The 901123-nt window shown below is 41.3% G+C and carries 946 protein-coding genes, 23 tRNA genes, 1 rRNA gene, 3 other RNA genes, 12 pseudogenes, 8 riboswitches and 11 other annotated features; of the genes and pseudogenes, 207 read left to right on the forward strand and 778 right to left on the reverse strand.

The window, feature by feature from the left end; translation table 11 throughout:
* A partial coding sequence (locus ACN6NB_RS09175) for a beta strand repeat-containing protein (RefSeq protein WP_474253327.1) occupies positions 1-2097 on the forward strand: 2097 nt, incomplete at its 5' end.
* A 20-nt stretch (positions 2098-2117) separates the two neighbouring features.
* Here the strand turns inward: ACN6NB_RS09175 and ACN6NB_RS09180 are convergent.
* The 7 genes from ACN6NB_RS09180 to gltB form a co-directional block, all read right to left on the reverse strand.
* Complete coding sequence (locus tag ACN6NB_RS09180; protein WP_039179171.1) at positions 2118-2678, reverse strand: CatB-related O-acetyltransferase; 561 nt, start codon at positions 2676-2678, stop codon at positions 2118-2120.
* 64 nt (positions 2679-2742) lie between these two features.
* Positions 2743-4110, reverse strand: a complete 1368-nt coding sequence (locus ACN6NB_RS09185) for an MATE family efflux transporter (protein WP_064497449.1) — start codon at positions 4108-4110, stop codon at positions 2743-2745.
* A 25-nt stretch (positions 4111-4135) separates the two neighbouring features.
* The gene (dacB, locus tag ACN6NB_RS09190; RefSeq protein WP_144491457.1) at positions 4136-5620 is read right to left on the reverse strand and encodes a D-alanyl-D-alanine carboxypeptidase/D-alanyl-D-alanine endopeptidase; all 1485 of its coding nucleotides are present in this window, start codon (positions 5618-5620) and stop codon (positions 4136-4138) included.
* Between the two features lie 126 nt (positions 5621-5746).
* Positions 5747-6721, reverse strand: a complete 975-nt coding sequence (locus ACN6NB_RS09195; protein WP_144491456.1) for a pectinesterase family protein — start codon at positions 6719-6721, stop codon at positions 5747-5749.
* A gap of 88 nt (positions 6722-6809) precedes the next feature.
* Positions 6810-7511, reverse strand: coding sequence for a DUF421 domain-containing protein (locus ACN6NB_RS09200; protein WP_039179181.1), 702 nt, complete (start codon positions 7509-7511; stop codon positions 6810-6812).
* 176 nt (positions 7512-7687) lie between these two features.
* Positions 7688-9172: a glutamate synthase small subunit gene (gene gltD, locus ACN6NB_RS09205; protein ID WP_039179183.1), complete on the reverse strand. Its 1485-nt coding sequence runs from the start codon at positions 9170-9172 to the stop codon at positions 7688-7690.
* 16 nt (positions 9173-9188) lie between these two features.
* Positions 9189-13760, reverse strand: a complete 4572-nt coding sequence (gene gltB, locus ACN6NB_RS09210; RefSeq protein ID WP_474253328.1) for a glutamate synthase large subunit — start codon at positions 13758-13760, stop codon at positions 9189-9191.
* 152 nt (positions 13761-13912) lie between these two features.
* Between gltB and gltC the strand changes: the two genes are divergently transcribed.
* From gltC to ACN6NB_RS09225, 3 genes are all read left to right on the forward strand, one after another.
* Positions 13913-14815 (forward strand): glutamate biosynthesis transcriptional regulator GltC, encoded by a 903-nt coding sequence (gltC, locus tag ACN6NB_RS09215; RefSeq protein ID WP_034280677.1) that lies wholly within the window; start codon positions 13913-13915, stop codon positions 14813-14815.
* Between the two features lie 94 nt (positions 14816-14909).
* Positions 14910-16646 carry an ABC transporter ATP-binding protein gene (locus ACN6NB_RS09220; RefSeq protein WP_064497454.1) on the forward strand — a complete coding sequence of 579 codons (1737 nt, stop codon included), beginning with the start codon at positions 14910-14912 and terminating at the stop codon, positions 16644-16646.
* Entirely contained in the window at positions 16639-18468 is a 1830-nt protein-coding gene (locus tag ACN6NB_RS09225) for an ABC transporter ATP-binding protein (protein WP_064497455.1), read from the forward strand. Before ACN6NB_RS09220 ends, ACN6NB_RS09225 begins: the two co-directional genes overlap by 8 nt.
* A 48-nt stretch (positions 18469-18516) precedes the next feature.
* On the opposite strand, the gene ACN6NB_RS09230 is transcribed toward ACN6NB_RS09225, so the two are convergent.
* On the reverse strand, positions 18517-19344 hold the full coding sequence (locus ACN6NB_RS09230; protein WP_064497456.1) for a MerR family transcriptional regulator: 828 nt from the start codon (positions 19342-19344) through the stop codon (positions 18517-18519).
* Positions 19345-19431: 87 nt separating this feature from the next.
* Between ACN6NB_RS09230 and ACN6NB_RS09235 the strand changes: the two genes are divergently transcribed.
* Complete coding sequence (locus tag ACN6NB_RS09235) at positions 19432-20001, forward strand: GNAT family N-acetyltransferase (protein WP_059375492.1); 570 nt, start codon at positions 19432-19434, stop codon at positions 19999-20001.
* 70 nt (positions 20002-20071) lie between these two features.
* On the opposite strand, the gene ACN6NB_RS09240 is transcribed toward ACN6NB_RS09235, so the two are convergent.
* The 3 genes from ACN6NB_RS09240 to proC (ACN6NB_RS09250) are packed head-to-tail and all read right to left on the reverse strand — an operon-like array spanning position 20072 to position 23302.
* A complete protein-coding gene (locus ACN6NB_RS09240) occupies positions 20072-21340 on the reverse strand; it encodes a glutamate-5-semialdehyde dehydrogenase (RefSeq protein WP_039179202.1) in 1269 nt (422 codons plus the stop codon).
* Between the two features lie 18 nt (positions 21341-21358).
* Positions 21359-22477, reverse strand: coding sequence for a glutamate 5-kinase (gene proB, locus ACN6NB_RS09245; RefSeq protein WP_144491454.1), 1119 nt, complete (start codon positions 22475-22477; stop codon positions 21359-21361).
* A 27-nt stretch (positions 22478-22504) separates the two neighbouring features.
* Positions 22505-23302, reverse strand: coding sequence for a pyrroline-5-carboxylate reductase (proC, locus tag ACN6NB_RS09250; protein WP_039179207.1), 798 nt, complete (start codon positions 23300-23302; stop codon positions 22505-22507).
* 470 nt (positions 23303-23772) lie between these two features.
* Between proC (ACN6NB_RS09250) and ACN6NB_RS09255 the strand changes: the two genes are divergently transcribed.
* Both ACN6NB_RS09255 and ACN6NB_RS09260 read left to right on the forward strand, forming a co-directional pair.
* Positions 23773-24969, forward strand: a complete 1197-nt coding sequence (locus ACN6NB_RS09255; protein ID WP_144491453.1) for a cytochrome P450 — start codon at positions 23773-23775, stop codon at positions 24967-24969.
* Between the two features lie 131 nt (positions 24970-25100).
* The gene (locus ACN6NB_RS09260) at positions 25101-27143 is read left to right on the forward strand and encodes a molybdopterin oxidoreductase family protein (RefSeq protein WP_144491452.1); all 2043 of its coding nucleotides are present in this window, start codon (positions 25101-25103) and stop codon (positions 27141-27143) included.
* Positions 27144-27188: 45 nt separating this feature from the next.
* Here ACN6NB_RS09260 and ACN6NB_RS09265 read toward each other — a convergent pair whose 3' ends face one another.
* The 3 genes from ACN6NB_RS09265 to xylA form a co-directional block, all read right to left on the reverse strand.
* Positions 27189-27875 (reverse strand): glycoside hydrolase family 11 protein, encoded by a 687-nt coding sequence (locus ACN6NB_RS09265; protein ID WP_025093139.1) that lies wholly within the window; start codon positions 27873-27875, stop codon positions 27189-27191.
* Positions 27876-27962: 87 nt separating this feature from the next.
* Positions 27963-29462, reverse strand: coding sequence for a xylulokinase (xylB, locus tag ACN6NB_RS09270; protein ID WP_474253329.1), 1500 nt, complete (start codon positions 29460-29462; stop codon positions 27963-27965).
* Between the two features lie 35 nt (positions 29463-29497).
* Entirely contained in the window at positions 29498-30835 is a 1338-nt protein-coding gene (gene xylA / locus ACN6NB_RS09275; protein ID WP_058837903.1) for a xylose isomerase, read from the reverse strand.
* Positions 30836-31045: 210 nt separating this feature from the next.
* Here xylA and xylR point away from each other — a divergent pair, with 210 nt between their 5' ends.
* Positions 31046-32206, forward strand: a complete 1161-nt coding sequence (gene xylR / locus ACN6NB_RS09280) for a transcriptional repressor XylR (protein WP_341040579.1) — start codon at positions 31046-31048, stop codon at positions 32204-32206.
* A gap of 47 nt (positions 32207-32253) precedes the next feature.
* Here xylR and ACN6NB_RS09285 read toward each other — a convergent pair whose 3' ends face one another.
* From ACN6NB_RS09285 to csaA, 3 genes are all read right to left on the reverse strand, one after another.
* Complete coding sequence (locus tag ACN6NB_RS09285) at positions 32254-33861, reverse strand: glycoside hydrolase family 43 protein (RefSeq protein WP_327841749.1); 1608 nt, start codon at positions 33859-33861, stop codon at positions 32254-32256.
* Positions 33862-33885: 24 nt separating this feature from the next.
* Positions 33886-35277: an MFS transporter gene (locus ACN6NB_RS09290; RefSeq protein WP_058837906.1), complete on the reverse strand. Its 1392-nt coding sequence runs from the start codon at positions 35275-35277 to the stop codon at positions 33886-33888.
* A 513-nt stretch (positions 35278-35790) separates the two neighbouring features.
* Positions 35791-36123: a chaperone CsaA gene (csaA, locus tag ACN6NB_RS09295; RefSeq protein ID WP_039179228.1), complete on the reverse strand. Its 333-nt coding sequence runs from the start codon at positions 36121-36123 to the stop codon at positions 35791-35793.
* Positions 36124-36368: 245 nt separating this feature from the next.
* Here csaA and ACN6NB_RS09300 point away from each other — a divergent pair, with 245 nt between their 5' ends.
* Positions 36369-36848 (forward strand): hypothetical protein, encoded by a 480-nt coding sequence (locus ACN6NB_RS09300; protein WP_039179231.1) that lies wholly within the window; start codon positions 36369-36371, stop codon positions 36846-36848.
* Here the strand turns inward: ACN6NB_RS09300 and ACN6NB_RS09305 are convergent.
* The 7 genes from ACN6NB_RS09305 to ACN6NB_RS09335 form a co-directional block, all read right to left on the reverse strand.
* Positions 36845-38473 carry a YndJ family protein gene (locus ACN6NB_RS09305; RefSeq protein ID WP_228280261.1) on the reverse strand — a complete coding sequence of 543 codons (1629 nt, stop codon included), beginning with the start codon at positions 38471-38473 and terminating at the stop codon, positions 36845-36847. The genes ACN6NB_RS09300 and ACN6NB_RS09305 overlap by 4 nt on opposite strands.
* On the reverse strand, positions 38463-39071 hold the full coding sequence (locus tag ACN6NB_RS09310) for a DUF4166 domain-containing protein (RefSeq protein WP_039179234.1): 609 nt from the start codon (positions 39069-39071) through the stop codon (positions 38463-38465). The genes ACN6NB_RS09305 and ACN6NB_RS09310 overlap by 11 nt, the downstream gene beginning before the upstream one ends.
* Entirely contained in the window at positions 39034-39915 is an 882-nt protein-coding gene (locus ACN6NB_RS09315) for a membrane protein (RefSeq protein ID WP_039179237.1), read from the reverse strand. Before ACN6NB_RS09315 ends, ACN6NB_RS09310 begins: the two co-directional genes overlap by 38 nt.
* A gap of 135 nt (positions 39916-40050) precedes the next feature.
* A complete protein-coding gene (locus ACN6NB_RS09320; RefSeq protein WP_058837910.1) occupies positions 40051-40623 on the reverse strand; it encodes a TetR/AcrR family transcriptional regulator in 573 nt (190 codons plus the stop codon).
* A 3-nt stretch (positions 40624-40626) separates the two neighbouring features.
* A complete protein-coding gene (locus ACN6NB_RS09325) occupies positions 40627-41346 on the reverse strand; it encodes an MBL fold metallo-hydrolase (RefSeq protein ID WP_474253330.1) in 720 nt (239 codons plus the stop codon).
* A gap of 36 nt (positions 41347-41382) precedes the next feature.
* A complete protein-coding gene (locus ACN6NB_RS09330; RefSeq protein ID WP_039179246.1) occupies positions 41383-41856 on the reverse strand; it encodes a GyrI-like domain-containing protein in 474 nt (157 codons plus the stop codon).
* Positions 41857-41910: 54 nt separating this feature from the next.
* On the reverse strand, positions 41911-42843 hold the full coding sequence (locus ACN6NB_RS09335) for a helix-turn-helix transcriptional regulator (RefSeq protein ID WP_151284353.1): 933 nt from the start codon (positions 42841-42843) through the stop codon (positions 41911-41913).
* Between the two features lie 118 nt (positions 42844-42961).
* Here ACN6NB_RS09335 and ACN6NB_RS09340 point away from each other — a divergent pair, with 118 nt between their 5' ends.
* Positions 42962-43486, forward strand: coding sequence for a CcdC protein domain-containing protein (locus ACN6NB_RS09340; RefSeq protein WP_126681691.1), 525 nt, complete (start codon positions 42962-42964; stop codon positions 43484-43486).
* A 31-nt stretch (positions 43487-43517) separates the two neighbouring features.
* Here the strand turns inward: ACN6NB_RS09340 and czrA are convergent, their stop codons facing one another.
* Positions 43518-43847, reverse strand: coding sequence for a Zn(II)-responsive metalloregulatory transcriptional repressor CzrA (czrA, locus tag ACN6NB_RS09345; protein ID WP_024422670.1), 330 nt, complete (start codon positions 43845-43847; stop codon positions 43518-43520).
* 186 nt (positions 43848-44033) lie between these two features.
* On the opposite strand from czrA, the gene ACN6NB_RS09350 reads away from it, so the two are divergent.
* Together ACN6NB_RS09350 and ACN6NB_RS09355 are read left to right on the forward strand one after the other, a co-directional pair.
* Positions 44034-45359, forward strand: coding sequence for an APC family permease (locus ACN6NB_RS09350; protein WP_039179257.1), 1326 nt, complete (start codon positions 44034-44036; stop codon positions 45357-45359).
* 97 nt (positions 45360-45456) lie between these two features.
* Positions 45457-46119, forward strand: a complete 663-nt coding sequence (locus ACN6NB_RS09355; RefSeq protein ID WP_144490246.1) for a lysozyme family protein — start codon at positions 45457-45459, stop codon at positions 46117-46119.
* Between the two features lie 233 nt (positions 46120-46352).
* Here the strand turns inward: ACN6NB_RS09355 and prpB are convergent, their stop codons facing one another.
* The 4 genes from prpB to ACN6NB_RS09375 form a co-directional block, all read right to left on the reverse strand.
* Complete coding sequence (prpB, locus tag ACN6NB_RS09360; RefSeq protein WP_099663407.1) at positions 46353-47270, reverse strand: methylisocitrate lyase; 918 nt, start codon at positions 47268-47270, stop codon at positions 46353-46355.
* Between the two features lie 12 nt (positions 47271-47282).
* Positions 47283-48719, reverse strand: a complete 1437-nt coding sequence (locus ACN6NB_RS09365; RefSeq protein ID WP_144490247.1) for a bifunctional 2-methylcitrate dehydratase/aconitate hydratase — start codon at positions 48717-48719, stop codon at positions 47283-47285.
* Positions 48720-48721: 2 nt separating this feature from the next.
* Positions 48722-49864 carry a citrate synthase gene (gene mmgD, locus ACN6NB_RS09370; RefSeq protein ID WP_047203849.1) on the reverse strand — a complete coding sequence of 381 codons (1143 nt, stop codon included), beginning with the start codon at positions 49862-49864 and terminating at the stop codon, positions 48722-48724.
* Between the two features lie 168 nt (positions 49865-50032).
* Entirely contained in the window at positions 50033-50572 is a 540-nt protein-coding gene (locus tag ACN6NB_RS09375; RefSeq protein ID WP_024422676.1) for a DUF420 domain-containing protein, read from the reverse strand.
* 198 nt (positions 50573-50770) lie between these two features.
* On the opposite strand from ACN6NB_RS09375, the gene ACN6NB_RS09380 reads away from it, so the two are divergent.
* Positions 50771-51283 carry a GNAT family protein gene (locus tag ACN6NB_RS09380; protein WP_039183160.1) on the forward strand — a complete coding sequence of 171 codons (513 nt, stop codon included), beginning with the start codon at positions 50771-50773 and terminating at the stop codon, positions 51281-51283.
* A gap of 153 nt (positions 51284-51436) precedes the next feature.
* Here the strand turns inward: ACN6NB_RS09380 and ACN6NB_RS09385 are convergent, their stop codons facing one another.
* From ACN6NB_RS09385 to ACN6NB_RS09420, 8 genes are all read right to left on the reverse strand, one after another.
* A complete protein-coding gene (locus ACN6NB_RS09385; protein WP_039179273.1) occupies positions 51437-52228 on the reverse strand; it encodes a LysM peptidoglycan-binding and 3D domain-containing protein in 792 nt (263 codons plus the stop codon).
* A 234-nt stretch (positions 52229-52462) separates the two neighbouring features.
* Entirely contained in the window at positions 52463-54265 is a 1803-nt protein-coding gene (gene recQ / locus ACN6NB_RS09390; RefSeq protein ID WP_039179275.1) for a DNA helicase RecQ, read from the reverse strand.
* A gap of 133 nt (positions 54266-54398) precedes the next feature.
* Positions 54399-54583, reverse strand: a non-coding RNA gene (ssrS, locus tag ACN6NB_RS09395) — 6S RNA.
* A 132-nt stretch (positions 54584-54715) separates the two neighbouring features.
* Positions 54716-55216, reverse strand: a complete 501-nt coding sequence (locus ACN6NB_RS09400) for a TraR/DksA family transcriptional regulator (RefSeq protein ID WP_126681689.1) — start codon at positions 55214-55216, stop codon at positions 54716-54718.
* 91 nt (positions 55217-55307) lie between these two features.
* On the reverse strand, positions 55308-55955 hold the full coding sequence (locus ACN6NB_RS09405; protein ID WP_144490250.1) for an SDR family oxidoreductase: 648 nt from the start codon (positions 55953-55955) through the stop codon (positions 55308-55310).
* A gap of 175 nt (positions 55956-56130) precedes the next feature.
* A complete protein-coding gene (locus ACN6NB_RS09410; protein ID WP_024422682.1) occupies positions 56131-56469 on the reverse strand; it encodes a PH domain-containing protein in 339 nt (112 codons plus the stop codon).
* Positions 56470-56748: 279 nt separating this feature from the next.
* Positions 56749-56886: a YozQ family protein gene (locus tag ACN6NB_RS09415; protein WP_080967843.1), complete on the reverse strand. Its 138-nt coding sequence runs from the start codon at positions 56884-56886 to the stop codon at positions 56749-56751.
* A gap of 49 nt (positions 56887-56935) precedes the next feature.
* On the reverse strand, positions 56936-57148 hold the full coding sequence (locus ACN6NB_RS09420) for a DUF6501 family protein (protein ID WP_024422683.1): 213 nt from the start codon (positions 57146-57148) through the stop codon (positions 56936-56938).
* A 212-nt stretch (positions 57149-57360) separates the two neighbouring features.
* Here ACN6NB_RS09420 and ACN6NB_RS09425 point away from each other — a divergent pair, with 212 nt between their 5' ends.
* From ACN6NB_RS09425 to ACN6NB_RS09440, 4 genes are all read left to right on the forward strand, one after another.
* Positions 57361-58845 (forward strand): aldehyde dehydrogenase family protein, encoded by a 1485-nt coding sequence (locus tag ACN6NB_RS09425; protein ID WP_039179283.1) that lies wholly within the window; start codon positions 57361-57363, stop codon positions 58843-58845.
* A 300-nt stretch (positions 58846-59145) separates the two neighbouring features.
* Positions 59146-61020: a terpene cyclase/mutase family protein gene (locus ACN6NB_RS09430; protein WP_474253331.1), complete on the forward strand. Its 1875-nt coding sequence runs from the start codon at positions 59146-59148 to the stop codon at positions 61018-61020.
* Positions 61013-61834 (forward strand): superoxide dismutase, encoded by an 822-nt coding sequence (locus ACN6NB_RS09435; RefSeq protein ID WP_058838920.1) that lies wholly within the window; start codon positions 61013-61015, stop codon positions 61832-61834. Before ACN6NB_RS09430 ends, ACN6NB_RS09435 begins: the two co-directional genes overlap by 8 nt.
* 149 nt (positions 61835-61983) lie before the next feature.
* Positions 61984-62934 (forward strand): bile acid:sodium symporter family protein, encoded by a 951-nt coding sequence (locus ACN6NB_RS09440; protein ID WP_039179291.1) that lies wholly within the window; start codon positions 61984-61986, stop codon positions 62932-62934.
* A 34-nt stretch (positions 62935-62968) separates the two neighbouring features.
* Here the strand turns inward: ACN6NB_RS09440 and odhB are convergent, their stop codons facing one another.
* The 7 genes from odhB to cdaS form a co-directional block, all read right to left on the reverse strand.
* The gene (gene odhB, locus ACN6NB_RS09445; RefSeq protein ID WP_039179294.1) at positions 62969-64225 is read right to left on the reverse strand and encodes a 2-oxoglutarate dehydrogenase complex dihydrolipoyllysine-residue succinyltransferase; all 1257 of its coding nucleotides are present in this window, start codon (positions 64223-64225) and stop codon (positions 62969-62971) included.
* A 14-nt stretch (positions 64226-64239) separates the two neighbouring features.
* Positions 64240-67074 (reverse strand): 2-oxoglutarate dehydrogenase E1 component, encoded by a 2835-nt coding sequence (gene sucA, locus ACN6NB_RS09450; RefSeq protein WP_039179296.1) that lies wholly within the window; start codon positions 67072-67074, stop codon positions 64240-64242.
* A 224-nt stretch (positions 67075-67298) separates the two neighbouring features.
* Positions 67299-69215: a vWA domain-containing protein gene (locus tag ACN6NB_RS09455; RefSeq protein WP_059375531.1), complete on the reverse strand. Its 1917-nt coding sequence runs from the start codon at positions 69213-69215 to the stop codon at positions 67299-67301.
* An 11-nt stretch (positions 69216-69226) separates the two neighbouring features.
* Positions 69227-70105 (reverse strand): ATP-binding protein, encoded by an 879-nt coding sequence (locus ACN6NB_RS09460; protein ID WP_024422689.1) that lies wholly within the window; start codon positions 70103-70105, stop codon positions 69227-69229.
* Between the two features lie 89 nt (positions 70106-70194).
* Complete coding sequence (locus tag ACN6NB_RS09465) at positions 70195-70773, reverse strand: superoxide dismutase family protein (RefSeq protein ID WP_106025060.1); 579 nt, start codon at positions 70771-70773, stop codon at positions 70195-70197.
* Positions 70774-70851: 78 nt separating this feature from the next.
* Positions 70852-72177 (reverse strand): C40 family peptidase, encoded by a 1326-nt coding sequence (locus tag ACN6NB_RS09470; RefSeq protein ID WP_142394572.1) that lies wholly within the window; start codon positions 72175-72177, stop codon positions 70852-70854.
* A 404-nt stretch (positions 72178-72581) separates the two neighbouring features.
* The gene (gene cdaS / locus ACN6NB_RS09475) at positions 72582-73208 is read right to left on the reverse strand and encodes a sporulation-specific diadenylate cyclase CdaS (RefSeq protein WP_039179307.1); all 627 of its coding nucleotides are present in this window, start codon (positions 73206-73208) and stop codon (positions 72582-72584) included.
* Between the two features lie 82 nt (positions 73209-73290).
* Here cdaS and ACN6NB_RS09480 point away from each other — a divergent pair, with 82 nt between their 5' ends.
* Together ACN6NB_RS09480 and ACN6NB_RS09485 are read left to right on the forward strand one after the other, a co-directional pair.
* On the forward strand, positions 73291-73416 hold the full coding sequence (locus tag ACN6NB_RS09480) for a hypothetical protein (protein WP_008359993.1): 126 nt from the start codon (positions 73291-73293) through the stop codon (positions 73414-73416).
* 59 nt (positions 73417-73475) lie between these two features.
* The gene (locus ACN6NB_RS09485) at positions 73476-74837 is read left to right on the forward strand and encodes an MATE family efflux transporter (protein ID WP_064497477.1); all 1362 of its coding nucleotides are present in this window, start codon (positions 73476-73478) and stop codon (positions 74835-74837) included.
* Between the two features lie 41 nt (positions 74838-74878).
* On the opposite strand, the gene bshB2 is transcribed toward ACN6NB_RS09485, so the two are convergent.
* From bshB2 to rarD, 4 genes are all read right to left on the reverse strand, one after another.
* Entirely contained in the window at positions 74879-75544 is a 666-nt protein-coding gene (bshB2, locus tag ACN6NB_RS09490; protein ID WP_039179311.1) for a bacillithiol biosynthesis deacetylase BshB2, read from the reverse strand.
* A gap of 18 nt (positions 75545-75562) precedes the next feature.
* Positions 75563-75913, reverse strand: coding sequence for a YojF family protein (locus ACN6NB_RS09495; RefSeq protein WP_008359999.1), 351 nt, complete (start codon positions 75911-75913; stop codon positions 75563-75565).
* Positions 75910-76191 carry a hypothetical protein gene (locus ACN6NB_RS09500; protein WP_024428326.1) on the reverse strand — a complete coding sequence of 94 codons (282 nt, stop codon included), beginning with the start codon at positions 76189-76191 and terminating at the stop codon, positions 75910-75912. The genes ACN6NB_RS09495 and ACN6NB_RS09500 overlap by 4 nt, the downstream gene beginning before the upstream one ends.
* Positions 76192-76269: 78 nt before the next feature.
* Entirely contained in the window at positions 76270-77181 is a 912-nt protein-coding gene (gene rarD, locus ACN6NB_RS09505; protein WP_474253332.1) for an EamA family transporter RarD, read from the reverse strand.
* An 86-nt stretch (positions 77182-77267) separates the two neighbouring features.
* Here rarD and ACN6NB_RS09510 point away from each other — a divergent pair, with 86 nt between their 5' ends.
* Entirely contained in the window at positions 77268-77741 is a 474-nt protein-coding gene (locus ACN6NB_RS09510; protein ID WP_106025055.1) for an Hsp20/alpha crystallin family protein, read from the forward strand.
* Positions 77742-77781: 40 nt separating this feature from the next.
* Here ACN6NB_RS09510 and ACN6NB_RS09515 read toward each other — a convergent pair whose 3' ends face one another.
* Together ACN6NB_RS09515 and yodB are read right to left on the reverse strand one after the other, a co-directional pair.
* A complete protein-coding gene (locus ACN6NB_RS09515; protein WP_024422697.1) occupies positions 77782-78000 on the reverse strand; it encodes a hypothetical protein in 219 nt (72 codons plus the stop codon).
* A gap of 75 nt (positions 78001-78075) precedes the next feature.
* Entirely contained in the window at positions 78076-78408 is a 333-nt protein-coding gene (yodB, locus tag ACN6NB_RS09520) for a transcriptional regulator YodB (protein ID WP_041085725.1), read from the reverse strand.
* A gap of 138 nt (positions 78409-78546) precedes the next feature.
* On the opposite strand from yodB, the gene ACN6NB_RS09525 reads away from it, so the two are divergent.
* From ACN6NB_RS09525 to ACN6NB_RS09535, 3 genes are all read left to right on the forward strand, one after another.
* Positions 78547-79164, forward strand: a complete 618-nt coding sequence (locus tag ACN6NB_RS09525; protein WP_058838910.1) for a nitroreductase family protein — start codon at positions 78547-78549, stop codon at positions 79162-79164.
* Between the two features lie 237 nt (positions 79165-79401).
* Positions 79402-79605 (forward strand): DUF3311 domain-containing protein, encoded by a 204-nt coding sequence (locus tag ACN6NB_RS09530; RefSeq protein WP_024422700.1) that lies wholly within the window; start codon positions 79402-79404, stop codon positions 79603-79605.
* Positions 79605-81092: a sodium:solute symporter family protein gene (locus tag ACN6NB_RS09535; protein WP_039179321.1), complete on the forward strand. Its 1488-nt coding sequence runs from the start codon at positions 79605-79607 to the stop codon at positions 81090-81092. The genes ACN6NB_RS09530 and ACN6NB_RS09535 overlap by 1 nt, the downstream gene beginning before the upstream one ends.
* Positions 81093-81187: 95 nt before the next feature.
* Here the strand turns inward: ACN6NB_RS09535 and ACN6NB_RS09540 are convergent, their stop codons facing one another.
* Both ACN6NB_RS09540 and ACN6NB_RS09545 read right to left on the reverse strand, forming a co-directional pair.
* Positions 81188-82102: a class I SAM-dependent methyltransferase gene (locus tag ACN6NB_RS09540; RefSeq protein WP_474253333.1), complete on the reverse strand. Its 915-nt coding sequence runs from the start codon at positions 82100-82102 to the stop codon at positions 81188-81190.
* A 356-nt stretch (positions 82103-82458) separates the two neighbouring features.
* Complete coding sequence (locus ACN6NB_RS09545; RefSeq protein WP_039179325.1) at positions 82459-83844, reverse strand: S41 family peptidase; 1386 nt, start codon at positions 83842-83844, stop codon at positions 82459-82461.
* Between the two features lie 150 nt (positions 83845-83994).
* Here ACN6NB_RS09545 and ACN6NB_RS09550 point away from each other — a divergent pair, with 150 nt between their 5' ends.
* Together ACN6NB_RS09550 and ACN6NB_RS09555 are read left to right on the forward strand one after the other, a co-directional pair.
* A complete protein-coding gene (locus tag ACN6NB_RS09550; RefSeq protein ID WP_039179329.1) occupies positions 83995-84693 on the forward strand; it encodes a class I SAM-dependent methyltransferase in 699 nt (232 codons plus the stop codon).
* Positions 84694-84785: 92 nt separating this feature from the next.
* Positions 84786-85037: a hypothetical protein gene (locus ACN6NB_RS09555; protein ID WP_024422704.1), complete on the forward strand. Its 252-nt coding sequence runs from the start codon at positions 84786-84788 to the stop codon at positions 85035-85037.
* Positions 85038-85087: 50 nt separating this feature from the next.
* On the opposite strand, the gene ACN6NB_RS09560 is transcribed toward ACN6NB_RS09555, so the two are convergent.
* The 5 genes from ACN6NB_RS09560 to ACN6NB_RS09580 all read right to left on the reverse strand — a co-directional run bounded on the left by ACN6NB_RS09560 (position 85088) and on the right by ACN6NB_RS09580 (position 87996).
* The gene (locus ACN6NB_RS09560) at positions 85088-85918 is read right to left on the reverse strand and encodes a M15 family metallopeptidase (RefSeq protein ID WP_039179330.1); all 831 of its coding nucleotides are present in this window, start codon (positions 85916-85918) and stop codon (positions 85088-85090) included.
* Positions 85919-85986: 68 nt separating this feature from the next.
* Positions 85987-86682: a purine-nucleoside phosphorylase gene (deoD, locus tag ACN6NB_RS09565; protein ID WP_012010274.1), complete on the reverse strand. Its 696-nt coding sequence runs from the start codon at positions 86680-86682 to the stop codon at positions 85987-85989.
* Positions 86683-86794: 112 nt separating this feature from the next.
* Complete coding sequence (locus ACN6NB_RS09570; protein WP_039179333.1) at positions 86795-87112, reverse strand: hypothetical protein; 318 nt, start codon at positions 87110-87112, stop codon at positions 86795-86797.
* A gap of 54 nt (positions 87113-87166) precedes the next feature.
* On the reverse strand, positions 87167-87775 hold the full coding sequence (locus tag ACN6NB_RS09575) for a phosphatase PAP2 family protein (protein ID WP_039179335.1): 609 nt from the start codon (positions 87773-87775) through the stop codon (positions 87167-87169).
* A 50-nt stretch (positions 87776-87825) separates the two neighbouring features.
* The gene (locus ACN6NB_RS09580; protein WP_064497481.1) at positions 87826-87996 is read right to left on the reverse strand and encodes a YozD family protein; all 171 of its coding nucleotides are present in this window, start codon (positions 87994-87996) and stop codon (positions 87826-87828) included.
* Between the two features lie 119 nt (positions 87997-88115).
* Between ACN6NB_RS09580 and ACN6NB_RS09585 the strand changes: the two genes are divergently transcribed.
* Complete coding sequence (locus ACN6NB_RS09585) at positions 88116-88250, forward strand: hypothetical protein (protein ID WP_255290989.1); 135 nt, start codon at positions 88116-88118, stop codon at positions 88248-88250.
* Here ACN6NB_RS09585 and ACN6NB_RS09590 read toward each other — a convergent pair.
* The 8 genes from ACN6NB_RS09590 to cgeC all read right to left on the reverse strand — a co-directional run bounded on the left by ACN6NB_RS09590 (position 88247) and on the right by cgeC (position 94333).
* A complete protein-coding gene (locus ACN6NB_RS09590) occupies positions 88247-88927 on the reverse strand; it encodes a hypothetical protein (protein ID WP_039179337.1) in 681 nt (226 codons plus the stop codon). The two genes, ACN6NB_RS09585 and ACN6NB_RS09590, sit on opposite strands and share 4 nt — an antisense overlap.
* 144 nt (positions 88928-89071) lie before the next feature.
* Complete coding sequence (locus ACN6NB_RS09595; RefSeq protein WP_024422709.1) at positions 89072-89296, reverse strand: YozE family protein; 225 nt, start codon at positions 89294-89296, stop codon at positions 89072-89074.
* A gap of 79 nt (positions 89297-89375) precedes the next feature.
* Entirely contained in the window at positions 89376-89657 is a 282-nt protein-coding gene (locus tag ACN6NB_RS09600; RefSeq protein WP_012010281.1) for a YokU family protein, read from the reverse strand.
* Between the two features lie 2 nt (positions 89658-89659).
* The gene (gene kamA / locus ACN6NB_RS09605; RefSeq protein WP_151284360.1) at positions 89660-91060 is read right to left on the reverse strand and encodes a lysine 2,3-aminomutase; all 1401 of its coding nucleotides are present in this window, start codon (positions 91058-91060) and stop codon (positions 89660-89662) included.
* Positions 91061-91177: 117 nt separating this feature from the next.
* Positions 91178-92554 carry a sigma-54 interaction domain-containing protein gene (locus ACN6NB_RS09610; protein WP_064497482.1) on the reverse strand — a complete coding sequence of 459 codons (1377 nt, stop codon included), beginning with the start codon at positions 92552-92554 and terminating at the stop codon, positions 91178-91180.
* Positions 92515-92694, reverse strand: coding sequence for a hypothetical protein (locus tag ACN6NB_RS09615; RefSeq protein ID WP_039179346.1), 180 nt, complete (start codon positions 92692-92694; stop codon positions 92515-92517). Before ACN6NB_RS09615 ends, ACN6NB_RS09610 begins: the two co-directional genes overlap by 40 nt.
* Positions 92695-92699: 5 nt before the next feature.
* Entirely contained in the window at positions 92700-93995 is a 1296-nt protein-coding gene (locus ACN6NB_RS09620; RefSeq protein ID WP_151284361.1) for a glycosyltransferase family 2 protein, read from the reverse strand.
* A gap of 17 nt (positions 93996-94012) precedes the next feature.
* Positions 94013-94333, reverse strand: a complete 321-nt coding sequence (gene cgeC, locus ACN6NB_RS09625; RefSeq protein ID WP_041085753.1) for a spore maturation protein CgeC — start codon at positions 94331-94333, stop codon at positions 94013-94015.
* A gap of 207 nt (positions 94334-94540) precedes the next feature.
* On the opposite strand from cgeC, the gene ACN6NB_RS09630 reads away from it, so the two are divergent.
* Positions 94541-94942, forward strand: a complete 402-nt coding sequence (locus ACN6NB_RS09630) for a hypothetical protein (RefSeq protein WP_039179354.1) — start codon at positions 94541-94543, stop codon at positions 94940-94942.
* Between the two features lie 15 nt (positions 94943-94957).
* Positions 94958-95920 carry a CgeB family protein gene (locus ACN6NB_RS09635; protein WP_058838904.1) on the forward strand — a complete coding sequence of 321 codons (963 nt, stop codon included), beginning with the start codon at positions 94958-94960 and terminating at the stop codon, positions 95918-95920.
* A gap of 29 nt (positions 95921-95949) precedes the next feature.
* Here ACN6NB_RS09635 and ACN6NB_RS09640 read toward each other — a convergent pair whose 3' ends face one another.
* On the reverse strand, positions 95950-96672 hold the full coding sequence (locus ACN6NB_RS09640; RefSeq protein WP_474253334.1) for an acylneuraminate cytidylyltransferase family protein: 723 nt from the start codon (positions 96670-96672) through the stop codon (positions 95950-95952).
* A 251-nt stretch (positions 96673-96923) separates the two neighbouring features.
* Between ACN6NB_RS09640 and ACN6NB_RS09645 the strand changes: the two genes are divergently transcribed.
* A complete protein-coding gene (locus tag ACN6NB_RS09645) occupies positions 96924-97952 on the forward strand; it encodes an SDR family NAD(P)-dependent oxidoreductase (RefSeq protein ID WP_144464554.1) in 1029 nt (342 codons plus the stop codon).
* Positions 97953-98003: 51 nt separating this feature from the next.
* On the opposite strand, the gene msrB is transcribed toward ACN6NB_RS09645, so the two are convergent.
* Positions 98004-98435 carry a peptide-methionine (R)-S-oxide reductase MsrB gene (msrB, locus tag ACN6NB_RS09650; protein ID WP_024422719.1) on the reverse strand — a complete coding sequence of 144 codons (432 nt, stop codon included), beginning with the start codon at positions 98433-98435 and terminating at the stop codon, positions 98004-98006.
* Positions 98435-98968: a peptide-methionine (S)-S-oxide reductase MsrA gene (gene msrA, locus ACN6NB_RS09655; RefSeq protein WP_024422720.1), complete on the reverse strand. Its 534-nt coding sequence runs from the start codon at positions 98966-98968 to the stop codon at positions 98435-98437. The genes msrB and msrA overlap by 1 nt, the downstream gene beginning before the upstream one ends.
* Before the next feature lie 138 nt (positions 98969-99106).
* Between msrA and ACN6NB_RS09660 the strand changes: the two genes are divergently transcribed.
* The 3 genes from ACN6NB_RS09660 to ACN6NB_RS09670 all read left to right on the forward strand — a co-directional run bounded on the left by ACN6NB_RS09660 (position 99107) and on the right by ACN6NB_RS09670 (position 100638).
* Complete coding sequence (locus ACN6NB_RS09660) at positions 99107-99538, forward strand: MarR family transcriptional regulator (protein ID WP_007500780.1); 432 nt, start codon at positions 99107-99109, stop codon at positions 99536-99538.
* Between the two features lie 54 nt (positions 99539-99592).
* Entirely contained in the window at positions 99593-99853 is a 261-nt protein-coding gene (locus tag ACN6NB_RS09665; protein ID WP_024422721.1) for a hypothetical protein, read from the forward strand.
* 119 nt (positions 99854-99972) lie between these two features.
* Positions 99973-100638, forward strand: a complete 666-nt coding sequence (locus ACN6NB_RS09670; protein WP_474253335.1) for a DUF4397 domain-containing protein — start codon at positions 99973-99975, stop codon at positions 100636-100638.
* 30 nt (positions 100639-100668) lie between these two features.
* Here the strand turns inward: ACN6NB_RS09670 and ypmT are convergent, their stop codons facing one another.
* The 7 genes from ypmT to ilvA all read right to left on the reverse strand — a co-directional run bounded on the left by ypmT (position 100669) and on the right by ilvA (position 105499).
* Positions 100669-100866 carry a protein YpmT gene (gene ypmT, locus ACN6NB_RS09675; RefSeq protein WP_064497491.1) on the reverse strand — a complete coding sequence of 66 codons (198 nt, stop codon included), beginning with the start codon at positions 100864-100866 and terminating at the stop codon, positions 100669-100671.
* A 24-nt stretch (positions 100867-100890) separates the two neighbouring features.
* Positions 100891-101457 carry a YpmS family protein gene (locus tag ACN6NB_RS09680; protein ID WP_064497492.1) on the reverse strand — a complete coding sequence of 189 codons (567 nt, stop codon included), beginning with the start codon at positions 101455-101457 and terminating at the stop codon, positions 100891-100893.
* Positions 101458-101467: 10 nt separating this feature from the next.
* A complete protein-coding gene (locus ACN6NB_RS09685) occupies positions 101468-102229 on the reverse strand; it encodes an SGNH/GDSL hydrolase family protein (RefSeq protein ID WP_058838922.1) in 762 nt (253 codons plus the stop codon).
* Between the two features lie 75 nt (positions 102230-102304).
* Complete coding sequence (locus tag ACN6NB_RS09690; protein WP_435890851.1) at positions 102305-102889, reverse strand: SCO family protein; 585 nt, start codon at positions 102887-102889, stop codon at positions 102305-102307.
* 23 nt (positions 102890-102912) lie between these two features.
* The gene (locus ACN6NB_RS09695) at positions 102913-103755 is read right to left on the reverse strand and encodes a DegV family protein (RefSeq protein WP_024428148.1); all 843 of its coding nucleotides are present in this window, start codon (positions 103753-103755) and stop codon (positions 102913-102915) included.
* A gap of 187 nt (positions 103756-103942) precedes the next feature.
* Entirely contained in the window at positions 103943-104194 is a 252-nt protein-coding gene (locus ACN6NB_RS09700) for a YpmP family protein (RefSeq protein WP_024422728.1), read from the reverse strand.
* A gap of 36 nt (positions 104195-104230) precedes the next feature.
* The gene (gene ilvA / locus ACN6NB_RS09705) at positions 104231-105499 is read right to left on the reverse strand and encodes a threonine ammonia-lyase IlvA (protein WP_366203803.1); all 1269 of its coding nucleotides are present in this window, start codon (positions 105497-105499) and stop codon (positions 104231-104233) included.
* Positions 105500-105680: 181 nt separating this feature from the next.
* On the opposite strand from ilvA, the gene ACN6NB_RS09710 reads away from it, so the two are divergent.
* Both ACN6NB_RS09710 and trhA read left to right on the forward strand, forming a co-directional pair.
* A complete protein-coding gene (locus tag ACN6NB_RS09710) occupies positions 105681-106649 on the forward strand; it encodes a sigma 54-interacting transcriptional regulator (RefSeq protein ID WP_039179371.1) in 969 nt (322 codons plus the stop codon).
* A 14-nt stretch (positions 106650-106663) separates the two neighbouring features.
* Positions 106664-107302, forward strand: a complete 639-nt coding sequence (gene trhA, locus ACN6NB_RS09715; protein ID WP_024428144.1) for a PAQR family membrane homeostasis protein TrhA — start codon at positions 106664-106666, stop codon at positions 107300-107302.
* A gap of 36 nt (positions 107303-107338) precedes the next feature.
* On the opposite strand, the gene ACN6NB_RS09720 is transcribed toward trhA, so the two are convergent.
* The 12 genes from ACN6NB_RS09720 to ACN6NB_RS09775 all read right to left on the reverse strand — a co-directional run bounded on the left by ACN6NB_RS09720 (position 107339) and on the right by ACN6NB_RS09775 (position 118196).
* On the reverse strand, positions 107339-107962 hold the full coding sequence (locus tag ACN6NB_RS09720) for a lysophospholipid acyltransferase family protein (protein ID WP_059377780.1): 624 nt from the start codon (positions 107960-107962) through the stop codon (positions 107339-107341).
* A 19-nt stretch (positions 107963-107981) separates the two neighbouring features.
* Positions 107982-108467 (reverse strand): type 3 dihydrofolate reductase, encoded by a 486-nt coding sequence (folA, locus tag ACN6NB_RS09725; protein ID WP_059377778.1) that lies wholly within the window; start codon positions 108465-108467, stop codon positions 107982-107984.
* On the reverse strand, positions 108464-109258 hold the full coding sequence (locus ACN6NB_RS09730; RefSeq protein WP_041085780.1) for a thymidylate synthase: 795 nt from the start codon (positions 109256-109258) through the stop codon (positions 108464-108466). Before ACN6NB_RS09730 ends, folA begins: the two co-directional genes overlap by 4 nt.
* A 103-nt stretch (positions 109259-109361) precedes the next feature.
* A complete protein-coding gene (locus ACN6NB_RS09735; RefSeq protein ID WP_047203262.1) occupies positions 109362-109889 on the reverse strand; it encodes a phosphatidylglycerophosphatase A family protein in 528 nt (175 codons plus the stop codon).
* Between the two features lie 18 nt (positions 109890-109907).
* Positions 109908-110525: a YpjP family protein gene (locus tag ACN6NB_RS09740; protein WP_059377775.1), complete on the reverse strand. Its 618-nt coding sequence runs from the start codon at positions 110523-110525 to the stop codon at positions 109908-109910.
* Between the two features lie 284 nt (positions 110526-110809).
* Positions 110810-111598, reverse strand: a complete 789-nt coding sequence (locus ACN6NB_RS09745; protein WP_144490262.1) for a class I SAM-dependent methyltransferase — start codon at positions 111596-111598, stop codon at positions 110810-110812.
* A 66-nt stretch (positions 111599-111664) separates the two neighbouring features.
* Positions 111665-112099, reverse strand: coding sequence for a BrxA/BrxB family bacilliredoxin (locus ACN6NB_RS09750; protein ID WP_039179382.1), 435 nt, complete (start codon positions 112097-112099; stop codon positions 111665-111667).
* Between the two features lie 81 nt (positions 112100-112180).
* Positions 112181-113857: a dihydroxy-acid dehydratase gene (ilvD, locus tag ACN6NB_RS09755; RefSeq protein WP_024422739.1), complete on the reverse strand. Its 1677-nt coding sequence runs from the start codon at positions 113855-113857 to the stop codon at positions 112181-112183.
* A gap of 307 nt (positions 113858-114164) precedes the next feature.
* Positions 114165-115301 (reverse strand): conserved virulence factor C family protein, encoded by a 1137-nt coding sequence (locus tag ACN6NB_RS09760; RefSeq protein ID WP_095408826.1) that lies wholly within the window; start codon positions 115299-115301, stop codon positions 114165-114167.
* A gap of 30 nt (positions 115302-115331) precedes the next feature.
* Positions 115332-115955: an HD domain-containing protein gene (locus tag ACN6NB_RS09765; protein WP_144491442.1), complete on the reverse strand. Its 624-nt coding sequence runs from the start codon at positions 115953-115955 to the stop codon at positions 115332-115334.
* A gap of 1 nt (position 115956) precedes the next feature.
* The gene (locus ACN6NB_RS09770; RefSeq protein ID WP_041085791.1) at positions 115957-116439 is read right to left on the reverse strand and encodes a glutathione peroxidase; all 483 of its coding nucleotides are present in this window, start codon (positions 116437-116439) and stop codon (positions 115957-115959) included.
* Between the two features lie 74 nt (positions 116440-116513).
* A complete protein-coding gene (locus tag ACN6NB_RS09775) occupies positions 116514-118196 on the reverse strand; it encodes a formate--tetrahydrofolate ligase (RefSeq protein ID WP_126681669.1) in 1683 nt (560 codons plus the stop codon).
* A gap of 139 nt (positions 118197-118335) precedes the next feature.
* On the opposite strand from ACN6NB_RS09775, the gene metA reads away from it, so the two are divergent.
* Positions 118336-119244 carry a homoserine O-acetyltransferase MetA gene (gene metA / locus ACN6NB_RS09780; protein ID WP_039179396.1) on the forward strand — a complete coding sequence of 303 codons (909 nt, stop codon included), beginning with the start codon at positions 118336-118338 and terminating at the stop codon, positions 119242-119244.
* Positions 119245-119471: 227 nt separating this feature from the next.
* A complete protein-coding gene (locus ACN6NB_RS09785) occupies positions 119472-120623 on the forward strand; it encodes a diglucosyl diacylglycerol synthase (RefSeq protein WP_024422744.1) in 1152 nt (383 codons plus the stop codon).
* Between the two features lie 33 nt (positions 120624-120656).
* Here ACN6NB_RS09785 and ACN6NB_RS09790 read toward each other — a convergent pair whose 3' ends face one another.
* The gene (locus ACN6NB_RS09790; protein WP_144464542.1) at positions 120657-121358 is read right to left on the reverse strand and encodes an AIM24 family protein; all 702 of its coding nucleotides are present in this window, start codon (positions 121356-121358) and stop codon (positions 120657-120659) included.
* A gap of 263 nt (positions 121359-121621) precedes the next feature.
* On the opposite strand from ACN6NB_RS09790, the gene cspD reads away from it, so the two are divergent.
* A complete protein-coding gene (gene cspD, locus ACN6NB_RS09795) occupies positions 121622-121822 on the forward strand; it encodes a cold-shock protein CspD (protein WP_024422747.1) in 201 nt (66 codons plus the stop codon).
* A 51-nt stretch (positions 121823-121873) separates the two neighbouring features.
* Here cspD and ACN6NB_RS09800 read toward each other — a convergent pair whose 3' ends face one another.
* The 3 genes from ACN6NB_RS09800 to ACN6NB_RS09810 form a co-directional block, all read right to left on the reverse strand.
* Positions 121874-122056: a hypothetical protein gene (locus tag ACN6NB_RS09800; RefSeq protein ID WP_039179402.1), complete on the reverse strand. Its 183-nt coding sequence runs from the start codon at positions 122054-122056 to the stop codon at positions 121874-121876.
* Positions 122057-122225: 169 nt separating this feature from the next.
* Complete coding sequence (locus ACN6NB_RS09805) at positions 122226-122408, reverse strand: zinc-finger domain-containing protein (RefSeq protein WP_024422748.1); 183 nt, start codon at positions 122406-122408, stop codon at positions 122226-122228.
* Position 122409: 1 nt separating this feature from the next.
* On the reverse strand, positions 122410-123081 hold the full coding sequence (locus ACN6NB_RS09810; protein WP_126681667.1) for a ribonuclease H family protein: 672 nt from the start codon (positions 123079-123081) through the stop codon (positions 122410-122412).
* A 94-nt stretch (positions 123082-123175) separates the two neighbouring features.
* On the opposite strand from ACN6NB_RS09810, the gene ACN6NB_RS09815 reads away from it, so the two are divergent.
* The 3 genes from ACN6NB_RS09815 to ACN6NB_RS09825 are packed head-to-tail and all read left to right on the forward strand — an operon-like array spanning position 123176 to position 124430.
* Positions 123176-123865: a queuosine precursor transporter gene (locus ACN6NB_RS09815; protein ID WP_041085802.1), complete on the forward strand. Its 690-nt coding sequence runs from the start codon at positions 123176-123178 to the stop codon at positions 123863-123865.
* Between the two features lies 1 nt (position 123866).
* Positions 123867-124262 carry a reverse transcriptase-like protein gene (locus ACN6NB_RS09820; protein WP_039179411.1) on the forward strand — a complete coding sequence of 132 codons (396 nt, stop codon included), beginning with the start codon at positions 123867-123869 and terminating at the stop codon, positions 124260-124262.
* A gap of 42 nt (positions 124263-124304) precedes the next feature.
* The gene (locus ACN6NB_RS09825) at positions 124305-124430 is read left to right on the forward strand and encodes a small, acid-soluble spore protein L (protein ID WP_474253336.1); all 126 of its coding nucleotides are present in this window, start codon (positions 124305-124307) and stop codon (positions 124428-124430) included.
* Positions 124431-124633: 203 nt separating this feature from the next.
* On the opposite strand, the gene ACN6NB_RS09830 is transcribed toward ACN6NB_RS09825, so the two are convergent.
* The 7 genes and pseudogenes from ACN6NB_RS09830 to ACN6NB_RS09860 form a co-directional block, all read right to left on the reverse strand.
* On the reverse strand, positions 124634-125521 hold the full coding sequence (locus ACN6NB_RS09830) for a 5'-3' exonuclease (RefSeq protein ID WP_058837920.1): 888 nt from the start codon (positions 125519-125521) through the stop codon (positions 124634-124636).
* Positions 125522-125798: 277 nt separating this feature from the next.
* Positions 125799-126062, reverse strand: a complete 264-nt coding sequence (locus tag ACN6NB_RS09835; RefSeq protein WP_039179417.1) for a YpbS family protein — start codon at positions 126060-126062, stop codon at positions 125799-125801.
* Positions 126063-126103: 41 nt separating this feature from the next.
* Complete coding sequence (gene dynA / locus ACN6NB_RS09840) at positions 126104-129700, reverse strand: dynamin GTPase (protein ID WP_474253337.1); 3597 nt, start codon at positions 129698-129700, stop codon at positions 126104-126106.
* Between the two features lie 133 nt (positions 129701-129833).
* Positions 129834-129941, reverse strand: a complete 108-nt coding sequence (fbpC, locus tag ACN6NB_RS09845; RefSeq protein ID WP_306299200.1) for a Fur-regulated basic protein FbpC — start codon at positions 129939-129941, stop codon at positions 129834-129836.
* A gap of 64 nt (positions 129942-130005) precedes the next feature.
* A complete protein-coding gene (locus ACN6NB_RS09850) occupies positions 130006-130515 on the reverse strand; it encodes an isoprenylcysteine carboxyl methyltransferase family protein (protein WP_034623498.1) in 510 nt (169 codons plus the stop codon).
* Complete coding sequence (locus ACN6NB_RS09855) at positions 130512-131612, reverse strand: type III polyketide synthase (protein ID WP_474253338.1); 1101 nt, start codon at positions 131610-131612, stop codon at positions 130512-130514. Before ACN6NB_RS09855 ends, ACN6NB_RS09850 begins: the two co-directional genes overlap by 4 nt.
* 299 nt (positions 131613-131911) lie before the next feature.
* Positions 131912-132243: pseudogene (locus ACN6NB_RS09860) on the reverse strand (transposase); the annotation flags it as partial.
* Between the two features lie 424 nt (positions 132244-132667).
* On the opposite strand from ACN6NB_RS09860, the gene ACN6NB_RS09865 reads away from it, so the two are divergent.
* Positions 132668-133516: a polysaccharide deacetylase family protein gene (locus tag ACN6NB_RS09865; protein ID WP_144491439.1), complete on the forward strand. Its 849-nt coding sequence runs from the start codon at positions 132668-132670 to the stop codon at positions 133514-133516.
* Positions 133517-133695: 179 nt separating this feature from the next.
* Here ACN6NB_RS09865 and pbuX read toward each other — a convergent pair whose 3' ends face one another.
* The 12 genes from pbuX to ACN6NB_RS09925 all read right to left on the reverse strand — a co-directional run bounded on the left by pbuX (position 133696) and on the right by ACN6NB_RS09925 (position 146651).
* On the reverse strand, positions 133696-135015 hold the full coding sequence (pbuX, locus tag ACN6NB_RS09870) for a xanthine permease PbuX (RefSeq protein WP_144491438.1): 1320 nt from the start codon (positions 135013-135015) through the stop codon (positions 133696-133698).
* A complete protein-coding gene (gene xpt / locus ACN6NB_RS09875; RefSeq protein ID WP_024422759.1) occupies positions 135012-135596 on the reverse strand; it encodes a xanthine phosphoribosyltransferase in 585 nt (194 codons plus the stop codon). The genes pbuX and xpt overlap by 4 nt, the downstream gene beginning before the upstream one ends.
* Positions 135597-135713: 117 nt before the next feature.
* Positions 135714-135813: riboswitch (purine riboswitch) on the reverse strand.
* Between the two features lie 136 nt (positions 135814-135949).
* On the reverse strand, positions 135950-137455 hold the full coding sequence (locus ACN6NB_RS09880; protein ID WP_041085822.1) for a carboxypeptidase M32: 1506 nt from the start codon (positions 137453-137455) through the stop codon (positions 135950-135952).
* A gap of 123 nt (positions 137456-137578) precedes the next feature.
* Complete coding sequence (locus ACN6NB_RS09885) at positions 137579-139516, reverse strand: ATP-dependent DNA helicase (RefSeq protein WP_059377749.1); 1938 nt, start codon at positions 139514-139516, stop codon at positions 137579-137581.
* Positions 139517-139591: 75 nt separating this feature from the next.
* A complete protein-coding gene (locus tag ACN6NB_RS09890) occupies positions 139592-139789 on the reverse strand; it encodes a hypothetical protein (RefSeq protein ID WP_024422762.1) in 198 nt (65 codons plus the stop codon).
* A 105-nt stretch (positions 139790-139894) separates the two neighbouring features.
* Positions 139895-141049, reverse strand: a complete 1155-nt coding sequence (locus ACN6NB_RS09895; RefSeq protein ID WP_144491436.1) for a THUMP domain-containing class I SAM-dependent RNA methyltransferase — start codon at positions 141047-141049, stop codon at positions 139895-139897.
* Positions 141050-141157: 108 nt separating this feature from the next.
* Positions 141158-141544, reverse strand: an RNA gene (gene rnpB / locus ACN6NB_RS09900) — RNase P RNA component class B.
* A gap of 60 nt (positions 141545-141604) precedes the next feature.
* On the reverse strand, positions 141605-141910 hold the full coding sequence (gene gpsB / locus ACN6NB_RS09905) for a cell division regulator GpsB (RefSeq protein WP_012010336.1): 306 nt from the start codon (positions 141908-141910) through the stop codon (positions 141605-141607).
* A 75-nt stretch (positions 141911-141985) separates the two neighbouring features.
* Positions 141986-142528 (reverse strand): SLOG family protein, encoded by a 543-nt coding sequence (locus ACN6NB_RS09910; protein ID WP_029706022.1) that lies wholly within the window; start codon positions 142526-142528, stop codon positions 141986-141988.
* A 48-nt stretch (positions 142529-142576) separates the two neighbouring features.
* Positions 142577-142816, reverse strand: coding sequence for a CotD family spore coat protein (locus tag ACN6NB_RS09915; protein WP_073206049.1), 240 nt, complete (start codon positions 142814-142816; stop codon positions 142577-142579).
* Between the two features lie 316 nt (positions 142817-143132).
* The gene (locus ACN6NB_RS09920; RefSeq protein WP_474253339.1) at positions 143133-144380 is read right to left on the reverse strand and encodes a ribonuclease H-like domain-containing protein; all 1248 of its coding nucleotides are present in this window, start codon (positions 144378-144380) and stop codon (positions 143133-143135) included.
* A 24-nt stretch (positions 144381-144404) separates the two neighbouring features.
* Positions 144405-146651, reverse strand: a complete 2247-nt coding sequence (locus ACN6NB_RS09925) for a DEAD/DEAH box helicase (RefSeq protein WP_039179453.1) — start codon at positions 146649-146651, stop codon at positions 144405-144407.
* 160 nt (positions 146652-146811) lie between these two features.
* Here ACN6NB_RS09925 and ACN6NB_RS09930 point away from each other — a divergent pair, with 160 nt between their 5' ends.
* Positions 146812-147930, forward strand: coding sequence for an NADH-dependent flavin oxidoreductase (locus ACN6NB_RS09930; RefSeq protein WP_224928710.1), 1119 nt, complete (start codon positions 146812-146814; stop codon positions 147928-147930).
* Between the two features lie 53 nt (positions 147931-147983).
* Here ACN6NB_RS09930 and ACN6NB_RS09935 read toward each other — a convergent pair whose 3' ends face one another.
* Positions 147984-148490: a PTS sugar transporter subunit IIA gene (locus ACN6NB_RS09935; RefSeq protein ID WP_039183169.1), complete on the reverse strand. Its 507-nt coding sequence runs from the start codon at positions 148488-148490 to the stop codon at positions 147984-147986.
* A gap of 169 nt (positions 148491-148659) precedes the next feature.
* Here ACN6NB_RS09935 and ACN6NB_RS09940 point away from each other — a divergent pair, with 169 nt between their 5' ends.
* The gene (locus tag ACN6NB_RS09940) at positions 148660-149079 is read left to right on the forward strand and encodes an Hsp20/alpha crystallin family protein (protein ID WP_474253340.1); all 420 of its coding nucleotides are present in this window, start codon (positions 148660-148662) and stop codon (positions 149077-149079) included.
* 20 nt (positions 149080-149099) lie between these two features.
* Here the strand turns inward: ACN6NB_RS09940 and ACN6NB_RS09945 are convergent, their stop codons facing one another.
* The 3 genes from ACN6NB_RS09945 to ACN6NB_RS09955 form a co-directional block, all read right to left on the reverse strand.
* Entirely contained in the window at positions 149100-149552 is a 453-nt protein-coding gene (locus ACN6NB_RS09945) for a YppG family protein (protein ID WP_039179462.1), read from the reverse strand.
* Positions 149553-149660: 108 nt separating this feature from the next.
* Positions 149661-150041 carry a YppE family protein gene (locus ACN6NB_RS09950; RefSeq protein WP_235354764.1) on the reverse strand — a complete coding sequence of 127 codons (381 nt, stop codon included), beginning with the start codon at positions 150039-150041 and terminating at the stop codon, positions 149661-149663.
* Between the two features lie 49 nt (positions 150042-150090).
* Complete coding sequence (locus ACN6NB_RS09955; protein ID WP_224928722.1) at positions 150091-150324, reverse strand: DUF5446 family protein; 234 nt, start codon at positions 150322-150324, stop codon at positions 150091-150093.
* Positions 150325-150521: 197 nt separating this feature from the next.
* On the opposite strand from ACN6NB_RS09955, the gene sspM reads away from it, so the two are divergent.
* Positions 150522-150626, forward strand: coding sequence for an acid-soluble spore protein SspM (sspM, locus tag ACN6NB_RS09960; protein ID WP_039179471.1), 105 nt, complete (start codon positions 150522-150524; stop codon positions 150624-150626).
* A gap of 24 nt (positions 150627-150650) precedes the next feature.
* Here the strand turns inward: sspM and ACN6NB_RS09965 are convergent, their stop codons facing one another.
* Positions 150651-151607, reverse strand: a complete 957-nt coding sequence (locus ACN6NB_RS09965) for a DUF2515 domain-containing protein (RefSeq protein ID WP_039179474.1) — start codon at positions 151605-151607, stop codon at positions 150651-150653.
* Positions 151608-151653: 46 nt separating this feature from the next.
* Here ACN6NB_RS09965 and recU point away from each other — a divergent pair, with 46 nt between their 5' ends.
* Positions 151654-152289 carry a Holliday junction resolvase RecU gene (recU, locus tag ACN6NB_RS09970; protein WP_058837936.1) on the forward strand — a complete coding sequence of 212 codons (636 nt, stop codon included), beginning with the start codon at positions 151654-151656 and terminating at the stop codon, positions 152287-152289.
* Positions 152290-152308: 19 nt separating this feature from the next.
* Positions 152309-155023 carry a PBP1A family penicillin-binding protein gene (locus ACN6NB_RS09975; protein ID WP_144490267.1) on the forward strand — a complete coding sequence of 905 codons (2715 nt, stop codon included), beginning with the start codon at positions 152309-152311 and terminating at the stop codon, positions 155021-155023.
* A 36-nt stretch (positions 155024-155059) separates the two neighbouring features.
* Here the strand turns inward: ACN6NB_RS09975 and ACN6NB_RS09980 are convergent, their stop codons facing one another.
* From ACN6NB_RS09980 to ACN6NB_RS10060, 17 genes are all read right to left on the reverse strand, one after another.
* Positions 155060-155569, reverse strand: a complete 510-nt coding sequence (locus ACN6NB_RS09980; RefSeq protein ID WP_064497516.1) for a YpoC family protein — start codon at positions 155567-155569, stop codon at positions 155060-155062.
* Positions 155566-156228, reverse strand: coding sequence for an endonuclease III (gene nth, locus ACN6NB_RS09985; RefSeq protein ID WP_024422776.1), 663 nt, complete (start codon positions 156226-156228; stop codon positions 155566-155568). Before nth ends, ACN6NB_RS09980 begins: the two co-directional genes overlap by 4 nt.
* A gap of 17 nt (positions 156229-156245) precedes the next feature.
* Positions 156246-156950, reverse strand: coding sequence for a DnaD domain-containing protein (locus ACN6NB_RS09990; RefSeq protein ID WP_064497517.1), 705 nt, complete (start codon positions 156948-156950; stop codon positions 156246-156248).
* 99 nt (positions 156951-157049) lie between these two features.
* Complete coding sequence (asnS, locus tag ACN6NB_RS09995) at positions 157050-158342, reverse strand: asparagine--tRNA ligase (RefSeq protein WP_126681651.1); 1293 nt, start codon at positions 158340-158342, stop codon at positions 157050-157052.
* Between the two features lie 115 nt (positions 158343-158457).
* Positions 158458-158943, reverse strand: a complete 486-nt coding sequence (gene tseB / locus ACN6NB_RS10000; RefSeq protein ID WP_039179489.1) for a cell wall elongation/penicillin-binding protein regulator TseB — start codon at positions 158941-158943, stop codon at positions 158458-158460.
* 12 nt (positions 158944-158955) lie between these two features.
* The gene (locus ACN6NB_RS10005; protein WP_064497519.1) at positions 158956-159126 is read right to left on the reverse strand and encodes a YpmA family protein; all 171 of its coding nucleotides are present in this window, start codon (positions 159124-159126) and stop codon (positions 158956-158958) included.
* 132 nt (positions 159127-159258) lie between these two features.
* Complete coding sequence (gene dinG, locus ACN6NB_RS10010) at positions 159259-162051, reverse strand: ATP-dependent DNA helicase DinG (RefSeq protein ID WP_064497520.1); 2793 nt, start codon at positions 162049-162051, stop codon at positions 159259-159261.
* A gap of 114 nt (positions 162052-162165) precedes the next feature.
* Positions 162166-162549 carry an aspartate 1-decarboxylase gene (panD, locus tag ACN6NB_RS10015; protein WP_024422780.1) on the reverse strand — a complete coding sequence of 128 codons (384 nt, stop codon included), beginning with the start codon at positions 162547-162549 and terminating at the stop codon, positions 162166-162168.
* Positions 162542-163408, reverse strand: coding sequence for a pantoate--beta-alanine ligase (gene panC / locus ACN6NB_RS10020; protein WP_064497521.1), 867 nt, complete (start codon positions 163406-163408; stop codon positions 162542-162544). The genes panD and panC overlap by 8 nt, the downstream gene beginning before the upstream one ends.
* A complete protein-coding gene (gene panB / locus ACN6NB_RS10025) occupies positions 163405-164244 on the reverse strand; it encodes a 3-methyl-2-oxobutanoate hydroxymethyltransferase (RefSeq protein ID WP_024422781.1) in 840 nt (279 codons plus the stop codon). Before panB ends, panC begins: the two co-directional genes overlap by 4 nt.
* 197 nt (positions 164245-164441) lie before the next feature.
* Positions 164442-165425, reverse strand: a complete 984-nt coding sequence (locus ACN6NB_RS10030; RefSeq protein WP_474253341.1) for a biotin--[acetyl-CoA-carboxylase] ligase — start codon at positions 165423-165425, stop codon at positions 164442-164444.
* Positions 165398-166600 carry a CCA tRNA nucleotidyltransferase gene (locus ACN6NB_RS10035; protein ID WP_106025041.1) on the reverse strand — a complete coding sequence of 401 codons (1203 nt, stop codon included), beginning with the start codon at positions 166598-166600 and terminating at the stop codon, positions 165398-165400. The genes ACN6NB_RS10030 and ACN6NB_RS10035 overlap by 28 nt, the downstream gene beginning before the upstream one ends.
* Positions 166593-167738 (reverse strand): N-acetyl-alpha-D-glucosaminyl L-malate synthase BshA, encoded by a 1146-nt coding sequence (gene bshA / locus ACN6NB_RS10040; protein WP_039179506.1) that lies wholly within the window; start codon positions 167736-167738, stop codon positions 166593-166595. Before bshA ends, ACN6NB_RS10035 begins: the two co-directional genes overlap by 8 nt.
* Positions 167739-167740: 2 nt before the next feature.
* Entirely contained in the window at positions 167741-168445 is a 705-nt protein-coding gene (gene bshB1, locus ACN6NB_RS10045; protein ID WP_064497524.1) for a bacillithiol biosynthesis deacetylase BshB1, read from the reverse strand.
* Positions 168432-168851 (reverse strand): methylglyoxal synthase, encoded by a 420-nt coding sequence (mgsA, locus tag ACN6NB_RS10050; protein WP_034280445.1) that lies wholly within the window; start codon positions 168849-168851, stop codon positions 168432-168434. The genes bshB1 and mgsA overlap by 14 nt, the downstream gene beginning before the upstream one ends.
* Before the next feature lie 17 nt (positions 168852-168868).
* Positions 168869-169672, reverse strand: coding sequence for a 4-hydroxy-tetrahydrodipicolinate reductase (dapB, locus tag ACN6NB_RS10055; RefSeq protein ID WP_039179514.1), 804 nt, complete (start codon positions 169670-169672; stop codon positions 168869-168871).
* A gap of 5 nt (positions 169673-169677) precedes the next feature.
* The gene (locus tag ACN6NB_RS10060; protein ID WP_024422788.1) at positions 169678-170013 is read right to left on the reverse strand and encodes a nucleotide pyrophosphohydrolase; all 336 of its coding nucleotides are present in this window, start codon (positions 170011-170013) and stop codon (positions 169678-169680) included.
* Positions 170014-170150: 137 nt separating this feature from the next.
* Between ACN6NB_RS10060 and ACN6NB_RS10065 the strand changes: the two genes are divergently transcribed.
* Positions 170151-171023, forward strand: a complete 873-nt coding sequence (locus ACN6NB_RS10065; protein WP_024422789.1) for a YitT family protein — start codon at positions 170151-170153, stop codon at positions 171021-171023.
* A gap of 30 nt (positions 171024-171053) precedes the next feature.
* Here ACN6NB_RS10065 and ypjB read toward each other — a convergent pair whose 3' ends face one another.
* The 36 genes from ypjB to ACN6NB_RS10245 all read right to left on the reverse strand — a co-directional run bounded on the left by ypjB (position 171054) and on the right by ACN6NB_RS10245 (position 202795).
* Positions 171054-171857: a sporulation protein YpjB gene (ypjB, locus tag ACN6NB_RS10070; protein ID WP_034280441.1), complete on the reverse strand. Its 804-nt coding sequence runs from the start codon at positions 171855-171857 to the stop codon at positions 171054-171056.
* Between the two features lie 65 nt (positions 171858-171922).
* Positions 171923-172516, reverse strand: a complete 594-nt coding sequence (gene lhaT, locus ACN6NB_RS10075; protein WP_474253342.1) for a lipoprotein heptaprenylglyceryl N-acetyltransferase LhaT — start codon at positions 172514-172516, stop codon at positions 171923-171925.
* A 100-nt stretch (positions 172517-172616) separates the two neighbouring features.
* Positions 172617-173384, reverse strand: coding sequence for a menaquinol-cytochrome c reductase cytochrome b/c subunit (locus ACN6NB_RS10080; protein WP_039179522.1), 768 nt, complete (start codon positions 173382-173384; stop codon positions 172617-172619).
* Positions 173385-173425: 41 nt separating this feature from the next.
* Positions 173426-174100 (reverse strand): menaquinol-cytochrome c reductase cytochrome b subunit, encoded by a 675-nt coding sequence (gene qcrB / locus ACN6NB_RS10085; RefSeq protein ID WP_003215804.1) that lies wholly within the window; start codon positions 174098-174100, stop codon positions 173426-173428.
* Positions 174101-174102: 2 nt separating this feature from the next.
* On the reverse strand, positions 174103-174609 hold the full coding sequence (locus ACN6NB_RS10090) for a ubiquinol-cytochrome c reductase iron-sulfur subunit (RefSeq protein WP_007500911.1): 507 nt from the start codon (positions 174607-174609) through the stop codon (positions 174103-174105).
* Between the two features lie 144 nt (positions 174610-174753).
* Positions 174754-175200 (reverse strand): YpiF family protein, encoded by a 447-nt coding sequence (locus ACN6NB_RS10095; RefSeq protein ID WP_144494365.1) that lies wholly within the window; start codon positions 175198-175200, stop codon positions 174754-174756.
* Between the two features lie 61 nt (positions 175201-175261).
* A complete protein-coding gene (locus ACN6NB_RS10100) occupies positions 175262-175801 on the reverse strand; it encodes a ReoY family proteolytic degradation factor (RefSeq protein ID WP_008344562.1) in 540 nt (179 codons plus the stop codon).
* Positions 175802-175876: 75 nt separating this feature from the next.
* Positions 175877-177148, reverse strand: a complete 1272-nt coding sequence (locus ACN6NB_RS10105; RefSeq protein WP_039179527.1) for a tetratricopeptide repeat protein — start codon at positions 177146-177148, stop codon at positions 175877-175879.
* 280 nt (positions 177149-177428) lie between these two features.
* On the reverse strand, positions 177429-178715 hold the full coding sequence (gene aroA, locus ACN6NB_RS10110) for a 3-phosphoshikimate 1-carboxyvinyltransferase (protein ID WP_251180423.1): 1287 nt from the start codon (positions 178713-178715) through the stop codon (positions 177429-177431).
* A 10-nt stretch (positions 178716-178725) separates the two neighbouring features.
* On the reverse strand, positions 178726-179841 hold the full coding sequence (locus ACN6NB_RS10115; RefSeq protein WP_144490274.1) for a prephenate dehydrogenase: 1116 nt from the start codon (positions 179839-179841) through the stop codon (positions 178726-178728).
* Between the two features lie 115 nt (positions 179842-179956).
* Positions 179957-181054, reverse strand: a complete 1098-nt coding sequence (hisC, locus tag ACN6NB_RS10120; RefSeq protein WP_474253343.1) for a histidinol-phosphate transaminase — start codon at positions 181052-181054, stop codon at positions 179957-179959.
* Between the two features lie 11 nt (positions 181055-181065).
* Positions 181066-181869, reverse strand: coding sequence for a tryptophan synthase subunit alpha (gene trpA, locus ACN6NB_RS10125; protein ID WP_047203219.1), 804 nt, complete (start codon positions 181867-181869; stop codon positions 181066-181068).
* The gene (gene trpB / locus ACN6NB_RS10130; protein WP_041085889.1) at positions 181862-183064 is read right to left on the reverse strand and encodes a tryptophan synthase subunit beta; all 1203 of its coding nucleotides are present in this window, start codon (positions 183062-183064) and stop codon (positions 181862-181864) included. Before trpB ends, trpA begins: the two co-directional genes overlap by 8 nt.
* The gene (locus ACN6NB_RS10135) at positions 183045-183713 is read right to left on the reverse strand and encodes a phosphoribosylanthranilate isomerase (RefSeq protein ID WP_474253344.1); all 669 of its coding nucleotides are present in this window, start codon (positions 183711-183713) and stop codon (positions 183045-183047) included. The genes trpB and ACN6NB_RS10135 overlap by 20 nt, the downstream gene beginning before the upstream one ends.
* Complete coding sequence (gene trpC, locus ACN6NB_RS10140; RefSeq protein WP_474253345.1) at positions 183710-184462, reverse strand: indole-3-glycerol phosphate synthase TrpC; 753 nt, start codon at positions 184460-184462, stop codon at positions 183710-183712. Before trpC ends, ACN6NB_RS10135 begins: the two co-directional genes overlap by 4 nt.
* Positions 184455-185477, reverse strand: coding sequence for an anthranilate phosphoribosyltransferase (gene trpD / locus ACN6NB_RS10145; RefSeq protein ID WP_474253346.1), 1023 nt, complete (start codon positions 185475-185477; stop codon positions 184455-184457). Before trpD ends, trpC begins: the two co-directional genes overlap by 8 nt.
* The gene (gene trpE / locus ACN6NB_RS10150; protein WP_064497534.1) at positions 185449-186996 is read right to left on the reverse strand and encodes an anthranilate synthase component I; all 1548 of its coding nucleotides are present in this window, start codon (positions 186994-186996) and stop codon (positions 185449-185451) included. The genes trpD and trpE overlap by 29 nt, the downstream gene beginning before the upstream one ends.
* A 231-nt stretch (positions 186997-187227) precedes the next feature.
* Positions 187228-187611 (reverse strand): chorismate mutase, encoded by a 384-nt coding sequence (gene aroH, locus ACN6NB_RS10155; RefSeq protein WP_024422804.1) that lies wholly within the window; start codon positions 187609-187611, stop codon positions 187228-187230.
* The gene (gene aroB / locus ACN6NB_RS10160) at positions 187608-188699 is read right to left on the reverse strand and encodes a 3-dehydroquinate synthase (protein ID WP_126681640.1); all 1092 of its coding nucleotides are present in this window, start codon (positions 188697-188699) and stop codon (positions 187608-187610) included. The genes aroH and aroB overlap by 4 nt, the downstream gene beginning before the upstream one ends.
* Positions 188699-189871 carry a chorismate synthase gene (aroC, locus tag ACN6NB_RS10165; RefSeq protein WP_024422806.1) on the reverse strand — a complete coding sequence of 391 codons (1173 nt, stop codon included), beginning with the start codon at positions 189869-189871 and terminating at the stop codon, positions 188699-188701. Before aroC ends, aroB begins: the two co-directional genes overlap by 1 nt.
* 74 nt (positions 189872-189945) lie before the next feature.
* Positions 189946-190725, reverse strand: coding sequence for a CheR family methyltransferase (locus ACN6NB_RS10170; protein ID WP_039179563.1), 780 nt, complete (start codon positions 190723-190725; stop codon positions 189946-189948).
* 145 nt (positions 190726-190870) lie between these two features.
* Positions 190871-191317 (reverse strand): nucleoside-diphosphate kinase, encoded by a 447-nt coding sequence (gene ndk, locus ACN6NB_RS10175; protein ID WP_024422808.1) that lies wholly within the window; start codon positions 191315-191317, stop codon positions 190871-190873.
* A 129-nt stretch (positions 191318-191446) separates the two neighbouring features.
* Positions 191447-192409, reverse strand: a complete 963-nt coding sequence (gene hepT / locus ACN6NB_RS10180; RefSeq protein WP_041085904.1) for a heptaprenyl diphosphate synthase component II — start codon at positions 192407-192409, stop codon at positions 191447-191449.
* Positions 192410-192433: 24 nt separating this feature from the next.
* A complete protein-coding gene (locus tag ACN6NB_RS10185) occupies positions 192434-193138 on the reverse strand; it encodes a demethylmenaquinone methyltransferase (RefSeq protein WP_024422810.1) in 705 nt (234 codons plus the stop codon).
* Positions 193139-193141: 3 nt separating this feature from the next.
* Positions 193142-193909 carry a heptaprenyl diphosphate synthase component 1 gene (locus tag ACN6NB_RS10190; protein WP_041085908.1) on the reverse strand — a complete coding sequence of 256 codons (768 nt, stop codon included), beginning with the start codon at positions 193907-193909 and terminating at the stop codon, positions 193142-193144.
* 115 nt (positions 193910-194024) lie between these two features.
* Complete coding sequence (gene mtrB, locus ACN6NB_RS10195; protein WP_008344541.1) at positions 194025-194255, reverse strand: trp RNA-binding attenuation protein MtrB; 231 nt, start codon at positions 194253-194255, stop codon at positions 194025-194027.
* Between the two features lie 24 nt (positions 194256-194279).
* Positions 194280-194849: a GTP cyclohydrolase I FolE gene (gene folE, locus ACN6NB_RS10200; RefSeq protein ID WP_003215789.1), complete on the reverse strand. Its 570-nt coding sequence runs from the start codon at positions 194847-194849 to the stop codon at positions 194280-194282.
* A gap of 190 nt (positions 194850-195039) precedes the next feature.
* Positions 195040-195318 carry a non-specific DNA-binding protein Hbs gene (gene hbs, locus ACN6NB_RS10205; RefSeq protein WP_003215863.1) on the reverse strand — a complete coding sequence of 93 codons (279 nt, stop codon included), beginning with the start codon at positions 195316-195318 and terminating at the stop codon, positions 195040-195042.
* A 374-nt stretch (positions 195319-195692) separates the two neighbouring features.
* A complete protein-coding gene (spoIVA, locus tag ACN6NB_RS10210) occupies positions 195693-197171 on the reverse strand; it encodes a stage IV sporulation protein A (protein ID WP_008344534.1) in 1479 nt (492 codons plus the stop codon).
* A 204-nt stretch (positions 197172-197375) separates the two neighbouring features.
* Positions 197376-198101 (reverse strand): hypothetical protein, encoded by a 726-nt coding sequence (locus ACN6NB_RS10215; protein ID WP_059376268.1) that lies wholly within the window; start codon positions 198099-198101, stop codon positions 197376-197378.
* Between the two features lie 17 nt (positions 198102-198118).
* Positions 198119-198322 (reverse strand): DUF2768 domain-containing protein, encoded by a 204-nt coding sequence (locus tag ACN6NB_RS10220; RefSeq protein ID WP_034280421.1) that lies wholly within the window; start codon positions 198320-198322, stop codon positions 198119-198121.
* A gap of 266 nt (positions 198323-198588) precedes the next feature.
* Positions 198589-199626 carry an NAD(P)H-dependent glycerol-3-phosphate dehydrogenase gene (locus ACN6NB_RS10225; RefSeq protein WP_474253347.1) on the reverse strand — a complete coding sequence of 346 codons (1038 nt, stop codon included), beginning with the start codon at positions 199624-199626 and terminating at the stop codon, positions 198589-198591.
* Between the two features lie 14 nt (positions 199627-199640).
* Positions 199641-200951, reverse strand: coding sequence for a ribosome biogenesis GTPase Der (gene der / locus ACN6NB_RS10230; RefSeq protein ID WP_041085918.1), 1311 nt, complete (start codon positions 200949-200951; stop codon positions 199641-199643).
* A gap of 159 nt (positions 200952-201110) precedes the next feature.
* Complete coding sequence (locus ACN6NB_RS10235) at positions 201111-201305, reverse strand: capping complex subunit for YIEGIA (RefSeq protein WP_008344527.1); 195 nt, start codon at positions 201303-201305, stop codon at positions 201111-201113.
* Positions 201306-201311: 6 nt separating this feature from the next.
* The gene (locus ACN6NB_RS10240) at positions 201312-202196 is read right to left on the reverse strand and encodes a YIEGIA family protein (RefSeq protein ID WP_039179575.1); all 885 of its coding nucleotides are present in this window, start codon (positions 202194-202196) and stop codon (positions 201312-201314) included.
* Positions 202193-202795, reverse strand: coding sequence for a YphA family membrane protein (locus tag ACN6NB_RS10245; protein ID WP_421727355.1), 603 nt, complete (start codon positions 202793-202795; stop codon positions 202193-202195). Before ACN6NB_RS10245 ends, ACN6NB_RS10240 begins: the two co-directional genes overlap by 4 nt.
* A 119-nt stretch (positions 202796-202914) precedes the next feature.
* Here ACN6NB_RS10245 and ACN6NB_RS10250 point away from each other — a divergent pair, with 119 nt between their 5' ends.
* Positions 202915-203046, forward strand: coding sequence for a YpzI family protein (locus ACN6NB_RS10250; protein WP_064497540.1), 132 nt, complete (start codon positions 202915-202917; stop codon positions 203044-203046).
* Between the two features lie 16 nt (positions 203047-203062).
* Here ACN6NB_RS10250 and fni read toward each other — a convergent pair whose 3' ends face one another.
* From fni to ACN6NB_RS10335, 17 genes are all read right to left on the reverse strand, one after another.
* A complete protein-coding gene (gene fni, locus ACN6NB_RS10255) occupies positions 203063-204118 on the reverse strand; it encodes a type 2 isopentenyl-diphosphate Delta-isomerase (RefSeq protein ID WP_058837962.1) in 1056 nt (351 codons plus the stop codon).
* A gap of 14 nt (positions 204119-204132) precedes the next feature.
* Complete coding sequence (gene rpsA / locus ACN6NB_RS10260) at positions 204133-205284, reverse strand: 30S ribosomal protein S1 (protein WP_041085926.1); 1152 nt, start codon at positions 205282-205284, stop codon at positions 204133-204135.
* A gap of 223 nt (positions 205285-205507) precedes the next feature.
* Positions 205508-206185: a (d)CMP kinase gene (gene cmk, locus ACN6NB_RS10265; RefSeq protein WP_144490284.1), complete on the reverse strand. Its 678-nt coding sequence runs from the start codon at positions 206183-206185 to the stop codon at positions 205508-205510.
* A 71-nt stretch (positions 206186-206256) separates the two neighbouring features.
* Positions 206257-206439 (reverse strand): YpfB family protein, encoded by a 183-nt coding sequence (locus ACN6NB_RS10270; protein ID WP_099663365.1) that lies wholly within the window; start codon positions 206437-206439, stop codon positions 206257-206259.
* 63 nt (positions 206440-206502) lie between these two features.
* A complete protein-coding gene (locus ACN6NB_RS10275) occupies positions 206503-207150 on the reverse strand; it encodes a flagellar brake protein (RefSeq protein WP_058837963.1) in 648 nt (215 codons plus the stop codon).
* Between the two features lie 102 nt (positions 207151-207252).
* Positions 207253-208602 (reverse strand): germination protein YpeB, encoded by a 1350-nt coding sequence (gene ypeB, locus ACN6NB_RS10280; RefSeq protein WP_474253348.1) that lies wholly within the window; start codon positions 208600-208602, stop codon positions 207253-207255.
* Between the two features lie 16 nt (positions 208603-208618).
* Positions 208619-209527, reverse strand: a complete 909-nt coding sequence (sleB, locus tag ACN6NB_RS10285) for a spore cortex-lytic enzyme (RefSeq protein WP_058837965.1) — start codon at positions 209525-209527, stop codon at positions 208619-208621.
* Between the two features lie 134 nt (positions 209528-209661).
* On the reverse strand, positions 209662-210318 hold the full coding sequence (prsW, locus tag ACN6NB_RS10290; protein WP_024422824.1) for a glutamic-type intramembrane protease PrsW: 657 nt from the start codon (positions 210316-210318) through the stop codon (positions 209662-209664).
* A gap of 156 nt (positions 210319-210474) precedes the next feature.
* Entirely contained in the window at positions 210475-211446 is a 972-nt protein-coding gene (locus ACN6NB_RS10295) for a YpdA family putative bacillithiol disulfide reductase (RefSeq protein WP_039179598.1), read from the reverse strand.
* A 124-nt stretch (positions 211447-211570) separates the two neighbouring features.
* Positions 211571-212845, reverse strand: coding sequence for a Glu/Leu/Phe/Val family dehydrogenase (locus tag ACN6NB_RS10300; RefSeq protein WP_007500982.1), 1275 nt, complete (start codon positions 212843-212845; stop codon positions 211571-211573).
* A 196-nt stretch (positions 212846-213041) separates the two neighbouring features.
* Positions 213042-213620 (reverse strand): genetic competence negative regulator, encoded by a 579-nt coding sequence (locus ACN6NB_RS10305; protein WP_024428080.1) that lies wholly within the window; start codon positions 213618-213620, stop codon positions 213042-213044.
* A gap of 165 nt (positions 213621-213785) precedes the next feature.
* Positions 213786-214574, reverse strand: coding sequence for a metallophosphoesterase (locus ACN6NB_RS10310; protein WP_474253349.1), 789 nt, complete (start codon positions 214572-214574; stop codon positions 213786-213788).
* Between the two features lie 87 nt (positions 214575-214661).
* Positions 214662-215117, reverse strand: a complete 456-nt coding sequence (locus ACN6NB_RS10315) for a DUF2663 family protein (protein WP_025093048.1) — start codon at positions 215115-215117, stop codon at positions 214662-214664.
* Between the two features lie 64 nt (positions 215118-215181).
* Positions 215182-215970, reverse strand: coding sequence for a LysM peptidoglycan-binding domain-containing protein (locus ACN6NB_RS10320; RefSeq protein ID WP_144490286.1), 789 nt, complete (start codon positions 215968-215970; stop codon positions 215182-215184).
* A complete protein-coding gene (locus ACN6NB_RS10325) occupies positions 215915-216556 on the reverse strand; it encodes a CPBP family intramembrane glutamic endopeptidase (RefSeq protein ID WP_041109653.1) in 642 nt (213 codons plus the stop codon). Before ACN6NB_RS10325 ends, ACN6NB_RS10320 begins: the two co-directional genes overlap by 56 nt.
* A complete protein-coding gene (locus ACN6NB_RS10330; RefSeq protein WP_474253350.1) occupies positions 216553-218061 on the reverse strand; it encodes a RecQ family ATP-dependent DNA helicase in 1509 nt (502 codons plus the stop codon). Before ACN6NB_RS10330 ends, ACN6NB_RS10325 begins: the two co-directional genes overlap by 4 nt.
* A complete protein-coding gene (locus ACN6NB_RS10335) occupies positions 218054-219106 on the reverse strand; it encodes a YpbB family protein (protein ID WP_126681636.1) in 1053 nt (350 codons plus the stop codon). The genes ACN6NB_RS10330 and ACN6NB_RS10335 overlap by 8 nt, the downstream gene beginning before the upstream one ends.
* A 267-nt stretch (positions 219107-219373) precedes the next feature.
* Between ACN6NB_RS10335 and ACN6NB_RS10340 the strand changes: the two genes are divergently transcribed.
* The gene (locus ACN6NB_RS10340; RefSeq protein WP_003215700.1) at positions 219374-219622 is read left to right on the forward strand and encodes a ferredoxin; all 249 of its coding nucleotides are present in this window, start codon (positions 219374-219376) and stop codon (positions 219620-219622) included.
* A gap of 34 nt (positions 219623-219656) precedes the next feature.
* Here the strand turns inward: ACN6NB_RS10340 and ACN6NB_RS10345 are convergent, their stop codons facing one another.
* Positions 219657-220238 (reverse strand): ECF transporter S component, encoded by a 582-nt coding sequence (locus tag ACN6NB_RS10345; RefSeq protein WP_081258390.1) that lies wholly within the window; start codon positions 220236-220238, stop codon positions 219657-219659.
* Positions 220239-220382: 144 nt separating this feature from the next.
* Positions 220383-220513, reverse strand: a riboswitch (FMN riboswitch).
* 287 nt (positions 220514-220800) lie between these two features.
* On the opposite strand from ACN6NB_RS10345, the gene serA reads away from it, so the two are divergent.
* Complete coding sequence (gene serA / locus ACN6NB_RS10350) at positions 220801-222375, forward strand: phosphoglycerate dehydrogenase (protein ID WP_024422834.1); 1575 nt, start codon at positions 220801-220803, stop codon at positions 222373-222375.
* A gap of 34 nt (positions 222376-222409) precedes the next feature.
* Here serA and ACN6NB_RS10355 read toward each other — a convergent pair whose 3' ends face one another.
* The 15 genes from ACN6NB_RS10355 to ACN6NB_RS10425 all read right to left on the reverse strand — a co-directional run bounded on the left by ACN6NB_RS10355 (position 222410) and on the right by ACN6NB_RS10425 (position 236230).
* Complete coding sequence (locus ACN6NB_RS10355; protein WP_058837970.1) at positions 222410-223057, reverse strand: M23 family metallopeptidase; 648 nt, start codon at positions 223055-223057, stop codon at positions 222410-222412.
* A 104-nt stretch (positions 223058-223161) separates the two neighbouring features.
* Positions 223162-224271, reverse strand: a complete 1110-nt coding sequence (locus ACN6NB_RS10360; RefSeq protein ID WP_039179610.1) for a hypothetical protein — start codon at positions 224269-224271, stop codon at positions 223162-223164.
* The gene (sigX, locus tag ACN6NB_RS10365; protein WP_039179611.1) at positions 224183-224791 is read right to left on the reverse strand and encodes an RNA polymerase sigma factor SigX; all 609 of its coding nucleotides are present in this window, start codon (positions 224789-224791) and stop codon (positions 224183-224185) included. The genes ACN6NB_RS10360 and sigX overlap by 89 nt, the downstream gene beginning before the upstream one ends.
* Before the next feature lie 202 nt (positions 224792-224993).
* On the reverse strand, positions 224994-226775 hold the full coding sequence (locus ACN6NB_RS10370; RefSeq protein WP_058837972.1) for an ATP-binding protein: 1782 nt from the start codon (positions 226773-226775) through the stop codon (positions 224994-224996).
* Positions 226772-227494 (reverse strand): response regulator transcription factor, encoded by a 723-nt coding sequence (locus ACN6NB_RS10375; RefSeq protein WP_003215596.1) that lies wholly within the window; start codon positions 227492-227494, stop codon positions 226772-226774. The genes ACN6NB_RS10370 and ACN6NB_RS10375 overlap by 4 nt, the downstream gene beginning before the upstream one ends.
* An 86-nt stretch (positions 227495-227580) precedes the next feature.
* Positions 227581-228759: a c-type cytochrome biogenesis protein CcsB gene (ccsB, locus tag ACN6NB_RS10380; protein ID WP_474253351.1), complete on the reverse strand. Its 1179-nt coding sequence runs from the start codon at positions 228757-228759 to the stop codon at positions 227581-227583.
* Complete coding sequence (gene resB / locus ACN6NB_RS10385) at positions 228743-230422, reverse strand: cytochrome c biogenesis protein ResB (protein ID WP_126681635.1); 1680 nt, start codon at positions 230420-230422, stop codon at positions 228743-228745. The genes ccsB and resB overlap by 17 nt, the downstream gene beginning before the upstream one ends.
* Before the next feature lies 1 nt (position 230423).
* Positions 230424-230954 carry a thiol-disulfide oxidoreductase ResA gene (resA, locus tag ACN6NB_RS10390; protein ID WP_047204114.1) on the reverse strand — a complete coding sequence of 177 codons (531 nt, stop codon included), beginning with the start codon at positions 230952-230954 and terminating at the stop codon, positions 230424-230426.
* Between the two features lie 90 nt (positions 230955-231044).
* The gene (rluB, locus tag ACN6NB_RS10395) at positions 231045-231779 is read right to left on the reverse strand and encodes a 23S rRNA pseudouridine(2605) synthase RluB (protein WP_024422842.1); all 735 of its coding nucleotides are present in this window, start codon (positions 231777-231779) and stop codon (positions 231045-231047) included.
* A 135-nt stretch (positions 231780-231914) separates the two neighbouring features.
* Positions 231915-232451: a spore maturation protein gene (locus ACN6NB_RS10400; RefSeq protein ID WP_024422843.1), complete on the reverse strand. Its 537-nt coding sequence runs from the start codon at positions 232449-232451 to the stop codon at positions 231915-231917.
* A gap of 4 nt (positions 232452-232455) precedes the next feature.
* Positions 232456-233043 (reverse strand): nucleoside recognition domain-containing protein, encoded by a 588-nt coding sequence (locus tag ACN6NB_RS10405; RefSeq protein WP_024422844.1) that lies wholly within the window; start codon positions 233041-233043, stop codon positions 232456-232458.
* Entirely contained in the window at positions 233031-234182 is a 1152-nt protein-coding gene (locus ACN6NB_RS10410) for a D-alanyl-D-alanine carboxypeptidase family protein (protein ID WP_126681633.1), read from the reverse strand. The genes ACN6NB_RS10405 and ACN6NB_RS10410 overlap by 13 nt, the downstream gene beginning before the upstream one ends.
* Before the next feature lie 113 nt (positions 234183-234295).
* Entirely contained in the window at positions 234296-234775 is a 480-nt protein-coding gene (locus ACN6NB_RS10415) for a YpuI family protein (RefSeq protein WP_039179631.1), read from the reverse strand.
* 113 nt (positions 234776-234888) lie between these two features.
* Positions 234889-235482 (reverse strand): SMC-Scp complex subunit ScpB, encoded by a 594-nt coding sequence (gene scpB, locus ACN6NB_RS10420; protein WP_024422847.1) that lies wholly within the window; start codon positions 235480-235482, stop codon positions 234889-234891.
* Entirely contained in the window at positions 235472-236230 is a 759-nt protein-coding gene (locus ACN6NB_RS10425) for a segregation/condensation protein A (protein WP_024422848.1), read from the reverse strand. Before ACN6NB_RS10425 ends, scpB begins: the two co-directional genes overlap by 11 nt.
* 209 nt (positions 236231-236439) lie before the next feature.
* On the opposite strand from ACN6NB_RS10425, the gene ACN6NB_RS10430 reads away from it, so the two are divergent.
* Together ACN6NB_RS10430 and ACN6NB_RS10435 are read left to right on the forward strand one after the other, a co-directional pair.
* The gene (locus ACN6NB_RS10430; protein WP_012010430.1) at positions 236440-236532 is read left to right on the forward strand and encodes a YjcZ family sporulation protein; all 93 of its coding nucleotides are present in this window, start codon (positions 236440-236442) and stop codon (positions 236530-236532) included.
* 90 nt (positions 236533-236622) lie between these two features.
* On the forward strand, positions 236623-237147 hold the full coding sequence (locus ACN6NB_RS10435; RefSeq protein ID WP_058837976.1) for a DUF309 domain-containing protein: 525 nt from the start codon (positions 236623-236625) through the stop codon (positions 237145-237147).
* Between the two features lie 24 nt (positions 237148-237171).
* On the opposite strand, the gene ACN6NB_RS10440 is transcribed toward ACN6NB_RS10435, so the two are convergent.
* The 7 genes and pseudogenes from ACN6NB_RS10440 to ACN6NB_RS10470 form a co-directional block, all read right to left on the reverse strand.
* Positions 237172-237525, reverse strand: a complete 354-nt coding sequence (locus ACN6NB_RS10440; RefSeq protein WP_039179637.1) for a GNAT family N-acetyltransferase — start codon at positions 237523-237525, stop codon at positions 237172-237174.
* A 113-nt stretch (positions 237526-237638) separates the two neighbouring features.
* On the reverse strand, positions 237639-238103 hold the full coding sequence (ribH, locus tag ACN6NB_RS10445; protein WP_029706184.1) for a 6,7-dimethyl-8-ribityllumazine synthase: 465 nt from the start codon (positions 238101-238103) through the stop codon (positions 237639-237641).
* A gap of 47 nt (positions 238104-238150) precedes the next feature.
* A pseudogene (gene ribB, locus ACN6NB_RS10450) lies at positions 238151-238756 on the reverse strand (3,4-dihydroxy-2-butanone-4-phosphate synthase); the annotation flags it as partial.
* An 11-nt stretch (positions 238757-238767) separates the two neighbouring features.
* A complete protein-coding gene (gene ribE / locus ACN6NB_RS10455; protein WP_039179642.1) occupies positions 238768-239418 on the reverse strand; it encodes a riboflavin synthase in 651 nt (216 codons plus the stop codon).
* 252 nt (positions 239419-239670) lie between these two features.
* Positions 239671-239812: riboswitch (FMN riboswitch) on the reverse strand.
* Between the two features lie 106 nt (positions 239813-239918).
* Entirely contained in the window at positions 239919-240263 is a 345-nt protein-coding gene (locus tag ACN6NB_RS10460) for a hypothetical protein (protein WP_474253352.1), read from the reverse strand.
* Between the two features lie 230 nt (positions 240264-240493).
* On the reverse strand, positions 240494-240730 hold the full coding sequence (locus tag ACN6NB_RS10465) for a DUF2164 domain-containing protein (protein WP_039179646.1): 237 nt from the start codon (positions 240728-240730) through the stop codon (positions 240494-240496).
* A gap of 193 nt (positions 240731-240923) precedes the next feature.
* A complete protein-coding gene (locus ACN6NB_RS10470) occupies positions 240924-241505 on the reverse strand; it encodes a TetR/AcrR family transcriptional regulator (protein WP_058837978.1) in 582 nt (193 codons plus the stop codon).
* A 267-nt stretch (positions 241506-241772) separates the two neighbouring features.
* On the opposite strand from ACN6NB_RS10470, the gene ACN6NB_RS10475 reads away from it, so the two are divergent.
* Entirely contained in the window at positions 241773-242972 is a 1200-nt protein-coding gene (locus ACN6NB_RS10475; RefSeq protein ID WP_059377128.1) for an MFS transporter, read from the forward strand.
* A 30-nt stretch (positions 242973-243002) separates the two neighbouring features.
* On the opposite strand, the gene ACN6NB_RS10480 is transcribed toward ACN6NB_RS10475, so the two are convergent.
* A complete protein-coding gene (locus ACN6NB_RS10480; protein ID WP_008359679.1) occupies positions 243003-243440 on the reverse strand; it encodes a peptidylprolyl isomerase in 438 nt (145 codons plus the stop codon).
* A 321-nt stretch (positions 243441-243761) separates the two neighbouring features.
* Here ACN6NB_RS10480 and ACN6NB_RS10485 point away from each other — a divergent pair, with 321 nt between their 5' ends.
* Entirely contained in the window at positions 243762-244646 is an 885-nt protein-coding gene (locus ACN6NB_RS10485; protein ID WP_024422856.1) for a DUF1002 domain-containing protein, read from the forward strand.
* A 38-nt stretch (positions 244647-244684) separates the two neighbouring features.
* Here ACN6NB_RS10485 and lysA read toward each other — a convergent pair whose 3' ends face one another.
* The 23 genes from lysA to ACN6NB_RS10600 all read right to left on the reverse strand — a co-directional run bounded on the left by lysA (position 244685) and on the right by ACN6NB_RS10600 (position 262841).
* Positions 244685-246010: a diaminopimelate decarboxylase gene (gene lysA / locus ACN6NB_RS10490; protein ID WP_366204873.1), complete on the reverse strand. Its 1326-nt coding sequence runs from the start codon at positions 246008-246010 to the stop codon at positions 244685-244687.
* 115 nt (positions 246011-246125) lie between these two features.
* Complete coding sequence (locus ACN6NB_RS10495; RefSeq protein ID WP_047204120.1) at positions 246126-247598, reverse strand: spore germination protein; 1473 nt, start codon at positions 247596-247598, stop codon at positions 246126-246128.
* Positions 247552-248160, reverse strand: coding sequence for a stage V sporulation protein SpoVABEA (spoVAEA, locus tag ACN6NB_RS10500; protein ID WP_047204121.1), 609 nt, complete (start codon positions 248158-248160; stop codon positions 247552-247554). The genes ACN6NB_RS10495 and spoVAEA overlap by 47 nt, the downstream gene beginning before the upstream one ends.
* 6 nt (positions 248161-248166) lie before the next feature.
* Complete coding sequence (spoVAE, locus tag ACN6NB_RS10505) at positions 248167-248517, reverse strand: stage V sporulation protein AE (protein ID WP_007501045.1); 351 nt, start codon at positions 248515-248517, stop codon at positions 248167-248169.
* A complete protein-coding gene (gene spoVAD / locus ACN6NB_RS10510; protein ID WP_474253353.1) occupies positions 248517-249533 on the reverse strand; it encodes a stage V sporulation protein AD in 1017 nt (338 codons plus the stop codon). The genes spoVAE and spoVAD overlap by 1 nt, the downstream gene beginning before the upstream one ends.
* A gap of 12 nt (positions 249534-249545) precedes the next feature.
* On the reverse strand, positions 249546-249998 hold the full coding sequence (spoVAC, locus tag ACN6NB_RS10515; protein ID WP_058837983.1) for a stage V sporulation protein AC: 453 nt from the start codon (positions 249996-249998) through the stop codon (positions 249546-249548).
* 20 nt (positions 249999-250018) lie between these two features.
* Positions 250019-250435 (reverse strand): stage V sporulation protein AB, encoded by a 417-nt coding sequence (locus ACN6NB_RS10520; protein WP_039179670.1) that lies wholly within the window; start codon positions 250433-250435, stop codon positions 250019-250021.
* Positions 250425-251045 carry a stage V sporulation protein AA gene (locus ACN6NB_RS10525; RefSeq protein ID WP_059377134.1) on the reverse strand — a complete coding sequence of 207 codons (621 nt, stop codon included), beginning with the start codon at positions 251043-251045 and terminating at the stop codon, positions 250425-250427. The genes ACN6NB_RS10520 and ACN6NB_RS10525 overlap by 11 nt, the downstream gene beginning before the upstream one ends.
* A 114-nt stretch (positions 251046-251159) precedes the next feature.
* Positions 251160-251927, reverse strand: a complete 768-nt coding sequence (gene sigF / locus ACN6NB_RS10530; RefSeq protein WP_024422864.1) for an RNA polymerase sporulation sigma factor SigF — start codon at positions 251925-251927, stop codon at positions 251160-251162.
* 13 nt (positions 251928-251940) lie between these two features.
* The gene (gene spoIIAB, locus ACN6NB_RS10535) at positions 251941-252381 is read right to left on the reverse strand and encodes an anti-sigma F factor (protein WP_024422865.1); all 441 of its coding nucleotides are present in this window, start codon (positions 252379-252381) and stop codon (positions 251941-251943) included.
* Positions 252378-252731, reverse strand: a complete 354-nt coding sequence (gene spoIIAA, locus ACN6NB_RS10540; protein ID WP_024422866.1) for an anti-sigma F factor antagonist — start codon at positions 252729-252731, stop codon at positions 252378-252380. Before spoIIAA ends, spoIIAB begins: the two co-directional genes overlap by 4 nt.
* Positions 252732-252892: 161 nt before the next feature.
* Positions 252893-254047 carry a D-alanyl-D-alanine carboxypeptidase family protein gene (locus tag ACN6NB_RS10545; RefSeq protein WP_369880173.1) on the reverse strand — a complete coding sequence of 385 codons (1155 nt, stop codon included), beginning with the start codon at positions 254045-254047 and terminating at the stop codon, positions 252893-252895.
* 159 nt (positions 254048-254206) lie between these two features.
* Complete coding sequence (locus ACN6NB_RS10550) at positions 254207-255019, reverse strand: purine-nucleoside phosphorylase (RefSeq protein WP_047204125.1); 813 nt, start codon at positions 255017-255019, stop codon at positions 254207-254209.
* Positions 255020-255030: 11 nt separating this feature from the next.
* Positions 255031-256215 carry a phosphopentomutase gene (gene deoB / locus ACN6NB_RS10555; RefSeq protein ID WP_064497560.1) on the reverse strand — a complete coding sequence of 395 codons (1185 nt, stop codon included), beginning with the start codon at positions 256213-256215 and terminating at the stop codon, positions 255031-255033.
* Positions 256216-256368: 153 nt separating this feature from the next.
* A complete protein-coding gene (xerD, locus tag ACN6NB_RS10560) occupies positions 256369-257259 on the reverse strand; it encodes a site-specific tyrosine recombinase XerD (protein WP_039179686.1) in 891 nt (296 codons plus the stop codon).
* A gap of 6 nt (positions 257260-257265) precedes the next feature.
* A complete protein-coding gene (locus ACN6NB_RS10565) occupies positions 257266-257493 on the reverse strand; it encodes a YqzK family protein (RefSeq protein ID WP_024428058.1) in 228 nt (75 codons plus the stop codon).
* A 117-nt stretch (positions 257494-257610) separates the two neighbouring features.
* Positions 257611-258063 (reverse strand): ferric iron uptake transcriptional regulator, encoded by a 453-nt coding sequence (gene fur, locus ACN6NB_RS10570; RefSeq protein ID WP_003215577.1) that lies wholly within the window; start codon positions 258061-258063, stop codon positions 257611-257613.
* A 110-nt stretch (positions 258064-258173) separates the two neighbouring features.
* Positions 258174-258818: a stage II sporulation protein M gene (spoIIM, locus tag ACN6NB_RS10575; protein WP_474253354.1), complete on the reverse strand. Its 645-nt coding sequence runs from the start codon at positions 258816-258818 to the stop codon at positions 258174-258176.
* A 116-nt stretch (positions 258819-258934) separates the two neighbouring features.
* A complete protein-coding gene (locus ACN6NB_RS10580; protein WP_151284398.1) occupies positions 258935-260065 on the reverse strand; it encodes a S8 family peptidase in 1131 nt (376 codons plus the stop codon).
* 111 nt (positions 260066-260176) lie between these two features.
* Complete coding sequence (locus ACN6NB_RS10585; protein WP_039179694.1) at positions 260177-260398, reverse strand: hypothetical protein; 222 nt, start codon at positions 260396-260398, stop codon at positions 260177-260179.
* Positions 260399-260666: 268 nt separating this feature from the next.
* Positions 260667-261119, reverse strand: a complete 453-nt coding sequence (locus tag ACN6NB_RS10590) for a GNAT family N-acetyltransferase (protein WP_474253355.1) — start codon at positions 261117-261119, stop codon at positions 260667-260669.
* On the reverse strand, positions 261106-262287 hold the full coding sequence (locus tag ACN6NB_RS10595; protein WP_047202232.1) for a TIGR00375 family protein: 1182 nt from the start codon (positions 262285-262287) through the stop codon (positions 261106-261108). The genes ACN6NB_RS10590 and ACN6NB_RS10595 overlap by 14 nt, the downstream gene beginning before the upstream one ends.
* Positions 262284-262841, reverse strand: coding sequence for an NUDIX hydrolase (locus ACN6NB_RS10600; RefSeq protein ID WP_034622377.1), 558 nt, complete (start codon positions 262839-262841; stop codon positions 262284-262286). Before ACN6NB_RS10600 ends, ACN6NB_RS10595 begins: the two co-directional genes overlap by 4 nt.
* 168 nt (positions 262842-263009) lie before the next feature.
* Here ACN6NB_RS10600 and ACN6NB_RS10605 point away from each other — a divergent pair, with 168 nt between their 5' ends.
* Positions 263010-263930 (forward strand): aldo/keto reductase, encoded by a 921-nt coding sequence (locus ACN6NB_RS10605; RefSeq protein ID WP_039183182.1) that lies wholly within the window; start codon positions 263010-263012, stop codon positions 263928-263930.
* Positions 263931-264042: 112 nt separating this feature from the next.
* Here ACN6NB_RS10605 and ACN6NB_RS10610 read toward each other — a convergent pair whose 3' ends face one another.
* Both ACN6NB_RS10610 and ACN6NB_RS10615 read right to left on the reverse strand, forming a co-directional pair.
* A complete protein-coding gene (locus ACN6NB_RS10610; RefSeq protein WP_247544537.1) occupies positions 264043-264447 on the reverse strand; it encodes an antimicrobial peptide LCI in 405 nt (134 codons plus the stop codon).
* Positions 264448-264620: 173 nt separating this feature from the next.
* Positions 264621-264845, reverse strand: coding sequence for a YqkE family protein (locus tag ACN6NB_RS10615; RefSeq protein ID WP_047202235.1), 225 nt, complete (start codon positions 264843-264845; stop codon positions 264621-264623).
* Between the two features lie 123 nt (positions 264846-264968).
* Between ACN6NB_RS10615 and ACN6NB_RS10620 the strand changes: the two genes are divergently transcribed.
* The gene (locus tag ACN6NB_RS10620) at positions 264969-265895 is read left to right on the forward strand and encodes an alpha/beta hydrolase (protein ID WP_126681629.1); all 927 of its coding nucleotides are present in this window, start codon (positions 264969-264971) and stop codon (positions 265893-265895) included.
* A 26-nt stretch (positions 265896-265921) separates the two neighbouring features.
* On the opposite strand, the gene ACN6NB_RS10625 is transcribed toward ACN6NB_RS10620, so the two are convergent.
* From ACN6NB_RS10625 to ACN6NB_RS10645, 5 genes are all read right to left on the reverse strand, one after another.
* On the reverse strand, positions 265922-267184 hold the full coding sequence (locus tag ACN6NB_RS10625; protein ID WP_024428051.1) for a response regulator aspartate phosphatase: 1263 nt from the start codon (positions 267182-267184) through the stop codon (positions 265922-265924).
* A 301-nt stretch (positions 267185-267485) separates the two neighbouring features.
* The gene (locus ACN6NB_RS10630; protein WP_024422884.1) at positions 267486-267725 is read right to left on the reverse strand and encodes a YqkC family protein; all 240 of its coding nucleotides are present in this window, start codon (positions 267723-267725) and stop codon (positions 267486-267488) included.
* A 12-nt stretch (positions 267726-267737) separates the two neighbouring features.
* Positions 267738-268064, reverse strand: a complete 327-nt coding sequence (locus ACN6NB_RS10635) for an iron-sulfur cluster biosynthesis family protein (protein WP_039179713.1) — start codon at positions 268062-268064, stop codon at positions 267738-267740.
* A 79-nt stretch (positions 268065-268143) separates the two neighbouring features.
* Complete coding sequence (locus ACN6NB_RS10640; RefSeq protein ID WP_126681628.1) at positions 268144-269118, reverse strand: GNAT family N-acetyltransferase; 975 nt, start codon at positions 269116-269118, stop codon at positions 268144-268146.
* Complete coding sequence (locus ACN6NB_RS10645) at positions 269115-269594, reverse strand: GNAT family N-acetyltransferase (protein ID WP_024428048.1); 480 nt, start codon at positions 269592-269594, stop codon at positions 269115-269117. The genes ACN6NB_RS10640 and ACN6NB_RS10645 overlap by 4 nt, the downstream gene beginning before the upstream one ends.
* A gap of 272 nt (positions 269595-269866) precedes the next feature.
* Here ACN6NB_RS10645 and ACN6NB_RS10650 point away from each other — a divergent pair, with 272 nt between their 5' ends.
* The 4 genes from ACN6NB_RS10650 to ACN6NB_RS10665 all read left to right on the forward strand — a co-directional run bounded on the left by ACN6NB_RS10650 (position 269867) and on the right by ACN6NB_RS10665 (position 273491).
* Positions 269867-270316, forward strand: coding sequence for a YfmQ family protein (locus tag ACN6NB_RS10650; RefSeq protein ID WP_024422888.1), 450 nt, complete (start codon positions 269867-269869; stop codon positions 270314-270316).
* A 152-nt stretch (positions 270317-270468) separates the two neighbouring features.
* Entirely contained in the window at positions 270469-271701 is a 1233-nt protein-coding gene (locus ACN6NB_RS10655; RefSeq protein ID WP_039179722.1) for a DNA polymerase IV, read from the forward strand.
* Between the two features lie 15 nt (positions 271702-271716).
* Entirely contained in the window at positions 271717-272061 is a 345-nt protein-coding gene (locus ACN6NB_RS10660; RefSeq protein WP_099663352.1) for a YolD-like family protein, read from the forward strand.
* Positions 272062-272255: 194 nt separating this feature from the next.
* Positions 272256-273491, forward strand: a complete 1236-nt coding sequence (locus ACN6NB_RS10665; RefSeq protein WP_126681627.1) for an MDR family MFS transporter — start codon at positions 272256-272258, stop codon at positions 273489-273491.
* Positions 273492-273525: 34 nt separating this feature from the next.
* Here the strand turns inward: ACN6NB_RS10665 and coaA are convergent, their stop codons facing one another.
* Positions 273526-274485, reverse strand: a complete 960-nt coding sequence (gene coaA / locus ACN6NB_RS10670; protein ID WP_039179731.1) for a type I pantothenate kinase — start codon at positions 274483-274485, stop codon at positions 273526-273528.
* A 188-nt stretch (positions 274486-274673) separates the two neighbouring features.
* On the opposite strand from coaA, the gene ACN6NB_RS10675 reads away from it, so the two are divergent.
* Positions 274674-276002 (forward strand): CoA-disulfide reductase, encoded by a 1329-nt coding sequence (locus ACN6NB_RS10675; protein WP_144490295.1) that lies wholly within the window; start codon positions 274674-274676, stop codon positions 276000-276002.
* A gap of 61 nt (positions 276003-276063) precedes the next feature.
* Here the strand turns inward: ACN6NB_RS10675 and ACN6NB_RS10680 are convergent, their stop codons facing one another.
* Positions 276064-276840 carry an SDR family NAD(P)-dependent oxidoreductase gene (locus ACN6NB_RS10680; protein WP_144491434.1) on the reverse strand — a complete coding sequence of 259 codons (777 nt, stop codon included), beginning with the start codon at positions 276838-276840 and terminating at the stop codon, positions 276064-276066.
* 12 nt (positions 276841-276852) lie between these two features.
* A complete protein-coding gene (locus ACN6NB_RS10685) occupies positions 276853-277803 on the reverse strand; it encodes an MBL fold metallo-hydrolase (RefSeq protein ID WP_126681625.1) in 951 nt (316 codons plus the stop codon).
* Between the two features lie 167 nt (positions 277804-277970).
* Positions 277971-278182: a binding site (T-box leader), on the forward strand.
* Between the two features lie 41 nt (positions 278183-278223).
* Between ACN6NB_RS10685 and proC (ACN6NB_RS10690) the strand changes: the two genes are divergently transcribed.
* A complete protein-coding gene (gene proC / locus ACN6NB_RS10690) occupies positions 278224-279051 on the forward strand; it encodes a pyrroline-5-carboxylate reductase (RefSeq protein WP_039179742.1) in 828 nt (275 codons plus the stop codon).
* Between the two features lie 49 nt (positions 279052-279100).
* Here the strand turns inward: proC (ACN6NB_RS10690) and ACN6NB_RS10695 are convergent, their stop codons facing one another.
* The 5 genes from ACN6NB_RS10695 to ACN6NB_RS10715 form a co-directional block, all read right to left on the reverse strand.
* Positions 279101-279244 carry a hypothetical protein gene (locus tag ACN6NB_RS10695; RefSeq protein ID WP_185847114.1) on the reverse strand — a complete coding sequence of 48 codons (144 nt, stop codon included), beginning with the start codon at positions 279242-279244 and terminating at the stop codon, positions 279101-279103.
* A 13-nt stretch (positions 279245-279257) separates the two neighbouring features.
* Complete coding sequence (locus tag ACN6NB_RS10700) at positions 279258-279746, reverse strand: DinB family protein (RefSeq protein WP_126681624.1); 489 nt, start codon at positions 279744-279746, stop codon at positions 279258-279260.
* A gap of 19 nt (positions 279747-279765) precedes the next feature.
* Entirely contained in the window at positions 279766-281022 is a 1257-nt protein-coding gene (locus tag ACN6NB_RS10705; RefSeq protein WP_126681623.1) for an MFS transporter, read from the reverse strand.
* Positions 281022-282281, reverse strand: coding sequence for a coproporphyrinogen-III oxidase family protein (locus ACN6NB_RS10710; protein ID WP_247544534.1), 1260 nt, complete (start codon positions 282279-282281; stop codon positions 281022-281024). Before ACN6NB_RS10710 ends, ACN6NB_RS10705 begins: the two co-directional genes overlap by 1 nt.
* 457 nt (positions 282282-282738) lie before the next feature.
* Complete coding sequence (locus tag ACN6NB_RS10715) at positions 282739-284352, reverse strand: M20/M25/M40 family metallo-hydrolase (RefSeq protein ID WP_144491433.1); 1614 nt, start codon at positions 284350-284352, stop codon at positions 282739-282741.
* A 140-nt stretch (positions 284353-284492) separates the two neighbouring features.
* On the opposite strand from ACN6NB_RS10715, the gene namA reads away from it, so the two are divergent.
* Together namA and ACN6NB_RS10725 are read left to right on the forward strand one after the other, a co-directional pair.
* Positions 284493-285509: an NADPH dehydrogenase NamA gene (namA, locus tag ACN6NB_RS10720; RefSeq protein ID WP_144491432.1), complete on the forward strand. Its 1017-nt coding sequence runs from the start codon at positions 284493-284495 to the stop codon at positions 285507-285509.
* 120 nt (positions 285510-285629) lie between these two features.
* Positions 285630-286394 carry an alpha/beta fold hydrolase gene (locus tag ACN6NB_RS10725; protein ID WP_024422899.1) on the forward strand — a complete coding sequence of 255 codons (765 nt, stop codon included), beginning with the start codon at positions 285630-285632 and terminating at the stop codon, positions 286392-286394.
* 46 nt (positions 286395-286440) lie between these two features.
* On the opposite strand, the gene ACN6NB_RS10730 is transcribed toward ACN6NB_RS10725, so the two are convergent.
* Positions 286441-287748 (reverse strand): aspartate aminotransferase type Ic, encoded by a 1308-nt coding sequence (locus ACN6NB_RS10730; RefSeq protein WP_039179751.1) that lies wholly within the window; start codon positions 287746-287748, stop codon positions 286441-286443.
* A 139-nt stretch (positions 287749-287887) separates the two neighbouring features.
* Complete coding sequence (rnz, locus tag ACN6NB_RS10735; RefSeq protein WP_144516055.1) at positions 287888-288817, reverse strand: ribonuclease Z; 930 nt, start codon at positions 288815-288817, stop codon at positions 287888-287890.
* Positions 288818-289038: 221 nt separating this feature from the next.
* Between rnz and zwf the strand changes: the two genes are divergently transcribed.
* Positions 289039-290514, forward strand: a complete 1476-nt coding sequence (gene zwf, locus ACN6NB_RS10740; protein WP_144516057.1) for a glucose-6-phosphate dehydrogenase — start codon at positions 289039-289041, stop codon at positions 290512-290514.
* Between the two features lie 47 nt (positions 290515-290561).
* Here zwf and ACN6NB_RS10745 read toward each other — a convergent pair whose 3' ends face one another.
* The 10 genes from ACN6NB_RS10745 to ACN6NB_RS10790 form a co-directional block, all read right to left on the reverse strand.
* Positions 290562-291284, reverse strand: a complete 723-nt coding sequence (locus ACN6NB_RS10745; RefSeq protein ID WP_024428032.1) for a GntR family transcriptional regulator — start codon at positions 291282-291284, stop codon at positions 290562-290564.
* Between the two features lie 190 nt (positions 291285-291474).
* The gene (locus tag ACN6NB_RS10750) at positions 291475-292881 is read right to left on the reverse strand and encodes a glycoside hydrolase family 1 protein (protein WP_039179761.1); all 1407 of its coding nucleotides are present in this window, start codon (positions 292879-292881) and stop codon (positions 291475-291477) included.
* On the reverse strand, positions 292865-294211 hold the full coding sequence (gene celB, locus ACN6NB_RS10755; RefSeq protein ID WP_039179764.1) for a PTS cellobiose transporter subunit IIC: 1347 nt from the start codon (positions 294209-294211) through the stop codon (positions 292865-292867). The genes ACN6NB_RS10750 and celB overlap by 17 nt, the downstream gene beginning before the upstream one ends.
* Before the next feature lie 25 nt (positions 294212-294236).
* Positions 294237-294569, reverse strand: a complete 333-nt coding sequence (locus tag ACN6NB_RS10760; RefSeq protein ID WP_039179767.1) for a PTS sugar transporter subunit IIA — start codon at positions 294567-294569, stop codon at positions 294237-294239.
* A gap of 3 nt (positions 294570-294572) precedes the next feature.
* Positions 294573-294884 carry a PTS sugar transporter subunit IIB gene (locus ACN6NB_RS10765; RefSeq protein WP_144490299.1) on the reverse strand — a complete coding sequence of 104 codons (312 nt, stop codon included), beginning with the start codon at positions 294882-294884 and terminating at the stop codon, positions 294573-294575.
* 136 nt (positions 294885-295020) lie between these two features.
* Positions 295021-295806, reverse strand: coding sequence for a glucose 1-dehydrogenase (locus ACN6NB_RS10770; protein WP_107163388.1), 786 nt, complete (start codon positions 295804-295806; stop codon positions 295021-295023).
* 12 nt (positions 295807-295818) lie between these two features.
* Positions 295819-296667, reverse strand: a complete 849-nt coding sequence (locus ACN6NB_RS10775) for a GRP family sugar transporter (protein WP_059374856.1) — start codon at positions 296665-296667, stop codon at positions 295819-295821.
* A 114-nt stretch (positions 296668-296781) separates the two neighbouring features.
* Entirely contained in the window at positions 296782-298191 is a 1410-nt protein-coding gene (gndA, locus tag ACN6NB_RS10780) for an NADP-dependent phosphogluconate dehydrogenase (protein WP_474253356.1), read from the reverse strand.
* 98 nt (positions 298192-298289) lie between these two features.
* Positions 298290-299534 carry a DNA polymerase IV gene (locus ACN6NB_RS10785; protein WP_039179779.1) on the reverse strand — a complete coding sequence of 415 codons (1245 nt, stop codon included), beginning with the start codon at positions 299532-299534 and terminating at the stop codon, positions 298290-298292.
* Positions 299535-299648: 114 nt separating this feature from the next.
* Positions 299649-300641 (reverse strand): carbon-nitrogen hydrolase family protein, encoded by a 993-nt coding sequence (locus tag ACN6NB_RS10790; RefSeq protein WP_474253357.1) that lies wholly within the window; start codon positions 300639-300641, stop codon positions 299649-299651.
* 180 nt (positions 300642-300821) lie between these two features.
* Between ACN6NB_RS10790 and ACN6NB_RS10795 the strand changes: the two genes are divergently transcribed.
* Both ACN6NB_RS10795 and ACN6NB_RS10800 read left to right on the forward strand, forming a co-directional pair.
* Positions 300822-301103, forward strand: coding sequence for a hypothetical protein (locus ACN6NB_RS10795; protein ID WP_058838009.1), 282 nt, complete (start codon positions 300822-300824; stop codon positions 301101-301103).
* Positions 301104-301131: 28 nt separating this feature from the next.
* On the forward strand, positions 301132-301950 hold the full coding sequence (locus tag ACN6NB_RS10800) for a membrane protein insertase YidC (RefSeq protein ID WP_052773100.1): 819 nt from the start codon (positions 301132-301134) through the stop codon (positions 301948-301950).
* A 36-nt stretch (positions 301951-301986) separates the two neighbouring features.
* Here the strand turns inward: ACN6NB_RS10800 and ACN6NB_RS10805 are convergent, their stop codons facing one another.
* From ACN6NB_RS10805 to mce, 4 genes are read right to left on the reverse strand one after another with little or no spacing between them, the layout of a single operon-like run.
* Positions 301987-302451, reverse strand: coding sequence for a chemotaxis protein CheW (locus tag ACN6NB_RS10805; protein ID WP_039179788.1), 465 nt, complete (start codon positions 302449-302451; stop codon positions 301987-301989).
* A 14-nt stretch (positions 302452-302465) separates the two neighbouring features.
* Positions 302466-303587 carry a M20/M25/M40 family metallo-hydrolase gene (locus ACN6NB_RS10810; RefSeq protein ID WP_058838011.1) on the reverse strand — a complete coding sequence of 374 codons (1122 nt, stop codon included), beginning with the start codon at positions 303585-303587 and terminating at the stop codon, positions 302466-302468.
* A 16-nt stretch (positions 303588-303603) separates the two neighbouring features.
* Positions 303604-305067 carry an acyl-CoA carboxylase subunit beta gene (locus tag ACN6NB_RS10815; protein WP_144494403.1) on the reverse strand — a complete coding sequence of 488 codons (1464 nt, stop codon included), beginning with the start codon at positions 305065-305067 and terminating at the stop codon, positions 303604-303606.
* Positions 305060-305482 (reverse strand): methylmalonyl-CoA epimerase, encoded by a 423-nt coding sequence (mce, locus tag ACN6NB_RS10820; RefSeq protein ID WP_144494405.1) that lies wholly within the window; start codon positions 305480-305482, stop codon positions 305060-305062. Before mce ends, ACN6NB_RS10815 begins: the two co-directional genes overlap by 8 nt.
* Positions 305483-305583: 101 nt before the next feature.
* On the opposite strand from mce, the gene prli42 reads away from it, so the two are divergent.
* Positions 305584-305676 (forward strand): stressosome-associated protein Prli42, encoded by a 93-nt coding sequence (gene prli42 / locus ACN6NB_RS10825; RefSeq protein WP_149126490.1) that lies wholly within the window; start codon positions 305584-305586, stop codon positions 305674-305676.
* Between the two features lie 38 nt (positions 305677-305714).
* On the opposite strand, the gene ACN6NB_RS10830 is transcribed toward prli42, so the two are convergent.
* The 6 genes from ACN6NB_RS10830 to ACN6NB_RS10855 form a co-directional block, all read right to left on the reverse strand.
* Positions 305715-306224, reverse strand: a complete 510-nt coding sequence (locus ACN6NB_RS10830) for a L,D-transpeptidase (protein WP_041106809.1) — start codon at positions 306222-306224, stop codon at positions 305715-305717.
* Positions 306225-306276: 52 nt separating this feature from the next.
* Positions 306277-307230 carry an aromatic acid exporter family protein gene (locus ACN6NB_RS10835; RefSeq protein WP_024422917.1) on the reverse strand — a complete coding sequence of 318 codons (954 nt, stop codon included), beginning with the start codon at positions 307228-307230 and terminating at the stop codon, positions 306277-306279.
* Positions 307231-307350: 120 nt separating this feature from the next.
* Entirely contained in the window at positions 307351-308073 is a 723-nt protein-coding gene (locus tag ACN6NB_RS10840) for an amino acid ABC transporter ATP-binding protein (protein WP_144491427.1), read from the reverse strand.
* Positions 308066-308722, reverse strand: a complete 657-nt coding sequence (locus tag ACN6NB_RS10845; protein WP_039179807.1) for an amino acid ABC transporter permease — start codon at positions 308720-308722, stop codon at positions 308066-308068. The genes ACN6NB_RS10840 and ACN6NB_RS10845 overlap by 8 nt, the downstream gene beginning before the upstream one ends.
* Before the next feature lie 114 nt (positions 308723-308836).
* Positions 308837-309601 carry a transporter substrate-binding domain-containing protein gene (locus ACN6NB_RS10850; protein WP_024422920.1) on the reverse strand — a complete coding sequence of 255 codons (765 nt, stop codon included), beginning with the start codon at positions 309599-309601 and terminating at the stop codon, positions 308837-308839.
* A 195-nt stretch (positions 309602-309796) separates the two neighbouring features.
* A complete protein-coding gene (locus tag ACN6NB_RS10855) occupies positions 309797-310234 on the reverse strand; it encodes a BrxA/BrxB family bacilliredoxin (RefSeq protein WP_024428021.1) in 438 nt (145 codons plus the stop codon).
* Positions 310235-310403: 169 nt separating this feature from the next.
* Between ACN6NB_RS10855 and ACN6NB_RS10860 the strand changes: the two genes are divergently transcribed.
* A complete protein-coding gene (locus tag ACN6NB_RS10860) occupies positions 310404-311297 on the forward strand; it encodes a YegS/Rv2252/BmrU family lipid kinase (protein WP_058838015.1) in 894 nt (297 codons plus the stop codon).
* Positions 311298-311310: 13 nt separating this feature from the next.
* On the opposite strand, the gene ACN6NB_RS10865 is transcribed toward ACN6NB_RS10860, so the two are convergent.
* The 9 genes from ACN6NB_RS10865 to ACN6NB_RS10905 form a co-directional block, all read right to left on the reverse strand.
* On the reverse strand, positions 311311-311604 hold the full coding sequence (locus ACN6NB_RS10865) for a YesK family protein (RefSeq protein WP_039179818.1): 294 nt from the start codon (positions 311602-311604) through the stop codon (positions 311311-311313).
* Positions 311605-311670: 66 nt separating this feature from the next.
* Positions 311671-312924, reverse strand: coding sequence for a dihydrolipoamide acetyltransferase family protein (locus tag ACN6NB_RS10870; RefSeq protein ID WP_144491426.1), 1254 nt, complete (start codon positions 312922-312924; stop codon positions 311671-311673).
* A 19-nt stretch (positions 312925-312943) separates the two neighbouring features.
* The gene (locus ACN6NB_RS10875) at positions 312944-313927 is read right to left on the reverse strand and encodes an alpha-ketoacid dehydrogenase subunit beta (RefSeq protein ID WP_024422925.1); all 984 of its coding nucleotides are present in this window, start codon (positions 313925-313927) and stop codon (positions 312944-312946) included.
* 12 nt (positions 313928-313939) lie between these two features.
* A complete protein-coding gene (locus ACN6NB_RS10880) occupies positions 313940-314932 on the reverse strand; it encodes a thiamine pyrophosphate-dependent dehydrogenase E1 component subunit alpha (RefSeq protein ID WP_039179824.1) in 993 nt (330 codons plus the stop codon).
* Positions 314933-314949: 17 nt separating this feature from the next.
* Positions 314950-316374 carry a dihydrolipoyl dehydrogenase gene (gene lpdA, locus ACN6NB_RS10885; RefSeq protein WP_144491425.1) on the reverse strand — a complete coding sequence of 475 codons (1425 nt, stop codon included), beginning with the start codon at positions 316372-316374 and terminating at the stop codon, positions 314950-314952.
* A complete protein-coding gene (buk, locus tag ACN6NB_RS10890) occupies positions 316364-317485 on the reverse strand; it encodes a butyrate kinase (protein WP_395941848.1) in 1122 nt (373 codons plus the stop codon). The genes lpdA and buk overlap by 11 nt, the downstream gene beginning before the upstream one ends.
* A gap of 33 nt (positions 317486-317518) precedes the next feature.
* Positions 317519-318613, reverse strand: a complete 1095-nt coding sequence (gene bcd / locus ACN6NB_RS10895) for a branched-chain amino acid dehydrogenase (RefSeq protein ID WP_003215658.1) — start codon at positions 318611-318613, stop codon at positions 317519-317521.
* Between the two features lie 26 nt (positions 318614-318639).
* The gene (yqiS, locus tag ACN6NB_RS10900) at positions 318640-319533 is read right to left on the reverse strand and encodes a phosphate butyryltransferase (protein WP_039179832.1); all 894 of its coding nucleotides are present in this window, start codon (positions 319531-319533) and stop codon (positions 318640-318642) included.
* Between the two features lie 123 nt (positions 319534-319656).
* Positions 319657-321729 carry a sigma-54 interaction domain-containing protein gene (locus ACN6NB_RS10905; RefSeq protein ID WP_047202268.1) on the reverse strand — a complete coding sequence of 691 codons (2073 nt, stop codon included), beginning with the start codon at positions 321727-321729 and terminating at the stop codon, positions 319657-319659.
* Positions 321730-321878: 149 nt separating this feature from the next.
* On the opposite strand from ACN6NB_RS10905, the gene ACN6NB_RS10910 reads away from it, so the two are divergent.
* Positions 321879-322115 (forward strand): DUF2627 domain-containing protein, encoded by a 237-nt coding sequence (locus tag ACN6NB_RS10910; RefSeq protein WP_039179838.1) that lies wholly within the window; start codon positions 321879-321881, stop codon positions 322113-322115.
* A gap of 33 nt (positions 322116-322148) precedes the next feature.
* Here ACN6NB_RS10910 and ACN6NB_RS10915 read toward each other — a convergent pair whose 3' ends face one another.
* The 30 genes from ACN6NB_RS10915 to ACN6NB_RS11060 all read right to left on the reverse strand — a co-directional run bounded on the left by ACN6NB_RS10915 (position 322149) and on the right by ACN6NB_RS11060 (position 347842).
* On the reverse strand, positions 322149-322886 hold the full coding sequence (locus tag ACN6NB_RS10915; RefSeq protein ID WP_474253358.1) for a glycerophosphodiester phosphodiesterase: 738 nt from the start codon (positions 322884-322886) through the stop codon (positions 322149-322151).
* Between the two features lie 228 nt (positions 322887-323114).
* Positions 323115-324215 carry a Rap family tetratricopeptide repeat protein gene (locus tag ACN6NB_RS10920; RefSeq protein ID WP_048239244.1) on the reverse strand — a complete coding sequence of 367 codons (1101 nt, stop codon included), beginning with the start codon at positions 324213-324215 and terminating at the stop codon, positions 323115-323117.
* Positions 324216-324274: 59 nt separating this feature from the next.
* Complete coding sequence (locus tag ACN6NB_RS10925; RefSeq protein WP_474253359.1) at positions 324275-324400, reverse strand: hypothetical protein; 126 nt, start codon at positions 324398-324400, stop codon at positions 324275-324277.
* 271 nt (positions 324401-324671) lie between these two features.
* Positions 324672-325475 (reverse strand): sporulation transcription factor Spo0A, encoded by an 804-nt coding sequence (gene spo0A / locus ACN6NB_RS10930; RefSeq protein ID WP_024422935.1) that lies wholly within the window; start codon positions 325473-325475, stop codon positions 324672-324674.
* A gap of 285 nt (positions 325476-325760) precedes the next feature.
* On the reverse strand, positions 325761-327038 hold the full coding sequence (gene spoIVB, locus ACN6NB_RS10935; protein WP_144491422.1) for a SpoIVB peptidase: 1278 nt from the start codon (positions 327036-327038) through the stop codon (positions 325761-325763).
* Positions 327039-327237: 199 nt separating this feature from the next.
* Positions 327238-328971 (reverse strand): DNA repair protein RecN, encoded by a 1734-nt coding sequence (gene recN / locus ACN6NB_RS10940; protein WP_126681610.1) that lies wholly within the window; start codon positions 328969-328971, stop codon positions 327238-327240.
* Between the two features lie 33 nt (positions 328972-329004).
* A complete protein-coding gene (ahrC, locus tag ACN6NB_RS10945; RefSeq protein ID WP_024422938.1) occupies positions 329005-329454 on the reverse strand; it encodes a transcriptional regulator AhrC/ArgR in 450 nt (149 codons plus the stop codon).
* 368 nt (positions 329455-329822) lie between these two features.
* Positions 329823-330677: a TlyA family RNA methyltransferase gene (locus ACN6NB_RS10950; RefSeq protein WP_126681609.1), complete on the reverse strand. Its 855-nt coding sequence runs from the start codon at positions 330675-330677 to the stop codon at positions 329823-329825.
* Positions 330674-332575, reverse strand: coding sequence for a 1-deoxy-D-xylulose-5-phosphate synthase (gene dxs, locus ACN6NB_RS10955; protein WP_144491421.1), 1902 nt, complete (start codon positions 332573-332575; stop codon positions 330674-330676). Before dxs ends, ACN6NB_RS10950 begins: the two co-directional genes overlap by 4 nt.
* Before the next feature lie 150 nt (positions 332576-332725).
* A complete protein-coding gene (locus ACN6NB_RS10960) occupies positions 332726-333622 on the reverse strand; it encodes a polyprenyl synthetase family protein (RefSeq protein ID WP_249116555.1) in 897 nt (298 codons plus the stop codon).
* On the reverse strand, positions 333606-333866 hold the full coding sequence (locus ACN6NB_RS10965) for an exodeoxyribonuclease VII small subunit (protein ID WP_003215880.1): 261 nt from the start codon (positions 333864-333866) through the stop codon (positions 333606-333608). Before ACN6NB_RS10965 ends, ACN6NB_RS10960 begins: the two co-directional genes overlap by 17 nt.
* Positions 333863-335209, reverse strand: a complete 1347-nt coding sequence (gene xseA, locus ACN6NB_RS10970; protein ID WP_126681606.1) for an exodeoxyribonuclease VII large subunit — start codon at positions 335207-335209, stop codon at positions 333863-333865. Before xseA ends, ACN6NB_RS10965 begins: the two co-directional genes overlap by 4 nt.
* A 70-nt stretch (positions 335210-335279) precedes the next feature.
* Positions 335280-336131 (reverse strand): bifunctional methylenetetrahydrofolate dehydrogenase/methenyltetrahydrofolate cyclohydrolase FolD, encoded by an 852-nt coding sequence (gene folD, locus ACN6NB_RS10975; RefSeq protein WP_039179869.1) that lies wholly within the window; start codon positions 336129-336131, stop codon positions 335280-335282.
* Positions 336132-336142: 11 nt separating this feature from the next.
* Positions 336143-336538: a transcription antitermination factor NusB gene (gene nusB / locus ACN6NB_RS10980; protein ID WP_012010530.1), complete on the reverse strand. Its 396-nt coding sequence runs from the start codon at positions 336536-336538 to the stop codon at positions 336143-336145.
* Between the two features lie 210 nt (positions 336539-336748).
* Positions 336749-337156 carry an Asp23/Gls24 family envelope stress response protein gene (locus ACN6NB_RS10985; protein ID WP_034280262.1) on the reverse strand — a complete coding sequence of 136 codons (408 nt, stop codon included), beginning with the start codon at positions 337154-337156 and terminating at the stop codon, positions 336749-336751.
* A 25-nt stretch (positions 337157-337181) separates the two neighbouring features.
* The gene (gene accC / locus ACN6NB_RS10990) at positions 337182-338531 is read right to left on the reverse strand and encodes an acetyl-CoA carboxylase biotin carboxylase subunit (protein ID WP_039179872.1); all 1350 of its coding nucleotides are present in this window, start codon (positions 338529-338531) and stop codon (positions 337182-337184) included.
* 11 nt (positions 338532-338542) lie between these two features.
* Positions 338543-339025, reverse strand: coding sequence for an acetyl-CoA carboxylase biotin carboxyl carrier protein (gene accB / locus ACN6NB_RS10995; protein ID WP_039179875.1), 483 nt, complete (start codon positions 339023-339025; stop codon positions 338543-338545).
* A 195-nt stretch (positions 339026-339220) separates the two neighbouring features.
* The gene (locus tag ACN6NB_RS11000) at positions 339221-339853 is read right to left on the reverse strand and encodes a SpoIIIAH-like family protein (protein ID WP_185847121.1); all 633 of its coding nucleotides are present in this window, start codon (positions 339851-339853) and stop codon (positions 339221-339223) included.
* Positions 339853-340524, reverse strand: a complete 672-nt coding sequence (spoIIIAG, locus tag ACN6NB_RS11005; RefSeq protein ID WP_039179881.1) for a stage III sporulation protein AG — start codon at positions 340522-340524, stop codon at positions 339853-339855. The genes ACN6NB_RS11000 and spoIIIAG overlap by 1 nt, the downstream gene beginning before the upstream one ends.
* Positions 340517-341149 carry a stage III sporulation protein AF gene (spoIIIAF, locus tag ACN6NB_RS11010; protein ID WP_144491420.1) on the reverse strand — a complete coding sequence of 211 codons (633 nt, stop codon included), beginning with the start codon at positions 341147-341149 and terminating at the stop codon, positions 340517-340519. Before spoIIIAF ends, spoIIIAG begins: the two co-directional genes overlap by 8 nt.
* Before the next feature lie 14 nt (positions 341150-341163).
* Complete coding sequence (spoIIIAE, locus tag ACN6NB_RS11015) at positions 341164-342357, reverse strand: stage III sporulation protein AE (protein ID WP_041086145.1); 1194 nt, start codon at positions 342355-342357, stop codon at positions 341164-341166.
* 19 nt (positions 342358-342376) lie between these two features.
* The gene (gene spoIIIAD / locus ACN6NB_RS11020; protein WP_087978339.1) at positions 342377-342790 is read right to left on the reverse strand and encodes a stage III sporulation protein AD; all 414 of its coding nucleotides are present in this window, start codon (positions 342788-342790) and stop codon (positions 342377-342379) included.
* Entirely contained in the window at positions 342787-342993 is a 207-nt protein-coding gene (gene spoIIIAC, locus ACN6NB_RS11025; protein WP_003153142.1) for a stage III sporulation protein AC, read from the reverse strand. Before spoIIIAC ends, spoIIIAD begins: the two co-directional genes overlap by 4 nt.
* A 19-nt stretch (positions 342994-343012) precedes the next feature.
* Complete coding sequence (gene spoIIIAB / locus ACN6NB_RS11030; protein WP_144491419.1) at positions 343013-343528, reverse strand: stage III sporulation protein SpoIIIAB; 516 nt, start codon at positions 343526-343528, stop codon at positions 343013-343015.
* Positions 343522-344445, reverse strand: coding sequence for a stage III sporulation protein AA (gene spoIIIAA / locus ACN6NB_RS11035; protein ID WP_144491418.1), 924 nt, complete (start codon positions 344443-344445; stop codon positions 343522-343524). The genes spoIIIAB and spoIIIAA overlap by 7 nt, the downstream gene beginning before the upstream one ends.
* 66 nt (positions 344446-344511) lie before the next feature.
* Positions 344512-344793: a YqhV family protein gene (locus ACN6NB_RS11040; protein ID WP_039179893.1), complete on the reverse strand. Its 282-nt coding sequence runs from the start codon at positions 344791-344793 to the stop codon at positions 344512-344514.
* A gap of 328 nt (positions 344794-345121) precedes the next feature.
* Positions 345122-345679 carry an elongation factor P gene (gene efp, locus ACN6NB_RS11045; protein WP_024422954.1) on the reverse strand — a complete coding sequence of 186 codons (558 nt, stop codon included), beginning with the start codon at positions 345677-345679 and terminating at the stop codon, positions 345122-345124.
* A gap of 25 nt (positions 345680-345704) precedes the next feature.
* Complete coding sequence (locus tag ACN6NB_RS11050) at positions 345705-346766, reverse strand: M24 family metallopeptidase (RefSeq protein ID WP_039179897.1); 1062 nt, start codon at positions 346764-346766, stop codon at positions 345705-345707.
* Positions 346763-347206, reverse strand: a complete 444-nt coding sequence (gene aroQ / locus ACN6NB_RS11055; protein WP_034280247.1) for a type II 3-dehydroquinate dehydratase — start codon at positions 347204-347206, stop codon at positions 346763-346765. Before aroQ ends, ACN6NB_RS11050 begins: the two co-directional genes overlap by 4 nt.
* Positions 347207-347314: 108 nt before the next feature.
* The gene (locus ACN6NB_RS11060) at positions 347315-347842 is read right to left on the reverse strand and encodes a YqhR family membrane protein (RefSeq protein WP_039179901.1); all 528 of its coding nucleotides are present in this window, start codon (positions 347840-347842) and stop codon (positions 347315-347317) included.
* A gap of 223 nt (positions 347843-348065) precedes the next feature.
* Here ACN6NB_RS11060 and ACN6NB_RS11065 point away from each other — a divergent pair, with 223 nt between their 5' ends.
* Together ACN6NB_RS11065 and ACN6NB_RS11070 are read left to right on the forward strand one after the other, a co-directional pair.
* Positions 348066-349022, forward strand: a complete 957-nt coding sequence (locus tag ACN6NB_RS11065; RefSeq protein WP_039179902.1) for a DUF1385 domain-containing protein — start codon at positions 348066-348068, stop codon at positions 349020-349022.
* Positions 349023-349060: 38 nt separating this feature from the next.
* On the forward strand, positions 349061-349456 hold the full coding sequence (locus tag ACN6NB_RS11070) for an SA1362 family protein (protein ID WP_039179905.1): 396 nt from the start codon (positions 349061-349063) through the stop codon (positions 349454-349456).
* Here the strand turns inward: ACN6NB_RS11070 and ACN6NB_RS11075 are convergent.
* The 3 genes from ACN6NB_RS11075 to ACN6NB_RS11085 form a co-directional block, all read right to left on the reverse strand.
* On the reverse strand, positions 349453-350328 hold the full coding sequence (locus ACN6NB_RS11075; RefSeq protein ID WP_047202281.1) for a patatin-like phospholipase family protein: 876 nt from the start codon (positions 350326-350328) through the stop codon (positions 349453-349455). The two genes, ACN6NB_RS11070 and ACN6NB_RS11075, sit on opposite strands and share 4 nt — an antisense overlap.
* A 104-nt stretch (positions 350329-350432) precedes the next feature.
* The gene (mntR, locus tag ACN6NB_RS11080) at positions 350433-350867 is read right to left on the reverse strand and encodes a transcriptional regulator MntR (RefSeq protein WP_003215946.1); all 435 of its coding nucleotides are present in this window, start codon (positions 350865-350867) and stop codon (positions 350433-350435) included.
* 85 nt (positions 350868-350952) lie between these two features.
* Entirely contained in the window at positions 350953-351789 is an 837-nt protein-coding gene (locus tag ACN6NB_RS11085) for a lipoate--protein ligase family protein (protein ID WP_039179911.1), read from the reverse strand.
* A 219-nt stretch (positions 351790-352008) separates the two neighbouring features.
* Here ACN6NB_RS11085 and ACN6NB_RS11090 point away from each other — a divergent pair, with 219 nt between their 5' ends.
* Positions 352009-352389, forward strand: a complete 381-nt coding sequence (locus tag ACN6NB_RS11090; protein WP_039183198.1) for a rhodanese-like domain-containing protein — start codon at positions 352009-352011, stop codon at positions 352387-352389.
* Positions 352390-352433: 44 nt separating this feature from the next.
* Here the strand turns inward: ACN6NB_RS11090 and gcvPB are convergent, their stop codons facing one another.
* The 3 genes from gcvPB to gcvT are packed head-to-tail and all read right to left on the reverse strand — an operon-like array spanning position 352434 to position 356347.
* Complete coding sequence (gcvPB, locus tag ACN6NB_RS11095) at positions 352434-353894, reverse strand: aminomethyl-transferring glycine dehydrogenase subunit GcvPB (protein WP_366203855.1); 1461 nt, start codon at positions 353892-353894, stop codon at positions 352434-352436.
* The gene (gcvPA, locus tag ACN6NB_RS11100) at positions 353887-355233 is read right to left on the reverse strand and encodes an aminomethyl-transferring glycine dehydrogenase subunit GcvPA (RefSeq protein WP_041086157.1); all 1347 of its coding nucleotides are present in this window, start codon (positions 355231-355233) and stop codon (positions 353887-353889) included. The genes gcvPB and gcvPA overlap by 8 nt, the downstream gene beginning before the upstream one ends.
* Before the next feature lie 16 nt (positions 355234-355249).
* Positions 355250-356347, reverse strand: a complete 1098-nt coding sequence (gcvT, locus tag ACN6NB_RS11105) for a glycine cleavage system aminomethyltransferase GcvT (RefSeq protein WP_039179920.1) — start codon at positions 356345-356347, stop codon at positions 355250-355252.
* Positions 356348-356446: 99 nt separating this feature from the next.
* Positions 356447-356540, reverse strand: a riboswitch (glycine riboswitch).
* A gap of 3 nt (positions 356541-356543) precedes the next feature.
* A riboswitch (glycine riboswitch) is annotated at positions 356544-356650 on the reverse strand.
* 248 nt (positions 356651-356898) lie between these two features.
* Between gcvT and ACN6NB_RS11110 the strand changes: the two genes are divergently transcribed.
* From ACN6NB_RS11110 to sinR, 4 genes are all read left to right on the forward strand, one after another.
* The gene (locus tag ACN6NB_RS11110; RefSeq protein WP_126681602.1) at positions 356899-358569 is read left to right on the forward strand and encodes a DEAD/DEAH box helicase; all 1671 of its coding nucleotides are present in this window, start codon (positions 356899-356901) and stop codon (positions 358567-358569) included.
* Between the two features lie 14 nt (positions 358570-358583).
* Positions 358584-359381, forward strand: coding sequence for a YqhG family protein (locus tag ACN6NB_RS11115; protein ID WP_039179926.1), 798 nt, complete (start codon positions 358584-358586; stop codon positions 359379-359381).
* A 182-nt stretch (positions 359382-359563) separates the two neighbouring features.
* On the forward strand, positions 359564-359728 hold the full coding sequence (locus ACN6NB_RS11120) for an anti-repressor SinI family protein (RefSeq protein WP_073206269.1): 165 nt from the start codon (positions 359564-359566) through the stop codon (positions 359726-359728).
* Positions 359729-359761: 33 nt separating this feature from the next.
* Complete coding sequence (gene sinR / locus ACN6NB_RS11125; protein ID WP_024422969.1) at positions 359762-360097, forward strand: transcriptional regulator SinR; 336 nt, start codon at positions 359762-359764, stop codon at positions 360095-360097.
* A 67-nt stretch (positions 360098-360164) separates the two neighbouring features.
* Here the strand turns inward: sinR and tasA are convergent, their stop codons facing one another.
* Genes tasA through tapA form a run of 3 tightly spaced genes read right to left on the reverse strand, consistent with a single transcriptional unit; the run spans position 360165 to position 362175 of the window.
* Positions 360165-360965: a biofilm matrix protein TasA gene (tasA, locus tag ACN6NB_RS11130; RefSeq protein WP_039179929.1), complete on the reverse strand. Its 801-nt coding sequence runs from the start codon at positions 360963-360965 to the stop codon at positions 360165-360167.
* Between the two features lie 57 nt (positions 360966-361022).
* Positions 361023-361595 carry a signal peptidase I SipW gene (sipW, locus tag ACN6NB_RS11135; protein ID WP_474253360.1) on the reverse strand — a complete coding sequence of 191 codons (573 nt, stop codon included), beginning with the start codon at positions 361593-361595 and terminating at the stop codon, positions 361023-361025.
* A 52-nt stretch (positions 361596-361647) separates the two neighbouring features.
* The gene (gene tapA / locus ACN6NB_RS11140) at positions 361648-362175 is read right to left on the reverse strand and encodes an amyloid fiber anchoring/assembly protein TapA (protein ID WP_144491415.1); all 528 of its coding nucleotides are present in this window, start codon (positions 362173-362175) and stop codon (positions 361648-361650) included.
* Positions 362176-362474: 299 nt separating this feature from the next.
* On the opposite strand from tapA, the gene ACN6NB_RS11145 reads away from it, so the two are divergent.
* Entirely contained in the window at positions 362475-362753 is a 279-nt protein-coding gene (locus ACN6NB_RS11145) for a DUF3889 domain-containing protein (protein WP_052773101.1), read from the forward strand.
* A 33-nt stretch (positions 362754-362786) separates the two neighbouring features.
* On the opposite strand, the gene ACN6NB_RS11150 is transcribed toward ACN6NB_RS11145, so the two are convergent.
* The 9 genes from ACN6NB_RS11150 to ACN6NB_RS11190 form a co-directional block, all read right to left on the reverse strand.
* Entirely contained in the window at positions 362787-362981 is a 195-nt protein-coding gene (locus tag ACN6NB_RS11150) for a YqzE family protein (RefSeq protein WP_024718846.1), read from the reverse strand.
* Positions 362982-363040: 59 nt separating this feature from the next.
* Positions 363041-363424, reverse strand: a complete 384-nt coding sequence (locus ACN6NB_RS11155; protein WP_064497595.1) for a competence type IV pilus minor pilin ComGG — start codon at positions 363422-363424, stop codon at positions 363041-363043.
* On the reverse strand, positions 363421-363951 hold the full coding sequence (comGF, locus tag ACN6NB_RS11160) for a competence type IV pilus minor pilin ComGF (RefSeq protein WP_260982271.1): 531 nt from the start codon (positions 363949-363951) through the stop codon (positions 363421-363423). The genes ACN6NB_RS11155 and comGF overlap by 4 nt, the downstream gene beginning before the upstream one ends.
* Entirely contained in the window at positions 363860-364177 is a 318-nt protein-coding gene (comGE, locus tag ACN6NB_RS11165; protein ID WP_144491413.1) for a competence type IV pilus minor pilin ComGE, read from the reverse strand. The genes comGF and comGE overlap by 92 nt, the downstream gene beginning before the upstream one ends.
* On the reverse strand, positions 364161-364607 hold the full coding sequence (comGD, locus tag ACN6NB_RS11170; protein ID WP_144491412.1) for a competence type IV pilus minor pilin ComGD: 447 nt from the start codon (positions 364605-364607) through the stop codon (positions 364161-364163). Before comGD ends, comGE begins: the two co-directional genes overlap by 17 nt.
* Positions 364600-364893 carry a competence type IV pilus major pilin ComGC gene (comGC, locus tag ACN6NB_RS11175; RefSeq protein WP_024422977.1) on the reverse strand — a complete coding sequence of 98 codons (294 nt, stop codon included), beginning with the start codon at positions 364891-364893 and terminating at the stop codon, positions 364600-364602. Before comGC ends, comGD begins: the two co-directional genes overlap by 8 nt.
* 16 nt (positions 364894-364909) lie before the next feature.
* Positions 364910-365950 carry a competence type IV pilus assembly protein ComGB gene (gene comGB / locus ACN6NB_RS11180; RefSeq protein WP_039179950.1) on the reverse strand — a complete coding sequence of 347 codons (1041 nt, stop codon included), beginning with the start codon at positions 365948-365950 and terminating at the stop codon, positions 364910-364912.
* Positions 365931-367001 (reverse strand): competence type IV pilus ATPase ComGA, encoded by a 1071-nt coding sequence (gene comGA / locus ACN6NB_RS11185; protein WP_474253361.1) that lies wholly within the window; start codon positions 366999-367001, stop codon positions 365931-365933. Before comGA ends, comGB begins: the two co-directional genes overlap by 20 nt.
* A gap of 177 nt (positions 367002-367178) precedes the next feature.
* Positions 367179-368054, reverse strand: coding sequence for an STAS domain-containing protein (locus tag ACN6NB_RS11190; protein WP_047202296.1), 876 nt, complete (start codon positions 368052-368054; stop codon positions 367179-367181).
* 98 nt (positions 368055-368152) lie between these two features.
* On the opposite strand from ACN6NB_RS11190, the gene ACN6NB_RS11195 reads away from it, so the two are divergent.
* Positions 368153-368223: transfer RNA gene (locus tag ACN6NB_RS11195), tRNA-Gln, on the forward strand.
* 55 nt (positions 368224-368278) lie between these two features.
* On the opposite strand, the gene ACN6NB_RS11200 is transcribed toward ACN6NB_RS11195, so the two are convergent.
* A complete protein-coding gene (locus tag ACN6NB_RS11200; RefSeq protein WP_007501232.1) occupies positions 368279-368659 on the reverse strand; it encodes a Spx/MgsR family RNA polymerase-binding regulatory protein in 381 nt (126 codons plus the stop codon).
* Between the two features lie 214 nt (positions 368660-368873).
* On the opposite strand from ACN6NB_RS11200, the gene ACN6NB_RS11205 reads away from it, so the two are divergent.
* Positions 368874-369116: a DUF2626 domain-containing protein gene (locus tag ACN6NB_RS11205; protein ID WP_003217440.1), complete on the forward strand. Its 243-nt coding sequence runs from the start codon at positions 368874-368876 to the stop codon at positions 369114-369116.
* A gap of 47 nt (positions 369117-369163) precedes the next feature.
* Here ACN6NB_RS11205 and ACN6NB_RS11210 read toward each other — a convergent pair whose 3' ends face one another.
* On the reverse strand, positions 369164-369802 hold the full coding sequence (locus tag ACN6NB_RS11210) for an MBL fold metallo-hydrolase (RefSeq protein WP_039179959.1): 639 nt from the start codon (positions 369800-369802) through the stop codon (positions 369164-369166).
* A 157-nt stretch (positions 369803-369959) separates the two neighbouring features.
* Here ACN6NB_RS11210 and ACN6NB_RS11215 point away from each other — a divergent pair, with 157 nt between their 5' ends.
* A complete protein-coding gene (locus tag ACN6NB_RS11215; RefSeq protein ID WP_474253362.1) occupies positions 369960-370133 on the forward strand; it encodes a DUF2759 domain-containing protein in 174 nt (57 codons plus the stop codon).
* A 187-nt stretch (positions 370134-370320) separates the two neighbouring features.
* On the opposite strand, the gene ACN6NB_RS11220 is transcribed toward ACN6NB_RS11215, so the two are convergent.
* The 11 genes from ACN6NB_RS11220 to rpmG all read right to left on the reverse strand — a co-directional run bounded on the left by ACN6NB_RS11220 (position 370321) and on the right by rpmG (position 379938).
* Entirely contained in the window at positions 370321-370635 is a 315-nt protein-coding gene (locus ACN6NB_RS11220; protein WP_034319597.1) for an MTH1187 family thiamine-binding protein, read from the reverse strand.
* 76 nt (positions 370636-370711) lie between these two features.
* On the reverse strand, positions 370712-371965 hold the full coding sequence (locus tag ACN6NB_RS11225) for an MFS transporter (protein WP_047202298.1): 1254 nt from the start codon (positions 371963-371965) through the stop codon (positions 370712-370714).
* A 155-nt stretch (positions 371966-372120) separates the two neighbouring features.
* Positions 372121-373242, reverse strand: coding sequence for a M14 family metallopeptidase (locus ACN6NB_RS11230; RefSeq protein ID WP_474253363.1), 1122 nt, complete (start codon positions 373240-373242; stop codon positions 372121-372123).
* Between the two features lie 86 nt (positions 373243-373328).
* Entirely contained in the window at positions 373329-375248 is a 1920-nt protein-coding gene (locus ACN6NB_RS11235; protein ID WP_039179972.1) for an LTA synthase family protein, read from the reverse strand.
* A 213-nt stretch (positions 375249-375461) separates the two neighbouring features.
* A complete protein-coding gene (locus ACN6NB_RS11240; RefSeq protein WP_144491410.1) occupies positions 375462-376415 on the reverse strand; it encodes an ROK family glucokinase in 954 nt (317 codons plus the stop codon).
* Positions 376416-376428: 13 nt separating this feature from the next.
* A complete protein-coding gene (locus ACN6NB_RS11245; protein ID WP_047202300.1) occupies positions 376429-376632 on the reverse strand; it encodes a YqgQ family protein in 204 nt (67 codons plus the stop codon).
* Between the two features lie 70 nt (positions 376633-376702).
* Entirely contained in the window at positions 376703-378241 is a 1539-nt protein-coding gene (locus ACN6NB_RS11250) for a rhomboid family protein (protein ID WP_107163356.1), read from the reverse strand.
* 86 nt (positions 378242-378327) lie between these two features.
* On the reverse strand, positions 378328-378501 hold the full coding sequence (locus tag ACN6NB_RS11255; RefSeq protein ID WP_162473402.1) for a hypothetical protein: 174 nt from the start codon (positions 378499-378501) through the stop codon (positions 378328-378330).
* 85 nt (positions 378502-378586) lie between these two features.
* Positions 378587-379048, reverse strand: coding sequence for a hypothetical protein (locus ACN6NB_RS11260; RefSeq protein WP_126681590.1), 462 nt, complete (start codon positions 379046-379048; stop codon positions 378587-378589).
* A gap of 131 nt (positions 379049-379179) precedes the next feature.
* Complete coding sequence (locus ACN6NB_RS11265) at positions 379180-379740, reverse strand: 5-formyltetrahydrofolate cyclo-ligase (RefSeq protein ID WP_126681589.1); 561 nt, start codon at positions 379738-379740, stop codon at positions 379180-379182.
* A 48-nt stretch (positions 379741-379788) separates the two neighbouring features.
* Positions 379789-379938 (reverse strand): 50S ribosomal protein L33, encoded by a 150-nt coding sequence (gene rpmG, locus ACN6NB_RS11270; RefSeq protein WP_008360061.1) that lies wholly within the window; start codon positions 379936-379938, stop codon positions 379789-379791.
* A gap of 413 nt (positions 379939-380351) precedes the next feature.
* Here rpmG and ACN6NB_RS11275 point away from each other — a divergent pair, with 413 nt between their 5' ends.
* Both ACN6NB_RS11275 and ACN6NB_RS11280 read left to right on the forward strand, forming a co-directional pair.
* A complete protein-coding gene (locus tag ACN6NB_RS11275; protein ID WP_024422989.1) occupies positions 380352-380699 on the forward strand; it encodes a hypothetical protein in 348 nt (115 codons plus the stop codon).
* The gene (locus tag ACN6NB_RS11280; RefSeq protein ID WP_064497607.1) at positions 380696-381196 is read left to right on the forward strand and encodes an endolytic transglycosylase MltG; all 501 of its coding nucleotides are present in this window, start codon (positions 380696-380698) and stop codon (positions 381194-381196) included. The genes ACN6NB_RS11275 and ACN6NB_RS11280 overlap by 4 nt, the downstream gene beginning before the upstream one ends.
* A gap of 41 nt (positions 381197-381237) precedes the next feature.
* Here the strand turns inward: ACN6NB_RS11280 and pstB (ACN6NB_RS11285) are convergent, their stop codons facing one another.
* From pstB (ACN6NB_RS11285) to ACN6NB_RS11325, 9 genes are all read right to left on the reverse strand, one after another.
* Positions 381238-382020 carry a phosphate ABC transporter ATP-binding protein PstB gene (gene pstB / locus ACN6NB_RS11285; protein WP_039179987.1) on the reverse strand — a complete coding sequence of 261 codons (783 nt, stop codon included), beginning with the start codon at positions 382018-382020 and terminating at the stop codon, positions 381238-381240.
* A gap of 15 nt (positions 382021-382035) precedes the next feature.
* Entirely contained in the window at positions 382036-382848 is an 813-nt protein-coding gene (gene pstB, locus ACN6NB_RS11290) for a phosphate ABC transporter ATP-binding protein PstB (protein WP_034280171.1), read from the reverse strand.
* 23 nt (positions 382849-382871) lie between these two features.
* Complete coding sequence (gene pstA, locus ACN6NB_RS11295) at positions 382872-383756, reverse strand: phosphate ABC transporter permease PstA (protein WP_025092964.1); 885 nt, start codon at positions 383754-383756, stop codon at positions 382872-382874.
* A complete protein-coding gene (gene pstC, locus ACN6NB_RS11300; protein ID WP_047202305.1) occupies positions 383756-384682 on the reverse strand; it encodes a phosphate ABC transporter permease subunit PstC in 927 nt (308 codons plus the stop codon). The genes pstA and pstC overlap by 1 nt, the downstream gene beginning before the upstream one ends.
* 79 nt (positions 384683-384761) lie before the next feature.
* On the reverse strand, positions 384762-385679 hold the full coding sequence (locus tag ACN6NB_RS11305; protein WP_047202306.1) for a phosphate ABC transporter substrate-binding protein: 918 nt from the start codon (positions 385677-385679) through the stop codon (positions 384762-384764).
* Positions 385680-385893: 214 nt separating this feature from the next.
* Entirely contained in the window at positions 385894-388029 is a 2136-nt protein-coding gene (locus ACN6NB_RS11310) for a peptidoglycan D,D-transpeptidase FtsI family protein (RefSeq protein WP_039183202.1), read from the reverse strand.
* Between the two features lie 122 nt (positions 388030-388151).
* Positions 388152-389438, reverse strand: coding sequence for an MFS transporter (locus ACN6NB_RS11315; RefSeq protein ID WP_039179998.1), 1287 nt, complete (start codon positions 389436-389438; stop codon positions 388152-388154).
* 121 nt (positions 389439-389559) lie between these two features.
* Positions 389560-390168 carry a superoxide dismutase SodA gene (sodA, locus tag ACN6NB_RS11320; RefSeq protein WP_007501264.1) on the reverse strand — a complete coding sequence of 203 codons (609 nt, stop codon included), beginning with the start codon at positions 390166-390168 and terminating at the stop codon, positions 389560-389562.
* Positions 390169-390350: 182 nt separating this feature from the next.
* The gene (locus ACN6NB_RS11325) at positions 390351-390836 is read right to left on the reverse strand and encodes a DUF456 domain-containing protein (RefSeq protein WP_039180001.1); all 486 of its coding nucleotides are present in this window, start codon (positions 390834-390836) and stop codon (positions 390351-390353) included.
* 144 nt (positions 390837-390980) lie between these two features.
* On the opposite strand from ACN6NB_RS11325, the gene ACN6NB_RS11330 reads away from it, so the two are divergent.
* Positions 390981-391739, forward strand: a complete 759-nt coding sequence (locus tag ACN6NB_RS11330) for a DUF1189 domain-containing protein (protein WP_144491409.1) — start codon at positions 390981-390983, stop codon at positions 391737-391739.
* A 74-nt stretch (positions 391740-391813) separates the two neighbouring features.
* Here ACN6NB_RS11330 and ACN6NB_RS11335 read toward each other — a convergent pair whose 3' ends face one another.
* Positions 391814-392359: a GNAT family N-acetyltransferase gene (locus ACN6NB_RS11335; protein WP_144491408.1), complete on the reverse strand. Its 546-nt coding sequence runs from the start codon at positions 392357-392359 to the stop codon at positions 391814-391816.
* A gap of 198 nt (positions 392360-392557) precedes the next feature.
* Here ACN6NB_RS11335 and ACN6NB_RS11340 point away from each other — a divergent pair, with 198 nt between their 5' ends.
* Positions 392558-392860 carry a hypothetical protein gene (locus ACN6NB_RS11340; RefSeq protein WP_039180007.1) on the forward strand — a complete coding sequence of 101 codons (303 nt, stop codon included), beginning with the start codon at positions 392558-392560 and terminating at the stop codon, positions 392858-392860.
* Between the two features lie 105 nt (positions 392861-392965).
* Positions 392966-394081, forward strand: a complete 1116-nt coding sequence (gene ispG / locus ACN6NB_RS11345; RefSeq protein ID WP_024423001.1) for a flavodoxin-dependent (E)-4-hydroxy-3-methylbut-2-enyl-diphosphate synthase — start codon at positions 392966-392968, stop codon at positions 394079-394081.
* Positions 394082-394124: 43 nt separating this feature from the next.
* Here the strand turns inward: ispG and ACN6NB_RS11350 are convergent, their stop codons facing one another.
* Entirely contained in the window at positions 394125-394487 is a 363-nt protein-coding gene (locus ACN6NB_RS11350) for a cell division protein CrgA (RefSeq protein ID WP_144491407.1), read from the reverse strand.
* 139 nt (positions 394488-394626) lie between these two features.
* Here ACN6NB_RS11350 and ACN6NB_RS11355 point away from each other — a divergent pair, with 139 nt between their 5' ends.
* Positions 394627-395205, forward strand: a complete 579-nt coding sequence (locus ACN6NB_RS11355; protein WP_144491406.1) for a 5' nucleotidase, NT5C type — start codon at positions 394627-394629, stop codon at positions 395203-395205.
* Between the two features lie 19 nt (positions 395206-395224).
* On the opposite strand, the gene ACN6NB_RS11360 is transcribed toward ACN6NB_RS11355, so the two are convergent.
* The 5 genes from ACN6NB_RS11360 to ACN6NB_RS11380 all read right to left on the reverse strand — a co-directional run bounded on the left by ACN6NB_RS11360 (position 395225) and on the right by ACN6NB_RS11380 (position 399338).
* Complete coding sequence (locus ACN6NB_RS11360) at positions 395225-396142, reverse strand: ROK family protein (RefSeq protein ID WP_144491405.1); 918 nt, start codon at positions 396140-396142, stop codon at positions 395225-395227.
* Between the two features lie 136 nt (positions 396143-396278).
* Complete coding sequence (gene zur, locus ACN6NB_RS11365) at positions 396279-396707, reverse strand: zinc uptake transcriptional repressor Zur (RefSeq protein ID WP_003217433.1); 429 nt, start codon at positions 396705-396707, stop codon at positions 396279-396281.
* A complete protein-coding gene (locus tag ACN6NB_RS11370) occupies positions 396685-397545 on the reverse strand; it encodes a metal ABC transporter permease (protein ID WP_024423005.1) in 861 nt (286 codons plus the stop codon). Before ACN6NB_RS11370 ends, zur begins: the two co-directional genes overlap by 23 nt.
* Positions 397545-398321: a metal ABC transporter ATP-binding protein gene (locus ACN6NB_RS11375; RefSeq protein ID WP_144491404.1), complete on the reverse strand. Its 777-nt coding sequence runs from the start codon at positions 398319-398321 to the stop codon at positions 397545-397547. The genes ACN6NB_RS11370 and ACN6NB_RS11375 overlap by 1 nt, the downstream gene beginning before the upstream one ends.
* Positions 398322-398456: 135 nt before the next feature.
* Positions 398457-399338, reverse strand: a complete 882-nt coding sequence (locus ACN6NB_RS11380) for a YitT family protein (protein ID WP_047202313.1) — start codon at positions 399336-399338, stop codon at positions 398457-398459.
* 140 nt (positions 399339-399478) lie between these two features.
* On the opposite strand from ACN6NB_RS11380, the gene ACN6NB_RS11385 reads away from it, so the two are divergent.
* On the forward strand, positions 399479-399733 hold the full coding sequence (locus tag ACN6NB_RS11385; RefSeq protein WP_024423008.1) for a DUF2624 domain-containing protein: 255 nt from the start codon (positions 399479-399481) through the stop codon (positions 399731-399733).
* 48 nt (positions 399734-399781) lie between these two features.
* Here the strand turns inward: ACN6NB_RS11385 and ACN6NB_RS11390 are convergent, their stop codons facing one another.
* Positions 399782-400675 carry a deoxyribonuclease IV gene (locus ACN6NB_RS11390; protein WP_047202314.1) on the reverse strand — a complete coding sequence of 298 codons (894 nt, stop codon included), beginning with the start codon at positions 400673-400675 and terminating at the stop codon, positions 399782-399784.
* A gap of 9 nt (positions 400676-400684) precedes the next feature.
* Entirely contained in the window at positions 400685-402004 is a 1320-nt protein-coding gene (locus tag ACN6NB_RS11395) for a DEAD/DEAH box helicase (protein WP_024423009.1), read from the reverse strand.
* Positions 402005-402159: 155 nt separating this feature from the next.
* On the opposite strand from ACN6NB_RS11395, the gene vrrA reads away from it, so the two are divergent.
* The gene (vrrA, locus tag ACN6NB_RS11400; protein WP_144491403.1) at positions 402160-402864 is read left to right on the forward strand and encodes a VrrA/YqfQ family protein; all 705 of its coding nucleotides are present in this window, start codon (positions 402160-402162) and stop codon (positions 402862-402864) included.
* 157 nt (positions 402865-403021) lie between these two features.
* A complete protein-coding gene (locus ACN6NB_RS11405; RefSeq protein ID WP_024423011.1) occupies positions 403022-403966 on the forward strand; it encodes a 4-hydroxy-3-methylbut-2-enyl diphosphate reductase in 945 nt (314 codons plus the stop codon).
* A gap of 37 nt (positions 403967-404003) precedes the next feature.
* Here the strand turns inward: ACN6NB_RS11405 and ACN6NB_RS11410 are convergent, their stop codons facing one another.
* The 26 genes from ACN6NB_RS11410 to rpsU all read right to left on the reverse strand — a co-directional run bounded on the left by ACN6NB_RS11410 (position 404004) and on the right by rpsU (position 428479).
* Positions 404004-405125 (reverse strand): Nif3-like dinuclear metal center hexameric protein, encoded by a 1122-nt coding sequence (locus ACN6NB_RS11410; RefSeq protein ID WP_099663449.1) that lies wholly within the window; start codon positions 405123-405125, stop codon positions 404004-404006.
* On the reverse strand, positions 405118-405834 hold the full coding sequence (locus ACN6NB_RS11415; protein ID WP_039180027.1) for a tRNA (adenine(22)-N(1))-methyltransferase: 717 nt from the start codon (positions 405832-405834) through the stop codon (positions 405118-405120). The genes ACN6NB_RS11410 and ACN6NB_RS11415 overlap by 8 nt, the downstream gene beginning before the upstream one ends.
* A gap of 120 nt (positions 405835-405954) precedes the next feature.
* The gene (cccA, locus tag ACN6NB_RS11420; RefSeq protein WP_059374613.1) at positions 405955-406314 is read right to left on the reverse strand and encodes a cytochrome c550; all 360 of its coding nucleotides are present in this window, start codon (positions 406312-406314) and stop codon (positions 405955-405957) included.
* 301 nt (positions 406315-406615) lie between these two features.
* On the reverse strand, positions 406616-407737 hold the full coding sequence (gene rpoD, locus ACN6NB_RS11425; RefSeq protein ID WP_008342392.1) for an RNA polymerase sigma factor RpoD: 1122 nt from the start codon (positions 407735-407737) through the stop codon (positions 406616-406618).
* A 205-nt stretch (positions 407738-407942) separates the two neighbouring features.
* Positions 407943-409772 carry a DNA primase gene (gene dnaG, locus ACN6NB_RS11430; RefSeq protein ID WP_144516073.1) on the reverse strand — a complete coding sequence of 610 codons (1830 nt, stop codon included), beginning with the start codon at positions 409770-409772 and terminating at the stop codon, positions 407943-407945.
* 33 nt (positions 409773-409805) lie between these two features.
* A complete protein-coding gene (locus tag ACN6NB_RS11435; RefSeq protein WP_024423016.1) occupies positions 409806-410306 on the reverse strand; it encodes a YaiI/YqxD family protein in 501 nt (166 codons plus the stop codon).
* A 261-nt stretch (positions 410307-410567) separates the two neighbouring features.
* Entirely contained in the window at positions 410568-411389 is an 822-nt protein-coding gene (locus ACN6NB_RS11440; protein WP_008342399.1) for a pyruvate, water dikinase regulatory protein, read from the reverse strand.
* Between the two features lie 25 nt (positions 411390-411414).
* Positions 411415-412053 (reverse strand): transcriptional regulator CcpN, encoded by a 639-nt coding sequence (gene ccpN / locus ACN6NB_RS11445; RefSeq protein ID WP_039180035.1) that lies wholly within the window; start codon positions 412051-412053, stop codon positions 411415-411417.
* 167 nt (positions 412054-412220) lie between these two features.
* A complete protein-coding gene (gene glyS / locus ACN6NB_RS11450) occupies positions 412221-414266 on the reverse strand; it encodes a glycine--tRNA ligase subunit beta (protein ID WP_126681579.1) in 2046 nt (681 codons plus the stop codon).
* Entirely contained in the window at positions 414259-415146 is an 888-nt protein-coding gene (gene glyQ / locus ACN6NB_RS11455; protein ID WP_012010611.1) for a glycine--tRNA ligase subunit alpha, read from the reverse strand. The genes glyS and glyQ overlap by 8 nt, the downstream gene beginning before the upstream one ends.
* Before the next feature lie 112 nt (positions 415147-415258).
* Positions 415259-415436 (reverse strand) — a binding site (T-box leader).
* 39 nt (positions 415437-415475) lie between these two features.
* A complete protein-coding gene (gene recO / locus ACN6NB_RS11460; RefSeq protein WP_144516075.1) occupies positions 415476-416246 on the reverse strand; it encodes a DNA repair protein RecO in 771 nt (256 codons plus the stop codon).
* A 35-nt stretch (positions 416247-416281) separates the two neighbouring features.
* Positions 416282-416425, reverse strand: coding sequence for a YqzL family protein (locus tag ACN6NB_RS11465; RefSeq protein WP_003217288.1), 144 nt, complete (start codon positions 416423-416425; stop codon positions 416282-416284).
* Positions 416426-416573: 148 nt separating this feature from the next.
* Entirely contained in the window at positions 416574-417479 is a 906-nt protein-coding gene (gene era / locus ACN6NB_RS11470) for a GTPase Era (RefSeq protein ID WP_126681578.1), read from the reverse strand.
* Positions 417472-417870, reverse strand: a complete 399-nt coding sequence (locus tag ACN6NB_RS11475; protein ID WP_008356263.1) for a cytidine deaminase — start codon at positions 417868-417870, stop codon at positions 417472-417474. The genes era and ACN6NB_RS11475 overlap by 8 nt, the downstream gene beginning before the upstream one ends.
* Before the next feature lie 113 nt (positions 417871-417983).
* On the reverse strand, positions 417984-418370 hold the full coding sequence (locus ACN6NB_RS11480) for a diacylglycerol kinase family protein (protein WP_024423020.1): 387 nt from the start codon (positions 418368-418370) through the stop codon (positions 417984-417986).
* Positions 418348-418827 carry an rRNA maturation RNase YbeY gene (gene ybeY / locus ACN6NB_RS11485; protein WP_024423021.1) on the reverse strand — a complete coding sequence of 160 codons (480 nt, stop codon included), beginning with the start codon at positions 418825-418827 and terminating at the stop codon, positions 418348-418350. The genes ACN6NB_RS11480 and ybeY overlap by 23 nt, the downstream gene beginning before the upstream one ends.
* The gene (locus tag ACN6NB_RS11490; RefSeq protein WP_376765038.1) at positions 418828-420939 is read right to left on the reverse strand and encodes an HD family phosphohydrolase; all 2112 of its coding nucleotides are present in this window, start codon (positions 420937-420939) and stop codon (positions 418828-418830) included.
* Positions 420940-421053: 114 nt separating this feature from the next.
* Positions 421054-422013 (reverse strand): PhoH family protein, encoded by a 960-nt coding sequence (locus ACN6NB_RS11495; RefSeq protein WP_099663454.1) that lies wholly within the window; start codon positions 422011-422013, stop codon positions 421054-421056.
* Positions 422014-422016: 3 nt separating this feature from the next.
* A complete protein-coding gene (yqfD, locus tag ACN6NB_RS11500; RefSeq protein ID WP_047202324.1) occupies positions 422017-423207 on the reverse strand; it encodes a sporulation protein YqfD in 1191 nt (396 codons plus the stop codon).
* 18 nt (positions 423208-423225) lie between these two features.
* Positions 423226-423507, reverse strand: coding sequence for a sporulation protein YqfC (yqfC, locus tag ACN6NB_RS11505; protein WP_012010618.1), 282 nt, complete (start codon positions 423505-423507; stop codon positions 423226-423228).
* Between the two features lie 234 nt (positions 423508-423741).
* A complete protein-coding gene (locus tag ACN6NB_RS11510; protein WP_144491400.1) occupies positions 423742-424791 on the reverse strand; it encodes an RES family NAD+ phosphorylase in 1050 nt (349 codons plus the stop codon).
* 58 nt (positions 424792-424849) lie between these two features.
* On the reverse strand, positions 424850-425335 hold the full coding sequence (locus ACN6NB_RS11515) for a hypothetical protein (RefSeq protein WP_144491399.1): 486 nt from the start codon (positions 425333-425335) through the stop codon (positions 424850-424852).
* Positions 425336-425366: 31 nt separating this feature from the next.
* Complete coding sequence (gene floA / locus ACN6NB_RS11520) at positions 425367-426359, reverse strand: flotillin-like protein FloA (RefSeq protein WP_024423026.1); 993 nt, start codon at positions 426357-426359, stop codon at positions 425367-425369.
* Between the two features lie 27 nt (positions 426360-426386).
* Complete coding sequence (locus ACN6NB_RS11525; protein WP_144491398.1) at positions 426387-427700, reverse strand: NfeD family protein; 1314 nt, start codon at positions 427698-427700, stop codon at positions 426387-426389.
* A gap of 141 nt (positions 427701-427841) precedes the next feature.
* A complete protein-coding gene (locus ACN6NB_RS11530; RefSeq protein WP_041086254.1) occupies positions 427842-428291 on the reverse strand; it encodes a GatB/YqeY domain-containing protein in 450 nt (149 codons plus the stop codon).
* Positions 428292-428305: 14 nt separating this feature from the next.
* Positions 428306-428479 (reverse strand): 30S ribosomal protein S21, encoded by a 174-nt coding sequence (rpsU, locus tag ACN6NB_RS11535; RefSeq protein ID WP_003152957.1) that lies wholly within the window; start codon positions 428477-428479, stop codon positions 428306-428308.
* Between the two features lie 182 nt (positions 428480-428661).
* Between rpsU and ACN6NB_RS11540 the strand changes: the two genes are divergently transcribed.
* Positions 428662-429591: a Na/Pi symporter gene (locus tag ACN6NB_RS11540; RefSeq protein ID WP_144491397.1), complete on the forward strand. Its 930-nt coding sequence runs from the start codon at positions 428662-428664 to the stop codon at positions 429589-429591.
* 41 nt (positions 429592-429632) lie between these two features.
* On the opposite strand, the gene mtaB is transcribed toward ACN6NB_RS11540, so the two are convergent.
* From mtaB to gpr, 12 genes are all read right to left on the reverse strand, one after another.
* A complete protein-coding gene (gene mtaB / locus ACN6NB_RS11545; RefSeq protein ID WP_474253395.1) occupies positions 429633-430991 on the reverse strand; it encodes a tRNA (N(6)-L-threonylcarbamoyladenosine(37)-C(2))-methylthiotransferase MtaB in 1359 nt (452 codons plus the stop codon).
* Positions 430991-431761 (reverse strand): 16S rRNA (uracil(1498)-N(3))-methyltransferase, encoded by a 771-nt coding sequence (locus ACN6NB_RS11550; protein WP_024427953.1) that lies wholly within the window; start codon positions 431759-431761, stop codon positions 430991-430993. The genes mtaB and ACN6NB_RS11550 overlap by 1 nt, the downstream gene beginning before the upstream one ends.
* Before the next feature lie 23 nt (positions 431762-431784).
* Positions 431785-432720, reverse strand: a complete 936-nt coding sequence (gene prmA / locus ACN6NB_RS11555; RefSeq protein WP_024423032.1) for a 50S ribosomal protein L11 methyltransferase — start codon at positions 432718-432720, stop codon at positions 431785-431787.
* Positions 432721-432742: 22 nt separating this feature from the next.
* Complete coding sequence (gene dnaJ / locus ACN6NB_RS11560) at positions 432743-433876, reverse strand: molecular chaperone DnaJ (protein ID WP_024427952.1); 1134 nt, start codon at positions 433874-433876, stop codon at positions 432743-432745.
* Positions 433877-434041: 165 nt separating this feature from the next.
* Positions 434042-435880 (reverse strand): molecular chaperone DnaK, encoded by a 1839-nt coding sequence (gene dnaK / locus ACN6NB_RS11565; protein ID WP_048238923.1) that lies wholly within the window; start codon positions 435878-435880, stop codon positions 434042-434044.
* A 24-nt stretch (positions 435881-435904) separates the two neighbouring features.
* Complete coding sequence (grpE, locus tag ACN6NB_RS11570; protein WP_144491396.1) at positions 435905-436462, reverse strand: nucleotide exchange factor GrpE; 558 nt, start codon at positions 436460-436462, stop codon at positions 435905-435907.
* 63 nt (positions 436463-436525) lie between these two features.
* A complete protein-coding gene (gene hrcA / locus ACN6NB_RS11575; protein WP_003217350.1) occupies positions 436526-437557 on the reverse strand; it encodes a heat-inducible transcriptional repressor HrcA in 1032 nt (343 codons plus the stop codon).
* 81 nt (positions 437558-437638) lie between these two features.
* Positions 437639-438778: a radical SAM family heme chaperone HemW gene (gene hemW / locus ACN6NB_RS11580; protein WP_059374594.1), complete on the reverse strand. Its 1140-nt coding sequence runs from the start codon at positions 438776-438778 to the stop codon at positions 437639-437641.
* Between the two features lie 114 nt (positions 438779-438892).
* Entirely contained in the window at positions 438893-440731 is a 1839-nt protein-coding gene (lepA, locus tag ACN6NB_RS11585) for a translation elongation factor 4 (protein ID WP_024423038.1), read from the reverse strand.
* 141 nt (positions 440732-440872) lie between these two features.
* Positions 440873-441205: a YqxA family protein gene (locus tag ACN6NB_RS11590; protein ID WP_058839057.1), complete on the reverse strand. Its 333-nt coding sequence runs from the start codon at positions 441203-441205 to the stop codon at positions 440873-440875.
* Positions 441206-441218: 13 nt separating this feature from the next.
* A complete protein-coding gene (locus ACN6NB_RS11595) occupies positions 441219-442427 on the reverse strand; it encodes a stage II sporulation protein P (protein WP_058839056.1) in 1209 nt (402 codons plus the stop codon).
* 66 nt (positions 442428-442493) lie between these two features.
* On the reverse strand, positions 442494-443609 hold the full coding sequence (gene gpr, locus ACN6NB_RS11600) for a GPR endopeptidase (RefSeq protein WP_047201920.1): 1116 nt from the start codon (positions 443607-443609) through the stop codon (positions 442494-442496).
* 198 nt (positions 443610-443807) lie between these two features.
* Between gpr and rpsT the strand changes: the two genes are divergently transcribed.
* Positions 443808-444074: a 30S ribosomal protein S20 gene (gene rpsT / locus ACN6NB_RS11605; RefSeq protein WP_024423042.1), complete on the forward strand. Its 267-nt coding sequence runs from the start codon at positions 443808-443810 to the stop codon at positions 444072-444074.
* Positions 444075-444207: 133 nt separating this feature from the next.
* Here the strand turns inward: rpsT and holA are convergent, their stop codons facing one another.
* Entirely contained in the window at positions 444208-445227 is a 1020-nt protein-coding gene (holA, locus tag ACN6NB_RS11610) for a DNA polymerase III subunit delta (protein WP_047201921.1), read from the reverse strand.
* 237 nt (positions 445228-445464) lie between these two features.
* Here holA and ACN6NB_RS11615 point away from each other — a divergent pair, with 237 nt between their 5' ends.
* Positions 445465-445599, forward strand: coding sequence for a YqzM family protein (locus tag ACN6NB_RS11615; protein ID WP_012010638.1), 135 nt, complete (start codon positions 445465-445467; stop codon positions 445597-445599).
* Positions 445600-445638: 39 nt separating this feature from the next.
* On the opposite strand, the gene ACN6NB_RS11620 is transcribed toward ACN6NB_RS11615, so the two are convergent.
* From ACN6NB_RS11620 to ACN6NB_RS11630, 3 genes are all read right to left on the reverse strand, one after another.
* Positions 445639-447966 carry a DNA internalization-related competence protein ComEC/Rec2 gene (locus ACN6NB_RS11620; RefSeq protein ID WP_144491463.1) on the reverse strand — a complete coding sequence of 776 codons (2328 nt, stop codon included), beginning with the start codon at positions 447964-447966 and terminating at the stop codon, positions 445639-445641.
* Positions 447959-448528 carry a ComE operon protein 2 gene (locus ACN6NB_RS11625; protein WP_058839053.1) on the reverse strand — a complete coding sequence of 190 codons (570 nt, stop codon included), beginning with the start codon at positions 448526-448528 and terminating at the stop codon, positions 447959-447961. The genes ACN6NB_RS11620 and ACN6NB_RS11625 overlap by 8 nt, the downstream gene beginning before the upstream one ends.
* A gap of 65 nt (positions 448529-448593) precedes the next feature.
* On the reverse strand, positions 448594-449223 hold the full coding sequence (locus ACN6NB_RS11630) for a helix-hairpin-helix domain-containing protein (protein ID WP_144491395.1): 630 nt from the start codon (positions 449221-449223) through the stop codon (positions 448594-448596).
* A gap of 90 nt (positions 449224-449313) precedes the next feature.
* Between ACN6NB_RS11630 and comER the strand changes: the two genes are divergently transcribed.
* On the forward strand, positions 449314-450162 hold the full coding sequence (gene comER / locus ACN6NB_RS11635; protein ID WP_144491394.1) for a late competence protein ComER: 849 nt from the start codon (positions 449314-449316) through the stop codon (positions 450160-450162).
* A 48-nt stretch (positions 450163-450210) separates the two neighbouring features.
* Here comER and ACN6NB_RS11640 read toward each other — a convergent pair whose 3' ends face one another.
* From ACN6NB_RS11640 to ACN6NB_RS11675, 8 genes are read right to left on the reverse strand one after another with little or no spacing between them, the layout of a single operon-like run.
* Complete coding sequence (locus ACN6NB_RS11640; protein WP_144491393.1) at positions 450211-450954, reverse strand: class I SAM-dependent DNA methyltransferase; 744 nt, start codon at positions 450952-450954, stop codon at positions 450211-450213.
* Complete coding sequence (gene rsfS, locus ACN6NB_RS11645) at positions 450951-451307, reverse strand: ribosome silencing factor (protein ID WP_003217467.1); 357 nt, start codon at positions 451305-451307, stop codon at positions 450951-450953. Before rsfS ends, ACN6NB_RS11640 begins: the two co-directional genes overlap by 4 nt.
* Before the next feature lie 13 nt (positions 451308-451320).
* Positions 451321-451884 carry a bis(5'-nucleosyl)-tetraphosphatase (symmetrical) YqeK gene (gene yqeK, locus ACN6NB_RS11650; protein WP_048238932.1) on the reverse strand — a complete coding sequence of 188 codons (564 nt, stop codon included), beginning with the start codon at positions 451882-451884 and terminating at the stop codon, positions 451321-451323.
* Positions 451874-452443 carry a nicotinate-nucleotide adenylyltransferase gene (locus ACN6NB_RS11655; RefSeq protein ID WP_144491392.1) on the reverse strand — a complete coding sequence of 190 codons (570 nt, stop codon included), beginning with the start codon at positions 452441-452443 and terminating at the stop codon, positions 451874-451876. Before ACN6NB_RS11655 ends, yqeK begins: the two co-directional genes overlap by 11 nt.
* Positions 452444-452456: 13 nt before the next feature.
* A complete protein-coding gene (yhbY, locus tag ACN6NB_RS11660; RefSeq protein ID WP_008342507.1) occupies positions 452457-452747 on the reverse strand; it encodes a ribosome assembly RNA-binding protein YhbY in 291 nt (96 codons plus the stop codon).
* Positions 452741-453583: a shikimate dehydrogenase gene (aroE, locus tag ACN6NB_RS11665; protein WP_039180084.1), complete on the reverse strand. Its 843-nt coding sequence runs from the start codon at positions 453581-453583 to the stop codon at positions 452741-452743. Before aroE ends, yhbY begins: the two co-directional genes overlap by 7 nt.
* Before the next feature lie 22 nt (positions 453584-453605).
* Positions 453606-454706 carry a ribosome biogenesis GTPase YqeH gene (yqeH, locus tag ACN6NB_RS11670; RefSeq protein WP_144491391.1) on the reverse strand — a complete coding sequence of 367 codons (1101 nt, stop codon included), beginning with the start codon at positions 454704-454706 and terminating at the stop codon, positions 453606-453608.
* Positions 454707-454708: 2 nt separating this feature from the next.
* Positions 454709-455230: a YqeG family HAD IIIA-type phosphatase gene (locus ACN6NB_RS11675; RefSeq protein ID WP_008356191.1), complete on the reverse strand. Its 522-nt coding sequence runs from the start codon at positions 455228-455230 to the stop codon at positions 454709-454711.
* 361 nt (positions 455231-455591) lie between these two features.
* Here ACN6NB_RS11675 and ACN6NB_RS11680 point away from each other — a divergent pair, with 361 nt between their 5' ends.
* Positions 455592-455732, forward strand: coding sequence for a sporulation histidine kinase inhibitor Sda (locus ACN6NB_RS11680; protein ID WP_003217327.1), 141 nt, complete (start codon positions 455592-455594; stop codon positions 455730-455732).
* A 135-nt stretch (positions 455733-455867) separates the two neighbouring features.
* Here ACN6NB_RS11680 and ACN6NB_RS11685 read toward each other — a convergent pair whose 3' ends face one another.
* The 4 genes from ACN6NB_RS11685 to ACN6NB_RS11700 form a co-directional block, all read right to left on the reverse strand.
* On the reverse strand, positions 455868-456017 hold the full coding sequence (locus tag ACN6NB_RS11685) for a hypothetical protein (RefSeq protein WP_162842499.1): 150 nt from the start codon (positions 456015-456017) through the stop codon (positions 455868-455870).
* A gap of 78 nt (positions 456018-456095) precedes the next feature.
* On the reverse strand, positions 456096-456824 hold the full coding sequence (locus ACN6NB_RS11690) for an SGNH/GDSL hydrolase family protein (RefSeq protein ID WP_247544510.1): 729 nt from the start codon (positions 456822-456824) through the stop codon (positions 456096-456098).
* A gap of 84 nt (positions 456825-456908) precedes the next feature.
* The gene (locus ACN6NB_RS11695; RefSeq protein ID WP_047201930.1) at positions 456909-457649 is read right to left on the reverse strand and encodes a polysaccharide deacetylase family protein; all 741 of its coding nucleotides are present in this window, start codon (positions 457647-457649) and stop codon (positions 456909-456911) included.
* Between the two features lie 171 nt (positions 457650-457820).
* On the reverse strand, positions 457821-458942 hold the full coding sequence (locus ACN6NB_RS11700) for a response regulator aspartate phosphatase (protein ID WP_041086294.1): 1122 nt from the start codon (positions 458940-458942) through the stop codon (positions 457821-457823).
* 221 nt (positions 458943-459163) lie between these two features.
* On the opposite strand from ACN6NB_RS11700, the gene ACN6NB_RS11705 reads away from it, so the two are divergent.
* A complete protein-coding gene (locus ACN6NB_RS11705; protein WP_144516079.1) occupies positions 459164-459631 on the forward strand; it encodes a sigma-70 family RNA polymerase sigma factor in 468 nt (155 codons plus the stop codon).
* Here the strand turns inward: ACN6NB_RS11705 and spoIVCA are convergent.
* Both spoIVCA and ACN6NB_RS11715 read right to left on the reverse strand, forming a co-directional pair.
* Complete coding sequence (spoIVCA, locus tag ACN6NB_RS11710; protein WP_260982275.1) at positions 459539-460999, reverse strand: site-specific DNA recombinase SpoIVCA; 1461 nt, start codon at positions 460997-460999, stop codon at positions 459539-459541. The two genes, ACN6NB_RS11705 and spoIVCA, sit on opposite strands and share 93 nt — an antisense overlap.
* Positions 460957-461135, reverse strand: a pseudogene (locus ACN6NB_RS11715) (hypothetical protein). Before ACN6NB_RS11715 ends, spoIVCA begins: the two are co-directional and overlap by 43 nt.
* A 146-nt stretch (positions 461136-461281) precedes the next feature.
* On the opposite strand from ACN6NB_RS11715, the gene ACN6NB_RS11720 reads away from it, so the two are divergent.
* The 7 genes and pseudogenes from ACN6NB_RS11720 to ACN6NB_RS11750 all read left to right on the forward strand — a co-directional run.
* Positions 461282-462892: a S8 family serine peptidase gene (locus ACN6NB_RS11720; RefSeq protein ID WP_474253364.1), complete on the forward strand. Its 1611-nt coding sequence runs from the start codon at positions 461282-461284 to the stop codon at positions 462890-462892.
* A gap of 3 nt (positions 462893-462895) precedes the next feature.
* Positions 462896-463345, forward strand: a complete 450-nt coding sequence (locus tag ACN6NB_RS11725) for a hypothetical protein (protein ID WP_474253365.1) — start codon at positions 462896-462898, stop codon at positions 463343-463345.
* 22 nt (positions 463346-463367) lie between these two features.
* Positions 463368-464327, forward strand: a complete 960-nt coding sequence (locus tag ACN6NB_RS11730) for a S8 family peptidase (RefSeq protein WP_144516085.1) — start codon at positions 463368-463370, stop codon at positions 464325-464327.
* A gap of 210 nt (positions 464328-464537) precedes the next feature.
* Positions 464538-464927 (forward strand): annotated as a pseudogene (locus ACN6NB_RS11735) (suppressor of fused domain protein); the annotation flags it as partial.
* A gap of 440 nt (positions 464928-465367) precedes the next feature.
* Complete coding sequence (locus ACN6NB_RS11740) at positions 465368-465508, forward strand: Imm50 family immunity protein (RefSeq protein ID WP_411801668.1); 141 nt, start codon at positions 465368-465370, stop codon at positions 465506-465508.
* Positions 465509-465681: 173 nt separating this feature from the next.
* On the forward strand, positions 465682-468420 hold the full coding sequence (locus tag ACN6NB_RS11745) for an endonuclease (RefSeq protein ID WP_186321637.1): 2739 nt from the start codon (positions 465682-465684) through the stop codon (positions 468418-468420).
* Between the two features lie 140 nt (positions 468421-468560).
* Positions 468561-468839, forward strand: a pseudogene (locus ACN6NB_RS11750) (IS3 family transposase); the annotation flags it as partial.
* Between the two features lie 126 nt (positions 468840-468965).
* Here ACN6NB_RS11750 and ACN6NB_RS11755 read toward each other — a convergent pair.
* The 5 genes and pseudogenes from ACN6NB_RS11755 to ACN6NB_RS11775 all read right to left on the reverse strand — a co-directional run bounded on the left by ACN6NB_RS11755 (position 468966) and on the right by ACN6NB_RS11775 (position 471752).
* Positions 468966-469151 carry a zinc metalloprotease gene (locus tag ACN6NB_RS11755; RefSeq protein ID WP_144516089.1) on the reverse strand — a complete coding sequence of 62 codons (186 nt, stop codon included), beginning with the start codon at positions 469149-469151 and terminating at the stop codon, positions 468966-468968.
* 17 nt (positions 469152-469168) lie between these two features.
* Positions 469169-469298 (reverse strand): annotated as a pseudogene (locus tag ACN6NB_RS11760) (phage terminase small subunit); the annotation flags it as partial.
* Between the two features lie 69 nt (positions 469299-469367).
* Positions 469368-470510, reverse strand: a complete 1143-nt coding sequence (locus ACN6NB_RS11765; protein ID WP_144516091.1) for an SEC-C domain-containing protein — start codon at positions 470508-470510, stop codon at positions 469368-469370.
* A gap of 56 nt (positions 470511-470566) precedes the next feature.
* Entirely contained in the window at positions 470567-471097 is a 531-nt protein-coding gene (locus tag ACN6NB_RS11770; RefSeq protein WP_144516093.1) for a hypothetical protein, read from the reverse strand.
* 358 nt (positions 471098-471455) lie between these two features.
* Positions 471456-471752, reverse strand: coding sequence for a hypothetical protein (locus tag ACN6NB_RS11775; RefSeq protein ID WP_144516095.1), 297 nt, complete (start codon positions 471750-471752; stop codon positions 471456-471458).
* 196 nt (positions 471753-471948) lie between these two features.
* Here ACN6NB_RS11775 and ACN6NB_RS11780 point away from each other — a divergent pair.
* From ACN6NB_RS11780 to ACN6NB_RS11790, 3 genes and pseudogenes are all read left to right on the forward strand, one after another.
* Positions 471949-472447 (forward strand): annotated as a pseudogene (locus ACN6NB_RS11780) (ImmA/IrrE family metallo-endopeptidase); the annotation flags it as partial.
* 8 nt (positions 472448-472455) lie between these two features.
* Positions 472456-472848 (forward strand): annotated as a pseudogene (locus ACN6NB_RS11785) (sigma-70 family RNA polymerase sigma factor); the annotation flags it as partial.
* Positions 472849-473434: 586 nt separating this feature from the next.
* Entirely contained in the window at positions 473435-473917 is a 483-nt protein-coding gene (locus tag ACN6NB_RS11790) for a DinB family protein (protein ID WP_144516097.1), read from the forward strand.
* Positions 473918-473939: 22 nt separating this feature from the next.
* Here the strand turns inward: ACN6NB_RS11790 and ACN6NB_RS11795 are convergent, their stop codons facing one another.
* From ACN6NB_RS11795 to ACN6NB_RS11825, 7 genes are all read right to left on the reverse strand, one after another.
* Entirely contained in the window at positions 473940-474236 is a 297-nt protein-coding gene (locus ACN6NB_RS11795; RefSeq protein ID WP_260982274.1) for a DUF3986 family protein, read from the reverse strand.
* A gap of 9 nt (positions 474237-474245) precedes the next feature.
* On the reverse strand, positions 474246-474662 hold the full coding sequence (locus tag ACN6NB_RS11800; RefSeq protein WP_144516099.1) for a hypothetical protein: 417 nt from the start codon (positions 474660-474662) through the stop codon (positions 474246-474248).
* Between the two features lie 35 nt (positions 474663-474697).
* Positions 474698-475123, reverse strand: a complete 426-nt coding sequence (locus ACN6NB_RS11805; RefSeq protein WP_144516101.1) for an NUDIX hydrolase — start codon at positions 475121-475123, stop codon at positions 474698-474700.
* A gap of 281 nt (positions 475124-475404) precedes the next feature.
* Positions 475405-475596 carry a hypothetical protein gene (locus tag ACN6NB_RS11810; protein WP_107163334.1) on the reverse strand — a complete coding sequence of 64 codons (192 nt, stop codon included), beginning with the start codon at positions 475594-475596 and terminating at the stop codon, positions 475405-475407.
* Positions 475597-475705: 109 nt separating this feature from the next.
* Positions 475706-477109 carry a polysaccharide deacetylase family protein gene (locus ACN6NB_RS11815; RefSeq protein WP_144516103.1) on the reverse strand — a complete coding sequence of 468 codons (1404 nt, stop codon included), beginning with the start codon at positions 477107-477109 and terminating at the stop codon, positions 475706-475708.
* A 158-nt stretch (positions 477110-477267) separates the two neighbouring features.
* The gene (locus ACN6NB_RS11820) at positions 477268-477822 is read right to left on the reverse strand and encodes a hypothetical protein (RefSeq protein WP_064497633.1); all 555 of its coding nucleotides are present in this window, start codon (positions 477820-477822) and stop codon (positions 477268-477270) included.
* Positions 477823-477838: 16 nt separating this feature from the next.
* A complete protein-coding gene (locus ACN6NB_RS11825) occupies positions 477839-478405 on the reverse strand; it encodes a GNAT family N-acetyltransferase (RefSeq protein ID WP_260980321.1) in 567 nt (188 codons plus the stop codon).
* 231 nt (positions 478406-478636) lie between these two features.
* Here ACN6NB_RS11825 and ACN6NB_RS11830 point away from each other — a divergent pair, with 231 nt between their 5' ends.
* The 5 genes from ACN6NB_RS11830 (at position 478637) to ACN6NB_RS11850 (ending at position 482532) form a co-directional block, all read left to right on the forward strand.
* A complete protein-coding gene (locus tag ACN6NB_RS11830) occupies positions 478637-478963 on the forward strand; it encodes an uberolysin/carnocyclin family circular bacteriocin (RefSeq protein ID WP_024423066.1) in 327 nt (108 codons plus the stop codon).
* Positions 478964-479896: 933 nt separating this feature from the next.
* Positions 479897-480802 carry a hypothetical protein gene (locus ACN6NB_RS11835; protein WP_231746910.1) on the forward strand — a complete coding sequence of 302 codons (906 nt, stop codon included), beginning with the start codon at positions 479897-479899 and terminating at the stop codon, positions 480800-480802.
* On the forward strand, positions 480765-481304 hold the full coding sequence (locus ACN6NB_RS11840) for a stage II sporulation protein M (RefSeq protein ID WP_231746909.1): 540 nt from the start codon (positions 480765-480767) through the stop codon (positions 481302-481304). The genes ACN6NB_RS11835 and ACN6NB_RS11840 overlap by 38 nt, the downstream gene beginning before the upstream one ends.
* Before the next feature lie 21 nt (positions 481305-481325).
* On the forward strand, positions 481326-481871 hold the full coding sequence (locus ACN6NB_RS11845; protein WP_034280043.1) for a hypothetical protein: 546 nt from the start codon (positions 481326-481328) through the stop codon (positions 481869-481871).
* Entirely contained in the window at positions 481864-482532 is a 669-nt protein-coding gene (locus ACN6NB_RS11850; RefSeq protein ID WP_058839037.1) for an ATP-binding cassette domain-containing protein, read from the forward strand. Before ACN6NB_RS11845 ends, ACN6NB_RS11850 begins: the two co-directional genes overlap by 8 nt.
* A gap of 37 nt (positions 482533-482569) precedes the next feature.
* Here ACN6NB_RS11850 and ACN6NB_RS11855 read toward each other — a convergent pair whose 3' ends face one another.
* Positions 482570-482848, reverse strand: coding sequence for a spore coat protein (locus ACN6NB_RS11855; RefSeq protein ID WP_039180101.1), 279 nt, complete (start codon positions 482846-482848; stop codon positions 482570-482572).
* Between the two features lie 250 nt (positions 482849-483098).
* Between ACN6NB_RS11855 and ACN6NB_RS11860 the strand changes: the two genes are divergently transcribed.
* A complete protein-coding gene (locus tag ACN6NB_RS11860) occupies positions 483099-483311 on the forward strand; it encodes a hypothetical protein (RefSeq protein ID WP_064497634.1) in 213 nt (70 codons plus the stop codon).
* A gap of 41 nt (positions 483312-483352) precedes the next feature.
* On the opposite strand, the gene ACN6NB_RS11865 is transcribed toward ACN6NB_RS11860, so the two are convergent.
* From ACN6NB_RS11865 to ACN6NB_RS11880, 4 genes are all read right to left on the reverse strand, one after another.
* Positions 483353-484693 (reverse strand): sugar porter family MFS transporter, encoded by a 1341-nt coding sequence (locus ACN6NB_RS11865; RefSeq protein WP_034280034.1) that lies wholly within the window; start codon positions 484691-484693, stop codon positions 483353-483355.
* Between the two features lie 84 nt (positions 484694-484777).
* Positions 484778-486199, reverse strand: a complete 1422-nt coding sequence (araA, locus tag ACN6NB_RS11870) for an L-arabinose isomerase (protein WP_151284441.1) — start codon at positions 486197-486199, stop codon at positions 484778-484780.
* 17 nt (positions 486200-486216) lie between these two features.
* Positions 486217-486921: an L-ribulose-5-phosphate 4-epimerase gene (locus tag ACN6NB_RS11875; RefSeq protein ID WP_039180113.1), complete on the reverse strand. Its 705-nt coding sequence runs from the start codon at positions 486919-486921 to the stop codon at positions 486217-486219.
* Positions 486915-488540, reverse strand: coding sequence for a xylulokinase (locus tag ACN6NB_RS11880; protein ID WP_144491382.1), 1626 nt, complete (start codon positions 488538-488540; stop codon positions 486915-486917). The genes ACN6NB_RS11875 and ACN6NB_RS11880 overlap by 7 nt, the downstream gene beginning before the upstream one ends.
* A 272-nt stretch (positions 488541-488812) precedes the next feature.
* Between ACN6NB_RS11880 and ACN6NB_RS11885 the strand changes: the two genes are divergently transcribed.
* On the forward strand, positions 488813-489901 hold the full coding sequence (locus ACN6NB_RS11885; RefSeq protein ID WP_474253366.1) for a substrate-binding domain-containing protein: 1089 nt from the start codon (positions 488813-488815) through the stop codon (positions 489899-489901).
* 149 nt (positions 489902-490050) lie between these two features.
* On the opposite strand, the gene ACN6NB_RS11890 is transcribed toward ACN6NB_RS11885, so the two are convergent.
* The 24 genes and pseudogenes from ACN6NB_RS11890 to ACN6NB_RS12005 form a co-directional block, all read right to left on the reverse strand.
* Entirely contained in the window at positions 490051-490776 is a 726-nt protein-coding gene (locus ACN6NB_RS11890; protein WP_099663472.1) for a DsbA family oxidoreductase, read from the reverse strand.
* 139 nt (positions 490777-490915) lie between these two features.
* Positions 490916-491473, reverse strand: a complete 558-nt coding sequence (gene hxlB / locus ACN6NB_RS11895) for a 6-phospho-3-hexuloisomerase (RefSeq protein ID WP_058839029.1) — start codon at positions 491471-491473, stop codon at positions 490916-490918.
* Complete coding sequence (gene hxlA / locus ACN6NB_RS11900) at positions 491470-492102, reverse strand: 3-hexulose-6-phosphate synthase (RefSeq protein WP_039180128.1); 633 nt, start codon at positions 492100-492102, stop codon at positions 491470-491472. Before hxlA ends, hxlB begins: the two co-directional genes overlap by 4 nt.
* Before the next feature lie 239 nt (positions 492103-492341).
* Positions 492342-492698 (reverse strand): transcriptional activator HxlR, encoded by a 357-nt coding sequence (hxlR, locus tag ACN6NB_RS11905; protein ID WP_012010675.1) that lies wholly within the window; start codon positions 492696-492698, stop codon positions 492342-492344.
* A 75-nt stretch (positions 492699-492773) separates the two neighbouring features.
* The gene (locus tag ACN6NB_RS11910; protein WP_126681552.1) at positions 492774-493643 is read right to left on the reverse strand and encodes an alpha/beta hydrolase; all 870 of its coding nucleotides are present in this window, start codon (positions 493641-493643) and stop codon (positions 492774-492776) included.
* A 451-nt stretch (positions 493644-494094) separates the two neighbouring features.
* Positions 494095-494574, reverse strand: a complete 480-nt coding sequence (locus ACN6NB_RS11915) for a hypothetical protein (RefSeq protein ID WP_126681551.1) — start codon at positions 494572-494574, stop codon at positions 494095-494097.
* A gap of 15 nt (positions 494575-494589) precedes the next feature.
* A complete protein-coding gene (locus ACN6NB_RS11920; RefSeq protein ID WP_376765037.1) occupies positions 494590-501438 on the reverse strand; it encodes a DNRLRE domain-containing protein in 6849 nt (2282 codons plus the stop codon).
* A gap of 334 nt (positions 501439-501772) precedes the next feature.
* Positions 501773-502090: pseudogene (locus tag ACN6NB_RS11925) on the reverse strand (penicillin-binding transpeptidase domain-containing protein); the annotation flags it as partial.
* Positions 502081-502263: a hypothetical protein gene (locus tag ACN6NB_RS11930; RefSeq protein ID WP_039180154.1), complete on the reverse strand. Its 183-nt coding sequence runs from the start codon at positions 502261-502263 to the stop codon at positions 502081-502083. The pseudogene ACN6NB_RS11925 and the gene ACN6NB_RS11930, both read right to left, overlap by 10 nt.
* A gap of 18 nt (positions 502264-502281) precedes the next feature.
* The gene (locus tag ACN6NB_RS11935; RefSeq protein WP_039180157.1) at positions 502282-502629 is read right to left on the reverse strand and encodes a YxiJ family protein; all 348 of its coding nucleotides are present in this window, start codon (positions 502627-502629) and stop codon (positions 502282-502284) included.
* A gap of 57 nt (positions 502630-502686) precedes the next feature.
* Positions 502687-503085 carry a YxiG family protein gene (locus ACN6NB_RS11940; RefSeq protein ID WP_039180160.1) on the reverse strand — a complete coding sequence of 133 codons (399 nt, stop codon included), beginning with the start codon at positions 503083-503085 and terminating at the stop codon, positions 502687-502689.
* Positions 503086-503132: 47 nt separating this feature from the next.
* On the reverse strand, positions 503133-503609 hold the full coding sequence (locus tag ACN6NB_RS11945; RefSeq protein WP_039180163.1) for a hypothetical protein: 477 nt from the start codon (positions 503607-503609) through the stop codon (positions 503133-503135).
* A 39-nt stretch (positions 503610-503648) separates the two neighbouring features.
* A complete protein-coding gene (locus ACN6NB_RS11950; RefSeq protein ID WP_039180166.1) occupies positions 503649-504332 on the reverse strand; it encodes a DUF7003 family protein in 684 nt (227 codons plus the stop codon).
* 23 nt (positions 504333-504355) lie between these two features.
* A complete protein-coding gene (locus tag ACN6NB_RS11955) occupies positions 504356-504964 on the reverse strand; it encodes a hypothetical protein (protein WP_039180169.1) in 609 nt (202 codons plus the stop codon).
* Positions 504965-505020: 56 nt separating this feature from the next.
* The gene (locus tag ACN6NB_RS11960) at positions 505021-505650 is read right to left on the reverse strand and encodes a hypothetical protein (protein WP_039180171.1); all 630 of its coding nucleotides are present in this window, start codon (positions 505648-505650) and stop codon (positions 505021-505023) included.
* A gap of 24 nt (positions 505651-505674) precedes the next feature.
* Positions 505675-506058 carry a DUF2750 domain-containing protein gene (locus ACN6NB_RS11965; RefSeq protein ID WP_084096414.1) on the reverse strand — a complete coding sequence of 128 codons (384 nt, stop codon included), beginning with the start codon at positions 506056-506058 and terminating at the stop codon, positions 505675-505677.
* A 49-nt stretch (positions 506059-506107) separates the two neighbouring features.
* A complete protein-coding gene (locus tag ACN6NB_RS11970; RefSeq protein WP_039180174.1) occupies positions 506108-506788 on the reverse strand; it encodes a hypothetical protein in 681 nt (226 codons plus the stop codon).
* A 66-nt stretch (positions 506789-506854) separates the two neighbouring features.
* The gene (locus tag ACN6NB_RS11975; protein WP_039180177.1) at positions 506855-507097 is read right to left on the reverse strand and encodes a hypothetical protein; all 243 of its coding nucleotides are present in this window, start codon (positions 507095-507097) and stop codon (positions 506855-506857) included.
* Between the two features lie 55 nt (positions 507098-507152).
* A complete protein-coding gene (locus ACN6NB_RS11980) occupies positions 507153-507911 on the reverse strand; it encodes a hypothetical protein (RefSeq protein WP_039180180.1) in 759 nt (252 codons plus the stop codon).
* Positions 507912-507977: 66 nt separating this feature from the next.
* Positions 507978-508634, reverse strand: a complete 657-nt coding sequence (locus ACN6NB_RS11985; protein ID WP_039180183.1) for a hypothetical protein — start codon at positions 508632-508634, stop codon at positions 507978-507980.
* A gap of 156 nt (positions 508635-508790) precedes the next feature.
* Positions 508791-509249 (reverse strand): hypothetical protein, encoded by a 459-nt coding sequence (locus ACN6NB_RS11990; protein WP_039180184.1) that lies wholly within the window; start codon positions 509247-509249, stop codon positions 508791-508793.
* An 84-nt stretch (positions 509250-509333) separates the two neighbouring features.
* On the reverse strand, positions 509334-510182 hold the full coding sequence (locus ACN6NB_RS11995) for a hypothetical protein (protein ID WP_039180187.1): 849 nt from the start codon (positions 510180-510182) through the stop codon (positions 509334-509336).
* Positions 510183-510378: 196 nt separating this feature from the next.
* Entirely contained in the window at positions 510379-510747 is a 369-nt protein-coding gene (locus ACN6NB_RS12000; RefSeq protein WP_039180189.1) for a hypothetical protein, read from the reverse strand.
* A 718-nt stretch (positions 510748-511465) separates the two neighbouring features.
* Positions 511466-512068, reverse strand: a complete 603-nt coding sequence (locus tag ACN6NB_RS12005; protein WP_039180192.1) for a TetR/AcrR family transcriptional regulator — start codon at positions 512066-512068, stop codon at positions 511466-511468.
* 129 nt (positions 512069-512197) lie between these two features.
* On the opposite strand from ACN6NB_RS12005, the gene cyoE reads away from it, so the two are divergent.
* A complete protein-coding gene (cyoE, locus tag ACN6NB_RS12010) occupies positions 512198-513103 on the forward strand; it encodes a heme o synthase (RefSeq protein WP_126681550.1) in 906 nt (301 codons plus the stop codon).
* A gap of 42 nt (positions 513104-513145) precedes the next feature.
* On the opposite strand, the gene blaBPU is transcribed toward cyoE, so the two are convergent.
* A complete protein-coding gene (gene blaBPU, locus ACN6NB_RS12015) occupies positions 513146-513934 on the reverse strand; it encodes a BPU family class D beta-lactamase (RefSeq protein ID WP_474253367.1) in 789 nt (262 codons plus the stop codon).
* Between the two features lie 125 nt (positions 513935-514059).
* Positions 514060-515223: an acyl-CoA dehydrogenase family protein gene (locus tag ACN6NB_RS12020; RefSeq protein WP_048238960.1), complete on the reverse strand. Its 1164-nt coding sequence runs from the start codon at positions 515221-515223 to the stop codon at positions 514060-514062.
* A 144-nt stretch (positions 515224-515367) separates the two neighbouring features.
* On the opposite strand from ACN6NB_RS12020, the gene ACN6NB_RS12025 reads away from it, so the two are divergent.
* From ACN6NB_RS12025 to ACN6NB_RS12040, 4 genes are read left to right on the forward strand one after another with little or no spacing between them, the layout of a single operon-like run.
* Entirely contained in the window at positions 515368-516132 is a 765-nt protein-coding gene (locus ACN6NB_RS12025) for an amino acid ABC transporter ATP-binding protein (protein WP_059374701.1), read from the forward strand.
* Positions 516129-516989, forward strand: coding sequence for an amino acid ABC transporter substrate-binding protein (locus tag ACN6NB_RS12030; protein ID WP_144491376.1), 861 nt, complete (start codon positions 516129-516131; stop codon positions 516987-516989). The genes ACN6NB_RS12025 and ACN6NB_RS12030 overlap by 4 nt, the downstream gene beginning before the upstream one ends.
* The gene (locus ACN6NB_RS12035; RefSeq protein WP_039180205.1) at positions 516986-517684 is read left to right on the forward strand and encodes an amino acid ABC transporter permease; all 699 of its coding nucleotides are present in this window, start codon (positions 516986-516988) and stop codon (positions 517682-517684) included. Before ACN6NB_RS12030 ends, ACN6NB_RS12035 begins: the two co-directional genes overlap by 4 nt.
* A gap of 13 nt (positions 517685-517697) precedes the next feature.
* Positions 517698-518411, forward strand: coding sequence for an amino acid ABC transporter permease (locus tag ACN6NB_RS12040; protein WP_126681548.1), 714 nt, complete (start codon positions 517698-517700; stop codon positions 518409-518411).
* 35 nt (positions 518412-518446) lie between these two features.
* Here the strand turns inward: ACN6NB_RS12040 and ACN6NB_RS12045 are convergent, their stop codons facing one another.
* The 7 genes from ACN6NB_RS12045 to ACN6NB_RS12075 all read right to left on the reverse strand — a co-directional run bounded on the left by ACN6NB_RS12045 (position 518447) and on the right by ACN6NB_RS12075 (position 525992).
* Positions 518447-519277: a manganese catalase gene (locus ACN6NB_RS12045; protein ID WP_126681547.1), complete on the reverse strand. Its 831-nt coding sequence runs from the start codon at positions 519275-519277 to the stop codon at positions 518447-518449.
* Positions 519278-519403: 126 nt separating this feature from the next.
* Positions 519404-520444, reverse strand: a complete 1041-nt coding sequence (locus ACN6NB_RS12050) for a 2,3-butanediol dehydrogenase (RefSeq protein WP_017358082.1) — start codon at positions 520442-520444, stop codon at positions 519404-519406.
* 70 nt (positions 520445-520514) lie between these two features.
* Complete coding sequence (locus ACN6NB_RS12055; protein WP_144491375.1) at positions 520515-521735, reverse strand: MFS transporter; 1221 nt, start codon at positions 521733-521735, stop codon at positions 520515-520517.
* 372 nt (positions 521736-522107) lie between these two features.
* On the reverse strand, positions 522108-522857 hold the full coding sequence (locus ACN6NB_RS12060) for an SDR family NAD(P)-dependent oxidoreductase (RefSeq protein ID WP_144491461.1): 750 nt from the start codon (positions 522855-522857) through the stop codon (positions 522108-522110).
* Positions 522858-522901: 44 nt separating this feature from the next.
* The gene (locus ACN6NB_RS12065) at positions 522902-523675 is read right to left on the reverse strand and encodes a class I SAM-dependent methyltransferase (RefSeq protein ID WP_106025823.1); all 774 of its coding nucleotides are present in this window, start codon (positions 523673-523675) and stop codon (positions 522902-522904) included.
* Between the two features lie 86 nt (positions 523676-523761).
* Positions 523762-524976 carry a formaldehyde dehydrogenase, glutathione-independent gene (fdhA, locus tag ACN6NB_RS12070; RefSeq protein ID WP_024423097.1) on the reverse strand — a complete coding sequence of 405 codons (1215 nt, stop codon included), beginning with the start codon at positions 524974-524976 and terminating at the stop codon, positions 523762-523764.
* 413 nt (positions 524977-525389) lie between these two features.
* Positions 525390-525992: a class I SAM-dependent methyltransferase gene (locus ACN6NB_RS12075; RefSeq protein ID WP_059374696.1), complete on the reverse strand. Its 603-nt coding sequence runs from the start codon at positions 525990-525992 to the stop codon at positions 525390-525392.
* 267 nt (positions 525993-526259) lie between these two features.
* Between ACN6NB_RS12075 and ACN6NB_RS12080 the strand changes: the two genes are divergently transcribed.
* Complete coding sequence (locus ACN6NB_RS12080; protein WP_008342643.1) at positions 526260-526385, forward strand: YjcZ family sporulation protein; 126 nt, start codon at positions 526260-526262, stop codon at positions 526383-526385.
* A 43-nt stretch (positions 526386-526428) separates the two neighbouring features.
* Here ACN6NB_RS12080 and ACN6NB_RS12085 read toward each other — a convergent pair whose 3' ends face one another.
* The 7 genes from ACN6NB_RS12085 to ACN6NB_RS12115 all read right to left on the reverse strand — a co-directional run bounded on the left by ACN6NB_RS12085 (position 526429) and on the right by ACN6NB_RS12115 (position 531111).
* Positions 526429-526590, reverse strand: a complete 162-nt coding sequence (locus ACN6NB_RS12085; protein WP_155267112.1) for a hypothetical protein — start codon at positions 526588-526590, stop codon at positions 526429-526431.
* A gap of 160 nt (positions 526591-526750) precedes the next feature.
* Positions 526751-526885 (reverse strand): YrzI family small protein, encoded by a 135-nt coding sequence (locus tag ACN6NB_RS12090; RefSeq protein ID WP_064497892.1) that lies wholly within the window; start codon positions 526883-526885, stop codon positions 526751-526753.
* 450 nt (positions 526886-527335) lie between these two features.
* Complete coding sequence (locus ACN6NB_RS12095) at positions 527336-527566, reverse strand: YrhC family protein (protein WP_144491374.1); 231 nt, start codon at positions 527564-527566, stop codon at positions 527336-527338.
* 72 nt (positions 527567-527638) lie between these two features.
* The gene (locus tag ACN6NB_RS12100) at positions 527639-528787 is read right to left on the reverse strand and encodes a bifunctional cystathionine gamma-lyase/homocysteine desulfhydrase (RefSeq protein WP_039180222.1); all 1149 of its coding nucleotides are present in this window, start codon (positions 528785-528787) and stop codon (positions 527639-527641) included.
* Position 528788: 1 nt separating this feature from the next.
* Positions 528789-529712 (reverse strand): PLP-dependent cysteine synthase family protein, encoded by a 924-nt coding sequence (locus ACN6NB_RS12105; RefSeq protein ID WP_144490360.1) that lies wholly within the window; start codon positions 529710-529712, stop codon positions 528789-528791.
* 46 nt (positions 529713-529758) lie between these two features.
* Positions 529759-530454, reverse strand: a complete 696-nt coding sequence (mtnN, locus tag ACN6NB_RS12110) for a 5'-methylthioadenosine/S-adenosylhomocysteine nucleosidase (RefSeq protein WP_024423101.1) — start codon at positions 530452-530454, stop codon at positions 529759-529761.
* A gap of 15 nt (positions 530455-530469) precedes the next feature.
* Positions 530470-531111, reverse strand: coding sequence for a class I SAM-dependent DNA methyltransferase (locus tag ACN6NB_RS12115; RefSeq protein ID WP_059374690.1), 642 nt, complete (start codon positions 531109-531111; stop codon positions 530470-530472).
* 186 nt (positions 531112-531297) lie between these two features.
* Between ACN6NB_RS12115 and ACN6NB_RS12120 the strand changes: the two genes are divergently transcribed.
* Complete coding sequence (locus ACN6NB_RS12120) at positions 531298-531501, forward strand: YrzA family protein (RefSeq protein WP_024423103.1); 204 nt, start codon at positions 531298-531300, stop codon at positions 531499-531501.
* A gap of 39 nt (positions 531502-531540) precedes the next feature.
* Here the strand turns inward: ACN6NB_RS12120 and ACN6NB_RS12125 are convergent, their stop codons facing one another.
* From ACN6NB_RS12125 to greA, 3 genes are all read right to left on the reverse strand, one after another.
* Positions 531541-532206: a YrrS family protein gene (locus tag ACN6NB_RS12125; RefSeq protein WP_099663481.1), complete on the reverse strand. Its 666-nt coding sequence runs from the start codon at positions 532204-532206 to the stop codon at positions 531541-531543.
* A gap of 67 nt (positions 532207-532273) precedes the next feature.
* Positions 532274-534016 carry a peptidoglycan D,D-transpeptidase FtsI family protein gene (locus ACN6NB_RS12130; protein WP_144491373.1) on the reverse strand — a complete coding sequence of 581 codons (1743 nt, stop codon included), beginning with the start codon at positions 534014-534016 and terminating at the stop codon, positions 532274-532276.
* 50 nt (positions 534017-534066) lie between these two features.
* Positions 534067-534540, reverse strand: a complete 474-nt coding sequence (greA, locus tag ACN6NB_RS12135; RefSeq protein ID WP_047202506.1) for a transcription elongation factor GreA — start codon at positions 534538-534540, stop codon at positions 534067-534069.
* Between the two features lie 624 nt (positions 534541-535164).
* Here greA and ACN6NB_RS12140 point away from each other — a divergent pair.
* Complete coding sequence (locus ACN6NB_RS12140) at positions 535165-535512, forward strand: Ig-like domain-containing protein (protein WP_059374687.1); 348 nt, start codon at positions 535165-535167, stop codon at positions 535510-535512.
* 52 nt (positions 535513-535564) lie between these two features.
* Here the strand turns inward: ACN6NB_RS12140 and udk are convergent, their stop codons facing one another.
* The 13 genes and pseudogenes from udk to ACN6NB_RS12205 all read right to left on the reverse strand — a co-directional run bounded on the left by udk (position 535565) and on the right by ACN6NB_RS12205 (position 548818).
* Complete coding sequence (udk, locus tag ACN6NB_RS12145; RefSeq protein ID WP_024423106.1) at positions 535565-536197, reverse strand: uridine kinase; 633 nt, start codon at positions 536195-536197, stop codon at positions 535565-535567.
* 7 nt (positions 536198-536204) lie between these two features.
* On the reverse strand, positions 536205-537473 hold the full coding sequence (locus tag ACN6NB_RS12150; RefSeq protein ID WP_024423107.1) for a peptidase U32 family protein: 1269 nt from the start codon (positions 537471-537473) through the stop codon (positions 536205-536207).
* Positions 537474-537493: 20 nt separating this feature from the next.
* Positions 537494-538423: a peptidase U32 family protein gene (locus tag ACN6NB_RS12155; protein ID WP_039180246.1), complete on the reverse strand. Its 930-nt coding sequence runs from the start codon at positions 538421-538423 to the stop codon at positions 537494-537496.
* A complete protein-coding gene (locus tag ACN6NB_RS12160; protein WP_039180249.1) occupies positions 538420-539085 on the reverse strand; it encodes an O-methyltransferase in 666 nt (221 codons plus the stop codon). Before ACN6NB_RS12160 ends, ACN6NB_RS12155 begins: the two co-directional genes overlap by 4 nt.
* Before the next feature lie 211 nt (positions 539086-539296).
* Positions 539297-540379: an endolytic transglycosylase MltG gene (gene mltG, locus ACN6NB_RS12165; RefSeq protein WP_366203888.1), complete on the reverse strand. Its 1083-nt coding sequence runs from the start codon at positions 540377-540379 to the stop codon at positions 539297-539299.
* 73 nt (positions 540380-540452) lie between these two features.
* Positions 540453-541541, reverse strand: coding sequence for an acetyl-CoA C-acyltransferase (locus ACN6NB_RS12170; protein ID WP_247544495.1), 1089 nt, complete (start codon positions 541539-541541; stop codon positions 540453-540455).
* A pseudogene (locus tag ACN6NB_RS12175) lies at positions 541529-542955 on the reverse strand (acyl-CoA synthetase). The gene ACN6NB_RS12170 and the pseudogene ACN6NB_RS12175 overlap by 13 nt, the downstream one beginning before the upstream one ends.
* A 35-nt stretch (positions 542956-542990) precedes the next feature.
* Positions 542991-543557 carry a biotin transporter BioY gene (locus tag ACN6NB_RS12180; RefSeq protein WP_106025814.1) on the reverse strand — a complete coding sequence of 189 codons (567 nt, stop codon included), beginning with the start codon at positions 543555-543557 and terminating at the stop codon, positions 542991-542993.
* Positions 543558-543711: 154 nt separating this feature from the next.
* Positions 543712-543993, reverse strand: coding sequence for a DUF1292 domain-containing protein (locus ACN6NB_RS12185; RefSeq protein WP_024423112.1), 282 nt, complete (start codon positions 543991-543993; stop codon positions 543712-543714).
* Positions 543994-544008: 15 nt separating this feature from the next.
* Positions 544009-544425, reverse strand: a complete 417-nt coding sequence (gene ruvX / locus ACN6NB_RS12190; protein ID WP_034279935.1) for a Holliday junction resolvase RuvX — start codon at positions 544423-544425, stop codon at positions 544009-544011.
* A gap of 3 nt (positions 544426-544428) precedes the next feature.
* Positions 544429-544695: an IreB family regulatory phosphoprotein gene (locus tag ACN6NB_RS12195; protein ID WP_008358522.1), complete on the reverse strand. Its 267-nt coding sequence runs from the start codon at positions 544693-544695 to the stop codon at positions 544429-544431.
* An 89-nt stretch (positions 544696-544784) separates the two neighbouring features.
* Positions 544785-547421 (reverse strand): alanine--tRNA ligase, encoded by a 2637-nt coding sequence (alaS, locus tag ACN6NB_RS12200; RefSeq protein ID WP_059374675.1) that lies wholly within the window; start codon positions 547419-547421, stop codon positions 544785-544787.
* A gap of 80 nt (positions 547422-547501) precedes the next feature.
* Positions 547502-547709 (reverse strand) — a binding site (T-box leader).
* A 44-nt stretch (positions 547710-547753) separates the two neighbouring features.
* Positions 547754-548818 (reverse strand): AI-2E family transporter, encoded by a 1065-nt coding sequence (locus tag ACN6NB_RS12205; protein WP_058839007.1) that lies wholly within the window; start codon positions 548816-548818, stop codon positions 547754-547756.
* A gap of 230 nt (positions 548819-549048) precedes the next feature.
* On the opposite strand from ACN6NB_RS12205, the gene ACN6NB_RS12210 reads away from it, so the two are divergent.
* The 4 genes from ACN6NB_RS12210 to ACN6NB_RS12225 all read left to right on the forward strand — a co-directional run bounded on the left by ACN6NB_RS12210 (position 549049) and on the right by ACN6NB_RS12225 (position 551997).
* Positions 549049-549777 (forward strand): amino acid ABC transporter ATP-binding protein, encoded by a 729-nt coding sequence (locus ACN6NB_RS12210; RefSeq protein ID WP_024423116.1) that lies wholly within the window; start codon positions 549049-549051, stop codon positions 549775-549777.
* Between the two features lie 13 nt (positions 549778-549790).
* The gene (locus tag ACN6NB_RS12215; RefSeq protein ID WP_058839006.1) at positions 549791-550600 is read left to right on the forward strand and encodes a transporter substrate-binding domain-containing protein; all 810 of its coding nucleotides are present in this window, start codon (positions 549791-549793) and stop codon (positions 550598-550600) included.
* A 77-nt stretch (positions 550601-550677) separates the two neighbouring features.
* Positions 550678-551331 (forward strand): amino acid ABC transporter permease, encoded by a 654-nt coding sequence (locus ACN6NB_RS12220; protein ID WP_341084120.1) that lies wholly within the window; start codon positions 550678-550680, stop codon positions 551329-551331.
* 15 nt (positions 551332-551346) lie between these two features.
* A complete protein-coding gene (locus tag ACN6NB_RS12225) occupies positions 551347-551997 on the forward strand; it encodes an amino acid ABC transporter permease (protein ID WP_024427867.1) in 651 nt (216 codons plus the stop codon).
* 84 nt (positions 551998-552081) lie between these two features.
* On the opposite strand, the gene ACN6NB_RS12230 is transcribed toward ACN6NB_RS12225, so the two are convergent.
* The 8 genes from ACN6NB_RS12230 to cymR all read right to left on the reverse strand — a co-directional run bounded on the left by ACN6NB_RS12230 (position 552082) and on the right by cymR (position 559138).
* Positions 552082-552213 (reverse strand): YrzQ family protein, encoded by a 132-nt coding sequence (locus ACN6NB_RS12230; protein WP_064497881.1) that lies wholly within the window; start codon positions 552211-552213, stop codon positions 552082-552084.
* Between the two features lie 20 nt (positions 552214-552233).
* Positions 552234-552425, reverse strand: coding sequence for a hypothetical protein (locus tag ACN6NB_RS12235; protein ID WP_003216308.1), 192 nt, complete (start codon positions 552423-552425; stop codon positions 552234-552236).
* Between the two features lie 13 nt (positions 552426-552438).
* The gene (locus tag ACN6NB_RS12240) at positions 552439-552957 is read right to left on the reverse strand and encodes a PRC-barrel domain-containing protein (protein ID WP_052196552.1); all 519 of its coding nucleotides are present in this window, start codon (positions 552955-552957) and stop codon (positions 552439-552441) included.
* 269 nt (positions 552958-553226) lie between these two features.
* Positions 553227-555611, reverse strand: a complete 2385-nt coding sequence (gene recD2, locus ACN6NB_RS12245) for an SF1B family DNA helicase RecD2 (protein ID WP_024423121.1) — start codon at positions 555609-555611, stop codon at positions 553227-553229.
* A 19-nt stretch (positions 555612-555630) separates the two neighbouring features.
* Positions 555631-556284, reverse strand: a complete 654-nt coding sequence (locus ACN6NB_RS12250) for a tetratricopeptide repeat protein (protein ID WP_126681535.1) — start codon at positions 556282-556284, stop codon at positions 555631-555633.
* A 60-nt stretch (positions 556285-556344) separates the two neighbouring features.
* Positions 556345-557463 carry a tRNA 2-thiouridine(34) synthase MnmA gene (mnmA, locus tag ACN6NB_RS12255; RefSeq protein ID WP_039180282.1) on the reverse strand — a complete coding sequence of 373 codons (1119 nt, stop codon included), beginning with the start codon at positions 557461-557463 and terminating at the stop codon, positions 556345-556347.
* Positions 557464-557557: 94 nt separating this feature from the next.
* Positions 557558-558700: a cysteine desulfurase family protein gene (locus tag ACN6NB_RS12260; RefSeq protein ID WP_126681534.1), complete on the reverse strand. Its 1143-nt coding sequence runs from the start codon at positions 558698-558700 to the stop codon at positions 557558-557560.
* 18 nt (positions 558701-558718) lie between these two features.
* Entirely contained in the window at positions 558719-559138 is a 420-nt protein-coding gene (gene cymR / locus ACN6NB_RS12265) for a cysteine metabolism transcriptional regulator CymR (protein ID WP_024423125.1), read from the reverse strand.
* A gap of 208 nt (positions 559139-559346) precedes the next feature.
* On the opposite strand from cymR, the gene ACN6NB_RS12270 reads away from it, so the two are divergent.
* A complete protein-coding gene (locus ACN6NB_RS12270; RefSeq protein WP_474253368.1) occupies positions 559347-560612 on the forward strand; it encodes a replication-associated recombination protein A in 1266 nt (421 codons plus the stop codon).
* A gap of 33 nt (positions 560613-560645) precedes the next feature.
* Here ACN6NB_RS12270 and ACN6NB_RS12275 read toward each other — a convergent pair whose 3' ends face one another.
* The 5 genes from ACN6NB_RS12275 to ACN6NB_RS12295 all read right to left on the reverse strand — a co-directional run bounded on the left by ACN6NB_RS12275 (position 560646) and on the right by ACN6NB_RS12295 (position 565373).
* Positions 560646-561410: a tRNA threonylcarbamoyladenosine dehydratase gene (locus ACN6NB_RS12275; RefSeq protein WP_039180291.1), complete on the reverse strand. Its 765-nt coding sequence runs from the start codon at positions 561408-561410 to the stop codon at positions 560646-560648.
* A gap of 92 nt (positions 561411-561502) precedes the next feature.
* Positions 561503-561683: non-coding RNA, 6S RNA (ssrS, locus tag ACN6NB_RS12280), on the reverse strand.
* Between the two features lie 77 nt (positions 561684-561760).
* The gene (gene aspS / locus ACN6NB_RS12285) at positions 561761-563539 is read right to left on the reverse strand and encodes an aspartate--tRNA ligase (RefSeq protein WP_099663571.1); all 1779 of its coding nucleotides are present in this window, start codon (positions 563537-563539) and stop codon (positions 561761-561763) included.
* An 18-nt stretch (positions 563540-563557) separates the two neighbouring features.
* Positions 563558-564832: a histidine--tRNA ligase gene (hisS, locus tag ACN6NB_RS12290; protein ID WP_024423129.1), complete on the reverse strand. Its 1275-nt coding sequence runs from the start codon at positions 564830-564832 to the stop codon at positions 563558-563560.
* Positions 564833-564905: 73 nt separating this feature from the next.
* Positions 564906-565144, reverse strand: a binding site (T-box leader).
* Positions 565145-565202: 58 nt separating this feature from the next.
* Positions 565203-565373 (reverse strand): YrzK family protein, encoded by a 171-nt coding sequence (locus ACN6NB_RS12295; RefSeq protein WP_003216250.1) that lies wholly within the window; start codon positions 565371-565373, stop codon positions 565203-565205.
* 161 nt (positions 565374-565534) lie between these two features.
* Here ACN6NB_RS12295 and ACN6NB_RS12300 point away from each other — a divergent pair, with 161 nt between their 5' ends.
* Positions 565535-567091 (forward strand): SH3 domain-containing protein, encoded by a 1557-nt coding sequence (locus ACN6NB_RS12300; protein ID WP_371412187.1) that lies wholly within the window; start codon positions 565535-565537, stop codon positions 567089-567091.
* A 98-nt stretch (positions 567092-567189) separates the two neighbouring features.
* Here ACN6NB_RS12300 and dtd read toward each other — a convergent pair whose 3' ends face one another.
* From dtd to ACN6NB_RS12340, 8 genes are all read right to left on the reverse strand, one after another.
* Complete coding sequence (gene dtd / locus ACN6NB_RS12305) at positions 567190-567633, reverse strand: D-aminoacyl-tRNA deacylase (RefSeq protein ID WP_039180301.1); 444 nt, start codon at positions 567631-567633, stop codon at positions 567190-567192.
* 18 nt (positions 567634-567651) lie between these two features.
* Positions 567652-569862, reverse strand: coding sequence for a RelA/SpoT family protein (locus tag ACN6NB_RS12310; RefSeq protein ID WP_024427858.1), 2211 nt, complete (start codon positions 569860-569862; stop codon positions 567652-567654).
* A gap of 142 nt (positions 569863-570004) precedes the next feature.
* On the reverse strand, positions 570005-570517 hold the full coding sequence (locus ACN6NB_RS12315; RefSeq protein WP_024423133.1) for an adenine phosphoribosyltransferase: 513 nt from the start codon (positions 570515-570517) through the stop codon (positions 570005-570007).
* A gap of 23 nt (positions 570518-570540) precedes the next feature.
* Positions 570541-572865, reverse strand: coding sequence for a single-stranded-DNA-specific exonuclease RecJ (recJ, locus tag ACN6NB_RS12320; protein ID WP_144490372.1), 2325 nt, complete (start codon positions 572863-572865; stop codon positions 570541-570543).
* An 81-nt stretch (positions 572866-572946) separates the two neighbouring features.
* Entirely contained in the window at positions 572947-573297 is a 351-nt protein-coding gene (locus tag ACN6NB_RS12325) for a LapA family protein (RefSeq protein WP_039180309.1), read from the reverse strand.
* Between the two features lie 101 nt (positions 573298-573398).
* A complete protein-coding gene (locus ACN6NB_RS12330) occupies positions 573399-573887 on the reverse strand; it encodes a cation:proton antiporter regulatory subunit (RefSeq protein ID WP_058838998.1) in 489 nt (162 codons plus the stop codon).
* Between the two features lie 161 nt (positions 573888-574048).
* Positions 574049-576277, reverse strand: a complete 2229-nt coding sequence (secDF, locus tag ACN6NB_RS12335; protein WP_039180313.1) for a protein translocase subunit SecDF — start codon at positions 576275-576277, stop codon at positions 574049-574051.
* Between the two features lie 41 nt (positions 576278-576318).
* On the reverse strand, positions 576319-576615 hold the full coding sequence (locus ACN6NB_RS12340) for a post-transcriptional regulator (RefSeq protein WP_003216788.1): 297 nt from the start codon (positions 576613-576615) through the stop codon (positions 576319-576321).
* Positions 576616-576731: 116 nt separating this feature from the next.
* On the opposite strand from ACN6NB_RS12340, the gene spoVB reads away from it, so the two are divergent.
* Positions 576732-578282, forward strand: a complete 1551-nt coding sequence (spoVB, locus tag ACN6NB_RS12345) for a stage V sporulation protein B (protein ID WP_047203350.1) — start codon at positions 576732-576734, stop codon at positions 578280-578282.
* Position 578283: 1 nt separating this feature from the next.
* Here spoVB and ACN6NB_RS12350 read toward each other — a convergent pair whose 3' ends face one another.
* On the reverse strand, positions 578284-578946 hold the full coding sequence (locus ACN6NB_RS12350) for a DUF421 domain-containing protein (RefSeq protein ID WP_039180318.1): 663 nt from the start codon (positions 578944-578946) through the stop codon (positions 578284-578286).
* A 151-nt stretch (positions 578947-579097) separates the two neighbouring features.
* Between ACN6NB_RS12350 and ACN6NB_RS12355 the strand changes: the two genes are divergently transcribed.
* Positions 579098-579475, forward strand: a complete 378-nt coding sequence (locus ACN6NB_RS12355) for a TIGR04086 family membrane protein (protein ID WP_047203349.1) — start codon at positions 579098-579100, stop codon at positions 579473-579475.
* Between the two features lie 49 nt (positions 579476-579524).
* Here ACN6NB_RS12355 and yajC read toward each other — a convergent pair whose 3' ends face one another.
* The 7 genes from yajC to ACN6NB_RS12390 all read right to left on the reverse strand — a co-directional run bounded on the left by yajC (position 579525) and on the right by ACN6NB_RS12390 (position 584542).
* Complete coding sequence (gene yajC / locus ACN6NB_RS12360; protein WP_008360993.1) at positions 579525-579791, reverse strand: preprotein translocase subunit YajC; 267 nt, start codon at positions 579789-579791, stop codon at positions 579525-579527.
* Positions 579792-579838: 47 nt separating this feature from the next.
* Positions 579839-580984, reverse strand: a complete 1146-nt coding sequence (gene tgt / locus ACN6NB_RS12365) for a tRNA guanosine(34) transglycosylase Tgt (protein ID WP_034321314.1) — start codon at positions 580982-580984, stop codon at positions 579839-579841.
* A gap of 31 nt (positions 580985-581015) precedes the next feature.
* Entirely contained in the window at positions 581016-582044 is a 1029-nt protein-coding gene (gene queA, locus ACN6NB_RS12370) for a tRNA preQ1(34) S-adenosylmethionine ribosyltransferase-isomerase QueA (protein WP_064497874.1), read from the reverse strand.
* 34 nt (positions 582045-582078) lie between these two features.
* On the reverse strand, positions 582079-582279 hold the full coding sequence (locus ACN6NB_RS12375) for a DUF2905 domain-containing protein (RefSeq protein WP_012010741.1): 201 nt from the start codon (positions 582277-582279) through the stop codon (positions 582079-582081).
* On the reverse strand, positions 582272-583276 hold the full coding sequence (gene ruvB / locus ACN6NB_RS12380) for a Holliday junction branch migration DNA helicase RuvB (RefSeq protein WP_024423143.1): 1005 nt from the start codon (positions 583274-583276) through the stop codon (positions 582272-582274). The genes ACN6NB_RS12375 and ruvB overlap by 8 nt, the downstream gene beginning before the upstream one ends.
* A gap of 11 nt (positions 583277-583287) precedes the next feature.
* Positions 583288-583893, reverse strand: a complete 606-nt coding sequence (gene ruvA, locus ACN6NB_RS12385; protein ID WP_024423144.1) for a Holliday junction branch migration protein RuvA — start codon at positions 583891-583893, stop codon at positions 583288-583290.
* A gap of 148 nt (positions 583894-584041) precedes the next feature.
* Entirely contained in the window at positions 584042-584542 is a 501-nt protein-coding gene (locus ACN6NB_RS12390) for an intercompartmental signaling factor BofC (protein ID WP_200885531.1), read from the reverse strand.
* Positions 584543-584780: 238 nt separating this feature from the next.
* On the opposite strand from ACN6NB_RS12390, the gene ACN6NB_RS12395 reads away from it, so the two are divergent.
* A complete protein-coding gene (locus tag ACN6NB_RS12395) occupies positions 584781-585425 on the forward strand; it encodes a serine/threonine protein kinase (RefSeq protein ID WP_039180336.1) in 645 nt (214 codons plus the stop codon).
* 33 nt (positions 585426-585458) lie between these two features.
* Here the strand turns inward: ACN6NB_RS12395 and ACN6NB_RS12400 are convergent, their stop codons facing one another.
* Positions 585459-585641 (reverse strand): hypothetical protein, encoded by a 183-nt coding sequence (locus ACN6NB_RS12400; protein ID WP_008342761.1) that lies wholly within the window; start codon positions 585639-585641, stop codon positions 585459-585461.
* A 191-nt stretch (positions 585642-585832) separates the two neighbouring features.
* Here ACN6NB_RS12400 and ACN6NB_RS12405 point away from each other — a divergent pair, with 191 nt between their 5' ends.
* Positions 585833-585979 carry a hypothetical protein gene (locus tag ACN6NB_RS12405; protein ID WP_167364625.1) on the forward strand — a complete coding sequence of 49 codons (147 nt, stop codon included), beginning with the start codon at positions 585833-585835 and terminating at the stop codon, positions 585977-585979.
* A 35-nt stretch (positions 585980-586014) separates the two neighbouring features.
* On the opposite strand, the gene thiC is transcribed toward ACN6NB_RS12405, so the two are convergent.
* On the reverse strand, positions 586015-587775 hold the full coding sequence (thiC, locus tag ACN6NB_RS12410) for a phosphomethylpyrimidine synthase ThiC (protein WP_099663493.1): 1761 nt from the start codon (positions 587773-587775) through the stop codon (positions 586015-586017).
* Positions 587776-587901: 126 nt separating this feature from the next.
* A riboswitch (TPP riboswitch) is annotated at positions 587902-588010 on the reverse strand.
* 235 nt (positions 588011-588245) lie between these two features.
* Here thiC and ACN6NB_RS12415 point away from each other — a divergent pair.
* The gene (locus tag ACN6NB_RS12415) at positions 588246-588878 is read left to right on the forward strand and encodes a LysE family transporter (protein WP_073979793.1); all 633 of its coding nucleotides are present in this window, start codon (positions 588246-588248) and stop codon (positions 588876-588878) included.
* Between the two features lie 45 nt (positions 588879-588923).
* On the opposite strand, the gene ACN6NB_RS12420 is transcribed toward ACN6NB_RS12415, so the two are convergent.
* From ACN6NB_RS12420 to nadB, 5 genes are all read right to left on the reverse strand, one after another.
* Positions 588924-589541, reverse strand: coding sequence for a YhcN/YlaJ family sporulation lipoprotein (locus ACN6NB_RS12420; protein ID WP_059375683.1), 618 nt, complete (start codon positions 589539-589541; stop codon positions 588924-588926).
* A gap of 334 nt (positions 589542-589875) precedes the next feature.
* The gene (safA, locus tag ACN6NB_RS12425; RefSeq protein ID WP_474253369.1) at positions 589876-591105 is read right to left on the reverse strand and encodes a SafA/ExsA family spore coat assembly protein; all 1230 of its coding nucleotides are present in this window, start codon (positions 591103-591105) and stop codon (positions 589876-589878) included.
* A 131-nt stretch (positions 591106-591236) separates the two neighbouring features.
* A complete protein-coding gene (nadA, locus tag ACN6NB_RS12430) occupies positions 591237-592346 on the reverse strand; it encodes a quinolinate synthase NadA (RefSeq protein ID WP_474253370.1) in 1110 nt (369 codons plus the stop codon).
* The gene (gene nadC / locus ACN6NB_RS12435) at positions 592333-593196 is read right to left on the reverse strand and encodes a carboxylating nicotinate-nucleotide diphosphorylase (protein ID WP_474253371.1); all 864 of its coding nucleotides are present in this window, start codon (positions 593194-593196) and stop codon (positions 592333-592335) included. Before nadC ends, nadA begins: the two co-directional genes overlap by 14 nt.
* Positions 593178-594752 carry an L-aspartate oxidase gene (nadB, locus tag ACN6NB_RS12440; RefSeq protein ID WP_474253372.1) on the reverse strand — a complete coding sequence of 525 codons (1575 nt, stop codon included), beginning with the start codon at positions 594750-594752 and terminating at the stop codon, positions 593178-593180. The genes nadC and nadB overlap by 19 nt, the downstream gene beginning before the upstream one ends.
* A gap of 94 nt (positions 594753-594846) precedes the next feature.
* Between nadB and ACN6NB_RS12445 the strand changes: the two genes are divergently transcribed.
* The gene (locus ACN6NB_RS12445; RefSeq protein WP_186315108.1) at positions 594847-595989 is read left to right on the forward strand and encodes an IscS subfamily cysteine desulfurase; all 1143 of its coding nucleotides are present in this window, start codon (positions 594847-594849) and stop codon (positions 595987-595989) included.
* Between the two features lie 3 nt (positions 595990-595992).
* Positions 595993-596535 carry a transcription repressor NadR gene (locus tag ACN6NB_RS12450; protein WP_041086449.1) on the forward strand — a complete coding sequence of 181 codons (543 nt, stop codon included), beginning with the start codon at positions 595993-595995 and terminating at the stop codon, positions 596533-596535.
* Between the two features lie 24 nt (positions 596536-596559).
* Here the strand turns inward: ACN6NB_RS12450 and pheA are convergent, their stop codons facing one another.
* The 20 genes from pheA to ACN6NB_RS12550 all read right to left on the reverse strand — a co-directional run bounded on the left by pheA (position 596560) and on the right by ACN6NB_RS12550 (position 614686).
* Entirely contained in the window at positions 596560-597438 is an 879-nt protein-coding gene (pheA, locus tag ACN6NB_RS12455) for a prephenate dehydratase (RefSeq protein WP_024423155.1), read from the reverse strand.
* Positions 597439-597456: 18 nt separating this feature from the next.
* Positions 597457-597900, reverse strand: coding sequence for an ACT domain-containing protein (locus ACN6NB_RS12460; RefSeq protein ID WP_251219680.1), 444 nt, complete (start codon positions 597898-597900; stop codon positions 597457-597459).
* A 55-nt stretch (positions 597901-597955) separates the two neighbouring features.
* Positions 597956-599242 (reverse strand): GTPase ObgE, encoded by a 1287-nt coding sequence (obgE, locus tag ACN6NB_RS12465; protein ID WP_039180364.1) that lies wholly within the window; start codon positions 599240-599242, stop codon positions 597956-597958.
* 21 nt (positions 599243-599263) lie between these two features.
* A complete protein-coding gene (locus ACN6NB_RS12470; RefSeq protein ID WP_024423157.1) occupies positions 599264-599857 on the reverse strand; it encodes a sporulation initiation phosphotransferase B in 594 nt (197 codons plus the stop codon).
* Positions 599858-600113: 256 nt separating this feature from the next.
* Positions 600114-600398, reverse strand: a complete 285-nt coding sequence (rpmA, locus tag ACN6NB_RS12475; RefSeq protein ID WP_003216586.1) for a 50S ribosomal protein L27 — start codon at positions 600396-600398, stop codon at positions 600114-600116.
* Positions 600399-600410: 12 nt separating this feature from the next.
* Positions 600411-600749: a ribosomal-processing cysteine protease Prp gene (locus ACN6NB_RS12480; RefSeq protein ID WP_099663499.1), complete on the reverse strand. Its 339-nt coding sequence runs from the start codon at positions 600747-600749 to the stop codon at positions 600411-600413.
* A 14-nt stretch (positions 600750-600763) separates the two neighbouring features.
* Positions 600764-601072: a 50S ribosomal protein L21 gene (gene rplU / locus ACN6NB_RS12485; protein ID WP_003216781.1), complete on the reverse strand. Its 309-nt coding sequence runs from the start codon at positions 601070-601072 to the stop codon at positions 600764-600766.
* Positions 601073-601084: 12 nt separating this feature from the next.
* Positions 601085-601157: a sequence feature (ribosomal protein L21 leader region), on the reverse strand.
* A 66-nt stretch (positions 601158-601223) separates the two neighbouring features.
* Positions 601224-602093, reverse strand: coding sequence for a M50 family metallopeptidase (locus ACN6NB_RS12490; protein ID WP_047203338.1), 870 nt, complete (start codon positions 602091-602093; stop codon positions 601224-601226).
* The gene (locus ACN6NB_RS12495; protein WP_041086457.1) at positions 602086-602877 is read right to left on the reverse strand and encodes a M23 family metallopeptidase; all 792 of its coding nucleotides are present in this window, start codon (positions 602875-602877) and stop codon (positions 602086-602088) included. The genes ACN6NB_RS12490 and ACN6NB_RS12495 overlap by 8 nt, the downstream gene beginning before the upstream one ends.
* A 180-nt stretch (positions 602878-603057) precedes the next feature.
* Positions 603058-603861: a septum site-determining protein MinD gene (gene minD, locus ACN6NB_RS12500; protein ID WP_017358134.1), complete on the reverse strand. Its 804-nt coding sequence runs from the start codon at positions 603859-603861 to the stop codon at positions 603058-603060.
* A 2-nt stretch (positions 603862-603863) separates the two neighbouring features.
* A complete protein-coding gene (minC, locus tag ACN6NB_RS12505) occupies positions 603864-604547 on the reverse strand; it encodes a septum site-determining protein MinC (protein WP_039180377.1) in 684 nt (227 codons plus the stop codon).
* A 54-nt stretch (positions 604548-604601) separates the two neighbouring features.
* Positions 604602-605120, reverse strand: coding sequence for a rod shape-determining protein MreD (gene mreD, locus ACN6NB_RS12510; RefSeq protein ID WP_039180381.1), 519 nt, complete (start codon positions 605118-605120; stop codon positions 604602-604604).
* On the reverse strand, positions 605117-606016 hold the full coding sequence (gene mreC / locus ACN6NB_RS12515; protein WP_039180383.1) for a rod shape-determining protein MreC: 900 nt from the start codon (positions 606014-606016) through the stop codon (positions 605117-605119). The genes mreD and mreC overlap by 4 nt, the downstream gene beginning before the upstream one ends.
* A gap of 27 nt (positions 606017-606043) precedes the next feature.
* Positions 606044-607063, reverse strand: a complete 1020-nt coding sequence (locus ACN6NB_RS12520) for a rod shape-determining protein (RefSeq protein WP_007501538.1) — start codon at positions 607061-607063, stop codon at positions 606044-606046.
* 89 nt (positions 607064-607152) lie between these two features.
* The gene (gene radC, locus ACN6NB_RS12525; protein WP_029706175.1) at positions 607153-607827 is read right to left on the reverse strand and encodes a RadC family protein; all 675 of its coding nucleotides are present in this window, start codon (positions 607825-607827) and stop codon (positions 607153-607155) included.
* A gap of 47 nt (positions 607828-607874) precedes the next feature.
* A complete protein-coding gene (locus tag ACN6NB_RS12530) occupies positions 607875-608444 on the reverse strand; it encodes a Maf family protein (protein ID WP_039180386.1) in 570 nt (189 codons plus the stop codon).
* Positions 608445-608621: 177 nt separating this feature from the next.
* Positions 608622-609638 carry an SPOR domain-containing protein gene (locus ACN6NB_RS12535; protein WP_144490378.1) on the reverse strand — a complete coding sequence of 339 codons (1017 nt, stop codon included), beginning with the start codon at positions 609636-609638 and terminating at the stop codon, positions 608622-608624.
* Between the two features lie 156 nt (positions 609639-609794).
* Positions 609795-610526: a prepilin peptidase gene (locus ACN6NB_RS12540; protein ID WP_144491362.1), complete on the reverse strand. Its 732-nt coding sequence runs from the start codon at positions 610524-610526 to the stop codon at positions 609795-609797.
* A 147-nt stretch (positions 610527-610673) separates the two neighbouring features.
* On the reverse strand, positions 610674-611978 hold the full coding sequence (locus ACN6NB_RS12545) for a bifunctional folylpolyglutamate synthase/dihydrofolate synthase (protein WP_474253373.1): 1305 nt from the start codon (positions 611976-611978) through the stop codon (positions 610674-610676).
* 65 nt (positions 611979-612043) lie between these two features.
* Positions 612044-614686, reverse strand: a complete 2643-nt coding sequence (locus tag ACN6NB_RS12550) for a valine--tRNA ligase (protein ID WP_041086475.1) — start codon at positions 614684-614686, stop codon at positions 612044-612046.
* A gap of 59 nt (positions 614687-614745) precedes the next feature.
* Positions 614746-614975, reverse strand: a binding site (T-box leader).
* 168 nt (positions 614976-615143) lie between these two features.
* Here ACN6NB_RS12550 and ACN6NB_RS12555 point away from each other — a divergent pair.
* A complete protein-coding gene (locus tag ACN6NB_RS12555; RefSeq protein ID WP_003216497.1) occupies positions 615144-615332 on the forward strand; it encodes a hypothetical protein in 189 nt (62 codons plus the stop codon).
* A 51-nt stretch (positions 615333-615383) separates the two neighbouring features.
* On the opposite strand, the gene ysxE is transcribed toward ACN6NB_RS12555, so the two are convergent.
* The 8 genes from ysxE to hemA form a co-directional block, all read right to left on the reverse strand.
* Entirely contained in the window at positions 615384-616415 is a 1032-nt protein-coding gene (ysxE, locus tag ACN6NB_RS12560) for a spore coat protein YsxE (protein WP_144491360.1), read from the reverse strand.
* Positions 616416-616452: 37 nt separating this feature from the next.
* The gene (locus ACN6NB_RS12565; RefSeq protein WP_474253374.1) at positions 616453-617757 is read right to left on the reverse strand and encodes a LysM peptidoglycan-binding domain-containing protein; all 1305 of its coding nucleotides are present in this window, start codon (positions 617755-617757) and stop codon (positions 616453-616455) included.
* A 332-nt stretch (positions 617758-618089) separates the two neighbouring features.
* Positions 618090-619382, reverse strand: a complete 1293-nt coding sequence (hemL, locus tag ACN6NB_RS12570; protein ID WP_039180405.1) for a glutamate-1-semialdehyde 2,1-aminomutase — start codon at positions 619380-619382, stop codon at positions 618090-618092.
* A gap of 27 nt (positions 619383-619409) precedes the next feature.
* The gene (hemB, locus tag ACN6NB_RS12575) at positions 619410-620378 is read right to left on the reverse strand and encodes a porphobilinogen synthase (protein WP_029706177.1); all 969 of its coding nucleotides are present in this window, start codon (positions 620376-620378) and stop codon (positions 619410-619412) included.
* Positions 620378-621169, reverse strand: a complete 792-nt coding sequence (locus ACN6NB_RS12580; RefSeq protein WP_144491358.1) for a uroporphyrinogen-III synthase — start codon at positions 621167-621169, stop codon at positions 620378-620380. The genes hemB and ACN6NB_RS12580 overlap by 1 nt, the downstream gene beginning before the upstream one ends.
* The gene (hemC, locus tag ACN6NB_RS12585; RefSeq protein WP_144491357.1) at positions 621166-622098 is read right to left on the reverse strand and encodes a hydroxymethylbilane synthase; all 933 of its coding nucleotides are present in this window, start codon (positions 622096-622098) and stop codon (positions 621166-621168) included. Before hemC ends, ACN6NB_RS12580 begins: the two co-directional genes overlap by 4 nt.
* Before the next feature lie 37 nt (positions 622099-622135).
* Positions 622136-622966 (reverse strand): cytochrome c biogenesis protein, encoded by an 831-nt coding sequence (locus tag ACN6NB_RS12590; RefSeq protein ID WP_039180413.1) that lies wholly within the window; start codon positions 622964-622966, stop codon positions 622136-622138.
* 7 nt (positions 622967-622973) lie between these two features.
* Positions 622974-624341, reverse strand: a complete 1368-nt coding sequence (gene hemA, locus ACN6NB_RS12595) for a glutamyl-tRNA reductase (RefSeq protein WP_474253396.1) — start codon at positions 624339-624341, stop codon at positions 622974-622976.
* A gap of 242 nt (positions 624342-624583) precedes the next feature.
* Between hemA and ACN6NB_RS12600 the strand changes: the two genes are divergently transcribed.
* Positions 624584-625069 (forward strand): hypothetical protein, encoded by a 486-nt coding sequence (locus ACN6NB_RS12600; protein WP_034279808.1) that lies wholly within the window; start codon positions 624584-624586, stop codon positions 625067-625069.
* A 208-nt stretch (positions 625070-625277) separates the two neighbouring features.
* Here the strand turns inward: ACN6NB_RS12600 and yihA are convergent, their stop codons facing one another.
* The 14 genes from yihA to ilvE all read right to left on the reverse strand — a co-directional run bounded on the left by yihA (position 625278) and on the right by ilvE (position 643624).
* The gene (yihA, locus tag ACN6NB_RS12605) at positions 625278-625865 is read right to left on the reverse strand and encodes a ribosome biogenesis GTP-binding protein YihA/YsxC (RefSeq protein WP_056768031.1); all 588 of its coding nucleotides are present in this window, start codon (positions 625863-625865) and stop codon (positions 625278-625280) included.
* Entirely contained in the window at positions 625862-628186 is a 2325-nt protein-coding gene (gene lon / locus ACN6NB_RS12610; protein ID WP_039180421.1) for an endopeptidase La, read from the reverse strand. The genes yihA and lon overlap by 4 nt, the downstream gene beginning before the upstream one ends.
* Before the next feature lie 171 nt (positions 628187-628357).
* Positions 628358-630019, reverse strand: a complete 1662-nt coding sequence (gene lonB / locus ACN6NB_RS12615) for an ATP-dependent protease LonB (protein WP_041086484.1) — start codon at positions 630017-630019, stop codon at positions 628358-628360.
* Positions 630020-630155: 136 nt separating this feature from the next.
* Positions 630156-631421: an ATP-dependent protease ATP-binding subunit ClpX gene (gene clpX, locus ACN6NB_RS12620; RefSeq protein WP_024423180.1), complete on the reverse strand. Its 1266-nt coding sequence runs from the start codon at positions 631419-631421 to the stop codon at positions 630156-630158.
* A gap of 251 nt (positions 631422-631672) precedes the next feature.
* Positions 631673-632947, reverse strand: coding sequence for a trigger factor (gene tig / locus ACN6NB_RS12625; protein WP_144491356.1), 1275 nt, complete (start codon positions 632945-632947; stop codon positions 631673-631675).
* A 240-nt stretch (positions 632948-633187) separates the two neighbouring features.
* A complete protein-coding gene (ddcA, locus tag ACN6NB_RS12630; RefSeq protein ID WP_047202463.1) occupies positions 633188-634195 on the reverse strand; it encodes a DNA damage checkpoint antagonist DdcA in 1008 nt (335 codons plus the stop codon).
* 125 nt (positions 634196-634320) lie between these two features.
* Positions 634321-634920 (reverse strand): 3-isopropylmalate dehydratase small subunit, encoded by a 600-nt coding sequence (leuD, locus tag ACN6NB_RS12635; protein ID WP_047202464.1) that lies wholly within the window; start codon positions 634918-634920, stop codon positions 634321-634323.
* 13 nt (positions 634921-634933) lie between these two features.
* Positions 634934-636349, reverse strand: a complete 1416-nt coding sequence (leuC, locus tag ACN6NB_RS12640) for a 3-isopropylmalate dehydratase large subunit (protein WP_039180431.1) — start codon at positions 636347-636349, stop codon at positions 634934-634936.
* Between the two features lie 40 nt (positions 636350-636389).
* The gene (gene leuB, locus ACN6NB_RS12645) at positions 636390-637487 is read right to left on the reverse strand and encodes a 3-isopropylmalate dehydrogenase (RefSeq protein WP_064497856.1); all 1098 of its coding nucleotides are present in this window, start codon (positions 637485-637487) and stop codon (positions 636390-636392) included.
* A gap of 18 nt (positions 637488-637505) precedes the next feature.
* Positions 637506-639059 carry a 2-isopropylmalate synthase gene (locus ACN6NB_RS12650; RefSeq protein WP_039180437.1) on the reverse strand — a complete coding sequence of 518 codons (1554 nt, stop codon included), beginning with the start codon at positions 639057-639059 and terminating at the stop codon, positions 637506-637508.
* A complete protein-coding gene (gene ilvC / locus ACN6NB_RS12655; protein WP_024423187.1) occupies positions 639046-640074 on the reverse strand; it encodes a ketol-acid reductoisomerase in 1029 nt (342 codons plus the stop codon). The genes ACN6NB_RS12650 and ilvC overlap by 14 nt, the downstream gene beginning before the upstream one ends.
* A gap of 18 nt (positions 640075-640092) precedes the next feature.
* Positions 640093-640611: an acetolactate synthase small subunit gene (gene ilvN / locus ACN6NB_RS12660; RefSeq protein WP_007501584.1), complete on the reverse strand. Its 519-nt coding sequence runs from the start codon at positions 640609-640611 to the stop codon at positions 640093-640095.
* Entirely contained in the window at positions 640608-642332 is a 1725-nt protein-coding gene (ilvB, locus tag ACN6NB_RS12665) for an acetolactate synthase large subunit (protein ID WP_025092480.1), read from the reverse strand. The genes ilvN and ilvB overlap by 4 nt, the downstream gene beginning before the upstream one ends.
* 122 nt (positions 642333-642454) lie before the next feature.
* Positions 642455-642701, reverse strand: a binding site (T-box leader).
* Positions 642702-642709: 8 nt separating this feature from the next.
* Positions 642710-643624: a branched-chain-amino-acid transaminase gene (ilvE, locus tag ACN6NB_RS12670; protein WP_039180440.1), complete on the reverse strand. Its 915-nt coding sequence runs from the start codon at positions 643622-643624 to the stop codon at positions 642710-642712.
* A gap of 433 nt (positions 643625-644057) precedes the next feature.
* Here ilvE and ACN6NB_RS12675 point away from each other — a divergent pair, with 433 nt between their 5' ends.
* Positions 644058-645101 (forward strand): lactonase family protein, encoded by a 1044-nt coding sequence (locus ACN6NB_RS12675; RefSeq protein WP_474253375.1) that lies wholly within the window; start codon positions 644058-644060, stop codon positions 645099-645101.
* A gap of 33 nt (positions 645102-645134) precedes the next feature.
* Here ACN6NB_RS12675 and ACN6NB_RS12680 read toward each other — a convergent pair whose 3' ends face one another.
* The 20 genes and pseudogenes from ACN6NB_RS12680 to ACN6NB_RS12775 form a co-directional block, all read right to left on the reverse strand.
* Positions 645135-645554 (reverse strand): YkvA family protein, encoded by a 420-nt coding sequence (locus ACN6NB_RS12680; RefSeq protein WP_039180444.1) that lies wholly within the window; start codon positions 645552-645554, stop codon positions 645135-645137.
* A 95-nt stretch (positions 645555-645649) separates the two neighbouring features.
* Complete coding sequence (gene dltD / locus ACN6NB_RS12685; RefSeq protein ID WP_039180447.1) at positions 645650-646816, reverse strand: D-alanyl-lipoteichoic acid biosynthesis protein DltD; 1167 nt, start codon at positions 646814-646816, stop codon at positions 645650-645652.
* Positions 646816-647052 carry a D-alanine--poly(phosphoribitol) ligase subunit 2 gene (gene dltC, locus ACN6NB_RS12690; protein WP_024423191.1) on the reverse strand — a complete coding sequence of 79 codons (237 nt, stop codon included), beginning with the start codon at positions 647050-647052 and terminating at the stop codon, positions 646816-646818. Before dltC ends, dltD begins: the two co-directional genes overlap by 1 nt.
* Before the next feature lie 21 nt (positions 647053-647073).
* Positions 647074-648258: a D-alanyl-lipoteichoic acid biosynthesis protein DltB gene (gene dltB / locus ACN6NB_RS12695; protein WP_107163277.1), complete on the reverse strand. Its 1185-nt coding sequence runs from the start codon at positions 648256-648258 to the stop codon at positions 647074-647076.
* Complete coding sequence (gene dltA, locus ACN6NB_RS12700) at positions 648255-649760, reverse strand: D-alanine--poly(phosphoribitol) ligase subunit DltA (protein ID WP_144491354.1); 1506 nt, start codon at positions 649758-649760, stop codon at positions 648255-648257. The genes dltB and dltA overlap by 4 nt, the downstream gene beginning before the upstream one ends.
* A 14-nt stretch (positions 649761-649774) precedes the next feature.
* A complete protein-coding gene (locus ACN6NB_RS12705; RefSeq protein WP_024427820.1) occupies positions 649775-649924 on the reverse strand; it encodes a teichoic acid D-Ala incorporation-associated protein DltX in 150 nt (49 codons plus the stop codon).
* A gap of 252 nt (positions 649925-650176) precedes the next feature.
* Positions 650177-651481, reverse strand: coding sequence for a Kelch repeat-containing protein (locus ACN6NB_RS12710; RefSeq protein WP_144491353.1), 1305 nt, complete (start codon positions 651479-651481; stop codon positions 650177-650179).
* A 248-nt stretch (positions 651482-651729) separates the two neighbouring features.
* Complete coding sequence (locus ACN6NB_RS12715; protein WP_186319795.1) at positions 651730-652482, reverse strand: DUF4241 domain-containing protein; 753 nt, start codon at positions 652480-652482, stop codon at positions 651730-651732.
* Between the two features lie 36 nt (positions 652483-652518).
* Entirely contained in the window at positions 652519-652920 is a 402-nt protein-coding gene (locus tag ACN6NB_RS12720) for a DUF1878 family protein (protein WP_144491351.1), read from the reverse strand.
* Between the two features lie 19 nt (positions 652921-652939).
* Positions 652940-653401 (reverse strand): hypothetical protein, encoded by a 462-nt coding sequence (locus ACN6NB_RS12725; RefSeq protein WP_144491350.1) that lies wholly within the window; start codon positions 653399-653401, stop codon positions 652940-652942.
* A 433-nt stretch (positions 653402-653834) separates the two neighbouring features.
* Positions 653835-654140 (reverse strand): HNH endonuclease, encoded by a 306-nt coding sequence (locus tag ACN6NB_RS12730; protein ID WP_144491349.1) that lies wholly within the window; start codon positions 654138-654140, stop codon positions 653835-653837.
* A 107-nt stretch (positions 654141-654247) separates the two neighbouring features.
* A complete protein-coding gene (locus ACN6NB_RS12735; protein ID WP_144491348.1) occupies positions 654248-654607 on the reverse strand; it encodes a hypothetical protein in 360 nt (119 codons plus the stop codon).
* A 317-nt stretch (positions 654608-654924) separates the two neighbouring features.
* On the reverse strand, positions 654925-655335 hold the full coding sequence (locus ACN6NB_RS12740) for a hypothetical protein (RefSeq protein WP_144491347.1): 411 nt from the start codon (positions 655333-655335) through the stop codon (positions 654925-654927).
* Between the two features lie 32 nt (positions 655336-655367).
* Positions 655368-656219 (reverse strand): hypothetical protein, encoded by an 852-nt coding sequence (locus ACN6NB_RS12745; RefSeq protein WP_144491346.1) that lies wholly within the window; start codon positions 656217-656219, stop codon positions 655368-655370.
* 258 nt (positions 656220-656477) lie between these two features.
* Positions 656478-657401: a PIN-like domain-containing protein gene (locus ACN6NB_RS12750; protein ID WP_144491345.1), complete on the reverse strand. Its 924-nt coding sequence runs from the start codon at positions 657399-657401 to the stop codon at positions 656478-656480.
* Between the two features lie 22 nt (positions 657402-657423).
* Positions 657424-657633, reverse strand: coding sequence for a PIN-like domain-containing protein (locus tag ACN6NB_RS12755; protein WP_144491344.1), 210 nt, complete (start codon positions 657631-657633; stop codon positions 657424-657426).
* A gap of 76 nt (positions 657634-657709) precedes the next feature.
* A complete protein-coding gene (locus ACN6NB_RS12760; RefSeq protein WP_144491343.1) occupies positions 657710-658252 on the reverse strand; it encodes a site-specific integrase in 543 nt (180 codons plus the stop codon).
* Positions 658249-658356 (reverse strand): annotated as a pseudogene (locus tag ACN6NB_RS12765) (ArpU family phage packaging/lysis transcriptional regulator); the annotation flags it as partial. The pseudogene ACN6NB_RS12765 and the gene ACN6NB_RS12760, both read right to left, overlap by 4 nt.
* Before the next feature lie 213 nt (positions 658357-658569).
* Positions 658570-659298 (reverse strand): hypothetical protein, encoded by a 729-nt coding sequence (locus ACN6NB_RS12770; protein WP_144491342.1) that lies wholly within the window; start codon positions 659296-659298, stop codon positions 658570-658572.
* Positions 659299-660235: 937 nt separating this feature from the next.
* The gene (locus tag ACN6NB_RS12775) at positions 660236-660781 is read right to left on the reverse strand and encodes a hypothetical protein (protein WP_144491341.1); all 546 of its coding nucleotides are present in this window, start codon (positions 660779-660781) and stop codon (positions 660236-660238) included.
* Positions 660782-660995: 214 nt separating this feature from the next.
* Between ACN6NB_RS12775 and ACN6NB_RS12780 the strand changes: the two genes are divergently transcribed.
* From ACN6NB_RS12780 to ACN6NB_RS12790, 3 genes are read left to right on the forward strand one after another with little or no spacing between them, the layout of a single operon-like run.
* Positions 660996-661976, forward strand: coding sequence for an SDR family oxidoreductase (locus tag ACN6NB_RS12780; RefSeq protein WP_058838314.1), 981 nt, complete (start codon positions 660996-660998; stop codon positions 661974-661976).
* Positions 661977-661994: 18 nt separating this feature from the next.
* A complete protein-coding gene (locus ACN6NB_RS12785) occupies positions 661995-662159 on the forward strand; it encodes a hypothetical protein (RefSeq protein ID WP_186315111.1) in 165 nt (54 codons plus the stop codon).
* 40 nt (positions 662160-662199) lie between these two features.
* Positions 662200-662427, forward strand: coding sequence for a hypothetical protein (locus ACN6NB_RS12790; protein WP_144491340.1), 228 nt, complete (start codon positions 662200-662202; stop codon positions 662425-662427).
* Positions 662428-662429: 2 nt separating this feature from the next.
* On the opposite strand, the gene ACN6NB_RS12795 is transcribed toward ACN6NB_RS12790, so the two are convergent.
* The 10 genes from ACN6NB_RS12795 to ACN6NB_RS12840 all read right to left on the reverse strand — a co-directional run bounded on the left by ACN6NB_RS12795 (position 662430) and on the right by ACN6NB_RS12840 (position 669995).
* A tRNA-Arg gene (locus tag ACN6NB_RS12795) sits at positions 662430-662503 on the reverse strand.
* 120 nt (positions 662504-662623) lie between these two features.
* Entirely contained in the window at positions 662624-663148 is a 525-nt protein-coding gene (locus ACN6NB_RS12800; RefSeq protein ID WP_144491339.1) for a YfcE family phosphodiesterase, read from the reverse strand.
* A gap of 14 nt (positions 663149-663162) precedes the next feature.
* Positions 663163-663765, reverse strand: a complete 603-nt coding sequence (locus tag ACN6NB_RS12805) for an XTP/dITP diphosphatase (protein WP_186319793.1) — start codon at positions 663763-663765, stop codon at positions 663163-663165.
* Positions 663766-663775: 10 nt separating this feature from the next.
* Positions 663776-664504: a ribonuclease PH gene (rph, locus tag ACN6NB_RS12810; RefSeq protein WP_024427165.1), complete on the reverse strand. Its 729-nt coding sequence runs from the start codon at positions 664502-664504 to the stop codon at positions 663776-663778.
* 151 nt (positions 664505-664655) lie between these two features.
* Positions 664656-665717 carry a GerMN domain-containing protein gene (locus tag ACN6NB_RS12815; RefSeq protein WP_144491337.1) on the reverse strand — a complete coding sequence of 354 codons (1062 nt, stop codon included), beginning with the start codon at positions 665715-665717 and terminating at the stop codon, positions 664656-664658.
* Positions 665718-665817: 100 nt separating this feature from the next.
* Positions 665818-666636 carry a glutamate racemase gene (gene racE / locus ACN6NB_RS12820; protein WP_144491336.1) on the reverse strand — a complete coding sequence of 273 codons (819 nt, stop codon included), beginning with the start codon at positions 666634-666636 and terminating at the stop codon, positions 665818-665820.
* Positions 666637-666643: 7 nt separating this feature from the next.
* Positions 666644-667084 (reverse strand): MarR family winged helix-turn-helix transcriptional regulator, encoded by a 441-nt coding sequence (locus ACN6NB_RS12825; RefSeq protein WP_024423206.1) that lies wholly within the window; start codon positions 667082-667084, stop codon positions 666644-666646.
* Between the two features lie 149 nt (positions 667085-667233).
* Positions 667234-667458, reverse strand: coding sequence for a spore germination transcription factor GerE (gerE, locus tag ACN6NB_RS12830; protein ID WP_003184172.1), 225 nt, complete (start codon positions 667456-667458; stop codon positions 667234-667236).
* Between the two features lie 206 nt (positions 667459-667664).
* Positions 667665-668981 carry a CitMHS family transporter gene (locus ACN6NB_RS12835; protein ID WP_047202680.1) on the reverse strand — a complete coding sequence of 439 codons (1317 nt, stop codon included), beginning with the start codon at positions 668979-668981 and terminating at the stop codon, positions 667665-667667.
* Positions 668982-669134: 153 nt separating this feature from the next.
* Positions 669135-669995 carry a LysR family transcriptional regulator gene (locus ACN6NB_RS12840; protein ID WP_024423208.1) on the reverse strand — a complete coding sequence of 287 codons (861 nt, stop codon included), beginning with the start codon at positions 669993-669995 and terminating at the stop codon, positions 669135-669137.
* Positions 669996-670131: 136 nt separating this feature from the next.
* Here ACN6NB_RS12840 and ACN6NB_RS12845 point away from each other — a divergent pair, with 136 nt between their 5' ends.
* Entirely contained in the window at positions 670132-671262 is a 1131-nt protein-coding gene (locus ACN6NB_RS12845; RefSeq protein WP_039180474.1) for a 2-methylaconitate cis-trans isomerase PrpF family protein, read from the forward strand.
* Between the two features lie 27 nt (positions 671263-671289).
* Here ACN6NB_RS12845 and ACN6NB_RS12850 read toward each other — a convergent pair whose 3' ends face one another.
* From ACN6NB_RS12850 to ACN6NB_RS12870, 5 genes are all read right to left on the reverse strand, one after another.
* A complete protein-coding gene (locus ACN6NB_RS12850; RefSeq protein WP_039180477.1) occupies positions 671290-672009 on the reverse strand; it encodes a biotin--[acetyl-CoA-carboxylase] ligase in 720 nt (239 codons plus the stop codon).
* A 78-nt stretch (positions 672010-672087) separates the two neighbouring features.
* Positions 672088-672549, reverse strand: a complete 462-nt coding sequence (locus ACN6NB_RS12855) for an acyl-CoA thioesterase (protein ID WP_039180479.1) — start codon at positions 672547-672549, stop codon at positions 672088-672090.
* 121 nt (positions 672550-672670) lie between these two features.
* The gene (gene sdhB / locus ACN6NB_RS12860) at positions 672671-673435 is read right to left on the reverse strand and encodes a succinate dehydrogenase iron-sulfur subunit (RefSeq protein WP_034279749.1); all 765 of its coding nucleotides are present in this window, start codon (positions 673433-673435) and stop codon (positions 672671-672673) included.
* A gap of 1 nt (position 673436) precedes the next feature.
* Positions 673437-675197: a succinate dehydrogenase flavoprotein subunit gene (gene sdhA, locus ACN6NB_RS12865; RefSeq protein WP_039180483.1), complete on the reverse strand. Its 1761-nt coding sequence runs from the start codon at positions 675195-675197 to the stop codon at positions 673437-673439.
* Positions 675198-675234: 37 nt separating this feature from the next.
* Positions 675235-675843, reverse strand: a complete 609-nt coding sequence (locus tag ACN6NB_RS12870) for a succinate dehydrogenase cytochrome b558 subunit (RefSeq protein WP_073978761.1) — start codon at positions 675841-675843, stop codon at positions 675235-675237.
* A gap of 283 nt (positions 675844-676126) precedes the next feature.
* Here ACN6NB_RS12870 and ACN6NB_RS12875 point away from each other — a divergent pair, with 283 nt between their 5' ends.
* Positions 676127-676570, forward strand: coding sequence for a YslB family protein (locus tag ACN6NB_RS12875; RefSeq protein ID WP_024423214.1), 444 nt, complete (start codon positions 676127-676129; stop codon positions 676568-676570).
* A gap of 155 nt (positions 676571-676725) precedes the next feature.
* Here the strand turns inward: ACN6NB_RS12875 and ACN6NB_RS12880 are convergent, their stop codons facing one another.
* From ACN6NB_RS12880 to zapA, 15 genes are all read right to left on the reverse strand, one after another.
* Entirely contained in the window at positions 676726-677961 is a 1236-nt protein-coding gene (locus tag ACN6NB_RS12880; protein ID WP_390274771.1) for an aspartate kinase, read from the reverse strand.
* 133 nt (positions 677962-678094) lie between these two features.
* Positions 678095-678272, reverse strand: a riboswitch (Lysine riboswitch).
* Between the two features lie 61 nt (positions 678273-678333).
* Positions 678334-680106 carry an excinuclease ABC subunit UvrC gene (uvrC, locus tag ACN6NB_RS12885; protein WP_474253376.1) on the reverse strand — a complete coding sequence of 591 codons (1773 nt, stop codon included), beginning with the start codon at positions 680104-680106 and terminating at the stop codon, positions 678334-678336.
* 139 nt (positions 680107-680245) lie between these two features.
* Positions 680246-680560 (reverse strand): thioredoxin, encoded by a 315-nt coding sequence (gene trxA / locus ACN6NB_RS12890; RefSeq protein ID WP_007501629.1) that lies wholly within the window; start codon positions 680558-680560, stop codon positions 680246-680248.
* Positions 680561-680806: 246 nt separating this feature from the next.
* A complete protein-coding gene (locus ACN6NB_RS12895) occupies positions 680807-682285 on the reverse strand; it encodes an alpha-N-arabinofuranosidase (RefSeq protein ID WP_268464408.1) in 1479 nt (492 codons plus the stop codon).
* A gap of 75 nt (positions 682286-682360) precedes the next feature.
* Positions 682361-683338, reverse strand: a complete 978-nt coding sequence (locus tag ACN6NB_RS12900; RefSeq protein WP_474253377.1) for an electron transfer flavoprotein subunit alpha/FixB family protein — start codon at positions 683336-683338, stop codon at positions 682361-682363.
* Positions 683339-683381: 43 nt separating this feature from the next.
* Entirely contained in the window at positions 683382-684155 is a 774-nt protein-coding gene (locus tag ACN6NB_RS12905) for an electron transfer flavoprotein subunit beta/FixA family protein (protein ID WP_064497843.1), read from the reverse strand.
* A gap of 31 nt (positions 684156-684186) precedes the next feature.
* Positions 684187-684966: an enoyl-CoA hydratase gene (locus ACN6NB_RS12910; RefSeq protein WP_024423220.1), complete on the reverse strand. Its 780-nt coding sequence runs from the start codon at positions 684964-684966 to the stop codon at positions 684187-684189.
* A 26-nt stretch (positions 684967-684992) separates the two neighbouring features.
* Entirely contained in the window at positions 684993-685577 is a 585-nt protein-coding gene (locus ACN6NB_RS12915) for a TetR/AcrR family transcriptional regulator (protein WP_039180499.1), read from the reverse strand.
* 168 nt (positions 685578-685745) lie between these two features.
* Positions 685746-687461, reverse strand: a complete 1716-nt coding sequence (locus tag ACN6NB_RS12920) for an AMP-binding protein (RefSeq protein WP_327842240.1) — start codon at positions 687459-687461, stop codon at positions 685746-685748.
* Positions 687462-687560: 99 nt separating this feature from the next.
* Positions 687561-688016, reverse strand: a complete 456-nt coding sequence (locus tag ACN6NB_RS12925; protein WP_144490390.1) for an Imm63 family immunity protein — start codon at positions 688014-688016, stop codon at positions 687561-687563.
* 160 nt (positions 688017-688176) lie between these two features.
* Positions 688177-688581, reverse strand: coding sequence for a DUF350 domain-containing protein (locus tag ACN6NB_RS12930; protein WP_008345990.1), 405 nt, complete (start codon positions 688579-688581; stop codon positions 688177-688179).
* 14 nt (positions 688582-688595) lie between these two features.
* Positions 688596-690953, reverse strand: a complete 2358-nt coding sequence (locus ACN6NB_RS12935) for an endonuclease MutS2 (protein ID WP_144491460.1) — start codon at positions 690951-690953, stop codon at positions 688596-688598.
* A gap of 21 nt (positions 690954-690974) precedes the next feature.
* Complete coding sequence (gene polX / locus ACN6NB_RS12940) at positions 690975-692687, reverse strand: DNA polymerase/3'-5' exonuclease PolX (protein ID WP_474253378.1); 1713 nt, start codon at positions 692685-692687, stop codon at positions 690975-690977.
* Positions 692688-692801: 114 nt separating this feature from the next.
* Positions 692802-693335 carry a CvpA family protein gene (locus tag ACN6NB_RS12945; RefSeq protein WP_024423226.1) on the reverse strand — a complete coding sequence of 178 codons (534 nt, stop codon included), beginning with the start codon at positions 693333-693335 and terminating at the stop codon, positions 692802-692804.
* 7 nt (positions 693336-693342) lie between these two features.
* Positions 693343-693600 carry a cell division protein ZapA gene (gene zapA, locus ACN6NB_RS12950; RefSeq protein WP_012010831.1) on the reverse strand — a complete coding sequence of 86 codons (258 nt, stop codon included), beginning with the start codon at positions 693598-693600 and terminating at the stop codon, positions 693343-693345.
* Positions 693601-693734: 134 nt separating this feature from the next.
* Here zapA and rnhC point away from each other — a divergent pair, with 134 nt between their 5' ends.
* Positions 693735-694658 carry a ribonuclease HIII gene (gene rnhC / locus ACN6NB_RS12955; protein ID WP_041115042.1) on the forward strand — a complete coding sequence of 308 codons (924 nt, stop codon included), beginning with the start codon at positions 693735-693737 and terminating at the stop codon, positions 694656-694658.
* A 37-nt stretch (positions 694659-694695) separates the two neighbouring features.
* Here the strand turns inward: rnhC and pheT are convergent, their stop codons facing one another.
* The 3 genes from pheT to ACN6NB_RS12970 all read right to left on the reverse strand — a co-directional run bounded on the left by pheT (position 694696) and on the right by ACN6NB_RS12970 (position 699285).
* On the reverse strand, positions 694696-697110 hold the full coding sequence (gene pheT, locus ACN6NB_RS12960) for a phenylalanine--tRNA ligase subunit beta (protein ID WP_474253379.1): 2415 nt from the start codon (positions 697108-697110) through the stop codon (positions 694696-694698).
* Between the two features lie 15 nt (positions 697111-697125).
* A complete protein-coding gene (gene pheS / locus ACN6NB_RS12965) occupies positions 697126-698160 on the reverse strand; it encodes a phenylalanine--tRNA ligase subunit alpha (RefSeq protein ID WP_047202641.1) in 1035 nt (344 codons plus the stop codon).
* Between the two features lie 381 nt (positions 698161-698541).
* Positions 698542-699285 carry a TrmH family RNA methyltransferase gene (locus ACN6NB_RS12970; RefSeq protein WP_126681491.1) on the reverse strand — a complete coding sequence of 248 codons (744 nt, stop codon included), beginning with the start codon at positions 699283-699285 and terminating at the stop codon, positions 698542-698544.
* 113 nt (positions 699286-699398) lie between these two features.
* Here ACN6NB_RS12970 and sspI point away from each other — a divergent pair, with 113 nt between their 5' ends.
* Positions 699399-699620, forward strand: a complete 222-nt coding sequence (gene sspI / locus ACN6NB_RS12975; RefSeq protein WP_024425725.1) for a small acid-soluble spore protein SspI — start codon at positions 699399-699401, stop codon at positions 699618-699620.
* 42 nt (positions 699621-699662) lie between these two features.
* Here the strand turns inward: sspI and cstA are convergent, their stop codons facing one another.
* Together cstA and ACN6NB_RS12985 are read right to left on the reverse strand one after the other, a co-directional pair.
* Entirely contained in the window at positions 699663-701459 is a 1797-nt protein-coding gene (cstA, locus tag ACN6NB_RS12980; RefSeq protein WP_039180524.1) for a carbon starvation protein CstA, read from the reverse strand.
* A gap of 346 nt (positions 701460-701805) precedes the next feature.
* Complete coding sequence (locus tag ACN6NB_RS12985; RefSeq protein WP_064497840.1) at positions 701806-702894, reverse strand: M42 family metallopeptidase; 1089 nt, start codon at positions 702892-702894, stop codon at positions 701806-701808.
* 179 nt (positions 702895-703073) lie between these two features.
* Between ACN6NB_RS12985 and ACN6NB_RS12990 the strand changes: the two genes are divergently transcribed.
* Positions 703074-703478, forward strand: a complete 405-nt coding sequence (locus tag ACN6NB_RS12990; protein WP_024426127.1) for a hypothetical protein — start codon at positions 703074-703076, stop codon at positions 703476-703478.
* Positions 703479-703495: 17 nt separating this feature from the next.
* Here ACN6NB_RS12990 and ACN6NB_RS12995 read toward each other — a convergent pair whose 3' ends face one another.
* The 8 genes from ACN6NB_RS12995 to ACN6NB_RS13030 all read right to left on the reverse strand — a co-directional run bounded on the left by ACN6NB_RS12995 (position 703496) and on the right by ACN6NB_RS13030 (position 709071).
* On the reverse strand, positions 703496-703762 hold the full coding sequence (locus ACN6NB_RS12995) for a DUF1294 domain-containing protein (RefSeq protein ID WP_039180532.1): 267 nt from the start codon (positions 703760-703762) through the stop codon (positions 703496-703498).
* Between the two features lie 63 nt (positions 703763-703825).
* Positions 703826-704185 (reverse strand): 50S ribosomal protein L20, encoded by a 360-nt coding sequence (rplT, locus tag ACN6NB_RS13000; RefSeq protein WP_007501659.1) that lies wholly within the window; start codon positions 704183-704185, stop codon positions 703826-703828.
* 31 nt (positions 704186-704216) lie between these two features.
* On the reverse strand, positions 704217-704417 hold the full coding sequence (rpmI, locus tag ACN6NB_RS13005) for a 50S ribosomal protein L35 (protein WP_003216324.1): 201 nt from the start codon (positions 704415-704417) through the stop codon (positions 704217-704219).
* Between the two features lie 24 nt (positions 704418-704441).
* Positions 704442-704957 (reverse strand): translation initiation factor IF-3, encoded by a 516-nt coding sequence (gene infC, locus ACN6NB_RS13010; RefSeq protein WP_024425720.1) that lies wholly within the window; start codon positions 704955-704957, stop codon positions 704442-704444.
* A gap of 71 nt (positions 704958-705028) precedes the next feature.
* Positions 705029-705160 (reverse strand) — a sequence feature (ribosomal protein L20 leader region).
* A 128-nt stretch (positions 705161-705288) separates the two neighbouring features.
* Positions 705289-705984, reverse strand: a complete 696-nt coding sequence (gene lrgB, locus ACN6NB_RS13015) for an antiholin-like protein LrgB (RefSeq protein WP_024425719.1) — start codon at positions 705982-705984, stop codon at positions 705289-705291.
* A 14-nt stretch (positions 705985-705998) separates the two neighbouring features.
* Complete coding sequence (gene lrgA, locus ACN6NB_RS13020; RefSeq protein ID WP_024425718.1) at positions 705999-706442, reverse strand: antiholin-like murein hydrolase modulator LrgA; 444 nt, start codon at positions 706440-706442, stop codon at positions 705999-706001.
* 137 nt (positions 706443-706579) lie between these two features.
* On the reverse strand, positions 706580-707317 hold the full coding sequence (locus tag ACN6NB_RS13025) for a LytR/AlgR family response regulator transcription factor (protein ID WP_039180535.1): 738 nt from the start codon (positions 707315-707317) through the stop codon (positions 706580-706582).
* The gene (locus ACN6NB_RS13030; RefSeq protein ID WP_064497837.1) at positions 707314-709071 is read right to left on the reverse strand and encodes a sensor histidine kinase; all 1758 of its coding nucleotides are present in this window, start codon (positions 709069-709071) and stop codon (positions 707314-707316) included. The genes ACN6NB_RS13025 and ACN6NB_RS13030 overlap by 4 nt, the downstream gene beginning before the upstream one ends.
* A 176-nt stretch (positions 709072-709247) precedes the next feature.
* Between ACN6NB_RS13030 and ACN6NB_RS13035 the strand changes: the two genes are divergently transcribed.
* Positions 709248-710027 carry an HAD family hydrolase gene (locus ACN6NB_RS13035; protein WP_039180540.1) on the forward strand — a complete coding sequence of 260 codons (780 nt, stop codon included), beginning with the start codon at positions 709248-709250 and terminating at the stop codon, positions 710025-710027.
* 52 nt (positions 710028-710079) lie between these two features.
* On the opposite strand, the gene ACN6NB_RS13040 is transcribed toward ACN6NB_RS13035, so the two are convergent.
* The 20 genes from ACN6NB_RS13040 to ACN6NB_RS13135 all read right to left on the reverse strand — a co-directional run bounded on the left by ACN6NB_RS13040 (position 710080) and on the right by ACN6NB_RS13135 (position 732539).
* Complete coding sequence (locus ACN6NB_RS13040; protein WP_039180543.1) at positions 710080-711000, reverse strand: methyl-accepting chemotaxis protein; 921 nt, start codon at positions 710998-711000, stop codon at positions 710080-710082.
* A 158-nt stretch (positions 711001-711158) separates the two neighbouring features.
* Positions 711159-713099: a threonine--tRNA ligase gene (gene thrS / locus ACN6NB_RS13045; RefSeq protein ID WP_024425713.1), complete on the reverse strand. Its 1941-nt coding sequence runs from the start codon at positions 713097-713099 to the stop codon at positions 711159-711161.
* A 44-nt stretch (positions 713100-713143) separates the two neighbouring features.
* Positions 713144-713390, reverse strand: a binding site (T-box leader).
* Between the two features lie 43 nt (positions 713391-713433).
* Positions 713434-714303, reverse strand: a complete 870-nt coding sequence (gene ytxC / locus ACN6NB_RS13050; RefSeq protein ID WP_039180544.1) for a putative sporulation protein YtxC — start codon at positions 714301-714303, stop codon at positions 713434-713436.
* Between the two features lie 60 nt (positions 714304-714363).
* On the reverse strand, positions 714364-715002 hold the full coding sequence (locus ACN6NB_RS13055) for a TVP38/TMEM64 family protein (protein ID WP_039183253.1): 639 nt from the start codon (positions 715000-715002) through the stop codon (positions 714364-714366).
* A 33-nt stretch (positions 715003-715035) separates the two neighbouring features.
* Positions 715036-715965 (reverse strand): primosomal protein DnaI, encoded by a 930-nt coding sequence (dnaI, locus tag ACN6NB_RS13060; RefSeq protein ID WP_024425710.1) that lies wholly within the window; start codon positions 715963-715965, stop codon positions 715036-715038.
* A 16-nt stretch (positions 715966-715981) separates the two neighbouring features.
* A complete protein-coding gene (gene dnaB / locus ACN6NB_RS13065) occupies positions 715982-717406 on the reverse strand; it encodes a replicative helicase loading/DNA remodeling protein DnaB (protein WP_058838328.1) in 1425 nt (474 codons plus the stop codon).
* 101 nt (positions 717407-717507) lie between these two features.
* Positions 717508-717966, reverse strand: a complete 459-nt coding sequence (nrdR, locus tag ACN6NB_RS13070) for a transcriptional regulator NrdR (protein WP_003216720.1) — start codon at positions 717964-717966, stop codon at positions 717508-717510.
* 4 nt (positions 717967-717970) lie between these two features.
* Complete coding sequence (locus tag ACN6NB_RS13075; protein ID WP_047202651.1) at positions 717971-718357, reverse strand: hypothetical protein; 387 nt, start codon at positions 718355-718357, stop codon at positions 717971-717973.
* A 184-nt stretch (positions 718358-718541) separates the two neighbouring features.
* A complete protein-coding gene (speD, locus tag ACN6NB_RS13080; RefSeq protein WP_003216492.1) occupies positions 718542-718922 on the reverse strand; it encodes an adenosylmethionine decarboxylase in 381 nt (126 codons plus the stop codon).
* 235 nt (positions 718923-719157) lie between these two features.
* Positions 719158-720180, reverse strand: coding sequence for a glyceraldehyde-3-phosphate dehydrogenase (locus ACN6NB_RS13085; protein ID WP_144464206.1), 1023 nt, complete (start codon positions 720178-720180; stop codon positions 719158-719160).
* A 172-nt stretch (positions 720181-720352) separates the two neighbouring features.
* Positions 720353-720958 (reverse strand): dephospho-CoA kinase, encoded by a 606-nt coding sequence (gene coaE, locus ACN6NB_RS13090; protein WP_047202652.1) that lies wholly within the window; start codon positions 720956-720958, stop codon positions 720353-720355.
* A gap of 13 nt (positions 720959-720971) precedes the next feature.
* Entirely contained in the window at positions 720972-721604 is a 633-nt protein-coding gene (ytaF, locus tag ACN6NB_RS13095) for a sporulation membrane protein YtaF (protein WP_034279660.1), read from the reverse strand.
* 174 nt (positions 721605-721778) lie between these two features.
* Positions 721779-722612, reverse strand: a complete 834-nt coding sequence (gene mutM, locus ACN6NB_RS13100; RefSeq protein ID WP_024426140.1) for a DNA-formamidopyrimidine glycosylase — start codon at positions 722610-722612, stop codon at positions 721779-721781.
* A gap of 26 nt (positions 722613-722638) precedes the next feature.
* Positions 722639-725278 (reverse strand): DNA polymerase I, encoded by a 2640-nt coding sequence (gene polA, locus ACN6NB_RS13105; protein ID WP_041086577.1) that lies wholly within the window; start codon positions 725276-725278, stop codon positions 722639-722641.
* Between the two features lie 255 nt (positions 725279-725533).
* On the reverse strand, positions 725534-727276 hold the full coding sequence (gene pnpS, locus ACN6NB_RS13110) for a two-component system histidine kinase PnpS (protein WP_039180556.1): 1743 nt from the start codon (positions 727274-727276) through the stop codon (positions 725534-725536).
* Positions 727269-727997, reverse strand: a complete 729-nt coding sequence (locus ACN6NB_RS13115; RefSeq protein ID WP_039180559.1) for a response regulator transcription factor — start codon at positions 727995-727997, stop codon at positions 727269-727271. Before ACN6NB_RS13115 ends, pnpS begins: the two co-directional genes overlap by 8 nt.
* Positions 727998-728181: 184 nt before the next feature.
* On the reverse strand, positions 728182-729120 hold the full coding sequence (gene mdh / locus ACN6NB_RS13120; protein ID WP_008356047.1) for a malate dehydrogenase: 939 nt from the start codon (positions 729118-729120) through the stop codon (positions 728182-728184).
* 34 nt (positions 729121-729154) lie between these two features.
* Entirely contained in the window at positions 729155-730426 is a 1272-nt protein-coding gene (icd, locus tag ACN6NB_RS13125; RefSeq protein WP_024424789.1) for an NADP-dependent isocitrate dehydrogenase, read from the reverse strand.
* A gap of 153 nt (positions 730427-730579) precedes the next feature.
* Positions 730580-731698 carry a citrate synthase gene (citZ, locus tag ACN6NB_RS13130; RefSeq protein WP_024424790.1) on the reverse strand — a complete coding sequence of 373 codons (1119 nt, stop codon included), beginning with the start codon at positions 731696-731698 and terminating at the stop codon, positions 730580-730582.
* 376 nt (positions 731699-732074) lie between these two features.
* Positions 732075-732539, reverse strand: a complete 465-nt coding sequence (locus ACN6NB_RS13135) for a DUF441 domain-containing protein (RefSeq protein WP_007501699.1) — start codon at positions 732537-732539, stop codon at positions 732075-732077.
* 100 nt (positions 732540-732639) lie between these two features.
* Here ACN6NB_RS13135 and ytvI point away from each other — a divergent pair, with 100 nt between their 5' ends.
* Positions 732640-733758 carry a sporulation integral membrane protein YtvI gene (gene ytvI / locus ACN6NB_RS13140; protein WP_144491326.1) on the forward strand — a complete coding sequence of 373 codons (1119 nt, stop codon included), beginning with the start codon at positions 732640-732642 and terminating at the stop codon, positions 733756-733758.
* A gap of 24 nt (positions 733759-733782) precedes the next feature.
* Here the strand turns inward: ytvI and ACN6NB_RS13145 are convergent, their stop codons facing one another.
* The 7 genes from ACN6NB_RS13145 to dnaE form a co-directional block, all read right to left on the reverse strand.
* Positions 733783-734172: an FxsA family protein gene (locus ACN6NB_RS13145; protein ID WP_039180564.1), complete on the reverse strand. Its 390-nt coding sequence runs from the start codon at positions 734170-734172 to the stop codon at positions 733783-733785.
* Between the two features lie 99 nt (positions 734173-734271).
* Positions 734272-736032, reverse strand: coding sequence for a pyruvate kinase (pyk, locus tag ACN6NB_RS13150; protein WP_039180567.1), 1761 nt, complete (start codon positions 736030-736032; stop codon positions 734272-734274).
* A gap of 27 nt (positions 736033-736059) precedes the next feature.
* Complete coding sequence (gene pfkA / locus ACN6NB_RS13155; RefSeq protein ID WP_024424794.1) at positions 736060-737019, reverse strand: 6-phosphofructokinase; 960 nt, start codon at positions 737017-737019, stop codon at positions 736060-736062.
* Between the two features lie 342 nt (positions 737020-737361).
* Positions 737362-738339: an acetyl-CoA carboxylase carboxyl transferase subunit alpha gene (gene accA, locus ACN6NB_RS13160; protein ID WP_039180569.1), complete on the reverse strand. Its 978-nt coding sequence runs from the start codon at positions 738337-738339 to the stop codon at positions 737362-737364.
* On the reverse strand, positions 738324-739199 hold the full coding sequence (gene accD, locus ACN6NB_RS13165; protein WP_034279640.1) for an acetyl-CoA carboxylase, carboxyltransferase subunit beta: 876 nt from the start codon (positions 739197-739199) through the stop codon (positions 738324-738326). Before accD ends, accA begins: the two co-directional genes overlap by 16 nt.
* A gap of 304 nt (positions 739200-739503) precedes the next feature.
* Positions 739504-740736 (reverse strand): NADP-dependent malic enzyme, encoded by a 1233-nt coding sequence (ystJ, locus tag ACN6NB_RS13170; protein ID WP_025092260.1) that lies wholly within the window; start codon positions 740734-740736, stop codon positions 739504-739506.
* 141 nt (positions 740737-740877) lie between these two features.
* Positions 740878-744213, reverse strand: a complete 3336-nt coding sequence (dnaE, locus tag ACN6NB_RS13175; protein ID WP_474253380.1) for a DNA polymerase III subunit alpha — start codon at positions 744211-744213, stop codon at positions 740878-740880.
* Positions 744214-744350: 137 nt separating this feature from the next.
* Here dnaE and ytrH point away from each other — a divergent pair, with 137 nt between their 5' ends.
* The 3 genes from ytrH to ACN6NB_RS13190 all read left to right on the forward strand — a co-directional run bounded on the left by ytrH (position 744351) and on the right by ACN6NB_RS13190 (position 745486).
* Positions 744351-744692, forward strand: a complete 342-nt coding sequence (ytrH, locus tag ACN6NB_RS13180; RefSeq protein WP_024424798.1) for a sporulation membrane protein YtrH — start codon at positions 744351-744353, stop codon at positions 744690-744692.
* Positions 744689-745192 carry a sporulation membrane protein YtrI gene (gene ytrI, locus ACN6NB_RS13185; protein WP_003216226.1) on the forward strand — a complete coding sequence of 168 codons (504 nt, stop codon included), beginning with the start codon at positions 744689-744691 and terminating at the stop codon, positions 745190-745192. Before ytrH ends, ytrI begins: the two co-directional genes overlap by 4 nt.
* Positions 745193-745300: 108 nt before the next feature.
* Positions 745301-745486, forward strand: coding sequence for a YtzJ family protein (locus ACN6NB_RS13190; RefSeq protein ID WP_003216400.1), 186 nt, complete (start codon positions 745301-745303; stop codon positions 745484-745486).
* A gap of 51 nt (positions 745487-745537) precedes the next feature.
* On the opposite strand, the gene ACN6NB_RS13195 is transcribed toward ACN6NB_RS13190, so the two are convergent.
* The gene (locus ACN6NB_RS13195; protein WP_024424800.1) at positions 745538-746479 is read right to left on the reverse strand and encodes a DHH family phosphoesterase; all 942 of its coding nucleotides are present in this window, start codon (positions 746477-746479) and stop codon (positions 745538-745540) included.
* 147 nt (positions 746480-746626) lie between these two features.
* Here ACN6NB_RS13195 and ACN6NB_RS13200 point away from each other — a divergent pair, with 147 nt between their 5' ends.
* Entirely contained in the window at positions 746627-746929 is a 303-nt protein-coding gene (locus tag ACN6NB_RS13200; protein WP_003216665.1) for a YtpI family protein, read from the forward strand.
* Positions 746930-746966: 37 nt separating this feature from the next.
* Here ACN6NB_RS13200 and ACN6NB_RS13205 read toward each other — a convergent pair whose 3' ends face one another.
* From ACN6NB_RS13205 to sppA, 14 genes are all read right to left on the reverse strand, one after another.
* Positions 746967-748289 carry a CBS domain-containing protein gene (locus ACN6NB_RS13205; protein WP_039180580.1) on the reverse strand — a complete coding sequence of 441 codons (1323 nt, stop codon included), beginning with the start codon at positions 748287-748289 and terminating at the stop codon, positions 746967-746969.
* A gap of 147 nt (positions 748290-748436) precedes the next feature.
* On the reverse strand, positions 748437-749120 hold the full coding sequence (locus ACN6NB_RS13210; RefSeq protein ID WP_039180583.1) for a metal-dependent hydrolase: 684 nt from the start codon (positions 749118-749120) through the stop codon (positions 748437-748439).
* A gap of 65 nt (positions 749121-749185) precedes the next feature.
* A complete protein-coding gene (locus ACN6NB_RS13215; RefSeq protein WP_039180586.1) occupies positions 749186-749941 on the reverse strand; it encodes an SDR family oxidoreductase in 756 nt (251 codons plus the stop codon).
* 99 nt (positions 749942-750040) lie between these two features.
* A complete protein-coding gene (locus tag ACN6NB_RS13220; protein WP_247544431.1) occupies positions 750041-750943 on the reverse strand; it encodes an aminoglycoside phosphotransferase family protein in 903 nt (300 codons plus the stop codon).
* A 121-nt stretch (positions 750944-751064) separates the two neighbouring features.
* Positions 751065-752438 (reverse strand): argininosuccinate lyase, encoded by a 1374-nt coding sequence (gene argH, locus ACN6NB_RS13225; RefSeq protein WP_058838285.1) that lies wholly within the window; start codon positions 752436-752438, stop codon positions 751065-751067.
* The gene (locus tag ACN6NB_RS13230) at positions 752435-753646 is read right to left on the reverse strand and encodes an argininosuccinate synthase (RefSeq protein ID WP_024424806.1); all 1212 of its coding nucleotides are present in this window, start codon (positions 753644-753646) and stop codon (positions 752435-752437) included. The genes argH and ACN6NB_RS13230 overlap by 4 nt, the downstream gene beginning before the upstream one ends.
* Positions 753647-753819: 173 nt before the next feature.
* The gene (locus tag ACN6NB_RS13235) at positions 753820-754335 is read right to left on the reverse strand and encodes a MogA/MoaB family molybdenum cofactor biosynthesis protein (protein WP_144494582.1); all 516 of its coding nucleotides are present in this window, start codon (positions 754333-754335) and stop codon (positions 753820-753822) included.
* Positions 754336-754438: 103 nt separating this feature from the next.
* Complete coding sequence (locus tag ACN6NB_RS13240; RefSeq protein WP_039180594.1) at positions 754439-755623, reverse strand: acetate kinase; 1185 nt, start codon at positions 755621-755623, stop codon at positions 754439-754441.
* Between the two features lie 412 nt (positions 755624-756035).
* Entirely contained in the window at positions 756036-757010 is a 975-nt protein-coding gene (locus ACN6NB_RS13245) for a class I SAM-dependent methyltransferase (protein WP_212043803.1), read from the reverse strand.
* A gap of 88 nt (positions 757011-757098) precedes the next feature.
* Entirely contained in the window at positions 757099-757599 is a 501-nt protein-coding gene (gene tpx, locus ACN6NB_RS13250; RefSeq protein WP_024424810.1) for a thiol peroxidase, read from the reverse strand.
* 112 nt (positions 757600-757711) lie between these two features.
* Complete coding sequence (gene ytfJ, locus ACN6NB_RS13255) at positions 757712-758164, reverse strand: GerW family sporulation protein (protein ID WP_024424811.1); 453 nt, start codon at positions 758162-758164, stop codon at positions 757712-757714.
* A gap of 14 nt (positions 758165-758178) precedes the next feature.
* Positions 758179-758886, reverse strand: a complete 708-nt coding sequence (locus ACN6NB_RS13260; RefSeq protein ID WP_039180600.1) for a DUF2953 domain-containing protein — start codon at positions 758884-758886, stop codon at positions 758179-758181.
* A gap of 99 nt (positions 758887-758985) precedes the next feature.
* Positions 758986-759510 carry an RDD family protein gene (locus ACN6NB_RS13265; RefSeq protein ID WP_041086612.1) on the reverse strand — a complete coding sequence of 175 codons (525 nt, stop codon included), beginning with the start codon at positions 759508-759510 and terminating at the stop codon, positions 758986-758988.
* 14 nt (positions 759511-759524) lie between these two features.
* Positions 759525-760526, reverse strand: coding sequence for a signal peptide peptidase SppA (gene sppA / locus ACN6NB_RS13270; RefSeq protein WP_059374781.1), 1002 nt, complete (start codon positions 760524-760526; stop codon positions 759525-759527).
* Between the two features lie 445 nt (positions 760527-760971).
* On the opposite strand from sppA, the gene ACN6NB_RS13275 reads away from it, so the two are divergent.
* From ACN6NB_RS13275 to ACN6NB_RS13310, 8 genes are all read left to right on the forward strand, one after another.
* A complete protein-coding gene (locus ACN6NB_RS13275; RefSeq protein WP_024424814.1) occupies positions 760972-761775 on the forward strand; it encodes an NAD kinase in 804 nt (267 codons plus the stop codon).
* A 118-nt stretch (positions 761776-761893) separates the two neighbouring features.
* Positions 761894-763336 carry a DEAD/DEAH box helicase gene (locus ACN6NB_RS13280; RefSeq protein ID WP_151284583.1) on the forward strand — a complete coding sequence of 481 codons (1443 nt, stop codon included), beginning with the start codon at positions 761894-761896 and terminating at the stop codon, positions 763334-763336.
* A 189-nt stretch (positions 763337-763525) separates the two neighbouring features.
* A complete protein-coding gene (gene desA / locus ACN6NB_RS13285) occupies positions 763526-764581 on the forward strand; it encodes a Delta(5) desaturase DesA (protein ID WP_144491321.1) in 1056 nt (351 codons plus the stop codon).
* 110 nt (positions 764582-764691) lie between these two features.
* A complete protein-coding gene (locus ACN6NB_RS13290; RefSeq protein WP_039183258.1) occupies positions 764692-765828 on the forward strand; it encodes a sensor histidine kinase in 1137 nt (378 codons plus the stop codon).
* Positions 765825-766424 carry a response regulator transcription factor gene (locus tag ACN6NB_RS13295; protein WP_039180611.1) on the forward strand — a complete coding sequence of 200 codons (600 nt, stop codon included), beginning with the start codon at positions 765825-765827 and terminating at the stop codon, positions 766422-766424. The genes ACN6NB_RS13290 and ACN6NB_RS13295 overlap by 4 nt, the downstream gene beginning before the upstream one ends.
* Positions 766425-766624: 200 nt before the next feature.
* Entirely contained in the window at positions 766625-767545 is a 921-nt protein-coding gene (locus ACN6NB_RS13300) for an iron-hydroxamate ABC transporter substrate-binding protein (protein ID WP_039180614.1), read from the forward strand.
* A gap of 109 nt (positions 767546-767654) precedes the next feature.
* Positions 767655-768344: a response regulator transcription factor gene (locus tag ACN6NB_RS13305; protein WP_047203767.1), complete on the forward strand. Its 690-nt coding sequence runs from the start codon at positions 767655-767657 to the stop codon at positions 768342-768344.
* Positions 768344-769348, forward strand: a complete 1005-nt coding sequence (locus ACN6NB_RS13310; protein ID WP_474253381.1) for a sensor histidine kinase — start codon at positions 768344-768346, stop codon at positions 769346-769348. Before ACN6NB_RS13305 ends, ACN6NB_RS13310 begins: the two co-directional genes overlap by 1 nt.
* Positions 769349-769409: 61 nt before the next feature.
* On the opposite strand, the gene ACN6NB_RS13315 is transcribed toward ACN6NB_RS13310, so the two are convergent.
* Both ACN6NB_RS13315 and ACN6NB_RS13320 read right to left on the reverse strand, forming a co-directional pair.
* On the reverse strand, positions 769410-770663 hold the full coding sequence (locus tag ACN6NB_RS13315; RefSeq protein ID WP_474253382.1) for an FtsW/RodA/SpoVE family cell cycle protein: 1254 nt from the start codon (positions 770661-770663) through the stop codon (positions 769410-769412).
* Positions 770654-770998 carry a PadR family transcriptional regulator gene (locus tag ACN6NB_RS13320; RefSeq protein ID WP_474253383.1) on the reverse strand — a complete coding sequence of 115 codons (345 nt, stop codon included), beginning with the start codon at positions 770996-770998 and terminating at the stop codon, positions 770654-770656. Before ACN6NB_RS13320 ends, ACN6NB_RS13315 begins: the two co-directional genes overlap by 10 nt.
* Before the next feature lie 327 nt (positions 770999-771325).
* Here ACN6NB_RS13320 and ACN6NB_RS13325 point away from each other — a divergent pair, with 327 nt between their 5' ends.
* Both ACN6NB_RS13325 and ACN6NB_RS13330 read left to right on the forward strand, forming a co-directional pair.
* On the forward strand, positions 771326-772087 hold the full coding sequence (locus ACN6NB_RS13325) for an ABC transporter ATP-binding protein (protein ID WP_024426158.1): 762 nt from the start codon (positions 771326-771328) through the stop codon (positions 772085-772087).
* On the forward strand, positions 772077-774014 hold the full coding sequence (locus ACN6NB_RS13330; protein ID WP_064497823.1) for an ABC transporter permease: 1938 nt from the start codon (positions 772077-772079) through the stop codon (positions 774012-774014). Before ACN6NB_RS13325 ends, ACN6NB_RS13330 begins: the two co-directional genes overlap by 11 nt.
* A gap of 38 nt (positions 774015-774052) precedes the next feature.
* On the opposite strand, the gene ACN6NB_RS13335 is transcribed toward ACN6NB_RS13330, so the two are convergent.
* Together ACN6NB_RS13335 and ACN6NB_RS13340 are read right to left on the reverse strand one after the other, a co-directional pair.
* On the reverse strand, positions 774053-775405 hold the full coding sequence (locus ACN6NB_RS13335) for an amidohydrolase family protein (protein ID WP_059374790.1): 1353 nt from the start codon (positions 775403-775405) through the stop codon (positions 774053-774055).
* 103 nt (positions 775406-775508) lie between these two features.
* Positions 775509-776096 (reverse strand): NAD(P)H-dependent oxidoreductase, encoded by a 588-nt coding sequence (locus ACN6NB_RS13340; RefSeq protein WP_058838272.1) that lies wholly within the window; start codon positions 776094-776096, stop codon positions 775509-775511.
* 116 nt (positions 776097-776212) lie between these two features.
* Here ACN6NB_RS13340 and ACN6NB_RS13345 point away from each other — a divergent pair, with 116 nt between their 5' ends.
* Positions 776213-776644 (forward strand): MarR family winged helix-turn-helix transcriptional regulator, encoded by a 432-nt coding sequence (locus ACN6NB_RS13345; RefSeq protein ID WP_059374791.1) that lies wholly within the window; start codon positions 776213-776215, stop codon positions 776642-776644.
* A 52-nt stretch (positions 776645-776696) separates the two neighbouring features.
* Here ACN6NB_RS13345 and ACN6NB_RS13350 read toward each other — a convergent pair whose 3' ends face one another.
* From ACN6NB_RS13350 to ACN6NB_RS13380, 7 genes are all read right to left on the reverse strand, one after another.
* On the reverse strand, positions 776697-776873 hold the full coding sequence (locus ACN6NB_RS13350; RefSeq protein ID WP_180272423.1) for a hypothetical protein: 177 nt from the start codon (positions 776871-776873) through the stop codon (positions 776697-776699).
* A gap of 17 nt (positions 776874-776890) precedes the next feature.
* A complete protein-coding gene (locus tag ACN6NB_RS13355; RefSeq protein WP_474253384.1) occupies positions 776891-777643 on the reverse strand; it encodes a hypothetical protein in 753 nt (250 codons plus the stop codon).
* A 254-nt stretch (positions 777644-777897) separates the two neighbouring features.
* On the reverse strand, positions 777898-778512 hold the full coding sequence (locus tag ACN6NB_RS13360; protein WP_474253385.1) for a LysE/ArgO family amino acid transporter: 615 nt from the start codon (positions 778510-778512) through the stop codon (positions 777898-777900).
* Between the two features lie 132 nt (positions 778513-778644).
* Entirely contained in the window at positions 778645-780225 is a 1581-nt protein-coding gene (gene mbcS, locus ACN6NB_RS13365) for an acyl-CoA synthetase MbcS (RefSeq protein ID WP_059374794.1), read from the reverse strand.
* A 226-nt stretch (positions 780226-780451) separates the two neighbouring features.
* Positions 780452-780664, reverse strand: coding sequence for an alpha/beta-type small acid-soluble spore protein (locus ACN6NB_RS13370; RefSeq protein WP_024424829.1), 213 nt, complete (start codon positions 780662-780664; stop codon positions 780452-780454).
* Positions 780665-780753: 89 nt separating this feature from the next.
* Positions 780754-781959: a tRNA uracil 4-sulfurtransferase ThiI gene (gene thiI, locus ACN6NB_RS13375; RefSeq protein WP_039180639.1), complete on the reverse strand. Its 1206-nt coding sequence runs from the start codon at positions 781957-781959 to the stop codon at positions 780754-780756.
* Positions 781960-781963: 4 nt separating this feature from the next.
* On the reverse strand, positions 781964-783106 hold the full coding sequence (locus ACN6NB_RS13380; RefSeq protein WP_039180642.1) for a cysteine desulfurase family protein: 1143 nt from the start codon (positions 783104-783106) through the stop codon (positions 781964-781966).
* Between the two features lie 186 nt (positions 783107-783292).
* Between ACN6NB_RS13380 and brnQ (ACN6NB_RS13385) the strand changes: the two genes are divergently transcribed.
* Positions 783293-784633 (forward strand): branched-chain amino acid transport system II carrier protein, encoded by a 1341-nt coding sequence (brnQ, locus tag ACN6NB_RS13385; RefSeq protein ID WP_268464423.1) that lies wholly within the window; start codon positions 783293-783295, stop codon positions 784631-784633.
* A gap of 215 nt (positions 784634-784848) precedes the next feature.
* Positions 784849-786192, forward strand: a complete 1344-nt coding sequence (gene brnQ, locus ACN6NB_RS13390) for a branched-chain amino acid transport system II carrier protein (protein WP_126681472.1) — start codon at positions 784849-784851, stop codon at positions 786190-786192.
* A gap of 41 nt (positions 786193-786233) precedes the next feature.
* Here brnQ (ACN6NB_RS13390) and ezrA read toward each other — a convergent pair whose 3' ends face one another.
* Positions 786234-787937, reverse strand: coding sequence for a septation ring formation regulator EzrA (gene ezrA / locus ACN6NB_RS13395; protein ID WP_474253386.1), 1704 nt, complete (start codon positions 787935-787937; stop codon positions 786234-786236).
* A 339-nt stretch (positions 787938-788276) separates the two neighbouring features.
* On the opposite strand from ezrA, the gene hisJ reads away from it, so the two are divergent.
* A complete protein-coding gene (gene hisJ / locus ACN6NB_RS13400; RefSeq protein WP_041086648.1) occupies positions 788277-789092 on the forward strand; it encodes a histidinol-phosphatase HisJ in 816 nt (271 codons plus the stop codon).
* Here hisJ and refZ read toward each other — a convergent pair.
* Positions 789062-789727: a forespore capture DNA-binding protein RefZ gene (gene refZ, locus ACN6NB_RS13405; RefSeq protein ID WP_064497818.1), complete on the reverse strand. Its 666-nt coding sequence runs from the start codon at positions 789725-789727 to the stop codon at positions 789062-789064. The genes hisJ and refZ overlap by 31 nt on opposite strands.
* Positions 789728-789853: 126 nt before the next feature.
* Between refZ and ACN6NB_RS13410 the strand changes: the two genes are divergently transcribed.
* The 3 genes from ACN6NB_RS13410 to ACN6NB_RS13420 all read left to right on the forward strand — a co-directional run bounded on the left by ACN6NB_RS13410 (position 789854) and on the right by ACN6NB_RS13420 (position 792089).
* Entirely contained in the window at positions 789854-790351 is a 498-nt protein-coding gene (locus ACN6NB_RS13410) for a GAF domain-containing protein (RefSeq protein ID WP_064497817.1), read from the forward strand.
* Between the two features lie 300 nt (positions 790352-790651).
* Positions 790652-791254: a 30S ribosomal protein S4 gene (rpsD, locus tag ACN6NB_RS13415; RefSeq protein ID WP_039180654.1), complete on the forward strand. Its 603-nt coding sequence runs from the start codon at positions 790652-790654 to the stop codon at positions 791252-791254.
* Positions 791255-791534: 280 nt separating this feature from the next.
* The gene (locus ACN6NB_RS13420) at positions 791535-792089 is read left to right on the forward strand and encodes a hypothetical protein (protein WP_474253387.1); all 555 of its coding nucleotides are present in this window, start codon (positions 791535-791537) and stop codon (positions 792087-792089) included.
* A gap of 44 nt (positions 792090-792133) precedes the next feature.
* Here ACN6NB_RS13420 and ACN6NB_RS13425 read toward each other — a convergent pair whose 3' ends face one another.
* Together ACN6NB_RS13425 and ACN6NB_RS13430 are read right to left on the reverse strand one after the other, a co-directional pair.
* Entirely contained in the window at positions 792134-792700 is a 567-nt protein-coding gene (locus tag ACN6NB_RS13425) for a cysteine hydrolase family protein (protein WP_474253388.1), read from the reverse strand.
* A 203-nt stretch (positions 792701-792903) separates the two neighbouring features.
* The gene (locus ACN6NB_RS13430; protein ID WP_369880183.1) at positions 792904-793482 is read right to left on the reverse strand and encodes an esterase/lipase family protein; all 579 of its coding nucleotides are present in this window, start codon (positions 793480-793482) and stop codon (positions 792904-792906) included.
* A 270-nt stretch (positions 793483-793752) separates the two neighbouring features.
* Between ACN6NB_RS13430 and ACN6NB_RS13435 the strand changes: the two genes are divergently transcribed.
* Positions 793753-794109 (forward strand): antibiotic biosynthesis monooxygenase family protein, encoded by a 357-nt coding sequence (locus ACN6NB_RS13435; RefSeq protein WP_144491314.1) that lies wholly within the window; start codon positions 793753-793755, stop codon positions 794107-794109.
* Positions 794110-794195: 86 nt separating this feature from the next.
* Here ACN6NB_RS13435 and tyrS read toward each other — a convergent pair whose 3' ends face one another.
* Both tyrS and acsA read right to left on the reverse strand, forming a co-directional pair.
* Positions 794196-795464 (reverse strand): tyrosine--tRNA ligase, encoded by a 1269-nt coding sequence (tyrS, locus tag ACN6NB_RS13440; RefSeq protein WP_039180668.1) that lies wholly within the window; start codon positions 795462-795464, stop codon positions 794196-794198.
* Positions 795465-795516: 52 nt separating this feature from the next.
* Positions 795517-795748, reverse strand: a binding site (T-box leader).
* A 58-nt stretch (positions 795749-795806) separates the two neighbouring features.
* On the reverse strand, positions 795807-797531 hold the full coding sequence (acsA, locus tag ACN6NB_RS13445) for an acetate--CoA ligase (RefSeq protein WP_126681467.1): 1725 nt from the start codon (positions 797529-797531) through the stop codon (positions 795807-795809).
* A gap of 155 nt (positions 797532-797686) precedes the next feature.
* Here acsA and ACN6NB_RS13450 point away from each other — a divergent pair, with 155 nt between their 5' ends.
* The 3 genes from ACN6NB_RS13450 to ACN6NB_RS13460 are packed head-to-tail and all read left to right on the forward strand — an operon-like array spanning position 797687 to position 800157.
* Entirely contained in the window at positions 797687-798319 is a 633-nt protein-coding gene (locus tag ACN6NB_RS13450; protein ID WP_106025779.1) for a GNAT family N-acetyltransferase, read from the forward strand.
* Positions 798320-798358: 39 nt separating this feature from the next.
* Positions 798359-799000 carry a CBS and ACT domain-containing protein gene (locus tag ACN6NB_RS13455; RefSeq protein ID WP_024424849.1) on the forward strand — a complete coding sequence of 214 codons (642 nt, stop codon included), beginning with the start codon at positions 798359-798361 and terminating at the stop codon, positions 798998-799000.
* Positions 798997-800157, forward strand: coding sequence for an acetoin utilization protein AcuC (locus ACN6NB_RS13460; RefSeq protein WP_144516126.1), 1161 nt, complete (start codon positions 798997-798999; stop codon positions 800155-800157). The genes ACN6NB_RS13455 and ACN6NB_RS13460 overlap by 4 nt, the downstream gene beginning before the upstream one ends.
* 44 nt (positions 800158-800201) lie before the next feature.
* Here ACN6NB_RS13460 and ccpA read toward each other — a convergent pair whose 3' ends face one another.
* From ccpA to ACN6NB_RS13515, 11 genes are all read right to left on the reverse strand, one after another.
* On the reverse strand, positions 800202-801203 hold the full coding sequence (ccpA, locus tag ACN6NB_RS13465; protein ID WP_212048636.1) for a catabolite control protein A: 1002 nt from the start codon (positions 801201-801203) through the stop codon (positions 800202-800204).
* A gap of 451 nt (positions 801204-801654) precedes the next feature.
* Positions 801655-802731, reverse strand: coding sequence for a bifunctional 3-deoxy-7-phosphoheptulonate synthase/chorismate mutase (locus ACN6NB_RS13470; RefSeq protein WP_034279528.1), 1077 nt, complete (start codon positions 802729-802731; stop codon positions 801655-801657).
* A gap of 222 nt (positions 802732-802953) precedes the next feature.
* Entirely contained in the window at positions 802954-803277 is a 324-nt protein-coding gene (gene ytxJ / locus ACN6NB_RS13475) for a bacillithiol system redox-active protein YtxJ (RefSeq protein ID WP_039180682.1), read from the reverse strand.
* A gap of 33 nt (positions 803278-803310) precedes the next feature.
* Complete coding sequence (locus tag ACN6NB_RS13480) at positions 803311-803781, reverse strand: YtxH domain-containing protein (protein ID WP_039180684.1); 471 nt, start codon at positions 803779-803781, stop codon at positions 803311-803313.
* A 26-nt stretch (positions 803782-803807) separates the two neighbouring features.
* A complete protein-coding gene (locus ACN6NB_RS13485) occupies positions 803808-804227 on the reverse strand; it encodes a DUF948 domain-containing protein (RefSeq protein ID WP_024424855.1) in 420 nt (139 codons plus the stop codon).
* 222 nt (positions 804228-804449) lie between these two features.
* Positions 804450-805748: a UDP-N-acetylmuramate--L-alanine ligase gene (gene murC, locus ACN6NB_RS13490; RefSeq protein WP_039180691.1), complete on the reverse strand. Its 1299-nt coding sequence runs from the start codon at positions 805746-805748 to the stop codon at positions 804450-804452.
* Between the two features lie 302 nt (positions 805749-806050).
* Positions 806051-808783: a DNA translocase FtsK gene (locus ACN6NB_RS13495; protein WP_281733695.1), complete on the reverse strand. Its 2733-nt coding sequence runs from the start codon at positions 808781-808783 to the stop codon at positions 806051-806053.
* A gap of 196 nt (positions 808784-808979) precedes the next feature.
* Complete coding sequence (gene ytpR, locus ACN6NB_RS13500; protein WP_024424858.1) at positions 808980-809585, reverse strand: YtpR family tRNA-binding protein; 606 nt, start codon at positions 809583-809585, stop codon at positions 808980-808982.
* 16 nt (positions 809586-809601) lie between these two features.
* Positions 809602-810414 carry a DUF1444 domain-containing protein gene (locus tag ACN6NB_RS13505; protein ID WP_064497808.1) on the reverse strand — a complete coding sequence of 271 codons (813 nt, stop codon included), beginning with the start codon at positions 810412-810414 and terminating at the stop codon, positions 809602-809604.
* Between the two features lie 20 nt (positions 810415-810434).
* The gene (locus ACN6NB_RS13510; protein ID WP_024424860.1) at positions 810435-810755 is read right to left on the reverse strand and encodes a thioredoxin family protein; all 321 of its coding nucleotides are present in this window, start codon (positions 810753-810755) and stop codon (positions 810435-810437) included.
* Positions 810742-811770 (reverse strand): PTS sugar transporter subunit IIC, encoded by a 1029-nt coding sequence (locus ACN6NB_RS13515; protein ID WP_058838261.1) that lies wholly within the window; start codon positions 811768-811770, stop codon positions 810742-810744. The genes ACN6NB_RS13510 and ACN6NB_RS13515 overlap by 14 nt, the downstream gene beginning before the upstream one ends.
* 200 nt (positions 811771-811970) lie before the next feature.
* Between ACN6NB_RS13515 and ACN6NB_RS13520 the strand changes: the two genes are divergently transcribed.
* The gene (locus ACN6NB_RS13520; protein WP_024426182.1) at positions 811971-812417 is read left to right on the forward strand and encodes a YtoQ family protein; all 447 of its coding nucleotides are present in this window, start codon (positions 811971-811973) and stop codon (positions 812415-812417) included.
* A 249-nt stretch (positions 812418-812666) separates the two neighbouring features.
* Here ACN6NB_RS13520 and ACN6NB_RS13525 read toward each other — a convergent pair whose 3' ends face one another.
* The gene (locus tag ACN6NB_RS13525; protein WP_059375155.1) at positions 812667-813740 is read right to left on the reverse strand and encodes a M42 family metallopeptidase; all 1074 of its coding nucleotides are present in this window, start codon (positions 813738-813740) and stop codon (positions 812667-812669) included.
* A 199-nt stretch (positions 813741-813939) separates the two neighbouring features.
* Here ACN6NB_RS13525 and ACN6NB_RS13530 point away from each other — a divergent pair, with 199 nt between their 5' ends.
* Complete coding sequence (locus tag ACN6NB_RS13530; RefSeq protein ID WP_099663541.1) at positions 813940-814254, forward strand: PepSY domain-containing protein; 315 nt, start codon at positions 813940-813942, stop codon at positions 814252-814254.
* 41 nt (positions 814255-814295) lie between these two features.
* Here the strand turns inward: ACN6NB_RS13530 and ACN6NB_RS13535 are convergent, their stop codons facing one another.
* The 3 genes from ACN6NB_RS13535 to trmB all read right to left on the reverse strand — a co-directional run bounded on the left by ACN6NB_RS13535 (position 814296) and on the right by trmB (position 817673).
* On the reverse strand, positions 814296-815993 hold the full coding sequence (locus ACN6NB_RS13535) for an NAD-dependent malic enzyme (RefSeq protein ID WP_474253389.1): 1698 nt from the start codon (positions 815991-815993) through the stop codon (positions 814296-814298).
* Between the two features lie 74 nt (positions 815994-816067).
* Entirely contained in the window at positions 816068-816916 is an 849-nt protein-coding gene (locus ACN6NB_RS13540; protein ID WP_058838257.1) for a YtnP family quorum-quenching lactonase, read from the reverse strand.
* A 115-nt stretch (positions 816917-817031) separates the two neighbouring features.
* Positions 817032-817673, reverse strand: a complete 642-nt coding sequence (gene trmB / locus ACN6NB_RS13545) for a tRNA (guanosine(46)-N7)-methyltransferase TrmB (protein WP_039180713.1) — start codon at positions 817671-817673, stop codon at positions 817032-817034.
* A 188-nt stretch (positions 817674-817861) separates the two neighbouring features.
* Between trmB and ACN6NB_RS13550 the strand changes: the two genes are divergently transcribed.
* Positions 817862-818137 carry a YtzH-like family protein gene (locus ACN6NB_RS13550; protein ID WP_025092409.1) on the forward strand — a complete coding sequence of 92 codons (276 nt, stop codon included), beginning with the start codon at positions 817862-817864 and terminating at the stop codon, positions 818135-818137.
* Here ACN6NB_RS13550 and ACN6NB_RS13555 read toward each other — a convergent pair.
* The 4 genes from ACN6NB_RS13555 to thpR form a co-directional block, all read right to left on the reverse strand.
* Positions 818134-818934 (reverse strand): phosphotransferase family protein, encoded by an 801-nt coding sequence (locus tag ACN6NB_RS13555; protein WP_039183266.1) that lies wholly within the window; start codon positions 818932-818934, stop codon positions 818134-818136. The genes ACN6NB_RS13550 and ACN6NB_RS13555 overlap by 4 nt on opposite strands.
* 285 nt (positions 818935-819219) lie before the next feature.
* Positions 819220-820149, reverse strand: coding sequence for a YegS/Rv2252/BmrU family lipid kinase (locus tag ACN6NB_RS13560; protein ID WP_059375148.1), 930 nt, complete (start codon positions 820147-820149; stop codon positions 819220-819222).
* 48 nt (positions 820150-820197) lie between these two features.
* Complete coding sequence (locus ACN6NB_RS13565; RefSeq protein ID WP_144516136.1) at positions 820198-821133, reverse strand: hypothetical protein; 936 nt, start codon at positions 821131-821133, stop codon at positions 820198-820200.
* A 25-nt stretch (positions 821134-821158) separates the two neighbouring features.
* Positions 821159-821710, reverse strand: a complete 552-nt coding sequence (gene thpR / locus ACN6NB_RS13570; RefSeq protein ID WP_058838254.1) for an RNA 2',3'-cyclic phosphodiesterase — start codon at positions 821708-821710, stop codon at positions 821159-821161.
* A gap of 94 nt (positions 821711-821804) precedes the next feature.
* Here thpR and cysK point away from each other — a divergent pair, with 94 nt between their 5' ends.
* Positions 821805-822734: a cysteine synthase A gene (gene cysK / locus ACN6NB_RS13575; protein WP_144516138.1), complete on the forward strand. Its 930-nt coding sequence runs from the start codon at positions 821805-821807 to the stop codon at positions 822732-822734.
* Positions 822735-822790: 56 nt separating this feature from the next.
* On the opposite strand, the gene ACN6NB_RS13580 is transcribed toward cysK, so the two are convergent.
* Both ACN6NB_RS13580 and pepV read right to left on the reverse strand, forming a co-directional pair.
* Positions 822791-823408 carry a Type 1 glutamine amidotransferase-like domain-containing protein gene (locus ACN6NB_RS13580; RefSeq protein WP_144516140.1) on the reverse strand — a complete coding sequence of 206 codons (618 nt, stop codon included), beginning with the start codon at positions 823406-823408 and terminating at the stop codon, positions 822791-822793.
* A 29-nt stretch (positions 823409-823437) separates the two neighbouring features.
* Complete coding sequence (gene pepV / locus ACN6NB_RS13585) at positions 823438-824838, reverse strand: dipeptidase PepV (RefSeq protein ID WP_144516142.1); 1401 nt, start codon at positions 824836-824838, stop codon at positions 823438-823440.
* 95 nt (positions 824839-824933) lie between these two features.
* Between pepV and ACN6NB_RS13590 the strand changes: the two genes are divergently transcribed.
* Complete coding sequence (locus ACN6NB_RS13590) at positions 824934-826232, forward strand: NCS2 family permease (RefSeq protein WP_039180738.1); 1299 nt, start codon at positions 824934-824936, stop codon at positions 826230-826232.
* A gap of 373 nt (positions 826233-826605) precedes the next feature.
* On the forward strand, positions 826606-826827 hold the full coding sequence (locus tag ACN6NB_RS13595) for a DeoR family transcriptional regulator (protein ID WP_008356419.1): 222 nt from the start codon (positions 826606-826608) through the stop codon (positions 826825-826827).
* A gap of 69 nt (positions 826828-826896) precedes the next feature.
* Here the strand turns inward: ACN6NB_RS13595 and ACN6NB_RS13600 are convergent, their stop codons facing one another.
* Entirely contained in the window at positions 826897-827613 is a 717-nt protein-coding gene (locus ACN6NB_RS13600; RefSeq protein WP_047203498.1) for a pseudouridine synthase, read from the reverse strand.
* Positions 827614-827629: 16 nt separating this feature from the next.
* Positions 827630-829252: a putative polysaccharide biosynthesis protein gene (locus ACN6NB_RS13605; protein WP_047203499.1), complete on the reverse strand. Its 1623-nt coding sequence runs from the start codon at positions 829250-829252 to the stop codon at positions 827630-827632.
* Positions 829253-829427: 175 nt separating this feature from the next.
* On the opposite strand from ACN6NB_RS13605, the gene ACN6NB_RS13610 reads away from it, so the two are divergent.
* From ACN6NB_RS13610 to ACN6NB_RS13625, 4 genes are all read left to right on the forward strand, one after another.
* The gene (locus tag ACN6NB_RS13610) at positions 829428-830699 is read left to right on the forward strand and encodes a BaiN/RdsA family NAD(P)/FAD-dependent oxidoreductase (protein ID WP_058838208.1); all 1272 of its coding nucleotides are present in this window, start codon (positions 829428-829430) and stop codon (positions 830697-830699) included.
* Positions 830696-830893: a hypothetical protein gene (locus ACN6NB_RS13615; RefSeq protein ID WP_099663549.1), complete on the forward strand. Its 198-nt coding sequence runs from the start codon at positions 830696-830698 to the stop codon at positions 830891-830893. Before ACN6NB_RS13610 ends, ACN6NB_RS13615 begins: the two co-directional genes overlap by 4 nt.
* A 140-nt stretch (positions 830894-831033) precedes the next feature.
* On the forward strand, positions 831034-832566 hold the full coding sequence (gene opuD, locus ACN6NB_RS13620) for a glycine betaine transporter OpuD (RefSeq protein ID WP_126681454.1): 1533 nt from the start codon (positions 831034-831036) through the stop codon (positions 832564-832566).
* A gap of 130 nt (positions 832567-832696) precedes the next feature.
* Positions 832697-833221 (forward strand): CbrC family protein, encoded by a 525-nt coding sequence (locus ACN6NB_RS13625; protein ID WP_126681453.1) that lies wholly within the window; start codon positions 832697-832699, stop codon positions 833219-833221.
* A gap of 44 nt (positions 833222-833265) precedes the next feature.
* Here the strand turns inward: ACN6NB_RS13625 and ACN6NB_RS13630 are convergent, their stop codons facing one another.
* From ACN6NB_RS13630 to ACN6NB_RS13660, 7 genes are all read right to left on the reverse strand, one after another.
* The gene (locus ACN6NB_RS13630; RefSeq protein WP_024424881.1) at positions 833266-833448 is read right to left on the reverse strand and encodes a sporulation protein Cse60; all 183 of its coding nucleotides are present in this window, start codon (positions 833446-833448) and stop codon (positions 833266-833268) included.
* Between the two features lie 100 nt (positions 833449-833548).
* Positions 833549-833860 carry a rhodanese-like domain-containing protein gene (locus tag ACN6NB_RS13635; RefSeq protein ID WP_024424882.1) on the reverse strand — a complete coding sequence of 104 codons (312 nt, stop codon included), beginning with the start codon at positions 833858-833860 and terminating at the stop codon, positions 833549-833551.
* Positions 833861-833914: 54 nt separating this feature from the next.
* On the reverse strand, positions 833915-834598 hold the full coding sequence (locus ACN6NB_RS13640; RefSeq protein ID WP_064497800.1) for a YesL family protein: 684 nt from the start codon (positions 834596-834598) through the stop codon (positions 833915-833917).
* A 24-nt stretch (positions 834599-834622) separates the two neighbouring features.
* A complete protein-coding gene (locus ACN6NB_RS13645; protein WP_039180762.1) occupies positions 834623-835912 on the reverse strand; it encodes a Gfo/Idh/MocA family protein in 1290 nt (429 codons plus the stop codon).
* A gap of 17 nt (positions 835913-835929) precedes the next feature.
* Complete coding sequence (locus ACN6NB_RS13650; protein ID WP_126681451.1) at positions 835930-836454, reverse strand: lipoprotein YteS; 525 nt, start codon at positions 836452-836454, stop codon at positions 835930-835932.
* On the reverse strand, positions 836451-837563 hold the full coding sequence (locus ACN6NB_RS13655; protein WP_144516144.1) for a glycoside hydrolase family 88/105 protein: 1113 nt from the start codon (positions 837561-837563) through the stop codon (positions 836451-836453). Before ACN6NB_RS13655 ends, ACN6NB_RS13650 begins: the two co-directional genes overlap by 4 nt.
* A gap of 18 nt (positions 837564-837581) precedes the next feature.
* Positions 837582-838547, reverse strand: coding sequence for an ABC transporter permease (locus ACN6NB_RS13660; RefSeq protein WP_047203508.1), 966 nt, complete (start codon positions 838545-838547; stop codon positions 837582-837584).
* 231 nt (positions 838548-838778) lie between these two features.
* Here ACN6NB_RS13660 and ACN6NB_RS13665 point away from each other — a divergent pair, with 231 nt between their 5' ends.
* Positions 838779-841079, forward strand: a complete 2301-nt coding sequence (locus ACN6NB_RS13665) for a helix-turn-helix domain-containing protein (protein WP_106025775.1) — start codon at positions 838779-838781, stop codon at positions 841077-841079.
* A 38-nt stretch (positions 841080-841117) separates the two neighbouring features.
* On the opposite strand, the gene ACN6NB_RS13670 is transcribed toward ACN6NB_RS13665, so the two are convergent.
* A complete protein-coding gene (locus ACN6NB_RS13670; RefSeq protein WP_034322520.1) occupies positions 841118-841489 on the reverse strand; it encodes a winged helix-turn-helix transcriptional regulator in 372 nt (123 codons plus the stop codon).
* A 155-nt stretch (positions 841490-841644) separates the two neighbouring features.
* Between ACN6NB_RS13670 and ACN6NB_RS13675 the strand changes: the two genes are divergently transcribed.
* Positions 841645-842832: an MFS transporter gene (locus ACN6NB_RS13675; protein ID WP_039180778.1), complete on the forward strand. Its 1188-nt coding sequence runs from the start codon at positions 841645-841647 to the stop codon at positions 842830-842832.
* A 10-nt stretch (positions 842833-842842) separates the two neighbouring features.
* Positions 842843-843685, forward strand: coding sequence for an aldo/keto reductase (locus tag ACN6NB_RS13680; RefSeq protein WP_180272432.1), 843 nt, complete (start codon positions 842843-842845; stop codon positions 843683-843685).
* A 45-nt stretch (positions 843686-843730) separates the two neighbouring features.
* On the opposite strand, the gene ACN6NB_RS13685 is transcribed toward ACN6NB_RS13680, so the two are convergent.
* From ACN6NB_RS13685 to ACN6NB_RS13710, 6 genes are all read right to left on the reverse strand, one after another.
* Entirely contained in the window at positions 843731-845230 is a 1500-nt protein-coding gene (locus tag ACN6NB_RS13685) for an extracellular solute-binding protein (RefSeq protein ID WP_039180784.1), read from the reverse strand.
* A gap of 25 nt (positions 845231-845255) precedes the next feature.
* Positions 845256-846116 carry a carbohydrate ABC transporter permease gene (locus tag ACN6NB_RS13690; protein WP_106025828.1) on the reverse strand — a complete coding sequence of 287 codons (861 nt, stop codon included), beginning with the start codon at positions 846114-846116 and terminating at the stop codon, positions 845256-845258.
* Positions 846117-846335: 219 nt separating this feature from the next.
* The gene (locus ACN6NB_RS13695) at positions 846336-847088 is read right to left on the reverse strand and encodes an NAD-dependent epimerase/dehydratase family protein (protein ID WP_059375128.1); all 753 of its coding nucleotides are present in this window, start codon (positions 847086-847088) and stop codon (positions 846336-846338) included.
* A 47-nt stretch (positions 847089-847135) separates the two neighbouring features.
* Entirely contained in the window at positions 847136-848038 is a 903-nt protein-coding gene (locus ACN6NB_RS13700) for a dienelactone hydrolase family protein (RefSeq protein ID WP_106025774.1), read from the reverse strand.
* A gap of 131 nt (positions 848039-848169) precedes the next feature.
* Positions 848170-850584 carry a leucine--tRNA ligase gene (gene leuS / locus ACN6NB_RS13705; protein ID WP_039180797.1) on the reverse strand — a complete coding sequence of 805 codons (2415 nt, stop codon included), beginning with the start codon at positions 850582-850584 and terminating at the stop codon, positions 848170-848172.
* A gap of 97 nt (positions 850585-850681) precedes the next feature.
* Positions 850682-850903, reverse strand: a binding site (T-box leader).
* Between the two features lie 103 nt (positions 850904-851006).
* Positions 851007-851336, reverse strand: coding sequence for a DUF4257 domain-containing protein (locus tag ACN6NB_RS13710; RefSeq protein WP_228280384.1), 330 nt, complete (start codon positions 851334-851336; stop codon positions 851007-851009).
* Between the two features lie 422 nt (positions 851337-851758).
* On the opposite strand from ACN6NB_RS13710, the gene ytvA reads away from it, so the two are divergent.
* A complete protein-coding gene (gene ytvA, locus ACN6NB_RS13715) occupies positions 851759-852562 on the forward strand; it encodes a YtvA family blue-light photoreceptor (RefSeq protein ID WP_151284038.1) in 804 nt (267 codons plus the stop codon).
* Between the two features lie 86 nt (positions 852563-852648).
* The gene (locus ACN6NB_RS13720; protein WP_474253390.1) at positions 852649-853347 is read left to right on the forward strand and encodes a sunset domain-containing protein; all 699 of its coding nucleotides are present in this window, start codon (positions 852649-852651) and stop codon (positions 853345-853347) included.
* 65 nt (positions 853348-853412) lie between these two features.
* Here ACN6NB_RS13720 and ACN6NB_RS13725 read toward each other — a convergent pair whose 3' ends face one another.
* The 6 genes from ACN6NB_RS13725 to ACN6NB_RS13750 are packed head-to-tail and all read right to left on the reverse strand — an operon-like array spanning position 853413 to position 857873.
* Positions 853413-854723 (reverse strand): ABC transporter permease, encoded by a 1311-nt coding sequence (locus tag ACN6NB_RS13725; RefSeq protein WP_039180812.1) that lies wholly within the window; start codon positions 854721-854723, stop codon positions 853413-853415.
* On the reverse strand, positions 854713-855411 hold the full coding sequence (locus ACN6NB_RS13730; RefSeq protein ID WP_039180816.1) for an ABC transporter ATP-binding protein: 699 nt from the start codon (positions 855409-855411) through the stop codon (positions 854713-854715). The genes ACN6NB_RS13725 and ACN6NB_RS13730 overlap by 11 nt, the downstream gene beginning before the upstream one ends.
* A 21-nt stretch (positions 855412-855432) precedes the next feature.
* On the reverse strand, positions 855433-856419 hold the full coding sequence (locus tag ACN6NB_RS13735) for an ABC-2 transporter permease (protein WP_474253391.1): 987 nt from the start codon (positions 856417-856419) through the stop codon (positions 855433-855435).
* A complete protein-coding gene (locus ACN6NB_RS13740) occupies positions 856413-857291 on the reverse strand; it encodes an ATP-binding cassette domain-containing protein (protein WP_039180822.1) in 879 nt (292 codons plus the stop codon). The genes ACN6NB_RS13735 and ACN6NB_RS13740 overlap by 7 nt, the downstream gene beginning before the upstream one ends.
* Positions 857284-857676 carry a GntR family transcriptional regulator gene (locus ACN6NB_RS13745; RefSeq protein ID WP_019743690.1) on the reverse strand — a complete coding sequence of 131 codons (393 nt, stop codon included), beginning with the start codon at positions 857674-857676 and terminating at the stop codon, positions 857284-857286. Before ACN6NB_RS13745 ends, ACN6NB_RS13740 begins: the two co-directional genes overlap by 8 nt.
* 17 nt (positions 857677-857693) lie before the next feature.
* Entirely contained in the window at positions 857694-857873 is a 180-nt protein-coding gene (locus tag ACN6NB_RS13750) for a hypothetical protein (RefSeq protein ID WP_039180825.1), read from the reverse strand.
* A gap of 193 nt (positions 857874-858066) precedes the next feature.
* Here ACN6NB_RS13750 and ACN6NB_RS13755 point away from each other — a divergent pair.
* Positions 858067-858920 (forward strand): annotated as a pseudogene (locus ACN6NB_RS13755) (IS1595 family transposase).
* Here ACN6NB_RS13755 and ACN6NB_RS13760 read toward each other — a convergent pair.
* A complete protein-coding gene (locus tag ACN6NB_RS13760) occupies positions 858917-859249 on the reverse strand; it encodes a hypothetical protein (RefSeq protein ID WP_039183270.1) in 333 nt (110 codons plus the stop codon). The pseudogene ACN6NB_RS13755 and the gene ACN6NB_RS13760 sit on opposite strands and share 4 nt — an antisense overlap.
* A 152-nt stretch (positions 859250-859401) precedes the next feature.
* Positions 859402-859677, reverse strand: a complete 276-nt coding sequence (locus tag ACN6NB_RS13765; protein WP_039180834.1) for a YtzC family protein — start codon at positions 859675-859677, stop codon at positions 859402-859404.
* 152 nt (positions 859678-859829) lie between these two features.
* Here ACN6NB_RS13765 and mnmL point away from each other — a divergent pair, with 152 nt between their 5' ends.
* Together mnmL and mnmM are read left to right on the forward strand one after the other, a co-directional pair.
* Positions 859830-860795 carry a tRNA modification radical SAM protein MnmL/YtqA gene (gene mnmL / locus ACN6NB_RS13770; RefSeq protein WP_017358356.1) on the forward strand — a complete coding sequence of 322 codons (966 nt, stop codon included), beginning with the start codon at positions 859830-859832 and terminating at the stop codon, positions 860793-860795.
* Positions 860792-861364 (forward strand): tRNA 5-(aminomethyl)-2-thiouridylate-methyltransferase MnmM, encoded by a 573-nt coding sequence (gene mnmM / locus ACN6NB_RS13775; protein ID WP_144516150.1) that lies wholly within the window; start codon positions 860792-860794, stop codon positions 861362-861364. Before mnmL ends, mnmM begins: the two co-directional genes overlap by 4 nt.
* A gap of 118 nt (positions 861365-861482) precedes the next feature.
* On the opposite strand, the gene ACN6NB_RS13780 is transcribed toward mnmM, so the two are convergent.
* Both ACN6NB_RS13780 and ACN6NB_RS13785 read right to left on the reverse strand, forming a co-directional pair.
* Positions 861483-862562 carry a tetraprenyl-beta-curcumene synthase family protein gene (locus ACN6NB_RS13780; RefSeq protein ID WP_058838193.1) on the reverse strand — a complete coding sequence of 360 codons (1080 nt, stop codon included), beginning with the start codon at positions 862560-862562 and terminating at the stop codon, positions 861483-861485.
* A 30-nt stretch (positions 862563-862592) separates the two neighbouring features.
* A complete protein-coding gene (locus ACN6NB_RS13785; protein WP_058838192.1) occupies positions 862593-863372 on the reverse strand; it encodes an alpha/beta hydrolase in 780 nt (259 codons plus the stop codon).
* Positions 863373-863417: 45 nt separating this feature from the next.
* Between ACN6NB_RS13785 and ACN6NB_RS13790 the strand changes: the two genes are divergently transcribed.
* Complete coding sequence (locus ACN6NB_RS13790) at positions 863418-863933, forward strand: gamma carbonic anhydrase (RefSeq protein WP_047203523.1); 516 nt, start codon at positions 863418-863420, stop codon at positions 863931-863933.
* 142 nt (positions 863934-864075) lie between these two features.
* Here ACN6NB_RS13790 and asnB read toward each other — a convergent pair whose 3' ends face one another.
* The gene (gene asnB, locus ACN6NB_RS13795) at positions 864076-865974 is read right to left on the reverse strand and encodes an asparagine synthase (glutamine-hydrolyzing) (RefSeq protein ID WP_024426217.1); all 1899 of its coding nucleotides are present in this window, start codon (positions 865972-865974) and stop codon (positions 864076-864078) included.
* Between the two features lie 148 nt (positions 865975-866122).
* A complete protein-coding gene (gene metK, locus ACN6NB_RS13800; RefSeq protein WP_039180847.1) occupies positions 866123-867325 on the reverse strand; it encodes a methionine adenosyltransferase in 1203 nt (400 codons plus the stop codon).
* Between the two features lie 195 nt (positions 867326-867520).
* Positions 867521-867655: riboswitch (SAM riboswitch) on the reverse strand.
* Positions 867656-867881: 226 nt separating this feature from the next.
* On the opposite strand from metK, the gene pckA reads away from it, so the two are divergent.
* Positions 867882-869468 carry a phosphoenolpyruvate carboxykinase (ATP) gene (gene pckA, locus ACN6NB_RS13805; RefSeq protein WP_039180849.1) on the forward strand — a complete coding sequence of 529 codons (1587 nt, stop codon included), beginning with the start codon at positions 867882-867884 and terminating at the stop codon, positions 869466-869468.
* A gap of 42 nt (positions 869469-869510) precedes the next feature.
* On the opposite strand, the gene ACN6NB_RS13810 is transcribed toward pckA, so the two are convergent.
* From ACN6NB_RS13810 to ACN6NB_RS13835, 6 genes are read right to left on the reverse strand one after another with little or no spacing between them, the layout of a single operon-like run.
* On the reverse strand, positions 869511-869753 hold the full coding sequence (locus tag ACN6NB_RS13810; protein ID WP_025092385.1) for a DUF2584 domain-containing protein: 243 nt from the start codon (positions 869751-869753) through the stop codon (positions 869511-869513).
* A 39-nt stretch (positions 869754-869792) separates the two neighbouring features.
* Complete coding sequence (locus ACN6NB_RS13815; RefSeq protein ID WP_144516152.1) at positions 869793-870587, reverse strand: alpha/beta hydrolase family protein; 795 nt, start codon at positions 870585-870587, stop codon at positions 869793-869795.
* A 26-nt stretch (positions 870588-870613) separates the two neighbouring features.
* A complete protein-coding gene (locus ACN6NB_RS13820; RefSeq protein ID WP_151284032.1) occupies positions 870614-872095 on the reverse strand; it encodes a phytoene desaturase family protein in 1482 nt (493 codons plus the stop codon).
* Positions 872092-873219 (reverse strand): glycosyltransferase family 2 protein, encoded by a 1128-nt coding sequence (locus tag ACN6NB_RS13825; RefSeq protein WP_474253392.1) that lies wholly within the window; start codon positions 873217-873219, stop codon positions 872092-872094. The genes ACN6NB_RS13820 and ACN6NB_RS13825 overlap by 4 nt, the downstream gene beginning before the upstream one ends.
* Positions 873204-873950 carry a lysophospholipid acyltransferase family protein gene (locus tag ACN6NB_RS13830; protein WP_474253393.1) on the reverse strand — a complete coding sequence of 249 codons (747 nt, stop codon included), beginning with the start codon at positions 873948-873950 and terminating at the stop codon, positions 873204-873206. The genes ACN6NB_RS13825 and ACN6NB_RS13830 overlap by 16 nt, the downstream gene beginning before the upstream one ends.
* Positions 873919-874647 (reverse strand): carotenoid biosynthesis protein, encoded by a 729-nt coding sequence (locus tag ACN6NB_RS13835; RefSeq protein WP_059375231.1) that lies wholly within the window; start codon positions 874645-874647, stop codon positions 873919-873921. The genes ACN6NB_RS13830 and ACN6NB_RS13835 overlap by 32 nt, the downstream gene beginning before the upstream one ends.
* A gap of 174 nt (positions 874648-874821) precedes the next feature.
* On the opposite strand from ACN6NB_RS13835, the gene ACN6NB_RS13840 reads away from it, so the two are divergent.
* From ACN6NB_RS13840 to ACN6NB_RS13850, 3 genes are read left to right on the forward strand one after another with little or no spacing between them, the layout of a single operon-like run.
* The gene (locus ACN6NB_RS13840; protein ID WP_474253394.1) at positions 874822-875823 is read left to right on the forward strand and encodes an ABC transporter substrate-binding protein; all 1002 of its coding nucleotides are present in this window, start codon (positions 874822-874824) and stop codon (positions 875821-875823) included.
* Between the two features lie 15 nt (positions 875824-875838).
* A complete protein-coding gene (locus tag ACN6NB_RS13845; RefSeq protein ID WP_039180871.1) occupies positions 875839-876609 on the forward strand; it encodes an ABC transporter ATP-binding protein in 771 nt (256 codons plus the stop codon).
* A gap of 34 nt (positions 876610-876643) precedes the next feature.
* On the forward strand, positions 876644-877390 hold the full coding sequence (locus ACN6NB_RS13850; RefSeq protein WP_369810477.1) for an ABC transporter permease: 747 nt from the start codon (positions 876644-876646) through the stop codon (positions 877388-877390).
* A 32-nt stretch (positions 877391-877422) separates the two neighbouring features.
* Here the strand turns inward: ACN6NB_RS13850 and ytkD are convergent, their stop codons facing one another.
* Positions 877423-877899, reverse strand: coding sequence for an RNA deprotection pyrophosphohydrolase (gene ytkD, locus ACN6NB_RS13855; RefSeq protein WP_039180876.1), 477 nt, complete (start codon positions 877897-877899; stop codon positions 877423-877425).
* A 248-nt stretch (positions 877900-878147) separates the two neighbouring features.
* On the opposite strand from ytkD, the gene ACN6NB_RS13860 reads away from it, so the two are divergent.
* Positions 878148-878759 (forward strand): TerD family protein, encoded by a 612-nt coding sequence (locus ACN6NB_RS13860; protein ID WP_058838183.1) that lies wholly within the window; start codon positions 878148-878150, stop codon positions 878757-878759.
* A 22-nt stretch (positions 878760-878781) separates the two neighbouring features.
* Positions 878782-879567: an AIM24 family protein gene (locus ACN6NB_RS13865; protein WP_039180879.1), complete on the forward strand. Its 786-nt coding sequence runs from the start codon at positions 878782-878784 to the stop codon at positions 879565-879567.
* A gap of 28 nt (positions 879568-879595) precedes the next feature.
* Here ACN6NB_RS13865 and ACN6NB_RS13870 read toward each other — a convergent pair whose 3' ends face one another.
* From ACN6NB_RS13870 to ACN6NB_RS13885, 4 genes are all read right to left on the reverse strand, one after another.
* Positions 879596-879904 (reverse strand): hypothetical protein, encoded by a 309-nt coding sequence (locus ACN6NB_RS13870; RefSeq protein ID WP_024425787.1) that lies wholly within the window; start codon positions 879902-879904, stop codon positions 879596-879598.
* Between the two features lie 43 nt (positions 879905-879947).
* Complete coding sequence (locus tag ACN6NB_RS13875; protein ID WP_144491307.1) at positions 879948-880352, reverse strand: phage holin family protein; 405 nt, start codon at positions 880350-880352, stop codon at positions 879948-879950.
* 155 nt (positions 880353-880507) lie between these two features.
* Positions 880508-880699, reverse strand: a complete 192-nt coding sequence (locus ACN6NB_RS13880) for a hypothetical protein (RefSeq protein ID WP_024424925.1) — start codon at positions 880697-880699, stop codon at positions 880508-880510.
* A 127-nt stretch (positions 880700-880826) separates the two neighbouring features.
* Positions 880827-881264, reverse strand: coding sequence for a Dps family protein (locus ACN6NB_RS13885; RefSeq protein ID WP_039180885.1), 438 nt, complete (start codon positions 881262-881264; stop codon positions 880827-880829).
* 131 nt (positions 881265-881395) lie between these two features.
* Here ACN6NB_RS13885 and ytzI point away from each other — a divergent pair, with 131 nt between their 5' ends.
* On the forward strand, positions 881396-881542 hold the full coding sequence (gene ytzI, locus ACN6NB_RS13890; protein ID WP_059375225.1) for a YtzI protein: 147 nt from the start codon (positions 881396-881398) through the stop codon (positions 881540-881542).
* Between the two features lie 8 nt (positions 881543-881550).
* On the opposite strand, the gene ACN6NB_RS13895 is transcribed toward ytzI, so the two are convergent.
* Together ACN6NB_RS13895 and ACN6NB_RS13900 are read right to left on the reverse strand one after the other, a co-directional pair.
* Positions 881551-881988, reverse strand: coding sequence for a FixH family protein (locus ACN6NB_RS13895; RefSeq protein ID WP_059375222.1), 438 nt, complete (start codon positions 881986-881988; stop codon positions 881551-881553).
* Between the two features lie 113 nt (positions 881989-882101).
* Positions 882102-882575: an S-ribosylhomocysteine lyase gene (locus ACN6NB_RS13900; protein ID WP_144491306.1), complete on the reverse strand. Its 474-nt coding sequence runs from the start codon at positions 882573-882575 to the stop codon at positions 882102-882104.
* A 126-nt stretch (positions 882576-882701) separates the two neighbouring features.
* On the opposite strand from ACN6NB_RS13900, the gene yidD reads away from it, so the two are divergent.
* Positions 882702-882926 carry a membrane protein insertion efficiency factor YidD gene (gene yidD / locus ACN6NB_RS13905; RefSeq protein WP_041107381.1) on the forward strand — a complete coding sequence of 75 codons (225 nt, stop codon included), beginning with the start codon at positions 882702-882704 and terminating at the stop codon, positions 882924-882926.
* 1 nt (position 882927) lies between these two features.
* Here yidD and ACN6NB_RS13910 read toward each other — a convergent pair whose 3' ends face one another.
* Positions 882928-883494, reverse strand: coding sequence for a beta-class carbonic anhydrase (locus ACN6NB_RS13910; protein ID WP_064497904.1), 567 nt, complete (start codon positions 883492-883494; stop codon positions 882928-882930).
* Between the two features lie 214 nt (positions 883495-883708).
* Between ACN6NB_RS13910 and ACN6NB_RS13915 the strand changes: the two genes are divergently transcribed.
* On the forward strand, positions 883709-884692 hold the full coding sequence (locus ACN6NB_RS13915; RefSeq protein WP_144490435.1) for a metal ABC transporter solute-binding protein, Zn/Mn family: 984 nt from the start codon (positions 883709-883711) through the stop codon (positions 884690-884692).
* 79 nt (positions 884693-884771) lie between these two features.
* Here ACN6NB_RS13915 and ACN6NB_RS13920 read toward each other — a convergent pair whose 3' ends face one another.
* Entirely contained in the window at positions 884772-885014 is a 243-nt protein-coding gene (locus tag ACN6NB_RS13920; RefSeq protein WP_041086807.1) for a type B 50S ribosomal protein L31, read from the reverse strand.
* Between the two features lie 176 nt (positions 885015-885190).
* Here ACN6NB_RS13920 and ACN6NB_RS13925 point away from each other — a divergent pair, with 176 nt between their 5' ends.
* From ACN6NB_RS13925 to ACN6NB_RS13940, 4 genes are all read left to right on the forward strand, one after another.
* Entirely contained in the window at positions 885191-886522 is a 1332-nt protein-coding gene (locus ACN6NB_RS13925) for a cytochrome ubiquinol oxidase subunit I (protein ID WP_073978701.1), read from the forward strand.
* A gap of 22 nt (positions 886523-886544) precedes the next feature.
* A complete protein-coding gene (locus ACN6NB_RS13930) occupies positions 886545-887591 on the forward strand; it encodes a cytochrome d ubiquinol oxidase subunit II (protein WP_169510868.1) in 1047 nt (348 codons plus the stop codon).
* Between the two features lie 68 nt (positions 887592-887659).
* The gene (locus tag ACN6NB_RS13935; RefSeq protein ID WP_008342921.1) at positions 887660-887818 is read left to right on the forward strand and encodes a DUF1540 domain-containing protein; all 159 of its coding nucleotides are present in this window, start codon (positions 887660-887662) and stop codon (positions 887816-887818) included.
* 25 nt (positions 887819-887843) lie between these two features.
* The gene (locus ACN6NB_RS13940; RefSeq protein WP_041086813.1) at positions 887844-888035 is read left to right on the forward strand and encodes a hypothetical protein; all 192 of its coding nucleotides are present in this window, start codon (positions 887844-887846) and stop codon (positions 888033-888035) included.
* A 105-nt stretch (positions 888036-888140) separates the two neighbouring features.
* On the opposite strand, the gene menC is transcribed toward ACN6NB_RS13940, so the two are convergent.
* The 6 genes from menC to ACN6NB_RS13970 all read right to left on the reverse strand — a co-directional run bounded on the left by menC (position 888141) and on the right by ACN6NB_RS13970 (position 895584).
* On the reverse strand, positions 888141-889265 hold the full coding sequence (gene menC, locus ACN6NB_RS13945) for an o-succinylbenzoate synthase (protein WP_144491305.1): 1125 nt from the start codon (positions 889263-889265) through the stop codon (positions 888141-888143).
* Complete coding sequence (locus ACN6NB_RS13950) at positions 889252-890712, reverse strand: o-succinylbenzoate--CoA ligase (RefSeq protein ID WP_144491304.1); 1461 nt, start codon at positions 890710-890712, stop codon at positions 889252-889254. The genes menC and ACN6NB_RS13950 overlap by 14 nt, the downstream gene beginning before the upstream one ends.
* Before the next feature lie 73 nt (positions 890713-890785).
* Positions 890786-891604: a 1,4-dihydroxy-2-naphthoyl-CoA synthase gene (gene menB / locus ACN6NB_RS13955; protein WP_039180914.1), complete on the reverse strand. Its 819-nt coding sequence runs from the start codon at positions 891602-891604 to the stop codon at positions 890786-890788.
* A 14-nt stretch (positions 891605-891618) separates the two neighbouring features.
* Entirely contained in the window at positions 891619-892446 is an 828-nt protein-coding gene (menH, locus tag ACN6NB_RS13960) for a 2-succinyl-6-hydroxy-2,4-cyclohexadiene-1-carboxylate synthase (RefSeq protein ID WP_126681434.1), read from the reverse strand.
* Positions 892428-894173, reverse strand: a complete 1746-nt coding sequence (gene menD / locus ACN6NB_RS13965; RefSeq protein ID WP_144491303.1) for a 2-succinyl-5-enolpyruvyl-6-hydroxy-3-cyclohexene-1-carboxylic-acid synthase — start codon at positions 894171-894173, stop codon at positions 892428-892430. The genes menH and menD overlap by 19 nt, the downstream gene beginning before the upstream one ends.
* The gene (locus ACN6NB_RS13970) at positions 894166-895584 is read right to left on the reverse strand and encodes an isochorismate synthase (protein ID WP_059375200.1); all 1419 of its coding nucleotides are present in this window, start codon (positions 895582-895584) and stop codon (positions 894166-894168) included. The genes menD and ACN6NB_RS13970 overlap by 8 nt, the downstream gene beginning before the upstream one ends.
* A gap of 378 nt (positions 895585-895962) precedes the next feature.
* On the opposite strand from ACN6NB_RS13970, the gene ACN6NB_RS13975 reads away from it, so the two are divergent.
* From ACN6NB_RS13975 to ACN6NB_RS13985, 3 genes are all read left to right on the forward strand, one after another.
* Positions 895963-896901 (forward strand): 1,4-dihydroxy-2-naphthoate polyprenyltransferase, encoded by a 939-nt coding sequence (locus ACN6NB_RS13975; RefSeq protein ID WP_144491458.1) that lies wholly within the window; start codon positions 895963-895965, stop codon positions 896899-896901.
* A 117-nt stretch (positions 896902-897018) separates the two neighbouring features.
* Entirely contained in the window at positions 897019-897753 is a 735-nt protein-coding gene (locus tag ACN6NB_RS13980) for a TraR/DksA C4-type zinc finger protein (RefSeq protein ID WP_058838175.1), read from the forward strand.
* 86 nt (positions 897754-897839) lie between these two features.
* Complete coding sequence (locus ACN6NB_RS13985) at positions 897840-898316, forward strand: TspO/MBR family protein (protein WP_024424942.1); 477 nt, start codon at positions 897840-897842, stop codon at positions 898314-898316.
* Between the two features lie 77 nt (positions 898317-898393).
* Here the strand turns inward: ACN6NB_RS13985 and ACN6NB_RS13990 are convergent.
* The 22 genes from ACN6NB_RS13990 to rrf form a co-directional block, all read right to left on the reverse strand.
* A tRNA-Glu gene (locus tag ACN6NB_RS13990) sits at positions 898394-898465 on the reverse strand.
* Between the two features lie 7 nt (positions 898466-898472).
* A tRNA-Ser gene (locus ACN6NB_RS13995) sits at positions 898473-898563 on the reverse strand.
* Between the two features lie 3 nt (positions 898564-898566).
* Positions 898567-898641, reverse strand: a tRNA-Asn gene (locus tag ACN6NB_RS14000).
* Positions 898642-898647: 6 nt separating this feature from the next.
* Positions 898648-898724: transfer RNA gene (locus tag ACN6NB_RS14005), tRNA-Ile, on the reverse strand.
* 17 nt (positions 898725-898741) lie between these two features.
* Positions 898742-898815 (reverse strand) — tRNA-Gly (locus tag ACN6NB_RS14010).
* A gap of 11 nt (positions 898816-898826) precedes the next feature.
* Positions 898827-898902: transfer RNA gene (locus ACN6NB_RS14015), tRNA-His, on the reverse strand.
* Between the two features lie 25 nt (positions 898903-898927).
* Positions 898928-899000, reverse strand: a tRNA-Phe gene (locus ACN6NB_RS14020).
* 18 nt (positions 899001-899018) lie between these two features.
* Positions 899019-899095 (reverse strand) — tRNA-Asp (locus ACN6NB_RS14025).
* A 4-nt stretch (positions 899096-899099) separates the two neighbouring features.
* A tRNA-Met gene (locus tag ACN6NB_RS14030) sits at positions 899100-899176 on the reverse strand.
* A 23-nt stretch (positions 899177-899199) separates the two neighbouring features.
* Positions 899200-899292: transfer RNA gene (locus ACN6NB_RS14035), tRNA-Ser, on the reverse strand.
* Between the two features lie 7 nt (positions 899293-899299).
* Positions 899300-899376: transfer RNA gene (locus ACN6NB_RS14040), tRNA-Ile, on the reverse strand.
* Between the two features lie 4 nt (positions 899377-899380).
* Positions 899381-899454 (reverse strand) — tRNA-Met (locus ACN6NB_RS14045).
* A gap of 25 nt (positions 899455-899479) precedes the next feature.
* Positions 899480-899552, reverse strand: a tRNA-Ala gene (locus ACN6NB_RS14050).
* Positions 899553-899560: 8 nt separating this feature from the next.
* Positions 899561-899637: transfer RNA gene (locus tag ACN6NB_RS14055), tRNA-Pro, on the reverse strand.
* Positions 899638-899644: 7 nt separating this feature from the next.
* Positions 899645-899721 (reverse strand) — tRNA-Arg (locus ACN6NB_RS14060).
* Positions 899722-899731: 10 nt separating this feature from the next.
* Positions 899732-899817: transfer RNA gene (locus ACN6NB_RS14065), tRNA-Leu, on the reverse strand.
* Between the two features lie 12 nt (positions 899818-899829).
* Positions 899830-899901 (reverse strand) — tRNA-Gly (locus tag ACN6NB_RS14070).
* 30 nt (positions 899902-899931) lie between these two features.
* A tRNA-Leu gene (locus ACN6NB_RS14075) sits at positions 899932-900014 on the reverse strand.
* 8 nt (positions 900015-900022) lie between these two features.
* Positions 900023-900098, reverse strand: a tRNA-Lys gene (locus ACN6NB_RS14080).
* A 37-nt stretch (positions 900099-900135) separates the two neighbouring features.
* Positions 900136-900211: transfer RNA gene (locus ACN6NB_RS14085), tRNA-Thr, on the reverse strand.
* Positions 900212-900244: 33 nt separating this feature from the next.
* Positions 900245-900320: transfer RNA gene (locus ACN6NB_RS14090), tRNA-Val, on the reverse strand.
* A gap of 548 nt (positions 900321-900868) precedes the next feature.
* Positions 900869-900984 (reverse strand): 5S ribosomal RNA (rrf, locus tag ACN6NB_RS14095).
* Between the last annotated feature and the right edge of the window lie 139 nt (positions 900985-901123).

A 901123-nucleotide genomic window follows, 5' to 3' on the forward strand; every position in this document is an offset into this window, starting at 1 on the left:
GCTACGGGTAGCACTGGAGATACCGGACCTACCGGTGCGACGGGTAGCACTGGAGCTACCGGACCTACTGGTGCAACGGGTAGCACTGGAGATACTGGTCCTACCGGTGCCACTGGTATTACCGGAGATACTGGTCCTACCGGTGCCACTGGTATTACTGGAGCTACCGGACCTACCGGCGCTACGGGCATCACCGGAGCTACTGGTCCTACTGGCGTAACGGGTAGCACTGGAGATACTGGTTCTACTGGCGCTACGGGCAGCACTGGAGCTACCGGACCTACTGGTGCAACGGGTATTACCGGAGCCACTGGACCTACCGGCGCAACAGGTATTACTGGACCAACGGGTCCTACTGGCGTAACGGGTAGCACTGGAGCTACTGGTTCTACCGGGGCTACTGGTATCACTGGACCAACGGGTCCTACCGGAGTTACTGGGCCTACTGGCGCCACGGGCAGCACTGGAGATACGGGTCCTACCGGTGCCACTGGTATTACTGGAGCTACCGGTTCTACTGGCGCTACGGGCAGCACTGGAGCTACTGGTTCTACCGGGGCTACAGGTAGCACTGGATCAACTGGTCCTACTGGTGCCACAGGTTCTACTGGATCAACCGGTCCTACTGGCGCTACGGGTAGCACTGGAGATACCGGACCTACCGGTGCGACGGGTAGCACTGGAGCTACCGGACCTACTGGTGCAACGGGTAGCACTGGAGATACTGGTCCTACCGGTGCCACTGGTATTACCGGAGCTACTGGTCCTACCGGTGCCACTGGTATTACTGGAGCTACCGGACCTACCGGCGCTACGGGCATCACCGGAGCTACTGGTCCTACTGGTGCCACCGGGGCTACTGGATCAACCGGTCCTACTGGCGCTACGGGCATCACTGGAGATACTGGTCCTACTGGCGCTACGGGCAGCACTGGAGCTACCGGACCTACTGGTGCAACGGGTATTACCGGAGCCACTGGTCCTACCGGCGCAACAGGTATTACTGGACCAACGGGTCCTACTGGCGTAACGGGTAGCACTGGAGATACTGGTTCTACTGGCGCTACGGGCAGCACTGGAGCTACTGGTTCTACCGGGGCAACGGGCATCACCGGAGCTACTGGTCCTACCGGTGCCACAGGTTCTACTGGATCAACCGGTCCTACTGGCGCTACGGGCATCACTGGAGATACTGGTCCTACTGGTGCCACCGGGGCTACTGGATCAACCGGTCCTACTGGCGCTACGGGCATCACTGGAGATACTGGCCCTACCGGTGCCACCGGGGCTACTGGATCAACCGGAGCTACTGGCGCTACGGGTGTCACTGGAGATACGGGTCCTACCGGTGCCACTGGTATTACTGGAGCTACCGGTTCTACTGGCGCTACGGGCAGCACTGGAGATACTGGTTCTACCGGGGCTACAGGTAGCACTGGAGCTACTGGTCCTACTGGTGCCACAGGTTCTACTGGATCAACCGGTCCTACTGGCGTAACGGGTAGCACTGGAGCTACTGGTCCTACCGGGGCTACAGGTAGCACTGGAGATACTGGTCCTACCGGGGCTACAGGTAGCACTGGAGATACGGGTCCTACTGGTGCCACAGGTTCTACTGGATCAACCGGTCCTACTGGCGTGACAGGTGTTACTGGTGTCACTGGGGCAACTGGAACAGGTGGTTTTACAGATACTGCACTTTATGCTGCTAATAGTTCTGGACCTACCATTGTTACTGTAGCCGGTGGAACGAATATTCCTCTGCCAAACTTTCAAAACATCACTGGTTTTACGGCAAACGGCACAAGTACTGTTTTTACCGTTCTGCAAACTGGTAAATATTATATTACGTATCAAGTCAACACCACTACAGCTCTTTTGATTAGTACACGTTTGCTTTTAAATGGAGCAACTACTATTTCTGGTTCTGTTCAATCACCTGTTATCTCAACTTCATTTATCAACAACACTGTTATTGTTAATTTAACAGCTGGAAGCACCATTTCACTGCAGTTTTTTGGGGCAGTTGTCACAGCTATTTTAGTTGGCGGGGGCGGTGCTGCAGGAGCAGCCTTGACCATTATACGGCTAAGCTAAACGAAAAAAGAAAGGCTTTTTCAGCCTTTCTTTTTTATGTCTTCTATTACATTTATACACTGTTCAATATCATCAGATTGCAAAAGGTGAAAAACAGATTGGATGATTGAAAACTCTAAATTCCACCATTCTAATAACTGCAGTTTTTCGATTATTTCGGATGAAAATCGATATTTCATGAGCTGCTGGGGATTTCCTGCGGCTATTGCATATGGAGGCACATCTTTTGTGATCACACTATTTGCTCCTATCACAGCCCCGTTGCCTATACATACTCCGGACATAATCGTCGCACCATATCCAATCCATACGTCATGTCCAATATGAACATCCCCCTTCGATTTTGGGTGTCCTTTAATATGTGCAGCTTCTTTGAAAATTTGATTAAACGGATACGTTGTGACCCAATCTGTACGGTGTTCCCCGCCTAGAAAAATTTTCACTTCGTTTGCGATGGAACAAAACTTCCCAATATGTAATGTCGTTCCTTCCCCCCATGTCAGCACTTGGAAATCTGGTCCGGCATAAGAAAAGTCACCGATATTGTACGAGCTTAGTTCACTTCTTTGATTCAAAAACATAGAAGATCCGGCCTCCTTAAAAGTGATAGATCTTCGTATGTATATGCTACTTTACGCCTTCACATTATGATTGAACAAGCGCTACAATTTGTTTTTTCTTCCATACGAGCTGATAGTAGCTGTATTGGAGGAGTAAGTTCACAAAGAACGCAGCAGGGTAGCCAATCCATATTCCCTTAATGCCGAGGGATGTATAATGTGATAGCACATAGGCGACTGGTACTTCTACAAGCCAAATGGAACAAATACTAAAGATCGTCGGCCAAAGAACTGTCCCGCTTGCTCTCATTGTGGCTGCAACAATTTGGGCCGTTCCAAAAATGAGATAGCTCCATAGTGTAATGACAACCAAACTATAAGCAATGTCTATCGTCTTAGGATCTGTTAAAAAGATAGATAAAATCTGCGGTGCAAAAATATAAACGAAAATAATGATACATCCGCCTATGGCGAAGTTAAGTCCTAACCCAATTTTAATGACATCTTTCAGTCGATTCATATTCCCTGCACCAATGAATTGTGCTGCAAAGATTGAGACCGCAATGCCAAGACTCACTGCCGGCATCTGCACATAACTCACGACTTGATTGACAACACCATAGGCAGCTGTCGCCTGTGATCCATAATCGTTGACGAAAGAAATAACGGCAATTTCTGATAAAGAAATAAGGATCATATTAATGCTTGATGGGATACTGAGCTTTAATAACGTTTTTAATAGATCCCCTTTCATCAATAAATGCTTTCTCACCGATGCATCAATACGAAGCGGATGCTTTGTCTTATATAAGTAGATATGTAGAATGATAAACGTCACAATTGTTGAAATCACTGAAGCATACGCAGCGCCATATAAGCCGAACGCCGGCAGTCCCAGCCAGCCAAATAATAAAATGGGCAGCATCAGAATATTCGTTGCCGTACTAATCATTAAGAAATAAAAAGGTGTTTTCGAATCCCCTGTTCCCCGCAAGAATGTTGTATAAACAAAATAAAGAAATAAGATCGGCATTGAGATGAATAAAATTCTGGCGTAAGCCGCACTTTTCTCCACGATATTAGCAGGTGTTCCCATGAGGTTTAAGATGTCTGTTGCGAAAAAACCTCCAATGATCGCTAAAGAGACGCCGATCAAAAAAGTGAATGAAAGCGTTGTGCCAATGATTTCTTTTAATTTCTGTTCATTTTTTGCTCCATACGCCTGTCCAATAAGGATCGAGCTTCCCGATCCAATTCCAATGGAAAAAGAAACGAGCAAAAAGAAAAGCGGAAAGAATGCAGAAATGGCAGCTACTGCATCCTCTCCAATCCATCTTCCGACAAGAACAATGGACACTAACTGTCCGATCGATTGCAAAATATTGCTTAGCAAAAGCGGGATGAGAAAAATGGACATGGTTTTTACTAAAGATTGATTGTTATCTAACGTCATGATGGTTCTCCTTCTCTCTCTAAATCTAAAGGTTCTCAGCTAATATGCTGACAATACGGTCTTCTATCTCTTTCCCTTTTTCGTCATCAACAAGGTGATTTAACAAGATGGAAAAAGCGAGCGTTTTTCCGCCCTGCGTGTCAATATATCCAGAAAGTGTGCTGACCGTTGTTAACGACCCTGTTTTTGCACGTACTTTTTCTAGCGTAACTGGTTCTTTCAATCTGTTCCTTAACGTGCCCCCCACCATTCGTTCACTCGCCCCTGCTAAAGGGAGCGCATGTTCATAGGTTTTAAACCATTTTTCCTTTTGAATGTTTGTCAAAAATAAAGTGAACTGGTTAGCAGAGACAAGGTTAATAGGTGATATCCCCGAGCCGTCACGCAAAACTGCAAGCGAAGGATCGATGCCAAACGCAGGAAGCCGTTCATTCATGACGTCCAGCCCAGCTTCAAAGCTCCCTTTGTTCTTCACTTTTTTGCCTAGTTCCTTTAGCAAAATTTCTGCATGTGTATTGTTGCTTAATTTCATCATAGGAACGAGCAGCTCTGATAATGGCATCGATGTATGGGAGGCGATTTTTTTGGCTTTTTTAGGAACTTGTTTTGCTTTCAGTGGTCCTTTTACTTGAATGCCTTCCGCCTTTAACGCTCGTTTCAATAAGTCTAAAGCATAGGCGGCCGGATCCCATAAAGCTACCCATTGTTTAGATGAGCTTGCTTTAACCGGAATGGTCCCAGTCAACGTAATCTTGTTGGTTCCGTGAGAGCGCTTAAAAGAGATTTTCTTTTTTCCGCCTTCTGGAACTGTTTTCACTTGATTGATGACTTGAGCGACATCCGTCTTCGGGATCATCTCATACTCGGCTTTCTGTCCTGCTTTTTTTCCTGGTTTTACTTCGAGAATCACGGTCCCTGCATCATAATCTTGATTCGGTGAAGCCGTGAGAGCAGAAATTTGTGCCCCGTAATATTGATCCTCATCACTCCAAGGCAGATCAATGGAGTATCTCGTGTCATCAAACCAAGTGTCATCTGCTGCAAGCTGTCCGCGAATGCTATGTATTCCGGCCTTTTTGACTTTTTTGGCAAGTGCTGCAAAATCCTTCTCTAATAAAGTCGGATCGCCGGTGCCGCGAAGATAAAGGCTGCCATGTAACGTTTTCTTTTGAATGGAACCATCCATCCAGATGTCTGTAGGGAATGTGTGTGTTTCTCCAAGTATATCAAGTGCGATGGCTGATGTGAGCAGTTTCATATTAGAAGCAGGAGTAAGACGAATATCGGCTTGATGTTCATAAAGAAGAGAGTTGTCAGAAGTATCGCGGACGCTGATGCCAGAGATCGCGCCCTCTAAATCAGGTGCTGTTCGTATGAGTTCGTCTAAAGCGGTCATCCAAGCCAGTGAATCATCACGAGCTGTGAGCTGTTCATCTTTCGCTGAAAAAGGAAGAAATAAAATCGACAGGATACATATTTGTAAAAACATGAGCTGTGAAAAACGCTTCACGTAATCCCTCCTTATTGTAGCCGCCAAATTTAGAAGAATATGTTCATTATACACAAAAGAACGTTTGTTCTCAAAGGTTTTTTAAACAGAAAAGTCAGCTTTCTTTGACGAAAACTGACAAGCCCTTTACCTCTTTTCTGGATTCCAACCATCGGCTCCTCCAAGAACTGCTTGAACCGTGATCTGACTTGCTTCGTTATTGGTTAAAATAGTTGACCATTTTACGCGGTTTGCTGGACTGCTCCCTGCTCCTGTCGATCCAAATTCTTTATACCTGGCCGTTCTTTCGTTGTCACGGTTATCCCAGTTATGCCATCCCTCTGCTTTTATATGGTCATCCATTTTTGTATGGAGGAATGTCACAGCCGAAAAAGGTCTCCACGGACGTCCTAAATAAACCGATTGCGCAACTGCCGTTCCCTTTTTCAACGTAGAATCTATGAATACGTAGCCGTACCTTTGTGCTTCTGTTGTGGATGCTGCAGTAATATACCCATTTCCAAGGCTTTTTATTTCAGCTCTTTTAAACACAGCCGTGGCTGATCCAAAAATAAAATCGACCGTGCCCTCGATATAGCAGTTTTCATAATATTGCCGCCCTGTGCCTGTTGCATAAAGTGTATCTTGATAGCCTAACACACGTATTTGTTTGAACACAGCGCGGTCTCCAGACACATACAGCGCCACCGCCTGACCAGCATGTCTGCCAGCTGTATTTTGGAAGGTAATATTTTCTGCATAAAAATCGTTTGCACGAATCATTGTGCTTGAGCTATTGGTTGTACTCCCAGTGCTTGCATTTGTGTCATCATACGTAAGGATCGTCTTGTGCTGATCTTCTCCGACAAAAGATACGTGTGGTTTATTTTGCGGAAGCAAAATTTTTTCTCTATATACGCCATTTTTAATATAGATCGTTGCCCGCTGTTGATTGTTTGCTGGAATAGCATCAATGGCAGACTGAACGGTGCGGTATGCCCCGCTTCCCTTTTGATCAACGACAAGGACGCGGTTATGCCCTGCTTCTGCTGCTTGAAGTGAAACTGGGTCATAAAGAAATAGAGACAAGACCATGATAATCCATACGTTTCTATATTTCATCACATATCTCCTCCTCATTTTGTGAACGTTTTCATCAAACATTCTTTTTGATCCTATTCCATACACGCGCAAAAAAACACCCACGTTTTTATGTTGTGGATGTTTTTTTAGATTTTTCATATTGCATTGCATAAATTCCTTCATTTTCAATCCATTCACAAAAGAGAACGTCTCGATAAGAGGAAATATGCTGCTTTTTTAATTGATCACTCAGCCAGGATTCATCAAAGCCAGCTTCTTGTAAATCATCTTTTAAAATTTCGCCGTCAATAATAAACGTTCTAGGCAATTTGACTTCTTTTCCCTTCACGTTCACATCTTCTGCTGTGGCTGGTGCGTATTTCATTTTTGGAAGAACACTGACAGATCCGTCAGTTTCCAGTATGGCATATTCAATTTCATTCAGGGCAAAATGGCCTTTTGCGCGAACCAGTGTCTGCAGCTGATTGATATCAAGCATATTCCTCTTCAACCGGTTGTAGTGAATTTTCCCCTTATCAATCACAAGCGTAGGTCTTCCTTCTAAAAACGCACGAATGGACTTAAAGCGCTGTGAAAGCCATTCAACTGTATAAATGAGAACGCCCCATACCGCAACAGCAAATAAAATGTGCTGAATCTTGACTTCTGGGTCAAAAATGGCGTTTCCGACCATTTCGCCTAAAATAAGTGCAGAAATGAAATCAAACGGTGTGATTTGTGCAAATTGTGTTTTTCCTAATAATTTTGTAATTAAAAATAAAGCAAAAAATCCAATGAAGAGTTCAGTCAAAATATTAACGAACGGCACAAAAGTTCCTTCCTTTCTTACTGCATTTATAACAGCATATACATGAAAGGAAGGATCTAAACGTGTTCGTCATTTCCATCAATGCATCATTCTTCATCTCTATCTCCAATACATAAAAAGCCATGACCACACTTCGGTCATGGCTTTTCTTTATATTGTAACACCCTTTGTTTGACCTATTTTGGCAGAACCGAACTCCCCATTAAATAACGGTCTACCTCGTGCGCCACTTGTCTGCCTTCATTAATTGCCCAGACAATCAAGCTTTGCCCGCGTCTTGCATCTCCCGCTGCAAATACGCCTTCTACATTTGTTGTATATTCCCCATACTTTGCGTCAATGCGATTGTTTTTGCTGTCCACGCCAAAGTGTTTCACAAGCGGCTGTTCAGTTCCCTCAAAACCAATTGCAATAAAGACGAGCTGAGCAGGCCATACCTTCTCTGTCCCTGGAATCTCATGAAATTCAAACTTCCCTTGTTCGTTTTTCACCTTTTCCATTTGAATGGTATGAAGCTCTTTTAATTTCCCATTTTTATCTGCCACAATTTTTGTGGTTTGAATTGAATATTGACGCGGATCTTCTCCGAATTTTGCTTGTGCTTCTTCATAAGCATAATCCAGTGAGAAGACATAAGGCTGTTCTGGCCACATGTTATCCCCTACACGTGTATCTGGAAGCTTTGGATGCTTCCCGAATTGAACAACACTTTTTGCTTTTTGGCGAAGTGCAGTTGCGACGCAGTCAGCGCCTGTATCTCCTCCGCCAATCACAATCACGTCTTTTCCTTTTGCATCAATGAAGTTTTTGTCTTTGAATCCTGAATCAAGCATGCTTTTCGTTGCGAGTGTTAAATAATCCATTGCAAGGTGAATCCCTTTTGCTTCCCTGCCTTCAATTAACAGGTCACGCTGCTTTTGTGCACCTGTACAAAGGATAACCGCATCAAACTGCTCTTTCAGTTCGTCGGCAGTGATATCCACGCCGATTTCTGTGTTTGTCACAAAGTCAATGCCTTCTTGTCTTAGCAGTTTAACTCTGCGCTCAACGACTTCTTTGTCGAGCTTCATATTTGGAATCCCGTAAGTCAGCAGTCCGCCAAGGCGGTCAGAACGCTCGAACACTGTAACAGCGTGTCCTGCTTGGTTTAATTGATCAGCACTTGCAAGTCCTGCTGGTCCTGAGCCGACAATGGCAATTTTCTTCCCTGTACGGCTTGAAGGGATTCTTGGCGTGATCCATCCATTTTCAAAACCTTTATCAATGATCGTGCGTTCGATATTTTTAATCGAAACAGCTGGATCATTAATAGCGACTGTACATGAACCTTCACAAGGCGCAGGACATACTCTCCCAGTAAACTCAGGGAAATTATTTGTTTTTTGCAGTCTTTCGAGCGCTTCTTTCCATCTTCCGCGATAGACCAGGTCATTCCACTCTGGAATTAAATTGTAGATCGGGCAGCCAGACACGCCGCCCCTGATCTCCATACCAATTTGACAAAACGGTGTTCCGCAATCCATACATCTAGCGCCCTGTTTCTTCAATACGTCATCTGTATAAGGAGCTGAATATTCTTTCCAGTCATTTTGACGAGTGAGAGGGTCACGTTCATTTGGCTTTTCTCTTTTATATTCCATAAAACCTGTTGCTTTGCCCATTGTCCTCTCCCCTTTCTTAATGAGCGAGGGCTGCTTTTTGCCCGTTTGCCGTTTCTTGATTTTTCGGTTTTGTATTTGCTTCAAAGGCAAACATCACCGCTTCTTCATGACTGAGGCCCGCTTGTTTTTGTTCTTCAATGCTTTGAAGCATCATTTTGTAATTTCTCGGAATGACTTTGATAAATTGATCCTTTTCTTGCTCCCAGTTTTCAAGAAGTGCTGCTGCTTTTGAGCTGTTTGTATAATCAAGGTGTTCCTTGATCATTTGCTTCACTTCTTGTTCTTCTTCATGATCTGTGAGCTTTTCAAACATGATCATTTCCATGTTGCACATTCTTTTGAACTGTTTGGCATCCGATGTATGGATGTAAGCCACACCACCAGACATACCTGCACCAAAGTTTTTCCCAACGTCTCCTAAAATGACGACACGTCCGCCAGTCATGTATTCACAGCCGTGATCTCCGATTCCTTCAACAACCACATGTACACCTGAATTACGAACAGCAAATCGTTCACCAGCACGTCCGTTAATATAAGCTTTTCCGCTAGTTGCACCGTAAAATGCGACGTTTCCTACAATGACGTTTTCATGTCCATTTTGTACAAAATGATCAGACGTTTTAACAGCAATTTTGCCTCCTGAGAGTCCTTTGCCGATATAGTCATTTGAATCACCTGTTAAATAGAGAGACATACCCTTTGGCACAAATGCGCCAAAGCTTTGTCCAGCTGAACCAGTGAATCTTAGTGTGATCGTATCCTCTGGCAAGCCCTCTTCCCCGTAGCGCTTAGACACTTCACTGCCAGTGATGGTTCCGGCCACACGGTTGATATTGCGAATGTTCAATGATAGATCAACTGGTGTTTGATGATTCAGCGCTTCTTGTACATAAGGAAGGATTTCATTCATATCCAGCGATTCATCAATTTTATGATTTTGCGGTGTTCTGAATGTCCGCGCTCCTTCTGGCTGATAAAGCAGTGTTTCAAGGTTTAGCTGCCCTGCTTTCCAGTGAGCTTTTGCTCGTTCACTGACCGCTAAGACGTCCGTGCGACCAATTAATTCATCCATTGATGTAAAGCCTAGTTCAGCTAAGATTTCTCTTACTTCCTCTGCAATAAACATCATGAAATTCACAATGTGATCAGGGTTACCCATGAATTTTTTGCGAAGCTCTGGATTTTGTGTGGCAACACCGACCGGGCAAGTATCTAAATGACATGCTCTCATCATTACGCAGCCCAGCACGACAAGTGGAGCTGTCGCAAAGCCATACTCTTCTGCTCCTAAAATCGCAGCCATGACAACGTCGCGGCCAGTCATTAACTTTCCGTCCGTTTCAAGAACAACTCTCTCGCGAAGACCGTTTAGCACAAGGGTTTGATGCGCCTCTGCCAATCCAAGCTCCCAAGGAAGTCCTGTGTGTTTAATACTCGTTTTCGGTGAAGCTCCTGTACCGCCGTCATAGCCGCTAATGACAATGACGTCTGCAGTTCCTTTTGCTACACCTGCTGCGATTGTGCCAACGCCTGCTTTAGATACAAGCTTGACACTGATGCGTGCATCACGGTTTGCGTTTTTCAAATCATGAATCAGCTGTGCCAAATCCTCGATTGAATAAATATCATGATGCGGCGGTGGTGAAATTAATCCGACACCTGGCGTAGAACCACGTACATCGGCCACCCAAGGATACACTTTATTTCCTGGAAGCTGTCCGCCTTCTCCCGGCTTTGCCCCTTGCGCCATTTTAATTTGCAATTCATCTGCATTGACTAAGTAATGACTTTTCACACCAAATCGGCCAGAAGCGATTTGTTTAATGGCGCTTCTGCGGTCATCACCGTGTTCATCTACTGTAAAGCGGGCAGGATCTTCTCCGCCTTCTCCGCTGTTACTTTTACCGCCAATTCGGTTCATCGCAATTGCAAGTGCCTCATGCGCTTCTTTACTTAAAGATCCAAATGACATAGCACCTGTCTTAAAGCGGCGCACGATGGATTCAGCAGATTCAACCTCTTCCAGACGAACCGGCTTTTGTTTTGGCTGAAATGCAAACAAATTTCTGAGGAAGCCGATTCTTTCTTCATCCGCTGCCTTTGTATATTGTTTAAATAGGTCATAATCTTCATTTCGGCATGCCCACTGGAGCGTATGGATCGTTTTTGGATTAAATGCATGGTGCTCTCCATTTTTTCTCCACTGGAATTCACTGCCTGATTCAAGTGTCTGGTCAGTTGCTGCTTGGTACCCTGCTTCATGACGAAGTTTTGCCTCATGAGCAATGGTGTCAAGATCAATCCCGCCAAGCTGAGAAGCTGTTCCTGTGAAATACTCTTGAATGACGTCTTCACTAATCCCGACTGCTTCAAAGATTTGCGCGCCTCTATAGCTTTGCACAGTGGAAATCCCCACTTTGGACATGACTTTGACGACACCTTCTGTCACGCTTTTACCAAACTTTGTAACAGCTTCATCAAAGCTGATCGAAATCGCTTCGTCTGCAATCAGCTGTTTGTACGTTTCATAGACAAGGTAAGGATGGATCGCATCTGCCCCATAGCCAATCAGTGCGGCAAAATGATGAACCTCTCTCACCTCTCCAGATTCAACGATCAGACTGACCTTTGTCCGCAGACCTTGACGCACAAGGTGCTGATGAAGTGCACTTAGCGCAAGAATTGGTGGAATCGGTACTTTTTGTTCTGTCATTTCACGATCTGAAAGGATTAATAAAGAGACACCTTCTCTAATCGCTTTTTCCGCCTCTTCAAACATCGCATCCAGTCCGCGCTTTAAATCATCGGTGAAAAGTGTATGAATTGTTTTGCTTTTAAAGGCATTATGAACAATCGTTTTCAAGCCGTTAAATTGGCCGCTCGTTAAGACCGGAGTATAAAGTTTAATTCTTCGGCATGAATATTCATTCGGATGTAAAATATCGCCTTCGGCACCTAACCAAGTCATGGTTGATGTCACCAGCTGCTCACGAATGGCATCAATCGGCGGGTTCGTGACTTGTGCGAACAACTGCTTAAAATAAGAAAACAGAGACTGCGCACGATCTGATAACACAGCAAGCGGTGTGTCACTTCCCATTGAACCAATTGGGTCCTTGCCTTCCTCTAGTAAAGGAATTAAATACTTTTGAATGTCTTCGTACGTATAATGGAACGCACGCTGACGCGTCAATAAATCATCCATTATACTAGAATTTTCTGAATTTTCTTCCGAGCGATTGACGTGGACCATTTCTTCATCGAGCCATTTTTGATAAGGAAGTTCATTTGCAATGGTCGATTTCACTTCTTCGTCAGAAATAATTCTTCCTTCTTCTAAATCAATGAGCAGCATTTTGCCAGGCTCAAGACGATCTTTATACTTCACATCTTCTTCATTTGTGTCAATCACGCCGACCTCAGAAGAGAAAATGATATGATCATCATTCGTGACATAGTATCTAGCCGGTCTTAATCCGTTTCGGTCTAAGATGGCCCCGATTTGTTTACCGTCCGTAAAGGAAATCGCTGTTGGTCCATCCCATGGCTCTATGAGAGAACTATGGTATTCATAAAATGCCCGTTTCTCTTTCGACATGTGCGTGTTTTCCGTCCAAGGCTCAGGAATCAGCATCATTGCTGTATGAGCAGGTGTACGGCCTGCAAGCACAAAGAATTCAAAGGCATTGTCTAAAATGGATGAATCACTTCCGTCTGCATTCAGCACTGGCAAAATCTTGTCTAAATCGTCTCCGAAGGCTTCAGATACGAATTGTTGTTCTCTTGCTCTCATCCAATTGATGTTTCCTCTTAATGTGTTGATTTCTCCGTTGTGTATTAAGTAACGGTTTGGATGGGCTCTTTCCCATGTAGGAAATGTATTTGTACTAAATCTTGAATGAACAAGTGAAAATGCAGAAACAAATGTTTCATCCTGTAGATCAAGATAAAAAGCATCGACTTGATCTGATGTTAAAAGCCCCTTATATACGATGGTTTGACTCGACAGGCTGACAAAGTAAAATTGTTTTTCCTCTTTTGTTCCCCAGTTCTCAGCCTGTTTACGGATGACATATAATTTTCTTTCAAATGACAAACGATCTGTGATGTTGTCGTTTGCTCCGATAAAGACCTGCCTCACAACCGGACAGCTCTTCGCTGCGACAGTACCAATTTTCCCGGCATCGACAGGAACCGTTCTCCAGCCAATTAATGTTTGGCCTTCCTGTTTAATGAACCCGTTGATTTTCTGTTCGATGGCTTGACGCGTTTTTTCGTCATCATCTTTTGAAAAGAAGACCATTCCTACCCCGTAACGGCCCTTTTCTGGAAGTGCAAATTCTTTGCAGTTCTTTCTAAAGAAAGCGTCTGGCAGCTGTACCATTAAACCGGCACCATCACCTGTATACGGATCACTGCCTTGCCCGCCGCGGTGATCAAGCTGGCACAGCATTTGTAATCCCTTTTTGACGATGCTATGTGTCGCCTCCCCTTTTAAATGGGCGTACAGTCCGATTCCACATGCATCATGTTCAAATTCAGGACGGTAGAGACCTTGTGGTTGTGGTAGTTGATTATAAGTCATCGTTTCTCTCCCCCGTTTAAAAGATCCGTTTTTCACAGTAATAAAATCTCACAAACTCTGTAACTTATTTTAAGTTTTCAAATTAATATAAACAATATATAATTTAGATCAAAACAATCTCTTTTTGAGATAGATGGGTGTGAAGTGCAAAAATGGAGCTTCGTCAGTTACGTTATTTTGTAGAAGTCGCAGACCGTGAACACGTGTCAGAAGCGGCTGAAAACTTACATGTTGCCCAATCTGCCATCAGCCGGCAGATTGCGAATTTAGAAGAAGAACTTGGAGTGGCCTTATTCGAACGAGAAGGACGAAATATCAAATTAACGAAGATCGGCAGACAATTTTTAGATCATGTCAGAACTGCACTCAAAGCCATTGATTACGCAAAAGAGCAAATTGACGAATACTTAGATCCGCACAAAGGGACGGTGAATATTGGCTTTCCTACAAGTCTAGCAAGCCAAGTGCTCCCTTCTGTCATCTCCGCTTTTAAGCAGGAATATCCAGAGGTCGATTTTTTACTTCGTCAAGGATCCTATAAGTTTCTCATTGAAGCTGTTAAAAATCGTGATATCGATCTCGCCTTTTTAGGACCTGTACCGACAAACGATTCTCAAATAGAAGGAAATATTTTGTTTTCTGAAAGCATTTATGCCCTTTTACCGGTTAGCCACCCCTTTAGCGGACAAAGGAGCATTCATTTAAGTGATTTAAGAAAGGATCATTTCGTGTTATTTCCTGAAGGGTATGTGCTGAGACAAATTGCGGTTGATGCTTGCAAGCAGGCAGGCTATGAGCCTACCATTTCATCTGAAGGAGAAGATTTGGATGCCATTAAAGGCCTCGTATCGGCAGGTATGGGCGTTACCTTATTACCCGAAAGTGCCTTTTATGAAACAACACCGCGATTTACAGTGAAAATTCCGATCGATTTTCCTCAAGTGAGAAGAACGGTTGGCATTATTGCATCTAAAACGCGAGAAATGTCTCCTTCTGCCCATGATTTTTATGTGTTTGTGAAGGATTTCTTTTCTAAAATTGAACAATATAAATAATTCACTAAAACAAGACATTTCATTTGTAGAAATAATCCCTCTTTGTATATGATGGGTTACAGAACAAAAGACTATATGGAAGAAAGGTATTTGTATGAAATCAATTTTATCGTTTTTAAAGCCGTATCGGCTGTCCGTTGTGTCCATTGTCATTCTCACCTTTTTAAGCAGTATGCTCCAGCTGTATTTACCGACGTTAACAGCAGATATCGTTGATGTCGGAATCGTCCAGGGAGATATTGCTTACATATGGAAGGTTGGCGGCTGGATGGTGGCTTGTTCTTTACTCGCTATTTTGCTCACCATTTGGAAGTCTTACTTGTCATCAAAGACAGCACTTGGCTTCGGCCGTGATATGAGAAGACAGTTGTTTGTGCATGTCGAACAATTTTCATTAGAAGAATTTCAAAAGATCGGCACGTCTTCCTTTATTACAAGATCAACAAATGATGTGAAACAAGTCCAAGATGTGACGATCATGATTTTACAAATGATGACGCGGGCCCCGCTTATGCTTGTGGGCGGAATCATTTTGGCTGTTTCCAGGGATGCTGTCCTGTCTCTTATCTTTTTAGCAGCCCTCCCCCTTCTTGGCGGATTTATTTATTTGGTGTCAAGAAAAGCCATTCCGCTATTTGGCCAGCTTCAGAAAAAAACAGACCGGCTGAATTTAATTATGCGAGAATCTCTTTCAGGCATCCGCGTCATTCGTGCATTTAACCGTGTGGATGATGAAAAGGAGCGATTCCAAGAAGCTAACACGTCCTATAAGGATACTGGCCTTAGAGTCAACCGATTAATGGCTTACTTGTTTCCATTTATGCTGATCATCATGAACTTCACGAATATCGGTATTGTCTGGCTCGGGGCAAACCGAATTGATGCCGGAGAAATGGAAGTTGGGAATCTCATTGCCTTCATTCAATATGCGATGATGATTTTAATGGCACTGATTATGCTGTCGATGAGCTTTATTATGGTCCCAAGAGCACAAGCATCAGCTAAACGTATGAATGAAGTGTTAAACATGGAACCAAAGATTAAAGACAAAGAAGTGTCTATGACTGAGCTTCACAAGCCCGCCCACTCCATTCGCTTTGAGGATGTGTCATTTTATTACTCAAATGCAGAGAAACCGGCTGTTCAAAACATCACGTTTGAAGCCAAAACTGGTGAAACAACAGCCATTATCGGAAGTACGGGTTCTGGAAAAACAACGCTGCTCCAGCTGATGACGCGCTTTTATGAAGTGACAGAAGGCCGGATTACACTAGATGATGTAGATATTAGAGAGCTGCCACAGGAGAAACTGAGAAACCAGATGGGCTATGTCTCTCAAAAAGCTGTTTTATTCAGCGGAACCATTGCCGACAATGTGCGTTTCGGCAAGCAGGATGCAAGTGACGAAGACGTTTGGCAGGCGCTGCGAACTGCGCAGGCCGAGGAATTTGTTTTGCAAAAAGATGGCGGAATTGATGCAGAAATTGATCAGGGTGGTTCAAATCTATCGGGCGGCCAAAAGCAGCGGCTTTCCATTGCAAGGGCGCTAGTGCGAAAACCATCATTCTATTTGTTTGACGATAGCTTTTCAGCACTTGATTACAAAACAGATGCAAAGCTGCGGGCATCATTAGAAGCAGAAAAAGCACATGCAGCCCTCATCATTGTCGCTCAACGAATCAGTACAGTGAAGCATAGTGATAAAATCATTGTACTTGATGAAGGGAAAATCGCAGGTATCGGAACACACGAACAATTAATAAAGGATAATCTTGTGTACCAAGAAATTGTCGCATCACAGGAAGGTCAGGAGGTGAGCGAGGATGAGTAAGAAAATGTCTTCCGGCATGGGCCATAAAGGCGCCCACCCTAAAGGGCCAGCCGCAAAACCGAAGGAATTTAAGAAAACACTGCTTCGGTTGACAAGCTATTTAAAACCAAGAAAATTTCAGCTGATCATCGTCTTTATTGCAGCAATTGGTTCAACTGTCTTTAATGTCATTAGTCCAAAGCTGCTTGGGGATGCCACCTCTTCCCTATTTGACAGCTTTACGAATGGAACAGCTGTTCAATTTGATGTCATTTCACGAATACTTTTGCTGCTTGTCGTCCTGTACGTCGTTGCTTCTCTCTTTTCATTCGTTCAGCAATATGTCATGGCCGGTGTCTCTCAACAGACCATTGCTGAATTACGCCAGGAAGCAAATGACAAGCTCACACGTCTCCCCCTTCGTTATTTTGATAAAACAACCCACGGGGACACACTAAGCCGTGTGATGAATGATATCGATAATATTAATACATCGCTTCAGCAGGCGCTCACCCAAGTGATTACATCTGTTATTACAGTCATTGGAATTGTCGTGATGATGCTCTTCATCAGTCCGCTGCTTACGCTGCTTGTTTGTTTGACGCTGCCACTCAGCCTGTTTGCGATTCGCGGCATTACGTCATTTTCACAAAAGCATTTTAAAGCGCAGCAAAAAGAGCTTGGGACGATCAATGGACATATTAATGAGATGTTCACAGGTCATCAGACAGTTCGTGCGTATGGCTACGAAAAGAAAGCGATCGATACGTTTGATCAATTAAACGAAAAGCTATATGAATCCTCAAGGAAAGCGCAGTTCATTTCTGGTTTAATGATGCCAATGATGACCTTTATCGGGAACCTTGGCTATGTGGCAGTCAGTGTAGCCGGCGGGATTCTTGTCATTAACGGGAATATTCGTGTCGGGGATGTGCAAGCGTTTATCCAATACACACAGCAAATGTCTCAGCCGCTTGTGCAAGCATCAAGCGTCGCAAACTTAGTTCAATCAGCGATCGCTTCTGCTGAAAGGGTCTTTGAAATCCTTGATGAGGAAGAAGAAAGTACCGAAGAAGATGCGGCAATTGATCTTGCATCACTCTCAGGTGCTGTGAGCTTTGAACAAGTTCAATTCGGATATGAAAAAGATCATCCGATTATTAAAGATTTGAATTTAGATGTGCAAGAAGGACAGACTGTTGCCATTGTCGGACCAACGGGCGCAGGAAAAACAACCATCATCAATCTTTTAATGCGTTTTTACGAATTAGATCAAGGCTCCATACGTATTGGCGGTGTCAAAACAACTGATCTCAGCCGTCAGCAAGTACGAGAATTATTTGCGATGGTTCTTCAGGATACGTGGCTCTTTGAAGGAACGATTTACGACAACATTGCCTATGGCAGACAGGACGTTTCCAAAGAGGATGTCATCAAAGCCGCCAAACATGCCTATGCGGATGATTTCATCCGTACACTTCCAGATGGATATGACACACTCTTAACAGAAGATGCCGGCAACCTGTCACAAGGTCAGCGCCAGCTGCTAACCATCGCCCGTGCTATTTTATCTGATCCAAAGATCTTGATATTAGATGAAGCAACAAGCAGTGTGGATACACGGACAGAGATGCATATTCAAAAAGCAATGAATGAATTGATGAAAGGCAGAACGAGCTTCGTGATTGCACACAGACTTTCAACGATCAAGGATGCAGACCTCATTTTAGTCATGAAGGATGGAAGCATCATTGAAAAAGGATCGCACAGCGAACTTTTAAAACAAAAAGGCTTCTATGCAGATTTATATATGAGTCAATTTGCCGAAAATCAAGTTGGTTAACATCAAAAAGAGGGTAAACACGCATGTCACATGCTGTCTACCCTCTTTTCAATTGTTATCTGCTCGCTTCTTCACTTTTACACTGAGCTTCGTTATATACTCTGCTTCATCTTTAGACATGAGCGAATGAAGTAAATACTCCTCAAATACATCTCCATCCAGCAACATGCCCTCTTTCTCGATTTCATCTAATAAATGCGAATAAGCAGACTCAATCTCATCATATGTTCCTTGATCATATATCACCGCATAGATCCCGCCAGTTTTTTTCACTGCCCCCGGTCCATCCATTCGGCAGAACAGCTGATCTGACTGATGATAGCGGCGCTTACGAAACTGTTCCTTTTTTAAGACAGAACCATTTGCCGCAGCCCCTTTTATGCCAACTTCCTTTAAAAATTCCCCTACAATACGTGATATTTCTTCTACAGGTGTATTTAAGTCGATCGGGTTTGAAGCACTTAGTATGACTGGTTCTTCTGGCAGCTCTTGAAACAGGACCTCCCCTATTTTCACAGTTGATAATTCATGTGTCGTCTCGATCACCCGCATAAGAAAAGCTTGGATATCTTGCAGTTTTTCAATCTCTTGTTTGACCTTTTCTACTTGGTCGGCCGCCAGGCTTTGCAGTCTCTCGCGAGAAGGTTCTGTGAAATATTGTTTTAACTCTTTGATCGGAAATTGAACAGCCCGCAAGGATTGAATCGCAATAAAATGGTCAAATTGCTCAAGTGTATAGTAACGGTAGCCATTTTCATGAACACCAGCCGGCTTAAATAAATCGATTTTATCATAATACAGAAGCGTATCCTTTTTTACATCAAATAGCTTGGCAAACTCTCCAGTGAAAAATGTTTTTTGCACATCATTGATCATGATGAAGGCTCCTTTCTTGACTATGGAGTTACTCCATCCTTTATCATAACATGCAGAAACACCATTACGCAGGGAAAGGATAAGAAAATGAACAAAATAACTCAACATGAAGTGACATTAGCACATGCAAATAAAGAAGATTTCCCTTCTATGAAAAAAGAGCTTCAGAAAGCTTTTACAGCTGGCGTGATCGATGCATTCGGCGATGCGCAGGATGGACCGATTCCACCAGATGAAGTGATTGATGAATCTTTTCATTCGAATGAACACATTGTTTATCATATTATGCTAAATGGTGAAAAGGCAGGCGGCGTTGTCATCAAAATCAACCAAGAGACACATCACAACTCGGTTGATTTGCTATACATCTCCTCATCCTCTCACGGCCGGGGCATTGGTCAGGCAGCATGGAAAGCCATCGAGGCGCAATATCCAGAAACAATTGTATGGGAGGTTGTGACCCCATATTTTGAAAAACGCAACATTCATTTCTATGTCAACAAGTGCGGCTTTCAAATTGTTGAATTTTATCACTTACACCATCCAGACCCAAACGCACCTCGTGAAGCAGATCAGGGCAATGGCCCTTTAGCACCTGAGGAATTTGAATTTTTTAAATTTGAAAAGGTGATGAAGAAAAACGGTTCAAACGGATGATAACGAGCATTTCTTTAAGATAAAGTTAAAAACACTACCTCATAAAAAGGTAGTGTTTCTTGAATCTTCTCTATCTTCTAATCTGACCGTCGCCACATAGAAGCAGCTTAGTTGTCGTGAGTGCAGGAAGTCCCATTGGCCCTCTTGCGTGGAGTTTTTGAGTAGAAATGCCGATTTCAGCTCCATAGCCAAGTGCGCCGCCGTCTGTAAAGCGAGTCGATGCGTTATGATAAACAGCCGCCGCATCGACTTCGTTTAGAAACGTGAGTGCATGTTTTTCATCTTCTGTCACGATGGCTTCTGAATGCTTTGTGCCGTACTGATCGATATGGCTGATCGCTTCCTCGATTGAATCGACTACCTTTACCGCAAGATCAAGACTTAAATACTCATCTGTCCAATCTACTTCCCCAGCAGGAACCGCATGTGAAAAGTAAGACTCTGCTGCCTGATCTCCATGTACAGTGACACGGTGCTCCTGCAAAGCTTCATTTAATGAGACTGCATTTTCTTTCAGCCAATCGCGATGAATAATCAGCGTCTCAAGTGCATTACATACAGCCGGACGATTCGTTTTCGCATTGATCACAATCTCAATGGCTTTTTTCACATTCGCGGTTTGATCAATAAAGACATGACAGTTTCCTGTCCCTGTTTCAAGCACTGGAATAGTGGATTCCTCCACCACTGTTTTGATTAAGGAAGCTCCGCCTCGCGGAATTAACACATCGATCCATTCTTTAAGTTGAAACATCGCCTGAACCGATGAACGGTCTGTTTGTTCAATCAATTGCACCGCATCACGAGGAATTGTTGTTTGATCCAATGCTTCATGAATCACACTGACAATGGCTTTGTTGGAAGAAATAGCGGAGGAACCGCCTTTTAAAATCACTGAGTTGCCTGCCTTTAAGGCAAGGCCTGCTGCATCGACAGTGACGTTCGGTCTCGCTTCATAGATCATCCCGATCACGCCGAGCGGTACTCTTCGGCTTTTCACATGTAAGCCGTTATCAAGAGTCCATTCATCCAATATTTCTCCAACAGGATCTGTTAATCTCGTCACGAGCCGCAAACTTTCAGCAAACTCATGAATTCTTTCTTCATTTAACATTAACCGATCTAAAAGTGCCTCTGAGAAGCCCTTTTCTTTCCCAGCATTTAAATCTTTTTGATTCTCCTGTAAAATGAAGCGGCTTTTTTGCTCTAACGCTTCTGCCATTTTAAGCAGTGCGTCATTCTTTTCCTCTGTCTGAAGTAAACTTAGTTTTTTTGAAACGTGCTTTGCTTTTTTCGCTTTTTCTTTGACCGATGTGACAACTTCAGCTGTCAGTGTCATGGAATTCCTCCCTTTTGGTTAACAAACTGGAATCGATAAATCTAAATGACAAACAAATGCTTCAAGATCGACGACATGAACGATTTCATCTTGTAACAAGTCACTCTTACGTGCGAGTTCATCTGACGCATAATTCACAATACCAAGCCCTATTTCTCTTTCATCTTGATCTAAAATACGGACGACATCGCCTTTTTTAAATGAACCTTTCACACTGACAATCCCATCAGAATCAAGACTTCCCTCTCGGTGCATGAGAAATTCCTGTGTTTTCTCTTGAACCACGATCTCACCTTTTGGTCCAGAATGAAAGGCAATCCACTGCTTCTTATAGTTCAGCGGCGCTACATTTTCGTCAGCGGTAAAATAAGTGCCGTCCTCTGTCCCATTGATCGCATTGTCTAAAATGTGGGGCGTATCTGCTTTTCCTAAAAAGCCATTGATACCTGCGGCCATTGATATTTTAAAAGCATCGAGCTTTGATTTCATTCCGCCTGTACCTACGCTGCTGCCTGCGTCTCCAGCAGCTGCTTCGATGTCTTCTGTAATGTCAGTGACTTCAAGAATTCTCTTCGCATTTGGATTTGTATGAGGATTATCTTCATACAAGCCATCAATATCAGATAAAATGGCAAGGAAATCCGCATCAATTAAGCCAGCTACTTTTGCAGACAATGTATCGTTGTCTCCAAACTTCAACCGATTGATTGTCACTGTATCATTTTCGTTAATAATTGGGATGATGCCTCGATCTAATAACACATTCATTGTGTTGCGCACATTTTGATAGCGCGTTTCATCAGAAAAATCACTTCTTGTGATTAAGAGCTGTGAGGCAATATAGCCGTGTGATAAAAATAAAGTAGAATATGATTCCATTAAAAGCCCTTGCCCAATTGAGGCAGATGCCTGCTTTTCCGGCAGTGTTTTCGGTCTATCGATAAATCCTAGTTTTCGGTAACCAGCTGCAACCGCACCAGATGAAACCAAAATGACTTCGTGTCCCTCATCTTTCAGTTTCACAATTTGATTGACGAGGTTTTCTAGTTTTTTCAAACTAATCTCACCTTGAAAGCTAGTAAGAGAGCTGCTTCCGATTTTCACAACAATTCGTTTTCTCTCTTTATTTGCGTACACCTTATCACTCCTGCATCTGAATTCTATTTATATAGATACTTTTTGTTTTTGCTGATTGCTTATCTCTTTTGATCGATTGGCAGCATGTTTAACGGCCTGCTTGATCGCTTCTCCTCCGCCAAAATCATCTAATGCATTCAGTCCAGCAGCAGTTGTTCCATTTGGTGACGTAATTTTCTCTCTTAGGACTGAAGGATTTTCCTCTGTTTCTTGGAGCATTTTTGCCGCACCGAGGAGTGTCTGCGCGCCAATTTGGCGAGACAATTCCTTTGATAAACCTGCCTCTTCTCCTGCTTCTTCGATTCTTTCCATTAAGAAATAAAAGTAGGCGGGCCCGCTTCCAGCAATTCCAGTAAAGATATCCATTTGCTCTTCCTGAATGGTATAGACTTCGCCCATTTCAGATAAAAGAGCCTGGCTTATGCTCATATGATCGTTTTTCACGTAACGTCCAGCCGATAAAGCAGTCGCTGATGCCCCGATCGTACTTGAGGTATTTGGCATGACCCTTATAACAGGCTGGCCTTCGTGCAGCATGTCTTCAATATACGATAGCTTAACACCTGCAAGGACAGACATGATAAGCTGATGTGGCTGAATACGAGATTTTAATGATTCCAGTGCTGCTTCAGCATCCTTTGGTTTCATGGCCAGGATCAACATATCCATTTCTTCAAAAGGAAATGAATCCATTGCGGCTGTTTGAATTCCGTATTGTTTCGTTAGTTCATTCAATCGATGTTGATTTTGTCTGTTTGTTGCGTAGATTTGGCCTAGCGGCATCTGTCCTGATCGCACAATCCCTGCAATCATTCCTTCCGCCATAGAACCTGCTCCAATGAAAGCAACTTTCTTTTGATCAATGATATTGATCCTCTCCCTTGTTCGCTTTTTGTTCGCGTTTTTCGCACGTTAGTAATCGTAACATGATGAGAAATCGTGTCAAGAAAGAGCCAGCGCTTTTCAAAAGTCCCGAATGCCTGGCGGACAGCTTGCTGTAAGTATGTTAGCCGTGTTTTTCAAATTCAGCGATTTAGATCAAAAGAACTATGATCATTTGAATCATAGGACCCTTTCGTTCGACTGAATTCCCCATTTTATTTTTGGTTTCGGTGACTTCAATTCTATTTTTTAGAAAGCGCTCTCATTTTAATCACTTTCTATTTTCCTATTTGGTGAATGTGCTTGAATCTTTCGATTAGACTATTGACATATTTTAGAAAACATGTCCGTTGAAATGATATTTTACTGGTGATACCGTGAAAGAGAAATCATGTGAAAAAGGAGCGTTCATAATGAAAGTGAAAGAAAACTATATCAATGTGATTCCAATGAAAGAAATCCGTTCTACCGATGACCTTCTTTTCCCATTCCCTATTTACAATGAGCTGCGTGCAGAAAGTGATATTAGATATGATGAGACAAGAAAGTGCTGGGATCTCTTTCGATATGCGGATATCCAGTCTGTTCTAAAGCAGCCTAAAGTGTTCTCTTCACAGCGAGGAAGAAGCACGTCTAAAACAAGTATTTTAACGATGGATCCTCCAAAACATACAAAGATGAGAGCGCTCGTGAATAAAGCATTCACCCCAAAAGCGATCAAGCAATTAGAAGATAAGATCAAAGACCTGACACATGATTTATTAAATCAAGTCAAGGATCAACGTACGTTTGATATCGTGCAAGATTTAGCAGCTCCCCTGCCGGTGATGATCATCGCTGAGCTTCTCGGTGCAGAGGTGCAGGACAGAGAGCTGATTAAAAAACATTCTGATGCCCTTGTGGCAGGTGCTAAGGATGAATCAAAAGAAGCCATTCAGGCTGTTGTAGATATGCAAAAACGCGCTGAAGAGGAGCTTTCCGTTTATTTTGCTCATTTGATCAAAAAACGAAAAGAAACGCCTGCGGGTGACTTGATCTCGCTTCTCATTCAAGCAGAAATCGATGGAGAGCGTTTAACGGAGAATGAACTGCTTGGCTTTTGTATTCTATTACTCGTTGCAGGCAATGAGACAACGACCAATCTAATCACAAATGCCGTACGACTGCTGACAGAGCAGCCGCATATCGCTGAATCCGTTCGACAGGACCCCTCTCTTATTCCTCCATTGACTGAGGAAACGTTGCGGTATTATCCGCCTGTTCAAGCCATTGGCCGAATCGCCGCAGAGGATGTTGAAATTGCTGGCGCACGCATTGAAAAGGGAGACTACCTCATCAGCTGGGTTGCTTCAGCAAATCGGGATGAACAGAAGTTTGAAGATCCAGATACGTTCCGGCTTGATCGGAAATCAAATCCGCATATGAGCTTTGGGTTTGGCATTCATTTCTGTCTCGGTGCACCGCTTGCCCGGCTTGAAAGCAACATTGCGCTTGATGTTTTACTCCATACGTTTCAAGACATCACCTGCGCTGCAGATCAGCTAAAACCTATTCAAAGCACGTTTGTTTTTGGGGTAAAAGAATTTCCTGTACAAGTCACCCGTTTTTAAAAGTCCCTTTTTCAGGGGCTTTTTTTCATTTTCTACAATTCATCATCTCTTTCTTACCTTCCACCTCCGAACATGCTAAAATAAAGTCCATACAAAGCGATAACGGAATGCAGAAAGGAAGCCGAAAACTCATGACCGATTATACAGCGATGAAAGACGGAATATTCAAATCAGTTTGTTCGTTAGATTGCCCGGATCAGTGCGGTCTTTTAATACATAAAGAAAATGGAAAGATCGTGAAAGTGCAGGGGGATCCGGATCACCCTGTCACACAAGGAAACATATGCAACAAAGTGCGTAATGTCACAGCCCGTTTATACGATGAAAAAAGACTGACCACTCCTTTAAAACGTGTTGGTAAAAAAGGCGAAGCACAGTTTGCACCGATTACGTGGGAAGAAGCCATTGAAACCATTCGTCAAAAATGGACAAAGCTGATCGAAGAAAAAGGGTCAGAAAACATTTTGCCTTACAGCTTCTATGGGAACATGGGCAATCTCAACGCAGAAGGAATGGACCGCCGCTTTTTTTATCGTCTTGGTTCAAGTCAGTTAGACCGGACGATCTGTCAGTCAGCGGGAACGACTGGCTATAAATATACAATGGGTTCAAGCATTGGGACAGATCCTGAAGACACCATTCATACGAAACTATTTATCTTTTGGGGCATCAATGCCGTATCGACCAATATGCACCAAATCACCTTGGCACAAAAAGCGCGAAAGCAAGGAGCTAAGGTTGTTGTGATTGATGTTCACAAGAACCAAACCGGCCGGATGGCAGATTGGTTCATTCCGCTTCGACCTGGTACTGACAGTGCACTTGCCCTTGGCATCATGCATGTCCTTTTTAAAGAGGAACGTACAGATGAAGCCTTTTTAGAGACCTACACGGTCGGTCATAAAGAGCTGCGCGAGCATGTGAAGCAGTATGATCCAGACACAATTGAGCGAATCACGGGTGTCCCTAAGGATGACATCATGACACTAGCTAGAATGTACGCTGAGACATCACCATCTCTCATTCGCATTGGGAATGGTTTGCAGCACCATGATAATGGCGGGATGAGTATTAGAACCATTTCCTGCCTCCCTGCCCTGACTGGTCAATGGCTGCACAAGGGCGGCGGCGCGATGAAATCAAACTCTTCTTTTCTTAGCTATAATGAAACAGCTCTTCAGCGGCCGGATTTATTAAAAGAACGCACACCTAGATCATTTAATATGAACCAGCTGGGAAGTGTGCTGACAAGTGCAGAGCCTTCCGTTGATTCTCTCTTTATCTATTCGTGCAACCCTGCAGTTGTAACACCTGAAGCGAATAAAGTCAGAGAAGGTTTGCTGAGAGAGGACTTATTTACAGTGGTTCATGATTTATTTCTAACAGAAACAGCGGCGTATGCAGACATTGTCCTGCCGGCGACATCTGCCTTTGAAAATGAGGATTTCTATACATCATATTGGCATCATTATATTCAAATTCAGGAGCCAGTGATAGAACGCTACGGAGAAAGCAAATCTAATACTGAAGTATTCCGCCTGCTAGCTCATGCGATGGGCTTTGAAGATGAAGCCTTCCGAGAGACAGATGCTGAGCTCATGGAACAAGCTCTTCATCATCCAGAAAATCCGCATTATGAGGACATTTCATACGAAGCATTAAAAGAAAAGAAATGGATCAAAGCAAAGCGTGGAACTTTCGAGGAATTAAAGCTTCAAACCCCAAGCGGAAAAATTGAGCTTTATTCTGAACAAATGAAAAAAGACGGGTATCCAGCACTTCCAACCTATGTGCCCCTTTATCAGGAAAGCGATTATCCGCTTACCTTTATACCGGGGCCGAACCATAATTTTTTGAATTCCACCTTCTCACTTCATGAAAAGCATCAAAAGCTTGAGAAATTTCCGAAGCTGCACATGAATGAACAAGATGCAAAGGAAAGAAAGATTGAAGATGGTGACATGGTCCGTGTGCTGAACGACCGAGGAGAGTGTGAGCTTGTCGTGTCAGTCGGTCAAAATGTATTATCTGGTGTTGTGGTCAGTCAAGGATTATGGGCAGATCAAAAAGGGAAAAAACATTTAGTGAATGGGTTAACACCTGATCGATTGGCAGATATGGGCGGCGGCGCGACGTTCTTTTCTGGCAGAGTCGAAGTTGAAAAATTATCTTAGAAAAAGTAAAAGCCAGCAAAAAACTGCTGGCTTTTTTATAAGCTTTTATCGTCCAATAAACAGCTGGTTGGTCATCACATTCGCACTTCCGCTGCTTTGGTAGCCTTCTACAGTAAATGCCGTTTCGTACATTTTACCCATTGGCATGCCTAAGCTTTCCCATTTATTAAAATGCGCACTGACGGAGACCGTTCCGCTTGTACGTTTTGTTTGACGTACACTCCAATATTGCTTAAAGGTCGCGATCCCGATAATGGAAGGCTGATTGACGCGAGTCGTTTCATAAATGTCATATGTGCCTCCATCGGCATAAAATGATCCTTTATACGCTCCTGTTGGACGATATGTGCCCCATGAATCAACAATGTAGTATTCTGCTAATGGAGATTGTGTCCAGCCATAGACACATAAATAGGAATTCCCGCCTGGGTTAAAGTTTGCGTTGTAGTTGATGGAGATGTTGCCAAGCTGATGATGAGTTTTAGTGGAATCAAACTTCTTCCCTTTTCGAAATAAGGCATTTCCGATACTGTTCCAGCCTGCAGTAAATGCCCCGCCGTTATTGAGTGTCATCGATGTGTTTCCATAATCCTTCCATAATTCATAATCGTATCCGCTATGTGTACCCATTTCATTATTATAAATCGTTTTCGCATCAGCTGGCACAGCCGTCAGTGTCAGCACAAATCCAATACACACCACAAACAATAGCCTCAATCTTTTCAAATTCATTTTCCATCCCTCTCCTTTTTTCATTCGTATTGTTCTGTCATCCCTCAGATGAAAAACCCATCACCTCCTTTCATGAAGCTCATTCTGCTAGATGGAACGATACGGCTTTAACCCGGCATGGATGTCTTTTGTTTGTGTATAAATCCTTTGATACAAATGAAATAAATCGGCATATACTTCTGCATGCTGCTGATTTGGCTCATAGACAGCGGCTTGATGGATCAATTGATTAGCACATGCTTCAAGTGACGGATACCACCCGCAGCCAACCGCAGCAAGCATGGCTGCACCTAATGCAGGCCCTTGTTCATTGTCTAACTGGATGACGTCAGCCTGAAAAATGTCTGCTTGCATTTGAAGCCATGTCCGGCTTCTTGCACCGCCGCCAATGGACACAATAGAATCTATGTTTTTTCCTGCCTGCCGGAATAATGCGATAGATTCATTCAGCGAAAAGGTAATTCCTTCTAACACAGCCCTGACAACATGTGCCCTTTCATGACTGCTGTCTAATCCAATCAAGCTGCCGCGAATGATCGAATCCGCATGAGGTGTTCTTTCCCCAACTAAATAGGGAGTAAAAAGCAATCCTTTCGCTCCTGGCGCAACATGAGCCGCACCTTCTAAAAGTGATTGGAACGATTCCTCAGGTGCCAGTAAGTGTTTTGCCCAGTTAAGACTATATCCCGCTGAAAGGGTGACGCCCATTGTGTAAAAAGCGTCTTTTTTTGCATGATGAAACAAATGCAAATTCCCCTGAAGTTCCCTTTCATGATCTTCTTCGTAGGAAAGAATGACACCCGATGTGCCGATGCTGCATAACGTGCGGTCAGAGGATAAGATACCAGCACCAATTGCTCCGCAAGCATTATCTGCCCCGCCGGCAAAAACCTTCACGCCTTCTTTCATCCCAACATCACGTGCAATGTGCGGCAAAAGTGTACCAACCTCCGCCTCTGATGTGACAAGCGGCGGGCAAATATGAGGAGAAATGTCAAATGCCTGACAAATCTCCTCACTCCACGTCTGTTCACCGATATTTAACAGCAAAGTGCCAGCCGCATCAGAATAATCAATATGGACAGCGCCTGTTAAACGAAATCTGACATAATCTTTTGGGAGTAAAAACATGTCGATTTGTTGATCAATATGTGGTTCATGTTCCTTTACCCATAGTAATTTAGGCAGTGTGAATCCTTCTAACGCATGGTTTTTTGTGATCTTTTGCAGCCGGTCCCCCAGCTTTTTTGTCATGTGTTCACATTGTGCTGTCGTTCGTGTATCATTCCATAAAATTGCAGGGCGTAGCACTTCGCGAGATTCATTTAATAGAACCAGCCCATGCATCTGTCCGGAAAAGCTGATGCCTTCGACTTGCCTTGAATGAACAGGTTGCTTTGCCATCAGTTCTTTCATCACAGCTATTGTCTGCTCTACCCAATCCTCGGGGTGCTGCTCACAATATCCCGGTTTCTCTTGAATGAGGCGGTACGGCTTAGAGGCTTCGCAGCACACCTTTCCGCTCTCATCGACTAATATCGCTTTGACCCCGCTCGTTCCAAGATCAATTCCTATCACATATTTCATGTTTTCACTCCTTCAAAACAAGTCCGCCCATTCAATTAATCTTCTAACAAGTATTGATTTAAACGGGCTTTCAGCTGTTCCTCTCTTCCCGATTCGTTTCTGATTAAAGGATGTTTCAGCGCATATTCTTCTAATGTATGAAAGTTTGCCTTCCCTTCTGAAATGTCACGTCCAATTCCTTCAGAAAAGCTGCGATACCGGTGCTTTATCACATCTTCAAACACACGATCTTCTATGAGTCTATGAGCGACCCGCAGTCCCTTTGCGAATGCATCCATTCCGGCAATATGGGCATATAAAATATCTTCAAGTTCAAAGGAAGCTCTTCTCACTTTTGCATCAAAGTTGAGACCGCCAGCCCCTAGCCCGCCATTTTGCAAAATTTCATACATGGCAAGAGTTGTGGCATACAGATCGGTTGGAAATTCATCTGTATCCCACCCAAGAAGCGAATTTCCTTGATTCGCATCAACAGAACCGAGCAGCCCATGAATTCTTGCGACACGCAATTCGTGCTCAAACGTATGGCCAGCGAGTGTCGCATGATTGGCTTCGATATTTAATTTAAAATGAGAATCTAATCCGTATTGCTTTAAAAAGGCGATGGATGTCGCTGCATCTGTGTCGTATTGATGAGTTGTTGGCTCCTTTGGTTTTGGCTCAATTAAAAATTGACCTGTGTACCCAATTTCTTTTGCATAATCAACAGCCATATGCAAGAAGGCCGCCATGTGATCAAGCTCTCTTTTCATATCTGTATTAAGCAGCGTATCGTACCCTTCTCGTCCACCCCAGAAAACATAATTTTCTGCACCAAGTTCTTTGGCAGTTTCGATGCCTTTTTTAACCTGTGCGGCCGCATAGGCAAAGACATCTGCATGACAAGATGTCGCAGCACCGTGTACAAATCTGGGATGCTTGAACATATTGGCCGTGTTCCACAGCAGCTTTACTCCGCTTTGCTGCATGTATTCTTTCATTCTTTCTAAAATGATGTCTAATTGTTGATTGGTCTCTTGAAGCGTCTCTCCCTCTGGCGCGATATCGCGGTCATGGAATGAAAAATACGGTACATCTAGTAGGTCAAAAAGCTGAAAAGCGACTTCCAATCTAGCTTTTGCTAAATCCATTCCGCTATAGGAGTCCCATGCTCTCTGCATCGTGCCAGTTCCAAACATGTCAGTTCCATCAGCGGTTAATGTATGCCAATAAGCGACTGAAAAACGCAGGTGGTCTTTCATCGTTTTTCCGCCAATCACTTCGCTTGGATTATAGTATTGAAAGGCGAGTGGATTTTTTGATTGTTTTCCTTCATATTGAATTTTGCTGATTCCTTCTAAGCTGTATAACGTTTTCATATTTGATTTAGCCATTCTTCATTCCTCCTGAGTACACTTTGTAAGTTGATTCAACAAACTAACGATCAATGTATGAGAAAATCTCTTTGAATTTTCCATATTTTTTAGTTTTTTAGAAATATTTTCGTTATAATAAAGTTAAAATCATCTTTTTTATCGAATACATGCGAAAAAAAGCAGCTCTTCTCAACTTAATCTAAAGACGAAACAAATGGAGTGGATAACGTGGATATCGCTGATCAGAACTTTGTAAAAAAAATAAATCAAAAACTATTATTAAAAGAAATTCTCCAGCATGCGCCCATTTCGAGAGCAAAATTATCTGAACGCACTGGATTAAATAAATCGACTGTTTCTTCTCAAGTAAGTACGTTAATGAAGGAACATCTTGTCTATGAAATCGGCCAAGGTGAGTCTAGCGGTGGGAGAAGACCGGTTTTACTGATGTTTAATAAACGTGCTGGCTGCTCCATCGGGATTGATGTTGGTGTTGATTATGTCAATGGCATATTAACAGACCTTGAAGGGTCCATTCTTTACGAAGAGCAGATCAAGCTCCCACCGAGCTCTCCTGATGTGACGATACGTAAATTAATTGAATTAATACAGCAGCTCATCACACAAATGCCCTCTTCCCCATACGGGCTCATTGGCATTGGTCTATGCATACATGGGTTAGTAGATGCAGATGAACAAATCGTGTTTACGCCTCATTCCAAATGGAAAAATGTTGATCTGAAAAAGCCGCTCCAAGACACATTCCAAGTGCCGATCTTCATTGAAAATGAAGCAAATGCCGGTGCATATGGTGAAAAAATCTTTGGTGCCGCTAAACACTATGACCATTTGATTTATGCAAGCATCGGCACTGGCATAGGGATCGGAATCATTATCAATCATCACTTATACAGAGGAGCTTTCGGCTTTTCTGGTGAAATGGGACATATGACGATTGATTTTAATGGACCAACATGCAGCTGCGGGAACCGTGGGTGCTGGGAATTGTATGCATCTGAGAAAGCCTTGTTTCAGTCTCTTCAAACAGATGGTCAGCCCATCTCCCATCAAGACCTGGAACAGCTGGCCAAGTTAAATGATATGAGAACGCTCAATGCTCTGCGCAACTTTGGTTTTTACCTTGGCGTCGGTCTCACAAACGTCCTTCATACCTTTAACCCGCAAGCCATTATTTTAAGAAACAAAGTGATCGAATCACATCAAACGGTTCTAAATGTGATTGGGGAGGAGGTATCCTCGCGAATGGATACGCAATTCAGCTCACAGATAGAGCTGCTCCCCTCATCATTAGGACACAATGCACCAGTATTGGGGATGACATCTCTTGTCATAGAAGCTTTCCTGCAAGATGCCACCCTCACAACATGATCTATTTATTTTCCAATAAAGACAGCCCGTAGCGCGTTGTCTTTTTTTTATTCATCTGTTTCCTCATAGCGAAAATAGTGAAAATCAGCAGGCAGACGCTCGCCGCTCGTATCTTGACACTGCATACCGACAAACGCCCCTGTAAAAAATCCCCCACCTCTAATGAAATCATCGGATAAATGGATGGATTCAAGCGGCACATCAATTTCCTTCCACTCTTTTTGATCAAAAGAATAAGAATATTTATATGTCTCTTTCTGAACGGTCACTTTTAAATAGACATAAGTGACCTCGTCTGGAATGATGATTTTATGTGTCAATGGCTGAGAAAAGGCAAGGTTTTCACAGACAGATAGCTCAAGAGTGCGCCCAAGTTCCTCATCATATGTCACCTGGAGTGCTGTCCAGTTTTCCGTATTATAATAATTCACAAGACCAGCGGCTTGCTGAAAGTTTTCTGGGAAGAACGAAACAGCTGTCTCTGCTTCAAAATAAAAGCTTTGCCAGCGCCTTGCAACAAAAGCTTGGGTAAACTTAGACGTTAAAGATTCGTGACCGAATAACCTTAAATGCTGAGGTTTCTCCGTTAACGAACCAATCTGATCGGTAAACGGAATTCTTAATGTTTGGAAGTGTCTATTTAGTGTTGATTCTTTAAATTCATCGACTGTATGGTAGGTTGGTGCAAAAACCTTTTCTTCGATCTTTGGCGCTTCAACCTCAAGCGTCCCCTCTTTTCCGCCTACAACATAAGGCCAACCATCCTTCCATTCGAGCTTTTGTATGGCTGTTTCTCTTCCTAAAGGGCACCATCCTCTCTGTTGAAAAATAGATTCCTTTCTTGATTGAATCGGGCGGCCAGTGAGATGAGCGAGATACCATTCATTTGTATGCGTTTGAACGATTGAAGCATGCCCGCATTTTTGAAGCGGATGTTCAGGCGCATGGAAAGCACTTAAAATCGGGTTATCAGGATGAACCTCATAAGGCCCTTCAATATGCGGGGACCGGGCGATCGTTGCCGCATGCTCATACCTGGTACCTCCTTCTGCCGTTAATAAATAGTAGTAGTCACCGATATGATACAGATGCGGCGCTTCTGTCAGTTTAATCGGTGTGCCTTTAAAAATGACCTTCCTTTGACCGATGAGCTTCTTTTCAGCCACACTATATTCCTGCAAGGCAATACCTGCAAAGGAATGGTGCTTTTCCCTATGATCCCACAGCATATTTAAGACGTATTTCTTCCCGCTTTGATCATGGAATAAAGATGGATCAAACCCAGAGCTGTTGAGCCGGATCGGTTCACTCCAATCGCCGTCCACTTCGCTTGCCGTGACCAAATAATTATGACCGTCTTTAAATGGACCATCCACTACTTTGATATCTGAATAAATAAGCCAAAACTGCCCATCCGCATAGCTTAAACACGGTGCCCATACTCCACCAGAATCAGGATTCCCCTTCATATCCAGCTGCGAGGTTTTTTGCAAAGGACGCGCAGCAAGGCGCCAATGGACGAGATCCTTTGAATGATAAATTTGCACCCCTGGAAACCACTCAAATGTAGAGACGGCCATATAATAATCTTCTCCGACACGACAAATACTTGGGTCAGGGTTAAACCCTTTGAGCACTGGATTGGTAATCTTCATTGAACTTCCTCCTCTTTCAGAGACCTACATTTTAAAATCGTCCATATGATCGATATATACCTTGTCTCTGTTCTCAAGCTCCCGTACGACTTTTTTATGTTTTTCTTCATCTAGGTTATAAAAATTAATATCCACCATCGCTAAAATCAGTAAGCATACAGGAATCACCGTTGTCGTGATTAAAATGCCCAGTAATGCTTCTGGTGTTTGCATTTGATTCGCAATATAGCCAAAGCGATCGAGTACAAGCCCTGGCACAATCCCGCCTAATGCCATTCCAAATTTAAAGAAGAATCCGATGATGGCATAGATGAGTCCACCCATCCTTTTCCCTGTTTTATATTCGCCATATTCAACGGTTTCAGGAATGAGCGCCCACATGTAAGCACCGGCTGTAATACTTCCTGCAGCTGCAACGAGCCTGAAAATAAGTATTAAAGTGATTTGACTCGGCGGTATCACAAGTAATGCAAGAAGTCCTACAATATTCAGCAATAATGAATAATTCAGCAACTTTTTCTTTCCTAACAGCTTGTGCAGTTTTGGAATAAACGGCAGCACCATTAAAGCAGGCAGACTCCCAATGAGTCCGTACCATTTCACTAAATCTTCTCTGCCGAGGTTATACGTCACATAATAGATCCCAACAGAGTTGCTGATCGAGTTCACGCCAAAAATAATAATAAAGAAAATGCTTAATACAACAAGCGGACGATTCACACGTAACTGGACAAAGATATCACTGAACTTAATTTTTTCCTCCGGCTTTTGAAGCGTGACACGTTCATTCGTGCTTTTAAAACAGAAAATAAGTAATGCACCGCCAAGAACGCCGAGAAAAGCCATCGTCATCTGCCAGCCGAGGGCTGTATTTCCTGTTTTATCACTCAAAAAAGTCGCAAGAAAAGGAACAAAAAAAGCAACAACTAGACCTCCGAGATTAGCAAAAAGCATACGAACAGACGTAATACTGACAACCTCTTGGTTATTTCTTGTCATTGCGGATGTTAAAGCACCATAAGGAACATTGATGAATGTGTATGTAAGCGATAAACCAACATACGTGATGTAGGCATAAACGAGTTTACCCATTTCAGAAAGATCAGGTGTTGTAAAGCAAAGGATGGCGAGTACCACAAAAGGAAACGCCCCGAATAACAAGTAAGGTCTGAACCTGCCAAAACGGCTGTTCGTTCGATCCACCAATGCACCAATAAACGGATCTGCAAGCGCATCAATGGCCCGAACAACTAAAAACATCGTCCCTGCTGCTGCCGCTGATAAACCATACACATCTGTATAAAAAAATAATAGATACGTAGAGACAGTTGCATAAATTAAGTTACATGCGAAATCTCCTGAAGCATATCCCACTTTTTCAGACATACGAATCTTTTTTAAATTCTCACTTACCATGAGCTTTCTCCCTTCTTCTCTTAGCCTCTTCTAATGAACAGATGATGGAGGGCAGCAGCAGTCAATGCAATGAATATAAAGCGCTTTCAATTTGTTGTGAAAATGAAGCTGAACATCTAACCCTTTCAGCTTAGCCCACATACGCAGCAAATGATTTGAATGACAGAATCATCCCCTTCAATAGTCGGATCATCACTTAGAACTCATCTTAGTTTATCGACTAAACAAACTAAGATGAGTTCATTTTATAAAATCTGATCTGACTTTTCAATATTTTTCGAAAAAATAATCCAAATAATTGATTTCTTGTCATTTTTCTGCTGAAATGACGTGAAAAACTGAAGTGAATCATTTAATGGTTGCAATTCAGCTCATCCCATGCTATATTTATCAAGCGATGAGCTGAATTGTGTAAGTCGGGTAACATGTCTCCTTGAGACACACACGAATGTGGCGTGTGGTTATTCCGCCTCAATACGCAAAAGACATCTTCTCAGGAAGATGTCTTTTTTCTTATCCTATTTTTGTCCCATTTTCAACAGGCTCATCTGTTGCTAGTAATACTACGTCTTCTTTTGACGGCATGCCCCCTAATACAAGCACTTCTGATTTGAACCCTGCAATTCTTCTTGGCGGAAAATTGACGACTGCTACGATTTGCCTGCCAATGATATTCTCAGCTGTATACCGTTTTGTCAGCTGAGCACTGGATTGTTTTAGACCAATCTCTTCACCAAAATCAATCTTGAGTTTTAATGCAGGTACTCTTGCCTCTGCAAAGAATTCTGCTTCGATAATCGTCCCAACACGAATATCTAACGCTAAAAACTGTTCAATATCTGCCATCTGATTCTCTCCTCTTCATTCAAGGGTAAGTTCATTTACTAGAGACATCCATTGTTTTTTCATTGTAGCACATTCATTTCGTAAAAAAAGTGAGTCAAAAAGCCGATTCATCGCAAAATCCAACCTTTAGTTTACATAATAATTTTATTGTCTTGTATTAAATGTTTGCATCCTGAAAATGAATTCAGTAAAATGGCAAATAATCCTACTGCTTCCTCCCAAATATATTGGGGAGGGGTTAACACTTGTTTACATTATCGGATATGTGGACATTTTGCTGGTCGTTTTTCGTCATTCTTCCTATCGTTGCCATCTTGCATCAGGTTGGCCATATTATGGTCGCGTGGATGTTTGGCGCAAAGGTTTCTTTTGCTCTTGGCAGAGGCAAAAAAGTATTGAAAATAGGCGTTGTTGAAATTAGACGTATCTATTTTCTAGATGCATTTTGCCATTATGAAGAAATGAGGAAAAATAACCGATTCTCGCACATTCTTGTCTACCTAGGCGGATCATTATGCAACCTGCTCAGTGTTCTCATCCTGAATACAATGATCGCCAATGATATCCTGCCAGAACATCAATTTTTCTATCAATTTGCTTACTTCTCTGTCTACTATGTATTTTTTGCACTGCTGCCAGTCCAGTATGCAGATCATCATCCGAGTGATGGGCAAGCGATTGTGAACATCATTCGGCACGGTGAACCATGTGACATCATTGACTAACAGGATGGCTTCCGGCTGTCAATTTGATAATGAATCGTTAAAAAGGGAATACCGAATAGCTTCATTTGATGAACTGCTGTGAGACTTTTATCTGTCTCCGGCTTCATATGAAAGCTTTCTTCCATTGGCAGTTTCATGGTGATAAAAGGCGTATGCAAATACAATCCTTCGTCACCGGTACTGCCTTTTGGACATGCACTTTTTAAGAGAAAGTCTTCCTTTTCATTAAAAGGTTTTAAAATGGCGGTCATCTGAGAATATGGAAGCGGCAGCGCAATATTCATATAGCCCGCAGCTGCATCGTGATGATGAGCATAAAGTGCAAAAAAGACCTGCTCCCCTTTTTCGTTGTGACGAATCCACGCCCTGACTTTCTTTCGCTCTTCTTTAGGATGTTGAAATGTAGTCAGACGTCCCTTCATTTCATATGGGATACGAGATGTTCCTAAATAGAGCTGCCCTATTTTCTTAAACATGGGCTGAAGTAAAAAAACAAACGGCCTCACCCACCAATGAAAACAGACTGCTGATTTTAACGTAAATGCAGTCGGATTTTCATAAAACCTCCGAATCACAGGTGATACCCTTTCAGCTGAAAACGTCGTTCCATTTAAATCATCAAGTGAATCGACTAAACCGAGCTTCTCGCGATCATGCATTCTTTCCTTTTGAAAAGAGATCTTATGAAAACGGCCATGCACGCTTGATATCGGAAAGTTCTTCTGTTTCAATTGATCCTTTGGCCCTTCGATCAGCCATCCAATCAGACCTGGTAAAATCACAAAAAAGGCATTGATACTGCCATGAAACCAAATCATCTGATCAATACTGATATAGGTCACGTGCATGAGCATGCCGGCAGAATATAGAAGAGATAGCACGATCGTCGCCATTAAGATGCAGCTAGAAAACACAACCAGCCTTTTTGCCACAGTCGATCGAAACCTTGTTCTCATACAAAGAATGCCGTACAAATAGAGTGCAATGACATATAGCATAACGCTGAACGTATCAAATAGACGGGAGAAGCTAATCCCAACAGCAATCATCACAGGCGACAGCAAAATCACCCAGCCTGCCCCTTTGTATAAAGCTGTCTCTTTTTCTCTCTGTCTCCCTAATAATCCATAGAAAAGCGGGATAAAAAAAGCAGAGTAATGAAAATGAATAGCAGTCAAAAGCACGATGATTGGTGAAAAGGTCATCACCTGTATATCTGCTGTATACAGCCAAAACCAAAGCCCGCCTAAAGCGAGATACATCCATGCACCATCAATCATCAATTCATGAAGCGGAACGGTTCCCCTTTTCAGCAAACGAGTAAAGCCATATAACGCCAAAATGATCGTATACAAAAACCATCCCGATGCAAACAAAGCAGAATGATAGATAAATGCAGCCGTTGCACAAAAAGCAGCTAATGGAAAGGCTTTCATTAAAATACCGAGCAGTACTCCCGGCTTACTCTCACTCTCTTCCTTCGCAAAAAAAGCTAACACTGCAGGAAGGAAAAACAGAATCGCTATCAGTACAAAAAACTCTGCTATCGGACCTGTCATCAAACGGGCGGCGATAAAACAACACATGAAGAGAAGGCTTGATATCAAGTGCCATTTATTCATCATGAGACTCCACCCTTTCAGTAAATCGGCCTTTATATGTAAAAAGAGTGCCAAACAGTCGATTTTTCACATGCACATGAATCGTATACTCATCTGTACGCTCGTCGTAGCCTTCTGTGACATCTGACTCACCATAAAGCCATGAAGGCAGCGGCCACTCACGTCCAAACATCAACAGTTTCTGCTGGCCGGATTGAATGTGAAGGAACCCATACTTTGTTACTGTAAAATGAAGCTCTGACATAAGAAGTCGAGGCTTTCCAAAATAGTCTAGTACTTTATGACTCTTCTCATCAATGATCATATCTGCATCAAAGTGCCTTTCCTTCTTTGGGAAATAAAACGTACGGAACCAGTGCATGCCTTCCTCTCCCTTATTTGTCATAAAGGGTTTATTCACAATTCGGAAGGGAATGTTTTTTCCTCTCTCGGGGAAAAAACAGCGAAAGTGTGGACCAATTTTGAAGAAAAATCGAATGAGCCTCGTTCCGCCGCCTATTTCCTCCATAGTGCCTTCAGCGGTAAACGCACGGTTGTATCTCTCTTTTAATTTTGGATGAAGCTTATCGTAATCCTTTACTTGATGACGATGAACGACCATGTCTACCTCCCCTTTTCCGTTTGATCGAAAATACATCTATACAATCTTTTAAATTAATCATTCCTCCAATGGATAGAATCAAAAATGCACTCATCACAAGCGGCTCATGAAGTGTCGATTGTGGGGATACAATCCCGATACAAAGCATCATCAGCAGAAACACGCTTTGAAGAATGAACAGATATTTCTTTGATAGCTTAGGTATCAGCCACGATACGCCTATCAGGGCATAAAACAACCGAAATCCGGTGCTATGATCAAAAGCGGAATGTGAAAATGGGATGACCGCTTGGCATAGCCAGACGATGGCAAACAGCAAACAAATTCCATAATGGGCAAGGGTTCTCTCCAGTAACAACCGAGGGTGCGTTCCCTTTTCAAGCCACGTCTTTAGTGCGCCAAAACTAAAGGCCGTCATAAATCCCATCATCGGGCGAAAAAGAAATCGATCTGCCCACGCCCATCCTTTTCCTTCTTTCGTTTTGTAATCAAATTGAGTTTGAAACACAATATGATCGTTCGTTTTCACATATTTCCAATAGCCGCCGCCTTCTTTGATAAAAGACAACGGGTGTGACGATTTAAATTTCAGCGAGGATGCCCGTTCATTCCGTTCATCCATCATTCTAGTTCGATATGCTCCTGTCCCTGTGACACTTACACCAAATCCAAGATGCTTTTCATACAAAAAGGTTTGGGGCTGTTCATCTTGAGGTTCATTTAATGAAATGGTTGAAAAGCGCAAATCCCACTGTTCATGAAGCTTTGGATTTTGCGTATATTCCCATACTTTCTCTAAAGGTGCATGAATGGTTGTTTCCACATAAACAGGCTTTCTTTTCATCTGCCTCTACTCCTCTATGTGAATTATTTCACATAATAAGCATACCATGTTTCACAAAACTGTCAAATCTTTATTCATTTTTTCTTAAAAAATTGTGCCATTTATGATATCGGTTCGCTGCAAAAAAAAGACCTGTCATATAGACAGATCTTCTTTTTGCAATACTCCTGTGATATAGAGCCGAACCGCATAGCTCACACTTTCTTCAAGCTGTTCTTTTCGTTGAAATCCCTTTTTATTAGAAATATCACCGAAGCCGTGCAGTAAGCTTCTCAGTCCTCTGACAACATGCGTCATTTCCTCTTCCTTTACACCAAAGCGTGACATAATGGATTGAACAAACTGAACAAGGCGCTCTGCTGCAAGTCGTACTTCTTTTTCGTTCATATGTGAAAAGGCAGCTTCATAAAGACCGGGGTGTTCTCGGACAAATTGCACATATTGTCTGGCAAAGGCTAAAACAGCTGCTTCTTTTTCCAGCCCCTCTGTGACTTGCATCCCTTCCTCACAAAGCATGGACAGCCCCCTTACTGCGAGTGCTGCCTGAATCTCATGAAGGCCGGATACGTGATTGTAAAGAGAAGGCGGTCTGATGTTCAGCCTTTTAGACAATGTAGCAATGGTCAAAGCGGAAAAGCCCTCTTCATCAACAAATGCTGCCGCTGTATCCATAATTTTTTCTTGTGTAATTCCCATTCTTGGAGACACGGTTTACTGCCCTCCTTTTTTTAGCTGGTGCTGCCTTTTACGGACGGCAGCTTGAAGCTTTTCATGAGGTTCTATCATAAGGTCACCATGTCCGGCAGCAAGACAGGATAAGCGCAGCGCTAGTAATTTTTCAGCGCTTTTTAGTGCTGTTTCTGCATCCCATGTGGCAAATGCCGGGAACGGAAAGCTCCACCGAAACTCACCAGTTACCGATAAGCCGCCTTTTGTCACAAGTGCATCACCTGCAATGACAACTCCTGACTTTTCATCGTATAAAGAAATGCTGCCAGGTGTATGGCCAGGTGTTGCAATCACTTTGAAGGGCCCAATCTCATCTCCTTCTTCGACAAGCACATTCGGTTTTGTATGAATATTTTTCATAAAACTGCCTTTGATTTTTTGCTGGGGTTCACTAGGCAGCAAGGAAAAGTCACCTTCAAAAAGGCGGGCATCACGTTTTGATAAATAGACGACTGCCTCGGGAAAAGCCTTTTTCACCTCATCTAATGCACCGATATGATCCATATGGCTATGAGTGAGAATAATCTTATGAATTGGTTTGTTCTTTTTACGGGCAAATTCGATGATCGAGTTCGCCGCCATTTTTAAAGCAGCATCAATTAAAATGAGTCCTTCCTCTTCCTCAAATACATAGCAATTTACCGGAAATAATCGCGGCATCAATGTAAGCTGGTGCAGACGGTCAAAAGTTGTTAATCTCATGATTGCCCTCCTAAAACTAATGTCGTTAGTTTTATATTAACTAATGGTATTAGTTTTAGCAAACATTTTTTCATCCACCGCAATATAAATATCAATTTGCGCTTCTTTTGGATCAATAGATCTTTCATCATACCATTCAAAATCACCTGTATAAGTGCGGTATTGTCGCTGATCCCACGTCCAAATCTTGTGCCATGCTTCAAGCACAACCTCTTCAATTGGTCCCTTTCTCGTTTGAAATCTTGCGTAGGTGGACGCAGGAATCTCTATGACATGATCTCGATGCTGCCTCGCGAACTGCCCAGCCGTGAATAAATACGAGCCATGTTCATCTTTTTCATAATCTGAATAAAGCCCTATGACTGGGGCTTGTCCCCCATGAAGCTGCTGCGCAAAAAATTCCTGCCAAAGCGGCGCAATCTTCCGCTCTTTTGTTTGCTCTATTTCGTTTGTAGTTCGAACAGACAACCCTTTGATCCATTGTTTTTCTAATGTCACGATATCGTACATACATTCTCATCTCCTTTTCTCCCATCATATAAAAAGAAACCTGACAACTGTGTGTCAAGTTTCTAATCTCTTCATAAATTGTTTTAATTTGAGATCAAACGCTTCCTTGATGTGCTGAGGTGAAAGAATGTCGACGTCCGGTCCTAAATGGAATAGGAAACTGTGCAGCCAATCATCTTGCGGCACGGTCAATGCTGCCAAATAGGTTCCATCTGAACTGACGATCAATTCGTTCTCATCCATCCATTCCTTCACTTTGCCAACTGATGCTTCCGTTAACCTGAGCGTGAGCGTTGTGACTGAAGGTTCTTCATGCCAAGAGTCATTCCAAGGCTTCTCTTCATTTTTGATTCTTTTCGGCCTGAAATATGCTGAAATGGTGATGAGGTCTGTCATTCTTGTCAGCTTGAACAGACGAAAAGCTTTTTTCACACAACAGAACGCATACAAATACCAATGCCTTCCTTTTAAGACAAGCGTATAAGGCTCCACTTTCCGTGGAAGTGTTTCACCTTTTGCATTGCGATAAGTGAACTGGATGAATTGATGCGCGGAGGCAGCGGTATGGATCAGCTGCAGCTTCTTCTCAGCCTGGCTGTCTTTCCCCCATGAGCTTAAATCAATAAAGACATGGTGCTGTTTCTCACTTTCATGAGTTTGTCGCGGAATAAGAGATTTGATTTTTTTCAGTACATGTTCACTTTCTTTAAAGGAATATGCACTCGTCATGCTTTCAAGAGCTGTTAAAATAAGTTCAATGTCATCATCGGTAAATAATTTTTTCTCTAAACGATAGTCGTCAACAAGCGAAATGCCTCCACCTGCTCCTTGTATTGTCACAACAGGAATCCCGGCTTGATTGATGGTCTCAATATCGCGATAAATCGTCCTCACACTCACTTCATGAAGTTCAGCAAGGTCTTTCGCCTGGACTTGCTTCTTGCTAATAAGCAGCATCACAATAGACAAAATACGATCGATTTTCATGCCTTTTCCTCTTTTTCATAAATGTAGGTTTTGATTTGATAAAAAAAGAAAGAATGGTAAAGATAAGGAACAGCCAGCATTCGTTTACATCCCTGCACATGCAGGAGGAGGTTGCATCATGACACATCACGTGTGGCAATTATTCATAATCGGAGGCATTATGCTGATCTGCATCATCTTTCGAATGAAACGTATGAGACGCTATCAGCTTGTGCGCCCAATCAGTCTTTTGATGAGAATGTATGTATTTGGACTCACTGCCCTTATTCTCTTATTAGAAGGCTGGCAAAATCACAGCATTTTCATCTATGCCGCTATTGGTATGCTCTTTGGAAGCAGTCTGGCCGTTCATGCCTATGAGACGATCCGGATGAAAGAAGAAAATGGCCGTCTTTATGTGAAAACGAGTAAATGGATTGAAAGCTTCATTTTATGCTTATTTTTATCTAGACTTAGTTTTAAGCTGGGTGAGCTGACAAACTATTCGCTCACAAAGATTGGTGTCGTTGAACTGTATCAGCATATTGTGAGTGATGATGCCATGACCATGCTCAGCTTTTTTCTGTTAGCTGCTTACTATGTCGTTTTTTCTTATCAAATGATGAAAGCAGGTAAACGATCAGCACATATGCATCATGCGTAAAAACCTTCCTATATGAGTAGGAAGGTTTTTATTAGTCATGCTGCGCATGGTGAATCATTTGTTCAAGTACTTCCATCACATGCTGATCTTCAGGGCTGTAAAAAATCGATGTCCCTGCTCGTCTAGATTTCACGAGACGAAGGTTTTTTAAAAAACGGAGCTGATGAGAAACAGTTGATTGCATGAGATTCAGCGTTTCCGCGATATCATTGACCGAGTATTCACCTTGAGACAGCAGGTGCAGAATGCGAATACGTGTCGGATCAGATAAGGCTTTAAACGTTTGGGAGACAAGAAATAAGCTTTCTTCATCCAGCTCCATCCGTTCCTGTTCTTGATTTGTATTCAGTTCTTCCTTCATTTCGCTTCACCTTTCTTGTTAGTCAAATCACGACTTATTCTATGTATCATCATATACTAAAACGTGCGGCGTGCAAAGCGGGCACACTTTAGAAAAAAGATTTATTCAAATAGCATTGACACTTGGTAGCATTCTTTTTAAAATGAGCATTATTTATTCATTTTTTTAGAGGAGCTGATAGGCAAATTGACTGAAGAGCCAAGACTAAAACGCAGCCTGACTGTCTTTCCACTTGTTGTGATCGGGCTTGCTTATATGGATCCACTTGTCGTATTTGATTCATACGGCATTGTTGCTCAGCTGACGAAAGGACACGTAGCTGCAGCTTATATATTTACGCTGCTTGCATTACTATTGACAGCGCTTAGCTATGGGAATATGGTGAAGGCTTTTCCAAAAGCAGGATCTGCTTATACATATGCGCAAAAAAGTATTCACCCTCATGTCGGCTTCCTTGTAGGCTGGACACTTTTACTGGATTATTTATTTCTGCCTATGGTGAATTTTGCGATCGGAAGTGCTTATTTAACCGCAGCCTTTCCTGATGTACCTCATTACATTTGGATCATCATACTTGCTATCGCCATAACGACTGTCAATGTAATCGGTATTCGGCTTACAGCCAACATAACGGCGCTATTTGTGACGTTTCAGGTCATTGTCGCCGTCACCTTTGTTGGGTTTGTTATTTATGGGCTCACGCAAAACGCTGGCAGTGGAGAGTTATTGTCAGCCCGGCCTTTTTATTCAGCGAGCTTAGATCCAGCGCTTATTTTTTCAGGAGCGACCATTTTATGTTTCTCCTTTCTTGGATTTGATGCCATTTCGACGATGTCTGAGGAAACCATTAAACCAAAAAAGACGATTCCGCTTGCCATTTTCTTAACAGTTGCGATTGGAGGCGTACTTTTTACGTTGACGTCTTATTTTTTGCAGCAGGTGTTTCCAAATTTTCATCAGTTCAAACATCCTGATGCAGCCTCACTTGAAATTGCAGAATTCGTGGGCGGCGCATTTCTCCACTCGTTCTTTTTAGCTGGCACAATGGTCGCTGTCATTTCTTCCTCCTTATCGTCACATGCGAGTGCAGCAAGGCTTTTATATGCAATGGGAAGAGATCAATCGTTACCGAAGCGTTTCTTCGGGTATATTCATCCGACATTAAAAACCCCTGTTTTTAATATTTTATTAATCGGGGCTTTCTCCTTAACCGCAGTCGTTGGCGAACTTGAAGTCATTTATTCCTTTATCAGCTTCGGCGCGTTAATTGGATTTACCTTTGTGAATTTGTCTGTTTTTGCGTACTTTTTCGTCAGACAAAAACAAAGAGGTGTTCTGAATACATTGAGATATGCAGTGATCCCTCTATGCGGGACGGCGTTTTGTATTTGGCTGTTAACGAGCATCAGTACAAATGCATTAATCATTGGCATGATTTGGCTGATGATCGGTTTTATTTATTTCTGCTTCAGGCTGAAAACAAGGTCTGAATTTACGTTTGGATATGATTGATTATAAGGTTTTCACTTGGTATCCTGCTTAGGATATGTCATAATAAAAAGGCTGTACTTCCCTTTTAAAAGCGGGGCAAAACAGGGGTGAACTGACCTTGAAAAAGAAAAAAACAGGATGTTTTGCCATTTCAGGCTGTTTCACGATTTTTCTCTTTGTTTTCGTATTAGCAGCCATTGCCATCTCCTTTAATCAAAAGGAGTTAAAAAAGCTGCCGATTGATACGGAATCAATTGTTTTGTCGAGATTGGATGATTACAAACCGCTTGTAGAAACAGAGTTAAGAGATCAAGATTTAGATCAGTATACCGCGTTAATCCTCGGTATGATGTATCAAGAATCAAAAGGCAGAGGCGGAGATCCAATGCAGTCCTCTGAATCTCTTGGTTTGAAACGAAATGAAATCAATGACCCTCAGAAAAGCATTAAACAAGGAGTCCATCATTTTTCGACTATGTACAAGCATGGGAAGAAAAAAGGCGTTGATTTGGAAACCATTATTCAAAGCTATAACATGGGAATCGGCTATATTGATTTTGTTGCAAAAAACGGGGGAAAACATTCCGAGAAATTGGCAAAGCAATACTCCAAAAAGCAAGTGAAACGAAACCCCAAGGTCTATACGTGCGGCGGCAACAAGGATAACTTCCGCTATCCGTATTGCTACGGTGATTTCACTTACGCTGAAAAAGTAAAAGAAAAAACGAAAACAGTTGAAGAAAAGATGAAATTGGCTTCATCATCCACATCATCATCGTAAAAAAACACTTCCGTCAAGGAAGTGTTTTAGATTGTTGACAAAGGGCTAAAATGATCTTGATTTTAGCCCTTTGTCTTCTTTTCAGCGTGATGGAAAACCTTTGCATTCTAGGAAGGACGAGTACCGGAGCGGAGCGAATTTGACAATCGTGAGCACCGGCACGCAGACCTGACACCGAATGCGAGGGTTTGTCTACATGCTGAAGCACTTCCGTCAAGGAAGTGCTTTTCATTTTATCGCTGTTCTTTCCCAATTTCCGGGAGGATCGTTTTTGCTAAATGCTGATCCATTTCCTCATACTCATCATAATGAATCGTTTCATACAACTCTTTTCTCGTTTGCATATCCCCAAGTATCCCCTGCTGCGTTCCCTTTTCCATGATTTCTGTAAATAAACGCTCATACGCTTTTGCAGCGACTCTGAGTGATGACACAGGGTAAATGACCATTTGAAAGCCAAACATTGAAAATTCGTCTGCATGATAATAAGGCGTCTTGCCAAACTCCGTCATATTGGCAAGGAGCGGACCTTTAATATTGTTTGACGCATGCGTGAAGTCCTCTGCTGTGATGAGTGCCTCAGGGAAAATAGCGTCAGCTCCTGCTTCTACGTAAAGATTGGCCCGGCGGATGACATCCTCCATTCCATTTACTGACTTTGCATCGGTTCTCGCAATCACCAAAAGCGTTGGTGCCGCTTGTTTGATGGCTTTGATTTTTGCGACCATTTCTTCTACTGGAACGAGTGATTTCCCATTTAAATGCCCGCATTTTTTCGGCATTTGCTGATCTTCAATTTGAACAGCTGCCACCTTGCTTTCAACCATTTCTTTTGCCGCTCTTGCTGCATTTAAAACACCGCCATAGCCTGTATCCATATCGACCAAAAGCGGCAGCTGGGATGCTCGAATAATCTCCTTCGCTTTTTCAGCCATTTCTGTTGAATGGATCATGCCGAGATCAGGCAGTCCTTTGCTGGCACAAAAAGCGGCACCTGATAAATAGAGTCCTTGAAAGCCCATTTTTTTTGCATAGAGCGCAGACATTCCATCGTGAACGCCTGGAATTTGAAATAAAGCTGATTTGTTCATTTGTTCTTTAAAGGCTGCGGCTAAATCAGCCTGACTTCTTTCTTCATTCACGATCCACACGCTAGCTCCCCCTTATATAACGAATAAGTCCATAAATGCTGGTACTGTTGTTGTTTTTAATTGATTTGGATTTTGGCAGAGTGACACAATTTGATCTACTTGTTTTTGTGGAAATCTTGTCTTCAAATGATAGATCCACTTCTTTTCAAGCAGCGGAATGCCTTCCTGTCTTCTTCTACGATGACCAAGCGGATATTCAATTTCAATTCGGTCTGTCATCGTCCCGTCTTTAAAGAAAATTTGTACACAGTTTGCAATTGATCTCTTTTTCGGATCTAAATAATCCTCTGTATAACGCTTATCCTCTTTCACAACCATTTGATCACGCAGACGATCAATGGCCGGATTTTGCGCCGTTTCTTCTTCATAATGGTCAGCTGTTAGCTCACCATAAATCAGTCCAATGGCTGTAATATACTGCAAGCAATGATCACGGTCTGCCGGATTATAAAGCGGCCCTTTCTTATCAATAATCCGAATCGCTGACTCATGTGTCGTAATCTCTACCCGGTCAATTTCATCTAAACGATCTTTTACCGCGTCATGCAGCATCACAGCCGCCTCTGCAGCAGTCTGCGCATGGAATTCAGCAGGATAAGCAATTTTGAAAAGAACATTTTCTATGACGTATGATCCAAGAGGCTGGGCGAGCGTAAGTGGTTTTCCTTTCATAAGAACATCTTCAAAGCCCCACTTCTCTGCACTAAGCGGCGTTTGATAGCCCATTTCCCCTTTTCGTGTCATCATTGCCAGTCTCACTCCGCGGCTTGTTGCATCCCCTGCTGCCCATGATTTCCTAGATCCTGTGTTTGGGGCGTGGCGATATGTTCTAAGCGGGGAATTATCAACAAACGCTTGTGATAACACATGCTGGACTTCTTCCTTTGTTCCGCCAAGCATTGCACATACAACTGCACTTGTTGCCACTTTGACAAATAGCACATGGTCCAATCCATTTCGATTCAGACAATTTTCTAAAGCGAGCACACCTTGAATTTCATGTGCCTTGACGATTGCATGCAGTACGTCATTCATCGTTAGCGGCTCTTCTCCATTTGCAAGGCGAGTTCTGCTGATATAATCACTTACAGCTAATATTCCGCCTAAGTTATCTGACGGATGGCCCCACTCCTGTGCAAGCCATGTGTCATTATAATCTAACCAGCGAATCATACAGCCAATATTAAAAGCCGCTTGAACAGGATCTAGCACAAACGAAGTGCCGGGAACTCTTGCTCCGTTAGGTACGACTGTTCCAGGTACGATGGGACCAAGGTGCTTCGTACATTCTGGAAAATTGAGCGCAAGCATTCCGCACCCGAGCGTGTCTATGAGCACATAACGCGCGGTTTCAATGGCCTCTTTGCTCGTAATTTCTCCGTCTACTGCATAGGCAGCAATTTCTTCTAATAGCTGATCTGTTTGATTGGCGACTGCTGTTTTGTTCATATTCATTCCCCCGTTTTTCCATCATCATTTGAAACCTTTAATCCTCTTGGCCCTAAATACCGGACTCTCGGTCTAAAAATGCGATTATGCAAATGCTGTTCAATAACATGAGCGGCTAATCCACTAGCCCTTGCAGCAAAGAAAATGGGTGTATAAAGTGAAATAGGAATTCCAAGCACGTAATAAATAGGAGCGGCGTAATAATCAAGATTCGGATAGAGGTTTTTCTGCTCTTTCATGTATGCCTCTCCTGCTACACACATGTCATATAGCGTTGTATCTCCCTTTGATTCAGTAAGCGTTTTCAATGAACGTTTTAAAAGAGCGGCACGCGGATCCATTTTTCTCATGTATACTCTGTGGCCAAAACCCATCATTTTTTCTTTTGCGGCTAATTTTCGTTCAATGAGCGCAAGAAATCCTTCCGTTGTTTTTCCTTCAAGAAGCATGTGCATGACAGCTTCATTTGCTCCTCCGTGGAGGTCACCTTTTAATGAAGAGATCGCTCCAGTAAAAGCACCATACATGTCAGAATGCGTGGATGCAATGACTCTAGCTGCAAACGTTGAATTCGGCAGCTCATGTTCACTATATAATGTAAGTGTTTGGTCAAAAGCGGTGATTTCGTCTTGGGTCGGGGTGCGTCCAGTTAGCATGGATAAAAAGTTTTCAGTGTAGGATTTGGTCTGATCTGGAGAAATAGCGGCGTCTTTTGTGAGAATATGATAGCTTCCAGCAACAATGGCCGGCAGCTGGCCTAGTAATCGAACTGCACGCTTCACTTGGCACGCTTCTGATCGATCATGTAATGCATCATCGTACCCTGCAAGAGCAGATAAGCATGTTCTCATCGCATCCATAGGGTGAGTGGTTTTTGGCAGCTTCGTTAAAATGGTTTGAATGGTTGGATGTAAGTTCGTTTGTGAGGATATATCTTGCTGAAATTGGTGATATTCCATCGTATCTGGTAATCTTCCATAAATAAGCAGATAGGCTGTTTCTAAATATGTCTTGTTTTGTGCTAGCTCAATGAGGTCGTACCCGCGAATCACAATTTCCTCTTGCTCCACATCTAAGTATGATATGGATGTTTCGCTTGCCACAATGTCTTCAAGCCCCGGTTTATACTGCAATTGTTCAGTCATCATATAACCCCCGTTTCGTCCAATTGTTGATCTCCAAACGAGCAAACGGCCAGAAATGATGTGAATCTATAGATGGGAAGATACCGTGCAAGTCGGATATCCAATTTCCATTCTATCCAAAGCACTTCATCTTGTAAATAAAAGAACGTATGTCCAGTTGGACATACGTTAGCTGTAGTATGGAGAAATCATGATATAGACAATGACGCCAGTGAGACTAACATAGAGCCAAAGCGGCATCGTCCAGCGGGCAATTTTACGGTGACGCTCAACCTGCATCTGTGCGCCTCTAAATAGTGTAATCAATGCAAGCGGTACAATAATTGCTGAAAGCACAATATGTGTAATCAAAATAAAGAAGTAAATTGGACGGATGATCCCTTCTCCTCCGAAGTGTGTATCAGCTGCCATTGAATGATATGTCACATAGGAAATTAAAAAGACAAGTGTTGTTGAAAATGCAGCAAAGATAAATCGTCTATGTGCTTTAATGTTCTTTTGTTTAATCATAATGAGTGCTGAAAGTAAGAAGATAAACGTAAAGCTGTTCATCACGGCATTCAGTAAAGGAAGAAATGTAATGTCCAGATGACTAAATTTATCTGTTTTTGGCATTAAAAATAATAAAGCGATTAATCCGTTTATGGCAATTGTTAAAATGACAACAATGCCGGTGAAATTTTTCGGTTTTTGATTCTGTTCGTTCATGTTTGAAAACCTCTCTTTATTAGTTCCGACTAAGAGTATGTTATTTAACTTTCTCTATAAAGTCAATGAATTCGCTGTCTTCGTCGAATTTTAGACAAACTTGCCGATTACTGGCGTTCTAACGGCTTGAAAGATCCATCCACTTCCTTTAGAATTGGAATTTATGTGGTTTTTATGATTTCTTATATGAAAGGAGTAATGGACTTGTCAATCTTACAGGAAACAACCAAAGATGTGAAGACGTTAGAGCAAGAATTACAGCAATTGCAGTTCCAAATGTATCGAATGCAAGAAAATATGAAAGATATTTCGAAAAAAGCAAAGATCATTGGCATTGATCAGGCGAAAGAAGATGAATGGATGATTGTCTCTGCCATTGAAAGTGCTGATACATGCAAAATCATGCTCAGCGATTGTGAAAAAGCTTTTCGCGGACAATCTGATTTTTCCTTAATCGCGGAATATCCTGAAGAAGGAAAGATTCATATTGCTGATATTAAAGGCCCTCCCGATAATGGATACGGCTCAATCTGCATGAAGCATTTAAAAGAAATCGCAAGAGAGCAGAACATTCCAGTCATCACAGGTGACCTCGTCAAAAGAGATTGGAATCACGTGGACCGCTTGATTCACTTTTATGAAAAGCACCAATTTGATGTCCAAATTAATTGGGAAGAACAAAGCGGGGAAATTTATTGGGTGGACAGCTAACGCCAAAAAACCAGCGTGTGTGATAGAATATACGCTGGTTTTTGTCGAAAATGCAAATTTTTCTGAAAAATATGTGTTTTTTTGACCAAAAAAAGGGTACAATAAAAGCATCAGGCCGCCACCTGATGCTTTCTTCCAAAAAACAATAGATTACTAGTTAAGTACTTTCACTTTGACTGATTTTACGCCCCAATTTTTTGCTTGGGATTTGCTTGGTACATGTACATCAATTTTGTTACCTTTAATTGCGCCGCCAGTATCTGCTGCGGTAGCTTCACCGTAGCCTTCAACATAAACCTTACTTCCTAATGGAATGACATTAGGATCTACTGCAATGACTTTCGCATTTGGGTTTTTGTTTAAGTTTACCCCTGTTGCAGTGATACCTGAGATGCCACCATCATTTGCTGTATAAGCCGTAGCCGTTACAGTCAATTCTTTTTGTACACTTTGACTAGCAGAAGATGATTCTGCTTTAGCTGTTTCCTTTTTAGGAGCAGCTTTTTGTGTTGTTTGCTCTTTTTGGACAGGCTCCTGTTTTTGTACAGGCTCTGAGCTTACCGGAGCTGAGCTTTGACCAGCAACACTTAGTGTTGAACCAGTCACAATTATATCTGAGTTTAAGTTATTCCAAGACTTAATATCGCTAATTGACACATTGAATTTTTGAGCGATTTTCCAGAGGCTGTCCCCCTTCTGGACTTTATACTGCTCCTGAGTTTTCTCTTTTGAAGAGATTGTCAATTTATCACCTACATAAATCATGTCTGTAGATAAATTGTTCCAACCCTTTAGGTCCTTTAGAGACACATCATTTTTTTGAGAGATTCCCCAAAGTGTATCACCTTTCTTCACAGTGATTTCCTTTGCAGAAGCTTGCTGTGCTCCAAATGCTGTTGTTGAGATTGCTGCAACAGCAACCAAGGACATAATAGTCTTCTTCATAAAGTAAATCCTCCCTTGTTAGCTTTTTATGGCGGCTAACGAGTGCTATCGTAACATATGTAAATGTCAATTCAATAACAAAACGATATGTTTTAGATTACAGTTCCTTTACATGAAACATCTCTCTCCATTGGTAAATCAGACCACAAAACAGCTCAATTACCCGCCATATCAAGGTTTTGAAAGAATCAGAAACCTCCTGTTGAAAACGTGTCCAAACGCAGCGAAAAAAATTTATTTTTCTTCTTCAACCTCTTTATTTTTCTCTTTTTCTATAAATAAACGGATTTCTTCTAGAAAAACATCCCCGTATTTCTCTCTTTTTTGAGCGCCTATTCCCTTAATATGGAGAAGTTCTTCTTCTGTTTTAGGTTGAACAGCTGACATTTCCTTCAATGTTTGATCAGAAAATACAACAAATGGCGGAACGCCCTGCTCTCTCGCCAGCTTCATTCTCACCGCTCTCAGCTGCTCAAATAATGCATCGTTTTCTTGAATCGCCTCTCTTTTAACTGCCTGCTTTTTATACACAGCCTCTTGTCCGACTAACACTTTCTTCCCTTTATGTGTCACTTTTAATGTTGGGTAAGCCCCTTCAGACATGTGCAAATACTCTTCTGTAATTAGGAATTCGATGAAATCACTGATTTGCTGGGCTGATTGCTGCTTCATTAAAGCGTATGTAGGAAGACGGTCGAAACCAAGATCAAGCACTTTTTTATTTTTAGAGCCTGCCAGTACTTGAGCAATCATCATTTTTCCAAATCGCTCGTTCATTCTAACCGTACACGATAAAACCATTTGCGCTTCTCGAGTGACCTCTTCACGCTCTCTTTCATCAAGGCAATTGCTGCATTTTTGGCAAGGAGTACTTGTTGATTGATCAAAGTAGTCCATTACAAATTGCTGCAAACATTGCTCAGTATGACAGTAATCCACCATTTGTCTTAGTTTAAGCAGTTCATGCTGATAGCGCACTTCATCTTCTGTTGACTGTTCAATGAGGAAGCGCTGCATTCGTACGCCCTGCGGCGAAAACAGTAAAATACATTCACTTTCAAGACCGTCTCTGCCTGCGCGCCCAGCTTCTTGATAGTAGCTCTCAATATCCCTTGGAATTTGATGATGAATGACAAAACGGACATTTGACTTATTAATTCCCATGCCAAATGCAGATGTAGCGACCATGACCTGGATGTCATCATTTAAAAACAGGTTTTGCTGCTCTTCTCTCACATCGTCATCTAACCCGCCATGATAAATGCCAGCTTTGATCTTTTGTTTCTTTAGCCGATTGTAAATGTTTTCAGCTTCTTTTCTTGTAGCTGTATAGATAATGCCGGACTCAAGCTTGTTTTTCTTCATATAATGTGTGATAAAGCGGTCACTATTTTCTCCTTTGACCACCTGAAAAGACAAATTCTCTCTAGCAAACCCAGTAAAGATGGTTTCTTCTTCGTTCATGCCAAGCTGTTCACATATATCTCGGTGGACCTTTTTCGTGGCTGTAGCCGTTAGCGCGACTATCACTGGCCTTTTTGTCAATTTATCTAAGCATTCTTGAATAAAGCGATAGCTTGGCCTAAAATCATGCCCCCACTCAGATATACAGTGCGCTTCATCAATTGCGATTAAAGGGATCGTTAACCGATCAAGGAGCTGAAAAAAACGTTCATTTTGTAAACGTTCAGGTGTGATATAAAGCAGCTGATATTCCCCATCTGCACATTTTTTCAGCCTTTTATTCATTTCAGCTGCAGAAAGTGTGCTGTTTAAAAAGGAAGATCGTATGCCCATCTCATTTAGCGCATCGACTTGATCTTTCATTAAAGAAATTAGCGGGGATACAACGATCGTTGTTCCTTCCATCATCAGGGCAGGAATCTGGTAACAAACCGATTTCCCTCCGCCTGTCGGCATAATACAGACGGTATCCTTCTGTTTGTTTACAATCGATTCAATGGCTTGTTTCTGTCCCTGCCTAAAGGTGTCAAAGCCAAAGTATTGTTTCAGGAGTGCTTCTGCTTGTTCTAACATCCAATTCCCTCTCCGTCTTTTGTTTTGTCTATTTTAACATACATTCCTTCTTCATCCGGCGGTCTGTGCAATTTCGTTTTTTCACAAAATAAAAAGCCATTTTCCGAAATGGAAAATGGCTTGAATCATCCTAGGAAAAGCTGCGGATGCCGTAATCTAAGTAAGAAAGTTTTAAACCACCACTCCTCAAAGTGGGTGTTTGCAGAAACGTTCCTGTCTTCCTCTCTAGGAGGCATGACATTCCGGCTTCAATATAAAACTCCCTATTACAGCTTAAAGGTTAAAACTTAATTAACATTACGCGCATCGCAGCCTTTAAACTATACTACACGAAAGTTAATTAAATTTCAAGAGATCTTTTTTCTTTGAAATACTCATTTATACAAGATTTTTGTCCACGAGTACATATGGAAACATTATTCTGAAAAAATTTAACCTTCTCATATATTGCTATTTTTCTTCCTCCACATCAACATCCTGCTCTTCCTCGAGTCTTTCATACGTATCTGAATGCATTTGATCCATTGTTTCTCTATTCGTTAAATCACGCATTTGATCGGAGAATGAACGGTCAAACTCGTTTGGATCTTGAGTCGTTTCCTCATTTTTCTTTGCATCAATTGAATAACGTGTATATGGAACTGCTTTTAAACGCTCATATGGGATCTCTTTTCCTGTTTTCTCACAAATCCCATATGTTCCGTCTTCCATTCGTTTCAGTGCTGCATCGATTTCACCTTCAAGTTGATCATCGACTTGATCCAGCGTTTGTTCTGTCATGCGGTCTAAATAGATGCTCCCATGATCAGCGATATGATTCCCAACACCATTTGATATCTCACTCGATTCAACGAGCATCGATTCTTCTTTCTTTTTTGATCCCTTCACATCTTCTTTTAGTTGAATCAATCTTTCGTATAAATCAGCTTGTTGTTCTTTCGTTAAGCCCACGGTCAATCACTCCTTTCTCATTACCTTCCCGCTGGAAGGGAAAAGAAAACATCAAAAAAGCCGCCGCCTATTTGGCAGCAGCTTTTTTCTCTTACAGATGGCGAAGTGCTTCTTCGATTGGTTTATCGCCTTTAATCAAGTCAAAGGACTTATTTTTCACATTCGATTCTGTTAAGCTCTCCACAAGAACAATGGCTACGTCCTCTCTTGAAATCTCGATGTTCTGATCATCTGGAATATGCTCGGCAGCTTTAATCTTTCCTGTCTTCTCCTTATGCAGCAAGGCGCCCGGGCGGACAATCGTATAGGAAAGACCAGACTGTTTTAAGTGTTCATCAGCTTTTCTTTTCGCTTCATAATAAGTTTCCATACTTCCTTGCCCTTTTCCCTGGTTCGGGTCATCGGCATTATAGGAACTGAGCATAACAAAATGCTGGATGTTTTCTTTTTTCGCTGTATCAACGAGGCGTTTTGCCCCTTCTTGATCGACCGCAATGGTCTTATCCGCACCTGTTTTTGAGCCTGAACCAGCTGCAAAGATGACAGCGTCTGCTTGTTTCACAGCATCTGTCACATCTTTTTCAAGATCACCGATGACAGGTGCTGCACCAAGTTCTTTTAGCGCATCTGCTTGTTTTTCATCTCGAATGAGAGCAAGCGGCTCATGTCCTTTTTCTTTTAAATAACGAACGACAAGTCTTCCTGTATGTCCATTTGCTCCTGCAACTAACACTTTCATAGTTCATTCTCCTTTCTGTATCTGTTTCATCTTTAACCTTTTTTGCTATCATTCAAACACTTAAGCAGAAAAAAGCCCCTCCCATCAGATGGGAAAGGCTCAGAAATGTGCGATCTATGAAAATAAGAACGAAGAATGAGAAAAGTGCATATGATCTATGTAATCGCAAGATTGATCAGCAAAGATGTTTTGTCAAAATGGCTTGCACATCACTCAAATCAGTCTCTTTGGAAAAGTCGAGTTCAAATACTTTTGAGCTTGTGACAAGCAGCATACCTGTGTCCTGATCAAACACGCCAGCTTCTTGAATGGCAAAACTTTCAATTGATCGATACGGCAAGGAGACCCTGACTTTCTTCTTAGAAAATACGCGGTTATCGCCAAAGATCAGTCGTTTATTTGTAAAGCAAATTTGGTCGTGACGCAGTCTGTAAACAGCCTCAATTCTTTCCCCTTCAATCAATAAGGATTCGAATTTCTTATCATTTTGTTTACTGACAGAAAAAATACCCACGTAAACCCCCTCTTCCTGCATCAAATTCCTTTATGACAAAACGGCCACACGGCTCTGTGGGTACGTTTTATTCTCACTTATAGAATACGCTATAAATGATCGTTATTCCATTACGAATAGATTAAATTTCATTTAACTTTTTCTTTTTGATCCGATGCTCTTTCCTCTATTTATTTAGACTGTTAAAGCAGGAAAAAAGTTTCAGTTCTTTTCGAGAAAAAATGCTGAATCATTCCAATAAAAAAACAGTGATTATGCCAAATCACTGTTTTTAAATACCTATTCGTCTTTTGGTGTATCAATCGTTCCCTCGGCATACACATCGGAAATCTGTTCAAGCGTAATCGCCATATCAGCATCTTCGTGTTCATGCCATGCATTTTGATTTTGCTGCTCGTCATTTTGCTGCTTTTTCATCATCATCACCCTTTACTGTTTTTCTTAGTATGAGTGATGACCCTCAAAATCATTCAGCCGAAATATCTTCGAAATACTCCTTGTAATACCCGCCTACTTTACCCGTATTATCAACGACAAACAGGAATTCCTCTGTTTCATTTTTCACTTCATATGTGCTTCCAACCGTTAATGCCCGGTCGACCATATATTTTTTCGCATTTGTATGTACACATTTTACTTGTTTTAACGTTTGAGCTGTTTGCCAGTTTTGATGGATCATGATTTAAAAACTCCTTTTTTCATCTATACATTTATTGTAGCCAAATTTTCGCGAAATGCAATGAGTGTTATGGATTGCTTTCAAACATGTCGTGTAATATGATAATTGTATACGTTTACATTTTTGTGCGTATACTGTTTCGTTGCATGTCCGCTTTTCTCACCTAGAACTCGCAGAAAACAATCCATATCTTTAAGGAGGTTTGTTTATTTATGAGCTCTACAACACTTCAAATTAGTTCAAAACTCGAATCTTTTCTCCAAGGGACGAAAAAACTCTACATTAATGGTCAGTTTGTCACAAGTCACGATAATAAAACCTTTGCTACTCCTAACCCAGCCACAGGCGAAACCCTTATTGATGTATATGAAGCAGGTGAAAAAGATATTGATGAGGCAGTAAAAGCTGCAAAAAAAGCCTTTCATGGTCCTTGGCGCTCAATGTCTGCCGCTGAACGCGCCCGCCTCATGTTCAAGCTTGCTGATTTAATGGAAGAAAATCAAGAAGAGCTTGCACAGCTTGAAACTTTAGATAATGGAAAACCGATTAATGAAACAACAAATGCAGATATCCCCCTCGCTATTGAGCACATGCGCTATTATGCAGGCTGGACGACAAAAATGAATGGACAAACCATTCCTGTCAGTCAAGGATATTTTAATTATACCCGCCATGAGCCGGTTGGCGTTGTAGGACAAATCATCCCATGGAACTTCCCGCTGCTCATGGCCATGTGGAAAATGGGTGCCGCACTTGCAACAGGATGCACCATCGTTTTAAAGCCAGCCGAACAAACTCCACTCTCTGCTCTTTATTTAGCAGAATTAGTGGACAAAGCCGGCTTCCCAGAAGGCGTGATTAACATCGTTCCTGGATTTGGCGAAACAGCCGGAAATGCCTTAACTGAACATCCTGATGTGAACAAGCTTGCCTTCACAGGGTCAACAAGCGTTGGAAAATTAATTATGGAGAAAGCGGCTAAAACTATTAAAAGGGTCACATTAGAGCTTGGCGGAAAATCACCGAATATTATTTTACCTGATGCCGATTTAAAGAAAGCCATTCCAGGTGCTTTAAATGGCGTCATGTTTAACCAAGGCCAAGTATGCTGCGCGGGCTCCAGAGTCTTTGTTCACCGGAGCCAATATGATGAAGTGGTCGATCAAATGGCCAAATATGCAGGATCCCTCAAGCAAGGCGCTGGTCTTCATCAAGATACACAAATTGGACCTCTTGTAAGTAAAGAACAGCACGAACGCGTATTAGGCTATATTGAAAAAGGTAAATCCGAAGGGGCAACAGCCGTTGTCGGTGGCGATTGCCCTTATGAGGCTGGCTATTTCGTCTCCCCTACTATTTTTAAAGATGTAGAAGATGAAATGACCATTGCCAAAGAAGAAATCTTCGGACCTGTTTTATCTGCAATTCCTTACGATTCCATTGATGAAGTGGTCGAACGGGCCAACCAGTCTGAATATGGATTAGCAGCAGGACTTTGGACAGAAAACTTAAAGCATGCCCACGATATTGCTGCACGTCTTGAAGCAGGAACAATTTGGGTCAACTGCTATAATGTCTTTGATGCCGCCTCCCCGTTTGGAGGATATAAGCAATCAGGTCTTGGCAGAGAAATGGGGTCATATGCCCTTAACAACTATACAGAAGTCAAAAGTGTATGGATTAATCTCCAAGACTAATGACGTCAAGAAAGCCTTTGACCCTGTCATCGGCTCAGATCGTTGACAAAGTGCTAAAATGATTTTTATTTTAGCACTTTGTCTTCTTTTCAGCGTGATAGAAAACCTTTGCAGTCTAGGAAGGACGAGCACTGGCGCGGAGCGAATTGACATTCGTGAGCACCAGCGCACAGACCTGACACCGAATGCGAGGGTTTGTCTACACGCTGAGCCGGTGACCCTGTCATCGGCTTTTTTTGTGTTTGCATGTGACAGGCCGGCTCCTGAATATAGTATGAAAGGAAAGGAGCATGGCCGCATATGCAAGATTTTCAATTGAAAGTAAACGAATTTATCGAAGAATTGCACATACAAATGCAGCGAAGACAAAGAGATGATGGCGCCTTTGTTTTCTGCTTTGAAGGTCCTATGATGACAAATGCTTTTTTGATTATGCTGTTAAAGGCTGTCGGTGATTCGGATCAGGCGTTGGTTCATCAATTAGCAGAAGCGATACGCGAAAAACAAAATGAGGATGGGTCTTTTTCTTTGTATCATGATCAAACAGGACATGTAACTGCCACTGTGCAGGGCTATTGCGGAATGCTCGTATCAGGCAGGTTTCAACAAGATGAGCCTCATATGGAAAAAGCAGCGCAATATATACGTTCAAAAGGCGGATTAAAGAACGTTCACTTTATGACAAAGTGGATGCTCGCCGTCAACGGCATGCACCCTTGGCCGTATTTCTATGCACCACTTTCCTTTTTACTCATCCCTACATACTTTCCGCTGCACTTTTATCATCTTAGTGCATATGCAAGAATTCACTTTGTACCAATGATGATCGCACTCAACAAACGATATACCTCTCATGAGAAATTTCCAAGCTTGGCACACCTTGATGCAAACATGTCTAAGAATCCATTTGACTGGTTTATGGCAAGAGAAGAACGTTCCGCTCAACACTTTCTGACTTACATGCGATCGTATACAGCACTCGACAGCCGGCTGGACTTTTTCGGATATGAAGCAGCAAAGCGATATATGTTTGATCGCCTTGAAAAAGATGGCACGCTGTACAGCTATTTAAGTGCCAGTATTTTTATGGTCTATGCACTTATGAGTCTTGGGTACTCCCCTGGACATCATCTCATTTTAAAAGCAGTCAAAGGCATGAAAAAACTAGTTACTGTCTGTCAGGGCAGAATGTATGCAGAAAATTCCACATCCACAGTATGGGATACAGCGCTTGTCAGTTACGCTTTTCAAAAAGCTGGCAAAAAACAAGAAGACCCAGTCATCACTAAGTCTTTCTCATACTTGCTGAACCGGCAGCAAATGAAGAAAGCAGATTGGGCGATTCATAACCAGCATACTGCTCCGGGAGGCTTTGGTTTTTCAGATATCAACACAAATAACCCTGATTGTGATGATACGCAAATTGTCTTAAAAGCCATTCCGCGAACATACGCACCAGTTCAATGGAAACGAGGATTTCATTGGCTTCTTTCCATGCAAAACCGTGACGGCGGATTCTCTGCTTTTGAAAAAAATCAAGATCACTTCCTGCTTCGACATCTGCCGCTTGAATCTGCGGAGGATGCAGCGATCGATCCATCGACTCCCGATATTACAGGCCGGGTGCTTCATCTCATTGGTCTTGAAGAGAAAAACATGTCACCACCCGTTCACAGGCAAAAAGATCAATGTGTCAAGTGGCTCCTAGATCATCAAGAGAAAAATGGATCATGGTTTGGCAGATGGGGTGTTTGCTATATTTATGGAACGTGGGCAGCATTAACAGGACTAAAAGCTGCCGGCATCCCCTCCACCCATCCTGCTGTTCAAAAAGCGTGCCGATTTTTAAAGCAGATTCAACGAGAAGATGGCAGCTTCGGAGAATCGTGTAAAAGTACAGAGGTAAAAACGTATGTCCCCCTCCCGTTTGGCACAGTGGTTCAGACGGCTTGGGCAGCAGAGGCACTTTTACAATATGAGAAGCCAGATGACAAAGCGATTTTAAAAGCTATCTCATTTTTGACCCATCATCAGCACACGAGTGAAGCCTTGCACTATCCAGTAGGCATTGGCCTGCCAAAGCAATTTTACATCACCTATCATAGCTACCCATTTGTCTTTCCCATGATGGCTTGTTCCACATTTTTAGATGAAATGAGGCGTAAGAATGAATAAGGAAGAGTATCGAATGCAGCTCAAAGAGTGGCTTAACTCTATTCAACCCGCGATTCAAGATGACAACATCCGTCAGAAAGTAGACCATTTATGGTTTTCAATGGATGATGAACATTCCAGTGAACAAGAGTGGTACGAACTGGCAGAACGTATTTCTGAGGACATGAAACCACAAGAAGACATGCGAGAGGTAGCAGCCGGAAATCATAAGTTACCTCCTCTCCCTTACCGGTATGATGCACTAGAACCGTTTATTTCAAAGGAGATTATGTATTTGCATCACCAGAAACATCATCAATCATATGTTGATGGTTTGAACCAAGCTGAGCTTGCATTAAAAAATGCAAGAAGAACCAATGATTTCAAAATGATCAAACATTGGGAAAGAGAGCTTGCCTTCAATGGTGCAGGACACTATTTACATTGTATTTTTTGGTTTTCCATGAGTCCTTCAGGAAAACGAAAGCCCACTGGACAAATGCTTCGTCTCATTGAACAATCATTTGACAGCTATGACGCATTTAAATCTCAATTTTCAGCAGCGGCCAAACAAGTAGAGGGTGTCGGCTGGGCCATTCTCGTTTGGGCGCCCAGATCCCAGCGATTAGAGATTTTACAAGCAGAACGCCATCAATTTTTGTCACAATGGGACGTAATCCCTCTTTTAGCCCTTGATGTATGGGAGCACGCCTACTATCTTCAATATCTGAATGAAAAACCGAAATACGTAGATCGTTGGTGGAGTGTAGTTGACTGGCGTGAGCCAGAAGCAAGGCTTAAGCAAGCACAGCAAGTGAAGTGGACCCCTTTTTAAGACGATGCTCCATATAGGCTCATGCTTATATGGGGTGTTTTTAGTTTACATAATTAAATTATTAACACCTTTATAAAGAACGGGTTGTTTTTTCAGAAAATTCGTTTAAAATAGGAAAGATATGTGAGGAAAGTGAGATGAAGCAATGAATGAACATTCTTTTAACCATTAGTCAATTTGCAGGAAGAACCTTCGCAATCTGGGTCATTATCTTTGCATGTCTTGGATTTGCTTTTCCTGACGTATTTTCTCAGATTGGACCGTATATCCCTTTTTTACTAGGAATCATTATGTTTGGGATGGGGCTTACGTTATCAGGTGAAGATTTTAAGGAGCTTTTTCGTAAACCTCTCTATGTGCTAATCGGGGTTTTGGCGCAGTACACACTCATGCCGCTGATCGCCTTTCTATTAGCTTACGGATTACGGCTGCCATCTGAAATTGCAGTAGGCGTTATTCTTGTGGGCTGCTGCCCAGGCGGTACTGCATCCAATGTCATGACCTTTTTAGCAAAAGGCAATATGGCCTTATCCGTAGCGGTCACAACTATATCGACCCTTCTTGCTCCCTTTTTAACGCCTCTTTTTATTTTTATCTTTGCAAGATCATGGTTACCTGTATCACCGGAGGCATTATTTTTGTCGATTGTCCAAGTTGTGCTTATTCCTATTATCTTAGGGGTTATTGTTAAGGTGTTTTTCAAAAAACAAGTAAACTATGCGGTTCAAGCATTGCCGCTTGTATCTGTTGCTGGAATTGTGGTGATCATTGCAGCGGTTGTCAGTGCAAATAAAGAGCAGATTCTTCAATCTGGTTTGCTGATATTGGCCGTTGTCATTTTACATAATGGGCTCGGTCTTTTATTTGGTTACCTGATCGCAAAATGGTGCAAAATGGATATTCCTTCTCAAAGAGCGATTTCGATTGAAGTAGGCATGCAAAACTCCGGGCTTGGTGCAGCCCTTGCAACAGCACATTTCTCACCGCTCGCAGCCGTACCAAGTGCGATTTTTAGTGTGTGGCATAACTTATCTGGTTCCTGGCTTGCGACGTATTGGTCAAAACGAGGACAACCTGACAGTGAAAAGAAAAAAAGCTAGCACCTGTTAAGGTGCTAGCTTTTATAATGGAAGATTATCCTTCAAGCAATAGCTGCTCAGGATCTTCAAGCAGGTTTTTAATCGTAACAAGGAATCCAACTGCTTCTTTACCATCGACAATACGGTGGTCGTAAGAAAGAGCTAAATACATCATCGGACGGTTCTCAAAACGTTCTTCATCAATCGCCACCGGACGAAGCTGAATTTTATGCATTCCTAAAATTCCAACTTGCGGGCTGTTTAAAATCGGTGTTGAAAGCAGAGAACCAAATGTTCCGCCGTTTGTGATCGTAAATGATCCACCTTGTAACTCACTAAGAGCCAATTTGTTATCTCTTGCTTTTTTCGCAAGATGACCAATTTCTTTTTCAATCCCTGCAAATGACAATCTGTCTGCATCACGGACAACTGGTACGACAAGACCTTCGTTTGCAGCAACAGCGATGCCGATGTCATAGAATTTCTTCAAGACAAGCTCATCACCTTGAATTTCTGCGTTAAGCAGCGGATATTTCTTCAGTGCTGCTACAACTGCTTTTGTAAAGAAGGACATGAAGCCAAGCTTGACATCATTTTGTTCTAGGAAGGCATCTTTACGACGCTTTCTTAAATCCATCACAGCTGTCATATCGACTTCATTAAATGTCGTCAGCATCGCAGCCGTTTGTTGAACTTCAACTAAACGTTTTGCAATTGTTTGTCTGCGGCGTGACATTCTTTCACGTTCAACTGGCTTTCCTGGTTGTTCAGTTTGCACCGCCGCATTTGCTTTTGGCGCGGCTTTCGGTGCACTTGCAGGTGCTTCATTCTTTTGATAAGAAGCGACATCCTGCTTTCGTACCCTGCCCAGCGGATCTACGGTTGGAATCTCAGATAAGTCTAATCCCTTCTCTCTCGCTAGTTTTCTAGCTGCAGGAGAAGCGATGGTTCTGCCATTACCAGCTTTCGGCTCTTCTTTCACTGCTTCTTCTTTTTGAGCAGCTGCCGGTTCTTCTTTCGAAGCTGGTGCAGAAGCTTGCTCAGGTGCTGGAGCTGCGGACTCGCTTCCGCCAGCTTCACCTGCTGCAATCGTTCCGATGACCTCTCCAACTTGTACAGTGTCACCAGAATCTTTGAGCACTTCTTTTAATACACCAGATTCTTCAGCAGTCAGTTCGACATTGACTTTATCTGTTTCAAGTTCCAGCAGGTACTCCCCCTGCTCCACATAATCGCCCGGCTGCTTTAGCCATTGAGCAATCGTTCCTTCCGAGATTGATTCCGCTAATTCAGGTACTTTAATTTCCGCCATTTTTCATTTCCCCCTTAGTTTTTGCGAGTCAAGCTATCAGATACAATTCGTTCTTGTTCTTTTTTATGCACAGTTGGATCACCCTCAGCCGTACTTGAACGTCTTCTTCGGCCGATGTAACGTACTTTTACTTTTTCAGGCGCAATTTCACGTAAATATGGCTCAATGTATCCCCAAGCTCCCATATTTTGCGGTTCTTCTTGCACCCATACGATTTCTTCTAAGTTTGTCAGCTTTGTTAAAATTCCTTTAATATCTTTGGCTGGGAACGGATACAGCTGTTCCACTCTTGCAACGTGAAGCCAATCTTTCGGCTCTTCCATTTGAGTAAAACGATCACTAATATCAATGGATACCTTCCCGCTAGATAGCACGAGACGCGATACTTTTTCGTGATCATGTACAAGACCTGGCTGTTCAAGAACTGGACGGAACTGTCCATCCGTTAATTCTTGGACCTCAGACAATGTGTTCGGGTTACGAAGCAGACTCTTCGGTGTCATAATGACAAGCGGACGAATCTCTTCACGAAGCAGCATTTTCGCCTGTCTTCTAAGAATATGGAAATATTGCGCTGCACTTGTCAGATTCGCAACTGTCCAGTTATTCTCAGCAGCTGATTGCAGGAAGCGCTCTGTTCTTCCACTTGAATGCTCAGGACCTTGTCCTTCATATCCATGAGGCAGCAGCATCACTAAACCTGATTTTTGTCCCCATTTTGCACGGCCAGCTGAGATAAATTGATCGAAATACACTTGAGCCGCATTTGCGAAGTCTCCGAATTGAGCTTCCCAAATCACTAACGTTTCAGGAGAATAGACATTATAACCATATTCAAATCCGATGACTGAGCCTTCTGACAGTGGACTGTTATGAACAGTAAACGATGCATTTGCATCACTCAGTTCATGAAGAGCAATAAATTCATCACCCGTTTGACTGTCGTGAAGCACAAGGTTTCTTTGAGCGAAAGTACCACGCTCTGAATCCTGTCCGGTCATTCGAATTGGCGTACCGTCTTTTAATATAGATGCAAATGCGAGTGCTTCCCCAAGTGACCATTCTACTTTACGGTCATCTGTAAACACTTTTGCACGTTTTTCAAGGATCCGCTTCAGCTTACCAAATACTTGGAAATCATTCGGCCAGCTGATCAATTCTTCATTCAGCTTTCGCAATACATCAAATTCTACTGATGTATCCACTGCTGGGAAGCCGTTTGATACAGGCTCTGGCAGTTCGATTTCTTGAATCGTATGCTCTTTCTTTGAAGGCACCTTTTTATAGGCTTCTTCTATTTTTGCCGTCACAGCCTGCTCGATTTCTTCACGCTGCTCTTTTGTCAAAAGACCTTCTGAGACAAGTTTATCTGCAAAGATATTCTTGACCGTTTTGTGCTTTCTGACCGCATCGTACAGCATTGGCTGAGTTGTAGAAGGCTCATCCATTTCGTTATGACCGTATCTGCGGTAGCCGATCAAGTCAATAAGGAAATCCTTCTTGAAACGTTTGCGGTATTCTACAGCTAGCTGAACAGCCGCTAAACACGCTTCTGGATCATCTGCATTGACGTGAACAATAGGAATCTCAAACCCTTTTGCAAGGTCACTTGCATATTTCGTCGAACGAGATTCATTGCTTTCCGTTGTAAACCCGATCATATTGTTGGCAATAATATGGATGGTTCCGCCCACTTGATAGCCTACAAGTTGACTTAAATTTAATGTTTCTGCCACAATTCCTTCTCCAGGGAATGCTGCATCCCCATGAATTAAGATGGCTAACGCTTTTTCAACGTCTTGAACTGGATAGCCTTTTTGAGTACGTGATTCCTGAGCAGCACGCGTGCTTCCTTCAATGATTGGATCAATGAACTCCAAGTGACTTGGGTTATTAGCAAGCGTGACTCTCGCACTCTTTGTATCTTCGTCTTTGATTTGACGGTCAGCTCCAAGATGGTACTTAACATCCCCTGTCCATCCATAGCTGATGCCGATAGAGCCTTCTGATGGAACAAGCTCTTTATTTGGCGCATGCTGGAATTCTGAGAAAATGATCTCATATGGCTTCCCTAACACATGTGCTAATACATTTAAACGGCCTCTGTGTGCCATTCCAATGTTAATATTTGAAGTCCCTTGTGTAACGGACTCTGAAATAATTTCATCAAGTACTGGGACAAGTGCGTCTAAACCTTCTATAGAAAAGCGCTTTTGCCCAACAAATGTTTTATGAAGAAACTGCTCGAACTGCTCAACTTCTGTTAATCTCTTGAATACAGAAACTAGTTTATCTGATGGTTTTTTCTTAAATAGTTCACCAGACTCGATTGATTTTGAGAGCCAGTTTCGCTCTTCGAAGTCATGTACGTGATCAAACTCAAATGAAATGGTACGCTTATACGTATTTCTCAAATGGTTAATGGCTTCTATGCCGTTTGAAATGTGTTTTGGTGCATCCGGACTAATAATAGATATCGGAATATTCTTGACATCTTCTTCTGTTAAACCGTACTCCTTTAAAGGAAACAGTTCTTGTAATTCCTTTTCTTTGCGAAGAGGATTGACGGAAGCATTTAAATGGCCATACGTTCTGATGTCTTCTGCCAGTTTAACGACTGATGCTATCTTTTGGATTTGTTCAGAAGTAACTACGCTATTTTCTTTTTTCCCAATTTCCTCCTTCATTTCACTCGGTGGTGCACCAAGTTCATCAAATATGCCTCTTAGATCTTCATCAACACTAGTAGGATCCTGGACATACTGATCGTAGAGCTCGAGCACATAGCCGAGGTTCGGACCATGAAATTCTTCCCAACTCAACGGTTGTTTCACATCATTTTGAAACATTTTGAACACTACCCCCAACTTTGATCATCAAGTGATTGAACACTATCTCGATATAACTTCCAGAACACAATGACCAAATTTATGTAATAAAACGCTTCCAATAATATTCTACCACTGTTTTGGATTACTTTCTACATTCTTTGTTCAATTAAAGATAAAAAATTCACAGAAAAACAAAAAATTTAAATCATTCCGAAAAATAATTTAAAGAAAGGGGCAAAACCTTATGCCCCAATGCTTTTATGCAGCAGTTTCTTCAGTAGTGGATATAAAACATCTGGCAATGTATCGACATCTGGTACAAAAATGCTGAACTTGCCATACATATCTTGAATGGTTTTCATCTGTGCTTCTTCTATCGGCGAATTGGATAAAAACACATTGATCACTTCAATGCCCTTTTTCCTCGCTTCAAGAACTGCTTCATGCGTATCGACAATCCCATTTTGTTCGTAGCTGAACGCAGCTGGCTCTCCGTCTGAAAAGACAATCAGAAACTTTTGCTCTTCTCTTCGCTTTAAAATCATCTTTGTCATTTGACGAATCGCATAACCATCCCGGTTATCCTCTTCTGGCTCAAGAGACATAATAGAAGGCCCTGCATCAAATAAAGAATCTTTGAACGACACGACTGTGTTGAAGTAGTTTGGCTGACTTGTTTCTGTTGCGTCGTTTGTATCTTCCCAAAACCCAACAATTTGATGTGGGACTTGTACGGATTTTAACGCTTCATGAAATAGAACAATGCCTTTTTTCGTCTCGTCCATCTTGTCAAACATGCTCGCTGAACAGTCTACTAATAAGGTGAAAACAGCATCAATCTGAGAAGACGGTGCTTGTTTTTTATAGAAAAGACGCGGATTAGACTCTGTAAAGTAGCGAATCAGCTTTTTGCTGAGACGTCCCGCATGAAGGTCCGTTTTAGGCCAAGATTTTTTATGTTCAAGAGTTTTTTGGATCATTTGTTTTAAGCGTTTTTGGTAAGGCTCAATTTCCTTCGCATGCTGCTTGTATACATTGATTTGTTCTGGCATAGGCGGATCTGGTGAAATCATGACTGGAAACGCATATTTGTTCTCTTTTCCATTTTCATGACCGTCTGCTCCGCTTTCTTCACCTTCAGCCTCTTCCAGCGCCTCAAGCTTTGAATAATCTTTTCGGTGTGTTTGCTTTGCAGAGCCTTGTACAGTTCCGAGTGCCTGATCTCCGTCATCGCCTTCTCTTGCTGCATCCTTACCAAGATCACTTTTACCGCCATGCTCTAAATCAAATTGAAGGAAGCTTTTTGATGGCGCTTCGGTTTCTCGATGCCATACTTCCATGTACTCTTGGTGAATGTCTTCATCGCCTTCTTTTTCCCGGTCGACTTTGATGTCCTCACTTAATTTAGGTTTTCTTTTTAAGTCATGGAACAGTGGTTCTTTTGCCGCTTGTTCATAGTCCAATTCAGGGAAGAAAAAGTACGTATTCAGCATGTCCTTTTCAAGCAGCTCATCAAAGCCTTCCATCAATTCTTTGACAATAGCTGCAATGTCTGCTGTTGAACCCGCATCATACACACGTTCAAGACTTGACTCAATAAACGGAATCATCGGATTGATCTGCTCATGAAGAGGCGGAATCTCTTCGAGCGGAGAATCAGCTGTCAGCTTCACATAAATCGCACAAAAGAGTGCATCCGTTAAAATGCTTCGTTCCTGGTTAATCGTTAATTGTGTCTTAAAGTGACGCCGGTACAGCTCTCTTCTTCGTTTAAATACCTTTTTTGTTCCTGGGCGGCCATGTTTAATCCGCTCTTCAATCCGGATATCTTCAAACAGCATAAACAATTGTTTACATATATCAGGAATGGATAATGTATGCGCATAGCGAACGATCTCCTGAAATACAGTAAGATCACTATAAACGGTCCCTACTGCACGAAGGAACACATCACTTTTCAGCCCTGCTAGCATATCTTCTTGTTTACGATCATCCCAAAAATGACTGATAAAAATTTTCTTTTCAAACGGTTCATAGTAGGACTGCACACCGTATTCAAGCTCGACATCATCACTTTTTGCTAACGTTTTAGCTAAATCCGTTAATTCCATAAATAGAAATGAATCGATTCTGCTGTCATTAAATTTGATAAATTTCACAAGTCAGAACCTCACTCGAATAATGTTTGGGCGATATTTCTTACCGCTGCTTTTTCCCGGTCATCTTCCAGTTTTTCAACAATCCCTCGTTCAACGGCACGAAGCGGCGGGATGTATTGCGCAAGATCACAAGTATCTAGGAGCGCGCGGATGGATGCTGCTTCTTCACTCACCTGTCCGTTATGAGCTTGTGTAATAAGGTCTGATGAGAGCTGAACGAATTGATCAATTAACCGCTCATCCTTTAAAACAGATTGAGATTGCAGCACATCTTTCAGGATACCGCCGCCGATATATGGAACGTCAATGACAACAAATCGGTTTTTTAACGCTTCATTTAGAGGCACTGTGCCGACATACCCTTCATTGATTGCCGCAATGACGCCAAAGCCTTCCTCTGCTCGAACAACCTCACCTGTAAATGGGTTTGTCATCATTTTTCTGTAGTCGAGTACACCATTTAAAATAGGAAGTGTTTCTGGCTTCGCCATGTTAATTTCATCAATATATAAAAGATGGCCTTTTTTCATTGCTTTTGTCACAGGTCCTTCGATGAATTCAATCGAAGCCACCTGACCATCATTATGAATGGTTTTATAGCCAATCAAGCTTTCTGCATCAAGATCAACCGAGCAGTTCACACTGTGCATCGGCTGCTGAAAGAAAGCGGATAATGTTTCTGCTAGTTTTGTTTTACCTGAGCCGGTCGGCCCCTTTAAAAGAACGTTTTTTCCTAGTGCTAATGCAATCATGGCATCTTGAATGATAGAAGTATCCTGTGATTCATAGCCGCCTGTTCCAATAAGTGGACGAAATTCTTCTTCCAGCCCTTTTGCTTTTGCTTCAATCATTGCTTGAATTTCTTCTGGGAGTGATTGTTCGTTAAACATGTATGATTAATTCCTCTCTTCGATCATTTTCCTCACCAAGTATACTAAAAAAACCTTTATGCACTCAATACATAAAGGTTAGACTTCTGTTATTTTACCATTTCTTTTGTCATTGAACCGCAAGCGATGCGTTTCCCTGAGTTTCCAGAAGGGTTACTTAAATAATCATCTGCTTCTGCATGAATGATAAAGCTTCGCCCATTTTGATCGATTAATTGATTTGGGCCTCCCTTTAACGTCACATCTGGTACGTTCACGACAACATCGATTTGTCCATCTGCCCCTACCTCTAAATTAGGCATATCTCCAGCATGGTGCCCTTTTGGATTGTCAAAACCATGTTCTCTATGGGTTGGATTAAAGTGAGCTCCGGCCGTTTCAAAATCTGGCGTTTCACATATTCCTGTTTCATGAATATGAAAACCGTGAGGACCTGGCGGCAGCCCTTTCGCTTTCACATGCAAATCAAGCCCATTTTCTGAGGATTCTCTGATTTCAATGCTTCCTATTTTTTGCCCGCTTTCGTTTATGAGTGACGCCGTGACTGGTGATTGTTTAGGTGCGGCAACTTCGCTTGTTTCTTCTGTCATTTCTTTTTTCGGCGGTGCATGACATGCTGACGCAGTAAAGACCAAACATATTATGATCATCCACACTGACTTTTTCATTTATGACTGCCCCCTTTTGTTATCAGTATGGACAATCACAGCAGCGGGCAAACAAAAAAAGCCGAAAATCGGCTTTTTTTAGAAGAAACGTTTTGCACCTAAGTAGGCTTTTTTCCAATATGGGTTGCTTAGGTTCGAGATCCCTACTCCATTGTCACTTGCATGAAGGAAATCTCCCCCGCCAAGGTATAGTCCCATATGAGAAGGGCCCGCTTTATACGTTGTAAAATAAACAAAATCTCCAACTTGTGGTGTGCTAACAGAAGTCATCATATTCCAGTAGCCTGCTGTGCTTAGTCTGGATACAGATGAAACTTTGTTAATGAGATAGTAAACAAAGCCGCTGCAGTCAAATCCTGCTGGAGTATTACCACCCCATCTGTAAGGAACGCCTGTCAGCTTTTTCCCCTCTTGGATCATTGTCGTGATCTTTGCGTTCATTGGTACATCGTTTTTGTTATTGTTGACCGGAGTTGTTGAACCGTTAGATGTAGAACCGTTCGATCCAGTTGAGCCGGAAGCTGCACCATTAATTTTTAATACTTGTCCAATTCTAAGCACATCACTTTTCAAGCTGTTGGCTGTGCGGATGGATTGAACCTGTACTTTGAATTGATTCGCAATTTTCCATAACGAATCGCCTGATTTTACAGTATAAGATGTTGTTTTCCCGCTAGAAGACTGGTTACTGTTTGAATTGCTTGGTTTAGTAGGTTTTGACTGACTTGGTTTTGATGCAGCCGTCCCTTTTACTTTCAATACTTGATTCGGATAAATCATATCAGATTTTAATCCGTTCAATGTTTTGATTTCACCAATCGACATATTTAGCGAATTCGCAATTTTCCAAAGAGAATCCCCTAATTTAACCTTGTATGTACTTGAAGACGATGAACTATTTGAGTTCGTTGTCTTATTGCTTGAGCTGGAATTTGAAGATGAGTTTGAATTTGATGACTGGCTTCCGCTCGTCTTCGTGCTGCCAGATACCTTTAGCTTTTGACCAGGACGAATCAAGTCGCTGTTTAAGCTGTTTAGGCTTTTTAAGCTCGCAACTGACATTTTATGATTTTTTGCAATCAGCCATAAAGAATCTCCAAGCTTTACAGTGTAGCTGGAAGTCGTTGAAGCACTTGATTTCTTCGTTGCTTTTGATCCTGTTGATGAACTGGATTTCTTGCTTTTTTCGCCAGGAATTTTCAAGCTTTGTCCTGCAAAAATCATTGTCGTTTTTAATTGATTAAGAGATTGAAGCTCCGAAATACTTGTATTGTACTGTTCGGCAATCTTCCAAAGTGAGTCACCGCTTTTCACCTTGATCGTCTGTGCTTCTGCCGGTGCAGCAAACACAGCTGAGCCAGCGATCGCTGAAACTGTGAGGCCGGTTACTACTTTTTTCTTCATAAAGAAATCTCCGCCTTTCGTAATTTGGTTCATCAAGACTTATGTACTAGTTTCGAGTTTAGCATTTAATGGTTCTGCTTCTCTTGCACTATTTTATCTTTATTTCTATTATATTACTCGACATGAAGACGTTGGGCAATAACAAATAGGCTAAAGCAGCCAACTCAAAATGCTAAAAAACAAAGCCATATCGTTTCTATCGGCTGTTTGTTTTATTTATAAACATTTTTTAAGGAATTTTTAAGTTGACGTTTAGAAATTTGTCAAAACAAGCACGCTGCTAGTTTCATAGTTCTATTCTACATGACAAATTTTTCTGTATCAAATGACTTTTTGCTTAATTGGCTATTTTTTCTCCACAAATAAAAAAGCATCCTTCCGAATGAAGAATGCAGCGTTCGTTTTTATTTTCTTATTTCCGGATCTTTTACGGTAAGCGGATAAAGCACGCCTTCTTTCGCAAACGACATTTTCCCCGTTTCTTCTGATACGACAAGAACAAGTGCATCGGTCATACCAGAGAGTCCGATAGCTGCTCTATGCCTTGTGCCGAGCGACGGGCTCACTTTTTTTGATGTAAGCGGCAGCACGTTTGCAGCAGAAACAAGTGTATTTTCTTTGACTAAAAGAGCCCCATCATGAAGTGGATTTCCCGGGTAAAAAATGCTTTCTATTAAGGAAGCACTAATTTTCGCATGAAGATTTGTCCCTTTTTGAATAAAATCCTCAACCTCATCCCTTCTTTGGATCACAATGAGTGCGCCATGCTTTTGTTTTGATAAATGCTCAATGGCTAAAGAAAATTGAGCAAATCCTGGTGTGAATTCTTCCATATACGCTTGTAAATAAAACGACGAAGCCTCTGCATGCATTTCATTAAACTGATCATGCAATGATTCGAGATCACAAAGTAAGCACTGCTCTGTTTCATCAAGAGAATCAATGATGTCACTTGCATCCTTCATAATGTTCATCAAGTGTGTTCTCATTCCTGCTTTAAATATGACTTCTTCGTTCGTCCGGTGGATCATCTGACCTTTTCCCTCCTTCTTTCGCTTGTTGTTATAAAATAGCAAATTGTGCACATTCTATTTGTATGGAGGTGAGCTTAATATGACCATTCAGAAAATCATCCAATATGCTTGCAGCATTTTAGGTGTTGTCAGTCTTTCTTTTATTTATGCCCAAATGTTTAAAAAAACGAAGCCATCTAAGAAAAATAATCCGACGGAGAATTGATTTTTTTACATAGCATGATATAATTCCTCTCGTTATTTCTGTTCAGAGAGGAACTTATGATGAGAGAAACGAATAGCATTCGAGCAAAGCTGACACTATTTTTAACCATTTTGATTCCGATTTTAATCACCCAAGCAGGTCTTTCACTTATTACCTTTTTAGATACGGTGATGTCTGGAAAAGTAAGTGCAGAAGACCTTGCGGGTGTTGCGATCGGTTCTAGTATTTGGACACCTGTTTATACAGGACTTGCCGGTATTTTAATGGCCGTTACTCCAATTGTGGCTCAGCTGATGGGGGCTGGGCATAAAGAAGATGTTCCCCGGGCTGTCTTTCAGGCGATCTATTTGTCCTTTCTTTTAAGTATCGCTGTGATTGTCATTGGTACGATCAGCGTTCCTTATATACTCGGAGGACTTGGACTCGAGCAATCTGTAGAGGATATTGCCCGGCATTTTCTCAGCTTTCTTGCGTTTGGCATCATCCCGCTGTTTGGTTATTCGGTGCTAAGGTCATTTATTGATGCGCTAGGGAAAACACGTGTGACGATGTTCATCACGCTCACAGCTCTTCCTATTAACTTTGTTTTAAATTACGTATTGATTTTTGGGAATTTTGGCTTTCCAAAGCTTGGCGGTGCGGGTGCCGGCCTTGCATCTGCAATGACGTATTGGGCGATTTTCATCATGAGTATTTGTATTGTCATTAAAGCAGAGCCATTCGCCTCATTTCGTTTGTTTCAAAAACTGCCTCGAATGAATATCTCCCGTGTAGGGCAAATACTGAAAATTGGCCTTCCTATCGGGTTTGCGATCTTTTTTGAAACGAGTATCTTTGCAGCAGTGACGCTTTTAATGGGTCACTTTGATACCATTACAATCGCCAGTCACCAAGCAGCGATGAACTTTGCTTCTATTCTTTATATTTTACCGCTTAGTATCTCTATGGCTTTAACGATCGTTGTTGGGTTTGAAGCGGGGGCTAAGAGATATAAAGACGCGCAAAGCTACAGCTATATCGGCATTGGTACGGCGGTATTATTCTCTTTATGTACGGCCGCACTTATTTTGTTATTCAGACCTGAGATCGCTGGTTTATATACAGCTGAATCAGCTGTTTTACAAATGACACAGCACTTTTTGATTTACGCGATCTTCTTCCAGCTGTCAGATGCGATTGCTGCACCCATTCAAGGGGCTCTGCGCGGCTATAAAGACGTGAATTATACGCTGATTGCTGCTTTTGTCTCTTACTGGGTCATCGGTCTTCCTGCCGGTTACCTCATTGGCACATATACCTCCTTTGGTGCGTTTGGTTATTGGATTGGGCTGATTGCCGGGCTTGCCGCAGGTGCCATCGTCCTCTTTATCCGTCTTAGGTTGATTCAAAAACGTCAACTTCGATATGTATCGAATCACTAAATACAAAAAAAGCAGCTGATATTTGTCAGCTGCTTTTGCGTTTAATCATTCCATTGGTACGTCCAGAAAATTTCTTCATCAAACCATTTTTGGACGACTGGTTCTTTGTTTTTCAGTTTTTGTTCCAGTTCTCTCAGCATGCCTTCTGTTTGCGTTCTATGCGCTCTCAGTGCATTTAATTTGATATCTGCAACATCTGTAATATCAATGACAATATCCGCATTTCCAAGCACTTCTTCTCTATTTTTCGTAATGGCCATGCAGTATGTGACAGGCCGGTCTTCTTTTTTCTTGCGGTATAGAGCACGAATGACAGCTTCGCCTGTCGCATCATGATCAGGGTGTACACCGTGTCCTGGATAAAACGTCACAATGAGCGTCGGTTTGACTTCATCAATGATGGATTCCATCACATCTGCCAAATACTCGTCGTCTTCAAATTCCAATGTTTTATCACGCAAGCCAAGCATACGTAAGTCTGTGATATCCATTTCTTTGCAGGCATTGATTAATTCCTGTTTTCTTAATTCCGGAAGTGTTTCACGGTTAGCATATGTTGGGCTTCCCATATTTCTGCCCATTTCCCCAAGTGTCCCGCATGCATACGTGACGGGAATTCCGCGTTTTCTGCTTTGTGCAATGAGACCTGCAACCCCAAAGGATTCATCATCGGGGTGAGGCAGCATCACTAGTACATGTTCGTTCATGACTCGTCACCCTTTCTTCTACACCTGAAATGGTGTTTCACTAATTTGTAATGAGATCGCTAGTTTCCCGTCTGGCAAGTGCCCAGCTAAAAGGAGGCGGCCTTGGTCATCAAACACATAATCGGTTAATCCTTCTGCGTAAATCCAGCCGTCTTCTGTTTTCATTCCAACACGGTATGGACCTTGTCCTTTTATTTTCGCCTGTGAATAGACGACTTTCGCGTTGCGGATATACGCCACAACCGTCATATTTTGTTCGTTTACATGAGCTGAATAAGAACCAGTTGTCGTTTCAAGATGAACGAAGACTGGACGATTTAAAAACGATTCAAGATGTGCTGTGACATCTTCCGTTTGAATTGGTTTCATGAGTGGTTCCTTCCTTCATTTTGAATTAATTCTCGCAGCTTTTTTGTATGTAAGCTGATCAGCTGCAGCTGATGATCATGCTTAAGCTCACTTTCTAAAATTCTCTCCACAGCAAGCACATACTTTTGGTGTAATGATTTCCTCGCCCTCGGATGAGTTCGTGCATCAAGTAAATCATCACATATGGCCTCGTGTAAAGAAGACATATCATCAACATCAAGCTGACGATTTTTCCATAAAGATTGATAGGCGGCTGCAAGCTCATGAGCTGACGACATATGATCACCTCTACAGTTTTGGTAACAACTTATTATGACATGATCCGCCTGCAAAAAAAAGCAAACTGCTCGTTTGGCTTAATGAGAATTCGCTGTTTTCTTCATGCGTAATTGAGAGGTGGTAAACAGTAAAATCGCCACCCAAATACAAAGAAACGTCACAATTTTAGCTGCGGATAAGTGTTCGTGATAGACAAACAGCCCTAAAAACAGCGTAATTGTCGGTGCAATGTATTGCAAAATGCCCACTTGATAAAGAGGAATTCTTTTTGCGCCTTCTGAGAATAAAAGAAGCGGCACGGCTGTAAAAACACCTGCAAAAAATAAGAGACCGAGCGACCCGAAGCTGTTAGGATTCATAGTCACAACAGGTTCTTTTAAGAAAAATAATAAGTACACTAGTGCAGCCGGTGCGAGAAGCAGCGTTTCAATCGTCAAACCAATCGCGCTCGTGAAGCTCATCCTTTTTTTAATCAGACCATAAAAACCGAAGCTAAAGGCTAATAAGAAAGCAACGACAGGAAATGACCCGTATTGAAATGTTGAAAGGATCACCCCAAATGCGGCAATGAGGATGGCAATGGTTTGTAATTTATTAAGTCGTTCTTTTAAGAAAATAATCCCTAATAGAACGGATACAAGCGGATTAATATAGTACCCTAAACTTGCTTCTAGCATAAGACCATGATTGACTGCCCAAATATATACATACCAGTTGACCGAAATTAAAATAGCAGATAAAAGTAATGAAAAAAATGCTTTACCATCCAGTATGAGACCCTTTACTGTCTGCATCGCTGGGCGGACTTGTTTTAAATACAAAAGAATACCGCACATAAACACAAATGACCATACAATTCTGTGCGCTAAAATTTCGCCTGACGAAATATGCTCCATCAGCTTCCAATATAACGGGAATAAACCCCAGAGTGTAAAAGATGCTGCCGTGTAGAGAACACCTTTTGAATGCTGTTCGTTCAATGTAACCATCCCTTTCTAAATCTAACGTATATTATAGCACGCACGCTGGCGAATGGGCATATACTAATTCAGGGCATTTAGAAAGGATGATTCGCATGTTCGACTGGAACCGATTATTCCCTTTTCAAAAGCAGTTCTCAAAAGAAGCCTTAAAGAATTCAGATCCTAAAGACGTTGAGCAGTATGTCAATCAAGTCATGGAAAGTGTATTCGGCTCCAATTATCCTGCTCAGTTCCCATTTCAGGACCCCCTATCTCAAAAACAAAAAACGAGAGAAACTGACGTTCAAAAAGAAAAAGAGCCAGAAGTCGAAGTGTTCGAGACGACTGATCATGTGTTTGTCAAAATTGAACTTGCTCGTCCGAACACAGAAAAAGTCAAAATCAAACATACAGCCAATCTGCTGTTTATTGATCATTTTCCTGAAGAAGGGGCGCAGAAAAAAGTCGTCCTCCCTGCTGCTGTGAAGCGAAAAGGAACGAAGGCGTCGTATCAAGACGGTATATTGGAAATTATGTTTTTAAAGCATGATGATCCAGGAATTTCTGAAATTGATATTCCATTATAAAAAGCCTGCTTTGGAATGGAAGCAGGCTTACTCTTTTTTCTTAATAATATGGTGGATATCCGCCGCCATAAGGTGGTGGAGCAGGCGGTGGTGGCGGGGGGTAATATGGACGGGGATAATTAAAAATCGCACTTCCTAGAAATCCGCCAAGCAGTCCGCCGACCAAAGGAGCGCCAAAACCAAAAAACAAAGGGACTCTGGATTCATATGGCGGAATGCCAGGGGCGCCGCCTCGAAAATACGGAGTATGAGGGTACATGCATTTCTCCTCCTTTGTCATGTGCCTAACATCAGCATATTCATCAAGAGTCAAAATGTTTGGGCAAACCTGAAACTAGGCTTGCTCCTTTTTGTCGTGAGTGTCTGTATACTCCCCTGCCCACCGAGATACCTCATGAAACACATCATGTAACGCATTCCCTTTTTCAGTTAAGCTGTAAATGACTTTGACAGGCGTCTCAGGCAGGACAGTCCGCTCTATAATTCCTTCTTGCTCGAGCTCTTTTAAACGCTCTGCAAGCATTTTTTGACTGATAGATGGAATCGTGTCTGTGAGGTCTTTAAAACGCTTTGGACCATCAAGCAATACATGTATAATAAGCCCATTCCACCTTTTGCCTAGGAGTAAAAAAGCTTGCTGAATGTGTGGACATAATTGGAATTCCATAAATTTCAGCCTTTCTTTTCATGATTGTTTGACAAACTAACGGTGTACAATTTAAAATATCTCTAGTTACAATAAGTAAGTTTCTCACTTTTTAGTTATTGTACCATACTATTTGCAAAAACGGGAGGAAATATCCATATGGCGACCGATCAAAAAACGATTGACATCTTAAAACAAAGAGCTTCAGTAAAAGAGTATGATACTACTCATGAAATGACAAAAGAAGAATTAACAGAGCTTCTTGAAATCACAACAAAAGCACCATCTGCTTGGAACCTTCAACATTGGCACTTCACTGTTTTCCATAGTGCTGAAGCAAAAGCGAAGTTACTTCCAATCGCGTACAACCAAAAGCAAATATCACAAGCATCAGCTGTTATTGCAGTTCTAGGTGACCTTGAAGCTAACCAAAATGGCGAAAAAATCTACAGTGAGCTGGCTGAACAAGGCTTTATTACTGAAGACATTAAAGAAACATTGATGACTCAAATCAATGGCGCATATCAAAGTGAGCAATATGCACGAGAAGCAGCGTATTCAAATGCTTCATTAGCTGCTATGCAATTAATGATTGCGGCAAAAGCAATGGGCTATGATACGTGTGCAATGGGTGGCTTCAGTAAAGAAGCATACATCAAGGAATTCAATGTCAGCGGCCGCTACGACCCAGTGATGCTGATTTCTGTTGGTAAAGCAGCAAAAGAAGCTCATAAAAGCAATCGTTTCGACATCGAAGAAGTATCTGATTTCCTTTAAAAATTGGCAAGGTCTCAGCTTTTATGCTGGGGCTTTTTTATTTGCTTCAAATATTATTTTTACATACTTTCTTTCCCCTTCTCCCTCTTTACATCTTCACTCTTTCTCCTTTTTAAGAATGAAAGCGTTATATTAGTATGATATTCCCCAAAATGATTGTTTTTTCTGAAAATGGTCTTGTGATCTAATCTGACAACTGCTATTATTATGAAATTACAAAATATTCAGGAGGAAATCATGAACAAAAAATTGATGCTGGCACTACTTATCGCGATTCCATTCATTGGACAACTCGCATTGCTGCCATTTGCGAACCGCATTCATCCATTTGTCATCGGCCTGCCCTTTTTCCACTTCTGGCTCTTACTATGGATTGTACTCACACCAATTTGCACATTTATCATTTATAAGATGCAACATTCAAATGGAGGAACTGACTAATGCAAGGAAATTTAACAGCTTTATTGATTACTGCAAGTATTATTTTCATCGTCGTGGTCATCGGTTTTGCCGCTGGTCGTGACAAATCATCAAGACAGTCAGTAGAAGAATGGTCTGTCGGCGGGAGAAAATTTGGCGGACTGCTTGTCTGGTTTCTCGTTGGCGCAGACTTATATACAGCTTATACCTTTTTAGGGCTTACAAGTACAGCTTATACAGCTGGAAGCGTCGCTTTTTTCGCTATTCCCTATTCAGTCCTAGCTTATTTTATTGCTTATTTCTTTTTACCGAAACTATGGACGGTAGCGAAAAGTCACAACCTTACAACACTTGCCGATTATGCACGTGAGCGGTTTGACAGCAAGCTGTTATCTAGTTTGATTGCGATTGTTGGGGTACTTATGCTGATTCCTTATATTTGTCTTCAGTTGAGCGGGATTCAAGATACATTAACTGTCGCTGGAACGAATTATATTAATGTCAATGCAGTTGTTATCATTTCATTTATTTTAGTCGCACTTTATACATTTTTCAGTGGGATTAAAGGTCCTACATATACAGCAATTATTAAGGATATTCTCGTTTGGGTGATCATGCTGTTTATGGTGGTTTCACTGCCAATTATTCATTTTAACGGCTGGACACCGATGATGAACACGTTAGCCAAAGAAGCACCTCAGCTTCTCACGATCCCTGAAGGCGGTCCTAAGGGCATTTTATGGTTCATTACTGCTTCAGGCGTTTCTGCCCTCGCTTTGTTTATGTGGGCACACGCGGCAACTGGGGTTTTTACAGCCAAAAGCGCAGATGCCATCCGTAAAAACAGCATGTTTTTGCCTCTTTATAATATTGTATTGATTTTGGTCATCTTCCTTGGATTTATTGCCTTTTTAGTCTTACCAGAAGATACAAATCCAAGATTTGCTCTTCTTCATTTAATTCAAACATCATATGGCGGCGTAATGCAGGGGCTCGCTTATTCAACGATTGCACTGGCTTCCCTCATTCCATGCTCCATCATGGCTATTGGTGCATCGAATTTATTTGCCAATAATTTATACCGTGACTTAATTCATCCGAATGTGTCACCTAAAAGATTGACCATCATTACACGTTCGATGGTGTTTATCGTTATCGGGCTCGCTCTTTTATTCGGAATGCTATTCCCAACTGCACTTGTCACACTTCAGCTCATTGGTGTTTCAGGAATGGTCCAAATCTTCCCAGCTATTGCCATCAGCTTATTCTGGAAAAAACAATCGAGAGAAGCAACGATTGCTGGGTTAGTCATTGGAATCATCGTCACCTTTACAGCGAATATCTCACAAGTCACGTTTGGTCTTTATGAAGGTTTTCTTGGTTTACTAGCAAACGTCGTAGTCATCTTGATTTTAAATCCATTCTTCCAAAAGAAGGTCACATCCAATTCTGTCATGAATGAACTATTTGAAAAGGATGATGAAAAAACAGAAGCGATCACAAGATAAGAAAAAGCAGTCCCCTGATGAGGACTGCTTTCATCTTGTAGACAAAATCTACAAGATTTTTTGTATAACACATTTCCAATGTACATGCTGGAGTTTTATTTTTTTACGGCATGAATGTAATGAATGGTCTCAAAAGCTGATAGGTAATCTTCTCTATTGTTAAAATACAGTTTATTAATTTTTTCAGGTGATAAATGTTCATAAATGAGTAAATCTGATTTCTCTAACACCTTTTCGATTTCAAAGTACGAAAAACATGATTTCATCGGTTCTCCGCCTATTGAAGCCATTTTCACCATATTTTCAACTCTATTAGAGGTTCCTTTTTCTTCGAATAGTTTTTCATCTGCATAATCAAAAACGATTGAACTCCCTGATGGAACCTTGGTGAATAAATAATCTATTAAGCTTGAAACTTCCTCTTTCGTTAAATAGTAAGAAACACCCAGAAGACTAAAGAACGTCTTTTTGTTATCAAATCCTTGACCTATTAGGTTTTGATAGGACAAATTTTTGGTGAAGTCCATAGAAACAAAATGAAGATTACTTGGGATTTTTAAGTTAGCCTCGTCCAATCTTCGCTTTTTAAATTCCTGTGTAGTTGGATGATCAATTTCAAATATTTCTAAGCTGTTTTCCAATTCTGAATGTCGGAAGCTAAAAGTATCTAATCCAGCGCCAAGTATGACATATTGTCTTAATCCTAACGCTACCTCATGAAGCATTACTTTTTCGCAATACGCAGCACGTGATAAGGTTATTGGAGACAGCTGGACTTGTGTAATCCATTTTAATATTTCTTCTGTATTTCCTTCGAATTTTTGTGCGATATCTTTGTTGAAGAAATGTATGCCTTGAACCATATTTTCTTTGATGTCATTGAATTCTTTTTCAGAAATTAATTCTTTAGCTATATAATCATTAAAGATTTTAGGCGTATCAAATTGACTATGATAGGATCTAGCAAAAGCCGATATTAACGAAGTGACACTGGGCTCATCTTTCTTCATACAAACACACTCCTTTATTTTAGAACAAAAAAATAGGATTCTCCTGGCCAGGAGAATCCTATTATATATTCTAAAAATAAGAAAGTAAATTATAGCATAATCACATTTTTTTGTCAAGTTTAAAACAGTCTTTTTCCATACAAATAGTAACACCTAACAGCGTTACATGGATCAAAAAAGAAAGTATACTTACTTTCATTGCCATGAATTTTAAAAGGAAGCAAACTAGACATGGAAAGACCCGTGTTCAGCTTAAAACTCTATATGTTTTTATCAAAAAACCCCACTTCACTTAAAATAAAGGTGGGGTTTTTCTACAATCTTAAAGCAGTCCCCTGATGAGGACTGCTTTTTCTTTATTTCATTTCTTTTTTCAAGACTTCAATGGCTTTTTTCATTTGTGTATCGTTGTTCTTTAACTTATCTTGGATCTTTGTCATCAGAACGGTCGTTGTATCTCCTGTCAGAATACCGTCTGCCTTTAAATCGTTGTCTGTTTGGAAGCTTTTGACGATAGACTGGAATGCTTGATCGTATTCACCGTTTGCTTTTGCTTTGTAGCCGAGCGCTTGGAACATTTTTTGAGCCGCTTTGACTTCATCTCCATTGTCATTTAGCTCATACGATTTTTTCGGGCTTAAGTACGGCAGCTTTGCATAACTTGGAAGAGCTGCTTTGACCTGTGGTTCGATTCCTTTTTTGTGAATCCAAGAACCGTCTGGAGTCAGCCATTTTGCAATGGTTAACTTGACACTAGAACCGTCATTATAGTTTTGCGCATTTTGAACAGTTCCTTTGCCGAACGTCTTTTCACCCACAATTTGAATGCCTGAAGATTGGTGCAGAGCCGCCGCCATGATTTCAGCAGCGCTGGCTGAGCCGCCATTTACAAGAACAACTGCCGGCTGATGGACTTTGCGTTCTTTTTCAGCCTTGTACACTTGTTTCTTCCCTTTTTCTTCAACCTGCATAATGACTTTCCCTTTATCGATAAAGTCATTGCTCATTTCAATAGCTTCTGTCATAATGCCGCCTGGATTATCTCTGAGGTCAATGACAAAACCTTTTGCCCCTTTTTTCTCGAGGTCATCAATCGCTTTATCCAGCTCTTTCGATGTAGTTTCAGCAAATGACGTAATCTGGATTTCTCCTATTTTGTCTTTTGTGAGTTTGGCATACACTGTTTCAAGCGGAATCGTGTCTCTTGTGATGGTCACATCTACATTGCCCACTCCTTGACGGTTGAGATGCAGCTGGACATCCGTTCCTTTTTGTCCTCTGATGAGAGAGACTGCTTTATTGACCGACATGCCTTTGGTGCTTTTTCCATCCACTTTTAAAATATGATCATGAGGTTTCAAACCAGCTTTTTCAGCAGGAGAGCCTTTAATCGGCGCGACAATTAAAATTTGTCCATCCTTCTCTTCTACTTGTGCACCAATTCCTTCAAATGATGAAGAAATGGTGTTGTTAAATCCTTCGGCTTCCTCCTGATCCATATATGTAGAGTATGGATCATCAAGTGATGCAATCATTCCTTGGATCGCACCATCTACTAGTTTTTGATCATCCGTTTTTTCGTAATACTCATCCTTTACCTTCGTATACGCAGCCATGAGTTTACTAAACTTCTCGTCTCCAGAGACGCTGACAGCACCTTGTTTTGTGATCACAAATGTAATCGCAGAGGACAGTGCAGCAGTCACCAGAATGGCTACCACGAACTTCATTTGTTTTTTCAAAAAAACACCACCTTTATCTCCTTTCATTATTATCAAGGACGATGCTTCATCCGTCAACCAAAGGATCAACTTCTACTTGAAAAGATAAGCCATTTGCTCCTTTATTGCATAATCTTTAGAGAGGAACAGGATAAGGAAAGAAGGGATGATATGAGTGATTATGTAGAAATGCTTGCCTATTTTGGCGTATCAGGTGCCCATCCTGGCGGAATTGAGTTAACAAAAACGATGATTGAGCATATAAAACTGCCGCCTCATGCACGTATACTGGATGCCGGATGCGGTACAGGACAGACGGCCGCCTACTTAGGAAATATAGGTTATCAGGTGGAGGCCATTGATACGCATCCATTGATGATTGAAAAGGCGAACCTGCGATTCAAGCGGGAAGAACTGCCAACCCGCGCCTTAGAGGCATCCATTGAGCAGCTGCCCTTTCCAGATCAAGCGTTCTCTCTACTCATCAGTGAATCTGTTTTAAGCTTTACCAAGCTGCCTGTCGCACTTGCTGAGATCAAACGGGTCCTTGCTCCTGGCAGTCAATTGATTGCAAATGAAGCTGTGTTAAAAGCCCCTCTTACACGTGAAGAGATGGCCGTTGTTCGAGATTTTTACGGCTTTCACTCGCTCTTGTCGCTTGAAGAATGGAAGGAGCAGTTAACAGCAGCAGGCTTCCGTGACATTCAGATTCTCTCATTCGATGAACATATGGTGCAGGAGGAACCAACAGAAATGGAATTATCTGAACACATACCGCCTTCTCTTTACGAGACGCTGCAAACACACTACGATCTCATTCAAGCACACCGCAAGCAGCTAAGTCACATTCTATTTGAATGCACTGTATAAAATGAGCGAATCCCCTATATGTTTTGTCCAAACTCTATGAGGTCTCTCGCATAGGATAAGAGTGAAAAGAGTTTGTCATAAGGAGGAAAAACATGGAGCGCTACTACAAGCTTTGTCAGCAGCACATGGGGAAAGTCGCTAGAATCACTGATCGTAATGGCAGAGTACATGTCGGACGCATTGAGCGTGTGACAAACCGCAAAGTTTATATTCGTCCAGTCGGCGGGTCTCGCGGGGGCTTTGGCTTTGGCTATTGGGGCGGATATTATGGCTGGGGTGCAGCGTATGGCATCGGCCTCGGGTTCATTACCGGCTTCGCACTAGCAGGATTGTTCTTTTTTTAAAAGAAGAATAAGAGAAGGCCTCCCGAATAGCTGGGAGGCCTTTTACTTGTTTAGATTTTCTTTACTTTGTTCATGTATTCTTCAAATGTTAAATCGTGATCATGCATCGCTTTAGCGGCTTCTTTTCCCACATAGCGCAAATGCCACGGCTCATATTCATATTTCGTAATGTCTTCTTTTCCTTTTGGATAACGGATGATAAAGCCATATTTATAGGCGTTTTTAGCCACCCATTTGCCATCTGGTGTTTCACCAAACTTTTCAGAGATCTCAAAGCCGGCACTTTTTGAGGAAATGTCCATGGCAAGGCCTGTTTGATGTTCACTTTCGCCTGGTAAAGCGACTGCTTCTTGTGCTTTTTCTTTGCCTTTTAATTTGACCTCACTATCAAAAATGACTTTTTGACGGTCATAGGAGCGATAGCCAGATACTGCAGCAAGCTCGAAGTTTTCCTTTTTTGCACCTTTGAATAACTTCTCAAGCGCTTCCGCTGCTTCTTTGCGAATATATCGCTTTTCAATATCTTCCGAAAAAGAGAATTCTACTTTTGGCACAACGAGATCAGAAGGTTTATAGGTTCCTGGTAATGCATATTCTTTGTTAACAAGTGCTAGCACATTTTCAGGATTTTGAATGGTTTTCAGACCGCTCACAACCTTGATGTCATTGAAATATTCACTCTTTAACGTCAGCTCTTGATTCGATGAATCTGCCGTATCGTTTGAGTTGTGCTGGGGAGATGAACTTGCTGCGTTTTTTTGTTCGTTTGTTTTGTTTGATTCAGATGTACCGCTTTTTTGATCCAGCAACTGGCAGCCTGATAGTGCGGCTGTCAAACCAAGAATCGATGCGATTGAGAGTATTTTGTAGCTTTTCTTCATGACATACCTTCCTTTTGCTCTTCTAAAAAAATAAAGATGCGCTACGTAGTAGCACACCCTTTATACTATTATAAAACGGAGTCTAGCGCAATTAAGATCATTTCATCAAACGTTGTTTGACGCTCTTCAGCCGTTGTTTCTTCTCCTGTTAGAACATGATCACTCACTGTCAAAATGGATAACGCTTTTCGATCAAATTTTGCTGCAAGAGAATAAAGAGCGGTTGTCTCCATTTCGATCGCTAGGATACCATATTGAGCCATGAGCTCAAGTGGTTTTTCATTATAAAATTGGTCTGCTGTAAATACATTTCCGACACGTACAGCGACATTTTTTGCTTCCGCTGTGTCATATGCTTTCTTAAGCAGGCCAAAATCGGCGCATGGCGCATAATCAATCGGCCCAAATGCCACACGGTTCATTTGTGAATCTGTTGATGATGTCTGCGCTAAAATGACGTCACGTACATTGACATCCCTTTTGATAGCTCCGCAAGATCCAACGCGGATTAAGTTTTGAACATCATAGCTTTGAATGAGTTCATTCACATAAATCGAAATAGATGGTACACCCATCCCAGTGCCCTGTACAGAAACACGTTTTCCTTTATAGGTTCCAGTATAGCCATACATTCCGCGCACTTCGTTATAGCACTCAACATCTTCTAAATATGTATCTGCAATATATTTCGCACGAAGCGGATCGCCTGGCAGCAATACCGTTTCTGCAATTTGTCCTTTTTCTGCTCCAATATGTACACTCATTTTTTAGCCTCCACTTACGTTTACTATGTATTTTATCCTATTTATTATAAACGATAGAGCTTAAAAAAGAAAATACCAGCTGGATCTCAAGCTGGCATCATTCATCATCTATTTAGCCTATCGTCATTAGTCGTTCACTGCGTTTCCATCCTGCCGGAGAGAGCTGATAATAGCACTTCCCCTTTTTCCTATCATCAATCACAACAATATCGCCAGTTGTGATAAACCGCGCATTGTAATCATTAGGGACTGTATCATGTACATTAAATGTCGAGAATGCTTTTTCCAGTACATCAAGGTGTGTTCTCCCGCCAATCTTTGTCCGGTACACAGGCTGATGCCCACTTGCAGCGCCATATTCAGGTGTTTGATAAATGGTTAAGTGAAATGCTGAAGGTTTCTTTTGAAAAAATCTCAACGTCAATTGCATTCAAATCCCTCCCCTTTTATATAAAATTGGCTGGGATCTGTCAATTTCCTTCTTCTATTTTTGTCGAATGACAGGCAATCTTTCGTCAATCTTTTTACAAATGAGAAATAAAGCGAGCCCTATCGCAAAGCCTCCAGCGACATCTGTCAAATAATGCACGCCAATATACATCCGGCTGATGCCAATGACTAGGACACCCAGCCCTGTGAGCAAATAGACGATTTTCTGTCTTTCTTTCAGCCATGGAATCATCTCAACTAATAGATAAGCCATAAAAGGATAGATGGTGGCTGCATTCATCGAATGTCCACTCGGAAAGCTGTAATACGTTTCACTTACAAGGTGATCAAAGGCCGGACGCTCTCTAGCAAACAGCCCCTTTAATTCATGATTGATTGTTTTTTCTGTGAGATATAATAGAAAAAGCATCATGATAGAATAGTAGCGCTTATACATAAACAATACCACACTAAAAATGAGCATGATTGGAACGAGCAGCGCACTGATGCCAAGGTCCGTCAAAGCCAGCATGACATCATTTAAAAAAGGGAGTCTGATGCTTTCAAACCATAAGATGATCTGGTTGTCCAAATCTTGAAAAGCCCCAGATACCATGAGCGCAGCAATGGCGCCAAATAAAATGAAAAGAAATAGGATGTACACGCGAAGGATTCCCCTCCCTCTCTCTTCAGAATCTCTTCAAATTATAGTGCCTACCACGCCTCTTCTTCAACTATCATTGCTTTTTTCAGCATATATTCAAATGTAATGTCAGCCAGCTCAAATGTTTCAAGCTCAGCAGGTATGTACCCTCTTTTGATCAGCTCCATGTAGAAGAACTCCGCAATTTCCTCTGTATCAATCACCAAATCTGCTTCTTTCATTGCATTCCGCCTCCTTTTTTATGATGTATGAACGCCGGCTGTTTTTTATTACAGTTTGTCATAATGGCTCATTCCATACATATAAATGCAGTAAACAAAAAGAAAAGGGGCTTGAAAGAATGAAATGGTTAAGCATATTAGATGGAGAAACATTTGATCAGGTGATGGGCCGTATCTTGAGGGGATGGTTTTATGTGATTGCATTTTTCTGTGTGCCTTATTTTTTATTCGTGTTAGGACAAGTCTTTCTTTAACCAAAATGTTCGTGTAAACTTTCCAAAATAAAATCCATCATATCCTTATATTCTGGATCTTTGAAAAATTCGTAGAGAATTTTATAATCGTTATAAATATCAAGAAGCTCATCCACTATAGATACAGCGAGAAATTCAAGTGAAGCTTCGCTTTCTTGTTTCTCTTCTAGCTGCAATAGAGCCGTTTGAACCATATCTTCTTCTAACTCTTTTGAGGTTTCTCCGACGTAATGCACAAAAAGAAGCTGATGAACAAACTGATCCATCTCATATTTCCTTAGGACAAGCGTTAAATCCTCCTCTTCTGTTTCCAGCCACTCTCCGTCTTTCAGCCTCGTAAGTTCGTAAATGACATCCTCCCAGCCATCTTCAAGGTAGCGCCAAATTTCGGTCCGATGACCGATGATTTTAAATAGCTCTTTTCCGTAATCTTTTACATATACAACATCGCCAATGAGGAACTCATATTCAATGTCCAGCTTTTCTGTATCGACAATCACCCCGCTATACTCATCGTAAAGCTGAAGTGATGTTTCAAAATAAAGCACCTCATTATGATTGACCTCATATAAATAGTGCTGGTCAATTTGATGGACTTTTGTAATCGTTCCGACTGTGCCGTACATGACAACGACGACAATATCCCCTACTTGATATTTTGGTGCTTTCGCCTTCATTCTGTCTCCCCCTTGCCCGACTTTTGGTCTTAACGTATCGTATGCCGGCGCAAGGAATTCTGCATGGGCAACCACACCATGCAAAACGCCATTTTATTTCTTATAAAAAAACCGCTTCTCCCATATGGAACAAGCGGTTGTGTGTTATTTTTTTTTGACTTCTACTTCGTATTGCTCAAACGCTTCGTCAAATGTTGTCATTGAGCTTAAATAATCACCATTTAATTCTAAATAAGCACACAGCTCATGATAATCTGTGGAAGCTTTAGGAAAGCTGTGATCCTCATACGCAGCATTTGCAAAATGGCTGATTTCATCTTTCGGTTTTGGATGTCTGAACTTCATTAAATAATGGTAAAACGACTTCACCTGTTTTTCCCTCCGCGACACTCTATTTTGTTGTTATATTATACAGCAATTTGATGACTTGTATAGGCGGAGGTACAACTTATGAAGAAAAGTCAAAGTAATTTCGCTTTAATAACCGCTCCATGCTCATTAATTCTTCATAGGAGATTTTTTCTGGAAGTTTTGTCTGGTCCACTAAAATTAATTGATCTTCAATCTCTTTGACCGTCTCATCCTTTTGATAAGTCATACCGCAGTGCGTGCAGGAGATGGACGGCGTTTCGATGATTTCAATTGATTGTGTGCCCGTGATCAGTTCCCAATAGACTGTTGTCTGCTCCGCATTTGCTTTGTTTTCCTCACACCAATCACATGTCAGCAAGGCTATTTCTCCTCCTTCACGGTTTGTTCTTTTTTGAGCTGCGCTTGATATTTCTTCTCTTTTAATTCATCCCGTTTTTCACGTTTGTTTTTGAGTGTGTCATGCTCAGGATTTGTCTCATATGCTTCTCTACGTTTCATTCGATTTAAATTCTCAGGCGTAAACGATCTTGCTTCATCCTCAAATAGTGCGGTAATACCAATTGCTAGTTCTTGTTTTTCTTCATAAATTTCATTGAAATACGCATCTGCCTGGCCTGCGACGTAATGCTCTGGTTCTGGATAAGAGGTGATGACACCTTCAAAGTTACGAAGGACGACTTTGTCAGGGCTTTGCGATAATAAATAATTTGGCTGTAAGGCAATTTTCCCTCCGCCTCCTGGCGCATCTACCACAAAGCTTGGCACTGCATAACCACTTGTATGTCCTCTTAAGCCTTCAATGATTTCAAGCCCTTTTGATACCGGCGTTCTAAAGTGGCCAATGCCCTCAGATAAATCACATTGATAAATATAATATGGTCTGACCCGAATCTTCACAAGGTCGTGCATCAGCTTCTTCATAATCGGCACACTGTCGTTAATACCTGCAAGGATGACGGCTTGATTCCCTACAGGGACACCGGCATTCACAAGACGTTCGCACGCTTCTTTTGCTTCTTTTGTAATTTCAATACTTGTGTTGAAGTGAGTATTCAGCCAAACTGGGTGATATTTTTTCAATATCTCGCACAGCTCATCTGTTATACGCTGCGGAAAGACAACCGGCGCGCGGGTTCCAATCCGAATGATCTCAACGTGCGGAATGTCACGTAAGTTTTTCAAAATGTATTCAAGCACTTGATCATTGATTAACAGCCCATCTCCGCCAGAAATTAACACGTCCCGCACCTCAGGTGTTTCTCTAATATATCCAATGGCAGCATCTAACTGCTTTTTCGGCACACCCATACCAATCTGACCGGAAAAACGTCTTCTCGTACAATAGCGGCAGTACATCGAGCACTGATTTGTCACAAGAAACAGCACGCGATCTGGATACCTGTGTGTGAGCCCCGGGACAGGTGAGTCCTCATCTTCATGCAGCGGGTCTTCCAGATCATATTTTGTTTTATGAAGCTCTTCTGCAATTGGCACAGATTGCATACGTATTGGACATCTTGGATCGTCTGGATTCATCAGTGAGGCATAGTAGGGTGTAATGTTGAGTGGAATGGTTTTGGTGGAAATCTTCACCCCTTCTCGTTCCTCTTCTGTTAAGTTTACGATTTTTTCTAAATCCTCAAGCGTTTTCACGGTATGCGTCAGCTGCCAAATCCAGTCGTTCCACTTTTCCTCAGGTACATCCTTCCAAAGCTCAATGTCCTTCCAGTGACGTGCCGGTTCATACAATTTCTGATTCATATCCATTCCCCCTATCAGCATTCACTTTATACTATGCAAGTTATGTGCCAACATGGGAAAATGCCCCTATTCTTTACAAAAGGAGCTTTACCCGTCATATTCAATTGGATGCTGTGCCTAGATTTCGGCATCTGCATATTTCTTCAGTTTATATTGCAGCGTTTGTCGAGGGATTTTTAAGGCGGCGGCGGTTTTTTTAATATTCCCATTATGCTGATGTAAAGCTTCTTGAATCAATGTTTGTTCAAATGAAGACACTTGATTTTTTAAGGAGGATTCAGATGTTTCCCTTTCCAGTTTTTGCTCACGTAAATGAGCCGGAAGGTATAGAGGGGTGATCTCTTCCGCTTCCTTTGGCATCATCAACACGGCATGCTCTATCGTATGTTTTAATTCTCTAACATTCCCAGGCCAGTGGTGCGCCATAAACAATCGTTCCGTTTCTTCAGAAAGGCGTGTGACTTTTTTTGAAAACTGCTGATGATAGGTTTGAATGAAGTGGCGGGATAGCAGCGTGATATCTTGCTTTCTCTCACGAAGCGGCGGAATATGAAAAGATGACACATGCAGTCTATAAAATAAATCTTCTCTTAAAATTTGCTTTTTCACTGCTTCGAATGGGTCCATATTGAGCGCAGTAATGAGCCGAACATCCACTTGAATGGACTTTGCATCACCGATGCGGCGGACAACGCCATCCTCTAACACACGTAATAATTTCGTCTGAAGGGTGAGCGGCATCGCTTGCAGCTCATCAAGAAAAAGCGTGCCCCCATCAGCCAATTCGAAAAGTCCCTTGCGATCAATTGCGCCCGTATAGCTCCCTTTGACAGATCCAAACAATAGACTTTCAAGTAATGATTCTGGGAGTGCTGCGCAGTTTTGCGGAATAAACACTTGGTTTTTTCGGTCAGATTCATGGACAATGGCCTGAACAAGCACTTCTTTTCCTGTCCCTGTTTCCCCATAGACAACAACTGATGACGGATAAGCAGCTGCTTTTTTTGCCCTTTCAAGCATTTCTTTTAAAAGCGGATCATTTGTTAAAAATGAAGCAAAATCATGCATTTGTTCTACCCCAGTCGCGTCATATGTTCGCTTTTTTTGATCTAAACGATTGGAAAGAGCAGACAGCTTGGATACATCTTTTGCGACTTCGACCGCACCTATTAACTCGTTATCTTCAATAATAGGCAATGTCGTGTTCACTGTTTCAATTTTTTCTCCGTTTTTATTCAAATAGGTTTGCAGCGAATGATAAATGGGCTTTCCTGTTCTCAACACATGCATAAGCGTACTTGTTTTTTCAGTTAAAGAGGGATACACATCAAGGATGTACTTGCCAATCACCTCTTCTTTTTGTAAACAGTCAAACTTAGCGGCATTATGATTGTAAAAAATCGTCATCCCTTGATCATCTACAACGTGAATGGCTTCATCGATGGCTTCTAAAATTAATTCAAACCAATCTGCTCTTTCGACAACTTTCCCCATTCTTTCCCCCTCACTTTCAGTGCCAAAAAACCGGCATCAATTGCCGAGTTTTCAGCGGCTTGATCATTTCTAAATGGTTCCCTGTCTTTTTCATGTTTCGCTTTTTCCTTTCTACTTCCTGCAAAAATTTTAAAAAGCACCCCTCTTATGAGGAGTGCTTTCGCCCGGATGTCTGATAAAGAGACATATCGAATTCTTGCAGCGATTCCCTATACAGCGGAACAATCGACTTTCCTTCCTGAAATAACGTAAATTGGGACGGGTACAGCTTAATCGGCTGATGATAAAAAGCAAACCGCTTCACCACCTCAGGATCAATACGGCAAAAGGCATGATGCACAAGTAAATAAACATCTTGTTTCCATTTAAACAGCCGCCTGTTTGGCGGACTGAATACAGGAGAAACTTTGATGATATCGCCATCCTCAAATGACTGAAGCTGGTCATTTGAAATCGTATAGATCTCCTTTGGGTGAAACTGAAAATATTGCACGTCACGTTTTGAAGCAAACCTTCTTTTTTTCTGTTTTTCAATATAAAAGAACGTTTTCCCCTGATCTGCGGTGACGACTGTATAATTGGGTACTGCCAGCTTCTCTTTTATTTCATATTTCATCTCACATAATAGCGGAACACGGATCGCACGCCTGTTCTTTTCATTGATCCAGCGCTTTTCAATTGCATGAAGTTTCCCGTCTGCGATTTGATAATAATCCCCTTCTTTTTCAATGATCGTTCCGTCAATTAAATCATACGGCATACTCGAAAACTGATGATGAAAGGAATGGGGCGTTTTATACGTTGTATCCAGTACAGCTTTTAATGGAAAAAACGAAGCGAAATGATTCAGCCTCATCCAAAAAACAGAATCTGCATGATGCCAGTGCTTTGGCTCATCATCCCAATATTGTCCGTATTTTTCATGAATCAGTGGAAGCAAGCGGCTTCTGTGCATGACCGAACAATGGTCCACTTGAAAGGAGGCATGCTCTAGGATTTGATTTGCTTCTCGAACAAAACTCATCGTTTCCACTAAATGCTGATTCACATGCACAACCCGCTGCGAGGAATACACAATATCTATATGAGGCTTCGACCGAAAAACATCCACCATTTTAAGCAAACGATCTTTATGGTACACGGTATCATCGGTTAAATAACAAATGAGCTCACCTGTTATACGGGTTAATGCATCATTAATAAGCGTCGCATATCGTGCGGTTAACAGCCGTTTTGCCGGATGAACCGTGTGCGAATACAGCTGAATGCGTCCATCACTCAAATAGGGCTGGATCTTTTGAATGGTGCCCTGTTCTGAGCCATCATCCATAATCAAAAGCTCCCAATGCGGATACGTTTGTTCTACCATACTCTTTAACACACGATCAATGAAATCTGGTTTATTGTAGCTTGTTAAAATCACCGATACTTTCATGATCATTATCCTTTTTGATTAGTTTAAAATGCCCCCCAGCTGACAATGTTCACAAAAGGAACACTCACTCTTAGCTGATTTGTCGCGTTTTTAAAGACCGCGACCGTATCAAACAATTGCACGACAACCACGTTTTGAAGTACATCTCCATTGACCAAATGAACACGCGGCACTGGAATGCCAAGCTCAAGCCATGGACGAAGTAATTCTTTGATGTCTGACACATTCTCTTCCTCACTTTCTTCTAAAAGGCGAAGAAGAAGTAAAATCAAGATGACTTCAAGCACTCCTTCCGACTCTAGTAATTCTTCGTTCCAACCATCTAATAATTGTTCAAATTCCATTCATAATCCCTCTCTCTTCACATTTAATCTTTACTAGAGTATGAGCGCCACTTCATTTAGCCTCAGCATTTGAAAACATTTTTAAAAATGTGTGAAGTGATTAATTGAAAAAAAGAATCAGGAATCAGCGTTCTGCTTATGCCAAAAAAAATGAACGGCATATACATAGGGGTGAGTTTGAATTGATGAAGAAAGGATGGGGAAAAAATGAGCGAAAAGCGTGCTGAATTAAAAAAAGAACTATTGAAAGTGTTTTTCAAACCAATTACTCATGCATTAACAGCTAATCTCGAAGAAGGAGGAGTTCAAGTGGAAGAGAAATTGAACGATTTATTAAGTGAAGTGGCAGCTGAGGCATCACCTTCAGATTCTGCTACAACACTCGATGTATCTCAGCCAGCAAGATGGATCTTTGCAAGACTTGCACCAGGAACAGTCATTAGTATTGTCACTGACTCAGGAGATTTAATTGGGCCAGTTCAATTTGTATCATTCGATGCTTCAACAGGTGTTGTATTTGTTACACAAGAAAGCTCTGTCACACCTACCGGCTCAGCAACGACTCTTTTAGATGTAGATAAAGTTGAAAGTGTTACATTCACATCTTAATGTGAGAGGGTCATCATGAAGCTTCTTTATATCAGTTCTGGCTACGGCGGAATCTATCACATGTTTGATCAATGGGTAGAAGAAAGCTTCATTGATTCCCCCTTTTCATGTGTAAAGATTGATAGAGAATCTCTACCCACTAACATGCACAAAATCCGGACATTTTCTCCGGATTTTGTTTTGATGATGATCGGTGATCATGTTCCGAAAGATGTACTTCATCAATTCAAACAAGAAAAAATCCCGATCGTTCTGTGGATGACAGAAGATCCCTTTTATGCAGATGTATCAGCTGCTTGCGCACGTGATGCTCAGCTTATCTTAACGATTGATGAAGGGATTTTGCCATTTTACAAACAATTAGGCGCCGAAAATACACACTACTTTCCCATTCCGACAAATACACGTGTTTTTCAGAAAAATGAATCGCCAGATGAGATGTGCACGTTTGACATTGCACTCATTGGCTACCCTTATCCCAACCGCATTAAGGCCATCGATACACTCTTAAAGCAAAACAAATGGCGTATTCTCGTTGCAGGTAAGGAATGGCACCGTCACTTAAATAAATCACGCAGACATTATCGTGATTTCACCCTTATAACGAATTGGCTGAGTCCTCAGCAAATGGCGGACATCTATCAGCAGACAGCGATTGTCCTGAATCCGCATAGGCCGTCTCAATTTGTATATAACAAAAATAAAGCCATGATTCAAAATATGAGCCTCAATAACAGAGCATTTGACATTGCTGCAACTGGAAGTTTTCAATTGACGGATCTACATCCGCCGCCTACTTTTTCAAGCTTTGCTTTTTACAAAGATGAGGACGATTTGATCAAACAGGTGGATTACTATGGGTCAAATGCAGGTGAAAGAAAGGCGGCCGCACTGAACAACTACGAGCAAGCCGTTCGCTGGAATACATTTGATACGATGCCGCAAAGGCTTTATGAAATCGTAAAAAGCGCCCTATAACTGGGCACTTTTTCTTGTTGAAGGTCAGCTTATGCATGATCTTCTGCATCTCGGCGAGCCAATAAGACGTGCTCTGCCTTTTTCCGGTCCGCCTCCTGTTTCACCACAAGCGACCGCGTGTGATCCATCATATATGCTCCGACAGATCCTTCTAAAAAGGAATGAATGCATTCTTTGACATAATGAGCATGAAAAGCATATATCGCACCATTTAGCCGGCCATACGTATATGGCTGCTCATGTTTTGGCATGAAAAAGTAATGATTGTCCTTATATAAAGTAGCTTCATTGTTTTCATGCAGTGTCCAAGTTTCATTTGGGTTTTCTAACGCCTCTGTAAAAGATGCGGTGCAGTCATATCCCCCCTCCACTAAAAGCTGCAAGCACTTCTCGATATCTGCCGTCTGTCTTAGAGGAGACGATGGCTGCAGATATAGCACAATATCAAAGGTTTTCCCCTCCCGCTCTAAATAAGCAAGCGCATGCTTCACAGCTAACAGCGACGGCGTTTGTTCTGTTACATGTGTACTTGGCAGTTCAATCACATTTGCTCCGTAGTGAGATGAAATGATTTGCGTATTGACATCCTCTGAGGAGACGATGACTTCATCTAACTCAATCATTTGCAAAAGCGGCTGAATGGTCCAATAGATAAGCGGCCGCTCTGCCAATATGCGTATATGTTCATCATGCTGGCCGTCGGTACTTCTAAATGCAGGTATCATGGCTAAAATACGATTTCCCCTATACATGTCTTCTCTTCTCCCCTCGCGCACAGCTCCCTTACCATTTTCTTCTCTGACCGAGCTGATCGCAGTACTGAAGTATTCAGGTCTCTCGTTTTTCTAGTTAATCTCTTATCTCTCCATATTCTATTAAGACGGTAAGCAGATGGTTATAATTTGTTCACCTAATTTATACATGAAGTGGTTCTTTTCCTCAAACGGATGCCGCTCTTTCACATATGATGCAAAGTAGAGAAATGAGAGTTGGGGGATTAGATATGTCCAATCAGATAGAAACGACTTTGAAGACCTTTTTTCGTGACAAAACGATATTAGTTACAGGCGGAACAGGATCCATCGGCCGGCAAATCGTGAATAAATTAACAAGCTGCTCTCCAAAAAAGGTAATCGTCTTCAGTAAAGATGACAGCAAACAATACATGATGAAAAATGAGTACACAGATCATCCAGAGGTCGTATTCGCTTTAGGAGATGTCCGGGATGCAAGCCGCGTGAGACAGCTCGTCAAAGGTGTCGATATCATTTTTCATGCAGCGGCCTTAAAACAAGTACCCACTTGTGAAGATAATCCGTTCGAAGCCGTTCAAACGAATATCATCGGCGGGCAGCACGTCATTGAAGCCGCCCTCGAACATGAAGTGAGTCATGTTGTCAACATTTCAACTGACAAAGCAGTTTCTCCGACTAATGCCATGGGTGCAACAAAATTGATTTCAGAAAAACTATTTTTCCAAGCAAACGAAAGTATTCCGAATCAAAAAACCAAGTTTTGCTCTGTACGCTTTGGCAATGTGCTTGGATCTAGAGGTTCCGTCATTCCGATCATGCTCCAGCAGCTATTAAATGAAAAACCTTTGACCGTGACTGATCCTCATATGACACGTTTTTTTATGTCCATTGAAGAAGCTGTTTCCCTCACACTTCAAGCAGCAATCATGATGAAAGGCGGCGAAACCTTCATTCTCAAGATGGAGTCCTTACAGCTTGCCGATCTCTTAAAAGCATTTCATGAATATGCCGCCCAAATCAATGCTAAATCTCCGGATATTCTCGTTGTCGGAAAAAGACCTGGCGAAAAGCTTCACGAGGAGCTCACATTCCCGCACGAAGCAGATGCACTCTTTGAACATGAACAATTTTATGCCATTTTACCGAGACCACATTTGCACCCTGCCTTTCAAAAAGTCGATTTAACGAATTACACATCAAAAGAAGCACCGCTCATTACAAAAGAAAAGCTGTTCACCATCATCGAACAATTACATCATACACATCATAAAAAATAAAAAATCGTCACACGGAAGCAAATGCTTTCCATGTGACGATTTTTAAATAGATCAATCAAATAGATGTTTCAAATCCCCGTAACCTTCTTTTTCAAGATCATCCTTTGGGATAAACTTCAAAGCGGCTGAGTTAATACAATACCGAAGACCGTTTGGCCCTGGTCCATCAGGAAAAACATGGCCAAGATGAGAATCAGCTGTTTTGCTGCGAACCTCTGTCCGCACCATTCCATGGCTCGTATCAACCTTCTCTGCTACTTCTTCCTCTTCAAGCGGTTTTGTAAAACTTGGCCAGCCGCAGTGGGCATCAAACTTATCTAAAGAAGAAAACAGCGGCTTTCCTGAAATGATATCCACATAAATACCTTCTTCTTTATGATCCCAAAATTCATTTTGAAATGGCGGCTCTGTGCCATTATTTTGCGTGACTTCATACTGCATTCGGTTTAATTCTTTTATACGCTTTTCTTTTTCGTTTGCCATTATTTATCACTCCAATGTGACTCAATAAAACCTGCTCTGCCCGAACCGACATGATATCGTTCGTAGTGCATTTTGTTTTTCTTATAATAATGCTGATGATATTCCTCTGCTGGATAAAAAGGACCTGCATCTAAAATTTCTGTCACGATTGGCTTTTTGAAAATGCCGCTTTGGCTCAGCTGCTCTTTCGATGCTTCCGCTAGCTTTCGCTGCTCGTCATGATGAACATAAATACCAGTACGGTAAGATTCTCCTCTATCACCAAATTGCCCGCCATCGTCCGTTGGGTCTATTTGCTGCCAATACAGTTCTAGCAACTTCTCATACGGGAACACGTCAGGATCAAACGTAATTTGAACCGCCTCTCTATGTCCCGTTGTATTTGTACATACTTCCTCATAGGTCGGATTCACTGTATGTCCGCCAGTATACCCTGATTCAACTTTGATAATGCCCGGCTGTTCATCAAAAGGTTTAACCATACACCAGAAGCAGCCTCCTGCAAATGTGGCTAATTCTTGTTTTTCAGACATATTAGTGCCCCCTTCATTTAAAAAATGGTATCATCATATTATAACATGATAAAAAATAATGAAAATGATACGACTTGTATACCTAAAATAAAAGAAAGCATTCTGTCGTATCTTTAAAATATAATGGGGGTTTAATGATTGGAACAAAGAAAACAAATGATGTACGAAATGGACACTTTACTGAGAACCGTATTTAAGCAGATCCGTTATGAAATTAACAGCCTGCTCGAAAACGAATTATCTCGGAATGAATTTCTTATTTTAAATCTGCTCCGTGAGCAAGGTGCAAAAAAAGTAACGGAATTCGCTTCCATTCTTGGAGTGTCAGCAAGTCATATTACCGCTGTGACTGACACACTCGTAGAAAAAGGCTGGATCACCCGTATCCGTTCAAAAGAGGACCGCCGCATTATCAAAATCCACTTAACCGATAAGGGTAAGGAAATTACTGAGCATTTTGAGAAAAAGAAAACAGAATACTTTATGGAGCGATTTGAGTCATTTGATGACGAAGAACTCAAAACGATGATCAAATTATTCAAAAAGCTGGATAAAAGTCAAAAGGATTAAGCATAGATTTTAGCGCTTAGGACATGCTACGGATAAAAAGAGGTGGAATGAACCATGACAAGCCCTTATCTTTGTCCAAACTGTAAAACAAACAGAACGCGCTTTAATCTCATTGAGCAGCTTTCAGAACCTGTCAAGCTAGATCCAGCGACAGGAGCAGTTGTTGAAAGATACGAAGGAGAGCAGCTGTCTCCTTTTCACTTGAGCTATCAAGGTCCTCAAATGAAGGTCCAGTGCGGCGTTTGCGGTTTAATTGAGGATGAAAAAACGTTCATTAAACTAGCTGAATATCATCAATATTCTTCTCCTTCTTAAATGCCGGCCTGACGGAATACGTCAGGCTTTTTTCTTTGCTTCTTTTGCCTATACAGATCGTCTTTTTCATGCATACGCTACAAAAAACACCATTGTATGAGAAAGAAGGGATTGATGACATGCAGCAGCTTTTTTATCATGACTTTCCATATCGGCCATTCACTGCCGCCTATGAGCATCTTCAAAGCACCCCTTCATCAAAAGCCTTTATTCGATTATTTCACGCTGCACCAGATCTCAGTGAGCTCGCTGTTTATGTGAACCAGAAGCAGCTGATGAAAACAATGCCTTACAGCCATTTGACCGCTTATATGGAGTGGGATGAGGGAATGTATGAAATAGAAGTGTTCAAACTGGCTACAAATGAAAAAATTCTTCATTCTCGCATTCAATTTAAGAGCGGCCAGGTCTATACACTCTGTATCACAGGTGCTCGTGCAGGCTTTGCACTGCTGACTGAGCAGCAGACTACTTTGATCAAACAAGAAGACCTGTCAGCACTTACATTTGTACAGCTGTCTCCGGACCTTCCTTCTATAGATATATATGAACGAGACCAAGGGATCATATCGAAAGAGCTTGATTATGTAAACAGTACCCACATTCATCATTTCTCCCCGAATAAATATCATTTTGAATTGAAAGCCGCCGGCACTCAAAGTGTACTGCTTGATATCCCCAAAGTTCATTTGCAAACAAAGCGCGCATACCTGATTCTGCTTCATGGATTTGCTAACGGAGAGCCAGAACTTATGGCGAAGGTCGTCTTGTCTCGGCAAATATAAAAAAGAGCCTTTCCCAATGGAAAAGGCTCCTTACGAGACATCTTCAGCTTTTTCTTGCTTTTGAAAATCAAAAGTAAGAATCATCGTGCCTAGAAATAATGCACAGTAGGCAATATTTAAGTAAAACTGATCGATATTTTCTGCTTTTAAAGCATTGGCAGCTGTTATGCCAAAGTACGCAGCAAATAAAAACGACAGTAAACTAAAATATTGATAGACTCGCTTCATGATTTCACTCCTGACTCACACGTTCTATTGCTTTGGATGATAATATGAGAATTCAATTTCATCGTTCTGTAGATCAATTTTGTTCGCTTTGACATACATATCATTCGTCAGCGGCATTTCAGAAAGGCGCACTTCAACCGTTTTTTGATCTGGTTTTACATGAACGAATTCTGGCAGCTCATAGAACTGACCCATGTAGCTTAAAACAAAACTAATTGGAATGCTCAATTGTCCAATTGAAAAGTCATCCACTTTCAAAAGCACATCACCATTATCTTCAACAGTTGGCGTAAATGAGACGTTTGCATCAATCGTTGAAGAGAAAGCTTTAATTGCGCCTGTTACTTTCACATCTTGATCGATCGCTACATGAAAGTCTGGCATATCATTTGATCCTTGATTTTTCAAATAATCATTCACAAAGCTGGTGAGCGATTCTTTTGAGCTGGATATATTAAAAGCATATTCGCTTTTCACTTTTTTGGTTGAAGCGGATTGACCGCCTGGCAGCAGCATTAAAATACCGCAGGCAATCACAATCAATAGATTGATTGCAAGTAAAATAAAAAATAAGCTTTTCCATTTTTTCATCTATTTCACCCTATTCCTTCGGCAGTCCTTCTTTTTTCACTTCGGAGAATAAACGATTTGCCATAAGAGAGTACCCCTTTTGGTTTGGGTGGAAATCATCATCTGCCAGTAATTTTTCATCAGAACCTTCTTCAAATAAATCTGCTACGTTGATCATATCCGCATTGCCGTCTTTTTTGAGTTCCTTTTTGGCAGCGGCATTCCAGTCTTTGACGACTTCATCAATATCTCGCAGCTCAGACAAACTGAACTTAAAAGGATTGTACATGCTGACATACATAATTTTCGCATGGCCATTCTGTTCTCTCAGTTGAGCAAGAATGGTTTTAAAGCGCTCCTCAAAAGGACCCTGCTCTTTTTTAAAAGGAGCAAACGTCAAATTAAGCACATTTTGACGGACAACATGCATGAGATCATTCCCGCCGATTGTAAAGAAAATATAATCAGCGTCTTTCAGTCCGTCCTGCACCTTTTTTTCTTTTAATCTTTTTAACAAATCTACTGTTCTACTGCCTTTAATGGCATAGTTTTTTAATGTGACAGATTGCACGCCGTCGACCGCTTCTATCTTGTCACGGGTCATGCCTGCATAGCCTTTTTTATCTTGATCTCCGATTCCTTCTGTTAAGGAATCTCCAACCGCTGCGATGGTAATATGTTCTTTTACGTTTTGTGTGTCTTCTAGTTTATCCTTTATGCCAGCCTCTTGCGCAGAACATGCAGAAAGAACAAATGCTAGAGACATCACAATCAAAATCAAACGAGCCTTCAAACGATGATGTCCCTCCTTTTTCTGATTAAAAAAGTGTATCATGTTTTCGCTCATTTGAACATCCTTATGCTAGCTTCAGTTCAGCGTTTTGATGTCCTTGATGATGTCATCATAAGGTGTGTTTTGCACGCCATCATAATTTTTCATCACTTTCCCTTCTTGATTAACAAGGAAAAACAGGGACTGATGAATCACTTGGTCTTCATCTTCAGGTTTTTTGACAATGGTCTTAAAGCTCTTCATTGCGAATTTTTCGATTTCTGACTGTGAATATCCCGTGAGAAAATCCCAATTTTTAAAGGACAATGGATAGGCTTTTGCAAATTCTTTTAGCTTTTTCGGTGAATCGACCTCTGGGTCCACACTAAAGGAAATGATATGCACATCCAATTTTTCTTCTTTTATTCGTTTTTGCAGCTCTGTCATATGAGCGGTCATCGGCGGACAGATCGTTTCACAGCTTGTGAAAATAAAATCTGCTACCCATACTTTCCCCTTCAAATCTTCCAATGACACCTTTTGACCATCTTGGTTTTCAAACTCAAACGGCTCTATTTGATAATTTAACGCATCTTTGATTTGTCCATTTGAACATGAGACTAAAAGAAGCACGCTTATGATCATAAGCGCACCAAGTGAGGCTCCCCTTTTTCTATCCATGATATGCCCATCCCCTTTTTCCATCAATCGGTATAAAAAGTAAAGCCTATTGCGCCCTTTCCGGTATGACAAGAAATAATCGGTGTTGTGTAGGCGATGTCAATCAGTGCTTCAGGTGTATGATCAAGCAGCGCTTTTTTTAGCTTTTCAGCGAGTTCTAATGCATCTGCATGTGCGATCCCAATGGCTTGAACTGTTTTTCCCTTCACCGCCTGTACATACTGTTTTGTCAGATGACGGACAAGCGCAGAATAGCTTCTCACATTCGCTTCTGGCGTATATACCCCGTCTGTTAAGCTGGCAATCGGTTTGATGTGAAGAAGTGAGCCGATCAGCGCCTTCCCTCTTCCAATTCTGCCGCCTTTGACGAGATTTTCTAATGTATCGATTGTGACATATAGCTTTGTTTGAAGACGGATTTTATCTAATTCTGTGATAATGTCTTCACGGCTTGCACCTTTTTTGGCTAGTTCTGCTGCTTTGATGACTTGAAATCCTAATCCATAGGAAATAAAATTCGAATCAATCACCGTGATGTTTCCATCTACCATTTTCGAAGCGCTTTCAGCAGTTTGAACAGTACCACTCATCCCGCCAGTTAAATGGATACTGATCACTTCACTTCCATCTGCCGTCAGCTTTTCATATAATTCGACGAATTGACCGATCGCAGGTTGAGACGTTTTCGGCAGTTCCTCAGCGGCCTCCATTTTTTCAATAAATTCATCTGGCTGTATATTCACTCGGTCAATATAATCAACTCCAGAAATGGAGATATTGAGCGGAATCACGTGAATGGAAAGATCATTGATTTTCTCTTGCGGAAGGTCCACAGTTGAATCTGTTACAATTTTAATTTGTTTCACTATCGTCTCATCCTTGCTGTCTTAGTCTTTACTTATGATATTACCTTATTTCCTGCACACTTGAAAACAACTGACCTAACGTTTTTGAAATTGTCACATTTTCTTCTTGTCACGAAAAAAATCCTTGCCAAACTGAGCGGCAGCCATTTCAAAATGGCTACTTCCCCCTTTTGACAAAGATTCCTGCTTACGCATTGTGTTTCAGTGTAGGCTCCTGATAGATCTGTTCATATGTGCTCCACTTGACGTTACGTTTCACATCCTCTCTGAAAGAGTACACAGCTCTCTTTCCTTTAGATACATAGACTTTTTTCAAGAAAGCTTCAAGTCTAAAGGTGAGCATGAAACGATACGTCTCATCCCCCTTTAGAACAGGGACTTCTGTTACCTTGATCTGAGCTCCATCCATCCGTCTAAAACATATTGTTTTGAGCAGCACAAACGATCAATCCTCTTTTCCAATTATCTGTTAAGCCTAAATAAATAGGTGGAATAAATCTTGATCTTTATTCACTTCAACATAGTGGAAGCCTTTTTTGTCCATCCGCTCAATCAGCGCGGCATAGTCATCTCTTTCTTTCAATTCGATGCCGACAAGCGCAGGGCCTTTGCTTCGGTTATTCTTTTTCGTATATTCAAAGCGTGAGATATCGTCATTTGGTCCTAACACTTCATCTAAAAATTCTCGAAGTGCTCCTGCTCTTTGCGGAAAATTGACAATAAAGTAATGTTGAAGCCCTTCATAGATCATTGAGCGTTCTTTGATTTCCTGCATTCTGCCGATGTCATTATTTCCTCCACTGACAATGCAGACAACATTTTTGCCTTTAATCTCCTCGCGATGGGCATCTAATACTGCGATTGGCAATGCGCCTGCCGGTTCTGCTACAATCGCACATTGATTATACAGCTCCAAAATTGTTGTACATACTTTCCCTTCTGGTACTAGACTGATTTTATCGACAACAGACTGAAGCGATGTAAACGTCTTTTCGCCAATCCGCTGAACCGCTGCTCCGTCTACAAACTTATCAATCGAATCAAGTGTCACAACCTCGCCCTTCTCATGTGACGCATGCAGTGAAGCTGCGCCAAGCGGTTCGACTGCAATGATTTCGGTTTCTGGTGAGATATTTTTGATATATGTACCAACACCAGATAACAGACCTCCACCTCCGACACTTGCAAATAAAAAGTGAGGCTCCACTTCGATATCATTTAATATTTCGACAGCAGTCGTTCCTTGTCCTGCCATCACATCCAAATCATCAAACGGATGGATAAATTCGCGCTTTTCTTCATCTCCGCATTTTACGGCTTCATGATATGAATCATCAAACGTATCTCCGGTTAAAATAATTTCAACATATTCTTTTCCGAACAGCTCCACTTGGGATACTTTTTGCCTTGGCGTCGTAGCAGGCATAAAGATTTTCCCGTGGATGCCTAAATATTTACAAGAATAGGCAACACCCTGTGCGTGATTTCCAGCACTTGCACAGACAATGCCATTTTCTAGTTTATCTTTTGGAAGCTGGCTCATTTTATTAAAAGCGCCTCTTAATTTAAAGGAACGAACTACTTGAAGATCCTCTCTTTTTAAGTAGACATTACATTCATATCGTTCAGAAAGTCGCTCATTTTTTTGAAGTGGTGTATGAATGACTACATCCTTCAAATTTTGATGGGCTTTTAAGATGTCTTTCACTTGAATTAGCGTATTTTCTTTGAGCAACGGTTTCATGTACAAGATCCTTTCTCTTTAACCTTATTTAATTTGTCATTATAACATGAATATTCAAAAAATAAACCAATAGATCACGGATCCATCATAAATTTTATAAACTTTTTCGTTTTCCTGTACATTTGTTTTAATTGGGTGTTACAATTGAACCAATTATAACCACAAAGAAAGGAACCACCTCATGGCCACACAATCGTTCACGTCTATATATGGAGATCATCAAGACATCAAGCATGCCATTCATCTGGCAAAACAATTTTCGAAAAACGAACAACCAGTCTTAATAACAGGAGGCACCGGCACAGGCAAAACACTATTTGCCCAAGAAATGGCGAACGCATCTATTCCACACGCAGCACTGACACACATGTATTGCCCCATCTTGAATGAAGAAATCTTACAGAAAGCCTTCACAGAAAAAAACAATCAAATTCTTTATTTAGATGAGGTCGCCGCATTAAGTATTCCTATGCAGCACAAGGTCATTCACTTTCTAGAAACCTCACCTGCAACAAAAGTAATCGCTTCTTCGTCTTTATCAATAGAGGCACTCAGGGTTTCTTCTACCTTTTTACCCGAGCTGTTTTATCGTTTGAATGTTCTTCATTTGGCCCTTCCGGCTTTAGCTGAACGAAAAACAGACATTCCTGTGTTAACAAATGCTTTCTTTCAAGAGCTGGACATGGCTCCTGACATTGATCCAAGTGTTTGGGAAGCCTTGCAGCAGTATCCATTTGAAGGAAATGTGCAAGAGCTCAAAAATATCGTTCATTACGCTGCGTCCATACTCGAGGGCCACACGGTATTTTTACATCATTTACCTCCCTTTGTGTTAGCACCTCTTCCCTCAGCCGTGAAAGGTAAAAAGGAAGAACACCAGCTCACACTAATGGAAAAACAAGAGTTTGTTTTCTTGCTGGAAGCCATTAAATCTCTCAATGAAAAAGGAGAAGCGGCCAGCAGACGCATCCTGTCTGAACTAAGCAAGCAAGGAGACATTCCGCTCACCCCTCAGCAGGTGAGAAACCGCTTAGATGATCTTGAGAAAAAAGCATACGTGACGAAAGGAAAAGGCAGGGCCGGAACGAAGATTACACTTGAAGGTCTTTCATTCCTGAAGTCACTTGATGGTTATATACCGGTTCAATAAAAGGAGGACATCCATTGTTTACTGTAAAAGAAGAAATTGCAAACGCCATTACACATGGCATTGGTGTTATTTTATCCATACCAGCTATTGTGTTTCTCGTCTTATTCGCTGTTCAATACGGCACAGTCACAGATATTATCAGCTTTTCGATATTTGGCGCATCCATGCTTCTGCTCTATTTAAGTTCAACCCTGCTTCATAGCATTCGGCACAAAAAAACAAAAGATATTTTTGAAATCCTCGACCACTCGGCTATTTATGTATTGATTGCTGGTACATATACACCCTTTTTACTTGGACCACTAAAAGGTGCACTCGGCTATACGCTCCTTGCGATTGTATGGGCGCTTGCTGCTGGTGGGATTGTCTTTAAAATCTTTTTCGTCAAACGCTTTATAATCGTATCTACCCTCGTCTATTTATTAATGGGCTGGATGATTATCATTGCCATCAAACCGCTTTATATCCAATTAACAGGTGCAGGATTTGGACTCTTACTGTTAGGCGGCATATTATATTCAGTCGGAACCATCTTTTATATTTGGCGGAAAATCCCCTATCACCATGCGATTTGGCACAGTTTTGTTCTCGGCGGCAGTGCATCGATGTTCTTCTGTATTTTATTCTATTGCGTAAACATTCCTGCTGCATGAAAAAAACCAGCATCCACTATTCGGATGCTGGTTTTTCTATGCACGCTTTTGTGCGTAATCACTGATCATGACAGGAGCTTTAATATGAATATCGACATTAACAGGACGCATTCTCTTCACGAACTTCCCCATTAAAAGACGATCCGTTCCGCTCGTTTCAATCGGTACAAGCGGACAATCGAATTCTTCAGCAAGCGCCTCTGCAATATGACGATACTCTTCTGAAAGCAGTAGACTCTGCCCAGACATGATTCTTTCCTTTGCTTCTTCTAATAAAACCTCATCCGTTTGATTCTGGTGAATGACCGCCATTTTTTTCAACCATTGTTTTAAAATCGGATACCGAAAGAGCTTCGGCTTTGCCATAAAAGCAACTGGCTGCTCAAGGTGGCCGATCAATAATGTCGTCGTGACTGGATTCAGCTCTTTTGTGACATAAATAACCGGGCAGTCTGGCAGCTTCTTTTGCTGATGAATGGTCATGACTGATCCTGATTGATCAATACATCCCCGGGCAAACCTTTTTGCATGCTCATGAATGAGATGCATTCGTTTCGTATAGGAAATGCGTGGATCCGTTAATTCATGATCGTACAAATGCCTCATACTTTTTAAAAAGGATACAACAACATAAATCGTTAAAAACCAATAACGAAACAACCGTACTCCTCCTACTCACTTATCCTTTTTTGTCATAGACGACAAATTCATAATTGTAGGGGTTCTTTTCGTCACGATGGCCTTTTTCGCGTGATACAATCGTCCATTCGTCTTCATTGTAATACGGGAAATAACGGTCTCCTTCAAACGCATGGTGAATGTGCGTGATATAGAGACGATTCGCATATGGCATCATCTCTTCATACAGCTTAGACCCGCCAATAATAAATAGCTCTGTCTCGCTTTCCGCAATTGCCAAAACGTCAGCAATTGAATGAACAACCTCGCATCCTTCTGCTTTAAAAGAAGAACTTGTGGTCAGCACAATGTTTCGGCGGTTAGGCAGCGCTCGTCCAATCGATTCAAAGGTTTTTCTGCCCATGACAATCGTATGTCCGCCTGTGACTTTTTTAAAATACGCTAAATCTGCGGGTAAATGCCAAGGCATTTGATTATCTTGACCAATGACTCTGTCTTCTCCTGTCGCCACAATCATGGAAATCATACACTGACTTCTCCTTTAATATGCGGATGCGGATCATAGTTCTCAAGCACAAAATCATCAAACGTAAAATCAAAAATGCTCTTTACATCCCTTGTGATGCGAAGCTTAGGAAGCGTGCGTTCCTCGCGCTCCAGCTGCATTTTCACCTGCGGAAGATGATTTTGGTAAATATGAGCATCTCCAAGTGTATGAATAAACTCGCCTGGCTCAAGATTTGTGACTTTAGCAATCATCATCGTTAGGAGAGCATATGAAGCGATATTAAACGGCACGCCTAAAAAGATATCTGCCGATCTTTGATATAGCTGGCAGGAAAGCTTCCCGTTTGATACGTAAAATTGAAACAGACAATGACAAGGAGGCAGCGCCATTTGATCAATTTCCCCCGGGTTCCAAGCACTGACGATCAGTCGTCTTGAATTCGGATTGTGCTCAATATCATGAATCAGCTTTGTGATCTGATCCACGGTCTCGCCGTCTCCACTTGCCCATGATCTCCACTGCGCTCCGTACACACGGCCCAGCTCTCCATTTTCATCTGCCCATTCGTTCCAAATCCGGACACCATTTTCTTGAAGATATTTGACATTTGTATCACCTTTTAAAAACCAAAGCAACTCATGAATGATTGATTTCAGGTGTAATTTCTTTGTTGTTAAAAGAGGAAATCCTTCCTGTAAATCAAATCTCATCTGGTAACCGAACGTGCTGATTGTACCTGTACCCGTTCTGTCACCTTTTTCATCCCCGTGCTGTAATACATGACGGCATAACTCTTTGTATTGTTTCATTTTTTTCATCCTTTATTTATGTTCTTGTTGTAGTTTACCTTATTTCTGCTTTTGTTGAAACCAAAAAAACATGCCTGCATGATGAGCAGACATGTTTTTCTTTTTATACTTGATTCACTCGTTCCTGCTCTTCATCTTTAATATCTTGGTGTGAGTGAGCAATGCGGCTTGCAGCTGCTGCGGCAAGTGCAGCGACTAGGTCATCAAGGAAAGTATGCACTTCACCTGGACGGCCCTCATCTAATTCACGAATAATACCAAATTTCTCTTTATCTAAATAACCGAAGTTGGTCAAACCGATTGATCCATATACATTGACAATGGAAAGCGGAATAATCTCATCAATTCCATATAGCGGCTCATCTGTTTCAACTAAGTGCTGTAAAGGTTCTGGCAAAAGCTTTTGTTCTGCCAGCTGGTCAAGGGCAAGTCCTGTTAAAACCGCATGGACAATTTCTCTTTTATTCAGCACTTTTTCAACATTTTCAATACAGACACTAAGTGGAAGGTTTGGATGATATTTTTCTTGGAGCTTCAGCACAATGTGTGCGATATCTTCAATTTTCACTCCGCGGTCGTTTAACATTTGTTTTGTAATCTGCACCATTTCGTTCATTGTATATTTTTTCAATTGGCATGACATCTCCTTCTAGTGGCTCATCCAGCTCGGCGGGGTGTTTTTATCCCAGTAAATATTACCGAGTTCATGATGCGTCTGGAATCCATCTTCTGCTGTATGGTAATGAAAGTTAAACCAATATCCGCTGTGAGGCGGCTGATCTCTTCTGACATGGAAACGGAGCAAATCTTCTCCGGTCTTGCGGTTGTAAATGTGGAAGATTTTTTCGCCATTTCCGCTTGAAGGCTGATCAGTTAAAACAACATCTTGAAATTTTTCGTCATCTTTGAAATTTGTTAAATAGTCGGTTAACACTTGTTCAATCTTCGGCTGAATCTCTTCTCTGTACTCGTCCTCAATGACAGGTGTGATTTTACGGCCAAATTTGAGAAAGGATTGATTTTCTGCATTTGACAGCACCTCTTGCTTATATTGCTCAAAGGGATCTGTCTGCTCTTTGCTTTCCTCTTGCGTTAGTTCCCAGCTGCGCATTTCATCTGATGTATCATAAACAGCTGTATAAGGCGTTTTATCAGATGAAGAAAGTTCAGAAGGCTTGTCTGTCATCAAAGCCGACGGAGGAGAGACTAAACCAAAAGTTGCAATCGTAAAGAGCACAACAAGCGTTTTTCTCATCCACATCTTCATGATATCTAATTCCTTCCATAAGTTATCATACTGCTATTCTAGCATATAATGAATTTTCAGTCATTCAATTTGGCCATCGATTTGAGACTTTCTTTTTCATAATAAAACGTTTACAATGGTAGCAAAGGCGACTAAAATTTGGGAGGAATGGGTATGCTTGAAGGGTTTTTCATTACGGCTTCCTTGCTGACGTTATTTTATTTTGTCTATATGGAGATTACAGATTAAAAGCCCTGAATAAGGGCTTTTTTAGATGATTGACAAGGAATTCAAAGTATTGTCTATTAGTGAGGGCTTTTTTCTTTCTCAATATATCCATAATGAAATTGAGCTGTTTTTCGTTTTAAAATGTGAAATTGATAGGAATCTGCTAGAAATCGGGTGCTTTTCCAATGATCTTTTAAAACTACCCTTTTTCTCGCCACTCTCAGTGCTTCTTGGACGGCTATTTCGTTGTCAAAGTGGTGCTCTGCTGCATGACGTAGCGGAGCGATACTTGCAGATTCTTGAATTGTCTCCTCAAACATCGGATCAAAATAGACGACATCAAATGAACCATCAGAGAGCTTCTTTAGCTGCTCGATACTGTCTCCACTTACAACAGATATCCGTTTCATCGCTTCATCTGCTTCTCTTAACCCTGTCTCCCATGTGTTTAGTCCTTCTCGCACTAGCAATGCTGTCATGGGATTCTTTTCGATACCAACGACCCTTCCATTCGTACCTACTCGCATGCTGGCTGTAATGGCATCTGATCCTAAGCCAAGCGTACAATCTAAAAAGGAATCGCCAGGCTGAAGCTGCGCGGCTTCGATTAAAGGATCCTTTTCTCCGCGCATGAGCCGCTTCACCCTGAACATTGCTGAGCTTGGATGAAAGAAAAACTTTTCACCATTTGGCTGATACCATTCGAATCTTTCTTTCCCCACAACAAGGACGTCTCCTCGTTTTATCGCAAGCTGCTTGACAGATTGTTTGCGCCTCTCTACATACTCGCCGTGTAAATCCTCTGCAAGGGCTTTTGCTGTTTCAATCGTTTGTTCATTTGCTCTAAAGCTTGTTGTGATAAGCATGCGGTTCCTCCATCATGATCATGAAAAAATGCCCTGATTTGATCACAGGACATTTCAACATGTGTATTAGCAATGTTTTTCGAATGCAGATAAGACGTTGTTCATGATGTCTTCCATTTCATGACCTTCAATTTCGTCACGCGGAATAAAATGAACAAGTTCATTTCCTTTTAAAAGTGCCATAGATGGAGACGATGGCTCTTCGCCTGTGAAGTATTCTCTCATTTTTGCCGTTGCTTCCCTGTCCTGGCCAGCAAAAACTGTGACAATTCGATCTGGCGTTTTTTCTGCCTTCATCACAGCTTGAGTAGCAGCTGGACGTGCTAATCCGGCAGCGCACCCGCATACAGAATTGACAACCACAAATGTCGTTCCTTCTCTTTCTTGCATCGTTTGTTCTACTTCTTCTTCCGTTGTTAGTTCTTGAAATCCTGCACTTGTCAGCTCTTGACGCATCGGTACAACGAGCTGCCGCATGTATTCTTCATATGCCATTGACATAAAAAAGCCCCCTCTATAATCCTTATGTTGTGAATAAAGGATACTATAGAGAGAGCCAATTTTCAAATGTTCGATATCAGATTAAATTTTCATGATTCCGCCTGTATTAGCTGATGTCACAAGTTTTGAATATCTAGCAAGATAACCCGTTTTTACTTTTGGCTCAAAGCCTTTCCAGTTTGCTTTTCTTCTTTCCCATTCTTCCTCTGGAACATCTACGCTTAAAATGCGCTGCTCGATATCGACAACGACATGGTCACCATTTTCAACAAAGGCAAGCGGGCCGCCCTCAGCTGCCTCTGGTGAGACGTGTCCAATAGACAATCCGCGAGAAGCGCCGGAAAAACGTCCGTCTGTAATTAAAGCAACCTTTGGTCCAAGTCCCATACCGACGATTTGTGAAGTAGGTGCAAGCATTTCAGGCATGCCAGGTCCGCCTTTAGGTCCTTCGTAGCGAATGATGACAACATGTCCTGCTTCTACTTTTCTATTAATGATGCCTTCAAGGGCTTCTTCTTGGGATTCAAATACGATCGCAGGTCCCTCATGGCGTGTGATCCCGTCTTGTACCCCGCCCGTTTTAATGATGGCTCCATCTGGCGCAAGGTTTCCAAATAAAACGGCTAAGCCGCCTTTTTCAGTAAATGGCTTGTCAATTGGATAGATGACGTTATAATCTTTTACCTCATGTCCCGCAATGTTCTCGCCAAGCGTTTTCGCAGTGACGGTCATTGTATCTAAATGAAGAGCTCCTTCTTTTTTAGACAATTCATTTAGTGCGGCTGTAACGCCGCCTGCTTCATGTAAATCCTCAATATAAACATCTGAAGCTGGAGCAAGTTTCGATAAATGAGGCACACGTTCTGCTACTTCATTGATACGTTCAAGTGAATATTCAACACCTGCTTCATTCGCAATCGCCAATGTGTGAAGAACAGTATTAGTTGAACCACCAAGAGCCATATCTAATGCAAATGCATTATCAATTGCTTTTTCAGTGACAATATCCCGTGGTTTAATATCTTTTTTGATGAGCTCCATGAGTTGTTTTGCAGACTTCTTCGCAAATTCTCTTCGCTCTGGTGATGTCGCCAAAATTGTTCCATTTCCAGGAAGAGCAATCCCGAGTGCTTCTGCCAAACAGTTCATTGAGTTAGCTGTAAACATACCTGAACAAGATCCGCAGGTTGGACAGCCAAACTGTTCTAATTCATTTAATTCCTCTTCATTGATTTTACCTGACTGGTATGCACCAACACCTTCAAAAACAGAAGAAAGAGAGATTTTTCTGCCATCACTTGTTCTACCCGCTTCCATCGGTCCGCCGCTCACAAAAACAGTCGGGATATTCACGCGCATCGCTGCCATCATCATTCCTGGTGTGATTTTATCGCAGTTAGGAATACAAACCATTCCATCAAACCAATGAGCAGATACAACGGTTTCTACAGAGTCAGCAATGATTTCACGGCTTGGCAATGAATATCTCATCCCGATATGACCCATGGCAATTCCATCATCGACGCCAATCGTATTGAATTCAAATGGAACGCCGCCAGCTTCACGAATGGCTTCTTTCACAATCTTCCCGAATTCCTGAAGATGGACATGTCCTGGGACAATATCAATATAGGAATTACATACGGCAATAAATGGCTTGCCGAAATCCTCATCCTTTACCCCCGCTGCTCTTAGTAAGCTTCGGTGAGGTGCTCTGTCGATTCCTTGTTTAATCATATTACTGCGTAGTTCTGCCATCTGTTTAAAAAGCCTCCTATACTACAAGTCTTGTTGACTGCATGATTTTGAGTTGATTTTATTTTACAAATTTTCTGTTTATTTAGCCACCTATGAATGACTGATGACTAACATAGCTGCTGAAGCAAGCGCTCAGCAAGATTCGTGTCATAAAATCTGACCTCCAATATTCTATATTGGTACTACTATATAGAGTTTTTTCGCATATTTCAACAATATTCAAAATAATTTTTCTAAAAAAATTTTTCTGTCTATCTTTTTTAAAAAAACAAGCTGCTTTTCATTGGCAGCTTGTTCATTTTTCTCATCATTCTGATGCATTCTTTCTACTTTCTGTCATTTGCTTCCACACAGAGCCTTTCGCTTCTTCTCCATGCTCAATGCGCTCAATCGCCATTTTGACTTGAAGACTGACTTCAAACTCAGGGTCTTGCTCTGCTTCTTTTAATGCTTCAAGTGCCGTTTCGTCCCCTTCTTCATAAAGGAACATCGCTGCACGCCAGCGGACGAGCTTACTCGGGTCCTTTAATGCTGCGATCATGGCTGCTATAGCACTAGGGTCACCAAGGTCAGAAATGCAGTCACCAGCCGTTCTGCGGACTGTCACTGTTTTGTCCTCGAGCCCCTTATATAAAATAGGCAGAATAGCAGGATCCTCAATCATGCCAGCATTCACAACGGCTTGTCTGCGAATAGACGTTTTTGGATCCTCCATTGCTTTCATTAAAACAGGTATATCCTTTTGCTCTGGCTGCATTTGCTCTAAATGGGCAAAACGTTTTTTCCAATCTTCCTCTTGCAGCATGTCTTCTGTTACATCATATGCTTTTCGGTTCACCTGTCTATCTACAGCTTCCTGCCCTTCTTTTACTGCCTCTGTTAATCGGGCTAAACGCTCATCATCATAGGCTGCTTGCAGCTCCTCTGTGACTTCCTGACCGATATCAGCAAATTCCCCAAAACGAACGCCGTGTTCTTTCCACACACGTTCAAACACGACATTGTCTGAGCTGCTTCTAAGCTTTAAAATGGCTGCTTGAAAACGTTCAGGCATGCCAAACCGCTCTTCTCTTTCACCGTCTGACAGTTTGACCTGCATCGGAATCCCATTAAACATTTGGACAAACACTTTCACTTCACCAAATGTGTCATCGCCTGACTGCGATCCTTCCTGAAGGCCTTCTGTTTCTTGTCCAAAGGCTTCTCTGACCTGCTGTAAAATACCCTGCCAGTCAAACTTTGCATTTCGCTCGACTGCTAAGAAATCTGCGACATGATAAACCCCTTTTACACCTTCAATGCTTAAAATACGCTTGATCATTTCTGGGGCTTCGTCTTTTTGATCCTTTTTGTAGTTGTTGCTTTTACCGCCGGCAAGTGCTTCTGTCAAAATAACCTTCATGGTATTCGGACTTGGCGTCGGTTCTATGGCTGTTATTTTCATTGATATATCCTCCTTACACACATAAAGACCCTACTCATCTGTAAGGCCGCATTCTTCTTTCCATTTCTTGATAAATAAACTCATCAATTCATGCCGCCCATCAGCAAGCTGCTTCCCTGCACGAGTGTTCATCAAGTCTTTTAATTTGAGCAGTTTTTCTTCCATATGCTTTAGCACAGAGCCCTGCTGCGTGTCCTTTGTATAATGGGGCTCACCTGTTGCGCCAGCATACGTAAAAACTCTAGCGATACCGCTTGCTCCTATCGCATCCAGCCTATCCGCATCTTGAACAATAGTCCCTTCTAACGTCATCGGCCTAAACTGCTTATGCCGGTGACGAAAAGACATCGTTGTAATGATGTCCATGATGTAGCGGATATCCCTCGTATCCAATTCCCACAAAAGGAGCTGGTGCTCAAGCTGCTCCTTAGTGACTTTCCATTCACTTGACAGCTTTTCATCAATGACATCATGTACAATTGCCGCCATTTCGATGATAAAGAAAGAGCCGCCTTCCTGATGTGCAATACGGACGGCAAGCTGGCGCACACGAGCAACATGAGCCGCATCGTGTCCAGTTGGTTCATCCTTCAGCCTGTCTGAAACAAAGGAGGCAGCTGCCTCCAATTGTTTTCGCTGCATGACTGTCAGCATCTTATTTGTCCAACAGAGCGATGATTGAGCTTTCTAATTCTTTTGGTGGCGTTTTTGGAGAGAAGCGTTCAGTGACTTCTCCGTTTTGGTCAACGATAAATTTTGTGAAATTCCATTTCACTGTTTTTGTCCCAAGCACACCTTTCGCTTCACTTGTTAAATGCTTGAACAGCGGGTGCGCCTCTTCGCCATTAACATCTACTTTCGCAAACATAGGGAAGGTCACTCCATAATTCAAAGAACAGAATTCTTGAATGGCTTCTTCTCCTTCTGGCTCTTGGTTCATAAATTGGTTACACGGAAATCCTAAAATTTCAAGGCCCTTTTCATGATATTGATCATATAGCTCTTGTAATTGTTTAAATTGAGGAGTCAGTCCACATTTGCTTGCTGTGTTTACAATAATGAGCACTTTTCCTTTGTAATCTGCCATCGATTTTTCCTGACCGTTAATGGTCTTGACCTGAATATCATAAATTGACATCTCATAGCCTCCTAGGATTCACTTTTTCCTATCGTAACATGCTTCTTTTAGAAAATCGCTTTTTATGCTCCCGTTTAAAAGAGTCCTGTCACACTGCCGTCTTCTAATAAATCCATTTCGAGAGCCGCAGGTTTTTTAGGTAATCCAGGCATTGTCAAAATGCTTCCGGTTAAGGCCACAATAAATCCTGCTCCTACAGATGGCTTTAACTCGCGAATCGTAATGGTAAAGCCTTTAGGTCTGCCGATTAAAGCTGGATCATCCGAAAGAGAATATTGTGTTTTTGCCATACAAACCGGCAAATGAGCCCAGCCGTTTTCCTCAATGGCAGCCAGCTGCTTTCTTGCTTTGGATGTGAGCGTGACCCCATCTGCCCCGTAAACCACTTTGGCCACTTTAGATAACTTTTCTTCGATGGAATCGTTCGCTTCATACAAATAGGTAAAGTTGTTCTTTTTCTTTTCAATGAGTTCCGCTAGTTCCTCTGCAAGAGCTGTCCCGCCTTCGCCTCCTTCTTCCCATACATTCACGGCTTTAACTGGATGGCCATGTTTGCCGCACCAATCTTCTATCGCTTGAATCTCTTCTTTTGTATCCGTAATAAAACGGTTTACCGCGACAATATATGGAAGACCAAAAGCTTGCACGGTTTCAATATGCTTTTCTAAATTATGTATACCTTCTAATACGGCGTGTGCATTCTCTTCTTTGAGTTCGGTTTTCTTCATTCCGCCATGCATCTTTAATGCTCTCACTGTCGCCACAATGACAACTGCACCAGGTTTGAAATCACCAGCTCTTGTTTTAATGTGAAGGAACTTTTCTGCTCCAAGATCTGCTCCAAATCCAGCTTCTGTTACGACATAATCAGCTAATTTTGCTGCCATTTTGGTTGCAATTAAACTATTGCATCCATGTGCAATATTGGCAAAAGGACCGCCATGGACAAGTGCTGGGGTTCCTTCAATCGTTTGAACCAGGTTCGGCTTGAGTGCGTCTTTTAAAAGTAACGTCAGGACACCTTCATATCCAAGTGCTCCCACTGTGACTGGCTCGCCTTCTTGATTATAGGCAACAACAATAGAAGAAAGACGTTTTTTTAAGTCAGATAAGTCTTCTGCTAAACAGAGGATCGCCATCATTTCGGAAGCAACTGTAATGTCAAATCCGTCTTCTCTAGGATACCCATTTAACTGACCGCCAAGTCCGACAACGACTTGTCTTAATGCACGATCGTTTAAATCAAGCACTCGCTTCCATACAATGCGGCGCGTGTCGATGCCGAGTTCATTTCCGTGATGGATATGGTTATCAATAAAAGCAGATAAGGCGTTATGTGCAGATGTAATGGCATGAAAATCTCCTGTGAAATGAAGATTGATTTCTTCCATTGGCAGCACCTGTGAATATCCTCCGCCCGCTGCCCCGCCTTTAATCCCCATTGTAGGACCTAATGATGGCTCACGCATCGCAATGATTGCTTTTTTGCCAATTTTTTCGAAGGCTTGACCAAGGCCGACTGTTACCGTGGATTTCCCCTCACCTGCTGGCGTTGGGTTGATGGAAGTGACAAGAATCACGTGTCCTTCTTTTTGTTCCTTTAAACGGTCAAAAATAGTCAAAGATATTTTCGCTTTTGTGAAACCATAGCATTCTAATTCTTCGTCATGTAGTTGCAGCTTTGCTGCGATGTCTTGAATTGGTCTTAGCTTAGCCTTTTGGGCAATGTCAATATCTGATAAATGCTTTGTGATCATAACAAAACGGCCTCCTTTTTTTACAGAAACAGCATTCTTTTTTGCTCTATTTTTCATTGTAACATAATTGAAACATTGAAATATCGCCAGAAAGTTCCTATAATGAAGTGAAATTAGCTTTGGTTCAGGGGGTGGCGAGTTGCCTATTAACATACCAGTTCATCTGCCGGCAAAACAAATACTAGAGAGCGAAAATATTTTCGTCATGGATGAGACAAGGGCATTCAAGCAAGATATCCGTCCTTTGAATATCGTGATCTTAAATTTAATGCCAAAAAAAATACAAACTGAAACGCAGCTGCTGAGAATGCTCGGAAATTCTCCTTTACAAGTGTACTTTACGTTTTTGATTCCAAGTACACATACACCGAAGAATACGTCGAGAGAGCATCTAGATGAATTTTATACGACCTTTGAATCGATTCGCCATAAAAAATTTGATGGAATGATCATCACTGGCGCACCAATTGAGCACTTACCTTTTGAAGAAGTTTCTTATTGGAAAGAGCTGCAGGACATTTTGGACTGGAGTAAAACCAATGTGACATCTACCCTTCATATTTGCTGGGGTGCACAGGCAGGTTTATATCACCATTACGGGATTGAAAAAATCAAGCTTCCCGAGAAAAAATTTGGCGTATTTGAGCATATTGTGAAAGAGAAAAAAGAAAGATTAGTCAGAGGTTTTGATGAAGTATACTATGTCCCACATTCTAGGCATACAGATATTAATACAGAACAATTAAAAAACACGCCGAATTTGAAAGTCTTGAGTATGTCTGAAGAAGCAGGTGTTTGTTTAATTGTTTCAGATGATGATAAACAAGTATTTTTAACTGGACACCCTGAGTATGATACAGATACATTGATGCAGGAATATGAAAGAGATTTGTTGAAAGATGATACAGTCCAAAAACCTGTCCACTATTTTATAGAAGATGGTGACACATTAATCCCAGTAAATCGCTGGAAAGCCCATGCAACCTTGTTGTTTATGAATTGGCTTAATTATTATGTTTATCAAGAAACACCATACGTTTGGGAATAAAATAGACTGTGGTCTGATGATAAATCGTCAAAATGTGTTAAAATACAAATGGCTCTGTCTTCCATTATCAATTGAATCTGTTTGTTTTTTAAAATTAGTTTAATTCTTTCGTAACGAATGATATGCTCTAACTGTTTATATGTTATCTTTATGTATATGTAGACCTATGAGATTAATAGTTTCGTACGAAGTTTTGTTGTTGTTGATTACATTTGAGGTGAATATTCTTGAATACCAATAAAAAAATATTAATCTTGACCGCAAATTATGGAAATGGACATATGCAGGTAGCAAAAACACTGTATGATGAATGCAAATCCCAAGGATTTGAACATGTTGTAGTTTCTAATTTGTATCAAGAATCGAATCCCATTGTGTCAGAAGTGACTCAATATTTATACTTGAAGAGCTTTTCCATTGGGAAACAATTTTATCGCTTGTTTTATTACGGTGTTGATAAAATTTACAATAAACGCAAATTTAACATTTATTTAAAGATGGGAAATAAGCGTCTCGATGAATTAATTCAGTTACACAATCCAGATATCATCATTATTACATTCCCGATGATTGTTGTACCAGAATATCGAAACAAAACAGGTAAAGTGATTCCGACTTTTAATGTCATGACCGATTTTTGTCTCCATAAGATTTGGGTACATGAAAACATCGACCGATACTATGTTGCAACCGATTATGTGAAACAGAAATTAGTGGAAATCGGCACACATCCAAGCGATGTCAAAGTGACAGGTATTCCTATTAGACCACAGTTTGAAGCCGACGTGCCAAAATCGATGATCTATAAAAAATATGGATTATCATCCGACAAAAAAGTACTTCTTATCATGGCCGGTGCTCACGGTGTACTAAAAAATGTGAAGGAATTATGTGAGGCGCTGCTTCTCGACAGTGAAGTACAAATTGTTGTTGTATGCGGAAAGAACGCCGCACTGAAACAATCGCTTAGCGTTCTTGAGCAGGCACACCCAGATCAATTGAAGGCGCTTGGATATGTGGAACAAATTGATGAATTGTTCAGAGTAACAGATTGTATGATTACAAAACCAGGCGGCATTACTTTAACAGAAGCAACTGCAATCGGTGTCCCAGTCATTCTTTACAAGCCTGTCCCTGGCCAAGAAAAAGAAAATGCTCTTTTCTTCGAGGATTATGGCGCTGCTATTGTCATTAACAGACATGAAGACATTTTAGAATCTGTGACCAACTTGCTGCAGGACGAAGAAAAATTAGAAACAATGAAACAAAACATGAAAAAACTGCACTTAAAACAATCTTCTCAAACCATTTTGGAAGATATCGTCGAGCAGTCAGATCTCATCATGAATAACAAAACATATGCTCGCGCATTATCATAAAAAGGTGTCCGTCATTGACGGACACCTTTTTCTTTACCCTTGATTTCCATTTGTTGTGTATACTTCTTCAAACGGCTGAACGACAACAAAGCCGCTTCCGCTAAACTTCATTTGAATGGACTCTCCGCTTCCCCTGCCAATAAAGGTTTTAAAGGAAACATCTGTCACAAATTCAGTTTTTAGATCCCCTGACCACGCAACAGTCGCATTCGGATCTGTATAAACAGAGTCACCAGGCTGAACAATGAGCGTCAGCGGCTCATAATGACTTGTGATTGCAACTAAGCCAGGCCCTTCTAATTTGACATTAAATAATCCGCCTGCAAGCATGCCTGATACCTTTTTCATCAATTTGATATCCCAGCGGACAGACGGTTCAAATGCGAGCAGGTCGTTTCCATTCACAAAAATAGATTCCCCTTGGGCCAAACGGAGAATTGAGATTTTTTTGCCTTGATCTGCCACATATAATTTCCCATCACCTGTCGCCTTCATTAGTGAGGTGCCTTCTCCCGAGAGCATTTTTTTGAACATCTTTGAGACGCCGTGCTCAAAAACACCCTCACGTTCAAATTTGATTTTCCCTCGATAGGAAACCATGGAACCTGTTTTTGCCCAAATGGTGTCAGTCAAATTAATTTCTAGAAGCCTTGATGTTTCAAGTTCAAAGACCCCTTCTCCCTTATCTTCTTGCTGCGTATTCTGAATAAATTCTTCAAGTGTATAACGATTCATGATTGCACCTCTTTCTGTATTTTTTTTATATACGGACAAGCTGCACGTTAGGTTCCGAAAAGGACGTTTTATTTTTCATTGTTATTCACCAAAAAAACAAAAAAATCAAACATTCTGCTCAAAATTTGGCTCGCCTGCTTGACGCGTTACTTTTGATGGTGTATAGTGGAACCATCATTTAACAACTGTAAAGTCGTTAGGTGATGAAAATTTTTTTTAGTATGCCCAAAAGGTGTGCTACAGTACTAGGAGGAAAAAGCAATATGCAAAACGGTAAAGTAAAATGGTTCAATAATGAAAAAGGTTTCGGCTTCATTGAAGTTGAAGGCGGAGACGATGTATTCGTTCACTTCACAGCTATCGAAGGTGACGGCTACAAGTCTTTAGAAGAAGGACAAGAAGTTTCTTTTGAAATCGTTGAAGGTAATCGTGGACCTCAAGCTGCAAACGTAACAAAACTTTAATCAACTAAATCAATGATGAAACGACAAAATAAAGAGAGGCATATGCCTCTCTTATTTGATTTTCAGCTGAATTTCAATGGCTAAAATATTTTGCTTCAGTCGTTGTTCAATTTCAGAAATATCTTTTTCGAGAAAAGGTCTTCCCTTCTTTGCTACATCTACTAGCTGCTCTAGATCGCTGTATACCTCTTGAAATGTTCGATGTAATACCGTTTCGAAATCCTTATTATTCATGCCGGCCTTCCCCTTTTCCTCTATTATCCGTCACTTAGTCAAAAAGTAACTCAACCAAAACTTTCTATAGTTATATCGGCTCATTTTTCAGAATATGTTCTTTTTTAACACATTCTATCCGTTTTTTTTCACGAGCGGATGTTTGAGTAAGGAAAACCGGGGCAGCCGCTTACTTTTTAAGCAGCGTCTGTCCGTATTCTTTTATTTTCTCTCCTACTGTGCATTGCTGAATACAAAAGGAGTGGGCGTATTTTTTGCCATATTCTTTTCGAAAGTGCTTCTTAATCAAGCAATCTGAACAATACGTGTCTTGGAGATCCGTCAATTCTTGTACTGCTGTTTTTTTATCCACATTATTCAGCTCCGTCTGCTTCTAATTTCAATTTACTTTCAATTGGGACGTCTGCAAGTATCTGCCTTGCAAGCTGATCCGCTTCTGCATTTTGTTTACGATCGATGACTTCATATGTTGGCGTAAGCCTCAGCTCCTTTAAAGCCGCTTCAATCCGGTCGAGCCATTTGTTATGTATATCATCATAACAAGGCCATTCTCCTTTTAATTGATTCATGACAACAAGTGAATCGCCTCTAATCGTGACAGAATTTCTGCTTGCCCCAAGGTCTTTCAAAGCTTTTACTGCCTCAAATAAAGCTGCATACTCCGCTTCATTATTGGTGATTCCTTGGAAGGACTGATTTTTTCTCAAACGATAAGCATCTTCTCCGAGCTTATAGTAGACGACAACCCCAAGGCCAGAGTCGCCTGTTTCTTTGTGAAAACTTGCATCAAAATAGACCTGAAGCTGATCAGGTTCAAGCTTTAGTTCTTCATTTAGCTTTTCAAGTTCTTTAATAGACCACATCGCCCCTTTTTCGTCTTCAAATGATAGGAGGGACTGTGGTTCTTTTTTATCGATATGTTTGGCTAAAAGCAAGGCCTCTTTTAGCTCCATCCAATCTTCTTGGAAAAAAGCAATGGACCCAATCGATTTCACTTTCATTGTATAGTGTGCTCTTAATTTCATTGATCACATCGCCTTCCCGTGCTTTTAAGGTAAACGTTCGTTATGCTATAATCAAAAAGTTACATTTTACAATGAGAAAGGAAGTTCATGTCACTTGTTTAATGAAGGTATTTGGATCTTATTTGCGATCATTAATTTTATCATTGTTCTTCTATTTTATAAAGGATTTGGCAAGATGGGCCTTTTCGTCTGGATTGGCTTTGCGACGGTTGCTGCAAATTTACAAGTGGTCAAAACCGTTGAATTGTTTGGCTTAACGGCAACACTTGGAAACATTTTATATGGCAGTGTGTTCTTTGCAACGGACGTATTGAATGAAAAATATGGACAAAATGAAGCGAGGAAAGCTGTCTGGATTGGCTTTGCCACCCTTTTAACGTTAACCGTTGTCATGCAGGAGGCTTTGCTTTTCCATCCCGCTCCATCCGACATTTCTCAAACATCGCTCGAAACGATATTTGGCTTTATGCCAAGGGTCGCACTTGGCAGTCTTGCTGCTTATATCATCAGTCAAATGTTAGATGTTTATGTATATTCGTTTATTCGCCGGATATTTCCTTCCGATGGTGCGCTCTGGGTGCGCAACGCTGGAAGTACGATGATCAGCCAGCTACTTGATACACTGATCTTCACAACCATTGCCTTTCTTGGCACCTATCCATTTCATGTATGGATCGAAATCTTCATCACGACTTATGTGATTAAATTTATCGTCGCCGCGATTGGGACACCATATGCGTATGCAGCGAAAAGAATGGTTCCGCTTGATGAAAGGGTGAAATAAATTGCCAGCTGAAATATACATTGATGGTGCTAGCGCAGGAAATCCAGGTCCTTCTGGTATCGGCATTTTCATTAAATATGATGGAAAGGCAGAATCTTTCTCGATTCCTCTCGGATCAATGAGCAATCACGAAGCAGAATTTTCCGCTCTCATTGAAGGGATGAAAATCTGCGTAGAAAAAGGACTGCGTTCCGTTTCGTTTCGAACAGATTCACAGGTAGTTGACCGTGCGGCCAATGCAGGATTTGCTAAAAATCCAGCCTTTCAGCCTTTTATAAAAGAGATGATCGAGCTTCAACGGCAGTTTGATTTATTTTTCATTAAGTGGATTCCAAGCAAGGAAAATCAAGTAGCTGATCAGCTCGCTAGAAAAGCGATTCACCTTTCTAAAGGATGAATCGCTTTTTTTCGGTTATGCTAATGTATGAGGTGATACTGATTGGATAAAGAGAATAAAGGTCGTGTCACAAGTGGGACAACCCCTCAAGGTGATGCGCAAACAAAAGATAAGCAGCCACTATCTCAGCTCGAAAATAGAGCGAAGAAAAGCAATACAAAAATATGACCTTAGAGACCAGCTTAGCTGATCTCTAACAAAGGGCTAAAATGATTTTTATTTTAGTCCTTTGTCTTCTTTTCAGCGTGATAGAAAACCTTTGCAGTCTAGGAAGGGCGAGTACCGGAGCGGAGCGAATTTGACATTCGTGAGCACCGGAGCGCAGACCTGACAACGAATGCGAGGGTTTGTCTTTACGCTGAGAGATCGGCTTAGCTGATCTCTATTTTACTTAATCGATTCACCATCGGTTCAATTCCTTTGATTTGATGGTATCTCAGCATGGCAGCAGCCCGTTCTTGATTGATGTTCATCTTCGTCTCATCAATTGGACAGCTCAGCGGGACATCACATTTGATCTCTGCCAATAGACGGGAGAGCTTCAAATCTTCTAATCCTGCTTGCATTTTCTTTTGCTGTGCGGCAGTTAGTTCATGAACATTTTCTAATAATCCATCAATGGTTTGATATGTTTGAATAAATTTTAATGCTGTTTTTTCTCCGATTCCTTTCACGCCGGGGTAATTGTCACTTGAATCCCCCATAAGTGCTTTCATATCGATCAGCGCCTTTGGAGAGATGCCCATTTCCTCTTCAAATAAGGCTTTTGTATAATGTTTATAGTTCCCGATTCCTTTTTGCATCAAAGCAACAGTCACTTGTTCATTCAATATCTGCAGTAAATCTCTGTCGCCGGTTAGAACCGTCACACGTGCTTCATTCTGATAGACTGCCGCCAGCGTGCCGATACAATCATCTGCCTCAAAGCCTTTTAAACCAACGTTTACAATTCCTAGTTCTTCTGTCGCTTCTTTTGCTAAATCGAATTGCGGAATGAGCTCGACAGGCGCCTCTCCTCGATTTGCTTTATAATCTTGAAACAATTCATTTCGGTATGTTTGGCTTCCCATATCCCAGCAACACACAATATGAGTTGGCTCAAATGTCTGAACAGCGGTTAATAAGTGCTTCAAATAACCATTCACGCCATTCGTCGGGACGCCGTGATCATTTATCATAAAATTGCGATGGACAGCCGTTGCATAGAACGATCTGAACAGAAGCGCCATACCATCAACAAGCAGTACGTGTTTATTCATTCTTATAAACTCCCTTTTTCAAAACAATACTCCTATTCTATCACAGAACATAGAATTCGACATAAAAAAGGCGCCCTCTTCTTTTGGAAAAGAAGTGGCACCTTTGGATTATTTTTGACCGTATTGCATTTTTTTCGATTCTGCTTCTGCGTAGGACGGCATCTCTTTTTGTTTCGGGTTACGCTCATCCTGCTTTTTTGCATGCTGCTTTTTTTCCATCATCATTCCCCTTTCTCTGTTCACTTGTTAAGATGACCAAAAAAGAGAAAGTTACTCTTTACTTCTGTTTTCGTTCGACATACTCCTTAACCATATCAATCGTAACATGCTTACGCAGCGGAACAATACCGCCTCGTGCAAGCTCATTCATCTTCGAAGTAATCGCATTGATATCGTCAGTTGTAAATGGTTCGTTTTGCTCACACTTGAAAACAGCAGTCTCTATTGCCTGCTCTCTTTTCTGCTCAAGCGCAAGAAACGACTTGATATGAGCATTCTGTTTTTGTGAATGTGCGGAAATCTCTTCATGTACGCTCGTCATTTTTTATCAACTGCTTTCTTTTTTATATAGTCTATCATGAATCAAATGGTTTTCAACTGATTCTTCCATTCATTTGTCTGCTTGTATACTTGTTCTATCATCGCCTGCTCTTTCGCATCTGTCGTCAAGCTCATGATAAATGTTTGTTTTTGTTCATTCAGCTGCTTGAACGCTTCTGTCTCATATCTTTCAGTAAAGGTCTTCACCATCATTTCGTATCTGCTCTGTAATTCTTCTTTTTCTTTATCTGCCCATTTCGTCGTTAACTGGAAAAGAACATCTCGAATCGCTTCAATAAACGCTGCCTTCCCGTTCTGTTCAAAGAAAGCTTTTGCTGATTTTTGCTTCTTTAAGAGCGGCTCAAACGGCGTTAGGTCCGCTTCCACTTCAATTTGTTTCAGCTCTGCATTTTTCTCATCTGGCGGCGACAGCCGGAGAGAAAAGTAAGGATCTTCTGCACACGCAGCCTGTAATCCTTTCTCCCACTCCTCTTTGAAATATTGAGTGATAAACGATTCCATTCGAATATCAAGCGCCTTTATCTCCTGTACAAATTCAAATTCATAATCCTTTAGCGCCTGTTCAAGCGCTTTTTTCAACTCCTGCCTGAAGTCCCCTTGAGATATTCCAGGATAAAAGGCTGTCTTTAACAGATCATTTGCATAAAGTGACAAGCGCTGAACAATGTGGTAAAGCTGTTCGTGTAAGTCCTTTTTCACACTTTCTGTCACTAGCTTAGATCGTTTAATATGGCTCATTTGATCAACGATCGCTTCATAGGATGTGTCTATCTTTTTCTTTTCCGCTTGCTTTTCATCTTCTGACTGATGCAGCGTCTCATGCAGCTTGTCGACTGTTCTACATAATGTACTCGCTTCAAAATACAGCAGCTCAATCGCATCTTTCGTTAATTCTTCCTCAATAAAATAGTCGAGCTGTGTTCTAAGCTGTGCATACTGGTTATAGGGCGACTGAACCTTTCCTTCGATCTCTTCCTTACTGGATACATGATAAAGGTTTGGCTGCCGGATGCCTTCTTTTGTGAGCTCATTTTTCACATAGTCAAAGACGGTTTCAAGCTCTGTTTGATCCTTTGCGAGGTCAGCTGCATTGATAATAAAAAACATTTTATCCATGCTAAATGAATCTTTTACAAGCCCGAGTTTACGTAAAAATGACCGGTCTGCTTTTGAGAAAGAATGCTGGTAGTAAGTTAAATAAAGAAGGGCATCAGCATCCTTCATATATTGAAAGGCAATCTCTGTATGACGTTTATTCATACTGCTGGCGCCTGGTGTATCAACAATCGTTAGTCCTTTATCTGTTAAAGGTGTACTTAAATACACCGTCACTTCCTTCACCACACAAGAAACAGCCTCTTCTGCCACATATGGCTTTAATTCTTGCAGGGTGACATTGTGCGGCGTTTGTTTTTGAATGGACTCACGGAACTTTTCATGAGCGTTTAAAAAATGTTCAACAATGATGCGGTGATCCTGTTCAAGCTCTCTTTTTTTCAGCGTTCGTTCGAGTTTGGCTTGAAACGTATCTCCCTTTTCTTCTGTTATAGAAAAACCGAGAATTTGATCGAGCTCTTCTAATATTTCCTGCTCGGTTTTGAACACCACTTTCACACTTTCATGCGGATGGTCTCCTGTCGGCCGCGTCAGCTTATTGATCGTGGCCGTCGTTGGTGTAGGAGATGATGGCAGCACCTTTCTCCCAACTAGGGCATTGGCAAACGACGATTTCCCTGAACTAAAAGCACCGAATAAGGCGAGTGTAAATTCCTTCGCTTGAAGCCGCTTTGTTCGTTGTTCAAAGGACTTTCTTTGAGACTGAAGCGCGTTTAATGGCATTAACATTTGAGAAAGCTGCTCAAACTGGTCAATCGACTGCGCTGTCGTAATATGCTGTGATTGACGCATTTGATCAAGCTCTGTCTGCTGCTGATTTTCTTTCTCGCTTTCTTCAGCATGAGTGGACGTATGATTCTGATTTAGCTCGTCATGCTGCATCCGATGTTTTTTCACATAAAACCAATCATCTGTGATCTGCTCATTTGTTCCGTTTTGCCATATATCCCATACATGCTCAATATCTCTTCTGATTTGATCATTTTTTTCCATGCTTTGCTCGAGCGCTTGGAGCTCCTGTGCTGCCTGGGCCCACTTATCTTGTTGCTTTCCCTTTTCATTCATGAGCTGGGTTTTCAGCGTCTCGGTCATTTGTTCAATCAATGGTATTGCTTTCTGTTTGGTCTGTCTTTTCAGTGCTTCACCAGCATCTTTTGCATATTGCAAAACGTATTCATTTGAAAATGTCGCACCATGATGGATGACGTTTTCAAGCAGTGATTCTTCCACAGGTGTTTCAAATGCCATCACTTGATTTAATAGCTCTTCACCAAGCTGATGTTTCTTGACTTCTTTTTTGAGCAGCTCAGCAATATGCCAGTCCACTTCAGCTTTCATTCTTGCTTTGACATCTGCTAAGAAATCGTTCGCCCGCTTTTCTTTTTCCTGCTCAGTTTTATTTTTAGCGAACAGTAGTCCTACCTTAAAGCCAGGTGCTTTCGATTCAATATAGTCACTTGCAAGCTCTCTCATTTTAAATGGGGTTAGGTTTGCATTTTTTAAAATATTCTCGACTTCAAAAGACACTTCGTCTTCTAACTGTTTTGCTCCATTTTCAATAAAGCTGCTTTTCGCTTCAAGTTCCTTGACTTCTCTTCTTTTTTCTTGAAGCAGTGAATCAAGATCCTCTTCTTGCAGCTCTTCTTTTAATGAGTCAATATGTTCTTTTAAAACATTCTCTATTTTCTGCTCGGTATAGGCGCGAAGTGATGCTTTCGGCAATGTTTGTAATTCTTGCAGTTTCTCGATTAAACGAATCATTTCGTTTCTTGGATGCGACTCATCGGTTACAGATGTAAAGTATAGATGTTCTTCTTCAATGCCCTCTTTAAGAAGCATATCAACTACTTGATTTTTGTAGTCTTCAAACGCTGTCTCATGCTCATCATGTCGATCGACTTGATTTACGATGAAATAAAGATTTGGCACTTTCTCTTTAATGGAGCGAATGAAACGAATGTTTTCTTCCGAATGAACATGGTTGTAGTGCACGACATAAAAAAGAGCATCTGCTTGATGTAGAATAGACGCGGCAGATAAGAAATGGGTATGATCCGTTGAATCAATTCCAGGCGTATCAATCAGTGCCACCTTTTCTTCCAATCCTCTATAGTCCCCGCTAATTTCCACCATTTCAATCTGTTCCCCGTCCTTACAAAAACGCTGAACTGCTTCTTTATCATAAGAACCGCTCATTTTTGCAAAACGGCCATCTGAGGTGTGAAGCTTTACTTCACTCTCCCCTTTCCTCACGACGACCAAGTTTGCACTTGTTGGAATCGGACTCGTTGGCAGGATGTGATCATGAAGCAGATGATTCACAAGTGATGACTTTCCAGCTGAATAGTGGCCGGTAAATGCGATATACACTTCTTCTTCTGCTTCCTTTTTGATAATCGATGCAAGTTTGGCTGCGCGTTCATGATCATCCCTTTTGAGAAGGCTTTGATATAAAGCACCTGTAGTTTGAACGAGCGAATCTCGAATAGACAAGTCTTCCATGACGATAAACCCCTTTGTTTTTAGAAAAGTCAGTTATGTATGTGATACCATTTTACACAAAATCAAGAGATTTTTCTTCTGATCTGAGGAAATAAAAAAAATCTGCTGCCCGATCAGTCGCAATTGACTGCGATCAGGAAGCAGATTTTTTAGAAACACCTTTTAATACGAAGCCAATTAATAGGCTGTATACACAGACCGTACCGAGTAAGAAAACCATTGTCATGTGATCACCGTCCATCCTTCGTGATTGAGAATGCTTATCATTAATGAAAGTGTATCACAATTGATAATGATTTTCAATATTAATTTAACAAATACTGATTGAGCGCTTTCTCTTCTGTTTGAATTCTCACAGCCATCATCCATGCATTTAAACATGTGAACAAAATGGCGGTAAAATAGGCATTAAATAAAAGCGGGATCAGCATAAGCTCAATCGCCACCACGACATAGTTAGGATGCTTTAACCAGCGATAAGGTCCTTTTTTCACCATCATCGCATTTGGTACAACTAAAATCTTTGTATTCCAATACGTTCCAAGAGAGCATAATGCCCAATATCGAATAACCTGTGTAGCCAGCAGGAAAACGAGCAACACAAGAAAATAGCGCGACGGCGGCCTGTTTAACCCCCATACCTCAACCATGAGTGAGAGAAAAAAGCCCGCATGCATAGCGACCATATAAGGATAATGACTTGCACCAAATTCAATGGCACCGATCGCTTTCACTTTCTTTTCATTTCTTTTAGCCACAAGCATTTCAATAAGCCGCTGACACACGAAGAAACCAATGACGAGCCAAATGATCATGATATGACCTCCTCCCATTTCATGAGCAGCAGCTCTGATGAAAATCCCGGACCAAGCGCTCCGCAAAGACCGATATCTCCCGCTTCAGCGGATTGATGTTCAAGATAATGCTTGATCACATACAAAACTGTGGCAGAGGACATATTTCCGTGTTGTCTGAGTACTTCTTTTGATGAAAAAAGCTGATCTTCTTGTAAGGATAGACTTTTAATATAGGCATAGATCACTTTTTTCCCTCCAGGATGGGCAAGAAAAACCGATAGTTCTTCTACAGAATACTCTTGCTTCTCTAAAAATTGATCGACTTGCTCTTTTAACCAGCCGGAAATAATGGAAGGAATGTCACGGGAGAAAATAACCTGAAAGCCGTCACTTGTAAATTCCCAGCCCATCACATCCTCAGACTCTTTCATTGTGACAGATTGTGTACCAATCACTTTAGGGACTGTTTTTAGATGGGTGTATTCTGATACACCTTTTTCTCCAGTTAAGAGTACCGCTGCTGTCCCGTCTCCGAACAAAGATGTACCGATTAAATTGCTTTTTGATTGATCTTGCGGCTGAAAGGTTAAACTGCACAGTTCGCAGGCGACAACCAGTACCTTCGCTTCTGGAAATGCCCTTATGTATTCGTAAGCCCGGGTCAACCCCGCCGCTCCGCCCCCGCATCCTAAGCCCCAGATCGGCACTCGTTTCGTATAAGGCGAAAAAGGGAGAACGTTCATCAGTTTTGCATCAAGGCTTGGTGTCGAAAGTCCGGTGCTTGAAATAAAAAACAATGCATCGATTTCTTCAAACGGAATCGGTTTTTTCAGGAATGCCTTCTCATGAAGACAGTGTATGACCGCTTCTTTTGCATGAGCCAATGCTTTTTCCAAATAGAGGTTGTTTTTCTCCTCAAAAGAGTGGTGCGTCTGATACCATTCAATTGGCTGCACAAACTGTCTGCTCTCGATTTCTCCATTTTGAAAAGCTCTGAGCAGCCGGTCGATATCTTTAAACGATCGTTTAAATTGGGATCTAGCAAAATCAGCCGCCTTTTTCTGATCCACATGATGTTGTGGCAGACTCGTTCCAACAGAAAGAATGTACGCCATCGGCTTCACCTCTTTTTTCGATTAATATCCCCTATCGAAAAAAGGATATACATGCCAAAACGTCACAATTCAGTCAAAATATTTTCCTTCGTCTAACTTTTTGTCTTGACGACAATTGATAAATATTGGATAATATAGGTGAAAACATGATGTAGTTTTCCTCCTTCACAGGTTCGTTCTAAGCCAAGCGAACCTGCTTTTTTTATGCAAAAAAACACTTCTAAAAGAGAAGTGTTCAGACCGTAGTAATTATAAAGGGTTTACGCTGGACATAGTGTTTTCCATGTCTAGTTAGCTAATTATTTAAGATTCATGGCAGCGAGAGTAAGCATCGCTTGCATTGAAATTTTTTTAGTACACGAAATTTCGCCCAACGCATACTATGCTTTTCTTTTGCATCCGCAAAGACGCGTTCTTTATTTCTCTCCGCTTTGCATAGTTGCTTTTATTTATTTCAGTGAGTCTTAGGTAGTTTGCTTCATCTAGTCTTGCCAAATATGCGATGAATTTGCTTGGTATGATTTTGACTTTGTGTACAGTTATCTAGAAAAGAACTAGTTTTACAAACCTCTGAACCGGACACATATTGTTTAAATCCTTCTCTAGTCGTTGTACGGTAAGAGAGAATTTGCCGATATCTTCTTTATTTTGTAGTGGTTCAAGCTTTTCTCTATTGTTTTTTGAGATTAATCGCCTCTGTCTCCACTTTCCACATAAGCACCCTTTTTTCAATGAAATCATCATTATACAACACTTTCATAAAGAATCTCCCTTTCGCTTCGAATTAATGGTCACATCTGCTGCTATCTTAGCGTATAAATATTAACGTTTCGATCATTATTCAGAATGATTTTATTTAAACATGAATGGATCACCTTTTTTTGCTGATCAACACAAAGTAACAACCGTAAATTTCTAATTCATTTGAATTTTCTATTTAAAAAGGATTTTTTCCACTATATACATAATCAATATGTGTACCAAGAAAAACAGTGAAAAAAGAAAGAATCTACAACATGGTTCGGCTCAAAATTTAATTGACTGGAGTGATTGTAATGAAAAAGGTTTCCAAAAAAAAGACACCCTACAACATGATACTTCTCTCAAAGGTAATTGGTTTAGTGCTTCTTACACTGTTTCTCTTTTTTATCTGGGATATGTCTAAACCCCATTTGCAGGCGACAAATGGGCAAGCAAAAAATGTTGCCAGCAGTGATTTTCGTGACACAGGTCTGAAAGCAAAAGATCAGTCTACAAGAACATTGGATACACATTTTAAGACCAATCCAAACCAACAGGCAACGAATAAAACAGTCTTTTTAACATTTGATGATGGTCCTTCTGCTACATCAAATCAGCTGTTAAATGTATTAAAAGCACATCACGTGAAGGCAACGTTCTTCATGCTTGGACCGCAAATCCAAGCACACCAATCAACTGTGAAAAGACTTTATCAAGAAGGACATCAATTAGGTCTTCATGGCATGACGCATGATATAAACCTCTTTTATCAGAACAGCGAGTCTCCCACAAATGAAATGAGAGAAGCTCAGCGTATTCTTGCCTCTGTTACAGGTGTCTACAGCCGTCTTGTAAGAACCCCCTATGGCAGTGTTCCAAATTTAACATATCATCAAAAAGTACGTTTAAACCAAAATGGCTTTATTTACTGGGACTGGACGATTGATAGCCTTGACTGGAGATATAAAAACTCACAATATGTTCCAGAGGTATTGAATCAATTGCAAATGTTTGAGAAAAATAAACCATGGGAACCAAAAGTTATATTAATGCATGATCAACCCTCTACCACAAACTATTTAGACAGCCTGATTATACAGCTAAAAGCAAGGGGCTATACATTTGCAGTCATTAACGAAACAATGCCGCCGGTACAGCATTAATAGTGCTAATCACAAAAAGCCCGTATCCAAAAGATGCGGGCTTTCAGCTTGTAGACAAACCCTCACACGCTCCTTCCTAGGATCAAAGGTTTTTTATCAAGCTAAAAAGAAGACAAAGAGCTAAAAAAGGTCATTTTAGCTCTTTGTCCATAATCTGAATCCCTCTCCAAGAGAGGTGTTTACATAACAGATTGCTTAGGTTCTTCTACCAGGTCATGCCCGGCTTCTTTTTTAAAAGGAATCATGTGATAAATAATATGGAGCAAAATTGCGGTAAAGCTTCCGGCCACAATACCGTTACTTGTTAATAATTTAATCGAGTCTGGCAGATGCTCAAACATTTGCGGCACCACGGTAACACCTAAGCCGATTCCCACGGAGCAAGCAACGATTAGCAAGTTCTCCTGCTTTGCAAAATCCACGCGCGAGAGCATTTTAATACCGTATGCAATGACCATACCAAACATGGCAACCATTGCACCGCCAAGAACCGATTTTGGAATAATCGTCGTAAAGGCAGCGATTTTAGGAAAAAGACCAAATAACATGAGCAATGCCCCTGTTACGACAATGACTTGGTTTTTCTTGACGCCTGTTAGCTGGATCAATCCAACGTTTTGTGAGTAGGCTGTGTACGGAAAAGCGTTGAAGATTCCACCTAATAACACAGCAATCCCCTCTGCCCGATAGCCTTTAGCTAAATCTTTTTCTTTTAATGAACGATTTGTTAAATCACCTAGTGCGAAATAAACGCCTGTTGATTCAACTAATGACACAATCGCAACTAACGTCATGGTCATGATCGGTGCAAATTCAAAGGTCGGCATGCCAAAATAAAATGGCTCAATCATACGGAAAACCTGGGCGTTTGCCACCTCAGCTGTTTCCACTTTCCCCATAAACGCAGCAACTGCTGTCCCAAGGAGAATACCGATTAAAATGGCGATCGCCTTCATGAACCCTTTCGTGAATCGATAGAGCAGTACAATGATAAATAGTACAAGGAAAGCGAGCCCTAGATTTTCAAAAGAACCATAGTCCGCACTTCCTTCTCCTCCTGCCATATTGTTCATCGCTACAGGAATGAGGGTGATACCAATAATCGTGACGACAGAGCCTGTGACAACAGGCGGGAAAAATTTCACAAGCTTCCCAAAGAAAAAAGAAAGAAGAATGACAATACACCCAGCAGCGATAATACTGCCATAGATAGACGAAATTCCATACTTAGAGCCAATCGCAATCATTGGAGAAACCGCCGTAAATGTACAGCCTAATACAACAGGTAAACCGATCCCAAAGAAGCGGTTTTTCCATACTTGAAGCAATGTAGCAGCCCCGCACATGAAAATATCCGCAGAGATGAGGTAAGTCAGCTGTGCAGGCGTGAGCCCAAGCGCATCTCCAACAATGAGCGGTACAAGAACAGCACCTGCATACATTGCCAGTACATGCTGAATGCCCAGCGAGAGCGTTTTGACTTTTTTAGCGGCATTCATGATTGTACCTCCCGTACAAACGTGACTTTCCCTTCCTCAAGTGATTCAATACGTGCGAGGGACTCGACGCGGTAGCCCATTTGCACAAGCGCATTTCTTCCAGGCTGGAATGATTTTTCAATGACAATGCCAAATCCGGCTACTTTCGCCTTTGCCTGCTTTGCAATCGCTGCAAGTCCTTTCGCAGCTTCACCATTTGCTAAAAAATCATCAATGATTAACACACAATCGTTTTCACTCAGATGCGTATTTGAGACAGCAATCGTGCTTTCTACTTTTTTCGTAAAAGAGTACACACTGGCTGTTAACAGGTTATCCGTTAATGTGAGTGATTGACGTTTTCTTGCAAACACAACAGGGACTTGAAGAGCAAGCCCAGCCATCACAGCAGGTGCGATGCCTGAAGATTCGATTGTGATGATTTTTGTAATGCCATCATGCTTAAATAATCTAGCAAACTCTTGCCCAATCTCATGCATTAACACAGGATCAATTTGATGATTTAAAAAAGCATCTACCTTTAACACTTGATTTGACAGAACGATTCCTTCGTTCTCAATTTTTTGACGTAACAATTCCATCATTTTTCCCCCTAGCATATTGGCAAACATTCGATTTTTTGCATAAAAAAAGCATTGCTGCCCATGAGGAGCAAGCAATGCGAAAACGATCCACGGATCTTCAGCTCAGACAAGAGCTGTTTCATTTTGCTCACTCATAGTCGGACCGTATCGGTGTCCGGTAGAAACTTGCGTGCCATCATCACGCGATTATATGAGTGTTATAGTGTTCAAATTATAACAAGATTTCAGACGCTTGGAAAGCACTTTTCCAGAAAAATACCGAACTTAAATAATAGATCAGAACAAAATGTTCGTTTTTAGAATATTCAAGCATCAAAAAAGCACCCTTCTCATGAAAGGGTGCCCTTCTTTTATGATAAATACAGTTTCGTATATTTATCCGTTAAGTAGTCGATTAAATATTGAACATTTAATTCTTCGCCTGTTGCATCTTGAATGATTTCAGATGGCTTTTTCCGTTTTCCATGCTGATGAACATGTTCCGTCAGCCATTCTTTTATCGGTGCAAAAGACCCATTTTGAATTAGCTCATCAAAATTTGGTAAGTCTTTAATCATTTGTTGTTTTAATTGCGCCGCATACATATAACCAAGGGCATATGAAGGGAAATAGCCAAAACTTCCATCAGACCAGTGAACATCCTGCAAGATACCGAGTGCATCATTAGGAGGCGTAATGCCAAGATACGCTTGATATTTTTCATTCCAAAGTGCAGGTAGATCTTCAACTGCTACTTCTTCATTGAAAATCGCTTTCTCAATTTCATAGCGGATGATAATGTGAAGCGGATACGTCAGTTCATCGGCTTCAATTCGAATGTAAGTCGGCTTCGATTCATTCACTGCATGCACAAAGTCTTCTAAAGAAACATCTTTAAATTGCTCAGGAGATGCTTCTTGCAGCTTTTGATAATACGTTTTCCAGAAATCTTCGTGTCTGCCGATAAAGTTCTCAAAGAAAAGAGACTGTGATTCATGGATGCCCATCGAAGTGCCATCACATAAAAGCGTTCCGCTCAGTGCTTCATCAATGTTTTGCTCATAAATCGCATGACCACATTCATGAATCGTGCCAAAGATCGCCATTCGAAAATCATGCTCATCATAACGGGTCGTCACACGCACGTCACCTCTGCTTAATGTCACTGCAAATGGATGGACGGTTGTATCAAGGCGGCCTGCGTCAAAGTCATATCCTAATTCTTTTAAGAAAAAGAGGCTCAATTCCTTTTGTTTATCGATTGGAAAGCTTTTCGATAAAAATGAAGTATCCGGCTTATTTGGTGAAGCTTCGATTTTTTTCACAAGAGGAACAATAGCGTCACGAAGTGCACCAAATTTTTGATCAAGCTGTTCAACCGTCATATCTGGCTCATAGTTATTGAGCAGCACATCATAAGGCGTTTTTTTCACGCCCCAATATTGGATGAAACGCTTGTTAAAGTCAATAAGCTGTTTTAAGTATGGTGCAAAGAGTGAAAAGTCTGATTTCTCCCTTGCTTCAACCCAAACATGCTCTGCTTTTGATTGCAAAATCGAGTATTCTTTAAATTCTTCTTTCGGAATTTTACTGTTTTCATCATACTCTTTTTGTGATAATTCGAGCGCCTTCTGTGTATCTTTTGACAGCTCATCTCGATGTTTGTTTAATTCGTGAAGAAGATCTCTCATTTCGTCAGAAGTCTTCATATTAAAAATATCACTTGATAATTGACCGATCGTTTCCGCTCTAAAATCCGCACTTTTTTTAGGCGCTTGTGTTCTAGAATCCCAATAAAGTAAATGGAGCGCCTCTGTATAATGGGCGATTTTCCCTAGTAATTGATAAAACGCTTTCTCAGTTGCTTCAAGACTCATGCGTTTGTTCCCCCAATCAATAATATGTATGTACGTTTCAAGGCTACTTCAATGAATGTTCTTTTGTCAATGAAAAAGGAGGATACACAGCGGTATCCTCCTCCTTTACAAGTTTTCAGCTATTTAAGATGTAATGATGGGCTTCACTGGCAGGACGGATTCAATTTTACTTTGAAGCGCTGTATCTTCCTTACGATCAAAATAAATATGAATGCTTCCTGCGTCTTGGCTTGTCCGGATCAGTCTTCCGATCCCTTGGCGTAAGCGAAGCAGCATATACGGAAGGTCAACTTCAGCATGTGCATCCTTTGCTTCATTTCGTTTCGCTTCAAATACCGGATCATGCGGCGGATAAGGAAGTCCCCAGATGATCACATTCGTTAATGATTCACCTGGAATATCAAGCCCTTCCCACAGATGAACAGAGCATAACACAGACGTCTCATCAGCTTGGAACTTTTGAACAATTGTGCTGATTTCCTCGTCTCCCTCAAAATATACGTCAAACGGCAGTGATTCATTTGCTGCTTCAAGCTGTTTTCTAAAGAAATGGAGTTCATCAAATGAAGGGAAGAGAATCAGAGATCGTCCTCCATTTTCTTTCAGCTGAGTGATCACTTGCTGTGCTTTTGCCTCTTGCTCAGCGATCTGCTGAATTCCATGGAAATAAATCTTCATTTGTTCATCGTAATCATACGGCGAAGCGACACTCATTGATAAGTAATCTTTGATCCCAAGACTTTCAGCTAAATAATCAAAGGATTGATTCTCAGACAATGTAGCGGAAGAGAAAATATATGGTCTTTTTTGCGAGAAAACTTTTTCGCCAAGTACCTCTGCAACCGTCTTCGGCATCACAACAAATGTTGTATCTAATTCCTGTTTTTCCAGCCAGCTAATGGCATTTTTTTGATAAAGCGATAGAGAATACGCCATTTGTTCAATGTATTCTTCCACAACAGATAATTCGTATTGATCGATCGTATACATTTCAGATTCAAACACGAGCGCTTCTCCGATTTTTTCAAGCAAGTCACACAATTCGCTTGCAGAACGCTTCACCTCATCGACACGCCCAATTTCAAGCCGGTGCGAGCCTTTGACTTCTTTGGCATGTGTTTTTAAGAGATAAAAGAACTCATCGTTTGTTGCAAGTGCATCTTCAACAAGCTCTGCAAATTCTTCGCGTATGTCGTTTTGCAAAAGACGCTCCAAAAATGTTTCAAGCGTTGATTGCTTCACTCGGTACGTTAACGCTTTTTGTGCGGCAAACTCGAGAAGATGTCCTTCATCAAATACGACGGAGCTATGCTCAGGAAGCAGCGGAAGCTGTCCCTCACGTTTTCGGGATTCCTTCGTCCACACATGCTCCATGTAAAAATCATGTGAACAGATGATGAGATCTGTCGCTTTCCGGTAATGATCTCTTGATAAATTCAGACCGCAGCGATGACGCATATCGCACGTCAGGCAGTCCTGAAACGAGTCATAGCCAATTCGTGACCATTCATCATTTGATAACTCTGGATACTCTTTTCGATCGCCATACGGATAAAAGGTTTGCATACCGTGTGATTCATGAACAAATGAAGGCAGTGATTCATAAATATCGAGCCACTTTTCATCATCTTCACGCTGCATCGTTTTCTCTAGCTTCTTTAAGCATAAATATTGATCATGCGATTTACTTAATCTCGCATCTATTTGAATATCAAGGTGATTGGCAATTTTATAGATATCACCTTCTTGTTTAACGAGCTGTTCAATTAACGTTTCGTCTGCACATGCAATAATCGCAGGCTTCCCTGTATACCTTGCATATGTGACGGCAAATAATAGATAGACGATGGTTTTGCCTGTGCCTACCCCAGCTTCGGCAAACATCACACTTTTTTCTTTAAAGGCTCTTTCTAGCTGAAAAGCCATGAATATTTGTTCATCTCGAAGATCAAAGCCCTTTTCTGGCAAAATGTCATAAAACACATCACCAATCCAGTTGCCCAGTTCTTCGTAAAAATTGTGTTCTTTTGATAATGAAAAAGGCAAACGAGATGCTGTCACCTGCTTCAACCCCCAACTTTTGAATCATTCAGACATTCAATAGTACCATTTACGCTGGGGAAAAACAATCTTTTTTTATGAGCGCAGGCGATGTTGATAGCTTTCCTTCATTAAAAATGCATGCTCAGAACGTTCTATGTATGCCTGAGCCAGTGCCAAATCTTCGATGGCTGCCGTAAGCTGAGCAGATTGTCCACCTTCATGCCCTTCTATTTCTTGAGCAGTCGAAGCGAGTGCTTTTTGGATTAACTGAATTTGATCATAATGAATCATGAAGACACCTCTTTTTTTAAAATCAAGTTCAGTTTATTCCGTCTCGCTTAGAGTTATACCTTTTCAGCACAAAAAAGCCGCACCTTCTTTCGGTGCGGCCATTTATTACGATTCGGTTGTTTGTTTTCTAGGCGGGCGTTTTCCCCAATATTGATAATAGTCTGTTTTGATAAAACCGTTAAACAGCTTTCTCTTTTTCGTCGCTTTTCTTCCGAAGCATTCTTCGAATTTTTCGTGTGACGTTAAGATGTAAATGGACCAGGTATCTAGGTTCTTAAATGCTTCACCCATTCCTTGATACATTTTTTCAACTGCTGGTTTATCACTCAGTCGTTCACCGTAAGGAGGATTTCCGACAATCACACCATACTCTTCTTTTGTTTGAAAGTCTTTTACTTGCATTTGTTTAAACTCAATCAGTTCACTTAGTCCTGCTTCTTCTGCATTCATTTTTGCAATGTCTACCATACGATGGTCGATATCACTTGCAATAATGCGGAGCGGCTGGTCATAGTTTGCTTTTTCTTCTACTTCTACACGCGCTTTGTTCCATACGTCTTCGCCGATCCATTCCCATGATTCAGACGCAAAATCCCGGTTGAATCCCGGGGCAATGTTTTGTCCTATCATCGCTGCTTCAATGGCGATTGTTCCTGATCCGCAGAAAGGATCAACAAACGGACGGTCAGGTGTCCAGTTCGTTAATAGGACGAGCGCAGCTGCAAGCGTTTCTTTAATAGGTGCTCCGCCTTGATCCATGCGGTATCCACGTTTATGAAGACCTACACCAGATGTATCAAGCATAAGCACAGCTTTATCTTTTAAAAGAGCAATCTCGATTTTATATTCAGGTCCCGTCTCTTCAAGCCATTCAGACTGAATATTGTAGGAGGATTTCAGCTTTTGGGCGATGGCTTTTTTGACGATGCGCTGGCAGTCCGGCACACTGGCAAGCTGAGATTTCACAGATTTCCCGATGACAGGAAACGTACTGTTTTTTGGTAAAAAAGCGGCCCAGTCAATCGCTTTCGTCCGTTCAAAAAGCTCATCAAATGTTTTTGCCGAAAATTCAGCAACTTGTACCTTAATCCGGTCTGCTGTACGCAGCCAAAGGTTTGCACGGCAAATCGCAAGAGCATCCCCCTTGAAAATCACTTTTCCATTGTCGACTGTGCACTCATAGCCAAGGTCTCTTACTTCTTTTGCAACAATTGCTTCAATCCCCATTGGAGCTGTTGCGATGAGTGTATAGGTTTTCATTAATTTATCACCTGTTTTCTCGTCCTTTTATGTATTCAAGATAAAAGCTCTCCATATGTTGAAATAGGAGAGCTTTGTTTCATCATGTTTATTATAACGGATATAACGTTCTGTAAGCCATGTTTTGTTCCATCGTACTGCAAACGGCAAATGCCTCGTACTCAGGTGGTAATCATCTATCTACAGAATTCTCTGTCCTTCTCTCCGTTTGGTTCCTTTGAGAAAGTTCCCCTACCAAGTTTGGGTTTCTCGCTCGAGGGGTTTACCGCGTTCCACTCTCACCATTTCTAGTGAGACTTCGTCACTGTGGCACTTTCAAGGATACTTTGCCATATCCTAAAGAGGACGTAGGCATTTTTCCTGCCGTCAGCCTTTCCCAGGCTGCCCTGGCTTATTTTTTCGCCAGGCACGAACACTACGGGCATCTCAGCACCGTGCGAGCATGGACTTTCCTCTGCAATGCCCTAAATAGCATTACAGCGATTACCCGAACGTTAATCAATAAGCGTTATTATAAACGACAATGACATCTGACACAAGCTTTTTCAGCAAGACTCAATCATAAAGTTTGCTGCCAAAAACGTGTTTCTCAAGGTTCGATAGTCTTTTTAAAATATCAAAGTTTGTTGTATTAGACTGTGCAGGCTGTCTTTTCCCTTGTTCAACAGCTTCTTCAAGCTGTTTTGACAAGTGGAGGTTTTCTTGTTGAAGTTTTTCGATTTCTTGGTTGAATGTCTCATAGTCTTTAATGACCATATCTAAAAATTTATCGACTTCTTCTTGTTTGTACCCTCTGACACCTGTTTTAAATTCTTTTTCTAAAATTTCTTTCGCAGAAAGCTTTACTTTATCAGCAAGCATCTTTTTCACCTCATATCGTGAATTCATAGTATATTTTTTCAGAAATACGTGACGTTGTCAAATTTTCTCTTGCTTTTAATCAAAAAACGGATCTTCCGCCTCAACCTGCGCTCTTAGATCATCCATTGTGATGTACATAATGGGGTAATCGGTATAGGCTTCTGCTTCTCTAATCATATACTTCGGCGATCCCTCATGCTCGGGATCATATAAGACGAGAAGTCCATCTGTTTTTTCAATAAAAAAGCGGTTCTTTTGTTTAAATTGTGCCGGACTTTCATACGGTCTATGCGTGACACTTTCTACAAAATCGGCCTGTGCAAGAATTCCTTCATACAATTCTTTGTTTTGCTCATTCCAGCGCTCTTCCTGTTCATAAAATGGCGTAATGACTGCAAGTTTTAACGCTGGATATTCCTCCTGAAGCTCAAACACCACTTCGGCTGTCCAGATTTCTGCGCCAAGCTGGCCTGATATGAGCACCCATTCCAGACCTTCTTCGATAAGGGCTGTCAGCCTTTTTTGAAGCTCCGCTTTTATGTATTGAAGTGCAGGCTCGTCTTGCTTGAATATCCCAAGCTCAAACGGCTTGTACCCTGTGACAGCAATAATTTTCATTTCTTCACCTGCTTTTAAAAAATGGGACTTATAAAAGTCCCATTCACTTTATCTGTTACAGCAAGGTCCACCGCAGTTAAAGTGTTGATGTGTTGTCGGGTCCACCTGAGAAAACGTATGCGGGAAGTAGTGAACATGTTTGAAATTATGGTGGTGAACATTTGTCACATGCTGCGGGTGGATATGCGGCACAATTGTTGTTGACTCGCTGTGTGTACAGCAATGATTCGTCGGATGAACAATTGGCTGTGTAACATTCGGATGGCAATGATGATGATGATGGTACATGTAGCATTCCCCTCTCCTTTATTTTCTTACATTAACAATGTATGAATCAAGAGGTGTACATGTACTAATGCATTAACCTATTTTAAAAGTTGGCAAGAAAAATATCTTTATAGTTCGAAAACACAAAAGCGACCAAAATGACCACAAGAAAAAACAAGTAGAAAAGACCCTTATACATGCTATACGCTCCTCATTCAATATCTAACGTTATTTTACAGGATTCGCGGCCTTTCTACAATAAAAGTGCTAAACATTTTTTATTTTCGGCCGAGAGCCGAACGTTGTCATTTTTTGCGCTTTCCCGGGTAATAATATTTCATTGCCCAGCTTTTCTCAATAACCGTTTTTTTCGTTTCTCAAGCTCTTCCGTGTCTCGTTCGCTTAACGATGAGAAAGATAATAAAGATTCGGTGATGGAAAGAGCTGACCTTGCATCTTTTTGGCGATGCTCTTTACACTTCGCAAGCTCTATACCTGCTTTTAATGCTAAATGGACATCACTTGATTCAAATAATGTTTCCCAAATTCGAACTGCTTCATCCCACTCGTTTACCCGTTTATATTGTAAGGAGAGATCATAAGCCGCCTGATTGGCATGTTCAAAATCAGCACCTGTTAATTCCCGCAAATGCTTCGTAGCTTCCTGTACATCTCGATGCGCAAGATGCCACCTAGCCAGCGCGTATTTCTCATCGTGCTCCTTTACCGCATCCATAGATAGGATTTTTTTGGATAGATGGATGTAGAGGCTGATTAACGAAAGGACGTCTAATTCATTATGAGTCAAAATCCCTTCGATGAGCTTCGGATTTTGTTCCTTTAAAAAATGAAAATAGATCATCGGTGCCAAAAAACCTGGTGTGTCGCCTTCCCGGTGAACGTGCAGCTCTTCTTTTTCAACCACAGACAGCGCCATTCGTTCATATTTATGCTTCCACAATCGTCTTGACCCATGCAGAAGATCAAAGTGGCCAAACTCTGGAAGCGCAGGGATTTGATCTCGCAACAAAGTATGTCTCGTTTTCACTTGCGGCCAATCGAATGATTTTCCATTATATGTAACAAGCGATTCTACGTTCACTTCATCGAGAAAGCTTTTATAAAGAGCCGCTTCATTTCCCGGATTTGTGAGCAGGTGCTGTTTCACCACTACTTTGTCAGCAAAAACCCGCGCATGTCCAAGCAAGAAAATCATATTTCCCGTCCCGCCAGATAATCCTGTTGTTTCTGTATCAAAGAAAAACAGTTCATGCGGTTTGTAACCTTTAGCAGATAGTGAATGCTGGATGCCGCTTTTGTTCCAAGCCTCGATGATCTTTGGCAGTTCCGCAAACGAATAGAGTCCATGCTTGTCATCTAATGAATAGGTGACTTCTCGAATGAGACAAAAGGAATCCTCAAAGTGATATGGAGCTGCACCCAATTGCTCCCATTCCTTTAAAAATGGGATGTTATCAGTCGTCACAGGTTGGGGCTTTCCTTCCACTGCTTTTTGCCGTTTTTCGTTTGGCTGGTTGTGCGATAAGTGCTTCTTCATTCTATTTAATTTCCCTTTTAGTGACATGAGTAGCTCTCTTCCTCCTTCCCCTTAAAATCCAGACATCAATTCAACAATGCTGCTTTTTCCGCTCACCTCTTTCATTTCCATGCCAATGCAGGACGGACAGCCGTTCTCACAGCGGCACCGCTCTATCAGCTGAATGGCTGCACCTGCTATTTCATCGAAACGAGCTTGGACCTCTTTGCTTAAGCCAATTCCGCCAGGGTAGTGGTCATATAAAAAGACTGTCGGTTTACCGGTATGTGCCGCTTTAATTTGTGAAACAACATGAATATCTGAACGGTCACACATCACAAAGGCTGGTACAATGTGCTGAAGAACATTTGCGATGCCGAGCAGCAGCTGTTCAAGTGTTTTCTCTTCAAATCTCCGCTCTGCTTCATGTAATTCAAACCAGGCCGCACTCGTATGAATTTCTTCTTCAGGTAAGTGAATTGGACCAGAGCCGATATTTTCACCAGTGCTGAGCCGAATTTTTTTAAAAATTGTTGGCATTGCGTTGACAGTGACATCACCGTAGTGAACAGATACCGCTTCTTTCTCTGTTGTCTGATCGATTTCAAGCACCTTGAGCTGAACAGCTAAATTAGCATCTGTATAGTATTCTACATCCACTTGTTTCACATAAGCCTTCAGATGCTCGTAATCTAGCTTTTCTACTTGATACTGAACCCCTTCATGTAAATAAATCGCTTCATCATGCAGCAGTGTCATCGCACTGAATCGATCCATCTCTCCAATAATTCGGACATTCGCTACATCAGATTGATCCACAATCACTACATTTTCCTGGCTTGCAGACCTCAGGCTGATGCCATGTGCTGGGAACGATTGATCTGACCAATAATACCGGTTCCCGCTAAAATGAAGAACTCCTTCTTCGTGTAAGTATTGCAAAATATCTTCTACTTCCATGTCACCAAACTGTTCATCCGTCCGAAATGGCAGCTCGTAGGAAGCACATTTTAGATGATCCACTAAAATGATGAGATTTTCAGGATTGATTCTGGCTGCTTCAGGCGGTCTATTAAAAAAATATTCAGGGTGTCTGACAATATATTGATCAAGGGGTGAGGAGCTTGCCACCATGATAATAAGCGCCTCCTCATGACGCCTTCCAGCACGTCCTGCCTGCTGCCATGTACTCGCTACACTGCCAGGATACCCCGTCATAATGCATACCTTTAACTGACCTATATCTACCCCTAATTCTAGGGCGTTCGTGCTGACGACACCTAAAATGTCTCCTTCTCTTAACCCTTTTTCAATCACGCGCCGCTCTTTTGGCAAATACCCTCCACGATACCCGCGAATCGATTTTGGACCGATTTCCTTTTTCACAAGCTCTTGAATGTGACTTAAAATCACTTCTACTCGTACTCTGCTTCTAGCAAAAACGATCGTTTGAATTTTTTCTTTTAAAAATGTTTTAGCCAATTGGTTGACGACAGTGGCAGCGCTTTGTCTAATATTTAATGGTTTATTCACCACTGGCGGGTTATAAAACACAAAATTCTTTTTACCGCTAGGCGCTCCGTTTCGTTCAATAAGATGTACTTTGCTCCCTGTGAGCTGCTGCGCCAGCTCTTTTGGATTCGCAATCGTTGCTGAAGTGCAAATAAACACCGGATCACTTCCGTAAAATGCACAAATTCTCTTTAGCCTGCGTATCACATTGGCCACATGACTGCCAAACACACCTCGATATGTATGAAGCTCATCAATGACAATATACTTCAAATTCTCAAACAAGCTGACCCATTTCGTATGATGAGGCAAAATGGCTGAATGCAGCATATCTGGGTTTGTGATGACAATATGTCCTGCTTGTCTCACTCGCTGCCGAATGGCTGGTGAGGTGTCACCGTCATATGTTTCACTATGAATCGGAACATCCATCTCGTGGATGATCTCGTTAAGTTCACTCTTTTGATCCTGCGCGAGCGCTTTTGTTGGGAATAAATAAAGAGAGCGGTTTGTCTGGTCTTCTGCAATCGACTGAAGAACAGGCAGATTGTAGCAAAGCGTTTTACCTGAAGCTGTTGGTGTAACAGTCACTACATGCTCACCATCCATTACTCGTTCAAAGGCTTCTTTTTGATGAATATACAGTTCTTTCACGCCTCTTTTTTCAAGCGCCTTTTTTAGCCTGTCGTCCACTCTTTCAGGAACGGGAGAGGTCTGTGCAGGCTTTGCTTCAATTTCATGCCAATGCTCTACCTGTTCGTCTTTCTTTAATTCTTCTATCAGTTCGTTCATTGTTTTCTTTTTCATATTGCGTCCACCTCTCATTCTAGTGTACCGAATATTTGTTTGCATGACTAGGCGGCAATTTTTTGATGCTGGAGTTATGAGCAAATACTTTGAACTGTTGTAACAGTATCCATTACACTTCTATAGTGAAATGATTTTATCAAGGAAGAAGATGATCAGAGTGAAAAACGAATTTAAGCCTTTATTTGAACCATTTACGTTTCCTGGAGGTGCCTCTATTGATGGTAGGTTAGTGGTTGCTCCAATGACACACTTTGGTTCTCATGACGATGGCACCATTTCAAAAGACGAAATTGATTTCATTACAGCTAGATCAAGTGAAATGGGTATGGTGATTACAGCATGTGCGAACGTGACTCCAGATGGGAAGGCATTTGAAGGACAGCCTTCTATCGCAAGAGATGAAGATATCCCTGGCCTGAAAAAACTGGCTTCAGCTATCCAGGCAAAAGGAACAAAAGCCATTATCCAAATTCATCACGGCGGCTCTCAGGCTCTCCCTCATTTAGTTCCAAACGGTGATGTGGTTGCGCCAAGTGATGTGTTCAAAGATGGAAAACAAATTGCACGCGCTTTAAAAGAAGAGGAAATTACTCATATTATCGATTCCTTTAAAGAAGCGGCAAGACGAGCGGTTCAAGCAGGGTTTGACGGCGTGGAAATTCACGGAGCAAACGGTTATTTATTACAGCAATTTTACTCACCGCATAGCAATCAGCGTACAGATCAATGGGGAGGAAATGAAGAAAAACGTCTAGCTTTCCCTATTGCTGTTGTAGATGCAGTCAAAGAGGCCATCAAAGAACATGCGGCTAAACCGTTTATCTTTGGATACCGGTTATCTCCTGAAGAACCTGAAACACCTGGTTTAACAATGACAGAGACGTTTACATTAGTGGATGTTCTCAAAACAAAAAACCTCGATTATTTGCATATCTCTTTAATGGAGATTGGCTCTAAAGCAAGACGAGGCGCAGATTCTAATAAAACACGTATGGAACTGCTAAAAGAACGCTGCGGCGATACTCTTCCGCTTATTGGAGTAGGCAGCGTCATTACAGCTGAAGATGCTCTCCATGCTTACAATCAAGGGATTCCTCTGATTGCTGTCGCACGAGAGCTGATCGTCGACCCAGATTGGGCTAAAAAGATTAAAGAAGGCAGAGAACAAGAGATTGAAACCGTCATTAAACGCAGCCAAAAAGACAAGTATCTCATTCCAGAAGGATTGTGGTCTGTCATGGAAGCGAGTCAAGGCTGGGTTCCAATGGAGGATTAATATCCTCAATAAAAAAACTACCCTATTAACGGGTAGTTTTTTCTATTCATGAATTATTTCATTTTCACTGTAAAGAGCTTGGACATCTGCTTTTCTACAGAGCCTTTTGGTTCTTTATCAAGTCGTTCGACCAGGTCACCATTCATAATCACAATCGGTGTCACTGTACTTGATGCTTTCTCTTCAATCAGTTCTAAATCACACGTAATGAGAGGGTCACCGATTTTCACTTTATCCCCTTCTTTAATGTGCGCTTCAAATCCTTCACCATTTAACCCAACTGTTTCTAGTCCGATATGAATCAGAAGCTCAAGCCCCGAGAGTGTTCGAATGCCAATTGCATGTTTTGTATGGAAGAGCTGAATGATTTCACCCTCTACTGGTGACACAATCGTCCCACTTTTTGGTTTTACTGCTACGCCGTCTCCCATCATCTTTTGAGAAAAGACGGGATCTGGTACATCAGTCATATCCATTAACTCTCCATCAACTGGAGAATAAATGACTTCTTCCTTTACATCATCTTGGTTTTTTCCGAAACCGAATAATTTTTTCAGCAATGTCAATTTGCTCCCTTCAAGCTTTGCTTCCTAAATCTATTTAGTGCAAGAAACTTTACGCCTATACACCTTGCTTCATTCAACACTATTTAATCATAATTTTTTCCTCTCATCAATTGATAACCGCCTGAGCCCTTTCTGCATAGGCTGTAGATGAGAGGTGATTCGAATGAAACAAGATGGCGAAAACAAACATGAATTGCTGGCAAATGAAGATATCCTATATGAAGCGATTGAACAATTTTTTGCATCCTCCCCGTTTCACGAGATATTAAATAGTGCGGAGGCACTCATGACCACATCGCAATCACTTGCATCAATTACGACTGATGTGACAGAGGATGAACAGAAGGTGTATATCGAGATTCAATTTCCAGACCATTTTGTCGAAGGTGACATTGCGTTAGAAGTAAAAGCTCAATATTTACACTTATCAGTGCAGGAAAAAATCAAAACGGATACGACTTCCTCGTATTCAAGCTTTACAAAAACCATTTTAATGCCGGCAAAAATAGATGAAACGAAAATGAAAAGTGTGTGGAAAGATCAATCGCTTCGTGTATCTGCGCCAAAGCAAACAACCCAATAGATCGATCTATTGGGTTTTAACTATGCTTTAAAAATGCTTGTAAATCCTTTCGCCAATGAGCCTACTTGATTCATTGTACTCATCATTTGGCCAGCTGTATCAAACATTTTGTTAAAATCGTATTGCCCATTCGTCTTTTTGAATTGCGACAGCACACTTTTAAACTGAGAAGGCTGCTGTTTTTGCGGTCTTGGCAAAGGATATGGGTTCATAGGCTGCTGCATGGGCATCATGCCTGGCGGCTGCATTTGGGGTGGATTCATCGCTTCAGGCGGCTGCATAGGCGGCACATTTTCTTGGTATCCATAAGGCGGCTGATAAACAGTAGATGGTGCCTGGTTCATTCCACCTTGATATGGCGGCATGAAATAGTCTGGAGGCTGCGGAGGCTGCTGCTGCATCTCTGAATACGGAAAAGGCCTTTGCTTGAATTGATTGAATTCATAAGGCTGCTGGTTTGAATAAGGGAACATCTATCTCGCTCCTCTCGCTCTCAACACATATTGATGTCACTCATATATTATGATCAAAAGCAGAAGATGTGCCTAAAGAAGTCATAAGAAAAACGCAGCATTATGTCTTTAGCTGCGCTGTTTGATTTCTTCTATTAAAAGGTTCAGTGTGTAAACCACTGACTCAACTAAATTTTTTACACGGGGTGCATGCTGTTTGCCAAAATAAGATTGCAGGACAACCTCTTTACCATTTTCTTTTACGGCTTCAAGCTGTTCTTGGTGTAAATATCTAGGTTTGACCTGTTGAACAAAGGAGATAGCTGCGGTGAGCCACTCTTCCATTTTCTGATCAAATGTATTAACAGCCGGCTGAATATCCGTATAAAAATCATACGATGGGTACTCCTCTTCAGCCTTTCCCTTTTGGTACTGCTCATACGCTTTTTCGATCCATATTCTCAAGTTTTGTGTATGTTCAAGTAATGTTTGATTATCCAAAGTGTTCACCTCTATGAACCATCCTATCAAACGTTTACCTATTGCTCAAATATAAAAGCTATCCGGCGTGATATGCCGGTCTTGCCGCCAGTTTATACTCGGCTGCATGAAGCTTCACTTCACAGTCCTTTACTTCTGATTCAAGCCGGTCAATGATTTGTTCTTGCTCTTCTATCGCTGCACGTTTTGTCTGATTCACAGCAAGAGACAGCTCTGCTTCCACCGCATCAATTTTTCGCTCGATTTCCTCTAACAACTGCATAATGGATTCTTTTGATACAAATTCGCTCATCATCAGATTCCTCCTTTATCGTCTCTCGTTACATTCTCTTTTCTTTCTCACCCTCCTTCACACATGACAAAACTAGAAGCAAATCGCCAATCTAAGTGTAGATAAGCGCTATTTCTTCCTTTTCGACAGATGCTTGTCCTTCTTTGTATGATTGCGTCCGATTGTGTAAATTCTAAGGACAAAAGGAGGTAGATTTCATGAAAAAGAAGCCAGCACCAAAAGAGCAAAATCCAAAAGGGAAAGAAAACAGTACAGATCAGCTTGATAAAAAGCTCGGCGGTCCTAATCGTCCATCTACGTAAAAAAAAGCAGGCACCCCCTGCTTTTTATTTATGCAAAAAATAGTGCTCTAATGAGAAAAGAAAACGAAGCTGTCTTTTTTTATGAAAATACCAGTCCGTCAGCTCAATCTGCTTTGGCAGCGGCTCTGCCTCAAATAAAGATGGACTCAATTTCTTTTGAAACCAATCTTCCCTTTGATCGTCTAATGAATGTGTCATCACCGGATAAACCGTCCGAAGAAAAGGTGTTGACCTTCTAGCGATCCCTAAAAACGGCTCAAAATCAAACCGAGACCCAGTATGCGGAACGGTATGCAAAAAATGATAAAAATCCGAAAACAAATCGGCTCGAAATAATAGTTTCGCTAGTTTTTTACCTAATGTAATGCGTTCCTTTACATTGGAAAACTTCCGTATGGTTAAGCCGTACAAATGCCCGTCCACCGTTGGAAAAACAACGGTTTGGAAATGTCCCCACTCGCTGAAAAGATATTGAATCGAGTGAAAAACATTCTTTTTCAGAAGAGGATTTTGTATAATAGGAGATTGTATAGTATATTGTTCATTTATGATGAGTGCATAAAGCAGACGCTCTGTGTCACGCTTTAGCCAAAAATGTTCCCACTCAGCGCTCATAAAACGAGACACGGAGAAATAAGGCAGCAGATGAAACAAAGGTTGACTGCATCTCTTAGACCATTCATACAAAAGAAGCTGAGGATAAGCATCCGAAAAGATCAGCCAATTCGCTCTTTCATATGCTGTGAAAAAAAGATGCCCCTGCTGATCCGTTAAACCTGGATGGAAGAGTTCGCCCTTTAAATCTGTCATGGACCACCCTGCATTTCTTGAGACAAAGGAAGCGAGCAGCGACCATTTCATCTCTGGATGCCGGTCATAAAACCGCTTGTAAGCATTTGTCCTCGTCAGGTTGTCTTTATTTTTTGCTTTCGTTTCACGCAAAATTTGCTGAGTGATGATGTGCTCTTCTTGGGACAACATGGTGATCTCTCCAATACAAAATGCATTAAAAGGAGGCTGAAACTTGATGATTCGGTATCCAAACGGAAAATCGTATCAGCCCATTCAACAAATTGGGACAAAAAAAAGAATCAGCGGCGAATCCTCTTATAGTAACCGCGGGATGACGCTTGAGGCTGATTTAAATGAAACGAACCAATATTATTTGGTCAACGGGATCGCAGTCATTCATAAAAAGCCTACCCCAGTTCAAATTGTGAATGTGGATTATCCAAAAAGAAGTGCTGCTGTCATTAAAGAAGCCTATTTTAAACAATCCTCCACAACAGACTATAACGGGGTGTACAAAGGCCGCTATATCGATTTTGAAGCAAAGGAAACCAAAAGCACTACCTCGTTTCCGCTCAAAAATTTCCACGACCATCAAATTGAGCATATGAAACAGGTTGAAAAGCAAGGCGGCATTTGTTTCGTTATTATATCCGCTTTTGGCTCCGTTTATTATTTGCCCGCTTCAGATCTCTTTTTCTTCTGGGAGCGGCAGAAGCAAAACGGCCGTAAATCCATTAGCAAAGACGAATTAATGGAAGCTGGCCACATAATGACACTTGGATATTCGCCAAGAATTGATTATATTAAAGTAGTGGAGACACTTCATTTTTCGGATGAAAGCAAGCAGCAATTACGTTCGAAAAAGGTTTAACACGAAAGGTTGAGATGTGATGTCTGATCAATTTACAAGTCGTGAGCAGCGACGTAAAGCAAGTCAAGAAAACAATAAGAAGCAAAAGAACAAAAAAGGCAAAAAGAAAGCAGGTCTATTTAAAAAAATATTTTTATCTTTACTCGTGATCGGTCTACTTTGTTTAGTTGCCGGAATCACAACTTTTGCCGTTTTTGCATCAAGCGCTCCTTCTATTGATGATAGTAAGCTTAAAACACCATACTCTTCAAAACTTTATGATAAAGACAAGAAAGTGTTTGCAGAAGTTGGTGCAGAAAAAAGAACGTATGTCTCGATAAAAGATATACCCGATGTGGTAAAAGACGCATTTATTGCGACTGAAGATGCACGTTTTTATAAGCACCACGGGATTGACCCAATCCGTATTGGCGGTGCCCTTGTCGCAAACGTTGAGGACGGCTTTGGCGCTGAAGGCGGAAGTACAATTACACAGCAGGTTGTGAAAAACTCCCTCCTGAGCAATCAAAAGACGTTAAAACGGAAAGTACAGGAAGTATGGCTCTCGATTCAGCTTGAGCAAAAATACTCTAAAGATGAAATTTTAGAAATGTATTTAAACCGTATTTTCTTCTCCCCTTATGCTTATGGTGTGGGGAAAGCAGCTGAACAATTTTTCGGAGTCACAGATTTAAATAAACTAACCGTTGCACAGGCTGCCACTCTTGCGGGTATGCCGCAGAGTCCTTCTGCCTATAACCCAGTGAAACACCCAGAGGCAGCGGAAAAACGCCGTAATATCGTTTTAAGCCTTATGAAAAAACAAGGCTATATTTCTGAAAAAGATTATGATGTTGCAAAAGCAACCCCTGTCAACAAGACAGTTGTTTCAGCTAGTAAATATAAGAGCCAAAACTCTAGTAAGTACTCTGCCTACATTGAAGAAGTGATGGAAGAAGTACAGAAAAAAGCCAAAGTGGATGCATCAACTGATGGATTAAAAATCTATACATCACTTGATCGAAAAGCACAGGATCACCTAGATGATATCATCAATGGAGATTCAGTTGGATTTACGAAAGGTATGCAGGCGGGTGTCACCCTGCTTGATACGAAAAATGGTGAAATACGCGCCATTGGCGGTGGACGTGATGTACCAGCCGGCGGCTTTAACTATGCGACAGATGCAAAACGCCAGCCAGGGTCCACAATTAAACCGATCTTAGATTACGGCCCAGTCATTGAAAACAAAAAATGGTCAACATATCAGCAAATCGATGATGCACCATATACGTACTCAGATGGGACACCAATTAACAACTTTGATAGAAGACATTTAGGGAAAATGTCGATGAGAAGTGCTTTGGCACAATCACGTAACATCCCTGCACTCAAAGCATTCCAAGAAGCTGGTTCAGCGAATGCCGCGCAATTTGCGAATAATTTAGGCATGGACTTACCTTCTGATATTCCAGAATCTTATTCAATTGGTGGATTTGAAGATGGTGTGTCTTCATTAAAAATGGCTGGAGCATTTAGTGCATTCGGTAATAACGGATACTATAACGAACCGCACGCTGTCACATCTGTTGAATTTAATGACGGGACAAAGCTTGACCTTACGCCGGACTCGAAAGCAGCGATGAGTGATTACACAGCATTTATGATCACAGACATGCTGAAAACTGCTGTTCAATCTGGAACTGGTACACTTGCACAAGTACCGAACGTTCAAGTAGCTGGTAAAACCGGTACAACGAACTTCAGACAAGATGATATTAATAAATACAATATCCCTTCCGGCGGTGCGAAAGATTCGTGGTTTGTCGGTTATACGCCGCAATATACAGCAGCCGTTTGGACTGGAATCGGTAATTCAAAAGATGCAGACGGTAAAATGTGGCTGACTGATTACGAGCAGCGTGTTGCCAAAATCGTCTTCCAGCGATTAATTTCTCAAATTGATGATGGAAGCGGCTCATTTGAAAAACCAGACAGTGTCGTCGAAGCTACGGTTGAAAAAGGTTCAGATCCAGCAAAATTAGCCGGACCGAATACACCAAGTGACAAAAAGACAACAGAATACTTTGTTAAAGGAACAGTTCCAACAAAAGTGTCTGACACATATGAGAAAAAAGAAGCCGATAAGCCTTCTGACTTAAAAGCGGTGTATGATGAAGAGAAAAAATCCATTACACTGACTTGGGGCTATTCTGACGACGCTGATGCTACATTTAATGTCAAGCAAGCGGTTGATAATGGCGGCTATAAAGAGATTCAAAACAGCTCTGCTAAAGAAGCGGTCATCTCTGATGTGAAGCCTGGCTCCACATATAAATTCCAAGTGACAGCCACTGTAGAGGATGTCACAAGTAAAGCGGCTTCTACCTTCCTCACCATTAAGGATGACGCTGATGAAGAAGAAAAAGCGGATGATGAGAATAAAGAAGAAGAAGAACCGCAGCAGCCTGACGACGAGCAGACAGACCAAACAGACGATAACAAAAATCAGCCCCCTGGCACTGATGAGCAAAAGCCTGATGACAAAAAAGATCAAGATAAGGATAAGGATAAAGACCAAGGCGGAAATACCGAAAACGGAAATAATGGTTCTTCAGATGATGGCTCAGACAGTACAAATGGGAACAGCAACTCACAAACTGATCATAAAGATAAAAAGAAAGATGATGCGAAAGCCAACTCTCAAAGTTCCAATTCGCCATCAAATTCTACTTCTCGTAAAGAAGATGAATAATGAAAAAGCACTTGCCATAGGAGGCAAGTGCTTTTTTTAACGCTGCTGTCTGATTTTCTTAAGTGCTTCATATTTTCCATACTGCTTTTTTAATTCCGTGTATAGCTCGTCCAATTGAATAAAGCAGTGATATTGAGTAGGTTTTAACAAAATGAACTCTAAACGTTCCGTCCAATTAATCGGAACAACAGGAAATGTCTCTTGCTTGATAAGTTCCCATTCAAAGGTTTGGACACTCTCCCCTTTGATCCAGTAAAACATCGCAATCATACTGACGATTCCTTGCAGCATATCATCTTCATCACAGCGAGATTTCCTTGTTTGGAAACGAGGAAGCATTTTTTCTTTTAATTCGTTCCACAGTTCGAACATGACAGGAACAAATTCTTCTGTTTCCTGCCATGGAAGCTCGTCTGTTAAAGGTTCCGAAGATAGATCATATGCGAGCGGGTTGGCTCTCAGTATATCTACTCGATCACCTTTAATCTCTACCTTTTTCTCTTTTAGCTTTTCGACATATGAGGTGAAAACAGCTGCCCCGCTCATGCGAGCTTCACCAGTCCTTTTTTCAGCCTCTTCTGCCCTTCCCTGCACATATCAAGAAGCGGACACGATTCGCACTGCGGCCGCTGCGCCTTACAATGATATCTCCCAAAAAAGATCAGGCGGTGATGCGTCACAGACCAATCTTCTTTTGGCACCTTTTTCATCAAGGTTTGCTCTACTTCAAGCACAGAATCCTTCCAGCGGCAGATGCCTAGACGCTTGCTGACTCGTTCTACATGTGTATCTACTGCTATTGCCGGTACTCCAAAAGCGACTGAAACGACGACATTTGCTGTTTTCCGGCCAACCCCAGGAAGCTTGACAAGCTCATCCCTGTCCTTTGGTACTTCACCGCCATATTCTTCAATCAGCATTTTGCTCAACTTTTGAATGTTTTTAGCCTTATTTCGATAAAGACCAATCGAGCGAATATCTTGCTGCAGTTCTTCAAGCGGTACACTTAAATAGTCTTCTGGTGTTTTATATTTTTGAAATAACGTTTTGGTGACTTTATTTACAAGCACGTCTGTACACTGAGCAGAGAGCGCAACAGCAATCACAAGCTCAAATGGATTGGCATGAACAAGCTCACACTCAGCCTCTGGAAACATATCTCCTATAATATCTAAACACTCATTGATTTGTTTTTTTGATAACATGCCTTCTCCTTTATTGGTTATTGTTCCAGCCAATTATAAAAAGGAACTTGTCGTTTATAAGTGGACGTCTCTTCTTTTGAAGGTGGCGTTTTCTGCTGAGAACGGAAATGCTGGCTATGCTCTTTTGCTTCTTCCGCTGTTTTCAGCCCTTTCTTTTTCCACTCAAATAAAATTCGATCAATATAACGGAAATTTAATTTCCCTGATAAAACGGCTTCTCTTAGCGCTAGCCGAATCATTTCAGCATCATGATGGTCTTGATCCATCCAGATCGAAAGTGTTTCTCCTTCAAGAGGAGACAGCGGTCTGCCGAATTCATCTTCAAATAAAGCATATAAAGATTTTTCTGCCTGCACATGTTGTTTTTGAGCTTCTTTCGCCTGTTTTGTTTCTAAAAAGTCATACAGCACGCCCCATAAAGGTTCTACTGAGTAACGGTCATGCTGAATACCAGACCTGTCTTCAAATGGCTGAATTGAGATAAATCCTTTTTGAATCAGATGCTGCACCATATACGCGCACTCTTCCGCTGATATGGTCATTCCATGAGAAAGCTCTTCAAATGTTTGAAAGAAAACACCTTGTTCTTCATTCATTTTAATCTTGAGCATGACCATCATCTGTGATTCATTCAGTCCTAACTGCTCATAATGAGCAATCAGCAAATTAGGCAAACTTGTCGCCCCCATTTGCTGCATATTTATAAATTGCTGCCTATTCATCGGATACACCTCTTCATTTTAAGTATATCACGTTTTATTTCACGTGCCTCCCTAAAAAGACGTTTGAAAAAGCCTCCATTTGTTGGAGGCTTTCACGTCTTAAGGGTATAAACGGTTTAATAATCTTGGGAAAGGAATGGTTTCACGCACATGCGGCGCTCCACTAATCCAAGCAACTGTACGTTCAAGTCCAAGACCAAAACCTGAATGCGGTACAGAACCGTATTGTCTTAATTCTGTATACCATTTGTAAGTTTCCTGATCAAGCCCATGTTCTTTCAATCTTGCTTCAAGAAGCTCTAAATCATGAACACGCTCAGAACCGCCAATAATCTCTCCGTAGCCTTCTGGTGCAATCAAGTCTGCACAAAGGACAACATCTTCACGATCTGGTGCTGGCTGCATATAGAACGGTTTTAATGATGTTGGGTAATGAGTGATAAACACTGGTTTATCATAGCTTTCGGCAATCGCTGTTTCGTGAGGCGCTCCGAAATCATCTCCCCATTCGATATCATCATAGCCTTTTTCCTGCAAGAATTTAATCGCTTCATCGTAAGTGATGCGCGGGAATGGTGCTTTGATGTTTTCTAATTTCGCTGTATCACGACCTAGTGTATGCAGCTCCACTTTACAGTTTTCAAGTACACTTTGAACAACATGAGACACATAATTTTCTTGATACTCAAGGTTTTCATTGAATTCGACAAAAGCCATCTCAGGCTCGATCATCCAAAACTCAATTAAATGACGTTTTGTTTTAGATTTTTCTGCTCTAAATGTTGGGCCAAATGAGAATACTTTTCCGAGTGCCATTGCTGCAGCTTCCATGTAAAGCTGACCACTTTGAGAAAGGTACGCATCTTCATCAAAATATTTCGTAGCAAACAGTTCCGTTGTGCCCTCAGGTGCACTTCCAGTTAAAATTGGCGGATCTACTTTCACGAAACCTTCTTGATGGAAGTATTCATATGTAGCACGGATAATTTCGTTACGGATTTTCATAATGGCATGCTGTTTTTTAGAACGAAGCCATAAATGACGGTGATCCATTAAGAATTCTGTTCCATGCTCTTTCGGTGTAATTGGGTAATCTGTCGCTTCATGAATCACTTCAATGGATTTCACTTGTAATTCAAAACCTAGTGGTGAACGCTCATCTTTTGTCACTTGACCTGTCACATAGACAGATGTTTCTTGTGTGACTGATTTCGCAAGCTTAAAGACTTCCTCTTCCACTTCTGCTTTTACTACGACTCCTTGAATAAAGCCTGTCCCGTCACGCAACTGCAAAAATGCAATTTTTCCGCTTGAACGTTTATTGGCAATCCATGCGCCGATGGTTACTTCTTGATCGACGTGTTTGAACACTTGATTAATCGTTGTTTTCAACATAATTCCCTCCAAAGCCAGAAAGAAACTCACCTATTTGTCAGGTGTGAATCTTTTTTCATACATTTTATTATAACCGTTCTAAATCAGCATGGTCAACGCAAGACAGGAGAAACTACGGTGTTAAATTTTTTTCCACACGTCCTGTCGAAAAGTCGACATAGCTGAAGCTATATTGATTGTTCTCATTTAAGTACGTCACTTCCCAAAGGAGTACGTCACCTTCTCTCGCTAATTTGACTTCTTTTAGCTTAGAGACCGTGTTCTCCTTTTGAACGGCTTGTACTGCTTGATTCGAGGTAATGCCTTCTTTTGCTTTTTTTGCGATCACTTTTTCTTTTTTGCTGGCAGGAACCCAAACGTAGGTCGTTTCATTCTGTTTGTTTTTCCCTTCAACAATAAATTGCTTTTCTTTCCCGACAAAGGTTTCCACTTGCTCCACTTGTACGATGTTTGCTTGTTCTTTTGCTCGTTCGATCGCTGCTTCATGCCCTTGTTCTCTTTGTCCCATGGCAATTTGATAAATCCACGTAAAGCTGATGATGCCAATGAGCAGAACGAGAGCCACTACAGATGAAATAATCCAGACTATTTTTTTCATGTCAAGCTTCCCCTATGTGCGATATATCGTAAATACCGCTTGATTTTGGTCTTCTTGATCTAATGCTAATCCAAACATGAGATCTTCTCTTTTAAGCGTTCTGTTCAATACATCAACGATTTTGTACAGGTCTTCTGAATGCTTAATTTGAACAGTTGAAAGTACCTCTATTTTACTTTCCACTTCTAATTCCTCCTCGGTACGTAAATATTGTTAGTCATACTTTTCTGCACGGGAACCGATACTATTTTTACAACGGAACACAAAAAACCGTTACGATAAATTAACTCCAAACCCACACCAGCTAAAGGCCGCTTATGACAGCGGCTTTTCGTTGTTAAGGTTTTCTATATACGCCTCAAGTGACTCTTTTGACATCTCGTGAACTGGCGCATGAGGGAGTGATTCTAAAAATAGTTTTCCATATGAAGCGGTTTTCACTCGGCGGTCTAAAATCAGCAATGTGCCAATGTCTTTTTCAGAGCGCAGCAAGCGTCCAGCTCCTTGCTTAAAGGTTAACACAGCTTCTGGTAAAGCGACGGCTTTAAATGGATTCTTCCCTTGTTTTTTAGCTGCATCACATTTTGCTTCAATGAGCGGAGAATCAGGCGGCCGGAACGGAAGACGTGCCATGATGACTGTAGTCAGCTCTGAGCCTGGAAAATCAACACCTTCCCAAAAGCTACCCGTACCAAGTAAAATAGCTTGTTTTGCTAATTTGAACATTTTCGTTAATTTTACGGGGCTTCCGCCTGTCAGACCTTGAGCAAAAAGGGCGGACTGCATCCCTTCTGTTTTTAGCTCTTCATAGACTGCTTTTAACATCTCATGTGAATTAAACAAAACCAATATTTTTGCATGCTGCTGCTTTTCCATAATCTTAATATATTGCGCAGCTTGCTTTACATAATCTCGTTCATCACGATTTGTAATCGGCGGCATGTCTGCCGGAACAATGACCTTGAGCTGTTTTTCAAGTTCGAAAGGTGAATCAATTTGCACAAGATGAGGGTAAAAATCTTGCAGGCCAAACCGTTCCAAGCAATAATCAAAGCGGTGATTGATCGTAAGCGTCCCTGATGTAAGGACGACACTCTTTTTGTTCATAAAGAAACGATCAGCCAAAAGCTCCCCAGTATCTAACGGCTGTGCATGCATAAAGACAGCGTTTTTGGCGCCCTTTGCATCAATTTCAATCCAAACCGTTTCATCGTTTTTCGGTTCAAAGATAAACCGGTAAAGCGTACTGCAAAAAGTATGCATAAACGACATGACTTGGTCGTATTCCTCTGCTTCAAAGGCAAAGTGTTCTGTCAGCTGTTCACTTTTTTGAAGAAGCTCGTTTTTTTGCTGCTCATACAGCTTCTCACAAGCAATTAACAAGGAACAAAGTTTACTTGCCGTTTCTTTAATCCGTTTCCACTGAGCATGCTTTGAATGATGACGTACTCTATGAATGAGACGATTGATGTCGGCTTTTGGTTTTGTCCTTTTCACAAATGAATGAACGGTGCTAAAGAAAGCATCACTTTCCATTTGAAGCTGATTCAGATACTCATCCATTTCAATAAATGTGTCCGTCTGTAACCCTGCATGATGAAATCTCTTTTTCAGTTTCTTTAACAGTCCGCCTTGCAAGGAGCCAAGCTGCGTTAATTTCGCATGAAGCTGGATATAAGACGCACTATCCCCTAGTGTTTCATTGGCTGTTTTCTCAAATTGATGGGCTTCGTCTATCACATATACGTCAGCATGCTGAAAGATAGACGATGCCTCCGTTTGTGATAAAAGCAGACGATGATTCGTTAAAATTAAATCAGCTGTTTTTGCCCTTTTTTTGGCGCGCTCATAAAAGCAATACTCTTTAAAACGGCGCTTTTTTGATGTAAACGGCATATGTACACAGGAAATGCGGTCTTTTATATTGGCGGCTCCTGACGGTAAATTCAGTTCAGATAAATCACCTGTTTCCGTTACAAGGAGCCACATTAAAATTTGCGCCTTCGTTAAGACCACATCATAGTTATCATCTTCCTCATGAAGCACATGCTCAAACTTATCTAAACAAATATAATGCGCGCGGCCTTTAAAGACACAGGCAGCAGGCTCAAACGGGAGCAGTTGATTCAACATCGGCACATCGCGCTGAAACATTTGCTGCTGCAACAGGATGGAATAAGTACTAATAATGACAGGTTTTCCTGATTTCCTCGCTTCTAGAGCGGCTGGGATGAGGTAAGCGAGCGTTTTCCCAATACCTGGTGCCGCTTCAATTAATGCATAGGCTCGTTCATGAAACACGTCTCTCACTTTATTCATCATCGTAAGCTGGCCTTCTCTTACCTCATAGCCTTCTACCGTTTGCGGAAGTTTCTTTTTGATCTCCTCAAACAGCTTTTCATCATCTTCACCTACTGAATGTGTCGCCCTACTGATAGGATTGGTGACATCTTTTACAGCAAAAGAGCCGACTTCCACCAAAGAATCTTCCAGGCTGGCTTGGCTCGTTTCAAGCTGCTTAATTAAGAGCCCTATATCACTTAGGAGATAAGAAGATAATCTGCGCAGCTGCTTCAGCACATTTTGCGGTGTATGTTTTAATTGATGTAATAAAGTTAAAAATAACATGGCAGTAACTTCCGCATCACTATCCGCCCTATGCGGGTGGTCATGTGGAAGCATGAGCTCTTCACTTAATTCAGTGAGCTTATAACCTTCAAGCTCAGGATAAAGAATTCTAGAAATCTCAACTGTATCAATTGCTAGCACATCCAGCTCATTTTTCCCGCATGCTTTTAGTTCATCATTTAAAAAATTCAAATCAAAATGAACATTGTGCGCAACAAAATAAGCACCCTGTATGAGGTCATACACCTCTTGGGCAATGTCCTCAAAAAACACCGCATCGTCAACCATGTGCTGCTGAATGCCTGTCAGCTGTTCAATAAATCCAGGGATTGCTTTTCCCGGGTTCACATATTTTGAATACCGTTCGACAATTTGTCCATTTTCAATGACCACCGCAGCTATTTGAATGATTTTATCACCTTTTTTAGGTGAATTCCCGGTGGTTTCAATATCAACGACAACAAACCTTTGATCGGTCATAAAATGGACACCTCAATTCCTCGTTTCACCCTGAAGTGAAACACGCTCTGGACAAAATAGATGAAACAGAACAGCTTCTCTTCCTGAAACTGTTCTGTTTCTACGGAACTTGCGTTATAAAATCGTTCTAGCAGGCTCTTGCCCAATCATTTGTTCAATTTGATTTTGTTTATTTAACACGACCACTTTTGGTGTATGTGTCTTTGCTTCTTCTTCTGACAGCATCCCATAAGCGATAATAATGACTTCATCCCCTGGCTGAACCAATCTCGCCGCCGCCCCATTTAGACAAATGACACCGCTCTTTCTTTCGCCAGGAATAATATATGTTTCAAGTCTCGCGCCATTATGATTATTAACAATTTGTACTTTCTCATTTGCCATCATACCTGCCGCATCAAGTAAATCTTCGTCAATTGTAATACTTCCTACATAATGTAAGTTTGCTTCTGTTACCGTCGCTTTATGAAGCTTAGATGTCATAAAGGTTCTATACATGTTTTTCACCGCTTTCAGGAACATGGAAAATCACATTATCAATCAGTCTTGCCCGTGAAAATTTCACCGCAATCGCCATAATGACTTGACCTGCTAACTGTTCAAGCGGCTCAAGTTCTGGATATGAGTAGATCTCAATATAATCAATTTCCCCGCTCGTCTGAACAAGTTCCTCTTCAATCAGCTGATACACACGGCTGACATCACGTTCACCTTTTTCAACAGCTGACCGTCCTTTTGTTAATGCGCGGTATAAAGCAGGTGCTTCTTGTCTTTCTTTTTCTGACAAGTACACATTCCTTGAGCTTTTCGCTAAACCGTCTTCTTCTCTGACTGTTGGTACAGATACAAGGTGAAGATCAAAGAAGAAATCCTTGATCATCGCATCGATCACAGCGACTTGCTGTGCATCCTTTAGACCAAAGTAGACATTTGTTGGTGACACAAGATGAAACAGCTTTGTAAGCACAGTGACAACACCGTCAAAATGTCCTGGCCGTTTTTTCCCGCATAAGACATCCGTCCGCTTTTGAACCGTCATCGTAATAGATGGTTCATTTTGGTACATTTCCTTCACATCAGGTGTAAATAAAATGTCCACTCCTGCTGATTCTGCAAGACGCTGGTCTCTTTCCATATCCCTTGGATAGGATTCAAAGTCTTCATTTGGTCCAAATTGCAAAGGATTGACAAAAATACTCATCACGACAATGTCATTTTGTCCTCTTGCCTCCTTCGCAAGCGTCAGATGTCCTTCATGAAGAAAGCCCATCGTTGGAACAAAACCGATGGAATGCTGCTTATCTTGATGCTGCTTGATTAATTCTTTTAGCTCGTGAATATGGGTGACAACGTTCATTTTTTGATTCCCCCATATAAGCCATCAAGGACTTCTTCTTTGATATGAAACGTGTGCATGTCCTCTGGAAATGTGCGTGCTTTTACTTCTTTTGTATATTGAATGAGCGCTTCTTCTAAAACAGTATCAATTTGCGCGTATTGTTTCACAAACTTAGGTGTTCTAGACACCCCGTATCCTACCACATCATGGTAAACAAGAACTTGTCCGTCTGCCTCAGCTCCTGCACCAATTCCGATCACAGGAATCTTCAGCATGTCGGTAATTCGTTTTGTCAGTTCGCCAGGTACGCATTCCAGCACAAGTGCGATTGCACCAGCTTCCTCACATTTCAAGCTGTCTTCAATCAATTTTTGAGCACTTTCGTGGTCTTTTCCTTGCACCTTATACCCGCCAAGTACACCAACAGATTGAGGTGTGAGGCCTAAATGACTGACGACAGGAATGCCGCCTCTTGTTAGAGCTTGAATGGATTCAAATACTCCATCTCCGCCTTCTAGCTTTAAGGCATCGGCACCGCTTTCTTGCATGATGCGTGCTGCATTTTTCATTGTTTCTTCTAACGAATAATGGTAAGACATAAATGGCATATCAGTCACAACAAATGTGTCTTTTGCGCCTCTTTTCACTGCTTTGGTGTGATGGATCATATCATCCATCGTGACTTGAACTGTGGAATCTAGTCCAAGTACAACCATCCCAAGTGAATCACCAACTAAGATCATGTCGACTTCCGCTTTTTCCGCTTGCTTTGCAGCTGGATAGTCGTATGCAGTCAGCATCACAATAGGTTCATTTTGTTCTTTCATTTTGAAAAAATCTAGCTTTGTCTTCATTTGTTCCTCCTCATTCTGGAGAGGAAATGGCTTGCCTCACATCACATGCTTTGATTTCTCATGTGCGGCGAATCATCCCTCTGTCCAAGTCCCTTAGGATCAAGGCAGAAATTTATCAAATTTTTCTTCCTAACAGGTACAGTTCTTTGCAGATACTGCCCACACGAAGTATATCAAAAATGTGCCGGGTGTTCCACTCAAGTTGACTTGATCTCAATGTCAGCGGAGTAGATTTTTTGGATACCGTCCTCCGTTTCAAGCAATAAAACACCTTCTTCATTGATTCCAAGCGCCTTCCCCGTATATTGCCCATTGACGGTGCGGGCAACAATATGTTGACCGATCGTCATCGCTAACGATTCCCATAGTTGTTTAATTGGTGCAAATCCTTGCTTCATATAATCATCATATCTTTTTTCAAAGGTGGACATGATCTGTTGTATGAGTGCAGCCCGATCCACTTTTTCATTCAGTTCCATTCGCAGACTTGTGGCGACATCCTTTAGTTCATCCGGGAAGTCATCAGCTGTTTGGTTCACATTAATGCCCGGTCCAATAATGACCGCATGAACCTGGTCAGCTTCTGCTTTTAATTCAGTCAGAATGCCAACGGCCTTTTTTCCATTCAACAAAATATCGTTTGGCCATTTAATAGATGGAGTGAGTCCTGTTTGCTGCGCAATCGCCTCTGCGATGGCTACTGATGCCAAAAGCGTCATTTGCGGCGCTTTATAGAGCGGGATCTCAGGCCGGAGAATGAGACTCATCCAAATGCCTGTCCCATTTGGTGAATGCCACGTTCTTTGAAGGCGTCCTTTTCCGTCTGTCTGGTGATCGCTGACAACGATTGTGCCGTGGGGCGCACCTTCATTTACAAGATCATGGGCAATCAGCTGAGTTGAAGCGACTTCTTTCTGAAAGTAAATATGCCTGCCGAAGCTCTCTGTTTCAAGACCAAACAGAATTTCGTCCTCACTAATTTTGTCCGGTTTACGAAGCAGACGGTATCCTTTTCTTCTGACCGCTTCTACCTCATATCCCTCTTTTCGCAAATCCTCCATATGCTTCCATACAGCCGTTCGGGAGCAGCCAAGCTCATCACAAATTTGCTGACTTGAGACAAAATCCTGGCTGGATGCTGTAAATAGTTCAATTAATCGTTTTCTAATTGCAGATCGCATGCTTTAAGCCACTCCTCTATGGCTTCTTTTCGGTTTTCTAAACGGTTTTGCAAAACAGCTTTTTTCACAAAATGAAGCTCTTCTGCAATCCATTTCCCAGACGTCTTTTGCCGAAAGGCCATTAAATCTTTTCCTGAAACAGCGAGGTCTTGGAGCTTTTTAATCGGCAGTGCATCATAAGAACGCTTCGCTGCCTCCAGCTCATCAAAGAAAATGCGGCGTTCATGTTTTAGCTGCGTGATCTTCAAACTAGATAAGAGCACGTGTTCACCAGCTTCAAACATGTTTTCCGCATCCCAGTCACAATCAACGTATTTACTAATAGCTATTGCGTCTTTCAAAAGCTTCGTTGACAGCTTCCATTCTTTTAAGAAGACCACAGCCTCCGCTTCATCTAGGCCAAGCAAATGGATACAAGCCCCCCATACCTCTTCTAGTCCATCCAGCAAGTAATATGGAAAGGATTGAAAGGATTCGTGAAGACGATCCTCTTTGAGACCTGGTAATTCTTCATATAACTTAGTTGAGATGAGCACTTGAATGGCCTGCTCACAATGACGGCCTTTTAAAAGCTTCTCCATTTCAATCTTTTTGCGCTCAACCGATATGTTGGCAAGCAGATGTTTATCTTTTTTCATTGCTTCAGCCGTCTCATCTGCCAGCTCAAAGCCAAGCTGGCTTAAAAAACGGACAGCTCTCATCATACGAAGCGCATCTTCTTGAAAGCGGCACGCAGGATCTCCGACGGTTTGAATTCGTTTCCGCTTAATATCCTGTTTACCACCTACATGATCAATGATTTCCCCGTTTATATCCATAGCCATCGCATTAATCGTTAAATCTCTTCTTAAAAGATCTTCCTTAAGCGACTTGATAAACGCCACTTCTTTCGGTCTGCGAAAATCTTCATATTCTGATTCCGTTCGAAATGTCGTGACCTCATAGCTGACACCCTCATGTAACACAATGACAGTGCCATGCTCCTTACCGACATCTACTGTTTTTTCAAATAAGGACTCAACCTTATCAGGTGTTGCATCTGTCGCAATATCGATATCGCCGATTTCTCGTCCTAATAGAACATCTCTCACCGCTCCGCCGACAAAGTAAGCCTGATGCCCATGTTCGTGCAGTGTATGTAATATAGGGATCGCATGTGTGAATGGTTCATTCATCTTCAACATCACCTTCGATCAATTCTAGGTAAAGCTTTTCATATTCACTCACAATCTTTTCAGAGGAGAAATGAGCCTGAACACTAGACTGAGCTGCCGCCGACACTTTTTCATGAAGCGCTTCGTCTTTTAGCAGAGACACTGCGTGCTTTGCTGCTCCGTCTATATCGCCGAGCGGGACAAGAAACCCTGTTTCTCCATGTGTAATGACCTCTGGAATACCTCCGACATCCGTTCCGATACAAGGGACACCGCACGCCATTGCTTCAAGAAGCACAAGCCCAAAGCTCTCCTTCTCTGAAAGAAGCAGCTTCAAATCACTTATTGAATAAAGCTCCTCAACCTTCTCTTGCTTGCCTAAAAACAACACGCGGTCTGTCAGTCCCAGTTTTTTCACAAGTTCGCATACGACCGATTTTTCAGGACCATCACCAATGAGCAGTAGCTTTGCCTGCACCTGTTCAGAAATCTTTTGAAACACATGAATCACATCATGCACCCGTTTCACTTTTCGAAAGTTTGATACATGGATGATAACTTTTTCGTTCGGTAAAAGACCATAATGTGTCTTTAGCAAATCGTGATCTTCACGCAAATACACCCGTTCATCAACAAAATTATGAATCGTATCAATCTTTTTATCTGGTTTGATGAGATCGTACGTCTGCGCAGCTAATGAATGCGACACCGCCGTCACACGATCCGATGATTCGATGGCGAACCGAATGACTTCCTTTAATGATGGATCATAGCCTAAAACCGTAATATCCGTTCCATGAAGCGTCGTAACGACTTTCACAGAGTGTCCAGTCATTTGTTTGGCTAGAAACGCACAGACAGCGTGCGGGACCGCATAATGCGCGTGAATAATATCAAGCTTTTCTCGTTTTGCGACTTCTGCCAATTTACTTGCCAGCGCAAGGTCATAAGGCGGATATTGAAAGACAGCATATTGATTCACATCCACCTCATGAAAATAAATATTCGGATACACTTTATTAAGCCTAAACGGAATGCTAGAGGTAATGAAATGAACATCGTGCCCTTTTTCAGCTAAACGTTTTCCAAGCTCCGTGGCTATAATGCCCGATCCGCCAACACTTGGATAACATGTAATTCCGACCTTCAGTTTTTTCATAATTACCCCCCAAGTAAGTCATCGTCCATCAAAAGTGGTTTCTTTGTGATAAACCCTTCTGCATAAGCTTTGTTGACTTCTCTTCCATACATAGACTCTCTCATTTTGACAAAATCAATATAACCGTTCACAAGAGGTGTTTCTACTGAATTTGCCGATTTAACAAATTGACTTTTATACGCATGCAAGCTATCAATTTTTTGGTGCATTTCCTCAGAAATATCGATCACAAAATCTGGACGATGGTGCCCATTAATCATGTAATAATACATTTGGCTTATTTTATGCGCTGGCTGCTTGTATGAATCTTCAAATTTATGTATACCTGCAGAAAAAGCGGCCTCTTCTACAAGTGAGCCCGCATGGCCATGATCTGGATGCCGATCTTGGTGGTGCGGAGCGAAAATCAGTTTCGGTTTGTATGTTCGAATCACGCCCGCAATTTCCTTCATCGCTTCGTCATTTAGATACAGCCCTCTATCTGGCAGTGTGAGCTGGATTCTCGCTCTGACACCTAAAATAGCGGCGGCGGCTTTTGCTTCTTCTTTGCGGCTCTCTACCGTTCCATTTGAAGATAATTCGGCTTGGGTCAAGTCGCAAATCCCGACGCGCGCCCCTTTTTTTACGTATTTTGCAATCGTTCCGCCCATTCCGATCTCTACATCATCGCTATGGGCACCGAATGCAAGGATATCAAGTCGTTTCATTTGTTCCTCCGTTTTTTGCTACATCTCGAAAATCAAACGTACCTTTATTTAAATTCCTGACTAAAATTTCAGCGGTTCCCATATTGGTTGCTAATGGAATGGTATACACATCGCAAAGCCGGATGAGTGCAGATACATCCGGTTCATGCGGCTGCGCAGTTAGTGGGTCTCTAAAAAAGAGCACAAGATCCATTGCATTATCAGCAATTAAAGCACCGATCTGCTGATCTCCCCCAAGTGGTCCTGACTGGAAACGATGAATGGGAAGCCCCGTCGCTTCTTTCACTCTCAAACCTGTTGTCCCTGTTGCGTAAAGTGTATGATCTGCCAAAATATCACGGTACGCGGTGGCAAACTGTATCATGTCACTTTTTTTCTTATCGTGAGCGATTAAAGCAATGTTCATCAGGAATCCACTCCTTATTAGTCGATGATATTTTCTAAACCATAGACGAGCTGATCAATGTGCATGACCTGTTCCACTGAAAGTTTCACGCCTGACATAAAGGATGCACGGTTATAAGAATCATGACGAATGGTGAGCGTCTGTCCGTCCATTCCAAACAGCACTTCTTGATGTGCAATCATACCAGGAAGTCTCACGCTGTGAAGACGGATACCATCATAATCTGCTCCTCGTGCCCCTTCGATCAATTCTTTCTCTTCTGGATGTCCCTGCTTTTTGCTTTCTCTTACTTCTGCAATCATTTCAGCCGTTTTTAAGCCCGTACCGCTTGGGGCATCTAGTTTTTTATCATGGTGAAGCTCAATGATTTCAACGTCAGGAAAATAATTCGCGGCCATTTTGGCAAATTTCATCATTAAGACTGCACCGACAGCAAAGTTTGGTGCAATAATACAGCCTATGCCCTTTTCTTCTGTTAATTGCTGAAGCTCTTTTAGGTCATCTTCTGAAAATCCAGTTGTGCCTACGACTGGACGCACGCCATGTTCAAGTGCTTTTTTTGTATGTACTTTCCCGATTTCTGGTGTCGTCAGATCAATTAATACATCTGGTGCTGTTTCTGAAAGACACACATCAATATCCGTATAAATTGGCGCATGAGAGGTCGTATGGATCACATCAGATAATTTTTTTCCTTCATGCACGTGATCAAGTGCGGCCACCAGCTGAAAATGGCCTGTTTCTTCCGCCAGCTTCACAGCTTCTATCCCCATTCTTCCTCTTGCTCCAGCGATTACTACTTTGATGGTTTCGTTCGTCATCGTCTCTACTTCCCTTCTTTTTTCGTCCAGCGGTCTTTATCTCTTGTGTTGAATTTATGCATCACACGGTCATGTGCTTCTTCTAGTGAAATATCAAGTGAATTAGCGAGGCATGTTAACACAAACAATACATCGCCTATTTCTTCTTCCATACTTTTTTCTGTTTCCGTTGTTTTTTTCGGCTTTTCTCCATAGTAATGGTTAACCTCTCTTGCCAGCTCTCCCAATTCTTCTGTCAGACGGGCCATCATGGCAAGCGGGCTGAAATAGCCTTCTTTAAATTGTCCTATGTAATCATCTACTTCTTGCTGCACGTGACGCAGCGTTTTTTCTTTCGTCATGAAGCTCATCCTCCTATCCATCTCTTACATGTTAGCGAAATCATAAATATTTGACAAATGTTTAAGACTCAGTTTGCTTGTTTCTCTCCCATACCATATAATATTATCGCTGTCTAAGCAAAAAAAGGAGTGATCTCTTGCTAAAAGAAATTCGTCTTAAAAATATCGTATTTATTTTAATAGGATCTGCGATTTTTTCTTTCGGTCTTGTTCATTTTAATATGCAGAACAATTTGGCGGAAGGCGGATTTACAGGTATTACACTGCTTTTATATTTTCTATTTCACATTGACCCATCTATTTCAAACCTTGTCTTAAACATTCCGATCTTTTTTATTGGCTGGAAAATGCTCGGCAGAACGATGTTTACTTATACAATTGTAGGCACAGTCAGTCTTTCTGTCTTTCTTGCCATCTTCCAGCGCTTTCAAATACATATGCCTCTCCAGCACGATTTAGCCTTAGCCGCCCTCTTTGCAGGTGTGTTTATCGGAACAGGCCTCGGGATCATCTTTAAATTCGGCGGTACAACAGGCGGTGTAGACATCATTGCAAGGCTGATCAACAAGCATTATCAGGTGGCCATGGGACGAACAATGTTCATCTTCGACGCATGCGTCATTACCATTTCTCTTACCTACTTAAACTATAAAGAAGCGATGTATACACTTGTCGCAGTATTTGTTGCTGCGAAGGTCATTGACTTCATGCAAGAAGGCGCTTACGCTGCCAAAGGCGCCATGATTATCTCTGAAAAAGATGACATCATTCAAAAGAAAATCACGGATGAAATGGAGCGCGGTGTCACCATCTTAAAAGGGGTCGGTTCCTATACGAAGCAGGAGCGCAACGTCCTTTATTGCGTCGTTCCGAAAAACGAGCTTGTCCACCTCAAAAGCGTCGTGACCTCAGTCGATCCTCATGCGTTCGTATCTGTCAGTGACGTGCATGATGTACTCGGCGAAGGTTTTACATTAGATGAACACAAAAAGCCGCTCAACCCGCATTAAAAAAGAAGCACCAGTTTTGGGCTTCTTTTTTTATGATTTAGGATAATCAGCCTGACGTTTTTGCTTCTTTTCTTTTTCAGCACGATATTTCCGAAATCCAACATACGTTAACGTTAGTAAAATGATACTCCCAGTTGTTAAGATGACCCATAAAAGGGATGGATCAGCTTCATCTTCATCGACGTGAGCAAACACACTCGATAAATCCTCTTCCAGCTTCGTGAGACGTTCAAGCTTTGTCCCACTTGATGCTTTTAAAAATTCACCTTGCTCAATCACTTCCATATGCTGCTTAATCGTCTGGAGCTTTTCAGGCGAAATATCAATGGTTAAACTCGGATAGATCATATCGTATAAAGAAACCAGCTCATTCCAAGTTTCATAAAATGTCGTTGATTCTGGATCTTTCACTTCTTTTTTCAAAGTAGGAAAAGACCCCATAATGGGCTTCTCGAGCGAACCCCAAAGAGGCTCAGAATCCGACTGGATCGCATCAAGCAGCATTCTAAATTGAGAAGCATAACGAAGCTTTTCGCGCTCATTCAATTCTTCCTGCGGCAGCCCTTTTATCATATCTTGATAGCCAAGTGTAATTTGCCGAATCTGCGTATTCGTCAAAGTTCCACGCCAATTCTCAGCTTTAAATGTCTTTTCAACATACAATGCGACTTGTAATGCCTCATCATATTTAGCTTGTCTCGTTAATTGAAAGATGGAATCTGATAGTTCCGTTAATTCTTGCAGCGTGTTAGCAGCTGTTTCCTCACCTTTGGCAACAGCCGGATGTAATACGAGAAAAAATAATAGAATCATCGCGATTGGCTTTCGTTTCATGCAAGTCCCTCCTAGCCCTTCTCCATACAGCGTATGAAGAAAAGGACAAGGTTAGACCAACATTGTTAAGGGAGTTCCAGCTTGACCGATTTTTTCGATAGAACGAGATAATACGAAACAAGAAGAACCGCGATACTTAACCAAAACGTCGCATAGCCGATCTCGTTTGAATAGGCAGACAGCATAGAATAACGCGGCATCATACCAAATACATAATCAATCACATCGTTATGTAAAATCCAAATTCCCGCTACCACGAGATGACGCATTTGAAAACGATAATACGGCGCAAACAATACGGCCTGAACCGCCATCGCAAAGTGAGACCCAATCAGCATGTAGCCTTCCCACGGAAAATCATCAACAGATAAAAGCACAAAGATATTCATTCCTACCGCCCATAGCCCATATTTAATCAAGGTCACAAGAGCAAGTGCTTCTAAATAAGGAGCATTTCGTTTCATCAAAAACGCAAGTAATACAAATAAAAAGAAAAAGCTGGCCGTTGGACTGTCTGGTACAAAAGCTAAAAAGACAGCCGGCGTCTCTACGAGCTGCGGAATATACCAATAGTATCCATAAACAGTGCCAAGGAAATTGATCATAAGCACCAGCACAAGCATGTAGCGCGTCGCTAGCAAATATTGAATCCATCTCATATGTCTCTTCACTCACGATCTGTTAAAATCAGAAAAAAGCTGACAGCGCCAGCTTTTTCTCTTTTGAGTATATCCTTGTACTTGCATTTAAACAACTGAATTATTTTGATTTGACCTCAGATAAATATTTAGAGAGCTTCTCGAGTTCTTCATCACTGCCTTTAAAGACACCCTTAGGCATGTTGCCTTTTCCTTCTACAGCGATTTTAGCGATCTCCTCAGGCGAAAGACCGTTGTCAACGAGTGACGGTCCGGCTGCTCCGCCCTGCATGTTATCCCCGTGACAGGAGATACATGTCTGCTCTTGATAAATTTTATACTCTTCAGCTGAAGTATCAATCTCTGCTTCTTTCTTAATCTCACCTTGTTTTGCCGCTGCTTCCCAATCATGGGTTGCAACAGACTCCCACGTTAAATATGTTGCTGCGCCGACTGCAAGGATCATCATCCCTACAGCAATTGGTCTTCTATACGGTCTGCGTTCTGGACCTGAATCAAGAAATGGTGCGAGCAAAAGTGCACCAAACGCGATTCCAGGCATAATCATCGCGCCGACGACAGTAAAGCTACCTGCAGCAAATTCATATTTTAATAACTGGTACAAAAATAGGAAATACCAGTCTGGCAGCGGAATATAGCCAGTATCTGTCGGATCAGCCATCCGCTCAAGCGGAGGCGCATGAACAACAGTTAGGACAAGAAACCCAATTAAAAAAACGGCACCTACAAGCCATTCCTTTAAAAGAAAGTTCGGCCAAAAGGCTTCTGTTTTTCCCGGATATTCGGAATAGTCTTTAGGTATGTTAGGTTTTCTTTCTGCCGGTATTCTGGAATCTCCGACAAACTTCATCCCTTTTCCCCTATGCAAAGTCATCCCCTCCTCATTGAACATTCATCAAACGCAACATTTTATAGCGGTCCAGAAATTCCTTGCTTACGAATCATAATAAAGTGGGCAGCCATCAGCCCAAATAATGCCGCTGGCAAGAAAAAGACGTGGATAGCGAAGAATCTCGTCAGCGTTTGTGCCCCTACAATGTCAGGATGACCTGCAAGCAGCGTTTTGATCTCTTTACCAATGAAAGGTGTTGCTTCTGCTATTTGAAGACCAACCTTCGTCGCAAACAGCGCCTTCATATCCCATGGTAAAAGATAACCTGTAAAACCAAGTCCAAGCATCACAAAGAAAATGAGCACACCAACAATCCAGTTCAGCTCTCTAGGCTTTTTATACGCCCCTTGGAAAAAGACCCTTAGCGTATGTAAAAACATCATCACAATGACTAAACTCGCACCCCAGTGGTGCATCCCTCTGACAATCTGGCCAAATGCCACTTCATTTTGCAAATAATAGACAGATTCCCAGGCATTTTTAATATCCGGCACGTAATACATCGTTAAAAACATGCCCGACAGGACTTGAATGACTGTCACAAAAAACGTTAAACCGCCAAAACAATACACAAAAGCGGAGAAATGATGTGCTGGATTGACGTGCTCTGGCACCTCGTGATCCGCAATATCTCTCCATATCGGTGTAATGTCTAGCCGCTCATCTACCCAATCGTAAATCTTGTTAAGCATCGTTACCCTTCCCCTTTCGGCACAGCTTTTCCAAGATAGAGGTATCCGTCCTTCACTTGCTGCTTATAATGGTCAAGCGGTGCAAGCGGTGGAGTTCCGGGTACGTTTGTACCATCCTTGTCGTACAGCCCATAATGGCACGGGCAGAAAAATTTGTTTGGATTTTTCGGATCACTGTTCCAGTTCACTGTACATCCTAAATGTTTACAGATTGGCGATAAAGCGACAATTTCATCCCCTTCTTTGTACACCCATGCTGACCTAGATTCCTTTGACTCATACCATGCATCTACTTGATCAATTTTAAAGTCAAAGCGCTTCGGTTCCTTTGTCAGTTCATCTACACTGACAACTTGAACCATATCCTGATCCTCTGTTCCTTTTAGCACAGGGTCAAGCGCAAAGCGAACCATAGGCATGAGCATTCCAGCGGCCATAAATCCCCCCACGCCGGTCAACGTGTAATTCAAAAATTGACGCCTGGACACTCCATGTCTCTTCTCGCTCATTTTTTTCTCCCCCCCTCAGGTCGTCAGCTACTTTATAACTGAATTAGAAAAAATTTCATAAAACTAGGACACCCTCATAATATATCAATCTATTCACAAGGTCAACATCCTAAAAAGCTATGTACAATGCAAATGTAAGGGTTTTTATGAAGGGTTCCATTTTTGTAACAAAAAGTTCAAAATTTGTTCTACACTGTCTTGAATGACTTTTTGCTTTAATTCAACCTTCAAATGCTCCAGCGGAACCGGCTTGAGCAAAAATAGCGATTCGCTGATCTCAGCATGCTCTTTCCACTGGTGATCAGATGTGATCAGCGCGACATGCTGAAAATGATCTTTGAGCGACTGCTTCATTGTGAGTATGTCTTCTTCTTTCCGGTCACTCACTTCCAAATATGTATGTGGTGGAAAAAGAAAAACCCGCCCTTTTAATTGTCTTTCAAGTTCCTCTGTTACAAGAATAGTAAACTCTCCTAAAGACACGGTTTGTTTCATTTGATCTGCATCAATTCCAACTAATGGAATGATAGCGGTATCAATGTAAGCTTTAGATTGCAAAAAGCGATCCGCGTCCTCTGCTTGAAACTTCATCAATTTCCCCTCTTTCATGACATAAGCCCTGCCTGTATAGGGCAAGGCTTATTCGTTCAGTTTATGACAATAGGCTTAATTCTTTTGCCAGCTTATTAAATGTTTCTTGATCATGACGGTCGAGTGCTTCATCTATCTCTTTCATGAGCCGTTCTTTTTGGAAAGTTGCGATTGAGTGCTCAAGCACTTTCTCAGCAAGATCCTTATCTTTTTCATTCTCATAAAGATCCTTTGGAATATGGGGATTTGTTTCAAGAACAGCTGCATATTCCGGCGAACGATAAGCAGAACGGAAATTCAATTGAATAAACAAGTCCTGCTGTTTATTCAAACGAATATCATGAAATGATTTTTCAGCATCTGTCGTCATGATGTTTTCTTTATAAAATCTAAAGGGAACTTCATCCACACAGTGTGTTGACATGATGATTCCCCTTGGGCAAAATTCTGCTTGCTCTACAAAATGAACCTTTTCCATCAAAGAGTCGTGACTCATTAAATAATTTAATATCCAAACACACTCTCTTCGCTTTAGCTGATAATGGTTTAAGAACCACCGGATAAATTCCTTCTTTTCATTGACAGAAACAGGGGTCTGCATGTTATTCCCTCCTCTATCGTAAATTAAATTGCTATACATGAATTATTCAACAAACCAGTTCTTCATTCCTGCAAACTATAAGGAAATTTCGTCTTCAATTCTTAAAATCGTTTCTTCAATTTCTTCATTTGTGCCATCTTTCTCTAGAACTTTGCGTAATAACGGCAGTGCTTCTTTTTGTCTGCCCTCTTCTAAAAGGAACGAAGCGTATTCATATAAAAAGTCACGTTCCTCATCAAAATCAGGCAGGGCAAGCTTGAAATACTCGGCAGCTTCTTTGTATTCTTCTCGCCCGACAGAAGCAGATGCAGCATACCAATTCCATTTTGGATCATCTTCCCCAAAGCTTTTAACCTCTTTAATAACATCTAGAATTTCATCAAACAGCTCTTCATTTAAATAGATCGCCAGCAATGTTTGAACTGCTTCAATATAACCCGGATCGAGAGCAAGTGCTTCTTGAAGCAGTTTTTTCGCATCTTCTGAATCCCCATTTTTCAAATCAATCTTGGCACCATATAAATATAATTCTTTGTTATACTCATCAACTTTAATACCCTCTTTTACTACCTCTAAAGCCTCGTGATATAGTCCTTCTTCCTCATAACTTTTCGCTAAAGGCATATAAAGTGACGAATAGGATGGATCAATATCTTTCAGTTCTGTAAGCTGCTGAATGGCTGTTTTTGTTCTGCCAGCCCTCATCGCTGTAAATCCGTAGCCAAAAAGAGTGTTCGGGTCTGCTTGATCTTTTACTGCCTTTTCGTACCATTCAAGTGCATCCTCAAATTCTCCAGCTGTACTGAGTGATTCAGCAAGCCGCTGATACACATTGACCCCGCCAACCTCATGCTGTTGATCTGCCACTTTGTAGAAAAAATCAGCCGCTTTCTTTGAAAGACCTTGAGAAAAATACAACTCACCTAATGCAAAATCGATGATAGCTTCATTCGGAAGTAGTTCTTTCGCTTTTAAAAGCTTTTGTTCACTGACTTCAAATAGTCCTTGCATTTGATACAAATCTGCCATTAACAATAAACTCTCTGGGTACGCATCATCATCTTCAGGAATCGTTTCTAATACTGCAATCGCCTTCTCTTCTTCATCAGAGTCAATCAGCAGCTCTGCATAAAAACACGTTAAACCTGTTTCCTCTGGATATAAATCATGTAAATCACTGATGAGATTCCGTGCTTTATCGATATCTCCCCAATCATAATATAATTGAGCCGCTTGCGCCTTTTCTTCATCATGCAAATGCTTCTCTGCTTGAGCAAGTGTTTGGAGTCCTTTTTCAGTCTCACCCGCCTCAACTAATTTTATGGCTTCTTGTAATGAACTATTCAAATCAAACCGTTCCTTTCTGTTTCCAAAAACCTAAACTATTGTTACTTCATATCATAATCGACAGGTGCACATCCAGCAAATATGTTGCTCTTTTAAAATGAACCCATTTTTGTGTTTTAAAGACTGTTTTTCATTTCATCCTATACGAAACTGATGATTTGTAAACTGCAGACACTATTTTTATCGGACAAAATGTTTTTTTTCAAGGTTTCACCTTGAGACAAGCTATGCTATATTTCTGACAAATATGCAGAAGGAAAGAAAAAGCCTGAGGACATCCTCAGACTGTTTTCGTTAAATATTCAATGTGTTCAAAGAAATTTGGGTATGAGACACGAACAGCTTCCGTATCTTCAATCTCAATTGCTTGCTTTGTCACACATGCGGCAATTCCCAGCATCATACCGATACGGTGATCTCCGTAGCTTGAAACGACTGCGCCGCCTTGAAGCTTAGTTTTACCATGAATCTTCATACCATCATCTGTTGCTTCAATATCAGCACCGAGTTTTTTAAGTTCTGATACGACTGTATCAATTCGATTGGTTTCTTTTACTTTTAACTCAGCGGCATCTTTAATGATTGTTGTTCCTTCTGCTTGGGTCGCAAGAAGCGCAATAATCGGAATTTCATCGATGAGTCTTGAAATCATGTCACCAGAAATTTCAATCCCTTTTAATGATGAAGTAGAAATGGTTAAATCACCGTACGGTTCTCCGCCTTTGGCATCTACTTCATTGATCTCAAGATTTGCCCCCATAAGTTTCAGTACATCAATAATACCTGTTCTTGTTTTGTTTAGCCCGACTTTTTTTAAGACAATCTGGCTATTCGGAACGATTGATCCAGCTACAAGGAAAAATGCAGCTGAAGAGATGTCCCCAGGAACAAATATATCTGTTGCTGTTAATGTTTGGCCGCCTTCAATGGAAACACTTTGTTTATCTTCATCTAGTTTTACACCAAACATTGAGAGCATTCTTTCTGTATGATCTCTTGATTTATGTGGTTCAATTAATGTCGTTGTGCCCTCTGCTTGCAGCCCAGCTAAAAGGACAGCGGACTTAATTTGTGCACTTGCCACTGGAGATTCATAAGTTATGCCTTTTAAATGACCGCCACGTATAGATAGTGGTGTATACTCGCCATTTGCTCTGCCGTCTATTTTGGCTCCTAGTTGTTTAAGCGGACCCGTCACACGTTTCATTGGTCTTTTGGCAATACTCTCATCACCAATTAGTGTACTGTGGAACTCACAACCAGCTAATATTCCCATCATTAATCGAATGGTTGTACCAGAGTTGCCAACATCGAGAATGTCAGACGGCTCCTTGAGCTCTTTCAGTCCCTTACCATGAATGACAACATCTGTCCCTTTTTGTTCAATTTCAACGCCCATCTTTCTAAAGCAATCAATCGTACTTAAACAATCAGCTCCAGGAAGAAAGTTTTTCACTACTGTGGTTCCATCAGCAATTGCACCAAACATCACTGATCTATGTGAAATAGATTTATCACCTGGGATATGAATTTCTCCATTCATAGGAGCATTTTTATGAATTTTCATGTTTGTCACCTCAGTCAGCATAAAATGTATCGTAATTCGCTCTATTTTTTATACAGATTTCTGCACGCTTGCGGTCGTCATCTGTTTGAAAACTAATGCGTAAAATCCCATTAATGTCTTCCCGCGTCTCAATAATACGGATATTTGTAATACTAATGTTTTCACTTGCTAGATGCCCTGTAATCTCCGAAATGACCCCAGGGTGATCCGGAACATCGACATACAGATCATAAAAAGAAGGAATAGCTCCTTTTTTCCTTAGAGGAAGTCCATCGCGATATTCCTTTGCATCTTGAAAATAAGAGAACAATCCTTCAGCATCTTCTTGCTGTACGAAGGTCTCAATGCGGTTAATCTCTTTTTTCCATTCATGAAAACGGTCTAAAATCTTGTGTTTATTGTGCAGCAGGATATCTCGCCACATTGCAGGATTACTTGAAGCAATTCGTGTGATATCACGAAAGCCTCCAGCAGCAAACCGTTTAACAAGTGGGAATTGTTCTTCAAAATGATGCGCTTGATGCACAAGGCTGGCTGCAACAATATGAGGAAAATGGCTAATGACACTTGTCACAGCATCATGTTCTTCTGGTGTCATCTCGATGAAATGAGCATTTGTCCCCTTTAACAAATCCATCAACCGATCAACAGCTTGACGGTTTGTTTCCTTTGCAGGCGTTAAAATGTAGAACGCATTTTCAAATAAAAAGTCTTTTGCTGCAATAACACCTGACTTATGAGAGCCTGCCATTGGATGTCCACCAATAAATTGGTAATGCTCAGGCAGCGCTTTTTCAGCAAAATGGACGACCTTTTGCTTTGTGCTGCCGACATCAGTGATTGTGAGCTCTCTTTCAATTCCAGAGTCTGCAATATCACTAAGCATCTTTACTGTTTGCTGGACAGGTGTTGCCAAAATAATGGTCGAAGATTCTTCTAAACCCGCTAGAAACGAATCAGCTGTTGCATCAATAATTCCCAGCTTTGTTGCAGCAACCATTTGCTCTTTGGAAACATCAAATCCTACAATTTTTTTATGAGGATACTCTTTTTTAATCGAGAGTGCAATGGACCCACCGATTAAACCGAGTCCAGCGATTAATATTGTTTCGTTTGCATCGTTCATATTCATCACCTGATTTTTCACGAAAATTAAACAACCTATTTCAACAGCTTATATGTATAGGAGGTTGGTACAATGAAAGCCATATCCTGCATTAGGATATGACTTTATGGTTATGCTACGCACGAATGCCTTGCAGTAAATCGGCAAGTGTACTTAGAATTTCTTCATTTTGCTCTTTTGTTCCGACGGTAATACGTAAAGAAGTCGGAAAACCAAGTGCTTTACCGGAACGAACAATGTAACCTTTTTTCAATAATGCATTGAACAATTCATCTGCATCTCGTTTAAAATCAATCAGCACAAAGTTTGTTTGAGATGGATAGATATATAGTCCAAAACGGTCAGCGAAATCTTGGTATTGCTTGAGACCTGCTTCATTTTTCTGTCTGCATGATTGAATGAAGTCTTGGTCTTTTATCGCTGCACGCGCAGCTGCCTGAGCGATACGGCTAGTATTAAACGGCTCTCTCGCTGGTTCAATGGCAGTAATCAGCTCTTCTGATGCAATCCCGTAGCCTACTCGAAGTGCTGCAAGTCCATACGCTTTAGAAAACGTTCGAAGTACAATGACATTTTGATAGGATTGTAATAAAGATAAACTGTCTGGAAAATCTTCTGCACGAACGTATTCAACATACGCTTCATCTAGTACAACAAGCACGTGAGCCGGCACTTCGTCTAAAAACGCCACAAGCTCAGATTCTGACAAATGATTTCCTGTCGGGTTATTTGGATTACATACCCAGACAACCTTCGTGTTTTCATCGATCGCATCCAGCATGCCCTTCAGATCGTGAGCTCCTCCGTCTAGAAGAGGCACTTCTCGAATTTCAGCACGTTCAATCACTGCATTGTGACGGTATTGCGGAAAAGATGGTGATGGGATGACGGTATTTGTATGTTGGTCAAGGAATGCTCTCGCAATAATTTGCACAAGTTCATCTGAGCCATTCCCGAAAATTAATTGTTTTTCACTTACTTGAAGAAACTCAGCAAGCTCTGTTCTTAAACTTGCGCTGTATCCATCTGGATAAATCGCTAAATGTTCGAGCTCAGCTTGTATCGCCTCTCTTGCATGTACGGAACATCCAAAAGGGTTTTCATTTGAAGCCAATTTCACAATTTTGTCTAATTGATATTCTTTTTTGACCTCTTCAATTGGTTTCCCAGGTTGATACGGTTTTAGCTGTTTTAATTGATCTTTGATTTGCAAAATGTTTCACCTCATTTGAATGAATAGAGGGGACTAAATGTTTTTGCATATGTTTCAAATTCTCTTAAAGCCTCTTGACGTGTATCACTTGCCAGCAATTGTTCTTGAAGCTCTTCAATTTTCTTCACAAGTGCACTGCCGACAACGACGCCGTCACTCAGTTTATTCATTGAGTCTACCTGCTCTCTTGTTGAGATGCCAAAACCGACCGCAACCGGTATGTGACTCAGCTGTTTCACTTGTTGAATAAAATCTGTAATTGACGCGTCAAAGGATTGTCTGACACCAGTTACACCAAGAGATGAAACACAATACACAAAACCTTCTGCCTGCTCTACAATGTTTACTAATCGTTCCTTGCTTGTTGGTGCAACGAGTGAAATATATGAAATGTCATGGGTTTGACAGTTCTTTTGCAGCTCGCTGCTCTCTTCAAACGGCAAGTCGGGTGTTAAGAGTCCCGAAATATGATTTTTGCGCAGTAAAGCGAAAAAGTATTCTGTGTCTAATTGTAACACAGGATTATAATACGTAAATAGAATTACAGGAATTTTTACACCGTTTTTTTTCATCTTCCCTGCTAATTCTATCGCTTTTACGATATTCATGCCATGATTTAGAGCTCTTTTGGAGGCTCTTTGAATGACAGGACCGTCCGCTAGTGGATCCGAATAAGGAACACCGAGTTCAATCGCATGTGCACCGGCTGCTTGAAGGGAGATAGCTAAATCAATCGTGATGTCTTCTGACGGATCTCCTGCTGTGATAAATGGGATGAATAATTTTTCATCTTGCTCTAATTGAAATCTAATCATTTTGTTTCCCCTCACTTTCAAGCACGTTCATTAATGTATGCACATCCTTATCGCCTCTTCCTGACAGGCAGACAAGAACGATTTCATCTTCATTCATCGTCTTGCTTACCTCAAACGCCTTGGCTAGCGCATGTGCAGATTCAATTGCTGGAAGTATTCCTTCTTTTTCAGTCAGCAGTTTTAGGGCATCTAGTGCTTCTTGATCTGTCGCACTCACATATTGAACCCGTCCGCTCGCATGTAAATAGGCGTGCTCTGGTCCAATTCCAGGATAATCTAAACCAGCGGAAATAGAATATGGCTCAATAATCTGGCCAAATTCGTCTTGGATTAAATAGGTCAAAGACCCGTGGATCACACCTTTGGTTCCTTTCGTGATGGTTGCAGCATGGAGCGGCGTATCGATTCCTTTTCCAGCTGCCTCTACACCAATGATATCTACCTCTTCATCTAAAAATGCCCGGTACATTCCAATGGCATTACTTCCGCCGCCAACACAGGCAATGACTTTATGAGGAAGTCTTCCTTCTTTTTCAAGCAGCTGCTCTTTTGCTTCATCACCAATCATGCGCTGGAACTCGCTAACAATTTGAGGATACGGATGAGGGCCAACAACGGAGCCGATCATATAAAAATGATCACTGCAGTGCTGAACCCAATAGCGAATGGCTTCGTTTGTTGCATCTTTTAATGTACCATTTCCGCTTGTGACAGGTATGACTTCAGCGCCAAGCAGTTTCATTCGGAAGACATTGAGTGATTGTCTTTCCACATCTTCTTTTCCCATAAAGACCGTGCAGGATAACCCGAACTTTGCGGCTACCGTTGCAGCAGCTACTCCGTGCTGACCTGCGCCTGTTTCCGCGATGATGTTTGATTTCCCCATTTTTTTCGCAAGCAGGGCCTGCCCAAGCGCATTGTTAATTTTATGAGCACCAGTGTGGTTTAAATCTTCTCTTTTTAAATAGATCTTTGCGCCGCCGAGGTATGCTGATATTTGGTCAGCATATGTAAGCGCAGTTGGTCTGCCTGAATAGTTTTGAAGTAGTGATACATATTCTGCTTGAAAAGCAGGATCTTCTTTTAATTCACGAAATGCCTGTTCGATTTCTGCAAGTGGCTGCATGAGCGTTTCTGGGACAAATTTCCCTCCGAATTCTCCGTATCTGCCAATTTCATTTGGATATGCGTACATCATTTAACATCCTTTCTTCGAGCGCTTCGATCTTAGCGCTGCTTTTCTTTCCGTTTTCTTCTATTCCGCTTGAAAGATCGATCGCTTCTGGACCATAGGCGAGCAGATCTGCTATCGTTTCTGGTGTGATGCCGCCTGCAATTACGCAAGTCTTCCCCAGCCGTTTTGCATGTTTAACGTATAGAGGCACTGCCTCCCAAGCAAAAGCTGTTCCAGAGCCGCCTCTCATCCCTTTTACTTTTGCATCAATAAGGAAGCCATCGACAACAGGCGCAAATGACGTCATTTTTTCAAGCGTTCTTGTTACATCGGGCTCGTGATGAAACACTTTCCAAACGACAGCCCCTGTTTGTTGTTTGATTTCTTTTGCGTCATCCTGCGTTTCATCTCCATGAAGCTGTACGATATCTAAAGGTATATGTTTTGTGATCTCGCGCACTTTTTGAATCTTTTCATTTACAAATACACCGGCAATCTTTTTCTTACACTTTGTTTGGGTGAGCCATTGTTTCACTTGATCTGGCTGGACTTGTCTTTTACTTGGAGCAAAAATAAATCCGATGGCATCTGCGTGAGATTGCGCAATACATTCCACATCTTCTTGTGATACTGCCCCGCAATATTTTACATAAGGCTTCATCCTGTTCATTCTCCAAACAATGTCTGAACGGCTTTTTCTTGTGATTGTTCTCTCATTAATGATTCTCCTACAAGGACTGCACCCGCTCCATGATTCTTCACAAAGGTTAGATCATCAAATGTTTGAATCCCGCTCTCACTCACTAGTAAGACCTCTTTTGGAACGAGGGGGGCAATCTCTTTTGTTTGTTCAACTGTTGTTGTAAATGTATTTAAATTCCGGTTGTTCACTCCAATGATTTCAGGAGTGAACAACTTTAAAATATTTTCCAGTGTATCTGCTGCATGTACTTCGACAAGGACATCAAGTCCATTCTCTTTCGCTTCAGCATAGAGCTCGTGCAGCTTTTGCGGCTCAAGTACTTCTCCAATTAATAAAATGGCATCTGCTCCTATACGTCTTGACTCTTCTACCTGTATGGAGTCAATGATGAAATCTTTTCTTAAAATTGGACGATCTACGTGTTTTTTAATGAGGGATAAGTATTCGTTTTTTCCTTGAAAGAATGGTTCATCCGTTAAAACAGATAAGCAATCAGCGTTGGATTTTTCGTAAGCTTTTGCTGTTTGTAAAGGATCAAAATTTGGTTGAATGATTCCTTTGGAAGGAGACGCCTTTTTCACCTCAGCAATTAGACCAATTGAGCGATGAGGATTCATGAGTGCTTCTTTAAATGATCGTCTTTCAAAGTGTTCATCTACTGGTAACTGCAATGTTTGGACATGTACTTTTTTGCGGGCAATGATTTGATTAAGCATAGATCTCTTCCTCTCTCGTTTTTTGTTTTAAACGAACCAATTGTTCTTTGGCTGCGCCGTTTTTAATCGTTTCAATCGCTTTTAATGTTCCTGCCATGAGGTTTTCTGACTTCCCTGCGACATATAAAGCCGCTCCAGCATTCAGGGCTGTAATATGAAGCGGCGCCCCTACTGTTTGATGATTCAATATATTCTGAATCAATTTGGCGCTCTCTTCCGGTGATTGGACCTGAATATCTGATAAATATCCTTTTTGCAGCCCAAAGTCTTCTGGATTGAGTGTATATTCTGTCATGACATCTTTTTTGAGTTCAATCACATATGAATTTGCTGTAATCGTTAATTCATCCAGCCCATCTTCTCCGCAAACAAACAGCACATGTTCTGGCTCTAATGGCGCAAGGGCTTTTGCCATTAATTTTGCCTTTTCCTTTGAGTAGACGCCGATGATTTGCTTTTTGGCTTGCATTGGGTGGCAAAGCGGTCCTAACAGATTAAATACCGTCCGGAAGCCGAGCTGCTTGCGGACTGTGGCTACTTGTTTCATAGATGAATGATACAATGGTGCAAATAAAAAGCCCATGTTTTTCTCTTGTATTTGTCTTCTTGTTTCTTCCGGTGTGGATTGAATGTGAATCCCAAGACACTCTAGTACATCGGCACTCCCGCTTTTAGAAGAAACTGATCGATTTCCATGTTTGGCGATTTTGGCTCCAGCAGCGGAAGCAACAATCGCAGCGGCAGTTGATATATTAAAGGTGGAGAGGCCATCGCCTCCTGTGCCGCAAGTATCAACAACATCAAGCGATCGTTCCATTGGCGCCGCATTTTGCCGCATGGCTTTCACAAAACCCGTCATTTCTTCAGCGGTTTCTCCTCTATGCGCTAAAATGGAAAGACTTGCAGCGACTTCAGCATCTGTTAAAAAGCCGCTCATCATATCTTGCATGAGTTTATTTGCTTCATTTTCTGATAGAAAGCCTCCATTAACAAGAGCTGATAGTCGGTGATTCATCCTGCACACTCTCCTTTTCTGAGAAAATATGTTCCGCAAGCTGAATGGCTTTCAGAAGTGCTCCTGCCTTGTTACAAGTCTCTTCCCACTCGTTTTCTGGGACAGAATCAGCCACAATGCCGGCGCCTGCTTGTATAGAAGCGGTCTGATTTTTGACGCTCATCGTACGAATGGTAATACAGGAATCGATATTACCGTCGAATCCAATATAAGCAATACAACCGCCATACGTTTCCCTTGGCTCAGGCTCCATTTCATTTAATAATTGCATCGCTCTTATTTTCGGGGCACCTGTTAATGTGCCTGCTGGGAAAGCGGACATGAGCGCATCGACTGGATGTGTATCCCGCTTTAGCTTTCCTGTCACAATGGAGATAATGTGCATGACATGTGAAAAATTTACTACTTTTGTAAAGGTCGGTACGGACACACTGCCGTATTCTGCCACACGGCCTACATCATTTCTGGCAAGATCCACTAACATGTAATGCTCCGCTTTTTCCTTTTCATCTTCAAGCAGCTCTTTTGCTAGCTCAGCATCCTCTTCTCTTGTTCTTCCTCTTTTTCTTGTGCCTGCAATAGGATGGATTTCTAGATGCCCGTTTTTGGCATGGATTAATCGTTCTGGCGAGCTGCCGACTAAATCACGGTCTTTTAATTTCATAAAATACATATAAGGAGATGGATTCACAATCCGAAGCACGCGGTATAACTCAAATGAACTCACTGATACAGGGATATCAAATCGCTGCGAGAGGACACCTTGGAAAATGTCACCCGCTCGAATGTATTCTTTGATTTTTTCTACGTCCTTTAAAAATTGCGCTTTTTCATAGGTTGACGTCACATGTTCAAAAGATGGCGGCTCGTTCATATTCCCTGTTAAAATCAGTTCTTTCATATCAGTCTTTGAATGGAGCTTGTGAATCATCTGTTCAAGCTGTTTTTGATTTTCTTTGTAAGCGCGTATTTTTTCGTCTTCTGCTTCATGTCCGGTTAGCTGGGTGTACTGGATAAAATGAACATGATTCGTTTCATGATCAAAGGCGATCATCGTTTGGCAGACAAATAATGTGCAATTATCTGCCAGCGATGCGTTTCGATGAGGCCTGACAGAAGGTTCAATGTTTGGAATCAGATCGTAGCTTAAGTACCCAACTGCCCCACCTGTAAATGGGATATCAATATTTGGCGCTTTGATTTGATATTGCTCTTTCATCCAATCCAGCAGTTCTTTCAGCTCTTGCTTTTGCATGACTTCCTGCCCCGAAGCGTCACGTGCAATGTATTTGTTTTGGTCATCATGCAAGGTTAAAAACGGGTGCAATCCAATGAAAGAATATCTCGACCAGCTGGAAGACTCATCTTTGCTTTCTAGCAAATACACAATATCTTGTTTGAGTTTTTCAACAATTTGAATCGGTGAGAGCGTATCGACTGTAATGGTTTCAACAATTGGGATTGTTTTGTAGGACTCACTGTCCTTTAAAAATTGGGTCAGGTTTGATTGGGAATTCATAAGCACACTCCTTAAATGGGATTAAGGAGAATGAGGGGACATATAGAGGGTTTGTATGAGTATACGAAATAAGCCTAAAAGAGGGTTTCTCTTTTAGGCAGTATGATTAAATAGAAGTATCGTATCTCTGCTCAACTCTACTCATCTCAACTACCCTAGTCTCATTCTCATCTTCTCTAAGCTTGCAATGCCGTTTACACCTGTGTGTAAACTTCGGCTGTTCATATCGTATTATAATTCCTTGTTTTTTGTCAACTGTAAATCAGGGCGAAGCGTCACAGCTTCTTCCAAGTACACATGCTGTATGTCTTCCTGCTTTGTATCTGTCTGGACAGTCATTAAGACACGAATACATTGCTTTAAACCGCCATCAATGTCTAGTTCCTGCATGCAAGTAACCGGTACATATGTCCATCCTTCAAACTGACGAAGTGCTTTTGCCGGAAAAACGGAGTGAATATCTTGTGTAGCTGAAATCAAGATCTGCACGACACGTTCTGGATCTACTTGGTTTCTTGAAATAATCGCTTCTAACAGCTGTTTCGTTTTGTTTAACACTTCAGTTTCTGTATCTTCTATCACAGTTGTAGCCCCACGTATCCCGCGAAACATCATAGACATCCCTCCTCCCGTTTCCATTCTTCGAGCCAGTAGTGCAGCTCATCTTTTGTGAAAGACTGTAAAGTGACGTCTCCAATCTGTTTTAATAAAACAAATTGAACACTGCCGCCTCTTGCTTTTTTATCACCAATCATCCGGTCAACAAATGTTTTCGTTGAAATATCTGGTGTGACTTGTACAGGGAATCCAAGCTCTTGCATCCACTCTTTTAGTTCCAAACGATTAAGGCTGAGCCCCAGCTGCTTTTCGCTCACATACAGCGCAAACTGCATGCCGATTGCAATGGCATCTCCATGCGTGATGACGCCGTATCCGTATTCTGCTTCAATGGCATGCCCCAGTGTATGGCCTAAATTCAAAAATGCACGCACACCTTGTTCTTTTTCATCTTCTTGAACAATTGACGCTTTGACTTGAATGCCTTGATACAGCATATGTGCCAGCTCACTCTTTGATAAATCCGACAAAGAACGAATGGACATTAGTTCTGCTAAAAAGTCTTCACTAGAAATCAATGCATGTTTGATGACTTCTGCAAAGCCTGATCTTCGTTCAATTTGAGATAGAGTCTCAAGCATACTAGTATCATAGATCACAGCTTTCGGCTGATGAAACGCACCGATTAAATTTTTACCGAGCGGATGGTTGATCCCTGTTTTCCCGCCAACTGCACTGTCATGTGCCAGCAGCGTCGTCGGAACTTGGATAAAGTCAATGCCCCTCATATAAGTGGCAGCAGCAAAGCCAGCCAAATCTCCAATCACACCGCCTCCCAGCGCAATAATGCAGGAGGAACGATCAAGCTGAAATTGAATGGCTTTCGTATGAATATGCTCAAATTCGGCAAAGGATTTTGACTGCTCTCCGCTTGGCACAACCACTTTGTTCACAGGCCACTTCTCTTGAAGTAAGCGAACCATCTCATCACCATAAATGGCATCAACAGCTGTATCTGTGACGATTAAGAGCTTCGTATAGGAATGCCCAGTGGAAGTTATCAAGTCGACGATATTGCGTTTAATCCCATCACCGATAAATACAGGATAAGTGGCTGAAGACGTCTTAACTTCCAGTGTTTTCATTAAAATTCCCTCTGAAGCTGGCGCATTTTTTCAACATTTTCTTTAATGCGGTCGATTTGGTCAAGGCCAAACTGCTCCACAACTGCATTGGCAATTTCCCATGCCACAACTGCTTCTGCAACAACACTTGCGGCAGGAACAGCGCAGCTGTCAGAACGTTCAATACTTGCTGAGAAAGGTTCTTTTGTTTCAATATCAACGCTTTGAAGCGGCTTATAAAGCGTTGGGATTGGTTTCATAACCCCTCTTACGACAATTGGCATTCCAGTTGACATTCCGCCTTCAAGACCACCTAGGCGGTTTGTTTTTCTCGTATAGCCCTTTTCTTCATCCCAGATGATTTCATCATGGACCTCACTGCCATTTTTAGAGGCTGCCTCGAAGCCAATACCGAATTCAACCCCTTTAAAAGCGTTGATACTAAGTACAGCGCCTGCAAGCTTGCTGTCCAATTTACGGTCGTAATGAACATAGCTGCCAACCCCAACCGGCATTCCTTCAACGATGACTTCAACAATTCCGCCAATTGAATCGCCATTTTTCTTCGCTTCATCAATTGCATCCATCATTTTCTGACCTGCTTCACTGTCATAGCAGCGAACAGGTGATTCTTCTGTTACCTTTTGCAAATCTTCAATAGACTCATATGCTGTATGAGCTGCTTTCACTCCGCCAATTTCAAGAACGTGGCCAGCTACTTTAATCCCTAGATGCGCCAAGATTTGTTTGGCAACTGCGCCTGCTGCTACGCGAACAGTTGTCTCGCGGGCTGACGAGCGCTCTAATACGTTTCTCATATCACGGTGTCCGTATTTAATCGCACCATTTAAATCCGCATGTCCTGGTCTTGGACGAGAGATTTGACGCTTCATTTCACTTTCTTCTTCTTCTGTGATCGGCTCTGCCCCCATCACCTTTGTCCAGTGCTTCCAGTCGTTATTTTCAACAACAAGAGCGATTGGCGAACCTAATGTTCTCCCGTGGCGAACGCCACTTAACACTTTTGCCTGGTCTTTTTCGATCTGCATTCTTCTTCCTCGGCCATGACCTTTTTGTCTTCTAGCCAATTCATAATTGATGTCATCCTGCTCTATGTAAAGTCCTGCTGGAACTCCTTCAATAATTGTGGTCAATTGTGGACCATGTGATTCACCTGCTGTTAAGTACCTCATTGACTTAATCTCCCTTCATCGCATTAACGCTTTTAAGTAAAAATATAATAACACACTTACTACTAAAAAGTCAGCTACATACCCTTCTTTTGATAAAAGAAAGTATCAGCAGATGTCAGTCCAAACTTTTCAGGATGAAAAATTTGCTCTGTAGAACCAACAAATAATACGCCATTTTGTTTTAAACTACTGCTCATTTTCAAGTAAATTTCTTCTTTCGCCTCTTCAGTAAAATAAATCAGTACATTTCGGCAAACGATAAGGTCAAGCTGTTTTTCATATGGATCAGCTAAAAGGTTGTGCTTCTTAAATTGAATATGCTTTCGAACCTCATTTTTCACAGTGTAAAATGAGGAATCTTCTTTTGTGAAATACTTTTGCTTGATATGATCTGGTACCTCTTGCAGAGAGCGTTCATGATATCTGCCTTTTTGAGCTGACTGCAGAACTTTATCATCAATGTCAGTTGCAATAATTTGAAAATCTTTCACAAGAGGATGGCTTGACAGCAGCATAGAGAGTGTATATGGCTCTTCTCCTGTCGAACATGCTGCGCTCCAAATCTTTAAGGTGCCGCCATTTTTCGAAAGCAGCGGCAGGATTTTTTGATCAAGTACTTCCCAGCGCTGATAGTTTCGGTAAAATTCTGACACATTAATCGTCATGCGGTCCATCGTCTCATCTAATAGTGCTCTGTCCTTTTCAAGCGCGGCCGCGAATGCTTCGAAATCTTTAAATCCTTTTTTATCATAAAGTGATGTTAATCTTCGTTTCATTTGTGCTTCTTTATATAAATTCAGATCAACCCCGGTTAGTTTTTTCCATTTTCCAACAAATACTTGATATGGATCCATCAATGTCCTCTCCTGTCTCATCTATCTTTGTCCTAGTATAGCTGTTTTTATCGAAAATTTGTATCTTCTCATACGAAATTTCGTGTAGAAAGGTCAATATAAAAAAAGCCAAAGTGCTCATTGAATGAACACCTTGGCTTGAACCTTAATAAATCCAGCTTGAGATGGTTTGATCCCAGCTTGTGAGTTCTTCTTGTTTGAAGAATAAGTTAATTTCTCTTTCAGCACTTTCTGGTGAGTCTGACCCATGAATAATGTTTTTCCCAACAGTCAATCCATAGTCTCCTCTTATTGTTCCTGGAAGCGCTTCCTTTGGATTTGTTTTGCCGATAATTTGTCTTGTTACGTCTACTACCTGTTCACCTTGCCATACCATGGCAAATACAGGTCCTGATGTAATAAAGTCAACCAATTCCCCGAAAAATGGTTTTTCTTTATGCTCTCCGTAATGTGTTTCTGCTACTTCCTTTGGTATACTCATTAGTTTTGCACCAACAAGCTGAAGCCCCTTTTTTTCGAATCTTGACACAATGTCACCGATTAATTGTCTTTCTACACCATCAGGTTTGACCATAAGAAATGTTTTGTCCATATACGTTTTCCACCCCGTCGTTATGTATGTATAGGCTTACATTGTTACAAAGTGATCGTATCATTTTTTTTTATAATAATCAATTTTTGACAAAAAATTTCACAAAAAAACCAATCAACATAACGTTGATTAGAATTTTCGTTTCCCAATATATTTTGCAATAGAGGCGAGTGACGTTCTCGCTCGTCCTCGAGGAAGTTTGTCGAGCTGTTCAAAAGCTTTTTTCAAATACATTTCACTCACTCGAATCGAGCGGTCGATCGCATCTGTTTGTTTGAGGCTTTCAATGACAGGCTTCAGCTGCTTCTCCGTCGTTTCACTATTGATCAGCTTCAATTGACCTTCTAGTGTCGGATTTTTCAGTGCATATAAAACTGGGAGTGTGACATTCCCTTGTAAAAGGTCTCCTCCAACAGGCTTGCCCAGCTCTTCTTCTGTTGATGTGAAATCAAGGACATCATCAATGATCTGATAAGACATGCCGACATAGTATCCAAACCAATAGAGGGCTTTATGTGTTTTTTCATCTGTACCTGCTGCAATGGCGCCTAATTGACAGCTGCCCGCAATAAGCAAGGCTGTTTTTCGTTTGATTCTTCTTAAATATGTACGCAGGTTCTGTTCCATATTATATTTATCTTTCACTTGCTCTATTTCACCAAGACAGAGCTCAACGACCATTTTTGACAAAATTTCATGTGCCATTGGGTGATTGATTTTTGTCATGTATTCAAGTGATCTCGCAAACATATAATCCCCTGTGTACATGGCAATTCTGTTATCCCATTTTGCCTTTATCGTTGGTTTACCTCTTCTCAGCTCTGCATCATCAATCACATCATCGTGAACGAGTGATGCCATATGAATCAGCTCGAGAGCAACGGCAACATATTTAATTTTATTAATGTCATAGTCACCAAACATGCCTGAAAGGAGAACAAAAACGGGGCGGATTCGTTTTCCGCCCGCTTGCAGCAAATGAAGACCTGCTTCACTTAATAATGCATAATCAGAGCGAACTGTTTGTTCAAGCTCTTTTTCAATTATATCGATATCATGATTTAAAAAAGAGATCATTGCTTTTAGTTTCATTATCTTCACCCAAATATCGTTTATTCAAAGCTTCTTTCCGATATGTGTTGCTGCTACACCGCCTGTAAATGGATGATACGAGACATCAGACAACCCGGCCTCTTCAAACAGAGCCGCCAGCTCTTTCATGCCAGGGAATGTTTTGGCTGATTCTTGAAGCCACGAATACTCCTGGTAACTTTTGGCAAACAGTTTACCAAAGAGCGGCATAATGTATTTGAAATAGATGTAGTAGCCCTGCTTAAAGCCGATCATCTCAGGCTGTGATGTCTCAAGACAAACAACCATTCCGCCGGGCTTCACTACTCGTGTCATTTCCTTTAGCACCGTTAAATAATCAGGGACGTTTCGAAGTCCAAAACCGATGGTGACATAATCAAATGAGTTGTCCTCAAAAGGAAGCTCCATCGCATTGCCGTGAAGCAATTCAATCTGTTTGTAGCCCCCAGTCTTCACCTTCGTTTCTCCAACACTCAGCATGTTTTTACTGAAATCAAGGCCTTTGACCTCGCCTTTTTCTCCAACAGCATCTGCAAGCGCAATTGTCCAATCGGCTGTCCCGCAGCATACATCTAATGCTTTAGAGCCTTTTTGCACATTCATGAGCTTCATTGTTTTATCACGCCATTTTTTATGCTGTTTAAAGCTGATGACAGAGTTCATTTGATCATAGTTTTTATAAATTTTTTCAAATACACCGTGTACTCGCTGTTCTTTTGATTGCTGCATGACTTACCCTTCTTCCACTTTCTGATGGTACGCAGGCTCATTTTTCATATGATCCAAGCGATTTAATAGCTCTTTTTGAACGACCGGAGATGAAACAAGATGCTCCTTGATCGGCCGTTTGGCCTTTTCATAGCCTTCATTCTCAAAGTTGTCAAAACATGAATAGGCGTCCGTATAACTATCGTTCAAAAAAAGTTTTAAATGTTTGTCATTTTCTGCTTGTTTCATGAAACGTTTATAAACAAGAAAACGACTTGCAATCTCATTCCAATGCGTTAATTGAAAATGCTCAGAAATCCTTTGGAAAAGCGCAGATTCAACTGTAGCTACACTTTTGTAAAAGTGCGCTGCATCTTGAATGGACCGGTCATACAGTCTAATTTTATGTTCATTGATCTCTTTGATCGCCGTAGCGAGCGTGCGGATCATATAAATGTCTTTCATGTCAGAGAGAAGAGAATAATAGAGACCGCTGAAATAGTCTCCTGCCAGGATGGTCAGCTGACGATTTTTGAATTCGTCTTGCTTGATGGCTGCAGCAGTTGTGACTTCGTCATGGGTATCAAGGGCAATTTGCACAAGCATCGCCGTTAAAATATAATTTTCTTTTTTCTCTGCATCAATTTGAGCTTCATCAAACATTGCATGAAAAAGAAGGAGCTTATCTTCATCGATGAGTGGTGCGCGTAAATGCTTCGCCAAATAAGGATGAGAAAGCTTTTTATTTAATTTTATATTTAGATTAGATAAAATTCCGTAGATGTCTTGCAAAGATATCACCCTTGTCCCAAAAATTACAGTTTCATATGTAGACCTGCACATTGTATAGAGATTTATTATACCATATCAGCTCTCACTTTTATGCTATCAAGTGCATACAAGTTCTTTATTTCTTTGCTTCGCTTTGAATTTCACCGAAGCTTGTTTGAATGACAGCATCGCCTCTTACTTTGATCGCTGACGTATGCTCAGTAAATTGTGCAATGATCACTTCACCTTTATCAAGCTTCTCGGAATGGTGAAATCTTGTATCAGAGCCTCTTGTTAGGCCGATGACGTTTACACCATTATCAATGGCTTTAATCACCACAAAATCAGATGCTTTATTTTCACTCATTTTGTTCACCGTCCATCTATTGAATTAGTCGTTTTTAATAAAGGAAAGCACTTCTGCTCTTGCGGCTGCATCATTTGCAAATGTGCCGCGTACTGCTGAGGTCACTGTTTTAGCGCCTGGCTTTTTCACTCCGCGCATCGTCATACACATATGCTCTGCTTCAACGACAATCATCACGCCATGCGGATTAAGTGTTTCCACCATACTATCTGCAATAGTTGATGTAATGCGTTCCTGAAGCTGCGGGCGTTTTGCCACGGCTTCGACTGCTCTTGCCAGCTTGCTAAGTCCCGTTACTTTTCCGCCGCGCGGAATATAAGCAACGTGGGCTTTCCCGTAGAAAGGCACGAGGTGGTGTTCACACATTGAATGGAAAGCAATATCTTTTACAAGGACGAGTTCTTCGTGGTCTTCGCCAAAAATGGTTTTAAAATGTTCTTTTGGATCTTCATTTAATCCTGAAAACACTTCTTCATACATTTTTGCGACTCGTTTTGGGGTATCGAGAAGTCCTTCACGATCTGGATCTTCTCCGATTGCTTTTAATATATCGCGTACTGCGTGTTCAATTAATTCTTTATTTATTTCACTCATGTATTATATCCTCCAAAGGCGATTACATTTCATTCAGATTCTAGCACACTTCAGATCCTAAAAGCAAAGGAGAGCGTTCTAAACGAACCTTTTGATTCAAAAGGAAAAGCCCCTTATGAAAGGGGCTTTTCTAGACCAGTGTGAAACTGTATATGTATAACTCCTTCAACAGGATCATTACACATAACGATTATTTACCTGCCACCGCGTCTTTAAGTGCTTTACCTGGTTTGAAAGCAGGTACTTTGCTTGCAGGGATTTCGATCTCTGCACCAGTTTGTGGGTTACGTCCTTTACGAGCTGAACGCTCACGTACTTCAAAGTTACCAAAACCAATAAGTTGGATTTTGTCACCATTTTTAAGTGCATCTAAAATTGTATCAAAAACAGAATCAACTGCTTTTGTCGCGTCTTTTTTAGATAGTTCGCTTGCTTCAGCAACCGCGTTAATAAGTTCTGTCTTGTTCATGCCTTTCACCTCCTCCCAAAAATATGCATTCAATAGATTGTTATCATTTCTTCACAATTCATCTTCTTTCTATACCCTTTTTCAGAAAAAAAGAGCGTCTAGAAAGCGTTATACATGGCTTTTCATTAGAAAACATCTCTTTGAAGGAATGTTTGTCCAACAAAGTGAAGATTTTCTGTAAGTAGATTAACACATATGAAATACCATATCAAGCATTTTAAAGGGTAGAATCCTTATTCGTCAAGGATTAAGGGCACTTTTGCGAACGAATATTCCTAATTTCAACCTGAATCTGACTAATCTTTATACAATTGTCTTTTTATGACTCATTCAATACGCAAAAAAAGACCCCTATCAATGAGAGGTCTCACTTGCTATAAAATAATCGCAATCAAACCGCCTGATCCTTCGTTGATGATTCTTTCAAGTGTTTCCTTCAGCTTATATCTTGCGTTTTCCGGCATGAGAGACAGCTTTGCTTGAATGCCTTCTCTGACAAGGGAGCTGAGGGAGCGGCCAAATATATCTGAATTCCAGATCGAAAGCGGATCATCTTCAAAGTCTTGCATTAAGTAGCGGACTAGCTCTTCACTTTGTTTTTCTGTTCCGATAATCGGTGCAAATTCGCTCTCTACATCTACTTTAATCATGTGAATAGATGGCGCTACCGCTTTTAACCTTACGCCGAATCTTGATCCCTGCCTAATGATTTCTGGCTCATCTAAACTCATATCTGACAACGCTGGCGCTGCAATCCCATAACCAGTCTGCTTCACCATTTTTAATGCGTCTGATACTTGATCATATTCTGTCTTAGCATGAGCAAAATCTTGCATGAGCTCAAGTAGATGGTCTTTCCCTCTAATTTCTACACCAACGACTTCTTTTAAAATATGATCATATAGATCATCTGGCGCATACAGGTCAATCTCAGCAATCCCTTGACCCATTTCAATTCCTGCTAAACCCGCTCTTTCAATAAAATCAAATTCACTGAATTGACCAACGACACGGTCGACATCTCTTAATCTTTTAATATCCTTTACGGTTTCCTTCACTGAATCCTGATAACTCTCTCTCAGCCAGTGATCTTCTTTCAGCACCATCACCCAGCTTGGCAGGTTCACATTCACCTCTAGAACTGGGAATTCATATAATGCTTCACGAAGTACACTGAGTACGTCTTGCTCTCTCATACTTTCTACGCTCATGGCGAGTACTGGAATATCATACTTTTGGCTAAGTTCCTGCCGGAGCGCTTCTGTTTCAGGATGATATGGCCTCACTGAGTTGATGACCATAATAAATGGCTTTCCAACCTCTTTGAGTTCATCAATCACACGTTCTTCAGATTCAATATAATCATGTCTTGGGATTTCTCCAATGGAACCATCTGTTGTAATCACTACACCTATTGTTGAATGCTCTTGAATGACCTTGCGTGTACCAATTTCCGCTGCTTCATGAAACGGGATTGGCTCTTCATACCACGGCGTATTGATCATTCTTGGGCCATTTTCATCTTCATACCCGCGCGCACCAGGGACAGTGTATCCCACACAATCGACAAGCCTGATGTTGACATCAAGACCGTCACTCACGTGAATAGATGCTGCTTGATTCGGTACAAATTTTGGCTCTGTGGTCATAATGGTTTTTCCTGCTGCGCTTTGCGGCAATTCATCCTGTGCTCTTGCACGATCTGCCTCATTATTGATATTCGGGAGCACCACGAGCTCCATAAACTTTTTAATAAACGTAGATTTCCCTGTACGAACAGCGCCAACGACTCCTAAATATATATCGCCTCCTGTTCGTTCAGCGATATCCTTGAAAATATCGACTTTTTCCAAGTGATCCCCTCCCGGACTTGCTATCCTCGTTTTCAAATTAAATACTCTATTCTTCAATCAAACTGTGCTTGAAAGGTGTCTGGACAATATATGTGTATGACGTTGTCCTATTTGAATATGACACCTTTTTGTTTTGAGAGTATGTTTAGCCATAAAAAAACCTTTCTCCTCATTTATATGCAGAGGAAAAAGGTTCATTCTTGTTTATGACGTCTTTTTTTCTAAAAAGGCAGGCTCACCTTTTTTGTTGATGGTATATGGGACAGAAAACGCGGGTACAAATGGAGTTTCCTGCCAATATACATCTTGAATGTTTTCACCTGGTTTCAGCTTTTGCTTCGTATTCTTCAAAATATGAGCAAAATCACTGCGATAGTCCACATAGATGTCACCGTTTGATGAAATCAGTAATGGGAGGGAATTCCCTGTCACAGGACTCATGACCGCAGGCGGCGATTTTAATCCTAATTTTTTTTCATTTAACGTATATAAATTGTCTGATACGACTTTGCCGTATGGCGGATATGTATGTTCATCTTGATACATCTTGATCCTAAGACGTAATTCATTTATGGTCTGCGTCATTTTGACATCAAGCAGTTTCACAGTTGGTTTCTTTTCGACGTCTGTGAGGACATAAATATATTCGCCCCCGCCTTCATAAGATGTAGACGGTACGTCGTGTAAATATCTTGGTGACAAGCGCTTAAAGTCGATGACATATTTCTGATAAACCGGCGTGTCTGCTTCTTTCGTTTCTATAGGCAGAAGACCATTTGTTGCTTTTTGAAATTCCTCAATGGCTGTCTGGACACTTTGCAGCTGCTCTTCGTATGGCACCCGGTTCTCAGCTTTGCGATTTTCTGGATACAGACATCCTGTTAATAACATAAGTGCTAACAGCGTGACACTGACTTTTGCTTTGATCATCACATTCTTCCTTTTCTTTATTCATTGACCGGCCCGCTAAAGACAACTAAAAACACAATGATACCTGATATCAGCATCAAGCTGTATGCGACGGTTGAGGCTGTTATTTTAAGAAATTTGCTTTTCAGCTTAAACCTGCTGAAATAAATGGTTACTACGGCTAAAAACATGAGCCCCATTGAACCAAGCGCAAACCACATCTTGATTAAAGCAAAACTCATCGTGCCTGTCCCCCTTTAAAACGAACGAATTGTAAGCGTTTATATTTCATTTTAAACCAAAAATAAGGTAAATACCAATCATTTTTCCAATCATTCAGAAAAAAGCGCATAAAAAAACTGAAGCAAAGAGGGGGACTCTGCTTCAGTCATTGGATCGACTATTTTCCTCATTCTGTAGAGGCAAAGCTCTATTCAAACTTCATTGCTATGTTATGCAAGTCTTCCCCTTCTTGCATCCTCTACATGCCTAAGTTCAGTCTTTCCATTTATTTTGTTTGGTTTTCAAACATGTTCACAAGGTCTTCCATCTCATGTGTTTTCACACGTGCCATTAAAGATTCTACAGCATCGTCAACCTTTTTCCCTTCAAACAGGACGCCGTAAAGAGCCTCTGTAATCGGCATGCTGACCTTGTATTCTTTAGAAAGCTGATAAGCGCCTTTTGTTGTGCGGACGCCTTCGACAACCATCCCCATTTTTTCAAGCACTTCTTCGAGCTTATATCCTTTACCGAGTAAATTCCCGCAGCGCCAGTTACGTGAATGAACACTTGTACATGTCACAATCAAATCGCCAACACCTGTTAATCCGGCAAATGTAAGGGGATTCCCTCCCATTTTTGTGCCAAGACGTGCGATTTCAGCAAGTCCTCTAGTGATAAGCGCCGCTTTTGCATTGTCACCATATCCAAGTCCGTCTGTGATACCAGCCGCAAGAGCAATGATATTTTTCAATGCGCCGCCAATCTCTACCCCAATCACATCAGGGTTGGTGTACACTCTAAAATGATTGTTCATGAACAAATCTTGAACAAATTGAGCTGCTTCAACATTTTCTGATGAGACAGTAACAGTTGTCGGATGACGCAGACCTACTTCTTCTGCATGACTTGGCCCTGATAGGACAACAACAGCTTCTCTTTTCTCAGATGGGACTTCTTGTTCAATCATTTGAGAAATTCTAAGAAGTGTATCTGGTTCGATTCCCTTACTGACATGAACAAACGGCACCTTCGATGAAATCTGCTCATTTGCCTGCTTCAATACCTCACGAATGGCCTTTGTTGGCACAGCGACAATAATCGCCTCTGTCCCCTCTAAAGCCTGCTTCATATCGGTTGTCGCCTGAATAGATGCTGGCAGTTCGACATTTGGCAAGTAATCATGATTTTCATGTTTCTCATTGATTTGATTAATAAGCTCTTGTCTATGTCCCCACATGTGTACATCATGATGATTATCAGCTAATACAAGCGCAAGAGCTGTTCCCCAGCTGCCTGCTCCAAGTACGGAAATTTTCTTCATCCTGCTCACCCTTTTTATTTTCTCGCTCTCGCAAATATTTTAATTGGTGTTCCTTCAAAACCAAATGCATCTCGAATGCGGTTTTCTAGGAAACGCTCATAAGAAAAGTGCATAAGCTCTGGATCGTTTACAAACACAACGAAGGACGGAGGCTTAATGGCCACCTGTGTTGCATAGTAAATTTTGAGGCGCTGTCCGTTATGGGTCGGCGTTGGATTCATCGCCACCGCATCCATGATGATATCATTTAAAATATTGGTTTGAACGCGCATTGCATGGTTTTCGCTCGCTGTGATAATCGACGGCATTAATGTATGAATTCTCTTTTTCGTAAGAGCAGACATAAACAAGACAGGTGCATAATCAAGGAATTGAAAATGCTCACGGATGTTTTGCTCAAATTCCTTCATCGTACGCTCATCTTTTTCAACAGCATCCCATTTGTTCACAATGATGACAACCGCTTTACCAGCTTCGTGCGCATAGCCCGCAATTCGTTTATCCTGCTCAATAATGCCTTCCTCGCCGTCAAGTACAACAGCGACAACATCAGAGCGATCAATGGCTTTTAATGCACGAAGCACACTGTATTTCTCTGTTGTTTCATATACTTTCCCTTTTTTCCTCATACCTGCTGTATCAACAATGACAAAGTCACGCTGATTGTACGTAAACATCGTATCGACAGCATCTCTTGTTGTACCAGCGATGTTGCTGACAATGACGCGGTCTTCTCCCAGCATGGCATTCACTAAAGAAGATTTCCCTACATTCGGGCGGCCAATTAAGCAGAACTGAACAACTTCTTCATCATATTGCGTATCCGGTAAATTCTTAAAATGTTCTGCAACTGCATCAAGCAGATCACCAAGACCTAACCCATGTGTTCCAGAAATCGGAAACGGCTCGCCAAATCCGAGCGCATAAAAGTCATACACGTCGCTTCTCATTTCAGGGTTGTCCAGTTTATTGACAGCAAGTACGACTGGCTTTTTCGTGCGATATAAAATTTTTGCAACTTCTTCATCCGCAGATGTCACGCCATCTCGGCCATTCACCATAAAGATAATGACATCCGCTTCGTCCATTGCGATTTCTGCCTGATGGCGAATTTGCGCCAAGAATGGCTCATCTCCAATATCAATTCCACCAGTATCTATTAAATTAAAGTCATAATTTAACCATTCAGCAGAGCTATAGATTCGATCTCTTGTTACACCAGGTGTGTCTTCTACAATCGATATTCTTTCGCCTGCGATTCGATTAAAAATTGTAGATTTTCCAACGTTGGGCCTTCCAACAATGGCTACGACAGGTTTACCCATAGTACCCTTCCTTTCAATCCAGCCGCGATTCAATATGTTCATCATCATGTTTCAACCGGGATTTATAATTTTCATTCAGTTTTATGAAATAAACCCTTCAAACATGAAGGGTTCAACTTATATATTATATCAATTTTTAATCAGACCACAATGAATAACTTAAAAATGTTTGACAATCAAGTAAAGATCTTCTCCAATGCCGTGTGCAATTCCATCTAAAATGGCCTCTAAATTCATGGCATACATGTCGAGTTCTTCTTTATTTTCACAGAAAAAAACGGCTGTTCCGCCAATGACCCGCTCTTTATTTGTTGTCGCCACAGCCAATATAAATTGTTCAATGGTGTTCGCCATGCCCTATTACCTCACTTTCTTTTTAATGAAATCTGTCGGCATTCGAATGGCATTTTCTAAAATAGGCACCTCTTCTAATACACGGACAGCCAAATCTTCACGATACCATTGCGGTAAAATGAACACGCCAAGTGTGCCGTTATTCAGATCACGTTTTGCGAGCGGACAGAGCGATGGTTCCCCAGAATCGCGATACACGCCAAGCACGTTCGATAAATCAAATAAAATGGCTTGCCGCTGTCCAAGGTTGGCAATCGTTGTAGCAGAGTTGAAATTTTTCGGCGTCAAAATAAAGCCCATCCCATGCTCTAAAATGAGCTTTTGCTTTTCAGGCAGCCCGATATTCATAATGTATATATCATTCACATAAAGCCCTGCCCCATCAAAGCGAAGTTCCCCTTTTTGAATATTGACGATATCCTTTAATTGACTGCCTGACATTAATAGCTTTGCCATGAAAAAACAAAGAATACCGACCACTGTTCCAACAACAAGCGAGAAGAAAATACAGGCTGTCGTTGTAATAAGTGCAGTGAGAATCGCAATATAATTTCGACTTTCAAAGGCAATGGCAATGCCTTCTATATATGTACTGCCTCGTGAGACAAGCTCGTACGAATCCATTTGGGTTAACGTATTTCTTTCCATATTTCTGACATCTCGAAATTGCGTGGCTGCCAAAGTGAGAAAGGTAATCGCCGTAAATTCCTCCTGAATCAGTGCAGGCATAATGATCGCACCTAATCCTGACGCAATAAAACCAAGCGCAATGTGAATCACTTGTCCATGAATATACGTAGGGTATTGCCGGTAATCGGTTCTTAACATGTAAAGTCTGGCCGCCATCCCAAAGATGACACCAATAATCACAGGAAACGTATAGTCTGTCATGTTGATTTTGCAGCCCCTTTTACTGATTTTCTTGATGAACGGGCGTTGAAGAGCTTTTCAAGCTGATCGACACCTAATAGGAAGACCGCTCCTTGCACAACGAAGGAAAGAAAAGAGAGATCCCCTATGACAATTGATGATGTGAGGCGGTGAATCGTCAGCGCATAAAGGGCTTCGCCGAGACATACTGACATCATCCATAGGGTGATTCTTTCCGTTAACGGCTGTCCATATGTCATACACATTAAGATCAGCAAGGCAAATACGACCCAATCCACCTTTATTATCGTGAACCAAACAGGGTCATATAATGCAAACATCATAAAAAAGGCATACGCGCTCACCATTGAGCCCAATTGCATGATCCTCATGAATCGATAACCAGGCCTGAATATGACGAAAGCGGCACATGCATATAAAAGAGTCATCAAGAATCCCGCATTCATGCTCATATCTAAAACGGATATCATGAAATGACTGGATATAATATGGACAAGTACACAGATACCTAGCACGCTGCGCCACAAACTTTTTTCCATGATAAATGTCACCATAATCCAAACGAACCATATAGACCAATAATAGTACAAAGCCTCCAACGCCTCATCACCTCAATTACATTATGGGAAAATCTCCAATTTTTAAACATGCGGATCGTTACCGGCTCTGTATGAAATAAACAAGAGGTGACACCCTAATGATTGAGGAGGGATGAGTGATGGGAAAAGATAGACAGGAAAAGCGTTTAAAGGCGTCAAAAAGAGTGGAATCTGATCGTGATCAATCCATTCATCATAAAGGTGCAACAGCATTAGAAGGTCCAGAAAGCGCTCGAAAAAGAAATCAATAAAAAAAGGCATGTGATATCACATGCCCCTCTTACTATAGTACGTTGTGTCAACGCCTCTTTCTTTGAGCCAATGACTTGTTTCCCCTGAGATCACAACTGGAGCTTGTCTCAGTTCTTCAATCGTCTTCACACCAAGCACTGTCATCATCATCTTGATATCTTCTTGAAGATCCATGATATCTGCGATGAGGCCGCTTTCTCCTCCACTGGTCAATGATTTTAAGAAAAATCCAGCAAGACCAGCAGCAGATGCGCCAAGAGCTAATGATTTGGTTACATCAAGAGCATCTTTGATACCTCCGGAGGCTAAAATCGTTTGATTCTGAAAGGCTGTATGTACTTCAGCAAGACTCGCTGCAGTTGGAATCCCCCATTGATCAAAATAACGAAGGGCTTTTTGGCGGCGGAGATTTTCAATCTTAGAAAAGTTCGTCCCACCAAATCCGCCTACATCAATGGCTGCAACCCCAGCATGGAATAACTTTCTTGCCGTCTCCTTGCTCATGCCAAATCCGACTTCCTTCACGACAACAGGCACACCAACAGATTGAGCGATAGCTGCAATCCGCTCAAGCGCCCCCCTGAAATCGCGATCCCCTTCAGGCATGACAATCTCTTGGATGACATTCAGGTGAATCTGGAGCATATTTGCCTCGAGCATGCTGACTGCTTCTTGAGCTTGCTTAATCGTCGCTTCACTGCCTAAATTCGCAAATACAATTCCATCCGGATTGACTTTACGAACGATTTCATATGTTCGTCTTTCTTCTTTATCTTTCAGTGCAGCCATTTGTGATCCAACTGCTACTGGGATATTGGTCTCCTTCGCTGCGATCGATAAAGAGCGGTTGATCTCATAGGTAGATTCTCCGCCCCCGCCAGTCATTGCATTGATAAAAATTGGCGAACCGAAAGTCAGTCCGCCAATTGTCGTATGTGTATCAATTTGTGATGTTGCAAGATCTGGTAAACTGGCGTGAACGAAGGAAACATCTTCTAAACCTGTTGCTGCATGCTGGCCAGTGGACAACGCATGCTCAATATGCTGTTTCTTTCTTTCTGCTCGCGTCAATTTTGATCACCAAATTATTTTAGTTTATTGAGTTTATCGCCGATCAGGTCACCAAGCTGGAATCCGCTTGTGTTTTCTTCTTTCGCCTGATATTGACGATAATCCTCTTCGATTTGTTTTTCAGGATTTTCTTCTAAATCACGAATGCTTAGTGAGATGCGCTCTTCGTCTTCATTCACATCAAGCACTTTCACTTTGACAGTCTGCCCTTCTTCAAGGACTTCTTGTGGCGTGCCGATATGTTTATGAGAGATTTGGGAAATATGCACAAGCCCTTCTACACCTGGCAGAATTTCAACAAATGCACCAAAGCTCACAAGACGTTGAACAGTTCCTTCAAGCACATCACCTTGTTTTACCTTTTCACCAATTTGGCTCCAAGGTCCTGGTAATGTTTCTTTAATAGATAGTGAGATACGTTCGTTATCACGATCAACAGCAAGTACTTTGACCTGGACTTCCTGTCCTTCTTCTACTACGTCAGATGGCTTTTCAACATGCGCATGGGATAGTTGAGAAATGTGAACTAATCCATCAATGCCGCCAATGTCAACAAATGCACCAAAATCAGTAAGCCTCTGCACTTTACCATCAATCACACTGCCTACTTCAAGCTTTTGCAGGAAGTCTTGCTTTTTGTCTAACTGCTCTTGCTCAACGACTGCACGGTGCGAAAGAATCACGCGATTTTTTTCGCGGTCAAGTTCTACCACGACAAGTGAGAGTGTTTTCCCTTTGTAATCTGTGAAGTCTTCTACATAGTGTGCTTCTACTAGAGATGCAGGAATAAATCCACGCACACCAATGTCAACGACAAGACCACCTTTTACAACGTCTTTTACTTCAGCTTCAAATACTTCTTTTGTTTCAAACTTTTTCTCTAGGTCTTCCCAAGCGCGGTCTGCATCAACAGCACGTTTAGATAAAATCAAAGCATCGTCTTCGACCTTTGTTACTTTAAGCTCTAACTCGTCGCCATCTTTCACGACATCTGATGCTTTTTCAACGTGAAGACTTGATAATTCACTGATTGGGATGATACCAGGTTGTTTCACATTGACGATATCTACATTGACATGCTTGTCCTCAACTTTAGAAACAATCCCTTTCACTACATCTCCAACCTCTGGTACCTGAACATCGATTTGATTCATTTCCTCTGTCATTTCGATAACCTCCTTGGTCCAAACCTACACAGCTTAGTTAAAACGACTGGGCGAATATGTGTCTTAAGCATGATGAATGCCAGCCGAATATGTATTATAGAAACATTCAAATCAATATAATTGCTTGAATGATCAATAAAAATAGTATTAGTATAAACTTCTAATAAAAGACCTTGTTTGTCAAGAGATAAACCTCTAACTTATTAAAGTTTTCTAAAATTTCTTACTGTTTCTCTACGCGGTCTGCTGCATCTAAAATTTTCCCTGCCACCTCTTGTATAGAAAGGGAGGTTGTGTCAATTTCAATGGCGTCGTCCGCTTTCTTTAAAGGTGAAACTTCGCGCTCAGAATCAAGCTTGTCACGTCTTGTAATCTCTTCAATCAGCTGATCGTAATTGACATCGTAGCCTTTTTTCTGATTCTCTTCAAAGCGGCGTTTTGCTCTTTCTTCTACTGATGCAAGCAAGAAAATTTTCACTTCGGCATCCGGAAGTACGTGAGTGCCTATGTCTCTTCCATCCATAACGACACCGCCTCGTTTGCCAAGCTCTTGCTGCCTGCGGACCATTTCTTCCCGAACAGCTCTGTGCTTTGCAACAACCGATACTTGGTTGCTTACGCGGTCTGTGCGAATATCCTCTGTGACATCCTTATTGTTTAGATGGACTTTTTGACCCTCGCCTGTTGTTACTAGTTCAATGACTGTTTTTTTCAGTAATGAATCAAGTGCCTGTTCGTCTTCAAGGTCTACACCTTGATTAAGTGCCGCAAGTGTAATCGCGCGGTACATGGCACCTGTATCAATATAAATATATGATTTTTTGGCTGCGACTATTTTTGCCACAGTGCTTTTGCCTGCTGCTGCAGGACCATCAATTGCAATAGATAATTTCTTTTTCATAATACCTCTCCTTGATTGAATCTCCCTTATGAATTGTAACACGATCACCGCTCAAACGGGGGAATTTTCTATCAATCCTTCTGCTTAAACGTCTCAATCCATTCTTCAATACTCATGTTATTCACACCCTCATACTGCACGACTTTTGACAAAAAAAGTTCTCCTTTCGTCAAATGAAGTGTGATCTGAACAGTTAGCAATAAAATAAGCTGAATGAACACCACTTTCAATAACCATCTTTCCATTGTCTTCATACAAAAAGCCTCCACGCTAGATTCTTTCCTCTCTAGTATGGAAGCTTTTTACACCCTTTATTCTTATGCTTTTTTCACACGTGTTAAAAGCTGCTGCTGGAAGCAGTATTTCATAATGTGCTGTTGGTGGTCATTTGTGATCTCTGAAAACTCCATGATCGCTCTTGTTTTGCCAGACTGTTCATCTTGATATACTCGATTCATCTCTGCAACCGCTTTAATTTTCACGGGCTCTTTTAAGGGAAGTTCAAACTCTGTGGCCACTTCTCCATAATCTTTCAATGACACGCCCTCAGGAACAGCAATCGCCACGCCGCCAGCACTTATATTCACAATAAACGTGTCAAAGGGCTCTTCGTCCGTTTGCATGATGGTGGCTTTGATCATCGTATCCACTCTCAAATATTCTCTTCGCTGAAGCCGGATCATTTTTTCTTTTGGCGGAATGGAAATAACAATCATCGGAATATCTTCTTTTCTTTTTCCAATGACTTCGCTTGTACATTTGTATGGAATTTGATTTTCGTCAAAAAAGAAGACGGTGATTTCTGTTTGCTGATTTAAGTAGATGGTGCGGCCCGTTTCTTTATCTGCTGGATAATTAATGCAAATATCATCGTTATTATTTTCCAAAACCTTCGATTTTGCTGTTTTCACTTCTTTGTTCTCATTGACATATTCAATTGTGATTGCATCCCCTATTTGTAACATTCCTCATCACTCTTTTCATCTGTGAAATCGTATCCTCTCCTATATTAAACCATGTCTAAAACAAAAGGAAAAGACTTATTAGCCTTTTCCTCGCTTCCTTTTCTATAGGTCTTTATATATAGGTTCTGCGTTTTTCAGTTTATCTACCCGTTCTTCTTTTCCAGTATCTGCATTAATGAACATGCGGTACGTATCGTTTTTTATCGTTCCGAGGAACTCATAGCACAGAACTTCCTCTGACATATCATTTTGCACAATCGCCAAATGAGTATCTTCGATCTTTACATGCTGATTCAATGTTTTCTGCGCTTCTTTTTGAGAGATTTTCGGTGCTTTGATGTCTCGAGTTTTATGATTCGTTAAGTAGTCCTTCGCTGAAAACCCAACAACCTCGCCATCATCCAATGCGACTTTCATGCGTATACTATCAGGATAAAGCAATACATTTTTTTGAAGAGGCACATAGGTAAATACACCGATATTATCAAATTGTGCACTTTCATCTAAATGGAACGATTCTGTGTCAAATCCGTGCTTCTTTAAAAAGCTGAGTGCTTTTTCTGATGCATCATTCAAACTGATTTTTTGTTTTTTCACGTCACGATTCTGAAGAAGGTAGACTGGGTGCCCTCCTTTTTCAGTTAAGTCTAAGTAAAAGTTAGCATGGCTGTCTGGATCAGACATCGATAAGCTATACACGTCACGATTGGTTTTGCTGCCGCTTTTTCTCACTTTAAAATGTTGATTATGGTCGGGTGTGAATTGCTGTGCAATGCGGATCGCTTCTTTTTTTGAAATCTTATCGCCTTTTAAATGATCGTAGCCTTGTGTTTCTTTTTCTGTCGACACATTTGTAGGCCCAAGATCGACATCTGCAAACGCATCTGCATTTCTCTCAACTGTTTTCAGCCCGTCAATGATGGTGTTGTCGTTCTTTCGATCGCCGTCAGCCAGCGCCATTTCAACATCCATCCATTTTAAGTTTTTATTAAGGACGAGGTGCTGCACTTGTCTAAGTTCGTTTTGGATATCTGATGCTTGATTATAAAGGGCTGTAATGGTTTTGTGTGTATCTTTATTTAATGGTTCGTCTGATAAAGTTTTGACTGATGATTTGTAGCTAAAGTCTCCGACATTCGCCAGGAATTCTTCCGTTTTATTAAAAGGCATCAATGTGAGCGGGAGCTGGCTGACATTGTTATGCGCTTCTGATGACATTCTCCATACATCTGCAAGTGCTGGTGAGATGGATGTTTGGCTGTTCATCGCAAGTGTTGCGCCCAGTTTGTCATGCAGCTGATCCACCTGATACGTTAAATCGTGGAAGGCTCTTTGGTAGTTGTTCTCAGCATGAAGCAGCACGGCGTCTTTTTCTTGATGTTCTTTATAGCCCCAGTAACCTGTTGAGATGACAGCAATTCCTAAAATAGCAATCAATATTCCTCTGATCATTTATTTACACCTCTTTTTATTCGCAGAATATATGTTTCCCGATTCGTTTAATTTGTGGTCTTCCCCAAATCCATGGACTTGTTGCTGTATCAGGATTAAAGTAATAGATGGCGCTCTCAGATGGGTCCCAGCCATTGATTGCATCAAACACAGCCTTTTTTGCCGTTTCATCTGGCGTCATATAAAATTGCCCATCTGCAACAGCGGTAAACGCTAGCGGTTCAAAAATGACCCCTGCGATCGTATTTGGAAAGGTCGGATTGTTCAAACGGTTTAAGATGACGGCCGCGATGGCCACCTGTCCTTCATACGGCTCACCTCTTGCTTCACTGTAAACAGCTTGTGACAAGAGCTGAATGTCATTACTAGAAAATCCACCAGGCATGTTGGCTGCTGTTTGTTTCGGTGTTTGATTCCCCTGCTGGCTGCCTGACTGATTGCCAGACTTCCCAGATGATCCACTTTGACTTTTTTGATTTTCTTTTGTACCTTGGGCTGTCTTCTTTTGCGAGCTTCTTTTCGGAGCCTTTGTTTGCTGATCAAGAGGCTTCCCGCCATAATGGGTAAACTGGTTTCCTTGCTGCAGCTGCTTTTGAACAAATTCTTTGTAGTATTTCGTCTTTTGAACTAATAAGCTTTTTGTTTTCTCGCCTACAAGTCCATCGACCTTCTTGATACCAAATTGGCTTTGAAAGTTGCGAACGGCCCAGTACGTCCCCCAGCCATAGACACCATCAATTTTGCCATTGTAAAAACCATTGTATTGGAGCCGCGCTTGCAGTTCGACTACATCTTCTCCCGTTGCGCCGCGCTGGATGACTTGGCTGGTGAAGGCTTCACTTTTACTCTCTGTCAAAAGTGAAGACGCAAGAAGAACGATTGAGAAGATAAGAACGATTTGTTTTATGAAACGAGCTTTATCCATATTTGATCCTCCTGTACTTTTGATGTTTGAATATATGTTTCTTCCGATCCCTATTTTTATACATTCAACACAGGAGAGAATTGGATGGAAAAGACAAAAAAACGCCCTATCAACAAATAGGACGTTTTCAAAAATTAAATTTGCACCATTTTTACCGCACGGGCTTTTTTTGCTTTCCTTAAACCAAACCACCATAAAAAAATCATGAACGGCACCATGATATATCCCCAGTTTTTCATCCCTAATAGAATGAAATCATACAGGCCGTGAAACAGCACAGGGAGCGTTAAAGAAAGGATCAGCCATTTGCGCTGCTCTTTTTTATCAGAGAAGCGGGCTTTTCCGATATAAAAACCCATCACAACACCAAATAATGCGTGACTTGATACAGGTAATAAAGCACGGGTAAACGCATATTCGACCCCATGACCGACTAAGTAAAGAATATTTTCAAGAGTTGCAAAACCAAGTGAGACACTCGTTCCATACACAATCCCGTCATAGTGTTCGTCAAACTGGGCATGCGCATAAACGCTGACCATTAAAATAAACCATTTTAATGATTCCTCTAAAAAGCCCGACGTCACAAATGAAATCAAGATAGGGTTTGTTGCGATATTTTCCTCTTGAAGGACATATTGAATAAACATGGTTGGAAACACAAGTATGACACCTAGCATAAAAGATCTGATGACCATATGAACCGGCTCATTGTCGTACTGATCTTTCAAATAAAAATAACTTAAAAGTGCGATGCCGGGAGCTAAACCTGCTGAGATGATTGCGATCATAACCAGACCTCTTTCCCTACATTATCCTTCATTATCGTACCATGATTTACCCTTTTTTTATATGACTCGGGCCCATTTTTCTAAAAATAACTTTCTATATAATCCCAATTTATATAAAAAAGAACCGAACCCCTTTTGAAGGATCCAGTTCTTTTTTTATCCGTTGATTCTTTTGTTGATTTCTTCTGCAATGAGTCCGCCATGAAATCTTCCATTTTCGATGAAAATTTCATTTGCATTATTTCCAGCAGCAATGACTCCTGCAATGAAAATACCTTCAACATTCGTTTCCATCGTTTGTTCATCAAATGCTGGACGGCCTGATTCTTGATCTATCGTGACACCCATTTTTTCTAAGAAAGAATGATCTGGATGATAACCAGTCATGGCAAATACATAGTCACTTTTCACTCGATCCGTTTGATTTTGCTGGTTTGTAAAGATCACATCTTCTTCTGTGATTTCTTTCACCTGCGCGCCAAACTCCATGCGAATCGTTCCATTACGGACAAGCGCTTCAAACTCTGGTAAAATCCAAGGTTTGATGCTGGATGAATATTCTGTTCCTCTATAAAGCACAGTGACTCTGCTTCCGCATTTCACAAGTTCTAGTGCAGCATCCACGCTGGAGTTCTTCCCGCCGATCACCGTCACATCTTTATCAAAATATGGATGTCCTTCTTTAAAGTAGTGATACACGTGGGGAAGGTCTTCTCCTTTGACGTTCATATAGTTTGGATGATCATAGTAGCCAGTCGCAATGACGACGTAATCACATGAATAGTCGTCTTTTGATGTACTCACTGTAAAACGGCCATCTTGTTTCGTCACGGCGTTCACTTTTTCAAAAGCATGCACACGCAGGTTTTTTCGTCTGACGACCTCTCGGTAATAGGAAAGTGCCTGAATACGAACGGGCTTACGATTTTCAGTAATAAAAGCGACATCACCGATTTCAAGCTTTTCACTTGTACTAAAAAAGGTTTGATGTGTTGGGTAATGATAAATACTGTTCACGACATTCCCCTTTTCAATCACAAGTGCATCAATCCCAATTTGCTTGAATGCGATGGCAGCTGATAGCCCGCATGGGCCGCCTCCTATTATGATCGCTTTTTCTTGTTTCATTTGTTCCACTCCTGTCATTTCACTGCAATAACAATTGCTGGGCTGTTTGATTCTTTGTTCCATTCCATAAAAAAATCTCCTATTTAAGGATAGGAGATTTTAAGGCGCGATGCAAATCAGCCGCTTAAATCCAGCCTCTGAATCGAGAAGCTTCAGCCATTTTACGTACACCGACCATATATGCAGCAAGACGCATATCAATCCGGCGGTTTTGCGCCATTTCATAAATATTATTAAATGATTTCACCATCATATCTTCTAAACGAGTTTCAACTTCTTCTTCAGTCCAGTAGAACCCTTGGTTATTCTGAACCCATTCAAAGTAAGAAACAGTTACACCACCCGCACTCGCAAGTACGTCTGGAACAAGTAGTACACCACGATCTGAAAGAATTTTGGTTCCTTCCAGTGTCGTTGGACCATTTGCTGCTTCAACGACAATTTTGGCTTTAATGTTTGCCGCATTATCTTCTGTGATTTGGTTTTCAATGGCTGCAGGTACTAGGATATCACAATCTAGCTCAAGCAGCTCTTGGTTTGTAATTGTATCGTTAAATAATTTAGTGACGGTTCCAAAGCTGTCACGTCGGTCAAGCAAGTAGTCAATATCTAGACCATCTTCATCGTATAATCCGCCGTACGCATCTGAAATCCCTACGATTTTCGCTCCAGCATCATACATGAATTTAGCTAAGTAGCTTCCTGCATTTCCGAATCCCTGTACGACAACACGAGCCCCGTTAATGTCAATTCCTTTTTTCTTCGCCGCTTCTTTGATGCAGATCGTCACACCTTTTGCTGTTGCAGTATCACGTCCGTGTGATCCTCCAAGAACAATTGGTTTTCCTGTAATAAATCCTGGCGAGTTAAACTCATCAATTCTAGAATATTCATCCATCATCCATGCCATAATTTGAGAGTTCGTAAACACGTCTGGTGCTGGAACATCTTTTGTTGGTCCAACAATTTGACTGATGGCACGAACATAGCCGCGGCTAAGTTTTTCAAGCTCTCTGAATGACATTTCTCTTGGATCACAGATAATACCGCCTTTTCCTCCGCCATAAGGAAGATCCACAATTCCACATTTTAAACTCATCCAAATTGAAAGCGCTTTTACTTCTTTTTCCGTAACGTTCGGGTGGAAACGAATTCCGCCTTTTGTTGGACCGACAGCATCATTGTGCTGTGCGCGGTAACCAGTGAAGATTTTCACAGATCCATCATCCATACGTACTGGAATTTTGACCGTTAATAGACGAATTGGCTCCTTCAGCAATTCATACACTTCCTGCGGATACCCTAATTTGTCTAGCGCTTTATGTATGACGGTTTGAGTTGACTTTAAAACATCTAGCTTATCTTCTGCGTTATGAGCGGCGTTTTGATCGGCTGCCATTAAAATAAACCCCCTAGAAATCTTTCATGATCTACTGCTCCCTTTCAAGCAATAGTATACACCTTCGTACTGGTAAAGCAAAGGTAAAAAGCGTTTTTTATCAAAATAAAATATCAGCGTTTATAAATATAAAAAAGGATATAAAAAAATACTGTTGTTTCATCACAACAGTATTAAATATAATAGAAAAAAGTGATTAAAAATACATTTGAATCGTTTTCACAGCATCTTCTTGCATGATCACTTTTCCATACTCTTTTAGCCGGTGAATGGTGAGTGTCGTAGGTGAACCAAACTCTGCTAAAATCGAAATGACTGTATCAGCAGATAGTTCTCCAACATCATCTAGGCTGAGATAATATTGACCTTCATAATGGTAAACTGTACCCCCTAAAAGTCCAATACGACTTAAACTATGGGACAGTTGAATCACATCTTCAAACGAGGCAAATTGATAGAGCACATGCTTGCTCTCGTCGAGCTTGACTTGCATCTCAATGTAATCTTCATCAAACTCATCATCAGCATCTTCCTGCTGACTCTTTGTGACAATGACGACCATCCCCTGCGCCTGAAGAGAAAATACTTCAACAGCAATCGGTCCATTCGCTTCAAAACCGAGCTCCTGATTCGCCTCGTTCATCATGTCTTTAAACAGCTGATGGACTTTGAACGAATCTTTCCAAAGGTCTTCTTTCGTAAGACCTCGGTCTGTCAGGTCATCTAGTGTGAGAAAAATTTTGATTTTATTATAATTCAGACGCTCCAGTCGCATAACGTTCCCTCCTGCCTCTTCTAAACACACATCATACTGTAGTATATGAGATGATGAGTCATAGGTTCTTAATTTTGTATTCAGTTTACACTGTGTCAAGACGGAAGACAAGCATGAAGCTATGCTTACGGTGACTTTTATGGAAAATATTGAGGGTTCCGCAAGTTAACGCGTTTTTAGAGGCATTAAATAGATCAGATGGGTTTCTGGTTCTGCTCCGAGACGCAAGGGAATTTTTGTTGTACCGTAGCCATTACTAATGAGAAAGAACGCACCTTTGACCTGGCCTGTTCTTCCTTTTTCATACGGTCCAAATTTCCCAATTCGGATCTGTCCCCCATGCGTATGACCGCTTAGGACAAGATCGATTCCCTCTTCTTCACTCATCAAATGATGTACATCTGGATTGTGTGATAAGAGAATATTGACATCTTCTTTCACAAACTCTGGCCGTATCGCTTCATAATCTGCTTTTTCAAGCCGAATATCATCAATTCCTCCGATTTTAATTCGCTGGCCTTCGAAATTCCATACAGCCGTTTCATTTTGCAAAGTCGTGACATCGTATGCATGAAAAATCTCTTTCAACCTTTGCTGGTGCAGCTCATGATCATTATTTCCCCAAACAAAATAAACCGGCGCAATTCTTGATAAACGTTTCACATTTTCTTCAATCCTTGCGTAGGGCACACCTTTTTCTGCTAAATCTCCGCCAATCATAATCACATCTGGCTCTTCCTGTCTGATTTCTGCTAATAAAGTGTCACTGATGAGACGTCTGTGTGTATCAGAAATAAAGAAAATGACAGCAGGCCGGTCTGATTGAAGTGCTTCTATTGTAAAGTAATGCTTTTTGATGTTGTTTTGTTTTGCCGTTTTCACCATTTTTGCCGTTACACACACACCTGTTGTAACAGCCGCAATGGCGGCAGTAAATACGATGGCATATTTCATCACAAATGGCTCCCTTACATATCTTTCTTTCATAAGACGCTTGAATGAAAAAAGACGTTTCAACTGTTAAACGTCTTTTTTTCTCATTTATTTACTTTCATAATAAAGATTAATGTCATATTGCTTCTGCATATAGTGAAAAACCGTCTCGCGCTCTTTCCACTGATTTGATTGCGGCCATAAGTCTGTGCTCTTTTGTATAATTTCACATCGAAGCCGATGATATTCATCTTCAGCCTTTTCTTCTTTTTTCTTATAGTAATAAGAGGCATAAAAAGCAAAGACCTCAGCCATGATCCAAAACAGAAAAACTTCATGACCAAGCAGTGTGGCAATCATCGCTTCTGGCTGAAGCGAGCCGCCTCCCGCATTTGCCGTGATCACAAAATAAAACAAAAGAATGGCCAGCGATAGAAGGGCTGTCCATTGCCACCTTTTGCACTGCTTGGCAAACCCCTCATATTTATGCTTTCTTTTGATCAATGTTTCCATCATCTTCTGTGTTGGCTGATCCATATATCGGCTGATTGCGTGCAATGTCATCACATACACCCTGTCCCTTTTTTCTACATATGTATGTGCGTGCTTCTTCATTCATGTCAGATGATTAGTTTTCTAGTGGAATATTCAGCACTTGACCACTGTACACGCTGTTACCTTTCAAATGATTATAGGCTCTAATTTTCTCTTCACCCGAACGGTTTTTGTAATACTTCATTGAAATTCGATACAGGTTTTCCTCTGGACCAACAGTGTGCTGCACGACACGAACTGGCTTTTCTTCCTGCTTCTTTTTCTCTTCAGCTTCTTTTCGTTTTTTCTCTTCCTGTTGCTTTTGCAGGGCTAGCTGCTGCTGTTCACGCTTTTTGGCAGCTTCAGCTCGCTCCCGCTCTTTTTCTTTCGCTGCTTGTTCACGCTCTTCTTTCTCTTTAGCAGCTTTTTCTTTTTTCTTCTGTTCAGCTTTTTCTTTCGATCGCTGTTTTTCTTCATCTTTCTTTTGCTTCTCATCATCAGACGCATCCGCTTTATCAGCGCTTGAGTCATTTTTCGTTTCGGCAAGTGCTGACGGGACTGGGTCTGTGTCAGCACTTGATGTAGAATCAATATTATATACATCTTGATTATTATTATGGTTGATTTCCTTTGACGTGTAGTAGATCAAAAGGAAGAACACCGTGACGACGATAATAGGAAAGATAATAGCCAGTGTTGTAAACAAAGGATTGCGAACCTTTTTCGTGCGCAGCTTTTTATATTCATGAAAATCTTCTCGTGTAGGAAAGTGAGAGTCATCTGAAGGCTGTACTTCTTCTTCTTCAAAAATCTTCTCAACATCATCGTCATGGATGTTTGTCAGCTGCTCCTTCTTTCTCTTCATTCTCGACATTTCTTCCATGTTCATCCCTCCCCCTATATTTCAAACGAATTTGACAAGCAAAGACTAAGTCAATGACAAAATGGGTCATGACAGGAACAAATAAATTCCCCGTCCACTCGTATAAAAGTCCTAAAAAAATACTAATGGAAACCACAAGGATAAACAAGAGTATTTTTGATAAGTAGCGAAAGTGAAGGAGCGCAAACACGATACTAGCAATCTCCAATCCAAATTGCTGCTGGACGATCCCTCGGAATAGAATTTCCTCTGAAAAGGCGATGAGCAGTGTTAACCAAACAATATGCGGGATGCTGCGGTTTTTGAACATTTTTTCATTTAATCCGCCATCATCATACATATGAGCAGGAAACACCTTCATGACAATTGCATCCACAATGATTACAAGCACAGCGCCGCCAATTCCATAAGTCAGTATCCGCGCATCTTGAATCTCCCAAAGGGATGTGAAATCTGTCCAATGATCGAACATAAATATCCCTAGTAAAAAAGAAATAACCAGCATCAGCAGCTGCGTAAAATACAGCTGTTCTACGACTTGTCGATCGGTTAATTTTTCAATGATTCGGCGATGTTGTTCGATCAATGCTGCGCCTCTTTTGTCAGATGAAACATACGATCCAGCACGGTCTTCCAGTGTTTCATTTCATTCAGCTCCAATGGTTGTTCTTTTTTTTCATAATCAGACAGGTCAAGTCCGCAAGAAGAGCAGCAATTGCCAGAGGATGCGGCCTCCGTTTGATCAAGCTGTTCGTAAAAGTATGATAACAGAGATTGTCTAAAGCAGCTATGATCTGTGATCCGCTCCTTAAATTGCCACACTTTTCTCAGTTTTTCTGTTTGTCTGTCCTGCAATTTCTCTTTCAGTTTCATCAGGAGCACACGAGGCTCGTCAGACTGATACATCCTGTAATAATGGATCAGCATTCTTGCCCGTGTCTCCTGAAGCCCTGATTCCATCAATTGTTCACGTAATTTTTTTTCATCATTTGTCTGCATTTGAGTCAGCCTGGCTAAGAAAAAATCAATTTCTGGATCATCAAAGCCCTCGGCTTGTATTAAATGCTGTTGAATGTCCGCATCCTCTTCTGTATATAAAAGAATGCTCACACTGTTTTTCCCGTCCCGTCCTGCTCTTCCAATTTCCTGCATAAATGCTTCAATTGACTGCGGCGGGCTCATATGAATAACAAATCGTATATCTGCTTTATCAATTCCCATTCCAAAAGCACTTGTACAACAAATGAGATCAAGCTGTCCGCTGATAAATTGCTGCTGAATAAGCATGCGGTCTCCTGCATCCATTCCGCCATGGTAATACTCTACACGCTGATGGGTTTTTTGTTTCATAAAAAGCGCCATATCTTCTGTCATTTGCCGGGTCGGGCAATAAATCAGACCGGGGCCTTGCAGGAATTCCACAAGCTCAATGGCCCGTTTCTCTTTTGCTTCTTTCGTTTCGTGCGATTCTTTGACTAAAGCGATGTTTGGCCGGTTGACAGAATGAATATGAAAGTCCGGATGCTGCAATCTTAACGTTTGCACGGTATCTTTAAGTGTTTGTTTTGTTGCAGTTGCCGTCAGTGCTAAGGCGACAGGATGACCTAACGCTTCTCTCCATTCTCCCAGCTTGGAATATTCCGGACGGAAATCATGCCCCCATTCGGATATACAATGGGCTTCATCGACGACGAACAAACCAATATGCATCGATTTGAGCTGTTCTAGCAGTACCTCTGACATTAATGCCTCAGGGGCGACGAATAAAAACTTATATGATGGCAAATGCCGAATGATATGTCGTCTCTCCTGAAAAGACAATGTGCTATTCAGTGCCGCCACTCGTTTTTCTCCGCGCATTTTCATTCGTTCGACTTGATCCTCCATAAGCGATAACAGCGGCGAAATAATGAGAACTAATCCATCTGACATATAGCCGGGAATTTGATAGCAGATGGATTTCCCGCCGCCAGTAGGCAGCATGGCAACCGTATCCTTTTGATTCAGTACACTTTGAATAATGTCCTCTTGACCTGTTTTAAATGAGTCGTAACCAAAATATCGCATGAGCGTCTGATGAAGCTTATCCATTTGCTTTCACCATCCTTGTCAGAGCCAATCGTATTTGAAAATAAGTAAATGAATGTTCGAGTTTTTCTTTAATCAGCTTCATTTTATTTGTTTGAAGCTCTCTGGCTACTGCATGAATGGCCTGCTGCGCTTCTTCGCTCACATACGGCTCTATTGAGAAGTTCGGTTCATGTATGGAAAGCTCGACAATATGGTCTTCGATCGTTGCCTTTTTTAATGAACGAATATGAGCAATCTGATCAATATCAAAGCCTTTTTGCACAAGTTCGAGCGTTTTGTGAGTAGAGGTTGTTAGCACGCGTTTGAATTCAAGGTCACCTACGAGCTTTTGCATGAGCTGCGTCTCACCTTTTTGGGCAGCATGAATAAAATAATGGAGGACATTCCAAAAAAGCAGGTACACATACCACACATCTTCTTTTAGCCACTCTGCCATTTGCTGATACGTACGCCCGATTCTTTCATTTGACGTCAATGAATAAACAAAAATCAGCGCCTCTTGATCACTTATACGGCTAAGGAGCGTTTCTAGTTCATGATGCAGCTCTTCTGAAAGTTTATTCTTCTCGTGATGCTGTTTTAAGAAGGATTTCGTCCAGCTTTGTACGGATACATCTCTTTGTATTGGGACATATTGATACGATCCAGCCATATGGTGAGAAAGCACTTGTACAAGTAAAGAGAGCCTCATCCATAGCACCTTTGCTTTATCATGATATTTTGCACCATGAAAATAAACGGGCATCGGTTTTTCTAAAAAATACTGGTTTAGCATACGCTGTCCTGCATCTGTAACAGTGAATGTCTCCCCCGTTTTTTTGATGTAGTGCTCTTCGTCAAGTTTTAAAGTAGAGCGATTCAGCTGATCCCTCGTAAACCCCGGGTAACAGCCAAAGTACTTTGAAAGCTGAAATAAACTTGCATCCTGTATGGTTTGTGATGATTTTTTTCCTTTAAAAAGATGGTAGACAGCACTTATGGAGCGTTCGCCGTTCAATTTATATACGCTGTCCATTAACATGACATCCAAATAATGAAGAGTCATTCGTCAAAGCACCTGTCTTCCTGACAAAATTCGAATATTTTCTCCCTTTATTTTAACAGATTTCATAGAAGAAGAAATGTTTAAACTCAATTTGTGGGGGAAAGTTATGAACAAACCCTTATGTGATAAGCATTCTCAATCACTTTACAGTTGAAATGTGAAATTAAAATCATTACAATAAGGTTTGAGGAAATTGTTTTTTATCGGTGAAACTAAAAAGGTTAGACCATTTGTTCCATCGAACAATCTGGGAGGTATTTTTTTAACATGGCAAAATATACAATTGTAGACAAAGACACATGTATTGCTTGCGGCGCATGCGGTGCAGCTGCTCCAGACATTTATGATTATGATGATGAAGGCATTGCATTTGTTACGCTTGATGACAACCAAGGAACTGTAGAAGTTCCAGAAGTACTCGAAGAAGATATGCTTGATGCATTTGAAGGATGTCCAACGGATTCAATCAAAGTTGCGGACGAATCTTTCGAGGGTGACCCACTTAAGCATGAATAGTATAAAAGCCCCTTATGCAGGGGCTTTTTTTATATTAACTATTTTGAAGTCGGCGTTTATTTTCAAACCATGGACGCATTTTCACAAAAATGAGGCTAAACACGATGGTAAGGATGATGCCTTTAATAAAGTTAAATGGTAAGATCCCTGCTGTAATGGTCGTCTTGAGCGCATGATCGGATAGTTCTGGCGCGTTTAAGAACCATGTGTAAGCTGGCAGGAATAAGAAGTAATTTAAAATGCTCATCATCACAGTCATAAGCAATGTACCCGCGATCATAGACCATGCCATCCCTTTTGCTGATTTTATTTTTTTGAACATAAAGGCGACTGGCAAGATAAATAATGTGCCTGCAATGAAGTTCGCGACTTGCCCAACTGGAACGCCGGACATACTGCCTTGAATGAGGTAATGCAGTACATTTTTTAATGCCTCAACAGCAATACCTGCACCCGGTCCATAAATTAAAATTGCAATAATCGCCGGGATATCACTGAAATCAATTTTCAAATACGCCGGAAGACCCGGGAAAGGGAAATCCAATAAAATTAATACAAACGAAATACTGCTGAGCATACTGGTAACGACTAAACGCTTTACTTTACTTTGATTCAATATTCTCTCTCCTTTTCGATCAAATCTTTCGAAAAGAGGATTGTTCCATTTTAGCCACAAAAAAACCGCCCTTGAAAACAGGAGCGGGGAAATTGGGCTAGACAAATAAACGTGTAAACATCAATGTTTTCAACGTTTATGAACCTCCATCTTCTCCCATCCAGACTATACTGTCGGCTTCGGAATCACACCGAATCCTGCCAAAAAGGCTCGCGGGCTTAGAGACTATGCTCATCACCGCCGGTAGGGAATTACACCCTGCCCCGAAGATTGATCATTATTCAATTCGACATCATTATATATGATATATGAGCATTTGTACAGATAAAAATCCTGAGCAAATTCATCAGTTTTAAGAAATCGTAAAAAACACAAAAATTCTAATGACAAATGCGCAAAAATTGGTTATCTTTTGTTTAAAGGTGTTCATTCTTTATAAAGACACAAAGAAATGTTCGTGTTTTCTTTTTTACTTTACTGCTTTAATTTGATTGACACAGTGAAAAGGAATATGGTAAATTATCAGATATTTATGACGTTTATTTTAGGAGGAAATCTTACGATGTTTCGAGTATTAGTCTCAGATAAGATGAGCAATGATGGTCTTCTACCACTTTTAGAATCAGATTTTGTTGAAATTGTCCAAAAAAATGTAGCAGAAGCAGAAGATGAATTACACACGTTTGATGCCTTACTTGTCAGAAGTGCCACGAAAGTAACGAAAGAGCTTTATGAAAAAATGACTTCATTAAAAATTGTCGGCCGTGCCGGTGTAGGAGTAGACAATATTGACATTGATGAAGCAACCAAGCATGGCGTCATTGTGATCAATGCACCAAACGGTAATACGATCTCGACAGCTGAGCATACGTTCGCCATGATTTCATCACTTATGCGTCATATTCCGCAAGCCAATATTTCTGTCAAATCAAAAGAATGGAACAGAGGTGCATATGTTGGTGCTGAGCTTTACGGAAAATCTCTTGGGATTGTCGGCTTAGGCAGAATCGGAAGTGAAATCGCCCAGCGTGCAAGAGCGTTTGGCATGACAGTCAACGTGTTTGACCCATTTCTCACAAAGGAACGTGCAGAAAAAATTGGCGTCAATGCGAAATCACTCGATGAAGTACTCGAAGTATCAGATATCATTACTGTACATACGCCATTAACAAAAGAAACAAGAGGACTTCTCAATAAAGAAACGATTGCAAAAACGAAAAAAGGAGTTCGCCTTGTAAACTGTGCACGCGGCGGCATTATTGACGAAGCTGACCTTCTTGAGGCACTTGAAAGCGGCCATGTCGCAGGAGCTGCACTCGATGTATTCGAGGTAGAACCTCCAACTGATAATCCGCTTGTGGATCATCCACACGTCATTGCAACTCCGCATCTTGGTGCCTCTACAAAAGAAGCACAATTAAATGTAGCAGCGCAAGTATCTGAAGAAGTCCTTCAATTTGCAAAAGGTCTTCCTGTCATGTCATCTATTAATCTACCAGCGATGACAAAAGACGAATTCAAAAAGATTCAGCCTTATCATCAGTTTGCAGGAAAACTTGGACGTCTTGTCTCTCAATCAATGAGAGAACCTGTAAAAGAAGTAGGCATTTCTTATGAAGGCTCTATTTCAAAACTCGAAACATCTTTTATCACAAAAAGTCTCCTCTCAGGCTTTTTAAAAGAGCGCGTTGATTCGACTGTGAATGAAGTAAATGCTGGAATGGTCGCAAAAGAACGCGGCATTAGCTTTAGTGAGAAAATTTCTTCCAGCGAATCTGGTTACGAAAACAGTATTTCTATTGAAGTCAAAGGTGATCTTTCAACCTTTACTCTAAAAGCGACTTACATCCCGCATCTAGGGGAACGCGTTGTTTCTATTAATGGATTTAATATTGATTTTTATCCAGATGGACACCTTGTCTACATCCAGCATACAGATGCACCTGGTGTGATTGGAAAGGTTGGACAGATTTTAGGCGACCACGATGTCAACATCGCAACAATGCAGGTAGGACGTAAAGAAAAAGGCGGCGAAGCCATTATGATGCTTTCTTTCGATAAGCATCTAGAGGATGAAATTGTGAAAAAATTAACGGAAGTACAGGATATTCTTTCTGTCCGCCTGATTGACCTTTAAAAACAGTGATAAACCTCATGCAAAAGCATGAGGTTTATTTTTTTGAAACCATTAACCGGTCTCCTGTTCGAATGAGGTGAGTGGTCAGCTCATTGATCTTTTTCAATTGTTCCACAGTCATTTCATGCGCCTTTGCTATTGACCAAAGAGTGTCCCCTTTTTGAATGACATATGTATTTTTTTCATGTCCATTTACATGAAGAGCTGGCTCTTTGAAACGTTCCTCTGCAATCATTTTGAGCGGATCTATCGCATCCTCTTTGCTGACTGACCAATTGCCACGATGTACCTCAAAATGCAAATGAGTGCCTCTAGAGGCTCCTGTGTTGCCAATGATGCCAATTGGCTCTCCTGCTTGTACTTGGTCACCCTTTTTCACAAAACGCTCGTGTAAATGAGCATAGACGGTTTCGTACCCGTTTGGATGCTGAATAAACACAACCTCTCCATATGTAGCCGATACATACGAACGCGTAACCACACCTTCACTTGCAGCAAAAATGGATTCTCCTTCTGGCGCAGCTATATCTAATCCCTTATGCGAGCCGCCCCTTGTCCCAAACAAGTCAGTGACTTCTCCTTTCACTGGCTCCACCCATTCGTTTGTCTGCTGCGCATGGGCAAATGGTGCTAAGATGAAGAACAAAAAACAGCTTGCACCTATGAAGCAATACCTTTTCATCAGTGACTCCCCTTCTTTGAGGTTCTTTTCATGACAGCTTAGTATACAGCAAGAAGGCCATTTTATATACATTAAAAAAGAACGCAATGACTTACTTGCGTCCTTTAACGATCTTTGATGACAACTGGATTCGGCAGAGCCGGTACCTCTATTGGTTCGTTTAATTCATAAGGTCCTACTTGATCTGTTCCTGCATATTGAATGGTGACATCTGTAAAACCAAAATCTTTCGCTGTGAGCAGCAGACCTTCAATGAGTAGAATATGATCAATTGAGTCCGATAATTTTGCTGATGCTCCAAACGTGATGGTCACATGCTTACCTTTTGATGTCACTTCTTTAATGGATTCTTCTTTAATTAATGGTTCGAGCCCAGAATCACTCGTCCGTTTCATGGCCTCTACCGCCTCTTCATAAGAAGAATAATGCGTTTTTGAGGGCACCAAAAAAGTCCCGCTCTTATTTTCTAATACGTAATAAGCTTGCTTTGTTTGTTTATCAATCGATACCCTGCCTATGCTTCCACTTGCCCCTAATTGAAGCTGAGAGCCTTTGACAGATTTGACTTCCACTTGCTTATACCTGCTCCATTTGAGCGTTTCTTTTACCATATCTTTAAACCGATTGGCTTCCTTTATCGTATCAAGGGACAAATCATTTTTTAACTGAAAGACAAGTGTATTCCCTTTTTCACGAAGGTCCACCATCTCAAGATAAGATTGAAGCGGCTTTGTCATTTCAGGCAGCTGCACCTGTTCATATGTGTTCATTATTTCCTGCAAATGGTCATGTTCATTTTCTTTTTCAATACTAATGGGAACCACTTGAGATGTTGATTCATCTATGTATGCAACCGTCATATATTTTTGCTTGTCTTCATGAGAAACAACGTGCGCGGTACCATTTGCCTGTTTCACCGGCTCTAATGTGGCATTCGCCTGTCCTTTGTCAGCACTTGATTCCATTTTCATCTGTTGATGCTGTTCTTGAGCTGCCGGCTGAAATAAATGAGGAGAAATTAAAAACGCCATAAATAAAACCACAACGGTTGCCACCGCTGGACCGATCCATCTGACACTTTTCTTTTTCTTCCCGCTTGCCATCAGCATCTGCTGGTATATCTGCTTAGATGAACGGTTGTCCTCCACTTTTGGAAGCTGACTTAGTAACACCTTGATTCGTTCTTCGCTCCAATCGGACCTGTTCGTTTTCATTCACTAGCTCCTCCTTCAAAAGCTCCATATGTTTTCGGAGCACTTTCAGGCCTCGGTGCTGCGTTGTTTTGACTTTGCTTTCCGAGAACTTTAGCGCCTTTGCCGTCTCCATGATTGAGTAGCCCTGGATAAACCTTAAAATGATGACAGCTCTTTGATCAATCGTACAGTGATCAAGTGCGGCATAAATTTCTTTTGTATTTTCATCCTGTACAGCTAGTTCGTCTGGGAGCAAGTCTGGATCTTTTACATCCTGCTTATCCCAATCAAACGTGCCGAGCACCCGTTGTCTAATGGTTTGCTGTTTGCGAAACCAGTCAATCGCCACATGCCTTGCAATTGAAAACAGCCATGTTTTCTCGCTGCTTCTTCCTTCAAAAGTTTTATATGAGTGAAGTACCCGAATGTAAACCTCCTGCACGAGATCCTCTGCCTGATTTTTATCTTTAACCATATAAAATAAAAACTGGTACAAATCTTGATGGTACGAATCATATATTTTTTGAAAGGTTTCATGCATAGGAAACCCCTCCGTTCACTTATTTTTGTCGAGTGACTCTTATAAAACGTTACATTACAACTTTATGACAAATATATTACAAGTTCGACAGTTTGGAAAGGGCTTTTTGTTTAACTTCTCCTTAAAAATTTCAAAATAGAAAAAACACTTCATTTTCTTTCGAAAAGAAGTGTTTCTCATGTAACAAGATTCTTCGTCAAGATTAGACGAGTTCCTGCTTTTTTCTCGGAATATAGAAGGTGAAGTGTGTACCTGCACCCGTTTTGCTGTGAGCATGTATAGAGCCTTGATGCGCTTCGACGATGTTCTTCACAATCGCAAGGCCAAGCCCAGTACCAGAACGTCCTCTTGTTCTTGCTTTATCAGCTTTATAGAAGCGCTCGAAAATAAAGGGCAGATCCTCTTCTGGAATTCCGCTTCCCGAATCTTTCACATCCATTTTCAGCCCGTTTTCCACCGATTGAACCGAAAAGTGAACCTCTCCGCCCTCTGGTGTATGACGAATGGCATTATCAATGAGATTCGTAAACACTTGCTCAATCTTATCTGGATCGAATACAAAGTACGGTTCATCCACTTGAATATTATACGTAAGATCGATTTGTTTTTCTTTCGCAATCCCTAGAAACTTGCGGTAGATCTTCTCAGTCAGCTCTTCCGTATCTGTTGATTCAAGATTCAGTGTAATATGACCTGCTTCCATTCTCGCTAGATCTAAAAGATCATTTACAAGACGTCCCATTCGAAGTGATTCATCGTAGATAATTTGCGCAATCTCTTTCTTTTCCTCTTCTGATCCTGCAATATCATCTACAATCGCCTCACTGTACCCTTGCAGCATGGCAATTGGTGTACGAAGTTCATGACTGACATTGGCAATGAAGTCTTTTCTCAGTTTATCAAGTCTTCGTTCCTCCGTCATATCACGAAGGACTGCAACTGCTCCTCTGACATCCTGCTGATTATAAAGCGGAGACATGAGAAGAACCCACGTACGCCCTTGCAGCGTAACTTCGATCATTTGCTCCTTTTCTGTGCTGACAGCTGTATGAAATAGCTCGCGCGCTTCTGGCGGCAGTTCATCTCCATCTTTGATCTTCATATTTTGCTCATAATACCACGCCTGCAAAAATCGTTCTGCAGGAGGATTTGTCATCAAGATCGTTCCATCAATATTGATGGTGATGACGCCATCGGCCATACTGCTTAAAATATTAGACAAATGTTCTTTTTCTTGATTTAAGGCGGTGATATGGAATTTAAGCTGCTTCCCCATTTGATTAAAGGCGATCGCCAGCTCTCCAATCTCATCTTGCGTTAAAATAGGAATCTTTGTATCAAATTTCCCCTTCGCCAAATCTTGTGCACCCTCTCTCATCTTTCTAAGAGGATAGGTGACACGTGTTGACAAAAAGAAAGCGAATATAGTGGTCAGTACAATCGCAATTCCAGCGGCTAAGAAGATGTATCGCGTCGTATGTTTCGTTGTTTGTTCTACAGCGAGGAGTGACTGAGAAAGAAAGACCATGCCTTTTTTTCCGTTCGCCTCATAAGGAACACCAACTACAATTCGTTCATCTTTTTGATTGCCTGCATCAGGTTCTGCACGTTTACTGATTTTTTTACGATCTTTCAGTGCTTGGTTTAAATCGCTGTCCGCTTCAATTTGTTTCTTTGTAATCGCAGGAAGCTTCCCGCCTTTTTCAGACGAATACCACTCTAGCCCGTCCTCTTGGATGATCGCAATACTCGTCAATTTGTCAGCGAGTTCTGATGTTATCGACCTTGCAAGCGATTGATCCTCATGGCTTTCTAAAATGACTGCTACTTTATTTGCCATTTGTGTTAAATCAGATTTTGCTTCTTCTACATGATAATTCTCAATGAACTCTAAAAGAAGCACAGTTAAAATAGATAAAACGATCAGGACGAGGAAAAGAATGGTTAACCATAGCTTTCCTACAACACTTTTCCACAGTTTCATTCAGCGCCGACCTCAAATTTGTACCCGACACCCCATACAGTTACGATTTTTTTCGCAGCTTCTGGTGACACTTTATTCAGTTTTTCACGAAGTCGTTTGACATGGGTATCGACTGTTCTTAAGTCTCCAAAGAATTCATATTGCCATACTTCTTTTAACAGCTTTTCTCTGTCATAAACCTTATCCGGTGTTTTAGCAAGGAAATATAAAAGCTCATATTCCTTCGGCGTGAGGCTGACTTCTTTGCCATCAGCCGTCACCCTATGGGCATCATGGTCAATAGAAAGATGAGAAAACACAAGAACGTCCTTTGTTGTTGTCCCAGTATTAAGATAAGACGTTTGAGACGATCTTCTGAGCAATGCCTTCACACGTAAAACAACTTCACGTGGGCTGAAAGGTTTGACGATGTAGTCATCCGTTCCTGCCTCAAATCCTTGAACGCGGTTGGCCTCTTCTCCTTTTGCCGTCAGCATAATGATTGGAGTCGCTTTTTTGTCTCGAATTTGATTACACACTTCGATTCCATCTGTACCAGGCATCATTAAATCGAGCAAAATAAGGTCATAATCGGTTTGAAGCCCTTTTTGAATCGCCTCATCTCCGTTTTCTGCTTCATCGATTTCATAATTTTCACGTTCTAAATACATTTTTAAAAGGCGGCGAATTCTTGCCTCATCATCTACGACTAATATTTTCGTTTGAGTTGTGTGTTCCATTAGACAGTCCTCCTGCTTTCTCCGTTGTTACATTCATTTTAACAAAAAGCCGAATTGAATCATAAAAGTTGGCCTTTTCCTTGTGATTATGCGTAGGAATGAAGCCCCGCAATGACAAGGTTGACAAAGATGAGATTAAACATAATAATGGCGAAGCCGATCACAGCAAGCCAAGCGGACTTTTCACCATGCCAGCCTCGCGACAAGCGAAGATGAAGATAGGCTGCATAAAAGAGAAACGTAATCAATGCCCATACTTCCTTCGGGTCCCAGCCCCAAAACCTAGTCCATGCAATTTGCGCCCAGATCATGGCAAAGATCAGCCCGCCTAATGCAAATACAGGGAAACCAATCGAAACAGCCCGATACCCAATTTCATCGACTAAATCTAGGTTCACCTGTTTCACTAGCGGTTGAAGCAGTGCGCTCAGTCGTTTTCGAATGATCAATCGAATGAGTTCGTATATAATCAGCCCTACGCTAAATGACCATAATACTGTATTGACCTTTCTGCCTGAAAAAACAGGCGGCAGCTCAACAAACGGCTCCAAACGATCTTCCGTCACAAGCTCCCCTTTATGAGGTCCGACAAGAGCTGGCAGCTCATAGACCATCACACTTTTTTCTTTATTTTTATCGATCCAATTAAATGTCGCTTCATATCCTGTCATTCTAAAGATAGACGTGACAGCGATAAATGCAAGTGTCACCACAATCATAAACATGACAAGCTCTAAACCAAACGTCTTCTTTCCTGGCTTTGTTTGATCCACATGCTTTAATAGAAAGATGACGCCTGCCACAAAGCTGATGGCTAAAATGGCTTGACCAAGTGCTGCTGTTGTCACGTGAATATAAAGCCAATTACTTTGAAGTGAAGGGATCAGTGGTGAAATATCTGATGGGAACATACTTGCATAGGCAATAATCAATAAAGCGATTGGAAGTGTGAATAAACCAAGTACAGACACTTGATACACAAAATATAAAATGATGAATGCAAGCACCAGCATCATGCCAAAAGCCGTAGTGAACTCAAACAAATTACTGACTGGTGCATGACCAGATGCAATCCATCTTGAAATAAAATAGCCCAACTGGCTCAAAAAACCGATGATAGTAAGCGTAATGCCAATGAGTGCCGCCTTATTCCTGCGCGGTCCATCTTCTTTCTTTTTTCCTTTAATGGCACCACCAAAAAAAGGAACTGCCGCTAAATAAAATAGAAAAGCTGCAAATAACAGATTTTCACTGACTGCCGCCATCTAATCCTTCCCCCTTGCTTTTGCTGATACTTGTTGTATCAGGCAGCTCTTTTTGATCAACTGGCTGTTTGATGCCACTGCCGCTCAGTAACACGTTAAGATCGGACTTTAAGCCGAACCAGTTTTTGTTTGTATGTCCTGCCACCAATACTTTTCCATCCTTTGCCGACAGCCAGATTCTTCTATGCTGCCAATACATCCCCTGCACGACACCAATCATGAAAATGATTCCGCCTACAATAAGCACCCCTAGTGTTAAATCTTTTCTAACAGTTAACCCTGTGACGTTTTTCGTTTCAACCCGATCAAACTTCATTTTATATAGATTGTTATCAGAACCCTCTACTGTTTCTTGAATGGCGACAAAGCTTTTTTCACCTTTAGGTTTTTCAGGAGAAATCATTTCAAACACGAAAGCAGGATTATTCGGATTCCTTGTTTTCGTACTTGGCGTTCCATCATCATCAAAATAAAAATCAGGCAGATAGCTCATCACTTTGACTTTGTAACCGCTACCAAGATCATATTCTGACTTAGGCTCCAGCAGATTAATCTTCACTGTACCGTAAGATTTTTCTGTATCTTTACGAATCAGCTGAAAGACCATTTGATCGAGTTCATTTTGTTTAAAATCCACTTGATATAATGAGAAATTGTCAAACTTAAGCGGTTCATTCACTTTAATATCGTGTTCTGTGACCTGCTTCAGCTTGGGCTTTTCACCAAATACAACTTCTCCTTCACGTTTGTATAAGATGGCATCCGTTTTATAGCTTTTCACCACTTGACCGTCGCCAGCTTTTTCAATGGCATTCTCAAACACTTCTTTTTCATTTCCAGTTTCATAACGATCAATTGAAAACGCATTATTTTTCAAGAAATATTGACCATCCGTACCTGGAATCGGTGCAGTTTCACCTTCTCTGACCCACAGCGTTTCATCCACGTACATGCCCGGGACGAACCGGAGCATCGATCCAATGAGAAAGATGATTAATCCAATGTGATTGACGTAAGGTCCCCAGCGTGAAAAACGTCCTTTTTCGGCTAAAATATACCCATTTTCTTCTCGCACGCGGTAACGCTTTTGTTTCATTGCTCTGATGATGCCTTCATATGTATGCTGATCTAATGTTTTGTCTGTCTCACTGAACAGACGCTGTCTTCTCATAAAGCCTTCTTTTTTGATAACCCCTTGGTTTTTGAGTGCTCGATAAAGAGGCATAACGCGGTCGAGACTACAAATGACAAGAGAGATTCCGATTGATGCGATAAGAGCTAAAAACCACCAAGAATTATAAAGGTCATGGAATCCAAGTGTATAATACAGCTTGCCAAACGATCCATATTGCTCTTCATAATACGTGGAAGCAGATGCTCCTGGCGGAATAAATCGCTCCTGCGGAAAAATCGTCCCAAGCGAAGAAGCAAGCAGTGTAATGACAATCAGCCACACACCTACTTTAACGGAAGAAAAAAAGTTCCATACTTTATCAACAATCGTTTTGTTATATGTTTGCGAGCGTCTTGCACTGCCGTCATATCTCATATCAAGCAGCTTTGAAGAGTTCTTCTCTTTAGCCGCAATGGGATTCCCGCATGATTCACATAGAACAGTACCGATTGGATTAATATGTCCACACTCGCACTTTACCTCTTTCATTCTATGACCCCTTTGGTTTAATCAAATTCATATACTCATAGATTTGACGTTCTGTCATTGTTCCCTTTATGACTTTGATTACCTTGCCTTCAGGATTAAGTAAAAGCGTAGTTGGCAGCTGCCCAATATCATACGCCTCTGTTACTTGACGATCTTTGTCCATGGCAACAGGAAAATTCACGCCATAGGATTCCATAAAATTTTTCACGGCAATCTTGGACTCCGCAACATTGACTGCGACAATTTCCACACCGCGATCCTTGAACACTTCATATTGATTCGCCATATAAGGAAATTCTTGTTTACACGGACCACACCATGTACCCCAAAAATTAAGAAAGACACCTTTGCCTTTTAAGTCCTTTAACTCAATCCGATCCCCATCCACAGATTGAAGGACAAAGTTTGGCGCAATAGATCCTTCTTTGACTCGATCCTGTTTGGCAAATACTGAGTTATACATTGTATAACAAAGTGCAGCAAGCATCACGAGGAGAATGCCCGTCCGTATGAAAAACCGTCTTTTTTTCATCTGAAGTACCCCTTCCCCATAGACATTCAGGTAAATTATAGCATTCTCCTTCTTTTGATGCTTCTTCATTTTTTGAAGTTTATGTGAAAATTAAAAAGCGCTTTTCCCATGATCGGCAATTGCTCTCAGGCGCTTTACTTCATGTGGAGACAATTCTCTGCGGTCTCCTGGTCTCATACCTTCAATATGAAGGAACGAATATTGCTCCCTTTTTAGCTTTAACACATCATGGCCAATCGCTTCAAACATGCGGCGCACTTGTCTGTTTCTGCCTTCATGAATGGTTAATTGGACAATACAAGTTTGCTTTCGTTTATCAATAGAAAGCATTTTCGCACGAGCAGGTGCTGTTTTTTTATGATCTAACATGATCCCTTTTTCTAGCTTTCTAAGCAGTTCCTTTGATGGAATGCCTTTTAGCTTCGCTGCATACGTTTTATCAATTTCGTATTTCGGGTGCATGAGCTTATGGGCAAATTCCCCATCATTTGTAATCAAAATCAAACCGCTCGTATCATAATCTAACCGGCCGATTGGATAAAGGCGCTGCGGGACATCATCAAAGAAGTCTGTGACGACCTTACGTCCTTTATCATCCTCGGCAGCAGAAATGACGCCGCGCGGTTTATAAAGCATAAAGTAAACCGGTTCTTCTCTTTCAAGCTTTAAGCCATTGACTTCAATTTTATCTGAAGAGCCCACCTTCACTCCGAGCTCTGTCACTGTTTGACCATTAACGGTAACTCGTCCTTCTTTAATTAATTCTTCAGCCTTTCGTCTTGAAGCGACGCCGGCATGTGCAATTACTTTCTGTAAACGTTCCATTTGTCTTTCACCTCATGTACTATCTTACTTGCTTGACCTAAAACAAACAAGCATTCGTGGAAAAATAAGCGTTTCGTCTGTCTAATTTCAGCTAAAAAGCGATTTTCCATCCATGAAATACAAAAAAGCGCCTGATTAGGCGCCGCTAAATAACAAACTGACGATAATCACAGATGCAATGACACCAATGAGATCTGCTAACAAACCTACTTTTAGCGCATCTCCCATTTTTTTAATACCGACTGCTCCAAAATAAACCGTCAAAATGTAAAGGGTGGTGTCTGTTGACCCTTGCATGACTGCCGCGAGCTGGCCAATAAAAGAATCTGGACCATACGTCGCTATCAAGTCTGATGTCATCCCAAGTGCAGCCGTTCCTGATATCGGACGAATAAACGCAAGTGGAACGACTTCGGGAGGGAAACCAATCGCTGTAAAGACTGGTTTTAAAAGTCCCATAACAAAATCAAGCGCACCTGACGCACGGAATATCGTAATAGCTACAAGCATGCCGACTAAATAGGGAATGATGGAAAAGGCAATTTGAATGCCCTCTTTCCCTCCCTCCACAAATGTTTCATAGGTTGGTACCTTTTTAATGGTTCCAGCAATCAAAATCCCTGCGATGATCAGTGGAATCAAAGCAAGAGACAGCCAGTTAATAAATGCCACAAGATCACCCCCGCCTGCTTCTGCGATAGTGGAAATAACGATCGATGATAATTGCACCGATTCCTGAAATGAGTGTTGCTAAAATGGTTGGTCCTACAATGTCTGTTGGCTGATCTGCCCCATAGGTCATTCTTATAGCAATGACGGTTGTTGGCACAAGTGTGATAGAGGATGTGTTGACCGCTAGAAATGTAATCATAGAGCGGCTTGCCTCATTTTTTCCGCCGTTTAATGCTTTCATCTGCTCCATCGCCTTAATCCCAAGCGGTGTAGCGGCATTCCCAAGACCAAAGAAATTCGCCATGAGATTGGACAAAATATACCCCATTGCAGGATGATTAGGCGGAATATCCGGGAATAGCTTTGAAATAAAGGGCCGGCACAATTTACTAAAGAAATTTAACAGCCCTGCCTCTTCGGCAATCTTCATGAGCCCGAGCCAAAAAACGAGGACACTAATCAGACCAATTGAAATAGTAACCGCTTCTTTTGAGCCCTTAAATACAGCCTCATTCACTTCCTGCATCGTTCCATTAAACATCGCATAGACAAGACCGATGACAGTGAGAAACACCCAAATTAGATTGACCATGAAGATCCGCCTATAGATGTCTGAAAGACAGACTTAAACATTTCTTGAAAGCTTTTCTGAGGCATGCGGTTTCGTTTATTTTCATAAAAAATCGGTAATTGCTCGATCACCTGTCCATCTAATAAAATTGTCATTTTCCCTACAACATCCGGGATGGCTTCGGCGTTTTTTTTCCATTTCTTTTTAGGGGTGAGCATTTCTGTTTCAATTTTGACAAGTTTTTTCTCATCTTCATTTAAAAAATAGTCCACATCACGCTTGATAAACGCTTTTTTTTCGTAAAAGCTCCCTTTTAACGAAGCAAGTCTTCCTTTTTCAGCAAGCACATACGTTTTGTAGTGATCAAATGCATATTCAAACATAGAGATATGATCCTTCCAGTCGTCCGGCGCATTAATGGTCACAGCGATCAGCTCAGCATCCCCTTTTGCAGCGGTGGAGACGAGTGTACGTTTTGCAAGTTTTGTATATCCTGTTTTCCCTCCAGTTGAATATTCGTATAAACCGGTGAGCAGCTTGTTTTTATTTTTCCAATAGCCTTCCATTGTTTTTGCTTTATAGAAAGTCGTACCAGCAATTTTTTGATATTGTTTATGTTTCATCGCGTATTTTGTTAGGATCGCCATGTCATAGGCTGATGAATAATGATTTTTATGATCATCGAGTCCGTGCGGATTTTGAAAGTTCGTATTCTCCATTCCTAGTTCAGCCGCCTTTTGATTCATCATAAAAATAAAGCCTTCTAAGCTGCCGCCAACATGCTCTGCAATGGCAACAGCTGCATCATTTCCAGAACGCAGCATGAGCCCGTATATCAAATCTTCTAAGCTCACCTTCTGCCCTTCCTTTAAATAAATGGATGAGCCCTCCGCTTGAATCGCACGTTTTGATACTTTGACGGTATCTTTCATTTTTCCTGATTCAATAGCTAATACAGCCGTCATGATTTTTGTAATACTGGCGATTCTTCTTTTTTCGTGCTCGTCCTTTCCAAATAGGACTCTGCCTGACTGTCCATCTATTAAAATGGCACTTCTTGCACTCACTGATAACGAAATGTCTGCTTTGGCATGTGAGGAAAAAGGCAGTAAGAGTGTAAATAGAAGAAGGACTGCTGTTCCAATTTTTAAATAGGGCATGTTCATTCACGTCCTTGTCCGTTTTGTACAAGTGTATGCTCAGCTGAAAAAGTTATGATGCCTCGTCCATAAAAAAAAGCGCCTCTACATGTAGAGACGCTTCTTCGACTTACTTATACCATTTTCACTTGCTGATGAGAAGTCGTATATTCCAGCTCTTCTCTCATCGCTAAAAAGTCTTTTTCTAATGAAGAAAATAATTGTTTCATATCAGCGGATACTTCATGGTGAAAAACAATGCTGCTTTTTCCTGTATAGGCCGAACGGCTGTCTTCATACCATGTATCCTTTTTCGGCGTGAAAAATTCTTCAATACATTGATGATAAATACGGTGAAGCATCTGCTGTGCGGCTTGCTGCGGAAATGTCTGCTGCTGCCCCATTTTCCTGCAAACTGCTGCTGCATCCTCGCTGTACACTGCAAGCTTCCGTAATGTACTCAATATGTCACAATAATAGGCTTCCGCTTCGGGGTTTAATTGTTTCAAGCTTGATAAGGTGGCTTCGTTCAGAAAACCATTCATTTCAATTGCAACCTTTGATAAAAAGACGCCTGCTTGATCAACTTGAGCCTTTACATTCATATGTGCCATTTGTTTCTTGTTTACCTTCCCCTCATGGCTTTGTCACCATTTTATCTGTCATCAAAAGATTTTAGACCTAAAATCTTTTTTATATTTTATCATACATTTTTCCTTCGTTTGAACTATTTTATATCTTCAAATGTTTGATTGAAGTTTTCAAAAAATAGATCAGCTTCTTCTTGCACACCATCTGCTTCCACATTCTCTGGAAGCGGTGGTAATTCATCTAACGCTTTTAAGCCAAATTGCTCTAAAAAGGTCGGGGTTGTCCCATAAAGAATTGCTCGTCCCGGGCCATCGGCACGTCCTACTTCACAGAGCAATGCTTTGGCTACTAAGCTATGAAGCACACGCTCTGATTTGACGCCTCTAATCTCCTCTACCTCACTGCGTGTAATCGGCTGTTTATAAGAAACAATGGCAAGCACCTCCAGCGCTGCCTGCGATAAACCTTTGGATGGTGTCTCAACTAATTTTTTTAAATACATGCTGTATTCTTTTTTCGTCAGCAGCATATATGAATCTGCATATTCAATGAGCTCAATCCCTCGTTCTTGTTTTTGATATTCTTCCTTTACGGAAGACATAATGTCGAGTAATACCGACTCATCTACTTCAAGAACAGACATGAGCTGTTTTCTTGTTAAGCCTTCGTCACCTGCTGCATACAGCAGCGCTTCTAAGATGGCTTTCCAATTCACGATATCAAGCGTCATGAATCGTTTCACTCCCTATGATATAAATGTCTTCAAAGTTCCCTTCCTGCTCTAGCATGATTTGATGGCTTTTCATCAATTCGAGAACAGCAAGAAACGTCACGACAAGGTGTTCCTTTTGATCATGTTGAAATAGAGTCATGAAATTGGTCCGCTTTTTTGTTTTTCTTAAATGGTTCATAATCTCATTCATTTTGTCTTCAATCGGGATTTCTTGTCTTGTAATCTTTGATGGTGCTGGTTTCGTTATTTTCTTTCTGTTTAATACCTTTTGGAACGCACCTAACATATCATACACCGTTACGTGTAAATTTGTGTCCTTCGCTTCTGATTCTTTTGCAAATTCGCTTAAATCACTCGGTGGTTTTGTAAAGGCATTTTGCCTTTCTTCTTCGCGTTCCTTTAGTTCTTGCGCTGCATTTTTATACTTGCGGTATTCAATCAATTTGCCAATCAGCTCTTCTCGAGGATCCTCTTCCTCTTCGAGCAGGTCTTCATCAAACAGCTCTTCCTCTTGTTTCGGAAGAAGCATTCTGCTTTTAATACTCAGGAGGGTTGCAGCCATGACCAAATATTCACTCGCAACATCGAGCTCAAGCTCCCTCATCGTGTGGACATATAATAAATACTGCTCCGTAATTTTAGCGACGGGAATATCATAAATATCAATTTCCAACCGGTTAATTAAATGTAAAAGCAAGTCCAAAGGACCCTCGAACGAATCTATTTTCACCTGATATTCCAGCATCTTTTTCTCACCATTTCTACTGTCTTCTAAGTACCGTTTCACCGGCTAACCTTTAGTATAAGACAGGATAAAGCTCTCGTCCAATATAATTTCGGCCATGATGCCTTGGGCAAATCAAGAAAAACAGTGGATCCGCCCAAACCAATAAGGGCATTTATACATAGAATACCATTGTAATCAGAACTGATGAAAAAGGAGGCCGTATCATTATGGGAGATGGCTATAACTTCGGCGGAGGATTCGCGCTTATTGTCGTGCTTTTCATCTTGCTGATCATCGTTGGCGCGGCTTGGGTTTATTAAAGAAACAGAGCGTCCTTTTCACAAAAGGGACGCTCTTTCTTCTTTTCTTTTCAATATGTTAGACTGAAAGTGGAAAAGGAGATGACCGCTGTGTATCCTGAAGCGTACGTGGCTTTTTTACACGAATTTCATACAACAAGAGATTATTTTGAGTGTCATGAAATTCTAGAGGAATATTGGAAGGAAGATCCCCCTGAGCAGCGCAAAGAATATTGGGTCGGGCTCATTCAGCTCGCTGTTGCCTTGTATCATCAAAGACGGGGAAATGGAAAAGGAGCAAAAAGGCTCATTTCTAACAGTCTTCATTTGTTAGAAGCAAACCGTTCAGTATTATCGAATCTCGGTCTGGATGATGAGGCATTTCTGTTGCTTTTGCGAACGCTGAAAAAGAAGATGGATGAAGACATGCCCTATGAGAGTGTGATGCTGCCGATCAAAGATGAAGCACTTCTTTCTTTATGCCAAGAAATGGCCCAAAAAGAAGGACTGCTTTTTGGACAGGAAAGCAACTTATCCCATACATTTTTAATCGAAAAACATAGACTCCGTGACCGGACAGATGTATTGCTGGAGCGAAAAAAGCAGATTGAACGTAAAAAAAGCAGAGGACTGTAGCCTCTGCTTTTACATGTGTGATATTTAATTTGATTCGCTGTGACACTTATGAAAGAAGCCTTGCGTTAATTCATTTGGAATGAGTGTTTTGGTTTTAAATATGTCTTCCACGGCTAAAACCATTTCCTTGCCGATTCCTTGATCACGATGGGATGGATTCACACTAATATGTTCGATTTGTACTTGGTCGTCTGTTTTCAACACACCAATAGCACCTACAATATCCTCGCCATCTTTCCATAGGAACAGCTGCCGATCTTCATCCATTTCATATGACTTCATCGTCTGCTGAAGCTGTTTGACGTCTTTCTCACCCGGCATAAAGGACAGGAGTCCCATGGCAATTTTTTCAAAAGACCTCTTGTAACGAATTAACATATATACCCCTCAATATTCAAATTATCCTAATTTCCAGCAAATGTCTTATGATTCATTTGCTCATCACACATTATAAACATTTTTATACCGTTTTTAAACTCTTTTTCACTAAATTAAGAGAACGTTCGATTGAGATTCGCCATTTCAATAGCAGCTGCAGCCGATTCGCTGCCTTTATTTCCAGCTTTTGTACCAGCTCTTTCAATGGCTTGTTCAATCGATTCTGTTGTCAGTACACCAAAGATAATCGGTACCCCTGTTGACATTGCACTTTGAGCAATTCCTTTAGCAGCTTCATTACAAACGTAATCATAGTGAGTCGTTGCGCCTCTGATCACGGTTCCAAGTGTGATGACTGCATCATATTTTTTGGTTTCAGCTAATTTTTTTGCCATGTACGGGATTTCAAAAGCGCCTGGTACCCACACAACATCGATATCATCACCATTTGCTCCGTGTCTGAGCAATGTGTCTTCTGCTCCATCTAACAGTTTACTTGTAATAAAATCATTGAATCTCGCTACAACGATTGCAAATTTTAGTCCTTCTGCTACTACATGACCTTGTATTGTATTCATATGTTAATCATCCTTTTTTGTGATTTTTATTTTGTTTTGATAGTCGCTGTTTGATTATTGTTTAAATATATCTGTAATGCTTCTATTGTCAGCATCTTTAAATCATGCTGTTTTTGGATCTCCTTTAGTTCAGAGACGCGAGCCATTGATCCATCTGCATTCATAATTTCACATATGACACCCGCTGGCTCTGAGCCTGCCAGTTTAGCAAGATCAACCGCCGCCTCTGTATGACCTGGTCTTTCTAGTACGCCGCCTTCTTTTGCAATAAGCGGAAAAACATGGCCTGGACGGGCAAATTCGTCTGGTTTTGCGTCTTTATTTAACATGGCCAGCATGGTCGTGGAGCGCTCAAAAGCACTGATACCAGTCGTCGTTGTCACATGGTCGATGCTTACTGTAAATGCTGTATGGTGTGCATCTGTATTATGTTCAACCATTGGATGCAGATTCAGGTGTTTGGCGATCGACGCATCGACTGGCGTACAAATGAGGCCTCTTCCATGTAAAGCCATGAAGTTAATCACTTCAGGTGTGGCATGCTCAGCAAGTGCCACAAAGTCTCCTTCATTTTCTCTGTCTTCATCATCCACTACGATAATGATTTCTCCTTGTTTAAGGGCATTTATTGCCTCATCAACAGAATGATACATACAATCGCCTCCTAGAATCCGTGCTCTTTTAGAAATGATGGGGTCAATCGAGATGGCTGTTTATCGCCTTGCTCTTTTGTTAAAAAACGATAAATGTATTTACCGATCATGTCACACTCTATATTCACAATATCCCCCATAGATTTAGTCGGGAAAATAGTTCCTTCAAGCGTATGAGGAATAATAGAGACTGTGACTTGTGAATCTCGCAAATCGAAAATGGTCAAGCTGACACCATCTATTGCGATCGAACCCTTTTGGGTGAGCATATCTGTGAGGGTCTTGTCCATCTTTAAATCATAGTAAATGGCATTACTCTTCTTTTCTATTCGGGTAATGACTGCCGTTCCATCAACATGGCCTGAGACAAAATGGCCGCCAAATCGTCCATTTGAGGACATGGCTCGCTCTAAATTCACTGGACTGCCTTTTGTCAGCTGATCCAGTGATGTCGATTTGACCGTCTCTGGCATCACATCTGCGGCGAACTGTCCTTTTGTGAAGCTTGTGACTGTCAGACATACTCCATTAATGGCGATACTGTCTCCGAGGTGAACATCTTCTAGCACACGGCTGCATGTAATGACAATTTCCATGGCATCTGCTGACTTTTTACTTAATGACTGAACGGTGCCAACTTCTTCAATAATCCCCGTAAACATGTGATCCTCCCTTTCTTTTCATTTGTATTTCTCACTTTTTAAAAAAGCGATGTTAGGGACATGTGATCGATTGAGCACCTTCGTCGCTTTTTATGGTCCATACAAGGTAGATGAGGGATCACCTAATAAACACTGCATGCATCTATTAACAACAAAAACATACAGAAAGCCCCGGAAAAAATTCCGGGGCTGTGGTTTTTTTGCATCAGAAATAAGACTATGATCAACAAATATTTTTCGTTCATAGCTTTCTTTATCCTTCTCCCATCCAGACTTTCACTGTCGGCTTCAGCTTTTCACTGAATCAACCGTTAATAAATTAACGGGTCACGGGCTGTAAAGCATTTGCTTTATTACCGTCGGTCGGGATTTTCACCCTGCCCCGAAGGATACAATCGATATTTAGCTGTCCTTAGGGGCTATTATAGCGATCCTTGTTGTCAAATGCAACAATCAAGATTTCTTCAAAAAAAAAGCCTCCTTATAGGAAAGGAGACATGTTAATTTACGACTTTTACTACTTTTATCAGTCCATCTATTCTTTTTTCATTACTAAAGTAGGCTTTAATACGATCGCCTTTTTTCAGATCGGCCACATCATCTTCAAATTTCTTACCATTAAAAATGATTTTGGTGCCATTCTTTGCTTGACCGTAATATTCATCTCCATCAATTGTCGTAATGGTATATTCATAGATGGTGTAATCTTTATCATTATTTGTTAGGCTCTCGCCAATGGCTGTTGGCACATCTTCAATTTTCATGCCATTCATGTATAAATAACCTGCGCCTAAACAAAGCAGTAAAACAAATAAGATTGCCATTTTTAATTTAATTTTCCCCATATTTAGAACCTCCATCATCTGCACTTCGCCTATTTGTATGTTTTATTCCTTCTTTTATTGAAATAAAACCAAAAAAGCTGATTTTCATTAATGGTTACTTATATAACGATTCAGATGGCCCTTTGGTTCCACCTCTTAATCATTACATATGATACGAATATGCGTTCTTTATTAAGGGGGTCTTTTTCCTATTTATCAGTTCGTCCCACACGATACTACAGGCTTTTCGATTATATTCTTTTTTCGAGTGCGAATAAGTCTTCCTCTAACAATTGTGACCGCTGAACAGCGATGCTGCGGCTGTCGCGAACCCCTTGATTATAATAGTAGCTTCCAAGGTTTTTTGTGATAAATTCTAGTATATTAATGGCTGCTAATTCACCAATCTCTTCTTCTCGTTCTTCGGCAAAGTAACGCTGAATGGCCATCATCATTTGATTTTTTTCTTCTTTAGTGAGTGGTTTCAAAGTCTCCCCTTCTTTCTTTCTATTTCTTCATTTGCAGCTGGATGTGCTGGTATTCCATAAATACGAATGTTTGTTCTCTTATCATATCATAAAAAAAGACTCTGTGCATGAATGCCCTAAAAGAAAAAGCGTATTTTGATGTAATGGATCAAAATACGCTTTTTCTCAGAAGGTGTCATAGGTGTTATCCATTTTATTTTAAAATGGATAGGATCGTCGCTACAGAATGATCTACAAATGAACGCTCTGGACGTGACTTCATGAGGACGGTAAGCCCGATGAAAGAAACGACCAGTGTCTGTGCTAAGGCTTTAGCATTCAAGCCGCTTTCGAGCTCACCTGAGCGAATGCCTTGCACGATCTTTTCTTCAAAAATAACCGAAAGATACATCTGATGCTCTCTTGTCAAAATTTCAAATTTCTCTTCGTGTGGAGCAAGCTCCACTATTGTATTAATGCAAAGACAGCCTTTACTTGGGCCATCTCCATATTCCTCTTCCACTACATCTGTCAATAATAGATGAAATGCTTCCTTTACAGATCGATTGTTTTGAAGTTTTGTTCGAATACGGGCTGCATGCTGCTTTGTATATGTGCGTAATGCAGCCTCAAATAATTCCTCTTTATCTCCAAAGGCTGCGTATAAACTTGGCCGCTGTATTCCCATTTTTGCAGTCAAATCGCTTAACGTTGTAGCTCTATACCCCTTTTCCCAAAAAAGCATCATTGCATCATTCAACGCTTTTTCCTCATCAAACTCACGCTGTCGAACCATCATCAATTCCTCTTTTCAACAATAAAATCCTTTCACGATAACAACCATCTATTTCTTTGTTTGTAAGTTTTCATTACCAATCGGTATATAATGATTGTATTTTATTCATGTAACATTGTCAATTTGTCTTTCTGATCTCCAAATCAACATAGAATAACCAAAATAAAATCTTGACTTTAAAACGTTTTGTTGGTTATTCTTAATCATAATCATTTTGTACCGATCAGTATATTATATTAAAAAGCTCAAAAAGAGGGGATGCAATGAATGGTTAAAGATAAAATGACTCACTATATGGCACTACTTTTTGCAGCAGCCTGCGGGATGGCTGTTGCAAACATATACTTCGCACAACCGTTACTAGATTCACTGGCAGCCGAGTTCGATATCACGTATTCATCCATCGGTATTGTCATTACGATTACTCAGCTTTGTTATGCGGCGGGGCTGCTACTGATCGTACCACTTGGTGATCTGTTGAATCGACGCCGGCTCATCATTGGTCAGATGCTTTTATCTGTGCTTGCCCTCATTCTAGTCGGCATCGCTCCTATCGTCACCGTCCTATTTATAGGATTAGCATTGGTCGGACTGCTCGCTGTAGTCACTCAGGTACTCGTTGCGTTTGCAGCAAGTTGGGCTGCTCCAGAAGAGCGCGGCCGTATCGTCGGCTTGGTGCAAAGTGGAATCGTCATCGGTATTCTTCTCGCCCGAACCTTTGCTGGTGTATTAACCGATTTTGCTGGCTGGAGGTCTGTATATCTTGTTTCTGCCGTCATCATGCTGATCCTAACTGGCGTATTGTTCCGAGTGCTCCCGCGTGATGACAGCAAAAGAGAGTCATTATCTTATGCTCATCTGCTTCGTTCAATGTTTGTATTGTTCATACAAGAACGAATCCTGCGCATCCGCGGGATTCTAGCTCTTCTGATTTTTATCGTCTTTGGTACGTTATGGACTTCACTCGTGCTGCCTCTCAGTACTGCGCCACACTCTCTTTCACATACTGCTATTGGCGCATTTGGTCTTGCTGGAGCAGCCGGAGCATTAGGGGCTGCTCGGGCTGGCAGCCTTGCTGATCGAGGTTTTGGACAGTTCACAAGCGGTATAGCCCTTGTCCTATTATTCATTTCATGGTTTTTCATCAGTTTGACTGAACATTCACTTATTGCCTTAGTCATTGGCATTATCATTCTTGACCTATCTGTGCAGGCAGTACACGTAACGAATCAGACTATGATTTTCACAGTGCGGCCTGAGGCGAGAAGCCGGCTTACGGCTGCTTACATGATTTTTTACTCCATCGGCAGTGCGACCGGTTCAATTGTTTCAACCAGCATATACGCAGCCTATGGCTGGAGCGGAGTATGTCTTTTTGGTGCCTCTATCAGCGCTTTAGCCATTTTGTATTGGATCATCACCTATCGCCTAACGAAACAAATCACATTTGACTCAGAAACAAAATAAAAAAACACCGCGATTAAGCGGTGTTTTGGATTACGCATCCACAACTTCAACTTTTTCCATGCCTTGGCCTTGCTCCATATCAAGTACAGCCTCGATACCAGATGTTACCTTGCCAAAAACAGTGTGAACACCGTTTAAGTGCGGCTGCGGGTCATGTACGATAAAGAATTGGCTGCCGCCTGTGTCTTTACCAGCATGTGCCATTGATAATGAACCTCTTTCGTGCTGATGTGGATTTCCTTCTGTTTCACATTTAATTGTGTAACCAGGACCACCCGTTCCATTGCCGTTTGGGTCCCCGCCTTGGCTGACGAAGCCTGGAATCACGCGGTGGAACTTCAATCCATCGTAGAAGCCTTCATTCGCTAATTTTTCAAAGTTTGCTACTGTACCTGGAGCAGCCTCTGGGTAAAGTTCAAACTCAATTTTCTTTCCATTCGTTAATTGTATGTATCCTTTTTTCGCCATTTTTCACATTCTCCTTTCAGGTTAAACAACGCTCATTATAGCACATTTTCGGTGATGTTAAACATCCCCTGCTCTTCGATTGTCATTTACCTCTTAACTGATGATTGATAAAATAGGATTGCTTGATTCTTTTTTCCTCATAAAATGATATGTGACGAAATGACATGTCTTCATTTATTGGAAAAGGAACACATCTTAAAAAGAAAATTGAAACGTCGAGTCAATTTGTTACGTCTATATGATGGAGTGCATTTCTGTACGTGTACTCAAAAGCTGAGTTTCTCTTGAAAGAGGAACGCTTTCGACTTGAAGGAGGTCAACATGTTTAAAAAAATGATGCTTGGTATGATGGCAGCGCTCCTTTTCCTAATTGGTGCGCCAAAAGTCAGCTTAGCGGATGCAGCTGTCGGCGATGTCATCGTCACACTCGGGCAAGACTTAACACCAGCTGATCGACAAAAGGTGCTTGACGAGTTGAATCCACCTGAAAATGCGACAAAAATTGAAGTAACCAATAAAGAAGAGCACGAATATTTAGGAAAGTATATCCCTCGTTCTTCTATCGGGACGAGAGCATTATCATCTTCATCTATCACCATTGAGAAATCAGGTACTGGTCTGACTGTGGATACACACAACATCAAGACCATTACAGATGAGATGTATTTAAATGCTTTAATGACAGCAGGTGTCAAGGATGCCAAGGTTGTCGTCACTGCTCCATTTGAAGTATCTGGTACAGCCGCACTGACGGGCTTACTTAAAGCGTATGAAGTGTCAAGCGACAAAGCCATTCCAGAAGATGTGAAGCAGGTGGCGAACGAAGAGCTTGTGACAACTTCTAAATTGGGTGACTCCATCGGGAAAGACAACGCTTCTGCCCTTATTGCAAAAATCAAAGATGACATTGCAAAAAACGGTGTCCCTAAAACCACAAAAGAAGTAGAAGAAAAAGTCGATCAGGCGGCTTCTGATTTGAACTTAAATCTGACGCAGGATCAAAAAGATCAGCTTGTCTCGCTATTTGATAAAATGAAAAACATCAATATCGATTGGAATCAAGTAGGATCTCAAATTGATAAAGCAAAAGACAAGATTACAAAATTCATAGAATCAGATGAAGGGAAAAACCTTCTTCAAAAGATTTGGGATTTCTTTGTCTCCATCTGGAACGCGATCGTCTCTGTATTCACTGGAGGAAAATAATCCATGAAAAAAAGCTGCCTGTACCCCAGGCAGCTTTTTTAATTAGATGATTTCACTTTTGATTGATACGGTAAATCAAGTTTGACAATGTCCTCATAGGTTTCACGCTCAACCACAAGCTGCGCTTCCCCGTCCTCTACAAACACAACCGCTGGGCGCGGGATGCGGTTATAGTTGTTTGACATACTATAGCCGTAAGCTCCGGTACAAAAGACAGCCAATAAATCCCCTTGTGATAACTCTGGCAGATCGATATCCCAAATGAGCATATCTCCGCTTTCACAGCATTTACCGGCAATTGAAACGGTTTGATCATGCGTTTGACTCATTTTATTGGCACTTGCCGCTTCATATTTCGCTTGATATAAAGCCGGACGAATGTTGTCACTCATTCCGCCATCTACCGCAACATAATCGCGGATGCCAGGTACGTGTTTTGATGATCCGATCGTATAAAGAGTCGTCCCTGCATCTCCAACAAGAGAACGGCCTGGTTCTATCCAAATCTCCGGCATATCGAACTCATAGCGGGCCACGTTCTCTTTCACAGCTTGGATTATTTTCTCGACATATTCTGTCGCAGGAAGTGGTTCATCCTCTTCTGTATAACGAATCCCAAAGCCGCCGCCTAAGTTTAACACTGTAGAAATAAAACCAAATGATTCTCTCCATTCATCCAGCTTCAAAAAGATTTTATCTGCCGCAAGGACAAAACCAGCCGTATCAAAAATTTGTGAACCGATATGACAATGAACACCTAAAAGCTCGATCACTTCTGAACGAAGCACTTGTTTCACCGCTTCATCTGCTTGTCCATTGTGAAGATCAAAGCCAAATTTTGAATCCTCTTGACCTGTCGTAATGTAATCATGCGTATGTGCTTCGACACCAGGCGTGATGCGGAGCAATACTTTCACTTTTTTTGACAGCTCTTGACCAAGCTGTTCAATGAGCTTCATTTCATAGAAATTATCCACAACTATACAGCCGATCCCATGCTCTAAAGCCATTTTTAATTCTTCTCTGCTTTTATTATTGCCATGGAAATGAATTTTTTCTACTGGGAATCCAGCGCAAATGGCTGTGTGAAGCTCACCGCCTGAGACAACATCAAGAGATAATCCTTCTTCTTTAGCAAGCTGAAACATGGCGATAGAAGAAAATGCTTTACTCGCGTATGCTACCTGCGCTGTTAATTCTTCTTCTATAAATGCTTTTTGAAAGCTTTTTGCGCGCTCCCGTATTAAAGCCACATCATATACATAAAGTGGTGTCCCATACGTTCCAGCTAAAGAAACAGCATCAACACCACCAATTTCTAAATGACCGAGTTCATTTTGTCTGCAAGTGCCGTGTAAATACAATGTCATTCCCTCTTTCTCCGCTTCGGCTGAAAAAAGGCAGCTGCGTGAGCTGCCTTGTGCCTTGTCTCAAAGTTAAAAATACAATATCACAATCTTCAGCCACTTTCAATGAGCCTTAAGAATTTGGCGGAATTTTTGATCTGTTTTGAGGGTGAACGATGCTCGGTCTTACTTTTGAGCCAGGAACAGACGTCCGAATCAGCACTTGCCACAAAGCCTTCCCATTAAAAGGGAGGAACGGCCACATATAAGGCGTCTGCAATGAACGAATGGAAGTTAAATAAATGAGTAACAACGTAAAACCAATGATGAGTCCATTCAGCTTGAAGATCGCCACTAGTGCTAGGATGATGAGCCTGACAATCTTATTGGCGACACTCAGCTCATAGCTTGGCGTTGTAAAGGTACCGATCGCCGCCAGTGAAACGTATAAGATGACCTCTGGTGTAAACAAACCGACATCAATAGCGATTTGTCCAATTAAAACAGCCGCGATTAGTCCCATGGCCGTCGACAATGCGGTTGGCGTATGAATTGCTGCCATCCTTAAAAATTCCACCCCGAAATCAGCAAGGAACACTTGGAGAATCACAGGGATATGAGAAGGTTTGTTAAACCCAATATAGCTTAAATTGTCAGGCAAAAGATTCGGTTCAAGGATAAAAAGAAACCAAATCGGCAAAAGAAAGGTAGAACATAAAATGCCTAAAAAGCGTACCCATCTTAGGAATGTACCAACGGCAGGTGCCTGGCGATATTCTTCTGCATGCTGAACGTGGTGAAAAATAGTGGTTGGTGTAATGATGACACTAGGGGATGTATCCGTAATGATGATGACATGCCCTTCTAATATGTGGTTAGCGGCGACATCTGGACGCTCGGTGTAACGCACTAGCGGAAAGGGATTATATCCTTGCTTAATAATAAATTCTTCAATCGTTTTATCAGACATCGTCAGCCCATCGACCTTAATTCCTGATACTTCTTTTTCTATAATATCTACAAGATCTGGGTCTGCAATATCTTCAATATAGCAAACACAAACATCGGCTTTGGAACGTTCGCCTACTTTGAGCATTTTGTATCGCAGTTTTTCATCCCGCACTCTTCTTCGAATAAGCGCTGTATTTACAATAATGTTTTCAACAAAACCGTCTCTTGCTCCCCTGACAACCTTTTCTGTATCCGGCTCCTCAGGCATTCTGCCAGGATAACTTCTAACATCAATGATAAAGGCGTAGTTTTCACCTTCTACAACAACTGCTACAAGCCCGGACAGCACTTGATCCACCGCTTCATCCAGCGTTTCTACCTTGGAGACCTGCTGATTGACAAGGCGGTTCTCGACTACATGTGCAAGATCATCTGATTCTGGTTCGTTGTCATTGATTTCGATAAGTTCTTTTAATAAGTAGATGACATACTGCGTATCACACAACCCGTTTACATAGTAAAGCTGGATTTCCTGATCGTGTATATAAATTTTCCGAACACCAAGGTCAAAGCTGAGACCCATTCCGACATTTTCTTTGAAGTAATCTTCATTTTTCTTCGGGTCTCGGTACACGTTTACCTTGTCTTTCTTCATGGAAGCCACTCCTTTCTAATATTAATTCCACTGCTTTCATCGTGATTGGAGATCCCTTGCTCAGATCATCTTTCCGTCCCATCTTGCCAATATCTCCAATCCCGACAACGAACGGGAGATTGAGGGAGTCAAGACAATACACTGTATCCCCGCTCATTTTATGGGGCTCCATTTCGGGAAGACCGTGTTTGTCGACACCGTATTCTGTCAGTTCACCTTCCCGGTCAATGGAGACATGGACCTTTGTCCATTCGGCTTGGTGCGTCTTAGATGCAACTGCAATCGCGCCAATGACTTCGATTTCAGGGTGGCGTGCTACATGTTTCATCGCCGTCTCGCCTGTTCCTTCACCGGTCAGTCCAGAATCATCAAACATCACAAAGACTGGATCATACGGTGTTTTTAAAATCATCTGAACAAGTTCAGGTCCTGTCCGTTTGCTTGGATTTCCTTTTGAGCTGGAAATACATCGTCCGCCGACGTTTTTAGCGGCGAGCTCAATGGTTTTGGCAGCATATATATCTCCGTCTGTCACTAAAATGACTTTCCGTCTTTGCCCCATATTCGGTTATCCTTTCGGTTTAAAGATCAGTGCGATAATAAATGAGAATAAAATCGCAGCTGATATTCCAGCCGAGGTTAATTCAAAAATCCCGATACCGATGCCGATGAATCCATGTACATCTGCCTGGTGCATTGCCCCATGAAGCAAGCTATGACCAAAGCTGACGATTGGTACGGTTGCGCCCGCACCTGCAAATTCAATAAATTTATCATAAATACCGAATCCGTCTAAAATGGTACCTGCCACAACAAAAGTAGTCATGACATGTGCCGGCGTGAGTTTGAGTACATCTAGCAAAAGCTGGCCAATGACACAAATAAGTCCGCCTGCCACAAAAGCGATAAGATAATCCATTAGCTCTCTCCTCCTGCACGCTCAAATACGACACCGTGCGCAATGGTTGGAATGGTCTCTTTTTGCTGAACCATCATTGGGCTGAGTAGCGCCCCGGTTGCGACAACGAGTACTCTTTGCAGATTCCCTGCTTTCATTTCTTGAAAAATATGACTAAATGTCACAACAGCTGAACAAGCACAGCCGCTGCCTCCAGCGAATACGTTTTGATCGGGTGTATAGATGATTAAACCGCAATCATCGTGCTTTCGCCCAAGCTGGATACCTTCTTCTTTCAGGAGATCCTTTAAGATCGGTGAACCAATGCCTGATAAATCTCCAGTTAAAATCAAATCGTAATCATCTACTGTTCTTCCTAAGTCTTCTAAATGCTGCTTGATGGTGTCTGCCGCGGCCGGTGCCATGGCCGATCCCATATCAAATGGATCTGTAATGCCAAGATCCATGACCCTGCCTACCGTTGCACTTGTAATTTGAATTTGTGAGGGCTCTTGGCTGATAATAACGGCTCCGCTCCCTGTTACGGTACTTGTTGCTGTATCTGGCTTTTGTCCGCCGTATTCGGTCGGGTTTCGAAATTGGCGTTCTGCGGTCGCATTGTGACTGCTTGTTGCTGCGATGGCTCTATTTGCAAAGCCACCATCAATGAGTGCTGACGCAATGGCGACCGATTCCATTGAGGTCGAGCATGCTCCAAATAAGCAGAGAAACGGGATCTTCAGCTCTCTTGCCACATAGTTTGCTGTGACGTTCTGGTTGAGTAAATCTCCAGCTAGCAACAGATCAATATCGCTTTTTTGCAAATTTGCTTTCCATAAAGCGGTTGATATCGCATCATCCATGAGCTTCCTTTCAGCCATTTCCCAGTTCTTTTGATCACAGTGCATTTCATCGTATGTTTTATCAATTAAATGTCCAATTGGACCTTCTTTTTCCTTAGGTCCTGCAGCAGTTCCTTCTGCATTGACATAAAGCTTGTGCTCAAATACCCAAGATTGTTTACCTGTTAGTTTCACCTTTTATTCCTCCTACGAAAACATCTTTTCCAAGATGTATCGAATGATCCCTACGATATATGCCGAGACGACACCGAACACAATGACGTTCCCAGCGAGCTTAAACATATTTGTGGCAACACCTAAAACAAGCCCTTCACTTTTATGCTCAAGGGCAGCACTTGTCATACTGTTAGCAAAGCCTGTTACCGGTACGGCTGATCCCGCTCCAGCAAACTGGCCGATTCTATCGTAAATACCGATACCCGTTAATAGAGAAGAAATTAAAATGAGGGTTGCCACTGTCGGGTTCCCTGCTGTCTTTTCGTTAAAATCAAAAAAGTGGATATAGAAATTCTGCAGCCCCTCACCTATCAGACAGATCAAGCCACCAACTAAAAACGCCTTGATGCAGTTGAGGACATAAGGAGGTTTGGGCTGATACGTTTTCACCTTAGATGGATAGTTCTCTTTTAAACTCGACACGTGTTGTTCCCTCCAATTTCTTAAATATAAATAAGCCAATGAAATAGTGAACCAAATATCTTTCCTAAGACGATGGCCATGAGCAGCAAAACAATTTTCCCGTCCATTCCAATTCTTTTCGTTAATATAGGAAGTACATTTAATACTTCAGTAAGTGCAGCTGCAAGCATGCCGACAAAGATGCCTGATAAAAGACCGACCGGCAGCGCCAGCCATTTGGTTAAATGCAGATGTATTTGACTTAAGGTGGCCCAGCCGCCAACAACCGCCCCGCTAATGACTGCCGCCTCGTACCCTTGTATGAAGCGCTGCGTTTTGGTTAATTGCATTAAGCGGGGAATGATGCCAAGCACTGTAAGAAATGCCACAAATCCTGCTCCGACTGTTAAACCGCCGCCAAGTCCAACGAGTACGACAAAAAGCCATTTACCGATCATGGATATCCTTCAATGTTTCTTTATTTTCATTGAGTGCGACATAATGATCGAGATCGAGCTGATATTTAAACATTTCCACTTCGAGCGGACTTGGTTCTTCATTTAAACGCTTTTTAAATACATGATTGAAAAACAAAATCATCCCAAGGCCGAGTCCAAAGCTATATGGAATTTGTAATAAATACGGATGCTCAACCGTTTTCCCTGTGATCATTTCATATAGGCGGATATGAACGAGCCGCATACTGACATCCTCGTGGAAATTCATAATGGCAAGCGCCGCTCCGACAAATAATAGAAGCCATACAAACACAAATAAAACGGGAGAAAGCTGGCGTTTGCCTGTATCAATTTCAACAATGGCCTCAGAGCCGCCAACGGTTTGAATGTCGATATCCGGCCACGTTTTTTTGATCGTTTTGACGACATGCATGATATCAAGAACGGCGATGTGACGATCCTTTTTGCTGACATGATACACCGGCATTTTGCTAAGCTTTTGCACAGCAAACTCATCACCAGTGATTTGGGCGACATCCTCTAAATAAATGAGCTGATCTATTCCGGTCTTGATTCGATGGCGCAGCCGAATAAAGATTTGTCCGTCCATCCAAGTCACTTCCTATACGAGGGGTTAAAAATAGTATGTGGTGAAAAATGGTTCTCATACTGATAGAACTTGATTTACCGGTAATTACCACACAAAAAAAGCCAGCCGAATTGGCTAGCTGTCTTTTTGATCCATTTGCATTTGGATTTGCTTTAAAATTTTCTTTTCAAGCCGTGAGACTTGCACCTGTGAAATGCCAAGTCTTTCTGCAACCTCAGATTGTGTCTGGTCTTTATAATACCTTAAATACACAATGAGTTTTTCCCTTTCTTCTAATTCCTTGATCGCTTCTTTCAGAGCAATTTTGTCAAACCATCTTTCTTCAGAATGGTCGGCAATTTGATCAAGCAATGTTATCGGATCCCCATCATTTTCATACACTGTTTCATGAATGGATGATGGTGAGCGGACCGCTTCTTGGGCGAGGACGACATCCTCTGGTGTGATATCAAGGTATTCGGCAATTTCTTGCACGGTCGGCATTCTTCCATGAGACTTAGACAATTCATCCCTTGCCCGCCGGATTTTATTTCCGAGTTCCTTTAATGACCTGCTGACTTTGACCGTCCCATCATCCCGAATGAATCGCTGGATTTCCCCGATGATCATTGGAACGGCGTACGTTGAAAACTTTACATCATATGACAAATCAAATTTATCCACAGATTTCAGCAGTCCAATACAGCCAATCTGAAACAGATCATCTGGTTCATATCCCCTATTTAAAAAGCGCTGAACAACGGACCAAACAAGACGCATGTTTTTTTCTACGAGGAGGTCTCTTGCTTGCTGATCACCGTCTTGGCTTTTTTTGATGAGCTCTTTGACTTCATCATTTGACAGCTGGGCTTTTTTAGCTTGCTTTTTTACCTCCACATCCATATGAGCAGCTCCTTTAATTACAAAGCGCTTTGCTTTTTGATAGATGCTTTGTTAAACGGATGGTCGTGCCCATTTCTGGAGATGAATCCACCATGACATCATCCATAAAATTCTCCATGATGGTAAAGCCCATTCCAGAGCGCTCTAAGTCTGGTTTTGTTGTAAAAAGCGGCTGTCTTGCTTCCTCAAGATCGGTAATACCCATGCCTTCGTCACGGATGGTGAGGTAGACGACATGGTCATCTAATGTGACATGGATATGCACCTTGCCATCTGGATTCCCATCATAGCCATGGATGATGGAGTTTGTCACTGCCTCTGATACGACGGTCTTGATTTCTGTTAATTCATCTAAAGTCGGATCAAGCTGAGCGATAAACGCCGCGACTGTCACCCTCGCAAACGATTCATTTTGGCTTAATGCCGAAAAAGTCAGATTCATTTCATTTCTCATGACGCCACCCCCAATGTTTGCAAAGCCGTTTGCTCTGAAGGCTCCATACGAATGATTTTAAACAAACCAGACATATCAAATAACCGATTCACTGCTGGCGAGATGGCACAGACGACCATTTCTCCGCCAAGCTGCTTAATCTCTTTATATCTTCCTAAAATCACTCCGAGTCCAGAGCTGTCCATAAATGATAAATCAGCCAGATTCAGCACAATGTGGCGAATGTCCTCTGTTTCCAAATAATTCGTCACCTTTTGTCTCAATGTTTCTGCGGAGTGATGATCGAGCTCTCCTGTTAACCGAATGCAAAGTACGCTCTCTTTTACTTGAAAATCAATACCAAGGCTCATCTTTTTATTCCTCCTTGCTCTATTTCGGATAAAGAGTGTTTCTCTTTTATATGAAGTAAATCCTTCACCATGACAAAACTAGTGACCATTCGTCACATTTAGATGTTCTTTTCTTTTTCCTCATAGCAAAAAGACTGCCCATTTCAGCAGCCTTTCGCCTTTTATTTCCATTTCACAAAATCAGCCATTGCTCGTTTGAAGAAAGTCCAAATGCCTGCCTTTTCCATTCCTTCTTTTGCTTCTACAGGACTTTCATGCAGCACTTTTCCGTCTTTTTTCAAGACGATCGTACCAAGTTCCGTTCCTTTTGAAAATGGAGCCTTGACATCATGAGACAATTTGATTTCTTTTTTGATCTGATCCACATTTTCACCTTTTTTCGTTAGAAGGGAGATCGGTTCAGAAGTAACGAGCTGAATATTTTTCTTTTTCCCTTTGCTTACTTTGACCTCCGCCACATCTTGCCCTCGTTTGTAAAGCGGATGAGTCGTATATTGACTAAATGCGTAGTCCAGCATTTTGACTACCTGAGCGTTTCTGTCTTTCGGGGTACTTGCGCCGAAGACAACCGCAATGACGCGCATGTTGCCTTTTTTAGCAGATGCAGTTAAACAGTATTTCGCTTCACCTGTAAAACCGGTTTTCACCCCATCGACACCTGGATAAAATTTAATCAGACGGTTTGTGTTTACAAGCCAGAATTTTTTATCTGTGTTTTGCCGTAGATAGTCTTCGTAGACACCTGTGAATTTTGTGATTTGTTCATATTTCAACAGCTCTTTTGCCATTATTGCCATATCGTGAGCTGTGCTGTAGTGGTCTTTTTCAGGGAGCCCTGTTGGGTTTTGAAAGACTGTTGAGGTGAGGCCAAGCTCTTTCGCCCTTTTGTTCATCTGCTCTACGAACTGTTCTTCAGATCCTGCAATATGCTCTGCCATGGCAACTGAAGCATCATTTCCTGACGCAATCGCAATGCCTTTCAGCATTTCTTTCACGGTCATTTCTTCTCCTGGTTCAAGGAAGATTTGCGACCCTCCCATGGACGCTGCATAGTCGCTCGTTCTGACCTTGTCTGTCATTTTCAGTTTACCGTGATCTATAGCTTCCATGATGAGAAGCATCGTCATGATTTTGGTCATACTTGCGGGTGCAAGCTTTTCATCGCTGTTTTTGTTGTAAAGCACCTTTCCCGTGTCACGTTCTATTAAGATCGCTGATTTGGCTTCGTGTGCCAATTCTGATGTTTGTTTTTCTCCTGGTTTTTCAATCTTTTCTTTTGCTGTCGCAGATGGTGAAACCATTGAGATAAGGATCATTAAAATAAACAATGCACATATATGACGTTTCAAGTGGCAGACCTCCATTATCGTAATCCTTTCTATTTTTTCCTCATACAGGCTGTTTTATTCAGAGATCGTATGATTGCAAATAAAAAAAGCCTTCTGCTTGGGTAGCAGAAGGCTTCTGGACACATGCTATGAAAGTTGTTTGACAATGTCTTTTACTAAATCAAGAAAACTTGCTTTCACTTTTTCCGTTACTTCGATCACTTCATCATGTGACAGCGGCTGATCCAAAATACCAGATGCCGCATTGGAAATGCATGAAATGCCAAGTACTTTGATTCCTGCATGACGCGCAACAATGACTTCTGGAACAGTCGACATTCCTACCGCATCTGCTCCAAGCGTTCTAAGGAAACGAACTTCAGCAGGTGTTTCATATGAAGGGCCTGTCATCCCTGCATAAACCCCTTGCTGTACAGATATACCTAAACGCTGGGCTGTTTCTGCTGCAAGTGCCAGCAATTCTTTATCGTACGGTGCAGACATATCAGGGAAACGAACGCCTTGACTGTCATTTGGGCCAATTAATGGATTGGTTCCCATCATATTGATATGATCTGTGATCAGCATGAGGTCTCCTGGACGGAATGAAGTATTCACTCCGCCGGCTGCATTTGTGACAATGCATGTTTCAATACCAATTTCTTTCATCACACGGACAGGAAACGTCACTTGCTTCATATCATACCCTTCATAGAAATGAAAACGTCCTTGCATCGCGCAAACGACAGTGCCTTTCAGCGTTCCGATCACGAGCTGCCCTGCATGTCCCTCTACTGTTGAAACAGGGAATCCGGGAATATCTTCATATTTTATTTTGATTGGATTTTCAATCTCATCTGCTAAAATGCCAAGCCCTGATCCTAAAATCAATCCAACTGTTGGTACATATGTCGATGCTTGTTTAATATATGCCGCCGCTTCTGAAAACTGTGCTCCCACGAGATTTCCCCCTATTTGAGTTTAGATAAAAAGCTTGTTCCGTATTTTGGCATCGCTATCTTGAAATTATCGGCAACGGTTGCCCCAAGATCAGCAAATGTTTTTGCTGTTGGCAGTTCATTTGCTTCCTGATGCTTTTTGCTGTAAGCAATGAGCGGAACGTATTCTCTTGTATGATCTGTTCCGTGATGAACCGGGTCATTTCCATGATCTGCTGTGATCACAAGAAGATCATCCTCTTTCAACAGGTCAAACACTTCAGGAAGACGTGCGTCAAATTCCTCTAATGCTTTTCCATAACCCTCTGGATCTCTTCTATGTCCGTAAAGAGCGTCAAAATCAACAAGGTTCAAAAAGCTGAGTCCTGTAAAGTCTGTTTTAAGTGTATCGACCAGCTTGTCCATTCCATCCATGTTCGATTTTGTTCTAAGAGATGATGTGATTCCTTCGCCGTCATAAATATCAGAGATTTTTCCGATCGCAATGACATCGAGCCCATCATCTTTGAGTTCATTCATAACTGTACGGTCAAATGGTTTTAACGCATAATCATGACGGTTTGGTGTTCTAACAAAAGCATCAGGCTCTCCGACAAACGGACGAGCGATAATCCGTCCAACCATATATTTTTCATCTAATGTGAGTTCACGGGCAATTTCACAAATACGGTAAAGCTCATCTAATGGCACAACTTCTTCGTGCGCAGCAATTTGCAGCACAGAATCCGCAGATGTATAAACGATTAAATCGCCTGTTTTCATGTGCTCTTCGCCAAGCTCATCTAAAATTTCCGTACCAGACGCAGGTTTATTTCCAATAATACCTCGGCCAGTTTTTTCTTTTAATTCATTTAATAGTTCATCTGGGAATCCGTCTGGAAAGACTTTGAACGGTGTGTCTATGTAAAGACCCATGATTTCCCAATGCCCTGTCATTGTGTCTTTACCATTTGATGCTTCTTGCATTTTTCCATAATACGCAAGCGGTTTTTCATCCGCTGGAATTCCTTTGATTTCTTTAATATGACTCAGCCCAAGCTTCGCCATATTCGGCATATGAAGCCCGTTCATTTTTTCAGCAATATGTCCAAGTGTATCTGCACCTACATCATTAAAATCAGCAGCATCTGGTGCTTCCCCAATCCCTACTGAATCCATTACGACGAGGAAAATGCGTTTATACTGATAATCAGGCATTAAAAAGCGCCTCCTTCAATATTCTTGTCTTTTGACCTTACAAACAGTAAGAGGTCAGACATCTCAAGTATAAACCGTTTACAAGCCAGTTGACAACCATAAACGGTGTAAAGATGAAAAAGCATGACACCCGTTCATCGTGTCATGCTTTACTTATGCCCTTGGATGGAATTTGTGATACACATCTTTCAGTCTTGTTTTCGTCACATGTGTATAAATTTGTGTTGTTGAGATATCGGCATGTCCGAGCATCTCCTGTACAGCTCTTAAGTCCGCACCGTTTTCAAGCAGGTGTGTAGCAAATGAATGTCTGAGCGTATGAGGCGTCAGCTCCTTTTGAATCCCTGCTTCAATGGCTCGTTTCTTTAAGTTCTTCCAGAAGCCCTGGCGCGACATTTTTTTCCCGTGATGATTGAGAAACAGGGCATCGGACGGCTGTTTTTTTAACAGCTTGCTTCTTCCCTTTTCGATATATTCTTCAATTGCGCTTGCGGCAGCTTCACCGATTGGCACAATTCGCTCTTTTCTTCCTTTTCCAAAACAGCGGATAAAGCCCATTGTGAGGTGCACATCTGCAAGGGTCAGATCCAGCATTTCACTGACGCGAATGCCTGTTGCATATAAGAGCTCAAGCATTGCTTTGTCTCGGTAGTCAAAGGGAGTGTGCTGATTTGGTGTATCAAGCAGTTTTTCGACCTCCCCTAATGATAGAACTTTCGGTAATGTCCGCTCTGTTTTTTGCGTTTCAATGTTCCATGACGGGTCATCCGTTGTCACTTTTTCCCGAAGCAGAAATTGATGAAAGGAACGGATCGATGATAGATGCCGTACAGACGTTTTACTCGATTTCCCTTCCTCTTTTAACTGCTTTAAATAATGAATGATATGCAGGCGCGTGACATCGCTAATATCCGTCAGCTGTTCATGTGTCATTAAAAAAGACAAGTAGTTCTGCAAATCTCTTTTATAAGAAACAATGGTATTTTCAGAGAGTCCTCTCTCTACGGTCATAAAATGAATAAAGTCGGATAATTGATCGTTCAATGATTTCTACTCCCCGTTTTGATAAAAATAAATCAATCGGTCTTGCCAATTGTCTTGATTCGGCTGATCCATTTCCATCACTTTAATTGCTGCACCCTCTGGTTTATCATAACGATGGTAGCTTTCATATTCTGAATTTATCCATATCATAGCATAATAGAACAGGACGGTAAAACCTGTGAACAAGATAAATACTTTGATCACTTCACCTGTTGTTTTGAGCCATTTTCGCATGATCTTCAAGTCCTTTCTCACCTTCTCATTACTTCAGCATATGCCAGGTAGGACAAGGAATATACAGCGAAAATGCAAAAAACCTCTTCATCTTAAATGAAAAGGTTCCAATTCGGATTATTTGCCGGATTCATCATCATGACACCGGTGGCAAATACCATGGAATGTCAATCTATGATCCTTAATTTTAAATTTCCAGTCACGTTCAATAATCTCTTCGACATCTTCTAATAAATCATCTTCTATCTCATCGACTGTTCCGCATTCCATGCAGACAAGATGGTGATGGAAGTGAGCGGCTCCTTCTTTGCGAAGATCATATCGCGAAACGCCGTCTCCAAAGTTAATTTTATCAACAACTTTCAGTTCAGTGAGCAATTCTAACGTCCGATAAACAGTAGCAAGACCAATTTCAGGAGACTTCTCTTTTACGAGGAGGTATACATCTTCTGCACTTAAATGGTCTTCTTCATTCTCAAGCAGTACTCTTACTGTGGCTTCACGCTGTGGCGTGAGCTTGTAGCTGGAAGAATGAAGCTGTTTCTTAATTCGATCAATCCTATTTTCCATTGACTTTCCCTCCTACGCCACATTACTTGATCATTATATCAAATGATGTGCTGAGAGCCAACTATAATCATTTTAAATTGATAAATAAATTGATTATTAATTAATAACAATTATAAAAGAATGCCTGCCAGCTTTTTCATGAGCATGAATGATATGTACGATTCAAAAAAAGATGAAAGTGCAGCAAGCGCTAAAATCATCAGCAGAACCGATGCATACCGGCCAAACCACTGGACGGGTGCTTGACTGATGTTTTTTTTCATGAAGAGCTGTCCAATGAGACGGATGGAAAACGCAATCGCACAGGTGCCAATCACTAAATAGGCTGGAATAAGCAGAATGTTTTGCGGAAGCACCGATACAAACGAGAGAAAAAATCCACTCAGCCCCATTTGATTCACGAGAAAACCAACAGTAAATCCAACAACAATTCCTTTTAAAAAGATCATCAGAAAGATGAGCGGCAGACCAATGATGGATATTCCCAGTATCCACATAAGGCCTAAATATTTCATATGATGCAGGAAGCTTTGTAAAAACATTTCTTTTGATTCTGCTGCTTTCTCATTCGTCAGCTGACCAAAAAATTGATTTAAATAATAGAATAAATCCTCTTTCTGGCTGAATGTCATGCTATTGACAATGATGGCACCGAAGATCACACCCATTAAAAAGAGTACAGAGACAAATAAATAAATCGAGAGATGATCTTTTACGTGCTGAAGAAGATGCTCCTTCCAAGACTTTTTCCGCATGTGTCTTCCTCCCAAATCGTAAGGTTACTAGATTCTATGAGAGAGATTACGAAACATGACAGTTTTATTGAAAGAAAAAAGAGAAAGCAGCCTGCTCACTGCTTTCTCTTTTTCATTTATCGTGCGGCTTTTTGTACGTTCACAAGCCCGGCACCGTAATAAAAAGGTTCTCCAAGTTTTGTCGCCGTTTTTGACAGTCTCTCACGCACTTCATCGTTTGTCAGATTCGGATGTTTTGATAGAATGACAGCCGCAGCGCCCGTTACATGCGGTGATGCCATTGACGTTCCGCTCATGTAGCCATATTCGTTATGAGGAATGGTGCTCAGCGTTGAAACGCCTGGTGCTGAGACTTCCAGTTCTTCGCCGACAGATGAATCAAAAGCTCTTTGCTTTTTTTGGTCAACAGAGGCAACAGCCATCACGGAGCTGTATTTAGCCGGATAGTCAATCGTATTGAGAGATCCATAACTTCCTTCATTCCCCGCAGAAGCCACAATGAGAATCCCTTTATCATACGCTCGATCTACCGCTTCTTTCAGCGCCTCAGATTCACTTGCTCCCCCCATACTAATATTGATGACATCCATGTCATTCTCAATGGCCCATTCAATCCCTTTTATGATCCAGCTATAGTAGCCGTCACCATTTTCATCTGCCACCTTAACAGCATAGATAGAGGCTTTTGGCGCAACACCAACGACACCTACCTTATTATCTAAAGCGGCAATTGTCCCTGCCACATGCGTGCCATGTTTATGCGGATCTACAAGCGGATCGGACTCTGTCGGTACAAAGCTCACCCCGCCGGTGACATGTAAATCCTCATGTTTGCCGTCGATCCCGCTGTCAAGAACTGCTACTTTGACATTCTGTCCAGCGTATCCTTGTTTATGTACCTTTTGTGCTTTGATGCTTTTGATGCCATATGGAACAGTTTGACTGCTTGTTTTTGCTTTTTGATCTTCCTCAATGAAAGTCACTTCTTTTGCTTCATTCAGTTTCTTTTTCGATGTCTCATTCAACGACACTTTCATCAGATCTATTTGCTCTATGGATTCTTTCACATGCCCGCCAGCTTCTTCTACAAGCTGTTTTTGTATTTTGTCTTGAACGGAAGAAGAAAAGCCGATCATGTACTCTTTTTTTGCTTGCTCCTTTGCAGAAATATCTGACGCGCCAAACATGACCGATGCCACAAGCACACTTGCCATACAAAGCCCTGCTCCAAATGACTTGACGTTCACGATACTCACTCTCCCTTTCGTTTCTTTTTGTCATTTAACTACATTTTTAGACAAAAAGAAACGACCGTTTGTCCTATTTTTTAAAATTTTTCCATTTATTTGATCTAGTTGTCACAAAAAAGCAAAATAAAAATGCTTATGATCCTCTTGATAGTGATCATAAGCATTTCGTCCTTTATGTTTTTTCATCATGTGCTGCAAGACTTCTTGTTTTGTTTTTGTCTTCCTTTCGTGTGTGCTAAAATGCGGCATGTTTCCTCTCGACAGTTCTGGATTACGGCTGTGCTGCCTTTGGATATGCTCTCGTTTTTTCTTTGCTTTGCTTTTTCCCATTTGGCAAAACCCCTTTCGTTGACGTTATGATACACGATGTTACATAAAAAAGATAGACGTAAATACGTCTATCTCAGATTGTTGACAAAGGGCTAAAATGATCTTAATTTTAGCCCTTTGTCTTCTTTTCAGCGTGATAGAAAACCTTTGCAGTCCTAGGAAGGGCGGCTACCTTTGCGGAGCGAATTTGACATTCGTGAGCACCGGAGCGCAGACCTGACAACGAATGCAAGGGTTTGTCTACACGCTGAGATAGACGTAAATACGTCTATCTTTCTGTTTTTATCATATCAAAATGCGGAATCCCATCTTCATCATAAACATCTGAGACGACCTTGAAACCAAATGATTCGTAAAGTGACTTCAGGTAGGCTTGCGCCTGTATTTTGACACTTGTTTCACCTAGTTCATTAAGCTTTTCCAAAGCCTTGATGAGCAGCATCTTTCCATACCCTTTTTTCCGGCCGGCCTGCGTCACAAGAACACGGCCGATGGACGCCTCTTTGTACACGATCCCGTTTTGAAAAATTCGGCAATAAGCCACAATGGTACCATTCTCTTTTGCGATGAGATGAATTGCTTCTTGATCCCTGTGATCAATTTCAGGGTAAGGACATGTTTGTTCTACAACAAACACGTTAACTCTTTCCATAAGAATCAAGTAAAGATCCTCTTTTGACAATTGTTCAAACGTTTGACATGTCCATTTAATGTGACTCATGATTGATATCCACCTTACCGTACACTCCGCCTCCACCAGCGATTAGTCCGACTTCGCCCTTTCTTGCTTTGATGATGTAGCCCGCTGTCTTTTCTGGCAAAACGGCTTTTAGTTCTTGTTCTGTTGCTTGATGCAGAATATTCATCTCTGTGTGAAACACGGCTTTTAGCTTCTCCAGCGTTTTAGGTCCAACACCCGGAATAAACTGGAGCGGGAGCTGATGAACATAAGGAGGTCTCATTCTTTTTTCACTTTCTTGGTCAGCAAGCTCTTTTAAACGCTCACTTACTCCTTTTGTCATCCGGGTATGTCCGCATTCGTGGCACTCTTCCTGATCTGATGCGTGAGGTCTTACCCCGCATTTCTCGCAGGTCGTATGATAATACTTCCCAAGCCGCGGAGCAAGTCCATAATTTCCTGTGACAGCTCTACCATCTTTTTCTTCAAGGGCTAGCTTGAATTCGGCAAAAGAGGCATGATCCATTTTGATTTTTGTATATTCTCGCGCGATTTTCCCTAAAGAATGAGCATCTGAATTCGTTAAAAAGGGATACCGGTTCAGCTCACTCAGCCGGGAAGCCATTGACGTATCACAGCTAAGACCAAGCTCAACAGCATCAATAAGATCAGGGTCAAATACTTCCGTTAAAGAAGTGTTCACCCCTTTGCCGTATAGACTTTTATGCGGCGTAAAAATATGAGCAGGAATAAACAATCCTCCTAGCTCCTTTACTTTGCGCTGAAGTGTTTTCCCATCAACATAGAGGCGCTGTGAACTCAAATGCACATTTTTCATATGAAGCGAAAGCCATGCGGAGAACTCAGACATTTTGTGTAGTGTGGGCATAAATGCCAGCACATGAATCGGACCTTTTGAATGGTCATCATTGATCTCTAATTCACTGCCTAAAAGCAGCACTGTCGGTCCAAATGATAGACCGCCGTCATTTAGTTCCGTGTACCGGCCTTCCTCTACACCCTCTATTAACTCTTCTAAGACTTCTGGAGATTGTGCATCTATCACACCAATCATCCCCATCCCTTTACTTTCTGCTGCTTCAATGAGAATTTGGTCAATTGTCAATGACCTTGCACCTGTAATTTTGACAGCTCTGCCTGTTCTTGTTCTGCCAATATGAATATGGATGTCTGCAAAAAATTCCTTCATTTTGTTGACTCAAGTACCTCTTGCAGTTGTAAGTATTGAATGGCATAGGCTGTTTTTGCATCGTAAATATGCTGCTGTTCAATGAGGTGCAAGGCTTCTTCTAATGAAACTTCCATTACTTCGACAAATTCATCTTCATCCAGCTCTCTTTTTTCTTCAAGCGGAACTAGCTGATCTGCTAGATAAATGTGAACAATTTCATCTGCAAAACCAGGTGATGTATAAAAGGCCGTCAGCTTTTGAAGCTGCTGAGTTGTATATCCTGTTTCTTCTTCTAATTCTCTTAATGCTGTATGTGCCGGCTCTTCCCCTTTTTCTAGTTTTCCAGCCGGAATTTCAACGATGGCTCTCTCTAATGCTTTACGGTATTGTTTGACCAAGATGATTTTATTTTCGTCTGTACGTGCAATGACAGCTACTGCACCAGGATGTTTAATGATTTCGCGTTTGCCTTGTTTTCCGTTAGGCAATTCTACATCTTCAAGTACCAAATCAATGATTTTTCCGTTGTATAATTCTTTCGACGATAATGTTTTTTCTTCAAAGTCCTTCAATTTTGTCAGCTCCTCGTTCTACTTTCACTTTTTACTTCATTTATTTTAACATAGATGATTTAAGAGAAGCGAAAAGCGAAACGCTTGCTTCAATGCGCCATTTGAAATCACCTAGCTTGAATTCCTGATTTTTTTCACTTAATGTGAAAGGATAGGAGTGTGATGGAATTGAAAAAAAGACGTATTGGCACCTCAGATCTTTTAGTGAGCGAGGCGGCACTAGGATGCATGTCTCTTGGGACTGATAAAGAAAAAGCGCTCTCTTTATTAGATGAGGCCATTGATCTCGGAATTAACTATTTGGATACAGCCGATTTATATGATTTTGGGACAAATGAGGAAATTGTTGGGGAAGCCATCAAAAATAGACGGCAAGATTTGATTTTGGCGACAAAAGGCGGCAACCGCTTTGAAAAAGGCAAACCAGGCTGGGACTGGGACCCTTCAAAGGCGTACATAAAGGAAGCAGTAAAACAAAGCCTCAAGCGGCTTCAAACAGATTATATTGATTTATATCAATTGCATGGAGGCACGATTGATGACCCCATTGATGAAACGATTGAGGCTTTTGAAGAATTAGTAGAGGAAGGCGTTATTCGCTATTATGGCATTTCATCTATCCGCCCAAATGTCATTAAAGAATATGCCAAAAAGTCCAATATCGTAAGCGTGATGATGCAATATAGCTTACTCGACCGCCGCCCGGAAGAATGGTTCTCTCTTCTTGAAGAACAAAGCATTAGCGTCGTCGCAAGAGGTCCTTTAGCGAAAGGATTATTAACTGAAAAACCACTTTCTCAAGCAAGTGCAGCGATTCAAAAAAACGGCTATCTTCAATATTCATTTGAAGAGCTTCAGCAGATCATTCCTTCTTTAAAGAAAGTCGCTTATGACCTATCACTCACTGAACTGTCCATTCAGTATATACTGAAACATTCTGCGGTCAGTTCCGTTGTATTTGGCGCGAGCTCGGTGGATCAGTTAAAAGAAAACATAGCAGCAGCAAATGCACGTTCTTTAAGTGACCAAGAAGTCAAAGCAGTAACTTACTATACAAAACCATTTGTGTATGAAGCGCACCGATCCTAATAAGAAAAAATCACATCATTTATCTCGTCAGAATGTAGAAAAACTCATGTTTTTCTACATTTTTTTATGTTTTCTCTATATAAAATAAGGAGGGGCTAAAAGCCCCGTTGTCTTATCTTGCACTTTCGTAATATGCATAATTTCCAGATTTGCCTTTAAGATAAAATGTGGTACCAAAACGACTGAAACTATTTGCAAAAGAACCATTATCTGAATGCATACATAATCGATTACTTGCACCTTTAAAAGGAGTTACAGAACAATCTACAATTGAAGTAGCCTTTGTACTCACATCTGCATTCGTTAACTCATTTGTTGCAAGAGCTTGTCCAGAAACAGGTAAAAGCAATCCTAAAGATAAAGCGACTCCAGCCATTGTTTTTCTCAATTTCATGTGAATCATCTCCATTCCCAAATTTTGTAACACATCTTCATTATAAGAAGAACGACCTTCTACCAAAAGGGTCTTAATAACCATATTTTCAATAAAAAGGAATTTAAATAAATCAATACTCACCTTTTTATTTCTGTTTCAAACATAAGCTATGGGATTTCGTTTAAAAAATCATACTGTCGCGATTCTGAAATGAAGTGATGTGAAGGAGGCAAAAATGCTTTTCTCTTTATGGACTCTGTGGATCTATCTCAAGGATGATGACATAAAAAAAAGGAAGCATCATTGCTCCCTTTTTAGCTTTTATACTTTCTCCAGTCTAAATGGCTTTCATCTAGCAGCTCTGAAAAGCTTTTGTTTTTTTCTTTTTCTTTCTGCTGCCGAAGGAGGTCTTGTCGTTTTTGTTCTTCTCTTTTTTCTGTTTCGACGGCGAGGTTCTGTTTCATTTGAAGAAGCTGCTGTTTGACATCGTCCTTTATGCCGTCCTTTAATTTCGCTTGATCCTGATTGGTCTTTTTCATTGTGCCTCTCTCCTTTTGACTTAGTGTATCATCCGTTTTATTTTCTGAGCAAGAGGCACGCCAATCTACCAAGATGTGGTATGATCGTCATAGAAAAAACTCCGGAAAGGAAGAATTGGCTAGATGAAGAAATGGATTGCTATATTTGCCTTCATATTATGTCCACTCGCTGTAATCGGCATTTTTTTCACCAATAAAATGATGTATATTCGAAAATTAACGGATGAAGAGCTCATCAAACGAGAATCAGATGGAGGCCATTATCATCACGAGGAATTTCAGCAGCTTAAGAAAGAGAAAGTGTGTATTCCTTCAGCATTTGGTTATAATCTACATGGCTATTTTGTGCCGCATCCTCATACAACACGCACAATCGTACTTTGCCACGGTGTGACAGTCAGTTTGATTAATTCCGTTAAGTATATGAAATTATTCCAAAAGCTCGGATGGAATGTGCTGCTTTATGATCATAGAAGACACGGGATGAGCGGCGGGAAAACCACGAGTTATGGATATTATGAAAAAGAAGATCTAGCAAAGATCGTAAAGTGGCTCAGACAAAGACTCGGAGAAAGTGCCATCATTGGGATACACGGAGAATCAATGGGTGCAGTCACGACCTTGTTATATGCTGCGAAGCCGGAAGCAACCGCCAATTTTTACATAGCAGACTGCCCTTTTGCTTCTTTTGAGGACCAGCTTCTGTATCGGTTAAAAACAGATTTTCGCCTTTCAGGGCAATGGATTCTTCCACTAAGTGATCAAGTGTTAAAATGGCGGGACGGATACCGCATCCGGCAAGTTTCCCCTCTTGATGTGATCGATCATGTGAAAGTACCTGTACTTTTTATTCATAGCCGCCATGACGACTATATCCCCTGTGAGCAAAGTCAGCAGTTATATGCACGTAAAAAGGGTGACAAACAGTTGTTTATTGCGCCACACGGTGCGCATGCAATGTCTTTTAGCGAAAATAAGGAAGCTTATGAGCAAGAAATTCAAGCATTTCTTCAAAGATTTGAATTGAATGAAAATAAAAGAGGAGAATGAACAGCAGTTCGTCCCCTCTTTTTGAGCTAACTTATGCGATAGTCACCACTGTTGTATGGTGTCTGCCCGCAAGCTCCATATGGCTCTCTTCCGATTGCTGCTGACTCATGACCGATAATCCTGCAGTTGCTGCCAATAAAAGAACTATCAAACTCGTTTTCATATAAATGACCCCCATTTTGAATTTTTGATATGGCTTGAATTTTCCTTTCGTAAAACCGGGTAGATACTTCAAACAGTCCAAGCTCATTGTAATAATGAGCCGCATCAAGTGCCAATTCCTCAATATCTGGGTATAAGCGCTTGTCCTCGAGCAGGTCTAATGTATCGTCTATGATTGTTATGTCTGCATCAACGTACAATGCTTTTAAGAACTGAAATTTGCAGATGTAAATTTCATCTTCTAATTCACAGGCCTTCATAATACCTTGTTGATAGAGGGTTAACGACTCTTCTATTTGTTTTTGTTTAAACAGGATTTGTGTCAGCATAAATAGTGGGTCTAGAGAGCGATTAAGATGGGTTAAATTCTCCTTTTCAAACACTTCAATAGAGTCTTTCAGATAACGGCTTGCTTCCGCAAGATCGTTCATTTGATAATAACAGTTACCTAAGTTGAAAAGGGCCGAACCTATGACTCGAGGGTTTCCAATTGAGCGTGCTCGCTTTAGAGCATTTTTAAAGTAGGGCAATGCATGTTCATAGCATTTCAAATCATCATAGTTTGCACCAATGACAAATTCACAGTGGATGATTCTCAGCGTGTACGTTCTGTAGGCAGAATACGTATCTAACGCTTGCAAGGCATAGTGCATCGAAAAGTGGGTTTGTTTCATGTGGTAGTAAATTTCTGCTAATTTAAAGTAAAATTCTGCTCTTTCTATATCATCTGATATGAGATTGAGCTTTTTTTCTGCTGAGCGGTAATAAGCAATGGCACTTAAGTAGTTTCTCTGTTCAAATTCAAACATTCCTGTGAAAAAATGAACATAGTATTCAAGCATATCCGTTAATTTCGTTTGTGAATGTTCGATCGTTTCTAGCAAATTCTTAATCTCTTCATCATTCGAGGCTTTCTTTGCCGGTTCAAAATATTCAAGCATTACCTTGTGGCGAAAATCCATCAGCTGGTAAAACAATAACAAGTTTTGATCCTGCTCCATTTCGAGGATTTCCTGCTCGATCTCCGCCTTCAGCTTCTCTGCTTTCATCACATGAAATCCGCAAATCTGCCTATACCATTCGTTTATTTTGATTCCAACCTGAGGCGATGACAGCTTGAGCTTCAATTCACTTTAGCACCTCCCTTCTCATATACGATACATGTTGTATTCTATCACATTTCCTCGAATGGAAGAAATATGAAATGTCATTTTTCGCAAAGTTTTCGGTATCCCGCAATAAACGCTGCGAATGCCTATTTTTCGGCATTTACAGCCATTATTTTTTTATTTCCAGCTTGCTCATTTTGTCGAATTGTTTGTTGAAAAACTGCTTTTTTTGCTTCAAAAGATCATTTTTCAGATTAGACAACCGTGCCGTTTGATGAGATGATGAACGCACGAAAAAAACCCTTTCGAAAAAGGGCTTTTATAATACATCTGTTACTTGGTCCATATTCTCTTTGATCCAATTGACAGCTAATTCGAGCGTTGGAAATTCTTCCGTTTCAAATGTGACTTCATCTTGAAGAAGCCAAACGTCCTTTTTCACCGAATCCATTCCACCTATTGACCAGTGCAAAAGGCTATAGGGATGATTGTTATTTAAAAACGACACCCATGTTTTATTTTGTGCCGTATTTTGTATCACTTTTAGCTTTTGATCCACTACATTTCCACCTTACTTTACAAGTATACCCATTCTCGGGCTGAGTATTTGTTGAGGACTTTTCAACATGAGTGTGTTGGCTTTTTCATTAAAATCAATCGTCATTTCCTCGTCAAAAAAGACCTTTTGTGCTGTGTGTATGTACAGCTTAAAGAGCTGATTATGCTTGAGCTCTTCCCATTCGCCTGTTCTTTCACCTGTGAGCCAAATCATTGGGACACCGCTTACCGCACAGCCGCACCCATCTGAATCATATCGAAGGAGCAGTTCTTTTGTTTCATGCCCTGCTTGTTGTTTTGTAAGGTACGCTGCTGCTGGTTCTGTTATATGAATATACATGCCGAACATCCTTTTTCCGTTGATTGTTACATTGTAACATATCAGTCATCAATTAAACATGTTCACGTCCTGCCAGCTCTTATGTCTGATCGTTTTTCTTTAACTGGTCTGACCAATTGTACGCTTCTTGTTCAATTTCTTTAATGAGCCCATCTTTTCCTTTCATATAACTTGCCATATCTTCAGGATATGCTTTTGCCAATTGACGCTTTTTATCGGCATAGGCTTTGGCACGATCAGGTGCAGCTTTTAAATAATCTCGGAACACCAAATGCCTTTTTACATCATCATGTCCAGCTTCATAGGCGTGAACGTGATGTGTTCGATTCAAGCCGCCTTTTCTAAAAAAACGTCTTCCCTTGAGTCCATTTTCTCCGAGCGGTTCATATCCAAGCTGACGAAACAGGTGGTTACATTCATCTAAGCGACTGATATGCTTCACCTCTAGCAATATATCAATAATTGGCTTAGCCGCCATTCCTATGACTGACGTACTGCCAATATGATGGCCATATACCCAGTTGTCGCCAACTATCTTTTTCAGCTTATCATGCTCATCTTGAAATTGTTTTGGCCAGCTCGCTTGGTATTCAATCACTTCCACTTTTCGAAGCATCAAACGTTCCATCTTTATTAACATCAGATTGTTTTCCACCTGCAAACGATCCTTCTGTTTAAACCCTAGTTTTTCATAAAGCTTGATTGCTGGTATATTTGCTTCCGCTGTTGTGAGCTCAATTGTTTTTTGATGCTGGATGATGGATTGCAGGAGCGCTGTCCCGATGCCTTGTTTGACATGATGAGGGTGCACAGCTAACCGGCTGAGGATGATCCGGTCGTCATGCAGTTCATATGAAGCGATCCCTAACAAATGCCCCTCTTTTTCAAATCCTATGAAAATCTCATTTGTTTCTATTATGTCTTTAACCGTTTCTTTTAAGGGCGGTAAATCTTGATAGCCTATTTGTTCTGCCTCCCGCTGATATGCGGCCAATTGGATATGTAACAGCTCTTTTGCTTGTTCTTTATTTTTTTGATCCAGTCTAATGATCATGCTTTCGCCTCCAGCTTTTTCACAAATAGCACCCTGTCTTCATGAATGCCGTCGTAATCTGAAAAAACTGAAATGCCATCGACCGTTTTATCTCCCTTTTCTATCTGAAAACCGAGCTTTGTATGGTAAGCAATTGAGACTTTATTGACAGGAGCTGTGATGGCCTTAATCGTTGTTCTTCCTTCCTTTTCAGCCGCTTCATAAAACGCTTGATAGAGAATTTTGCCAATCTTCAATTTTCGGTGGTCTGGATGTACCCCCACAAAGTGAATATACGCTTCATCTGAATGCGATTGCGATAAAAAACCGACTAAAAAGCCGATCAGTTCACCTTTTTCAACAACGACAAAACTTGTTTGCTGAAAATGTTCGAAAAATAGCTTTGGCAATTTTGCGCGCAAATCTCTGCCTCCCCACCAGCTTTGAATGACGGATGTGACCGCATAAAAATCTGACGGCTTCACTTGACGTATCATGATGGCCTCGCCCCTTTTCATTTTTAGCTGTACCGTTTCACAAAAAATCAACTGTTTCAATAGTCTACCTGTCTGATCAATTGTTTGTAAAGGTGATGTATCAGCCTTTTTTCCTTCAGCTTTGTTGGTTCTTCGTCTTTTCGCCGTCATCTCCTTTTAAATCTTCACACTTATTTCAAAAAGTTCACTTTTTGTGCGAAAGATCCATTCTTTTGTTATGTTAAAATTGTTCATATAAGAAATGGAACAAAAGTTTATTGGAGATGATGATATTGGTTTGGATTGTTACTTCACTTGTTGTGTTTAGTCTTTTAAAGTTGCTTGTCACTTCGCTGCCTTCTGGTGTTGTTGAACGCCTTTTTAGTCGTTATGCGGTGCATGCAAAAGTAACAAGTGATCAAACAACGATGACGTTTCAAGGACGTCCACTTGATGATCAGCAAACATCTGAAATTATTCAACATTTTAATGATGCGATCTTTATTGAACGTTATTATATTTATCCTGGTGACGAAGAGCGTTTTCTTCATCCGCAGGAAGGACCAGCGCCGCTTACCATGCAAACAAAGCTTGGCAAGCATGATGTGACCCTTTATCTGTATCATTACGATGACCACGTGGATGTGGTGCGGCAGTTTACCCATAAGCCTAAGAAAAAACTAACGGCCTATCGTTTGCGTTCTGAGCCGCTCCAAACATCCAATAACTTGGCACATGCTTAAAATGACTCATTTTACAAAGATGAGACGAAGTGGAGACACTTCGTCTTTTTTGTATGGATTTACACTCTTCTCTTTGAATGATTTACCAGTATCAATTTCACCTTCTGGCGGTTAAAATATATACAGAACATACGTTCTAAGAGGTGAAAATGATGAATGAACGAGCCATTCTGCTTGTGGATATGCAGTCATTTTATGCGTCGGTCGAAAAAGTGGAGGCTCCTCATTTGAAGGATGTGCCGCTCATCGTCTCAGGAGATCCTGAGCGGCGGAGCGGGGTCGTACTTGCCGCCTGCCCGCTCGCTAAAAAACGGGGCGTACAAAATGCATCAAGATTATGGGAAGCACAGGAGAAATGCCCTGAAGCCGTCGTCGTACGTCCACGTATGCAGCGCTACCTTGATGTTTCTGTCATGATGACAGAACTGCTTGAACAATACACAGATCTTGTCGAACCCTATTCAATTGATGAACAGTTTCTCGATATTACGGGGAGTGTGACACTACTCGGTTCACCCCGCGAGATCGCCCAAAATATACAAACGACTATTATGAACCAGACGGGCATTTACGCACGCGTTGGCATTGGTCCTAATAAAGTGCTCGCTAAAATGGCCTGTGACCATTTTGCTAAAAAAAACACATCTGGCATCTATGAGCTTCGTGCAGACCGGGTGGCGGCTGATTTATGGCCGCTTCCGGTTGGAAAACTATTTGGCGTCGGCAAACGAATGGAGCACCATTTAAAACGAATGGGCATCAGTACCATTGGGACGCTTGCTACTTATCCGTTAGACCGGCTAAAAAAGCGCTGGGGAATCAACGGGGAGCTTCTGCAGCGAACTGCTTTAGGACACGACCCTTCCCCGGTCACTCTTCACACACATGATCAGCAAAAGGCGGTTGGGCATCATATGACCCTTCCCCATGATTATGCGTCCTTTGAGGACATCAAAGTCGCCCTTCTTGAATTGAGTGAAGAAGTGGCAAGACGTGCGCGCTTTAAGCATTATGTTGGGCAAACGGTGTCTGTTGGCGTAAGAGGCGCTGATTTTTCTCATCCGACTGGATTTCATAGACAAATCAAGCTCCATTCACCCACACAATACGGGACAGATATTGCAGACGCAGCCATTCAGCTATGTCAGCAGCACTGGGACGGCCAGCCCATTCGCAGTGTAGGTATTACTCTCTCGCAGCTGCAGCCTGACAGCCAATATCAGCTGAGTTTATTTGATCACCATTTAAAAAAAGACAGACTCAGCAAAGTATTTGATGCCATCCATATGAAGTATGGACCTGCTGCGCTCTTGCACGCTTCGTCACTAACAAGCGCAGGGCAGGCGTATCACCGCGCCGAAAAAATTGGTGGACATTACAAATAACGGAGGCGAACAGCCATGAATCCCAATAAATTAACACCTGGATACAACATCATGTGGGAATCAAGCCGAATGATGCTACCAGAGCACCGTGAACAGCTGCTTGCTCAAAAACGGAAGAAAAAAGAATACACGCCTCCTCCGCTGAGCACTGATCGGCTAGAGGAAATGAATTTTTTGATCACACAGTCGATTACAGAGGACCAAGCGATTTGCGTGACATATGCTGCAGCAGGTATGAAACAGCAGTTTTGGGGCTGGGTGAAAGCCATTCATTATGAAACGCAGCGCATCAAAATCGTCAATGATGAAGATGTTCTCCACCTGTCCTTGCAGCAAATTGCCGCGATTGATCTGGATTAAATGGTCTTTAAGTGATCGTACGAATCAGCAAAAAAACATAGAAGCATCGGCAGAAAAAACATGCTCTCCAAATTTGCGGGCTATTCGGAGCTCCTCTGTCATATGGTGGATGTCTCCTCCATCAAATTGTGTATTTAATTTGCACAATTTTTCATGTATGATTGGAACATCTTAACACTCAGGGGAGAAACAGCATGAAAAATAATTTACGTACTTTACATCCACTTAGTTGGACGATCATCATCGGCACCATATTCGGCCGAATGGCGACGTCCATGAGCATTCCTTTTTTGGCCGTTTATTTGACACAAGTCAAAGGGGCTTCAGCTTCTTCAGCTGGGTTAATCATTGCCGTCAGCTCCCTTATTGGGATCGTTGCGAGTTTTTACGGCGGCTATGTTTCTGACCGAATCGGCAGAAAAAAAGTCATGCTTCTATCCATCTTTGGCTGGTCATTTGTCTTTGTTGGCTTTGCGTTTGCAGATGCCATTTGGGTCTTCTTCCTCATGAACGCTTTAAATGGACTGTGCCGGGCACTGTTTGAACCGACGTCTAAAGCACTCTTATCTGATGTCACCCCATCAAGTATTCGGTTGTTTGTTTTTAATTTACGGTATACGGCCATTAATATTGGTGTAATCTTCGGCCCGCTGCTTGGCTTATATCTCGGGTCATCGAAAACAACGTTTCCATTTCTTGTCGCTGCCTTCATTTATTTGTTATACGGATTAACACTGGCCTGGCAATTTCAAAAACATCCAGTTGCTGCTCCAGAAAGCACGAAACAAATCAGCGTCAAAAAAGCCCTTTCCATTATTCAAAAAGATACGGTCTTTAGCATCATCCTCATCGGCGTTACCTTATGTTCGTTCGGGTATTCGCATTTAAGCTCAACACTGCCTCAATACTTATCAGCGTCACCTATGATTGAGGATGGTCCTAAACTGTTTGGATATCTTTTGTCTTTAAATGCAGTGGTTGTCATTGTCGTACAATACCCGCTCATCATGATTGCGAAGCGCTACTCCACCATTTTGTCGCTGACCACCGGGAATATTCTCCTTGCCGGCAGTTTGTTTGCCATTGCTTTTTCACAAAGTCTCGGCATGCTTGCTTTCATCATTGTCGTGTTTACGATTGGCGAGGTTCTGCTGTTTGCGATGATGGATCTTTTTGTAGACAATATTGCAAAGCCTGAAGTGAAGGGATCTTACTTTGGTGCGATGGGATTTTCTCAGCTCGGCAGCGTCATCGGACCATTTGTCGGCGGACTGTGCATTGACTATTTTGGCGCAGCCCATCCCCTCTCCATTTTTACGGTCTTGTCGATGATCACCGTTGCAGGCGTTCCATTCTTACTCATAGGATATTACCGTTTAAAAAAGCGATCGGCAGCGGCCGTAGCTGTTAAAGTAAGTGGAGATCATTAAAAAAAACCGCTCTCTCGTTTGAGCGGTTTTTTCTTTATACCCGGCGGATGGCGATCTCTTCCACCTTGTGCTGATCACCTTTTTTCAAAATGAGATCAGCTCGATATTTTGTCGGCAAAATATTTTGATATAAATTAGGCCGATTCACGGTATTCCAAATCGTGCTTGCCATCTGATCTGCCTCTTCATCCGTCAAATCTTTATATTGATGAAAGAAGGATTCAGGGTCTTGGAAGGCTGTTTCTCTTAGCAAACGAAACCGTTCTTTATACCATAATTGAATTTGCGTTTCAGCGGCGTCTACATAAATCGAAAAATCAAAGAAATCTGATACAAACACACGCGGTTCATCCTTCAGATCATCCAGCGCTGGTGATTGGAGCACATTGATTCCTTCAATAATGACAATATCTGCATCCTCTACTGTTTCATACACCCCTTCAAGCCGATCATAGGTCAGATGCGAATATACCGGGGCATGCACAGTTTGTTTACCTGATTTTAATTCATTTAAAAAAGACAGCAGAGCTTTGACATCGTAGCTTTCTGGAAATCCCTTCTTTTCCATCAGCCCTCGATCCTTTAATTCTTTTTGAGGATATAAAAAGCCATCTGTTGTCACAAGACTTACCTTCAGCCCATCTCCAAGCCTCGATAAAAGCGTTTCAATGATACGAGCCGTTGTGCTTTTCCCGACAGCTACACTTCCAGCAATCCCAATTAAAAAGGGAATTTTGGCATGATGCGGGTAGTTTAAAAAGGCATTCACATGCTGGTTTTTTTGTTTTTCTGCAAAGACATGTAATGTCAGAAAACGAATAAGCGGTATGTAAATATCTCGAACTTCTTCAAGCGATAAATAGTCATTTAATCCTTGCAGCGCTCTCGCTTCCTCTTCTGAAACAGATACCGGCATATATTCTCCAAGAGCGGCCCAGGCCTCTCTCGTATGGCGCGTGTATAGCGTATTAAAATCTAGTCGCGTGTCACTCAAAGTCTTTCCCACCAATCTTCACTAAACTCGTAACCCAAAAAGACGATAATCCGATTGTAGCTTAAAATGAAGGCGCTGTCTTTATTTTTCAGCGAAAGTTTGCTTGTTTTGCAAAAAAAAGCATTAAAAAAAGGAATATGAGGGTAAATAAGAGTATTCAGTACGATAGATAGAAGGGAGCACACCAAATGAAATATGTGATGATTGGCGGAGATGCAGCTGGAATGAGCTGCGCTATGCAAATATATAGAGAGGATCCAGATGCGCACATTGTCGCTTTTGAAAAAGGAGAGATTTTCTCATATGGACAGTGCGGACTCCCCTACTTGATCGGCGGTCTCATTGATGATCACAGAAAGCTGATCGCACGCAGTGCTGAAACCTTTCGTGAGAAATATGGAATTGACGCCAGATGCTTACACGAAGTGACCTCCATTGACCCAGAGCAAAAAACAGTGTCGGGTCATCATACGAAAACAAAAGAACCCTTTACAGAAAGCTACGACCGCCTCTTAATTGCGACAGGAGCAAGCCCTGTCACACTGGATTTAGACACTCAGCCATTAGAAGGCGTACACGTATTAAAAACCATCCCGCATGCGCTGTCCATTTTAGAACATTTAGAAAAGGACATCACACATATCACGATCATTGGCGGTGGATATATCGGCCTTGAAATGGCTGAAAATTTAAAAGCGCTCGGAAAAAACGTACATATCATTCAGCGGGGAGCAGCACTCGGCCCAGGCTTTGACTCCGATATGGCAAAATACCTTAAAGAAGAGGCTGACGCCAAGGGCATTCACGTATCGCTTGGAGAAACAGTGCAGCAATTAGAAGGCAAGTCACATGTCACAGCTGTTATCACAGACAAACAAACCATTCAAACAGATATGGTCATCATGGCCATCGGTGTCACTCCGCAAACCTCCTTTTTACATCATACCGGTATCAAGCGTCTTCAAAATGGCGCTATTGCAGTAAATCAATACATGCAAACCAATATAAAAGACATTTATGCTGCTGGTGATTGCGCGGCGACCTATCACCGCATCAAAAAATCACTGGATTATATTCCGCTTGGCACAACTGCGAATAAACAAGGGAGAATCGCAGGCTTTCATATGACAGGAACAAACCGGGCGTTTCAAGGCGTGACTGGAACAGCCATCATGAAATTTATGGACGTGACAGCGGGAAGAACAGGCTTATCAGAAAAAGAAGCAAAAGAAGCGGACATTCCTTTCTCCGTGATCACCATTGATAGTACAGATCACGCGAAGTATTACCCAGAAGCGCAGAAAATGAAAGTGAAACTAATCTACAGAAGCGATGACCATACCTTGCTTGGTGCCCAAATCATCGGCAGAAACGGTGTAGATAAACGGATCGATATCGTGGCGGCTGCCCTTTACCAAGAGCTGACCATAACAGATCTTGAAGATTTAGATATTAGCTATGCACCGCCCTTTAACAGTGTATGGGACCCGCTTCAGCAAGCGGCAAGACGGATATAGAAAGTGGCGCAATGAAGCCTGATCAAAAAAAGAAACCAGTTCAAAACCGGTTTCTTTTTTGTTACTTTTTCATCAACGCTTTGCGTGCTGCTTTTTCAAATAAAAATGGGAATAACTGATACAATTTGCTGCCAGCGTTCATCCACCCGGGCAGATTAATCTCTCTCTTTTTCGTCATCATGGCAGATACGACTTTGCCTGCCACCTTGTCCGCACTCAGCATCATAAAGTCAACGTTCTTCACATATTCACCGCTGCGGTCAGCGATGGTAAAGAAATCTGTTGCAATCGGTCCTGGATTGACTGTTGTTACGTGAATGCCTGAGTCTGCCAGCTCCATTCTAAGGCTGTTTGAAAATCCAAGAACGGCATGCTTTGATGCGGAATAAATGGCTGATTTGGGCGTCGCAACCTTTCCTGCCTGGGATGCGATATTGATAATATGTCCCTGCCCTCTTTGCTTCATCTCAGGGATGACCTTTTTCGTGCAAGCGATTAAGCCAAACACATTGACCTCAAACATCGACACCATTTCTTCGATGGACGCGTCTTCGACGAGATCGAATACACCAAAGCCGGCATTGTTGACCAAAATATCGACCGGCCCCACTTCTTCATACGCGCGATCAATGTCATCGAGCTGGCTGACATCAAGCTGGGCGATGTGACACACCCCGCCAGCGCTCATAATTTTTTCTTTCACATCTGTAAGCTTTTCTGTTCGTCTTGCTGAAATAATGATTTCTGCGCCTTCTTCTGCTGCCAAGTACGCCATTTTTTCACCAATGCCCCCAGATGCGCCTGTAATCCAAATTCTTTTTCCTGTCAATAGCCCCATACGTTTCACTCCTTAGTTTGCCCTGTAATAGACGATTCCGTCTTTTTCTACTTCTTCAATTTGCCCAGCCGCTAAGAGCACATCAAGCTGACCGACTGTCTCTGACATCGTTAAAAATAAGGCCTCTTCATATAGCACTGGAAATAGCTTACGGCAAAGATGAAAGGCCGTCATTTCTTTTTGTTTGAGCAGCTGATACATTGTGTTTGCCCGTTTTTCTTGTTTCTTAAATCTTTCTTCGATCAATTCATGGTGAGCCGTGATGAGCTGACCGTGTCCTGGATAAATCGTCTTGATTGGCAGACGCAATAACCGATTGAGTGATGTTTTATATTGAAGCAGTGATTTTTGACGTTCCTCACCTTCATCCGGTGCTTCCATTAACGGATTTGAGGAAATGGTCGTCAAAAGCAGGTCGCCGCCAATAAAATTCCCCGTTCTTTCGTCTAGAAAGGAAAGGTGAGACTGTGCGTGTCCGGGTGTTTCCATTACAAAGAAGTGTTCATGCCCGCTTAAACGATCACCTTCTTTTATGACCTCATCCACATGTGAAGTACAAGAATATGTATAAGATTGCTTCACCATTTTTTCACACTCATTTTGTCGAAGCGGCACACCTAACTGCTGAAAAAAAGGAACCATAAAGTCCACTTGGCGCTGCTTAAACACTGGATCCTGACTAATATACGGCTCATTTAGCTGGTGCCCGATCACACGGACATGAGGTTTCATCAAATTCAATAGACCGACATGATCTGCATGATGATGGGTCAGCACCACTTGATCAATATCGTCTATCGATAAACGATGTTCCTTTAGTTGGGTGACAAAGGCATGCTCTGCCTCTTCTGTCATCGGCCCGCAATCTACTAAGGTTACGGCCTCTCCTTTTAATACATATGCATGCACATCCCCAACGGCAAACGGCGTCGGGATGGATAATTGAATGATGTCTTCTTTCACTTTTATATGTCATCTCCTGCTTTTTGACTCATGATTGTGGGACTCAGTCTTCTTACTTCATTGTATCTTGCAAAAGGCAGACTGTCATGCGGTTTAGATGGGCAATTTTTTTAACTGCCCCTATTGACATAAACTTGTCCATCGTTGCATAATGAACAACAAATATATGATGCGCGATGACAAGGATTAGTAAGCAAAATAATGATGCAAGAGAGTGAGGTCCGCCGGCTGTAAGACTTCACCATCCTCTTATTTGCTGAACCTGCCCTTTGAGCTGTTAGGCAAACCTAAACGTTTCCCGCGTTAAGGGACTAGAGCTGAGTATGCATGTTTGCATGCTAATTGAGGGTGGTACCGCGAAAAACCTTTCGTCCTTTTCAGGCGAGAGGTTTTTTTATTTTCTACAAGGAGGAGCAGCTTATGAGTAAAATTGGATTTATCGGTGCAGGCTCGATGGCAGAGTCTATGATCAAAGGTTTATTAAAAAGCGGCATGATGTCGAATGAAGATATCATTGTCACAAACAAAACGAATGAAAAACGATTAGAGGAATTACAGGCCCGATATGGGGTCAAAACGGATTTCGCTCGGTCCTTTATTTATAAAGAAGCAGATATTCTCGTATTTGCCTTAAAACCGAAGGATGCAGAAAGCGGAATTTCTGAAGTCCAGCCTCATTTACATGGACAGCTGATCATTTCGATTTTAGCGGGTATTTCCATTGAAACGATTCAACACTACGCTGGCGGCAAGAGTGCAGTCGTTCGTGCGATGCCAAATACATCAGCGGCAATTCAGCAGTCAGCAACAGGTATTGCCGTAAGTCGTGAAGTTACTGAAAAGCAAAAGAAAAAGGCCGTCGAACTGTTTGAAACAATCGGGCACGTCACCGTATTAGATGAATCACAGTTAAATGCGGTGACAGCCATCGCAGGCAGCGGCCCTGCCTTCATTTATCATTTGATAGAAGGAATGGAGCGAGGTGCTTCGGAACTTGGAATGGACCAAGCAACTGCGAAATTACTCATTTGCCAAATGATTGCAGGCGCCGCCAATATGCTTCAAGACAGCGGAAAAGAACCTGCCGAACTGCGCAAAGAAATCACAAGTGAAGGCGGAACAACAGAAGCCGGCCTGAACACACTGGCTGCCTATCAATTTGAAGAAGCTGTTGTCGATTGTGTCAAAACAGCCACTAAACGCGCAGCAGAATTAAACGAAATGTTTTCAGCAAGCACGTATAAATGAATTTGAAAAGCACCTGTTTTGATGCAGGTGCTTTTTCACATATACCCCTCTATTTTTTTTCGTTGGCTACTGGGTGTGAATTTCGTGATTCACACTTCGGTTCTTTCTGTTCTTTACTAGAAATGGCTTGTTCTAATAAAGAATCACGTGCCTGATAAAAATTCACATCAACTAACAATTCTTGATGCTTCACTATTAGCACCTCCTCATGTAGATGATTCACTCATTGACATGATGGCTTTGATTTGATCCAGATGATGTTGTTCATGTAAAGCGATGGTTTCAGCTAATATTTGAACGGTCATCAGTCCTTCTTCCGGATGCAGGCCTGATTGTTCCCATATATCTTTTTCTAATAGCCGAAGCGTGTTGTATCTTCTCTCTTTCATCCGTTTGATCAATGCTTTGATCTCCTCTGCGTTATACCATTCATACGCTCTATCTTTCACATACATTTCAGGATCATACGATTGAAAGGGCGTTTGATCATCTGATATCGCCTGCTCTATCCGCTCTGACCAGACTTCTTCTGTGTCATACAAATGCCCGGCGAGCTGCTTGATTGACCACTTCCCCTCCACCAAAGATTGATCCAGTGTGTAATCATCACAAGCCTTCACTAGCTTCTCTAGTTCACTCATACTTTCCTGAAGCGATGTGATGATGTCTGTTTTTGTTAATTTCCCAGTTTCCATTACGCAATCAACGTCCCCTTTACAGTGAATGCATTTCTACTTTTGATTTATCTTGATGCTTTCCTTTTAGTAGCAGGAAGCTGTTCATTAAACCTGCTACTATCACAAGCCCGGCCATCCCTATAGCTATGATATGTATAGGAATCAAATCTCCGATAAATGCCATGAGGATAAACCCACTAATATAAAATATGCGTGATAATGCAAGACCTACTGAAAAAACACGGGCTCTTAAATGACTGCTTGCATAGGTCATAATATTAGTAGAATACAAAACTTCGACTGGACTATATAATAGATTGGCTAATAAAACAACAATCAAAAATCCAATAAAAGTCGTTTGTTGATACGACAATGCATGTAATATCGCAAGCAATATAACCGCTAACGTGGACCACCTTTTATAAAATTGAAAGGAGAATTTCGCTTTTTTGAAGTACGCTGCAAGTGTAAGTCCACCGATAATTTGCCCTAGTCCACTAATTGTATGACCAAGGCCCAAGCCAAAATTCCCTTCTCTGGCCACTTCTAAAATATACAGACTAAATAAAACATAAACGATGCTTAAAGCAAACTCTCTTGACATCAATATCCATATGGCGCTTTGAATTTTGGGTGATCCTTTGATTTCTTTAATCCCTTCTTTAAAACTTTGAACATATGACACATACTCTTTTTTTTCAGATGCTTCTTTCGCTTTAATAGGGATTAACAGCATAGCTGATAATAAAAATGTCAGCGCATCTACTAAATAAATTGTAGAAATTGACCAAATTTCTGTCACCAACCCGCCTAATCCTGTCGCGATGAGCATCGATGCGCTAAAAGATGTGGCCAGTATACTATTCCCCTTAGAAAGCTGCTCCTTATCAATGATTTCAGGTATCATAGATGAACGAGCTGGCAGATATATACCAGAGAAAGCACCATTTAACGCCAATAATAAATAAAGGATAAACGGTGTAACATTCATTGTGACAACTAAAACAAACCCCAGTCCAATGATAAAACGTGCCACATCTGCGAATATCACAACTTTTTTGTAAGAAAACTTATCTATAATTGGGCTCAAAAGCATAGATGTTAAAATAAGAGGGAGCATGGAACAAATAAATAGAATGCTTAGATGAGTCGCTTTCCCAGTAAGTTCATAAATTAAACCAATTGTCGCTATCGTTCTAAACCAATCTCCAAAAGCTGATAAGTTTTGCCCAATAAAGAAACAGACAAAATTTTGATCTTTGAATAGCGATGTCGTTTCTTTCTTTGAAACCATTAGAGGAGCACCTCAGTCGACTCGTACCAACCTAACTCTTTTTGCATAAACTCCACGGCTTGATCATAATTTTCTCTCTCTTTTTCTGGTATAAGATCAACTAAGATCGCCGGATACCATGGCTTCGCTTCTTCTTTGATTAAAAAATATTGCTCCGCTTCTTCAACTACTCCTTTCATTATGAGCAGGTGTAGTTTACGATAGATTTCTTCACGTTTTGGCATTCGATTCAGATGCGTTTTTTCTATTTTCATTGTTTTAGGGAAGAAGACGAGTCTTCTATCAAAAGCATGATATTCTCTAGATTTAACAATAGGTAATTCTTGATTCGTTAGGCTTTCGATATACTTTTGCGTATTTCCTTCATTTGACCATATCATGCCTTGCATATAGGAGATCGCTCCTGTTCCCAAACCAATATATTGATCTTCATATCCTCCGTAAATCACTTCGCCATATTGAAAACGTTTATTCTGATGCTCTGGAGCCATAAACGTATACACATAATTTTGATGCCAGCCATTCGTTTTTAAATGAAGATATAATGTATCACTAAACTCAAATTTTTCTTTAGGATTTGGCGGCATTGGCACCTTGCCTTTGTTAATTTTTGATAACCATCCCTTTGAACAAGCAATATATTCTAGTGGATACGTATCAATACTTGTGCTTCCTAATGCCATCACTCCATTTATGTCCTCAATCATCTCTTCTTTCGTTTGTCCAGGCAGCTGATAAAGCAAATCAATATTATAAGATTGGAAATGACGTTTCATTAAGTCCACAGTCTGAGAGATTTGATCAAAACTAGCCGTTAAGTTGAACATTTTCCGATAGTGTTCATTTAATGTTTGGACACCAAAGCTCCCTCTGTTGGCTCCACCTTCAGCCATAGCAGCCACTCTTTCTGGCGTAGCTGTTTTTGCTTCACATTCAAATGTCCATTCATAATCAGCAGATAATGAGAAATTTTCTTTTATAGCGGTCGAAAGTCGATAGATTAGCTCTGGGGGCATTATGGAAGGAGTCCCTCCACCAACGAACACCACATCAAACGTCATTTTTTGGATATTAGGGGATTGGGATAAGATACGCATCTCATTGATTAAAGCATCTATATATTTTCCGATAATGGGCTCATATTTCGTAGATTTAATAAAAGGACAAAACGAACAAATCGTATCGCAGAAAGGGATATGTAAATATAAAGCGTTTTTCCCTTTTTGAAATGTTCGCTCTTTCTGAATGAATTCTGTCACACGAGATTGTGCTCCTTCTTGGCTCGCTTGGCCAAAAAACGGATAAAGAAAATTCCACAAAGACGGATGCTCATCATAATAACTTTTCATATTTGACAATTATCTCACCCAACTCTCGTCTATTTTTATCCTACATACAAATTCACAGAGAAGCTAAATAAAGCACTTCTCTGCGAAAAACTCTTTTCAGTAAGTATTGATTCTATTCATTAGATTGCAATCCACTCGTTACGCTTCATTTTTATCACCTCCTTTTAATTAGAATAAATGTAACTTAATTACATAATTGATTATAATAGACTTTTCTGAATATTTCAATCATTTTCACTACTTTTTGTAAGGACTATTGTTTTATATACAATTTACGTATGAAACTTTTGGTATAACCATGAAAATATAGACTGAACATTCACAACCAAAAGCCCTATCATCAAGATAGAGCTCTTCACACATCTACTTACTTTTTCTCTAATAAAGCATGAATCGTTGATTCTAGTAATTCTGGCAAAATGCCAAAAGAGAACGGGACGTGCAGCCGTTCTGTCCATTTGTGCGGGTCCTTTCCTAATGGACCCACGTTGATGACTGGAACGTAAAGGGCTTCCTTTTCTCCTTGCGGTAAAGAATAGCCCTTTTGGTAAAGCGGCATATTGGTCGTGTAATGACCTACCTCCTGCTTTTCGAGCTGTAAGTAACTTAAATCAGACAATCCCGGGAAATATTTCACTTCCTCTACTTCAAGTCCGTACACCTCTTTTGCCTCTTCTTGAATCTTCTTGAATGTCTTCTGAATATGCGGATCTTCTGTTGAGGACACAGAAGGGTAAAATGGCGGACTATAAAATAGAACAATCAGCGGTCCTTCTTCCTTACAAAGCGTCGTCAGCTCCGAGACAATTTTCGTTGAAAAATCACGATCTCCAAGCTCACCCCGGTTGGCAAAGGCATAGTTGACAATGCGCTCAACCTCCTGTTCACCAGAGCGTTCTGCGGCCTTTTGATACAGCTCGTGATACGTGAGTACCGTAACCCGGGTGTCAATTGGTGTAAAGTGTTTGAATCGCTGAAAGTCAGCTGTTTTTTGCTGAAGATTGGCCTCGATTTGGTCTGCTGCTTGCTTCGCAGTATCATAGAGAAGGCCGTGCAGTTCTTCACTTGAACGTTTCATCATGAGCACATTAAATAAAGATACGGCTGTGTGAGGTGTTTGAACGGAATAGGCTTCTTTCAAGTCCTTTTGCATTAAGTTCGTTGGGGGCGGAGTTACTTCACCATCTACTTCCTCACAATAATCACTATTGAGCTCTAACAGCCGGTTTAGTTCAGATACCATAAAATTCGCATTTAAACCTGAGAATGGCTCTCCTACATGCGTTTCAATCCCTTTACAGAAAAATCCGGCTAATACCTTTCCTATACTGCCTGTATACATATAATGATGTTCATCCCCTGGATACTTTTCAAACATGGGCTCACTGTTTAAACACGCGGTATAGTCAAGGTCATGCTTTTCTTTAAGCTCCTTTAGTTTCGGGACAGCCTCAAGCATTCCTTGTGAATTCACTTCTTCATCAGGAACTGTGACAAGCAGGACATTTCCATCAAATGTTTCTGTCATCGCTCTTTCCAGCATAGAAAGCTGCACGGTGAGCCCTGCTTTCATATCCATGGCCCCTCTCCCAAACAGCCAGTCGCCTGAAGCAAGGTCCTCTCTTGCCCTCTTTGGAAGAAGCGCAATTTTTTGCGAAAAGGATGCCATTAACTCTTCAGGCTTGCATGCCATGTTTTGAAATTCGCCGTAATCTTCTGTATCAACTACATCAAAGTGACTAAGAAGCAGCACGGTACGCCGCAGCGTACTGCGCTTCACAAGTGCCGTTAAATAATACCGGCCATCTTTCATCGGATGCAAAGCCAAATGATCAGGGTTCTGCTCAAAATAAGGCCGTTCCCTTAGCAAATAATATAAGTATTCCGCTAACGCGACTTCTCCTGTTGTACCTGATATGCTTTCATATTGCATAAGAGCTGTCAGGAGCTCCTTTAGTTCACTCTCTGTTTGCCATTTCATCCGTTCTCCCCCTTTGATGTCTCTATCTCTCCATTATACAAAAACGTGTATAAAAGCTATATTCTTTGAGCACCTTTTATGACGAAAGTTTGAATGGCTGTTATAATCGGCTATACAATTCCATGAGGAGGCGAAGGTATTTGGAAACAAAACTCTTTTCACCTTGGACATTAAAAGGTGTTACACTGAAAAACCGCATCGTGATGTCCCCGATGTGTATGTATTCATCTTATGACCGTGATGGGAAATTACAGCCTTTCCACTTCACACATTATATTTCCCGTGCACAAGGTCAGGCTGGCCTCATTATGGTGGAAGCAAGTGCTGTATCTCCTGAGGGAAGAATTAGTGATCAAGACCTCGGTATTTGGAGCGATGAGCACATTGAAGGATTTGCTTCATTAAACGAACAAATCAAAGCATACGGAACGAAGACAGCCATCCAGCTAGCCCATGCAGGCCGTAAAGCGGAACTTGATGGGGACATCCTTGCACCATCAAGCATTCCATTTGATGAAACATCTAAAACCCCTGTCGAGATGTCTGTTGATCAAATCAAAGATACCGTTCAGGCGTTTCAGGATGCAGCTGTACGGGCAAAAAAAGCGGGCTTTGACATCATTGAAATTCATGGTGCACATGGCTATTTAATCAATGAATTTCTTTCACCGCTTGCGAACCACCGATCAGACGACTATGGCGGTTCACCAGAAAACCGCTATCGTTTCTTAAGAGAAGTCGTAGACGCAGTCAACGCCGTATGGGACGGACCTTTATTTGTCCGTGTGTCGGCTTCTGATTACACAACAAAAGGACTTGATATTGCAGATTATATTGGGATTGCCACTTGGCTCAAAGAGCAAGGTGTCGACTTAATTGATGTCAGCTCAGGTGCTGTCGTACAGGCGAAAATCAACACATTCCCCGGCTACCAAGTAACATTCGCAGAGAAAATAAAAGAAGGGGCCGGCATTCAAACAGCTGCTGTCGGTCTGATCACATCTGGTGTACAGGCAGAGGAGATTTTACAAAATCAGCGTGCGGATTTGATCTTTATTGGCAGAGAATTTTTACGGGATCCATACTTCCCGAAAACAGCTGCTCAAGAGCTCCGTACATCCATTGAAAGCCCGCGTCAATATGATCGCGCTTGGTAAAAGCTCTTAGGAAAAAAGGTGTCTATTTTTCGAAATAGGCATCTTTTTTGTTTTTAAGAGAAACATATCTGCCTTTTGTGCCGTCTTTTAGCTAAAGAACCACTTAGAGGAGATGGAAGAATGAATTCGGCAATGATTGAAAAAATGTATCATATAGATGGACACCATTTTTATACAAAACATCGTCAAGGCAAAAGGCAAGCCACGATTATCTTTGAAGCTGGCTACGGCATTTCTAGTGATACGTGGTCGAATATGGCCCGTGATATTGACCCAGAGCTTGGGGTTTTCTTATACGACCGTTTAGGAAATGGAAAGAGCAGTGAGAGCGGTGAAGGAAGAACCTTGCATGACCTCGCTGATGATTTAGATGCGCTGCTGAAAGAAGCCAATATTCAGCCGCCATTTCTCATCGTCGCTCACTCATTCGGCTCTCTTGTCAGCCGGCTATGGGCAAGCCGAAGAGGAGATGATGTCATCGGCATGGTGCTGCTAGACCCAGCAAGTGAGGAACAAGAGCAGGTGATCCTGCCGCTTTTATCAAAGGAAGAACGCACTTCATATATGGCGCAATTTACAGCAGAATGTACGCATGAGGACTTTCAGCAAATGTTAAGCACAATCAAAGAGGAGCAAACCCATTATGGGATGATGCCGCTTCTTGTCATTTCATCAGGTAAGAGCCGATTGTTTCATCCAGCGCATGAAGCTTGGCTCAGACTTCATAAACGCATGCTGTCTTTGTCATCCCAAAGCGGATGGATTCAAGCGCAGAACAGCTCGCACTATATTCATCATGATGAACCGCATATTGTACAGCTTGCCATCTATGATGTATGGTGCGCAGCCAAACAACCTGTCTCCTATTATCAAACTGCTAATTAAAACGAAAAACTCCTTGACCCGTTATGAGTCAAGGAGTTTCTTTTATTTATGCCGTTGGAGCAGATTGGCTTTTTTCAGAAAGCAGCTTTTCAATGCTGACAAGCTGAACACATAATGTAAAGATGTCAATTGCTTGCTCTAGTTCTTCAAGAGCCGGGAATGTTGGTGCAATGCGAATGTTACGATCAAGCGGATCTTTTCCATATGGATATGTTGCACCTGCACCTGTCATTGTGACACCTGCTTCTTTAGCTTTTTGCACAACCGCTTTTGCACAATGATCAAGTGTATTTAAACTAATGAAATATCCGCCATTTGGCTTGTGCCATTCAGCGATATCTTTTCCGCCAAGTTTTTCGTCAAGAATGGAAAGAACGAGGTCAAATTTTGGCTTAATGATCGCTGCATGCTTTTTCATATGTTCCTTCAAACCTTCTGGATTCTGGAAGAAACGAAGATGTCTTAGTTGATTGATTTTGTCCGGTCCGATCGTTTGAATCGATAATTGCTTTTGAGTAAAGCTCACATTGTCCGGGCTAGATGCCATCAGTGCAACACCTGAGCCTGGGAATGTAATTTTAGACGTAGACGCAAACATAAACACACGGTTCGGGTATCCTGCCTCTTCAACTGCTTGAAAAATATCTTTTAACGTATCAGGTGTATCCGTTAGATGGTGGACTGCATATGCATCATCCCAAAAAATGCGGAAGTCGTCTGCTTTTGTTTTCATTGAGGCTAAGCGGTCAACGACTTCATCTGAATACGTAATGCCGTCTGGATTGCTATATTTCGGTACACACCAAATGCCTTTAATTGCTTCATCTTCTGCGACCAATTTTTCTACCTGATCCATATCAGGTCCATCAGCCTTCATATCGACCGTGATCATCTCTATGTTAAATAGCTCACAAATGGCAAAATGACGGTCATACCCTGGGCTTGGTGCAAGGAATTTTACCTTTGGCAGCTCTCCCCAAGGTGTTTTGCTGTCACATACGCCGTGAGTCATCGCACGTGCAATGGTATCATGCATCATATTCAGGCTTGAGTTACCGCCGATGATGATTTGTTCAGGCTTTAAATTAAGTACATCTGCAAAAAATTTCTTCGTTTCAGGAAGGCCTGTCAAGCCGCCATAGTTTCGCACATCTGTGCCATCTTCAGCTGTCATTGCATCCTTTGATGTCACAACATCGAGCATGCCCATAGACAAATCGAGCTGTTTTGGTGAAGGCTTCCCTCTAGACATGTCTAAGTGCAAGTTTTTACTTTTGTAAGTTTCATACTCATTTTGTAGTGCCACATATAGGTCATTCAATTCTGCTTCACTTAATGCTGTAAAACCGCTCATCTTTGATTGTGCCTCCCGTATTCTTCATAGTTTGATTCGTCATTTGTTTTTTCTTCACCATTTTACCACTACCTGAAAAAGAGCGTCATCATAAATATCAAAAAAATCACACAACTTTTTTTGACGATTCATCCAATTTTTACAGGGTGCGTTCAATGGGGAAAGAAGAGAAATCATGTGCAGCTTCTGTCAGCGGGAATATATCGCGGGCTTCTTTCAACAGTTGTTTCAGTGCCTCTTCTCCTTGGTAACGTGCACTTATATGGGTCAAAATGAGCCTTTTTGCGCCTGCTTCCTCTGCTGTTTTCGCTGCTTGTTCTGTTGTGCTGTGATAATAATTGTAGGCTAAATCTGCATCTTCTTTACCGAATGTTGCTTCATGGACTAACACATCCGCATTTTTGGCAAGCCTTGTTATATTCTCGCACAAACGGGTATCTCCTGAAAATGCAACGATTCTCCCTTTTTTAGGGGGTTCCAAATAATCGGTTCCATCGATGGTTCTTCCATCTTCGAGTGTCACGGTTTCCCCATTTTTCAACTTCTGATACAAAGGTCCAGGTTTTACACCGATTTCTTTTAGGTCTTCGGCTTTTAATGAACCAGGCAGATCTTTTTCCACAACCCGGTAGCCGAAAGCTGGAATTCCGTGAGAGACTCTTCTTGCTTCTACTCGAAAGGTATCATCTTCAAATACGATCCCTTCTTCTATTTCTATGATATGCAGCGGATATGTCAAATGCGTTTGCGAGGCTGAAAGTGCTGCGTTTACAAAGGCCTTGATGCCCTTTGGTCCATAGATCGTCAATTCATCCTCCCCGCCTTGAAAGGATCTGCTGCCAAGAAGCCCCGGAAGGCCATATACATGATCTCCGTGCATATGTGTGATAAATATTTTCTCGATCTTTCTCGGTTTAATCGTTGTATGTAAAATTTGGTGCTGCGTTGCTTCTCCGCAATCAAAAAGCCACACTGCATTTCGTTCTTCTAAAAGCTTTAGCGCTGTGCAAGTGACATTTCTTGTTTTTGCAGGTATGCCTGCACCTGTTCCTAAAAAGAGCAGTTCCATTACTTTTCCTCCTAAAGCCGGTATACAATATCTTCATTCATATAGAATACATGAAGACAAGGTAAATGTGAATTCAGCGGAATTTTTGAAAAAAGTGAAACGAGAGCAGAAAAAGTCGAATCAAATGTTTGCTTTACGAACAATGAACCTTTAAAATAAAGAAAATGTACATACATTCTCGGTTTTTACAACAATGCTACGAATAAAGTGAGGTACTTCTCGTGAATACAGAAACTAACAACCCTAAAGCAGTCATTGTCATTTTTGGCGCAACAGGAGACCTTGCCAAACGCAAGCTCTACCCTTCTATACATAGACTTTATCATAGCGGAAAGCTCGGTGATCAATTCGCTGTTGTTGGAGTTGGACGCCGTCCGTGGTCTCATGAGGACCTCAGATCTGTGGTAAAGGAATCTGTTTCTTCTGATGATGCAGAAGCGAGAACAGAAGAGTTCATTTCACATTTCTATTATCACGATTTTGACGTATCGAGCCCTGCTTCCTATCAATCACTTAACACGCTTCTAACAGGTCTTGAAGATACGTACAGTATTCCAAATAACCGCATGTTCTATTTAGCTATGGCACCGGAATTCTTCGGAACGATCGCGAAGTTCCTAAAGAGTGAGGGCGTATCAGAAACAACCGGCTGGTCACGTCTTGTCATTGAAAAGCCATTTGGGCATGATCTGCCAAGTGCGAAAACATTAAATGAAGAAATTCGTGATGCATTCACAGAAGATCAAATTTATCGTATTGACCACTATCTTGGTAAACAAATGGTTCAAAACATTGAGGTTATCCGTTTTGCGAATGCCATCTTTGAACCGCTTTGGACAAACCGCTATATTTCAAACATTCAAATAACATCCAGTGAATCATTGGGGGTTGAAGACCGGGCTCGATATTACGAAAATTCTGGTGCACTAAGAGATATGGTCCAAAACCATATGCTTCAAATGGTTGCCCTTTTAGCAATGGAGCCGCCAATTAAACTGAATACAGAGGAAATCCGCAGCGAAAAACGGAAAGTATTGCGCGCTCTTCGTCCTTTCTCTAAAGATGAGGTCGATCAATTCTTTGTCCGCGGACAGTATGATACGGGTACGATTGATGGCAGCGAGGTTCCTTCTTATTTGGAAGAACAAAATGTTGACCCGAACTCAAACACAGAAACATTTGTGGCAGGGAAACTGCTGATTGATAACTTTAGATGGGCCGGGGTGCCATTTTACATTCGGACAGGAAAACGGTTAGAAAAGAAATCTACTCAAATCGTGGTTCAATTTAAAGACATTCCAATGAACCTGTACTATGGTAACGGAAATGCCATGCATCCAAACCTACTTGTCATTCATATTCAGCCAGATGAAGGCATCACCCTTCACCTGAATGCTCGCAAGCTGGATGGCGGCACGTATGCGAAACCGATTAAACTCGACTACCAAACAAACTATAACGACATCATGAATACACCAGAAGCATATGAAAAACTGATTCATGACTGTTTACTAGGCGATGCAACAAACTTTGCTCACTGGGATGAAGTAGCACTTTCTTGGAACTTCGTTGATCCGATTTCTGAGAAATGGGCAGAAAACAAAACATTAAAACCAAACTACCCTGCTGGTTCTATGGGACCAAAAGAAGCGGATGAGCTTCTAGAAAAAGATGGATATCATTGGTGGAACATATAAAATCAAATGAAAAAAGAGCAGTCTCCCTTGGGGGTTCTGCTCTTTTTTTAACGTCCTGTTTTCGTGATTTCAACCGTTGAAAAGTCAAATTTATCATAGCGATGATGGCTAAATGAATATTCAAATGGCTGCCCTGCGTTTAAATAAGCAACCTGCTCGACTTCAAGCACAGGATCTGTTGGGTCACACCCTAAATACTGCTGATCCAGCTGATCTGATTTAGCCGCTCTAATTTTCTTGTGCGCTCCTGCTATTTTTAAATGAAGCTCATTTGAAATATAGCCATAGATAGAACCCAGTAGAACTTCTTCATCTATGCCCTTAATGAGATTGACAGGCATAAACGTTTTTTCTAATACATAAGGCTCTTCATCCACAAGACGGAGCCGGATGATATCATAAACAGGTGTGGTTGAGTCAATAGATAGATGGGCTGCCACCTCTTCGCTTGGAAAATGGACATCAAAGTGAATGATTTGAGTCGTGACGTTTTTATCCGCCATGACTTTTGTGAACCCTTTATTTTCATGGCCTGATACATTGATGGCCCCTTGATTGAGCGCTGCCTTCACAATAAATGTACCGTGGCCTCTTTTTCTAAAGAGCAGACCTTCTGCAACGAGAAGATCAAGCGCACGCTTCATCGTCATTCTGCTGCATTGAAATTCAGCGGCAAGCGAGTTTTCATCTGGAATGGGTTGATCTTCTGGATAATATGCTGTTCCTATTCGTTTTCTGATTTCTTCTGAAATGAGTTCGTACTTCTTCATCTCACACCACCAACTGACTTGTTTTTTCATAGCACCTTATTTCAAGAAGGAATATGGCGTTTTTTTAGCCTTCTTCTCATTCTACACTAAGGGATGTGAGCTTAAAAGATGCCAGCCATTTTTGTTTCATCCACTTACCGTCACATAAGAAAAATACTTGCCCTTTTCAAGGAAAGAGCAAGTATTTTGATTAAAAACCGTTATTCTTTGAAACTGATTGAAACCAGTATCCACTCTTCTTAATCGTTCGTTTCCCGTCTTTTTGAAGATCAACTGAGACAAATCCATAACGATTTTTATATGCATTCGACCAGGACCAGTTGTCCATAAATGTCCACAGATGATAACCTTTCACATTGCTTCCTTCTTGAATCGCTTGATGCACCCATTTGAGATGCTCAGATATAAAATCAATACGGTAATCGTCATGAATCATTCCTTCTTCATCCTTAAATCGCTCTTCTCCTTCGACACCCATACCATTTTCAGAAATAAAGCATTCGATATTATCATAGTCTGTCTGGACTTTTTTCAATATATCGTAAATACCCTTTTCATAGATTTCCCAGCCTCGATACACATTCATTTTTCTTCCCGGCATTTCAAAAGAATCAAAGTAATGGTTCGGCATAAAGGGCGCTTGAGGATGCGGCATATGCTCTTTCGCTTTCACTCTTCTTGGCTGATAATAATTGATGCCAAGAAGATCAATCGTATTCTCTTGAATCAGCTCAAGGTCCCCTTCTTCCATACTTGGCATAAAGCCTTCTTTCTTTAAGACTTCTACTAGTTTTTCCGGGAAGTGTCCTTTCACCGCAGGATCTAAGAAGGAGCGGTTAAAGAAAGCATCGGCCATCTCAGCTGCTTCTACATCGCGCGGATTCTGGCTTCGCGGATACGAAGGGGTCAGGTTTAAGATGATGCCAATCTTACCCCCTTGCTGCATCTCTTTATAAGCCGCAATCGCCTTCGCATTTGATAAAAGTTCATGAAAACCGACCTGCACAGCCTTTTGGAAATCGACTTCGTTTGGATAATGAAAGCTATACATATATCCGCCCTCTACAGGAACAATCGGTTCGTTATGGGTAAACCATTTTTTCACCCGGTCACCAAATAATTGGAAGCATAATGTCGCATAGCTGACATAATCGTCGACCACCTGTCTGTTCACCCAGCCGCCTTTCTCCTGCAGCGCCATTGGCATATCGAAATGGTATAGGTTCACAAATGGCTCGATATCATGTGCAATCAGTTCATTGATTACATCATTATAAAAGGACACCGCTTCTTCATTGACGGCACCTGTTCCTTCAGGTAAAAGGCGTGACCATGAAATCGACAGCCGAAATGAATTGTGGCCAATTTCTTTCATTAGACGGATATCTTCTTTATATTTTCGATAAAATTGAGATGTCACGTTCGGCCCTACGCCATCAAAAAAACGAGTCGGCTCTTGTTCAAACCAATGATCCCAAATGTTCGGTCCCTTTCCATCACCAGGGACGCTCCCTTCCGTTTGCGTCGCAGAAGCAGAAGATCCCCACCAGAAACCTTCTGGAAATGTATATGATTGCTTGTTAGTTTCCATCGACATGTATTGAGTCTCCTTCACCTTTGATGTTTGCTGCCTTCGTATTTTCTGTTGTCGTTATTTTTTCATTTTTCACATTCATTCGGTCAATAAATTTCAGGAACGGGAACCAAATGACAAACACAATCATCAGGTTAAACAACTGAAGCAGACCGCCAGCTAGTGAATTAGTCGCCATCATTCCGCTAATAAAGATCGGTACTGTCCACGGGATATTCACGCCTGTAGGCGGCGGTACAATGCCTGATGCCATCGCAAAATAAGTAATACATGTAATGACCATTGGCGCCAAAATCCACGGAATCAGAATAAGCGGATTCATGACAATTGGTAAACCGAAGATAATCGGTTCATTGACGTTAAATAATCCTGGTCCTAAGCCGAGCTTGGCTACTTGTTTTAATTGCTTACTTTTCAGGAAAATTAATATGGTAAACACAACAGCAAGCGTCATACCGGTTCCACCCATTCCAACCGTATAGATTTCAATAAACTGCTTGCTGATGATATTAGGAACCTCGCCTGTTTTTGTATAGCTCTCTAGGTTTTGAATGGATAATGTATTCCAAATCGGATCCATGACAGAGTTGATAATAATTTGACCGTGAAGCCCAAAGAACCAAAGAATTTGTATAAAGAAAACAGCGATCAACGTCGGAATGATACCGCTTCCAAGACCGACAAGCGGCGCCTGAATTGCATGATAAATCAGATCATGCATATTTGTTTTGAAGCCTTGTGTAATGATGATATTAATTAATAAAAAGGTTGTAAGTGTCAAAGTAGCAGGGATCAGTGCAGCAAAAGACTTGGAAACAGCTGGCGGAACCCCTTGCGGCATATTGATCACAAATTTCTTCTGGACAAAATAACGATAAATTTCAGCAGATAAAAAGCCTGTGATCATTCCTAGGAACATCCCCTTAGCACCTAAACGATCGACTGGGATGACGCCTGCAATCGTTGCACCGCCTTCTTGTTCTAGTAAAAACGGAGTTAGAAGCAAGAAAGAGGCTAAAGCAATCACGCCGCCAAAGACAGCTTCTACATCATAGCTTTTTGATAAATAGTAGCCGATCCCAAATACAACAAACACACTCATAATGCTGATGGTCGCACTCGGTGCGATATTCAGTGCAGACTGGACGCCTTCCAGTACGGTTTTACTCATGATTTTATCTAAAAATGGCAAATTCATCAGGACAACCATAATGGAACCAAAGATGGTGAGCGGGAACGCAAGCATAAAGGCATCCCTTAATACGCCTAAATAGCGGTTGTTGTTCAATCTCCCAGCAATCGGAACCAAAATGGCACTTATTTTATCAAACATTGGTTTCCCCCCTTGTTTACACCCTTTATTGTTTAAGCGATTGGAATATCGGCAGGAGCTCTCCCACAAGCTCCTTGATGGTAATAGTCGACATTAAGTGATCTTCGGCGTGCATGAGCAGTAAAGAAAAGGATGTTGTTTCTCCTCCTGCCTCCTTCTGCACGAGTTGAAAATGGATGTCATGTGCATGCCGTAAATCTTCTTCCGCTTCTTTCATGAGACCAAAAGCCTTTTCTTCTAGACCTTCTCGATATTGTTTCAGAGCCTCGAGCAATTTACTGCGTGCATTCCCGCTGTGTAAGATCAATTGAAAGCTGACTTGTTCCTCCGTGAGCCCTTCGAGTGTTTTCTTTTCCATCCTTTAAGATTCCCCCATCAGTGCAAGTGCCTGTTCATACGCTTTTTGTCCATCGGCAAGCCCGTATGCCTGCATATCAATGACTTCTACCTCAATCCCGTATTTTTTTGCTTCTTTTTGCAGATCTCCTTTTAAAAAGCTCATTTGCGGTCCAATTAACACAACATCTGCATTCGCCATTTCTTTTTTTGCTTGATCTTGCCCAACTGCCCAAATTTCTGCTTCGTCCCCAATTGAATCGGCATGTGCTTTCATCTTTGTCACTAGTAAACTCGTAGACATTCCTGAACTGCATGCTAATAAAATACGTTTCATTTCTCTCACCCCAATGTTGTAATAAAAGCGCTTCCAATTAATATTATATATTTTTATTTTTAAATGTCTAGACATTTAATTTTATTTGTCTGTATTTAATATAAAAAAAGAGCGTATTGTACGCTCTTTTTTTATATTATCCTTTTCCTGCCTGGAACCCAGGATACTTTGTCATGCCGCCGTCTACATATAACGTTAGGCCGGTAACATAGCTTGCTTCTTTTGATGCCAGCCAGGCAGCACATGCTGCCACTTCTTCCGGCTTTCCAATATAGCCGATTGGAATCAGCTCAATCACGCCTTTTTTCAAGGCTGGATCATCGAATTTCTCCGCATTAATCGGGGTATCAATGGCGCCTGGTGCAATACTGTTAACACGGATTTTTTTAGGGGCATATTCAAGCGCCAATGTTTCTGTCAAAAGCTTGGCGCCTCCTTTACTAGCTGCATAATGGACAAAATGAGGCCAAGGAATTTGCTGATGAACCGACGACATATTAATGATCGAGCCTTCTATCCCATGATCCGTCATATACCTCAGTGCATCACGGCATCCTAGAAACATACCTGTTAAATTGGTAGACATCACTTTGTTCCAATTATCCAGCGTCATTTCGGTGGAAGGCACTTCATTTTCAATACCTGCATTATTGATCATCACATCAAGACTGCCGAATGTATCAACAGCTTTATTAATCATTGCCTGCATATCCTCTTCCTTTGATACATCTCCCTTGATTTTCACAGCCTGTCCGCCATGTTTTTGAATATCTGCAATGGTGTCATCCGGATTTTCTTTATCAGAAAAGTAATTGATCACCACATTGGCTTTTTCTTGTCCAAATCGGCGTGCCATCGCTTGACCAATTCCTGTACCTGCGCCTGTAATCAGAACTGTTTTTCCTTCTAAATCTGGATACATTCGTGTTACCTCCTATTTTGTAAAGCCTAGCAGCACACCGCCTGCAATAATCATCAAGCAGCCTGCAATGACAAAGCTTGTTCTAGATGCTTTCTCTTTTAATAAGTAAATGCCGCCTAGTGTTGAGATGACAATCCCTGTTTGTGACATTGAAAAGCTTACGGCTACGCCAATTAATGGAATGGCCAAAAGCAGCCCAAGATTTCCTGTTGACCAAATAAGACCGGCAATGATATTTCTAAACGTATATTTACTAAATGGATCCTGCTTTAAACTAATCGCTAAGGATGAAAGCAGCATGCCGACAGATTGCGGGACGAGTGCAGACCAGCCATCAATATCAAACCATCTTAAAATGACAACATATCCGACGTAGCCGACGGTGGATATGAGTAGAATAATGATCCCTTTTTTAAAATTGCCTCTGCCATTCTCGCCGCCATTCTTTTTTTGACCGAGCGATGTCATGACAACACCTGCAATGATCAGTAAAATGGCGCAGGAACCAATGAGTATGACCGTCATTGTCTGCCATTCTTTGAAGACCATGACGCCAAATAGGGTCGTGCTCACAAGCTGCATGCCCGTTGATAAAGGAACCGCTTTAGACACGCCAAGAAAAGCGACACTTGAAAGCTGATTCATTTGTCCAATACTCCAAAAGATGCCTGAAATGACGGAAACCGCAAATATAAGCGGTGTCAGCTCTGGCATTTTGATGAAAAAAGCTACAATCGAAAATAAAAACGCGCCGAGCGTAATGCCGAGGGTTTGCTGATACGCATTCCCGCCTAGTTTGACACTGATGAGAACAATACTTCCCCAAAATATCGCTGGGAGAAGTGCATATAAGATGCCCACTTCTATCCCTACTTTCTTGTCTTTTTTACATAGCATCCCTCTTTTTCTCATTTTTAGCCGAAAATATGCAAACAAAAAAACCTTACCAAAGGTAAGGTTTTTCAGTCGTTCTGTTTATTTCATCCATTCAGTATGGAATACGCCTTCTTTATCTGTGCGCTCATACGTATGTGCACCGAAATAGTCACGCTGTGCTTGAATTAAATTCGCTGGAAGGACAGCTGTGCGATAGCTATCAAAGTAAGCAAGTGCACTTGAGAATGAAGGAACAGGAACTCCTTGTTCAACTGCAAGTGAAATGACTTTACGAAGTGATGATTGATAGTTTTGAGCAATATCCTTAAAGTATGGATCAAGCAATAGGTTTTTCAGTTCAGGATTACGGTCATATGCTTCTTTAATTTGTTGTAAGAAGGCTGCACGAATGATACATCCACCACGGAAGATCATCGCAATTTCACCGTATTTTAAATCCCAGTTATATTCATCAGACGCTGCTTTCATTTGCGCAAAGCCTTGTGCGTAAGAACAGATTTTACTCATGAATAGGGCTTTTCTAACCGCTTCGATCAGCTCTTGTTTATTCTCAGCTGATTGCGCAGGCTCAGGACCTTGGATCAATTGACTTGCTTCCACACGCTCATCTTTCATAGCTGAAATGTAGCGCGCAAAAACAGATTCAGTAATGATTGGAAGCGGGACACCTAGATCAAGTGAGCTTTTGCTTGTCCATTTTCCAGTTCCTTTTTGACCAGCTTTATCTAAGATCACATCCACAAGCGGCTGGTTTGTTTCTTCATCCACTTTTGTGAAAATGTCAGCTGTAATTTCGATTAAATAGCTGTCAAGCTCGCCTTTATTCCACTCTGAGAATACTTCATGAAGCTCCCCTGCTGACAATCCAGCAACATGCTTCAAGATAAAGTATGATTCAGAGATCAATTGCATATCTCCGTACTCGATACCGTTATGAACCATTTTGACATAATGTCCTGCTCCATCTGGGCCGATATACGTTGTACAAGGTTCGCCATCTACTTTCGCAGAGATCGCTTCTAAAATTGGTTTCACTAGCTCATGCGCTTCTTTTTGACCGCCTGGCATGATGGAAGGACCTTTTAGCGCGCCTTCTTCACCGCCGGAAACACCTGTACCAATAAAGTGAATGCCACTTTCTGCAAGCTCTTGATTACGTCTTTGTGTATCCTTGTAATATGTATTTCCACCATCAATTAAAATGTCACCTTTCTCTAGGTGAGGAAGTAATGATTGAATGGTTGCATCTGTTGCTGCACCAGCTTTTACCATTAAAAGAATTTTACGCGGTGTTTCAAGCGACTGAACAAATTCTTCGATGCTGTATGTGCCAACAACGTATTTTCCTTCTGCTTCTTGAAGAAACTCTTCTGTTTTGCTGCTAGATCTGTTATAAACGGATACGGAGAAACCGCGGCTTTCAATATTGAGGGCAAGGTTTTTCCCCATAACGGCTAGTCCAACCACACCGATTTGTTGTTTTGACATAATTCTGACGTCCCTTCTAACACACTATATTGATTACTGCTGAAATGATGTACCCTTTGAAATTACCACAACATCACCTCTTTTATCAAGTTTTCAGGCTAGTCATTTCCTCTTTCGTCCTGAAAAAAATCTTTATTAAAACTTGTCCCGCTTGTTTTACTCTCTTTTTCCTTAATGGTGATCCCTCTTTGCACCAATGGTTTTCCATATTTTTCTTTCAGTCCATCTAAAATGGTTTGGAGGGGCTCTTCTTTTGCATCTTCTGTATATGAAAATAAATCAAGCTGTTTAACGGCTGCTTTTCGTTCGACTAGGTCTGTCCCCGTTACACCTAAGAGCCTCACTGGCTGATCATTCCAATGTTTCAGGAATAACTGTTTTGCCGCTTCAAATATGTCTTCCTTTCGATCCGTTGGATTTGTGAGCATGATACTTCGCGTGATATTTTTCCAGCTTGCATACCGAATCATGATGAGCAGCCGATTCGCCATCACTTCTTTTCTCTTTAACCTTGCACTCACAGATTGTGACAGCTTATCAATTAACGTGACAAGTTCATCTGAATCATCCGAATCATGAGGCAGAGTGGATGAATTGCCGACGGATTTAAATTCGTATATTCTTTCTGGGTCCACGATGCCGTCATGTTCACCATTCGCCTTTTGCTTTAATCTCGGTCCATTAATGCCAAGCAATTCTTTTAGCGTATACTCATTCGCTTTCGCTAAGTCTTCTATAGTATGAATTCCGATGGTTTTCAATTTATCTGCCGTTTTTTGTCCAACCCCGTGCATGTCACCAGCAGGTAGCGGCCAAAGCATGTTCGGAACATCTCGTTTACGCAATATGGTGATTCCCATTGGCTTTTTCCAATTAGACGCCATTTTCGCTAAAAATTTATTCGGTGCAATGCCGATACTTGAAGGAAGCATCAGCTCCTCTACTAGCCTTGTTTGAATATCATGAGCCGTTTTTACCGCATGTTCGGCATATGGCGTATGCGTTAAATCAATGTAGCCCTCATCAATCGATACAGGTTCGACTAAATCACTGTATTCTCTTAGTATTGTAAACATCTCTTGTGAGGAGCTGCGGTACCGGTCAAAGTTCGGTGTGCGGACAATGAGTCCCGGACATAGCCGCTTCGCCTCCCACAAGGGCATCGGGGGCTTCACACCTAATGCTCTCGCCTCGTAGCTGCACGTCACAACAATCCCTTTACGCTCTTTTGCATTTCCGCTGATAGCTAAAGGTTTCCCTCGCAAAGAAGGATCATACGCCATTTCTACATTGGCATAAAAAGCATTCATGTCTATATGAAAAATAATATTTGACATTGGCATAACCCCATTTTCTTATCTACCTGAATTTTGATCAGCTATTTTTGATTATACATTGATTTATTTCATCTTTCCTCAAAAAAACCTTCTCTAAAAAAGAGAAGGTTTCACGTTCATTTACACTTTTTCTTCAAGTATACCATGTTGATATTGAATGTCCTCATATGTGAATACTTCATTTTTTTGAGGATATAATTGTTTCACAACCGGAGTAGGCTGTTGATTAAAATTCATACTCAAACTTTGATTGGAGTAGTGTCCAGCCGGATCAATATAATACTTGTAATCAATGACTCTTTCTACATCAATGTCAGCGTAAGCAATTCCCTCTGTTTCAGCTGGAACCATATCACTGATCGGCTCCCCATCCGGCCCGTAAATGCACGTATGCCCGCTCTTAAATGTTTCAAAGTAATCTCTTTGCTCCTGCGTTAAACAAATCATCTCTTTCATTTCTTCCGTATATATAGATGATGTCATCAGCACAAATGTCTGTGTCGCGATGGCATAATATCTGCTTGATATTTCATCATCAAAATAACCTGGCCAAGAGGCTACATGTACCTGCTCATTTTGGGCATTCATCGCCATAAGATCTAGCGGGACTTGATGCTCCCAGCACATCAATCCGCCCAGGTTTCCAATTTCAGTTTGAAACACTGGCATCATACTGCCACTTCCATCCCCCCAAATGAGTCTTTCTGCTACAGAAGCTCTCATTTTCCGATGTTTTCCTATTAAATCCCCATTTGGATTAAACCAAAGCTGAGCTAAATAGAGAGAGCCGCCATCTTTTTCACTACATGATATACAAACGTACGTTTCATTTCTTTTTGCTGCTTCACTGAGTTTTTGAATGGCTAAGCTAGGGCTTTCAACTGCATTTTTATATAATTCATGATAGAACTTTCTTGTATATTCTGGATGACCAATAAAAGCAAACCAAGGGTAACCAGGTAAAAATGCTTCTGGGAATGCCACAAGCTTTGCACCATTTGAAGCTGCCTCGTCAATCAGGTCGCATGATTTCTCAACGGTTGCTTCCAAATTTAAGTAGACCGGTGCTGCTTGTACCGCAGCTGCTCGAAACTTTGGGTAAATACTTGTCATATTCAAAACCTCCATTTCTTTTCATCCCCCTCATTATAGGATAGGAAATATGAAGTTTGGATGACATTTACTATTTTATACAGAATAAGGAATTTTATTTAATGAAGAAAACACGTGGTTCTGTTAGACATTTAACCATGTGTATAGTACACTGTGAGTAATGAAATGGATGTGATAATCATGATTATTGATACATTCAATGAAGTCTTTTTCCTTGTTGAATTCTTTACGATTATTCTTCCAGCGCTGACGGCCATCGGCATTGCTTTTTTACTAAAAGACTGCCGTATGAACGAACACCTTGGTGGGCATCGTTTGGAAGAGTTGGACGCATCTTGCTTGAATCGAACAGACTTTCTGTTTATCATATATGATCGCATTACAACTTGGATTAGTAAAGTCATTCGAATGAAAAGATCATCTAATGATGATGAAGACCATTCGCTTCCTCTCGCTTATTAAATTTTTTTAATCATGAGGAGGAAACGAATTGAAACGTTTATTGACTGTTTTTACGACTTTATGTTTGATGATGATTGCGTCACCTGCATTTGCAGCGAGTGCGCAAACGAATACGAGCTCTGATGGTTTTTTCCATCATTATTTTGTTCAGCCTTTTTCTGAGCTGATCATTTGGCTTGCGAACTTCTTTCATGATGATTATGGTTTATCGATTATGTTCGTCACCTTGATTGTCCGCCTGCTGATTTTCCCGCTTTTTGCGAATCAATTTAAGAAGCAAAGAGTCATGCAGGAAAAAATGGCATTGGTGAAGCCTCAGATTGACCAAATACAAAGCAAATTGAAGAAAACGAAAGAACCTGAAAAACAAAAAGAACTGCAAATGGAAATGATGAAAGTATATAAAGAGAACAATGTGAACCCGCTTGCCATGGGCTGTCTGCCGATGCTGATTCAAATTCCAATTGTTCTTGGCTTTTACTCAGCAATCCGCTCAACACCTGAGATCGCAACTCATACGTTCTTATGGTTTAATTTAGGACAAACCGATTTATTGGTGGCGATTTTTGCAGGGGCTATGTATTTCTTACAATTTTATGTCACGCAAAAATATGCGAAGCAATCAGGCACCCAGACAGAGGCTGCACTGAAGCAGGCGAAAGTGATGGGCATGATTTTCCCGATCATGATGCTGTTTCTTTCAATTAATGCACCCGCTGCTCTTCCTTTATACTGGATGACAAGCGGACTACTACTCACGATTCAAACGATTATTTTAAATGTCATGTACCAAAAATCAAAAACGAAAGCTGCGGCTAACGAACAAGCCAAACCAGCTGCTGAATAAAAATAAACCCCTTATCTAAAGATAAGGGGCTTTTCATTATGCCAATTCTTCTTTCAACCGGTCTGGCAATTGATCGAGGTCCTCAATTTTCCCAAGGAACTTATTTGGGTCCACTTGTAAAATCATTTTGTTTTCTCTCTCAACAACGCCGAAGAAATATTCAGAGGCCTTCGTGTTCATATGAAATGGCTTGATCTCGCTTTGCTCGATATCGATAATATCTTTTGCATCTGAGACAAGACAGCCAATCATTTGATCGTTTACTTCAAATAGCAGTACCTTTGACTGCTCGTTTACATCAAGAGGCTTTCCGTGAAGCATCACACCTGTGTCACTGACAGGAATGACCTCTCCTCTTAATGACATCAGCCCTTTAATTTCTTTTGGAAGGTTCGATACTTCTTGTAAGTAAGGGACCTTTTCAATCGAACGAATATGCTCTACACTGATGCCAAACTCCTCTTGCCCCACCTGAAAAATAATAATCTTTTGCGCGCTCACAGAGTCTCCTGCCTTTACGATGGATTTGTCGTTTCTTCGATAATGGCGAGAACCATTTCAGCTGTTTTGACTAATTCTTCAATCGGCATTTTCTCATTTTTCGTATGAATATCTTCATATCCAACAGCTAGGTTGACAGTTGGGACGCCGTTGCCTGCAATGACGTTTGCATCACTGCCTCCGCCGCTCGTCTGCAGTTCTGAAGGACGGCCAATTTTTGCTGCCGCTTTTTTCGCCACTTCTACGACTTGATCGCCGTGTGAGAATTTGAAGCCTGGATACATGATGTCAATTTGTACATCGGCACTTCCGCCCATTTCTTTAGCGGTTTTTTCAAAGGCTTCTTTCATCTTCGCTACTTGAGCTTCCATTTTTGCTGGTTCTAAAGAGCGTGCTTCCGCCAAAATATCGACTTGATCGCACACAATATTCGTTTGTGTTCCGCCTTCAAAACGGCCGATATTCGCTGTTGTTTCTTCATCGATGCGGCCAAGTGGCATGCTGGCAATTGCTTTTGATGCAATGGTAATCGCAGACACACCTTTTTCAGGCGCGACACCTGCGTGAGCGGTTTTTCCGTAAATCGTTGCGCGTACTTTTGCCTGTGTTGGTGCAGCTACGATAATCGTACCAACCTTGCCATCTGAATCAAGGGCATAGCCGTATTTCGCTGTCATCAAATTTGGGTCTAACGCTTTTGCTCCAACAAGTCCTGATTCCTCGCCTGCTGTGATCACAAATTCAATCTTCCCGTGCTTTAAATTTTTCTCTTTCAGCACACGGATCGCTTCAAACATAGCAGCAAGTCCTGTTTTATCGTCAGCACCAAGAATAGTTGTTCCATCTGTTTTCACATAGCCGTCCTCAATGACTGGTTTTACGCCATTTCCCGGCACAACTGTATCCATATGAGAAGTGAAATAAATCGTATCTGCCTCTTGATTCCCTTCTAATGTGCAGACAAGGTTGCCTGCACCGTGGCCTGTTGCTGCTTTTGAATCGTCTTCAACCACTTTAAGACCAAGCTGCGAGAATTTTTCTTTTAATACTTCAACAATTTTCTCTTCGTGTTTTGTTTCTGAATCAACCTGAACTAATTCTAAAAATTCGTCTAGTAAGCGTTTTTCATTGATCATGATGATGCTCCTCCTCTTATAGCGGCATGTTGCCATGCTTTTTTAACGGTCTATCTTCTTCCTTACTGCGAAGCAAATCAAATGAGCGGATCAATCGCTCTCTCGTTTCAGCTGGCATAAAAATATCGTCTATCAGACCTGCCTGGGCCGCTTTCCATACACTTGGTTTGTTTTCAGACTCGCGCGAAGCAGGATGAACAATTTCGTCTGCGAACGTTTTCCCCATGACATCAATTTCGGCCTCTGGCCATGCATAAACAAAGTCAGCGCCTAAGCCCTTGCTATTCATCGCGACATAAGCACCGCCAAACGCCTTTCTTAAAATCACAGTGATTTTGGGAACGGTTGCTTCAGCATACGCATATAAAAGCTTTGCACCGTGGCGGATAATTCCTGCATGCTCAGCTTTCTCCCCTGGTAAAAAACCAGGAACGTCCACAAGGGTTAAGATCGGAATATGAAACGCATCACAAAATCGAATAAACCTGGCCGCTTTATCGGAAGCGTCAAGATCAAGGCTGCCTGCCAGCACCTTTGGCTGATTGGCAACAACACCAATGGAGGCTCCTTGTAATCTGGCAAAACCTGTGACAATATTTTTTGAGAAACAAGGCTGCGTTTCAAAGAATGAGTCTGGATCGGTTATCGCTGTCACCACTTGTTTGACATCATAGGTGCGTGATGGATTCTTTGGCAGAATTCTGCCTGGATCGGCGGAATCGTGCTTTCGTACCCCAGCGCGTGTGACAGCCTGTTGTTTCGTTTGTATGTACGTTAAAAGAGTTCGAACCGCTTTTAACACGTCCTTCTCATCTTTCCCAGTATAGTGCACATTCCCGCTTGTCTGATGCTGAACACTTGCACCGCCAAGACGGTCAGGACAGACCGTTTCTCCTGTTGCTTTTTCTATTACTTTCGGACCAGTTAAAAACATATGAGCTGTTTGCTCTGTCATGAAGACAAAATCAGTCAATGCAGGAGAATAGACTGCACCTCCAGCACATGAACCTAAAATAACAGATATTTGCGGGATTCGACCAGAGTACAGCACATTCCGTTTAAAAATCTGTCCGTATCCTTCTAATGATACCACACCCTCTTGAATTCTCGCACCACCTGAGTCTTTTAGACCGATGACCGGCATCTGATTTTTAGCGGCCAGATCCATTAAAGCGGCAATTTTCTTCGCATGCATTTCGCCTAATGAGCCCCCATATACTGTTGCATCTTGTGCATAAACACATACTGGTTTTCCATGAATGAGTCCCGTTCCAATGACGACACCGTCTCCAACATGCTCTGACAGATCGCCTGTTGCAAATGACTGAATTTCCATCAAGCTGCCCTCGTCAAGAAGTTCATGAAGCCGCTCTCGAGCCATCAGCTTTCCTTTGTTCTTGTGAACCGCTGCTCGTTTTTCGCCGCCACCCATTAACGCTTTCTTCCGCCATTCAGACAAGTCATTGAACGATTCATTCATCACTATGTTTCTCTCCTTTCAAGGACTCGCACAATTCAAATAACACACCTGACGTTTCTTTAGGTGAAATAAATGCAATTTGCTTTCCGCTGGCGCCCATCTGTGCTGTTTTTTGGAGAAGCTGCACGCCAAGGTGATCGAGACGGCTAAGATCAGCCTGAATGTCACCCGACTTTAGCGCAATATGATGAAGCCCCTCTCCTCTTTTTGTTAAGAAATTATGTAGTTTACTGCGGGCTGAGATTGGCTCAATTAATTCAATGTGCAGATCATCAAGTGAAGCGAAGGACGCTTTAATCTCCTGCTCAGGAATCTCCTGTATGTCTGAAAAATGCCAATTAAATAGCTGATGAAGCGTTTGAGATGTTTCTTTAATAGAAAAGACGGCAATGGCAATATGATCGATTTGTGTCATCCGTTCACTTCCTTTGCTGATCACTTGTCGCATATGAAAAAACCAGATAAAATAAAGACAACTGCGCTTGTCGCAAAAATCTTCGGTTATAGGGGTGCGATATGTCTCAAAAATTCATGAAATTTATGGTATTGCTTATGATTAGCCTGCTGTTAGTTTCTTCACTTTTAGCAGGAGCAGCAGCCTTTTTATAAGGATTGAATAAAAGCAGACAAGCAGGTGATTCGGGATATCAACGAATGGCCTGTTTGTCTTTGGCAAGCGTTTCAAAGGAAGCACTTGATTTTGTAATCCATACCTTTGTTCCAATTGGAAGCTGATCAAACAGCAGCTCTACATCTTGATTATGAAGTCTCACACAGCCTGCCGTGATAAATTTCCCAATCGAAGTTTCATCACTCGTTCCATGAATTCCGTAGGTTCTGCCATCTGTTCCTCGTGCATCAAATCCAATCCATCTTCGTCCAAGAGGATTATTCTTCGCACCGCCTTCAATATTTTTTCTTCTGTAATAGGGATCTTTCGCTTTGATCATAATGGTAAATTCACCTTCTGGCGTTAAATCTGCTGTTTTTCCTGTAGAGGCAGGATATACTTTTTGAATTTTCCCTTGATCAATAAAGGCAAGTTCATTTGTTTGTTTATTAATAATGACAAATGGGTCACCTGGCAGCGGGTTTTGCCCAAGCGGCCAGATAGGTGAAAGGGACATGGTCAGTACGGTATAAAATAAAAGACGCATAGGCTCCTCCTTTTTCATTAGATTGACCAATGAAGGAGGAACTCATGCGTCTCTATTCTTTCATCCCTTTAAAATAGCTTTTCAGTACTAAATATTGTTCCATTTCACCGAGGAAATGAAAGAGTGCCGCTCTTGCCTCAAATTCTTCTCGTGTTTGCGGGAGCGGAAGTGCGTCGAATTCTTCTTTCATATCAATGAGACGTCTTAAAAACTTATGCGCTGTGTTCCCTGGGTGAATATGTTCGCGTAAGTCTCTAATGTATTCTGCAATGATTTGTCCATGCTCCGTTGTGACGGAAATCGACGTAATTTTGGGCAGCACACGCTCAATGATTTCAAATTGCTTTTGTCTCATGTTGAAATAATGATAATACAGGTTTTCATGTCTTAATACATGGTTTTCAACATCACGATATGCGAGAGCTTTTGCTTCTTTAATCAATTGATGTGTCTCTGGTATTTCTTTTCCTGTCCAGTCTTGCTTCCCTGTCATTAAGTATTGCTCGATTTCCTCAAAAATTTTAGCAAAGTTGGCTTCAATTTGTTCGCTGTAGCGTTTGAGCTTTTTATCAACACTAGGCATATATAGGTTCATAATCAGCGCTACCCCAACACCAATGGTAATCAGCAGCAGTTCATTCCAAATGAGATGCAGGGTAATCCCGCCAGACATGTATAAATGGAGAATGATGACTGAACTTGTGACAATCCCTTCTTTAATTCGAAGCAGAACCGTTGTTGGAATAAAGACAAGCAGCATCAAACCGATCACAAAAGGATGATACCCGATCAGATCGAAAAATAAATAAGAAAATAAAATAGCGAGACTGCATGCTGCAAAGCGGGCTCCCGATGCTAAGAGGGATCTTTTCTTTGTCACCTGAATACACAGGATCGTAATAATCCCGGCAGCTGAATAATTTTGCAAGCCAAGCAATTGTGCAATATAAATAGCGATCGCTGTTCCTAATGCTGTTTTCAGCGTTCGGTAGCCAATTTTAAACATGATGTGATTCACTCTTTTCTGTCTTGTTTCCATTCACTTTTGTGAAATGATGAACTTTTTTTACTTTCCCCATTATAATCAAAAAAAGAAGGAGATGTTAAGTCTCCTTCCCTTTTTTCTTTATAATATTTTTTGTAAGAAGTCTTGCGCACGCTGTGAAGATGGTGATTCAAAAAATTGTACAGGGTTTGCATCCTCTACAATTTTCCCGTCATCCATAAAGATCACACGGTCAGCCACTTCTTTTGCAAAGCCCATTTCATGTGTGACGATGACGAGTGTCATTCCAGATTGAGCCAGCTCTTTCATGACCTCTAATACTTCCTTGACCATTTCTGGATCTAGGGCAGACGTTGGTTCGTCAAACAGCATAATGTCTGGTGTCATTGCAAGCGCACGTGCAATCGCCACACGCTGCTTTTGACCGCCGGACAAACGGTTCGGGAAATCATCTTTTTTCTCTAAAAGCCCTACCTTTTTGAGCAGGTCTTCAGCTTGCTTGATGCTGTCTGCCTTCGATTGATTCTTCACATTCATTGGCGCATACGTAATATTTTCCAGCACGGTTTTATGCGGGAACAGATGGAAATGCTGAAATACCATTCCGATGTTCTCACGCACTTTTAGTGCATTCGTTTTTGGATTGGTGATTTCGGTGTCCTTAATTGTTATTACACCGGAAGTCGGCTTTTCAAGTAAGTTGATGCAGCGGAGGAAGGTCGATTTTCCTGAACCAGATGGTCCAATAACCGCAACAACTTCCCCTTCTTTAATGGTCGTGTCGATCCCCTTTAAAACTTCGTTTTTACCAAAAGATTTTGTGAGTTTCTCTATTTTAATCATTTGATTTTAACTTCCTTTCCACCGATTTGCCGACAAAGGTGAGAACAAGCACGATGACATAATAGATAAGACCCGCAAAAATAAGCGGTTCAAGATAATTATACGTGACGGCCCCAGCTTGATAGGCTCGTCTCATGACATCACCCAGTCCGATGACTGTTACAATCGCTGATTCTTTTGTCAGTGTAATCGTTTCATTCACAAGTGCAGGTGAAATATTTTTAAACGCCTGCGGAAGCAATAAGTCCTTCATCATTTTAGCATAAGGGATGCCTAAAGCAACGGCTGCTTCTTTTTGACCTTTATCGATGGCATTAATACCCGCACGAATAATTTCAGATACGTATGCCGCCGAGTTGAGTGAAAATGCCGCTACAGCAGCCCAGTATTGATCGATTTGGAACCCAAGAAGCTGAGGCAAACCAAAATAAATAATGAGCAATTGAAGCACAAGCGGTGTGCCTCGGAAAATTGACGTATAAAAGTCTGCAATCCAAATGAGCGGTTTAAACACACTAATTTTACAAAGCGTTAATAAAATTCCTAAGATAAATCCAAGGAAAAGGGATACCACTACAATAGAAAGCGTGACCTTAAGCCCTTCTAAAATAAAGGGCATCTGAGGTATTACATCTTTAAAATCAAACATGACATTCTCCTTTTTTTTGCCTTCATACAAAACAGGAAAAAAGTTCAACACGAGTTGAACTTTTCAGCGCTTTTCTACTTGATTTTCTTGAATGACGCTGATCCTTTTCCTGACTTACTTTTCATCAGCAAACCATTTTTTAATTAATTTATCAAGTTCACCATTATCTTTCATTTCTTTTAATGATTTATTAAACTTCGCTGTTAAGTCGCTATTTTTCTTGAATGCAATGGCTGAACCTTCGTTTGAGCTGTTCAATCCAAATGCTTGGAAGTCTTTTTCCTTTTTCAAGTAACCAGCAGCTACTTTATCTTCAATAATTGCTGCATCAAAACGGCCTGCTTTGATCTCTTGAATGATATCAGAAATTTTATTACGGTCTTCAACTGTAAGGTTATATTTCTTTTGCAATCCATTTGCTTCATCTTGTTGAATAGAACCTAATTGAACGCCGACTGTTTTATCTTTTAAATCTTTCTCTGCTTTAATACCGCTAGATTTCTTTGATACAACCAAGTTTTTAGCATTGTAATAAACATCAGAGAAATCAACTTGTTTTTTACGTTTTTCTGTAGGTGTCATTCCAGCAAGGACAATATCAGCTTTGTTTGTTTTGAGGGCTGATACAAGGCTAGCAAAGTCCATATCTTGAATTTCTAGCTTGTAGCCGTTCTTTTTCGCTAGTGCTGTTGCAAGATCTACATCAAAACCGACAATTTTATCTCCGTCTTTTGATTCAAATGGCGGATAATCTGCTGATGTCGCCATCACGAGTGTTTTGTCATCTCCTGATGCGTTTGAATTATTAGAAGAAGTTCCGCATGCTGCGAGTGCAGCTGCAAGACCAGCTGTCATAAGTAATAATAACCACTTTTTCATATGATGATGCCTCCCAGTATTTAAAATCATGTATTGATTTGAATATTTATTCACTATAATGTATTTTAAACACTTTCTTTTTAAGATGCAATAGTATTTTGCTAAAATTATTTTGATTCTATTGTCTTATAAAAAAAAAAGCAGACCGATCTAAAGACCGGACTGCTTTATATTTATTCATTCAAAAGTCATATGTTAGATTTCTTCGCAATGCTCATCAAAAGCAGCTTGTAGTTTTGACACGACTTCCATTGGCTCGTGCCCTTCAATTTCATGACGCTCGACCATTTTGATGATTTTTCCATCTTTTAATAAGGCAAAAGATGGTGAAGATGGCGGGAAGCCTTCAAAGTATTCACGAGCTCTTGCTGTTGCCTCTTTGTCTTGCCCAGCAAACACTGTCAGCAATTGATCTGGACGCTTATCGTAATGAACAGAATAGCCAGCAGCTGGTCTTGCAATACCGCCTGCACAGCCGCATACTGAATTCACCATGACAAGTGCCGTTCCTTTTTTAGTCAGTGCTTCGTCTACTTCTTCAGCTGACGTGAGCTCAGTGTAGCCTGCCTGCTTAATTTCTTCTCTCGCTTGTTTTACAATATCATTCATAAATAAATTAAAATCAATATTCATGTCCGTCCACTCCTTTTGCGTACCAAAACCATTTTAAATCCATCATATCAAGGAAAACGCCTGCGGGCAAATGTGTTGTCTTATCCATCGCCTCTTTTTCCGAACATCGTTTATGAGCTGTCAAATTGGGGAAAAGTGATGATAAAGAGATGAAAGGGAGAACTGCGTGATGGCACAATTCAAAAAAGCGATGCTCATTTATAATGGAAATGCTGGACAAAAAAACATGGAAAAAACACTCGGTCAAACAGTGCCTCTTCTTTCTCTACATATTGATGAACTCATTCTTAAACCAACAAAGCAGCCAAATGATGCTTATAATTTCTGCCGTCATATTGATGAGACGGTGGAATTGCTCATCATATTAGGCGGAGATGGTACCGTGCATGAATGTATGAACGGTATTGGCGGCTTAGAAAAAAGGCCCGCTGTAGCGATATTACCAGGCGGGACATGCAATGATTTTTCTAGAACACTTGGTATTCCTCAACAGATGCAAAAAGCCGCTCAAATGATTGTAGACGGCAAAGAGAAAAAGGTCGACTTAATCAAAGCAGAAGATCGATACGTGTTAAACTTTTGGGGAATTGGGCTGATCGCAGACACGTCCAACAACATTAACGATAAGGAAAAAGCCGTACTCGGTAAAATCAGCTACTTCACAAGTGCCCTGCGCACACTGCAGCAAACAGATCCTTTTCACGTACGGATTGAGACCGAAGAGGAAAGCTGGGAAGAGGAAGCAGTCATCGTTCTTGTCATGAATGGACATTTTATCGGTACAAATAAAATTGATTTGCCTAATGCATCCATTGATGATGGAAAAGCTGAAATCTTAATTTGCAGAAATACAAGTTTCTCTGCTTTAAAAGAAATTTTCTCAATGAACCGGGAAGAGCTGGAGGATTTCACCGGCGATCTGTCTCTCATTCAAGCGTCCAGTATTCGTATCCACACAAAAGAGGAAATGGATGCTGATACGGATGGTGAGGTTTATATGAAGGCTCCCTCATCTTTAGAAGTGTTAAAACAGCATTTGACCTTTATTGTTCCAGCAGAATAAAAAAAGCCCGACATCATTTTGATTCGGGCTTTTTTTTGATATAGCGTCTGTATAAATATTCAAGTGCATATCCGAGAAGTGTACCGGCGAGAAGTGATATTCCTAAAAAGCTATTGGCTGCTCCTTTGAAGCCACCGACAATCAGCAGACAGTACACGATTTGAATGATTGAAACGATCGATATGATAAGCAGTAATCGTTCAGGATGATTGCGTGATTTAGAAATGTACCGCAGAAAAGCGAAGGCAATCGCTGTGATAAACATGAGACCAATCGTTAGAAAAGCAAAAAAATCTAGTCCAGACATATCATCGCTCCTTTCTCCTAGATGTGGAAATCCCCCTCTCATGCCGGGAGGGGGAAAATGATTGTTTTAATAAACAGATGTCTGCTCGTCGATGCCTTCAAGGATTTGTTTAATTCGCTGAAGGAATCTGCCGCATACAAGACCATCTAGTACTCTGTGATCTAATGAAAGACAAAGATTGACCATGTCTCTTGCCGCAATCATTCCGTTTACTATCATTGGACGCTTCACGATCGATTCTACTTGTAAAATCGCCGCTTGCGGATAATTAATGATTCCCATTGATTGTACTGAACCAAATGATCCCGTGTTGTTGACAGTGAATGTACCGCCTTCCATATCACTTTGCTTGAGCGTTCCTTGTCTCACCTTAGACGCCAGCTCATGAATTTCTTTGGCGATGCCCTTAATGGTCTTTTCATCCGCATCCTTAATGACTGGAACAAAAAGCGCGTCATCTGTAGCGACAGCAATCGAAACATTGATCGCTTTCTTCTGCACAATTTTATCTCCAGCCCACATACTGTTCATTTCAGGGAATTCCTTTAAGGCCTGAGCCACTGCTTTGACAAAGAACGCAAAGAACGTCAAGTTAAAGCCTTCTTTTGCTTTAAACTGATCCTTCAGCTGATTTCTTCTTGTCACTAGATTTGTCACATCGACTTCCATCATCGTCCATGCATGCGGAATTTCATGTTTGCTTCTCAGCATATTGGCCGCAATTGCCTGCCGGATCGGCGTGACTGGCAGCTCAACATCACCAGGCATGGAAGGGATGGCAGGAGCCGCTTTTGCTTGAGTCGGCTGCGCAGGCTCCGGTTGAACAGCACGTTCATTGACAGGTGCTGTCTTCTCTTTGACGCCGCCGTTTTCAATAAGCTGCAGCAAATCTTTTCTAGTAATTCGGCCGCCTGCTCCCGTACCTTGAACAGCTGCTAAATCAATGCCATTCTCATCTGCTAAACGAAGAACGGCTGGAGAGTAACGTTTCTTTTGACTTTGATTCTCATTTGTTTGATCTGCTTCAGGCGCTTTGCTTTGCTCAGGTGCTGCTTCTTTCTCGCTCTGCTGCTCGCTTCCTTCAACTTCAATTTCACAGAACACTTCTCCTACTTGCAGCGTTTCGCCTTCCTCAGCCGATAGTTTTGTAATTGTTCCTGTAAAAGAAGACGGGACTTCTGCGTTCACTTTATCCGTCATGACTTCCGCAATCGGATCGTATTTATTCACATGATCGCCAGGTGAAACGAGCCATTTGCTAATAGTTCCTTCTGTTACACTTTCACCTAGCTGAGGCATTTTCATTTGTTCAATTGCCACTTTGAAACCCTCCTCTTTCTTAAAACGCCGCTAGCTCTCTCATTTCAGCTTCTACCTTATCCGGGTTGACCATGAAGAATTTCTCCATTGTCGGCGCATAAGGCATTGCCGGAATATCTGGTCCTGCCAGGCGTTTGATTGGTGCGTCTAAATCAAATAAGCAATGCTCCGAAATGATTGCCGCAACCTCACTCATGATGCTGCCTTCTTTTGTATCTTCCGTTAACAGAAGCACTTTCCCTGTTTTAGAAGCCGCTTCTATAATCGCTTCCTGATCAAGCGGGTACACTGTTCTCAAATCGAGAATATGAGCGGAAATACCGTCTTTTGCAAGGCGGTCTGCTGCTTGCAGCGCAAAATGCACACAAAGGCCATATGTAATGACCGTGATATCATCGCCTTCACGTTTCACATCTGCTTTTCCAATCGGAAGAGTGTAATCCTCTTCAGGCACTTCTCCCTTAATAAGGCGGTATGCACGTTTATGTTCAAAGAACAATACAGGATCTGGATCACGCACTGCAGCCTTTAAAAGACCTTTGACATCATAAGGTGTAGAAGGCATCACAATCTTCAAACCAGGCTGGTTAGCAAAAATCGCTTCGACCGATTGTGAATGATAAAGTGCCCCGTGTACTCCGCCTCCGTATGGTGCGCGGATGACCATTGGACAGCTCCAATCATTATTTGATCGGTATCTAATTTTTGCAGCCTCTGAAATGATTTGGTTGATTGCAGGCATAATGAAATCCGCAAATTGCATTTCTGCAATTGGGCGCATTCCATACATCGCTGCCCCAATACCTACACCAGCAATGGCTGATTCTGCAAGAGGTGTATCCATGACGCGCGCTTCTCCAAATTGCTCGTAAAGACCCGCTGTCGCTTTAAATACGCCGCCTTTTTTCCCGACATCCTCTCCGAGCACAAACACTTTCGGATCTCGTTCCATTTCTTCTTTCATCGCCAGTGTAATGGCGTCTATATATGACATAACAGGCATTTTTCTTCCCCCTTACTCCGCATACACGTAACGAAGTGCGCTTTCTGCCTCAGCATAAGCTGCGTTTTCCGCTTCATCAGTGGCTTCGTTTACGATTTGCATGATTTCTTTTGTCATCTCTTCTTTCATTTCAGAAGTCATGACGTTTCCTTCGATTAAATACGTTTCATATTGGATGAGCGGATCTTTCTTTCTTGCTTCGAGCACTTCTTCTTTTTCTCGATAGCTTGAGTCATCGTCATCACTTGAATGCGCAGTTAAACGGTAAGAGATTGTTTCAATCAATGTCGGGCCTTCGCCTCTAGCCGCACGGTCTCTCGCTTCTTTGACAGCAGCATATACTTCAAGCGGATCATTTCCATCTACAGTTACGCCAGGCATCCCATATCCAATCGCACGATCTGAAATGCGTTCACAAGCCACTTGTTTGTCATATGGCACGGAAATCGCGTACTTATTGTTTTCACACATGAAAATAACAGGCAGTTTATGCACAGCAGCGAAGTTAGCGCCTTCGTGAAAATCTCCTTGGTTTGATGAGCCTTCACCGAACGTGACAAAGCTGACAAAGTTTTTCTGCTCTAATCGTCCAGCAAGGGCAATTCCCACCGCGTGAGGAACCTGCGTTGTGACAGGTGAAGATCCGGTCACAATTCGATTTGCTTTTTGTCCAAAATGCCCCGGCATTTGTCTTCCGCCTGAGTTTGGATCGTCTTGTTTTGCGAAACCAGACATCATTAAATCTTTTGCTGTCATCCCAAAAGCAAGGACAACCCCCATATCACGATAGTAAGGTAAGACGTAATCTTCTTCTCTATTAAGGGCAAATGCAGCACCGACTTGCTGCGCTTCTTGCCCTTGACAAGAAATGACGAATGGAATTTTCCCTGAACGGTTTAAAAGCCACATCCGTTCATCGATTTTTCTTGCTAGAAGCATTGTTCTATATATATCAATTGCTTGTTCATCTGATAATCCTAATTCCTGATGACGCATGTTACTCATCATGTTTCCCTCCTTGATTAAAAATGGATCGCCTTCCCGTCAACAGCAAGGGCTGCCTCGCCAATCGCCTCTGATAAGGTCGGATGCGGGTGTATCGTCTGTCCCACTTCCCATGGGGTTGCATCAAGTACTTTGGCTAATCCAGCTTCAGATATCATATCTGTTACATGAGGACCAATCATATGAATTCCTAAAATATCATCTGTCTTTTGATCGGCAATGATTTTGACGAATCCATCAGACTCCCCGTACACAAGCGCTTTTCCAATCGCCATAAATGGGAATTTCCCTATTTTGACTTCAAAGCCCTGCTCTTTTGCCGCCTGTTCAGTGAGTCCAACACTAGCGGTTTCTGGGTGAGAGTAAACACATTTAGATACGAGCGTTTCATCGAGCGGCTTTGGATCTTTCCCAGCCATATGTTCAACAGCAATCATACCTTCGTGGGAAGCGACATGTGCCAGCTGAAGCCCGCCGATGACATCTCCTATTGCGTAAATATGCGATTCTTTCGTTTGATAATGTTCATTCACGACAATGCCTTGTTTTTCGGTTTGGATGTCCGTGTTTTCAAGACCTATGCCCTCGATATTAGGTACTCTGCCGACTGAAAGAAGGAGTTTTTCCGCTTCAAACGTCTGAATGTCTCCATCCTTTTCCGCTTGAATTGTCACGAGATTTTCCTGCTTTTCTACGCTCTCTGGCAGTACCTTCGCATTTGTAACAAAGGTGATGCCTTTTTTAGATAATAGATTTTCCATTTCTTTAGAAATGTCATGATCCTCTGTTGGCAAAATGCGGTCTGCAAACTCAATCACAGTGACGTTCACACCAAAATCATTGAGCATAGACGCCCACTCGATTCCGATCACTCCACCTCCGACAATGAGCATCGACTGCGGAAGCTCTGGCAGTTCAAGTGCATCATCTGATGTGAGGATGTGAGTTCCATCTGCTTCAAGCCCTGGCAGCACCCGCGGTCTTGATCCTGTTGCAATAATGACCTGCTTTGGAATGAGCATTTCATTTTCCTCTCCATTTGCCATTTCTACGGAGATCGTTCCTGGCATTGGCGAAAAGATAGATGGGCCAAGAATACGGCCAATTCCTTCATATACATCAATTTTCCCTTGTTTCATTAAGTGTTTGACGCCGCCTGCTAGTTTTTCGACAATCTCTGTTTTTCTTTTCTGCACACTCGCAAATTGCAAGGCAATGCCGCCTGCCTCAACACCAAAATCAGCTGCGCGTTTGACGGTTTGATATACTTCTGCACTTCTGAGCAGCGCTTTAGACGGAATGCAGCCTTTATGAAGACATGTTCCGCCGAGCTTTTCTTTTTCTACAACTGCTGTTTTCAATCCAAGCTGTGAGGCACGGATGGCTGCTACATAGCCGCCTGTGCCTCCACCAAGAATGACGAGGTCATATTCAGTTGCCATGACTTGTCACTCCTTTCTTTTCCTGTTGATCATTTGGGTATTCTTTCGGTGATTCTTCTTCTTTTAAAATACGAAGCGCACCTTCCGCTAACGATTGCAGCTCATTTTCACCTGGATACACGACAACATCTGAAATCCAGTCAATATAGCCGCGAATACTTGATGTAATTTGTTTGCTGTACGCAAGTCCGCCTGTTAATACAATGACGTCAACTGCTCCTTTTAAAACAGTGCTAGCCGCACCAATTTCCTTGGCAATCTGATAGCACATTGCTTCATAAATGAGCGCCGCACGCTCATCACCTGCTTCAATCATGCGTTCCACTTTTACAGCGTCTGTCGTGCCAAGATAGCCCGCTAGCCCGCCTTCACCAATAATGCGTTTGAGCATTTCCTCTTGGGTATACTCACCCGAAAAACAAAGATTTACAAGATCACCTGTCGGCAAGGTTCCCGCACGCTCAGGACTGAAAGGACCTTCGCCATGCAGACCGTTATTGACATCGATGACTTTCCCTTTTTCATGAACACCAATGGTGATACCGCCGCCCATATGAGTAATAATCATGTTTAAATCTTCGTAACTTTTTCCAAAAGAAGCCGCTGTTTTTCTTGCGACCGCTTTTTGATTTAATGCATGAAAGATGCTTTTTCTTTCGATCGTTGGCAGCCCTGAAATACGAGCAATTGGCTTTAGTTCATCCACCACAACTGGATCGACAATAAAAGCTGGGATATTCAGGCCAAGTGCAATTTCTCTCGCGATGATTCCGCCGAGATTGGATGCGTGCTGGCCGGCATATCCTTCTTTTAGATCTTTCACCATTTGCTCATTGACTTCATATGTGCCTCCTTCAATCGGACGAAGGAGACCGCCGCGCGCGCAAACTGCATCAAACTTTGAGATATTCATCCCCTGTTCATGCAGTGTTTTCAAAATGGTTTCTTTGCGGAAAGAAAATTGATCAATGATATGAGGAAACGACTTTAATTCCTCATCTGTATGTCTAAGTGTCGTTTCAAAAATAGAACGTTCATTATGAAACACACCAATTTTTGTTGAAGTAGAGCCAGGATTAATCGTGAGAATACGCCATTCTTTTGTCAGCAAAAACAAAACCTCCGTTTCAACTCATTCTTCCAATTAGCGACGACTTAAAATATGTTGACCATTTTGCAAGAATTGACTTCTTGATTTGCGCATTCTTTCAATTCGCTCTTCAGCCAATCGGTCTGCCGCTTTATAAGTTGGAATGGCATCACGGTTTGAAATTTCAATCACACGTTCAATATTTTGATAAATGCCTTCGACTTTTTTCATCGCACGATCTGCATTATAGCCATAAAGCTCATCAGCCACGTTAATCACACCGCCTGCATTAATCACATAGTCAGGAGCATATACAATCCCCATTTCATGGATAAGGTCTCCGTGATGCGTTTCTCTTAGCTGGTTATTTGCAGCACCTGCAATCACTTTTGCTTTTAACTTTGGAATGGTTACATCGTTAATGGTTGCACCAAGTGCGCACGGTGCATAAATATCACATGCTTGATCATAAATATCGTCAGGATCGACTGCTTTTGCGCCGAAGTCTTCAACAGCTCGCTTGACAGAGTCTTTGTTGATATCTGTGACAATAAGCTGTGCGCCTTCTTCGTGCAGATGTTTACACAGATTGTAGGCCACATTTCCAACACCTTGGACAGCAATTGTTTTTCCTTCTAATGAATCTGTACCGAAAGCAGCTTTGGCAGCGGCTTTCATCCCTTTATATACACCGTAAGCAGTGACTGGAGACGGATTTCCGGATGAACCAAATGCAGGAGAGATCCCTGTGACAAAATCGGTTTCTTCATGAATGAGGTCCATGTCTTCTACCGTTGTACCGACATCTTCCGCTGTAATATAGCGGCCATTCAGCCCTTGAATGTAACGTCCAAAGGCACGGAACATTTCTTCGTTTTTGTCTTTTCTCGGGTCACCGATGATCACTGTTTTTCCGCCGCCAAGATTAAGTCCTGCTGCCGCGTTTTTATAAGTCATTCCTCTTGCTAGACGCAGTGCATCCTCAATAGCTGCTTCTTCGTTTTCATACGTCCACATTCTCGTTCCGCCTAGTGCAGGTCCAAGTGTTGTATCATGAATCGCAATAATCGCTTTTAAGCCAGACTGCTCATCCTGACAAAATACAAGCTGTTCATAATCGTATCGTTCCATATATTTAAAAAGTTCCATTGTGTTATTCCTCCTATTACTTCCGCTTAATTTGATGTACAGATGGCAAGCGCAATTGAATAAAGCTTACTTTCAGCTGAATCAGACCGGCTTGTTAAAGCAATCGGCGCCTTGGCTCCTGCCACCACAGCTCCCACCTTCGCATGTGCAAAGTAGATGAGAGATTTATAAAGAATGTTTCCTGCCTCAATTGTTGGCACAAGCAAAATATCTGCATGGCCGGCTACATCACTCGTAATATTTTTATGAGAAGCTGCCGTTTGAGAGATGGCATTATCTAAAGCAAGAGGCCCATCAATCAGGCATCCAGAAATTTGCCCCCGCCGATTCATTTGCGCAAGACTTGCCGCAGTTAAAGTTGAATCCATTGCCGGATTCACGACCTCGACCGCAGAGAGCACTGCAACCTTTGGCATGTCGTTTCCTACAGCTTGTGCTACTTGAACAGAATTGATCGTAATCTCTTTCAGCATATTTAAATCGGGCGCGATGTTCATCGCAGAATCCGTGACATAAATAAAGCGGTCAAAGCCCGGTACTTCGAATGCTGCGACATGTGATAGGACACTTGCTGTCCTGAGCCCATATTCTTTATTCAGTACCGCTTTTAAAAGAACGGCTGTCGGGACATGCCCCTTCATCAAAATATCTGCATGCTTCTCGCTCACTGCCTGCACGGCTATTTTGGCAGATTCTTCGGGAGAATCTGAATGAATAATATCTATCCAGTCCTCATCGATTGCATGCTGTTTCACTAGCTCCTTCAGGTTGCGTTTGTTCCCAACCAGGAGAAAGCGAGCGACCTTTCGCTTAATTGCCATCTTGATGGCATGAAGCACTTCTTCGTCTTCTGCATGAGCCACAGCCGCCGTTTTATTCTGCAGCTGGGCGGCTTTCATAATCAGATCGTCAAGCTTCATATATGCCCACCTTTCCTTGTGCTCGGTTCATGTTTTATATGCAAGTTCCGTGCCAGTTTGAAATGCAGTAAAATGAGGCAGTTTGCATGACATTCGTGCAACCTTTTGCAGTTTACATGCATTTTATTGCATGCTATCTTTTGCAAGTTGATATTTATCCATTTTATAGTAAAGGTTCCGTATGCTGATCCCTAACGTTTTCGCTGTTTTCGTGCGATTGAATTGATGCTTTTCAAGGGTTTGTTTAATCAGCTGCGCTTCAAATGCCTCAACAGCATCCGAAAGCGTCTCTCCCTCAAATTGACTGACAGCCAGTTCCTGCTGCTCTTTTTCTTCCTGATCTTCAGACTCCATGAAAGAAATATGCCCCTCATCAATCCATTCTTCTTGTGGGTTTAAAAAGATCATGGCTCGTCCAAGTACATTTTCAAGCTCTCTTACGTTTCCAGGCCACTTATATGATCGCAGTCTATGAAGCGCCTGTTCTGTTAACCCGCGCACGTTCCGTCCATAGTCTAAATTGATCTTTTGGATGAGACGTTTGCTTAACGAATCAATATCCTCAAGGCGCTGCCTTAGCGGCGGGATAGAGATCGGGTATCTGTTCATGCGATAATATAAGTCCTCTCTGAACTTTCCTTCCGCCATCGCTTTTTCAATATTGACATTTGTCGCCGTGATGACACGAACATCGACTGGTATGGCCTTTGTTCCGCCTACTCTTACAATTTCTTTCTCCTGCATGACGCGCAGCAGCTTCGCCTGTGTACTTGGCGTCATCTCACCAATTTCATCTAAAAAAATGCTGCCTTGATTCGCCTCTTCAAACAGTCCTTTTTTCCCGCCGCGCCTTGCACCAGAGAACGCTCCTTCTTCATAGCCAAAAAGCTCTGACTCTAAAAGGGTCTCAGATAAGGCTGCACAGTTGACCCGTACAAAGCGATTATATTTTCGGTCACTTTCATTGTGAATGGCGTGCGCAAACAGCTCTTTTCCAGTACCTGATTCTCCCCGGAGTAAAATGGTGGCTGGCGTTTTTGCGCCTAGCTTTGCCTGCTCAAGTGCCACAAGCATTTGCTCACTTTCTCCAATGATGTCTTCAAATGTGTACTTTGCTTCAAGTGTCCGGATAAGCTGCCTTGCTTTATTTAGTTCATTCGTGAGTGATTGAATTTCTGATACGTCATGAATGACGCCGACACTGCCTTTTAAGATGCCATCAACGATGACTGGCGCTACGTTGACGATCACATCTTTTTTATTCGGCCCGACTTTCATTCTGACGCCTCGAACCGGTCTTCTTGTTTCAAGCACCTTCAAATGCATGCTTTCTCCTTCAGAAATATCTGCACCTGCAGGTTTCCCCACAACTTCTTTATCTGTTAATCCAGTCATTTTCGTATAAGCTCGGTTGATCAAGATCCCTTTTCCCTGCTCATCAACAACCGATATGGCTTCATCTGACGATTGAATGATCGCCTCCAGCATGGTTCGCACTTCTTTAAGGTTCGTTACTTCCTCCGCAAGCTCAACGGCATCTGTAATATCTTTAAAGATGGATAAAGCACCTAGCATTCTCCCCGCGTCATCAATAATTGGCAAACGCGTTGTGACGATTTGTATTTGCTGGTTCAGAAATTGTTTTTGATTAAATTCTGGCTCTCTCGATCTTAAAATGTCGGGAAGTTTTGTGTTTGGGATCACTTCTCGTATGTCGCGGCCAATCGCATCTTTTTGCGAACATCCAACCATTTTGGCCGCTGATCGATTAAACAGGACGACTTCTTCGTCCATGTTTATAAAAATCATCCCATCGTTCGTTGCATTAAAAATGCGGTCATGCTTATAGGTTTGTTCCTTTAATATTTGAATTAGCTGTTGTTTTTCTGACATTAATTCTGATATGACGTAAGCCATTGAACTTGGAACAATGACAGCATGCTCCGGCTTTTCTTCCATTAGTTCTTTCAGCACTGCTGAACTGCCTGTTGTTTCAATGATGATATCAATGTCATCTTTTATGTATTCTTTCCAATCCGTTGTCGTATCAATTCCATTCTTTTTCGCTTCTGCCATCCCCGGTGCCTCAAGATCAAGGTCGGCGATCGCAATGATTTGAATCATATTTGTTTTCAGCAATGTTTCTAGCAATGCTGATCCACCCTGTCCCGCACCGACAATCAAGACTCTCTGCATCCCGTTACCCCTTTATATGAAAAAATTTGCACACCATATTTTTCCGTTGCAAAAAATTGCACAACTCTTATATTACCACGTTTTCCTTTCTTGACAAAATATTTTTTGAATTAGACAATGGAAGTAAATGACGTTTAAGGGGACATTTGATGGGGAGAATACTTGCACTAGTGATTATTTTAATACCTGGAGCGCTTGCTGCACTTGGGATTAAGCTGCTGCGTGACACTGTTTTCGGCATCATCATTGCACCATTTCCATTTTTATGGCTGCAAGGAATTGCAGGGTTGTTATTTTTAGGGGGAGGTCTTTATGTAGTGGCTGGCTTTATTTTATATAGAGACCGCAAACGAAATAAAGTGACTGCTCGCTTTAAGCAGAGATAAAACGTGAAAAAAAGACCCGCTGATAGCAGGTCTTTATTTCATTTCTTCTCTTATTTTCACGGCCCGGTCAGGAAAATCAGTGAAAATGCCATCAACACCTAAGGAAAACATGTTTTTCATTTGCTTTTCACTGTTTACTGTAAACGGCCTGATTACTTGCTGAGATGCATGGAGAGCTGACACAACCTCTTTGGTCACGCCTGCACCCTTAATATTTGGATGATAGCCTCTTGCTGGTACTGTTTTTATATACATCTCCGGCTGATGAATCACATCCATTGTGAGTACAGCAAGTTCAACATGCGGCATCAGTTTGTGAAAAAGAGCTAAACTGCCGTGATGAAACGATGAAACAAGTACACGGTCTTCTATTTGAAAATGCTCGATTTGCTTTTTTACTTTCTCCTCGATACCTGGATATCGATAAATGGAGTTTTTCAGTTCAATATTAATGATCAATGATGATTGCTGCGTCACTAGCTCTAATACTTCCTCTAAAAGAGGAATGGATACAGCACCGGTTTGTTCATAAAAAGAATGACTCGCATCTCCCGCTTTTAATTCTTCATATGTATGGTCTTTCACTAAACCTTTCATATTCGTTGTTCTGTTCAGTTTCTCATCGTGAATGACAGCAAGTCTGCCGTCTTTCGTCAGCTGAACATCCAGCTCAATTCCGTCAGCTCCCGAATGGAGTGCATGCTCGAAGGCTATCATGGTGTTTTCAGGATAAATGCCTTTACAGCCTCTGTGTGCAAAAATTTTCGTCATAGGTCACCTCTAAATATGATGCTTCCTTTCATTATGACGTGTCTTTTTTCGTTTTTCCAGTTTTGAGCACATAAAAAAAACCTCTTCTGATTCGCATGAAGAGGTTGACAGATAAATTCGATCACGTAATCGCTCTGATGGCTTGCTCTGTCGTCTCTGCGTCAAGAGCAAAAAGGGAAGAAACAACTGCGACTGCTGTAACAACGGTTACACCTAACAACAACTTTTTCATAAGATAACCTCCACTTTCTTTTGAAGTATTTGTGCATCGAATTTCTTTTCAAGAAAACGAATGGCATTTTGATAATCATTTCGTTCCTTGAAGTATTTCGATATTTGTTCAGACAAATCCTCAAGCTCCACATATAATCTATTTTTTTCTATGTAGTCTAATTTTTCAGAGAATACGTCTGCTGCCCCACTATTCTCGCACATCAAATCCAAAATTTCAAATTTTACTATATATTCATTATTTTGGATATCACAACTATACAGAATACCCTCTTTAATATATTCCCTCGCCTCTTGATCTCCTAGATGCACTAAGGCGTTTGCCAGAACATATAAAGATTGGATGTAATAATGACTATTGTCACGGTGAATTTGAATGCCCATTCCTTTTTTTGCATAATGTGCGCTTTTTTCATAATCATGCTTTGCATAATAAAGAACAGCTAAATTGTGATAGCATTTCCCAATCAGCACTTCATTGTTAATGCGCTTACTTTTCTCAAGTGCTTCTTGATACTTCTCCTCTGCTTCATCGAATTGGAACAAATCTATACAATTACTTGCATGTAAAATCAAGCTGTCAATTGCCTGCGCTGTATACTCTTCATGCGCTTTAAATGTATCGATGGCTTTTTTAATATGATTAATGGATATGAAGTTTTGTTTCAGTTCGTAATAAATTGAAGCAACCTTATGGTGAAAAGTTCCTACTTCAAGGTCTTCATTCACACGTTTTAGCCGCTGTTCTGCAATTTTGTAAAAACTAATGGCTTCATCATACTTTTTCACATATGCAGCATATTGGCCTTTGTAAAAGTAAAAATAAAAATTAATAATGTCATCTGCCTTCTCATCAAGCGTTCCGACACTTTTCATAATTTGATTGGCTTTTTCAATATTTCCAAGTAACATTTCATGTCTGCCGTCAACAAGCTGATAATAAAGGAGAACTTCACGGTCTTCATCTGTATTTTTTAGCAAATTCTGAATTTTCTCTTTATAGACAGCAGATTTTTCTAAGTCATTCTGAGAAATGACCCTCGTCCACTTGCTAATTTCGTTCGCTACCTCAGCAGAGTGGATTTTCAGCTTTCCCATAACCTCACCCTCTTCTTTTCATTATTATAGCATAGTAAAAGAATGTGAAAATTATTAAATTAGACAATGGGAATATTCAGTTCAAATGGCACAATCTCTAAGAAGCCAGTGACTTTAAAACGCCAATCAATCAGGTCAATAGAAATAGAACTTTCGATCTCGTTTGCTTTAATTACCATTTCCATAAGACCTTTTCCTCTCATCCTTTTTCTTACGAATGAGCGTTTTCTTCTTCTATTTTGAAGACTTCATGATCGATTGACGCAGCTGATTACCACTACTTTATGTCTTTTTTATTTTTTTCATGCTTTATTTTTCATTTTATTCTGAAAATAAAGCAGCCCGTTTGTCCAATTTAAACATTAAAATGATTTTATCAACCTAACCAATTTTTGACAACATGTTTCAAAATAAAAAAACGTCTCAATGAAGAAACGTTTTTTCATGAAAAATAAACTAGCTAGCTCTATGCTCTAATCGCAAACGATCAGCTACCATGGCAATAAATTCTGAATTGGTTGGTTTCGCTTTTGACATGCTGACAGTATAACCAAAGAGTGAGGAAATGGAATCAATGTTCCCTCTGCTCCAAGCGACTTCAATGGCATGACGAATCGCTCGTTCCACCCTGCTAGCGGTCGTGTTAAATTTCTTCGCAATGTCTGGGTACAACACTTTAGTAATGCTTCCGAGAAGCTCAATGTCATTGTACACCATAGAAATCGCTTCTCTTAAGTATAAATAGCCTTTAATATGAGCGGGCACGCCAATCTCATGAATAATGGTCGTAATGCTCGCATCTAAGTTTTTACGTTTCGGTTCAGGTTTGTTGCGAAGAACACTGTTTTGGATTGATGAAGAGCGATGGGTAACTTGTGTGCCGTTTCCACTGACTTGACGAATATGACCTACTAGGTTTTCCATATCAAATGGCTTTAAAATGAAATAAGATGCGCCCAAATCAACTGCTTTTTTCGTGACATCTTCTTGTCCAAAGGCCGTTAGCATAATCACACTTGGCTGTTTTGTCATTTCATTGTTTTCACGGAGGCGTTCTAGTACAGCAAGACCGTCTAAATGAGGCATAATAATATCTAAGAGGAGAACGTCGGGCTCTTTATCTTTAAATAATGTCAGGCATTCCTGACCATTATACGCCACGCCAAGTACTTCCATATCTTCCTGTCCCTCAATGTACTCTGTCAAAAGGCCAACAAGCTCTCGATTGTCATCAGCTACACACACTTTAATTTTCTCCACGTTCTTTCCTCCCCAATGTCGATTCCTTTAGTCTTTTGCATTTCTCTTCTGAGTGTTCAATTCGACAAAACCATGCTATCCCCTTTAAAAAACTTTAATTTTCCGAATAATAGAGCATTATCTAGCTTTTTCTATGTTTTTCTTAAAGAATCGACGATTATTGCAATTTGACAACATGCTTTTTTCCATTTTGTCGAAAAATCTCTTTTTCCTTATTTTATAACATGATGGAAGAGAAAGAAAGGGTAGAAAAAAACTGCCGGAAGATTCGCGGCAGTTAAATGATCAACTTGCTTTTTTGTTTTTTTGATAAAGGTCGATTCCTGCTTCGGACAGCATCCATTCAATGTGTACGCCGTACCCGCTAGTCGGATCATTGACGAATACGTGTGTGACAGCTCCAATGACTTTGCCATTTTGAATGATGGGGCTTCCGCTCATTCCTTGGACGATTCCGCCCGTTTTACTTAAGAGCCGCTCATCTGTTACCTTCAATACCATTCCTTTAGTTGCTGGGAATTTCTGCGGTGTTGTGCTGACGATTTTAATATCAAACTTCTCCACTTTATCATGATCCACAACGGTTAAAATTTCTGCTGGGCCTTCTTTTACTTCATTTGATAAAGCGACTGGAAGTGGTTTATCTGCTACATGATTTTCAAGCTTTTCGGTTAACGTACCAAAGATACCAAAAGGACTGTTGCGAGAGATATCTCCTATTGTTTTTCTTTCGGAAGAAAATCTCGCCAATTTTTCTCCAGGATTGCCTCCTGTGCCTTTTTCAATCGATGTCACGGTTGATCTAACAATTTCACCATTGTCGACAACAATTGGTTTTTTTGTATCCATGTCAGAAATCACATGCCCAAGGGCACCATATTTTTTAGATGAAGGTTCAAAAAAGGTCATCGTGCCGATTCCTGCTGCAGAATCACGAATGTAAAGACCAATTCGATAGATGCCTTCACTTGCATCTTTTGCGGGTGTTAATGTTGTTTGAAAGGTTTTATGATCTCTCTTTATGAGCAAACGAAGCGTTTCACCCGTTTTCCCTGCTTTCTGAATAAATGGGGTGAGGTCATTCATTTTTTCCATTTTTTGACCATTGATTTCAATGATCATATCCCCTGATTGAATGCCTGCGGCTTCACCTGGTGATTTTTTGCCGTCTGCTGTTGTGATTTGATGAAAACCTACAACGAGAACTCCTACAGAGTGGAGCTTGACGCCAATGGATTGTCCTCCAGGAACGACTTTTAATTCAGGGAGAACATCAACTTTTGTTTTCTTAATAGGAAATCCTTTAAAATCATAAACAATTTCGGCTTTTCCCGCCTTTTGTCCTGTAATATCCAGCTGATTCTCTTTCTCTGAAAGGCTAAAGGCTGGCGAAGAAGCATTGGCTGACGCTTCAATCGATGTGTCAATTGAGTGCTTCTGTTTTTCAAATACAGCAACATTTGTTGGAATGCTGATGTATTCCTTCACTATGCTCATAAACCCTGTACTTATTAAAGAAACAAGGAGAATCACACCAATGGCTTTTCTCATATTTTCGGGCATTCATTTTTCACTCTCCTCGCTCCTTACCCACACCAGAACACTCATGTTTTGGCTACATCTTTACTTTTGCCTTCTTCGAGAGGATTTATAACCGGCAGCTTTAGAAAATGATTGGATAAATTGATAAAAGAAAAAGACGATTTTATGGGTATATACGCCGTCTTTTACACAACATAAAAAAAGGCAGCTGATGATTCAGCTACCCTGTTGTTTTGACATCATTTGCTTGGTGCAATAGTTCTTTTGCGTGCTGTTTTGTCAGCTCTGTGACTTCCACACCGGCAATCATCCGGCCAATTTCACTCACTTTTTCTTCATGACTTAATGGTTTGACACTCGTCAGTGTTCTGCCCGCTTTTGAGCGTTTCGAAATGAAGAGATGTGTGTCAGCCATTGCGGCTACTTGAGGCAGATGTGTAATGCAGAGCACTTGTGATCCAGATGCTACTTTGTAAATTTTTTCAGCAATGGCTTGTGCGACTCTGCCGCTGACGCCTGTATCAACTTCATCGAAGATAATGGATGCGACGTCTTGTTTGGCTGAGAAAATACTCTTCACAGCGAGCATGACACGTGAAATTTCTCCACCTGAGGCTACTTTCGATAAAGATTTCATCGGTTCGCCTGTATTTGTAGAAATGACAAATTGCGCTTGGTCGATTCCATTTTTCCCGAGCTGGACAGGTTTTCCGTCTAATAGCGGACAATCGGTGCTTCCAAAAGGCGCATATCGAATAGAAAAAGCTGTATCAAATGATGACTTCTCCATATACAAATCCTTGAGCTCCGTTTGAATTTGCTTCGCTAGCTTTTTGGCCCATTTTTTACGCAGCTCCGAAACGTTAAGTGCTTCCAGCAGGGCATCACGGCTCATCGCATCCAGTTTATTCTTGAGCGTCTGCAGATGGCTGTCTCGATTTTGAATTTGATCGATTTCTTCTTCAATCTTCGCCGCATACTCCAAAATTTCCTCAACGGTTGTGCCGTATTTTCGTTTTAACTGCTTCATTTCATTCAGCCTGGATTCAATAAAATCAAGACGAGCCGGATCGAATTCTAATTGATCCAGCATGCTTCGCATTTGGAAAGTTGAATCCTCTAATAAGTAGTAGGAATTCGATACTTGTTCAGATAGCTTTTTCAAATCATCATTGATCTCAGACACTTGCTCAAGCTCGCTTGAGGACATGCCAACCCAATCTAGTCCTCCTTGCTCATTACGCAAGGCGTTATACGCGTTTTGAAGTGAGGAATAGATTTTTTCGTAGTTGCTGATTTGATGACGCTCTTCCTGAAGCCGCTCATCTTCTCCCGGCTCTAACTGCGCTGCCTCAATCTCCTCTAGCTGAAATTGCAGTAAATCTAAGCGGTGCACCATTTCCTGCTCATTCTCGGACAGCTGTCTTAGCTTTTGAGCCGTTTTCATATATTGATCATATGCTTCTTGATACTGCAAGAGAGCCGGTGCAATTTCTTCTGCTCCAAATTGATCGAGCAAATGCAGATGATTTTCATCTTCCATAAGCAGCTGGTTATCGTGCTGACCATGTATATCAAGCAAAAGCCGTCCTACTTCACGTAAAAGTGAGATGGTGACAAGCTTTCCATTAATCCGGCAAATGCTTTTCCCGCTGTTGTTAATATCACGGCGGAGGATCATCATTTCATCTGATGCGTCAATTCCCTGCTCTTCGCATAGAGCAAATACAGGATGATCGGCTGGTACAAGAAAAAGCCCTTCCAGCTCTGCTTTTTTTTCACCGTAGCGGACAAATTCAGAGGACCCTCTTCCTCCCACGAGAAGTGAGACAGCATCAATCATGATGGATTTTCCGGCACCTGTTTCCCCTGTTAGGACTGTGAGTCCTTTTTCAAATGAAACCGTTAACTCTTCAATGATTGCAAAGTTTTTAATGGTTAGTTCTGCTAACACTCATTTGACACCTCTTTTAGTAAACCTGATTCTTTATAGAAGCTCTAAAATTTTGCTCGAAACTGTCTCTGTATCATCTGGAGTGCGGCAAATGATTAAAATGGTATCATCTCCGCAAATCGTTCCCATAATTTCTTCCCAATCTAAATTGTCCATTAAAGCACCAATCGCCTGAGCATTACCCGGCATTGTTTTCAGAACAATTAAATGACTGGCAGCATCCATTTTGATAAATGCATCCATTAGGGATCGCTTCAGCTTTGACAGCGGGTTAAACCGCTGATCCGCAGGAAGACTGTATTTATATGTTCCATTGTTCGTCGGAACTTTCACTAAATGTAATTCTTTAATATCTCTAGAAACGGTCGCTTGTGTGATGTTATATCCATCGGCTTTCAAAATATCGACCAATTCATCTTGTGTTTCAATTTCTTGGCTTGCAATGATTTCTCTAATTTTAATATGCCTTTGACCTTTATTCATATTTGCCCCCCCTAGGCGTTTTATTCTCAGTTTGTCTTTACGTTCTATGTTATATGATGCACACTTCAAAAAACAAGCATTACGTGAGATCCAGCCGATTCTCGTCTTTGACCATGTAAAAAGGAATAATAGCGAGCTATTATTCCTTTCAGCGTGTAGACAAACCCTCGCATTCGGTGTCAGTCCTGCGCGCTGGTGCTCACGAATGTCAAATTCGCTCCGCTCCAGTGCTCGAACTTCCTAGACTTCAAAGGTTTTCTATCACGCTGAAAAGAAGACAAAGGGCTAAAATAAAGATCATTTTAACCCTTTGTCAACAATCTGAAAAGGAATAATAGCGAGCTATTATTCCTTTTGTATCAATCATCTCATGTGTCAGCCGGCTCAGGGCTGTTTTTCTTTTCTTTCAATACAGAATGGGCTTCCTTCACGACCTTCTCAAGTTCTGAAGCAGGAAGTGCCGCATTTTCTTCTTGATCAGGATGAAGCACTAAATGAAGCAGAAATTCAATATTTCCGTCTCCACCAGTGATAGGCGAAAATGAAACATCCTTTACATCATAGCCTTCTTTAGCAGCAAATTGATTCATTTCTTCTAGTACACCGAGGTGGACAGACGGCTCGCGCACGATGCCTTTTTTCCCAACAAGCTCTCTGCCCGCTTCAAATTGAGGCTTGACGAGTGCAATACAGTCACCACCCGGAACAAGAATATGCTTTAAAGCTGGCAGAATGAGTTTAAGTGAAATAAAAGATACATCAATTGAAGCCACTTCTGGCAATCCTTCAGTAAAATCAGCTGGGACGGAATGGCGGAAATTGGTGCGCTCCATGACGATCACCCTGTCATCCTGCCTTAATTTCCACGCGAGCTGATTGTAGCCAACGTCTACAGCATATGATTTGACCGCTCCATTTTGAAGAGCACAATCCGTAAATCCGCCTGTAGATGAGCCAATATCAATCAACAATTTCCCTTCAACTGTCAGGTCAAATTCTTTGAGCGCTTTTTCGAGCTTTAACCCGCCTCGGCTTACGTATTTGAGAGGATTCCCCTTCACTGTGAGCGGAGTATCACGAGCAATTTTCTCTCCTGGTTTATCCAAACGGTTTTCATTTGAGTAAACGATTCCTGCCATGATGGCACGCTTTGCTTTCTCTCTTGTTTCCATTAGTCCTTGTTCGACTAATAAAACGTCAAGTCGTTCTTTCTTTGATGTCATGATCCAATTCCTTTTCTTGGTGCTGCGGGAAGCAGGCTACGTAAAGTCTCAGCAACCTGTGCTTTCGTCAGACCAATTTCTTCAAGCAGGGCATCAACACTTCCATGCTCAATAAATTGATCTGGGATACCCATCCGTTCTACTTTGATATGTGATGCTTTCTTGTCGTGTACATATTCTAATACACTGCTTCCAAATCCGCCTTGGAGCACAGCTTCTTCAATCGTTAAAATCGGAATCCCTTCAGAAAGAATGTCATTTAGCATCGCTTCATCAAGCGGCTTTATAAACCGGGCGTTGACAACACGAATTGATTTTCCTTCTTTTTGAAGTTCCTCAGCTGCTTGCAACGCCATTTTAATCGTCGTACCGAATGTTAAGATGACGGCATCCTTCCCTGGACGAAGAACCTCCCAAGACCCAATCGGAATGGTTTTCAGCTGTTCATCCATTTTCACGCCAAGACCATTTCCGCGCGGGAAACGCATGGCAATAGGACCTTCATCATACTGAATGGCTGTATTGACCATGTGCTGACCTTCATTTTCATCCTTCGGCATCATGAGCACCATATTCGGCATATGACGCATGAAGGCAATATCAAACACACCTTGATGCGTTTCTCCATCTGCACCGACAAGACCCGCACGGTCAATCCCGATAAATACATTGAGGTTCTGGCGGCAAATATCATGCAGCACTTGATCATAAGCTCTTTGCAGGAACGTTGAATAGATCGCTAAAAATGGCTTCATATCCTGCGTCGCAAGCCCAGCTGCCATTGTAGCTGCATGCTGCTCAGCAATTCCTACATCAAACATTCGCTCTGGAAATTCCTTTGCAAAGCCTTCAAGTTTTGAGCCAACAGGCATCGCAGGTGTGATGGCCACAATTCGCTCATCTTTACGCGCAAGCTTTCTGACTGTTTCACTGACAAGACCACTCCATGACGGGGCAGCTGCTGCTGGTTTTACAAAGTCACCTGTATCAATTTTGTATGGACCTGTACCATGCCAAGTCCCAATTTTATCGGATTCTGCCGGCTGATAGCCTTTTCCTTTTTTCGTGATGACATGCAGCAGGACAGGACCTTTTGTTTTCTTTGCATATTCAAGGTTTTCAAAAAGATCTTCATAAGAATGTCCATCGACAGGACCTAAGTAAGTGAATCCCATTTCCTCAAAGAACATACCAGACACAAGTAAATACTTGAGGCTGTCTTTAATACGCTCTGCTGTGGCAGCAACCTTTCCACCTACAGCTGGGATCCGCTTGAATAAATATTCGAGCTCGTCCTTTACCCATTGGTATTTGCCTGCTGTGCGCAGTCTGCCAAGCATTGTGTGAATCGCACCGACGTTTGGTGCAATACTCATTTCATTATCGTTTAAGATGACGATCATATCTTTCTTTTCATCACCGATATGATTCAGAGCTTCCAGCGCCATACCTCCGGTTAATGCACCATCTCCGATAATTGGCAGGATATATTCATCTGTTCCTTTAATATCACGCGCCGCCGCCATACCCATCGCGCCAGATAATGACGTTGAGCTGTGACCTGTTTCCCATACATCATGCTCGCTTTCGTTTCGTTTAGGAAATCCGCAAAGTCCTTTATATTGACGAAGTGTATCAAACTCCGCCCCTCTCCCAGTTAACAGCTTGTGAACATAAGACTGATGTCCAACATCCCAAAGGAATTTGTCTTTCGGGCTGTCAAATACTTTATGAAGGGCAACCGTAAGTTCAACGACACCCAGATTCGGACCGATATGCCCGCCAGAGTTAGCCAAGGACTCAATTAAAAACATGCGAATGTCAGCACTAAGCTCCTCTAATTCTGCTATTGACATTCCTTTTAGAAACGTTGGATTTTTTATTGATAAAAGATCCAATCAGGATCAACTCGCTTTCAACAAAATTTCTATCTACATATATAATGCCTTATTCCTATGAAAACCAAGCGGGAATAAGAGTTGTCTCATCATGATAAACTGTTTACAGTTTACCACAATTGCTCGAAGACCCTCAAATCTAGGCTGTTTTTAATGATCTCTTGAGGCGATCAGATCACATAACTCATGCAGCAATTGCTGCTCTAATTCAAGATTTGAGACAATTTCTTTTGCACGTGTGATATGCTCGTGCAGTTTTTCTTTTGCTCCTGAAAGCGTTAATAAAGAAGGATATGTCGACTTTTCATTCGCTGTATCAGAGCCGACCCGTTTTCCTATTTTTTCTTCGCTTCCTTCGAGATCTAAAATGTCATCACGGATTTGAAAAGCAATACCGATATGATAGCTGAATTCTCTTAGTTTTTCGATTTCGTCATCTGATGCACCTGCCAGCATGGCACCTGCTGTGACGCTGAATGTGAGAAGCTTTCCTGTTTTCCGGGCGTGAATGGATTCTAGTTCTGCAAGCGGGACTTGTTTTTGCTCTGCTTCCATGTCATCAAATTGACCGCCAACCATTCCTAACGCACCTGCTGACTTCACAAGTTCATCTACGATTTTGAGTTTTTGGTCAGGAGAGACACTGCTAGATAGCTGAGATGTAATCAGACGGAAGCTTTCTGTTAAAAGAGCATCGCCAGCGAGAACCGCTGTTGCTTCCCCGTATACTTTATGGTTGGTCGGCTTTCCTCTGCGAAGGTCATCATCGTCCATGCAAGGAAGGTCGTCGTGTATCAATGAATACGTATGAATCATCTCTACAGCACAGCCAACCGGTATGCCATCTTCTTCTTTTTTGCCGTAGGCATGTAATAAAGCAAGAACGAGAACAGGACGAAGTCTTTTCCCTCCAGCTTTAAGAGAGTAAAGCATCGAAGATTTTAGGTCTTCTGGAATCTTCAATTCCTGAACATATGTAAATAAATAATCTTCAATGGCCTGTTTTCGTGTTGTTAAAAAATCCTGCAAATTACTTGTCACCAGCATCTGCCTCCTTCACTGAGAAAGGAGCCAGCTCACCGTCCTCTTTTAAAATGAAATCCATCTGCTTTTCAACGTGCTGTAATTTTTCATGACAAAGCTTTGAAAGTGTCATGCCTTCTTGGAAATAATGAATGGCTTGCTCAAGTGGTACATCCCCTTCTTCGAGCTTCCCAACGATCTCCTCAAGACCTTTCATCGCTTCTTCAAATGTCATTTGTTCTTCTTTTTGTTTATTTGATTCTGTCATGATGATTGCCCCTCCTTCTCAATAACCTCACAAATCAGACGTCCATCCTTCATGGTGATAGCCAGCTGATCCTTCGTATCGACTTGGTTCACACTTTTAATCAGTTCATCGTCTTTATAGGCTAAACTGTAGCCTCTTTCCATCACTTGAAGTGGATTTAATGCATTTAGTTTACCAAGAACAGATTGGAACTGCGAATGAATTGTTTTCATTTGCACATTCATACTGCGGATGAGCTGTTCTGTTTCATTGGCGTGGCGTTTTTTCGCTTGAAGCAGCTGCTCTTTTGGATGAAGCGGCTTCAACCTGTATGTCTGGCGGTCTAGTTGACTGCGTTTTTGTTCAATTTGTCTCGTCAGCTGTTTTTGAAAACGGTCAAATACCAAATCGAATTGCTGCTCTTTTTGCTCCTGCAATCGTTTTGGAAAACGGAAAGCATAAGAGGATTGCAGCGCCACAAGACGGTCTTTCGCTTGTGATGTTTGATTCTTCACGGCCCTTGTCAGCCGAATGTCGATGGATTTGATTCGTTCTATTAAGTCGGCTGTGCTTGGAACAGCGAGCTCGGCTGCTCCTGTTGGTGTGGGTGCTCTCATGTCTGCAGTAAAATCACTGATTGTAAAATCGGTTTCGTGCCCTACTGCAGAAATGATTGGAATGTCTGATGCGAAGATTGCTCTTGCGACAGCTTCTTCATTAAAGGCCCAAAGTTCTTCGATCGAACCGCCTCCTCTTCCGACAATCAAGACATCACAAAGCTGTTTTTCATTTGCTTCCTTGATCCTCTCTACGATTGAACGAGTGGCATTTTCACCTTGGACAAGCGCCGGAAGCACAATGATTTTCGCCTGCTGATAGCGCCGGTTAATCGTTGTAATGACATCCCGGACAGCCGCTCCTGTTGGGGATGTAATGACACCAACAACCTCTGGATATTCAGGGATTGGTTTTTTATAGCGCGCATCAAATAAGCCTTCACTTGCCAGCTTTTTCTTCAGCTCTTCATAAGCGAGATGAAGAGCACCAACACCATCAGGCTGCATTTCTTTTGCATATAATTGATAGTTGCCGCTTGGTTCATATACTTGAATTCCGCCGCGTACAAACACTTTCATTCCGCTTTTTGGTGAAAAAGGCAGCTTTGCTGCGGAACGCTGGAACATGACAGCTTGCATGCGTGCGTTTTCGTCTTTTAAGGTGAAGTACACATGACCTCTTGAATGAATCTTCACATTGGATAACTCACCTTTGATCCAAATATCTTCTAAATGCGGATCAACATCAAATTTTCTTTTTATGTATTTTGTAAGGGCTGTGACCGTCACAAAGGCTTTTTCACTCATGACGTATTCCTCCTCTTCAAAAACGCACATTCATCCACCGGCAGCATGCAGGTGGATGAATGGATAAAGCTTATGCTAATGTACGTTTTGCTGATTTAACCGTATTGTGTGCAAGCATCGTAATCGTCATTGGACCGACTCCGCCAGGGACTGGTGTGATGTAAGAAGCTTTTTCTTTTGCTCCTTCAAAATCAACATCCCCGACAAGCTTCCCAGTATCCAAACGATTGACTCCTACATCGATGACAATTGCGCCTTCTTTGATTTGGTCAGCTTTAATAAAGTTTGCTCGACCGACGGCAACAACTAAAATGTCCGCTTTTAACGTGTGTTCTGAAATATTTGCCGTTCTTGAATGGCAGTAAGTAACCGTTGCGTTTTCATTTAACAGCAATTGTCCAACTGGTTTGCCGACAATATTGCTGCGCCCCACAACAACCACTTCTTTTCCAGAAAGATCGACACCCGTTTTGTTCAATAATTCAACAATACCTGCTGGTGTACAAGGAAGGAATGTATCTTCCCCAAGCAGCATTTTCCCGATATTTAATGGATGGAAACCATCTACATCTTTCTCAGGTGAAATACGTTCAATAACGGCTTTTTCAGAAATGTGTTTAGGCAGTGGAAGTTGAACAAGAATCCCGTGGAATTGATCGTTCGCATTGTACTGATCAATCAGCTGAAGCAATTCTTCTTCTGTTAAAGAAGCATCTAAATGATCAAGCTGGAAATGCATGCCCATTGCTTCTGCTGCTTTTTTCTTCCCGCGTACGTAAGAAAGTGAAGCCGGATCATCACCGATTAGAATAACGGCAAGACCAGGTGTGACTCCTTTTTGTTTTAGCTCTTCTACTTCTTTTGCTAATTGTTCACGCTTTTCTTTTGCTGTTTCTTTCCCATCGATGATTGTTGCTGTCATGTCGAATCCTCCTATTGCTGCTTTAGGTCGTTTTTAATGTTCGAAAGTACACCATTTACAAATTTCGGTGCTTTATCATCGCCGAATAATTTGGCAAGTTCAATCGCTTCATTCATTGAGACACTAACTGGGATGTCTTCTTGATACACCATCTCGTACACAGACAGCCTTAAAATGGCTCTGTCTACGTTTGCAATACGATCGAGTTTCCAATTCACTAGATGCTGTGAGATCATGTCATCAAGCTTGTCCTTTTGTTCAAGCACACCGAAAACCAGTTCCTCGAAAAAAGGATCTGATTCTTGTTCATCCAGCGCATGTGTAATGGCCTCTTTCGGATCAATATTGCTCACATCAATTTGAAATAATGTTTGTAACGCCTTTTCTCTTGCAGTTCTTCTTTTCATTATTTACTCCTTTAACCACTTTATCCGCTTGTCGTTAAGCCATACAGAGATCATAACATATTTTGACCGTGGTCGCACCAAGATCCATGCGAGCTGTGACGAAAAACGAATCAATCAACACGTGACGTTATCAATATTCGGAAATCACCCAAAAATGGGCTTTAAAAAACCAAAGAGGCAATGCCTCCTTGGTTTCACTTGAACCCTTCTTTACATTTCTTGATCTACTTCAGCCTCAGGTGCTTTTGTATCAAATTGAATGCCAACGACATGAATGTTAATTTCATTAATCGTTAAGGCAGTCATGTTTAAAAGGGTTTGACGGATATTTTCTTGTACAGCAGTGGATACCTTTGGAATGGATAGGCCAAATTCAACCACACAATACACATCGATTGTGATGCCTTCATCAGAGACATCTACTTTTACACCTTTACGGTGATTTTTCTTACCAAAGCGTTCTGCTACATCAGCAGCGAAATTGCCGCGCATTTCGGCAATGCCTTCGACTTCTGAAGCGGCGATCCCAGCAATGACTTCAATCACTTCTGGTGCAATTTGCACTTTTCCCAATTGATCTTCATCAAGGTTCATTTCAAGCAAATTGTTTTCTGACACGATCATTCACCTCCGAAAGCTGTGATTATTTCATGATTTGGTATGTTTCTAAAAACTTCGTATTAAAATTACCACTCACAAATGTTTCATGCTCGAGCAATCTAAGGTGGAATGGAATCGTTGTGTAGACTCCTTCAATGACGAATTCTTGAAGCGCACGTTTCATTTTCGCAATCGCTTCTTCTCTCGTCTTACCATATGTGATCACTTTTGCAATCATGCTGTCATAATATGGCGGAATCACATAGCCCGGATAAGCGGCAGAATCAACACGTACTCCTAAACCGCCTGGCGGAAGATACATTTTAATTTCACCAGCTGAAGGCATGAAGTTTTTCTCTGGGTTCTCTGCATTGATACGGCATTCGATCGCCCAGCCTTCATATACGACATCCTCTTGTGTAAGAGAAAGCTTCTCACCTGATGCAACCTTGATCTGTTCTTTGATCAAGTCTACACCTGTGACCATTTCTGTCACAGGATGCTCTACTTGAATACGAGTATTCATTTCCATGAAGTAGAACTTCTCTTCATTATAATCATAAATGAATTCAACTGTTCCAGCACCTGTATATTCAACAGCTTCTGCTGCTTTTACGGCTGCTTCACCCATTTGCTCACGGATGTCTGCATTCAGTGCTGGTGATGGTGTTTCTTCAAGAAGCTTTTGCATTCTTCTTTGGATCGAGCAGTCACGCTCTCCTAAATGAATCGTATTGCCATGCTGATCTGCAAGCACTTGGATTTCCACATGTCTAAAGTCTTCAATGAACTTTTCTAAATAGACACCAGGGTTCCCAAAGTTTTGCGCCGCTTCCTGCTGCGTGATGGTGACTCCGTTAATAAGCTCTTCTTCTGTACGAGCCACACGGATTCCTTTACCGCCTCCGCCTGCAGTTGCTTTAATAATGACAGGATACCCAATACTAGCTGCTGTTGAAACAGCATCATCAAGATCTTTTACAATTCCTTGAGAACCAGGAACGATCGGGACGCCTGCACTCTTCATTGTTTCTCGCGCGACATCTTTCGTTCCCATTTTGGAAATCGCTGACGCGGTTGGTCCAACAAAGATTACATTACATTCCTCGCAAAGCTCTGCAAAGTCTGCATTTTCTGCTAGAAAGCCGTATCCTGGATGGATGGCATCTGTTCCTGTTAATTTTGCTACGCTGACGATATTCGTGACATTTAAATAACTATCTTTAGAAGCCGTTGGTCCGATGCAATATGCTTCATCAGCCATTTGTACATGCAGCGCATCGCGATCCGCTTCAGAAAATACCGCAACAGTTTCAATTCCAAGCTCTTTACAAGCGCGGATAATTCTAACTGCGATTTCTCCTCTGTTTGCAATTAATAGCTTTTTAATCATGATCGTACTCCTTACTCTGCTTTCACTAGAAAGAGGGGTTGTCCGAATTCTACAAGCTGACCGTTTTCAGCTAATACTTCGACGATTTCACCTTTTACTTCTGCTTCGATTTCATTAAACAGTTTCATCGCTTCAACGATACATACAACTGAATTTTCCTTCACCTTAGAACCTGTTGTCACGTATGGATCTGCTTCTGGTGAAGAGGAAGCATAAAATGTGCCAACCATTGGGGATGTGATTTTATGCAGATTTTCAGACGCAGTTGCCTCTTGTGCAGGGGCTTCAGTCTGAGCTGGAGCTTGTGCTGTAGGAGCTTGTTGAGCTGGAGCTGCTTGGACAGGAGCCACTGGTGCTTGTGCCGCAACTTGCTGAACGACTTCTTTATTTTTCTTCAGTTTGATTTTCGCACCTTCGTTTTCGTACGTAAATTCGTCGATTGTAGAGTCGTCAATTAATTTAATCAGTTCATGAATTTCTTCAATTTTTAACATGGATTTGCACCCCTATGTATGGATTTATCTTTTAATTATAGGCTAGTACTAAAAGTACGTACTATACACATCTTACAGGAGGATTTCAATGAATTCAACTACTATTGTGGCGAAGCGTCTCGCGAAAGCACCTTGGAAGGGGCGTCAAGCCGCATCAAAAAACGCCCTTTTCGGCAAAGGGCGCCAGTTCATTTTTTATTGATTAGTGGGCTCAAAAGTGACAGCTACGTTATCAAGACCTCTCATTTCTTTTGTGACCATATCAATAATATCGGCCGCTTGAGACTTTGATTTTTTATCAGAACGAACCGTGATGCTCACTTTATCTCCTTCAGCACTTACGAGCGCATCTTTATAGCCTTTTGTTTTGATCAAGGTCTCGAGCTGACGCTCAGTTCCTTCTGCTTCACTAAGCGCTGTCATTTGATCATATGCTTCACTTTTTTCTTGTGCCGTTGCATCGTCACTGGAGACGATTTCGTTGTATTCTTCGCGCTGCTTGCTTCGTTTATCTTCAAGCTCTAGTCTGTATGTTGTAAAAAGCTCATCGTCTGTCTGCTCTGACACAGCCTTTCCTTCTTCACCGCTTGTTTCGATACCCTCTTGTTTGCCGTTTGTTTCTTTGTCAGTGGATTTCTTATCAGCGCCTTTTTCCATTCCTTTGTCCGTTCCTTTTTCTGTTTCAACCTTTTTCTCTTCAGTCCCTTTTGATTTTGTATCTTCTACTGTCACTGCATTTTCACCCTGTGGAGACATGATATAGTACACACTTAATACGACAACTAAACTTAGCATCGTTAATAGCCAAACCGTTTGTTTTTTTAACATCATTCCGAATCCTCCTTGATTTTTTTAGGGGCAACAGCCACTCTATGGCTCGGTACATCAAGCACTCGTGTAACCGCTTCAATGATGGTTTTCTTTATTTGAACGTTGTCTACTCCTTGAGCAACAACGAGGACACCTCGAATTTCTGGCTTTTTCGTTTGAACAACGACTGGTGTTTCTTCATTCCCATTTTTGATGATGACGACTTCTTCTTCTTTTGTTTGATCGGTGACACTTCGTACACCGCCTTCTTTATCTGTTTCCTCGGTCGTTGTACTTTTATTAGATTTGTTTTTTTCAAACACTTTTAAAGACGTTGCATCTACATTGACCACAATGGATACATCCTCAACGCCGATGATGGTCTCTAAAATTTCTTTCAGCTGGTTTTCGTATTCTTGCTCCACGTCCTCAATTGAATTCTTTGGTTTACCTGAGGATGCCGGTTTGAATACTTCCTGCTCTTCTGAGGATGTTTTTTTAGCAGCAGGAACCGCAGCTTGTTGTTTGCTTGATGGCGGTGACAAGATCTGACTGACTAACATGAAAGATACGCCGATAATGAATACAAGCAGCAAGTAATGGTGCTTCGTTAATTTGGGTTTCCCTTCACCTTTTTCAGGCGGCTGGAAGAATGATTTCAGCTTTTGTTTCCAGTCCTTGTTATTCATGATCTGCTGCGTCACCTCCCTCAATGTTCAGCGCGATGTGCTTAGGACTCGTATTCCAAACATCAGCCAGCGTCTCTTTCACCCTCGTGATCTCTTTGCTAGAAGATTCAGCGCTTTCCTCCTTTTGCCTGGAGAGATCAATGTCCACCTTTGCCACCGTTTCTACAGCATCACCTGTGAGCGGGGAAAGAACTGCTTTGATGCGAAATTGATCCGCCTCCATATTCTGATCCAGATGCTCCTCATCAGCCAGCACTTCTACGTGTTTCATTTCATAGCTCTCCTTCTCCAGTGGCTCCTTTGCGCTTTTTTCTAGTTGGACAGCCATTTGCTTTAAAATATATGCACGCTGAGAGGCTTGTATTTCTTTTTTTTCTAAATTCATCTGATTTTTTATTTCTTCTGACTGCGCTTCTTCCTTCCCTTTCATCAATTCTGAAAAAATTTGGTCAGGATCTGCTCGAAATAAAGCAAAAATCGGATTGAGCATTACGACGATGAGCAGCAGACTGACGACCATTTTTGCATACTTTTGCATGCTCGAATTGGGAAGCAGAAGATCAATGACAATCGCAAATAAGATAAAGAGAATAATACTTGTGATCCATTCCGTGAGAAAGCTCAAAAGGTGTCCCCTCCTTACTTCATCATCATGGTCAGGTTACCCGCAGTGATGATGACGGTAATGCTTAAAAAGAACATGAGCGACACAACTGCAAGTGCGGCAAATATATACAGCACACTTTTTGAAATGACATCAAGACAGCTGATGATGGGTCCGCCCCCTAACGGCTGAAGGATCGCGGCAGCAAGCTTATATATAAGGGCTAACGAAAGTACTTTAATCGCCGGGAAGGCGGCAATTGAAATCAAAATGGCGACCCCAACTAGTCCAACTGTATTTTTAAGTAAAACAGAGGCGCTGATCACGGTATCCGTCGCATCTGTAAACATTCTGCCTAGGACAGGGATGAAGTTTCCGGTAATGAATTTGGCTGTACGAAGAGCGATTCCATCAGTAACCGCCGCAGATGCCCCCTGAACGGAAATGACGCCGAGAAAAACGGTCAAAAAAACGGCAAGCCCGCCAATTGCCACATTTCTTAATAGCTGCGCAAGCTGGGTGACCTTGTATTGTTCGGTCAGCGTACTGACAATGCTCAATATCGCTGATAAAAAGATGAGCGGAAGAACGACATATTGAATGAAAACACCGCTCGTGTTCATTAAAAATAAAATAACAGGATGAAAGAATCCGGCTGAGACAAGCCCGCCTGATGAAGCAATAAGCGCTAGTAAAAGAGGAATAAGAGCAAGAATAAAACTGGTCATCGTTTGAATGGCTTCTGTGGCATAGGAAATCGCCACATGAAAGCTGTTGAGTGCAATAATAATCAGTACCATATAAACAAGAGCATATGCGACTTTGCTGACAGTGCTTTGTTCAAAAGCATTTTGCAAAAGCTGCAAAAGCGAACAAAAGATGGTGAGTAAAATGAGAGTACCTAGGAGCTTTCCGTTTGCAATGACCTCGTGAAATAGATAATGTACAAAGGCTTTCAGCCATGTTTGGGGAGACAGCTCTTTATCGCCGTCAATCATTTCCTTCACTGTGCCCTTTTGGCTTTCTGGCAAAAAGCCGCCATACTCGTCCAAAATGGTTTCCCAAAAGTCACTGATGGAATGAAGCTCAAGTGCATCAGCCTGTCCATTCGCCACTTCCTCTGCTGCTGGCTGTTCATTAGATAAAGGTTCTTTTTCTTCTGCACCTGCATGCGGAGCAAACAGCCAAAAGAAAAGCATTAATCCCATTACAGCGGTCACCCGTTTCATTGTCATCACCTCTTTTCATTTACGTCATGGACGGGATCATCCCTAAGATCGTCTCAATGATGACTGTTAAAATCGGTACTGCCATGACCAAGATGAGAATCTTACCGCCTAGCTCTATTTTTGATGCAATGGCGCCTTGCCCAGCATCTTTCGTCAGCTGAGCGCCAAATTCCGCAATATAGGCAATGCCGATGATCTTCAATATGGTTTCAACATACTTCATATTGACGCCGGCACTTGCTGCAATTTTTTCAATCATTGAGATAATGGCATAGATTTGATCAATTAAATAAAGGAAAATCACACATCCAGTAAAAACGACAAGCATAAAGGCGAAGGTTGGCTTCTGTTCTTTGACGATTAATGCTAAAAAAGTAGCGATTAAACCAAGTCCAACAATTTGTATGATTTCGATTTGTAAGCCCTCCCCTATCCTTGAAATAGAAATACGGCTTTAATCTTTTTAAACAAATCGTCTACAATGGTTGCCACCATAAACAAAATGTAGATAAACCCAAGCAGCGTCACCCACTGAGCGTACTCTTTCTTCCCCATTTGGTCTAAAATCGTATGGAGAAAGGCCACGACGATGCCTACTCCGGCAATTTGAAAAATGACGTTTACATCAACGCCCATGCTCTCGACTCCCTTCCTCTCACATCAATAAAAGAATCAGTAACAATCCGCTTAAAAATCCAAGGCTTCTGACCATTTTTTCATTTTTCGCTTGGGCGATTTCTGCTTCTTTCTCCTCTGATTCCAAATGGCCTAAAGCAAGCTTGATGTACTTTTGCTGAGAAGTGACATCATGCTGGCCAAGAGTTTCCCCAAAGTGCTTCAGCGCCTCATATTCGCCTTTTTTCAATACAGTCTTTTTCCAAACATCTTCAAGACTTTCGTTCCATGCATGACGTGCAGAAAAAGTCCCCACTTTCAGCTTCTCTGAAAATTGTTCAAACAGCTGATTCACAGGAGGACCTACCTGCGCTGCAATTTGCTCTGCAGCCCGCGTTAAAGGGGTTTGGCCATACATAATTTCAGCTTCAAGAGACTGGAGAGCAAAGCGCAGCTGCCGAATTTGTTTAGGTCTGTCGCTGTATCGTTTGGCAAACTCGAATCCTCCCCAAGTCGTGGCCGCGACAATGAAAATAGCGCCAATGAGCTTTAACATACGTCCACTCCCCGCCTCCATTTCATCTCTTGGCCGTCCCCGCCGTACATCCGCCCGATCGTACCTGGTCCATTGTTTCGATTTAATTCAACATATCGTTCAAACACACGAAGCTCCCATAACGGCTTAAATGAAGGACGTTTATATACATCTTCAAGTGAATAGCCATGAGCTGAGACGATGATGTTGACTCCGGCATGAATCGCTTCTAAAAGTGCCTCGACATCCTCGCTTTTTCCGATTTCATCGACAATCATGACCTCTGGGCTCATTGACCGAATCATCATCATCAATCCTTCAGCCTTTGGACACGCATCGAGTACATCAACCCGGTGGCCAAAATGGTGCTGCGGCACCCCTCTTATACAACCGGCAATTTCAGAACGCTCATCAATAATGCCTGTTTTTCTAGGAGGAATTGTCTTTGTGCCTGTACTAGCAAGACGTGCTATATCCCGGAGCAATGTGGTTTTCCCCGTTTGCGGGGGACCGATGATGAGTGTATTGTGCCAGTGTTCTTCATATAAATAAGGAAGAAAGGGAAGCGCAATCCCGATTTTTTCTTTTGCAATGCGGATATTAAATGAAGAGATATCTCTTAGCCCTTTGACAAATCCGTTTTCAACGATCACTTTTCCTGCAAGTCCTACCCGGTGTCCGCCAGATATGGTGATATAGCCCTGTTTTAGCTCTTCCTCAAGTGTGTACATGCTGTAATTGCTCAGCCTGCCTAATAGCTGAGACGCATCTTCCCAGGTTGTGTGATAAGAAAGAAAACGTGCTTTTCCTCCTTGCATCAGTTCAATAGGACGTTCCGTGCGAATGCGGATTTCTTCTATTTGCGCCCATTCTGCCTCTTTCAGCAGTCTGAGTTCTTGTCCAATCGAGTGCGGGAGAATATCCAACAAACTCCGCAACGAATTCCCCTCCTTTTTTTCTTCTCTAAAATGTATGATGTGAGCCGTTAATTATGCCAAGCCGTTTCACTTATAGATCCCAACAAGAATAAACACGACACCAATGAAAATGAACACGAGCTTTGCATAGGATAGCTGCCCTGCAATTTGATAGATTCCAATCGTCATCGTGATAATAAAAATGAGTGGCCCGATGATCGCCAATATACTATTGATGACCACCGCTTTCCGTACATCATTTGTGATTAAAATGAGGATGGCTGCCGTCAGTTCAATGGCAGCGGATAAGAACCTCATGCCTGCCATTGCAGCGACCGACGGGTGTATGCCTGGGAGAAATTGTTTCATATAGAACCTCCAGCTTTTTTTACACTATATGCTTGACCATTTGGAAGTAGTCTTGTTTTTCAGGAAGGAAGAGAGATGAATGAGAGAATTGAGAGAAGGCCAGTCTTGAGGAGTCATTTTTCAATAAAAAAAGACTGTAAACACGAGGTTTACAGTCTCAGCGTGTAGACAAACCCTCGCATTCGGTGTCAGGTCTGCGCGCTGGTGCTCACGAATAACAAATTCGCTCCGCGCCAGTGCTCACCCTTCCTAGACTGCAAAGGTTTTCTATCACACTGAAAAGAAGACAAAGGCTGTAAACACGAGGTTTACAGCCTTTTTTCGTTCATTACGCTCTTGAAACGTATGAGCCGTCTGATGTATTAATCACTAGTTTATCTCCTTGGTTCACAAAGAAAGGAACGTTGACGATTAAACCAGTTTCAGTTTTTGCCGGTTTTGAACCGCCTGATGTTGTGTCACCTTTAATACCAGGCTCTGTTTCTACTACTTCTAGTTCTACTGTGTTTGGAAGTTCTACTCCAAGTGTTTCAGCACCGTACATCACGATTTGAACAGACATATTTTCAAGCAAATATTTCAGCTCATCTTTAATTTGTGCTTCACTTAGTTCAAGCTGCTCATAAGAACTTGTATCCATGAAGACATGCTGATCGCCATTAGCATACAAGTATTGCATTGTTTTTGTTTCGATTTGTGCTTTCGCTACTTTTTCGCCTGCACGGAATGTTTTTTCTTGAATGGCACCAGTACGCAGGTTACGCAGTTTCGAACGAACAAACGCTGCGCCTTTCCCTGGTTTTACGTGCTGGAAATCCACTACTCGCCAAATACCGCCGTCCACTTCAATTGTCAGGCCAGTACGAAAATCGTTTACTGAAATCATTTTGTCATCCTCCTACATTTCACCATCATAATATGATAAGTTCTTTCGGTGAGTGGGTCAATCGTTTATTGCCGTCAGCTGTCAGGACAATATCATCCTCAATTCTCACGCCGCCGACATCTGGCAAGTAAATCCCCGGCTCAACTGTGACGACCATTCCCTCTTCTAAAACGACCTCTGATCGTGAGGAAAGGCCTGGCGCTTCATGTACTTCCATACCTAGCCCGTGCCCGGTTGAATGCCCGAAGTATTGACCATAGCCGTACTTTTCAATGATGTCTCGTGTGATGCGATCAGCTTCTTTTCCTGTTAAGCCTGGCTTGATTCTATCCACACCAGCGTTTTCTGCTTCTAATACGATATGATAAATTTCCTTTAGCTTGTCGCTTGGTGTTCCGACAGCAATCGTTCTTGTCATATCAGAACAATAGCCTTTATAGTAAGCACCGAAATCGAGTGTCACTAAATCACCAGATTCAATTACCTTTTCACTCGCTCTTCCGTGCGGCAGGCTTGAACGAACACCAGAAGCAACAATCATATCGAATGAAGATCCTTCAGCACCTTCTTTTCTCATGAAAAATTCAAGCTCGTTCATGACAGCAATTTCCGTCAGGCCCGGCTTGATGTAAGTGAGAATATGATCAAAGGCGTGATCTGCAATCTTCGCAGCTTCCTCTAATATCTTAATCTCTTCACTAGACTTAATCAAGCGCAACTTTTCAACTGATTCAGAGACTGGAACAAGCTCTATCTCACCTGCTTTGGCTGCGTACTGCTGATACGTGGCAAATGTCATATGGTTTTGTTCAAACCCAAGGCGTTTTACTCCAAATTCCTTCGCCGTTTGGGCAGCCGTTTCCACAATGTTTCCTTTATGTTCAATGATGTCATAACCTTTGACTTGATCCTTCGCTTGCTCTGTATAGCGGAAGTCCGTGATAAAAGCTGCCCGGTCCTTTGAAACAACTGCAAGGCCGGCAGATCCGGTAAAGCTGGTCATGTACTGTAAATTAAAGCTGCTCGTAATGACAAGACCATCGATCTCTAATTCACTTAAAAGTGTTCTTAGTTTTTCAAGTTTCATGATACTGCTCCCCCTTCACTGACTAAATAACGAATCGCCAATTTATACCCTTCTAAGCCAAGTCCAACGATTTGCCCTTGGCATACTGGAGCAAGTACAGAATGATGGCGGAATTCCTCTCTCTTATGAACATTTGAGATATGTACTTCAATGACAGATAAAGAAATACTTGCAATGGCATCTCTCAGCGCATAGCTGTAGTGGGTAAATGCACCCGGGTTAAACACGACTCCATCGTACTGATCTTCTGCTTCGTGGAGCGCATCAATCAAATCCCCTTCGTGATTCGATTGAAAGAACGTTAATTGAATGTTTGCTCGTTCTGCAAACTGGAACAAATCTGTCTCTAAATCTGTCAGCGTCTTACTTCCATAAACAGCAGGCTCTCTTTTGCCAAGCCTATTTAAATTGGGTCCATTCAGTACAAGAAAATGAGGCATATGACCACTCCTTCACCCTAATTCAATCTATATTGAGATCTGTTTCTTTTTCCTTAGAAACCTTTCGTTTCCAAAAATATTTTATCATATGAATAGGTGATTTACACTTTATTCTGTCTTTTTCCCGAGTGCCCTCGCAAGCTTTTGACTCGTCAATTCATTATATTCAAACGAAATGCTGTACCCGACAAACATGCCATATAAAATATATAGGCAAAATGTCGTTACAATGGTGCTTTGCTGCAAGTCATGTACTTGCTTTACATCTGGGAAAATGGGATTAAATACGTAAAAAACGAGCAGCCATAAAAGCCCGCCATAAACCAGACCCATCCAAAAGCCTTTGATCCTTTTTAAAAGCCCATAATAAATAAAGGCGGCTCCAATCGATAAAATTCCTAACAGCATAATACTTATAAAAGTACCAAGTCCTCCCTTTTTCCACTCTCCGAGCACAAATGGCTGAAGCAGCATGTTAGGACTCACCTCTGAAAAATGGAACACATAGGTCAGAAACCCGATAAAGCCCCAAAAAACACCGCCTACAAAGCCTGTAGCAGCTGCTCTTGCCACAAGTGATGTCGTTTGCACGGACTGATTTTTTTCTTCTTGGTTTTTCTTTTCATCACGTTTCATTTGTGAACACCTCCAGCAAGTAGTATGTCCAAAATGTCATGAAAAAAAAGGATTTCCATGCGTGAGTGTAAAATTTTTAAAACAGGGTATACTGGCTAAAAAGAGGTAGATAGAATTCTAGTAGATAATCGACCTGGGCGCTAGTGATTTCCCCTCATTTCCTGTACAATAAAGGTATAAGGAAATGCATGTAAATTACAGGAAACAGGCAGGTTGATGAAATATGTCCAATCAAACAAAACCTCCAGCTTATGGAGGGCAGGCAGTTGTCGAAGGTGTCATGTTCGGAGGTAAGAAGAACTATGTGACAGCGATTCGGCGAAAGGACCAGTCCATTGAGTTTTTGAAGCTTCCCCGGACCTCCAATAAACGAACCGCCTTTCTCAAGAAAATCCCCTTTGTCAGGGGTGTTGCTGCACTTGTTGAAGCAAGCGCAAACGGCAGTAAGCACTTAAACTTCTCCAGTGAGCGATATGACTTAGATCCTTCTGAAGATCATACTCTTGAAAAAGAACAAAAAGGCTCGAAATTATCCATGATTTTCGGCATTGCTGTGATCGGAGTTCTCTCTCTTCTCTTTAGTAAATTTGTCTTTACCCTGGTACCTGTCTTTTTAGCAGAGCTTGTGCGTCCCATCTTTTCAGGGAATTTCGCACAAATCGCAGTGGAAACATTCTTTAAATTGGTCCTTTTATTAGGCTATATTTACTTTATTTCCATGACCCCTTTAATTAAAAGAGTATTTCAATATCATGGGGCAGAACATAAAGTCATAAACTGCTATGAACAGAACCTTGACATCACAGTGGAAAATGTCCAAAAGCAATCCCGTCTGCATTATCGATGCGGCAGCAGCTTTATTTTATTCACTGTCATTGTTGGAATGTTCGTCTATTTACTCGTACCGACAGATCCTTTATGGGTGAGAGTTCTGAACCGCTTGGCGCTCATTCCGGTTGTTCTGGGCATTTCATTTGAAGTGCTTCAGCTCACGAACAAACTCCGAGAAGTGCCTGTACTTAAAGTGCTTGGCTATCCTGGCCTTTGGCTGCAATTGCTTACAACAAAAGAACCTTCTGACGATCAAGTCGAGGTAGCCATTGCAAGTTTTAATGAACTTCTTCGTTTAGAGGAAGCATCTCTAAAACAAGCGTCAGATTCTGCTCATCAAGTGATCTAACTTATAAATCCGGTAAATTCCTTCGGAGGTGGACAGTTATGAATCGCCGAGTACATCCTGCTTTTACCATTATTTTCGCTTTAGGTGTTTTGGGATTTGTGTACTTACTCACAACGAACCCAGGCAGACTTTTTACAATGCTGCTGTCTGTTGTGATCATTGGAGCGGCCCTATTTTTCCTATTTAGATGGCTGATGAATCGAAGAACTGGAACAGAAGGCAATCTTTATCGCAAAGCAGTCAAACAATCAAAACGTCGCTACCAGCAGCCTAAACCAAAAACGAAAAGCCAGATGAAAAATCGGGTCACTCATTTGCGAAGCGTGCCGACTGACCACAAGTCTAAGCCCGTCCTTCTCAAAAAGAAAAGCCAAACACATTTGACTGTGATTGAAGGCAAGAAAAACAAAAAGAAGAATCGCGCCTTATTTTAAAATGTCCAGCTTTTTAAAAATTGCTCGGCCTTCTGTCTACCTAGATCGACGAGCGCCTTTTTCTTTTCTGTCATGAGTTGAAAATCAGTGGCAATGACGTGTTCTACAGGAATAAAAATAATATGACGTTCGTGTTTTGTGGCGATATGTCTTTCGTCATGAGCACCACGCATCGTTTCAAAAAGAGCGCCAAACAGTTCAAACGCATTGCGGATGGAGTGTTGTGGGCGTTCTTTTTCGTTTGGCGTTAATGTGACACCGACGAACGGTCTTTTTTTCTCTTCAGCAAACAGCCAAATTGGAAAATTGCTAAGCACTCCTCCATCTACAATGGTACAAATGCCTTTTGAAGACTTCAGTTTGACAGGTTCGAAAAAATAAGGCAGGCTGCAGCTCATTCGAATGGCCCTCGCCACGGAAAACCGCTCTGGATTCAAGCCATATGAAGGAAGGTCGTCTGGCAGTACGAGGATTTTTCCATTCGTTAAATCGGACGCAACAATTTTCAGCGAATCTTTTTTGAGGTCTCCAAACACGGTGACCCCTTTTCGTTTTAGCACATCAGTCAGCCATTTTTCCAGCCGGTCTCCTTTATAAAGACCAAGACGCCAGTAAATGGATACCCACCTAAGCATTTTGAACGGGATGAATTGACATCTTCTATCAAGCAATTGATGCTCATCCATTTCATCTAAAAGCTCCCGAATTTCCTGGCTTGTAAAACCTGCTGCGATGAGTGAAGCAATGATTGCTCCAGCACTTGTACCAGCAAGACGGACAAATTGAAATCCTCTCGCTTCAAGCGCTTCATAGGCACCAGCAAGCGCTGCCCCCTTAATGCCTCCACCTGAGAACACACCATCTATCTTCATCAAGGAGCCCCCTTTGATTTCACGCTAATAATAGTGTAGGAGCATTTGCTTTCAATTAGAACTTTAATCAAAAAGGACACCCATGCTAAGGGTGTCCTTTTTGATTAAGATTCTTGATTTGTTTGTTCGTTTTTCTTTTGAATCGCTTTCAGCTGAACAGATCGCTCATCGTTTTCTTCAAAAAATTGAACGAGATCGCCGATGCGGTCAATGCTATTCCAGCTGAGATGATGTTCAATGCCTTCTACATCATCATAAATTTTCTCTTCATCTACACCAATGATTCTTAAAAATTGCTCCAGCAGTTCATGTCTGTATACGAGACGTTTTCCAATTTTTTTGCCTTTCGGGGTTAAAATTAGACCACGATACTTCTCATAAATGAGGTATTCATCTTTATCTAGCTTCTGAACCATTTTTGTTACAGAGGAGGGATGGACAGCGAGTGCTTCTGCAATATCAGAGACTCTGGCATATCCTTTTTCTTCTATCAGCATATAAATTTGTTCAATGTAATCTTCCATACTAGGTGTAGTCATAAAACCCCTCCATAATGCACCTTTACTTAATAATCAACCCAATTCTACACCATCGTTCATTAAAAAACAAGGAGTGTCCATCGTCTTAACGCTTGTAATTCCAATCATCTGAGGCATATTTCGTTTTGGCGAGATGATGGACAAACGCTAATTCTTCATCTGTCAGCTCATAAGGTTCAAGCTCAATATTTAATCCTTTTTCAAATCCTCTTTTAAACGCAACACGCGCATCGTCTATCGTACAAGTTCGGTCTGAGATTTCATTGATGGCAACCGCTTTGTTTTTAAAGCTTCGCTGCATCCGCTCTCTTACCCGGTCGTTAGGATAAAGGAACAAATCGAATAATTTATCCTCATCAAGGTCAATTAAAATAGATCCATGCTGGAGGATGACACCTTTTTGTCTCGTCTGAGCACTGCCCGCTACCTTTCTGCCTTCTACAACAAGCTCGTACCAAGAAGGGGCATCAAAGCATACAGAAGATCTTGGGTTCTTTAAGCTTTCCTTTTCTTTATCTGTACGAGGAATGGCAAAATACGCATCGAGTCCCAGCTCTTTAAAGCCTTCTAAAATGCCTTCTGAAATGACACGGTACGCCTCTGTCACCGTTGCTGGCATTTCTGGATGTTCCTCTGACACAATCACGCTGTAGGTCAGCTCCTGGTCATGTAGTACTCCTCGTCCTCCGGTTGGTCTGCGGACAAATCCAAGACCATAGCGCTTGACAGCTTCTAGGTTGATTTCTTTTTCAACGTTCTGAAAATACCCAACAGATAATGTCGCCGGATCCCATCCATAAAAGCGGATAACAGGCGGAATGAGCTTCTCACTATGCCAATAAAGCAAGGCTTCGTCCATTGCCATGTTAAAGGCAGGGTCTTGGTTTCCTGAATCAATGAAACACCATTTCTCTTTTTGCATATAAAATCCCTTCTCTTTTACGTAGTCAATGTTAGATGATGGTGGTGACCACCGGTTTTCTCTCTTCATCAGTCTATCAAATAGGAACGGAATTGAAAATAATTCTTACCATTTATGATGACAAGTTTCTTATGCTTTACTATAATAGTATTTGTCTAAAACGTACCATCAGACAGGCTACTGTGCTGATGCTCAAGAAGGAGTCGAGTTGTATTGTCAATGTTCAACTATATCGTCCTCTCACTTTGTGGACTTTTTGTTCTTTATTCCATCGGCAGCTACATTTATCAGCAGCGCATTATGAAAACGCTGACGGAAGCAGAATTTATTAAAGGTTACCGCAAAGCCCAGCTCATTGATGTGAGAGAGCCAAATGAGTTTGAAGGCGGACATATTTTAGGGGCAAGAAATATCCCTCTTTCCCAACTAAAGCAGCGCAAAAATGAAATACGTCCTGACAAGCCTGTTTATCTCTATTGTCAAAATAATTTCAGAAGTGGAAAAGCAGCCCAAACTTTACGTAAAAATGGCTGCCGTGAGATTTATAATTTAAAAGGCGGCTTTAAAAAATGGGGCGGCCGCATTAAAACGAAGAACTAACAAAAAAGACTCTGGGAGCATGATTCCCCCTGAGTCTTTTTTCTTTATTTTCTTTCAAAAACGAGAACGGGATTCCGAGCGGCCTTTGTTTCGTCCATACGTTTCACGACGGTTGTATGCGGCGCTTCCTGCACCACTTCAGGATTCTCTTCTGCTTCTTTCGCAATTTGAATCATTGCTTCGATGAATGCATCAAGTGTTTCTTTTGATTCTGTTTCGGTCGGTTCAATCATGATACATTCCTCTACATTGAGCGGGAAGTAGATCGTTGGCGGATGGTAGCCGAAATCAAGTAATCGTTTGGCAATATCCAGTGTCCGCACACCTAATTTTTTCTGACGTTTACCTGAAAGGACAAATTCATGCTTACAGTGACGATCAAACGGCAAATCATAATGAGCGCTTAAGCGGCGCATCATATAGTTCGCATTTAACACGGCATTATCGGTTACAGCCTTTAAGCCGTCTGGCCCCATAGAGCGGATGTACGCATAGGCTCTGACGTTAATGCCAAAGTTGCCATAGAATGGCTTCACGCGCCCGATTGATTCCGGACGGTCATATTCAAAGTAAAAACGACCTTCCTTCTTTACAAGCACCGGCTTTGGCAAATACGGAATTAAATCTTTTTTAACGCCAACTGGACCTGAACCAGGACCTCCGCCTCCGTGTGGGCCTGTAAAGGTTTTATGAAGATTTAAGTGGACAACATCAAATCCCATATCTCCTGGTCTTGCTCTACTTAAAACCGCATTCAAGTTGGCTCCGTCATAATAAAGTTTACCGCCAGCTCCATGAACGATTTCAGCCATTTCTAAAATGTTTTCTTCAAAGAGGCCAAGTGTATTCGGGTTTGTAAGCATTAAAGCAGCTGTTTCTTCATTAACAACGCGGCGTAAATCTCCTAAATCAACAAGCCCGTTTTCATCAGATGCGACAGTAATGGTTTCAAATCCAGCGACTGTCGCAGATGCCGGGTTCGTTCCATGAGCAGAATCAGGCACAATGACTTTTGTACGCTGATGATCTCCTCTTGCTTCATGGTACGCACGGATCATCATGAGTCCCGTCCACTCGCCATGTGCTCCTGCCGCAGGCTGTAATGTCACAGCGTCCATCCCCGTAATTTCTTCAAGATGTTCACCTAGATCGTATAGTAATTCCAATGCACCTTGTACAGTGTCTGCCTCCTGTAGTGGATGGACCTGCGAGAAACCTGCAAGGCGTGCAACCTTTTCATTAATCTTTGGATTATATTTCATCGTACAAGAGCCAAGAGGATAAAATCCAGAATCGACCCCATGATTGCGTCTTGATAATGCTGTATAATGACGCATAATATCAAGCTCAGATACTTCAGGGAGCTCAGCATCCTCATCACGGATGTACGTCTTATCAAATAAAGACGGGATCTCCTGTTCAGGTACATCTAAATCAGGCAGGCTGTACCCAATTCTTCCTTCTTTAGATAATTCAAAAATAAGCGGCTGATCTTGTTTATTCATGGCGATCCCCCAATTCCTTGATAAACGTATCAATTTCTTCTTTTGTTCTCAGCTCTGTCACGGCTACAAGCATGTGCTGCTCAAGCTCTGGGTAGTCTAGCCCTAAGTCGTAGCCGCCGATGATTCCTTTTTCAAGCAATCGTTTATTGGCTTCTTTCACAGGCTCCTGTAACTTGATCACAAATTCATTAAAATGAGCCCCTTCTACATCCGCCTGCAGTCCATATTTTTCTGCCTGCGTCTTGGCATAATGGGCTTTTTGCACGTTTTGATAGGCGATGTCTTTTATGCCTGTTTTCCCTAGTGCCGTCATGGCAACAGAAGCAGCTAGCGCATTTAATGCTTGGTTCGAGCAAATATTTGACGTCGCTTTATCTCTTCGAATGTGCTGCTCACGCGCTTGAAGAGTCAGGACAAATCCACGAACACCATTTTCATCTTCTGTCTGCCCGACTAAACGACCTGGCACTTTTCTCATCAACTTTTTCGTCACAGCAAAATATCCGCAGTGAGGTCCGCCAAATGCCGCCGGGATACCGAACGGCTGCGCATCACCAACGACAATGTCTGCCCCAAGTTTACCAGGCGGCGTCAATAGCCCGAGTGCGAGGGGATTGCTAGAGACAATGAACAGGCTTTTTCCTTTATGTGCAATGGGTTCAATGTCTTTTAACGGCTCGACGACACCAAAAAAGTTTGGATATTGCACGAGAACTGCTGCTGTATCATCGCAGACGGCCTTTTCCAGTGCAGCTAAATCTGTCTGCCCTTTTTTCGCAGGCACTTCAACAACTTCAATGTTTTGTCCTTTGGCGTATGTTTTCAGCACCGCTCTTGATTCAGGGTGAACCGTTTCAGAAACCACCACTTTTTTCTTCTTTGTGTGTCCCGCAGCAAGCATTGCCGCTTCTGCTAGTGCCGTCCCGCCATCATACATTGAGGAATTGGCTAGATCCATACCAGTCAGCTCAGCAATCATTGTTTGAAATTCAAAGATCGCTTGCAATTCACCTTGTGAAATCTCCGGCTGATAAGGTGTATACGCTGTATAAAATTCAGAGCGTGAGATAACATGATCGACAATGACAGGCTGGTAATGATCATATACACCAGCACCAAGAAACGATGCATAGGAAACTGTATCCTTATTCTTTGCAGCTAGCCGGGATAATTCCCTGACAAGCGCTGTTTCAGATGCGGCTTCTTTGATGTTGTATGCTCCTTTGAATCTCACCTTCTCTGGGATATCTGAAAAAAGCTCATCAATCGACTGAACGCCGATGACATCCAGCATTTCTTTCTGATCTTGCTCTGTTTGCGGCAAATATCTGTGCTTCATCCTCTATTCCCCCTCGTTATTTGGTTCTTTTATAAAATGGTGTTGTGACGATTTTGGCTTTTAGACGCTTTTTGCGAACCTGTACTTCCACCTCTGCCCCAAGCTCCGCTTCTGAGGTTTCGATCAAAGCAAGCCCGACATTTTTCTTTAATGTTGGGGATTGAGTGCCCGTTGTGACAAACCCAACCTGCTTTTCTCCTGAAAAGACTGGATAATCTGTACGCGGAATCCCTTTTTCAATCATTTCAATGCCGACAAGCTTTCGCTTCAGTCCCTCTTCTTTTTGTTTTTTAAGTGCTGCTTTTCCGATAAAATCAGCTTCTTTATCCGTTTTGACAGCAAAACCAATTCCGCCTTCTAATGGAGAAATATCCTTTGTCAGCTCCTGGCCATAAAGCGGAAGCCTTGCTTCAAATCTCAAGGTATCACGTGCACCGAGTCCGCACGGTATTAATCCTTTTGGCTGCCCCGCTTCTAATAAAGCGGACCAAAGGTGGACCGCATCTTCTGACTGGCAGTAGATTTCAAAGCCATCTTCCCCTGTGTAACCTGTTCTAGAAACGAGCACTTCTTTATTTGCGACCTCAGCTTTTGATAAAAACGTAAAAGGTTTAAGCGATGTCACCTCTTCATCCGCCACCTCTTTGATGATGTCAGCAGCAAGAGGTCCTTGAAGCGCTAGCAAGGCGGTTTGATCAGATATATTTTTGATCAATACGTCATCCTTCTCTTGGTGCTTCAAAAGCCAATCCACGTCTTTATCGATATTTGATGCGTTGATGACAAGTAAATAGTGGTTCTTTTCTTTTTGGTAGACGAGCAGGTCATCTACCGTTCCGCCATCTTCATAACACATGGCTGTATATAGTGCCTTACCGTCTGTCAGCTTAGACACATCATTGGTTAATAACCTTTGTAAAAAAGGAAGGGCATCTTGACCTTTGACGTCCACCTCACCCATGTGAGACACATCAAAAAGCCCTGCTTTTGTTCGAACAGCTTCATGTTCTTCTTTAATGGAAGAAAATTGGACAGGTAATTCCCAGCCCCCGAAGTCAATGGTTTTTGCGCCAAACGTTTCATACGCATGAAAAAGCGGTGTTCGTTTCAACATCAATCGTTTCCCCCTTTTTTTAGTGCAAATGCAAGCTGAATTTTCAGAAAAAAATCACAGCAAAAAAGGACAGAGCGCTCCCTTTTATCAAAAAGAAGTCTCTGTCCTTGCACCTGAAAGTTTACAGCACAACATCATTGTGCGTTTTCCCCTTTGGTGGTTTGCTAAAACGATCAGCAAACACTCTCCAGAGTTGCGTCCGGTAAGAGTACTTTTGCCTGAGAGATTCACTGAATCATTCAGCTTGCTCCTTCGGCGCCTGCCAGTGCAAAATAACCGCCAAGTCTCTCCCCATACCATCATCCGCTCATATTTTTCACATTTATTGGACATACTATCAAAATGGGTGACTTATTTTCTAGATCACTTATCAACATCCTACCATTAGAAATGGATGGAGAGCAACAGAAAAATCATTAACATTTTTAAAATAACCTTTCGATATCGTTCGCTTTTATTCATATATCTAGTCTTTTAGAGACCTCTTAAAAAATGAAGCGTTTAAAAACAGAACAATTTATCAGATCCTACTAGAAAGGCAGGCGACCACATTGAATATTCAAACGATTTTTGATCAGGAATGGACAAATGAATTTCAGCAGCGGCTTTCATCAGACGGCCCCTGGGCGAACTGGGATATGTATCGATTAGCGACGCAGGTTCAAAAAGTCACAGCCATTGATTCATTCGAGGGACTGCAAGCTCCTGCGCACCTGCCTGCATTCACACCTTTACAGCACCAGCTCGAAGTAGCCAGAAGAGTCGTAGAAGAAATGAATGGGAAAGCCATTCTAGCAGATGAAGTGGGCCTAGGGAAAACCGTAGAAGCAGGACTCATTATCAAAGAATACATGATTCGTGGACTTGCCAAAAAGATTCTTATTCTCGTCCCCGCCTCCCTTGTATCTCAGTGGGTACAGGAGCTGCGGACGAAATTTTATATTGATGCTGTTGAACAAAAAAAGAGCTATGTGTGGGAGCAGTGCGACGTTGTCGTTTCTTCCATTGACACAGCCAAAAGACAGCCGCATCGAGACACGATTTTATCGATTGCCTACGATATGGTCATTATCGATGAAGCACACAAACTGAAAAACAATAAAACGAAAAACTATGAATTTGTGAGAAACCTGAATAAGAAGTTCTGTCTGCTGCTGACAGCGACACCTATTCAAAACCGGATCGGAGAAATATTTAATCTCGTTTCCCTTCTGAAGCCGGGCCACCTAGGAAATGAACATCAATTTAAAGATATCTTTGCCAAAAAGGACTTGCAGCTTGAAGACCATGACCGATTAAAACAGCTCGTCAATAAAGTGATGATTCGAAACCGAAGACAAGACACAGGCATCGAGTGGACAAAACGACATGTCAAAACGATTTCCATTGATTTTTCTCCGACAGAACAAGCATTGTATGATGAAATCTGCAAGCTGAAAGAGAATCCGTCTTATACAAAGCATATGTTTTCCATTATGACCTTGGAACGAGAATGCTGTTCAAGCCGTGAGGCAGTTTATATGACGATTAAAAAAATGCAGGAAGAAGAAAAGCATATTCTCGGCTCTTCTGCTATAGCGCAAATCATGGAGAAAATCAATCAAGTGGAGCAAAACTCAAAGGCGCTTGAAGTGGTCAAACTCATTCAACAGTTAAATGAAAAAGTCATTATTTTCACCGAATACCGCGCAACACAAATTTATTTACAATGGTTTCTACAGCAAAATGGCATTAGCTCCGTGCCATTTCGTGGCGGCTTTAAGCGGGGTAAAAAAGATTGGATGAAAGATTTATTTAGAGAACGGGCGCAAGTGTTAATTGCTACAGAAGCTGGCGGCGAAGGGATCAACCTTCAGTTTTGTAATCAAATCATTAACTACGACCTCCCGTGGAACCCGATGCGTTTAGAACAGAGAATCGGACGTATCCACCGCCTTGGCCAAGAACGAGATGTCCACATTTACAATATGGCAACAAACGGAACAGTTGAAGAGCATATTTTAAAGCTTTTATATGAAAAAATTCAGCTGTTCGAAAACGTCATAGGCGATTTAGATGATATTTTAACGAGAATTGATATTGAAGAAGTCGAAACAGAGTTGCATCAAATTCTCTTCCAGCATGAATCTGATGGAGACATGAAAAAGAAATTAACCCAATTTGCTTCTTATTTAACTGAAGCACAAACACCACTTTTAGAAAAGAGACAGCAGGGCTCATAAAGGAGAGTTGATCAATGGAGCAGCATGACATTCACACCTTTCTTCTCCGTTTTTTCAAGGCGAATCAATGCAGCATATTAGAAGAAAGTGCAGGACATATGACCGTACAGCTGACAATCGAAATGGATAAATTGATTATGAACCGTCCTTTTTATTGGCACTGGCTTGAAAAAACTGGCGGTGTACCTGAACCGCGGCAATTGACTTTCATCACAGATCAAAAAAAAGCGGGTGATACGGTCAGTGGTGAATTCATCCATTTCGGCTCCCCCCGGTTATTTCAAATATTTGAGGCGGTCAAACAACAGGGCCGTTTTATCCGGCTTTATGAACGAGTCAGCCCGCTCACGAACAATCAGATCGCACTTGAGCCATGGCTTGGTCTCAATGTAAAAATTTCTTACCTTGCAGACCGGAAGAAGGATAAGCTTTTATCATTAGGACTCCATCTTATACGCGGAGAAGTCATTGAACAATTTCAAGAAAAGCTGGAAGCTCGTGAGCTGTCGTCTCAAATTCCCGATTATTGTTTTACGATGAGTACAATGATTAAGCCAGAAAGCGGAATCAAACGGCTCTACAGCCTTATGGAACGTTATGCCCATGAGGAACCGGACGACTGGGCAGTGCGAGCCGTTCAAAAATGGAAAGAAGACTCCGAACTTTTAAACCAATTTTATGAAGGGACTTCAGACACATCTGTAGAATATGAAATAGAAAGGCAAGCACTCAAAACTTTATACGAACCAAAAATCAGTCTTACGATTGAAAATGGCGGACTTTTTTACTTACAGCAAAAAAGAGGAGGTTGACCCATAGTCCCCTCCCCTTTTATGTGACTTACAATTTTCGATCAGTCTAAAGCTAAGTTTGTCTGTTTGTATTGGGCGGAAACATGACGCAAGCAAACTATGAGGTCTTACCACCTATGTCTTTCCATTTCATGCGTTAAGTGCCTGAAATACATGATTCAGTATTTTAGGAGGGTATTTGTATGGAAAAGAAAACGAACAAATTAGACAGTGAATGGGTTCAATTATTACGTGAAGCTCGCAAGGCAGGACTAACAGTTGAAGAAGTCCGTCATTTCCTCAAATCAAATGAAAAGTCCTCTGAGTCTCCCCCTCTGGTAAGAAGTCATTCTATCAAACCTTTCTGAATGTGCTATAATATCGAAAGGAAGGTGATGACATTGATTGGCCAGCGTATTAAACAATACCGCAATGAAAAAGGCTACTCACTATCAGAACTGGCCGAAAAGGCTGGGGTAGCGAAGTCTTATTTAAGCTCAATAGAAAGAAACTTGCAAACAAACCCCTCCATTCAATTTCTTGAAAAAGTCTCCGCTGTTCTGGACGTCTCGGTTCATACACTTTTAAACGAAAAAGATGAAACCGAATACGATGGTCAATTAGATAGTGAATGGGAAAAACTAGTTCGAGATGCAATGACATCAGGGGTTTCGAAAAAGCAATTTCGTGAATTTTTAGATTATCAAATCTGGAGAAAAAAGCAAGAAGAGGAGTAAAGCGCACGTTTTAGCGCATACTCCTCCAATTGCTATGCAGATCTTGATATCAGCCTAAAGACTGGCTTTATTTTTTATCTTCGCTGTGTGCTTTTTCGTTTTCTTTCACGTAGCCTTTTTCATCCGTATGCTTTTTTGGATTGATCGTTAAACCATTCCACTGAGTCGCTTCGAAGGAAAGATCAATTTGAATCGCATCGCCTTGGTATTTATTTTGGATATAGTGACCAGCTTTATCCTTCGTCTGGTCATTGATAAATTCAATGGTCATTTCCACTTTATCGTAATCAAACGGATTCTTTGGAATGCCGTCATACTCTGGAGCCACTGTTCCATCAACAGTTGCTACATTAATTTTCCCACTTTCATGTAAAAACTTCTCATCGACGGCATGACGAAGCTTTTCAAATGCGGTCTGATCCTGTTTTGACGTTAATTGATGCAAGTCAAGCAGGTTTGCATGGTCTAAAATAATGTTTTTCGGATAACCATTTCCACCTTCGGCTCCAACCGTCAGAACACTCACCTGAAACTGACTGAGAAATTCTTCAGCTGTATTCTTACCGCCATTCTTCGCGGAAGATCCATCTGTAAACTGGCTATAATCAAGACTCATCAGCACTTGGTTTATCGCTAGTGATCCCTTATTATCAAAATGAAATTCTTTCTTGATCCGATCACCAGGTTTTAAGTTCGAAAGGTTGATGGCGCCGGAGTTCTCTTTAGCAGATAAATCCAGCTCTCCTGTCGAGTAGACCGCATTTGCCTTTTCAAAATCATTAAACGCCGCCCATGTTCCCCCGCCGATTAATGCAAGACCTAAAGCCCCTGATAATACACCTAAACGAATTGATTTCTTCATTGCCATGAATAATAAACCCCCTAATATTTTGTTTTATTGAAACCTGATTAGGTTACAAACGATTTAAGCTTGTTCCTCTGACATATGTACATCAGCCGTGTGTCTACGGTGTTTCGCTGCGCCCACAAAATGAATAGTTGAATAAACAAGCAGCATGACACCCGGTATAATAAGGAGCAAAGCAGTTCCAGCTGATGTCCCTGCATACGAAAGAAGCTTTCCTGCATAAGGAATGTTCACTCCCATATACTGCGCAGTCACCTGATCCGCTTTTACCAGCGTGCCGTCCTGATACATATTATTGTCACCCTTCGTCTCAAACGCTTTATTTGCATCCTTTCCTTTCACCCCAACAATTCGGTGGGTCACAAAGGACTGATCCTGTTTTGTTTGGAACGTAATAATATCTCCTTTTTTGAGCGTCTCAGGTGAGGCGACCTGCTTTACAACAATCAGTGACCCAGCTGAAAATTCTGGTTCCATCGAACCTGATAATACTTGCTTCAATTGATAACCGAAAATCTGAGGTTCTCCTCCTGTTGTTCTTGATGACAACACGACAATAATTGAGGCTGTCATCACCGTGAACACCACCACATAAAGAATACTCCCAGACATCTTCATCCATTTTTTCATGACCCCTTCTCCCCTTCGCATATCATTTTTTCACTTTAAAAGACAGCTCCATTTAGGACGCCTTTTCTTGACACTTTGAGAGCACCATCTGTTTAGACCAAAAGTACGGCTGATCAGATGCGCCAAATCCTTTAGGATAAAAGATTTTAAATGCATAGATTCCATTTGTTTTTGCTTTATCTGTCGTGACAGTCGCTGTTTCTTGCGACAATAGGGACTTTATGGAGCCCTTTTCAAGAATATGACCATCTTGTAATGGCTCCTGACCATTTCCCACTTTATGTAATTCCCACTTCCATTCAGAGTACGCAATAGGCTGTCCACTATTTTTTAGTGTCATGCTCAGCCTTTGAGGTGCGCAGACTGTTCCTTCGATCATCGTTTGATCGACAAGCTCCAATTGACTTCGATCCCATTTTTTAGGCTGACAATGCTGATCTGTCTGTTCAAAGTTTTCACATGTTTTCATAACAAAATTTTTGTGCTCGACATCGTTAAAAGAGGCATTCGTGGGTGTCATGAGGAAAGATGTCAACATTAAACAAATGGCACAAAAAAGGACAAAGAGCGACTGTTTCATTAATCCCTTCAACTCCTTGAACGGTTGTTCTTTAAAAAGAACGATTATATACAGTATAAGGAAATACCTATAAAACCCAAAACGTCAAATTAGTTCATTTTGTTCTTAAACAAGAACCATTGCGAGAAAATTCTTCCATTTTCTCATTCTTTCGCCATATTCAATATTTTTTTGTGTGACATTTGTACTTCTTAAAACTTACATAAAAATGTAGGATTTGGTCAGGATATGAAGAGGTGAGGTGATGTTAAGTGAAATATGGAAAAATCATTATCATGCTCAGTTTACTGCTGAGTCCTATGATGCTAGACGTCAAACCTGTGGCTGCGAGAGGTTTGACTGCCACCGCAGACCAATGGGAAACGCGAGCAGTCAAAGAAGCCAAAAAAAGATACCCGCTAACGCAAGTCTTATTTAAACAAAAAGTATGGGACCGCCACCGCGATAAGGAATCTGTAAAACAGTATCATATTACGTTAAAAGACCATACAAAGGAATTTGGGGTGTTTGTTACCATTTCCTATAATCCTTACTCAAATAAGGTGAATAAAGTGATTGTTGTGGAGGAATACAACTAAAATGGCATAAAAAAACCGCCTGCTGGCGGCTTTTTACTTTCGTCGATGTCGCTGACGTTTTTTAAGCATCATGGAGAAACCAAACGGCAGAACCCCAAATAATCGCTGTGAAAACGGAGGTTTTGTTTCCATTTTTTCTTGTTTGTGTTCCTTCCGTTCGTCTCGTGGTGTATTCATATATTTAATGATTTCCTGCGTCATATATTTTACATAGTCATTTGTTTTCAAGCAAATTCACCTCTTCTTCCTTCAAGTGTTACCAGAAAGAGGATGATTTTATACACTGGCTAATCAGGGTTTGCCCATCTCATGATTTCACCGGTCTTCCAATCCAGCATCAGCTCCCGCTCATCGGATAAGCCATCCTTTGTTTTCACTCTCACCAAAGCGAGGACACGTTTTTTCTGTTGATCGCATTTCATCTGCTTCAGTGTCACATGGCCTTCTTCAGTATCAATATGGACCTTCTGCTTTTCACAAATGCGTTTTACTGAGCTGGCAGCTTCACTCACACCCACCCTAAAAAGATGCTGTTTTTTATAAAAAGAAATCGTGAGCTCTGCACTTCTCAGCTCTTTTTGAAAGCCCATCGTTATCGCTCCTAGGATCAAGAGAAAAAATAGGATCACAGCAAGCACATGCGGATAGATAAACCCTTCCTCTCTTTTCACGATTTAGGAACCACCCCTTTATATGTGAAAAAAACGGCTTCATGAACCTTACCAGATCCATCTGTGACTTTCAGAATGGCTCTATGCTGACTCGTTCTCACCTGAAATTGTTTCACCTTGTGCAATAAAGGAAGATGTCCAGCTTGATCCGTACGTTTTCGAAGCATCTCTTGATATGGCTCAATCGTTACCACTCGCCCTTGATCAGATACATACTCTAACGCATTACCTCCTTGCACCGATCGAACTGCCGTTGCACGGCTTAATTCCTCATCTAATTGCAGGACAGTTTGTTTCCACTCCATTTGTGAAAATCGGTTAATCTCTTCAAAAGGAAGGGCTTTCTCAGCTGTTGAAAAGATCAGTACAGAGCCAAAAGAGAGGAACAAAAATAGCTGCAATTGCCACAAAGCCTGGACAAGGGTAAAACCTTGTTCACCGTTCCGCAACCTGGTGAAAGCATATCGTCTGCTTTTCTTGCAATTTGTATGATACACATCCCTTCTCTTTACTCCAATTGAATACATATGTGTTGTCGCCTCGCTTCTTTTTGACAGAAGATTTTTTACCTTCTATGAACGCTTCATTCATCTGTTCATGCAAGATTTGGTAAGCATCAAGTTTGGCTCTTACTTCCTTTTTCCCCATCATGATTTTTTCATAGGCCGGCATAATCACAAGGGCTGCAAATAGGAAGATATGACAAGCAAACAGCGTTTCAATCGTACTAAATCCTCTATTGCTTTTGAACATGGATTCGCCCGCTTCCTAAATAAATCGTGAGTTTATACGTTTGACTGCCAAATTCGACAATGAGAGATCCACCGCTGCTTGGATGTCCGTTTTCATTAAAATAGATACCTTGCGAGAATGTAGAAGTCTTGATGCTGCCCTTTTTATGCTGATAAGAAGCAATGACTTCGTTACTCTTTTGATCTATTACCTGATAAGATACATGCGGCGGTTGGATCTCAACATGCACACGTGTTTTTTTGATAAATGCAGTACATGATGCCAATTGAAGATCTTGTTTCATGAGGTTTACTTGTCTTTTGGCTTCAGCGCTTACTATTAAATTTGGGATTTTCATTCCTATGATCGACAATAGAATCGATAGAACTAGTAAGATCATTAGCTGCTCTATGAGGGTAAAACCCTTCTCATGTAAAAGTAATTTATTCATGCTTCACGTTGCCGTTTTGAATGACAATCGCTTTTCCATTAGGACAGGTTAATCCCTTTTTAACATAACCTTCTTTTTCTAACTCAGCTAAAGATGGCGTCTTCCCATCATGCTCCAATTCATACGCCATCACTTGTGTGCTGACCATTGATTTGAGCCCTTCACAGCCCTTTGCTTGAATTGCTTGGTGATGACGTGTGATATTCGGTATGGTAATGAGTAAAAGAATGGATATCACGAGCATGACAATTAACATTTCTAACAGGGTAAACCCTTTATCATTCATGTCTTTGTCCTCCTTCTTACACTTGCTCCATTAGTTGATACATTGGTAAAAGAATAGATAAATATACGATGAGTATAAGAAGTGCCGTCACACCATAGATCACCGGCTGCAGCCAAGACATCCATTTTTCAATTTTCAGCTCTGCATTCTCTAATAGAAATTGGCTGTACGTGTACATTTCTCTTGCTAGCATCCCGCTTGCTTCACCATGTTTGATGATGGCTGCAAAATGTTTTTCGAAAAAAGGACTCTCACTTACTTGATGTGCCATGCTTTCTCCTTTTCTTAACTCATCCATCATTTGTTCACCTATTTCTTGAAGAAAAGGTAAGTAGCTTTGCTGTTTAAAAGCTTGCAAACCCTCGTACATCGATAATCCAGCCTGAAGCAGTCCGCTTAGCTGAAGAGAAAAAAGGTATGTATGCATCAGCTGCATCCCTTTATATAAAAAAGGCAGCTTACTCATCACCCTCAATTTCTCAAGCGTCGACTTTTTCCTAAAAAACAAAGCATAATAGCCGGTAAGACAAATACACAGACAACTGGTGATGAGCAGAAAAGCATGAAGGAATTGAAACATTCCAAACATTCCTTGAATCAGCCAAGACATGCGGGTATCCATCGATGAGTACAAAACAGAAAATTGAGGAATGATCATATTCTGAACGAGTATCAGCACGACCAAAACCGTGAAGATGAGGAAGAGCGGGTAACGCAACATGCGTTTAAACGTGTCTAACTGCTTGACTTTTTTCTCTAAAAAACGGGCGCTTTGTTCTAAAGCACGGGCTAGACTGCCATGCTTCTCAGAAAAACATAGTATGGCGATGACTTCCCGCTGAAAATGGAGTCGCTCGAGCACCACATAAAAAGGCTCGCCTTCGTGCAGCCACTGAATACCTAGTTTTAATTGCTGCCGCTGTTGTTTTGATAACTGGATATTCACCATCACTAATGCCTCAATCAATGTATATCCAGCCTGAATTAATTGAGCCAGTTTTGATAGGCATTCAGCTTGGTCCTTTTTAGACCATACTTTAGAGGCTCGCTTCTTCATAAACCCAGCGATGGTAAGTGTTTTTTGATAAATAGCCGAGTGCCACTCCTTTACGAATTAATCTTTGCAGTGTTTCATATGACGAGTGAGCAAATTCTCCTTTAGCCTCCTTGATACACTCATCAAGCTCTTTTCCGAACAGCAGTTCAAATACATTTGTTCGTCTGATCGGTCGATTTAATTTACAGTAAAGCTGACATATTTCTCCGCAAAAAGGACAGGTGAGCTCGATTAATCGCTGCGCAGCAATCGCAACCATCGTTTGCTCAAGTTCATTCATCGTGACACCAAATTCAAGCATACGATAAAGGGCTCCTTTTGCATTTTTTGCATGGAGCGTACTCAATACTAAATGGCCTGTCAGTGCTGCTCTAATCGCCGTTCTGGCCGTTTCAGCATCTCTTATTTCTCCTAGCACAATCATATCTGGATCATGTCTTAAAATAGCGCGTAATCCTGCGGCATATGTGATGCCGGCTTTTTCATTTACTTGAACCTGTAACACTTCTTCATTTCTTGTTTCCACAGGATCTTCAAGTGTAATAATATTTCGGTTGAAATTCTTTTTTGCAAACTGGATCAGTGAATAGAGGGTTGTTGTTTTCCCCGAATTGGTTGGACCGGTAAATAAAATGAGCCCATGCGAATGCTTCAAAAATGACAATAACCTGGCTGAAGCTTTCGGAAATAGTGACAGATGTTTTATTTTCGGAGCATGATCCTGCGGCAATATTCTAATCACTAAACTCTCATCATTTACAGTTGGTAAGGTAGACATTCGAATAAACACCTGGCCGCTTCTTAGCATCACAGCTAATGACCCATTTTGCGGTCTCCGTTTTTCTCCAATATCCATGGATGATAAAAATTTAAAATGAGCAATGAGCCGCTCGCCGGTTTTTTTATCGATGGTTCGCTGCTGGATTAAATCTGAATCTACGCGGAAAGATACCAACGCTTCCTTTTCTTTCGGGACAATGTGCACATCAGATGCTCTCATGCGGCATGCTTCTTCTAGCAGCTCTTGCCTTAAATATTCAATCCCATACAAGTGGATCACTCCTTTCATTGATCACATTGTAGAATGGAGGAACCTGAATGACAAAAGAGCATTTTATGATTTTCATGACTAATAAAGCATGAAAACCCTCAACTCAAGATGCATCACATCATTTTTTAGAAAAGAGCATATAAAAAAACCTGACTTTTACAAGTACAGGTTTTTTCGTCATGATGTGGCTTCTTGCTGCTGCTCTTCAAAAATGCGAAATCCTCTTTTTTCTAAAGCTTTTGCAAGGCTGTGTTCTGTATTTACTTTTGAGAAATCAATGCCGAGTTTCACTACAGTTTGAGCGATCTCTGGGCGAATGCCTGATATAATCGTCTCAATTCCTAATAGCTTCGCACTATCGACCACTTTAAACAGCTGATAAGCAACCATCGTATCAACAACGGGAACGCCAGATATATCAATAAATAAGTGCGTTAGGCGCAGTCTTGAAGCCTGTTCTAGCACGGATTCCAAAATGATTTTGGCCCGGTACGTATCGATTTCTCCGATCAATGGCAAAATCCCGATTTCCTTTGATACTGGAATAACAGGGGCACTCAGTTCTTGAATCATCTCTCTTTGTGCATTCAGCTGACTGAGTGTCACGCGGTCATACTCTTCTGATAAACGCTCAATCATATCATCAAATGTGGCGTGAAAGTGCTGATTCCACTGACACACATCTTGCAGCGTCACTTCAAGCTCTGTTTCTTGGGTGAATGTCTCAATTCTCGAACAGAAAATGTGGCGGAAAATCTTAAATTGTCCAATGATCTCATATAACGGCACCTCGTGCACTGCTCGATCACGAGCAATATCAACAGACCACTTTTTCAAATGGTTTTCTACTTTGTCTGACAGTGTCACAAGTGTTGCTGCAATGGTTTGAATAAACGCTGTGTTCTGTTCCTTCAGCTTCTTTTCCGTTTCCTCTGAAGCATGTTTAGAATATAATGAGCCTTCTTCTGTTCTTGTCTTTAGCCATTCTTCGGTCATGACAGGGGCTTCTTTTAGGATAAATTCGTATAATTGCTTTGATTTTTCATTTCTCATTTATTTCTTTCGCTCCTTTTGCACTTAAAACTCGTGACATACAATTTTTATGTATAAATGACCGTAGATGGTGAACAATATCATTACACGTTTGATATTGGGCTATAGCCAAGTGGTAAGGCAATGGACTTTGACTCCGTGATCGTTGGTTCGAACCCAGCTAGCCCAGTTCAGCACAAAAACGAAGACGGCTGAAGCATGTTTCAGCTGATCTTCGTTTTTTATTAGGAAACTGATTGATGAATCGCTTTCTTTTTTGATATTTTCATGAGTTCTCCTGGATTATAACCAACTACTAATTTATTTCCATCAATGATGATTGGTCTTCGAAGCAGTTTTGGTTTTTCAATGAGAAGCTGCAAAACCTCGTTTACTTTTAAGTCATTAATATTTAAATTTAAGCTTTTAAAAGCTTGACTTCTTGTGGCTAAAATTTCATCCATTCCTTCTGTTGTTAAAGAAAGAATCTTTTTTAATTCATCTAGAGTTGGCGTTTCTCTGAAAAGGTGACGCTCTTTAAAATCAATTTGATTCGCCTTTAACCAATGTTTTGTTTTGCGGCAAGACGTGCAGCTTGGGTATGAATAAAAAGTAATGTCACTCATTAGTCTTCCTCCTTAGGTCGTTAACCTTTTCTCTTATGGAGTAAGTACCCTCATGTTTTTCAGCATAAACACTTTTTCTTCACTTTTTCAAAAAATTTTTTTCTACATTCAAAATAAATTGTTCACACGTTGTCAAAAATGTAAATGTTTACATAACAAGTGGTGATCAGCTATAATATGATTCAAAGGGGTTTTTTTAAGGGGAGGGAAAGAAATGAATCGCATGTTCCGCGTGCTTGGCTTTTGGACGGGTATTTTTGCTGTCATGTTCTATTTAGGACATATGAAAGATGCATCGCTGCTGTTCTTCGGTCAAACCGTTCTTTTTGTATTTTTATCCTACTTGAATCTATCCGAAAGAATGTATATTTACATTTTCGGAGCGTACTTGACGATTTTCTTTGCCGGATTTACATATTATTCGATTTTCATCATGGTTCCCGGTACCGGACATTAATTGAAAAAAGCATCTCTTCTAAAGAGATGCTTTTTTCATGCCTGCAATTAAAGAGAAAAACCATTAATAAACGGATTTTGCTCCTGCTCTGTCAGCACAGTGGTTTCCCCGCCATGCCCGCTTAATACAAGAGTTGATTCTGGCAAGGACAATAATTTATGATGGATTGATTGAAGCAGCACTTCCTGACTGCCGCCTACTAAATCTGTTCTCCCAATGCCACCTTCAAATAGCGTGTCACCAGAAATAACAAAGCCCTCTTCCGCCGAATAGTAAGACACACTGCCAGGTGAATGCCCAGGTGTATGGAACATTTCTAATGTAAACGATCCAATTTGAAGAGTTCCTTCTGTCGTAATCAATTTTTCAGCTTCTTTGACCGTAATTCCATTTCCAATCAATCGAGCTGAACCGTTTAATTCAGCGTTCGTGAGCCATTCTTTTTCATTTTCGTGTACATACAGCGGCACTCCCCACTCTTCGCGTACCTCATCTGCCGCACCAATATGATCAAAATGAGCATGTGTTAATAAGACAGCAAGCGGTGTGAGCTGTTTTTCTTTTACATAGGAAATCAGCTTTTGCGCTTCGCCGCCTGGATCAAAAATTAAGCATTCTCCCTGCTCGTTTTTCCAAATATATGCGTTCGCTTGTACATAGCCTAGTGGCATTCTTCTCCAATTCATTTTCATCACCTACTTTATTGATTCTTTTTTATTATGAAGGCTATTCAATAAAAATTCAAACAATCGTCAACTGGAATCTACTCGACAAGCTTTATGAAAACGGTTAAAATGAAAAGAAAGGAAATCAAGGGGATTGATGACAAAGGGGGACTTTCACATGATGCTCGTCATTATTTTTGGTCTAGTCACGATTTTAGCTGCGCTCGGTATCTATCGCTCACTAAAAAAAGTGAACGTACTTGCCATCGCTTTTGCTGCCGCTACATTTTTGGTTTTTGGATGGTTCACTGTCATGACCATCATCTATAGCGGTTATCCAACTGCACATTAAAAGCCTGCATCTAGCAGGCTTCAGATTGTTGACAAAGGGCTAAAATGATCTTGATTTAGCCCTTTGTCTTCTTTTCAGCGTGATAGAAAACCTTTGAAGTCTAGGAAGGACGAGCACCGGAGCGCAGCCCTGACACCGAATGCGAGGGTTTGTCTACACGCTGAAAGCCTGCTTATAGCAGGCTTTTTTATTGATTTAAATGCTTATTCACGCTTTCTAATTTGCTTGTAAGCGTTGTGGTTTGATCCCGCCTGTCATCGATGCGAATATTGGTCGCTACTCGGTGCAATCCCTTTTCAAAAGGGGCTTCATGAATGCGCTGAATGACCTCAAATAAAATGGATAATTCGCCTTCAATTAACGTATTCATCGGTGTTAATTGATATTTGATTTTCCCTTCTTGTTGAAAGCCTTCTAAAATTCTTTGTACATCTGCTACGTAAGCACTGACACTTGGTGTTTCAGTGCCTATCGGAATGATGGTGACGTCTGCTATAGCCATCGTTTTTCCCCTTTCAATCAAATTCTCATGTTTTCTCGTCCTCATTGTAACCTATCTTCAATCAATCATGCCATGCTCACGTTGCGTTTACGGCAGGTTTGTCTCGTTCTATCGTCAAATCCGCCCTCTCTACCTTTCCGATCTTTGTAAACAAAAGCAGGCATATACCTGAAACAGCTTCAATGATGCCGCCAGCCGCAATGACATACCCAGACCCAAACAGTGTTGCCATATAACCGCCAATGAGGGCGCCTAAAGGAATCATCAAGAAGGAAATCATGTTGATAATCGCGTACACTTGCGGCTGATCCTCTGCCTTTACTGACAATTGAATCATCGTATGTTCGGGTACGTTAACTGCACTAATGGCTGCTCCTAAAGCAAAAGCTGATATAAACACAAGTGGTAACAATGCGTTCATACCTGTGATGAAGAAGGCGATTCCATCAACAATCCCAGCACCTATAAAGAGCAATCCATACCGATTCACTTTTATCTTTGTTAAAACAAACCCCATCAAAAAGGCGCCTAGTGCGGTTGTGACTTTGATGAATGAATAGACGACCGGTCCACTATGTAAATCTTCAGTTAAATAAATAACAGACAATGCTTCCCATGGTGCCGCAGCAAAGTTTGAGCAGACACAAAAAATGGCTAACGGAAACAAAATATGATGGCTTCTAACAAGTGAAAAACCTCGAATTAATCTTTTGCCATAAGATAATCCTTTTTTGGCTTTATCGATGATGGCTTCTGTTTGATATGAAATCATGAACACCAATAAAGCGGACAAAAGATAAAGGGGAATGATCACAAGCATTGTATAGCCTACGCCTACAAATGCAATCATAACACCACAAATCGTTACCGTCACAAGTCTTACGACATGACTTGCTGATTGGATGGTTGCATTCGCTTTTTGTATGAGGTCCTCATGGACAAGCTTTGGAATAATCGATACAGATGCCGGTTCGTAGGAGCCTCCTGTCGCCGAATGAAGCAGCATGCAGCCGATGATGAGGACTAATGGTGTGAAACCATAAAAGTAACTAACCACGATCACAAGAATAATCGCTCCTCGTGTTAAATCAGCAAAGCACATCCAAAACTTCAATTGATGCGGCTTCATCATGGGCGTAATAAATGGTCCAACAATCGCTTGAGGGACAAAGCTGACCGCAATAAAAAAAGCTGTCCCTATTGCTCCTTTCCCTCCTAGTACCAAAAGCCATAAGATGGTGTTGAAAGATAAACTATCAGCTGTAATTTTGCACATTTTAGAAACAAATAGATAAGTAAAATTTCTTTTCCACAGGCTTTGAGCACTCAATAGTCGACATCTCCCTAAATCATATCCTTTTTTTTACATCCATATCTTTCACAATAGCTTACAAGAAAGACTTCGTCAATTACTTCAACATTGTTTTTATTGACCTTAAGCAATTAATTGTTTCTCCAATATGAAAAAGCACCAGACAGGTGCTTTTAACACTTACACGCTTCCCACAAAAGCCGCTTTGTTTTTTCATAAATTGAATCAAATTGATCCATGGAAAGAGGATTTTTCCCTAGACCAAGCTCAACTGTATAGCCCTCATTATGAAATTGATAAATAAACCAATCGCGATAGCCTGCATAGCTGTCGAGATATTGGATCGGTTTGTAGCCGCTCACTTGTTCGAATCGTTTGACTATTTCTTTTGAGATGGCTGGCTCATGGCCAAGAAAACCCCAATAAATCTCTTCTCCTTGTGTATGAAGGGCAATCAGCCGGTCAAATCGTTTTCGCAACGCAAGATTTGCCATCGCTTTCGCTTCTGGTTCTGTTAACGGCTCACGCCCAGGATAATCCCGGTAGGACGGTGCCTTCGACTGATGACGATAGTACTCGATCTCCCAATAAGCAGGGAATTGATTGTTTAAATCCACCCCTCGAATATTTGCTTTCCATTCCTGGTAATCGGAATATCCACCGTTTAGCAGTGTGAATTCTTCACGATGAAGACCTAGTGACTCCGGTCCATTACGAACCAAATCCACTCCATCTGGATTGACCATTGGCACGATGGATAAAGCGGTGGTCTGCAGAATATGAACCGCTTCATAATGTCTTGCCTGCACCGGGTCAGACGCTGCTAAGCAAAGCGATTTCAACCATTTTAATAAAACAGACGTCGTGAGCCATTCATTTGCATGAAATGAGGCATTGAGATGAATAGAATGTAAATGCTGAACAGGTTCTGTTCGGATTTCATAAATAGGTGTATCAAGCACAGAATGGCCAATAATGCTGATATGAAGAAAAGGAAATATGGCTTTCAAGTGGCTCAGCTCTTTTTCTAATTGAGCGCTATCATATTCAAATGTTCCATTGATCCAATCATCGGATTGCTGCAGTCTATAAGGCGTAATAAATCTCTGCACATCACCGATGGAATCAAATACATGGACTCCTTCTGGAAGTCTATATCCCGGTAAAAGAAGGTCATCAGTGCTTGTGTTAGATAAATGGAAAGCAGCTTTGCCAATACCAAGCTGCTTTGCCACAGCATCCCTCTCCGCTTCATCCAGCTGCCATTCAATTTTTCCAAACGACGTTGTCTTCATTTACATCCCTCCTCTCATATTATATGAACCGTCAGGCAAAAAAAGAAAACCTCTGCTTCTAAAAATAGCAGAGGTTTTTTCATCTATTAGGACGCCTTTTTCAGCTCCGTTTCACCTTCTTTTTTAGATGGTGAATGGTCCGGGCTATTTCGATCATAAAATCTAAGGAGATCTCCGTAGATGATTTGATCAGAGAATTGAAGCTCCTGCTTCGCTTTCTCTTCATAAGACTGACACACATTTTTATCATCTGCTGGCTCGCCTGTCTCTTTATTGTAGCAAACACCATCTGTAAAAATGCTGTCCTTCGTAATAAAGCTTCCATCACGGAGTACTGTAAAGTCATTCGTATCTTTTGATAAAAGGTCATGACCAAATTGAATTTGTTTACTTGTATCAATTCCTAGAAGATTGAGTACAGTTGGACGGATATCGACCTGACCACCTACCGTATCAATTTCTTTTGGATGTTGATCCGTTACCCCTGGAATGTGTACAACAAATGGGACTTTTTGAAGCTGTACTTCTTCAAATGGCGTAATCTCTTTATTTAAAAATTGTCCCATGGCTTCGTTATGGTTTTCAGAAATTCCGTAGTGATCCCCATATAAAACAAAAATGGAGTTATCGTATAACCCAGCTTCCTTCATCTTTTTAAAGAAAAGCTTAAGGGCTTCATCTTGATAACGCACTGTAGGGAAGTACTTGTTCAGCGTTTTGCTCTTTGAATCATATTCATCAATGAGCTTATCTTCTTCATCTAAATCAAAAGGGAAATGGTTCGTTAATGTAATCAATCTCGTATAGAAAGGCTGCGGGATCGATTTCATTAATTCAGCGGACTGCTCAAAGAACGGACCATCTTTCAGTCCCCAGCCAACTGAGTTTTCTTCATTCACATCAAATGATTTAATATCAAAGAACTTATCGTAGCCAAAGCTATCGTAGATAAGGTCGCGGTTCCAGAAGCTTTTGTTATTCGCATGAATAACAGAAGAGTGGTAGCCCTCATCCTTTAACAGCTCAGGTGTCGCTGTAAACTCATTACTTGGATTTGTGAAGAACACAGCCCCTCTTCCAAGTGGATAAAGAGAATTATCTACAATAAACTCTGAATCAGATGTTTTCCCTTGACCTGTTTGGTGATAAAAATTAGTAAAGTTATAGCTCTTCTTGATCAATTTGTTTAAAAACGGAGTAATTTCTTTCCCGTTTAATTTTTCATTGATCACAAAACTCTGTGTAGACTCAAGTGATACAAGAATGACATTTCGTCCTTTTGCTTGACCAAATGTCTTTTCATTACGGTCCGTTTGATTTGCGCTTACATAGTTTTCAATTTCAGTTAAGCTATTACTGTCAGCAAGGGCTCGTTGAGCAGACTGCTTCGATTGCAATACCCCATCATAAATATGGAAGTTATATAAGCTGATATTTTTCACTAGCATCTCACGGTCAAATGAGCGAGTAAGCAGTTCTGGTCTTTCTGTTTCAGCTAAACCAAGGTTAAAGAAAAATGTAGCTGCCACAAATAAGTAATATGCTGCTCGTTCTTTTCGTGAAACTGTGACATCTGTTCTAAAGGAAGGCTGTTTTTTATAGAGCCAAATTAAAATGATGATATCAACAAACATCAGTAAATCGACTGGTTCAATTAAAGAGGTAATACTTGACCCGAGGTCACCCATATTGTTTGTTTGAAATAGAACGGGGATGGTTAGAAAGTCACTATAGAATCGATAAAACACAATGTTGGCTAACAAAATGAATGTCAGGATAAAGCTTGTCACGATGATATATCGATTTCGATTTTTCTCTTTGAAAAATAAACCGATACCGAAGATAAACAAGAGAAAGCTAAGCGGATTAATAAACAGGATAAACTCCTGCATGAAATTTTCAATTTTAATATTGAAGCTAGATTTATAGATAACATAGGTTTTGACCCACATCAGCAATGTCGCAATCAGTAAAAATGAAATCGCCTTTAATCTATTCTTTCGCATTGTAACCTCCTTATGCTAAGCGCGCATCTAGGTCCTAGATATACCCTAATTATTGGTGCTTCTAGAAAAATAACTAAAGTATATCTTATCCTGTATATGATGGAAAATCAATGTCTTTTTCCTCATGACAAACTTATGAATATGCTAAACATCCAATTTCATGCCTATCTATTGCTTTTTTTAATAAAAATGACATCATTATGACTTTTTTGTTCAAGACAGCCATTTGGTTTTTGCCATCCATGCACCGCCGATGACACCCGCATCGTTTCCGAGTGATGCTATCACCACTTCGACATCGTCTGCGCATGGCGGGAACGCATGTTGTTTCACAACGCGTTCTACTTTACTGCGAAGAAGCTCACCTGCTTTTGAAACACCGCCGCCAATCACAATTTTCGTTGGGTTTAAAGCACTGGCAAGATTCGCTAGGACAAGTCCAAGATGTGTCGTCACTTCTTCTACGACACGCACTGCAAGATCATCTCCGTTTTCTGCCGCTTCAAATACATTCTTTGCTGATAGCGAAGCGAGCGTGCCAAGTGAAGATGTATGCTGCTCGGTTTCTAATTTATCCTTTGCAAGCCGGACGATGCCAGTTGCAGATGCGATCGTTTCAATACAGCCTGTTCTTCCGCAGTTACAAGGTGCTCCTTGAAATGGAACGGCACAAATATGACCAATTTCTCCGCCAGCACCTGTCTCCCCTTGAACAACTTCACCGTTGACGATGATGCCGCCGCCAACCCCTGTTCCAAGTGTGACCATCAGGATATTTTTTGCGCCATCTCCTGCACCCTTCCACATTTCACCGAGTGCAGCAATATTCGCATCATTTTCAATGACAGATGAAAGTCCTGTCTCTGCCTCTAGGTGATCTTTCAACGGATAGTTTGTCCAGCCCAGATTCGTTGTTTTATAGACGATTCCAGATACTTTATCTACGGGTCCAGGTGCACCCATTCCGATCCCAATAAGTGCTGATTTTGGCATACTGATCTCAACCAGTTTATGATCAATTGATTTGGCAATATCGACCGTGATCGTCTGCCCGGATTTATCTGTAGGAATCTCCCACTTATGCTGAATTTCACCATATAGATTAATGAACGCAAGCTTAATTGTCGTACCGCCAAGATCAATACCTACAAACCAATCCCCTGTCATATGCCCTCCACCTTCACATTGTTTTTCGATTTATTTTGGCTAGCTCCATTTGAAGAATCGTCATTGCGTTTGACCATTCGGTCCGGTCAATGATGCCCGATGTATACATTTCCTTCAATTCGTCTGCCATAAATTCTAATTCTACTTCACGATCTCCGAAATACACATAATTTCCAAATCTCATAAGCAGCTGCTGTACATCATATAACGTTTTCATTGTTTCCACCATTTCTTCTCATCAACAGATAGGATAAGCGTATTCATAAATGCGCTTTCAGTCAAGTCATTCAACGTGTTTGACTATTTTCGATATATTGTTTCAGCTTTAAAAATTGATCATTTTGAGGGTCCTGTTTTAATGCTTTCTCTAATAGTTCTTCTGCTTTCGTTGTCTCTCCTTTTTCTACGAATAACAACGATAAATGATACAGTTTATTTGGTTCATCTGGATCTTTTTCAAGCGACTTTTGTAAAAATTGAATGGCCTTATCAAGGTGGCCCTGCTGCGCTTCGGATAGTGCATAAATATGAAGTGCCTCAGCTGATGCATCTTTTTCGTGAACATATTCCTCTAGTCGTTCACTTGCTTCGCTATACTTTTTCTCATCAAATAAACTCGCTGCCTCACTTGTTGCCGCTGCTTCCTTTTGATTATCAGAATGAAACCCTGTATACAATCCAAAACCACCAATCAAGAGCAAAGCAGCAGTCGCAAGAAGCATTTTGACAGGCTGCGTCTGTTTAGGAAGACGGACAGCTAATGCGGTGAAAAAACCTCCAACCAAGCCGCCAAGATGCCCTGCGTTATCAATACCTGATACAGTGAAGCCTATTCCTAGGTTAATGAGAATAATGACAATAATATTTGTCCCCATCGTCCGAAAGAAAAGCTTTCGATTTGAGATGGCTAAATATAACAGTGCCCCTAAACAGCCAAAAATCGCGCCTGATGCACCGGCTGCAATTGCCGTATTAAACACAAAGCTCGCTATGGAGCCAAAAATGCCGGAAATCAAATAGATGAGCAAAAATCTTCCTGACCCATAAATTCTCTCAACAGCCGCTCCAACGGACCAAAGAGCAAAAGTATTAAAGAGTAAGTGCGTCAAGCCAATATGTAAAAACATTGGTGTTATCAGGCGCCACCATTCACCCTCTAAAATCAGCACATTATTTTTAGCACCAAATGCAGTTAAAGTTGCCGTATTGGTACTTCCGCCAGAGAGCTCAAGTAAAAGAAACATCACCACTTGGACAGCGATCAGCAAGTAGGTGAAAATGGGTCTGCCATTTTGAAACACGGCCCGTTCCCGTTCACGCTGTTTTTCCTGATCATCAAATGCCTGGAGCACGTTCCTTTTAAGCTGCATTGCATCCTCAGCTGTGTCTCTCTTTGCTTCTTCTACATCAACTGCAAGAGATGTATTGAGCCATTTATGCAGTTCGTTTACATCGTTTTGAAGCGTGTCTGCATTGAGTAACACAGGAGTAACTGTCACCTTATTCTCTTTTTGCGGCTCACCGTTTAGGTCTTCCCAATCATCTACTGGAACATCAGTTGTAAATTGCAGCTGCAAGAGATGAAGCGATCGTTTACGCATAGCTTCTCTCAGTTGATTGATCCGATATGTTTGCTCCTCGATATCTCGAACAATCTCCTGTCTAAAATTCACATCTTTTCTATATAGACGGATGAGATCATAGCCTGAGTTTCGTGGTGCTTCAAAAAATATTTCATCTTCTGGGTACGGACTTTGAATCATCTCGTATCCTTTTTGTCTTAGTTCATCAACAACTCGCCAAAATAGACTATCTATGACATTCATACATTCGCGCTCCATTTTTTACATTATTATAGCAAGAATCGTTCTGATCCGCATTTCAAAACAAAAAAATCCCGGCATTTGCGGGATTAGAATGCTTGGCGAATAAATTTCGTCCGAAAATATGGGATTTTCATCAGCCATTTAATCAAAAAGTGACGTACTTGATTTTGGCCTAAAATCAAATTCATGAGCCGATAACGATTTTGCACGAGAACGAATGCAAACAGTGTGAACACAATGCTCCAAATCATTTTATTCATCATATTCCCTCCTATGTTCGTATCGTGGCTTAAATAGGATTTGTTTATGCATGAACCAACATTTTTATCGCTTAAAAGCAGGCCTTCACAATCTAATCCCTTGTTCTTTTGATTGAATATAATAAACCTCTCCCTCTGATTGATCATAAGAAACGTCAAATTGATGAAGGTCGATTAAATCCTTGAAAGTATGAGGCAGCTTACAATTCCGCTCTAACCCCTCCACCTTGTGCGGGAAGTAACTGTCGTATGGATTTGGTGTATGAACATATACAGCGTCTAAACCAGGGTCATGCTCGTGAATACAAATCCAAGTTTGGTATGGCTTTTCAAAGCCTTCAAGCTGTTTTAGCAGCCTATGATATAAAGCAATATGAGCTTTAATATGCTCTCTTCTTATTTTTAAGCTATTTTCCCCGACTCCAAAAAAATCAAGGTGCGTATGCGAAAAAGAGAACCACGAATCGTGGTCGAGCGTTAATTGATAAGTAATCACTTCCTCCCACATATTACGGAAGTATCTTTTCTTTCCACGAAATTTTTTCAAAACATATCCCCCCGTCAGCTAAAATGCTTTTTAATGAAGAATGTTGATCGCTATCGTTCATGTGACTTTTGATCACAAACAAGACCTTCGCTCAACACAAAAAGCCCGTTCATACGTATAAGCAGCGGACTTTATTTTTGATATAAGATACCTTTCTCACTGACGATAATGGAGACCGGAATGTCGTGCGTTTCAGCCGGAATCTGCTCGGTTTGCTGAACAGTCAAACAAAGGGCAAGGGTTTCACCGTGATAATCAGCTAAGTAGCGGTCATAATAGCCGCCCCCATATCCGATACGGTAACCTTGTCGATCAAAGCACACCCCAGGCACAATGATCAAATCGATTGATTCTTTAGATGCAGCGGCCGACGCCATAGGGTCGGGCTCCAATAGCCCAAAGTAGCGGGATATCATCTTCGTTTCTGGTGTATATTTATAAAACGTCATCTCTTTTGTTTCCGGAAAACAGGTGGGTACACATACTGTTTTCCCCTCCTGCCATGCTTTTTCAATGAGAGGCATTGTCGGTACCTCTTTTCCTCTAGACATGGTGAGTGCAATCGTATTTGCTTGTTTCCATGCTGGCAGCTGAAACAAGTGCTCATGAAGTAAAGCGGTGCTTCGCTCGAATTCCTCAGCACTCATCTGATCCAGCTTGGCTAATGTTTGAAGGCGGAGTTCCTTTTTCACACAGATCATCTCCCATCATAAAAAAACAGCAGGAAAATTCCCTGCTGCTTACTTTGTTTCACGATGTAAAGTTTGTTTTTTATCACGTGAGCAATACTTTTTGAATTCAACGCGATCTGGATTGTTTCGCTTATTCTTTTTAGTAATATAGTTACGCTCACCGCATTCAGTGCAAGCTAGAGTAATATTTACGCGCATGTTTTTCCCTCCAAACTAAAATCAATTCACATTCAGACCTAACTATAATACCACTTCTAGCTTAGGAATGCTAGAATGTTTTTTCACCAATTTCAATTTCAGTGCAATCCGTCTGCGTTCTGATCTATATCGTACGATCATTTCATGAAAAATGGCCTGCTCCCCTATAAAACGTCAATCTTTGTCGTACTGTATACATGAGAAACCCTCTTTTATTTTGACAGCGAGCAAGATTTTCATACTCGTTTTTCATATAAAAAGAAAAAAGATGAAAAAAAGGTGATTTTTTCAGCAATTCCTTTTGAAACTAGCTTTTTTATGGTATAAAAAAGAAGGGTCGAAAACTGTCTGAAACAATCATGAAAGCCTTTTATGGTTTTCAGCATTAAAATACGAATAAAAGGTGATGAAACATGGAAATTGCAATTATCGGATTGCTTGTTGTCAGTATCGTACTGATCGCATTCTCATATTTTCAAAGAGAGCCGATTAAAGAAGTCGAGCAGGAACTTGAAACACTTCAACTATCTGCAATGCAAGAAATCTATAAACTGAAAAAGAAAATGAAGGTTCTTGAAGAAGAATTGCTTGAAACAAATATCGTCGTCCGCAAACATTCAGAAATTGATCCATCTATCGCAAGACAAATCATTTCAAAGCATCAAAATGGCATGTCTCCTGAGGCCATTGCGCGTGCTGAGCATGTATCTGTAGATGAAGTCAACATGATCATTAAAGACAACGAGAAGGTGCTTGTATGACGAAAAAAAGCATCCAAACGTTTGCGGCAGGTATGATTCTTGCAACTGGTGTTCTGGCAATCGTTTTTTTCCTCACTGGAAAAGATGAAGCGACGGCTGATACAACTACAAAAGAAACGCTCGCAGCGAAAGTAACAGACACTGACGTGAAAAACTATTTAGACTCTAAAAAAGAAGTCTCCGTCAGCCGTGAAACATATCAGCAGCTTCTTGATTATAAAGAAAAAGCACTGAAAGCAAATGAAGACGGCGATTCTAAAAATGATAAAGAAACATCAGACAAGCCTAAAGGCAAATCGGTCAAATTCGTTATTAAAAACGGGATGAGCACAAGTGATGTTTCAGACATGCTTGAAAAGGACGGAATCATCAACTCGTCTAAAGATTTTAATGATTACGTGATTGACGCCGGCTACCATAAAGAAATTCGTGCAGGCAAGTTCAATTTAAAAACAGGGATGACGTTCAAACAAATCGTCAAAGCCTTAACAAAATAACAATAAAACCCCCTGGCGGCGCTGACCTCCAGGGGTTTTTGTTATCCAAATCGACCAGATATATAATCATTTGTTCTTTGATCATTTGGCTCAGAGAACATCACATTCGTATCATTGATCTCAACAAGCTCCCCCATTAAGAAGAAGGCTGTTCTATCTGATACCCTGGCCGCTTGCTGCATGTTATGCGTCACAATGGCAATCGTATATTTCTCTTTTAATTTCATAATCAATTCTTCAATCTTTAATGTTGAGACAGGATCAAGCGCTGATGTTGGTTCATCCATTAATAAGATATCTGGGCTTGTAGCAATGGCTCTTGCGATACAAAGACGCTGCTGCTGACCGCCGGAAAGACCTAATGCAGGCGCACTTAAGCGATCTTTCACTTCATCCCAAAGGGCAACATCACGAAGCGCTTTTTCAGCGATTTCTTTTAATTGCTGCTTGCTCTTCACCCCGTGAATTCTTGGCCCATAGACGACATTATCAAAGATAGATTGAGGGAATGGGTTTCCTTTTTGAAAGACCATCCCAACGTTTTTACGCAGTTCCACGAGATCGACGCGGCCTTTTAAAATATTGTCACCGTTATACATCATATCCCCGGTGATTTTCACACCTGGCACTGTTTTGACCATGAGATTTAAGGTCTTGATAAACGTTGACTTTCCGCAGCCGGACGGACCAATAATTGCTGTGACTTCATGCTCTCTTATGTCTAAATCAATATGCTTGAGTGCGTGATGCTGTCCATACCAAAGGTTCATATCATTCACACGAAACACTTCTTTTTTTGCTGTTTCAGTTGCTACTGCATTCATCAAAATCCACCCGCCTTATCCAAATCGACCATTGATATAGTCTTCTGTTTTTTGCTGCGCAGGACGTGTAAAGATACGTTCAGTGGCATCATATTCTACTAGATCACCGTTTAGGAAAAAGGCCGTATGATCAGATACACGTAACGCTTGCTGCATGTTGTGAGTCACAATGACGATCGAATAATCATTTTTCAACTCTGATAATAACTCTTCAATTTTTGCATTTGAGATCGGGTCTAGGGCAGATGCTGGTTCATCTAATAAAAGAACGCTAGGCTTCATCGCAAGTGTACGTGCAATACAAAGGCGCTGCTGCTGACCGCCGGATAATGACAAAGCTGAGCGGTGCAGACGATCTTTGACCTCATCCCAAAGCGCCGCTTTTGTTAAGCTTTCCTCTACCGCATCATCAAGCACTGATTTTCTTTTTTCTCCCGCATACTTTAATGCATGGGTAATGTTATTGTAGATCGATTTAGGAAATGGGTTTGGCTTTTGGAAAACCATGCCGATTTCTCTTCTTAAATTGACCACATTAATGCGGTCATCCAAAATATTGAGCCCTTCGTACATGATCGCCCCTTCACTTCTCGCACCTGGGATCAAGTCGTTCATGCGGTTAATGCTGCGTAAAAAGGTTGATTTCCCGCAGCCAGATGGGCCGATTAATGCGGTAATTGCGTTCTTCTCAATTTCAAATGAAATGTGATTGACCGCTCTTTTTTCCCCATAATAAATGCTTAAATCCTGCACCTGTAAAATCTGTTCTGCTTGAAGTGGAGCCTTTTTTGCTGCAATCTCTTTTTTTTCTGCTAGCATTTGAACCATATCCCCTTCACACCTTTCTCACATTATTTTGACGTAAGCTTCTTATGAATAAATGAACCAAGCCATCTAGCTGCTAAGTTGAATACTAAAACTGAAAGCACAAGTACGGCTGATGCACCATTTGCAATGGCCTCTGCATCTGGAATGATTCCTTGTGTATTGACGTTCCATATATGAACGGCCAATGTTTCTGCCGGTCTAAAAATATTCAGCGGTGACGTATCAGAAAATGGACTCCAGTTTGTAAAATCTAGACGCGGTGTGGTGAGACCTGCTGTGAAAAGAAGCGCTGCTGCCTCCCCGAAAACTCTTCCTGATGCTAAAATCGCACCGGTAATAATAGAAGGAATCGCACCTGGAATCAGGACCGTCTTCACTGTATGCCATTTCGTCACACCAAGCGCTAGTGATGCTTCCTTTTGATCCTTCGGTACAGAGCGAAGCGCGTCTTCTGTCACCCTGACCATCACTGGCAGGTTAAACACCGTGAGCGCAAGAGCTCCTCCGATGATTGTATAGCCCCAGCCTGTTAAATTGACAAACATGAGTAAACCAAACATACCAATGACAATGGAAGGAAGTGAAGACAGCACTTCAATACATGTGCGAATAAAATCAGTGACTTTGTTTTGAGGCGCATATTCAGCCATGTACACTCCGCCGCCGACACCAAGTGGTACTGTGATCAGCATTGTAATAAACAAAATGTAAAACGAGTTAAACAGCTGATCCCTAATGCCGCCGCCAGAGCCAATTGCACTTGAGCGGGTTGTCAAAAAGTCAAAATTTAATTCTTTTGCCCCGTTGAAAATGATATAAGAAAACAAACCAACTAGGATCGCCGTAATAATGGCGGCACATAATCCAAAAACAAACGTGGCAAAACGATCGGTCATTTTGCTATTCATTAAATCTTCCTCCTAGACGACAAGTATCTGATAATGAGTATGAACATAAACGATACAACTAGAAGGACAAGCCCCATTGACCAAAGTGTATTGTTTTCAACACTTCCATACGTTGTGTGACCCATGTTTAACGTAATAATGGTTGTTAATGTACCAGCTGTATCCATAATGCTCTCTGGTAAATTACGTGTGTTTCCAATGACCATTTGAACGGCAAGGGCTTCTCCAAATGCTCTCGCCATCCCAAGAACGACCGCTGTCATTAATGTTGGAAGAGCTGCTGGTACAAGCACACGTCTAATCGTTTGCCACCTTGTTGCGCCAAGTGCATACGATCCCTCACGCAAGCTTTTTGGAAGGGAAGCCATTGCGTCAGTTGCAATGGATGTAACGGTTGGCAGAATCATAATGGACAGGACAATTGTTCCTGCTAATACGCTATGCCCTGAACCGCTTGACTTGAAATGTCCGATAAACGGCACCAATACTGTAAGACCTATGAATCCGTAAACAACGGATGGAATCCCTACAAGCAATTCAATGACTGGCTGGAGAATTTTTCGGCCCCATGCAGGTGCAATTTCTGTCATAAAGATCGCTCCTGCGATGCCTAGCGGCGCTGCAATGAGTGCCGATAGAAGTGTGACGGCGATCGATCCAAAGATAAAAGGAAATGCGCCGTACTCCGGGTTTTCTGCTGTTGGGTTCCAATTGATACTGGTTAAGAACTCAATTGGGCTTACACCATTTACGATGAAAGATTGTAAACCCTTAATGCCAAGGAAGATGGTGATGGCGATGGATACTGCAATCATTAAGAATGCGCAGAATCTCACCAAAATACTTCCTCTTACTTCATCCATTTGCCTATTTTTCTTCGAGCTGATCAGCCGATCGCTCGCTTCTGTATGTTCTATCTGCTTCATCTTTTTCTACACTCCTATGAATGTCATAAAAGGAAAAGTGAAATGCTCCACTTTTCCTTCATCAGCAATTCAAGCCCTCTTACTTATCTGATTGTTTGCCTGCTGCGTCTCTTTCTACTTTCATATTAGAGACTGAGATGTAGCCTTGGTCTTTAACGATTTCTTTTTGTACTTCGTCACTCATAAGGTAATCTAAGAATTGTTTTGCTAGACCTTCCGGCTCACCTTTTGTATAAGAGTGCTCGTATGCCCAAATTGTATATTTACCGCTTTCTACATTGCTTTCTTCTGGTTTTACACCATCAATGCTAAGCGGTGTAATTTTGTCATCTGTTAAATAAGAGAATGCTAGGTATCCAATCGCACCTGGTGTTTCTGCAATCAGTTTTTTCACTGTGTTTGAAGAATCTTCTGTGATTCCTTCTGCAGGTGTTGCACCATCAAGTGCATATTTCACAAATGTTGCACGTGTTCCCGAAGAATCAGGTCTGTTAACAAGCGTGATTTTTTGGTCTTTCCCGCCAAGCTCTTTCCAGTTTTTGATTTTACCAGTGAAGATTTTTTTCAATTCGTCCTTTGTGATGTCTTTGACACCCACTTCAGGGTTAACAGCTGCGGCCATTCCAACAACTGCTACTTTGTGGTCTTTTAAAGCTTTTGCGTCGATTCCGTCTTTCTCTTCAGCGAATACATCTGAGTTACCAATTTGTACAGATCCTTCTGAAACTTGAGAAAGTCCTGTTCCTGAACCGCCGGCTTGTACTTGAATATCGGCTTTTGGATGTTTATCCATGAATTTTTCTGCTGCCGCAAGAACTAAAGGCTGCATCGCAGATGATCCTGAGATGGTAATGGAACCTGATGCCTCATCTTTGTTTGAAGCATTTCCTTTACTGTCTTTTGAATCTCCGCTTGAGCTGCTGTTTCCGCATGCTGTGACGAATGCTAACAATGCGATAGTAAGGAAAGTAAGCAGCCATAATTTGTTCTTTTTCATTTCAAGAATACCCCCTGAATAATTTGTCCTACGAGTAATACATTAAAGGTTCTTTATTAATTTCGTTTAAATGGAATGTTAAGGTTTTGTAAATGTCGAAGTTTTGTAGAGAAATTGCGGCGTTTTTTATGAATTTTGTCAATTTATATCGGAATTTTTGAAGAAAACGTAAAAAAACGCCCACAAAAAGTGAGCGTTTTTACCTATGAAAGGTCTAGTTATTTGTTTCTGCTTCATTTTCAATTTTGTTTTTGTTTTTCGCCTGTGTATCATTGCTTTCCTGTTTTGATTTCAGTTCAAAGTACTTGTCTAATACTTGTTCCCCAATATCATTTGTAATTGGATAGCGCTGATTATAGTCTTGATACACCCACGGGACGACAACGGAAATGGCCACTTCTGGATTATCAGCAGGCGCGTATGCTACAAGAGTTGTGTTATACGTCGGTGTACCGCGCTTGCTTTTAATTGGACCGTCATAGAATGATTGAGCGGTTCCTGTTTTGCCAGCTGGATTATACTTTTTGTTGCCAAAGTTTGAATAGGCTGTCCCTCTTGGGTTCTGCATCACAAGCTTGAAGCCTTGCTGGACACGCTTGATTTGATCACTTGTCATGTCTAGCTTATTCAATACATCCGGTTTAACGGATTCTGTCACAGCTCCAATGCCGCGCTGCGGATCTGGCTCTCTCACTTCTTTGACAAGCTGCGGACGTAAACGATATCCCCCATTTGCAATGGTTGAAACGTATTGCGCCATTTGCAGCGGTGTAAACGTATCATACTGTCCAATCGCATAGTCAAGTAAAAGGCCCGATTGTGTAGACGTTCCTCTGTAGCCCGTTGCCTCGTTTGGCAGGTCAATACCAGTTTTGACGCCAAGGCCAAATTTACTGAAATTGTAGCGGAACGTATCAAATGCTTTCGGATCAATTGGGAGCGGCTGATTCTTACGATATTCGCTTTTCCCAATAGCGATCGCTGTTTTGAACATATACACGTTTGATGAACGCTCTAGTGCTGTTAAATCATTAATGAGTCCCATATTTTGATAGGATTTCTTTGGCGGTGACTGGGCGATATAGAGAGGTTCATCATATTGGGTACTTCCAATATGAATAGCGCCTGTTTTATATCCGGTCAGTACCGTTGCCCCTTTTACAGCTGATCCCATCGCATATGAGGATGTCATCGTTCCTAATGAGTAGTCATCGAACTTGTATTTTCCGTTTTTGTTTGAAATCTGCTTACCCGCAACAGAGAGAACCTCTCCATTTCTCGGATCCATCATGACAACAAATGCGCGATCAAGAAGCTCAGTTCCCCCTCTTTGTTTCGCACTTCTCAAGTTCTTTTCAATAATTTTTTCAACCGCTTTTTGCAGCTGAATGTCAATTGTCAGCACAAGGTCTTTCCCGCTCTTACCTTCTGTTAACACTTTAGAGCTTGTGACATTGCCCTGTTTATCAGTTGTACTCTGTTCTTTTTCCTTTTGGCCCTGCAGGACATCTTCATATTGATATTCAAGATAGCTTTTTCCTACACGGTCATTTCGGCTGTAGCCGAGTGATAGATAATGCTCAAGAAGTGACTGCGGAAGACCTTCATCACTCGAAGACACACTGCCAAGCATACTGCGGAGCAGTCCTTTATACGGATAGCTGCGTGACCAGTCTGTTGTTACATCAACACCTGGCAGCTCGTCCAAATGCTCAGAGACGTAAGCAATTTCGCTCGGCTTTACATCTTCATTTTTAATAAATTGAGGCGTCAGTGCATAGCCTCCATCCATCTGCCTTTTAATGGCAAGCACTTGTAAATCTTTTTTCGTCAGTTGATTTAATTCCTTGTCTGTGATGCGTTTTAGCTGAAGCTCATATAGTTTATCATCAGAGACCTTATCGTCACCCTTTAATTCTGATTCCTTTTGAACAAGCTTTTTCGCTTCATTCGGATGCGTTAAGATCCAGAAATCTTTTTTGTCCCGATCTGTGATTTTTTTCGTACTCACATGAATCATATCCGCTAATTTTGATGCCACTTTGAGCCGCTCTTCTTGTGAAGTCGTCGAGGTTCTCGTATATGTAATGGCATTTAGCGCTTTATTGCTGACAATCGTATTGTAGTTTCGGTCGTAAATTTTTCCGCGCGGAGCAGATGAGCTGACATTCACATCTTCTTGTTTCTCTGCCTGCTTTTTATAATCTTCTCCATTGACAATTTGCACAAACCCGAGTCTAACGACAACACCGGTAAAAATAATAAACGCAGCTAAAAATAATAAATTCAGCCGGATCGGAAGTGTTTTGCGCCCTTCCTTCGCGTCTTTTTTGTTTTTCTTGTTTCTCATCACATCACCTTTTCTATCAAGAAAGAAATGGCACCCCTTTTTGTATTTAAAAGGTGCCATCATCATTTTAGCGGTTTTTTTATCATTTATCTAGAAATTTGATGTTCCATTGGTAAGAAATTTTACCTTTCTCCCTTAATAAGGTTCGTGTGAGAAACTGGCTTTTGACCGTCAGCCTCTTTCATATCAGCTGTTTTTTCTTTTAAATGAATATCTTTTACAAAATAATAAATGAGGGTATGTCCCGCCCCGAGCACAACAAGAGATGCTGGGATTCCGAGCTCATCACCTAGTAAGGTGACAGACAGCAGGAACAAAATAATCGAACTAATACGGCCGGCATTTAAAAATAGCTCTCTGACCACAATATATTCAATTCTGGCCTTTCTGGCATACCTTGCATGGCCGATGACATCATATGTTAAGGATACATAAGGAACAAGCAGGAGCGGATATCCTATCGCAATGGCTACCGCATACATCAGAAGTGAAACATAGGACAAGTGGAAAACGATTAAAAACAGGGCGCCGTATAAAATCAGCCCGCCAAGCATAATCGCCTTCTTCCGCCACTTTTTCTTAATCAAACGTGTAGCGAAGAAATAAGCAAAAAACGCAACACCTGAATTCACTAAACCAAACGTCCCGAGAGCAAGCTCACTGTTTGTTGCAATAAACACGAAGACACTGATTAAGAAGACAAAGACCCCTTCACGAAGCCCTTGAAAAAAGTGTGCTGATGTAATCCTACGCCAGTTCTCGTCTGCATGGCGTTCTTTCCAAATTTGTTTGATGATAAATTTGCCTTTTGACTGTCTTCTTTTGAGGAAAAAGCTCATCACAACCGCTAATGAAAACAAAAAAAGCGATAACGTGAAAATGACTGTGTAGCCTGTATCATCCGTTAACTGAGAAATGACAATCCCCGCAATGAGAGGACCGATCATGCCAGCAGTTGAGGAAAGCACCCCAAGAAACCCATTAAAGAAGTCTCTTGTTTCAGGCTCGGTGATCTCAAAGGTGAGTACGTTAAAAGCAAGCCAGTAAAAACCATAGCCGATCCCAAGGACACTTCCCAATAAAACAAGCCGTGCGGCCGCTTGTTCTCCTGCCATTAAAACAATCAAATAAAAAGCGGCTAAAAAGATGACACCGAAACGAAGGACAAACGCCCGGTCTATTTTTTTAGCGAGCCGGCCAGCGAATAAAAACGTAATGGGCTGAAGCACCACAATGGCCAAGTTATAAATCGCAAGATCTGTGAATTTCCCAGACTGTTTCCATAAGTACACATTTACAAACGTATTTGAAAGCGCAATGGCAAGTGCGTATAACCCACCAATCGTGAGGAGGAGCAATAAATCTCTTGTAACATCCATGTCCCCGAACATTTTCTTTAATCTGCTCATACAATTCATTCTCCTTTTCTACACAATAGTCTGTCTCATCAAAAGGCAGATATGTAAAAAAAGGAGGGAAAATATAAAAAGACCTGCTTCTCTTGAAAGCAGGTCTTTTAGAATCAAATCATTATTTTGCTTCGCTGTAAAGGCGAGCTACTTCATCCCAGTTCACAACATTCCAGAATGCTGAAATGTAATCAGGACGACGGTTTTGGTAGTTTAGGTAGTAAGCATGCTCCCAAACGTCTAGTCCTAGAATTGGCGTTTTTCCTTCAGTTAAAGGAGAATCTTGGTTTGGCGTGCTTGTGATTTCAAGTTTTCCGTTGTTCACAACAAGCCATGCCCAACCAGAACCAAAGCGTCCTGCAGCTGCTGCAGCGAAATCAGATTTGAATTTTTCAAATCCGCCTAATTCTTTTTCGATTGCATCTGCAAGTTCACCAGTTGGTGCGCCGCCACCGTTTGGTGAAAGAAGCGTCCAGAATAATGAGTGGTTCGCATGTCCTCCGCCATTGTTACGTACAGCTGTACGAATGTTTTCAGGCACTGAGTTTAAGTTAGCCACTAGCTCTTCAATTGATTGATCTTCAAGAGCTGATACACCTTCGATTGCTTTGTTTAAGTTTGTTACATATGTGTTGTGGTGTTTTGTGTGGTGAATCGTCATTGTTTCCTTGTCGATATGTGGTTCTAATGCATCGTAAGCATATGGTAATTCTGGAAGTTTAAAAGCCATGGTTAATTTCCTCCTTAAAATGTATGTACTGAAATGCTTCCTTTGTAAGTCAGCAATTCACCCTACTCAAAGAGTATCAAAAGAAACAGCTTGTTTCAACGTTATTGCTCATGTTCTGAAACATTTCAGTGTTTATTTTGTATTTAGCCCTTTAGATAAAGTTTTAAACACCCTTTTTCAACTTAGCGAAGGACATAAAATAAAAAGATGCCCAGCATCAACGCTTGAATCAATCCTTTTGCAAAAACACCTGATACAAATCCAATTAATGAGCCTAATCCGACTTTCACACTCGTCTTCAAATCTTTTTGATGAACAAGGAGCTCTGCAATGACACTCCCGAGAAATGGACCAATAATAATTCCTGCAATGGGGATCACAAAAGGACCAGCTAATAACCCAATGGTGCTTCCCCAAATAGCTGCCTTGCTGCCGCCAAAGCGCTTGACCCCTATAAGATTTGAAACATAATCCGCCGCAAATAAGACGGCAGTAAACATCGCTTGAATGAGCCAGAACGTCAGTGTAAGCGGCTCGAAACTAAAGAAGAAGCCATATAGAATAAATCCGAGTACCATAAAGACCACACTCGGAATAATTGGATAAACCAGTCCAACAAACGCAATGATAAATGCACAGCCAATCAGTATCCAATAAAGCACGTCCAAGACCCTGCCGCCTCCTTTTTATATGCTGTATACATTATGCCTCATTCCTTCTATCTTAACCAGTGATGAGGCCATACTTGTACTTGATGGATAGACATTGATACAATATGAGAAATAGAAAAGAATGTAGGAAGTGAATAGGTATTGAACGTATTTAATCTATTGTTAAAAGGAATTTATTCACCAAAAGATATTGCCAAAGCAAGATTTACAGGAATCGGTAAAGCGATTTTATTCATTTTTATCCTTTCAATTATCGCAGCAGTTCCTCAGGGATATCATATGAGCCAGGAGATCTCGAATGCGATGTCAGGATTTCAGCAAGTGATCAAAAAAGATTTACCCGAATTTTCAATTGAAAAAGGAAAGCTTCAAGCGGATCAAAGTGCACCAATAGAAAAAGAAGAAAACGGCATTACGATCATCTTTGATCCTGCTGAAAAAATAAAAGCAAGTGAACTTGAATCAAAGCAAACAGCCATTGCTTTATTAAAGGAAAAAGCAGTGATTGCGATTGATGGGCAAATGACAGATATTCCATACCAGCTCCTAGGCGGAACGCTGACAAAAGACGAACTTGCTCACGTCACAAATCAGAACCAAGCGATTATTATCCCTGTCATCTGTGTACTGCTATATTTATCAACTGCGGCGCTCATGTTTATTAGCGCAACATTCCTTGCAATGCTTGGTACATTTATTAAACGAATGCAGCAAAAAGAGCTGTCTTTCCAAATGCTTTGGAAGCTCTCCGCTTATTCACTCACATTAACAACGGTCTTTTTCGCCATCATGAGTGCATTAAACACACCTGTTGCAAACTCATTTTTATTGAATTGGGTCATTAACTTTATCTTTTTATATCTTGTGGTAAAAGAAATACCTGCAAAAAAAAGCAAATGATCCATCCAACAAGGATTTGTCTACACAATGAAAGCTCCCCCGTCTCGGAGGAGCTTTTTATGTATGTTGATACGCTAGGACCCATCTGGATGGATGATCGCAAATAAATAATGATCCTCCCACACTCCGTTAATCTTTACTTTTTTACGATTTAGTCCCTCATTTTCAAAACCTGTCTTTTCAAGCACACGAATGGAACCCCTGTTACTCGGCTTTACTCCAGCCTCAATCCGGTGGAGATTCAACTCAAAAAAGGCATAGTCAATGATTAAACGAATGGCTTCTGTCATATATCCTTTTCCGCCCTGCCTTTGATCGAGTACATACCCGAGCCAAGCTCCTTCTATCGGACCTCTTACGACAGAACTTAAAGAGATCGTCCCAATTAAGTCACCTGTTTCATTTAAGAAGATACCATGCATGTATGATTCATCTTGTTCTCTTCTTTGCCTACTCCGCTGAATTCGTTCAATTTGACGAGGTAACGTGAAGAAATCATCTTTGATCAAAGGTGTAAATTCCTGAAAATATGAGCGATTCTCAAGTTCTAATGTTAACAGTGATTCTGCATCATTTTCTGTTAGTGTTCTCACATATATATGCTGACTAACTTTCTTCATAAAATCTCCCCCTTTCTTATTTTATCATAATCGCCATATGAGATTGCTCTCCTATTTACACCAACGACCCAAGCAGTTTTATTACAAGACATACTAGAACTAACTAGAACCATCCTTTCCAGCTTTTCTCCTCTTTTTTGGTTCTATCATTTCAGGACATGCATAGACTGAAGTAAACTCTTAAAAGCGGTGAGTAAAATGCGGCGAATTCTTTTTTTACTAATCAGTTTATTTGTCCTCTTTATTATCTTTTTTGATTTAAAAAATGGAACCATTCCTGTTGAGGAAAACCCAGCCGTTCCAGCAAGTGCCCTTCAAACAGCTGAGAAAAAGACATATAAGAACGTTACGGTAAAACAAGGTGAAACGGTCCTCTCCATCGTACATACAAGCAAGCCACTTGATGATGTCATTAAAGATTTCGAGGAGCTGAATCAAGGTGTGAAAGCGAACGAAATCAGAGCAGGCAGTACATATAAGTTTCCTGTCTATAAGAGATAAAACGTTAATTCCTTGTCATTCATACGAAGAGACTGTTACAATATGAACTGTAAAACACGACGTACACGGCAAAGAATTGCTTGTACACTAAGGAGCGATTGACAAGTGAGTGAAGTCACACATCGTACTAAAACGCGTCCCGTCAAAGTGGGACCTTTAACTATAGGTGGAAATAATGAGGTTGTCATTCAAAGTATGGCAACAACCAAAACACATGATGTCGAAGCGACAGTCGCTGAAATTAAACGTTTAGAAGAGGCAGGCTGTCAAATCGTGCGTGTCGCATGTCCAGATGAGCGTGCAGCAAATGCAATTGCGGACATTAAAAAACAAATTAACATCCCGCTTGTTGTGGATATTCATTTTGACTACAAGCTTGCACTGAAAGCGATTGAAGCAGGCGCAGACAAAATCCGAATCAATCCAGGAAACATTGGAAGAAGAGAAAAAGTTGAAGCTGTTGTCAAAGCAGCAAAAGAAAAAGGCATTCCAATTCGTATTGGGGTAAACGCTGGTTCATTAGAGAAAAAGATTCTTGATAAATACGGCTACCCAACTGCAGATGGTATGGTCGAAAGTGCACTGCATCACATTAAAATTCTAGAAGACCTAGACTTTCATGACATCATCGTCAGTATGAAAGCATCTGATGTAAACCTTGCAATTGAGGCATACGAAAAAGCGGCTAAAGCCTTTGATTATCCTCTTCATCTTGGGATTACAGAATCAGGTACGTTATTTGCAGGTACAGTCAAAAGTGCAGCTGGACTTGGCGCTATTTTGAATATGGGGATTGGGAATACACTCCGTATCTCATTAAGTGCTGACCCAGTTGAAGAAGTAAAAGTAGCACGTGAATTGTTGAAATCATTTGGTCTTGCATCAAATGCAGCAACACTAATCTCCTGCCCAACTTGTGGACGAATTGAAATTGACCTTATCAGCATTGCAAATGAAGTCGAAGAATATATTTCTAAAATCAAAGCTCCGATTAAAGTAGCAGTCCTCGGCTGTGCTGTAAATGGTCCAGGTGAAGCGCGTGAAGCAGATATCGGCATCGCAGGCGCTAGAGGCGAAGGATTATTGTTCCGTAAAGGTGAAATTGTTCGTAAAGTACCGGAAGAAACAATGGTCGAAGAACTGAAAAAAGAAATCGATAAAATCGCTGAAGAACATTATGCGAAAATGGAAGCTGAAAAAGAAAAACAAGCGAATGCATAACAAAAAACGCCTGACGTCATTGTCAGGCGTTTTTCTGTTCTTGTTAAAAGAACGGGGTGATAAATATGCCTAGGATGACGGAAACAATTCCGATCCCAATTGACCACGCGCCAAGCGCATGTGCTCCTTTTCTTCGTGCAATATAACCAACGACGATGGCCGCTACCCCTAATAGCACCGGCAAGACAAATAATGAGATAATCGCAATCGCGAGTGCTGTATAGCCTATCCCTTTACTGCCTGAATCGTCACCTGCTTGGTCACGTCCTCGTCTATCTTCTCGATCTCTTGAAGCTTGATATGGCTCTGCAATTTCAGCAGCTGTTTCCTCTAAATAGCCATCATCATTACTAAAGTGTGTGTCGATTTCACGATCATTTCTTCTGAAATCCTCGTCTCTTCCCATGATCAATTCCCCCTTTTGGTTAATAGAAAGGAGCTTTTTTAGTATGAGCAAAAATGTCTGTTTCATGTTTGCTAAAACTTGCTGGAATTGTGAAATGATTATGTTACACTTTAAGAGTATAAAAATGAGGAGTGTGGGCATGTTACGTTTAGGAATTGATATTGATGGTACAGTGACGGCACAGGACACCTTTGTTCCCTATTTAAACGAGTCGTTCCAATGTGCCATGACACTAGATGATATGACAGAATATGATTTGACGAAGCTTTTAAAGATTTCTCAAGAAGAGTTTTGGGGCTGGATGAATGAGCATGAGCCTCTTATTTATAAACAGGCAAAGCCTGCTGAGGGTGCTAAAGATATCCTCGACCAAATGAAGCAGCAGCACAAATTGATTTATATTACAGCAAGAAGGCAGCAGCATTCAGATATCACCTACAAGTGGTTTCAAGAACATGACGTGCATTATGATGACATTGAGCTGGTTGGCGGTCATCATAAGCTGGAAGCCGTTCAAAAGCACAAGATTGATGTATTTTTTGAAGACCATCACGGCAATGCCACAATGATTGCAAAAGAGGCAGACATCCCGGTTATACTTTTTAACTCCCCTTATAACCAGATGCCAATTGACGACAGAATTATTCGCGTAAACAACTGGCAGGAAGCGTCTCAATGGATCAAACAATATGAACAAAGTCTGCAAGCTGCTTATTAAGGTAGAAAAGCCGATACATTTAATGTATCGGCTTTTTCGATGGAGCAAGCTGCCCTTCTTTCATGAAGAAATGGTACAACGCTCCCTTCATGCCTGCCTGATTCAAGTAATAACACGTTTCCAGCTTCACCTGAATGTTCTTCCACGCAGGCAGTGTATGTAGGTGTTTCTCAATACTTGATAGTAAATCTGGTCTTGCGCTCACGCCGCCGCCAATGAGAATTTTTTCTGGATTGAGGACGGTTGCTACATTGTAAATGCCAATGGCGATTCGCTTGTACCACTGATCCACCAGTTTTTCAATGGACGGATCGTGCTTCGCCTTTTCAAAAATGTCTTGTCCGTCTATTTGTGTACTTTGCGGAATTCCTTGCTTTTCTTTATAGCTGCGAATGAGTCCAGCCGTTGAAGCGCTGCTGTTGAGTGTTGTAAATTGTCCATTGTCTGTTTCTGTCAGCATCATGCCAAATTCACCGCCGCGAAAGGAAGCCCCACGCACAAGCTGACCACCAGCGAAAATACCACCGCCAACACCTGTGCCAAGCGTCATACAAATAAAGCTGTCACACTCTTTCGCATGGCCGCTATATTTTTCTGCGAGAGCTGCACAGTTCGCATCATTTTCCACTTCTACACGAAGAGATGTCTTCTCTTCTAAAAGTGTTTTTACATTTTGACCATTTAAGGCGATGATGGCGCCTGCAAATTCTGTATAACCTGATTCACTGTCCACAAAGCCTGGAAGACTGATGGCGATACCCCTGACATCCTGCTTCCTTTGATAATCCCTGACCACACCCGCCATTGCTTCTAAAAACGGTTCAAGCTGCCGACAGTTCGTCTGATAGTCACCACTAGTGACCAGCTTTCCATCCTGATCCATTAATCCATGTTTCGTTCTCGTCCCGCCTACATCAAACACGACGTAATAAGCCACTTTTGACCCCTCCCTTTACTCCAAAAGACTCAAATTGCACGCTGTATTACCTTGATCTCATTTTAATGAAACAGAATCTCTTTGTAAAACGTTTTCAAATGACAAAACAAAAAAGCCAGCTCCATGGCTGGCTTTTTCACGAGTGAACTTCCTTCGGTTCGCAGGAAGGACACGTTCCGTATATTTCAAATTTATGTCCGCTAATATGATAATCCTCTAGATCGGCATCAAGCTTGTCCATAGGACAGGCATCGATTTCTTTTGTTTTCCCGCATGTAAGACAAATAAAGTGATGGTGATGATGGGAAAATGAACATTTGAAACGGAATAGTTTCTCCCCTGACAATTCCGTTGTTTCTAATATTCCAAGGTCTTCATATAGTGACAAGTTTCGATAAATTGTATCAAAGCTAAGACCCGGGTAATCTTCACTTAGTGCCGTCAGCACATTTTTAGCGGTCAAGTATTTATCAGAATCAGAAAACAATTGAAGCATATCTTCACGTTTGCTTGTATATTTGTAGCCTTTTTCCTTTAATAAATCAAGCGCTTCTTGTACGTTCATGTTGATTCCCCCTTCTGAATTTCCCAATACTAATACACCCGATTAAAATCAAAATAGACAGCATCACAATGGTTCCGCCTGGCGCTAAATCAAGATAATAGCTTAAAATCAATCCGGCTAATACCGACAATTCACCAAACAAAATCGAAAGGAAAATCGCCTGTTTAAATCCTTTGGCAATGCGGATACTTGCCGCAACAGGAAGCGTCATGAGCGCCGACACAAGCAGTGTACCGACGATACGCATCGATGCCGCAATGACAAGTGCGACAACTAAGATAAAAATAAAATGAATCCATTTTGCTGAAATACCAGAAGCCTTTGCATGCTCTTCATCAAAAGAAAGCAAAAACAATTCTTTATATAAAAGCACAACAACTAACACAACAACGAGTGAGATCCCTACAATGATCCAAAGATCGAGTCTTGACACCGCACTGACACTTCCGAATAAATAACTAAACAAATCTGTATTAAAGCCATTCGCTAGTGAAATGAAGATGACGGAGATCCCAATTCCCCCTGATAAAATAATGGGAATGGCAAGTTCCTGATAATGTTTATACACGGAGCGCAGGCGTTCAATAAACAATGAACCAGCAACAGAAAAAGCCATCCCTAAGTACAGCGGGCTTACCCCTGTCAAAAGGCCAAACTTTTTATCAAGAAATAGACTTGCGGCAATACCGGCAAGTGATACGTGGCTGAGGGCATCTGCAATAAGCGAGAGCCTTCTGACGACAATAAATACACCAAGTAAGGGCGCAATAAAACCAATCAGTAACCCTGCGATAAATGCATTTTGTAAAAATTCATAATGAAAAAATGGAAATAGCATTATTCATGTCCCCCATGATGGTGATGGTCGTGATGAATCACTTGAATGTCATGCCCGTAAAATTGGGATAGCGCCTGATCATCCATTGAATCAAACGCTTCTGCATCCCCGTGGAAATGCAGTGTCTGATTTAAACAAGCCACATGGGTGACTTTATCGGAAACGGTGCCAACGTCGTGTGTGACGAGAATTAAAGACATTCCTTTTTCTTTGTTCAATGTTTCGAGCAGCTGATAAAAGCCTTCTACTGTCCGCTGGTCTACCCCAACTGTGGGCTCATCCAAAATGAGCAGCTTTGGCTGACTGACAAGCGCACGGGCAATAAATGCGCGCTGCTGCTGACCGCCAGATAGCTCCCCGATGTTTTGATGCTTTAAATCTTGTATACCAACTGAGCGAATGGCATCTTCCACTTGCCATTTATCCTGCTTGCTCATTCGTTTAAACAAACCAATTTTCGCGGTCAATCCGCTTGCGACGACCTCATATACAGAAGCAGGGAAACCCGTATTGAAGCTATTCGCCTTTTGAGAAACAAATCCAATTTGATCCCAGTCTCTAAATTTTGAAACAGGCGTGCCAAATAGCTTTAATTCACCTTGCTGCGGTTTAATGAGCCCAAGCAGGCATTTTAATAAGGTTGTTTTACCAGAACCATTCGGTCCAACAAGTGCTAGAAAGTTTCCTTCCTCTACTGTTAAATGAATGTGATCAATGACATTTCGCTGTCCATATGAGTACGAAATGTCATTCATTTCAATGATTGGCTTTGCCATGAATCTTTCCACCTTTAATCAATATAAAAAGAATGATTACGATTTATACAACAAAAAGAAAATGGCTTTTGCCATTTTCTCTGTCCATACATACATTTCATTATATAAAAGAAAGATAAAAAAGTAAAATAAAAGCTAATGAATGGCTGTTTTGAACTTACCGCCTTTTGTTTCATGCGTATCCATAATCGTGATAAATGCTTGGTCATCAATTTCAAATACGATGGATTTCAGCTTTGTAATTTCAAGCCTTGTGACAACGGCGTAGATGACATCTTTTTCTTCATCTGTATAGCCGCCTTTTCCTCTCAGCTTTGTCGTTCCCCTGCCGAGTCGATGCAGAATCGCATCTGAAATTTCATCATAATAATCTGATACGATAATGACAGCTTTTGTTTCATCAAGCCCTTGAATGACAGCATCAATTGTTTTCATTGCCAAATAATATGTCATGACAGAATACATAGCCTGCTCTGGTCCGAAAACAAAGCCCGCCCAAATAAAAATGAACACATTGACGATCATAACAAACTCACCGACGGAGAAAGGGATTTTTTTCGTCAAAAGAATTCCTAAAATTTCTGTTCCATCCATTGAGCCTCCATTACGGATGACAAGTCCAACACCAAATCCAAGTAATAGCCCGCCAAATACAGTGGCTAAGATCGGCTGTGTTGTAAATGCCTCCACATGATGAAGTGAAGATTCAATCACGGCTAAGCTGACAATCCCAATCACAGTGGAAACCAGAAAGGTTTTTCCAATATGCTTGTATCCTGATATCATAAATGGAATATTTAAAATGACAACAATCGTCGCAAAATTAATAAACGGGTTATCTGTAAAGAGATAATCCAAAATAAGCGAAATGCCGATGATGCCCCCATCAATAATATTGTTTGGCACTAAAAATAATTCAATGCTGACTGCTGCACATGCAGCCCCTACTAGAATCAGGAAAATTCTCAAAATAAAATGAGGCACTGATTCCTTTCTATGCTGTTTACTATTTGCCATACGTTCTCCCTTCTACACATGTTAAATTTTCAATGAACATTTTATTCACTTTACTATTTTATCATTTCACAGAATAAAATAAAATTTTTTGCACATTTTCCGTTTTCGCCCATACATTGTTACAGAGGGGAGGAATGGAATTGATTTTAATCCAAAAAATTGTCCTGCAGCGGCTCAATCAGATCACAGCAAATGATCTGTTAAGGTATGCGAAACAGTATGGCGTCAGTTTAACGTCACATCAAGCAGCTGAGGTTGCCAAACTCATGAACGGGAAAAACATCAATATTTTTAATGATTCAGAGCGTAACCGGCTCCTTAAGCAAGTGGAAGCGATTACTTCTAAACAGACAGCACAGACTGTAAATGACTTGTTTAACCAGTTTACAAGTTAAGCAAAAAAGGGCCGCATTTAGCGGCACCTCAACATGTTGCATCCTTTTTTACTGACCCATAATTTTGTCTAGTAAGCCTTCATCAAATTGCTTTTCTTTCAGCATCGCAATTTCGAATTTGTAAGGTGGTTTTTTGTTCTTTTTATCTTCACCTACATAAGGCGTTTCTAGAATTTTTGGCACATCTTGAAGTTGCGGATGATGCACAATATAGTTCAGTGCATCGAAACCAATTTCACCAAAACCGATATTTTCATGTCGGTCTTTTCTTGCGCCTTGTACGTTTTTACTGTCATTAATATGAAGAACTTTGATTCGGTCAATACCGACGATTCGGTCAAATTCTTCTAATACACCATCAAAGTCACTCACAATCGGGTAACCAGCATCGTGCGTGTGACACGTATCAAAGCAGACAGAAAGAGCTTCGTTATGTGTCACGCCGTCGATAATTTGGGCAAGCTCTTCAAAGCTTCTTCCACATTCTGATCCTTTTCCTGCCATTGTTTCAAGTGCAATTTGAACCTCTTGACCTTTCACAATGACTTCGTTTAAGCCTTCAATGATTTTTTGAATCCCTGCTTCTGCCCCTGCTCCAACATGCGCACCTGGGTGAAGAACAATTTGCCTTGCACCTAGCGCTTCCGTACGCTCGATCTCAGAGCGCAGGAAATCTACGCCAAGCTCAAATGTCGCGGGATTCACTGTGTTTCCAATATTGATAATATACGGAGCATGGACGACGATATCTGTCATGCCGTGCTCTTTCATATGCGCTTGTCCAGCTTCAATATTGAGGTCTTCGATTTTTTTGCGGCGCGTATTTTGCGGTGCACCTGTATAAATCATAAACGTATTCGAACCATAAGAGGCAGCTTCTTCACTCGCTGCAAGAAGCATATGTTTTCCGCTCATGGATACATGTGAACCAATCTTTAACAATGTTTCCCCCTACTTTCCATTACGCTTTGACTTTCTACGTTCCTGTCTTTTGATTTTATCCATCTCACGTGTCATTTTCTTTTTATATCCAGGTTTGACGGCTTTCGGTTTTCTCACAAGACGTTTTGCTTTTTCTTCAATTTCATTTGGTGCTTTTTTACGTCTTTGACGCTTCAGACGGTCATCGGCATCTCGCCATTCGCCATGAACAATGGTTTTGTTTTCAAACACAACGCCCATTTTCTCAATTTGAATGAGTGCATCCTCATCAGCCAGCTCATAAATGGTCATGGCAATTCCAGATGAACCAGCACGAGCTGTTCTTCCAACGCGGTGCACATAAAAATCAAGATCAGATGGTAGCTCATAGTTAATCACGTGGCTGACGCCTTTAATGTCAATTCCGCGAGCTGCAAGATCAGATGCCACAATATAAGTGAACTCCAAATCTTCAATTTGTTTCATGACTTTTTTACGTTCGCGCGGCGTTAATCCGCCATGAAGCACACCGATTTTCATTCCTTTTTCTTGTAGGAACGATGCGATTTCATCAACAGTTGTTTTTGTATTGGCAAAAATGATCCCTAAATATGGCTGTACATTCGTCACCATTTCATGGAGCAATTTTAATTTATCACGCTGTTTAGATGGAACTAAAATATGCTGGATGTTTTCAGCTGTAATACGTCTTGGTTCAACATGCGCATACTTTGGATTGTCCATATATTTTTTCAGGAAAGGCTTTAGTTTTTCTGGGATGGTTGCAGAGAACACAAGCATTTGCAGCTGTTCTGGCATTTGTGCACCGATACGGTCCACATCTTCTAAAAATCCCATATCAAGCATTAAATCCGCTTCATCAATGACAAGAGAGGTCGCTTTGTAAACATTCAGCGCCTGCTCATGAATGAGATCAGCAATACGTCCAGGTGTGCCGACCACCAAATGCGGCTGGTTTTTTAGCTTTTGAATTGATTTCTGCTTGTCCGTTCCGCCAATGTAAAGCTTTGCTTTGATCTCTTCTTCTGGAGAAGCATTCTTTAAAATCGTTTGAGCTTCTTTGAAAATTTGATTGGCTAATTCTCTTGTAGGCGCAGTAATCACGACTTGTACCTGCTCTTTGCTTGGATCAATTGAATGAATCAGCGGCAGTAAGTACGCATGAGTTTTTCCTGTTCCTGTTTGTGACTGGCCAATCACGCTTTCTCCTTTTAAAACAGCAGGGATGATTCTTTTTTGAATATCAGTCGGCTCATAAAAGCCTAGTTCATGAATAGCATCTATAATAAAAGGCTTTAATTCATATGTCGTAAATTTTGTTTCTTTCATGTTTTCACTCCTTAAGGCAATGCCTTTTTGCTCATCTCCTCATTATAGCTGATTTTCAGTAAAAAAACCATGTCCGCTTTTCCTACAGGAAACCAATTGATGCTTCCTTGCATAACCTATGAAGAGAAAGAGAATGCAGTAAGGGAGGTACAAGTATGTTAGGGCAAAGGCCTATGGGCGATTTTCAGCCGCGCCGCCCCTCACGCCGGCACCTTGGAAATGGCGGACAGCCCCGAATGTTTCAAAGAGGGCAGCAGCCTCCTATCCAACAGCCTTTTCAAGGGCAAGGCAATCCATTTCAGCAAATGATGCCTCGCTCCCCGTCTGTACAGGGAGGCGGTTTACCCGGGATGGGCGGAATTCCAGGAGGTGAGAGCCGTGCACTAGGCGGCGGAGCAGGAATTAAAGGCATGCTCTCTAAATTTCTTCCTGGCGCAGGAGGAGCTGGAGTCTCTGGAGGTGGTGCGGGATTACAAGGAATCCAGAGCTTCACTAATCCTGCGACCCTCTCAAGCATGTTAGGAAATGTTCAAAAAGTGCTCGGGATGGCGCAGCAATTTACGCCAATGATTCAGCAATACGGTCCTTTAGTGAGAAACTTGCCTGCAATGATTAAACTGTACAGCCAGCTTGGCAGTGCGGACGATGATGAAGCAAATGCAAATGACGATGATGCAGAAGCAACGGAGACCAGCGCAGAAACAGAAGTACCCGAGGAAGAAGCACAAACTGATGAAAAAGAAGAAAATGTTGAACCCGAAGACATCCTTGTCAAAAAAGCAGCACCACACACATCACCTGCTCCTGAAGCAAAACCGAAAAAAAGATCTGGCAGCTCTGTTCCAAAACTATATGTTTAGTGATCTTTTAACGGCGAAGTGTTCACTGCGTATAACAATCTTTGATATATACGCTTACTTTGGCTATAATGGAAGCAAGAGAATGATAAAAAGCCGTTTTTTACGGCTTTTTATATTGTTCTTCTCTAGCAGCACTTCCCTACAGGAGGACGAATAAATGAATGTAATTAAAATATCGCCGCGTGGCTATTGCTATGGCGTTGTGGATGCAATGGTCATTGCTAAAAATGCCGCACTTGATAAGAACTTGCCACGCCCCATTTATATATTAGGTATGATTGTGCACAACAAACATGTCACTGATGCCTTCGAGGAAGATGGAATCTACACACTGGACGGACCAAACCGCTTAGACATTTTAAAGCAGGTGGAAAGCGGAACAGTCATTTTCACGGCTCACGGCGTTTCTCCTGAGGTTCGTCAAATCGCAGAAGAAAAAGGCCTTGTCGCCATTGATGCGACCTGTCCTGATGTCACGAAAACCCACGAACTCATTTCAGAGAAAACAGCCGATGGCTATGACATTATTTATATTGGGAAAAAAGGTCATCCTGAGCCAGAAGGAGCTGTCGGAGTAGCCCCTGACAAGGTACATCTTGTCGAAACAGAAGCCGATATTGAGGCGCTCGATTTAACATCAGAAAAACTTCTCATCACGAACCAAACGACGATGTCTCAATGGGATGTCCACGATCTGATGGAGCTGATTAAAGAGAAATACCCTCACGTCGAGTATCATCAAGAAATTTGCCTTGCGACACAGGTGCGTCAGGAAGCTGTCTCGCAGCAAGCTGGTCAAGCCGATTTAACCATTGTTGTCGGCGATCCAAAAAGTAATAACTCCAACCGTCTCGCACAAGTGTCAATGGAGATAGCCGGAACGCAGGCTTACCGTATTGGCGATTTAAGTGAACTCAAGCTGGAATGGCTGCAGGGCGTCAAAACCGTTGCTGTTACTGCTGGTGCTTCAACACCAACACCTATTACAAAGGAAGTCATTCGTTTCTTAGAAAACTATGAACCGGATGATGAAACGACTTGGAAGATTGAACGGACCGTTCCTCTTTCTAAAATTTTACCTCGCGTCAAAACAAAGAAATAAGAAAACGTCAGAGCGGATATGCTCTGACGTTTTTTGTTTACATAAATTGAAATGGGTTTGTGTTTGATTCAGAAACAAAGAGCTGTACGTCATACTTTTTATCTGCACATAGCGATTGAAGCTTCGCCTTTACGCCTTCTTTCATAATCTTTTCAGCATAATGCCCTGGGTCCACTACGTTCAGCCCAAGCATCATGGCATCATGCGCAACATGGAAATAAAGGTCTCCTGTCACATACACATCTGCACCCATTCTTTTCGCTTGATGAATGTATTTATTTCCGTCTCCGCCAAGCACCGCCACTTTTTTCACTACAGCGTCTTGATCTCCTACAAAACGAGCACCATTCACATCTAGCTTCGTTTTCACAAATTGCGTGAAATCTCTAAGTGTCATAGGCTCATTTAGCTCTCCAATACGGCCAAGGCCTTTTTGAATAGGCGGAAGATCTGTCGTGTGTACACTATAGGCGACTTCTTCATAAGGATGTGCTTTGATCATGTCGCGAATCACTTGTTTTTCTATGCTTGCTGGGAAAATGGTTTCAATCCGCACTTCTTTCACAAATTCTAATTGACCCGACTCCCCAATAAACGGCTTAGCTTCTTCTGATGGCAAAAAGCTGCCTGTCCCTTCATTTGAAAACGCACAATGACTGTAGTTGCCTATATGACCTGCGCCCGCATTTCCTAAAGCTGTCCGGATGGCCTCTTCAAACTCTTCAGGGACATACAAAGCAAGCTGTTTGATTGGATCCTCGTAAGTCGGCACTAGCACACTTATTTCTTCAAGCTCTAGAGCCTCAGCAAGCAGGTCATTGACTCCGCCATCAGCTACGTCTAAATTCGTATGTGCCACATATACCGCAATATCATGTTTGATGCATTTTTCAATGATCCGTCCAGCTGGCTGATCTGTCGCTACATGTTTTAATGGACGAAAAATCGGCGGATGGTGCGCAATAATGAGATCCACTTTTCGCTCGATCGCCTCATCTACTACATTCTCTAATACATCCAAGGTGATCATCACATTACTTACTTTTTTATTCAATGTTCCAATCTGGAGACCAATTTTATCACCTTCCATGGCATATGCCTTTGGTGAAAATTGTTCAAACAATTGGATGATTTCATGCCCGTTTACTGTTTTAGCCAACAGTCAAGACCTCCTTTAGCATCTTTATTTTCACATTCAGCTCTTCAAGGCGCTCTTTGTTTTCTTCTGTCCGTGCTGCCTGCTGAATTTGACTTTCTATCTTCTCCATATGCTGAAGCTCTTGCATCCACTTGCGCTGGAAGACGTCATTTTGCTCTTTCGCAAGAAACGGACCAACGAGCATGCCTGCTTCAAGTGACATCCCTTCATAAGCTTTATCTTTATCGCCTTTTTCTGCGATGATGATTTCGTATATTTTGCCGTCCTCTTCTAAAATGACTTCATCCATCAATTCATACCCCTCTTGATAAAGCCATAAACGAATATGGTGGGCATGGATATTCGGCTGAAGAATGAGCCGCTCATGGCCTGCGAGCTTATGCCTTCCTTCATTTAGAATGCTTGCGATGAGTGCCCCGCCCATACCTGCAATCGTCACTGCATTCACTTCGCCTTTTTCAATGACTTCAAGGCCATTTCCTTTTCTGACCGATATCTGTTCATCTAATTCAAGTCTATGTACTTGCTGCTGCGCCGATTGGAGCGGTCCATCGGTAATTTCACCAGCAATAGCTTTCACTGCTTTTTGATGCAGGATCGCATAGCATGGCAAATAGGCATGGTCTGAGCCGATATCAGCGAAGACTGCCTCATCTGGTAAAAAGTCTGCGACTTTTTTTAATCGTTTGGATAAATTCATTTCATTCATACGTATCACTACTTTTCTTTAATGTTCATACTTGTCTATCTTATATAAATTATGGACTTTTTAAAAGTCGTTTTCAAATGAAAAAAGCTCTTCTTTTGAAAAAGAGCTTTTTGTGTAAGGTTATTTAATTTTAGATACCCATTCCGCCATATCATCGAGCTTTTCATTCGGAATCAGCCCGCCTGGCATCCCGTTGCCGCCTTCTTGAATTTTCTTCTTGATGTCAGCTACTTCAAGCTTGTCTCCAACACCTTTTAAAGCAGGACCTGCGCCGCCTTCATAGTTTTCCCCGTGACAGCTTAGACAGTTCTGTTTATACAATTCTTCCGGCGTCGCATTTGCTGTCTCTTCTTGCTTTTGCTCCTTGCCCCCTGAGGCAATTTTTTCTTCATCTTTCAGCCCCTTCATTGATAAGAAAAAAGTGAGTCCAATACCTAAAATGGCAATCAATAAAAATGGTATAAGTGGATTCCGTTTCATTTCTTTCATCCTCCCCTTTGTGAAAACCCCTTTGAGACTATGCAAACAATTCTAATTCTACTTTAATTTTACAAAAAGTAAACGAATTATGATACAAAACTTTGGTCAAGTTCACAGATTAGACAAAAATGAATCTAGATGAGAAACGAAGCCTTCAGCACATTTAGATGTATTTTTTATACATCTTTTCTCTAAGAACGTTGCAAATTCATTTGTTATTCAGTAAAATATAATCAGATTGAAAAAAGCGTTTTCATTTTTGATAAGAAAGAACGGATCTCTTTCAAGATCCGTCCGGTTTCTACTCTAAGAAGTCTTTTAATCGTTTACTTCTGCTTGGGTGTCTTAATTTACGAAGAGCTTTCGCTTCAATTTGTCGGATACGCTCTCTTGTTACGCCGAACACCTTACCAACCTCTTCTAACGTGCGTGTTCTTCCGTCGTCTAGTCCGAAACGTAGTCTCAGCACATTTTCTTCACGGTCCGTCAGCGTGTCTAATACATCTTCAAGCTGCTCTTTTAAGAGTTCGTACGCAGCGTGGTCAGATGGAGATGTCGCCTCTTGGTCTTCGATAAAATCACCAAGATGTGAGTCATCTTCTTCACCAATAGGTGTTTCTAAAGATACAGGCTCTTGCGCAATTTTAAGAATCTCTCTTACCTTTTCTGGAGTTAAATCCATGTCTTCAGCAATTTCTTCAGGCGTTGGTTCTCTGCCTAGGTCTTGCAGAAGCTGTCTTTGAACACGGATCAATTTATTAATGGTTTCCACCATATGAACCGGGATCCGGATTGTTCTCGCCTGATCGGCAATCGCACGTGTGATCGCCTGTCTAATCCACCAAGTCGCATATGTTGAGAATTTATATCCTTTGCGGTAATCAAACTTCTCAACCGCCTTCATCAGACCCATGTTTCCTTCTTGAATCAAGTCAAGGAACAGCATACCACGACCAACATAGCGTTTCGCAATGCTGACAACGAGACGAAGGTTCGCTTCCGCTAATCTTCTTTTTGATTCCTCATCGCCCTCTTCGATCTTTTGAGCGTACGTAATTTCTTCTTTAGCAGATAACAAATTGACGCGTCCGATTTCTTTTAAGTACATACGAACAGGGTCATTGATTTTGACACCTGGTGGTACGCTTAAATCATTCAGGTCAAATTCTTCTTCCGCTTTAGCCAGCTGCTGAACATTTGGGTCTTCTGTCTCTTCGTTTTCACTAATGAGCTCTACACCCTGTTCGCCTAAGTATTCATAGTATTCATCCATTTGGTCTGATTCAATTTCAAAGCTAGACATACGCTCTGCAATTTCTTCGTATGTTAAAACGCCCCGTTTTTTACCCGTTTCAGTGAGCTTATCTCTCACCTGTTCAAAGGTTAATTCAGTTTCGGTTTCGTGGGCTTGTTTATCAGCCATTATGGATCCCTCCTTCCAAAGCTTGCAACGAATTCTAAAGTAACTTGCGATTTGCTTCCGCCCTGCTTTTCTCTCTCTGTCAAACAGAAGACGAAGCAAATAGGAATAAAATAAATAATGATGAAGGCAAGATGCTTGCGGTCTTATGCTCCTCCCGTAAAGGATTCATTGCCAGCCGTAAGTCCTGTCATTAATAATAGACGTATTACTTCAGCGAACGGGTTAATTGAATAATTTCTTGTCCAAGTGTTGCCGCTTTGAAGAAATCTTTTTGCCTCTCCGCTTCTGCACGTTCTAGTTCTTTTTCCTTTATCATTGACAAATTCCGATGATTCAACACTGTTTTTACATAATCACTTAATTCAGCTTCACTTAGTTCGTCTCCGACTTGAATCATTAATATATCCGTCAACAGCTGATTCATGACATCATCTTCTATCCGGTTCATCAGATGTTGCGGCGTTGGTTCTTTGCCTTCTTCATACAAGGCATAAATGTACGTTGCCAGCGCCCTGTGCGAATCTATATTAAATTCAATCCCGATTCTGTCAAGTACTTTGCGGATCACGTCATCGCTTTTTAACATATGAGCAAGCAGCATTCGCTCTGCATTTTCATATGCCGGCCGCAGACGCTTTCTTCTTACTTGTGTTGACAGATGTGCACGCCGTTTTTCAAGCCCGTTTTCTTCCTGCGTGCTTTTGGTTTCTTGCCGCTGCTGCTTTTCAAACAGCTCCAGTTGTTCTTTTAATGAATCAAGTGAGATCGAAAACTCCCCAGCAAGCTGTTTCATGTAAATCTCTTGCTCCAAAGAGCCGTTTAACCGGCTGATTTCTCGGAGAACCTGCTTCATATAAGTAAGACGGTCTCCTTCGTCTGATAAGTTTTTTCCTCTTCGGAAAAAATTCATCTTAAACGTCATTAATGTCACACTTGCATCTATGATGTCATTCCTAAATTTCTCGCCGCCATATTTACGAATGTAATCATCTGGATCAAGTCCATCTGGTATCATGGCAACGCGAACTTTACATCCTCTTTTTCCAAGCAAATCTGATGCTTTCATGGTCGCTTCGTATCCGGCCGTATCAGAGTCATAGCAAAGGATGATCTCTTCTACATTCCGCCTGAGAAGCTTTACGTGCTCTTCTGTAAGAGACGTACCCATTGTTGCAACACTTTCACCGACACCTGATGTAACAGCTGAGATGACGTCTGCAAATCCTTCAAAAAGAACTGCCCGTTCGCGTTTGCGAATATGCATACGTGCGTCATGAAAGTGATAAAGCAGCTTACTTTTATGAAAAAGCGGCGTTTCAGGACTATTCATATATTTAGGCTGCTGATCACCAAGCGATCTTCCGGAAAAAGCGATGACCGTTCCATGATGATCATGAATGGGAAACATGACACGATCTCTAAAGCGGTCAAAAAAGCCTGTGCCGTTTTCACGTTGAATTAAAAGACCAGCCTTCTCCATCATCACAGGATCAAATCCTCGTTTTTCTAAAAACTTGGTCACGAAATCCCAAGAATCAAGAGCATACCCGATCTCAAACTTGGCAATTGTTTCATCCGTAAAGCCTCTGGACCGTAAATAATCGAGTGCGTTTTGACCTTCCTTTGTATTTACCAGCAAATGGTGGTAAAATTTCTTAAGAAGCTCATGGGCCTCAATCATTTTATGATCTGCTGTGTCCTCCTGCTGAGAGGAACTCATCTGAGCATTCGCCACCTGATCAGGCAGATCAATATGGTACTTATCAGCCACATGTGAAACGGCTTCAATAAATGAGTAGCCTTCCATTTGTCTGAGGAACGAAAACACATTGCCTCCTGCACCACAGCCAAAACAATGGAAGATTTGCTTATCTGCTGAAACAGAGAATGAAGGAGTATTTTCACCATGGAATGGACAAAGACCGAAGTAATTTCGACCTTGCTTTCTAAGCTGTACGTATTCTCCAATCACTTCGACAATGTCTGCGTTTTTTTGGATCTGCTCCAAAAGTTCATCTGGTATACGTTTGCTCATCCTAATAACACTCCGTCGTACATTATTCGCCTTTTAATTTAAAAATCCTTCATGATTCGACAGGATTTTTTGTAGTTGCGCCATAAATCGCTTCTTATCCTCTTCTAAAAGCTTTTTGGGACCTTTTCCGTATACACCTTTTCTTCGCTGTTTGCTGGAAACATGCCTGCGTTCCAAATCAAAATCAATTGTTTCGTTTGTGTACATTCGTCCTCTTTCAGACAGAACAATGACCTGTCTCGGAAGCAGTAAGGAGGCAAGACCAATGTCTTGGGTGACGACAATATCATGTGCGGCAGCTGAGTTGGCAATGACTAAGTCCGCTGCTTCCTTATGTGTATCTACAAACCGCCAATCTTCAAGTGGAGATCTTTTGGTTTGAAAATGCTCATATGAAGCAATGAATGTCACTGGTACTTGAAATTGAGATGCGACAGAAAGGATTTCGTCTTTTACAGGACAAGCATCTGCATCGACATAAATCGTCCTCTCTTTTTTACGTTCATTCAGGTGACTAATTCTCCATCCCTCCACCTTATTCCTGCTTTAGAGAAGCAAAAAGACCATACTTTTCCCCCATAGAGCAATCAACAGTAAAACTCATTTTGTCGAAAAGTTATGTTCAGAATCACTTGACTTCTGCCAATATTAGTTTATTCGTTCTTGACTTAACTTAAACCTAAAATCAATCATTTTATCACAATTTTTTATTATAATACAAATGCAGCAAATATGCTATTGTTTTTGTTTACCCGTTTCCCACCATAGGAAAAACCCAGGAGGAGCATCCTGAGTTTATTCGGAACCTCTTTTGGTCAGCATTTGATGAATGACATTTGCCGTTTCTTCAACTGCTTTATTCGATACATCAACGACTTGACAGTTAATGCGGTCAACCACTTTTTCAAAATACTCTAGTTCCTCTTTAATCCGCTCAATGTTCGCATAAATAGCGCGATCATTTAAACCAAGAGATTTTAAACGCTCTTTGCGAATATGATTTAGTTTGTCTGGACTAATTTTCAAACCGATACATTTCTTCGGATCAACTGAAAATAACTCTTCTGGCGGATCAACTTCAGGTACAATTGGTACGTTCGCTACCTTCAGCCGTTTATGCGCCAAATATTGAGATAATGGTGTCTTGGACGTGCGTGATACACCAATGAGTACAATATCAGCCTTTAGAATACCTCTTGGGTCTCTGCCGTCATCGTATTTCACAGCGAACTCGATGGCTTCTACCTTTTTAAAATAGTCCTCATCTAATTGACGTACACGACCCGGCTCATGTTTCGCTTCATTTCCATATGCCGTCTCCATTTTATCAATGAGTGGACCGATGATGTCATAATAAACAACACCGTTTGCTTCTGCTTCCTCGATTAAGAATTGGCGCATTTCTGGCACAACAAGAGTAAAGCAGACGATCCCATTATCTGCTTTCGCCAGTGAAATGACTTCTTTAATCGTACCAACATCTTCTACATACGGGATTCTTCTAATATTTGAATGGTCTGATGAGCCGCCATCAAATTGGCTAAGTGCCGCTTTGACCACGAGCTCTGCCGTTTCTCCTACTGAATCTGATACCACAAAAATTACGCGATTACTCATAACATCCCCTCGCAGTCTTCTGTCATTAGATTATTTCGTTCTCTGATAAGCTGACAAGTATTTTCGTCATGTTTGTTTTCGTGATTCTTCCGACCACTTCAAAGCCTTTTTCCGTATCTTTTATCACAGGAAGTGCATCTATTTGCTTTTCAATCAAGTGCTTCGCCACATCCATAATGAAATCTTCTTTGCGGCAAACGGTGATGTTCGGCATTCTTGTCATAATAATATGGACAGGGATAGATGGAAGCTCCTGTTTCCCTATACTTGCGCGAAGGAGGTCTTTTCTTGATAATACGCCTGTTAAAATAGAGTGATCGTCCACAACGAATAATGTGCCCACATCCTCTAAAAACATCGTACAAATCGCATCATAAACCGAAACATTCTCATGTATCACCACTGGAATGGATTGAAAGTCTTTCACTTGAAGTTTTTTCAGCTTATCTGCGAGAAGCTGCGTGCCTGTTTTTCCTGTGAAAAAGTAGCCGACCCTTGGTCTTGCTTCTAAAAAGCCTGACATTGTTAAAATGGCTAAATCCGGTCTGAGGGTCGCCCTTGTTAAGTTCAGCCGATCGGCGATATGCTCTCCAGTGATCGGACCATTCTCTTTGACAATCTGTAAAATCTGCTCTTGCCGTTTATTTAACTCGATTGTACTCACCACCTTTAAATAGAGAGAGCGAAATCTTTATTTTATGTATATCATTTTCATAACTCATCATATTATAGCGCATCTTTGTCCGAATGAAACAAAAATCCACTCAAAAACCGTGAATTAAATGAGTAAAAAACGATTGCCCTTCGGAAAAGGCAACCGTTCTTAGGTATTTATTTTACAATTAAATTGTTCATATTCGCAAATGATTGAATCACTTTGGCCAGTTTGACCATCTGTGCCAAACGATTTCGCTTCAGTTTTTCATCATCCGCATGAACCATTGTGTGATCGAAATAATGAACGATCGGTGTTTTTAACGTATCCAGCGCCTCAAGTGCCAAGCTGTATTGTCCTGCTGCTACATGGTCCTTGACAGCTTTCTCTACTTGCTGATACGCCTCAAACAGCTTTTGCTCATGTTCATTTTCAAACAGTTCAGGCTGAATCTCTGCGTCTTCGCCTTTTTTACTGATTGAAATGACGCGTCCCAATGCTTCAGCCGTTTCTTTGAAGCTTTCTTGTTTTACACTCTCTTCAAGAACAGCTGCTTTTTTGACGACTGCATATGGCTCAATATTTTCAACATCCAGCACTGCATCAACAACATCATGGCGTATATGCTCTGCTTGAAGAACATATTTTAAACGATGCGTTAAAAATTCAATTAGAGCAGCTTCATGTTCTGTCTTTACTTGAGCAAGTGCTAACAGCTCTTTAAATGAAATATTCCAATGACGGTCGAGCAAGATTTGAACGATACCACTCGCTTGTCTTCTAAGTCCATAAGGATCTTGAGAACCTGTAGGGATCACATCGATTGAGAAGAATGAACAAATAGAGTCGAGCTTATCTGCTACGGCCACAATCGCACCAATCAAAGTAGACGGCGCCTCATCACCAGCAAAGCGCGGCATATAATGCTCGTTAATGCTTCTTGCCACTTCTTCATGTTCACCAAGAGCTCTTGCATATTTCTCACCCATAATTCCTTGTAATTCAGGGAATTCATAGACCATTTGAGTCACAAGGTCAAACTTCGAAATACTTGCTGCTCTAGCCACGCGTTTTGTTGTTTCGTCATCTGCTCCGACATGCGCCGCTAGACGGGTTGCAATGTCTGTCACTCTCTTCAGCTTGTCGCCGATTGTTCCAAGTTTCTCATGGAATACCACTTTATCAAGCTTTTTAATATTGTCTTCAATCACTAGTTTTTCGTCTTCTTTATAGAAGAATGCAGCATCTGATAAACGTGCGCGAAGTACTTTTTCGTTCCCTCTTGCGACATTTTCCAGCGCCTCACTGTTTCCATTTCTGACTGTAATAAAATGCGGCAATAATTCTCCTTGCTCATTTTTCACAGGGAAGTAGCGTTGATGCTCTTTCATTGTTGTCACCAATACTTCTTCCGGCAATGCAAGAAACTCCTCTTCAAAGGAACCAGACAGCACAGTTGGATATTCTACAAGATCGTTCACTTCTTCTAGAAGTTCAGGATCAACAGGAATGACCCAACCTTTTTCTGAAGATAGCGCATTTAGCTGTTCAGTAATTAATTGTTTTCTTTTATCTGAGTCTGCAATCACAAATTGATCGCGCAAAGTTTGTTCATAAGAAGCAGGTGAGTCGATGCTCGCTGTCGTACCAAGGAAACGATGTCCTCTTGTTTCACGGCCGCTTTTCACCCCAGCAATTTCAACAGGTACAATCTCTTGTCCAAATAAACAAACAATCCATTTAATCGGACGGATATAGCGTAAATCTTCGCTTCCCCATCTCATGTTCTTTGGAAAGCTTAATGAAGCAGCGATCTCACCTAACGCTGGGAGAAGGTCTTTGACTTGCTTCCCTTCTTGAAACTTTTGGACATGGACATAATCCACTCCTTTGATCTCTTTGAAATAGAGATCATCTGTTGAAGCACCTTGGCCCCGGGCGAAGCCTTCAGCAGCTTTTGTCCAATTGCCTTCAGCATCTTGGGCAATCTTTTTAGCTGGACCTTTTGCTTCTTCTTTGATGTCTTCTTGTTTTTCTGCGACACCTTTCACAAGTACAGCAAGACGTCTTGGTGAGTTGAATAAAGCAGTCTCTTCAAATGAAATATTTTGCGTTTCAAACCATGCTTTTACTTTCTCACCTAGCTGTTTTGTGCTCTCTGGCATGAAACGAGCCGGCATCTCTTCTAAGCCGATTTCAAGTAATACATCTTGTTTATTCATGAGAAGCCGCCTCCTCTTTTAGCATAGGGAATCCCAATTTTTCGCGTTCTTCATAATAGGTTTTGGCTACTTTTCTTGCTAACTGACGCACTCTTCCGATATAACCAGTTCGCTCAGTCACAGAAATAGCACCCTTTGCATCGAGCAGGTTAAATGTATGAGAGCATTTGAGGACATAATCGTATGCCGGGTGAACAAGTCCTTTGTCCATTTGACTGTGTGCTTCTTTCTCATAGGTTGTAAATAGCTCGAACAGCATGTCAGTATTAGATGTTTCAAATGTATACACAGAGTGCTCATATTCAGCCATTAAGAATAAATCTCTGACCGTAAATCCGTCTGTCCATTCAAGATCGAAGACATTTTCTTTGTCCTGGATGTAAGAAGCAAGACGTTCAATACCGTATGTGATTTCAACAGAAACGGGCTTACATTCTAAGCCGCCGACTTGTTGGAAATACGTGAATTGCGTAATTTCCATCCCATCAAGCCATACTTCCCAGCCAAGTCCAGCACAGCCAAGAGATGGATTTTCCCAGTTATCTTCTACAAAACGAATGTCATGTTTCAGCGGGTCAATGCCAAGTGCTTTCAATGATTCAAGATATAGTTCTTGAATATTGTCAGGTGATGGCTTAATGATCACTTGAAATTGATGATGCTGATACAATCTATTTGGGTTTTCTCCATATCTGCCATCAGCCGGGCGTCTTGAAGGCTCTACATATGCTACCTTCCATGGCTCTGGGCCGATGCTTCTGAGGAACGTGTATGGACTCATCGTTCCGGCACCTTTTTCTGTGTCATACGCCTGCATTAATACGCAGCCTTCATTTGACCAATGCTTTTGCAGCGTCAAAATCATGTCTTGAATATTCAATGATCGCACCTCCATCTTTTCTACACCAACCGCTATGTATGGCGGGTGGGATTAGAACCTTGTAAGAGAACACAAAAACTCCCGTCTCTATGCTCGCAAGGTTCTTTGCAAACATAGGGACGAGAGTTTTTCCCGCGGTTCCACCCTATTTGCTGGTGTCGTAGCATCCAGCCGCTTTGTTTTACGCTGCTCAAGAATGCCTTTCGTTACGCCTCCATCCTTAGCTCACACCGCCCTAAGGTCGCTTTTATGGATTTTACGTAAGTACTTCTTTCTGTCAATGCAACATATTTTATCTTAGATGATCTTACAAAAAGTCATGGGAGATGTCAACTTTTGTTTTCGTCACCCATTAGCTTTTTCATGGATTCCATCTGATTCATGAATTTTTTTGATTTTAAATAGAGGCCGGAATATTCGTCATAGTAGTGATCAAGCACTTGACGAATTTCTTGTTTCGTCTGAGGCTTCACATCAACCTGACCAAGCCTTGATAAATCAAAATAATGAAACAAACGGAGCAGCCTTGCAGCTGCGGGGGATAAGGGCAGTCTATATGGATCTTTCGAAAAACAATTTTGGCAAATGAAGCCGTTATCTCTTATCGAGAAATGGAACTGCCCTTCTTTTTGACCACAGTGAACACATTGATCAAGTTCAGGCTTCATCCCCATCACTGATAACATTTTAACCTCTACGATAAATAAAATAATATCAGCATCTGTGCCTTCGTTGAGATGACGCAGAGATTGAAGCAGAAGCTCAAACAAATAAGGGTTTGGCTTTTTTTCTTCTGTCCCTTTATCAATCAATTCTGTCATATAGGCTGCATATGCGGTCAGAAATAAATCTTCCCGAATGGCCCGCATACTTTCAATCATTTCGCCTTGCTGGAGCGTTCCAAGTCCTGTTGATGATTGGATAAGAAAGGTGCCGTATAAAAACGGCTGACTTATGGCTGAAAGGCGGCTGTTTGATTTTTTTGCGCCTCTTGCCATCACGCCAATTTTTCCATGTTCTCTAGTGAGCAGCGTGACAATTTTGTTTGTTTCGCCATAATCTGTTGTTCTAAGGACGATTCCTTCAGTTTTAATGAGCATTTGTCTACACTCCGAGCGCTGGAGGGGGTCAAGAATTATAAGATTGGAAAATCAAATCGTGCTATTTCTTCTTCAAGTACATCGGGTCTTTCCAGGTTCTCCTTTTCTAACTCTTTGAAAAGCAGATACGTGTCAACGCTTCCTGTTTGTGAAAATACGTTCCATGTAAAATTCAACATAAAAACCCCACCTTTCTTTATTAGAAGCAGCAACGCTACATCCAACATATTAATTTTATCTTGACCAGGCTACCTCCATTTCATGATAAACAATTTTTACTAATCGAACCGCACCATTGTCAGATTTGCTGACAAATGCAGCGATTTTTTAATATTCGTCTTCTCTAAATCCGAAGTCACGAAGGTGAGTGGATTTATTACGCCAGTCCTTCTGAACTTTGACCCAAAGCTCTAAATACACTTTTGAGCCTAGAAGTGCTTCAATATCTCTGCGCGCTTTTTGTCCCACTTCTTTTAACAAGCTGCCTCGTTTACCAATGACGATCCCTTTTTGCGAATCACGTTCTACGACAATGGTTGCCGCGACATGGATCTTGCCATTTTCATCTGGCTTAATCGATTCAATCGCAACCGCAATACTGTGCGGAATCTCTTCTCTCGTTAAATGCAGCACTTTTTCACGAATTAATTCAGAAATAATAAACCGTTCTGGATGATCTGTTACTTGATCTGCCGGATAAAATTGAGGGCCCTCTGGAAGATAACCTTCAATCTGCTGAAGAAGCGTGTCGATATTGTTTCCTTCAAGAGCTGAAATTGGCACAATTTCCTTGAATGGATAACGTGTACGGTATTCATCAATTAAAAGAAACAGTTCATCTGGATGAATTTGGTCAATTTTATTCACGACAAGGAACACCGGTGTAGATGTTTGCTTTAGTCGTTCAATGATGAATTCATCACCTTTGCCATAGCCTTCCTGTGCGTTGATCATAAATAAGATCAGGTCGACTTCCTTCAGTGTATTTTGAGCCACCCTCATCATAAAATCACCAAGCTTATGCTTAGGTTTATGAATCCCCGGTGTATCGATAAAGATCGTTTGTGATGTGTTCTTTGTCAGGACACCTTGCACTTTGTTTCGCGTCGTTTGGGGCTTATCGCTCATGATGGCGATCTTTTGTCCAATAACGCGATTAAGAAAGGTTGATTTCCCTACATTTGGTCTTCCAATAATTGATACAAATCCTGATTTGAAGCTTTCGTTAGTCATTTAAATCCTCCGGTGAAAATGCTCCTGGCAATAGTTCGTTTACTGTTGTTTCGTATATATGTCCTTTTAAGTTCGTTAGAATCACTGGCATGTCAGGTGCACATAGCTCTGAAATGACCTGTCTGCATGCGCCGCACGGCGAAACAGGACGGTCTGTATCAGCCACCACTGCTAACATTTGAAAAGATGTAATGCCTTCTGAATAGGCTTTAAAAAGTGCTGTTCTTTCCGCACAATTACACATACCATATGCTGCATTTTCAATGTTGCAGCCGCCATACACTTTTCCATCATTCGACAGTAACGCTGCACCGACTTTGAATTTAGAATAGGGTACATATGCAAAATCTCTTGCTTTGATTGCTTCTGAAATCAACTCTTGTTTGTTCATTCCTAGTTCCCACTTTCAGAAGAAATGGTACCACTGTCACATTTATATTTTACATAATTCACGTGACATTTTCACGCCCATTTCTAAAAATGTTAATAAATAGTAATATTGTTCTATTGCATGATCTTCGGTAAGAAGATGATCAACCCAATCATAACCGAAATCGCGGCGTAAACGCAAACAGCGCCTGCCGCAGCGTCCTTCGCCCTCTCTGCAAGCGGGTGTCTTTCTTCTGTCATCAGATCCACTGTATGTTCAATGGCTGTATTGACAAGTTCAAGCGCAAACATCCCCCCGCATAGAAGAAGAACGATCAACCATTCAAATGGGTCAATGCGGAACCAAAAGCCGCAGATCACCACGATGATGGCTGCGACTGTGTGAAATCGAAAATTCCGTTCATTCAAGAAAGTTCGCCATATTCCTCTAAATGCATAATAAAAACTCCGAAAAAAACGGGCGAGCGGCCTTCTTTTCTTACGATGATCTCGAAAGGCCATAATCATCCAAGATTTTTGTCTGTTTGGCGAACATTTCTTTTTCATCTTCCTCTGTCATATGATCATACCCGAGCAAATGGAGGAAGCCATGAATCGTTAAGAATCCAAGCTCTCTCATAAAGGAATGTCCATATTCCTCCGCCTGCTCTTTCGTTCGATCCACACTAATGATAATGTCACCAAGTACAGGCGGGATATCATCCGCTCCAATGATTTCAATCTCCCCTTCTCCTTCTTCCTCAAGTGCAAAGGAGATCACATCTGTTGGCGCGTCTTTTCCGCGGTATTCTTTATTGATTTGATGAATCTCTTCATTCGAAACGATCGTCACTGATACTTCCGCTTGATCCTTGACCTCAAGTTCGTCTGCAGCAAACTGAAGAAGCTTTTCCACTTCTTCAAGCTGCTCTTTTGATACTTGTCCTGTTTCATCTATTAAATCGATTAACAATGTCATTTACTTCACCTTCTGCTTCGGGGCATCTGGATATTCAATCCGAGAATGAAAAATCCCCTTTAATGTTGTACAAATTGTTTGGCTGATAATATTTAATTCTTTAAATGTCAGGTCACATTCACTAAATTGCCCGTCCTGCATTTTATCTGAAATAATGCCTTTGACAAGCTTTTCAATCCGCTCTGGATTTGGATTATGCATGGAACGAACCGCCGCTTCAACGCTGTCAGCCACAGAAATAATCGCTGCTTCTTTTGATTGCGGCTTTGGACCAGGGTAACGAAATTCTTCTTCTGTGACCTGATCATCACGCTCTTTTGCCTTATAGTAAAAGAACTTTAAAAGAGACTTTCCGTGATGCTGTTCTGCAATGTCGACAAGCTCTTCAGGAAACTTCTTTTCTCTCAGCATATCAGCGCCATCTGTCGTATGGGCAATAATAATATTTTTACTCAGCTGAGGAGAAAGCTTGTCATGCGGATTATCAATGTTCATTTGGTTTTCGATAAAGTATTGCGGTCTTTTCGTTTTCCCAATGTCATGATAATAAGCGCCGACCCTTGCTAAAAGACCGTTTGCACCAACTGCTTCACATGCAGCATCCGCTAAATTCGCCACCATGACACTATGATGATATGTACCTGGTGTCTCGGTTAAAATCTTTTTGAGGAGCGGATGATTTGGGTTAGATAATTCAATCAGCTTCATTGTGGAAAGAATACCAAACATGCTCTCAAAAACAGGCATTAACCCAATGACCAAGATAGATGATGCAAACCCTGACACAATCGCCATCATGAGGTTCACACCGATTTCAAGCCCTGATGGTGAAGAGTTTTGGATCAGTGTAATGGATAAAACCACAAGTACATTCACCAGCGCCACCAAAAGCCCAGCCTGCAATATTTTTGATCTTGCATTATGTTTTCTTAAAAATAAAATACCCGCCATCCCGCTCATCAGATAATAAGCGCAGATCACATAGTTAAAGACGCCGGTTACTCCTTGATTAAACATCATACTGCCGCAAAGAGCAAATACAAGACCGGAGAAGATTGCTAACCGCTCATTAATGAGCAGTTTGATCAGCATCGTGCCAAGTGCCACTGGCACAACATAGCCTATCGTTGTATATTTCGTTTCCTGGAAGAGACTGAACACTTCCATAATAATTAAAATAATCGTAAAAATAAGCGAGTAGAGCAGTAATGACTTATTCTTATGGACAAGCGACTTTTTTCTCGATTCAAGGGAATGAATAATCGCTGCTAAGAACAGGCCAATTAATATGAAAAGACCACTTATAGGCTTAAATAAATTTGAGCTGTTTAATAGACCCGTGAGTTCTAATTTGCGATAAACTTCCCGGTCGATGAGCTCTCCTTCTTCAACTAAGATTTGCCCTTGCTTAATTTGCACAGGCTGAATATTGTCAGCCGCTTCCTGTCTTTTCTTCTCTGTTGCCACTGGGTCAAATACATAGTTTGGGATGATCGCAAATTCACCGATTTCTTTCGCTGCATTTAAGTATTTTGATGGAATCGAATTGTTTTCAAGCTCTGCTTTGACTTGTTTTTTCTCATCTTGTAATTTCGCTGCTGTGATTTCTTTACTCATCAGTGAATTCACCACTGTGATGATGGAATCCTTAGTAAATGAGAGATTCTCATCACTTGCCTGAAGCAGTGCTTTGATGGATTGATCCGAAACAGCTTCCTGCATATCTGTTGTGAGCTTTTCTTTGACACGCTTGACCATTTCTTGATCTGATGGCGCTTTCTCTTTATCATCAGCTGCTTTCTTCTCTTCTTTAATGGCTTCAAAGAGGGATGAGATGAGGTCTACACGATTATCAGAATACGCTTTTTTGAGCGTATATTGATCTTCCACTTGATCTGTTGCTTCTTGTTTCTTCTCTTCTGTCGCTTCTTGATCATCAACAGTTGACGGAGAATAGATGGTCTGTTCGCTCACAGAAAATAAATCTAAGTCGAGCGATTCAGGCTTTACATGGAAGAAGAGCACCACGAATAAAATGGCTGCTAAAGCAGCGTACAGCAAAACATTTAAATAACGTGAGCGCTCCATTTTCTGAGGTTCTTTTTTAGACAGCAGTCTTTTGCGCTTACTGCCTTTTTGATTCTTTCTCAAGGAAAGTACCTCCTTTTTTACTTTAAACCACGATCGAAACAAAATGACCCGATGAAGACGATCGGGTCACTCAGTTCATTTTTGCTTTTCGTATGCGCCAATGATCTTCGCCACAAGCGGGTGTCTGACCACATCTGTCTGGTCTAATTCAATAAATGAGATGCCCTTGATATCTGCAAGCATGTCCTTTGCAGCCGCAAGACCTGACTGCATGCCCTTTGGCAGATCAATCTGTGTAATATCTCCTGTAATGACCATTTTAGAACCAAAGCCAAGTCTCGTCAAAAACATTTTCATTTGGGCAGGTGTTGTATTCTGCGCTTCATCTAAAATAACAAATGCATCATCAAGCGTCCGGCCTCTCATATAGGCAAGGGGCGCTATTTCAATCACGCCGCGCTCGATTAAACGTTCCGTATGATCACTGCCAAGCACATCATGCAAGGCATCATATAGTGGTCTTAAATAAGGATCTACCTTTTCCTTTAGATCGCCTGGTAAAAAGCCAAGACTCTCTCCTGCTTCAACAGCTGGTCTTGTCAGGATAATCCGTTTCACATGTCCATTTTTTAATGAATGTACCGCATTGACGACTGCCAAATACGTCTTCCCTGTACCAGCTGGTCCAATTCCAAAGACCAGGTCATCTTTTTTCATCGCCGCAGCATATTCCCGCTGGCCGATTGTTTTCACCCTGATCGACTTTCCTTTGGCATTTTTCGTAATTTCATCTTCATACATATTCTCAAAATAATTCAGCTTGTTTTTTTGCGCCATTTTAATGGCATAGACGACATCCCGTTCAGATATCTCGATTCCTTTACGGATGAGATGTAAAAGAGATGTGATCAAACGGCTTACTGTATCTCTCGATGCTTCCTCACCAGAAACATACACTTTTTCTCCACGCGTAATAATGGAGACGTTCAGCTCGTTTTCCATTAGTTTCAGATAAGCATCTTGATTGCCAAATAAAGCAATCGCTTCGTTTGGACTATCCAATTTTTGTTGAATCTCAAGTAAATGTTCTGTCATTCTCTAGTCTCCCTGAACAATAGGTGTTGGTTGAACAATATCTTCTATTACTTGGTAAAGGATGATTAACTTAACTTTACCATTCCCTGTTGTCTCGTGCAAAACTTTTTCACTTTTCACCTCTCCTGTTTGACCTAGCTTCTCTTCTAATTCTTTTTTACCCATTTTAATCCCTGCTTGAACCGCTTCTTTATTTGTGTATTCTCGATTTATTTTCTCACTTTCACGTGTGATTTCCTTTTCATAAGAGAATGGGAGCTGCATGTTTAAGAAATGAAGCGGATGAACTTCTGTTTCTGTTTTTGGCTGCTTGAAATCATCCTTTTTAAAAGAAAAGCCCCAAAATGGCAGTGAGCCTCCAAATGCGGAGAGCTTGTGCTTTGTCTTCATTTTACCCGTAAAGACGTCAAAAGATGTTCGAAGAGGGACAGAAACTTCAGAACGATACCACGTTTCACCATAGATTTTCGCTTTGGCTCCTACCGTTTTCTGCTGATCTTCGCTGCCAATGAGTCCAGAGACAAGCATCTGTCCTTTCTTTACATGTTCATCAACCGCGGCGAGCGGCTCCCCTTTTTCTACATACATTCTCGTGATGACAGCCTTTTTCTTGGCGACGATATGCTGAGGACTCGTGTATTTTTCTTTTTCGGGTTCATTTTTTTCCACAACTTTCATTTGAAAGGTTGTGCCGTTTAGTTCAACGCCTACCCATGTGATGCTTTGAATATTGGTTGTCAGGGATTTTTGAATTTTTTCAGGTGTTCCCATTAGAAACTGAAAACGTCCTTTTTGCACCCCAATGTCGTCTAAATGCTTTCTCATTTGATGTTCAGTTTCTGGATTGGCTCCTTTAATATCAATTTTCCATACCATGTTTGAAAGAGCCAATATCGTCACTAGAAAGCATACAATCCCAAGGGTAAATCCGATATTCTTCCTTGACCAAAGGAGTAGAAACGGAAAGCCCTTCTTTTGATGAAATGAACATGTCACGTCATGATGTCTGCGTACTTTTCTGAAGGCATGTACATCTGATAGGCGAATAAATAAGCGCACGCTGTCTTGACGGCGGCTCACTTGAAACATTGTGATCCCCTGCCTCGTGCACTCATTGATGAGCCGCTCAATGCCGCTTCCTTTGATCTCCACTTCCACTCTGCCAATAAAATAGCCGAACCATTTATTCTTCACGCTTCTCCCCTCCGTCAGTTAAGAATCAATATAACGGACCTCATCGATTTTCCCTTCCAATAAAATCTCTTCTGGCAAAATCGTTTTAATCACAAAATCTTTCCCTGAAATAATGCATTGTCCCTGTTTGAGCATCAGCCTTACCTCTTGATCACTGAAAAGCAGAAGCCCTTTATGGTTCTCTATGTAAATGTGGAGTCTGCCAACCATCGTAATACGGGGAAGATCCATCATCACGTCTGGAGGGATTTCAAGTGTTCTTGTCAGCCATGCTTTAAGTCGATTTTTTCTTTTTCCCATTCAATAAGAACCCCTTCCCACCTCATGTGTATGAGATCAAACTGAAAGATGGTGAGACTGATGAGAAAGCCTCTATATCATCCTATTCCTCAGGGATTCATATCATGCTAATGAATCCGTAAAAGAGCCAGTGGATGATCATGTATTTAAGAAGTGCTCTTAATGATGAAGAAGTACGAATAATAAAAAATAAAAAAGCCTCATGAAGAGACTTTATAAATGGAGTTAAGAGTGCTACTCAACTACTGTATAATCATCTGTTTTGAAAAAATCATACTTAATATTGTGAACCTTATAAATATCTGTTTTGACAATATCTATACACTCTTGACTAAATAAAACTACGTTTAATCCATCACTTAAAGAACTATTAAAAACCATGCCTTCATAACCAACAGATTTTATAATTTCAGTAATAAATTGAGTTGGTATATACTCCAAATATGATTCATCTGGAGAGATTGGTTTAGACATTTCATTACTAAGATTTTTAAAGAAAGCAATTTCACTCATAGCAGTTTCAATTTGCTCAGAATTAATAACCTTAAACAAACTCATTTGAGAAGAATAAGAGAAGTCCATACTTAAAATATTATCCCTTAATTTAAAATCACCAATCGTAACTTTTGCCCCACACCACGGTCTCACTTCTGCTATAGCTGTCGCTTTTTTATTTGCTAAATAAAGGTAGCGTATACCATCAGGATTTGCTCTGCCCATCCTCACCATATCTGGAGGTGGCATCCCCATATCAGATAAGTTAGCATCAAATGGAATGGAGACATTTTTATCGCCACTGCCTATTCTAGCTCGATAAAAAATCTCACCCTTTTCTAAAATTTTTGAGTTCTTACTTTTTTCCGTAAATAAGGTCTCAATTTCTAGTGGAAGTCTATTGATAAATCGTTGCTCATGTTTAATGATTTCTCTAAATTCATGCCATTTTCTAATCAAATGTTCAAAATCATGTCTAATCAAATAATACTGTTCCACATCCATTTCATAATTAGCGCATAGTCTTTTAATAAGGACATCATCGAATTTGTATTCAAATAGCCCCCATTCAATACTTAATATATAAAAAAGATCATTACTTCTTCTATTCGGATGAATCCCATAAATATTTTTTAAAAATTTAAATAATTTAGTGAATATTTCATTATCTAAATAAATGCACTTTGTATCTTTCATCTGGCAAAAATCACAATTGCTTAAGAATCCATTAGAAGTTATATAATTTTTAAATTGCTTGTCAACAAAGCAATTAGAACAACACTTATCCATAATTCCGTCCTTTCTTATATCATTAAAAAACGGTATGAATATATCATACCGTTTTTCTTTATCGTTTCATCGTTCTGTGCGGTTTTTTCGCGCGCGGCTCTCCAAATACTTCTCCAAGGATCATTCCTTGAACAATTGTATCTTGGTTCAGCTTCTCAATGATTTTTGGCCTCACTTCAGCAGATGCAGCCTTTGGCCTTGTCAGCTCTCTTTCAAGCGATTGAAACTCTTTGTTCAACTCGTTTTTTCTTTCTTCCATTTCGGCAAGTGTAGCCGTATAGCGATCTTGTAAGGACTGAGAAGTTTTTTTCTTCATCCCGCCATGATCATGTACATCACCGAAATCGTCCAGCTGATCCGTCACGACTGGATCTGGACTTGTTTGCTTTGTTTGTTTTTGGGGCACCGTCTTACGCTGAGGAGCGGGCTTCTTTTGCTGATTCTGCTCTTCGTTCTCCTCTTGTTTGCCGATCTTCCCAAAGACGGCAGAGATGATACCGATGATAATTGCAATTAGTAGCGGATTTTCAAATAGAATGTCCAATGGGCTCCCTCCTTAAAGCGTGAGAGGATGCTTATTTGTTTTCATTATCAGATGGACCTTTTGTCATTTTACCAAATGAATCTCTCATATCCGTATCAGCATCGATATTTTTAATGTTCATGTAGTCCATGACACCAATATTGCCTTCACGTAATGCTTCAGCCATTGCAAGTGGTACTTCAGCCTCTGCTTCTACAACTTTCGCGCGCATTTCTTCAACTTTCGCACGCATCTCTTGCTCTTGTGCAACAGCCATTGCGCGGCGTTCTTCTGCTTTCGCCTGTGCAATGTTTTTGTCTGCTTCTGCTTGGTCTGTTTGCAGAATCGCCCCGATGTTTTTACCGATATCCACATCTGCGATATCAATCGAAAGAATTTCAAATGCAGTACCTGAATCTAATCCTTTACCAAGAACCGTTTGAGAAATCATATCAGGATTCTCAAGAACCTTTTTATGATTATCTGATGAACCGATTGTCGAGACAATCCCTTCACCTACACGGGCAATAATTGTTTCTTCCCCTGCACCACCGACAAGACGGTCGATGTTTGCACGAACTGTAATACGTGCTTTTGCTTTGACTTCAATCCCGTCCATCGCGACACCAGAGATAAATGGTGTTTCAATGACTTTAGGGTTTACACTCATTTGAACTGCTTCTAGTACATCACGTCCTGCTAGGTCGATGGCTGCACAGCGGGCAAAGTTCAATTCGATATTCGCGCGTTGAGCTGCAATTAATGCGTTCACAACTCTGTCCACGTTACCACCTGCAAGATAGTGACTCTCCAGCTGGTTAATCGTCACATCAAGACCTGCTTTATGTGCTTTGATGAGCGGGTTGACCACTCGGTTTGGAATGACTCGGCGCAGTCTCATTCCTACAAGTGTAAAAATGCTCACTTTTACGCCAGCCGCTAGGGCAGAAATCCACAGCATCACCGGTACAAAGGTGAAAAAGATCGAAAGAACAATCAAACCTGCTGCGATAATCACAAATAATAGTAAAGTAGATGGATCCATTTTATTCCTCCTCTAAAATCAGTATATCTATACTTTCCTCACGACAATGCGTGAGCCTTCCGCTTTCACAATTTTTACTTGTTCATCCTTATCGATAAATGCACCTTCTGACACAACATCAATGCGCTCATCTCGAAATACGATCGTACCAGATGGACGAAGTGCAGTTGCTGTCACTGCGATTTGTCCAACAAGATCTTCTCTTGTTTCATTTGAGACATAACCGCTTTCCTTATTGGTTGAATCGGTTAAAACGAACTTTTTAAAGAATTTCATACGTTTCCCCAACACCTTTGTCAATAAAATAACTGCTATGATTGAAACAGCAGTGGCAATCAAGATGGAAATCGCCATTTCTGTAAAGCTTCCAGCTGCTAAAAATAAGCTGACAACGACACAGATCAGTCCAATGACACCTACGATTCCCCCTGGCAAAAACAATTCCAAAATGATGAGTGCAATCCCTGCTAAAAACAGGAACAACGTCTCATATCCTGCAAAACCTGCCACGAGATGACCATAAAAGAATAGAAGAAGCGCTGTCACTCCCATGGTGCCCGGAACCCCAAAGCCAGGAGAATAGAGCTCAACAATTAACCCTAAACTTGCAATAGATAAAAGGATCGGAATGACAATTGGGTGAGTAAGAAAACGCGCAACCTTTTCAGCAAAGCTCACTTCATCGTATTGAACAGAAGCGTCTGTTAATTTCAGCTTCTGAAGCAAGTCATCCATATTTTTTGCTTCACCTTCTGCATACCCGAATTGAAGCGCCCGGTCTGTGTTAAAGGTGAGCAATTCCCCTTTTGGTGCACCGGCTTCTTTTGCGTCTATATCTACATCCGCCATGGCAAGAGCATACTTTGGATCACGCCCCTGCTTTTCGGCAGCATCACTCATTTCAGCAAGCCATAGAGATTCAGATTTTTGATCGGCAGCATTGCCTTCTCCATCAATGATCGCAGCAGCCCCCATCTTTCCATTCGGGGTCATATAAATTTGATCGGCATTTAGCGCGATGAAGGCCCCGGCTGAAAGCGCTCTATGATTGACAAACGCTGACACTGGGATATCGGAAGCGCGAATGGTATCTGCGATCTCAAGCGCTGCATCGACTGCACCACCCGGTGTATTGATGTCGAGAATAATATGCTTCGCCCGCTCCGATTTTGCCTGCTCAAACGATCGTTCAATGAATTTAGAAAGTCCTTTTTCTACTGTATCTTCAATTGGGATAACATGAACTTTCTGATCTGCTGATTTCGCGGTCAATTGAACCCCTAATAACAAGCATATTATAAAACAACTGAAGAGAGCAATAGAAATTTTTATTTTTTTCATCTATTTGGTGATCCCTCCTCTCTTTCTTCCATTTTACTGTTCCTTTACATACGTTACAAATGTATCATAGGTTTCATTTTTATATGACAGAATCATGAGGTCATAAAAAAAGTACCCTTCTAACAATAGAAGGATACTTTTTTATTGAGACAGCTGCTCGCTGACAAGTCTGTTAATGACAGCTCCATCAGCTTTACCTTTTACTTTTGGCATAATAGCGCTCATCACTTTACCCATGTCAGCCTTTGAGGAAGCACCTGTTTCAGCGATCGTTTCTTTCACGATCGTTTGCAGTTCTTCTTCAGAAAGCTGTTCAGGTAAATAAACGTCTAAGATGTCAATCTCTTTTTGAACTTTATCTACTAAATCTAAGCGATTAGCTTTCGAAAATTCATGGAGGGAGTCTTTACGTTGCTTAATCTCGCGGGAAAGGACGGTTAGTTCCTCATCGCCGGTCAAACTGTCTTTCTTAAGCTTAATTGCTTCATTTTGCAGCGAAGCCTTTACCATACGAATGACAACAAGCTTGTCTTTCTCACGGTTTTTCATCATAAGCTTCATATCAGAATTTAATTGCTCAAGAAGACTCATAAAATCCACCCTCTTTAGAATTTACGTTTTCTAGCAGCTTCAGACTTTTTCTTGCGCTTTACGCTAGGCTTTTCATAAAATTCACGCTTTCTTGCTTCTTGCAATGTTCCAGTTTTGGATACACTGCGTTTAAAGCGACGAAGAGCATCTTCAAGCGATTCGTTTTTTCTAACGACCGTTTTTGACATTCTCTTTCCCTCCCTCCGAATACACCAATCGACTGCATTAAAAAAAGATATACATGCAAAACATGTACCTAGACATTATAATATAAGCCTTGTGTGAGGTCAACTAAGTGATTTGGAAATATATTTTCGTCATGAGCAGGTAGACAAGTCCATATATTCATTGATAAGAGGAGGACTTTTCTATGATGGCGATCATTTATTTTTGTGCACTTATTTTCATTTTTTTATGGTCAATGGGCTTGCTGAGAAAAGGATTAATGGCGCTTGCGTCGTCTCGTATTGAGAAATCACTTCTTCTCTTTACAGATCACCCGGTCAAAGCATTCTTGGTCAGCATTGTGTTTACAGGGGTTCTACAAAGCAGTTCGGCATTTATGGTCATCGTCATCGGCTTTGTCAGTACTGGCATTCTCACTTTTAAAAAATCGATCCCAATGATTCTTGGAACCAATATCGGCTCCACGTTTACGACAGAATTTATCGCCATTAAAATGGACTTGTTCATGTGGGTTTTGATCATAGCCGGTCTTGTATTTATCCTTTTTGGCAGGACATCTTTTAGACATGCAGGAAAAAGTTTATTTGGGCTCGGGATGATCTTTTTTTGCATACAAGGCTTTTCAAAAATTGCAGGGATGATGACAAGCCAGCCTGAGACATTGCGTTTTCTTGAAATGATGCAGCATTCAGACTGGACAGCGCTGCTTTCAGGTACCATTTTCACAGCGATTGTTCATTCGAGCTCCGTCTGTATCGGCATTTTAATGGGATTTATGAATGAGGGAACTGTGGCACTTCAGGAAGGCATCAGCTTTGTGTTGGGTTCCAATATTGGGACATGTATTACGGCTGTGATGGCTGCGATATCTGGCGGCTACGCAGCACGTCAAACGGCTTATGCACACGTCGTGTTTAATGTGCTCGGTGTTCTTTTATGCCTCCCGTTTCTCTCCCTGATCACAGAGGTTGTCGCCCTTCTCGCAAGCTCACCCGCCCAGCAGATTGCGCATTTCAGCCTGCTGTTTAATGTGGCAAGCTCTCTCCTCTTCTTGCCGTTCATACGCCCTTTTCACGCATTGATCTTGTGTCTCATGCCGAATCAGTCAAAATAAAAGAAACCGGCTTGCCCTTTTGGCTGCCGGTTTTTTATCTATTATGAGGTCATTCTCACTTTGTCTGGCTGCACATCATCGCTGATGCGAACGAATTGTCCTTCGTTATAAGGATAGCCCGCTTTCGTAATTTTCACTTTGACCAGACGGCCGATCATGTCCTCTGTTCCTTCAAAAACAACCTTCATATAGTTATCGGTATAACCAACATAAAGATTGTGGTTTCCTTCTTGTTCTTTGAAGGATTCTTCCGGAATAATTTCTAGCACATCCCCCTCATATGCAGATGCATACTCTTTCGCAAGCTGGTCAGAAAGAGCGATCAAACGGTGAACACGTTCGTTTTTCACATTTTCATCCACTTGATCTTCCATTCTTGCAGCCGGCGTACCTGTACGTTTGCTGTAAGGGAAGACGTGCAGCTCAGAGAATTGATGGTCTTTGACAAAATTGTACGTTTCCAAGAACTCTTCTTCTGTTTCCCCAGGGAATCCTACGATTACATCAGAGGTGACAGCAAGTCCTGGCAATGCTTTTTTCAGCTTTGTTAAACGCTCTGCAAAGAATTCCATCGTATATTTACGGCGCATTCTTTTTAGCACAGTATTTGAGCCAGATTGAAGCGGGATGTGTAAGTGTCTGACAATTTTATCTGACTGATCAAGCACTTCAATCACTTCATCTGTAATTTGACTAGCTTCAATAGATGAAATACGGATTCGTTTTAAGCCAATAACACGTTCATCTAATGCTCTCAGAAGCTTCGCAAAGTTATAATCCTTTAAGTCTTCTCCGTATCCGCCTGTGTGAATACCTGTAAGCACAATTTCTTTATAGCCTGCATCAACAAGCTGCTGCGCTTGATTGATAACTTCTTCTGGATCGCGAGAACGAAGAAGTCCGCGTGCCCAAGGAATAATGCAGAATGTACAGAAGTTGTTACAGCCTTCTTGGATTTTTAATGAAGCGCGCGTTCTGTCTGTAAAGGCAGGAACATCAAGTTCTTCAAACACACGTGCTTTCATGATATTGCCTACCCCGTTGATCGGCTGTCTTTCTCTGCGGTATTCTTCTATATAATCTAGTAATTTATGTCTGTCCTGTGTTCCAACCACAATATCAACACCAGGAATCGCCATGATTTCTGCTGGAGATGTTTGCGCATAGCAGCCAGTTACACAAATGACACCATCCGGGTTATGACGAATGGCTCTTCTAATGACTTGGCGGCTTTTCTTATCGCCTGTATTCGTGACCGTACATGTATTAATGACATATACGTCTGCTTTTGATTCATACTCTTTTCTTTCATAGCCAGCTTCTTTAAACAGCTGCCAGATCGCCTCTGTTTCATAGTGGTTGACCTTACAGCCAAGTGTATGGAACGCTACTGTTCCCATCATGATTCACCTCTTAATAACTCTGTTTGATAAGATATAGCGGAAAGCGCGTATAAAGGAGCGGTTTCCGTTCTTAAAATGCGTGGTCCGAGCCCGCAAATGACTGCACCAAGCGTTTCAAGCTCTTCAATCTCCTTTTCTGCCAAACCGCCTTCAGGGCCAAAAACCACTAGCAAGGTTTGTCCGCCTTTCATCTGTTGAAGCACAGTTTGAAAACGGCTTTGCTCTCCTTCTTTCGATGATTCTTCGTATGCAACGACACATTTATCGAATTCACCAGCTAATTGCGTCAGCTCTTTAAACGTTGATACTGAATAAACACGCGGAATGATATTCCGGTAGGACTGCTCTGCTGCTTCTTTCGCGATTTTCTCCCAGCGCTCTCGTTTTTTATGTGACTTTTTTTGGTCTAGCTTTGTAATAGAACGAGCCGCTTGAAATGGGATAAAAGCACTTGCGCCAAGCTCTGTGCCTTTTTGGATAATGAGCTCAAGCTTATCTCCTTTTGGAAGACCGCTTGCGATCGTCACCCGAATCGGAAGTTCTCTGTCCTGATTTGTCCAGCTTTCAAGGTGACAAATCACTTCTTCCTTTGTTATTGTATCAATTTTACTGAGCGCTTCAAAGCCGTCTGTTGTTAAACAAAGGATTTCCTGCCCTGCTTTCATCCGCATGACATTGGAAAGATGATGTACATCTTCACCTTTTATAACGATTGCTCCCTTTAACGTCACTTCTTCTTTCGTGAGGTCGATAAAATATCGTTGCATACGTGTCCTGACACCTACTCGCTTTATTTTTTCGCTATAATGCTGACCCAATCTTCCATTGACAGCACTTCAACAATATCAAAACCTGCTTCTTCTAATGCTGTTTTGACTTGTAATTTCTTTTGTCCAATGATGCCTGATGTAATGAAATAGCCATCTTTCTTCAATAGGTCATAGGCTTGATCTGTAAAGCGCAAAATTACTTCTGCCAGAATGTTGGCGACAATCACATCACGCTCACCTGAAATCCCATCAAGCAAGTTGTTTTGTTTGACCGTCACTTGGTCACTTACACCATTTAGTTCGATGTTTTGCTTCGCACTTTCTACCGCAACGGTGTCGAGATCAAAGGCTTGAATGTCTTTTGCACCAAGCATCGCTGCTGCCACACTTAAAATCCCAGAGCCTGTTCCAACATCAATCACCGTATCGTTTTCCTTTACATAGCGCTCAAGCGCCTGAATACAAAGGACGGTTGTGGGATGCGTACCTGTTCCAAATGCCATTCCAGGGTCCATTTCAATAATCAGTTCATCAGAATGAACCGGTGTATATTCTTCCCACGTTGGAACGATGGTGAATTTTTCAGAAATTTTCACAGGATGATAGTATTTCTTCCATGCGGTGGCCCATTCTTCTTCATTTACTTCACAAATTGACAGTGTATTGCGTCCAAGGTCAATATCGTATAGAAGAAGATTGTTGATGGCTTCTTTGATCTCATCTACCGTTTCCATCAAAAAGCTGTTCATTGGAAGATAGGCTTTGACAATGACACCTTCATCCGGATAGTCATTCGGATCGAGCTGGTAGATCTCACCGTATACATTTTCACGTTCCTTGACTAAATCAAGCGGGTCCTCAATCACGACACCACTTGCACCTGCTTCATGCAAAATATTGGTGATCGGTTCCACCGCTTCATTTGTTGTATGGACGCTAATTTCTGACCACTTCAATACTACCAACTCCTTATCCGTCTTACTCGCCTTTAAATGCGCGTTTTACCTTATCGAAAAAGCTCATTTCTTGTTCGTCCGGTTTATTTCCGCTCACTTCAGCAAATTTTCTAATGATATCTTTTTGATTGTCTGTTAAATTTGTCGGTGTGACGACACGTACAACGATATGCTGATCGCCTTGGCCGTAGCCGCGTACATTTTTCACACCTTTTCCTTTAAGTCTAAACTTCGTACCAGTTTGAGTGCCAGCAGGAACTTTTAATTTTACTTTTCCGTGTAATGTTGGCACTTCAATTTCGTCACCTAATGCAGCTTGGGCAAAGGTGAGCGGCATCTCGCAGTAAATGTCATCTCCATCACGTTCGAAGAATTCATGCGCACGCACATGGAATACAACGAATAGATCGCCTGGAGGTCCTCCATTTACACCTGGTTCACCTTGACCAGATACTCTGAGCTGCTGACCATCATCAACACCTGCAGGGATTGTCACGTTAATTTTCTTACGCTTACGCACTTTGCCAGATCCGCCGCATGTTGAACATTTATGATCAATTTGTTTCCCTGTTCCGCTACAGTAGTTACATACTCTGCGGTTGACCACTTTACCAAATGGAGTTGACTGTTCAACATTTAATTGACCAGAACCTCCGCAATGTGAACAAGTTTTCGCCTGCGTACCAGGCTTTGCACCTGATCCATGACATGTTTCACAAGATTCTTCACGAGGGATTTCAATCGTTGCTTCTTTTCCAAATGCCGCTTCTTCGAATGAAAGCGTCATTGTATATTGCAGGTCCGCTCCTTGGCGTGGTGCATTTGGATCTCTTCTTCTCGCTCCGCCGCCAAAAATACTAGAGAAGATGTCATCAAAGCCGCCGAAGCCGCCAAAGTCTCCTCCTCCACCAAAACCGCCACCGCCAAAGCCTTGGTTTGGATCGGTATGACCGAACTGGTCATAATGCGAACGTTTTTGATCATCAGAAAGGGTTTCATAGGCTTCTTTTACTTCTTTGAATTTCTCATCTGAGCCAGCTTCTTTATTAATATCAGGGTGATACTTTTTTGAAAGCTTGCGGTATGCCTTTTTGATTTCGTCCTTTGAGGCGCTCTTACTTACGCCAAGCACTTCATAGTAATCACGCTTACTCATCTCTTCACACTCCCGATTTTCTCACATAAATACGATTGTATCATTTTGATTTAACTTTTTTCAATTCCTTTCATCGTTGAAAAGAAAAAAAGTCAAAGCCAAGAGATCCTGACTTTGACTTTCTGACGAGTACGTTTCAGCAGTCTTTTTCAAAAGTAAAGGTGATTATTTTTTCTCTTGATCGTCGTTTACTTCTTCGTATTCTGCATCCACTACATTGTCATCTGCTTTTTGAGCACCTTCAGCGCCTTCTTGCTGAGCTTGTGCTTGTTTTGCAGCTTCTTCATAGAGCTTTGTCGTTAATTCTTGAACGATTGTTTGCAGCTCATCTTTTTTCGCTTTGATGTCTTCAAACTCGCCTTTTTCGATCGCAGCTTTTAGTGCATCTTTCGCGTCGTTTGCTTTTTTCACTTGCTCTTCATCGATTTTGCCTTCTAGATCTTTTAATGTTTTTTCAGTTGTAAACACTAATTGATCTGCTTCGTTGCGCACTTCGATTTCTTCTTTTTTCTTCGCATCTGCTTCAGCATTTTCTTCTGCTTCTTTAACCATTTTTTCGATCTCATCATCAGAAAGACCTGAAGAAGATTTGATTGTGATGTTTTGCTCTTTGCCTGTACCCATATCTTTCGCACGTACGTTGACAATACCGTTTTTATCGATATCAAATGATACTTCAATTTGTGGTACGCCGCGTGGTGCTGGCGGGATATCAGTCAATTGGAAGCGGCCTAATGTTTTGTTATCTGCAGCCATTGGGCGCTCACCTTGCAAGACATGGATATCTACAGCTGTTTGGTTGTCAGCAGCCGTTGAGAATACTTGAGATTTACTTGTTGGAATTGTTGTATTACGTTCAATCAGCTTCGTGAATACGCCGCCCATTGTTTCAATTCCTAAAGAAAGTGGTGTTACGTCAAGAAGAACAACGTCTTTGACATCTCCTGTGATGACTCCGCCTTGAATCGCTGCACCAAGTGCAACTACTTCATCAGGGTTTACACCTTTATGAGGCTCTTTGCCTGTTTCTTTTTTGATTGCTTCTTGTACTGCAGGAATACGAGTTGATCCACCAACAAGGATGACTTTATCAATCTCGCTAGCAGATAAACCAGCATCTTTCAGTGATTGACGTACAGGTGTCATTGTACGCTCTACAAGATCTGCAGAAAGCTCTTCGAATTTAGCACGCGTTAACGTTAATTCAAGGTGAAGAGGTCCTGCTTCTCCAGCTGTGATAAATGGCAGTGAAATTTGTGTAGAAGATACACCTGAAAGATCTTTTTTCGCTTTTTCAGCCGCATCTTTTAAACGCTGAAGCGCCATTTTATCTTTAGAAAGATCAATGCCATTTTCTTTTTTGAATTCAGCCACTAGGTGATCAATGATGACTTGGTCAAAATCGTCTCCACCTAGACGGTTGTCCCCAGCAGTTGAGCGCACTTCAAAGACGCCGTCTCCAAGTTCAAGAACTGACACGTCAAATGTACCGCCGCCAAGGTCGTATACAAGGATCGTTTGATCTTCATCTGTTTTATCTAAACCATACGCAAGTGCAGCTGCTGTTGGTTCGTTGATGATACGTTCCACTTCAAGACCGGCAATTTTACCAGCATCTTTTGTTGCTTGACGTTCTGCATCGTTGAAGTAAGCAGGAACAGTGATAACTGCTTTTGTTACTTCTTCGCCAAGATAGCCTTCAGCGTAAGATTTAAGGTGTTGAAGAATGATTGCAGAGATTTCCTGCGGTGTATAGTTCTTGCCTTCAACTTCTACTTTATAATCTGTACCCATATGTCTTTTAACAGACATGATCGTGTTTGGGTTTGTAATTGATTGACGTTTTGCTACTTCACCCACTTGGCGCTCTCCGTTTTTAAAAGCGACAACAGATGGTGTTGTACGTGCTCCTTCAGCGTTTGCAATGACTTTTGGCTCGCCGCCTTCAAGTACTGCAACACATGAGTTTGTTGTTCCTAAGTCAATCCCAATGATTTTACTCATATTCGATGACCTCCCATTATGTAGTTATTGATTTACTTTTACCATTGATGGACGAATAACTCGATCTTTGAGTTTATAGCCCTTTTGCAATTCTTCTACAACGATATTTGAATCATAATTTTCATCTTCAACTTGCATGACGGCTTGATGAAGGTTTGGATCGAACTCTTTGCCGACAGCTTCAATTGGTTCAACGCCTTCATTTTTCAACGCTTCTACCAGCTGGCGGTAAACCATTTGCATTCCTTCTAACAAACTTTTCGTCTGCTCATTGTCTGGATCAATTCCAAGCGCTCTTTCAAAGTTATCAAGAGCTGGGAGAAGATCACTGACAACATGTTGAGAACGATATTTTTGCACGGTCTCCACTTCAGTTCGAGCACGGCGTTTATAGTTTTCAAAATCTGCTTGAACACGCAGAATTTTGTTTTCTTTTTCATCTAGAAGCTGTTGCAATTCATCGATTTTTTCTTGGAAGGCAGACTGTTCATCATGTGTTACTTCCTCATTATTTGCTTGAACTGCTTCTTCTTGTGCTTCAACCTCTGCTTCTTGCTCAGGTGTCTGTTTTTCTTCTGACATTGTGTTCACCTCCCTCAAAAGATTCAAAAATACGAAGGGGCTGTGCCCCTATCTTTTATCACCCTACTCATCATACAAATTGGAAAGTGCGTTTGACAAGTCTTTTGATACATGATGCAAGAGACTGACAACCCTGCCATAATCCATACGGGTTGGACCGATGACAGCAATGGAGCCGAGTGATTTTTGATCAATCGAATAAGTGGCTGTGATTAAGCTGCAATTCTCCATCGCTTCCAAATTGTTTTCTGAACCGATTTTAATGGTGATTCCTTGCTGATTTGGATGAAACAGCTGCATGACATCATTCTTTTGCTCAATAAGCATCATGAGTGAACGAATGCGGTCAATGTCATGAAACTCTGGCTGATTCAACATATTAATCTTCCCGCCAAAGAAAAGTTTTGATTCATTTTGAGTCGATGTAAATGTATTGCCGAGCGCATCTAAAATATGATCATAATCTTTTAAATGCGTGCGAAGAAGCATCACAACTTCTTTATACATTCTGTCCTTCAGCTGATCCATCGGGACTCCGGCTAGGCGGCTGTTTAAAATATTCATCAGCTTCTCAATATCGGAGACATCGAGATGCTCAGAGAAGGTAATGGTTTTGTTTTCAACATGTCCGCTGTCTGTAATCATAATTGCCACTGCTTTGTTCGGCTGAACAGGGACAAGCTGAATTTGCTTTAATCGATTTTCACTTAGCTTTGGACCAAGCACAATCGATGTATAGTTTGTGAGATCTGATAAAATTTCCGCCGATTTTTGAACTGTCTTTTCCAGCTCAAAAATTTTCTCCTGAAAGGCCGACTGGATGAGCACAAGCTCTTTAGACGACAGTTTTCGCGGAGAGAGCAAATGATCTACATAATAACGATATCCTTTTTCGGAAGGAATTCTTCCTGATGAAGAATGGGTCTTTTCAATAAAACCAAGTTCCTCCAAATCAGCCATTTCGTTTCTAATCGTCGCAGAGCTGAATGTAATGTCTTCTTTTTTAGAAAGAGTCCTTGATCCAACTGGCTGCGCCGAACGAATAAAGTCATTAATGATGACTTGCAGAATCAAAAGCTGACGATTTGTTAACATCATCATCACCCCTGTTAGCACTCTCTTTCAACGAGTGCTAATTGTATAAACAAAATTACCAAACTCAAATTAAAATGTCAATTATAACTCACCGAGAAACGCTTGAAATACTTCATTCCCTAACAATTTTCCTTTTCTTGTTAAACGGATCCCAATGTCATCTTTTACAATGAGGCCTTTTTCTTCTAATTCTTCAAGAACAGTGGGAAAAAGTGCTTCTGGTGCAGTACCATATTTTGCTTGGAAATCAGCACTTTTCACTCCTTCGATCTTTCGAAGACCTAAAAACATTTCTTCTTCTATTTGCTCTGCTTTTGTGACCTCATGTGTTTCCTTATACGGGAACCCTGTTTGGTCAATCAGCTCCAAATAATGTTTCACCGGCCCTGCGTTCACATTTCGGACGCCATCTACATACCCGTGTGCGCCTGCACCAAAACCGAAGTAATCTTCATTGCTCCAATAGGTCAGGTTATGCTGGCTTTCAAAGCCAGGTTTAGCGTAATTGCTAATTTCGTACTGCTTTAATCCATGGCGCTCCATTTCATCCATCACAAGCTCATACATTTCAGCCTCACGTTCTTGCGGCGGTAAATGAAGTTTTCCTTTTTGCATTAAGTTGTAAAAAACGGTTTTCGGCTCGACGATGAGTGAGTAAACCGAATAATGCTCTGCACCCAGCGAGAAAGCCGTCTCAAGTGAATTCATCACATGATGCTTTTCTTGATGCGGCAAGCCAAACATGAGATCGAGGCTAATATTGTCAAATCCAACCGCTCGAGCTCGCTCAAAGGACGTAAGGACATCCTTTTTTTGATGAACTCGTCCGATTTTTTTGAGCAAATCGTCTTCAAAAGTTTGAACACCAAAACTCAGCCGATTGACACCGGCTTCTTTTAACACATGCAGCTTCTCGAGTGATAATTCATCTGGGTTCGCTTCCACTGCAAATTCAATCAGGTTTTTTGTCGGCTTTAATACACGGTGAATGCTGTTCATGAGCTTGTCTAGCTGGCTGACAGTCAGTGATGTCGGGGTTCCCCCGCCAATAAAAATCGTCTTGAGTTCCTGCTCGCCCTTTTGTTCGATCGTATGCTGCATCTCTTTTTCAAGAGCCGCTAAGTATTCATCGACTGGCTGCGTTTTAATGAAAAATTTATTGAAATCACAATAGTGGCAAATGTGCTCACAAAATGGAATGTGAATGTATGCTGCTTTCATTTGATGACACCTTCTTTACAGGTAAAGAGCCGCAGTTTATCGCTGCGGCGCCTTTGTTTGTTATCGACTATAAACGTCAAGGCGAACATTGTAAAGCAAGCAGCCTTGAGGATGTTATTTTTTCGGTGTGCTGTCATCCATCTTCAGCACGGCCATAAATGCTTCTTGCGGGACTTCAACAGAGCCCACTTGCTTCATGCGCTTTTTCCCTTCTTTTTGCTTCTCAAGAAGCTTTCTTTTCCGGGAAATGTCTCCACCATAACATTTGGCAAGTACGTTTTTACGCATCGCTTTAATGGTGGAACGAGCAACGATTTTTTGACCGATTGCTGCTTGAACTGGCACTTCAAAGTGCTGGCGTGGAATCAGTTCTTTTAGCTTTTCTACAATGATCTTGCCTCGTTCATATGCATAATCGCGGTGAACAATAAAGGAAAGGGCATCGATTTTTTCGCCATTCAGCATGATATCCATCTTCACCAGCGTCGATGGACGATAGCCAATCAGCTCATAATCAAAGGACGCGTAGCCTTTTGTGTTAGACTTTAGCTGATCAAAGAATTCGTATACGATCTCTGCCAAAGGAATTTCGTACACAATGCTCACACGGTTCGCATCAAGATACTGCATATCGATGAAATTTCCGCGCTTTCCTTGGCAAAGCTCCATCACAGAGCCTACATAATCGTTCGGCACCATCATTGTTGCTTTTACATATGGTTCTTCAATTCGCTCAATCTTTTGCGGATCAGGCAGATTGGACGGGTTATCTACGACGATTTTTTCTCCATCTGTCATATATACATCATAAATAACACTTGGCGCTGTCGTAATCAGATCAATTTTAAATTCACGTTCAATCCGTTCTTGGATGATTTCCATATGAAGCATTCCAAGGAAGCCGCAGCGGAAACCGAAGCCAAGTGCTTGGGATGTCTCTGCCTCATATTGAAGTGAAGAATCATTTAATTCAAGCTTTTCTAACGCTTCACGTAAGTCGTTGTATTTCGCTGTATCAATCGGATAAAGTCCGCAGTATACCATTGGGTTTAGCTTTCTGTATCCTGGCAGCGCTTCTTTCGCAGGGTTTTCCGCACTTGTGATCGTATCCCCTACACGTGTATCACCGACATTTTTAATCGCAGCGGTTAAGTAGCCAACATCTCCAACTGTGAGTTCATCTGTTGGCATGGCTTTTGGTGTGAATACGCCGACTTCAAGAACTTCAAATTCTTTCCCCGTCGCCATCATTTTAATTTTCTGACCAGGTCTGACGGTTCCTTCAACAATTCGTATGTACGCAATAACGCCGCGATACGCATCGTAAAGAGAATCAAAAATAAGGGCTTGAAGTGGTGCTTCTGGATCTCCAGCAGGTGCTGGCACCTTTTCAACGATTTGTTCTAAAATATCCTCGATTCCAATACCCGCCTTAGCAGAGGTGAGAACAGCTTCAGACGCATCCAACCCGATGACATCTTCAATTTCTTCTCTTACACGCTCAGGCTCTGCACTCGGCAGATCGATTTTATTGATAATCGGAAGAATTTCTAAGTTGTTATCAAGAGCTAAATAAACGTTCGCAAGTGTCTGTGCTTCAATTCCTTGTGCTGCATCTACTACGAGAATCGCACCCTCACAGGCAGCTAGGCTTCGAGATACCTCATAGGTGAAGTCGACATGCCCTGGTGTATCAATCAGGTGCATGATATATTCTTCTCCATCCTTCGCCTTATACTTCAGCTGGACAGAGTTTAGTTTAATCGTTATGCCGCGTTCACGCTCTAAATCCATGGAATCAAGTAATTGTTCTTTCATTTCCCGTTGAGTAATCGCCGCTGTTTTTTCCAAAATACGGTCCGCCAATGTGGATTTCCCATGGTCAATATGGGCGATAATGGAGAAATTTCGAATTCTTGATTGCCGTTCTAATCGTTTTTCTTTATCTGTCACAATCTATCACTCCTACTATAAAACGCGGGTTGCGCTAGGTTAGATTATATCAATAGGGCTGTAAAGATTCAATCGAAATCAAGAAAAGCCGCTTATCGGTCAGCGGCTTTGATTAAAAGGGTGATATCTCATGAAATTCGTTTATTTCCCATTCACCCAATCATAAAGAGAACGGGCTGCATTTGTCATACCATCAGACAGGGCTTTTCCTGCTTTGGAAAAGGCATTAAAGCCTTCTATTTCCTCGAGCTGCTTTTGTTTTTCGGCAAGATCCTTTTCTGTAACAGCCGTTCCTAAGATAGAAGCTTCCTTTTCTTCATCGTCGTTCATTTGAATGGAGAAAGCTCCTTTTAATTGCGGATCATGGTAGCCCTTCATTTGCAGCATGCCATTATTCGCTTGCTGCATTCCTAAAAAGACACCAAACAGCAAGACCAATCCTAAAATAATGGTTTTTCCAATAAATGAGCCCATACCCGTCACCACCTTAAGAGCGTTTTTTCTCACCCTTTGCTTTGCCATCCACCTTTTCCGCGTCCCAGAAAATGTCGCTGAATACATCAGCTGCTGCATTGGATGCATTTCTTAATTCTTCCATATTATTATCTACTCCGCCAAATTCTAAAAGAAGGGCTTTGTCAGATAAATCTTGATTATAGATTCCATTATCGCCAATTTCTCCTTTGGCAAACACGCCGACACTAAGACCTTTATATTTTTTCTCCATCAAATGGTGGAACTCTGTCGCAAGCTTTAAGTTTTTCTCATAGCTTTGATTCTTCTTCCCTACAACAAACGCAATTCTCGCATATTTCTTCCCTTTGATTTCGACAGTCGTATCTTTCTTTCTTCTTGAGTCCCGGTGAATATCAATTAAATAATCGAGGTCATCATTTTTCGCTAAGGCTTCTTTCACGACCAATCTTGATTCATTATAAGACTGCGGATACTTTAATCCTTTTTTCACGAGTCTTTTTTCAATTTCCGTTTTGTCGACTGTATTGCCGATTCCTTGCTGATCAAGTGCCTTTCCAAACATGTCGCCGACAAGGGTAACATTCACTTTTGAGTGCCGTGCATTATTTGGGTTCGTTTCTCCTTTTAAAAATGGTAAATATGATTCCGTATTATGTGTGTGATAAATGTACACAGCTTTTCGTTTTCCTGTTGACCGGTCCGGTTCTTTGGCAGGCTTTTTCGGCCCATCTTCATCGAGCTTGTCCAGTTCAGCTAAATTTGCTTCTTTTTCATCTTGGATCACTTCACTCGGAGGCGGCGATTCCATTGGCATGTTGGTATAGTCTGTGCCTTCACCCGCTAAGATGATTTTTGTATCAAAATGTTCAAAGCCTGGAAGTTCTCTTCCTAGAAAACTGCGCGGGTCTTCTAAATTAATACTGGTTGCAAGCTTCAGTGACAGCCCAGAGAAATGAAATCCTTTTTGAGCTTCTGGAACTGCTGAGGCGAAATATTGGTTTTCCATGCCCATTAATGTGGCAAAAAATGCGCCAGAGAGCTCATCTGCTACACCATATAACGAGGCTTGCGGCCTCAGCTCAGGTTTTAAAGATGTTAAAGCCCCTGACATCACAAACACCACAACAAGAGCGGCAATAAATAAGAAAATACTTTTGACTACTTTCGTTCCATTAATCGCAACGACCAACTGTCGAGGACGGCGGGGTCTTTTTTTCATGATTTACTCCCTCCAGCACGCTTTCTAGTAATTACACTATGAGCGAGCTAGAGAAAGTAGAACCGATTAATGATTATATGAACCCTTGTTATCTTGAGTGATTTTTTGATGAAGCGCTGTGTTTAATCCGTTGGCAAGTACGTTTGCCATATCATCAATGAATGTATCGACTTCTTTAGGCGTGACCATTAAATTTTGTCCGAGCGGCGCAAGCACTTCATGGATTAGCTGCCTTTTCTCTTCTTCTGGAAGGGTTCCTACGATGCCTAAGAATGATTGACGTGTTTCCTCATCTGGCAAGTCTTCTTCGTTAAGCACTTTTTTCTTCCCGAATGTCAAACCAGCCGGCACAAGAGAGCGGGATGGTCTATCATCTTTTAGTTCTCTACCAAAATGCTTTAAGACATAATCAATTGTGTCACTAGCAATCGTTACTGCATCCACCACTGTCGGAACGCCAATTGCAATTACTGGGATGCCCAATGTTTCTTTACTTAATTCTTTTCGCTTATTCCCTACACCAGAACCGGGATGGATACCTGTATCAGAAATTTGAATGGTTGTATTCACTCGTTCCACCGCACGAGCAGCAAGGGCGTCGACAGCAATGACAAAATCAGGTTTAGACCGCTCAATCACACCTTGGATAATGTCACTTGTTTCAATACCGGTCAGTCCCATCACACCTGGTGACAAAGAGGAAACTGGGCGATAGCCTTCCTGAACATTTTCCGGCTGTAATTCAAAGAGATGACGGGTCACAAGCAGGTTTTCGACTGTGAGAGGACCTAGTGCATCTGGTGTGACATTCCAGTTTCCCAGTCCTACTACAAGGCAGCTCGCATCTGCCTGAATGCCTCTGTCTTTTAAAAACTGAGCAAAATGACGGGCAAAGACTTGGACGACTTTTTCTTGCATCTCAGAGTCTTTCTCCCGAATGCCTTGCGCTTCAAACGTCAAGTATGTCCCTGCCTTTTTGCCGGTCAGCTCCTCCCCTTCTTTCGTGATTTCTACAGTACGGATGCGGATGCCTTGCTCATCTTTTTCTTTTTCGACGATCCCTTGGATCCCGTCCTTTTTGACGACATTCGGATCGTTCTCTTGTTCTAGTATCTCTTTTGTTTCAACAGCGAGGTCTGTCCGGATTTGATAAACGCTTAAATCGAGCTTCTGTTTCTCCATAAAAAGACTCCTTCCACCAAGTAATTAACAGTAGTCTTTCCATCTCTTGAAAGAAACATTCGAGCACGTCATCAATGAAAAATACTTTACATTTATATTGCATTCTAAAGGTGTGTTTGATAGAATACAATTTGTTCTATTGTGAAGATTTAACCTTAAGACAATTGTGTTTAGGTTGTATCTTAGGAGGTGAAACACATGCCAAATATTAAATCAGCGATCAAACGTACAAAAACGAATAACGAACGCCGTGCACATAACGTAACAATCAAGTCTGCGATGCGTACTGCGATTAAACAAGTTGAAGTTTCTGTAGCTAACAACGATGCTGAGCAAGCAAAAGCTGCTCTTGCTTCTGCTGCAAAACGCATTGACAAAGCCGTTAAAACTGGTCTTGTACACAAAAACGCAGCTGCGCGTTACAAATCAAGACTTGCTAAACAAGTAAACGGACTTTCTGCATAATGCTTGCAACGCCTCAGTAATGAGGCACCTGTTTAACTGTACGTCCGTCCTGACCGGCCGAGCCTAAGGACAGACTGGCAATTATACATCTAAACAAAAACGACCCTCTTTTTAGAAGGTCGTTTTTTTATGTTCAAGCGCCTAACAATCGAAGCAGGAACAATTCTAACAGCAGCTGCTTGTCCTTTTTACCCGTTTTCATTTCATAATCAATCGTTGAAAGCTCTTTGACGATCTGCTTGAGCTCTTCTTCTGAAAACAGTCTTGCCTGATCCATGGCAAGTTTGACCCGGAATGGGTGGACTTTTAGATTTGAAGCAATTTGTTTTTGTCCATATCCTTGCTGAGCGAAATACTTCGTCTGCAAAATCAATCGAAATTGAGTTGAAATAAGTGCTAATATTTTAATGGGTTCCTCATTTTGCTTCAAGAGGTCATAAAACATCTGCATGGCCTCAGAGCGGCGTCTGTTTACGATTTGATTAATCAGCTCGAAAATATTTTGCTCCAAGCTTCTTGCAACGAGCTGATTGACATCTGCTAACTCAATTTCTTCCCGCTCTCCAATATATGTACTTAGCTTCCGAACCTCTTGGAATAGAGAGGATAGACTTCCGCCGCATAACATCACAAGCTGCTCAGCCGCTTCAGATGTAATCATCTTTCCTTCTGTCTTCACCAGTGTGATGGTGAAATCAGTTGTTTCTTTTGGGTTTAATTCTTTCGCCTCAACAACAGCAGCTTTCTTTTTTAGCAATTTGGTGATTTTTTTACGCTCATCCAGCTTTTCATACGGTGCTAATAACACGAGAATGGTATAGGGCGCTGGCTTTTCTAAATAAGCTTCTAATACAGAAAGCTCATGCTCGATCTTTTCCTTTTTCTTCTCAGCTGTAAGAAAATAAGGATTCTTGATCACGACGAGACGTCGTTCTCCCATAAACGGAAATGTTTCTGCATCCGTCACAGCCTGTTCAAGCGGCACCTCTTCCATATCGAAGATGGAGTAATTAAAATCTTTCGTTTCCTCGTCTACTACAGCTTGTCTCAATTTAGCGGCGGTTTCTTGCAGTAAATATGTTTCTTTCCCATATAAGCAATAAACGGGATGGATATCCCCTCGTTTTAAATTGTTCCATACATCAAAGACCATCAATTGAATCCCTCTCTTTCACTTCCTCCTCTATCCTAAAGTGTGTGAAGACATTAGTAAAGAGGAAGCTGAAAGTGCCGCCTCCTCATTTATAGTAAACGTCCGGCGCAAGCTCCCGGGTCAGCCTGCTGTCAGACGATATTCATAAAATGATCATGAAAATGGAAAACGGTTACTTTACCTTCTAGCAATTCCAAATGAGTTCAAGTATACTAAAATTAGCCAGGAGGGATGAAAATGAATGAATTTGAAAAAAATGTTCAAAGCAAGCGGAATGATGTGACCGACTCAGCCGTTGGTTTTATCGTCACATTCGGATTTTTCGCCTCAATGTTTATTTTGGCAACTATTATACACCTCGTTGGATCTTAACTTCATGAAGGTTACACGACTGCCGTTTTGGCAGTTTTTTTATTGAGTTTGTAAGATATCATATGGAGGGTGAGTGTAAAACGTTCCTTCCTCATCGAGAAATTCATACGTCACACTCCCGTCGGTATCTGTACGATACACCTTCATTTGCTGATCCTTTAATTTTTTCAAGACTTCCTGATGTGGATGCTGATAACGATTGCGTTCACCTGCTGAAATGAGTGCATGTGAGGGCTTGAGATGCTGAAGCCATTCTTCGCTTGTCGACCCTTTACTCCCGTGATGTCCAACCTTTAAGATATCTGCCCGCAGATGAGGAAAGGCTTCTATAATGTCTCGCTCCCCTTCTTGTTCAAGATCTCCAGTGAGCATAAACCGCTTCCCGCCTAGAGTACATGTCAAAACGAGTGAATCATTATTCTTAGTTGTCACTCGATCACGAGACGGATGAAGAACGTCAAATATTTGCTCTCCAATCTGAAGCTGATCTCCTCTCTCTAATTCATCAATCATGATCCCTTGATCAGCTGCTTCTTTTAACAGCTCCGCATCCTCTGGACTCCGTGCAAAGCCTTTTGGAATGGCCAGCCGCTTTACTTTATTTCCCTTGATTAAACGAACTGCTTCTCCCATATGGTCTTGATCCGCATGCGTCAGAATAAGGACATCAAGTTTCGCTATTCCTTTAGAATGCAAAAACGGGATCAGCGTTTGATCACCGATCGTAGACACTTTTCGTCTTTTTTTCCACGGTTCTTCTTCAAAAGAAAGTCTGCCTCCCGTGTCCACAAGCAGGTGCCCCTTTCGATAGGGCAGCTGAATTAACAAACTATCCCCCTGTCCTACATCCAGCATCGTCACTTCCCCTTTTTCGAAAAAATTCGGGGTGAAATAGTGAACACTCAAGACACCAATGAGAAAAAGGAGCGGCACAGCATAGGACTTCACAGACGTTTTGCACTCCATCACAACTAACAGAACAATTAAGGCACTCACCTCAAGAACAATATGCCACCAAGTTGACTTCATAAAAATCAAGTTGAATCCATCAAAATCAGCCATATAGGCTGACAATTGATGACTAAGCTGGATCACCGAATCAAGCAGTTGAAACAATGTTTGTCCAAGCGGAAGATAAACGATCGTCAAAAGAAAAAAGAGTAAGGATAATGGCATGACGATCGTCGTAAAAAAAGGAACAAATATCATGTTCAAAGGAACGCTCAGTAAAGAGAATTGATGAAAATGATATAAAAGAACAGGGAGCGAAGCAAGCTGTGCAATAAAGGAAATCAGGAATAATTGCATGACCGAACTTTTTGGTTTTGATAAAATCCTCGTCGATAACAAAATAAAAAACGTCACCACGAAGGAAAGCTGAAATCCGATATCAAATAAATAAAGAGGATGAATCGCTAATAAGAGTAAAAACGTTGCACTTAATACCACAGCAGAAGGCTGTTTCAATTCTTTTGGCAGACTAGTCATCACTAAATAGATTCCTGCCATGAGACAAGCTCTTAACACAGATGGTGCAGCACCTGTCAAACAAGCATAAATAGGAAGAAAGCATAATAGAAGAATACGTGCTGTCTCTCTTGTCACACCCACACGAAGGAGACACCAAAATAAACACGCAAGAAGCGTTTGCACATGCAATCCTGAGATCGCTAGTAAATGAATAATACCGAGCATTTGATAATCTCTTAATGTGTCAGGTTCTATCAACTCACGATCGCCAAAAATAAGTGCCTGTACAATGCCAACAGAGTGTTTTGGCACATGGTCCTCTAAAAATGTCAAACCCTTTTGCCTCATCGCTTGAAGATAGTAGGAAGAACCGCCTTTTTTTGTACAGTTTTTGATCGACTGCGGCAGAAAAATAGCGTCAATGCCTTTTGTTTTTAAAAATTGATCGTATTGAAACCCGTTAGGAATGGTTGCGTGTTTTGCTGGGCGAACATCACCTGTCATGTGACAGCTCATACCAGGTTCTACCTCTTTTAATGCCTCTTTTTCACGCTCTGTTTGAATTGTATAAAAAGTGGCTAGTCGTTCATGGTCTGTCGATACAGTCGCTGAAAAACGATTGCCATCTGTTTTCGGAATGCTTTCAATCACAACGGAATCAGATAGGAATTTTTCTTGTACGGGTAGCTCCGTTTCAAGAGACTCATGAACCATAAAAATAAGTATATAGACAGCCCCGCATAGGCTGGCCATTAAAAAGAGCTGAGGCATTTTTTTCAGTAGGCTGAGAAGTAATATGATGAGAAGAAAGAGAAGGAAATATATATGAAGATGATATGCAGCCAGAGCAATTCCAACAGCTGCTGAAATTGCCCCAAACGGCAAATATTTAAACATAGGAAGTAAATAATTGATTCGCCTTCTCATGCATATCGCGAATTTCTGTTTCGCTAAGTCCTGATTCACTCAGCTTCCCAATTAAATCTGCAACAAAGGCCAATTTTTCTTGATTTTTTAAGTCGATGATCATTTCTTCTAATTCAACTTGCTCCGTTTGAACACCCGCCTGCTCGAATAAATCAACGGCATATGGATGATTTTTATAATCCTTTGCATAGTACACTGTCCGTATACCCGCTTGAATGATGGCTTTACAGCACTGTAAACAAGGAAAATGTGTGACATATATTTCAGCATCAGCTGTAGGTGCTCCAAATTTGGCACATTGTAAAATAGCATTCATTTCCGCATGGATGGTGCGAACACAGTGATGATCAATGACATAGCACCCTACATCCGCACAATGAACATCACCGGCAATGGAGCCATTATACCCCCCTGCAATGATGCGCTTGTCCCTTACGATGGTCGCCCCAACAGCTAACCGCTCACAGGTGCTTCGTAAAGCAAGCAAATGGCTTTGTGCCATAAAATATTGATTCCATGAAATTCTTTCCACGAGCTGATCCCTCCAGAATGATGGTTGATATTAAGTGTACATGCCTTTCTTCTATACCGTCAATTCTACTTCACGGTCAATTGACTTTTCAGCCGTTCAATCGTCTTTTCCCCAAAACCTGAAATGTTCCGCAAGTCTTCAATTTGTTGAAAATCCCCGTGTTCCTCTCTATAGGTAATAATAGCTTCGGCTTTAGCTGGTCCTATGCCGTTAATGGTTTGCAATTCGGATGCATCGGCCTGATTGACATTTACCCCCTCACTCTTTTCAACGTCCGTTGATGCGTCAGCTGATGCTGTTTGCGTCTCTCTTTCCGCTTCCCCCTGCTTCCGAACATAAATCATCATACTATCCTCTAATTTTGCTGCTTGGTTGATTTCAATCGAGTCTGCTTTGCTAGTAAAGCCTCCTGCCCTTCGAATTGCTTCTTCTACCCGAGCATCAGATTGAAACGTATAAACACCTGGCTTTCTTACAGCTCCTTTGACTTCTACAAAAATCGTCGATGGCTCTTTTTCTGTCTTTTCTTGTTTGTCTTCTAATGTGACTTGTATGTCTTTATTTCCCTTCAATACATTTGGTTCTCTGCTTCCCTCCCCTTTTCCAGTGAAAAAGAAGAAACTGATGATCATCACAACCATGAGCCCAGCTGCAATATAAAGACTGTATTTTTTTAATGATATGAGTCGTTTCACTTACTCACGCTTCTTTCAATCATATTTTTCTACCGCTCAACATACTGTTTAGAAGATAACAGATCCTATGCGTCTAAGGAGGGAGAACGTTTGAATATAGGGTTAATCGGTACAGGAAACATGGGTACCATACTTACTGAGGCATTTATTGAATCAAAGGCAGTCAATCCCTCATCGATCACCATTACAAACCGAACCATTGAAAAAGCGTTCAATATAAAAAAGAACCATCCAGAGCTTGAAGTAACGAAACAGCTTTCAGGGGCTGTCACGAATAAAGATTTCATTTTTGTTTGTGTCAAACCACTTGATATTTATCCACTTTTAAAAGAGCTAAGTCCTCTTTTAACGGAGCAGCAAACCATTGTCATCATTACAAGTCCGGTTCATCCTGAACAGCTTCAGGATATCGTTCCTTGTCAAACAGCCAGGCTGATTCCAAGCATTACAAACCGCGCATTATCAGGCGCATCACTTTTAACTTTTGGTTCATCATGCAATGCCGCGACGAAAACAGCGTTAAGGCAGTTAGCTTCGTGCATTTCAACACCAATCGAGATCCATCATTCGATTACAAGAGCGGCTTCCGATATTGTCAGCTGCGGTCCTGCTTTTATCAGTTTTCTCGTTCAGAAGATGATTGAAGCGGCTGTAGAAGAAACGGATATTTCTAAAGAAGAAGCCACCACCTTAGCAGAAGATATGCTGGTTGGACTTGGCCGTTTGATTGAAAAAAGAGTCTATACCCTTCCGACACTGCAAGACAAAGTATGTGTGAAAGGCGGGGTCACTGGTGAAGGCATTAAAGCACTTGAAGCAGGTGTGCAAGATATGTTTCACCGTCTCTTTCAAAACACTCATGAAAAATTCGATGAAGATCTTGAAGCAGTCGCGCATCAATATCCACCAAGTGTGTTCACTGATGATCGCAGAAATTAATCATCTTTGCAACTTGCTAAAAAAGGGTTTTAAAAAACCATCGTTCTATTAAACGATGGTTTTTGGTTTCTTAGCTGAGATGAAATATCTTTCGGCGAATTCACCGGGGGCTTCATTTGTAAAATCAGCGGTCACTTCTATTTGTTCGAAACCAGCGGACTCAAGGAACGCTGAATATGTTTCAAATGGAAATGTGCGCTGTTCATGCGTCTCATCATAACGCTGATACATGTCTCCATCTTTTACAAAAAAGCTTAAATCATGAATGACCGAATACATGTCATCCCCTTTATCGCTCTGCCAAATATAGCTAATCTCTTCATCTTGATCTGCAAAAGTCGATCCCGGGAATACCTCTTCCATTTTATAAGGCGTATGAACATCAAAAAGTAACACCCCATCTGCCTCTAAAAGCTGAAACATGTTTTTAAAGGTTTTTTTGACGTCATTTTCGTTTTTTAAGTAATTCAAGGAATCACAGCAAATAACGGCTGCCTGGAAGGCTTGCTCAAAGCCCGTAACCTCTCTCATATCTTGATGTAAAAATTGAATCGACTGCTTTTTCGCCTGGGCTTTTTGCTGCGCGAAGGCCAGCATTTCTTCACTGAGGTCAATTCCTGTGACCTTGTGGCCCTTTTCAGCTAACCGAAGAGAAATCTCTCCAGTTCCACAGCCTACATCGATGATGTCAGCATTCGGCTTCATATACTGCTGGATCCACTGAACCCATTCATCATAAGGCGCATGTGTCATGAGCTCGTCATACACACCTGCAAACCCTTGATAAATCATGAGTTAATGCCAAGTGAAAGCGTTTCTCTCGGCGCATCTCCCCAAAGCTTTTCTAGATTGTAATATCCTCTTTCTTCTTTGTGGAACACATGGGCAATGACATCTCCTAGGTCAATCAATACCCATCTTGCTTCATCAAAGCCTTCCATCTTCTTCACTTCGATTCCGCTTTCCTCTGCAAGATGTTTTACTTCTCTTGCAATGGCTTGCACTTGTTTATCAGAATTCCCGTGACAAATGAGAAAATAATCTGCAACAAGCGAGATTCCTTGCATATTAAGGGCAATAATATCCTCAGCCCGTTTATCATCGCATGCTCCTGCTGCGACGTTTAAAATTGATGATGAATCCATCCAAAATTCCTCCTTAGTTGTTCTTATGCACAAGCGAGTTGTAAGTAGCAAGCGTATCTGGAAAGACTGGCTGATTCTTTTTCATTAGAAAACTGATGGTGTTTTTTAATGATTGGATCAGTGCACGATCTAGATCATGTTCTGCTAACTCCCTTACTTCTTCGACACCAGGGAAATGTCGTCCTGGTTCAATATAATCTGCGACATAAATGACTTTTTCAAGTAAAGTCATGTCTGGTCTGCCGGAAGTATGAAATTCAATGGCTGTTAATACATCGTGATCATCAATTCCAGCTTCTTTTTTGACCAAATAGGCACCAACCGGAGCGTGCCAAAGCTCAGGCGAATATTCAAGCAATAAAGGGTTCATCTTCTCTTGCTCGATAATCCCCTTCATTTCTTCCTTTGGTCTAAATTTCGCATAATCATGAAAAATAGCGGCGATCTCTGCTTTTTTCACATCTGCACCGAACCGTTCCGCTAATGAAATGGCTGTCTCCATGACTCCAAGTGTATGTGTATATCTATGCTCTGTTAACTGCTCTTTGACACAGTTCAATGCTTCTTCACGATTCATATAAATGATGCTCCTTTATATAACGCTCAACAGCTTTCGGAATCAAATAATCAACAGGTATTCCCTGCTCTATTCGCTGCCTAATCAATGTCGATGATACATCAAAAGCTGGAACATCTGCAAATAAAAGCGGATATGCCGTACTTCCAACGTAACCCGGTCTTTTCATCCCAATAAAGGTGATCATTTGAAGCAAATCGTCGATCCGATGCCATTTTGGCAAATACTCGACCATGTCCGCTCCTATCATAAAAAAGAACTGATCTTCTGGATGACGCTTCTTTAACAGATCCACTGTATCTACCGTATAAGACGGACCCTCCCGCTCCATTTCAATGAGCTCGAGACGAAAATACGGATTTGACAGAATCGCCGTCTCCACCATGTTTATCCGGTGATGACTATCTGCTCGTTTCCGTCCTGCTTTATGAGGAGGCATATGGTTTGGGATAAACCATATTTCATCCAGCCCCACTTGAGTCCGCACCTCACTTGCCATCAGTAAATGCCCGTTATGGGGAGGATCAAACGTACCGCCGAACAATCCTATTTTTTTCATATCGCATCCACCTTTACGGCAGCTTAATTTGTTTATTTTCCTTAGATTCTTTGTAAAGGACAATCACATTTCCGATCGTTTGAACGAGTTCAGCTTTTGCACCTTTTACAAGTGCTTTCGCAACTTCTGTTTTGTCCTCGTCACAATTTTGCAATACGCTGACTTTTAACAGTTCTCTTGCTTCAAGCGCCTCGGAAATTTGCTTGACCATATTGTCATTTACCCCGCCTTTTCCAACTTGAAAAATAGGTGATAAATGATGTGCTTGTGCACGTAAAAAACGTTTCTGCTTACCTTTTAACATGGTGTTCCTCCTAATTTCTCTATGACAATTGACTTCATTTTTCCGGCGTCAGGCGTAATGCCTGTCCACAGTTCAAAGGCTCTTACTGCTTGTCCAACAAACATGCCAACCCCATCTACTGTTTTCAAGCCTAAACCTGCTGCTTCACTAAGCAGTTTTGTTTCTATTGGATTATACACAATATCACAAACGACCGCTGTTTTTTTTGCGTTCGCTAAAGAAATCGGGGTTTCTTCAACATTCGGATACATGCCGATCGAGGTCGTATGGATGATGACATCATATTCCCCAAGTTGCTCTTCTGCTGTATTTAATGTGATTGCATGAGATGTGATTTTCCCCTCTGCACTTTCAATTAAAGCTTCAGCTTTTTCAATGGTGCGGTTCGTAATATCAAAGCTCTTCGGTGCATACTGAGCAATTGTCGTATAAATCGCTCTTGCCGCTCCGCCAGCACCAATCAAGAGAAATGACAGCTCTGATAACGGCTGATCCAGGGCTTCAAGCAATGAATGAAGAAAGCCTTCTCCATCTGTATTGTACCCAACGAGCTGATCTCCTTCGAGCCGCACCGTATTGACGGCACCGAGGCGTTCAGCTGTTACATCAATTTTGTCAAGGTACTTCATGATTTCTACCTTGTGCGGAACAGTAACATTAATGCCGCTGATTCCTAACGCTTTCATGCCGCTAATCGCATCTTTCAGGTCATCATTTTCTACTTGAAAGCCATGATAATGTCCATCAATTCCAGCATCCTTTAGTGCTGCATTATGAATATCCGGAGACATTGAGTGGCCAACAGGGTTACCGATTACTCCGTATAAAGGTTTCAAGGTCTCTCCCCCTTTGGAACATTTAAATTAACGAACGTCTCATAAACACATGAACGCCTTTTGGCGCATAAACTTTGATTTGCTTGCCCGCATCATTTGCAGTGACCCAGCCTAAACCTGAAAAGACGATGTCCATTTTTGGCTGATCAATGGTAAAGGTATGCGGAACAAGCGGCGGGAAATCTTCCATTCCCTCTTTTGATGGCGGTGACAGCAGTTCTCCTGCATGTTTTTCATATAAATCATCTGCGTTCTCCAGCTTTGTACGGTGAATGTTCAGCTCATTTGGCATATAGCAGACAAATGACGTTCTGCCGCCTGTTACGTAATCAAATCGAGCCAGTCCGCCAAAATAAAGCGTTTGTGCTTCATTTAATTGGAACGTTCTCGGTTTCAATTCTTTTTTCGGCGTTAAAATCTTCAGGTCATTTTTGCTGACATAGTGCGCCATTTGATGGCGGTTGATGATGCCCGGCGTATCAAATAATGCAGACCCGTCATTAAGCGGAATTTCAATCGCATCAAGTGTAGTACCTGGATATTGGGAGGTAGTAATGACATTCTCTTCTCCAGATACTTCTTTGATGATTCGATTGATAAATGTTGATTTCCCTACATTCGTACAGCCGACAACATAGACATTTCTTCCCTCGCGATAATGATCAATCGCTTCCATCACCTCAGGCACGCCCTGGCCTCTGCTTGCACTAATTAAGAAAACATCGATAGGGTTTAATCCGTTTTCCTTTGCTTCCCGTTTCATCCAATGAATTAGACGATCTTTTTTCACGGATTTCGGTAAAATATCCACTTTGTTACCGACAAGTAAAATCGGATTACCGCCGACAATACGGCTCAGCCCATTGATCCAGCTTCCGTTAAAGTCAAAAATATCAACGACCTTCACAATGAGAGAATCTGTCTCTCCAATGCTGTGCAATATATTTAAAAAGTCGTCTTCTGTTAAAGAAACATCTTGAATCTCATTGTAGTTCTTTAACCTAAAACAGCGCTGACAGATCACATCTTCTTTCAATAGAGATGCTGCCGGCGCATATCCTAATTGATCTTTATCTTCCGTCTGAATGGCTACACCGCAGCCAATACAAACAACCTTTTCCATTATTACTCTTCCTCCCACTGAATGTGGCCCTTACGCTTTAAGGCTCCTAAAATTCTGCGTTCAATCTGCCTGTTAAACTTTGTGAAAAATCCGTCCGAGGCAGCAACAGGAACGACCAAAATCGTATGGAAGCCATGACGATTCCCGCCAAGAACATCTGTCATGAGCTGATCCCCAATGACAACCACATCTTCTTTTTTCAACTGCATATCAGCGACTGCCTTATTAAAGGCTCTTCCCATAGGCTTTCTCGCTTTATAGATAAACGGGATATGAACCGGTTCAGAAAAAAGCTTGACCCTTTTTTCATTATTGTTCGATACAATCGTCACTTGTATCCCGTGATCTTTCATTTCTTGAAACCATTCAATTAAGCGCGGTGTCGCACTTGGACGGTCCCATTCTACTAGTGTGTTATCTAGATCGGTAATAATTCCTTTTACATTTCGTTCTTTTAATTTTTGCGGTGAAATGTGGAAAATACTTTTCACAAATTCATCCGGTAAGAAATACTTCTTTAGCACAATTTGCACCCTTTCTTCCATTGGTTTTCAGCGATTGTGTCGAATCAAATCACAATTTGTCTGTCTATCGAATACAATGAAAAAGTTTTCGACATATGATGAGGACCTTCAACAGGTGTGGATAATTTTACACACATTATCCACCTATATTTCATCACGCTTTCATTCAATTATAAACACTCTACCCACAAGTTATCCACTTAACCATGTGGATAACAGAACGATTGTTCTTGTTTCCCATTCATGGTAGATTAAAGGTACTTCAAAGACAGTCGATCAACCTATGATGATATGTCTTTTCCTCAAATTTTATGCCAACTTTTTCAGGGGAGGTGTTTTTCCCATCATATGGGTTTCTAGTATGAAAAAGCTGTCAGATGATTTACTTATAGAATCGTATTATAAAGCAAATGAAATGAACTTAAATCGCGACTTCATTGAATTAATTGAGACAGAAATGAAAAGACGTTCGCTCGGGCATATGCTCTCTGTTTCCTCTTAATTCCATATCACAGGAACCATGCCTCCCGAGCACTCTCCTTTTTTAAACTCAGGTGACTGATATTATATCACTTGCGCTATAGGCTTACTACTATTTTCCGTAAAAAACACCCCTTCTGATAAAAGAAGAGGTGTCTTAATTGCAAGGCTGTTCATTCCAAAACCATAACCCCCCGCCTACGACTAAAATGACCACAAGGAACACAACAAGAAAAGCGTAACCGATTCCTGCTCCTTGTGCTGGATAAGGCGAACACGCAGGGTAAGGATAAGGACATCCCCACATATCAGTTACCTCCTTCTAGGAAGATATACTGTTAGACTATGCTGGATGGATGGTCTTGTTTAGGCAGATGGCCATCATTTAAAAATGTTTGATGACATCACGCTCTTTGATTTCGTTATAAATAATTCTCGCCCCTTTTGGTGTCATATGATTGCCAGAAGGGTCGATCAAGCCTGACTGAATCAGGGCATGATCACTATCTTCACCAGCTTCTCGGATGAAAGCTTTCCAGTTGTCGACAAGCGGCACCTGCTCATCCTTCGCTACTTCTCTCGTGATGTCATTATAAGAGTTTTGCCAAGCTCTTGCCCCGCCTCTCCCGGCAAAATAAGATGACTTATATCTAGAGTAATAATACAAGCCCTTTTTCCCGCCTTCTACAACAGGAACACAGGTCATGAGAATCGGGGTAATGCCTTCTTTTCTACTTTCAGAAATGAAGTAGGTTAAATTTTCTCTAAACCGTTTTTTCGTCACTCGGGGATGTTTCCCGTCTAAAATCGCCGCATCATTCGTACCGAACATGATGAGAACGTAAGTTGGTTTCTGTTTTAAAATATCCTGCTTAAAGCGCAGTTTCGCGTCTTCAGTCGTCTGCCCACCAATGCCTGCATTCTTCACTTGAATTTGGCCGCGCTCGACGTTTTTCATGAGATTCACCCATTTTTCAGATGTTGGATAATCTCGAAAGTCCCAGTTTGATCCTCTTGTATTACTGTCACCAAATGCAATGACGCTTTCTTGTACTGGCTTTGAGCACCCAGCAGCAACACATAATAGGATAAAAAGGAAAACATACTTCTTCACAACATTCACCTCCAAAAGCCCTCTTCATATAGTAAACGACAAGACTTTTGGTTTCAATGAATGACTGTTTTTGACGAATGATTACTATTGCAGTTGAACTGGCATATATGCTTTGTCATGGTGCAGCAACTCACTTACTTTTACAAATTCATAGCCTCTCTTTTTTAATTCAGGAATCACCTGCTTTAATGCTTCTACCGTTTGCTTGCGATTTCCGCCGCCATCATGTAAAAGGATGATATCGCCGCCTTGAATATGATCAATAATTCGGCTTGCAATTTTATGTGCGCCTGGTCTTGACCAGTCCTTCGGATCTTGCGTAAAGGACCACATGACCACATCGTACCCTTGCTTTGACAGAATGCGGAATGATTTCATTGTTAAGCGTCCACCAGGAGGGCGAAATAATAAGGGACCGCCAGGCTGGAGTGAAGCGATATGAGCCGCTGATTCTTTTAATTCCCGCTTGATCTCCTTTGACGACAACAGGTCAAAATACGTATGATTCATCGTATGATTGCCGAGTTCATTCCCTTCGTCCACAATCCGTTCTGCGATCATCGGATATGCATGGATTCGGCTCCCTATCACAAAAAAGCTCGCATTCACTTGATGCTCCTTCAGCACATCCAATATTTGATTTGTATACACTGGGTGAGGTCCATCATCAAAGGTGATTGCAATCTTTTTCCGTTCCGCTCTCATGTCCCAAAAGGCACGTCCCGTTTTTTCAAGATCGACTCGTTTTAATGTACGTGCCTCTACTTTATTAGGAACAAAAGCACATAGCAGCCATATACACATTAAGATATGCAGCCCTTTCATTCGACCGCCTCCTCCACCGAACATCATTACCAATTAAATTGCCCGCTTTCTCATCAATTCATGCAAACCTCATGAGGATATCGACATCTTTTTCACATAAAAAAAGCCGGCCATACTGGCCCGCTCTTTGTGTTTCACGTTTGGTTTCTCTCTTCAACTGTCGAACGTTGCTTAGAATTCATACAGACACTCTCCTTCTTGGATTTGATTTTGAGCCCATAATAATTTCTGATAATACTGGTTGGACTTTTTGTATTGTTGAGAGGCTTCTAAGGCTGTCGCAATTTCTAGTGAGATATCCTCTATATAAGAGTATAGGCTAAGTTTTTCCAAATAATCAATGGTTTTTTGCAGTTGGTCTTCATTGATTTCCTGAACATATAAAGCATCCAGATACTCAAACATATGACAGAACAGCTGGTCTTCATGCTTCTTTGCAGCCAATTTCCCAGCTTCTAATATGCGCAGCGCATCCGCCTGTTCATTCTGTCTAAAAAGCAGCTTCGCCAGCGTATAGAGCGTATGTGGAAGCGTTGGAAGCAGCTCTTTGCGGGCAAGATCAGCGGATTCCGTTAAATATCGTTCCGCTTCCTCTCTATAGCCAAGCTCGCCATAACATTTTCCTAAATTATAGAGCGCTGAACTGTATATGCGCGGGTGATCAATTTGAGATGCGAGCTGTTTTGCCTTTTTTAAATGAGGCAGTGCCCGGTCTTTTCGTTTTAAATCTTGATAATTTCCTGAAATGACAAAGAGACATTGAATGATGCGAATGGTATACGCATCATGCTGATCGTATATTTCCAGCGCCTTTAAAATATGGTGCATGGAGACATGTGTTTGTTTCATTATATAGTAGGCTTCTGCCACTTTAAAATGAAACTCTGCCTGCTCAATATCATCAAATACCATGGACAGCTGCTTTTCTGCGACTCGATAATATTTGACGGCTTCTAAATATTCTTTTTGACTAAATTCATGCATGCCACGAAAAAATGCATGGTAATAATGCAGCATATCAGATAACTCATGATTGGAATTTTCGATTTTATCGACTAGATTAGATACTGAGAAAGGTTGGTATTTTGAAGGGTGTATATAGTCAAGCATGATTTGGTGCCGAAAACACATGAGCTGATAATAAATCAGTAAATGCTGGTCCTCTTCCATCTGTTCAATTTCCGCTTCAACTTCCGCTTTCAAGATTTCCGCATCTGGAACACTGAACTGCCGTATCATTCGATACCATTCATTAATTTTCATACCTACATGTGAAGATAGAACCTTCCCCATGTTCCGAAATGACCCCTTCCTTTTCGGTCTAATATTACATATTTTAGCACGCTTCTTGACCGCCAAGCACCGAAAAGAAACCGCAAACATAAAAAAGAGACGAACAGAAGCACGATTTTTTTGAAAAAGAGGATTTTTTCATCGTACAGACACAGACAATCCCTCCTTCACATACATTTGAGGATATAGGCAGCAGCCTAAACATGGTGGAGGTGAAAATCGTGGCAGGAGTATTTACAGCGATGGGATTGATGGTCAAAGAATTGGTGTTTTTAGTGTCCTATGTCAAAAACAATGCCTTTCCACAGCCCCTTTCGGGAGATGATGAAAAAAAATACTTAGCCCTCATGGCACAGGGCGATGAACACGCAAGAAACATGCTGATTGAACATAACCTTCGGCTCGTCGCCCATATTGTAAAGAAATTTGAAAATACCGGGGAAGACGCTGAAGACCTCATCTCCATCGGGACGATCGGACTCATTAAAGCCATCGAAAGCTATTCCTCTGGAAAAGGAACAAAGCTGGCAACGTATGCAGCGCGGTGTATTGAAAATGAAATTGTAATTACAAAAGGGGGGTGCATACACCCCTCTTTAATAAGTTTCAATATATATGGTGTCAGAATCCACAACGGTAACTTCTTTTACGATAAAGTTAACAATTGTTTTTTTATCTTCAAGAGTTAGGTTATCTGCACCGATTACTTGAAAATAGTCGATAGTTCTTTTTAAAGCATTTTCGCTTGAGCTTGTATCATCTAATAATTTCATTTTTGATTGAATTTCGTTACACTTTTCAGTAAGCTGGTTTTGCTTTTTTTGCAACTCAATAATTTTTGTTTTGATTTCATCAATATCTAAATCATCGTCATCGCATAGGCTGATTAGTGTTAAAAGACGCTTGCGGCCTTTTTTTGTTTTCTCTATCTCTTTTTGAATAAGTTCTAATTCATCAGACAGGTGATTTGATTGTTCAATCTCTTTAAAAGAAGCATACTTTTGGGGATTTGTGATGAATTTAAAAATTTCACCCCATACATGCCGGTTCAATTTATTCTCAGACATTTCCTTTCCGCATCCGCGGTCCTTTGCTCCAGAATAATTTTTCCGACATGTATACACATAGTAGTCTTTACCGTGTGATTTTCTTTTCTTACCTGTCATGGTATTTCCGCATTTCCCACATCCAACCAAACCCGATAACAAGTAATTGTGAGGACTGGTACTCAAATGTTTTCTTTTACTTTGACCTAAGAGTTCTTGAGCATACTTCCATTGTTCAGCTGGAACAATTGCTGGAATTGCCACAGAGATTTGCTCTTCTTCAGGTCTAATTTTAATTATAGATTTGTTTCCTGCTTGTTTTGAAACATAGGAACCCTCTGTATCATATTTATACTGTTTATGTTCACCCTTATAAGAAGAGTTCATTAATATCTGTCGAACAACCTGCCTGTGCCATACTCTGGCGCCTTTTTTTGTTTTAACCCCCATCTGGGTTAAATGTAGAGCAATACCATTTATCCTGCCAAAAAAAGGGCTCTTATGATCAGTGAAGTAGTTGAAAATCATCCGAATAATTTTTGCTTCTTCTTCAAATATCTCAAGAGTTCTTTTCTCTTTAACAAATTTATAGCCATATAGTTTGGAATCTTTAATGATCATGCCTTTTTTCATTTTTTGAAGTCGGCCGCTTGATGTCCGTTCTTTGATTTTGGCTTTTTCAAATTCTGAGATTGCTCCGCGCATTGCGAAAAATAATTGACCTTCTGGAGAATTGGCGTATTCTCCATTTACAAATATCAATGGTATATTTCGCTTTCGCAGTTCATCATCAATGATAAGCTGATTCATTAATTTCCGAGAAAGACGGTCTGGATCGTAGCAGATGACTTGACTTATTAGCCCTTTGCTTGCATCCTCCCTCAAGCGATTTAACGCCGGACGTTCTAAAAGCTCTCCAGAAAATCCTTCATCGGCATACTTCAGCACATCCTTAGTCCCTACTTTCTTTATACAGGCCTCGATTTGGCTGTCGATGCTCGATCCCTTGATCGCTTGTTCCTCGGTCGATACCCTTACATATATTGCTATCACCTTGGATCTCCTTCCTATAAAGTTTTATTAAATAATGATAGCAATCGTTAATGCATTTGGCAGCTTGTGGTCCCTCGATGATTATTACCTTCATAAAATGCATCACCCCTTGGGTAATGCTATGTAATAGCTGTTTGTCCTAATGAAAATTTAATTTGAAAACCTCCTAGCAACAAAATGTATTATATTTACATTTTTGGTTAATATTTATGTTGAACCCAATTTAAAGGAGATATTACAATGACAAATCATCAAGTTGTTTATACTTATCGTACAGGAGAAAAAATAGCTTTAAAAAAGAGTCCAAATCAATTTGTAGTACGCTCACTTCCTAAAACATTAAAAGAAAAGCTAAATGTAACAAAAGTGAATCAAATTTCGCCGGTTTCTTCACGAGTAACTGTAAAAACGGCTGAATTAGAACCTTTAATGGCTAAATCTAGAGAAATTGCTCCAACACATCATGCTTATTATGTTGAGGATAGCGACACAGAGTTTTTAATAACAGACCGGATCATAATAACTTTTCGTACATTTCTTTCCCCTGAAAAGATTAGCGAATTTGCAGGACGTTACGGTTTGATAATACAAAAAAATTATAGTGATCGAGAGTATCTGTTTCGACTAACAGAACATACTGGCATGAACCCTGTCAAATTGGTTGTCAAATTAACAGAAGAGGAACCACTTGTTGAATTTGCAGAACACGACCTAGTTTACCGTATGCAGAAATATGATCTTCCTTTGCCTAGTGATAATTCTTATTTATTACAATGGCATTTACATACTAAACTTAATCACCCTGATTTTGATCCTCGTTCCTCAGCAAAGTGTGAAAATGCTTGGAAACTTCTAAATGGCTTTGGTAGTTCGGAGGTAGTTATCGGAATAACTGATGATGGATGCAAAATAAATCATAGTGACTTTGACTCACCAAATAAGTTTGCAGGATGGGGCTATTTTAAAGGAAATCATCTCTTCAAGAAAGGTGATCCAGACGCAAGTGAAGATAATATGTACAGTGACGGTAATAATCATGGAACTTCTTGTGCTGGAGTAGCTGCTGCAGAAGTAGATGCTGAACTGACAGTTGGTGCTGCCCCAGGTTGCCGTCTGTTCCCTATTAAGTGGGAATCAGCTTCTGAAGATAATCGTGCTTTAACTATAGGTGATGATCACTTAATGACAGCTCTTAAATATATTGGAGACAAAGTAGATGTTTTATCTAATTCCTGGGGTAAACATGCCTTTAACTTATGGTCAATTAATGTAATAAATCGAATTAAAAAATTATCTATTTCTGGGGGACGACGAGGAAAAGGAATCGTGTTCCTATGGGCAGCTGGAAATGATAACAGTCCAATAAAGCATAGTTCCCCAGTCGAAATACCATATAATACCGGATGGACCTATAAGGATGATCAGCTTGATGAGTGGATCGGAGTTGAAACTTCCAAACATTTCAAAAATGATTTAGTAGGTTTACCTGGAGTTATGCATATTGCAGCTTTGTCAAGCACTGCTCAAAGAAGCCATTATTCAAATTATGGTACCGGTATTTCACTTACTGCTCCAAGTAGTAATGGGCATACTTATCATCGTTTACCACTTAAGGGACTCGGCATTACAACTACAACTGGTTCCGATATTATGAATGTTACCCATGGTTTTGGTGGTACATCGAGTGCTACTCCACTTGTTGCTGGAATTGCAGCATTAATCATTTCAGCAAATCCTGATTTAAAAGCTCTAGAAGTTATTTCAATTTTAAAAAGAACAGCTTCAAAAAATTTAAATATGCAAGGTTATCCCAAAACACCATCTACGAATTACGACCCAAATCCAACTTAGGATGTGTCTCCAGTTGCACCTTTTGATAAAGGAGATTTTATAGACATTAATGATCTAAATGGAACTTGGAGCCCTTGGTTTGGATTTGGAAAAATTGATGCAGAAGCAGCAGTTGCTATGGCTCTTCGTCTCAAAGGATCAGAGCCTATATTAGATAAATCAACTTCTTCTATATCATCTCATGATGAACACTATAATCAAACAAGTTACTATATTGGACAAGTACACAATGGAGAGTTCAAACATGTTTATTTGCAACCTTCTTTTGGTGATACACGTTTTACAAAAATAAGTGAAGTGGCAGGAGAAATGCCCCGTGACTTTGATTTTTCTTCATATGAAGGAAAAACAATTGTTGTTAGTGGTAAACAATCTAGTAGTTGGATCTATTCAACACAAGTTTTAGGAGAAGCCAATGAAACTGTAGCAGAAGTTTTAAAAAAAATTAAATGATAATATTAAAATTGGAGAAACTATGAGTTATCTAAAACCAATTCCATTTGAAATTAAATCTGTTGTTAAGAATACTTTTGAAATCCCGTTTGGCGTAAAGATAATCAAAGCACCTGATGTATGGGAGGATAGCAATAAAGGGGCAGGTGTTGTTGTTGCTGTACTTGATAGTGGATGCCAAGTAGATCATCCTGATTTAAAAGGACGGATTATTGATACACATAACTTTATAGACAAAAATAATTTAAAGGATGTTAATGATTTGACTGGACACGGTACTCATGTAGCCGGAACTATTGGTGCCGTGATTAATGGAAAAGGTGTTGTTGGAGTAGCTCCAGACGTGAGATTACTTATTTGTAAAGTGGTAAAGAGGATTACAGAGGGACCTGGAAAAGGGAGGCTAATTGCAGATTACTTTGATATGGTTAATGCTATCGAGTACTGTATTAAATGGAGGGGACCTAAACAGGAAAAAGTACGTATTATCTCAATGTCATTAAGTGGTGAAGAAAAGCCACCGGAACAGCTACATGAAGTTATTCAAAAAGCTGTTCAACATAATATCATGTTCATTTGTGCTGCAGGAAATAAAGGCGATGCAAATGAAAAAACAAATGAAGTTGGTTACCCTTCCTACTATAAAGAAGTTGTATGCGTAGGGTCAGTGGATCCATTTAAGAAATTAAGTAAGTTCACAAATACAAATAATCAAATTGACTTAGTTGCTCCCGGAGAAGAAGTGTTATCAACATACCCAAAAGATAGCTATGCAACACTTAAAGGAACATCAATGGCAACGCCCCATGTTGCGGGAGCTGCCGCCCTAATTATTAATCAATATGAAAAGAAACTCGGAAGATTTATTACTGAACAAGAACTTTATAATGAGTTAATAAAGCATACCGTTCCTCTTGGATATAGTAAAGAAGCCGAAGGACATGGTTTTCTAACTTTAACAAAGGGTGACCTACATAGGTGACCCTTTTACTTATGTTAATTCACGTTCCAAAATCAAATTCTCCATACTTCTATTAGGATGTGCTTCTGGTATTTATATGTTGTCTCTTTTCGTAAAGTTGCTTTCAAAAAACAAAATGAGATTTGTCCGATACAGGCGATTCTCAAAATCAATTCCTGTCATCTCACTGATGGAATTTAAAAGAACTTTATAAGTTTCTAGTGGCTTATTAACCAGCCTCAGGAAGGAATCACATCATATTCACTGTAGGCTTGTCGGATCGTTCTATTAATTATGAGGTGTATAGCAGTCCGTTACAGATAGAAATCGTAGCTGCAATGTAGTCACCTTCAGACATGCTAATGTTTTATCAACTTGTGTCTTTAATATAATCAACTAAAATTATTCTTGCGCACCAGGTGTTATTTTTAAAAATGTGATTAGTATGTACGATCAGGAAGCCGATATGAAACATATTATGTTCGTTTCTGCGGGGGAAAATTTAGAGCTACTTGGAATTAGCAACAAGAGTGTTATCTGGCTAATGGCTTTACCAATTTCAGAAGGAGAGTTACAAGTAGCTATTTTAAACACGTTCCAGATTATTTACAAGATCTTTGAGAATCAAAGCAGATTGATATTTTTGTTATAAAAAGAGAATTTGTTGCTTAAATAACATTCATTTCTTTATTTAATGATAAAGAGCACTTTACACTTTACAAGCCCCTCTCAATGAAAAGGGCTATTCTATTTAATTTGAAATAAGCTGCAAATAATGAAAAAAATGAAAATGACTATGTAAGGAGAATTCTATGGTTAATGAAGGAAAATTCATGAACCCTCAAGCTTTTATTAAAATATTTGGAGTATGCACAATTTTACTGATGCGGAATTAATGAATATTGAATTAAATAGAGATGACACCTGCTTATTTGTGCGTCTTATGACAAAAGAAGTTGTTGAGAATAAACCTAAACGCTGAGGAAAGTGGGATGTTGTTTATATAGAAATGTATTTTATAGGCGTTCAGGATTTACTGATAAAAATCTGGAACGAATAATATTCTTGACCAATTTGGAATAAGTGAACTTAATGGTAATGGTTCATTAAAAATAAAGTGCAATAGTCAAATTCAACTGGAATGTACTTTCGATTGGGTCAGAATCGAAAACATCACTTCAGGTTTATTGGCGATCTCTTAACTGGACAATATGACAGAGTGGAGATTTGCCGAAAAATCTATTGAGGAAACAACTGTTAAAAAATCGAAATGGCCCTTCGACAGAGGGCATTTATATATAAAGGTAATTAAATATCCTCTAAAATTCGAATAAAAGAACTTCTTTCGAACATGATATACTCAGGAGGGATAATAATGATGATTAATAATAAACAAATTTCTTTGATTGGGAAGGAACATGCTTTTAACGATTTAACCCCCCTGTCTCCGGAGGCCTTTAGAGATTTAGTAAAAAGAAGAGCCTTATCCATTTTGCATATTTCTCCGGACGAAAAGGAATGGGAAAATAACGAAGAAATACGAAGAAAAACCGAGAAGGATATTTATGAAAAAATACATAAAGATAATAACCTTCTCCCCATTGATTTTCTTTATAAAGGTGCTGAAGTTGCAAAAGCAATATGTCGAATTACCACTCCTTCTGGAGCAATGGGAACAGGTTTCTTAATTGACAACGGAGTCATAATGACTAACCATCATGTTATTGAAGATAAAAATATCGGTGCAGGAAGCATTGCAGAATTCTATTATGAGGAAGGAAAGAACAGTATTAGGGTGAAATTAAATCCTCATGAGCTGTTCATTACCTCTCCAATGGAAGATCTAGACTTTACTATTATTGCTTGTGAAAACATTGGGATCGAAGATATTAAGCCAATAAAATTAACAAGAAACCCCGCTACAATTACAAGGGGCGAGTATGTTAATATTATTCAACATCCTGCAGGGAGAAAAAAGGAAATTGCACTTCAAGATAATACCGTATCTTATGTCTATGACAAAGCTATTCACTATATCACTGATACAGAACCTGGTTCATCCGGTTCAGCTGTTTTTAATAATAAGTGGCAATTAGTTGCTCTACATCATGCGGGATGGTTTAGTGATCAGTCTTCACAGGAAGCAGTTAATGAGGGGATTAGAATTTCAGTTATTGTTTCTCACTTAATCTCTCAAGCCCATACTGGGGATAGTGGAGCGTCCAAAATAATCGGCTCTTTAGAAGATACTTCTCCATACTTAGGATTTTATGATGTGAACGGTTTAATACGGAATAACAATGACATTTCTGAAATAGAGATACCGACATTTTCAGGTGATAGACTTTTTGCAGATATAGGTTTCTGGAATATTGAACATTTCAACAATGGTGTTGATGATCAAAGAGTAAAAGAAGTTGCAAAAGTAATTTCCAACTTATCAATGGATGCATTGGGATTAATTGAAGTTGAGAAAGAAGCTATGAATAGGCTTGTTAAGGCTTTAAAAAATGAGGGAGCCAATATGGATTATGTATATCTAGATACAAATGGACCTCAAGATTTAGCCATTTTATATGATATAAGTACAACTACAGCAGAAATTAGAAGTGATATTAACAACAAATACAAGTCATTGCTAGAAGAAACCACCCCTTCCGGACAATCCGCCTTTCCAAAAAAAAGAGAACCATTATTTGCTAAGTGTAAAATAAAAGAAGAAGGGAAAGATATTGAATTTTTGATAATTGTTGTTCACCTTAAAGCAATGAGAGACATTGTAAGCACCAAAAGAAGGAAACTAGCTGCCAATATCATTGCTCTAATTATAGAGGATTTACTAAAGGATAGCGAATTCAAACATCTACCCATTATTTTAGGTGGAGATTTTAATGACGATATCAATAGTACATCATTAATGGACATTATCAAATCCCCGTCACTAAAAACTCTAACAGATGATGATGCTAGAGCTGGTCACAGTTCCTATTTGAAAGATCCATTTTCACTCATTGATCATATTTTAGTTAGTAAAGATGTAAACATAGCACATGTTAGTGGAGATGACACAGCTATTGTAAGACTAGATAAGAGTGTTAATGATTTTGTACAAAAAATTTCTGATCATGCACCTTTAGTTATGAGACTTCTTTTCAAGGATACGAGCGAGATAATGAGACATACTCAAAACAACTCAATAAGGGGTTTAGAAAACTTACATGAAGAAAAGGACCTTGAAAAAGCTTTATTAAGGCTGAAGCTTAATAAAAGTAAGTTTAAAAATAACATTTCCTATTATGACGAAGAAAAGGACAAACTTTCCGTTAATGATTATTACCGTTCAATAAACTTCATCATTGGAAATTGCTCTCAATTATATCAAAACATTCATGAATTACTTGCTAGAACACATAAAAATACACTCCCTTATAATAGAAGCAGGATCGAATTGTATTCTGATGTAGATTTACGAGAAAATGGAGAAATTAAAAGCATCTATTCGGGGAAAAATCTAGATCCAGAATCTTTAATCAGAGAAGATAAGCACTTAGAACAAGAAAGAGTACGTTTTATTGAGAATGTTTTCAACAATGAAATTATTGTAACAGATGAACATAAAGAAACTATTCTGGAGGAAATTGAAAATAAATTTCAATTTAATATTGAACATGTTGTTCCGCAATCTTGGTTTGGAAAGCTTAGTCCCATGGTCGGTGACTTGCATCACTTATTTATATCAGAAAAAGAATGCAATAGCTTCAGAAGTAATATCCCTTATTTTGATTTTGAAGATTACAATCCCGAATCTTATAGTGAAGTGATTAAAAATCAGTGCGGAAAAAGAGGGGGCAATATTAAATTTGAACCTGAAAATGGAAAGGGAGAAGCCGCGAGAGCAGTACTTTATTTCCTTCTTAGGTATCCAAATAAAATAAAAAATGAAAGAAAAAAACAAGTTGATATTAACTTACTGATACGTTGGCATAAAAAGCATCCTATTACTTTACACGAAAAACATAGAAACCGTGCAATTTTTAACATCCAAGGGAACAGAAACCCGCTCATAGATTTTCCTGATTGTGTAGACTTAATAAACTTTTCCTTAGGATTATAATAAATAGAACTGGAACTGAAAAAAAAGTTCCCATTGGGACCGCCTCCATAATATGAGACAAATAAAAACATCTTCAAGTTTGAAAAGCGATCGTCGTTACAAGAAGACTTGGAGGTGTTTTTTTATGAGAACGAACCAGAGTGATTTATACGCTTGAAGTCAAACAGAAGGCTGTAGAAATTAAATTGGCAGGCGTGTATATGAAAAAGTTCATGCAGGTATTGAATGATAAGTCGTAGTTTCAGAAATGGGTTAGATGGCATAAGGTTGGAGGTGCACATCGATTCGAACAACCTGTTGGCAAGCAATATATGTACGGAGTAATCTTCCGAATTAGAGAAAATTCAAGGCAGATAATCGTTATCTGAAACATCAGAATGAAGTTTTAAAAAGTTCAACGAATTGAAAAGGAGGTTGATAGACTAGAAGCCAATCACTGATAAACTATCGGCAATTGGCTGCATAAAAGGGTTTTTGATCCTTGTCTGTTTAAGGAGAAGTTTTTTATTGAATCGGAGTTGTCATCATTTGATTGTGTTACATCCTCATTTTTCCCAATATTTTGCCAAGTCTATCTTCATAACCTTGGGATATATCTGTTTTATAAACTGTTTATCCATTTCCGATAATCTTTTATTCCAGCCCACTTCATAATCACCTTCAATTAGATTATTTGGAATTGCGTATAACATTCTAGATTGTTTATCGAATGATTTGATCGATTTGTTCATCCGACCCTTCCAATGGTGGATGGTGTTTCTTCTGGAAGGCATTTCGAGAAGAATCCCTGAGTAACAGCGTTTTTGATTTCTTTGTGGTGCGCCTTCTTTAGTACCTAAAGCATTCTTGTTACCTAGTGGTGCACCTACATTTTTTGTTCACAACCCATTTCTTTCCTGAGATTTACCGCAGAAACAATTAAAGAGGGATATAAAAAAGACACTCTATTAAGTGTCTCTTGAAAAAAGATCAAAATTATAATAATTATCCTCATATAATAGTTCAAATTTTTCCATTGGAAAAATTGATGACTCAAAACTTTTTAACAATGAATACTTCTGTTTCTCGTTTAAACTTTCTATAAAATTAGGCCTGAAAAAGATGTTTTCAGTATATTCTATGATTAGAAAGTTTAGATACTCGACAAATTCTTTATCATTTAAAAGCTCTAATTGATTTATATATTCTCCATACACATCATCATTATCTGAAAAATATGAAATGATAATATTTGTACCATCTTTGATAGGATAGATATTTAGATAAATTGAGGGAAGCACAAGGTTCTTATTAATATTATGAATCTCATTTAAAGTATTTCCTTTTATGTCCTCATTGACTGCAAAAGAAGTCGATACAGCAAAATTTATTTCAAATGGCAACTTTCGAAATAATGTTTTTATGTTTGAAAAGTTATTTTCAAGATAGCCTCTTTTAAATTTTTCATAATCGGAATTAAAATCCCTAATATCAAGCTCTGCTAGTTTAAAATTATAAACAAAAAAAGAGTCAATTAATTTATTTGGGTACTTTTTGGATATATTTCTAAGTGACTCCAACCTTCTAATTTTTTTATGGATTTCAATACATAGTGCTCTAAATGCAAATAAAAAATTTTGTATTTCCTCATTTTCATAATCCTTTAATTCTATAGGCTTAAACAACTCTGTATCGTGAAAATCACAAAAACCGAAAAAAGTACTAGCTTTATTCTTGCTAATCCTTTTAAACTCTGTAGTAATCCCTTCATCATTAGAGAATCTATGTGAAATTTGATAAACATGATTTTCATCACTTATCCGATTAAGAATTCTATTATTTTGTATCGAGTGAGCATTTTTTATTAGATCACCACATTTTTCTTTATTAAATCCAAAACATGTTTTGAAATCAGTTTCATCCCACAGTTTACTCATTTCATATTGTATTCTGCTTTCAGAATAATTAAGTTCCGTTAAAGATTTCTGTTTAAAGTTTCTCGCTTTTTGGTAGCAGCAAAACTTGAACTTCTTACCCGATAAACAAGGACAGGGTTCGTATGGTTCAAATTTTAAATCCTCTTTCCTCAAATCATCAGTTAACAAAAACATCTTATCATTCCTCTTATCTTAATATTTTAAATACATTAAAACAGAAGGGCCTTTATTTATGACCTAGTCAATTTATATTTTTTCTTTTTTATCTCTTCAATTTCTTCAATACATTCATCAATTAAAATTTTAAAACCAAAAAACTTAGTTAAAAAACGTTCTTTATTTTTATACTGAATTAACCAATAAATAAACAATATGTAGAATAATGCTACCAAAAAACACAAAGAAATTTGATAATAAACATTAAAAAAGTTAAAAAATTCAGCTATACTTTCTAAATTTCCTTTATTGAATTTATCGAAGTTACCTGAATTATATGTCAAGAATCCATTTATTAAAGGAACTATTCCTCCAAACAGTCCAATAAAAATAGTAAAAGGAATTGTATTAACATGACTCGTGTCTCTAGAGAGGTTAACTGAACCCTCAAGCCTTTTAGACATCATCTTTATTTGTTTTTTACTGTAGTTATTTATTATACATTGTTTAAAATTTTCTTGATAGGATTTCCCATAATTCTCAACTAAATATCTTGCTATTAATTTAGCATCGGTAAACTTGCTATTAATTTTTATTCCCCCCAATTAATGCATGGACAAAATTCTGTTTATACGATGCGCAAATAAAGAAAGTATTATTTTCTGCTCATAGTGTATTAATACCTAAAAGCTCTGCAGAATGCTCAGCTGCTAAATTTTTCAAATCATGCTTTTGATATTTAACGAATTCTTCTTAGTAAATACCTTTTTGTCGATGAGAATAACTAGAGCTTCTATTGTGCATTGACAGTTTACCGATCCACCTGCTAATTATTCTAACAAATGTTGCCGATTAACATTAATTGTTCTAGTCATGTTTCACCTCCTACCTTAATATCGGCAAGAGATTATGACAAAGAACATTTTGCAAAATTTGTCGAACGATTGAACACAAAAAAGACACCTAATAAGGTGCCCAATTGAAATACTGATTTAAGCTATATCCAATCATACTTTCCAATTCTTTTTCAATCTCTTCTTGAGTCATGGCTTCAACTGGTTTATATTCTCCGTTGGCATTATAATCAGCTGGGTTATCTGAAACCCCATTCTTTGGTGCATACTCTCCATCATCATTGTAATCATTTGGATTTGAAGAAGTTGCTTTTGGATCACTCTCTAATTCTTTTTCAGTATAAATTGAGCTATCAGACTCATCATTATCTGTTCTCTTCGCATTGCGTGTATTCCTCCGTTTCAACCTTTTCTTTTTGCAGCCTAATTACCTTTAACTCTAAAACCGAATATCGCTCTAATTATGAAACAAATTACTTAGCAGTCTTCAAGAAACGCCTTCCATATCTTAGATGCTTTTTCCTATAAAAAAGTCTTAGTTTTCCCTATAATATTTAACGAATCCCATTTTTAGATTGTTGTCTTTAAGGATGTTTTTCACCATGAGGTATACAAACAGTCTTAGAGAATTTGATTGAAAACTTATACAGGAAGATTGATATTACAGCGCCTGAACAAATTAACTTTGAACAGATTGCCGAGGCTTTAGATATTAGGTTGTCGTTTAAACCTGTTACAAGCTTCGCACTTAAACACAGCGGAATTTATAACAGTCGAAAAAGCCGAACTAAACAATGGTACGATTTCGTTCATGAATTTTGCCATATATATAGATATAAAGGTGTTTAAAAACAATGCCTACAACTTGGACGGATTATTTAAAGTGGCAGTCCAATTATTTTACATCACTTTTGCATTCCAACTTTCATGTTGTGTAATATTAATCTTTCGTACATACAATCACATGCAATTGAAAATGTAGCCTGTTTTTTTAAGGCATCCCCTTCACTCGCTAAAAAATGTTCAAGCATTTATTACAGAAAACTGACTCAACACTTATTTAGTCAAGCTGTTACGGGAAATTTATGCATCCCCCTTTTGACTTTAATAACGAAATTCTCATGCACTTACGCGCGCTCAAAAAAACGAAAAAAGACGTCTCCTTGCATGACCCCATCGGTCAGGATAAAGAAGGCAATGAAATTTCATTAATCGATGTCTTAAAATCCGAAAATGAAGATGTGATCGATACCATTCAGCTCAACATGGAGCTTGAAAAAGTAAAGGAGTATATCGACATTCTCGACGGCCGAGAAAAAGAAGTGATCGTCGGCCGGTTCGGTCTTGATTTAAAGAAAGAAAAAACGCAGCGGGAAATAGCCAAAGAGCTTGGGATATCGCGGAGCTATGTGTCACGGATTGAGAAGCGCGCGCTGATGAAGATGTTTCATGAGTTTTACCGGGCGGAGAAGGAAAAACGGAAGCGGGAGAAGGGGAAGTGAAAATGAACTCTTTCCAACTTCTAAAAAAAACAGACCTTGTTGGGTCTGTTTTTTATTTCGGCAATAAGCTACTGTCTCTCTGCATTTCTTTTGATAATAGCTACCGCCTTAGCCCTCAAGAACAATGGCAAGATTTTGGTCGGTCATGAACTAAGACATGAAGGAAATCTATTCTATTTAGAGAGCTGCAGGAAATGATGGCAAAGCGATTTGCATATAAATATTGTATTCTGCATTTATGCTTAAAAAATTTAAATACGAAAAAATAAAATATAATGCTTCATGTATTCTTGCTAATCAATTTTAAATGTTGTTATTTGATACCTGTCAGAAAGCTTAGTATAATCAATATAAGAACAAATATTCGGGGTTAGTAATCGTAGATAAACTACAACTTACCAAAAAGTGCTGCAAGAGACCCTATAAACGTAACAGTTTCCAAGGGCCATGTTATGAAAACAAGGTTGATAGTATGATTGTTTCTAAACTGACACCAGATCATGTACATTGTGTCGTTTAATTCAACAAGAATATCTTTAAGAGATAGCAGTAATTAAACAAACAATTTAACTTTGGAGTGATCATAATGATTAAGTTTTTTGAGTACAACTGGCAGGTGAGAGACGAATGGATTAACTGGTGTAATCAACTAACAACAGAAGAGTTGCTACAAGACCGCATAGGTGGAGTAGGGAGTATTTTATACACTCTTTTTCACATTATGGATGTTGAATATAGTTGGATTCGTGGTATTCAGGGTAAAGAAGACGTGGTATTAGATTTTGATGATTACAAGACTCTGGCGAAAGTAAAAACGCTCTCAACTACTTTACGACATGAAATAGTTGAATTTTTAAAATCTCATTTAGATGGAAAACAAGATCGAATAGTAACAGTTCCTTGGGATAAAGGTGAATACACTAAAAATGAAATATTACATCATATAATTGCCCACGAAATTCACCATATCGGTCAACTTTCTGTTTGGGCAAGAGAAAAAGAATTAACACCTGTATCTGCTAATTTTATCGGTAGAAAGTTAAAATCAGTACATGCTTATGAAAAGTAAGGTCAGTTAAAGATCCATTCATTTATCCCACTATGCCATTTCCTTTTAAAAAACACTCAAATAATCGCTGACCTTCCTCTTCAATTTGATCATCTTCAATTGGATATTCCCCAATGAATAAGCCTAAATGGTCGTATTCCTCATAACTCTTTAAGAGATTCAACCCGTAACTTTTCTGATCAAAAAACAATAACCATCTTCCTGTTTCTACACTCTTAAAAAACACGCCTTCATAATCAAAACCATGCTCATAATATCCTACATGTAAATGCATACTCTCATCTAAACTATGTATCCTTTCATCTGTACACACTTTCACCTTACTCCCCTACCTTTTCACATCATGCTGAAAATCAATATTCCTCAACTCAACCCAATCAACAAAGTCAGGTACCTTTTTTGTCGTTAAAAAATGTTGAATGATTTGATACGCCTGATTGCGGTCGACATAGCTGCACGATGGCACATACAATGGTGATCCAGCGACCAAATGCTCGATCGTTTCGATCTTTTCTACCTTTTGAAAAGGGACTAAAAAATCTGGATATCTGATGATAAAGAATCCATACGGTTCAGTATAAAAGAAAACTAGACTTTCGCATTCCCCATCTTCCTCTAACTCAATGGAAGATTCCCCGTTACCTTGTTTCCAATACTCTTCACTCTCCTGGAAGAAGATCTTTTTCATGAATTCTTCTCCCGGATTTTCTACTGGAGCTCCTGTGGGGCCGTAGTATAAAAACATCCATATCGCTCCTTTATGCCTATATCAATTTGGATTTAACCAATTGTTCTATTTCCCTCAAAATCATAAAAAGCTTGCGTTTGTTGGTTTAATTTTAGCATGTGATATAGCTTTGGGTTTAGCTTTTGAAAGGTTTGAGTGCTGACCCATTTTACTTCTTCAATATCATGATCCGGATCTAGAATGTTCATCTCTCCCCCGATCATTTCCGCAAAGAACGTAATGATCAGCGCATGATGCTTTTTATCTTGAAAGAATGCTTCACGAATCGAATGAAGTTCATTTACTTTGACAACATACCCTGTCTCTTCTTTCACTTCACGGATGACAGCCTGCTGCAGGTGTTCACCTTTTTCCACAGCACCGCCCGGAAGTTCCCAATATCCCTTTACATTCTTGACCGTTAATATATTTTCTTCCTCGTCATAAATAATAGCTGAAACCACGTCTACTCGTTTCAAATGAATCCCCCTTAACAATCCATTCACACCAATTGTCGAATAGATGGCACGAACTGTTCATTTTATACATTCTTATTGTACCGTATCCTTCATATCGATTGGAGGTCATAGCTTGTGGATGATCATTATTTTACTTATTGTCCTCATACGATTTACGGGGAATTTCGTTTCTCTTTTGAGACAAATCAAAGCACCAAACGGGAAAATCATCAAACTGTTAGAACATAAAAAAAATAAAACCTCACGCAACTAGCAGGAGGTTTTTTTCCATAGGAGGAATCTTACCGTTTTTCCTCAAACAACATATATCTAATTCGCCGAATATAATGGAGCGCAATATGACCGAGACATAAAATGAGCCCAATCATTGCAAGAATATAGATGGGCAGCATCAAACCAGGTACATAGTTTATAACAAATCCCAAACTAAACGCTGTCAGCATATATATGCTGATCAACCTCATCAACACCATTTTTGAAGCCCTCCCTTTCTATAACCACTTTAACATATTTTCCCTTTATCTTCATAATATGCTTTAAAAAAGATGCGAATCCATTAAAACTCGCATCTTTTTTACGTATTCAATTCACCTTTTTCGCCCGTGCTTCCTTCCACTGCTCAAGCTCCGATACTGTTAGTAACTGATATCCTTGCTTCGTCAAATCGTTGATAATCGTGACAGCCGCGTTGGCAGAGGTGTCATAGATGTCGTGCATTAAGACGGTTTCTCCGCTAGACGCATGTGAAAGAATGTAGTTTGCGACGTATTGGCTGTTGCGATATTTCCAGTCTTCAGGATCAACGTCCCAAAGCGTAACTTTCATGTTGACAGCCTCGTTGATCTGTCCGTTTGTTCCACCATATGGCGGTCTAAAGTGAGTGGGTTTGAATCCGCTAGCTTTTTCAATAATTTGCTGCGTATCTTCGACTTGTTTGATGGCTTGTTTTAATGGCAATCTTGTGAGTAAAGGGTGGTTATAGGAATGATTTCCGATTTCATTTCCACCTTTTCTGATTTCACCTAGCATATCGGGATAATATTGAACCCTGCTGCCTAATACAAAAAATGTCGCGTGTCCTTTGTTTTCTTTTAAAGCTGTTAAGATTTTTGAAGTCGTTGATGGATTTGGTCCATCATCAAATGTAAGGGCAATGGCTTTTTGATGTGGGTTAAATATTCGCTGTTTAGGCAGTTTTACAATCTTTCTTTTTGCGATCGGTTCTTTTTTCTCGTTTTTGTTCTTTTCTTTATTGATGTATTCTGGCTTTAACATTCCTTTAAGCAGTGTTTTCTTAATCGCCAGCACTTGAGGGCCTTTCTTGTCTGGTGCAATTTGCCCTGCTGGGAAGTAGAATTCAATAAAACGATCTTTGATGGCAAAATACCGATAATGCTCTGCCTCAGGAGATGTTCCTTGTTTAAGCAAATGCTCGTTTTCAGCAAGAGAGCGATCTTTTTTTAACTCCTCAAATGTCATTTGAGACAGTTTTTTCAGACTTTCTTTCTTTGATAAAAATAGATCATCTATCGATAAAAAATGCTGTTTCTTGAAATCAAAATTGAATATCTTCGTTTCATGTGCGCCTTTTACTCCGCCTTTCAATTCATATGTATTGAATTTGATCGCAGCAGTTTGTTTGGCATAATGAGTAATCTCGTAATCTATGTTTAATTCGTATCGATGATCTTCATCGACATCACTTGCTTCACTAAATGATGTTTTGAATTTATCGAGCGCTGTTTCTGCAAATCTTTTCATCTCTTGATCTAGCTTTTTTTGATGAAACACAGGATAGTTCACAGCATATCTCAAGTATCTCCCGTCATTCACGAGGGTCACAATTTCAACTTCTTTATAGCTCGCATCTGGTGCTACCTTCTTCTTCTCTGTCCCGCTTGCCTGCTGATTATGATAAAACGCGGCGATTCCTATGATCATCGCAAGTCCGCATAGGACGAGACTGACTTTCCATTTAATTGACACAATGATTCTCCTCTCGTGATGCCGTCATGCCTGAATGACGTGTGTTTGTAGGATAGACTTTGCATGCCCCCTTTTTAGTTTGCAAATCACACAATTGTCACATTTTCGACACATTTTTTAGAGAGGAATAAAAAAGGACTGATTTCTCAGTCCTTTGATTACTTTTGCATATATAGTTGAAATAATTTCGTTTCTTCATCAATGGAACGCGCTCGATCAAATGCCGCTCTGACCGTCTTTGTATTGTTCATGAGCTCGTACATCATGGTCAGCACAAAGATAAATGCTGCATTCCCATCAATGTAATCATCCGGTGCCGTATAAGATGTAGCTCCTGCCTCTAAAAAAGCATCTGCTAGATTTTTCTCTCCTAGTGTGCAGCCTGTAGAGATAACATGAACTCCTTCTAAGGAAGCATACCGCTTGATTTCATCCGCTCCAAAAGCAGTATCCCTAGGCTCTTCATCTTCGTATACATCTTCCCCTAATTCAGGCATGATAAATGCTCCTTCTTCACCATGAAACGATAAAAGAAGGTAATCTATTTCTCCTCTATTTCTACCAGATAACACATGAATCAGGTCATTTGGTCTTCCGATCCAATGCATATCGACTTTCGCGCCGAAGTTTTCAAGTGCTGCACGCAGTGCAAAAGATTCCAACTCACTATTGGGTCCTGCTGCTAACGTAATGCGCATGGCCTGTTGATTCACTTCTATCTCCTCCAGTCTATGATAAAAATAAAACCATTTTTTCCTCATCTGCATATGTATCAGCCCATTTTAACGCTTTTTCTTCGACAGCGTACGACTCAAATCCAACGGAGCGATAGAGGCGCTTTGCTGAATGATTAGTTGTCACCACTGATAAATACACTTGCTCGATGTCCTGCTGTTCTTGCGCGAAGGAAAGAGCTTTCGTCATTAAGGCATTGCCTGCTCCCATTCCGCGGGCATCGGCTGTTACATACATCGCAGTCAGATTCGCTCGGTGCTTTAACTTCTGCAAGGTTTCTCGGATGAGCGTGACTGCCCCCACAAGCTGCCCTTGATGAAAAGCGCCAAATGTCCACATAGATTGAGCCGAAGCAAAACGCGCTTTATATTTGTCCTTTGTATTGAATTGCTCTTCCTCATAGCTCATCGCAAAACCCTCTGGATTTACTCGCAGTGCTTCTAGTCTGAGTGCTGTATATTCTTCAGCATCATCTGTTGTTAACAATCGAATATTCAGAAAATCACCTCCAAAAGAATGATGGTTACTTCCAATTTTATCTTGAAAAGAGATTTTGATCAAAAGATATAGGCTTCTCTGACTCGCTTCCTCACCTGTAAAAACAAGGTATTTCCGATCATGTTTACGTGTTTTATTCTAGCAAAAACGATTCTTTTTTCACTTATCTTTTCACTTTTTTTATATTAATCTATAACTAATTCATGAAAAAAATGAAAAAAAAGGATTGCGATGAACTAAAAGATATCTTAAGATATAATAGTAATAAAAATACAAAAAAGGGAGGAATTTGATATGACAGAAACGAAAAACGAAATCAAACTACATGTTCTTTTTGGTGCTTTAGCAGTAGGATTCCTTATGCTAGCTCTTTTTTCCTTCTCGCTACAAATGCTGCCCGTTGCTGATCTAGCAAAAGAATTTGGTATTCCAGGCAGTGTTGCAGCTGTTGTTCTGAACGTGGTTGAAGCGGGCGGGGCTGTTACAACAATTGTCTCCATTTTAACTGCTGTTGGATCAGGTGGTCTTTCTCTCATTGCAGCGGCTGGTAAAGAGACAATTCGTCAGTACCTTAAAAACGAAATTAAGAAAAAAGGCCGTAAAGCCGTTATTGCTTGGTAATTCAATTTTATGACCCAATAGAAGGAGACTTTGTTCTCCTTCTATTTAAATTTTTATGCAGGTGAGAAGATGTTATATCCGTTATTATCACTACTTCTATCAATTAGAATGAAACAACAATATTCAAATCTAGCTCAGTTTATCATACGCAGGGTTCCATTTTTTAAATCGTTTTCATCTAAACAGTACATATTATTTTCTTGTATCCTAGATACTTTATTCGGATGCCTGATTGTATTCGTTATTTCTTCATATCTTTACTCTCCGGTCTATCAAATAGAATGGGAAAGTGCTTTTGTGATATTTTTGTTCCTTTTCTCTATTGTCAAAGGAATTGAATCTTATAGAAGAACGCATATTCTTCCTTTTGAAGAGTTGATACAGCTTGCACCTGTTTCCTCGAGACGTCTTTTTCAAACGCTTTTATTTTCAGAGTTAGTTTGGCTTCTTTTTACAAGCTTGAGTACTTATTTGATCTATTTTCTCTTTCAATATTTCATTGCTCAAACACATGACTTGTTATTCTGGTTGAAGCATCTGAATGTTATATTAACAGGCTTCTTACTTTTTATCGTCAGCAATAAGATATTTGGTGCTTACATCTATAACATTGTCGTAAAAAAAATTGGAATCATTCGTGTTCTTTTTTTCGCAAGCATCTCTTTACTTTTCTTCTTATTCGGAAGGGTTCTTATATCGAACATAATTTTCCCTTTTTATCACACTTTCCGACAACTTTTTCAATCAATTTCTTCGCTTGCAGAAGATGCGTTTTGGATTACACTTTCAAACAATTTGATGTCTTTATATCAGAATAATCTTCAACAAATCCATCATGCTTTATTTTCACAGGATTCGGTATTTCTAAAATTTCTTGCGCTTTTTACTTACCCTGTCACATTTTTCGTGGTGATATTAGCTGCAATACTCCTTATGAAGACCCCTGTTCGCTGGATTCCGACTGGAAAAGAGTATGATCAAAGCTCAAAACATTTTAGAGATTTATTTTATTGGTACTTTCAAGCACTTGATAAAATTCAGAGCTCGCTGTTTCAAAAGAATATGCTGATTCAAAAAGATCTTAAGGTGCTAAAAGAAAAAAGGTGGCTGCTGTCTAAAGAGTTTTTTAATTATATGTTTATGTCATATGAAGCATTCTTCTATGTCGGGGTTATGACCGCTTTGATCTCGATTATTGATCATCATACCTTGCAAGTTCAGCTATTATTCACTTTAAATGTGATGATTTTAGCTAATCAAACATATGAAATGAGAATGCTGACCCCTTCTATATTTTCTTTAAGTGCTGAAAAAAAGAATATTTGGCTTTATGGACTTTCTCAAACATCTCTTATGCAGTTTTTCTTATCAAAAATCCAGTTATTTTATTGTTTATTTTCCATACCATCACTCTTTCTATTGTTCATTAATCTAACAATCATTAGTGCATATCAACTTTTTGATGTTCAGATGCTTATTCAATTGGTGGCATTGGGAGTTGGCTTTTTCATTTTTCCATTGATTCAGCTGTATTTGTTTCCATTCATAACAAAATTTAATTTTATTCACGAGCATGAAATAGGGACAACCAATGAAGAAATAGATGTTATCGATAAAGGACAGGCCTTTGCTAGGAATTTTCTCGTGTTGCCTTTCATGTACTATATGATCTTGACCTCTTTTCTACCTATTTTGCAGCATTCTACAAGTCTCGTTAGCGTTCTGTTTGCTTTGTATTTTGTGATTGTTTCCGTGATTTGCTGGGTGTTATGCCGCAAGACCATCTATAAAGGGATTGAATATGTTGAAAAAAATAAGGTATTTTATATCGGAGAATAGACTGATTCTACGCCTCGGCTACCTCTACGCTGCTATCTTTATTGCAGCTGTGCTAATCGGAAGCCTTCTTCCTTATGATCAGATTCCTTATCTTAAAAAGGATGAAGAGATGTTTTTTCTATCTATTTTCTTAAACAATTTACAAGTTGGAATGGCGATATTAGGCATCGGAGCTTTTACAGGCGGGATCATGTCTGCAGGCATTCTTTTTTACAACGGCTACATAATCGGCAAGCTCGTTCAGTATCTGATTGTCAATCACGAAGCGCAGCAGCTATTCACAGGACTCCTTCCTCATGCTTTTGTAGAAGTTCTTGGATTAATTCTGTTTTCAATCGTCAGCTCTTTTCCTTTTATTTATCTTTATCGATTTATAAAAGGAGAAACAATTGAATTAAAAAAACTGATCCTAACTGTGCTTCAATTGATTTTTGCAGCAGCCGTTCTTTTATTCACAGCATCTCTTTTAGAGCAATACGTTAGCCATGTACATCTACCATAGAAGAAAGGAGAATGTGGTTCCATGGAGCTACTTCTACGACCTAAGCAATTTTTCAATCAGAATCAATCAATTAAAACTATTGTAGGCCTTGTCTTACTATCCTTATTTGTGTCGACTGTCTTTTTAACATTTTTTATTATTGATTTGTTAGTAGATGAACCTTTATCCACTGGGAAACAACTTGCCAGCATTGTTTTTATCTTTTTGCTGACAATTCCGCTTTATTTCATTTTAAATTTTCTCAGTACTGTTCTAACTTCTATTTATATGTATTTTTTTCATAAAGCTTTTATTTTACGCAAAATGTATCTTGTTATTTTGGTTTATAATGCATTTCTTTTATTAGTGAATAGTGCAGCGATCTATTGTGTGATGGTGTTACAGTTAGATCACTATTTTCTCTTGATTCAAATAGTTTCATTCTTATTCAACTTATATCTTTTACGCATCCTTTATGATGGAATTATTTACTATGCTGAAGGATCAAAAAAAGCTGCCTTAGCAACTGTGATCTTGTATATGCTGGTGACTACTGCGTTTGTTATTGGAGGATTCATCAATGGCTAATCTTCAAGTATCTCAGCTATCTTTTCACTATGAAACAACAGAAAAGACTTCTCACCTTCTCGATCATGTGTCATTTGATCTGAAAGAAAGTGATCGAGCTTGTATTATTGGAAAAAATGGCAGCGGTAAATCGACACTTTTAAAGATCATCGCAGGTCTGCTTCCTTCAGCATCCGAAACGATTTTACTTAACGGGCAGCATCACCCTGGAACCGCTCAATATAAAAGTCTGGTAGCGTACATTCCAGATAAACCTTTAGTCTATGATGCGCTCACTGGCTTCGAGCATATGGAGCTTATCCAGTCTTTATGGAATATGAAAAAGTCGGAAAAGGTTTTATACAAAGAAACCTTTCTATCGCTTTGTGATGCATTTGATTTAACTCATGCCCTAAAAATGCCTGTCAAACAGTATTCATTGGGCATGAGATATAAACTTTTTTTTAATAGTATGGTGGCAAGATCACCAGAGCTGATTATTCTTGATGAGCCTTTTACCTCTCTTGATGAAGCCTCTCAAATTCAATCGATTTCTTTATTAAAAAAAGAATTCTCACATCGATGCGTTTTATTTACAAGCCATCAGCGCTACCTTTATTCAGAATTAGGAAATCGTTTCTTCCAGCTGGACCAAGGAAAATTAAATGAAATGGAACGTTAACCATACAAAAGGCATCCCATAAAAGGATGCCCCTTCACTACCACTTACAGCGCTTCACCGGACGGCAGCAAGGGTTTTTGATATCACTGCCGCAATCGTATTCTTCTACAATATACTCGTTGTGAGTCGATTCAGTGACCGGATAGTAGTTTTCTATTCTTTTAATGTTTTTATTGACGTTTGTGATATGCGTTGGATGAATTTTTCTGATCGTTTGTTCATTCGTTCTTGTGTTGACAATTTGACGTGTGGGGAAAACAACCGTTTCTTCTCTGCGAGGTCCAAAGAAGAAATCATCTAATCGATTTCGGCTCATCTTAACACCCCTTCAAGTTGTCTTTCACTTACACTCTATCGTATGTAAGAGGCACCTTTCGTGATTAGATGCATGTCTATTTTTAAAGAAATCCACTTTCTATCTAGTTTTCTTTTTATTTACAAAAGGACAATTTTAACATATTATACAAATGATATATTGAGAAGATAGAACATATATGAAAACAACACATAAGCTCTTTTTATTCACTGCATTTTTTCTACTCATCATCAAATAAGAGGTGAACGATATGATTAACACGGCACAGCCATTCGAACGAAACAAGCTAGACATTGCACTAGAACTAACTCAATTACATCTGAATCAATATCAAACCAATCATCCTGATCAGCTGAGTGAAATTTACGCGAAATATTATGCACTGATTGAAGTGCTGGATTTGTCATCCTATGATCAATTAATTGATTTACTGCCAGATGAGCTTAAACAGACGCTTGAGTAAAAAAACCATCTATCCCGTGTGGGTAGATGGTTTTCTTAAATTTATACACGTGCAGCCATATCGGTTTCGATTTGCTCTAAGCTTCTTCCCTTTGTCTCGACTAGCACAAATCGGGTGAATAATAGTCCGATTAAGCAGATGACGCCAAATGAGGAGAAAATAACCCCAAAGCTGAATTGATCTGCCAAGATAGGGAAAACGAGTCCAACTGCTAACGATCCGGTCCAGTTAAAGGCAGAAGAGATACCTGCTCCGATGCCTCTTACAGATAGCGGGAAGATTTCGCCAATGATGATCCAAGTGATCGGTGCCCACGAGAAGGCATAGCACAAAATAAAGCAGCAAAGTGAAATCAATGTCACCCAGTTTAAAATTCCTTCACTGACGCCAAGTGCACCTAATGCGGCTGGGGCAAAGAAAGAAAGAGCCATGCCCGATCCCCCTACAGTGAGAATCGTTCGGCGGTCAAAGCGGTCAACAAATTGTAAAAAGATCACGGTCGTGACGACAAAAATGACACCGACAATGACTGTAAAACCTGCGGCAACCTGCGGCGCAAGACCTACATTCCGAGCGATACTCGTTGCATAATAGACAATGGAGTTCGCGCCTTGAATTTGTTGAAGGGTCGCCATTCCAACCCCAATGAAAAGAGCCATTCTGAATTTCTTTTGAAACAATTCACGAATACCCGAGCGTTCTTCTTTGGCGACTTCTAAGATTTCCTGCATTTCTGATTCGATTTCCTCACGGGAAGAACGCAGTGATCCTAATACCTCTCGTGCTTTATGAGCCATTCCGTGTTTAATCAAATATCTCGGAGATTCAGGAAGCTTCAGCATGCCAATATAAAGCACGATCGCAAATAAAGCAGCACTTCCCAGCATCCAGCGCCAGCTGTCTGGGATGGGTTCAAACACAAACGCGACAATATAGCTGAGCAATAGTCCAGTTACAATCATGAGCTGATTGAGTCCAGATAATTTCCCGCGGATTTTAGCAGGAGCGATTTCAGACATGTAAGCCGGAACCAATGATGAGGCTGTTCCTACTGCTGTCCCTAAAAAGATCCGAGCGATGGTGAGTGAAATCTCTTCTGGTGCGACAGCTGATCCGATAGCCCCGACAAAAAAGATAACGGATGAGACCAAAATGAGTTTTCTGCGGCCAAATTTATCCCCTAAGAGACCGCTTAAGATCGAGCCAATGATGGCCCCGCCCATTAATGAAGAGACAACAATTCCAAGCCATAATGGGCTGAGCTGAAATTCTTCCTGAATATGTCCTTCTGCCCCTGCAATAATACCAATATCATACCCAAATAAGATGCCTGCAAAGGACCCGAAAAAGAAGATAAATTTGCTTGACACTTTTTTCTCCAAGTGGATGACCCCCTCACTTAATTAACCGCTTTCATTTCTCCCTGTGCTTCCACTGTAAACAGTAGAAGACCTTTCACCCTTCTTCTATAAAACCACATATTCTGCATTGACAAGCTTTGCAAATTGAACAATTTGATCAACCGTTAAATTGAGAGACACGACTGTATGATGGCCTCCCCCTTGCTTAATCCATGCTTTGACGCCATCCTGAAAATTCGGTTTGATTTTCCACAATACACGCGCAACTGGTAAATGAGGTGCCGCTTCCTCCGGTTTAAAGGCTTCGACTTCTTGTATCAGCCATTTAAAATGTGTTCCAAAATCAGCTATGGAGACAACGACACCTTCGCCTGCTTTTCCATCAAATACAAGACGTGCTGGATCTTCCCGGTTTCCAATCCCAAGTGGAGACACGACAATGACAGGTTTTGTATGGGCGAGCGCTGGATCTACTTCCAGCATATGAGATTGCAGCACTGCTTCCTGCCCAGAGGTCATTTCATATGTGTAGTCCTCCATAAAGCCAGTAGATTGATGATGGCTCATCACCTTTAATAAGCGGGATAGTGCAGCCGTTTTCCAATCGCCTTCCCCAGCAAAGCCGTATCCCTTTGCCATCAGCCGCTGTACCGCAAGTCCAGGCAGCTGCTTCATCCCATGTAAATCTTCAAAGTTTGTTGTAAAGGCATGATAGCCGCCTTCATCTAAGAAACGTTTGATGGCGATTTCATATCGCGCCTGCACCTTGACACTTTTTTCCCATTCGTCAACTGAATACGTTCCATAATTCACATCATATTGCGTTAAATACTCAGCAAATAATGCATCTACCTCTTCTTCCTCTACTGCATTTACATATTCGACGAGATCGCCTATTCCAAAGTAATCAACGGTCCATCCTAATTGAATCTGCGCTTCGATTTTATCGCCTTCTGTCACGGCCACATGCCGCATGTTGTCACCAAACCGGGCTACTTTGATGTGAAAGCTCTCATGATAGGCAGCCGCAACGTCCATCCAATCAGCAATTTGCTGCTGCACTTCAGGCTTTGACCAATGACCGGTTACAATTTGGTTTTGTTTATTTAAACGTGCATTGATATAGCCATATTCTCTATCTCCATGTGCGGATTGATGAAGATTCATATAGTCCATATCAATCGTGTCCCAAGGGATCTTTTCATAAAATTGTGTGACAAGATGCAAAAGAGGTTTTTGCAAAAGGCTGGTGCCACGTATCCACATTTTCGCTGGAGAAAATGTATGCATCCACGTCATCACGCCAATGACTTCATCGCGATAATTGACCTCTTTCATTAGCTTTGTGATTTGATCGGCGCTGACAGCCAGCTCCTGCAAGATCACGGGATAAGGAAGTAAACCGCTCTCATTTAAGGCATCTGTCATCTTTTGTGCATTTGCTTTTACTTTCTGCAGTGCTTCATCACCATATAGATGCTGTGACCCAACGATAAACCAAAATTCTTTTTTCTGACTTGTTAACATAGATATCCCTCTTTTCTTTATCTTGAAGGTTTTTGTCCGTAATACGCATGCTTTCCATGTTTTCTTAAGTAATGTTTATCTAAAATTCGCTGCGGCAATGGCTCCGCAAATTCGTTCAATTGCTTGGCAAAAAGGTTCATTTTGGCAACTTCATCTAAAATCACACTGTTTGTGACCGCACTTTTTGCATCCTTCCCCCATGTAAACGGACCATGCCCTTGAAGCAATACACCCGGCACCGCCATGACATCTAGGTTTCTTTTCTCAAACGTTTCGATGATCAGCCGGCCGGTCTCTACCTCATAACCGCGATTGACTTCTTCTTCTGTCAGAAAACGAGCGCACGGAACAGCGCCGTAAAATGTATCGGCATGTGTTGTGCCCATTGCTGGTAAATCAAGACCTGCCTGCGCCCAAACGGTTGCCCACATAGAATGGCTATGTGAAATGCCCCCAATTTCCTCAAAGTGTTTGTAAAGAACCGCATGTGTAGCTGTATCTGACGAAGGACTGAATTCTCCTTCCACCACTTCACCGTCAAAGTTCACCACGACCATATCTTTTGCTGATAGTTGGTCATACGCTATGCCGCTCGGCTTAATCACAAACAAACCACTGTCACGATCACATGCACTGACATTGCCCCATGTAAATTTCACAAGTCCGTATTTTGGCAAATCTAAATTTGCTTGATACACTTCTTCTTTTAAGCGATCTAGCATACCGTTGTCACTCCTTTCTTTTGCATCAGATGCGCTACTGCCGCTTCTTCAATCGGAAGCCCCTTTTGATAGCGCTTTAAAAATTCGTCAAAGCCTTTGACATCGAGTGGATCGGGCTCCATGAGCTCTTCTGATGTATGGGCAAATACTCGTTGGGTAAGAAATTCAGCCAATGTTTGCTGATGTTGATGGACCATATATGAAGCAAGGACCGCCATCCCAAACGCACCACCTTCTCCCGCTGTTGAAACGACTGATACAGGTGTATTCAGCGCTGCGGCAACCATTTTTTGTCCAACGAGCGGTGTTTTAAATAATCCCCCATGCCCTAGTAAGCGGTCAATCACTACATGCTCCTGTTCCTTTAACCGGTCCATGCCTATTTTCATAGCACCAAAAGCGGAGAACAAATGGGTGCGCATGAAATTAGCGAGGTTAAAGCGGCTTTCAGGAGACCTGACAAAAAGAGGTCTTCCTTCTGGCAGTCTCGTAATATTTTCACCAGAGTAATAGCCATAGCTTAAGAGTCCGCCGCCATCTCGATCTGCTTCTAAAGCTTGCTGCAATAGGGATTCGTATAACCTTTCTGACTCCACTTGCATGCCTAGTGCTTCAAATGCCTCTCTGAATATATTCACCCAAGCGTTTAGGTCACTTGTACAGTTATTCGCATGAACCATGGCAACTGGCAGTCCATCCGGCGTCGTGACAAGATCCACTTCTGGATAGACACCTTTTAGATCCTGCTCTAGCACAATCATGGCAAAAACAGATGTCCCAACAGAAATATTCCCGGTGCGCCTTTCTACACTGTTTGTCGCCACCATTCCCGTTCCAGCGTCACCTTCCGGCGGGCAAAATGGAATGCCTGGCTGCAAATGTTTTCCCTGATCCAAAATGGCTGCTCCTGCTGTAGTTAACACGCCAGCCTCTTCGCCTGCTAAATAGACACGCGGCAGAAGGTGACGAAGCTTCCACGGATAGCCTTTTTCTGCAATCAATGCTTCAAATTGCTGGAGCATTTCTTCATTGTAGTCCTTCGTTTGTTCATCAATTGGAAACATCCCTGACGCATCACCAATACCAATGGCCTGCTTTCCGGTTAACAGCCAGTGAATATATCCAGACAAAGTGGTCATATATTCTAATCGGGATAGATGTTTTTCCTCTTCTAATACCGCTTGATACAAATGGGCAATACTCCATCTTTCTGGAATATGAAATTGAAATACATCTGTCAGCTTTTGACTCGCCTCGATGGTCGTTGCATTTCGCCATGTTCGGAACGGAACGAGAACCTCTCCTGTATGATCACATGCCACATAACCATGCATCATCGCTGATACCCCGATTGAGCCAATGGTTTGAATGGTCACACCATACTTTTGCTCGGCCTGTTCTTTCATCTCTCGATAGGCCACTTGCAGACCTGTAATGATATCAATTAAGTTGTACGTCCAAATGCCATCCTGGAGAAAACTTTCCCATTCATATGCACCTTGTGCAATTGGCTGAAATTCCTCATCTATTAAAATCGCTTTAATTCGTGTTGAACCAAATTCAATGCCTAAAGATGTCCGTCCTTCTTTCAAGGCTTTGGCCGTCTCTTTATGATTCAATCTACGTTCACCCCCATTTTGATAGCGGTTTCAATTTTGTTTTTCTAGATTCATTGATTCTCTGGTACAATCACAATATAATATTTGTACGTACATATGTCAATAATAAATATAGTTGTACATACACAATGTGACAAAAACCTGCATTTTTTCTGGAGGGGTCATGACAGAAAAGGAAAGCGCCTGTTTTTGATTCGACAACCATGTTAAAATATGTCCATACAATTTCTTCTCAATCCGAGTAGATGATCAACTGAGAAAGAAGTGAAACGATGAAAAAGAAGTACCAGATCATTATTGATGATATAAAAAGCAAAATACTCACAGGGGATTATCGGATCGGGGAGCGCATTCCAACCGAATCAAGCCTGCAAGACATGTATCAAGTAAGCAGACATACAGTTCGAAAAGCCATTTTGGAATTGTCCAGCGAAGGATTTTTGCGCAGCGAAAAAGGTTCAGGCACATTTGTGACCAATCAATATCAAACAAAACCTGCGGGACATGCACATATGAAAACGATTGGGGTCATTACAACATACATATCCGATTACATTTTCCCTTCCATCATTCGAGGCATTGAAAGCCGATTAAACGAAGAGAACTATTCCTTGTTACTGGCAAGCACAAATAACGATGTTGAGCAGGAGAAAAAAGCGCTGGAAATGATGCTATCTTTTGGGGTGGACGGACTTATTGTCGAGCCAACGAAAAGCAATTTATATAATCCAAACATTTCGTACTACTTATCCTTTAAAGAACAGGATGTACCGCTCATTATGATCAATGCCTATTATGAGCAGCTAGAGGTTCCTTTTCTCTGTTTAGATGATGTGAAGTCCAGCTATTTAGCCACAAAAGAGCTGATCACCTCGGGCCATCAGCAAATTGGACTTATTTCAAAAACAGATGATTTACAGGGAAAATATCGGATGAAGGGCTATATTCAAGCGCTAGGTGAAGCGAAGCTTAATTTCCTGCCTGAGCATGTGCTCTTTTTCGATACAGAATCTAAGCAGCATTTGGGGGAGCAAATTCACTCATTCCTGTTGGCGCACAGACATGAACTGACCGCCCTTGTTTGCTATAACGATGAGGTGGGTTTAGAAGTAGCCAATGTATGCAGCGAAATCGGGCTGTCCATTCCAGATGATCTCTCGATTATTGGACAGGATAATTCGTATATTGCCCAGAAAAATGCCCATGTGAAGCTGACAACACTGACCCATCCACAGGAGCAAATGGGCCGTGATGCAGCAGACTGGATGATTAAAAAAGTACAAGGGAAAAAGAATATCCCTGATCAAACGTTTTACGAGCCTGAATTGGTTCCAGGTGAAACGATCAAACGAATAAAATGAGCCCTTACTCCAAGTGGCTCATTTTATTTTAGATTCCAGCATAAGGCGTGAATGGGTCGGCTCCCTGAAATGAAAGACATGTGTTTCCCCTCATCCATCATGAATCAATAAAAAATCCCCATCTTATAAAAAGATAGGGAACATATCTATTACGCCTCTTCTTTAGGGGAAGGCACCGCACATACGCCATCTGCACATGCTGCTTCAAACGCATTGTCAGCCGCTTTCTCTGCTTGAGCTGCTTCCTCTGTCCAAGCTGTTTCAAGTGCGCGCAGGAACGTATCTGCTGACTGTGCACCTGCCACTGAATATTTGTTATTGATTAAGAAAAATGGTACGGCATTAATACCAAGCTGTCTCGCTTCTTTTTCATCTTCTCGTACATGATCTGCAAATTCCTCGCTGTCAAGAGCTTGCTCTACTTCCTTTAAGTCAAGACCTGCTTTTTCTGCAATGTCTAAAAGAGTTTGACGGTCACCAACATGCTTTCCGTCTGTAAAATACGCTTGAAACAGCTCTCCCATGACGAAATCACCTTTCCCCTTTTGACCAGCATATTGCGCCAATCGGTGGGCATCAAAGGTGTTTGTCAACACGAGCGGATCGAATTGAAAATCGATTCCTTTCTCTTTACCGGCCTGCTTCACCTGCTCATTCATCGCCATGGCCTGGCTGCGGCTCATGCCATATTTTTTGACGAGCATATCGTGAACGTCATGATCGACATCAACAGGTGCGTGCGGATCAAGCTCAAAGCTTTTAAACTCTATCTCTACCTGTTCCTTCTCTGGAAATTGTTCTAGCGCTGTTTCCAGCTGTTTTTTTCCTATATAACAAAAAGGACAGGCGATATCTGACCAAATTTGTACTTTCATGTTCATCTTCCTTCCGTGCTGCACTTTTAATTTAACGATGTAACAATTATAGTTACATCAATTAGATGATGTCAAGATTCTGATCTTGTTTTAAATGAAAAAGCCTCTCCTTTTAAGAAAGGAAAGGCTTTGAAAATATCTATTCTAAATTTGCATGGTGACCGTACATTGTATGTGTGTCGAGCTCTTTTATTTCCATTAACCTTAAAATGACCGCATCGTATGTCAGAAGAAGCGATTGCTCAAATAGTGAGCCCATTGGCTGAATGGTATGATGGTTTCCTTCCTGTTGATCCTTCGGTGCACCTGACAATAAGATGACTTCATCCGATAAATCAGCTAAAGGTGACTCAGCAGAAAGCGTGAATGCTGCCACTTTTCCGCCAATTGCTTTTGCCTTTTTTGCAAGGACGAGTAAAGACTCTGTACGGCCAGAGCCGCTCCCGACAATCAAAAGATCCTCTTCTGTAAAAGAAGGCGTATTCGTTTCTCCAATTACATATGCCTTGACGCCAATATGCGTAAGTCTCATCGCAAACGATTTTCCCATCAAGCCGGATCTGCCCGCACCTGTCACAAAGACTTTTTGTGCAGATAAAATACTTGTGACCAGACGCTCTGCTTGTTCGTCTTGAATGGCAGACGAATGATCAGAAAGCTCATTTAAAATGGCTTTCACATAGTCGCTGGTCTTCATGATTGTGCGATCAGCTGTTTCATTTGTGCAGCCACTTCTGCTTTATTGTCCTGGCTTGCAATACCGCCGCCGACAATGATTAAATCAGGGTTTAATTTCACGACTTCAGGTAACGTATCAAGCTTAATTCCACCTGCAATCGCTGTTTTCGCTTGCTTGACAACTTCTTTAATCGTCATAAGATCAGCAAATGAATTTTGACCAACCGCTTGCAGGTCATAGCCTGTATGCACACAAATATAATCGACTCCAAGCGCATCCAGCTCTTTTGCACGGCCTGCGATATCTTTGATGCCAATCATATCAACTAAAATTTGTTTTCCTCTTGCTTTCGCTTCTTTCACCGCTCCTTGAATAGACATATCTTCTGCCGCTGCAAGAATGGTGACGATATCTGCTCCAGCTTCAGATGCCTGCTGCACTTCATAGCCGGCAGCATCCATAATTTTCAAATCAGCGAGTACACGTAAATTCGGAAAAGCCTGCTTGACTTCTTTTACAGCACGAAGCCCTTCGTTAATCACAACAGGTGTCCCAATTTCGACCACATCAATGGATGCTTCTACTTCTTTGATCAGCTCAATTGCCTCTGGTATATTCACTAAATCTAATGCTAATTGTAATTTCATCAACTTTCACTCCCGTTTTTCATCTCATCTTCAAGAGCTCCGCGGATGATGCATCTTGAACGATGAAATGAGTATAACAACAGGAATGACGCAATGTAAGTACGCACTTTTTTTTTACATACTATACTTTTCCGCATATGGTTACAAAAAAGATACTGTCTTTTGGGCAGTATCTCAGGGTAAAGACAAAGGGCTAAAATAAAGTTATTTTAGCCCTTTGTCTACAATCGGTAGTCTTTCTATTTATCATCTTTTAAGAAATTGCTGTCGAGATACTGTTTTCCCCAATCATACATCGCCTCTAAAATCGGCATTAAGCTTTCTCCTAATTCTGTGAGAGAATACTCAACCTTTGGCGGGACGACAGGATAAACCTCCCGGTGCACAATGTGATCTTCCTCTAATTCTCTTAGCTGATTGACAAGCATTCTTTGCGTAATCCCAGGCATTAACGACTTTAACTCACCAAAACGTTTTGTCCCTTCTCTGCCCAGATGCCATAAAATCAGCATTTTCCACTTACCGCCGATAATATTCAGCGTCAGCTCCTTTTCGCAGTTGAACACTTTATTTTCCATTCGTGATGACAACGACATACACTCCTTTAATAACAAACCACTTAGGTTTTATCATAACTGCAACAAAATGGATTGCCTAGCATATGGTCTTCGTTATTGATTTTGTTTTTTAACAAAAGCCATCACAGCCTCCGTCATTTTTTGTGCTTCTTTTGGCGCCCTGTCTGATCCAAACCATTTGTTCAAGTCACTGTGGCTCAGCGTATGCACCCGAAAAACAAACCGAGAGCCTTTGTCATGATTCAGTTTTTCAGCAAATCTGTACACCTCAGGATTTTCCCAGCCCGTGACCAAATAGACAGGTGGTACATTCTTTTGATTCATATAAGTGACAGGTGATGCCTTTGTCCAGTTCTTCTTTTGTTTGCCAAAGACTTTTTTGTACGATGGGATGGCTTGTATAAATTGATTGATGTTTAACGGCCCGTCTAGAACCACAATGGAATTGATCGTTGTTGGCGACAGCCCCACACGTTTTAAGTAGGTCGAATCTGTGGCAACCAGCGCCGTCAAATGACCGCCTGCCGAGTGACCCATGACATTGATTTTTGATGAATCGATTTGATATTCATCCGCATGATCCTTCACCCATTTAATGGCGTTTGCCGTATCATCTGCCATCTGCTCATAGTTGGCATTAGGGTGAAGCCTGTAATTCATTGAAACAAACACATATCCTTGATCTGTAAAATAATCAGCCTTTGAAGCGACTCTATTCTTATCGCCGCCTGTCCAGCCGCCGCCATGGAGATAGATCATCACTGGATGCTTCTTCTTTTTATCTTCATCTTTGCCCTTCGGCATATACATATCGAGGGTTTGCTGTTTATTTTGTGTGTCTGCATAATGGATGTTTGTCGTCGGTTTAGGCTGGTTGAAACGGAACACAAAGAATGCGCATACCAATAAGCCAGCGATGACAACCGCAAATAAGAGCCATTTCAAGATTCGATTCAATGTCATTGCACCTTTCTGTGTTGGGATGGGGAAGCATGAGTAGCAGATATGTAGAGAAACTAGCACGATTCAATCAATACTTCTTGTATGACTTGAACCGCTCGGTAATAAAATAGAAAATACTGTTATTCAAAGTCTTCGTCAAAGTAATTGATGTTTTTCCAGCCTCTATCCAAGAGCCAAATGTCCAAGTGAAGACTAGAATCATCTGTTAAATCCAAATCTTTATTTGAACAGATGATACATTGGTGAATTTTAGATGTATCTTTACTTGATATGCCTTAGATTCATATGGGGATGTGCAGAGCAATACATTTAATCAAGTCGTAATGTTCATTATACTCTTTAAAGTAGTGAAATACATATAATTGCTTAAGATGATAAATTAAATCAATTTAAATAAATAATAAACAAAAGCTGTCAAGTATCCTTGACAGCTTGGCATTCATTGAAATGTTCAAATTGACGTTTCTATATAATTTTTAAACGAGGTAAAGTTAGCTTTCTTTTGAAAACCTCTTAGAGTCTGTTTATCTCCGGTAAAAATAATATCTGAAGAATCAAAGAAACCTATTTCAAATTCTGCTTGAGGAATAGTTGGTACATAATTCTCACTCCAGTAGTCTTCATTGTCATAAATCTCAGGAACGTCAAATATTTCAAAATGATTTATTTTAGGAGGCAAAGCAGTAAAAACAGCAAATGTAAATGACATGTCAAATTCCTCCAATAATTTTTTGAGTTTATCACCTTTAATCAACAAACATTCAATACTATGCGTCAAAGATGTATGCTCAACATATTCATTATCATTAAAAATTTGGGTATCTGTCATATCACTTAATAACCAGTTATAATTTTCCACATTCAATTCTATCTTTTTGAAAAGATTATTAATTATAAACAGTTCATTTTCTTTTTCCAAAACAATTCTCACTTTTCATCACCTCTATTACTTGACTCTTTCCCAATGGCCCCTTTTAGACTTTCCATTTGTATGTGTCCACCTATGTTTATGGGGAACAACTGGATGCTGTTTCGCATTACCATGATTGGAATAATCAATATCATAAATTGCACGACCTTTACTATCATATTTTCTTTTCTGGTGAATTTTTTTATTTTTAATGTAATATACGCTGCTATTCTTTTTACCATTTTTAGGACCAGGTGGTTTACTAAATGTAACATGTATTTTACTTTTCTTTATTTTCCCTTTATATCTTTTTCCTTTAGATTTTTTTACTAATTTGTAACTTTTAACTGCTTTATAAACTCTGTTTGCACCTTTAAATATCTTCCCAGGTCCAAAATTAGATGCTGCTGCTAAAGCTGCACCTTTCCAGCCTTTACCCGATTTATAAGCTTTGTATCCATCATAAACCGCAAATCCTGCATTGACAACAAACCATACCCAATGGCCGTCTGGGTCCACATTCATGACTGGGTTGTTGTTTCCATAAGTATATCCGTTTTGATCTAGTGAATCTCCATCGCTTCCTGGGTCTGGATCTAGTGATAGGAATACGCCGTTTCTCGGTTCATAGTAGCGGGCGATTAAATAGTAAAGTCCTGTTTCTTCATCGAAGCGGTAACCAGCATAGCGATATGGGTTTCCTTTTACTTCTTCATCTTCTTTTACTTTAGTTGGAACTCCCCATGTATCGTATTCGTACTCAGCAACGATTTTTCCTGCACTATTTGTGATGGCTATGACATCGCCGTGTGCATTGTAGTGATAGAAATATTTTTTCCCGTTTTGCGTGAATGCAAGGAGCTGTCCACTCTCACCGTATGTGTATGCTTTTGTGACTACGTTATCTTTATCTGTTTCGTATAAGACATTCAGGCTATCGCCGTCATAAAAATAATTGGTGACTTTTCCATTCACTGTTTTTTGAATTCTATATCCACGCTCATCATATTTGTAAGTGACAAATGGCTTGTCTTCCCCTTTTTTCGTGATGGCTGTAATGTTATCTTCTGCATCCCATTCATAAAGGAATTGCCCGTCAGACGTTCGGTTGCCATTTTTGTCATAAGTTAAAGTCTCATCATTTACCTTTGTCAGTTGGTTCATGATGTTGAATGATGCGTTGATTGTTTTTTTAGTGCCATTTTTTTCAGTCGTGACGGTTTTTCTGTTTCCAAACCCATCATATGTGTACTCAATGACCGTGCCATCTGGATGAGTTTCTTTGATCAATTGATCTAATTTTCCATATTCATAACGAATCTTCCCGTTGCTTCCTTGATCAATCGTTATTCTGTTTCCATTTTGATCATATTCGTAAGCTTCGTTTAAGATCGTTGTGCCTTGGTTTGTTCCAATATGCAAATCATTAATTAAATTGCGCTCATCATAAGCAAAGCTAGCACCACTGCCGTTACCTGTAATAAAGGACTGAACATTTCCATTTTCATCATAATCAAACGAATACGTAGAACTCGAATCCTTCATCTGCGTCATTTGATCAAGCTTATTGTAACTGAATTGGTTCGTCCCTTTTTGATTTCCGTGTGTCCATTCAAAGGATTTCAGTTTATCTGAATCGGCTGGATACGTCCAAGTTTGGCTGCTGCCTCGCTCCGTTAACTTTGTAATACGGTTTTGTTGGTCAAATGTTCGATTTTTGGTTGTGTTTTGTTCTTTGTTGACAACCGTTGTTTCGTTTCCGTTTTTATCATAGCTAAAGTGATATTTTTCTGTTCCATTGTATGACTTTGATTTCACTCGGTCTGTTCCATCATACGTGAGAGACACTTCATGTCCATTTGCAGAAATGGTTTTAATTAAGTTGCTATTCGCATCATATTCACTTTTTAACACATTTCCTAATGGATCAATGGTTTTTGTTAATTTGCCCATAAGGTCGTATTCAAATTGATACGTTTGATCTGACTCTGCACGAATGGTTTTCGACTGTTCATTGCCCTCTTTATCGTAGGTTCTTACAATGGATGTCCCGTTAGATAAAGTGATTTTCTTCAGCTGATCAGCCTGGTCATATTCGAATGTTGTTTTTTCGCCTTTCGCATCGGTTTCAGAAAGTTTTTTGCCTGTTTCGTCGAAGGCAGATTGAGATGAGTAACCAAGCTCATCCTCTTCTTTAACTGCGTAGTTCCCTTTTTCGTCGTAAGTGGTTTTCGTTAACAGACTTCCTTCTACTAAACGGATATCATCAAACCACACCGTTCCAGTCGCGCTTTTTTGGAAAACGATCTGCACGTCGATTTTTTTCAACGGTTTTGTTTTTGGTATGACAACCGCCGCCCGGTTCCACTCTTGTGTACCTGTTGGGAATTTCGCATTAAACGTTCCTGTTGTGCCATCTGTATACGTAACGGACGCTTGAAGTGAGTAATCATTTTCATTTGAAGCTTTGACATTTTCAGCCTTAGACATCCCAGTCAAGGTGACATACACAGATTGATCATTCGCACTTTGTTCAATCGGTACAGATTGTTTATAGATGGCATTTGCTTGAGTTGAAGAAGTTCTTGTAATTTTTAACGAAACGTCATCGTTAAAGCCTTCTTCATTATCTAATGAACCACCTGTTCCGCTCCAGCTTATTGTTTTATCCGTAAAGGAATTATTTTTGACTGGATTGTAACTTGATGAAACTTCGCCTTTTTCCAGCTGAATCTCATCGAACCAGGCTTTTCCTTTTCCAGCCTTATCTCGATGATCCACTTCCATATAGATCACAGCTTTGCCTGCATGAGATGGCGTCGTAAACGAAACTTGGCGTTTTGTCCAATCGTTTTTGCCTGATAATGTGCTGTAGCCGTTGCTGATCCATTGAATTCGTTTATTGTTTGTATCTCTTAAATCAATGTTAAAAAATGCTCTTGCTTTCGTTAGTTCTGTCTTTATTTTCCCACTCAGTGTATACGTCGTATTTGGCTCTAGTATTACTTCTTGTGTAGCCGAAGAATAGCCAAGTTCTGTTCCTTCAGTTGTCGACTGTGAACTGACCTCTAATACTCGGCCCCCCGATAACGCACCACTTTTCCCAGCTATTTGCGCTAATTTCCCGTCATCCTTAGATGCTGTAAGCTTCCAGCCAGTTAGCGTATCTTCAAAACTGCCATTTTTCAAAATACTCGCGCCTGCAGCAAGTTCTTTACTTGTTTGTATCAAATTCCCGTAAGAATCATAAATACTTGCTGAAGACATATTTCCACTTTGATCTGTCTCAGATACAGCATCTAATCCATCGTAGGCGATATCTGTAATATCTCCTTCTGTATCTTTCACTTTAGTGACATCATTGTTTTTGTTATACTCGTAGGTTTCTGTCCCATAAGCATCTTTCGCCTGAATGACGTTGCCATTTTTGTCATACGAATAGCTTTCTGTAGCTTTTCCTTTCTCTACATCATTTGGGTCAATTTCTTCTACGATTTGGTTGCCTTCATATTTCGTTTTAGTGGTGATTTTAAGCCCTTCCGCATCATCTACAACTTGAATTGGATTGGCTGCTTCGTTATACGTATACTGTATTTTTCGACCATTTGGCTGTGTCAGCATGAGTGTCTTTTTAGACATATCATATGCGTACTCAAATGTTTCTTTTTTTGCATTGGTTGCCTTGACTAAACGATGATTTTCATATTGATATTCTGTAAAAACAGGCTGATCTTCTGTGCTGTTTTGAGAGAATTGTTTAATCAATTTGCCATCTTTATCGTATTCATATGAGATACTTGTTCCATCTGAATCTATGACTTTCGTTAGTAAACCTGCATCATACTTATATGAAAGCTTTTTCCCTTTTGGTCCTTGAACCGAAATGATATGACCATCTTCATCATAATCCATTGTTATTTTTCGGCCAGATGCATCTTCCATTGAAGTGAGCTGATTGTTTTCATTATATTTATATGTCGTTGTATTTTTATGTCCATCTACAACCTTGGTGATTTTCCCACCGTTTTTACTAAAGTGCGCAAAGGTTTGATCCTTCGTTTTTAACATGTATTCATCTTTTGATTCCGTTAATTCAAGGAAAATACCTGTTGGTGGTTGATACGTGCCATCTGCTTTTTTTGTAAAAACATGGGTTGTAGCATCCTCATCAAGATAGATAGCACCTTCTTTTGTTGGCGTGATACTCGTTTCTATATCTGCGTACCATCCTTGACCAAACAGGTGGTCAGCTGCATCTAAACTGTTGTATGTTCGACCAATTCCAAGCCCCGGTCCTCTTCCATCAATCGACATTTCTTCTTCACTGACAATCACATTCCCAGTTGCACCATTAAGCTGACCGTCTGGTATATCAATAATCGACCAGTAATCCTCTGTTCCAAGGAATTCGGCCCCTTCATGGAATGTCGGGTTAAAGGCTGGTGTTGGAATGGTTTCTCCATTTGCATCGTAAGCGGAAAGGGTAAAGGAGTAGTTCTTGCGTCCTTTATAATTTCCATTCGCATTTTCATATACAGGTGATGGGTCTAGCGCTAATTCCCCGCCTTTACCATCTGTATGAAGCACATATTTCCCACTTTTAACTTCAGAAGGAGTCGGCCAAATATTCTTGTTTTGTGTTGTCCAATGATCGACATCACCCACATCAAATGATTGATATGCCTTACCATTATAGATGTTAATTTTATACCCTTTTGCATTTTTCACTTTGTCCCAATGTAAATTGATATAACCTGTTTGGCTTTCTTTTGTATTGGTATAAGCATATCCAGATAAAGCTTTTGGTCTAGATAGATCAGGTAAAGTTGGTCCAGCTGGCGGTGAAGCAATAGCTTCTCCATCTTTATTGTAGGCAATCACTCTGAAGGAATAATGTTTTTGAGCCGCATCTCCTCCAGCATTTTTATAAGTCGCACCAGGATGAATTGGAAGCTCCGCCCCTTTACCATCTTGGAGGTGCAATGCATATTTACCTGCTTTGATCTCAGCAGCTGTCGGCCATACTTTTTTCCCTTTAGTTGACCATGATGTTTGATTCCCAAGATCCAATGTCTCATAGCTTTTCCCATTAAACATTTGTAGTTTATATCCGGTCGCACCGGAAACTGAATTCCAAGAAAGATCAAAGTAACCTGTTGCGTTATTATTATTGAAACCTTTTGTACTAGGTGCTTTCGCTCTAGCCACATTCGGCACGACAGGTTTTACCTTTGCTGACATTGCGCCTTCACCTTGGTCAAAAATCGCACTTACAGCTACCCAATAATTTTTACTTGTCGCATACTTACCGCCTGAGTTTTTGTAAACTGGAGAAGGATCAACTGCTAATTCAGTGCCACCTTTTCCGTCTAAATGAAGTTTATATTTTTTTGCTGCTATCTCGCTCGCTGTTGGCCATATATTCTTTCCTTTTGTACTCCATGATGCCACATTTCCAACTGAAATGGCTTCATACTCTTTTCCGTTGTATAGCCACACTTTGTAACCTTTTGCGCCAGCTACCTTTTTCCAACTTAAATTGAAGTAGCCTGTCCCATTTCCATTACTAAAACCTTTTACAGTTGGTGCATTTGCTTGTGGAATGGTATATGTTACTTCAATGACTGGTTTATTGGTTGAGTTTGTTGATGAGATTATTTTTTTCCAATGGTCTTGTCCATTTCCATTTGCATGTAATTTAAAGCCATAGTTAGCTGTTCCACTATTCCAAGCTTTGATGGTTGATGTCACATCATAGGTAGCCCATTGACCTTTATATACATTGGCTTTACCGATATTTTTGGAGCTTGGTTTATTATTCCATGTTAGTTTTGTATGATCATAGTTGGCATTCACTGTATCAAGCCAAAGACCAGTAGCCTTCGTCCCGTAATATGAATGAGCAACATATGTTTTAAGCGTCGCTTTTGTTACATTCATATTTTGAATCGGCTTGAATGAATTAAATTTCATAAACGCATAGTTTGTACCAGTTGTTTTATCGTAATAACCTGTTTTGAGTACATAACTTTTAAGTTTAGCGTCCCATTTTTGCGTAGAGGATGAATAATTTGTAGTCGGGTATTTACTCATGATAAATGTGTCTGCTGACACAGATAAAGAAGTCGATGGATCGATAGACACAGGATAAACTCGTTCAGGATCCTCAAGCCATTTCTCATCAGCAGTCACACGAAGTAAATAGCCATCGTCTTCTTTTTCTAGTTTAAAGCTCACATCTTCTGAGCGAGCCACTTCACCTGACTTTTCATCTAAATTAGAATCAGTCATAAATGGTTTTGGGACTTGAAAAATGGCCCGCTTTTTCTGATCATAAAAAGTAATAGAACCATCTTCCTCAATTTCTCCAGTTAGATCTGTCTTTATTTTAAATGTAAAAGAATTGTAGCCATCATATTGATTGAGTACAATATCTTCTTTGATGTTTTCATTAAAGGTAAATGATCGTAAATCTATATTTGGAAATACCTCTTCATATGTAAGCTCATTGGTGTTCTCTTTAAATTGTGCTGAGGTATCCTTGGAATTGATTTCTGATTTGTTTTTACCTGAAGCTTTTAAAATTGAAAATTCAATTTGATGCTTCTTGTGTTCAAATGTAGCATATAGTCCTTGCTTCATTTGCTTTTGAAAAGTTGATTCTAATCTCGCATTTTCTGTCTCTATTTCTTTTTGCGAGATCGTCCTTAATTCAGGAGAGATGTCCTCCCACTCAGCGTCTGACGCTTCTTTTATATGAATAGGGTCAGGATATACCTCTTGTGTAAATACACCCTCTCCTTCATAAAAAAGCTTGCTGTTTTCTGTTCTTTCTGAAAGAACTTCTCCATCTTTTCCAATTTCGTCTTCGTCAATCCCTGCCATTTCAAGGGCTTTTGAATCATCTAATTTTTCTAAGCGATTATGACTTGATTTTGTATTTGCGTCATGTTCTTCTGCAAAAATATCAGAAGGAAACATTGATAAAAGCATCACAAAGGCTAATAGTGCTGCGATATTCCTTTTCCATTTTACTTTTCTTTTTAGATTCATATTAATCTCCTTATCATATATTTGTAACATTTGTAACATTACGCCATATATAATAATATATTTGAAATGAAACTTCAATATATTTCTATAAATATATCATCCTTTCAAACTAACCCATATATCATCAACTTATCAATATATCTCCTTTTTCATATAAAAAAGCACCCTACACGGATGCTTCAATCAAATGATATTTTTTCAAAATACGATAGGTGATTTCTTTTGCTTCTAGTCCTGTGCCTTCGATATTTGTGGCGAAGATGTAGGTTTTGTTTTTATGTTTGATGAAGCCTACGTACCAGCCGATGCCTGAGCCGGAGCCTGTTTTTCCGTATAGGGTGGCATGTTTCTCTTCTTCTTGTATCATCATTCGTTTGACTGTTCTCATGTTCTTTAGGTCAAATGGAAGAGTCTCTTCATATAGCTGTTTGAGAAAACGAACTTGTTCGAGAGGAGAAATTCGCAAGGTACTGCTTAACCAAAAATGTCTGCTTTATGGGTTGCAGATTCGTATGGGATGTGTAGATGAATACAGTTGATCAAGTCGTAATGTTCATTATACTCTTTAAAGTAGTGAAATTCATTGATTTGCTTTAGATGGTTGATATTGAAATCAGGGATTTGTTTCTGGACTTTTTCATCTAAAAACCATGTCATCGTTTGTCCTCCAAGAGGTTATTGTATAAGTGCAATGATTTGTTTTCTTGTTTCTTCATGGTATTGAACATAGGAATGCAATAAAGGATATGACTCAAGGATCTGTTGATACGATTTGATTTGGGGATATTGCTCTTCAAATGACTGACGCAGCACGTTTAACTGTTTTTTCGGTATTCGTTTATGATCGACCACATAACTTAAGCTGCCTGCAACAAGTGAAAAAAACATATAAAAATCATCTGAGTACATACCAGTTTCTTCTTCAAAAAAGATGATTTCATCTGGATAAGCAGAATCTAATAAGTATTGATAACGTTGTTTTACATCATCGAATAAATCTTGTTTATCACGGCTGATTTTCATGGATTTCCCCATTCTCTCATTGTTTTTAATTCTTATTTAGGAGCTAATGAGATCTTCCTATACACTGCAAATAAATTCTTGTGAATCAAAACATACGTTTTTCGATTCTATTGCGAGTAACATCCCATTGATGTTAAATAGAAAATTTGCATTTGAATCAAATTCTTCAAGAAGTACATTTTTAAGGTTCCCTATCCCTTGAGGATGGTAGCTGCATTCGAAAATTTGCCAATTCATCTCTTCTTGTATCAATTCTTCAAATCTATCATTACCTTCACCCCCATTATAATAAAAACTCGCCACATTCATAAATCGCAATTCATGTTGAGTAACTTTATTTAATTCTGATACTTTTACGCTCAGTATTAATTCTTTATGAAACAAATCAAATGTGACTCCAAGTACATTACAACCACCATCTAGATAATCGATCCATTTTTGTACACTATTAAACATCTCATTCACTCTCCTATTTTTTCAGGATGAACTCTATTCTTATCATGTCACAGAGTTTGTAAATATTCTTCAAATGAAATAAAGTCCGCTTTTTTTCGAAATTCGCTTAAGATATTTTGATCTCCCGTAAAAATAACATCTGTCGAATCAAAAAAACCGATTTCAAACACGGCTTGAGGGATAACGGGTGTATAATTCACATTCCAATATCGTTCATTATCTTCAATTTGAGGTATTGAACTGATATTCAAATGATCTACATGACGAGGCAATGCGGTCAAAACAGCGAAAATAAAAGAATAAGAATAGTCATGTAAGAATTTTTTAAAATGTTCACCCTTCAGAAATAAAAAATCCGTATAATCCGGCATGACTTCTGAATGAAATTGATTATTCCAATCATGAAGCATTGTGAGTGTCACATCGCTTATGACCCAGTTATACTCTTCTACGTTTAAATTGATTTTCTTTATTAATTCATTTACTTCGAATAAATCTTTTTCTTTTGCTAATACGATTCTCATTACTTGCTCCACCTCATCAATTTAAAACATCAGACGAAACTAAAAATATTCTACAGTATCAAAATCAGACCATAATTTCCAGTCAGTGTTCGTGTTTACATTGACAATGAATGTTGGATCTTGATAGATCAAACTCTTAGCAATCGATTGAAAAAAAGAAGATTGACTAGGTAGTTGACCATCCGTTTCTGGATGAAACCATGATTCAGTTGTATAAAGCGGTTTATCATATACATGCTGAACGATGTCAAATTGTTCTTGATCTGTCATCCATAATCTATCCAGTAAATCTCGGTGTTTAGCTATTTCTCTTAACAAGGTAATCCATTCATTTTCTTCTGTTACATTAGCTTGGCATGACTCTGGTATTTGAATATTAAAATAGTCTCCATTTAATTTAATTCGTAAAGGATGCTTTGTGAACCCAGGTTCTATCTCACCTTCATCTATTATTTCATGATGATGATCCACGAAATCAAAAAGCTCATCCAATAAAAAATTGATTGATCCATTCTTCAACTCATGACCAATAGCAAAAAAATCAATAGCCGGTCCTACCTTCGATAAACCGAATAATTGAATCGTGATCAGCCAATTTTCCTCTCTAATAAATAGAGCAAGCTTCCCTTTGGCAAAATCAAAGTTCCCATTATCTAATAGAGGAAACTCTTTATTTAGGAAAGACTCATCTAGTATAGATAACACATTGTCTATTTGATTCATGTCTTCCTCCTTATGAAGTTATTTCATTCTACGTTTGTATAATTCCGAATCAGTTCTTTTCTAAAATCATCAGGAAGTTTTTGATTCGGAAATACAACTGAAATCCAACCTAATACAATCTCATCTAAAGTTCTCCACGTTTTTAACAATTGTTTATTCATTTGTTCTAATTGATGAACTGCTAGTACTCCTATCTCATAACTTCTTTCGCCATAAATGATCCATTTCGCAGAAGGGGAAAACCATATCACACGTGAAGCAATATCCATTATGCTATCATTTACACTCTCTATCGGATAATCCGTTAAGAGATCGAGGTAATCACTTGGTGTGAGGTTTAACGGGATTTTCACCCAAGGATAATAACCAAAATCATGATAATAATCATCCATACTCTTCTGCTCATCTAATACAGCCATGAGTATATAGTCATCATGATGATTCAAAGCTAAACCTTTTAACATTTCCCAGCTATCATCTGATAACAACCAATGGAATTCTTCGAATAAATAATGAGGGGGGTTCGTTTGCAACACTTGATAAGGGAATGTTTTTCTCCTGTGAACGAGCGAATGAACAAACGATAAAACATGTTCAAATTCTTTTGGATCGGATATAAACAAATGTTTCACTTTACGCTCCTTTCATATCTTCGGGTAAGTCTATCATCAGTCATTGATACTCCATTTCAACGCTTGTAACATGACGCATAATGAGAAAGCATTTGAGTGTAATAGTCATTGAATGTTTTTTGATCCTTCAATAATCCTTCAAACCAATTTGCTAAAACAGGGTGATCCATTGGTTTCCACCCTTCTTTTAATAACCTATTTTTCACAGAATCTTTTGTTGATACCATTCCTATGATACAAATTTCCATATCTCTATCTGCCCAAATCGCCCACTGCAAAGAATGCGATAACCAGACCACTATGTACGAATTCGTTATGATATCATCTGCTATAGACTCTTTTGGATGCGTCCATAGTGCATTTACATAATCCTCACTTGAAATGTTTACATTCGCTTTCAGCCAATTATAATAACCAAATTCCTTCAAATAATATTTGGTTGGATCTGGTTGAAGGACTGCAGTCAAAAATTCTCTATCTTGTGTAACAGTTGATAACTCTTTTATGGTTGGTAAAATATCATCACTCAATGCCCAATCAAACTCTTGAAACAAAAAACAATCAAATGTCTTACGGAAGACTTGTTGTGGCAGCTCTTTATTTGTGTCAAACACATGATCTACTAAATTCTGATACAATTCGAATTCTTTTTCTGAACGAATAAATAAGTCTTCAAGCCGTTTCAAATAACTACCTCCACTCTTGTTGAACTAGTAGTTTTTTAATTCTTCCTCTATATCTTTTTTTAATGTATGAATTTCAATTGAAACCGAATCATTTCGATTATAGAAAATCGACGGATTGATTCCATCTGCTATCATTCCGGGTAGCCACTCTTCTATCAAATCATCTAAATCAATCATTCCTGGCACTGATTTTTCCCATTGGTCGATCGCACAATAAGCTGCATGATCCTCTGTCGGCCAAAAATGAAGCTGTGGTACACCATATTCATCCTCTGACATCACCCATCCCTTCTCGTTTCTTAATGACCATACTTCTTCAAAATCAACAATCTTTTTAATGAAGTAGTCATAACGCTTTTTCGCAGGTAATTGGACGGTGGTTTCTAATTCTTTCGGATGCATGGACATCGCGTCACTCCTTATCTATTGATCTACTGTAACGGCTTGATTTTAGACATTACTTATTGAAGACGACGACTCCATATGGATTGTAAAACAAATCATCTTCGGGATAAAAATCGTATTCAATAAGATCTAACTTTATCTGCTGACCTTCATCATAGATAACCTTTTCTTTTAAAGCTTCTCTTTTTTCTTGAATAGATTTGTTTATCCAGTTTAAAAAGTACCGCTCTATTTCATCAGCATGAAACCCTTCAAACATCATTTCCGGCTCTCCAAATTGTTGAAAACCACTTGTCACATATATAACATCACTTTCTTGAACAATAGAAGTCATATATTGATAAGGATTGAACTCTTCTATTAAACTTTGCCATGTCTTCTTCATAAAAGAACGACCTGATGATTCAACTTTTATCGCCATGCCATCAATCTTTAGTAAATCCGTAGTAACTTGCACAAGCGCGTTTATTTCTTCTAAGGATTCAGTCATCCCAATGATATACAAGCATGTTTGATGCGTATCTATTTGTTTAAGTTCTTCTGAATTGAATTGTTCATTTGGAAGGAAAGTCTCGCTTAATTGATCAATATGATCCACTACTTCAAGTTCGTAATCAGTTCCAGTTCGTTTATGTATGATTCGATGATTAACATATATATAATCATTCAATTCTTCGAGTTCTTTTAAATGATGTGACCAAAATCCTGGAATTGCGATAACTGTTTCAGGCATAAAATTTACTCCTTTTATTTAAATTAAGGCAAAGCCATAAGAATATAACAAGATGATCTATAGGAACTATTTGTATTTTTCTAACCAGTCATTCAAATCATCTACAGAATGTAAGTAAGAATTAGGTGAATCTTTCAAATTAATTCCACTCAAAAGAACCAACATATCCCAAACTTGATCATCGTCTATTTCTGGATCGTCTGCAGAAACGTAAACTTCAACCCAATCAGAAATTTGTTCTCTGGTCATCGTCCCCTCTAAGACTTTTCGTATTTTATTTAAACAGTCTAGCATTTTGGGTTCGTCCATTAATTACATCCTTTATATGTAATTTTTCCAAAATTCACTTCACGCTGTAAGCTGCCTATATTTCATATTTGATAATATCCTCCATTGACATACCTTTAAAATATAAAGAAAGAATGCTTATAATAGTGTATTCACCAAGTATACCAATCGGGTTAAATATCATTTTAGCCGTTTTTGGGTCAGCAACCTCTAAGTCCATAACAGGTGCAATGGAACCTTCTTTTCCCTCGCTTACGTAATAATTTTCATCTCTATATGTCACGAATTTCAGATTTTGAAGATCATCTTCTTTTATAAAATCTTGATTTATTTTTGTGATGACTTTCCATAAACCATTTAAAAAGCCTGTCAGGCCTGTATTTGCAACAAATAGCCCCTTCTCTTTTTTTATCAATTGTTTTAACTCACTTTTTTCTATTCTGTCATCAACAAATAAATCATAGTATTGGATTAAAATATCATCATATTGATTTTTCCCCTCACCCGAAATGATCAAAGCATAGCTCAATTTTCCAACTTCTTCTAACGGGAGTTCAATAATAGCTCCCGGTTCTACTTTACTTAAAGTTTTTGCTTTTTTAGTTGCTATTTTAATGTCCGTTACTTCTTTCTCATTTAAATCATCAAAATAGTGACTGCCTCCGTTATTTAAGACCGTCATGATTGTCAAAAGCATCTCATCAATCGTTGGCTTTCTTTCCAAATGTTCCTCAGTCATTTCATAAAATTGTTCAATCGCTTCTTCAAAAATATCTAATCCGTCATCACCGATGATGATGTTCTTTTTCTTATGTTCTTCTTCCCAAAAACCCATAGAAAAACATCCCCCTTTTTGCGTTCTAGATTTTCACAAGTGTTATGTTATTCTCATTTGGCTTTATCACGATAATCGTATACTTGTATAAACAGTTTTATGTGTACGTTTGAATAGTGCCGCTTCATGATCCGTTAGCCATTTGAGCTCTCGCATGTGGTATGAAACTTCTTCTAAATAAGTATCGGTTTCAGCAATTAATTTTTTATCTAAAATATTTCTTTTATTGTCTTCAACTACAAGATAAAGAGTAAACTGCTTTAAATCTAATTTGATAAGTGGGTAAGCTTTCTTTTTTTTATCGGGACTTAGTTTTGTTTTCCCTTTAATCTCCGCTTTATATTCCTTCTCTTTCATTTTCTTAAATGTCGCTTTGACTAACTGACTGTCCCAATTTTTCAGTTCACACAGATAGAGCATCGCTTTTTCCAAAGTATCTGCTAAGATCTTTTTCTTATTTGTTGCATTTCCAAATTCACTGTAACAAAAAGGTACTTCTAGCTCATACGTATTTTTTAAAAATAACATGTTAGGTTCTTCTTTTGAGGTACTAATTAATTTGTAGTCTTTAAAAGAGCCACAAATCAAAACAATGGCCTCACAATCTTTCGTTTGTAATCTCTTTTCTAATTCGTATAAAAACATTTCAGTCATACAAAGGGATTGGCTAGCTAAAATTCCATGATCATCATCTGACATTAATTGTATATTTTTCAAATGCACTCTTTATAAGCCTCCTAATAAGATTTTATTCATCATGGCTTTGAATGGTTTGCTCATTCTTTTTCCTTTACTTGCTTTCTTTACTGCAAATGCTCTACCTTATCTTGTTCCTATCTTAGCACCATTTCTCTCCCTTTTAGACCGGTTAAAAAAATCCTAACTGCTTAGGGTTTGAAGAATTTCTGTTGCTTCTTTATACAATTCATCAATTAATGGTATAATCATTCCCCGCAAATCTGATTCATTTTCAAAATCTATTAAATATCCTTTTTTGCTCACGAGATTATTCGATACACAAATCCAAATATCGAGATGGTCTATACAGTAACCTTGATCACCTTCTTCACCATCATGAAACTCTTCGCCATTTAGATAATCTACTGAAAAATATATGGATGAATGATATCCTGCTGTAAAACAATCTGAGACTTGAATTTCTCTCCCTCTAGATTTTTTTCCATATACGAATCGTCCAAATTCAGCATTGATCGTTAAATCTAAATCTTTAAATTTTGCTTGTTTTTCTTTTACTAGATTCAGTGCGATATTTGTTATTTCTTTTTCAATATCTGCGATAGATTCTTTGGTCATCGTGTTTAATTTAACTTTCTTCAACTTTTCCTCCAGTATAAAACCCTTCCTATTCTTAGAGAGGGTTATTTAAACTAATACTAAAAGTAATTCATGACATTATTACTACTACATTAGTTTACTTTTATACAGCTTATTTTCTACAAAGATATAAAGATATCCTTCAACTACTTTGTAAGTAGGATCACACTGTGAGGGATCAATTCCATCTAAAAATAATTTCATTATAAACGTTTTATCGTCAACTATTTTAAAAGCATACTGTTTATGTTCCATATTATTAAATAACAAGATTTGACTCTCAGAAACATATAGTTGGTCACAGTACCTGTATTCTTTTCTATCTAGGTGGTACATTTTCTTTTTTTGACATGACTGATTATCAGGGTTTAAATCATAAGAAAAAGTTGAAATAACAATTGTTTGCTCTTCTTCATAGCTAGTGTATAGTTCTGAACCTAGAGTTTGTATTGAAGAGCATTCATACATTATCCCTTTAAACTCTTCCTCAAATAACACTTCTCCTATAATTAAGTTCATACAGTAAATTCCTTTACCCTTAGGGTTTAATTCATCAAATATCCCCTCTTCTGAGATACCAATCCATAATAATCCGTTTTCATCCAGATGAAATGTATTAACACTTAGTAAAAAAGAACATATTTCTACCATATTATTTTGTTTTAAATCTAAAAAATTTATTTTACATATATCATCTTGTTCAAACACAATGACAATGGTATCGTTTATTTCTTGTATTAAATAAATATAGCTATCAGAATCAAGTTCATTTAATGATTTATTCATTATAATACTATGATCCTTGACTACTTGAAGTATTAGTTGATCATCAATAAGAAATACCATATATATTTTCTCATCTCTTCCAACATTAAAATAAATTAGATCTTCTTTTGGACAATCAATTACTTTCTCTGTAGTTATTTCACTTATCAATCATCTCAACTCCTAATATGAAAATCTTGTTCTTAGAGTACCATCTTTTTGGACTACCACTCTAACTCTCTTTGTTTTTTCCTTTCCCATTGACATCAACATGTTTTTTATAGGTTTTCTCATAAACTGTTGATCTTGGTTTATTCCCAGCTCCAGGCTTTCCAGTCCTCGAGGTTAGTTGCACAGTACTAATACTTCACACTTTTAAGACACTAAGAACTTTATAATCTTCACAATAGAATTTAAAGGTCTCTTCTTCGAAATCTTCAACTAAATAGTTTAATCTTTCCCAACCTTTGTTAAGTTTTGATATGTTAAAACTTAATATCGACTCTTCATGAAAGTCTAAATCTTTTATTTCAATAGATATAACATTTATAAACTTAAGATGTATTTCAAAATTTTCTTTTGAGTTTTTATACGGTATGTTTAATTCGATTGACTTTATTCTTTCATAGGCTTCATTATAATCTTTGTAATAACGAAATTCGTTTAATTGCATTAAATGGATTACATTAAAATCTCTTATATATTTTTGAATTTTACTATCTAAATACCAATCCATTTCATTCACCTCCAAAAATGATATGTTTTTTCCTTACCTCTATGCCCATAGTAACTTTTATAATTCATAAAGATGTGGTTTTGAATGGTCTTTTGGCATTCCATGATCAGAGTGATCGACTCGATATTTCTTACGGCCGAACTTATCATTTATTACAGTTGATTTCTCCTTTATACCATTCTTAATACCCAATTCTCTTCGCAATCAGTAGTTTTCTTGTTTAAGTATGAATATCGTTTGTTTACATCCAAATGTATTGTTGATTCAAATACTATCTTATTACAGAATGGCTAAAAATCAGTTTTCCCTTATACACAAATCCATATATCGAGATACGGATTTTAAAAACAAATCATCTTCTGGATATAAAAAATCGTATTCAATAATATCTAACTTTATCTGCTGACCTTCATCTTAGATAACCTTTTCTTTTACAGCTTCTCTTTTTTCTTGAGTTGAACTCTTCCATTAAACTTTGACTCTTCTTCATAACAGATTGACCAGATGATTCAACTTCAATTTCAGTAATTCCGTAGTGAATTGTACAGGAGCCTTTACTTCTTCTAAAATTCAGTGTACCTAGAAATTAGGTGAATCCTTCAAATCAATCCCACTCAAAAGAACCAATATATCCTAAAATCGATCATCGTCTACTGAAACGTAAATTTCAGTCCAATCAGATTTCTCCTCCATATTAAAATCTGAAGAACCTTCATTTTTATTTAAAGGAAATTATTTTTTTTAGAGATTTTTCTAATAAATCAATTGGTATATGGTCATGACTAATATAGTGAAATATTGCAATACCATTTTCCAATGAGAGAATTGTCCATGCCATTTCTTCAGGTGAAAGAGTAGATGTAAGGTTCTCTTTTTCTATTAAATTCTCAATGGATTGAGAGATTTGTTTTACCGATTGTAGGATCATATTTGACCACTGACACCTTACTTCCTCATTTCTCATTGAATACAAAAGAAATTCCATATTAAGCAGGCTCCACGTCCGATTTTCTTCACAATTTTGAATAGACATTTGATTCATTTTTTCTGGAAAGTGTAAAAGAGAAGGCTGTTCTGCTAATAAAGCATTGATTTTTTTAACATGTAATTGCATTTGTTGTTCCAATAGAGCCAGAAATATCTCTTCCTTTGAATGGAAATGCGCATAAAAGGCCCCTTTGCTAAATCCTGCATATTCTGCCAATTTATCAATGGAGACCCCATGAAAACCATACTTGGCGAAATTCTCAACTGCAGAATTTATGAGTAATTTCCGTGTTTCATCTTTCCTTTCATTTTGCGTTTTTCTTTGTCTAATCATTCCTTTACCTCCTTATCTTGACAATCATACCATATAGAATTAATATACCAATTAGTATATAAATTCTATATGGTATATATCTTGATGTACAGCATAAACAATTAATCGCTATGGAAAAGGAGCAAAACAATGCGAAAGATGGGGAAAAAAATTCACAAAACGAAAAGGGACATAATCGCTCAAACAGTTAAATCAGGGATTATTACATCAAATTTAATCCCAATGTGTGCTGGCTTAACCTTGGCATTATACACTTATCAAATTGACATCCTTCATAAATCTATTGAGATACTATTTGCATTTGCAGGTTCAATTTTATTAATTGGTGCTGCTGGAGCTTTAAACAATTTGTATGATAGGGACATAGATTCCGTGATGAATAGAACAAAAAACAGACCTACTGTAACAGGAGAAGTCAATCTTAAAAAAGTTCTATGGCTTAGTATCTTAATGTCTATTTTAGGATTGATTTTTTTAGCATTTACAACCTATCTAGCAGCTATTATAGGATTGATTGGTTTACTTTTTTATATTTTCCCTTATACAATGTGGAGTAAAAGAAAAACCGTTTACAACACAGAAATTGGTAGCATTTCTGGGGCAATGCCGCCTCTCATTGGTTGGACGGCTATTTCACCAGACATCTCACACCCAGCTATTCTGGGGTTATTTTTCATTACAATTATTTGGCAGATGCCGCATTTTTACTCAATAGCTATTAGAAAGCAAAATGAATACAAGGCAGCAAACATTCCCATGCTACCTGTTGTAAAAGGAATGAAAAGAACATACTTGCAAACCAATCTTTATATCTTAGCAATAACCTTAAGCAGTTTTCTTTTCCGTTCTTTAAGCATAGGGCTTGTGCTTATGTCTTTTTTTCTAGGTTTTATATGGATTTGTTTAAGTATTTTAGGTTACAAACGAATGAATTCAGAGAAGTGGGCATCATTTATGTTTGTCTATTCACTAATTTATATGACAACTCTTTATTCAACGGTCATTATCTATACTCTTATTCGTCAAATTTTTTGATTTATTCAAACCTTAGTTGTGTAGATAACCATAAAAAGCATCCTAAACGGATGCTTCAATCAAATGATATTTTTTCAAAATACGATAGGTGATTTCTTTTGCTTCTAGTCCTGTGCCTTCGATATTTGTGGCGAAGATGTAGGTTTTGTTTTCATGTTTGATGAAACCTACGTACCAGCCAATGCCTGAGCCGGAGCCTGTTTTTCCGTATAGGGTGGCATGTTTCTCTTCTTTTTGGATCATCATTCGTTTGACCGTTCTCATGACAGATAGGTCAAATGGGAGACTTTCTTCATATAGCTGTTTGAGGAAATGGACTTGTTCTACTGGAGAAATGCGCAACGAACTGCTTAACCAAAATTGATCGATTCCGCCAGATATGTCTTCATTCCCATAGTGAATGGCTTTCACCCAATGGCTCATGCGTTCTTCCCCGATGTCACGCGCCATGGCTTGATAGTACCAGACGACTGAATCTCTCATGCCAGAGCCCAGTGTATGATCCTTATTCCAGTTATCAATTTCTCTTTTTACTCCGTCCCAATATTTGATGTCATATTCATCTCTCACCACGCCGGTTTGGAGGCCGATGAGGGCATTTGCCACTTTAAATGTTGATTGTGGGGCAAAGCGCTTATTCGCTCTTTTTTTGTTATACACCCATGGCGATTTTTCTTTTACTTCTTGGATCACAAATGTACCTTCCCTGTCTTTCAAGAATTCATCTACTGACCATGCTGGTGATGTTCCCTCACTTGATGACGGCTGACTGATACAAAGTGCCATCAGCATAATGGATGAAACCAACCATTTCATATGCTTTTTCTTCAAAAAAATCGCTCCTTTTCCCATGATTTGTATCGATTGTAGCATGCCTGAGCGATGAGACATAAGGTACGCTTGTCCTCTTTTCTACCAAATAAAAAAAGCCGGTTTCATCCGGCTTTCTGATCATATTAGCTTTCTTTTTTCTCTTCAATGGCCTGCTTCGCGATTTTTGAAATCGTCATATCATCCATTGGCGGGTTATGGAGCCCAGCACGAATATCTCGATAGTAACGCTGCAGCGGACAGCCAAGACTCAAACTTTTTGCACCGACTAAACGCATGGCTTTATCAACCACTTGCAGACTATGATTGACGACTGTATGCTTCACAGCACCGAATTCATTGATTAACAGCTCTCTTTTCTCTGGCTGTTCATACAATGTTGTCGTTGAATAGATGACGTGGCGTGCTTGCTTTAGTAGTAAATCAATTTCGCCAATCAATGTTTGGACATTTGGCAGGTCACTAATCGTTCCGCTGATACTGTTCGGTGAATGAGTGATGGCATACTGAACTGCATAATCTCTTGCCGCTTGCGCAATCCCTAAATAGCAGGAAGGAATATGTGCGATCCAAGGGTTTAACGTACCGCCTCGAGGTCCTTTTTGCACTTCAACAAGCATGTCATCTGAGACCACAACTTGATCTAAGATTAAATCATGGCTTTCTGTTCCTCTCATGCCGACAACATCCCATGTTTCTTCTATAGAAACACCTTCTGTATCACGGTGAATTAAGAAGAATCCCATCGCTTCTTTTTCTTCAATCCATACGCCGACTAAAAAGTATGTGAGAGCTGGTGACATCGTTGTGAAAATTTTACGTCCATTGATCACCCAGCGATCACCTGATTTAATCGCTGTTGTTCCAGGCTTGCCGCCTCTTGTTGGGCTGCCTGTCTGCGCCTCACTCACAGCGCGGTTGACAAGGGCGCCCTTCTTCACTTCTTCCGCAAAGAATTGCAGCTGTTTCTCATTCCATAGTTTCTTTTCATAAATTTCACCTACAACTCCTTGGTGCCAGCCGATCGATAAGGCAGTTGCTCCGTCCATGCTCCCAAGCGTTTCTTGAAATAGAACCATATCTGTTACAGATTGACCTCCGCCTCCATATTCAGCGGGGAGAGACAGGGTTGTATATCCCATGTTTACTAATGATTCGATATTCTTTTTAGGAAAATAAGCGCCTTCATCATGTTTTTTTGCGTTTTGTTCGATCGTTTCACGAAGAGATTCCAGCTGATTGAGCCATGTTTTTTGAAAATCGGTATCGACAAATAATGCTTTAGACAAAATGTATCCAACTCCTCTGTTTCTCACAATCTATGATATCTCATTTTTCCAATTGGAATGAATAAAACACACTTTACTTATAGGATTTAATGTGTTAAATTTTATCAATATTAAGTACATCTGTCAAAGGAACGTGATGCTTTTATGATCTCAGCTACTAATCTACATAAATCTTATGGGCAGACCCATGTGTTAAAAGGCATTGATTTTTCCGTACAAGAAGGTGAAGTGGTCGCAATTATTGGACCGAGCGGATCAGGAAAAACAACACTTCTCCGCAGTTTAAACAGCCTCGACATTCCAGACAAAGGAAAGCTGACTGTTGGAGAAGCCACGATTCAATTTGAACGATATCATAAAAAAGATCTTTTAAAACTAAGGCAGCAATCTTCCATGGTATTTCAGCATTATCACTTGTTTCAAAATAAACGGGCACTTGAAAATATTACAGAGGGATTGATTGTGTCTCAAAACATGTCTAAGAAAGAAGCAGAAAAGGTTGGAGAGCAATTTTTAACGCGGATTGGACTGCTTCATAAAAAGGATGCATTTCCGAGTGAATTATCTGGCGGGCAGCAGCAGCGGATTGGAATTGCCCGCGCTCTTGCGATGAATCCTGCGGTGCTTTTGTTTGATGAACCAACGTCCGCACTGGACCCAGAGATGGTTGGAGAAATCCTTGAAATGATCAAAGATATTGCAAGCCAGGGGATGACGATGGTCATTGTGACGCATGAAATTTCGTTTGCAAAGGACGTAGCGGATACGGTGATCTTTATGGCAGATGGGGAAATTGTTGAAAAAGGCTCACCAGAAGATGTTCTAATGAAGCCTCAGCATGAACGAACGAAACAATTTTTATCCAGAATTCATCGCGGAATGTGGCAAGGATCGGAGGAAGACATATGAAGCAAAAGACAGCATTCATGACATCTGGTGTCCTTCTGTTTCTCCTCTCTCTGATTGGCTGCAGCAGTGTAAAAACAACAACAGATGATGGAAAACAAATTGTGAAAGTCGCACTGAGTGCAGAGGTCAATCCACCCTTTTTAGCGACAAATGACCGAAACGAACCGATTGGCTATAACATTGATTATTTAAATGAAGTGGAAAAAAGACTTCCGCACATCCATTTTGATTACATATTTGGCGAGGAAGAATCCAATTTAATTGGTGTTGGCGCGGGGAAGTTTGAAATGGCAGCTAATTGGTTTTTCAGTAACCCTGAACGCGAAAAGCGGTTTCTTTATCCTAAGGTTCCGTACGGCTATTCGATGACAGGTTTAATTGTGAATGAATCAAACCAGGATATTCAATCGCTTGACGATATGACATCTAAAAAGCTGGCTCCTGTCAGTCCTAGCGGCGGATTGCGTTCCATATTAAATCAATATAATGAAGAACATGATCCAGATATTCCGCTGACAACCATTGAGAGCCCTTCAAATGAACTCAACTTAAAGCGCGTTGAAAGCGGACGGTCTGATGCGGCGTTTATGAATATTTCAACCTTTGATACCATTCATAAGAATCTGAATCTGAAGGTCAAAGTGGGCGGGATCGTGTCAAAGGAGCCGATCTATCTTGTCTTACAGCCAAGTCAAAAACAGCTTGCAGCAGATTTGGACCGGGTTACAAAAGAGATGATTGATGATGGAACATTGCCTAAGCTTGCGAAAAAGTGGTTTGGGGTTGATTTCTTTCAAGATATTGACTACATCTCAGAGCAAGGCTATCAATATGAAGAAAGGAAGGAAGCGTCATGACGTTTACAGCTGGAGATTGGCTGCGGATCTTTTTACAGGTACTTGAACGCCTGCCACTCACTTTTCTCATTATTGTAGTGTCATTGTTTTTTGCCATCTTGATAGGGCTTTTATTTGCATGCATTCGTATTAAGCAAATCCCAGTGCTGAAGCAATTGGCTGTTGTCTATTTATCTTTTACACGAAGTACGCCATTAATTGTTCAGTTATTCTTAATTTATTTTGGACTGCCTCAGCTTTTACTTGTGGCAGGAATTCAAATCAACCATTGGGATCGTGTGTTATTTGTGATGATGACGTTCTCTTTACATACGGGCGCTTATTTATCTGAAGTTTTTCGCAGTGCGTATTCATCAGTTGGGAAGGATCAGCTTGAAGCCGCCTACATTGTTGGGATGACAGATACACAGGCCTTGATCAGGATCATTATCCCGCAGGCCTTTCTCATTGCCCTGCCAAACCTCGGAAATTACACCATTGATCTTGTGAAAGACACGGCGATTGCCTTTACGATCGGGCTCATCGATATTATGGGACAGGTGAAGATCATCTTAGGAAATAACTATGGAATCGGCATGTTTGAAGTGTATGTAATCATTGCGATTGTGTACTGGCTCATTTGTATGAGCATTGAACTAGTCACCATGCTGCTTGAAAAGAAATTTGTAAAAGGCCGCACCAGCCTGTCACGTTAAGGAGGCGATTTAGATGCAAACCATTGATATTCAATTTGCGATTGACCAAGTACCTCATATTCTAAAAGGCGTTCCTTTCACCTTATTAATTGCACTAGTTTCTATGGCTGTGAGTCTTGTGATCGGATCTGTTTTTGCTTTTATTCGTCTCTTTCGCATCCCTGTACTCAGGCAGTTGGTCACGCTCTACGTCTCCTTTTTTAGAGGTACGCCTCTAATTGTTCAACTGTTTGCTTTCTTTTATGGGCTTCCTTTTGTTCTAACTAGCATGAGCGGCACATTCGGGCTGACCTTTCACCCGGACATGGTCTCCCCATTAGCTGTTGCCCTCATTACCTTCAGCCTGCATTCAGCCGCCCATTTAACAGAGGTGGTGAGAAGTGCACTTCTGGCAGTAGACAAAGGGCAGCTGGAAGCGGCAAAAATTGTAGGCATGACCACAAGGCAGGCGATGCTTCGCATTATTTTGCCGCAGGCATTTGTTGTGGCCTTACCGAACCTAGGCAATCAGCTCGTTCAGCTATTAAAAGCGACATCTCTTTCGTTTACAATTGGGGTACTCGAAATCATGGGTATTTCCCGGATCATTGCAAATGACGGCTATCAGTTTTTAGAAACTTATCTCGTCTCTGCTTTGATCTATTGGCTGCTAAGCATTGTCTTTGAATTAGCTTTTGCATTATTAGAGAAACGTGTCAGCGTGTACGGCAGAACTCTCGGACGTTAAAAAGTCGATCAGGCACAAAAACCTGATCGACTTTTTTATTCACCCTTTTTTGGTGTGTTAAACAGTTCTTTTGGTGCGGGATTGAGCTTTGGTGCTGAGCCGAATACGACAGGTGCAGAAATATATCTGAACTCTCCTTTTCCATCCATGCTGCGGCCATGTGCCCATCTGCCTTCCTTGCTTTCTTCCCCTCTTGAAAAGTTAAACAAATCATAGGATACTTGCTGTTTTTCTAGTGAACGAGGGAAAGTAGTTGGTACGACGACATCCCCTTCCCGCTCTTCTAATTCCTTAATTGCCGCAACCCACATATTTTGATGATATGTATCACGAGCAATGAGGAAGGAAAGCATATCTTTGACGCCGCGGTCATCTGTCATCTCATAAAGCCTTGTGACCTGAAGTCTCCCCTGTGATTCTGCATTTAAATTGGCTCTGAAATCCGCCATTAAATTTCCGCTTGCAATGATATACTTGGCATTCCACGGATACCCTTGACTATCCGCTGCCATCGCCCCTAAGCCGGCAACAATTGCATGCTGCGGATTCATTCCGCCCATAACAGCCGCAAGTGCCGGATCACTTTGATACGCCTGTTCCTGTTCTTTTACCGGTGCTTTATCAAGTAGACGAGCGATCATTGTCGCCAGCATTTCGACATGACCAATTTCCTCTGTACCAATATCAAATAATAAATCCCTATATTTTTGGTCTGCCCGGCAATTAAAGCCTTGAAATAAATATTGCATCATCACACTAATTTCACCATATTGACCGCCTAATACTTCTTGCAGCTTTTTCGCGTAAAGCGGATCAGGCTTTGAGGGCTTTGCTTCATATTGCAATTCTTTGATGTGATAAAACATGATGTCATCTCCCTTATCATGAAACATCTTTTCAATTATCACTATTCAACCGCAGCTCTCTTTATGAAAATGACCTGTTCACATAAAAAAAGAGAATGGCTTATGCCATTCCCTTTGTCATCTTACTTATTCAGCACTGACTAAAATTTTCACTTGATCTTTTTCATTGATTAAAGCATGGAAGCCATCCTCGATCACATCGTCCAGCTTGATTTTTTTCGTGACGAGTGTGTCTGCAGAGAAATAGCCTTTTCTCATTAAGTTTAATACAGATGGGAATACGTCTCTGTAGCCGATAATTCCTTTCACTGTACGTTCTTTAATGACAATATCGTTCGGCATAATTTCTGCGCCCTTTTCCCAAATACTTACAATGACGGTTTCACCTGAAATTCTAGTTGATTGGATTGCTTGCTTCAATACAACAGGTACACCTGTCACTTCAAAAGAAACATCGACGCCACCGTTTGTACGGCGTGCGATTTCTTGAACAACATCTTCATATTGAGAAGGATCTACAATGATCGCTCCAAGCTCTTTTGCTTTCTCTTGGCGTTCTTTTGATAATTCAACTGCATAAATATCAGTAGCACCAGCTGCTTTTAATGCTTCAATGACAAGTAAACCAATTGGTCCGCAGCCAAACACAGCCGCTGTATCCCCAGCTTGTACTTTACTAGAACGTACCGCATATAAAGCAACTGCAGAAGGCTCAACAAGCGCGCCTTGCTCATATGAGATTTCGTCTGGTAATAAATGAAGTAATTCTTCATCAACTGATACATATTCAGAGAATCCACCGCCGCCTCCGGCAAGTCCTAAAAAGCCCATGTTTTCATCTAAGTTATAAGCACCTTGATGCCCGTGAGTTGCAAAAATAGGTTCTACAACCACTCGATCGCCTACTTTGTAATTGCTTACGCCTTCTCCTACTTCAACAACTTCCCCAGAGAACTCGTGTCCCAATGTAATTGGTGCTTTTTCTTTTGTAAGTGGATGAGGTTCATTCACAGGAATGAAGATCGGTCCGCCTAAATATTCATGTAAATCACTACCACAAATGCCGCACCATTTTACTTTCAGTTTCACTTTACCTGGAGCAACTGTTGGTTCGTCAATTTCCTCTAGTCGAATGTCCTTTTGATCGTGCCAGCGTAGTGCTTTCATTTGTAAGACTCCTTTTCTCATCAATTTAATTAACTTACTTAAATAATGATAACATAATTTTTTTAATTTTCTAAGTAGGATGCACTATTTTTTTGACAGTCAATGGACGAAAGATGACAAAACATAGCAATAGACAGATAAGAAGCATACATATACACCCAATGATGACAGACATTCTGATTGATAAAACATGAGCGAGCCCGCCGAATATTCCTGTCATGGCTATTGTCAAAATGGCTTCAATGAAAGCATAAAAGCTGGCTATCCTTCCCATCACCTCTACTGGGATATTTGTTTGATAGAACGTCATAAAACCTGTATTCGCAAAAGCTAAAAAGAAGGCTAAAACAAAAAATCCAACAGCGGCTGCAAATAGGGTGCTGGAAAATGCATATATAAGATAGCCAAACGCCACAAACAAACTGCCGACTCCAAGCATCAGCGAAACTGACAGCCTTTCGACAATGACCGAATTAAGACTTGCCCCTGCGATGATGCCTGCTCCAGCCACACTAACAAGAAGGCCATATTGGGTATCAGTCAGCATCAGTACTTCTTTTGCAAAGGCTGTTTCAAGTGAGTCAATGGCCGTAGGAAGGACCGATATCGCCGCACTAAATAATAAATATACCGCCATGATCTGGCGTGACGTCAGACTAAATCGCAGAACCAGCTTGGCATCCTCTTTTAACATTGAAAGGGAAAACCCCTTTTGGCCAGCATCTGTTTTGAGCAAATTCGGTAAACACATCGTTAACAGAGCAGATATCAAAAGGCAGAACGCATTTACATAAATTGAAAGAACAGGCGTCCCGATGAGAAAAAGCAGACCTGCTGCTGCGGGTCCAAGTAAAAATCCACCGGATTGTAATAAAGAGCGAATGGCATTAAACCGTTTTCGGTTATCGGCCGGGATGAGTCCTGTCATATACACCATCGACGCTGGATGAAACATCGCTTGTGCCATCTGTATGAAAAACACCATGACATACAGGATGAGCAGATGTCCTGAAAATAAGGCAAAAGGGATGCATGCAATGAGCAAAGCACGGGTAATATCTAAACTGATCATCACATTCCGCTGATTCAGCCTGTCAATCAAACTGCCAGACCAGCTATTGGTTAAAAGAGAAGCTGCCGGTCTTAGCAAATAAACTGCTGTTACAGCAAGTACAGAGCCCGTTTCTTGAAAAATAAGCAGATGGAGGGCAATCATATAAATCCATTCTCCTATGTTTGCGATCCCGATGGCTCCAAGCAAAATACTCATATCCCGCCAATGTTTTTTCATCATTGTCCCCCCTATTTGTCATAAAAAAAATCCCGCCCCCAAGACATTTCTGTCTTGAGGACGGGATTTACTCCGCGTTGCCACCTCAGTTCATTCATCTGTTGCCAGATGAACCTTAGCGGGTGATCATTCACCCTTCTCTGTAACGGGAGAAATTCGCTGCACCACCATCCGAGAGAATCCGGTGCAGAGCTAAGAGGCTTGGTTCCATCATGCTTCCCAGCTCCTTCTCAGCTTCACGGAGTTCTCTGTGTGGGGCAGCTATGATGTACTCTTCTCTATTAGCGCTGTGTCTTTTTTTCATCACGATCTTCAGCTGAATTGTTACATATTGTACTGCCGCTTGATCAAAGCGTCAATGTTTTTTTCATATTAATCCGCATAAATCATTTTTCTAGTCATGCCGCCATCAACAACCAAATCTGTGCCGGTCACAAATTGATTGTCTTCATCTGTTAAATAAAAACAAGCTTTCACAATATCCTTAGGGGTGCCGACTCGATTGGAAAGATGCTGCTGATGGTCAATTTCTCGAAGACTTTTCTCATCTTTCGTTTCAATCCATCCAGGGGAAATGCTATTCACCGTAATATGATCCTCACTAAAAGAAACTGCCAAGGCATGAGTAAGTGCAGAAATCCCGCCTTTTGATGCAGCATAAGCTTCCGTATGAGGCTCTGACATGGTCGCACGGGTAGATGAAATGTTCACAATGGAACCGCCGTTTGGATTCTCTTTGATATAACGTGCTGCTTCTCTAGCGCATAAAAAAGTTCCTCTTACATTTGTATGCAGCACATGATCCCACTCATCGACCGTCAACTCATAAGGCGATGCTGTGAACATGACACCAGCATTGTTGATGAGAATATCAATCGTTTTACAGCGCTCCGCTGCAAACGACATTAAGCGCTGGATATCCTTCTCTTGTTTCACATCCGTTTTGATGAAATAAACTTCATAGGACTCTTTTCTCAGCTGCTCCTCCAAACGCTTTCCCTTTTTTTCATCTATATCAGCAAGCACCACACGCGCCCCTTCTTTTGCATAACCGCAGGCGACCGCTTCACCAATTCCATTGGCTGCGCCTGTGATGATGACGGTTTTTCCTTTAAAATTCAGCATTTGATTGATTCCTTTCTATGACTGGTTTGAATGATTTACTTTTACCCTTTCCTGAAAAGAGCAATCCAGTCATCTACCTCTATTGATTCTATTTGATCCTCTGTCATTTTCAATCTATAATATTGCTTTATTTTCTCGTTAGCATCTAACAAGTATTCTGTAACAATCTCTTCTTCCTTTAAATTTTTCGTTGTTCGCTTGACCCATTCCTGAAAAGGATAACGTTTTTTTCGTTCCATTGATCTCACTTCTTTTAATCCCTCTTCTAAAAACAATTTCCCCCATTGTTTTGTCGATAGACAGGAGACATGACTTGGGTCTCTCAATCGTTCTAGCTCATTGATAAATAGTGCAAGCTCTTCATCATTTGGCGAAACATTATCAATAAAGAAAAACAGACCATTTGACTTTAATACACGAGATGCCTCTTTGGCAAACTGTTCAGGGTGCGGGAAATGGTGTGCTGCAATTCGGCATGTGACCATATCAAATGTGCCATCTAAAAAAGGAAGGCTCTCTGCATCCGCTACTACATAAAAAATTTGTGGATACGCTTTTAAATGAAGTGATGTATGAGAAAGCATTTCTTTCGTTAAATCCGTCGCAAACACTTGTTTCACATATGGAGCCAGTGTTTTTGCGGTATGCCCGCCACCAGTTGCTATATCGAGAACGACCCAGCTTTCTTCTGGAGCTGCCCATTCAACAATTAGATCTAGGTCTGCTCCCTTTGCATGAGTTTGACTCGTCACATACTTTTCTGCATTTCTCCCAAATTGTTCTATAACTCTTCTTTTGGCTTGATCTGTATTCATCTGATTCCTCCCCTTTGAAATAGATTGGATTTTCCACAATAAAGAGCCGTCCCATTTTATTGAGCGGCTCCTTTCATGTTAAAAGTTTATCGAGAAAGCATCCCGTGCGGGTCAATCACAAATTTCTTCGCCACACCCGAATCAAAGTCACTATATCCTTTAGGAGCTTGATCAAGGTCAATGACGGTCGCATTGACGGCTTTGGCGATCTGTGCTCTTCCGCTTAAAATGGATTTCATTAGACTGCGATGATATTGCATAACAGGGGTTTGACCTGTCACAAAGGTATGAGCTTTCGCCCAGCCAAGTCCAATTCGCACTTTCAGAGAACCGACTTTTGCATCGGCATCCACTGCTCCTGGATCTTCTGTGACGTAAAGCCCTGGAATTCCAAGCTTGCCGCCAACTTTGGTAATATCCATAATTGTATTTAAAACGGTCGCTGGTGCTTCTCCCTGATCTCCATGACCCGAAGCTTCAAAGCCGACACAATCGACAGCACAATCGACTTCTGGCTCCCCTAAAATATTCGTGATTTGTTCGCCGATTCGATCATGTTTTCGTAAATTGATCGTCTCGCAGCCGAAGCTTCTTGCCTGCTCCAGTCTTTGCTCATTCAGATCTCCAACAATCACAGCAGATGCGCCAAGAAGCTGAGCCGAATGGGCTGCTGCAAGACCTACTGGACCAGCACCTGCAATATATACGGTCGAACCAGGCTTTACTCCTGCCGTATAAGCACCATGAAAACCTGTCGGGAAAATATCGGAAAGCATTGTGAGATCAAGGATTTTTTCCATCGCTTGATCTTTGTCTGGAAATTTGAGCAGCTGAAAATCTGCATATGGAACCATGACATACTCGGATTGACCGCCAACCCATCCGCCCATATCTACATATCCATAAGCAGAGCCTGGACGGTCCGGGTTTACATTTAAGCACACATGGGTCTTTTGTTCCTTACACATGACGCAGCGTCCGCATGCAATATTAAACGGAACGGACACGAGATCTCCTTTTTGAATAAATTCCACATCTCGCCCAACTTCAACGACTTCACCTGTAATTTCATGACCAAGGACAAGTCCTTCAGGTGCAGTCGTACGCCCTCTTACCATGTGTTGATCACTTCCGCAAATATTCGTCGTCACTACTTTTAAAATGACGCCATGCTCACATTTGCGCCCCACATTGGCTTTAGGTACACCCGGGCCATCTTTTAAGACCAAATCAGGGTATCCAATATCCTCAACTGCTACTTTTCCTGCTCCTTTATAAACGACACCTTTGTTTCCCGACATGATTTCATTCCTCCCTTTTGTTTAAAAATGAAGTCTCTACAATTTTCTCTATTTCTTAAGCAATTTCCTTCTTCAAACCGCAAGTTATGTGAAAAAGAAGGGGGTACATGTCTACGTGAGAAAGAAAAATGTGTCTTCCAGTGAAATAAAAAAGAAAATATTGAAAAAAAAGCTAAACTTTTGCAGAATGGTGTCGATATAAGAAATAAGCCAGACAGGTATCCTTAATCGACAAACAAATTCCTTATATATACTATCATTCCTTACACACCTGGCTGGCGCCTACCTTACATACAAAAGGCTCTTCTGATGAAGAGCCTTTATTTATTTTTACATTCGATTGTAGGCAAAGAGGCTCCTCTGACGAAGAGCCTCTTTTTGAGTGCTTGTTCATTACCTGGGAAATATTTTCATCATTTTAAAGCTTTGATACAGATGTATGTATCATAGTGATAAACCGAGACTTCTCTAAAGTGATATGCTGAAAACAGACGGCTGATCTCTTGTTCACTGTACGATGAAAAAGATGTTGACCGTTTTTGTTCCTTTATCAGCTCCTGCTTTTGAAAAGATAAAAATACTTCACCATCCACTTGAAGGACGCGGTATACTTCCTTCATAACTTGCTCAATATCCTTCAAGTAATAGATCGTCTGCACCGTAAATAATTTATTGAATGATCTGTCTTCAAAAGGTAATTGCTCAGCTTTACCAAGCGTAATAACGGCTTTGTCCTGTTCCGCAAGCTTCTTATGTTTTCTTTTTGCATATTTAATCATATGACGAGAGGCATCTACTCCATATACTTTTCCGCGGTCAAGTTTTTCTGCTACCTTTGATAAGGTGATGCCTCTTCCAGTCCCAATTTCTAAAATTTTGTCATTTTCTTGTATATTTAAGAGTTGAAGCGTCCATTCATTGATATTATGATGATTTTTTTCCATATAGCGGGCAACCCATTTTGAGAACAAGCCTTTTGGTTCTCTCATTTGTTTTCCAATCCAGCTTTGAATCAATGTTAACACCTGCTTTTCACCAGTAAATATAACTATTTACAAATTTTCTTACTTTTCATATCGGCTCTCACCTAACATAAATTAAGACCTAGTCCTAATTTATTTGTCCTTTATAAGACGCTCCTTTTCAGAAAATGTTTCGCAGAAAGTGAAAATTTTTTGACCTGAATAGGCGTTTTCATTATTTGTGCTCAGATTGATTTCGTTTTCTGCATGAGCTGCATAATTTATAAATGTATCTTGATAAGATAAAGGTGGTGCTAGATTATGGGCTTTGGCGGTTATTCTGGAGGCTACTGCGGTGGCTACGGTGGCGGTTTTGCAGGCGGATTCGCATTGCTTGTTGTACTGTTCATTTTGTTGATCATCATTGGTGCAAGCTGGATTTGCTAACGTAAAAGGAGCAGGAAACCATGACGTTTCCTGCTCCTTTTCTTTAATACCAATAAGTCCGGTACTGATACATATAACGTCTGAGCATTTCCTCTTGCTCTCTTTGCATGCGGTATGGATTGCCGTACCCGTGCTTTAAGGAATGCGGAATAGATGCATATCCGTGCCCCACAGACGGAAATCTCATATATGGTGACATCGACATTTATTGATCACCTCACAATCTCCTTTTACGGTTATCATATGTGCAGGTGATCAATGTGGAGCGTGTCTAAACCTGGTCCTTCTCCCTCGTATAACAATCAAGCATGGCAAGCATCATAAACATGTCAATCTCCTCCTTTTCACTTTTTTCATTTCCTGTTTTAGTTCATATACTTTAGTTGTTTCTGTTTCATTTCTTCATAAAATGTTTCGACTTCTTGTTCGTAAAGAACAGTTTCAATATCCTTGTATTTACGTTTGATCGTCAATGTAATAAAAAATAAATGGATTGTCATATACGCTCACCTCCCTTCAGTTCGCAGCACGCGAAATAGCCCGCAGATCTTCTTTATCAGTTGACCTGCGGGCACACAAAAATACAGCTCAAAAGACATTGTCTTCCAACCTGCAATGGATGATACGTGTGAAATCCTCGTTTACTACTTAAACAGTTATAAAGCGTGCACCGTATAAGGCAAAGGAAGAACACGAACTCTTCCACAGGCTGATGACATGATGAAATTGTTGGTTGAATTGATCACAAGTAGATACGAATAACATATTCTTCAGCCTCCTTTACGTTTTTTTAATTACTTTGTAAGTATATCCAGCAAGCACCATTTTGTAAACCTGTTTTTAGTAATATAGATGATTTTTGTGTTTTTGACTAAATTTCTACAGTTATTCTTGTCCGATTGTCCAATACAATGAAAAAAGCCCCTCAGGCACATGAGGAGACTTTCGAATTAATCTTCATCTAATTCTTGCAGTTTCTTTTGAAAGAAAATCGCACGTTTAACACAAACAAAAGCTGCTAATAAGAAAACACAATCTATTCCCATCATCAGCATTTGTGGAGATGCTTCGATGTGCTGGTTCGGTAAGATCGTACCAATATATAAAAAGGTGCTGACAGCAAGCAAAATAAAAGCGTACTGCTTGTAATCTGTCACTAAATCACTCCACTTTTTCTTCACTTGTTTCACCTTCCAGTTATCAATGTCTATTCATAGCTTAACATAGTGAGAGAAAGCGAGGAGCATGTAAATCTATCCATTCGCCAGCGCGCTTAGTCCTTGCTTGATATCATGTAGTAAATCATCAACATCTTCAATCCCAACGGAAATACGAATTAAACCATCTGTGATGCCAAGCTCCTCCCTGCGGTCTTTTGGAATGGACGCATGGGTCATCCGGGCAGGGACAGAAATTAAGCTTTCAACAGCTCCAAGGCTTTCTGCGATCGTAAACAGCTTTAGCTGGCTCAAAAATACATCAACATGTTCTTCTTTTCCAATATCAAAAGAGATCATTCCACCGAAGCCAGATGCTTGTGTTTTCGCAAGTTCATGGCCAGGATGAGTACCGAGACCTGGATAATAAACACGTGTGACAGCTGGATGTTGCTTTAAAAACTCAGCGATTTTCTGTGCATTTTGTTGATGTGCTTCCATTCTTAGCCCAAGTGTTTTCATCCCTCTCATGAGAAGCCATGAATCCTGCGGTCCAAGAATTCCGCCTGTCGAGTTTTGAACAAAGTGCAGTTCTTCTCCAAGCTCTTTCGTCGCTGTGACGACAAGCCCGCCCACAACATCACTATGACCGCCTAAATATTTAGTCGCACTGTGCAGAACAATGTCCGCACCATATTCAATCGGCTTTTGGAAATACGGTGTGAAAAATGTATTATCGACAATCATCAAGATGTTGGCTTCCTTTGTCAATTCGCCGATCGCTTTTAGATCCGTCATTTTGAGTAAAGGATTGGTTGGTGATTCAATGTAAACGGCTTTTGTTTCAGGTAAAATGGCTTTTTTCACCGCTTCAGGATCACTTGTGTCAACAAAGGTTGCAGTAATGCCAATTCGGTTTAGCACCTTTGTGATGACGCGGTAGGTTCCGCCGTACACGTCATCTGTCAGGACAATATGATCCCCGCTGTTAAACAGCATCATCACCGCCGTAATGGCTGCCATTCCTGAACCAAATGCGTAACCGTTTGCTCCTCCTTCAAGATCACGAATGACTGTTTCCAGTGCGGTTCTTGTTGGATTTGCTGTTCTGGAGTATTCATACCCCGTATGTTCGCCTGCTTTTGGCTGCTTATACGTGCTCACTTGGTAAATAGGTACAGACACGGCGCCTGTTCTTTCATCACCCGTTGTTCCGCTGTGAATCATCATTGTTTTTGGTTTCATTCTATTTTCCTCCCTCATAAATTCCTTTACTTAAATATCGCTCACTGCTGTCAGGAAAAATGGTGACAATGACTGTCCCAGGTGCTGCTTTCTTTGCTTCCTCTAAAGCGGCAAATAAAGCGGCACCAGAAGAGCTGCCGATGAGAACACCTTCTTTTTCAGCTGCTTCTTTCACCATTCGAAACGCATCATCATCACTGACAGTGTAAATCTCATCGAATAAAGCCTGCTCCATATAATCTGGGATAAATTCAAGACCAATTCCTTCCGTTCTATGCGGGCCCGGATCCCCACCATTTAAAATTGACCCTTCAGGCTCCACAACAACCGTTTTTAACGACGGATGCTGCTCTTTTAAATAGGCGGCACAACCTTGAAAAGTCCCGCCAGATCCTGCTCCTGCGACGAATACATCGATATTCTCTTTTAAGTCGGACCATAATTCCGGACCGAGCGTTCTGTAGTAAGTCAATGGATTTACTTGGTTTTTAAATTGTAAAACACAATAGGCATTGTCAAGGCTTGCCTCTAGTTCAAGGGCTCGATCAATCGCACCCTTCATGCCTTCATTTCTTGGCGTATGAATAATCTCTGCACCGAGCGCCTTCATCACCTGTTGTTTTTCTTGACTAAAATGTTCTGGTACACAAAAAATGGTCTGCAATTGATGCTTTCTTGCACTTAGGGCAAGCCCAATTCCTGTGTTTCCAGCAGTTGCTTCAATAATCGTTCCGCCTGGACGCAGTTTGCCAGATGCTAATGCTTCTCTGATGAGCATATCACCTAAACGATCTTTAATACTTCCACCTGGATTCATCATCTCAAGCTTTGCATACACCTCAACGCCTTCTGGGACGCCAATCCCTGACAGCTTTAAAAGCGGTGTGCGGCCAATTAATTCGGTAATATCCTTTATGACAGCCATATAATTCCCTTCCTTTGCATGGAAAAGAAGGGGGAAACCCCTTCTTTTATTGTGTTTGCTTTATCATACGCAAGACAAGGTCGGTTGAGTGAATCGCTGCTTGCTCAAGGAATTGATCAAAGGAGATATTGGATTCTTTCCCTGCAATATCTGATAGCGCACGAACGACAACAAATGGCGTACCAAAGAGCTGACAGACCTGTGCAACAGCTGCAGCTTCCATTTCCACCGCATATAGCTCTGGAAACTTCTCTCTTACAAACGCTACACGATCCGGATCATTCATAAATGAATCTCCTGTTGCAATCGTTCCTTTTGCCACTTGAATATGATCGATCTCTAAAGCAGATTCCTCTGCAAGCTTCACAAGCTTTTCATCCGCAATGAAAGCAGCTGGAAGTCCCGGCACTTGTCCATATTCGTAATCAAAGATGGTCACATCTACATCATGATGTCTCACATCAGTAGAGATGACAATATCACCTACATTTAATGAGTGATGGAAACCGCCAGCAGATCCTGTATTGATCACATAATCTGGCTGAAAGCGGTCAAGCAGTAATGTTGTGCTGACCGCTGCATTTACTTTTCCAATCCCTGATTTTAATAAAATCACTTCTTTATCTTCATAAACACCTGTTGTAAATTCACACCCAGCGATGTTTTCTTGTGTAGCATTCTTTAGTTGATCTCTTAAAATCGTCACTTCTTCTTCCATTGCACCTATAACTGCGATTTTCAAAACAAAAACATCCTTTCATTCCCTTTTCTTCGCTTCTACGATCCAAACAAAATCATTCATTTGATGAAAGGATGTGCTAAAACCTTCTTCTTCAAAGATTTCCTTTAGCACATCAATGGATGGATAATATTCCGTTTCTAAATCTTCTGCAAGCTGATCGAACCCTGCAGCTCTCGCTTTGTCGATTTCAGCTTGATGTGCTGCTTGATTTTGAAACATTGTATCAGCAAAGACTATTTTACCATCTGAGTGAAGGATGTTGCTATAGGTGTGAATGGCTTGTTTTTTTTCTTCATCCGTTAAATGGTGGAATGCATATGAGCTGACGATCGTATCCGGCTCAAAAGGCGGCGCTGGAAATGATAAAAAATCCCCATCATGAAGTATATTTGGTATTCCTTTTTGAAGAGCTGCTTTCTTCATGGCATCTGATGGTTCAACACCAAACACGTTTTTATCAGCTGCAAGCAGGAGCGCTGTTAGATTCCCCGTACCGCTTCCAAACTCAAGAACATATTGGCCTGAACGGCGGGTAATTTCTTTTAAAATAGCCGGATACCGGCGAAACACTTCTTTATACTGCTCGTCATGACCACTCACCGTGTCGTCATAAGAGTCAGCCCAATGATCAAATAAAGAAAGAAATTCACGTCCCATTTTCTTTCCCTCCACTTTATCTTTTTATTCCTATGCGTATAGTATGTTTTATTCCGTCGAACAGTTCCTATCCTACCACAACTTCTGTTTCTTTCCTACTAAAAAATACTGGGAGAGGTAGAAAAATATTTGCCCTTCTGAGGGAGAGAGATTAAGATGAATGAAGAGTATAGAGAGGTGAATCAAATGGATTTTCAGCTGGATTTTTTAAAGGATAAAATTGAATTTTTTGAAGCAACATCTTTAAAAGAACTTGAACAAAAGATCCAAAAACAAATTGAACATAATCAGGCGATTCTGCTGACCGTTCATTCTGTCAGTCATCAAACGACTGTGATCGATGAGCGGATTTTGTATACAGCAGTTGTTCATTTTAAAGCGAATGTCTAAACAAAAAAAGATAGCAAATATGCTATCTTTTTTTCGTGTTTATCTTAATTTTTCAACCTTCACAGGTTTCCAGCCTTTTTCATCTACCCACGTAATTTCCACGCGGTAGCGTTCACCTGTTGATTTATCACGGATGGTTCCTTTTGCATCTTGAGGACCTCCGTTATTTCCTAACCAAAGAACGGTCATTTGATCTTCTGAAATTCCTGTCGCATAGGACATGGCTTTGATCATTTCTTTCCAGTCTGTTGAGCTCGAATCATAGGTTGCTGTATGTGAACCGGATTGCTCTGTTCCTACAGGCTCCCAGTCATCGTTTTCGTATGTTTTGTCGACGTCACTTGTTTTGCCGCCGTCTGTTTCTTTGGCGTCTTTTAACGCATCTTTATTAGGTTTTTCTTCATCATCTGTCTTCTTCGTATCGTCGTCTTGATCAGACGAATCATCTTTTTTTGCATCTGAATCATCGGATGTGTCTTTCTTTGGATCTTTCACATCTTCTTCTGAGTTTTGTTTATTTTCACTTGTTGCAGGTGCCGTTTTAGATGGCTCTTTCGCTACATCTGGATCTTTCGGCTTATTAAAAATTAACAAACTCGATGCGACAACCAAAATAAGCACCACAACGATACCAATTAATATGTTAAGCACCATATTTGCCTTTCTGCGCTTATCACGATGTTCAAATCGAGAATTTCTACTCAAAATCTCTGCACTCCTTTGCCTCTGTTCCCTAAGTCGTTTCTATTCTAACATGTCATGAAGGGATGTTCTATGTCTGTTTCTTTTCAATTTCATTGACCTTTTTTACAATATCATAAAACGCATCATTTGTCTTAGCCCGGCCACTTGTCTCGTCAAGGTGAACAACGACAAGGGCGTATTTTGGTTTTTCTACCGGAAAGTATCCAGCAAACCACTTATGATAAAGCGGATTCCCCTTTTTGTCTTGACCGCCGGTTTGGGCAGTACCTGATTTCCCCGCTACTTTGTATGGCAAATCTTGAAACCTTCTTCCGGTTCCCTTGTCAGAGGTCACCACCTGTCTTAAGAATTTTTGCAGCTTTTGAGCTGTATAGCGGTCTATACTGCCCCCTTCAGGCCGTTTGTTTTGAAAGGACAGCATCGTTGTTCCGTTTTGATACAGCACTTTTTCTGCGATTTTCACTTCTTTTCGTTCTCCTCCTCTTGCAATCGCAGCCATCATATTCGCGATTTGCAGAGGAGTCGTTTTAACATTTTTTTGTCCTATTGCGGTTTGTGCAATGGCTTTTTTGACATGCTTGTCTCTTTTATCTCCCCACACACTGCCTGTTTCTTCACGATCAAACTGTTTGAAGTGCTTCTTATGATAGACATCCCCTTCCCAGCCAGTTCGATCTAAGAGTCCAAGCTTTGCAGCCGTCTTTTCGATGATTTGATCATCTGTTTGAATGAGCCTTTCAGCAAGTGTCGCAAAGGTATAATTGCAGCTCTCTGAGAAACTGTCCGTCAGATTTAGCACTTCCTGTTTTCCTTCCGGCTCTCCATATAAATTCTTTCGACAGTCATACATGGTTTGTGGCTGGTCAAGGTTTTTTTCGATTGCTGCGGCAAGCACAGCCGTTTTAAAGACAGAGCCAGGTGCAATAGCTGTCAGCATGTAATTTCTTGCCTCATGCCGGTTTTTGCTTGTGACATTTGGGGTACTCGCCATCGCCAGCACACTGCTTTTTTCAATGTCGAGCAGAACGGCACCGCCTTTTTCAACGCCTTGTTCTTTGAGCACCTTTTCCATTTCAGCCTGCATGTCCTCATCTATTGTTGTCTGTACCTGAAGTGGATAAAAGGAATGAGCTTCTGCTGTATATTTGACGTCCATACCGAACAAAGGGTTTCCCCTTCCGTCCACATGATATAACAATTTTGTGTCTTGCTCGGGTAATAGAAATTCGTCAAAGGTGCTTTCCAGCCCAAATGTGCCGATTTCAGTACGAATGGAAAGCTCTTTTTTGTCAGGATAACGCTTTCTCAATAGTTCTGGATTCTCGCTTGTGAAACCTAATGTGTGGAGGGCAAGTCTTTTTTTGTCCTTCTCTTTCATATATACGCCGTACACACCTGAATATTTCATATCATTGATGTCTTTCAGCTTTTTTTTCGAAATGTCATCTTTTAAAATGAGCGGTTTTTTCGTTTCTGTTAACTGTTTTTTGAGTTCATTCTCTTCCATCTCAAGAATTGAGGCAGTTTGCTGCAAGCGCGGAAGATCATATTGCAGGAAAGGAAATAAGATAACCGCGGGCTGTTCTTTTGTAAGAAGTGCTTGGCCGTTTCGATCTAAAAACTCACCGCGTCCGTCTGAAATGACGACTTCTTCTGTTCGCTGTTTGACACTTTCTTGTATTAAATTGATATCAAGCTTTGAAAACGATTCTGTGAAGAACAGCTGAATTTCTGCCAGTCTCATCAGAAGACCGAGAAATAGCATAAAAATAATCGCACCTGTCCATTGAATTCTTCTTTTTTTGCGCATAAAAACACCTCGTCCCTATTGTGGACGAGGTGTTTACGTGATAAACGTGATTATGAAATTTTTACAATTTGGACGAACATTTCTCCGCCAGGTGTTTGAACGGTTACTTTGTCGTCTACTTGTTTACCTAAAAGGCTTTTTGCAATCGGTGAATCGTTTGAAATCTTGCCTTCAAACGGATCAGCTTCTGCACTTCCCACAATGGTGTAAGACTCTTCTTCGCCGTCTGGTAATTCAACGAATGTCACCGTTTTACCAAGTGAAACAACATTTGAATTTCCTTCATCTTCGATAATTTTGGCATTACGAATCATATTATCAAGCGTTGTAATACGGCCTTCTACAAACGCCTGCTCTTCTTTAGCAGAATCATATTCCGAGTTTTCAGAGAGGTCTCCAAAGCTTCTAGCGATTTTAATACGCTCTACAACCTCTTTACGTTTAACCGTTTTCAAATGTTCAAGCTCTTCTTCTAATTTACGCTTTCCTTCTTCTGTCATTGGAAATACTTTCTCTTGTGCCATGAATCATTCACTCCTTCTATTAATCCTCATCATACAAACTTTCTGCACGTGAGTGACGACTGAAATATACAAGAATGAGGACATGTTCAGGCCCTCATTCCTTCTGTCCCATATTCGTAAAAGTCCATCTTACATGGCGTCCCTTTTAGATGCAACTATTATGCCTTTTATTAGACAGGACCACTCCGCAGCGGTCTAAAATCGCACAAACTGTGGAAAGGCACAGGAAGCTCCTGTACCTCGTTCGGCCATTTCGATCATATGTAGAAGAATAGCTTATCCATTCTCCATCTTCCAATACATAATATGGTCAGTGTACGATATGTCTATGCTATATTATTACAAAATTGCGTTTTGATCAAGAATTGTTTGAAAATTTGTGATGATTTGTTTGTCGTTTTTTTAATATACTTTTTCAACTTCATTCTTTGGCTATATGGTAGTGATTTCTCCAACTCTTCTTTTCTTCATTGTTTTCTTATCATATCAAACCCTCAAGATTTTTTCCGATAATGCTGCTTTCATAAATGTTCACATATTATTAACAAATATTAACAAGGAAATATTTGGTTTTTGTTGAATTCTATCAATGCAAGACCAAATATATGCTAGGGAGTGTTTTAAATGAACATGAAGAAAACAATTGTTTCTGTTCTATCCATCTCTACCTTATCTTTTTCACTAATGGGCATGGCTTCAGCCAAAGAAACAGCGGATTTCACAGTCAATCACAGTTCTTCTGGATTTCAAACTTTAGATGTGATTTCGATTCAAGATTACAGTTTACCTTTAAGAGTTGGTGAGCGGTACTCGGTCTATGATTCTGCAGCTACACGTTATTGGACAGATAACCAGAGTGTAGCTTCTGTTAGCTCTAGTGGACTAGTGACCGCTCATTCAACTGGTAAAGCCACGATCACTCTTTATAAAGGATCGTCTATCTTAGGACAAGTTTTCGTGACTGTTTATTAATATGATGCTGAAAAGACCTTTACAATGTAAAGGTCTTTTTCTTCGCCACCATTTACTCTGCTCGGTTTTGAAGAATGGTTTGAATTTTTGTGACCATTAAGTCGATCGCCACATGGTTTTGACCGCCTTCTGGGATGATGATATCGGCGTATCGCTTTGTTGGTTCAATAAATTGATTATGCATCGGTCTGACAACAGATACATATTGTTCAATCACAGAATCGATCGACCGGCCTCTTTCCTTCGTATCGCGTAAAATGCGGCGAATGATGCGAAGGTCTGCATCTGTATCGACATACAGTTTAATATCCATTAAGTCTCTCAAACGTTCGTCTTCTAGTGCAAAAATGCCTTCAACGATGATGACATCCTTCGGCTCAACATGAACCGTTTCTTCTGAACGTGTGTTTAGTTTAAAATCATATATTGGTTTTTCAATGGATTCGTACCTTAGGAGCTGTTCCAAATGCTCAAACATCAGGTCATTGTCGAATGCAAGCGGATGATCATAGTTCGTGAGCAGGCGCTCTTCAAATGGCATATGACTTTGATTTTTGTAATATAAATCTTGCTGAAGCATGAGGATGGAATGTCCTTTAAATTTTTCATAGATTGAATTGGTGACGCTCGTTTTACCTGAACCCGAGCCGCCAGCAATACCAATGACAACTGGTTTACTCCTCATGTGGCTGTTATTTCCCCTTTCTCATCATGTTGCTAGGGTATACTTTTTGATCAAGCTTGAATTTGACGATTTGCAGCGGATGACGAGCGGCATCTAGTTCATTTCCTTTTTCATCCCAAATCGTCTCAATTTTGCATGTGAAATTCTCAATTTCTGGTCCGAAGAATTCGACTTCGTCGCCTTGCTTAAAGAAGTTACGCTGCTGCAATGTCACGATTTGTTCTTTTTCATCATAATGAAGAACAAGACCTGCGAAATCAAATGTCGTTTTCTTTCCATGGATGCCAAACATTTGTTCATCGGTTCCTGGTACGCCTTCAAAAAAGGCTGGTGCTGTGTCACGGTTTGCACATTTATCTAATTCATCTAACCATTCCTGCTGAATGACAAAATTGTCTGGATCAGCACAATACGCATCAATGACTTTACGATACACACTGACAACAGTGGCAACATAATGAATGGATTTCATCCGTCCTTCGATTTTTAAGCTGTCAATTCCCATTTCGATCATTTGAGGAATGGATTCAACAAGCTTCAAATCTTTTGGACTCATCGCAAATGGTGCATCTTCTTCACCAAATAATGGTGCTTCCTCAGAACCTTCTAGTTTATAAAGATCATAATCCCAGCGGCAGGACTGGCAGCAGCCTCCGCGGTTAGAATCTCTTGCCGTCATATGGTTACTGAGCACGCAGCGGCCAGAGTATGCGATACACATCGCACCGTGAATGAATGTTTCGATTTCAATATCGACTTTTTCCTTCATTTCTCTAATTTCTAGCGCACTTGTTTCACGTGCAAGCACCACACGCTCAAGCCCTTCTTCCTTCCAAAATTGAACAGCTTTCCAATTTGAAAGAGATTGCTGTGTGCTTAAGTGGACTTCAAGCTTCGGTGCAACACGTTTACATGTTTCGATGATCAGTGGATCAGCTACGATAATGCCTGCTACTCCAGCACCTTCAATCCCTTGAAGGTATTCCTCCAGCCCGTCCATGTTTTCATTGTGGGCGAAGATATTCGTTGTCACATAAATGCGTGCGCCATATTTGTTTGCAAATGCGACGCCTTCTGCCATTTCTTCAATTGAAAAGTTATCTGCATTAGAGCGAAGCCCAAATTCTTTCCCGCCAATAAAAACAGCGTCAGCTCCGTAATGTACAGCAATTTTCAGCTTTTCCAAGTTTCCTGCGGGTGCAAGCAGTTCTGGTTTTTTTGTAATGACACGTTTCCCATCAATCATTTCAGAAATACCATCTTTCAATAATGCCATTTCCTCTGCCTCCTCTTATATTAATAAACCGTTTCTTTAAAGAAGAATCCTGTATCAATCGAACGATTCACTGGCTGAATCTCTTCAATCCGCTTCACCCAGTCCTCTTTCTGATCTTCATACGCGTCTTTGTCAGTCGTTAGTAAATCAATTGCTTTTCTATAAAGTGATGTTACCTCTGTCATATAAGAAAGTGACTTTAAAATTCCGTCAATTTTAAATGAGTCAATGCCTGCGTCAACAAACTCTTCTAATTCGTCAATCATACACACATCATTTGGACTCATAATATGTGTCCCGTTGGCATCCTCGAAAATAGGGTATTTGTTTTGACGCTCTTGGTCATGCAGGAATAGCCCTTCCTCCATATGTCTGCCTACGACATCCATTTGTTTGCCTTGGTATTCAAAGTAGTTGCCGATGAGCGTACGTTTTGATTGAAACATACATGTCATGCCATGGACTTGGATTTCAATCTCCACTTCAGCATTTTCTTTGATGTCGATCACACTGTCCATATTCAGCTCTTTTGCAAGAACAGCACGCGATGCACCTTTTCTACCCCAGTAGTTACAAGTGTAATAGTTTGTCCCAGTCGTTTCTGTACTCCAGTGAAGATTCAGGTTCACTCCTGTTTCCTTTGCAGCCATGATCACGGCTGGGTCTCCAAAGACGACACCGTCCACGTTTAATGAATCGAGAAAAGTTAAATAATCTCCAAGCAGCTGGACGCGGTCATTATGAAAAATTGCATTCATCGCCACATACACTTTTTTGTGATGGGCATGTGCAAGCTCAACCGTTTGTTTCACATCTTCTCTTGAAAACTCACCCGCAAGACGAATACCGTATGTTTGTTCGCCTATTAAGAATGCATCAGCTCCTGCCTCAATTAATGGCATGACGTCTGACACGCTGCTTGGCGTTACAAGCAATTCTGGTTTCTTCATGATTGGTCACCTCTTTTTGTACTAATGGCGATCCCGTCTCCAACTGGAATAATGCACGTTTGGAAATCAGGGTTTGACATGAGCCATTGATTGTATCGATCAATTTTTCCAATTAATTGTTTTTTTCGTTTATCTTCAATTTCTTCTTCATAATTCGTTGCCACTAAGCCTTTGAATAATACATTGTCTGTAATAATCATTCCGTCATGAGCGAGCATCGGTTCAAACAATTCAAAAAAACGCTTGTACTGCCCTTTTGCAGCATCAATAAAAATCACATCATAGGGCGCCATCGTTTGGACCGTTTTAGCCGATTCCATCGCATCACCAAAAAACACGTGTATTCTTTCTTTTAACTTTAATTCCTCAATGTTCCGTGTCGCTTCTTCATAGCGCTTTGCATTTCGCTCAATCGTATAAATCTCAGCATCTGGCAGAGCTGTTGCCATTCGAATGGCGGAATAGCCAATCGCTGTCCCAACCTCAAGAATTTTCTTCGGCTTTTTCATCGAAAGAAGCTGCAGTAAAAGCTCGATGCTCACCTTTTCCATAATTGGCACATGATGCTCTTTTGCATATATCTCTAATTGAGCGATTGCATCAGGACTTGGGTGAATTAAATGTTCAATATAATCATTTATTCGATCATCTTCGATAGTCATTATCTGTCAAGCTCCTTCATGACCTGAAAAAGAAGAGTCCTGCCTATTGCAGCTCTCTTTCTCGTCAATCTTTCGTTCATCTAAGTAAAAACAACCCGATATATTTTACCACAAAGAAGTGGTAATTGCGAACCTATAAAATGGATATTCCAACGAAAAAAACTGCAGGCAATTTCGTATTGTCTACAGTCTTTTTCGATTCACTTGTACGTTAATTGCTGCCTGTGATGTATTTCGCTTTTGCTTTATTATGCTCATTTAACGTTTTCGTAAATACGACTTCTCCATTTTTCTTCGCAAGGAAGTAAACGTAATCCGTTTTCTCTGGATGCAGTGCTGCTTTCCAAGAGGATTCACCAGCATTTGCAATAGGTCCAGGCGGCAGCCCTTTGTTGTTATACGTGTTATAAGGAGATTTCACTTTTAGGTCTTTGTAATACACGCGGGATTTATGCTCACCAAGTGCATAAAGAACGGTTGGGTCAGTTTGAAGCGGCATGTCCTTTTTCAACCGGTTATAGAATACACTTGAGATTTTTGCCCGATCTGTCTTTTCTGTTGCTTCCATTTCAATGAGTGATGCCATCGTTAACACATCATGTATGGACATGTTTCTCTTTTTCATGTCTTTTTCATACGTTTTCACGTATTGATCTGTTTGTTTAATCATCGTTTCAATGATCGTTTCGAGTGATTCATCTTCACGATAAAATGGATACGTAGCAGGGAATAAGTAACCCTCTAACGGATGTTTCACCTGTTTCCCATTCACCTGTGATGTCACGGTTTTCGGATATTTTTTCATTAGTGTTTGAATAAAAGCAGGTTCATCCAGCTTTGCTTCAACTTCCTTCGCTGAAAAATTCGTCTGATTTGCAATAATGGCTGCAATATCAGATAGCTGTCTTCCCTCTGGAATCACAAGCTGAAAGGCGTAATCTGTTCCGCCAGATGTCAGCTTTTTGATCAGCGTGTCTGCGTCCATTGTTTGTTTCAAATGAAAATAACCCGCTTTAAAGCCGGACGCATTTTTGTATTTTGCATAATACGTGAAAATCGTGTCATTCGAAATGAGCCCATTTTCTTTTAAAATGCCCGCAATTTCGCGCACAGATGTCCCATTTGGAATATGAATATTAATCGTTTGTTTACTTTTTTGATCGACCGGTCCAAGTGCTGATTTAACATATAAAAAGCCTGATAATGCTGCAATGATGATGACAGCAAGGACAGATAACAGGACGATCCCCATTTTTCTTTTGAAGAATGGTCGTTTCTTTTGTTCTGAAAACATGCATGGCCCTCCTCACATCTAGCTTTTATAGTACATGATTCGACGGAGTTCGGCAATTCCTTGCTCATGCATGTCATGACAAAACTTGCCACAAAACGGCTAAACCAACACCGCCACCGCTTCCAATAGCAGCCATGACATAGCTTCCATTCGGTAAAGTGTGCGCTTCATAAAATAATCTCACCATCATAGCAGCTCCTGACGCGCTGTATGGATGCCCAAGGCATAGTGCACCGCCTCTTCTATTGATCCGGTCATATGGTATCCCCAGCGTGCGGGCAATAAGTGCTGCTTTCAGCGCAAATGCTTCATTGATTTCAAAAAGCGCCACTTCCTCTGCCTTGATGTTCTCTTGATGTAAAAGTTTCTTGATCGCATCAATCGGTGAAGCAGCTGGAAAATGAGGATGTATCGCTGTCACAGCACTTCCGGCATACCGCAGCATCGCCTTACATCCACTTGCTTCCGCTAACGATCTTTCCATCACAGCGACAGCAGCTGCTCCGTCTGCTTCCTTACAGCTATTGGCGGCAGTCACAGTTCCTTTCCCCGGCAAAAATACAGGTTTTGCCCGCTTGATCAGCTTTGTCATTGGTCTTATTTTAGCAGCTGCTTGATCTATACTCAGCCCGTCTACCGAAACGATTTCTTCTGCATATGTACCATGTTTAAATGCGGCTAAACTCCTTTCCCAGCTTAAAAGGGCATAGTCATCTTGTTCTTTTCTTGTAACAGAAAATGCCGACGCGGTCAGCTCTGCTGCTTCTCCCATATGTGGATCTCCTATCCACTCCGGTGAAAAGCGGGCTCTTTCTTTCATTGGTGATCTGGAAATGCTCTCAGTCCCGCCAGCGATATACATCGAGCCCTCCCCCGATTGAACCATGATGCAAGCTGTTCGGATCGCTTCAAGACCAGAGGCACATTGCCTGTCAATCGTCATACCGGGAACGTGTAAAGGAAGCCCTGCTTCTAATGAGGACAGACGGGCCATATTTCCACCGCCTCCGACGACATTGCCTAATATGACGTCATCCGGTGTCATGTCCTGAGACAAATGCCGAATAAGGGGAGCGGCTAATTGCTCTGGGCGATAATCTTTCAGCATCCCATTTTTGTCACCGAAGGGTGTTCGTTTTGCTTGTACGATCACCGCTTGCATGACAATTGCTCCTCCGCCCACCTTTTCATGCTCACGCGGGCAATTTTTCCGCCGGATGTTTCAATCATTTGATCTATCATAAGCCATTTTTTGGTACCTTGTAGGCCGCAAGCTTTTCTTTAACAGCTTGTCGAACCACCTTTATTTGCTGCACTTGCTCCAGTATGGCAACAGGGATTTCACCCCAATATGGGTCAGGAACGCCCACCACAATCGACCGCTTCACCTCTGGCTGTTCATTTAGCACACGCTCAATTTCCTCTGGGAAAATATTCAGACCTCCATAGACGATCATGCCATTCTCACGACCGCTCATATACAGATAACCGTCTTCATCCAGCCATCCCATATCGTAAACTGTCAGCCACTCCTGCGGCGGTTTCTCCTCATGTAAGTAACCTGAAAAAGTCATTGGGCTCTTTACATAAATCCTCCCTGTTTCATTTGGCTGACAGACAGATTGATCGGGCCGCCTTACTTCTACTTGAATGGAGGAGAAAGGCCGTCCAACAGAAGAAGGTTTTTGCAGAAAGTCATTTGAAGACAAATAAGAGACAAAACTTAACTCTGATGTGCCATAAAAATCAAAAAAAGTGATATGTGGATAGTTGGAGACGAGCTGTTCTTTTGACGAGATGCTCCAATCTGCTCCCGATGACATGACAAGAAGCGGATTGTCTTCTTTAAAAGCATCGATTTGCAGTAACGTTTCTGTCATTGTTGGGACAGTATACATCACGGTGATATCACCTGTCTCTAAGGCTTGCTTCGCTTTTCCCGGCACAAATTTTTCTAAAAGTGTCACTGTGCCGCCAAAGTATAATGTACTGATAGCACCATATAAAAAGTGAGAGGAGAAGAGTGTACCTAATATAAGAGCATGATCTTGATGAGTGATTCCAAATGAAGCAGCTGTCATTCGAAAGCTCTCGATCCATGATTGCTGACGTCTAATAAAGGCTTTCGGTGAGCCTGTTGAACCTGACGTAAATCCCATATAAAAGACAGGATCCTTCTCGGTATCGCAGTTGTTACAAGGATTGATGTCTGTGAGAAGGCTCATTCTTTCCTTCCATTCAGATAAAGAAAGAATCGGCATGTCCACGCTTCCCTGTTCAAATCTTTTCATCAATCGATCCTCTATAATGGCGAGATCCGCCTCACTTAACAAGAGCTTTTCTACACATTCTTGATGACTCCATCTCGGATCAAGCGGAACGGCTGTCCACCCTGCACAAGCAGCGCCCGCAAATATTTGAAGAAAAGAAGCACCATTTGATAATAAAAAAGCGATTCTTTTTTGCTGATGAGCCGTTCCTTGTAACCACTGTGCCGATCTCTGCACACGTTCATACCAATCTTCATATGTAATGCTTTCTTGCTCATCTATGATGGCAATCTGATCTCGTTTCATTTCTGCATGTACTGCATAGCTTTCCGTTATTCTGTTCAAACTGCACGCCTCCCTTTATGCAGATCCCTTTTTCGATATGACATGGCCTGTATGATTTTGACCGTAAAGAAAGCGCACATTCCCGCTTTGATGAGATCACCTGGAAGATAAATCAAACTAAGGAAAGCCGCCTGCGACACCTTAATATGCATCATCATGGCTTGAAAAGGAATACCGCTCATATACAAAATCACAATACTGCAAACCGCATAGATCACAAAAAGACGCAGTGCGGTTACTTTTTTCAGCCGGTTCACCCATAAGCTGATCATGAAGGCAGCAACAGGATAAGCAAGAAGAAAACCACCACTTGGACCAAAAAAGACCCCTATCCCGCCTCTCCCACCTGACAAAAGAGGTGCGCCTGCTGCCACAACCAAAAGAAAAAGACATAAACTGATCAGTGCTTGCTTTGGCTTTAACAGCCCCCCAGCAAGCAAAAGACCTGCGGTTTGCAATGTAATCGGTACAGGTGTAAATGTCAGTAAAATCGGCGGGATCAAGCCTAACATCCCGATAACCGCTGTCATTAACGCTATTTGCATCATATCTTGAATTCTCAATATTCATGCCCCTCACTCAATTTATTGTTAAAAATAGAGTAAAAGGTACAGTTCATTATGTCAACATGAAATAAATTTAAGTTAACATAATGATCGTAAAAAAAGACCTGTGAAGAAAGATCAAGAAGATCTGTTCACAGGCCTTTTATTCGTTCTATTCTTCGTCTTCTTGATCTAAGAACGTGTTTAACGTTTCTTCAATCATGTCCCACTCTTCATCCGTTTCAATCGGCTCTAGCTCGCCATCTTCACCGTCTTCGTTCGGTGTGAAGCTTGATGCATGAATTTCAATTTCCTCATTGTCTTGCTCAGAAATTGGGTAGTAAAGAACATAAGATTTGTTAAAATGGTCGCTTTCAAAAGTAAATAGTACTTCGCAAAGCTGTTCATTTCCATTATCATCAACGATTGTAATTTGCTTTTCTCCGTGTTCCATTTGATTCACCTCATTTTAATTTAAGCTGTCTAAATATCCTTGCAGGATCATAACAGCCGCCATTTTATCAATGACTTTTTTACGCTTTTGTCTGCTCACATCTGCAGAGATGAGCATTTTTTCCGCTGCCATTGTTGACAGACGCTCGTCCCAAAGCACAACAGGAACATTGTACGTGTTTTCTAGCACTTTCGCAAATGATTGGCTGGCTTCGCCTCTAGGACCGACCGTGCCGTTCATATTTTTTGGAAAGCCAAGTACAATTTTATCCGCTCCATATTCTGCAACAATCTCAGACAGGCGGCTGAGACCAAAGTCTCCGCCTGCTTCATCAATTTTAATTGTTTCAATCCCTTGCGCTGTCCATCCCATTTCATCACTGATCGCAACACCAAGGGTTTTCGTGCCTAAATCTAAGCCTAAAATTCTCATGTTTTACGCCTCTTTATGTGTCTCTAAGTACGATTTAACCAATTCCTCAATTAATTCGTCTCGTTCTAGTTTACGAATTAGGTTGCGTGCATCCTGATGTCTTGGAATATAAGCAGGGTCGCCTGACAGCAAGTATCCGACAATTTGATTGATCGGGTTGTATCCTTTTTCTTGGAGTGCGTCATGAACTGTAATGAGCACTTCATTCACATTGGTTTCAGCTGAATCATCAGAGAAGTTAAACTTCATTGTCTTATCAAATGAACTCACTGCTTCTTGCACCTCTCTTCCAACATTCTACTAGCAAGCTTTTTTCTAACCGCTCATCTAATACCATTATTCTACACTACATCGCCTGATTATAAAACGGATTTGACAGATTCTTCGACAGATGCCAGTGCTTCTTCAAGTTTTTCTGGTTGTTTTCCGCCTGCTTGTGCCATATCTGGACGTCCGCCTCCGCCTCCGCCGCAGATTTCAGCTGCCTGCTTCACAAGCTTCCCTGCATGCAGACCTTTTTCGATCACGTCTTTTGTCACTCCTGCTGAAATGTTTACTTTTCCGTTTTGAACGGCTCCCAGGACGATGACAGCTGATCCTAATTTAGCTTTCAAGTCATCAACCATTGTTCTTAAATGGTTCATGTCTTTAGCATTTACTTTTTCAGTTAATACTTTTACTCCGCCAATTTCAGTCACTTTCTCTAAAATAGAGCCTGCTTCTGCTTGGCTTAATTTCGCAAGAAGAGATTCGTTTTCTCTTTGAACCTCTTTTAAATCCGCCTGTAATGAAGCGATTCGTTTTGGAACGTCCTTCGTATTTGACTTCAGCTCATTTGCTGCCTGTTCTAAAATCGCCAGCTGGTCATTTAATTCTTCATAGGCACCTTGACCAGTCACAGCTTCAATACGGCGTGTTCCAGCACCAATACCCGACTCAGACGCAATTTTAAACAAACCGATTTCCGCAGTGTTTTGCACGTGACAGCCGCCGCATAGCTCGATGCTGTAATCGCCGACTTGGACTACGCGGACAATATCGCCATACTTTTCGCCAAACAGCGCCATTGCGCCCATTTCTTTTGCTTCAGCAATTGGCTTCAGGTCAATCGCAACCGAAATGCCTTCCCAAATCTTTTCGTTCACGATTTTTTCAATTTGAGACAATTCTTCTTTCGTCACTTGTCCAAAGTGAGAGAAATCAAAACGAAGTCTGTTTTCATTCACCAATGACCCTGCTTGGTTCACGTGGCTGCCTAATACATCTTTTAGCGCCTGATGCAGAAGGTGTGTCGCTGTATGGTTTTTCACAATACCTTTTCGAAGAGCTGATTCCACTTCTGCAGTGACTTCGAGACCTTTTTGAGCCGTACCGCTTACGACGACTCCTTCATGGACATGCTGACCGTTTGGCGCTTTTTTCACATCTTTGATCTCAATGATGGCTTCTGCACTTTTTAGTGTCCCTTTATCCGCTACTTGTCCGCCGCTTTCCGCATAGAATGGAGTTTCATCTAACAAGATTTGCACCGTGTCTCCTTCATGTGCTTCCGAGACAATTTCACCATTTTGAAGCAATTCAATGATACGGGCATCTGCTGTTAGATTTTCATAGCCAACGAAGGTGCTTTCTACTTTAATATCGCCTAGAGCGCCCCCTTGAACCTGCATACTGCCGACATCTTGTCTCGCATTTCTTGCTCGTTCACGCTGCTTCTCCATTTCCGCTTGGAAGCCTTCTCGATCAACTGTCATGTTCTCATCTTCTGCGTATTCTTCTGTTAGCTCGACAGGGAATCCATACGTATCATACAGCTTAAATACATCTTCACCTGAAATTTTTGAGCTGCCTTTGTCTCTTTCTTTTTTGATCACTTCTGACAAAATGGCTAACCCTTCGTTCAGTGTTTCGTGGAAACGTTCTTCTTCGTTTTTGATGACTTTCGCAATAAATTCTTCTTTTGCTTGTACATCTGGGTAGAAGTCTTTCATGATTTCAGCAACAACTGGCACTAAATCATACATAAACGGACGGTGGATATGGATCGTTTTTGCATAACGCACAGCACGGCGCAGCAAACGTCTTAATACATATCCGCGGCCTTCATTGGAAGGAAGCGCTCCGTCACTTACAGCAAAGGCAACTGTCCGGATGTGGTCAGCAATCACTTTGAATGCTGTATCCTTTTCCTTTGTTTCGCCATAGCTTTCTCCAGAGATCGTTTCGACTGCGCGAATAATTGGCATGAATAGGTCTGTATCGAAGTTCGTCGGCACATTTTGAATGACAGATACCATTCGTTCAAGACCCATACCTGTATCAATGTTTTTCTTCGGCAGTGGTGTGTATGATCCATCTGGATTATGGTTGAATTCAGAGAACACGAGATTCCATACTTCTAAATAACGCTCGTTTTCCCCGCCTGGATATAATTCTGGATCGTTCATGTCGTGACCGTATGATTCACCGCGGTCATAGAAAATTTCTGTATTCGGTCCGCTTGGGCCCTCGCCTATATCCCAGAAGTTGCCTTCCAGACGGATAATACGTTCTTCAGGCACACCAATTTTATCTCTCCAAAGGATATACGCTTCTTCGTCCTCTGGGTGGACTGTCACAGATAACAAATTCGGATCAAAGCCAATCCACTCGTCACTTGTGAGGAATTCCCACGCCCATTCAATGGCCTCTTCTTTAAAGTAGTCACCAATAGAGAAGTTGCCAAGCATTTCAAAGAACGTGTGATGGCGTGCTGTCTTCCCTACATTTTCAATATCATTCGTACGAATCGATTTTTGCGCGTTGCAAATACGCGGATTTTCAGGTACGACGCGACCATCAAAGTATTTCTTTAATGTTGCCACACCACTGTTGATCCATAAAAGTGTCGGATCGTCATGCGGTACAAGAGACGCACTCGGTTCTACAGCATGTCCTTTTTCTTTAAAGAAGTCTAAAAACATTTGACGTACTTGAGCTGAAGTTAAAGTTTTCATTCAAAAATCCTCCCTTATCATTCATCAATCTCCACACAAACGAAAAAACATCCCGCCCTATGCAAGCACAAAACGACTTACACAGGGACGAGATGTTCTCGCGGTACCACCCTGATTATAGACAAATTCGTCTATCACCTTCACATCCGATAACGCCGGAAGAGAGCGGCAGTGTTTATCTGCACTCGGGACTAGCTTCCGTTAAAGGTCTGATAAGGCTTTTCTCAGCAAATAAAGCCTCTCTCTGCAACAGCTTTTTAACGTACTCGGGTCCGTCATTGAATTTCAATATGTATGAATCGAAATTATTATAGACAACTCGGCTCGTCTTGTCAATGAACGCTTCGTCTCATCAGGATATATTGCACAATGATCACCCTGATAATTGCAGCTGCTGGTACGGCTAAAATCATCCCAATTAAGCCAAACAGCTCTCCTCCTGCAAGCAAGACAAGCATAATGACGACAGGATGCATATGAAGACTTCGCCCTACAATGATTGGGCTGAGGACATTACTCTCTAAAAATTGCAGCACCGCTACTGTGATTAGTACAATGATGACCGATTTCACCGAGATGGTAAACGCAATAAAGATGGCAGGAACTGCGCCAATAATCGGTCCAAAATAAGGAATCACGTTCGTTGCCCCTATCAGCATCCCAAGAACAAGCGGATACGGGATATGAAAAAGCCAGAGCACAATGGCTGCTGCACCCCCGATTAAAGAACAAACAAGCAGCTGCCCTCGAATATAATCACCAAGCGATTCATCCACTGCTTTGACAAAAGCTTTTCCCCTCTTTCTAAATGATGGCGGCGTTAAATACCATGCCGCCCGCTTCATCGTGTTCATATCCTTCACCATATAAAAAACAAGAAAAGGAATGAGTGCTGCGACTAATGCGTAATCAAATAAAACCTTACAGCTAAGAATCATCCGCTCAGCACTATTGGCTGCATATGTCTCCGATTGAACAATGAAGCGGTCTAAGCGGTCGTGAAGTCCGTCAGGCCAGTGGCTCGTATGACGATGAATATGTGATAAAGCGCCATTATAAGTTTCGGCGAGGACAGGAATTTGTTCTGACAGCTCATTTAACTGTGCGATCATCACAGGCGCTCCTTTATAAACCGCAAACCCAATCCCGCCAAAAAACAGGACATAGATGAGTAAGAGACTGACTGTTCTCGGCAGCCCTCGTGCATGAAGTCTTTCCACAATCGGATAAAGCAGATAAGAAATAAAAATGGCGATGAGAAGCGGAATGAGAACCGCCTTCAGCAATAAAAAAACAGGCATCCATAACTCGTCGAGCTGCAGTAAAATGAGCAAGGATGCAAGGACAAGCAGGATCCCTGCAGCATATATCAGAAATTGGATCGGACGTTTCTTCACCTTTTTCACCTCTTTTCTTATTGTTTAACCATCTTCTGCAATTATCCACGTAAATAAAATTTGTCCTAACTTTGTTAAAAATGAATACACATGAAACATACAGCTCCATCCAAAGTCACTATTTGCTGTAAAATCTCGTCAGAAAATATTCCATCATTTACTTCTTTTTACACAAGTTGTGCTAGAATCCACTTTAGCTTTAGCCAATGAAACACAAGAGGAGGTTCTTCATGATCACATTCGAAGAAGTCAACAAGCATTATGGCCAGTTCCATGTACTTAAGGACATTAACCTACATATTCAAAAAGGGGAGGTTGTTGTGATCATCGGTCCTTCAGGATCTGGTAAAAGTACGATGCTCAGGTGTATCAATCGTCTTGAAAGCATTGATGCGGGAAAAGTTCTCGTCAACCAAGTGTCTGTTCAGCATCCGAAGACCAACATCAATCTTGTCAGGCAAAATATCGGAATGGTCTTTCAGCATTTCCACCTCTATCCGCATAAGACGGTGCTTGAAAACATTATGCTTGCGCCGATGAAGGTCAAAAAAGTGAGCAAGGAAGAAGCAAAGGAAACAGCTGAATTTTATTTAAATAAAGTCGGCATTCCTGAAAAAGCAGACACCTACCCTTCACGACTCTCAGGCGGACAGCAGCAGCGCGTTGCCATTGCAAGAGGGCTTGCGATGAAACCAGAGGTGATGCTTTTTGACGAACCGACATCTGCACTTGATCCAGAGATGATCGGCGAGGTATTAGATGTGATGAAGCAGCTGGCCCGTGAAGGCATGACCATGGTTGTTGTCACGCATGAGATGGGCTTTGCCCGTGAAGTGGCCGACCGCATTGTCTTTATTGATGAGGGCAGAATTCTTGAAGAATCAACACCGGCTGCATTTTATGAAAAACCGCAAGAGAAACGTGCTCAATTATTTTTAAGCCGTATTTTAAATCACTAGGGGGAATGGTTTAATGAAAAAAATGAAACGTTTTGGCATGCTGCTCTTTATGACTTGCTGCATCGCCGCTTTAGCTGCTTGTGGATCTACAGAAAAAGGCTCAACTGATGCAAAACAAGGAAGCTCATTAGAAGCCATTAAGAAAGACAAAAAAATCATTTTCGGTGTAAAAAATGACACACGGCTATTCGGTCTAAAAAATCCGAGCAGCGGGGATATTGAAGGATTTGATATTGATATTGCAAAAGCCATCACAAAGGAAATACTCGGCGATGAAGGAAAAGCAGAATTTAAGGAAGTGACATCTAAAACAAGAATTCCTTTGCTTCAAAAAGGGGATATCCATGCGATTGTTGCGACCATGACAATTACAGAAGAGCGTAAAAAAGAAGTCAATTTCTCAGATGTTTACTTTGAAGCAGGACAATCACTGCTTGTGAAAAAAGGAAGCGACATTCAATCCATTGATGATCTTAAAAAAGGAACGAAGGTGCTGGCCGTGAAAGGATCTACTTCTTCTCAAAATATCCGTGAGAAAGCACCTGAAGTATCCGTATTAGAATTTGAGAACTATCAAGAGGCTTTTACAGCATTAAAATCAAATCAAGGGCAAGTGCTGACAACTGATAATGCGATCTTATTTGGTATGGCAGATGAAGATTCAAATTATGAAGTGGTCGGCGGCACCTTTACAGATGAGCCTTATGGCATTGCTGTGAAAAAAGGGGATCAAGAATTAACTGATGCGATCAATAAAGCCTTAAAAACGTTAAAAGACAATGGTGAATATGACAAAATTCTTAAAAAATGGATCAAAGAATAACATTTGATTGGTTAACATCAATGCCTCAGGTGAGCCGCTCAATGGCTCCCCTGTTGATCAGGAAGGAAGTGAACTGATTGCTGCGGTTTTCCATTCTCATTGAAAATTTTCATCTTTATTTAGAAGGCTTTAAATATACCATTGGTGCAAGTGTCATTGCTCTGATTGGAAGCTTTTTGATCGGTACACTCATTGCCATTATGAGAATTGCGCCATTTAGGCCGCTAAACTGGTTCGGAACGGCTTATGTGGAATTTATTCGGAATATTCCGTTATTATTGATCACCTTTGTTTTCTTCTTTGGTTTACCCGTGCTAGGTATTGTAGCAGATGGCTTTACTGCTGGAACGATCGCCCTTGCCATTTATACGTCTGCCTTTATTGCTGAAGCCATTCGTGCAGGGATACAAGCTGTACCGCTTGGACAAATGGAAGCAGCCCGCGCTTCAGGTCTGTCATATGGCGGGACGATGCGGTATATCATTTTGCCTCAGGCGATTAAAATCGTCATTCCCCCTCTTGGGAATCAATTTATTAACCTTGTCAAAAACTCCTCGATTTTAGGTGTCATTGCAGGGTTTGATCTCATGTATCAAGGTGACCTTATTGCATCTAGAACATTTGTGACGTTTGATGTCTACATCTTTGTTGCCATGTTCTATCTGCTATTAACCATTCCGCTTAGTCTAGGCGTTGGTTATTTAGAAAGAAGATTAGCAAGAAGCCACTAGAGAGGAGGAAATATCTTGGATTTTATAGGTGCCTACCAGCCTGATCATCTCGCCTTTTTACTTGAAGGATTTGCTGTCACCTTAAAAGTGGCTTTTATCTCCATCATTTTGAGCTTTATCATTGGATTAGTCGTCGGCACATTGCGGTTCGCTCAAATCCCGGTTTTATCAAAAGTGCTTGCGGTTGTTGTAGAAACCATTCGGAACCTGCCGCTTTTACTGATCATCTTTTTCACGTATTTTGCATTGCCTGAAATCGGCATCAAGCTAAGCATCACAGCCTCTGCCATTGCAGCTTTAACCGTGTTTGAATCCGCGATGCTGTCAGAAATTATTCGGAGCGGCCTTAAATCAATTGATAAGGGCCAGATCGAAGCAGCCAGGTCTTCTGGTTTAACCTATATTCAAACATTGAAAATGATTATTATGCCGCAGGCCCTGCGCAGAATGGTGCCGCCAATTGTCAGTCAATTCATATCTCTTTTAAAAGATACGTCGCTTGCAGTCGTCATTGCGCTTCCAGAATTATTACATCACGCACAAATATTAAACGGTCAAAGCCAATCCTATTTACTGCCGATTTTTCTATTGGCGGCTATGATGTATTTTGTCGTCAATTTCAGCTTATCCATTCTTGCAAGACGATTAGAATACAGGCAAGCGTAACACCTCAGCTTATAGACAAACACTGCGTCCTGGTCTGAAAAAAAACAAAGGGCTAAAATGAAGATCATTTTAGCCCTTTTGTGTTTACATCATTCTCATAACACGTTTTTTTAGCTTTTTCATATCCCGCTTTGATGGCATATCATATCGGCTTGCAAAGTGATATGCAAGTGCACCTGCACCAAGCGTTAATAGTGAAGAAGTCATTTTGCCCATTCGAAATTCCCCCTTAACACTTATAGTTGAATTGAACGTTCATCGTCACTAAACAGATCATCTAAGCTGCTTAGTGTCCCGTCTTCCTCCACTTGGTGTGTCGATATTTTGCCTTTTGACAGCGTCAATTCAATAAAACAGCCCCAGCAATAATATTGATTGACCCCAATTTTTCCGATGTCTTTACATTTGCAATTTGGGCAAATGAGCATAATCAGCACCTCTTTACGTTCGGTTTAGAACCAGTGCTTCCTTTTGAACGTTCATCAAGGTTCCGGCAGCCTGCAGCTGTTTCCGAATCCCTGATAGCTCTGTAAAGAAGCCGTCCGAGAGTTCATATGCTACGATTGTGCCCGAATTTGTACAAAAGTATACATCTTCCAAAATGCCTAAATTTTCACCATCAGGCGACTGCATCATTTTCTTTTTTAATTTCGAAAATAACAAGAATGGAGCAGAGGAATCCATGCCTACTCCCTCCTGGCAGCTCACATATAAACCTTTGTCTGTCAGCTGATCAAATCCAGAGAATGGAATGAGTGCACAGTCTTTCTTTTTCCCCTCTAACACATACCCTCCGCAGCTGCCTCCGGCTAAAAAGCAAATATCTTTTATGGAACCAAGCGATTGGGACAGCTCATCTGAATAGATCGTCATTCCTTCAAGTTCTCGGCATGTTCTCAAAATGTGCTCAACCACCTTTTGCGGAACAGTCTTATCGTGTGCGTTTGCTTCATGACTCATACGAAGAAATGGCTTCCATGAACGGAATGGAAGAAGTTCTTTCCACGCTAAAAGGCTTCCATATGGAAGCCTCAGATTGTTGACAAAGGGCTAAAATGATCTTGATTTTAGCCCTTTGTCTTCTTTTCAGCGTGATAGAAAACCTTTGCAGCCCTAGGAAGGACGAGCATCGGAGCGGAGCGAATTTGACATTCGTGAGCACCGGAGCGCAGGATTGACAACGAATGCAAGGGTTTGTCTACACGCTAAGGCTTCCGTATGGAAGCCTTCTACTCATGCATAAAATCAAACGGAGTGATTCCCTCCATGCCAATATTTGCGTCATGTACGCTAAACGGAAGCTCTTTTTGGAGCGCTTCAAGTTCTGCATCCATGATTTGTTCGGTTTGCACAAGCCGCATCGTTAAGGACGTTTGTCTGAGGGAATCCTCATTGTTTTTCACGCCCCACTCCAGCGCTGATTCCTCGCCGCACAGTATTAAAAACTTTTTACTTCGTGTTATAGCTGTGTACAGCAGATTACGCCGAAGCATTCGGTAATAGCTCCTCACAACTGGCAGCACAACAATCGGAAATTCACTGCCTTGTGATTTGTGGATGGAGCAGCAATAGGCATGAGTAAATTGATGAAAATCCTTTTTCGTAAAGGTGATTTCATTTCCATCAAAGGAGATCACGGCCATGTCTTCTTTTTCTGTATTTTCTTTTGCATAAAAAATCGAGACAATTTCGCCGATATCGCCGTTAAAAATATTGTTCTCCGGCTGATTCACAAGCTGAAGCACCTTATCACCTGTCCGGTACACCACATCACCAAACGGGATTTCTCTGCCTTTTGGTTTTTTAGGATTCAAAATGTGCTGCAGCATTTTGTTGAGCTCATTGATGCCCGCTTTTCCTTTATACATTGGTGCGAGCACTTGAATGTCCTTTGCCGAAAACCCTTTTTGAGCAGCATTGCTGACGACTTTCTCAATGACTTCTTTCATTTGATCAGCTGAACATTGAATGAAGGACCGATCCTTTGAGCGTGCAGTAATATCCTTTGGCAGCACACCATTTTTCATATCATGGGCAAGTTCAACAATGGTTGAGCCGTCTGCCTGCCGGTAAATATCTGTCAGAGTAACAGCCGGCACAGCTTTTGAGGCAAGCAAATCCCGTAAAACTTGACCTGGTCCGACAGATGGCAGCTGATGTTCATCCCCTACCATAATGACTTGGATATGATCAGGAATGGCTTTAAACAAATGATTCGCCAGCCAAATATCAAGCATACTTGATTCATCAATGATGACAAGCTTTCCTTCAATCGGCTGTTCTTCATCATGCGAGAAGCCCTCCGATCCGTTCCAGCCTAGCAGCCGGTGAATGGTGACAGCTGGAAGCCCTGTTGATTCTGTCATCCGTTTAGCCGCCCGTCCAGTTGGTGCCGCAAGTACAAATGGGAAGGATTCATCCTTTTTATAATCACTCGGATCAAGAGATACACCGTGAAGATCACTGTAAAGCTCGACAATTCCTTTAATGACCGTCGTCTTCCCTGTACCAGGTCCACCTGTTAAAAGCAGCATCGGGGACATGAGTGCCTTTTGAATCGCTTCCTTTTGTGTCGGTGCATACTGGACGCCTAATCGCTCCTCCAGCTCACCAAGTGCAAGCAGGAATTCTGATTCAGGAAATTGATCTGCGTATTCTGTTTGGGAGACGATTTTTTGAATGCGTTTGGCAACACTTTGCTCCGCGTAAAATAAGGATGGATGATAGCAGCGGTCATCTTCAATGATCATTTCTTTTCCTTCGCCAAGCGCAATGATCTGATTGGCAACATCCATTTCAGTCACTTTGTAATCATTGCCTGTTTGATTGAGCAGCTTGCGGGTTTCGACGATCAAATCTTTTGTTTGTATGTACGTATGACCGTCCTGTAGACTGGCTGTCTCCACTGTATATAGCAAGGCTGCGCGAATCCGCTCTGGATCATTACCTGAGATGCCTGTTCTAGCGCCGAGCTCATCCGCCTTAATAAATCCGATCCCCTCAACATCCTTAACAAGCTGATACGGATTTTCCTCGATCTTTTGCAGCGTTTCACTCTCGTACACTTGGTAAATCTTCATGCTGAGCTGCGGACCAAAGCCATATTGATTCAGGCTGATCATGATTTGTTCCAGTCCTTGATGCTCCTGAAGCGCTGCGGCCAGCTTATCCGCCTTCTTTTTGGATAAGCGCGGTACATCGTACAAAACAGCTGGGTCACGCATAATTTTATGAAGCGTCTGATTGCCAAGCTGTCCCACGATTTCTTCCGCCGTCTTTTTTCCTATCCCCTCAAATAAATCACTTGAGAGATAATGTATGATTCCTTGCTTCGTTGTCGGCACTTCCTTTTGAAAATGAGTGGCCTGAAACTGTTCACCGAATTTCGGATGGCTTGTGACTTTGCCATAAAAGGTGTAGGTTTCCTCCTCATGAAGTGCGGGGAAGTAGCCTGTGACAGATGCTGTTTTTTCCTCTAAGTTTTCCGATGTTTCAATGACTTTCACCTTTAACACCGAGTATAAATTACTTTCATTATGGAAAATAACGGCTTGAATGGTCCCCTTTAAAAACGGTTCGTCCTCAAGCTTCATTTGATCTGGATGTTCCTGCACAGGTCTTCCCTCCTTCCATCTATTCTGCCTCTTGAATCAGCTTTTGCGCATGTAGTGCAAGCATATGGTCAGGCTGCACGTCAATGGCTTTACCCAGCATCTCAAGCGCTTCGTCTTTTTTCTCTAAGTACGCATACGCAACCCCTAAATTATAAAAGGCGTCTGCATGCTGCGGATCACGCGTGATGACTTCAGTAAAAGTTGTCACCGCTTCTTCCAGCATGTGTTCATTGGCTAAGCACATGCCAAATTGGAATCTAGCTTCATTATCTTCTTCGTTTAGTTCAACGGCACGCTGAAAATACGGCATCGCAAGCTTTGGCTGCTCTAATTTGATGAGCGTCTGCCCAAGCATATAAAACAAATCACTATTTTCCATGCCCGCTTTTAGTGCTTGTTCAAAATAATCTTTCGCTTTCATAAAGTCTTCTTTTAATGTATACACATTTCCTGCCCCGTAATAGGCTGCGGCAGCAGTGTGATCAAGTTCAATTGCTTTTTGAAAAAAGTTTAAAGCACGTTCAAATTCATTGATACTTGAAAGTAAGTTCGCAAAGTTAATATATGGAACCGGATCCTTCGGGCTTTCTTCGATCGCTTTTGTAAAAGCTTCAGCTGCTTTTTCGATATTCCCTTGATTCAAGGCTTCTATGCCGATTTCGTTATGATTCATTCGCTCTCTCATCCTTTCATTAAAAAACCTCAACAGCGACGTTGAGGTTTTGAAAACATGCTACACATACGACAGCTTTTGACCATCTTTGAAGACATCGTCAATTGTACCGCCGCCAAGACATTCGTCACCATCATAAAAAACAACCGCTTGTCCCGGAGTAACAGCACGAACAGGCTCATCAAAAATAACCATCGCTTCTTGCTCACCTGTCATTTTGACCTTCACATGGTGATCTTCTTGACGGTATCTGAATTTTGCTGTGCACGTTAATTCACCGTTTTCCCCGACAATATGAGGACGAGTCCAGCTGATATTAACAGCTGAAATGCTTTCAGAGTATAAAAGTGGATTGTGGAAGCCTTGTTCAACAAACAAGATGTTTTTCTCCAAGTCTTTCCCAACGACAAACCAAGGATCACCACTGCCGCCAATGCCAAGTCCTTGGCGCTGACCGATCGTGTAATACATCAGTCCATCGTGTTCCCCTTTTACTTCTCCGTCCATTGTCTGCATCACACCAGGCTGTGCAGGCAAATATTGACTGAGGAACGTTTTAAAGTTTCTTTCTCCAATAAAGCAGATACCTGTTGAATCTTTTTTCGTTGCTGTTGCGAGCTCTGCTTCTTTTGCCAATTCACGAACCCTTTTTTTCTCTAAATCACCGATTGGGAACATGACTTTATCAAGTTGTTCCTGTGTCAGCTGATTTAAGAAATACGTTTGGTCTTTGTTTGCATCAAGACCTCGCAGCATTTTGACTTCATCACCAGTTCTATCAACACGTGCATAGTGTCCTGTTGCCAAATAATCCGCACCAAGTGACAATGCATGCTCAAGGAATGCCTTGAACTTAATTTCTTTGTTACACATGACATCTGGGTTTGGCGTTCTGCCCGCTTTATATTCATCAAGGAAATATTGAAACACTTTGTCCCAATATTGCTTCTCGAAATTTACTGCATAATATGGGATTCCAATTTGGTTACACACGCGGATGACATCCTCATAGTCTTCCGTTGCTGTGCAAACACCATTTTCATCAGTGTCATCCCAGTTTTTCATAAATATGCCGATGACATCATAGCCTTGCTCCTTTAGCATAAGAGCGGCAACTGATGAATCGACTCCTCCGGACATACCGACCACAACTCTTGTATCTTCTGGTCTTTTTGTCATCTTCATCAACTCCAATTTCAATGAAACAACATACGCGTTTCGTTCTTCAGGTGCTTCGCTGTTTCATTTTTCACACACGAACAAAAGGAAGCATTTATTTGGCTAGGCGTTTGACAACAGCTGCTATCTTACGTGCCGCCTGCTTCACATGATCCTCTTCATTCCCAAGACCGAAGCTTATTCTGACTGAGGATGTCAGCTCTTTTGCTTCTTCGCCATACATGGCGCTTAACACGTGCGAAGGAAGGACAGATCCAGCCGTACATGCCGATCCACTTGAAACAGCAATTCCTTCCATATCTAAATTCACAAGCAGCGATTCAATGGAGACGCCCGGGAAATGAACATTTAAAATGTGCGGCAATGTCTCTTTCGGATGTCCATTGATAGAGAAATTAAGAGATTCCTCTTCGAATACTTGCAGCATAGTTTCTTTGAGCTTACCATAATGCATCGCTTTTTCTCTTCTATTTTGCTTCATTAATTGAACAGCTTCTGCAAGTCCAACAATTCCTGCCACATTTTCAGTGCCAGCACGGCGCTTTCGTTCTTGTTCCCCTCCGAATATTTGCGGAGAAAGTTTCACGCCTTCGTTTACATATAAAAAGCCTGTTCCCATCGGACCGTTCAGCTTATGGCCAGAAGCAGATAAAAGATCAATATGGAGATCTGCTACATCAATAGGCACTGTGCCAAACGCCTGCACTGCGTCTGTATGAAAATGAGCAGTGTGATCATGTAGAAGTTCGCCAATGGCTTTGATTGGCTGAATCACACCTGTTTCATTATTGCCGTACATGACGGTCACAAGAATCGTATCATCTCTCAATGCTTGTTTTAATTGATCAAGATGAATCAATCCCGTTTCGCCCACATCTAAATACGTCACTTCAAATCCTAGCTTCTCTAGGCGTTCACATGTATGCAGCACCGCATGATGCTCTGTTTTCACTGTGATGATATGTTTTCCTTCATGCTGTCTTGCCATGGCAACACCTGTGATCGCCAGGTTGTCCGCCTCAGTTCCACCGCTTGTGAGGATGATCTCCTGTGGTTTACAGTGTAATTCTCTTGCAATGACTTCTCTTGCTTCATCGAGCCACTTTCTTGCCTCGCGCCCATATGAATGAATACTAGAGGGATTGCCAAATATCTCTGTAAAGTACGGCATCATCTTGTCCACAATACGCTGATCCATCGGCGTTGTGGCTGCATGATCTAAATAGATTCGTTCCATTTCCGGTACACCTCTGATCTAAATATAGAACATATACGAGTCTTGATCCCCGTCATCTGTGTAGCTTGCCAAGTCTTCAAGAGTTGTATTGTCTAGTACGTCTTTTACTGCATCACGAATACGAATCCATAGTTCACGCTTTGCTGGTTCTTCGTTTTCGATGACTTCAACAGGACTAATTGGTCCTTCTAATACACGAATAATATCACCTGCTGTGATCTCGTTTGGTTCATGTGCAAGAACATAGCCGCCATACGCACCGCGGATACTTTTTACAAGACGGGCATTGCGGAGTGGTGATACAAGCTGCTCTAAATAATGCTCAGACAAATCATTGTTTTGAGCGATTGATTTTAATGATGTAGGGCCTTCGCCATGTTTTTTGGCTAATTCGATCATGATCGTCAGACCATATCTGCCTTTAGTTGATATTTTCAAGTTAAACACCTCTGCGTTTTCTATTCTATGTCATCAATTATTTTTCTGATTTCATATACGCTGATATATAGACCAAAAGCAATTATATCATACTTTCAGCCAACTTTCATTTACGGGTACTGAGCATAATAGAAGGACGCATCCCTTTTCTATTTGAAGAAATTTCGGTACTCTATACAAACAAGACATTGCTTTAGGAGAGATAATTATGAAACCTTTAGCGTACCGGATGCGCCCAAGTCATATTGAAGACATTATTGGGCAGGAGCATCTTGTTGGAGAAGGTCAAATTATTAGACGAATGGTCGAGGCAAAGCATTTATCCTCGATGATTTTATACGGACCGCCGGGCATTGGCAAAACATCGATTGCAACGGCGATCGCTGGTAGTACTAGCATTGCTTTTCGTACATTGAATGCGGTCATTCATAACAAAAAGGATATGGAAGCTGTCGCCGCTGAAGCGAAAATGAGCGGACAGGTGATCCTTATTTTAGACGAAGTCCACCGGCTTGATAAAGGAAAGCAGGATTTTCTCCTTCCTTATTTAGAAAATGGCATGATCATTTTAATTGGTGCAACGACGGCTAATCCCTATCATGCGATCAATCCTGCCATCCGAAGCCGGACACAAATATTCGAGCTGAAGCCGCTTGAAACAGAGCAAATCAAAGCTGCGTTAACAAGAGCCTTACAGGATGAGCATCGCGGGCTTGGCGGTTATGAGGTGACCGTGGACGATGAAGCGATGAATCATTTTGCCAATGGATGCGGAGGAGACGTGCGTTCTGCTTTAAATGCACTAGAACTCGCTGTCTTATCGACAAAACCTGATGAGACCGGGCATATCACAATCACTCTTGCCGCAGCAGAAGAATGTTTACAAAAAAAGAGCTTCTCACATGACAAGAATGGTGATGCTCATTATGATGTCCTCTCGGCTTTTCAAAAATCCATTAGGGGATCTGATACAGATGCGGCGCTGCATTACCTTGCCAGACTGATCGAAGCAGGAGACCTTGAAAGCATTTCAAGAAGATTACTCGTGATGGCTTACGAGGACATTGGCTTAGCCAGTCCGCAGGCAGGCCCCCGCGTGTTAAGCGCAGTACAAACAGCAGAAAGAATCGGTTTCCCAGAAGCACGGATTCCGCTGGCGAACGCAGTGATTGAACTGTGTCTTTCTCCTAAGTCCAATTCGGCATATAAGGCGATTGATGCGGCACTTGGTGACATTCGTACAGGGAAAATTGGTGAGGTTCCAGTTCATTTAAAGGATGCACACTACAAAGGCGCCACAGCACTCGGAAGAGGTGTCGATTACTTATACCCACATGATTACGAGAACGGCTGGGTGAAGCAGCAATATTTACCTGATCCGCTGAAAAACAAGCAATACTATGTACCGAAGCAAACTGGAAAATTCGAAGGTGCATTGAAACAGGTCTATGAAAATTTAAAACGCCAAAAATAAAAAAAGCCCCCTGCATATTAGCAGGCGGGCTGTTTATTTATCCTTCACACGTGTAATCGGAATATCCTTTAAAAGCTTCATAATGACATGACCACCCATGATCAGTCCGGCAACAGACGGAACGAACGCATTGGATGATGGCGGCATTTGCGCCTTGCGAATCTTCGCTTCATCATTTCCAACTTCTTTTCTGACATCTTCGCGAATGACAATCGGACTTTCGTCAGAGAAAATGACTTCAATTCCTTTACGAATCCCTTCCTTACGCAGACGTGTTCTCACGACTTTTGCAATAGGATCGGTATGTGTTTTTGAAATATCATCGATTTTGAAGCGTGTCGGATCTGTTTTGTTCGCAGCTCCCATACTTGAAATGATGTTCACACCGCGGTTCAGACACTCTTTCATTAAATGAATTTTATAGTGAATGGTATCTGAGGCATCAATGACATAATCAAGCGGATACTCAAAAAATTGTTCGTATGTTTCCTCTGTATAAAACATTTTAAGCGCAACAACTTCACATTCTGGATTAATATCAGCGATTCTCGCCTGCATTAAGTCAACCTTTGGCTGGCCAACTGTTGATAGCAATGCTGGAAGCTGACGGTTTACATTTGTAATATCAATATCATCTTTATCAACAAGAACAATACGGCCAACGCCTGAACGAGCGAGTGCCTCTACTGCGAATGAACCAACGCCGCCCACACCAAGCACTGCAACTGTACTGTTTTTTAGTATATTTAAGCCTTCCTTGCCAATGGCAAGCTCGTTTCTTGAAAACTGATGTAACAAGTGCCTCACTCCACCTTTATTTAAAATGAATCGAAAGAATCATATCATATTCAGACTTCTCCGTCATCCTTCTCTAAAAGAAAAAAACACAAAAAAGTCCCGATGACGCCGCCAGCATTTCCTTCGTTTTGAACCCCGCACCATGCAGGTGGGTGCTTTCTTCCTGACTTTATAAGTCCTCTAATGAGGCATTTATGCAGAAAGGAAAGGCAAGCTCCCGTATAAAAAAATGTTCGGTCAAAACTAGGTAACCACCGTACGTATCAGGACTTTATTTATTGATTGATGAAAGCATATCATAGGCATATTTCTTTTTCAAGCGTTTACATACCTATAAACATGCGCCTATTTTACTGTTTTACTTTTGTTTTAATCGCTAAACTCAGCTCATCAAGCTGCGCCTCGCTCACATGGCCAGGGGCATCTGTGAGAACGCAGCTCGCACTTGCCGTTTTCGGGAATGCAATCGTATCCCTTAAGTTAGAACGGCCTGCAAGCAGCATCACTAAACGATCAAGCCCAAGCGCGATTCCGCCATGCGGAGGAACACCATGCTCGAACGCATCCAGAAGGAAGCCGAATTGTTCGTAGGCCTCTTCTTTTGAAAAACCAAGTAAGCCAAACATTTTTTCTTGAATGTCCTTTTCAAAAATACGAATAGAACCTCCGCCAAGCTCGTAGCCATTTAGCACAAGATCGTAAGCCTGTGCCTTCATATCTTCTGGGCTTGTTTCAATTAATTCAAGATCATCGCGAACTGGCATTGTGAATGGATGATGGGCAGCATAGAAGCGGCCTTCTTCTTCATCCTTTTCAAGCAGCGGCCAATCGACAACCCATAAGAAATTGAATACAGACTCATCGATCAGTTCAAGCTCTTTACCAAGTTTTAAGCGAAGCGCACCAAGTGCATCATGAACAACAGACGTCTTATCTGCGACAAAGAGTAAAAGGTCGCCTTCTTCAACTTGCAGCTGTTCTTTTAATTCAGCTTGCTTTGCATCATCAAAGAATTTAGCGATCGGACCTTTTAATTCAGTCCCTTCTGCTTTTAGCCAAGCTAGACCTTTTGCACCGTAGTTCGCTGCAAATGCACCAAGTGCATCAATGTCTTTTCTTGAATAGTTCGATGCAGCCCCTTTTACATTGATGGCTTTCACAGCTCCACCATTTTTCACAGCTCCACTAAACACTTTGAAATCGGAGTCTTTTACCGTATCTGAAATGTTAACCAGCTTCATCTCAAAACGTGTATCCGGTTTATCAGATCCATAGGAATTCATGGCTTCATCGTATGTCATACGAGGTAATGGCAATGTAAGGTCTACACCTTTGACATCTTTCATTACCTTCGCCATCATCTCTTCAGCAAGCGTCATGATGTCCTCTTGACTCATAAAGGACATTTCAATATCGACTTGTGTGAATTCCGGCTGACGGTCAGCACGCAAATCTTCATCTCTAAAGCAGCGGGCAATTTGATAATAACGGTCCATCCCAGAAACCATCAGCAATTGTTTAAATAATTGCGGAGACTGAGGCAGTGCATAAAATTCTCCCTCGTGTACACGGCTTGGAACAAGATAGTCACGCGCACCTTCTGGCGTACTTTTCGTTAAAATTGGTGTTTCAATGTCTAGAAAGCCGTTGTCGTCTAAGAAATGGCGGAATGCTTTTGTGACTTCATGTCGCATTTTCATTGTTTCAAACATTGCAGGGCGGCGAAGATCTAGGTAACGATATTTTAAACGAACATCTTCTGATACCTCGTCTGCTTGATCTGAAATCACAAATGGAGGAGTCTTCGCTTCATTTAAAACGGTGACCGTTTCGACTTGAATTTCAATTTTGCCCGTTTTTAAATTTGGGTTGATCGTTGCTTCTTCTCTTGCGACAACCGTTCCTTTAATATCAAGGACATATTCGTTACGAATTGATTCTGCTGTCTCAAGCGCCTCTTTTGATAAGTCTGGATTGAAGACAACTTGTACAATCCCTGAACGGTCGCGCAAATCAATAAAGATTAAACCGCCTAGGTCACGCCTTTTTTGAACCCATCCTTTTAATACAACTGACTGACCGATTTGGTCTTCTGTTACTTCTCCACAATAAAAAGTTCTACCAAACACAAACATTCCACTCCTTCTTTACGCTTTCTGGTGGGCCTTCAACATTTGAATCAGCTCATCAAGCTTCACTTCAATTTGTTCACCCGTAGTTGTATCTTTCACATTCACAATTTGCTGTGCAAGTTCATCTTCACCAAGAACTGCAATAAATTTGGCTTTTAAACGATCAGCTGCTTTAAATTGTCCTTTTAGTTTCTTCCCTGTATAGTCCATTTCACTTGAGATACCTTCTTTTCTCAGACGGTTTAATAATGAAACAGAATAATCCTTCGCTTCATCTCCGAGAGCAGCAATGTATAAATCAATACCATCTTGCAGAGGAAGCTCAATTCCTTCAGCATCGATCGCTGATAGGAAACGCTCAATACTCATCGCAAATCCGATCCCTGGTGATTCAGGACCGCCAATTCCTTCAACGAGTCCATCATAACGGCCGCCGCCGGCTAATGTTGTAATCGCACCAAAGCCTTCTGCATTACTCATGATCTCAAATGCTGTGTGATTGTAGTAATCAAGACCGCGCACTAAATTTGGATCGACGACATACTCAATGCCTATATCTGATAAGTATTGTTTGACCTTTTCAAAATACGTCCGTGATTCTTCATTTAAGTAATCTTGAATGGATGGAGCTGTTGTCATCAGTTCATGATCACGATCCTTTTTACAATCAAGAATACGCAGCGGATTTTGGTGTAAACGAGTTTGACAGTCGTGACAGAATTCCTCAATTCTTGGCTCAAAGTGCTTGACCAGTGCTGTGCGGTAGTCTGCACGGCTCTCTTTGTCACCAAGGCTGTTAATGACGAGTTTTAAGTTAGAAAGGCCTGCTTTCTCATACACACTCATCGCAAGTGAAATGACCTCTGCATCAATGGCAGGATCTTTGGAACCAATCGCTTCGATTCCAAATTGATAAAATTGACGATATCTTCCTGTTTGCGGACGTTCATAGCGGAACATTGGTCCGATGTAATACAGCTTAGTTGGCTGAGCCGGCTGTGCAAACAATTTATTTTCAACATAAGAACGGACGGTTGAAGCTGTTCCCTCTGGACGGAGTGTGATGCTGCGTCCTTTTTTATCTTCAAATGTGTACATCTCTTTTTGAACGATATCAGTTGATTCGCCTACTCCCCGTGCAAACAGCTCTGTATGCTCAAAAATCGGTGTGCGGATTTCTTTGTATTGAAAGGCTGCACATGTATCTCTCGCAATTTGTTCAACATACTGCCAGCGTTCTGACTCTCCAGGTAAAATATCCTGTGTGCCTCTTGGAATATTAAAACTCATTTTTCGTCCTCCTACGACCATCATTCATTTTTTATGTGGACATATAAAAAACCCCCGCCTCTACTATGTGTATAGTAGGGACGAGAGTTATACCCGTGGTGCCACCCTAGTTGGAACATGATCAAGCATGTTCCCGCTCAAATCCTTAACGCAGATTCACGTTCTCCGCCTATTGACTCATTTTTCGAGCGTTCAGCAGGAAACCTACAGAGTGTTCTTTCGTGATAAATGCCATGCGGATTCGCTTTCAGCCTAAGGCGATTCCTCTCTGCTCACGCAATTTACCCTACTATTCTCTATCATCAGTTCCACATTTTAAATTTTCAAGTGTGTTGATTTATATTATAATAAGGTCGGTGCTGCCACTCTGTCAACCCTTGCCGTGCCTCTTTTTCTTTTCCAGCTCTTCTTTTGACGTACATCCGTATTCAGATGCGGTTTCTTCAAGGAAGCCTGGCTGATCCATTTCGTCGTGCTGCCAGCGGTCGATATCACGATGTCCATTATATTGCACTCGTCCTAATTTTCTGCTTAATCTCATGTTTGTACATCCTTTTATCACATTTTTATTTAGTATAAACAGATTGATTCATTTTTATTAGGGAAACTGCAAGGAATTCAACCACTACATAACGAATTAACATTCATCGGTTTTACAAGGGAGGGGAAAACACCGTTTTGAATCTGAAAAAACACAATCAAATGATGATGCTGCTTACTTGTTTTGTTCTCATCGCGAGTTCTTTGCCTATGACACATGCTACAGCACAAACAGATCAAGCTGTGGTCGCAACAGATGAAATCAATGTGAGAACGGGCCCTGGTTTAAGCTATGGAATTGCAGCTGTTGTAAAACGCGGCGAAAGTTATCCTATTCTCACTGAACAAGGAGAATGGGTGCAGATCCAATTATCAAACGGACAAAAAGGCTGGGTCGTCTCATGGTTGATCACCACATCATCCGGCGCTCAAAAAACAGCGAAACCAAAGGCGCAAGGTCAAAGCACGGCTGGAGGCAGTACCATTACATCGACAGCTTCCGACCTTCGCATCCGGACAGGCCCTGGGACTTCCTATCAAGTGATTGGTACTTTCCCGCAAGGCGCTTCCGCTAAAAAGCTCGAGACAAGCGGCGAATGGACGAAAATTTCTTATAAACAAGCAGAAGGCTGGGTTCACTCTGATTATGTTTCAGGTGGGCAGAAAACTTCTCAATCAAGCTCCGGCGGGTCTTCTCGCTCTAACCAGACAGGCACAGTTGGCGTATCGAGCTTGAATGTGAGGCAATCCGCGGCACCAAATGCACAAGTCATCGCTTCTCTTGCCCGCAACACACAGATCACCATTTTGCGAGAGCAGAACGGTTGGTATGAAATTGAGGGGAAAGGCGTAAAAGGCTGGGTTGCAAGCTATTACATTGTCACAGGCAAAGGAGCAGGCTCTGCACCTGAAAAGAGTTCATCCTCTTCGGCTTCTGAGCAAAAAGCGTACATTGTCTATGATGGCACCAACATTCGAAAAAGCGCTTCTACCTCTGCTGGGATTGCAGAAAGAGCAACAAAAGGAGCTGCCTATCACATTGTTCGGACGCAAGGTGACTGGTACGAGGTGACACTATCGAACGGCGGGACTGGCTATGTGGCGAGCTGGGTCGTTCAAACGAAGAAAAATAGCAGCGAAGCGCCAAGACCTCAGCATGATTCATCGTCTGGGACTGGTTCTTTAAAAGGAAAAACGATTGTTCTTGACCCTGGTCACGGCGGAAAAGACAGCGGCACAATTGGCGCAGACGGTGCTTTTGAAAAGAACATCACCATCAAAACCGCCAATTTACTAGCAGGCAAATTAAGAGCTTCTGGTGCAAATGTATATTTAACTAGAAGTGACGATACATTTATCAGCCTTCAATCGAGGGTGGCGACATCTCATTACCGAAATGCAGATGCATTTATTAGTCTTCATTATGATAGTTTTATGGACCAAAGTGTTAGAGGAAGTACTGCGTATTATTATCACGCAGCAAAAGATCAGCAATTAGCGTCAAGCGTTCATTCCGAAGTCGCAAAACGCTCTCAAATCCCTGATAAGGGTGTCAAATTCGGAGATTACTTTGTTTTAAGAGAAAATAAACGCCCTTCCCTTTTATATGAACTCGGGTATTTAAGCAATCCTCAGGAGGAAGCGATCATTTATAGCGCCTCTTACCAGGAACGAGTCACAGAAGGAATGACTGAGGGATTAAAACAATATTTCCGTTAAAAAGAAAGAGGCCTCAGCGCCTCTTTTTTTGTTTGGCCACAAAAGAAAAAGACTCTAAACAAACTCCCGCATGAGTTCATCTACAGTCTAAAGAGAATCTATTCTTTGCTGTCCATCAAGATCGTGACTGGTCCTGAATTGGTCAATGACACGTCCATCATCGCACCAAAACGGCCAGTTTCAACATGGATACCTTTTTCTCTAAGGGTTTTATTGAAACATTCGTAAAGCGAATTGGCTGCATCCGGCTTGGCGGCTTTCATAAAATTCGGCCGTCTGCCCTTTCTCGTATCACCATAAAGGGTAAATTGCGACACAGACAGAATGCTTCCTTTTATATCCAATAGCGAACGATTCATTTTCCCATTTTCATCTTCAAAAATACGTAAATGTGCAAGCTTTTCAGCTAAGTAAAGCACATCTTCTTCTGTATCTTCGTGTGTGACACCAACAAGCACCATATATCCATCGCTGATGGCACCTGTGATCTCTTCTTCTACCTTCACAGATGCATTTGTCACACGCTGCACAACAAGCCTCATAGACGATATACTTCCTTTCTAATTCATGAATCGGCGAACAGAGTAAATGTCTTTGATTTGTTTAATGCGCTCGACTACTTTGTGCAAATGATTAATATTTTGGATAAAGATCGCCATATGGATCGTCGCCACTTTGTTACGATCAGACTTCCCAGAAACAGAGGAGATGTTCGTTTTGGTTTCGTTAACTGCTTGAAGCACCTCATTGAGTAAGCCGCGTCTATCATATCCTAATATTTCAATTTCCACATTGTATTCTTTACGGTTTTGAGCAGGCTGCTCATGCTCCCACTCGACCGGAATTAACCGCTCCTGCGCTTCTCCTGTCTTCACGTTCGGACAGTCCTCACGGTGAACAGATACGCCTCGGCCCTTCGTAATAAAGCCGACAATGCTATCGCCAGGAACAGGGTTACAGCACTTAGATAAGCGGACAAGCAGGTTATCAATCCCTTTGACCCTTACGCCAGCTTCCCGTTTTTTCCCGTGATACGTCTTTGGTTCCACCGTCACTTCTTGAACGGTTTTCTCTTGCTCTTCTTGATCTCTTTGTTTTCTTTCTTTTTCCGTTAAACGATTGGCGACTTGTAGTGCAGTAATGCCGTTATATCCAACAGCTGCATACATGTCCTCTTCGTTTGAAAAATTAAATTTGTCAGCCACTTTTTGCAGGTTTTCAGCGGTCAGAATGTCTTTGACATCAAACTCAAGGTTTTTGATTTCTTTTTCTACGAGCTCTCGGCCTTTTTCGACATTTTCTTCACGGCGCTGTTTTTTGAAAAACTGTCTGATCTTGTGCTTTGCTTGGGAGGTTTGGGCAAGCTTGACCCAATCCTGACTTGGCCCGTAGCTGTGCTTCGATGTCAGAATTTCAATAATGTCACCTGTTTTTAGTTTGTGATCGAGTGTGACCATTTTGCCATTGACCTTGGCACCGATCGTTTTATTCCCAATTTCCGAGTGAATTCGGTAAGAGAAATCAATCGGAACTGAGCCCGACGGCAGTTCAATGACGTCTCCTTTTGGTGTAAACACAAACACCATATCAGAGAAGAGATCGATTTTTAATGATTCCATAAATTCTTCTGCATCTGTGGATTCGTTTTGGAACTCAAGAATTTCTCTAAACCAAGAAAGCTTCTTCTGGAAGACCGCTTCTTCCGTTGATTCTGCTGACTCTTTGCCTTCCTTATATGCCCAGTGTGCCGCAATCCCGTATTCAGCAATTTCATGCATTTCCACTGTACGGATCTGAACTTCAAGCGGATCACCTTTTGGCCCAATCACCGTTGTATGAAGAGATTGGTACATGTTCGGCTTTGGCATCGCAATATAATCCTTAAATCTGCCTGGCATCGGTTTCCAGCATGTATGGATAATACCGAGCACCGCATAACAGTCTTTAATGCTGTCGACCAAAATACGAACGGCAAGCAGATCATAAATTTCATTAAACTGCTTATTTTGCAAGACCATTTTGCGATAAATGCTATAAATATGTTTTGGTCTTCCGGAAAATTCAGCCTTGATGTTCACCTCAGACACGCGGTCTTTCACTTCATTTACAACCTCGTCCAAGTATTCCTCACGTTCCGCTCGTTTACGCTTCATCAGATTCACAATTCGGTAATATTGCTGCGGATTTAAATAGCGGAGTGCTGTATCTTCAAGCTCCCACTTAATCTTTGAAATCCCTAATCTGTGCGCAAGCGGTGCAAAGATTTCAAGTGTTTCATTTGAAATTCTCCGCTGCTTTTCCTGCGGAAGATGTTTGAGCGTTCTCATGTTATGAAGACGGTCTGCCAGCTTAATCAAGATCACGCGGATATCCTGCGCCATTGCAACAAACATTTTTCGATGGTTTTCGGCCTGCTGTTCTTCTTGTGATTTATATTTAATCTTCCCGAGCTTTGTGACACCATCAACAAGCATTGCTACTTCTTCGTTAAAATGCTCTTTTAAATCCTGTAATGTCACATCTGTATCCTCAACTACATCGTGCAGGAAACCGCCTGCAATGGTTGATGGATCCATTTCAAGGTCAACAAGAATGCCCGCCACTTGAATTGGATGGATAATATAGGGCTCACCAGATTTCCGGTATTGCTCCTTGTGTGCATTTTCAGCATATTCATATGCTCGCTCTATAAATTGAATATGTTCAGCGGACAGGTATTCTCTTGCCTTGTCAATGACCTGCTGCGCCGTTAAAACTTGTTCGTTCGCCATGGAATCACCTTTTTAAATGAAAACTGTATTGTAGTTTATTATCAAGAAAAATTCGATAGATGTAAAGAGAAGAAGTCCGCTAAAAGATTTTTGATAGGAAAAAAGCACCCTTCTTACTGAGTGCTTTTTACGAAAAACTCCATTAGTATTGCATTAACGTCATGATGTCGTAGCCGTCAAGCTTCTTTCTGCCATCCAGATACGTCAGCTCAATCAAAAATGCAATCCCTGCCACAACGCCGCCTAATTCCTCTACAAGCTTGATGGACGCTTCAATTGTTCCACCAGTTGCCAGTAAGTCATCAGTAATCAGGACACGCTGACCGGGACGAATCGCATCTTTATGAATCGTTAATACATCTTTACCATATTCCAAGCCGTAATCGACTTTAATGACTTCACGAGGAAGCTTTCCTTCTTTACGAACCGGTGCAAAACCTACACCAAGTGCGTATGCTACAGGGCAGCCAATAATGAATCCACGCGCTTCAGGTCCAACAATGAGATCAATGTCTCTTTCCTTCGCGTATTCAACGATCTGATCCGTTGCATAACGGTACACTTCGCCTTTATCCATTAACGTTGTAATATCTTTAAATTGTACACCTTCCTTTGGGTAGTCAGGTACAACTGTCACATATTGTTTTAAATCCATCTTTTCCTTTTCCTCCTCGTACGTCAAAGCACAGGTGAGACTTCGCTCATCATGCTATTCAGCCATTCCTTCAGCTCTTTAGCTGAGGAATATGTTAGTGTTTGATCGAGTTCCATCAATCGTTGTTTTGCTGTATAGGACGCTGATGCCGTTAAATCTTTTTTAGGGGCATCAAGTACTATTGACAGCACACCATTCTCTATTTTAACAAAACCGAGTTCAAAAAACACCTTTGTCATAAAAATGATTGTATCTTTTGTCCAGCCTCTATGTTTGGCAAGCTCCATTCCTTGTTCTTTGATAGGAAAACTTCCCCGTTTAAACAAGAACCCATAAAACCATTTGAATTGATCACGGCTTGGGAAAGAGGACATAAAATGATCTTCTTCTCTTTGAAAAACCGTATAAATTCTGGCAGGCTTCTGATTTTCTAAAAGCTGCTTCAGCAATTGCTCATCTGCGGGAACATCCGCAAAGACCACATACTTTCCGTGTACATCAAACGTTGATACATTTTCTGCATGAACATGATGAATGGGGATATCGACGTTCTGTTTTGTTGCTTCCTCAAAACAGACAATCAAAGATTTTTCTGAATCAAGCGTCGAAACTTTCTTCTCCCAATCCTTTTTCCCGCGCAGATCAAACAGCTGCCATTCATCAACTCGTGCATCTTTTAGCATTAGCTGGGGCTTTTTCCGGTTATTCCATTCATTGACGGACATTTCTCCAATCACGGAAATGCGGCTTCCTGGAACAATTTCTTCTTTTAATTTCCCTTGGTGAAAACCGACACAGTCAAGCAGCTTGTCTTCGTCTTTCAGAGACATTTTAATATGGTTGTGATTTGCCCCAATTGTTCGGATATCTTCAAGCTTCGCATCTTCAATCATAATGAACGGTTTTGGGTTTGACATACCAAATGGTGACAGCATCCCCGCTTCTTCAATCGCTTGAACCGTCAATTCGTCTACCTTACACACAGCATCGACCCGCTGCATGGGAATAAAATCTTCTTCCGTCAATGTTTCATTGGCATATTGATTTAATCTTTCCCTTAGTAAAGCGACATCATCCGCTCGAAGTGTCATCCCTGCTGCCATCGGATGCCCGCCGAAATGCGGCAGGATGTCGCGGCATTTGCTTAGATGGAAGAATAGATCAAAGCCAGGAATGCTTCGGGCTGATCCTTTTGCCATTTGCGTTTCTTCATCTATTCCAAGCACAATCGCCGGACGAGAAAAAGTATCCGTCAATTTAGAGGCAACAATTCCGACAACACCCGGATTCCAGCCAGCTTTCGCTACAACGATCGCAGACTGGTCATCGCCTGCCTCTTCCACCATTTGAATGGCTTCTTCTGTGATCGTACTGACAATCTTTTGTCGTTCTTTATTCAGTTCCTGTACAAAACGAGCGAGCTCTTCTGCTTCATCCTTATCGTCAGTCATAAGAAGGTGAACAGCTGGATCTGCCTGTTCAATTCGTCCTACAGCATTCAGCCTTGGCGCAATTTGAAAGCCGACCGTTTCCTCGTTCGCTTCTTCTAAAGTGGCTCCCGCTTCTTTCAATAACGCTTTCAGCCCCGGTCTATTCGACTGACGAAGCTGCATAAGCCCTTTTTTGGCGAGCCATCTATTCTCATCATGAAGCGGTACAAGATCCGCGATTGTCCCGATTGCTGCAAGATCTAACAGCTGAACTGGTAGCTCCCCAAGAAGTGCATGCGCCACTTTAAACGCTACACCTACACCAGCAAGTTCTTTAAAGGGATACTCACAGCCTGGCTGCTTAGGATGGACAATGGCAAGTGCCTCAGGCAGCTCCTCACTTGGTTCATGGTGATCTGTAATGATCAGGTCTAGCCCTATTTCTTTTGCAATACGTGCTTCATTTACAGCAGCAATGCCTGTATCAACCGTGATGACAAGCGATGCTCCTTGCTCCTTGATATATCGAAAAGCCTGTTCATTAGGCCCATAGCCTTCTTTAAACCGATCTGGAATATAAAAGTCTACTATCGCAGACCGCTCTTTTAATGTATGTAAAAGTACAGACGTACTTGTCACACCATCTGCATCATAGTCTCCGAAGATCACAATCGATTCCTGCTCTTCGATCGCTTTGTTGATGCGCTCTACTGCTTCTTTCATTCCTTTTAATAAGAATGGATCATGAAATTCGGCTTTTTGATCAAATAAAAAAGACCTCGCCTCTTCTACTTCTTCAAGTCCTCTTTTTACGAGAAGCGATGCAGTCAGCGCTGAAATATTCAGATTTTCAGAGAGTGATTTCACTTTTTCTTCGCTTGGATGTTCATATTCCCAGCGCATTTTGGATAATAACATAAATTCACCCCTCAACCACACTATTATACTAGAGTGGCCTGAGGGGTTTCAATTTTTATTTTATGAAATTGTGCTGGAAGATTATTTTTCCTTCCGGTCAAATGATGCTGGCTGTTCTTTTAAAGGCGTAACATGCGATTTTTTTTGAAGATCTTTGTCTGCCTTTTTCGTCGAAGCAGCAGGTGCAGCGGCTGCACGCTCAGCTTTTAATGCCTTTAGTTCACGTTTCAGTTTCACAATTTGGAAGATCCCTGCAAATGCCACAATCAGTCCGCCCATTAAAACAGAACCGATAATGACGAGGATCAGCGGCCATTCAGCCGTTCCAAATAAGTAGTCTACCTCGACAGGCCGTACATTAATCACGGCAAATACTGAGACAATTAATACGAAAATAAATGCGAGTATGATGGTCCATTGTTGTTTGTTCATCTACAAATCCCCCAAGCTTTTTCTTTTATTCTTCCCTTTTCACTGCCTTTTTTAAACACAGAAAGAAAGCAGCGGAAGAAAACCTATCAGCATGGGCTTCATCAGCTGCTGAGTTTTTCTTTAATCAGGTTCTTTAATTCTTTTCTTTCTCCAGAAATAACAAGGGTATCCCCTTCTTCGATGATGGTATCTGGTCCTGGATTTAAAATCTTCTCGTGTGATTTTCTCATAATGGCGATGACTGTTACTTGATAGTTTTGGCGGACATTGAGTTCACCGATGCTTCTCTGAACAGCTGGTGCATTCTTTTCAATTTTAAACCATTCAATCACTAAATCATCAATGGCTACCTCTACTGTTTCAAGCGCTTTCGGCTTATAGACCATGCCGCCTAAAATAGCCGCAATTTGTCTTGCTTCTTCATCGTTTAGCAGGATACCAGAAATCGTTTCTTCGTGGTCGTCCTCCTGAAAATGATACATTTCTCTTCTGCCGTCATTATGTGTAATGATGGCAAGCTTCTCATTATTTCTTGTGATCATTTCGGCTTTATGACCGATACCTGGCAGTTCAGTTTCCCGAACCTTCATCACAGCCCCTCCAATGAATAAAGCAAAATGTCTTAAACAGACACCCGCTTTCTATACTGATCTAAACGTAAGTCATTATAGCAAAAGACCATTTTAAGATCAATGAAACCCAAAATGTTTTTTTAATAGAAAAAGACTGCCGATAAGGCAGTCTTTCTAGATTAAATATCTTGATCTGTATCTATCTTAGCTGGTTTTTTCAGCTCGCGGCCTTTCCACATCAGCCAAATTTGTGCCGCGATATAAAGGGATGAATACACCCCTGTTAATAAGCCGACAAGTAAGGCGATGGAGAAATTTGTAATCGACGCCGATCCGAAGATAAGCAGTGCGACAACAACGACAAGTACAGTCAGCACCGTATTGACAGATCGCGTAAAGGTTTGCTGTAAGCTTAAGTTCACAATGTACGATAGATCTTCAATGGTTTTCGGTTTGCGTTTCTTCATTTGCTCACGAACCCTGTCGAAGGTAACGATCGTATCGTTGATCGAGTACCCGATGACCGTGAGGATCGCGGCAATGAAGGTGACATCCACCTCTAGGCGCGTAATACTAAAGAAGGCCACGATAAAGAACGCATCATATAGCAGTGAAATAATTGCCGCAATCGCCATCTTATACTCAAATCGGACAGATACATATAAAATGATCCCGATGGAGGCAATGATGACGGCATATAGCGCATTACGTGCAAGTTCTTTTCCTACAGTCGGAGACACTGTACTTACGTTTGGCTCCGTTCCGTATTTATCTTTGAAGTAATCTTTCACTTCAGCAATCTTTTCTTTGTTCGGCACACCGACAAATCTCGCTGCTGCCTGATTCTCTTTTTGACCCGATAACACGACACTGTCTGTCTCAAGGTCAAGCTTTTTAAAGTCTTGCTCGACTTGTTCAGTTGACAGCTTGTGATCACTTTGAATATCAATTCTAGTTCCACTTGTAAAGTCAATTCCCGCATTCAGCTTGAAGATGGAAAGAACGATGATTCCCGCAATGGTGATAGTAGCTGAGAAAATCATAAATCCTTTACGTTTGCTGACGAAATCCCACTTATCAAATGGTGTTTTTGGCTCGGTGGTTTCTGTTGTCTCATGGATGTTCATAATGTCTTTTTGACGAACACCAAACCAGCCTTTTCTCCGGTCAAGATAGCGGCTTTCAACAAGAAGACCGAGAAGGAATCTTGATAGGAAAACAGCTGTGATAAAGCTTGTTAAAATCGAGAGGATGAGCATTGTTGCAAATCCTTTTACAGAGCTTGTCCCGAAGAAGAACAGCACTCCGCCGGCAATAATACTTGTTAAGTTAGCATCAAAGATCGTCGCAAATGATCTGCGGTTCCCTGATCTGAAAGCAGAACGGACTGATTTGCCGAGCTTCAGCTCTTCCTTGATCCGCTCATAAGTAATAATGTTGGCATCGACAGCCATCCCTACCCCTAAAATGAGTGCGGCAATTCCAGGCAGTGTCATAACCGCGCCCATCCAGTCAAACACTTGCAGCGTAATGTAGATATAAGCTGAAAGTGTGATGACAGCTATAAGACCAGGTAATCGGTAATAAAACAGCATGAATAAGAAGATAAATGCGATTCCTACTATTCCTGCGAACACTGTTTCGTTCAGTGCTTGTTCACCAAACTGTGCACTCACAGATGTGGAATATTTTTCTGTTAATTTCACTGGCAATGCCCCGGCATTTAAAATACTCGCAAGGTCTTTTGCCTCTTGGACAGTAAACTTTCCTTCTATTTGTACGTCACTGCTGTTAATCTCTTGATTCACATTTGGTGCAGATACATACTTGTGGTTTGATTTTGAGACTTCTTTTTTGAAGGAATCTCCTTTGTGGTAATCAAGCCAAATGACAAGCTGATTATTTGGTGCCATCGCTGCTACTTTTCTTGTGACGTCACCAAATTTTTTCGCATCCTTTAGTTTAACCGTCACAATTGGCTCATTCGTTTGACTGAATGTTTGTTTTGCACTGTTTTCGACTAGGTCAGCACCGTTTAGGAGTTCTTTATCATTCGTATCTCTGAAGGATAGCTGTGCTTCAGTGGAAAGAATCTCCCTTGCTCTGTTTTGATCTTTTACACCCGCAAGCTGCACGCGGATACGGTTGTTGCCTTCAATCGAAATGTTCGGCTCACTTACACCAAGCACGTTTGCTCTTCGGTTAAGAGCCTCCACTGTACTAACGAGAACACTATTTGTGATCTTGTCCTCTTTTTTCACTGGATGTACATCATACAGGACTTCAAATCCACCCTGTAAATCCAGCCCTAGCGTCATATCTTTCGCAACAGGCTTTGTTAGTAAGCCCACGCCAGTTCCGATTAACAGAACCACTAAGAAAAACGCAAGAATGCGCCCTTTTTTCATTATGTATTTCCTCCTTAAACACCTGAATCCATTAAGATGGCTTATTTTAACAGTTCATCAAGCATATTCTTGCCATCTTCACTGTCCAAAAAAGCAGACGTTTTAAACGACTGAACGGTTGCATAGTTCATAAATTCGCCTATTTTCACAGATAAGATATCTGCAACCATTTCATGAATCGGATACTCTTGTTTTTTCTTCCACTTCTTATTCTCTAAGTATGACCATAATTCCTCTAAATCTACATCTTTATAGCCCAAAACGATGAATTCTTCAAGCTTACTGAACAGAAAAGGCTTTAAATGGTCTTTGTAAATAGCAGCTGGATGTTGTGTCATTGCGTAGCTCCCCCTTTTCAGTTTTTTATCGAGAGACTTGTCATGCTTGGACGATATACACGCATATCTTATTGTATATGATTCTATGTCGTTTGAGAAGGCAGGTGATCTGTGATTTGACGAAGCAAACGTTTTTAAAGGGGACCATTATTTTAATTTTAGCAGGTTTTATCACGAGAATATTGGGTTTTGTCAATCGAATTGTCATTGCGAGGTTCATTGGCGAAGAAGGGGTCGGGCTTTATATGATGGCTGCACCTACCTTTTTTCTCGCCGTGACGCTCACGCAATTCGGACTGCCTGTCGCCATTAGTAAGCTTGTCGCAGAAGCAGAAGCCCGGGGTGACAAACAGAAAACAAAACGTATTCTGGTCATGTCTCTTGCGATAACAGGAACACTCAGCCTGATTTTCACGCCGCTCTTCTTATGGTTTGCGCCCATCATGGCAGAAAATATGCTGACAGACCCTAGAACGGTCTATCCACTGCTTGCCATTACACCCGTCGTACCAGTCATCGCCATTTCCAGTGTGTTAAGAGGCTATTTCCAAGGCAGACAGCAAATGAGTCCGCTAGCGATGTCTCAAGTTCTGGAACAGGTCGCAAGAATTTCATTAGTCGCGGTATGTACAACGGCTTTCCTTCCTTACGGGATTGAATTTGCGGCAGCAGGTGCGATGGTGTCATCTGTGATTGGAGAGATGATTTCACTTGCTTACTTACTGATCGCCTTTCGCTATAAAAAGACCATTCGTATTCGAAAACGATTTTTTAAGGCGATTCATGACGGGAAGGACACATTTAAGCAGCTGATGAGCATTGCCCTGCCAACAACAGGCAGCCGTTTTATCGGGAATATTTCGTGGTTTTTAGAGCCGATTGTTGTCGCGCAAAGTCTTGCCATTGCTGGATATGCGGCTGTTGAGGCGACAAGGCAGTACGGGGAGTTGACCGGGCTTGCTCTGACCCTTTTGACACTGCCTAGTTTTATTACGTATTCACTCTCCACTGCATTAGTTCCGGCGATCAGTGAAGGCATGGAGCAGAATAAACGTAAAACGGTCGAATACCGGCTGAAGCAGGCGATGCGCCTTTGTTTACTCAGCGGAGGCATTTCATGTATTATTCTTTTCGTTTACGCAGAAGATTTAACGCTCTTTATGTATGGTTCATCGCATGCGGCTATTTATGTGAAATTCATGGCGCCATTTTTCCTTCTATATTATTTTCAGGGGCCCCTTCAAGCCGTACTTCAAGCACTCAATTTAGCTGGTGCGGCGATGACCAACAGCCTGATAGGTGCAATTGTAAAAACAGGGATGATTTTTGTTCTTGCTTCACAGCCTGGCTTTGGCATTATGGGCGCAGCACTTGCGATCTTAATCGGCATCATCCTTGTCACACTGCTCCATGCAGCAACTGTTGGAAAGGTGCTACCTATTCATTTACCATTAAAGGAATATGGACTTTGCGTCCTTGTGATTATCGGTACGGGGGCTGTCAGCCTTTGGCTGAAATCTCAAGTAAACGGACTCTTTTCTGCTCCTATTGAACTTGTAACACTCATCTTTGTTACGTGCATGCTGTATGTCATTCTATTAATCTGCCTAGGACTAGTGAAACGAGAAGAGCTGCGCCGCATTCCGTTCATTGGGAAGCTGTTTTAGCTCATCTCTTTTTGATCACTTCATCTTTCAAATCAATATAAAATGTTTTTTGATTAAAGCTGCAGTAAGAGATCTGCTCGATATCATGATAACCTCTTTTAGCAAGCTCATCTTTCAGCCACTGTTCATTTTGATTGATTTGCTTAAGGTGATCATGCTGCACTACACCGTCCGCAACAAGTGGAAGCTCAAGCGCTGCATGTTTGAGCTTGTTTTCTTTTTCGACGACGGCGAGCTTTCCAGACGGCTCTAAAATAGCGTAAGAGACATCCTGAATACTGTCGATGTTATTTTCTCTTAATTGAATAAGCAGGTCATCAAAATTGTATCGCTGTTTTCTCATCGCACCCTCGTCTATTTTGCCATTGATGATGAGCAAGACCGGTTTGCCGTCAAGAAAGCGCCGGACGCCTTGGAATTTCAATGAGAGATAGGCAAGTGTGATTTGAATGAAGGTTAACAGCAGGATTGGCCATACCGTATGTAACATGTGATCCTCTACTTCTTCTATGGCGAGAACCGCAATTTCTGCAATCATCATAAAAATGACTAGATCTAAAATACTCAGCTCGCCAATTTCCCTTTTGCCCATTAAGCGAAAGATAAACCAAATAAGAAAATATAAAATGATGGTTCTCATGGAAATGATCAAGATGTCCTGCATGTGATGTAAACCCTCCTTCTCCATCATAGCTTGTGTCAAAACACTTTATTTATGTAGAAAAGAAACGTCTGAAACATGTCTATTTTTTCTCCACTGTGAATACATTTTAGTAAAAGACAAGCTTCGGTCAATTGGAGAGGAGACAAATCACATGCAAGAAACAAAACATATTGGAAAAGGCATTTTATCCGGATTAATTGCCATTTTTGTCGTGATGGTTGTCACAAGTTTACTTGTGTCGCTCATGCTTACATTCACAAGTATGCAGGAATCATCATTTAAATGGATGATTATGATTTTGTCCTTTGTTGCCCTGTTGTTAGGAGGCATCATTTCTGGCGGGAAAGCAAAGGAGCGCGGCTGGCTAATTGGTGCGCTCACATCTATCATTTTTTCTCTCACTGTATTTTTATTTCAATATTTGGGGTTTGGAAAAACGTTTTCACCAGAGCAGTTCATCTATCATGGGGCATTTTTAGGCATTTGTATGCTGGGGGGAATGATTGGCGTCAATCTTCGAGGCAAATAAAAAAAGAGCGGTTCATATCGCTCTTTTTTTATTGCTATGTATCGGAGGATTAGCCTTTGTCAGCTAATTCTCTAATAGCACGGCGATCGAAAGTTAAACGGTTGTTTTCGCTTGTTTTGATGACCACTTTTGATTCATCAATTGAGTCGATTTCACCGTGTAAACCACCGATTGTGACGATTTTATCGCCTTTTGATAAAGATTGCTGCATCTGACGCACAGCTTTCTGTTGCTTTTGCTGTGGACGGATTAACAAGAAGTAAAGCACAGCAAACATGACAACAATCATAATGATTGAACCCATACCACCATCCATTCTATTTCACCCCTTTCTAAAGCATTGTAAAGCCTTTCGTTTATGCGTTAAAAGTTTTTCGCATTCGGTTTGTTAAAGCCATAACGCTCAAAAAACTCTTCTTTAAAATCACCTAAACGATCCTCACGGATAGCTTCTCTCACTTGCTCCATTAATTTTAACAGAAAATGAAGATTATGATAAGTTGTTAATCGAATTCCGAACGTTTCATTTGTTCGGATGAGATGTCTAATATAGGCGCGTGTATAGTTTTTACACGTATAGCAGTCACAGTTCTCATCGATTGGTCTAAAGTCACGCTCATATTTTGCATTTTTCACAACAAGACGGCCTTCACTTGTCATTAAGGTACCGTTTCTTGCAATTCGCGTAGGCAGTACGCAGTCAAACATATCTACACCGCGAATGGCGCCGTCAATTAAGGAATCTGGCGAGCCGACACCCATTAAGTACCTTGGTTTGTCTGCCGGTAAAAATGGTGTAGTGAACTCAAGTACACGATTCATCACATCTTTTGGTTCCCCTACAGATAAGCCTCCGATGGCGTAGCCTGGGAAATCAAGTGAAACAAGGTCTTTTGCACTTTGTTTTCGAAGCTCTTCGTATTCTCCGCCTTGGACAATTCCAAACAGCCCTTGATCCTCTGGACGCTGGTGCGCTGTTAGACAGCGCTCTGCCCATCTGCTTGTCCGCTCCACAGAACGTTTCATGTAATCGTACTCTGCAGGATATGGCGGGCATTCATCAAATGCCATCATAATATCAGAACCAAGCGCATTTTGGATCTCCATGGCTTTTTCAGGAGATAGGAACAGCTTGTCTCCGTTTAAATGATTACGGAAGTGAACGCCTTCTTCTTCAATTTTTCTAAATTCACTCAATGAAAAAACTTGGAATCCTCCTGAATCAGTTAGAATGGCTCGATCCCAGTTCATAAATTTGTGCAGACCGCCTGCTTCTTTTACGATATCGTGACCTGGACGGAGCCATAAGTGGTACGTATTGCTTAAGATGATGCCTGCATCCATTGCCTTTAATTCTTCAGGCGCCATTGTTTTGACTGTAGCCAGTGTACCTACTGGCATAAATACAGGTGTTTCAAAAGAGCCGTGCGGTGTATGAACGCGGCCAAGACGTGCACCTGTTTGTTTGCATGATTTAATGAACTCATAACGTATCGGTAATTGCGACAAAAATGAGCCCTCCTGTCTTTGTTGTATGATGTTATTGAATCAGCATGGCATCGCCAAAGCTGAAGAATCGGTATTCCTCTTTCACAGCCTCATTGTACGCTTTTAGTACGTGCTCTCGTCCAGCTAATGCGCTGACAAGCATAATTAACGAGGATTTTGGCAGATGGAAATTTGTGATCATGCCATCAATTGCCTTGAATGTGTAGCCAGGGTAAATAAAGATCGACGTCCAGCCGCTTGAGGCTTTGAACTCACCATCGTGTGCACTTGCAATGGTTTCAAGCGTTCTTGTTGACGTTGTGCCGACTGAAATAATCCGTCCGCCTTCTTTGCGAACGCGATTGAGCTCATCAGCTGTTTCTTCATTCATTTCATAAAACTCTGCATGCATTTCGTGTTCTTCAATACGTTCTGCACTTACCGGACGAAACGTGCCAAGCCCCACGTGCAGCGTAATAAAAGCAATGTGAACACCTTTCGCTTTCAGCGCATCCAGCAGCTCGGTTGTAAAATGGAGACCGGCAGTTGGGGCAGCAGCGGAACCAACCTCTTTTGAATAAACGGTTTGATAGCGTTCACGGTCGTCAAGCTGCTCTTTAATATATGGAGGAAGCGGCATTTCACCAAGGGATTCAAGCACTTCATAAAAAATGCCTGTATATTGAAACTCGACTTTTCTTCCGCCATGTTCCATTTCCTCTGTACATACCGCTTTGAGCCGTCCATCACCAAAAGTGATAACCGTCCCTTTTTTCACCCGTTTCGCTGGTTTTACAAGTGTTTCCCAGTTATCTCCTTCTTCTTGCTTCAAGAGAAGCAGCTCAACTTTGGCACCTGTATCCTCTTTCATCCCAAACAATCGTGCAGGAAGAACGCGAGTATTGTTTAAAACGAGACAATCACCTTTTTGAAAATAATCGATGATTTGTGAGAATGTATCGTGTGTAATCGCACCCGTCTGTTTGTTTAAGACCATCAGTCTTGATGCATCTCTTTTTTCAAGCGGCACTTGTGCAATCAATCTTTCTGGTAAATCAAAATCAAATAGTTCTAGCTTCATTTCCTTCACCTATTCTGTAGTTAACTAGTTAACGTTATTTCATCCGTCCAAAGATATTCAGTAATATGGTTAGTACGATGCTAATGACAATGCATGTAATGACAGGAAAAAAGAACGTGACATTTCCTTTTTTCACAAAAATATCACCTGGAAGCTTACCAACCAATTGAAACACTAATCCTGCGGCAAAAAGGACACCACCTAAAATCATTAATATTTTAGGGAATTCAGTCACGAATCGGAACCTCCATTTGAAAATGTTCATACGCTTCTCTCGTGACGACCCGCCCTCTTGGTGTTCTTTGCAGGAAACCAATTTGCAGCAAGTACGGTTCGTACACATCTTCAATCGTATGTGATTCTTCTCCAATTGTCGCTGAGATCGTATCAAGCCCAACAGGACCGCCTCTAAATTTTTCAATCATACTTAAAAGGAGTTTATGGTCTATATGATCAAGGCCAAGCCTGTCGACTTGAAGACGCTCAAGGGCATCTTCCGCAATGTCCTGCGTAATAGCATGATTCCCAAGCACCTGCGCAAAATCTCTTACTCTTCTGAGCAAACGATTGGCAACCCTCGGTGTTCCCCGGGAACGTCTCGCAATCTCTTCGGCAGAGCGAATATCGATCCCAATCTCAAACAGCTCGGCTGTTCTTGCCACAATGTGAGCCAAATCTCTTTGCTCATAGTATTCCAATCTTGCATGTACCCCAAACCTATCACGAAGCGGCGCTGTTAACAGCCCGACACGGGTCGTTGCACCTACAAGCGTAAATGGCGGTAAATCAAGCCGTACAGAGCGTGCTGTATCTCCTTTTCCAATGACAATATCTAAACAAAAATCCTCCATTGCTGGGTACAGCACTTCCTCAATTGAGCGCTGCAAGCGGTGAATTTCATCAATAAACAATACATCACCTGGCTCAAGAGATGTTAAGATGGCCGCCAAATCACCAGGACGCTCAATGGCTGGTCCTGATGTTGTACGCAGCTGAACATTCATTTCATTGGCAATGATCGACGCAAGCGTTGTTTTCCCAAGTCCAGGAGGTCCATATAAAAGGACGTGATCAAGCGTTTCCTGCCTCATGCGGGCAGCTTCAATAAATACGCTGAGATTATCCTTTACTTTTTGCTGACCGATATATTGGCTAAGTGTCTGTGGCCGCAGACTTTGCTCAATGGCTGATTCATGGTTGTCTGCTTCAGTTGAGACGAGCCGTTCATCCATGAGACATCACCCTATTTCAACATTTTTTGTAAAGCTTTTTTCACATATTGATCGGTTGTGAGATTCTTTTCTTCTTTTAATAATGGAAGAACCTTTTTAATTTCACGATCACCGTATCCAAGGACACTCAAGGCTTCAAGCGCTTCATCTAATGCAGTTTGCTGCGTTTCAACCTGAATGTGGTCCTCGTGATTAAATAAGTTGCCAATCATTTCTGGTACCACATCTGCAAGTTTTCCTTTTAGATCCAGAATGATTTGACGTGCTGTTTTTTTGCCCACACCAGGGAATTTAATCAGGAACGCTTCATCTTCACGTTCTATCGCTGAAATGACAGCGCCTGGATCACCGGAAGCAAGAATGGCGAGTGCGCCCTTTGGCCCTATTCCTGTGACATTTAACAGTTTTGTGAACAGCGCTTTTTCTTCTCGTGTTTGAAAACCGTATAACGAAAATGCGTCTTCCTTTATGTAATGATACGTATAAATCGTTTCTTGTTTATTTACTCGATAGATAAACGGGTTTGGGGTATAGACTTGATATCCCACTCCGCCGTTTTCAATGACAACATATTGCGGGCACACATAATCAATGGTCCCTTTTACAAACTCTATCACCGTTTTCACCTCTTTGACTGTTCTTCATTGTAACATAAATCGAGGAGAAAACCGCAATAAAAGTTAACATACGTTCGCTCAGTACATTTTTATCATGAAACCACGAAAAACAGCTTGCGGTCTTCACACCAGCAAGCTGTTACACGCTTTAAAACGATATTTCATTTCGGTAAGGCTTCATGACTTCAAGCACATGCTCAAATTCATCCTTTGTTCGAAAAGGAATGCCTTGCTCAAGCTGTTTTTCCACATGACTTTCTAAACGGGACGTATCAATTTGAAAAAAGAGATGAATAGGCTCCGCCCAGCCGTCAGGTCTTCCATGAAACGTAGAAATCACACCGTCCTCTGATAATCCGATATATCCATTTGCTTTACTTAATGGAGAGATATCATCAATTTGCTTTCTAAAAAGGGCAAAATCCTCTTTTTGTTCTACCAGCGTCCAGCCTTTATACTGCGCCCAGAATGTGTCTTTGTCTTCTAATGATGACCGGTGTCTTTCAATACTCACATCGCCGTCTAGATAGACTTTTTCAAGCTGAACGGTGATAGAGTTTGACTGCTTTTGCAAGTGTTCTTTCCCTTCCATATCCGCAGCGAAAAAAAGCACACTTGTCATGATAAGTCCTGTAACGAAACATTTCATCTTCACTTTCACTATTTACACCTCTTTAGAACATGAGATCGATGCATGACATATGTAGTTTGACCCATTTTTCTAAACATTAACCAAATCGATGATTCAAATGTATGGTAAGAGTCTTTCGTTGTATCCTTCATTCGTAAATGTTATGTTTTATACAATCCATTGCTTTATCGAGTGACACGTTTTTTCATCATTCGTTTTTCAGCCGCATAAACTGAAACCAAAGAAGGTGAAGTCAATGTCAGATGTCAAAAGATTAGCCGAATCGATTCAGTATCATGAAGAGAAACGTTTTCATAAGCTTGCCTATAAACCAGTAGAGCTTGAACTGTGCGGCAAAGGAAGAAGTGCCTATGTCTTTTTATACAAAAAAGACGGCAAGAAAATGGCACTAAAAGTCTTTTTCCCTTCTTATCAGCATATTGCCCGCAAAGAGGCTGCCATTTACGAAAAACTTTCTGGTTCGTCTTACTACCCTGAGATTTATGAGTCTGGGGATCAGTATATTTTAATGGAATATATTAAAGGCTACACATTCTATGAATGCCTTACAAAAGGAATTCCTATTAAAAAACAAATGATCAATCAAGTCGATGATGCGCTGGAGGAAGCGCGCGAGAAAGGATTGAATCCTTCTGATATCCATCTGCGCAATCTGATCTTAACTAAAGAAGGACGGATCAGAGTCATTGACGTTGCCAGATTCACGCAAACGAAAGCATGTCATCAATGGGATGATTTAAAAGCTGCTTATGCTTATTACCAAAAACCTTTTTTCCCTAAAAAAGCACCGCGTCTGTGGCTAGAAGTGATTGCTTATTTGTATAAAAAGAACTGGCTGTCCCGCGGGCAGCTTAATAATCGGAATGATTTTTCTGCATAATGAAAGCCGCTCTATTTGAGCGGCTTTCTGTTGTTATTCTGTTTCTACATGGATACTATTGACGTTTAATAGGTTAATGATTTCATTATTCAGCTTAAACCAATGATTGGCTTCTTCAATTTTTTTATACACATCATAGGTAGCTGGACGTTTGAGCTCGAAATCAAGCACTTCCCCATTGTTCATATGAAATGTTACCTTAAATACTTTCATCATAAGATCACCTTCCACTCTTCTTGTTCGCTGGTCAAATAGATCAGCTCTTTTCATTCATTCTCTATTCAACTCGTTTCCCCTCCTTCTTTCCATTCAAACCCAAGAAGTTTAAATTTTGTTTAAATTCACACAACATATCTATCTCTCATATCTGCAAAGAAGTATATTAGTGAAAAAGGAGGCTGCCCTTGATGAAGCAGAAAAAGAAACGAACATCTCCAGAAAGAAAAACAGTCTTTTTTCATTTAACAGATGCTCTCATTCCAAGTGTGGACATGATGGCATATGCAGCAAAGGCATTTTTTCACCTTTTAAGAAAAGCCTTTTCAGCGGTTTGATAAAACCCCGCACAGCATCGTGCGAGGTTCTTTTTTTATGGCTGATAAATTTGACTTCCTTGACTGACAAACTCCTTCGCCTTCTTTTCCATCTCTCTTTTTACTTCTTCAGATTGATTGCGGATATCATGAGAAATTTTCATACTGCAAAACTTCGGTCCGCACATCGAGCAAAAGTGAGCGGTTTTAGCGCCTTCGGCAGGCAATGTTTCATCATGGAACGCCAAGGCTCTTTCTGGATCAAGTGACAGGTTGAATTGGTCCCGCCACCTAAATTCAAACCTCGCTTTCGATAAAGCATCATCGCGCTTTTGAGCCGCAGGATGTCCTTTTGCTAGATCAGCGGCATGTGCCGCAATTTTATAGGCGATCACGCCTTCTCTCACATCTTCTTTGTTCGGCAGACCTAAATGCTCTTTTGGCGTTACATAGCATAGCATTGCTGTACCGTACCAGCCGATCATGGCCGCACCGATCGCGGATGTAATGTGATCATACCCCGGCGCGATATCTGTTGTAAGAGGCCCTAACGTATAAAATGGTGCTTCCTTGCAAATGTCCATTTGCTTGTCCACATTCTCTTTGATTTTATCCATTGGGACATGTCCGGGCCCTTCAATCATTACCTGCACATCGTGTTTCCAAGCAATTTCTGTTAACTCACCTAACGTTTCCAGCTCTGCAAACTGCGCCTCATCATTGGCATCAGCAATCGAGCCTGGTCTAAGTCCATCTCCAAGTGAAAAGGCGATATCATATTTTTTCATAATTTCACAAATGTCTTCGAAGTGAGTGTAGAGGAAATTCTCTTGATGATGAGCAAGACACCATCTTGCCATAATTGCACCGCCTCTTGAAACAATTCCGGTCACCCGATCGACAGTGAGCGGAATATATCTTAACAGCACGCCAGCATGAATCGTGAAATAGTCTACACCTTGCTCCGCTTGTTCAATTAATGTGTCCCTGTACACATCCCACGTCAAATCTTCTGCGACTCCATTCACTTTTTCAAGGGCCTGATAGATGGGAACGGTTCCTACTGGGACTGGGCAATTCCGAATGATCCATTCTCTCGTTGTATGAATATCCTTTCCAGTAGACAGATCCATCATTGTATCTGCCCCCCATCTGATCGCCCATGTCATTTTTTCAACCTCTTCATCAATGGATGACGTGACAGCTGAATTGCCAATATTCGCATTGATTTTGACATGAAAATTTCTTCCGATAATCATTGGTTCACTTTCTGGATGGTTAATATTCGAAGGAATGACGGCTCTTCCGCTCGCCACTTCCTCTCTAACGAACTCAGGGCTTAGCTCTTCTCTAATTGCGATAAACTCCATTTCAGGCGTAATGATGCCTTTTTTGGCATAATGCATTTGCGTCACGCGCGCTCCTTGTTTCGCGCGGAGCGGCTTATGATGAAAATCAGTTTGGACAGAATGGATGGACTCCTTCTCCCTTGAACGATATCCGTTATCCTCCGGTTTTACATGACGCCCTTCATAGCTTTCTGTATCTCCTCTTTCTTCAATCCATGCTGCCCTAAGACGCTTTAACCCCTTTGTGACATCAATATGAACGTTCTCATCGGTGTACGGTCCACTTGTATCGTATACACGGACTGGTTCATTTTTTATGTCGCCCGCCTCTGTCACAGTATGTGAGAGCGTGATCTCTCTTTTTGGCACTAAGATATCGGGTCTTGATCCTTTCTCATATACCTTATGGCTGCCGTCAAAGCTGGATAACAATGATTGGTTGGATGGGACACTTTTCTTTTCTTTCATTTGCTGTTCTCTCCTTTTCTTCTTGTCACCGGACAGGATGGAATCAGCACCAGCAAAAAACCAGGCTCTATTTAAAGAACCTGGTTTCGTCGTCAGAAATAAACATGCATATCATTGATATGATACATGCATCATCTTCAACTTCCCCACGCTGGTACGAGCCAGATCAGGTCCAAAGGGTTAAGAAGCTTATACTTCTCTCTCAGCCCATTTACGGGCACCCCTAGTCACTTTTATTGAATTCCACATCAGTTTAGCATAGAGACATCATGAAGAAAAGAAGATTCAGGAAAATAGTTCCTTTCCCCTACAAGCGTTATGGATCATGTTGATATACAGTCTTCTATACATCATCTATCTCTCTCATTTCAATTAAATCTGAAATAATCATTGATCCTTTTCTCCTATTATGTATAATTAATCTAAACGGAGAATTTTTATACAATTTATTTAAAGGAAGTTCTAGTCGATTGCAAACATTTCTCACATTTATCGTCGTAGGATTCTCAATTGCTCTGCCTGTTGGAGCAATCACGGTTGAAATGACAAAACAGGGACTGAAAAACGGATTTTTTCATGGTTTAACTGTCGGAGCAGGCGGTATGACCATAGACTTATTACTCATCTTGGCTTTATATGCTGGATTTGCTCAGTTTTTATCTTTGCCGTTTGTTCAAATCCCGCTCTGGCTGATCGGAGCTGTATTTTTAATGATTCTCGCATACGATTCCATTAAAAATGCGGATCAAGATATTCATTTAGCAGGAGAAAAGGTCAATAAATCATTCGTGAAAACATATCGAAACGGTTTGCTCGTGGCGGTATCTCCTGGAAATCTTGTGTTCTGGGTTTCTGTTTTTGGTGCTGTACTTGCAGATGCTTATACAAAAACAGATTCATCTGAATTTATGCTGGCTGCCGGCGGTATTTTGGCAGGGATTCTCCTTCATGACATTGGTCTACTCACCCTTGTATCCTTAACAAGAAAAGTGATGAATCGGACGATGATCAAGTGGACATCCATTATTGCTGGTATTTTATTATTAGGGTTTGGCTGTTATTTCTTTTACGAATTTTATATAGGCATCAAGGTTTATTTTTAAGAAAAGGCTAAAGTTCGTGATGAACTTTAGCCTTTTTGTGTCAAACTATCGGGTCATGCCTGTTTGTCCTGTTTCAAATTGCGTTCTTCTCATATCTCTAAAGCGTGTGAATGCACCTTCATCTTTCATGACTTGGACTGCTCTTCCATCTGCATAACGAGTCGCTGCTTCTTCTACTTGTGATACGCCTTCTGACGTCAGGCGGCCATCTGATTTAATGGCAATATACACATTCTCATCCGTCACCATGACTTGAGAGTCTGCCACGTGATTCATTTTATTGACGCGGTTGGCAATTTTTCTTGAACGCTGGATGTTCTCTTGTTTATCGTAGCCTGAGAACGACATTTGGTTATGATAGTTCATATCTCCATGACTGTAGCGTCCATCTCCACCTGCAAGAGGCATTCGATCATCGGCTTGAGGACGGGTGCGATAATCAACATTCGTTGTATTCCCACCGTTCATCCCTTCCATGAGTTCAGAAACTGGTCCTTGATGATCTTGGTTATTGTCATCTGCACGGTTATTCGAATGATATCCGACCGGCTGACCTGATTGATTATGCCTTGTATCTACACCTGCATTGTCATTTGTACCACATGCTGTTAACCCAATAGGAAGAAGCACTAATGCGATTGTTTTTTGCCATTTTTGTCTCAAACGAAAAACCCCCTGTACAAATTCAATCTCATGAGCGCGAAACAGGCTCTGTTTTAGCATGTACAGTTAGGAAGAAAATCAAGCTGTCAGTTATAAACAAAAAAAGGAACGATTGAGATTGTTCCTTCTTGTATGGTGACAAAAGGCTAAAATGTTCTTGATTTTAGCCTTTTGTCTTCTTTTCAGCGTAATAGAAAACCTTTGCATTCTAGGAAGGACGAGCACAGGAGCGGAGCGAATTTGACATTCGTGAGCACCGGAGCGCAGACCTGACACCGAATGCGAGGGTTTGTCTACACGCTGAAAGGAACGATTGAGATCGTTCCTTCTGTCATTAATCCTCTTCTTCCTCCTCCGGCCTTGCAAATACGGATTGGCCTGGATATGGCTGCATATAAGGCTGAGCAGGATAAGCACCCATTTGGCCATAAGGAACAGGATTCGGATAATGTCCTGGCCAAGGCTGATGATGCTTCATGCCATCATCACATCCGCAGTCTTCCTTGTCGTATGCTGCATTTGAGACGTTTGGATAAAAGCCTTGATTTACGTTGGCATTTGCATTGGCGTTTGAATGCATATGGTGATGCCAGTGATGTCCGTCGTTTGCATGGTGCTCATGATTTTCCCCGTAGTAAGCAGGCGCTTGATACGCAGGATAATATGGATGAGCCGGGTATGGATATGGCATCATATGATGGTGATAATATGGATGGATAGGATAACATAGTCCTGATCCCGGTAAAATTGGCGATGCCGGCACCATTTGCTGCGGATATGGATACATCCCCGGCATGTAATGACCATGACCATAACCAAAATAAGGATCATATGGTTCATGATGATGGTGCTGGTGATGATGCTCGTTATTTTCAGCCACTCCTCCTACCGCTGCCCCTCCCACATTTGGCATTTGCGGGAAGTTAGGAAGGTTTGGGTAATTGCCATGCTCCATGTCTTTTCCCTCCTCTTTTTGATGCGGAATATGAATAAACGGGTCATATCCCTTTGCCACTTCATCTTTTAGATGACCTTTATTTTCATGGTAAAAATGGTCTTTGTTATCTTTATGGTCCTTATTTTCATGATGGGAATGACCCTTGTTATCTTTATGGTCTTTATTCTCATGATGAAAATGATCCTTGTGATCTTTTTTCTCATAATGATCTTTTTTGGGAGGAGGCGTGAATGGCTGGTAGAGATTGGTCTGATAATAGTTCACATCGACTTGTGGAAAAACTGGCTGCTCGATCTTTGGCACTGGCGGTACATAAGGTACCGGTTCATTTGGCTTTTCCTTCGGTTTTGTATCTTGCACTTGCACGACATCTTTTGGCTTTTCTTTCACATACGGATGTTCTTTCGTTTTTGGCATTTCTTTTGCTTTGTGATGATCTGTTTTTACAGGAACACCACTAGATGGAATTTTAATCTTCATACCCGGCATGATCAAATCAGGATTACTGAGCTGAGAATTTAGTTTTTTCAATTCTTGAAAGTCGACTCCGTATTTCTTTGAAATTTTCCAAAGGGAGTCTCCTTTTTGCACAATATGAATTTTCAACGTTTTCCCCTCCTATGCAAAACGTGAACGTAACGGTTATGTCAGAAGTACAATATGTTTCAACATAAATTTATGCCTATTTACAAGCCGATATGATAAAAACTTGTTTTCTGATAGGAGGGGCTGAATCATTATTTAATGGCGAGCATTTTCTCGAGTGCAAGCAAAGCGTCTTTCGTGATGTCTTCATTGACCTGTATCAACCCGACCGGCTGACCCTTTTCAATGCTTTCAAGTGACCATAGCAAATGAGGCAGATCAATCCGGTTCATCGTCAAGCATGGACACATATCTGGGTTAAGGGATTCAATTTGTTTATCTGGGTGCTGCGCTATGATCCGTTTGACTAAATTCATCTCTGTTCCAATCGCCCACTTGCTGCCTGCTGGCGCCTGTTTGATCGTATCAATAATAAATTTCGTTGAACCTGCTAGGTCAGAAGCCCTTACGACCTCATGCGTGCATTCAGGATGGACAAGAATTTGAATGTCACGGTCTTTTTTTCTCATTTCTTCTATATTCCGAACGGTAAATTTCTCATGTACTGAGCAATGGCCCTTCCATAAAATCATCTTGATTCGGGAAAGCGGCTGATCGGTGATGAGCTTTTCTTCTATCTGATCCCAGACAGCCATTTCTTCTATCGGAATACCTAAATCAAAAGCCGTATTACGCCCTAGGTGCTGATCAGGGAGAAATAGAATCCGCTCTTTTTGCGTCATCGCCCACTCGAGTACTTTTTTAGCATTTGACGAAGTAACAGTCGCCCCGCCATGCTTGCCGACAAATGCTTTAATATCTGCTGTTGAATTGACATACGTAAGCGGAAGTATTGTATCTCCAAACAGATCAGTGAGCTGCTCCCATGCTCTGTCTGTTTGTTTCATGTTTGCCATATCTGCCATGGAACAGCCTGCTCTCATATCTGGCAATACGACGCTTTGATTCTTGTTTGACAGCATATCTGCCGTTTCTGCCATAAAGTGAACACCGCAGAACACAATGTATTCAGCCTCGTGATTGTCGGCCGCTATTTGTGCCAGCTGCAATGAATCTCCTGTTGCATCTGCAAATTCGATGACCTCATCCTTTTGATAATGATGACCCGGTATAAAAAGCTTTGATCCAAAAGCCCGCTTGATTTCTAACACTCGCTGCTTCATTTCATCATCAGAGCGGTGTTTATATTCATCTGGCATCATGGCTGCATGTTGATTGGCTAATACATTAAGCATGGACATGAGCTGTTCCCCCTTTATGACTGAATTCCATATTCATACTAAAATCAAATGCTGGAGCAGAATGTGTTAGAAAACCAAGTGAAATCAAGTCGACTCCTGTCCCCCTGTAGCTTGGCAATGTCTCTAGCGTAATGCCCCCTGAAGCCTCTGTCAGAATGGACTCTGGCGTCATTTGTTTAAAACGTTTAACCTCGTCCGGAGAGCAGTTATCAAACATGATGACATCCGCTTTTGCATCAATGGCTTCCATTAGCTGCGTTTCTGATTCAATTTCCACTTCAATTTTCACCATATGACCGGCATATGCTCTTGCTTTTTCTACCGCTTCACGAATAGAGCCGCATGCGGCAATATGATTATCTTTAATCATCACCCCATCTGATAAGCCAAAGCGATGATTCTTTCCACCGCCTGTCTTCACTGCGTATTTCTCTAACATACGCAAGCCGGGTGTCGTTTTTCTCGTATCACAAATCGTAATAGACGGGTCACCTAATCGCTGCACCGCCTCATGCGTTAAGGTGGCGATACCTGTCATTCGCTGCAATAGATTTAAAATGACCCGTTCTCCTTTTAATAAGTCGTTGACTGGGCCCTTTATTTTCGCCAGTACAGCGCCTGAACGAATCCAATCACCTTCTTGAAAAAACAGCTCAGTTTGAATCTGTTCATTCAACAGGCGGTACCCTATATCAATCAGTTGTGATCCTGCCAATACACCAGATTGTTTCGCAATGATAAGAGCTGTTCCTTTCTTGTCTCCAAAGATGGCATCAGCTGATACATCTCCAAAGCCAATATCCTCTGTAAAAAAATGAGTGAGCATTTGTTTTAACTGTAAACGTTCCATTTGGCACCGATCCTTTCATTTTTCATGATATAAATATGACCTTTTTCATGAACAATCTGCCTGCTCTGCCACAACGCATCGCTTCGCTCTGGATAATCCATTCGATAATGGCCGCCTCTGCTTTCTGTACGGAGTAATGCAGATTTAGCAAGGCAAACCGCTAATGCCCATTGATTGCTTAATTCGATCTGTTCATTTGTGATATCCTTCACATTAATTTGCTGAAAAGTGACATCCTGTAACGTATGAAGCAAAGTCTGCAAGCCCTTTTCATCTCTCACAATGGCTGCAAATGTAGTCATCCATTGTCTCAGCTGAGCTGTTGAAATCATCGGAACCATCCATATTTCTTGAATAGAAAAAGGTGGACTTGTTTCTTCCTGTTTAGGCAGCTGTTCAATTCTTTGTGCTGCTTTGCTGCCTAACACGAGACCTTCCAGAAGAGAATTACTCGCCAATCGATTCGCACCGTGTAAGCCAGTACAGGCCGCTTCTCCAATGGCAAATAGCGCTGGAACAGTCGTTTCCCCATATTCATTGACGCTGATACCGCCCATTAAAAAGTGCATACCCGGGGAAATTGGCAGCCTTCCGCTCGCCATATCGACACCTGCACGCTGACACATCGCATCTATCGCTGGAAAACGAGCTGAAAAATGCGGAATATCATGGATGTTAAGATACAATTGATGGCCTAATTGCTGCTCATGAAAAATAGCTCTAGCGACCACATCTCTAGGTGCTAAATCAGCTTGTGGGTGAATACCTTTCATGATCCGCCTGCCTGTTTCATCTTCTAAATAAGCTCCCTCTCCCCTTACTGCCTCTGAAATGAGACCAACTGCTTTTCCATCGATTGTCAAAAGAGTTGGATGGAATTGAACAAATTCGAGATCCACTAATTGCGCACCTGCTCGATAGGCCATCATTAGTCCGTCTCCTGTGACAGAAGGATCATTTGTGTTTGTCTCATATAGGGAGCCGCAGCCACCTGTTGATAAAACAACGGCATCTGCGGTCATCGTTTGTACGTGTCCTGTCTCGTCTTTCCAGACAACACCCTTGCATGCCCCTTCATGAACCAATAGATCCACGACATGATGATACTCGTATAAATGAATATGTGAGCCGAGCTGACTTTTCAGATACTGTACAAGGGTTTTCCCTGTTTGATCTCCTCCTGCATGCAAGATGCGATGAGTGGTATGTGCCCCCTCTTTGCCTAATTGCGGCTCTCCCGCTTCATCTTGATCAAATGGACAGCCATCTGCTACGAGCTGCTCCACAAGATGTTTTCCAAGTCTCACGATTTCTTGTACGGTTCTTTCATCATTGTGGTCACAACCAGCATCTAGTGTATCTTGCACATGCTGCTCAGCTGAATCATGTGCTGAAAAGGCAGCAGCAATTCCACCTTGTGCCAGCATGGAATTACTAGATGAAAATTGTTTTTTTGTCATCATGATGACCTGGCAGTTTTTCGAGATATTTCTTGCAAAGGAAAGCGCTGCAATGCCTGATCCCACCACAATAACTTTTTTGATTGATGACACCATCGCCCCTCCTGTCATTTACACATGTCTTGACACATATCATTACACAACACTAAAATAAATACAAGAAAAAATTTTCACACGGGAGATGGATAGGTTGGTTTATTTAGATTACGCAGCTTCTACACCTGTTTCAGAAGAAGCACTGCATGTTTTTGAGCAGCTGAGTAAAAATTTCTACGGAAATGCAAGCAGTCTTCATGATGCTGGGGGAAAAGCAAATGACATATTGACTTACAGCAGACAATCACTCGCTGCCATGATCGAGGGTGAACCAGATGGGATCTACTTTACAAGCGGTGGAACTGAATCCAATCTCCTTGCGATTCAATCGATCATCAATGGACTACCAGCACATAAACAGCATGTCATCACAACTTCAGTCGAGCACCCTTCTGTTCATCATGCAGTTAGCAGCTTAGAGCGTCTTGGCGTAAAAGTCACCATCATTGAACCGAATCAGGATGGAATCATAACAGAGGACATTATCAAAAAAGCATTATTGCCTGAAACAGGACTCGTATCTATTCAGCATGCTAATTCAGAAACAGGGATTATCCAGCCGCTTGCTGATTTAGCACCTCTTTTAAAAGAAAGGAACATTCTTTTTCATACAGATGCTGTGCAAACATTTGGAAAGATACGTGTGTCCATCAAAGAACTTGGAGTCGATGCCGTGTCCATCTCAAGTCATAAAGTGTATGCTCCTAAAGGTGCTGGTGCCGTTTATATGGGCGCTCATGTTCCTTGGAAACCTTTATATACAGGAGCAGTTCAGGAAAATGGCTTACGTCCAGGGACAGTGAATGTTCCGTGTATCGGTGCTTTTGCTGCTGCAAGTGAACAAGCAATGCTTAGGCTGGATGAACAGCAAAAATTAGATGAACAGCTGCGTGATTATTTTCTTCAGCAGTTAAAAATCAGACAGCTGCCAGTTCGTACACTTCAGGACAATGACAATCGCCGTACGCTGCCTCATATTATTGGTTGTTTTTTTGAAGGGTTTGAAGGACAATATGTAATGTTAGCATGTAACCGGCATGGGATTTGTCTATCAACTGGAAGCGCATGTGCTTCTGGTTATCACCATCCTTCCCCTGCTGTGAAGGCATTGCGTGTATCAGATCGTGATGCCCTTCAATTTATTCGACTATCATTTGGATGGCAGTCATCAAAAGATGACATCGATCAGCTTTTGCATACATTTGAGCATTTGCAAAAGGAGAAGAAGGGAGCTTAGGACGTGGAGCAAGAGAGGAAACTCATTGGCGAAGAAAGAAGAACCGCCATTTTAGAGTGGCTGAAAGAAACAGACACACCGCTTACTGGAAGCTTTTTAGCTAAAAAAGCGGCTGTCTCTCGACAAGTCATTGTACAAGATATTTCATTATTAAAAGCAAAAAATGAACCCATTATTGCCACAAGCCAAGGCTATGTGTATATGGCAGCGCAGCATGCGCCAGAAAGAGAAATTGAACAAATCATCGCCTGTAAGCATGATCCTGCTCGCACAGAAGAGGAACTGACCTTGATTGTAGACTTTGGAGTGACGGTGAAAGATGTGATCATTGAGCACCCTGTTTATGGTGAACTAACGGCCTCCATTCGCGTCAGCACACGGAAACAAGTCGCTGATTTTGTCCATCATATTTCTAACACCGGCGCGTCCTACTTGTCAGAACTAACAGACGGCGTGCATTTGCATACTCTCACTTCTTACAGCCAAAAGCAGCTTGATCAAGCCATTCAAGCGCTGGATGATGCTGGGTTTTTAATAAAAGACTAAAAAAATAGTGTCCTGGATGGGACACTATTTTTCATTCGTTAATTCATATGTTTGATAGCTGCCGAGCAGCTTGACCTCACAGCCAATCGCTTCTAATTCTTGAATCGCACCAGGGACTAGGACATCATCCATTTCTTTTTCAATGTCAATAATAAATAAATAGTGTCCAAGACCTGTTTTTGTCGGACGAGATTCAATTTTTGACAAGTTAAGATTCCGCCAAGAAAAAGCAGACAGCACGCGGTGCAATGCACCTGATTGGTCATCCTTAGGCAGACTGACCACAATGGTCGTTTTTGGCTTTGATGAGAAACCAGAATTCATTGGGAACGATGCGTTAGGATCTTTATGTAAAATCACAAAGCGTGTATGGTTGTGCGGATAATCATGAATGTCTTTTTTCGCAATCGTCAAACCATACGTTTTTGCAGCAATTTCATTGGCAATAGCCCCGACAGCTTCATCTGGATGCTCACTGATGTATTTTGCTGCATAGCCTGTTGATTCCACTGGCCGGTGAGGAATATGAGGGTACTGTTTTTTCAGAAATTGATGACACTGGGCAATCGCATGAGGATGTGATTGAATGACATCTAACGTCTCCCAGCTCTCCGCTCTTGACGGGTGGACAAGCAAATGCTGCCGTATCGGTGCTGTCATCTCCCCCACAATGGACAACGCTTCTTCATGAATTAAATAATCAATCGTTAAGTTCACAGATCCTTCGAGTGCATTTTCAAGTGGAACGACCGCCAAATCGACTTCGCCCTTTGACACAGCATCCATACATTGCGGAATCGTTGCATAGGCACGCTGCACTGCATCTTTTGGAAAACAAGAGCATACGGCCAAATGAGTAAATGTTGCCTCTGGTCCAAAATAACCTACAGTTAATTGCTTCATCTGCTATGATCTCTCCTTTTACGCTCCAGAACCTAGAATTTCGACTTTTTCGACAAATTCGAGCTTTCTTAATTGATTCATGACGGTGTTGATATCATCTGCCATACCAGCTGTACTAATTGATAAGGTGACATTCGCTCTTCCTTGCAGTGGAATCGTTTGGTGAATGGATAACACATTACAGCCAGAGTCAGCCACAATTTGAAGCAGTCTTGATAAAGCCCCAGACCGGTCCTCAAGGTGGAAAAACAATGTGATGATCTGCTCTTTTACCATTGTATAAAATGGAAAAACAGCATCTCGGTATTTATAAAAAGCACTGCGGCTTAAATCCGCTTTTTGAACAGCATCGGCAACTGAATCCGCTTTTTTGCGATCGAGAAGCTTTTTGACTTCAAGCGTTTTTCGCATCGCCTCTGGAAGTACATCCTCTCTTACTAAATAGAACGTTTCTTCTTTCACCTGTTTTCTCCCCTTTTAAAAACGGGAGAGCCCATGGACTGGACCCTCCTGTTGATCAATCAATAAATTCGAATTCAAATTCAAGCAGACGAATGATGTCGCCATCTTTTGCACCGCGCTCACGCAACGCATCATCGACACCCATTCCGCGCAACTGTCTAGAGAATCGTTTAACGGATTCATCTCTTGAGAAGTCTGTCATCTTAAAGAGACGCTCAAGTGCTTTACCCGTTAAGACAAATGTGCCATCAGGATCTCTAGAGATCTCAAATGGTGCATCGCCCTCATCAAATCTGTACATCACGCGGTTATCCGACAGCTCCTCTTCATTATAGAGCGGGAATTCCGGTGTTGTTTCAAGCTGATTGGCGATTTCAAATAAGAGCTCACGAAGCCCTTCTCTTGTGATCGCACTAATCGGGAACACTTTATAGTCATCCGTTAATTTTTCTTTAAATGCCGCTAGATTGTCAGCTGCATCTGGCATGTCCATTTTGTTCGCAACAATGATTTGCGGACGCTCAGTCAATCTCATATTGTACTGCTCAAGCTCTTCATTAATCGTCACGTAGTCTTCGTATGGGTCACGCCCTTCAAGTCCAGACATATCAATGACATGGACAATGACACGTGTACGCTCAATATGACGTAAAAATTGATGACCTAAGCCAACGCCTTCGTGCGCTCCTTCGATCAGTCCTGGCAGATCCGCCATAACAAAGCTTCGGTTATCGTCTGTTTCAACAACCCCGAGGTTCGGTACAAGCGTTGTAAAATGATAATCCGCAATTTTTGGTTTCGCAGAAGAAACAATCGAGAGCAGCGTTGACTTCCCGACACTTGGGAAACCAACAAGTCCGACATCTGCAAGTACTTTTAATTCTAAGATGACGTCACGTTCTTTACCTGGCTCACCGTTTTCAGACAGCTGTGGTGCAGGGTTTGCTGGTGTTGCGAAGCGTGAATTTCCACGTCCGCCACGTCCGCCTTTGGCAATCACAGCCCGCTGCCCATGCTCTGTCAAGTCAGCTAGTACTTGTTCCGTCTCTGCATCTGTCACAACCGTACCCGGCGGAACTTTGACAATCATTTCTTCCGCATTTCGGCCATGCTGGTTTTTACTCATTCCATGCTCGCCGCGGTCAGCCTTGAAATGGCGCTTATAACGAAAGTCCATTAACGTTCTAAGTCCTTCGTCTACTTCAAATACAACATCTGCACCATTTCCGCCGTCGCCGCCTGCTGGGCCGCCCTTTGGTACATATTTTTCACGACGGAACGCCACCATACCGTTTCCGCCGTCACCGCCTTTAACATACACTTTAACCTGATCTACAAACATAACTTCCTCCGTTTCTCTGCATCACATATCTCGTTCTTGCCTCAAACAAAGCTCAATCATGGACTCATGAGGCGTCACATGAAATTGCGTTATACTCATACATGGATAGTTTGCGTCATGAAACGCATTTAACGCATCCAAACTTGTTAATTTTCCTTTGAAATCAAAATATAAGATCACATCATTTTCTTCATGATCTGTTTGGAACGTGACCGTTAAATGATTTTCAGTTTTTTGGCAAACTGATTGATCGAATATCGAAAACAACTCCTGTGATACCGTTAGCAGCTGCGATTCATATGCTGATAAGTCTCGGGTTTCACCAAGCACTTCATATTCTAAGGTGATAAAATGCGACTCCCAATTAAATGTTAGAAAGTAATAGGCCAATTGGGGAATTTTTAAATTTGAGAGTTTGGATTCATGCTGTGCTTCAATGACCATTTCTTCTATAATTTCAAACACGCGGTCATATTTTTCTAATGTCAAGTTGCCTTTGATCAGCTGTAATTTATTCATCCAGTCGTGTCTTGAACGACTGAGCAGATAGATCAATTCATTTGTTAATGCAACGTGAGTTAATTTTTCATTTTCTTTACTTGGTATCTCTTCCATTATCGCACTCCCAATCGTTTGGTCTCTCTTTTAGGAGTCTTATCATCAATATGTCTCCCTGAATTATAACAGAGAAGACAGCATAGAAAAACACTAGTTATGTGAGGAAAGGTTGTTTTTTCTGATCGTATAGGAGAAAATGAGGCAAAGTCAGCAAACGTTCTTTGATATTTATGGAGTGCATCTTCTTTTATCATCTTCGGTACTGCTTGTAAAAGTGAAAAAAACTCCAGTCAATGACCGGAGTTTTTAGCAATTATTGTGCCGCAGGATATACGCTCACTTTTTTACGGTCACGACCGAAACGTTCGAATTTAACCGTTCCGTCGATTTTAGCGAAAAGAGTGTCGTCGCCTCCGCGTCCAACGTTTTCACCTGGATAGATTTTCGTTCCACGTTGACGATAAAGGATAGAACCACCAGTTACGAATTGACCATCAGCACGTTTAGCGCCTAAACGTTTAGACTCAGAGTCACGTCCGTTCTTTGTAGAACCTACCCCTTTTTTAGATGCGAAAAATTGAAGATCTAATCTAAGCATGAAGTTCACCTCCTATTTTTTTGTTGATATTCTCACATAATCGTGATAATCTCGTTCGATTGTCTCTAAGGAAACGACCATGCCTTCTAAAAGCAGCTGGGCTTTTTCAAAGGATACTGGATCTGTATCAGCCGGCAGTTCAAAAGAGAAGTAGCCGCCTTCTTCACCAATATCAAGCAGTGGGTCCAATCCTGTCAGTGCAATAACTGAATTGACTGAGCCGAAAACAACAGCAGATACACCTGCACAAACGAGATCCTGACCTTTTTCAGCAAACTCGGCATGTCCAGTCATCTGAAAAGACGTAATGCTTTCATCTGCTGATGACCGAGTAATGGTTGCTTTGATCATATCACTCACACGCCTTAAGCGTTGATTTTTTCGATAACAACTTTAGTGTAAGGTTGACGATGACCTTGTTTCTTGTGGTTGTTTTTCTTCGGTTTGTACTTGAACACAGTAATTTTCTTACCGCGACCTTGTTTTTCAACTTTAGCCGTTACTGTTGCTCCAGCAACTGAAGGGTTACCCACTTTGACAGTGTCTCCGCCGACAAACAATACGTTTTCGAAAGTTACTGTTTCACCTGCTTCAGCAGCTAGTTTTTCAACATAAACAGTTTGACCTTCTTCAACTTTTACTTGTTTACCACCAGTTTCGATAATTGCGTACATCTCTGCACCTCCTAATAAACTCAGACTCGCCGAATACAGGGGGCCATAGGCACTTTACACCTGCTCCGCGCGGTTGTAGCACGGGTGCTACATATCCATAACATTAAAAAATATATCAAACTAGACGCAAAATGTCAATGTATTTTCACCATTAGTACGGTAAAAGAAGCTCTTCCATTGAGGAGGTCGTTCTGCGATCTGAAAAATACGCATGGAGCAGTTCATTTTCATCAAGCTGACTCATCTTCACGCCATCTCTTTCAATAATAATCGGATGCTTGCAGCCCCTTTGAAATCGTGCCATCACTTCGTACACTTTTTCCTCTGCACTTGCTCTCAGCGGAATCAGTTTTTCTACCTTTTGCTCTTTTTTACCGTAATACCGTTCTAGTAAAAAACGAACCCTGACGTAATGCCTCTGCCTGTGCTCCATCACGAGTGAATAAGCTAAAAAAGTGAGCAGCACCCAGCCATTGAATTGCAGCGGTGCAAACAAAAGTAATCCTGCTGTCAATAGACCGAAAAAGACAAGTGAGCCTTTTATGGCTAGAGCATGTGCACGTTGGAAAGGGTAAAAAATAGATAAGAGCAAAAAGAATAATTTTCCGCCATCAAGCGGCCAAATGGGCAAAAGATTGACAAGAAAAATCGCCATATTATAAAAGGTAAACATCGTAAAGACGTCATGCGAGATAAGAGAAGCCTCCATGAACAGCCACGCCATGAGCTGGAGCGGTACATGCTGAAGCGGCCCGCACAAAATGACCGCCAGCTCCTCTTTTAGCGGACGGTTTCCATGTTCCTCTACTTCAACCGTTCCGCCAAATGGCAGTAAAAAAATCCGCCGAATGCGCCAATGATAATAGCATGCAGCCGCTGCATGTCCAAGTTCATGGACACAGACGATCACAAGCAGGCAAAGCAGCGGCTTAATTTGACCTGACAGAATCGCAAACGCCATCACAATCCACAGCAGCGGATGGATGTGAATTTTCGTCAGCATGAGCAGCCATCTATTCAAAGGTCATCACCTGAATAGGATCGATAAATTGTTCATTTTGTTTAATGGCAAAGTAATACGTACCCTTCCCTTGATCATCAAGCGAAATCTGGCCAATTTTTTCACCTTTATCAACAAAATCGTATAAGGCCACATCGGCTTTCTTTAATTGACCGTACCAGCTATAGCTGTTATCTGCATGCTGCACCACAACGGTAAGCCCAGTGTCGCTTTTCTTTTTCACCTCGACCACATAGCCTTCCTTCATACTATCAATGGCTTCAGCGGATGTTTCAACTTTGACCCCTGCTCCATTTTGCGTAAAGGATTCCTGCACTTTACCAGAGGCAGGCACAGCTAGTTCTTGATTCGCTTGTACGTCCTTTTGGCCCTCTTTTTTCTCTGTTAAAAATGCCAGCGGATGTCCGACTGTTTTTTCAATCCAGCGGTTGGCAGCAGCAAATTGAAAATCTTGCTCAAAGGTCTGAGTAATCATCGGCTTCAGCTGCTGAAACGGACCTGCCTGACCTTTAAATGAAATGGCTGCAATCAACACAAGGGACGCTGATAATAAGCATTTAAGCACAAAAGTATTCGGGTTAAATAAGGGATGACGATATTTCTTTGGCTGATGAGACGCCGGTTCATAGGAGGTCGAGCCAGAATGCTTTTCTTCCTCTGTCAGCATAACCCATGGCGGGATATCTTCTTTTTTCTTGAAAGCCGTCTTCTTAGGAGGAGCAGCTGGCTGCATCGTTTTGCGGCGCTGCGCGATTTTCTTTCGGTACTCGTCCACTCTTTTCATGATATCACCCTTTACATACAAACAGTTTGTACATTTTATGTGACAACCTCATCTGATATGCAACAAAAAGACCGATTCTAAATCGAATCGGTCTCAGCGTGTAGACAAACCCTCGCATTCGTTGTCAGGTCTGCGCTCCAGTGCTCGTCCTTACTAGACTGTAAAGGTTTTCTATCACGATTATGCTCTTACACCAAAAAATGCTTTCAGCTTTGCAAACATTCCCTTGTTTTCTTCTTCAAAGGATTGAAGCGGAACAGATTCGCCTAGTACGCGACGGGCAATATTGCGATAGGCAATCGATACTTTGTTTTTAGCATCCATAACAATCGGTTCACCATTGTTTGAAGCCTTAATCACATCATCATCATCTGCTACGATGCCAAGTAGATCAATCGACAAGTGATGTACCACTTCATCTACATCCATTGAATCGCCATTTTTCGCCATGTGTGTACGAATACGGTTGACAATCAAACGAGGCGGTTCAATATCTTCTTGTTCTAACAAACCGATGATTCGGTCCGCATCTCTCACAGCTGAGATTTCAGGTGTCGTCACGACAATGGCCTTGTCTGCACCGGATACAGCATTTTTAAAGCCTTGCTCAATTCCAGCAGGGCAGTCAATGACAACATAATCAAAGTCTTGTTTCAATGATTGAATTAATTCCTTGATCTGTTCCGGCTCCACAGCCGTTTTATCACTTGTTTGAGCAGCAGGTAAAAGATACAAAAGATCCTCGAAACGCTTATCCTTTACAAGCGCTTGGTGAATTTTGCATCTTCCTTCTACTACATCAACTAGATCATAAATAATGCGGTTTTCAAGCCCCATCACGACATCCAGATTCCGAAGGCCGATGTCCGTATCAACTAGACACACTTTTTTTCCTTGAATTGCTAGTGCTGTGCCTAAGTTTGCAGATGTTGTTGTTTTGCCAACGCCGCCTTTTCCTGAGGTAATCACAATAGCCTCGCCCAATTTCACATTCCTCCCTCAAGCCTTGTCAGATTAGGTCTTATATGAGCCAATTGCTGCAGGCGTTCAATGATCATATTGCCATCTATATCTAAATAAGCACATTCCATTTCATTTCCATCTTCTTTTTGGTCTGGTGCACGGTTAAAAACTTGTGCGATGCGAAGCTGTGTTGGAATCATATGAGATGCCGCAATAACAGCCTGTTTGTTGCCATTACATCCAGCATGCGCCACACCTTTTAATGCGCCAAGCACAAAAATATTTCCTCCTGCGCGAATCGTTCCGCCAGGATTGACATCTCCTATTAATAAAAGATCTCCTTCGACATACAGCACCTGTCCAGAGCGTACAATTTTTGCTACAGAAGTAATTTCAGCCTCTGCTTTTAATCGTCTCGCCTCTTCAGTTGACATGACGTCACTTTCAATGGAGTGGATCACGAGATGTTCATTTTCAGACACCGCTTCAGTCAAACGCGTCTCCTGATCCTCCGTTAAATAACGAAAACCAAGCTTAATATGCACATTGACCTTATGTCCTTCTCTTCCATCTGTATATTGCTCAAGTAAAAGAACCTCTCGCAAGCCAGAAAGAAGATCATCAAACGAACAGTCATCATTTAACTGTAATGTTAATCCGTTTTTTGTACCTTTTATCGTCACATATTGCTGTTTTTGAGTTTTCAAGATGCTCACCTCAACAACATACTCATTTCGCCTTAATTGGACAAACTCCTGCTTTTATTCGTCGATCAGTCCTTGTTTCACATTGATGAAAAAGAGCCTAAGCGGCACAACAAGTATGAGAGACGCAGCAGTATTTAAAAGAATCGTAGGAATAAAGCGTTCGATGACATACGTATTAAACGGCATAATCCCTGGTTGAATTGTCGCTTGAACGCCGTATACATAAAACTCCATGACGGAAACAGCAATAATCGACAGAAAGACGACGACTAACATATTCGTTTGCAGAACTTTAAAGGCTTTTGCTAGCAAATAGCAAAGCGCCCCAAAGCCAAACATATGAACACCAAGTATGCCTGTATATGAAATATCATATAAAAGTCCAAAGATAAATCCGTAAATCACACCATATTTTTGATTCACAAAAGCAGTCATAAATACAAGTGCAAGTAAAATGAAATGAGGAGCTAAAATTTGATTCTCTGAAACAAATGGGAGCTTCACTAAATCGACAAAAATGCTGTCAAATACGAAGATAAACAACATGACGAAAGCAAGAAGGACACGTTTCACGAGCCTTCCTCCTTCGTCAATTCAGATGCATCTGCTGTACTTGTGCTGCGATTCACCACAATCACACGGTCTAAATTGTTGAGTTCAGCCGCTGGTTCTACGTAAATGATCTTTGTCAGGCCGTAATGGTCTGGCTCGATTTCACTCACCTTACCAATCGTCAAGCCTTGTGGGAATACGCCCCCTGCTCCAGATGTTTCAACAAGATCTCCTTTTTTGACATCCCCATCTGCATCGGATTTTAGAATATTCATAGTCAGCATTTTTTTCTTGCTGTCATAACCGTTAATGATTCCATTGAGTTCTTCTTTGCCCTTTTTCGCAAAAATTTTCGTTGAAATTCTATTATTTTGGTCAGTTGAGCTTAGCAACCTTACAGTTGAAGTAAAATTGTTGAGCTTATCACTTTCAATCTTCCCAATTAATGCGCCACTCTCATTTGTGACCGCCATATCTTTGTCAACGCCTTGTTTTTTCCCTTTATCAATCATCACAAAGCTATCCCAAAGAGATGGGTTTCTTGCGATAACAGTTGATAGAATTGGCGTGTAATCACGAACAGAGTTCACATACCCGAGCTGTTTGCGAAGCTTTTTGTTCTCATCTTCTAGTTCTTGAAGTTTCGCCTCATATTGGGTTTGTCCATCAAGTTTTTTTCGAAGACGCTCGTTTTCATCATATGTGTTCTTTAAATCTTGTACGTTCCCATAAATACCGGCAATAAATTGTGATGGTTTATGAAAGACACCTTGAAAAAAGCCTGTCGTATCCCCCACTAATTTTTCCGGCCATGAAGCACCTCTGCCGCTTTTCACTGAAAAACCAATCATGGCCACCAGTACGATGACACAGACAAGGAGCAACATTAATCTTTTATTCATAAAAAACTGCGGCATGTCTTACACCTCTTTAATTACGCCCGATTATCGATTATCTTTTGATTTTCCTTTGAACAAATGAATATGTTCTAGTGCTTTCCCTGTTCCGATCGCCACACAGTCAAGCGGATCTTCAGCAATAATGACTGGCATTTTCGTTTCATCGCTAATGACTTTGTCAAGATTACGTAGTAATGCACCGCCTCCTGTTAAAACAATTCCGCGGTCCATAATATCTGCTGCCAGCTCAGGTGGGGTTTTTTCAAGAGTCATTTTTACTGCATCGACAATTGTTTCCACCGTATCGCGAAGCGCTTTTGCAATCTCTTCTGCCGTAATAGAGATTGTTTTTGGCAGACCTGTTAAAAGGTCACGTCCGCGAATGTCCATCTCATCATGTACATCAGGCTGCGCAGAACCGATTTCCATTTTAATCGCTTCTGACGTACGATCACCAATCATCAGGTTATACGTTTTACGGATGTAGCTGCTGATCGCATCATCCATTTCATCACCTGCAACACGGATTGATTGTGATGTCACAATGCCGCCAAGAGAAATAATCGCTACTTCTGTTGTACCGCCGCCAATATCCACAACCATACTTCCTGTTGGCTCCCATACAGGCAGGTTAGCACCGATTGCCGCAGCAAATGGTTCTTCAATCGGGTATGCGTCACGTGCACCAGCTTGTCTTGTTGCATCAATAACTGCACGCTCTTCTACAGCTGTAATGCCAGATGGCACACATACCATGACGTAAGGTTTACGAGCAAAAAGCCCTTTGCCTTTTAATGCTTGATTAATGTAATATTTCATCATTGTTGCTGTCGTCTCGTAATCTGCAATGACTCCGTCTTTCATTGGGCGTAGTGCCACAACATTACCAGGTGTACGGCCAATCATATTTCTAGCATCATTTCCGACCGCCACTATAGACTTCGTATCAGTTTCCAAAGCTACGACCGAAGGTTCTCTCACAACAATGCCTTTTCCTTTAATAAAAACAAGCGTATTCGCTGTTCCAAGATCTATTCCAAGGTCTTTTGTACCAATTCCAAACATATGTATGTATCTTCCTTTCTTAAACCAAAATTCCCTTAGGGAAAAACTCATAAACTCTATTATATCGTAAAACATTGAAAAAAAAAGTGTTACAAATACCCTTTTTCCTTCAAACTCACAAATTTTTGATCACCTATGACAAGATGATCAAGCAGCTGTATTCCAATCAGCTTTCCACATTCAAATAGTCTCTGTGTGACTTCAATATCTTCCCTGCTGGGCGTCGGATCTCCAGATGGATGGTTGTGCACACAAATAAATGAAGCAGCGGACCGTTTAAAGGCCTCTTTGAAAATTTCACGCGGGTGAACGATGGATGAGTTCAGACTTCCAATAAACACGGTATGTTTATGAAGAACTTGATTTTTTGTGTTGAGATAAAGACAAACGAAATTTTCCTGTTGTAAAAACCTCATATCTTCCATCACAAAGTTTGCCCCATCCTCTGGTGTGCGGATTACATAGCGGTTGTCCGTCGTTTGATGGTGTAATCTAGTGCCGAGTTCTAAAGCAGCTAAAAGAGAGACCGCCTTCGCCTTTCCAACTCCTCGAATCTTCGACATTTCTTCAATTGAGGCTTCTCTTATAGTGCGAAGACCGCCAAATGTTTGCAGAAGTCTTGCGGAAATTTGAAGAACTGATTCCTTTTTTGTGCCTGTCCTTAAAAGAATCGCAACAAGTTCATGGTTTGACAGACTGCCGGGACCATATTTGATCAATCGTTCTCTCGGCTTTTCATCTTGAGGAAAATGCTTTAGCAACATAGGGAAATCGTTCATGATGCCCACTCCTTTTAGATTCCTTCCTGTCATCAAAAAGGGGTGATTCCAAATGTTTCGAGCACTCTAACTGTTTTGGCAATAGGGAGACCTACAACGGAAAAATAATCACCATCTATTTTTTGAACAAACAGTGCGCCTTTTCCTTGAATGCCATAGCTTCCCGCTTTATCAAGCGGTTCTCCCGTTTCGATATAGCGGTCTATTTCATTTTGCGTAAGTGCCCAAAACGTCACTTCTGTCTGTTCATAAAATGTTTCTTTTCTATTCTCTGACTGAATCGTGACACCCGTCAAGACTTGATGTGTCTTTCCTGACAATAATTGAAGCATTGAGGCCGCTTCTTCCTTGTCTTTTGGTTTCCCAAGACATTTGCCGTCAATTGCAACAATCGTATCTGCACCAATAATCACAGCTTCGGGATATAATCTTTGAATATCACTTGCTTTTTGTTCTGCCAACCATTGGACGTTCTCTGCAGGAGAAAAGTTTCGATTTATTTCTTCTTTTAATTGACTTGCTTGAATGTCATAAGAAAACCCTGCTAGATCAAGCAATTCTTTTCTTCTAGGGGATTGAGATGCGAGAATCAATCGGTTCATGTTTGTTCATCCTTTCAGGGTTTAGCCTAAGAAGTAAGATACCCATTCATCCTATCAAATGTACATCTTACCGACAATTTACGAAAATTCATTTTTCATGTTCCTTCATCATTATGTTGGATGAAAAAGAAAAAAACTAGTCATTTTTTGACTAGTTTGGTTTCTTAAAATATGATTTTACGTATTTAATTGATCAAGCAGTGCCTGCTGAGATTTCCACGCGTTTTCAGCAGTAGGTTCATTTAACAGTTGTACCGCTTTCAGCAAACTGCTTTTAGCTGGTGCGTCCGTTGTTTTGGCACTTTCAAGCTCAGAGATCAGCTGCGTAACGTCCTTTTGATCTACATCATCTCCTGCAATGACCTTAGAGGATAATAGAGATGCCTTTTCTATTAAACTAGTCAGCTCATCCGGTACTTGAAATGAGAGCTCCTTGCCTCCCCATGCCTCAAAGTGCTGATCAATCAGCTTCTTCCCAACAGCACTTGTCATACCCTGTTCTGTCGCCAGCCCAGCAATGACATAATAGCCATCATCCATTGAGATCTTTTTTCCCGCATACCCTGCTTCTTTTAAACTGCCAACTAATTCATCTGCTCCTTTTTCAGAGGAAAACTTTCCAGCCTGTACGACATAGGTTGAAAAATGGCCAGAGGCGCTTTTTTCATTTTTATTCTCTTTTGATCCATCAGCAGTATCTGTTGGCGGCGCATCACCGCCTGCTTTCATCGATGATTGATTTCCGGACGCTGAAACGCTGATATCTCCTCCTGATGGATTCTGAGTACCATCTTGGCTTAAGCTAAGTGCAAACACACCAAGGCCTGTCCCAAGAACCACTGCAAACACAATCGTTGTCATCACTCTCTTAAACGGGCCGCGGTTTTTACCGAACTTCTGATCAAAGGAGCCTTTTTTCTTTTGATAAGGTGTGACGACCTTTGGATCAGAATGATAAATATGATCAGCTGCATCATCCCACTGGAAGTCTTCTTCTTTCGGTTTAGCCGGTTCTTCCTCAGATGCAGCTGTCTCCTGTTCTGACTGCCTTTTTTCCTCCCAATTCGAAAACGTCACTTGATCATCCTCTTGCTGTTTTGGCGGCTGGTGGTCATCTTCATGAAGCATTTCTTCTTTGCCATTAATATTGACTTTTAACCCTTGTTTTTTTGCCTGCCTTTTTTTCACTGTCATTCCCCGCTTTCTGACATTGTTTGTAAGAAAGACCTTTTTGTCCAATGAATCAGCGCGAATGTACCCGTCCTTCTTTCTGTTTCACACTTTAACATAGCGGAAAAAAAAAAGAACAAGACTTTTGTCGGCAGGGAAAAAAAGTGTTCGCCAATTTTTTCAACCGGTCGACCCTGCGAATGGGAGCATGACATGAGCTCCATAGAGATACAGCCAAAAAGAAAAAGAGATCGCAGGAACAAAGGGAAATGGTTCATCTAATCGAAAAGAAAAAACCTTCGCATAGGCGATTCCAGCGATACACGAGAGGAAAAGAATGAGAAGGAATGGCTTGAAGCCAAAGCAAAACGCAAGAACACCGAACAGCTTCATATCAGCTCCGCCTATGCTATTTGGCTTGAAACGTTCTAAACTATAAAACATGAGAAAGCAAAAAAGAAGCGAAGACGCTCCTTCCCACCAAATTAGAAGAGGTTCAAGCGTGCGGTATATGACGAAAAGAGGGAAAAAGAAGAGAAACAGCTCGTTTGGCACCCTCATATAAAGGAGATCACTCACGACAGCAATCACAAATAAACTACAAAGAATCACAAGAAAAAGACCTTCAAACGAAATACCAGCGATTCTATACATGAGCAAAAAAAGACTGCCTGACAGCAGCTCAACCAGTGGATATAACAAAGACAGCCGAGTGCCGCAATGCTTACAAGTTCCCCTCAATAACGCATACGAAACGAGCGGGATCATCTCGTGCAGGGAAAGCGGCTGTTTACAGACTGTGCAGTGAGAACGAGGAAGAAGAATAGATCGCTTAAGCGGCAGCCTTTCACCAACTAGATGAAAGAACGACCCCATGGTGACGCCTGCAAGAAACACAAAAATGCCTATCATATATCGTGACCCCTTCCGAGAATAAGATAGACCGGATTTTATCACGATCGTATTCATTGAGCACATAGCGAAAATATGATTTTACTTTCCATCTGTATATCAAAAGAAAAAAACACAAATGGCATTGAAGCCATTTGCGTTTTTGTGTTACCTGATCATACGATTTCGTATATCTGAAATAAAATAAAGAGAGCCTGTCACAATGATCACCGCTGAAGGATCATCACTTTTTTTCTGAATGAACTCAAGCACTGTACGAGGGTCATCATCATACGATTTTGCGTCTAACTGACTGCATACATAAAGCTTTTCAGCTGATTCGGCTCTTGGAAAATCAAATGAAACAAAATGGATAGAAGAACTGACAGCTTCAAGCTTTTGAATCATTTGCTTGTACGGCTTATCTTTTAAAGCACTAAAACATATATGCACCTGTTTACTAGAAAAATGAGCTTGTACACTTTCAATTAAACGGTCGATCCCTTCTTCATTATGAGCGCCGTCTAAATACACTGGAGGATGATCTTTGACTTTTTCAAATCTCCCAGCCCAAGCTGCCTGCCGAATGCCCTCATATATTTGCTCTTCTGTCACACTAATATAGCCTTCTTGCTCCAGCCATTCAATGAGTAAAACAGCAAGGGAAGCATTTTGCCTTTGATGCGTTCCGATTAATCCTGTTTCAAGCTGCGGATACTGCTTTTTTGATGTGCGTAACGTGAAACGTTCACCTGTTTCTGTCGGCTGCTGCTCATCAAAGCTACAAGTATCATGTAATGAAATACATTCAGCATTCTTTTCTTTTGCTGTGTTTTGAATGACAGCAAGAGCTTCAGGCTGGTGAACTGCCGTGATCATTGGAATACCCTCTTTGATAATACCCGCTTTTTCAGCTGCAATTTGTTCAAGTGTGTCACCTAAAATGGCCATATGATCATGACCAATCGACGTAATCGCTGTTAAAATAGGAACAGCAATATTTGTAGAATCAAGTCTTCCCCCAAGCCCTGTTTCCAAGAGGACAAAGTCTACTTGGTGCACATGAGCAAAATAAGCAAATGCACATGCTGTAATGATTTCAAATTCTGTAGTTGCGCCAAGCTCTGTTTGATCTAATTCGTCAACAAAAGGCTTGATTTCATTCACCAAACTCAACCATTCTTCATCTTCTATAGGCACTCCATTCACGCTGATTCTTTCATTGAACGTTAGTATAAACGGAGAGGTGAAAGTTCCGACCGAATAGCCGGCTGCCTGCAAAACAGAACGCGTAAACGCAATGGTTGATCCTTTACCATTTGTACCTGCAACATGTACTGCTTTTATGCTTTGTTCCGGATTTCCTAGTCTGTTCATCAGCCATTTCATTCTTTCAAGACCCGGTTTTACACCAAAGGCCAGTCTGCTGTGAATCCAATCAATGGCTTCATGATAGGTTGTAAACAATGTCATCTCTCATTTCATACGAAATTTTCAAAAAAGACGACTCCATTTCATTAGGAGCCGTCTTTTCAACCTTATGCTTTCAGCTCTTCAATACGCTTTTGAACAGCCTCGCGTTTTGCGACATAATCACGTTCTTTCGCACGCTCTTCTTCTACGACACTTTCAGGCGCTTTTTTCATAAAGCCTTCGTTGCCAAGCTTTTTCTGTACTCGTTCCACTTCTTTTGTCAGCTTATCAAGCTCTTTTTGCAGACGAGCAATTTCTTCATCTAAGTTGATTAAGCCCTCAAGCGGCAGAATGAGTTCTGCTCCAGAAATAACAGCCGTCATCGCTTTATCACTTGCTGGGATATCCGTGCCAATTTCAAGAACACTTGGGTTCGTGAAGCGCTCAATATATGAACGGTTTTTCTCTAAGCGTTCCTGCACATCAGATGTAGAGGCTTTAATGTAAAGTTCAACTTGTTTGCTCATTGGCGTGTTCACTTCACTGCGAATGTTACGAACAGAGCGAATGAGTTCCACAAGCAGCTTCATATCAGCAGAAGCTTGTTCGTTGGAAAGCTCCGGCTTCACTTCAGGCCATGCCGCAACAGTAATGGACTCACCTTCATGCGGTAGATGCTGCCAGATTTCTTCTGTTAAGAACGGCATAAACGGATGTAAAAGTCTCATCGTTTGATCTAATACATACGCAAGGATCGAACGAGTCGTTTTCTTCGCTGCTTCGTCTTCTCCATAAAGCGGAAGTTTCGCCATTTCAATGTACCAATCACAGAAATCATCCCAAATGAAGTTGTATAAATGTCTGCCCACTTCACCGAATTCATACTTGTCAGCAAGCTGTGTGACACTTTCAATTGTTTCATTTAAGCGTGTTAAAATCCATTGGTCAGCAACTGATTTTTCTCCTGTTAAATCAAGCTCATCATACGTTAAACCATCCATATTCATTAAAGCAAAACGGGATGCGTTCCAAATTTTGTTCGCAAAGTTCCAAGTGGATTCAACCTTTTCAAAACTAAAACGAAGATCCTGACCTGGTGAGCTTCCAGTCGCTAAGAAATATCTTAATGAATCCGCACCGTACTTGTCGATGACCTCCATTGGATCAATTCCGTTGCCGAGCGACTTACTCATTTTACGCCCTTGTTCGTCGCGGATAAGCCCATGAATGAGGACATCTTTAAACGGTTTTTCTCCTGTGAATTCAAGACCTTGGAAGATCATGCGGGATACCCAGAAGAAAATAATGTCATAGCCAGTTACAAGCAGATTGGTTGGATAGTAGCGCTTGAAGTCTTCACTGTCTGCATCCGGCCAGCCCATTGTAGAAAACGGCCAAAGCGCTGAACTGAACCATGTATCAAGTACATCGTTATCCTGTTCCCAGTTCTCAATATCTTCTGGAGCTTCAAGTCCAACGTATACTTCTTTCGTTTCTTTATGATACCAAGCCGGAATACGGTGTCCCCACCATAGCTGACGAGAAATACACCAGTCACGGATATTTTCCATCCAATGTAAATATGTCTTTTCAAATCGGTCTGGAACAAATTGAACTTGGTCGTCACCTTTTTGCAGATGAATGGCTTCGTCTGCCAGCGGCTGCATTTTCACAAACCATTGTGTTGATAAATACGGTTCAACGACAGCTCCACTTCGCTCACTATGACCAACTGAATGCATGTGGTCCTCAATTTTGAACAAAATGCCTTCTTCTTGTAAATCCTTCACAAGCTGTTTGCGGCATTCAAAACGGTCCATTCCTTTATATTGCAGGGCATTCGCATTCATTGTGCCATCTTCATTCATGACAAGAATACGCTCTAGCCCGTGGCGGTTTCCAAGCTCAAAGTCATTCGGGTCATGAGCAGGTGTAATTTTCACAGCACCTGAACCAAACTCCATATCAACATAGTCATCACCGACGATTGGAATCTCACGGCCTGTAATTGGTAAAACCACTGTTTTTCCAATTAGATGCTGATAGCGCTCGTCATCAGGGTGTACGGCTACGGCTGTATCTCCCAGCATTGTTTCAGGTCTTGTTGTCGCAATTTCAATTGAACCCGTGCCATCTGAAAGCGGATATCTCAAGTGATAAAACGCACCTTGAACATCCTTATAAATCACTTCAATATCAGAAAGTGCCGTTTTCGTTGCTGGATCCCAGTTAATGATGTACTCTCCGCGATAAATAAGCCCTTTTTCGTACAATTGAACAAACACTTGGCGAACGGCTTTATTCAGACCTTCATCTAAAGTAAAACGTTCACGGGAGTAATCGAGACCAAGACCCATTTTCGCCCACTGGCTGCGAATAAAATCTGCATATTCTTCTTTCCACTTCCACGTTTCTTCCACAAATTTCTCTCGGCCAAGGTCATACCGGCTTACGCCTTCTTCGCGAAGCTTTGCCTCGACTTTTGCTTGAGTCGCAATACCGGCATGGTCCATACCTGGAAGCCAAAGAACGTCATAGCCCTGCATCCGTTTCATACGTGTCACGATGTCTTGGAGTGTAGAGTCCCATGCATGCCCAAGGTGCAGTTTTCCTGTCACGTTTGGTGGAGGAATGACGACTGTATATGGATCTTTCGTTTTGTCATTTTGTGCTTCGAAGAATTTCCCTTCAAGCCAGTACGTATAGCGGTCTTTTTCAATCGCATTAGGATCGTACTTTGTTGGCATTTCTTGATTATTTGTTCCCATTTGTGTAACCTCCACATTTTTTCTGCTGATGAAACATAAAAAAAGCCTTTCCATCCTTATAAAAGGACGAAAAAGCTTTTTCGCGGTACCACCTTTTTTCACGAGACACATACACGTGTCCCATACACTCTAAAGGATAACGGGGTTCTCCCGAATTTCTCTACTTGTTCATTCAAGAAATTAAGCTCACAGGCGACCTTCCAAACAAGTACATCCTAGGAAACCTCTCAGCTCTTGGCTTCCCTCTCTTTAGGGTCTTGCTCGTACTCTTCCTGATCCACGCTTACGATATATCACGTTCATCAGCACATACTCATCTTTTATTAATATTACTAAATGCCTTTTGTTTTCGTCAATCATCTTTTCCGCTTTTCTTCTTCTTTATACAAATTGGGCAGGCACCCTTCGCCCTTTTGCCCATATGATAATAACAAAATGAAGAAGGAGGGCGTTTGATTTGAAGAAGATCAATCCTTACACACTCCCCCCCTGGCTGAGACAAATTCGGGCAGTTGCCTCCCAAGTCGTTCTCCCGATTGCTATATTTCAAGGATTTCGTACGATCATTTTCCCTACAACATTTGACGTCCTCATTCTAGGTATTCTTATTTTTCTCGCCTGTGCCTTTCATCTTGATTGGTTTTAAAAACTCATGCTTATGTACCTGCCCATATAAAGCCAACGCAGCATAACCTCGTCATTCCGCTGATGACGAGGCACTTTGTTCTTCTTCAAGCCGTCTAGCCTGCTCAATCTCATGAATCTTCATGACGGTCGGCTCAGAATTTTTCATCTGCCAATACGCTCTTAACAGCTGCTGACAGCTTTCCATTTCATCCTGCTCGCCTGCTTCATAGGCTTTTACTGTATCAAACAGCCCTTGCGGATAAGCAAGGTAGCTTAGGAACAAATGCAGTTCTTCCTCCCGAAGAGGGTTTCCTTTTTGATACGTATAAAACAAAGAAGTGCATTCAGGACAAGACGTGGGATAGGTTTTGAATGTTCGAAAGTAATAGGTCAGAAGATCATAGATGGGGGCGGCTTTTTTAGACCGCTCGAAATTGGTGAAATGTCCTGTTCCTACATCATTATACAAAAAATGATGGATCGATAGCTGTCCATGATTTAGCACAACACGCGTTGTCTCTTTGTCTTTCATTTCTTCATGCCAATCTTCTAAACGCTCAAGCGCAAATTCGCTGGCAGACATCGCCTCTGAAAAATACATAGCAGCGGCCAGCTCAAATGGCGACATATACCACGTTTGTTCTGCCCGCTCTATGAATCGTTCATACATGTCTTTCTCTGTTTCCCATTTGGTCTTGATTTGGGTGTAATGCGCTTCTATCTCTTGCTCTGTGATATCCATCATGACTTCAGTCCGCTTATGAAGTCTTGCAATCTCTTGAAATAAATATTCGTGCTTATCGTCCTGCTCTTCTCTCTTTTCATTCGTCAGCCACGGCATCAGATAGTATGCATACTGGCTTTCCCGATGACTTGAGAAAAAGGAACCGCTCTTCGTCCGATAAATCGGAACAAAGGAGCGATAGCCCTTTGATTCTAGTTCAAGCATTTGTTCTGTAAATTGCATATGCCGGCTGGCTTTTACTTGCTTCAGGGCAAATACACCCTGCTTTGTATATACCTTGATGACAACAGGACTGACAGGTTCAATATATTCAGCCTCAAGTCCGTATTCGTATAAGACAGATTGGATTTCATCCACGTTCACTCACCACATTTTCTCGGTCAGTCATCGCTTGCTATGCGTTGCTTTTTTGATATTCAGGAATATAAAGAATCTGCCCTTCCTCAAGCTCCGCATCAATCGATAATGAGTTTGTGCGAAGAAGCTGCTGCACATTCAATTGATATCTCTCACAAATACGATCGACCGTATCTTCTTGCTGAACTATACATATTTTCATGCGAGAAAAATCTTCCTCCTCCTGCTTAGCGAACAGCTTTGTTAAATAAAGAGAGTTCTCACTGCCAGACGTTTCTCTCACGTCTTCTTCAAGCTCCTCTTCTTCTTGAGCTGACTCATATATTTTAGGTGCTTCCCGTTCATATAACCGCCCGAGCTGATATTCGTCATCATGCTCCTCTTGCTCAGATTCCACTTGATAAGCAGGTGCTTCAAATGCCGGATACGACTGTACCGTTTCTTCCTGCTCTTCTGCAGCTTCCGGATCTTTTCTCACTTCCACTTCAAAGAATGTATCCTCCCGCTCCTCTTCTTCTAAAAGCTTAGGCGGTTCAAAAAATGGCGGTTCCTGCACGTGAGCTTCAGGGATGGATCGATAGCCAAGCGCCACAGCTTCTTCTTGGTTATTCGGCTGTTCCGCCTCTTCTTGTTCTTCTGGTTCTTCCGGTTCTTCGGACACTTCCTCTACTTCCCTGTTCACCAGTTCTATCTCAATTTCTTCTTCCTCTTCTTCTTGATCTTCCTGCTCCTCTTGCTCGGCGCGCGTGTCATGTTGGAATACAGGCTGCTTCTCATCATCCTCATGTTCTTCGCCTTGCAGCTCTTTTTGTTCTTCTTGTTCCGGCTGCAACTGATAATCGTAAGCCATATCGCCATAATCCTCTTCAGGACGATGGACAAATTCATACGGCTCCTCTACAGGCGCTTGAGGCGTTTCCTCGTCTAACAAGCCCTCAATGGCTAAATCAGCCTGAATGGTAAGCAAACGATTCTCTGTCAGCTGGTAATCAAACGCATCAATAAACACAAACACATCATTTAAATGACTAATTTTGTTCTTCGGAATGGTGATATCGACTGGAAATTGATGCAGAAGCTCCGCCGTTCCGTCTTCTCTTACCTTTACCTCATCTGCTTCCCTGTATGTTGGAAAGGAACTCAATTCACCCAATAGCTCCTCTTGATTTATGTTGTATTCTCCTGTTAGCTCGAGTGAACCTCTAATGGAAACATAATCATTCACTTCTTGAACGAGAATGTCAGGGTCGAGAGAAATTGACAGCAGCTCACTGACTTCCTGTCCGCTTTTGAAATAAATGGATTCTTCTACCGAAAACTGTAATCGATTATTTTGAGACAAGTCGGTGTCCTCCTTTCATCTAATCCTTAAAAAATAAAATTAGATGTCAATACAGTTGTATGTGGGAGGAAGTGAAAATATGATTGGTTTTCTCCAACGCAAAAAGCCGATATGTCTCCATATCGGCTCAGCGTGTAGACAAACCCTCGCATTCGTTGTCAGTCCTGCGCTCCGGTGCTCACGAATGTCAAATTCGCTCCGCTCCGCTGCTCGTCTTTCCTAGACTGCAAAGGTTTTCTATCACGCTGAAAAAAGACAAAGGGCTAAAATCAAGATCATTTTAGCCTTTGTCAACAATCTAAAGCCGATATGTCTCCATATCGGCTTTTGTTTTATCGACGTAGTTTTTGAAAAACCTTTTCCACTGTCTCAATTGTATATTCGATGTCTTCATCTGTATGAGCTGTTGACAGGAATAGTCCTTCAAATTGAGATGGCGGGAGGAAAATGCCGTGATCGGCCATTTCCTTGTAAAATTCAGCAAATAAAGCGAGATCAGCTGTTTTCGCTTTGTCATAATTGATCACTTCTTCATTTGTAAAGAAGAATCCGATCATGGAACCTGCACGGTTAAACGTTAATGGAATTCCGTATGCTTTTGCTGCTTTCGAAATACCTTCTTCTAAACGGTCACCTTTTCGTTTAAACTCTTCATAAGACTCAGGTGTCAGCTGTTTTAGAGTTTCTAAGCCTGCTGTCATCGCAAGAGGGTTACCAGATAACGTTCCTGCTTGATAAATTGGACCACTTGGCGCAATTTGTCTCATAATATCCGCTCTTCCGCCATAAGCACCGACCGGAAGACCGCCTCCAATGACTTTACCAAGACACGTCAGATCAGGTGTGATGCCAAAATAACCTTGCGCGCAGTGATAATCCACACGGAAGCCTGTCATGACCTCATCAAAAATGAGTAATGATCCATATTGTTCCGTAATGTCTCTCAGCCCTTGCAAGAAACCTTCTTGCGGAGGGACAACCCCCATATTTCCTGCGACCGGCTCTACAATGACACCAGCGATATCGTCGCCAAATTCTTGAAAAGCAACTTGAATGCTTTCTAAATCATTGTACGGCACTGTGATCGTGTTGCTTGCAGTCCCTTCAGGAACACCAGGACTATCCGGGAGTCCAAGCGTTGCCACTCCAGAACCTGCTTTAATGAGCAAAGAATCACCGTGGCCATGATAGCAACCTTCAAATTTCACAATTTTATTTCTGCCTGTAAAACCGCGAGCTAGACGAAGTGCACTCATCGTCGCCTCTGTACCAGAGCTGACCATGCGAATAACTTCGATGGAAGGGACCCGCTCTGATACAAGTTTAGCTAATTCATTTTCAACTAACGTAGAAGCACCGAAGCTTGTCCCATTTTCCGCTACTCGCTGAATGCTTTCAACGACACGATCATTCGTATGTCCTAAAATCAGCGGTCCCCAGGATAAGACATAATCGATGTATTCATTTCCATCAATATCATAGATCTTGGCACCTTTGCCTCGTTCCATAAAAATCGGGTCTGTGTTGACTGATTTAAATGCACGTACAGGGCTGTTGACACCACCAGGCATTAAATGCTGTGCTTCTTCAAATGCTTGTTTTGATTTTTCATAGCTACGTCCCATTTCAATGTCCTCCTGTCTATCCGTTCTTTATTCCGAGAGCCATTTTGCTGCATCTTTTGCATGATACGTAATGATGAGTTCTGCTCCTGCACGTTTCATGCTTGTCAGCATTTCTAGAACAAGCTCTTTTTCAGAAATCCAGCCGTTTTGAGCAGCCGCTTTCACCATTGCATACTCTCCGCTCACATTGTAAGCAACAACAGGGAGTGTAAATTCATTTTTCACATCACGCATAATGTCTAAGTAAGAAAGAGATGGTTTGACAATCAAGAAGTCAGCTCCCTCTTCTACATCAGATTGCGCTTCTCTTAGAGCCTCTAAACGGTTTGCAGGGTCCATTTGATATGTTTTACGATCTCCAAACTGCGGTGTACTATGTGCCGCATCACGGAACGGACCGTAAAAAGCACTTGCATATTTCACGGCATAAGACATGACTGGTACATGAATAAAGCCTGCTTCATCCAGTGCCTCACGAATGGCGACAACAAATCCGTCCATCATATTTGAAGGCGCGATGATATCTGCACCTGCACGCGCTTGGCTGACAGCCGTTTTCGCTAGTAGCTGAAGAGATTCATCATTTAAAATTTCTCCATCTTCAACAATTCCGCAATGTCCGTGATCTGTATATTGGCATAAGCAAGTGTCTGCAATGACCACGAGCTCTGGGAAATGCTTTTTGATCTCAAGCGTTGCTCTTTGAACAATGCCATGATCGTGATACGCCTCACTGCCTACATGATCTTTATGATCTGGCACACCAAATACAATGATCGATTTGATGCCGAGATCAACAAGCTCTTGGACTTCTTCTTTCACAAGATCTACAGAAATATGATACACACCTGGCATTGAAGAGACTTCTTTTCGGACATTTTCTCCCTCTACAAAAAAGATCGGATAAATGAAATCAGATGGTCTTAAAAAGGTTTCTCTGACTAATTCTCTCATTCCTGCGCTTGTCCGCAATCTGCGGTGTCTGTTAAATTTCATCAATGGTTCAACTTCCTTTCAGATAAACGGCACATCAAATCAAGCATTCCGTCTATCGTATAAGTATATGGGGTTTCAGAAGAAATCCCGTATTGAAGCAGTGCCTCTTTTGTCAGAGGACCGATCGTCACAAAACAGGTGTCAGATGCAGCAAGCTTCGCTGCATCTGCTTCCATTACATGCATAAAAGAATGAACAGTGGATGAGCTCGTAAATGTAATAAAATCAAATGATTGCTTCGTCATTGCCGATTTAAGAGCAGCAATTCCTTCCTCATCCTTGACTGTTTCATATAAAATCCATTCTTTTACCTCAATCCCGAGCGCAACAAGGGTCTCTTTCACCACATCTCGTGATAGATGCCCTTTTGCTACAAACACACGATCTCCTGGGCGTACATGGTCAAGTAATGCATCCGCCAGCTCTTCCGCTATAAATCGTTCTGGCACAACATCCACCTTCAAGCCGTGCTGCTCAAGATAGGCAGAGGTTTTCTCTCCTACAGCAGCTACTTTTAAATGGGATAAGCTCTTATGGAAATGATGGTCTTTTATGTAGTTCAGAAAAAAAGACGCACCATTCACACTCGTGAAAACAAGCCATTGGCTATTTTCTAAGTCCTTTAAAAAGTCCTGCGCTTTTTCTTTTGTGAGCGTAGGCTCAAACCGAATAAGAGAGGTTAAAACCGCATGGCCGTTCAGCGCTTCAATCTTTTGCTGAAACACGCCCGCTTGACGTTCATTTCGAGTGACAAGCACCGTCTGTCCGTGAAGCGATTTGCCTATGCTCATTGAGACAGACCCTTTTTCACCTTGTCGATCAAATCCTTTGCTCCCTTATCGGCCATCTGCTTCGCACACGCTGTTCCAATTGCTTCAGGGTCAGTGCCTGTGACGGTTTCTCGAATAATTGTGTGCCCATCAGCAGATGCAACAAGACCTGTTAGTTCAATTTCATTATGCTCATTCATCGTTGCATAGCCGGCGATCGGCACCTGACAGCTTCCATCCATTTGTTTGAGGAAGGCTCTTTCTGCGAGGACCGTTTTCTTCGTATATTCATTCGTAAATTGGGCGAGAAGCTGCAACAGCTCTTCATCATCCCCGCGGCACTCAATCGATAGCGCGCCTTGTCCAACGGCTGGAAGGCACGTCTCAGGAGATAAAAATTCCGACACAACCTCTTTGCTCCATCCCATTCTAGACAATCCGGCAGCCGCTAGAATAATGGCATCATACTCTTCATTTTTCAGTTTTTCCAATCTCGTATCAATGTTTCCTCGAATCCATTTAATCTCAAGATCTGGTCTTTCCTGAAGAAGCTGTGCGCTGCGCCGTAAGCTGCTCGTTCCCACAATTGCACCCTTAGGCAGTTCGCTGAGACTCAGATGATCCTTCGAAATAAGGGCATCCCGCACATCTTCACGCTCAGGAATACAGCCAATCACTAAACCTTCCGGAAGAGCAGCCGGCATATCCTTCATGCTGTGCACCGCCATATCAATATCATGATTCAGCATCGCCTGCTCAATCTCTTTAACAAACAGTCCTTTTCCGCCAACCTTAGATAAGGTCACATCTAAAATTTGATCACCCTTTGTCACAATTTCTTTTATTTCAAAAGAATAAGAAGGGTTTAGTTCAGACAGCTTTTGAATGACCCATTTTGTTTGTGTAATTGCCAGCTTACTTCGTCTAGAACCTACTTTAATTGTACGCAATACGTCTTCCTCCCGACAATGCCTTTAAGACTCATCATTATTGAAACCAATGAAAGGTTGATAAGCTACCAAGCAGAAAATAATTGATCATCAGCACAAGGAATGAAGCGACATTCCAAAATGCCACGATTTTGCCCTGCATATTTCTCACCAATCTGATATATAAGTAAAAGCCATATAAAAACAGCATAATAAACGAACCAAGCACCTTTGCATCTGTCCAGTACAACGTATCATACGAGATATATGCCCAAATGATGCCAAGAATTAAACTAAGCAAAAGCATTGGCACACCAATAATGTTTAATACGTATGCCATATGATCCAGCTTTGATAAGTCTTCAATTCTCAAAAGCCATTTTCCCCATTTTTTCTTTTTCAGCAAACGATATTGAAAGAGATAAAGCAGTGAAAATGCAAATGAAAGTGAAAAGGCACCGTAGGATAAAATCGCCATCGTAATATGAATCACGAGCAGTTCACTCGTCAGCTTCCCCGTTAGTTCTGCTGAATGGAGGTCAGATGGTGTAAAGGTATGAATCGCCATCATGGAAAAACCGATCACATTTGTAAAAAACACAATAAATTCAACGCGCAATATTTTTGTGAGCACAAGAGAAAGTGTCACAAGCACCCACGTATAAAAATATAACCCCTCTGCTACATTCAACACAGGGAATCGGTCTGTTTCCATCATAATATAGAACATGTAGACTGTTTGCAGCAGCCAGACAATAGAAAGCAACCAGAAAGCCATTTTTCCAGCCTTCCGGTTGTGTTGAAGAAAATCTATGAAATAGAACAAGACACTTAGTGCATAGATTAAGATCGTTGCTTCATTGAGTCTCGCTACAATGGATTCCATCATCGCTTAATCACTCACTGGCAACTGTAGCAAAGCCTTGTGCCATATTTGATTTGAACAACTGAAATGCCCCTTGCTCCACCTGTACAGGTTCGACCTTTTTCTCTTCATCTTCAACCTGTAAATCAAAGATTTCTTTAAAGAGTAAAAGTTTCTCCTCTGCATTTGGCTCCGCGGCAATTTCTTTTGCCTTCAAGATAGGATCTTTCAGCATTTGGTTGATGATGCTTTTCGTATGTTTATTTAACAGCTTCATTTCACGGTTTGTGAGGTTTGGAAGCTTCCGCTCAATACTCTGCATCGTATCGGCTTGAATTGTGAGTGCCTTTTCTCTAAGTGCAGAAATGACTGGAACAACACCTAACGTATTCAGCCATTGCTTAAATTCTACAATTTCTGCTTCAATCAGGAGCTCAACCTGCTCAGCCACTGCACGGCGCTCTTTTAAGTTAGCAGCCACGATGCCTTCAAGGTCATCAATGTCATACAAAAAAGCACCTTCTACTTCAGAAATGGCTGGATCTAAATCACGGGGTACAGCAATATCTACCATAAATAGAGGTCTGCCCTTCCGCTTTTTATTCGCACTTTCGACCATTTCTTTTGTAATGACAAATTGTTTCGCACCCGTTGAGCTGATTAAAATGTCCGCTTCGGATAATGTTTTTTCTAATTGGTTTAAGCTCTTAGGCTCTCCTGAAAAACGACCGGCCAATTCCTTTGCCTTCTCAAACGTTCGGTTGATGACCGTTACTTGGCCAATTCCTTGCCCTTGAAGGTTTTGAGCCGCCAGTTCGCCCATTTTGCCCGCGCCAAGAATCAGGACATGCTTATCAGAAAGACGTCCAAAGATTTTTTTGGCAAGCTCAACAGCTGCATAGCTGACAGATACGGCATTAGACGCAATATCCGTTTCCGCATGAGAGCGTTTTGCAACAGTGACCGCCTGTTTAAATAAATAATTGAAAACGGTACCAATGGTCTTCTCCTCTTGAGCTACTTTAAAGCTTGAGCGTACTTGACCGAGTATTTGCGTTTCACCAATGACCATGGAATCAAGTCCACAGGCCACACGGAATAAATGCTCAACCGCTCCATCGTTTTCATAGAACTTCAAATAAGGAGAGACATCTTCTTTTTCTAAACCGAACCAATCGGCTAAAAATCTTTTTATATAAAACCGTCCAGTATGAAGCTGATCTACTACTGCGTAGATCTCTGTTCGATTACATGTTGAGATGACGATATTCTCTAGAATGCTTTTTTCTTCTTTAAGCTTGGACATCGCTGTTCCGAGCTCACTCGGTTCAAAGCTCAGCTGTTCCCGTATCTCAACAGGGGCTGTTTTATAATCTAAACCCACAACAAGAATATGCATAACTTCAGCTTGCACCCCCAACGCCCTGTCTAATTTATAATAATTACAATATAGAATTTATTATTTATAATGATTATAACATATATTCATTTTTAACTGGATAAAAATTGTGAACAGATTTCAAAAATGTTGTGATATAGTAGAAAAATGTTCGACACCGTTTATGCCATATCATCACTTCAAGCAATTTACCAGATTTGGCGCGTGCGGACAAATGATCTGCTTAAAAGAAGGTGACATCTTTGAAGAAGAAATCCATTTTGCTGCCGCTTACTTTACTGGCTGTAGCGCTATATGCCATTCTCTCAGGAGGTCAATTTGACATTTGGAAGGATCAAGAGAAATGGTATACACTTGTACTGCTTTTTGGACTCGCTTTTTTATATCAAGGAAAGAAGGAGCAAGAAAGCGCTCATGTGTTTATCGGTATGCTTATGACAGGCCTTTCGCTACACTTTATTCTTCAGCCTAAATTGGACCACTGGCCAGACACATTTACGATGATTGTATTCATCGTAGGACTTGCACTCTTTGTGAAATCATCTCAGAAAAAAGAATATCGTATTGAAAGTGTTGTGCTGATCGCACTCGGTCTGTTCCTTTATTTCTTTCAGCAAATTACAAAACAGCTAAGTTCCCTTTCGATTCCTACTTCCGGCTTTGAATTGTACTGGCCTTATGTACTGATTGCTGTCAGTCTCCTCTTATTATTTTTAAAAAGGAAATAACTTATACAATAAAAAAGCATCTGCTCATCGCAGATGCCTTCAGCGAGAAGACAAACCCTCGCATTCGGTGTCAGTCCTGCGTGCTGGTGCTCACGAATATCAAATTCGCTCCGCGCCAGTACTCGTCCTTTCTAGACTTCAAGGGTTTTCATCTCACGCTGAAAAGAAAACTAATGTAAAAAAGCATCTGCTCATCGCAGATGCTTTTTTAGCTGTTTACTTTCGCAAGGATCGCATTCCAGGCTTCATCTTTTCCCTTTTTTGTTTCAGAAGAGAATAAGATGAGTTCATCTGATGGGTCAATGTCGAGCGTCTGTTTGACGACTTTCGCATGTTTTTCCCATTTGCCTTTTGGAATTTTATCCGCTTTTGTAGCGATGACGATCACGGGAACTCCGTAATATTTAAGGAATTCATACATGTTCACATCATCTACTGATGGCTTATGGCGCAGATCCACAATTTGGACAACTGCTTTTAATTCTTCACGCATTGTAATATACGTTTCGATCATTCTACCCCAGGCTTCGCGCTCTGTTTTTGATACTTTGGCAAAGCCGTAGCCCGGAACGTCCACAAAATGGAGCATATCATTAATAATGTAGAAATTAAGCGTCTGTGTCTTACCTGGTTTAGAAGACGTACGCGCTAAATTTTTACGATTAATCAATGAGTTGATGAACGAGGACTTTCCAACATTTGATCGTCCAGCAAGCGCGATTTCAGGCAGTCCGCCGCTCGGGTACTGCTCTGGTTTCACCGCACTAATGACGATATCTGATTTTGTTACTTTCATCTTCCCTCTCCTACCAACGCTTTCTCAAGCACCTCATCTAGATGTGAGACCGGAATAAAGGTTAGTCCTTCTCTCACACTTTCAGGAATATCATCAATATCCTTCTCATTGTCCTTTGGAAGAATAATGGTTTTCAATCCTGCACGATGTGCGCCTAATGCTTTTTCTTTTAGTCCGCCAATTGGAAGCACTCTTCCTCTTAACGTTATCTCTCCTGTCATACCAACCTCTTTTGATACAGGACGTCCTGTGAGTGCTGATACAAGAGCCGTCGCAATGGTGATACCAGCTGATGGCCCGTCCTTTGGAACCGCACCCTCTGGAACATGGATATGAATATCGTGCTTTTCATTAAAATTAGGATCAATGTTCAGTTCATCTGCTTTGGAACGAATATAACTGAATGCCGCCTGTGCAGATTCTCTCATGACATCACCAAGCTTACCTGTTAACAAGAGCTTGCCTTTACCAGGCGAGAGTGATACCTCAATTGATAGGGTGTCTCCGCCAACTGTCGTATACGCAAGTCCTGTAACAACCCCCACTTGGTCTGTTGTTTCAGCCTGACCATAACGGTAAAGTCTTTTTCCAAGGAATTCAGATAAGTTCTTTTCCGTCACTGTGATGCGTTTTCGGTCTTCAGCCACAATCGCTCTTGCCGCTTTTCGGCAAATGGCCGCAAGCTGACGCTCTAACCCGCGGACTCCTGCTTCTCTTGTGTAATAGCGGATCATATCATAAATCGCTGCTTCACGAAGCTGCAAGTTCCCTTTCTTTAATCCGTGCTCCTTTAGCTGCTTCGGCAGAAGGTGATCTTTCACAATCTCTGCTTTTTCAACCTCTGTATACCCTGCAATCGTGATAATCTCCATTCTATCACGAAGTGGGCCCGGAATGGTTGCTAAATTGTTGGCAGTGGCAATAAATAACACTTGTGATAAATCAAATGTCTCTTCAATATAGTGATCGCTAAAGTTGTGATTTTGCTCTGGATCCAGCACTTCAAGCATCGCAGAAGACGGATCACCTCTAAAATCAGAGGACATCTTATCAATTTCATCTAAAAGAAACACCGGATTCATTGTGCCTGCCTTGCTCATCCCGCGAATGATGCGGCCTGGCATCGCGCCTACATACGTTCTTCTATGTCCACGAATCTCAGATTCATCACGCACACCGCCAAGAGAGATACGGATAAACTTTCGGTCAAGTGATTTAGCAATCGATTTGGCAAGTGACGTTTTCCCTACCCCAGGAGGTCCTGCTAAGCAAAGAATCGGTCCTTTTAATGAATTGGTCAGCTTTTGTACAGCAAGGTATTCAAGCACACGTTCTTTGACCTTTTCCAGCCCATGATGCTCATCATCTAAAATCTCACTTGCCAGCTTTAAATCTAGACGATCTTCTGTATAGATGCCCCATGGAAGATTGATCAGCCAATCAATATAATTTCGAATGACAGAGCTCTCCGCAGAGCTTGAAGGAATTTTTTCATAACGGTTCAATTCTTTTAGTGCCGTTTCACGAACAGAATCCGGCATGCTGGACTCTTCGATTTTAGACATTAATGAACTGACTTCGCCCGTTTTTCCTTCTTTGTCACCTAGCTCCTTTTGAATGGCTTTCATTTGTTCACGCAAATAATATTCTTTTTGCGTTCGTTCCATTGAACGTTTGACGCGCTGACCAATTTTCTTTTCAATCTCCAGCACTTCTTTTTCATTGTGGATTAAGCTGATGACACGGTTCAGACGTTTTTTAACATCCACTGTTTCCAGTACTTCTTGTTTGTCCTTTAATTTAAGCGGCAGGTGAGAAGCAACGATATCTGCCATTCTCCCCGGTTCCTCAATATCCGTCACCGTTGCATATGTTTCAGCTGAGATTTTTTTTGAAATTTTTATGTACTGATCAAAGTGATCTAACAAAGTGCGCATGAGTGCTTCTGCTTCTGCGTCCTTTAAATCTTCTTCTGCCAATTCTTTAATATCGACGGACGTATAGTCCTCAAGCTCCACATATGATTCGATCTGCGCTCGATTTAAGCCCTCTACGAGTACACGAATCGTTCCATTCGGCAGCTTCAGCATTTGTTTAATTTTTGTGTAGGTGCCGACTTTGAAAATTTCCTCTTCACCTGGTTCATCTATTGAAATTTCCCGCTGTGTTGCTAGAAAAATCATATGATCGTTCATCATCGCCTGTTCTAATGCTTGAACAGACTTCTCGCGTCCAACGTCCAAATGCAAGACCATTGTTGGATAAACAAGCAAGCCTCGCAATGGGAGGAGCGGAACATTCTTTTTGATTTCATCTGCCATGTTGATTGACACCTCCGTCACTAGTATGAATCATTATAATATACCTGTTTCAGTCTTGTACAATGTAAAAGACTTGAGAAATGATGATCTTACCGTAGTATACCCTTTCTTTTTATCTTGAAAAAGAAAAAAAGATCTATTTCACTAAAAAATCCCCATATGTGATGGGGATTAAACAGATTTTCTTTTCATTTCCTCTTCTAGTCCATCTTTCTTCTCGTCTGGCGGGTTGACCAAACACTGATCCAGCACCTCTTGGAAGTGCTTCACAGGCACAATGGTGACGCCTTCAATCTCTTTTAAGATCGACTGCTGGTTGTCATAAGGAATAATCACGGTTGTGGCACCAGCTTGTTTCGCCGCCTTAATCTTCGGTATCACACCGCCGATCGGCTTCACCTGACCCTGCAATCCGATTTCACCTGTCATTGCTGTCAGATGATCAATCGGGATTTGATGAATGGCAGAGAAAATCGCCGCCGCCATGGCAATCCCAGCAGACGGTCCATCAATCGGGGCACCGCCTGGGAAATTAATATGGATGTCATATTCATTTGTCCGTATGCCTAAGTTTCTCAGCACTGTTAATACATTTTCAACAGACCCTTTGGCCATACTTTTTCGTCTAATGGATTTAGACTGACTGCCAATGCTTTCTTCTTCTGCAATGCCTGTAATGTTGATACTGCCTTTTTCAAGCGCCTTACATATATTCACTTCAATCTCAAGCAGGGCACCGCTGTTTGGTCCGTAGACAGCCAGACCATTCACTACCCCGACTTTTGGCTTTTCCGGTACTTTTTGTTCATATCTTGGTGTCAGCTGACTTGAATGAATGACCCACTCGACATCTTCGATCGTGATGTCTTTTCGGTTTTCTGTGACGGCCATTCCAGCGGCGATCTGCACCATATTGACTGCTTCACGGCCATTTTTCACATAGGAGGTTAACAGGTTCAGCCCTTCATCACTTAATTCCTTTTGGATTTTTTGGACAGCCTTAGCAGCAACAATTTTCAGTTCATGCTGGTCAAGATCCTTAAAGAAAATTTCCAAACACCTTGAGCGAATGGCTGGTGGAATTTCTTCAGGTGTTCTTGTCGTAGCACCAATCAACCGGAAATCAGCCGGAAGCCCATTCTGAAAAATATCGTGGATGTGATTCGGAATTTGGGTGTTTTCCTCACTGTAGTAGGCACTGTCTAAAAATACTTTCCGATCTTCAAGGACTTTCAGCATTTTGTTCATTTGGATCGGATGCAGTTCGCCAATTTCATCAATAAACAGAACCCCGCCATGAGCATGCGTAACGGCTCCTTGTTTTGGCTGCGGAATGCCTGCCTGTCCCATCGCTCCCGCCCCTTGGTAAATCGGGTCATGCACGGAACCAATGAGTGGGTCTGCGATGCCCCGTTCATCGAATCTTGCGGTTGTGGCATCGAGCTCCACAAATACCGCATCTTTCTTAAACGGTGAATCAGCATGACGCTTCGCTTCTTCCATGACAAGACGGGCAGCTGCTGTTTTTCCAACTCCCGGGGGGCCGTAGACAATGACATGCTGAGGATTTGGTCCGCAAAGCGCCGCTTTTAGAGCACGAATGCCGTCTTCCTGCCCTACAATATCTTGAAATCCCTTTGGCCGGACTCTCTCTGATAAAGGCTCACTCAGCTTGATTGAGCGCATCTTTCTGAGTGCTTCCATTTCTTTCTTTGATTCTTTGTCTATCGTCACCTTTTGTGTGCGCTGATTTCGCAGTAAGTTCCAAAAGTACAGCCCGATGACGATACCAAAGAACAGCTGTATAAATAATACGATTCCTGTCCAGCTCAATCGGTGCTCCCTCCTTCATCTATCGTATGTATTGGTTTCTGTCTGCTAGTATTTCCTAGAGCTGGACGGAATAAACACGTCTTCCACGATAAATAAAAAACTCCTGAATCAAAATGATTCAGGAGTGAGACTTCTCTTATGCAGATGTTTTTGTATCTTTGTTGACGACTGTGCCATCTTTTAACACAAGACGCGGCGGCTCACCATCAGCAACCGTTGCACCAGTGATGACACATTTTTCAATATCATCACGAGATGGAAGGTCAAACATCACATCAAGCATGATACCTTCAATGATTGAGCGAAGACCACGAGCGCCTGTTTTACGCTCAATTGCTTTTTTCGCAATTTCGCTAAGAGCATCTTCTTCAAATTCAAGCTCTACATCGTCAAGCTCAAGCATTTTTGTATATTGCTTAACGAGCGCATTTTTAGGCTTCGTCAAGATTTCTACAAGTGCTTTTTCATCTAACGGCTCTAGGCTTGCAATAACCGGTAGACGACCGATGAATTCTGGAATTAAACCGAAGCGAAGCAAGTCTTCTGGCAGTACTTTTGATAGAAGGACTTCTTTTTCAAGATCTTCGACTTTATTTTCCGCACCGAATCCAATTACTTTTTGACCTAAGCGGCGTTTGATGATTTGCTCAATGCCGTCAAAGGCTCCACCACAAATAAAGAGGATATTTGTTGTATCGATTTGAATGAATTCTTGATGAGGATGCTTACGTCCACCTTGAGGCGGTACACTAGCAACTGTTCCTTCAAGAATTTTCAAAAGGGCTTGCTGGACACCTTCCCCAGATACATCTCGAGTGATAGAAGGGTTTTCTGATTTTCTTGCTACTTTATCGATCTCATCGATGTAGATAATGCCTTTTTCCGCTTTTTCTACATCATAATCCGCTGCCTGGATCAGCTTTAGTAAAATATTCTCTACGTCTTCACCAACATAACCTGCTTCAGTTAATGATGTTGCATCTGCGATCGCAAATGGAACATTTAAAATACGAGCAAGTGTTTGAGCAAGTAATGTTTTACCGCTTCCTGTTGGTCCAATCATAGAAATATTACTTTTCGAAAGCTCAACATCATCAATCTTGCTGTTGGAATTGATCCGTTTGTAATGGTTATAAACCGCTACAGCTAAGGATTTTTTCGCATTGTCTTGTCCGATGACATATTCATCAAGAATCTCCCGAATTTCATGAGGCTTCGGAACATCCTTGAATTCAACTTCTTCCTCTGTGCCGAGCTCTTCTTCAACTATTTCCGTGCAAAGCTCGATACATTCATCACATATATATACGCCAGGTCCTGCGACCAGTTTACGCACTTGATCTTGCGTTTTTCCGCAAAACGAGCATTTTAATTGACCTTTTTCCTCGTTGAATTTAAACATTCTTTCACCCCTTATTCTTCTTCACTTGCCTGTAGCTAACAGTCAGCTACCTTTCTGGGTCCAGTATGTATGCATTTTACCATACTTTCCTAAAAGACGGTAACGATGTGTTTCTAACACTGCACATTGAGATATGTATGACAGAAAGATGCGACTTACACTATCGTTTCCAAAAGAAGCGATGATAAGTCAAAAATTGTACAAAACAAGGCACGAGTCACTCGCGCCCTGTTTTATTATTATGCACCATATTAACGGTTTTCTACAAGAAAATCAATTGCTTTACGAACTTTTAGATCTTCTTTCATTGCTTCAGTAGATCCGATCGCTTGTTTGATATTTTCAATTGGCATGTTGTATGCTTCAGCCATTTTTGAAAGTTCTTCTTCCACTTCTTCGTCAGACACTTGTAAGTTTTCTGCAGCAGCAATTGCTTCAAGTGTTAGGTTAGATTTTACGCGTTTAGCAGCATCTTCTTTCATTTGCTCTTTAAGCGCATCTTCATCTTGTCCAGAGAATTGGAAGTAAAGCTCAAGGTTCATTCCTTGCATTTGAAGACGTTGTTCGAATTCTTTCATCATGCGGTCTAGCTCTGTGTCAACCATCGCTTGTGGGATGTCAACTTCCGCATTTTCAGAAGCTTTCGCAACTAGCTCTTCACGAAGTTTTCCTTCTGCTTCGTTTTCTTTTGCTTCTTCAAGACGTTTCTTCGTTTTTTCAGTTAACTCAGCAAGTGTTTCTACTTCTTCATCAACATCTTTAGCGAACTCATCGTCAAGTGCTGGAAGTTCTTTTGCTTTGATTTCATGAATTTTCACTTTGAATACAGCTGGTTTACCTGCAAGGTCTTCAGCATGGTATTCTTCTGGGAATGTAACTTCTACGTCTCTTTCAGCGCCAGCTTCAAGACCAACTAATTGCTCTTCGAAACCAGGGATGAATGAACCAGAACCTACTTCAAGAGAGTAGTTCTCAGCTTTTCCGCCTTCGAATGCTTCTCCATCAACGAATCCTTCGAAATCAAGAACAACTGTATCGCCGTTTTCGATTGCGCCTTCTTCTTTGACAACAAGCTCAGCTTGACGGTTTTGCATGCCTTTAAGCTCTTCTTGTACATCTTCATCAGTAACAGCTGTGTCGTCTTTTTCTACGTTAAGACCTTTGTAGTCACCAAGTTTTACTTCAGGCTTCACTGTTACTTTTGCAGTGAAGATTAAGCTTTCGCCTTTTTCGATTTTCTCAACATCGATTTCAGGGCGGTCAACTGGCTCGATACCAGCTTCGTCGATTGCTTTTGGATATTCAACTGGAAGAAGAATATCTAATGCATCTTGATAAAGAGATTCTACACCAAAACGCTGCTCGAAAAGACCACGTGGTACTTTCCCTTTACGGAATCCAGGGATTGATACTTGCTTAACCACTTTCTTAAATGCATCATCAAGTGCTTTGTTAAATGTTTCAGCGTCAACTTCTACAGTTAGAACGCCTTCGTTACCTTCTTGTTTTTCCCATTTTACTGACATGTGTGTTTCCCTCCAAAAATCTATTCAGATTGTGCGTTGCTCCATTCTAAAGCATCATAAAGACTTCGTCCAATCAAAAACCACGCACTCCGCTAAGAAGCTTGCATTATGTATACAACATTTGACTTGATTATACATATCGTCTTTCAACCGTTGGAATCTGACAACTGCACTATATATGCACAAATACAACCATTATATTATAACATAACAAGTCCGTCTTTCAACTAAATCGACAAATTACAAATAAGAAATTTCTTCAATATCTTTCAGCATTGTGCAAGCTTCTCTCAGCTCTCGTTCGTTAAATTCATACAATAGATGCAATTCTTCGAGTTCAATCTCGATCCCATGCATTTCATAGCCGACTTTATGAAGTGCCGCTGCCCAAAGACTCGGATCTGTGTACTTAGGAAGAAATGGATACAGCACAAATAAGTGCCGGCGCCATAGCTCTTCCACGCCTTGGTAAAGGGTTGGGTTCTCATTGCCGAGCGTGTCATCGAGCATACGAAGGACTTGCTGAAGAAGCGGCATCTGCTCTGGCTTTACAGCCTCAGAAGGAATAAGTGTTAAAGAATCACCGAATTTTGTCACATGAACCGGCTTTGCCACATCATGATCTGCCAGAAGCTGCAGGATCATTGATTTGACCAAAGGGTTCCCATCGGGATTTTGTAAGATTGTATTTAATAGACCCATGTGCGGTGTAATATTCCGGTCTTTCAATGAATGGATGAACTGGACCTGTTCTTCCGGCCGCTTCAGCATGTCATCTATATTGACCTCACTTCCGGCTTCCTCATCTTCATCTAAAATCTCTTCAGGTGATTCAATCATTTTTCTGCTAAATTCGAGCAGCTTGTAAAAATGCTCCGCGCTTTCTGCCGGAAGATGGTTTTCCTCGAGCACAGCCTCAATCGTCTGTTTGACTTCTTCATATTCTTTCAGCTGAATTAAGATCGTCATATACACTTGGAGCACAGTGAAATAGTGGCCATATCCTTCATGTAGCATTTTTTCACAAACACGCTTTGCATCCTGCAGCTCACCCAGCTCCAGAAAACAAATTGCCATTCCGAGGTGAATATCGGATTCTTCATCGTCATCATACGATTTTGCTTCTGAAAACAAGTGAAGCGCCTCTTGATACTGTTTATCTTTTAATGCTGCCATTCCTTTTTCAATCAGTCTTTCTTTCAGACCAGGAAACAAAATGACATTATCTTTCTTCTTGTCATGCTTCATGCTTACGTTCCTTTCGGGCGCATATTTTTTATCAGTTTACCAACGAAGATTAGTAAACACAAGTAACGAGAGGTTTTCATGCAAAAAAGAAGCCGTCACACCTCGGGCGGACAGCTTCTCGTTGCTTAAGCGCGCAGCCAGTTGCTACGCTTTTCTTCAAATGCTTGAATGTCATCTTCTAGTAGTAATGTTAATGAAATCTCATCATAACCATTTAGGAGCATTTCTCTCCAGTGAGGGTCGACTTGAAAAGGGGTGATATTCCCTTCGTGATCTTCTATTTGCTGTTTTTCAAGATCAACCGTCATCTCATACCCTTTGTTCTCATATGATGCTGCGAAGGTTTTCCACACATCATAATCAAGGCGAATCGGAAGCATCCCATTTTTAAAGCAGTTTTGATGAAATATATCTGCGAATGATGGTGCGATGACAATTTTAAAGCCATAATCATCAAGCGCCCAAGGAGCATGTTCCCTAGATGATCCGCAGCCAAAGTTTTCTCCTGCGATCAAAATCGATGCTCCTTCATAGATCGGCTGATTCAGTTCGAAATCTGGATTTGGGCTGCCATCGGCTAAATAACGCCAGTCGAAAAAGGCAAAGCGGCCATATCCTGTTCGTTCGATTCTTTTTAAAAATTGCTTCGGAATAATTTGATCTGTATCTACATTGATACGGTTAAGCACAGCGGCTTTCCCTTTATGAGTGACTAAAGGCTCCATCTATGACAACTCCTTACACGACTGTTTTCTCTTGATTAAACTTCCTGACATCGACAAATCGGCCATGTATCGCAGCCATTGCAGCCATTGCCGGGCTGACAAGATGCGTTCTCGCACCCTTCCCTTGACGCCCTTCAAAGTTACGGTTTGATGTGGACGCGCAGCGTTCGCCCTCCGGTACCACATCGTTATTCATACTAAGGCACATACTGCAGCCTGATTCTCTCCATTCAAATCCTGCTTCAAGGAAGATTTCATGAAGACCTTCTTTTTCTGCTTGCAATTTGACACTTTGAGAGCCAGGCACCACAATCGCTCTGACATGATCTGCTACTTTTTGTCCTTCAATCATAGAAGCGGCTTGGCGTAAATCAGTCATTCTTGAGTTCGTACATGAGCCGATAAAGACATGCTCAATCGTAATATCTTCTATACGCTGATGCGGATGGACTCCCATGTATTCGTAAGCACGAATCGCTTCTTTTTGATCATCTTCTTGTGCAAAGTCCTCAGGTCCTGGAATTGATGCATCCACAGGCAGTACCATTCCTGGGTTAATTCCCCACGTAACCATTGGTGAAATCTTATTTCCATCTAACACAATGGTTTTATCGTAGGTTGCACCTGGATCTGTTCTAAGTTCTTCCCATTCTTTAATAGCTGCTTCGAAATCTTCGCCCTGCGGTGCATATTTGCGGCCGCGGCAATATTCGAAGGTGACTTCATCAGGTGCAATCAATCCTGCTCTCGCGCCTGCTTCAATCGACATATTACAAACAGTCATCCGCTCATCCATCGTCATGTTTCTGAATACTTCCCCAGTGTATTCAATGACATAACCTGAACCGAACTTCACGCCGTGTGCACCAATGACGGCTAAAATGACATCTTTGGCGGTTACCCCTTTTTGAAGCTTTCCGTCTACTCTAATTTCTAGCGTTTTCGGACGCTGCTGCCAAAGCGTTTGTGTAGAAAGTACATGTTCAACCTCACTTGTACCGATCCCAAAGGCAAGTGCGCCAAACGCGCCGTGAGTTGATGTATGACTATCTCCACACACAATTGTTTTCCCCGGAAGTGTCAATCCAAGCTCCGGTCCAACGACATGGACGATTCCCTGGTCAACACTATGGAGATCAGCAAGACGAACGCCAAATTCCGCACAGTTGCGCTCTAAGGCACTCACTTGCTTTTTAGCAATCTCATCTTTAATCACAAATCGATTCACAGTTGGGATGTTGTGATCCATCGTCGCAAACGTGTTTTGAGGTCTTCTTACCTTGCGCCCTTTTTGTCTTAATCCTTCAAATGCTTGAGGTGATGTCACTTCATGCACCAAGTGCAGATCAATATATAAAAGGTCTGGTTTCCCCTCGCCGCTTTTGACTATATGCTGATCCCATATTTTTTCGATGATTGTTCGAGGCATAACCCTTTTCCTCCCTCTATCTAATTCCACAAGATTCTATTTATACAATGGTTTGCACGCGCTGCTTGAGTGCGTCTACAACCGCATTAGTGATTTCTTCAGTCGTTTGATATGTTCCCTCTTTTGCTGCTAAATCTTTTGTTCGTTTTCCAGAGGCAAGAACAGCTTCCACAGCGTCTTCTATTGCAGCCGCTTCTTCTTCTAATGCAAAGGATGTTCTAAGCAAGCTTGCTGCTGATAAAATGGTTGCCAGAGGGTTTGCAACGTTTTGCCCCGCAATATCGGGTGCTGAACCATGAATTGGCTCATATAAATGAAGGCCTGTGCTTGATAAACTAGCAGATGGCAGCATGCCGAGTGATCCAGTAATCATCGAAGCTTCGTCACTTAAAATGTCGCCGAACATATTCTCAGTCACAATGACATCAAATTGAGCGGGCTTGTAAATCAGCTGCATGGCTGCATTGTCGACGAGCATATGCTCAAATTCAACTTCTGGATATTGAGAAGCAACTTCCTCTACTGCTTCACGCCATAGTTTACTAGAAGCAAGAACATTCGCTTTATCCACAGACGTCACTTTTTTCCGTCTCGTTAAGGCCATATCGAACGCTTCTTTTAATACGCGGACAATTTCTTCCTTTGTATAAAGGAGCGTATCAACGGCAGCTTCTTTTCCTTCATCATCTGTATAGCGTTCGCTTGGTTCACCAAAATAGAGGCCGCCTGTTAATTCACGAACGATGACGAAATCGACTCCGTTAATGTGATCCTGTTTTAACGGAGATGCCTCGCTTAAGCTATCGAACACCTTTACAGGGCGGATGTTAGCAAATAAGTCCAGCTGTTTACGAATGGCGAGCAAGCCTTTTTCCGGACGAAGCTCTGGCGGGTTTTGATCCCACTTTGGTCCGCCGACTGCTCCTAATAAAATCGCATCAGCGCTTTTGCATACATCTACTGTTTCCTTTGGAAGCGGGTTGTTTTTTTCATCTATTGCGATACCGCCAATGAGCGCAGTTTCAAATTCGAATTCGTGCTGAAATTGAGCCGCTGTCTCTTGAAGGACAGCGACTGCAGATGTCACGACTTCCGGTCCGATTCCATCGCCGGGCAAAAGTGCAATTTTCTTTTTCATGAGAACCTTCCTCCTTTCCTATGAGATTGCGTGATGTTTCTCAATTTCAATTAGATTTGATTTGAAGATTAAATGTCTGTTCACTGCATTGACGTAAGCTTTCGCCGATGCTTCAAGCACATCTTGCGCTACACCACGTCCTGCTGTTTCTTTTCCTTCTATTGAAACAGTGACATATACTTCTGCTAGTGCATCTCTGCCTTTTCCATTTGATTGAATGCGGTAGTCCAGCAAATGAATTCTTTCTTCCATACAGCGCTCAAGCGTGTTGTACACAGCTTCTACACTGCCTGCACCTGTAGCTGCTTCTTGAATGACTGCCTGTGTTTCTTGGTTTTTCAGAGAAACTGTTGCTGTTGGCATTTGTTCTGTTCCATAATGCACTTGCAGACTTTCAAATTCGTAGCCAATTTTTCGATCTGCTACTTTTTCTTCTAATATAATAGAGATCAAATCATCATCTGTAATTTCTTTCTTCTTCTCTGTCAAGTTCTTGAAAGTCTCAAAGAATTTATTGATTTCGTCTTCCGTTAGTTTAAAGCCTAGTGTTTTCATGCGGTCTTTAAACGCGTGTCTTCCGGAGTGTTTTCCAAGGACAAGCACATCTGTTGTCACACCGACAAGCTCTGGAGAAATAATTTCATAGGTTGTTTTCTCTTTGAGGAAACCATCTTGGTGAATACCTGATTCATGTGCAAAAGCGTTGTTTCCAACAACTGCTTTATTACGCGGCACAATCATTCCTGAGTATTTGCTCACTACATCACTTGTACGCTTAATTTCATTCAATTGAATCGTTGATTCGACCTGGTAAAAGTCTTTTCGAATATGAAGAGCTACTGCAATTTCTTCTAAAGCGGCATTTCCAGCGCGCTCGCCAATTCCGTTGACAGCCGTTTCAATTTGATCTGCTCCATTTTCAATGGCAGCAAGTGAGTTTGCCACAGCCATTCCTAGATCATCGTGACAGTGAGCGGACAAGTTAACGCGGTCGATATTCGGAACGTGTTCCTTCATATATTTAAAGATATTCCCGTACTCTTTTGGCGCTAGGTATCCAACTGTATCTGGCAAGTTAATGACACTCGCCCCAGCGTCAATGACCTTTTCTACAATTTCTGCCAAGAAAGCAAGATCTGTACGGCACGCATCTTCTGCTGACCACTGGACAACTGGAAAACGTTCTTTCGCATATTTCACCATTGCGACAGCCTGTTCTACGACTTCTTCACGTGTTTTCTTTAGTTTATGCTTCAGGTGAATGTCAGAAGTAGCAATAAAGACATGAAGCCTTGGCTCCACTCCATCTTTTAATGCTTCCCATGCAGCATCAATGTCACCTTTCACACATCGTGCAAGACCAGCAACAGAACAGTTTTTAATCGTTCTTGCTATTTCTTGTACGCCTAAGAAATCCCCTCGGGATGAAGCGGGAAAACCCGCTTCAATGATATTAACCCCAAGGCGCTCAAGCTGCTTTGCAATGATTAGCTTTTCTTGTGCATTTAAGTTCACTCCTGGTGATTGCTCTCCATCTCGAAGTGTTGTGTCAAAAAAATTAATTTTCCGCACCGACGCTCACCGCTTCCTTTTTCTTTCCTTGTTTAACGAAAGGCATCATTTCACGAAGCTTTCTACCAACGATTTCAATTTGGTGCTCATTTTCATTTGCATTGATTGCATTGAAACGTGGACGATTCACTTGGTTTTCAACGATCCATTCTTTTGCAAAAGTTCCGTTTTGGATATCAGTCAAAACAGCTTTCATCGATTCTTTTACTTTTGCATCCACAACGCGTGGTCCTGATACGAAGTCACCCCATTGTGCTGTATCAGAGATTGAATATCTCATGCCTTCTAATCCTTCTTCATACATAAGGTCAACGATTAATTTCAGTTCATGCAGACACTCGAAGTATGCAAGCTCTGGCTGATAACCAGCTTCTGTTAACGTTTCGAAACCTGCTTTCACTAGTGAAGTAAGACCTCCACAAAGAACTGCCTGCTCACCGAAAAGATCCGTTTCTGTTTCTTCTTTAAATGTTGTTTCAAGAACGCCCGCTCTTGCTCCGCCGATCGCTTTCGCATAAGCAAGTGCTTTGTCTTTCGCTTGACCAGATACATCTTGATAGATAGCAAATAGGGCAGGTACACCAGCGCCTTGCTCATATGTTCTTCTCACAAGATGTCCTGGACCTTTTGGAGCTACTAGATACACGTCTACGTCACTTGGAGGAACAATTTGATGGAAGTGAACGTTAAATCCGTGTGCAAATACAAGTGAGTTTCCAGCTTCTAATTGATCTTTGATTTCTTCATCATATACTTTCTTTTGCTGCTCATCTGGAAGTAGTACCATGACGACGTCTGCTTGTGCTGCTGCTTCTTTTACTGTGAATACTTGATGACCGTCTTCTTGTGCTTTTGTATAAGATCCGCCTTTTCTCACGCCGACGATGACATCTACGCCGCTTTCTTTTAAGTTCAATGCATGTGCATGACCTTGTGATCCGTAACCAATGATAGCTACCTTTTGACCATTTAATACGTTTTCTTGAATATCACCGTTATAATATACTTTTACCATTTGACTCTCTCCTTTTGTTTAGACAATTGAAATTGTTTTATTTGTTTGCGGCTTTTGCTGATTATCTCTCGCAAAGGCCGTGGTGCCAGTTCTGGCGACTTCTTTAATGCCGTATGGCTTAAGTAATTCAATGAGTGCTTCAATTTTTGAAGACTCACCTGTCACCTGAATGACGACACTCTCTCTGCTCACATCTACAATAGAAGCTCTAAAAGGTTCAATGACCCCCGTGATCTCCATTCTAGATGCTGGTGCAGATACGACTTTTATCAAAGCCAGCTCTCGCTGAACGATTGATTGGTTTGTAATGTCTGTTACTTTCAGAACATCGATTTGTTTGTTCAACTGTTTTGTCAGCTGTTCGATGTCTTTCTCTTGGTCTACATGGACGACGAACGTGATGCGTGATACATCTTGAATCTCAGAATGGCCGACCGTAATGCTTTCAATGTTGTAGTGTCTTTTAGTAAAGAGGCCTGTGATTCTGTTCAGTACGCCTGATCGATTTAATACAGTCAACACAATAATTCTTTTCAAGGTTTCACCCCCACCATCTCATGAAGTCCTTTCCCCGGTGCTACCATCGGGAATACTTTTTCATCTCTCGCTACATTGACATCGATGAAAACAGGCTCTCTAGAGGTTAAGGCTTCTTCGAGTTTTTCTTTCGCCTCTTCGTCTGATGAGATTCTGATCCCTTTAATGCCATAAGCTTCAGATAATTTTACGAAGTCTGGCTGCTCTGAAAATTTAGAATGTGAGTAGCGTTCTTCGTAGAAAATTTCTTGCCATTGTCTTACCATTCCAAGGCTGTGATTATTGAGTACAATCACTTTGACTGGAAGGTTCAGCTCACGGATAACGGCAAGTTCTTGCAGGGTCATTTGGAAACCTCCGTCTCCTAAAATTGCTACAACGGTTGCCTCTTGATCAGCTAGCTGAGCGCCAATGGCTGCTGGTAATCCGAAGCCCATTGTGCCAAGTCCTCCAGATGTGACCCACTTATCTGCATTTTCAAATGGATAGAACTGTGCCGCCCACATTTGATGCTGTCCGACATCAGTTGCGACAATGGCTTCACCTTTTGTGAATTGATGAATGTATTCAATCAGCTTTTGAGGTTTAAAACCTTCAGCTTCGTTTTCAACGTACCAGAGTGGATATTCTTCCTTCCACTGATCTAATTGATTTTTCCATTCGTCTGATTCCCCTTGCTTCCCGTCTTGCTTGATCAGCTCTTCAAGAACGAGCTTACTGTCTCCAACAACCGGGATATGGGTATGAATGTTCTTGCCAATTTCCGCTGGGTCGATGTCAATATGAGCGACCTTCGCATGTTTTGCAAAATGATTGAGGTTGCCTGTTACCCTGTCATCAAATCTTGCTCCGATTGAAATGAGCAGGTCACATTGATGAAGAGCCATGTTCGCTGCATATGTGCCATGCATACCTGCCATCCCTAGGAAAAGAGGGTGCTTTGCCGGGAATCCGCCAAGTCCAAGCAATGTATGAGCGACTGGGATTTGCTGCTGCTCTACATACTGTCTTAATTCTTCAGATGCTTTGCCATGAAGAACGCCGGCTCCTGCTAGAATGACTGGTTTTTTCGCTCTGCTGACAGCTTCTACTAATTTGCGAATTTGCAAATAGTTCGGCTCTACTTTTGGCTGATAACCAGGTAAATCAATTGGCTGGTCATATTCAAAGGTTCCTTCAATGCCTGCGACATCTTTTGGAATATCAATCAAGACTGGGCCAGGTCTGCCTGTTGTTGCGATATGGAATGCCTCTTTAATAACACCAGGTAACTCCTCTGGATTTCTTACCTGGTAGCTGTGCTTTGTAATTGGCATTGTGATGCCGAGCACATCTGCTTCTTGGAAAGCATCCGATCCAATGACTGACGTTGCCACCTGCCCTGTGAATACAACTAAGGGAAGTGAATCAATCATCGCATCTGCAATTCCTGTCACAAGATTTGTCGCTCCAGGCCCTGATGTTGCAATGACAACACCTGGTTTACCAGATACTCTTGCGTATCCTTCTGCTGCGTGAATCGCTCCCTGCTCATGTCTTGGCAGGACATGAAATAAACCAGAATCGTAAATTTTATCGTAGATTGGCAAAACTGCTCCGCCTGGATAGCCGAAAATGACTTCTACTTTTTCTCTTTTGAGTGCTTCAATTAACATGAGTGCACCGTTCATCGTTTGTGGCGCTTTTGATTTTTCCGTCTCCATTTGTACATTTGTCCCCATTTGATTTCCTCCTCTTTGTCTTGCTTCAGTCAAGTCCTTTCACCCTTTTCCATTCAAGATAGAGATATGAGACCATATAAAAAAGCCTTCTCACCCCACAATGACACTACTTTTCACTAGGTCAAAGGGGCGAAAAAGCTTTGTTTTTCGCGGTACCACCCTTGTTCACGGCAAACCTTGCTGCCGTCTCATGGACATCTTTCGTCCATTTTGGTAACGAGTGAGCAATGTCACTCGGCCTGCCCTACTATCATTTCAAGCAGACACTCAGAGGTGAGTTCACTTTAGAAAGTAACACCGGTTTCCAGCTAGCACCGGCTCTCTGTAGATACTGACTCTAAAGCTACTAGTCCTCTTCAACGTTTATCGATATCTATTTAACTTGCATGAATGTTTTCATCTGTAAAAACAACTTTTTCTCCTTCTTCAACTACCCGCTTACGGAATTGTTCAAGAAGTTTGTTTGTGTGGAACCCAGGTTTCCCTTCACCGATTGTACGGCCGTCAACTTTGACAACGGCGATGACTTCGGCTGCGGTTCCTGTTAGAAATACTTCTTCTGCAGTATACACATCATGTCTTGTGAAAGGTTCTTCTTTCACTTCGTAGCCTAAGTCTTCCGCAATTTCCATGATGGCATTTCTTGTGATGCCTTCAAGTGCGCCGATATAACCTGGCGGTGTATAAAGCTTGCCTTTTTTATAAATAAACACGTTGTCTGCAGAACCTTCCGCCACGTACCCTTGATCGTTCAGCATCAGCGCTTCACTCACACCGGCCATATGGGCTTCGATTCGGACAAGAATGTTATTCAAATAATTTAATGATTTCACTTTTGGGCTAAGGACATCTGGACGATTTCGTCTTGTTGGAACCGTCACAATGTCAATACCCGTTTCATATAGGTGCTTTGGAAAAATGGCCAGCGGCTCTACAATGATCACTGTGTTGGCTCTCCCGCAGTTGTTAGGATCTAATCCAAGATCACCCGCTCCTCTTGAGACAACAAGGCGGATATAGGCATCCTTTAGGCCGTTCCTTTCAACTGTATGAATCATTTTTTCCGTGAGTTCCTCAAGTGAATATGGAATGTTCAGCATAATGGATCTGGCGGAATCATACAGACGGTCTAAATGTTCTTTCATTCGAAAGATATTTCCGTTATACACGCGAATCCCTTCGAAAACACCGTCGCCATATAAAAAGCCATGATCGTAAACTGAAATTTTCGCATCCTCTTTTTTCACGAGTTCATCGTTTAAAAAGATCCACTGTTCCTTTTGGTCTTCCATTTTCAGTGAGCACCCTCTCTTTCAAACAAAAAGTAGTTGAATTTTCAGACACTTTATTTTGAAGTGTCAATCGCTTGCACTGCGTGTTTGTTTAGCTTTTGTTGAACCCATCTTACGCCGCTTTCCATACAGTGTCAACAGCATTTTTAAAATTATTAGACAATTTAGACTAATCAAAATTAAATGTATACGCTTACACCTTTGCTAGACAAGGAATGAAAAAACTTAAAATTTTTTGTATTTTTTCTTCAATTTATTTACTTTACATGAACGCTTTTCTTTTGAGAAAACTTTTGTGATATTTTTTCACATGATTTTTGATGAATATTGTGAGATTTCAATGACTTTGTTTTTTCTTTTGGCATGCCTTTCTAAAGCGTTTTCCTATGAATTTATGATAGAATGAGAGCATCTAATAGAAGGAGGGCAATACATGGCTAACATCAGAGGTTATATCGGTACGTATACAAAGGGAGACAGTAAAGGCGTTTATACGTTTACATTAAATACGGACAAGCAGCAGATTGAGCAAGTAGAAGTCGCTGCTGAGCTTAAAAATCCTACATATTTAACCGTGTCAGAGGATCAAAAGTTTGTTTATGCTGTTGTGAAAAAAGGATCACAGGGCGGCCTTGCTGCGTATCAAATTGATTCAACAACAGGCAGACTTCACTTCATCAACCAAGAGCTTGCCGATGGAGCTTCTCCTTGTCACGTCAGCGTGGACAGTCAAACGAAAACGGCGTATACAGCAAACTATCATAAAGGGACAGCAGAAATGTATGAGATCGATGCTGAAAATGGTTCAGTGATCCGCACGCTCTCACAGGCGCAGCATGAAGGAACTGGCCCTAACGAAGATCGTCAGGAAAAGCCGCACACCCACTTTATGGGTCTCACGCCAGATGAACAATTTGCTGTGGCTGTTGACCTTGGAACAGATGGAATTTATACGTATAAGAAAGAAGACGGAAAACTTCAGCTTGCTCATACATTTGAAACAAAGCCAGGCAGCGGACCTCGTCATATCACATTCCACCCAACGAAACCTGTGGCATATGTCATGACAGAGCTAAGCTCAGAGGTCATTGTGCTTCGTTACTTTGAAGATGGTCATTTTGAAGAGATTCAAACAATCGCGACCATTCCAAGCGATTTTACAGAGAACAATCAAGGCAGTGCTATTCATGTCTCATCAGACGGCCAATTTGTTTATGCAGGAAATCGCGGTCATGACAGCATTGCGATTTTTAAAGCAGACGATGACGGCCGATTAAGCCTTGTCGAGATTGCTTCTTCTGAAGGAAACTGGCCTAGAGATTTTGTGCTTGATCCAACAGAAGAATTCCTCGTCGGTTCAAACCAAGAATCTAGCAACCTTGTGTTATACAAACGCGACAAAGAAACAGGACGACTCTCTGTCTTACAATCAGACATTACCGTCCCTCATCCAGTTTGCGTGAAATTTTTAGGATAAAAGAAAAAAGCCTCCTATAACGGAGGCTTTTCTTTATACAGACGGCATACCGCCATCCTCAAGCTTGTGATCAATCAAAGACGTATCGGTTTTTTCGCCGAACCATTTTGACAGCCTGTCTTTTGCTTTCCCTTTCACATCATCATCAATGTACATTGCTACTTGAAGCAGAGCAAATGTAATGGCGCCTAAATCATCTGTATAGCCGACACCAATCAATGTATCAGGAATGAGGTCAAGTGGAAGGATAAAGTAGCCGAGTGCTCCAATAATCAAGGTCTTTGCTTTGACCGGCACTTCGGGTTTTTGCAATGTATAGTAAAGTAATAGCACAGCATAGACAAGAGAGACACCAGCTTTTTGTGCCGTCTTTTTTAGCTTTTCCCAAAAGGCATGATCATTAAAATGCTTCTTCGAACGCTTTAATAGTTCTTTTTTCTCAGAACGATTCATCATATCGCCTCCATCTACAGCATAGCCCTTTTCCCTCAGTTATACAAGATATCCGCTAATTCGACAAACAAAAAGCAGCAGAAAGCTGCTGCATTCTACTGCTCTTTGTAAAACTTTTCAATTGCTTTATCGATGTACACCCACCCTTTATAAGACACATGAATCGTATCTTTAAAGAAATATGGATCGTACTCATGCTTAGTCAAATCTGCGACTTCATACCCATTATCTCGAATTTGACGATTGATTTTTTCATAATAACCTGTACGGCCTTCTTTCGGAAAACCAGTGTAATCATACCACTTTCCGTTGACAGGAATCGTTACAAACAAAGGCTTTGCCCCTGCCTGTTTTAAAATATCCAGCATGATTTGAAAATCTTTATATTCTGGTGATTCGGCATAAGAATGACCTTCACGGGAATCCTTCATCTTCTTCATGATCGGTTTCAGTTTGCGGTCAAACAATTTTTGATTAATATAAAACGGATTGTCCCCTGCTCTTTCCGCACCAAAAATGCTCGCTTCTTTTTCAAGCTCAGCCCATGTTTTTCCTTTGACTGAAGGAGACGGTTGAAGCTTGCGCTCATGCCCCGATCCAATCGTATAGTACATGTCTTTCTTTTGAAGCATGCCATAATACATTTTCGCAATAGGAGAAATCGCGCCATAAGCGAACTTGTTTCCAGATAGCTCTGCTTTAAAAAGCTCTGTAATCACCATGTCGTTTTTGACTGCTTTAAACTTCATGATTCTTTTAATCAGCTCTTTTTTCACAGTTGGATCAATTTCTTTATTATAGGCGAGATTCAGCGCTTGAAGCGCTGAATAGTTAGGGGCAAAGTGATTCTCGTCAGATCCCCATTTCACAAACCACTGCGGGGACACGATAAATACAAGCTTCTTCCCTTTTAATTCATCCATATGCGCTGCAAAGTTCATCGCATGAATTAATGATTGCGATCCACCTTTTCCAATAAGATAAGGTGTAAACCCTTGAGGATTCTCATGAAAGAAATTCGAAGGGTGGTATGGATCAAAACGTGATAGTTCAGAAGAACCATAGATCGGCAAATAAGTTGGATCTTTTAGCATTTCATCTTGTAAATAAAGCCCTTGAAACATCCCTGGATCTAATTCTGTGGCTGACTTTTGTAATTTGTCTTTTGGGATCAGGTGTGAGAGCCATGCATTTGGTACAAGAAGAACACCAATGAATAGAACAGCCGCTAAAATAAGCGGCCCAAAAAAACGCTTTTTCATTACTTCATCTCTGCCAGCTGCTCAGCAATATGGTTCGGCGTATCCCACACATCACGATCGAATTCTGTAATCGGAACAGTGATTCCGAGTTGACTTTCAATTGCCATAAGCAGTTCTACTGTACCAAATGAATCAAGAAGACCTTCTTCAAAAATCGCAATCTCTGGATTTTCTTTCACAACGTCGTCCTGACAAACCTCTGCAATAATACCGTATACTTGATTTTTAAATTCCATAATTTTCTACTCCCTTAATCATTAATGATGAAATGGTTTTCCTGAAAAAATATAAAATCCGAAACAAATCACATGGAATGTAATAATGATAGACACAACCATTGTGACCTTATTATCCGGCCACCACTTGTGCTTTTTATTCCATTTCTCAAATAAATTGTAACCGGACATGATAACTGCATGATATAGTCCGTAAATAATATATTGAAGGGCAAGACCATGCCAAGCACCCATCAATAGAAAGAGGACAAAGTACCCGATATTTGATACAGCCATACGGTTCTTGATCCACTTCTTTTTGGTCATAAAGAACACAAATCTCATAAACACGTAGTCTCTGAACCAGAAGGACAGGGACATGTGCCAGCGATTCCAGAAGTCTTTAATATTGCGGCTGATAAACGGTTTATTAAAGTTCTCTGGCGACTTAATGCCCATAATATAACTCACACCTACAGCAAATGCTGTATATCCAGCAAAGTCAAAGAACAAATACATGCTGTAAGCATACATATACGTTAACTGCTGAACAAAGTGACTGCTGCTAATGTGATGAATATTCATCAGAATATACGTGTGAATCAGATAACCAATAATGAACTTATATAAGAAGCCAATGAAAATTTTATGAATACCGGAATACAGAAGATCACTGTATGCTTCCTTTTCAGGCGGTGTATCCATATCTTTTTCAAATCGGCGGTAACGGTCAATCGGACCTGATGAAATCGTCGGGAAAAAGACAATGAAATAGACCAAACGATGAATCGGAATTTTCTTCTTAATCAAACCATCTCTTGTCTCGATAATTAACTGAACACCTTTAAATGTTAAGTACGAGATCCCCAAAAAGCTCAGCCAGTTTATTGGCGGCGGTTGGTGCGGGTGATGAGTTAAAAAGAACGGTAATACCTTTGACAGCACAAGCGGCAAAATTGATGCCACCACTGCTGCATAGAAAACGGATGCCTGATTCGCTTTTAACCGGTATGCAAGGTACAGGCGAATGATTAAGACTTGCCACACCGTGAACAAGAAGAGCAGCAGTGCGCCATGTGCATCTTTTGAGAAAATAAGCGCGAGTGCCACAACCGTTGCAAACATGTTGTAGCCCTGCATTCTTTTACCGCGAAGACCAAGAATGATCGTCGGCAAAAGAAGAATACCAATTAGAATGAAGAAAAAGAATGAACTAAACGGAATCATAGAAGAACCTCTTTCGCAATTCTCTTACGGTCAACCTTCCCGTTTGGTGTCATGTACAGCTGCTCCAGATAGACAAACTTTCTTGGAATCATGTACGCTGGCAGTGAATCCGCCATTTCTTTCTTAATCGCACTTGTCAGCTGATACTCTTTTTCAAATGAATGAGCTGCTGGAACAATCGCTGCAATCAAGTACTCGACATGACCGTTTGGCTGGAATGGCACAATCACACAAGCATTGACATAGGTTGTCTCACTTACATGATATTCAATTTCTTCAAGCTCCATCCGGTATCCATGAAGCTTAATTTGATAGTCGAGACGACCGTGGCACGTAATTAATCCACCCTGCGCCACACCTGCGTCACCTGTGCGGTAAGCAGGGCGTCCTTCGTATTCAAAGAACACTTTATCCGTTAAGGCTTGTTCACCTAAGTAGCCTCTCGTGACGCTTGGCCCCACGATGACAATTTCGCCTTTCTCACCATCAGAAAGTGTCTTGCCTTCTTCATCTAAAATGACGATATCTGTATCAGGTTTGGCATAGCCGACTGGTAAAGAATCGTGCTGATCAAGAATCTCCTGCGTGACTTCAATCGATGTGATCGCAACAGTTGCTTCAGTTGGACCATACGTATTAAAGACCTGCGCCTTTGGAAAACGCTCCAGAAGTGCACTTGCTACAGCTACAGGAAGCGCCTCACCGCAGAACAAGAAAACTTTCAGCTCTGGTAAAAGCTCTCCTGTAAAGGAAGGGTCCATTAAGCACATTTGCACAAAGGATGGTGTTGATGTCCACACTTCAACGTCAGATTGACCAAGTGCTGCAAACATATCCTTTGGCTTATTGACAAGATCTTTTACTAAACAGTAAAGCGTGCCGCCTGATTGAAGCGCTGGATAGAGATCCATCACTGATAAGTCAAAAGAAAATGGTGCTTGATTTAAGAATGTGCGTCCCTCACCAATTGGGAAGTCGCGGCACATCCACTCTGTAAAGCTTTCTAAATTATTGGCTGTTACCTGAACGCCTTTCGGTTTTCCGGTACTGCCAGACGTATAAATAATGTAGAAAACATCATCTTGTTGAACCCACTGCGTGGATGGCGGTGCTTCTTTTTCAAGTGCTAAAAGCGATGCCGCACTTTTCACTTCAATGTGCTCTTCTACATCTAATACATTCTGCTCATTTGCACATATCAATAGACTGGCTTTTGAGCTTTCAATGATTGAGACGATGCGCTCAACAGGTATTGAGATATCGACCGGAATATAAGGTCTGCCTGATTTCACACTGCCTAAGAAAGAAATCAGCATCTCTGGCTCCATATGACCGTAGACAATGACAGGTTCACTGCCAGCTGCGACCGCATCGATCGCACCAGCCATTTGGTCTGATAAATGCCAAAGCTCATCATATGTGATCGACGCCTGTTGAGAAACAAATGCTGGCTGTGTTGGTTTCGTTTGCTGGTATTCATGAATCGTGTGTAATAGTTTCATAGTTTAATCTCCAATTAAAAATCGTTGTAAATGAATGATCCCGTATTTGCTGTGTGGAATCCGTAAATAAAGAACAATAATAGCAAAATAAGTAAGTAAAAGCTTGTATATCCTATCCATTTTACAGACTTATTTTCTGATAGCTTCTTGAATAGCATATTGATAACCTCTTTTCTTTTGACACTTATAGAGACGCATGGATCATCAAAAGAGTTTCATATCAAACCATAAAATTTTTAAGAATTGCTAAAAAAATGTCGAACCTTGGAATGTCTCTTTTGAGCAAAGCTGTCTTATTGTAACAAAGATTTAATACATTTGAAATAAAATCCGAGCTTAAATTTGCCTTAAAATTGCTGAAAGCTGTCGAGCTAACTCAAAAGCCACCTAGTTTGATTAGATGGCTTTGATTTCAATTACTTCTTATATTTATTGACTTCGAACATGAGAATGTTTTTAAACACTACATAATCCTTTTTACTTTCAAATGGACCTTTGTTATTGTCATGCTCGTCAATTTCATAAAAACCTGGTCCTTCTCCTGCATCACGTTTTTTGTACCAGGATAGGAAGGCGTTGACTTCTTTCATTGAAAGGTCATACTCTTTCTGTAAGCCATTGACCATTGTGATGATTAGAAGGGCATCACCGTCTTCATTTGTTGTATCGTCTGTAGGCGGTATGGTTGGTTCTTGGTCTTTGTCTCCTGGATTAGTTTTTGGTGGTGTTGCTGGATCCGGGTCTTTCTCACCTGAAGGAGCTGTAGTATCACTGTTCTTAAGACTTTTTAGTGAAATAGATAAATTAGATTTGAAATTGTCCCTAGCGTGGGTAGGGGTATCATTACTTTGCGGAATACCTCCAATTACGTAAAGTGTATCATCAACAATGGCAGATACGTGCCCCATTCGATAAGGAGCTGAAGAATTAGGGATAGTTCTTGATGTCTTAGTTTTTTTATCATAGAGAGTGACTTTGGGAACTCCACCTGTTCTTATAATTAAATCTTCAAAGTTCAATGCATCATAATAACTCCCAATTCCCCCCAGTCCTAAACTTGTCCACTGATCTATTGATGGATCGTATTCAAACGTTGCTTGTCCAGATAAAACATAGAGTTTATTTTTTATAACTACAGAATCTCCAGCTGGAGCGTCATTTTCGAATTTTTTCTTCTTTGTCCATTCTTTTGTTTTTATATCGTAACTATACGTGTTACTGTCCACCAAATGCTTTAAGGTACTTCTATAACCCAAAATATAGATTTTATTATCTATAACACCTGCATATAAATCATATGTAGCTATCTTAAATTCAAATGGGAGATCTTCTACACCCTCCCATGTATCTGTTTTGATATTATAAACTTCTACACTATTTGTAAGTCCTTGTTCTGTTCTACCACCCATTACATATATATGATCACCTACAATAACACTGGCAGCACCCATACGGCCTGTTTTCATACTAGCTTTTTCTGACCACTTATCTTGCTTAGTATCGTATACATAAGTAGTATTAGTAAATTGCTTGCTCGGACCTGTTCCACCAATTACGTAAATTTTCCCCTCATACACTTCACTTACAGCACCTACTCTTGCATCCGGCAATTCTGCTCGTTTTTCCCATTCAAGCGTTTCTGCTTTTTCTGCTTTAATAGATTGTAATGGATAACTTAATGCAGAAAATAATAAAATGAAAATAAAAAGCCATTTTTTCAAGATAACCACACTCCTTCTATTTGTTTACATAACAAATATCGGATAGTTATTTATTTTTTTCATGTTTTTGTTACTTATATATATATTTATTACTTATTTTCTTACTGTTTCCCCCAATGCACCTATAAATTTTTAAAATCAAACTTTCACATTTGAATTATTTCATATTTATATTAATTAATTGCTGGCATTACTCATATTTTTCTATTTCCCCATTAAAAAATCCATGATGATTCATGGGTTTCTTCTCAGTCCATTATTAGAAAATCCGTCACAAGGCAAGCAGGTTCTCCGTTTTCATCTAGCCCCCAAAAACTTGGATACATTCCGTCACCGAAGCCTGTTGTAAACATGGCAATGTCCACTTTGTCATGAAAACGGGTGACGAGCCAGTCCCATGTGTGCTTGTAGTTTTGCTGAAGCACTTCTGCAAATTCCTCGTAAAGATAAAAATCATTGTCCTCTTTATATCGCTTATCCTCATAAGCTTGAAGATATAGTGTTGCCTCCGCATCCATGAAACAACCCATTCTCGTATTCACACCGTAGCCGAAGAACTCATCTTCTTTCAATTGTTTGATATCCTGTCCTGCTCTTGTCGCAAGCTCCCATTCTATTGCTTGCTCGTTTGTAAACTTGATCATTGCATAGGCGGCGCGTTCGTCACCACTTTCTAATCGCTTTACTACAAGTAGAATAGGACATTTTCCTAGAGTAACTTTCCTCGTAAAAGATCGATCACCTTCAGGGCTGCTTGTTGTTTCTCCATTTTCATATAATAGGTGTTTTGGTTTGATATTGTAAAAGAGATCATTCCTTTCATTGTTTTTCTGATTTCCTTCTACTATACACTTTAGTTTTTTTAATTGAGGAAGAAGAATATTTAAAAAAAGAGATATGATTCCCTTTTTAAGAGAGCTGCCGTTTTTATAAACGGCAGTTTGTGAAGCTTTAAAAGTTCCATGAAACAAAAATACCCGAAATTCTCTCCAGATTTTCAATAAAAAAACCCCTTCATCAAGCGAAGGGGCTGGCAGTTAATTATTTTTCAATAAGAACTCACATACAGTTGGCTGAATATGCTGTCTTTGAAGGCTCATTAATAAGTATTTGGTTTCGATATCAGAAGAAAATATTTTCTCCTTATAATGATCAAATTCTTGTCTTGTTGGCACTTCATTTTTCAACACTTCTTCAACAGAAATCCCAACCGCTTTCAATTTTTCATTTGTGGATGCTCTCTTGATTTCTAGAGACTCTTCTTCTCCATTTAAACGATTAGAGAAAATCCCCAAAATTTCAACGACAGCATCTACTTGCTCTTTCCTTAAATTATGATCCAAAGCAAACATGAAAAATGGATGGTCATCTCCGTCAATGATTGTCTTAAGTAAGTAATTTTGATACTTAAGGAGTTCTATCTCTCTTTCTAAATTCATCGTGTCACTCCTTTGTTAATTATGCAATAATGAACATAATTGCCCATGCAATTGTTCTTGCAGAAGATGCTGGTATCCCCAATTCAAAGATCAGGAAATCAATTAATCTTGCTTCAATACTGTTTGTAACACTGTCAAGAAAATCGGCAATTTGTTTGGAGTACTTTTTAACGTAATCTGCATTTTTCTTACTCAAAATTTCCAGAAGGTCTCCTAGAAGTTTGCCGCCATTCCTTAATGCATAGACTAAAGCGTCTTTTTTCAAACCTTTTGTACTTAGTGTAGGGTCATTTACTACAGTATTATTAATTTTATTCGTTAATTCGTTTTGAACTGTAGCGTTTTGTAGAACGGTACTCTGCAATTCAACTTTAACCAGATTTTTTTCTTTTTTGTTCTCTGCTGCATACGTAGAAACTGGGGCTACAATTGAAAATAAAGTAGTCAATGCTAGTGTACCTGCAATAAATTGTTTTTTCATTTAAAATTCTCCTTAAAAGCAGATGCATCCGCAAGAGTTTATTGGCCTATAAAGAACATTAACAAATACAGGAATTTTTTGTACACTTTTTCTTATTTTTGAATAAAATTGGTATTTAAATCCTTATTTATTTAACAAAAAATAATCTTTATGTCTCTTTTTGTTAAATTTAATAATCTATTATTCTTACTACTTTTTATCTCTCTCATAAGGTTTTATGTGTGATCAACAACCGGTTTCATTTCGTTTACCTTGTAACATACAAGAAAGGTGCTAAAATCGATCATGTTAAATCAACAAAAAGTCCTTCCATTATGGAAGGACTTTTTTGTTACACATCAGTATATTTTAGATGTAGCTGTGATCTAAGTCTGTTATTACTTATATTTTTGATACGTTAACTTTCATGGATTTATTTTATCTGCTCTTTGTTTCAATAACTATTACACATGCTTTCAAGATTATTTAAATCTAATCGTTTGTTCCAATCCTGCTTTAGCTCCACTATGTGATGAACCATGACAGCAGGAACGACACGATCTTGCTTTAAACAGCTTTGACAAAGGTAATTGTCTCGCATAGAACAAGTTGAAAAACTTGTTGATTGTTTATCTCGAACATGATTGTTGTAATACTTCGCTTTCTGCTGCTTGCCATCAACATGAGTAGGACAATAACCATCCCTTGTTAACTCCCTGCACCCTCGCAGCTTACACTCCCTCAATGGTTTAGGTGGCATCATTCTCCTCCTTTAATAAAAATTGTTTCTGAATATACTCTAAATAAAATACGCTTTCCCATTTGGAAAGCGTAAAAAGTAAAGATATTTTTCATATAATATATTTATTATCTGTTTTCCACAGTTACAATAACTTCTATTTCTATCCAAGAATGATTATTAGCCTCGCCCCTTGCGTGACCCTTCGCCCAAACATTAGCATCTAAGCGTGAGTCTCCGGTTAAGTACACATTCTGTCTATAATCGCCACCATGATCAATTTCCTTAACATCATGTGAGATAATCTTTAGATCTGCAGGAGCTTCCCAATTGGCTGATTTTTCATCAGTCTTAGTTTCAAAATAACCTCCTGTCGCATCAGCTCTTAACCTTATTACTGTAAAAGATTTACCACTTTCAGTCCTGTAAAACCTATCACGACCATTTTCAACTCTTAGAACCTCAAGTTCTTTTCTAGATTCATTCATTTCAAAATCCTCCTTTATGTTTTCTCATCAAATATTATTATCCATCACGCTTATAAATATACATATATTTACATTTATGGATATTAAAGTTAATAATGTACAGGTTTATCTTCTATTCACTTTAGGACTTTCTAGCTGAAGTTTACAAGGGAAAAGAAAAAAACACGCCTCTTTGAAGATTATCCCATATAAAAAAGCGACCTCCGCAATGGAAGCCGCTCTCTCTCAATTTATTACCTAATACCATCATAACCGCTCTCAGACAAAATGCTTTGCCAAGATCGTGCCAAAAGTATGCCATTTTAAATGAAGTGACTTTATTCTTGTCGAAATTCACTTTCTAAGTAACTTATTAATGAATCCCAATGGTCATTACTAGTAAATTCAAAATTGACCTTTTCTTTCTCTGTATTGATATCTATCTTGATGCTATTTGGATATAGTTCACATACAATTTCAGCAATTTTTTCAGTTTCTTTAGACAAGAATTCAAGTTGATTGTTATAAAGATATAGCTCAGAATGATCTATTTCTCCAATTCTCTTCTCTCTTATTAATGTATTAATCTGATCGATGATCACATCCATTTTTGCCGTATTATCTTTTAAAACATTCAATTCAAACTTTTTATAATTCGAAGTCTCATCTATCTTCTCTGCAATACAATCATCTAAATTTTTTAAAATGATATCAATTATAGCAAACTTCTCCTCTAAATTTTTCTTCAATTATATTCTCCTTTTCTACATAGAAGTTATTATTAAAAATAAAGCTCTGCTTCATTTTCATAGCCCATGTTCTTTATCTCACCACTTATTTTCTTAGCCTGAGAAATACTCACTTTATCTAAGAATACAGAACAAATATTTTCATTAATTTGATTAATTTGAAGGCTACTCACACCGCATTCATCAGCAAAACTGCTAACTCTATTTGCAAACTTTTCAAAGTCACCATGTTTCACGTTAGCTATAATCTTATAAGCTCCTCTATTTCTCGCGTCATTTCTTGGTTTAAATTCCCCTGTTGGCATAGAAATATTTCGGATCATATTTTCCAACTCATTGAGTTTAGTAAAGATACCCAAATCTTGTGGACTACTCTTTTTAATATTTTCCTCAATTAAATTATCTGTTGCTACTCTGTAAATCGGATTATCTATTTTTGTGTTTTCCAGACATTTAATCACCATTCTCTTAAACGGCTGTTTCATTTCTATTACGCCTTTCATATCATCTTCATAAAATATAGTGCGTTCATCATAAAGATCGAAAGGAAGTGTTGTTCCTTCTTGGCAAACAGACACTATTGCTTTTCCTGTAGCATGCCTGACTGCTAATTCATACATAACGTTTGGGTTTAGACCAGTTAAGTTAGCTATTACTAACTCATCATTTAAAAGCCTTTCAATAATCTGCTTATTAATAGATCCTGTATCATCAATTTCGTGTGCTGCAGAGGGCTTGTATCCCAGCTCTTCTAGGGTCGGTTTAATTACCGCTTGATAAATCCCTTCTGAAGACCTGCGTATATCACTATCACGTGGACCAATTGGCATGACAATAAATGCGTTTTTTTCATCTTTTTTTATCTCTTCTTTAATCTTTGTCAAATAATTCAACCCCCCTATATCTTATTAGAAATTATAATTTAAAATTCAACAATTATCCACATTATCCACCAATTAACCATATCTATTATTGTGTCTAACTCAGGGAATCGCTGAATCCTTTGTCCCTCTTGCTTTACAGCTATTTCCTTAAAATGAGTTGGACATTTTCTCATTTTGTCAAACTGATTAAAAGAATGAAAAAATTACCCACCTTCAATCAAACAGGTGAGTATCATTTTGATTATTCTTTTATAATGTTCATTTTTCCTGTGTTATTAATTCTAATAATTCAAGTCCAAAATCGAGATCATCACTAGCTTCTCTTGCGAGTTTATGCGCAACCTCATAAACACTTGAATCGTGAAGTTGATATTCAGTCTCTATTATATTCGTTATCATATCTATCTTCTCACAAACCTCTTGAGAAATTATTTTATGCCTAAACAGTTTCTGTTGTATATATTCAAATTCAAAATTTCTATCATAACCAATATCATATCCTTCACAAAGTTGAACTAATTTCTCTTGTATCCTACTAAACAATTCGCAAAATTCACTATAAGTTGAATTTCTTACTGAAACTTTATATTTCTCTAAATCCTCTTTAATTGTGTCACTTACAGAAGGGTTAATATAATCTACTAATTCCCTTGGTGTGATATGAGCAAATCTCTTTCCATTTTTCTTGAAAAATTCTTGGGTTAGTTCACGTCTCGCCACAATAGATCTACCATTCTTCTCCGAGTAAACCCAATCTTCTTTTATATCCCCGCTTACAAAAACAACGTCATTGTCTATTTCTAAAATCGCTGACCATATTAAAAAATCACCTGCACTATTAGACTCTTTAGTGCTATCTTTATAACCAGGAAGTATCTTATCCTTGAAATGTTGATTCGCTTCTTGTAACAAGTCATCTATTTTTTTATCAGATGAAATAACTGACTCCTCACTTATTTTGATTACTTTATCCAAAAATGGATCTTTTATAAATAGCCTTTTTAATTGATCCCTAAGCGCTCCAAGTTCATCTTTATATTTTTTCAGAGCCTCGTTATAATTTTTTCTAAGAGTTTCGACCGCTAACGTTGAATTATCTTTGGTCTGTAACATAGGCAGACGTTCCATAATTGGTTTTGTATCAGCTTGGTGTTTGGAAATTATTAAATCAATATCATTCATTCTTTGTTTAATTTGTCTCGGTCTATTTTCTGAAAATTCCTTTATTACTTGTAAAGATTCTAAGCCTTCCCTCTTTTTTAATTCCTTCTAACACTTGAAGTACTTCATTAACTGTGATTTCTCTCCATTGATAAGCTGCTAACAAAACATTAGTATCTATCACTATTATTGCTTCGTTTAGCCATTCTGAAACTGGTTCAGGTTGATATAAATGATATTTCCATTCGTCCAACAAAAACACTCCTGAATTTTTATATTTTATATCGACGAATATTGTATTAATTTTAACCTTTTAAGAAGTCTAAATATTATAGGCCAAAACTGTCCATAGTTTTATCCATTGTATCTTGTGTGATCCCTATATATCGCAATGTAACATCAGGTGTTGAGTGATTTAATAATTCCTGTAGCAGAGCCACGTCTTTAAATTTTTTATAATGCCAGTAGCCAAACGTTTTTCGAAGTGTATGCGTCCCTATACTATCAAGGCCAACATAATCCGCCGCTTCTCTCAAAATATTGTATGCACTGCTGCGGCTGATTGGTTTGTTGAATCCTTCTCTACTTTTAAAAAGATACTCTTGATCATCTTTGTCTTTAATATATTGATCTATCGCTTTTCGTAGCGTCTTGTTTATTTTGATTCTTTTCTCTTTACCTGTTTTTTGTTCTCTTAGCGACACATATTGCTTTCTTACATCTTTCACTCTCAATTGCAACAGATCAGATATTCTCAAGCCTAAATTTATTCCAGCCACAAAAAGCAGCAGGTTTCGTTTGTTCCGCTCTCCAAGATATTTCTTTATATAATGGATCTGATCAAGGTCCCTTATCGGCTGAACAAAATTCATGATTTATCTCCCTGCTTGTACACTTCTTCTCTCAAAGCAAAGGCCAGTCTATAATATGCTTTATTTTTAACACGATAATAATTCCTTTGGCTGAGGCCCATTTCTGCGCACGTCCCCGCCTTTGACTCTTTTTAACCGCTGCATGTTTTATACACCATGAGCTCATATATCTCTCTTTCTGTAATGTCCTGCGGTCGTTTTCGGCTTTTCCTTCTTCATGTTGTTGCTCCTTTCCCAAAAATAAAAAACGGACACCAACCAACACCCATAAAAGGTATTGATCAGTATCCACATGCTATTCGTCTTGGACTTATTTTTTATTCAATATAGAGTGTTTCATTATATAAATCTTCTAATTTCATTATTTTAACTTGACTACACAGTTTATAATTACTTTTATCTCCTAAGAGAACTGTATCTTTATTTATCGCATGCAAAAGATACCACTTTTGATATTCTTGACATCTCCAATATGCATTTTTTTCATTCGAAATATTCATAAATTTTGAAATTTGACCTCTTAAAGAAGGGAGTAACGATGTAAAAACAAATATCATAATAATTAATATTATTAAATCCATATCGTTATAGGTTCCGTTTTTAACCACTGTTAACAATATGTAGTAGAGAGATTGAAATACCAATATAATAAAAATGAATAATAATATAATATGTAATGCTCTTAGCCAATGTTTTTCTTGGATCTTTTCTAAAATTTTACCCTTTACTTCACCTGTATTAATTAGAATAATATTACACAAAATTATGACCGCGAGTAAAATTGAAAAATAGACAATACATAATGATGGTTCAAATTCTAACGTTGCAATCGAAATAAAAAATAAAATACAATAAAATGTGTAAATTAAATGTTTACTGACTCTTAAGAGAAACAATTTATCTTTTGAAAACATCCTCTGTTCAATTATCCCTGCAGAAATAAATGAAACTGGTTTGATAATTCTTCCTAAAAAAATTAGAGATACAAGAATACCTGGAACCCTCAAGTATTTACTTATATCTACCAAAATATTATATAAATCCACTTTGTTTCCCCTCTTTACTTAGTCTAAAATACCAACTTAATTACTTTCAAAATAAAACTAAATAGCACTATCAAAATATTTTTTCACAATTCTTTATTTATCATATGATAAATGCAATAGTTCATCTATATAGTACAAAAAAATTTCAAATTTGTTCCAAATGCATAGTGATGTATCTCTCCTAACCAAGCACCTATATCAGCTGTGCCTTGTTTTGACCTTAAAAAATAAATATTAATTATGAAAAATACTCCTTTTTTCAGATAGATAAGGGATTCATCTGAAATTTGTTAAATTATATATATTATACCAAAAAATAAAGGAGAAGGATAATCCTAAATATTAGTTGTAGCATTAACAGCACTTTTGTTTTTCTCAGAAATTGAATTCACCGAAAATGGTAAGTATATGAAATTCACATGTACTTATTCTGGAAGTACGTCTAAAGATAATATAGATTCTTTATGTGAAGTTAGAAGAAATGCTTCACCATCTAATTCAGTACAAAGATTTTATGTTGGCGGATCAAAAGGCAATAAACCTGAGAGTACCAACGTTTGGCTAGACAAAGGTGTGAAATATTCTATCTATGTAAACGTAGGGACTCATGCTCCTTCCAATGCATCAGTTACTGGAGTCATAAAATATCGCTAAAATAGATAACATCTATATGGCCTTCTTTGTCCAAACAATAGAGGAAAAAATAAAAAAGCCAGAAACATTGTCTTATCAATGTTTCTGGCTTTTAAACAGTTTTAAAGCATATACATCCCAGGAGAGATTCGAACTTCAGACCGACGGCTTAGAACACCGTTGCTATACACTACCTTAAACCTATTGATATGCTCATCTATTAGTCATATATAATGATCACTTTACGAACTTAGACCGTATCCTCATTTACTATATTAATCAAAGGTGTTAAGGAATTCTCTACCTAGTGTAAAGATCCTTCAAATAGTTTAAACCGATTTAGGAAAAAGATCCAATGCAGTTTGGTCGGGATATGGCGTGTTTTCTTAGGCCTGAATATTGCAGGAAGATCTTCCCCTTTCCTCATTCTCTCCGCCATTTGTTCAGCTCGTTCTCCAAACCGTTTGAAGTTTATTTGCTTGCAGCCTGGTTTAATCTTCAGCAACTTTCCTGCCTTCATGCTCTTATCCCATGTGAAATATTCCTTCAATTCGTAACTACTTCCTTCAATTAAAGCTTTGACAATTTTATTTTCGATATCCTTACGCATTTGTTCTCCAATCCGAGCAGGATTATATAAGCCAGGAACTGATGAAGTAACTCCAGGAGCAAGGTCGGAAACTTCAAAAGTTTCTTTACCACTAAGAGAAAGGGAAACCAATTCTGCGGCAATTAGCTTTACATATTTAAAGAGTGGAGTCTGACTACCTACTTTGAAAATCTCATGAACAAAATTGAGATACCTAATAGGACCTGTAAAATACTCTTCTTCTCCTTCGCCTTTATACATTTCTCAACTTCCGATAAATTGGTCTGCAACTTTTATTACTTCCCAGCCTTGATTGCTGACACGTGTTCAAACACCTGAATATTCCAACCTGCTCACGAAAGTTTACTAAAATCTTTCAAATAACTCCTTCACAAGTTTATTCATTATTAATACTTGGATTAGCAGTCAACAACATAAACATTTAAAGGGAATAAGTACATTTGGAGGGAATTAAATGACACAAGAATCTGATGAGCGTAAGTTGCAACAAATCAAACAAATGCAACAGATGTTTTTAGAGAAAATGAAAACTCAGCCTTATCCCATGTACCCTAATTACGGAAAAATCACACGCTATGAAGAAATCCCAATTAATTTACCTGAACAACGTCAACTACGTCATCCTGGTGTAGAAGGTTTAATGGTACCACTTCCAATTATTGAAAATACAAATTACAAAGGGAGTGGTAAGTTAGCGGGAAAAGTTGCTCTTATTACAGGAGGGGATAGTGGTATTGGTGCAGCCGTAGCCATTGCCTTCGCAAAGGAAAGTGCTGACGTTGCGATTGCATACTTAGATGAACACGAAGATGCTAATAGAACAAAAGCAAGAATCGAAGAACTCGGGCAACGTTGTTTATTGATGCCAGGAGACTTGCGAGATAAAAGGCAATGTATCACCATTGTAGAGAAAACAGTAAAAACCTTCGGGCGTCTAGACGTTCTATGTAACCACGTTGGTATCCAATTTCAACAACCAAGCCTTCTTGACATTACAGACGAACAATTCGATGACACCTTTAAAGTCAACATATACTCACATTTTTACACAACCAGAGCAGCGCTTCCTTACTTAAAACCAGGCAGTTCTATTATCGGTACTTCTTCAGTCGTAACGTATGTAGGTGAGCAACAAATGATTGATTATACAGCCACAAAAGGTGCAATTGTTGGTTGGACACGTGCTTTGGCTAAAAATGTTGTAAAACAAGGAATTCGTGTAAACGCTGTTGCTCCAGGTCGAATCTGGACGCCACTCATTGCAGCAAGCTTCTCTTCAGACCAAGTGGCTGTATATGGAGCATTTAACCCAATGGAACGAGTTGCCCATCCATTTGAACTCGCACCAACATTTGTTTATCTAGCTTCTGATGATTCACGTTTTGTTACAGGTCAAGTGCTGCATGTTGACGGTGGGGAATCCACACATTCCTAATATAAGGAGGTCATTGCATTGAGATATGAATTTAATCCAGAAGTAGAGTTATTACTTGTGAATCATTCAATGAAAAAAGTTACTATGGTTTATATGGAGCATTCATGGCCAATGTCTGAAATTGGACGTAGACCGCCTTATTATTGCTACCCAAATTATGAACTGAATGATCCAATCATTTAAATAAATCGCAGTTATTCAGAAACGTTTAGGGAATACAAAAATGGATACAACTATGTCAATTTACGCTCATGTCATTGAAGAAGCTGATCAGAAATCAGCTATCCATTTTGATAGCTTCTTTGATACAAACACAGAGAAATATTTAAAAATAAATCCGCTCCCAACCCGCTCCCAAAACCCTGTTTTGAAGCGAGTTACGAACTTAAGTTCCAAAGAACAAAAAAGCCTGAAACCCTTGATAATGAAGGGTTTCAGGCTTTTAAATTAGTACGTCCCAGGAGAGATTCGAACTCCCGACCGACGGCTTAGAAGGCCGTTGCTCTATCCTGCTGAGCTACTGGGACATGTTGTTATGTAGTGTGCTGTGGTGTATTACCTTAGCGACAAGATTTATTATATTACTATTGTTCTTTAAAGTCAACGGTTTTTCGAAAGTTTTTTCATAAGGGGCAAATGCTGCACCCTTATGAAATACCTTCCAATGTGACAGTGTTTTCGAGGTCTTGTATGGCCTGACCTTCGTCCGTGAAAAACTGTACGTTTGCTTCGCTTCCATCTAGTGTCAGTATAGCATAGCTGCGCTCTTTTCGCACTCTTGGCAGGTGCACGCTGCCTGGGTTAATGAGGAGTTTTCCTCTTAGCAGTTCACTGCCTGGAATGTGCGAGTGACCAAAGCAGATAATGTCTGCGCCCAGCTCTTCTGCACGGTAGTAGACTTGAAGTAAGGATTGTTTGATGCCATGCAGATGTCCGTGAGTGAGAAATAGTTTTCCGCCTCCATCAAGTGGGAGCAGGAGCTCTTCTTCAAAATCGCCCATAAAGTCACAATTTCCTTTGACGACTTTGTATCCTTCGAGTGCTGGGTGGTTCGTTTCGAGTTCTGAATCTCCACAGTGGATCATCATGTCGACTTCAGCCGCATGCCGTCTGGCAATGGTTTGAAGTTCGTCTGTGAGTCCATGACTGTCACTAATGATGAGTATCTTCATGGCTTCATTCCCCCTTATTCATTTGCGTCTAGCAGTGATGAAAGTTTTTGAAGCGCGACCGCTCGATGGCTGATCTTGTTTTTCTCCTCTGGTGATAACTCGGCCATCGTCTGGTCTTTGTCTTTGACGATGAAAATTGGGTCGTATCCGAAGCCATTTTCGCCGATTGGCTTTTCTGCGATGAAGCCTTCTACTGATCCTTCTACCGTCTTTGTTTCTTTTCCCGGTATGCTGACAGCAAGGGCACATCTGAATCTGGCTGTGCGGTCTTCTTTTTCAATGCCTTGAAGCTCGCTCAACACTTTTTCCACATTCTCCGTATCGTCTTTATGCTCACCTGCGTATCTCGCTGAATACACGCCAGGTTTTCCGCCCAGATAATCAATCGACAGACCGGAATCGTCTGCAATGACCATTTCACCTGCTTTGGCTTGAATGGCCTCCGCTTTGATGATGGCATTTTCTTCGAAGGTTTGTCCTGTTTCTTCAATCTCTTCAGTAAAACCAATGTCTGCTAGTGTTTTGACCGTGAATCCTTTTGGCTCAAGAATGGCTTTGAATTCTTTCGCTTTGCCCGCATTGTGCGTTGCAATGATGGCTGTTTTCATCCTGATCAAACCCTTCTCTTTATTCGATGACTTCTCCTGTTACCGCTTTTTGCTTTTCGATTAATTCTTTGATGCCCTTTTCGGCTAAATCAAGCAGTCCGTTTAGCTGTTCTCTTGAGAATGTCGCTTCTTCACCTGTTCCTTGAAGTTCAACAAAGCGGCCAGCGCCTGTCATGATGACATTCATATCTACTTCAGCAGATGAATCTTCTTCATAGTTTAAATCTAACAGAAGACCTTGCTGAGAATCAATTCCGACGGATATCGCCGCTAAATAATCAGTAATCGGGTTTTCTTTGATGACTCCTTCAGCTCGTAGCTTTTGAATCGCGAGTGTCATGGCAACAAAAGCACCTGTGATGGACGCTGTGCGTGTGCCGCCGTCTGCTTGAATGACATCACAATCAATCCAAATCGTGCGTTCGCCAAGCTTTTCTAAGTCAACGACTGCGCGGAGTGCTCGTCCAATTAAACGCTGGATCTCCATCGTACGTCCTGTGACTTTTCCTTTAGATGATTCTCTTATCGTTCTTTGTGCAGTTGCTCTTGGAAGCATGCTATATTCTGCTGTAATCCAGCCTTTTCCTTCTCCTCTTAAAAAAGGAGGTACGCGGTCTTCGATCGATGCGTTACAAATCACCTTCGTATTTCCCGCTGAGATTAAGACAGAGCCTTCTGGGTGCGTGATGTAGCCTGCCTCTATTTCAATTTTTCTCAATTCGTCATATTGTCTTTCATCTAATCTCATGTTTTACCTCCGTTACGATATACATTCCGCGCGTATGCCAGCGGGGTTCTCCTACTAACTTTGACAACCTCGGCTTGTTCTAACCGCTCGGAATAAAAAAGAGGCAGCGAATATGCATGCCTCTTTTTCTCCATTATATCAATGTGTGACGTTAAAAACTACCTGTATTCACTTGTTCTGGTCGTGAAACCGGCTTTGTGAGCTCTGCGCCTTTTTCGTTCACAAGCTCAGCCTTGCCGTTGACCTTAACAGATACGCTTTTGACGTCCGGCAGCTCTGTTAATGTGAGCACAATGCTATCAAGAACTTTTTGTGAAATGACCTTTTTCTTTTCATCCGCACTGCCAAAAATAGATTCGTTGAAATCAAGTGTCACATGTCCATCTTTTACTTTTGGTACATCATTCAGCTTCACATCTTGGTCAAAGTCTGTAAGCAGATGGCTTTTTTTGCTTGGTCCGGAAACGAGCTCATCAATTGCTGCTGTAATCGGATCATCCTCGTCTTTTGGTGCTCTTGTGGTGACCGGAACGTAGTATGTCTGTTCATCAGATTCAGCTAAATAGTAGACAGTTACAGGCTTTGTTGAAGTCATATCAGCAGCAGCCTCGTGCTGGATATTAATCCCGTCTTCTCTGCTTAAATCATCTGAGATAGGTGTACCGTTCACAGGCATTTCTTTTAGTTCATGTCCATTCATCTTTAATTTGACTTTGGCTATGGAATCAAACTGTGTTAACGTCCAAGTAACAGATTGCAGGATTCGCTGTTCGTCTTCTTTTTTATAGTTTTTAAATTCATTTGAAAAATCCACAATTGCCGTTCCATCTTTAATATCGACAGATACGCTCGTGTCCGCAGGTAACACTGCTCTGAATCCATTCGGCATTAAGTTAGAAATAGGTCCCCCGTCCACGAGATATTCAAGGGTTTGTTTGGCACTTCCTTCATTTTTCGGCAGCGGAATGGATTGAGATACGACATACCCGTTTTTATCAATTAAATATAATTCTCTCATGACTGTATCTGCCTGCTTCTCTTCTTTTCCTTCTTTGGCTGTTTGTTTATCTTCTTTATTTTCTTTCACATATGTGACGTTTTGTGGTGGATCAATCTCTGTTTTCGCTTGGTCTGTTTGAAACAATCCGCATCCTGACAAAAGCATGGCTGACGCGATACACGTAACAGCTGCTGTAGATCCTTTTTTCAGCATACTTCACCCTCCTCTAGTAGTTTGTACTACTATGTATACGAGCTCCCTCGGAGGATTAGACCCTTTTCATAAAAAAATAACCCGCTTCAAGTAGAAGGGGTTATTGCTGGTAGATGTGTTCAAGTGACACGGTTTCGACATTCCCTGGCAGATAGCCAAACCAGTCACGAGCGATGTTTTGGAAATTTTGCTGCTGTCCTGTTGTGTAAAATGTATGGACAGGTGCTTCTTTAGAGGTATTTAACAGCCCTTTATATGAAAGAATCGTACTCGCTTCTCTCGCTGTCTCATCCCCTGATGAAATGATGCTGACATCACTGCCCATAAAGCGCTGAATCGGCTCTTTTAAAATCGGATAGTGTGTGCAGCCAAGAATAAGTGTATCAATCCCTGTTTCTTTCATTGGTTCAAGGGAGTCTTTCACCACTGCCTCTGCTGTCTGATCTAAAAACGTTCCGCTTTCCACAAATGGGACAAGGAGCGGACACGCCAGGCTTTGAACCGTTAGACCTGCTTTTAGTGACAGCAGCGCTTCTTTGTATGCCTCGCTTTTGATCGTATTGACTGTGCCAATAACGCCAATGTGCTGATTGTTTGTCACCTTGATCGCTGTACGGGCGCCGGGCTGAATCACGCCAATGACCGGAATATCAAGCGTTGCTTTGATTTCGTCCAGTGCGATCGCCGTTGCTGTGTTGCACGCAATGACGAGCATTTTAATATGGTGGTGTTTTAATAAGTAGTGCGCCATTTCCCAAGTATATTGAAGAACTTCTTCTTCTTTACGAGGGCCATATGGACATCGTTTTGTATCGCCTACATAAATGATGTTTTCTTTTGGCAGTTGTCTCATGATTTCCTTTGCAACGGTTAAACCGCCGACGCCGGAATCAATGACGCCGATTGGTTGATCCAACAAAATCGCCTCATTTTCTTTTCATTTGCTGCTGTAGTTTCGTTAAGGATTGGTTGAAAACGATGGCTTCTTCTTCTGAGAAAGCCCCTAGAAGTTCACTGACGTATTCTTGGCGTTTAGCAATCACTTCTTGAATGATCCTCTCGCCTTCAGGCAATAAATGAATGCGAACCACGCGGCGATCAGATGGATCTTTCACCCGTTCGACAAGTTCACTTTTTTCCATTCTATCAATTAAATCAGTGGTTGTGCTGCAAGCCAAATACATCTTTTGTGACAGCTCACCTATTGTCATATCTCCGAATTCATAGAGCCACTGAAGCCCGATGAATTGTGGAGGTGTAATTGTATATTGATTCAGGATTTCTCTGCCTTTTTGCTTAATAATTGCAGCAATGTGGCGCAATGATTTTTCAATCTCTGCAACATGGCCAGACTCATTCGTTTCCATTTTATTGATACCTCACTATAGCATCTCACTTTGATTAAAACGTACATGTCTATTTTCCTCGTTTTTCAAAGAAAATGCAAGAAGAGAGTCATGGAAACCATATAGAAATAACCGGTTCCTTCCCGATATGGAAGGAAAACCGGCTGACTTTAGAGCTCTAGCTCACCCATACGCAGAAGCTCGACTACGGCCTGTGAACGGCCTTTGACTCCTAGCTTTTGCATGGCATTCGAAATATGATTTCGAACAGTCTTTTCGCTAATAAAAAGCTCGCTTGCAATTTCTTTTGTTGTTTTATCTTGGACGAGCAATTCGAATACTTCTCTTTCTCTTTTGGTTAATAGCGGCTTGGATTGAAACTCTTTCTCCTTCAAGTATTGTAACCCTCCTTGCTAAGGTGAGAGCTCTAGTCTCTATAGAATGGGATTCTGTATAGTCGAGATATCATATGCCGGGTGCCTGAGGTAGGTGACGTTAAAATCAAGAAATCCCGCATATCAGCGTCCAATTTACTGCGCTTTCAGCCACGCAAAAAAGGACGAGTCTCCTCACCGAGACATCGTCCTTTTTTACGTGGTATTTAAAAGATTGTAATGGCGCCTGTTAACAATGCAATAAGTGTTGTAAAAAGGGCAGTTAACACGGTCCATAGGAGTGCGTATTTTTGCAAATCACCAATATCTTTGTTCAGCATACCAACAAGCAGCAGCGTTGAAGCCACAAGTGGGCTCAGTAAGTGGACAGGCTGTCCTATGATAGAAGCACGTGCAATCTCCACCGGATCAATCCCGTAAGCTGCGCCGGCTTCAGCCAAGATCGGCAGCACCCCGAAATAGTAAGCATCATTTGAAAGAATAAATGTAAATGGCATACTCGTCAAAGCAACAATCAGCGGGAAAAATGAGCTGTAGGAATCTGGAATCATGTAAATGACCAAATGGGCAATGGCCTCAACCATCTTTGTTCCTGAGAAGATCCCTGTGAAAATTCCTGCTGCAAATACAAGTGTGATAACCGTTAATGCGTTTCCTGCATGCGATAAAATTCGCTCACGCTGATCTTCAACCTTTGGATAGTTAATCATGAGAGCGATGACAAATCCAATTAAGAAAAGTACAGGAATTGGGATGATATCCATGACTAGTGTGACCATGACAGCAATTGTAAGGAAGAAGTTAATCCAAATCAGATTCGGCCTTTTGATATCGGCTACTCCATCCTCAATTGACGCAGCCAATTCAGGAGAAATGGACGGCTCTTCTTTGTACTGAATTTCTGCAATCCCAATTCGTTTTCTTTCTTTTTTTCCAAGTACGTAAGCAGTAAAAAGTATAAAAAGACCGCCTCCAACCATCGTTGGGAGTAATGGAATGAAAAATTCGCCTGCATCTAATCCAAGCGCCGCGATAGCACGAGTAGCCGGACCGCCCCATGGCGTCATTCCGCTCATAATTCCTAATGATAATAATGAAATTGTTCCTAAAATTAATGGGTTCATCCCAATTCTTAAGAAAAGTGGCAGCATAGCTGATACGGTAATCATATACGTTGTTGTTCCGTCACCATCTAATGCAACAAGCATAGACAAAATCGCTACCCCAAAAGCAATTTTGACAGGATCACCTTTTACAATACGTAGAATGAGTTTAATCAGAGGATCAAACAATCCAGCATCCAGCATGACACCGAAGAATAAAATCGCAAATAACAATAAAGCAGCTGATGGTGCAACAGTTTTCAGTCCATCAAGCATCATGTCCCCTAATCCTTTGTTAAAGCCACCGATCAATGCAAATATGATAGGTACAACGGTTAGAGCCACCACCGGATGCATACGTTTAGTCATAATGAGAAATGTAAATGTCAAGACCATCAAGATCCCTAAAATAGCTAGCACTTTATATCCCTCCATCCTCTTCTTTACATGATCTGCAAGCGCCCCCTTGCACTTGCGATCTATATGTTAGCGCTTTCTATTTCAAGGATATAATAGCTTTTTTTATAATGAAAATATCGATTTTTTCGTATATTCAATAAATTCCTTTTATAATCAACCTTGCTGATTTCTTAAAAACTCAATGAACGCTTTCACAACAGACAAATGAAGTGAGTCTGGCTGGTACATGAGCCATGTATCTCTTAAAACAGGCTGTCCATCTTTATACGAAAGACCTTTTACAAATAACTCATCACTTGGTCTGAGGCAAATTTCTGGGACAATGGCATAGCCTAAACCATGCTTCACCATCTCTTTTGATGTATCCTGACGGTCTGTCTCCATCGTGACAAGCGGAGGCATTGTGAAAGTTTCCTGCCACCATCTGTTAATCAGCCGTTTCAATGAACTGTCTGTATGATAGTCAATGAGCGGCAGATTCGGGAGATCCTTTAGCTGGATTTCTGATTTTGAAATGATGCAAAGACGCTCTTTATCAAGCAAAAAACGCTCTCCATTCCAGTCATAATCGCCTCTTAAAATCCCTAAATGCACACTTGATGTTCCTAATAAATCCATTACCTTTGTGCTCCAGCCTGTGTTGACCATAAATTGAACATGTGGATACTGCTTAGAAAATTCTTTTAATATTTCTGGCAGTTTATACTGGGCAAAGTTACTTGAGACCCCTAACCGGATCGTCCCTTTGACCTTTTTTTGCATATTGAGCATGCCATCTTTTGTTTGCTGCAGCTGTTTGAGCATGTCATTTGCATATTTAGCCAAGTATTCGCCCTCTGATGTAAATTCAATTCCTCGTTTTCTTTTAAAGAAAAGCTTCATATCAAACTCCTCTTCAAGCTGTTTCAATCGATAGCTTAAGGCAGGCTGAGAGACAAATAATTTTTCTGCCGCTTTTGTGATGTTCTTTTCTTCATAAAGTACCTTTAAAAATCGCCAATCTTTTTCATCCATTGTTTGTCCTCCTTTTTTACTAATTATAAAATAATTTTATTGATTTCTCTTAAAATAATGTATTTAACTTATTTCTTATTATACTTTACCATTTTGGTTAGATAAACAGTTTATTAAAAAATTGAGGGTGAGAGTAATGAGAAAAGTTCCAATCACAATCATGCGAGGCGGTACAAGCAAAGGGGTATTCATTCACGCGAACAATGCACCATATGAACACGATGAGCTCGAAGCATTTCTATTAGACATTATGGGCAGCCCTGACCGGCTGCAGGTCGATGGAATCGGCGGCGGTAATTCTTTAACAAGCAAAGTGGCGATCATCGATAAAGCCACACGCCCGGATGTGGATGTGAACTATACATTTGCACAAGTCAGCATTAATGAGAGATATGTCGACTTTAAAGGAAACTGCGGGAACATCTCATCAGCCGTTGGGCCGTATGCGATCATTAAAGGACTTGTTCAAGCGGTTGAGCCCATTACGACTGTACGTATCCTCAATACCAATACAAATAAAGTCATTACGGCAGAGGTCGAGGTCGAAAATGGAGAAGTAAAATTTGAAGGACAGGCAGAAATTCCAGGCGTAAAAGGAACTGGTTCTCCCATTTATTTATCCTTTGAGAAACCTGAAGGCGCTGTCACAGGTAAAACCTTTCCGACTGGAAACAAAATTGATACGATTCAAACAAAGTTTGGGGAGATTCCAATCTCGATCGTTGACATTGCAAACCCAATTGCCTTTATTCGCGCGAAAGATATTCAATTAAAAGGAACTGAATTGCCTGAAGAGTTTACAGACGAATTACTGGATGATTTAGAAGAAATTCGTTCCCTTGCTGCTGAAATGTGTCATTTTGCACCAAAAGAAATGGCCACATTACAGTCTCCAGCTGTTCCAAAGCTTGCGCTCATTAGCGAGCCTACTGATTATGTAGATACAAATGGCATCTTGAGACGAGCAGAAGATATGGACATTATCGTTCGTATGCTATCGATGCAACGGCCGCACCAAGCACTTGCCATTACCGGCTCTGTCTGTGTGACAGCCAGCTGTTTCTTAGATGAAACGCTTCCTTCTCAGCTGTTTCAAGGAAAAGATGACACCCTTCGAATTGGGCATCCTGCTGGTATTATGCAAACTGAAATTGACATCTCTGAAAACAGAGTCAAAGTTATTCGAACCGCAAGAGAAATTCTAGACGGAGTTGTCTTCACAAAACAAGATTATGTGATTCAGCCTCAGATTAAAAGAGAAGCTTAAAGCAGACGATGTTCTCGTCTGCTTTTTTTAATGCTGTAGCGGTGCATCTATATCTCCGGCCGAATGAGCTTTTATCTGCCCTTTCTCATCTTTTAGCTGGAGATGACCGTTGTGGTTGACCCCGCAGCAAATACCCTCTTCCCATGTTTGTTTTTCACGGTCTAACGAAATCCGCAGCGGTTTATGAAGACGATATAACCGTTTGTTGTAGAGGGCAGTGAGTGCTTCAAACCCTTCGTTCTTCCAGCGTGTATGATATTTTTCAAAAGCGGCTGCAAGTTCCTTCACAAGCTGATCGGCATTCACCTCTGTAAGCTCTGATAGGCAAATGGTTTTGTACGGAACATGCTCTGGCTTTGTCTTCACATTGATGCCAACCCCGATATAAATGGCTGTACGGTCCGCTTCAATCAATGTGCCTGATACCTTTGCTTCATTGATGAGAATATCGTTTGGCCATTTAATCGCCAGCTGATCCTCAGCCCTTATGAGAGGTTTAAGTACATCGTAGATCGCTAGTGCCGTCAGCGGAGCAATCGTTGACTGGGTGGAGAGTTCTTCTGGCGGCAAAACTGTCATGGTCACAGCGACATTTCCTGCAGGCGTTTCCCACGGCCTGCCTAGCCTGCCTCTTCCTGCTGTCTGCTGATGTGCATAGACAGCAAATGAGGGTTTTTCTCCTTGTTGAATGAGCCTTTTCGCTTCATTATTTGTACTATCAATGGTGTCATATTGAAAAATCTTCATGTGTTCTCCTTTTGTTTCTTCTTGATATGGTCTTTTTATTATAACAAAATGAAGCTTATACGTTGATGAGGCTGCATACTACCCATTTCGCTGAGCTTGAAATGTCTCTTTTTCTTCCTCTGTAAATGGAACAGGAGCACCTGTTTCTTTATTAATTTGGACCATGGTGACTGAGCCTGTAAAGCATGGTTCCTGCTGCTCGTTTTCTCCTAAATAATGAAGAATAAGTGAGCTTGACCCGACTTTTTCCGGCTTTACATACACACGAAGCCGCTCCCCTATCTCCACCTGTTTGATGTAATCACATTGCAGGTTTGCCACGACTGTAATCGTCTCTTTCACACGTTTCATTCGTTTATCCACAATTCCTGTTTTTTGAAAAAAGGCAATACGTGCTTCTTCAAAATACACAAATGGGGTGACATTGTTCATATGGCCGAACATATCCGTTTCTGAGAAACGGACAGTCGTTTCGACATAAAATCGAAAGGATGCCCTCCACTCTTCAAACGGTTCTTCAATATATGACGGAAGTCTCACTTTATCATCTCCTTATTCATCAATAAACGCCTCTCCCATATTGGAAGAGGCGTTTATTTTGTGTTCCACCCAGCCTCTTGTAAACACTCATCATGATTGGCAAAGAGGACTGAATGTGATGTTATTCTGCGTGATCGCTTCCGAAGAAGTTACGGAAAGCTTGTAATGTTGTATCTCGGTTAAGTGCTGCAATTGACGTTGTCAGCGGGATTCCTTTCGGACAAGCCTGCACACAGTTTTGAGAGTTCCCGCAGTTCGCAAGACCGCCGTCACCCATAATTTCTTCTAGACGGTCAGACTTATTCATCGCACCTGTCGGGTGTGCGTTAAATAGACGTACTTGTGAAAGCGGTGCAGGGCCCATAAAGGAAGACTTATCATTCACGTTTGGACAAGCTTCAAGGCAGACACCACATGTCATGCATTTTGAAAGCTCATACGCCCATTGACGTTTTTTCTCAGGCATTCTTGGTCCAGGTCCAAGATCATATGTGCCATCGATCGGCACCCATGCTTTTACTTTTTTCAAGGAGTTGAACATACGGCTTCTATCAACCTGCAAGTCTCTCACGACTGGGAATGTCTTCATCGGCTGAAGACGGATCGGCTGATCTAACTTATCAATCAGGGCTGTACATGACTGGCGCGGTTTTCCATTAATGACCATAGAGCAAGCTCCGCACACCTCTTCAAGACAGTTCATATCCCAGTTGATCGCCGTTGTTTTTTCACCTTGTTTATTGACCGGGTTACGTCTAATTTCCATGAGTGCAGAAATGACGTTCATATTTGGGCGGTAAGGGATTTCGAATTCTTCATCATAAGGCTTTCCATCTGCTGTATCTTGACGCGTGATAATGAATTGAATTGTGTTTTTTTCACTCATCTTATTTCTCCACCTTTTTCTTCGAGTAATCTCGTTTACGAGGTGCAATTAACGATACATCGACGTCCTCATAGTGGAATGCAGGCTTTTGATTTTTCCCTTTGAACGTAGCCATCGTTGTTTTAAGGAATTCTTCATCGTTTCTTTCTGGGAATTCCGGTTTATAGTGTGCGCCTCGGCTTTCATTCCGGTTATATGCCCCGATCGTAATGACTCTTGCCAGCTGAAGCATGTTGTCAAGCTGACGCGTGAAGGCAGCGCCTTGGTTGCTCCATGATGCGGTATCGTTGATGTTGATCTTCTTGTAGCGCTCCATTAGTTCTTCGATCTTCTGATCTGTTTTTAAGAGTTTGTCATTGTAACGAACCACTGTAACGTTATCCGTCATCCATTCTCCAAGCTCTTTATGAAGCACGTATGCATTTTCTGTTCCGTCCATGCTGAGGATGTTGTCCCATTTCTCCTGCTCTTTCTTCACAGCGCTGTCAAATGTTGCAGAAGATAGGTCTTCCGCAGATTTCTCAAGACCGCTAATGTACTTCACTGCATTTGGTCCAGCGACCATTCCGCCGTAAATCGCAGAAAGAAGTGAGTTTGCACCAAGTCTGTTTCCGCCGTGCATCGAGTAATCACATTCTCCGGCAGCGAACAGACCTTTGATATTCGTCATTTGATCATAATCGACCCATAATCCGCCCATTGAGTAATGAACAGCTGGGAAGATTTTCATCGGAAGCTTACGCGGGTCATCACCCATGAATTTTTCATAGATTTCAATGATTCCGCCAAGCTTAATATCAAGCTCTTTAGGATCTTTATGAGAAAGATCGAGATATACCATGTTCTCTCCGTTGATGCCAAGCTTTTGCTCGACACATACGTCAAAGATTTCACGCGTTGCGATGTCACGCGGTACAAGGTTCCCGTATGCTGGGTATTTTTCTTCAAGGAAGTACCAAGGCTTCCCGTCTTTATATGTCCAAACACGTCCGCCCTCACCACGAGCTGATTCACTCATGAGACGAAGCTTGTCATCTCCTGGAATCGCTGTTGGGTGAATTTGAATGAATTCTCCATTTGCATAATGCGCACCTTGCTGATAAACGATAGATGCAGCAGATCCAGTGTTAATCATGGAGTTCGTTGATTTACCGAACACGATTCCAGGGCCGCCTGTTGCCATGATAACCGCATCTGAACGGAAGGATTGAATTTCCATTGTCGTTAAGTTCTGTGCGACAATCCCGCGGCATACTTCCTCGTCATCTAAAACAGCGCCAAGGAATTCCCAGCCTTCATATTTTGTGACAAGTCCTGCTACTTCATAGCGGCGAACCTGCTCATCCAGTGCGTATAATAGCTGCTGGCCTGTTGTAGCTCCAGCAAACGCTGTACGGTGGTGCTGTGTTCCCCCGAAGCGGCGGAAGTCCAATAATCCCTCTGGTGTTCTATTAAACATAACACCCATACGATCAAGTAAGTGGATAATGGACGGCGCTGCTTCACACATTGCCTTTACTGGCGGCTGGTTGGCTAAGAAATCTCCGCCGTATACCGTGTCATCAAAATGCTCATAAGGTGAATCCCCTTCACCTTTTGTATTGACCGCTCCGTTGATTCCGCCCTGTGCACATACAGAATGCGAACGTTTCACAGGTACGATTGAAAATAGTTGAACAGCTGTTCCCGCTTCTGCTGCTTTAATAGTTGCCATGAGACCAGCTAAGCCGCCTCCGACAACGATGATGCTAGAATTACTCATTGTAGCCCCTCTCCCTCTTCTACTAATCTATTTCCTCTTAAACAAAAGCGAAAATTGCTCTTAGCCCTACATATGAAAGCGCTATAAATATACCTAATGTCACAAATGTGGAGATTCTTTGTGAGCGTGGTGAAACCGTAATTCCCCAGCTGACAGCAAATGACCACAAGCCATTAGCAAAGTGGAAAATAGTAGATAAAACGCCGACAATATAGAAACCTAGCATAAATGGAGAGCTTAAAATATTCGCCATCATGTCGTAGTTGACTTCAGCTCCAAGCTGAGCTTGAATGCGTGTTTCCCATACGTGCCAAGTGATAAAAATCAATGTGATGATACCTGAAATCCTTTGCAGTCTGAACAACCAGTTTCTTAAGTAACTGAAGCGAGACGTGTTGTTTTGTGCCGTAAAGGCTATGTACACCCCATAAACAGCATGATAGATCAGTGGTAAGAAAATCACGAACAGCTCAAGTGCGTACCTGAATGGCAGCTGTTCCATAAAGTGTGCAGCTTTGTTAAACGCCTCTGGTCCATCCGTCGCAAAGTGGTTAATCACTAAGTGCTGTACTAAAAATAGACCGACCGGAATGACGCCAAGCAAAGAATGCAATCTCCGATAAAAAAATTCTTTGTTCCCCGACATTACTTTACCCCCTAGTAAAAAAAGTGCAATTGCTTGAAAATTGTCTTACCCCCGCTTCTTTCAATTGTAAGCACTTTATTCAAATTTATTGACAATTTCATTTTACTCCTATGTCAAAAAAGCGTCAAGAAACCGCGTACATAAATTAAAATTTTCCGAAATTTAAAAGTTTTAAATCAAAATTCGTTTTACTACAATAAGAATTTCTTAGACTTCAGGGAAAACTCTGTCATCATATGCCCACATAAGCTATAATAAATTGTTGAAAGAGGGGAGCCGTACAATGAATAAATTCGAATCTAACTTAGAACAGCTAAAAGAAATTGAAGTCAATGGATTTGCCTACGAGCTGATACGCGAAGTTCTGCTGCCTGATATTCTTGGTCAGGACCATTCATCTATGATGTATTTTGCGGGTAAACTGCTTGCTCGTAAATTTCCTCAAGAGTCATGGGAAAAGATCCCCGAATTTTTCCATGATGCCGGATGGGGGACTCTCACAATGGTCCATTCGAAAAAACAGGAAATTGAGTTTGAGCTCGAAGGTCCACTAGTATCCAATCGACTCACCTATCAAAAGGAGCCATGCTTTCAGATGGAAGCGGGTTTTATTGCTGAACAAATTCAGCTTCTAAATGAGCACGTGGCTGAATCCTATGAACAAGTGAAAAAGCGTGCTGAGAAAGTCATTTTAACCGTTAAATGGGATTTAAGAGACCCTAGCTAATCCTCTTGATAAAAGGGCGCGGACTTCAGGTCACGCCTTTTTTATATGTCTACATCTATCATAGCATACTTAATGAATGGGTTTACGTCCGTTTCAGCCGATTCCATATAGAAAAAAGAGGCGATCCTCTTTCATGAGGTCACCTCTTTACCTTTTTAAGAGTGAGCAGCTGCGCTCACCTTTGATAAATCAAACGCATCATGCAGCGCTTCTACCGCTTTGACCATATCATCACGGCCGACCACCGTTGAGACTTTGATTTCAGACGTACTGACCATTTTCACTTGAATGTCTTTTTGCGCTAACACAGCGAACATTTCAGCAGCTACGCCTGGATTTGAGACCATTCCAGATCCCACAATGGATACTTTCGCTAATTTGCTTTCTGTCTCAATCTGCTCGTAGCCAAGCGCCCCTTTATATTCTTCTAATACTTCAACTGTTTTGGACAAATCATCCGTTTTCACAGAGAAAGAGATCGACGTCTGATTGGTGCTTGTGACAGACTGAATGATGATATCAACATTGATATTCTGTTTCGCAAGCGTCGTAAAAATGGTCGATAATGTTGTGAGACCGCTTGAAAGCCCGCATACTGTCACACGTGTAATCTGATCTTCAAACGCAATGCCTCTGACGACTAAATTTTGTTCCATGGATGATTCCTCCTCAATTAACGTACCCGATTCATTTTCAATACTAGAACGGACTTCTAGCGGGACTTGATAATTTTTAGCAAATTCAACAGCTCTTGGATGAAGGACACCAGCTCCTAAATTAGCCAGCTCAAGCATCTCATCGTATGAAATACCTGCAAGTTTCCGCGCAGATGGTACATAACGCGGATCTGTCGTAAACACACCTGGTACATCTGTGTAAATATCACATTTATCAGCTTTTAGGGCGGCAGCCAGTGCCACAGCAGTCGTATCTGATCCTCCGCGTCCAAGTGTTGTGATATGTAAGTCATCTGCAATTCCTTGGAAGCCTGCCACAACAACGACTTTCCCCTCACTTAATTCCTCTTTTATTCTTGCTTCATCAATGTCCACGATTCTTGCATTTCCGTGTACATGCTCTGTTTTCATACCAGCCTGCCAGCCTGTAAAGGAAATGGCATCATAGCCTCTTGCTTGGAGCGCCATCGCTAATAATGAAATGGTCACCTGTTCACCAGTTGCGAGCAGCATATCCATTTCTCTTTTGCTTGGATCGTCTGTAAGTTCTTTCGCTAGGTCTACTAGAACATCTGTTGATTTACCCATCGCTGATACAACCACAACCACATCATGTCCTGCCTCGCGTTCAGCGATCACTCTCTCTGCGGCATTGCGAATTTTTTCTGTTGACCCAACGGAAGTTCCGCCAAATTTTTGTACAATTAGTCCCATGTCTACCACCCTTTTTCAAAAGTTCACGTGTGAGAGAAGAGGCTGCTTTGGAGACTGTCCGCTCACTGCAAATAAAAAAGCAATGAGAGAACAAATCTCCCATTGCTTTAAAATCATCATTAAACGATGCAAACAATGAGATAGCCCTCCAAGAAATGAATTCTTGACAGCCCTACATTTCTTCAATGTACAGCCAGCGAATAAAATGAGTGGATTTTATTCACTTCGGCGACGCTCCCCTTTCAGCCCCCTTCTTAGATCCCATCGATCTCTGAAGGCCTACTCTTGAAGTTCGCACCTCTATCTTCAACAAACAACACGTTCATTTATTAAATTAGTCACATCTTAACAAACTTTTTAGAAAAGTACAATCTATTTTTTTAATGCCTCCATTAAAAGTTCGGCCGTTTGTTTCGGAATGCCCGCTTCCTGAAATTCTTGGATAGAGGCTTCTTTCATCTTTTTCACAGAGCCAAAATGTTTGAGGAGCTGCTTTTTACGCTTCTCTCCGATACCTGGTACATCGTCTAAAATAGACTGGAATGCATTTTTTCCGCGCAGCTGCCGGTGAAAGCTAATGGCGAACCGGTGCACTTCATCTTGAATGCGCTGCAACAAGTAAAAAGCCTGGCTATTTCGCTCCAGCGCAACAATTTCAAGTGTATCTCCCATCATGAGATTTGAAGTCCGGTGTTTTTCATCTTTTACAAGACCTGCGACTGGGACAGACAGATTCAATTCATTTTCAAGCACATCGATGGCTGCGTTGATCTGTCCTTTTCCTCCGTCAATTAAAATTAAATCTGGCAGCGGCAGTTCATCCTTTAACACGCGGGTATATCGTCTTCTAATGACTTCACGCATGGATGCATAATCATCTGGTCCTGAGACGGTTTTAATTTTGTATTTTCGGTATTCCTTTTTATATGGCTTCCCGTCCTGAAAGACAACCATGGCAGAAACCGGGTCTGCTCCTTGAATATTGGAGTTATCAAACGCCTCAATTCTGTACGGCATATAAATATTAAGCGCATCCCCAAGCTGCTTCACCGCACCAATTGTCCGCTCTTCATCACGCTCAATGAGCGAAAACTTTTCTTTTAAGGCGATTTTGGCATTTTGATGGGCAAGTAAAAGTAAATCCTTTTTCTTTCCTTTTTTCGGCTGGTGAACGTTTGTCTCAAGTAATTGCTCAATCATCTCTTGATCGACACTGTCCGGTACCAAAATTTCCTTCGGCAGAAAATGGTTGTTCTTTTCATAAAATTGCCCCATAAACGTAAGGAACTCTTCCTCAGGGTCCTGATACATAGGGAACAGGCTGACATCACGTTCAATCAATTTCCCCTGTCTGATAAAGAAAACTTGGACACACATCCAGCCTTTATCATAGGCATAGGCAAAGACATCTCGATCTGATAAATCACTCATCGTCATTTTCTGTTTTTCCATCGTTGAGTCGATATAAGCGATTTGGTCTCTCAGTTCTTTTGCCCGTTCAAACTCTAAATTTTCAGCAGCTTCCTGCATCTTTTCGGTCAGTTCTTTTTTGATTTGCTGATGTCCTCCGTTTAGAAACCTTGTGATTTCGTCCACGAGCTGCTTATTCGTTTCCTCGGAAATGTCATACACACATGGTGCAAGACATTGCCCAAGATGATAATAAAGGCAGACACGGTCAGGAAGAGTGGCGCATTTTCTCAGGGGATATAAGCGGTCGAGCAGCTTTTTCGTTTCTCGTGCTGCTTGTACGTTTGGGTATGGACCGAAATATTTCCCTTTGTCCTTTTTTACATTGCGGGTGACGATCAGCTTAGGGTGGCGTTCATTCGTAATTTTTATAAATGGATACGTCTTGTCATCCTTGAGCATGACATTGTATTTTGGGTCATATTTTTTGATTAAATTCAGCTCTAAAATGAGCGCCTCGATATTAGAAGAGGTGACAATGTATTCAAAGTCTTCAATTTCACTGACAAGCCGCTGCGTTTTGGCGTCATGTGATCCAGTGAAATAAGAGCGCACCCTGTTTTTTAAAACCTTTGCCTTTCCCACGTAAATGATCGTATTTTGTCTATCTTTCATTAAGTAACAGCCTGGTTGATCCGGCAGGACTGACAGTTTTTCTTTGATTAGTTTGTTCATATTTTCATCCGTCCTTGTTTTCCTCTTTCACTCCTTCTAGTGTATCACGAACATTTGTTTTATACCATGTTGAAAGAAAAGCGGCTCTCGTCTTTACGAGAACCGCTTCAATGATTATGCCGCTTGGACATAGATCGGTTTATAGATGTTTGTTGACAAGTTCAGCAAGTGCTTCTTTTGGTTTGAAACCAACAGAAGTTTCTACAACTTCACCGTCTTTTAAAACAAGAAGTGTTGGGATACTCATAACGCCGTATTTACCAGCAGTTTCTTGGTTATCGTCTACATCAATTTTTACAATTTTCATTTTGTCGCCCATTTCTTGATCAAGTTCTTCAAGAACTGGAGCAATCATTTTACAAGGTCCACACCATGGTGCCCAAAAGTCTGCAAGAACAACACCTTCTGCAGTTTCTTGTGAAAATGTTGCGTCAGTAGCTTTTACGATTGCCATTATTCATTCCTCCAATGTAAATTATGCTTTTTAGTATAGCATCTACCAATGTGACTTGCGAATGAAATGCTTACGAATCATTTTTTAGGAAATGAATTAAAAAACAAACCGTATAATCGCACCAATAACAACAATCGCACCGATGATCATTAGAATGGTTCTAAGCATATGACATGACACCCTTTCCGCTTCATTTACAATGTATGATGCCCCAACATTCTTCTCACCAAACATCGAAATATGCAATCAAGTGAGGTCGACAGTTATCATGACCACTGACATTGGCGGCAGCTCTACCGTTAATTCCCCGGGATTTACAGTCATTTGCTGAAAGTCTTTTGGCTGAACAGAATGAGGATCATCAAATGTATTATGCGCATTCATGCGATCAGCCGTCAGCACACGTCCAGTGACTTTCGTTTGTACATCAACCCCTTCAATGGCAAGGGATACCTCTTTTTGTTCATGCGGATTCAGGTGACAGTAGCTAATATGCATCTTACTTGATGAACGCGAGGCTGACACACTAACCTGAGGAATTTTTTCACCTCTCCGTTCATACGGCGGTGAAACGAACTCCACTTCAAGCGCTTCTTCCTCTTGATGCACTTGAAACATGTGAAACACATGATACGTAGGCGTCAGAAGCATCTTTTCGTCCTTTGTTAATACCATCGCTTGCAACACATTGACCGTCTGAGCAATATTTGCCATATGAATCCGCTCGCAATGGCGATGAAAAATATGAAAATGGAGGGCGGATACAAGGGCATCTCTTAGTGTGTTTTGCTGATATAAAAACCCAGGATTTGTCCCTGGCTCTGGGTCATACCATGTCCCCCATTCATCAATAATCATCCCAATTCGCTTGTCTGGGTCATAACGATCCATGATTTCTCCATGGTCCTCGACAAGCCGTTCCATCTCATAGGCTTTTTTCAGCGTGATAAACCATTCATCCTCATCAAATTCAGTCGCTGACCCTTTCTTCTCCCATGTACCAGGTACAGTGTAATAATGTAAACTGAGCCCATCCATCCACGGTGCAGCCCGCTCCATCAATACTTTCGTCCAATTCACGTCATTAGAGTTCGCGCCGCAGGCGATTTTATAAATACGCTGCCCGGCGAATTCTCTTACGTACGTTTGATAGCGTTTATATAAATCTGCATAGTATTCAGGCGTCATATTCCCGCCGCAGCCCCAGCTTTCATTGCCTACACCAACATAGGTCAGCTGCCAAGGTTCTTGTTTTCCATTTTGAATGCGCCAGTCGGACATAGGTGTCCCTTTTGGAAATGTCATGTATTCGACCCAATCGGCTAATTCTTGAACAGACCCGCTTCCCACATTGCCACAAATGTATGGCTCACATTCAAGCAGCTCACACAATGCCATAAATTCATGCGTACCAAATGCATTAGATTCAACTGTACCACCCCAATGGGTATTTACCATCGGCTTTCGTTCACTGAGATCACCTACACCATTTGCCCAGTGATACTCGTCTGCGAAACAGCCCCCCGGCCACCTCAGCACCGGAATATGTAATGCTTGAAGCGCCTTCAGCACATCGGTACGAATCCCGTCAATATGGTCAATCTCTGAGTCTTTTCCTACCCAAATCCCGTCATAAATCCCTCTTCCTAAATGCTCCTGAAAGTGCCCATAAATGTGTTTAGAAATGCGTCCGATCACGTCATTGACTTTTACTGTCCCCTTCACTTGTCAACCGCTCCTTTTCTTCTTGATTACATACAAAAAAACCCAGAATACCTAGGCATTCTGAGTGTATGAGCGTTACGAGTGGATATTCATCTTTTTTAACTCTTCATTTAAAAGCGGTACCACTTCAAACAAGTCACCGACGATTCCGTAATCGGCGATTTTGAAGATTTCTGCTTCTGTGTCTTTGTTGATCGCTACAATGACTTTACTGTTAGACATTCCCGCTAAATGCTGAATCGCTCCTGATATCCCGCATGCAATATAAAGATCGGGTGTGACGACTTTTCCCGTTTGACCAATTTGCAGGGCATAATCACAATAGTCAGCGTCACAAGCTCCGCGCGAGGCTCCGACTGCTGCCCCGAGCGTCTCAGCGAGTTCATTCAGCGGTTCAAAGCCTTCCTTGCTCTTAACCCCGCGCCCTCCGGCAACAATGACCTTTGCTTCCGATAAATCTACACCTTCTGACGTTTTTTTAATGACTTCCTTCACGATCGTCCGAAGGTTCTGAATATCGACAGAAACCGGTGTGACTTCTCCGCCTCGTGACGCATCCCGCTCAAATGGCGCCACGTTGTTTGGCCGGATGGTCGCTAGAAGCAGGCGGTCTGTGGAAATGACTTTTTCGAAGGCTTTTCCAGAGTAAATCGGTCTAGTGAAAACAAGATGTTCGCCGGTAACGCTTACATCGATCGCATCTGAAATCAAGCCAGTCTGGAGACGTGCGGCTATTTTCGGCGACAAGTCTTTTCCGATAGACGTATGGCCAAAAAGCACAGCATCTGGATCGACCTGATCTAATATGGCTTGAAGCGCCTGCGCAAAACCATCTGACGTATAATATGAAAGGTGCGGATGCTCCACAATCATGACATGATCCGCTCCATAGTAAAGCAGTTCATCCGCTAGGCCTTTGACGTCATCCCCTATTAACACGCCAATGACCTCACCACCATCTGCCACTTTGTGAGCGGCAGCAATGGCTTCAAATGTCACATTTCTTAATTTACCGTCACGACTTTCTCCAAGTACAACAACTTTTTTACTCATCTTCAAGCTCCCCCTTGTTCTCGTGATATCGTAAAGTGGATGTTTAGATGACTTTTGCTTCATTTCTGAGTAGATCTGTCAGTTCTTTGACTTGATCCTGAAGCTCGCCGCTCAGCACCTTGCCACCCTCTTTTTTCTCCGGTAAGTAACGTTCAATTGTTTTGATTTTATATGGTACATCGTCTTCGTCCAGATCTAAATCATCAAGTTCCAATTCTTCTAAAGGCTTTTTCTTTGCCTTCATAATGCCTGGTAAGGATGGATAGCGAGGCTCATTGAGTCCTTGCTGAGCTGTGACGACTAGCGGGAGTTCGGTAGAAATGACTTCCACATCACCCTCTGCATCTCGTTCAATCGATGCAGAGCCACCGTCAATTTGAATACTTGTTATCGTTGTCACATATGAAAAGCCGAGTAATTCAGCAAGACGCGGAGCTACCTGTCCAGAGCCGCCGTCAATTGCTACATTCCCTGCTAAGATCAAGGAAGCTTCTTTGTCTTTTAAATAGTGATAAAGAATGGTAGAAGCTGAATATTGGTCCCACTCTTCTAAATCATCTTCCACGTTTAATAAGACGGCCCTGTCACAGCCCATTGCAAGCGCTGTTCTCAGCTGTTTCTCCGCATCTTCACCGCCAACTGTCACAACGGTCACTTCTCCCCCGTGCTCATCACGAAGCTGAATGGCTTCTTCAATGGCATACTCGTCATAAGGATTAATAATGAACTCTGCTCCATCTTCTTGAATTGCACCAGACTGAATAGAAATTTTCTCTTCCGTGTCAAACGTACGCTTCATCAAAACAAATATATTCATTTATTTCTCCCCCTTGTGTCGTACTTATCCCTTATTCCCCTTTAAAATTCGGTTTGCGCTTTTCGATAAAGGCCTGGATGCCTTCTTTGGCGTCATTTGATTGGAAAACCTCACCAAACTTTTTGGCTTCCAGCTTCATTCCGCCGTCATACGAATACAGTTTTGTTGCGTTCAATAAATCAAGCACATATTCAAGTGATTTTGGGCTTTTCGCTGCAAATTTCCCCGCAAGTGTTTTGGCCGCTGTGAGCGCTTCTTCCTCTGTTTCTGCCAGCTTTGTAACAAGTCCGCAGGCAAATGCTTCTTCACCTGTAATCGGTTCAGCTGTTCCCATCATTTCAAGCGCTTTAGCAGAACCAACGTAGCGCGGGAGGCGCTGCGTGCCGCCGAATCCTGGAATAATGCCGAGGTTTAGTTCTGGAAGTCCAAGCTTCGCATCTTTTGTTGCGATTCGGATATCACAAGACATGGCAAGCTCAAGGCCTCCGCCTAATGCTGCCCCGTGAATCGAGGCAATGACTGGTTTTGGACATTGTTCAATCCGTTCAAAAACTTGCTGTCCTCTATCTGCGAGGCTTGCATAATCAGACTCTTCCTGTAAAGTGGTAAATTCTTTAATATCAGCACCTGCTGAGAAGAACCTGCCTTCTCCGTGAATCACAATCGCTCTTACTTCTTCATTCTGTTCGAGCTCATCGAACATGTCATTAAGCTCAGTGAGCAACTGAGAGGATAAGGCATTTGCAGGTGGGTTCTGAATTGTGATGAGCGCTGTCTGTCCTTCATGATGTAAGCTGAGTATCTTTTCCATGTCAATCATCCTTTTTCACATTGTCTTTAGGATTGATGTATTCCGCTTAACAGCAGATCATGTACATTTTCTGCGAGTGCAGGCAGATCATACTTTTGATCATTCATGACCCATGTTGTTGCGGTTTCATCAATCGTCCCAAATACCATTTGTCTCGCTAAGCGGACATCTAAATTTTGTCTGAATTCTCCTGTTTTCTTTCCTTCTGTTAAAATTGACTCGAGCATATTTAAATACCCTTTTAGCACTTCATTGATTTTTTGCCGCAGCTCAAGGTTTGACTGCCTGAGTTCAAGCTGTGTCACAAGAGCCAAATGATGATTTTGCGCCAGCATGCGAAAATGCTCCTCAATCAACAGTAGAAGCTTTTCTTTGGCAGACGGCTTCTTTTGAATATCTGTTTCCATCCGTTCGATGAATTGTCCCATTTTTTCTTTGAACAATGAGATGAGAATATCCTCTTTGTTTTTGAAATAAAGATAAATGGTTCCGTCTGCGACCCCTGCTTGTTTCGCAATCTTTGAAACTTGTGATTGATGATAGCCATTCTCTGCAATCACCACAACTGCTGCATCAATAATTTGCATGTACTTCGGTCTTTTCTGCTTCAATGTGCTTCGTCCCTTTCTAAATTGAATGAGCATTCATTCATAACTTTATGTTAAAAAGAAACGGGTGATTTGTCAAGAGATCTTCTTCTTTCTTTTCAACCTTTATCATACCAGAGCAGACTGTCATCATTCAAATCATCCGGCCTCTCGACCGGATGATAAAGGTCGTTATTTCTTTAATTGATCAACAGGTGTTTCAGATGAAGCATGCTTTCTTTTTTCTTCTTCAATTAAAACTCTGCGCAAAATTTTTCCGACAGCCGTTTTAGGCAGTGACTCTTTAAATTCATACACGCGCGGTACTTTAAATGAAGCAATTCTCGTTCTCACAAAGCGATCGAGTTCATCCTCTGTTAAATAAGCATCCTTTTTCGGCACAACAAATGCTTTTACTGTTTCTCCTCTATAAGGGTCTGGTATACCTGCGACAACAACTTCTTGTACAAGCTCATGCTCATAAAGGGCTTCTTCGACCTCTCTTGGGTAAATATTATAACCGCTCGCAATAATGACATCCTTTTTCCGGTCAACGATATAGAAAAAACCGTCTTCATCCATATACCCAATATCTCCGGTGAAAAGCCATCCATCCCTTAATACAGCTGCTGTCTCCTCTGGCTGATTCCAGTATCCTTTCATAACCTGCGGTCCTTTGACGATAATTTCTCCGTGCTCATATGGCTCTTTGAGGCCACCCGTTTCCTCGCAATAAATACCTGCGTCTGTTCCAGGCCACGGACAGCCAATGCTGCCTGTTTTGTTCGCTCCCCATAAAAAGTTAGAATGGGTCACTGGTGAGGTTTCAGAAAGACCATATCCCTCTACTAAACGCCCTCCTGTCAATTTCTCGAAGTTCTGTTTGACTTCAACAGGAAGAGCCGCCGAGCCGCTTAAACATGCAGTAATGGACGACAGGTCATACTTTTCAATGTTCGGATGATGCAGCAAGGCGATATACATGGTTGGTGCACCTGGAAAGAGTGTCGGTTTCTGTTTTTCAATCGTTTTGAGGGTATCAGCTGCGTCAAATCGAGGAAGGAGAATCATTGAATGCCCTTCTTTGACAGCAAGATTTAATACGGTCGTCATTCCGTATACATGAAAAAACGGAATAATGCCGAGGATTCGTTCTTTTCCTCTTGTCGTTTTATACATCCAAGAAGCGCACATTTCAGTGTTCGCTAAAATATTTTCATGCGTAAGCATGACCCCTTTTGGTAAACCGGTCGTTCCACCTGTATATTGCAAAACAGCGACATCCTCTTTCGGTTCAAAGGCAAGCTGCGGGATTTGTTCTCCTGATGATTCTTTCATGATTTGTGAGAAGTGATGAATGGTATCACTTTTCTCGACTTGGATGACCATTTTATTTTTTCTTTTTTGAACGATAGGAAACAGAATGTTTTTTGGAAATGGTAAATAATCCTGTAGTTTGGTGATGATCAAGTGTTCCATACTTGTCAGCGCTTTCATTTTATAGGCCTTTGGATACAATAAATCCAATGTAATCAGCACTTTGGAGCCGCTGTCCTCCATTTGATATGCCAGTTCTTTCTCCGTATAAAGCGGGTTCGTTTGAACAACGATGCCGCCTGCAATTAAAACAGCATAATAAGAAATGACCGATTGAGGACAGTTTGGCAGCATGATCGCTACTCTGTCGCCTTTTTTCACGCCAATCTCCATCAGGTGACCAGCTAGTTTCAATGCGTCTTCTTGGAGCTGCTCATAGGTGATGTTTTTTCCTAGAAAATGAATGGCTGTATGCTCAGGTGCAGCCTCTGCGGAGCTGAATAAGTAAGATTGTAACGTCTCATTTGGGATGGTGAGTTCGTGGGGAATTTGATTCGGGTAATGCAGAAGCCAACGTTTATCTGACTGCATAAAAACCCTCCTTCCTGAACTTTCGTACTATTTTATTATAGCAAACTTTTCCTTAAGGCAGTTTGCTTTTTTCAAATAGAGCTTGGTTCCATGACCTCTTTATTTCTTCGCTGGTGTTTCGATCGATGCTCTTTTTCCTTCATGATGCCACTGTTCATATAATCCACCGATTGCACGGAATGACTCATTTACTCTCTCCACGATCTGTTGATGGATACTCGGATCATTAGGTAAATGCGTCTGGATGTTGTCGACTTGATACTGCCTCATCATGTCGATGTAGACTGTGAGAAAAATCGTGTCTTCTAAAATCCAGTAAATGACTTCATCCGCCTCTTCTGTTCTTTTATGCAGCATTTGGATTCCTCGTTCATATTGAATGAGAATATAGCCGCTCGGATCGATTTGAACATAAGGACTCAAATCATCAAAAAATCCAGTCGTTTGAAATGGGCGTGCAATATACGGTTCATATATGTCTCTTGGCAGGGATGTCATTTGGAGACATGTATCAATGCGCTTTATGATTTCGTCTTTTTGCAGAATTTGCTTCATGTGATTTCGCCGCCTTCGGGTGAGATAAAAGCTGCCAAGGGACCCCTGACAGCTTTCTCACTCTGTCTTCATTTCACAGGAACATGTAAACGGCACCAATGACCGCAAAAGTGCAGGCAACTACGATTAATACTTTTGCTAGCTTTTCCATGTCGTCTCCTTAAATGCCGGCTGCTACTACGTAAGACAGCCCAACTGAAATAATGAGTGAAATAAACCCGACCGCTCTATTATCATTCTCAATCTCTTTGTCTACTTTAAATCGTGGTGTTAAAAATTCAAAAATGAAATAGCTGACAAGCAGCATCACAAAGCCGTATACGCCCCATCCAATCATTTGCAGAAGGGAATTGTGCTGTGCAATAGAATGCTGAAACACATTCGCAATCCCAAATATCTTTCCACCTGTTGCCATGGCAACAGCTAAGTTCCCCCGCTGAATCTCTTCCCAGTTTTTATAGGAGGTGACGAGTTCAAAAATGGTTAGAAATAAGACAAGACATAGAACGGCCACGCTGTAATAGGCGGCAATTTCCACAAGTTCATTTTCCCAAAAGGCTTTCATGCGTTTTCTCCTTTTTACTTTAATTCGACGATGGTAACGCCTGATCCTCCCTCGCCTTGTTCCCCAAAACGAGCATTTTTCACATTTCGGTGCTGTTTCAGTAATTCCTGAACCCCTTTTCTAAGGGCGCCAGTTCCTTTTCCGTGAATGATCGACACACGCGGATAACCAGCTAAGACAGCATCATCTAAATATTTCTCGACTCTGCTTAAGGCATTTTCATAACGCTCTCCCCTTAAGTCGAGCTCAAGCGATACATGATAGTCTTTTCCTTTGACTGCCGTAATGGCTTTCTCCTGCTTAAATTCAGGTGCTGATTTGATAAATTCCATGTCTTTTTCTTTTACTTTCATTTTCAGAATGCCCATTTGGACACTCCATTCTTTGTCACCTGTTTGTTCAAGCAGCGTTCCTTTTTGCCCGAAGGTGAGCACTTTCACTTCGTCGCCTGATTTTAGCTGTCTTGCTGCTTTTTTCACCGGCTCTGGCTTTTTCTTCCGGTCAAACTCAGGCACTGCATCTTCAAGACGCTTTCTCGCATCGATGAGTTCATGCTCTTTGAATGAGCGATGCTCATTTTTTATCGAACGAAGCTCTTGAATGATGTCTTCTGCTTCTTTTGAGGCTTGTTCAATTTTTTCTGCCGCTTTTTGTTCAGCTTCTTCAAGCAGTTTGTCCTTTTGTTCATTCCATTCAAGAATTTGTCTCTGCAATTCTTTATGAAGCTTTTCTGCTTCTTTTCTATAGACTTCTGTCTCATGCAGCTCTTCTTCCGCTTGTTTCTTGCTGTCTTCTAATGAAGCAATCATTTGGTCTACTTCATTATGCTCAGCATGCATATCCGCTTTTGCCCGGTCAATGAGGTGATCTGGCAAACCAAGACGTTTAGAAATTTCAAATGCATTACTTCGTCCAGGTACACCGATGAGCAATCGGTACGTTGGTGATAAGGTTTCAATGTCAAACTCCACGCTCGCATTTGTGACACCTTCTCGGTTATATCCGTAAGCCTTCAGCTCAGGATAGTGAGTTGTTGCGATGACGCGTGCATTTGTTTGATGCACCTCGTCTAAGATACTCATGGCCAGCGCGGCACCTTCAGCAGGGTCTGTTCCTGCCCCTAATTCATCAAATAACACGAGTGAGTTAGATGTCAAATTCTTTAAGATATCCACAATATTGACCATATGAGATGAGAACGTACTCAAGCTTTGCTCAATGGACTGTTCATCTCCAATATCAGCAAAGACTTGGTCGAATACAGCTACTTCCGAGCCTTCTTCAACTGGAATATGAAGGCCTGCCTGCGTCATCAGCGTCAAAAGACCAAGCGTTTTTAAAGTAACGGTCTTACCCCCTGTATTTGGACCAGTAATGACGATGGTTGAAAAATCTTTACCGAGCTCAATGTCGTTTGCCACAACCTGATCACGAGGCAATAAAGGATGTCTTGCCCGTTTTAAATAAATCTCCCCTTGATCGTTCACAGCAGGCTTTGTGGCTTTTTCTGCCTTTGCATACTTGGCTTTAGCAAAAATAAAATCTAGCGTTTGAAGCTCCTTTACATTGTGAAGCAGTTCTTCAATGTGTTCTGACACGCTCGCTGTCAGCATTTGCAGGATCTTTTCGACCTCTTGTTTTTCTTTTAAACGGGTTTGCTGCAAAGTGTTATTTAAATCCACGACCACTTGCGGCTCGATAAAAAGGGTTGCCCCAGATGATGACTGATCGTGAACAATTCCGCCGTAATTCGAGCGGTACTCCTGCTTTACCGGAATCACAAACCGGTCATTACGAATGGTAACAATCGTGTCTGACAGCATTTTTGAAGCAGATTGTGAACGAATCATGGATTCTAATTTATCTCGAACTTTTGATTCTAATGAACGTAATTGCGTACGTATTGTTCGTAGCGCCGGAGTTGCATGATCAAGCACTTCTCCATTATCACCGATACAGCTTTCGATTTCTTTTCTGACTTCGGGCAGTAATATCAGCGTCTCTGCATATGTATGAAGGCGTGGTATATCTACACCATCTTCATACAGGGACGTGAGAAAGTGCTTCATATTTTTCGCAGTGTATAATAGCGCTGCAATTTCCATGAGCTCAGACGGGCTTAATGTACTGCCGATTTCTGCCCGTTTGACCCCGCGTCTAATATCTGTCAGCCCGCCAAATGGCGCAGATCCCTTTAAACGGATGACATCCTGTGCTTCTGCTACCTCTTCCAGCAAATGCTGAATGGTTTCTATATCCGTCAGCGGCGTTAAATCCTGCGCTCTTTCTTTTCCTAATGAGGATGCGGTATAGGACATGACTTTTTCTTTTACTTTATGAAATTCTAATGATGCTAACACTTTTTGTTGCAGCATGGTCCAGCCTCCTAACGACTACCTGTCACGCGTTAAAAACTTTTTGATCTCGTTTAGAGAAAAAGTATTCACGACATTTGCTTTTGGTGTCCAGCCTTTTCTTGCAGCTGTTACACCAACTTCCATATGATCCAGCATGGCGATATTGTGTGCATCTGTATTGATCATGATGTTCACACCTGCTTCGTTTGCTTTCATTAAATGCTCTGTTTTCAAATCAAGTCTTGACGGGTTGCTGTTGAGCTCTAGTGCAGTTCCCGTTTTCTTCGCAAGCTCTATGAGCTGATCTATATTTAAGGCATAGCCGTCTCGTCTGCCGATCAAACGGCCTGTTGGATGTGCAATTAAATCTACATGCTGATTCCGCAGGGCATTTTCAAGGCGCTCCATGATGACTTCCTCCGGCTGAGAAAAGCTAGAATGGATAGACGCAATCACAAAATCCATGTCTGCTAAAAAGTCATCATCATAATCTAATGATCCATCCGGGAGAATATCCATTTCGACCCCTTTGAAAATGTGAAAATGCTCGAATTCTTGATTGAGCTTGTCAATTTCTTTTGCTTGCAGACGTAAACGTTCTTTTGTTAAACCGTTTGCTACTTTTAAATATTGCGAGTGATCTGTAATCGCCATGTATTCATAGCCTTTTGCAATACATGCCTCTGCCATTTCACGAATAGAAAATGCGCCATCACTCCAAGTCGAGTGCATATGAAGGTCGCCTTTAATATCTTTTAGCTCGACAAATTGCATACTTTCTTTATACGTATCAATCTCCACTCCGGTTTCACGAATTTCTGGTGGAATGAGCGGAAGTTGAAAATGCGCATAAAAAGCGGCCTCGTCTTCAAACGTTTTTACTTCTCCAGTTTCAATTGTTTCCACACCATATTCACTAATACGCTCACCGCGTTCCTTCGCCAGCTGACGCATTCGAATATTGTGGTCTTTTGAGCCAGTGAAATGATGCAGCGTTGTTGCAAATTGGTCTGTTGTCACAAGCCGGAAATCTACACTGATCTCAAAATCAAGGGCAAGAATGACAGATACCTTCGTGTCACCGCTTGCGATGACGTCTTTGACATCTTCAAGTGCAACGAGCTGCTCTCTGACTTGTTCAGGATTGTCAGTCGCGATGATATAATCTAAATCTTTGACGGTTTCCCGTGCACGTCTTAAACTGCCAGCTCTTGAAAAACGAAGAATCCCCTTCATCTGTTCAAGCGCATGATCAATCCGCTCTGCCACATCTAATGCAAAGCCAATTGGCAGTCGTTCTGGCTGTTTTCCAGCCTCCTCAAGAGCTGCGAGAATTTTTTCTTCGGTTTTTTTACCGAAGCCTGCAAGCGCTTGTACTTTTTCCGCTTCGCATGCTTCCTTTAACGACTGTGCATCATGGACACCAAGCTCTTGGTAAAGCTTAGCAATCTTCTTCCCGCCAAGTCCTTGCAATTTCAAGAGCGGGACAAGTCCTTCAGGCACTTCCTTTTTTAATTGTTCGAGTGTTTCTGATTGTCCTTTTTCGATATACTCTGTGATCACAGCAAAGGTTCCTTTTCCAATGCCGGGTAATGCTAATAGATCATCTATTTGCGAAAGGCTGCGGTCGTCTTGTTCCAGTGCCGCCGCTGCTTTACGAAAGGCAGAAATTTTAAAAGGATTATCTCCTTTAAGTTCCATATATACTGCAATTGTTTCAAGAAGTTTGATAATATCTTTTTTATTCATCTCTCATCCTCCAGCCGCTTTGGCATCTTCCTATATAAATATACAAACTTTCCCTTCATCCTACAACTTTCTGTCATGGAATGAGAAAAAACTTCTCCAGGAAAGGAGAAGTTTTTAAACTCCATACGTCGACCATAGGTCTTTGACAAGACCGGACAGGTAAGGGGTGTTGTTTACGATCACATCTGCTAACATTGATTTGCTCATCATTGTCTGCAGTGCATCTACTGGTAGTAATGCAGCGACAAACAATAGAATAAACACAAATAAATAGGTTTCAAGAAATCCTAAAACACCGCCAAGCAGTTTGTTCACCTGTTTAATCACAGGTATACTTGCAATGGTTGTGAGCAATCCGCCAATGATGGCGAGCAGGATTTTGGTCAAGATAAACAGAATGATAAACGCAATGGTATTATAATAAGCTGTTTCTAGATTTCCACTAAAGAAAGCGAGCTGCGGTTGACCGCCGCTAAAATTAGGTGCTGGAATCCACGTAAGCTGTGGTGCAAGTGACTGATAAAACATGGAAGCCACTAAGATAGAAACAACAAAGCTGATCAATTTAATAAATTGAAGAATAAACCCGCGTTTTAGACCGACAAGCGTTCCCATAAGAAGCAAAAACAAAATGATGATATCGATCACGGTAATTTCATTCCTTTTCTTTTAGCTGAATCTCTAATTTTTCGTATTGCTCTTTTAATTTCAAGTAGTCGTGGACGACATTGACTGCTGTCAGTACAGCTAATTTGTTTATATCAAGGTATGGATTTTTTTCATTTATTTCTCTCATTTTATCATCAACAATTGACGCAACATGTCGCATATGCATCTTCGTTTCTTGTCCGATGATCGTATAGGACTGTCCGTAAATCTCAACTGTTGTTTTCGTTTTACCGCCGTCAGACAACGTTTCTCCTCCATTCCACGAGAATCCTAGTCTCTATCATAACATGTTTAGACATTGAATGGAAAGACGAGCCCTTCCCTGTTATGGTACACTTTAGAAATCAATGATATCAAGGTAAAAAGGAGTTATCCACTGTGCCCCAATCCGTTTTAAAAGCAACATCAGAAGACCTCAAAAAGATGAAGAGCGCGTATGCGCACCATTTAACAGACACTTTGCCGCCAGGTGCCCTCTTTCAAGCAAAAGTCCCTGGCTGTACGATTACAGCCTATCGATCTGGGAAAGTGCTCTTTCAAGGACAAAGGGCAGAAGCTGAAGCCAGTCAATTCAGCCATTTACAAGCAGCTGATACGAAAAGTCAAAAAGCACCTGCTGTCACAAAATACAGTCCGCCGCCCGGCATTGCTTCCATGTCGGTCATCGGTTCAGATGAAGTAGGTACAGGAGATTATTTCGGACCGATCACAGTCTGTGCGGCCTATGTTGATGCCAGCCAGCTTGCTTTAATGAAAGAGCTTGGCGTAAAAGACTCAAAAGGATTAAAGGACCCGCAAATTATCAACATTGCCAAGGATCTCATCAAAACCATTCCGTTCAGCCTTCTCGTCCTCCGAAATGAAAAGTACAATACGATGCAGGAAAAGGGCATGAGTCAAGGAAAAATGAAGGCACTGCTTCATAATCAAGTCATCACCTCTGTGCTAGAAAAACTGGGCGGACAGCAGCCTGAGGCTATTTTGATTGACCAGTTTGCAGAACCAGGCATTTATTTCAGGCATCTGGCTGGGAAAAAAATCATTCGGGAGCGGACGTATTTTAGTACAAAAGCAGAAGGCATCCATTTGTCAGTCGCTGCGGCTTCCATTATCGCAAGGTACGCCTTTTTAATTGAAATGGACAAATTATCAAAGGCTGCAGGCTTTGACATCCCAAAAGGAGCCGGCCCTCATGTAGACAAGGCCGCCGCCAAGCTCATCAAGCTGCATGGTGAAGATGCTTTACGTCAATTTACAAAGCTGCATTTTGCCAACACACAAAAAGCGAAAAAAATGCTATAAAAAAAGCTAGGGCCCATGAGGCCTTAGCTTTTTTTCTTTAACCGCGTAAGATGGCTTGATACGTATCTTCTAGTGCTTTCAATACTTTTGTATGAACAGCTGTGACTTCTTCCTCAGTCAACGTTTGTTCAGGGTTTAAATATTGAAGAGAGAATGCAACAGATTTTTTGCCTTCTTCCATATGTTCCCCTTCGTACACATCAAATACAGAGAGGTCTGTGAGTAGATGACCACCTGCTTCATAGATGACTCGCTCCAGCTGTCCGCTTGAGATATGCTGATCGACAACAAGTGCGATATCTCTTGTCACAGCAGGGAATCTCGGAATCGCTGTATATTTCATATCCTTCGTTTCAGATGTCATCACATCTGTTAAATCAAACTCGAACACATACGTTTCTTTTAAATCCAATTCTTTTTCAACAACTGGATGCAGTGCGGCAACAAAGCCAATGACTTTACCATTTAAGTGAACATCTGCTGTTCGACCTGGGTGAAGACCCTCACGCTCTGCTTGAACATATGTGATTTGGTCTGACACACCAAGCTTTTCGAACAATCCTTCAGCAATTCCTTTCGCTACATAAAAATCGACGGCTTTTTTCTCACCCTGCCAAAGATTTTTATGCCATAAGCCTGTCAGCGCACCAGCGACATGTTCTTTTTCCACTGGTTTTGCTCCTTCAGCTTCTGCTAAGAAAACAGATCCCGTTTCATAAAATCCAAATGAATCGGCTTGTCTTGCCAAGTTATATGCAACAGAATCAAGTAAGTTTGGCAAAAGGCTTTGTCTCAGCACACTGCGTTCCTCACTCATTGGCAGAGAAAGCCTCGTTTCATAAGCTGGATGAAGGGCAAAAGCTGTGGACTTATGCTGATTCGTCAATGAATACGTAATCGCTTGAGAAAGTCCTGCGCCCTCTAAGAAACGTCTTACCTTTCTGCGCTTCACTTGGTATGGCGTGAGACCGCCAACCGTGCCAGCTGTCGCAGGCAGTGTAGATGGAATATTATCGTAGCCGTATAATCTTGCGACTTCTTCAATGAGGTCTTCTTCAATCGTAATATCCATTCTGCGGGAAGGAACTGTTACGACAAGAACATCATTTGATTCGCCCACCGTGAAGCCTAGTTTGTTGAAAATCTGAACAATATCTTCTTTTGAAATGCTCATTCCAAGCACCTTGTTCACACGCTCAGTTGATACGTGGATGACATTCATACTTGCTTCAAGGTGATTTTCCTCAACTGTACCGCTTAGCACTTCGCCGCCTGCATACATGCTGATCAATTGAGCTGCTCTTTCTGCTGCCGACTTCGTACGCTGCGGATCGAGTCCTTTTTCAAATCGTGTGCTTGATTCACTGCGAAGTCCTAAGTCTCTAGATGCTTGACGGACTGTTTGACCGTTGAAATATGCCGCTTCTAAAAGAATCGTCGTCGTCTCATCACGCACCTCTGATTCAAAGCCGCCCATGACGCCTGCTACCGCGTGCGCTTTCGTTCCATTCGTAATGACAAGATGCTTTGATGACAATGTACGCTCTTGTTCATCGAGTGTTTGAATGATTTCGCTATCAGTTGCTTTACGAACGACCACCTGTTTTGAACCAAAGCGGTCATAATCAAAGGCATGAAGCGGCTGGCCGTATTCAAGCAGTACAAAATTTGTAATATCCACGACATTGTTAATTGGACGAATGCCTGCATTCATCAATCTTGTTTGCATCCAAAGCGGTGCTGGTCCAACCTTTACATTTTTAATGATCTTTGCTGCATAAAGTGGATTCGCTTCTTGATCCTCAATTTTAACAGAAATATAGTCTGCTGCTTTTTCGGAAGAAGTGTCATGTGCTGTATCAGGAAGCTTGATGTCTCTTCCTAAAATGGCCGCAACCTCATAAGCGACACCTAGCATATTCAGGGCATCGGCACGGTTTGGTGTTAAGCCAAGCTCAAGTACTGCATCATCTAATTGAAGTGCTTGAAGGGCATCACCCCCTGGTTTCACGTCATTCGGGAAGACAAAGATGCCTTCTGCATATTCTTTTGGTACGAGCTTGCTTTCTACGCCTAATTCTTGCAGAGAACAAATCATGCCATGAGACTCTTCACCGCGCAGTTTTGCTTTTTTAATTTTAAAGTTGCCAGGAAGGACTGCACCAACTGTTGCGACGGCCACATGCTGTCCTTTCTCCACATTCGGAGCCCCGCAAATAATTTGCACCGGTGCGTCTTCGCCGATATCAACAAGACATTTGTTTAATTTATCCGCATTCGGATGCTGTTCACGTTCAATGACGTGTCCAACGACAACCCCTTTGATGCCTTCACCTTTATATTCAACGGCTTCCACTTCAATTCCGCTTCTTGTGATTTTTTCTGCTAATTCATCTGGCTTGATGCCTTCTAAATCGACATAGTCTTCTAACCATTTATATGAAACAAACATGTTGATTTCCTCCTCTTAGTCCTGCTTGAATTGCTTTGTGAATCTAATGTCATTTGTGTAGAAATGGCGAATATCATCAATGCCGTATTTCAGCATCGCAATCCGTTCCACACCCATTCCAAAAGCAAAGCCTTGGTAAGTTTCTGGATCAAATCCGCTCATTTTCAGGACATTCGGATGAACCATTCCTGCACCTAAAATCTCGATCCAGCCTGTTCCTTTACATACAGAGCAGCCCTTCCCGCCGCACTTAAAGCAAGACACATCAACTTCAACAGACGGTTCTGTGAATGGGAAAAAGCTTGGACGCAGTCTAATTTCACGATCTTCTCCAAACATTTTTCTTGCGACTGTCTCCAGCGTTCCTTTTAGATCACTCATGCTAATATTGTGATCGACGACAAGCCCTTCAATTTGCATAAATTGATGTGAATGAGTCGCGTCATCACTGTCACGTCTATATACTTTCCCAGGACAGATGATCTTCACAGGACCTTGTCCTTTATATTTCTCAAGTGTACGTGCTTGAACTGGTGATGTTTGTGTTCTCATCAGTGTATCTTCCGTAATATAGAAGCTGTCCTGCATATCACGTGCCGGATGCTCCTTTGGAAGATTCAATGCTTCAAAGTTATAGTAATCCGTTTCCACTTCAGGACCTTCCTCAACGGTATAGCCCATTCCGATAAATAAATCTTCAATGTCTTCGACAACTATCGTTAATGGATGTCTTGCCCCTATTTTGATTGGACTTGCCGGCAAAGTAACATCGATCGTTTGAGAAGCAAGTTTTTTCTTTACTTCTTCTGCTTCAAGCTGTTCATTTTTTTCAGCAATGGCACCAGCAATCTGCTCTCTTACTTCGTTTGCGAGTGCACCCATTTTTGGTCTTTCTTCCGCGGAGAGCTTGCCCATTCCGCGAAGTACTTCTGTAATCGGTCCTTTTTTCCCTAAATATTGAACCCGAATGTCATTGACCTCTTTGAGCGAGCTAGCTGCTTCAACCTTCGCTATCGCCTCTGTTTCAAGCTGTTTTAACGTTTCTTGCATGAGTGTAATCCTCCTTTTGATATACAAAACCGCTCGGATAAACGGCTGTTTGATCGTTTGAAGACAATAAAAAAACCCGTCCCTCCATAAAAGAAGGGACGAGTTGTGGTCGCGGTACCACCCTTGTTAAGCACAAATGCATGTGCGAATAAGCTTCATTGACATAACGGAATCAAACGAATCCGGTTCACCTTTACGCAAAGCAATGCCTGCGGTCCCGGTGACAACTCCAGAGGTGAATTCCTGTTTCAGCTTTCCTTAAATGCACTTTCAGTCTACGATGCATTCTCCCTATAAGGCTGCTTCTTGAAACAATCTTCCTCTATCATGGTTTTTAAAATATTAGTTTTATTATAGTGAAAATGAACGCATGTTGCAACATTATCCACGTAAATGATAGACAAGAACAGCTGCTGCAACAGCTACATTTAATGATTCTGCCTGCCCATACATTGGTACATATAAATTTTGGTCTGTCATTTGCAGAATCTCTGGATCAATACCAGCTCCTTCATTTCCAACAATTAAAGCAAATGGGCCTTCTGCCGTTACGCTTTTATACTCTTTCGCATCTTTTAAAGCACTGCCGTATACAGGTAAGCCTCGTTCTTTCAGTTCCATGATTGCCTGTTGAAGGGATTGCTTTAAGATAGGCAGGTGGAAATGAGACCCTTGTGCGGAACGGAGCGTTTTTCCGTTAAACGCATCAACGGTTCCTTCTCCTAAGATCACAGCATCAAGACCAGCGGCATCTGCTGTTCGAATGAGTGTGCCTAAATTCCCCGGATCCTGCACTGCGTCTAATAAAAGAAGCCGTTCAACCTTCTTTTCTTCAAAAACAGGAACTGTACAGACAGCGGCAATGTGCTGAGGCGTTTCTGTTTCTGTCATGGCAGAAAAGGCCTCTTCGCTCAGTTCATAAAGCTCAATGTCAGGCTGGATATGAGGAGGAAGCCTATCGGGCGAGGTGACCATTAATTCCTTCACGATCCCGCTCTTTAATGCTTCTTCGACTAAGTGTATTCCCTCAACGAGAAACAGCCCCGTTTTCGTTCTTTCTTTTTTCGTATGGAGCTTTTTCCACTGTTTAATGTTTGTGTTTTTAGCTGATTCTATATATTTCAAGCGACGTTAACTCCTTTAATTATCATGAATTTATTATATCTCATGCACACTACATAATAAACCTGTCTTTGAGACAGAATAGGGCTATTACCATCAAAAAAGGAGTGTGGGCAATGGATTTTAATTTAAGAGGCGCAGTCATTCAAAACATTACTGGCCATAATCAAGAGCAGCTTGAACATACGATTTTAGATGCTATTCAAAGCGGCGAGGAAAAAATGCTGCCAGGTCTTGGCGTGTTGTTTGAGGTGCTATGGCAAGAAGCATCAGAAAACGAAAAAAATGAGATCCTTGAAACATTAGAGCAAGGCTTAAAGCCTCAGCAGCAGCAATAAAAGAAGCCGGTTTGCTTATAAAAGCAAGCCGGCCTTTTTCATTTAGCCAGTGATAGGCGTTTCCATTCGAAGCGCTGGATCACGCCAGATTTCAACCCATTTTTTAATTGCAAACACAATAATCACAAACCCTAAGATCAGCATGATGATCGAAAGCACCGCATTCAGCACACTATAGCCGGATGCTTCAGGATTGAGATATACATTCGCTACCATCCAATAGCCTGCATAATTCACCGTCACATATAAGTAAGCAAGCGGAATTAAACAAGTCAGCATATAACGTCTTTTATCTGCAATTTTTAATACAACCGTTGCCCCGATGATCAATCCAACCGAAGCCATTAACTGGTTTGAAACCCCAAACAGCGCCCAAATAGACCCGATGTCACCTGAGTAAAGTAAGTATCCCCACATAAAACAAGCAAGCGCACTTGCAAACACCGAACCAGGTACCCAGTCAGTTCGTTTAAGCGGTTTATATGCTTCACCTAAGAAGTCTTGAATCAAATAGCGTGCCACACGTGTACCCGCATCAATAGCCGTTAAAATAAAAACAGCCTCAAACATAATGACGAACTGGAAGAAGTAAGAAGCCAAATGACTAAAGAACGGAATTCCCGTAAAAATATACGCCATCCCTACCGCTAATGTTACGGCACCACCCGTTCTTCCTTCTAAATCAAGGCCGATTTCCTTACTCAGCTGCGGAAGGTTTTCAACGCTCATACCAAGTGTCCGGAACACTTCTGGCGTACTGTTTATCGCAAAATAATCTCCTGGATGCAGGGCCGTAGCCGCAATTAAAGCCATAATCCCAACTAAGCATTCGACCAGCATTGCGCCAAACGCAACAGGCTTCATATCACTCCAGCGGTCCAGCATCTTAGGTGTTGTCCCTGAACCAACAAATGCGTGGAAACCAGAAATAGCACCGCAAGCAATGGTAATCGAAATAAATGGCCAGACAGGACCAGCTAATACAGGTCCTCCTCCGTTCACAAACTCTGTAAACGCCGGGAATTGAATGGACGGATTCACCACAAAGATGCCGGCAATCAGCGCAATGAATACACCAATTTTCATAAAACTACTTAAATAGTCCCTCGGTGCAAGCAGCAGCCAAACTGGCAGAGCCGCAGCAAAAAAGGCATAGATCGGCAGGGCAAGAGCAAGCGTTTTTGTATCAAGTGTTAAAAAATCACCTAGTGCCGTTCCTTGAATATTTGGACCAAGGAATACACCAAACATCAGCAAAATAAATCCCGCAGATGTCGCCAGCTTTAAATTGCCTGTTTTTTTATAATACAGACCAACCCCCATCGCAATCGGAATCGTAATTCCAACTGCAAATGTCCCCCAAGGGTTTCGTTCAAGAGCATGAAGCACAACCATAGACAAACCTGCCATTGTGATTGTAATAATAAACAGCATCGCAAGCCCTGTACAAAAACCAGCAACAGGTCCCAGCTCTTCCTTCGCTACCTCTGATAATGATTTCCCCTTTTTACGCATCGACGCAAATAAGACGACTAGATCATGTACAGCTCCACCTATGACGGCACCAATTAAAAGCCAAAGGAGACCAGGTAAATACCCAAATTGAGCGGCTAATATCGGACCCACTAACGGACCAGCAGCTGCAATCGCAGCAAAGTGATGCCCAAATGTGACCCATTTGTTTGTCGGCACATAATCTTTCCCGTCCTCTAGTAGGTGAGCCGGTGTAGGATGATCATCTGTCACCTTTAATACCTTGACCATCATAAATGTGCCATAAAGACGATAGGCAATCGCTAAAATACACATAGATCCTATTACAATTGTAACCGCATTCATTTAACCATCCCCTTTGTATAAACAATTTGTTACAAATATAACATAAATTGATTGATTTTTCTTTCTTTTAAAACCAAGTTGACAAATAAGAATAATGTGTTTATTCTTAAGGTAGCTTCACCTACTTCCATAAACTCTCTTTTGGCAGGGCATTCTATGGCTCTGTCCTTTTTATTGCTTTCATCTTACAAAAATAAACGCTTGATCACATGTGCCTTATTCACTAGGAAATGTTCTCTTCTTTTGCCAAAAACAGTTCTTTTGGTGCATCTTAAAAAAACACCGTTCATTTCCTGGGAAATTCAATAAAAAAAGCCTTTCCCCTGCTGAGGAAAGGCTTCCTTACTTATGAACCGTACGTAATTTGTTCGACGGTTTTTTGATCAAGTCTTTTGATCACTTCTGTTAAAAGCTTCACTGCATTTTCATAATCATCTCGGTGAATCATTGCAGCATGGGTATGAATATATCTGCTCGGAATCCCGATAGATAGTGATGGAACACCATGCCCCGTTAAATGAATACCGCCAGCATCTGTCCCGCCGCCAGGCATTGAGTCATATTGATAAGGAATGTTCAGCTCATCCGCTGTTTGGACAACAAAATCACGAAGTCCTTTATGAGAGACCATTGAAGCATCAAATACAACAATCGTTGGGCCTTTGCCAAGTTTGCTTGTTGCTTCTTTCTCAGTGATGCCTGGTGTATCTCCTGCCACACCTACATCAATGGCAAATCCAATATCAGGCTGAATCGTAGCCGCTGCTGTTTTAGCTCCGCGCAGGCCTACTTCCTCTTGGACAGTTGCGACGCTGTAAGCAATATTCTCATGCTCAGCATTGTGTAAGTTTTTCATAACATCAATGGCCACCGCACAGCCAATGCGGTTGTCCCATGCTTTTGCAAGGAGCATTTTTTCATCATTCATGACTGTAAACTCAAAGTAAGGAACGATTTGATCTCCAGGCAGTACGCCCCACTCCATTGCCTGTTCTTTGCTTGACGCCCCAATATCAATAAACATATCCGTAATCTCAATTGACTTTTTGCGAGCTTCAGGTGACAAGACGTGTGGTGGTTTAGAACCAATGACCCCTGTAATCTCTCCCTTTTTCGTTACAATGGTGACACGCTGAGCGAGCATGACCTGTGACCACCAGCCGCCGACTGTTTGAAAACGAATGTAGCCTTTGTCATCAATTTTTGTCACCATGAACCCTACTTCATCTAAGTGACCTGCGAGCATAATTTTAGGCCCGTTTGCGTTTCCTTCCTTTTTAGCAATCAAGCTGCCAAGGCGGTCTGTAGAGACTTCATCTGCATATGATTCTATGTATGTCTGCATGACTTTTTTGACATCACGTTCATTTCCTGGGATCCCTTTTGCATCCGTTAGGTCTTTCAGCATAGTTAATGTTTGATCTAGCTTTGTCATTCCATTTATCCTCCTTTATCTTCATGGTGCATTCTTATTATACAAAACCTCTTTCGTTCAATACGATCTTTTTATGAATATTTTTTCGTTTTACGAAATATTTTTTTAAAAAAAGTTGAAACCTTTTGGCGTTTTCATTCGTAGTACATCAGATAACGGTATTGGAGGTGCATCCTGTCATGTTTGTAATCCTCATGAGACTAGCTCTTGTTGCACTGCTTGTCTACATCTTCTACATGGCGGTAAAATTCTTCTCAAATCCGAGAAGAAAGCTGAAACAAGCACAATTAAAAGAAGGCTTTTATTTTATGGACGAACAGCAAAACGCGCGCAAAAACTTTAATTTCGTCTATAAAGGTGTCTTGTTTGAAGGGGAGAAGCATGTTCCTTCTAAGGATCATCCTCTGTTTGTCCACTCCATTTACGTTTGGACGGAGTCACCTGAGAAGCTGAGTGAATTTACATTAGAAGACTTTGAAAAACTAGAGGAAAACATTATCGAGCGTTATCCTCAAACCAAAATTGATTGGGATCAGCCCATTAAAAAAATCAAACAAAAAAAAGGAGCAGACACGCCGTCCTGATGGCGTCTGCTCCTTTTTCAAGTAACTTGGATATAGCCCAATAGAATCAACTGCAAAATCATTAATACAGGCATGCCGATTTGAAAGGCAGGATGCTTTGTTTTATGCCGGAAATACTGCATTCCCAGATACGATCCAGCGGCGCCAAAAAGCACCGCAGCACTCCATAAATGCGCCTCTGAAATTCTCCATTTATGTGCTTTGGCTCGGCGTTTGTCCTCACCCATGAGAAAAAAGCCGTAGCCATTCACTAAAATAAGCAGCAGGATCAAAGCCATATTCATTCATTTCACCTCACATGATGAGAAAAAAAGATCACCCCTCAAAGGAATGATCTTTTATAAAACTTACTTGTCTAGTTGTGCTTTTGCAGCATCAGCAAGCTGATTGAATGCATTTAGGTCATTCACAGCAAGGTCAGCAAGCATTTTGCGGTTTACTTCGATACCAGAAAGCTTTAAGCCATGCATTAAACGGCTGTAAGAAAGACCGTTCATACGAGCTGCAGCGTTGATACGAGTGATCCATAGTTTACGGAAGTCACGTTTTTTCTGACGACGGTCACGGAAAGCGTAGTTTCCAGATTTCATCACCTGTTGGTTTGCTACTTTGTATAATCTATGTTTTGAACCGAAATAACCTTTTGCTAATTTAAGAACCTTTTTACGACGCTGACGCGACACAGTTCCGCCTTTTACTCTTGGCATTGTAATTCCCTCCTATGATTCCTATTCCAAATTACTTGATGTTTGCAAGTTGTTGTTTGATACGTTTGAAATCTCCAGCACTTACGATTGCGCTCTTACGCAATTTACGTTTTTGCTTTGTAGATTTGTTAGCGAACAAGTGACTTGTGTACGCATGAGAACGTTTAAGTTTACCAGAACCTGTTTTTTTGAAACGTTTAGCAGATCCGCGGTGAGTTTTCATTTTTGGCATTGGATGTTTCCTCCCTCTGTTACTTTACTTTTCGACTTTTGGTGCAAGCATGAGGAACATGCTGCGTCCGTCCATCTTAGGTTTTGTTTCTACTGTTGCTACTTCAGCGCAAGCTTCAGAGAAACGGTCTAACACGCGCTGTCCGATTTCTTTATGCGTAATCGCACGGCCTTTAAAGCGGATAGAAGCTTTCACTTTATCTCCCTTTTCAAGGAATTTGATTGCATTACGGAGCTTCGTGTTAAAATCATGTTCATCGATTGTCGGGCTCAACCGAACTTCTTTTAAGCTAATGATTTTTTGATTCTTACGTGCCTCTTTTTCCTTCTTCTGCTGTTCGAATCGGAACTTACCATAGTCCATGATTCGGCAAACAGGTGGTTTTGCATTTGCAGCAACTAACACAAGGTCAAGATTAGCTTTAGCAGCAATTTCCAGAGCTTCCTGGCGGGTTTTAATCCCAAGCTGATCGCCATTTTGTCCGATCAAACGAACTTCACGCGCACGAATACCTTCATTAACTAATTGATCTTTGCTAATAGTGAGCCACCTCCATGAGATTTTGAATTGAGTTCACAATTCATTTTGACCATTTCGTTGTATGTTTTACAGGCAAACAAAAAGTGTGGGCATATAAAACACCCACACTGCGAACATTTGCATGAAAAAATAAATGTACGGTCAACCTGTCAACTACAAACATGTGTCAATCAGGTGAGAAGCGGGTGCTTCTGCTTGTGATATCTATTCAATTCGTTAACTATTCTACACAATTTTCATTTGTCCGTCAAGTAACCGAACTCTTGAAACAACTTTTTCAGTGTAACATGATGAGACGAATTGGGCAAGACTTTTTCACACAATGACGCCATCAAAGAATCAATTGCATAAAGATTGGGATGACGATAACGGTCACAACTCCTACGACCACAACGGCGATACTTGCCATAGCTGCTTCTACTTCTCCCATCTCAATTCCAACAGAAACCCCAAGCGCATGTCCTGATGTACCAAGTGCAAGACCTTTTGCCACTGGGTTTTTAATGCGGAACAATTTTAAGAAGAAGGCACCTAGTGCATAGACAATGACGGCATTAAATATGACCGCAAAGGCTGTGATATCTGCAATTCCGCCAATATCTTTTGCAATCGGGAGAGCAATCGCTGTTGTCGCTGCTTGTGGAAGCATGCTTTTCATCACAGCCGCATCTAAATGAATTCCTTTTGCGACGAGATATACGATCGTAATGGAACAAAGTGAACCTACAAAAATAGCGGATAAAATTTGCCACCAATATTTTTTAAGCAAGGCTCTCTGCTTATAAAGCGGGATAGCGAAAGCAATCGTGGCAGGCTCTAAGAAAAATTTGATAATCTTGCCGCCCTCATTATAATCTGCGTAGGAAAAACCGCCAACTTTCAAAAATAAAATGCCCAGTACCATCGCCACAAACAGCGGGGTGAACAAGAAGAAACCTTTTGATTTTTTAAATAAAAATGTCCCTATTCCAAAAGCGACTAATGAGACGACAATGCCAAAATAAGGACTCATTGTACTTGTACCCATTTTGCATCTCTCCTTTAATGCGTACTTGAAGCTGGTTTATTTGAATGAGAAGGAGCAGATTTACTCTCCTTTGTCTCTTTACGTTTCTGCGGTCTTTCTGATAATTGCATGAGAAGCTGTGAAAACAGCCCTGTCGCTGCAAGTAACATAATGGTTGCAATGATAATGACACCGACTACTTGCACACCTACTTCTTGCATGACACCTAGTGATTGAATAACTGAGATCCCAGAGGGAACAAATAGAAAGCTAATGAGTCCTGTCAATGATGTACCTAATTGCTCCACCTGCTCCAGTTTGACAATTTTCGTTGTTAACAAAACAAATAATAGAACCAAACCAATCACGGATGCGGGCATCGGAATCGGTAAATACATTGAAATGAGATTAGAAACGAACATTACGGTTGCAAAAATAAATGCTTGAGATAAAAATCCATATACTTTAGTGGCACTCATGCCCCTTCACCTCTTTCTTCGACTGCCCTCAGTATACGGCATGAAATAAATGAATAAAGCGTTTACAATAAAACTCACCAGATTCAATGACTGAAATGCAAAAAACGAGTATTGAAATACAAACAAAAAAAGCCCTCCTACTCTAGCAGGAGTGACTTCTTTAATTCTTTGGCATATGTGCGGCTGACAGGAATGATGGACCCGTCTGTCATATGCAGATTGTACGTCGAATTAAACCACGGCTGTACTTCTTTCATATGAGAGGTATTCACGATATAGCTGCGATGGACCCTCATAAAATAAGCCTCAGGGAGTTTCTTTTCAATGACCACCAGCGGTTCTGTGACCTCATACATGTGATCCTTTGTTTTCACAACCTTTTTCCCCTCGCTTAGTCCTACATACATGATCTCTTCAACTTGCAGGATCACAATAGAGTCATCAACTGAGATCGCTAATTTTTGCTGATGGGGTATTTTCTCATCTAACAGCTGGTGCTCTTGCGTTTCAACAGATTTCCATTTTTTAAACTTTTGAATGGTCTGGAGCAAACGCTCTTCATCGAATGGTTTTGTTAAGTAATCAAGCGCACTTACCTCAAACGCCTTCAGCGCATATTGATCAAAGGCTGTCGCAAATACAACCGCTGGCGGATCAGACATCCGGTTGAGCCTTTTGGCAATATCAAATCCATTCTCACCAGATAAATCAATGTCTAAAAAGAGCAGATCCGGCTTCTGATCAACCATCCGATCAAAAGCAGATTCTATATTTTCTGCTTCCTCTATTTGAACTTCCTCTTTCGTTCTTCGTAATAAGTATTTTAATTCATCTCTTGCTAATACTTCATCATCTACAATTAATACCTTCATCAATGAGAATCATCCTTTTTTACATAATCCATTGGAATGCGAAATGAGATGTCAGTGCCTTGGTCACTATGAATCGATAAAGCAGCTTGTCTGCCAAAAATCCCTCTTAACCGCTGATCTAAATTAAAAAGGGCTGTCCCTGTTCCTTCTAGTGATTCGACAGGCGCTTTTAATAGTTGAGCCATCTTATCATCTTCAATTCCCTGCCCATTATCTGTTACTTTCATATAAACATGCCCATCTTTCATCAAAGCGGATACGATGACTTCACAATTTGTTTGATGTTTAGGAAAAGCATGTCTCACAGCGTTTTCAACAAGCACCTGAATCACAAAGGGCGGAATCATCACCTGCTCCAGCTCCTTTTCAATTTGAAAGGTCACATGGTACTTATTTGGAAATCTTGCTTGTTCAAGTGACAAATATGCCTCCACATGCTGAATCTCTTTATGCATCGGAATCAGCAGCTGGCGGGCACCTTGCATATTTGAGCGAAAATAAATACTTAGCTGCAACAGCAGCTTCCTTGCCATCTCCACATTGGTTCTGCACAAAACAGAGATGGTATTAATGGCGTTAAATAAAAAGTGCGGGTTCACTTGTGCTTGAAGGGCTTTGATCTCTGCATCTTTTAGCAGGCGGCTTTGAGTTTCCGCCTCTCCAAGCTCAAGCTGTGTGGAAAACAGCATCGCCAAACCTTCTGCAAGCTCCTCTTCCACCCTGCTTAATCCGACCGGAGAATTGAAATACATTTTTAACGTCCCGATCGTTTGACCGTTAGAAGTGAGCGGCAGCACGATTGCGGCTTCAAGAGGGCAATGAGCGACGGAACAATTGATTTCGCCCTTCGAATGTGCCTTCATAATCTTGCCGCTCATCAAGACTTGTTTCGACAGCCCCGTAATCAGGCTTTTAGATGGAATATGATGATCTGTTCCATCTCCGACATGCGCTAAAATCTTTTCTGTATCTGTTAAAGAGACCGCATCTGTTTCAGTCAACCGATGAATGATCTCCGCCACACTTTTACAAGACTGTTCATTTAACCCTTGGCGGAAAAAAGGCAGTGTTTGATCGGCGATCAAAAATACACGATGCGTCTGCATCGCCTTTGCCTGCTCTTCTTGCCGAATGACTGACTGTAAAATAGATAAAAAGATAAAGCTACCGATTCCATTCACAAAAATCATCGGCAGGGCAATGATACTGACTAGCCCCCATGCATCGGCGAATGGCCTTGCAAACAGAAGGATAATGATCATCTGTAATGATTCCATCGCCACCCCAAAAAAAGCTGCTTGGCGAGGTGTCACCATTCGATTCCTCCGCTTAAACCTGCTGCCGACATAACCTGCAATGACACCGGCTAAAATGGAAGAAATCGCACAGCTGAGCGCGGTGCTTCCTCCAAGGGAATAGCGATGAATTCCAGCTAAAAGCCCTGCACCAATCCCTACAAACGGCCCCCCGATCAAACCGCCCATTTCGATCCCCATAATTCTCGTATTGGCGATAGAGCTTGACGAGCCGAGATGATAAGAAAACTCATGATTCATGACAATTTGCTGCTGGATTTCAATTCCTGTGTAATTGCTGATAATGCTAAAAGAAGCAAAAATGAAGACAAGGATTGCCTTTTTCCGAAATCCTTGATTATGTAGCAATAGATTGCGAAAGCCCTTCACATGAGCAAGCACAAATCCTAGAATAACGATGATCCCTACACGCTCGATCATCATGATAATTAAATGAAGCAAACCGGCCACCTCAATTGATGTATGTCTTCTCTACTGTCTTTCTATTCTATCATGTGCGGTCAATGATCAAAGATCTCTCAAATCTTTTCTTTATTGGCCTCTTCTTCTATTGTAAAATGAACATGAGCCTGTCACTTGCAATTGAAGGTAACACATACATAACAAGGGAGAAGATCATGAAAGCCGTATTTTTCGATTTAGATGATACTTTACTTTGGGACGAAAAAAGCATTCACACAACTTTTCAGGAAACTTGCCGGGAAGCGGAAAAGAAATATGGACTCGATCCAGAATCATTTGAACAGATTGTACGTGAAGAAGCAAGAAAGCTGTACTCTTCCTATGAAACATATGATTATACTGTCATGATCGGCATTAATCCTTTCGAAGGACTGTGGTCCAATTTTAGTGAACCGATTAGCGAAGGCTTTCAAAAGCTGAACGCCATTGCACCAGAATATCGCAAAAACGCTTGGACCAATGGCTTAAGGGCAGCGGGAATTGACGATGAGGCATTTGGACAATATTTGGCTGATTTCTTTGCAGCAGAGCGTAGGAAACGCCCATATGTCTATGAAGAAACATACCCTGTTTTAAACCGCCTGAAAGGCAGCTACGAATTGCTCCTTTTAACAAACGGAGATCCTAGCCTTCAAAAGGAAAAACTTGCGGGTGTTCCTGAGCTTGCTCCTTATTTTAACGAGATTGTGATTTCAGGGGATTATGGGAAAGGCAAGCCTGATCCAGGTATCTTTGAGCACTGCCTTCAGCTGTTAAACTTAACAAAAGACGAAGTGATCATGGTTGGGGATAATCCAAAAACAGATATTCTCGGCGCATCTCGCGTTGGTATCCAAACCGTTTGGATCAATCGCCATGACAAGAAAAATGAAACAGATGTGACGCCTGATTATGAAATCAAAGACTTACATGAATTGTTTGATATATTAAAATAAAACAAAAAAACACCCTTCTCCTGACGAGATTGGGTGTTTTTTATTCACAGAGCTAAATGATTGATGCTAGACTTTGCGCTTGCCGGTCTAAGCCGCGTGCTGCTTCTCCTACAATGATGAATTCTTCGCTTGCCAGCTTTACAAGATCCCGGTTTGTAAACACGGTTGTCTTTGCCCTGCTTGTTCCGCTGCTGACCTTCTCTACTTCTGCATGGATCGCCTTCACATATTGATCTACCTTGACGATCGCTTCTTTTGAATTTGTCGCAAGCTTTCGAATTTCTGCTGCCACTACACTAAAGCCATTTCCATAGGAACCCGCATGTGCCGCTTCTATTGCCGCATTTAAGGCGAGCAGCTGGGTTTGCGAAGAAATACTATTAATGGTTGCCGCAATAGAGCTGATGGACTCTACCTGCTCCGTTAATCCTTTTAGCAAGCTCATATTTTGATCGGTTTCGTTTGCTATATGATTAAAGGATGTATTGACACTTTGACTATGCTGTATGCCAACTTCTGCTCGTTCCATTAATTTCGCAGACATCTCCTTTAAGTCTTCTACAACCTGTTTCATCGATAGTTCTCTCTCCGTAATATCTGTCGCCACTTTCACAACACCCACTACAGTTCCTTCTTCATCTCGAACAGGTGAATATGTCGCTTCAAGCCATAAGCTGCTGCCGTTTTTTGTGAACCGCTGTACTTTTTCCTGAAAGACTTGACCTTCTCTCAAACTCTTCCAAAACATATGATAGCTTGTGTGTTCTGTAATATGTGGAGGACAAAACTGTCTATGTTTAAGACCGATCATCTCTTCTTTAGAATATCCCATGGCTTTTGCAAAAATATCGTTCACCCATAGAACTTCACCTGTCACATTAAATTCAATCATTGCCAGCGAGTGCTCTAATGCACGAAGAACAGCTGATTGCTCCAATACTTGTGACGATAAAGTGTTTGTTGTTTGCTTCATCGATTTCATTCCCCCAATTTGTCTCAAACCAATAGTACATACTTACCCTTACTTTTGTACTATCTAAACGTCTCTTTTTAGGAATTGGATCACTAGTGGAGGATGTTTTCCAAAAAGAAAAAAGCCAGTGATCTAAAAAAGAATCACTGGCTGCTTCATTATTTTTTCGCTTCTGCTACTGCATGTTTCACAAAGGCTTCAAGATCCATTGTTTCTGAATCTTGTTCCCCATATTTTCTAACATTGACAGCGCCATTTTCTGCTTCTTGATCTCCGACAACAAGCATGTACGGAATCTTTTGCATTTGCGCTTCTCTAATTTTGTACCCAATTTTTTCATCGCGGCTGTCAAGTTCTACACGAAGACCTTCAAGCTGCAAACGTTCCTGCACTTTTTTCGCATAGTCTAAATGAACAGACGGTGAAACTGGAATGACTTGGAATTGTACAGGTGCCAGCCATGTTGGCAGAGCTCCTTTGTATTCTTCAATTAAGAAGGCAACGAAGCGTTCCATTGTAGAAACAACGCCTCTATGAATGACGACTGGACGATGGTGCTTTCCATCTTCTCCGATATATGTGAGATCGAAGCGTTCTGGAAGTAAGAAATCAAGCTGTACAGTGGATAATGTTTCTTCTTTTCCAAGAGCTGTCTTCACTTGTACATCAAGCTTCGGACCATAAAATGCTGCTTCGCCTTCTGCTTCATAATAATCGTGGCCAAGCTCGTCCATTGCATCCTTCAGCATCGATTGTGCTTTATTCCACATCGCATCGTCATCGAAATACTTCTCAGTATCTTCTGGATCACGGTAAGATAAGCGGAATGTGTAGTCATTCAAGCCAAAGTCTTGATACACTTCTTCAATTAAGCGAACTGTACGGATGAACTCGTCTTTGATTTGATCTGGACGAACAAAGATGTGTGCATCGTTTAATGTCATACCGCGGACACGCTGAAGGCCGGATAAAGCACCTGACATTTCATAGCGGTGCATTGTACCAAGCTCTGCAATACGAATTGGCAATTCGCGATAGCTGTGCGGCTCGTTTTTGTAAATCATCATATGGTGCGGACAGTTCATCGGACGAAGAACAAGATCTTCGTTGTCCATTTCCATCACTGGGAACATGTCTTCTTGATAATGCGCCCAGTGTCCTGATGTTTTATACAATTCAACATTCGCAAGAACAGGTGTGTACACATGCTCATAGCCAAGACGCACTTCTTTATCGACAATGTAACGCTCAATGACGCGGCGGATCGTTGCGCCTTTTGGCAGCCAAAGCGGAAGTCCTTGACCAACCTTTTGAGAATTCGCAAACAGCTTCAGCTCTTTTCCAAGCTTACGGTGATCGCGTTCTTTCGCTTCTTCAAGCAGACGTAAATGCTCATTTAAATCTTCTTTGCTGAAGAAAGCTGTTCCGTAAATACGCTGAAGCATTTGGTTGTTACTGTCACCTCTCCAGTATGCACCTGCAAGGCTTAACAGTTTAAACTCTTTAATTTTCCCTGTAGACGGCAAGTGAATCCCGCGGCAGAGGTCAAAGAATTCACCCTGCTCATAAATCGTCACAGCTTCACCTTCTGGAATCGCCTCTAACAGCTCAAGCTTCAACTCATCACCAATCGCTTCAAAGCGCTTTTTCGCTTCTTCTCTTGATACTTCAATTCGCTCAATTGGCAGATTGCTGTTAATGATTTTCTTCATTTCTTTTTCAATCTTTGGCAAGTCTTCAGGTGTGATGGCTACATCGATGTCCACATCATAGTAGAAGCCATTTTCGATGACAGGACCTACGCCAAACTGAACGTGATGTTCTTTTCCATACAGGCGTTTGATCGCCTGCGCTAGCAAATGGGCTGTGCTGTGGCGCATAATGTCGAGTGCTTCTTCACTTTTGTCTGTGATGATCTCGATTGTTCCACTTTCTAATAGCGGCGTACGCAGATCTATTTCTTTACCGTTCAATTTACCGGCAAGTGCTTTTTTCTTTAGGCCCGGGCTAATTGATGCCGCGATGTCTTCTGTTGTCGCTGTTTTGTCAAACTCCTTGACTGCTCCATCTGGAAATGTAAGTTGAATTTGTTCTGACATCTCTGGTCACTCCTTTTTTGGCAATATAAAAACCCCGCCCCCTGGAAAGGGACGAGGTTGAATAAACGGAATCGTGGTTCCACCCTTTTTCCCGTACTTGCAGCTTGCTTTTCATAAGCAAATACGGCTTGCGGTTCGATAACGGGAATTCCCGTCAGCCATTACTAAAAAGTTCACAGCTGATGTTCAAAGGTGGTAAAGCAAATGGTCCTCTGCTAGGAAGCTTTCAGCCGCGGCTTCCCTCTCTTTAAGCGGGTGTTCATTTGTTCATGTCCTTATCAATACGGTCTCTGTATGAAGTTACACCGTATTATAAAACGTTTTTTCGTGAAAATCAAGAAAGCTTTTCACTTTTCTTGTCGAAATGGTCATGTACAAATTGAACATTGTGCTCTTGGAATGAATGAGATGGGAACACCTCGACCCTTTCTTGAAAAATATTTTGAATCGTTTGCACCATCGAGTGACCTGTATCATTTGTAAATAGGTCAATTTTTTGCGGTGCAATGGAGACAAGCGGTGCAATCAGCTGCGAATCAATATACATTGGATGCTCTCTTACAAACTGTCTGTCTATGTATTGTTTTTGATCACGCTCAGAAGCGTAGCGAAATTCCCAAATCACCAGGCGGTCCTGATGCACAACATGTACTTTTTCGAGCCTAGGCTCTCTTGCCATCACATAGTCTCGAAGCGATTGAATGAAGTTTTGATACTCTTGCTCCATTTTGTATTCTTCAATGGACACTTCAACATAGTTCTTCAGCCTTCGATCATACTCTGACAGCCTAAATGTCATAAATGAACCAATTGAAAAAACACCTTGCTGTAAAGAAATTGCCTCAAGCTCCTTTTTTAAAAGGGCTTCTCTTGACGGCTCTTGCTGAATGCCGGGAATATCATCTAAGTCCCCGTTCATGATACTGTGAGCGATGGAAAGAATTTGGTGCTGCTCTTCGGGATCTTTAAATAAATAGGTGTTTTCAAGGATGCTGCGCATGCGCTCATTTTCTTTGCATTCCAAAAAAAAGTGAACCAATAATGGCCGCACAATGTGCTCAAGTGCTTCTTCTGATTCCTTCGCCTCTATGAGAAGCCGGTCTTTCCCTTGTTGAATTGACATGTGATGCCGACTGTCCAAGTGTTCAGCAAGATGTAAAAAAGCGGCGGTATCATATTCATCTTCAAAGATTATTTCAAGCATGTTTGTCCCCCCTAACGACATCTGTTACATATATATGGGGGAAACATAAAAAATAGACGCCTAAAATAAATCAGGCATCTTTCTTTTTAAAATGAGTGGAACGGAGATAAAGATCAAATAAATCAAACAAACAACCACTAAGGCGGCATAATTGCCGCTGACAAAGCTTGAGCCGAGAACATTTAACGCAATTGTACCCGGTATTAAGCCTAAAAAGGTGGCTGCCACAAATGCACGATAATTTGCACGTGAAGCAGCTGCCGCATAGCTGACGAAATCAAAATGAATCGGTGCAATACGCAATAACAAAATATAAAGAAATCCATGCTCCTGAATGCGGGACGTCACCGCTTTCAGCTTTCGGCTGTTTGATTCCGTTTCCTTCTTTTTTGCACGAAAGGTTGAAGCAATCATGAAGGAGCCTGTTGCCCCGGCTGTAGCCCCAATGAGGGCATAAATCGTCCCAAGGACACTGCCGAATGCCAAACCTGCCGCCAAAGAAAAGACTGTAATCGGGACGAGAACAAACGGGCGGAAAAGAGATAAGAAAAGAAAAACAAAGGGAGCCAGTATCCCAAATTGAAGCACCCAATTCTTCACATCTTTCGGCGCGAGCTGAAGATGCTGTTTATTCAGCCACCACAACGCAGCAGCAAGAATGCCAATCACAAGAAAAAGCAGCCATTTTCTTTTGTTCATTTCATTTGCTCCTCCTTCAGGTGACATACGTTTTTATAAATGACGGCGATTTTCTCCTTCGAGCAAGACCGGCTCTGCTAAATAGAGAATCCGTTCCATTAAACGAGCGGCTTTGACCTCTTCTTTTTCCCCGCGCTGTGAGTACGTAAAGTGATGCTTCAGCTCATTTGGTGAGAAATTAGAAGAGAAAAACGTCGGCAGCTGCTCTGCCATACGGTATTGTAAGATCGTACCGAGCAGCTCATCCCGCACCCAGCTTGTCATCGATTCTGCTCCAATATCATCAAGCATTAAAATCGGGGTGGATTTAACCATATTCAGCTTTTCTTCTAGCGTATGATCAGCTAACGAATTTTTTAACTCTCTCACAAATTCAGGCACGTAAACAAGGAGAGATGGGTATTCTTTCTCCGCTAGCTGCTGCGCAATGGCTGCCAGAATATACGTTTTTCCTACTCCAAATTTTCCGTGTAAATACAAGCCTTTTCCTTTTCCAGTCTCATCATAGCTTTGGAGGAATTGACCTACTTTTTGGATGACCTCTTGTCTTCCCACAACGTTCAGATCAGCGAACGTCGCTTGAAGGACATTTTGCGGAATATACATGCTTTTCATCAGCTCTTGCTGTTTTTTCTGTCTATCGAGCCGCAGCTTGACTGGACAAGGGGAATATTCAATATCAATACTCTGACCTTTGATTACAAGCTTCGGGTGATACCCATCTAAAATGGCATTGACGTTTTCGTCATCTAAGCAGTAAGAGCAGCCCTTCGACTGCTGCACATATTCAAAGAGCCGGTTCAAGCTGCGATTGATCATGTCTTCATGTATTTCTTCTTGATGCTTCTGTAAAAAGGCCTTCACATCTTCATCAGATAACACACTTTCTTTAATCTGATTGTATCTCACGCGAAAATCTACTCGTCCTTTTAGCTGTTCAAATGAACGACCGATCGGTTTCATCCCATCTCACCTCACCTTAATGTGCATTGTACTTTTTCATATTTTTAAACTGATCTAACAGTTTTTCTTTTTCTCGTTCGAGGTCTTCTGTAGACAGATTGTCCGTTTGCTCTTTTGCCGGCTGTTCTTTCGTTTCGGTTTCTTTCATCCAGTCAGGCAGTTTCTCTTCCCTGACGACTTTTCCTGAACCATATGTGCTGCGCTGCTTTTTCTGCTGCGCCCACTCCGTCATTTGTCTGTTCTCTTCTTTGGCAATTTTCATCGCCGCGGCAACGGTTTTGATTTTCTTTCTTACCCAATGAGCGGCGATTTTTTGCATGTATGTTTTCGACAGCTTCATATCTGTTTTGAGTAAGGTATAGTAGATGAGAACATTCATGACACCTGGCTCTAGCTGCTGCTCGAGCATGATATCTTCGACAATTCTTAAGTCGGCATATGTTGGCTCAATGCCATCTGCCATGTCTTTTAGCAGCTCTCTAGGCGAAATATGATCCAGCTTTTCAATCAATTTTGCATCTGGAGTATCCGCTGCCGGCGTCTTTGAAGCATCTTGCCGCAAGTGTCTTGGCTGTTTTTGATCAATCAGCTTTGGCTGTTCGCCTCTGTATTCAATTTGGTACCAGTCTCTTGCTGCTTTTCTCAGCTCTTCTGTTGAGATCATTTGATCCGAACCGCATGCACCTGCTACAATATTTTGCATTTGAAGCGGGGTGATGCCGTATACAACAGCTAACTTCTTAATTGTTTCTTTTACCTGCTTTGTCAAAGCCTTTCTTGGAATCATCATGTCAGACATACCCGCTAACAATAGATCGAAATCGAAGGATTCGTCTGAGAGCGGTGCCGGCTGACTCGATCCAACAGTCACATATTCATAGCCTTGATCAAGCGATGTCGCCTGATGAATCTCTTCTGTCATCTTGCGTTCGCCTGGCTGCAATACGTGAAAGACTTCTTCAAACGACCGTGAAATGTTCTTTGCTTCTGCAGGAACACCTGGGTAAGAGAAATAATCACGAAGCTGCATATATTTTGCTTTCTCTACACGATGGTACAGCAGGACATTCAGCATACCATCTTGGAAAAATTCATCCGGTCTTAGCGGCGGTACAAGCTCATATGTAAACAGTCTGCCTTCTTCCGTTTCCTGTTCATATGTGCGGAGTAAGCCGATTGCTTCAAGCTTTAAACGTTCCTCAAAAATATCATTTAAATTCGTCTGCAGCATGACCATGAGCTGCCGATGAGGTGCAGGTTTTCCCCACATACGATTTTGTTCCAGCTCTCCCCACAGCGTCATGTATAAGCTAAAAGCGGACATGCCAATAAGCGGCTGATATAAAAGAGTGATGAGCTGTCTATCGATGTCACCGAGCAATGAAGCGCTTTTGACGACATACGGATCGACGGCTAGCACTTCCTTCCAATGCTCTGTCATATGCTGATCCTCCCCATGAATTGCGATTGTTTCCATTGTACACTCTTTTTGCGTTTTACGCTTTACGCAGGAAAAAGAGCATGAAGAATCTCCAGCTCTTTTTAGCGTTCTTTCTTTAATAGATCTTTTAATTCATCAATAAAGACATTGATGTCTTTAAACTGCCGGTAAACCGAGGCAAACCTAACGTAAGACACTTCATCAATTTTCGCCAGCTCGTCCATCACCATTTCACCTACAAGCTCGCTTTTCACTTCTGACATGCCTTGATTGCGCAGTTCTTTTTCGATATTAAAGCAGACATCCTCCAGCTGCTTTAAAGCGACAGGACGCTTTTCACACGCTTTGATAAGTCCTCTCAGCATTTTTTCGCGGCTGAATTCTTCTCGAATTCCTTCTTTTTTCACCACAATCAGCGGTAATTCTTCTAATTTTTCAAACGTCGTAAAGCGATATTGGCAGCTTTCGCACTCTCTTCTACGACGGATGGATTTCCCTTCATCTACTGGTCTTGAATCAAGCACCCTTGTGCCAAGGTGCTGACATGTGGGACATTTCATATCATCAGCTCCGATCTATTCTTGGAAGTTGTTTGTCTAGTTCATCATAAAGGGACAGAACGGTCTTCTGACTATAGCCGAAATCTGTTGGCAGGGCCGTTTCTGTTGTTACATTAAAATCGACAGCTGTTTCAAAAGGACGAATTGAAATGACAGTCGCTACGAGAAAGGCTTTTTTCGGCAATCGTATGTTTGCGCTGATTTCACCTCGTTCTGCTGAAACAGATGTCACTTGATAGGAATCGTTTCGGGAAAGAATGGCTTCCACCGCTTGAAAAACTTGTGCATTCGTCGATTTGTAGTAATGGCTTTTCAGTTCTGACACTGGATGCTCGTCAGATGTTTCTGTATGGTTTGACATGAACCGTTTAAAATTTTGTCTTAAAATCATACACGTATCCCCTTTGCCATAATGCCTCTTTCTTTATTTTATAAAAAAAACCTTTGTTTTCCTAGAACAAAAGTATAGACAAGCTGGGGAATGTTGGATTTTTTCTCAAATAAAATATAAAAAGGAGCATAACACAAAGGCATTTAATGCTTTTGGCCAGCTCCCATTGCAATCTTTTTTATGTTTACAGTGCTTTGGCTTGTGCCTGTTTTACTTGTACAGGTCCCATGCCTCGAGGAATTTCGATGTTTTCTCTTGTTTCAGCACCTAATTCATCTCCGATATGATCTGCTGCAATATTCGGATCTAGGTCGCCGCAAGTATAAACATCTATGCTCGCATAACCATGTTCAGGAAAGCTGTGAATTGTCAGATGAGATTCAGAAATAATGACAACTCCACTTACTCCTTGAGGTGCAAATTTGTGAAAAGCAACCTCTCTTACCTCAGCTCCTGATTTCAAAGCTGCATTTACAAACGTTTTTTCAATAAAATCCATGTCGTTCAGTTTATCACAGTCGCATCCCCATAGCTCGGAGATAACGTGACGTCCGATTGTTTCCATCATGGACCCCCCTTTAAACAAGAATGAAAGAGTGAAGTTCTAAGCAGCCGGACCGGACATATACCACGGGGGAAAGTTAGTCCTAAGAGGTCCTAACCCTTTAAGTATACCCGAATGAGTCTGCGAACAAGAAGTTCACGAAAAATAGTATACTTTGTTTAGACCCATTTTGCAAGCTGTGTTTTTAGTGGGATTTTCTCTCATTTCTTGAAAAGGGACGATCGTCTTCTTCATTTCAAACAGCAGAAAGCTCTTTCATCTGTGCGCCGACAAATTTCACAAGGTCAACCACTCGGCATGAATAACCCCATTCATTGTCATACCATGCAAGAACTTTTACTTTTCTCCCTTCCATTACCATCGTTGTCAATCCATCAACGACTGCTGAGTAAGGGTTCGTGTTAAAGTCCGTAGAGACAAGCGGCTCATCTGTGTAATCTAAAATACCAGCAAGAGATGTTTTAGATGCATTTGAGAAGGCTGCATTGACTTCTTCTGCTGTGACATCTTTTTTTAAGTCTACAACAAGGTCAACCATCGACACATTGGAAACTGGCACGCGGAGTGCAAGCCCATGCAATTTCCCTTTCATGTGCGGAAGCACTAAAGAAAGCGCTTTAGCGGCACCCGTCGTAGTTGGAATAATGGACTGAGCACATGCTCTTGCGCGGCGCAGATCCTTATGCGGGTTATCGATATTTTTTTGATCATTTGTATAAGCATGAACCGTTGTCATTAACCCGTTGTCGATGCCAAATTCATCATCTAACAGTTTCACAACTGGTGCTAAACAGTTTGTTGTACAAGATGCGTTTGAAATAATGACGTGCTTTTCAGGATCAAGATCATCCTCATTGACACCCATCACAATCGTAATGTCTTCATTTTTACCTGGAGCTGTTAGAACGACTTTTTTCGCTCCAGCATCTATATGGCCCATCGCTTGATCTTTTGAATTAAATTTACCTGTTGCTTCAATGACGATATCAATCCCAAGCTCTCCCCATGGAAGCTGCTTTGGATCTCTACTATTAAGCAAAAGCACTCTTTTGCCATTTACAATCAAGGCGTCATCTTCTGCAGTCACATCACATTCGTAACGTCCATGATTTGTGTCATATTTAATTAAATGTGCTAGCGTTTCGGCAGGATAGCTTGCGTTCACCGCTACAATTTGAATTTGATCATCAAGCATTGCTTTTCTGAAGACCATGCGTCCAATTCTGCCAAACCCATTGATCGCTGCTTTTACCTTCATGAACAGGTCACTCCTCTATTATGTGTTATACTCAATAAATTTATTTATGAAATTAGTATATCACATTAGAATATAATTGCCAGTATATAAACGTATATTTTCTAAAAAGGGCTGTTCTTTTCAAAGGAAATAAGAATAAAGCATAAAAAAAGAAGAGTACGTGTATGTACTCTTACTTATCTGTATGTTCCCATTCATTTAATATGTTCTGCAATTGCTTTCTGATAAACGCGAGATCTTGTGTGTTCTCTATCACGCGGTCTGCTTTTTTACATTTCTCCTCAAGAGACTGCTGAGAGTGAATACGATTCAGTGCTTCTTCCTCGCTGAGATCATTTCGATTCATGAGCCGCGACAGCTGCAATTCAGGCGTTGTATACACCACAATGATGCGGTCGACGAGGCTTTCCAGCTGACTTTCAAATAAAAGCGGGATATCGAGGACAACGAAGGTTTCTTGCTGACTAACTCCTTCATCTCTCTGTTTGAGCATTTCCTTTCTCACTTCAGGATGAACAATCGCATTCAGCTGCTTTCTTTTCTCTTCATCAGAAAAAATGATGGCTCCAAGCTGCTGCCGGTTCAGCTCCCCATTTGGCAGGAGAACATCCTCGCCAAAGGTTTGAACGATTTGTTGAAGAGCTGGTGTACCTTTGGCAACCGCTTCTTTTGCAATGACATCTGCGTCCACGACCCGGATGCCCTGCTCTTTTATCATTTGCGAGACGGTGCTTTTTCCACTAGCAATCCCGCCTGTTAATCCAATGACAAGCGTCAATTGATTTCCTCCTTTACAGCTTCCACACCCCAATTAAAATGAGCAGAAGCCCTGGTAAGCATGCAAGCTTATCGATCCAGCGCCAATTTGCCAAGTAATGACCGGAACGAAGCCCTATACACACAAAGAGTGAGCTCATTACGGCCACAGTGATACTCATGACAATTGGTGAAAAGCCTAGAATCGCAGCGCCAATCCCTGCGCCAAATGCATCAATGGATAAAGCAATCCCAAGAAGCACTGCTTCTATTCCATTGATCGTCCCAGAACGGTCAATATCTGCACTTGTCGGCTTGCGCAAAATTTGAATGACAAGACCAAGTGACTGCACTTCCACATTAAGCAATGTCTTTTCATGAAGTAGCAAATCACGCTCTTTCGCTGGTTTGTAAAATTGATAAAGGACCCAAAGTCCAATGGCGATCAAAATGCCTCCACCAAGTTTATCTGTCACTGAGACAGGGAGGAATGTCGTCAGCAGGCTGCCAATCAGCATAGAAATGAGCAGCACAATCCCTGAACAGCATGCAATAATGACAATCGCTTTAAATGGAATCTTCATTTTACGAAGTCCATACGTAAAGCCTACAGAAAAGCTGTCAATGCTGACTGCAATAGCTAAAAACAGGAGCGAAATCGAAATCATACCTGAACTCTTCCTTTCTGTTCATGCAACGATGATCAAGAGTCTCTAGGCGTCCTTAGACTCTTCTTCACTATATGAAGAGCAGGTGGGCTGTGTGTCAGTCTACACCTTGCTGAAAAATGAATGTTTTTTATCGTATGCACAGCAAAAAGGAAGCATGCTGATGGCTGATTTTTATTGAGGACGTTTTTGGCAGGTTACACAAAAATGTGTGCCGCGCCCTCCGACTACTGTTTTCTCAATGATGCTTCCGCATGTTTGACAAGGCTCTCCCCGCCGGTCATACACAAGAAGCTGCAGCTGAAATGTTCCAATATCACCTTGTGAATTGATATATGAGCGAATCGTGCTTCCTCCTGCATCTACCGCTACTTGAAGTGTATCGATAATATGCCTGTGAAGCACTTTACACGATTCAAGGCTGAGCTGATTCGCTTTTGTTTCTGGATGAATGCCTGCTTTAAACAAAACCTCGTCTACATAAATATTACCTAGTCCCACGACAATCTTTTGATCAAGCAGCGCTGTTTTGACCACACGGGATGTTTTTTTCAATTGCTCCCATAAATATTCCGGAGTGAATTGATCATCAAAAGGCTCATACCCCAGCTGTGAGAGCGGGAGTTCCTTTTCCTCTTCACCCGGCTGAAATAAATGCATTGTGCCAAATTTACGCACATCATGATACCGAAGCTCAGTACCATCGGTAAATGTAAAGACGACGTGTACATGTTTATCGTATGGTTCATGCGCTTCATGTACACGGTATTTCCCTTCCATCCTTAAATGGGAGACCATTACGTAGTGGTCTAAATGAAAGAGCAGGAACTTTCCTCTTCTTTCAATGGTTTGTATCGTTTCTCCTACCATCCTTCTTGCGAACTCTTCCGGCTCCCCAGGACGTTTGATGATATTTGGCCATTTGATATCGACCGTTTCAATCGTTTTTCCTTCGACTAACCGCTTGAGTGTGCGCCGGACGGTTTCAACTTCTGGTAATTCCGGCATGCTCCTCGCTCCTTTTTCTCTCTCTATTATTTTGCGTCGTACCAAGATGGGCCTGAAGCAAAATCAACTTTTAGCGGCACATCTAGCTGAAGTGCATTTTCCATGACTTCAGGGACAATTTTTTCGAGTATGGCAATTTCTTCTTTCGGCGCTTCGAAGATCAATTCATCGTGCACCTGTAATAAAAGATTTGCCTGCAAGTTTTCTTCTTTTAACTTACGCGCCATATCAATCATGGCTTTTTTAATAATATCAGCTGCACTTCCTTGGATCGGTGTGTTCATGGCTGTTCTTTCCGCAAAGCTTTTGATATTAAAATTACGGCTGGTGATATCCGGGATATACCGTCTGCGTTTGAGAAGTGTCGTGACATATCCTTTTTGTTTCGCTTCCTGCACAATCTCTTCCATATAGGTTTTCACGCCTTTAAAGCTTGTTAAATAGCGTTCGATAAAGGCAGCTGCTTCTTTTCTTGTGATCCCAAGATTTTGAGATAATCCATAGTCACTGATTCCATATACAATTCCGAAGTTGACAGCCTTGGCTTGTCTTCTCATAGAGGAAGTCACTTCTTCTTCTGAGACATGGAACACGTCCATCGCTGTTTTCGTGTGAATATCCATATCTTGCGTAAACGCTTCGATCAAATTCTCATCCTGAGAAATATGAGCGAGTACACGCAGCTCAATTTGTGAATAGTCAGCAGCAAACATAAGCCAGCCTTCTTTTGATGGAACGAATGCTTGACGAATCTTCCGTCCTTCCTCTAAACGAATTGGGATGTTTTGCAAGTTGGGATCTGTTGAGCTTAGTCTTCCTGTTTGCGTGAGCGCTTGATTAAATCGTGTATGCACTTTATGTGTATCCTTGCGCGTTACCTTCATTAAGCCTTCCACATAGGTCGATTGGAGCTTTCCAATTTGGCGGTAATGCAGAATAGACCGAATGATTTCGTGCTTATCTTCAAGCTTTTCAAGAACATCCGCAGATGTCGAGTAGCCTGTTTTTGTCTTTTTAATAATCGGCAGACCTAATTTTTCAAAAAGAATCACGCCAAGCTGTTTAGGAGAATTGATGTTAAACGTTTCACCTGCTAAGCGGTGAATGGTTTCCTCATATTCTTTCAGCTTTTTCGCTAACTCTTCACCCATCTTCTCTAGGCGCTCAATATCTACCTTTACGCCAAGTGATTCCATTTCACCTAAGATGAGGGCAAGCGGCAGCTCTAAGTCTTCATACAGTTCATGTTGATCATTTTTTTCTAGTGCTTCAAGTGTTAAATCATGCAGAGCAGAGATCGCCGCTGCTTTTCGTCCAAGATGTTCCTTCAGTTCATCTTCAGGTGGGATCGCCTGCTTTGCTCCTTTTCCGTACACTTTTTCATCAGAAAATGCGATGTTCAGGCCGTATTCCTTCGCCACACTGGCGACGTCCTCATAGGATTTCTGAGGATTGACGACATAGGAAGCGAGCAGGACATCGTTATCGACACCTTTTAGATCGACATCGTGCCATCTGAGGGCGACAACTGCTCTTTTTGAATCGAAGACCCATTTCTTCTTCGTTTCATCCTGTACCCATTGTTTAAATGCATCTGATTGAAGTGCATCTTCTTTCGTGATAAAAAACGCACCGTTTTCATTATGGATCGCAAAACCGATCAAATCCGCTTCATGATAATTATCTCCAAGCTGTTCTACCACAAGGGCGGCGTGATCTGTCAGCATTTCATCCGTTACATCAGTCATTTTTTTCACTTCTAATGCTTCAACTTCGACCTGTTCACCTGTTTCTGGTGCTTCTCCTAGACGCTCTAGCAGCGTTTGAAAGCCTAGTTCTTTATAAAGAGAGATCACTTGATCCATATGAGGACCTTCATATGCGAGATCCTTGCTTGATACATCAATTGGCGCTTCTACAAGAATCGTTGCGAGTTGTTTACTCATCACCGCTTGCTCTTTATATTCTTCAAGCTTTTCTTTGAGTTTTTTACCACTGACTTCGTCAATATGTTCAAGCAGGTTTTCTACCGTTTCAAACTGCTTTAACAATTTTATCGCTGTTTTTTCCCCTACACCGGGCACCCCTGGGATATTATCTGAGGAATCTCCCATCAAGCCTTTCATGTCGATGATTTGATCTGGGCGCAGACCATATTTTTCTTCAATATGAGCCGGTGTGTAATATTCTACTTCTGTAATGCCTTTTTTCGTAATTGCTACCGTCGTATGGTCTGTTGAGAGCTGCGTTAAGTCCTTATCTCCTGAGAAAATTTTCACTTCAAAGCCGTCTTTTTCTGCCTCCACAGCCAATGTCCCGATAATATCGTCAGCCTCGTATTGAGGAAGCTCGTACCTTTTCACCTGATAGGCATCTAATAGTTCACGGATAAACGGCATTTGTTCTGATAGCTCTGGCGGCGTTTTTTGTCTTCCGCCTTTATATTCTTTAAATGTCTCGTGGCGGAACGTTGTTTTCCCCGCATCAAATGCGACGAGCATATGGGTTGGCTTCTCGTCCTCGAGCATCTTCATTAAAATCATTGCAAAGCCATAAATGGCATTTGTATGGACGCCTTTATCATTTGATAATAGCGGCAAAGCAAAAAAAGCTCGATAAGCGAGACTGTTTCCATCCACTAGTACTAATTTCTTTTTGTCTGTCATGTTTTAATCCTCCATCGGCTGAGCCATTTCAGCCGTCTCTTTCACACATTGTATCATCATTTTATCAAAGTTTATTTTGAAAAGAAAATAGTCGAACCTGCATAAAAAAAGGGACGAAAACAACAAGTGTTTTCGTCCTTACAAAATTGGCTCCTTGGATGAAGGGGTTCCTATTCATCCTACCAATGATTGTTTAACTAAACATGAATCCATTGTAAAGATCATGTAAATTTTAACGTGACATTCCTTTTTTCCCTATTTTGATTTCAGGCTCACTGTAAAAGTCGTTCCTTTGCCTTGTTTGCTATGGACTGAAATCGTCCCTTCATGCGCCTCCACAAGGTGTTTGACAATCGCAAGACCAAGTCCTGTTCCGCCTGAATTTCTACTTCTATCTTTATCAATTCGATAAAATCTCTCAAATATTCTTGGAATCTCTCTTTTCTTCATGCCGATTCCTGTATCTGCTACATCAAATTCATAGGCGCCTTTCCGCGGTCTTGCCGAAATGGTGACACTCCCTCCCTCTGGTGTATAGGTAAGAGCATTGTTGACGAGATTGAGGAAGATTTGCTTTAATCTCAGCGGATCTGCCATCACATAGACAGGCTCTTTCGGGATACGCACTTGTAATTGAATACCTTTTTCCGCAGCCTTTTGTTTTAAAAGGACTTCAATCTCTTGAATGATTTCTGACGCATTGGCGTCTTGAATATTTAGTTTGAAATGCTGCTGCTCGATTTTGGAAAGATCGAGTAAATCTTGAATGAGAGTTTCGAGTCGGACACTCTCTTTTAAAATGATGGAAAGGAATTGTGTCAGCGCTTCTTTGTCATCAATCGCTCCATCAAGAAGGGTTTCGGAGAATCCTTTAATCGACGTAATCGGCGTCTTTAATTCGTGAGACACATTGGCGACAAAATCTTTTCGCATCTGCTCGAGCTGCTTTGTTTCTGTCACGTCATGAAACACAAGGACAATTCCTTTCCATTCATCGTCTGTACTTAAAATTGGGACACCATCCACTTGGAAGTAGCGCCGTTCAATGTCAACGGCTAGGCGCAAAAACTTCCGCACCTTCGTTTCTGTCATAAAAATTTCATCAATCAGCTCAATAATTTCGTCATGTGTAAATGCTTCATGATACAGCTTGTGCATGTAAATGTGCTTTTGCACCTTAAACTGCTTGCGGAAGGTTCGATTGACTAGGTTGATATACCCCATCTTATCAATCAAAATAATTCCTGCACCGATGTTTTCAATGACTGTTTGCAGACGGTCCCGCTGCATTTCCCCAGTGCTTGTCATTTCTTGAAGGCTTTCTGCCAGACGCTTCATTGATGTATTAAGCTCACTAGTTTCAATGATGAGCTCTTCATAATGATTGGTATCATAGTTCCCACGTTCCAGCTGTTTGGCTACCTTTGTGGCATAATCTATCGGTTTTACATATTTCATCGACATGCGGTATCCAAAGAAAACGATGATAATAATCGCCGAGCCAAGACAAACGGCTAATGCGAGCCAAAGCTGGCCATCAATTTCGTTTAAAGGCTGGAATGACGCATGGAGAAATAAATAGCCTGCCGGTTCGTTTTGTTTCAGAATAGGGACTGCGTAATGAAACAGCGCATCCTTCTCATCCTCAATGACGACGCCTTTTGTTTGAAGCCGTTCATTGTTCAGTGTGTTTTGAATGATGCCCCTTTGCTCCGCTTGACCCGTTGTATGTATGATATTCCCCTTCAGATTCACAATTGACGCATTCATGTCGAGATGCTGCTTTGCCTGATTGAGGATCTCCTTGTTTTGCTTCGCCTGCAGATCATCACCATCCATGGAAGAAAGAAGAAAGCTCGATTCATTTTCCATTCGTTCCGTTAATTTTGTTTCATAAAAAACATGGAACATGTGATCCAGAAAAAGGCCAAGTGCGACAAACACAATAAAAAGGAGAAAAATAAGTCCCGAAAACAGGCGGGTTCTTATTTTACTCATTTGGCTTTGGCTCCTCCAATTTGTAGCCTAAGCCGCGAATGGTTTTAATGTATGTTGGTTTTTTCGTATTCTTTTCAATTTTGTCCCGCAAGTGGCTGATGTGTACATCCACAATACGAGTGTCTCCTGCAAAGTCATAATTCCAAACGGCACTTAGCAGCAGATCACGTGTGAGGACACGTCCTTTATGCTTGGCCAAATAAAGCAGCAGTTCAAATTCCTTCGGCGTAAGCTCTAGACGTTCTTCTTGGAAGTAGACTTCGTAGTGTTCTGGTAAAATGCGCAGTTCACCAATTTTGATTTGGTCTGCAATGACCTCTTCCTTGTCCTCTTGCGTGGGGGCAGGCTGAGATTGCTGCGCTCTTCTTAAGATGGCTTTTACCCGAGCACCCACTTCTCTAGGACTGAATGGCTTTGTCATGTAATCATCGGCTCCAAGTTCAAGGCCGAGCACCTTATCAAATTCATCGTCCTTTGCTGTCAGCATTAAAATAGGGAACATCATTTTTTGAATTCTCAGTTGTTTGCACACTTCAATGCCGTCCATTTTCGGAAGCATTAAATCTAATACAATGAGATCAGGCTGTTCACTTGCTGCTTTTTCAAGCGCTTCTTCCCCATCTCTTGCTGTGACGACATCATAGCCCGCCCTTTCAAGGTTATAGCTTAGAAGTGTTACAATCGATTCTTCATCATCCACAACTAATATTTTTTTATTCATGTTGTGCCTCCAATTAGTGATTTCCCCTGCATCCGTTTTTTTGTATCTTATGTGAAAAGCGAGAAGTCACGCTTTCTCTTTCATTTTAACGAAAGCTTAACAAGAGGACAATTTAAAATTTCGACAAGATTTGTTTTGTAAACAAAAAGAAGGCCCCTCATAAGAGAAGCCTTCCTTTTTCATATTAAGACAATACTTTCATGACGTTCTTAACAGATTCAACAGAACGGTCAAGCTGACTTCTTTCTTCTTCTGTCAGCTCAAGCTCAATGATCTGCTCAAGGCCGTTTCCACCTACGATTGTTGGTACACCAAGGTAAATGCCTTCGTAGCCATATTCACCTTCAAGGTAAGCAATCGTTGGGATTACGCGGCGCTGATCTTTTAGAATCGCCTCAACCATTTCTACAAGTGAAGCAGCAGGTGCATAATAGGCACTACCGTTACCTAATAGGTTCACGATTTCGCCGCCGCCTTTTCTTGTTCTTTCAACAATCGCATCAATTCGATCTTTTGGAATCAATGTTTCAAGCGGGATACCGCCTGCATAAGAGTAACGAACAAGCGGAACCATGTCATCACCATGTCCACCAAGGACAAAGCCCGTCACATCTTTGACAGATAGGTTTAATTCTTGAGCAACAAACGTACGGAAACGTGCTGTATCAAGAATACCCGATTGTCCAATGACTTTTTCTTTTGGTAATCCTGATTCTTTATAAACTGCATATGTCATTGCATCAACAGGGTTTGTTAACACAACAATAATGGCTTCTGGAGAATATTTAACGATTTCGCGTGTCACGCTGCGCATGATTTTTTCATTTGTTGACACGAGATCGTCACGGCTCATTCCCGGCTTTCTTGCAATTCCTGCCGTAATGACCACGACATCAGAACCGGCTGTATCTTCGTAGTTAGAAGTGCCTGTAATGTTCGCATCGAAGCCTTGAACAGGGCTTGCTTCCAGCATATCAAGAGCTTTCCCTTTTGTTGGGTTCTCAAGCTGCGGGATATCAACTAAGACGACATCCGCTAATTCTTTTTGAGCTGTTAAAAATGCTGTAGTTGCTCCAGTAAAACCTGCTCCGATGACAGATACTTTTTTACGCTTGTTTGCCATTTCCTTTTTCCCCTTTAACTTTAAAGTTTAAGAATCAAGACAAGTTTTTGATGAGCTCGTCAGCAAACTCAGAACATTTTACTTCTGTTGCGCCATCCATTAATCTAGCAAAATCGTAAGTGACGACTTTAGATGCAATTGTTTTTTCAACAGATTGAATCACTAGATCAGCTGCTTCCTGCCAGCCAAGGTGCTCAAGTAACAGCACGCCTGATAGAAGAACAGAAGATGGATTCACTTTATCAAGACCAGCATATTTTGGTGCTGTTCCGTGAGTCGCTTCAAAAATAGCGTGTCCTGTTTCGTAGTTGATGTTCGCTCCTGGTGCGATACCAATTCCACCAACTTGTGCTGCAAGTGCATCAGAGATGTAATCTCCATTTAAGTTCATTGTAGCCACAACATCGAACTCAGCTGGACGAGTTAGGATTTGTTGAAGGAAAATATCTGCAATGCTGTCTTTGACAATGATTTTGCCAGCAGCTTCTGCTTCACTTTGCGCTTTGTTTGCCGCATCTTTTCCATCTTGTTCTACAATACGATCATATTGTGCCCATGTAAAGACTTTGTCGCCAAACTCTTTTTCAGCCACTTCGTAGCCCCAGTTTTTGAAGGCACCTTCTGTAAATTTCATGATGTTTCCTTTGTGAACAAGCGTCACAGATTTACGGCCTTGGTCAATTGCATATTGGATAGCCGCTCTGACAAGACGGGATGTTCCCTCTTCAGAAACTGGCTTGATTCCGATACCTGACGTTTCTGGGAAACGGATTTTGTTCACACCTAATTCGTTTTTCAAGAAGTCAATTAACTTCTTCACTTCGTCTGAACCTTTTGCATACTCAATACCAGCATAAATATCTTCTGTGTTCTCACGGAAGATCACCATGTCTGTGTCTTCTGGACGTTTAACAGGAGAAGGTACGCCTTTGAACCAGCGAACTGGACGTAAGCATGTGAATAAATCAAGCTCTTGTCTAAGTGCCACGTTTAATGAACGGATTCCTCCGCCAATTGGTGTTGTTAGTGGTCCTTTAATCGCAATTAAGTATTCACGAATGTCTTCAAGCGTTTGCTCAGGAAGCCACTCTCCAGTTTTATTGTAAGCTTTCTCACCTGCATATACTTCTTTCCAAGTGATTTGCTTTTCACCTTTATATGCTTTTTCTACAGCTGCTTCAAGTACTCTTGATGCTGCTTTCCAAATGTCAGGACCGATTCCGTCCCCTTCGATAAACGGGATGATTGGATTATTTGGTACATTCAATACGCCGCCAGTAACTGTAATTTTTTCGCCTTGTGACAATGATATTACCTCCCAGGTTATGTAGTGAATATTTGAAACTTCTTGGCTTGATGTCTGCAAGCAAAAAAGTTTTTCACGTGATTCGTTTTTTGTTGATGTTGATATGGAGGCTGATTAGCCTTTTGAAATCAGCCCCCGCTTATTCTATAAACATTAGTCTCTTTCACTGATCGGAACAAAGGTTTGAAGATCAGGTCCAATGTAATCAGCTCTTGGACGGATGAGTCGGTTGTTGTCATATTGCTCTAGAATATGAGCAATCCATCCAGAGAATCGGCTGATCACGAAAATTGGTGTAAACAAGTCATGATCAATGCCAAGACTGTGATATACAGATGCAGAATAAAAATCAACATTTGGTGGAAGATTTTTCTCTGATGTCACGATTTCCTCTGCGCGAACAGACATTTCATACCATTTCGGCTCGCCAGTGAGGTTTGTTAAACGCTGGCTCATTTCTTTTAGATGCTTTGCACGCGGGTCACCTTGACGATATACGCGGTGGCCAAAGCCCATAATTTTTTCTTTCTTCTCTAGCTTACCATGAATATAGGAATCTACGTTTTCAACTTCGCCAATTTCTGAAAGCATCTTCATCACGCCTTCATTAGCGCCGCCATGAAGCGGTCCTTTCAGCGCACCGATAGCCGCTGTCACACCAGAGTAGATATCTGATAGTGTAGCAACACATACACGTGCTGTAAATGTCGATGCGTTTAATTCATGATCCGCATGTAGAATAAGCGCCTTATCAATGGCTTCAATTTCTACTGGTGACGGCTCTTCGCCATTTAGCATATACAAGAAGTTTGCAGCATAGCTGTATTCTTCTTTTGGCTGTACAGGCTCAAGTCCTTTGCGAATGCGAGAAAACGCAGCGACTAGTCCAGAAATTTTCGCCTGTAAGCGAATTGCCTTTCTGTAATTCGCTTCTTTGTCCATAATCTCTGATTCGTCATCTAGTAAACCTAGTAAGGATACTGCTGTACGAATCGCAGACATTGGATGAACCCCATCGAGCGAATAAGATTTAAAATGCTCAATGATTTCTTGCGGAATCTGAGCATTTTCATTGAGCTGTTGTTTTAATTCACTCAGCTCCTGCTCATTCGGCAGCTTTAAGTGCCATAACAGGTAGACAATTTCTTCGAATGTAGCTTTTTCAGTTAAATCATCGATATTGTACCCTACATAAGTAAGAGTATCATCAATAATTGAGCTTACGGATGAAGTTGTTGCCACGATACCTTCAAGACCTCTTGTTGCTGTCATGTTCAATCTCCCCTTTTTAAAAAGATTCCCCTTCGTTGCAGAATTCTCACTTTTTGAAAGCGCTATCCAATCCGAATAAGATGGCAGTTTCTGAAAAGAAAATGCTTACATTTACCTATACGGTTAGAGCGCTTTTAGCCTCATATCTCTTGTATGATCAATGAGTTCAAAATTAAGCCTATTCCCATTATAAACAATAATCAGACATTTGTTAAATGTTTAACTATAATTTTTTTTGATATTTTTTTTTCCAGTCTCCCATATCAGGCATGGAATAAAGGGAATTTGCTTCTTTTAATATATTTAATTATGTTTTTTTGCAAAAGCTCACGCAAGAAAAAATTTAAAAAAGAAAGTGGCAGGAACCACTCTCTTTTCATCCGCTGAAAAATTTCACAGCCTGCATCGCCAAATAAGCAATTCCTGCCCCGATGAGCGGGCCAACAGCCACCCCTTTAAATAAGCTGACTGCCAAAATGGTACCGAACACAAGCGCTGCCGTAATATGCGGATCATTTTCGAGTAGCACAATCCCGTTTTTTGCAATTAATGCTACTAATATACCCGCTCCAAGAGCTATCCAAGCATAGGAAGATTTCATCGCTTCTCCAAGCTGCTTAAATCCAATGTCACCTGTTGCAATCGGGACCAGCACAGCAATGGTAATAACGGTCACTCCCCAATTAATGCCTTTAGATTGGAGAACCGGGAAAATTTTTTGATCCAGGCCAATCAGCTTAATTGCGATCAGTACAGAGACCGCTAAAATTAACGAATTGTTTTTTGCAATAAGTGCAATAACGAGTAAAAGTACCAAAAATAAATTTGCTTGAGTAAACATACGCCGCTCCTTTCTTTCTTTTTATTGCGACCTTTTCATATTACTAATCTTTTTGAATAAAATGAAGTATCGGACATGCTTGTTTTTTGGAGGGGATTGTGTGAATCACGCCTATGTGGCCATTTTTCTGCGAAGTTTGATGATGATCAGCATTGCTGTTTTTGCTGTTGTCTTTTTATATCAGTCTTTTCCGTTTTTATATCCTTTTTGGATCGCCCTTATTGTGTCTTGTTTGATTCACCCTGCCGTCTGCAAAATCGAAGAGATCACCGGGATGCCAAGAGGACTTGTTGTGGTCATTGTACTGTTGCTCTTTTTAGTCGCAGCCGCCGGCTTCATGACGCTTTTAGTTGCTGAAATCATTTCAGGTAGTGCTTATTTGGCAAAGGTGCTGCCTAGCCATCTTGATCAATTGATTGGTATTGTAGAGCAATTTTTCACAGATAAAATTCTGCCTTTATATCATGATGTCACAGCCCAATTTAATACGCTTCAAGCAGGTCAAAAGGAATCGATTTTGGGACAAATTCAAGCACTCGGTGATGAAGCTGCCGCAAAAATCGGGACTTTTCTTTCAAAAACACTTGAGCTTATTCCGGCTTTTTTAGGTCTTTTGCCTGATGCAGCAGCAACATTGTTATTTTCTGCTCTGGCAACTTTTTTTATCACGAAAGATTGGTTTACATTAAAAACATATGGCTCACGTATCTTTCCCGCAAAATGGATGCAGCATACACGCGCCATTTTATCTGAAATCAAAAAAGCCATTACCGGTTTTATGAAGGCTCAGCTTCTGCTTGTGGCCATGACGATTGGTATTGTATTGATTGGACTCATCGTTTTAAAAGTCGAGCATGCCCTTGTAATTGCTTTATGTATTGGATTTGTCGATTTACTTCCATATATCGGGAGCGGCACTGTTTTCCTACCGTGGATCATTTATTCTGCTATGACAGGAAATCTTTCACTCGCCATTGGACTGGGCATTTTGTATATTGTTGTCCTCATTCAAAGACAAATATCAGAGCCAAAAGTCTTAAGCAAATCCATCGGACTTAATCCTCTAGCAACGCTTGTGGCGCTATTTGTCGGGTTAAAATGGTTTGGTTTTCTTGGACTTGTGATTGGCCCTGCTTCCCTTGTCGTGTGGCAGGCATTCCGTAATGCAGGAGTTTTCAGAGATATTTTTGAGTACATTCGGTATGGCATGCAAAAATAAAAGAGACCTAGGCTGAAGGTCTCTTTAGCGAATGATTGTATAGCGGTTGCGATTAGACAAGTTTCTAAGCCAGCGTTCAAAGAGCGGCTTGATTCCCTTTCTCGTCACCGGAATGAGCAGCAAAGCCCCAATGAGATCTGATAAGAAGCCTGGAATGAGCAGCAACAGACCGCCAATCAGAATACAAAAACCATCGACAATCGCTCCCCCTGGCATCTTGCCATATTGTAAATCTCGCTGCACTTTTTGGAAGGCTTCTATTCCTTGTTTTCTTGCGAAATAAGCACCTAATGCACTTGTCAGCACGATGAGCAGCATCGTTGGCAAAATGCCAATGATTTTACTTGAGATTAAAAATAAACTAATTTCCACCGCAGGGAACAGAATTAATAATAGTAGAAAATATTTCTTCAACCATATCACCTCATGGGGTATCTTTCATCGAAAGCTGTTTACTTTTTTTAGTGTAACATAAAAAAAGAGAGGAGTCAGACAACTCCTCTCTTGGATGATTTAAAGGACGCTTGCACGGCCTTTGTAGATCGCTCCGCGTGCTGGATCTACTGTAATCTCTTCGCCTTCTTTTAATAGTGTTGTTGCGCCGTCAAGACCAACAATTACTGGAATGCCAAGGCTTAATCCAACAACAGCTGCATGGCTTGTTAAACCGCCTTCTTCTGTGATAAGGGCAGATGCTTTTTCTAAAGCTCCCATCATATCACGATCTGTGCAGTTTGCGACTAGGATCGCACCGTCGTACATTTTTTCTTCTGCTTCTTTTCCGCTTTGTGCAATGACAACCGGTCCAAATGCAGATTTACGGCCAATACCTTGACCTTTCGCAATGATGTCACCGACAACATATACTTTCATTAAGTTCGTCGTACCTGTTTCACCAACTGGCACACCTGCTGTAATGACGATTAAATCGCCGTGTCTTACATAGCCTGTTTCAATAGACTTTTCTACTGCATTCTCAAGCATTTCATCAGTAGACGTCGTTTTTGATCCGCTCTTTGCAAATACACCGAATACGAGTGAAAGCTTTCTTGCCACTGATTCGTTTGCTGTAACTGCTACGATTGGTGCTTTTGGTCTATATTTTGAAATCATTCTGGCTGTATGTCCGCTTTCCGTAGGCGTCACAATGGCTGCCACATCAAGCTTCATTGCTGTATGTGCAACAGATTGACCGATCGCATCTGTAATGCTGACTTCTACTTCTTCGCTTCTGCGGGAAAGAATTGCTTTATAGTTTAGTGCTTCTTCTGAACGTGATGCAATGTTATGCATCGTTTGTACAGCTTCTACTGGATATGTTCCTGCTGCTGTTTCACCAGAAAGCATAATCGCATCTGTACCGTCAAAAATAGCATTGGCCACGTCACTTGCTTCCGCGCGGGTTGGACGAGGGTTACGCTGCATGCTGTCCAGCATTTGAGTCGCTGTGATGACAGGCTTGCCTAAACGATTACATTTTTTGATCAGCATTTTTTGAACAAGAGGTACTTCTTCTGCCGGGATCTCTACACCAAGATCTCCACGCGCAACCATTAAACCATCAGATACCTCAAGGATTTCGTCGATGTTATCAACACCCTCTTGGTTTTCAATCTTAGGAATGATTTGAATATCAGTCGCATTGTTCTTTTCAAGAAGCTCACGAATTTCAAGAACATCAGAAGCTCGTCTCACAAAAGAAGCTGCGATGAAATCGACGCCTTGTTCAATTCCAAACAGAATATCATTGGCATCCTTTTCTGTAATACCTGGCAGGTTCACACTGACGCCAGGTATGTTGACACCTTTTTTGTTTTTGAGTGTGCCTGTATTCATGACTTTAGTGACGATTTCTTTGCGGTCCTTGTTAATTTCTTTTACTTCTAAACCAATCAGACCATCATCTAATAGAATCGTTGAACCTACTTCTACATCATGAATTAAATCTTCGTATGTCACACTAATTTTTTCCGTATTTCCAACAATGTCTTCCATACTCACGATAAGATCAGCACCAGCGACTAGCTCAATTGAGCCGTTTTCAACTGTACGTGTACGGATCTCTGGACCTTTTGTATCTAGAAGGATCGCAATGTCCTTGCCTAATGTTTTACCTGCTTTACGTATGTTTTCAATGCGTGCACCATGCTCTTCAAAATCTCCGTGGGAGAAGTTTAGTCTGGCTACATTCATTCCTGCTTCAATCAATTCAGTCAGCTTTTCAATGCTTTCACTTGCTGGACCGATTGTACAAACGATTTTTGTCTTTCTCATTACTGTTCCTCCTAAGGTCTTCTCGTTTTATATAGAGAGCTCTTGTGAAAGTCGGTACATATTTTTATCGACTGTATGTTTTTTATCTAAGATTTCTAAAATATCATGATGGACAAGTTCATTGCTTTGAATGCCTACACAGCGTCCGCCTTGTCCTTCAAGGAGAAGCTCGACTGCGTATGCTCCTAAACGGCTTGCCAGTACACGGTCAAATGCACTCGGAGAACCTCCGCGCTGAATATGTCCTAAGACAGATACACGTGTTTCAAGGCTTGTCTCCTCTTCAATCCGCTTACCAAATTCAACACCGCTGCCTACGCCTTCTGCAACGATAATAATACTATGCTTCTTGCCGCGCTCGTGACCTCTTCTTAACCTAGCAATAATTTCGTCCATGTCATAGTCTGCTTCAGGAATCAAAATAGATTCGGCTCCGCCCGCAAGACCTGACCAAAGGGCAATATCACCAGCATGTCTTCCCATTACTTCCACTACGTATGTACGTTCATGAGATGTGGCTGTATCACGAATTTTATCAATGGCATCAATGACAGTATTCAGTGCTGTATCAAAGCCAATAGTGAAATCAGTACCTGGAATATCGTTGTCAATCGTGCCAGGGACACCTACACATGGAAAACCGAGCTCTGTTAATTTCTTCGCTCCCATAAATGACCCGTCTCCACCAATGACTACAAGTCCTTCAATACCGAATTTTTTTAAGTTTTCAATTCCCTTTTCACGACCTTCAACTGTCTTGAATTCAGGACATCTTGCCGTGTAAAGTTTTGTTCCTCCACGATGAATGATATCGCCTACCGAACCTATTTCGAGTTTCTCAATTTTACCGTTAATTAGACCTGAGTATCCATTATAAATACCGTAAACTTCAACATTATGGTAAATTGCTTTCCTTACAACTGCGCGCACAGCTGCATTCATTCCTGGGGAATCCCCACCGCTTGTTAAAACTCCTATACGCTTCATCTTTTTCACCTCAGAGACCATATATGAATTAAACATACCATTTCCACTGCTTGAAAACAATCATGAGCAAATTTGGATGTTTTCAATACGAATTTCTAAAACCGTACTTATTATACAATTAAATAAACCGTTTTTAAACAAAAGTTAAGAACGTCATGAAAGCAAATCTCTCTGAAATCTGTAAAGGCAGGTGCTATAAACCTTGTCATATCAGGGTTTTCAGACGTTTCAAATTTTATGAAAACAAAAGAAAATTATTTTCAAATAGCGCTTACATGAGGTCGGTTTTCATGAAAAAAGATGAAAAAAAATAAACGCCAGCCAAAAAGGCTGTACGTTTATTTAGTTTACCCCAATATATTGATTTTCAATCGATACTTTCCCGATTGCTTTGTATTTTTCATATCTTTGTTCGACTAGTTCTTCAGGTGTTAGTTTGAGCAAAGATGTAAGTGATTGTTTTAATACATTTTCCATGTAGGCTGCTTGTTGTTTCACGTCTCGATGTGCTCCACCTTGCACTTCTTTAATAACATCATCTATAATATCTAATTCTTTTAGGTCTGGAGCGGTAATTTTCATTGATTCTGCAGCTTTTTTCGCAAGTGATGAGTCCTTCCAGAGCAGTGCTGCTGCACCTTCAGGTGAAATCACTGAATACGTTGAGTTTTCTAGCATGAATAGGTGGTTTCCTACGCCTAGGCCTAGTGCGCCGCCGCTTCCGCCTTCTCCAATGACAATACAGACAACCGGTACACGAAGTCCTGCCATTTCGAATAGGTTTTTCGCAATTGCTTCACTTTGTCCGCGCTCTTCAGCTGCTTTACCAGGATAAGCTCCTTTTGTATCAATAAAGCAAATGATCGGGCGATTAAATTTATCTGCTTGTTTCATCAAACGCAGCGCTTTACGGTAGCCTTCTGGATGAGGCATTCCGAAATTACGGCGCAAGTTTTCTTTTGTATCTTTACCGCGCTGATGACCAATAACAGTGACAGGAAGCCCTTTAAACGTGGCAATTCCTCCAACGATCGCTTCATCATCACCATAAAAACGGTCACCGTGACATTCGAAAAAGTTGTCAAACAGCTCTTGAATGTAATCGAGAGTTGTTGGGCGCATCGCATGCCGAGCAATCTGCACTCTGTCCCACGGCTTTAAATTTGTATAAATGTCTGCTTCAAGCTTGCTCAGACGTGTTTCAAGGCGCTCAATTTCTGCACTTAAATCCATTTCTGAGTTTTGTGTGAACTTTTTCAGTTCATCAATTTTCGCTCGAAGTTCAATGACAGGTTTTTCAAATTCTAGTTCTCCAGCCACTCTCGTTCACCTCCTGTGCTGTGTAGCGCTAAGATTCGGCCTAGTGTTTCTTTCATTTCTGCACGATGGATGACAGCATCAAGCTGTCCATGCTTCATTAAAAATTCAGCCGTTTGGAAGTCCTCTGGCAGGTCTTCACGAATCGTTTGTTCAATGATTCTGCGGCCTGCAAAACCAATTAAAGCACCCGGTTCTGCAAAGTTGTAATCACCGAGAGACGCAAAACTAGCTGATACACCGCCAGTTGTTGGGTTCGTCATCACAGAGATAATCAACCCTTGATCTTCGCTGAACAGTTTTAATGCTGAACTTGTTTTTGCCATCTGCATCAGACTGAGAATTCCCTCTTGCATTCTCGCTCCACCAGATGCAGTAAAGATAATAAACGGAACCTTGTCCGCTTTTGCTTTCTCGATCGCCAGTGTGATCTTTTCACCAACAACCGATCCCATGCTGCCCATACGGAACGTGGCATCCATGACAGCAATCACAGCACTTTGGCCTTCAATCTCACCTTTACCTGTGACAATGGCTTCATTCAAAGATGTTTTTTCTCTGTCTTTCTCAAGCTTTTCTTCGTAGCCTGGGAAACCGAGCGGGTTTGCTGAAATGAGGTGCCCGTTAAATTCTTCAAATGTGCCTTCATCTACAAGGCTTTCGATACGCTGTTTTGCATTCATTTGCAAATGTCTGCCGCAATTCATGCAAACACGTAAATTTTTATCTAGTTCTTTGGTGAGCATTATTTTTTTACATTGCGGACATTTGGTCATGATGCCTTCAGGCACATCTTGGCTTGCCTGTTCAGAGGGTACAGATGCATATTTTTTCTTTTTACTGAAAATATTCTTGATTGACAAATGACTACCTCCCTTTTTGAAGGGTTTTTTCTTTACACGCACATCCACTATTATAGGACATGTCATAACTGTACCGAAACTATTGTACTTTTTTTGTCAAACGCTGTCATCCTTCATTCAATTTTTTCAGTGGGGAATTGATGAGAAATGAGTAGGTGTTTGGGGCGCTGAGCAGTTGATATGTTTGAATTGTGAACGTCTACAAAAAAATCTCATTCCGGATGAAAAATTTTTCGCGTAAGAGAGGAAATGTTGCACGTTTTTCCTCCAATTTCAGAAAAAACGTGCACACTTTTCCAGTTGATTATTCGCCGATAATCGTTAATTTTCTTGTTTTTTCAGCGACCGCTTCTGGGTCGACTTTGATTCTTGCAACGCCAGTTTCCATTGCTGCTTTTGCCACAGCTTTTGCTACCGCTGGTGCCACGCGTGCATCAAATGGTGCAGGGATGACATATTCAGCTGACAATTCCTCATCTGAAACAAGAGACGCTATCGCTTCAACAGCTGCGATTTTCATTTCTTCGTTAATGTGAGTTGCACGTACATCTAATGCTCCGCGGAAAATTCCTGGGAATGCCAGTACGTTGTTCACTTGGTTCGGGAAGTCAGAACGGCCAGTTCCTACAACACTTGCACCTGCTGCATGTGCATCTTCTGGCATAATCTCTGGATTTGGATTAGCCATAGCAAAGATGACAGGATCTTTTGCCATTTTTCCAACCATTTCTTTTGTTAAGGCGCCTGCTACAGAAACCCCGATAAAGACGTCTGCGCCTTCAATGACTTCTTCTAATGAACCTTCTTTGCGGTCTTGGTTCGTGAATTTAGCTACTTCGTTTTTCACTGCATTCATACCATTCGGGCGGCCTTCGTAAATGGCACCTTTCGTATCACACATAATGATATCACGTACACCGAAATGATAAAGAAGTTTGATAATCGCAATTCCTGCTGCCCCGGCGCCGTTTGCCACTACTTTGATTGAAGACATAGATTTTCCAGATAGCTTCAGTGCATTCACAAGTCCTGCTACTGTCACAATGGCTGTTCCGTGCTGATCATCGTGGAAAACTGGAATGTTTGTCTCTTTTTTCAAGCGCTCTTCAATGATAAAGCAGTTAGGAGCTGCAATATCTTCAAGGTTCACACCGCCAAAAGTCGGCTCAAGAAGCTTCACTGTTTCAACGATTTTGTCTACATCGTTCGTTGCAAGCGCGATTGGGAAGGCATCTACGCCTGCAAAGCTTTTGAATAATACGGCTTTCCCTTCCATTACTGGAAGAGATGCTTCTGCACCAATATTTCCAAGCCCTAAAACAGCGCTTCCGTCTGTGACAACAGCGACCATATTGCCTTTCATTGTATAATCATACACTTTGCTTGTGTCGTCATAAATATCTTTACATGGTTCTGCAACACCAGGTGAATAAGCCAAGCTCAAGTCTTTCGCATTTTTCACTTGTACTTTTGATTTTGATTCGAGTTTGCCTTGATTCTCTTTGTGCATATGTAATGCTTCTTCTCTTAATGACATGTGATGAACACTCCTTCAAGTGGAAAATGATTTAATGATTTGCTAAATTGATAAGCACATACTGGCAGTTTTAAATACACAGAATCTTTAAAATGATAACACAATAGGTGAATTTGTAAAACATATTCAGGCGATTTGTCATCATTTAATCACAACGTTTTGTTCACCGAGCAGCTCTTTTAACTGGAAAATCACAGCATGATCTGCATGAACTTTGTATGCATCTGGAAGTCTCATCGTCTTTTTTTGCTTCTCATAATACAAATAGACATCTGCTTCTCCGCTGTGCATCGAAAGGACTCGTTTTACTTGCTCTAGCAGCTCCTGCGTATGATTCTCTTCTTTCACCCGAATGTAGACAGACTCTTTTCTTTTTACGTCCATCTCTTCAAGCAAAGCAGCTTCTTGCACGATGATTTGACTGCTGTCATTTCTGATCTCTACTCTGCCTTCCACATAAAGCATGGTGCCCTCCTCAAGTAAGGGGGACAGCTTTCTAAATTGCTCTGGAAAGACGACGCCTTCCATTTCTCCCGTTTCATCCCCAAATGTAACAAATGCCATCGATTGTCCATTTTTTGTCCGAATCGATTTCACTTTTGTCAAAAGACCACCCATTGAAATCTTCCGCTTAATATAGGAAGAAAGTCTGATGATTTCCACTGTACCATTCTCTCTTAAGCGGTCTCGGTATGCTTGTACTGGGTGATTTGATAAATATAACCCGAGTGCCTCTTTTTCAAATTGCAGGAGATCAACAAGCGGCATTTCTTCTATCTCCGCATATTTTGGCTTAATGGAGAAGGTTGTATCCCCAAGAAAGTCCAGCTGATCCTCTGGATTTAAAAATGACACGTGGTCTAACGCAATATCTATCGATGCTAATAACGAAGCACGATTGGGATAAAACTCATCCATCGCCCCTGAAAAAATGAGCGCTTCAATCGTTTTTCGGTTGACACTCTTTGGTGATACTCTTGCGCAAAAATCGAATAAATCTTCAAACGGCTTTTCCTGTCTTGCCCTGTATATATCCTTTACAGCTGACACTCCGACATTTTTAATCGCTCTTAAGCTGTAGCGGATCTCCCCTTTTTCAACCGTAAATGGAAACTCACTCTTATTAATAGAAGGCTTCAACACAGATATCCCTTTTTCCTTCGCCTCATAGAAATATTGAGCAATTTTGTCTTCATTTCCAATTACACTCGTTAAAAGACCGCACATAAAATATAACGGATAATGCGCTTTTAAATAAGCAAGCTGAAAGCCAATCATGCTATATGCAACAGCATGGCTTCTATTAAAACCATAGTTTGCAAATTTGACGATTAAGTCATAAACGTCATTTGCAATGTTAACAGGATACTCCTTTTTTAGGCATCCTTCAACAAAATGGCTTCGCTCTTCATCAAGGACCTTTTTATCCTTCTTCGAAACAGCTCTTCTTAATAGATCAGCCTCGCCCAGCTGAAAACCAGCCATCTTCGCTGCAATCAGCATGATTTGCTCCTGATAGACGATGACCCCATATGTATCCTTTAATATGTCATACAAATCAGGATGAGGGTAGGAGACCTTGACTCTGCCATGCTTTCGGTCGATAAAAAGCGGGATATTTTCCATTGGACCTGGACGATAGAGGGCATTGACCGCTACGATATCTTCTAAACTAGACGGCTTCAGGCGTCTCAGCACCTGACGCATTCCCTGTGATTCAAGCTGGAATATTCCAGTTGTATCGCCCGCAGATAACAATTCAAACGTTTTCTGATCCTCATATGAAATGTCACTAAAGTTAATGTGGACGTTTTCCTGTCTTTCAATCTGGTTTTTAATGGATTCAATTAATGTTAAGTTTCTGAGCCCTAAGAAGTCCATCTTTAAAAGTCCGAGATCTTCTAAATAATTCATGGCATACTGCGTTAAATACACACCTTCATGGCCGTCTTGAATCGGAACGACCTCTGTCAGCGGCTCTTCGCTCAGCACAACGCCAGCTGCATGTGTCGAGGTGTGTCTCGGTAAGCCTTCTACCTTTAAAGCAGTTTGGAAGACCTTTCGAAGCTCTTCAGATTGCTGAAGCATCGTTTTTAATTCAGGAGATGCAGTCACCGCTTCTTTGAGTGTCGTTCCTGGCTTTGATGGAATCAGCTTGGCAAGACGATCCGCTGCCTTTGAATCAATTCCCATCACACGTCCAACATCCCTTAAAGCAGCCTTTGCTGCAAGTGTTCCAAAGGTGACAATTTGCGCCACATGCATGTCTCCGTATTTGTCTTTTACATAAGAAATGATTTCGTCTCTTCTCGTGTCGGGGAAATCAATATCAATATCTGGCATACTAATTCGCTCTGGATTTAAGAAGCGCTCAAATAAAAGACCGTGACGGATCGGGTCGACATCGGTAATAAACAGAACGTATGCAACAAGTGAACCCGCTGCTGATCCCCGTCCAGGGCCTGTGACAATTCCTTTGTCATGTGCATACTTCATAAAATCCCACACAATGAGAAAATAATCACTGAAATTCATTTTTTGGATAATGCTTAGCTCATATTCAAGCCTTTTAACATACATGTCATTTGAAGCAATCTTTCTTTGCTTCATCCCTTCTGCGCACACTCTGCGTAAAAACTGATCTGCTGTTGATTGATCAGGAGTTGGATAGGATGGAAGTTTTGTCTGTCCAAGATTTAAATCGACCTCGCAGCGGTCTGCAATCTCCACCGTTCTTGTCAGCAGCTCTCGATCATCTCTATACCATTCCAACATTTCTTCAAAGGATCTGAAATGCTTTTCTCCTCGGTCTTCCTCTATCTCTGAAAGCTGATCCCCTGCTTTAATGGCTTTTAAACACGTATAAGCCATTTTATCCTCTCGATTGATGTAGTGAACATCCCCCGTCGCAACAAGAGGTATGTCCACACTTTGTGAGACGTCCCGCAGTTTGCTGGTGAGCGATTCGTCCTGCTGAAATGGCTGAAGTGCGATGTACACGTGGCCCTCGCCGAATATATGCTTTAATTGTTTGGCGGCTTCACGCGCTTCTTCTATTTGATCATGCTGCAAAAGCGTTTCAATATACCCAGATGCACCTGGTGTGATCGCAATGAGCCCGCGATGATAGCTTTTGAGCCATTTTTCTTTCAGTCCGGCTTTTGATTTTGATTTCAGCACACTGCTGATTTTGATCAGGTTTTGATAGCCTTCGTTGTTTTTTGCAAGGAGTACCAAGGGATAAGCCTCTGTCTCTTGTTCATCTATGAAGACAGAAGCTGTTAAACCGATAACCGGCTTGATGCCATGTTTTTTACATTCCTTATAAAATTCGACCGTTCCATACATCACATGGTCATCGGTAAGAGCGAGCGCCTTGCAGCCAAGTTCTTTTGCTTTCAGTACAAGCTCCTTTACTTTAGCTGCACTGCTTAACAAGCTGTATCCACTGTGGACCTGAAGATGAACATAAGACATGCTAAATCCACTCCTTTCGTCTAAAGTCATTCTTTCATTATAAAACGCGATGCGATGAGAAACAAATGTTCTTTCTTTTCTGTCCGTTCATACTTGTCCAGCACACACCATATATTGAATAGAGTGAGGTGGACAAAATGGATGTGAAGGAAGCTTTTATTCCGAATTTTATCAGCTGTTATTTTATCGCCCTTGGGGTCATTTTGGGTGGTGCTATCATAGGCGGTGTTGGTGCGTATTTATCTGGTCAGCCGCCTTTATCCATTATTACTAGTCTTGCCAACCGTTTAAAGATTTGGGCGCTTGTCGCCGCTATCGGCGGAACATTTGATGCTGTTTATAGCTTTGAACGAGGCATTTTCGAAGGAAACACGCGTGATATTTTCAAGCAGATTTTATTAATTATCTCTGCCATGGGCGGCGCACAAACGGGGTATCTCATTATTACGTGGCTCACCCAGGAGCATGTGTCATCATGAGGGTGCCGGAGCTGTATAAACGCCCAGGCTGGCAGCGTTTTTTTGCAGGAATGATGTTTGGTGCGATTGTAAGCTGGCTCATTTTTCTCTTTACATACGGAACCTTTCAGGAAAAGCAAGTAACACTGCTGAGAAGCCAGCAGCATCATATGGACAGTTTGAAGGAACAAATCACACTCTATCGGGAAGATTTGCATAAGTTAAATGAGGATAATAAGAAGCGGCTGCTGATCCAAAGCGTAGATGTTCATCTCGTGAATCGTGAGCAATATAAAATCCCAGAGCCAGATACGCTAAAGTTTGAAGATCAGGTCAAGGAGGATATCTCAGAAGTCATTACAAAGGATATTGAAAGTGTCTATAAAACAAAGGAATTACTAAAACGGACAGTGGAAAATAAAGAATATACGATTCGGGAAAAGGCATACCGAGCGAAAGTGACAGAGCTGACAATTTATACGAAGCTTTCACTTGAAGTACGTATTTCATTTGCTGAATAAACAGGTTGTGGAATTTTTATGAATTTCTGCCCTCAATGATCGCTTTTCACGCTTCATTTTTATACACTAAAAGTAGAACGAGATCTTAAATAGAAAGAGGTGAGGACAATGGAGGTTTACAGCTATCGTCAAATGGCACGAGACAAAGCAAGCCGGATCAAAGACGGCATGTGTGCTTATGCTGAGACAGAAATGATGGCTCATTTAATTAAAAAAGAATTAAAGCATCAAAATCTCCAAGCCTATGAAGATTCAACAGACATCGGCTGCTGGTTTATCCCTGTATGCAAGTAACCCTTTTCTCCATGACAAAAAAGAGAGAAGGGACTTCATATCCCTCCTCTCTTATGATGATGATTTACATACTTCTTCTAAATCACGCAAAATCTCATCTGCTACGGCCCAATCATAAATGGACGCACCGGCTGCAAGCGGGTGGCCGCCTCCATGATATTTTTTCGCAATGGTGTTAATGACGACACCTTTAGAGCGGAATCTGACACGAATCTGATCGTTTTCTTCCACAAAAAAGACCCATGCCTTAATGCCTGCTATATTTCCTAGTGTCCCAACAAGCTGTGAGGCCTGCTGCGCTGTTGTTTGGAACGATTCCAAAATTTCACGCTTAATGAACACTGATGCAACCCCGTTCTCTGACAAAGAAATATGTTGAAAAATATAGCCATTTAATTTCACGACATTCAAATCTGTCTCATACAATTGATTGAAAAGATCTGAAGATGAAAACGGATATTCGATAAGTTCCCCTGCATATTTGAGTGTCTTTTTCGTTGTGTTTGGGAAAAGGAAGCGGCCTGTGTCTCCTACAATGCCGGCATAGATCAATTCAGCCGCCTTTGTATTCAGCTGATATCCTTCTTCTTTCCCCTCTAAGTACAATTCATAAATCATCTCGCTTACAGAGCTTGCCTCTGTATCTACCCAAAGCAAATCACCATAAGGATCTTCATTCGGATGATGGTCGATTTTCATCAGCTTATCGCCCATTAAATAGCGCTGATCATCAATTCTTGCTTGATTAGCCGTATCACAGACAATGACAAGGGCCCCTTTATACACGTCGTCTGGTACCTCATCGAGTTCATATAAAAATGAAAGGGATGGCTCAGGGGTTCCTGTTGCATAAATATTTTTTTCTGGATAGGTGGCACGCAAGATTTCCGTAAGGCCGCACTGCGATCCATACGCATCAGGATCTGGTCTTACATGTCTATGAATGATGATGGTGTCATATAATGATATGGTTCTAATCAGTTCTTTTTTCATAAAAACTCCTTCTCATGCGATACTCTTTTTATTATTAAATCATAATCTATCGTGACGGAAAAGTGAGGAATAGACAATTTATTCTAGTAAGCAAGCCTATTTACGTTTAAAATAGGGTTGTAACCACTTACAATGGAGGCTTGGCACATGCTTGTTTTGATTGTGTTTATTATTTGTTCTGCCATGTTTTATTTATACTACAAAGCGAAAAATGTCCGTACGAACCGGCCAGTTGAGAAAAAATTTTGGTCGGCGAAATCCAGTATGGCCCTTGGCTGCTTTGTCCTGCTTTTCGGTGTGAATCAATTATTTTTAAACCGCTCGTCACTCGCATTTGTCATCGGATTTATTTTTGTTGCTGTCGGTATCGGCAGTACGTGGGCTGGGTATAAAGCCTACAAGCATTACCTTCCGCTCTTTTTAAAAGAAGGCGAAAAAGATCACGCGTAATAAGGAAAGGGGCGACATGGGTTCGCCCTTTTTATCATTATCCCCTCTCCATCAGCTGCACCATCAGCATCGCTTTACCTACGATATTCGATTGGTGATAAACCTCGACTTCCAGCTTTCCAAACTTGCGCCCTACTTCTAAAATATTCGGCTTGATCTGGATTGTGGATTCCATTTGGACTGGTTTTAAGAAGTAGACAGAAAGACTCTCAACGATCAGCTCGCCCTTTTTATGAGATTTTAAGAAGCGGTTGGCTGATTCGATTAAAATTTGTGTGAACACCCCATATGAAATGTTTCCAAGCTGGTTCGTCATTTGCGGGGTGACCTCATATTGATAAACCGCATCTGCTTTTGGTTTTTCTGTATCAGTTTCTTTAAACCCTCTTGAGACAACATCATCCAGCTTTTCTCCGACCTGCGGCTGCTTTTGAATCATTTGGAGCGCCTTGAGCACATCCTGACGGCTGATCATCCCGATCAGCTTCGCATGATCATCCACAACTGGCAGCACCTCAATGCCTTCCCACACCATCATTTGGGCAGCTGAGGCGACAGATGTTTTGCCAATGACCGTCAGCGGATTTTTCGTCATCACCTTTTCAATCGGTGTGGAGCGGTCATGCCCCGCAATATCCTTTGAGGTGAGGATGCCGTGAATCTTCATTTGATCATCTGCGACCGGGAAACGGCCGTGGCCAGTTTCATAATTCTTTTCATACCATTTTTCAAGCTTATCCTCTGGTGATAAATACACAGTGCGTTCAATCGGCGTTAAAATATCTTCTACAAGCACAATCTCTTTTTTAATTAATTGGTCATAAATGGCTCTGTTAATGAGAGCCGCTACGGTAAATGTATCGTAGCTTGTTGATAAAATTGGCAGCTCTAGCTCATCTGCGAGCTGAATGATTTCATCATCTGTTGAGAATCCGCCGGTGACCAGCACAGCCGCCCCTGCCTCTAATGCCTGCTTATGGGCATTGATCCGGTTTCCGACGATGAGAAGGTTGCCAGCTGCCGTATAGCGCATCATCGCATCCAGCTCCATCGCTCCGATGACAAATTTATTTAACGTTTTATGTAAGCCTGCTCGTCCTCCAAGCACCTGTCCATCAATGACATTAACCACTTCTGCATATGTCAGTTTTTCAATATTTTCTTTTTTCTTCTGTTCAATTCGAATGGTGCCGACTCGTTCAATGGTACTGACGAATCCTTTATTTTCAGCATCTTTGATGGCCCGGTAAGCGGTGCCTTCACTCACTTTCATTTCTTTCGCTATGCGCCGGACAGAAATTTTCTCCCCGACATCTAAAGAATCAATATACGATAAAATTTGCTCATGCTTTGTCGCCAATCCCGTTCACCCTTTTTGTTTTCAGCGTTTTTATCTATGTTTCATTATAAGGGCAGGAGGCTTTTAATAGCAATTTGTCTTTTCTTTCAGCAGATGAAGGCAAACAAAAAAGCCGGCATTTGTGTGCCAGCTTTTTTCATATGGGGATTAAATCTCGATTGATTCCCCGCTATTTAACACATGACCGACGCCGCCATGCAGGCTGTCTGCAAATGCATGCGGATCCTGTTCAATTGGCGGGAATGTGCTGTAGTGAATCGGAACCACCTGTTTTGCCCGCAGCCATTCTGCTGCAATTCTTGCATCCTCCGGCCCCATCGTGAAGTTATCACCAATTGGAAGGAATGCGAGCTCAATATGATTCAGCTCACCAATCAGTTTCATATCTGAAAAGAGTGCAGTGTCTCCAGCATGATAAATTGTTTTGCCCTCTGCGGTAAATAAAATACCTGATGGCATCCCTGTATACGTAATTGTCTGTGCCTCTTCATCAATGACAGCAGAACCATGGAACGCTTGCGTGAGCTTCACTTTACCAAATTCAAACTCACGGCTGCCTCCAATAGAAAGCGGGTGCGTTTTCACCCCTTGCCAGCTTAAATACGTGGCAAGTTCGAAAGGCGCGACAACAAGTGCATCATTGTTTTTAGCGATTTCAATGGTGTCACCGATGTGATCTCCATGTCCATGTGTCAGTAAAATGACATCTGCTTTCACATCTTGCGGATTGATATCTGTGTGCTTATTTCCATTTAAAAATGGGTCAATCCAAATATGATATCCGTTTGTTTCAATGTGTACGACTGAATGTCCATGATATGTAGCTTTCATGTAGTATATCCACCTTTCAATTTTGATCTCATATCATTTATTCCCTCTATAAAAAGCTAAAAAACTTAATGCCTGTGAATGACGTTAAGACCACCTGTTGCTTCAATGACGGTGCCTGTAATGAGGTCTGAACGGTCATCACATAGAAATGAGATGATACGTCCTATATCCTCTCCAGTACCAGACCTGCCTATTGGCGTTTCTTCGTCTTTGATTTGGCGGGCTTCCTCTATTGTCGATTCTTTCATGTCTCCAACGATTTTGCCTGGACAAACCATATTGGCGGTGATGCCGTTTTCGGCTTCTTCAATCGCAATGGTTTTCGTCAATGACGCAAGGCCCACTTTTGCCGCTCCAAAGGCTGATCTGTGCATCCAGCCTGGCGCATGGTCTGCACCTTGGAAGCCATAAGTGATAATGCGGCCAAAGCTTTGTTTTCTCATCATTGGGATGACCATGCGGAACAAATGGAATACTGCTGATAAGTTGCCTTCTATCATTTGATACCATTCATCTTCAGAGTAATCCGCCAGTTTTTTTCGTTCAAAAATATAAGGACCAGCATTGTTAATCAAGGCATCAATCCGCCCAAATCGCTCTATTGCCAGCTCTACCATGTTTTTTAGATCTTCTTTTTTTGTCACATCACCTTGGACAAATTGAAGCTTATCTTCGTACTGCTGTAATTCTTCTCTCATCTGCCGGACAGCTTCATCATCACTTCGATAATTCACTGTCACAGAATACCCCATATTCAGTAAAGACTCGGTGACTTTCCGGCCAAGTCCTTTAGAACCCGCTGTTATTAATGCGTGTCGCACACAATCTCCTCCTAAAGCAAAGGTTGCAAGTTCACGTGTTTCTTATCTTATCTTTTACTTTACTATAAACCGGCATCTGGCGCACTTATGAACCCTTTATCAATAGGAGTAAAACAGTATAGGGTGATTCATCCACTTTTTCAGATCCCATGAGCCATGGATATCGAGAAGCAGCGAAACAAAACGATAGCATTCTCTCACCTCTTGAAGCTCGCGAGGAAGCGGACAAATCTCTTCATACCCCAATTGGACATCGCGGGCAGCTTCTTTTGTCAAAAGGTATTCCAATGCAATAAAATCAAACGCAGCTGGTCCATATACGACATATTCTGTATCAACTAAACTCGTTACTTGATCATCTTTTTCAATATATTGAGACGGATCTAAATCAATTAAAATAAGACTGGCTGAATCAGGAGGCTTCAGCTTTCCAATCTTTTGCAACACAATTTCTGTATAACAATGAAATTCAGGCTGATCTGCGTAATAACGCTCTATGAGTTTGGGTACAGCCTTTTTTAACACCGCATGAAATTCTCTCAAATGTTTCTTTTCAGCTCCGTATACTGCACCAAAAAAGTCAGTTCGATATGAATGAAGATGTGCTAGTTTCCTCCCATAATCCTTATAAAAGTTTGATGAACGTCCATCGAAAGATGTGAAAGGTGTTCCTTCTACTTTCTCCATTACATAAAAATGTCTCCCTGCCTTCTTCACTTTACGAACAACTTCTGGAATCTGAAAGGAATTCGTATGAGACAGTTTTTGATTAATTTGATCGATATACTTTTGTGTAGTATGAGCATCTACTCCATAGATCATATTGATCCCAGTCACAAATTCACTTTCTTCTCTTACAGTTTTAGGAGATTTGATCACATACTCCGTTTTATCTTGTAAGGAGATCAGCCACACATCATTGACCCGTCCGTCATATTGTTCTCCTAACGTTTTCACTGATACGATCGGTTGATGAAACAAAGCCTCAAGCGTTTTCTTCATGATCTGCTGTCACTCCCTTTTCTGCTTGACGCTAGTATGCTTTCATTTTCTCCAATGGTCATCAAACTCCTTTTTCCATGACAAAAAAACCATCCGTATCATACGAATGGTTTTTTGCGTGTTATGCCAGACAGGCTTTTGCTTTTTCTAAAGCGAGCTGGATTTGTTTGAATCCAGTTCCACCTGCACTTGTTCTTTTTTCAACCGCCACATACGGATCAAGAACAGTGTAAATGTCTTGTTCAAAAAGCTCGCTTGCTTCTGTAAAAGTTTCAAAAGGAAGATCACTTAGGTAGATGCCTTTTTGAATACATGTATACACAAGCTTGCCAACGATTTCGTGTGCTTCACGGAATGGCATGCCTTTTTTCGCAAGGTAGTCTGCCACTTCTGTCGCATTTGAGAAATCTTCTTTTGTTGCCTTTTTCATGACATCTTCGTTGACTGTCATCGTTTGAATCATACCTGTGAAGATTTGCAGGCTGCCAGCGATGGTTTTCACTGTATCAAACATGCCTTCTTTATCTTCTTGCAGATCTTTGTTATACGTAAGCGGCAAGCCTTTCATAATCGTGAGAAGCCCCATTAGGTTGCCATACACACGGCCTGTTTTTCCGCGGATTAATTCAGCCATATCCGGGTTTTTCTTCTGCGGCATCATGCTGCTGCCTGTTGCATACGTATCATCGAGTTCAATGAATTTGAATTCTTGTGAGCACCATAAAATGATTTCTTCACAAAAACGTGAGAGGTGCATCATCACAAGACTGCTATTAGACAAAAACTCTAAAATGAAGTCCCGATCACTCACACCATCAAGGCTGTTTTCGTAAATGTGATCAAAGCCAAGCTGCTCTGCAGTATATTCACGATCAATCGGGAATGTCGTTCCTGCTAACGCTCCGCATCCAAGTGGAGACACGTTAATTCGCTTCAATGAATCTTGAAAGCGCGCTTTGTCACGCTCAAGCATCCAAAAATAGGCGAGCATATGATGGGCAAACGAAATAGGCTGTGCACGCTGCAGGTGCGTATATCCTGGAAAAATCGTTTCAACGTGCTGTTCTGCCTTCTCTACAAGCACCGTTTGAAAGGAAGAGATCAGTTCAATGATATGCTCGACTTGGTTATTCAAATATAGGTGCATATCAGTTGCGACCTGATCATTCCGGCTTCTCGCTGTGTGCAATTTGCCGCCAAGCGGACCAATCTCATCAATGAGCATTTTTTCAAGGTTTAAATGAATGTCCTCATAATCTACTGAAAATTCCAGTTCATCCGCCTCTGCCTTTTTCATGAGCGTATTTAGTCCGTCTTTGATGACAGCGGCCTCCTCATCACCGAGGATACCGCATTTATTCAGCATACTTGCATGAGCAAGGGAGCCGGTCAGATCTTCTTTCACTAATTGTTTGTCGAAATGAATGGACGCGCCAAACTCATCGACCCATTTTTCTGGTGTTTTTTGAAATCGGCCTCCCCAAAGCTTTTTCATGCTTTAACCTGCTCCTTTTTATTCACGATGCTGTTTACTTTTGTCGGTAAGCCCCAAAGGTTAATAAATCCTACAGCTGCATCATGATCAAATTCATCTGCTTTTGTATAAGTTGCGAGATTTTCATCATAAAGTGAATATGGTGATTTACGTCCTTCTACAATGGCATGGCCTTTAAATAGTTTCACACGTACAACACCTGTTACGTTTTGCTGTGTTTCTTGTAAGAATGCATCTAGTGCTTCTTTAAGCGGTGAGAACCATAAGCCGTTGTATATTAATTCAGCCATTTTTTGTTCCACGATTGGTTTAAAGTGTGCGACTTCTTTAACAAGCGTTAAGTCTTCAAGCTCTTTATGTGCTTTAAGAAGTGTGACTGCACCTGGGCACTCGTACACTTCACGAGATTTGATCCCAACAAGACGGTTTTCAACGTGATCGATTCTGCCAACACCATGCTGACCAGCGACTTCATTTAAATGAAGGATAAGGTCAGATAATGAATACTGGATTCCGTCAATCGCTGTCGGTTTTCCTTTTTCAAACGTGATTTCAATGATTTCTGGTGTGTCAGGTGTTTTTTCAAGTGGATTTGTCAGATCATATGCACCTTCTGGCGGCGCAGCCCAAGGATCTTCTAAAATGCCACATTCGTTACTTCTGCCCCAAAGGTTTTGGTCGATTGAATATGGGCTGTCTAAGTTAATCGGAATTGGAATACCATGTTTTTGTGCATAATCGATTTCCTCATCACGAGACCATTTCCATTCACGCACTGGCGCAAGAACTTCTAGATCTGGATTCAATGCTTTAATGGATACTTCAAAACGAACTTGGTCGTTCCCTTTTCCAGTACATCCATGAGCAACAGCTACTGCATTTTCTTTTTCTGCTACTTCCACTAATTTTTTTGCAATAAGCGGACGGGATAGTGCAGATACTAGTGGGTATTTTCCTTCATACATTGTGTGTGCTTGTAATGCAGTGAGTGCAAACTCTTCAGCAAATTCTTCTTTTGCGTCAATCATGTATGATTGAACCGCTCCGACTTGAAGCGCTTTTTGTTGAACGAATGCCAAGTCTTTTCCTTCACCTACGTCAAGGCAGCAAGCAACAACTTCGTATCCTTGCTCTTGTAACCATTTAACTGCAACAGAGGTATCAAGACCTCCGGAATATGCTAATACAACTTTTTTATTTTGTGACATGATTGAAAAGCTCCTCTCGCTTGTTTTGATTCTGTGAATGTTTTTTGCATAAAAATAAGTTTTAATTTATAAACATGCATTTAGTATGTATACACTGTAACAAGGAAAAATTGTTTTTTCAACCCCTTTATGAAAAAAACTCTGCCAAATTTTCTTGGCAGAGTCATTTTGGGCTATTTTTGATCTTTTTCAAGCTCTCGTAAGACGTGAGGAAGCTCTGGAATCACGAGTTTTGTCATGGCTAAACGAACGGCTCCGGTAGATCCCGGCGTGGCAAAGACAGCCTTTTGATTGACGACCCCTGCCGCTGCCCGGGACAAGATAGCAGCTGAACCTATGTCTTCTGTATAGCTGAGCATTCGGAAGATTTCACCAAAGCCAGGCAGCTCCTTGGAAAAAAGAGGGGTAATCGCTTCAATGGTCACATCCCTTGCAGCAATTCCTGTTCCGCCATTTAACAAGACGGCATCTATTTTCGGTTCGCTTGTTCCTTCTAGCACAGCGTCTTGAATCAATCCAATATCATCTTTTACAATATCGTATGCAAGAACAAGATGTCCCTGTTCTTTGAGCAAATCAATCATCAGGCGCCCGCTTTTATCTGTTTCCTTCGTTCTTGTATCACTGACCGTAATGACCTTCACATAAAGCCTTTCTTTCGCCTCTCGTTTATGTTCTGTCACGCTCATTTTCCGCAACGCTCCCTTTTACTTCATTTTGGACAACATTATAGCATGCTGCTTTTAACAGAAAAAAGCTCTTTTCCTTATTGGAAAAGAGCTTTTCAAACTTTTACGCTAAACGCATAACGTCTCTTGCAATCATTACTTCTTCGTTTGTTGGGATGACGATCACTTTTACAGGAGAGTGCGGGTAGCTGATGAATGCTTCTTCGCCTCTCATGTTGTTTAGGGAAGGATCCCAGTAAACGCCCATGAATTCTAGACCACGAAGTACACGTGCTCTTACTTCTGAACTGTTTTCACCGATTCCAGCTGTGAAGATGATCGCATCTACGCCATTCATTCTTGCTGCATAAGAGCCGATGTATTTATGAATACGGCTCGCAAAAATATCAAGAGCAACTTCTGCACGGTCGTTTCCTTCTTCTGTTGCTTCTTCAATATCACGAAGGTCACTTGACAGACCAGACACACCTAAAAGACCACTCTTCTTATTCAAAGTAGAAAGCACTTCTTCAGCAGTATGTCCTGTTTTTTCCATAATGAATGGAATAAGAGCAGGGTCAATGTTACCTGAACGTGTACCCATTGCAACACCAGCAAGTGGTGTAAAGCCCATAGATGTATCGATTGATTTTCCGCCTTCAACTGCTGCGATACTCGCACCATTTCCAAGGTGGCAAGAAATCAAACGAAGCTCTTCTAGTGGACGGCCTAATAGCTCTGCTGCACGCTCTGTAACGAACTTGTGGCTTGTCCCGTGGAATCCGTATTTACGAATACCAAAGTTTTTGTAGTAGTCGTACGGAAGGCTGTATAGATAAGACTGCTCTGGCATAGTTTGGTGGAACGCTGTATCGAACACAGCAATCGCTGGTACGTCAGGCAGAATTTGTTTGAATGCTTTGATTCCTACAACGTTTGCAGGGTTGTGAAGTGGTGCAAGCTCTGAAAGCTGATCAATGTCGTTAATCACTTCATCAGTTAAAAGTACAGAATCGCTGAATTTCTCTCCGCCGTGAACAACACGGTGTCCTACGCCATCAATTTCATTAAAGTCTTTGATGATGTGAAATTCAGTTAGTTTTTCAAGCAGCATTTTGACCGCTACTGCGTGATCTGGAATATCTGTCACTTCTGTTTTCTTTTCTCCATCTACAGAAATCGTGAAGATACTGTTGTCCATTCCGATTCTTTCAACAAGCCCTTTTGTTAAAACGGTTTCTTCTGGCATGTCGAACAATTGGAATTTAAGAGATGAGCTTCCTGCGTTGATTGCAATAATTTTGGACATTACTGTCGCTCCTTTTACTCAGTTGTTATATAAGGTTTCACGTTTTTTCCGGTGCTATATTCAACCTGTTTGACGGGTCTTTTATAGTTTAACGATAAGTCCGAAAAATATCTGACTTTTTCATTTAAACATTGAAAACTTTGCATTTCAAGTGCACCTTCAAACTGTTATCGCTTACATCAATAAGTCATTATTTTCTGAATAGTAAAATATCCAGATTATTGACAAAGAGCTAAAATGATTTTTATTTTAGCTCTTTGTTTTCTTTTCAGCGTGATAGAAAACCTTTGCAGCTCTAGGAAGGGCGAGCACCGGAGCAGAGCGAATTTGGGATTCGTGAGCACCGGAGCGCAGACCTGACAACGAATGCGAGGGTTTGTCTACACGCTGAAATAGCCAGAAATCACTCTGGCTATTCTTTCGTTTCTTTTTCTTCTATAAACCACTGGTCTAATTTTCTCATCACACCGACCATTGCTTCCTTTTGTGAGAAAGATGGAAGATTGGCAAACAGCATTCGTTTTGGTGCTTCCAGCCCTTCTTTTTTCTTTTGCATCACAAATAAGCTTTTGGCGTGTTTTTTATCCTTAAACATGGACACTGGCAGCTGAATTAACGCATTCATATACGCATGGTCTTTAATGAAATCCTTTAATTGTACGCTCTCTTTTCCTTCAAACAAGTCGTTTGGAATGATGAAGAATAAGAAGCCGCCTTCTTTTGTGTAGCGGAGGCTTTGTTCAATGAATAAATAATGGGCAAAGGCATGTCCTTCTTTTGCCTGCAATTCAAAGTCTGCTGCACGCTCATCATTTGGATAATAGCCGACTGGCAGGCTGCATACAGTGACATCTGCCGGTGAGATCAGAAGCGGTTCAAGACTGTCCTGGTGGAAAAGCTCGACTTCTTTCTCCTCTAAATTCGCCTGGGCCCAAGCAATTTTAATGAGCACATCATCAATTTCAGACGCAAAGCCGCGCTTTGTTTCTGCAGTGAGATTGTTTAAAACCGCAAGAAGTAAGTTTCCTGTTCCCGCTGCTGGATCAAAGACAACAAGTTCTTTTTGACCTTCTAAAAATTTATTCACCAAATAGCTGACAAACAGTCCAATCGTATCTGGCGTCATCTGGCGATTTGGATGAGAAATATCCTTTTGACCTTTCAATACGGCGAGCTGAAACGCTTTACGAATCTGCTCATGATCATAAGAAGCAAAATCTGCTTTCTCTATTAAATCCTTTAATAAACCGTTTCGATCATTTGCTTGGAAAAAGGCTTCTCCTGCTTCTGCCAATGCCTCAATATAGGAAATGCTCTGTTCCTTTTTCAATCGAATAGAAGCTGTATCGAGCAGTTCAAAAATAGTACTTACTTGATCTTTCTGCAATGCTTTTCTCTCCTCGCTTTGTTAAAAGCTATATGTTCTCATTGAAAAGAGCCCCAGGTTGAAGCCGGAGCTCTTGTCGATGCTGCTTTTATAACAGTGATTTTGCAGCTTCAATGGCTTTTTCATAATTTGGGTGATTCGTTGCTTCACTTACGTATTCAGTGTAAACCACTTTTCCGTTAGGGTCTAATACAAAGACTGCGCGCGCCAATAAACGCAATTCTTTCATATACACTCCGAATGCTTCACCAAATGACATATCTCTGTGATCAGATAATGTTTCGACATTTTCAATTCCGTTTGCTCCGCACCAGCGTGCTTGTGCAAATGGAAGGTCTGCACTAATCGTATAAATATTGACCGGACCTAAACCCGCTGCCTCTTCATTGAAACGTCTTGTTTGTGCGTCACACACACCTGTATCAATAGAAGGAATCACTGAGATGATCGTCACTTTTCCTGCTAAATCAGAAAGTGAAACTTCTCCAAGTGAGTTCGTTAAAACCGTAAAATCAGGAGCCTGCTCGCCTACTTTCACTTCATTTCCTACAAGCGTGACAGGACTTCCTTTAAATGTGATCGATGCCAAAACAATTCCTCCCTTTTCAAATGTATGGTTCTATCATAGTAGAGAAAGCAAAAAACTGCAAAGCCTAATCGTCCATTTTGAAAAAAAAGTTAACTGCAGCGCAGCTAACTTTTTAAAGGTCTATGTCATCTAGTTTTCGTTCTTTATGACGGTGCTCCCGCTCATCCTTCTTAAACATGTGCTGAAGACGTTCAATTGCTTGAGGAGCAGAATCCAATATTTTATCGAGCAGATGTGTGTGTTCATCCAAATGAAGCATTCGAACTCCGTTTGTTCCTACAATTAAGAAGGCAATTGGTGTAATCGATACCCCGCCGCCGCTTCCGCCGCCAAATGGGAGTCTCGGTTCTTTTCGTTCTTGATCATCAGAACGCTTTTCCTTCTTTTGGTTCCCGTTAAATTCACTGCCGCCGGCTGCAAATCCAAAACCAACCTTTGACACAGTGAGAATGACACTGCCGTCAGGGGTTTCGACTGGATCGCCGATGATTGTATTCACATCTATCATTTCTTTTAAGTTTTCCATCGCTGTCTTCATGAGACCTTGGATTGGATGATCTGCCATTTTCGGGTTCCTCCTTAAACAGATGATTCATTCTTCGTTGCTTGAAGAGAGGCACTTTTTCTCGCCTTTCTCCCTTTTAACCAATGAACAAGTAAACGAATGGCTGCAAGCATAGCATGTCCAATACGAAAATAAGCTATACATGTAAACTGAGTCTGCGATACGTTGTGCTGAAAGGCCGGAATGACTTCATATACTGGTTTATGTTTAAAGTTGAGATGCTCCTGCATAAAGGCAAGCAGCGCTCCTTTAACTGACCACACACCGCCAGCTGCTACACCTGTTAAAGCGGCGTCATGAAAGCCGATCCATGTCGACCAGTGAAATGAGACAACCCTTATGTGAATGAAGAACTTGCGCATGATCCGATTTAAATCGACAATCTCTTTTGTGATGCGCTCCATTTGATGAAGGATTTGCTTCATATCACGTTTTCCTACTTTTTTATGCATCGATTCTTTTTCGTGATCAGGGGTTTTGGCGCTTTCCATTTTCTTTTCACGAATATCAATCGTTTGGTCTTCTGGATTGACCCTCACCATCGGAATCTCTTTTTTGAGTCTGACCAATCCATATAAGGTGATGACCTTCAGTGCAATATGGTCATTGTCGTTTGTATGCGAATAGTCCAGCGAAATGGTTACTTTCATGAAAATCAACAAGATCACAAGAAACAACAACGCTGCGATCCAAACGTAAAGCACTGTGCTCACTTCCTCCATAACAAATGATGCTTCCCCTACGATTATGGCTCTCATTCTGGATTTTATACCCAATCAACAAAAAAAGAGTTTGACCAGTACGCGGCCAAACTCCTCTGATTATACGTTTGATTCTGTTTTTTCATATAAATGTTCATGGACGACCACAGTATCAGCAAAGTAATCATGAACCCCTTGCTTTTTCGGCGAGAACCCAACGATTGCATAGAGAACAAAGATCGTATTAATGTAACGTCCCACAATCTCTCTAAAGAAAATAACATCCCATGCCAGCTTCTTCTCAGGCTGAAGTGAGACCACTTTAATCCCAAACACCATCTTGCCGAGTGTTTGTTGAAAGATTTTCGTCATGATGGCGAAATAAAGGAGGAATACAATCGTCGTTGTGACGGAAAATGGAGAAAACCATCCCCCTCCTTTGGACCAACCAAACAGACTAAAGATTGGAGAAACCGTCAAATGGTTGACACCCCAGACGACGAGCCAATCAAGAATAAACGCCCAAAATCTAATCCAAAAACCTGCAAACGCCTGTGCTTCAATTGAAGCGCGCTTCACAAAGGCCGGCTTCGATTCTTCCTCTTGGCTGCGGCTTTCGCTTACTTCATCGAATGTAGAATCCATCTATGATCCCTCCTTTATTTTGAATAGAGATACATCGGTTTAGACCCATTTGAGCCAGCCAGTGTTTCTTTTAAATTCAGAAAATCAATTTCGCTTTTAAAGAGCTTGCTTGCACTCATGTTGAAGAGAGAGTTCCAGCCAAAGCTTTGAGAATAGCTGACCACTGTTGCTCCTTTTAAGCCTTTTTCATTTTTCTTCATCGCTTTTAATGCATCTTCATAATACCCAAGCTCATCGACTAATCCGTTCGATTTTGCCTGTGTCCCGTCATATACTCGGCCGTCAGCAATTTTCTTGACTTCCTTTTTTGACATGCCTCGTCCTTCAGAGATCACTTTGACAAATCCTTCGTAAGAGTTATCGACCATGCTTTGCATGATGTTGCGCTCATCTTTTGTCATATCACGGTTAGGAGACATGATGTCTTTGAACTTCCCGCTCTTAATCGTTTCATACTTAATGCCCAAATTATCTGCCAGCTTTGAATAATTCAAGCTTTGCATAATAACACCTAGCGATCCTGTTAATGTTTCAGGTGAAGCAAAGATTTTCTTCGCTGGAGTTGACACGTAGTAGCCGCCAGAAGCTGCCATTGAGCCCATAGATACGTAAATCGGCTTCTTTGCTTTTTTCACTTCTTCTAATTTTTTATGTATTTCAGCACTTTCATAGACACCGCCGCCAGGAGAGTTAACGCGCAGCAGTACGCCTTTTACCGAAGCATCCTCTTTCGCTTTATCTAGTTCCTTGAGGAATGCACGATGATCATACCCTTCTCCGCCTAATAGGCTCGAGGCACCTCCATTATCTTGAATCGTTCCATTAATCTCAAGAACAGCAATCTTGCCTGCACCGCTGCCATTCTCTAGTACCTTCTCTTCTATTTCATCCCCGAATTGATAGCTCATTTTATTGTCATTGAAGCTATCGAACAAGGCCATCGTGACACTGATTACAATTGAAAATCCGAAAACACCAAGTGCAATAATTAGCGCTACCCATCTTTTCGCATTCATCTTTTTCTCCTCCTTTTGATCTCACTTCATTCATACGAATGCCCACATGAAATGTTTCACAGGAATTGTGGTTTTTTTACATTTCATGTAGGCATATGATAGCACCTCTCTTAAATAACGATCAACTTTACATCGTCTACGTAGACAAGCGCATGACGAAAAATTGGCTTTTTTATCCTCTCTCTGCACCTAATAGGCTAGATCTTCACCGCAACGAAACACCTAAACCATTCTTTCATGAGAAAACGGCTATTCAATTATGCTCAGGATCCAGCCATTTTGAATCACTCACATCGACTCATTTCTCATCATGCAAATCTGATCATTAGATGTTCTCTCTAATGTTTTTACTTTCATATGAAAAAAGTGTAAAATGTGAGCAAGGGTTTTCATGTAAGCCCTTTATCATTGGAAATTATTTTTGACAGCAAAGGGGAGAACGTCAATGACAGACAATCGACGCAATGTATTTTTCTTTTACAAAAAAGATCATGAATTGGATGGACACATTTCTTCTCTCGAGAAGCTCGCTACCGATCAAGGCTTTCACGTCGTCAAGCGTGCAGAGGATGCCCATATTATTGCTTCAATTGGTGGGGATGGCACATTTCTTCAAGCAGTCCGCAAAACGAACTTCCGGGATGACTGCTTGTATGTAGGGGTATCAAAATCAGAGAATACGCACCTATACTGTGATTTCTCGTTAGAGCATTTTGATAAAATGATTGATGCCATGAACACTGAACAGCTTGAAGTGAGAAAATATCCGATCATCGATGTAAGCGTTGACAGTACAAATCAGTTCCATTGCTTAAATGAACTGTCGATCCGCTCCAGCATTATTAAAACATTTGTGATCGATGTGTATATAGATGATTTCCACTTTGAAACTTTTAGAGGCGACGGCATGATTATTTCCACTCCGACTGGCTCAACGGCTTACAATAAATCCGTGAGCGGCGCAGTGGTTGATCCGATGCTTCCATGTATGCAAGTCACAGAGCTTGCATCGCTGAATAACAACTCGTATCGTACATTAGGTGCTCCTTTCATCTTAAGCAGTGACCGTAAGCTGACGCTGAAGGTGGTGCAGGATGGAAACGATCATCCAATTATCGGGCTTGATAACGAAGCGCTCGGCACAAAGCACGTCAAACAAATTGACATTGGCCTTTCAGGAAAAGTGATTAAAACGGTGAAATTAAAAGACAACTCTTACTGGGAAAAAGTAAAACGCAGATTCCTTTAATCTTTCAGATTATTGAGGGTTTAAAGCTCCTTTATGGGGCTTTTTTTTATGTCTTTTCATTCACGGTCATGGTTATGGTATGATGTCACAAGTATGAATGTACGAAAAGGAGAACACGATGACATTACAACATTTTGATCAATATCCACTAAGTGATGAATTGAAACAAGCGTTAGAAGCGCTTCACTTCCATACACCTACACCCGTTCAGCACGAGACATTATCTGTTGCTTTTTCAAAGCAGGATTTAATTGTCAAATCTCAGACTGGCAGCGGCAAGACTGCTGCATATGGTCTGCCGATTTGTGAAATGGTTGATTGGGCTGAAAATAAGCCTCAAGCCCTTATCCTTGTTCCGACACGAGAACTCGCCATGCAGGTCAAACAAGACCTCACAAGCCTTGGACGATTCAAACGAATCAAAGCCGCAGCCATTTTTGGAAAAGCCTCTTTTCAAGCGCAGAAAGTAGAGCTTTCACAGAAAAATCATATTGTGTGCGGGACACCAGGCCGCATTTTGGATCACCTTGAGAAAGGCACCCTTTCTTTAGAAAATCTCAAATTTTTCGTGTTAGATGAAGCGGATGAAATGCTGAACATGGGATTTATCGATCAGGTTTCTTCTATTATTCAGTATCTGCCGCCAAAGCGCATGTCGATGCTATTTTCAGCGACAATGTCTGAAGATATGAAGAAATTGAGCGAACAATTTTTACAATCACCGAAAATCATTGAGATCGCACGTGAAGAAACGTCTGTACAGCAAATCACCCATACCGTAATTGAAACAGAAGAGGAATCGAAATTCTCCCTTCTTCAGCGGACGATCGTCATTGAAAATCCAGATAGCTGCATTATTTTCTGTAATACACAGGAACGGGTGAATGAACTCACGATGAAGCTGGATGAATGGGATGTGCCCTGTGACAAAATTCATGGCGGCATGAGACAGGAAGACCGCTTTGATGTGATGGATGAATTTAAAAAAGGTGAATTCCGTTATCTGATCGCAACAGATATAGCAGCCCGGGGAATTGATGTCAGTGATATGACACATGTCATTCATTATGATCTTCCTTATGAAAAAGAGCGCTATATTCACCGAACTGGTAGAACAGGCAGAGCGGGAAAAAGCGGAAAAACGATTGCGTTTATGACAAAGAATGCTAAGCCGCTTATTGATGAATTAAAGCAGGATGCCGGCATAGATTTTCAAACTCAGCCTTATCCAACGAAGGAAGAAGCAGAAAAGCATGTAGAAAGCTTTGAAGAAAAGATTGAAACGCCTGTTCAAAAGGAAAATAAACAGGCAGGCGTTGAGAAGGATATTATGAAGCTTTATTTTAACGGCGGAAAGAAAAAGAAGCTGCGAGCTGTTGATTTCGTTGGGACTATTGCCAAAATAGAAGGCGTTGCATTCGATGACATTGGGATTATTACGATTCAAGACACGAAAACATATGTAGATATTTTAAACGGCAAAGGTCCTCTTGTGCTGAATGCCATGCGCCACACAACCATTAAAGGCAAGCAGTTAAAAGTACATGAAGCACGTTCATAAAAAGTAAAGGCCCAGCGCCTTTACTTTTTTATTGATGACGTAATAATCGCACAAACGTTGATCCCATCAGCCTTTTTGATGACAAACATGACAAATGTCATATTGAATACATGATGGGTGCTACTATGAGCATGACACCTTTCCTTCTATACTTTGAAGTAGAAAGAAACGGAAAGGACTTGAACGTTCATGACGACTTCAACAAACACAAAGCAGCAAGCTACTTTAAGAAAACAAGTGGGTCAATTCTCTGGTGCTGATTCGAAAAAAAGTATCATTCAACTCTTTAATACATTCATTCCATTTTTAGGGCTTTGGTTTCTTGCCTATTATAGCCTGAATATCTCCTACCTTTTAACCCTCTTCTTTGCGGTTATTGCAGCTGGGTTTTTAGTACGTGTCTTTATTATTTTTCACGACTGCTGCCACCAATCCTTTTTTAAACAGAAGCCGCTAAATCACCTGTTCGGTTTTTTAACGGGCGTACTCACCCTTTTCCCTTATCTTCAATGGCAACGAGATCATTCAATTCACCATGCCACAAGCAGTAATTTAGACAAACGAGGTACTGGCGACATTTGGCTCCTAACAGTCAAAGAATATCAAGAAGCATCAGCATGGACGAAATTTCGCTACAGATTTTATCGTAACCCGTTTGTGATGTTTATTTTAGGACCGATCTTTGTCTTTCTCTTAAAAAACCGTTTCAACGTCAAAAATGCTCGTAAAAAAGAGCGTTGGAACACGTATTTCACAAACGTGAGCATCATTGCGTTAGCAGCCGTAACATGTCTTCTTTTTGGCTGGCAGGAATTCCTGCTTGTTCAAGGTCCGATCTTCCTAATCTCAGGATCTATCGGTGTATGGTTGTTTTATGTACAGCATACGTTTGAGGACTCTTACTTTGAAGCAGATGAACATTGGAACTATGTGCAGGCAGCTGTAGAAGGCAGTTCTTTTTACAAATTGCCAAAGCTTCTTCAATGGTTAACAGGTAATATCGGTTACCATCATGTTCATCATTTAAGCCCAAGAGTACCGAATTATCATTTAGAGCATGCTCATGAGCAAAGTGAACCGTTGCAAAATGTCCCAACTATTACATTGAAAACAAGTATTGAATCCATGAAATTTAGATTGTGGGATGAAGAAACGAAAGCATTTGTTACCTTCAAAGAGGCAAGGCAATCTAAGAAGATGAACGTCCCTGTTATCAAAGGAGACATTCTGAAGAAAAATGCATAATTGGTTCAAGCTCTTTCTTACACTAGAAGGAGCTTGTTATCATTTACAGGATGCAGCCGCATGTTGAATTTGATAAAGTAAGGAAAAAGAATGAAAAAGGTGGCACACGGATGAAAAAACAGTTTAAGATTCAAAAATTGCATGGGATTTCCCCTTATATATGGGCCATTTTTTTCATCCTGCCTTTCTATTTTATCTTTAAGACACCTTCGACTTTAGGCATTGTGATCGGCATTATTTTGAACGTCGTCTTTTTCGCTGTGTATCGTTTTGCCTTTGTCGCAAAAGGCTGGTCTTTATATGTCTTCGGTCTTTTATTGATCGGTATTTCAACTGGTTATGTGATGCTCTACAGCTATATTTATTTCGCTTTTTGCATCGCCTATTTTAACGGACATATCAAACGAAAAGTCCCCTTTTATATCTTGTACTATATCCATCTGGCGAGCGCCGCCGTGGCAGTGAACTTTAGTTTGATCTTAAAAAAGGGCTGGTTTCTCACACAAATTCCTTTTGTCGTCATTACCCTGATTAGTGCCATCCTTCTTCCCCTAAGCATTCGAAGCAGGAAGGAACGTGAACGGCTTGAGGAGAAATTAGAATATGCCAATGAACGGATTGCTGATCTTGTGAAACTTGAAGAAAGGCAGCGCATTGCTCGCGACCTGCATGACACCCTTGGACAAAAGCTTTCTTTGATCGGTTTAAAAAGTGATCTTGCCCGTAAACTCGTGTATAAAGACCCTGAACAGGCTCGTGCCGAACTCAAAAGCGTCCAGCAGACTGCCAGAACGTCTCTCAATGAGGTGCGAAAGATTGTTTCCTCTATGAAAGGCATTCGAATTAAAGATGAAATGTCGAACATCGAGCAAATTCTCGAAGCAGCCGGAATTGAATTGGTCTATGATGAAAAGGAAGCACCGAAACATATCTCACTTCTGAACGAAAACATTGTGAGTATGTGCATCAAAGAGGCGGTGACGAATGTCGTCAAACATAGTGGCGCGACGGTTTGTAAAATCACCATTCACCAAAAATCAAAGGAAGCGATCATCACCGTTGAGGATGACGGAACATTTAAAGGCGACTATCCATCCTCTCAAACGAAAGGACACGGCCTTTTAGGAATAAGAGAAAGATTGGAATTTGCAAATGGCCGCCTGCGTATTGAGACAAAGGACGGGACAAAGCTCATTATGATCATTCCAAATGATTCAGCAGCAAAAGAAAAGGAGGGGATGAAATGATCAACATCTTTATCGCAGAAGATCAGCAAATGCTGCTTGGTGCACTCGGTTCACTTCTTGATTTAGAAGACGATATGACGGTTGTTGGAAAGGGTACTAATGGTCAAGATGCCATCGATTTTGCCAAAACACACGCTGTTGATATTTGCTTAATGGATATTGAAATGCCAGGAAAATCCGGACTGGATGCAGCGGAAGAGCTCAAAGGATCAGATGTGAAAATCATCATTTTGACAACCTTTGCCCGCTCTGGTTATTTCCAAAGAGCGTTAAAAGCTGGCGTCAGCGGCTATATGCTGAAAGACAGCCCCAGCGAGGAACTCGCAAGTGCGATTCGCAGTGTGATGAAAGGGAAAAAGGTGTATGCCCCTGAATTAATGGAAGACTTATATAGTGATGAAAATCCTTTAACGGAGCGAGAGAAATCGGTCCTCGAACTCGTCGCAGACGGTAAAAACACAAAAGAAATTGCAAAAGAACTCAGTATTAAAAGCGGCACTGTTCGTAACTACATTTCCATTATATTAGATAAGCTCGAAGTGAAAAACCGCATCGAGGCCATTACCCGCTCAAAAGAAAAAGGCTGGTTTAAATAAGAAAAAAGATCAGGACACACGCTGCCTTGATCTTTTTTTTTGATAAAAAATCTCTTCTTTATTTTTTATCACCAGCTATCAAAATGTCATTGACAACAGCCCACAGTCCTATGATATGATATCCAAGTGATAATAATTATCATTATCACTAATTCAACCAAATATACGGCTATGTGCCGATTTCAAAGGAGTCTACATTCATGAAGAAAATATTGTTCCCTCTGATGCTCATCTTTGTACTTGCATTGAGCGCATGTGGCAATAGCAGCAGCTCTTCCTCAAATAAAGGAAATCAATCAACATCATCAGACAAAATTACATATCAATCTGAAAATGGCCCTGTGAAGCTACCAGCGCATCCAAAACGTGTTGTTGTTCTAGGTTCTTACGCAGGTAGTGTCATGTCACTTGGTGTGAACATCGTTGGCGTTGACTCTTGGTCAAAAAAGAATCCGCGCTTCCAAAAAGAATTAAAAAATGTGGAAGAAGTATCGGATGCTAATGTAGAGAAAATTATGAAGCTAAAGCCTGATGTCATCATTGGCTTAAGCAATACTAAAAATGTAGAAAAACTCAAAAAAATCGCACCAACCGTTTTGTTTACGTATAACAAAGTCGATTACCTTCAGCAGCACATTGAAATTGGAAAAGTATTAAACAAAGAAAAAGAAGCCAAAGCTTGGGTAAAAGATTTCAAAAAACGTGCAGATGAAGCTGGAAAAGAAATCAAAGCAAAAATCGGTAAAGATGCAACAGTTTCTGTCTTTGAAAGTGGCACAAAAGAGCTCTACGTCTTTGGAGATGCATGGGGCCGCGGAACAGAAATCCTCTACCAGGAAATGAAACTGAAAATGCCTGAGAAAGTGAAAGAAAAAGCATTAAAAGCCGGCTACTATGCAGTTTCACAGGAGGTCATTCCTGAATTTGCTGGAGATTATATGATCATTAGTAAAAACAGCGAAATGGACAATTCCTATCAAAACAGTAAAATTTACAAGTCCATCCCAGCTGTCAAAAAACATCGTGTGTATGAGGCCAATGCAGAAGAATTCTATTTTAATGACCCGATCACACTTGAATACCAACTCTCATTCTTTAAAAAGCACTTTTTAGGTAAATAAGCTGAAGCAAGGGATCTCTTCCCTTGCTTTTTTCTTGTCTACTTCTAGCGGCATGGTCCTTTTTCCGCTACAATGACAACAAGCGAATACAAAAAGTGTGGTGCTGATTTTGTTTAAGATTTTACTAATTGAAGATGATACAACCCTCTTCCAAGAAATCAAAGAACGTCTAGTCAACTGGTCCTATGATGTTTATGGGATTCAAGATTTTCATCAGGTGCTGCAGGAATTCACATCTGTCCAGCCTGATCTCGTCATTATTGATATACAGCTGCCAAAATACGATGGCTTTCACTGGTGCCGGATGATTCGGCATCATTCAAATGTTCCAATCATCTTCCTCTCCTCAAGAGACCACCCTGCTGATATGGTCATGTCGATGCAGCTCGGAGCCGATGATTTTGTGCAAAAGCCCTTCCACTTTGACGTGCTCATTGCCAAAATTAATGCTGTTCTTCGCCGCGTGCATGATTATAATGCAGAACCGGCCAGCCTAAAGGTGTGGTGCGGCGCTGCCATTGACCTAGAAAAAAACACCGTAACAAATGATCACGGTGAGGTTGAATTAACAAAAAATGAGTTATTTATTCTCAAGGAATTGATTCAGCATAAAAATCATATCGTCAGCCGGGAATCACTCATTCAAGCATTGTGGGAGGATGAACGATTTGTCAGTGACAATACACTGACTGTAAACGTCAACCGGCTCAGAAAAAAACTAGACGAGATCTCCCTTGGCGCCTTCATTGAGACAAAAGTGGGTCAAGGCTATCTTGCAAAAGAAAAGGATGATCAATGATGCTGCAGGCATTTCTAAAAGAACGAAGAAGCTGGATTCTTTTCTTTCTTAGTTTGCAGCTCCTCATTCTATTTGTTGCTTATTTGGATACGACAATTCCCATCGCTTCTCTTTTCTATATTGTGATATTGTCTATATTTCTCATGATTGTCTTTCTCTTTTTTCGATACCGAAAAGAAACAGCTTATTATGAGAGGTTGAAAGAATGGGATGATGACATTGAACATCAAATGCGGCTAACCCCCTCTTCCCCATTTGAACAGCTCATCCATGATGCGACGTCAGAGCAAATTGCACGCTACCGGCGAATGGCAGCAGAGCAGAAAATCGCTCTCGAAGAAGAAAAAGATGAATTGCTCTCTTGGATACATGAGGTCAAAACCCCCCTTACAGCGATGCGCTTAATGATTGACCGCTTAACAGATCAGCAGCTGAAATTCAATATGACATACGAGTGGCTCAGAATACATTTATTACTTGATGCCCAGCTGCACCAAAGCAGAGTACGTCATATCGAAAATGATTTATTCATTGAAAAGCTGGACCTGCAAAGCATCATCGCAAAGGAAATCAAAGCGCTCCAATCATGGTGCATGCAAAAAGGAATCGGCTTTGAGCTGGCGCTGGAGGAACGGACCGTATTAAGTGATATAAAATGGTTATCCTTTATGATCAGACAGGTACTCACAAATGCAGTCAAATACAGCCATTCATCTGATATTGTCATTGAAAGCAAGCAAATAAATGACCAAGTCATGCTGACGATCACAGATCAAGGCAGAGGAATTGATTCAAGAGACATCTCTCGTATTTTTGAAAAAGGCTTTACCTCGACAAGACATCACAATGACACCGCCTCAACAGGAATGGGGCTCTATTTAACGAAAAAAGGAGCAGACGCTCTTCATATCACGATCGAGGTCAGCTCCACGATAGATCAAGGTACAACCTTCACCTTCACCTTTCCGAAAAAGAATGATTTTGTTCATATTGCGAGCATGTAAAAAGCAATCGCAATCTCTTCGCGGCTGTCAAAACTTGCGCGAAGAGATTGAGGTGGCTTACTTAGGAAATACTTCCCGCTTCTTTGCGAAAAACATTTCCCATCTGTCTCCGTCTATAAATACTTAAGATCAGCCCAACAGCCATCATTTCTAGGAGAATATGTGAACCTCCATAGCTCATGAAAGGTATAGACACTCCAGATAATGGCAACAAGCCAAAGTTTGTGAAAATGCTTAACAGATATTTTGCTGCAAACACAGCCGCTAAACCTGTCATGACCATTTTGCCATAAGCCATTTTCACTCGTTTTGCTGTACGAAATACTCTGTGAATAAAGATGACAAACAACAGGAGCGCAATGAGCCCTGCCAACCAGCCAAATGAATAAATGATATATGTAAACATCCAATCCGTGTGAACCTCAGACATGGCATAAGGTGTGATCTGAAGCCCGTTTGAGCTGAATTCATGAACTTTGAAAAAGGAACGGTGTCTATCTGCTTGAAAAAGAGAAAACACTTCAAACATTAGATATAACACGCCTGTTGCCGTCAGCAGAATGATTTGCTTATAACTTGCGCTAGACACATACATCACGGTTAAGCACATGACCAGACAGATAACGGTCGCAGGAAGAAAACCAATCGTACTGATTAAAATAATCGGTAAAGCCATCATCCCTACTCCAAGCCAAGTTTTGTACGCATTTTCCCAATTCCAATTGTGAAAGATCCCTGCTAAAGAAATAGCTAGAAGAAAAGGCATAATCTCAGTCAAATTTATTGATACATCACGTATTCTTAAAAAAAGAATACCGTTCACTCTTGACCCGAACATCATCGAAAAAATCAGCATTCCGAGTGTCCCAATGTATAAATACCAAGAGTATTTCAATAAGCGCCGATAATCGAAGGAAAACAAACCAAACATAAGCGCTAAACCTACCAGATAAAAGGCAAGGCTTTTATAAAAAATGTTCATGTTTTGAAGATTTGTAAAATCTGAATGAAACTGTAAAAAGTACATCACAAGCAGCCCGCAAGAACAAGCGGCTAGCACTAGAAGAATCATCTTAAAATCAATTTGGACTTTATGTGTTTCGTGAAGCTGCGTTCCGAGAATTTCCGCATCACCAATTTGGTCCAACGCTTGCTCTACCGCCTCTTCTTCAGACATCCCATCATTCATTGCTTCCTCTTTTAGCGTGTATAGATGATCCATCAGCTCAAGCTTTATATTCGAATGAACATCTTTATTTTTAATTCGTTTACATACACTTTTGACATACTTCTCGAACTTTTTATCTAATCCCATGCGATTTTCTCTCCGTTCAAAACGCCATCAACTGCTTGTTTGAATACGTTCCATTCTTCTTTCTTTTCCTGTATCAATGCTTTCCCTTGTTCATTTATTTTGTAATACTTTCTTTTCCGGTTGCCATTCCCTTCGTCCCAATAAGAGATAATGAACTCTTTCCCCTCCAAATTGTGCAAAATAGGATAGATTGTTCCTTCTTTAAAGCTGAAAATCCCTTCCGATTTCGTCTCTAATTCTTTAATCATTTCATATCCATACATCGGTCTTTCATTTAATAAGCTTAAAATAAGGGTAGCTGTACTTCCCTTTAGAAGCTCTTTACTCACTTTCATTCTTAGTTACCTCCAATACATAGATTTACTATGCATTTATTTAATATGCATATCATACATGAATAAAATGGCCATGTAAAGCTTCAAAACAGCATCCTGACATGAAAAATCTGAGAAGATTGATACATAAGAGTGAAAAACAGATAAAATAAATGGGGAAAGAAAACTCACCCTAATAAGAAACTGGTTTACATACAATTTGTTTAAAAAACAAGCATGTGACAACAATGTCACATGCTCGTCTGTTTTGTTCGCCAAATCGAAGGACGTCTGGCAGGCTTCTTTTTATACTAGAGTTATCAATTAAAAGAAAAAGGGGTTCAGCAAATGAACATTTTAGAAGCTCGCAAAATTTATAAAAGCTATGGAAATAAATTCAACAAACAAGAGGTGCTGAGTGGTATTGATTTAACCATTGAAGCCGGGGAATTTGTCAGTATCATGGGGCCATCAGGCTCGGGGAAAACAACCCTTCTGAACGTATTGTCGTCTATCGATCATGTGTCCAGCGGATCCATTCGTATTGCAGATGCTGAGATGACGCAAATGAAGGATCAGCAGCTTGCGGAATTTAGAAAAAAGCAGCTTGGCTTTGTTTTTCAAGATTATAATTTACTTGATACACTCACAGTCAAAGAAAACATCCTTTTGCCTTTATCCATCTCCAAAACGCCAAAAAAAGAAGCTTTTGAACGTTTTCAACAGCTTGCAGAAGACATGGGGATTTATGAACTAAGAGACAAATACCCGAACGAACTCTCTGGCGGACAAAAGCAGCGGACATCGGCGGTTCGTGCCTTCATTCATGAACCAAGTCTTATTTTCGCTGATGAACCTACAGGGGCACTTGATTCCAAATCGGCATCTGACCTGCTCAACAAACTGCAAGATTTCAATCGCAAACGAAAAGCGACCATTGTGATGGTGACACATGATCCTGTCGCAGCCAGCTATTCAAGCCGCGTCATTTTTATCAAGGATGGACAGATTTATACACAGTTGAATAAAGGCGCTTTAGAAAGAAAAATGTTTTTCGAGGATATTATGAAAACGCAAGGTGTCTTAGGCGGTGTGAAGCATGAACATTAATCAGCTCATCTTTCGTAACCTGAAGAAAAATTTGAAGAATTACTATTTATATGTGTTTGCTCTCGTGTTTAGTGTGGCGCTCTATTTTTCCTTTGTCACCTTGCAATACTCACCAGCACTTGATGATGTAAAAGGCTCCATTAAAGGCGGTGCTTCGATTAAAGCCGCTTCGGTTCTGCTTATAGCCATCGTCGGTATTTTCCTGCTATATGCGAATAGCATTTTTATTAAGCGCAGAGGAAAAGAAATAGGTCTCCTGCAGCTCATTGGTATGACGAAACAAAAAATTTCCAGACTGCTCAATGCAGAGAACTTTATTCTATACGTGACAGCCATGACTATCGGCATCATTGCAGGCTTTATCGGTTCAAAGCTGATGCTGATGGTGTTATTTAAAGTGACTGGTGTTAATGCCATCGCCAATCTGCATTTTTCGGGCATGGCCCTTCTGCAAACACTCATTGTCTTTTTTATTATCTATGGATTGATTATGCTGAGAAATAGACGTTTTATTAATAAACAAACGATTTTATCTTTGTTTAGAACAACGTCTTCGACAGAACAGCGTGTGAAAAAGATCTCTGTGTTTGAAATCATCATTGGAGTGTTCGGTATTGTCTTGATCAGCTCAGGCTATTATATTTCTTCTAAGCTTTTTACCGGCTCATATACGTCCATGTTTGAGTTACTTTTAGCCATGATTTATATTCTAGCCTCTGTTATCATCGGTACCTTTCTTTTTTACAAAGGCTCTGTTTCTTTCATTGCCAATATTGTACGTAAAAGAAAAAATGGCTATCTCGCCATTCATGAAGTATTATCTCTGTCATCCATTATGTTCCGGCTAAAATCAAATGCACTGCTTTTAACGATTATTACAACCGTATCTGCACTTGCCATCGGTTTGCTGGCTCTTAGCTACATTTCCTATTACTCAGCAGAAAAAACCGCTGAGCAGATGATTCCAGCTCATTTCGCCATGGGCTCAGAAAAAGAAGCAGCAACCTTCACTCGTGCACTTTCTGACAAACATATTGCTTATGATCAAAAGCAGTTCAAAGTGATTCAAGCGAAATTTGATGCGAAAAAAATAGTGGATTCAGAGGTGAAAAATATGAAGAATGATCCAGGCGTATTGACACTGCCTGTGATCAGTGAGAAAAATGCACCAAATTTTCATGTGGAGAACAACGAAGTTATTTTAAGCGGCTACAGTGATCTATTAAAGAAAATCATGCCGATTCAAAGCTCAGGCGATGTGAAGCTTCTCATTAAGAAACCGCTTGATTTGAAAGTCATAGATATGAAGAAAGATTATCTCATTTCTTACAACTTCACTTTTGGCGGTCTACCTGTTGCCGTCGTGAGTCAAGATGTTTTTGAGCAGCTCGATCAACAAAAAGATCCAAAGCTACAGCTTGAAAATAGCCAATATATCTCAGTCAATATAAAAGATGATAAAAATCTTGAACAAGCAAATAGCGTGTTTACATCTTTAAAACTAAGTGACAACAGCATGTCTCAATTAGCTTCAGCTCAGCAGCAAAAACAAACAATAGGACTGATGATGTTTGTGGTCGGGTTTTTAGGCCTTAGCTTCCTTGTCACATCTGGCTGTATTTTATACTTTAAACAAATGAATGAAAGTGAAGAGGAACAAAGCTCCTATACGATCTTGCGTAAGCTTGGTTTTACTGAGAAGGACCTATTAAAAGGCATCCGGCTTAAACAGCTGTTTAACTTTGGGATTCCGCTCATCGTCGGATTGCTGCACAGCTACTTTGCTGTACAATCAGGCTGGTTTTTATTCGGCGGAGAATTGTGGACTCCAATGCTCATCGTTATGTCGATTTACACTGTCCTCTATTCTATCTTCGGATTCCTATCTGTCCAATATTATAAAAAGGTCATTAAGGATTCCTTGTAATCAATTCCCCATAGGCAACGCCTATGGGGTTATTTTATTTATGAAGGTGTTGATTCAAACTTGTGTGATAAAATATGGTCTCTTGCCTCATAAGCTTTTCGTTTGACCTCTTCTAGGTTCACACCGACTAGCTTTCCGTTTTGTTTCACTGCTTTTCCAGCAACATAAACAGAATCAACATTTGAAGGATGTGCCGTTTGGACAACCGCTCCAGCCGGATCTGTCATCGGAAGAAGATTCATGCTTGTCCGATCGATCAAAATAAAATCCGCTTCTTTCCCAGGTGTAAGCGACCCAATTTTATGATCAAGCTGTAATGCACGAGCGCCATTGATCGTCGCAGCCTCAAGCATTTGATGAGCTGACAGCCCAAGTTCAGGTCCCGGCATGATCCCATCCATTAACAACGATTGATTTTGGATCGCGCGCTCTGCCTGAAGCCCGAATTTCATTTGAGCAAACAAATCTCCACCTGTCGCTGTCACTACGTCTACACCGAGCGTTGGAAGAACACCTTGTTCAATCGCAAGTCCTGTGACAGGATAACCGTGACCCATCATCATTTCAATTTCAGGGGTAATGGAGATGGAGCTTCCGCTGTCTGCCAGCATCTTCATTTGATCCGCATCGATTGCGTTAATATGCACCATGTTCAAATCAGGTCCGAGCAGCCCTGCTTTGTGAAGCCGCTCAATCGATCGATCCTCCGCTCCCCAATTTCCAAAGCCGATGTGCATACTACATAGAGCATCTAGAGACCGAGCTGTTTCAATTTCAAATACCGACGTCTCCCATGAAGAAAACTCTGGACCACGAATCGCAAGTCCCATTGTTAAAAGCTGATCTGATGATTGAAAATGCGCTTTTTTCACACGTGCTGCGTCCTCCATATTGGTGAGCGTACTCTCTCTATCCCAATATTCAGCATCTCCAGAGGAACCAAAAGCAAAAACAGCTCGTATACCCGCATCTTTTAATCCTCCAATGAGCTCTTCTGTATGATCCATTGAATTGATCATCGTCCAATCTAAAAACGTGGTCACACCTGCATCTAAAGCCTCTAATGCCCCTAAATAATTGGCGATTCGATCGTCGGATGGGCGTCTCATTGCTCCATAGTTGCCATAATAGATTTTGCTTAAATATGTCTGCAAAGACCAATCTGTCCCTATGCCCCGGATGACAGACTGCCACACATGCCGATGTGTATCTACAAGACCTGGCATAATGACCATATCAGATGCATCAACAATGTCTGCATCACTTACTTCAATTGAAGGTCCAACTTCTAAAATGTGTTTCCCTTCAATTAATAAATCTCCCTTTTCAAGAAAACCTAAAGATGGATCAAGTGTTAAGAGTGCTGCATCTTTAAACAATGTTTTCTTCATCCATATCCCCCTTTTCAAATGACGAGGATAAGTGACCCCGCCTCAATGTCATTTTAAAACAGAACAGGATCAAATTAGAAGAAAAGTGGCTTATCAAAATATATTAAGAGCTGATGTTTCTGAAATAGTTGTATGTGCGTTTTAATTTGATGTCATGCTTCCCTTTTGGACTTTCCATCATCCCAAACTCAAAGAACTTCACAGGTTTGATTCCGACATATTGCAAGAGAGCTCGTTTCATTAACATCTTGTGCGCATTTTGTAAAAAGAACAAAGGGTAGTTGGTTGGTCCTTGCATTGTCGATACACAAACGGCACTTTTCCCTTTTAATAATCCTTCTGGCAGCAGACCGCCTGTTTGACGATAAGCGAAATTCGCAGCAAACATGCGGTCAATAAAGCCAAGCAGCATAGCTGGCGGCCGCCCCCACCAAATGGGATAAACGAACACGATTTTATCCGCCCACATGATCTTATCCTGATACTCGCGAATGTCAGGATCTTTATGCATATCACGTCTCTTTTTCTCTTCATTAAAAACAAGTACAGGATCAAATTTTTCTTGATATAAATCGATGATTTTCACTTCTTGAACGATTGGATTTTCTTCGCTGCCTCTAACAATTTCTTTAAAAAAAGCACCATTTAAACTATTGTGATGAGGGTGAGTATAAATAATGAGTACATTCATCTTTTTCTCCTTTAGTTATCATTTGATAATAAAAGGATATACCCCAATCGATTAGTTGTCAAATGATAATTGTTTTTTGATAATAAATTTGATATGTTACATAGGAGGTGATCATCATGCAACATCCACATTTCTTCAAGGAATTCGTCGCATTTGCTTCTACTTTTTCAGAGCTAAAACATGATCTGATGAGCAAAGTCAAACCACCAGAATTAACAGCCTTACAATATTTAATTTTAGAGCAGCTAGCGGTCAGCGAACCGCTTACCCCTAGTGACATCGCAGACTGTCAGCATATGTCTCTTCCAAATGTCAGCAGAGAACTGAAAAAACTGCACGAAAAACAATTCATTGATAGAGAAGAAGACCGTGTTGACAAACGAAAGCATATCATTATGCTTTCTGACAAAGGCCGTACCTGTATGAACGAGGCCTTTCAGCATATCGAAAGGATGCTAATAGACAGCCTATCTTCCTCAGATATAGAACAAATGGATGATATCGTACAAGCTCTCCGTCTATTAAATCAAACGATTTTTAAAAAATGACCCAATGAAAAAAGCATGAGCGCTACGCTCATGCTAAGGATTTTGTATCTTATTAATGAAGGGATGCTAAAAGATACGTTATGAAACCAACAATCGGAATGATCGGGATCATTAATTTCAATGTTGTATTCGTATTCTTATATAAATTCCATAGCAATACTGGTATACCAAATGTTAACGTATCTAAAACAGCAAGAACTACTCCTTTACGCTGTTCTTTATGAGCCATTTTAAAAACCCCCCTATTCACCAAACTTTTTTCACACAATAACCGGCCAATCCCGCTGATATACCTCCATTAATCACTGCGCATGCAATACAGCTAGCAGGTCCAGTAAAACAAATATAATAACACGCTCCTAGAACCATTGAACGTAACGGAAGAGATTCATTAGGGCCGCTTTTCTTTTTTAAGCAGTCCCAAAACTTGTTCCAATTAAAACTCGTTTGAATTTCCGAATCATCTATTTGAACAATTTTTCTATTTAATTCCATCATATCTTGCTTTACACCATTTTCACCATAGGTAAAAGATCCTTTTAAAAACTCCCCTTTTTGGTTGATATGAAACTTATTTTTCAATTTTCCATTTTGAAAAAAATATGAGTGCAAATTCCCTTTCCCATCGTATTCTGCAAGTTGAATATAGTGAGCTTTTATTTGACTCAGTGAAACTGAAATGAAGGAAACATTGTTAAGCAGCTGATTATCTGACTTCTTCTTTTTCAGATAAAAATAAACAACATCTGTTTTAGCAGCGTGTATATGAACCGCCGCACTTTCTCCATTTAATAGATAACCTTTCTTTTGGGCTAATTCTTTTGCCTGTAAAAATTGAGAGCTTTTTTTTGCTTTTTTTATGAGTTTTTCTGCTGTTTTATCATTTTGTATCTTTTCAAAAGGCTCGTCCTCTTTTATGGTAACAGCGTTACCTACAGGATATTGTCCGAATAAAAGTGATATGAACAAAAACATACAAAACATTTTTCTTATCATCATCATACAGACTCCTTTAGTAAAGTTAGTAAAAATCATAACCTTTTAAAGGAAAAAATGTAATAGACTGTTTTTCCAATAAAATCCACTATTGATAATGTAGCATATAACCTATTCTTTATCATTTCCTCTAGGCAATTGAATCTGATCTTCCTCCCTGAATCATGATGACACTGGCTGAAAAGTCTTACCGATACACAAAAAAAGCGCTGGATCATTACGTCCAAACGCTTCTTTGTTTTATTCTCTATGTACCCTTATACAATCAATTGATATGCAATATATAACGCAACCAGCCAGATCATGACCGCGGAAGCTTTATTGATACGGTTCATCCATTTGCCGTTTGTATCTAACTTCCCTAACATCTTCCCTAAAAGGGCGAGACCAATAAACCATAACCAGGACACGATGATACAGGCAAGTGTGAATGCCAGCTTTTCTGCGCCGCTATATTGCAGCGAATTTGTCCCAATGACACCAATCGTATCGAGAATCGCGTGGGGATTTAAAAGAGAAACGGAACAAGCAAATACAATTTGTTTTCTTGCAGGCATTAATTTCTGCTTCTCTTGATCACCTGATGATGAGCTTGTGTTCCATACGGACCATCCCATATAAACTAAAAAACAAAAACCAATGATATAAAGACCAATTTGCAGTACTGGAATGGTAAACACCACAACAGAAACACCTATGACAGCTAAAGCAATTAAAAGTGTGTCACAAAGAGAAGCTGTGATGACGACAGGCATTGCTCGATATAATCGAGGCTGCAGCGCTCCTTGTTGAAATACAAATACATTTTGTGCGCCCAAAGGTAAAATGAGACCAAAGGCAAGTACAATTCCATGAATGATCGCAATCGACATCTACTAACATTCTCCTTTTTCAGAAATTCCTACATATTTTAACATAAAGCACCTTGCCTGCTTTCAACAAATTTCATTTTCCGTACAAAAAAAGCGCTGGATGCTTCCATCCAAACGCTTCTCATTTTTTCATTATTTACTTTTTCGTGCAAGCTCTCTTTCTCTCAGCTCTACACGGCGAATTTTCGCTGACGGTGTTTTTGGCAGTTCGTCAATGAATTCGATTTCTCTTGGGTATTTGTATGGTGCTGTTGTGTTTTTCACATGTGTTTGCAACTCTTTGATCAGTTCATCACTTTGCGCCACTCCATCACGAAGGACGACGTATGCTTTCACGATTGATCCTCTGATTTCATCTGGGCTCGCCACAACTGCACATTCCTTCACTGCTGAATGCTTGATCAGCGCATCTTCTACTTCAAACGGTCCAATCGTATAGCCTGAGCTGACAATGATGTCATCTCTGCGGCTTTCAAACCAGAAGTACCCATCTTCGTCTTTTTTCGCGCGGTCACCCGTAATGAAGTAATTTCCTCGGCGCTGCGCCTTTGTACGCTCTTCATCTTTGTAATATTCCTTAAATAGAGCCGGTGTTTCGAGATGGACCGCAATGTCACCAATTTCTCCAGGTGCGCAGACGTTTCCATCCTCATCAATGATATCTACTTCGTTGCCAGGGGTTGGTTTTCCCATACTTCCTGGCTTGATATCCATTCCTTTTAGCACCCCTACAAGCAGTGTGCTTTCAGTTTGGCCATAGCCGTCTCGTACTTCTATATCGAAATGCTTTTTGAATGTATCAATGACTTCACGGTTCAATGGCTCTCCCGCAGAAACAGCACTATGCAGCTTCGGCAGCGCGTACTGACTCAAATCATCTACTTTTGCCATAAAGCGATATTCTGTCGGTGTACAGCATAAGACATTGATTTCATTTTTTTGAAGCAGCTCTAAGTATGTATTTGGATTGAATTTCCCTCCATACACAAAGCCTTCTGCTCCACTTCCTAACACAGATAAGAGGGGGCTCCACACCCATTTTTGCCAGCCTGGTCCTGCTGTCGCCCATACTTTATCTCCTTCATTAATGGAGAGCCATGCTTTGGCAGCTGTGCGTAAATGTGCATACGCCCATCCGTGTGTATGAACAACCCCTTTTGGGTTCCCTGTTGTACCTGATGTATAGGATAAAAACGCCATGTCTGTGCGTTTTGTATCTGCCAATTCAAGTTCGTTTGATTGCTCTTCCTTTTGCGCTAGAATGTTTGTCCAGCCATGATCGTTTTCACCGATTGAGAATGTTTTAAAATCGTTCGGCTTTTTAGTTCCGTCGAACGATTGAATGAATGAAGAGTAAACGATCGCTCCCTTTGCTTCTGCGTGTTCAATTCGGTAATCTAAATCTTTCGCACGCAGCATTTCAGAACAAGGAATCACGACCATTCCTGTTTTCAAAATCGCTAAATAAATGCTGTATGCCTCGAGCATGCGCGGCACCATCACAATGATTTTATCGCCTTTTTTGAAGCCTGCATTTAATAAAACATGTCCAATTTTATTTGCCTCTTCTACTAATGCTGCATATGTTACATGCGCTTCGTGCCCATTACCGTCCTGCCAATGCAGGGCCATTTTCTCCTTGTCATGACTGAACGCTTCAATCTCACTGACTAAGTTATATTGTTCTGGTGCAATTAAGTCTTCTCTTTTCATGGTACAGCTCCTTTTAGCCTCTTTCTTATGAAACGAAACATGTTTCAATTTACCTATTCTAACACTCATAACTGAAAAATGCTTGAATTAGGACCTACTCCTAGTATTATGCCATAATTTTTTAAATCCGTCTTCTTTTTTAAAAATATTCTAACTATTTATATGTACAAAAAGAAAAGAGCGGGAATCATCCCGCTCATAAGCCATAGCTTTTAAATTGTGTGTCTTAGAAAGATCCGCCACCCATATGTTGTTGAGCGTAAGATACAAGACGCTTAGTGATTTCTCCACCAACTGATCCGTTAGCGCGAGATGTAGTTTCTGCACCAAGGTTTACACCAAATTCAGAAGCGATTTCGTACTTCATTTGGTCGATAGCTTGTGCAGCGCCTGGTACTAGTAATTGGTTAGAACTGCTTTGTCTGTTTTGTTGAGCCATGTGTTCTCACCTCCTTGTGAATATAGAATGTGTAGAAACACATGACTTCATGCGATTGATTTTATGGTAATTATTATGAAATTTTCGTTTTAGAATAAATCAGCGAATTCATCTGCCGTTTTCTTTTCATTTGTCACAATAATCGTTTCAATTTGCTCTACTGCCTCGTCCAGCATCGGCTCGAAATCAGCAAAGCTTTCGTAGCGTTCTACCTTCTCAAGCTTTGGTTTTGTTTTAGGGGACGGCGGCGTAAAGATCGTACAGCAATCCTCGAAAGGCTGAATGCTTGTATCGTATGTGCCAATTCTTCTTGCTTCATCAATAATGTCATTTTTATCGACAGCTATGAGCGGGCGGATGATTGGTGTATTAGTCACATGATTAATGGCATACATGCTTTCAAGTGTCTGACTTGCCACTTGCCCAAGGCTTTCACCAGTAATAATCGCAAGGGCATCACGCTTTTCTCTTATTTTGTCAGCTATTTTCAGCATCATTCTTCTTGTTGATGTCATCGTATAGTTTTCAGGTACTTGTTTGTGGATCAGCTCTTGAATTTTTGTAAAAGGTACGATATGAAGCTTCACTTCGCCTCCATATGCTGCTAGGCATTCTGCAAGATCAATCACCTTTTGTTTCGCACGTTCACTTGTATACGGAGGGCTAAAGAAATGCACAGCTTCAATTTGAATTCCGCGTTTCATTGCTTGATAGCCGGCAACTGGGCTGTCAAAGCCGCCTGAAAGCATGAGCATCGCTCTTCCGCTAGAACCAACCGGCAGGCCGCCTGCACCTTTGACATCTTTAAATGTAATGTACGTGGCTTGCTCTCTGATTTCGATGCGTAAATGCACATCTGGCTGTTTCACATTGACTGTTAAGTTTTCCGTATTTCTTAGAACATGTCCGCCAATTTCGCGATTCATTTCATTTGAATCAAGTTCAAATTGTTTATAAGAACGTTTCGTTGACACTTTAAATGTATTCCCTTGTTCATACACTTCCTGTACCGCTGTTAGTGCCGCATCTTTAATCGCATCTAGATTTGTCTCACATTTAACCGCAAGACTAAAGCTCTGAATGCCAAATACACTTTTGAGCTGTTCTGAAATCGGTTCAGGGTCTTCTCCGTTCAGCATAATCGTGATACGGTCTCTATCAGAAGCATACTTCAATGCTTCAAAATCCTTTAAGACGAACCGAATGTGCTGTCTTAGTTTTTCAATGAATTTCTTTCTATTCTTCCCTTTTGTTGAGATCTCACCAAAACGGACTAAAATATGATCATATTTCATGCTGTTATCTCATTCCTTTTAATTTTTTCACACTTTGTGTGATCGATGTGATGATTTGCGATGCAAGCTCTGGTCCTTGTCCATACGTCAAGCTGATTCTCATACTGCTTTTGGCCACTTCCTCTGATTTTCCCATCGCCAGCAGTACACGGCTTGGCTCTTTTTTCTTGGCTGAGCAGGCAGAGGTTGTAGAAACATATATACCTTCTTTTTCAAGCATATGGAGGAGGACTTCAATTTGAATACCCGGCACTGAAAAATTCACAATGTGCGGCGCACTTTGCGCCCTCGGTGTGTTCATCACAATACCTTCTATGTCTCCAAGCTGTTTTTGCAGCTGCGTTTTTAAGTTCAGCATCTCATCGTGATGCTTGTCAAGCTGTTCATATGATTGTTTCATGGCTTTTGCCAAGCTGACAGCTCCAGCAGGGTTTTCAGTACCTGAACGAAGCCCTAATTCCTGCTCTCCGCCTGTAATGAAAGGGGCGAGAATGACATCTTTCTTTAAAAAGAGTGCGCCTGTGCCTTTTAAGCCATGAATTTTATGACCTGACATCGTCAAAAGATCTACATCCAGCTGTTTATTAAGTGCTACTTTGCACATTCCCTGCACCCCGTCGACATGAAAAAGCGCGTTTTCGGTATGCTCACGAATGATGCCAGCAGCTTCTTCAATCGGCTGGATGGCACCCGTTTCGTTATTGACGTGCATCATGCTGACAAGCACTGTATCAGGGCGAAGCACTTCTTTTAAATGCGTCATATCTGCATGGCCTTGCTCATTTACTTGAATATAGGAGATGTCAAAGCCAAATAACGCCTTTAGCTGTTCAAACGATTCAATGACAGAAGGATGCTCAATTGCTGTCGTCACAATGTGCTTGCCCCGATTCATTTTGGCAAGTGCTGCTCCTTTAATGGCAATGTTATTCGCTTCTGTAGCACCAGAAGTAAAAATAATCTCATATTGTTTTAAGCCCGTGTAGTGAAGCATTTGTTTTCTCGTTTCATTTAACAGCCGGCTTGCATCTATTCCGAGCTGATGAAGCGAAGATGGATTTCCAAAATAACGCTCACTCACTTGCTGATATACTTGTAAAACCTCAGGGTACGGTTTTGTGGTTGCACTATTATCAAGATACATCATTGCGAAACTCCTTATCCTCTTGCGTTTAACTAATATGATCTGAATTCCTTTTATTTCAATATAAAGCGGTATATTGACAACCTCATCAATTCACTATATCATGCATAGTGCCATTGTCATATTTTTTCCTAAATTAACAGAATATTTAAACATGGCGGAAAAATAAAATAATAGGGGGATAACCTTATGAAAAATAAGTTAAGTCAAACAGACACATTAGCCATCGGCTTAATGTTGTTTGCACTCTTTTTTGGCGCAGGCAATATGATATTCCCTCCTGTACTTGGACAGTACGCAGGTGAAAACGTATGGCTTGCGATCGGTGGATTTTTACTGACAGGCGTGGGACTTCCGCTGCTAGGCATCATTGCCGTTGCCTTGACAGGAACAGGTGCAAAAGGGCTTGCTGATAAAGCTCATCCTACATTCGGTACCATTTTCACCGTCATTTTATATTTATCCATTGGACCTTTCTTTGCAATCCCTCGTACTGGGACTGTTTCTTATGAGATTGGGCTGGCGCCGTTTCTGTCTGAAGCGCAGTCTGAATCATGGATTCCATTATTCTTGTTTTCAATTGCTTTTTTCGGCATTACCTATGCTCTTGCTTTAAATCCATCGAAGCTTGTTGACCGAATCGGTAAAATTTTAACACCAATTTTACTCGCTGTCATTGCTTTAATTGTGATCAAAGCAATCGCAACACCAATGGGTGGAATTGGCAGTCCACATCCAACCTATGAAGGAAGCCCGCTGTTTACCGGCTTTTTAGAAGGCTACAAAACGATGGATGCTCTTGCTTCAATCGTTTTCGGAATTGTCGTTGTCACGGCTGTGAAAGAGCGTGGTATTACAGAACGTAAATCGATTGCAGCAGCCTGTATTAAAGCGGGGCTTGTCGCAGCTGCTGGACTAGCTCTTGTGTACATATCACTCGCTTATGTCGGAGCATCAAGTCCTGAGGCTACAGGTATGGTCGGAGCAAATGATGGGGGAAAACTCCTTTCGCTTGCGGCAAACTTTTTATTTGGTTCTGCTGGAAATATTGTGTTAGGGGCTGCGATTTTATTTGCTTGTTTGACCACAAGTATTGGACTTGTTTCATCCTGCGGAGAATATTTTTCTACGCTATTTCCACGCTTTTCTTATCGTACAGTTGTTTTAGTTGTATCTTTATTCAGTACATTTGTAGCAAACCTGGGACTGGCACAAATTATTTCGCTCTCTGTTCCAGTGCTTGTTGCGATTTATCCGTTAGCCATCGTGATCATTCTCTTATCTTTTATTGATCGATGGATCAATGGAAGACGAATCATTTATATCGCTTCACTCCTTTTCACAGGTGTCTTTGCTGTGATTGATGGGCTCGTGGCAGCGAAAATCCCTCTTGGCGGATTACCTGAATTTTTAGAAGCTGTTGTTCCTTTATATAAACTTGGGATCGGCTGGGCAATCCCTGCCGTTCTTGGAGCTATTATTGGACTTCTTATTTCTTTATTGACTAGTCCACCTAAACAGCTTGCTTAATCAAGCATCAAAACAAAAAACATCCCTTTCCATAGGAGAAGGGGATGTTTTTTTATGTTCTTCATATACTAAAATAGAAAAATTCATGACTTTTGTATGAAAACACATGTTGACATCAGGCGTACATCCTTTATAATTAGTGAATGTTAATGAAGAACGGTTTTAACAACTAATTAACAGAATATTTCAACATAATATTGGAGGCTTTATATTCAATGAAGGCAACATTGTCGACGAAAGATACGGTTATTATAGGTTTTATGTTATTTGCTTTATTCTTCGGCGCCGGAAATATGATTTATCCACCAGAGCTTGGGCAATATGCTGGAACAAATGTATGGAGAGCAATGGGCGGATTTTTATTAACAGGTGTCGGTTTACCTCTACTAGGTATTATTGCGATCGCTTTAACAGGACGTGATGCAAAAGGACTTGCGGATAAGGCTCATCCAGTGTTTGGAACAGCATTCACCGTCATTTTATATTTATCCATTGGGCCGCTTTTCGCTATTCCGCGTACAGGAACGGTTTCGTATGAAATTGGCGCATTACCATTTTTATCAAGTGTGCCAGCTTGGCTGTCCCTTCTTTTATTTACACTCATCTTTTTCGGTATTACGTATTACCTTGCTTTAAATCCAACGAAAATCGTGGATCGTGTAGGGAAAATATTAACACCGATTAAATTTACGATCATTTTTATTATCATTGTAAAAGCCATTTTGACACCGATGGGCGTGATTGGTACACCAGATGTATCTTATAGCAACGGATCGTTTTTCAAAGGGTTTTTAGAGGGCTATAAAACGATGGATGCTCTTGCTTCTATTGTATTTGGAATTGTTGTCATCAACGCGATTAAAGGACGCGGTGTGACAAGTAAAAAGGCCCTGGCTTCTGCTTGTATCAAAGCAGGTTTGATTGCAGCTGCTGGATTAACCTTCGTTTACCTATCACTTGCGTATCTAGGTGCTTCTAGTACACATGCCATTGGATTCGTTGGAGATGGAAGCAAAATCTTAGCTCAGTCTTCTCAGTTCCTTTTCGGAAGTCTAGGAAATATTGTGTTAGGAGCTGCCATTACAGTCGCTTGTTTAACAACAAGTATCGGTCTTGTCACATCATGCGGAGAGTATTTCTCAAAGTTAATTCCTAAACTTTCTTATAAAATGGTCGTGACACTTGTTACATTATTTAGTTTCATCATTTCTAACTTTGGACTTGCTCATATCGTTGCTTTCTCTGTTCCAGTCTTAACAGCGATTTATCCGCTGGCAATTGTGATCATCGTTCTATCACTTGCTGATAAATGGCTTGGACATAGAAGACCAGTATATGTCCTCTCGTTAATTTTAACAGGGTGCGTCAGCTTATTTGACGGATTAGCAGCAGCAAAGCTTCCAATCGGTCCAGTAAAAGACCTCTTCCAAACAGTATTGCCTTTTTATGACCTTGGCATTGGCTGGCTTGTCCCTGCGTTACTTGGAGTCGCCATTGGATTCCTGATCTCACTTTTCACTTCTTCTGCTTCAGAAGAACGCCAAAAACAGGCGTCATAATACAAAAAAGCTGAAGTCCTATCAATGGACTTCAGCTTTTTTTATTGATGCTGATATTCTTTTTCCTGCTGAGCTAATAGCTTCTGAACGGCTCCAGGTGATGCTTTTTCAACAGCAGCTGCTGCTACATCAAATGAACCGTTATAATCGTATGCATAAAATCTTCGCTCTGCCTCTTTTAATTGTTCAGAAAGAATATGATTTTGGCTTCTAAAACGATTACCGTATTGAATGATTCGTTCAATTTGATCCACTTTAGTGAGCATTTCTTCCGTCTCATCCACAACATGTCTCACTGTGTCAGAGGCTTCTTTTAATTGCTCATTCACGGCTGGCATGTTGAGCGGCAGGTTCTCAAGCTGCTCGTGCACTTGCTGAATCATCTCCTGCGCTTTTTCAGCCTGCTCTTTCATGTCAGCAGGTACACCTGGAATATTGCTTTTTTGCAGCTGACGCACTGTATCTGTCAGCATCGTTTTGAGCTCAGCCAGTGTTTCTCTCGCTTGCAGCTCTTCTTTTCTTAATGATTGAAGGTGATCTTTAAACGTATCATGCAATGCTTTTGCATCATCGATAAAGGTTTCGAGCTGATTGATTTCATCCATTAATAATGAATATGCGACATGATCATGATCAAGCTTCTCTCGAATTTGTTTCATGAGCTTTTCAATTTCTTCTAAGCGTTTTTCGAACGCCTTCTGTTGATCAAGCTCTCCGGCTGTCAGTTTGTAGCTTTCTTTTACAAGAGCTGTTTCTGCCTTTGTTTGCGTGTGATCCTGCTCGAGTTTTTCAAATGCTTCCGTCAGCTCAGGCATTTTGCTTTTGATTTCCTGCCCTGCTTCTACTTCCGCTTCAAGCTGATCATACAGCGTCTGAATTGCATCATCAATCATTTGGAGAATGCTTGATGCTTCATCCAGATTGAGTTCATCAATCAGCAGTTTTTCCGCACGGGTCAGCTGTTTGTTTAAGTTCTCAAGCTCTTTAGTGATCTGGATGTGCTCGAGCTTGTAGCCTTTGTCTGTCATTTCTTTATATCCGTCTTTCAGCTTCGTCAGCTGGCCTGGTACGGTTTGTTTGCAGTCTGCAATGAGCTTCGGTACATCATTGATATACAGCTGAAGCTGATCGAGTCTGCGGTCTTGCTCAAGCAAAATCTTTCTTGCTTTCATATAGTTTCCGTTTTCTGTCTCTTCCTCGTACTGCTTGATCCCTTCCCAGGCCTCATCTAAGTCCTGCTCCATTTTGTCATAAAGGGTGCCGTATAAATGGCTGTACGCAAGCAGATTTTTTCGAACTGTTTGATATTGTTCTTTGACCTTTTCAATGTCCTTGCGATTTTGCTCCTCGCTTGTGACAAGGTCTGCAATCTCTTTTAAAATGTCTTCAATGTTCGAATCAGCAGCACTCAGCAAGTCCTCAATGTGCGTAAGAACCTGCTTGGCTTTGGAGAATCGATATTTATCAGAATACTCTTCTGCATCATATAATAGCTCCTCTACCTTTGGAAGATGGGCTGTGACGATATCGTCCCACTCTGCACGCCATCTTTCAAAAAATTGCTCTGTTTCTCCGGTCATTTTTAAATGTTTGATCTTTGAAATTTCTTCTACAATTGATCTGTTTAAAATTTCAATTTTCCATGCTTCCAATCGGTCAATCTCTTTATATATATTTTTTCGCAGGAAATAACCGACTGAAAACAAAGCAAGCAAAATGACAATTAAACCGATGATTAACTCCATAATGAGCCCCCTTGTTGTGATCTAAGTGATGTCAGGGTAAAAGTGTCCCGAGTAGACCTGAGAACCCTTTCGTGTCCGCTTTGCATTTGTTTTTATAAGCAGGATCGTATGTTTTCCAATACCATCCATTCACGGTTTTATGTATGTTTTTTCAAGAAAGTATTTGTGCGCTTTCTATCATTTGATCACACGTATCAATGTGACCTGCTTTTATGTATGCGGAAGCTGTCGTTTTCATTGTTATTATGATACCATGTAACCAGCATTTTTGGTCATGATTTTTCATTATTTTCGCTGATAAACATCACGTTTTTCAAAATATCGACAAGAGGTGACGACATGCTGAAACAAGATGCACATCTACATACACCGTTTTGCCCGCACGGTTCGCTTGATTCTTTTCATTCTTATATTGAAAAAGCCATCAAAAAGGGATTTGATTCCATAACCTTTACCGAGCATGCCCCGCTGCCTCCATCGTTTCAAGATCCAACACCTGAGCAGGATAGTGCCATGAAGCTCCAAGACCTTGAAGCGTATATCACGAAACTGGCTCAGCTGAAACAAGAATACAAAGGACAATTAATAGTAAAAACTGGGCTTGAGGTTGACTTTATCAAAGAGTATGAAGAGGAAACTAGAACCTTTTTAGACTGCTACGGTCCAGAGCTAGACGACGCCATTTTATCTGTTCACTTTCTTCCTGCTGGCGATGATTATATTTGCCTTGATTTTGACGAGCATGCCTTCCAGCAGCTAATAAGCATCTATGGCAGCATCGAACAGGTCTACCAAAGCTACTATGACCAAATTCATTCTTCTATTCTATCATCTTTAGGCCAATATAAGCCAAAGAGAATCGGTCATATCACCCTTGTCCAGAAATTCAAACAGCTTTTTCCATATGAAATGTCACCTGAACTTTGTCAAAAGGTCACCCTTTGCCTTGAAGAAACGGCAAAAAAAGGCATGTCCTTAGATTTTAATACATCAGGTCTTCGTAAAACATATGCCAGAAGTATCTATTTAGATCCATGGATGATTGACCTTGCCAAAAAGAAAAAAATTCCGCTCATATTCGGCTCTGATGCCCATCAAGCGGAAGATCTCGGATATGCGTATGATCAATTCGAGGACATCATGAGGTTCAGATGAGAATCTAGTGCCGGCTCTTTTGGTTCTAGCAGATGATGAAGCGAGCGGCTCAGCTCCTTAAAGTACATTTGATAGAAATACGGCTCACTTGGGTTCAAATAAAGCACCTCTGTTAAATATTGCGGCTGTAAATATGGCATCATGAGAAGTGATTTCAGCTGAATCATAAAGGATGCGAGTGACAGCTGCTCACAAATAACATGGGTGCTTTTTCCTTTTTCAATGATAAGCTGAAACAAATACTTTTCTTTTGTTAAATATGTCGACATGATTTCTCTGATGAGTGTCGAATCAATCGTCACCTCCCGATAAACGAAACGGGTTAATTGACGGTGATTGTGCTGATAAGATAAAATATCAAAAACCACATGTAGTAAGCATTCTTTTGCGTGACGGGTTTCCATGTGATGAAGATGTGATTCAATCATGTGAATGTAACCTTCATAAAAATCGGATACGAGCTGCTCAAGCAGCCCTCCTTTTCCTTGAAAGTAATAAGAAATGTGGGCAACGTTGACGTTTGCTTCCTTCGCAATCTCACGGACAGAGGTGCCAGAAAATCCCTTTTGGTTAAAAAGTCTGATGGCAGCATCCATAATACGATCTTTTGTTTGCACGGTTGTTGATGTTTTCATCCGCTCACCCCTCTTCATGTGTACATACTTCAAGATGAAGGCAGAAGTTCCTTGTACAATTGCTCGACAAATCCCACATGCGAAACGCAAGTTATGTATTTTTAAGATAGAAAGTAGGAGATTTTCATGTTTCATGTCGAAAAACAGTCTGGCGATCCTTCAAAAGACTATCAATTGCTTGTCAAACAGGTAGAAGCCATTACAGATGGTGAACCTGATCTGATTGCCAACTTGGCAAATGCAGCTGCGCTACTCTATCACACACTTCCTGAAGTCAATTGGGCAGGGTTTTATTTAGCAAAGGACGGCGAGCTTGTGCTTGGACCGTTTAATGGACTGCCTGCATGTGTGCGCATCCCTTCTGGAAAAGGCGTTTGCGGTACAGCGTTTGCGACAGGTGAAGTGCAGCGTATCGCTGATGTCCATGCATTCCCTGGACATATTGCGTGTGACGCCGCTTCGCAATCTGAAATAGTCATTCCGCTAAAAGTCAATGGACAGATCATTGGGGTGCTCGATATTGACAGTCCTGTGAAAGACCGCTTCAGTGAAGTAGATGAGACCTACCTTATTCAATTTACAGAGATTCTTCAACAGGCGTTATCTGTCTCTACGGATGCGTAATCATGCAGAAAAAGCAGGCACATTGTCTGCTTTTTTATGTTTCTTTATATAATGGGGAACGTCACCTTTGCCTCTAAATAGGTTGACTTCTCATACCCAGCGTCATATAATAGAGTTTGTGTGAAATATGGCAGCCTTTTTGTTCGGCTTTTTTGTATCATTTTGTTCCTTCTATTTGAAGGTGCATCTTGTAACTCCCTGCTGCTGGAGCGAGGATGCATGAAAACATAATGACGAAGAAGAGGAAGAACAGACGGTTTTTATTTTTCACAAATAAAAACAATAAGGAGGAGTCACATTATGGCTCGCTATACAGGTCCAAGTTGGAAGATTTCCCGCCGTTTAGGCATTTCATTAAGCGGAACAGGTAAGGAACTTGAAAAACGCCCTTACGCTCCAGGCCCACATGGTCCAGGACAACGCAAAAAACTATCTGAATACGGTTTACAATTACAAGAGAAGCAAAAGCTTCGTCACATGTACGGTGTCAACGAACGTCAATTCCGTACACTATATGACAGAGCTGCTAAACTTCCTGGTAAACAAGGTGAAAACTTCATGATCCTTCTTGAAACTCGCCTTGACAACCTAGTATACCGTCTTGGCCTTGCTCGTACTCGCCGCCAAGCTCGTCAGCTAGTAAACCATGGTCACATCCTTGTTGATGGAAGCCGTGTAGACATCCCATCTTTCTCTGTGAAACCAGGTCAAACGATTGCTCTTCGTGAGAAATCTCAAAACCTTGCAGTAGTGAAAGAATCAGTTGAAGTAAACAACTTCGTTCCTGAATACCTTTCTTTCGATGCTGAAAAGCTTGAAGGAACTTTCACTCGTCTTCCAGAGCGTTCTGAATTAGCGCCTGAAATCAGCGAACAACTAATCGTTGAGTTCTACTCTCGTTAATTTCATTACTTCTCTAAGAGAGAGCAAACAAACCCTAGATCCCTTGATTTTTCAAGGTTTTCTAGGGTTTTTTGTATGTTCTCAATTATACATGAAATCATTTGAAGTCATCTTCCATTTTCAACACTTATTTTCCCCGGCTGCCTGCTCCATTCTTACTTCAATCATATATACAAATATAGGAAACAATTCATTGAATTGCCTTTTTTCTATTGGTACAATAATGATAGATGACGTATCAGTCGTATGGTTTTCTATAGTACTTAGATGGAGGAGATCCATGTTTAGTATCACAATCATTCTATTCTTACTTTTAATCTTATCAGTGATTGCCTATTCTCTTTTAAGAAAAAAACAGATTATCAATGAACCGCCAAATAGATTTGCTGCATGTCTGTTTATCTTCCTGCTCTTTTTTTCTATCTGCTTTGTGATCGCGATTCCTAGTGTATTGCTATACATCACCGTTTTAGGCGTGAATTTTCTTTTTGGAGAAACCATCACGTATGATTCATTTTTTTCTTTAATCTCTTTCTCTTTGTTCGTGAGTGTTATCGTCGTTTTTTGGTCACCTGTCCTTCTATTCATAGGAAAAGGACTGGCTTATCTCCTTAAACTTCCTGTATGGCTCACTTATACTTTGGAATGGGTGAGTTCTTGGATCGTTTTACATCTCTCTATCAAGTATGTCCTTTACTTAAATTTAATGAATGTATCGATAGGGGATTCCGGCGTATTAATTTTATCATTCTTTGTCAGTTTTTTATTTATTGAGATTGATCTCTTTTACTCACGTAAGAAACAACGAAAACAATCGCTGGACACATATCATTAGCATGAAAAAAGCTCCTAGATTTCTTTCTAGGAGCTTCCAATCGTTCATTCTTGACTTGTCCATTTTGCGATGAGCTGCTCTGTTGTCATAACAGTCGCAAATTCATCATACAGGGTTGCAAGTGAGAGCCGGTGGATCGTTTCTGGGTCAAAATATGTACCATTTTGATCCGTTAATCCAAAGGCAGCTGTTGCATCTGAGATCAAGTACGTATCAAAGCCAAGATTTCCGCTCATTCTTGTGGTCGTTGAAACGCAGTGAGGGGTTGTTAATCCTGCGATGACGACCGTGTCAATCTGGTTTGATCTTAGATGTTCCTCTAAGTTAGTACCAATAAAGCTGCTGTTGACTTTCTTTTGTATCACCGTTTCTTCCTCTAGCGGTTTAGCAATATCTTTAAAAAGGTGCCCTTCATTTGCTGGATGAAAGACAGATTCCGGATTGTCGGATGTATGCTGAATATGAATCACTTTCCAGCTTTTCTCTCTCCAAAACGTCAATAGCCGGCTAATATTTTCCTCTGCCTTTAGGTTATTGCGTTCTCCCCATTTTTCATGCTCGAACGCTTTTTGTACATCTACAATGATGAAAGCCTTTTGATTCGTTTTCACAAACGCCCACCTCCGAAGATTCTTATTCACTACATGTAGTGTAAGGAATGGTGATCGTTTTGTACATGTTTTTATTCGGCTATGTACGATGCTTTGTTTTGCGTCATCGTTATGCTTCTTTTCAAGGTCTCTTTCATCTAACAGCTGCCATATGCCAATTGACATCAAAAAAGACAGCATATACCGCTGTCTTTTTTCGTTTTTTAATTCGTATTCTGTCCTCCGCCGTTCAGTCCTTCTTTAATATAGCCTTTCACTTGGCTTGAGGTTAATAGACCGATATGTCCAACGCCGTGAATCAGGACGTTTTTTGCGCCAATTAAGCGAGAGAGGCTGTTGACGACGATGAGATCGGCTGAACTATAGACAGATGTGTAAAGAATTTTTTGATTTGGATCTGTGCCAGGTAATGCTCTGTTTGAAACGAGTCCATTTGCTCCACCAATCGTGACAACGTTTTCAATTTTATCTCCGCCATCAAGATTTTTAATATAGTATAACGTGTTCGCCCCGCCCATACTATGAGCCACAATATCTACTTTTTTGGCACCCGTTTTGTTTAACACATCTTGGACGAATTTAGATAGACGCGGACCATTGTTGCGGTTATTTCCTGTTTTGTCTATGAAATCGATAGCATATAATTGGTTTCGATCCCAGCCTTGTCCAACCAAATAACTTTTAATAGAAAAAAAGTTATAAGAGGCACCACCAATACCATGTACCATCACAACCGGATTATGCTCAGCCGCCTTCACCTCTTTTGGCTGGATAAAAGCCATTGAACCAATCACCAATGCAAGCGCAACGAGAATTTGCAAACTCCTTTTCTTAACAAAAATCACTTTCATTCCCCCTTATTCATCTTATACGACTCTATTTTATAAAAGAAAAATATGTCAGAAAAGTGAACAAGGTAATGTTTATGAGATGATTTTACAGAAATATAAATAATCAAAAAGCACCTTGGACTTTTTTAAATTCAAACAAAAAGACTACGAGACCTTCTTTCTTTCATATATAATATCAATAGAAAAAGGAGGTTCTACTAGATGCTATTTACGCAAACCCCTGCTCCACCCTACTATGCCGTGATTTTCACATCAAAACGAACAAATGTTGAGCAGAAAGAATACGCTGCGGCTGCTCAAAAAATGGAAGAATTAGCGAAAGATCTAGATGGGTTTCTTGGAATAGAAAGTGTACGAGATGAACGTGGTGTTGGGATCACTGTATCTTACTGGGATTCATTAGCAGCCATCAAAGAATGGAAAGCACATACAGCACATCAGCGTGTTCAAAAAAAGGGGAAAAAGGATTGGTATGAATCCTATACTACCCGAATTTGTAAGGTAGAACATGCTTATACAAACAAAGATTCACTCCTTGAACAAGAAGCAGACGAATGAGCAACTTCTACATAAAAAAGAAAAGCACCTCAATGTACACGAACATTTGAGGTGCTTTTCCATGATGTTTACTGTTTCATAGAGATTTATTTATACGTCACAAGGAAGTATTTCTTTTTCCCTCTTCTTAAAACGGTAAATTGGTTTTCAATTCGGTCGTCAGCTGAGAGAACATAGTCTTTATCTGTTTGTCTCTCTCCGTTGATGGAGACAGCACCATTTGTGATATCTTCACGTGCTTGACGCTTTGATGGAGACAGCTTTGATTCCACAAGAATATCAACTAGTGTTAATTCTTCTGTGCTGCTTTTCTCCATTGATGGAACATCCTTAAAGCCTACTTTCACTTCTTCAGCTGTAAGAGATTTGATCTCGCCCTTAAATAGTGCATTTGAGATGTTGACTGCCTGTTCTAGTGATTCACGGCCATGTACAAGTGTTGTCACTTCCTCTGCTAGACGGCGCTGCGCTTCACGCTTTTCAGGTGCTGTTTGCACTTTTTCTTCGTACGATGCGATCTCTTCTTTTGATAAGAACGTAAAGTATTTTAAGTATTTCACGACATCACGGTCATCTGTGTTAATCCAGAATTGGTAGAACTCATATGGAGACGTTTTTTCTTTATCTAACCAGATAGCGCCGCCTTCTGTTTTACCAAACTTTGTGCCGTCTGCTTTTGTGACAAGCGGCATCGTCAGACCGAATGCTTTTGCTCCTTCTGCTTCAGACTTACGGATCAGCTCAAGTCCAGATGTGATATTTCCCCACTGGTCACTTCCGCCGATTTGCAGCTTACAATTTTCATTTCTGTAAAGGTTTAAGAAGTCTAAAGACTGCAGGATGACGTAGCTGAATTCTGTGTAAGAAATCCCTGTTTCGATACGTGAGCTCACGATATCTTTTGCCAGCATAAAGTTTACACCGAAGTTCTTTCCAATATCACGAAGGAACGTGATAACATTCATTTGGCTGATCCAGTCGTAGTTATTCACGATGACGGCTGGGTTCTCGCCTGCTTCAAAATCAAGAAATTGAGACAGCTGTCCTTTGATTTTATCTGACCACTGTTCGACGATTTCTGCTGGGTTGAGTGAACGTTCTGCTTTTTTGAAACTAGGATCGCCAATGAGTCCAGTCGCACCGCCAACAAGAGCAATCGGGTGATGACCTGCTTCTTGGAATCTGCGTAATGTTAAAATTGGCAATAGATGACCAATGTGTAAGCTGTCAGCTGTCGGATCAAAGCCGGAGTATAGCTTGATTTTCTCTTCTGCTAATAATTTTGTTAAACCTTCTTCATCTGTTTGCTGCTGAATTAATCCTCTAAACGATAGCTCTTCCATCAATTGACTCATATCCAAATCTCCTTTGTTTAAAATGAACATAAAAAACGCCCCTTCGAATGAACGAAGGGACGATATATATCGCGGTACCACCCTGCTTAAAAGACAAAAAATCTTGTCTTTTCACTTACACTGATAACGGACAGATCCGTTCTTTCACTAATCAGGGCATGCTCCTTTTCGTAAAAGCGGTTCGTGAGGGTAATTCGAATATCTCTTTGTACTGACTTGCACCAGCCGTCAGCTCTCTAAAACAGGGAAAGATCATTCTACTGAATCTCAGTCAAAACCTTTTCATATTCAACTAATGTCATTTTTAACACACTTTTGATATCAAGTCAACTGATGAAAAAATTAATCTTCCATTGTCGAAAGGTCGCCAGCAGGTAAATTCAGCTCCCACGCCTTTAGCACACGTCTCATAATTTTTCCGCTTCTCGTTTTTGGCAGTTTGTCTTTAAACTCAATTTCTCGCGGTGCCGCATGTGCTGCGAGTCCTTTTTTCACAAACGTACGAATCTCTTCTTTCAGCTCATCTGTCGGCTCATATCCGCTTCTGAGCGCAATAAATGCTTTAATAATCTCACCGCGGACCGGATCTGGCTTTCCAATGACACCAGCCTCTGCAATGGCTGGATGTTCGACCAGTTTACTTTCCACCTCAAATGGACCGACCCGCTCTCCTGACGTCATGATGACATCATCGACACGTCCCTGGAACCAAAAGTATCCGTCTTCGTCCATATAAGCTGAATCTCCTGAAACATACCAATCTCCCGGCATAAAGTAAGATTCATATTTTTCAGGATTGTTCCAGATCGTATGCATCATAGAAGGCCAGCCTTTTTTAATCGCAAGGTTGCCCATCCGGTATGGCGGAAGTTCATTTCCTGCATTATCCACAATCGCCGCTTCTACGCCTGGAATTGGTTTTCCCATTGAGCCTGGCTTGATGTCCATGCATGGATAATTACAAATCAGCTGTGCTCCCGTTTCTGTCATCCACCAAGTGTCGTGAATTCGTTTGCCAAAAACAGCATCTCCCCAGCGGATGACTTCTGGATTAAGAGGCTCTCCCACACTTAAGACATGACGGAGCGAGCTGAGGTCATATTTTTGAATGAGGTCATCCCCTGCCCCCATGAGCATTCTAAAGGCTGTCGGGGCACTGTACCAAACGGTTACACCGAGTGATTCAATGGTTTCATACCACGTATCAGGATTAAACCGGCCGCCTAAAATCACATTCGTCGCCCCATTAAACCACGGTGAAAAAATACCGTACACTGTGCCTGTAACCCAGCCTGGATCAGCTGTACACCAGTAAACGTCATCTTCTTTCAAGTCAAGCACCCATTTACCAGTCTGGCCTTGCTGCACCATTGCACCATGGACATGAAGCACACCCTTTGGCGTACCAGTAGATCCTGATGTGTAATGAAGCAGGAAGCCGTCTTTTTCATCCATCCATTCAATTTCAAGCTCCTTAGCTGCCTCCTCAAAGGCCTCTTCATAGTGAATTGTCCGAACGCCATCGACGTCTTCATTTTCACCGCCGACAATGATGACAGATTCAAGCTTTGGAAGCTCTGCAAATGGAATTCGTTCAAGTAGATCGGGTGTTGTCACGATCACCTTTGCTTCACTATTTTCTAAACGGTCTTTGACGGCACCTTCCATAAATGCCTCAAATAACGGGCCAACGATCGCCCCAATTTTCACTGCGCCTAGCAAAAGAAAATAGAGCTCAGGTGATCTTGGCATAAAGATAAACACGCGATCCCCTTTTTCTACATGTGCCTTTTCTTTGAATAGATTTCCCGCTTTGTTTGTGTTGATTTTCATATCCCTGAACGTATACTTTTCATCCCGCTGTGAATCTTTGTAGTGAAGCGCCACCTTGTTCTGACGAAACGAGTCCGCATGTCTGTCAATCGCTTCATAGGCTGCATTTATTTTTCCTGTTTCATACCAGGAGAAGTTTTTTCTAGCTTCCTCCCATGAAAAATCTTTGTATGCCTGCTCATAATCATTTAAATGATAATCCCCTTTTACTGATGGTAGCGTTTCCAATTTCATCAAACAGTCCCCCTTTGCATACGTTTACAATGACCATTATAGTATAGATGACTTTTTTTCTCAATTTTTAAAAAACTTCTGATGAAACCGTTTTAATTCTTACAAGATTTAAGATAGAATAGAGACGACTCACTAGAATTAGGGGCGGTGGATACGTGGAGCATCCTAAAACTTATTATTCAAAAACCATTGAGCGAGAAACAGGTTCCATCCTGATTGAAGGACCGGTACCTGCATCAGCGCTTGCGAACTATACGTTTCATGAAGGACTAACGGCATTTCGCACGCCTGAGGAACAGAAGCAAGCACTTGTTGAAATAGCAGATCTTCCAGAAGGACGTATTATCATTGCAAGAGTGAATGAGCTTGTCGTAGGCTATGTCACGTATTTGTATCCTGATCCACTTGAGCGCTGGTCAGAGGGCAAAATGGAGAATTTAATTGAGCTTGGCGCAATTGAGGTCGCTCCTCCATATAGAGGGTGCTCACTTGGCAAGCATTTGCTTGATGTGAGCATGATGGATGAGCAAATGGAGAATTACATCATCATTACAACTGAATATTACTGGCATTGGGATTTAAAGGGGACAAAGAAAAACGTTTGGGAGTACCGCAAAATGATGGAGAAAATGATGAACGCAGGCGGTCTTGTCTGGTTTGCAACAGACGAGCCAGAGATTAGCTCACATCCAGCCAATTGTTTAATGGCCAGAATTGGGAAACATGTGAGTCCTGATTCGATCGAGCGTTTCGATCGTCTTCGCTTCCATCAGCGCTTTATGTATTAACGTTCAATTCGTTTTTTTGGCAAAGGGGATTGGTAAACAATGATGATTGAACAAATTATGGAGCGTGATGTGATCACGCTGCGAAAAACCGATACGATTGAAGAAGCCATTCAAAAAATGAGTGCACATCACATCCGGCATATTCCGATCGTATCTGATCAAGGATCTGTCATTGGGATGGTGACAGATCGGGATATTAAAAATGCCAGTCCAAGTATTTTTGAAACAGAGAAAAGAAAGCTCTTTATTCAGCGGCCAGTCGAAGAGATCATGGTATTAGAAACGATCACTGCTCACCCGCTTGATTTCGTTGAGGAGATATCAAGTGTTTTTTTTGAGCACGGAATTGGCTGTCTTCCAGTGGTGAGACGCGGCAAGCTTGTAGGCATTATCACAAAAACAGATCTGCTTCGTACGTTTGTAAGACTGACAGGTGCAGATCAGCCTGGATCACACTTAGAGGTTGAAGTGGAGCAGATGACTGAAGGCCTCGCAGACATTACAGCCATTTTAAAGGAGCAGCATATTCAATTGCTGAGTGTGCTTGTGTATCCTCATGCCAATGAGGCTTCTAAAGTGCTCGTATTCCGCCTTCAAACCATTCATGCAGATCATGTGACGAAGCTGATTCGCGCAAAAGGCTATAAAGTGCTCTGGCCTATGGAGCAGACGATCAAATGAAGGAAGCGACCTTTGTTTTTTCACCATCTTTTCAAACGTACCAATTTAACCAAGATCATCCCTTCAATCAGCTTCGTGTCTACTTAACGTATGATCTTCTTCAAAAAATGAAGGCGTTAACAGAGGATGAAATCGTCGCACCGCGTATGGCTACTCTGGAGGAATTAAAGCTCGTCCATACAGCAGATTATATCCAGGCCGTGCAGCGGGCAAGTGAAGGAAAGCTGTCTACAGCAGAGGGGGAACGCTACGGTCTTGGCACAGAGGATACACCGATGTTCGCAGGCATGCATGAGGCGGCATCTCTCCTTGTTGGCGGAACGTTAACAGCAGTTGATCAAGTGATGCTCGGTCATTCCCAGCATGCACTCAATCTTGGCGGCGGGCTTCACCACGGGTTCAAAGGGCGTGCATCTGGCTTTTGTATTTATAATGACAGCTCAGTGGCGATTCAATATATTCAAAAGACGTATGGCGCTAGAATTTTATATATTGATACGGATGCTCATCACGGCGATGGTGTCCAGTTCAGCTTCTATGACGACCCAGAGGTATGTACAGTCTCCATTCATGAAACGGGACGCTACTTGTTCCCTGGAACCGGACAAGTACAGGAAAGAGGCCACGATAAAGGCTATGGCTACGCCTATAATATTCCGCTAGATGCATTTACGGAAGATGAATCGTTCCTCGAAGCATACCGAACAGCAGTGACTGAGATTGCTGCTTTTTTTAAACCAGATGTGATTTTGACGCAAAACGGGGCCGATGCACACTACTATGATCCGTTAACTCATTTATCTGCCACCATGAAAATATATGAGGAAATTCCTAGAATTGCCCATGAGCTTGCGCATCAATATTGTGATGGCAAATGGATCGCTGTTGGCGGAGGGGGATATGATATTTGGCGTGTCGTCCCAAGAGCGTGGAGCCGTATTTGGCTTGAGATGAAAGGCATTATACCGCCAGATGAACTCCCTCGGGATTGGATTCAAGCCTGGAATAAGCAATCGCCTGTTACCCTTCCACCTACGTGGAGAGACCCTGACGATTTATATCCACCGATCCCAAGAAAAGCTGAAATCACAGAAAAGAATGCTCAAACAGTAGAAAAAGCACTCATGCCTGTTAGAAGAGAAAAGAAAAAGGCATAAGAAAAGCAGGCTTTCCCTCACAAGGTAAGCCTGCTTTTTTTGTTTTATTTTGTTGATTGTCTTTCTTCAATTCTGTGCGGAAGCTCAACAATTTGATCGTCCACTTGTTCTTTGTTCATCAGCTTTGTGAGCAGTCTCATGGCAACAGCACCAATATCATATGTCGGCTGAACGACTGTTGTCAGCTGAGGACGCACCATGAGAGAAAGTCTTGTGTTATCGAAGCCAATCACTTCTAAATCTTCAGGAATGGATACCCCTCTGTCTTGTGCTCCATGAATGACACCTAGCGCCATTTCATCTGTAGCTGCGATAACAGCTGTCGGCTTGTCAGACTGCTCAAGCAGATGAGCAAGTGCTTCAATTCCAGAATCATAAGAGTAATCGCCTTCAGCGACGAGTGCATCGTCAAACGCGATGCCCGCTTCTTCAAGCGCACGCTTATAACCTGCAAGTTTTCTCATGGAATTAATTGGTTCTGACATTGGACCAGAAACAAACGCAATTCGTTTATGTCCTTTTTCAACTAACAGCTGAACTGAATCATAAATGGCCTGCTCATAGTTGATGTTGACAGATGGTGTTTGAGCTTGCTCTTCAACAGATGCTGCAAGCACAATCGGCACAGGAGAGCGCTTAAATTCTTCCACATGCACATCTGTGATGTTTCCGCCCATAAAGACAATTCCGTCTACTTGTTTGCCGAGCATCGTATTTAACAAATGAAGCTCTTTATCTGTATTTTGATCTGAGTTGCTCAAAATGATGTTGTATTTATACATCGTGGCGATATCTTCAATACCGCGTGCTAATTCCGAATAGAAGATACTAGAAATATCAGGGATGATGACCCCAACTGTCGTTGTTTTTTTACTTGCTAGGCCTCGTGCCACTGCATTCGGACGATAGCCAAGGCGATCAATCGCTTCAAGCACCTTTTTTCTTGTTGTTGGTTTTACGTTTGGATTACCATTTACTACGCGTGATACCGTTGCCATACTTACATTTGCTTCTCTTGCTACATCATATATTGTAACATTATTCACATAAATCACTCCTTCAAATACACTTCATATCTATAGCATTCACCAATTGGATAGAGACATGTCAGATACGAGGAAAATAATATCCTATTTGTCATTAAAACGATGAAAAGAGACACATAATTTTTCAATCTACATCAAAATGACATTCTTTTATGAAATTATACACGTTTTTTTGTCATATGAAAACGTTCCCTTTCTTTTTATAACTAAATTAAACAAACTTTAAACAGCTTGTTACCTGTAATTTGAATCATATTTCATAAAAAACCATCGAGAACGCCAGCTATGACAATGATCTTAACAGATTCTATCGATTTTTAAAAATGAAAACATTGTGAACAAGCTCTTTTTGAACTTGCAATGTGCTTTCTTCCTTTCATTCCCAAACTTCATCGTATTTTCTCCATTAAAAAACCGCCGGGCAGTCTCCGGCGGCGATTTCTATCTATGATTACGCGTGAATGTTGACAAGTGGTCTTAACGCATCTAACCATTTTTCGAATTGTGGAATGTCCATTTGCTGCGCTGAATCAGATAGAGCAACAGATGGATCTGGATGTACTTCTGCCATAACACCGTCTGCTCCAATCGCAAGAGCTGCTTTTGCTGTTGGAAGGAGAAGATCTCTACGTCCAGTTGAATGTGTCACATCAACGAAGACTGGTAAATGTGTCTCTTGTTTCAAGATTGGCACTGCCGAGATATCTAGTGTATTTCTTGTTGCTGTTTCGTATGTGCGGATACCGCGCTCGCAAAGGATGATTTGATCATTTCCTTGGGCGATGATGTATTCAGCGGCATTGATGAATTCTGAAATGGTCGCTGCAAGGCCGCGTTTTAAAAGAACTGGTTTCTTCACGGAACCGGCTTCTTTTAACAGTTCAAAGTTTTGCATGTTACGTGCCCCAATTTGGATGACATCAATATGCTCAATCGCTTCTTCAATATGAGCAGGATTAACAATTTCACTAATGACAGCAAGACCGTATTCATCCGCTACACGCTTTAGAATCTTAAGACCATCTACACCAAGTCCTTGGAAATCGTATGGACTTGTACGAGGTTTAAATGCGCCTCCGCGTAGTAGTTTTAACCCTTGTTGTTTCGCTGCTGCAGCTACTTCTGCAACTTGCTCGTAGCTTTCAACAGCACATGGTCCAACGATGAAGCGCTGCTTTCCATCACCGATCGCTTCCCCATTGATGTTCACGATTGTGTTTTCTGGTTTTTTCTTACGAGAAACAAGAAGTGCTTTGCTATGGTCATCTTCTTGAAGCTCTAGACCTGCTTTGAAAATCTCTTTGAAAATATGCTGAATGGTTGAGTTTTCAAATGGTCCATCATTTTCTTCAAGAATTTGGTTCAGCATTGTGCGCTCTCTGACAGGATCATAACGGTTGACACCTTGCGCTTCTTTCGCTTTTCCAATTTCTTTTACAATGTTTCCTCTTTCATTGATCAGTTTTAAGATTTGAAGATTTAGTTCATCTGCTTGCTGCCTCAATTTTTCTAGTTCATTGTTGCTCATTTTTGTCATCCTTTCCTCTGCCTGTTCTCGCTTTTTATTTTTTCATTCTTGCATGATAGGGTTTATTATAAACAAAGATTTCGGAATTGTCACGAAAATTTTCTTTATTACCCAAACGCTTTTAAGCGGTAAAGTATTGTATGTAAGATTATAGCATACTTTTCGTTCAAGTAAACCTTTTTTTATAAAAAAAACGTCAGCCGCTGCTGACGTTTCTTTCTTTTACAGATTATGTTCAAGCGCTTCTTTTGTAATGCTTGAGTGGGATGCATGCCACTTCACTTTTCCACCACTAAAGACGAGTGCTTGAGGACTTTCGTGCTTTACACCCGATTTTTCAGCCACGTAGGATGAAAGCTCTCTCGTATTTTGAATTTGCAAGAAATACGTTGGCACGTCTTCGTGTGCAGACGCAAATGCTTCAAACTCATGAAAAGCCGCTTGGCTGATCGGACATGTCAAACTGTGTTTAAAAAAGACAAACGTCCCATCTTGATTCGTTAGTTGATCAAACTGTTCTTCTGTTTCAATGAGTTGTTTTGACATGATGTTCTCCTTCTTCACTTCGAGCTGTGAGGGTTAGCCTTTAGTAGATTGTTCTACTTTTTCTTTGATATCTTTGATGCCGTCTTCAATTTCTGATTTTGCTTCTTGTGCTCGTACTTTTGCTTCATCAGCTACATCTGATGCTTCGCTTGCTAAATCAGCTGCCGCATCTTCTGCTTCACTTTTCACATGATTAGCTTTACCAGCTGCACGGTCTTTTATGTCTTTCACTTTGTCTAAAATCTGATTTGACTGCTCTGCTACAAGCTGAGACAATTCAGACGTTTTATCTTTCGCAATCGTCACATATTCAGTGCCTCTTTCTTTTGCATCTGTTGCGAGTCGATCTGTTTTTTCTTTTAAAACATTCGCTTGGGTGTTCAAATCATCGCGAAGCTCTTTCCCTGACTTCGGTGCTAAAAATAATGCTGTTGTTGCACCAACAATTCCACCAATAAGTGTTCCGATCAAAAAGTCTTTGCTATTGATTCCGTCTTTGCTCATGATTATTCCTCCTATGCGAATATGGTTTATTTTTGGTGTTTACGCTGTTTCCATTTTTTATAAATTTCAAGTGCTGCGTTACTCCAGCTAACCACATCCGTCACTTTTTCTTGATTTCTTTCAACGGATGAAGAAACCGCACCAGCTGCCTGCTTTATGCTTGTATTAAATTGGTTGATCGAGCCACCAATTCCCTGCACCGCATCCACAACTGTGTTAAGTTTTGCCGATTTGTCTTGAATATCTTCAGCAAGCTGATTCGTCTTATGTAGCAACTGTGCTGTCTCTGTGGTGATACCTTGCATCTGACCTTCAAGACCTTCTAAAGTTGATGCAACATTCTTTAATGTCAGCTGTAAGGATTTTAATGTTTTGGACAAATAGATGACAAGAATGAGGAAAGCAATTGCGATCAGTGCAACGCTTAGATATAGAATAATAATCATCTGATACCTCCTTTGCTGCGGGCATATTCAATTCATTACCCTCTCGTTGTATCATTCAAACATCGCCTAGAATGACCGATTGAATAATAATTCTACACTTATTCGCTAATTCCTGTCCACAGCGAACGAAAAAAAGCGGCACATGTTGACACATTTAGCTCTTTTGTCACATTTTATTCAAAATAAAAAAAGTGCCGCGTGAAACGGCACTTTTTTAAGCATTTATACAGCGACTTTTTCATAAGCGCGCAAATATTTTTGAATGTCTCCTGCTCCCATAAAGATCAGAATCGCATCTTCGTGCGCTTTCAGCACAGATGTATCTTCTTCCTCAATCAATTGGGCCTGCGGGATTTTTTCTCTTAAATCTTCAATGCTCAGCTTCCCAATGTTTTCGCGGGCTGAACCGAAAATATCACAAAGGTAGACATAGTCGGCTTTCTTTAGACTATCAGCAAATTCACTTAAGAATTGCTGTGTACGTGTGAAGGTATGCGGCTGGAAGACAGCCACAATATCACGGTCCGGATATTTTTGGCGAGCTGCTTCAATTGTGACTTCAATTTCAGTTGGATGATGTGCATAATCATCAATTAAGACCTGCTCACCGACCACTTTTTCATTAAAGCGTCGTTTCACACCGCCAAATGTCTTTAATGCGCCTTTGATAAGCTCTACATCAATGGACTCATAGTGACATAATGCGATAACAGCTAACGAGTTGAGGACATTATGATTTCCGTAGGCAGGAATGTAGAAGGTATCATAAAACGTATTGCGTACAAATACATCAAATGTAGTACCTTCCGTATTTTTCACAACATTGCGAGCTTGGAAATCATTTTCTTCGTTGAAACCGTAGTACACAACAGGTACCTTCGCTTGAATTTTTGGCAAGTGCTCATCATCACCGCAAGCAATAATCGCTTTTTTCACTTGAAGCGCCATGTTTTGAAACGCATCAAATACGTCATCAATATCTGAGAAATAATCAGGGTGATCAAAATCAATATTGGTCATGATCGCATAATCTGGATGATAGCTGAGGAAGTGTCTGCGGTATTCGCATGCTTCAAAGACAAAATACTCGCTGTTTTCTTTCCCCATTCCAGATCCATCACCGATTAAGTACGAAGTAGGTTTTGCTGCCTGCATGACGTGAGCAAGCAGTCCTGTTGTCGATGTTTTGCCATGAGCACCAGTAATCGCAACGTTTGTGAATGAATCCATGTATTCTCCAAGGAATTTATGGTAACGAATGACAGGAATCCCTTCAGAAAGGGCACGTTCAATCTCAGGGTGTGTATCAGGGAATGCATTTCCTGCGATGACCGTCATCCCTGGCTGAATATTATCTGGGTCAAATGGTAGAATTTTAATATTTCGTTCTTCTAATGCTTTTTGTGTAAAGATATGTTTTTCGATATCCGATCCTTGGACAGTATACCCAGTATCATGAAGAATTTGGGCCAGTGGACTCATACCTGTCCCTTTTATTCCAACAAAATGATAAACAGTCATAATTGTACCTCCAACAAACGTCTATCTGACTTACAGTATATGACGCTCATTTCAATTTGCAACTTGTGATTTTTGCCTCTAGCTGATCACAGATCGCAGCTCCAAATAAAGATTTTTTCCGATCTTCCTATTCTAATCAATATTAACTATGATTAGTATCCGACAACTTTCCCATTTCTAACACCTGTTTCCGCTTATTTTACATAAAAAAGCGTTCTGGCAGACATGCGAAAAGCGTCCAATTACAAAATTGCACCTATGTGCTATCATACCATGTTTATAAAAAAAATGAAGTGGTTTGTTTAGATCAACTGTTCTAAGTCACTCAGCGTCATGAGCACTTCTCTTGGCTTACTGCCTTTTGCACCAGAAATCATGCCCTCACGCTCCATCATGTCAATCAGTCTAGCTGCACGATTGTAGCCAATTCTAAATCTTCGCTGCAAACTTGATGTACTAGCGCTATTCTGCTCGATGGCAAAACGACAGGCATCCATAAACAATTCATCTTCGTCTGTAATCGCAGAGCCTTGAAGCATTAGTTCCTCCTGTTCAAAGAGGAACACTGGCTTGCGCTGCTTTCTCACATGTGCCACCACTTGATCAATCTCACGGTCTGATACAAAGTTCCCTTGCAGCCTTGTCGGCTTGCCGGAGCCATTTTCTAAGAAGAGCATGTCTCCTTTTCCAAGAAGCTTTTCAGCACCGGCCATGTCAATGATCGTTCTTGAATCAACCTGACTTGAAACAGAAAACGCAATTCTTGTTGGGATATTGGCTTTAATGAGACCTGTGATGACATCAACAGAAGGTCTTTGTGTCGCAATCAATAAGTGAATGCCACATGCTCTTGCTTTTTGAGCAATTCGGCAGATGCTTTCTTCGACTTCATTTGGGGCGACCATCATTAAATCAGCCAGCTCATCGATCACCACGACGAGATAAGGCAGTTTTTCACCCATTTGTTTTTCTTTTACAAGCTCATTGAATCGTTTAATTTCTCTCACGCCAGAGTGTGCAAATAGTTCATAGCGTCTTTCCATTTCATCCACTACCCATTTCAGAGCAGCTGTTGCTGTCTTGGCATCGGTAATGACAGGACTCACAAGGTGCGGAATGTGGTTATACGGCGCTAATTCAACCATTTTAGGGTCAATTAAGAGCATTTTCACTTCATCTGGTGATGCTTTAAACATTAAGCTCACTAAAATCGTATTAATGCAGACACTTTTTCCTGAACCAGTTGCTCCAGCAATTAAGCCGTGCGGCATTTTTTGCAGATCAACCACGACAGGCTGGCCTGAGATATCTAATCCAAGTGCTGCTGTTAAAGGAGATGGATTATCTCTAAAAGCACTGCTTCTGATCATTTCTCTTAAGAACACCATTTTACTGTGCAGGTTTGGCACTTCGATCCCGATCGTGTTCTTCCCTGGAATCGGTGCTTCAATTCGAATATCCTTTGCGGACAAACTAAGTTTAATATCATCTGACAGGTTCGTGATTTTGTTCACTTTGACACCTGGTTCTGGATGTACTTCAAACCTTGTCACAGAAGGGCCCTGTGTGACATGAACAACACTTGCTCTTACATTGAAATTTTTAAGCGTCGCATTAAGCAGCTCTGCCCGCTCTTTCACCCATGTCCCGTCCTCTTCTTTTTGAGCTGGCGGTACGTCTAAAAGGGCGAGACTTGGAAAAACATACCCTTGTGTGTCGGCTGCTTTCTTTTGCCCTTGCACGCGCTGATCGCTTTTTAACATCATGACATTAAACGGAACCGTAGAGGTTTGACCGCTTGCGCGTGGTGGCTGCGGAGATGTCTGTTTTGGTTCTTCTTTCTTGACTTCGTGCGTTTGTTCTTGCTGCTCTGTCTGTTCTATGACCGTTTCTGCCGGTTCAGATGCAGTTTGTTCCTCTGTTACTTGTTCTACTGGCATCACTTGTTCTTCTTCAATTTCAGCTTCTTGAACCAGCTGATCTTCCTGCAGGTCATGTTGGACTGGCTCAGCTTCTTCATATGCTGCCGCGGGCGCTTCTTCTTGTTTGTCTTCTATTTGATCAGCTTCTACTTCTTCCACTGGTTCTGCTGACATATTTTCTGTTAACGCCGCTTCTTCTTCTGCTAGAATGTCTGCTTCCATTTCAATCGCTGGCTGCGAAGGTTCCGGTGTTTCGAAGGTCAACATGTCTATTTCCACAGTATGATCTTCAAACTGATTAACAGGCTCGTCTTTTATTTCTTCTTCATCGCTGGTGGCAGCCTGTTCCGGCTCGGACTGTACCACCTGATCCTGATAGACTTCGGCTTGCTGCTTATGTAAATCAGCTTCATGATAATCTTCTGGCTCGTTTTCTTCTAGCTGGAAAGGCTCGTCAGTTAAACGTTCCATCGTCGATTGAACATGATCTTGATAAGCGAGTTCCTCTTCCAATGTATGCGGGGTTACTTCTGGCTCCTTATCCGCTCTCTCTTTTGCTGATGCTGAAACCATTTCCTCGATACGTTTTTCTTTCTGAATAGATGGGATGTTCATTTGCTGCCTGACATTCCGTTCACGCTCTGCCTCTTCTGATAACAGTGTGACACGCTGCGCCGTTTCTTCTGCTGCTTTCCTTTGAACTGATCCTGCTTCTTCTTTTGCTTCTGCCTTTTTTGGACGCATATCCTGATGATAGCCATAGATCGGTGATGGAATTTGCTCTGGCTTGAATGGCTTTTTATTCATATCAGGCTGAAGCGTTTGTTTAGGCTGATAGGTTGTCTGTCTAGTCTTTGACTGTCTTGGTTTGGCGTGTTTTCTCTCCGGCTTCACTCCGTCACGCAGAGGTTCATCTGGAACGAGCGGAAACCGAAAGTTGCCTTTTGGATATTCATAATACACTTTCGTATCTTCGATTTTTTTATATTCTTTATGCTGTTCAAAAGCTGGCTGCTTTGGTGCAGCTAGATCTTCTTCAGGTCTTACAGCTTTTTCTTCTTTCTTTTCTTCTCCTAAAAATACACTAAAAAATTTATCTAACCAACTCATCATTTATCACTCACTTTAACTCCCCTTACGTTTTCTTGGGCGATTTTTAGTATACCATTGCTTTTTCATGCAGAAAAGCGAGAAAAGTGCCGGTTTATGCTGTTCATGCTGTCTGTAGATGAAAAAAAGTCACTAAGTACGTACTTAGTGACTTTTGGTATAACACATTCTTCGCTCCTATGTGCCCGTTTATGGGAGGTTATGCTTTAAAGGGTTCGCCAGCTTGATGGCTTCCATCTAAAACAAGAATCCCTTTTTCAGCAGGTGCGTCTGGAAGATCTAACTCTTTTGCTGAACAAATCATGCCGCTTGATGGAACCCCTCTTAGCTCAGCATCTTTGATGACCATACCGCTTGGCATCACTGCGCCGACTTTCGCCACCACGACATATTGGCCTTGGTCAACGTTTGGTGCACCGCACACGATTTGTAAGGTTTCATCGCCCACATCAACTTGGCAAATGTTTAATTTATCTGCATTCGGATGCTTTTCTTTTTCCTTTACATAGCCGACAACAAATTTTGGTGATAGATCCACAGTCAACGTTTCACTGACACCGTTGCGGTTTAAAATTTCATTGATATCTTGAACAATGGTTTCAGAAAGCGGGACAGATCCGTTTTCTTCAATTTTCATGTAAGTAGATGCATTGAAGATATTAAAGCCTGTTGTTTCTTTTGTTTCTTGATTGAAGATTCGTACAACATCTCCAAACGTCTCATGTCCTACTTCTTCTCTCGTCACATCTTTCAATGAAATAAGGAGTGTGTCGCCTACACCTTCTGCATTATAAAAAACATTCATTCTTCAAAATTCCCTTCTACTGCTGTTTTGGTCTGCTTTTTGCAAGTATAAAGATCGGTTCAAGCTTACCCTCATCATACAAAAATGACAATGCGGTAATCGGAACCGTACCGCTGGCGAAGAAGCTCATCGACATCTGTCCTAAAATATCATAGCCTGAATCATTGCGAACATCTGCAATGATGAATACATCTTGATGAGGAACAGAAATCGCCATTTGTCCTTCTATTTTTTGGGCGTATTCTTGTAATAACGACTCATTTAAAAGTCTGCTGGCGTCATATCCGTCATTTGCACGGAAGAAATAAAACAGGTTGCCTGCCACTTCATCCATTTTCACTACAGTTTCTAGTGAACGAACGTTGAAGCTTGCAGTTTCTCTGATTCGCTCTTTTGTCCAGTTTTCCTTTTGAAGCATCTTTTCATCAATTAATCGGTAGGTGCTTCCAAGGTCAAGTGCATAGTAGATTCTCGTTTCAGCTGTATGCTCATCAAATACGAGCGGAATTCCATCACTTGATGCCTCAGGAAAGGAAGTGGAACGAATGACCGGATAGATATGCTTTTCTTTTCCTGAAATGTGCTGCGCTTCGCCTTTCATGGCACTCAGCGCTTCTTTCACATAATAAACAATCTCATCAATTGTTTCATCAGGCTTTACTTCCCACTTTGCAATAATTGGCGGGAGCTCTAGTGTGATGCCTTTGCCTGTTTGTTTATCTTCAATACGAAGCGTATCTTTTTCCCGATCAAACTGGTGTGACCAGCTGTCGTTCGTCAGACGGCTTTTGAGTTCATTCGCAAGCTGTCTTGATGTCATTTTTGCCATCGTTTTAGACTCTCCTTTCGTTATTTAGAAAGAGAATCTGTTAAAAATGCTTCTATCTCTTCCTTTGTCTTACGATCTTTGCTAACAAAGCGGTTAATCTCTTGTCCGTTTTTAAAGACTAAAAAGCTTGGAATGCCGTAAATTTCCCACTCTGCACAAGTGTCAATGAACTTGTCTCTATCGACATAGAAGTACTCAAATTCTGGGTAGTTTGCTTCAAGCTCTGGCAAGAATGGCTCAATAAATGTGCAGTCCGGGCACCAGTCAGCTGAAAATAGCAATACCGTTAAGTCTTCTTGAATCACTTTTTGTAATTCTTCGTTAGATTCAATTTTTTTCATGTTTCATTCCTCCAGTTTGTATGGTTAAATCTCCGAATTGTATATAGCCTTTCTTTCTCATCCATTCTGATACTACCAAACTAATCACTGCCGGGCCAACGATATGCAAGAGAGCTATCGCCAGAAATACAGATGGATGAAACCCCATGACAGTGAGGGTCATGAGCTGTCCAACAAGCCCGCTCGTTCCCATTCCCGCTCCTGCCGCATTATTGACCATCCCAAAGCCAATAATACCAATTGGCGCGAGAATCAGACCAGCAATCGTCGGCGGAATCAGGATGAGGGGGTTTTTCACAATGTTCGAAAGCTGCAACTTTGACGTCCCAATGCCGACAGCCGCAAGCCCGCCAAAGCGATTTTCTCTAAAACCTGCAGCAGCAAAGCCAACCATTTGGGCACAGCAGCCAATCGTTGCAGCACCAGCAGCTGTTCCGCTTAAGTCAAGCATGAGCGCAAGTGCAGCACTTGAAATCGGAGAACTGAGAGCAAGTCCAACAATGGTCGCTACCAGCATGCCCATGATGAGCGGACTTTGGTCTGTCCCCCACATGATAAGTCTGCCAAGCCCTGTCATCATCGCCTGAATGCCAGGACCGATGAAAGCAGCAGTGAAAAAGCCAGTAATAATGGTGACAAGCGGCGTTAAAATAATATCAATTCTTGTCTCACCACTGACCAGTTTGCCGAGTTCCACCCCAATTAGAGCAGCCACGAAGCTTCCGGCTGGTCCCCCAAGCTCTGCTCCAGCGGCACCTGAGACAACACTTGCAAAAATGATTAATGGAGAAGCATTTAAGCGATAAGCAACTGCTACGCCAATTGCCGGTCCCATCAGACCCATAGCAAGCGTACCCATTTTCACAATGAGAGAAAGTGATAACAGACCTCCTGCTGTTTTTAAAATCAGACCTACCACTAATGTAGCAAATAGACCTAAAGCCATATAAGAAAGTGCATCAATGAAATACACCTTTGGCGAAAGGGAGATCCCCTTTCTTTTCAAATAAGTCATCAACGTCGTCTTCCTGCTTTCTCATAGGAAAGACGAAGAGGCCTGTCCTTCCCATTATATGTAGTATTCTTACGATGAAAAATTGTCTCTACCATGAATATCATAATCATATTTTTTTTGCTTTATCAAGCACTTCTTGTGTAACATGAAAAGAAACAGGACAAACCTTTACTAAGTTTGTACAAAAGGAGGAGTTCGTTATGCAATTAACTGTTTATTTAGCTGGAGAAATTCATAGCCAGTGGCGTGATGAAATCAAGGAAAAAAGCCAATCTTTGAAGCTGCCGGTGACATTTGTCGGTCCAATGGAAAATCATGACCGCTCAGATAACATCGGTGAGGATATTTTAGGTGAGCAGCCGAATGCCATTTTCAAAGATGATGCAGCTTCTGATTTGAACAATTTTCGTACTGAAATTTTATTAAACAAAGCAGATGTCGTCATTGCGCGCTTTGGTGAGAAATATAAACAGTGGAACACAGCCATGGATGCGTCTGCTGCAATTGCAAAAGGGAAACCTCTGATTTTAATCCGTCCAAAAGAACTGCACCATCCGTTAAAAGAACTCTCAAACAAAGCAAATATCACTGTGGAAACTGTAAACCAAGCGATCAAGGCGTTATCTTACGTGTTTGAACAGCAATAAGAAAAAAGGCTGCTCTCATTGAAAAAGCAGCCTCAGATTGTTGACAAAGGGCTAAAATGATCTTTATTTTAGCCCTTTGTCTTCTTTTCAGCGTGATAGAAAACCTTTGCAGCCCTAGGAAGGACGAGTACCGGAGCGGAGCGAATGTGACATTCGTGAGCACCGGCACGCAGGACTGACAAAGAATGCGAGGGTTTGTCTACACGCTGAAGCTGCTCTCATTGAAGAAGCAGCCTTTTTCTCTTCTATTTATACTTGTTGATAAATAGAATCCACTGTACTTTGATCACAATTTTTCACTAGGCGGACAATTAACTCTTTTGCCGCTGCGTAATCGTCCACATGTAACACAGAATGACTTGTATGAATGTAGCGTGCGCATACCCCAATGACAGCAGAAGGCACACCTTGGTTTGAAATATGAACACGTCCAGCGTCCGTACCACCCGGTGATACGAAATATTGATATGGAATGTTGTTTGTCTCAGCAGTATCGAGTACAAAGTCTCTCATTCCGCGGTGCGTAATCATTGTGCGGTCAAAAATACGCAGAAGTGTACCTTTTCCAAGCTGGCCGAACTGTGTTTTATCACCTGTCACATCGTTTGCAGGACTTGCATCTAAAGCGAAGAAAAGATCTGGCTGAATCATGTTTGCAGCTACCTCAGCTCCTCTAAGCCCTACTTCCTCTTGAACAGTTGCTCCTGAATACAACTGGCATGAAAGTGATTCATCTTTTAATTCTTTTAATAATTCAATTGCAAGGCCGCAGCCATAACGGTTATCCCAAGCCTTTGCCAAAATCTTTTTTGGATTCGCCATTGGGGTAAATACCGTTGCAGGAACGATTTGCTGCCCTGGGCGAACGCCAAGCTCTTTTGCCTCTTCTTCACTGTCTGCACCAATATCAATAAGCATATCTGACGGCTTCACAGGTTTGCTTTTTTGTTCTGGCGTCAGAAGATGAGGAGGTGTACTCGAGACGACACCAGGAATTGGCCCGTGATCGGTATGAACGTCCACACGCTGCGCCAGCATGACTTGACTCCACCAGCCGCCAAGTGTTTGAAAACGAATCATTCCGTTTTTCGTGATCGATGAGACCATGAATCCGACTTCATCCATATGACCAGCTACCATAATTTTCGGTGCGTTTTCCGGCCCTTTGCGTACGCCAAACACTCCGCCAAGACGGTCTTGAATGAGTTCATCAGAATATTTCTCAAGTTCCTTTTTCATAAAAGCACGCACATGGTGCTCATTTCCTGGTGTTCCCTGTAATTCTGTTAAATTTCGGAAAAGCGACAATGTTTCTTCGTTCATTCTACAGTTTACCTCGTTTCTATGTAATGACCATATATATTCCTATAAAAATAACACTCACTTTATACTATAAGAATTCTTTCGGTTTTCCAAGTATCTCTCTAGAAATTTTGAATATGCTTTCAATTATTCGGATTCCTTAACATCAATGGACAAGTTTTGTATAATGGAAAAAACAGCAATACGGAGGTGCAGCACGTTGAAGTTAAAACATTTTTTGATTGGTGCGAGTATTGGAGTAGCCGCTGCAATTGTTGCAAAGAAAGTATTTTTCCCTACGTATATCTCGTCTGAAAAAGCATTAAAAATTGTGAAATCTGCTTTTAAACAGCGCGGCCCGATTGATGGCTCTTGGATTTATACTGTACCAGAACCGTATACCGTAAATGGTGAAACGATTGATGTGTACAAATCTGGCATTACCCGCTCTGCCTTTGGCGAGCTTGAACAGTATGAAGTGATGATTGATGCCAAAACAGGCATGATCGTTGATGTAATTGATTCTGTTGCTTGATCAAGAAAGCTTCGCAAAGACATGTCCTTGCGAAGCTTTTTTTATATGGCTTTGATTTTTTTGTACACAGGATGCCACATCGCGTCCTGCACAGCCTGAATGAGGTCATCAGGCGTTTCTTCTGCTATTCCTTCATCAATTGCTGCCTGCGCTACACGGACGGCCACTGTTGCTGAAACGGTTCGAAGCTGATCGACACTTGGCAGCATCGCTGCACCCGGCTTCCCCACATTGACCATGCTTGCAATGGCTTCAGCACTCGCAACAAACATACTGTCTGTCATCAACCTGGCTTTTGACACAATCGTGCCTAGACCAAGACCTGGGAAGACAAGGGCATTATTCGCTTGTCCAATTTCATATGTGACGCCTCCATATTCAACAGGATCAAATGGGCTTCCCGTTGTCACAAGTGCGCGTCCTTCAGTCCATTCAATCAGATCTTGCGGCTTTGCTTCTGAAAGAGGTGTCGGATTCGACATCGGTAAAATCGCAGGGCGCTCCACGTGTGACGCCATTTCTTTTACAATTTCCTCTGTAAATGCTCCTCCGACCGTCGAGGTGCCAATTAAGATTGTAGGTTTCGCCTGTTTGACGACCTCTAATAGATCAATCGAATGCTTTGGACCATTACGGGCATAATCCTTTACTTCGTCAGAACGTCTTGCATACGGCTTTTGAAATGGCTGAATGTCAGGTGAATCATCTGTGAGCAGCCCCGTTTTATCAATACACCAGAAATGATCATAGGACTCCTCTTCTTTGACTCCGTCTCTGACGATCGCATCACGGATTTGCTCGGCTATGCCAATACCTGCCGTACCCGCTCCAAAAATGACGATACGGTGATCTTTCAGCGGGACCTTCGAAGCTTTTGTACATGCCATAACTGCAGCAAGTGAAACGGCGCCAGTTCCTTGAATGTCATCGTTAAATGTACAAATGCGGTCCTTATATTTTTCCAATATCGCACGGGCATTCTTTGTACCAAAATCTTCCCAGTGAAGAAGTGCATTTGGGAAAGTAGCACGGGCAAGCTCGACATATTGATCAATGAACTGATCATAGCGCTCTCCTCGAACGCGGGAGTGCTGATTTCCAACATAAAGCGGATCATTTAAGAGACTTTCCTGGTTCGTCCCGGCATCAAGCACTACCGCCAGCACGCGGCTAGGATCAATGCCTGCTGCAGCTGTATAAACAGCAAGTTTCCCGACTGAAATGGCAATCCCGCCAACGCCCCAGTCTCCGATGCCTAAAATACCTTCTGCATCAGTTGCAACGATTAAATCAATTGATTCATCGACACCATAAGAAGCAAAAATCTCTTCCATGCCTTCCAGATCATCAATCGATAAATAAAGCCCTCTCGGCTTCCGATACTCATGGCTATAACGCTGAATAGCCGTTCCTACAGTCGGCGTGTAGACAATCGGAAGCATTTCCGCCAAGTGCTCATTAAGTAATTTGTAAAAAAGCACTTCGTTTCTATCATGAAGTGATGTTAAATACACATTTTTCCCTAGCTCATCCGGCTGTGCCTTGAACTGCTCATATGCACGCTTTGCTTGATCCTCTAAAGTTAAAACCTTAGGCGGAAGAAATCCCTTTAACCCGAGCTCCTTCCGCTCTTCCTTTGTAAATGCAACCCCTTTGTTTAAATAAGGGACTGACATGACTTCCATCCCTCTTAATGGTGTTTCGATCACATCACCATGTACACGATAAAATTGGTTCACCTGCACTCTTCCTTTCACAAGTTCATTTTGTCGTTATTTTGTGTGAAAGGCGAAAAAAACATACAGATGATCTTTTATCTTCCTGTTTCTCTTTTGATTTCGTGTGTAATCTGCCCGTCTTCGTCCCATTTTACAGCACGATAAATGGCATCATGATAAAACAAATACCACGCATTTTTTTCTTCTGCAAAAGCCTGCCACTTTTGCTTGGCTGGAATCGACGTCATTGGGTAATCATCATATGCCAAAACCCAGAGTGGATTTTTATGAGCGTGTGTTGGCATGATATCAGCTAAATGAATCGCTGTTTCGCCCTCACTTGTGAGCGTTAAAATACTATGACCATTGCTGTGGCCGCCTGTATGGTGCAGCTCGATGCCTTCTGTCACTTCGATACTTTCTTCAAATGTGACCACTTGATCTGCAACAGGCTCCCAGTTTTCTTTCCAATATGTATTTCTTGAGCGAATGTTCGGCGCTCTCATTTCATCCCATTCGATTTTCGATGTGATGATTTTTGCCTGCTGAAAAACAGACACAAGCTTATCGCCTTCACGTTTTGTTAATCCGCTGGCATGATCAAAGTGCAGGTGTGTCATTAATACGTAATCTATATCTGATGGGCGCAGGCCAAGGGCCGCTAGAGATTCTTCCAATTTGGTTTCCTCTGTCACGCCGTAATTGCGTTTTTGTTTATCTGTCAGCTTCCCTGATCCGATGCCCGAATCCACTAACAGATGCAGTCCCTTCCACCGAATGAGAATTGGATCACATCGTAATTCAATTTGATTGCGTTCATTAACCGGGTATTTTTTTGACCATAAAGGCTTTGGCACGACACCGAACATCGCACCGCCGTCCATGTGCGTATCTCCCCCGTTTAACCAAAACAGTTCCATTTCACCTATTTTCATTGTCTCCATTGCTGTCATCCCTCCTTTTTCTATCGTAGCAAATACAGCCAAAAATCGCATGCACCAATCTTTTCATAAAAAAAGCTGACTGCAATTTTTTTTGCAGCCAGCTTGGTGTCACTTGTTATTCTGGGAATTTGACTTCTGATCGATAGATGGGTTGTCCCATAGATGAGAATTTCTCTTCATATTCAGTCATCACGTTTCCTTCTAAGCCGTCCTCATGTAAATCTAGGCTGACATACGTTAAAAGAAGGCCATAGGCAGAAAAACTTTTTAAGGAATATTCAAATAACCCGCGGTTATCTGTTTTGAAATGTAATTCACCGCCTGGACGAAGAATATGTTCATATCGCTCTAAAAAGGTTTTAAACGTCAATCTGCGCTTTTCGTGTCTTGCTTTTGGCCACGGATCAGAGAAATTCAAATACACCCGGTCAATCTCATTTTCCGCAAACACATCTGTCAGCGTCTCAGCATTGATGTTCAAAAGCTTTACATTTTCAACATCTGTCTCTTTGATTTTATCTACTGCCGTCACAATGACACTTTTAAATAATTCAATGCCAATATAGTTGATATCAGGATGAAGCTTGCCCATTCCAGCAATAAAGCTCCCTTTTCCTGTCCCAACTTCGATATGGATTGGATGATCATTTCCAAACAGCTCATGCCATTTCCCTTTATATTGCTCGGGATTTGCTAAAGCAATATGAGCATTCTCAGCTAAGTAATCATCAGCCCATGGTTTATGTCGCATTCTCAATTTGATACACCTCTATTTTCTTTACATTTTATCAAGATACCATGAAACATAAAGACCCGCAAGACAGCATATTCTATGTCCATATAAAAAGACCAGCCCTTCGCTTGAGCTGGTCTGCCGCATGTATAAATTGGGCGCTGATTGCACAGTTTAACCTCATAAATGACACGCAGGAAAGGAGCATTTGTATGGGTTTAAACCGTCAACATCAGCTTCAATTAATCAAAGATATTTTAACCGATCACCAGCTGGATTGCTGCGGGACTGTTGCAGAATATGAACAGGTGGGACGCGTAATTCAATTAATGCTGGCAAAAGAAGATCTGGATCCCGACATTCGTCAGCTGTTAACAGATATTTATGATTACAGCCAAAAGGGCACCTCTGTCAGTTCAATTGATGCACATATCGAGGAGCATCAATCACATCTGTCTGAGTGGGTCGAAAACATTCCACTGTCTTAATGGATGTTTAACCTTTTTAAAAGTGCATTTAGCTCCGCTTGCACTTCTTTTTGCGCCTTTTCATTCCCTTTTCGTTTATGCCAAACGACAAACGATACGGTTTCAGCGAGCACGTACCACGCCATGCGCTTTCGCAAATTATCCGTCAGCGGGGCGCCGTACATAGAGAGCCAGCTTTCCCAGTTCTCTTCCTCAACATAATGGTATAAAAGCGGTCCAAGATCAATCGCTGGGTCTGCAATCATCGCCCCATCCCAATCGATCAAATAGAGCTGGTTTTCATCTGTCAGCAGCCAATTATTATGATTGAGATCACAATGACAGACGACCTTGTCCTCAAAATGGACAGCCTCCACATGCTTCTCTAAATACTGAATGGCAAGCGTGATGTCTTGTGAAACAATTTGCTCGTTTAAAATGGACTGTTTTAAATGCATCAGAATGGATTCTGGATCTAGAGAGTGCTTCTCTAATCGTTTCAGCATATCGAGCAATTCTTTTGATGTATGAATTTTTCTTAGCTGCTCTGCTACAGGACGATCATTCATGTCCTTTGGCTTCAGCTCTCTACCGCTCAGCCAGTGCTGTGCAGTAATTACATCTCCATTTTCCATCCGTTTTGTCCAGACAAGCTTCGGCACAATGCCTTCAGCTGACAAAACCGCAAGAAACGGTGACGTATTGCGTTTTAAAAATAGCTTTTGGTCATTGTGTGTTGCGAAGTACGCATCTCCCGTAGCGCCTCCAGCCGGAGAGATGTGCCATTCGCTACCTAATATTTGTCCCAACCAGTTCATATCAATTTTCAACCCATCATTTCTTAAAATATTTTAAATCTTGCTTTTTTAGTCGACAAAATTCAGCCGATTGAGGATCAATTGGCTGTTTCTTTTTTTTATTTATATGATCATAAAAACAAAAAGGACAGCTATTGAGAATGAGATGCTAAACAATAGCCGTCCTATAGATTTTATCGTTACCTTCTTATACTCGTCAAGCAAAACTAAAAAATCAGGACAAGAACCTTACGAAAAAGAAGCCTTTTTTCATGGTTCTTTGACTGCGGACATACCGCAGGTTATTTAAGCACGTAATTTTAAGGATCGTTCACTTGCCTTCACAAAGACAGGCGTTGCACCGATCACTTCTCCATCTGCGTGAAATAAGATTTTTTCATCTGCTTCTAAGTACGCTTCCTCATGCTGAAACAGGGTAACCCCCTTCATCCCAAGGTGCTTTCGAAACACCATTGCACTTAGAAACAAGAGGACTTTGAATGGATTCAAATCTGTGACAACCATCGTTTGAAAACCTGGCTGCCTTGCACTCACTTCCGGTGCTGCTTCCAGCCCTCCCCCGTAATACGGGTGATTGCATACGATCACAAACCACACTTGTCGAAAGACTTTCTTCTCATTTTCAATAAATAACGCAAGATCAAATGGCTTAAACGACCATAGAGAATGGAGAAATGACAGCGGGTAGATGATAAAGCCAAGCCCCAGCCGTTTCAGCCACTTTTTTCCTCTAAAATGCACCGTTTTCCTCAGCACATGTGCATCAAAACCCACACCGATATGATTGAGAAAAAGAACAGATTGCGGACTTTCGGCATGATCTTGAAAGGAGCCGAGAGAAAATGTTTTGGTGAGCATTCTCTTTTGCTTTTTCACTTCTTTTAGGACATCATGACGATGGATACCGAGACCCTTCGCAGCATCATTCCAATGACCAGCAGGGACAAAACTAAGCTGCACATGATCGATTTCCTTTAAGCCATTCAGCACTTCATGAATCGTTCCGTCACCGCCAATAACAATCAATCGCTTCAGCCTGTCATCCTGCATGGCACTGATTTGTCTTGCCAAAACTTCTGCATGGCCTTCATGCTGGGTGAGAAACGATCGATAAGAGACCTCCACCTTTTGTAATTCTTTCTCTATGCTCCTCCATGTACGGAGTCCTTTTCCATGTCCTGCTTCTGGATTAACGATAAAGTACCATTCATTCATATATTAGCTCCACTCGGGTCTCATTTTTCGTGACCTTCCATCATGCCTTTAATCGAGCCATTCCTGCCTTCTTTTGCTGTCTGTTTCACCATAAGCAAGCAACGCCTTTGTCGCCTTAAATTGCTGATGTTTTGTCGGCGCCGTATTTTTCCGCTGCTTTTCAAACCACTCTTCTGCCTTCTTCTTATCGATAACCTCCATCCCATATGGAACTTCAGGTAAATCAATATAAGAGGTTCGGCTGATGAGAATTTTTTTCACAGGAAGGTCTACACCACTTTGCTGTAAGATCTTTGACACAACGGTGCCAGAACGCAGAAGGCTTGCACAAGGATTTAAGACGGACTGAACAGCTTTCCCAGTCGCCCGTTTTTCCCAAAAACGTTCCTTCGTTCCGATATAGACGCTGTCTGGCTCGGCCTCTAAGAAGGATAAACAGATTACTTCGAGCGGCGTTATGAGTATCGGACATAATTCCATCTCAGCTTTTTGAATGAGCAGCACCGGCTTGTACATCACAAAATAAGAATCTGGAAGCTGCCTCGCCAGCATTCGCAGCTTTTCATCATATCGAATATGATGGGAGACGGTTGAAATATGTGAAATCGTTGAGCTCGCCCATTTTAATTGCACTTCAAAGAGATGATCCTTAAAAAAGTGAATCAGCTTCGTTTCATCGGTAGGGACGTTTCTGAAAACCCCTTGCTCTATATCTGTCGGCTCGTTAAAAAGACTTAGGTCCCGTTCCTTTTTCATATCGGCTTCTTTTTGCTTTCTCTTTAAGGAGAATTTCTTTCTCTTTTCTTCCTCCTGTTCAGGCGCTTGTTGAGGAATTTGGTCAAATGGTTGCTGCGCCTCCTCTTTTGAAGCCTTTTTCAACTCGTCCCATCTTTGTATTTTCAACCGATTGAATTGATTGATGTAGTGATGCGGGTCTTGTTCATATCGTGATATATAATCTTGAATTTTGATAATTTGCGCCATCTGCTGCTCACTCCAACTTCTAGAATCATTTATGTAATGTAAATTGTTTGATTGCGTGATAACGAGGGGTTTCCTTCGGACGTATTTCAAATAAAGTGATACGCGAAACCTCCATCACATATGGCTCTTTGCGTAAAGGCGCTTGTTCTTCATAAAGGTCATCCGCATTCCATTTGCGTGCAATCGTCATATGCGGATGAAACGGTCTCTTTTCAACAGGGTGTCCTGCTGACAAGACAGCCTCCTTTACCTTTTCTCTTAAATGCATGAGCGGCTCACTTTCATGAGGCTTTGCAAAAAAGACTCTCGGGCGTTCCTTCGCACCAAACTGCCCTACCTCATTCAGCTCTAGTGGAAATGCAGATGCTTCATTTGAAAGGAGGTCAAGCAGCTGGATGATCTTTTTTAAACGCTCTTCTGGAATGGCGCCTAAAAAGACAAGGGTTACATGATAATCATGTGGTGCTGTCCATTTTTGAAAGAACAGTCCGCTCCTTTGATCAATGTCTTGTTTGATTTGATGCGCAAGTTGTTCAGGGATGTGAATCCCTATAAAATAATGACGGTTTTCTGACACAATATCACCTGTCCTTTTTTAACAAACTTTACGAATCCCCATTGATGATAGTATAACTAAAGAAATGCGGAATGAGAAGAAAGGGTGTCATCTGATGAAAGTTGCACAAAATATAGCTGAGCTGATTGGCGATACACCGCTTGTCAAATTACAGCGGCTCCAGCCAGAAAATGCGGCAGCTGTTTACTTAAAGCTGGAATCATTTAATCCTAGCGGAAGTGTCAAAGACCGCGCGGCTTACAATATGATCGTTGAGGCAGAAAAACAAGGGAAACTCACAAAAGGAGCAACCATTATTGAACCTACGAGCGGGAATACAGGGATTGGTTTAGCCATGAATGCTGCCGCAAGAGGCTACAAAGCTATCCTTGTCATGCCTGATACGATGACAAAGGAAAGAATCAATATTTTGAAGGCATACGGGGCGCAGGTCGTCTTAACCCCAGGAGAAGAAAAAATGCCAGGCTGCATCCGCAAGGCGGAAGAACTGGCTGCTCAAATTCCTCACAGCTTTATTCCGATGCAATTTGACAATAGAGCAAACCCAGATGCACATAGAGGAACAACAGCGGTCGAAATCATGGAAGCTGTGAAACAACTTGGACAGCCCCTTGGCGCCTTTGTCGCAACAGCTGGAACTGGCGGTACTATTACAGGAACTGGAGAGGAATTAAAAAAGGCATTCCCTCATTTAACCATCCGTGTAGCAGAACCTGAGGGATCTCCAGTCTTATCTGGCGGGGAACCTGGCAAACATAAGCTCGTTGGCACAAGCCCAGGATTTATCCCCCACATCTTAAACGAGGATGTCTATGATGAGATCGTGCAAGTAAGCGACGAAGATGCGTACCACATCACACGGGAGCTTGCTATGCTTGAAGGAATTTTAGTAGGCCCATCCTCTGGGGCGGCTTGCTATGCAGCCATTGAAACAGCGAAGCAATTGCCGGCAGATCAAATCGTGATCTGCATGACAGCAGATACGGGTGAACGATACTTATCAAGTGATGTTTTTCAAGATTAAAAAAGGAACAGGGCGATGAATCCCTGTTCCTTTTTCTTCTTTCACGGTTAAGATGCTTAGATAGATTTCACCTCAGCCTGCTCCCCTGTGACGAGTAAAGCCTGTTCATCAGTAAGCGGACATAAATCAAGTGTCTCCTGATACTTCTCTATGATTTGCTCCGCAGCCTCGCCTAAATAGGCATTGTGCATATGCGGTACTGGATAGCGGCTTATTTCATTGAAACCTTGAAATGATGAAAGCTCCGGCGCCTTCTCCTGCTCATCCATCATGGAGATATATTCAATGCTCGGCGCCATAATGATACTCCCCGCAGACTCTCCGATGTACAGCTTGCCTTTGTTGATTTCTTCTTTCAACACGTCATCGAGACGCTGCTTTCTTAACTCCTGCAATAAATAAAAAGTGTTGCCTCCTGAAACATAGATCACATCATTTTGTTTGATCATCTGTGTGATCTCTTCTACGGACTGTTCATCTATCTGCACAGTCTCAAGCTGCATCCCTAATTGCTGAAAGGCTTCCTTCGCTGCATCCACATAGTGCGTGACTTCTTCTACAGCACTTGCCGTTGGAAAGAAAGTCACGCGCTTTCCTTTTAATGATTCACCTGCAAAGTCAGACAAGAGAGAATAGCTGTCTTTGAATGAAGAACTTAAGAACATTTTTTTCACTATGAATCCCCTCTTCTCTTTTCCAATTTCTATTTTGCTAATTCATACATAGCTTGTGCATAAAGAGCTGCTGCTCTTAGTAAGTCATCAATTTCAATATATTCATCCTTTTGATGGGCGCAGTCTGGTCTGCCAGGAAATAGAGGTCCGAAGGCAACGCCAGCTTCTAAAGATCTCGCATACGTTCCTCCCCCAATGGCAATAAGGGTTGCAGGATCTCCCGTTTGCTCCTCATATACCCGCTGCAAGGTTTTCACAAGCGGATGATCTTTTGAGACGTGATGCGGAGGGCTGTCTTCGAATTTTAGAAGGGACGCCCCTTTGATGCTTTCAATTCCTTTTTTGACGTCCTTGCCGTCTGCAGTTACTGGATAGCGGACATTTAACCCTAGCTTTGCTTCCTCATTCTGTTTATAGCGGATTGTTCCAACATTCAATGTCAAATCTCCACTAATATCATCTTCGCAAGCAATCCCCAGCTTTTTCCCTCTTGTATCCTGATCAAATAAAGCGTTGATTTGGGAAGTAAAGGAAAGTCCCTGCTCATCAAATTCATGTCCGCATAAGAAATTCGCCATATGAATGCCCGCATTTGTCCCATGCGCCGGCTCCATGGCATGAACGGATACCCCTTTTAATGTAAAATGCAGTCCATCCGCTGTGCTTTTTACCTCACCAGATAATTGATGATCAGCAAGATAGGCTTCGAAGGCCGTTTTTAATGATTCAGCATCGTGTTCCTGTGCAGCAGTCACAGTAGCAGCTGCCTCATCTGGCACCATATTGAGCCTCATACCCGATGTAAATTGCTTAAGCGTATAGCGCTTTTGATTCGATGGTTGTTGATATGTAAATGACAGGATGGCATCAATAATCCCTTTTTCCGCATGAATAATCGGAAAATCGGCGTCTGGTGCAAATCCAATTTGCGGCATTTCCTCATGCTTGAAATAATGGTCCACACAGCGCCAATCGCTTTCTTCATCTGTTCCAATAATCATTCTGATTTTTTTCGACAGCTGCAGACCAGAATCTTTTAAGATCTTCAGCGCATAGAACGCTGCCATGGTTGGGCCTTTGTCATCAATAGCCCCGCGTGCAAAGATTTTATTTTCTCTGATGTCCGCTGAAAATGGCGGGGTTGTCCAGCCGTCGCCAGCAGGCACCACGTCCACATGGCACAGCACACCTACGATGTCTTCGCCTTCCCCGTATTCAATATGACCTGCATAGCCGTCGACATTCTTGACTGTGAAGCCTTCGTCTTCCCCTTTTTTCAGCATATACTTGAGGGCATCATCAACTTTTTCACCAAATGGCTTTCCTTCTTTGCCGCCTTCTTCATCAAGGACACTTTCAATTTGTAAGAAAGATTGTGTGTCCTTGATCAAGTCATCTTTTTTTCGTATTACTTCAGCTTCCCAATTCATTTTTTCCATTCCTCCTTGAAAAAAGGTTGCAATCCACCCTTAAAACGAATATTATATTAATTGTTTTGTAATAATGTTCGTAAATGGAGGATTTTATGTTTCAGTTAAAAGAAAATCAAACCAACATAAAGAAAGAAATCATCGCTGGTATGACGACATTCTTTACCATGGTCTATATTGTTGCCGTCAACCCAGGAATTCTTTCAAAAGCAGGTATTCCTTTTGACCAAGTCTTTACTGCAACAATCATCGCTGCTGTCGTCGGTACGCTCTGGATGGCACTATTTGCAAATTATCCGATTGCCATTGCACCAGGCATGGGGCTGAATGTTTATTTCACCTTTACCGTTGTCGGCGGTGGCGGCATCAGCTATCAAACAGCGTTTAGTGCGGTATTTGTTGCTGGTATACTCTTTATTATTTTATCGTTAACATCCCTTAGAAAACAACTCATTCAAGCCATTCCAGATAATTTAAAGTACGGTATTACAGCAGGAATCGGCCTTTTCATTGCGTTCATCGGCCTCCGTCAGTCTGGAATCATTGCTGCTGATCCAGAAAACCTTGTGAAGCTTGGCAATTTAAGCTCGCCTGTTGTCGTTTTAACGCTTGTCGGCTTAATGATTTCGGTTATATTAATGGTTCTGCAAATAAATGGAGCACTGTTTATCGGCATGTTAGCGACTACATTGATTGCGCTCGCAACAGGCCAGCTTCATTTCCCTAAAATGCTGATGGACGTGCCCGCACTGCCTGAAGGCATGCTGATTACCAATCCAATCGCTGCCTTTGGTGATGTGTTCTCTCATCATTTATATGCTGTCGTCTTCTCCTTCTTACTGGTGACGATTTTTGATACAACAGGCACTATGATCGGCGTTGCCGAACAAGCCGGATTAATGAAAAACGGCCAGCTGCCAAAAGTGCGCAGAGCCCTGCTCGCTGACTCTGCTGCAACGACGGTTGGTTCTATGTTTGGTACAAGCCCAACCACTGCTTATATTGAGTCATCATCAGGCGTTGCTGCTGGCGGAAGAACTGGGCTGACTTCTTTAACGGTCGCTGCACTGTTTATTGTGGCATTATTTTTTGGCCCGCTCGTTCAAGCGATTTCGTCTTTACCATCCATCACATCACCTGTTTTAATCATTGTTGGCTGCTTGATGATGAACTCGGTGTCACGCATTCGCTGGAACGAACTAGACGAGGCATTCCCTGCTTTTCTTGTCATTCTTTCGATGCCGCTGACTTCTAGTATCTCTACAGGAATTTCACTTGGATTTATTTCATATCCGCTTGTGAAATTGGCGAAAGGGAAATGGAGAGAAGTACATGTGCTTGTTCTCATCTTTGCGGTGTTATTTTTCATTCAGCTCTTTTTCTTAGAAGGATAACAGAAACAGAAAAGGCACATCCTTACATGGAATGTGCCTTTTTTGGCCTTCACTGAATTTTTTATTTTGTAAATTTTCTGAGTTTATTTTTCGAACGTTTGAACGTGGCAGCTTCTATCGTATCCCTTATCATTATTGGGTTGTAACCGGATTCAAATCATGATATATACCATATTTCATTTCATGAAGACAAGTTTAAAAACACGTAAAGTTGACTTTTTGGTGGAACTAGATGCATAATAACGTGTATAATAGAATAAAACATTAAGAAACACGAACATTTACCATTGTTGCATGTCCTTATTTCGCAGTTTTAGTGTAGTAAGTTGTGGTTAGTCAAGTCCATCCGATCTTATTGATAGGGAGTGGTTTTTTGAAACCTTCAACAAACCGTATGATGACTCGAATTAAATCAGTTTATATGTTCATTCAAGAGAAAGGTCTTGTGACGACACAAGAGCTGGTTGATGAATTCGGGATCACACCTAGAACCATTCAAAGAGACTTAAACGTGCTTGCCTATAACGATCTTGTTCATAGTCCAAGCAGAGGCAAATGGGAAACAACGAGAAAAAAAGTAAAAATATCATCTTAAGCGTATAATGAATTGTCCATATAACAAAAAGAACCGGCGATATGCCGGTTCTTTTCTTTTATTCTTACGTTATTCACGATTCATTAAGCTGTCTAATTCTTCATCCGTCAATTCACGGTACTCTCCAGGTGCTAGATCTTCATCTAATGAGACAGCCCCCATTGTGAGCCTTTTTAAAAAGATCACTTCATTTCCCACCGCTTGGGCCATCAGCTTCACTTGATGGTACTTCCCTTCAGTAATCGTCAATCGGATGCGTGTATCTTCCTCTTCATTCGCATCTACTTCGACCTTCGCCGGCTTCGTGTGATAATCATCTAAGATAACAACACCCTCTTCAAGACGCTTAATGTCTTGATCACCTAAAGGATATTTCAAATGAACTTCATACGTTTTTGGCACATGCTTTTTTGGAGAAAGTAATTGATGAGCAAGCTGTCCATCATTTGTGAGGAGAAGGAGACCGACCGTATCCTTATCCAGTCTCCCCACAGGAAATGGCTCCCTTGCGATATCCTCCGGCTCGAGTAAATCCACAACCGTTTCATCCCGCAGATCTTCAGTTGCTGAAATCACCCCGTCCGGTTTGTTCATCATTAAGTAAATGAATTCTTTATATTCTACACGCTCTCCGTGTACGAGCACTTCATCATTTGATGGATCAACATGATCTTTCACCTGCTTCGCCACTTCCCCATTCACTGTGACCGCCCGGGCCTTGACAAGCTTTTTCACATCTTTTCTTGAACCAAAGCCGCTGTTAGCAAGTAATTTATCAAGCCTCATGAATATCTACCTCTTCTTAACTCTTTTTTCTTAAAAATTTCGGCATACGGCTGCCAAGTACACGCTCTAGTAATCCCACCTTATAAGATAAGAACATATACACACCGCCGCCAGTGATCATGGAAATCAAAATGACGATACCCGCTTGTACTATTCCGCCTTCATAAGAAATCACTTGGCTCACAAGCTGACATGTCACATAAGCCACCACAGCCATGATCGCCGTTAAAATACCAATCAGAATAAAACGTTTGAAAATTCTGCGGAACGAATAGCCAGCATGGCGTTTAATCATGATAAACATATACAAGATAGATGCACTGTAGCCTAATGCCGTTGCCAGTACAGAACCATTTCCTTGCAGCCAGCTGATCAGCGGGATGTTCAGAACCGTTTTAATAATGATCCCTAACAAAAGACTAACGATAGCAAATTTTTGTTTGTTAATCCCTTGCAGAATCGCTGCATTAATGGTGAATAAAGAAAACAATAATGCAACAGGTGCATACCAGAACAAAATGGAGATCCCAATCTCAGGGTGAACTGATGGATAGAAAAACCAATAAACCGGTCCAGCCAATGCTGAGATACCAAATGATGCAGGCAGTACGAAAAATAAAATGATCTGCATCGTCTGGTCAATTTGTCTATTGAGCAGCTTATAATTACGTGCTGTAAATGATTCCGTAATCGTCGGAATCAAGGTTAAGCCAAACGCTGTTGCAAGAGACACAGGAATCATCACAAGCTTCGGTAAATATAACGTCACAATGGACAATACCGCTGTACTTATATCCTGATGCCCTGATGCAATCATGGCTCTGTTAATTGTGTTTGTATCAATATAAGAGTAAATTGGAATCGCAAGTCCAACAAATACATAAGGCGCCGCATAGCTAAACAGCTCTGTAAACATTTGCTTATAAGATAAATCAGAGTGAGCGCCTGTATTCGGCTGCATAGATAAGAGCCGGTCCTTCCGCTTCAGCCAATATAAATAAAGCGTAAATAAACCGCCAAATGCACCGATCAGTGCGGCAAATGTTGCATACCCGACAGCAATGACAAGCCCGCCGTCAAGCACCTTTAAAATAATAAACGTCGCCGTTAATAGGAAGATGATTCTGACAAGTTGTTCAATCACTTGGGAAACAGCTGTTGGTCCCATCATGGAGTGCCCTTGGAAGAAACCCCGTACAAGACTCATGATCGGCACAACCAAAAGGCCTAAGCTGACCATCCGAATCACATATACCACTTGATCGACAGTCAAACCGCCTGTTTCATTTGATCCGCCAAGCTGAATCTTGGCAAAAATCGGTGCGGACAAATATAAAATAGAAAAGGCGATAATCCCGGTGACAAGCATGACCGACATACCCGCCCTGAACATTTTTCTTGTTGTCTCATAATCGCCGATCGCATTATATTTGGAAACAAATTTTGATACCGCTGTTGGAAAACCAAGCGTAGCAATACTTAAAAAGATCGTATACTGATTGTATCCATATTGAAATAGCGCACCACCAGTTGCTCCAACCATTGCGCTAAATGGAATTAAATAAATCATACCAAGAATACGAGAGAGATACGTCCCTATCGTTAAAACCAACGTACCACGAAGCAATTTATTAGACATGCGCTTAACCACCATTTTTCTAATGAATATTCAACTTAACTATTTTACCACATCAATTCAACACACAGGTAACAAATCCAATACTGAAGTCACAAAACCAATCAATTCATATTTCAGCCTTCCCTAATCTTCGTTATAATAGAAAAATGACTGAAAGTAGAAAGAGGAATGTAACATGAAACATTATGATGTCATTGTCATTGGCGGCGGACCTTCTGGACTGATGGCCGCGATTGCATCAGCAGAGCATGGCGCTACTGTTCTGTTAATTGACAAAGGAAACAAACTTGGCAGAAAGCTGGCCATTTCTGGCGGCGGACGGTGTAACGTCACCAATCGCCTTCCAGTAGAAGAAATCATCAAGCATATTCCCGGAAACGGCCGTTTTCTATATAGTGCATTTTCTGAGTTCAACAACGAGGATATTATTTCGTTTTTTGAAAACCTTGGCATTGAACTAAAAGAAGAAGACCATGGACGTATGTTCCCTGTATCAAACAAAGCACAATCTGTTGTGGATGCCCTTCTAGACAGGCTCCGCGCCCTCAATGTCACCATTCGAACGAACGAAAAGATTAAAACGGTTCTGTATCAAGACGGACAAGCAGCTGGAATTGTTACAAATAATGATGAAAAAATTTCAAGTAAGGCTGTCGTCATTGCTGTCGGCGGAAAAAGTGTGCCGCATACCGGCTCTACTGGTGACGGCTATGCATGGGCAGAAGCAGCCGGTCATACCATTACAGAGCTTTTCCCAACAGAGGTACCGGTCACATCAGATGAACGATTTATTAAAGAAAAAGTGCTTCAAGGTCTTTCTTTAAGAAGTGTGGCTGTCAGTGTTTTAAATAAAAAAGGGAAACCCGTCGTCACACATGTCATGGATATGATCTTTACTCACTTTGGTTTATCGGGTCCAGCTGTTCTTAGATGCAGCGGATTTGTTGTGAAAGAATTGAAAAAGCAGCCGGCAGTCCGCCTGCAAATTGACTTATATCCGAAGCTGAATGACGAGGAGCTGTTCCAAAAGCTTCATCGTGACCTAAAAGATGAACCGAAGAAAGCCATTAAAAATGTCCTCAAGTCTTGGATGCAAGAACGCTATTTATTGTTTTTATTAGAACGGAACGGTATTGATCCACAAGACACATTCTCTGGTCTAGCCAAGGATAAACTGCGTGCATTTGCCCATGATTGCAAACATTTTATTGTGCATGCAAATGGTACACTATCCTTGGACAAAGCGTTCGTGACAGGAGGCGGCGTTTCTGTGAAGGAAATTGAACCGAAGAAAATGGCGTCTAAAAAAATGCCCGGTCTTTATTTCTGCGGAGAAATTCTAGACATCCATGGCTATACAGGCGGCTACAATATCACGTCAGCACTTGTGACAGGCAGGCTTGCCGGCATGAATGCTGCACTAGAAGCAAAGGAGAGAGTTCAATGATCAGACGTGCACTACCGATTGTTCTTGCGGTCGTTATTAGTTTGACAGCCGCTGTTTTCTTGAAGCTGTCGATTTCCCCGTTAAAAATCGCTATTGTTTTGGTGTTTACCATTTTCGCTGTATGTTTAAAAGAATATGTCTACCGTCTTCGCAAACGAATTGAGGAAAAATCGTCTTCCCATATCGATAGTTGATAAATGGAAGCAAAACATGTTACGGTAAAGTAGAGGTCGAGTGAGAAGCTCGCCTCTTTTTGTTTGAAATAAGTTGAGTTAGGGGATATTAAGCTAAGTCCTCTGCTTAAACGTGTAGAACAACAGGAGAGTGAGATGGTGTGAAAAACGTATCAAGTGTATTTTGGATTGTGATTGCGATCACATTTGTTGCCGTGATGTGGGGAGCGTTTTCTCCAGACACATTGCAAAATGTCACAGATCAAATTCAAACATACATTACAAATGACTTTGGCTGGTATTACTTGTTAGTGGTATCACTGCTTGTCGGCTTTTGTCTATTCTTTATCTTTAGCCCAATCGGTAAGATTACGCTAGGAAAACCGGGGGAAGAGCCTGAATTTGGTCTATTTTCTTGGTTTGCTATGCTATTTAGTGCCGGTATGGGAATTGGTCTTGTTTTTTACGGAGCAGCTGAACCGATCAGCCACTATGCTATTCAGTCACCAACAGGGGATACTGAAACTGCACAGGCCTTCCGCGATTCCCTTCGCTATACATTTTTCCACTGGGGGCTTCATGCATGGGCGATTTATGCCATTGTTGCACTTTGCATTGCTTACTTTAAATTTAGAAAAGATGCACCTGGCTTAATCAGTGCAACGCTGCAGCCTGTTTTAGGAAATAAAACGAATGGATGGATCGGAAAAACCATCGATTGTATTGCGGTATTTGCAACTGTAGTTGGTGTTGCGACAAGCCTAGGATTAGGTGCAGCACAAATAAACGGTGGGTTGAATTATCTTTTTCATATTCCAATTGCCTTTAGCACACAATTGATCATTATTATCATTGTGACGGTGCTTTTCCTTGCATCTGCTTTGAGCGGAATTGGAAAAGGCATTAAATACTTAAGTAATATCAACATGGTATTAGCAGCTGTTCTGATGTTTTTCTTACTTTTGGTAGGTCCAACTGTTTTTATCTTAAATTCATTTACTGACTCGATTGGACAATACTTATCCAATATCGTTCAAATGAGCTTCCGTCTATCTCCTAATGATCCTGAAAAGAGAGAATGGATTAATGGATGGACGATCTTTTATTGGGCATGGTGGATTTCTTGGGCACCATTTGTCGGGATCTTTATCGCTAGAGTGTCACGCGGGCGAACGATTCGCGAATTTTTAGTGGGTGTCTTAGTCGCTCCTTCTATCCTAGTATTCCTATGGTTCTCGATTTTCGGTGTATCTGCAATGGACTTACAGCAAAAGAATATTGTCGATGTAGCAGGTCTATCAACTGAAACGATGCTCTTCGGTGTGCTTAATGAATATCCGCTGGCGATGATTACATCGATACTAGCACTCATATTAATCGCCGTATTCTTTATTACATCGGCTGATTCAGCTACATTTGTGCTTGGAATGCAGACAACCTACGGATCATTGAATCCTTCTGGCAGTGTCAAAGTCAGCTGGGGCATTATCCAATCTGCTGTTGCTGCTGTGCTTTTATTTTCAGGGGGACTCGAAGCCTTGCAAAATACAGCCAAGCTCGCAGCCTTGCCGTTCTCCGTTGTCATCATATTGATGATTGTCTCGCTGTATAAATCACTAAATGATGAACGAAGAATCATCAAACAAGCCAATCAAGTCAATAAACCAAGAAGTCCAAGAGTAAAAAAAGCATAATCGCAAGCAAGAAAAAGCCGTTCCTCATCCGAACGGCTTTTTTCTATATACACAATTTAAGATTGTCTGGAGCTTGAGGATTCCTTTAAAATAGTATTGAATCATCACTTTCTACATAATGGAGGTTTATATGACGTTACCTACGTTCAAGTACAACCCAGACCCAGTTTTGTTAAACGTGATTAAAAAAGAGCATACGACATGTCCTGTTTGTGAGAAAGAAAGAGATTATGTGTACCATGGCCCTTTTTATGCTGTTGAAGATGTGGAGGGAATTTGTCCTTGGTGCATTAAAGATGGATCAGCGGCTAAAAAATACAATGGAACCTTTCAAGACGATGCGAGCTGTGATGACGTCGATCAAGAGGAATATATCGATGAGCTGATCTTCAGAACGCCAGGCTATCGCGGATGGCAGCAGGAATATTGGTTAAGTCATTGCGGAGATTTTTGTGCAATCGTCCAGTATGTAGGCTGGAAGGAGATTGAACATCTAGAGGAAGAACTCGCCGAGGATATCGAAGACATTTGCAGCGGCGAAGGATTAACGAAAGAGAACCTAAAGCAATGGCTCGTCAACGGAGGAGACTTACAAGGCTACCTCTTCCAATGTATTCACTGCAACAAGCACCGTTTATATATTGATGCCAGCTAACCAAAGAAAAAGGACCCTTCAAGCAGGTCCTTTTTTGATACCGTCTATTTTTTATATAAAATGAGTGCAGAAAAACAGTAGAGTTGTTCCCCTCCCTGCTCACAGATCACCGCTACATTGTACTTGATGTCAATGATTTGGTCGTCATCCATTCCTTTTAAAAAATGATTGATTTCACTCTGCAAATCTTTCTCATGCTCTTCATCAAATACAGCTACCTTTAGCACCTATGCCACTCTCCCTTCTCTCGCTACTCTATCTTTATGCACATAGAGAGAGGCATATGAACAAAAAAACCTTTCATCCTATCGATGAAAGGCCTTCTGTTTACAGCTTCGGTTTTGTTTCTCCTGTCCAAGCAAGCATCCCACCAACAACATTGGTCGCTTGGTAGCCTTGATCTTCTAGGTAATAGCAGACATTTTCACTACGTTTACCAGAGCGGCAAATAATATAATATTCCTGCGTTTGATCGAATGCATCCAGCTTCTCAGGGATATCTCCCATTCGAATGTGGATCGCTTCCGGGATCATCCCTTCTGCTACCTCTTCATCCTCACGTACATCGACAAGCTGAATGGCGTCTTCCTGCTCAAGCTTTTGTTTTAATTCTTCTATTGAAATTTCTTTCACTGACACGAGTCTCATCTCTCCTTTTCATCACGGTGACACCATTATAGCAGATGGTTCACTTCACTGCGTATTCACCCGCTTCGATTGAAGGAAAGACGGCAGCAGCTTCTTCACTTCGGCTGTCTCGTGCTCACTTTCAAACTCTACCTTTTTAAAGACTTGATAGGCCAGCCACATATGACCGTAGGCAAGTATGCTCACACTAAAAAATGGCACGATTCCCGGTAAATAAGCAAACAGAACAAACAGCACAGCCGAGAAAACAAGCATAGAGAGTGTATATTGCAAATATGACACACCTAGCAGAAGAGAGAATTTCAGATAGAGACGTTTTTTCCAATCGTAATGAGCAAGCAGCGGAAAAATATAAAATAAGCTCACAATAAACAGAAAACCAAAAATATATATAGCAAAGCGAAGTACATGTAAGGGCCAGCTCGTCGGATAGATATAAGCAAGGTCGACATAAATAATCGTTCCAATGATGAACAGCACCACTCCAATCATGTTAGAGCGGACAAACTCCTCCCGGTATACCTTCCAAAAAGTGCGGAATACATTGACCTGCTCATGCCCTTGTATCCACTTTCTCATCACGGAAAATAACGCAGTAGTCGCAGGCATCAAGCCAAAGATCCCAAGCCCTAGGATAGTGAACAAAAGCCATAGCAAATTCGTATAGGCGAGTCTCATCACCCACTCACACATCCTCAGCATTCTGCTCATTGAACCATCATGATCCATCTCTTTCCCCTCCTCTCTTTCTCTTTACACCTTCTCTTTATGAAACAATTCATCAATTTCAATTGGGCGTTTTTCTGCGGCAGATCGCCACATGCCTTCTCCAAGAGCAATCGAATAAGCACCAGCCTCTGCACCTGCTAAAATGTCGTAGTGAATCAATGGATCTTTTCCTATAAATAAATCAGCCAAAAGCAGAGGATCTCCTCCGCCATGTCCGCCTGGCTGCTTGACGACTTCAATTGTCTCCTTTGATCCAAACATCGGGTAATAAGAAATTGTTTGTTCTGGGAATTGAAAAGGAATTCTTGATGGCACATGAAACTCATTTGTTTCAATACGCCCCTTCGTCCCATTAATAGCCAGACGATAGCCTTCATATGGGGCGGAGAATTGAATCGAATAGCTGAGCAGAGCCCCTTGATCATAAGCGACTGACGCCACATATGTATCCTCAATATCAATTTCCTGATCAAAAATGCACGCATCCGGGCGATAATTTGAGTACTGCTGCGTTTGCTCCTGACCGGATTCAATATGGTCGTCCTCCACCTTCGAGCGCTCAACCCGCGGATTCCACCTTGCTTCATAATGACAAATATCCTTCACATGACATGTTCCGCAAAATCTATTTTCCTCCCCGTGCAAGGGATTCCAAGGGCTTTCGCTGCCGTAATAGTTCAGCGCCCCGTAGGCAAATACTTGCTTCGGCTTTTGATCAATCCACCAGTTGACCAGATCAAAATGATGCGTCGACTTATGAATAGACAGTCCGCCAGAAAATTGACGTGTACGGTTCCACCTTTTGAAATAACTAGCACCATGATACGTATCAATAAGCCAGCTCAGTTCAACGGATGTGACCCTTCCAATTTTCCCATCTAGAATCAGTTCTTTTATCTTTCGATGGAAGGGATTGTAGCGATAATTAAAGGTGACCGTGACCTTTCCTTTACTTTCCGCCTCTTTTTCCATCACTTTTTTGGCGTCTTTTGCTGTTGTCACCATCGGCTTTTCGGTGATCACATCTAGATCATGGTCAAGTGCCTGCATGATATACGTGACATGTGTATCATCCCTGCCTGCCACAATGACGATATCTGGTTTTGCTTTCTTGACCATCTGATCAAATGCATCTTCATGAAAAAACGAAACGCCCCGGAGTGATGGAAAACGCTCCTGACAAAGTGTATACCGCTGATGATCTATATCTAGGAGCCCTGTAATCTTATACTGCTCATTGAAATCCTCTGTAAGCGGTCGAATAAACATATTGAACGCACGATGACTCAGCCCGCAAATCACGACCCGTTTCACATTCCTCACCCCATTTTCTATTGGTTTTCACGAAGCTGTTTCATGAGAGACAGCGCCTCTTTCGTCTTGTCAGCATACACGGGAATAAAAGCGACCATATCTCGATGTAATTGAAAGGTATAACCGTTGAGTTTTTTCTTTCCTTTATTGATTTGTACCGCATAATCGACCGTTTTCCCTGTCTTTTTGTCCTCGACCGTATATGGTCCTTCTGCTTGATCGCCTATTTCCATCTCTTCCAGCAGCTGAAAGCTTTCAGGATCATCATACGTTCTAAACATTTCTTCTGGGACAAGCATCACGTCCCCCTCTTTTGAGGTAATTTCAACAAGAAGCTTTTCAGGAACCGCCGGAAAGATGTGGACGCTATAAGTCTCTTGTTCCGGCTGAAAAGCCTTCTCCACTAATTGATCCTTCATTCCCTTTGACATATCAGAAAAAATCAGGACATCGATACCGTTTGTTTTCCCCTGACAGGCAGATAAACAGACGGCAGCGATGAAACTGATGAGCCATACGGCGGCTCTTTTTTGCCTTCTCATGCCTTTTGAAAAACAGACAGCTTTTCTAGCTCAGTTAACGCCATAATAAAAGCGCCTGCCCCGTGCAAGTCATTTGTGCTCCGCTCTCTTCCAACGTAATAATCATAAAATCCCGCAGATGTTCCAATACAGATATCGTTGATGGTAAAATCACCATTTTCTTTCTCAGCCGTCTTATGCTGAATCAAGCCTTTATATGCTTTGACCACATGATCAACATAACGGAGGCCCACATACCCTTCATTCATGGCCTTTGCCATGGCGTACATGAATAAACACGATCCCGAGCTTTCAAGCCAATTGTCACTGTGATCTCCTTTATCAATGATTTGATGCCAGAGACCTGTCGTTTGATCCTGGTACTTTGCCACACTTTCCAGCATGTCTGTCAGTATTTCCTTCCACACTTTCCGCATTTCATGCTGCTCGGGCAGGTCCTCGATCATATCTGCTAATGCAAGGACATACCAGCCAAACGATCTCGCCCAAAACTCTGGGGAACAGCCGGTCTTTTGATCAGCCCATGGCATCGTTTTTCGTTCATCCCACGCGTGATAATATAGACCTGTTTGTTCATCTTTCGTATGCTTTCTCATGAGATGCTCTTGATGGATGACCATATCCACAAGTGACTCTTCACCTTTAAGCTGAGCATACTTTAAGGCAAAAGGACCGCCCATGTAGAGACCATCGAGCCACATTTGATAAGCATAATTATCTTTATGCCAAAATCCGCCCTCAGACGTGCGGTTTAGCGTACGATAAAGTCCGCGCAGTTTCTCCGCTGCGAGCACATACCGCTTTTCTCTCGTTCGTTCGTAAAGAGGGAACAAAATGAGCCCTGCTTGTATGGCATCAAGCTCATCCCTGCGAAATAACAGATTACCGTACTCATCAATGAGTGAATCCGCATAGTTTTTCACATAATCGAAATACGCTTCGTTCCCTGTTGCCTCATATAGCTTCATGACGCCGCAAAGGAAAACCCCTTGATGATAATGCCATCTTCCAGCTGGCGGCAGCTCAATCGGTGTATACGCTTTCATAATGGTTTGTGCTAATTTCTCTGCATGCTCAAGCGGTGATCCCTTTTCAATCGATAATGTCATTCTTCCTCATCTCCCTTTTTAATAAATACCTTCTTCCCCGAATTTCTTCGCTAAACGGTTTGCCAGCATAACCAAAATAAGTCCAACGGCTGCTTTAAATAAACCAACAGCGGTACTATAGCTGAATTGTCCTTGCTTAAGACCTGCTGTATAAACGTACGTATCAAAAATCTCCGCTACTTCCCGGTTCGTTGCGTTCAGCAATAGATAGACATGCTCAAAGCCAAGCTCAAGCGTATCACCAATTTTCAAAATAAGCAGAACGACAATGACACTTTTGATGGCAGGAAGTGTGATGTGCCACATTTGTCTCAATCTCCCCGCACCATCCATTTTTGCTGCTTCATATAGCTGCGGATCTACCGCTGTAATCGCCGCAAGGTAAATGATCGTCGACCAGCCTGCTTCCCGCCAAATCACCTGTAAAATGTACATTGGTCTAAACCATTCCTGACTAAGAAGGAAGTTAATCTTTTCCCCTCCAAAGAAAGCAATCAATTCATTAATTAACCCGCCATCTACTGTTAACAAAACAAAAGATAAGGACACGACAATGACCCATGACATGAAGTGAGGGATATAAATCATCGTCTGTACAAACTTCTTAAACAATGCCAATCTCACTTCGTTTAAAAGAAGAGCTAATAAGATCGGAATTGGAAAGAAAATCACAACATTCATGGCAAATAAAATCAGCGTATTTTTTAATAAGATGAAAAATGTTGGTTCTGTAAACAAGCGAATAAAGTGTTTGAAGCCTACCCACTCACTGCCAAGAATACCGAGAAACGGCTGGTAATCTTGAAAGGCAATGATGAGCCCCCACATTGGCACATATTTAAAAACAAGAAAATAAATGAGCCCCGGCAAAATCATTAAATACAAAAACTTTTGACTAAGCAGTTGATTAAGTAAGCGCTTTCTTTTTTCGTTTTTCAAAGCTGCCGCAGGCACACCCTTGGCAGTGACATCCTCTGTTTTCATTGATAAAGCCTCCCCTCATGCTGATGCATGTGTTAACTGTATCTTAAGGATGAAAAATCCGTCTACAATCATATCAACAGATCATATTTTCATAGGTGATGCTACTCAAAACGTTACATAAAACATAAGAAAATGATCCTAATCTCAGAAAATGATTATTGACAAACCTACCAGATTTTTGGATTAATAAATTAAGGGGAAAAGATTGTTTCGTTTGAAATGGGGGGTTTTATGAAAAGAAGGCAGTATAAATTTTATTACAAGCTTGTGACGTTTTTTTTCATACTTAGTACGATTCCTGTTATCATTGTCGGTATTTTTTCTTATCAGCATTCGCAAAAAACAGCACTTGAAAATATCTCAAATGAAAAGCTCGACAGCGTCAAACAAACGCAATCCAATATTGAGCATATTTTAAAAACGGTTGATCATTCTCTCACTCACTATGTCAGTTCGACACCTCTCCTTCAAACACTGGCAGAACCTTTAAATCCAGACCAATTCCAGCTTTATAATCAAGTACAGCAGGAACTGAACTACCTGCAAACCTTTGACACCGACCTTTCCAATATTACACTCGTCAGTAAAATGGAAGACTGGTACATGAACAATTCGGGGCTTTATCATGTCACAAGCGAAGACCAAGAAAAAGCGCTGACCTCTTACCTCAATATACCAAGTCACTCCAGCTGGGCACTTGAAGAGAATAATCCACTTGTTGCGACTAAAGAAGGTAAAGCATCCTTTTGCAAGTACAATGTGAATTTAATCAAACAACTGCCTATGAACAGCGTTCAAAAAAAGGGAATCGCTGTCGCCAGCATTCCAAGCTGCGTGATTGCTGATAACATGCCTGACTTCTCTCAATCAGATAGCATGTTTGTCATCGATACAAACGGAAAAGTGCTGCTACATAATCGCAAAGAACAAATTGGTGAATCGCTGAAATATCAAGATTTCGTCAAGCATGTGCTCTCACTTGAAAAACGATCAGGACAATTTGATATGAAGATCGACGAACTCAACTATCAAATCACATTTCAAAAATCAGATTATAATGAATGGACATACCTATCCTTTGTTTCTATTCCAGAACTTAAGCAGCAAACGAAATCAATCGGGTGGATTACCTTTATTATCTGCACTATTTTGTTAGCGCTTTCATTACTATTTTCATGGTTTGGTTCCAGACACTTTTATAAACCAATCCGCTTATTATACGAGTCATTTGCACGCAATGAATCATTTTTGCAAAAACAGCCTTTTCAAAATGAATTTGAGTTGATTGAATCAAGTATTAAACAAATGAAAGATCAAAACAATGATTTAGAGGAACGGATTGAGCAGCAAGTGACACACTTACAGCAATACTTTATGGTACGGCTGCTGCTTGGAAAGCTGACAGATGAAGAAGTAAACAACCGGTTCCAAAGCTTAGGCTTTCCCCAGGGCTGGTCTCATTTGTCCATGCTTGTGACTCAAATCGATACGTTAAAAGGAACACCTTATGAAAAAAAAGATGCTGATTTGCTTTTATTTGCGATCAATGGACTGATCGAGCAGATTATTCCGCAAGAGGAACACCTTCAGCCAACCGTTGTCAATGAACATCAAACAACGATTATCCTTAACCACTCAAAGTCAGACGAAGAGTTTACTGAATATTTAAACCAATTAGCAGAAACCATTCAGCAGCGTATCGAAGAAGAGCTTGGTTTATCGATCAGCATTGGGATCAGCCGCCAGTTTAAGGAGCTTACGATGGCAAAACACGCTTACATTGAAGGAAAAGAAGCCTTAAAATACAGACTCAAAGCAGAGAAAAAATCCATTATCTTATATGAGCATATCCAGCAAGGAAAGGCGTTCAAAACCCATTTTCCAAAACAGCTGCAGCATGATTTATTTGATGCGGTGAAAGCTGGCGATCAAGGCAAGGCGGATCACTATTTACATGTGCTCTTGCAATCCATTTTCTCTAAAAATGCAGGACCGCACGAATACCAGATCGCCCTCGCTCGTTTTTTAAACAATTTAATTGAGCTGATGCATTTGCTAGGTATTGAATTATTTGAGATCGAAGACAACAAAATGCTCTATGATACGATTTTTGAATTTAAAACCTTTGAAGATACAGAAGCATGGCTGAAACATGAGATCATCCGGCCAATTATTGACCAGCTTGCTGCACGTGAAGACTCACAATACAAAAACATCTCAGAAAAAATCATTCATATTATTCATCAAGAATTCGACTCAGATCTCACCTTGGATGAAATCGCCACACGCCTGCATTACAATCCTAATTATTTAAGCAGTATTTTCAGAAAGGAAATGGATATCTCCTTTAGTGAATATCTCTCTTCCTACAGACACCATGTCGCTAAAAACTGGCTTGTAGAAACCGATATGTCCGTCAAAGAAATTTCGGAAAAACTGAAATATAAAAACCCGCAAAATTTCATCCGATCCTTTAAAAAGCTGGAAGGCACAACTCCTGGTAAATACCGCGACCAGAAAAAAAGCACGTAACACAAAGAGTCCCGCTCTCACACGAAAGCGGGGCTCTTTTATTTAAACTGTTCATTTAAGATGCTGTCTTCCAGCACTGAAAGCGGCTCTCCATACACACGTTCAATATGAGCTGCTCCCCAATCGCATAGCGCATTGAGAATTCTTTCGAGTGACTGTCCGTATTCACTTAATTCATATTCCACTTTAGGCGGCACCTGTTCATAGACAATCCGGTTAATGACGCCATCACTTTCAAGCTCTCTCAGCTGCTGCGTCAGCATTTTTTGTGTGATGTTTGGCATAAGCCGCTTCAATTCGCTCGTACGTTTTTTCCCGTGTGTCAAATGACATAAAATCACACACTTCCACTTCCCGCCTATGACATCAAGCGTTGCTTCCACAGAGATATTATATTTTTTCTTTTCCATCGAATATTCACTCCTCTTTGTACGAATAGGCACTTTTTAGTACCTATATTACAAAAAAGTACGTACTTTTTTTTTCGTCATCTATGTTAGATAATAACTCTTGCCGATCGGCTTCGTCTATCAAAATGTCATCACAGAAGGATGTGAACTTACTGATGAAGAACAAGCAAAACCATTTTGCTCTGCTCGCACTAGCGATTAGTGCTTTTGCTATAGGAACAACTGAGTTCATTAGTGTCGGTCTTTTGCCAATGATCTCAGAGGACTTTGGAGTGAGCGTCAGTCAGGCGGGCTGGACTGTCTCTTTATATGCACTTGGTGTGACATTTGGAGCGCCTATATTGACTTCCCTTACTTCCACGATGAAAAGAAAGACATTGCTTTTGCTCATTATGCTCGTCTTTTTGATTGGTAATACACTTGCCACCATTGCCCCGACCTTTTCAGTGCTGTTAATCGGCCGGGTGATTTCAGCCTTGTCCCATGGAATCTTCATGTCCATTGGCTCTACGATTGCTGCAAGCCTTGTCGTGAAAGAAAAACGGGCAAGCGCCATTGCCTTTATGTTCACTGGTTTAACAGTAGCGACTGTGACAGGTGTGCCATTCGGGACATTTCTTGGTCACGAGTTCGGCTGGCGGACATCATTTGGTGTAATTGTGATCATTGGTCTGATCGCACTGATATCCAACTATTTTCTTGTTCCGTCTCAACTAAAGCAGGGTGTGAAAACATCCTTTAAAGATCAAGCTGTCCTATTAAAAACAAAAAGAATCTTACTTTTATTTGTCATTACAGCCACAGGGTATGGAGGAACCTTTGTCGTCTTCACATATTTATCTCCTCTCTTACAGCATGTCACAGGTCTTGCGCCTGGGGCTGTGGCGTTGATCCTGCTTTTATACGGAATCACGATCGCAGCCGGAAATGTCATTGGCGGAAAAGCTGCTAATGCACAGCCAATGAAAGCACTGATCTATATGTTTATTATCCAAAGCATCATCTTGTTTATCCTTAGCTTCACTGCAGGATTCACAGTGTTAGGCATTGGAACCGTCATGCTGATGGGTCTGTTTGCTTTCATGAATGTACCTGGACTGCAAGTAGCCGTCGTTGATTTTGCCGAAAGATACACCCCTGGAGCAGTCGACGTCGCATCTGCTATGAATATCGCTGCCTTTAATGCCGGTATTGCCATTGGCTCATTTTTAGGCGGCATCGTGACAGATTCACTTGGTCTTGTGCATACAGGCTGGGTCGGCGGCATCATGGTCCTCATCGCAGCCATTCTTACGATGATCAGTTATCAAATGGAACAAAAAGAACAAATACAAACCAACTAAAGGAGTTTTTATTATGGAACATTTACAAAGTACAAAAACATTAAACAATGGAGTCCGCATGCCAGGCTTTGGCCTTGGTGTATTCAAGGTGGAAGATGGAGCAGAATTAGTTGATGCTGTCAAAACAGCCATTCAATTAGGCTATCGCAGTATTGATACAGCAGCTATTTATGGAAATGAAGAAGGTGTTGGACGAGGCATACAGCTTGGTTTAGCAGAAACAGGACTGCGCCGCGAGGACATTTTTGTCACATCAAAAGTGTGGAATGCCGATTTAGGATATGAATCTACCCTTCATGCATACGAAGAAAGCTTGAAAAAACTTCAGCTTGACTACCTTGATCTGTATTTAATCCATTGGCCAGTTGAAGGAAAATACAAAGAAGCTTGGCGTGCACTGGAAACCTTGTATCGTGAAGGAAAGGTCAGAGCCATCGGAGTGAGCAACTTCCAGCCGCATCACTTAGACGAGCTATTAAAAGATGCAGAGATCAAACCAGCTATCAATCAAGTAGAATTTCATCCAAAGCTAACGCAGGAAACACTCTATACGTATTTGAACTCTCATGGCATTCAAATGGAAGCTTGGTCACCGCTGATGCAGGGTGAACTGCTGCATCACCCGCTGATCACAGAGCTGGCAGACACGTACAGTAAAACACCTGCTCAAATTATTTTGCGCTGGGATGTACAAAAAGGTGTCATCACCATCCCAAAATCAACGAAAGCACATCGTTTAAAAGAAAACGCTGATATATTTGATTTTGTCTTAACTGATGAGGATATGAAACGTCTTTCTGACTTAAATGAAAACAAACGTATCGGTCCAGATCCAGACAACTTCGACTTTTAATCAAAACACCCCCGCTTTTTTGCTTTGCGGGGGTGTTCCTATTGATCATTTTGATTTTTTAAAGGAAGCCTCATATTCTTCTATGATTTTATTCCCACCATTTGATTTCCATTTCTCTACATCTTTCTGAAATTGATCTTCACTGATGTCTCCAAGAATGAACTTATACGTCGCATCATCGATGATTTTCTTCAATTCGTTTCCACGCTCTGATGCTGTTTCTGAATACAGGCTTTCAGCAGGATTGGCAACGATGATGTTTTTATTGTCTTCTTCTAGCTCTTCATATTTAGAACGAACTGCATCCCCTTTATTTTTCAAGTAACGTTTATCAATTCCTACAAGACTGACAAGTGGCTGGACATCTGTCTGCCAGCCTTTCACTTGGCTTTCTTCCCTGACAAATGTATTTCCTTCTTCTTTCTTATAATGCTGGCCATCGATACCGTACGTCATGAGACCATACACATCTTCTTCAGCAATGCGGTCAAAGAAGGCCAAAATCCGCTTTAATTCTGCCTCTGATTTCACGCTTGTTTTAGGGAATGCGAAGATGCCATTATGACCACCTGATGCCCACACACGTTCTTTGCCATCTGGGCCTTTGATTCGGTTGATAATATCTACTTTCATGTTTTTATCTGTCGCATCATCTCGCAGGTTCACGGCATCTACCATATTTCCAACATAGATGCCTGCTTTTCCTTGTGAGAATAATTCCTGCTGCTGTGTTTTGCTTGTCACTGGGAAGTCTTTGTTGATATAGCCATTATCACGCAGCTTTTTCATGTATTTCATTGTATTCATATATTCATCTGTCATAAAGTCTGGCGTGAATTTCCCGTTTTCTTCTTTCCAGTCTGTAGGCATACCTTCATATGAACCAAGTGTTTTAAATGCTCCATAAATTAAATCGTTCCGATCCGTAAAGCCAATTGTATCCGCTTTTCCGTTTTGATTCGGGTCTTTTTCAGTAAAGGCTTTGGCTACTTCATATAGATCATCCAATGTTTTTGGTGTATCCAAATTTAAATTTTCAAGCCAATCCTTTCGAATGACAATCCCTTGTCTTGAAAGTGGTCTTTCTCTATAGATGCCATAAAGCTTGCCGTCTATAGAGGCGTTTTTATTAATCAGTTCGTTCATCTTACTTAAATTTGGATAATCCTTTAAATACGGACCGACTTCCCAGAACATGCCTGATCTGAACGCATTAATCGCAGACGAATTTTTAATGTCTTGAATCGTCACAATTTGCGGCAAATTCCCTGCTGCAAGTGCGGAATTTAACCGATCTTCCTTCACAGCATCAGGCACCCATGTAATATCAAGCTCTGTATTTGTGAGCTTCTCAATCTCTTTTAAAACGGAATCCTTCGGCGGCTGCTGATGATATAAAATCGCCATCCATGTCAGCTTTACCTTTTTGTCTAAATCAACCTTCTCATCTGATGAGTTTGCCCCTTTACTTGAACATGCTGACAAAATACCGCTTGCTGCAAATAACAGGACAAACGCAATCAGCCATAATTTCTTTCTCCCCATAAGATCCCTCCGTTGTTCCATCTTTTTAACCCTTTACAGAACCTAGTAATGCCCCTTTGTTGAAATGCTTTTGAATAAATGGATAGACAAGCAGAACCGGAATGGTCGCCACAACAATGACAGCCATTTTAATCGTTTGGTCTGGCGGTGGTGTGGATGAGCCCATATCCGACATATCTCCCTGCATTCCGCTTGAGACAATGACAATCTGTCTCAGCAGCACCTGAATCGGCCATTTCACTGAATCATTTAAATACAGAATGGCGGTCATATACGTATTCCAATACGTCACGGCATAAAAAAGTGAAATGGTTGCAATGGCTGGCAAAGAAAGTGGCAGCACAATTTTAAAGAAAATCCCTAAATCGTTACAGCCGTCCATCTTCGCTGATTCCTCAAGACTTGCCGGTATGTTTTGAAAAAAGTTTTTCAAAATGATTAAATTGAACGCATTGATTGCAACCGGTAGAATAAGTGACCAATACGTATCAAGCAGACCAAGTGTTTTCACCACAATAAACGTCGGAATCATACCTCCGCTAAACAGCATCGTGAAGACAACGAGAAACATCAGTGTTCTCCGGCCTTTTAGCTCCTGGCGAGACAGCCCGTATGCCATAAGCGAGGACAAAAACATGCTGACAGCTGTTCCAACAAGCGTCACAAAAATGGACACAATGAGACTGCGATACACAATATCTGTAGAAAAAATGTATCGATATGCCTCTAAAGAAAACGTCGTTGGGAACAAGATAAACTTCTTCGTGATGACCTCTTCTACTGTTGCAAAAGAGGCGGCAATGACATGGATGAACGGAAGCACACAAATTAATGCGAACATGAGTAGAAAAGAGTAATTAAATAAATTGAACAATCGGCCTTTAATAGAACGATCTATGTTCATCACGCCCTTTCTTTGAAAGCGTTATCATTTCAACTGAAAGTAAGCTGCAGCCTGTGACGATATCGTGATTAAAATGTAACAAACGAGGGAAGAAAGCGTCTATAATCATCTTGACAGACCAACTGAATAGATCATGTCAGCCGTGCTTTTATACTCATGAAACAAAAGAATAAGATCATTAGCTCTTGACATGATTATGCCCTATGCCTGATCATTTTCTTCGAGTATTTCCGTCGTATTGACATCTGGTTTGTAGCCTAACTCCTGCTTCGTTTTCTCAGTAGACCATGGCTTTCCTTCATTCTCTGATACAGCATAATAGGTCCCAAAGGGAATATCCGATTCAATCGCTGCCTTTGTCATACCTGCAAGATCCTCATGTGACAGCAGTGTTCTTTTTGTTCTTTGTTTTTTGTGTAATGCCTTCATTTCATCTGTTACAACTGTTCCAATCCGTAAATTGATGACAGACATTCCCGTTTGATCGTGGAACAAACGGCCCAGCTGTTCGGATGCAAATTTTAAAATGCCATATACATTTTTAGTCGCAGGCACATCGTCAGTTGTAATCTGCCGTCCAAGTAAGGAGCGTCCATCCTCTTCATAACGATCCGTCACATGGTTGCTGCTTGCAAAAATGACTTTTCGTATGCCAAGCCGCGCGGCTGAACGAAACATATAATAGGTACTCCTCCAAAAAATATCAGTCATTTTTGCAAATTCTTCATGATCCATCACATCATGCGTCATGTCAATGTTTAGAAGATGCAAGATGACATCTGTATCCCGCGGAATTGCCTCATATACATTCTGTTCATTCGCTGCATCGGCTAAAATGACTCCTTCTACACAGCTCGTCAGATCAATAATCGTGACACTGTATTCAGTAGAGAGCGCTTTTGTTAAAAGGCGTCCAATTACACCGCACCCGCCAATGATGGTGATTTTTTTCATCTGTCTCCTCCTTTCTTTTGACGTAGTATGTCCAAGCGTTTTCTTGATTACAGCCACTTTTTCAAAAATCGTGTCGCCTCGTGACGCATAGCGGCTGTTTCAAAATGACCTGCATGAAGATGGGCAAGCTGATATCGTTCTTTCAATGAAGCAGCTTGATAGGTTTGACTCAATACCTTTTGAATCCTTCCAACGCCTTCAGCAGGCGTGAGCTGATCAAGTTTTCCAACTAAGCTTAAATGCGGTCTTGGAAAAATCATTTCTTGAATGTCCGCTGCTGTAAAATACTTTGCTAATCTCGGTACATAGTAATAAAAGCCATGCCTATCCAAATTGTTCGTTTCAATTAATGTATGATGATCCACCTGTGCGCAAAGATCAATACACACACTTACCCTCTCATCAAGTGCAGCCGTCCACCAGGAAAGGAGACCGCCCATTGACATCCCAAAGACAGCTAACCGGTCCGCCAGTACATCAGATCGAGATAGCAAATAATCAATCGCACACATGCTTTCATACAGCATCATGCCCCACATCACTTTTCCTGTTAAAAGCATTTCCTTAAAAATTTCACTTTCTGTTCTTCCCCTTCTCTCACCAAACCCTGCATGATCAATGGCCAGTACACTATATCCTTTTGACGTAAACTCTTTTGCATATGAAGGCGTTTGCAAATAATGAGCACCCTCTAACAGCTCTTCCTTCCCGTTGACATAATTACCGCCATGAGAGTGCTGAAACAGTACTACGGGTCTTTTTTTCACCGTATCCTTCGGTTTCACGAAATAAGCAGGGACTTCCTCTACGCCATTTATGGAGAGAATGAGTGTTTCCACTACATATGATTCACGTTCCTCCATTTTTAACGTATAAGCCTCCACGCGATGACGTTCTGGCATTTCTCCTAACAGACTGAGCAGTTGTTCACGTTTGTTTTCCTTTTCCATTGACGTCACTCCTCATTTTCTTGATCACCTGTTAAAATACGAGACCGATGCAGGAATCACCTTGTTTTCGACAAAATTATGTCCCGGGAAATAAAGAACACCCACCGGTTAAATACCGATGGGTGTCATCATTAGTTCGCAACAATATTGACAAGCTTCCCAGGAACCGCAATCACTTTACGAATGGTTTTCCCTTCCAGCTGTTCTTTTACTCGTGCATCATTTTTCGCAAGCTCTTCTAACTGCTCCCTTGTTGCATCAGCAGGAACGGTTAATTTTGCTTTCACTTTACCGTTAAGCTGTACGACAATTTCTACTTCATCGTCGACAAGCTTTGACTCATCATATTGAGGCCATGCTTCATAAGAAATAGACCCTTCATGACCAAGTTTATTCCAAAGCTCTTCTGCAAGATGCGGTGCAATTGGAGAAAGAAGCTTTACAAAGCCTTCTGCATATTCTTTCGGCAGTGTATCAGCCTTATAGGCATCGTTGATAAACACCATTAATTGTGAAATGCCTGTATTGAAACGCAAGCCTTCATAATGATCAGTTACCTTCATGACGGTTTCATGATAGCTGCGTTCTAATGCGCCGCCAGATTGCTCTGTCACTTTATCACTGAGTGAGCCATCTTCATTTGTAAATAGACGCCATACACGATCAAGGAAACGACGAGCACCATCAAGTCCTGTTTCAGACCAAGCAATTGACGCATCTAAAGGTCCCATGAACATTTCATAAAGTCGTAATGTATCTGCACCATGAGATTCTACGATATCATCCGGGTTGACCACATTTCCTTTTGATTTACTCATTTTTTCATTGTTTTCCCCAAGAATCATGCCTTGGTTGAACAATTTCATGAAAGGTTCTTTTGTTGGAACAACACCGATATCATACAAGAATTTATGCCAGAAGCGTGCATATAGAAGATGCAGTACAGCGTGTTCTGCTCCGCCGATATACACATCAACTGGAAGCCATTTCTTCAGCTTCTCAGGAGATGCAAGCTCTTCAGAGTTATGAGGATCAATATAACGTAAGAAATACCAGCAGCTTCCTGCCCATTGCGGCATTGTATTCGTTTCACGGCGGCCTTTCTTACCTGTTACAGGATCTACAACCTCAACCCAGTCTTTAATATTGGCTAATGGTGATTCACCTGTACCACTTGGCTTAATCTCAGTCGTCTTAGGCAAGATCAGTGGAAGCTCTTCCTCTGAAACAGCTGAAGATGTTCCGTCCTCCCAATGAATGATTGGAATCGGTTCACCCCAGTAGCGCTGGCGGCTAAATAGCCAGTCTCTTAAACGATATGTGACTTTCTTTTCACCCTTTTGATGTTCTTCAAGCCATGCAATCGCTTTTTCAATCGCCTCTTCTTTTCCTAAGCCATTTAGGAAATCAGAGTTAATGTGCTTTCCATCACCTGTGTAGGCTTCTTTTTCGATGTCTCCGCCTTCTACAACTTCTTTGATTGGAAGATCAAAGGTTTTGGCGAATTCATAATCACGTTCATCATGAGCAGGTACGGCCATAATCGCCCCTGTTCCATAAGTGGCTAACACGTAATCTGCAATCCAGATCGGCATTTTTTCACCATTTAACGGATTGATAGCATATGCCCCTGTGAAAATACCCGTTTTCGTTTTGGCAAGATCTGTCCGCTCTAAATCACTCTTCGATTGAATTTCTTTGATATATGCTTCGACTGCTTCTTTTTGAGTAGCTGATGTAATTTTTTCAACTAGTGCATGTTCTGGAGCAAGCACCGCATAAGTTGCACCAAATAGTGTATCAGGACGCGTTGTAAAAACCGTAAACTGTTCGTTATGCCCTTCTACTTCAAAATGAACGTGCGCACCTTCAGAGCGTCCGATCCAGTTACGCTGCATATCTTTGATGCTTTCAGGCCAATCAATGTCCTCTAAATCTTCTAACAGCCTGTCCGCATATGCTGTAATCTTTAGCATCCACTGCTTCATAGGACGTCTTTCAACAGGATGGCCTCCGCGTTCACTTTTTCCATCAATGACTTCTTCGTTTGCAAGCACTGTGCCAAGCGCTGGGCACCAGTTCACTGGTACTTCATCGATATAGGCCAATCCTTTTTCGTACAATTTTAAGAAAATCCATTGTGTCCATTTGTAGTAATTCGGATCTGTCGTGTTGATTTCTCGATCCCAATCATACGAGAACCCTAGTGATTGAATTTGGCGGCGGAAGTTATTGATGTTCTCTTCTGTAAAGGCCGCCGGGTCATTCCCTGTATCAAGTGCATACTGTTCTGCCGGGAGACCAAATGCGTCCCATCCCATTGGATGAAGAACATCATATCCCTGCATACGTTTCATGCGTGATAAAATATCCGTTGCTGTATAGCCCTCAGGGTGCCCGACATGAAGCCCTGCTCCTGATGGATATGGAAACATATCAAGCGCATAAAACTTCGGTTTATCTTCCGAGTCAGATGTGGCGAATGTTTTATGTGTCAGCCAATAATCCTGCCACTTCTTTTCAATTTCCCGATGCTGAAAACTCAATGTGAAAACCTCCTTTAATATGTACGGCTTTATCTGCTTAGATGACCACTGCAAGAATTCAGATTTTTCTAAAATCAACAAAAAACCCTCATCCCTGGAAAGGGACGAGAGATTTTTTGGTTCCCGCGGTACCACCCTTGTTAGCGTAACATGCTGTTCGTACGCTCACTTAATATCTTTAACGCAGACATGCGACAGAAGCTTTAACGCAACTGCAACTCTGAGGCGAGTTCAGAAGCAGATTTGATTGACTTTCACCAGCCGTCAATTCTCTAAAGACAAATACTGCTTTCCTACTACTCCTCTTCACTGTTCTTATCGTAACCGTCATCTAAGTAGTATTTTATAGAATTATGATCATAAGTGCAAGCAGGTTTGTATACAATGGGAATGTACCCTAGACTAGGGTAAAGTAGAGGATATTATTCGTGTGGAGATCGGTTATGACGGCTGGAGTCTGCATCCTGTGAACGCTGATCTCTTACAAAATCAAAGCTTCGCAGAACTGCTTCTCCTCCGTAACCTGAAATAATTGATAAGATGATCAAGTGCAGACTAGATTCGGGATTTGAGGATAAGACAAGCAGTGTAGCGGCAATCATCCCAACGAGCCAATCTTCAATAAACCCTAAGTAAATAAACTTTTTTGTCATTCTGGGCTTCTCTAGCCTGCCTTTTTTCTTTACGTGACCGAGAATGCCCATGACCCCTCCAATGGCGCAAGCAATAATGACTTGTTGCAGCATTTTCATCACCTTCCTAAAGCCCTTAGAATAGTAAAGCGACTTCAGGCTGTCCAGCCCCCTGTAATGCCATTCTGCTGTTCCGTCATAATCCATGTAAAAGGTCTATTCTCTCTAACGAAGAAAAAAAGCTTGTTTCTTCCATTATATGTGAATGACCTAAAAACAATCTTGATGCATTGGAATCATTTTTACCTAATCCATATTAACTATTTTTGTCATTTTATGAATGTTGAGTAATTGATTCCTTCTTTTTCTAATGAAAAGTCTCCTTACTTACTCTATTCTAATGGAGGACAAACTATGATGACAAATTTAACAAAGCGTTTGCAATCGTTGAAACAGAACATATGTTATGTTACGTTTATAAGGATTCATTTGGTTGAAAAGACAACCATTTGATATGTCTTATAGCAGCAAAGGAGGGTAATATGGTCAGCTCGAACATTTTCGGCTTGCAAAAACAGCTTGAACTCATCAAAAAAGCGCTGGATCATGCGCGCATCGGTGTTGTCATTACAGACCCTTCCTTAGAGGATAACCCTATCGTTTATGTGAATCATGGCTTTACACAAATGACTGGATACAAACCAGATGAGATTCTTGGGCGTAATTGTCGATTCCTTCAAGGAAAAGACACGGATCAAAAGCAGCTTGCTTTAATTCGTCATGGAATTCAAAACAAAACACCTATTACCACACAGCTAAAAAATTATAAAAAAGACGGCACTTTTTTTTGGAATGAACTCAATATAGATCCTCTATACATTGAACAAGATGACAAAACATTTTTCATTGGTTTTCAAAAGGATATTACGAAACAGAAAGAATATGAACAGCTCCTAGAAGATTCCTTACAGGAAGTCACCTCTCTTTCGACGCCAATCGTCCCAATCAAAAATGGTGTATCTGCCCTTCCGCTTATCGGGAAATTATCTGAAGAGCGCTTTGATGCCATTGTCGCTAAGTTAACCTGTATATTAGATGATTCAAAGGATGATTATTTAATTGTCGACCTTTCTGGTTTAATAGAAGTCGATGATTCCGTCGCAGCACGCATTTTCAAACTGCATCATCTTCTCAATCTAACGGGAACCGAACTAATCATCACTGGAATCAAACCGCAGCTTGCGATGAAAATGAAAGACCTCGATACAGATTTCCAGAATACGATCACTTATTTGACAGTAAAAGAAGCCATAAAAGGATTAACATTAGCTGAAAACCCTGTGTAAACAGGGTTTTTTTAGTTGAACCGCTTCCCAAAATGGAAAAATGAGGTATGATAGGTGTAAATAGCAATTTAGGGGGGCTGTTAGATATGTTGTTACTCATCATAGGTCTTTTATGTGTCTGTTTTGCCATCGGATATGCCGTCAATTTCTTCTTACTCAAACGCAAGAACGAGCTGATTTTTTCAAAGAAACTATTCTATCCTTTTTTGATCATTGGTCTCTTCTTTTCCATTATGTCATTACCGCTTGCTGCTGCAAATTCACCAAAAGCACAAGCCGATCCATCTTCCGAACAGCTTTTAAAGGATCAAAAGGAGCTCTCAGCTGACATTTCGAGCTTAAAAGCTGATAAAGAGTCGCTTACCTCCTCTTTAGAAGACGCGGAGAAGGAAAAAGAAAAGCTGGAAAAAAAGCTAGAAACGATCACCTCAGAAAAAGAAACGGTCAAACAGCAAGAAAAGACCATTCAATCGCTTGAAGAGAAAATAGACAAGCTTACCTCCAGCAATGAAACACTTAAACAAGAAAACAAGAATAGTAGCAGCGATACGAAATCTTCCACCGTCCAGCGATCTGCTCCTAAAGATGAAGGAAAAAGCACAGGCGGTCATGAATCACAAAAGGAAACAAAAAAAGAATCAGCTGCCTGTAACATTAAAGGGAGTGTCAACGGTATTTATCACACATTAAGCAGCAGATACTACTCTAGAACAAAGAATGTAACCAAAATGTTCTGCTCCGTAGAAGAGGCTGAGCGTGCCGGATACAGGGCACCTAAGCAATAGCGATGTTTAATTAAGATTAAAAAGAACCTCCTGAGCGCCCAATCGGGTTTTCAGGAGGTTCTTTTTTAAATTTCTCTTCTTAAAGCTGATAATACATTCGTTTTTGTTGCCTTACGTGCCGGGTTCAGCCCTGAGATGATCGCTACCCCTGCGCTGATCACTGTTGCTGTAATCACAAGGCTAAGCGGAATATAGGAAAAAGTAATCGAGAATTGATCGCTTGATCCTCCCTCAGACATGGACGACAAAATGGCTGGGATGATTAAATTAACGGCGAAACTAATCAAATATGAGATGATAATACCGATGATTGATCCGATGACTCCAATATAAGCACTTTCCATTAAGAACATTCGCTTGATAATGGATGGATTCGCGCCAATGGCTTTCATAATCCCAATCTCTTGTGTTCGCTCTGTTACCGCCATGGTCATCGTATTGAAAATACCGATGGCAGAAATAATGACTGCAATACATCCGACAAAAATAAGTCCAATTTTGAAGACTGTAAAGAACATAGCCATTCCTTCTAGCTGATTCGTCACAGAGATGACTTGGTAGCCTTCATCTGTTAGTTTATCCGTGAGTGCACCGACATTGTCGAATTTATCTGCATAAACAGAGGTCATTTTCTCGACATTTCCTGCTTCAGGAGACAGGTCGAGTATTTGGCCAAATTCTTTTTCATAAGCATTCGGAATCAGAATTTTATGATCCTCCTGCCACTCCAAATTCGGCTTTTTCAAAACACCTACTACACGGAAATCAAATGTTTTTTCTTTGACGACTTCATTTTCTTCATTTAGTTTTGGCACTTTGATTTGAATCACTTTATTTAAAATATCCTTCGTGTAGCCTTTAGGCTCCTTCGGTGTTTCTTCACCATTTGACGTCTGATTTAATTCTTTTTCATAGGCTTCGCGTTCTTTTTTTGTCCACAGTTGCTGCGCCATATGATACCCAACCACAATTTCGTTCGCTGACGTTGGGACTTTTCCTCGGTCTAGTTCAAGCCCTGCTTCTTTTTCTTCTTTCATATCGGTCAAAGCAGCCTGCGTTTCACTTGAACGGTTATCGAGCTCGACGTTAACCGATGGAATGATCGATGTTCTTGAGACAACAGATTTTACATGATCATATTTCTTTAAATCATCAATCTTGACGTCTCCTTTTTCTTTTCCTAACACTTTAATTTCTGTGATGATTTGCTGCTTCATAATTTCATCTTGAGCTGATTTTTGCAAACCAAAACCGACAGACGCTAAAACGATTAAGAAAGAGCATGCCATTGTCGTCGCAAGAATGGTCATAAACACACGCAATCTATTTTTCTTCATGTTTCTTCTTATGAATTTGACCTGATCTCTAAATTTCAATGGATTGTTCCCCTTTCTTTAATACACCATCGTGAAGCTGGAACGTTGTGTCTGCGATTGAAGCGACTTCATCGTCATGTGTAATGATGACGAATGTAATTCCTTTTTCACGATTGAGCTGCTGGATAAAGGCTAGAATTTCTCCTTCAGTTTCTGAATCGAGACTCCCTGTTGGTTCATCCGCTAAAATAATAGATGGATTTAAAATCAAGGCTCTTGCAATACTCACACGCTGCTGCTGTCCGCCTGACAGCTCATTTGGGTAATGTCCTGCGTGATGTTCAAGACCTACTCGTTTCAGCATTTCTTTTACTTTCTCTTTTCGTTCAGACGGCTTCACACCTTTTAAAGTGAGCGGAAGTTCAACATTCTCATACGTTGTTAAGCTCCCAATCAACTGAAAGCTTTGAAAGATAAAGCCAAAGTGGTCTAAGCGAAAGTCTGCCCATTCTTTTTCATTAAAGCCAGTGACATTGGTGCCATCAATGGTAATTTGTCCACTCGTTGGCGTAATATAACCTGATATTAAGTTCAACAAAGTCGATTTCCCTGAACCACTTCGTCCAACAATACAAGCAATATCGCCTCTTTTAATGGACAGGTCAATCCCTTTTAGTACAGGAATTTCATTTTCCCTGCCTTTTTTACCAATTTTAAATACATGATCTAATGCTTGAATCTGAATCATCTCTACTCCCCTGCTCTCTGTTTATCTTTTTCGATAGATTAAGAAATAACTCGTTAGTGCGCCCACAGCTCCACCGATGAGCATGCCAGCAATATAACCAAATATGGAATTATCTGAAGCAAATCCAAACCACCCAAACCCTAGAACACCGAAGACAATGACCATAATCTGAATCGGTCTATCCATATTTGAGTAAAGGAAGAAGCGGCCATTTCTTTCAATTGGATGTTTTATAAAGCTAATTAAGCCAATTAGATAGAACAGAACCATCATGACAATAGGTATAATGAATTCTTCACCCGTGAACCAATAAGGATAATCGGGTTGGAAAGGGTGCGTTGTAATATAAGTAATTGGAGACATAGGCACTAACAAATACGTGAAGCTCTTATCTACCCAACTACCACTTGTCTTGATGATAATATCTAAATGAAGAAGCGGTAATCCGATCACTAAAAAGGGTAAAGTAGCTGTGCTGAACCCAACAATTGCTTGTGAAATGGAACTTCCAGTTAAAGTACCCGCTGCAAAAAATAAACTATAAAACATCAAGGAGGTGACAAGCGAAATGACATAACCGTTATGAAAACCAGATGTTTCCAACGGATTAAGTCCTAAAATAAGTAAATAGGTAAGAATAAAAGAAACGGCATGAACGACTGCAATGATTCCAACACCTAAGAAAAACTTTGTGTGATAAATTGCACTTCTGCTAAACGGTAAAGATAAGGTAAAGTCCATGTGCCCTTTATTTCTCTCAAATCCCAGCTGAATGACAGCAAAGAAGAGCCCCATTAACCAAGAAAGGGAGAGGAAAGCATCTGTATTAAAGAAATATGAAAAACGCGGTGAATCGACAATACACTCTGTATCGTTTAGACACGTTTGAAAAGAAGAATATTCCATTAAGAATGCGAAGGGTGTCGCAAGCGTAGCAACGAGCATCACTAAAATGAATGTCAGCTCAGACTGCTTCCACTCCTTATATAATAATTGCCGCTTTACCATCTGCGTTTCCCTCCAAACTTCGCAATGAATACTTCTTCTAAATTCACAGGCAGTTCATGCCATACTTTTGGCTTTAGTGACTTCAAGTACTCTTTAGCCTCCACGTCGGTTTTAAGAACAAGCGCTGTATAGAAAACGCCCGCTTGATCCAAAATCGCAACGCCATTTTTACGAATACTTAAGTTCATATCTTCTTCAAAGGCCATTTGGATTTTGACATAGTCATCCTTTAATTCATCTAAATCCATGACACTTGTGAGTTCATTTCCTTCTAAAAATCCGATTCGATTACACATACGCTCAATGTCTTCTAAACGGTGAGATGTAATGAGAATCGATGTTTCACGTTCTGCCACTTCGTCGATCATGAGCTGAAGCACATCATTTCTTGTCACAGCGTCGATTCCATCAGTCGGCTCATCCAATAAAATGACCGCTGGTTTGATCGCAAAGCTTAAAATGAGCGACAGCTGTTTCTTTAATCCTGTCGACAATTCACGATATTTCACTTTTTCCGGGATCTCATACCGGTTCACAAGCTCATTGGCATATGTCACGTCAAACTTTGGATACAGTTGTTTTAAAAGCTTTACAAGCTGTCCATAATTGTACCTGTCAAAGTAAGGATTTACGACCGGCATATATACAATATTTTGCTTGACTAGCGGGTGGTCTTTCACCAGCACGTCTTTGAAATAAATCTCTCCTTCATCCGGAAGAAGAATTTGCTGTATCAATCGGAGAAGCGTTGTTTTTCCAGAGCCATTCCGCCCTAACAGACCGAAGATCTCACCTTTTCCTATTTTGAAGGAAACGTCACTGAGGACTTGGCGTCCATTTAAAGTTTTTGATACATTTCTGACCTCAATCAACTTGTTTTCCTCCTTTAAGACTTGAGCCGATCTCTTCTAGCCATTCCTTCAGTTGATGAATATCAATACCGGCATAATGAGCTTCTATGATGAGTTGTCTTAACTGTTCTTTCATCTCGAGCACCTTCCCTTCATTCAGCTTTAACTGAGCACCTTCTGTTACATACGTACCACGGCCTCTTAGCGTTTCAATAATCCCTTCCCGTTCAAGTTCTTTATACGCTTTGCTGACGGTGTTTGGGTTGGCAATAATAATGGTGGCGAGCTCTCTGACAGAGGGCAGTTTGTCACCTGGCTTCATCACGCCTTTTAAACATAAAATTTTGAGCTGCTCAATGATTTGTTCATATATTGGCGCAGCGCTTCTTGGATCTATTTGGATCATGATGGCTCCCTCTTTCCTCATTCATGCTTTTGCAGTCCTATCGCTTGTTCATGTCCTTGCATTAAAGGGACCGAATTGGGTATCAAATCTTTTTGAACTTCAAAACCAATGAAAACGAGAACGAAAAAAAATGTACATGCTAACGCAACAGCCAGCACCATCCACTTCAAATTGATTGGCTTTTTTTCTTTTTTCATGGTTGAACACCTTTCTTCACTTTTTAAGTGTCTGTAGTGTATTAGTTGATGTAGTACACTTAATACAATATAGACACTTAATTGAAAAGTCAAGAGACTCTAGAAAAAAATAGGCTGTTTTCGTAAAGATTGTTGCTCTCTTGATTATACTGTTAAAAGGTTGTTACAGTGGGCATTCGGGAGGCGTTTAAGTATGTGGGAAAATGTTTATGAAGAGTTCAGCAATTTAACCAAATCAGAGCAATTAGCCTTGTTTAACGTAATGAAACAAGACTTGTTTCCAGACGAACCAGATAAAATGACAAAACTACTTAAAAGCATTCGTGAAGCCAGATTTGCTTCTGGTTTATGGTTGTACCCAAAATTGCTGAACGCCTTAAAATACACATTTCCGCCGCATTTTATTGGAGACATAAAATCTTGAACGCATCAGGCAGTTTCGGATTTAATCAACTTTAAGGTATCGTTGAAAGTGATGAAACTTTCTTTCGTGAGTCTATGAAGGGGCGAGAAATCACCCATAGAAAAGCCAAAAAGCGTGGAGAAAAGGACGAAAAGAGAGGTATTTCTAACCTTAAAATGCTGTTGTCGTAGCACAAGACCGTAATGGAAGTGTAATTGCTCGTAAGGCAGGAACAGATCGTGTTAAAGCAGAAGGGTGAGTATATTCACCCTTCTGCTTTGCTATGCACTGAAACAGCAACAAATTATAAAAAGTTCGCAAAGATAACAGGATTACAACATGAACAGTCAATGAGCGTCAAAAACAGCGTGTAAAGAAGTGGATTTACCACATTTAACACGTTAATAATTTTTCATAATCGCCTGTAAAAGTGGATGGAGCGTTCTCAAGGAGTTGCAACAAAATATTTGGACAACTACCTCTACTGGTTCCGATGGCTTGATAAGGAAAAGAATTTAGCATTTGAAAAACGAGTAGAGCAAAGGCTTGTTTTAGCGTGTCAAAAATCTAATTATAGTACAGTTGAGATGTTGAGAAGTGCAATAATAAAAGACCCCAATATTAAGGTCTCTACAAGGTTTTAATTAGATACTATTACTTGGTTTTTGGACTTGCTTTTGAACAGGATTAGCACCCACCATACTAATAAAAATATATAGCCTATAACTGTATAGATAGACCAAACTGCCCCCTGTTGCAATTGACTAAATAAGTGTTCAAATTCATTCATTCCTTCTACTCTACCAATGCTATTTATCAGGCTAATAATCGGAATTGTAACAGTAAATACAATGGTTAGAATGGACAATCCCCTATGTTTATTTTTCACAACACTGAATATTGCAGTTCCAAATGTTGCTAAGAAAAACAAGTAATATAATGCCCAAAACCAATTAGGAAGGGTCTCCAACATTTTTTCTACCCCCTTGATTAAAGATATTTGCAATTTCTTTATATAACATATTTTAACAGAATAAAAACCAATTACAAATATATATCCAAAAACAACAATCTTTGCGAAAACATCCAAAAAATAAAACAGACCCTTTAAGAAGGATCTGTTCATCAAACATTATCGTAAGAAATTCCTAATATCATTTGGTTTTGCAAGCTCTGAATTTGAACACGCGCCCTGTCTAACCGTTCTCTTTGCTGGTCATTGGCGACATCTTTTAATTTTTCTAATTCGTTGACCGTATTCTCAAGCATGAGCTGTGCTTTAGAAAATTCTTCCTCATTATAATGTTCCTGTCGTGAGCTCAAATCAAATTGCTCACTTGCAAACTCAAGGGTTTCAGTACTTTTTTGGATAAATTCATCGATCGACTGCCTTGTTGCCATCTTACATTCCCTCCATTTCATCATCGCTCCCGCCTATTTTGCCCATGTAAAGCTTTTTCACTAAAGAAAATGTTGGACAGATTCAATTGTCCTCCTTCGTGATTTTTGTTAAACTTTAAGGATGCCTATTATTACGCAAGGAGGTTACTGACTTGGATCAGCATAACCCTTTTTTATATTCAAACAGCGAAAAACGTTATCACACATGGAACTACCATTTGCGTGAACACTTTGGTCATAAAGTATTTAAAGTAGCCTTAGACGGCGGCTTTGACTGCCCAAACCGTGATGGTACCGTAGCCCACGGCGGCTGTACATTTTGCAGTGCCGCTGGTTCTGGTGATTTTGCAGGAAACCGGGCTGATGATCTCATCACTCAATTTAATGAAATCAAAGACCGGATGCATACAAAATGGAAAGACGGAAAATACATGGCGTATTTTCAGGCGTATACAAACACACACGCGCCGCTTCCTGTCCTAAAAGAAAAATATGAAACCGTCATGAACCTGGATGGTGTCGTAGGTCTATCCATTGCAACAAGACCTGACTGTCTGCCGGATGACGTAGTGGAATATTTAGCCGAATTAAACGAACGCACTTACCTATGGGTAGAGCTCGGTCTTCAAACGGTACATGAACGGACAGCGATGCTCATTAACCGTGCTCATGATTATGAATGCTACGTTGAAGGTGTAGAAAAGCTGAGAAAACACGGAATTCGTGTCTGCTCGCATATTATCAACGGATTGCCTCTTGAAAACCGGGACATGATGATGGAAACAGCAAAAGCTGTTGCGGATTTAGATGTGCAAGGAATTAAAATTCATTTGCTTCACCTTTTAAAAGGGACCCCAATGGTTAAGCAATACGAAAAAGGAAAGCTTGAGTTTTTAAGTCAGGAGGAATATGTTCAGCTTGTTTGTGATCAGCTGGAGATTCTGCCGCCAGAAATGATTATTCATCGTATTACAGGAGACGGCCCAATTGAATTAATGGTTGGTCCAATGTGGAGTGTAAACAAGTGGGAAGTACTAAATGCCATTAATGCTGAGCTTGAAAGACGTAACAGCTACCAAGGGAAACGTTTCGTCAGATTGGAAGAAGCAGCAAAATGATTTTGAAACGCATGCTTCCTTTTAGTAAAGAGCTGTTAGAACGTGCGTGTCAAAAAGGCGACATCGTCATAGATGCAACAATGGGGAACGGCCACGATACACTCTATTTAGCTGACCTTGTAGGAACTGATGGACAAGTGTTTGCATTCGACGTGCAAGAGGAAGCCTTGCAGCAGACAAGCAAAAGGCTTGGCGATCAATATCCTTACGTTAATCTGATCCATGATGGACATGAAAAACTGGCGGATCATCTGCCGAAGGACGTTTATGGACATATATCTGGTGCAGTGTTTAACCTTGGGTATCTACCTGGAGGCGATAAAGCCGTTACTACTCAGGCGCATACAACCATTGAAGCGATTAAACAACTCCTCGAATGGCTCAAACCCGGAGGACTGATCGTCCTTGTGATCTACCATGGACATCCCGAAGGTAAAAGAGAAAAAGAAGTACTTCTCGACTATTGCAGATCACTGTCTCATGAAGAAGTACAAGTTTTATCATATCAATACATGAATATTCAAAACGACCCGCCTTTTGTGGTCGCCATTGAAAAAAAGCTAAAATGATGTGCATTTTAGCTTTTTTTCTTCTTTTCAGCGTGATAGAAAACCTTTGCAGACCTGACACCGAATGCGAGGGTTTGTCTACACGCTAAAGCTCAAATCCTAATGGATTTGAGCTTTTTTATGATGATTTCATCCAAGGCATTTTCTGATAGGTCCGATAGGCTCTTCCGTTAATATAGAAAAAGAACGATGTTTTCCCGCTTGATTTGATCAGCCTTTTTGCCAGCTTGTTCATCTCTTTTTGGGCTGTCACTTTTTCATCGGACAAATAGACCGCGAGTAATCCTCTGTTAATCAATTTGTGAAAGTTCTCATGCGGAATGCCTTTCAGCTGCTCATCCGCTTTTTCGATAAAATGCTGTAGTCTATCCATCATCTCATGATGAGAGTCATAGTATGAGCAAAAGTTCAGATCTCCCCCAAGCCGGTCCTCTTCTTGGTCAATTAAATAATCGAGTAAAATGTGCAGACCTTGAATATAAGGGAAATAGCTTTCGTATATTTGTTTCGCCTGCTTTTCTGTAAAATCAGGCTGCAGCGCATACGCCACAAGACAGAATATCCCTAACGTCGATCCCGCACAAGCTGAAAATTCATACCATTCCATCTTCGGCAAATCCTTTTCATATTGGCGGAACCACGACTCTAGCCTTGGCACACGCTCATGAGGAACAACGTGCTTATGTACTTGCAGATCACTATAGTAATCACACAGCGTGTGTAAATATGGCTGAATGATTGGATAATGCTCAACGCGCGCAAGCACGTCTTGACATGTGCGGACAAGCGCATGTAAGTATCCATGATCCTCTTGATCCTCACGGAATTGATAGTATGGCTTGAGCTCAGCATGAATATCAAGCGCATCTCTCATCGCTTGATGCAGCATATGAAAATCCTTTGGATCAAGCGACGTGCTGCGGTCACATAGGTTATCTAAGTAATCACTGATGGTTTGATATGCCACGATGAATTCAATACACGTTTCTTTTTCTTCACCTGCTAGAAGAGATAAAATACCTCCGCCTTCACAGTGAAACGTTTTACTAGATATGCTCGCTAGTGCCTGCGTTCTCAGTTCTTCATTTTCAATCATTTCTGCATGAGCCCGCCACTTTTTCAGCTCCTGATGAACAAGCGGAAAAATATCTTTATACACCTTTGTCATCAGTGCAAAAGGACGCTCTGGTACTGACAAATCACTCCACCCCCAACTTAAAGCTCACAATCAAATATATTGATCTGTAAAGGCTCTTGCCGCCTTAAACACATCTTCTCTTTCCGGTTCATTAAAAATTTCGTGATACAGCTCTTCCCATTCACGGTATGATTTATTGGTTGATTCTATACCATTGAACCATTTGATCACCCTCGTTTTATCCACGATCTTATCATCGCCCGCCTGCATTAAAAGGAGCGGGATCGATTTAAAGACATTCGTCGGCTGCATCGCCGCATCGATATTTTTGATCAGCTCTCGATACCAGCGAACCGACACCTTTGTCACGTAAAGAGAATCATTTGAGTCTGCCTCAATGACCGCCTGATTTCGTGTCGCTAGTTCAATCGACAGCCCTGACTCCACTTTAAAAGACGGTGCCAGCATATTTAGACCTTTTGACGCAAAATCCATCAGCTTCTTCGGTTTAAATTGCAGACCTAAACAAGGTGATGATAAAATAAGGCCATTCAACTTCGTATGGGTATACTGCTTCATCCACTCAATTGAAATGAGTCCACCCATACTGTGTCCAAGTAAAAATGTAGGAAGCCTGAATGATTTCGCATGTTCAATCCATTCATCGACTGTATCAATGTATTCTTGAAATGAACGAATGTGGCCTCGCGCACGTGTCGATGTGCCTTGCCCAGGCAAGTCACCCATGACGACGTGATAGCCTGCATTCCGCCACATTTCAATCAGCCATTTATATCGGCCGTGATATTCACTCGCACCATGTACTATCACAATTGTACCAACTGGTCTTTCAGCATGCCAAGTCCACAAAGTAAACACCTCACAAATGTTGTATTAAGAAAGGAAGTCGAAAAAGTGATTTATCCATATCATCAGTTTACACCTGAGATTCATGAATCGGTCTTTGTCGCAGAAAACGCCACCATTACCGGTGATGTCACAATTGGAGAATATTCGAGCGTGTGGTTCCAAACTGTCATCAGAGGCGATGTCGCACCTGTGAGAATTGGAAAGAACGTCAACATTCAAGATTTATCGTGCCTGCATCAAAGTCCTGGAAAAACACTTCTTATTGAAGATGGTGCTACCATTGGACACCAAGTCACATTACATAGCTCAATCATTCGAAAAAATGCCCTCATTGGCATGGGGTCCATCATTCTCGATGGTGCGGAGATCGGCGAAGGCGCCTTTATCGGTGCAGGAAGTCTTGTCCCTCAAGGCAAGGTCATCCCAAAAGGATCACTCGCTTTTGGCCGTCCAGCCAAAGTCGTTCGGCTCTTAACAGATGAAGATATTCAAGACATGGACCGAATCCGCAGAGAATATGTAGAAAAAGGACAATACTATCGTTCCCTTTTATCTCGTTAACATCATACGTGTATCTTCACTTTATCATGTTTTTTTCAGGATATTAAGCAATAACTATGAACCGCTTGTTATTTTACCCTTATCCACCGCTTTCTATCATGACAAAAAAGGTTTTCAGCACAAAGCTGAAAACCTTTTTTCATTAACTGAAGATGACTTCTTTTGGTTGATGATTCAATTGCTCTGGATCAATACTGCGCTCCACATAAATGCTGTGCCAAATCATAAAGATCAGAACGGTCCAAATCTTACGGCTATGATCTGCCTTACCAGCACAATGTTCATTTAATAAATCAAGCACATATGCTTTGTTAATATATTCGTCCGTTTGACTGTTTTTAATGATGTCTTTCGCCCAAGCGTTCATCTCATTTTTCAGCCAATGACGAATTGGAACAGGGAAGCCCAGCTTCTTGCGGTTTAACACATGGTCAGGCACAATGCCTTCTGCTGCTTTACGCAATAAATATTTCGTTGTGCCATCTTTTGTTTTCAGCTCTTCTGGAATTTTAGAAGCCGCTTCAAATACGACCTTATCAAGGAATGGAACACGAAGCTCAAGGGAATTCGCCATTGTCATCTTATCTGCTTTCAATAAGATGTCACCGCGCATCCACGTATGAATATCAACATATTGCATTTTGTTAATATCACTGTAGCCTGCACTTTCCTCGAAGTATGTCTTCGTCACATCACGATATGTAATGTTCGGATCATACTGCTTTAAGAGGTTTTTCTTTACTGGCTCTTCAAAGATTTTCGCATTACCGATATAACGCTCCTCTAATGGTGTACAGCCACGGACGATAAAGCTTTTTCCTTTCATTCCTTCTGGCATTAAGCGCGCCAGACGAAGAAGAAGCTTTTTCAGCATAGATGGAACAGATTCAAATGGTTTAAGAGAAAGCGGCTCACGGTAAATATTATAACCACCGAACAGCTCGTCTGCTCCCTCACCAGAAAGAACAACCGTCACTTGTTTCTTGGCTTCCTTTGCCACGAAGTACAATGGAATCGCCGCCGGATCAGCTAAAGGATCATCTAAATGCCAAACAATTTTCGGAAGCTCATTCATATATTCCTCAGGAGAAATCACAGCGCTGAAGTTTTGTAAGCCCAGCTTATCAGCCGTTTCCTTCGCCACATCAACTTCACTAAAGCCATCCTGCTGGAAACCAACAGAAAACGTCTTCAGCTCAGGATGAAATTCCTTTGCGACAGATACGATGAAAGAAGAATCGATACCACCTGATAGGAATGAACCAACAGGAACATCACTTCTCATGTGAATTTTCACAGAATCATAGATTGCATCGCGGACTTCTTCAATCAGCTTTTGTTCTTGTGTTTGTTCAGGCTTGAATTGAACTTTCCAGTAAGTCTTAAATTCAATCTCCTGTCCTGGGCGTAAAGTAAACTGATGACCAGGCTCTACTTTGTGCACCTTTTGATCAAGTGTATTTGGCTCAGGTACGAACTGGAATGACATGTATTGCTGTAAGGATGTCTCATCAAATAAAATGTTCTCGTTCACTGCCATCAAGCTTTTGCGTTCAGACGCAAAGTACACTTGCTCATCCATTTGTGTAAAATAAAGCGGTTTGATGCCAAAAGGATCTCTTGCGCCATATAATAATTGCGCTTCTTTATCCCAAATTAAAAATGCAAACATGCCGCGAAGCTTTGAAGCCGCTTCTTCTTTATAATGACGGTATGTGGCAAGAAGTACTTCCGTATCTGAATCTGTGCTGAATGTATAGCCTTTTTTCACAAGCTCTTCCTTCAGCTCCACATAGTTATAAATTTCTCCGTTGAAAATAATCCAGTACTTTTCATCTTCATAAGAAAGCGGCTGCTTTCCGTGCTCAACATCTATAATACTTAAACGTCTAAATCCAAATCCTACATGCTCATCATGAAAGTAACCCTCATCATCCGGACCGCGATGAACGATGAGACGATTCATTTGTTTAATTAGCTCTTCCTGTTCAGTAGTTTCGGACAATGGACGGTGATTAAATACACCAACAAACCCACACATATTATTGCCTCCACGTTATGTTATTTCTTAAAAGTAGACCTATAATTAGACAGTATTTTGTCCGATTTTGTTTCACATTTTTTCGCTTTTTACAGATTTTTTTTTAATCAAAAGGAAAACCGCTTAAAATAAGCGGTTTTCTATGTTGTTATTGTCCCAATGCTTCTTTACGAAGTGTTTCGGCTTTATCCGTTTTTTCCCACGGAAGATCTAAGTCGTGACGGCCGAAATGTCCGTATGCAGCTGTTTGTTTGTAGATCGGACGGCGCAGGTCAAGCATTTTAATAATGCCAGCTGGACGAAGATCAAAGTTTGCACGAACCACTTCAATTAATTTTTCTTCAGAAGCTTTTCCTGTTCCGAATGTATCAATTGAAATCGATACAGGCTGTGCAACACCAATTGCATAAGCAAGCTGTACTTCACAAGAATCTGCAAGGCCGGCAGCTACGATGTTTTTCGCTACGTAACGAGCAGCATATGCCGCAGAACGGTCAACCTTCGTTGCATCCTTACCTGAGAAAGCACCGCCGCCATGACGAGCATATCCGCCATACGTATCAACGATGATTTTACGTCCAGTTAAACCAGCATCCCCTTGAGGTCCACCGATCACGAAACGGCCAGTTGGGTTAATAAAGTATTTTGTCTGTTCATCAATCAGTTCACTTGGAACGACAGGGCTGATGACATGCTCTTTTAAGTCACTTTGGATTTGTTCAAGCGTCACTTCTGGTGCATGCTGCGTAGAAATAACCACTGTGTCAATACGAACTGGTTTGTTTTGCTCATCATATTCAACTGTGACTTGTGTTTTTCCGTCTGGACGAAGGTATGCAAGTGTCTCATTCTTACGTACTTCTGTTAAACGGCGAGATAATTTATGCGCTAGGGAAATCGGCAGCGGCATGAGCTCTTCGGTTTCGTTGTTGGCAAAACCAAACATCAATCCTTGGTCACCTGCACCAATCGCATCAATTTCTTCTTCAGTCATTGTTCCTTCACGTGCTTCAAGCGCTTTGTCTACACCTTGCGCAATATCAGCAGACTGTTCATCAATTGATGTAAGGACCGCACATGTTTCCGCATCAAAACCATATTTCGCACGTGTGTAGCCAATTTCCTTAATTGTGTCACGCACCGTCTTTGGAATATCGACATAAGTAGACGTTGTAATTTCACCGCTTACTAATACGAGACCGGTTGTAACAGAAGTTTCACAGGCAACACGTGCATTTGGATCTTTCTTTAAAATTTCATCCAAAATGCTGTCTGAAATTTGATCACAGATTTTATCCGGATGTCCTTCTGTCACTGATTCTGAAGTAAATAAACGACGATTTTGACTCATAATGGCTATTTCCTCCTGTACAAGACCACATCATCCCAAGATGAGGCCTCCAATATGATACGGAACTCGTTCCCTCTTATATTTAAAAACGTTTATATTAGAGATGTTATTGGCAATTTGTTCATATGATATCCCAAAAATAAAAAAACCATTTCCTTCATTGCGAGGAAAGGGTCTGAGATCGCATGCCTTTCACTCTTATCGCTCAAGGTGTTCTTGTACCTTGCATCAGGTTAGCACCTTGGTTTCTCAGCATGTTCATGCCTTTTTCATAAGAAACCGGTTGCTGGGCTTCATCGGGCCTGTCCCTCCACCAACTCGGGATAAGAGTATCCGTTCAATAAGATATCTTATCTTAAACCCTTGCGTCATGTCAATGCTTCATAAGAATTATCTCCCTCTTTTTTCTCCTCATCATTAGCATCACCAAAAAGCATATTTTCATAGCAGAAATGAAAAAACACACACAAAAATGTTTAAATAGTATAGACTATTATTATTAATGTGTTATACTAATCGAAACAAACAAATTCAACGGTAAAGGAAGGGTTTTTTTATGAACTCAGTGGATTTAAAAGAAGATTTGCAGTCATTGCTCTCATTAGAAAATACGCACCAAAATTTATCTGTTCCGAAACTTGTTGAAAAGATTTTGGCACGTAATGAAGGCGTTTTAACATCAACAGGAGCTGTCCGCGCGACAACTGGAGCCTACACAGGACGTTCGCCTAAAGATAAATTTATCGTCAAAGAAGAAAGCTCTGAGCATAAAATCGATTGGGGTCAAGTCAACCAGCCGATCTCCAAAGAAGCATTTGACCGTTTATATACAAAGGTTGTGTCATACTTAAAAGAACGTGATGAACTATTCGTCTTTGAAGGGTTTGCAGGCGCTGATGAAAGATATCGTATGCCGATTACAGTTGTAAACGAATTCGCATGGCACAATCTTTTTGCCAAGCAGCTATTTATCAGACCTGACGGGTCAACACCTTCTTCAAATGAAAAACCTTTCACCATCTTATCTGCACCGCACTTCAAAGCAGATCCTGCAACAGATGGCACAAACTCTGAAACGTTTATCATCGTTTCTTTTGAAAAACGCACGATTCTTATCGGTGGAACAGAATATGCAGGAGAAATGAAAAAGTCCATTTTCTCTGTGATGAACTACCTGCTTCCTGAGCAAGATATTTTATCCATGCACTGCTCAGCAAACGTAGGTCAAGAAGGCGATGTAGCCTTATTCTTTGGACTTTCAGGTACTGGGAAAACGACGCTTTCTGCAAGCGCAAGCCGCAAGCTGATCGGAGACGACGAACATGGCTGGTCTGGCACAGGAGTCTTCAATATCGAGGGCGGATGCTATGCGAAATGTGTGAACTTAAGTGAAGAAAAAGAACCACAGATCTACAAAGCGATCAGCTTCGGATCAGTTCTTGAGAACGTTGTGCTTGATGAAGAAACACGTGAAGCGGATTATGATGATACATTCTTTACTGAAAATACACGCGCTGCTTACCCAATCGAAATGATTGATAACATCGTGAAACCAAGTATCGCAGGACATCCATCTGCCATTGTTTTCTTAACAGCTGATGCGTTTGGCGTCTTACCTCCAATCAGCCGTTTAACAAAAGAACAGGCAATGTACCATTTCTTGAGCGGGTACACAAGTAAATTAGCGGGAACTGAGCGCGGTGTCACATCACCAGAAACGACATTCTCTACGTGCTTCGGTTCACCATTCCTCCCGCTTCCAGCTCACGTCTATGCTGAAATGCTTGGCAAAAAGATCGATGAGCACGGTGCTAAAGTATTCCTTGTGAATACAGGCTGGACTGGCGGAGGCTATGGCACAGGCAAACGAATGAATCTCGCTCATACAAGAGCAATGGTTCAGGCAGCAATCGAAGGTGACCTTGATAATGCTGAAATGATCACTGATGACATCTTTGGCTTACACATCCCGCTTCATATTCCTGGTGTACCAGATGAAGTGCTTCAACCTGCAAAAACATGGGATGACCAAAAGGCTTATCAAGAAAAAGCACACTTCCTTGCCAATGAATTTAAAAAGAACTTCCAAAAATTCAGCCACGCGGCAAGTGACATTGAAGCCAAAGGCGGACCACTCGTATAACCAAATGAAAAAAGCTGAGGAGATTCAATCCCTCAGCTTTTTTTAGTTTGTTGAATGCAATGACACAAGGCGGTACGTCACCTTCGTGACATTGTCTGTCAGCTCTAGTTTTTCAACATGTGCTGTCCCTGTTTTTTCTCCGTCTTTCGTTTTGCGCACCTCAAGTGGAATATTTAACGGATAAATGCGGTATCCATCCTTCATGAGTTCAAATACATTTTCTTCAATTCTTGTCTCTTTTCCCTTTGTGACAATCATTGTATTAAATTCAACAGGCATTCCCATAATGAAAATCCCCCTACTTTCTATATTTCGTTATACTGCTTATTTTAACACATTTCCGCTTTTTCGGCTGTGCATCCATGTGGTCAGCCTTCTCACAATTTCTCGATTATGCTGCGGCGGGAAATAGTGGTTGTATCCATGGAAATACCACGTCTCCACAGACTTCCCGTGCTGGCGCAGTGCATCTTCTAACAAATATGCATGCTCAATCGATACATTTTGGTCCTCTTCTCCGTGGATGATCAGGACAGGTGCTTCAATTTTATCCACATCATTTAAAGGGGTTCTGTTCTCATATGCCTCTGGCACCTTATGCGGCGGACCACCAATCACACGCTTCATCATCCGTCTCATATCCACACGCTCTTCATAAGTCAGTTTCATGTCACTGACGCCTCCCCATGTGACAAAGGAAGCCGCCTCCTGTTTCATTTCTACAGCGGTCCAGATGCCCATAATACCGCCTCGCGAAAAACCAAAGATATGAATGCGATCCTTCTTCACTTTTTTGTGCTGCTTTAACAGCTGAAAGGCAGCAAAAGCATCTTTTCGATCTTCTCCGGCAAAATCTTCGTTCCCTTCGCCTCCTTGGTTTCCCCGGTAAAAGGGAGCAAAGACGACAAAACCCTGCGCGGCAAATTGCACAATCCGGCCAGGTCTGACCATCCCCACATTTTTAATGCCGCCTCGTAAGTACAAAAAGCCGTCGTAGAGACCTTCTCGGGCCGGCTCAGCGAGCAGTCCTTTCATCCGAAGTCCATCTGCCTCATAGGTCACTGTATATAAGTGAATATGCGGATGGGGCGACGGAAATCTTCTTTTTTCCACAATCACTCGATTTCTCTCCTTTTCATCTCTGTTTACGTCCATTGCTTCAGCATCGCTTCTGCGACAAGCTGGCCTGATTTTGTCACCATTGGCGTGCCGCCGCCTGGATGACTTGTTCCCCCAACAAACCAAAGTCCTTCAATGTCCTTTGACTGATTATTGATGCGAAAGAACGCCTGTTTGAACGAGTTTGAAGACATGCCATAAATGGCTCCACGATATGCTCCCGTTTTCTGCTGCAGATCGAGCGGGGTTTGAACCGCTTCATATTCGATCAGCTCATCCAAATCAAAAAGACCTTTGTCCATTAATTTGTTTTTTACATGCTGACGATATGTCTCCTTTAGCATGTCCCAATCTTGCTCTTTTGTCACATATGGTGCATTGGCCAGTACAAACAGGTTGCTTCTTCCCGCTCCTCCGCTTAAAGCTGGTTCTGAATGACCTGAATAGCATATGTAGAGCGTCGGGTCTTGAGGCAGTTGTTTTTTCTGAAAAATATCTTTGAATTCTTGCTCATAATCCTCAGGGAAAAACACAGTGTGATGAGCGAGCTGTTCATAGACTTTAGGTACACCTAATAAGAGAACAAAGCCCGACAACGACGGTTCAATACCAGCCAGTTTTTGATTTAAAAAACGAGGACGGTCTTTTTCATCTATAAGATGACGGTATACAGTCAGCGCATCTGCTCCTGCAATGACTTGATCTGCCTCATACATCTGCTGATCCGTCTCCACTCCTTTGATCCGCCGATCCTTCACATGAATCTTGTTCACTTGTTCATTGAGGTGAATCTGAACGCCTAATTCTTTTGCCAGTGTCTCAAATGCCTCAACTAAACGATATGTACCGCCTTGTATTCCATAAATCCCTTTCTCCCCTTCTAAATATGCCATCATGTTAAAAATAGCCGGCGCTTCGTAGGGAGAAGAGCCGATATAAGTGGCATACCGACCAAACATCGCCAATGTATGGGGATGACGGAAATATTGACGCAGCAGGCGCTGAACGGATGTGAACGGTTTGACAGCGAGAAGTGCTTTCATCAGCTTTAAATCCGCCTTATCCTTCCAGCTCAATAACAAACGATTTAAAAACTGCTCCTCTGCCTTTTGAAAAAGCGTCTTTGATTCCTGTAAAAATGCGCGGTATTGCTTCGCATCTTCAGGACTGAATGCAGCAATTTGGGACTCCATTTGCTCAATATTCTGCGTAAACTCGACCGTATGGCCATCTGAAAAAATATTTTTGGTCAGCGGAGAAATCGGATAAAAGGTCACATAATCCTCCATCCGTCTATGACAGGCTGTAAACACTTCTTCAAAATATGCCTTCATTGTAATGGTACTCGGTCCTAAATCAAAAGAGTAGCCTGCCTCGTGATGGCGCTGCAATTTCCCGCCTAAAACCGCTTCTTTTTCTAAAATGGTGACCTGAACCCCGCGTGACTGGAGACGGATCGCGGCTGATAATCCGCCAAGTCCGCCGCCGATGATGATCACTTTTTTCATTCGTACTTTCTCCCTTTCCATTCATACCCTTCTTTTTTCAGACCAATTTTCATAGAAGCAAAACCGATAGCAATCAGGCTTAAAATACTGACCGGCAATAAAAAAGCCATCGCAGATGTCCGCCCATTTTCAGTATCTATTGCCGCTTTAATCGACACACCCAGCCCATAACAAAGAATCGCTAAGCATACGCTCAAAACATCCAGCTGAAACAATGCGATCATGAAACAAATGACAGGAACCAAATAAAGGAGGGTGTATAAACAAAATACACTGCTTAACAAAGCAATGCTTCGATTCACACCTGGGAATAAATTTTTCCGGTAACCTTCCCAAACCTCTTGTCCACTCTCATACATTCTCATATACACAAATGGATGAATGCTTGCAAGTGTGAACGGAAAGCCTTTTTCCTTCACCCGTCTAGCCAAGGCCATATCATCAACTAGTGAATTCTTGATCGCTTCATGCCCGCCAATGTCGTGATAACAATTCTTTTCAACGGCAATAAAACCGCCATGTGCTGCGGCAAAAGCGGGATTCTTAGATTTTCTTACCCATTTCACTGGCAGATGACAGCCAATGGTAAACATCATCATAGGAACCACAAGATGCTCAAAAAATGTACCTGTTTTCTGTTCTGGAAAACCTGACAGCATGCCCGTTTTTTGCATGCATAACTGCTTGTACACTGATTCAACTGCCCCTTTTTTTAACCGGACATCCGCATCTAAAAATAGCAGCCAGTCAGAAGCAGCAGCTTCCGCGAGCTGAGAACAGGCATATGATTTACCAAGCCAGCCGCGCTTTAATGGTTGACCTGACTGGACACGGATCCACGGGTAACTTTCTGCAAAGCGTTCCACAATCGCTCTTGTCTGATCTGTCGAATGGTCATCAAGGACGATGAGCTCTTTCGGGTAAAGACGTTGATCAACGATCGACTGAAGACAGGCTTCGATCCGATTTTCCTCATTTCTTGCTGGAATCAGAATTGATAATGAAATCGGTTCACCCCGCGGAAAGGATGCTGGCTTTAAAACAGGAAGCTGCCTCATATTCCATATGGTGAAAATAAACTGACAGAGCAAGAGTACACTGATCACAGTTAGGAAGACCGCCATGTTTTCACCCACTTTTTAAAGGAATCAAACGCATCACTTGTTGACTGACTTGTCCTTGTCATCTGTCTAAATTCTTGATTGTTTGAAAAATCAGGATCTGCGATGACCTGTGCTTGATGTGCGTTTAACTGCGTTTCAAGCAGATCTCTGAGCAGATGCGTCACGTCCTTTCTTCGAAGTGCCCCGCCAGATACTAAGGTATCTTCACCAAACAAAGCAGATACTGTCGGCTTTTGAAATTGATTAAATGTATAATGCAAGGTCACAGGCTTCACCACGACTTGCTCAAATTGTCTCACTAAAAATGAAGCCCCGCCCTCTAATTCAAGCGGCCGTCTGTCCTGATGCATGATTTTCCCCTGTGGAAAAAGCCATACAGCCCCGCCAGCCTGCATGTTCTTTTTTGCCGTCATTAATGCTTGCTTCACACTTTTCAGATTCTCTTTCTGAACCGGAAAAGCACCAAGCTTACGAAAAAAGGCATATTGCTTCAACTGCTTCTCTTCCATCATCATATAGTGATCGAGTTCGGACGCTTTTTCTGTTAAAAGAAAGAGGATGAGTCCATCCCACCATGAGCTATGATTGGCGAGATAAAGAACAGGCAGCTTCTCGTTTGGGTCCACAGCGCCTTTCATCATCACGCAGCGGAAATGTTTATGAAGTAAATACCGCTCAAGATAAAGAGAAAATATACGTCTAAACGATCGGCTTTTGTCGCTTTCTTTCAAATTGAACCCTTCCTTCACACAAAATAACAATGATCAGTGCTAAATAAAAAATGACCTCGAGCCCGCCCTTTAATGCCAGCACACCAAAAAAGAACACCATTGCCTGATAAATACGGCTCGTCCAGCTCAGAGCCTTTTGATCAATCTGAACAAGCGGGAAGAGAAAGGAAAGTCCTGCTCCAATCATACCCCAGCTCACAAAATTCTCAAAAGGAATACCATAAAAACCACCGCCGTCATACCACACCCAAAATTTCCGTTCAGCTGCTACTGGGTCTAATATGAGGTCAAGCAAGACAATCCATATCCCCGTTTCGACCGCTCGTTTCCACTTCGACTGCTGACTAGATAAAAAAAGACTGTTTAAAAATACTCCAACCCATGCAAAAGCAATGGTTAAAGGTACCCCTGCCACTAGAAAACCTAACGTTGGATAATAGTCATAACCTCCGAAAGGAAATCCGGTTGTGATCCCAATCCATTCAACCGTAAATGTCAGCACGCCGACAATGGCTGCCCGTTTGATCACCATTCCCCATGATCCATAAATATTTCGCCCAATCTCTATCACACAGCAGGCATACAGCACAAGGAAAATGCCATTTGCAAATTGAAGCCATACTGGCACCTCAAAAAAGACCATTAATATGAGCCCTATCAAATACCACCCAAGAAATACCCAACTCACTCTATACACGAAACCGCCCCTTTATTTCTTCCAAATTCAAGAAAGTATTCATGCTTCTAGTATAGAAAAAAAGACACGTTCTATAAATAAACAATGCGCTTCTTATTTTCATCTAGGCACTCACCAAAAATCCCTTTTGACATACTTTAATTAGTGATCTAGAACAAAGGAGGCGAATTACTCTTGAATCGTTCCATCAAAGTCAGACTGGCATTCATCGTCGTTGTCCTGCTCTTTATTCCATTTGTCGCCTGTAAAAAAGAACAAGAGCAGACCGTACAAGTAGCCGAGGTGACCCATTCGGTTTTTTATGCTCCGCTATATGTTGCCTTATCTGAGGACTTCTTCAAAGAAGAAGGGCTAGAGGTTGAATTAAAAACGACTTGGGGCGGCGATAAAACGATGACAGCTCTCTTATCCGGTGGTGCAGATATTGCCCTGACCGGATCTGAATCCTCTATCTATGTAGAGGCTCAAGACACAAAAGACTCTGTCGTCAACTTTGCACAGCTGACACAAACAGACGGTACATTTCTTGTTTCAAGGGAGAAAGTGAGCGAATTCTCTTGGGATCAATTAAAAGGAAAAGACTTTCTTGGACAGCGGAAAGGCGGCATGCCGCAAATGGTCGGTGAATATGTCCTGAAAAAGGAAGGCATTGATGTAAAAAAGGATCTCCGTATGATTCAAAATATTGATTTTGCCAACATTTCAGGTGCTTTCTCCTCTGGAACTGGCGATTTTGTGCAGTTATTCGAACCGACAGCATCCTTAATTGAAAAAGAAGGCAAAGGGTACATCACCGCCTCCTTTGGAGAGGCTTCCGGAAAGGTGCCTTATACCACCTTCATGGCAAAGAAAAGTTACTTAGAGGAAAACAAAGAGACAGCTGAAGCCTTCACTCGTGCCATTTACAAAGCGCAGAAATGGGTGGAAGCCAAGCAGCCGGAGGAGATTGCCAAAACTATTCAATCTCATTTTCCTGACACAGCACTTGATGTCTTATCAACAGCCATTAAACGCTACAAACAGCAGGAATCCTATGCAACAGACCCCCTTCTGAATGAAGAGGAATGGAACAAATTGCAGGAAATTATGAAGGAGAGCGAAGAATTGCCGAAATTTATCCCGTACAAACAACTTGTCGATTCATCCATTGCAAAGAAGGTCACAGAACATAAATAGAATAGGAGGTAGCACATGTCTTTCCTTCAAATTGACCATGTGACCCACACGTACTTCTCTTTAAAAGAAAAAACAACGGCCATACAGCACATCAATATGGAGATAGACCAAGGAGAATTTATTTCATTTATTGGTCCCAGCGGGTGCGGAAAAACCACCCTGCTGTCTATCATTGCAGGAATAACGCCACCCTCTGAAGGCCGAATTTTAATCGAAGGAAAAGAACCGAATCAAAAGGAGCATCAAATCGGCTACATGCTCCAGCAGGATTATTTGTTCCCTTGGAAAACCATCAAGGAAAATATCATTCTCGGGTTGAAAATTACCAAACAAGATTCACATGAAGCCACCTCCGCCGCTCTTGGCTTACTGCCTAAGCTTGGCCTTCATGATGTAGAGGAAAAATACCCGAAAGAGCTGTCAGGCGGTATGAGGCAGCGTGCGGCTCTCGCCCGAACGCTTGCAGTGAATCCCGGTCTGCTTTTACTAGATGAACCCTTTTCAGCTCTAGACTACCAAACCAAACTCACTTTAGAGGATCTCGTCTTTCATACACTCAAAAACTATCAAAAAACAGCGGTCCTTGTGACACATGACATTGGCGAAGCCATTGCGATGAGTGACCGCATTTTCTTATTCTCAAAGCATCCTGGCTCGATTCAGCGGATTTTTACCGTTCCAGATGATCTGAGGACTCTTTCTCCTTTCGAAGCAAGACAGACCCAGAGTTTCCAAGAGCTCTTTCAAACGATTTGGAAGGAGCTGAAAACCGTTGAAACACAGTGATCTTTTACATGAAGCCTATCGCAAAAAATACCGAATGGAAAAACGCATGACCAGAATCTATCAGTTCATTATTTTCGCCAGCTTCTTTTCGCTTTGGGAGCTTGCCAGTCATTTTCGTCTCATCGATCCACTGATATTTAGTTCACCATCTGCGGTCTGCCAATTGTTTGTCCAAAAAATATCCGATGGGTCTTTAGTGAATCATATGAGTATTACATTATTTGAAACGGTGCTCGGATTTCTACTTGGTACCTTTTGCGGTATTTTGCTTGCTGCCGCCTTATGGTGGTCCACCCGCCTGGCAAACGTTCTTGATCCTTATTTAGTCATTTTAAATGCCATGCCAAAAGTTGCCCTCGCCCCGATTTTAATTGTTGCCCTTGGGCCTGGCATGATCAGTATCGTTGCCATGGGCGCAATCATTAGTGTGATCATTACGACGATCGTCATTTATACAGCCTTTCAAGAGGTCGATGAGAATTATTTAAAGGTGATGAAAACCTTTGGTGCGAAAAAAAGCGTCGTCTTTCGCGAGGTCATTTTGCCAGCTAGTATTCCAACGATGATTTCTGCGATCAAAGTCAATGTCGGCCTTTCTTGGGTTGGAGTTATTGTAGGGGAATTTCTTGTTTCCTCAAAAGGGCTCGGCTACATGATCATTTACGGCTTTCAAGTCTTTAACTTTACACTCGTGTTCTTAAGTCTTTTCATTATTGCTGTGTTTGCGACTATCATGTACCAGCTTGTGGAATGGCTCGAACGCCGTTTTCTTCAAAAATAAAAAAGCACAGGGAATGTCTCCCTGCGCTTTTTTTAACGAATCAAACCGTTTTTTTCTAAATAAGCAAGACTTTGTCTTAACACATCATCTTTCATAATAAAACTGAAATTCTTATTTTTTGCGATGGATCTTGGCAAGTCTGCGAAAAGAACGGGTCCTTTCGTTTCAAAATACGTGTCTTGCTTCACTAGCTTTTCAATATCAGCGAAATAAATATTCTTGACAATGACCTTTTCTCTGCCCAGTACCTGATATTGACCAATATACGTTAATTCACGAACAACAGCACCCGTCTCTTCTTGAATCTCCCGTATAGCGGCTTGGTCTGCTTCTTCATCCGGCTCAACTTTCCCTCCTGGAAACTCATAGCCCCGATCCTCATGTTCAGTGAGCAGCCACTTCCCTTGGTAGCGGCAGATGGCCCAAACATGCTTAGGATGACTTGAAAAAGGCTTCCCCTCAAAAGAGAGCTTGACCGTATTATGATAATAGTCTTTAAATACATGCATGTGAAATCCCTCATATCCTGTCCTTGCTTCTTGTAAAACATCATACCACAGATCACATTTATCTGAAGAATTTTTATCAAAAGTGAAACAAACGAGTGGTTCCAACTCGTCTGTATCTAAAATGAGGTATTGTTGCTAAAACCTTTTTATCATCTCCAACTTCACCCAATTTTAATCATGAAACCTTTTATCCCTATATGACGTAAATGAATCAGTGTTTGTCCTATGACAACGAGGAGGAAATCAGCATGAGTATAAAAAATGGGTCAAAACAAGACGCACCCCATGAGGTGATCAAGAAACACCTTCTGAAAGGGCAAAAGTTAGATTTAACAAAAGACAATCCAGCGGTCGACCAAATTCATATCGGGCTTGGCTGGGACCTGGCCGGTCAGCCAATTGATTTAGATACGCAAGTGTTTCTTTTAAATAAAGAGGACAAACTGTTGTCTCCTAAGCATCTGATCTATTATCACCAGCAGCAAAGCTTAGACGGAGCTGTTCGTCATCTTGGCGATCATCAAGTTGGCGGAGGGTATCGAGACAATGAAATGATTATTATGCAATTAAGCAGAGTCTCACCTGATATTCATAAAATTGTCGTCACAGCCACAATACATGATGCACACGAACGCCAGCATCATTTTGGACAAGTCACTAATGCCTATGTGCGCCTTACTGATCAAATCTCGCAGCAAGAGATTTGTACCTTTCAGTTAACAGAAGATTATTCGTATTGTACATCCATTATATGCGCAGAACTCACGAGAGATCAGGAGGAATGGAAAATCACTGCGACCGGGCAAGGGACTACTCTAGATTTACATGATTTATGCCGCATCTATGGATTCACATCTTGACGCAGGAAAGGAGCCGGCACCCATGGGATTTCATTTCATCACAATAGAAGAACTTACCTTACAAGCAGAAGGCAGCGGAATCTTTTTTGCCAAAAAGGGCGCAATGATTGCCGATCAAGGAAGTTTCCAATACCGCAAGCGATTACTTGGAACGAATAAAGGAAATATGGTCAGCCAAGTATTTAACCATATCAGCAGGAAATTCACAGGTGAAAACCTTGAGATGATGGAAGTGAGTGGACAAGGTACTTGCTATCTGGCTGATTCAAGCGAGCATGTAACAGTGATTAATCTTGAGCCAAGCGGTCCTTGGCAGCACGTAAGTGTAGAAAGTGAAGATTTACTTGCCTTTACTGAGGAATGCCATTACGGTGTCACACCAGTAGGCGTTGGTATTTTATCGCAGAAAGGACTGTTTACATCAAAACTCTCTTATCAAGGGCACGGAGCGCAGGTCGCCATCAAAACGAATGGAAATCCGCTCATTTTAAAAGCCCCCTGCCGCGTAGACCCTGACGCAATTGTCGCTTGGACAGGCAAAGCACCAAAGGTCAAATTAGATGTGAACTGGAAAACTTTCATTGGACAAACATCTGGTGAATCCTATTTATTTGAGTTCCAGGAACAAGATCAAATCGTCATTATCCAGCCATCTGAGCGCACATCTGGCTTACGGGTTGGATTAGATGATAATCGCTACAAGCCTCAGAGCCAAAGCTCCTCTCATGAATTCACCAATTCACAGCAAGAAAATAGAGGCGGCGGGATCACTGATCTGATCGGAGGCATTTTACAACCGCGAAAATAAAGCATGTAGAGATTCTCTACATGCTTTTTCAATTCATCAAACCATTTGTCTCAATAAAGCTCCTTGTCTCTTCATTGCCGAGCTCATAAATCATTGTGTAAATCTCTTTTCTTTTTCTATCCATTTCATCATTTGGACTATCATAATGATATTCAAGAAAAGGAACATGTGCCCGAAAGAAGCCTTTCCAATCTGTCATATACTGTTCATCAAAATAGTCTCTCAGCTGCAAAATTTGATCATCATCTGCTTCTATTTGAAATTGCCAAGCCGCTGCATCTCTATGCTGCGATATCGATCCATCTTGTACGGATACATAGTAGGTGTGTCTCGCCATCTGAATCATCCTTTTTCCTTTAGTATGACCAGATATAAGGAAATTACGGCTTTTTGCGCAATTTATTTTTCAACATGTCCAATACATCAATAAACAACTGTGGAATGGGAACTCCAAGGGCTCTGGCTGTCGAGACGATTTGGTAAGATTCATAAATAATATAAAAGATGAGCGCTAAATCCTTAATCGCCCCATTTGTCTTCAGCATGACATCAAAGAAGTGTGCCATAGATATTAAGGAGACTGTCACAATCTTTCGAACAAGCCGCGTAAAAAACCGCTTCATTGTGAGCTGTCCAGTCAAAGATTCTCTTAGGCTTGAACAAATTAATTCAATAGCCATCAACGTCACTAAAATCATCAGTAAATATCCTGCTCCACCAAACAGAAAGCCCATCGCCGACAAACTCACTGTAACCAACGAAAAGATGCCTAAATCCTTGCTCACTTGGCATCAACATCCTTTCAAAGTGGAACTCCTTACCTCAATAGTATATGCAGGATTTTCGCAATAGCTTGGACGACAAAAAATAAAGGCGCTGTTATGTACGCAGGGATACGAATGAGACCAAAAAAGCCGCCCCATGAGGCGGCTTCTCTTTTTTAGACTCTAACATCAATAAATGAAGCATCTGAATCCTTTGGCTGAACAGCTTGAGGCTGCTGCTGCACTTGATCCAGCATCACCATAGCTTGTGCTGTATTTGTAGCAAGCTGTGAATTCAACAAACTAATATTGAGTGTCTTTTGAATGCTCGCTACTTGCTGACTCATCATTCCTGCAATAGAAGACATCTTCTTCCCTCCCTTCTCTTTTCTCTTCGGCTGAAAGCCCTATGATTTCAATGGGCTGTCTGTCCCGATTCCAATAAAAAAAGAATGTCGATCGAATTATGACCGACATTCTTTTCCCATACGTGTATTATCCTAAATATGCTTTAAGCATCCAGTTGTGTTTTTCAATGGATTGATGAATCGCAAGCAGCATATCACCTGTTGTTTCATCGCCAACCTCTGCAGCCAGCTCCATTCCTTTCTTTAATTCCTCAGCGATATTGGAGAAATCATCATATAGATTTTTCACCATTTGCTCCGCTGATTCTTTGCCTTCCGCTTCTTGAATGCTGGAAATTTCTAAACACTCTTTCATTGTCGCAACAGGCTGTCCATTTAAAGCTAGCATACGCTCAGCCAAATCATCAATATATGTAGCTGTTTCTGTATAGAGTTCCTCAAATTTCTCATGGAGTGTAAAGAAATCTTTCCCCTTTACATACCAATGATAGTTATGTAATTTCACGTAAAGCACAGTCCAATCAGCTACTTGTTTATTGACAACGTTTAATAAATTTTCAGACATGTTTATTCCTCCTTATGTAATTGCGTTTAGTATGAGAATACCCTTTTCTTATTATACTGAAACCTGCCGTCAATTTCTTCTATTTTGACTGCATGAAATATATGTTAATATGGAAATAAGGAGGGAGTTAGATGCTGTTACTTGGGATTATCAGCTTTATCATTATCTCAATCGTTGTCTTTTTATCATTATGGACGACATCGAAGGCTTATGAATATAAGCATAAAGTCGATTCACCACAAGATACTGAACCAAACCAACGTCCTAATCCAAAATGAAACCGCTTTTAATGATGTGAGGTTTCTTCATCTTCAGTAGATGAACTCTCTTTTTTCACCTCACCTACGTGGATGTTCGTTTTCGGCATATTATGCTGCTGTTTAGCTGTCACATGGACTTGTATGATATAAAGGCCATCTTTTTTGAAGGCTGTGTGCAATTCGTATACACCTTTGTTTTCTTTCTTTGGCTGAATCATCTTGCTGTTATCCTTGTCGCCATCTTTCCACACTTCAAATTGAACATCATCTGCATCATCAACAGGCGTATCACCGTATGTGACAGCTGCTTTTACTATAACGCTTTCATTTTTCTCCACTTGCTCAGGTCCTGTAAGCTTTACTTCTAATAACTCAGGCACTTCCCCTTTTCCGCTGTTTGCTGCAGAGTTTCCACATGCACTTAATAACGTGAGCATCAGAATTATTCCCAACATTTTTCGCATCGTGCGTTTCCCCCTTCTTTTACTGACATGTCCATTTTAACAAATATCCCCTATTTTGACATCACTGTTGGAATTCAAATAAAAAACCGGACATCTAAATGTCCGGTTCATCATTAACCAAATACTTTTAAAAGCTCTTCTTGATCATGAGAAAGCCAGAAACGCATTAAACGTTTTGCTCCTTCAAGATCATGCAGCTTCGCTTGGCCGCATTGCTCTTCGTTTGCAGCAGGAATTTCTGTTACTTCAACTGCATCCTTGAATGTTGCATCAAGAAGTTCAACGATTTCTTTTGGAGTTGGTGCACCACTGACAACTAAATAGTAGCCTGTCTGGCAGCCCATTGGAGAAATATCGATGATATCAAAATGATCATATTTCTCTGAGTGTGTTCTAATATTAAACGCAAGCAAATGTTCTAATGTATGAATCGTATCAGGTTTCATCGCCTGCTTGTTAGGCTGACAAAAACGAATATCAAATTTATTTACTTCACCATCTGATCCCACTTTATGAACGCCGCAATGACGAACGTATGGCGCTTTTACAGCATTATGATCAAGTTCAAAGCTTTCAACTGAAGGCATAATCACCACTCCTATAATTGCAATTTCCTATATTATAACATATTTCTCCGACCAGTTTAGTATATAAAACTTTCCTTCCTTGTCCTTTTTTCTTATACTGTGGAAGACAGACAAGGAGGAACCTCTATGAAACAAATTTTTATCGGCATGATACGCTTTTATCAAAAATGTATTTCCCCTCTGACACCGCCAAGCTGCCGGTTTTATCCAACATGCTCAAACTATGGACTTGAGGCGATCAAAACGCATGGCGCGATCAAGGGCGGCTGGCTCACCATAAAGCGGATTTTGAAATGTCATCCGCTTCACCCTGGCGGCATCGATCCTGTTCCGCCTAAAAAGGAAAAGTAACTTACTTTTCTTCATATCCGTTGACAACTAAGTCAAGCTTCCCTGTTCCAGGGTCAATGACAAGCCCATGTACAGGTACATCTGATGGAAGAAGCGGGTGATTTTTCACTACAGACACACTGTCCCTCACGCTCTCTTCAACTGAACTAAAGCTTTTGAGCCACTGTTTAAAATCAATTCCTGAGTATTCCAGTACTTCAATACGCTTTTCTGGAATACCACGCTCAACGGCTTTATTTAAAAGTGTCTGGCTGTCAATTTTGCTCATCCCGCAATCATGATGCCCAATGACATATACCTCGTCAGCATTTAATTCATACACAGCAACTAAAATGCTTCGCATAATACTTCCAAATGGATGAGAAACAAGCGCTCCAGCACTTTTGACAATCTTAATATCGCCATTTTTCATGTTCATTGCACGCGGAAGCAGTTCAACAAGTCTTGTATCCATACACGATAGAATGACAGCTTTTTTCTGTGGAAACTTTGTTGTTGTAAATTCTTCGTATTTCTTTTCTTCAATAAATTGTTGATTATATTCGATGATTTCATCTAAAAGTTTCATACGTTTGTCCATTCCTTTATCTTTTTTTAAAAATAAATATAGCACAATGTAAGAAATTTCGTCACGTTTTGCAGCTTATTTTTTTAGAGGAAACATCTGCTGACGAAAATTTTTTATTTTCCTCTTTTCAAATCGTAATTATTACGATACAATAACTCAGGACATTAAATCGTAATCATTTCTATCTATTAGATTGAGAGGAGACATTTTCTACATGAAAAAAATCTTTTTTATTTTAACAGCTGCTTTATTCGCAATCGGCCTTGCCGCGTGCTCAAGCAGTGCGGGCACTAATGCTTCAAAAGGAAAGGCAGATGGGAAACTAATCATTTACACCACGATCTTCCCAATTCAAGATTTCACTGAAAAAATTGGCGGCTCTCACGTTCATGCTCAAAGTGTGTATCCTGCCAATGCAGATGCACACAGCTTTGAACCAAGTTCGAAAACGATGGTTGAAATGGCTGAAGGTGATGCCTTTATCTACAGCGGCACAGGGGCTGAAGCATTCGCAGACAAAACTGCTGCCACATTAAAAGACCAAGGTGTGAAAACAGTCAAAGCAGCCGAAGGCATCAAATTGTTATCGACAAATGAAGAACATGCACATGAAGAAGGCGAAGATCACGATCATGAAGGCGAAGACCACGACCATGACGGGCATGATCACGGAGATAAAGACCCTCATGCATGGTTAGACCCAGTTTATGCGCAGCAAATGGCGAAAAACATTAAAGACACACTCGTCTCATTAGATCCAGATCATAAAGAAGAATACACAAAAAACTATGAAAATCTAAAAAAAGATTTACAATCCCTTGATCAAGAATTCAAAACAACGTTATCTAAAGCCAAACATAAAGAAATTCTTGTTTCTCACGCAGCTTATGGTTATTGGGAAAAGCGCTATGGCATTGAGCAAATCAGCGTTTTAGGGTTATCTGCTTCCGAAGAGCCATCACAAAAGCAGCTCGAAAACATTGTACAAAAAGCAGAAAAGCATCACATTCAATACGTTATTTTTGAAAACAACGTCAGCAGCAAAGTATCAGATACGATCCGCAGTGAAATTGGGGCAAAAAGCTTAACCCTTAAAAATCTAGAATCTATTACTGAAGATGATGCCAAAAATGGCGAAAGCTACGTCAGCTTAATGAAACAAAACTTAAAGACCTTAAACACCGCATTAAATGATTAATACTTTTTTTAAACCCCGGGTTATCAGCCGGGGTTTTTTGCTGTAAAAAAGCACACCGTTATCAGGCGTGCTTTTTTGATTACATTTGATATTTTTTCTTAAACAGCTCGGCTCTTCCGCCTTTTTCTCCGAATTTTTGGCGTCCTGTATAAAAAGGATGCGTATCAGAGCTTGTTTCTACTTTAATGACAGGATACGTTTTCCCATCTTCCCACTCTACTGTCTCATTTGATGTCTTTGTAGATCTACTCAAGAAGCGGTAACCGCTGTTTACGTCCATAAATACAACTTCATGTGAGGTTGGATGAATATCTCTTTTCAATGTCAAAACTCCTTTCGTTATCAAAACGTAATGATTACGTTTTATAATTATATTCTACTCCCTCTTATACAACTTGTCAAAAAACAAGCTTTCTTAGTCAGGAAGAATAATCTAAAAATGGTGGAGAATAATAAGCATCATGAAAAAGAGAAGCGATAAGAAAGGCGGAGAAAAAATTGACTGATCTCGTTTTAGCTAGAAGCCTGTTCGGCACAACCATGGGCTTTCATATTATTTATGCCTCGCTTGGCGTTGGCATCCCGCTAATGATTTTGTTAGCTGAACTCATCTTTCAAAAAACGAAGGACCCGCATTATGCCATCATGGCCAAGCGATGGACAAAAGCACAAGCAGTTCTGTTAGGGGTCGCCATTCCAACAGGTACGATTGCTGGTACGCAGCTTGCCCTTTTGTGGCCAGGTTTTATGGAGGTCATTGGAAAGGTCATGTCACTGCCATTCCAGATTGAAATCTATGCGTTCTTTATAGAAGCATTATTTATGTCTATTTATGTGTACGCAGCGGATCGCCTATCAAATGCAATGCGCATCATTACGGTTATTTTTATCGTCATTGGTGCAGCTGCATCAGCGATTCTGATTACAAACGTACATGCTTTTGAAGGGACACCTGCTGGCTTTCAGATGGTGAATGGTGAAATCACAAATATCGAGCCTTGGAAGGCCTTTTTCAATCCGAGCTTTGCTGTGACTGCTACACATGTTGTGCTGTCTGCTTTTACAACAGGTGCTTTTGTCATTGCTTCCGTTGCAGCTTTTAAAATGCTCAAAACTAAAAAAAACGAGAAGCTCTATTCATTTCATCGAAAAGCCCTTTTTCTTGGACTCATTGTAGGAGGACTTTTCTCTTTTCTAACAGCCTTAAATGGCCACGAATCTGCTCAGCTTCTGTATGAATATCAGCCTGAAAAGCTGGCTGGAGCTGAAGGTTTATTTGAAACTCAATCACATGCGCCTCTTGCAATAGGTGGTTTTACGGATGCTGATGCGCAGGAAATTAAAGGTGCGATCGAAATTCCTTGGGCGCTTAGTTTTCTTGCAGGAAATAGCTTCGATACGGTGGTCAAAGGGTTAAATGATTTTCCCCGTGACGAGTGGCCGCCTTTATTTATACACACATTATTTAACGGCATGGTCATTATTGGATCGGTGCTCATTCTATTTGCGGTATTGGCACTGCTTTACCGTAAAATTTTAAAACGTGAAAAATTTCCGAAGTGGCTTCTTTTTCTTTACTTATTCGGCGGGCCTCTTAGCCTTTTGGCTATTGAATTTGGCTGGATCTTTGCTTGTACAGGCCGTCAGCCATGGGTCATTTATCGAATGCTCAAAACCTCCGAGGTTGTCACATCATCTGGCTCGATCGGGACACTTTTTATCCTTTTTGCCATTGTCTATCTCATCTTAGGCATAGCAACCGTTATTGTGCTGACGTACTACTTTAGGAAACATACGATTGAAGAAGACCTACGGTTAACAGAATCTTAAAAAGGGAGCGATCTTGATGCAAATGGATGTTACAACTGATGCGCTCATTGCAATCACCATCTTATGGGGATTCGTTTTTATCTATGCAGTGATGGCATCAATGGATTTCGGCGCAGGATTTTGGTCGATGATTTATATGAATAGAGAACAAACAAAGGCAGCTAATATCGCGAATAAGTATCTTTCTCCAACTTGGGAAGTGACAAACGTTTTTATTGTGGCCATCGTTGTCGCATTGTTCAGCCTGTTTCCAGGTGCGACCTTTGTACTTGGTACCGTTTTATTAATACCCGGCAGCATCATCTTATTGCTTCTTGCACTACGAAGCGGGTTTCTCGTGTTTTCTCATTCACTGCCTAAGAAATACCGAAAAGCGGTGACTTATATTTCAGGGATCAGCGGCTTTATCATTCCGTCCATCCTGATCATGGTTCTCCCAATTACCCATGGTGGATTTATCTTTCAGGAGAACAACGTCTACTCTTTAGATCTTGGACTGGTTTTTACAAGTGCAAATGTTTATTCTTTTGTCGGCTTTGCCATCTTCAGTACCCTTTTTCTTTCGTCCTTGCTTTTAGCTGATTTCTCTAATGTAGCTAATGAAGATGAAGCTTACAGCATTTATAGAAGAGGGGCGCTCATTACAGGTCCACTTTCACTCATGATGGCCTTTTTTATCATGCTGACATTACGAAGCGAGGCGAATTGGCTGTTCACAAAAATGATGCAGAACATCCCTATTCTTCTTGTATCTCTCCTAATGTTCCTGCTAGCAGGACTAGCTCTATTTTTACCAAACAGCCGTTTTAAGCATCGGAAAGGGAGACCACGCCTTGCCGTCATTGCGATTACCATTCAATATTTCTTAGCAAGCTATGTGTACGGGCGTGCTCACTTGCCTTACATGGCCTATCCAGATATTACAATTATGTCTGGATTTACAGACCCTGTCACATTTAGGGCATTATTTATCACCTATATTGTAGGTTTTATCATCTTATTTCCTGGGTTCTATTTCTTCTGGAAATTATTTATGAAGGATAAGCGCTATATTCGTCAGGAAGATTAACATGAATGGACGAGCTTCATTTCGGTTACATTATAGATGAAAGACATACTCAAAAGGAGGTCATCTGTATGAGTCAAAAAATCCTTTGTGAAGTCAATAACTGTTCCTATTGGAATACTGGAAACCGCTGTGGTGCAGATGCAATCTATGTCGTCAGCCACACAGGAAATACGGCTGAGAAAAGTGAAGAAACGGATTGTAAAACGTTTAAACCACAAGATCTTTAAGTCTCATTAAAGGAGGCGCTTCAATTTGAAACACGATCGGCTGCTTCAAACGTTTTTTGACGAAATTCATGACGCGGATGAAGCCGCATTCCATCAAGCCGCTCACTCCTTTTTAAACCTTTGGGATTATGAATATGGACATGCAGCAAACATGCCCAATGAAATGCATCAGTATATCGGACAGCTTGCTTATGACAGCGAGCTGGTAGAAGAGTAAGAAAGAGCGGTTCACCGCTCTTTCTTTTTGTTCAGACAGGAAGGAAAAACTTTCCCTCACTATACATCCATTCTATTGGATAAGCAAAAGGTGATTTCTTCGTTTTTATCTCACAAAATCATGTTTTGTAAACACGTCGATTTTATCTGAAAACGAACGGAGCGCTTGGTAATCAACTTCCACGCCCATTCCTGGCGAGCGAGGCACCTCAATAAATCCATTTTCAACCTTAATTTCAGGAAAAATGATATCCTGCTCCCAAAATTTTGACGAAGCTGAAATATCACCGGGAATTGTAAATTGAGGAAGTGAAGCAAGTGCCACGTTCTGCGCGCGGGAAATACCTGTTTCAATCATCCCCCCGCACCATAACGGAATTTTATGCTCCTTACTGAACGTATGAATTTTAAGAGCCTCTGTCAGTCCGCCAACTCGTGAAGGCTTCACATTAATAATTTGACAGCTGCCAAGCTCTACAGCTTTTCTGGCATCATCTAAAGAACAAATACTTTCATCTAAACAAATCGGCGTTTTTAAATGCTTTTGCAAATGGCGATGGTCCACAATATCATCTGCAGCTAGAGGCTGTTCAATCATTAATAAGCGAATATCATCGAGCTGCTTAAGCTTGCTAATATCTTTTAATTCATAAGCAGAGTTTGCATCTGCCATTAATGGCAGCTCAGGAAAAGACTCTCTGATCTTTTGAAGAAGTCCAATATCTTGTCCCGGTTTAATTTTTACCTTCACCCGCTGATAGCCTTGATCAACAAATTGCTGAATTTGCTCAAGCATATCGTCAATAGGGCCTAACCCCGCCACAACACCAGATGGTATTCTATCTTTTGTGCCGCCTAATACATCGCGTAAAGACTTATTCTCACGCTTCGCATAAATATCCCAAACAGCCGCTTCAATGCCTGCTTTGGCCATCCTATTGCCTTTAAATTGATACAGACTGTCCGGTATTTCTGAAGGATGTGTAAAGGTGCGTGTCAGCACGTTCGGGATAAAGAAAGCCCTCAGCATATGATAGCAAGTCTCAATTGTTTCTTCTGTATACCACGGAGAAGAAAAAGCAGATACCTCTCCCCATCCAGTCAATCCTGTTTGATCCTTTACTTCAACAATAATAAACTCACGCTCTGAAATGGTTCCAAGACTTGTTGTAAATGGTTGTTTAAGCTTCATCGTGACATGATATAAAATTACTCGTTCAATTTGAATCATTTGAAAACCCCTTTGATCTGAGTCTGTGCCTTTGCAATTTATTCGACGCATTTCTTGGGAGCTCATCCACAAAGTGAAAAGCGGCGGGCCATTTATATTTGGCTAAATGCGACTCACATAAAGCATAGAGCTCATTCTCCGGTATCTTATCATCTGTTACAAGGAAAGCAGCCGGTACCTCTCCCCATCTATCATCATACATACCCGTTACTCCGGCTTCCTTTACATGCGGATGTGTTAGAAGCACCGCTTCAATTTCCGCAGGATAAATATTTTCTCCGCCAGAAATAATCAAATCTGAACGGCGGTCAAGCACAAATAAGAACCCTTCCTCATCCACATAGCCAATATCACCCGTCTTCAGCCAGCCCTCATGAAAGGCAGCCGCGGTCGCTTCTTCACGGTAAAGGTATCCTTTCATCACATTTGCACCTTTCACCATAATTTCGCCATGCTCAAAAGGACGGCAAATGCGATCACCATCTTGAATTTTCAGCTCACACCCAAAAAGAGGTTTTCCCGCTGACCCAAGCTTCTCTACACTAAATTCAGGTGCAAGCGTCACAATTTGTGAACAGGTTTCTGTCATACCGTACGATTGAAAGACAGGAAAGCCCTTCTCTTTGCTTTCTTGGAGCATCGCATAAGGCGCAGGTCCTCCGCCTAATAAAAGACAACGCAAAGAAGACGGACATTCTTCTAGTCTGCTTAATAACCGAGATAACATCGTCTGCACAACAGAAATCATCGTCACACGATGCCGTTCAATAGAATCCTTTACTTCATCAACGTCAAACTTCTGATGAAGCACGACTGTCATTCCATAGATTACAGACTTAAATAAGGCAGATAAACCGCTAATATGAAAAAGAGGCAGGGCAATGAGCCAGCGGTCATCCTCTCTGAGACCCATATTCAATGCAGAGGAAACAGCACTATGAAAATGATTGCCAAACGTTTGCTCTACACCTTTTGGACGTCCTGTTGTCCCAGATGTATACATGATGGTTGCTGTTTCATTCAAATCAAATTCGCTCTCGATCTTTTTTTCATGGCCTTTCCCTGGTTCAGGTAAAGTTTCCATTGTATAAACGGGTAAATCACCCTCATGATCGCTCGCATAAATAGATTCCGTTAATAACGCCGCTGCTTTTGCATCTTCTAGCTGATAGCGCCTTTCAGCTTTTGTCAGCTTATTATTCAATAGCACGATTTTTAATCCTAATAAAAAACACGCATGTACAAGCATCACCATGTGAGGATGATTGTTCATCAAAAGCGCAACTGTTTCCCCTTTTTTCAATGATGCCTGTGCAAGTCTATTTGAAAGCTCGTCCGCTTCTTGAGCTAATTCGTGAAATGTCCACTCTTTCTCTTGATAAATAAGTGCGACTCGATCTGGTGTTAAATAGGCACGGTGCAGCAGCCAATTAGGTTGCTTCATCATGAGACACCTCCTTTTCGTAAAAGAAAACAGCTTAGTCTGATGCACTAAGCTGTTGTTCATTAATATCATTGAATCAAGGGAAACGCGGGAACTGACCGAAGTCCGGCTTGCGTTTTTCCTTAAAGGAATCGCGTCCTTCTTTTGCTTCATCTGTTGTGTAATAAAGAAGTGTCGCATCTCCTGCAAATTGCTGAATTCCAGCTAATCCATCCGTATCTGCGTTAAATGCAGCCTTCAAGAATCGTAAAGCAGTCGGGCTCTTTTCTAGCATTTCCTCACACCACTTTACTGTTTCCTCTTCAAGCTGATCTAATGGGACAACTGTGTTAACAAGTCCCATATCAAGCGCTTCTTGTGCATTGTATTGACGGCATAAGTACCAGATTTCTCTTGCTTTCTTATGGCCGACAATACGTGCAAGGTAGCCTGAACCGTAACCGGCATCAAAGCTGCCTACTTTTGGACCTGTTTGTCCAAAAATCGCATTATCTGCTGCAATTGTCAGATCACATACTATGTGGAGAACGTGTCCGCCTCCGATTGCATAACCTGCAACCATCGCAACAACCGGTTTTGGAATGACACGAATCAAACGCTGTAAGTCTAATACATTTAGACGTGGAATTTGATCGTCTCCTACATAACCGCCATGGCCACGGACTTTTTGGTCTCCACCAGAACAGAATGCTTTTCCGCCAGCACCTGCAAGTACGATCACACCAACTTCTGAATTATCACGAGCTCGTGAAAATGCATCGATTAATTCACTAACAGTCTTTGGGGTAAACGCGTTATGTACGTGTGGACGATTAATCGTAATCTTTGCGATCCCATTATACGTTTCATATAAAATTTCGTCATACTGACGCTCAGTTTGCCATTCAATAGCCATCAATATTTCCTCCTCTAATCTTGCGCTAAAATAAACTCACTTACTATTTTACCAAAAAAATGTGGTTGTTCCACATGAACTGTATGCCCAGCATGCTCAGCCAAAATGAATTGACTTCCTTTCAGCTCCTGCTGCATACGTTTGCCGATATGGCAGAACTTTTCATCAAGCGTTCCGCAAATGAGCAAAACAGGCAAATGAATATGCTTTAATGCCTTCCAAACAGAGGGCTGTGAACCTGTTCCAATTCCTTCTAAGCTGCGAGCAAGCCCAAGAGGATTCGCTTTGAGTCTTCCCTCTCTCAGTTGAGCCTGCTTTTCCGCTGATAAAGCTTTCTGCGAAGCAAACAAAGGAATGCTCTCCCAAAAATCCACAAACTTCACTAAGCCTTCATGCCTGATTTTTTGGGCGAGCTGATGATCATGCTTCAGTCTTGCCATCCGCTCTTTAAAAGTGCGAAGCCCTGGAGACGTACTCTCAAGGATCAATTTATTGACACGATCTGGATAACGAGTGGCAAATGATAAAGCAATACGCCCTCCCATAGAATATCCGAGAATATTCACTTTGTGAAGCTTTAATTGGTTTAAAATCTCTGCAAGATCTGCCAGCTGCTGAGACATCGCATATCTTCTCACACTTTCTGGCGAGTCCGTACGCCCATGTCCGAGCAAGCTGACCTGAATCAGTCTTGTATTCTCCAAATTAGCATTCAAGAACGTCCAAGACGCTGCACTTCCAGTGAAGCCGTGTAAGCATAATGTGGCATTTGCTGCCGATGGGTTCTGATCCACCACTTCGTACGCTACCCCATCACGCATTCTTATGATGAGAGAAGGCATTCTTTTTTCACTTCTTCCAATATGTCATCCATCATTTGACGATGCTTGTCTACACGGGAATGACGATCTGTTTCAATTTCAATTAAATGAAGCCCAGGTTCATCGATATGCGCCATATACACATCATGCAACTCTTGTTTCGTTGCGGGTTTCGAATAGGTTCCCCCATATAACCTCGATGCATACTCAAAATTCAGTCCTGTCGGCGTTCCAAAGAGCTTTTCATAATACGGTTCATCAGACGCCTGCGGAAGGAAAGAAAAGATACCTCCCCCATCATTGTTTATCAAAACAACTGTCAAAGGAATGTCCATCAGCTTAGCTGCAAGCAGACCGTTCATATCATGGTAAAATGATAAATCTCCAATGACCAAAGTGACAGGCTGCTTCAAAGCTGCATACGTGCCAAGTGCTGTAGACACAACGCCGTCAATGCCATTTGCTCCGCGATTCGCCATCATTCGAAAAGGCTTGGACTGAGTTTCAAAAAATGTATCTACATCACGAATCGGCATACTATTTCCGATAAAAAGGACGCTCTCCTTTGGCAAGAGGTGCTGAAGCTGACGGTACACATTCCCTTCAAAGGACAAATCCTCATCTGAATAGCTGGCTGCATTCGTTCTGAATGAAGAATTAGCATTCTGCCATCGGTTTAAGAAACTTGTCTCTTTACGTTGTACTGCTTGATTTAATACTGCTTCTACAAAAGCAGAGACAGTACTTTCAATGACGTATGAAGCACTTAACCCAGGATCACGGAAACCTCCGGCAGCATCTACAACAATCTGCTTCACTTCCGCATGTTTTTCCAGCCACTTGAATAAAGGCTTAGATACAGGCATCGGTCCAAAACGAATGACCATATCCGGTAAGAGATGCTGCTGTAATGCCTCATCTTTTAATAAAGAATCATACGCATCGATAATGAGATCTTCATTTTCATGCCCGTTGCGCAAAAGAGAAAGCGGGTCAGCTAAAATAGGTAAATGCAGGGCTTTCGAAAGGCGTAAAACCGCCTCTTTTTCTTCCTGTGTATGAAGTTCACCAGCCACAATCAGTCCCTTTTTGGATTCGTTCATGACGGTCGCGATTTCAGACATCACCCGATCATTAGGGAAAGCCTGACCTGATGCTAATACCTTTTTCGTATCCTCTTTTTCTCGCGCGAAAGGATCAATAGACAGATCAGGAAGCAATGGCTCTCTCAGAGGTACATTGACCTGAACAGGCCCCTTTGGCTCCTGCATCGACATGTGATTTGCTCTCGCAGCTGCCGCCTGAACATAACGCAGCATCGTTTGACTGTCCTCCGGCAATGCTAAGTCTGTGAACCATTTAACAAACTTACCGAATAAGAATTGCTGATCAATCGCTTGAGGTGCCCCAACTTCCCTCAATTCGTGCGGCCGATCAGCAGTTAAAACAATAAGAGGTACACGAGAATAATGCGCCTCTACAACGGCTGGATAAAAGTTAGCAGCTGCCGTACCTGATGTACAAATAAGCAGCACTGGTGATTGACTTGCTTTTGCAAGACCAAGCGCATAAAAAGCAGCAGACCGTTCGTCCACTAAAACATGGACATGGATGTCTTGATGAGCAAGGGCCAGCATCGCAAGCGGAGTTGATCGAGAACCAGGACAGACAACTGCCTCTTTCACACCACCTTGGACGAATTCATCCATCAATCTGCCTATATATGTTGTCATGATGTGATTATTCAATAGGATGACCTCCAAGAGCAGACAGCATTGGTCTTAACTTCACTTGTGTTTCTTCATACTCCTGCTTTGCAAGGGAATCCTCTACAATTCCGCAGCCAGCGAACAAACGAACACGGTCTTCCTCAATAAGACCTGACCGAATGGCTACAGCAAATTCTCCATTATCCTGAGAATCAATCCAGCCTACGGGCGCTGCATACCAGCCGCGCTTGAGCGGTTCGATTTCACGAATCACTTCAACCGCCATTTCCTTTGGATATCCGCCTAGTGCCGGCGTCGGATGGAGCTGCTCAATTAATGAAAAGAGGGAACAGCTGCTTTTAATTTCTCCCACAATCGGTGTAAACAAATGCTGAATGTTTTTTGTTTTATAAAGACTTGGTTGATTTGGTTTATGCACGTGAAGGCAATTCGCTTCAAATGCTTGCTCAATCATATTGACAACAATTTGATGTTCAATCAAATTCTTCTCATCATGCAGCAGTTCCTCGCCTAATGCGTGATCCTCCGCTTCATCTTTTCCGCGAACAATGGAGCCTGCTAAACAGGAGGAAAAGACCTCTCCTCCGCTTTTTTTCACTAAGCGTTCCGGCGTGGCTCCGACAAATGCTTGTCTTCCCTGTTCAACCGCAAATACATAACTCGTTGTTTGATGCTTTAATAATTCCGCTAATAGTGGAGCGAGTTCAATTTGATTTTTATAGTGAAGCAAGACTTCTCTTGCTAAAACAACCTTTTCATATTCGTTTGCACGAATGTGGTCTGTCGCTTCTTCGATCGCCTTCATCCATTCCTTCACATCCAGCTCTTCCACATGAACAAGTTCAGCTTGTCCACCAGTCCGAACTGGCAATGTCTCGAAACGAGAGGCTTTTTGTTCTAATTCCTGAATAAGCTGATGAACGTTCCCATCCACCTGCTTCCACTCATTGATCGTAAGAAAACTGCCTTCTTTTGAGACAGTCAGCATGATCGATGGCACAAAAAAATGAGCCTCGCCAAATGCTTCCCAATGACGCGCCTTCTCTTCATACGGATCAAACGAGAATCCTCCAAATAAAAGCGGACCAACAGCCGCTTGCTTTAACTCCTTTTCATCATGAAAATGGAACATGTGCTGCTTGAGCTGTTCCCATTCTTGATGGACTATATCGAATCGTTCCTTGCCTTGCTCAGATGATTTAATGACGGCCGCTCTGCCAAGTCCAGAAAAAATCATTTGGCTTTCTGGATCAGACCAAAAAAACCGCTCGCCTAAAAAATCCGCTTCGCCGCTTTGGAAAAAGGCAAGAGGATCCAGATCGTCAACTCTTCTGGAGTAGCTTATCAAAACAGCATGGTTGACGTTATTCGCTTCTTCTAATGTCGCAAGCGCTTCCTGCCGGAAAGTACTTTGCACTGTTGTCACCATGATACATTCCTCCAAAATCCATGAATTACATAAAAAATAAAAACATAATGAAAAAATACATGAACATTCGAATATGTCGAATGACCTGCTTTTCTATTATAAACCTTAACAGATGAACTTAGTAAAGAAAACAGCTTCTAAAACCTCGAATCCTTATTATATCACGCTTTCAAGATTTTTTCGCTCTTGCTTATTGAAACGAGAGCATCTAAAGCAAAATGGCAGGACCGTTCTAAAATCAAGCTTTCCTTCGATATGGCAACGATTAGCAAACATCTTTTTCCCGATTCATCGCATCAATATATTGACACCTTTTTGAACTTTGCTAAACTGGAATTTGGACGTGTACGTATTTTTTTATTTAAAGGAGTATATTTTATGCAGCATCAATCGATATCAGATCAGCTTTCACCAATAAAGCCTGATAAAAACTGGCGAATTTGGTGGAATTTACTACGACCGCATACACTAACAGCGGCATTTATTCCCGTTACTTTAGGAACTGTTTTAGCACTTCCAAGTGGTCAAATACATGTTGGGCTATTTTTAGCCATGCTGTTTGCATCTATGTTTATCCAAATCGCAACAAACATGTTTAATGAGTACTTTGATTATGTTCGCGGGCTGGACAACGAGAAATCTGTCGGCATCGGCGGAGCCATTGTAAGAAACGGTGTGAAGCCAAAGACAGTCCTCAGCCTCGCTTATGCACTATTTGCACTTTCTTTATTACTTGGGGTCTATATTTGCATGATGTCTAGCTGGTGGATTGCATTAATAGGACTTATTTGTATGGCAGCAGGCTATTTCTATACTGGCGGCCCTGTACCAATTGCATATACACCGTTTGGAGAACTTGTTTCAGGTGCTTTTATGGGATTAGGGATTATCCTGATAAGTTTTTATATCCAAACAGGCACTCTGACGTCTAAAGCTGTTCTCGTCTCACTACCAATTTCTATTTTAGTTGGTGCCATCTTACTGTCGAACAATATCCGTGATTTAGACGGGGATAAGGAAAATGGACGAAAAACACTTGCCATCCTTGCTGGACGTAAAGCTGCAGTGAACATTTTACTTTCCATGTTTTTGGTATCATATGTACTCATTTTTGTTTATATCTTCACAGATATCGTCGGTCTTTGGAGTCTTCTTGTTTTACTCAGTGTGCCAAAAGCCTATACAGCCATTAAAGAGTTTAAGCAAAAAGAAAAACCGATTGAATTAATGAATGCCATGAAATCTACAGCTCAAACCAATACATTTTTTGGTTTTCTGCTGACGATCGCTTTGATCTTACAATACTATATCGCGTAACAAAGAACGCCTGCAGCCGCAGGCGTTTTTTAATTAGGAATTGCTTCAAATTGGAACTAGTCTTACATACAAAATTGCTCATACTAACAATATGTTTGATATGAAAGGATGATCGCTTTGTTGTCAAAAGACGAATTACATCATTTGAAGCAGCGCCTTCTCGATGAAAAAAAAGAACTTGAAGCCAAAAGCCATGACGATGAACAGAAAGTATCCTTTCCTTACGATTCAGTCGGAGAACTGTCTGCCTATGATAACCACCCGGGCGATCAAGGGACAGAGCTGTTCGAGCGTGGGAAAGATATTGCTTTAAACAGCTTGGAACATGAACATATGTTAGATATCGATGAAGCACTTCAAGCCATTGCAGACGGCTCTTATGGACTATGCAAGGTCTGTAAGGCCCCTATTCCAAAGGAACGCTTAGAAGCCTTGCCTACTGCCGTCACATGCACAGAGCACTCAAAAGAACAGACCGTTTCACAAAACCGTCCGATTGAAGAGGATTTATTAAGTCCGCCAGCTGGACAATTTGAAAATGAAGAAAGTGCTGCGTACGACGGAGAGGATGCCTACCAAGACGTAGAACGCTACGGAAACTCTGATACCCCGTCTGATATGGAATTCCCACCTTTGACATACGATGATGTGTATACACAATCAGAAGATGAAGATTATGTGGAGGACTACGAAGGATTCGCAGCTGCTGATATTGAAGGAAAAGCAAGCAAGGTGTATCCGAACAAAGCACACGAGGCCTATGAAGAAGCATTAGACGAAGAAGGTGTCATGACAGTATTTGGTGACTTGAAACCGTACGAGGAAGAACCTTATACAGAAGAAAATCATTAGTCCCCTCATATTGGGGGCTTTATGTTTATATCATGTAATGATTGGGAAATCACTTTAAGAGTGAATTTGATTGGAGGAGATTCTTGATGGCTAGAAAAAGTATCATTTGGGCGATTGTCGTCTTCTTTATTACATACGCACTATTCTCTATTGCCGGATTTTTGTTCCCCATCGACAGAGAATGGTATGACGCATTAAATAAACCAGAATGGACACCTGGTGGCGGTGTGATTGGTGCTGTGTGGGCTGTCTTATTTGCACTCATCTCATTGTCCGCAGCGATCATTTATGGAAAATATGGATTCCAAAAAATCACTTTACCATTTTGGATTCTTTTCCTTTTAAATTACGTATTCAATCAAGCCTTTAGCTTTTTTCAATTTACACAAAAGGATTTGTTTGTGGCTACGATCGACTGCCTGCTCGTTGCACTGACAGCACTTGCACTTGTCATCGTCTCACGTAAACTAAGCAAAGTCGTTCCAATTTTACTGATCCCTTATGTCTTATGGGGCTTCTTTGCGACATACTTGTCTTATACGATCTATTCCATGAATATGTAAAAAAAGACCGCCATGATAGCGGTCTTTCGTTTTGAAGAAAACAAAAAAGAGATCTTTGACAAGATCTCTTTTAAAAATGACCCGTACGGGATTCGAACCCGTGTTACCGCCGTGAAAGGGCGGTGTCTTAACCGCTTGACCAACGGGCCAGATCAATGGCGGAGAAGGAGGGATTTGAACCCTCGCGCCGCTTACGCGACCTACACCCTTAGCAGGGGCGCCTCTTCAGCCACTTGAGTACTTCTCCATTTGGCTCCGCAGGTAGGATTCGAACCTACGACCGATCGGTTAACAGCCGATAGCTCTACCACTGAGCTACTGCGGAAGATCATGGTGGGCCTGAGTGGACTCGAACCACCGACCTCACGCTTATCAGGCGTGCGCTCTAACCAGCTGAGCTACAGGCCCATGAACAGATATACAAATGGAGCGGGTGATGGGAATCGAACCCACGACATCAGCTTGGAAGGCTGAGGTTTTACCACTAAACTACACCCGCAAAAATATGTATGGGGCGATTGATGGGAATCGAACCCACGAGTGCCAGAGCCACAATCTGGTGCGTTAACCACTTCGCCACAACCGCCATACTATGAATATTTTTATAAAAGTGGCTCGGGACGGAATCGAACCGCCGACACACGGATTTTCAGTCCGTTGCTCTACCAACTGAGCTACCGAGCCAAGTATTCTTTTGAAAAATGGCGGTCCGGACGGGACTCGAACCCGCGACCTCCTGCGTGACAGGCAGGCATTCTAACCAACTGAACTACCGGACCATTTTGGTTGCGGGGGCAGGATTTGAACCTGCGACCTTCGGGTTATGAGCCCGACGAGCTACCGAACTGCTCCACCCCGCGATGATATGGTTTTTTAAAAAATATGGCGGAGGAAGAGGGATTCGAACCCCCGCGGGCTTTGACACCCCTGTCGGTTTTCAAGACCGATCCCTTCAGCCGGACTTGGGTATTCCTCCGTATAGATGGTGGACCTTGTAGGACTCGAACCTACGACCGGACGGTTATGAGCCGTCTGCTCTAACCAACTGAGCTAAAGGTCCTTTATAGCGGCGGAGGGGATCGAACCCCCGACCTCACGGGTATGAACCGTACGCTCTAGCCAGCTGAGCTACACCGCCATGATCAAAACAATCTTTTAAAAAGTGGAGCCTAGCGGGATCGAACCGCTGACCTCCTGCGTGCAAGGCAGGCGCTCTCCCAGCTGAGCTAAGGCCCCATAAAAGATGGTCGGGAAGACAGGATTCGAACCTGCGACCCCTTGGTCCCAAACCAAGTGCTCTACCAAGCTGAGCTACTTCCCGATCTTAATGGCGCGCCCGAGAGGAGTCGAACCCCTAACCTTTTGATCCGTAGTCAAACGCTCTATCCAATTGAGCTACGGGCGCTTATTTATAATGCCGAGGGCCGGACTTGAACCGGCACGGTAGTCACCTACCGCAGGATTTTAAGTCCTGTGTGTCTGCCAATTCCACCACCCCGGCGTGGATGGTATAAGCGGAAGACGGGATTCGAACCCGCGACCCCCACCTTGGCAAGGTGGTGTTCTACCACTGAACTACTTCCGCATTACAGGATTTCTTTATTTTATTTGGCAATGCGGGTGAAGGGACTTGAACCCCCACGTCATAAAGACACTAGATCCTAAGTCTAGCGCGTCTGCCAATTCCGCCACACCCGCATGAAACATGGTGAGCCATGAAGGACTCGAACCTTCGACCCTCTGATTAAAAGTCAGATGCTCTACCAACTGAGCTAATGGCTCGCTTTAAAAGCGACTTGTCTATCTTACCATATGAAAGTGGTGCCGGCAAGAGGACTTGAACCCCCAACCTACTGATTACAAGTCAGTTGCTCTACCAGTTGAGCTACACCGGCTTTATCTATCCTAACATTATGTAAGAATAAATATGGTGGAGGATGACGGGCTCGAACCGCCGACCCTCTGCTTGTAAGGCAGATGCTCTCCCAGCTGAGCTAATCCTCCACTATGTAAGAATCTCTCGATCCGACAAAGATTATTATATACAGGTTTTAATCATTTGTAAAGGCTATATTAAAAAAATTTTATTTCAATTTTCATTGCGTTATTTTTTAACAAAAGATCGTCATATCACCTATTCATACAGCTGCTGTTCAACGTTCAGCAGGTGAGCTTCTCTTCTCTATATTCTCTTTCAAAACGTTCAATTCCTTTAGAAATATTAGCAGTCTTTCATTTTTATACTTTAATGATATAGGTATCTCTTTAGACGTAAAGCATTTATAGAAATCGAATAGGCTTACACATCTTCAATTTAATTAAAGATATATGGAATGCGCCTATATAAGCTCATACTCTGTCTCTCTATTGTTTTGTATAGATAAGGTTTTATGCCATGAACATCTTTAGGTTCAAGTGTTTCACATGCTACGCTTGGACATAAGAAGGTGCGACGATCTTTCATCAAACAAATGGTATAAGATAAAGTATGATGTATGACCCTCAATCAGCACAAAAAAGACCAGTTCCAAATGGAACTGATCCTGATAGAAGCTTGGCGGCGTCCTACTCTCACAGGGGGAAACCCCCAACTACCATCGGCGCTGAAGAGCTTAACTTCCGTGTTCGGTATGGGAACGGGTGTGACCTCTTCGCTATCGCCACCAAACCTGATGGAGAGAATGTTCTCTCAAAACTAGATAACAATGTTCATGCTTCACAATAGAATATAGGTTAAGTCCTCGATCTATTAGTATCTGTCAGCTCCACGTGTCACCACGCTTCCACCTCAGACCTATCAACCTGAT

The organism is Bacillus sp. 11B20, from assembly GCF_056098985.1.

Excerpts from the sequence above, each read along its gene's own strand:
- ACN6NB_RS09180 (WP_039179171.1), bottom strand. The coding sequence starts at position 2,678 with ATGTTTTTGAATCAAAGAAGTGAACTAAGCTCGTACAATATCGGTGAC.
- ACN6NB_RS09185 (WP_064497449.1), bottom strand. The coding sequence starts at position 4,110 with ATGACGTTAGATAACAATCAATCTTTAGTAAAAACCATGTCCATTTTT.
- ACN6NB_RS09195 (WP_144491456.1), bottom strand. The coding sequence starts at position 6,721 with ATGAAATATAGAAACGTATGGATTATCATGGTCTTGTCTCTATTTCTT.
- gltD (WP_039179183.1), bottom strand. The coding sequence starts at position 9,172 with ATGGGCAAAGCAACAGGTTTTATGGAATATAAAAGAGAAAAGCCAAAT.
- gltB (WP_474253328.1), bottom strand. The coding sequence starts at position 13,760 with ATGACTTATAATCAACTACCACAACCACAAGGTCTCTACCGTCCTGAA.
- gltC (WP_034280677.1), top strand. The coding sequence starts at position 13,913 with ATGGAGCTTCGTCAGTTACGTTATTTTGTAGAAGTCGCAGACCGTGAA.
- ACN6NB_RS09220 (WP_064497454.1), top strand. The coding sequence starts at position 14,910 with ATGAAATCAATTTTATCGTTTTTAAAGCCGTATCGGCTGTCCGTTGTG.
- ACN6NB_RS09225 (WP_064497455.1), top strand. The coding sequence starts at position 16,639 with ATGAGTAAGAAAATGTCTTCCGGCATGGGCCATAAAGGCGCCCACCCT.
- ACN6NB_RS09230 (WP_064497456.1), bottom strand. The coding sequence starts at position 19,344 with ATGATCAATGATGTGCAAAAAACATTTTTCACTGGAGAGTTTGCCAAG.
- ACN6NB_RS09235 (WP_059375492.1), top strand. The coding sequence starts at position 19,432 with ATGAACAAAATAACTCAACATGAAGTGACATTAGCACATGCAAATAAA.
- ACN6NB_RS09240 (WP_039179202.1), bottom strand. The coding sequence starts at position 21,340 with ATGACACTGACAGCTGAAGTTGTCACATCGGTCAAAGAAAAAGCGAAA.
- proC (WP_039179207.1), bottom strand. The coding sequence starts at position 23,302 with ATGGCGGAAGGAATGATTGCAGGGATTGTGCGATCAGGACAGATGCCG.
- ACN6NB_RS09255 (WP_144491453.1), top strand. The coding sequence starts at position 23,773 with ATGAAAGTGAAAGAAAACTATATCAATGTGATTCCAATGAAAGAAATC.
- ACN6NB_RS09260 (WP_144491452.1), top strand. The coding sequence starts at position 25,101 with ATGACCGATTATACAGCGATGAAAGACGGAATATTCAAATCAGTTTGT.
- ACN6NB_RS09265 (WP_025093139.1), bottom strand. The coding sequence starts at position 27,875 with ATGAATTTGAAAAGATTGAGGCTATTGTTTGTGGTGTGTATTGGATTT.
- xylB (WP_474253329.1), bottom strand. The coding sequence starts at position 29,462 with ATGAAATATGTGATAGGAATTGATCTTGGAACGAGCGGGGTCAAAGCG.
- xylA (WP_058837903.1), bottom strand. The coding sequence starts at position 30,835 with ATGGCTAAATCAAATATGAAAACGTTATACAGCTTAGAAGGAATCAGC.
- ACN6NB_RS09285 (WP_327841749.1), bottom strand. The coding sequence starts at position 33,861 with ATGAAGATTACCAATCCAGTGCTCAAAGGGTTTAACCCTGACCCAAGT.
- ACN6NB_RS09290 (WP_058837906.1), bottom strand. The coding sequence starts at position 35,277 with ATGGTAAGTGAGAATTTAAAAAAGATTCGTATGTCTGAAAAAGTGGGA.
- csaA (WP_039179228.1), bottom strand. The coding sequence starts at position 36,123 with ATGGCAGATATTGAACAGTTTTTAGCGTTAGATATTCGTGTTGGGACG.
- ACN6NB_RS09305 (WP_228280261.1), bottom strand. The coding sequence starts at position 38,473 with ATGATGAATAAATGGCACTTGATATCAAGCCTTCTCTTCATGTGTTGT.
- ACN6NB_RS09310 (WP_039179234.1), bottom strand. The coding sequence starts at position 39,071 with ATGGTCGTTCATCGTCATCAAGTAAAGGATTACGATAAGCTTCATCCA.
- ACN6NB_RS09315 (WP_039179237.1), bottom strand. The coding sequence starts at position 39,915 with ATGAAAAGAAAGCCTGTTTATGTGGAAACAACCATTCATGCACCTTTA.
- ACN6NB_RS09325 (WP_474253330.1), bottom strand. The coding sequence starts at position 41,346 with ATGAGATTAACAACTTTTGACCGTCTGCACCAGCTTACATTGATGCCG.
- ACN6NB_RS09330 (WP_039179246.1), bottom strand. The coding sequence starts at position 41,856 with ATGTACGATATCGTGACATTAGAAAAACAATGGATCAAAGGGTTGTCT.
- ACN6NB_RS09335 (WP_151284353.1), bottom strand. The coding sequence starts at position 42,843 with ATGAAAATCGATCGTATTTTGTCTATTGTGATGCTGCTTATTAGCAAG.
- ACN6NB_RS09340 (WP_126681691.1), top strand. The coding sequence starts at position 42,962 with ATGACACATCACGTGTGGCAATTATTCATAATCGGAGGCATTATGCTG.
- czrA (WP_024422670.1), bottom strand. The coding sequence starts at position 43,847 with ATGAAGGAAGAACTGAATACAAATCAAGAACAGGAACGGATGGAGCTG.
- ACN6NB_RS09365 (WP_144490247.1), bottom strand. The coding sequence starts at position 48,719 with ATGAACAAAACAGCAGTCGCCAATCAAACAGATCAGCTATTAGAAGAA.
- mmgD (WP_047203849.1), bottom strand. The coding sequence starts at position 49,864 with ATGACTGAACAATTGCAGTATAAACCGGGGCTTGAAGACATTGTGGCA.
- ACN6NB_RS09375 (WP_024422676.1), bottom strand. The coding sequence starts at position 50,572 with ATGAACGAACAGAATCAAAAACCGAAAAATTTCACCGGCATTGTTGTC.
- ACN6NB_RS09380 (WP_039183160.1), top strand. The coding sequence starts at position 50,771 with ATGGACTTGTCAATCTTACAGGAAACAACCAAAGATGTGAAGACGTTA.
- ACN6NB_RS09385 (WP_039179273.1), bottom strand. The coding sequence starts at position 52,228 with ATGAAGAAGACTATTATGTCCTTGGTTGCTGTTGCAGCAATCTCAACA.
- recQ (WP_039179275.1), bottom strand. The coding sequence starts at position 54,265 with ATGTTAGAACAAGCAGAAGCACTCCTGAAACAATACTTTGGCTTTGAC.
- ACN6NB_RS09405 (WP_144490250.1), bottom strand. The coding sequence starts at position 55,955 with ATGAAAGTGTTAGTTGCAGGAGCAAATGGACATACAGGAAGACTTGTC.
- ACN6NB_RS09415 (WP_080967843.1), bottom strand. The coding sequence starts at position 56,886 with ATGAAAAAGCAGCAAAATGACGAGCAGCAAAATCAAAATGCATGGCAT.
- ACN6NB_RS09420 (WP_024422683.1), bottom strand. The coding sequence starts at position 57,148 with ATGATCCATCAAAACTGGCAAACAGCTCAAACGTTAAAACAAGTAAAA.
- ACN6NB_RS09425 (WP_039179283.1), top strand. The coding sequence starts at position 57,361 with ATGAGCTCTACAACACTTCAAATTAGTTCAAAACTCGAATCTTTTCTC.
- ACN6NB_RS09430 (WP_474253331.1), top strand. The coding sequence starts at position 59,146 with ATGCAAGATTTTCAATTGAAAGTAAACGAATTTATCGAAGAATTGCAC.
- ACN6NB_RS09435 (WP_058838920.1), top strand. The coding sequence starts at position 61,013 with ATGAATAAGGAAGAGTATCGAATGCAGCTCAAAGAGTGGCTTAACTCT.
- ACN6NB_RS09440 (WP_039179291.1), top strand. The coding sequence starts at position 61,984 with ATGAACATTCTTTTAACCATTAGTCAATTTGCAGGAAGAACCTTCGCA.
- odhB (WP_039179294.1), bottom strand. The coding sequence starts at position 64,225 with ATGGCGGAAATTAAAGTACCTGAATTAGCGGAATCAATCTCGGAAGGA.
- sucA (WP_039179296.1), bottom strand. The coding sequence starts at position 67,074 with ATGTTTCAAAATGATGTGAAACAACCGTTGAGTTGGGAAGAATTTCAT.
- ACN6NB_RS09460 (WP_024422689.1), bottom strand. The coding sequence starts at position 70,105 with ATGTTTAACGAACAATCACTCCCAGAAGAAATTCAAGCAATGATTGAA.
- ACN6NB_RS09465 (WP_106025060.1), bottom strand. The coding sequence starts at position 70,773 with ATGAAAAAGTCAGTGTGGATGATCATAATATGTTTGGTCTTTACTGCG.
- ACN6NB_RS09470 (WP_142394572.1), bottom strand. The coding sequence starts at position 72,177 with ATGAAGAAAAAAGTAGTAACCGGCCTCACAGTTTCAGCGATCGCTGGC.
- cdaS (WP_039179307.1), bottom strand. The coding sequence starts at position 73,208 with ATGATCCACCGGACGAACGAAGAAGTCATATTTAAAGCAGGAATGAGA.
- ACN6NB_RS09480 (WP_008359993.1), top strand. The coding sequence starts at position 73,291 with ATGACCATTCAGAAAATCATCCAATATGCTTGCAGCATTTTAGGTGTT.
- ACN6NB_RS09485 (WP_064497477.1), top strand. The coding sequence starts at position 73,476 with ATGAGAGAAACGAATAGCATTCGAGCAAAGCTGACACTATTTTTAACC.
- bshB2 (WP_039179311.1), bottom strand. The coding sequence starts at position 75,544 with ATGAACGAACATGTACTAGTGATGCTGCCTCACCCCGATGATGAATCC.
- ACN6NB_RS09495 (WP_008359999.1), bottom strand. The coding sequence starts at position 75,913 with ATGAAACCAATTCAAACGGAAGATGTCACAGCACATCTTGAATCGTTT.
- ACN6NB_RS09500 (WP_024428326.1), bottom strand. The coding sequence starts at position 76,191 with ATGTCGTCAGCTCATGAGCTTGCAGCCGCCTATCAATCTTTATGGAAA.
- rarD (WP_474253332.1), bottom strand. The coding sequence starts at position 77,181 with ATGGTTACATTGAACGAACAGCATTCAAAAGGTGTTCTCTACACGGCA.
- ACN6NB_RS09510 (WP_106025055.1), top strand. The coding sequence starts at position 77,268 with ATGTTCGACTGGAACCGATTATTCCCTTTTCAAAAGCAGTTCTCAAAA.
- ACN6NB_RS09515 (WP_024422697.1), bottom strand. The coding sequence starts at position 78,000 with ATGTACCCTCATACTCCGTATTTTCGAGGCGGCGCCCCTGGCATTCCG.
- yodB (WP_041085725.1), bottom strand. The coding sequence starts at position 78,408 with ATGGAATTCCAATTATGTCCACACATTCAGCAAGCTTTTTTACTCCTA.
- ACN6NB_RS09525 (WP_058838910.1), top strand. The coding sequence starts at position 78,547 with ATGGCGACCGATCAAAAAACGATTGACATCTTAAAACAAAGAGCTTCA.
- ACN6NB_RS09530 (WP_024422700.1), top strand. The coding sequence starts at position 79,402 with ATGAACAAAAAATTGATGCTGGCACTACTTATCGCGATTCCATTCATT.
- ACN6NB_RS09535 (WP_039179321.1), top strand. The coding sequence starts at position 79,605 with ATGCAAGGAAATTTAACAGCTTTATTGATTACTGCAAGTATTATTTTC.
- ACN6NB_RS09540 (WP_474253333.1), bottom strand. The coding sequence starts at position 82,102 with ATGAAGAAAGATGAGCCCAGTGTCACTTCGTTAATATCGGCTTTTGCT.
- ACN6NB_RS09550 (WP_039179329.1), top strand. The coding sequence starts at position 83,995 with ATGAGTGATTATGTAGAAATGCTTGCCTATTTTGGCGTATCAGGTGCC.
- ACN6NB_RS09555 (WP_024422704.1), top strand. The coding sequence starts at position 84,786 with ATGGAGCGCTACTACAAGCTTTGTCAGCAGCACATGGGGAAAGTCGCT.
- ACN6NB_RS09560 (WP_039179330.1), bottom strand. The coding sequence starts at position 85,918 with ATGAAGAAAAGCTACAAAATACTCTCAATCGCATCGATTCTTGGTTTG.
- deoD (WP_012010274.1), bottom strand. The coding sequence starts at position 86,682 with ATGAGTGTACATATTGGAGCAGAAAAAGGACAAATTGCAGAAACGGTA.
- ACN6NB_RS09570 (WP_039179333.1), bottom strand. The coding sequence starts at position 87,112 with ATGCAATTGACGTTGAGATTTTTTCAAAAGAAACCTTCAGCATTTCAC.
- ACN6NB_RS09580 (WP_064497481.1), bottom strand. The coding sequence starts at position 87,996 with ATGAAAGAAGCAGATTTGGTGATTGATACAGAGGAAATTGCGGAGTTC.
- ACN6NB_RS09585 (WP_255290989.1), top strand. The coding sequence starts at position 88,116 with ATGAAATGGTTAAGCATATTAGATGGAGAAACATTTGATCAGGTGATG.
- ACN6NB_RS09590 (WP_039179337.1), bottom strand. The coding sequence starts at position 88,927 with ATGAAGGCGAAAGCACCAAAATATCAAGTAGGGGATATTGTCGTCGTT.
- kamA (WP_151284360.1), bottom strand. The coding sequence starts at position 91,060 with ATGAATCAGAAATTGTATGAACCGGCACGTCACTGGAAGGACATTGAG.
- ACN6NB_RS09610 (WP_064497482.1), bottom strand. The coding sequence starts at position 92,554 with ATGGGGAAAGTTGTCGAAAGAGCAGATTGGTTTGAATTAATTTTAGAA.
- ACN6NB_RS09620 (WP_151284361.1), bottom strand. The coding sequence starts at position 93,995 with ATGATCATGAAAGTATCGGTGATTTTAACAAGCTACAATAAACCAGAT.
- cgeC (WP_041085753.1), bottom strand. The coding sequence starts at position 94,333 with ATGGAATTTGAACAATTATTAGATGGTTGGAACGAAGAATTACTAGAG.
- ACN6NB_RS09630 (WP_039179354.1), top strand. The coding sequence starts at position 94,541 with ATGAGCGAAAAGCGTGCTGAATTAAAAAAAGAACTATTGAAAGTGTTT.
- ACN6NB_RS09635 (WP_058838904.1), top strand. The coding sequence starts at position 94,958 with ATGAAGCTTCTTTATATCAGTTCTGGCTACGGCGGAATCTATCACATG.
- ACN6NB_RS09640 (WP_474253334.1), bottom strand. The coding sequence starts at position 96,672 with ATGTATAGGGGAAATCGTATTTTAGCCATGATACCTGCATTTAGAAGT.
- ACN6NB_RS09645 (WP_144464554.1), top strand. The coding sequence starts at position 96,924 with ATGTCCAATCAGATAGAAACGACTTTGAAGACCTTTTTTCGTGACAAA.
- msrB (WP_024422719.1), bottom strand. The coding sequence starts at position 98,435 with ATGGCAAACGAAAAAGAAAAGCGTATAAAAGAATTAAACCGAATGCAG.
- msrA (WP_024422720.1), bottom strand. The coding sequence starts at position 98,968 with ATGTCTGAAAAACAAGAATTAGCCACATTTGCAGGAGGCTGCTTCTGG.
- ACN6NB_RS09665 (WP_024422721.1), top strand. The coding sequence starts at position 99,593 with ATGACAAGCCCTTATCTTTGTCCAAACTGTAAAACAAACAGAACGCGC.
- ACN6NB_RS09670 (WP_474253335.1), top strand. The coding sequence starts at position 99,973 with ATGCAGCAGCTTTTTTATCATGACTTTCCATATCGGCCATTCACTGCC.
- ypmT (WP_064497491.1), bottom strand. The coding sequence starts at position 100,866 with ATGAAGCGAGTCTATCAATATTTTAGTTTACTGTCGTTTTTATTTGCT.
- ACN6NB_RS09680 (WP_064497492.1), bottom strand. The coding sequence starts at position 101,457 with ATGAAAAAATGGAAAAGCTTATTTTTTATTTTACTTGCAATCAATCTA.
- ACN6NB_RS09690 (WP_435890851.1), bottom strand. The coding sequence starts at position 102,889 with ATGGATAGAAAAAGGGGAGCCTCACTTGGTGCGCTTATGATCATAAGC.
- ilvA (WP_366203803.1), bottom strand. The coding sequence starts at position 105,499 with ATGAAACCGTTGCTCAAAGAAAATACGCTAATTCAAGTGAAAGACATC.
- ACN6NB_RS09710 (WP_039179371.1), top strand. The coding sequence starts at position 105,681 with ATGGCCACACAATCGTTCACGTCTATATATGGAGATCATCAAGACATC.
- folA (WP_059377778.1), bottom strand. The coding sequence starts at position 108,467 with ATGATTTCCATGATTGTGGCGACAGGAGAAGACAGAGTCATTGGTCAA.
- ACN6NB_RS09730 (WP_041085780.1), bottom strand. The coding sequence starts at position 109,258 with ATGAAACAATACAAAGAGTTATGCCGTCATGTATTACAGCACGGGGAT.
- ACN6NB_RS09740 (WP_059377775.1), bottom strand. The coding sequence starts at position 110,525 with ATGAAGATGTGGATGAGAAAAACGCTTGTTGTGCTCTTTACGATTGCA.
- ACN6NB_RS09745 (WP_144490262.1), bottom strand. The coding sequence starts at position 111,598 with ATGCTTATCACAACAAGCTTTAGAGCAAATGAACAAACGATTGAAACA.
- ACN6NB_RS09750 (WP_039179382.1), bottom strand. The coding sequence starts at position 112,099 with ATGTCAATGGCATATGAAGAATACATGCGGCAGCTCGTTGTACCGATG.
- ilvD (WP_024422739.1), bottom strand. The coding sequence starts at position 113,857 with ATGGCAGAACTACGCAGTAATATGATTAAACAAGGAATCGACAGAGCA.
- ACN6NB_RS09760 (WP_095408826.1), bottom strand. The coding sequence starts at position 115,301 with ATGAAAATAACAGCCATAGAACCGACGCCAAGTCCGAATACCATGAAG.
- ACN6NB_RS09765 (WP_144491442.1), bottom strand. The coding sequence starts at position 115,955 with ATGCTGACAGTCATGCAGCGAAAACAATTGGAGGCAGCTGCCTCCTTT.
- ACN6NB_RS09770 (WP_041085791.1), bottom strand. The coding sequence starts at position 116,439 with ATGTCAATTTATGATATTCAGGTCAAGACCATTAACGGTCAGGAAAAA.
- ACN6NB_RS09775 (WP_126681669.1), bottom strand. The coding sequence starts at position 118,196 with ATGATCACAAAGCATTTATCAGATATTGACATTGCCCAAAAGGCTAAG.
- ACN6NB_RS09790 (WP_144464542.1), bottom strand. The coding sequence starts at position 121,358 with ATGAATCGTTATACACTTGAAGAATTTATTCAGAATACGCAGCAAGAA.
- cspD (WP_024422747.1), top strand. The coding sequence starts at position 121,622 with ATGCAAAACGGTAAAGTAAAATGGTTCAATAATGAAAAAGGTTTCGGC.
- ACN6NB_RS09800 (WP_039179402.1), bottom strand. The coding sequence starts at position 122,056 with ATGAATAATAAGGATTTCGAAACGGTATTACATCGAACATTTCAAGAG.
- ACN6NB_RS09810 (WP_126681667.1), bottom strand. The coding sequence starts at position 123,081 with ATGAAATTAAGAGCACACTATACAATGAAAGTGAAATCGATTGGGTCC.
- ACN6NB_RS09830 (WP_058837920.1), bottom strand. The coding sequence starts at position 125,521 with ATGAATAAACACGTACTGCTTGTTGATGGTATGGCGCTTCTGTTCAGA.
- ACN6NB_RS09835 (WP_039179417.1), bottom strand. The coding sequence starts at position 126,062 with ATGACGAGCGTACATGAAGAGATTTCCGCACATTCACAAAAACAGAAT.
- dynA (WP_474253337.1), bottom strand. The coding sequence starts at position 129,700 with ATGGAAGACTTGTCTATTCGAGATTCGCTCGTTCAAACTACAGGTGCT.
- fbpC (WP_306299200.1), bottom strand. The coding sequence starts at position 129,941 with ATGGACGGTGATCACATGACAATGGTTTTCTTACTCGGTACGGTCTGT.
- ACN6NB_RS09850 (WP_034623498.1), bottom strand. The coding sequence starts at position 130,515 with ATGATCATTTGGCTCGTCATTGGTTTCTTCGTGTGTCAGCGGCTTATT.
- ACN6NB_RS09855 (WP_474253338.1), bottom strand. The coding sequence starts at position 131,612 with ATGGCGTACATTCTTTCTGTTGGAACGAGTCTGCCACAACATCATGTG.
- ACN6NB_RS09865 (WP_144491439.1), top strand. The coding sequence starts at position 132,668 with ATGAAAAAGGTTTCCAAAAAAAAGACACCCTACAACATGATACTTCTC.
- pbuX (WP_144491438.1), bottom strand. The coding sequence starts at position 135,015 with ATGAATGCCGCTAAAAAAGTCAAAACGCTCTCGCTGGGCATTCAGCAT.
- xpt (WP_024422759.1), bottom strand. The coding sequence starts at position 135,596 with ATGGAATTGTTACGTCAAAAAATTGAGAACGAAGGAATCGTTCTGTCA.
- ACN6NB_RS09880 (WP_041085822.1), bottom strand. The coding sequence starts at position 137,455 with ATGAGTCTTGAAGCAACTGAGAAAGCGTTTTATCAATTACTAGGGAAA.
- ACN6NB_RS09890 (WP_024422762.1), bottom strand. The coding sequence starts at position 139,789 with ATGATTCATTATGATCAAATTCAGTTAATCCAAAAAGCACTCGCTTCG.
- ACN6NB_RS09895 (WP_144491436.1), bottom strand. The coding sequence starts at position 141,049 with ATGAAAACCTATACACTCATCGCAACAGCTCCAATGGGGATTGAAGCA.
- gpsB (WP_012010336.1), bottom strand. The coding sequence starts at position 141,910 with ATGCTTGCTGATAAAGTAAAGCTTTCTGCGAAAGAAATTTTAGAAAAA.
- ACN6NB_RS09910 (WP_029706022.1), bottom strand. The coding sequence starts at position 142,528 with ATGAAAATTATTGCTGTCACAGGGTACAAGCCGTTTGAGCTTGGGATA.
- ACN6NB_RS09915 (WP_073206049.1), bottom strand. The coding sequence starts at position 142,816 with ATGTACCATCATCATCATCATTGCCATCCGAATGTTACACAGCCAATT.
- ACN6NB_RS09920 (WP_474253339.1), bottom strand. The coding sequence starts at position 144,380 with ATGTCACTAAAAGGGAAATTAAATAGAATGAAGAAGCACTTATCGCAC.
- ACN6NB_RS09925 (WP_039179453.1), bottom strand. The coding sequence starts at position 146,651 with ATGAAAAAGAAAACAATGAACGAACTGATAGAAGAATTAAAGAAAGAC.
- ACN6NB_RS09940 (WP_474253340.1), top strand. The coding sequence starts at position 148,660 with ATGAAACAAGATGGCGAAAACAAACATGAATTGCTGGCAAATGAAGAT.
- ACN6NB_RS09945 (WP_039179462.1), bottom strand. The coding sequence starts at position 149,552 with ATGTTCCCTTATTCAAACCAGCAGCCTTATGAATTCAATCAATTCAAG.
- ACN6NB_RS09955 (WP_224928722.1), bottom strand. The coding sequence starts at position 150,324 with ATGAGCGAATTTGTATCAAAAGAATCCATTATGCAGTTGTTAGAGGAA.
- sspM (WP_039179471.1), top strand. The coding sequence starts at position 150,522 with ATGAAAAAGAAGCCAGCACCAAAAGAGCAAAATCCAAAAGGGAAAGAA.
- ACN6NB_RS09965 (WP_039179474.1), bottom strand. The coding sequence starts at position 151,607 with ATGTTGTCCCAAGAAGAGCACATCATCACTCAGCAAATTTTGCGTGAA.
- recU (WP_058837936.1), top strand. The coding sequence starts at position 151,654 with ATGATTCGGTATCCAAACGGAAAATCGTATCAGCCCATTCAACAAATT.
- ACN6NB_RS09975 (WP_144490267.1), top strand. The coding sequence starts at position 152,309 with ATGTCTGATCAATTTACAAGTCGTGAGCAGCGACGTAAAGCAAGTCAA.
- ACN6NB_RS09980 (WP_064497516.1), bottom strand. The coding sequence starts at position 155,569 with ATGAGCGGGGCAGCTGTTTTCACCTCATATGTCGAAAAGCTAAAAGAG.
- nth (WP_024422776.1), bottom strand. The coding sequence starts at position 156,228 with ATGTTATCAAAAAAACAAATCAATGAGTGTTTAGATATTATAGGAGAT.
- ACN6NB_RS09990 (WP_064497517.1), bottom strand. The coding sequence starts at position 156,950 with ATGAATAGGCAGCAATTTATAAATATGCAGCAAATGGGGGCGACAAGT.
- tseB (WP_039179489.1), bottom strand. The coding sequence starts at position 158,943 with ATGAAAAAAATAGTCTGGATTATTTCATCTGTAGTGGCTCTCGTTCTG.
- dinG (WP_064497520.1), bottom strand. The coding sequence starts at position 162,051 with ATGACCGATCAAAGGTTTGTTGTCGTTGATATTGAAACCACCGGGAAT.
- panD (WP_024422780.1), bottom strand. The coding sequence starts at position 162,549 with ATGTATAGAACCTTTATGACATCTAAGCTTCATAAAGCGACGGTAACA.
- panC (WP_064497521.1), bottom strand. The coding sequence starts at position 163,408 with ATGAACGTTGTCACCCATATTCACGAGCTAAAAGAATTAATCAAGCAG.
- panB (WP_024422781.1), bottom strand. The coding sequence starts at position 164,244 with ATGAAGACAAAGCTAGATTTTTTCAAAATGAAAGAACAAAATGAACCT.
- ACN6NB_RS10030 (WP_474253341.1), bottom strand. The coding sequence starts at position 165,425 with ATGCGATCTGCAATTAGAAAACGATTAATTGAACTATTTACAGCATCC.
- ACN6NB_RS10035 (WP_106025041.1), bottom strand. The coding sequence starts at position 166,600 with ATGAATGAACCATTCACACATGCGATCCCTATATTACATACACTGCAC.
- bshA (WP_039179506.1), bottom strand. The coding sequence starts at position 167,738 with ATGAAAAAACTGAAGGTCGGAATTACATGTTATCCAAGTGTTGGCGGA.
- bshB1 (WP_064497524.1), bottom strand. The coding sequence starts at position 168,445 with ATGAAACGACTTGATATCCTTGCATTCGGTGCCCATAGCGATGATGTA.
- mgsA (WP_034280445.1), bottom strand. The coding sequence starts at position 168,851 with ATGAACATTGCTTTAATCGCTCACGATAAGAAAAAAAGTGACATGATA.
- dapB (WP_039179514.1), bottom strand. The coding sequence starts at position 169,672 with ATGACGAACGAAACCATCAAAGTAGTAATCGCTGGAGCAAGAGGAAGA.
- ACN6NB_RS10060 (WP_024422788.1), bottom strand. The coding sequence starts at position 170,013 with ATGACGAAAGAAAAAACGCTGCGTCACGTGCAGCAAGAAGTAGATGAT.
- ypjB (WP_034280441.1), bottom strand. The coding sequence starts at position 171,857 with ATGAAACGAAAGCCAATCGCGATGATTCTATTATTTTTTCTCGTATTA.
- lhaT (WP_474253342.1), bottom strand. The coding sequence starts at position 172,516 with ATGAGATGGATTCAATATTTGCTAGCGACGCGCTACATGCTTGTGCTG.
- qcrB (WP_003215804.1), bottom strand. The coding sequence starts at position 174,100 with ATGCTTAACAAGATTTACGATTGGGTAGATGAGCGGCTAGACATTACA.
- ACN6NB_RS10090 (WP_007500911.1), bottom strand. The coding sequence starts at position 174,609 with ATGAGCGAGAAGAGACATGGAGTGTCCAGGCGTCAATTTTTGAATTAC.
- ACN6NB_RS10095 (WP_144494365.1), bottom strand. The coding sequence starts at position 175,200 with ATGAAGTTTCAAGCAGAGGACGCGGATCGCTTTTTGCAATCTAAAGCT.
- ACN6NB_RS10100 (WP_008344562.1), bottom strand. The coding sequence starts at position 175,801 with ATGCAGACCCCTGTTTCTGTCAATGAAAAGAAGGAATTTATCCGGTGG.
- aroA (WP_251180423.1), bottom strand. The coding sequence starts at position 178,715 with ATGAAAATTCATAAAAATGCTCCTATGAATGGAGAAATTCATATCCCA.
- ACN6NB_RS10115 (WP_144490274.1), bottom strand. The coding sequence starts at position 179,841 with ATGAACGATGCAAACGAAACAATATTAATCGCTGGACTCGGTTTAATC.
- trpA (WP_047203219.1), bottom strand. The coding sequence starts at position 181,869 with ATGATTAGATTTCAATTAGAGCAAGATGAAAAATTATTCATCCCATTT.
- trpB (WP_041085889.1), bottom strand. The coding sequence starts at position 183,064 with ATGTACGCATATCCAAATGAAATTGGCAGATACGGAGAATTCGGAGGG.
- ACN6NB_RS10135 (WP_474253344.1), bottom strand. The coding sequence starts at position 183,713 with ATGAACAGGATGAAGCCTTATGTAAAATATTGCGGGGCAGTATCACAA.
- trpC (WP_474253345.1), bottom strand. The coding sequence starts at position 184,462 with ATGCTTAATCAAATCATTGCCCGCAAAAAAGTACATGTCCAAACATTG.
- trpD (WP_474253346.1), bottom strand. The coding sequence starts at position 185,477 with ATGAATCACCGACTATCAGCTCTTGTTAATGGAGGCTTTCTATCAGAA.
- trpE (WP_064497534.1), bottom strand. The coding sequence starts at position 186,996 with ATGAATTCCCAATCAAACCTGACCCAATTTTTAAAGGACAGTGAGTCC.
- aroH (WP_024422804.1), bottom strand. The coding sequence starts at position 187,611 with ATGATGTTTCGCGGGATACGTGGGGCTACAACTGTGATAGAAGATACA.
- aroB (WP_126681640.1), bottom strand. The coding sequence starts at position 188,699 with ATGAAAACACTGGAAGTTAAGACGTCTTCAGCCACTTATCCTGTATTT.
- aroC (WP_024422806.1), bottom strand. The coding sequence starts at position 189,871 with ATGAGGTACTTAACAGCAGGTGAATCACATGGTCCACAATTGACCACA.
- ACN6NB_RS10170 (WP_039179563.1), bottom strand. The coding sequence starts at position 190,725 with ATGGATCCATATCAAGTATTTGTTGGAAAATGGAAAAAACTAACCGGG.
- ndk (WP_024422808.1), bottom strand. The coding sequence starts at position 191,317 with ATGGACAAAACATTTCTTATGGTCAAACCTGATGGTGTAGAAAGACAA.
- hepT (WP_041085904.1), bottom strand. The coding sequence starts at position 192,409 with ATGAAACTAAAAGCAATGATCTCTTTTTTAAATCATGATATCGATATA.
- ACN6NB_RS10185 (WP_024422810.1), bottom strand. The coding sequence starts at position 193,138 with ATGCAGCAATCAAAAGAACAGCGAGTACACGGTGTATTTGAAAAAATT.
- mtrB (WP_008344541.1), bottom strand. The coding sequence starts at position 194,255 with ATGAGTGAAAATAAAGCATCTGATTTTGTGGTGATTAAAGCCATTGAT.
- folE (WP_003215789.1), bottom strand. The coding sequence starts at position 194,849 with ATGAGTGAAATAAATAAAGAATTAATTGAACACGCAGTACGCGATATA.
- hbs (WP_003215863.1), bottom strand. The coding sequence starts at position 195,318 with ATGAACAAGACAGAACTTATTAACGCGGTTGCTGAAGCAAGCGAACTA.
- ACN6NB_RS10215 (WP_059376268.1), bottom strand. The coding sequence starts at position 198,101 with ATGATCAAAGCAAAAGTCAGTGTCACGCTGTTAGCACTTATGTTATTA.
- ACN6NB_RS10220 (WP_034280421.1), bottom strand. The coding sequence starts at position 198,322 with ATGAGTTTTGCTTTAATCAAGATGTGGTTTGCGCTTGGTTCAATGGGG.
- ACN6NB_RS10225 (WP_474253347.1), bottom strand. The coding sequence starts at position 199,626 with ATGAAGAAAATTTCCGTACTTGGAGCAGGCAGCTGGGGAACAGCTCTT.
- der (WP_041085918.1), bottom strand. The coding sequence starts at position 200,951 with ATGGGTAAACCTGTCGTAGCCATTGTTGGAAGGCCCAACGTTGGAAAA.
- ACN6NB_RS10235 (WP_008344527.1), bottom strand. The coding sequence starts at position 201,305 with ATGGCGAACACCATTGAACAATTTATATTGGCTGTGGCGACAACAAAT.
- ACN6NB_RS10240 (WP_039179575.1), bottom strand. The coding sequence starts at position 202,196 with ATGACAGACTATACGTTTCCTGTGATTATTGGTGTCATCTTTGGGATG.
- ACN6NB_RS10250 (WP_064497540.1), top strand. The coding sequence starts at position 202,915 with ATGGGAAAAGATAGACAGGAAAAGCGTTTAAAGGCGTCAAAAAGAGTG.
- rpsA (WP_041085926.1), bottom strand. The coding sequence starts at position 205,284 with ATGACAGAGGAAATGAATCAAATCGATGTTCAGGTACCAGAGGTTGGA.
- cmk (WP_144490284.1), bottom strand. The coding sequence starts at position 206,185 with ATGAAAAAGAAATTATCTATTGCAATTGATGGTCCTGCAGCAGCAGGC.
- ACN6NB_RS10270 (WP_099663365.1), bottom strand. The coding sequence starts at position 206,439 with ATGAAGACAATGGAAAGATGGTTATTGAAAGTGGTGTTCATTCAGCTT.
- ACN6NB_RS10275 (WP_058837963.1), bottom strand. The coding sequence starts at position 207,150 with ATGTTACAAATAGGGGATGCAATCACAATTGAATATGTCAATGAGAAC.
- ypeB (WP_474253348.1), bottom strand. The coding sequence starts at position 208,602 with ATGATCAGAGGAATATTGATTGCTATTTTAGGAATTGCTGTCATCTCA.
- sleB (WP_058837965.1), bottom strand. The coding sequence starts at position 209,527 with ATGGATAAAGCTCGTTTCATAAAACAAATCGTTCTTATCTTCTCAATC.
- prsW (WP_024422824.1), bottom strand. The coding sequence starts at position 210,318 with ATGATCGCAATCATCTCAGCAGGTTTAGCTCCCGGCATCGCACTTTTA.
- ACN6NB_RS10295 (WP_039179598.1), bottom strand. The coding sequence starts at position 211,446 with ATGAAACAAGAAAAAGCGATCATAATAGGAGGCGGCCCATGCGGGCTA.
- ACN6NB_RS10300 (WP_007500982.1), bottom strand. The coding sequence starts at position 212,845 with ATGGCAGCCGATCAAAACGCCGCTCATAACGCAGAAGATAAGCTAGAT.
- ACN6NB_RS10305 (WP_024428080.1), bottom strand. The coding sequence starts at position 213,620 with ATGCGACTGGAGCGTCTGAATTATAATAAAATCAAAATTTTTCTCACA.
- ACN6NB_RS10310 (WP_474253349.1), bottom strand. The coding sequence starts at position 214,574 with ATGAAATATGCCATCGTATTTACTGCCGCCATTGCGGCTGTTACAACA.
- ACN6NB_RS10315 (WP_025093048.1), bottom strand. The coding sequence starts at position 215,117 with ATGACATTGCACGCAATCAGCCGATATATGGATCAGCCAACACAGAAG.
- ACN6NB_RS10320 (WP_144490286.1), bottom strand. The coding sequence starts at position 215,970 with ATGGAAGAAATGTCGAGAATGAAGAGAAAGAAGGAGCAGCTGACAAAC.
- ACN6NB_RS10330 (WP_474253350.1), bottom strand. The coding sequence starts at position 218,061 with ATGGATAAGCTTCATCAGACGCTCATGCGATATTTTGGTTACGACTCA.
- ACN6NB_RS10335 (WP_126681636.1), bottom strand. The coding sequence starts at position 219,106 with ATGACTCTTCATTATTTGGATGTCATGTTAATGGACAGCGTATATAAA.
- ACN6NB_RS10340 (WP_003215700.1), top strand. The coding sequence starts at position 219,374 with ATGGCAAAATATACAATTGTAGACAAAGACACATGTATTGCTTGCGGC.
- serA (WP_024422834.1), top strand. The coding sequence starts at position 220,801 with ATGTTTCGAGTATTAGTCTCAGATAAGATGAGCAATGATGGTCTTCTA.
- ACN6NB_RS10355 (WP_058837970.1), bottom strand. The coding sequence starts at position 223,057 with ATGAAAAGGTATTGCTTCATAGGTGCAAGCTGTTTTTTGTTCTTCATC.
- ACN6NB_RS10360 (WP_039179610.1), bottom strand. The coding sequence starts at position 224,271 with ATGAAAACGAACAGGTCCGATTGGAGCGAAGAACGAATCAAGGTGTTA.
- sigX (WP_039179611.1), bottom strand. The coding sequence starts at position 224,791 with ATGCATGAAACCTTTCAAAAAATATATGATTCGTACCATCAAGATTTG.
- ACN6NB_RS10370 (WP_058837972.1), bottom strand. The coding sequence starts at position 226,775 with ATGAAACTGTGGAAAAGTGTTGTAGGAAAGCTATGGTTAACCATTCTT.
- ACN6NB_RS10375 (WP_003215596.1), bottom strand. The coding sequence starts at position 227,494 with ATGGAACACACAACTCAAACGAAAATATTAGTCGTAGATGATGAGGCA.
- ccsB (WP_474253351.1), bottom strand. The coding sequence starts at position 228,759 with ATGGCGGCAGTCAGTGAAAATCTGTTATTTGCAGCTTTTCTATTTTAT.
- resB (WP_126681635.1), bottom strand. The coding sequence starts at position 230,422 with ATGAAAGAGGTAAAGTGCGAGTGTGGACATATTAATCCAATCGGTACT.
- resA (WP_047204114.1), bottom strand. The coding sequence starts at position 230,954 with ATGAAAAAAAGACGGTTTTTCATACGGACGGGCATTCTCCTCGTGATG.
- rluB (WP_024422842.1), bottom strand. The coding sequence starts at position 231,779 with ATGGAACGTTTACAGAAAGTAATTGCACATGCCGGCGTCGCTTCAAGA.
- ACN6NB_RS10405 (WP_024422844.1), bottom strand. The coding sequence starts at position 233,043 with ATGGTCAATCTAATTTGGGTGTTTCTCACTGTCATCGGTCTTGTCTAT.
- ACN6NB_RS10410 (WP_126681633.1), bottom strand. The coding sequence starts at position 234,182 with ATGCCCTATTTAAAAATTGGAACAGCAGTCCTTCTTCTATTTACACTC.
- ACN6NB_RS10415 (WP_039179631.1), bottom strand. The coding sequence starts at position 234,775 with ATGGCACATATGAATGTAAAGGCTCAAGTTGATCAAGCAGGCGTCTTT.
- scpB (WP_024422847.1), bottom strand. The coding sequence starts at position 235,482 with ATGACGCTTGATATCGTGAATTGGAAAGCCATCTTAGAAGCGCTGCTG.
- ACN6NB_RS10425 (WP_024422848.1), bottom strand. The coding sequence starts at position 236,230 with ATGCTGGAATATCAGGTGAAAATAGATTCGTTCGAGGGTCCTTTGGAC.
- ACN6NB_RS10430 (WP_012010430.1), top strand. The coding sequence starts at position 236,440 with ATGGGAGATGGCTATAACTTCGGCGGAGGATTCGCGCTTATTGTCGTG.
- ACN6NB_RS10440 (WP_039179637.1), bottom strand. The coding sequence starts at position 237,525 with ATGTTAATTCGTTACAAGAGGTCTTTTGAAAAAATTGCCATGGGACTC.
- ribH (WP_029706184.1), bottom strand. The coding sequence starts at position 238,103 with ATGAATACAATACAAGGTCATGTAGTAGCAGAAGGACTAAAATTTGCA.
- ribE (WP_039179642.1), bottom strand. The coding sequence starts at position 239,418 with ATGTTTACGGGGATTATTGAAGAAGTTGGCACCGTTCAGTCATTAAGT.
- ACN6NB_RS10460 (WP_474253352.1), bottom strand. The coding sequence starts at position 240,263 with ATGGGGAAAATTAAATTAAAAATGGCAATCTTATTTGTTTTACTGCTT.
- ACN6NB_RS10470 (WP_058837978.1), bottom strand. The coding sequence starts at position 241,505 with ATGGTTCGACAGCGTGAGTTTGATGAGGAAAAAGCGTTGAATGATGCA.
- ACN6NB_RS10475 (WP_059377128.1), top strand. The coding sequence starts at position 241,773 with ATGGTTAAAGATAAAATGACTCACTATATGGCACTACTTTTTGCAGCA.
- ACN6NB_RS10480 (WP_008359679.1), bottom strand. The coding sequence starts at position 243,440 with ATGGCGAAAAAAGGATACATACAATTAACGAATGGAAAGAAAATTGAG.
- ACN6NB_RS10485 (WP_024422856.1), top strand. The coding sequence starts at position 243,762 with ATGTTTAAAAAAATGATGCTTGGTATGATGGCAGCGCTCCTTTTCCTA.
- ACN6NB_RS10495 (WP_047204120.1), bottom strand. The coding sequence starts at position 247,598 with ATGAAGAAAGACAAGGTAAACGTGTACCGAGACCCGAAGAAAAATGAA.
- spoVAEA (WP_047204121.1), bottom strand. The coding sequence starts at position 248,160 with ATGGGGCAAAGACGGAAAGTCATTTTAGTGACAGACGGAGATATATAT.
- spoVAE (WP_007501045.1), bottom strand. The coding sequence starts at position 248,517 with ATGGATTATCTTATCGCTTTTGTGGCAGGCGGACTTATTTGTGTCATT.
- ACN6NB_RS10520 (WP_039179670.1), bottom strand. The coding sequence starts at position 250,435 with ATGATCGGTAAATGGCTTTTTGTCGTACTCGTTGGACTTGGCGGCGGT.
- ACN6NB_RS10525 (WP_059377134.1), bottom strand. The coding sequence starts at position 251,045 with ATGGACGGACAAATCTTTATTCGGCTGCGCCATCGAATCAAGACCGGA.
- sigF (WP_024422864.1), bottom strand. The coding sequence starts at position 251,927 with ATGGATGTGGAGGTAAAAAAGCAAGCTAAAAAAGCCCAGCTGTCAAAT.
- spoIIAB (WP_024422865.1), bottom strand. The coding sequence starts at position 252,381 with ATGAGAAATGAAATGAATCTGACTTTTTCGGCATTAAGCCAAAATGAA.
- spoIIAA (WP_024422866.1), bottom strand. The coding sequence starts at position 252,731 with ATGAGCCTTGGTATTGATTTTCAAGTAAAAGAGAGCGTACTTTGCATT.
- ACN6NB_RS10545 (WP_369880173.1), bottom strand. The coding sequence starts at position 254,047 with ATGATCCTTATCTCAATGGTTTCACCATCTGCGACAGCAAAAGAAAAG.
- deoB (WP_064497560.1), bottom strand. The coding sequence starts at position 256,215 with ATGCCTGATTATCAGTATAAACGCATTTTCCTCGTCGTAATGGATTCA.
- ACN6NB_RS10565 (WP_024428058.1), bottom strand. The coding sequence starts at position 257,493 with ATGCGAAAATGGCTCAAAACAACAGGTGAAGTGATCAAAGTATTTATC.
- fur (WP_003215577.1), bottom strand. The coding sequence starts at position 258,063 with ATGGAAAATAGGATTGATCGAATTAAGAAACAGCTTCATTCTTCCAGC.
- spoIIM (WP_474253354.1), bottom strand. The coding sequence starts at position 258,818 with ATGCGGAAAAAGTCTTGGAAGGAGCATCTTCTTCAGCACGTAAAAGAT.
- ACN6NB_RS10585 (WP_039179694.1), bottom strand. The coding sequence starts at position 260,398 with ATGGGAAAAAGCAAAGCAAAGAAAAAACGAGAGCATATCCAAAGGCAG.
- ACN6NB_RS10590 (WP_474253355.1), bottom strand. The coding sequence starts at position 261,119 with ATGAGTCACATTAAATGGACATGTCAAACGTTTGAACAATTGTCAAAA.
- ACN6NB_RS10595 (WP_047202232.1), bottom strand. The coding sequence starts at position 262,287 with ATGAAGGAATTTTTTGCAGACATCCATATTCATATTGGCAGAACAAGA.
- ACN6NB_RS10615 (WP_047202235.1), bottom strand. The coding sequence starts at position 264,845 with ATGAAAAAGACCAATCAGGATCAAGCGAAATTAAAGGACGGCATAAAG.
- ACN6NB_RS10620 (WP_126681629.1), top strand. The coding sequence starts at position 264,969 with ATGAAGAAATGGATTGCTATATTTGCCTTCATATTATGTCCACTCGCT.
- ACN6NB_RS10635 (WP_039179713.1), bottom strand. The coding sequence starts at position 268,064 with ATGTATATTCATATAACAGAACCAGCAGCAGCGTACCTTACAAAACAA.
- ACN6NB_RS10640 (WP_126681628.1), bottom strand. The coding sequence starts at position 269,118 with ATGATCATTAGACTGGATCAAAAAAATAAAGAACAAGCAAAAGAGCTG.
- ACN6NB_RS10645 (WP_024428048.1), bottom strand. The coding sequence starts at position 269,594 with ATGATACGTCAAGTGAAGCCGTCAGATTTTTATGCGGTCACATCCGTC.
- ACN6NB_RS10655 (WP_039179722.1), top strand. The coding sequence starts at position 270,469 with ATGAATGAACGAGCCATTCTGCTTGTGGATATGCAGTCATTTTATGCG.
- ACN6NB_RS10660 (WP_099663352.1), top strand. The coding sequence starts at position 271,717 with ATGAATCCCAATAAATTAACACCTGGATACAACATCATGTGGGAATCA.
- ACN6NB_RS10665 (WP_126681627.1), top strand. The coding sequence starts at position 272,256 with ATGAAAAATAATTTACGTACTTTACATCCACTTAGTTGGACGATCATC.
- ACN6NB_RS10675 (WP_144490295.1), top strand. The coding sequence starts at position 274,674 with ATGAAATATGTGATGATTGGCGGAGATGCAGCTGGAATGAGCTGCGCT.
- ACN6NB_RS10680 (WP_144491434.1), bottom strand. The coding sequence starts at position 276,840 with ATGGGGCTATTGACAGGAAAAAGAATTTGGATTACAGGCGCATCTGGG.
- proC (WP_039179742.1), top strand. The coding sequence starts at position 278,224 with ATGAGTAAAATTGGATTTATCGGTGCAGGCTCGATGGCAGAGTCTATG.
- ACN6NB_RS10700 (WP_126681624.1), bottom strand. The coding sequence starts at position 279,746 with ATGGAAACTGGGAAATTAACAAAAACAGACATCATCACATCGCTTCAG.
- ACN6NB_RS10705 (WP_126681623.1), bottom strand. The coding sequence starts at position 281,022 with ATGGTTTCAAAGAAAGAAACGACATCGCTATTCAAAGATCAAAATTTT.
- ACN6NB_RS10715 (WP_144491433.1), bottom strand. The coding sequence starts at position 284,352 with ATGAAATGGCAAACAGAGAGTGAACTAAAGGAGCTCCTGACAGCTCTT.
- ACN6NB_RS10725 (WP_024422899.1), top strand. The coding sequence starts at position 285,630 with ATGAATTCGGCAATGATTGAAAAAATGTATCATATAGATGGACACCAT.
- ACN6NB_RS10730 (WP_039179751.1), bottom strand. The coding sequence starts at position 287,748 with ATGAGCGGTTTTACAGCATTAAGTGAAGCAGAATTGAATGACCTATAT.
- rnz (WP_144516055.1), bottom strand. The coding sequence starts at position 288,817 with ATGGAACTGCTCTTTTTAGGAACAGGTGCAGGCATACCTGCAAAAACA.
- ACN6NB_RS10745 (WP_024428032.1), bottom strand. The coding sequence starts at position 291,284 with ATGAAGAAGTACGAACTCATTTCAGAAGAAATCAGAAAACGAATAGGA.
- ACN6NB_RS10750 (WP_039179761.1), bottom strand. The coding sequence starts at position 292,881 with ATGTCGATGGAAACTAACAAGCAATCATATACATTTCCAGAAGGTTTC.
- celB (WP_039179764.1), bottom strand. The coding sequence starts at position 294,211 with ATGTTTGATAAAATAAGTGCCATTTTGGTTCCGATTGCTGGGAGATTG.
- ACN6NB_RS10760 (WP_039179767.1), bottom strand. The coding sequence starts at position 294,569 with ATGGAAAAGAAAACACTCGAAGGGCTCACGGAGGAACAAGTCAGCTTT.
- ACN6NB_RS10765 (WP_144490299.1), bottom strand. The coding sequence starts at position 294,884 with ATGAAACGTATTTTATTAGCATGCAGTTCAGGAATGTCTACGAGTTTA.
- ACN6NB_RS10770 (WP_107163388.1), bottom strand. The coding sequence starts at position 295,806 with ATGTATCCAGATTTAGAAGGAAAAACAGTTCTGATTACAGGCGCAGGT.
- gndA (WP_474253356.1), bottom strand. The coding sequence starts at position 298,191 with ATGTCAAAACAACAAATCGGTGTGGTTGGACTAGCCGTTATGGGGAAA.
- ACN6NB_RS10785 (WP_039179779.1), bottom strand. The coding sequence starts at position 299,534 with ATGCCAATGTCAAATATTATTTTTCATATAGACATGAATGCTTTTTAT.
- ACN6NB_RS10790 (WP_474253357.1), bottom strand. The coding sequence starts at position 300,641 with ATGACAAGTATTTACCCAAAGTTTCGAGCAGCTGCGGTACAAGCAGCA.
- ACN6NB_RS10795 (WP_058838009.1), top strand. The coding sequence starts at position 300,822 with ATGATTATTGATACATTCAATGAAGTCTTTTTCCTTGTTGAATTCTTT.
- ACN6NB_RS10810 (WP_058838011.1), bottom strand. The coding sequence starts at position 303,587 with ATGATCAATGAAAAACGCTTACTAGACGAATTTTTAGAATTAGTTCAG.
- ACN6NB_RS10815 (WP_144494403.1), bottom strand. The coding sequence starts at position 305,067 with ATGAATGAATCGTTCAATGACTTGTCTGAATGGCGGAAGAAAGCGTTA.
- mce (WP_144494405.1), bottom strand. The coding sequence starts at position 305,482 with ATGACACAAATCGATCATATTGCCATTGCCGTCTTTTCTATTAAAGAA.
- prli42 (WP_149126490.1), top strand. The coding sequence starts at position 305,584 with ATGTCTCAAAAATTCATGAAATTTATGGTATTGCTTATGATTAGCCTG.
- ACN6NB_RS10830 (WP_041106809.1), bottom strand. The coding sequence starts at position 306,224 with ATGCGTCTTTTATTTTATACCGTACTGACCATGTCCCTTTCACCTATC.
- ACN6NB_RS10835 (WP_024422917.1), bottom strand. The coding sequence starts at position 307,230 with ATGTTTAAAATTGGCTACCGAACGCTGAAAACAGCATTAGGAACAGCG.
- ACN6NB_RS10840 (WP_144491427.1), bottom strand. The coding sequence starts at position 308,073 with ATGATTAAAATAGAGAAACTCACAAAATCTTTTGGTAAAAACGAAGTT.
- ACN6NB_RS10845 (WP_039179807.1), bottom strand. The coding sequence starts at position 308,722 with ATGTTTGATTTTAAAGATGTAATACCTCAGATGCCCTTTATTTTAGAA.
- ACN6NB_RS10850 (WP_024422920.1), bottom strand. The coding sequence starts at position 309,601 with ATGAAAAAGTGGTTATTATTACTTATGACAGCTGGTCTTGCAGCTGCA.
- ACN6NB_RS10855 (WP_024428021.1), bottom strand. The coding sequence starts at position 310,234 with ATGAATATTGATTTTAATTTATTTATGAATGATATTGTAAAACAAGCG.
- ACN6NB_RS10860 (WP_058838015.1), top strand. The coding sequence starts at position 310,404 with ATGGCACAATTCAAAAAAGCGATGCTCATTTATAATGGAAATGCTGGA.
- ACN6NB_RS10865 (WP_039179818.1), bottom strand. The coding sequence starts at position 311,604 with ATGTCTGGACTAGATTTTTTTGCTTTTCTAACGATTGGTCTCATGTTT.
- ACN6NB_RS10875 (WP_024422925.1), bottom strand. The coding sequence starts at position 313,927 with ATGCCTGTTATGTCATATATAGACGCCATTACACTGGCGATGAAAGAA.
- ACN6NB_RS10880 (WP_039179824.1), bottom strand. The coding sequence starts at position 314,932 with ATGAGTAACATGCGTCATCAGGAATTAGGATTATCAGATGAACAAGCA.
- lpdA (WP_144491425.1), bottom strand. The coding sequence starts at position 316,374 with ATGGCAACTGAATATGACCTCGTCATTCTTGGTGGAGGCACAGGCGGC.
- bcd (WP_003215658.1), bottom strand. The coding sequence starts at position 318,613 with ATGGAACTTTTTAAATATATGGAACGATACGATTATGAACAGCTTGTA.
- yqiS (WP_039179832.1), bottom strand. The coding sequence starts at position 319,533 with ATGAAGCTTGACGATCTGATTATGAAAGCCGCCCAGCTGCAGAATAAA.
- ACN6NB_RS10905 (WP_047202268.1), bottom strand. The coding sequence starts at position 321,729 with ATGCAGAGAGTCTTGATTGTCGGTGCGGGACAGGGTGGATCAGCATTG.
- ACN6NB_RS10910 (WP_039179838.1), top strand. The coding sequence starts at position 321,879 with ATGGGGAGAATACTTGCACTAGTGATTATTTTAATACCTGGAGCGCTT.
- ACN6NB_RS10915 (WP_474253358.1), bottom strand. The coding sequence starts at position 322,886 with ATGACGAAAATTTTTGCACACAGAGGCTGTAAAGGCATTTATCCTGAA.
- ACN6NB_RS10920 (WP_048239244.1), bottom strand. The coding sequence starts at position 324,215 with ATGGGAAAGCTGAAAATCCACTCTGCTGAGGTAGCGAACGAAATTAGC.
- ACN6NB_RS10925 (WP_474253359.1), bottom strand. The coding sequence starts at position 324,400 with ATGGAAATGGTAATTAAAGCAAACGAGATCGAAAGTTCTATTTCTATT.
- spoIVB (WP_144491422.1), bottom strand. The coding sequence starts at position 327,038 with ATGCCCGAAAATATGAGAAAAGCCATTGGTGTGATTCTCCTTGTTTCT.
- ahrC (WP_024422938.1), bottom strand. The coding sequence starts at position 329,454 with ATGAATAAAGGTCAAAGGCATATTAAAATTAGAGAAATCATTGCAAGC.
- ACN6NB_RS10950 (WP_126681609.1), bottom strand. The coding sequence starts at position 330,677 with ATGACATCAAAGAAAGAACGACTTGACGTTTTATTAGTCGAACAAGGA.
- ACN6NB_RS10960 (WP_249116555.1), bottom strand. The coding sequence starts at position 333,622 with ATGCTGGTGACAAGTAATTTGCAGGATTTTTTAACAACACGAAAACAG.
- ACN6NB_RS10965 (WP_003215880.1), bottom strand. The coding sequence starts at position 333,866 with ATGACAGAATCAAATAAACAAAAAGAAGAACAAATGACATTTGAAGAA.
- xseA (WP_126681606.1), bottom strand. The coding sequence starts at position 335,209 with ATGAGTGAAAAAGCCTTTGTGACGGTCACAGCCCTTACAAAATACATA.
- folD (WP_039179869.1), bottom strand. The coding sequence starts at position 336,131 with ATGACAGCAACAATCATCGATGGGAAAGAAACAGCAAAAGAAAAGCGT.
- nusB (WP_012010530.1), bottom strand. The coding sequence starts at position 336,538 with ATGAAAAGAAGAACTGCAAGAGAAAAGGCGTTACAAACATTATTTCAA.
- accC (WP_039179872.1), bottom strand. The coding sequence starts at position 338,531 with ATGATTAAAAAGCTATTAATTGCAAACAGAGGAGAAATCGCAGTTAGA.
- accB (WP_039179875.1), bottom strand. The coding sequence starts at position 339,025 with ATGTTAAAAATTGAAGAAATTCATGAACTGATTAAATTAATTGACGAC.
- ACN6NB_RS11000 (WP_185847121.1), bottom strand. The coding sequence starts at position 339,853 with ATGTTAAAAAAACAAACGGTTTGGCTATTAACGATGCTAAGTTTAGTT.
- spoIIIAG (WP_039179881.1), bottom strand. The coding sequence starts at position 340,524 with ATGAATAACAAGGACTGGAAACAAAAGCTGAAATCATTCTTCCAGCCG.
- spoIIIAE (WP_041086145.1), bottom strand. The coding sequence starts at position 342,357 with ATGAAACGGGTGACCGCTGTAATGGGATTAATGCTTTTCTTTTGGCTG.
- spoIIIAC (WP_003153142.1), bottom strand. The coding sequence starts at position 342,993 with ATGGGCGTTGATGTAAACGTCATTTTTCAAATTGCCGGAGTAGGCATC.
- spoIIIAB (WP_144491419.1), bottom strand. The coding sequence starts at position 343,528 with ATGTTAAAGCTCATTGGCGCTATTTTCATTGTCGCGGCCACGACTTGG.
- ACN6NB_RS11040 (WP_039179893.1), bottom strand. The coding sequence starts at position 344,793 with ATGAAACAATTTCTCCCAGGCATACACCCGTCGGTCGCTGCAATGGCA.
- efp (WP_024422954.1), bottom strand. The coding sequence starts at position 345,679 with ATGATTTCAGTAAACGATTTTCGTACTGGCCTGACAATTGAAGTGGAC.
- ACN6NB_RS11050 (WP_039179897.1), bottom strand. The coding sequence starts at position 346,766 with ATGAAACTTGAAAAACTAAGAACACTTTTAAGTGAATTAGAGATCGAT.
- aroQ (WP_034280247.1), bottom strand. The coding sequence starts at position 347,206 with ATGCCTCATTTTCTTGTACTGAATGGACCCAATTTAAATAGGCTTGGC.
- ACN6NB_RS11060 (WP_039179901.1), bottom strand. The coding sequence starts at position 347,842 with ATGAAACGTGATGAAAAGAAAAACCAAGAAGAAAAAAATCAGTCCGTG.
- ACN6NB_RS11065 (WP_039179902.1), top strand. The coding sequence starts at position 348,066 with ATGTCCAATCAAACAAAACCTCCAGCTTATGGAGGGCAGGCAGTTGTC.
- ACN6NB_RS11070 (WP_039179905.1), top strand. The coding sequence starts at position 349,061 with ATGAATCGCCGAGTACATCCTGCTTTTACCATTATTTTCGCTTTAGGT.
- ACN6NB_RS11075 (WP_047202281.1), bottom strand. The coding sequence starts at position 350,328 with ATGAAGATAGATGGTGTGTTCTCAGGTGGAGGCATTAAGGGGGCAGCG.
- mntR (WP_003215946.1), bottom strand. The coding sequence starts at position 350,867 with ATGACTACACCTAGTATGGAAGATTACATTGAACAAATTTATATGCTG.
- ACN6NB_RS11085 (WP_039179911.1), bottom strand. The coding sequence starts at position 351,789 with ATGCAAAAAGAGAAATGGTGTTTCATTGATTCAGGAAACCAAGACCCT.
- ACN6NB_RS11090 (WP_039183198.1), top strand. The coding sequence starts at position 352,009 with ATGTTCAACTATATCGTCCTCTCACTTTGTGGACTTTTTGTTCTTTAT.
- gcvPB (WP_366203855.1), bottom strand. The coding sequence starts at position 353,894 with ATGAATAAACAAGATCAGCCGCTTATTTTTGAATTATCTAAAGAAGGA.
- gcvPA (WP_041086157.1), bottom strand. The coding sequence starts at position 355,233 with ATGAAGCACAGATATTTGCCGCAAACAGAGCAAGATCAGAAAGAAATG.
- gcvT (WP_039179920.1), bottom strand. The coding sequence starts at position 356,347 with ATGTTGAAACGAACACCGCTTTTTCATGCGTATGAAACGTTTGGCGCA.
- ACN6NB_RS11115 (WP_039179926.1), top strand. The coding sequence starts at position 358,584 with ATGGAGCAGCATGACATTCACACCTTTCTTCTCCGTTTTTTCAAGGCG.
- ACN6NB_RS11120 (WP_073206269.1), top strand. The coding sequence starts at position 359,564 with ATGGAAAAGAAAACGAACAAATTAGACAGTGAATGGGTTCAATTATTA.
- tasA (WP_039179929.1), bottom strand. The coding sequence starts at position 360,965 with ATGGCAATGAAGAAATCAATTCGTTTAGGTGTATTATCAGGGGCTTTA.
- sipW (WP_474253360.1), bottom strand. The coding sequence starts at position 361,595 with ATGAAAAAATGGATGAAGATGTCTGGGAGTATTCTTTATGTGGTGGTG.
- tapA (WP_144491415.1), bottom strand. The coding sequence starts at position 362,175 with ATGAAACAGTCGCTCTTTGTCCTTTTTTGTGCCATTTGTTTAATGTTG.
- ACN6NB_RS11145 (WP_052773101.1), top strand. The coding sequence starts at position 362,475 with ATGATGCTAGACGTCAAACCTGTGGCTGCGAGAGGTTTGACTGCCACC.
- comGF (WP_260982271.1), bottom strand. The coding sequence starts at position 363,951 with ATGTATTCAATTGGAGTAAAGAGAAGGGATGTGTATCATACAAATTGC.
- comGE (WP_144491413.1), bottom strand. The coding sequence starts at position 364,177 with ATGTTCAAAAGCAATAGAGGATTTAGTACGATTGAAACGCTGTTTGCT.
- comGD (WP_144491412.1), bottom strand. The coding sequence starts at position 364,607 with ATGAATAAATTACTTTTACATGAGAAGGGTTTTACCCTCATAGAGCAG.
- comGC (WP_024422977.1), bottom strand. The coding sequence starts at position 364,893 with ATGAATGATAAAGGGTTTACCCTGTTAGAAATGTTAATTGTCATGCTC.
- comGB (WP_039179950.1), bottom strand. The coding sequence starts at position 365,950 with ATGAAGAAGCGAGCCTCTAAAGTATGGTCTAAAAAGGACCAAGCTGAA.
- ACN6NB_RS11190 (WP_047202296.1), bottom strand. The coding sequence starts at position 368,054 with ATGAGAAATGAAAAATCAAAGCAATTATACGAATTTATCCTAAAAGAA.
- ACN6NB_RS11200 (WP_007501232.1), bottom strand. The coding sequence starts at position 368,659 with ATGAGTGACATTACTTTTTATTCATACCCAAGCTGCACGTCTTGCCGC.
- ACN6NB_RS11205 (WP_003217440.1), top strand. The coding sequence starts at position 368,874 with ATGAATCGCATGTTCCGCGTGCTTGGCTTTTGGACGGGTATTTTTGCT.
- ACN6NB_RS11210 (WP_039179959.1), bottom strand. The coding sequence starts at position 369,802 with ATGAATTGGAGAAGAATGCCACTAGGCTATGTACAAGCGAACGCATAT.
- ACN6NB_RS11215 (WP_474253362.1), top strand. The coding sequence starts at position 369,960 with ATGATGCTCGTCATTATTTTTGGTCTAGTCACGATTTTAGCTGCGCTC.
- ACN6NB_RS11220 (WP_034319597.1), bottom strand. The coding sequence starts at position 370,635 with ATGGCTATAGCAGACGTCACCATCATTCCGATAGGCACTGAAACACCA.
- ACN6NB_RS11230 (WP_474253363.1), bottom strand. The coding sequence starts at position 373,242 with ATGAAGACAACGTCGTTTGGAAAAATTGAATGGCAGCTGGATGAAGCG.
- ACN6NB_RS11235 (WP_039179972.1), bottom strand. The coding sequence starts at position 375,248 with ATGCGAAAGAATAGATTAAAGGCGATTTCATTTTTACTGATTGCGACA.
- ACN6NB_RS11240 (WP_144491410.1), bottom strand. The coding sequence starts at position 376,415 with ATGACAGGGGATTGGTTTGTAGGTATTGATCTTGGCGGTACGACAATT.
- ACN6NB_RS11245 (WP_047202300.1), bottom strand. The coding sequence starts at position 376,632 with ATGAAAACGTTATATGATGTACAGCAGCTGCTTATGAGATTTGGAAAT.
- ACN6NB_RS11250 (WP_107163356.1), bottom strand. The coding sequence starts at position 378,241 with ATGAATGTCATAGATAGTCTATTTTGGCGAGTTGTTGATGAACTAAGA.
- ACN6NB_RS11255 (WP_162473402.1), bottom strand. The coding sequence starts at position 378,501 with ATGAATAAAATGATTTGGAGCATTGTGTTCACACTGTTTGCATTCGTT.
- rpmG (WP_008360061.1), bottom strand. The coding sequence starts at position 379,938 with ATGCGCGTAAATATTACTCTAGCTTGCACTGAATGCGGTGAGCGTAAC.
- ACN6NB_RS11275 (WP_024422989.1), top strand. The coding sequence starts at position 380,352 with ATGGAAATTGCAATTATCGGATTGCTTGTTGTCAGTATCGTACTGATC.
- ACN6NB_RS11280 (WP_064497607.1), top strand. The coding sequence starts at position 380,696 with ATGACGAAAAAAAGCATCCAAACGTTTGCGGCAGGTATGATTCTTGCA.
- pstB (WP_039179987.1), bottom strand. The coding sequence starts at position 382,020 with ATGAATGCAGTAGCAACTGAAACAGCAAAAAAAGAAGTGTTTCGTGTG.
- pstB (WP_034280171.1), bottom strand. The coding sequence starts at position 382,848 with ATGGTTCAAATGCTAGCAGAAAAAAAAGAGATTGCAGCAAAAAAGGCT.
- pstA (WP_025092964.1), bottom strand. The coding sequence starts at position 383,756 with ATGAATAGCAAAATGACCGATCGTTTTGCCACGTTTGTTTTTGGATTA.
- pstC (WP_047202305.1), bottom strand. The coding sequence starts at position 384,682 with ATGAAGCAGATAGAACATACAGAAGCGAGCGATCGGCTGATCAGCTCG.
- ACN6NB_RS11305 (WP_047202306.1), bottom strand. The coding sequence starts at position 385,679 with ATGAAAAAGAACAAATTATGGCTGCTTACTTTCCTTACTATCGCATTG.
- ACN6NB_RS11310 (WP_039183202.1), bottom strand. The coding sequence starts at position 388,029 with ATGAGAAACAAGAAAAACAAAAAAGACGCGAAGGAAGGGCGCAAAACA.
- ACN6NB_RS11315 (WP_039179998.1), bottom strand. The coding sequence starts at position 389,438 with ATGAGCAGATTAAAGAAAATGTTCGGGGACATGGATGTTACAAGAGAT.
- sodA (WP_007501264.1), bottom strand. The coding sequence starts at position 390,168 with ATGGCTTTTAAACTTCCAGAATTACCATATGCTTACGATGCATTAGAA.
- ACN6NB_RS11335 (WP_144491408.1), bottom strand. The coding sequence starts at position 392,359 with ATGAAGAAAGTTAGTCAGCATATATATGTGAGAACACTAACAGAAAAT.
- ACN6NB_RS11340 (WP_039180007.1), top strand. The coding sequence starts at position 392,558 with ATGCGGCGAATTCTTTTTTTACTAATCAGTTTATTTGTCCTCTTTATT.
- ACN6NB_RS11350 (WP_144491407.1), bottom strand. The coding sequence starts at position 394,487 with ATGGGAAGAGACGAGGATTTCAGAAGAAATGATCGTGAAATCGACACA.
- ACN6NB_RS11355 (WP_144491406.1), top strand. The coding sequence starts at position 394,627 with ATGTTACGTTTAGGAATTGATATTGATGGTACAGTGACGGCACAGGAC.
- zur (WP_003217433.1), bottom strand. The coding sequence starts at position 396,707 with ATGAACGTACAAGAAGCGCTTGATTTATTAAAGGAAAAAGGCTACAAA.
- ACN6NB_RS11370 (WP_024423005.1), bottom strand. The coding sequence starts at position 397,545 with ATGCTATTTCCATTTTTTCATTATGAATTTTTACAAAATGCATTTATC.
- ACN6NB_RS11375 (WP_144491404.1), bottom strand. The coding sequence starts at position 398,321 with ATGGCAAAGCCAATCATTGAAATGAATGACATTTCGTACTCATATGGA.
- ACN6NB_RS11380 (WP_047202313.1), bottom strand. The coding sequence starts at position 399,338 with ATGGCAAATAGTAAACAGCATAGAAAGGAATCAGTGCCTCATTTTATT.
- ACN6NB_RS11395 (WP_024423009.1), bottom strand. The coding sequence starts at position 402,004 with ATGAAAGAAACAAAATTTACGACATATGAATTAAAGCCTTTTATTATA.
- vrrA (WP_144491403.1), top strand. The coding sequence starts at position 402,160 with ATGTTAGGGCAAAGGCCTATGGGCGATTTTCAGCCGCGCCGCCCCTCA.
- ACN6NB_RS11405 (WP_024423011.1), top strand. The coding sequence starts at position 403,022 with ATGAATGTAATTAAAATATCGCCGCGTGGCTATTGCTATGGCGTTGTG.
- ACN6NB_RS11415 (WP_039180027.1), bottom strand. The coding sequence starts at position 405,834 with ATGAATGAAATGAATTTATCCAAACGATTAAAAAAAGTCGCAGACTTT.
- cccA (WP_059374613.1), bottom strand. The coding sequence starts at position 406,314 with ATGAAACGGAATCCACTTATACCATTTTTATTGATTGCCATTTTAGGT.
- rpoD (WP_008342392.1), bottom strand. The coding sequence starts at position 407,737 with ATGGCTGATAAACAAGCCCACGAAACCGAAACTGAATTAACCTTTGAA.
- dnaG (WP_144516073.1), bottom strand. The coding sequence starts at position 409,772 with ATGAGCAAACGTATACCAGATGAACTTTTGGAGCAGATCCAAAAAAAC.
- ACN6NB_RS11440 (WP_008342399.1), bottom strand. The coding sequence starts at position 411,389 with ATGAGTAATCGCGTAATTTTTGTGGTATCAGATTCAGTAGGAGAAACG.
- glyS (WP_126681579.1), bottom strand. The coding sequence starts at position 414,266 with ATGAATAAACAAGATGTATTACTTGAAATCGGCTTAGAAGAGATGCCG.
- recO (WP_144516075.1), bottom strand. The coding sequence starts at position 416,246 with ATGCTCATTAAAACTGAAGGAATCGTCCTTAGAACAACAGATTATGGC.
- ACN6NB_RS11465 (WP_003217288.1), bottom strand. The coding sequence starts at position 416,425 with ATGTTGAATTTTACATGGAACGTATTTTCACAAACAGGAAGCGTTGAC.
- era (WP_126681578.1), bottom strand. The coding sequence starts at position 417,479 with ATGACTAACGAAAGCTTCAAATCAGGATTTGTATCAATTATTGGAAGA.
- ACN6NB_RS11475 (WP_008356263.1), bottom strand. The coding sequence starts at position 417,870 with ATGAACAAACAAGAGTTGATTTCAGAAGCAATCAAAGCAAGAGATTTT.
- ACN6NB_RS11480 (WP_024423020.1), bottom strand. The coding sequence starts at position 418,370 with ATGGCCTTTCGAGATCATCGTAAGAAAAGAAGGCCGCTCGCCCGTTTT.
- ybeY (WP_024423021.1), bottom strand. The coding sequence starts at position 418,827 with ATGACATTGTTAATCGATTTAATAGATGAAACAGGACAAGTATCAAAA.
- ACN6NB_RS11495 (WP_099663454.1), bottom strand. The coding sequence starts at position 422,013 with ATGACAGAACATTTACTTGAGATTCAACAAAAATTGGATAGTCCAAAC.
- yqfC (WP_012010618.1), bottom strand. The coding sequence starts at position 423,507 with ATGGGAAAAAGAAAAAATCGACTTAAAGCATGGCTGACAAGAACACTT.
- ACN6NB_RS11510 (WP_144491400.1), bottom strand. The coding sequence starts at position 424,791 with ATGGATAAGTGTTGTTCTAATTGCTTTGTTGACAAGCAATTTAAAAAT.
- floA (WP_024423026.1), bottom strand. The coding sequence starts at position 426,359 with ATGGATCCATCTACTTTACTATTATTTGTGATTATCGCAGCAGGTTTG.
- ACN6NB_RS11525 (WP_144491398.1), bottom strand. The coding sequence starts at position 427,700 with ATGAAAAAAATAAAAATTTCTATTGCTCTCTTCAGTTGTTTTATAATA.
- ACN6NB_RS11530 (WP_041086254.1), bottom strand. The coding sequence starts at position 428,291 with ATGAGTCTTCTTGAGCAATTAAATTCTGATATGAAGCTTATGATGAAA.
- rpsU (WP_003152957.1), bottom strand. The coding sequence starts at position 428,479 with ATGTCAAAAACGGTCGTTAGAAAAAACGAATCGCTTGAAGATGCTCTT.
- ACN6NB_RS11540 (WP_144491397.1), top strand. The coding sequence starts at position 428,662 with ATGATGGCGATCATTTATTTTTGTGCACTTATTTTCATTTTTTTATGG.
- mtaB (WP_474253395.1), bottom strand. The coding sequence starts at position 430,991 with ATGGGAACAGTAGCGTTCCATACACTTGGCTGTAAGGTCAACCACTAT.
- ACN6NB_RS11550 (WP_024427953.1), bottom strand. The coding sequence starts at position 431,761 with ATGCAACGATATTTTATCGACCTCACGAAAGAAGAAGTGACGTTAAAG.
- dnaJ (WP_024427952.1), bottom strand. The coding sequence starts at position 433,876 with ATGAGTAAGCGTGATTACTATGAAGTGCTTGGCGTAAGTAAGAGCGCC.
- dnaK (WP_048238923.1), bottom strand. The coding sequence starts at position 435,880 with ATGAGTAAAATCATTGGGATTGACTTAGGAACAACAAACTCATGTGTT.
- grpE (WP_144491396.1), bottom strand. The coding sequence starts at position 436,462 with ATGTCAGAAGAAAAACAGACACCTGAGCAAGAAGCAGAGGTTGAAGCA.
- hrcA (WP_003217350.1), bottom strand. The coding sequence starts at position 437,557 with ATGTTAACAAATCGTCAGCTTTTGATTCTGCAAGTCATCATTAATGAC.
- hemW (WP_059374594.1), bottom strand. The coding sequence starts at position 438,778 with ATGAAAGCAGCATACATTCACATTCCATTTTGTGAGCACATTTGCCAC.
- ACN6NB_RS11590 (WP_058839057.1), bottom strand. The coding sequence starts at position 441,205 with ATGGGCTCATTTATTGGAAAAACCATTATTTTAGGATTGGTCTTGCTG.
- ACN6NB_RS11595 (WP_058839056.1), bottom strand. The coding sequence starts at position 442,427 with ATGAAAAAAAGACCCCGCCGTCCTCGACAGTTGGTCGTTGCGATTAAT.
- gpr (WP_047201920.1), bottom strand. The coding sequence starts at position 443,609 with ATGGAGAAACAGAAGCTCGATTTAAGCGTTTATCAAATCCGGACAGAC.
- rpsT (WP_024423042.1), top strand. The coding sequence starts at position 443,808 with ATGCCAAATATTAAATCAGCGATCAAACGTACAAAAACGAATAACGAA.
- holA (WP_047201921.1), bottom strand. The coding sequence starts at position 445,227 with ATGGTCTTTGATGTATGGAACAATTTAAAACGAGGGGATATCCATCCC.
- ACN6NB_RS11615 (WP_012010638.1), top strand. The coding sequence starts at position 445,465 with ATGAATGAATTTGAAAAAAATGTTCAAAGCAAGCGGAATGATGTGACC.
- ACN6NB_RS11620 (WP_144491463.1), bottom strand. The coding sequence starts at position 447,966 with ATGTTTAAATATTTGCCGTTTGGGGCAATTTCAGCAGCTGTTGGAATT.
- ACN6NB_RS11640 (WP_144491393.1), bottom strand. The coding sequence starts at position 450,954 with ATGATTTATCAAGGGTTTGCAGGTGTGTATGACGAGCTCATGACACAT.
- rsfS (WP_003217467.1), bottom strand. The coding sequence starts at position 451,307 with ATGGATTCATCATCAATTTTAAACGTCGCAGCAGGAGCATGCGATGAT.
- yqeK (WP_048238932.1), bottom strand. The coding sequence starts at position 451,884 with ATGAATCGTGAAGAAGCATTGAACTGTGTCAAAGAGCAGTTAACAGAG.
- ACN6NB_RS11655 (WP_144491392.1), bottom strand. The coding sequence starts at position 452,443 with ATGAAAAAAATAGGATTGTTCGGCGGTACGTTTGATCCTCCCCATAAC.
- yhbY (WP_008342507.1), bottom strand. The coding sequence starts at position 452,747 with ATGTTAAAAGGTAAGCAGAAACGTTTTTTACGTGCACAAGCACATCAT.
- yqeH (WP_144491391.1), bottom strand. The coding sequence starts at position 454,706 with ATGGAAAAGGTTGTTTGTATTGGCTGCGGTGTAGCCATTCAGACGGAA.
- ACN6NB_RS11680 (WP_003217327.1), top strand. The coding sequence starts at position 455,592 with ATGAAAAAGCTGTCAGATGATTTACTTATAGAATCGTATTATAAAGCA.
- ACN6NB_RS11685 (WP_162842499.1), bottom strand. The coding sequence starts at position 456,017 with ATGTGGGGATGTCCTTATCCTTACCCTGCGTGTTCGCCTTATCCAGCA.
- ACN6NB_RS11695 (WP_047201930.1), bottom strand. The coding sequence starts at position 457,649 with ATGAAAGGGCTGCATATCTTAATGTGTATATGGCTGCTATGTGCTTTT.
- ACN6NB_RS11700 (WP_041086294.1), bottom strand. The coding sequence starts at position 458,942 with ATGGGGAAGGTTCTATCTTCACATGTAGGTATGAAAATTAATGAATGG.
- ACN6NB_RS11720 (WP_474253364.1), top strand. The coding sequence starts at position 461,282 with ATGACAAATCATCAAGTTGTTTATACTTATCGTACAGGAGAAAAAATA.
- ACN6NB_RS11730 (WP_144516085.1), top strand. The coding sequence starts at position 463,368 with ATGAGTTATCTAAAACCAATTCCATTTGAAATTAAATCTGTTGTTAAG.
- ACN6NB_RS11745 (WP_186321637.1), top strand. The coding sequence starts at position 465,682 with ATGATGATTAATAATAAACAAATTTCTTTGATTGGGAAGGAACATGCT.
- ACN6NB_RS11755 (WP_144516089.1), bottom strand. The coding sequence starts at position 469,151 with ATGAACAAATCGATCAAATCATTCGATAAACAATCTAGAATGTTATAC.
- ACN6NB_RS11765 (WP_144516091.1), bottom strand. The coding sequence starts at position 470,510 with ATGTTTTTGTTAACTGATGATTTGAGGAAAGAGGATTTAAAATTTGAA.
- ACN6NB_RS11790 (WP_144516097.1), top strand. The coding sequence starts at position 473,435 with ATGATTAAGTTTTTTGAGTACAACTGGCAGGTGAGAGACGAATGGATT.
- ACN6NB_RS11800 (WP_144516099.1), bottom strand. The coding sequence starts at position 474,662 with ATGTTTTTATACTACGGCCCCACAGGAGCTCCAGTAGAAAATCCGGGA.
- ACN6NB_RS11810 (WP_107163334.1), bottom strand. The coding sequence starts at position 475,596 with ATGGTGTTGATGAGGTTGATCAGCATATATATGCTGACAGCGTTTAGT.
- ACN6NB_RS11830 (WP_024423066.1), top strand. The coding sequence starts at position 478,637 with ATGACAGAAACGAAAAACGAAATCAAACTACATGTTCTTTTTGGTGCT.
- ACN6NB_RS11835 (WP_231746910.1), top strand. The coding sequence starts at position 479,897 with ATGAAGACCCCTGTTCGCTGGATTCCGACTGGAAAAGAGTATGATCAA.
- ACN6NB_RS11840 (WP_231746909.1), top strand. The coding sequence starts at position 480,765 with ATGTTGAAAAAAATAAGGTATTTTATATCGGAGAATAGACTGATTCTA.
- ACN6NB_RS11845 (WP_034280043.1), top strand. The coding sequence starts at position 481,326 with ATGGAGCTACTTCTACGACCTAAGCAATTTTTCAATCAGAATCAATCA.
- ACN6NB_RS11850 (WP_058839037.1), top strand. The coding sequence starts at position 481,864 with ATGGCTAATCTTCAAGTATCTCAGCTATCTTTTCACTATGAAACAACA.
- ACN6NB_RS11855 (WP_039180101.1), bottom strand. The coding sequence starts at position 482,848 with ATGAGCCGAAATCGATTAGATGATTTCTTCTTTGGACCTCGCAGAGAA.
- ACN6NB_RS11860 (WP_064497634.1), top strand. The coding sequence starts at position 483,099 with ATGATTAACACGGCACAGCCATTCGAACGAAACAAGCTAGACATTGCA.
- araA (WP_151284441.1), bottom strand. The coding sequence starts at position 486,199 with ATGTTAACAAGTCAGAAAAAAGAATTTTGGTTTATCGTTGGGTCACAG.
- ACN6NB_RS11875 (WP_039180113.1), bottom strand. The coding sequence starts at position 486,921 with ATGCTAGATCGCTTAAAAGAAGAAGTGTATCAAGCAAATTTAGATTTG.
- ACN6NB_RS11885 (WP_474253366.1), top strand. The coding sequence starts at position 488,813 with ATGAAAAAGAAGTACCAGATCATTATTGATGATATAAAAAGCAAAATA.
- ACN6NB_RS11890 (WP_099663472.1), bottom strand. The coding sequence starts at position 490,776 with ATGAAAGTACAAATTTGGTCAGATATCGCCTGTCCTTTTTGTTATATA.
- hxlB (WP_058839029.1), bottom strand. The coding sequence starts at position 491,473 with ATGAAGACCAGCGACTATGTGAAAGCCATTTTAAATGAGCTTTCTGAT.
- hxlA (WP_039180128.1), bottom strand. The coding sequence starts at position 492,102 with ATGAAATTACAATTAGCATTAGATTTAGTGAATATACCAGAGGCAATT.
- hxlR (WP_012010675.1), bottom strand. The coding sequence starts at position 492,698 with ATGTCGTTGTCATCACGAATGGAAAATAAAGTGTTCAACTGCGAAAAG.
- ACN6NB_RS11910 (WP_126681552.1), bottom strand. The coding sequence starts at position 493,643 with ATGACATTGAATCGAATCTTGAAATGGCTCTTATTTGCGGTTGTCATC.
- ACN6NB_RS11920 (WP_376765037.1), bottom strand. The coding sequence starts at position 501,438 with ATGGCAGGGATTGACGAAGACGAAATTGGAAAAGATGGAGAAGTTCTT.
- ACN6NB_RS11930 (WP_039180154.1), bottom strand. The coding sequence starts at position 502,263 with ATGACATGGTTTTTAGATGAAAAAGTCCAGAAACAAATCCCTGATTTC.
- ACN6NB_RS11935 (WP_039180157.1), bottom strand. The coding sequence starts at position 502,629 with ATGAAAATCAGCCGTGATAAACAAGATTTATTCGATGATGTAAAACAA.
- ACN6NB_RS11940 (WP_039180160.1), bottom strand. The coding sequence starts at position 503,085 with ATGTTTAATAGTGTACAAAAATGGATCGATTATCTAGATGGTGGTTGT.
- ACN6NB_RS11945 (WP_039180163.1), bottom strand. The coding sequence starts at position 503,609 with ATGAGAATCGTATTAGCAAAAGAAAAAGATTTATTCGAAGTAAATGAA.
- ACN6NB_RS11950 (WP_039180166.1), bottom strand. The coding sequence starts at position 504,332 with ATGAATCAAATAGACAATGTGTTATCTATACTAGATGAGTCTTTCCTA.
- ACN6NB_RS11965 (WP_084096414.1), bottom strand. The coding sequence starts at position 506,058 with ATGTCCATGCATCCGAAAGAATTAGAAACCACCGTCCAATTACCTGCG.
- ACN6NB_RS11970 (WP_039180174.1), bottom strand. The coding sequence starts at position 506,788 with ATGCCTGAAACAGTTATCGCAATTCCAGGATTTTGGTCACATCATTTA.
- ACN6NB_RS11975 (WP_039180177.1), bottom strand. The coding sequence starts at position 507,097 with ATGGACGAACCCAAAATGCTAGACTGTTTAAATAAAATACGAAAAGTC.
- ACN6NB_RS11980 (WP_039180180.1), bottom strand. The coding sequence starts at position 507,911 with ATGGGTTTTTGGGAAGAAGAACATAAGAAAAAGAACATCATCATCGGT.
- ACN6NB_RS12000 (WP_039180189.1), bottom strand. The coding sequence starts at position 510,747 with ATGGATTGGTATTTAGATAGTAAAATTCAAAAATATATAAGAGATTTT.
- ACN6NB_RS12005 (WP_039180192.1), bottom strand. The coding sequence starts at position 512,068 with ATGATTAGACAAAGAAAAACGCAAAATGAAAGGAAAGATGAAACACGG.
- cyoE (WP_126681550.1), top strand. The coding sequence starts at position 512,198 with ATGCGAAAGATGGGGAAAAAAATTCACAAAACGAAAAGGGACATAATC.
- ACN6NB_RS12025 (WP_059374701.1), top strand. The coding sequence starts at position 515,368 with ATGATCTCAGCTACTAATCTACATAAATCTTATGGGCAGACCCATGTG.
- ACN6NB_RS12030 (WP_144491376.1), top strand. The coding sequence starts at position 516,129 with ATGAAGCAAAAGACAGCATTCATGACATCTGGTGTCCTTCTGTTTCTC.
- ACN6NB_RS12035 (WP_039180205.1), top strand. The coding sequence starts at position 516,986 with ATGACGTTTACAGCTGGAGATTGGCTGCGGATCTTTTTACAGGTACTT.
- ACN6NB_RS12040 (WP_126681548.1), top strand. The coding sequence starts at position 517,698 with ATGCAAACCATTGATATTCAATTTGCGATTGACCAAGTACCTCATATT.
- ACN6NB_RS12045 (WP_126681547.1), bottom strand. The coding sequence starts at position 519,277 with ATGTTTTATCACATCAAAGAATTGCAATATGAAGCAAAGCCCTCAAAG.
- ACN6NB_RS12050 (WP_017358082.1), bottom strand. The coding sequence starts at position 520,444 with ATGAAAGCACTACGCTGGCACGATCAAAAGGACATTCGACTAGAGGAA.
- ACN6NB_RS12055 (WP_144491375.1), bottom strand. The coding sequence starts at position 521,735 with ATGAAAAAACATTGGCGGGATATGAGTATTTTGCTTGGAGCCATCGGG.
- ACN6NB_RS12065 (WP_106025823.1), bottom strand. The coding sequence starts at position 523,675 with ATGAATACAGATCAAGCCAAAAGAAGAGTTATAGAACAATTTGGGAGA.
- fdhA (WP_024423097.1), bottom strand. The coding sequence starts at position 524,976 with ATGTCGGGAAACAAAGGTGTCGTTTATAAAGGAGCAGGAAAAGTAGCA.
- ACN6NB_RS12080 (WP_008342643.1), top strand. The coding sequence starts at position 526,260 with ATGGGCTTTGGCGGTTATTCTGGAGGCTACTGCGGTGGCTACGGTGGC.
- ACN6NB_RS12085 (WP_155267112.1), bottom strand. The coding sequence starts at position 526,590 with ATGTCGATGTCACCATATATGAGATTTCCGTCTGTGGGGCACGGATAT.
- ACN6NB_RS12090 (WP_064497892.1), bottom strand. The coding sequence starts at position 526,885 with ATGACAATCCATTTATTTTTTATTACATTGACGATCAAACGTAAATAC.
- ACN6NB_RS12100 (WP_039180222.1), bottom strand. The coding sequence starts at position 528,787 with ATGAAACCAAAAACAATGATGATTCACAGCGGAACAACGGGTGATGAA.
- ACN6NB_RS12105 (WP_144490360.1), bottom strand. The coding sequence starts at position 529,712 with ATGGCTGTCATAAAGGATATTACCGAATTAATTGGCCGCACACCGCTT.
- ACN6NB_RS12115 (WP_059374690.1), bottom strand. The coding sequence starts at position 531,111 with ATGGGACGTGAATTTCTTTCTTTATTTGATCATTGGGCTGACTCTTAT.
- ACN6NB_RS12120 (WP_024423103.1), top strand. The coding sequence starts at position 531,298 with ATGGATTTTCAGCTGGATTTTTTAAAGGATAAAATTGAATTTTTTGAA.
- ACN6NB_RS12130 (WP_144491373.1), bottom strand. The coding sequence starts at position 534,016 with ATGCGCAAAAAAAGAAGAATTCAATGGACAGGTGCGATTATTTTTATG.
- greA (WP_047202506.1), bottom strand. The coding sequence starts at position 534,540 with ATGGCACAAGAGAAAGTATTTCCAATGACAGAAGAAGGAAAGCGTAAA.
- ACN6NB_RS12140 (WP_059374687.1), top strand. The coding sequence starts at position 535,165 with ATGAACATGAAGAAAACAATTGTTTCTGTTCTATCCATCTCTACCTTA.
- udk (WP_024423106.1), bottom strand. The coding sequence starts at position 536,197 with ATGAGGAGTAAACCAGTTGTCATTGGTATTGCTGGCGGCTCGGGTTCA.
- ACN6NB_RS12150 (WP_024423107.1), bottom strand. The coding sequence starts at position 537,473 with ATGGCATTATTGAAAGATGGTATTTCTGAAATGATTGATGGGAAACGT.
- ACN6NB_RS12155 (WP_039180246.1), bottom strand. The coding sequence starts at position 538,423 with ATGAAGAAACCAGAATTGCTTGTAACGCCAAGCAGCGTGTCAGACGTC.
- ACN6NB_RS12160 (WP_039180249.1), bottom strand. The coding sequence starts at position 539,085 with ATGACTATCGAAGATGATCGAATAAATGATTATATTGAACATTTAATT.
- mltG (WP_366203888.1), bottom strand. The coding sequence starts at position 540,379 with ATGTTTTCAGAACAAAAGAAACGACCATTCTTCAAAAGAAAAATGGGG.
- ACN6NB_RS12170 (WP_247544495.1), bottom strand. The coding sequence starts at position 541,541 with ATGCAAGCGGTGATCGTACAAGCAAAACGAACACCCTTCGGTGACAAA.
- ACN6NB_RS12185 (WP_024423112.1), bottom strand. The coding sequence starts at position 543,993 with ATGGAACACGGAGAAAAGCAAATTACAATCGTTGATGATAATGGAAAT.
- ruvX (WP_034279935.1), bottom strand. The coding sequence starts at position 544,425 with ATGAGAATTTTAGGCTTAGATTTAGGCACGAAAACCCTTGGTGTTGCG.
- alaS (WP_059374675.1), bottom strand. The coding sequence starts at position 547,421 with ATGAAAACTTTAACTTCAGCTCAAGTACGTCAAATGTTTTTAGACTTC.
- ACN6NB_RS12210 (WP_024423116.1), top strand. The coding sequence starts at position 549,049 with ATGATCACATTCGAAGAAGTCAACAAGCATTATGGCCAGTTCCATGTA.
- ACN6NB_RS12215 (WP_058839006.1), top strand. The coding sequence starts at position 549,791 with ATGAAAAAAATGAAACGTTTTGGCATGCTGCTCTTTATGACTTGCTGC.
- ACN6NB_RS12230 (WP_064497881.1), bottom strand. The coding sequence starts at position 552,213 with ATGGGCAAAATGACTTCTTCACTATTAACGCTTGGTGCAGGTGCACTT.
- ACN6NB_RS12235 (WP_003216308.1), bottom strand. The coding sequence starts at position 552,425 with ATGCTCATTTGCCCAAATTGCAAATGTAAAGACATCGGAAAAATTGGG.
- ACN6NB_RS12240 (WP_052196552.1), bottom strand. The coding sequence starts at position 552,957 with ATGAGTCATGAAGCAAACGCACACGATAAGACTGTTCCGCAAAAGGTG.
- ACN6NB_RS12250 (WP_126681535.1), bottom strand. The coding sequence starts at position 556,284 with ATGAATCATAACGAAATCGGCATAGAAGCCTTGAATCAAGGGAATATC.
- mnmA (WP_039180282.1), bottom strand. The coding sequence starts at position 557,463 with ATGACAAAAAGACCAGAAGATACAAGAGTTGTGGTCGGTATGTCCGGA.
- ACN6NB_RS12260 (WP_126681534.1), bottom strand. The coding sequence starts at position 558,700 with ATGGAACGAATCTATTTAGATCATGCAGCCACAACGCCGATGGATCAG.
- ACN6NB_RS12270 (WP_474253368.1), top strand. The coding sequence starts at position 559,347 with ATGAAACCTTTAGCGTACCGGATGCGCCCAAGTCATATTGAAGACATT.
- hisS (WP_024423129.1), bottom strand. The coding sequence starts at position 564,832 with ATGAGTTTTAATATTCCAAGAGGCACACAGGATATTTTACCTGGAGAG.
- ACN6NB_RS12295 (WP_003216250.1), bottom strand. The coding sequence starts at position 565,373 with ATGAGATTAAGCAGAAAATTAGGACGAGTGCAATATAATGGACATCGT.
- ACN6NB_RS12300 (WP_371412187.1), top strand. The coding sequence starts at position 565,535 with ATGATGATGCTGCTTACTTGTTTTGTTCTCATCGCGAGTTCTTTGCCT.
- dtd (WP_039180301.1), bottom strand. The coding sequence starts at position 567,633 with ATGAGGCTTGTTGTGCAGCGTGTGACAAATGCATCTGTGAAGGTAGAA.
- ACN6NB_RS12310 (WP_024427858.1), bottom strand. The coding sequence starts at position 569,862 with ATGGCGAACGAACAAGTTTTAACGGCGCAGCAGGTCATTGACAAGGCA.
- ACN6NB_RS12315 (WP_024423133.1), bottom strand. The coding sequence starts at position 570,517 with ATGGATTTAAAACAATATGTGACAGTTGTACCTGACTACCCAAAGGAA.
- recJ (WP_144490372.1), bottom strand. The coding sequence starts at position 572,865 with ATGTTATTATCCAAAATGCGCTGGGAATATGAACATCCAAGCGAAGAA.
- ACN6NB_RS12325 (WP_039180309.1), bottom strand. The coding sequence starts at position 573,297 with ATGAACAAACAACAATGGACCATCATACTCGCATTTATTTTCGTATTA.
- ACN6NB_RS12330 (WP_058838998.1), bottom strand. The coding sequence starts at position 573,887 with ATGAAGGTTCGGGAAACTGAACTGCCAGGTATCGGTCATAAAGCCGAA.
- secDF (WP_039180313.1), bottom strand. The coding sequence starts at position 576,277 with ATGAAAAAAGGGCGCATTCTTGCGTTTTTCTTAGTGGTTCTGTTAATC.
- ACN6NB_RS12340 (WP_003216788.1), bottom strand. The coding sequence starts at position 576,615 with ATGACACAACATCCAGCTGCTATTTACAAAGACCATTTAAAGCCTTTT.
- ACN6NB_RS12350 (WP_039180318.1), bottom strand. The coding sequence starts at position 578,946 with ATGCAGGACATCTTGATCATTTCCATGAGAACCATCATTTTATATTTT.
- ACN6NB_RS12355 (WP_047203349.1), top strand. The coding sequence starts at position 579,098 with ATGCAAGAAACAAAACATATTGGAAAAGGCATTTTATCCGGATTAATT.
- yajC (WP_008360993.1), bottom strand. The coding sequence starts at position 579,791 with ATGGATGGTGGTATGGGTTCAATCATTATGATTGTTGTCATGTTTGCT.
- queA (WP_064497874.1), bottom strand. The coding sequence starts at position 582,044 with ATGAAGCTAGAACTATTTGATTTTGATTTACCAGAAAGATTGATTGCA.
- ruvB (WP_024423143.1), bottom strand. The coding sequence starts at position 583,276 with ATGGATGAACGGCTCGTCTCAACTGAAGCAGACAACCATGAATCAGCC.
- ACN6NB_RS12390 (WP_200885531.1), bottom strand. The coding sequence starts at position 584,542 with ATGAAATGTTTCGTTACAGGACTTATCATGACAAGTGTGCTTTTTTTC.
- ACN6NB_RS12395 (WP_039180336.1), top strand. The coding sequence starts at position 584,781 with ATGTCAGATGTCAAAAGATTAGCCGAATCGATTCAGTATCATGAAGAG.
- ACN6NB_RS12400 (WP_008342761.1), bottom strand. The coding sequence starts at position 585,641 with ATGATGAAAGTATTTAAGGTAACATTTCATATGAACAATGGGGAAGTG.
- ACN6NB_RS12405 (WP_167364625.1), top strand. The coding sequence starts at position 585,833 with ATGAAGCAGAAAAAGAAACGAACATCTCCAGAAAGAAAAACAGTCTTT.
- thiC (WP_099663493.1), bottom strand. The coding sequence starts at position 587,775 with ATGAAAGAAAAGAAAAGTGTCCCATCCAACCAATCATTGTTATCCAGC.
- nadA (WP_474253370.1), bottom strand. The coding sequence starts at position 592,346 with ATGTCCATGCTTAATGTATTAGCCAATCAACATGCAGCCATGATGCCA.
- nadC (WP_474253371.1), bottom strand. The coding sequence starts at position 593,196 with ATGGAACGTTTACAGTTAAAACAAATGCTCACTCATTTTTTTACAGAG.
- nadB (WP_474253372.1), bottom strand. The coding sequence starts at position 594,752 with ATGGTGTCATCAATCAAAAAAGTTATTGTGGTGGGATCAGGCATTGCA.
- pheA (WP_024423155.1), bottom strand. The coding sequence starts at position 597,438 with ATGAAGCAATTAACTGTAGGTTATTTTGGACCAGAGGCAACATTTACT.
- obgE (WP_039180364.1), bottom strand. The coding sequence starts at position 599,242 with ATGTTTGTAGATCAGGTTAAAGTGTATGTTAAAGGCGGTGACGGCGGA.
- ACN6NB_RS12470 (WP_024423157.1), bottom strand. The coding sequence starts at position 599,857 with ATGGAAGAGATACCAAGTAAAGAAAATGAAAAATTAACTCACGTTGCA.
- rpmA (WP_003216586.1), bottom strand. The coding sequence starts at position 600,398 with ATGCTTAGATTAGATCTTCAATTTTTCGCATCTAAAAAAGGGGTAGGT.
- ACN6NB_RS12480 (WP_099663499.1), bottom strand. The coding sequence starts at position 600,749 with ATGATCAAAGCAACCATTACTCGGTCATCAGCAGATGAAAGCATTACG.
- rplU (WP_003216781.1), bottom strand. The coding sequence starts at position 601,072 with ATGTACGCAATTATCGAAACTGGTGGTAAACAAGTAAAAGTTGAAGAA.
- ACN6NB_RS12495 (WP_041086457.1), bottom strand. The coding sequence starts at position 602,877 with ATGAAAAGAGTGGACGAGTACCGAAAGAAAATCGCGCAGCGCCGCAAA.
- mreC (WP_039180383.1), bottom strand. The coding sequence starts at position 606,016 with ATGCCGCAGTTTTTTATGAATAAAAGATTAATGTTGCTCCTTGTCTGT.
- ACN6NB_RS12520 (WP_007501538.1), bottom strand. The coding sequence starts at position 607,063 with ATGTTTGGAATTGGTACAAAAGACCTTGGAATAGATCTTGGAACAGCG.
- radC (WP_029706175.1), bottom strand. The coding sequence starts at position 607,827 with ATGTTGCTAAAGCATTTTCCTCAAGATGAAAAGCCGAGAGAACGATTG.
- ACN6NB_RS12530 (WP_039180386.1), bottom strand. The coding sequence starts at position 608,444 with ATGAACCGATTGATTCTCGCATCTCAATCCCCTAGAAGAAAAGAATTG.
- ACN6NB_RS12535 (WP_144490378.1), bottom strand. The coding sequence starts at position 609,638 with ATGACAGTGAAAAAAAGGCAGGCAAAAAAACAAGGGTTAAAAGTCAAT.
- ACN6NB_RS12540 (WP_144491362.1), bottom strand. The coding sequence starts at position 610,526 with ATGATAGGCATTTTTGTGTTTCTTGCAGGCGTCACCATGGGGTCGTTC.
- ACN6NB_RS12545 (WP_474253373.1), bottom strand. The coding sequence starts at position 611,978 with ATGACATTGTTTACAACCTATCATGAAGCCATTGATTGGATTCACAGC.
- ACN6NB_RS12550 (WP_041086475.1), bottom strand. The coding sequence starts at position 614,686 with ATGGGAACAAATAATCAAGAAATGCCAACAAAGTACGATCCTAATGCG.
- hemL (WP_039180405.1), bottom strand. The coding sequence starts at position 619,382 with ATGGGACGTAGCTATGAAAAATCAAAACAAGCATTTGAAGAAGCACAG.
- hemB (WP_029706177.1), bottom strand. The coding sequence starts at position 620,378 with ATGAAATTTAACAGACACCGCAGATTGCGGACAAGCGCAGGAATGAGA.
- ACN6NB_RS12580 (WP_144491358.1), bottom strand. The coding sequence starts at position 621,169 with ATGAGCATAGGCAAATCGCTTCACGGACAGACGGTGCTTGTCACTCGA.
- ACN6NB_RS12590 (WP_039180413.1), bottom strand. The coding sequence starts at position 622,966 with ATGATGGAATCCATTGTAGCGAGACTCAATGAAGCAACGATCTTAATC.
- hemA (WP_474253396.1), bottom strand. The coding sequence starts at position 624,341 with ATGCATATTCTTGTTGTGGGTTTAGATTATAAAACAGCCCCTGTTGAG.
- yihA (WP_056768031.1), bottom strand. The coding sequence starts at position 625,865 with ATGAAAGTAACAAAATCAGATATCGTCATTAGTGCGGTGAAACCAGAG.
- lon (WP_039180421.1), bottom strand. The coding sequence starts at position 628,186 with ATGGCAGATGAAATCAAAAAGAATGTTCCGCTCCTCCCATTGCGAGGC.
- clpX (WP_024423180.1), bottom strand. The coding sequence starts at position 631,421 with ATGTTTAAATTCAACGAGGAAAAAGGTCAATTAAAATGCTCGTTTTGC.
- tig (WP_144491356.1), bottom strand. The coding sequence starts at position 632,947 with ATGTCAGTAAAATGGGAAAAACAAGAAGGTAACGAAGGCGTTCTAACT.
- ddcA (WP_047202463.1), bottom strand. The coding sequence starts at position 634,195 with ATGAAGCATGACAAGAAGAAAGATAATGTCATTTTGTTTCCTGGTCTG.
- leuD (WP_047202464.1), bottom strand. The coding sequence starts at position 634,920 with ATGGAGCCTTTAGTCACTCATAAAGGGAAAGCCGCTGTGCTTAACCGT.
- leuC (WP_039180431.1), bottom strand. The coding sequence starts at position 636,349 with ATGCCTCGAACAATCATCGAAAAAATATGGGATCAGCATATAGTCAAA.
- leuB (WP_064497856.1), bottom strand. The coding sequence starts at position 637,487 with ATGAAAAAGAAAATTGCACTTTTGCCCGGCGATGGAATCGGACCGGAA.
- ilvC (WP_024423187.1), bottom strand. The coding sequence starts at position 640,074 with ATGGTAAAAGTATATTATAACGGTGATATTCAAGAAAACGTATTAAAT.
- ilvB (WP_025092480.1), bottom strand. The coding sequence starts at position 642,332 with ATGGGGACAAATGTACAAATGGAGACGGAAAAATCAAAAGCGCCACAA.
- ilvE (WP_039180440.1), bottom strand. The coding sequence starts at position 643,624 with ATGGAAGACCAAAAGGAACAGTGGATCTTTTTAAACGATGAACTCGTG.
- ACN6NB_RS12675 (WP_474253375.1), top strand. The coding sequence starts at position 644,058 with ATGGCTAACATCAGAGGTTATATCGGTACGTATACAAAGGGAGACAGT.
- ACN6NB_RS12680 (WP_039180444.1), bottom strand. The coding sequence starts at position 645,554 with ATGAATCGTTCTGAGAAAAAAGAACTATTAAAGCGTTCGAAGAAGCAT.
- dltD (WP_039180447.1), bottom strand. The coding sequence starts at position 646,816 with ATGAAAAAGCGTTTTTTTGGGCCGCTTATTTTAGCGGCTGTTCTATTC.
- dltC (WP_024423191.1), bottom strand. The coding sequence starts at position 647,052 with ATGGAATTTAAAAATCAAGTATACGGTATTATTGCAGAGGTTTGTCAG.
- dltB (WP_107163277.1), bottom strand. The coding sequence starts at position 648,258 with ATGATTCCGTTTAGTTCATTCTTTTTCTTCATTCTAATTGGTATTCTT.
- dltA (WP_144491354.1), bottom strand. The coding sequence starts at position 649,760 with ATGAAACTATTACACACGATTCATGAATACCAGCAAACGAAACCAACA.
- ACN6NB_RS12720 (WP_144491351.1), bottom strand. The coding sequence starts at position 652,920 with ATGAATTTAGAAAGAGAGATAGAACTCCTTAAGTATCAAAATTACTTA.
- ACN6NB_RS12725 (WP_144491350.1), bottom strand. The coding sequence starts at position 653,401 with ATGAAAAAACAATTTATTGCAGGTACACTAGCATTGACTACTTTATTT.
- ACN6NB_RS12730 (WP_144491349.1), bottom strand. The coding sequence starts at position 654,140 with ATGCCACCTAAACCATTGAGGGAGTGTAAGCTGCGAGGGTGCAGGGAG.
- ACN6NB_RS12735 (WP_144491348.1), bottom strand. The coding sequence starts at position 654,607 with ATGAATGAATCTAGAAAAGAACTTGAGGTTCTAAGAGTTGAAAATGGT.
- ACN6NB_RS12750 (WP_144491345.1), bottom strand. The coding sequence starts at position 657,401 with ATGAATGATATTGATTTAATAATTTCCAAACACCAAGCTGATACAAAA.
- ACN6NB_RS12760 (WP_144491343.1), bottom strand. The coding sequence starts at position 658,252 with ATGAATTTTGTTCAGCCGATAAGGGACCTTGATCAGATCCATTATATA.
- ACN6NB_RS12775 (WP_144491341.1), bottom strand. The coding sequence starts at position 660,781 with ATGTATAAAGGCGAAGGAGAAGAAGAGTATTTTACAGGTCCTATTAGG.
- ACN6NB_RS12780 (WP_058838314.1), top strand. The coding sequence starts at position 660,996 with ATGACACAAGAATCTGATGAGCGTAAGTTGCAACAAATCAAACAAATG.
- ACN6NB_RS12790 (WP_144491340.1), top strand. The coding sequence starts at position 662,200 with ATGGATACAACTATGTCAATTTACGCTCATGTCATTGAAGAAGCTGAT.
- ACN6NB_RS12800 (WP_144491339.1), bottom strand. The coding sequence starts at position 663,148 with ATGAAGATACTCATCATTAGTGACAGTCATGGACTCACAGACGAACTT.
- rph (WP_024427165.1), bottom strand. The coding sequence starts at position 664,504 with ATGAGATTAGATGAAAGACAATATGACGAATTGAGAAAAATTGAAATA.
- ACN6NB_RS12815 (WP_144491337.1), bottom strand. The coding sequence starts at position 665,717 with ATGCTGAAAAAAGGATCTACAGCAGCTGTTACGTGTATCGCGTCAGCC.
- ACN6NB_RS12825 (WP_024423206.1), bottom strand. The coding sequence starts at position 667,084 with ATGGAAACGAATGAGTCTGGCCATGTTGCAGAGATTGAAAAATCATTG.
- ACN6NB_RS12840 (WP_024423208.1), bottom strand. The coding sequence starts at position 669,995 with ATGGATGAAAAAGATTGGCGATTTTTAAAGGTACTTTATGAAGAAAAG.
- ACN6NB_RS12845 (WP_039180474.1), top strand. The coding sequence starts at position 670,132 with ATGAGAAAAGTTCCAATCACAATCATGCGAGGCGGTACAAGCAAAGGG.
- ACN6NB_RS12850 (WP_039180477.1), bottom strand. The coding sequence starts at position 672,009 with ATGAAGATTTTTCAATATGACACCATTGATAGTACAAATAATGAAGCG.
- sdhB (WP_034279749.1), bottom strand. The coding sequence starts at position 673,435 with ATGAGTGAAAAAAACACAATTCAATTCATTATCACGCGTCAAGATACA.
- sdhA (WP_039180483.1), bottom strand. The coding sequence starts at position 675,197 with ATGAGTAATTCTAGCATCATCGTTGTCGGAGGCGGCTTAGCTGGTCTC.
- ACN6NB_RS12870 (WP_073978761.1), bottom strand. The coding sequence starts at position 675,843 with ATGTCGGGGAACAAAGAATTTTTTTATCGGAGATTGCATTCTTTGCTT.
- ACN6NB_RS12875 (WP_024423214.1), top strand. The coding sequence starts at position 676,127 with ATGAATAAATTCGAATCTAACTTAGAACAGCTAAAAGAAATTGAAGTC.
- ACN6NB_RS12880 (WP_390274771.1), bottom strand. The coding sequence starts at position 677,961 with ATGGGACTAATTGTACAAAAATTTGGCGGAACTTCCGTTGGGTCAACA.
- uvrC (WP_474253376.1), bottom strand. The coding sequence starts at position 680,106 with ATGAACAAACTAATCAAAGAAAAACTGTCAGTCCTGCCGGATCAACCA.
- trxA (WP_007501629.1), bottom strand. The coding sequence starts at position 680,560 with ATGGCAATCGTAAAAGCTACTGACGCAACATTTTCACAAGAAACTGCA.
- ACN6NB_RS12900 (WP_474253377.1), bottom strand. The coding sequence starts at position 683,338 with ATGAGTAAAAAAGTTGTTGTACTTGGAGAAAGTCGTGACGGTAAATTA.
- ACN6NB_RS12905 (WP_064497843.1), bottom strand. The coding sequence starts at position 684,155 with ATGAATATATTTGTTTTGATGAAGCGTACGTTTGACACGGAAGAGAAA.
- ACN6NB_RS12910 (WP_024423220.1), bottom strand. The coding sequence starts at position 684,966 with ATGGAAAAGATACTCAGCTTACATCATGAAGGACAGACAGCGCTCATC.
- ACN6NB_RS12920 (WP_327842240.1), bottom strand. The coding sequence starts at position 687,461 with ATGCAGTCAGATAAACGTTGGCTTCTGCATTACCCGAATCAAATTCCC.
- ACN6NB_RS12925 (WP_144490390.1), bottom strand. The coding sequence starts at position 688,016 with ATGAAGCAAATTCTGCAAAAAGACGAAATCATAAAGCGCATTGATACA.
- ACN6NB_RS12930 (WP_008345990.1), bottom strand. The coding sequence starts at position 688,581 with ATGAAAGCCTTTTGGGAAAATGAACTTGTGGAAATTGCCGCCTATTAC.
- polX (WP_474253378.1), bottom strand. The coding sequence starts at position 692,687 with ATGAATAAAAAAGATATTATCAAACTTCTTGAAACAATTGCAGTATAT.
- pheT (WP_474253379.1), bottom strand. The coding sequence starts at position 697,110 with ATGTTTGTTTCATATAAATGGTTAGAAGACTATGTCGATTTAGAAGGC.
- pheS (WP_047202641.1), bottom strand. The coding sequence starts at position 698,160 with ATGCAAGAAACGTTAAAACAGCTTGAAACAGAGGCGATAGCGAAGGTT.
- sspI (WP_024425725.1), top strand. The coding sequence starts at position 699,399 with ATGGATTTTAATTTAAGAGGCGCAGTCATTCAAAACATTACTGGCCAT.
- cstA (WP_039180524.1), bottom strand. The coding sequence starts at position 701,459 with ATGAATGCGGTTACAATTGTAATAGGATCTATGTGTATTTTAGCGATT.
- ACN6NB_RS12985 (WP_064497840.1), bottom strand. The coding sequence starts at position 702,894 with ATGACAAAGCTAGATCAAACATTAACTATGCTGAAAGACCTAACGGAT.
- ACN6NB_RS12990 (WP_024426127.1), top strand. The coding sequence starts at position 703,074 with ATGTTTGTAATCCTCATGAGACTAGCTCTTGTTGCACTGCTTGTCTAC.
- ACN6NB_RS12995 (WP_039180532.1), bottom strand. The coding sequence starts at position 703,762 with ATGAATATGGCTTTGATCCTGCTGCTTATTTTAGTGAATGGCTACGGC.
- rplT (WP_007501659.1), bottom strand. The coding sequence starts at position 704,185 with ATGCCAAGAGTAAAAGGCGGAACTGTGTCGCGTCAGCGTCGTAAAAAG.
- rpmI (WP_003216324.1), bottom strand. The coding sequence starts at position 704,417 with ATGCCAAAAATGAAAACTCACCGCGGATCTGCTAAACGTTTCAAAAAA.
- lrgB (WP_024425719.1), bottom strand. The coding sequence starts at position 705,984 with ATGGGTACAAGTACAATGAGTCCTTATTTTGGCATTGTCGTCTCATTA.
- lrgA (WP_024425718.1), bottom strand. The coding sequence starts at position 706,442 with ATGAGTGCCACTAAAGTATATGGATTTTTATCTCAAGCATTTATTTTT.
- ACN6NB_RS13035 (WP_039180540.1), top strand. The coding sequence starts at position 709,248 with ATGAAAGCCGTATTTTTCGATTTAGATGATACTTTACTTTGGGACGAA.
- ACN6NB_RS13040 (WP_039180543.1), bottom strand. The coding sequence starts at position 711,000 with ATGAAGCAAACAACAAACACTTTATCGTCACAAGTATTGGAGCAATCA.
- thrS (WP_024425713.1), bottom strand. The coding sequence starts at position 713,099 with ATGTCAGAACAAATTCAACTTACATTTCCAGATGGAGCAGTCAAGGAG.
- ytxC (WP_039180544.1), bottom strand. The coding sequence starts at position 714,303 with ATGCTTGAAATAATCTTTGAAGATGAATATGATACCGCCGCTTTTTTA.
- ACN6NB_RS13055 (WP_039183253.1), bottom strand. The coding sequence starts at position 715,002 with ATGAACAAAAGAAAATGGCTGCTTTTTCTTGTGATTGGCATTCTTGCT.
- dnaI (WP_024425710.1), bottom strand. The coding sequence starts at position 715,965 with ATGAAACCGATCGGTCGTTCATTTGAACAGCTAAAAGGACGAGTAGAT.
- dnaB (WP_058838328.1), bottom strand. The coding sequence starts at position 717,406 with ATGACAGAGCATTGGAAGGAAGTGCTAGCCGTCGATCCGTATGTCGTC.
- nrdR (WP_003216720.1), bottom strand. The coding sequence starts at position 717,966 with ATGAAATGTCCCACATGTCAGCACCTTGGCACAAGGGTGCTTGATTCA.
- ACN6NB_RS13075 (WP_047202651.1), bottom strand. The coding sequence starts at position 718,357 with ATGATTTTAAGACAAAATTTTAAACGGTTCATGTCAAACCATACAGAA.
- speD (WP_003216492.1), bottom strand. The coding sequence starts at position 718,922 with ATGGAAACAATCGGACGTCACGTTATCTCCGAGCTATGGGGATGCGAC.
- ACN6NB_RS13085 (WP_144464206.1), bottom strand. The coding sequence starts at position 720,180 with ATGAAGGTAAAAGCAGCGATCAATGGGTTTGGCAGAATTGGACGCATG.
- ytaF (WP_034279660.1), bottom strand. The coding sequence starts at position 721,604 with ATGATTTCGATTTCGCTCCTGTTTTTAGCTATTGCAGTCAGCATTGAC.
- mutM (WP_024426140.1), bottom strand. The coding sequence starts at position 722,612 with ATGCCGGAATTACCAGAAGTTGAAACCGTCCGGCGCACACTCAAGCGG.
- polA (WP_041086577.1), bottom strand. The coding sequence starts at position 725,278 with ATGACAGACAAAAAGAAATTAGTACTAGTGGATGGAAACAGTCTCGCT.
- pnpS (WP_039180556.1), bottom strand. The coding sequence starts at position 727,276 with ATGAGTAAAATAAGAACCCGCCTGTTTTCGGGACTTATTTTTCTCCTT.
- ACN6NB_RS13115 (WP_039180559.1), bottom strand. The coding sequence starts at position 727,997 with ATGAATAAAAAAATATTAGTTGTGGATGATGAAGAATCGATTGTAACA.
- mdh (WP_008356047.1), bottom strand. The coding sequence starts at position 729,120 with ATGGCAAACAAGCGTAAAAAAGTATCTGTCATCGGAGCAGGTTTTACT.
- citZ (WP_024424790.1), bottom strand. The coding sequence starts at position 731,698 with ATGACAGCAACAAGAGGTCTTGAAGGTATCGTGGCAACAACTTCATCC.
- ACN6NB_RS13135 (WP_007501699.1), bottom strand. The coding sequence starts at position 732,539 with ATGTTTACTCAAGCAAATTTATTTTTGGTACTTTTACTCGTTATTGCA.
- pyk (WP_039180567.1), bottom strand. The coding sequence starts at position 736,032 with ATGAGAAAGACAAAAATCGTTTGTACAATCGGTCCAGCAAGTGAAAGC.
- pfkA (WP_024424794.1), bottom strand. The coding sequence starts at position 737,019 with ATGAAGCGTATAGGAGTTTTAACAAGCGGTGGGGATTCCCCAGGAATG.
- ystJ (WP_025092260.1), bottom strand. The coding sequence starts at position 740,736 with ATGTCATTAAGAGAAGAAGCATTACATATGCACAAAGAGAATCAAGGC.
- dnaE (WP_474253380.1), bottom strand. The coding sequence starts at position 744,213 with ATGTCTTATGTTCATCTTCAGGTCCACAGTGGATACAGCTTGTTAAGC.
- ytrH (WP_024424798.1), top strand. The coding sequence starts at position 744,351 with ATGGATGTGAAGGAAGCTTTTATTCCGAATTTTATCAGCTGTTATTTT.
- ytrI (WP_003216226.1), top strand. The coding sequence starts at position 744,689 with ATGAGGGTGCCGGAGCTGTATAAACGCCCAGGCTGGCAGCGTTTTTTT.
- ACN6NB_RS13190 (WP_003216400.1), top strand. The coding sequence starts at position 745,301 with ATGGAGGTTTACAGCTATCGTCAAATGGCACGAGACAAAGCAAGCCGG.
- ACN6NB_RS13195 (WP_024424800.1), bottom strand. The coding sequence starts at position 746,479 with ATGAAAAAAGAACTGATTAGAACCATATCATTATATGACACCATCATC.
- ACN6NB_RS13200 (WP_003216665.1), top strand. The coding sequence starts at position 746,627 with ATGCTTGTTTTGATTGTGTTTATTATTTGTTCTGCCATGTTTTATTTA.
- ACN6NB_RS13210 (WP_039180583.1), bottom strand. The coding sequence starts at position 749,120 with ATGAAAGCTACATATCATGGACATTCAGTCGTACACATTGAAACAAAC.
- ACN6NB_RS13220 (WP_247544431.1), bottom strand. The coding sequence starts at position 750,943 with ATGAAGAAAACGCTTGAGGCTTTGTTTCATCAACCGATCGTATCAGTG.
- argH (WP_058838285.1), bottom strand. The coding sequence starts at position 752,438 with ATGAAAAAGCTTTGGGGAGGCCGATTTCAAAAAACACCAGAAAAATGG.
- ACN6NB_RS13230 (WP_024424806.1), bottom strand. The coding sequence starts at position 753,646 with ATGTCACAAAATAAAAAAGTTGTATTAGCATATTCCGGAGGTCTTGAT.
- ACN6NB_RS13235 (WP_144494582.1), bottom strand. The coding sequence starts at position 754,335 with ATGAGCGTGACAGAACATAAACGAGAGGCGAAAGAAAGGCTTTATGTG.
- ACN6NB_RS13240 (WP_039180594.1), bottom strand. The coding sequence starts at position 755,623 with ATGTCCAAAATTATTGCAATCAACGCAGGAAGCTCATCTCTTAAATTC.
- ytfJ (WP_024424811.1), bottom strand. The coding sequence starts at position 758,164 with ATGGCAGATCATCCAATCCAAGGTCTCATGAAGACAGCGATGGAAAAC.
- ACN6NB_RS13260 (WP_039180600.1), bottom strand. The coding sequence starts at position 758,886 with ATGGAGGAAGTGAGCACAGTGCTTTACGTTTGGATCGCAGCGTTGTTG.
- ACN6NB_RS13265 (WP_041086612.1), bottom strand. The coding sequence starts at position 759,510 with ATGGATTCTACATTCGATGAAGTAAGCGAAAGCCGCAGCCAAGAGGAA.
- sppA (WP_059374781.1), bottom strand. The coding sequence starts at position 760,526 with ATGAATGCGAAAAGATGGGTAGCGCTAATTATTGCACTTGGTGTTTTC.
- ACN6NB_RS13275 (WP_024424814.1), top strand. The coding sequence starts at position 760,972 with ATGACAGACAATCGACGCAATGTATTTTTCTTTTACAAAAAAGATCAT.
- ACN6NB_RS13280 (WP_151284583.1), top strand. The coding sequence starts at position 761,894 with ATGACATTACAACATTTTGATCAATATCCACTAAGTGATGAATTGAAA.
- desA (WP_144491321.1), top strand. The coding sequence starts at position 763,526 with ATGACGACTTCAACAAACACAAAGCAGCAAGCTACTTTAAGAAAACAA.
- ACN6NB_RS13290 (WP_039183258.1), top strand. The coding sequence starts at position 764,692 with ATGAAAAAACAGTTTAAGATTCAAAAATTGCATGGGATTTCCCCTTAT.
- ACN6NB_RS13295 (WP_039180611.1), top strand. The coding sequence starts at position 765,825 with ATGATCAACATCTTTATCGCAGAAGATCAGCAAATGCTGCTTGGTGCA.
- ACN6NB_RS13300 (WP_039180614.1), top strand. The coding sequence starts at position 766,625 with ATGAAGAAAATATTGTTCCCTCTGATGCTCATCTTTGTACTTGCATTG.
- ACN6NB_RS13310 (WP_474253381.1), top strand. The coding sequence starts at position 768,344 with ATGCTGCAGGCATTTCTAAAAGAACGAAGAAGCTGGATTCTTTTCTTT.
- ACN6NB_RS13315 (WP_474253382.1), bottom strand. The coding sequence starts at position 770,663 with ATGGGATTAGATAAAAAGTTCGAGAAGTATGTCAAAAGTGTATGTAAA.
- ACN6NB_RS13320 (WP_474253383.1), bottom strand. The coding sequence starts at position 770,998 with ATGAAAGTGAGTAAAGAGCTTCTAAAGGGAAGTACAGCTACCCTTATT.
- ACN6NB_RS13325 (WP_024426158.1), top strand. The coding sequence starts at position 771,326 with ATGAACATTTTAGAAGCTCGCAAAATTTATAAAAGCTATGGAAATAAA.
- ACN6NB_RS13330 (WP_064497823.1), top strand. The coding sequence starts at position 772,077 with ATGAACATTAATCAGCTCATCTTTCGTAACCTGAAGAAAAATTTGAAG.
- ACN6NB_RS13335 (WP_059374790.1), bottom strand. The coding sequence starts at position 775,405 with ATGAAGAAAACATTGTTTAAAGATGCAGCACTCTTAACACTTGATCCA.
- ACN6NB_RS13340 (WP_058838272.1), bottom strand. The coding sequence starts at position 776,096 with ATGAATGTACTCATTATTTATACTCACCCTCATCACAATAGTTTAAAT.
- ACN6NB_RS13345 (WP_059374791.1), top strand. The coding sequence starts at position 776,213 with ATGCAACATCCACATTTCTTCAAGGAATTCGTCGCATTTGCTTCTACT.
- ACN6NB_RS13350 (WP_180272423.1), bottom strand. The coding sequence starts at position 776,873 with ATGGCTCATAAAGAACAGCGTAAAGGAGTAGTTCTTGCTGTTTTAGAT.
- ACN6NB_RS13355 (WP_474253384.1), bottom strand. The coding sequence starts at position 777,643 with ATGATGATAAGAAAAATGTTTTGTATGTTTTTGTTCATATCACTTTTA.
- ACN6NB_RS13360 (WP_474253385.1), bottom strand. The coding sequence starts at position 778,512 with ATGTCGATTGCGATCATTCATGGAATTGTACTTGCCTTTGGTCTCATT.
- mbcS (WP_059374794.1), bottom strand. The coding sequence starts at position 780,225 with ATGAAAAGAGAAGACTTAATTGCACCAGAACAATATAACTTAGTCAGT.
- ACN6NB_RS13370 (WP_024424829.1), bottom strand. The coding sequence starts at position 780,664 with ATGGCTCAACAAAACAGACAAAGCAGTTCTAACCAATTACTAGTACCA.
- thiI (WP_039180639.1), bottom strand. The coding sequence starts at position 781,959 with ATGAAATATGATCATATTTTAGTCCGTTTTGGTGAGATCTCAACAAAA.
- ACN6NB_RS13380 (WP_039180642.1), bottom strand. The coding sequence starts at position 783,106 with ATGATGTATCTTGATAATAGTGCAACCACAAAACCGTACCCTGAGGTT.
- brnQ (WP_268464423.1), top strand. The coding sequence starts at position 783,293 with ATGAAAAATAAGTTAAGTCAAACAGACACATTAGCCATCGGCTTAATG.
- brnQ (WP_126681472.1), top strand. The coding sequence starts at position 784,849 with ATGAAGGCAACATTGTCGACGAAAGATACGGTTATTATAGGTTTTATG.
- ezrA (WP_474253386.1), bottom strand. The coding sequence starts at position 787,937 with ATGGAGTTAATCATCGGTTTAATTGTCATTTTGCTTGCTTTGTTTTCA.
- hisJ (WP_041086648.1), top strand. The coding sequence starts at position 788,277 with ATGCTGAAACAAGATGCACATCTACATACACCGTTTTGCCCGCACGGT.
- refZ (WP_064497818.1), bottom strand. The coding sequence starts at position 789,727 with ATGAAAACATCAACAACCGTGCAAACAAAAGATCGTATTATGGATGCT.
- ACN6NB_RS13410 (WP_064497817.1), top strand. The coding sequence starts at position 789,854 with ATGTTTCATGTCGAAAAACAGTCTGGCGATCCTTCAAAAGACTATCAA.
- rpsD (WP_039180654.1), top strand. The coding sequence starts at position 790,652 with ATGGCTCGCTATACAGGTCCAAGTTGGAAGATTTCCCGCCGTTTAGGC.
- ACN6NB_RS13420 (WP_474253387.1), top strand. The coding sequence starts at position 791,535 with ATGTTTAGTATCACAATCATTCTATTCTTACTTTTAATCTTATCAGTG.
- ACN6NB_RS13430 (WP_369880183.1), bottom strand. The coding sequence starts at position 793,482 with ATGGCTTTTATCCAGCCAAAAGAGGTGAAGGCGGCTGAGCATAATCCG.
- ACN6NB_RS13435 (WP_144491314.1), top strand. The coding sequence starts at position 793,753 with ATGCTATTTACGCAAACCCCTGCTCCACCCTACTATGCCGTGATTTTC.
- tyrS (WP_039180668.1), bottom strand. The coding sequence starts at position 795,464 with ATGAGTCAATTGATGGAAGAGCTATCGTTTAGAGGATTAATTCAGCAG.
- acsA (WP_126681467.1), bottom strand. The coding sequence starts at position 797,531 with ATGAAATTGGAAACGCTACCATCAGTAAAAGGGGATTATCATTTAAAT.
- ACN6NB_RS13455 (WP_024424849.1), top strand. The coding sequence starts at position 798,359 with ATGATGATTGAACAAATTATGGAGCGTGATGTGATCACGCTGCGAAAA.
- ACN6NB_RS13460 (WP_144516126.1), top strand. The coding sequence starts at position 798,997 with ATGAAGGAAGCGACCTTTGTTTTTTCACCATCTTTTCAAACGTACCAA.
- ACN6NB_RS13470 (WP_034279528.1), bottom strand. The coding sequence starts at position 802,731 with ATGAGCAACAATGAACTAGAAAAATTGAGGCAGCAAGCAGATGAACTA.
- ytxJ (WP_039180682.1), bottom strand. The coding sequence starts at position 803,277 with ATGTCAAAACAACTCATTGAAACAGAAGAACAGTTTGATCAACTAACG.
- ACN6NB_RS13480 (WP_039180684.1), bottom strand. The coding sequence starts at position 803,781 with ATGAGCAAAGACGGAATCAATAGCAAAGACTTTTTGATCGGAACACTT.
- ACN6NB_RS13485 (WP_024424855.1), bottom strand. The coding sequence starts at position 804,227 with ATGATTATTATTCTATATCTAAGCGTTGCACTGATCGCAATTGCTTTC.
- murC (WP_039180691.1), bottom strand. The coding sequence starts at position 805,748 with ATGACTGTTTATCATTTTGTTGGAATAAAAGGGACAGGTATGAGTCCA.
- ACN6NB_RS13495 (WP_281733695.1), bottom strand. The coding sequence starts at position 808,783 with ATGATGAGTTGGTTAGATAAATTTTTTAGTGTATTTTTAGGAGAAGAA.
- ytpR (WP_024424858.1), bottom strand. The coding sequence starts at position 809,585 with ATGAATGTTTTTTATAATGCAGAAGGTGTAGGCGACACACTCCTTATT.
- ACN6NB_RS13505 (WP_064497808.1), bottom strand. The coding sequence starts at position 810,414 with ATGGCAAAAATGACATCAAGACAGCTTGCGAATGAACTCAAAAGCCGT.
- ACN6NB_RS13510 (WP_024424860.1), bottom strand. The coding sequence starts at position 810,755 with ATGAAAAAAATTGAATCTAACGAAGAATTACAAAAAGTGATTCAAGAA.
- ACN6NB_RS13515 (WP_058838261.1), bottom strand. The coding sequence starts at position 811,770 with ATGACTTATTTGAAAAGAAAGGGGATCTCCCTTTCGCCAAAGGTGTAT.
- ACN6NB_RS13520 (WP_024426182.1), top strand. The coding sequence starts at position 811,971 with ATGCAATTAACTGTTTATTTAGCTGGAGAAATTCATAGCCAGTGGCGT.
- ACN6NB_RS13525 (WP_059375155.1), bottom strand. The coding sequence starts at position 813,740 with ATGAACGAAGAAACATTGTCGCTTTTCCGAAATTTAACAGAATTACAG.
- ACN6NB_RS13540 (WP_058838257.1), bottom strand. The coding sequence starts at position 816,916 with ATGGAGACAATGAAAATAGGTGAAATGGAACTGTTTTGGTTAAACGGG.
- ACN6NB_RS13550 (WP_025092409.1), top strand. The coding sequence starts at position 817,862 with ATGGGTTTAAACCGTCAACATCAGCTTCAATTAATCAAAGATATTTTA.
- ACN6NB_RS13555 (WP_039183266.1), bottom strand. The coding sequence starts at position 818,934 with ATGAACTGGTTGGGACAAATATTAGGTAGCGAATGGCACATCTCTCCG.
- ACN6NB_RS13560 (WP_059375148.1), bottom strand. The coding sequence starts at position 820,149 with ATGAATGAATGGTACTTTATCGTTAATCCAGAAGCAGGACATGGAAAA.
- ACN6NB_RS13565 (WP_144516136.1), bottom strand. The coding sequence starts at position 821,133 with ATGGCGCAAATTATCAAAATTCAAGATTATATATCACGATATGAACAA.
- cysK (WP_144516138.1), top strand. The coding sequence starts at position 821,805 with ATGAAAGTTGCACAAAATATAGCTGAGCTGATTGGCGATACACCGCTT.
- pepV (WP_144516142.1), bottom strand. The coding sequence starts at position 824,838 with ATGAATTGGGAAGCTGAAGTAATACGAAAAAAAGATGACTTGATCAAG.
- ACN6NB_RS13590 (WP_039180738.1), top strand. The coding sequence starts at position 824,934 with ATGTTTCAGTTAAAAGAAAATCAAACCAACATAAAGAAAGAAATCATC.
- ACN6NB_RS13600 (WP_047203498.1), bottom strand. The coding sequence starts at position 827,613 with ATGAGGCTTGATAAATTACTTGCTAACAGCGGCTTTGGTTCAAGAAAA.
- ACN6NB_RS13605 (WP_047203499.1), bottom strand. The coding sequence starts at position 829,252 with ATGTCTAATAAATTGCTTCGTGGTACGTTGGTTTTAACGATAGGGACG.
- ACN6NB_RS13610 (WP_058838208.1), top strand. The coding sequence starts at position 829,428 with ATGAAACATTATGATGTCATTGTCATTGGCGGCGGACCTTCTGGACTG.
- ACN6NB_RS13615 (WP_099663549.1), top strand. The coding sequence starts at position 830,696 with ATGATCAGACGTGCACTACCGATTGTTCTTGCGGTCGTTATTAGTTTG.
- ACN6NB_RS13625 (WP_126681453.1), top strand. The coding sequence starts at position 832,697 with ATGACGTTACCTACGTTCAAGTACAACCCAGACCCAGTTTTGTTAAAC.
- ACN6NB_RS13640 (WP_064497800.1), bottom strand. The coding sequence starts at position 834,598 with ATGGATCATGATGGTTCAATGAGCAGAATGCTGAGGATGTGTGAGTGG.
- ACN6NB_RS13650 (WP_126681451.1), bottom strand. The coding sequence starts at position 836,454 with ATGAGAAGGCAAAAAAGAGCCGCCGTATGGCTCATCAGTTTCATCGCT.
- ACN6NB_RS13655 (WP_144516144.1), bottom strand. The coding sequence starts at position 837,563 with ATGACATTATCGATTGAAAAGGGATCACCGCTTGAGCATGCAGAGAAA.
- ACN6NB_RS13660 (WP_047203508.1), bottom strand. The coding sequence starts at position 838,547 with ATGAAAACAGAGGATGTCACTGCCAAGGGTGTGCCTGCGGCAGCTTTG.
- ACN6NB_RS13665 (WP_106025775.1), top strand. The coding sequence starts at position 838,779 with ATGAAAAGAAGGCAGTATAAATTTTATTACAAGCTTGTGACGTTTTTT.
- ACN6NB_RS13670 (WP_034322520.1), bottom strand. The coding sequence starts at position 841,489 with ATGGAAAAGAAAAAATATAATATCTCTGTGGAAGCAACGCTTGATGTC.
- ACN6NB_RS13675 (WP_039180778.1), top strand. The coding sequence starts at position 841,645 with ATGAAGAACAAGCAAAACCATTTTGCTCTGCTCGCACTAGCGATTAGT.
- ACN6NB_RS13685 (WP_039180784.1), bottom strand. The coding sequence starts at position 845,230 with ATGGGGAGAAAGAAATTATGGCTGATTGCGTTTGTCCTGTTATTTGCA.
- ACN6NB_RS13695 (WP_059375128.1), bottom strand. The coding sequence starts at position 847,088 with ATGAAAAAAATCACCATCATTGGCGGGTGCGGTGTAATTGGACGCCTT.
- ACN6NB_RS13700 (WP_106025774.1), bottom strand. The coding sequence starts at position 848,038 with ATGGAAAAGGAAAACAAACGTGAACAACTGCTCAGTCTGTTAGGAGAA.
- ACN6NB_RS13710 (WP_228280384.1), bottom strand. The coding sequence starts at position 851,336 with ATGAAAATGCTGCAACAAGTCATTATTGCTTGCGCCATTGGAGGGGTC.
- ytvA (WP_151284038.1), top strand. The coding sequence starts at position 851,759 with ATGGTCAGCTCGAACATTTTCGGCTTGCAAAAACAGCTTGAACTCATC.
- ACN6NB_RS13720 (WP_474253390.1), top strand. The coding sequence starts at position 852,649 with ATGTTGTTACTCATCATAGGTCTTTTATGTGTCTGTTTTGCCATCGGA.
- ACN6NB_RS13730 (WP_039180816.1), bottom strand. The coding sequence starts at position 855,411 with ATGATTCAGATTCAAGCATTAGATCATGTATTTAAAATTGGTAAAAAA.
- ACN6NB_RS13735 (WP_474253391.1), bottom strand. The coding sequence starts at position 856,419 with ATGGTAAAGCGGCAATTATTATATAAGGAGTGGAAGCAGTCTGAGCTG.
- ACN6NB_RS13745 (WP_019743690.1), bottom strand. The coding sequence starts at position 857,676 with ATGATCCAAATAGATCCAAGAAGCGCTGCGCCAATATATGAACAAATC.
- ACN6NB_RS13750 (WP_039180825.1), bottom strand. The coding sequence starts at position 857,873 with ATGAAAAAAGAAAAAAAGCCAATCAATTTGAAGTGGATGGTGCTGGCT.
- ACN6NB_RS13760 (WP_039183270.1), bottom strand. The coding sequence starts at position 859,249 with ATGTTGGAGACCCTTCCTAATTGGTTTTGGGCATTATATTACTTGTTT.
- ACN6NB_RS13765 (WP_039180834.1), bottom strand. The coding sequence starts at position 859,677 with ATGGCAACAAGGCAGTCGATCGATGAATTTATCCAAAAAAGTACTGAA.
- mnmM (WP_144516150.1), top strand. The coding sequence starts at position 860,792 with ATGATTTTGAAACGCATGCTTCCTTTTAGTAAAGAGCTGTTAGAACGT.
- asnB (WP_024426217.1), bottom strand. The coding sequence starts at position 865,974 with ATGTGTGGGTTTGTTGGTGTATTTAATCACCGTCCATTGTCCGAAACT.
- metK (WP_039180847.1), bottom strand. The coding sequence starts at position 867,325 with ATGAGTCAAAATCGTCGTTTATTTACTTCAGAATCAGTGACAGAAGGA.
- pckA (WP_039180849.1), top strand. The coding sequence starts at position 867,882 with ATGAACTCAGTGGATTTAAAAGAAGATTTGCAGTCATTGCTCTCATTA.
- ACN6NB_RS13810 (WP_025092385.1), bottom strand. The coding sequence starts at position 869,753 with ATGGGAATGCCTGTTGAATTTAATACAATGATTGTCACAAAGGGAAAA.
- ACN6NB_RS13820 (WP_151284032.1), bottom strand. The coding sequence starts at position 872,095 with ATGAAAAAAGTGATCATCATCGGCGGCGGACTTGGCGGATTATCAGCC.
- ACN6NB_RS13825 (WP_474253392.1), bottom strand. The coding sequence starts at position 873,219 with ATGGCGGTCTTCCTAACTGTGATCAGTGTACTCTTGCTCTGTCAGTTT.
- ACN6NB_RS13845 (WP_039180871.1), top strand. The coding sequence starts at position 875,839 with ATGTCTTTCCTTCAAATTGACCATGTGACCCACACGTACTTCTCTTTA.
- ACN6NB_RS13850 (WP_369810477.1), top strand. The coding sequence starts at position 876,644 with ATGGAAAAACGCATGACCAGAATCTATCAGTTCATTATTTTCGCCAGC.
- ytkD (WP_039180876.1), bottom strand. The coding sequence starts at position 877,899 with ATGCATGTATTTAAAGACTATTATCATAATACGGTCAAGCTCTCTTTT.
- ACN6NB_RS13860 (WP_058838183.1), top strand. The coding sequence starts at position 878,148 with ATGAGTATAAAAAATGGGTCAAAACAAGACGCACCCCATGAGGTGATC.
- ACN6NB_RS13865 (WP_039180879.1), top strand. The coding sequence starts at position 878,782 with ATGGGATTTCATTTCATCACAATAGAAGAACTTACCTTACAAGCAGAA.
- ACN6NB_RS13870 (WP_024425787.1), bottom strand. The coding sequence starts at position 879,904 with ATGGCGAGACACACCTACTATGTATCCGTACAAGATGGATCGATATCG.
- ACN6NB_RS13880 (WP_024424925.1), bottom strand. The coding sequence starts at position 880,699 with ATGTCTTCTATTGCAGGAATGATGAGTCAGCAAGTAGCGAGCATTCAA.
- ACN6NB_RS13885 (WP_039180885.1), bottom strand. The coding sequence starts at position 881,264 with ATGTCTGAAAATTTATTAAACGTTGTCAATAAACAAGTAGCTGATTGG.
- ytzI (WP_059375225.1), top strand. The coding sequence starts at position 881,396 with ATGCTGTTACTTGGGATTATCAGCTTTATCATTATCTCAATCGTTGTC.
- ACN6NB_RS13895 (WP_059375222.1), bottom strand. The coding sequence starts at position 881,988 with ATGCGAAAAATGTTGGGAATAATTCTGATGCTCACGTTATTAAGTGCA.
- ACN6NB_RS13900 (WP_144491306.1), bottom strand. The coding sequence starts at position 882,575 with ATGCCTTCAGTTGAAAGCTTTGAACTTGATCATAATGCTGTAAAAGCG.
- yidD (WP_041107381.1), top strand. The coding sequence starts at position 882,702 with ATGAAACAAATTTTTATCGGCATGATACGCTTTTATCAAAAATGTATT.
- ACN6NB_RS13910 (WP_064497904.1), bottom strand. The coding sequence starts at position 883,494 with ATGAAACTTTTAGATGAAATCATCGAATATAATCAACAATTTATTGAA.
- ACN6NB_RS13915 (WP_144490435.1), top strand. The coding sequence starts at position 883,709 with ATGAAAAAAATCTTTTTTATTTTAACAGCTGCTTTATTCGCAATCGGC.
- ACN6NB_RS13930 (WP_169510868.1), top strand. The coding sequence starts at position 886,545 with ATGGATGTTACAACTGATGCGCTCATTGCAATCACCATCTTATGGGGA.
- ACN6NB_RS13935 (WP_008342921.1), top strand. The coding sequence starts at position 887,660 with ATGAGTCAAAAAATCCTTTGTGAAGTCAATAACTGTTCCTATTGGAAT.
- menC (WP_144491305.1), bottom strand. The coding sequence starts at position 889,265 with ATGATTCAAATTGAACGAGTAATTTTATATCATGTCACGATGAAGCTT.
- ACN6NB_RS13950 (WP_144491304.1), bottom strand. The coding sequence starts at position 890,712 with ATGATGAAGCAACCTAATTGGCTGCTGCACCGTGCCTATTTAACACCA.
- menB (WP_039180914.1), bottom strand. The coding sequence starts at position 891,604 with ATGGCTATTGAATGGCAAACTGAGCGTCAGTATGACGAAATTTTATAT.
- menH (WP_126681434.1), bottom strand. The coding sequence starts at position 892,446 with ATGCCTTCTCTCATCATAAGAATGCGTGATGGGGTAGCGTACGAAGTG.
- ACN6NB_RS13970 (WP_059375200.1), bottom strand. The coding sequence starts at position 895,584 with ATGGTGACAACAGTGCAAAGTACTTTCCGGCAGGAAGCGCTTGCGACA.
- ACN6NB_RS13975 (WP_144491458.1), top strand. The coding sequence starts at position 895,963 with ATGCAGCATCAATCGATATCAGATCAGCTTTCACCAATAAAGCCTGAT.
- ACN6NB_RS13985 (WP_024424942.1), top strand. The coding sequence starts at position 897,840 with ATGGCTAGAAAAAGTATCATTTGGGCGATTGTCGTCTTCTTTATTACA.